Origin of the sequence: Paenibacillus polygoni (assembly GCF_030263935.1) — a bacterium.
In the GTDB taxonomy this organism is placed as follows: domain Bacteria; phylum Bacillota; class Bacilli; order Paenibacillales; family Paenibacillaceae; genus Paenibacillus; species Paenibacillus polygoni.
Genome location: NZ_CP127162.1, coordinates 2,838,089 through 3,760,834 on the forward strand (window position 1 = coordinate 2,838,089; position 922,746 = coordinate 3,760,834).

Annotated in this window: 866 protein-coding genes, 4 tRNA genes, 4 pseudogenes, 4 riboswitches and 4 other annotated features (2 of these 882 only partly in view); of the genes and pseudogenes, 156 read left to right on the forward strand and 718 right to left on the reverse strand. The window is 42.0% G+C overall.

Annotated features, from left to right (window positions below; all coding sequences use genetic code 11):
- Nucleotides 1–2,167 carry the beginning of an endo-1,4-beta-xylanase gene (locus QPK24_RS13650; protein WP_285741916.1) on the reverse strand. 2,294 nt of this gene lie to the left of the window's left edge, so only the first 2,167 of its 4,461 coding nucleotides appear in the window; it begins with the start codon at nucleotides 2,165–2,167; the stop codon falls past the left edge of the window.
- A gap of 305 nt (nucleotides 2,168–2,472) precedes the next feature.
- Here QPK24_RS13650 and QPK24_RS13655 point away from each other — a divergent pair, with 305 nt between their 5' ends.
- The 5 genes from QPK24_RS13655 to QPK24_RS13675 all read left to right on the forward strand — a co-directional run bounded on the left by QPK24_RS13655 (nucleotide 2,473) and on the right by QPK24_RS13675 (nucleotide 9,596).
- Nucleotides 2,473–3,474: a cation diffusion facilitator family transporter gene (locus QPK24_RS13655; RefSeq protein ID WP_285741918.1), complete on the forward strand. Its 1,002-nt coding sequence runs from the start codon at nucleotides 2,473–2,475 to the stop codon at nucleotides 3,472–3,474.
- A gap of 710 nt (nucleotides 3,475–4,184) precedes the next feature.
- Nucleotides 4,185–5,756, forward strand: a complete 1,572-nt coding sequence (locus QPK24_RS13660; protein WP_285741920.1) for an acyl CoA:acetate/3-ketoacid CoA transferase — start codon at nucleotides 4,185–4,187, stop codon at nucleotides 5,754–5,756.
- A 26-nt stretch (nucleotides 5,757–5,782) separates the two neighbouring features.
- Nucleotides 5,783–7,036, forward strand: coding sequence for an L-lactate MFS transporter (locus tag QPK24_RS13665; protein ID WP_285741922.1), 1,254 nt, complete (start codon nucleotides 5,783–5,785; stop codon nucleotides 7,034–7,036).
- A 67-nt stretch (nucleotides 7,037–7,103) separates the two neighbouring features.
- A complete protein-coding gene (locus QPK24_RS13670) occupies nucleotides 7,104–8,066 on the forward strand; it encodes a DUF561 domain-containing protein (RefSeq protein WP_285741925.1) in 963 nt (320 codons plus the stop codon).
- Between the two features lie 159 nt (nucleotides 8,067–8,225).
- On the forward strand, nucleotides 8,226–9,596 hold the full coding sequence (locus QPK24_RS13675) for a sigma-54 interaction domain-containing protein (protein ID WP_285741927.1): 1,371 nt from the start codon (nucleotides 8,226–8,228) through the stop codon (nucleotides 9,594–9,596).
- 52 nt (nucleotides 9,597–9,648) lie between these two features.
- Here QPK24_RS13675 and QPK24_RS13680 read toward each other — a convergent pair whose 3' ends face one another.
- The 7 genes from QPK24_RS13680 to QPK24_RS13710 all read right to left on the reverse strand — a co-directional run bounded on the left by QPK24_RS13680 (nucleotide 9,649) and on the right by QPK24_RS13710 (nucleotide 17,460).
- Entirely contained in the window at nucleotides 9,649–10,785 is a 1,137-nt protein-coding gene (locus QPK24_RS13680) for an NAD(P)/FAD-dependent oxidoreductase (RefSeq protein WP_285741929.1), read from the reverse strand.
- A gap of 165 nt (nucleotides 10,786–10,950) precedes the next feature.
- Entirely contained in the window at nucleotides 10,951–11,919 is a 969-nt protein-coding gene (locus QPK24_RS13685) for a glycoside hydrolase family 5 protein (protein WP_407083024.1), read from the reverse strand.
- 410 nt (nucleotides 11,920–12,329) lie between these two features.
- On the reverse strand, nucleotides 12,330–13,274 hold the full coding sequence (locus QPK24_RS13690) for a glycoside hydrolase family 113 (RefSeq protein WP_285741934.1): 945 nt from the start codon (nucleotides 13,272–13,274) through the stop codon (nucleotides 12,330–12,332).
- 16 nt (nucleotides 13,275–13,290) lie between these two features.
- Nucleotides 13,291–14,313 (reverse strand): glycoside hydrolase family 130 protein, encoded by a 1,023-nt coding sequence (locus tag QPK24_RS13695; protein ID WP_285741936.1) that lies wholly within the window; start codon nucleotides 14,311–14,313, stop codon nucleotides 13,291–13,293.
- A gap of 29 nt (nucleotides 14,314–14,342) precedes the next feature.
- A complete protein-coding gene (locus QPK24_RS13700; protein WP_285741938.1) occupies nucleotides 14,343–15,176 on the reverse strand; it encodes a carbohydrate ABC transporter permease in 834 nt (277 codons plus the stop codon).
- Complete coding sequence (locus QPK24_RS13705) at nucleotides 15,176–16,057, reverse strand: carbohydrate ABC transporter permease (RefSeq protein ID WP_285741940.1); 882 nt, start codon at nucleotides 16,055–16,057, stop codon at nucleotides 15,176–15,178. The genes QPK24_RS13700 and QPK24_RS13705 overlap by 1 nt, the downstream gene beginning before the upstream one ends.
- 89 nt (nucleotides 16,058–16,146) lie before the next feature.
- On the reverse strand, nucleotides 16,147–17,460 hold the full coding sequence (locus QPK24_RS13710) for an ABC transporter substrate-binding protein (protein WP_285741942.1): 1,314 nt from the start codon (nucleotides 17,458–17,460) through the stop codon (nucleotides 16,147–16,149).
- A gap of 228 nt (nucleotides 17,461–17,688) precedes the next feature.
- Here QPK24_RS13710 and QPK24_RS13715 point away from each other — a divergent pair, with 228 nt between their 5' ends.
- From QPK24_RS13715 to QPK24_RS13725, 3 genes are all read left to right on the forward strand, one after another.
- On the forward strand, nucleotides 17,689–18,861 hold the full coding sequence (locus tag QPK24_RS13715) for an AGE family epimerase/isomerase (protein WP_285749320.1): 1,173 nt from the start codon (nucleotides 17,689–17,691) through the stop codon (nucleotides 18,859–18,861).
- On the forward strand, nucleotides 18,861–20,042 hold the full coding sequence (locus QPK24_RS13720; protein ID WP_285741944.1) for a glycoside hydrolase family 130 protein: 1,182 nt from the start codon (nucleotides 18,861–18,863) through the stop codon (nucleotides 20,040–20,042). The genes QPK24_RS13715 and QPK24_RS13720 overlap by 1 nt, the downstream gene beginning before the upstream one ends.
- 158 nt (nucleotides 20,043–20,200) lie before the next feature.
- On the forward strand, nucleotides 20,201–21,226 hold the full coding sequence (locus QPK24_RS13725; protein WP_285741946.1) for a substrate-binding domain-containing protein: 1,026 nt from the start codon (nucleotides 20,201–20,203) through the stop codon (nucleotides 21,224–21,226).
- A gap of 149 nt (nucleotides 21,227–21,375) precedes the next feature.
- On the opposite strand, the gene QPK24_RS13730 is transcribed toward QPK24_RS13725, so the two are convergent.
- From QPK24_RS13730 to QPK24_RS13785, 12 genes are all read right to left on the reverse strand, one after another.
- Entirely contained in the window at nucleotides 21,376–22,608 is a 1,233-nt protein-coding gene (locus QPK24_RS13730; RefSeq protein ID WP_285741949.1) for a sialidase family protein, read from the reverse strand.
- Nucleotides 22,609–22,626: 18 nt separating this feature from the next.
- On the reverse strand, nucleotides 22,627–22,992 hold the full coding sequence (locus QPK24_RS13735) for a hypothetical protein (RefSeq protein ID WP_285741951.1): 366 nt from the start codon (nucleotides 22,990–22,992) through the stop codon (nucleotides 22,627–22,629).
- A gap of 127 nt (nucleotides 22,993–23,119) precedes the next feature.
- Nucleotides 23,120–24,496: an aldehyde dehydrogenase gene (locus QPK24_RS13740; RefSeq protein ID WP_285741953.1), complete on the reverse strand. Its 1,377-nt coding sequence runs from the start codon at nucleotides 24,494–24,496 to the stop codon at nucleotides 23,120–23,122.
- Nucleotides 24,497–24,548: 52 nt separating this feature from the next.
- Nucleotides 24,549–25,565 (reverse strand): NADP-dependent oxidoreductase, encoded by a 1,017-nt coding sequence (locus QPK24_RS13745; protein ID WP_285741955.1) that lies wholly within the window; start codon nucleotides 25,563–25,565, stop codon nucleotides 24,549–24,551.
- A 162-nt stretch (nucleotides 25,566–25,727) separates the two neighbouring features.
- Entirely contained in the window at nucleotides 25,728–26,024 is a 297-nt protein-coding gene (locus QPK24_RS13750) for an ArsR/SmtB family transcription factor (RefSeq protein ID WP_285741957.1), read from the reverse strand.
- A 92-nt stretch (nucleotides 26,025–26,116) separates the two neighbouring features.
- The gene (larC2, locus tag QPK24_RS13755) at nucleotides 26,117–26,587 is read right to left on the reverse strand and encodes a nickel pincer cofactor biosynthesis protein LarC2 (RefSeq protein WP_285741959.1); all 471 of its coding nucleotides are present in this window, start codon (nucleotides 26,585–26,587) and stop codon (nucleotides 26,117–26,119) included.
- 22 nt (nucleotides 26,588–26,609) lie between these two features.
- Nucleotides 26,610–27,557: a nickel pincer cofactor biosynthesis protein LarC gene (larC, locus tag QPK24_RS13760; RefSeq protein ID WP_285741961.1), complete on the reverse strand. Its 948-nt coding sequence runs from the start codon at nucleotides 27,555–27,557 to the stop codon at nucleotides 26,610–26,612.
- 3 nt (nucleotides 27,558–27,560) lie between these two features.
- On the reverse strand, nucleotides 27,561–28,307 hold the full coding sequence (larB, locus tag QPK24_RS13765) for a nickel pincer cofactor biosynthesis protein LarB (protein WP_285741963.1): 747 nt from the start codon (nucleotides 28,305–28,307) through the stop codon (nucleotides 27,561–27,563).
- A gap of 94 nt (nucleotides 28,308–28,401) precedes the next feature.
- Nucleotides 28,402–29,250 carry an ATP-dependent sacrificial sulfur transferase LarE gene (gene larE, locus QPK24_RS13770; protein ID WP_285741966.1) on the reverse strand — a complete coding sequence of 283 codons (849 nt, stop codon included), beginning with the start codon at nucleotides 29,248–29,250 and terminating at the stop codon, nucleotides 28,402–28,404.
- 15 nt (nucleotides 29,251–29,265) lie between these two features.
- The gene (locus QPK24_RS13775) at nucleotides 29,266–30,534 is read right to left on the reverse strand and encodes a nickel pincer cofactor-dependent isomerase, group 22 (protein ID WP_285741968.1); all 1,269 of its coding nucleotides are present in this window, start codon (nucleotides 30,532–30,534) and stop codon (nucleotides 29,266–29,268) included.
- Nucleotides 30,535–30,909: 375 nt separating this feature from the next.
- Entirely contained in the window at nucleotides 30,910–32,118 is a 1,209-nt protein-coding gene (locus QPK24_RS13780) for an MFS transporter (protein WP_285741970.1), read from the reverse strand.
- A 155-nt stretch (nucleotides 32,119–32,273) separates the two neighbouring features.
- Nucleotides 32,274–33,161 (reverse strand): fructose bisphosphate aldolase, encoded by an 888-nt coding sequence (locus QPK24_RS13785; protein WP_285741973.1) that lies wholly within the window; start codon nucleotides 33,159–33,161, stop codon nucleotides 32,274–32,276.
- Nucleotides 33,162–33,373: 212 nt separating this feature from the next.
- Between QPK24_RS13785 and QPK24_RS13790 the strand changes: the two genes are divergently transcribed.
- Together QPK24_RS13790 and QPK24_RS13795 are read left to right on the forward strand one after the other, a co-directional pair.
- A complete protein-coding gene (locus QPK24_RS13790) occupies nucleotides 33,374–34,807 on the forward strand; it encodes an N-acetylmuramoyl-L-alanine amidase family protein (RefSeq protein ID WP_285741975.1) in 1,434 nt (477 codons plus the stop codon).
- Nucleotides 34,808–35,084: 277 nt separating this feature from the next.
- Nucleotides 35,085–35,393, forward strand: a complete 309-nt coding sequence (locus QPK24_RS13795) for a hypothetical protein (RefSeq protein WP_191799738.1) — start codon at nucleotides 35,085–35,087, stop codon at nucleotides 35,391–35,393.
- Nucleotides 35,394–35,420: 27 nt separating this feature from the next.
- On the opposite strand, the gene QPK24_RS13800 is transcribed toward QPK24_RS13795, so the two are convergent.
- From QPK24_RS13800 to QPK24_RS13870, 15 genes are all read right to left on the reverse strand, one after another.
- Nucleotides 35,421–35,744 (reverse strand): CHY zinc finger protein, encoded by a 324-nt coding sequence (locus tag QPK24_RS13800; protein ID WP_285741979.1) that lies wholly within the window; start codon nucleotides 35,742–35,744, stop codon nucleotides 35,421–35,423.
- Nucleotide 35,745: 1 nt separating this feature from the next.
- Entirely contained in the window at nucleotides 35,746–36,549 is an 804-nt protein-coding gene (locus QPK24_RS13805; protein ID WP_285741981.1) for an energy-coupling factor transporter transmembrane component T family protein, read from the reverse strand.
- Entirely contained in the window at nucleotides 36,539–37,399 is an 861-nt protein-coding gene (locus QPK24_RS13810; protein ID WP_285741983.1) for an ATP-binding cassette domain-containing protein, read from the reverse strand. Before QPK24_RS13810 ends, QPK24_RS13805 begins: the two co-directional genes overlap by 11 nt.
- Nucleotides 37,384–38,184: an energy-coupling factor transporter ATPase gene (locus tag QPK24_RS13815; RefSeq protein WP_285741985.1), complete on the reverse strand. Its 801-nt coding sequence runs from the start codon at nucleotides 38,182–38,184 to the stop codon at nucleotides 37,384–37,386. The genes QPK24_RS13810 and QPK24_RS13815 overlap by 16 nt, the downstream gene beginning before the upstream one ends.
- Complete coding sequence (locus QPK24_RS13820) at nucleotides 38,185–39,006, reverse strand: SDR family NAD(P)-dependent oxidoreductase (RefSeq protein ID WP_285741987.1); 822 nt, start codon at nucleotides 39,004–39,006, stop codon at nucleotides 38,185–38,187.
- On the reverse strand, nucleotides 39,006–39,347 hold the full coding sequence (locus QPK24_RS13825) for a MaoC family dehydratase (protein ID WP_285741989.1): 342 nt from the start codon (nucleotides 39,345–39,347) through the stop codon (nucleotides 39,006–39,008). Before QPK24_RS13825 ends, QPK24_RS13820 begins: the two co-directional genes overlap by 1 nt.
- The gene (locus QPK24_RS13830; protein ID WP_285741991.1) at nucleotides 39,344–39,724 is read right to left on the reverse strand and encodes an FAS1-like dehydratase domain-containing protein; all 381 of its coding nucleotides are present in this window, start codon (nucleotides 39,722–39,724) and stop codon (nucleotides 39,344–39,346) included. The genes QPK24_RS13825 and QPK24_RS13830 overlap by 4 nt, the downstream gene beginning before the upstream one ends.
- Nucleotides 39,721–40,872, reverse strand: a complete 1,152-nt coding sequence (locus tag QPK24_RS13835; protein WP_285741993.1) for a thiolase family protein — start codon at nucleotides 40,870–40,872, stop codon at nucleotides 39,721–39,723. The genes QPK24_RS13830 and QPK24_RS13835 overlap by 4 nt, the downstream gene beginning before the upstream one ends.
- Nucleotides 40,869–42,350, reverse strand: a complete 1,482-nt coding sequence (locus QPK24_RS13840; protein ID WP_285741995.1) for an AMP-binding protein — start codon at nucleotides 42,348–42,350, stop codon at nucleotides 40,869–40,871. The genes QPK24_RS13835 and QPK24_RS13840 overlap by 4 nt, the downstream gene beginning before the upstream one ends.
- Before the next feature lie 22 nt (nucleotides 42,351–42,372).
- Nucleotides 42,373–42,942: a biotin transporter BioY gene (locus QPK24_RS13845; RefSeq protein ID WP_285741997.1), complete on the reverse strand. Its 570-nt coding sequence runs from the start codon at nucleotides 42,940–42,942 to the stop codon at nucleotides 42,373–42,375.
- Nucleotides 42,943–43,113: 171 nt separating this feature from the next.
- Complete coding sequence (locus QPK24_RS13850) at nucleotides 43,114–43,500, reverse strand: hypothetical protein (protein WP_285741999.1); 387 nt, start codon at nucleotides 43,498–43,500, stop codon at nucleotides 43,114–43,116.
- Between the two features lie 236 nt (nucleotides 43,501–43,736).
- Nucleotides 43,737–44,531 (reverse strand): PHP-associated domain-containing protein, encoded by a 795-nt coding sequence (locus QPK24_RS13855; RefSeq protein ID WP_285742001.1) that lies wholly within the window; start codon nucleotides 44,529–44,531, stop codon nucleotides 43,737–43,739.
- 35 nt (nucleotides 44,532–44,566) lie between these two features.
- On the reverse strand, nucleotides 44,567–45,400 hold the full coding sequence (locus QPK24_RS13860) for an energy-coupling factor transporter transmembrane component T family protein (protein ID WP_285742003.1): 834 nt from the start codon (nucleotides 45,398–45,400) through the stop codon (nucleotides 44,567–44,569).
- On the reverse strand, nucleotides 45,361–47,151 hold the full coding sequence (locus QPK24_RS13865; RefSeq protein WP_285742005.1) for an ABC transporter ATP-binding protein: 1,791 nt from the start codon (nucleotides 47,149–47,151) through the stop codon (nucleotides 45,361–45,363). Before QPK24_RS13865 ends, QPK24_RS13860 begins: the two co-directional genes overlap by 40 nt.
- The gene (locus QPK24_RS13870) at nucleotides 47,144–48,022 is read right to left on the reverse strand and encodes a DUF8171 family membrane protein (RefSeq protein ID WP_285742007.1); all 879 of its coding nucleotides are present in this window, start codon (nucleotides 48,020–48,022) and stop codon (nucleotides 47,144–47,146) included. Before QPK24_RS13870 ends, QPK24_RS13865 begins: the two co-directional genes overlap by 8 nt.
- 185 nt (nucleotides 48,023–48,207) lie before the next feature.
- Here QPK24_RS13870 and QPK24_RS13875 point away from each other — a divergent pair, with 185 nt between their 5' ends.
- Nucleotides 48,208–49,041: a MurR/RpiR family transcriptional regulator gene (locus QPK24_RS13875; RefSeq protein WP_285742010.1), complete on the forward strand. Its 834-nt coding sequence runs from the start codon at nucleotides 48,208–48,210 to the stop codon at nucleotides 49,039–49,041.
- 51 nt (nucleotides 49,042–49,092) lie between these two features.
- On the opposite strand, the gene QPK24_RS13880 is transcribed toward QPK24_RS13875, so the two are convergent.
- From QPK24_RS13880 to QPK24_RS13965, 18 genes are all read right to left on the reverse strand, one after another.
- Nucleotides 49,093–50,241 (reverse strand): Ger(x)C family spore germination protein, encoded by a 1,149-nt coding sequence (locus tag QPK24_RS13880; protein ID WP_285742012.1) that lies wholly within the window; start codon nucleotides 50,239–50,241, stop codon nucleotides 49,093–49,095.
- Nucleotides 50,241–51,365, reverse strand: a complete 1,125-nt coding sequence (locus QPK24_RS13885) for a GerAB/ArcD/ProY family transporter (protein ID WP_285742014.1) — start codon at nucleotides 51,363–51,365, stop codon at nucleotides 50,241–50,243. The genes QPK24_RS13880 and QPK24_RS13885 overlap by 1 nt, the downstream gene beginning before the upstream one ends.
- 15 nt (nucleotides 51,366–51,380) lie before the next feature.
- A complete protein-coding gene (locus QPK24_RS13890; protein WP_285742017.1) occupies nucleotides 51,381–52,838 on the reverse strand; it encodes a spore germination protein in 1,458 nt (485 codons plus the stop codon).
- 167 nt (nucleotides 52,839–53,005) lie between these two features.
- The gene (locus QPK24_RS13895) at nucleotides 53,006–53,770 is read right to left on the reverse strand and encodes an ABC transporter ATP-binding protein (protein WP_285742019.1); all 765 of its coding nucleotides are present in this window, start codon (nucleotides 53,768–53,770) and stop codon (nucleotides 53,006–53,008) included.
- Between the two features lie 14 nt (nucleotides 53,771–53,784).
- Nucleotides 53,785–55,704 (reverse strand): ABC transporter permease, encoded by a 1,920-nt coding sequence (locus QPK24_RS13900; protein WP_285742021.1) that lies wholly within the window; start codon nucleotides 55,702–55,704, stop codon nucleotides 53,785–53,787.
- On the reverse strand, nucleotides 55,610–56,125 hold the full coding sequence (locus tag QPK24_RS13905) for a hypothetical protein (RefSeq protein ID WP_285742023.1): 516 nt from the start codon (nucleotides 56,123–56,125) through the stop codon (nucleotides 55,610–55,612). The genes QPK24_RS13900 and QPK24_RS13905 overlap by 95 nt, the downstream gene beginning before the upstream one ends.
- 33 nt (nucleotides 56,126–56,158) lie before the next feature.
- A complete protein-coding gene (locus tag QPK24_RS13910) occupies nucleotides 56,159–57,406 on the reverse strand; it encodes an MFS transporter (RefSeq protein ID WP_285742025.1) in 1,248 nt (415 codons plus the stop codon).
- A 71-nt stretch (nucleotides 57,407–57,477) separates the two neighbouring features.
- Nucleotides 57,478–58,101 (reverse strand): TetR/AcrR family transcriptional regulator, encoded by a 624-nt coding sequence (locus QPK24_RS13915; RefSeq protein ID WP_285742027.1) that lies wholly within the window; start codon nucleotides 58,099–58,101, stop codon nucleotides 57,478–57,480.
- A 155-nt stretch (nucleotides 58,102–58,256) separates the two neighbouring features.
- A complete protein-coding gene (locus tag QPK24_RS13920) occupies nucleotides 58,257–58,793 on the reverse strand; it encodes a ferritin-like domain-containing protein (protein ID WP_320416894.1) in 537 nt (178 codons plus the stop codon).
- Nucleotides 58,794–58,878: 85 nt separating this feature from the next.
- The gene (locus QPK24_RS13925; protein ID WP_285742029.1) at nucleotides 58,879–59,478 is read right to left on the reverse strand and encodes a hypothetical protein; all 600 of its coding nucleotides are present in this window, start codon (nucleotides 59,476–59,478) and stop codon (nucleotides 58,879–58,881) included.
- A gap of 197 nt (nucleotides 59,479–59,675) precedes the next feature.
- Complete coding sequence (locus QPK24_RS13930; protein WP_285742032.1) at nucleotides 59,676–61,445, reverse strand: ABC transporter ATP-binding protein; 1,770 nt, start codon at nucleotides 61,443–61,445, stop codon at nucleotides 59,676–59,678.
- Entirely contained in the window at nucleotides 61,442–63,199 is a 1,758-nt protein-coding gene (locus QPK24_RS13935) for an ABC transporter ATP-binding protein (protein WP_285742033.1), read from the reverse strand. The genes QPK24_RS13930 and QPK24_RS13935 overlap by 4 nt, the downstream gene beginning before the upstream one ends.
- A 250-nt stretch (nucleotides 63,200–63,449) precedes the next feature.
- A complete protein-coding gene (locus QPK24_RS13940) occupies nucleotides 63,450–64,340 on the reverse strand; it encodes an ROK family protein (RefSeq protein WP_285742035.1) in 891 nt (296 codons plus the stop codon).
- The gene (locus QPK24_RS13945) at nucleotides 64,340–65,059 is read right to left on the reverse strand and encodes an N-acetylmannosamine-6-phosphate 2-epimerase (RefSeq protein ID WP_285742037.1); all 720 of its coding nucleotides are present in this window, start codon (nucleotides 65,057–65,059) and stop codon (nucleotides 64,340–64,342) included. The genes QPK24_RS13940 and QPK24_RS13945 overlap by 1 nt, the downstream gene beginning before the upstream one ends.
- Nucleotides 65,060–65,083: 24 nt before the next feature.
- Nucleotides 65,084–66,019 (reverse strand): dihydrodipicolinate synthase family protein, encoded by a 936-nt coding sequence (locus QPK24_RS13950; RefSeq protein ID WP_285742039.1) that lies wholly within the window; start codon nucleotides 66,017–66,019, stop codon nucleotides 65,084–65,086.
- Between the two features lie 81 nt (nucleotides 66,020–66,100).
- Entirely contained in the window at nucleotides 66,101–66,988 is an 888-nt protein-coding gene (locus QPK24_RS13955; protein ID WP_285742041.1) for a carbohydrate ABC transporter permease, read from the reverse strand.
- Nucleotides 66,989–67,000: 12 nt separating this feature from the next.
- A complete protein-coding gene (locus QPK24_RS13960; RefSeq protein ID WP_285742043.1) occupies nucleotides 67,001–67,897 on the reverse strand; it encodes a carbohydrate ABC transporter permease in 897 nt (298 codons plus the stop codon).
- Nucleotides 67,898–67,976: 79 nt separating this feature from the next.
- Nucleotides 67,977–69,368, reverse strand: a complete 1,392-nt coding sequence (locus tag QPK24_RS13965) for an extracellular solute-binding protein (RefSeq protein WP_285742045.1) — start codon at nucleotides 69,366–69,368, stop codon at nucleotides 67,977–67,979.
- 233 nt (nucleotides 69,369–69,601) lie between these two features.
- Between QPK24_RS13965 and QPK24_RS13970 the strand changes: the two genes are divergently transcribed.
- Together QPK24_RS13970 and QPK24_RS13975 are read left to right on the forward strand one after the other, a co-directional pair.
- Nucleotides 69,602–71,236 carry a response regulator gene (locus QPK24_RS13970; protein ID WP_285742047.1) on the forward strand — a complete coding sequence of 545 codons (1,635 nt, stop codon included), beginning with the start codon at nucleotides 69,602–69,604 and terminating at the stop codon, nucleotides 71,234–71,236.
- Nucleotides 71,237–71,242: 6 nt separating this feature from the next.
- On the forward strand, nucleotides 71,243–73,084 hold the full coding sequence (locus tag QPK24_RS13975) for a cache domain-containing sensor histidine kinase (protein ID WP_285742049.1): 1,842 nt from the start codon (nucleotides 71,243–71,245) through the stop codon (nucleotides 73,082–73,084).
- A gap of 177 nt (nucleotides 73,085–73,261) precedes the next feature.
- Here the strand turns inward: QPK24_RS13975 and QPK24_RS13980 are convergent, their stop codons facing one another.
- Together QPK24_RS13980 and QPK24_RS13985 are read right to left on the reverse strand one after the other, a co-directional pair.
- Nucleotides 73,262–76,987 carry a non-ribosomal peptide synthetase family protein gene (locus QPK24_RS13980; RefSeq protein ID WP_285742051.1) on the reverse strand — a complete coding sequence of 1,242 codons (3,726 nt, stop codon included), beginning with the start codon at nucleotides 76,985–76,987 and terminating at the stop codon, nucleotides 73,262–73,264.
- Nucleotides 76,988–77,000: 13 nt separating this feature from the next.
- A complete protein-coding gene (locus tag QPK24_RS13985; protein ID WP_285742053.1) occupies nucleotides 77,001–78,782 on the reverse strand; it encodes a methyl-accepting chemotaxis protein in 1,782 nt (593 codons plus the stop codon).
- A gap of 509 nt (nucleotides 78,783–79,291) precedes the next feature.
- Between QPK24_RS13985 and QPK24_RS13990 the strand changes: the two genes are divergently transcribed.
- Nucleotides 79,292–81,421 carry a serine hydrolase domain-containing protein gene (locus QPK24_RS13990; RefSeq protein WP_285742055.1) on the forward strand — a complete coding sequence of 710 codons (2,130 nt, stop codon included), beginning with the start codon at nucleotides 79,292–79,294 and terminating at the stop codon, nucleotides 81,419–81,421.
- A 57-nt stretch (nucleotides 81,422–81,478) separates the two neighbouring features.
- On the opposite strand, the gene QPK24_RS13995 is transcribed toward QPK24_RS13990, so the two are convergent.
- The 14 genes from QPK24_RS13995 to QPK24_RS14065 all read right to left on the reverse strand — a co-directional run bounded on the left by QPK24_RS13995 (nucleotide 81,479) and on the right by QPK24_RS14065 (nucleotide 99,566).
- Nucleotides 81,479–81,985, reverse strand: coding sequence for a DUF6944 family repetitive protein (locus QPK24_RS13995; protein WP_285742056.1), 507 nt, complete (start codon nucleotides 81,983–81,985; stop codon nucleotides 81,479–81,481).
- A gap of 224 nt (nucleotides 81,986–82,209) precedes the next feature.
- Nucleotides 82,210–83,877, reverse strand: coding sequence for an L-lactate permease (locus QPK24_RS14000; protein ID WP_285742058.1), 1,668 nt, complete (start codon nucleotides 83,875–83,877; stop codon nucleotides 82,210–82,212).
- A gap of 137 nt (nucleotides 83,878–84,014) precedes the next feature.
- Nucleotides 84,015–84,836, reverse strand: coding sequence for an NAD(+) synthase (nadE, locus tag QPK24_RS14005; protein ID WP_285742061.1), 822 nt, complete (start codon nucleotides 84,834–84,836; stop codon nucleotides 84,015–84,017).
- A gap of 181 nt (nucleotides 84,837–85,017) precedes the next feature.
- Nucleotides 85,018–86,502, reverse strand: coding sequence for a nicotinate phosphoribosyltransferase (locus QPK24_RS14010; RefSeq protein ID WP_285742063.1), 1,485 nt, complete (start codon nucleotides 86,500–86,502; stop codon nucleotides 85,018–85,020).
- A gap of 657 nt (nucleotides 86,503–87,159) precedes the next feature.
- Nucleotides 87,160–87,936, reverse strand: coding sequence for an NUDIX hydrolase (locus QPK24_RS14020; protein WP_285742065.1), 777 nt, complete (start codon nucleotides 87,934–87,936; stop codon nucleotides 87,160–87,162).
- A 256-nt stretch (nucleotides 87,937–88,192) separates the two neighbouring features.
- Nucleotides 88,193–90,397 (reverse strand): DEAD/DEAH box helicase, encoded by a 2,205-nt coding sequence (locus tag QPK24_RS14025; protein ID WP_285742068.1) that lies wholly within the window; start codon nucleotides 90,395–90,397, stop codon nucleotides 88,193–88,195.
- A complete protein-coding gene (locus tag QPK24_RS14030; RefSeq protein ID WP_285742070.1) occupies nucleotides 90,394–91,734 on the reverse strand; it encodes an ATP-binding protein in 1,341 nt (446 codons plus the stop codon). Before QPK24_RS14030 ends, QPK24_RS14025 begins: the two co-directional genes overlap by 4 nt.
- Before the next feature lie 14 nt (nucleotides 91,735–91,748).
- Nucleotides 91,749–93,884 (reverse strand): TerB N-terminal domain-containing protein, encoded by a 2,136-nt coding sequence (locus tag QPK24_RS14035; RefSeq protein WP_285742072.1) that lies wholly within the window; start codon nucleotides 93,882–93,884, stop codon nucleotides 91,749–91,751.
- A gap of 387 nt (nucleotides 93,885–94,271) precedes the next feature.
- Entirely contained in the window at nucleotides 94,272–94,526 is a 255-nt protein-coding gene (locus QPK24_RS14040; protein WP_285742074.1) for a hypothetical protein, read from the reverse strand.
- A gap of 256 nt (nucleotides 94,527–94,782) precedes the next feature.
- Nucleotides 94,783–96,114 carry an FtsW/RodA/SpoVE family cell cycle protein gene (locus tag QPK24_RS14045; RefSeq protein WP_285742077.1) on the reverse strand — a complete coding sequence of 444 codons (1,332 nt, stop codon included), beginning with the start codon at nucleotides 96,112–96,114 and terminating at the stop codon, nucleotides 94,783–94,785.
- A gap of 1 nt (nucleotide 96,115) precedes the next feature.
- Complete coding sequence (locus QPK24_RS14050; protein WP_285742079.1) at nucleotides 96,116–96,445, reverse strand: PadR family transcriptional regulator; 330 nt, start codon at nucleotides 96,443–96,445, stop codon at nucleotides 96,116–96,118.
- Nucleotides 96,446–96,645: 200 nt separating this feature from the next.
- A complete protein-coding gene (locus QPK24_RS14055; RefSeq protein WP_285742081.1) occupies nucleotides 96,646–97,014 on the reverse strand; it encodes a ribosomal maturation YjgA family protein in 369 nt (122 codons plus the stop codon).
- A 104-nt stretch (nucleotides 97,015–97,118) separates the two neighbouring features.
- Nucleotides 97,119–98,348, reverse strand: coding sequence for an aminotransferase class I/II-fold pyridoxal phosphate-dependent enzyme (locus QPK24_RS14060; RefSeq protein ID WP_285742083.1), 1,230 nt, complete (start codon nucleotides 98,346–98,348; stop codon nucleotides 97,119–97,121).
- 57 nt (nucleotides 98,349–98,405) lie between these two features.
- Nucleotides 98,406–99,566: a glycoside hydrolase family 88 protein gene (locus QPK24_RS14065; protein WP_285742085.1), complete on the reverse strand. Its 1,161-nt coding sequence runs from the start codon at nucleotides 99,564–99,566 to the stop codon at nucleotides 98,406–98,408.
- Nucleotides 99,567–99,857: 291 nt separating this feature from the next.
- On the opposite strand from QPK24_RS14065, the gene QPK24_RS14070 reads away from it, so the two are divergent.
- Entirely contained in the window at nucleotides 99,858–99,974 is a 117-nt protein-coding gene (locus QPK24_RS14070) for a YjcZ family sporulation protein (RefSeq protein ID WP_285742087.1), read from the forward strand.
- Between the two features lie 109 nt (nucleotides 99,975–100,083).
- Here the strand turns inward: QPK24_RS14070 and QPK24_RS14075 are convergent, their stop codons facing one another.
- The 5 genes from QPK24_RS14075 to QPK24_RS14095 all read right to left on the reverse strand — a co-directional run bounded on the left by QPK24_RS14075 (nucleotide 100,084) and on the right by QPK24_RS14095 (nucleotide 106,082).
- Nucleotides 100,084–100,800, reverse strand: a complete 717-nt coding sequence (locus QPK24_RS14075) for a DUF421 domain-containing protein (RefSeq protein ID WP_285742089.1) — start codon at nucleotides 100,798–100,800, stop codon at nucleotides 100,084–100,086.
- Between the two features lie 144 nt (nucleotides 100,801–100,944).
- On the reverse strand, nucleotides 100,945–103,284 hold the full coding sequence (locus QPK24_RS14080; protein WP_285742091.1) for a stalk domain-containing protein: 2,340 nt from the start codon (nucleotides 103,282–103,284) through the stop codon (nucleotides 100,945–100,947).
- A 209-nt stretch (nucleotides 103,285–103,493) separates the two neighbouring features.
- Nucleotides 103,494–104,957: a carboxylesterase/lipase family protein gene (locus QPK24_RS14085; RefSeq protein ID WP_285742093.1), complete on the reverse strand. Its 1,464-nt coding sequence runs from the start codon at nucleotides 104,955–104,957 to the stop codon at nucleotides 103,494–103,496.
- A gap of 62 nt (nucleotides 104,958–105,019) precedes the next feature.
- Nucleotides 105,020–105,550, reverse strand: coding sequence for a DinB family protein (locus QPK24_RS14090; RefSeq protein WP_285742095.1), 531 nt, complete (start codon nucleotides 105,548–105,550; stop codon nucleotides 105,020–105,022).
- Between the two features lie 34 nt (nucleotides 105,551–105,584).
- Nucleotides 105,585–106,082, reverse strand: a complete 498-nt coding sequence (locus tag QPK24_RS14095; RefSeq protein WP_285742098.1) for a GrpB family protein — start codon at nucleotides 106,080–106,082, stop codon at nucleotides 105,585–105,587.
- Nucleotides 106,083–106,261: 179 nt separating this feature from the next.
- Here QPK24_RS14095 and QPK24_RS14100 point away from each other — a divergent pair, with 179 nt between their 5' ends.
- Nucleotides 106,262–107,452: an FtsW/RodA/SpoVE family cell cycle protein gene (locus tag QPK24_RS14100; protein ID WP_285742100.1), complete on the forward strand. Its 1,191-nt coding sequence runs from the start codon at nucleotides 106,262–106,264 to the stop codon at nucleotides 107,450–107,452.
- Between the two features lie 149 nt (nucleotides 107,453–107,601).
- Here QPK24_RS14100 and QPK24_RS14105 read toward each other — a convergent pair whose 3' ends face one another.
- A complete protein-coding gene (locus tag QPK24_RS14105) occupies nucleotides 107,602–108,522 on the reverse strand; it encodes a LysR family transcriptional regulator (RefSeq protein ID WP_285742102.1) in 921 nt (306 codons plus the stop codon).
- Between the two features lie 149 nt (nucleotides 108,523–108,671).
- Here QPK24_RS14105 and QPK24_RS14110 point away from each other — a divergent pair, with 149 nt between their 5' ends.
- Nucleotides 108,672–109,424 (forward strand): SDR family NAD(P)-dependent oxidoreductase, encoded by a 753-nt coding sequence (locus QPK24_RS14110; protein WP_285742104.1) that lies wholly within the window; start codon nucleotides 108,672–108,674, stop codon nucleotides 109,422–109,424.
- A 160-nt stretch (nucleotides 109,425–109,584) separates the two neighbouring features.
- Here QPK24_RS14110 and QPK24_RS14115 read toward each other — a convergent pair whose 3' ends face one another.
- Together QPK24_RS14115 and QPK24_RS14120 are read right to left on the reverse strand one after the other, a co-directional pair.
- On the reverse strand, nucleotides 109,585–111,141 hold the full coding sequence (locus QPK24_RS14115; protein WP_285742106.1) for a 2-isopropylmalate synthase: 1,557 nt from the start codon (nucleotides 111,139–111,141) through the stop codon (nucleotides 109,585–109,587).
- A 100-nt stretch (nucleotides 111,142–111,241) separates the two neighbouring features.
- Nucleotides 111,242–111,493, reverse strand: a binding site (T-box leader).
- 52 nt (nucleotides 111,494–111,545) lie between these two features.
- Nucleotides 111,546–112,934: an MATE family efflux transporter gene (locus QPK24_RS14120; RefSeq protein ID WP_285749325.1), complete on the reverse strand. Its 1,389-nt coding sequence runs from the start codon at nucleotides 112,932–112,934 to the stop codon at nucleotides 111,546–111,548.
- A gap of 155 nt (nucleotides 112,935–113,089) precedes the next feature.
- On the opposite strand from QPK24_RS14120, the gene QPK24_RS14125 reads away from it, so the two are divergent.
- On the forward strand, nucleotides 113,090–113,956 hold the full coding sequence (locus QPK24_RS14125; protein WP_285742108.1) for an AraC family transcriptional regulator: 867 nt from the start codon (nucleotides 113,090–113,092) through the stop codon (nucleotides 113,954–113,956).
- Nucleotides 113,957–114,091: 135 nt separating this feature from the next.
- Here QPK24_RS14125 and QPK24_RS14130 read toward each other — a convergent pair whose 3' ends face one another.
- A complete protein-coding gene (locus tag QPK24_RS14130; protein ID WP_285742110.1) occupies nucleotides 114,092–114,988 on the reverse strand; it encodes an LptM family lipoprotein in 897 nt (298 codons plus the stop codon).
- A 166-nt stretch (nucleotides 114,989–115,154) separates the two neighbouring features.
- Between QPK24_RS14130 and QPK24_RS14135 the strand changes: the two genes are divergently transcribed.
- Nucleotides 115,155–115,862, forward strand: coding sequence for a FadR/GntR family transcriptional regulator (locus QPK24_RS14135; protein WP_285742112.1), 708 nt, complete (start codon nucleotides 115,155–115,157; stop codon nucleotides 115,860–115,862).
- Entirely contained in the window at nucleotides 115,849–117,069 is a 1,221-nt protein-coding gene (locus tag QPK24_RS14140) for a CynX/NimT family MFS transporter (RefSeq protein ID WP_285742114.1), read from the forward strand. Before QPK24_RS14135 ends, QPK24_RS14140 begins: the two co-directional genes overlap by 14 nt.
- Before the next feature lie 110 nt (nucleotides 117,070–117,179).
- Here the strand turns inward: QPK24_RS14140 and QPK24_RS14145 are convergent, their stop codons facing one another.
- From QPK24_RS14145 to QPK24_RS14155, 3 genes are all read right to left on the reverse strand, one after another.
- The gene (locus QPK24_RS14145; RefSeq protein ID WP_285742116.1) at nucleotides 117,180–119,216 is read right to left on the reverse strand and encodes a catalase; all 2,037 of its coding nucleotides are present in this window, start codon (nucleotides 119,214–119,216) and stop codon (nucleotides 117,180–117,182) included.
- 151 nt (nucleotides 119,217–119,367) lie between these two features.
- Nucleotides 119,368–120,549 (reverse strand): NupC/NupG family nucleoside CNT transporter, encoded by a 1,182-nt coding sequence (locus tag QPK24_RS14150; protein WP_285742119.1) that lies wholly within the window; start codon nucleotides 120,547–120,549, stop codon nucleotides 119,368–119,370.
- Nucleotides 120,550–120,668: 119 nt separating this feature from the next.
- Nucleotides 120,669–121,535 carry an aldo/keto reductase gene (locus QPK24_RS14155; protein ID WP_285742121.1) on the reverse strand — a complete coding sequence of 289 codons (867 nt, stop codon included), beginning with the start codon at nucleotides 121,533–121,535 and terminating at the stop codon, nucleotides 120,669–120,671.
- A gap of 161 nt (nucleotides 121,536–121,696) precedes the next feature.
- Here QPK24_RS14155 and QPK24_RS14160 point away from each other — a divergent pair, with 161 nt between their 5' ends.
- The 5 genes from QPK24_RS14160 (at nucleotide 121,697) to QPK24_RS14180 (ending at nucleotide 126,715) form a co-directional block, all read left to right on the forward strand.
- A complete protein-coding gene (locus tag QPK24_RS14160; RefSeq protein ID WP_285742123.1) occupies nucleotides 121,697–122,374 on the forward strand; it encodes a response regulator transcription factor in 678 nt (225 codons plus the stop codon).
- Nucleotides 122,371–123,759 (forward strand): sensor histidine kinase, encoded by a 1,389-nt coding sequence (locus QPK24_RS14165; RefSeq protein WP_285742125.1) that lies wholly within the window; start codon nucleotides 122,371–122,373, stop codon nucleotides 123,757–123,759. The genes QPK24_RS14160 and QPK24_RS14165 overlap by 4 nt, the downstream gene beginning before the upstream one ends.
- A 133-nt stretch (nucleotides 123,760–123,892) precedes the next feature.
- Nucleotides 123,893–124,993 carry an ABC transporter permease gene (locus tag QPK24_RS14170; protein ID WP_285742127.1) on the forward strand — a complete coding sequence of 367 codons (1,101 nt, stop codon included), beginning with the start codon at nucleotides 123,893–123,895 and terminating at the stop codon, nucleotides 124,991–124,993.
- Nucleotides 124,993–125,694, forward strand: coding sequence for an ABC transporter ATP-binding protein (locus tag QPK24_RS14175; protein WP_191799674.1), 702 nt, complete (start codon nucleotides 124,993–124,995; stop codon nucleotides 125,692–125,694). Before QPK24_RS14170 ends, QPK24_RS14175 begins: the two co-directional genes overlap by 1 nt.
- Before the next feature lie 199 nt (nucleotides 125,695–125,893).
- A complete protein-coding gene (locus QPK24_RS14180) occupies nucleotides 125,894–126,715 on the forward strand; it encodes an SPL family radical SAM protein (protein ID WP_285742131.1) in 822 nt (273 codons plus the stop codon).
- A gap of 127 nt (nucleotides 126,716–126,842) precedes the next feature.
- Here the strand turns inward: QPK24_RS14180 and QPK24_RS14185 are convergent, their stop codons facing one another.
- From QPK24_RS14185 to QPK24_RS14210, 6 genes are all read right to left on the reverse strand, one after another.
- On the reverse strand, nucleotides 126,843–128,354 hold the full coding sequence (locus QPK24_RS14185) for an MDR family MFS transporter (protein ID WP_213531542.1): 1,512 nt from the start codon (nucleotides 128,352–128,354) through the stop codon (nucleotides 126,843–126,845).
- Between the two features lie 58 nt (nucleotides 128,355–128,412).
- A complete protein-coding gene (locus QPK24_RS14190; RefSeq protein ID WP_213531541.1) occupies nucleotides 128,413–128,949 on the reverse strand; it encodes a PadR family transcriptional regulator in 537 nt (178 codons plus the stop codon).
- A 220-nt stretch (nucleotides 128,950–129,169) separates the two neighbouring features.
- Nucleotides 129,170–130,024 carry an IS3 family transposase gene (locus QPK24_RS14195; protein WP_320416924.1) on the reverse strand — a complete coding sequence of 285 codons (855 nt, stop codon included), beginning with the start codon at nucleotides 130,022–130,024 and terminating at the stop codon, nucleotides 129,170–129,172.
- A gap of 20 nt (nucleotides 130,025–130,044) precedes the next feature.
- Nucleotides 130,045–130,734 carry a helix-turn-helix domain-containing protein gene (locus QPK24_RS14200; RefSeq protein ID WP_285742137.1) on the reverse strand — a complete coding sequence of 230 codons (690 nt, stop codon included), beginning with the start codon at nucleotides 130,732–130,734 and terminating at the stop codon, nucleotides 130,045–130,047.
- A 94-nt stretch (nucleotides 130,735–130,828) separates the two neighbouring features.
- Nucleotides 130,829–131,224, reverse strand: a complete 396-nt coding sequence (locus QPK24_RS14205; RefSeq protein WP_213531539.1) for a hypothetical protein — start codon at nucleotides 131,222–131,224, stop codon at nucleotides 130,829–130,831.
- 80 nt (nucleotides 131,225–131,304) lie between these two features.
- Entirely contained in the window at nucleotides 131,305–132,768 is a 1,464-nt protein-coding gene (locus tag QPK24_RS14210; protein WP_285742141.1) for a SulP family inorganic anion transporter, read from the reverse strand.
- Between the two features lie 144 nt (nucleotides 132,769–132,912).
- Here QPK24_RS14210 and QPK24_RS14215 point away from each other — a divergent pair, with 144 nt between their 5' ends.
- Nucleotides 132,913–133,461, forward strand: coding sequence for a recombinase family protein (locus QPK24_RS14215; protein ID WP_285742143.1), 549 nt, complete (start codon nucleotides 132,913–132,915; stop codon nucleotides 133,459–133,461).
- A gap of 120 nt (nucleotides 133,462–133,581) precedes the next feature.
- On the opposite strand, the gene QPK24_RS14220 is transcribed toward QPK24_RS14215, so the two are convergent.
- The 7 genes from QPK24_RS14220 to QPK24_RS14250 form a co-directional block, all read right to left on the reverse strand.
- Nucleotides 133,582–134,697, reverse strand: a complete 1,116-nt coding sequence (locus QPK24_RS14220; RefSeq protein ID WP_285742145.1) for a WD40/YVTN/BNR-like repeat-containing protein — start codon at nucleotides 134,695–134,697, stop codon at nucleotides 133,582–133,584.
- Nucleotides 134,698–134,889: 192 nt separating this feature from the next.
- Nucleotides 134,890–135,303, reverse strand: coding sequence for a PaaI family thioesterase (locus tag QPK24_RS14225; RefSeq protein ID WP_285742147.1), 414 nt, complete (start codon nucleotides 135,301–135,303; stop codon nucleotides 134,890–134,892).
- A gap of 41 nt (nucleotides 135,304–135,344) precedes the next feature.
- Nucleotides 135,345–137,021 (reverse strand): long-chain-fatty-acid--CoA ligase, encoded by a 1,677-nt coding sequence (locus QPK24_RS14230; RefSeq protein ID WP_285742150.1) that lies wholly within the window; start codon nucleotides 137,019–137,021, stop codon nucleotides 135,345–135,347.
- Between the two features lie 88 nt (nucleotides 137,022–137,109).
- Nucleotides 137,110–138,900 carry an acyl-CoA dehydrogenase family protein gene (locus tag QPK24_RS14235; protein ID WP_285742152.1) on the reverse strand — a complete coding sequence of 597 codons (1,791 nt, stop codon included), beginning with the start codon at nucleotides 138,898–138,900 and terminating at the stop codon, nucleotides 137,110–137,112.
- Nucleotides 138,901–140,117: 1,217 nt separating this feature from the next.
- Nucleotides 140,118–141,323: an acetyl-CoA C-acyltransferase gene (locus tag QPK24_RS14240; protein WP_285742154.1), complete on the reverse strand. Its 1,206-nt coding sequence runs from the start codon at nucleotides 141,321–141,323 to the stop codon at nucleotides 140,118–140,120.
- Nucleotides 141,324–141,473: 150 nt separating this feature from the next.
- A complete protein-coding gene (locus QPK24_RS14245) occupies nucleotides 141,474–143,906 on the reverse strand; it encodes a 3-hydroxyacyl-CoA dehydrogenase/enoyl-CoA hydratase family protein (RefSeq protein WP_285742156.1) in 2,433 nt (810 codons plus the stop codon).
- The gene (locus QPK24_RS14250; RefSeq protein ID WP_285742158.1) at nucleotides 143,903–146,089 is read right to left on the reverse strand and encodes a (Fe-S)-binding protein; all 2,187 of its coding nucleotides are present in this window, start codon (nucleotides 146,087–146,089) and stop codon (nucleotides 143,903–143,905) included. Before QPK24_RS14250 ends, QPK24_RS14245 begins: the two co-directional genes overlap by 4 nt.
- Nucleotides 146,090–146,455: 366 nt before the next feature.
- Between QPK24_RS14250 and QPK24_RS14255 the strand changes: the two genes are divergently transcribed.
- From QPK24_RS14255 to QPK24_RS14265, 3 genes are all read left to right on the forward strand, one after another.
- The gene (locus tag QPK24_RS14255) at nucleotides 146,456–147,040 is read left to right on the forward strand and encodes a fatty acid metabolism transcriptional regulator FadR (protein WP_285742160.1); all 585 of its coding nucleotides are present in this window, start codon (nucleotides 146,456–146,458) and stop codon (nucleotides 147,038–147,040) included.
- Between the two features lie 71 nt (nucleotides 147,041–147,111).
- Nucleotides 147,112–147,879 carry an electron transfer flavoprotein subunit beta/FixA family protein gene (locus QPK24_RS14260; protein ID WP_285742162.1) on the forward strand — a complete coding sequence of 256 codons (768 nt, stop codon included), beginning with the start codon at nucleotides 147,112–147,114 and terminating at the stop codon, nucleotides 147,877–147,879.
- 127 nt (nucleotides 147,880–148,006) lie between these two features.
- A complete protein-coding gene (locus tag QPK24_RS14265) occupies nucleotides 148,007–148,984 on the forward strand; it encodes an electron transfer flavoprotein subunit alpha/FixB family protein (protein WP_285742164.1) in 978 nt (325 codons plus the stop codon).
- A gap of 182 nt (nucleotides 148,985–149,166) precedes the next feature.
- On the opposite strand, the gene QPK24_RS14270 is transcribed toward QPK24_RS14265, so the two are convergent.
- The 7 genes from QPK24_RS14270 to QPK24_RS14300 all read right to left on the reverse strand — a co-directional run bounded on the left by QPK24_RS14270 (nucleotide 149,167) and on the right by QPK24_RS14300 (nucleotide 156,056).
- A complete protein-coding gene (locus QPK24_RS14270) occupies nucleotides 149,167–149,796 on the reverse strand; it encodes an SGNH/GDSL hydrolase family protein (RefSeq protein ID WP_285742166.1) in 630 nt (209 codons plus the stop codon).
- Between the two features lie 172 nt (nucleotides 149,797–149,968).
- Nucleotides 149,969–150,733, reverse strand: coding sequence for an exodeoxyribonuclease III (locus QPK24_RS14275; RefSeq protein ID WP_285742168.1), 765 nt, complete (start codon nucleotides 150,731–150,733; stop codon nucleotides 149,969–149,971).
- 232 nt (nucleotides 150,734–150,965) lie between these two features.
- The gene (locus tag QPK24_RS14280) at nucleotides 150,966–151,433 is read right to left on the reverse strand and encodes a hypothetical protein (RefSeq protein ID WP_285742170.1); all 468 of its coding nucleotides are present in this window, start codon (nucleotides 151,431–151,433) and stop codon (nucleotides 150,966–150,968) included.
- Between the two features lie 323 nt (nucleotides 151,434–151,756).
- Nucleotides 151,757–152,479: a YebC/PmpR family DNA-binding transcriptional regulator gene (locus QPK24_RS14285; RefSeq protein ID WP_285742172.1), complete on the reverse strand. Its 723-nt coding sequence runs from the start codon at nucleotides 152,477–152,479 to the stop codon at nucleotides 151,757–151,759.
- A gap of 126 nt (nucleotides 152,480–152,605) precedes the next feature.
- Nucleotides 152,606–153,973 carry a DUF4179 domain-containing protein gene (locus tag QPK24_RS14290; protein WP_285742174.1) on the reverse strand — a complete coding sequence of 456 codons (1,368 nt, stop codon included), beginning with the start codon at nucleotides 153,971–153,973 and terminating at the stop codon, nucleotides 152,606–152,608.
- Complete coding sequence (locus tag QPK24_RS14295) at nucleotides 153,966–154,547, reverse strand: sigma-70 family RNA polymerase sigma factor (RefSeq protein WP_285742176.1); 582 nt, start codon at nucleotides 154,545–154,547, stop codon at nucleotides 153,966–153,968. Before QPK24_RS14295 ends, QPK24_RS14290 begins: the two co-directional genes overlap by 8 nt.
- Before the next feature lie 135 nt (nucleotides 154,548–154,682).
- The gene (locus tag QPK24_RS14300) at nucleotides 154,683–156,056 is read right to left on the reverse strand and encodes a DUF4179 domain-containing protein (RefSeq protein ID WP_285742179.1); all 1,374 of its coding nucleotides are present in this window, start codon (nucleotides 156,054–156,056) and stop codon (nucleotides 154,683–154,685) included.
- A 102-nt stretch (nucleotides 156,057–156,158) separates the two neighbouring features.
- Here QPK24_RS14300 and QPK24_RS14305 point away from each other — a divergent pair, with 102 nt between their 5' ends.
- On the forward strand, nucleotides 156,159–156,956 hold the full coding sequence (locus tag QPK24_RS14305; RefSeq protein ID WP_285742181.1) for a DUF4184 family protein: 798 nt from the start codon (nucleotides 156,159–156,161) through the stop codon (nucleotides 156,954–156,956).
- Nucleotides 156,957–157,069: 113 nt separating this feature from the next.
- Here QPK24_RS14305 and QPK24_RS14310 read toward each other — a convergent pair whose 3' ends face one another.
- Both QPK24_RS14310 and QPK24_RS14315 read right to left on the reverse strand, forming a co-directional pair.
- Nucleotides 157,070–159,451 carry an arabinan endo-1,5-alpha-L-arabinosidase AbnB gene (locus tag QPK24_RS14310; RefSeq protein ID WP_285742183.1) on the reverse strand — a complete coding sequence of 794 codons (2,382 nt, stop codon included), beginning with the start codon at nucleotides 159,449–159,451 and terminating at the stop codon, nucleotides 157,070–157,072.
- Between the two features lie 311 nt (nucleotides 159,452–159,762).
- Nucleotides 159,763–161,007, reverse strand: a complete 1,245-nt coding sequence (locus tag QPK24_RS14315; protein ID WP_285742186.1) for a purple acid phosphatase family protein — start codon at nucleotides 161,005–161,007, stop codon at nucleotides 159,763–159,765.
- Between the two features lie 284 nt (nucleotides 161,008–161,291).
- Here QPK24_RS14315 and QPK24_RS14320 point away from each other — a divergent pair, with 284 nt between their 5' ends.
- The 4 genes from QPK24_RS14320 (at nucleotide 161,292) to QPK24_RS14335 (ending at nucleotide 165,279) form a co-directional block, all read left to right on the forward strand.
- Nucleotides 161,292–161,705, forward strand: coding sequence for a hypothetical protein (locus QPK24_RS14320; protein WP_285742188.1), 414 nt, complete (start codon nucleotides 161,292–161,294; stop codon nucleotides 161,703–161,705).
- Nucleotides 161,706–161,953: 248 nt separating this feature from the next.
- The gene (locus tag QPK24_RS14325) at nucleotides 161,954–162,691 is read left to right on the forward strand and encodes a polyphosphate polymerase domain-containing protein (RefSeq protein ID WP_285742189.1); all 738 of its coding nucleotides are present in this window, start codon (nucleotides 161,954–161,956) and stop codon (nucleotides 162,689–162,691) included.
- Nucleotide 162,692: 1 nt separating this feature from the next.
- On the forward strand, nucleotides 162,693–163,421 hold the full coding sequence (locus QPK24_RS14330; protein ID WP_285742191.1) for a DUF4956 domain-containing protein: 729 nt from the start codon (nucleotides 162,693–162,695) through the stop codon (nucleotides 163,419–163,421).
- Between the two features lie 19 nt (nucleotides 163,422–163,440).
- Nucleotides 163,441–165,279: a CotH kinase family protein gene (locus QPK24_RS14335; protein ID WP_285742193.1), complete on the forward strand. Its 1,839-nt coding sequence runs from the start codon at nucleotides 163,441–163,443 to the stop codon at nucleotides 165,277–165,279.
- 122 nt (nucleotides 165,280–165,401) lie between these two features.
- On the opposite strand, the gene QPK24_RS14340 is transcribed toward QPK24_RS14335, so the two are convergent.
- Complete coding sequence (locus QPK24_RS14340; RefSeq protein ID WP_285742195.1) at nucleotides 165,402–166,190, reverse strand: sulfite exporter TauE/SafE family protein; 789 nt, start codon at nucleotides 166,188–166,190, stop codon at nucleotides 165,402–165,404.
- Between the two features lie 446 nt (nucleotides 166,191–166,636).
- Here QPK24_RS14340 and QPK24_RS14345 point away from each other — a divergent pair, with 446 nt between their 5' ends.
- The 3 genes and pseudogenes from QPK24_RS14345 to QPK24_RS14355 all read left to right on the forward strand — a co-directional run.
- The gene (locus QPK24_RS14345) at nucleotides 166,637–167,368 is read left to right on the forward strand and encodes a spermidine synthase (protein WP_285742197.1); all 732 of its coding nucleotides are present in this window, start codon (nucleotides 166,637–166,639) and stop codon (nucleotides 167,366–167,368) included.
- Between the two features lie 135 nt (nucleotides 167,369–167,503).
- Nucleotides 167,504–168,193, forward strand: a complete 690-nt coding sequence (locus QPK24_RS14350; protein WP_285742199.1) for a helix-turn-helix domain-containing protein — start codon at nucleotides 167,504–167,506, stop codon at nucleotides 168,191–168,193.
- A 265-nt stretch (nucleotides 168,194–168,458) separates the two neighbouring features.
- Nucleotides 168,459–169,067: pseudogene (locus QPK24_RS14355) on the forward strand (IS3 family transposase); the annotation flags it as partial.
- A gap of 166 nt (nucleotides 169,068–169,233) precedes the next feature.
- On the opposite strand, the gene QPK24_RS14360 reads toward QPK24_RS14355, so the two are convergent.
- From QPK24_RS14360 to QPK24_RS14375, 4 genes are all read right to left on the reverse strand, one after another.
- Nucleotides 169,234–170,406: a copper amine oxidase N-terminal domain-containing protein gene (locus tag QPK24_RS14360; protein WP_285742203.1), complete on the reverse strand. Its 1,173-nt coding sequence runs from the start codon at nucleotides 170,404–170,406 to the stop codon at nucleotides 169,234–169,236.
- Between the two features lie 325 nt (nucleotides 170,407–170,731).
- Nucleotides 170,732–171,196 (reverse strand): GNAT family N-acetyltransferase, encoded by a 465-nt coding sequence (locus QPK24_RS14365; protein WP_285742205.1) that lies wholly within the window; start codon nucleotides 171,194–171,196, stop codon nucleotides 170,732–170,734.
- Between the two features lie 141 nt (nucleotides 171,197–171,337).
- Nucleotides 171,338–171,553: a hypothetical protein gene (locus QPK24_RS14370; RefSeq protein ID WP_285742207.1), complete on the reverse strand. Its 216-nt coding sequence runs from the start codon at nucleotides 171,551–171,553 to the stop codon at nucleotides 171,338–171,340.
- 129 nt (nucleotides 171,554–171,682) lie between these two features.
- Nucleotides 171,683–174,328, reverse strand: a complete 2,646-nt coding sequence (locus QPK24_RS14375) for a WG repeat-containing protein (protein WP_285742210.1) — start codon at nucleotides 174,326–174,328, stop codon at nucleotides 171,683–171,685.
- 135 nt (nucleotides 174,329–174,463) lie between these two features.
- Here QPK24_RS14375 and QPK24_RS14380 point away from each other — a divergent pair, with 135 nt between their 5' ends.
- Both QPK24_RS14380 and QPK24_RS14385 read left to right on the forward strand, forming a co-directional pair.
- The gene (locus QPK24_RS14380; RefSeq protein ID WP_285742212.1) at nucleotides 174,464–174,835 is read left to right on the forward strand and encodes a DUF948 domain-containing protein; all 372 of its coding nucleotides are present in this window, start codon (nucleotides 174,464–174,466) and stop codon (nucleotides 174,833–174,835) included.
- A 31-nt stretch (nucleotides 174,836–174,866) separates the two neighbouring features.
- The gene (locus QPK24_RS14385) at nucleotides 174,867–175,040 is read left to right on the forward strand and encodes a hypothetical protein (RefSeq protein WP_285742214.1); all 174 of its coding nucleotides are present in this window, start codon (nucleotides 174,867–174,869) and stop codon (nucleotides 175,038–175,040) included.
- A 73-nt stretch (nucleotides 175,041–175,113) separates the two neighbouring features.
- On the opposite strand, the gene QPK24_RS14390 is transcribed toward QPK24_RS14385, so the two are convergent.
- From QPK24_RS14390 to QPK24_RS14400, 3 genes are all read right to left on the reverse strand, one after another.
- Nucleotides 175,114–176,664 (reverse strand): BCCT family transporter, encoded by a 1,551-nt coding sequence (locus tag QPK24_RS14390; RefSeq protein ID WP_285742216.1) that lies wholly within the window; start codon nucleotides 176,662–176,664, stop codon nucleotides 175,114–175,116.
- An 87-nt stretch (nucleotides 176,665–176,751) separates the two neighbouring features.
- Nucleotides 176,752–177,051 carry a hypothetical protein gene (locus tag QPK24_RS14395; RefSeq protein WP_285742218.1) on the reverse strand — a complete coding sequence of 100 codons (300 nt, stop codon included), beginning with the start codon at nucleotides 177,049–177,051 and terminating at the stop codon, nucleotides 176,752–176,754.
- A gap of 141 nt (nucleotides 177,052–177,192) precedes the next feature.
- Complete coding sequence (locus tag QPK24_RS14400; RefSeq protein ID WP_285742220.1) at nucleotides 177,193–177,474, reverse strand: hypothetical protein; 282 nt, start codon at nucleotides 177,472–177,474, stop codon at nucleotides 177,193–177,195.
- Between the two features lie 190 nt (nucleotides 177,475–177,664).
- Between QPK24_RS14400 and QPK24_RS14405 the strand changes: the two genes are divergently transcribed.
- On the forward strand, nucleotides 177,665–178,522 hold the full coding sequence (locus QPK24_RS14405; protein ID WP_285742222.1) for an SDR family oxidoreductase: 858 nt from the start codon (nucleotides 177,665–177,667) through the stop codon (nucleotides 178,520–178,522).
- A 129-nt stretch (nucleotides 178,523–178,651) separates the two neighbouring features.
- Here the strand turns inward: QPK24_RS14405 and ybaK are convergent, their stop codons facing one another.
- The 5 genes from ybaK to zwf form a co-directional block, all read right to left on the reverse strand.
- Nucleotides 178,652–179,131, reverse strand: a complete 480-nt coding sequence (gene ybaK / locus QPK24_RS14410) for a Cys-tRNA(Pro) deacylase (protein ID WP_285742224.1) — start codon at nucleotides 179,129–179,131, stop codon at nucleotides 178,652–178,654.
- 153 nt (nucleotides 179,132–179,284) lie between these two features.
- Complete coding sequence (locus QPK24_RS14415; RefSeq protein WP_285742226.1) at nucleotides 179,285–179,653, reverse strand: hypothetical protein; 369 nt, start codon at nucleotides 179,651–179,653, stop codon at nucleotides 179,285–179,287.
- Nucleotides 179,654–179,762: 109 nt separating this feature from the next.
- The gene (locus QPK24_RS14420; RefSeq protein WP_160031746.1) at nucleotides 179,763–180,479 is read right to left on the reverse strand and encodes a 3-ketoacyl-ACP reductase; all 717 of its coding nucleotides are present in this window, start codon (nucleotides 180,477–180,479) and stop codon (nucleotides 179,763–179,765) included.
- Nucleotides 180,480–180,686: 207 nt separating this feature from the next.
- A complete protein-coding gene (gene fsa, locus QPK24_RS14425) occupies nucleotides 180,687–181,355 on the reverse strand; it encodes a fructose-6-phosphate aldolase (RefSeq protein ID WP_160031747.1) in 669 nt (222 codons plus the stop codon).
- A 74-nt stretch (nucleotides 181,356–181,429) separates the two neighbouring features.
- Nucleotides 181,430–182,965: a glucose-6-phosphate dehydrogenase gene (gene zwf / locus QPK24_RS14430; protein ID WP_285742229.1), complete on the reverse strand. Its 1,536-nt coding sequence runs from the start codon at nucleotides 182,963–182,965 to the stop codon at nucleotides 181,430–181,432.
- 127 nt (nucleotides 182,966–183,092) lie between these two features.
- Between zwf and QPK24_RS14435 the strand changes: the two genes are divergently transcribed.
- Nucleotides 183,093–183,977: a LysR family transcriptional regulator gene (locus tag QPK24_RS14435; RefSeq protein ID WP_285742231.1), complete on the forward strand. Its 885-nt coding sequence runs from the start codon at nucleotides 183,093–183,095 to the stop codon at nucleotides 183,975–183,977.
- A gap of 242 nt (nucleotides 183,978–184,219) precedes the next feature.
- On the opposite strand, the gene QPK24_RS14440 is transcribed toward QPK24_RS14435, so the two are convergent.
- From QPK24_RS14440 to QPK24_RS14460, 5 genes are all read right to left on the reverse strand, one after another.
- Entirely contained in the window at nucleotides 184,220–184,687 is a 468-nt protein-coding gene (locus QPK24_RS14440; RefSeq protein ID WP_285742234.1) for a hypothetical protein, read from the reverse strand.
- An 18-nt stretch (nucleotides 184,688–184,705) separates the two neighbouring features.
- The gene (locus QPK24_RS14445) at nucleotides 184,706–185,245 is read right to left on the reverse strand and encodes a TlpA family protein disulfide reductase (protein ID WP_285742236.1); all 540 of its coding nucleotides are present in this window, start codon (nucleotides 185,243–185,245) and stop codon (nucleotides 184,706–184,708) included.
- A gap of 13 nt (nucleotides 185,246–185,258) precedes the next feature.
- Complete coding sequence (locus tag QPK24_RS14450; protein WP_285742238.1) at nucleotides 185,259–185,792, reverse strand: MauE/DoxX family redox-associated membrane protein; 534 nt, start codon at nucleotides 185,790–185,792, stop codon at nucleotides 185,259–185,261.
- A 27-nt stretch (nucleotides 185,793–185,819) separates the two neighbouring features.
- A complete protein-coding gene (locus QPK24_RS14455; protein ID WP_285742240.1) occupies nucleotides 185,820–186,461 on the reverse strand; it encodes a hypothetical protein in 642 nt (213 codons plus the stop codon).
- A 189-nt stretch (nucleotides 186,462–186,650) separates the two neighbouring features.
- Nucleotides 186,651–187,901 carry an MFS transporter gene (locus QPK24_RS14460; RefSeq protein WP_285742242.1) on the reverse strand — a complete coding sequence of 417 codons (1,251 nt, stop codon included), beginning with the start codon at nucleotides 187,899–187,901 and terminating at the stop codon, nucleotides 186,651–186,653.
- Between the two features lie 506 nt (nucleotides 187,902–188,407).
- On the opposite strand from QPK24_RS14460, the gene QPK24_RS14465 reads away from it, so the two are divergent.
- The 3 genes from QPK24_RS14465 to QPK24_RS14475 all read left to right on the forward strand — a co-directional run bounded on the left by QPK24_RS14465 (nucleotide 188,408) and on the right by QPK24_RS14475 (nucleotide 189,969).
- Nucleotides 188,408–189,133, forward strand: a complete 726-nt coding sequence (locus QPK24_RS14465; protein ID WP_285742243.1) for an AzlC family ABC transporter permease — start codon at nucleotides 188,408–188,410, stop codon at nucleotides 189,131–189,133.
- Nucleotides 189,130–189,453, forward strand: coding sequence for an AzlD domain-containing protein (locus QPK24_RS14470; RefSeq protein ID WP_285742245.1), 324 nt, complete (start codon nucleotides 189,130–189,132; stop codon nucleotides 189,451–189,453). The genes QPK24_RS14465 and QPK24_RS14470 overlap by 4 nt, the downstream gene beginning before the upstream one ends.
- Nucleotides 189,454–189,567: 114 nt before the next feature.
- Nucleotides 189,568–189,969 carry a secondary thiamine-phosphate synthase enzyme YjbQ gene (locus QPK24_RS14475; RefSeq protein ID WP_285742247.1) on the forward strand — a complete coding sequence of 134 codons (402 nt, stop codon included), beginning with the start codon at nucleotides 189,568–189,570 and terminating at the stop codon, nucleotides 189,967–189,969.
- 100 nt (nucleotides 189,970–190,069) lie between these two features.
- Here the strand turns inward: QPK24_RS14475 and QPK24_RS14480 are convergent, their stop codons facing one another.
- From QPK24_RS14480 to QPK24_RS14510, 7 genes are all read right to left on the reverse strand, one after another.
- Nucleotides 190,070–190,492 carry a hypothetical protein gene (locus QPK24_RS14480; RefSeq protein WP_285742249.1) on the reverse strand — a complete coding sequence of 141 codons (423 nt, stop codon included), beginning with the start codon at nucleotides 190,490–190,492 and terminating at the stop codon, nucleotides 190,070–190,072.
- Between the two features lie 81 nt (nucleotides 190,493–190,573).
- Nucleotides 190,574–191,791: a DUF2812 domain-containing protein gene (locus QPK24_RS14485; RefSeq protein ID WP_285742251.1), complete on the reverse strand. Its 1,218-nt coding sequence runs from the start codon at nucleotides 191,789–191,791 to the stop codon at nucleotides 190,574–190,576.
- Entirely contained in the window at nucleotides 191,772–192,080 is a 309-nt protein-coding gene (locus tag QPK24_RS14490) for a PadR family transcriptional regulator (protein ID WP_285742253.1), read from the reverse strand. Before QPK24_RS14490 ends, QPK24_RS14485 begins: the two co-directional genes overlap by 20 nt.
- 376 nt (nucleotides 192,081–192,456) lie before the next feature.
- A complete protein-coding gene (locus QPK24_RS14495) occupies nucleotides 192,457–192,897 on the reverse strand; it encodes a MarR family winged helix-turn-helix transcriptional regulator (RefSeq protein ID WP_285742255.1) in 441 nt (146 codons plus the stop codon).
- Between the two features lie 110 nt (nucleotides 192,898–193,007).
- A complete protein-coding gene (locus QPK24_RS14500; protein ID WP_285742257.1) occupies nucleotides 193,008–194,039 on the reverse strand; it encodes an NADH:flavin oxidoreductase/NADH oxidase in 1,032 nt (343 codons plus the stop codon).
- 431 nt (nucleotides 194,040–194,470) lie between these two features.
- Nucleotides 194,471–195,760, reverse strand: coding sequence for an arsenic transporter (locus tag QPK24_RS14505; RefSeq protein WP_285749331.1), 1,290 nt, complete (start codon nucleotides 195,758–195,760; stop codon nucleotides 194,471–194,473).
- Nucleotides 195,761–195,867: 107 nt separating this feature from the next.
- On the reverse strand, nucleotides 195,868–196,203 hold the full coding sequence (locus QPK24_RS14510; RefSeq protein WP_285749333.1) for an ArsR/SmtB family transcription factor: 336 nt from the start codon (nucleotides 196,201–196,203) through the stop codon (nucleotides 195,868–195,870).
- A 263-nt stretch (nucleotides 196,204–196,466) separates the two neighbouring features.
- On the opposite strand from QPK24_RS14510, the gene rocF reads away from it, so the two are divergent.
- Nucleotides 196,467–197,375 (forward strand): arginase, encoded by a 909-nt coding sequence (gene rocF, locus QPK24_RS14515; RefSeq protein WP_285742259.1) that lies wholly within the window; start codon nucleotides 196,467–196,469, stop codon nucleotides 197,373–197,375.
- 65 nt (nucleotides 197,376–197,440) lie between these two features.
- Here the strand turns inward: rocF and QPK24_RS14520 are convergent.
- From QPK24_RS14520 to QPK24_RS14555, 8 genes are all read right to left on the reverse strand, one after another.
- A protein-coding gene (locus tag QPK24_RS14520; RefSeq protein WP_407083019.1) for an IS3 family transposase occupies nucleotides 197,441–198,771 on the reverse strand; the annotation gives its coding sequence in 2 pieces (ribosomal slippage) (nucleotides 197,441–198,387 and nucleotides 198,387–198,771; 1,332 coding nt in all).
- A 128-nt stretch (nucleotides 198,772–198,899) separates the two neighbouring features.
- Nucleotides 198,900–199,769: a membrane protein insertase YidC gene (yidC, locus tag QPK24_RS14525; protein ID WP_285742261.1), complete on the reverse strand. Its 870-nt coding sequence runs from the start codon at nucleotides 199,767–199,769 to the stop codon at nucleotides 198,900–198,902.
- The gene (locus QPK24_RS14530) at nucleotides 199,663–200,073 is read right to left on the reverse strand and encodes a hypothetical protein (RefSeq protein WP_285742263.1); all 411 of its coding nucleotides are present in this window, start codon (nucleotides 200,071–200,073) and stop codon (nucleotides 199,663–199,665) included. The genes yidC and QPK24_RS14530 overlap by 107 nt, the downstream gene beginning before the upstream one ends.
- Before the next feature lie 305 nt (nucleotides 200,074–200,378).
- A complete protein-coding gene (locus QPK24_RS14535) occupies nucleotides 200,379–200,570 on the reverse strand; it encodes a hypothetical protein (protein WP_285742265.1) in 192 nt (63 codons plus the stop codon).
- A 175-nt stretch (nucleotides 200,571–200,745) separates the two neighbouring features.
- Entirely contained in the window at nucleotides 200,746–201,882 is a 1,137-nt protein-coding gene (locus QPK24_RS14540; protein WP_285742267.1) for a stalk domain-containing protein, read from the reverse strand.
- A gap of 181 nt (nucleotides 201,883–202,063) precedes the next feature.
- Nucleotides 202,064–202,732, reverse strand: a complete 669-nt coding sequence (locus tag QPK24_RS14545; RefSeq protein ID WP_285742269.1) for an HD domain-containing protein — start codon at nucleotides 202,730–202,732, stop codon at nucleotides 202,064–202,066.
- Between the two features lie 368 nt (nucleotides 202,733–203,100).
- On the reverse strand, nucleotides 203,101–203,589 hold the full coding sequence (locus tag QPK24_RS14550) for a GyrI-like domain-containing protein (RefSeq protein ID WP_285742271.1): 489 nt from the start codon (nucleotides 203,587–203,589) through the stop codon (nucleotides 203,101–203,103).
- A gap of 193 nt (nucleotides 203,590–203,782) precedes the next feature.
- Entirely contained in the window at nucleotides 203,783–204,622 is an 840-nt protein-coding gene (locus QPK24_RS14555) for a helix-turn-helix transcriptional regulator (RefSeq protein WP_285742273.1), read from the reverse strand.
- 125 nt (nucleotides 204,623–204,747) lie between these two features.
- On the opposite strand from QPK24_RS14555, the gene QPK24_RS14560 reads away from it, so the two are divergent.
- The 3 genes from QPK24_RS14560 (at nucleotide 204,748) to QPK24_RS14570 (ending at nucleotide 207,452) form a co-directional block, all read left to right on the forward strand.
- On the forward strand, nucleotides 204,748–205,746 hold the full coding sequence (locus tag QPK24_RS14560) for a Gfo/Idh/MocA family protein (RefSeq protein ID WP_285742275.1): 999 nt from the start codon (nucleotides 204,748–204,750) through the stop codon (nucleotides 205,744–205,746).
- A gap of 13 nt (nucleotides 205,747–205,759) precedes the next feature.
- A complete protein-coding gene (locus QPK24_RS14565) occupies nucleotides 205,760–206,704 on the forward strand; it encodes an aldo/keto reductase (protein WP_285742277.1) in 945 nt (314 codons plus the stop codon).
- A gap of 169 nt (nucleotides 206,705–206,873) precedes the next feature.
- Nucleotides 206,874–207,452 (forward strand): sugar O-acetyltransferase, encoded by a 579-nt coding sequence (locus QPK24_RS14570; RefSeq protein WP_285742279.1) that lies wholly within the window; start codon nucleotides 206,874–206,876, stop codon nucleotides 207,450–207,452.
- A gap of 43 nt (nucleotides 207,453–207,495) precedes the next feature.
- Here the strand turns inward: QPK24_RS14570 and QPK24_RS14575 are convergent, their stop codons facing one another.
- Both QPK24_RS14575 and QPK24_RS14580 read right to left on the reverse strand, forming a co-directional pair.
- On the reverse strand, nucleotides 207,496–208,017 hold the full coding sequence (locus QPK24_RS14575) for a glycosyl-4,4'-diaponeurosporenoate acyltransferase CrtO family protein (protein WP_285742281.1): 522 nt from the start codon (nucleotides 208,015–208,017) through the stop codon (nucleotides 207,496–207,498).
- Nucleotides 208,018–208,080: 63 nt separating this feature from the next.
- A complete protein-coding gene (locus QPK24_RS14580; protein ID WP_285742283.1) occupies nucleotides 208,081–209,172 on the reverse strand; it encodes a glycosyltransferase family 2 protein in 1,092 nt (363 codons plus the stop codon).
- 200 nt (nucleotides 209,173–209,372) lie between these two features.
- Here QPK24_RS14580 and QPK24_RS14585 point away from each other — a divergent pair, with 200 nt between their 5' ends.
- Together QPK24_RS14585 and QPK24_RS23540 are read left to right on the forward strand one after the other, a co-directional pair.
- The gene (locus QPK24_RS14585; protein ID WP_285742285.1) at nucleotides 209,373–210,899 is read left to right on the forward strand and encodes a phytoene desaturase family protein; all 1,527 of its coding nucleotides are present in this window, start codon (nucleotides 209,373–209,375) and stop codon (nucleotides 210,897–210,899) included.
- Nucleotides 210,900–211,072: 173 nt separating this feature from the next.
- Entirely contained in the window at nucleotides 211,073–211,936 is an 864-nt protein-coding gene (locus QPK24_RS23540) for a cupin domain-containing protein (RefSeq protein ID WP_320416895.1), read from the forward strand.
- A 262-nt stretch (nucleotides 211,937–212,198) separates the two neighbouring features.
- Here the strand turns inward: QPK24_RS23540 and QPK24_RS14595 are convergent, their stop codons facing one another.
- The 6 genes from QPK24_RS14595 to QPK24_RS14620 all read right to left on the reverse strand — a co-directional run bounded on the left by QPK24_RS14595 (nucleotide 212,199) and on the right by QPK24_RS14620 (nucleotide 218,560).
- Nucleotides 212,199–213,563, reverse strand: coding sequence for an LLM class flavin-dependent oxidoreductase (locus QPK24_RS14595; protein ID WP_285742286.1), 1,365 nt, complete (start codon nucleotides 213,561–213,563; stop codon nucleotides 212,199–212,201).
- Nucleotides 213,564–213,600: 37 nt separating this feature from the next.
- Nucleotides 213,601–214,497 carry an ABC transporter permease gene (locus tag QPK24_RS14600; protein ID WP_285742288.1) on the reverse strand — a complete coding sequence of 299 codons (897 nt, stop codon included), beginning with the start codon at nucleotides 214,495–214,497 and terminating at the stop codon, nucleotides 213,601–213,603.
- A 47-nt stretch (nucleotides 214,498–214,544) separates the two neighbouring features.
- The gene (locus tag QPK24_RS14605) at nucleotides 214,545–215,435 is read right to left on the reverse strand and encodes an ABC transporter ATP-binding protein (RefSeq protein ID WP_285742290.1); all 891 of its coding nucleotides are present in this window, start codon (nucleotides 215,433–215,435) and stop codon (nucleotides 214,545–214,547) included.
- Nucleotides 215,436–215,468: 33 nt separating this feature from the next.
- Complete coding sequence (locus tag QPK24_RS14610) at nucleotides 215,469–216,569, reverse strand: ABC transporter substrate-binding protein (RefSeq protein ID WP_285742292.1); 1,101 nt, start codon at nucleotides 216,567–216,569, stop codon at nucleotides 215,469–215,471.
- Between the two features lie 291 nt (nucleotides 216,570–216,860).
- Complete coding sequence (locus QPK24_RS14615; protein WP_285742294.1) at nucleotides 216,861–217,370, reverse strand: PTS sugar transporter subunit IIA; 510 nt, start codon at nucleotides 217,368–217,370, stop codon at nucleotides 216,861–216,863.
- Nucleotides 217,371–217,495: 125 nt separating this feature from the next.
- The gene (locus QPK24_RS14620) at nucleotides 217,496–218,560 is read right to left on the reverse strand and encodes a stalk domain-containing protein (protein ID WP_285742296.1); all 1,065 of its coding nucleotides are present in this window, start codon (nucleotides 218,558–218,560) and stop codon (nucleotides 217,496–217,498) included.
- Between the two features lie 200 nt (nucleotides 218,561–218,760).
- Between QPK24_RS14620 and QPK24_RS14625 the strand changes: the two genes are divergently transcribed.
- On the forward strand, nucleotides 218,761–219,636 hold the full coding sequence (locus QPK24_RS14625; RefSeq protein ID WP_285742298.1) for a LysR family transcriptional regulator: 876 nt from the start codon (nucleotides 218,761–218,763) through the stop codon (nucleotides 219,634–219,636).
- 23 nt (nucleotides 219,637–219,659) lie between these two features.
- On the opposite strand, the gene QPK24_RS14630 is transcribed toward QPK24_RS14625, so the two are convergent.
- The 7 genes from QPK24_RS14630 to QPK24_RS14660 all read right to left on the reverse strand — a co-directional run bounded on the left by QPK24_RS14630 (nucleotide 219,660) and on the right by QPK24_RS14660 (nucleotide 224,776).
- On the reverse strand, nucleotides 219,660–220,514 hold the full coding sequence (locus tag QPK24_RS14630; protein ID WP_285742301.1) for a RhaT/GlcU family sugar-proton symporter: 855 nt from the start codon (nucleotides 220,512–220,514) through the stop codon (nucleotides 219,660–219,662).
- Between the two features lie 226 nt (nucleotides 220,515–220,740).
- Entirely contained in the window at nucleotides 220,741–221,088 is a 348-nt protein-coding gene (locus QPK24_RS14635) for a DoxX family protein (protein WP_285742303.1), read from the reverse strand.
- Nucleotides 221,089–221,211: 123 nt separating this feature from the next.
- On the reverse strand, nucleotides 221,212–221,733 hold the full coding sequence (locus QPK24_RS14640) for a hypothetical protein (RefSeq protein ID WP_285742305.1): 522 nt from the start codon (nucleotides 221,731–221,733) through the stop codon (nucleotides 221,212–221,214).
- A gap of 54 nt (nucleotides 221,734–221,787) precedes the next feature.
- Complete coding sequence (locus QPK24_RS14645) at nucleotides 221,788–222,447, reverse strand: hypothetical protein (protein WP_285742307.1); 660 nt, start codon at nucleotides 222,445–222,447, stop codon at nucleotides 221,788–221,790.
- On the reverse strand, nucleotides 222,444–223,304 hold the full coding sequence (locus QPK24_RS14650; protein ID WP_285742309.1) for a hypothetical protein: 861 nt from the start codon (nucleotides 223,302–223,304) through the stop codon (nucleotides 222,444–222,446). The genes QPK24_RS14645 and QPK24_RS14650 overlap by 4 nt, the downstream gene beginning before the upstream one ends.
- Nucleotides 223,305–223,346: 42 nt before the next feature.
- Entirely contained in the window at nucleotides 223,347–223,502 is a 156-nt protein-coding gene (locus tag QPK24_RS14655) for a hypothetical protein (protein ID WP_285742310.1), read from the reverse strand.
- Nucleotides 223,503–223,954: 452 nt separating this feature from the next.
- Complete coding sequence (locus QPK24_RS14660; protein WP_285742312.1) at nucleotides 223,955–224,776, reverse strand: hypothetical protein; 822 nt, start codon at nucleotides 224,774–224,776, stop codon at nucleotides 223,955–223,957.
- A gap of 207 nt (nucleotides 224,777–224,983) precedes the next feature.
- On the opposite strand from QPK24_RS14660, the gene QPK24_RS14665 reads away from it, so the two are divergent.
- Nucleotides 224,984–226,317 (forward strand): IS3 family transposase gene (locus QPK24_RS14665; RefSeq protein WP_285742314.1). Its coding sequence is split into 2 segments (ribosomal slippage): nucleotides 224,984–225,368 and nucleotides 225,368–226,317, totalling 1,335 coding nucleotides; the frame shifts between segments, so codons are not numbered across the junction.
- 136 nt (nucleotides 226,318–226,453) lie between these two features.
- Here the strand turns inward: QPK24_RS14665 and QPK24_RS14670 are convergent.
- Nucleotides 226,454–227,983, reverse strand: a complete 1,530-nt coding sequence (locus QPK24_RS14670; protein WP_285742316.1) for an MDR family MFS transporter — start codon at nucleotides 227,981–227,983, stop codon at nucleotides 226,454–226,456.
- Nucleotides 227,984–228,473: 490 nt separating this feature from the next.
- Here QPK24_RS14670 and QPK24_RS14675 point away from each other — a divergent pair, with 490 nt between their 5' ends.
- Entirely contained in the window at nucleotides 228,474–230,441 is a 1,968-nt protein-coding gene (locus tag QPK24_RS14675; RefSeq protein ID WP_285742318.1) for an anaerobic ribonucleoside triphosphate reductase, read from the forward strand.
- 5 nt (nucleotides 230,442–230,446) lie between these two features.
- Complete coding sequence (gene nrdG, locus QPK24_RS14680; RefSeq protein ID WP_285749335.1) at nucleotides 230,447–230,941, forward strand: anaerobic ribonucleoside-triphosphate reductase activating protein; 495 nt, start codon at nucleotides 230,447–230,449, stop codon at nucleotides 230,939–230,941.
- A 152-nt stretch (nucleotides 230,942–231,093) separates the two neighbouring features.
- Here nrdG and QPK24_RS14685 read toward each other — a convergent pair whose 3' ends face one another.
- Entirely contained in the window at nucleotides 231,094–231,771 is a 678-nt protein-coding gene (locus QPK24_RS14685) for a DUF1796 family putative cysteine peptidase (protein ID WP_285742320.1), read from the reverse strand.
- Between the two features lie 200 nt (nucleotides 231,772–231,971).
- Here QPK24_RS14685 and QPK24_RS14690 point away from each other — a divergent pair, with 200 nt between their 5' ends.
- A complete protein-coding gene (locus QPK24_RS14690) occupies nucleotides 231,972–232,145 on the forward strand; it encodes a hypothetical protein (protein ID WP_285742321.1) in 174 nt (57 codons plus the stop codon).
- 139 nt (nucleotides 232,146–232,284) lie between these two features.
- Here QPK24_RS14690 and QPK24_RS14695 read toward each other — a convergent pair whose 3' ends face one another.
- The 4 genes from QPK24_RS14695 to QPK24_RS14710 all read right to left on the reverse strand — a co-directional run bounded on the left by QPK24_RS14695 (nucleotide 232,285) and on the right by QPK24_RS14710 (nucleotide 235,564).
- Nucleotides 232,285–233,025: a glycerophosphodiester phosphodiesterase gene (locus QPK24_RS14695; protein WP_285742322.1), complete on the reverse strand. Its 741-nt coding sequence runs from the start codon at nucleotides 233,023–233,025 to the stop codon at nucleotides 232,285–232,287.
- A gap of 160 nt (nucleotides 233,026–233,185) precedes the next feature.
- Complete coding sequence (rbsK, locus tag QPK24_RS14700; protein ID WP_285742324.1) at nucleotides 233,186–234,079, reverse strand: ribokinase; 894 nt, start codon at nucleotides 234,077–234,079, stop codon at nucleotides 233,186–233,188.
- A gap of 418 nt (nucleotides 234,080–234,497) precedes the next feature.
- Nucleotides 234,498–234,908: a cupredoxin domain-containing protein gene (locus QPK24_RS14705; protein WP_285742326.1), complete on the reverse strand. Its 411-nt coding sequence runs from the start codon at nucleotides 234,906–234,908 to the stop codon at nucleotides 234,498–234,500.
- Nucleotides 234,909–235,213: 305 nt separating this feature from the next.
- Nucleotides 235,214–235,564 carry a carbon-nitrogen hydrolase family protein gene (locus QPK24_RS14710; protein ID WP_285742328.1) on the reverse strand — a complete coding sequence of 117 codons (351 nt, stop codon included), beginning with the start codon at nucleotides 235,562–235,564 and terminating at the stop codon, nucleotides 235,214–235,216.
- A gap of 122 nt (nucleotides 235,565–235,686) precedes the next feature.
- Between QPK24_RS14710 and QPK24_RS14715 the strand changes: the two genes are divergently transcribed.
- Nucleotides 235,687–235,821: a hypothetical protein gene (locus tag QPK24_RS14715; RefSeq protein WP_285742330.1), complete on the forward strand. Its 135-nt coding sequence runs from the start codon at nucleotides 235,687–235,689 to the stop codon at nucleotides 235,819–235,821.
- A gap of 259 nt (nucleotides 235,822–236,080) precedes the next feature.
- Here the strand turns inward: QPK24_RS14715 and QPK24_RS14720 are convergent, their stop codons facing one another.
- From QPK24_RS14720 to QPK24_RS14735, 4 genes are all read right to left on the reverse strand, one after another.
- A complete protein-coding gene (locus tag QPK24_RS14720; protein WP_285749337.1) occupies nucleotides 236,081–236,770 on the reverse strand; it encodes an N-acetylmuramoyl-L-alanine amidase family protein in 690 nt (229 codons plus the stop codon).
- Between the two features lie 329 nt (nucleotides 236,771–237,099).
- On the reverse strand, nucleotides 237,100–237,432 hold the full coding sequence (locus tag QPK24_RS14725) for an antibiotic biosynthesis monooxygenase family protein (RefSeq protein WP_285742332.1): 333 nt from the start codon (nucleotides 237,430–237,432) through the stop codon (nucleotides 237,100–237,102).
- Between the two features lie 100 nt (nucleotides 237,433–237,532).
- Nucleotides 237,533–238,111, reverse strand: a complete 579-nt coding sequence (locus QPK24_RS14730; RefSeq protein WP_160031797.1) for an SLOG family protein — start codon at nucleotides 238,109–238,111, stop codon at nucleotides 237,533–237,535.
- A gap of 237 nt (nucleotides 238,112–238,348) precedes the next feature.
- Nucleotides 238,349–238,696, reverse strand: coding sequence for a hypothetical protein (locus QPK24_RS14735; protein ID WP_285742335.1), 348 nt, complete (start codon nucleotides 238,694–238,696; stop codon nucleotides 238,349–238,351).
- Between the two features lie 534 nt (nucleotides 238,697–239,230).
- Between QPK24_RS14735 and hflX (QPK24_RS14740) the strand changes: the two genes are divergently transcribed.
- Entirely contained in the window at nucleotides 239,231–240,511 is a 1,281-nt protein-coding gene (gene hflX / locus QPK24_RS14740) for a GTPase HflX (RefSeq protein WP_285742337.1), read from the forward strand.
- Between the two features lie 103 nt (nucleotides 240,512–240,614).
- Here hflX (QPK24_RS14740) and bshB2 read toward each other — a convergent pair whose 3' ends face one another.
- Nucleotides 240,615–241,271, reverse strand: a complete 657-nt coding sequence (bshB2, locus tag QPK24_RS14745; RefSeq protein ID WP_160031800.1) for a bacillithiol biosynthesis deacetylase BshB2 — start codon at nucleotides 241,269–241,271, stop codon at nucleotides 240,615–240,617.
- 15 nt (nucleotides 241,272–241,286) lie between these two features.
- A complete protein-coding gene (locus QPK24_RS14750; RefSeq protein ID WP_160031801.1) occupies nucleotides 241,287–241,631 on the reverse strand; it encodes a YojF family protein in 345 nt (114 codons plus the stop codon).
- 263 nt (nucleotides 241,632–241,894) lie between these two features.
- On the opposite strand from QPK24_RS14750, the gene QPK24_RS14755 reads away from it, so the two are divergent.
- Both QPK24_RS14755 and QPK24_RS14760 read left to right on the forward strand, forming a co-directional pair.
- The gene (locus tag QPK24_RS14755) at nucleotides 241,895–242,674 is read left to right on the forward strand and encodes a sporulation protein (protein ID WP_285742340.1); all 780 of its coding nucleotides are present in this window, start codon (nucleotides 241,895–241,897) and stop codon (nucleotides 242,672–242,674) included.
- A gap of 113 nt (nucleotides 242,675–242,787) precedes the next feature.
- Entirely contained in the window at nucleotides 242,788–243,249 is a 462-nt protein-coding gene (locus QPK24_RS14760) for a DUF6843 domain-containing protein (protein ID WP_285742342.1), read from the forward strand.
- A 156-nt stretch (nucleotides 243,250–243,405) separates the two neighbouring features.
- On the opposite strand, the gene QPK24_RS14765 is transcribed toward QPK24_RS14760, so the two are convergent.
- From QPK24_RS14765 to QPK24_RS14795, 7 genes are all read right to left on the reverse strand, one after another.
- Nucleotides 243,406–244,389 (reverse strand): 3-oxoacyl-[acyl-carrier-protein] synthase III C-terminal domain-containing protein, encoded by a 984-nt coding sequence (locus tag QPK24_RS14765; RefSeq protein WP_285742344.1) that lies wholly within the window; start codon nucleotides 244,387–244,389, stop codon nucleotides 243,406–243,408.
- Complete coding sequence (locus QPK24_RS14770; protein ID WP_285742346.1) at nucleotides 244,389–244,772, reverse strand: hypothetical protein; 384 nt, start codon at nucleotides 244,770–244,772, stop codon at nucleotides 244,389–244,391. Before QPK24_RS14770 ends, QPK24_RS14765 begins: the two co-directional genes overlap by 1 nt.
- 281 nt (nucleotides 244,773–245,053) lie before the next feature.
- Nucleotides 245,054–246,157 (reverse strand): DUF1648 domain-containing protein, encoded by a 1,104-nt coding sequence (locus QPK24_RS14775; RefSeq protein ID WP_285742348.1) that lies wholly within the window; start codon nucleotides 246,155–246,157, stop codon nucleotides 245,054–245,056.
- Between the two features lie 5 nt (nucleotides 246,158–246,162).
- Entirely contained in the window at nucleotides 246,163–246,573 is a 411-nt protein-coding gene (locus tag QPK24_RS14780; RefSeq protein ID WP_285742350.1) for a GntR family transcriptional regulator, read from the reverse strand.
- A gap of 357 nt (nucleotides 246,574–246,930) precedes the next feature.
- Entirely contained in the window at nucleotides 246,931–247,785 is an 855-nt protein-coding gene (locus tag QPK24_RS14785) for a DUF1835 domain-containing protein (protein ID WP_285742353.1), read from the reverse strand.
- A 23-nt stretch (nucleotides 247,786–247,808) separates the two neighbouring features.
- Nucleotides 247,809–248,855 carry a DUF1835 domain-containing protein gene (locus QPK24_RS14790; RefSeq protein WP_285742356.1) on the reverse strand — a complete coding sequence of 349 codons (1,047 nt, stop codon included), beginning with the start codon at nucleotides 248,853–248,855 and terminating at the stop codon, nucleotides 247,809–247,811.
- A 159-nt stretch (nucleotides 248,856–249,014) separates the two neighbouring features.
- Nucleotides 249,015–249,941, reverse strand: coding sequence for a S66 peptidase family protein (locus tag QPK24_RS14795; protein ID WP_285742358.1), 927 nt, complete (start codon nucleotides 249,939–249,941; stop codon nucleotides 249,015–249,017).
- A gap of 73 nt (nucleotides 249,942–250,014) precedes the next feature.
- Here QPK24_RS14795 and QPK24_RS14800 point away from each other — a divergent pair, with 73 nt between their 5' ends.
- Nucleotides 250,015–251,325, forward strand: a complete 1,311-nt coding sequence (locus tag QPK24_RS14800; protein ID WP_285742360.1) for an MFS transporter — start codon at nucleotides 250,015–250,017, stop codon at nucleotides 251,323–251,325.
- An 86-nt stretch (nucleotides 251,326–251,411) separates the two neighbouring features.
- Here the strand turns inward: QPK24_RS14800 and QPK24_RS14805 are convergent, their stop codons facing one another.
- The 3 genes from QPK24_RS14805 to QPK24_RS14815 form a co-directional block, all read right to left on the reverse strand.
- On the reverse strand, nucleotides 251,412–252,269 hold the full coding sequence (locus tag QPK24_RS14805; protein WP_285742361.1) for a chemotaxis protein: 858 nt from the start codon (nucleotides 252,267–252,269) through the stop codon (nucleotides 251,412–251,414).
- A gap of 152 nt (nucleotides 252,270–252,421) precedes the next feature.
- Nucleotides 252,422–253,348, reverse strand: a complete 927-nt coding sequence (locus tag QPK24_RS14810; RefSeq protein WP_285742364.1) for an AEC family transporter — start codon at nucleotides 253,346–253,348, stop codon at nucleotides 252,422–252,424.
- Between the two features lie 380 nt (nucleotides 253,349–253,728).
- A complete protein-coding gene (locus QPK24_RS14815; protein ID WP_285742366.1) occupies nucleotides 253,729–254,580 on the reverse strand; it encodes a serine/threonine protein kinase in 852 nt (283 codons plus the stop codon).
- A 178-nt stretch (nucleotides 254,581–254,758) separates the two neighbouring features.
- Between QPK24_RS14815 and QPK24_RS23605 the strand changes: the two genes are divergently transcribed.
- Nucleotides 254,759–255,022, forward strand: coding sequence for a YesK family protein (locus tag QPK24_RS23605; protein ID WP_407083025.1), 264 nt, complete (start codon nucleotides 254,759–254,761; stop codon nucleotides 255,020–255,022).
- A 131-nt stretch (nucleotides 255,023–255,153) separates the two neighbouring features.
- On the opposite strand, the pseudogene QPK24_RS14820 reads toward QPK24_RS23605, so the two are convergent.
- The 13 genes and pseudogenes from QPK24_RS14820 to QPK24_RS14880 all read right to left on the reverse strand — a co-directional run.
- Nucleotides 255,154–255,762: pseudogene (locus QPK24_RS14820) on the reverse strand (IS3 family transposase); the annotation flags it as partial.
- A 265-nt stretch (nucleotides 255,763–256,027) separates the two neighbouring features.
- The gene (locus QPK24_RS14825) at nucleotides 256,028–256,717 is read right to left on the reverse strand and encodes a helix-turn-helix domain-containing protein (RefSeq protein WP_285742199.1); all 690 of its coding nucleotides are present in this window, start codon (nucleotides 256,715–256,717) and stop codon (nucleotides 256,028–256,030) included.
- A 101-nt stretch (nucleotides 256,718–256,818) separates the two neighbouring features.
- On the reverse strand, nucleotides 256,819–257,547 hold the full coding sequence (gene treR / locus QPK24_RS14830; protein ID WP_285749339.1) for a trehalose operon repressor: 729 nt from the start codon (nucleotides 257,545–257,547) through the stop codon (nucleotides 256,819–256,821).
- Nucleotides 257,548–257,616: 69 nt separating this feature from the next.
- The gene (gene treP / locus QPK24_RS14835) at nucleotides 257,617–259,632 is read right to left on the reverse strand and encodes a PTS system trehalose-specific EIIBC component (RefSeq protein WP_285742368.1); all 2,016 of its coding nucleotides are present in this window, start codon (nucleotides 259,630–259,632) and stop codon (nucleotides 257,617–257,619) included.
- Nucleotides 259,633–259,647: 15 nt separating this feature from the next.
- Nucleotides 259,648–261,384, reverse strand: coding sequence for an alpha,alpha-phosphotrehalase (gene treC, locus QPK24_RS14840; protein ID WP_285742370.1), 1,737 nt, complete (start codon nucleotides 261,382–261,384; stop codon nucleotides 259,648–259,650).
- A gap of 246 nt (nucleotides 261,385–261,630) precedes the next feature.
- Nucleotides 261,631–262,251: a PadR family transcriptional regulator gene (locus QPK24_RS14845; RefSeq protein ID WP_285742372.1), complete on the reverse strand. Its 621-nt coding sequence runs from the start codon at nucleotides 262,249–262,251 to the stop codon at nucleotides 261,631–261,633.
- 140 nt (nucleotides 262,252–262,391) lie between these two features.
- The gene (locus QPK24_RS14850) at nucleotides 262,392–263,216 is read right to left on the reverse strand and encodes an urease accessory protein UreD (RefSeq protein WP_160031816.1); all 825 of its coding nucleotides are present in this window, start codon (nucleotides 263,214–263,216) and stop codon (nucleotides 262,392–262,394) included.
- A gap of 1 nt (nucleotide 263,217) precedes the next feature.
- Nucleotides 263,218–263,829 (reverse strand): urease accessory protein UreG, encoded by a 612-nt coding sequence (ureG, locus tag QPK24_RS14855; protein ID WP_285742376.1) that lies wholly within the window; start codon nucleotides 263,827–263,829, stop codon nucleotides 263,218–263,220.
- Between the two features lie 30 nt (nucleotides 263,830–263,859).
- Entirely contained in the window at nucleotides 263,860–264,546 is a 687-nt protein-coding gene (locus tag QPK24_RS14860; RefSeq protein ID WP_285742378.1) for an urease accessory protein UreF, read from the reverse strand.
- Entirely contained in the window at nucleotides 264,539–264,994 is a 456-nt protein-coding gene (gene ureE, locus QPK24_RS14865) for an urease accessory protein UreE (protein WP_285742381.1), read from the reverse strand. Before ureE ends, QPK24_RS14860 begins: the two co-directional genes overlap by 8 nt.
- Before the next feature lie 12 nt (nucleotides 264,995–265,006).
- Nucleotides 265,007–266,719, reverse strand: coding sequence for an urease subunit alpha (gene ureC / locus QPK24_RS14870; protein WP_285742383.1), 1,713 nt, complete (start codon nucleotides 266,717–266,719; stop codon nucleotides 265,007–265,009).
- Nucleotides 266,719–267,039, reverse strand: a complete 321-nt coding sequence (locus QPK24_RS14875; RefSeq protein ID WP_285742385.1) for an urease subunit beta — start codon at nucleotides 267,037–267,039, stop codon at nucleotides 266,719–266,721. Before QPK24_RS14875 ends, ureC begins: the two co-directional genes overlap by 1 nt.
- Before the next feature lie 26 nt (nucleotides 267,040–267,065).
- Nucleotides 267,066–267,368, reverse strand: a complete 303-nt coding sequence (locus QPK24_RS14880) for an urease subunit gamma (protein ID WP_160031822.1) — start codon at nucleotides 267,366–267,368, stop codon at nucleotides 267,066–267,068.
- Between the two features lie 250 nt (nucleotides 267,369–267,618).
- Between QPK24_RS14880 and QPK24_RS14885 the strand changes: the two genes are divergently transcribed.
- Nucleotides 267,619–268,560 carry an urea transporter gene (locus QPK24_RS14885; RefSeq protein WP_285742388.1) on the forward strand — a complete coding sequence of 314 codons (942 nt, stop codon included), beginning with the start codon at nucleotides 267,619–267,621 and terminating at the stop codon, nucleotides 268,558–268,560.
- Nucleotides 268,561–268,710: 150 nt separating this feature from the next.
- Here the strand turns inward: QPK24_RS14885 and QPK24_RS14890 are convergent, their stop codons facing one another.
- From QPK24_RS14890 to QPK24_RS14945, 12 genes are all read right to left on the reverse strand, one after another.
- On the reverse strand, nucleotides 268,711–269,523 hold the full coding sequence (locus QPK24_RS14890; protein WP_285742390.1) for a class I SAM-dependent methyltransferase: 813 nt from the start codon (nucleotides 269,521–269,523) through the stop codon (nucleotides 268,711–268,713).
- Nucleotides 269,524–269,649: 126 nt separating this feature from the next.
- Nucleotides 269,650–269,922 (reverse strand): HPr family phosphocarrier protein, encoded by a 273-nt coding sequence (locus tag QPK24_RS14895; protein WP_285742392.1) that lies wholly within the window; start codon nucleotides 269,920–269,922, stop codon nucleotides 269,650–269,652.
- A gap of 149 nt (nucleotides 269,923–270,071) precedes the next feature.
- Nucleotides 270,072–271,106 (reverse strand): serine hydrolase domain-containing protein, encoded by a 1,035-nt coding sequence (locus tag QPK24_RS14900; RefSeq protein ID WP_285742394.1) that lies wholly within the window; start codon nucleotides 271,104–271,106, stop codon nucleotides 270,072–270,074.
- Nucleotides 271,107–271,218: 112 nt separating this feature from the next.
- Entirely contained in the window at nucleotides 271,219–272,454 is a 1,236-nt protein-coding gene (locus QPK24_RS14905) for an S-layer homology domain-containing protein (RefSeq protein WP_285742396.1), read from the reverse strand.
- A gap of 95 nt (nucleotides 272,455–272,549) precedes the next feature.
- Nucleotides 272,550–276,533 (reverse strand): S8 family serine peptidase, encoded by a 3,984-nt coding sequence (locus QPK24_RS14910; protein ID WP_285742398.1) that lies wholly within the window; start codon nucleotides 276,531–276,533, stop codon nucleotides 272,550–272,552.
- A 518-nt stretch (nucleotides 276,534–277,051) separates the two neighbouring features.
- The gene (locus QPK24_RS14915) at nucleotides 277,052–277,552 is read right to left on the reverse strand and encodes a tetratricopeptide repeat protein (RefSeq protein ID WP_285742401.1); all 501 of its coding nucleotides are present in this window, start codon (nucleotides 277,550–277,552) and stop codon (nucleotides 277,052–277,054) included.
- 223 nt (nucleotides 277,553–277,775) lie between these two features.
- The gene (locus tag QPK24_RS14920) at nucleotides 277,776–278,189 is read right to left on the reverse strand and encodes an LURP-one-related/scramblase family protein (RefSeq protein WP_285742404.1); all 414 of its coding nucleotides are present in this window, start codon (nucleotides 278,187–278,189) and stop codon (nucleotides 277,776–277,778) included.
- Nucleotides 278,190–278,294: 105 nt separating this feature from the next.
- Nucleotides 278,295–278,642, reverse strand: a complete 348-nt coding sequence (locus QPK24_RS14925; protein ID WP_285742406.1) for a hypothetical protein — start codon at nucleotides 278,640–278,642, stop codon at nucleotides 278,295–278,297.
- Between the two features lie 153 nt (nucleotides 278,643–278,795).
- Nucleotides 278,796–280,337, reverse strand: a complete 1,542-nt coding sequence (locus QPK24_RS14930) for a carboxylesterase/lipase family protein (protein WP_285742408.1) — start codon at nucleotides 280,335–280,337, stop codon at nucleotides 278,796–278,798.
- 387 nt (nucleotides 280,338–280,724) lie between these two features.
- Nucleotides 280,725–281,900, reverse strand: coding sequence for an NAD(P)/FAD-dependent oxidoreductase (locus QPK24_RS14935; protein ID WP_285742410.1), 1,176 nt, complete (start codon nucleotides 281,898–281,900; stop codon nucleotides 280,725–280,727).
- Nucleotides 281,901–281,930: 30 nt separating this feature from the next.
- Entirely contained in the window at nucleotides 281,931–282,644 is a 714-nt protein-coding gene (locus tag QPK24_RS14940) for a methyltransferase domain-containing protein (protein ID WP_285742412.1), read from the reverse strand.
- On the reverse strand, nucleotides 282,631–283,791 hold the full coding sequence (locus tag QPK24_RS14945) for a type III polyketide synthase (protein WP_285742414.1): 1,161 nt from the start codon (nucleotides 283,789–283,791) through the stop codon (nucleotides 282,631–282,633). Before QPK24_RS14945 ends, QPK24_RS14940 begins: the two co-directional genes overlap by 14 nt.
- A 379-nt stretch (nucleotides 283,792–284,170) precedes the next feature.
- On the opposite strand from QPK24_RS14945, the gene QPK24_RS14950 reads away from it, so the two are divergent.
- Nucleotides 284,171–285,520, forward strand: coding sequence for a lytic polysaccharide monooxygenase (locus QPK24_RS14950; RefSeq protein WP_285742417.1), 1,350 nt, complete (start codon nucleotides 284,171–284,173; stop codon nucleotides 285,518–285,520).
- Between the two features lie 118 nt (nucleotides 285,521–285,638).
- Here QPK24_RS14950 and QPK24_RS14955 read toward each other — a convergent pair whose 3' ends face one another.
- The 10 genes from QPK24_RS14955 to QPK24_RS15000 all read right to left on the reverse strand — a co-directional run bounded on the left by QPK24_RS14955 (nucleotide 285,639) and on the right by QPK24_RS15000 (nucleotide 294,907).
- A complete protein-coding gene (locus QPK24_RS14955; protein ID WP_285742419.1) occupies nucleotides 285,639–285,989 on the reverse strand; it encodes a hypothetical protein in 351 nt (116 codons plus the stop codon).
- 184 nt (nucleotides 285,990–286,173) lie between these two features.
- Nucleotides 286,174–287,280 (reverse strand): Gfo/Idh/MocA family protein, encoded by a 1,107-nt coding sequence (locus QPK24_RS14960; RefSeq protein ID WP_160031837.1) that lies wholly within the window; start codon nucleotides 287,278–287,280, stop codon nucleotides 286,174–286,176.
- Between the two features lie 32 nt (nucleotides 287,281–287,312).
- Entirely contained in the window at nucleotides 287,313–288,035 is a 723-nt protein-coding gene (locus tag QPK24_RS14965) for a ThuA domain-containing protein (protein WP_285742422.1), read from the reverse strand.
- Nucleotides 288,032–289,210 carry a Gfo/Idh/MocA family protein gene (locus QPK24_RS14970; protein WP_285742424.1) on the reverse strand — a complete coding sequence of 393 codons (1,179 nt, stop codon included), beginning with the start codon at nucleotides 289,208–289,210 and terminating at the stop codon, nucleotides 288,032–288,034. The genes QPK24_RS14965 and QPK24_RS14970 overlap by 4 nt, the downstream gene beginning before the upstream one ends.
- 16 nt (nucleotides 289,211–289,226) lie before the next feature.
- Nucleotides 289,227–290,294, reverse strand: a complete 1,068-nt coding sequence (locus tag QPK24_RS14975) for a LacI family DNA-binding transcriptional regulator (RefSeq protein ID WP_407083026.1) — start codon at nucleotides 290,292–290,294, stop codon at nucleotides 289,227–289,229.
- Between the two features lie 210 nt (nucleotides 290,295–290,504).
- On the reverse strand, nucleotides 290,505–291,926 hold the full coding sequence (locus QPK24_RS14980; RefSeq protein ID WP_285742428.1) for an MDR family MFS transporter: 1,422 nt from the start codon (nucleotides 291,924–291,926) through the stop codon (nucleotides 290,505–290,507).
- A 143-nt stretch (nucleotides 291,927–292,069) separates the two neighbouring features.
- Nucleotides 292,070–292,537 (reverse strand): MarR family transcriptional regulator, encoded by a 468-nt coding sequence (locus tag QPK24_RS14985; RefSeq protein ID WP_285742431.1) that lies wholly within the window; start codon nucleotides 292,535–292,537, stop codon nucleotides 292,070–292,072.
- A gap of 209 nt (nucleotides 292,538–292,746) precedes the next feature.
- A complete protein-coding gene (locus QPK24_RS14990; protein ID WP_285742433.1) occupies nucleotides 292,747–293,076 on the reverse strand; it encodes a YnfA family protein in 330 nt (109 codons plus the stop codon).
- Nucleotides 293,077–293,278: 202 nt separating this feature from the next.
- Nucleotides 293,279–294,316, reverse strand: coding sequence for an ABC transporter substrate-binding protein (locus QPK24_RS14995; RefSeq protein ID WP_285749341.1), 1,038 nt, complete (start codon nucleotides 294,314–294,316; stop codon nucleotides 293,279–293,281).
- 78 nt (nucleotides 294,317–294,394) lie between these two features.
- Nucleotides 294,395–294,907, reverse strand: coding sequence for a nucleoside deaminase (locus QPK24_RS15000; protein ID WP_285742435.1), 513 nt, complete (start codon nucleotides 294,905–294,907; stop codon nucleotides 294,395–294,397).
- Between the two features lie 314 nt (nucleotides 294,908–295,221).
- Here QPK24_RS15000 and QPK24_RS15005 point away from each other — a divergent pair, with 314 nt between their 5' ends.
- A complete protein-coding gene (locus QPK24_RS15005; protein WP_285742437.1) occupies nucleotides 295,222–295,422 on the forward strand; it encodes a hypothetical protein in 201 nt (66 codons plus the stop codon).
- A gap of 128 nt (nucleotides 295,423–295,550) precedes the next feature.
- On the opposite strand, the gene QPK24_RS15010 is transcribed toward QPK24_RS15005, so the two are convergent.
- The 19 genes from QPK24_RS15010 to QPK24_RS15105 all read right to left on the reverse strand — a co-directional run bounded on the left by QPK24_RS15010 (nucleotide 295,551) and on the right by QPK24_RS15105 (nucleotide 319,033).
- Nucleotides 295,551–296,051, reverse strand: coding sequence for a (2Fe-2S)-binding protein (locus tag QPK24_RS15010; protein ID WP_285742440.1), 501 nt, complete (start codon nucleotides 296,049–296,051; stop codon nucleotides 295,551–295,553).
- Nucleotides 296,027–298,408, reverse strand: coding sequence for a xanthine dehydrogenase subunit D (pucD, locus tag QPK24_RS15015; protein WP_285742442.1), 2,382 nt, complete (start codon nucleotides 298,406–298,408; stop codon nucleotides 296,027–296,029). The genes QPK24_RS15010 and pucD overlap by 25 nt, the downstream gene beginning before the upstream one ends.
- A gap of 30 nt (nucleotides 298,409–298,438) precedes the next feature.
- Nucleotides 298,439–299,347 carry an FAD binding domain-containing protein gene (locus QPK24_RS15020; RefSeq protein ID WP_285742443.1) on the reverse strand — a complete coding sequence of 303 codons (909 nt, stop codon included), beginning with the start codon at nucleotides 299,345–299,347 and terminating at the stop codon, nucleotides 298,439–298,441.
- Nucleotides 299,348–299,415: 68 nt separating this feature from the next.
- A complete protein-coding gene (locus QPK24_RS15025) occupies nucleotides 299,416–300,036 on the reverse strand; it encodes a nucleotidyltransferase family protein (protein ID WP_285742445.1) in 621 nt (206 codons plus the stop codon).
- Nucleotides 299,984–301,003, reverse strand: coding sequence for an XdhC family protein (locus QPK24_RS15030; RefSeq protein ID WP_285742447.1), 1,020 nt, complete (start codon nucleotides 301,001–301,003; stop codon nucleotides 299,984–299,986). The genes QPK24_RS15025 and QPK24_RS15030 overlap by 53 nt, the downstream gene beginning before the upstream one ends.
- 113 nt (nucleotides 301,004–301,116) lie before the next feature.
- A complete protein-coding gene (locus QPK24_RS15035; protein ID WP_285742449.1) occupies nucleotides 301,117–302,451 on the reverse strand; it encodes a 5'-deoxyadenosine deaminase in 1,335 nt (444 codons plus the stop codon).
- A 46-nt stretch (nucleotides 302,452–302,497) separates the two neighbouring features.
- A complete protein-coding gene (gene ggt / locus QPK24_RS15040) occupies nucleotides 302,498–304,093 on the reverse strand; it encodes a gamma-glutamyltransferase (RefSeq protein WP_285742451.1) in 1,596 nt (531 codons plus the stop codon).
- The gene (locus QPK24_RS15045; RefSeq protein ID WP_285742453.1) at nucleotides 304,087–305,340 is read right to left on the reverse strand and encodes a pyridoxal-phosphate-dependent aminotransferase family protein; all 1,254 of its coding nucleotides are present in this window, start codon (nucleotides 305,338–305,340) and stop codon (nucleotides 304,087–304,089) included. The genes ggt and QPK24_RS15045 overlap by 7 nt, the downstream gene beginning before the upstream one ends.
- A complete protein-coding gene (locus QPK24_RS15050) occupies nucleotides 305,333–306,634 on the reverse strand; it encodes a M20 family metallo-hydrolase (protein WP_285742455.1) in 1,302 nt (433 codons plus the stop codon). Before QPK24_RS15050 ends, QPK24_RS15045 begins: the two co-directional genes overlap by 8 nt.
- Nucleotides 306,627–308,036, reverse strand: a complete 1,410-nt coding sequence (gene allB, locus QPK24_RS15055; RefSeq protein WP_285742457.1) for an allantoinase AllB — start codon at nucleotides 308,034–308,036, stop codon at nucleotides 306,627–306,629. The genes QPK24_RS15050 and allB overlap by 8 nt, the downstream gene beginning before the upstream one ends.
- Nucleotides 308,037–308,079: 43 nt before the next feature.
- Complete coding sequence (uraH, locus tag QPK24_RS15060; protein ID WP_285742459.1) at nucleotides 308,080–308,445, reverse strand: hydroxyisourate hydrolase; 366 nt, start codon at nucleotides 308,443–308,445, stop codon at nucleotides 308,080–308,082.
- 1 nt (nucleotide 308,446) lies between these two features.
- On the reverse strand, nucleotides 308,447–309,433 hold the full coding sequence (gene pucL / locus QPK24_RS15065) for a factor-independent urate hydroxylase (RefSeq protein ID WP_285742461.1): 987 nt from the start codon (nucleotides 309,431–309,433) through the stop codon (nucleotides 308,447–308,449).
- Nucleotides 309,434–309,985 carry a 2-oxo-4-hydroxy-4-carboxy-5-ureidoimidazoline decarboxylase gene (uraD, locus tag QPK24_RS15070; protein WP_320416925.1) on the reverse strand — a complete coding sequence of 184 codons (552 nt, stop codon included), beginning with the start codon at nucleotides 309,983–309,985 and terminating at the stop codon, nucleotides 309,434–309,436.
- A gap of 101 nt (nucleotides 309,986–310,086) precedes the next feature.
- A complete protein-coding gene (locus QPK24_RS15075; RefSeq protein ID WP_285742464.1) occupies nucleotides 310,087–311,718 on the reverse strand; it encodes a PucR family transcriptional regulator in 1,632 nt (543 codons plus the stop codon).
- A 266-nt stretch (nucleotides 311,719–311,984) separates the two neighbouring features.
- Nucleotides 311,985–312,458 carry a DMT family transporter gene (locus QPK24_RS15080; RefSeq protein WP_285742466.1) on the reverse strand — a complete coding sequence of 158 codons (474 nt, stop codon included), beginning with the start codon at nucleotides 312,456–312,458 and terminating at the stop codon, nucleotides 311,985–311,987.
- Between the two features lie 39 nt (nucleotides 312,459–312,497).
- On the reverse strand, nucleotides 312,498–312,920 hold the full coding sequence (locus QPK24_RS15085; RefSeq protein ID WP_160032037.1) for a DMT family transporter: 423 nt from the start codon (nucleotides 312,918–312,920) through the stop codon (nucleotides 312,498–312,500).
- 194 nt (nucleotides 312,921–313,114) lie between these two features.
- A complete protein-coding gene (gene fumC / locus QPK24_RS15090; RefSeq protein ID WP_285742468.1) occupies nucleotides 313,115–314,503 on the reverse strand; it encodes a class II fumarate hydratase in 1,389 nt (462 codons plus the stop codon).
- A gap of 92 nt (nucleotides 314,504–314,595) precedes the next feature.
- A complete protein-coding gene (locus QPK24_RS15095; protein ID WP_285742470.1) occupies nucleotides 314,596–315,609 on the reverse strand; it encodes an aldose 1-epimerase in 1,014 nt (337 codons plus the stop codon).
- A 202-nt stretch (nucleotides 315,610–315,811) separates the two neighbouring features.
- On the reverse strand, nucleotides 315,812–319,033 hold the full coding sequence (locus QPK24_RS15105; RefSeq protein ID WP_455430332.1) for a LamG-like jellyroll fold domain-containing protein: 3,222 nt from the start codon (nucleotides 319,031–319,033) through the stop codon (nucleotides 315,812–315,814).
- Between the two features lie 346 nt (nucleotides 319,034–319,379).
- On the opposite strand from QPK24_RS15105, the gene QPK24_RS15110 reads away from it, so the two are divergent.
- A complete protein-coding gene (locus tag QPK24_RS15110) occupies nucleotides 319,380–320,534 on the forward strand; it encodes a serine hydrolase domain-containing protein (RefSeq protein WP_285742471.1) in 1,155 nt (384 codons plus the stop codon).
- 67 nt (nucleotides 320,535–320,601) lie between these two features.
- Here QPK24_RS15110 and QPK24_RS15115 read toward each other — a convergent pair whose 3' ends face one another.
- Both QPK24_RS15115 and QPK24_RS15120 read right to left on the reverse strand, forming a co-directional pair.
- The gene (locus tag QPK24_RS15115) at nucleotides 320,602–321,408 is read right to left on the reverse strand and encodes an MBL fold metallo-hydrolase (protein ID WP_285742473.1); all 807 of its coding nucleotides are present in this window, start codon (nucleotides 321,406–321,408) and stop codon (nucleotides 320,602–320,604) included.
- A 185-nt stretch (nucleotides 321,409–321,593) separates the two neighbouring features.
- Entirely contained in the window at nucleotides 321,594–321,860 is a 267-nt protein-coding gene (locus QPK24_RS15120; RefSeq protein ID WP_285742475.1) for a hypothetical protein, read from the reverse strand.
- A gap of 201 nt (nucleotides 321,861–322,061) precedes the next feature.
- On the opposite strand from QPK24_RS15120, the gene QPK24_RS15125 reads away from it, so the two are divergent.
- The gene (locus tag QPK24_RS15125; RefSeq protein WP_285742476.1) at nucleotides 322,062–323,294 is read left to right on the forward strand and encodes an aminopeptidase; all 1,233 of its coding nucleotides are present in this window, start codon (nucleotides 322,062–322,064) and stop codon (nucleotides 323,292–323,294) included.
- 103 nt (nucleotides 323,295–323,397) lie between these two features.
- Here QPK24_RS15125 and QPK24_RS15130 read toward each other — a convergent pair whose 3' ends face one another.
- Nucleotides 323,398–324,534 (reverse strand): zinc-dependent alcohol dehydrogenase, encoded by a 1,137-nt coding sequence (locus QPK24_RS15130; protein WP_285742477.1) that lies wholly within the window; start codon nucleotides 324,532–324,534, stop codon nucleotides 323,398–323,400.
- Between the two features lie 265 nt (nucleotides 324,535–324,799).
- On the opposite strand from QPK24_RS15130, the gene QPK24_RS15135 reads away from it, so the two are divergent.
- Nucleotides 324,800–325,390, forward strand: coding sequence for an RNA polymerase sigma factor (locus QPK24_RS15135; protein WP_285742478.1), 591 nt, complete (start codon nucleotides 324,800–324,802; stop codon nucleotides 325,388–325,390).
- A complete protein-coding gene (locus tag QPK24_RS15140; RefSeq protein WP_285742479.1) occupies nucleotides 325,368–326,288 on the forward strand; it encodes a hypothetical protein in 921 nt (306 codons plus the stop codon). The genes QPK24_RS15135 and QPK24_RS15140 overlap by 23 nt, the downstream gene beginning before the upstream one ends.
- 82 nt (nucleotides 326,289–326,370) lie before the next feature.
- Here QPK24_RS15140 and QPK24_RS15145 read toward each other — a convergent pair whose 3' ends face one another.
- The 16 genes from QPK24_RS15145 to QPK24_RS15220 all read right to left on the reverse strand — a co-directional run bounded on the left by QPK24_RS15145 (nucleotide 326,371) and on the right by QPK24_RS15220 (nucleotide 342,889).
- Nucleotides 326,371–326,850 (reverse strand): hypothetical protein, encoded by a 480-nt coding sequence (locus QPK24_RS15145; protein WP_285742480.1) that lies wholly within the window; start codon nucleotides 326,848–326,850, stop codon nucleotides 326,371–326,373.
- Nucleotides 326,851–327,029: 179 nt separating this feature from the next.
- A complete protein-coding gene (locus tag QPK24_RS15150) occupies nucleotides 327,030–327,995 on the reverse strand; it encodes an ABC transporter ATP-binding protein (protein WP_285742481.1) in 966 nt (321 codons plus the stop codon).
- Complete coding sequence (locus QPK24_RS15155) at nucleotides 327,988–328,971, reverse strand: ABC transporter ATP-binding protein (protein ID WP_285742482.1); 984 nt, start codon at nucleotides 328,969–328,971, stop codon at nucleotides 327,988–327,990. Before QPK24_RS15155 ends, QPK24_RS15150 begins: the two co-directional genes overlap by 8 nt.
- An 11-nt stretch (nucleotides 328,972–328,982) precedes the next feature.
- Nucleotides 328,983–329,906, reverse strand: a complete 924-nt coding sequence (gene opp4C, locus QPK24_RS15160; protein ID WP_285742483.1) for an oligopeptide ABC transporter permease — start codon at nucleotides 329,904–329,906, stop codon at nucleotides 328,983–328,985.
- Nucleotides 329,907–329,918: 12 nt separating this feature from the next.
- Nucleotides 329,919–330,875: an ABC transporter permease gene (locus QPK24_RS15165; RefSeq protein WP_285742484.1), complete on the reverse strand. Its 957-nt coding sequence runs from the start codon at nucleotides 330,873–330,875 to the stop codon at nucleotides 329,919–329,921.
- Nucleotides 330,876–330,960: 85 nt separating this feature from the next.
- Nucleotides 330,961–332,691 carry an ABC transporter substrate-binding protein gene (locus tag QPK24_RS15170; protein ID WP_285742485.1) on the reverse strand — a complete coding sequence of 577 codons (1,731 nt, stop codon included), beginning with the start codon at nucleotides 332,689–332,691 and terminating at the stop codon, nucleotides 330,961–330,963.
- A gap of 238 nt (nucleotides 332,692–332,929) precedes the next feature.
- On the reverse strand, nucleotides 332,930–333,850 hold the full coding sequence (locus tag QPK24_RS15175) for an ArsR/SmtB family transcription factor (RefSeq protein ID WP_285742486.1): 921 nt from the start codon (nucleotides 333,848–333,850) through the stop codon (nucleotides 332,930–332,932).
- Nucleotides 333,851–333,942: 92 nt separating this feature from the next.
- Nucleotides 333,943–335,055, reverse strand: a complete 1,113-nt coding sequence (locus QPK24_RS15180) for a hemolysin family protein (protein WP_285742487.1) — start codon at nucleotides 335,053–335,055, stop codon at nucleotides 333,943–333,945.
- A gap of 217 nt (nucleotides 335,056–335,272) precedes the next feature.
- On the reverse strand, nucleotides 335,273–335,734 hold the full coding sequence (gene gerQ, locus QPK24_RS15185; RefSeq protein ID WP_285749347.1) for a spore coat protein GerQ: 462 nt from the start codon (nucleotides 335,732–335,734) through the stop codon (nucleotides 335,273–335,275).
- Between the two features lie 41 nt (nucleotides 335,735–335,775).
- Nucleotides 335,776–336,198, reverse strand: coding sequence for a cell wall hydrolase (locus QPK24_RS15190; protein ID WP_285742488.1), 423 nt, complete (start codon nucleotides 336,196–336,198; stop codon nucleotides 335,776–335,778).
- Nucleotides 336,199–336,362: 164 nt separating this feature from the next.
- The gene (locus QPK24_RS15195; RefSeq protein ID WP_285742489.1) at nucleotides 336,363–336,530 is read right to left on the reverse strand and encodes a hypothetical protein; all 168 of its coding nucleotides are present in this window, start codon (nucleotides 336,528–336,530) and stop codon (nucleotides 336,363–336,365) included.
- Between the two features lie 186 nt (nucleotides 336,531–336,716).
- On the reverse strand, nucleotides 336,717–338,468 hold the full coding sequence (locus QPK24_RS15200) for a hypothetical protein (RefSeq protein ID WP_285742490.1): 1,752 nt from the start codon (nucleotides 338,466–338,468) through the stop codon (nucleotides 336,717–336,719).
- 134 nt (nucleotides 338,469–338,602) lie between these two features.
- Entirely contained in the window at nucleotides 338,603–339,352 is a 750-nt protein-coding gene (locus QPK24_RS15205; RefSeq protein ID WP_285742491.1) for an SDR family NAD(P)-dependent oxidoreductase, read from the reverse strand.
- 184 nt (nucleotides 339,353–339,536) lie between these two features.
- Nucleotides 339,537–339,935: a DUF2500 domain-containing protein gene (locus tag QPK24_RS15210; RefSeq protein ID WP_213531209.1), complete on the reverse strand. Its 399-nt coding sequence runs from the start codon at nucleotides 339,933–339,935 to the stop codon at nucleotides 339,537–339,539.
- A gap of 115 nt (nucleotides 339,936–340,050) precedes the next feature.
- The gene (locus tag QPK24_RS15215) at nucleotides 340,051–341,307 is read right to left on the reverse strand and encodes a WD40/YVTN/BNR-like repeat-containing protein (protein ID WP_285742492.1); all 1,257 of its coding nucleotides are present in this window, start codon (nucleotides 341,305–341,307) and stop codon (nucleotides 340,051–340,053) included.
- Nucleotides 341,308–341,500: 193 nt separating this feature from the next.
- Complete coding sequence (locus tag QPK24_RS15220) at nucleotides 341,501–342,889, reverse strand: amino acid permease (protein WP_285742493.1); 1,389 nt, start codon at nucleotides 342,887–342,889, stop codon at nucleotides 341,501–341,503.
- 434 nt (nucleotides 342,890–343,323) lie between these two features.
- Nucleotides 343,324–343,468, forward strand: a riboswitch (FMN riboswitch).
- Between the two features lie 133 nt (nucleotides 343,469–343,601).
- Here QPK24_RS15220 and QPK24_RS15225 point away from each other — a divergent pair.
- The 3 genes from QPK24_RS15225 to QPK24_RS15235 all read left to right on the forward strand — a co-directional run bounded on the left by QPK24_RS15225 (nucleotide 343,602) and on the right by QPK24_RS15235 (nucleotide 346,886).
- Nucleotides 343,602–344,552: a DMT family transporter gene (locus QPK24_RS15225; RefSeq protein WP_285749349.1), complete on the forward strand. Its 951-nt coding sequence runs from the start codon at nucleotides 343,602–343,604 to the stop codon at nucleotides 344,550–344,552.
- Between the two features lie 107 nt (nucleotides 344,553–344,659).
- Nucleotides 344,660–346,156: an amidase gene (locus tag QPK24_RS15230; RefSeq protein ID WP_285742494.1), complete on the forward strand. Its 1,497-nt coding sequence runs from the start codon at nucleotides 344,660–344,662 to the stop codon at nucleotides 346,154–346,156.
- A gap of 10 nt (nucleotides 346,157–346,166) precedes the next feature.
- Nucleotides 346,167–346,886 carry a 4'-phosphopantetheinyl transferase family protein gene (locus QPK24_RS15235; RefSeq protein WP_285742495.1) on the forward strand — a complete coding sequence of 240 codons (720 nt, stop codon included), beginning with the start codon at nucleotides 346,167–346,169 and terminating at the stop codon, nucleotides 346,884–346,886.
- A 182-nt stretch (nucleotides 346,887–347,068) separates the two neighbouring features.
- Here QPK24_RS15235 and QPK24_RS15240 read toward each other — a convergent pair whose 3' ends face one another.
- The 7 genes from QPK24_RS15240 to QPK24_RS15270 all read right to left on the reverse strand — a co-directional run bounded on the left by QPK24_RS15240 (nucleotide 347,069) and on the right by QPK24_RS15270 (nucleotide 352,190).
- Nucleotides 347,069–348,073: a hypothetical protein gene (locus QPK24_RS15240; RefSeq protein ID WP_285742496.1), complete on the reverse strand. Its 1,005-nt coding sequence runs from the start codon at nucleotides 348,071–348,073 to the stop codon at nucleotides 347,069–347,071.
- 186 nt (nucleotides 348,074–348,259) lie between these two features.
- Nucleotides 348,260–349,021, reverse strand: coding sequence for a TolB-like translocation protein (locus QPK24_RS15245; RefSeq protein ID WP_285742497.1), 762 nt, complete (start codon nucleotides 349,019–349,021; stop codon nucleotides 348,260–348,262).
- Nucleotides 349,022–349,108: 87 nt separating this feature from the next.
- A complete protein-coding gene (locus tag QPK24_RS15250; protein WP_285742498.1) occupies nucleotides 349,109–349,282 on the reverse strand; it encodes a hypothetical protein in 174 nt (57 codons plus the stop codon).
- Between the two features lie 16 nt (nucleotides 349,283–349,298).
- Nucleotides 349,299–350,069, reverse strand: a complete 771-nt coding sequence (locus QPK24_RS15255) for a DUF4097 family beta strand repeat-containing protein (RefSeq protein ID WP_285749351.1) — start codon at nucleotides 350,067–350,069, stop codon at nucleotides 349,299–349,301.
- Between the two features lie 43 nt (nucleotides 350,070–350,112).
- Nucleotides 350,113–350,802, reverse strand: coding sequence for an ABC transporter permease (locus QPK24_RS15260; protein ID WP_285749353.1), 690 nt, complete (start codon nucleotides 350,800–350,802; stop codon nucleotides 350,113–350,115).
- 1 nt (nucleotide 350,803) lies between these two features.
- A complete protein-coding gene (locus QPK24_RS15265) occupies nucleotides 350,804–351,538 on the reverse strand; it encodes an ABC transporter ATP-binding protein (protein WP_285742499.1) in 735 nt (244 codons plus the stop codon).
- Nucleotides 351,531–352,190 (reverse strand): TetR/AcrR family transcriptional regulator, encoded by a 660-nt coding sequence (locus QPK24_RS15270; RefSeq protein ID WP_285742500.1) that lies wholly within the window; start codon nucleotides 352,188–352,190, stop codon nucleotides 351,531–351,533. The genes QPK24_RS15265 and QPK24_RS15270 overlap by 8 nt, the downstream gene beginning before the upstream one ends.
- Nucleotides 352,191–352,505: 315 nt before the next feature.
- On the opposite strand from QPK24_RS15270, the gene QPK24_RS15275 reads away from it, so the two are divergent.
- Entirely contained in the window at nucleotides 352,506–353,618 is a 1,113-nt protein-coding gene (locus tag QPK24_RS15275; RefSeq protein WP_285742501.1) for a WG repeat-containing protein, read from the forward strand.
- 192 nt (nucleotides 353,619–353,810) lie between these two features.
- Here the strand turns inward: QPK24_RS15275 and QPK24_RS15280 are convergent, their stop codons facing one another.
- From QPK24_RS15280 to QPK24_RS15290, 3 genes are all read right to left on the reverse strand, one after another.
- Entirely contained in the window at nucleotides 353,811–354,536 is a 726-nt protein-coding gene (locus QPK24_RS15280) for a Type 1 glutamine amidotransferase-like domain-containing protein (protein ID WP_285742502.1), read from the reverse strand.
- Nucleotides 354,537–355,784 carry an MDR family MFS transporter gene (locus tag QPK24_RS15285; RefSeq protein ID WP_285742503.1) on the reverse strand — a complete coding sequence of 416 codons (1,248 nt, stop codon included), beginning with the start codon at nucleotides 355,782–355,784 and terminating at the stop codon, nucleotides 354,537–354,539. It abuts the gene before it with no gap.
- Between the two features lie 308 nt (nucleotides 355,785–356,092).
- The gene (locus QPK24_RS15290; protein ID WP_285742505.1) at nucleotides 356,093–356,575 is read right to left on the reverse strand and encodes a GNAT family N-acetyltransferase; all 483 of its coding nucleotides are present in this window, start codon (nucleotides 356,573–356,575) and stop codon (nucleotides 356,093–356,095) included.
- A 146-nt stretch (nucleotides 356,576–356,721) separates the two neighbouring features.
- On the opposite strand from QPK24_RS15290, the gene xerS reads away from it, so the two are divergent.
- Entirely contained in the window at nucleotides 356,722–357,801 is a 1,080-nt protein-coding gene (xerS, locus tag QPK24_RS15295) for a tyrosine recombinase XerS (protein ID WP_285742507.1), read from the forward strand.
- A 122-nt stretch (nucleotides 357,802–357,923) separates the two neighbouring features.
- On the opposite strand, the gene QPK24_RS15300 is transcribed toward xerS, so the two are convergent.
- On the reverse strand, nucleotides 357,924–359,186 hold the full coding sequence (locus tag QPK24_RS15300) for a molybdopterin molybdotransferase MoeA (RefSeq protein ID WP_285742509.1): 1,263 nt from the start codon (nucleotides 359,184–359,186) through the stop codon (nucleotides 357,924–357,926).
- Nucleotides 359,187–359,354: 168 nt separating this feature from the next.
- Here QPK24_RS15300 and QPK24_RS15305 point away from each other — a divergent pair, with 168 nt between their 5' ends.
- Complete coding sequence (locus QPK24_RS15305) at nucleotides 359,355–359,663, forward strand: HNH endonuclease (protein ID WP_285742510.1); 309 nt, start codon at nucleotides 359,355–359,357, stop codon at nucleotides 359,661–359,663.
- Nucleotides 359,664–359,711: 48 nt separating this feature from the next.
- Here QPK24_RS15305 and QPK24_RS15310 read toward each other — a convergent pair whose 3' ends face one another.
- From QPK24_RS15310 to QPK24_RS15325, 4 genes are all read right to left on the reverse strand, one after another.
- A complete protein-coding gene (locus tag QPK24_RS15310; RefSeq protein WP_285742512.1) occupies nucleotides 359,712–360,461 on the reverse strand; it encodes a DUF4247 domain-containing protein in 750 nt (249 codons plus the stop codon).
- Between the two features lie 12 nt (nucleotides 360,462–360,473).
- Nucleotides 360,474–360,980 (reverse strand): DUF4178 domain-containing protein, encoded by a 507-nt coding sequence (locus QPK24_RS15315; RefSeq protein WP_285749354.1) that lies wholly within the window; start codon nucleotides 360,978–360,980, stop codon nucleotides 360,474–360,476.
- A 38-nt stretch (nucleotides 360,981–361,018) separates the two neighbouring features.
- Nucleotides 361,019–361,423: a DUF350 domain-containing protein gene (locus tag QPK24_RS15320; RefSeq protein ID WP_213531174.1), complete on the reverse strand. Its 405-nt coding sequence runs from the start codon at nucleotides 361,421–361,423 to the stop codon at nucleotides 361,019–361,021.
- Nucleotides 361,424–361,556: 133 nt separating this feature from the next.
- Nucleotides 361,557–362,225 carry a PspA/IM30 family protein gene (locus tag QPK24_RS15325; protein ID WP_285742515.1) on the reverse strand — a complete coding sequence of 223 codons (669 nt, stop codon included), beginning with the start codon at nucleotides 362,223–362,225 and terminating at the stop codon, nucleotides 361,557–361,559.
- Between the two features lie 315 nt (nucleotides 362,226–362,540).
- Here QPK24_RS15325 and QPK24_RS15330 point away from each other — a divergent pair, with 315 nt between their 5' ends.
- Nucleotides 362,541–363,416 carry a polysaccharide deacetylase family protein gene (locus tag QPK24_RS15330; RefSeq protein ID WP_285742517.1) on the forward strand — a complete coding sequence of 292 codons (876 nt, stop codon included), beginning with the start codon at nucleotides 362,541–362,543 and terminating at the stop codon, nucleotides 363,414–363,416.
- A gap of 53 nt (nucleotides 363,417–363,469) precedes the next feature.
- On the opposite strand, the gene QPK24_RS15335 is transcribed toward QPK24_RS15330, so the two are convergent.
- The 3 genes from QPK24_RS15335 to QPK24_RS15345 form a co-directional block, all read right to left on the reverse strand.
- Nucleotides 363,470–364,120 carry a 3D domain-containing protein gene (locus QPK24_RS15335; RefSeq protein WP_285742518.1) on the reverse strand — a complete coding sequence of 217 codons (651 nt, stop codon included), beginning with the start codon at nucleotides 364,118–364,120 and terminating at the stop codon, nucleotides 363,470–363,472.
- A gap of 207 nt (nucleotides 364,121–364,327) precedes the next feature.
- Nucleotides 364,328–365,050: an amino acid ABC transporter ATP-binding protein gene (locus QPK24_RS15340; RefSeq protein ID WP_285742519.1), complete on the reverse strand. Its 723-nt coding sequence runs from the start codon at nucleotides 365,048–365,050 to the stop codon at nucleotides 364,328–364,330.
- Nucleotides 365,037–366,491: an ABC transporter substrate-binding protein/permease gene (locus tag QPK24_RS15345; protein ID WP_407082918.1), complete on the reverse strand. Its 1,455-nt coding sequence runs from the start codon at nucleotides 366,489–366,491 to the stop codon at nucleotides 365,037–365,039. Before QPK24_RS15345 ends, QPK24_RS15340 begins: the two co-directional genes overlap by 14 nt.
- A 218-nt stretch (nucleotides 366,492–366,709) precedes the next feature.
- Between QPK24_RS15345 and QPK24_RS15350 the strand changes: the two genes are divergently transcribed.
- Complete coding sequence (locus QPK24_RS15350; protein WP_285742520.1) at nucleotides 366,710–367,876, forward strand: M20 family metallopeptidase; 1,167 nt, start codon at nucleotides 366,710–366,712, stop codon at nucleotides 367,874–367,876.
- A gap of 98 nt (nucleotides 367,877–367,974) precedes the next feature.
- Here QPK24_RS15350 and glgA read toward each other — a convergent pair whose 3' ends face one another.
- Together glgA and glgB are read right to left on the reverse strand one after the other, a co-directional pair.
- Nucleotides 367,975–369,408, reverse strand: coding sequence for a glycogen synthase GlgA (gene glgA / locus QPK24_RS15355; protein WP_285742521.1), 1,434 nt, complete (start codon nucleotides 369,406–369,408; stop codon nucleotides 367,975–367,977).
- A gap of 49 nt (nucleotides 369,409–369,457) precedes the next feature.
- Nucleotides 369,458–371,506, reverse strand: a complete 2,049-nt coding sequence (gene glgB, locus QPK24_RS15360; RefSeq protein WP_407083028.1) for a 1,4-alpha-glucan branching protein GlgB — start codon at nucleotides 371,504–371,506, stop codon at nucleotides 369,458–369,460.
- A 199-nt stretch (nucleotides 371,507–371,705) separates the two neighbouring features.
- Here glgB and QPK24_RS15365 point away from each other — a divergent pair, with 199 nt between their 5' ends.
- Nucleotides 371,706–372,914 (forward strand): glucose-1-phosphate adenylyltransferase, encoded by a 1,209-nt coding sequence (locus QPK24_RS15365; protein WP_285742523.1) that lies wholly within the window; start codon nucleotides 371,706–371,708, stop codon nucleotides 372,912–372,914.
- Between the two features lie 96 nt (nucleotides 372,915–373,010).
- Here the strand turns inward: QPK24_RS15365 and QPK24_RS15370 are convergent, their stop codons facing one another.
- The 6 genes from QPK24_RS15370 to QPK24_RS15395 all read right to left on the reverse strand — a co-directional run bounded on the left by QPK24_RS15370 (nucleotide 373,011) and on the right by QPK24_RS15395 (nucleotide 379,029).
- On the reverse strand, nucleotides 373,011–373,538 hold the full coding sequence (locus tag QPK24_RS15370) for a GNAT family N-acetyltransferase (protein ID WP_285742524.1): 528 nt from the start codon (nucleotides 373,536–373,538) through the stop codon (nucleotides 373,011–373,013).
- 19 nt (nucleotides 373,539–373,557) lie between these two features.
- Nucleotides 373,558–374,988 (reverse strand): sensor histidine kinase, encoded by a 1,431-nt coding sequence (locus QPK24_RS15375; protein WP_285742525.1) that lies wholly within the window; start codon nucleotides 374,986–374,988, stop codon nucleotides 373,558–373,560.
- Nucleotides 374,988–375,683: a response regulator transcription factor gene (locus QPK24_RS15380; RefSeq protein ID WP_285742526.1), complete on the reverse strand. Its 696-nt coding sequence runs from the start codon at nucleotides 375,681–375,683 to the stop codon at nucleotides 374,988–374,990. Before QPK24_RS15380 ends, QPK24_RS15375 begins: the two co-directional genes overlap by 1 nt.
- Nucleotides 375,680–377,020, reverse strand: coding sequence for a hypothetical protein (locus QPK24_RS15385; RefSeq protein ID WP_285742527.1), 1,341 nt, complete (start codon nucleotides 377,018–377,020; stop codon nucleotides 375,680–375,682). Before QPK24_RS15385 ends, QPK24_RS15380 begins: the two co-directional genes overlap by 4 nt.
- A gap of 20 nt (nucleotides 377,021–377,040) precedes the next feature.
- Entirely contained in the window at nucleotides 377,041–377,766 is a 726-nt protein-coding gene (locus tag QPK24_RS15390) for a phosphonate ABC transporter ATP-binding protein (RefSeq protein ID WP_285742528.1), read from the reverse strand.
- A gap of 90 nt (nucleotides 377,767–377,856) precedes the next feature.
- Nucleotides 377,857–379,029 carry an MFS transporter gene (locus tag QPK24_RS15395; protein ID WP_285742529.1) on the reverse strand — a complete coding sequence of 391 codons (1,173 nt, stop codon included), beginning with the start codon at nucleotides 379,027–379,029 and terminating at the stop codon, nucleotides 377,857–377,859.
- A gap of 217 nt (nucleotides 379,030–379,246) precedes the next feature.
- Here QPK24_RS15395 and QPK24_RS15400 point away from each other — a divergent pair, with 217 nt between their 5' ends.
- The gene (locus QPK24_RS15400) at nucleotides 379,247–380,164 is read left to right on the forward strand and encodes a winged helix-turn-helix domain-containing protein (protein WP_285742530.1); all 918 of its coding nucleotides are present in this window, start codon (nucleotides 379,247–379,249) and stop codon (nucleotides 380,162–380,164) included.
- 36 nt (nucleotides 380,165–380,200) lie between these two features.
- Nucleotides 380,201–380,953 carry an HAD family hydrolase gene (locus tag QPK24_RS15405; RefSeq protein ID WP_285742531.1) on the forward strand — a complete coding sequence of 251 codons (753 nt, stop codon included), beginning with the start codon at nucleotides 380,201–380,203 and terminating at the stop codon, nucleotides 380,951–380,953.
- 78 nt (nucleotides 380,954–381,031) lie between these two features.
- Here QPK24_RS15405 and QPK24_RS15410 read toward each other — a convergent pair whose 3' ends face one another.
- From QPK24_RS15410 to pdhA, 8 genes are all read right to left on the reverse strand, one after another.
- On the reverse strand, nucleotides 381,032–383,332 hold the full coding sequence (locus tag QPK24_RS15410; protein WP_285742532.1) for a type IA DNA topoisomerase: 2,301 nt from the start codon (nucleotides 383,330–383,332) through the stop codon (nucleotides 381,032–381,034).
- Nucleotides 383,333–383,539: 207 nt separating this feature from the next.
- A complete protein-coding gene (locus QPK24_RS15415) occupies nucleotides 383,540–385,027 on the reverse strand; it encodes a glutamate synthase subunit beta (RefSeq protein WP_285742533.1) in 1,488 nt (495 codons plus the stop codon).
- Between the two features lie 388 nt (nucleotides 385,028–385,415).
- Nucleotides 385,416–385,901 (reverse strand): dihydrofolate reductase, encoded by a 486-nt coding sequence (locus QPK24_RS15420; RefSeq protein WP_285742535.1) that lies wholly within the window; start codon nucleotides 385,899–385,901, stop codon nucleotides 385,416–385,418.
- A gap of 26 nt (nucleotides 385,902–385,927) precedes the next feature.
- Complete coding sequence (locus tag QPK24_RS15425) at nucleotides 385,928–386,722, reverse strand: thymidylate synthase (RefSeq protein ID WP_285742537.1); 795 nt, start codon at nucleotides 386,720–386,722, stop codon at nucleotides 385,928–385,930.
- Between the two features lie 244 nt (nucleotides 386,723–386,966).
- Nucleotides 386,967–388,382, reverse strand: a complete 1,416-nt coding sequence (lpdA, locus tag QPK24_RS15430; RefSeq protein ID WP_160031905.1) for a dihydrolipoyl dehydrogenase — start codon at nucleotides 388,380–388,382, stop codon at nucleotides 386,967–386,969.
- A 4-nt stretch (nucleotides 388,383–388,386) separates the two neighbouring features.
- On the reverse strand, nucleotides 388,387–389,691 hold the full coding sequence (locus QPK24_RS15435) for a dihydrolipoamide acetyltransferase family protein (protein ID WP_285742541.1): 1,305 nt from the start codon (nucleotides 389,689–389,691) through the stop codon (nucleotides 388,387–388,389).
- Nucleotides 389,692–389,721: 30 nt separating this feature from the next.
- On the reverse strand, nucleotides 389,722–390,702 hold the full coding sequence (locus tag QPK24_RS15440) for an alpha-ketoacid dehydrogenase subunit beta (RefSeq protein WP_160031907.1): 981 nt from the start codon (nucleotides 390,700–390,702) through the stop codon (nucleotides 389,722–389,724).
- A gap of 152 nt (nucleotides 390,703–390,854) precedes the next feature.
- A complete protein-coding gene (gene pdhA / locus QPK24_RS15445; protein WP_285742544.1) occupies nucleotides 390,855–391,922 on the reverse strand; it encodes a pyruvate dehydrogenase (acetyl-transferring) E1 component subunit alpha in 1,068 nt (355 codons plus the stop codon).
- Nucleotides 391,923–392,178: 256 nt separating this feature from the next.
- Here pdhA and QPK24_RS15450 point away from each other — a divergent pair, with 256 nt between their 5' ends.
- Nucleotides 392,179–392,913 (forward strand): alpha/beta hydrolase, encoded by a 735-nt coding sequence (locus QPK24_RS15450; protein ID WP_285742546.1) that lies wholly within the window; start codon nucleotides 392,179–392,181, stop codon nucleotides 392,911–392,913.
- A gap of 88 nt (nucleotides 392,914–393,001) precedes the next feature.
- Here the strand turns inward: QPK24_RS15450 and QPK24_RS15455 are convergent, their stop codons facing one another.
- A complete protein-coding gene (locus QPK24_RS15455) occupies nucleotides 393,002–393,463 on the reverse strand; it encodes a low molecular weight protein-tyrosine-phosphatase (RefSeq protein WP_285742549.1) in 462 nt (153 codons plus the stop codon).
- A gap of 15 nt (nucleotides 393,464–393,478) precedes the next feature.
- Nucleotides 393,479–394,138 (reverse strand): trimeric intracellular cation channel family protein, encoded by a 660-nt coding sequence (locus QPK24_RS15460; protein ID WP_285742551.1) that lies wholly within the window; start codon nucleotides 394,136–394,138, stop codon nucleotides 393,479–393,481.
- A 145-nt stretch (nucleotides 394,139–394,283) separates the two neighbouring features.
- Here QPK24_RS15460 and QPK24_RS15465 point away from each other — a divergent pair, with 145 nt between their 5' ends.
- The gene (locus QPK24_RS15465) at nucleotides 394,284–394,928 is read left to right on the forward strand and encodes a thiamine diphosphokinase (protein ID WP_285742553.1); all 645 of its coding nucleotides are present in this window, start codon (nucleotides 394,284–394,286) and stop codon (nucleotides 394,926–394,928) included.
- Nucleotides 394,929–395,017: 89 nt separating this feature from the next.
- Here QPK24_RS15465 and QPK24_RS15470 read toward each other — a convergent pair whose 3' ends face one another.
- The 25 genes from QPK24_RS15470 to metH form a co-directional block, all read right to left on the reverse strand.
- Entirely contained in the window at nucleotides 395,018–396,094 is a 1,077-nt protein-coding gene (locus tag QPK24_RS15470; RefSeq protein ID WP_407082919.1) for a thiazole biosynthesis adenylyltransferase ThiF, read from the reverse strand.
- The gene (locus QPK24_RS15475; protein ID WP_285749360.1) at nucleotides 396,091–396,858 is read right to left on the reverse strand and encodes a thiazole synthase; all 768 of its coding nucleotides are present in this window, start codon (nucleotides 396,856–396,858) and stop codon (nucleotides 396,091–396,093) included. The genes QPK24_RS15470 and QPK24_RS15475 overlap by 4 nt, the downstream gene beginning before the upstream one ends.
- Nucleotides 396,859–396,860: 2 nt before the next feature.
- Nucleotides 396,861–397,064, reverse strand: coding sequence for a sulfur carrier protein ThiS (thiS, locus tag QPK24_RS15480; protein ID WP_285742555.1), 204 nt, complete (start codon nucleotides 397,062–397,064; stop codon nucleotides 396,861–396,863).
- Entirely contained in the window at nucleotides 397,055–398,236 is a 1,182-nt protein-coding gene (thiO, locus tag QPK24_RS15485) for a glycine oxidase ThiO (RefSeq protein ID WP_285742557.1), read from the reverse strand. The genes thiS and thiO overlap by 10 nt, the downstream gene beginning before the upstream one ends.
- An 18-nt stretch (nucleotides 398,237–398,254) precedes the next feature.
- Nucleotides 398,255–398,917, reverse strand: coding sequence for a thiamine phosphate synthase (locus QPK24_RS15490; protein ID WP_285742559.1), 663 nt, complete (start codon nucleotides 398,915–398,917; stop codon nucleotides 398,255–398,257).
- A gap of 278 nt (nucleotides 398,918–399,195) precedes the next feature.
- A riboswitch (TPP riboswitch) is annotated at nucleotides 399,196–399,299 on the reverse strand.
- A gap of 77 nt (nucleotides 399,300–399,376) precedes the next feature.
- A complete protein-coding gene (locus QPK24_RS15495; protein WP_285742562.1) occupies nucleotides 399,377–400,927 on the reverse strand; it encodes an ABC-F family ATP-binding cassette domain-containing protein in 1,551 nt (516 codons plus the stop codon).
- A gap of 156 nt (nucleotides 400,928–401,083) precedes the next feature.
- Nucleotides 401,084–402,079 (reverse strand): hypothetical protein, encoded by a 996-nt coding sequence (locus QPK24_RS15500; protein ID WP_285742563.1) that lies wholly within the window; start codon nucleotides 402,077–402,079, stop codon nucleotides 401,084–401,086.
- Nucleotides 402,066–402,617: a hypothetical protein gene (locus tag QPK24_RS15505; protein WP_285742565.1), complete on the reverse strand. Its 552-nt coding sequence runs from the start codon at nucleotides 402,615–402,617 to the stop codon at nucleotides 402,066–402,068. The genes QPK24_RS15500 and QPK24_RS15505 overlap by 14 nt, the downstream gene beginning before the upstream one ends.
- Entirely contained in the window at nucleotides 402,611–403,021 is a 411-nt protein-coding gene (locus QPK24_RS15510; protein WP_285742567.1) for a hypothetical protein, read from the reverse strand. The genes QPK24_RS15505 and QPK24_RS15510 overlap by 7 nt, the downstream gene beginning before the upstream one ends.
- A 13-nt stretch (nucleotides 403,022–403,034) precedes the next feature.
- A complete protein-coding gene (locus QPK24_RS15515) occupies nucleotides 403,035–403,517 on the reverse strand; it encodes an ABC transporter permease (protein ID WP_285742569.1) in 483 nt (160 codons plus the stop codon).
- Nucleotides 403,518–403,552: 35 nt separating this feature from the next.
- Nucleotides 403,553–405,622, reverse strand: coding sequence for a hypothetical protein (locus QPK24_RS15520; RefSeq protein WP_285742571.1), 2,070 nt, complete (start codon nucleotides 405,620–405,622; stop codon nucleotides 403,553–403,555).
- Nucleotides 405,612–407,423 (reverse strand): ATPase, T2SS/T4P/T4SS family, encoded by a 1,812-nt coding sequence (locus tag QPK24_RS15525; protein ID WP_285742573.1) that lies wholly within the window; start codon nucleotides 407,421–407,423, stop codon nucleotides 405,612–405,614. Before QPK24_RS15525 ends, QPK24_RS15520 begins: the two co-directional genes overlap by 11 nt.
- Nucleotides 407,424–407,443: 20 nt before the next feature.
- On the reverse strand, nucleotides 407,444–408,280 hold the full coding sequence (locus tag QPK24_RS15530) for a hypothetical protein (RefSeq protein ID WP_285742575.1): 837 nt from the start codon (nucleotides 408,278–408,280) through the stop codon (nucleotides 407,444–407,446).
- Nucleotides 408,277–408,987, reverse strand: coding sequence for a ParA family protein (locus QPK24_RS15535; RefSeq protein ID WP_285742576.1), 711 nt, complete (start codon nucleotides 408,985–408,987; stop codon nucleotides 408,277–408,279). Before QPK24_RS15535 ends, QPK24_RS15530 begins: the two co-directional genes overlap by 4 nt.
- Nucleotides 408,988–409,009: 22 nt before the next feature.
- A complete protein-coding gene (locus tag QPK24_RS15540; protein ID WP_285742578.1) occupies nucleotides 409,010–410,062 on the reverse strand; it encodes an SAF domain-containing protein in 1,053 nt (350 codons plus the stop codon).
- Between the two features lie 41 nt (nucleotides 410,063–410,103).
- Entirely contained in the window at nucleotides 410,104–411,579 is a 1,476-nt protein-coding gene (locus tag QPK24_RS15545; RefSeq protein ID WP_320416896.1) for a serine/threonine-protein kinase, read from the reverse strand.
- Nucleotides 411,580–411,814: 235 nt separating this feature from the next.
- Nucleotides 411,815–412,864, reverse strand: a complete 1,050-nt coding sequence (locus tag QPK24_RS15550) for a 23S rRNA (cytidine(2498)-2'-O)-methyltransferase RlmM (protein WP_285742580.1) — start codon at nucleotides 412,862–412,864, stop codon at nucleotides 411,815–411,817.
- A gap of 6 nt (nucleotides 412,865–412,870) precedes the next feature.
- Nucleotides 412,871–413,644 carry an ABC transporter ATP-binding protein gene (locus QPK24_RS15555; protein WP_285742582.1) on the reverse strand — a complete coding sequence of 258 codons (774 nt, stop codon included), beginning with the start codon at nucleotides 413,642–413,644 and terminating at the stop codon, nucleotides 412,871–412,873.
- Nucleotides 413,641–413,958, reverse strand: a complete 318-nt coding sequence (locus QPK24_RS15560) for a thioredoxin family protein (RefSeq protein WP_285742585.1) — start codon at nucleotides 413,956–413,958, stop codon at nucleotides 413,641–413,643. Before QPK24_RS15560 ends, QPK24_RS15555 begins: the two co-directional genes overlap by 4 nt.
- On the reverse strand, nucleotides 413,955–414,299 hold the full coding sequence (locus QPK24_RS15565) for a cyclic-phosphate processing receiver domain-containing protein (protein ID WP_285742587.1): 345 nt from the start codon (nucleotides 414,297–414,299) through the stop codon (nucleotides 413,955–413,957). Before QPK24_RS15565 ends, QPK24_RS15560 begins: the two co-directional genes overlap by 4 nt.
- 27 nt (nucleotides 414,300–414,326) lie before the next feature.
- Nucleotides 414,327–415,187, reverse strand: coding sequence for a deoxyribonuclease IV (locus tag QPK24_RS15570; RefSeq protein WP_285742589.1), 861 nt, complete (start codon nucleotides 415,185–415,187; stop codon nucleotides 414,327–414,329).
- The gene (locus QPK24_RS15575) at nucleotides 415,175–415,993 is read right to left on the reverse strand and encodes an Fpg/Nei family DNA glycosylase (RefSeq protein ID WP_285742591.1); all 819 of its coding nucleotides are present in this window, start codon (nucleotides 415,991–415,993) and stop codon (nucleotides 415,175–415,177) included. The genes QPK24_RS15570 and QPK24_RS15575 overlap by 13 nt, the downstream gene beginning before the upstream one ends.
- Nucleotides 415,994–416,046: 53 nt before the next feature.
- Nucleotides 416,047–416,829 carry a TIGR01457 family HAD-type hydrolase gene (locus QPK24_RS15580; protein WP_285742593.1) on the reverse strand — a complete coding sequence of 261 codons (783 nt, stop codon included), beginning with the start codon at nucleotides 416,827–416,829 and terminating at the stop codon, nucleotides 416,047–416,049.
- A 156-nt stretch (nucleotides 416,830–416,985) separates the two neighbouring features.
- Nucleotides 416,986–417,903, reverse strand: coding sequence for a ribonuclease Z (rnz, locus tag QPK24_RS15585; RefSeq protein WP_285742595.1), 918 nt, complete (start codon nucleotides 417,901–417,903; stop codon nucleotides 416,986–416,988).
- A gap of 82 nt (nucleotides 417,904–417,985) precedes the next feature.
- Nucleotides 417,986–421,426, reverse strand: a complete 3,441-nt coding sequence (gene metH / locus QPK24_RS15590; RefSeq protein ID WP_285742597.1) for a methionine synthase — start codon at nucleotides 421,424–421,426, stop codon at nucleotides 417,986–417,988.
- 198 nt (nucleotides 421,427–421,624) lie between these two features.
- On the opposite strand from metH, the gene QPK24_RS15595 reads away from it, so the two are divergent.
- On the forward strand, nucleotides 421,625–422,167 hold the full coding sequence (locus tag QPK24_RS15595) for a cupin domain-containing protein (protein WP_285742599.1): 543 nt from the start codon (nucleotides 421,625–421,627) through the stop codon (nucleotides 422,165–422,167).
- Between the two features lie 59 nt (nucleotides 422,168–422,226).
- Here QPK24_RS15595 and QPK24_RS15600 read toward each other — a convergent pair whose 3' ends face one another.
- The 4 genes from QPK24_RS15600 to QPK24_RS15615 form a co-directional block, all read right to left on the reverse strand.
- Nucleotides 422,227–422,631, reverse strand: coding sequence for a FixH family protein (locus tag QPK24_RS15600; RefSeq protein ID WP_285742601.1), 405 nt, complete (start codon nucleotides 422,629–422,631; stop codon nucleotides 422,227–422,229).
- A gap of 109 nt (nucleotides 422,632–422,740) precedes the next feature.
- Nucleotides 422,741–423,526, reverse strand: a complete 786-nt coding sequence (locus tag QPK24_RS15605; protein ID WP_285742603.1) for an HAD family hydrolase — start codon at nucleotides 423,524–423,526, stop codon at nucleotides 422,741–422,743.
- Nucleotides 423,527–423,555: 29 nt separating this feature from the next.
- Entirely contained in the window at nucleotides 423,556–424,083 is a 528-nt protein-coding gene (locus QPK24_RS15610; protein WP_285742605.1) for a hypothetical protein, read from the reverse strand.
- A gap of 421 nt (nucleotides 424,084–424,504) precedes the next feature.
- Nucleotides 424,505–424,876 carry a LysM peptidoglycan-binding domain-containing protein gene (locus QPK24_RS15615; protein ID WP_285742607.1) on the reverse strand — a complete coding sequence of 124 codons (372 nt, stop codon included), beginning with the start codon at nucleotides 424,874–424,876 and terminating at the stop codon, nucleotides 424,505–424,507.
- Nucleotides 424,877–425,054: 178 nt separating this feature from the next.
- Between QPK24_RS15615 and lexA the strand changes: the two genes are divergently transcribed.
- Complete coding sequence (lexA, locus tag QPK24_RS15620; RefSeq protein WP_160031939.1) at nucleotides 425,055–425,681, forward strand: transcriptional repressor LexA; 627 nt, start codon at nucleotides 425,055–425,057, stop codon at nucleotides 425,679–425,681.
- A 127-nt stretch (nucleotides 425,682–425,808) separates the two neighbouring features.
- Here the strand turns inward: lexA and QPK24_RS15625 are convergent, their stop codons facing one another.
- The gene (locus tag QPK24_RS15625; RefSeq protein ID WP_285742611.1) at nucleotides 425,809–426,231 is read right to left on the reverse strand and encodes a hypothetical protein; all 423 of its coding nucleotides are present in this window, start codon (nucleotides 426,229–426,231) and stop codon (nucleotides 425,809–425,811) included.
- Between the two features lie 171 nt (nucleotides 426,232–426,402).
- Nucleotides 426,403–427,104 (reverse strand): CPBP family intramembrane glutamic endopeptidase, encoded by a 702-nt coding sequence (locus tag QPK24_RS15630; RefSeq protein ID WP_285742613.1) that lies wholly within the window; start codon nucleotides 427,102–427,104, stop codon nucleotides 426,403–426,405.
- An 89-nt stretch (nucleotides 427,105–427,193) separates the two neighbouring features.
- On the opposite strand from QPK24_RS15630, the gene QPK24_RS15635 reads away from it, so the two are divergent.
- Nucleotides 427,194–427,937, forward strand: a complete 744-nt coding sequence (locus QPK24_RS15635) for a MerR family transcriptional regulator (protein ID WP_285742615.1) — start codon at nucleotides 427,194–427,196, stop codon at nucleotides 427,935–427,937.
- Nucleotides 427,938–428,668: 731 nt separating this feature from the next.
- Here QPK24_RS15635 and QPK24_RS15640 read toward each other — a convergent pair.
- On the reverse strand, nucleotides 428,669–429,595 hold the full coding sequence (locus tag QPK24_RS15640; protein ID WP_285742617.1) for an abortive infection family protein: 927 nt from the start codon (nucleotides 429,593–429,595) through the stop codon (nucleotides 428,669–428,671).
- A 99-nt stretch (nucleotides 429,596–429,694) separates the two neighbouring features.
- Between QPK24_RS15640 and QPK24_RS15645 the strand changes: the two genes are divergently transcribed.
- A protein-coding gene (locus QPK24_RS15645) for an IS3 family transposase (RefSeq protein ID WP_285742314.1) occupies nucleotides 429,695–431,028 on the forward strand; the annotation gives its coding sequence in 2 pieces (ribosomal slippage) (nucleotides 429,695–430,079 and nucleotides 430,079–431,028; 1,335 coding nt in all).
- A gap of 551 nt (nucleotides 431,029–431,579) precedes the next feature.
- On the opposite strand, the gene QPK24_RS15650 is transcribed toward QPK24_RS15645, so the two are convergent.
- From QPK24_RS15650 to QPK24_RS15670, 5 genes are all read right to left on the reverse strand, one after another.
- Nucleotides 431,580–432,275: a hypothetical protein gene (locus QPK24_RS15650; protein WP_285742619.1), complete on the reverse strand. Its 696-nt coding sequence runs from the start codon at nucleotides 432,273–432,275 to the stop codon at nucleotides 431,580–431,582.
- 714 nt (nucleotides 432,276–432,989) lie between these two features.
- Nucleotides 432,990–433,862: an IS3 family transposase gene (locus QPK24_RS15655; RefSeq protein WP_306433048.1), complete on the reverse strand. Its 873-nt coding sequence runs from the start codon at nucleotides 433,860–433,862 to the stop codon at nucleotides 432,990–432,992.
- Nucleotides 433,796–434,140 (reverse strand): helix-turn-helix domain-containing protein, encoded by a 345-nt coding sequence (locus QPK24_RS15660; protein ID WP_285742621.1) that lies wholly within the window; start codon nucleotides 434,138–434,140, stop codon nucleotides 433,796–433,798. Before QPK24_RS15660 ends, QPK24_RS15655 begins: the two co-directional genes overlap by 67 nt.
- Before the next feature lie 239 nt (nucleotides 434,141–434,379).
- Nucleotides 434,380–434,877, reverse strand: a complete 498-nt coding sequence (locus QPK24_RS15665) for a hypothetical protein (RefSeq protein WP_285742623.1) — start codon at nucleotides 434,875–434,877, stop codon at nucleotides 434,380–434,382.
- A gap of 118 nt (nucleotides 434,878–434,995) precedes the next feature.
- Nucleotides 434,996–435,373, reverse strand: a complete 378-nt coding sequence (locus tag QPK24_RS15670; RefSeq protein WP_285742625.1) for a hypothetical protein — start codon at nucleotides 435,371–435,373, stop codon at nucleotides 434,996–434,998.
- A 1,012-nt stretch (nucleotides 435,374–436,385) separates the two neighbouring features.
- Between QPK24_RS15670 and QPK24_RS15675 the strand changes: the two genes are divergently transcribed.
- Nucleotides 436,386–437,719, forward strand: a protein-coding gene (locus QPK24_RS15675) for an IS3 family transposase (protein ID WP_285742314.1) whose coding sequence is annotated in 2 segments (ribosomal slippage) — nucleotides 436,386–436,770 and nucleotides 436,770–437,719 — 1,335 coding nt in all. Because the reading frame shifts where the segments join, the coding sequence is not laid out codon by codon here.
- A gap of 18 nt (nucleotides 437,720–437,737) precedes the next feature.
- On the opposite strand, the gene QPK24_RS15680 is transcribed toward QPK24_RS15675, so the two are convergent.
- The 24 genes from QPK24_RS15680 to QPK24_RS15795 all read right to left on the reverse strand — a co-directional run bounded on the left by QPK24_RS15680 (nucleotide 437,738) and on the right by QPK24_RS15795 (nucleotide 468,291).
- Complete coding sequence (locus tag QPK24_RS15680; protein WP_285742627.1) at nucleotides 437,738–438,046, reverse strand: hypothetical protein; 309 nt, start codon at nucleotides 438,044–438,046, stop codon at nucleotides 437,738–437,740.
- Nucleotides 438,047–438,428: 382 nt separating this feature from the next.
- Nucleotides 438,429–438,743 carry a YolD-like family protein gene (locus QPK24_RS15685; RefSeq protein WP_320416927.1) on the reverse strand — a complete coding sequence of 105 codons (315 nt, stop codon included), beginning with the start codon at nucleotides 438,741–438,743 and terminating at the stop codon, nucleotides 438,429–438,431.
- A 28-nt stretch (nucleotides 438,744–438,771) separates the two neighbouring features.
- The gene (locus QPK24_RS15690) at nucleotides 438,772–439,050 is read right to left on the reverse strand and encodes a hypothetical protein (protein ID WP_285742629.1); all 279 of its coding nucleotides are present in this window, start codon (nucleotides 439,048–439,050) and stop codon (nucleotides 438,772–438,774) included.
- A gap of 142 nt (nucleotides 439,051–439,192) precedes the next feature.
- Nucleotides 439,193–442,714 carry a tetratricopeptide repeat protein gene (locus tag QPK24_RS15695; RefSeq protein WP_285742631.1) on the reverse strand — a complete coding sequence of 1,174 codons (3,522 nt, stop codon included), beginning with the start codon at nucleotides 442,712–442,714 and terminating at the stop codon, nucleotides 439,193–439,195.
- A gap of 828 nt (nucleotides 442,715–443,542) precedes the next feature.
- Nucleotides 443,543–444,871, reverse strand: a complete 1,329-nt coding sequence (gene glnA / locus QPK24_RS15700) for a type I glutamate--ammonia ligase (protein WP_285742633.1) — start codon at nucleotides 444,869–444,871, stop codon at nucleotides 443,543–443,545.
- Between the two features lie 206 nt (nucleotides 444,872–445,077).
- On the reverse strand, nucleotides 445,078–445,491 hold the full coding sequence (locus tag QPK24_RS15705) for a MerR family transcriptional regulator (protein ID WP_160032050.1): 414 nt from the start codon (nucleotides 445,489–445,491) through the stop codon (nucleotides 445,078–445,080).
- Between the two features lie 84 nt (nucleotides 445,492–445,575).
- The gene (locus QPK24_RS15710) at nucleotides 445,576–446,832 is read right to left on the reverse strand and encodes a methionine gamma-lyase family protein (protein WP_285742635.1); all 1,257 of its coding nucleotides are present in this window, start codon (nucleotides 446,830–446,832) and stop codon (nucleotides 445,576–445,578) included.
- 102 nt (nucleotides 446,833–446,934) lie between these two features.
- Entirely contained in the window at nucleotides 446,935–448,221 is a 1,287-nt protein-coding gene (gene hflX, locus QPK24_RS15715) for a GTPase HflX (protein WP_285749367.1), read from the reverse strand.
- A 56-nt stretch (nucleotides 448,222–448,277) separates the two neighbouring features.
- Entirely contained in the window at nucleotides 448,278–449,264 is a 987-nt protein-coding gene (locus QPK24_RS15720) for an AAA family ATPase (protein WP_285749368.1), read from the reverse strand.
- A 95-nt stretch (nucleotides 449,265–449,359) separates the two neighbouring features.
- Entirely contained in the window at nucleotides 449,360–450,016 is a 657-nt protein-coding gene (locus QPK24_RS15725) for a YdcF family protein (RefSeq protein WP_285742637.1), read from the reverse strand.
- A gap of 2 nt (nucleotides 450,017–450,018) precedes the next feature.
- Nucleotides 450,019–450,570 (reverse strand): ribonuclease FAU-1 family protein, encoded by a 552-nt coding sequence (locus QPK24_RS15730; protein ID WP_285742639.1) that lies wholly within the window; start codon nucleotides 450,568–450,570, stop codon nucleotides 450,019–450,021.
- 241 nt (nucleotides 450,571–450,811) lie between these two features.
- Nucleotides 450,812–453,514, reverse strand: a complete 2,703-nt coding sequence (locus tag QPK24_RS15735; protein ID WP_285742642.1) for a transglycosylase domain-containing protein — start codon at nucleotides 453,512–453,514, stop codon at nucleotides 450,812–450,814.
- A gap of 175 nt (nucleotides 453,515–453,689) precedes the next feature.
- A complete protein-coding gene (gene hfq / locus QPK24_RS15740; protein WP_160031946.1) occupies nucleotides 453,690–453,929 on the reverse strand; it encodes an RNA chaperone Hfq in 240 nt (79 codons plus the stop codon).
- A 46-nt stretch (nucleotides 453,930–453,975) separates the two neighbouring features.
- Nucleotides 453,976–454,929, reverse strand: coding sequence for a tRNA (adenosine(37)-N6)-dimethylallyltransferase MiaA (gene miaA, locus QPK24_RS15745; RefSeq protein WP_285742645.1), 954 nt, complete (start codon nucleotides 454,927–454,929; stop codon nucleotides 453,976–453,978).
- The gene (locus QPK24_RS15750) at nucleotides 454,913–455,698 is read right to left on the reverse strand and encodes a class I SAM-dependent methyltransferase (RefSeq protein WP_285742647.1); all 786 of its coding nucleotides are present in this window, start codon (nucleotides 455,696–455,698) and stop codon (nucleotides 454,913–454,915) included. Before QPK24_RS15750 ends, miaA begins: the two co-directional genes overlap by 17 nt.
- Nucleotides 455,699–455,722: 24 nt before the next feature.
- Nucleotides 455,723–457,768 carry a DNA mismatch repair endonuclease MutL gene (mutL, locus tag QPK24_RS15755; protein ID WP_285742649.1) on the reverse strand — a complete coding sequence of 682 codons (2,046 nt, stop codon included), beginning with the start codon at nucleotides 457,766–457,768 and terminating at the stop codon, nucleotides 455,723–455,725.
- Between the two features lie 37 nt (nucleotides 457,769–457,805).
- Nucleotides 457,806–460,583 carry a DNA mismatch repair protein MutS gene (gene mutS, locus QPK24_RS15760; protein ID WP_285742652.1) on the reverse strand — a complete coding sequence of 926 codons (2,778 nt, stop codon included), beginning with the start codon at nucleotides 460,581–460,583 and terminating at the stop codon, nucleotides 457,806–457,808.
- Nucleotides 460,584–460,688: 105 nt separating this feature from the next.
- Complete coding sequence (locus QPK24_RS15765) at nucleotides 460,689–461,918, reverse strand: putative amidoligase domain-containing protein (protein ID WP_285742654.1); 1,230 nt, start codon at nucleotides 461,916–461,918, stop codon at nucleotides 460,689–460,691.
- A gap of 111 nt (nucleotides 461,919–462,029) precedes the next feature.
- Nucleotides 462,030–462,587: an outer spore coat protein CotE gene (locus QPK24_RS15770; RefSeq protein WP_285742656.1), complete on the reverse strand. Its 558-nt coding sequence runs from the start codon at nucleotides 462,585–462,587 to the stop codon at nucleotides 462,030–462,032.
- Nucleotides 462,588–462,693: 106 nt separating this feature from the next.
- On the reverse strand, nucleotides 462,694–463,665 hold the full coding sequence (locus QPK24_RS15775; protein WP_285742659.1) for an aromatic acid exporter family protein: 972 nt from the start codon (nucleotides 463,663–463,665) through the stop codon (nucleotides 462,694–462,696).
- 190 nt (nucleotides 463,666–463,855) lie between these two features.
- Entirely contained in the window at nucleotides 463,856–464,695 is an 840-nt protein-coding gene (locus tag QPK24_RS15780) for an ABC transporter permease (RefSeq protein WP_285742661.1), read from the reverse strand.
- Nucleotides 464,692–465,474: an ABC transporter ATP-binding protein gene (locus tag QPK24_RS15785; protein ID WP_285742663.1), complete on the reverse strand. Its 783-nt coding sequence runs from the start codon at nucleotides 465,472–465,474 to the stop codon at nucleotides 464,692–464,694. Before QPK24_RS15785 ends, QPK24_RS15780 begins: the two co-directional genes overlap by 4 nt.
- A gap of 27 nt (nucleotides 465,475–465,501) precedes the next feature.
- On the reverse strand, nucleotides 465,502–466,512 hold the full coding sequence (locus QPK24_RS15790) for an ABC transporter substrate-binding protein (RefSeq protein ID WP_285742666.1): 1,011 nt from the start codon (nucleotides 466,510–466,512) through the stop codon (nucleotides 465,502–465,504).
- A gap of 261 nt (nucleotides 466,513–466,773) precedes the next feature.
- On the reverse strand, nucleotides 466,774–468,291 hold the full coding sequence (locus QPK24_RS15795) for a carboxypeptidase M32 (protein ID WP_285742668.1): 1,518 nt from the start codon (nucleotides 468,289–468,291) through the stop codon (nucleotides 466,774–466,776).
- A 117-nt stretch (nucleotides 468,292–468,408) separates the two neighbouring features.
- Between QPK24_RS15795 and QPK24_RS15800 the strand changes: the two genes are divergently transcribed.
- From QPK24_RS15800 to QPK24_RS15820, 5 genes are all read left to right on the forward strand, one after another.
- Nucleotides 468,409–468,753, forward strand: coding sequence for an iron-sulfur cluster biosynthesis family protein (locus QPK24_RS15800; RefSeq protein WP_285742670.1), 345 nt, complete (start codon nucleotides 468,409–468,411; stop codon nucleotides 468,751–468,753).
- Nucleotides 468,754–468,800: 47 nt separating this feature from the next.
- Nucleotides 468,801–469,379 carry a beta-class carbonic anhydrase gene (locus QPK24_RS15805; protein WP_285742672.1) on the forward strand — a complete coding sequence of 193 codons (579 nt, stop codon included), beginning with the start codon at nucleotides 468,801–468,803 and terminating at the stop codon, nucleotides 469,377–469,379.
- 248 nt (nucleotides 469,380–469,627) lie between these two features.
- Nucleotides 469,628–470,185, forward strand: a complete 558-nt coding sequence (locus tag QPK24_RS15810) for a PadR family transcriptional regulator (protein ID WP_213529444.1) — start codon at nucleotides 469,628–469,630, stop codon at nucleotides 470,183–470,185.
- 87 nt (nucleotides 470,186–470,272) lie between these two features.
- Entirely contained in the window at nucleotides 470,273–470,740 is a 468-nt protein-coding gene (locus QPK24_RS15815; RefSeq protein ID WP_285742677.1) for a hypothetical protein, read from the forward strand.
- Nucleotides 470,741–470,745: 5 nt separating this feature from the next.
- Entirely contained in the window at nucleotides 470,746–471,024 is a 279-nt protein-coding gene (locus QPK24_RS15820; RefSeq protein ID WP_213529448.1) for a YxcD family protein, read from the forward strand.
- 340 nt (nucleotides 471,025–471,364) lie between these two features.
- Here the strand turns inward: QPK24_RS15820 and QPK24_RS15825 are convergent, their stop codons facing one another.
- Nucleotides 471,365–472,234, reverse strand: a complete 870-nt coding sequence (locus QPK24_RS15825; RefSeq protein WP_285742680.1) for a hypothetical protein — start codon at nucleotides 472,232–472,234, stop codon at nucleotides 471,365–471,367.
- Between the two features lie 202 nt (nucleotides 472,235–472,436).
- Between QPK24_RS15825 and QPK24_RS15830 the strand changes: the two genes are divergently transcribed.
- Both QPK24_RS15830 and QPK24_RS15835 read left to right on the forward strand, forming a co-directional pair.
- Complete coding sequence (locus tag QPK24_RS15830) at nucleotides 472,437–473,900, forward strand: ATP-binding protein (protein WP_285742682.1); 1,464 nt, start codon at nucleotides 472,437–472,439, stop codon at nucleotides 473,898–473,900.
- 280 nt (nucleotides 473,901–474,180) lie between these two features.
- Nucleotides 474,181–475,689, forward strand: a complete 1,509-nt coding sequence (locus QPK24_RS15835) for a 4-hydroxyphenylacetate 3-hydroxylase family protein (protein ID WP_285742684.1) — start codon at nucleotides 474,181–474,183, stop codon at nucleotides 475,687–475,689.
- 246 nt (nucleotides 475,690–475,935) lie between these two features.
- On the opposite strand, the gene QPK24_RS15840 is transcribed toward QPK24_RS15835, so the two are convergent.
- The gene (locus QPK24_RS15840; RefSeq protein WP_285742685.1) at nucleotides 475,936–476,349 is read right to left on the reverse strand and encodes a hypothetical protein; all 414 of its coding nucleotides are present in this window, start codon (nucleotides 476,347–476,349) and stop codon (nucleotides 475,936–475,938) included.
- Nucleotides 476,350–476,522: 173 nt separating this feature from the next.
- Here QPK24_RS15840 and QPK24_RS15845 point away from each other — a divergent pair, with 173 nt between their 5' ends.
- Complete coding sequence (locus QPK24_RS15845) at nucleotides 476,523–477,386, forward strand: class I SAM-dependent methyltransferase (RefSeq protein WP_213529462.1); 864 nt, start codon at nucleotides 476,523–476,525, stop codon at nucleotides 477,384–477,386.
- Entirely contained in the window at nucleotides 477,387–478,121 is a 735-nt protein-coding gene (locus tag QPK24_RS15850) for an RluA family pseudouridine synthase (RefSeq protein WP_285742689.1), read from the forward strand.
- Nucleotides 478,122–478,176: 55 nt separating this feature from the next.
- Here the strand turns inward: QPK24_RS15850 and QPK24_RS15855 are convergent, their stop codons facing one another.
- The 22 genes from QPK24_RS15855 to QPK24_RS15960 form a co-directional block, all read right to left on the reverse strand.
- Complete coding sequence (locus QPK24_RS15855; protein ID WP_285742691.1) at nucleotides 478,177–479,706, reverse strand: DHA2 family efflux MFS transporter permease subunit; 1,530 nt, start codon at nucleotides 479,704–479,706, stop codon at nucleotides 478,177–478,179.
- 9 nt (nucleotides 479,707–479,715) lie between these two features.
- A complete protein-coding gene (locus tag QPK24_RS15860; protein WP_285742693.1) occupies nucleotides 479,716–480,156 on the reverse strand; it encodes a MarR family winged helix-turn-helix transcriptional regulator in 441 nt (146 codons plus the stop codon).
- 187 nt (nucleotides 480,157–480,343) lie between these two features.
- A complete protein-coding gene (locus QPK24_RS15865; protein WP_213529471.1) occupies nucleotides 480,344–480,775 on the reverse strand; it encodes a MarR family winged helix-turn-helix transcriptional regulator in 432 nt (143 codons plus the stop codon).
- 251 nt (nucleotides 480,776–481,026) lie between these two features.
- Entirely contained in the window at nucleotides 481,027–483,465 is a 2,439-nt protein-coding gene (gyrA, locus tag QPK24_RS15870; protein ID WP_285742697.1) for a DNA gyrase subunit A, read from the reverse strand.
- Nucleotides 483,466–483,477: 12 nt separating this feature from the next.
- Nucleotides 483,478–485,454: a DNA topoisomerase IV subunit B gene (gene parE / locus QPK24_RS15875; RefSeq protein ID WP_285742699.1), complete on the reverse strand. Its 1,977-nt coding sequence runs from the start codon at nucleotides 485,452–485,454 to the stop codon at nucleotides 483,478–483,480.
- A 195-nt stretch (nucleotides 485,455–485,649) separates the two neighbouring features.
- Complete coding sequence (locus tag QPK24_RS15880) at nucleotides 485,650–486,639, reverse strand: ABC transporter permease (protein ID WP_285742701.1); 990 nt, start codon at nucleotides 486,637–486,639, stop codon at nucleotides 485,650–485,652.
- Nucleotides 486,632–487,600, reverse strand: a complete 969-nt coding sequence (locus QPK24_RS15885; protein WP_285742703.1) for an ABC transporter ATP-binding protein — start codon at nucleotides 487,598–487,600, stop codon at nucleotides 486,632–486,634. The genes QPK24_RS15880 and QPK24_RS15885 overlap by 8 nt, the downstream gene beginning before the upstream one ends.
- On the reverse strand, nucleotides 487,593–488,444 hold the full coding sequence (locus QPK24_RS15890; protein ID WP_285742705.1) for a GDSL-type esterase/lipase family protein: 852 nt from the start codon (nucleotides 488,442–488,444) through the stop codon (nucleotides 487,593–487,595). Before QPK24_RS15890 ends, QPK24_RS15885 begins: the two co-directional genes overlap by 8 nt.
- Nucleotides 488,445–488,679: 235 nt before the next feature.
- The gene (locus QPK24_RS15895; protein WP_285742708.1) at nucleotides 488,680–489,327 is read right to left on the reverse strand and encodes a CAP domain-containing protein; all 648 of its coding nucleotides are present in this window, start codon (nucleotides 489,325–489,327) and stop codon (nucleotides 488,680–488,682) included.
- Nucleotides 489,328–489,628: 301 nt separating this feature from the next.
- On the reverse strand, nucleotides 489,629–490,084 hold the full coding sequence (locus tag QPK24_RS15900; protein WP_285742710.1) for a GNAT family N-acetyltransferase: 456 nt from the start codon (nucleotides 490,082–490,084) through the stop codon (nucleotides 489,629–489,631).
- Entirely contained in the window at nucleotides 490,074–491,261 is a 1,188-nt protein-coding gene (gene purT / locus QPK24_RS15905) for a formate-dependent phosphoribosylglycinamide formyltransferase (RefSeq protein ID WP_285742713.1), read from the reverse strand. Before purT ends, QPK24_RS15900 begins: the two co-directional genes overlap by 11 nt.
- A 131-nt stretch (nucleotides 491,262–491,392) precedes the next feature.
- Nucleotides 491,393–493,243, reverse strand: coding sequence for an ABC transporter ATP-binding protein (locus QPK24_RS15910; protein ID WP_285742715.1), 1,851 nt, complete (start codon nucleotides 493,241–493,243; stop codon nucleotides 491,393–491,395).
- A complete protein-coding gene (locus QPK24_RS15915; RefSeq protein ID WP_285742717.1) occupies nucleotides 493,240–495,012 on the reverse strand; it encodes an ABC transporter ATP-binding protein in 1,773 nt (590 codons plus the stop codon). The genes QPK24_RS15910 and QPK24_RS15915 overlap by 4 nt, the downstream gene beginning before the upstream one ends.
- A 242-nt stretch (nucleotides 495,013–495,254) precedes the next feature.
- On the reverse strand, nucleotides 495,255–498,935 hold the full coding sequence (locus tag QPK24_RS15920) for a dynamin family protein (protein ID WP_285742719.1): 3,681 nt from the start codon (nucleotides 498,933–498,935) through the stop codon (nucleotides 495,255–495,257).
- 233 nt (nucleotides 498,936–499,168) lie between these two features.
- On the reverse strand, nucleotides 499,169–499,441 hold the full coding sequence (locus QPK24_RS15925; RefSeq protein ID WP_160031980.1) for an NAD/NADP transhydrogenase alpha subunit: 273 nt from the start codon (nucleotides 499,439–499,441) through the stop codon (nucleotides 499,169–499,171).
- Between the two features lie 35 nt (nucleotides 499,442–499,476).
- Nucleotides 499,477–500,163: an endonuclease III gene (gene nth / locus QPK24_RS15930; RefSeq protein ID WP_160031981.1), complete on the reverse strand. Its 687-nt coding sequence runs from the start codon at nucleotides 500,161–500,163 to the stop codon at nucleotides 499,477–499,479.
- 87 nt (nucleotides 500,164–500,250) lie between these two features.
- The gene (locus tag QPK24_RS15935) at nucleotides 500,251–502,977 is read right to left on the reverse strand and encodes an S-layer homology domain-containing protein (protein ID WP_285742724.1); all 2,727 of its coding nucleotides are present in this window, start codon (nucleotides 502,975–502,977) and stop codon (nucleotides 500,251–500,253) included.
- A gap of 75 nt (nucleotides 502,978–503,052) precedes the next feature.
- Nucleotides 503,053–503,730, reverse strand: coding sequence for a GerMN domain-containing protein (locus tag QPK24_RS15940; protein WP_285742726.1), 678 nt, complete (start codon nucleotides 503,728–503,730; stop codon nucleotides 503,053–503,055).
- Between the two features lie 24 nt (nucleotides 503,731–503,754).
- Nucleotides 503,755–505,149 (reverse strand): N-acetylmuramoyl-L-alanine amidase family protein, encoded by a 1,395-nt coding sequence (locus QPK24_RS15945; RefSeq protein WP_285742728.1) that lies wholly within the window; start codon nucleotides 505,147–505,149, stop codon nucleotides 503,755–503,757.
- 318 nt (nucleotides 505,150–505,467) lie between these two features.
- Nucleotides 505,468–506,070 (reverse strand): 3-isopropylmalate dehydratase small subunit, encoded by a 603-nt coding sequence (gene leuD, locus QPK24_RS15950; protein WP_285742730.1) that lies wholly within the window; start codon nucleotides 506,068–506,070, stop codon nucleotides 505,468–505,470.
- A gap of 20 nt (nucleotides 506,071–506,090) precedes the next feature.
- Nucleotides 506,091–507,512, reverse strand: coding sequence for a 3-isopropylmalate dehydratase large subunit (gene leuC / locus QPK24_RS15955; RefSeq protein WP_285742732.1), 1,422 nt, complete (start codon nucleotides 507,510–507,512; stop codon nucleotides 506,091–506,093).
- A 242-nt stretch (nucleotides 507,513–507,754) separates the two neighbouring features.
- Nucleotides 507,755–508,105: a DUF3889 domain-containing protein gene (locus QPK24_RS15960; RefSeq protein ID WP_285742734.1), complete on the reverse strand. Its 351-nt coding sequence runs from the start codon at nucleotides 508,103–508,105 to the stop codon at nucleotides 507,755–507,757.
- 191 nt (nucleotides 508,106–508,296) lie between these two features.
- Here QPK24_RS15960 and QPK24_RS15965 point away from each other — a divergent pair, with 191 nt between their 5' ends.
- On the forward strand, nucleotides 508,297–509,217 hold the full coding sequence (locus QPK24_RS15965) for a LysR family transcriptional regulator (RefSeq protein ID WP_285742737.1): 921 nt from the start codon (nucleotides 508,297–508,299) through the stop codon (nucleotides 509,215–509,217).
- A 381-nt stretch (nucleotides 509,218–509,598) separates the two neighbouring features.
- Here QPK24_RS15965 and QPK24_RS15970 read toward each other — a convergent pair whose 3' ends face one another.
- A complete protein-coding gene (locus QPK24_RS15970; RefSeq protein ID WP_285749369.1) occupies nucleotides 509,599–510,384 on the reverse strand; it encodes a carbon-nitrogen family hydrolase in 786 nt (261 codons plus the stop codon).
- Between the two features lie 228 nt (nucleotides 510,385–510,612).
- Between QPK24_RS15970 and QPK24_RS15975 the strand changes: the two genes are divergently transcribed.
- The 7 genes from QPK24_RS15975 (at nucleotide 510,613) to QPK24_RS16005 (ending at nucleotide 518,111) form a co-directional block, all read left to right on the forward strand.
- The gene (locus QPK24_RS15975; RefSeq protein ID WP_285742738.1) at nucleotides 510,613–511,818 is read left to right on the forward strand and encodes a pyridoxal phosphate-dependent aminotransferase; all 1,206 of its coding nucleotides are present in this window, start codon (nucleotides 510,613–510,615) and stop codon (nucleotides 511,816–511,818) included.
- Between the two features lie 76 nt (nucleotides 511,819–511,894).
- Nucleotides 511,895–512,112 (forward strand) — a binding site (T-box leader).
- A 142-nt stretch (nucleotides 512,113–512,254) separates the two neighbouring features.
- Nucleotides 512,255–513,361 carry a glutamate 5-kinase gene (gene proB / locus QPK24_RS15980; RefSeq protein ID WP_285742740.1) on the forward strand — a complete coding sequence of 369 codons (1,107 nt, stop codon included), beginning with the start codon at nucleotides 512,255–512,257 and terminating at the stop codon, nucleotides 513,359–513,361.
- Between the two features lie 78 nt (nucleotides 513,362–513,439).
- On the forward strand, nucleotides 513,440–514,687 hold the full coding sequence (locus QPK24_RS15985) for a glutamate-5-semialdehyde dehydrogenase (RefSeq protein ID WP_285742742.1): 1,248 nt from the start codon (nucleotides 513,440–513,442) through the stop codon (nucleotides 514,685–514,687).
- A gap of 30 nt (nucleotides 514,688–514,717) precedes the next feature.
- Nucleotides 514,718–515,578, forward strand: a complete 861-nt coding sequence (gene proC / locus QPK24_RS15990; protein WP_285742745.1) for a pyrroline-5-carboxylate reductase — start codon at nucleotides 514,718–514,720, stop codon at nucleotides 515,576–515,578.
- Nucleotides 515,575–516,795, forward strand: coding sequence for a 2,3-diketo-5-methylthiopentyl-1-phosphate enolase (locus QPK24_RS15995; protein ID WP_285742747.1), 1,221 nt, complete (start codon nucleotides 515,575–515,577; stop codon nucleotides 516,793–516,795). The genes proC and QPK24_RS15995 overlap by 4 nt, the downstream gene beginning before the upstream one ends.
- Nucleotides 516,796–517,470 carry a 2-hydroxy-3-keto-5-methylthiopentenyl-1-phosphate phosphatase gene (locus QPK24_RS16000; protein WP_285742750.1) on the forward strand — a complete coding sequence of 225 codons (675 nt, stop codon included), beginning with the start codon at nucleotides 516,796–516,798 and terminating at the stop codon, nucleotides 517,468–517,470.
- Nucleotides 517,467–518,111: a methylthioribulose 1-phosphate dehydratase gene (locus tag QPK24_RS16005; RefSeq protein ID WP_285742752.1), complete on the forward strand. Its 645-nt coding sequence runs from the start codon at nucleotides 517,467–517,469 to the stop codon at nucleotides 518,109–518,111. The genes QPK24_RS16000 and QPK24_RS16005 overlap by 4 nt, the downstream gene beginning before the upstream one ends.
- Nucleotides 518,112–518,219: 108 nt before the next feature.
- Here QPK24_RS16005 and QPK24_RS16010 read toward each other — a convergent pair whose 3' ends face one another.
- The 24 genes from QPK24_RS16010 to QPK24_RS16125 all read right to left on the reverse strand — a co-directional run bounded on the left by QPK24_RS16010 (nucleotide 518,220) and on the right by QPK24_RS16125 (nucleotide 541,851).
- Nucleotides 518,220–519,506, reverse strand: a complete 1,287-nt coding sequence (locus tag QPK24_RS16010) for a multi-tm2 domain protein (RefSeq protein ID WP_407083029.1) — start codon at nucleotides 519,504–519,506, stop codon at nucleotides 518,220–518,222.
- A 46-nt stretch (nucleotides 519,507–519,552) separates the two neighbouring features.
- On the reverse strand, nucleotides 519,553–520,044 hold the full coding sequence (locus QPK24_RS16015; RefSeq protein ID WP_285742757.1) for an anti-sigma factor family protein: 492 nt from the start codon (nucleotides 520,042–520,044) through the stop codon (nucleotides 519,553–519,555).
- Nucleotides 520,037–520,573: an RNA polymerase sigma factor gene (locus QPK24_RS16020; RefSeq protein ID WP_285742759.1), complete on the reverse strand. Its 537-nt coding sequence runs from the start codon at nucleotides 520,571–520,573 to the stop codon at nucleotides 520,037–520,039. Before QPK24_RS16020 ends, QPK24_RS16015 begins: the two co-directional genes overlap by 8 nt.
- 187 nt (nucleotides 520,574–520,760) lie before the next feature.
- Nucleotides 520,761–521,468 (reverse strand): DnaD domain-containing protein, encoded by a 708-nt coding sequence (locus QPK24_RS16025; protein ID WP_285742761.1) that lies wholly within the window; start codon nucleotides 521,466–521,468, stop codon nucleotides 520,761–520,763.
- Nucleotides 521,469–521,488: 20 nt separating this feature from the next.
- The gene (gene asnS, locus QPK24_RS16030; protein ID WP_285742764.1) at nucleotides 521,489–522,784 is read right to left on the reverse strand and encodes an asparagine--tRNA ligase; all 1,296 of its coding nucleotides are present in this window, start codon (nucleotides 522,782–522,784) and stop codon (nucleotides 521,489–521,491) included.
- A gap of 30 nt (nucleotides 522,785–522,814) precedes the next feature.
- On the reverse strand, nucleotides 522,815–524,020 hold the full coding sequence (locus QPK24_RS16035) for an acetate/propionate family kinase (protein WP_160033180.1): 1,206 nt from the start codon (nucleotides 524,018–524,020) through the stop codon (nucleotides 522,815–522,817).
- Complete coding sequence (locus QPK24_RS16040; RefSeq protein WP_285742768.1) at nucleotides 524,017–524,889, reverse strand: 3-hydroxyacyl-CoA dehydrogenase family protein; 873 nt, start codon at nucleotides 524,887–524,889, stop codon at nucleotides 524,017–524,019. Before QPK24_RS16040 ends, QPK24_RS16035 begins: the two co-directional genes overlap by 4 nt.
- Before the next feature lie 143 nt (nucleotides 524,890–525,032).
- The gene (locus tag QPK24_RS16045) at nucleotides 525,033–526,535 is read right to left on the reverse strand and encodes an AAA family ATPase (RefSeq protein WP_285742770.1); all 1,503 of its coding nucleotides are present in this window, start codon (nucleotides 526,533–526,535) and stop codon (nucleotides 525,033–525,035) included.
- Nucleotides 526,528–527,055: a hypothetical protein gene (locus tag QPK24_RS16050; protein ID WP_285742772.1), complete on the reverse strand. Its 528-nt coding sequence runs from the start codon at nucleotides 527,053–527,055 to the stop codon at nucleotides 526,528–526,530. The genes QPK24_RS16045 and QPK24_RS16050 overlap by 8 nt, the downstream gene beginning before the upstream one ends.
- Nucleotides 527,056–527,243: 188 nt before the next feature.
- On the reverse strand, nucleotides 527,244–527,762 hold the full coding sequence (locus QPK24_RS16055; protein ID WP_285742773.1) for a cell wall elongation regulator TseB-like domain-containing protein: 519 nt from the start codon (nucleotides 527,760–527,762) through the stop codon (nucleotides 527,244–527,246).
- A 30-nt stretch (nucleotides 527,763–527,792) separates the two neighbouring features.
- A complete protein-coding gene (locus QPK24_RS16060; RefSeq protein WP_160033188.1) occupies nucleotides 527,793–529,094 on the reverse strand; it encodes an amidohydrolase in 1,302 nt (433 codons plus the stop codon).
- Nucleotides 529,087–529,740, reverse strand: coding sequence for a redox-sensing transcriptional repressor Rex (locus QPK24_RS16065; RefSeq protein WP_285742777.1), 654 nt, complete (start codon nucleotides 529,738–529,740; stop codon nucleotides 529,087–529,089). Before QPK24_RS16065 ends, QPK24_RS16060 begins: the two co-directional genes overlap by 8 nt.
- Nucleotides 529,741–529,786: 46 nt before the next feature.
- A complete protein-coding gene (gene dinG, locus QPK24_RS16070; protein WP_285742779.1) occupies nucleotides 529,787–532,654 on the reverse strand; it encodes an ATP-dependent DNA helicase DinG in 2,868 nt (955 codons plus the stop codon).
- Nucleotides 532,655–532,797: 143 nt separating this feature from the next.
- The gene (locus QPK24_RS16075; protein WP_285742781.1) at nucleotides 532,798–533,427 is read right to left on the reverse strand and encodes a tetratricopeptide repeat protein; all 630 of its coding nucleotides are present in this window, start codon (nucleotides 533,425–533,427) and stop codon (nucleotides 532,798–532,800) included.
- Nucleotides 533,428–533,520: 93 nt separating this feature from the next.
- Nucleotides 533,521–533,904 (reverse strand): aspartate 1-decarboxylase, encoded by a 384-nt coding sequence (panD, locus tag QPK24_RS16080; protein WP_160033195.1) that lies wholly within the window; start codon nucleotides 533,902–533,904, stop codon nucleotides 533,521–533,523.
- On the reverse strand, nucleotides 533,897–534,793 hold the full coding sequence (gene panC / locus QPK24_RS16085; RefSeq protein ID WP_285742786.1) for a pantoate--beta-alanine ligase: 897 nt from the start codon (nucleotides 534,791–534,793) through the stop codon (nucleotides 533,897–533,899). Before panC ends, panD begins: the two co-directional genes overlap by 8 nt.
- A gap of 1 nt (nucleotide 534,794) precedes the next feature.
- Nucleotides 534,795–535,667: a 3-methyl-2-oxobutanoate hydroxymethyltransferase gene (gene panB, locus QPK24_RS16090; RefSeq protein ID WP_285742789.1), complete on the reverse strand. Its 873-nt coding sequence runs from the start codon at nucleotides 535,665–535,667 to the stop codon at nucleotides 534,795–534,797.
- Nucleotides 535,668–536,097: 430 nt separating this feature from the next.
- Nucleotides 536,098–537,072: a biotin--[acetyl-CoA-carboxylase] ligase gene (locus QPK24_RS16095; protein WP_285742791.1), complete on the reverse strand. Its 975-nt coding sequence runs from the start codon at nucleotides 537,070–537,072 to the stop codon at nucleotides 536,098–536,100.
- Nucleotides 537,062–538,384, reverse strand: a complete 1,323-nt coding sequence (locus QPK24_RS16100; protein ID WP_285742793.1) for a CCA tRNA nucleotidyltransferase — start codon at nucleotides 538,382–538,384, stop codon at nucleotides 537,062–537,064. Before QPK24_RS16100 ends, QPK24_RS16095 begins: the two co-directional genes overlap by 11 nt.
- A gap of 41 nt (nucleotides 538,385–538,425) precedes the next feature.
- Nucleotides 538,426–539,583 carry an N-acetyl-alpha-D-glucosaminyl L-malate synthase BshA gene (bshA, locus tag QPK24_RS16105; RefSeq protein WP_285742796.1) on the reverse strand — a complete coding sequence of 386 codons (1,158 nt, stop codon included), beginning with the start codon at nucleotides 539,581–539,583 and terminating at the stop codon, nucleotides 538,426–538,428.
- A gap of 42 nt (nucleotides 539,584–539,625) precedes the next feature.
- The gene (gene mgsA, locus QPK24_RS16110; RefSeq protein ID WP_285742798.1) at nucleotides 539,626–540,063 is read right to left on the reverse strand and encodes a methylglyoxal synthase; all 438 of its coding nucleotides are present in this window, start codon (nucleotides 540,061–540,063) and stop codon (nucleotides 539,626–539,628) included.
- Between the two features lie 44 nt (nucleotides 540,064–540,107).
- Nucleotides 540,108–540,911, reverse strand: a complete 804-nt coding sequence (gene dapB / locus QPK24_RS16115) for a 4-hydroxy-tetrahydrodipicolinate reductase (protein ID WP_285742801.1) — start codon at nucleotides 540,909–540,911, stop codon at nucleotides 540,108–540,110.
- A 21-nt stretch (nucleotides 540,912–540,932) separates the two neighbouring features.
- Nucleotides 540,933–541,469 (reverse strand): tetratricopeptide repeat protein, encoded by a 537-nt coding sequence (locus QPK24_RS16120; protein WP_285742803.1) that lies wholly within the window; start codon nucleotides 541,467–541,469, stop codon nucleotides 540,933–540,935.
- A gap of 52 nt (nucleotides 541,470–541,521) precedes the next feature.
- The gene (locus QPK24_RS16125; protein WP_191799271.1) at nucleotides 541,522–541,851 is read right to left on the reverse strand and encodes a nucleotide pyrophosphohydrolase; all 330 of its coding nucleotides are present in this window, start codon (nucleotides 541,849–541,851) and stop codon (nucleotides 541,522–541,524) included.
- A 158-nt stretch (nucleotides 541,852–542,009) separates the two neighbouring features.
- On the opposite strand from QPK24_RS16125, the gene QPK24_RS16130 reads away from it, so the two are divergent.
- Nucleotides 542,010–542,879, forward strand: coding sequence for a YitT family protein (locus QPK24_RS16130; protein WP_407082920.1), 870 nt, complete (start codon nucleotides 542,010–542,012; stop codon nucleotides 542,877–542,879).
- Nucleotides 542,880–542,926: 47 nt separating this feature from the next.
- Here the strand turns inward: QPK24_RS16130 and QPK24_RS16135 are convergent, their stop codons facing one another.
- The 55 genes from QPK24_RS16135 to QPK24_RS16405 form a co-directional block, all read right to left on the reverse strand.
- Nucleotides 542,927–543,769, reverse strand: coding sequence for a sporulation protein YpjB (locus tag QPK24_RS16135; RefSeq protein ID WP_285742808.1), 843 nt, complete (start codon nucleotides 543,767–543,769; stop codon nucleotides 542,927–542,929).
- Between the two features lie 48 nt (nucleotides 543,770–543,817).
- Nucleotides 543,818–544,408, reverse strand: a complete 591-nt coding sequence (locus QPK24_RS16140; RefSeq protein ID WP_285742810.1) for a DUF1405 domain-containing protein — start codon at nucleotides 544,406–544,408, stop codon at nucleotides 543,818–543,820.
- Between the two features lie 167 nt (nucleotides 544,409–544,575).
- Nucleotides 544,576–545,448: a menaquinol-cytochrome c reductase cytochrome b/c subunit gene (locus QPK24_RS16145; protein ID WP_285742813.1), complete on the reverse strand. Its 873-nt coding sequence runs from the start codon at nucleotides 545,446–545,448 to the stop codon at nucleotides 544,576–544,578.
- Nucleotides 545,449–545,467: 19 nt separating this feature from the next.
- The gene (gene qcrB / locus QPK24_RS16150) at nucleotides 545,468–546,139 is read right to left on the reverse strand and encodes a menaquinol-cytochrome c reductase cytochrome b subunit (RefSeq protein ID WP_160033221.1); all 672 of its coding nucleotides are present in this window, start codon (nucleotides 546,137–546,139) and stop codon (nucleotides 545,468–545,470) included.
- A gap of 14 nt (nucleotides 546,140–546,153) precedes the next feature.
- Entirely contained in the window at nucleotides 546,154–546,696 is a 543-nt protein-coding gene (locus QPK24_RS16155) for a Rieske (2Fe-2S) protein (RefSeq protein WP_285742819.1), read from the reverse strand.
- Between the two features lie 190 nt (nucleotides 546,697–546,886).
- Complete coding sequence (locus QPK24_RS16160; RefSeq protein ID WP_285742821.1) at nucleotides 546,887–547,324, reverse strand: DUF2487 family protein; 438 nt, start codon at nucleotides 547,322–547,324, stop codon at nucleotides 546,887–546,889.
- Nucleotides 547,325–547,451: 127 nt separating this feature from the next.
- On the reverse strand, nucleotides 547,452–547,634 hold the full coding sequence (locus QPK24_RS16165; protein ID WP_160033227.1) for an IDEAL domain-containing protein: 183 nt from the start codon (nucleotides 547,632–547,634) through the stop codon (nucleotides 547,452–547,454).
- A 73-nt stretch (nucleotides 547,635–547,707) separates the two neighbouring features.
- Nucleotides 547,708–548,796, reverse strand: coding sequence for a hypothetical protein (locus QPK24_RS16170; RefSeq protein WP_285742824.1), 1,089 nt, complete (start codon nucleotides 548,794–548,796; stop codon nucleotides 547,708–547,710).
- A 109-nt stretch (nucleotides 548,797–548,905) separates the two neighbouring features.
- On the reverse strand, nucleotides 548,906–549,508 hold the full coding sequence (locus tag QPK24_RS16175) for a histidine phosphatase family protein (protein ID WP_285742825.1): 603 nt from the start codon (nucleotides 549,506–549,508) through the stop codon (nucleotides 548,906–548,908).
- Between the two features lie 27 nt (nucleotides 549,509–549,535).
- Nucleotides 549,536–550,129, reverse strand: a complete 594-nt coding sequence (locus QPK24_RS16180; RefSeq protein WP_285742826.1) for an anti-sigma factor family protein — start codon at nucleotides 550,127–550,129, stop codon at nucleotides 549,536–549,538.
- Complete coding sequence (locus QPK24_RS16185; RefSeq protein ID WP_285742827.1) at nucleotides 550,126–550,719, reverse strand: RNA polymerase sigma factor; 594 nt, start codon at nucleotides 550,717–550,719, stop codon at nucleotides 550,126–550,128. The genes QPK24_RS16180 and QPK24_RS16185 overlap by 4 nt, the downstream gene beginning before the upstream one ends.
- 1,009 nt (nucleotides 550,720–551,728) lie before the next feature.
- On the reverse strand, nucleotides 551,729–552,838 hold the full coding sequence (locus QPK24_RS16190) for a prephenate dehydrogenase (RefSeq protein ID WP_285742828.1): 1,110 nt from the start codon (nucleotides 552,836–552,838) through the stop codon (nucleotides 551,729–551,731).
- 10 nt (nucleotides 552,839–552,848) lie between these two features.
- Nucleotides 552,849–553,946, reverse strand: coding sequence for a histidinol-phosphate transaminase (gene hisC, locus QPK24_RS16195; protein WP_285742844.1), 1,098 nt, complete (start codon nucleotides 553,944–553,946; stop codon nucleotides 552,849–552,851).
- A 41-nt stretch (nucleotides 553,947–553,987) separates the two neighbouring features.
- Nucleotides 553,988–554,806: a tryptophan synthase subunit alpha gene (gene trpA, locus QPK24_RS16200; protein ID WP_285742846.1), complete on the reverse strand. Its 819-nt coding sequence runs from the start codon at nucleotides 554,804–554,806 to the stop codon at nucleotides 553,988–553,990.
- The gene (gene trpB / locus QPK24_RS16205; RefSeq protein ID WP_285742849.1) at nucleotides 554,803–555,999 is read right to left on the reverse strand and encodes a tryptophan synthase subunit beta; all 1,197 of its coding nucleotides are present in this window, start codon (nucleotides 555,997–555,999) and stop codon (nucleotides 554,803–554,805) included. Before trpB ends, trpA begins: the two co-directional genes overlap by 4 nt.
- Nucleotides 555,996–556,694: a phosphoribosylanthranilate isomerase gene (locus QPK24_RS16210; protein WP_285742851.1), complete on the reverse strand. Its 699-nt coding sequence runs from the start codon at nucleotides 556,692–556,694 to the stop codon at nucleotides 555,996–555,998. Before QPK24_RS16210 ends, trpB begins: the two co-directional genes overlap by 4 nt.
- Nucleotides 556,695–557,492: an indole-3-glycerol phosphate synthase TrpC gene (gene trpC, locus QPK24_RS16215; RefSeq protein WP_285742854.1), complete on the reverse strand. Its 798-nt coding sequence runs from the start codon at nucleotides 557,490–557,492 to the stop codon at nucleotides 556,695–556,697.
- Entirely contained in the window at nucleotides 557,476–558,525 is a 1,050-nt protein-coding gene (trpD, locus tag QPK24_RS16220; protein ID WP_285749372.1) for an anthranilate phosphoribosyltransferase, read from the reverse strand. The genes trpC and trpD overlap by 17 nt, the downstream gene beginning before the upstream one ends.
- Before the next feature lie 21 nt (nucleotides 558,526–558,546).
- Nucleotides 558,547–560,109: an anthranilate synthase component I gene (gene trpE / locus QPK24_RS16225; RefSeq protein WP_285742856.1), complete on the reverse strand. Its 1,563-nt coding sequence runs from the start codon at nucleotides 560,107–560,109 to the stop codon at nucleotides 558,547–558,549.
- 530 nt (nucleotides 560,110–560,639) lie between these two features.
- Entirely contained in the window at nucleotides 560,640–561,017 is a 378-nt protein-coding gene (aroH, locus tag QPK24_RS16230) for a chorismate mutase (RefSeq protein WP_285742858.1), read from the reverse strand.
- A 6-nt stretch (nucleotides 561,018–561,023) separates the two neighbouring features.
- Complete coding sequence (aroB, locus tag QPK24_RS16235) at nucleotides 561,024–562,118, reverse strand: 3-dehydroquinate synthase (protein WP_285742860.1); 1,095 nt, start codon at nucleotides 562,116–562,118, stop codon at nucleotides 561,024–561,026.
- 2 nt (nucleotides 562,119–562,120) lie between these two features.
- Complete coding sequence (gene aroC / locus QPK24_RS16240; protein ID WP_285742870.1) at nucleotides 562,121–563,290, reverse strand: chorismate synthase; 1,170 nt, start codon at nucleotides 563,288–563,290, stop codon at nucleotides 562,121–562,123.
- 159 nt (nucleotides 563,291–563,449) lie between these two features.
- The gene (locus QPK24_RS16245) at nucleotides 563,450–563,629 is read right to left on the reverse strand and encodes a hypothetical protein (RefSeq protein WP_285742872.1); all 180 of its coding nucleotides are present in this window, start codon (nucleotides 563,627–563,629) and stop codon (nucleotides 563,450–563,452) included.
- 73 nt (nucleotides 563,630–563,702) lie between these two features.
- Nucleotides 563,703–564,488, reverse strand: a complete 786-nt coding sequence (locus QPK24_RS16250; protein ID WP_285742874.1) for a CheR family methyltransferase — start codon at nucleotides 564,486–564,488, stop codon at nucleotides 563,703–563,705.
- A gap of 44 nt (nucleotides 564,489–564,532) precedes the next feature.
- Nucleotides 564,533–564,976, reverse strand: a complete 444-nt coding sequence (ndk, locus tag QPK24_RS16255) for a nucleoside-diphosphate kinase (RefSeq protein ID WP_285742876.1) — start codon at nucleotides 564,974–564,976, stop codon at nucleotides 564,533–564,535.
- Nucleotides 564,977–565,055: 79 nt separating this feature from the next.
- Nucleotides 565,056–566,030, reverse strand: coding sequence for a polyprenyl synthetase family protein (locus QPK24_RS16260; protein WP_285742878.1), 975 nt, complete (start codon nucleotides 566,028–566,030; stop codon nucleotides 565,056–565,058).
- Entirely contained in the window at nucleotides 566,027–566,887 is an 861-nt protein-coding gene (locus tag QPK24_RS16265; protein WP_285742880.1) for a menaquinone biosynthetic enzyme MqnA/MqnD family protein, read from the reverse strand. Before QPK24_RS16265 ends, QPK24_RS16260 begins: the two co-directional genes overlap by 4 nt.
- Entirely contained in the window at nucleotides 566,884–567,492 is a 609-nt protein-coding gene (locus QPK24_RS16270; protein WP_285742882.1) for a UbiX family flavin prenyltransferase, read from the reverse strand. Before QPK24_RS16270 ends, QPK24_RS16265 begins: the two co-directional genes overlap by 4 nt.
- 1 nt (nucleotide 567,493) lies before the next feature.
- Nucleotides 567,494–568,360 (reverse strand): UbiA-like polyprenyltransferase, encoded by an 867-nt coding sequence (locus QPK24_RS16275; RefSeq protein WP_285742885.1) that lies wholly within the window; start codon nucleotides 568,358–568,360, stop codon nucleotides 567,494–567,496.
- Nucleotides 568,353–569,081: a demethylmenaquinone methyltransferase gene (locus QPK24_RS16280; RefSeq protein WP_285742887.1), complete on the reverse strand. Its 729-nt coding sequence runs from the start codon at nucleotides 569,079–569,081 to the stop codon at nucleotides 568,353–568,355. The genes QPK24_RS16275 and QPK24_RS16280 overlap by 8 nt, the downstream gene beginning before the upstream one ends.
- A gap of 42 nt (nucleotides 569,082–569,123) precedes the next feature.
- Nucleotides 569,124–569,975, reverse strand: a complete 852-nt coding sequence (locus tag QPK24_RS16285; RefSeq protein ID WP_285742889.1) for a heptaprenyl diphosphate synthase component 1 — start codon at nucleotides 569,973–569,975, stop codon at nucleotides 569,124–569,126.
- A 94-nt stretch (nucleotides 569,976–570,069) separates the two neighbouring features.
- The gene (locus tag QPK24_RS16290; RefSeq protein ID WP_285742891.1) at nucleotides 570,070–570,624 is read right to left on the reverse strand and encodes a hypothetical protein; all 555 of its coding nucleotides are present in this window, start codon (nucleotides 570,622–570,624) and stop codon (nucleotides 570,070–570,072) included.
- A gap of 127 nt (nucleotides 570,625–570,751) precedes the next feature.
- On the reverse strand, nucleotides 570,752–570,979 hold the full coding sequence (gene mtrB, locus QPK24_RS16295) for a trp RNA-binding attenuation protein MtrB (protein ID WP_160033281.1): 228 nt from the start codon (nucleotides 570,977–570,979) through the stop codon (nucleotides 570,752–570,754).
- Between the two features lie 83 nt (nucleotides 570,980–571,062).
- The gene (locus tag QPK24_RS16300) at nucleotides 571,063–571,335 is read right to left on the reverse strand and encodes an HU family DNA-binding protein (protein ID WP_191799240.1); all 273 of its coding nucleotides are present in this window, start codon (nucleotides 571,333–571,335) and stop codon (nucleotides 571,063–571,065) included.
- A 367-nt stretch (nucleotides 571,336–571,702) separates the two neighbouring features.
- Nucleotides 571,703–573,181, reverse strand: a complete 1,479-nt coding sequence (gene spoIVA / locus QPK24_RS16305; protein ID WP_213529587.1) for a stage IV sporulation protein A — start codon at nucleotides 573,179–573,181, stop codon at nucleotides 571,703–571,705.
- 369 nt (nucleotides 573,182–573,550) lie between these two features.
- Nucleotides 573,551–574,507 (reverse strand): IS30 family transposase, encoded by a 957-nt coding sequence (locus QPK24_RS16310; RefSeq protein ID WP_285742899.1) that lies wholly within the window; start codon nucleotides 574,505–574,507, stop codon nucleotides 573,551–573,553.
- A 169-nt stretch (nucleotides 574,508–574,676) separates the two neighbouring features.
- Nucleotides 574,677–575,438, reverse strand: coding sequence for a hypothetical protein (locus QPK24_RS16315; RefSeq protein ID WP_285742901.1), 762 nt, complete (start codon nucleotides 575,436–575,438; stop codon nucleotides 574,677–574,679).
- Nucleotides 575,439–575,486: 48 nt separating this feature from the next.
- The gene (locus QPK24_RS16320; protein ID WP_285742903.1) at nucleotides 575,487–575,831 is read right to left on the reverse strand and encodes a 2Fe-2S iron-sulfur cluster-binding protein; all 345 of its coding nucleotides are present in this window, start codon (nucleotides 575,829–575,831) and stop codon (nucleotides 575,487–575,489) included.
- Between the two features lie 38 nt (nucleotides 575,832–575,869).
- Nucleotides 575,870–576,469, reverse strand: coding sequence for a hypothetical protein (locus QPK24_RS16325; RefSeq protein WP_285742905.1), 600 nt, complete (start codon nucleotides 576,467–576,469; stop codon nucleotides 575,870–575,872).
- Nucleotides 576,470–576,517: 48 nt separating this feature from the next.
- Nucleotides 576,518–576,697 (reverse strand): DUF2768 family protein, encoded by a 180-nt coding sequence (locus tag QPK24_RS16330; protein WP_160033293.1) that lies wholly within the window; start codon nucleotides 576,695–576,697, stop codon nucleotides 576,518–576,520.
- 194 nt (nucleotides 576,698–576,891) lie between these two features.
- Nucleotides 576,892–577,170, reverse strand: a complete 279-nt coding sequence (locus QPK24_RS16335; RefSeq protein ID WP_285742908.1) for a stage VI sporulation protein F — start codon at nucleotides 577,168–577,170, stop codon at nucleotides 576,892–576,894.
- Between the two features lie 96 nt (nucleotides 577,171–577,266).
- Entirely contained in the window at nucleotides 577,267–578,307 is a 1,041-nt protein-coding gene (locus QPK24_RS16340; protein ID WP_285742910.1) for an NAD(P)H-dependent glycerol-3-phosphate dehydrogenase, read from the reverse strand.
- On the reverse strand, nucleotides 578,300–578,920 hold the full coding sequence (gene plsY, locus QPK24_RS16345) for a glycerol-3-phosphate 1-O-acyltransferase PlsY (protein WP_285742912.1): 621 nt from the start codon (nucleotides 578,918–578,920) through the stop codon (nucleotides 578,300–578,302). The genes QPK24_RS16340 and plsY overlap by 8 nt, the downstream gene beginning before the upstream one ends.
- 12 nt (nucleotides 578,921–578,932) lie before the next feature.
- Nucleotides 578,933–580,255, reverse strand: coding sequence for a ribosome biogenesis GTPase Der (der, locus tag QPK24_RS16350; RefSeq protein ID WP_285742914.1), 1,323 nt, complete (start codon nucleotides 580,253–580,255; stop codon nucleotides 578,933–578,935).
- A 182-nt stretch (nucleotides 580,256–580,437) separates the two neighbouring features.
- On the reverse strand, nucleotides 580,438–581,667 hold the full coding sequence (rpsA, locus tag QPK24_RS16355; RefSeq protein WP_285742916.1) for a 30S ribosomal protein S1: 1,230 nt from the start codon (nucleotides 581,665–581,667) through the stop codon (nucleotides 580,438–580,440).
- Between the two features lie 117 nt (nucleotides 581,668–581,784).
- A complete protein-coding gene (locus tag QPK24_RS16360) occupies nucleotides 581,785–582,375 on the reverse strand; it encodes a lysophospholipid acyltransferase family protein (protein WP_160033305.1) in 591 nt (196 codons plus the stop codon).
- On the reverse strand, nucleotides 582,372–583,076 hold the full coding sequence (cmk, locus tag QPK24_RS16365) for a (d)CMP kinase (protein WP_285742919.1): 705 nt from the start codon (nucleotides 583,074–583,076) through the stop codon (nucleotides 582,372–582,374). The genes QPK24_RS16360 and cmk overlap by 4 nt, the downstream gene beginning before the upstream one ends.
- A gap of 97 nt (nucleotides 583,077–583,173) precedes the next feature.
- On the reverse strand, nucleotides 583,174–583,407 hold the full coding sequence (locus QPK24_RS16370) for a hypothetical protein (protein ID WP_285742921.1): 234 nt from the start codon (nucleotides 583,405–583,407) through the stop codon (nucleotides 583,174–583,176).
- Between the two features lie 88 nt (nucleotides 583,408–583,495).
- Entirely contained in the window at nucleotides 583,496–584,152 is a 657-nt protein-coding gene (locus QPK24_RS16375) for a flagellar brake protein (RefSeq protein ID WP_285742922.1), read from the reverse strand.
- A gap of 124 nt (nucleotides 584,153–584,276) precedes the next feature.
- Nucleotides 584,277–585,632, reverse strand: a complete 1,356-nt coding sequence (gene ypeB / locus QPK24_RS16380; RefSeq protein ID WP_285742924.1) for a germination protein YpeB — start codon at nucleotides 585,630–585,632, stop codon at nucleotides 584,277–584,279.
- Between the two features lie 339 nt (nucleotides 585,633–585,971).
- Nucleotides 585,972–586,676: a glutamic-type intramembrane protease PrsW gene (prsW, locus tag QPK24_RS16385; protein ID WP_285742926.1), complete on the reverse strand. Its 705-nt coding sequence runs from the start codon at nucleotides 586,674–586,676 to the stop codon at nucleotides 585,972–585,974.
- A gap of 47 nt (nucleotides 586,677–586,723) precedes the next feature.
- Nucleotides 586,724–587,341 carry a genetic competence negative regulator gene (locus QPK24_RS16390; RefSeq protein WP_285742929.1) on the reverse strand — a complete coding sequence of 206 codons (618 nt, stop codon included), beginning with the start codon at nucleotides 587,339–587,341 and terminating at the stop codon, nucleotides 586,724–586,726.
- Nucleotides 587,342–587,534: 193 nt separating this feature from the next.
- Nucleotides 587,535–587,894, reverse strand: a complete 360-nt coding sequence (locus tag QPK24_RS16395) for a hypothetical protein (protein WP_285742931.1) — start codon at nucleotides 587,892–587,894, stop codon at nucleotides 587,535–587,537.
- 140 nt (nucleotides 587,895–588,034) lie between these two features.
- A complete protein-coding gene (locus QPK24_RS16400) occupies nucleotides 588,035–588,451 on the reverse strand; it encodes a hypothetical protein (RefSeq protein ID WP_285742933.1) in 417 nt (138 codons plus the stop codon).
- Nucleotides 588,448–589,041, reverse strand: coding sequence for a CPBP family intramembrane glutamic endopeptidase (locus QPK24_RS16405; protein ID WP_285749373.1), 594 nt, complete (start codon nucleotides 589,039–589,041; stop codon nucleotides 588,448–588,450). The genes QPK24_RS16400 and QPK24_RS16405 overlap by 4 nt, the downstream gene beginning before the upstream one ends.
- 230 nt (nucleotides 589,042–589,271) lie before the next feature.
- Nucleotides 589,272–589,511 (forward strand) — a binding site (T-box leader).
- Nucleotides 589,512–589,711: 200 nt separating this feature from the next.
- Between QPK24_RS16405 and serA the strand changes: the two genes are divergently transcribed.
- Nucleotides 589,712–591,307, forward strand: coding sequence for a phosphoglycerate dehydrogenase (gene serA / locus QPK24_RS16410; RefSeq protein ID WP_285742935.1), 1,596 nt, complete (start codon nucleotides 589,712–589,714; stop codon nucleotides 591,305–591,307).
- Between the two features lie 211 nt (nucleotides 591,308–591,518).
- Here the strand turns inward: serA and QPK24_RS16415 are convergent, their stop codons facing one another.
- From QPK24_RS16415 to QPK24_RS16545, 27 genes are all read right to left on the reverse strand, one after another.
- Nucleotides 591,519–592,985, reverse strand: a complete 1,467-nt coding sequence (locus QPK24_RS16415) for an ATP-binding protein (RefSeq protein ID WP_285742937.1) — start codon at nucleotides 592,983–592,985, stop codon at nucleotides 591,519–591,521.
- Entirely contained in the window at nucleotides 592,985–593,701 is a 717-nt protein-coding gene (locus QPK24_RS16420; RefSeq protein WP_160033327.1) for a response regulator transcription factor, read from the reverse strand. Before QPK24_RS16420 ends, QPK24_RS16415 begins: the two co-directional genes overlap by 1 nt.
- A gap of 80 nt (nucleotides 593,702–593,781) precedes the next feature.
- Nucleotides 593,782–595,047, reverse strand: a complete 1,266-nt coding sequence (gene ccsA / locus QPK24_RS16425; RefSeq protein ID WP_285742940.1) for a cytochrome c biogenesis protein CcsA — start codon at nucleotides 595,045–595,047, stop codon at nucleotides 593,782–593,784.
- A complete protein-coding gene (resB, locus tag QPK24_RS16430) occupies nucleotides 595,044–596,720 on the reverse strand; it encodes a cytochrome c biogenesis protein ResB (protein ID WP_285742942.1) in 1,677 nt (558 codons plus the stop codon). The genes ccsA and resB overlap by 4 nt, the downstream gene beginning before the upstream one ends.
- 23 nt (nucleotides 596,721–596,743) lie before the next feature.
- Nucleotides 596,744–597,271 carry a redoxin domain-containing protein gene (locus QPK24_RS16435; protein WP_285742944.1) on the reverse strand — a complete coding sequence of 176 codons (528 nt, stop codon included), beginning with the start codon at nucleotides 597,269–597,271 and terminating at the stop codon, nucleotides 596,744–596,746.
- A gap of 115 nt (nucleotides 597,272–597,386) precedes the next feature.
- A complete protein-coding gene (locus tag QPK24_RS16440) occupies nucleotides 597,387–598,133 on the reverse strand; it encodes a pseudouridine synthase (RefSeq protein ID WP_160033335.1) in 747 nt (248 codons plus the stop codon).
- Nucleotides 598,134–598,251: 118 nt separating this feature from the next.
- Nucleotides 598,252–598,785 carry a spore maturation protein gene (locus tag QPK24_RS16445; RefSeq protein WP_285742948.1) on the reverse strand — a complete coding sequence of 178 codons (534 nt, stop codon included), beginning with the start codon at nucleotides 598,783–598,785 and terminating at the stop codon, nucleotides 598,252–598,254.
- A gap of 4 nt (nucleotides 598,786–598,789) precedes the next feature.
- Nucleotides 598,790–599,431, reverse strand: coding sequence for a nucleoside recognition domain-containing protein (locus tag QPK24_RS16450; RefSeq protein ID WP_285742950.1), 642 nt, complete (start codon nucleotides 599,429–599,431; stop codon nucleotides 598,790–598,792).
- A 27-nt stretch (nucleotides 599,432–599,458) separates the two neighbouring features.
- Nucleotides 599,459–600,658, reverse strand: coding sequence for a D-alanyl-D-alanine carboxypeptidase family protein (locus QPK24_RS16455; protein WP_285742952.1), 1,200 nt, complete (start codon nucleotides 600,656–600,658; stop codon nucleotides 599,459–599,461).
- Nucleotides 600,659–600,806: 148 nt separating this feature from the next.
- Complete coding sequence (ytfJ, locus tag QPK24_RS16460; protein WP_285742954.1) at nucleotides 600,807–601,244, reverse strand: GerW family sporulation protein; 438 nt, start codon at nucleotides 601,242–601,244, stop codon at nucleotides 600,807–600,809.
- Between the two features lie 97 nt (nucleotides 601,245–601,341).
- A complete protein-coding gene (locus QPK24_RS16465; RefSeq protein WP_285742956.1) occupies nucleotides 601,342–602,034 on the reverse strand; it encodes a DUF2953 domain-containing protein in 693 nt (230 codons plus the stop codon).
- 141 nt (nucleotides 602,035–602,175) lie between these two features.
- Nucleotides 602,176–602,781: an SMC-Scp complex subunit ScpB gene (gene scpB, locus QPK24_RS16470; protein ID WP_285742958.1), complete on the reverse strand. Its 606-nt coding sequence runs from the start codon at nucleotides 602,779–602,781 to the stop codon at nucleotides 602,176–602,178.
- Nucleotides 602,750–603,550: a segregation and condensation protein A gene (locus QPK24_RS16475; protein WP_285742960.1), complete on the reverse strand. Its 801-nt coding sequence runs from the start codon at nucleotides 603,548–603,550 to the stop codon at nucleotides 602,750–602,752. The genes scpB and QPK24_RS16475 overlap by 32 nt, the downstream gene beginning before the upstream one ends.
- 104 nt (nucleotides 603,551–603,654) lie before the next feature.
- Nucleotides 603,655–604,122, reverse strand: a complete 468-nt coding sequence (ribH, locus tag QPK24_RS16480) for a 6,7-dimethyl-8-ribityllumazine synthase (RefSeq protein ID WP_191799205.1) — start codon at nucleotides 604,120–604,122, stop codon at nucleotides 603,655–603,657.
- A gap of 25 nt (nucleotides 604,123–604,147) precedes the next feature.
- Nucleotides 604,148–605,389 carry a bifunctional 3,4-dihydroxy-2-butanone-4-phosphate synthase/GTP cyclohydrolase II gene (locus QPK24_RS16485; protein ID WP_285742963.1) on the reverse strand — a complete coding sequence of 414 codons (1,242 nt, stop codon included), beginning with the start codon at nucleotides 605,387–605,389 and terminating at the stop codon, nucleotides 604,148–604,150.
- Between the two features lie 57 nt (nucleotides 605,390–605,446).
- On the reverse strand, nucleotides 605,447–606,115 hold the full coding sequence (ribE, locus tag QPK24_RS16490) for a riboflavin synthase (protein WP_285742965.1): 669 nt from the start codon (nucleotides 606,113–606,115) through the stop codon (nucleotides 605,447–605,449).
- 6 nt (nucleotides 606,116–606,121) lie between these two features.
- Nucleotides 606,122–607,237, reverse strand: a complete 1,116-nt coding sequence (gene ribD, locus QPK24_RS16495) for a bifunctional diaminohydroxyphosphoribosylaminopyrimidine deaminase/5-amino-6-(5-phosphoribosylamino)uracil reductase RibD (RefSeq protein WP_285742967.1) — start codon at nucleotides 607,235–607,237, stop codon at nucleotides 606,122–606,124.
- 244 nt (nucleotides 607,238–607,481) lie between these two features.
- Nucleotides 607,482–607,647: riboswitch (FMN riboswitch) on the reverse strand.
- A 129-nt stretch (nucleotides 607,648–607,776) separates the two neighbouring features.
- Nucleotides 607,777–608,217, reverse strand: a complete 441-nt coding sequence (locus QPK24_RS16500) for a peptidylprolyl isomerase (RefSeq protein ID WP_160033359.1) — start codon at nucleotides 608,215–608,217, stop codon at nucleotides 607,777–607,779.
- A 154-nt stretch (nucleotides 608,218–608,371) separates the two neighbouring features.
- Complete coding sequence (locus tag QPK24_RS16505; RefSeq protein WP_285742970.1) at nucleotides 608,372–608,860, reverse strand: nucleoside 2-deoxyribosyltransferase; 489 nt, start codon at nucleotides 608,858–608,860, stop codon at nucleotides 608,372–608,374.
- Nucleotides 608,861–609,202: 342 nt separating this feature from the next.
- On the reverse strand, nucleotides 609,203–610,534 hold the full coding sequence (gene lysA, locus QPK24_RS16510) for a diaminopimelate decarboxylase (protein WP_285742972.1): 1,332 nt from the start codon (nucleotides 610,532–610,534) through the stop codon (nucleotides 609,203–609,205).
- Between the two features lie 173 nt (nucleotides 610,535–610,707).
- Nucleotides 610,708–612,285, reverse strand: coding sequence for a spore germination protein (locus tag QPK24_RS16515; RefSeq protein ID WP_285743012.1), 1,578 nt, complete (start codon nucleotides 612,283–612,285; stop codon nucleotides 610,708–610,710).
- Nucleotides 612,286–612,298: 13 nt separating this feature from the next.
- Nucleotides 612,299–612,721, reverse strand: coding sequence for a stage V sporulation protein AB (locus QPK24_RS16520; protein WP_285743014.1), 423 nt, complete (start codon nucleotides 612,719–612,721; stop codon nucleotides 612,299–612,301).
- A complete protein-coding gene (locus QPK24_RS16525; RefSeq protein ID WP_285743016.1) occupies nucleotides 612,718–613,377 on the reverse strand; it encodes a stage V sporulation protein AA in 660 nt (219 codons plus the stop codon). Before QPK24_RS16525 ends, QPK24_RS16520 begins: the two co-directional genes overlap by 4 nt.
- A 224-nt stretch (nucleotides 613,378–613,601) precedes the next feature.
- Nucleotides 613,602–614,357: an RNA polymerase sporulation sigma factor SigF gene (gene sigF / locus QPK24_RS16530; RefSeq protein ID WP_213529654.1), complete on the reverse strand. Its 756-nt coding sequence runs from the start codon at nucleotides 614,355–614,357 to the stop codon at nucleotides 613,602–613,604.
- Nucleotides 614,358–614,368: 11 nt separating this feature from the next.
- Nucleotides 614,369–614,821 carry an anti-sigma F factor gene (spoIIAB, locus tag QPK24_RS16535; protein WP_285743019.1) on the reverse strand — a complete coding sequence of 151 codons (453 nt, stop codon included), beginning with the start codon at nucleotides 614,819–614,821 and terminating at the stop codon, nucleotides 614,369–614,371.
- Complete coding sequence (spoIIAA, locus tag QPK24_RS16540) at nucleotides 614,818–615,171, reverse strand: anti-sigma F factor antagonist (RefSeq protein WP_160033373.1); 354 nt, start codon at nucleotides 615,169–615,171, stop codon at nucleotides 614,818–614,820. The genes spoIIAB and spoIIAA overlap by 4 nt, the downstream gene beginning before the upstream one ends.
- Nucleotides 615,172–615,284: 113 nt before the next feature.
- Entirely contained in the window at nucleotides 615,285–616,469 is a 1,185-nt protein-coding gene (locus QPK24_RS16545; protein ID WP_285743025.1) for a D-alanyl-D-alanine carboxypeptidase family protein, read from the reverse strand.
- Between the two features lie 243 nt (nucleotides 616,470–616,712).
- Between QPK24_RS16545 and QPK24_RS16550 the strand changes: the two genes are divergently transcribed.
- Together QPK24_RS16550 and QPK24_RS16555 are read left to right on the forward strand one after the other, a co-directional pair.
- Entirely contained in the window at nucleotides 616,713–617,252 is a 540-nt protein-coding gene (locus QPK24_RS16550) for an RNA polymerase sigma factor (protein WP_285743027.1), read from the forward strand.
- Nucleotides 617,242–618,897 carry a DUF4179 domain-containing protein gene (locus QPK24_RS16555; RefSeq protein WP_285749375.1) on the forward strand — a complete coding sequence of 552 codons (1,656 nt, stop codon included), beginning with the start codon at nucleotides 617,242–617,244 and terminating at the stop codon, nucleotides 618,895–618,897. Before QPK24_RS16550 ends, QPK24_RS16555 begins: the two co-directional genes overlap by 11 nt.
- A gap of 160 nt (nucleotides 618,898–619,057) precedes the next feature.
- Here QPK24_RS16555 and QPK24_RS16560 read toward each other — a convergent pair whose 3' ends face one another.
- The 10 genes from QPK24_RS16560 to QPK24_RS16605 form a co-directional block, all read right to left on the reverse strand.
- Nucleotides 619,058–620,392, reverse strand: a complete 1,335-nt coding sequence (locus QPK24_RS16560; protein ID WP_285743029.1) for a pyrimidine-nucleoside phosphorylase — start codon at nucleotides 620,390–620,392, stop codon at nucleotides 619,058–619,060.
- A 60-nt stretch (nucleotides 620,393–620,452) separates the two neighbouring features.
- Nucleotides 620,453–621,319, reverse strand: coding sequence for a purine-nucleoside phosphorylase (locus QPK24_RS16565; RefSeq protein WP_285743031.1), 867 nt, complete (start codon nucleotides 621,317–621,319; stop codon nucleotides 620,453–620,455).
- A 65-nt stretch (nucleotides 621,320–621,384) separates the two neighbouring features.
- Nucleotides 621,385–622,209 (reverse strand): purine-nucleoside phosphorylase, encoded by an 825-nt coding sequence (locus tag QPK24_RS16570; protein WP_285743033.1) that lies wholly within the window; start codon nucleotides 622,207–622,209, stop codon nucleotides 621,385–621,387.
- A 17-nt stretch (nucleotides 622,210–622,226) separates the two neighbouring features.
- Nucleotides 622,227–623,420 (reverse strand): phosphopentomutase, encoded by a 1,194-nt coding sequence (gene deoB / locus QPK24_RS16575; protein WP_285743035.1) that lies wholly within the window; start codon nucleotides 623,418–623,420, stop codon nucleotides 622,227–622,229.
- A 66-nt stretch (nucleotides 623,421–623,486) separates the two neighbouring features.
- Complete coding sequence (xerD, locus tag QPK24_RS16580; RefSeq protein ID WP_285743037.1) at nucleotides 623,487–624,392, reverse strand: site-specific tyrosine recombinase XerD; 906 nt, start codon at nucleotides 624,390–624,392, stop codon at nucleotides 623,487–623,489.
- A 54-nt stretch (nucleotides 624,393–624,446) separates the two neighbouring features.
- Nucleotides 624,447–624,689, reverse strand: coding sequence for a DUF4227 family protein (locus tag QPK24_RS16585; RefSeq protein ID WP_191799186.1), 243 nt, complete (start codon nucleotides 624,687–624,689; stop codon nucleotides 624,447–624,449).
- Nucleotides 624,690–625,014: 325 nt separating this feature from the next.
- Nucleotides 625,015–625,476 carry a ferric iron uptake transcriptional regulator gene (fur, locus tag QPK24_RS16590; RefSeq protein ID WP_160033389.1) on the reverse strand — a complete coding sequence of 154 codons (462 nt, stop codon included), beginning with the start codon at nucleotides 625,474–625,476 and terminating at the stop codon, nucleotides 625,015–625,017.
- Between the two features lie 119 nt (nucleotides 625,477–625,595).
- Entirely contained in the window at nucleotides 625,596–626,222 is a 627-nt protein-coding gene (spoIIM, locus tag QPK24_RS16595) for a stage II sporulation protein M (protein WP_160033391.1), read from the reverse strand.
- 77 nt (nucleotides 626,223–626,299) lie between these two features.
- Nucleotides 626,300–627,508, reverse strand: coding sequence for an endonuclease Q family protein (locus QPK24_RS16600; protein WP_285743039.1), 1,209 nt, complete (start codon nucleotides 627,506–627,508; stop codon nucleotides 626,300–626,302).
- A 1-nt stretch (nucleotide 627,509) separates the two neighbouring features.
- Nucleotides 627,510–628,109 (reverse strand): NUDIX domain-containing protein, encoded by a 600-nt coding sequence (locus QPK24_RS16605; protein WP_285743041.1) that lies wholly within the window; start codon nucleotides 628,107–628,109, stop codon nucleotides 627,510–627,512.
- Nucleotides 628,110–628,218: 109 nt separating this feature from the next.
- Between QPK24_RS16605 and QPK24_RS16610 the strand changes: the two genes are divergently transcribed.
- On the forward strand, nucleotides 628,219–628,383 hold the full coding sequence (locus QPK24_RS16610; RefSeq protein ID WP_285743042.1) for a Z-ring formation inhibitor MciZ: 165 nt from the start codon (nucleotides 628,219–628,221) through the stop codon (nucleotides 628,381–628,383).
- Between the two features lie 80 nt (nucleotides 628,384–628,463).
- Here the strand turns inward: QPK24_RS16610 and QPK24_RS16615 are convergent, their stop codons facing one another.
- A complete protein-coding gene (locus tag QPK24_RS16615; RefSeq protein WP_407082921.1) occupies nucleotides 628,464–629,591 on the reverse strand; it encodes a M20/M25/M40 family metallo-hydrolase in 1,128 nt (375 codons plus the stop codon).
- 86 nt (nucleotides 629,592–629,677) lie between these two features.
- Between QPK24_RS16615 and prli42 the strand changes: the two genes are divergently transcribed.
- Complete coding sequence (prli42, locus tag QPK24_RS16620; RefSeq protein ID WP_160033399.1) at nucleotides 629,678–629,779, forward strand: stressosome-associated protein Prli42; 102 nt, start codon at nucleotides 629,678–629,680, stop codon at nucleotides 629,777–629,779.
- Between the two features lie 96 nt (nucleotides 629,780–629,875).
- Here the strand turns inward: prli42 and lipB are convergent, their stop codons facing one another.
- The 5 genes from lipB to lpdA (QPK24_RS16645) form a co-directional block, all read right to left on the reverse strand.
- Complete coding sequence (gene lipB / locus QPK24_RS16625) at nucleotides 629,876–630,574, reverse strand: lipoyl(octanoyl) transferase LipB (RefSeq protein WP_285743047.1); 699 nt, start codon at nucleotides 630,572–630,574, stop codon at nucleotides 629,876–629,878.
- Nucleotides 630,575–630,620: 46 nt separating this feature from the next.
- A complete protein-coding gene (locus QPK24_RS16630) occupies nucleotides 630,621–631,991 on the reverse strand; it encodes a dihydrolipoamide acetyltransferase family protein (RefSeq protein ID WP_285743049.1) in 1,371 nt (456 codons plus the stop codon).
- A gap of 47 nt (nucleotides 631,992–632,038) precedes the next feature.
- The gene (locus QPK24_RS16635; protein ID WP_285743050.1) at nucleotides 632,039–633,025 is read right to left on the reverse strand and encodes an alpha-ketoacid dehydrogenase subunit beta; all 987 of its coding nucleotides are present in this window, start codon (nucleotides 633,023–633,025) and stop codon (nucleotides 632,039–632,041) included.
- Nucleotides 633,025–634,041: a thiamine pyrophosphate-dependent dehydrogenase E1 component subunit alpha gene (locus QPK24_RS16640; RefSeq protein ID WP_285749377.1), complete on the reverse strand. Its 1,017-nt coding sequence runs from the start codon at nucleotides 634,039–634,041 to the stop codon at nucleotides 633,025–633,027. Before QPK24_RS16640 ends, QPK24_RS16635 begins: the two co-directional genes overlap by 1 nt.
- Before the next feature lie 200 nt (nucleotides 634,042–634,241).
- Nucleotides 634,242–635,663, reverse strand: coding sequence for a dihydrolipoyl dehydrogenase (lpdA, locus tag QPK24_RS16645; protein WP_285743052.1), 1,422 nt, complete (start codon nucleotides 635,661–635,663; stop codon nucleotides 634,242–634,244).
- A 161-nt stretch (nucleotides 635,664–635,824) separates the two neighbouring features.
- On the opposite strand from lpdA (QPK24_RS16645), the gene QPK24_RS16650 reads away from it, so the two are divergent.
- The gene (locus QPK24_RS16650) at nucleotides 635,825–636,109 is read left to right on the forward strand and encodes a DUF2627 domain-containing protein (protein WP_285743054.1); all 285 of its coding nucleotides are present in this window, start codon (nucleotides 635,825–635,827) and stop codon (nucleotides 636,107–636,109) included.
- A gap of 88 nt (nucleotides 636,110–636,197) precedes the next feature.
- Nucleotides 636,198–636,572 carry a potassium channel family protein gene (locus tag QPK24_RS16655; RefSeq protein ID WP_285743056.1) on the forward strand — a complete coding sequence of 125 codons (375 nt, stop codon included), beginning with the start codon at nucleotides 636,198–636,200 and terminating at the stop codon, nucleotides 636,570–636,572.
- 52 nt (nucleotides 636,573–636,624) lie between these two features.
- Here QPK24_RS16655 and QPK24_RS16660 read toward each other — a convergent pair whose 3' ends face one another.
- Nucleotides 636,625–636,846 carry a hypothetical protein gene (locus QPK24_RS16660; protein ID WP_285743058.1) on the reverse strand — a complete coding sequence of 74 codons (222 nt, stop codon included), beginning with the start codon at nucleotides 636,844–636,846 and terminating at the stop codon, nucleotides 636,625–636,627.
- Between the two features lie 175 nt (nucleotides 636,847–637,021).
- Here QPK24_RS16660 and QPK24_RS16665 point away from each other — a divergent pair, with 175 nt between their 5' ends.
- A complete protein-coding gene (locus QPK24_RS16665) occupies nucleotides 637,022–637,627 on the forward strand; it encodes a thymidine kinase (protein WP_285743061.1) in 606 nt (201 codons plus the stop codon).
- Nucleotides 637,628–637,710: 83 nt separating this feature from the next.
- Here the strand turns inward: QPK24_RS16665 and QPK24_RS16670 are convergent, their stop codons facing one another.
- The 27 genes from QPK24_RS16670 to QPK24_RS16800 form a co-directional block, all read right to left on the reverse strand.
- On the reverse strand, nucleotides 637,711–638,190 hold the full coding sequence (locus tag QPK24_RS16670) for a hypothetical protein (RefSeq protein WP_160033417.1): 480 nt from the start codon (nucleotides 638,188–638,190) through the stop codon (nucleotides 637,711–637,713).
- A gap of 519 nt (nucleotides 638,191–638,709) precedes the next feature.
- The gene (gene spo0A / locus QPK24_RS16675) at nucleotides 638,710–639,519 is read right to left on the reverse strand and encodes a sporulation transcription factor Spo0A (RefSeq protein ID WP_160033419.1); all 810 of its coding nucleotides are present in this window, start codon (nucleotides 639,517–639,519) and stop codon (nucleotides 638,710–638,712) included.
- Between the two features lie 187 nt (nucleotides 639,520–639,706).
- Entirely contained in the window at nucleotides 639,707–641,041 is a 1,335-nt protein-coding gene (gene spoIVB / locus QPK24_RS16680) for a SpoIVB peptidase (RefSeq protein ID WP_285743064.1), read from the reverse strand.
- Between the two features lie 100 nt (nucleotides 641,042–641,141).
- Nucleotides 641,142–642,881 (reverse strand): DNA repair protein RecN, encoded by a 1,740-nt coding sequence (gene recN / locus QPK24_RS16685; protein ID WP_285743065.1) that lies wholly within the window; start codon nucleotides 642,879–642,881, stop codon nucleotides 641,142–641,144.
- A gap of 152 nt (nucleotides 642,882–643,033) precedes the next feature.
- Nucleotides 643,034–643,483 (reverse strand): transcriptional regulator AhrC/ArgR, encoded by a 450-nt coding sequence (gene ahrC, locus QPK24_RS16690; RefSeq protein ID WP_160033425.1) that lies wholly within the window; start codon nucleotides 643,481–643,483, stop codon nucleotides 643,034–643,036.
- Between the two features lie 37 nt (nucleotides 643,484–643,520).
- The gene (locus QPK24_RS16695) at nucleotides 643,521–644,003 is read right to left on the reverse strand and encodes a hypothetical protein (protein ID WP_285743067.1); all 483 of its coding nucleotides are present in this window, start codon (nucleotides 644,001–644,003) and stop codon (nucleotides 643,521–643,523) included.
- 106 nt (nucleotides 644,004–644,109) lie between these two features.
- Nucleotides 644,110–644,937 (reverse strand): TlyA family RNA methyltransferase, encoded by an 828-nt coding sequence (locus tag QPK24_RS16700; RefSeq protein ID WP_285743069.1) that lies wholly within the window; start codon nucleotides 644,935–644,937, stop codon nucleotides 644,110–644,112.
- A gap of 36 nt (nucleotides 644,938–644,973) precedes the next feature.
- Nucleotides 644,974–646,881 (reverse strand): 1-deoxy-D-xylulose-5-phosphate synthase, encoded by a 1,908-nt coding sequence (dxs, locus tag QPK24_RS16705; RefSeq protein WP_285743071.1) that lies wholly within the window; start codon nucleotides 646,879–646,881, stop codon nucleotides 644,974–644,976.
- A 128-nt stretch (nucleotides 646,882–647,009) separates the two neighbouring features.
- Complete coding sequence (locus QPK24_RS16710; protein WP_407082922.1) at nucleotides 647,010–647,912, reverse strand: polyprenyl synthetase family protein; 903 nt, start codon at nucleotides 647,910–647,912, stop codon at nucleotides 647,010–647,012.
- A complete protein-coding gene (gene xseB, locus QPK24_RS16715; RefSeq protein ID WP_285743073.1) occupies nucleotides 647,909–648,163 on the reverse strand; it encodes an exodeoxyribonuclease VII small subunit in 255 nt (84 codons plus the stop codon). The genes QPK24_RS16710 and xseB overlap by 4 nt, the downstream gene beginning before the upstream one ends.
- The gene (xseA, locus tag QPK24_RS16720; RefSeq protein WP_285743076.1) at nucleotides 648,153–649,514 is read right to left on the reverse strand and encodes an exodeoxyribonuclease VII large subunit; all 1,362 of its coding nucleotides are present in this window, start codon (nucleotides 649,512–649,514) and stop codon (nucleotides 648,153–648,155) included. The genes xseB and xseA overlap by 11 nt, the downstream gene beginning before the upstream one ends.
- Nucleotides 649,515–649,528: 14 nt before the next feature.
- Complete coding sequence (gene folD, locus QPK24_RS16725) at nucleotides 649,529–650,386, reverse strand: bifunctional methylenetetrahydrofolate dehydrogenase/methenyltetrahydrofolate cyclohydrolase FolD (RefSeq protein ID WP_160033437.1); 858 nt, start codon at nucleotides 650,384–650,386, stop codon at nucleotides 649,529–649,531.
- Between the two features lie 23 nt (nucleotides 650,387–650,409).
- Complete coding sequence (gene nusB / locus QPK24_RS16730) at nucleotides 650,410–650,859, reverse strand: transcription antitermination factor NusB (protein WP_285743080.1); 450 nt, start codon at nucleotides 650,857–650,859, stop codon at nucleotides 650,410–650,412.
- A 144-nt stretch (nucleotides 650,860–651,003) separates the two neighbouring features.
- Nucleotides 651,004–651,237, reverse strand: a complete 234-nt coding sequence (locus tag QPK24_RS16735) for a DUF2273 domain-containing protein (RefSeq protein WP_285743082.1) — start codon at nucleotides 651,235–651,237, stop codon at nucleotides 651,004–651,006.
- Nucleotides 651,238–651,250: 13 nt separating this feature from the next.
- Entirely contained in the window at nucleotides 651,251–651,790 is a 540-nt protein-coding gene (amaP, locus tag QPK24_RS16740) for an alkaline shock response membrane anchor protein AmaP (protein WP_285743084.1), read from the reverse strand.
- Between the two features lie 103 nt (nucleotides 651,791–651,893).
- Nucleotides 651,894–652,307: an Asp23/Gls24 family envelope stress response protein gene (locus QPK24_RS16745; protein ID WP_160033445.1), complete on the reverse strand. Its 414-nt coding sequence runs from the start codon at nucleotides 652,305–652,307 to the stop codon at nucleotides 651,894–651,896.
- Between the two features lie 117 nt (nucleotides 652,308–652,424).
- On the reverse strand, nucleotides 652,425–653,768 hold the full coding sequence (accC, locus tag QPK24_RS16750; protein WP_285743087.1) for an acetyl-CoA carboxylase biotin carboxylase subunit: 1,344 nt from the start codon (nucleotides 653,766–653,768) through the stop codon (nucleotides 652,425–652,427).
- A gap of 67 nt (nucleotides 653,769–653,835) precedes the next feature.
- Complete coding sequence (gene accB / locus QPK24_RS16755; RefSeq protein WP_285743089.1) at nucleotides 653,836–654,336, reverse strand: acetyl-CoA carboxylase biotin carboxyl carrier protein; 501 nt, start codon at nucleotides 654,334–654,336, stop codon at nucleotides 653,836–653,838.
- 138 nt (nucleotides 654,337–654,474) lie between these two features.
- Nucleotides 654,475–655,185, reverse strand: coding sequence for a SpoIIIAH-like family protein (locus QPK24_RS16760; RefSeq protein ID WP_285743091.1), 711 nt, complete (start codon nucleotides 655,183–655,185; stop codon nucleotides 654,475–654,477).
- Nucleotides 655,186–655,245: 60 nt separating this feature from the next.
- On the reverse strand, nucleotides 655,246–655,887 hold the full coding sequence (gene spoIIIAG, locus QPK24_RS16765; RefSeq protein ID WP_285743093.1) for a stage III sporulation protein AG: 642 nt from the start codon (nucleotides 655,885–655,887) through the stop codon (nucleotides 655,246–655,248).
- A 27-nt stretch (nucleotides 655,888–655,914) separates the two neighbouring features.
- Nucleotides 655,915–656,670: a stage III sporulation protein AF gene (spoIIIAF, locus tag QPK24_RS16770; RefSeq protein ID WP_285743095.1), complete on the reverse strand. Its 756-nt coding sequence runs from the start codon at nucleotides 656,668–656,670 to the stop codon at nucleotides 655,915–655,917.
- Between the two features lie 71 nt (nucleotides 656,671–656,741).
- Nucleotides 656,742–657,932, reverse strand: coding sequence for a stage III sporulation protein AE (gene spoIIIAE, locus QPK24_RS16775; protein WP_285749381.1), 1,191 nt, complete (start codon nucleotides 657,930–657,932; stop codon nucleotides 656,742–656,744).
- Between the two features lie 23 nt (nucleotides 657,933–657,955).
- The gene (spoIIIAD, locus tag QPK24_RS16780) at nucleotides 657,956–658,345 is read right to left on the reverse strand and encodes a stage III sporulation protein AD (RefSeq protein WP_160033457.1); all 390 of its coding nucleotides are present in this window, start codon (nucleotides 658,343–658,345) and stop codon (nucleotides 657,956–657,958) included.
- A 30-nt stretch (nucleotides 658,346–658,375) separates the two neighbouring features.
- A complete protein-coding gene (spoIIIAC, locus tag QPK24_RS16785; protein WP_160033459.1) occupies nucleotides 658,376–658,579 on the reverse strand; it encodes a stage III sporulation protein AC in 204 nt (67 codons plus the stop codon).
- A 16-nt stretch (nucleotides 658,580–658,595) separates the two neighbouring features.
- Nucleotides 658,596–659,114, reverse strand: coding sequence for a stage III sporulation protein SpoIIIAB (spoIIIAB, locus tag QPK24_RS16790; RefSeq protein WP_285743098.1), 519 nt, complete (start codon nucleotides 659,112–659,114; stop codon nucleotides 658,596–658,598).
- Complete coding sequence (gene spoIIIAA, locus QPK24_RS16795) at nucleotides 659,107–660,081, reverse strand: stage III sporulation protein AA (RefSeq protein WP_285743101.1); 975 nt, start codon at nucleotides 660,079–660,081, stop codon at nucleotides 659,107–659,109. Before spoIIIAA ends, spoIIIAB begins: the two co-directional genes overlap by 8 nt.
- Before the next feature lie 120 nt (nucleotides 660,082–660,201).
- Complete coding sequence (locus QPK24_RS16800; RefSeq protein WP_407082923.1) at nucleotides 660,202–660,465, reverse strand: YqhV family protein; 264 nt, start codon at nucleotides 660,463–660,465, stop codon at nucleotides 660,202–660,204.
- A 175-nt stretch (nucleotides 660,466–660,640) separates the two neighbouring features.
- Here QPK24_RS16800 and QPK24_RS16805 point away from each other — a divergent pair, with 175 nt between their 5' ends.
- Nucleotides 660,641–661,375, forward strand: a complete 735-nt coding sequence (locus QPK24_RS16805) for a 2-phosphosulfolactate phosphatase (protein ID WP_285743103.1) — start codon at nucleotides 660,641–660,643, stop codon at nucleotides 661,373–661,375.
- Nucleotides 661,376–661,558: 183 nt separating this feature from the next.
- Here QPK24_RS16805 and QPK24_RS16810 read toward each other — a convergent pair whose 3' ends face one another.
- The 4 genes from QPK24_RS16810 to QPK24_RS16825 all read right to left on the reverse strand — a co-directional run bounded on the left by QPK24_RS16810 (nucleotide 661,559) and on the right by QPK24_RS16825 (nucleotide 665,498).
- The gene (locus QPK24_RS16810) at nucleotides 661,559–662,812 is read right to left on the reverse strand and encodes an aspartate kinase (RefSeq protein WP_285743105.1); all 1,254 of its coding nucleotides are present in this window, start codon (nucleotides 662,810–662,812) and stop codon (nucleotides 661,559–661,561) included.
- 245 nt (nucleotides 662,813–663,057) lie between these two features.
- Nucleotides 663,058–663,615 (reverse strand): elongation factor P, encoded by a 558-nt coding sequence (gene efp / locus QPK24_RS16815; RefSeq protein ID WP_160033467.1) that lies wholly within the window; start codon nucleotides 663,613–663,615, stop codon nucleotides 663,058–663,060.
- A gap of 23 nt (nucleotides 663,616–663,638) precedes the next feature.
- Complete coding sequence (locus QPK24_RS16820) at nucleotides 663,639–664,709, reverse strand: M24 family metallopeptidase (RefSeq protein ID WP_285743108.1); 1,071 nt, start codon at nucleotides 664,707–664,709, stop codon at nucleotides 663,639–663,641.
- 303 nt (nucleotides 664,710–665,012) lie between these two features.
- Nucleotides 665,013–665,498: a YqhR family membrane protein gene (locus QPK24_RS16825; RefSeq protein WP_285743110.1), complete on the reverse strand. Its 486-nt coding sequence runs from the start codon at nucleotides 665,496–665,498 to the stop codon at nucleotides 665,013–665,015.
- Nucleotides 665,499–665,649: 151 nt separating this feature from the next.
- Here QPK24_RS16825 and QPK24_RS16830 point away from each other — a divergent pair, with 151 nt between their 5' ends.
- Both QPK24_RS16830 and QPK24_RS16835 read left to right on the forward strand, forming a co-directional pair.
- Nucleotides 665,650–666,654 (forward strand): DUF1385 domain-containing protein, encoded by a 1,005-nt coding sequence (locus QPK24_RS16830; RefSeq protein WP_285749385.1) that lies wholly within the window; start codon nucleotides 665,650–665,652, stop codon nucleotides 666,652–666,654.
- A gap of 9 nt (nucleotides 666,655–666,663) precedes the next feature.
- Nucleotides 666,664–666,999 (forward strand): hypothetical protein, encoded by a 336-nt coding sequence (locus QPK24_RS16835; RefSeq protein WP_285743112.1) that lies wholly within the window; start codon nucleotides 666,664–666,666, stop codon nucleotides 666,997–666,999.
- A gap of 80 nt (nucleotides 667,000–667,079) precedes the next feature.
- Here QPK24_RS16835 and QPK24_RS16840 read toward each other — a convergent pair.
- The 3 genes from QPK24_RS16840 to mntR all read right to left on the reverse strand — a co-directional run bounded on the left by QPK24_RS16840 (nucleotide 667,080) and on the right by mntR (nucleotide 670,541).
- Nucleotides 667,080–668,230, reverse strand: a protein-coding gene (locus QPK24_RS16840; protein ID WP_407082915.1) for an IS3 family transposase whose coding sequence is annotated in 2 segments (ribosomal slippage) — nucleotides 667,080–667,969 and nucleotides 667,969–668,230 — 1,152 coding nt in all. Because the reading frame shifts where the segments join, the coding sequence is not laid out codon by codon here.
- Nucleotides 668,231–668,396: 166 nt separating this feature from the next.
- Nucleotides 668,397–669,977 carry a family 10 glycosylhydrolase gene (locus QPK24_RS16845; RefSeq protein WP_285743114.1) on the reverse strand — a complete coding sequence of 527 codons (1,581 nt, stop codon included), beginning with the start codon at nucleotides 669,975–669,977 and terminating at the stop codon, nucleotides 668,397–668,399.
- A gap of 138 nt (nucleotides 669,978–670,115) precedes the next feature.
- Entirely contained in the window at nucleotides 670,116–670,541 is a 426-nt protein-coding gene (gene mntR / locus QPK24_RS16850) for a transcriptional regulator MntR (RefSeq protein ID WP_285743116.1), read from the reverse strand.
- A 201-nt stretch (nucleotides 670,542–670,742) separates the two neighbouring features.
- On the opposite strand from mntR, the gene splB reads away from it, so the two are divergent.
- Complete coding sequence (gene splB, locus QPK24_RS16855) at nucleotides 670,743–671,813, forward strand: spore photoproduct lyase (RefSeq protein ID WP_285743118.1); 1,071 nt, start codon at nucleotides 670,743–670,745, stop codon at nucleotides 671,811–671,813.
- Between the two features lie 97 nt (nucleotides 671,814–671,910).
- Here the strand turns inward: splB and QPK24_RS16860 are convergent, their stop codons facing one another.
- The 16 genes from QPK24_RS16860 to adhE all read right to left on the reverse strand — a co-directional run bounded on the left by QPK24_RS16860 (nucleotide 671,911) and on the right by adhE (nucleotide 694,284).
- The gene (locus QPK24_RS16860; protein WP_285743120.1) at nucleotides 671,911–672,624 is read right to left on the reverse strand and encodes a cytochrome c biogenesis CcdA family protein; all 714 of its coding nucleotides are present in this window, start codon (nucleotides 672,622–672,624) and stop codon (nucleotides 671,911–671,913) included.
- Between the two features lie 44 nt (nucleotides 672,625–672,668).
- Nucleotides 672,669–673,472 (reverse strand): metal ABC transporter permease, encoded by an 804-nt coding sequence (locus tag QPK24_RS16865; RefSeq protein WP_285743121.1) that lies wholly within the window; start codon nucleotides 673,470–673,472, stop codon nucleotides 672,669–672,671.
- A gap of 21 nt (nucleotides 673,473–673,493) precedes the next feature.
- Nucleotides 673,494–674,243 carry a metal ABC transporter ATP-binding protein gene (locus tag QPK24_RS16870; protein ID WP_160033485.1) on the reverse strand — a complete coding sequence of 250 codons (750 nt, stop codon included), beginning with the start codon at nucleotides 674,241–674,243 and terminating at the stop codon, nucleotides 673,494–673,496.
- A gap of 58 nt (nucleotides 674,244–674,301) precedes the next feature.
- Nucleotides 674,302–675,327 (reverse strand): metal ABC transporter solute-binding protein, Zn/Mn family, encoded by a 1,026-nt coding sequence (locus tag QPK24_RS16875; RefSeq protein ID WP_407082924.1) that lies wholly within the window; start codon nucleotides 675,325–675,327, stop codon nucleotides 674,302–674,304.
- A gap of 227 nt (nucleotides 675,328–675,554) precedes the next feature.
- Nucleotides 675,555–677,555, reverse strand: a complete 2,001-nt coding sequence (gene metG, locus QPK24_RS16880; RefSeq protein WP_285743124.1) for a methionine--tRNA ligase — start codon at nucleotides 677,553–677,555, stop codon at nucleotides 675,555–675,557.
- A 423-nt stretch (nucleotides 677,556–677,978) separates the two neighbouring features.
- Nucleotides 677,979–678,230 carry a membrane protein insertion efficiency factor YidD gene (gene yidD, locus QPK24_RS16885; RefSeq protein ID WP_285743126.1) on the reverse strand — a complete coding sequence of 84 codons (252 nt, stop codon included), beginning with the start codon at nucleotides 678,228–678,230 and terminating at the stop codon, nucleotides 677,979–677,981.
- Between the two features lie 2 nt (nucleotides 678,231–678,232).
- Nucleotides 678,233–678,700, reverse strand: coding sequence for a Fur family transcriptional regulator (locus QPK24_RS16890; protein ID WP_285743129.1), 468 nt, complete (start codon nucleotides 678,698–678,700; stop codon nucleotides 678,233–678,235).
- Nucleotides 678,701–678,859: 159 nt separating this feature from the next.
- Nucleotides 678,860–681,142 (reverse strand): stalk domain-containing protein, encoded by a 2,283-nt coding sequence (locus tag QPK24_RS16895; protein ID WP_285743131.1) that lies wholly within the window; start codon nucleotides 681,140–681,142, stop codon nucleotides 678,860–678,862.
- A 166-nt stretch (nucleotides 681,143–681,308) separates the two neighbouring features.
- Nucleotides 681,309–682,916 (reverse strand): response regulator, encoded by a 1,608-nt coding sequence (locus QPK24_RS16900; protein ID WP_285743133.1) that lies wholly within the window; start codon nucleotides 682,914–682,916, stop codon nucleotides 681,309–681,311.
- Nucleotides 682,913–684,739 (reverse strand): cache domain-containing sensor histidine kinase, encoded by a 1,827-nt coding sequence (locus tag QPK24_RS16905; RefSeq protein ID WP_285743135.1) that lies wholly within the window; start codon nucleotides 684,737–684,739, stop codon nucleotides 682,913–682,915. The genes QPK24_RS16900 and QPK24_RS16905 overlap by 4 nt, the downstream gene beginning before the upstream one ends.
- Nucleotides 684,740–684,781: 42 nt before the next feature.
- Nucleotides 684,782–685,609: a carbohydrate ABC transporter permease gene (locus tag QPK24_RS16910; protein ID WP_285743137.1), complete on the reverse strand. Its 828-nt coding sequence runs from the start codon at nucleotides 685,607–685,609 to the stop codon at nucleotides 684,782–684,784.
- Between the two features lies 1 nt (nucleotide 685,610).
- Nucleotides 685,611–686,495 carry a carbohydrate ABC transporter permease gene (locus QPK24_RS16915; protein WP_285743139.1) on the reverse strand — a complete coding sequence of 295 codons (885 nt, stop codon included), beginning with the start codon at nucleotides 686,493–686,495 and terminating at the stop codon, nucleotides 685,611–685,613.
- 128 nt (nucleotides 686,496–686,623) lie between these two features.
- On the reverse strand, nucleotides 686,624–688,003 hold the full coding sequence (locus QPK24_RS16920; RefSeq protein WP_285743141.1) for an ABC transporter substrate-binding protein: 1,380 nt from the start codon (nucleotides 688,001–688,003) through the stop codon (nucleotides 686,624–686,626).
- Nucleotides 688,004–688,191: 188 nt separating this feature from the next.
- The gene (gene pflA / locus QPK24_RS16925) at nucleotides 688,192–688,941 is read right to left on the reverse strand and encodes a pyruvate formate-lyase-activating protein (protein WP_285749389.1); all 750 of its coding nucleotides are present in this window, start codon (nucleotides 688,939–688,941) and stop codon (nucleotides 688,192–688,194) included.
- Between the two features lie 47 nt (nucleotides 688,942–688,988).
- Nucleotides 688,989–691,250, reverse strand: coding sequence for a formate C-acetyltransferase (gene pflB, locus QPK24_RS16930; protein ID WP_285743143.1), 2,262 nt, complete (start codon nucleotides 691,248–691,250; stop codon nucleotides 688,989–688,991).
- A 421-nt stretch (nucleotides 691,251–691,671) separates the two neighbouring features.
- Nucleotides 691,672–694,284 carry a bifunctional acetaldehyde-CoA/alcohol dehydrogenase gene (adhE, locus tag QPK24_RS16935; protein WP_285743145.1) on the reverse strand — a complete coding sequence of 871 codons (2,613 nt, stop codon included), beginning with the start codon at nucleotides 694,282–694,284 and terminating at the stop codon, nucleotides 691,672–691,674.
- A gap of 316 nt (nucleotides 694,285–694,600) precedes the next feature.
- Between adhE and QPK24_RS16940 the strand changes: the two genes are divergently transcribed.
- Nucleotides 694,601–695,323, forward strand: a complete 723-nt coding sequence (locus tag QPK24_RS16940; RefSeq protein ID WP_285743147.1) for a Crp/Fnr family transcriptional regulator — start codon at nucleotides 694,601–694,603, stop codon at nucleotides 695,321–695,323.
- Between the two features lie 199 nt (nucleotides 695,324–695,522).
- On the opposite strand, the gene QPK24_RS16945 is transcribed toward QPK24_RS16940, so the two are convergent.
- The 8 genes from QPK24_RS16945 to QPK24_RS16980 form a co-directional block, all read right to left on the reverse strand.
- A complete protein-coding gene (locus tag QPK24_RS16945; protein ID WP_285743149.1) occupies nucleotides 695,523–696,233 on the reverse strand; it encodes a hypothetical protein in 711 nt (236 codons plus the stop codon).
- A gap of 178 nt (nucleotides 696,234–696,411) precedes the next feature.
- On the reverse strand, nucleotides 696,412–697,140 hold the full coding sequence (locus tag QPK24_RS16950) for a hypothetical protein (RefSeq protein WP_285743152.1): 729 nt from the start codon (nucleotides 697,138–697,140) through the stop codon (nucleotides 696,412–696,414).
- 200 nt (nucleotides 697,141–697,340) lie between these two features.
- Nucleotides 697,341–697,658, reverse strand: coding sequence for a winged helix-turn-helix transcriptional regulator (locus tag QPK24_RS16955; RefSeq protein WP_191799125.1), 318 nt, complete (start codon nucleotides 697,656–697,658; stop codon nucleotides 697,341–697,343).
- A 453-nt stretch (nucleotides 697,659–698,111) separates the two neighbouring features.
- Nucleotides 698,112–698,840: a ThuA domain-containing protein gene (locus QPK24_RS16960; RefSeq protein ID WP_285743155.1), complete on the reverse strand. Its 729-nt coding sequence runs from the start codon at nucleotides 698,838–698,840 to the stop codon at nucleotides 698,112–698,114.
- Between the two features lie 20 nt (nucleotides 698,841–698,860).
- Nucleotides 698,861–699,829: a sugar phosphate isomerase/epimerase family protein gene (locus QPK24_RS16965; protein ID WP_285743157.1), complete on the reverse strand. Its 969-nt coding sequence runs from the start codon at nucleotides 699,827–699,829 to the stop codon at nucleotides 698,861–698,863.
- A gap of 154 nt (nucleotides 699,830–699,983) precedes the next feature.
- On the reverse strand, nucleotides 699,984–701,066 hold the full coding sequence (locus QPK24_RS16970) for a Gfo/Idh/MocA family protein (protein WP_285743159.1): 1,083 nt from the start codon (nucleotides 701,064–701,066) through the stop codon (nucleotides 699,984–699,986).
- Nucleotides 701,059–701,826, reverse strand: coding sequence for a sugar phosphate isomerase/epimerase family protein (locus tag QPK24_RS16975; RefSeq protein WP_285743160.1), 768 nt, complete (start codon nucleotides 701,824–701,826; stop codon nucleotides 701,059–701,061). The genes QPK24_RS16970 and QPK24_RS16975 overlap by 8 nt, the downstream gene beginning before the upstream one ends.
- A 40-nt stretch (nucleotides 701,827–701,866) precedes the next feature.
- Nucleotides 701,867–702,982: a Gfo/Idh/MocA family protein gene (locus QPK24_RS16980; RefSeq protein WP_285749391.1), complete on the reverse strand. Its 1,116-nt coding sequence runs from the start codon at nucleotides 702,980–702,982 to the stop codon at nucleotides 701,867–701,869.
- 160 nt (nucleotides 702,983–703,142) lie between these two features.
- Here QPK24_RS16980 and QPK24_RS16985 point away from each other — a divergent pair, with 160 nt between their 5' ends.
- On the forward strand, nucleotides 703,143–703,964 hold the full coding sequence (locus QPK24_RS16985) for an AraC family transcriptional regulator (RefSeq protein WP_285743163.1): 822 nt from the start codon (nucleotides 703,143–703,145) through the stop codon (nucleotides 703,962–703,964).
- Here the strand turns inward: QPK24_RS16985 and QPK24_RS16990 are convergent.
- A complete protein-coding gene (locus tag QPK24_RS16990; RefSeq protein WP_285743164.1) occupies nucleotides 703,961–704,272 on the reverse strand; it encodes a hypothetical protein in 312 nt (103 codons plus the stop codon). The genes QPK24_RS16985 and QPK24_RS16990 overlap by 4 nt on opposite strands.
- Nucleotides 704,273–704,305: 33 nt before the next feature.
- Nucleotides 704,306–705,256 carry a Gfo/Idh/MocA family protein gene (locus tag QPK24_RS16995; RefSeq protein ID WP_285743166.1) on the reverse strand — a complete coding sequence of 317 codons (951 nt, stop codon included), beginning with the start codon at nucleotides 705,254–705,256 and terminating at the stop codon, nucleotides 704,306–704,308.
- A gap of 149 nt (nucleotides 705,257–705,405) precedes the next feature.
- Here QPK24_RS16995 and QPK24_RS17000 point away from each other — a divergent pair, with 149 nt between their 5' ends.
- The gene (locus tag QPK24_RS17000; RefSeq protein ID WP_285743168.1) at nucleotides 705,406–706,038 is read left to right on the forward strand and encodes a TVP38/TMEM64 family protein; all 633 of its coding nucleotides are present in this window, start codon (nucleotides 705,406–705,408) and stop codon (nucleotides 706,036–706,038) included.
- A gap of 94 nt (nucleotides 706,039–706,132) precedes the next feature.
- Nucleotides 706,133–707,095, forward strand: a complete 963-nt coding sequence (gene msrA, locus QPK24_RS17005) for a peptide-methionine (S)-S-oxide reductase MsrA (RefSeq protein ID WP_285743170.1) — start codon at nucleotides 706,133–706,135, stop codon at nucleotides 707,093–707,095.
- Here msrA and QPK24_RS17015 read toward each other — a convergent pair.
- Nucleotides 707,010–707,947: pseudogene (locus tag QPK24_RS17015) on the reverse strand (lipid II flippase family protein). The gene msrA and the pseudogene QPK24_RS17015 overlap by 86 nt on opposite strands.
- A gap of 147 nt (nucleotides 707,948–708,094) precedes the next feature.
- Here QPK24_RS17015 and QPK24_RS17020 point away from each other — a divergent pair.
- Nucleotides 708,095–708,541, forward strand: coding sequence for a DUF2188 domain-containing protein (locus QPK24_RS17020; RefSeq protein ID WP_285743176.1), 447 nt, complete (start codon nucleotides 708,095–708,097; stop codon nucleotides 708,539–708,541).
- Here QPK24_RS17020 and QPK24_RS17025 read toward each other — a convergent pair.
- From QPK24_RS17025 to QPK24_RS17050, 6 genes are all read right to left on the reverse strand, one after another.
- Nucleotides 708,538–709,473 carry an ROK family protein gene (locus QPK24_RS17025; protein WP_285743177.1) on the reverse strand — a complete coding sequence of 312 codons (936 nt, stop codon included), beginning with the start codon at nucleotides 709,471–709,473 and terminating at the stop codon, nucleotides 708,538–708,540. The genes QPK24_RS17020 and QPK24_RS17025 overlap by 4 nt on opposite strands.
- A 138-nt stretch (nucleotides 709,474–709,611) precedes the next feature.
- Complete coding sequence (locus QPK24_RS17030) at nucleotides 709,612–710,475, reverse strand: DUF421 domain-containing protein (protein ID WP_285743179.1); 864 nt, start codon at nucleotides 710,473–710,475, stop codon at nucleotides 709,612–709,614.
- Nucleotides 710,476–710,582: 107 nt separating this feature from the next.
- Entirely contained in the window at nucleotides 710,583–711,998 is a 1,416-nt protein-coding gene (pyk, locus tag QPK24_RS17035) for a pyruvate kinase (RefSeq protein WP_285743181.1), read from the reverse strand.
- Nucleotides 711,999–712,184: 186 nt separating this feature from the next.
- Entirely contained in the window at nucleotides 712,185–712,451 is a 267-nt protein-coding gene (locus QPK24_RS17040; RefSeq protein WP_160033536.1) for a CD3324 family protein, read from the reverse strand.
- 703 nt (nucleotides 712,452–713,154) lie between these two features.
- Nucleotides 713,155–713,628, reverse strand: a complete 474-nt coding sequence (locus QPK24_RS17045; RefSeq protein ID WP_285743184.1) for a hypothetical protein — start codon at nucleotides 713,626–713,628, stop codon at nucleotides 713,155–713,157.
- A 202-nt stretch (nucleotides 713,629–713,830) separates the two neighbouring features.
- The gene (locus QPK24_RS17050; protein ID WP_285743187.1) at nucleotides 713,831–714,667 is read right to left on the reverse strand and encodes a YitT family protein; all 837 of its coding nucleotides are present in this window, start codon (nucleotides 714,665–714,667) and stop codon (nucleotides 713,831–713,833) included.
- A gap of 656 nt (nucleotides 714,668–715,323) precedes the next feature.
- Between QPK24_RS17050 and QPK24_RS17055 the strand changes: the two genes are divergently transcribed.
- The 4 genes from QPK24_RS17055 (at nucleotide 715,324) to cysK (ending at nucleotide 718,352) form a co-directional block, all read left to right on the forward strand.
- Nucleotides 715,324–716,361, forward strand: coding sequence for a nucleotide-binding protein (locus QPK24_RS17055; RefSeq protein ID WP_285743189.1), 1,038 nt, complete (start codon nucleotides 715,324–715,326; stop codon nucleotides 716,359–716,361).
- Nucleotides 716,358–716,588 (forward strand): hypothetical protein, encoded by a 231-nt coding sequence (locus QPK24_RS17060; protein ID WP_285743191.1) that lies wholly within the window; start codon nucleotides 716,358–716,360, stop codon nucleotides 716,586–716,588. Before QPK24_RS17055 ends, QPK24_RS17060 begins: the two co-directional genes overlap by 4 nt.
- A gap of 294 nt (nucleotides 716,589–716,882) precedes the next feature.
- Nucleotides 716,883–717,275 (forward strand): YhjD family protein, encoded by a 393-nt coding sequence (locus QPK24_RS17065; RefSeq protein WP_285743193.1) that lies wholly within the window; start codon nucleotides 716,883–716,885, stop codon nucleotides 717,273–717,275.
- A gap of 123 nt (nucleotides 717,276–717,398) precedes the next feature.
- Nucleotides 717,399–718,352 carry a cysteine synthase A gene (gene cysK, locus QPK24_RS17070; RefSeq protein WP_285743195.1) on the forward strand — a complete coding sequence of 318 codons (954 nt, stop codon included), beginning with the start codon at nucleotides 717,399–717,401 and terminating at the stop codon, nucleotides 718,350–718,352.
- A 147-nt stretch (nucleotides 718,353–718,499) separates the two neighbouring features.
- Here cysK and QPK24_RS17075 read toward each other — a convergent pair whose 3' ends face one another.
- Nucleotides 718,500–720,476: an ATP-dependent DNA helicase gene (locus tag QPK24_RS17075; RefSeq protein ID WP_285743196.1), complete on the reverse strand. Its 1,977-nt coding sequence runs from the start codon at nucleotides 720,474–720,476 to the stop codon at nucleotides 718,500–718,502.
- Between the two features lie 204 nt (nucleotides 720,477–720,680).
- Here QPK24_RS17075 and QPK24_RS17080 point away from each other — a divergent pair, with 204 nt between their 5' ends.
- From QPK24_RS17080 to QPK24_RS17095, 4 genes are all read left to right on the forward strand, one after another.
- Entirely contained in the window at nucleotides 720,681–721,652 is a 972-nt protein-coding gene (locus QPK24_RS17080; RefSeq protein WP_285743198.1) for a GNAT family N-acetyltransferase, read from the forward strand.
- A 394-nt stretch (nucleotides 721,653–722,046) separates the two neighbouring features.
- Complete coding sequence (gene modA, locus QPK24_RS17085) at nucleotides 722,047–722,898, forward strand: molybdate ABC transporter substrate-binding protein (protein WP_285749392.1); 852 nt, start codon at nucleotides 722,047–722,049, stop codon at nucleotides 722,896–722,898.
- 12 nt (nucleotides 722,899–722,910) lie between these two features.
- A complete protein-coding gene (modB, locus tag QPK24_RS17090; protein ID WP_285743200.1) occupies nucleotides 722,911–723,576 on the forward strand; it encodes a molybdate ABC transporter permease subunit in 666 nt (221 codons plus the stop codon).
- A 359-nt stretch (nucleotides 723,577–723,935) separates the two neighbouring features.
- Nucleotides 723,936–724,069: riboswitch (cyclic di-AMP (ydaO/yuaA leader) on the forward strand.
- Nucleotides 724,070–724,073: 4 nt separating this feature from the next.
- Nucleotides 724,074–724,931 carry a C40 family peptidase gene (locus QPK24_RS17095; protein ID WP_285743202.1) on the forward strand — a complete coding sequence of 286 codons (858 nt, stop codon included), beginning with the start codon at nucleotides 724,074–724,076 and terminating at the stop codon, nucleotides 724,929–724,931.
- Between the two features lie 421 nt (nucleotides 724,932–725,352).
- On the opposite strand, the gene QPK24_RS17100 is transcribed toward QPK24_RS17095, so the two are convergent.
- From QPK24_RS17100 to QPK24_RS17140, 9 genes are all read right to left on the reverse strand, one after another.
- The gene (locus tag QPK24_RS17100) at nucleotides 725,353–726,024 is read right to left on the reverse strand and encodes a cell wall hydrolase (protein WP_285743204.1); all 672 of its coding nucleotides are present in this window, start codon (nucleotides 726,022–726,024) and stop codon (nucleotides 725,353–725,355) included.
- Nucleotides 726,025–726,192: 168 nt separating this feature from the next.
- On the reverse strand, nucleotides 726,193–726,831 hold the full coding sequence (locus tag QPK24_RS17105) for a cell wall hydrolase (RefSeq protein WP_285743206.1): 639 nt from the start codon (nucleotides 726,829–726,831) through the stop codon (nucleotides 726,193–726,195).
- Between the two features lie 140 nt (nucleotides 726,832–726,971).
- On the reverse strand, nucleotides 726,972–728,189 hold the full coding sequence (locus QPK24_RS17110; RefSeq protein ID WP_285743208.1) for an MFS transporter: 1,218 nt from the start codon (nucleotides 728,187–728,189) through the stop codon (nucleotides 726,972–726,974).
- Between the two features lie 173 nt (nucleotides 728,190–728,362).
- Complete coding sequence (locus QPK24_RS17115; RefSeq protein WP_285743210.1) at nucleotides 728,363–729,337, reverse strand: hypothetical protein; 975 nt, start codon at nucleotides 729,335–729,337, stop codon at nucleotides 728,363–728,365.
- Complete coding sequence (locus tag QPK24_RS17120; RefSeq protein ID WP_407083030.1) at nucleotides 729,330–730,670, reverse strand: nucleotide sugar dehydrogenase; 1,341 nt, start codon at nucleotides 730,668–730,670, stop codon at nucleotides 729,330–729,332. Before QPK24_RS17120 ends, QPK24_RS17115 begins: the two co-directional genes overlap by 8 nt.
- Before the next feature lie 183 nt (nucleotides 730,671–730,853).
- Nucleotides 730,854–731,660: a response regulator gene (locus tag QPK24_RS17125; RefSeq protein WP_285743214.1), complete on the reverse strand. Its 807-nt coding sequence runs from the start codon at nucleotides 731,658–731,660 to the stop codon at nucleotides 730,854–730,856.
- Between the two features lie 42 nt (nucleotides 731,661–731,702).
- Complete coding sequence (locus tag QPK24_RS17130) at nucleotides 731,703–733,097, reverse strand: glycosyltransferase family 2 protein (protein ID WP_285749394.1); 1,395 nt, start codon at nucleotides 733,095–733,097, stop codon at nucleotides 731,703–731,705.
- A gap of 22 nt (nucleotides 733,098–733,119) precedes the next feature.
- A complete protein-coding gene (locus QPK24_RS17135) occupies nucleotides 733,120–734,319 on the reverse strand; it encodes a HEAT repeat domain-containing protein (RefSeq protein WP_285743216.1) in 1,200 nt (399 codons plus the stop codon).
- A 16-nt stretch (nucleotides 734,320–734,335) separates the two neighbouring features.
- The gene (locus QPK24_RS17140; protein ID WP_285743218.1) at nucleotides 734,336–736,558 is read right to left on the reverse strand and encodes a hypothetical protein; all 2,223 of its coding nucleotides are present in this window, start codon (nucleotides 736,556–736,558) and stop codon (nucleotides 734,336–734,338) included.
- Nucleotides 736,559–737,361: 803 nt separating this feature from the next.
- Here QPK24_RS17140 and QPK24_RS17145 point away from each other — a divergent pair.
- The 3 genes from QPK24_RS17145 (at nucleotide 737,362) to QPK24_RS17155 (ending at nucleotide 739,685) form a co-directional block, all read left to right on the forward strand.
- Nucleotides 737,362–738,603, forward strand: coding sequence for a DNA polymerase IV (locus QPK24_RS17145; RefSeq protein ID WP_285743220.1), 1,242 nt, complete (start codon nucleotides 737,362–737,364; stop codon nucleotides 738,601–738,603).
- Nucleotides 738,600–738,935, forward strand: a complete 336-nt coding sequence (locus tag QPK24_RS17150) for a YolD-like family protein (RefSeq protein ID WP_213529834.1) — start codon at nucleotides 738,600–738,602, stop codon at nucleotides 738,933–738,935. Before QPK24_RS17145 ends, QPK24_RS17150 begins: the two co-directional genes overlap by 4 nt.
- 75 nt (nucleotides 738,936–739,010) lie before the next feature.
- Nucleotides 739,011–739,685: an SOS response-associated peptidase gene (locus QPK24_RS17155; protein ID WP_285743223.1), complete on the forward strand. Its 675-nt coding sequence runs from the start codon at nucleotides 739,011–739,013 to the stop codon at nucleotides 739,683–739,685.
- A 175-nt stretch (nucleotides 739,686–739,860) separates the two neighbouring features.
- Here QPK24_RS17155 and QPK24_RS17160 read toward each other — a convergent pair whose 3' ends face one another.
- From QPK24_RS17160 to QPK24_RS17175, 4 genes are all read right to left on the reverse strand, one after another.
- Nucleotides 739,861–740,148, reverse strand: coding sequence for a stage VI sporulation protein F (locus QPK24_RS17160; protein WP_285743225.1), 288 nt, complete (start codon nucleotides 740,146–740,148; stop codon nucleotides 739,861–739,863).
- An 89-nt stretch (nucleotides 740,149–740,237) separates the two neighbouring features.
- The gene (gene recG, locus QPK24_RS17165; RefSeq protein ID WP_285743227.1) at nucleotides 740,238–742,283 is read right to left on the reverse strand and encodes an ATP-dependent DNA helicase RecG; all 2,046 of its coding nucleotides are present in this window, start codon (nucleotides 742,281–742,283) and stop codon (nucleotides 740,238–740,240) included.
- A gap of 15 nt (nucleotides 742,284–742,298) precedes the next feature.
- Nucleotides 742,299–743,159 carry a DegV family protein gene (locus QPK24_RS17170; RefSeq protein ID WP_285743229.1) on the reverse strand — a complete coding sequence of 287 codons (861 nt, stop codon included), beginning with the start codon at nucleotides 743,157–743,159 and terminating at the stop codon, nucleotides 742,299–742,301.
- Between the two features lie 24 nt (nucleotides 743,160–743,183).
- Nucleotides 743,184–744,965: a DAK2 domain-containing protein gene (locus QPK24_RS17175; RefSeq protein ID WP_285743230.1), complete on the reverse strand. Its 1,782-nt coding sequence runs from the start codon at nucleotides 744,963–744,965 to the stop codon at nucleotides 743,184–743,186.
- 330 nt (nucleotides 744,966–745,295) lie between these two features.
- Between QPK24_RS17175 and rpmB the strand changes: the two genes are divergently transcribed.
- Entirely contained in the window at nucleotides 745,296–745,484 is a 189-nt protein-coding gene (gene rpmB, locus QPK24_RS17180; RefSeq protein WP_047910965.1) for a 50S ribosomal protein L28, read from the forward strand.
- Between the two features lie 136 nt (nucleotides 745,485–745,620).
- Here rpmB and spoVM read toward each other — a convergent pair whose 3' ends face one another.
- The 16 genes from spoVM to QPK24_RS17260 form a co-directional block, all read right to left on the reverse strand.
- Nucleotides 745,621–745,698: a stage V sporulation protein SpoVM gene (gene spoVM, locus QPK24_RS17185; protein ID WP_091159225.1), complete on the reverse strand. Its 78-nt coding sequence runs from the start codon at nucleotides 745,696–745,698 to the stop codon at nucleotides 745,621–745,623.
- 167 nt (nucleotides 745,699–745,865) lie between these two features.
- Complete coding sequence (locus QPK24_RS17190) at nucleotides 745,866–746,126, reverse strand: hypothetical protein (RefSeq protein ID WP_160033586.1); 261 nt, start codon at nucleotides 746,124–746,126, stop codon at nucleotides 745,866–745,868.
- 1 nt (nucleotide 746,127) lies between these two features.
- Nucleotides 746,128–746,790, reverse strand: a complete 663-nt coding sequence (gene rpe / locus QPK24_RS17195; RefSeq protein ID WP_160033588.1) for a ribulose-phosphate 3-epimerase — start codon at nucleotides 746,788–746,790, stop codon at nucleotides 746,128–746,130.
- 2 nt (nucleotides 746,791–746,792) lie between these two features.
- Nucleotides 746,793–747,704 (reverse strand): ribosome small subunit-dependent GTPase A, encoded by a 912-nt coding sequence (gene rsgA / locus QPK24_RS17200; RefSeq protein ID WP_285743240.1) that lies wholly within the window; start codon nucleotides 747,702–747,704, stop codon nucleotides 746,793–746,795.
- Between the two features lie 99 nt (nucleotides 747,705–747,803).
- A complete protein-coding gene (pknB, locus tag QPK24_RS17205) occupies nucleotides 747,804–750,044 on the reverse strand; it encodes a Stk1 family PASTA domain-containing Ser/Thr kinase (protein WP_285743242.1) in 2,241 nt (746 codons plus the stop codon).
- The gene (locus QPK24_RS17210; protein ID WP_285743244.1) at nucleotides 750,041–750,817 is read right to left on the reverse strand and encodes a Stp1/IreP family PP2C-type Ser/Thr phosphatase; all 777 of its coding nucleotides are present in this window, start codon (nucleotides 750,815–750,817) and stop codon (nucleotides 750,041–750,043) included. Before QPK24_RS17210 ends, pknB begins: the two co-directional genes overlap by 4 nt.
- 14 nt (nucleotides 750,818–750,831) lie before the next feature.
- Nucleotides 750,832–751,872, reverse strand: coding sequence for a dual-specificity RNA methyltransferase RlmN (gene rlmN / locus QPK24_RS17215; RefSeq protein WP_160033594.1), 1,041 nt, complete (start codon nucleotides 751,870–751,872; stop codon nucleotides 750,832–750,834).
- A gap of 289 nt (nucleotides 751,873–752,161) precedes the next feature.
- Nucleotides 752,162–753,487 carry a 16S rRNA (cytosine(967)-C(5))-methyltransferase RsmB gene (gene rsmB, locus QPK24_RS17220; RefSeq protein WP_285749399.1) on the reverse strand — a complete coding sequence of 442 codons (1,326 nt, stop codon included), beginning with the start codon at nucleotides 753,485–753,487 and terminating at the stop codon, nucleotides 752,162–752,164.
- An 86-nt stretch (nucleotides 753,488–753,573) separates the two neighbouring features.
- On the reverse strand, nucleotides 753,574–754,536 hold the full coding sequence (gene fmt, locus QPK24_RS17225; protein WP_285743246.1) for a methionyl-tRNA formyltransferase: 963 nt from the start codon (nucleotides 754,534–754,536) through the stop codon (nucleotides 753,574–753,576).
- A gap of 4 nt (nucleotides 754,537–754,540) precedes the next feature.
- A complete protein-coding gene (gene def, locus QPK24_RS17230) occupies nucleotides 754,541–755,032 on the reverse strand; it encodes a peptide deformylase (protein ID WP_160033598.1) in 492 nt (163 codons plus the stop codon).
- A 64-nt stretch (nucleotides 755,033–755,096) separates the two neighbouring features.
- Complete coding sequence (gene priA / locus QPK24_RS17235) at nucleotides 755,097–757,682, reverse strand: primosomal protein N' (RefSeq protein ID WP_285743248.1); 2,586 nt, start codon at nucleotides 757,680–757,682, stop codon at nucleotides 755,097–755,099.
- A 4-nt stretch (nucleotides 757,683–757,686) separates the two neighbouring features.
- Entirely contained in the window at nucleotides 757,687–758,898 is a 1,212-nt protein-coding gene (gene coaBC / locus QPK24_RS17240; RefSeq protein ID WP_285743251.1) for a bifunctional phosphopantothenoylcysteine decarboxylase/phosphopantothenate--cysteine ligase CoaBC, read from the reverse strand.
- A gap of 168 nt (nucleotides 758,899–759,066) precedes the next feature.
- Entirely contained in the window at nucleotides 759,067–759,288 is a 222-nt protein-coding gene (rpoZ, locus tag QPK24_RS17245; protein WP_285743253.1) for a DNA-directed RNA polymerase subunit omega, read from the reverse strand.
- A 20-nt stretch (nucleotides 759,289–759,308) separates the two neighbouring features.
- Entirely contained in the window at nucleotides 759,309–759,884 is a 576-nt protein-coding gene (gene gmk / locus QPK24_RS17250) for a guanylate kinase (protein ID WP_191799079.1), read from the reverse strand.
- Between the two features lie 14 nt (nucleotides 759,885–759,898).
- Nucleotides 759,899–760,159, reverse strand: coding sequence for an extracellular matrix/biofilm regulator RemA (gene remA / locus QPK24_RS17255; RefSeq protein ID WP_006209218.1), 261 nt, complete (start codon nucleotides 760,157–760,159; stop codon nucleotides 759,899–759,901).
- A gap of 83 nt (nucleotides 760,160–760,242) precedes the next feature.
- Nucleotides 760,243–761,133, reverse strand: a complete 891-nt coding sequence (locus QPK24_RS17260; protein ID WP_285743256.1) for a YicC/YloC family endoribonuclease — start codon at nucleotides 761,131–761,133, stop codon at nucleotides 760,243–760,245.
- A 175-nt stretch (nucleotides 761,134–761,308) separates the two neighbouring features.
- Here QPK24_RS17260 and QPK24_RS17265 point away from each other — a divergent pair, with 175 nt between their 5' ends.
- Nucleotides 761,309–761,713, forward strand: a complete 405-nt coding sequence (locus tag QPK24_RS17265; protein ID WP_285743258.1) for an acyl-CoA thioesterase — start codon at nucleotides 761,309–761,311, stop codon at nucleotides 761,711–761,713.
- A 103-nt stretch (nucleotides 761,714–761,816) separates the two neighbouring features.
- On the opposite strand, the gene QPK24_RS17270 is transcribed toward QPK24_RS17265, so the two are convergent.
- Complete coding sequence (locus tag QPK24_RS17270; RefSeq protein WP_285743260.1) at nucleotides 761,817–763,709, reverse strand: bifunctional homocysteine S-methyltransferase/methylenetetrahydrofolate reductase; 1,893 nt, start codon at nucleotides 763,707–763,709, stop codon at nucleotides 761,817–761,819.
- A 182-nt stretch (nucleotides 763,710–763,891) separates the two neighbouring features.
- Here QPK24_RS17270 and QPK24_RS17275 point away from each other — a divergent pair.
- Nucleotides 763,892–765,342, forward strand: a pseudogene (locus tag QPK24_RS17275) (IS1182 family transposase).
- A gap of 159 nt (nucleotides 765,343–765,501) precedes the next feature.
- On the opposite strand, the gene dapF reads toward QPK24_RS17275, so the two are convergent.
- The gene (gene dapF, locus QPK24_RS17280; protein WP_285743262.1) at nucleotides 765,502–766,338 is read right to left on the reverse strand and encodes a diaminopimelate epimerase; all 837 of its coding nucleotides are present in this window, start codon (nucleotides 766,336–766,338) and stop codon (nucleotides 765,502–765,504) included.
- 129 nt (nucleotides 766,339–766,467) lie between these two features.
- Complete coding sequence (locus tag QPK24_RS17285) at nucleotides 766,468–769,254, reverse strand: calcium-translocating P-type ATPase, SERCA-type (RefSeq protein WP_285743264.1); 2,787 nt, start codon at nucleotides 769,252–769,254, stop codon at nucleotides 766,468–766,470.
- A 264-nt stretch (nucleotides 769,255–769,518) separates the two neighbouring features.
- Here QPK24_RS17285 and QPK24_RS17290 point away from each other — a divergent pair, with 264 nt between their 5' ends.
- Nucleotides 769,519–771,258, forward strand: coding sequence for an Rqc2 family fibronectin-binding protein (locus QPK24_RS17290; RefSeq protein WP_285743265.1), 1,740 nt, complete (start codon nucleotides 769,519–769,521; stop codon nucleotides 771,256–771,258).
- Nucleotides 771,259–771,350: 92 nt separating this feature from the next.
- On the opposite strand, the gene QPK24_RS17295 is transcribed toward QPK24_RS17290, so the two are convergent.
- From QPK24_RS17295 to QPK24_RS17340, 10 genes are all read right to left on the reverse strand, one after another.
- Nucleotides 771,351–772,501 (reverse strand): IS3 family transposase gene (locus QPK24_RS17295; protein ID WP_407082915.1). Its coding sequence is split into 2 segments (ribosomal slippage): nucleotides 771,351–772,240 and nucleotides 772,240–772,501, totalling 1,152 coding nucleotides; the frame shifts between segments, so codons are not numbered across the junction.
- 164 nt (nucleotides 772,502–772,665) lie between these two features.
- A complete protein-coding gene (locus QPK24_RS17300) occupies nucleotides 772,666–773,556 on the reverse strand; it encodes a PHP domain-containing protein (RefSeq protein WP_285743267.1) in 891 nt (296 codons plus the stop codon).
- A gap of 67 nt (nucleotides 773,557–773,623) precedes the next feature.
- Nucleotides 773,624–774,556, reverse strand: a complete 933-nt coding sequence (locus QPK24_RS17305; RefSeq protein ID WP_285743269.1) for a selenium metabolism-associated LysR family transcriptional regulator — start codon at nucleotides 774,554–774,556, stop codon at nucleotides 773,624–773,626.
- 149 nt (nucleotides 774,557–774,705) lie between these two features.
- Nucleotides 774,706–775,143 (reverse strand): hypothetical protein, encoded by a 438-nt coding sequence (locus tag QPK24_RS17310; protein ID WP_160033624.1) that lies wholly within the window; start codon nucleotides 775,141–775,143, stop codon nucleotides 774,706–774,708.
- Between the two features lie 250 nt (nucleotides 775,144–775,393).
- Complete coding sequence (locus tag QPK24_RS17315; protein ID WP_285743272.1) at nucleotides 775,394–775,663, reverse strand: YlbG family protein; 270 nt, start codon at nucleotides 775,661–775,663, stop codon at nucleotides 775,394–775,396.
- A 95-nt stretch (nucleotides 775,664–775,758) separates the two neighbouring features.
- Nucleotides 775,759–776,199: a YlbF/YmcA family competence regulator gene (locus QPK24_RS17320; RefSeq protein ID WP_160033628.1), complete on the reverse strand. Its 441-nt coding sequence runs from the start codon at nucleotides 776,197–776,199 to the stop codon at nucleotides 775,759–775,761.
- Between the two features lie 128 nt (nucleotides 776,200–776,327).
- Nucleotides 776,328–778,262, reverse strand: coding sequence for a helicase-associated domain-containing protein (locus tag QPK24_RS17325; RefSeq protein ID WP_285743275.1), 1,935 nt, complete (start codon nucleotides 778,260–778,262; stop codon nucleotides 776,328–776,330).
- The gene (locus QPK24_RS17330; protein ID WP_285743277.1) at nucleotides 778,259–779,947 is read right to left on the reverse strand and encodes a DNA repair helicase XPB; all 1,689 of its coding nucleotides are present in this window, start codon (nucleotides 779,945–779,947) and stop codon (nucleotides 778,259–778,261) included. The genes QPK24_RS17325 and QPK24_RS17330 overlap by 4 nt, the downstream gene beginning before the upstream one ends.
- A gap of 182 nt (nucleotides 779,948–780,129) precedes the next feature.
- Nucleotides 780,130–780,561, reverse strand: coding sequence for a CBS domain-containing protein (locus QPK24_RS17335; RefSeq protein WP_285743279.1), 432 nt, complete (start codon nucleotides 780,559–780,561; stop codon nucleotides 780,130–780,132).
- 126 nt (nucleotides 780,562–780,687) lie between these two features.
- Complete coding sequence (locus tag QPK24_RS17340) at nucleotides 780,688–781,833, reverse strand: amidohydrolase (RefSeq protein WP_285749401.1); 1,146 nt, start codon at nucleotides 781,831–781,833, stop codon at nucleotides 780,688–780,690.
- Between the two features lie 201 nt (nucleotides 781,834–782,034).
- Here QPK24_RS17340 and QPK24_RS17345 point away from each other — a divergent pair, with 201 nt between their 5' ends.
- Both QPK24_RS17345 and ftsW read left to right on the forward strand, forming a co-directional pair.
- Nucleotides 782,035–782,382 (forward strand): YugN family protein, encoded by a 348-nt coding sequence (locus QPK24_RS17345; protein ID WP_160033636.1) that lies wholly within the window; start codon nucleotides 782,035–782,037, stop codon nucleotides 782,380–782,382.
- A gap of 14 nt (nucleotides 782,383–782,396) precedes the next feature.
- On the forward strand, nucleotides 782,397–783,671 hold the full coding sequence (gene ftsW, locus QPK24_RS17350; protein ID WP_285749403.1) for a putative lipid II flippase FtsW: 1,275 nt from the start codon (nucleotides 782,397–782,399) through the stop codon (nucleotides 783,669–783,671).
- Nucleotides 783,672–783,779: 108 nt separating this feature from the next.
- On the opposite strand, the gene QPK24_RS17355 is transcribed toward ftsW, so the two are convergent.
- Nucleotides 783,780–784,142 (reverse strand): Asp23/Gls24 family envelope stress response protein, encoded by a 363-nt coding sequence (locus QPK24_RS17355; RefSeq protein WP_191799062.1) that lies wholly within the window; start codon nucleotides 784,140–784,142, stop codon nucleotides 783,780–783,782.
- Nucleotides 784,143–784,372: 230 nt separating this feature from the next.
- On the opposite strand from QPK24_RS17355, the gene cax reads away from it, so the two are divergent.
- Nucleotides 784,373–785,428: a calcium/proton exchanger gene (cax, locus tag QPK24_RS17360; protein WP_285743283.1), complete on the forward strand. Its 1,056-nt coding sequence runs from the start codon at nucleotides 784,373–784,375 to the stop codon at nucleotides 785,426–785,428.
- Between the two features lie 63 nt (nucleotides 785,429–785,491).
- Here the strand turns inward: cax and QPK24_RS17365 are convergent, their stop codons facing one another.
- The 5 genes from QPK24_RS17365 to QPK24_RS17385 all read right to left on the reverse strand — a co-directional run bounded on the left by QPK24_RS17365 (nucleotide 785,492) and on the right by QPK24_RS17385 (nucleotide 790,412).
- On the reverse strand, nucleotides 785,492–785,788 hold the full coding sequence (locus QPK24_RS17365; protein WP_160033642.1) for an Fpa/YlaN family protein: 297 nt from the start codon (nucleotides 785,786–785,788) through the stop codon (nucleotides 785,492–785,494).
- Between the two features lie 140 nt (nucleotides 785,789–785,928).
- Nucleotides 785,929–786,174 (reverse strand): HPr family phosphocarrier protein, encoded by a 246-nt coding sequence (locus QPK24_RS17370; RefSeq protein WP_285743285.1) that lies wholly within the window; start codon nucleotides 786,172–786,174, stop codon nucleotides 785,929–785,931.
- Between the two features lie 115 nt (nucleotides 786,175–786,289).
- Complete coding sequence (locus QPK24_RS17375; protein ID WP_285743287.1) at nucleotides 786,290–787,405, reverse strand: aminopeptidase; 1,116 nt, start codon at nucleotides 787,403–787,405, stop codon at nucleotides 786,290–786,292.
- Between the two features lie 103 nt (nucleotides 787,406–787,508).
- Nucleotides 787,509–788,315, reverse strand: coding sequence for a hypothetical protein (locus tag QPK24_RS17380; protein ID WP_285743289.1), 807 nt, complete (start codon nucleotides 788,313–788,315; stop codon nucleotides 787,509–787,511).
- Nucleotides 788,316–788,411: 96 nt separating this feature from the next.
- The gene (locus tag QPK24_RS17385) at nucleotides 788,412–790,412 is read right to left on the reverse strand and encodes a sensor domain-containing diguanylate cyclase (RefSeq protein ID WP_285743291.1); all 2,001 of its coding nucleotides are present in this window, start codon (nucleotides 790,410–790,412) and stop codon (nucleotides 788,412–788,414) included.
- 492 nt (nucleotides 790,413–790,904) lie between these two features.
- On the opposite strand from QPK24_RS17385, the gene rpsD reads away from it, so the two are divergent.
- Both rpsD and QPK24_RS17395 read left to right on the forward strand, forming a co-directional pair.
- Complete coding sequence (gene rpsD, locus QPK24_RS17390) at nucleotides 790,905–791,507, forward strand: 30S ribosomal protein S4 (RefSeq protein WP_285743293.1); 603 nt, start codon at nucleotides 790,905–790,907, stop codon at nucleotides 791,505–791,507.
- Between the two features lie 360 nt (nucleotides 791,508–791,867).
- The gene (locus QPK24_RS17395) at nucleotides 791,868–794,936 is read left to right on the forward strand and encodes a transglycosylase domain-containing protein (RefSeq protein WP_285749404.1); all 3,069 of its coding nucleotides are present in this window, start codon (nucleotides 791,868–791,870) and stop codon (nucleotides 794,934–794,936) included.
- 153 nt (nucleotides 794,937–795,089) lie between these two features.
- Here the strand turns inward: QPK24_RS17395 and acsA are convergent, their stop codons facing one another.
- Nucleotides 795,090–796,814: an acetate--CoA ligase gene (gene acsA, locus QPK24_RS17400; RefSeq protein WP_285743295.1), complete on the reverse strand. Its 1,725-nt coding sequence runs from the start codon at nucleotides 796,812–796,814 to the stop codon at nucleotides 795,090–795,092.
- 235 nt (nucleotides 796,815–797,049) lie between these two features.
- On the opposite strand from acsA, the gene QPK24_RS17405 reads away from it, so the two are divergent.
- Nucleotides 797,050–797,682: a GNAT family N-acetyltransferase gene (locus tag QPK24_RS17405; RefSeq protein ID WP_285743297.1), complete on the forward strand. Its 633-nt coding sequence runs from the start codon at nucleotides 797,050–797,052 to the stop codon at nucleotides 797,680–797,682.
- Nucleotides 797,683–797,764: 82 nt separating this feature from the next.
- On the opposite strand, the gene QPK24_RS17410 is transcribed toward QPK24_RS17405, so the two are convergent.
- From QPK24_RS17410 to QPK24_RS17425, 4 genes are all read right to left on the reverse strand, one after another.
- A complete protein-coding gene (locus QPK24_RS17410; protein ID WP_285743299.1) occupies nucleotides 797,765–798,463 on the reverse strand; it encodes a 5'-methylthioadenosine/adenosylhomocysteine nucleosidase in 699 nt (232 codons plus the stop codon).
- A 71-nt stretch (nucleotides 798,464–798,534) separates the two neighbouring features.
- Entirely contained in the window at nucleotides 798,535–799,539 is a 1,005-nt protein-coding gene (ccpA, locus tag QPK24_RS17415) for a catabolite control protein A (RefSeq protein ID WP_160037012.1), read from the reverse strand.
- A gap of 87 nt (nucleotides 799,540–799,626) precedes the next feature.
- Nucleotides 799,627–799,974 (reverse strand): bacillithiol system redox-active protein YtxJ, encoded by a 348-nt coding sequence (gene ytxJ, locus QPK24_RS17420; protein ID WP_285743302.1) that lies wholly within the window; start codon nucleotides 799,972–799,974, stop codon nucleotides 799,627–799,629.
- Nucleotides 799,975–800,182: 208 nt separating this feature from the next.
- A complete protein-coding gene (locus QPK24_RS17425; RefSeq protein ID WP_285743304.1) occupies nucleotides 800,183–800,701 on the reverse strand; it encodes a hypothetical protein in 519 nt (172 codons plus the stop codon).
- Nucleotides 800,702–800,877: 176 nt separating this feature from the next.
- Between QPK24_RS17425 and QPK24_RS17430 the strand changes: the two genes are divergently transcribed.
- Nucleotides 800,878–801,405 (forward strand): type 1 glutamine amidotransferase domain-containing protein, encoded by a 528-nt coding sequence (locus QPK24_RS17430; RefSeq protein WP_285743306.1) that lies wholly within the window; start codon nucleotides 800,878–800,880, stop codon nucleotides 801,403–801,405.
- Nucleotides 801,406–801,534: 129 nt separating this feature from the next.
- Here the strand turns inward: QPK24_RS17430 and ptsP are convergent, their stop codons facing one another.
- From ptsP to aroA, 4 genes are all read right to left on the reverse strand, one after another.
- Nucleotides 801,535–803,271 (reverse strand): phosphoenolpyruvate--protein phosphotransferase, encoded by a 1,737-nt coding sequence (ptsP, locus tag QPK24_RS17435; RefSeq protein ID WP_285743308.1) that lies wholly within the window; start codon nucleotides 803,269–803,271, stop codon nucleotides 801,535–801,537.
- Nucleotides 803,268–805,154 (reverse strand): glucose PTS transporter subunit IIA, encoded by a 1,887-nt coding sequence (locus QPK24_RS17440; RefSeq protein ID WP_285743310.1) that lies wholly within the window; start codon nucleotides 805,152–805,154, stop codon nucleotides 803,268–803,270. The genes ptsP and QPK24_RS17440 overlap by 4 nt, the downstream gene beginning before the upstream one ends.
- Nucleotides 805,155–805,273: 119 nt before the next feature.
- Nucleotides 805,274–805,702: a CoA-binding protein gene (locus QPK24_RS17445; protein WP_213529911.1), complete on the reverse strand. Its 429-nt coding sequence runs from the start codon at nucleotides 805,700–805,702 to the stop codon at nucleotides 805,274–805,276.
- 25 nt (nucleotides 805,703–805,727) lie between these two features.
- On the reverse strand, nucleotides 805,728–807,017 hold the full coding sequence (gene aroA, locus QPK24_RS17450; protein ID WP_285743314.1) for a 3-phosphoshikimate 1-carboxyvinyltransferase: 1,290 nt from the start codon (nucleotides 807,015–807,017) through the stop codon (nucleotides 805,728–805,730).
- Between the two features lie 182 nt (nucleotides 807,018–807,199).
- On the opposite strand from aroA, the gene QPK24_RS17455 reads away from it, so the two are divergent.
- Nucleotides 807,200–807,496 (forward strand): rhodanese-like domain-containing protein, encoded by a 297-nt coding sequence (locus QPK24_RS17455; protein WP_160037004.1) that lies wholly within the window; start codon nucleotides 807,200–807,202, stop codon nucleotides 807,494–807,496.
- 87 nt (nucleotides 807,497–807,583) lie between these two features.
- Here QPK24_RS17455 and QPK24_RS17460 read toward each other — a convergent pair whose 3' ends face one another.
- Nucleotides 807,584–808,096 (reverse strand): shikimate kinase, encoded by a 513-nt coding sequence (locus tag QPK24_RS17460; RefSeq protein ID WP_285743317.1) that lies wholly within the window; start codon nucleotides 808,094–808,096, stop codon nucleotides 807,584–807,586.
- Between the two features lie 162 nt (nucleotides 808,097–808,258).
- Here QPK24_RS17460 and QPK24_RS17465 point away from each other — a divergent pair, with 162 nt between their 5' ends.
- Nucleotides 808,259–808,603 (forward strand): hypothetical protein, encoded by a 345-nt coding sequence (locus QPK24_RS17465; RefSeq protein WP_285743319.1) that lies wholly within the window; start codon nucleotides 808,259–808,261, stop codon nucleotides 808,601–808,603.
- Between the two features lie 8 nt (nucleotides 808,604–808,611).
- On the opposite strand, the gene gndA is transcribed toward QPK24_RS17465, so the two are convergent.
- Together gndA and QPK24_RS17475 are read right to left on the reverse strand one after the other, a co-directional pair.
- Nucleotides 808,612–810,024 carry an NADP-dependent phosphogluconate dehydrogenase gene (gene gndA, locus QPK24_RS17470; RefSeq protein ID WP_285743321.1) on the reverse strand — a complete coding sequence of 471 codons (1,413 nt, stop codon included), beginning with the start codon at nucleotides 810,022–810,024 and terminating at the stop codon, nucleotides 808,612–808,614.
- A gap of 266 nt (nucleotides 810,025–810,290) precedes the next feature.
- A complete protein-coding gene (locus QPK24_RS17475) occupies nucleotides 810,291–810,890 on the reverse strand; it encodes a hypothetical protein (RefSeq protein WP_285743323.1) in 600 nt (199 codons plus the stop codon).
- Between the two features lie 333 nt (nucleotides 810,891–811,223).
- Here QPK24_RS17475 and QPK24_RS17480 point away from each other — a divergent pair, with 333 nt between their 5' ends.
- Nucleotides 811,224–811,856, forward strand: coding sequence for a YktB family protein (locus tag QPK24_RS17480; RefSeq protein ID WP_285743324.1), 633 nt, complete (start codon nucleotides 811,224–811,226; stop codon nucleotides 811,854–811,856).
- A 104-nt stretch (nucleotides 811,857–811,960) separates the two neighbouring features.
- Nucleotides 811,961–813,436 (forward strand): aminotransferase class I/II-fold pyridoxal phosphate-dependent enzyme, encoded by a 1,476-nt coding sequence (locus QPK24_RS17485; protein ID WP_285743326.1) that lies wholly within the window; start codon nucleotides 811,961–811,963, stop codon nucleotides 813,434–813,436.
- Between the two features lie 152 nt (nucleotides 813,437–813,588).
- On the opposite strand, the gene QPK24_RS17490 is transcribed toward QPK24_RS17485, so the two are convergent.
- The 6 genes from QPK24_RS17490 to QPK24_RS17515 all read right to left on the reverse strand — a co-directional run bounded on the left by QPK24_RS17490 (nucleotide 813,589) and on the right by QPK24_RS17515 (nucleotide 816,285).
- Nucleotides 813,589–813,888: a DUF1292 domain-containing protein gene (locus QPK24_RS17490; protein ID WP_160036999.1), complete on the reverse strand. Its 300-nt coding sequence runs from the start codon at nucleotides 813,886–813,888 to the stop codon at nucleotides 813,589–813,591.
- 106 nt (nucleotides 813,889–813,994) lie between these two features.
- Nucleotides 813,995–814,555 carry a stalk domain-containing protein gene (locus QPK24_RS17495; protein WP_285743328.1) on the reverse strand — a complete coding sequence of 187 codons (561 nt, stop codon included), beginning with the start codon at nucleotides 814,553–814,555 and terminating at the stop codon, nucleotides 813,995–813,997.
- A 147-nt stretch (nucleotides 814,556–814,702) separates the two neighbouring features.
- Nucleotides 814,703–814,894 (reverse strand): hypothetical protein, encoded by a 192-nt coding sequence (locus QPK24_RS17500; RefSeq protein ID WP_213529922.1) that lies wholly within the window; start codon nucleotides 814,892–814,894, stop codon nucleotides 814,703–814,705.
- Between the two features lie 222 nt (nucleotides 814,895–815,116).
- Nucleotides 815,117–815,356: a DUF3892 domain-containing protein gene (locus tag QPK24_RS17505; protein WP_160036996.1), complete on the reverse strand. Its 240-nt coding sequence runs from the start codon at nucleotides 815,354–815,356 to the stop codon at nucleotides 815,117–815,119.
- Nucleotides 815,357–815,487: 131 nt separating this feature from the next.
- On the reverse strand, nucleotides 815,488–815,931 hold the full coding sequence (locus QPK24_RS17510) for a GNAT family N-acetyltransferase (protein ID WP_285743333.1): 444 nt from the start codon (nucleotides 815,929–815,931) through the stop codon (nucleotides 815,488–815,490).
- A gap of 138 nt (nucleotides 815,932–816,069) precedes the next feature.
- Entirely contained in the window at nucleotides 816,070–816,285 is a 216-nt protein-coding gene (locus QPK24_RS17515; protein ID WP_285743335.1) for a hypothetical protein, read from the reverse strand.
- Between the two features lie 133 nt (nucleotides 816,286–816,418).
- Here QPK24_RS17515 and QPK24_RS17520 point away from each other — a divergent pair.
- Nucleotides 816,419–816,491, forward strand: a tRNA-Val gene (locus tag QPK24_RS17520).
- Nucleotides 816,492–816,608: 117 nt separating this feature from the next.
- Here QPK24_RS17520 and QPK24_RS17525 read toward each other — a convergent pair.
- The 10 genes from QPK24_RS17525 to QPK24_RS17570 all read right to left on the reverse strand — a co-directional run bounded on the left by QPK24_RS17525 (nucleotide 816,609) and on the right by QPK24_RS17570 (nucleotide 822,976).
- Entirely contained in the window at nucleotides 816,609–816,929 is a 321-nt protein-coding gene (locus QPK24_RS17525; protein ID WP_285743337.1) for a hypothetical protein, read from the reverse strand.
- A 127-nt stretch (nucleotides 816,930–817,056) separates the two neighbouring features.
- Nucleotides 817,057–817,182 (reverse strand): YjcZ family sporulation protein, encoded by a 126-nt coding sequence (locus QPK24_RS17530; RefSeq protein WP_285743339.1) that lies wholly within the window; start codon nucleotides 817,180–817,182, stop codon nucleotides 817,057–817,059.
- 111 nt (nucleotides 817,183–817,293) lie between these two features.
- Nucleotides 817,294–817,680 (reverse strand): WGxxGxxG family protein, encoded by a 387-nt coding sequence (locus QPK24_RS17535; RefSeq protein ID WP_285743340.1) that lies wholly within the window; start codon nucleotides 817,678–817,680, stop codon nucleotides 817,294–817,296.
- 234 nt (nucleotides 817,681–817,914) lie between these two features.
- The gene (locus QPK24_RS17540) at nucleotides 817,915–818,343 is read right to left on the reverse strand and encodes an LSm family protein (RefSeq protein WP_285743341.1); all 429 of its coding nucleotides are present in this window, start codon (nucleotides 818,341–818,343) and stop codon (nucleotides 817,915–817,917) included.
- A 12-nt stretch (nucleotides 818,344–818,355) separates the two neighbouring features.
- Nucleotides 818,356–819,024, reverse strand: a complete 669-nt coding sequence (locus QPK24_RS17545) for a uracil-DNA glycosylase (protein WP_285743342.1) — start codon at nucleotides 819,022–819,024, stop codon at nucleotides 818,356–818,358.
- An 89-nt stretch (nucleotides 819,025–819,113) separates the two neighbouring features.
- A tRNA-Leu gene (locus QPK24_RS17550) sits at nucleotides 819,114–819,199 on the reverse strand.
- 172 nt (nucleotides 819,200–819,371) lie between these two features.
- The gene (locus tag QPK24_RS17555; RefSeq protein ID WP_285743343.1) at nucleotides 819,372–819,815 is read right to left on the reverse strand and encodes a hypothetical protein; all 444 of its coding nucleotides are present in this window, start codon (nucleotides 819,813–819,815) and stop codon (nucleotides 819,372–819,374) included.
- Nucleotides 819,816–819,862: 47 nt separating this feature from the next.
- Nucleotides 819,863–821,161: a glycosyltransferase family 2 protein gene (locus QPK24_RS17560; RefSeq protein ID WP_285743344.1), complete on the reverse strand. Its 1,299-nt coding sequence runs from the start codon at nucleotides 821,159–821,161 to the stop codon at nucleotides 819,863–819,865.
- A gap of 167 nt (nucleotides 821,162–821,328) precedes the next feature.
- Nucleotides 821,329–822,204 carry a GGDEF domain-containing protein gene (locus tag QPK24_RS17565; RefSeq protein WP_320416897.1) on the reverse strand — a complete coding sequence of 292 codons (876 nt, stop codon included), beginning with the start codon at nucleotides 822,202–822,204 and terminating at the stop codon, nucleotides 821,329–821,331.
- Nucleotides 822,205–822,409: 205 nt separating this feature from the next.
- On the reverse strand, nucleotides 822,410–822,976 hold the full coding sequence (locus tag QPK24_RS17570; RefSeq protein WP_285743346.1) for a hypothetical protein: 567 nt from the start codon (nucleotides 822,974–822,976) through the stop codon (nucleotides 822,410–822,412).
- A 529-nt stretch (nucleotides 822,977–823,505) separates the two neighbouring features.
- Here QPK24_RS17570 and QPK24_RS17575 point away from each other — a divergent pair.
- Nucleotides 823,506–823,733: a hypothetical protein gene (locus QPK24_RS17575; RefSeq protein WP_285743348.1), complete on the forward strand. Its 228-nt coding sequence runs from the start codon at nucleotides 823,506–823,508 to the stop codon at nucleotides 823,731–823,733.
- Nucleotides 823,734–823,920: 187 nt separating this feature from the next.
- The gene (locus QPK24_RS17580) at nucleotides 823,921–824,142 is read left to right on the forward strand and encodes a DUF2905 domain-containing protein (RefSeq protein WP_285743350.1); all 222 of its coding nucleotides are present in this window, start codon (nucleotides 823,921–823,923) and stop codon (nucleotides 824,140–824,142) included.
- Nucleotides 824,143–824,155: 13 nt separating this feature from the next.
- On the opposite strand, the gene QPK24_RS17585 is transcribed toward QPK24_RS17580, so the two are convergent.
- The 9 genes from QPK24_RS17585 to QPK24_RS17625 form a co-directional block, all read right to left on the reverse strand.
- On the reverse strand, nucleotides 824,156–824,452 hold the full coding sequence (locus QPK24_RS17585; RefSeq protein WP_285743352.1) for a hypothetical protein: 297 nt from the start codon (nucleotides 824,450–824,452) through the stop codon (nucleotides 824,156–824,158).
- A gap of 13 nt (nucleotides 824,453–824,465) precedes the next feature.
- On the reverse strand, nucleotides 824,466–824,672 hold the full coding sequence (locus QPK24_RS17590; RefSeq protein ID WP_285743354.1) for a hypothetical protein: 207 nt from the start codon (nucleotides 824,670–824,672) through the stop codon (nucleotides 824,466–824,468).
- A gap of 128 nt (nucleotides 824,673–824,800) precedes the next feature.
- Nucleotides 824,801–825,397 carry a type 4a pilus biogenesis protein PilO gene (pilO, locus tag QPK24_RS17595; protein WP_285743356.1) on the reverse strand — a complete coding sequence of 199 codons (597 nt, stop codon included), beginning with the start codon at nucleotides 825,395–825,397 and terminating at the stop codon, nucleotides 824,801–824,803.
- Complete coding sequence (gene pilM, locus QPK24_RS17600) at nucleotides 825,381–826,940, reverse strand: pilus assembly protein PilM (protein WP_285743358.1); 1,560 nt, start codon at nucleotides 826,938–826,940, stop codon at nucleotides 825,381–825,383. Before pilM ends, pilO begins: the two co-directional genes overlap by 17 nt.
- 12 nt (nucleotides 826,941–826,952) lie before the next feature.
- On the reverse strand, nucleotides 826,953–827,702 hold the full coding sequence (locus tag QPK24_RS17605; RefSeq protein ID WP_285743361.1) for a prepilin peptidase: 750 nt from the start codon (nucleotides 827,700–827,702) through the stop codon (nucleotides 826,953–826,955).
- Nucleotides 827,703–827,840: 138 nt separating this feature from the next.
- Nucleotides 827,841–828,293, reverse strand: a complete 453-nt coding sequence (locus QPK24_RS17610; protein WP_285743363.1) for a prepilin-type N-terminal cleavage/methylation domain-containing protein — start codon at nucleotides 828,291–828,293, stop codon at nucleotides 827,841–827,843.
- Nucleotides 828,294–828,332: 39 nt separating this feature from the next.
- Nucleotides 828,333–829,538, reverse strand: coding sequence for a type II secretion system F family protein (locus QPK24_RS17615; protein ID WP_285743365.1), 1,206 nt, complete (start codon nucleotides 829,536–829,538; stop codon nucleotides 828,333–828,335).
- Nucleotides 829,535–830,581 carry a type IV pilus twitching motility protein PilT gene (locus QPK24_RS17620; RefSeq protein WP_285743367.1) on the reverse strand — a complete coding sequence of 349 codons (1,047 nt, stop codon included), beginning with the start codon at nucleotides 830,579–830,581 and terminating at the stop codon, nucleotides 829,535–829,537. Before QPK24_RS17620 ends, QPK24_RS17615 begins: the two co-directional genes overlap by 4 nt.
- 14 nt (nucleotides 830,582–830,595) lie before the next feature.
- Nucleotides 830,596–832,263 (reverse strand): GspE/PulE family protein, encoded by a 1,668-nt coding sequence (locus QPK24_RS17625; protein ID WP_285743370.1) that lies wholly within the window; start codon nucleotides 832,261–832,263, stop codon nucleotides 830,596–830,598.
- A 352-nt stretch (nucleotides 832,264–832,615) separates the two neighbouring features.
- Here QPK24_RS17625 and QPK24_RS17630 point away from each other — a divergent pair, with 352 nt between their 5' ends.
- Nucleotides 832,616–837,196, forward strand: a complete 4,581-nt coding sequence (locus QPK24_RS17630) for a choice-of-anchor A family protein (RefSeq protein ID WP_285743372.1) — start codon at nucleotides 832,616–832,618, stop codon at nucleotides 837,194–837,196.
- A gap of 83 nt (nucleotides 837,197–837,279) precedes the next feature.
- Here QPK24_RS17630 and QPK24_RS17635 read toward each other — a convergent pair whose 3' ends face one another.
- The 23 genes from QPK24_RS17635 to lspA all read right to left on the reverse strand — a co-directional run bounded on the left by QPK24_RS17635 (nucleotide 837,280) and on the right by lspA (nucleotide 862,131).
- Nucleotides 837,280–839,010 carry a hypothetical protein gene (locus tag QPK24_RS17635; protein WP_285743374.1) on the reverse strand — a complete coding sequence of 577 codons (1,731 nt, stop codon included), beginning with the start codon at nucleotides 839,008–839,010 and terminating at the stop codon, nucleotides 837,280–837,282.
- Nucleotides 839,011–839,022: 12 nt separating this feature from the next.
- Complete coding sequence (locus QPK24_RS17640) at nucleotides 839,023–839,583, reverse strand: pilus assembly FimT family protein (RefSeq protein ID WP_285743376.1); 561 nt, start codon at nucleotides 839,581–839,583, stop codon at nucleotides 839,023–839,025.
- A complete protein-coding gene (locus QPK24_RS17645) occupies nucleotides 839,564–840,148 on the reverse strand; it encodes a PulJ/GspJ family protein (RefSeq protein ID WP_285743378.1) in 585 nt (194 codons plus the stop codon). Before QPK24_RS17645 ends, QPK24_RS17640 begins: the two co-directional genes overlap by 20 nt.
- 68 nt (nucleotides 840,149–840,216) lie before the next feature.
- The gene (locus QPK24_RS17650) at nucleotides 840,217–840,954 is read right to left on the reverse strand and encodes a restriction endonuclease (RefSeq protein WP_285743380.1); all 738 of its coding nucleotides are present in this window, start codon (nucleotides 840,952–840,954) and stop codon (nucleotides 840,217–840,219) included.
- Nucleotides 840,955–841,117: 163 nt separating this feature from the next.
- Nucleotides 841,118–841,191: transfer RNA gene (locus QPK24_RS17655), tRNA-Ile, on the reverse strand.
- A gap of 56 nt (nucleotides 841,192–841,247) precedes the next feature.
- Nucleotides 841,248–841,321 (reverse strand) — tRNA-Met (locus QPK24_RS17660).
- Nucleotides 841,322–841,389: 68 nt separating this feature from the next.
- Nucleotides 841,390–841,554: a hypothetical protein gene (locus QPK24_RS17665; protein ID WP_191798927.1), complete on the reverse strand. Its 165-nt coding sequence runs from the start codon at nucleotides 841,552–841,554 to the stop codon at nucleotides 841,390–841,392.
- Nucleotides 841,555–841,736: 182 nt separating this feature from the next.
- The gene (locus QPK24_RS17670) at nucleotides 841,737–841,874 is read right to left on the reverse strand and encodes a hypothetical protein (protein ID WP_285743383.1); all 138 of its coding nucleotides are present in this window, start codon (nucleotides 841,872–841,874) and stop codon (nucleotides 841,737–841,739) included.
- A gap of 26 nt (nucleotides 841,875–841,900) precedes the next feature.
- Nucleotides 841,901–843,370 (reverse strand): ABC transporter substrate-binding protein, encoded by a 1,470-nt coding sequence (locus QPK24_RS17675; RefSeq protein ID WP_285743384.1) that lies wholly within the window; start codon nucleotides 843,368–843,370, stop codon nucleotides 841,901–841,903.
- Nucleotides 843,371–843,392: 22 nt separating this feature from the next.
- Complete coding sequence (locus QPK24_RS17680; protein ID WP_160034277.1) at nucleotides 843,393–844,247, reverse strand: ABC transporter ATP-binding protein; 855 nt, start codon at nucleotides 844,245–844,247, stop codon at nucleotides 843,393–843,395.
- A gap of 1 nt (nucleotide 844,248) precedes the next feature.
- Complete coding sequence (locus QPK24_RS17685) at nucleotides 844,249–847,167, reverse strand: ABC transporter permease (RefSeq protein WP_285743389.1); 2,919 nt, start codon at nucleotides 847,165–847,167, stop codon at nucleotides 844,249–844,251.
- Nucleotides 847,167–848,273 carry a permuted SH3 domain-containing protein gene (locus QPK24_RS17690; protein ID WP_285743391.1) on the reverse strand — a complete coding sequence of 369 codons (1,107 nt, stop codon included), beginning with the start codon at nucleotides 848,271–848,273 and terminating at the stop codon, nucleotides 847,167–847,169. Before QPK24_RS17690 ends, QPK24_RS17685 begins: the two co-directional genes overlap by 1 nt.
- Entirely contained in the window at nucleotides 848,236–848,967 is a 732-nt protein-coding gene (locus QPK24_RS17695; protein WP_407083031.1) for an ABC transporter ATP-binding protein, read from the reverse strand. Before QPK24_RS17695 ends, QPK24_RS17690 begins: the two co-directional genes overlap by 38 nt.
- A 489-nt stretch (nucleotides 848,968–849,456) precedes the next feature.
- Nucleotides 849,457–850,095 carry an orotate phosphoribosyltransferase gene (gene pyrE, locus QPK24_RS17700; protein ID WP_285743395.1) on the reverse strand — a complete coding sequence of 213 codons (639 nt, stop codon included), beginning with the start codon at nucleotides 850,093–850,095 and terminating at the stop codon, nucleotides 849,457–849,459.
- Complete coding sequence (gene pyrF, locus QPK24_RS17705; protein WP_285743397.1) at nucleotides 850,092–850,826, reverse strand: orotidine-5'-phosphate decarboxylase; 735 nt, start codon at nucleotides 850,824–850,826, stop codon at nucleotides 850,092–850,094. The genes pyrE and pyrF overlap by 4 nt, the downstream gene beginning before the upstream one ends.
- Nucleotides 850,827–850,949: 123 nt before the next feature.
- Nucleotides 850,950–854,168, reverse strand: a complete 3,219-nt coding sequence (gene carB, locus QPK24_RS17710) for a carbamoyl-phosphate synthase large subunit (RefSeq protein ID WP_285743400.1) — start codon at nucleotides 854,166–854,168, stop codon at nucleotides 850,950–850,952.
- Nucleotide 854,169: 1 nt separating this feature from the next.
- On the reverse strand, nucleotides 854,170–855,312 hold the full coding sequence (gene carA / locus QPK24_RS17715; protein WP_285743402.1) for a glutamine-hydrolyzing carbamoyl-phosphate synthase small subunit: 1,143 nt from the start codon (nucleotides 855,310–855,312) through the stop codon (nucleotides 854,170–854,172).
- A 101-nt stretch (nucleotides 855,313–855,413) separates the two neighbouring features.
- Nucleotides 855,414–856,736, reverse strand: a complete 1,323-nt coding sequence (locus tag QPK24_RS17720) for a dihydroorotase (RefSeq protein WP_285743404.1) — start codon at nucleotides 856,734–856,736, stop codon at nucleotides 855,414–855,416.
- A gap of 115 nt (nucleotides 856,737–856,851) precedes the next feature.
- On the reverse strand, nucleotides 856,852–857,766 hold the full coding sequence (locus tag QPK24_RS17725) for an aspartate carbamoyltransferase catalytic subunit (RefSeq protein ID WP_285743405.1): 915 nt from the start codon (nucleotides 857,764–857,766) through the stop codon (nucleotides 856,852–856,854).
- Complete coding sequence (pyrR, locus tag QPK24_RS17730; protein WP_160034257.1) at nucleotides 857,763–858,317, reverse strand: bifunctional pyr operon transcriptional regulator/uracil phosphoribosyltransferase PyrR; 555 nt, start codon at nucleotides 858,315–858,317, stop codon at nucleotides 857,763–857,765. Before pyrR ends, QPK24_RS17725 begins: the two co-directional genes overlap by 4 nt.
- Nucleotides 858,318–859,164: 847 nt before the next feature.
- The gene (locus tag QPK24_RS17735) at nucleotides 859,165–860,418 is read right to left on the reverse strand and encodes an LL-diaminopimelate aminotransferase (protein ID WP_285743407.1); all 1,254 of its coding nucleotides are present in this window, start codon (nucleotides 860,416–860,418) and stop codon (nucleotides 859,165–859,167) included.
- 268 nt (nucleotides 860,419–860,686) lie between these two features.
- Entirely contained in the window at nucleotides 860,687–861,628 is a 942-nt protein-coding gene (locus tag QPK24_RS17740) for an RluA family pseudouridine synthase (protein WP_285743409.1), read from the reverse strand.
- Nucleotides 861,629–861,630: 2 nt separating this feature from the next.
- The gene (lspA, locus tag QPK24_RS17745; RefSeq protein ID WP_285743412.1) at nucleotides 861,631–862,131 is read right to left on the reverse strand and encodes a signal peptidase II; all 501 of its coding nucleotides are present in this window, start codon (nucleotides 862,129–862,131) and stop codon (nucleotides 861,631–861,633) included.
- Nucleotides 862,132–862,363: 232 nt separating this feature from the next.
- On the opposite strand from lspA, the gene QPK24_RS17750 reads away from it, so the two are divergent.
- Nucleotides 862,364–863,098 (forward strand): TraR/DksA C4-type zinc finger protein, encoded by a 735-nt coding sequence (locus QPK24_RS17750; protein ID WP_285749408.1) that lies wholly within the window; start codon nucleotides 862,364–862,366, stop codon nucleotides 863,096–863,098.
- A gap of 1 nt (nucleotide 863,099) precedes the next feature.
- On the opposite strand, the gene QPK24_RS17755 is transcribed toward QPK24_RS17750, so the two are convergent.
- The 37 genes from QPK24_RS17755 to QPK24_RS17935 form a co-directional block, all read right to left on the reverse strand.
- A complete protein-coding gene (locus QPK24_RS17755; RefSeq protein WP_407083032.1) occupies nucleotides 863,100–863,375 on the reverse strand; it encodes a DUF5665 domain-containing protein in 276 nt (91 codons plus the stop codon).
- Between the two features lie 210 nt (nucleotides 863,376–863,585).
- On the reverse strand, nucleotides 863,586–866,675 hold the full coding sequence (gene ileS / locus QPK24_RS17760; RefSeq protein WP_285743416.1) for an isoleucine--tRNA ligase: 3,090 nt from the start codon (nucleotides 866,673–866,675) through the stop codon (nucleotides 863,586–863,588).
- Nucleotides 866,676–866,739: 64 nt separating this feature from the next.
- Nucleotides 866,740–867,057 (reverse strand) — a binding site (T-box leader).
- A 120-nt stretch (nucleotides 867,058–867,177) separates the two neighbouring features.
- Nucleotides 867,178–867,687: a DivIVA domain-containing protein gene (locus QPK24_RS17765; RefSeq protein WP_285743417.1), complete on the reverse strand. Its 510-nt coding sequence runs from the start codon at nucleotides 867,685–867,687 to the stop codon at nucleotides 867,178–867,180.
- A gap of 219 nt (nucleotides 867,688–867,906) precedes the next feature.
- Complete coding sequence (locus tag QPK24_RS17770; protein WP_285743419.1) at nucleotides 867,907–868,689, reverse strand: YlmH family RNA-binding protein; 783 nt, start codon at nucleotides 868,687–868,689, stop codon at nucleotides 867,907–867,909.
- A 53-nt stretch (nucleotides 868,690–868,742) separates the two neighbouring features.
- Entirely contained in the window at nucleotides 868,743–869,012 is a 270-nt protein-coding gene (locus tag QPK24_RS17775; RefSeq protein ID WP_285743421.1) for a YggT family protein, read from the reverse strand.
- Nucleotides 869,013–869,019: 7 nt separating this feature from the next.
- The gene (locus tag QPK24_RS17780; protein ID WP_285743423.1) at nucleotides 869,020–869,490 is read right to left on the reverse strand and encodes a cell division protein SepF; all 471 of its coding nucleotides are present in this window, start codon (nucleotides 869,488–869,490) and stop codon (nucleotides 869,020–869,022) included.
- 4 nt (nucleotides 869,491–869,494) lie between these two features.
- Nucleotides 869,495–870,184, reverse strand: a complete 690-nt coding sequence (locus QPK24_RS17785; protein WP_285743425.1) for a YggS family pyridoxal phosphate-dependent enzyme — start codon at nucleotides 870,182–870,184, stop codon at nucleotides 869,495–869,497.
- A gap of 5 nt (nucleotides 870,185–870,189) precedes the next feature.
- On the reverse strand, nucleotides 870,190–871,095 hold the full coding sequence (pgeF, locus tag QPK24_RS17790) for a peptidoglycan editing factor PgeF (RefSeq protein WP_285743427.1): 906 nt from the start codon (nucleotides 871,093–871,095) through the stop codon (nucleotides 870,190–870,192).
- Nucleotides 871,096–871,202: 107 nt separating this feature from the next.
- Nucleotides 871,203–871,547 carry a YlmC/YmxH family sporulation protein gene (locus tag QPK24_RS17795; RefSeq protein ID WP_285743429.1) on the reverse strand — a complete coding sequence of 115 codons (345 nt, stop codon included), beginning with the start codon at nucleotides 871,545–871,547 and terminating at the stop codon, nucleotides 871,203–871,205.
- Nucleotides 871,548–871,761: 214 nt separating this feature from the next.
- Nucleotides 871,762–872,544, reverse strand: coding sequence for an RNA polymerase sporulation sigma factor SigG (sigG, locus tag QPK24_RS17800; RefSeq protein ID WP_160034231.1), 783 nt, complete (start codon nucleotides 872,542–872,544; stop codon nucleotides 871,762–871,764).
- A gap of 102 nt (nucleotides 872,545–872,646) precedes the next feature.
- The gene (sigE, locus tag QPK24_RS17805; protein ID WP_160034229.1) at nucleotides 872,647–873,369 is read right to left on the reverse strand and encodes an RNA polymerase sporulation sigma factor SigE; all 723 of its coding nucleotides are present in this window, start codon (nucleotides 873,367–873,369) and stop codon (nucleotides 872,647–872,649) included.
- A 12-nt stretch (nucleotides 873,370–873,381) separates the two neighbouring features.
- Nucleotides 873,382–874,350, reverse strand: coding sequence for a sigma-E processing peptidase SpoIIGA (gene spoIIGA, locus QPK24_RS17810; protein ID WP_285749410.1), 969 nt, complete (start codon nucleotides 874,348–874,350; stop codon nucleotides 873,382–873,384).
- A gap of 208 nt (nucleotides 874,351–874,558) precedes the next feature.
- Nucleotides 874,559–875,689, reverse strand: a complete 1,131-nt coding sequence (gene ftsZ, locus QPK24_RS17815) for a cell division protein FtsZ (RefSeq protein WP_285743433.1) — start codon at nucleotides 875,687–875,689, stop codon at nucleotides 874,559–874,561.
- 152 nt (nucleotides 875,690–875,841) lie between these two features.
- A complete protein-coding gene (ftsA, locus tag QPK24_RS17820) occupies nucleotides 875,842–877,113 on the reverse strand; it encodes a cell division protein FtsA (RefSeq protein WP_285743435.1) in 1,272 nt (423 codons plus the stop codon).
- Nucleotides 877,114–877,471: 358 nt separating this feature from the next.
- Nucleotides 877,472–878,236, reverse strand: a complete 765-nt coding sequence (locus tag QPK24_RS17825) for a cell division protein FtsQ/DivIB (protein WP_285743437.1) — start codon at nucleotides 878,234–878,236, stop codon at nucleotides 877,472–877,474.
- A gap of 131 nt (nucleotides 878,237–878,367) precedes the next feature.
- A complete protein-coding gene (gene murA, locus QPK24_RS17830; protein WP_285743439.1) occupies nucleotides 878,368–879,639 on the reverse strand; it encodes a UDP-N-acetylglucosamine 1-carboxyvinyltransferase in 1,272 nt (423 codons plus the stop codon).
- Nucleotides 879,640–879,971: 332 nt separating this feature from the next.
- Nucleotides 879,972–881,081 (reverse strand): undecaprenyldiphospho-muramoylpentapeptide beta-N-acetylglucosaminyltransferase, encoded by a 1,110-nt coding sequence (murG, locus tag QPK24_RS17835; protein WP_285743441.1) that lies wholly within the window; start codon nucleotides 881,079–881,081, stop codon nucleotides 879,972–879,974.
- 8 nt (nucleotides 881,082–881,089) lie between these two features.
- Nucleotides 881,090–882,187 carry a stage V sporulation protein E gene (spoVE, locus tag QPK24_RS17840; protein WP_285743443.1) on the reverse strand — a complete coding sequence of 366 codons (1,098 nt, stop codon included), beginning with the start codon at nucleotides 882,185–882,187 and terminating at the stop codon, nucleotides 881,090–881,092.
- Between the two features lie 49 nt (nucleotides 882,188–882,236).
- Nucleotides 882,237–883,658 (reverse strand): UDP-N-acetylmuramoyl-L-alanine--D-glutamate ligase, encoded by a 1,422-nt coding sequence (gene murD / locus QPK24_RS17845; RefSeq protein ID WP_285743445.1) that lies wholly within the window; start codon nucleotides 883,656–883,658, stop codon nucleotides 882,237–882,239.
- A gap of 2 nt (nucleotides 883,659–883,660) precedes the next feature.
- On the reverse strand, nucleotides 883,661–884,629 hold the full coding sequence (gene mraY, locus QPK24_RS17850; RefSeq protein ID WP_160034213.1) for a phospho-N-acetylmuramoyl-pentapeptide-transferase: 969 nt from the start codon (nucleotides 884,627–884,629) through the stop codon (nucleotides 883,661–883,663).
- A 22-nt stretch (nucleotides 884,630–884,651) separates the two neighbouring features.
- The gene (locus tag QPK24_RS17855; RefSeq protein WP_285749412.1) at nucleotides 884,652–886,052 is read right to left on the reverse strand and encodes a UDP-N-acetylmuramoyl-tripeptide--D-alanyl-D-alanine ligase; all 1,401 of its coding nucleotides are present in this window, start codon (nucleotides 886,050–886,052) and stop codon (nucleotides 884,652–884,654) included.
- Nucleotides 886,052–887,539 (reverse strand): UDP-N-acetylmuramoyl-L-alanyl-D-glutamate--2,6-diaminopimelate ligase, encoded by a 1,488-nt coding sequence (locus QPK24_RS17860; protein ID WP_285743448.1) that lies wholly within the window; start codon nucleotides 887,537–887,539, stop codon nucleotides 886,052–886,054. The genes QPK24_RS17855 and QPK24_RS17860 overlap by 1 nt, the downstream gene beginning before the upstream one ends.
- A 92-nt stretch (nucleotides 887,540–887,631) precedes the next feature.
- A complete protein-coding gene (locus QPK24_RS17865; protein WP_285743450.1) occupies nucleotides 887,632–889,614 on the reverse strand; it encodes a stage V sporulation protein D in 1,983 nt (660 codons plus the stop codon).
- Between the two features lie 87 nt (nucleotides 889,615–889,701).
- Complete coding sequence (locus QPK24_RS17870; RefSeq protein ID WP_285743453.1) at nucleotides 889,702–892,002, reverse strand: penicillin-binding transpeptidase domain-containing protein; 2,301 nt, start codon at nucleotides 892,000–892,002, stop codon at nucleotides 889,702–889,704.
- Between the two features lie 38 nt (nucleotides 892,003–892,040).
- A complete protein-coding gene (locus QPK24_RS17875; protein ID WP_285743455.1) occupies nucleotides 892,041–892,439 on the reverse strand; it encodes a hypothetical protein in 399 nt (132 codons plus the stop codon).
- Between the two features lie 27 nt (nucleotides 892,440–892,466).
- A complete protein-coding gene (gene rsmH, locus QPK24_RS17880) occupies nucleotides 892,467–893,417 on the reverse strand; it encodes a 16S rRNA (cytosine(1402)-N(4))-methyltransferase RsmH (protein ID WP_285743457.1) in 951 nt (316 codons plus the stop codon).
- Nucleotides 893,418–893,510: 93 nt separating this feature from the next.
- On the reverse strand, nucleotides 893,511–893,948 hold the full coding sequence (gene mraZ, locus QPK24_RS17885; protein WP_285743459.1) for a division/cell wall cluster transcriptional repressor MraZ: 438 nt from the start codon (nucleotides 893,946–893,948) through the stop codon (nucleotides 893,511–893,513).
- 208 nt (nucleotides 893,949–894,156) lie between these two features.
- Nucleotides 894,157–895,422, reverse strand: coding sequence for an adenosylhomocysteinase (locus QPK24_RS17890; protein ID WP_285743462.1), 1,266 nt, complete (start codon nucleotides 895,420–895,422; stop codon nucleotides 894,157–894,159).
- A 13-nt stretch (nucleotides 895,423–895,435) separates the two neighbouring features.
- On the reverse strand, nucleotides 895,436–897,070 hold the full coding sequence (gene bshC / locus QPK24_RS17895; protein ID WP_285743464.1) for a bacillithiol biosynthesis cysteine-adding enzyme BshC: 1,635 nt from the start codon (nucleotides 897,068–897,070) through the stop codon (nucleotides 895,436–895,438).
- A 191-nt stretch (nucleotides 897,071–897,261) separates the two neighbouring features.
- Complete coding sequence (locus QPK24_RS17900; protein ID WP_285743466.1) at nucleotides 897,262–898,203, reverse strand: ABC transporter ATP-binding protein; 942 nt, start codon at nucleotides 898,201–898,203, stop codon at nucleotides 897,262–897,264.
- Entirely contained in the window at nucleotides 898,200–899,195 is a 996-nt protein-coding gene (locus QPK24_RS17905; RefSeq protein WP_285743468.1) for an ABC transporter ATP-binding protein, read from the reverse strand. Before QPK24_RS17905 ends, QPK24_RS17900 begins: the two co-directional genes overlap by 4 nt.
- Nucleotides 899,196–899,207: 12 nt before the next feature.
- On the reverse strand, nucleotides 899,208–900,158 hold the full coding sequence (locus QPK24_RS17910; protein ID WP_285743481.1) for an ABC transporter permease: 951 nt from the start codon (nucleotides 900,156–900,158) through the stop codon (nucleotides 899,208–899,210).
- 3 nt (nucleotides 900,159–900,161) lie between these two features.
- Complete coding sequence (locus QPK24_RS17915; RefSeq protein WP_285743484.1) at nucleotides 900,162–901,094, reverse strand: ABC transporter permease; 933 nt, start codon at nucleotides 901,092–901,094, stop codon at nucleotides 900,162–900,164.
- Between the two features lie 189 nt (nucleotides 901,095–901,283).
- Nucleotides 901,284–902,951, reverse strand: a complete 1,668-nt coding sequence (locus tag QPK24_RS17920) for a peptide ABC transporter substrate-binding protein (RefSeq protein WP_285743486.1) — start codon at nucleotides 902,949–902,951, stop codon at nucleotides 901,284–901,286.
- Nucleotides 902,952–903,099: 148 nt separating this feature from the next.
- Nucleotides 903,100–903,486, reverse strand: coding sequence for a DUF3397 domain-containing protein (locus QPK24_RS17925; RefSeq protein WP_407082925.1), 387 nt, complete (start codon nucleotides 903,484–903,486; stop codon nucleotides 903,100–903,102).
- Nucleotides 903,487–903,489: 3 nt separating this feature from the next.
- Nucleotides 903,490–904,437 (reverse strand): ketopantoate reductase family protein, encoded by a 948-nt coding sequence (locus QPK24_RS17930; RefSeq protein ID WP_285749416.1) that lies wholly within the window; start codon nucleotides 904,435–904,437, stop codon nucleotides 903,490–903,492.
- A gap of 126 nt (nucleotides 904,438–904,563) precedes the next feature.
- Complete coding sequence (locus tag QPK24_RS17935) at nucleotides 904,564–905,211, reverse strand: RsfA family transcriptional regulator (RefSeq protein WP_160034183.1); 648 nt, start codon at nucleotides 905,209–905,211, stop codon at nucleotides 904,564–904,566.
- A gap of 277 nt (nucleotides 905,212–905,488) precedes the next feature.
- Between QPK24_RS17935 and QPK24_RS17940 the strand changes: the two genes are divergently transcribed.
- Together QPK24_RS17940 and QPK24_RS17945 are read left to right on the forward strand one after the other, a co-directional pair.
- Complete coding sequence (locus QPK24_RS17940) at nucleotides 905,489–905,725, forward strand: DUF2626 family protein (protein WP_285743489.1); 237 nt, start codon at nucleotides 905,489–905,491, stop codon at nucleotides 905,723–905,725.
- A gap of 110 nt (nucleotides 905,726–905,835) precedes the next feature.
- The gene (locus QPK24_RS17945) at nucleotides 905,836–906,924 is read left to right on the forward strand and encodes a hypothetical protein (protein ID WP_285743491.1); all 1,089 of its coding nucleotides are present in this window, start codon (nucleotides 905,836–905,838) and stop codon (nucleotides 906,922–906,924) included.
- Nucleotides 906,925–906,948: 24 nt separating this feature from the next.
- Here QPK24_RS17945 and QPK24_RS17950 read toward each other — a convergent pair whose 3' ends face one another.
- The 7 genes from QPK24_RS17950 to QPK24_RS17980 form a co-directional block, all read right to left on the reverse strand.
- Complete coding sequence (locus tag QPK24_RS17950) at nucleotides 906,949–908,217, reverse strand: extracellular solute-binding protein (RefSeq protein WP_285743493.1); 1,269 nt, start codon at nucleotides 908,215–908,217, stop codon at nucleotides 906,949–906,951.
- Between the two features lie 198 nt (nucleotides 908,218–908,415).
- A complete protein-coding gene (locus QPK24_RS17955; RefSeq protein ID WP_160034177.1) occupies nucleotides 908,416–909,747 on the reverse strand; it encodes a PhoH family protein in 1,332 nt (443 codons plus the stop codon).
- Between the two features lie 230 nt (nucleotides 909,748–909,977).
- Nucleotides 909,978–911,042, reverse strand: a complete 1,065-nt coding sequence (locus tag QPK24_RS17960; protein ID WP_285743497.1) for an LCP family protein — start codon at nucleotides 911,040–911,042, stop codon at nucleotides 909,978–909,980.
- Nucleotides 911,043–911,223: 181 nt separating this feature from the next.
- Nucleotides 911,224–911,526 carry a YlaH-like family protein gene (locus QPK24_RS17965; RefSeq protein WP_285743499.1) on the reverse strand — a complete coding sequence of 101 codons (303 nt, stop codon included), beginning with the start codon at nucleotides 911,524–911,526 and terminating at the stop codon, nucleotides 911,224–911,226.
- Between the two features lie 59 nt (nucleotides 911,527–911,585).
- On the reverse strand, nucleotides 911,586–913,427 hold the full coding sequence (typA, locus tag QPK24_RS17970) for a translational GTPase TypA (protein ID WP_285743501.1): 1,842 nt from the start codon (nucleotides 913,425–913,427) through the stop codon (nucleotides 911,586–911,588).
- Nucleotides 913,428–913,575: 148 nt separating this feature from the next.
- On the reverse strand, nucleotides 913,576–914,073 hold the full coding sequence (locus QPK24_RS17975) for a hypothetical protein (RefSeq protein ID WP_285743503.1): 498 nt from the start codon (nucleotides 914,071–914,073) through the stop codon (nucleotides 913,576–913,578).
- Between the two features lie 269 nt (nucleotides 914,074–914,342).
- Nucleotides 914,343–915,002: a TerC family protein gene (locus QPK24_RS17980; protein ID WP_285743505.1), complete on the reverse strand. Its 660-nt coding sequence runs from the start codon at nucleotides 915,000–915,002 to the stop codon at nucleotides 914,343–914,345.
- Nucleotides 915,003–915,137: 135 nt separating this feature from the next.
- Between QPK24_RS17980 and QPK24_RS17985 the strand changes: the two genes are divergently transcribed.
- Nucleotides 915,138–915,824, forward strand: coding sequence for a TerC family protein (locus tag QPK24_RS17985; RefSeq protein ID WP_285743507.1), 687 nt, complete (start codon nucleotides 915,138–915,140; stop codon nucleotides 915,822–915,824).
- 86 nt (nucleotides 915,825–915,910) lie between these two features.
- Here the strand turns inward: QPK24_RS17985 and thiI are convergent, their stop codons facing one another.
- From thiI to QPK24_RS18020, 7 genes are all read right to left on the reverse strand, one after another.
- A complete protein-coding gene (gene thiI, locus QPK24_RS17990) occupies nucleotides 915,911–917,128 on the reverse strand; it encodes a tRNA uracil 4-sulfurtransferase ThiI (protein ID WP_285743509.1) in 1,218 nt (405 codons plus the stop codon).
- A 3-nt stretch (nucleotides 917,129–917,131) separates the two neighbouring features.
- On the reverse strand, nucleotides 917,132–918,283 hold the full coding sequence (locus tag QPK24_RS17995) for a cysteine desulfurase family protein (RefSeq protein WP_285743511.1): 1,152 nt from the start codon (nucleotides 918,281–918,283) through the stop codon (nucleotides 917,132–917,134).
- Nucleotides 918,284–918,412: 129 nt separating this feature from the next.
- Nucleotides 918,413–919,117 carry a lytic transglycosylase domain-containing protein gene (locus QPK24_RS18000; protein ID WP_285743513.1) on the reverse strand — a complete coding sequence of 235 codons (705 nt, stop codon included), beginning with the start codon at nucleotides 919,115–919,117 and terminating at the stop codon, nucleotides 918,413–918,415.
- A 141-nt stretch (nucleotides 919,118–919,258) separates the two neighbouring features.
- On the reverse strand, nucleotides 919,259–919,648 hold the full coding sequence (locus QPK24_RS18005; protein ID WP_285743515.1) for a hypothetical protein: 390 nt from the start codon (nucleotides 919,646–919,648) through the stop codon (nucleotides 919,259–919,261).
- Between the two features lie 81 nt (nucleotides 919,649–919,729).
- Nucleotides 919,730–919,948 (reverse strand): DUF1540 domain-containing protein, encoded by a 219-nt coding sequence (locus QPK24_RS18010; RefSeq protein WP_285743517.1) that lies wholly within the window; start codon nucleotides 919,946–919,948, stop codon nucleotides 919,730–919,732.
- Nucleotides 919,949–920,166: 218 nt separating this feature from the next.
- Entirely contained in the window at nucleotides 920,167–920,640 is a 474-nt protein-coding gene (tnpA, locus tag QPK24_RS18015; RefSeq protein ID WP_213530591.1) for an IS200/IS605 family transposase, read from the reverse strand.
- Between the two features lie 198 nt (nucleotides 920,641–920,838).
- Complete coding sequence (locus QPK24_RS18020) at nucleotides 920,839–921,342, reverse strand: YpuI family protein (protein WP_285743523.1); 504 nt, start codon at nucleotides 921,340–921,342, stop codon at nucleotides 920,839–920,841.
- A gap of 248 nt (nucleotides 921,343–921,590) precedes the next feature.
- Here QPK24_RS18020 and QPK24_RS18025 point away from each other — a divergent pair, with 248 nt between their 5' ends.
- On the forward strand, nucleotides 921,591–922,746 hold the 5' portion of the coding sequence (locus tag QPK24_RS18025; RefSeq protein WP_285743525.1) for a S8 family peptidase. It continues 728 nt past the right edge of the window; only the first 1,156 of its 1,884 coding nucleotides appear in the window; it begins with the start codon at nucleotides 921,591–921,593; the stop codon falls past the right edge of the window.

Here is a 922,746-nt window from a genome sequence, read left to right on the forward strand (position 1 = left end):
CGGAGACAGGAAGTTTGGAAGGGAATATTGTTTTTACCGCTTCAATCATTCCCCAGTACGCATATTTAATTTGATGTTGTTTGTCAAATGGGAAAGGTGCATCCTGGCGATCGATCGGACGGTTATGAAGCCAGGTAAAATCATCTGCTATGCCCCAGAGTGTCACATTGCTAATCCAACCTTCAGGGTTCTTATCTGTTCTTCCAAGATCATCTAGGCGTATCAACTCTTTGAATAATTCTTTGTATCGGTACCCTTGCGATACGAGCAAGTTCTCAGGAATTGTATCATAGCTCGTCGTATTATTGGTGTATACAGATACGTCAACCTCTGTTAATTGATTATCAAAACCTGCTTCACCGAATTTTCGAATCGAATCTGAGATTTGTTCAATGGAAGGACCGCTGATATTAATATGTGTTTGGTGACCGACTCCATCGATAGGTATACCTTCGTCTCTAAGTTTCACAGCAAGATCATACATGAAATCGCGTTTTTTCGGACTATGTGTATTATAGTCATTGATGTACAGCTTCGCATATGGAAGTTCTTCTCTCGCTACCTTGAATGCAGTTCTAATAAAGTCAATCCCAGTTAACCGGTACCATTCACTTCTGCGCATACCGTCCGGCTGACTTTCGTCAATGACTTCATTAACTACATCAATGTCATGGATTGTAACTCCCATATCCTTAAAGTGGCGAAGCACAACTTGTATATAATTCGTTAGTCTATCCAGAACGAGTTGCTTATTCGCTTCCGTTGCTTCAAGAGCTACGCCATTTGCATCCTTAAACATCCACTCTGCAGCCTGTGAGTGCCACGCAAGAGTATGTAGCCGCAAATTTAGATTATTGTCCTTTGCATACTGTGCAATTATATCCGCTGACGAGAAGTTCCATTTCCCTTCGGACGGACTCAGGGACTGCGGTTTCATTGAGTTCTCAGCAACAACGGAATTATAGTGAAAATCAAGAAGCTGCTGAATATTTCCACTCAATCGAGGAGGTTCCACTGCTGCCCCAATATCGAAGTATTTTTCATAAACCGTTTTGAGTGCGTCAATGTCAGTTTGAATTGGCAACGGCGTTTGACCTGATGCAGGAGCACTTAATGATATCTGAAAATCATCTAGGTAAAACGATCTTGCCTCAGCAGGCTTTTCTGCTGATTCAACATAAACGTTAAGTACTTCAGGTGCCGCAGGTACAGTATATGTACCTTTCAACTGTATCCACTCTCCTGATGTGACAAGTACGTCTGAGGATACATTTGAAAAGCTGTTTTTGCCTGATTGAACTGATATTCGAAGTGTCGTAGGCTTCGAATCAGGTGCCATTTTCACCCATGCGGATAAGTCGTATTTTTCATTTGGATTCATCTTTTTTAGTACATCGAGAATAGGTCCATCATACTGCTCAGAAATCGTAGTCAGCAAGCTTTTTGAACCGCCTGTTGTATGATTATCTAGATCAGTAACACTGATCTGACCATCTCCATTGCGACGAATCCATTTTCCTTGGCCGTCTTCAAAATCAAATAAATGACCTGGTTGGTCAATTTCCCCATCACCCGGTAATGTTGGCTCAGAGTCTTCTGGCAGTTTGACAAGTTTAGCAGAGAACGTATCGATGTAATAATCAACCGTTGCATTGTCGGTGGATTGTACATACACTTGATATCCGCTCGCACGCTTATCAACTTGAACCTCTCCTACCAGTTGTACCCAGTCGGCTTCTGTTACGGTATTTGAGTTAATTTTAACGTAAGTAGCCGGATTGTCTTTACCATCTACTTTTGGCAAATCAGATTGGTTCAGTGTCAATTCAATAGTAGCTGAACCTTTTTCTTTTAGTTTGGCATAGATTGAGAACTCATAGGTAGCACCCTTTACCAGTTTTTCTGTTACATTCATCCCTGGTCCATTCCATGTCGCTGTACGCCCCGTTGTCAGCAAACTTCCGTTGCCGCTCTGCGCATCATACGTACTTTGTGTAACGGTTTCAGAACCGCGCTTGAACCACCCATCAACTCCTGACTCAAAATCACTGCTTACAACCGTCTCACCGACTGCAGCAGCATCTGCTTTGGGAAGCCATATACCTTGTGGTGCCATGATGGTTATGCACATGATGAAAGCTAATACACTTGATATTTTACTCCTCATTACGTTCCCTCCCTTATGATTACACCACAAAGCAAACGCTTTCAAATCACTTTGTGACGCTTCCTGTCTATTATGACGGGTATCCTGGTTGACGAAAACCTGACAAACTATAGATCTTACTGTAAAAATCATAGATGTTACTGAAAAACCTAAATAAAAAATAAAAGTTTCACAGTGCTTTTTACTTCAACCTAAAATGGGTAAAAAAAGTTATAATTAAGTTACATGGAAAAACATGGATAACAAGCAAGCGAATCTTATTTGCAAAACATTTATTACAACTGTCTCTAGGAGGAAAAGAAAAAGTGATTGAACAACCGAAATCGGAAAGTTTTATTTCGCTCGTAAAGAAAGGAAATACTTCGTCTGCCATCGCTATGGCGGGGAATGCAGTGCTTGCTTTATGCAAAGGAGGAGCATTTATATTTAGCGGCAGCGGGGCCATGTTCGCCTCAGCCATGCATTCGCTCGCAGACGCGATCAATCAGGGATTTGTCTTTGTCGGCAGCGTATTATCTGAGAAAAAGCCCACAGATCGATTCCCTACTGGATTTGGACGTGTAATCAACATTTTCTGTATGATTGCTGTTATTGTCGTTACGATTATGGCCTATGAGACGATTCATGAAGGAATTCATTTATTGCAGCATCCTGCCGGTCATTCAGGTGGTCTTTGGATTAATATATCTGTGCTGGTACTGAATATTCTCATTGATGGTACCATTTTAATTAAAGCAATGAAGGAGATTCTCAAAGAATCACGGGCTCCTGAGGCGAAAGGATTTGCTCTTGTTCCGGCTGCTATCAAAAATGTGGGGCGAGCTGCCCCGCCAACAAGACTTGTATTTTATGAAGACGTGGTTGCAGTGTTAGGTGCGCTCCTTGCTTTAATCTCTGTCGTCGTCATTGCGCTCACTAACTTTGCACTCTTAGATGGCATCGTGACTACACTCATTGGTTGTTTGATGATTGCCGTTGCTTTCCGGGTCGGATATGACAATATGATTGGGCTGATCGGGGTTGCTGCTCCTCAAGATATCGAAGATAAGGTGTCTCAGACGATTTTTGCAGATACACATGTGGCAGATATCCAAATGATGCGCATCCTTCAGGAAGGACGTTATTACCATGTGGAAGGATTAATTGAACTTCATAAAGGTCTGACGCTGGCAGATGCTGATGATATCAAATTCCGAATTCAAGACAAACTTATGCAAAATCCAGATATCGCTGATGCAGTTATTTCTATTATTGAAGATGATGGAATTAAAAGTTGGATTAATAATGATTCAGAAAATGTAAAATAAAATTGTGTATATGAAAAGAGTCATGCTTAGGAATAAGCAGACTCTTTTTATTTGCATCGCGCTAAAATGCACTTTTAATGTAAAAGTATTAGCCATCCTTCCGTTTCGTTGCAGCATGAGGCTCCAATATGCTGTCGCAAGAAAGCGAAAAAAGCGAATTTTAGACTTATTTCTCGCAAATCATTATTTTTTATGTAATTCATAAACTGTTCACACTATGATTTATACTCTATTTTAATCCATTACCACATCAGCTTTGTTCTAGGAATTACTGAGAAATTAGATTCTCATTTCTGTAATTCAGATCACTTTAACAACAAAAAATGTTTATAAATCTCCCGATTCATCTCTATTTAACAAGGAAAAGTAACCGACTTTTTTATTGTATTTAACAAAAATTAAAAGCACAAAAGCTACATCCATTTTCTTTATTTCTTCTCATTTTTCTTATCTTTTTCGTCTATAAGAGACATACTTACTGCTCATTAGCAGAGATCAGCGTATTTTTTGTAGCAATTTATCTACACATTTTTTGGATTATTCTATCATTTCCCCTTCAATTGACGAAAAAAATGACTTGCAATAAGATACAAGTGAAAGTATTCACAAACATTTGTGTCTAACTAAAAAAATGAATACAGAGATGTTCGATATTATGTGAATTCTTTCACTATACAAATAATGGATTAAAAAATAAGGGGTGTGTCCTAATGTCAAAAGTTATTACTGCAATGGAAGCTGCTAAGCTGATTAACGACGGCGATACAGTTGCAGCAAGTGGATTTGGATTGTCCTGCTGGGCTGAAGAAATGGGTATTGCTATCGAAGAACGGTTCCTTGAAACAGGTCATCCAAAAAATTTGACTGTCATTCATGCGAGCGCAGTCGGTGATCGCCGTAGCAAAGGAATGAGTCATTTAGGTCATGAAGGCTTGATCAAACGATGGATTGGCGGTATTGCTATTGCTTCACCTGCTATGGCAAAACTGATTGAAGAAGATAAATGTGAAGCTTACAACCTGCCACAAGGCGTTATTACTCAGCTCTATCGCGAAATTGCAGCAAAACGTCCTGGCGTAATTACCAAAGTAGGACTTGGCACATTTGTTGACCCACGAATCGAAGGTGCCAAAATGTCTCCCTCAACAAAAGAAGATATCGTAAAAGTAATCGAACTTGAAGGCGAAGAGTGGTTATTCTATAAATCCTTCCCTATTCAAGTAGCTCTCATTCGAGGCACCGTAGCAGATGAAAACGGAAATCTAACCCTTGAAAAAGAAGGACTTCATATGGAAGTACTTCCGATTGCTCAAGCTGTACGTAACTCAGGCGGTATTGTGATTGCTCAGGTTGAATCGGTTGCGAAGGCTGGCTCACTAAGTCCAAAAGATGTTGTGGTTCCTGGTATTCTAGTTGACCACATCGTTGTTGCTAGTCCTGAAAATCACTTCCAAACGGAAAACACGCAGTATAACCCAGCATTCTCAGGTCATATCAAAGTACCAACAGAAAGCATTGAAGCACTTCCGCTTGATGAGCGTAAAGTGATTGCTCGCCGCTCTGCTGCTGAGTTAAAACCTAACACGATTCTTAATCTTGGTGTCGGCATTCCTGTCAATGTATCTATCGTTTCTGCGGAAGAAGGGGTAAGTGATCAACTTATTCTTACAACCGAAGCAGGATCCATCGGCGGTGTACCCGCAGGACTGAAAGATTTTGGACATGCATATAACAGTGAAGCTATCGTTGATCATCATGCACAATTTGATTTCTATGATGGCGGCGGAATTGACCTCTCCGTACTTGGTCTGGCTCAAACTGATGGAGATGGCAATGTGAACGTAAGTAAATTCGGAACTCGTGTTGCTGGATGCGGCGGTTTCATTAATATATCCCAGTCCGCTAAAAAATTAGTCTTTGCAGGAACGTTTACGGCTGGAGGTTTGGAAGTCCGTGTTGAAGATGGAAAACTAAACATTATTAAAGAAGGTAAATCCAAGAAATTTGTGAAACAAGTTCAGCAAATTACGTTCAGCGGTGCTTATGCGACAAAAACGAACCAACCTGTTATCTATGTAACAGAACGCGCTGTATTTGAACTATTAAACGGAAAATTGACACTGACCGAAATTGCACCAGGTGTTGATCTTCAAAAACATATTCTTGATCAAATGGAATTTGAACCTGTGATTTCCCCTGATCTAAAAGAAATGGATCCTGGTATTTTCCAAGAGCAATGGGGAGAATTGAAAAACATCCTTTTTAAACAATCAAAGAACTAACATCTTCATAGGAAAGGGATAAAATCATGCAAACAAAACTGAATCGATGGACGATTTTGTGGGCTTCTACCCTCATTAATTTATGTGTAGGTGCGGTGTACGCCTTCAGTATATTTGCCTTGCCATTATCTGAAAAATTCAATGCTTCGATGGGAGATATTATGATGGCATTTACCATTAATGCTGCCATCTCTCCTGTCCCAATGATTCTCGGCGGTAAATTAGTGGATAAAGGCGGAGCGAAGAAAGCGATCTTTATCGGTGGTACGATGTTTGGTCTTGGGTTCCTACTATCCGGACTAGCAACCGCTCCATGGATGCTTTATATCACATATGGTTTAATCGCTGGTATAGGACAAGGGATTGTTTATGCTTCAACGATTGGTAACAATGCGAAGCTCTTCCCGGATAAACGCGGACTTGCAGCTGGTATCGTAACGGCTGGTTACGGCGGCGGTACGGTAATTATCTCCCCTATTGCGAATGCTCTAATCAGCAGCAGCGGTGTTAATATGGCGATGGTTACTCTGGGTATTGCCTTCCTCATTATTATTCTAGGCTGCGGCTTCTTGGTTAAGCCAGCACCAGCAGGGTACATTCCGGAAGGTTGGATTCCCCCAGTCACTTCAAGTGCAAAAAGCAGCGTGAACCTCAACTGGAAGGAAATGATCAAAACTCCATTATTCTATGTCATTGCATCTATGTTCTTGATCGGTGCACTGTCCGGGATGATGGTAACCTCCAATGCTTCTGTAATTGGTCAAACGATGTTTGGTTTAACTCCGGCAGTAGCTGCACTTTATGTTAGTTTGTACAGTCTAAGCAATTGCCTCGGCCGTGTATTCTGGGGTGCTGTTTCCGATAAAATCGGTAGATTTAAATGCCTTATGATGATCTATCTTGTAATTTCAGTCATGATGTTTATTATTGCACAGTCTTCTACCGTTACTGGCTTTGTCATTGCTATTGTGGGTATCGGACTTTGCTTCGGTGGAACCATGGGTATCTTCCCTTCCATTGTAGGAGAAAAGTTCGGTATGAAATATTATGGTGTGAACTACGGTGTTGTCTTCATCGGATACTCTGGAGCTGCATTCTTTGGACCAAGAATTGCTTCTAGCGTAGCTGCAGCGAATGATGGAAATTTCACAAACGCATTTTACATCGCACTCGTTATTTCTCTAGTTGGTCTACTGTTAACATTCGTCTATAACGCAATGGATAAAAAGAATAAACAAAATTCAACATCCAAACAGATGTCAATGGAAGCAGCAGAATAACAAATAAATAAATAATGAATCAAAAAAGAATTAAAAAATACTTCATTATCTTTAGGAGGAATTACACATGTCTATTACTAAACTTCTAGGAATTAAATACCCGATCTTCCAAGGTGCTATGGCGCAAATCGCTCTTGCTCCTCTTGCAGGCGCTGTATCTAATGCAGGCGGGCTAGGTATTATCGGTTCTGGCGGATTATCCGCTGATCGTCTTCGTGAAGAAATTCGTAAAACTCGTGAAATTACAGATAAACCATTTGCCGTAAACCTAATGCTCATGATGCACAACATCCCTGAACTTATTCAAGTCGTGATTGAAGAAGGTGTTAAAATTGTAACGACTGGTGCGGGAACTCCGGCTCCATACATGCAAACCTTTAAAGAAAACAATATTATTGTTATTCCTGTAGTCCCTTCCGTAAAAATTGCTAAAAAAATGGAAGCTTTGGGAGTTGACGCTGTCGTTGCTGAGGGAACAGAAGCTGGCGGACATGTAGGCGAAACGACTACAATGGCTCTTCTTCCTCAGATTGTGAGCGCTGTGTCTATTCCTGTAATCGGTGCTGGCGGTATTGCTGACGGCCGCGGTGTTGCAGCTGCCTTTGCTTTAGGTGCTCAAGGTGTTCAAGTAGGTACTCGTTTCTTAACAACTGTAGAATGCCCAACTCACGAGAACTTTAAAAAAGCAGTACTCGAAGCTACAGATACAAGTACAACCGTAACAGGCCGCAGTATTGGTGGTCCGGTTCGCAGTATTAAGAATAGTATGATTGCGAAATACCTGGAACTTGAAGATGCAAAAGCAAGCCGAGATGAATTAGAAAAATTGTCTCTTGGCTCCTTGCGTAGAGCTGTTTTTGAAGGAGATACAGATAATGGTTCTGTCATGGCTGGTCAGATTTGCGGATTGTGCAACGAAATCACAACAGTAGAGGAAATGATTACTTCCATGTTTGCAGAAGCAGAGCAAGTATTTGAAAAGCTTGGAAAAGTTAAATTCCAAGAGGCACGCGAGTTAACATTCGCTTAATATCACACTTACGCCTGGATATTCATCCTGAATGTCCAGGTTTTTTCTATGTTACGACCCTTAAATATCATTTGTTTAAAATAGTCTAAACTCCCCATAATAATGAAGTACTTCTTAATCAAGAAATAAAGTTGGTTTGCTGATAAAGGAATGACACTTATGACAAACACAGAGTTTTTGGGAAAATCGCATGGGCAGAATGATCAGAATGAATCTCCCTCTACCCTTTTCGTAACAGATCGTTATGGGAATATTCTAATTTCTAATGAATTTACAGCAATTACACTTGGAATACCGCTGGAAGAGATTTTAAGATCTAACGTCATGGATCTTGTGAGTGCGGGATACTACGATTATTCGATTACGATGGAAGCAATTAAAACCAAAAAAAGAGTGACGAAAAAAATCAATACAAACCGAGGGTTTAGTATTCTATCTACTTCCATTCCGATCCTTGAGCCAGATGGAGAAATTCAGCTTGTAGTCACAACCTCGAATAAAAGTTCGTTTGAAGAAAGTAAACGAGAAACTCAGGAAAGTGAGGTCCTTATTAAAGAGTTCGATAAGACGGTATCTCCACCTGATATTGTGGCTGAGAGTATTGCGATGAAACAGATTATTAAAGTATGTGACCAAATCGCTCCTTTCGACAGCAAGATTCTGATCACGGGTGAATCCGGGACAGGTAAAGAGGTGATCGCTAATTATATATACCAAAAAAGCAATCGTTCCAATGGTCCTTTTGTCACTTTAAACTGTGCTGCGATTCCGAATTCTTTATTTGAATATGAAATGTTCGGCTATGAAGATGGTGTCTATGACCGTAATTCAAAAGGTAAAATAGGACTTATTGAAACAGCTCACCAAGGGATCCTATTTCTCGATGAGCTGTCAGAAATGCCTCTGGATATGCAGACAAAGTTACTTCGGGTCATTGAAACGAACGAACTTCGAAGAGTCGGTGGTATAGAAAATATTAAGGTGGATTGTCGCTTTATTGCCGCTACAAACTGTGACCTTTGGAAACTCGTGAAGCAAGGTAAGTTCAGACAAGATCTCTTTTACCGAATTAACGTCATCCCTATTCATATTCCTCCCCTTCGTGATCGGAAATTAGATATCGTGGGTCTCGTTTCTAGGTTTATCGATGAATTCAATCAAAAATACAACAAACAATTTTTATTAAGTGCAGAAGAATTTCAACATATATTATCGCTTAGTTGGCCGGGAAATGTGCGGGAGTTACGTAATTATGTTGAACGATTAATCGTTATCAATAATCTGCCTATAAAAAACATGAATGAAATCGTTTCAGACTGGTTTGCACTCGATCATTTCATTAACAACAATCAGACTCAATTTCATTCACTTAAAGATTTCACAACGATCACAGAAGGACGATATATTGAGAAAGTGCTTGACTCCTGCCAGGGAAACATAAGCGAAGCTGCTCAGAAATTAGATATTCATCGTTCTGTGATCTATCGAAAACTTAAAAAAATGGAAGAGATCTTAAAAGACGAACATTGAAAACAAAAAGAGATCTGGATAAAAGTAAGACAATTATCTAGATCTCCTTTTTTTATATTTCGTTTCCTTCCATTGCTTTTCGCAAATCATAAGGGTCAATATCTATATCCAGTGGCATGCCGAGTGCTAATGCAGCTAACTGACTTCCAATGTAAGGTCCCATCGTTAAACCCGATGAACCAAGTCCATTGGCGGCTAACACGCCCTCCCACTCCGGAACTGCACCAAACACTGGTAAAAATCCCGGTGTAAAGGGACGAAATCCAACTCTGACCTCTTGAAGTGAGCTAAATGCTAAACCTGGTGCCACTTCCAGCCCTTTTGTAAGTATTTCATGCATCCCGCCTGCGGTAACCCTTGTATCATAACCTTCAATATCATTTTCGTGAGTTGCTCCAATCACTATTTTTTGATTCCCGAAGGAAAGCAAATATTGATCTGAAGGCGGCATAACTACAGGCCACTCATCTGTATTCTCACCATCTGGAATTTGCAGATGCATAATTTGTGCTTTTTGGTAACTAACTTGAAAAGAAATACCTAAAGGTGCCATTAGAGACGCAGCCCAAGCACCTGCACACACGATCACTTTATCAGCTGAAATGTTCTCTTTATTAACGGTGACCCCTCTTACTCGGTTTGAATGATACTGAAGTACTGCATGCCCATGAATTACAATTGCCCCATTTCGCTCTGCCGAGCGGATCAGTGCATCACGCAGCGCCCGTCCGTCAACACGCGCCGCACCGCTGATATGTACAGCATGATAATCTTCTTTTAATAGAGGAAACCGTTCGCGGGTTTCTTGCTCATCAAGTCTTGTAATATCGCCTATCTCCGGCGCATCTGGTCTGCGTTTATGTGCTCTTTCCTCTATTTTCGCAACTTTCTCTACATCGGTATGGATACTAAGAGCACCCACTCTTGCATATCCAGTTTCAGTTTCCCCTTCAGCTTCAAGTTCCTGAATCAGCTTAGGATAAAAGCTCGCGCCAGCTTTAGCAAGCTGGTACCAATCTTGATTACGCCTTTGTGATAACCAAGGACATATTATCCCGGCAGCAGCATCGGTGGCTTGCCCTTGATCACCGCGGTCTATAATAATAACCTCTGCTCCTTTTTTCGCCAATTGGTAGGCTGTAGAAGCTCCTAGAATTCCTGAACCTACAACGATGACTTTCTTCTTCATGTATTACATCCCTTTCCTTACAACACTTACAACCTGTATCAATGATAACAAACCCGCACTTCAAAAAGAAGGCGGGTTTGTTTGTGAAAGGGAAATCTGATCTTAATTTTATAGAACCAACAATACTATTCTTATGGAACCTAACGATCAACATTAATAAATCGATTAAAAGATACCGGCTTTAACCGAAGTTTGTTTAATCCCATTTGTACCATGAACCACGGTGTTCCCCCAGCTCGTAAGACTTCCATTTGGACCTGTTGCCAGATCTAAGTAATTCAATTCTGCACTGTTTCCATGCCAAGACCATGCCAGCCAGCCGATCCCTTTCTCTTGTCCATACTTCATAATTGCGGTTTCATCCACATCTGCACCTTGATGATATCCACCAAATTCACCAATGATGAGTGGAAGCCCCTTGTTTATCACATTCTCCATATTGGACTTTACGGTTGCTGCATCTTTCCCAGCATACTCATACATATGAATGGAGAACACTGTATTTTTCTGAGAGTCTGCTGCAAATACGCTTTGTCCATAATCGACTATCGATTGCGGGTACTGACCCCAGCCTGCCGCATCCACGATTAATGTGTTTTTAATGCCCGCATTACGAAGTTTTGGAATAGCCTGTTTGTATCCATCAGCCCATCCGCTGCCGTTCCAGCTTCCATACCATTCATTTGCAATGTTAATCATAACTCTGTCTTCTTTTCCGATGAAAGCGTCCTTTATGCTAATCCAGTAGTTTACTGCCTCATCCAGTGATGCATAATCATCTTTTCCGGTAGCATCATGTACTTCAAGAATAGCGACCATTTTATGCTGCGATACGAGAGATATTATATTTTTGACGCTGCTTATATCATCTTTCGTGTACTGACTTCCATTGGATAATACAATGCGTACCGTGTTAGCCCCCGTATTTGCAATCGCTGGAATCGCCGTATTTAGATCCGATTTAAACCATGAATGCGCATAATTAATCCCTCTCATGACAAAAGGTTTTCCTGTAGAGTCGTAGATTTTCGTTCCGCTTACATAAAATCCTGCAGCTGCTTCCGCTTTTGGCAGGGTCCCTCCAAAGGCAAATACAGTGAGAACAGCCAACATCGAGATTAAACTTTTTTTCATCCGAAGCATATAACTACCTCCCATTTTATATTATTTTAATTCTCATCGGATAGATGGAAGTAAAATCGGGTGATGAGTGAACACAGAAATAGAATCAACTTATTTTAAGCAGGGAATAAACATTACTTTATCTTAACCTCATCGATTAGGTTACTTGAATTTTATTAAAGAAAACGCTTACAGTAAATGGTCAATAATGCTTATTTTCGCTCTTTATTTACGTAAGTTATTTCATTCGATTATCCTACAAAAATGATTCCAAAGTCCGTGAACATCCATGTTCTTATACCTGCCAAAGAAAATAAAAAAAGATGACCCCAGATCATCTCGGAGTCATCTGCTATTTCATTTACAAAGGGAATAAGGATAAAGTTTTTACTTACTTAACCATGGGTGCTGCTGTGCTGGTTCTAAAGTTCTTGCTGATAAAACGCTTTGATTACACGTTCAGCAGACTTGCCATATACACTGTAACCATCATCTGTTGCCGCATTTTCTTCCTTGTATAATAAACCTGGCCAATCCCATAGTCCTAAGCCTCTTACCCAGGGACGTTTACGTGTATGTTCAATCATCGCCTCATAGTAACGTGCTTGTTCTTCGATAGACACCCCGCCAGAAAGTTCCCAATCATTCGGAAGGTAAGAAGAACCTTTCCGGCTCGGACAGCCTGCTTCTGCAAAAAAGAAAGGTTTATCATAAGAAGCAATTTCTTGTTCAATACGATCAAGCTGTCTTTCCCAATCATCAATAGGATAGTATCCGCTGGAAGAAATCACATCGACGGCATCCCACCAGCTGACATTAGACTCTTGATACTTGTCTGTGTTATAACTGATCAATCCTGTATATTCATCACGGACGCTAGAGATCAGCTCCCGCCATTCATTAGAGCGGCGTTCGGTTTGTACCATCTCGCAACCTACAATCAGCATTTCACAGTTCATAGCCTCTGCTAATTTTGCATAATGAAGTTGATATTCCGTGTAACTCTTAAACCAATCATGCCATTTCGGCTCACAAGGGACATCGAGATCAAAGAAATTAATATGTGCTCGCCAAGTTCCATCACTGCAGTTTACGGTAGGCTTTAATATCACTTTCATATGAAGGGAACGAGCATACTGGATCATTCCGATCAGTTCCTCATCCGCTACCATATGATCACCTTTATAATCAACATGAGTAGAATGAGGAGTATCTTGTAACGCTACAAGCGCAAAGATAGCATAATTGCTGTTCGTTCGTTCTTTCATAAGTCGAAGTGATTCTTTTGCTTCCGATTTGATAAAATCACCTTTCTTATTTAACCAACCAAAAGTAAAACCTTTCATATATTCCAGTTCCAACGGCATTGATCATATCCCTTTCTTAGATGAGTCCGATCTCATGATCGTCTGCTATATCTTCATGCGTATTTTTAATATATTCTACAATTTCATTTACATCAGTATATGCAACACCCACATAGGAATCCGCAGCTCCGTAATAGATTGCAATTCTGCCAGTATCCGCATCTTGAAGAGTGGCACAAGGGAAGATGACATTATTAACGAATCCTCTCTCTTCATACCATGTCTCTGGAGTAAGTACAAAAGTAGAGGAACGATATTTCACTTTTGAAGGCTCCTCTTTATCAAGGATAACGGCACCCATGCTATATACGAAACCGTTACAAGTACCCGTCACACCATGATAGAACATCAGCCAGCCTTCAGAAGTTTCAATAGGTGCTGGTCCGCCGCCAATCTTTACAGATTGCCACCATCCTTGTCCGCCTTTGCTCATGACGTGACGATGTTTCCCCCAGTATACGAGATCAGGGCTTTCGCTGAGGAAAATATCACCAAAAGGAGTATGTCCGCTGTCACTTGGTCTGGACAGCATTAAGAATTTACCATCTTTCTTCTTCGGAAACAGAACTCCGTTACGATTGAAAGGCAAGAATGGATTTTCAAGTCTAGTGAACGTTTTGAAGTCCTCTGTTTTTGCAAATCCCAAAGCAGCACCGTAAAAATCAATACACCAAATGATATAATAAGTTTCTTCTACTTTTACTACGCGAGGATCATAAGCATAGTTCGGTCGATAAGGCTGACCATTATCATCTGTGAACACGATCGCTTCTTCTTCAATCTCCCACTTCAAGCCATCTTTACTTTTTCCTAAATGCAAATGAGGACGTCCGTTGATTGTCTCGGCACGAAATACACCCATATAACCATCTTCATAAGGCACAACTGCACTGTTAAAAATTCTAGCAATCCCTTTCACCGGATTACGGTCGATAATTGGGTTAGCTGAATGTCTCCACACGGGTGTTGTAACCCCTTCTGGTCTGTTCTCCCATGGCATATTCGGCAAAGCTTGTCCAATAATATTTACTTTTGACATTGTAAATTCCCCTCTCCATTATCTGAAAGTTATTTAACAGAACCGTTTGTTAGACCATTGTAAATATACTTTTGAAGGCTCATGAATATAATAAGTGTAGGAATAATTGCTATCATAATGCCCGCACTGATGACTTCCCATTGGGAACCATAAGGACCCTTAAATTTAAACAATGCGGTTGATATCACTTGTAAATCTGTCTTCGGCATATACAGGAAAGGTGTATAGAAGTCATTATAAATATTTACACCTTTTACAATAATGACAGTGACGATCGCCGGCATAAGTAATGGCAGGATAATTCTCCAATAAATTGTAAAGTACGACGCACCATCCAGCATCGCCGACTCATCTAGTGCCTGCGAAATCGTATCTAGGAATTGTAAGAAAATATATACCGCAATGATATCCGTCCCAAGATACAGAACAATCGCTGCCCATCTTGTATTCATCAGATCAAGGGCATTAATAATCTGGAAAGTGGCGACCTGTGTAGTTACACTCGGAATCAGTGTGGCCAGCAGAAAAGCACCCATAAGCAGTTTTTTGCCTCTAAATTTAAACCGGCTAAGGATAAAAGCAATCATAGAACCTGTTAAGGTTGCACCCACAATCGAGATAATTAAAATGATAAAAGTATTCATAAATCCGATAAGCATATTCCCATCAATAAAAGCAGTTACATAGTTACTTATGTTTGTAAAGTCTGCCGGTGGTGTAATCGGACTCGTTGTTGCATACTCTTCTTTGGTTTTGAATGAAGCAAAAAACACAACAAGAATCGGTACAATAGCGACAAGAGAACCCACGATTAGCGATATATATTTAATAGCCGACGCTACTGATTTCTTAAGGGTAAACATCAGTTATCCTCCTTAATGACAAGGCGCTGCAACAAGGTAACAATGATGACGATAAATAAGAGCACCACTGCCATCGCTGAAGCAAGACCAAACTTCCCGTATTTGAACGCCATATCAATGGTCTGTATAACAAACGTTTTACTGCCATTTGCTCCATCAACCATAATGTACGGAATATCAAAAGCACTGATCGCACCGCTAATTGCAAGAATCAGATTTAGCTGAACGATTCGTTTGATACTTGGGATAATAATATGTTTGAACTGATGCCATTTGTTCGCACCATCAATATCCGCCGCTTCATAAATATCTTTGTCAATCGAGGAAATAGCCCCGAGAAAGATAATGAAGTTAAATCCCATGTATCTCCATACAGAAGCACTTGCAAGTGAAATGTTAATCACGTCTGGGTTACCAAGCCAGAGCGTAATATTCTTACCAAGTCCCAGCGCATTCAGCAATGTATCAAAGGTTCCATCTGGTCTAAAGAAGAATAAAAATATAAAACCAATGGCAACACCATTTAGCATATAAGGGAAAAATAAAACCCCTTTAAAGAAGTTTTTAAACCGAACTTTAAAACTTAATATCGTTGCAAAGTATAGAGCCAGACCCATTTGGAAAAAGGTAGCTACAAAGTAATACAAACTTACTTTAAACACGGAAAAATATTCAGGCTTTGTAAAAATGTTAATATAGTTTTTTAAACCTACATATTCCATGTTTTTGCTGTAACCATTCCAGCTCGTAAAACTGTATTTGAACATATTTACTACAGGCAGGTAAGCAAATGTAACTAATAGAATAACCGGGATGAAAGAGAACGCCAGTATAATTAATTTTCTCTGATTGGCGTAACTCAAATTAGATAATTTAAACATGCCATACCTCCACTTATCCAGCCGTTTTATGAAATTTCAGAAGATCATCGGCATGGTCCTGGATGATCTTCTGAACCTTTCACTCTTCTCTATTCGGCTACTGTTTTTCGAGCTTCAACCCATGCATCATTCAGGTCTTTCATAATGTCATCATACGATTCTTTCCGGTTACCAAGCGCAGCTTCAATAATTCTTTTCTTAAAGTCAGGCTGCCAGAGACCAACTTCCGCTTCTTTATCAATCTTATCTACTAAACCTTCTTGTCCTTCTTTGGAAGGAGTAATGAATTTAAACTCTACACCTTTATCGCCGAATTCTTTCAAAATATCAGGAAGTTCTGCACCAACAACTGGACTGATACTGCCTGCTTGTTCTACTGCATAATTAGATTCATTAATGAAAAAGTCTACCCATGCTTTTGCAGCAGGTTTATTCTTACTGTTTATGTTAATTGCAAGGTTATAGTCTGCTCCGAGTGGAACAATGACGTTATCAGCGTTCGTAGGGAATGGCATAAATCCGATATCATCTGGATTGGTTGCCGAAGCTTTAATTTGGTCAATAGCCCAAGATCCAAGAACCATAGTTGCTATTTTCCCTTGTCCTAAATCTGCTTTTGAACTCTCCCAGTCGGTTGTCGTAGGATCGCGTTCAATCAAACCTTCTTTTGTTGCATCAAACAAAATTTTATAAAGATCATAGTGTGGCTGACCTGCCACAAAGTTGTCATCACTGTTTGGCTGTGTAACGTTTACATAATCAACATTGCCAGCTACCGTCGTTAGATCAGATTCCCACTGAGTCAGCGGCCAACCAGCTGCATAGTTTGTGTACAAAGGAACTGCCTCTGTTTTTTCTTTCACACTTCTAAGCGCATCCATAAACTGATCAATTGTTTGTGGAATGTCCGTTACACCAGCATCTTTAAACACCTGCTTGTTATAGATGACACCGGAGTATGTAATTGCTACTGGAATTCCGTAGATTGTGTTATCTACCATTCGTTCTTCAATACCTGTGTACTTCGTTTTCAGTTCATCATAGCTTCCTAGCGGTTCAAAGAAATCTGGAAGATCAGCAACAGGAACACTAGTTGGGATCAGTAGAACATCACCGTATTCATCTGTATTCATACGAATTTTGATTTGACCTTCATAATCAGAAAGAGCTTCAAAATTGACTTTTACATCTGGATACTTTTCATTAAACTTCTTAGCGTAATCTTGGAATACCGTATCAACAATATCTGTTCTCTGCGTGATCACGGTGATTTCTCCTTTGATTGCCCCATCATCATCTGAAGCACTTGAATCTCCTCCATTAGAAGAACATGCTGCCAAGATAGAGATAATGAGAAATACAGATAAAAACTTAAATAACCCTTTTTTATTACTCACTTTCATAACCCCTTTCAAGTGTTTTTAAGTTAACGATTAAGTTACAAACAAAGTTTATATTGATAACGCTTTCCAGTCAACCTTTATTTTTACTACTGTTCTCCTTTTCTTTTATAGAGATCTCATTCCGTTAAATCATTGACAAGCATTAAAAAGCTATTTAATATTTGATTAAGTTATCGTTTACTTAAATAGATTTCATTTTAGAGAGGTTGTGACTTTTTGGTCGAATCTTTGAATACCTTAACTGCCGAGATTCAAAAGGAATGGGTATCTCATATACTTCCTTTCTGGGCAAACATGAAGGATGATGAGCAAGGGGGGTATTATGGAGAGCTGGATTACAGCCTTAAGTTAGATAAAACCGCAGCAAAAGGCGGAATCGCAAACTCAAGAATTCTTTGGTCTTTCTCAGCTGCTTATCGTTACCTAATCTCTAATTCCTATGCTGAGCATGCCCATCACTCCTTCCGTTTCCTGAAAGAGAATCTTCTTGATCCTGTATTCGGCGGTGTATATTGGTCTGTAGATTATGAGGGCCATCCCCTCGATACGCGTAAACATATCTATAATCAGGCTTTTGCTGTGTACAGTTTAAGCGAGTATTATCGTGCATTAAATAGTGCAGAAGCCTTGGAACTAGCAAAGACTTTATTTTTCCTTATTGAAGAGAAAGGTTATGACCCGAAGACGAATGCTTATAAGGAAGAATTTAATCGCACATGGCAGGAACAACCTAATGAGATGTTAAGTGAAAATAATGTCATCGCCAGCATAACGATGAATACACACATTCATATCTTGGAAGCGTATACTACGCTTTACCGTGTATGGCCAGACAGCAGAGTTCGAGCTGCACTTGAAAATTTGCTCCATATTCTTTATGATCGGATGTTTGACGCAAAGACAGGCAGACTCCATGTTTTCTTTGATCAGAACTGGAATTCTCTACTTGACCTCACTTCTTACGGTCATGATATTGAAGCAAGCTGGCTTATCGATGACGCTATGCAAGTTATTGGTTCCGATCATCCCGATCACAAAAAAATGATAGTTGATTTGGCTTATTCCGTTGCAAAAAATGCTATTCAAAGCGATGGCTCTCTTGCTAATGAACGCGAAAAAGATCATTTAGATAAGACAAGGATATGGTGGGTGCAGGCTGAGGCTATTGTAGGATTCTACAATGCCTATCAGCGTACAAATGATCCATTATTTATAGATCTTGTTACTAACCTATGGGAATATACTAAAAATCATATTATCGACTCAAGACTAGGAAGCGAATGGGTGTGGGCAGTTAAGGAAGATGGCAGCCATGATCAGCGTGAAATCGCTGGAGCTTGGAAGTGTCCCTATCATAACAGCCGCTTTTGTATAGAGATGATTGAGAGGATGAGTGAGTAATGATACACAAAAAATATGGTGAACTGCTTGCTAAACAAGAGGAATTGCTGAACAAACCAAATAAAGTGAATGAACAATTTTATAATGGAATCTACGACCGCTATGAAAATCCTGTTCTTACACGGCATCATGTTCCTCTGCACTGGAGATTTGATCTGGACGAAGAACAAAATCCTTACTTTATGGAAAGACTCGGGATTAATGCTACATTGAATCCTGGGGCCATTTACCATAATGGAAAATACGTACTGGTATCACGTACCGAAGGTCTGGACCGTAAATCTATTTTTGCTTTAGCTGAAAGCGATAACGGTATTGATCATTTCCGTTTTGTAGGAGAACCTTTAGTGTGGGAAGACATGGATGAGAATGAGACCAATATGTATGACATGAGACTCGTGAAACATGAAGACGGATGGATTTACGGTATCTACTGTTCCGAACAGAAAGATCCAGATGCAGCTCCTTTTGATACATCTAGCGCAGTGGCACAAGCGGGATTCGTACGTACTCAAGATCTGAAGACATGGACAAGACTTCCGAATATTAAGACAAATTCACCGCAGCAGCGTAATGTTGTTCTCCACCCTGAATTTGTTGATGGAAAATACGCGTTTTATACTCGTCCTCAGGATGGATTCATTTCTACAGGATCAGGAGGCGGAATTGCCTTTGGTTACTGTGAAGACATTTTAAACCCTGTAATTGATGAAGAATTTATAATTGACGAGCGTCAGTACCATACCGTGTATGAAGTGAAAAATGGACAAGGTCCTGCACCGATTAAAACAGATCGCGGCTGGATTCATATAGCTCATGGCGTAAGAAACACAGCAGCCGGACTGCGCTATGTGCTCTATACATTTGCGACTAGCCTTTCGGATCCTACCGAAATCATTGCGAAACCAGGTGGTCATTTCCTTGCTCCTTATGATGATGAGAGAGTCGGAGATGTATCAAATGTGGTGTTTTGTAACGGGGCGGTTGTTAATGATCAGAAAGAAGTGTTTATTTACTACGCATCCAGCGATACGCGGATCCATGTAGCAACAACAACCATTGATAAATTGATCGATTATACATTTAATACACCTGCTGATACCTTCCGTTCCCTGGGTTCCGCAGCACAGCGTGCACAATTAATTAAGAAAAATGAGTCCTTATTAAAAGTAACGAAGTAAATCTTTTTTTACGATGTTTGTCGCTGCATAAATTCATTCATCTTCTTTATTCGTTTCCCAGAAGAAGGTATACTTAACATGCATATAACGAATTAATTTTACATCATTAGTTTACTTCATATTTAATCAACACCCGCGGGAATAAAGGAGATGATGTGATGAATAAAAACATCACTATGCGTGACATAGCGAACCAGCTTGGCGTGAGTAGTGTAACCGTGTCAAAAGCACTTAATGATAAAGAAGGCGTAAGTGAAGAGCTAAAGGAACGCATTAAACAACTGGCAAGTGAACTTGGATACCGAGTGAATATGGCAGCTAAAACGATGCGCGAAGGATTAACCTATAACATTGGGGTCATTATTCCTGAAAGATTTACAGGTCCGGATCAGTCTTTCTATCTACGTGTCTACCAAGAAATATCGAAGTCTCTAGAAGCTACTGGATATTATGGGATTTTGCACATCCTTAGCAGTTCTGATGAAGAAGGTCTCCTTCTTCCTAGGATTTACTATGACCGTAAAGTAGATGGTTTTATCGTACTAGGTCAGATTAATAAGCCTTATATTGAAGTGATTGAGAACATAGAACAGCCAAAACTGTTTCTGGATTTTTATGATGAACACTCGAGTATCGATTCTGTAGTCACGGATAATTTTTATGGTGCCTATGAACTTACAAATTATTTAATCCAGCAAGGACATCGGGATATCGCCTATGTGGGTAACCTTTACTCCACAAGCAGTATTCAGGATCGTTTCTTAGGCTATTACAAGTCACTGCTTGAACATCACATTCATTTAGAACCGAAGTGGATTATCAATGATCGGGACGAACAGGGAACCTATATTGACATTGAGCTCCCTTCCCCGCTTCCTACTGCATTTGTATGTAACTGTGACCAAGTCGCATACTCTGTAGTACAGAAGCTCAAACTGATGGGCCACCGGGTACCAGAAGATTGCTCCGTCGTGGGTTTTGATAATGATATTTATGCCACCCTTACAGAGCCACATCTTACGACTATTGATGTCAACATCAATCAAATGGCTCAAACTGCTGTTCAGTCTCTTCTTCGTCAGATCAATCATCCCGATGTTCGATTTGGCAGACTGGTTGTAAAAGGTGAAATCATCTACAGAGATTCCGTAAAATCTTTGAATTCGGCAGCTGCGCCTGAATAACAAAAAAATACAAAAAGGATGCAAAGTATCATAACTCTGCATCCTTTTTTGATTTTATGATTTACATGAAGCTTATCTATGTAGGCGGCCGCTCTGCGGCGGCAAAAAGTGGGTGCACTTTTAGGATGGGAACGTGAGGATTTTTTTTGTTAGGTCCCATAATAAATATCCATTTTCCCTGTTGGAAGAGTGGTCGCATTCCATACAGCAGCCAGGTTATCCGGAGCAATCGTTGCAGCCGTAATATAATCACCAATAAGTTCTGTAGGAATTGGAGATATTCCATTTGGATTAAATGAAGTCGTTGTGACACGCCGATTTGCAAAAGAAGCTCCCCCGTCAAATGATTCAGCAACAAACACATCCAGAAGAAATCCGTCAATCCGGTTCGTATAGTAAATCACACGTATGGTTCCCGTATAAGGCGATACGGTAATAGAAGGGCTGAAGTTTTGTGAACCTGCAGGTGCTCCTGTAATACTAACCGGCGCCGTCCATAGAAGACCATCTGGGGATTTACAGAACAAAATATCGGTATAACCATTTCTTGCATCATTCCATACGCTATATACACTACCGCTATAAGGGCCATTGGAGATATCTGCACCTAAACTTAAGTTGGTCTGAACACGAAAGTTATAATTAGGTACAGGCAGTGGAGAAGGAGCTTTAACTACAGAAGATATAAAGGTAGACTGTCTTTGCACAGGTGGTTGATAGGTGACTCCCCCATCATATGAAATTCGTAAGAAAGCAATGGGATTAATCGGTCCTGTTAATATAAACCCAGCATAGACCTGCCCTGAAAAACCGACCGCAAGTGCAGCACGATCGTGAAAGCCTCGAGGATCTGAAATGCGATCTGGTTCTTCCCAGTTCAGCCCTTGGTCTAAGGAGCGCTGTACAAAAATAGCAGTCGCAGAGGCAGAAAGCGGCGTGTACCCGACATAAGCATTTCCACGGAATGGACTACCGGGTGATCGATCTACTGATATAAAGGGTTCATCATTGTGCACTATCGTGCCATAGCCACGCTTAACAAAGACAGGCGGTGACCATGTTTCTCCGTCATCAAAAGAGGTGTAGCTGATGATTGTACCGTCATTCAAATCATTAAATACATGGACCGTAACAATGAATGTTTGAGGAAATGTATAATCTATCGTAGGTGCTTCTGCTCCTGCGTATCCTGCAGGCTGGGGAAGAATCTCCGTGGTCCATGTTAATCCACCATCTATTGATCGATAAAAACCGGTTCCTGTAGGTCCCGAACTTGTGTCTACCGCTACCACGCATAAGACATTCGGATTTAAAGTGTTTACTGCAATGGAAGGCTCGAACTGCGTACCGCCAAGTCCCGCAGTAATATTAACCACTGGCATTTCGCTCACCCTCTTTTATTAAGAAGTAATGGTAAACTGATCAATATAAGTCATCTCCGATTGAAGAACACGCTGAATAATTTCTCCAGCTGAATCGATCCCATATACGTGCGTTATGGTGCTCGTTGCACTAAAAAAGTCACTTTGAACTTCATAATATCCTGCGTCTGAAAGTGCGTAGAGTAATGTTTTTGTCATGAGCGGTTGAACTTGAATTAAATTAATGCCAATGGGTGTTCGGCTGGTTAGAGATACATTCCATTTGAACACTTGTATTTCAATATTAGAGGGAATATAAGGGGAATCATTTAAACAAGTAACTAAGATCTGCGTTGATCCGCTTACACCTGAAGAATTATAGATTAAACCCGTAGAATATGGCATAAGTCTCCCTCCTTTCCGCTCACCTCTTATTAACGAATTGTACTAATCTATTCTATGTTGATAGGTTACGAATGACGCGGCTGTCTTATCGTAAAAGAATTCTTTATTCTCGATAAATAGGCTGCAATTAATCATATGATCTGACTCCATAAAAAAAGAATCCCCATCCTAAGGATGGAGATTCTCTATACCCGCAGTTTTTCTCCGCTTTGCGTTTCAAAACACTTTTATGATGCGTGAATGTATCAAAACTTGCTTTACCATGATACGATCCCATACCACTTTCCCCCACACCGCCAAAAGGCAGATAAGGCGAAGTTAAGTGCGCAAGTGTTTCATTGATACAGCCGCCGCCGAAGGAAACTCGGCTCAGCAACTCATCTTGTACTTCTTTACTCTCAGAGAAAACGTAGAAAGCTAACGGTTTTGGACGATTCGTAATTTCTTCAATAATCTCGTTCAAATCATCATATACGATTACAGGAAGAATCGGACCAAAGATTTCTTCTTGCATAACCGGATCATTCCAAGAAATTTGATCGAGGATTGTCGGCTCTATGAATTGTCTAGAAGCATCTGTTCTACCGCCAAAATACGGATTCCCATTGTCTAAGAAAGCACGTAGTCGATTAAATTGTTTTTCATTTATAATTTTAGGGAAATCAGGATTTTTGGAAATATCTTCCCCATATAACCCATGAATTGCTTCTTTAAGTTTGCTAAGGAACTGATCTTTTACATCACGATGTATCAGCAGATAGTCTGGAGCAACGCAAGTTTGTCCTGCATTGAGAAACTTCCCTCTAGCGATCCGCTTCGCAGCAGTATCAAGATCAGCATCATTATGCACGATACAAGGACTCTTACCGCCGAGTTCCAAAGTAACCGGAGTTAGATGTTTAGAAGCAGCTTCCATTACTACTTTTCCGACATTTGTGCTTCCTGTAAAGAAGATATAATCAAATTTTTCTTTTAGAAGAGCAGTGCTCGTTTCGACTTCACCCTCTACAACCGCAATATACTCTTCAGGGAAGTTATCACTTATCATTTTAGTAATGATACTTGATGTCGCTGGAGTAAATTCTGATGGTTTCAGTACTGCACAGTTACCGCCGGCAATTGCTCCTACAAGAGGAGAGACAGCCAACTGGAACGGATAGTTCCATGGGGCAATAATCAAAGCATCACCATATGGCTCTGGGTAGATTACGCTCGAAGCATCTGTAATATAAGCAGGCGTTTCTACATTTTTAGGTTCCATCCATGCTTTCAAGTTCTCTAAGGAATAGTTAATTTCCTCAAGAACCAGTTTAATTTCCGAAGAATATCCTTCAGCCTCCGACTTATTCAAGTCTTTTCTGAGAGCTGCTAGAATTTCTTTTTCATTTGTAAGAATTGCTTCTTTCAATGTATTTAATGAATCCATTCGATATTGAATAGGTTTTGTTACCCCTGTTTTGAAGAATGTCCGCTGTCTTTTTGCCAAATTCTCGTAATTTTCCATGATTCACATTCTCCTCTGTATGTTAGTCTGTATGTTAGTATGATTTGAATTTTTACTCGCTAACTTTAACGAGCATCTTACCTAGGTTCGCACCTTTAAATAATTGAAGGAAGGCCTCAACAACGTTATCAAAACCATCAACAACGGTTTCTTCATATTTTAATTTCCCTTCAGACAGCCATTTTCCAAGCTCTTGAAGTCCTTCTGACTGACGATCTGCATAATCACTAAGTACAAATCCTTTGAGTAAAGAACGAGTCTTTATCATTTGACTTTGGATACGAGGTCCTACATCTCCATCCGTACTGTTGTAAGAAGATATCGCGCCGCACAGCGGGATACGTGCATGATCATTCAGCAAGCTCATCACTGCATCTGAGATCGGACCACCTACGTTATCAAAATAAACATCAACACCACTCGGACATGCTTTTTCCAAATCCTGTTTGATATTTTCTGTTGTTTTATAATTAATAGCTGCATCAAAGTTCAGCTCTTGCATTAAGTAGTTGCATTTTTCATCCGTACCGGCAATACCAACCACACGTGCACCTTTGATTTTAGCGATCTGACCCACGAACATACCAACGGAACCCGCTGCACCTGAGACAACCACAGTTTCTCCTTCTTTAGGTTGACCAATATCAAGTAATCCAAAGTAGGCAGTAAGTCCTGTTAGACCAAGAACACTCAAATAAGCAGATACAGGGGCGATCGACTCATCAATCTTAGTAACTTTGTTATCATCTACTGTATTGAAGAGCTGCCAGCCCAGCATACCGATTACTTTGTCCCCTTCTTTGTACTTATCTGATTTCGATTCTACGATCTCTCCTACAGCTCCACCTTTAATTACATCATTTAATTGATAAGGAGGAACATACGATTTCGAATCATTCATTCTGCCGCGCATATAAGGATCTACCGAAAGATATAAAGTTTTTACAACAACTTGTCCCTCTTGAGGCTGCTGTACTTCTACCTCTTTAAATTCAAAATCACTCGGAGCAGGCAATCCTTCCGGACGCTTTATCAGTAGTACTTGTTTATTCTTTGCTGTCTGATTCATATGATCACTTCTCCATTACTACGGAATTTTTTAAGTTTCACATCTACTTATTACCCGCCCGATCAGAAATCTAACGGAACATGATGATTGGCAGTTCTTAATTCGATAGTTTTAAAACTTTCAAATTATTATCAAAAAATGATGGGTTTCTGGACATTCGAGTTACAAACTGTCCAAGAAACCCGGTAAAAATTCGGTAAATGTATCTTCTCGCAGACTGCTGCACTTATTCTGACCCATGCGTGTCACGCTGACTAAATCAGCTTCGTACAAAATCTTAAGGTGATAGGATACGTTTGACTTATCCATTCCCATTGATTCACCAATCGTGCCGCAAGTGTTGTTGTCCCGGTGGTGATAAAGATATCGAATCATTTCTATACGTTTTATCTCTGACAATGCTTTAAAAATTTTAACCCGTTTTACATCATTTATTGAAGAGTATTGTTTGATCATCATAGAACTATTGTATTGTTCTCTTTTCTTAAAGTCAAATCTATTGAATACTACAGCTTTAAATAACGCGTTACCGCAACTTATTATTTGAATATTTACGTATGAGCGCTTTTCCGAATCTGATCATATACCTTTTTTAAAGGGATTCCGTGGGAAAGTGCCAACTGTTTGCATTCTTCATATTCAGGAGCCCACTCAACCACTTGTCCTGCATAGATTCCCTTCTTTACCGTCACACTCCCCCACTCCGTTTCCACTTGTTCAAATATTCGTTCTAAGCGGTGTACGGTTAATGGATAATAACGAATCCCGAGTGTGGTGGTTTCTGTAAAAAGGATTTCTTTCATTTTCTCTATTTTAGAAGTAGAACACAGCAATTGAAGTAAGGTTCCTGGTCTGTTCTTCTTCATATAAATCGGTGTATAAAATACATCATTGGCACCATTTTCGAATAATAAGTCCATAACATATCCCAGCCATTCTCCGGGGATATCGTCTAGATTCACTTCCATTTTGACCATTTCCATATCCACATGTTCATGACTCGGAGGATGGTGAGATTGCATAGTCCTGCTCCTCTCTGTTTCTCTATTCACCAATGATGACCCGAAGGGCATTCGGATGATCCGGGAATGTTTTTGTTCCTGCTCCATAGCCAATCGTTTGAATTCTCATAGAGGGAATGGACCCAAACTCCTCTGCTAAGACCGCAATAAGCGCGGCGCCCGTCGGTGTTGTCAGTTCACCCCTAATATCAGAGCGCTCTATAGGGATACCACGTAACATTTCAAGTGTTGCGGGTGCGGGCACAGGATATATTCCATGATCAATGCGAATTTTCCCTTTACCGACTGGGATGGGCGACGATATGACAGTATCAATTCCTAACTGATGGAACGCAATAGCGCCACCTACAATATCGATTATAGAGTCAACCGCGCCCACTTCATGAAAATGTACCTCATCCAGAGGAACTCCATGTATTTTCCCTTCTGCTTCCCCGATTTTTTTGAAAATTTGCAAGGCTGTATTTTCCACTTGTTCTGAAAAGCCAGACGCTTTAATTAATTGAACAATGTCCTTATACGAACGATGAGCATGATGGTGATGATCATGTCCATGTACTTGTTTATGAGTATGGTTGTGTTCATGGGTATGTACATGTTCCTGATCTTCATGTGTATGGACGTGCTCTTGGGAATGCTCATGCTCATGTTCACGTTCATGTGAATGAGCGTACTCATGACCCCCGCGACCATGAGAATGAGAATATTCATTCTTATGACCGACTTTTTCAGGAGTATGAGTATGACTATGTACATGCAAGTGATTATCTTTTTGCAAAATCACATCGAATTTGGTGCAGGTGATGCCATTTTTCAGAACCTTTTCCCATCTCAACTCATACTCGTCTTCCATTCGAAGTTTGCTTAGTTCTTCTCTTAAATGAACCGGATCAGCCCCCGCATCAAGCAATGCGCCAATGAACATATCTCCGCTAATCCCAGAGAAACAATCGAGATATAGTGTTTTCAATAGTTACAATCCCTTCTGAATCAGCTTATGAATGAGTGCAGCATTATACCCGCCGCCAAATCCGTTATCAATATTGACAACACTGATGCCTGAAGCACAAGAATTTAGCATCGTAAGCAGTGCTGACAAGCCGTTAAAGTTTGCTCCATAGCCGATACTGGTTGGGACCGCAATGACGGGATGAGCAACTAAGCCGCCTACCACACTTGGCAAAGCTCCTTCCATACCAGCCACAACCACCGAAACAACCGCATTTTGGATTTCTTCCGCATGGTGCAGTAGACGGTGAATGCCTGCGACACCCACATCGTAGATTCGGTGAACACTGCTACCGAGGACTTCGGCCGTAACGGCTGCTTCTTCCGCTACACGAATATCCGAGGTGCCGGCAGCAATCACAGCAATATATCCGGGCAGGTTACTAGGAGTCTCTTGCTTTTTCCAATAAAGAATCCTTGCAACATCGTTATATATCAACTCAGGCAGAACATTCTGAACTTCTTTCGCCTTATCCTCGGTTACTCTTGTGACCAGTACCTGATTGTTCTGCGCACGTAGAGACTGGACAATGGAAATAATATGTTCCGATGTTTTGCCTTCTCCATAGACAATCTCAGGGAAACCTTGGCGTTTTTTTCGATGATGATCCACCTTTGCGAAGCCCAAGTCTTCAAAAGCAGCGAAGTACTCCTTCGCTTCATCCACACTCAGTTCTCCATTTTTCACTTGATTTAGTATGTTCTCCAGCATCTCATGCACCTCTTTACTTCGCTTCTTGCATTAGAAAATGTATAAAAAGAATACAGAATGTCTCACTTGTAAGGATTGATCTTTTCTTACTACACTACATTGGAAGAACTTTATTCATGCTACCGCTGTGATAACCAAGCAAATCCATCGTAACGTACTTATATCCATAGTCTTGAAGTTCCTCTACGATATCAGAGTGATGTTCTAATACAATTCTCATATCTTGCGGTTCCACTTCAATTCTTGCAATCTCTTGATGGGTTCGAACGCGAACCTGGCGGATTCCGAGTGATTTCAAGTAAGCCTCTGCTCGTTCTACTTTTTTAAGCTTCTCATTCGTAATATGCTCCCCATAAGCAATCCTGGAGGATAGACACGCAAAGGAAGGCTTATCCCATGTAGGTAAATTACGTTCTTTCGAAAGTTCTCTAATCTCTTGTTTGTATAGTTCTGCTTCAAGCAAAGGACCGCGAATCCCTCTTTCTTTTGCTGCCTGCATTCCTGGTCGAAATTCGTTCATATCGTCAGCGATGACACCGTATACAATATTCTGAAATGACATTCGCTCAAGTACAGGGATGAGATGGTCAAACAAGCTGCTTTTACAAAAATAACAGCGGTTCTTATTGTTTTCCGCATACCCCGGAATGGCAAGTTCCGAAGTTTCGATTACCTGATGGTTTACACCAATCTGAGCTGCCAGTTCCTTCGCTTCTTCCAATTCACTTGATGGGTAGGTCTCTGAATCTGCAGTAACCGCTAGAACATGATCCGCTCCTAAGGTATCGACAGCAACTTTTAGAAGAAAGGTACTGTCAACCCCGCCGGAGAAGGCAACGACGACGGACTTCATTTCCAGAAGGATGGCTTGTAATTGGTTATATTTATTCTCAAGCTGGGCCAATCCCTCTGATTTTCCTGTAAGTTCATATAGATTCGTCATTCTTCTCCTCCTGGTTCAAAATAAGTTTCCTTCCCTGTCAAAAGGAATATCATATAGGTCCGATACCAGTTCCATCTGAGGATGCTGTTTCACCATTTCTATTAAAGCCTCAGATACTTCGATCTCATTAAGTACGAGTGTATTTTTGATACGAACCATTTTTACTTGATGAAAATCTAGAATATTGCTTGTTTTAATCGCAGCCTGAATTGCTTCACGATCGTTAGATAACGTCGTTGCAATTTTGGTCGGCGCTACTACGGTAGACGTGAGTCCATTCGCATACATCGTTTCGAGATCCATCTTGTCTACGAGTCTTTGAGTTGTAAAGTCCGCTGTTCCTACCCCATTCGCATTTCCTTCCGATTGTGAAGTCAAGTCAAGGACCACCATCTTATTCACGTCAGGACCACCATGAGCGTACGGGGTAGGATACCGACCTGTAATGTTAGGGTCCATTCCATCACCGCTTATGTTTTTGCCAATCTCATCAATAACCAGTACTTCTAATTGATCAAAGAACAGTTTAGGCAACATTTCCTTTGCTTTCATCTGTAACCCTGCTTCTTTCTCTTCAATCTCATCGGGCGTAAGGGTCTCGATGACAGCTACTTTATCAAATGCGTTCTCAACGGTTGCTACTCCAAACAAAACGGGTCTTTTCTCCATTATCATTTTAGCCATAGCAGGTACATTCTCGGCCATATATTTAAATCCGAGCTGGTGACAAGCCTCAGCACCTTTTTGCTTACCAAGACCTATACTAATCATCTTCATGATTCCGCTTTCAACCGGACCTCTAAAAGCAGTATGGGGCTTGATCCGGTTAATAACAACGATTCCGTCAGCATTAGCCGCATACTGATCTATATATACGGGTAGTCCATTAGACAGCTCTCCAAGCTGAACGACTTCCATAGAGGAACGTATCTCACAATTCATGGTCTCTTCGGTTACCCCGAGATGTGCCAGTACTTCGCGCTGTCCTTCTGCTGTAGCGCCGCCATGGCTGCCCATACTTGGTACGATAAAGGGTTTCGCTCCGGCATCTTGCAGAAACTTAACAGTCACGTAAGTGATTTCCGCAAGTCTGTCGAGTCCTCTGCTGCCGACGGCGATCGCAATTTCCATTCCAGGCTTTATTTTGCTTAGGATTTTCTCACGGTCCAGCTTCTTTCTAAGTTCTGTTTCCAAGTCTTTGATCTGATTGTCATCAAAATCAACTTTTACTTTTGCCATTTTTGGAACAGGAATATCTTTTAAAAGTTCTTGTAAAATCCCCATACTGCACTTCTCTCCTTTATCAGCTGCCTGCGGATGTCTTACTACCTAATAAATAACATTTTATGCGTATTATTTCTACCATTATCTATATTCTGATGTTTTTTCCATAAAGATGGATTGTCTGTATAATACCATTATATTTCCTTGATGTCCCCGGTCTGGATCATGCTTTAGCTTCGGAAAGTAAGAGAAACACGTTGTTGTAATAAAGGAAAACCCAATTTTTCATTCCCTTAACTTAAGCTCGCAAACCATTCTAGCCATTGCTTGAAACTTTATAGTTCAAGAAACCAAAAAAACACTCCGATAGCTAGAATCCATCTAACCATTGGAGTACAGTTTTTGTTGGGGTATGTTCCTTAAGAGCCGGATTTTTTAATTCACAACTCTTTTTCTTTTTTCAACCTGATTATAGCTTAATACAGCTCCCATAATCCCAATAGCCGCCATCAATGCACCTGTCAGCGGGATATAGGCAAGGCCCGCATGAGTAATGATGAATCCTCCGATAAATGCGCCAGAAGCGTTCCCTACATTAAGAGCAGAGTGACTTGAGGTGGCAGCGAGCCTTGGGGCTTCATGTGCCAAATTCATAATGCGAAGCTGTATTCCCGGCAAAATAGCAAATGCGGCTGCTCCCCATAAAAAAACGCAAATCAGCGTAAGAACGGGGTAATGCAGCACGCCTGATAAAATAAATAACAGTGCCGTCAAGACACTAAATATCGCGATCAGAGATGGCATGAGCTTCCAATCTGCAAGCCGCCCGCCAATTATATTTCCGAGCGTTACTCCCACACCGTACATTACGAGAATCCAGGTTACACTGCTCTCCTGAAAACCAGTAATATCCGTCATAAGTGGCGTGATGTAAGTAAAGACCGTAAACATACTACATGCACCAAAAGCCCCCGTAGCAAGCACAAGCAGTACTTGTGGCTGGAAAAGACTGCGAACCTCTTTGGATAGACTCGCCTCTGTTGTTTGCTCTATTTTAGGTATTAAGAAGATGATGCCAATAAGTGAGATGATCCCCATAATCGTAATCGCTATGAAGGAAGCACGCCAACCCATATTTTGACCAATCATTGTGCCAAAAGGAACACCGATGATGTTAGAGATGGTAAGTCCCGCTAATACCATGGATACAGCGCCGGCTCGTTTTTCAGGACGCACCAATTGAGTTGCAATGAGCGACCCTGTTCCAAGAAATGTTCCGTGAGCTAGAGCTGTTAACAGGCGTGACCCCATTAATAATTCATAGGTAGGAGCTATTGCCCCAATAAAGTTACCTAGAATAAAGATTGCCATTAAAATACAAAGCAGCGGTTTTTGAGGAATTCGATTGGTGAGAATGGTGAGTACAGGTGCGCCGATCGCGACACCAAGTGCATATCCGGTAATTAACTGTCCAGCCTGTGGAATCGTAACACTCAGATCACTTGCAACATTAGGCAGAATACCCATAATTACAAATTCAGTCATACCGATCGCAAATGCACCCAGCGTCAGACAGAGGAGCGCAAAAGGAAAACGCTCTTTCTTTTTTGAAACATTAGGATGTGTTGTACATGAGGTTTGCATAAATCTCTCCTATTTTCTGAAAATTTTCTGTGACTTTTTCTATACTATCATTTTTTCTATTACGAAGCAGACAAAAAAGAGCAACCTCCTAATAGAGGCTGCCCAGACTGTAAAGTTATTAATGAATCATCAATCAAGATGATATTCATATTTTCCTATGTTAAAGAAGCTTTATAGATCGTTTCCACGGAACTTGTTAACAGCTTATTGAAATCTTGATCTGTCTGATCTGCTATAAGACTTTCCGCTAAGGCACGTGAGAAACTTGCAATCACTCCATGGTTGCGAGCCAATTTCTCATTCGCTTCTTCTCGTTCATATCCCCCAGATAAAGCCACTACTCGAAGTACATGAGGATGGCTCACAAGCTCCCTATAGTAATTATCTTCGCTTGGCAAGGAAAGCTTCAACATCACTTTTACGTTCTCATCAAGTGTAGACAGATGCTTAGTTAATTCGTCTCTTAAAATTTCTTCCGATTTTTGTTTATCTTCACTATAGATATCTACTTCCGGTTCAATAATCGGCATGAGTCCTTTGGCCAAGATTTGCTTGGCAACTTCGAATTGCTGGGTTACGACTTCTTTAATCGCTTCTTTATTCGCTTCTTTAATCACGGAACGCATCTTCGTCCCGAAAATCCCTTTTTCATTTGCTCGGTCCAGCAAACGATCTAGTTCAGGCATTGGTTTCATGAGCTGGACTCCATTTTTCTCCTCAGCTAATCCTTTATCAATCTTGAGAAAGGGAACAATGCCTTTCTCCTCCCACAAGTACTCCCCAGTAAATTTTCCGTCTATTTTACGATCCATTGTATTTTCAAACAAGATCGCTCCTAAAATATAATCCGAAGAGAAAGCAGGACTTTTAATGATTCGTGTTCTCATCTCGTGTACAAGTGTATACATCTCTTCTTCATTACTATATTCCGTTTCCTTTACTCCGTATTGCAGCAAGGCTTTGGGAGTACTGCCCCCGCTTTGATCCAGGGCTGCAATAAATCCTTTTCCTGATTCCATTCGTTCTCGTTGTTTTTGATTCATCTTAATATACTCCTTTCTTTTTCTGCACTTAATTAAAAAAATAGAACTCCATTTTACTCACTCTCCTATTTCTATACCGTAGTTCAGCAATTCCCAAACATTTGGCGGGAAGAAAGAAATCATTTTATCGTGTAAATAAAGCAGGATAATTTTGGTAAAATGTTGAATATTGTCCATATAAAAAGATTATTATTCAAATATTGAGGTGCGCGATGAAAAAAACAATGATTTTATTTCTTTTCAGTTTATTATTATGCAGTATTTTTCCAAACATCGGGCATGCTTCGAGTAATCCGCCTAAAGCCAAAATTATTCTTGATGGTAAAGAAATCAAACTGCCTTCCCCTGCACAAGTGAGCATCATAAATAATTCGGTCATGATTCCCATCCGTGTTGTTGCAGAGAATTTGAACTTTAAAGTAACCTGGGATCAAAAGATAAAACGCGTCAAAATTCAGAATGATACAGATACCTTAACGCTCACCGTGAATAAAAAAGAAGCCTTGATCAACGACATAGCCTCCCTGCTTGAGGTTTCACCAAGGAATCTGAATAATACGGTCGTTGTGCCGCTTCGGTTTGTAAGTGAAAATATGGGACTTGCTGTGAAATGGGATAATAAGAATAAAGTCGTTACGCTTACAAGCAGTATTCCTGTAGCAGGTTCAAATGGCATTGAAGAAGGGACCTATAAGGAACCTGTCAAACAAGTGAATGATATGTATTTTGCAAACAACCAGCTCGTCGTTTCTTTAGATGGGGATGTAAAACCTTCTATATCTACACTTGCTAATCCTCAGCGGATTGTGGTCGATATCCCGAACGCGACTTTCTCCAGCTCCTTTTCTCAATCTTTAAACATAGGGACGATAGGTAAGCTAGACGTTAGCGGATACTCAACTGTTTCCGAGGTGAGATATTCCTTATTCAGTCGTGATCCGGAAGTTGTTCGAATTGTTATCGTTGCTGAAGAAGAAATCCCTTTTGAGTTTCAGACGGAAATGGAATCAAATACCCTTGTTGTCGATGTAACGGAAGCGGATGAAAATAGCACTTTTGTCCCTCTTCCTGCTCCTATTCCTATTCCACCAGTTGACAATTCAGGACGTAAAACGGTTGTAATCGATCCCGGTCATGGCGGCAGCGATCCAGGTACAATCGGTATTACAAATACACATGAAAAAGATTTTACTTTAGCTTTATCGTTAAAAGTAGAAACATTATTACAAAGTGAGCCGGAGATCAATGTCGTTATGACTCGTGATGAAGATGTATACCCTACCCGGACGGAACGAGTCGCCTTAGCGAATCAATTAAAAGCAGATCTATTTGTATCGATTCATGGGAATAGTGTCCTAGCCTCCCCTCAAGCCAGCGGAACCGAATCCTATTATTATCAGCGAAGCAGCAGTAAAGATTTAGCAAAGGTTATTCATAAGCATCTCGTGAAGGCACTTGGGTTTAAAGACCGCGGTGTTAAAGAAGGGAATTACCAAGTCATTAGAGAAACAACGATGCCCGCCGCACTGCTGGAGATTGGATTCCTTAGTAACCTAGCAGAAGAAGAGGCGCTCTTCACAGAAGCTGTACAAGATAAAGCAGCACAAGCCATTGTAGATGGAATTAAAGAGTATTTGGGTATTTAAAAATGAAGTGCTCTCATTTCTTATTTACATTTGTATAACTTAACATTTCTGAACCTATCTCTGAAAAAGAAGACCGCTGACATCATTGTCAGCGGTCTTTTTATCTAAATGGTCTTAACCATATTGAAGCCCATAATCACTATCCCAACACTCTATTTCCTGATTTATTATGTATATATCTTCATATGCTGAATACCATTAAATTAAATGATGAATAAGGAATGTAATTATTTTCCTGCACAAGCTACTTCAGAAAGAAACAAAGGAGTGACTCTTTATGCGTAAAAGTTTACAAGAATTTAGAGATCTCATGATTACAGAGAATAAGTTAGGTTTACATGCTGACGTTCTCATCGCTTTTGATCATCTTCTTGATATGGTAGACGATCATGAAGCACAACATCAAATCGAACTCGGGATTCAAAGAACAAACTATGAAAATTCGAATGGTTTGGTGGAGGCTGCCATTCGAGAAGAAATGCGTTTTTTTCGCGAAGCAATCCATACTGTCATAAAAAAGACCGTACTCGATCTTATTCATGTAGGAAAAAAAGATTGGCAGAAATTTTATGATCGTGTTCAGTAGTGGAATCAAAAAAAAGAAACCTATTCCTCACGGACGGTTTCTTTTTTCAAAATAAATGTGATAATGTGCAGCACACCCTTCATTAAACAGAGCGTGGCAATGCGGACAGCTGTCCGTATTCATATACTCTTTAATTGACAATTCGCTGTGACAATTCCCGCATAGGATCGCGAGTTCACTGAACTGCTCCTGCGGCCAGCGCCGAATGGCGTGATCAGCATGTTCCTCATGACATTTATAACAAGGATAATATCGGTTGCAGCATGCAAATTTCACTGCGATGATATCTTTTTCCGAATGATAATGAATACAGCGCGTTTCACGATCCAAGACAGCTCCATAAACGTCCACTTCAGATCCCCCCCATCCTTAATAGTAACACGACAAACGTAAATAAAAGTGCGATAACCAAGGCTATATAATCGATCCGCTTCATTTCAAGTTGTCTATAGACGGTTCTTCCCTTGCCATTCCCATACGCCCTAGCATCAATCGCATACGTTAGTTGTTCCGCACGTTTTACCGTTGTGAATAGCAAGGGAATGAGAATGGGAATGTACGAAAAAATACGTTTTGTCCAAGGTAGAGACGAAATGTCATATCCTCTTGCTTTTTGGGCAAGAAGAATCCGTTCAAGTTCTTGCATGATCGTGGGAATAAAACGGATTGCGATGACAATCATGAGCGAAAATTGTTCGATGGGCACGTTTAGTCTGGATAACGGTCCGAGAAGCCTTTCAAGCCCTTGAGCTAATGTTAAAGGTTTGGTAGTTAACGTCAAGATCGAGGCAAGTAAAATCAGCAATACAATTCGCATCACAAACCGCATACCATTTTGCAAACCCTCTACGGTTACATGTATAAAGGAATAAGACCAAAGAACCCTGCCTTCCGTTGTCAGCGTATGAAAGAAAAAAGTGAACGCTAATATAAGTAAAACAGGTTTTAAACTTCTCAGCACGATACGAAACGGGATATTGGATAATCGGTAAACCCCTATAACAAAAAGGGTAGCTGCTGTATAACTAACGAACGTTTTCAGCATCAAAAAGCTAAGCATAATAATGAATACGCTAAGTATCTTCGTTCGAGGATCCAGCTGATGAAGCATTGATTCTCGTTCCCTATATTCGCCTAGTAATAAGCTATTCGCCATTTGTAAGACCCCTTGCATGCCAAATGGGCAATATTCTATCAAAAACATCTCGTTCCTTACAGCTTTTCACTTCGATTGGCTGCCCGTACCATTGTTCGATGAACTGCAGGAACTCTATATGTTCTGGTAAAGATAACCCTGCTTGTCTTAGTAATTCTGTTTTTTTCAAAAATAAAGTATCTGCATCTTCATGACCGATGAGCAGTCCCGCCTTAAATATCATGACCTCATCCGAATATTCGGCAACATCATCCATATGATGGGATACAAAAATAATCGTGCAGTTATTTTGGTGCTGCCATTCCTTCAGCATCTTGAGTAGAGCTACTCGGCTCAAAGGATCAAGTCCTGCGGTTGGTTCATCTAAAATAAGCAGTTTTGGGTTCATAAGCAATACAGAAGCAATAGCAAGCCGCCGTTTCTGACCTCCACTTAATTGAAAAGGTGCATAGTTCAATACGTCTTTATAGAGTTCGACTTGTGGAAGTACATTTTCTATAGCCTCGTCAATCTGCTGCGACGAATATCCCTGAATCTTTGGTGCAAAAGCAAGTTCTTTGTACACCGTTGTTTCAAAAATTTGATGTTCCGGATACTGAAAAACAAAGCCGATTTCAGGTATGACTTTCATTCTTCCTTTGGAATCGGTTGGAACCCCCTCTTTATCAATAAAGTACTGTCCCTGAACCTTCGGAATGAGCCCCTTTAATACTTTGACAAAGGTAGATTTGCCCGCACCTGTTGGTCCGATGACAGAAATCCATTTTCCTTCATGCAAAGTGCAGGTGATCTGTCTTAGAGCCATCCGTCCGTCATAGTCCACAGCTACATCTATTAGTTCGCATTCCATTCCGAACGGATCATCTCCTTCCAATCTGCTGTAAGTGGTGTATTTAAATGAAGATTTTGATGTAAGCGGACAGAAAAGGGCTTTTCCAACTGATAATCGGTCACATTAACAGTTTCAAAAAAAGTCGCAGGTTCCCCATCAAATTCAATTCGGCCTTCATGTAGAAGCAGCAGCCGCTTGGCAAATAGTACCTCATCCATGTGATGGGTGATATGAATAATCGTCATGCCCTGACGGTGCAGCTCCTTCATGATCTTCATCACTTGCTCTCTTCCCTCAGGATCAAGCATGGATGTTGCTTCGTCAAAAATGATAATTTGTGGACGCATCGCTAATATAGCTGCAATGGCAACACGCTGTTTTTGTCCTCCAGACAGGTGGTGCGGCATCGCCTCTTTATAGTCCTCCATATGGACCATATGTAAAGCTTCCTCCACACGCTGATCCATCTCTTCTCTAGGCACCCGAATATTCTGAAGTCCAAACAGGATTTCATCCAGCACCGTTGTGGTGATAAACTGATCCTCTGGGTTTTGAAAGACAATCCCGATTTTCTCATGAATACTTACAAGATCCTCCGGATTTGAAGTCTCCAGATTGCCGAAGGTCACATGTCCCTGCTTCGGCAAGAGCAGTCCATCCATGAGCTTAGCTACCGTAGATTTTCCACAGCCATTGGCTCCAACCATCGCGACGAATTCACCGGGCTCAATTGTAAAGCTCAAATCATCCAAGATCGGATGTTCTTGTTGATAATAAAAATGTACATGATCAAAGATAAGCATCTATTTCGTTCCCTTCTGCCGATACCAAGCTGCGAAAAATCTGTCTATTCCTTCTTCAGAAAAGACAGGCGCAGGTTTTTGCCATCGAGTCACCGTTGAACCATTTACTCCAAATATCTCACCAGTTATATCCTGATCAGGCTGTGCCAGCAATGCGGCTACGAATTTCGCGACATCATCCGGTTCACCGATTTTCCAGAAATCAGGAAATGAATCTTTGCGCCTAGCGCACTTTTCTTTTATATGCTCAATTACAGGTCTAGTCATATCCGTTAATGCGGCAGGTGAAATACCATTTACACGAATTTGATAGCGCGCAAGCTCTGCAGCTAAAGTCCACACCATGCCGAGCATTCCGGCTTTTGCTGCACTATAATTCAACTGTCCTACAGAACCAGATAACCCGGCAGTCGATGTCATGAACAGAATATCGCCTCCATATGGAGTCATATAAGGCAATACTCGCTGAGTGCAATAGAAAGCACCATGTAAATGAACATCGATAACCGAGTTCCACTCATAATCCGTCATGCGTATACACTTTTGGTCATGTAAGTTACCAGCAGAGTGAATCAATACATCTATCCTGCCATACTTTTCTGCAACATGGTCTACCATCGCAGTAACTGCTAATGGGTCAGCGACGTTAGCACAGTATCCAGTAGCCACGCCTCCTGAGCTTCGAACTTCTCTTACCACTTCATCTATGAGACTTTGCTTGGTACCATTGATAACGACCTGATAACCGCTTAATCCAAGCTGAAGAGCAACACTTCTTCCAATGCCCCTGCTAGATCCGGTAATTAAAGCTGTTTTACCCATTAGAACCTCTCTTCCACTGAAAAAGTGCCCTTCGCAATGACTTCGCCAGTTTCTGCTGTAACAGTTATGTCAATTTGATCTACGCAGTCTTCAAAATGAAAACTTGCTACCGCATCTGTTAATAGTGGATTGATAAATTTCATGTTGCAGGTTTTGATCCACTGAGCTGGATGTTCCGCTAAATACAAGGACTGTGCAATACCCATGATGTACATTCCGTGTACAATAGGTCGTTTATACCCAGCCCTGGCTGCAGCTTCCTCATTCAAATGAATGGCAGCTCTATCTTTAGAGGCAGCAGCATACTGCTGAACAAGAGCAGTTGTGATTTGCTTTTTCATAATCCATCACCTACGGAGATTAATACCGTTTCTGCTGTAACGATAAGTTTGTTCTTACTGGTACACACGAGGCTATGAGTATACAAGGTCAAACTCCCATGCCGTCCTGCTTTTTTTTCTACTTTTTGTAACGATAATTCACAATCCAGAGTCATACCCGCCGTAAGTGGAGCCTCGTAGCTAAATTGCTGTGATCCATGAATTAGAGGTTCGTTCATAGGAAGCCACGGAATATCAAATTCACTCCAAAAAATAATCGGCATTGTGGCTGGGGCAATCAACTCACCGCTTGGTGTTGGCATGGGGAATTCGATGCTCTTCGCATACTGAGTTATCGACTTCGCAGATACATAAATCCGCTTCTGAAGCTTATTCATTTCACCGCCTCCACTAAGGTCGCAAGACCAATTCCTCCGCCAATACCAAGTGTAGCAAGCCCGCGTTTGTAAGGTTTTCGCAGCATTTCAGCACATAATCGCGTCATTAAAATAGCGCCGGATGCACCGTAAGGATGACCGATCGCCAGCGAACCACCACCACGATTGACCTTATCCTCTGGAATCTGAAGCTCTTTTAATGAGGCCAATACTTGTGAAGCAAAAGCTTCATTGAATTCAACGAGATCTATATCCTCCACTGTCAGCTGCTGACGGCTTAACAATTTTTGGACAGCAGGAACGGGCCCGATCCCTAAGTAATGTGGATCTACCCCTGCCGCCTGCGCATCCACAAAACGTAAGATAGGCTGTAATTTGAGCTCAGTACATTTATCACGGGACATGATAAGAACCAGTGCAGCACCATCATTGATTGGACATGCGTTACCAGCAGTAACCGTACCTTGATCCCGAAAGATAGGCGGTAATTTCTGCAATTTCGCAAAACTCGTATTGGCTCTTGGACATTCGTCCGTATCCACCCATTCTCCATTCGACTGAATAGGAACAATCTCCTCATCAAATCTTCCCAATTGCTGTGAATGTATTGCTTTTTGATGGCTCTTCAAAGCATACTCATCTTGTTCTTCTCTGGATATCTCATACTTTTCAGCTACATTCTCCGCAGCAACGCCCATATCTGGGTCGCCGTATGCACTTGGAGTGAAAGAGGCCCGCGTATATAGCTGTGGTACGCCCATTAAGGTTTGCGGCTTGGTCATTTTCCATGGAGCACGGCTTGTACTTTCGACCCCGCCTGCTAAATATACTTCACCCGCACCACTCTGAACTAGCCTCGCTGCAATATTAATCGCCTCTAAACCGGAACCGCACTGCCGATCAATGGTGACACCAGGTACCGTGACAGGAAGCCCCGCTTCGAGTGCAGCTACTCGTGCAATATTACCCCCTGGTCCTACCACATTGCCAATAATAATGTCATCAATGAGGTCCCTCTGCAAGTTTGTCGCAGATACGATATGCTCAATAAGCGGTGCTAATAAGGACTCCGGTTCCAGCTCACTAAAAATCCCGCCCATTTTACCGATCGGTGTACGTTTTGCCATGACAACGACAGCCTCTCTCATATCATCACTTCTTTCATGTATTCTTTCATCGCATGGCGAGCGACCTTTCCGCTGCTAGTATAGATGAATTGATCCACTGTAATGAGTTGTTTCGGGGCTTTGTAACTGGCTAAGTACCTGCGGCAATGATTTTTTATTTCTTCTATGGATAGGTTTTCTTCTCCACTCCATTGTACAAGTGCTGTCACTTGTTCTCCCCAATAGTCATCCGGCAGCCCAAGTACCATTACTTCTTTGATCGCCGGAATAAGCTTCATAACGGACTCGACTTCCTCAGCAAAAACATTCAGGCCTCCCGATACGATCATATTTTTAGCACGACCGGCCAAATGCAAATATCCATCCTCATCCTTCGATACATAGTCTCCAAGCATAAGCCATCCTTCACGGAAGATATTTGCCGTTTCGTTAGGTAATCCGTAATACCCTGAAAACATCATGTCACTTCGAATATATAGCTGTCCGATCTGTCCCTCAGGCACCTCTTTAAAATGTTCATCGCGAATCGAGATTTCTACGCCTTGAAATGATTTCCCAACCGAATTCGGTTTATTTTCTGCATATACATCAATATAACTGATATAGCTCGCTTCAGAAGAACCATAAAATTCGTAAAGCTTTGCTCCGCCAAAGATCTCCTTGGCCCTTTGCTTGGATGCTTCGGACCATTTTCCTCCCGAACTGATCAGGGCTTGCATATGTGCCCTGCCTGGAGTAGCTTCCTTCATCATCGATTCAATCATCGTAGGAACAACAAATAAAATCATGTCAGGATTACGTTCGCATAGTTCCAGTACCTTCTTAGGATCAAAATGGTCTACGATATGAAATGTCGCCCCACTTACGAGACTCTGTAATAAAGCAAATAACGACAAAGAGTGAACGAAGGGACCTGGTGCCATAATATGTTCCATGTTGTGAAACTCGAAGGCTTCATTTGTTGCTTCAAAGCTTTTCATCCAAGACAAATGACTACGCATATACCCCTTGGGCACTCCTGTTGTACCTGATGTGAAACCGATAAATAATAATTCGTTCGTTTCATCCACTTCGGCTGTTGGCTCGAAAGATTCGATCCAATCGTAATACGAGCCCTCATCTTCGGAAGCAATGGTAAGCAGCTGAATCTCGTTATCGCACCTAATCAGTTTATTCGCGTATGTTTTCTCCGTAAAAATTATACGAGGATCACATCGCTGTAAAATGGCATTAACCTCTGCCTGACTCCATTTTGGATCTAGAGGTATAGGCACGCAGCCTGCAAAGATGGCTGCAAGAAAAACTTCCACAAACTGGGTGCGATTCGTAGATAAAATGGCAATCTTATCATGATGGAGACCCTTCTGTTTGAAACCATGGGCGATTTTTTTGATCCTGGTTACTAATTCAGAGTAAGAAAGACTAGATCCATTATGAGATAAAGCAATTTTATCTGGCTGAACCGCTGCATGTCGCAATATCGGCTTTACTATATTCAATTTCATCACACCTATTTATGACTTAAATTTCCGTATTTAAGGATCGATGGACTTTATCTTCAATGGGACTGATGGTTTTTAATTGAACTGCAACGATCGCTGCAATGAGTGCTTTGATACAATCTCCTGGTATGAATGCCAGAGCTCCTATAAGGCCAGCCCAAATTGATGTATTCGTTACGAGCGCCATAACGGGTGCACCAATTAAACTAACAAGCAAGACACCAAAAACAAAATTAATCATAAATAATTTCCATGTTTTTAGCTTACCCCATACCTTTTCCGTCATAAACCCTATACAGAATGCGGCAATGGGCCAGCTTAGTATGTATCCTGCCCCCGGTCCAATTATAGCAGATAGACCTCCCCGGCCGCCGGATAATAATGGTAAACCTAATGAAACTAATACGATAAATAAAATTAAACTAAGTCCAGCCGTTTTCTTTCCTAAAAAACATCCTGCCAGCATGACACCAAGAGTTTGAGCAGTGATTGGAACAGGAATAAATCCTAAAGGAATGGGTGGAATCAATCCTAATACTCCTATGAACGCTGCAAATAATGCGGCAAATACCATTTCTTTTGTCTTCAAGTGAATACCTCCAAGTATCATTGTAAAACGATTATTCTATTAGCGTCGACATCTAATGATAGAATTATATCCTCAGATTTTATTATTGTAAACTTAAAATTATAATTATAGGTTTACAATAGAAAAAACCACAATCTCTTGTGGTTTCGATAAAGGTATCTATTTTCCTATTTACATTGAAGTTATGCCAGCAGATATTACAAATAACATGAGCAGTAACATGCCTAAGACCATTTGAACAATGGAACAGAGCACAACAAATTTCGAAGACATATTAACACCTGCGATCCCAGACATAATTCCCAATATTCCGGCGCTGCCCCAATATAGATCTGCCCATGGATCTGTCAACTTATATAATTGATCTGTTAAAAAAACAAGTAGAAAACTGATTTGGTAAAGAAATACGATGATCACAAGGATGGAATATATGTACTTTGTTCGTAAGGTGAAACCTGCAAATGTAGGAGCTAACTTTTTTCTAACCAATCGTACAAACAGAAATGCAAGAATAAGTACGATGAACATGAATAATATAACCAATGAACTAAACGCCACATCAACACCCCCTCATCATCACTTTAATTTAAATGAAAAATACTTCATTCATTTCAATTATTAACGTTTATACTGTGTTCATAGTTACATAAGTATTTTACTACATATAAAAATAAAAAAGACTGCAGATCAACTCGTTAAGCTAGTTGATCTGCAGTCTGCCTAATCAAATTCGATTAGGCAAGTTGGTAGACAGCTAACTTACTCTAGTTAGCCTGCCATTTTACTCACCATATTTAGCTGGTGTATACTTCCTCCAGTTCTTCGCGGGAAGGCGGTTCACCTTTTAATTGTTTAAGTACTTTCTTCAGCATCACAGATGCTTTGACTTTTATATCAAGTGCTGCGGAGATTTCAATCTCATATCTACGATTCTTAATTGCTTGCTTCAGATCTTCCACCGTATGAATGGGTTCATTGAAACGATTCACAACGCTTCCATATTGCAGACACTGATGAGTATCGCTACCTGCGACAATGGGAAGACCAAGCTCCTCAGCAAACGGTTCTAATTTCTGACGATTCACTTCTACTCCTTGTTTATATAAATCTTTTGCATTGAGATCCAGTGCATCTAATTGAATGAGCAGTTCTCTATTTAATTGATGCAGCGGAGTTGAATCCCGGAAGGGATGTCCTCCAATTTTTAATAGATGGTACGTATCAGCAAGCTTTAACAGCTGCGCAAATGGGATGAAGTTTTCTTTCGAGGTATATGGTTCAAGCTCCGTTCGAATGGCCAAGATCTTTTCCTTTTTCCCTATCAGCAGAATATGTCCTGTTTCTCTTATATCGACTTCGATTCCTGGGAATACCCGAACCCCATGGGCTTCATAGTAGTGACCATTATAAGGGAAGGCGGAATCAAGTCCTTCATATATCGCTTCATAGTTTTTTGTATTAAAATGTTCGGTTAATGCTACCGCATCTAACCCGTTCAATTTTGCTTCTTGCATCATTTCGTGAAAATAATCCAGTGAGAAATCGGATTGTTTGGATAGTTTTCCGTGGGTGTGTAAATCGATTAACATGTAACTTCATCTCCTTCTAAGTATGTTGATATCAATTAATACAAAATGGATGGGAATTTCAGACCGAACCAGAACAACCAGATGATATAAAGAATAGAAAATGCAATAAAATACAAATCTAGCATGCCGAGTTTAAGATAGGATAATCTCATCTTTTTCACCTCACGGTTATTAAGTCCATAGGTGAACCCTCGTGTTTCAAGTGCTTCAACCGTGGTTCTGGAACGTTTGGCCGTATTTAACATCAGCGGATAGAAACAAAGCACCGTCAGTCGCAGATAATAAATGATGACCCGAATGTAGAGAAAACCAGGCCGATCGGGAGACCTTCCTCTTAGACGGAAAGACAACAGAATTTGATGAAACTCTTCTAATAGAGTAGGTAGAATGCGGTACCCGTATGACAAACTAAATGAGAATGTATCCGGTACACCGAGAGCGGACAGGCCATCACTTAATTTTTCCGGGTCCATACTTGAAAATACAGCGATACTGGCCAGTGAAATCACCGATAACTTCAGCGTTAACGTAAGGAGAGGTAAGAGGGAAGTTAAATCGCCTCCAAACAGCATCGAGAATAAGAACATCCACCCTACTTGACCGGCCAGTCCTAAACATAATATGAATATAAGGATGGAACTAACCCGAGATAACACCGTCATACCTACCATAAGTACGAACATGCCGATTAGAATCGTCCGGTTATGAATAAACCAGGGAACGATGGCAAAAAACAAATACCAAGATAAAAGCGTACGCGGATCAAGCCGCCCGATAAATGTGGTGGAATTACCATAAGCCGTACCGAGTAATTCCAGCTTGATTCGTTCTACAGAGATGCGGTCAAGTGTCTTTTTGACGATTTCCACGCGGTATCCTCTCCTTTCCGTTGAGATTGTTCTCTAGGTGTGTAAAACGAAATGAATTCATCCAGCGAGTAACAAATTTTCGGCAATCCGAGACACCGGCTAAGTTCCATGAGCTGCGTAGGAAGCAGACCCGCTCGTACAAGAAGTCTCTCATCTTCAAAGATCTGTTCCTTCGTACCGTCCGCAATGACAATCCCCTCATGCATCACAATGATCCGGCTTGCCCACTCCGCCACAAGCTGCATATCGTGAGTTGCGATAGCGACCGTCTCAACATGTGATTTCAAAGTAGAGAGTACACTGAGCATCTCCTGCTTTGTTGCAATATCCAAATTTGCTGTTGGTTCATCTAGGAGCATAATGGATGGCTGTATAGCGGCTCCAATCGCTAAAGCTACACGCCGCTGCTGCCCCCCGCTGAGCAGTCTTGCGTCACGGTCCTTAAGTCCAGTAAGGCGGAAGCTTTCGAGTACGCTCTGAATACGTTCTTCCGCATCCGGCAAACGGTGGGCATGAACATAATAACCGACTTCTTTTTCAACAGAGTCCTCAATAAACATCTCTTCGGGGTTCTGATATACATAGGATACATGTCCTGCCATTCGCTCGGGGCTCATCCCTTTTAGCGAAAATCCATTCACATTCAAGTATCCGCCCGTAGGTTTTACGATTCCTGCGATCAGTTTAAGTAAGGATGATTTCCCTGCACCGTTATTGCCGATAATCGCCACGGCTTCACCAGAGTGCAAAGTTACATTCACTCCATCCAGTACAGGGTGCATCTTCTTATGAATGGTGCGATATGATAAACGAACATCTTCTGCCACAACTACTTTTTTTTGAATACTGGGCTCTGTGACCACTGGTGGTTTTTCTATGTTTCCATGAGTCAAGGTTACTTGGCGCGATTGAAACCACTTTTCTCCTTCTGTGATATGAACCGGAAGTAAAGTCCCGCCTTGTGGTAATGATCCGCGATTCTTCAAATCTAGCCATGCTGCTTGAGTCACTTGCGGCGGATAGATCCCAAGCCCAAGTAACGTTTCTACCGAGGATAGAGCTTCCCGAGTTGGACGCTTCCAAGCGACCTTTCCTTGATCCATGAGAACAACTTCCTTACAATAGTCAGCGATAAATTCGGCATGATGTTCGATGACAACAATGGTTTTTCCGTAATCTTCGTTTAAGCGTTTTAAAATATCATAGATATGCCTCGCATGCTGCGGATCAAGCTGTGATATCGGCTCATCAATCACTAAAATGTCCGGATCCATAGCAAGCGCTCCCGCAAGTGCGAGCAGATGTTTTTGTCCGCCGCTGAGTGACCAAATGAATTCATCTTTTACATTAGACAGCCCCATCATCATCAGTGCTTTTTGACCACGAGCTTGATAGTCAGCATAACCGTAGTTGAGCGGGGTAAAAACGACATCATCAAGTACGGTCGGACGAACCAGTTGATTCTCGAAATCTTGGTATACATATCCTACCTTTCTCGATAGTTCCGCAACACTGCTGGTCTCAGACGATTGCCCGCATATGACGGACTCTCCTACGTAATCTCCCGTATAATAATGAGGAATCAGACCATTAAATAGTTTACAAAGCGTGGACTTCCCTGAACCGTTACTTCCAATAATCGCTGTGAAATCTCCAGGGTACATTGTTAACGATACATCACTCAATACAGGCTGCTCAGACCCGGGATATGTAAAAGAAACATGTGATAATTCAATTAAAGGCTCACGCATTTTTCGTATCCGTCCTGTTTGCAGATTTTGAAGCCTTACTGCGAAGGATAGAAATCGTGACGATAGCGATGACAGCAGCTGCTGCAATACTGACCCAGATCAGTGTATTTTCCGAAGATTCGGCAAAAGGAAGCTCCCATTCCCCAAAACTCCATTCCGTCTCGGACATAACTTCAGCACCCACGGCAAGGAGCGCAAGTACTACGCCCATAATGATAAATTTAGGAGAAAGCCAATTAGACATCTCATACTTTGTATCTTTGTGGCGCGGTCTCATTCCAAGAAGCGGTTCGATTTTGCCATATAGACGTGGAACTAGATACAGTGTCGGCAGCAGTGCAAACAAAATACCAGAGAATAAAACATCGTTAAGAAATCCAACACCTTCAATGATTACAATACTTTCAGCTAGCCCTTGAACCGCTTCAAGTTCCTCTACCCCAACCCATACTTTAACCACATCGACGATAGAACTCAGCAATTGATGAATAGCGACTCCTGTCATTGCAGCGATCCCAATCTGCCGTTTATTCGTCGGATCAGACACCATTCGGCCAGCTGTATACATCGCAAGGGAGAAAGTAATGAATTTTTCTACTTCGCCAATTCCTCCGAATTGACCCAGCATCAGCTCACCGAAGATGATTTCTCCAACAGACGCACCTACCGCCGCATAAAGAGGATGAAACAGCATACAAAGGGTGAGTGGAATAAATGCAAAATACTCAACAGACAATTCAATCGGTCCCAGCTGGATGCTGGGTATGAGCTCGGTGAACATGTTAGACAAGCCATACAAGGACATCGACAGTACAAAAATCATCATTTTTTGAGATTGTGTCAGTGTATAGCGTGTAGACAACGTACTCATTAATAAAATCCTCCCTTAACATCTCATAATATAATCTCATTATAGGAAGGAGGCATTAACGCAACTTGGTAGTTTTATCAATGCTGTGTTAACTTTTTTTCATTATTTTTAATGATGTAAAAATATTTACATGACATTTCACCTGTAAGGTAGAGATATAGAATATTTTGCGGGGTGAAATGAACATGTATGAGAATTGGAATAAGAAAACATTTTCAAGAAATCAAAAATTGCTTGCAGAATTTATTCAGCGTAATGAACAGCGTGTGCTCTATTTGACTGAACAAGAAATAGCAGATGAACTTGGAATAAGTATCGCTTCGGTGTCGAGGTTTTGGAAAGCGGTTGGATTTCTAAATGCCAAACAATTCAAAGCAAGACTTCGATTTCGACTGGAAACATCACCCGCGATGAAACTTCAAGAAACGATGAATCTAGTGAAGGAACTTTCCCTGCCGGAGACGCTGTTAAATAGCAGCTTGCACCATTTAAAAGAGACGAGTAAGAGACTTTCTCCTCAGCTGTTAAAGGACGCATCTGACATGATTCAGCAAGCAAGACAAGTATATGTATATAGCCCGGGGCCTTGTATTTCGCTGGCACAATTGTTTGCTTTTCGGTTACGTCGTTTTGGAATAGGCATTCAAATGATGGCGCCGAGCGGTCACGAATTGTTAGAGACCCTTATGCATGCAAGTGAGAAGGATGTCATTCTCGTATTTGGATTTGTTCACCTTCTGCCCGAAATTGAAGTCATTATGGATCATGCGCAAGAGGCTCGTTACCGTATCATCCTAATCACAGATCGTTTCATCTATCCTAGGTTAGATCATGCTGATCTTGTCCTTTATGCAGGGCGAGGCGAAGTTTGGGAATTTCATTCGATGATCGCTCCTATGTATGTAATTGAAAATTTGATTTTACATATTGGGATGAGCCTGCCGGAACATCATGTAGATAAACTAACTCATCTTCAGCAAATGAGAGTTACTTATGCTTCTAAACTTCCTCGGCAATAACACACAAAAAAGGACCATCCCGATAAAGGAATCATCCTTTTCATGTGGTCCTTATTCAATTATTCCTGTACGGATTGTATCAATTTGTGCTTTTCCCTGAATCTTTGTATTCGGAAAAATATCTCCCCACTGCTCGTCGACAAACTTGCCGTCCTTCGCATGACTTCGGTAAAGCTCACCAAAACCAATAATATCGGAATTTACTTTCCGAATCTTATCGAGAAACGATTGCAGATCTTTAGTTACTTCTATGTCTAATTGTTTCTCCAAAGCAATAATGGCTTTATTCTGTTTAAAATCATACACTTGAGATATTTCCTCAATGTTAATATCCATATCTATAGAGGCCTCAAATGTTCTCGATTCCTCGTCTATTAATTTGACTTTTCCTTTATTTTTAATAATACTAAACACTACTTTTACTTCGTCTGTATTTTCATCATTGAATTCTGTCAGGAAATACTGATCCATTCCGCTTTTTTTCATATCTTTTTTCTTAATGATAGCTTCATAAAGAAAGGGTGTTCTTTTCCCTTTTAGTGCTTTTAGAAAAAAACCTTCTTTTGGGGATGCTTCTCCTACGATGTCCCCGCCATGTAACAAAGAGAGCGAGTTGATTACAATTTCCTCCCCTTCTCTTTTTAATGTTGGGATTGCGAAATCTAATGTATTCGTGTCCCTGAAATATGTGAAATCGTGAAGCGTTAACTCAGGTACCCAGTTAAATTTCGTATTATGATCAAGCAAACTGTTAAGTGACATCCCGACATTCTTATATTTCTCATACGGGTGTGTTAACAAATCTTCTGTAGAACCGTCTACGATCGCAATCTTAATCATATCTCCAAAAAACGGATCCCGACTTAAAACATAAACCTCATTCAACATTTTTAGATCAAAGATCGCTTTATTTAATAAAACGACCCTTGTTTGGCCTGTTGCAATTTCATTCGGCAGCTTCTCATTGAGTTTCCTCCGCGCAGATTTACTTGTCTCCGCTTCTACCGTGACTATATGACTGGTATCTTCCGCATGCTCCTCCGACTCTAATAGAGTCGCCGTTACTTGAAAAGAATGATTTTCTTTTGCGTCATAGCCAATAGCAAGGGTAAGGGATTGCTGCTCTAGTATATTTGCTTTAGGACAGCCGCTAAGAAGAAACATAACGAGTAGGAATAACAGGATCCGCAGGTGCTTCATTATGTATGTTCTCCTCCTTTTCGCTGTTTCTTTTTACGCCATGCAAATACAATAAACACGATGCAACAAAGCAATGCTGGGTAAATAAAAGAAAAAAAGATGCTGCTTCCTTCAAGTCGAATCATAAAATCTTTCACTTCAAGACGCTTATGGAATACAAACGACATCAATAGAATGATAAAAAACACGGCGATTAAAATGGGTTTTGGGTTTAACTTCCACATTCTCTTACAACCTCTTGTAATCAGCCATGTATTTAACAGGATTCCGGAAAGAATGACTAACATCCATACGGAGATAACGATAAACTCCAGCCGTTCCAGGTAAGGATACTCGACGATTTTGAGCATATTTAGGGACGGCCAGAGAGATCGTAATAATTGATCTGGAGCAAAGTACCCGATCGATATAACCATAATAAAAAGGTATAGAACGTTACTGAATAAAACTGCGAGTTGTGAATGTAACATAACTCGGTTCTTATTCAGTATAAACGGATAAACCACCGTAATAATCTCAAATCCTGCCAGACTAAATCCCATTCTCACTGCGCCGTTCATTATGTCCCAAGCGCTTGAATCAAACACAGGAAGCAGCTGTGTCCATATTGCATGCTGTATCGAAGAATGAAACAGGATGAGAGTCAGCACCGTAGCTATAAAACTAAACAAACATATGCCAGCAATGACTCTTATTCCTCCCATCGCTGCATAAAATGCTAAACAGCTGATTAAGATGAACAGCACCCAAGTTGGTATATCAGGAAATATCCAAGCCTGAACTACAGAAGCATAGTTTCTCATCACCGCAAAGGTAACGAGAAAGTAGTACACGATATAAACCAAATTAAATACCATACCAATCCATTTGCCATACAGGTCGTAATGAATGCCAAATAGATCAGCCGTTTTATATTTCTGCAATGTACGGACGATAAGCCACATGATCAAATGGGTAACAACCCCAGCAATAATAACGGAGATCCATGCATCTCGCATGGAAGCTTCATATACTATTCTCTGGAAAGTAAATATCCCTACCCCCACCTGGGTATTGGTTATGATAAAGAAGAGAAGGTATGCATGGAGCATCATATTTTTAGGTGGAAAGACATTAATCTTCATAGCTCTACCTCCCGATCAATCATCATTGTCAGATTTCAACTTCTTCATCCATTTGGATCTCCAAGAAGAATCATTCCTTTTCGTTAAATCCGTTTGATATGCAAACTGTGTAGAATTTGTAATCAATGTGGCATTAAGCATCCCTTTGGTATCCGGTGGATAGAGAGGATACAGGTATGGTTTACCATAACTTGTCATTTTCAGCAAATGAATCAACAAGAAGATAGCAAAGAAAGCAATGCCTATTAACCCTAAAGCCCCGGCAGCGATCAGCATTGGGAATCGTACAAAACGAATGGTAGAACCCATCATATAGTTTGGTGTCGTAAAAGAACCAAGTGCGGCAAGGGCAACGAGCATGACGAGTGTATTGCTTGTAAATCCTGCTTGAACGGCAGCTTGACCAATAACGATACCACCTACGATACCCATGGTTTGTCCCACTTTTGTCGGCAGACGCGCCCCTGCTTCTCTTAATAATTCAATGGATGTTTCCATAAGCAATGCTTCTAAGAGCGGCGGAAACGGAACCCTTATTCTCGTACTGATTAGCGGCTCTAACAAGGGTACAGGAATCACTTCATAATGATATGTTAAGGCAGCTACATACATCGGTGTGAGGAAAATCGAGAAAATAAAAGCAATCGCTCTTAATAAGCGAGTGAATGTTCCGATTCCCCACGTATTGTACCGATCTTCTACCGAGTAGAAGAAATCAAAAAATGTGGTAGGACCAATAATAACTTGAGAGTTCCCTTCCATTAAGACAACAACCTTCCCCTTTAATAAGGCGCGCGAGGTAAGGTCTGGTCGTTCGGTTAATGACATTTCTGGAAAAAGTGAATATTTATTATCCGTTAAAAGCTTCAGTAATAACGGACTTCCAAAAAAACCTGCTACTTTCCGCCTTTCGATCCGCTTTCGGATCGTCTCAATAAACGGAAGGACATCGGGTGATTGGATATAAAGCATCGTTGCTACCGTGTTGGTTTCTGTATTTAACTGAATTTCTTCTTGAATTAACTTCGGACTTGTAATGTAGGAACGAAGTAGTGCAATATTTTTCCCCATGGACTCGGTAAATGCCATCATTGGTCCATAAATGGTGGTTTCATTCTCAGCGTTGGCCGGTGAACGAGCAGGAATATTAGCTACACTCACAAGAATCCCTTCTCTGCTCCCTTCCATGAAAACAAGAGCATAACCGCTTAGCAGATTCTTGATTGCATCTGACATTTGCTCAAACTTTTTACAATCGCCGATGGCAATCTGATCTGAAACAGAATCAATGTCCTCATAATGAGTTTTCTCTATAATTTTTCCAATGACATTCTGATTGATCTGCTCACAGTCCACCATACCAGACATAAAACAAATAGCGATTTTGTCACCGACTGGCTTTGTAATCAGTCCTTCACTTTCGTTTAATAACGTCTTCAGTTGTTTTTCGATCTGCTTGCTATAATCTGACATAATGGCTTTATCCTTTTCCCTCATCGTTTTACACCACAGCTAATATTCTCCACTATGGAGCATACATAATATGTCCGTATCATCTTCGATTCATTCATAAATCATGACATTGCATTGAGATGAGTTCCATGTAAACGCAAAAAAACCGCGGAGTTTTCCGCAGCCTCTTAAAATCCCAATTGATATAACCAAGCTATGATTTGTTCTTCCCGGTTTTTCAAAATACCATTCACTTTATTATATTGGCCCAGGTGCAGCTGTGCAGTTATCTTTCCATCCAGCATATAAAGTATTCGTTCCGCGTTAGCCGCAACTTTTGAATCATGTGTTGCAAGCAATATAGTCGTTCCTTCTTGATTTATCTCATTCAAAATCTCCATGATTTCGCCCGCAGACTTAGAGTTCAGTGCACCTGTCGGCTCATCACCGATCACCATCAGTGGTTCATTGATAAGTGCGCGGCAGATCGCAGCCCTCTGTAATTGCCCACCCGATACCTGGGTGATATCACGATCTGCAAGAGATAAGATACCTGTTCTACTCATTAACTTATCAGCTCTTTTATTAATCGTATTACGGCTGAGTTTCTTTGCACGATATGCAGACAAAATGATATTGTCACGAATATTCAAGTTTTTTAGCAGGTGCATCTGCTGAAAAATAAATCCCATCTTCGTAAGCCTTACTTCTGCCAATTCCTCCTCAGACCGATCAGCAATTTCTTGCCCTTCAAAGATAACACTTCCCGAACTTATTTTATCCATACCGCTGATCGAATAAAGCAAGGTTGATTTACCAGAACCGGAAGGACCCATGATTGCAACAAACTCACCAGACCAAATCTGCAAGTGAATATCTTGTAACACGGATTGCCGAAAACCTTGGCTATTTACATAAGTTTTGTTTAGCTTCTTTGCTTCTAATATAAGCATACCGTCCCCCCTTTTCACTTGGCAATTTGTTCAGCAATACTGTGTTTGTTCTGTGCGCGAGTGTTCAATAAACTTGTCATTGATATCATAGCTAAGAAAAAAAGCGGATAAAGAACATAGGTGAGGAATGGATTAAATTCTAAATTAATTTTTGGAGCCCCCATAAATGAACCTGCTGCATGAACAAGCCCCTGCCCAATAGTAACCGTACCTACTGTTCCAATAATAATCCCCATTCCTCCTAGGAAAAGCATTCTTATTAAAAACTGAATTTGGATATCCCGGATTGTAAAACCGAGACTTCTCAGCATCGCGAGTTGAGTCGCTTCCTTTGCTAACAGCATTTTTAAAAATAAAGACGTAACGAGAACCGTAATAGACAAAGAAATAACAATTGCAAAAATAGTGACAACCTGGAGTTGTCTAATTGTATTGCCTAAGGTTTGTGTGAGGTAGCTTTTTAGGTGAGTTATTTTCGCCGGATAAAAGGCTTCTGTGAATTGATCTACTTTCTCGTCCACGGAAACATCTGGTTTAACATCTAAGGCGATGACATGCCATATCACATTTTTTGAATCATAAGGTATTTGTGCTTTCGCGGTTCGACCCCCATTCGTTATATCTTGATAAATTCCACTAACCCTCATTTTCATTTGACCCTCGCCTATTTTTATAACAAGCGTGTCATTCACCTTTTTGTTCAAGTCCTTAGCCAGAAGAGCAGAAAGCACAAGTTCATGAGTCCCTTTTGGAGCTGATCCGCTCATATAAGACAAAGGAAAAATCGTAAAGTCACCTGTTTCCACGTTTACACTCTCCCAAATCCCTTCATCTTTCTGTATCTTATAGCGGGAGGTGATTAGTGGAGAGAATTTTTCTATGTCGGGATCATTATTTAACGCGGTTGTTATCTGTGAAAATGGTTGCAGAGTGTTGGCTGATTGCGGCAAGTCAATACGGATATCACTCTGCCCTACCCCTAAATAAGAAATGAAGCTAGGCATCTGTAGCGTATGCAACAAACCTAGCGGCACCATAATAATAAATACATTCAATGCATAAACGAAAAACAGTAATGTATACAGGGTGATTCGTCTGAAGATATCCTCTATTCCGAGGAAAACGTTTACTCCTACATATTTATATCTGCTAAGCTGTACTCTTCCGATCGGATTTTTTGACTTCATAGAAATACTTGACCTCAGGGACTCTACTGCTGATATTCGATTTAATTTTCTAAGCATGGCTCTGCAAGAAAAGACAACAATACAGAAAGTTAGACCAACAGCCAAAAAAGGAATGACATAAGAAATCAAGCTTCTCGTGACTGCGCCTAAATACAGGCTAATATTAGCGGTGACTAAATTCATGGTTAATAAGGATAGTAAATACCCACATAACGTTGCTAGTGCGGAGATCACAATATATTTTGCAAGATAGATTCGTTTGATATCGAGGGTAGGTAGACCTATAGCTTTCATGACGCCAATCTCTTGATAATCCTCCTCCATCGTTGCGGCAATGGTAAGTCTTAAGCAAAGTAAAGCGATAACCATTAATAGAAGACTTACAATAATAATGACAATAGCTATCATTCCATCGGTAAGTGCGTTCAACAAAGTGATTAATGAATAATCAATGGCAGGACCCTTATTTGGCATATTGGATGAGAAGTAGTTACTACTAAAATCGCTCAGTTTACTAAGATCGGTTAGTCGAAATTCAATGAGGTATTCTATATCTCCCCCATTTTCTTTAAGTACAGCAAAATCCTCTCTACTTATGACAAAACGCTTTGAACTGACCATAGCGGAGTTCATTTGTGCATCACGAACAAAATCAACAATTGTAAACTCTCGTTTGAAACGCTCTGTTTGAATGAGGACCATATCTCCAAGTTTGAGGTTCTTCTGCTGCATGTAATAAATAGGCACTGCAATCTCTCCTGGGGCCACCTGAATAACTTGATTCTCTAAATTCAATAAAAAATCGAAAGAAGCCGCTCTGCCTTACAAAACCGATATCCATCACACTATTAGCTTCGGGCTGTTCTGAAGATCCTATAAAAACATTTGACCCGTCCATTCTAAGCATCTCTACCGTCTGCTGTTCCTTAACAAGAGGATCGGTCTTCACGAAATCTTCGATCCCTTTTTCATCGATGGGCCCTGCATGCATTTGTACAAAATGAGGAGCTTTAGATAGCGACAACAAATTGTTTAGCGAACTCGTTAGTTCCATAAGGACATGTGAAGCAGTAGCCATGAGCAAGGCCGAGAGCATAATAAAGACAAATAAGATCGTTGTGATGATTTTATTTCTTTGAAAATCTCTCTTGACGATGTGCAGCAGCATAGATCGGTACCTTCCCCCTTCTTCTTAAATCAGCTACATATTCTCTAGTGCTCGGATCGATTTCATATGTGGAATAATAAGAGAAAGGATCACAATGAGGAACCCGCAGATGATGAACAATAATCCTGTACCTCGTCCCTCCCCGGTCCCAATAATATTACCCAAAGCAGGAACAAGGGGTCCTCCTTCACGTAATAATGGATTAAATACAAAGTCCGCCAGAGTTCCAGCAAGTGCATACGACGCTACATAACCAAGCTGGGAAAGTATTCCGATCATGCCCCATGCTCTTCCCTGTGCTTCACTAGAGATTTTTCTGCGAATCATCACATCGGCACTTGTATTAATAAAAGGAAGCGCAGCAAAAAATATAAATCCGGACACGGATAGAAAGAAAATATTCGTTGATATTCCTAATAGGGAAAAGAAGATGCCAGCAAAACCAAGACCTATGGTTAGCACAGTGATGTAGTTTCTTTTTATATTAAATATACCTATAATCAGGCTGCCGATCAGCATACCGGATGCGCTTAGAGACATAATGGTACCAAGGGTTCTGGAATTCATATAAGGCAGGAGCATCGGAGTAAATAGTGTCTGGAGAAGGCCCATATAAAAAGTAACAATGGAAAGAATGATCGTAATCTGCAGAACACCTTGCGAAGCTATAAGGATATCCCAGCCATCTTTCAGGTCTTTGACAAACGTTACTTTCATTCTCGTTTTTTGTATTACACGCAGATTTCTTTTTACAAAGAACACAGCAAAGAGGGTAATGAAAAAGGTAGCAATGTCGATGACGAGTATTTTGCTAACATCCATAATTGTGAGGAGTATTCCGGCAATAATGGGGGAGAGAAGATATTTAGAGGCGCCGGCGAGTTGTACAAGTCCACTAGCTTTAGCAAACAGTTCTTCCGTTAGTAGGTCCGTTATCGTAGCTTTGTAAGCAGGTTCTAGCAAGGAGACAAACATGGAGCTAAACATCACTCCAATACATATTTGCCACAGCGCCGGTTCACCCAGCAACATCACGATAAGTATAAATAGTAGGCCAAACGCAGAAAATAAATCGCCAATAATCATCATTAGACGTCGATCAAATCGATCTGCAAATACTCCGCCAACAGGTCCAAGGATAATGATGGGGAGAAAAGCACATAACGTGACCATTGCCACACTACTAGCCGTTCCTGTCATCTGGTATACATATACACCGAGCACAAATGCTGTCATACCGCTGCCAATACTGGATATCCATTCTCCAGCCCACAGTACCATAAAATACCCAAAAGATTTATTGACCTGTGTCTGCGTCTCCAGATAGCTCCCCACCTTTCAGCATTAAAAATCTATTCAAACATTTGGGACACATAAGAAAAACTTCCTCTCTCTGCCCCTAGTGTCGACTCCATAATATATATAAAAGCCTGGATCTTTTGTACCATTTCTTCAGGTGTCCATTTGAATATTCCTTCATCAAACAAAAACTGGGATGAACTAAGCAGAAACTCTATTGATTCACGAGGATAAGGGGTGCTAAAGAGTTTTTGCTCGATTCCCTGCTCAATCACTTCGGTCAAAATAGGTGTTAATTGCAATATGGTTTCCGTGAGACTTTTCTGATGGATCTGTGCATTATCAGGTTCATGAAACTCTTCAATCATCTGCCTTTTGCTCGGGGTATTTGGCTTTTGCGCCATAATGATCTGGAGCAATTTTTCGTGGACAGTGAGCTCCTCATTCGTCGCAATTTTCTTGGCAGCTATAACTCCCGTCTCGATAAACCGCATCACAACCGCATCCATCACTTCTTCCTTTGATGTAAAGTAATAATAAAATGTACCTTTGGCGATACCAATAGCCTGCAACATATCATTCACGGTAGTTTTGCTGTATCCTTTGGTGAAAAACAGTTGTTCAGCTGTATCCAAGATTTCATTTCTACGGTCTTCCGGATCCTTTGTGACTCTCATCCATTCTGCCTCCTGTTCAAATAACTGACTGACGGTCGGTCTACTAATGATTATACAAAATAACCATATTATGTCAATATTTTAATTTCTAGATTAACGCAAAAAAACCGCAGAGTTTTCCGCGGTTCCATTTAAATCAATGTTTTTGATTGATTTTACTTTTTCATCATTTTACTAAGATACAAATTCAGGAGATAATTATATTTATCTGCATGTTTTTGTTCATCCGTGATAATTTCATAAACCATATCTCGATAATACTGATTAGACATTCCCGCTCTGATATTCCGGTAGCGTTCGACTGCGGAAAGCTCTCCGAACAGCGCTTTTTTTACTCCTTCTATATAAGAATTTGGTTTCTCGAAATCAACATCAGTTGGAGTAGTGATGGTTTGTCCTGTAAGGTCCTGATAGATTCTTCGGAACATTTGATTATGCTTACGCTCGTCATTGCGAATACTCTCAATGACTTCTTTTTCTTCCTGGGACGGCGCTTCTGAAATTAAGTAATCGTAAAACAGCTCATCCTCACGTTCGCCGCTAACCGCTTTTTTAATTAAAGCCAGCGCTTCTTCCAGTGATTTATAAGTAGTCATTTCCTGACGCATCTGCCCGTATGGATCATAAGAAGGATAATAAGAAGTTGGAGTAACTGAACAATATCTTACTGGATAATACGTATTGTAATACATGGGTTCCCCTCCGGTATCGTTTGGTTTTCACTCCAATATATTCGGAAGTGGGCGCTTCGGTACCATGTCCTGCGTATATCCAAGTTTAGATTGGATTCTTCAAAAGAATATCCCTGATTTCTTTCGTTTCGAATCCGAAATCACCAAATGAAATTACAACTCCTCCGAGCGTGGCATAGTAAAATACCTCTTCTGTTTCGATGACGGTACTTAAACTTAGAATCATCTCTCTTTTTATTCCGCCTTCATCTACGAAACCTCCACTAATATTGCCCCAGATTAGATGATCGCCTGATTGCAATGCTTCTATATCAAGCTCTGAACTGGATACCGTAAAAGGGTATTCCTTACCAAATATCGTTAAAACACCTTCCCCTTCCGCTTTATATAATTCTCCATTTGGCGAGAATGTTGCATCTAGCTTTAATGTATCTTGTTCGCTCATTTTATTGTAAAAATCAGGACTGCCAAACATCTTTTCAGCCATTTCCTCATTCGTTGCTGTCTTGAAATCTTCAGGCACAGCGTCAATATATGTACTTTGATAATGAATGGTAACTTCCCCATCTTCATTGAACTTCTGTTCACTTGGCATCCCTTTTATGAGTATGTACATAGCAAATACAACTGCAACTAATAATAGCAGTCCACCAATCGTACCTATCATTTTCTTTTTCTTCTTCATGCTGTTCCCCCTGTTGTTGTCTGAAAAAGTTGACCTTATATTATTTCTTAATTATATAAATCTCTTTTCTCATTTTCGCTATCATACTACCATAGAACATAAGAGATAACAAAATGAAGTATATCCCCATTAATTAATGAAAAACACCTCTCCAATGAACAAAGAGGTGTAGTAAATTTACCCGTAAATACGCCTATTTAAACTCTGGCCGGCACCTGTTCTCCCTGCCATAATAGCTGCATTTCTTCATTTTCTTCAAGCAGCTTATTTAGACTGCCTTCTGCTTCAATTCGCCCGTCCTTCATTACAATAATATGGTCCGCTTTAGTAAGTGCTGCTTTACGGTGAGATACGGCAATGCAGGTTACATTCTTCTCTTTAAATAATCCATCCCATACTAGCTGCTCTGTCTCTACATCCAGTGCGCTCGATAGATCATCAAATATGAACAAATCCGCTCCCGTCATGATCATACGTGCCGTTGCTGCTCGCTGAATTTGCCCGCCAGATAACATGACCCCTCGAGGTCCCACAAAAGTCTCGAGCCCTTGATCTAAATGGGTAATGTCTTTCTCCATAACAGCAAGACGAATGGCTTTATTTAAAGACTCATCTACACTCGATCTCTTTCCTTGGACAATATTCTCTTTTAGAGTATCACTGAATAAGCGAGGAACCTGCGGTGTATATGCGGCTCGTGGAGGCATTAAGAAAGTGGCAGGATCGACTTCCTCACCATTCCAGCGGACCGTGCCCCCTTGCTTCGGAAGAAGTCCAAGCAGCGTGCGAACAAGCGTAGATTTACCAGCACCAATTCGGCCTGTGATGACAATAAACTTCCCTCGTTCAAGACGAAAATTAATATCTGAAATTCCTTTATCTGAATTCGGATAATGGTAGGTTAAACGGTTTACCTCGAGGACTCTCAGCTGTTCATTCGGCTCTCTATGAATGATAGGTAGCTCAGGAGGTTCCTCATTCAAATAGATTTTTCGTGATTCAATGATTCGATCTTCTTCACCAAGACGAAACAAAGTACGCATTCGGTCAAACGATATTTTAAGGCGCTTATGTTGAAAAACCATGTACCCGAATAGCGAAATACTGTACCCGATATTAGCCAGATATGTGGTGAATAAAGCAAAATCTCCAACCGTAAATCGGCCTGCCTGCATTTCAGAAGCGCACATAAGAAGAATGAGACCCGTACATATGCTGATTACATGTTGATTGAGTGATTTCATCCACTGCTTAAACAGATTATCTTTCAGCGCCGCCTGACGGCGATCTTCATTCAATTTGGTAAAGCGATCATGAACATGATCTTCGGCCTGACCTAACTTCAGTGCTTGCACAGCACCAAAGGATTCTGCAATAAAACTGGTAATGCGCCCAGTTGCCTCTTTGTTTTTCTGTCCATATCTGCGGGCTCGATTCCCTGACAAATTATTAAGGAAAGTAACGAGTACAAGAGGTAAGACTGCCACCAGCATGATCTTCCAGTTGATACTCGCCATAATGCTGATCGATACGACCGAAAAAACAAGTTTCCCCCAAAAATCTACCCATGACTCTACATACTCTACAGTCTCATCCACATCATCTCGAAAACGAGTCATCGCTTCGCCTGGTGATGCAGGTAAATTTCGACCAGGCCAGCGCATTATGCCTGAGAGCATATTTGTACGAAGTATCGCTTGAATATGAAAGATATAGGTGATCCATTGATAGAATGCGGTAAAGAAAGTACCTACTCTGATGAATCTTACCACCGCAATAAAGATCAGCGGAACCGCAAGCCACATATAGTCATTTGAACTTGCAGCGGTTGCCCGATCAAAGAACCACTGCATGCCAATGCCGATAGCAAGAGGTAAAGAGTGAAATACACACCATAATACTCCATTAATTAAGAATAAAAAGGGATTATACCGAAATAATTTTCCTATAAATCCAGCTACCGTCATGCTAGTTCCTCCTCTGTGCCTGTCGCCAGCAGTCTTGCATAATGCGAATTTGGACGCTGTGCAAGTTCTTTCCGTGCCCCAAACTCTATGATTTCACCATCGCTTAGCACTAGAATTTTGTCCGCCTTCTCTAAGGTAGCCAGTCTGTGTGCAATAATAATGCCGGTGCACTCTTCCATTAGTTGATCTACTGCGATTTGCAGCATCGTTTCTGTGGCTGCATCCAGCCGAGAAGAAGGCTCATCGAGAATGACTAGACTCGGCTTTGTTAAAAAGACACGCGTTAAAGCAAATAGCTGTGCTTCCCCTGCTGATAGGGAGGATCCTCCCGCCGTCAAATGTGTATCCAGTCCGCTCGGCTGTGCATCAATCCATTTGCGAAGTCCCAGCTGTTCGGTCGTCTTCAGGATAGAACCATCAGACACACCTGCATCAAATAAAGTTAGATTGTCACGCAGGGAGCCGTCGAACAACTGTACATTTTGTGTAACCATGCCAACCCTGCGATAGAGTGCCGGAAGCTTCAGTGTAGTAATATCGATCCCACCCACACGAATCACTCCGCTGTCTATATTGTATAACCGAAGCAAGATACGGCTGAGACTCGATTTTCCGCTGCCTGTTCGCCCGATAATGCCAAGTCTTTCTCCCGGTTTAACTGTAAAGTTAATATTTCTGAGCACAGGTTTATCTTTGTTATAACTAAAGCTCACCTTTTCGAACTCTAGACCAAGAGCTCCTTGAGGAAGCAGCTCCTGTTCCCCATCCACAATACTGCTTCGATGGGATAGTAATTCTCTTGAACGAAGCATACCAGACTTTGCTTTTTGAAATTCTTGGACCTGATCGCCCAGCATCTCAATCGGGTCGTTTAACATTTGGGTATACTGGTAGATTAGAAAAAGCGTACCCAAACTGATTTGACCTATCAAATAGTAATGTACGCCAAGCAGCAGCACCGCAGTAACGGCTAAGGCAAATAAGATCACCGTCGTATTCCATGGGATGACCCGAATCATCCACGCTTTTCTTCCTTTTAGGAATACGGTCCGCATTAATTGATGAAATCGATTCATCACGTAAGGCACATTGCCGTTCGCTTGCACATCTTCAATACCAGCAATTCGTTCTTCAATGAGACCAAATAAGGAAGCACTTGCCTCACGCTCATCCTTTGACGGACCAACACCTAAATTACGAATGAACGCCATAAATAAGATCGAAACAAAGGTAAATACCGTCATAACGATAGCAATAGGCAAATTCACAGTGAACATGAACCCGAGAATTCCCGCGAGCAGAACAAAGCTTCCAATGACCTGAACGATAAACATGGAGAAAAAGTTCGAAATACTCGTCACGTCTCCATCCACGCGTTCAATCATCTCACCAGGCGTTTTCAAGTTATGAAACCGCATATCAAGCCTTAAACAGTGCTTCAATAAGTCTCCCCGAAGTCGGTTGGTCGCCCGCCAAGAGACATCGTTACCTAAATAGCTAACGGCTACATTTATGACCTGATTTAGAACAGCCACGACTAAAAATAGACCTGCCAGCTGTATAAGTGTAGTCAGTACACCTCCAGCTGCTGCCGTATCAATAAATCGTTTAATAATTTGTGGACTAATGAGCTGCAGTCCTGTTGAAACGAGTAACATAACTAGCAAGATTACTAATCGGCCTTTTACGGGTCTCAAATACTGAAACAACCAAGTCATTGATACTTTCTTTTCTTTTGTCATTTCTTTGGGCATATAGCCCACCCCCATATGTGTGTATGTAGATAAATGAAATCATTTCATTACAAAATGAATTCATATAACTTTGAACAAAAACAGTTTTAACAGTAAATATTTACCAGTTTACCGTATGTTTTCTTTTTTTCCTAGGTAAAAATAGTTATAAATTTCCGGCTGGATTTTTGGCTAAATATAATCACGATGCAAAAAAGCACCCTTTACAGGCCAACGCCTAATAAGGATGCTTGCTTTCTAATGAAATGAATTACTCGGCCCTAGAATACCTATGATACAGAGATGCTGCTCCCATCAGAGCTGCCTTATTTCCGAGTTCCGCAGGAAGGATCGGCGTATGTTGAAAACTATCTAAAAGCATCTCTCGTGTACTTTTTTCTATCCGTTTAACGAGCCAGGACTGTTCCATAATGCCTCCACCCACAATAACAGCAGGCGGATTAAAAATATGAATGAGCGTTGCTACCCCTCTTGAAACTTCTTTTTCCCATTTTTCCAATAGAGAGAGAAGTTCCACTTCCCCAGCATCTATTCGAGAGAATAACATTCTTCCATCTATGATTTTGGGATCAATAACCTGTGCTTTTTGGACAAGTATTTTAGTCGAGGCAGCGTTTTCATACATGCTATCCCACTTCGCATCTATATCATTAATAGGATACAGAAGCATATGTCCAAACTCACCAGCCGTTCCATTCATCCCCTTATAGATCTCACCCTGCATTACAATTGCTCCCCCGATACCGGTACCGAACGTAAGACATATAAAATCTGTAAATGAACGTCCTGCTCCTATCCAAGCTTCGCCTAAAGCTGCTGCATTCACATCATTTTCAACCTTCACTGGTTTATCAAATCGACCTTCAAGGATATCTTTTATCCGTACACCGGTATAATTCGGTATATTCGGGTTAGCGTACAAGATGGATCCATCTTGGGGATTAACTTGCCCGGCAGTACTGATCCCAATCGCTTCATATCCCTCGTAAGCCGACATATAATCCATTACCTGTTCGATAATATACATGCCGCCTTTAAAAGCTTCCGCTGCATATTCCTTATACTCTGTTATTTCGCCTAGAGAGCTGCAAAGCCCAAGCTTAATTGTAGTACCTCCGATATCACATGCCAGTATGTTCATTACTGGTTTCCTGCAAGAGGGGGATAACTTTGCCGAATGGAGTGTACAAATCGCTTGGTGATCTCATAAGGTCTCGTTATAGCAGAGCCTACGACGGCAGTATGAATACCGAGGTCGAATAAACGGCAAAGTTCCTCAGGAGTGGAAATCCCGCCCTCTGCAATCACGGGAATGGTAAGGTCTCTTACCAAGATTTCAGCCATTGCATAATCAGGAAGTTGCCGTCCTTTGGTTGCATCTGTATATCCGCTAAGTGTTGTCCCTACACAATCAAATCCAAGTTTCTCTGCTTGAACCCCTTCTTCGTAAGTAGAACAATCTGCCATAAAAAGCTGATTCGGATATTCCTTTCTAAGTTCTGGAAAGATCTGAGTGATGGTTGTGCCGTCCGGTCTCACTCGGTCAGTAGCATCGAGGGCTATGATATCCACACCTGTCTTTACTAAAGCATCGACTTCATTTCGTGTAGGAGTAATAAATACATCGAAACCGCTATACACTTTTTTTATAATTCCAATGATCGGTAATAGGACTTGTTTCTTAATCTCTTCAATATCCTCTACACTGTTCGCACGAATCCCCGCTGCTCCGCCGAGATAGGCTGCATATGCCATTCTCCCCATAATATACGGACTGTGAAGCGGTTCCTCTGGAAGTGCTTGACATGACACAATTAACTTCCCTTTTACGTTTTGGAGTACATGATTATTAATGGACATATTCTATCTCCTCCGTGATGATGTTTAGTTGTTACGTTCTGAAGTAAACCGGCTTTCTGCTTGTTGCAGGAGCGAGATGATCTCATTAATTCGAGTACTATCCTGTACTGTGATTCCTGCAAGCGGAAGTCTAACGCCTCCGATATTAACTCCCCTTCTTCGGAGCACTTCTTTAATACCTGCGTACATCGAACCATCCAAGGAACAAAGTGCCGTAATGATCTCATTAATTTCGCTCTGGATCTGTGTTGCTTCTCTGAATTTTCCTTGTTCAATATACTGATCCGCTATAAGGAAGAGCTCCGGCATCGCTCCGTATGTCCCTCCAATTCCTCCGTCAGCCCCCATGATTCTGCCTGCTACAAACTGTTCGTCCGGACCATTAAAGACAATGGAATCTTGCCCCCCCGTTCTTTTAAATCGCTCAATATCGAAAGTAGGCATCGATGAATTTTTGACTCCGATCACTTTTTTATTTTTCAGAAGCTCCTTATAGAGAGAAGTACGTAACGTATAACCCGTCGTCTGAGGGATGTTGTAGATTAGAAAAGGAAGTGATGTCGCCTCAATAATATCGTTCCAATAGCGGGAAACTGCATGATCTGGAAGAGTGAAATAGATAGGCGGAATCGCAGATAGAGCATCATAACCAAGGGAAGCTGCATGCTCTGCAAGTAGAATACTGTCTCTTGTAGAAGGCGCACCTACATGAGCGATTAACGTCATTTTCCCTTTCAAACGGTCGGCAACAAAAGTTAGTACCGCTTTACGCTCTTCTAAATTATGATAAATGCATTCTCCTGAGCTGCCCCCAACATATACACCGTGCACTTGTTTCTGAAGATAATAGTCACATAAAGTGTAAGTACGCTCCTGCGATATTTGACCTTTTTCGTCATAGCAAGCATAAAAAGCAGGAATAATCCCTTTGAATTTCGACAAATCAAACGTGGTTGTCATAACTCTCCCTCTTTTCCTGAAAAAATAGAGTGCCATACTTCCCTTTTAGCTCTGCCTCAAATCTGATCATTTTGTAACGAATTATCCTTTCACTGCCCCCATCGTAATCCCTTGCGTAAATGCTTTTTGAAATAAGAGAAAGATCGTAATCATCGGAAGGGAAGCTAGTGCGGCTCCTGCCATCAGTACTCCATAAGGGGTTGTATATTCGCCTTGAAGAGTCGCAAGACCTAAAGGAAGGGTCATCATCGGTGTGGATCTTGTGATAATCAGCTGACTGAAATAATCATTCCACGCGTTAATAAAAGTGAAGATGGCCAGTGCTCCAAGTGCAGGTTTCAGCAGCGGCAGAATAATCGTTGCAAACAATCGAATTTCGGAGCATCCATCGATTTTGGCTGCTTCCATTAATTCAGAAGGAATCGTCTGTGCGAATTGTTTCATCAGAAAGACACCGAACGGCCACCCAATGGCGGGTAAGATAAGGCCCTTATACGTATCAATCCAGTTCAAATCGGCTAACATCGTAAACAGCGGTACAAGAATTACCTGCTTAGGAAGTGCCATCGCAGATACAAACAGAATAAAAATAAATTTCCGTCCAGGAAACATCTTTTTTGCCAGCACATATCCTGCCATGGATGCCGTTAAGCAAACCCCAATCATTTCGGAGGATGCTACAAAAAAACTATTGAATCCCCAGCGCCATACCGGATTCTTGAAGAGGGCTCTGAAATTATCAAGTGTCGGTTCTTCTGGAAACCACTGAGGCGGTATGGCAACCGCTACATTTTGTACCTTAAATGCACCAGTGACAATCCAGTAAAATGGAAACAGAAACAATAGTGCCAAAAAAATGAGCAGCAGATTAGCAAGAAGGGAAGGGATACTGGGCGTCTTTTTTCTCAGATTTGTTCCGCTTGATAATGGTCTTGGACGGGATCCTGTAATTTTCGAGAAAAACATCATGCCTTATGCCTCCTAGTACTCAACATCACTGCCGAGATATTTAAACTGAATAAATGAAATGGCACCGATGACGATAGCAAGAATAACGCCCATTGCGGCTGCAATCCCGAAATTACCTAATTTAAAGGCTTGCTCATATACTCCGTACATCACGGTAGATGTCGCGTACATCGGACCACCGGAGGTTAGCAATTGAATAATCGCAAATACCTGGAACGTATTGATTGTGGTAATGACGATAATGTACAAGTTCGTTGGCATCAGCATGGGCCACAATATGTTTTTAAATATTTGCCAGCTGTTTGCCCGGTCCATTTGCGCAGCTTCAATATAAGATTTCGGAATATTACCGAGTGATGCGACATACAGGATAATCGGTTGTCCAACTGACGTTGTTATCAGAACTGCTATAATAGCTAGAAGTGCTGTTCGTGTATCACCCAGCCAGTTTATAGGTTCCATTCCAAATAGGCTTGTAAGGTAGTTAAGTATTCCATAATTGGTATGGTAGATCGATGCCCAGACAACTGTAATACTGACAACAGAGGAAACAGCGGGTAGATAAAAGATCCCTCTGAATAGGGAACGTATCCCTTCTGATTTTTGATAAATCATCATGGCTACATAGAGAGAAAAGATGACGACAACGGGGACGGCGATTAAGACGATAAGCATTGTGTTCCACATCGATTTACCGAATGTTTCGTCCTGGAAAAGATGCTGGTAATTATCAAACCCTATAAAATCAAAGTCACGAAGTGTATAGGAGAAAAAGCTGATGTAGATCCCTTTCAGCATTGGATAAGCAACAAATATACTAAAAAATGCTAGTGCCGGGAGTAAAAACAAATAACTTGCGATCCAGTCCCGCCATATGTACTGCTTATTTCGAAAGAATGTAAGATTCATGATTCCCCTTCTTTCCTCACATCTGTACTAAAAGAGAAGCGTGCGTGAAAGCACGCTTTCTCTTTTTGGTACACAGATCTTATTTTGCTGTAGCTGCTTTGGCTTTTGTAATCGCTTCATTCGCTTTGGTTGCAAATGTGTTTAATGCTTCTTCGCCGCTAGCTGCACCTAATAGAGCACGTTGTAATTCTGGGAACCAGAACGTACGAACTTCGGCATAACCATCTGCAATGGTCGGCGGATCTGTCACAAATTTCCGTGCAAGCTCGGAGTATTCATATTCTGAATCGTCATATAATCCAGTGATAGAATTCCGAACCGACAAACCGCCTGTCTGAATTAAGCTTTTTTTACCCCATTCCGGGTCATTCGCGACAAAATCAATGAATGTTTTGGAAGCAGTAATCTTAGCTTCATCATCATTATTAAAGATCGCCATACCTCCAAGATAAGGTTCGAGCTTTGGCTCGCTTCCATCCAGTGTTGGATAAGGAAGAAGAACATCTTCAAACTCTGCTTGTTTTAACGGAGCATTCTGTGCTCTAAGTACAGCGGAATAGTTAATACTGAAAGCAAGTTTTCCTTGCAAGAACAAATCATTGACGTCTGCAGCAGCAAGTGATGCCGATCCTGATATGACTAATCCGTCTTTCTCCGCCTGTACAAGCCAGTCCAGCGCAGCTCCTGCTTCCTTCGTATTAATAGCCACCGCACTTCCCTCTTCATTCAGAAATCTGGAAATACCAAGGTTTGCAAGGTAACCGCGTGTTCCTTGGTCTCCTGCTTGGCTTTTTGCATAGAATCCGGAAGGAATGACGTCCGGTGCTTTTTCTTTTACTGCCTCAAGAGCTTTCTTATATTCATCAAATGTCCAGGTGCGATCCGGTTTATCTAAGGGAAGAAGATCAAGTGCTCCGATTTTCTCAAAGACAGTCTTGTTGACAGCCATCATAAAAGGAGCCGTATTTATTGGATACATATAAATGGTTTCATCTACTACTGACTGCTTCCAAAATGCAGGGGCAATGTCATTTTTGATTTCATCTGTAACCATGTCATCCAGCGGAGCAAGTAAGTCTTTTTTCGCCCAGTCAATAATTCGGCCTGGCGCATCATAGATTACATCCGGCGCGGAGTTTGTGGCGATCGCTACATTCAGTTTCTCTGGTCCTCCATCATAGGTAATCATCTCGAGATTCACTTTAATTTCAGGATGTTTTTGATTAAAGGCCTCAATTAACTGTTTCTCGTACTTCCCTACTTCCCCGTCAAGGGCTTGATATGTAGGGAAATTCCACCATGTAATCTCTACCGGTTTATTTGTATCTGCCGGTTTTTCTGCTGTGTTCCCTTTCTCCCCGCTGTTTGGGGTGGATGTTCCACCTTCTTGATTTGGACTACAAGCAGCTATCATAGAAACCATGAGAAGTACGGAAATAAAACCAGTGATCCGTTTCTTTACAGCGATCATTGCCATTCCCCCTTGTTAGTCGATACTCGAAAAATTTCTTTTCGTGATCTATCTCAAGAATAATGTAAAATTCGCGGAGCGAGAATCCCTGTAATTTGAGATCTGGGACACAATTTTTACTTATTTATAGGGAACTATCTTTACATATCCCTGCATTTTGTATAATGATTGTTAAAAACATCACCTATTAACTTGTCTTAGTAATGAAATCCTTCAAATGCGAGGTGCTACCTATGTGTAAGCTGCTTATAGTGGAAGATGAATGGATCATACGAACCGGACTGAGGCAGTATTTTCCGTGGCAGGAACTAGGCGTTAACGACATTTATGAAGCTGAAAACGGAGCAGATGGATTACAACTTGCACTTGAAGTGAGACCCGATCTTATCATTAGTGATATTCGGATGCCTGAAATGAACGGACTTGAGATGATTGAGCAGCTGCGTCCGCTTCTGCCTGATACTTTTTTTATCATCCTAACGGGGTATAACGAATTCGATTACGCGAAGCAGGCCATTCGCCTCGGTCATATTCAGGATTATTTGCTGAAACCGCTGGAGTACGAGGAGAGCATGAGATCAGTCCAGAATACAGTCCAGTTCATTCAAGCGAAAAAAGAGGAGCAGAAGAAGAGATTAATGCTAGTGGAGGAACAAAACAAATGGAATCAGAGTGAACTTATAAAACAGTTATTAGATTCTAACTTTGATAAAAAATTGCCTGACAAACCGTTTTCTTTGTCCTATCCATTAGAATCTGAGCATGCGATGTACATTCCCATTGTCAGTACCCACATTGCTCCCTATGGAAGCCTGTCCTTACCGGATCTAAATTGGACCGGTGAAATGTTACAATTCATTGCAGATCATATACCGATCGTTCCAATATGCTTGGAGGAACATTCTTCCCCCCTACTCTCGTACCTCCATCAGAACCGATTATATGTGATTGTTTGTTGTCAGCATGTGAACCCGAACGATCACAACCTTGCTGCAGCGCTGAAAAAGGTAAATCAAGGTCAAACACATAAAACGTATATTTCTATTGGGCATCCCTCGTCCTCCCTGTACGAGATGGGAGAACATTTTAGATATACGGAGGAATTGTTGTTACTTCGTTACTCCGAGCGGGAAACCTACTTCTTCTCTCCTAACTCAAATTCTTCTCATCCAAAAGCAGAGTTTTCGGCCATAAGACTGGATGGAATGGAGAAAGTACAACTCATGACCACACTCGAACAAAAAGATACAACGGCTCTTCGTAAGCTTATTCTCAATTTCTCTCATCGTACTTATCAACTGAACTTAAGGGGAAATTCGCGTCAATGGCTCATTTTTCTTCAAGAGGTCATTAGCTTAATCCTGCGCTATACGGATCATCATCATCCGTTGTCCTCCGAAATCTATAGTGAACAATTGATTAAACTACGCTTTATAGAAGATTTCCAAACTTCAGAGCAGTTGTTTACCTGGCTAGCCGATTGGGCAGAGCAGATTATTTCTAATCCAGAACAGAGTGGCAGCAGCGGCCTGTCCGAAACGAACGATACGTACATCTTTTTAGAGATCGAAAAGTTTATGAAGCAGCATTTGGATCATGATCTCTCACTTCAGATGGTCGCAGAGCGATTTTTCTATAACCCTTCTTACCTAAGCCGATTATTCAAAACAAAATTAAATAAAAACTATATGACTTACGTTACGGAACTTCGTATCGGATACGCCAAAGAATGTCTGAAAGACCCTAGTCTTCTCATCAGCGATGTTAGTCTGATGTGTGGGTACAAAAGTTACAAGCATTTTGTAAAAACATTTCGCAGTATTACTCACATGACACCAACCGACTATCGCAAACGAATAGGGATGTGATTTTATTTGGAGCTGCTCACCCATTGGCTGAAACAATTTCACTTCAAACGTGTAAATCAGCAAATTTTCGTCCTCATGATTCTCATCATCACGATTCCTCTTGCCGTAATGTCATGGTTTATCTACTTATTTTCAGTGCAATCGATCAAAAATGAATATCAGAACAGTGCCAATCTGATTCTAAACAATCTTTCCTTTAACATTGATCAATATTTGCAAAGTATTGAAAAAGGAACGCTGAATGCTCAGCTTGACAGCAGTCTTCAGGATTCCCTTTACAGATGGCTGCAGCATCCGGAAGAAGACCAAAACTATCAATATCGAAATGTCATTGAACAGTTTGTCAGTACCATCGAAATTACGATTAAAAATGTAGACAGTGTTCAGATTTATGCAGGAAATCGAGTCTTTTATTCAGCTGATTTTAATCGTTACAGTTATGTAGAGACTGACTTCCTAAATAAGCCATGGTATCAGGAAATTTTGAAAGGAAAAGGGAAGATTGTCCTCTTTGGTACACATACTCCTTTTCACCGAATCGGAGGAGAGCAAGAGCATTCTGTCATTTCCATCGGTAGAGTTATTAATATTACCGGCAGCAAACAGCCGCTGGGTGTCATTCTTGTTGACCTCCGCCCAGATTCACTAAAAGAAATTCTCAGTCTCTCAGAAAACAGTAACCAAAGCTTCATCATTGTAGATGAGAAGGGAAGCACCGTGTATGCATCTGCGAGAGATTACAAAGGGAAAACTGAAGTAGACGGTGAAGAAACGATGCTCGAGAAGTCGGTATTGGAACAAGTCACGAAGCAATCTTCGGGTAACTTCTATGCTTCTGTTCAGGGAACCCCATCCTATATTAATTTTGTCACCTCTGATTACTCGGGCTGGAAAGTCATTCAATATGTAGATGAAAAACAAATGACGAAAAACGCGGAGTTTCTTCGTTTTATCTTGCTTGGATTTGCGGTATGTACACTGCTCGTAGCCTTGTTATTTCTTGCGATCCTCTCTGCTAGAGTGACAAAACCTATCATATTGTTAAGCAGACAAGTCCGTGCTGTAGGTTCGGGGAATCTGAATATACAACTCAATACGAATCGTAAGGATGAGTTTGGTATTTTATATCAAGGGATCAGTAATATGGCGGAAGATTTGAAGAATAACCTTGAAAAAACATCTGATATGCTGGCTCAGCAAAAATTAGCGCAATATGGGGCATTAAAAAGCCAGATCAATCCTCATTTTCTCGCCAATGCACTCGAATCAATTCAGATGAAAGCGGTGATTTCAGGACAACGAGATATAGGGGAAATGGTTGGGCTTCTGGGAAGAATGTTCAGAGTACATATCCAGACTGGCAAAGAACTTGTGCCCTTAGAAGAAGAACTCGCTCATACTCGTCTTTATATTCAAATCCAGCAAATGCGTTTTGGAGATAAAATCAAATATCGTGAAACTTGCGATCCAGCAGTTCTCCAGCTGCCTGTCGTTCATTTCTCACTTCAACCCTTAATTGAAAATGCGATTGTACATGGACTGGAGCAAAAAAAAGGAACCGGTAATTTGGAGGTGACTGCTGAAATCGTAGATCAAGTCATGTGTATTGAGATTAGAGATGATGGAGCAGGCATTAGTGAAGATCAGCTGCTTGAGATTCGCAACAAACTTTATGACCCGGCAAGCAGCCTTGATATGGATCATATTGGCATCAAAAATGTCCATGACCGGATTCAGTATCATTTTGGCGATCCGTATGGTTTACATGTAGAGAGCAGTTCAGCTGGTACCAAGATTACTATCCTATATCCGGCTCATCATTCGCATGATTTTCCTGAGAAAAGCTAGAAACCCATATCTCCTCCTACCGTTCCTGCGTTTCTATATTGCCAGCGGAAGCTCCATGTAAAAGGAGTTCTAACAGGATCCCATCCACCCATATTAGGGACAGTATTTTTCTACTATTACAACAAAAAAAGAACCAGCAATGCCGGTTCTTTTTTTGTTCTTTTTTTCTCATGTGAATTAGCTGCTTACCTTAGGAAAATATCCAATATCTACGGCATGTTTAATTAGTTGATGAATAAAAGATTCGTCCGGTTCAGCACATACTACACCTGTCTCTATCAGATGCTCTAATGTTTGCGGACAAGCATAACGAAATGCTGAATTTTTCGCTCCATCGCCTTCCAGCTGCGCCATAGCCAGTTCAAGTCCTGTCTGATCTTTCGGTTCTGCAGGATTCAGCAGCCAAGATTCAAACTCAGGGAGTCCTAACAATTTAATCTCATAACCATAGTTGGTAAAGTATTCAACCATTTGTTCATACGAAACTGCAACCGGATTACAAATGTGGAACACCTTACCGACCGTTTCCTTCTGAAGAGCTAGAGCAATGATGGCTTCCCCCGCATAATTTATCGGAGTCAGATCAACTTCCCATCTTACATTAGGCGCCTTCTCTAATAGAAGCATTGCTTTTAGCATCCGGTAGAATGCATTCTGATCAATATTTTTCTGGAAGACCCCTGTCGTAGAATTGCAAGAAAGATTCCCCACACGATAGATACTAGCGGCTACGCCCTCTTCCTCGCCATATTTCACAACAAGCTTCTCAGCTTCGAGCTTACTGTTCGTGTATACATTCTCAATATAGGAAGTTTCGTAACCTGATCCCTGAACAACACCATCCCATTGACCGTTAAAAGCTAAATCCTCCGGTATACCCAGTGTAGAAATAAAATGGAAACGGGTATCAGGTTTTTTCTTCGCTAGTTTCAGGAGTCGTCTCGTACTATCAATGTTCACACTTGCAAAATGTTCAGAATCCCCGAAATGTTTTACATCAGCACCGCAGTGTACAATCGAATCAACCAGCTTATCTACGAGCATCCGGTCTGCTTCACTAAAACCAAGGTTTTCTTGTGAGAGATCTCCTTCAATAATGACTACACGGTTATTCATCACTTCTGCAATCGAACTTCCGAAGTATCCCTCCATTACATCCGTTAATCGCTCCAAAGAAGACTGCTCACGGGAAGGGCGTACCAGACAATAAATAACGGCTTCTGATTTATGTAACAATTCATAGAGCAGATGGGATCCTAAGTAACCTGTCGCACCAGTAAGTAAAATATTATTTTGTTTCGACAAGTTCTCTTCCCTGGCTTGGTCTGAACCAAAGATAAGCGGATATTCTACCAAATCTTGAATCGGAAGGTTAGCCAGATCTGCTGCATCTTGAAGCATCTCTTCTCTACCCATCTCTTCTATTCTCTCTGATAATTTTGCGATCGTAGGGTACACGAAGAAATCATTAATTTTCAGCTGCGGAAAATGAGGTTTTAAAATTACTAGAATTTCTAGAATTTTTAGTGAATACCCTCCAATTTCAAAAAAGTCATCATGGACACCGATTCTAGTGAGTCCCAGCGCTTTTTGCCAAGCTTCGCTTACTTGTATCTGTAATTCATTCTCAGGAGCTTCATATTCAGTATCGTCATGGTCTATATTTATTTCGTACAGAGCTAGTTTTTTACGATCCAGTTTGCCTGTAGGTGATAAAGGCATTTGTTCTAAATGGTTAAAGTATTTAGGGATCATGTAATTTGGAACCTTTTTGCTTAAAAATTGTACAAGATCACTTTGGGCAATTGCCTGTCCATGATTTGATGTATAAAATCCTACCAAAATCTTTGTACCATCTTGGTCTTGTCTTGCTAAAACAACGATATCTTTAACGAGTTCATGCTTAGCTAAATTATCTTCAATCTCTCCAATTTCAACCCTAAAACCTCTGATTTTCACCTGAAAATCTTTTCTTCCTCTATACTCGACTTCGCCATTTGGCAAAAGTCTAACCAGATCTCCCGTCCGGTAGAGTGTTTTTCCAGAACCTTCTGTAATCGGATCAGCTATGAATACTTCCTTTGTTTTTTCCGGTAAATGCAAGTATCCTTTCGCAAGACCCATCGAACTAATCAAGAGTTCACCCGTCACACAGGTCGGACAAAGCTTATTATTCGCATCCACCACATAGAGTTCATAGTTCGCAAGCGGCTTACCTATACTTACAGTTGAGATATGTTCTGGAAGTTCGTAGTCAATCACATGTGCTGTTGCAACAGAAGTAATCTCTGTCGGTCCATATAGATTTATAACAGGTACGGATAGTTTTTTCTGGAGCATTCTTACCATTTCACCAGGCAGAGCTTCCCCTGCAACCGCAATACTTTTAATATTACGATAACTATGTATTTCATTTTCTGGCAAATGGGCTGCAAGCTGATTGAAAAAGACCGTCGGCAAAATAGCAAATCTTGTAGCTCCTGTTTGTTTTACGGCCTCTGTAAAAGCATCAATAGAGAAACGTTCTTCATCTGCTAACAAATGAAGTCTGGAACCACTGACAAGTGAACTAAATAAATCATACACCGAAGCGTCAAAACTGAAAGTAGAATACTGTAAGATGATATCTTGCTCCGTCAACTGGAGATGGTCCATAGTGCCGAACGCCAAATTCACTACACCCTTATGAGAAATGAGTGCTCCTTTTGGTTTCCCTGTTGAACCGGATGTATAGATAACATAAGCTAGATCATCTCCGTTCAAGTCTATAGCAGGAGTAACATTCGTATCTACCTCGGATGACTCCATACTCACCTGCGGATAAATAATTAATGGTTTTACTTCGAAATCTGATAATAGTGAATTTAATTTTGCTGTGAAATCTGGCTGAGCTAATATCAGTCTTGACTTCGTATCTTCAATAATATAGGCATTTCTTTCATCCGGATGGGAAGGATCAAGCGGAACATAAGCTCCCCCGGCTTTGATAATACCAAACAGACTCACAATAGTAGTAAGACTGCGCTCCATAAAAATAGATACGAACTCACCCTTCTGCAGTCCATTAGAGAGCAGCATCTGAGCTACACAAGTAGATAGATGATTAAGCTCCTGATAAGTGATCTCTTGGTCACCATAGGAAATGGCGGTCCGCTCAGGATATTTCTCTACTGTCGCAGCAAACATGGCTGTAATTGTTAGTTCAGAAGGCAGATCTTTCTTCTTATTATTGAGCTGCTCGTAGGCGGCTAAATCTGCAGGTGTTACTATAGAAATTTGATCAATTGGCATATTCATATGTTCAATGAGCTCGTTACAGAGATATACATAATTATCGCTAAACTTGCGAATCGTGGATTCTTCATACAGCTCTTGTGCATAGGTAATATGAAGTTTCCAGCTATCCAGCACTCCCTGCCCTACAAACCAATGTAAATCACTGTTCGGATGGTGAAGCTGATCTCCATAGAGCGTATGGAAAGCTATAGTTTGACCTAGAAATTCCCCGATTTCTGCCAGTGTATGATCCGTTTCTTCGATTGCTTTCAGCTTCATGTCTACTTGATCATATACGGTTTGAAAGTTTTCTGATCCACTTAGCATGATGCGCAGTGGGAGAATACCGCCTTTATGATCGCTCACTCCGACCAGCAAATCTTTATCACCACTCATCTTGTACAAAAATACGATATAACTTGAGAGCATCCAAGTGTTCATATCATACAAAGAATGTAGTTGTTCAAATCTTGATAGCTTTCCAGTCAGTGAAATGTCCATTTCCTTCATGGTTCTGCCTGACATCTTTGCCGGATAGTCTGTATACATATAAAATCCTGGCAAAGGCAGCTGTAACTCGTTCATCCAATACTCTTTGCCATGTCTAGTTAGTAGTGTTGTATTCAAAATTAATCAGCTCCTATTTTACTTGTAATTGTTCAACTAAGCTTTCTAGTTTGCCTGATACCTGATTCAGTTGTTCAGCAGACTCGAAGATTTGAGCAAAGGTAGCTTGTTGTTCCTGAGTACTTATTTGAATGCCCGTAGATACAGAGGAATTTTTCTCGGCTAGTACAGCAAGTTGCTTAATAGAAGCGGTAATCTGTTCCGTTTCGGCAACCATTTGCTGTGTAGCTGCGGATACTTCTTGGATTTGACTCGTTACGGAATCTGTGGAAAGTAATATTCCTTCAAATAGCGAACCCGTTTCTCTGACGACACGAATGCCTGTCTCGACTTTCTCTTCCCCTTCACCGATCGCTTTCACTGCGAGTTCCGTTTCGTCTTGAATGAACCTTATTAACTCAGCAATCTGATCGGCAGACTTTCTTGATTCCTCGGATAATTTTTTCACTTCACCTGCTACAACCGCAAAACCGCGTCCTTCTTCGCCAGCACGAGCTGCTTCAATACTTGCATTTAGAGAAAGTAGGTTTGTTTGTGCCGCAATCTCAGTAATTACCTGTACGATTTGTCCAATCTCTTGAGATCGACTCTGTAATTTTTCGATAATATCAACGGAATCTTTGACAGAGTAATTAATCGAATTCATTTGCTCAATAACTTGCTCGATATTGTGATTACCTAATTCGGACTGTTCCTTCATATGTAAAGAAATCTCGGATAATTCTGTCGTATTGCTTGCAATCGTAGTAACACCTGTCGTTATTTCTTCTAGCGAGACCACACTTTCGGTAATCGAAACACTCTGCATATCTGCACTATCAGACATTTCTTTCATGTTCTTCGTAATTTCTGAGGCGTTTTTGTTATTTGATTCTACCGTTGAAAATAGAAGGTTTGATTGCTCAGCGGATTGTTCTGATACTTTTTTAATCGTTCTCACTAATTCGTTCATATGGTTAACTGTCATATTAAACTTCGCATTTACTTGTCCAAATTCATCATCACTTGTTTTTAATTGAACTGTAAAATCACCGTTACTTAGTTCTTCTAAGGCGCCTTTTAAATCACTGATTGGTTTAAAAGTACGTTTCATCGTATAGTACTGCATTACAAGAACAATGATTAATGTAATTAGCAGCGCTATAAGCGTAGAAGATATTAATTCGATCTTACCTGAAGCAATTAAACTTGCATCTACGTCAATTCCCATGTAGGCAAATATTTCTCCGTTATGATCTACAAAAGGATACAGGACTGTGATCCATGTACCAAAATCATCGTTATAGGCTTTCGTATAGGAGATTTCTTTTGTATTAAACATCTCTTTTACGGCATCTACGTGCAGCTTGGGTTGTTCATATAAATCACCAAGCCCCATATTACTTTCTTTAAACATTTCTAATAGAACTGGGGAAAGAGCAATTATTGATGTCTTGTTCCCATTCTCAAGCTCAGGACCAAATATGTACCCCTGTGCAATATTAGGATGCGTAGCGGTTAACTCTTCAAAGGTTTTCATTAATTTCTGCTGCACAGGAGAAGTCGGGTCTTTTGTATCTTTTGCTTCTTTGGCATCTTCCGTTGACACCTGTTTAGCTAGAGTTTCCATTATTTTTCCGGAATCAGATTGAAGCTGATGCGTCAGCACATTACCTTGAATATAGTAACTGTACCAAATCACTACCGCGCCCGTTAGAATAATATAAAGACTTGTAAATATCATATTTCGTGTGACAATACTTTGATTTTTAAAGATGGAATTCAGCTTCTGAATAAAGTTGCTTTTTTTATTCATATTTGTATTTCTCCTCCCAATATGTCCTTGTAGTTCTTCATAGGAAAACAACTCATTTTCCCATCTTTCATTGATCCTATGTGACCTTCTCTTTATGTCATCCATCCCTTCCCTACTGAAATGTAGTACAGCATTATTAATTCTAAGAAATTAATGTTAATAAAACCCAAAAAAAGTTATTTTACGTATATCCCTATGTAGATATCCCCTTCCACCATAGGTCCTATTAACTAATCGGTTATTCTTCAAGGATTTTTTATACCTTTTTTTATTTATTTTTTCCGGGAATTTTCTATTTGTTTAAATAAAGATGAACATACTGAAATTTATATTTCCTGATTATGACAATTGTTACATTATTAATGTATATATTTTTAACCTGTGCCTTTCCTTTTCCTTGATCAGTAATAACGATGAAATTCCTTTTATTGGAATAAAGTCTCTGCTATAATGAGCTTGATATCCGTGAAGAACCCACGGAATACCGATATTAAAGAAGGAGTGATTGTGTGAATTTTTCACCTGTCTTTATTCGAAGGAAACCGTTATTAGCTGCTTTTCTAGCCCTGTTCCTCTTCTTGGGCGTACTCTTGCCAACCGCACAGGCCGATTCATCCCTCTCATCACCTGCTAGCGCACCAAAAAATCTTTCTCCCGAAACAGCTCAGGTATTTCTAGATGAATTCTTCAACTCACAGCAGGCTTCACCACATTATGTAGGTGCTTCCGTTATTATTGTTAAGGACGGCAAAGTGATTGCAGAAAAAGGGTATGGTTACTCTGACCTCGAAGAAAAGTCTCCCGTTGATCCTAAAAAAACAGCCTTCCGCATTGCCTCCATATCTAAAACTTTCACCGCAGTTGCGATTATGCAGTTAATCGAACAAGGGAAAATAGGTCTTACGAACGATTTTAAAACTTATATCCCGGGCCTTGAATTCGATAACCCTTATGATAAACCCGTCACTATAGAAAACTTACTTACCCATACGACTGGTTTTGAAATACGCGATCCTCAGGCAGAAGATATTCATGCCGATTTTAATAAATACATATCCATGGAGGACTATGTTCAAGAGCACATGCCTCCTGTTGTTCGTGAACCTGGCAGTTCTTATATGTACGATAACTTCGCATCACTACTATTAGGACTCGTTGTCCAAAATGTCAGCGGAGAACCTTTTGAATCCTATATGCAAAAACATGTATTTGAGCCTCTTGGCATGCAAAACAGCGGCTTTATGCTGAACGATCAATTCAAAAAACAACTTTCTATCGCTTATGATGCTGCTCGTAATCCGATTGATCTCTACGCTTTGTCACCATCGCCCATGCCGCAAGGAGGCATGATGTCTACTGCAGAGGATATCGGTAAATTTATGATTGCTTTCCTGAATGGAGGAACTGACGGTAAGAACCGCATACTGAATGAAAATACAGTAACAAGTATGGAAACGTACCGTTCTGAAATTCATCCCCTGCTGCCAGATACCACCTATGGATTTGAATCACCGTTTCAAATACCGGGAGCAGGAAGCAGTTCCAAAATTATTACAAAAGCAGGAGATCTGATCGGTTTCAGTTCTTATCTCTTCCTTATTCCAGAGCAAAATACGGGTGTATTCCTTACGTACAACCAGACGGGGGCTTTGCGTAATTTATTCTACCCAGCATTCATCTCTACTTTCTTTCCTAAGTATGCAGAACCTGCAAAGTTCAATCCTTACGAACCGCAACCAGCTGAAGAACTTCAGCGTTATGCGGGGCTTTATTCCGATCTTCGCCTGAAAACGATTGTCAGCAAACTAAAAGACGCGGACGACCAAGCTGGAAAAATGGAAATATACGATGCATATCTTGGTTCTCGCACGTTGATTCAAGTAGATGATAATCTATTCATGGATGAACTGAGCGGTCAATTCACCGGTTTTAAAGAAAATACAGATGGAAGTATATATATGAAAGAACCTTATTTAAACCCGTTCGGCTACGAGAAGAAAGGGGAAAAAGCAGCTGGGTTTAAAGATGTCCGCCCAGGCAGTGCTTACGAAACGTATATTTATGGACTGCAATCACTTGGTCACTATTCGAACGATGCAGGCACCTATTTCCATCCAAAAGATGCCCTTACTCGCGCAGAGTTTATCCAGGAAATCCTTGAACTCAGCGGTATCCCAGAAAGCAAAACCAAGCCTAATGCTGACAGCGACTGGGCTGCTCATTCTGCTGCCGGTTACATCCAGGCAGGCTACGAGATCGGGATGATTGAAGGTGCAGAGGAGAAGCTGTTCAAACCAGATCAGGTTATCACCCGCCAAGAGGCAGCAGTGTTGTTATGGAGGATTTTTAAACAGCAATACAGAGAGCAATTGTTCAGTAATGTAAAACTCTCTGGAAAAACAGATACCTGGGCAGTCCCTGCTGTTCAAATGATGATCGAACTAGGTTTATATGGACCAGAAGTTAAATTGCAAGGAAATGGTTCTGCTAATTACCAATCGGTAAAACCGCTTATTCGTCAAGAAGCAGCAGCCCTTATGTACCAATTGCTGACTCAGCCAACCGACCAGATCGTTGCTGAACTTGCGAAAGAGCAAGAAAATACGACAGCAAATCAAGCTGACGCCACGAAACAATAAAAACAAGGCAGGCATTTCCCCAGACGTTTATTCGTCTACCCGAAATGCCTGTTATTTTTATTCTATATTTAGACTGAGGGCATCTCCGACTGTCTCTAGAATATTCCCGTAGAAGCGAATTCGTTCTACTCTAGTTAATGGCTTTTCTGCCTCCACAATTTCATAAGTTCCTCCCAGTACAGCCAAAACATTGCCTTCCTCTATCCGTTTTTCTCTTTTTTTATTGCTGCTAGGCAGTTCAAGACCTAACAATGCGACTGCATTACCGATGGATCTAAAGGCACCTGCGATACGTATACTGCTCGGCATACCTTTTGCTTCGGCGATTAATGCGAAACCAACGGCCCTTAGAAAGGTGCCTCGTCTTTCAAGTTTTTCTCGAACTGTCTTTCTAATCTTCACTGTCCTCGTTGCAGCCAAAGCCGATAGTATAGCTCCAATCGCCGCAGAACAGGTACCGTTTACGTATAATTTGGAAGTTTCCCCTTCCTTAGAGACGGAAGCGATCAGTGTGGTTCCCAAGGCCGCAATCCATAGCCCTATCGTTTCTAAGCCTTGAGCCATTGTATTCTCCTTCCTCTATAAATAAGATATTTTATTATATGGTTAAATAAGAGATTGGTCTTTACTTTATAGAAAACGGGTTTCTTGTCTGCGCTGCTTTGACAAGAGAAGGAATAGGACTTCAAGATGGACCACTCGATATACTCATCACAAACAGAAAGAAGCGACTGATTATGTTCAGCCGCTTCTTTCCAATCTTTTTTATACGTACTCTGCTTCTTCGTTCATATAATTACCATCGCAATCAACATAGCGATGATTCCCGACAAGATAACATAAAACAAGTTTGGGATTAACGCTAATCTTATGATCTGCCCCTCTTTACCCAGTACCCCAACGACAGCGGATACAGCGACGACGTTACTAACGCAGATCATATTTCCCGCAGCAGATCCGATCGCCTGAAGTGCAATGATAAGATCTGGGGCAAATCCATTCACGGAAGCTACATCAAATTGTAGAGAACTAAACATCATATTGCTGAATGTTGCACTGCCTGATACAAAAGCGCCAAGTGTTCCTATGAATGGGGCAGCTATTGGCCACGCTCCTCCGAACACATTAGATGCAAGCTCTGCTAGTTCCGTCGGCATACTTTGTAATGCCGCTCCCTCGATTCCCGAATTCAGGAAGATCCGTACCATGGCTGTAGAGAATGCCAGCGCAATGGCGGTTCCTACCATCGAGCCTGCTGCTTCAGAAAAAGCGCGTTTCATTTTATTTCTTGGTATCTCATGAAGAACCACAGTTATGGCGACAACTAGCAAGAAGATGAATCCGGGAGAGTATAGAATTTGCCAATTCTGACTAATCCCTGTACCGAGGATATCACTCCATGAGATGCTTATCCCCTGAAGCCACCGCTGTAATGGTTTAATCACTCGAGTTAAAACAAGTAATACTGCAATCAGAATATAGGGTACCCATGCTTTAGCCAACGTTAGCGTATGTCCTGACGCTTCCTGTTCCTCTTCTGCTCTGATCTCTTTCTTGACATACTCAGAAGGACCGAATTTACACCACGGTTCACCTTTAGGCATTAGAAATCCTTTTTGAGCAGCAAGGACAACAACAATGAGGCTGACTAAGGCTCCAAGCAGAGAAGGGAATTCATAACCTACAAAAGTAGCAACAAGTGCTGCTGGTATGGTATAGGTTAGTCCTGCAAAGATCGCAAATGGGGCCATTTGAAATCCTTCCTTAAAAGACTTGTTTTTACCAAATACCCTTGTAATCATAAGAACTAAAATAAGAGGTATAAAGGTACCGATAAAGATATCAATCTGAGTTAGCCGCATCGCAATGGCTTGCAAGAAGCCGCTGATATCCATACCTTGCTCTGTCAAATAGTTCATAAATACAGGTGATGTTTCATCAAGGCCCTGTCTGATTCCCACATTAAAAGTGGTTCCTACAGCTCCAAAAGCAACGGGCGTACTGTCTGCGATTAGTGCCACTACTACAGCGGCTAGGGGAGGAAATCCAAGAGCTAACAGCAATGGCGCTGCTATTGCTGCCGGGGTACCGAAACCAGCTGCTCCTTCGATGAATCCTCCAAAACACCAGGCTACGATAATAACCTGTACGCGCATATCTTCGGAGATATTCATAAAACCTTCCCTGATCACAGCAAGTGCTCCCCCATGAGTGAGCGTATTCAGAAGCAAAATCGCGCCGAATATGATAAATAACACGGTAAGAGTAACAAATACACCCTCTACTGCCGAAGCTGTAAGGTTGATCAGCGGCATATCCCATACAAAATAAGCCAGAACAGCAGTTACTGCAAAGCTAAGCGGCATAGCAACGGTTGCGGGCATCCGCAAGATCACAAGAAAAATCAATACCGAAAGAATCGGCATAGCTGCCGTAATCAATTCAAGGAAATTCAAGGTTATTTACTCCTTTACTCAAACTTAAAGTGTAGTAATAAATATTCCCTAAATTTCACTTTCTAAGTCTTGATTTCTAAATAGATAAGTATCTCCAGCAAAAAAAGCCGCTACTTAAGCGACTTTCTCTACCTGCTCTATTCCTTCCACCACTGATCAAAAGGGGTAGCTGGAAGTTCTCTTTTATGCTTCGTAATGTGATAACGCTGCTCGATTTTAGCAGCTGCTGCCGGGTCGATCTGTTTTCCTGTAAGAAAATCATCCAGCGTGTCGTACTTAATACCAAGTTCTGTCTCATCCGCTTGCAGTGGTTTATTATCTAATAAGTCAGCAGTCGGAGTCTTTAAATAGAGCCGCTCAGGCGCACCCAATTCTTTGAGCAGTTCTCTCCCTTGCCCCTTTGTAAGCCCTGTAAGAGGAACGATATCCGCGCCACCATCACCAAATTTAGTGAAAAATCCAGTAACCGCTTCTGCTGCATGATCTGTACCGATAACAAGGCTTTGTCTTTCTCCTCCTACAGCGTATTGAGCAATCATTCTCATTCTTGCTTTGACATTTCCTTTGTGAAAATCCCCTAATTCTTCACCCGTGGAGGAGCTATATGCACTTACTAAGGCATCCACAGGTTCTTCGATATTAAACACGATGGTATCATCGGGCTGAATAAATTTCAGTGCTTCCTGAGCGTCTTCTTCGTCCTTTTGCGTACCGTAAGGAAGCCGTATTGCAGTAAACTTAGCTTCGTATCCTTCTTGACGCAGTGACTCAGTAGCAAGCTGTGCAAGTCGCCCAGCGAGCGTAGAGTCCTGTCCTCCGCTAATTCCGAGTACATACCCTTTCGCTCCTGCCTTCTTGCAGTACTCTTTTAGAAAATCAACTCTCTCACGAATTTCATCCGATGGAACAATGACCTCTTTTACGTGCAAGGACTCCTTAATTTCTTGTTGCTTATCCATTCTTACATTCCTCCCTATTCGAGTTAATTTCATAATACCTTTTCATGAGTACGAAATGAATTCATTCCTATAAATGCTTCCAATTTTGGATTGTTCTGAATCACCAGGTTAACCCTGTTCATCCGCTGTTGACCGCTGTATTCATTATTTTGTCTGGACGCTCATATCTATCTTCCCTCCTTTACTTTTTCATAAACGCTTCTACCTTTATTCTTATTTCCTCGATCCGTTTCATTTTGTTATCCCAACACTCTCTACTTAAATTCACAGGATATTCTGCCGGATTCAGTGTCCGTTTATATTCGTCCCACAATAAATGGAGATTACGCTGAGCAAAATCACGAATTTCTTGAAGGGTTGGAAGATCATATATCAATTCTCCATTTTCGAAAATCGTCTGGTGAAGCTCTCTAGCTTCAAATCCGGTAACGAACTTTCCAATAAAAGTGTGAACAGGGTGGAACATATGAAGCACTTCTTCCTTACCCGGTTCTTCCTCTTCAAGTGCAATATAATCTCCTTCTGACTTTCCATTCGTTTTATTAATGATACGGAACACTTTTTTAAGCCCGGGCGTTGTAATTTTTTCTGGATTCGAACTAATTTTGATCGTATCCACCATTTCACCTTGCTCGTCTTCAATCGAAATCAGTTTATAAACTGCACCTAGTGCAGGCTGATCATAGGCCGTAATTAACTTTGTTCCGACTCCCCACACATCGATTCGTGCGCCCTGGGATTTGAGGTTCATTATCGTATGTTCATCAAGATCATTAGAAGCATAGATTTTGGCGTTCGTGTATCCTGCTTCATCGAGCATACGGCGGGCTTCCTTAGATAGATAAGCGAGATCACCGCTGTCCAAGCGAATACCTTTAAAATGAATCCGATCACCAAGTTCATTCGCCACTTGAATCGCTGTGGGTACGCCAGATTTTAACGTGTCATAAGTATCCACTAAAAACACGCAATCTTGATGAACTTCGGCATATTTTCGAAATGCAATATACTCGTCACGATAGGCCTGCACCATGGAATGAGCATGGGTTCCTGCTATAGGGATACCAAACATTTTTCCTGCTCTAACGTTAGAGGTAGCTTCAAACCCAGCTAGATAAGCAGCTCTTGTCCCCCATATCGCAGCATCCAGCTCTTGAGCCCTTCTTGTTCCGAATTCAATGCATGAGTCATTACCCGCAACCTGCTTAATGCGAGAAGCTTTTGTAGCTATTAAAGTTTGAAAATTGACAATGTTCAGAATAGCCGTCTCTACAAGCTGTGCTTCAGCAAGCGGCGCTTCAATGCGCATCAGCGGTTCATTCGCAAATACCAGTTCTCCTTCTTGCATTGATTTCACCGTACCAGTAAACCTTAATTTGCGCAGATATTCAAGATAATCTTCGTTATATCCTTCTTCTCTAAGAAACGCCAAATCGCTCTCGGTAAAACAAAAGTCGTGTAGATATCGAATGACGCGTTCCAATCCAGCAAAAACAGCATATCCATTCTGAAAAGGAAGCTTGCGGAAGTACACTTCAAATACAGCTTTACGCTTATGTATTCCCTCTTTCCAATAGACCTCAGCCATATTTATCTGATACCGATCTGTATGGAGAGCTAAACTATCATCTAAATGATTATACTGCGTAAGTTTCATTTTTTTCATTTCACTATTCCTCCATTTCTATAGATCGCTGAGCCTAGTGTCCCAGCAAAATGCGCAGTGCCAAGTGATAACCGCTTGATCATAAGCTTGCAACGGCATCTTCATGAATAACAAGCCTGAAACCGGTCCCTTGAAACGCGCTGTATCTCGTCTTATCTATCCAAAATACATGATTATCATCTTTATGATCTTCATATATTTTCCCCAAACCTCCGAATAGTTTGCGTCCGCTTGCACCTTCTATGTTGTGCGGAGGGAAAAGTTTCGTTTCAGGGTGATAGGAATCTTCTTTATGATGAAGATCGATTGTAAAAAAGACATCCTCCTGATTATGAATATAAACTCATTTGTTATTGCGTTAATCCTTTTCTTCAATTCTTTGACCCGGTTTTCCACAGGTGAGTGCTCCATCCTTTGCAACAAAATCATTTGTATAATCAATATTGATCAGGGCTTTTTCATCTTCATTGGTAACATCTCCTTTATTATTTGTTTTAACTATTATCCTTTTGTTAATTATTATAGCGAAAAGCAGCGAATATTATTTTTCACCTACCTTTTACTTCTGCTATATATATTCACATACACGTTTAGGAGGCACTTCACAGATGATTGCAAAGGTGATTGCGAAGTGCCCTTACTTTAGAGACAATCAGATTATAGCTTCGCATGATAGATGGACTTATGAAGTTGTACGTCTACAAACCGATATAATTGAGTCGGCCTTTTCGAAGTTCTTGTGGTCTTCTGTCCGGTTACTTCCTCAATAAAAGGCAAGGATTTAATTTTTCGAGCAAAGGCTGCTTCAAGGGCGATCGCCGAATCATTCGTTACCGTGAGAAGAACAGCCTGAAGTTCAGAATAAGTAAACTCTTCCGGTAGGAACTGCTTTGCAGCTGTCGTCTCAAGCAGCTTCTGCCTAATCACTTGTATGGCATCCGTAATGATCTTCGCATGGTCGAAGGCAAGATCTAGTTCAAGCACCTCACTTACGGAGAAAAGCTGAACATCAGATGCGTCGTCATTCGCTTCTCTTGCTGAGAGTTTATGTTCAGGTACAATCGCAAAATGTGCATTGGTTATAATCCAGCCTCTAGGATCGCGACCTGGTTTGTCATAGACCCCAAAGTGTTCCAAATGAATATTTTGAATTCCGGTTTCTTCGTACAGCTCACGCTCAGCACTTTGAAAAGCGGTTTCCTTCGCATCTACAAAGCCACCGGGGAGCGCCCATTTCCCAGCCTCAATATTAGGCCTTCCTTCCCCATCAACCATACTTCTTTGGATCAGCATAATTTTAAGATCCATTACAGGGGGTCTGAATTCTTGATTCTTAACGGGGACAATGGTAAAAACAGCAATGTCCGAAGTATATCCATCAGGGGTTCTGTATTTTTTAATATCATATTGTTCTAGGGCTGCTTTATTAGACATCGCATTACTCTCCTTAGATAACAATTATCATTTTGTTAATTGTATTATATGCATGAAGGGTATGTATGTCAACCAATATTTACCTATTTTTCTTTTTCTAAGTTTTACTTATCATCTTGAAATTAGATTACCCTCGGCTCTCCTTGCCTATTACATTTAGCGCAATAAAAAAAGACTACAGGCAAACTAGTATAGCTAGTTTGTCTATAGTCTGGACTTGTCCACTTAAGAATGAGATTTTTAAAAAAATAGTTAGTTAAACCTGCGTCGTTGAATATCGATCTATTAATACTTTCGCAAGTCCTTCTAAATCAAGACCATCTACATGAAATGCGGTACGAACAAGCTGCGGAGATACAAACTCATCATATTTACTGAGATAAGGAGCCTCATCTTCATCAAGAAGTGTACTTGCGTCCTTATTGTTCTCAAGTTCGGACAAAATCGCTTTCCAGATTGCTGATTCATCCGTATTCCCGGCAACCACCATATAATAGGGTTCCATTGGAACGAGAGATCGAAGTTCAAGCCGTCCCGCGAGGTTATGCTTCAGCATGCGTTCAAGGGTACGAAACTGCTTACTGCCTGCCCAAGGTAAAATAAAAAACGAGTCTCCTCCTGCCGGAATAACGACACTTTTCAAAAGTCCGCTTTCTCTCACAAGCCTTCTCGCACGCTCAAGTCGATTAGCTGCACTTGGTGTAAGGTAAGGATAGAGATCATCACTCTCCAGTACCTCGCGCATTTTCTGTATCACCAGTGTATGAATATCTCCGCCCGCACCGAGCCAAAGCGTGTCCACCTTGCCTTTAGCCGATTTTACATATAAGGATTTATGCTTCGTATCTACTTCTTCTACTTTCCATAGCTTGCCTGCAAGTGAGAAACAATAACCTGGCGGGGGAACCGTGGTGATCGAGCCAATCTCCTCCGAACCGTTATATACGGTATGCTCTTCATCATCTTTAAACACCGCATAGAATCGGTAGTTATTCACAATTTTTTCCCCGCCTAGTCCGATGATGAGCGTTCCTTCCTCTGTCCGCTCTATATGATCGATATCAAGGAGATACTGCAGGAACGTTTTATATTCAGCAGGTTCAATCTGCCGAAATGAAGGAAGCGTAAGCACCGCTCTAGCCAGCTCAGCAGGTTCTGCCTCTCCCATGCTTTTCAGTGTACTCATCGTTTGATGATAGAGTACGCCTATTGGTTTTTTACGGATGTAGACTGGTTCGACCCATTTATGCCTTACGTATAGCTCCGTTACTGCAATGGCACGAAGCAAAGTCCACGGCATTCGGGCTGGGAGTTCTGCCTCTTCATCCTCTTCTTCGGGACACAGAAACAGCATCTCAGATGCCTGATCTCCCCTTCGGCCAGACCTTCCAAGACGCTGGACAAAGCTTGAACAGCTATAAGGCGCACCTAACTGAATCACGCGCTCCAGCTCGCCGAGATCAATTCCGAGTTCGAGCGTTAATGTTGCCGCTGCTACTGCCGGGCCTTGCCCGGTACGAAGGGCATTTTCTGTTTCTTCTCTCAGCATAGCGGAGATGCTTCCATGATGAACATGGAATACATCTCGCTGTTCTCTTTTTGCAGCAATTCGTCTCAGTTCAAGCGTAGTTAATTCTGCATCGGACCGGCTGTTCGTAAATACTAGCGCTTTTTTTAGATGGGTTACATCGTATAGATAATCGTAGTAGGCTTTTTTAGCCAGTTCCAGTTGTTCCGCCTGCTTCTCGTCTCTCGCATCCGGGAACGAGAAATGATCGATCGAGATTCGCAGTTTCCGTCTTCCTTGCGGGGATACCACCTCCACCGCTTGAGGCGTACCCTCTCCAAGCCATCCAGCTGCTGCATCATAATCACTCAGTGTCGCAGATAAACCGATTCTTCTTGGCTTGCAGGAGGCCATTCGCTGAATACGAGTTAGCTGGGAGATCACCTGCATTCCTCGATCTGCGCCCATAAATGCATGAACTTCATCAATAATAATGTACCTGAGGTCATGGAACAGGGCAGGTATGGCATTCGGACGATTCATCAGGAGTCCCTCTAAGGATTCAGGTGTAATCTGAAGTACGCCCGATGGCTTTTGCATCAGTTTTGTTTTCTCTGCTTGGCTGACATCTCCATGCCAGTGCCACACGGGAACTTGTCCTTCTTTCAGCAGATCACTAACCCGTTCAAACTGATCGTTAATGAGTGCTTTAAGAGGGCCAATATATAGAATCCCTACCGATTCAGATGGATCATGATACAGCTCCGTTAACGCAGGAAAAAAAGCAGCTTCCGTCTTCCCCGAAGCTGTTCCGGATGCGATAAGCAGATGATGATCTGTGTCAAAAAGGACACGGCAGGCTTCTACCTGCGCTTCACGCAGTGTGTCCCATTTCTTTTTGTATATAAATTCTTGAATGAACGGTGCCAGTCTTCTGAAGGGCCCGCTGCTCATAGTTCAAACTCCGTGAATAAATCATCCAGCTCGTCCTTGTCCCTAGATGGATTCACTTTTTGGCTGCCGGCAAATACCGCTTCTTTCTCACCGAGCAATCCTTCAAATGTTGCTTCCGGATGCTGATGCAAAGTATGAAGAAGATCCATAAAGTCCCTGACCACTTCACGCGTGGTTAACATCTCTTCGGCGCCGAGCCGTCCAACAGCTGCTTGCATAAACGCGATCAACTGTTCATCGGTTAGCTGTGCTTCGTATCCAAAATGCATCGCGTGAATATCGCGCAGTTTTTGCAGCAAGATAAGAATCTCTTCATGAGATAACAAGTCCAGCTTTAATATAGGTGAAGTGTACGTTTTGAGCGCACCGCCGCCATAACGTCCATCGATCAGTCTTGAGCGCAGGGCATCATAACTAAACAGCCCTCTTCGTTCATCTTCAACAAATTGCGGAGTTCCGCCCATGTAAATCCCCAAATGTTCTGCTTTCCCTTGCATCGTATCGTTGAACATGGTCAGCAGTTTTTCGTAGTTACTCTGCCGCGATATCGTGTTCGTAATCTTATAAAGATTAACCCCTTCATCGATGAAAAGCAGTAGTCCCTTATAGCCGATTTTCGCAGCAAATTCAGACCATAGTTTCATATAATCATACCAGTTGTCATCATCAATAATTACGCCAACACCAAGCTCCTTGCGCGCTTCCGTCTTTGTAGGGACTTCACCCCGAAGCCATCTCAGTGCAGCTGCTTTACGGTCCTCGTCTGCAAGTTTATAACCCGACCAATAAGCGGCAAGAACTTTAGCGAAATCAAATCCATGCACAAGATTCTGCATGTCACTCGTTACTGCGTAGATTTTCATTTCGACCGCTTCATTCATTGCCGGGTCATCCGGGCGCAGACCACTACTCATCATCACTTCCTGCTGAAGGGAAGCAATCCATTTTTGCAGCATGATTTCAAGTGCACCGCCGTCAGGCCTCGTCTTCGTTGATAAATGCATCATCAGTTCACGATAGGTTGCGAGACCTTGGCCTTTTGTTCCCACAAGTCGGCGCTCCGGTGATAAATCGGCATCCGCTACTACAAAATCACGATCCATGGCATAGCCCCGAATCATCTGCAGCAAAAAGCTTTTCCCGCTCCCGTATCGTCCTGTAATCAGCCGAAAAGCAGCCCCGCCTTCCGCAATATTATCCATGTCTCTCAGGATCGATTCGACCTCCGGTTTCCGTCCAACCGCGATATGTTCTAGACCCACTCTTGGCACGACCCCTGCGGTTAAAGAATTGACGAGTGCTGTCGTTAGTCTTTTTGGTATTTTCAGTTGTTTCATGAAGCCGTTCACCTCTATTCATCCGTATAACTCAAAGTTTGTAATGCTTCTATATATTCTTCTGTAATCTCTTCCCCATCAATCAAAATATCACCGATAATCTCCATCGATATTTCGTTAATTTCTTCTATCATTAGTTCAGGCATGGACCCCGCCTTAGTAGCGATCCTTTGCAGCTCAGCAGACCCTTTTTGATCCCTAAGTATATAGAGAACTTCCAGTTGAGCTGCGCTTAACCGCTCCGCCAGCTCCTGCCATTCTTCCTCCATATTGTCGGTATTCCACACGAAGTGATAACCTGGCTGTTCCACACTTGTAACAGAATTCATTTCTACATTGGTCGTTTCTGCACCAGTGGTTTCTGCACCATGCGTTTCTTCACCAGTCGTTTCTACATCGGTAGTTTTCACGTCAGTCTCTTCTATGACAGAACTTTTTGCGACCGTCCTTTCAACCTCAGTTCTTTCTACAAAAGTCTCTTCTGCCTTCCAAATTTCTATATTAGGAGATTGATCTTCATCTGCAGGTGGAGGGCTGTATAGCACAGAACCGCCAAAATTCATCTCGGTTTGGATCGTTTGCAGTTTACCTGGATTCGGTGCAGCTTGCTTTCTCCGCGTACCAACATTACCTGCTTCTGTTGCAGTATGTGTTGCATTATTATCATCAATCGTCAGCATGTCTCTTACTTCTTCCGACTCTTGCTGTAAACGTCTTAACTTCTTCGTATTAATCTTCACTGCAGGACGAGCTTTCTTCGCTGCTTGTACTTCACGTTCTTTTATTTCTCTTCTGAGGTAACGGGTTACCAGCTCTTCCACCTCGGATTCCAACTTCACTCCGCGAAGCCGTCCTTTAACCCCCATCAATTCACGAAGCTTATTCTCCGTAAAACGCACCAGCTGTGTTAAATAGGCACGAAGCGGTGGATGCTCGCTGATCGGAAACACCCTGACTTCGGCGTGTTTTCCATAAAAATCATGATCATACACCGCACTGCGGAATAATATCCTCTTACTTGTCACTTCTTCAGGCCAAAAACGATGGATTAGACGAAGCCCATGCTTTTTCAACCAGTACCGATCAACTAAGGCGATCACCTTAGGCGCATAAGTTTTCATCTCTTTACGTCCTTGTTCCTTGAAAAAGCTGCTCTGTTCTGCATTATAATCTATTAACATCATTAGCATATCCCAAGACAAATCTAAAGGATCTGAAGTAAACCTGCGCATCCATTCGCGTTCCTTTAATTCGTCAGACAGTTTGCGCGGAATTTTCTCCATGAGCTCTTTATATGGCATTTCAAGTCCGTGTACTAAGCAAAAATCAAATATCCATTCGCGCATGTACATATCAATCTTCTTTTCGCGTTCTCCATAACCAAACCAGACTTCGTCCAGTAAAGCGAGACCTTCCTCTGGAGCAGACCAACCTACACCATGAATCAGTTCATAGATATAAAGAAACAAGTAGGATAGATCTGTATCTGGATATCTGCCTTGTTTTACTTCCTTACGCCAATAAAAATACCATCTCTTCTGGGCTGAACTCATCTGTTCATAGGTTGGCCAGTACGCCCGATAAGAGACAAAGGGTGCTTCCGAACAAACGACAGATTCAAATTCTCTGGCCTGCTTCACAAAAGTTTGCTCACGTGTAAGGAATATGAACTGCTTCTCCCAATCAGCATCCCGTTCAAACGTTTGTGGAGACACGACAAGGTTCCCTTTCCGCTTCAACGTATCTTCTGGCATCATGATTGGTTTTACTTTGTCTATATCAAAAGCAGGATCAACCTCCCTGTTATATAAGGGAGCCGGAGTCTTGTTGTTCTTTACTTGCTTAGTTAAGAAGACGTCTTCACTGCTCTCCTCATTCCATGGATTCCAGTCGTCCACCTGCATATCATCTAGAAAATCAAGCCCGTCCCATTCAGCGTCAATAGGCACATAAGTAAGATCCTGAACTTCTTCCTCAGGTTCTGAAAGGGCATGAGAAAAATCTTCTCTTCTCGGAATCTCTGCTTCTTTCTCTTCATCCATCCATTCGTATTCCGCAAAGCGAATCTCATTCTTCTGATGAATAGATTGCTTCGGGATCGATTTCCCGTCATTTGCACTTCGCTGAATCCTATTCTGATTATCATCCATAAAGGCTATACCTCCATCACGATTTCATTATAACAAATCACTTCCTATCAAAGGAGGGTTAAAATAACTTCTGGAATTTATTGTTTAACATTAAGGAATCGTTTAAGATCTTTTATATGACAACCAAGACTACTAAAAGGAGTTTATTTATGAAATTAAGAAAGTTGCTTAAGCCCAGTTACATTCTTTGTATGATTTTATTTTACATCACAGCCGTCTTTGGCGGTATTTTTACTGTGATCGATCACGTCTTTCATCTGTGGTTCCCAGATCATCCGATTACTTTGTTTTTAGGACCGTTTGAACCTGTGTTCTCTTATGTAAATCTTTACTTTTATGAGCATCCCGAACTTTATAGCAACACCTCTTTTCTTACCCTATCTTTTCTTAGCAGTATTTCTTTAATGATTGTTCTTTTCCTTCGATGGCAAGAATCGCTTTGTTCAAAGCAAAGGCAAAGATAAAGAATCCGACCGCACTAAAAAGACCATCGAAATAAGGAAAATCTTCTAGTACAAGATCGGCATTTACAATCTCGAGCTGTTGTATTGCTTGCTTAAGAAGATAACTGTCTATATTAGAGTATATAGTTACTAGAATCAGAGTCGCTATCCCAAGTTTATAAAGGATGGATACATTCACTTTTTTAAAAAGCCCTTTTTTATCAATATTCTTTATCAATCTGCTGATATACCAAAGAAAAAGGAGTGCCCATCATAGGACGATTTAATTAGTTCAATTTCATTACATAATAAAGATTCCAGAAATAACTTGCTTCTAGAAGAAGAAAAAGTGAAATCGAAAGTACGATTTCACTTTTTCTTCTTCTATTTGTTTATATGCGAGAATGATTCTATCACTTTCGAAACGAAAGGTAAATCAGCGACTCCCAAATATTTTATGATTTAGATGAAGAAAGATGGCTAGAAGCAAATTCAGCCGTAGGAATGATATTTTTTCTGCGATAGATAGATAGAACTAGTCCAATAGCTGATAAGTCAAGCCACTGATTCGTTCCTCCATAGCCGATGAAGGGTAATTCCATGCCTACAAACGGCAGAAATCCAAATGACATAAGTATAGGCCATGCAAATCTTATCGTAAAAAAGAACAACACGACAAAAATAAGTTGCCTGCCGTATGATTCTTTGACTTTGGATAGTAACTGTACTAAATATCCAAGGAACAATCCGATTAGAATAATGGTGATGAAGCCAAAAATCCAGCCAAAACAATAGATCAGATAAGGAAATAAAGAATCACTTTGAACATAACCAAGTCCAGGATTACTGGAAGCAAATCCTTGTCCAAACCATCCTGCCGATCGGATTGCCTCCATTGATTTCATCTGAAGATAGGCATTATCCTCTATCGGTTGCAGAAATTGCATGAATCTTTCCTTGATTGTATTGAAATGAGGCATTGTAAAATACAACAAAGCTACAGTAGGAATCATGGTAACGATGGCAAACTGTTTTACATTTCTTTTGGTGAGCCACATCAACATCATATACAAAGTCATGTACATTATACCGCCGTAAAGTACAGAATTGCCTATATAAGTGAGAATTAATAGAGGGATGACTCCTCGATAAAAAGTGTGCAGGATGGTATGGATCCAGTTCATTTCTTTTATCGGCTTCATTCCCGCAAGTGCCAACAAGAGCAATATAACAGAGCTGTATAACATATTTATAGAGAAAGGACCTAGTATCACATAACCCTTAACACCATTAATCATAGGACTATTCATTAAGATAAATGCGTTCATAAATAATAGAAGGAAAAAAACTTGGTCTGAATATTTCTTCAGCTTCTGATAATCAAAGAAATAAAAACAAACAAGCAATATGATTCCAATGCCCATTTGCAGTGTCTTTCTAGCCGTCAAATCAGGAATAGGAGATGAACCCGATACGTCAATACTGACTGCTCCAATAACTCCAATTAATGATATGATCGCAACAATAAGGGCAATCCTCCAATTGAGCACTGGTTTATGGGTTTCATTCATGCTTTTCCCAATCACATCGGGAGATCCCATTTCTTCGATAGCCTTATGTATCGCAGTTTCTTTCGAACTGCCTCGGAGCTGCAATTCCTCTATCCGATCCTCGATATGATTCGTAAGTTCCTCTCGGATTTCAGGGTGCATCTTTTTGACCTTAATATGGCGGCATACTTGATCCAAAAATTGCTGGACCACTTCATTCTCTTCACTGTTCTGCACGTTATCCTCTCTCCCCTATTACAGTATCGACTGCTGTACGAAACTGAATCCATTCTTTCTTCTTTTCCTGAAGTTTTCTCTTTCCCTCATCTGTAATCTGATAGTATTTTCGTTTACGCCCATCCTGCTGACTCCAGTAAGCGTTAAGCAGACCTTCTGACTCGAGTGTGTGGAGAATAGGGTATAGAGTCCCTTCTTTCATGACAAACACCTGATCCGACTTGTTTTCAATTTCTTTGATCAACTCATATCCATACATTTCTCGTTCATTTAGCACAGTGAGCAGCAGAATTACTGTACTCCCCTTAAGGAGCTCCTTATTTACAGACATTTTCACATCCCCTTTTCATACCTCGTAAATCTATGTATCGTAAATCTATGTATATAGTACAACTAATTTCTACCTTAAACAAGAATAAATTCCTTTTATTTCATATTTTTGAAAATGAATAAAGCGACTGGTATAGTACCGATCGCTTTTCTCGTCGTATGTATGCTTACATTAATAAATTAATTCTATCTCCATTGTTGCTAGTTATACCGGACAATACGGCGTTCTATAATACCGGTTATTACGTAAGATACCAGAATTGCAGAAGTGTAGGCAATGAGATCCAGGACACCGAAAACACCATGTCCTAGAATCAGCTGAAGGAACCTATTTTCACGGAGCTCATTGATCCAAGGAGCATGAACTAACTGAGTAAATTCTATGAAATAACAGAATAATAAAGGAATAATGAATTGATATCTACGAGGAACATTCAAAAAAACGAAGGAGAACAAAAAGAAAATGAGCGCTGCCCATAAAAAATCACCCATAAAGGGTACTTTGGATCGGAGTGATAATCCTAATACAATAATGATTACACAAGTAATTCCCAAGATGATTCTTTTCATATGCTTGCCCCTTTCTGTCTATACATAATAACGTAGTACCTCAAGTAAAGTTTTACATTAAATAAGAAAAGAATCCTGTCACCAGGATTCTCATGATCAATCAATTAGCGATAACTGCGAATAAATTCCCCAATTCTTCTTGCCGCTTCCTCCAGCCGCTCTTGTTCTTGCACAAGTGCAATTCGTACATAACCCACGCCTTCACTGCCAAATGCATCACCAGGTATGACAGCCACGCCGCTGTGAAGTAATAATGCTTTCGCAAATGATCTTGAATCCCATTCCTGAGGTTTCCCTCGAAATGGCTCTGGAAGCCTTGCCCACAGAAACATCGTTGCACATGGTTTTCTAATATTCCAACCTTCTTTGGCAAGTAAATCTACGAACAAATCACGGCGGGCTTCATATAGCGGAGCCGGCCCTGTATAATTTTCTCCCTCTGCGATGGCTTGTTCCAAGGCTGTGACCGCGGCTTGCTGAATCGGTTCAAATACACCATAATCGATATTTTCCTTGAGGATCCTTAAAGACTGGATCGCTTGTTCATTACCAGCGAGAAAAGCAATCCGGCAGCCTGCCATTTGGAAACTTTTCGAGAATGAATGGAATTCCACCGCGGTTTCAATTGCACCCGGTATACTTAAAATACTCATCGGGCGATAACCATCAAAGCCCATTTCAGAGTAGGCCATATCATGTACAATGAGTACGTTCCACTTGCTCGCTTTCGCGATTAATTTTTCGAAATACTCCTGCGACGCAGCAGATGCAATCGGGTTTCCCGGAAAACTCAGTAAAATAAAAACAGCTTCTGCCCAAATCTCATCAGGTATCGCATCTAGGTCCGGCATAAACTGATTGTCTTCCTTAAGCGGAATTTCATAAGCTCGAACTCCCGCAATAGCAAGTGATCCAGAATAAATGGGATACCCTGGATTTGGGACCATCGCTAAGTCCCCTAGATTACAGATGGCCTGAGCCAGATGTGCTAGACCATCTTGTGAGCCCATCAGAGATATGATTTCGGTCTGCGAATGGAGATCGACTTGAAATCGGTGATTCATCCACTTTGCCACCGTAGTAAGGAAGATTTCACTTCCACTTGATTTGGGGTACGCATAGCTTCCCTCTTTCAATACTTCCCTGCTTAGGGTCTCACGTATATAAGATGATGGTCCCTGATCTGGGCTGCCTATTCCAAGATCAATCAAATCTTTTCCATTTGCTTTCGCTTCTTCTTTCCAGCTTGCCACTTCTGCAAAAATGGATGAGCCTAAATGATCTAATTTGGCAGCACGCCAAGACCCTTTTGTATTCTCTGTATGTATTGTCATGATGAGTCCACCTTTATTTTCTTTTTTATTACGAACCCTGCTTCTTTATTCTAAGCTCTACTCCCAGAAGATCTGATGATTCCCGCGCAGTCTAGCAAGACCTTCCACATAGAAATAATCACCGTAGATTAATGAAACGTCTACATTTTGTTTTTCGGGATAATGGCTCGTACCGTGCATAATCAAACCTTCTTCTTCGGAATGATCAATTGTTCCATAGTTTTTATAGAGGGACTCTAGAATTCGCTCTCCTGCCTGCCGGTAAACAGCTCTTTCCCACTCCGGAACAAGTGTGGAGAGTAGTATAAGTCCGCTAGCTGCACATGCTCCAGCAGAAGAATCTTTGATGTGTCTAGTATCCTCCGGCGCTCGGAAATCCCAAGCAGGTACGAGATCATCAGGCAGTTGTGATAAAAAGAAATGCGCCGTTTGTTTGGATGCATGTAAATACGCCTCATTACCGGTGTGATGATAGGCAAGCGCTAGACCGTACAAAGCCCATGCGTTTCCTCTTGACCACGCTGAATCTGGTGCATATCCTTGACCCCCGAGATATTCTGCCGCTTCTCCTGTATCTGGATCAAACCGAACGATATGACGTACCGACCCATCAGGCCGAATAAAATGTGATAGAACCGTATTCATATGTGCATTCGCTACATGAGCGTACCTTGGATCCCCACTCTCCCTAGAAGCCCAGTAGAGTAGAGGTACATTCATCGCACAATCGATAATTGCAAGTCCAGAGTTGTTTTCTCCCGGTCTCCATGGATTCCACGCTCTTATGTAATTTCCTTTAAGATTAAATCTCCCCATCAAGTAATTAGCCGCTTTATAAGCTCTGCGCCGCGATTCTTCACCGCCTTGCAGTTTATAATTTGCTAGACTTGTAAGTGTCCATATAAATCCAATGTCATGGTCCAGCCGCTCATAGCCATCAAGTACCTTGTCCAGATGATTTTCACATTGTTCTGCAATATCCCGAAACTGCTGTTCTCCGCTGCCTTCATAGAGGATCCATAACAGACCAGGCCAAAAACCAGCAGTCCACCATGCAGGTTCTTCTAACACGTATACCCCTTGATGACTAGCATGTGGAAAACTCGCACCGATTCGCTCCGAGGTGATGAGTACTTTCTTAACCGCTTGTTGAAAAGCCTGATCCTTCCAACACGTAACCTGCTCAGAAATATGCTGATCTTTGGGCTCAAGGGACAAGTATGATCCACTCCTTCAATTTTAAATTGTGGTTCACAAGGTAAATATTGTATCACCCCAAATTCTACCATGGATTATTGAAAAATACCGACACGATTTGCCGGTATTCAAATCTTTTTATGCTTTTCAAATGAAACACGGGTTAGATCTACAACGTGTCAGCGATTTGTTTTATCGTAGATGAATTACTTAGGAATAATCACCTGTTCTCTCTCATTTATGATAAACGTGCAATCGCAAGATTTGGTTTACGCATAAGATAGATTAGAAACAAAAGAGGGGGTGAACTACATGAGTGAAGTATATGGAAACAACGAAGGATACGGAAACAACAAATCTAGCGTTGCAGCGATTCTCGTTCTGTTCATTTTGCTCGTTATCATCGCTAAAGCTTTTAAAAGTTACTAATTGATGCCCGAAACAGATGAATTCATGTAACAAATAAAAGCAAAAAAACGCAAGGAGCTTACGATCAGATGCAAGTCATCTTTATCGTAAGCTCCTATTTATCATGTACCTATAATGAAATTTCGTTATTATTCTCCTTGCTACTCTGATAAGTATTTATGACCTGAACTTCTCCATCCTCTGTCCATTCCGCATATAATACAGAACCCAACGTATGGTAACCTTGCTTAGCTAGTTCTGTAAGCAGCCATGTTTCGTCCCGCTGAATTGCGGCTAGCGCTTCTCTGTTTGGCTTACTATTTTCAATAAGAGTACGAGGAAGTTGAACAGGTTTCGTATCCAGCCCCAGGTCCTTTCGGCTGGGCTGATCGGAATCCGACTTCTTCAAAATGCTTAACGAACCGTTTGTTTCATACAAGGCATAAGCAACCTCACTTAATGAGAATACATTTTGCTGTCTCATCATCATTTTTAATTCTTCAAATTCCACTTTATTCCGCTTCATGGCTTCCATATTAATCTCACCATTCTTAATTAACAAGTCGGGATTTCCTTCAAACTTTTTACGCAAAGATTTACTATATCCCATAATCTTGTCAAATACATAGGATAAGAGCGCCCATATAACTAGAGAGAAGATCAGTTTCCATACGGAAACTTCTTCATCATATATGGTATCTCCTACGAGGTCTCCAAATACGAGAGCTGATATAAAATCAAAAGGAGACAACTGAGTAATTTCTCTTTTTCCTAATAATCTTGTCGCTGCCCATAATGCTGTAAAAGCAGTAATGAGTTTAATCAAGAGGAGACCATATTCATCCACATTCCACACCTCATCTACGAGTTCCTATTTCATCTCTATTACCCATTAACAAGGCAGCGATATCATTAGCCTGCTCCTAAGGATTCATTCCATAACAAAAAGCCGTCTCCTATACAAGATAGAAGACGACTCTGGTGAACGTATTTATTTCTTAGGCATCTGTGTAAACAGCAAGTTTACAGGAAGATTACTTCCTGGTGCTGCCGTCAGTAGGATTTCTACTTTTTGCTCATAGTCACCTGTGCGGTAGAGTACGGCTTGCTCATTTGGAGCACTCACTTGGCCTTTAGAATAGATCGCTGTTATATCTCCATTAACCATGGCAAAACCAGAATACTTTCCTCCGCGCGGGTTAAAAGAAATTAGTGTATTTGGCGCTACACGGTCAAGTGTGATTTTGTATAATACACCGAAATTCCCGGAGTTAGAAGCTTCTACACCGAGCATGGGGTCCATACCAGCTAGGTTTGGATCGTCTTGGTTGTCTCCGAGAGCAAGACGCATAGAAGTCGCCCCTACCGGTTCCGAATAACGAATTACGCGAGTGGAATTCGGATACGTACCTCGGTTATGAACGCCATCACGATCTAGAATAGGAAGTTTCTCCAGTACGGTTAACGGATCCAGTTTCTCATCAATCATGATTACATCGTATTGAATTGGATAATCACTGCTCATGTCCGAGAACAATGAGATTACCCCGCCCTGTTTCATAACAGACTTGCTTAGTTCCGTCATGACAAGTTTGCTTTCGCCGGGAGCAAGTGTTATGGATGAACGTTTGCTTCCATCTTGCATGGACTCAAAGTAACGTTCAACAGATGATTTCCCAGCAGCGGTCGCAATGGGACTTGGTCCTGCAAACCCAAGATTTTCTGTTTTAATCGTTGCTTCTGTGAAGTTCGTATTGGTTGCAACTACGTACATTTTCACATTCTTACCTGTATTGTTCACATGGTGAATCATGAAGCGTGTGTTACCAGCTGCCGTTTCTTGGTATACAATCCCTTCCGAGTTCACGGTTTCCGGGCTGTTACTACGAATCAGAGTACTTGGTTCATCGCTAAAAGTATAGGGAACTTTAGTCCAGGATGGAACCGCGGAACCATCAAATGCGAATTTTTCGCCGGCTGGCAAGAACAAGCGATTAAATTCATCTTGTGAATATAGTGTCTCACTTGTGATCACTATAGTTTTTTCGAAATAACCTGTTTGTCCGCTATCGTCAGTTACCGTCAGACTGATGGTTTTAGGACCTGGTGTAAAGAACGCATAAGCATTGTTATTCCAGTCATGTTTTACAATTTTACCATCATCTGTACTTTGATCGTTGATCGTAATGAGTTCACCCATTTTGTACTCTTCCTTATCCGTTGTAAACATAGCTACTGGGGGAAGATTAGGCTGTTTAACTTCAATGGTTACTGTATAAGGATCGCTCCACGTACCATTTGAATCCTGTACAGAATAGGAAACATCATACTTTCCAGCAGATGCAAACACTTCCTGTTTTCCTTCCCAGCGTTCGTCAACGATAGACAGCCCTTGCGGTGAAGAAGATTCTGTACTGTATGTAACTACCGTTTGTCCCGCCATAATTTCACCCGGCTGAATCGTGAACTTAGCAACAGGTTTGGTAGCCAGATCCATAATGACTTTCTTACCTATATTATCGACTTTATATTTAATGTCCAAGGCTGCTGTAATCGCAGTCAACGGAACCATAAACGTATTTTTCGTCTGATAGGAAGTACCTTTCATCGTTTTCGTCACGCCATTAACCGTGTATTTGCTGCTGTCTGTCTTAAACCGCAGTTCATTCGCACCACTGACAATGACGGTTTCCTTCGTCTTTTTATCATAGCTAACTTTATACCCGACACGGTCTACTAGAGCGCGAATCGGAACATAAGATACTCCCTTTTTCACTTGCATAGGCTGAGGAGCATTGTATGTGACTCCGCCTTGTTCCATTTTTGTACTGTTAAAATAAAGAACCAAATCCGTTGGTGTAGCAATTTTAACTGCGTTCGTCGCTGGTTTGGTTTCCGCAGACTCTTCGCTTGGTGCCGACTTCACATTCGGTGCGGCTGTTACTTCGCCTGTAATATCGTCCGTTTGTTCATTCGTCACCGCTGTTTTTTCTGTTGATTTCGTAACTCCTGTTGCGGATTCAGCTGATGCTCCGGGTTTTGTTTCTTCCGTAATCGATGTCGCTTTCTCTGTTTTTAAATCCGCTGCTGTTTCTTTTTCATTTGCTGTTTCTGCTGACTCTGTTGCCACTTTGTTTTCCGTTTCTTGTTTCGTTACACGTGCTTGTGGTGCGTTTTGACCTTCTTCTGCTGTTTTGTTCACTCCGTAAACTTCCTGAGCAACGACCTGCTGAGCAGCAGAAGTAGCTGTTTCTTGTGCGCTCACCGGAACTGCTGTTGCCACTTGGGACAAAGCTAGGACGGTCAGCATAGATAATTTCTTCAGTTTCATGCTTAGACTCCTTTTGATTCTATTTTCTATTCTCTTCGAATTCGTCTACTATTAGACGCTTAATCCCTGAAAAAGTTTCTGATGAAATGGGATAAATCTATAATAAGTGATAAAATGTTCCAAATAGTGAGAAAATTTCTCTTCTTTCTGCTAGATTTACAATAAATAACCCCTTAATGAGATTGGCTCATCAAGGGGTTATTTTTATATCATAATCCGAAACGTATTCTTTTTTCTTGGTCTGGATCTTGAATCACTTCAAGATCGGTATTAAAGATCATTGTTGCTCTATGTTCTATTGAGTAGGGAGGCCAATGATGACCTCCCGGAACGGGATTTTCCCCTTTTGCAAAGGCAATCCATGCGCCCTGCATCGAAGAAGCAAGTTGCTGCATTGAATCACTCGGGTTAATTCCCAAGTGTTTAAAAAACTGCAGATTATGAAATACAAAAGCAATTTCACCTGCATGGATCGCTTTATTTAACAGCGGATGACTTTCAAGTGTCCAATCGAACCGGTACATAAATACCGGTGCATATGTAGACTGAGCAGCAGCGAACTGCACGGAAGAACGCCAAAAGAAAAGATCTGTCATTAACTGTGCCTGTCCATCTGTTGTTTTCGGATACTGGGAGACGATCTCATGCCCATCAGTTACACCTGTCATCATTTCCATTGCTCTTACAATATCACCATCGTTCATGATATCCGTTTCTGGACGGATAAATAGTGCTCCTTCGTCAAGGTTGGTTCCGATAAGGAGCCGAACGTCACCGGCATCGCCCTCTTTTACTGCTTGCACAGGTGATTTTGGAAGTGTAGATTGATCCACCACAGGCTGGAATAACATAGCAAGACCTGCACCGGTCTGCTGTTTGAAGCGTTCTCCTGCAGCAAGGATTTGCTCAGCAGGCAGGGTTTTTAGTTTGTGGACCTCGTCAGAACCGATTCCCAGCATCTGCAGCATTCCAGCTGTAACCTGAGCTGCTTGTTCTGCTGGTATATGCTGCGAAGCGCCGCTTTGCATAATGGCCTGTTTGAAGAGTCCTTTTGCTTTTGGCATGGCCATAAGAGCAGCAATACTCATACTTCCTGCCGATTCACCAAACACAGTCACTGCGCCGGGGTCTCCTCCAAAACCATCTATATTCTGTTGCACCCATTCCAAGGCCGCAATTTGATCAAGCAGTCCCGCGTTCGAAATAAATGATTCACCAAGCGGTGATAAGTGCATAAAGCCAAAGGGACCCAGACGGTAGTTTAGGGTAACAACAATAATCTCACCGCGTTTCACAAACTCTGTAGCATCATAGAACGAGGTGCTGCCTGATCCGCTGACGAATGCACCTCCGTGAATCCATACCATGACCGGAAGCTTTTGTTTCGCTACTTGTTCTGGAGCCCATACATTGAGATAAAGACAATCTTCCGATTCTACCGGCTCATATCCTGGAGTCTCAAATAGTCCCCCTTCTGTTCTTGGCTGTATACACTCCGGTCCAAACTGATCAGCTTCCTTGACACCTTCCCAGGAATCAGGCGGCTCGGGCGCTTCAAAACGAAGTTCATTCACAGGCGGTTTCGCATAAGGGATTCCTTTCCATACTGCTGCTCCATCTATGTTGCGTCCCTTTAACGCACCATATTTTGTATTTACTATCAGCTCTCTCATCTCGTATTCATCCTTCCTGATGTCCGTTTCTTAAATCGTTTGCTATAACGAATATACAATTCTTATTCATGCGCTTTACGAATTCTTTGTAATTGACCAATATGTCTTATTTCATGAATGGCAATAAAATGAGCCCACTGATTCGCATTTAATTCAAACCCGACCGGATGAGGAAATTTCAAATCATTCGTATTTCTTTCGGCCAGCTGATGAATTATTTTCTTCGATTCCGCTCGAATCTCATTCAATTGATCCAACGCTTGATCATAGCTTAGTTGACCGCTTGGTTTTGCTAATGCAGGTGCCTCCATCTTTTTATCGATCAAACCGCTCTCTTTCACAATATCCATAACATCTGTTTTCTTTTCATTTACTGGTTCTGAAGGCAGAACCGGTTCCGTAGCAAGTGCTTGCTTCAACTGATGCTGAATCATGCCTTCTATTTTAGCCAAATGCTCTACAATTTCCGTGACATTCCAGCCGCTCTCCACTTCCTTTAACTCTTTCTCATGGGGACCAAAAGAATCTAGAACTTCAAACAGTTGATTTCTTACACCGTCCATGTAAGGGATGATTTCATTAAATTGTACCATGTTGTAGTCCTCCTACTATGTCTACATTCTCAGGTTATTTCATACTTCTATATTCCGGCGTTTTCTTTAACTGATCAAAAAAATGACGCTGGGCTTCTCGGTAACTCTCCAAATCTTTTCCCTCATAGGAAGCTTTCAGTTCATCGTACTGATCACGGTATCCTTCATTAATTAACAATACATCGCGAAATTTATGAAATACATCATGTTTGGAATGACATACGGTCAACTGAACACCTAATGGCAGGACCGTCTCCTTTGTATAAAAGGAACGAAAAGAAGCCGTTTGTTCTCCTTTTTCATCGACAGGGTATAAAGATTCCAGTACACGAACTGCTTCATCAAATTCTTCTTGCTTCACTCGAACCTGAATATCGACATCTCCTTTTGTCAGGGTGCCGGGAATGGCCGAGCTTCCTACATGATGAATATCTGCATGTTCAAGACGTTCTTTCAACTTCTTATTTTCCTGCAAAAATAGTTCTGCCGCCTGGTCATTATATTTATTTCTTGCGAAAGATACGATTTCCATACCGCTTCCTCTCCTTATGTATAGAGTAGGGATGAATGACCATCCATTTAAACCAAAGTGCTGTCTTTCAAACATTCGAAATCAGAATGAAAACTCCTCCTCGGTTGGTAAATAAAACAATATTCATCTATAATTTAGGGATATGTAGCATTAGATTAACAAGGGAGTGACTCATTTACATGTTGCAAAAACTAAAAAAGATAGATTCTACAATCATCTGGATCCTTTGTTTTTTCATGCTCGCCAGCATTCTTTTGATACATAGCGGGATTCAATACAGCCCCGAAAAATTCGCCGGTTCCGAAATGAAAATGGTGATCTATTACCTGCTTAGTTTTGCGGCTTTACTTGTGACTGCGTTATTTCACTACAAACTCATCTTGAAATATTATTGGTATATCTACGGAGCAGGTATATTGCTGCTTATCTATGTTTCGTTTTTCGGCAAGGTCATCAACGGCTCCAGGGGCTGGATCTCTATCCCTCATTTATTTAATGTGCAACCCGCCGAAGTCTTTAAAATAATACTGATCATTACGCTGGGCGGTATCTTAATGAAACAGAACAAGAAACTCACCTTCTGGGGAAATGTCATCCCCCTCTCACTTGTCACCCTTCTTCCTTTTGCCTTAGTCATGAAAACAAATGATATGGGTAATGCACTCAGCTATCTGGTCATCTTAATCGGTATGCTGTGGATCGGGAACATTAAAAACAGACATGCACTTATTATACTTCTGCTCATCGCTGCTCTTTCCATTGGTGGAATTAAGTCATATATCACCTTTCATGATCAAATTACTACCTATCTTTCGAATACGGAAAAAGGGCACTGGCTCGATCGGATCGATCCCTGGCTTTTGCCTGAAGAAGCAGGCAAAGATGCTTCTTACCATACAAGAAATGCGAAAATCGCGATTGCGTCAGGCGGCTTATTAGGAAAGGGATATAAGCAAGGGACGATGGTGCAGACGGGATATGTTCCTTATACTTACTCGGACTCGATTATCGTCGTCGCTGCAGAAGAGTTTGGGTTTCTCGGGGTATCTCTTTTGTTATTTCTCTATTTCATACTAATTTACCGGCTCATCTATATCGGACTTGAATGTAAAAATAAGGCGGGACCTATTCTAATTGTGGGTATTGTGGCTATGTTCATCTATCAAATTTTTGAGAATGTCGGCATGTTTATCGGACTCATGCCTTTGACGGGAATTACTTTACCTTTTCTTAGCTTTGGAGGTTCTTCACTGCTCATTAATATGCTCTGCATAGGTGTAGTACTGAGCATTAAAGTAAATGATGAGGTAATCGATGATATGTTACCAAATACGGAGAGCTTGCAGTTAAGTAAAAGAACCGTCTTATAAGGCGGTTATAGGATGGTTTTCGAGCGGTTATAGGATGGTTATAGAGCGGTCTTAGAGCGGTCTTAGAGCGGTTTTTGAGCGGTTATAAAAAGGTTATAAGGCGGTAGACAATCTAGCTTACACTAGTTTGCCTACTGTCTTTTTTTATTTTACAAGCTCTCGTTACGTTCATGATAACGATATTGATTTGCCAACTGATTCAAGAAAGCCGATACTTGCTTTGGGATGTTTCTCCTGTTCGGCTGTACCCACCCTACATAAGAGGAGACGGAAGTTTGGATTGCAATCGGTAAGACTACAATATCACTGCTGGACATATGAGCATGTTTACCAAATGACAAATCAAATCCAATCGTTATTGCCATATTTTCTCGAACCAATTTCCATATGACGGAAGTCTGATTCGTTGAAAATAAGAGTGGACCTTTTCCATAATTCTGCTGGAGATCTTCGTAAAATTTCAACAGCAGATCATCTTTATATAGAACCATCTGATGCTTCAGAATCTCCTCCGGGGTAATCGAATCCTGCAATGCAAGGGGAGAACGTTTGCTAACGCCTGCGACCATTTCTTGCTGAATCAGCTTACCGAATAATAAGGATTTATGCTGCTGTCTCAGCTCTTCTTCAAATATAATCAGTCCCACATCAAAACGTCTTTCATTTATTTCATGAATGATATCATTCGTACTCATCTCACATAGTTCCAGCGTAACTCCGGGAAACTGTTTCTTAAAATCAATAATTGCATCGGTATAAATCAGTGTCGGAAGCGGAATAGTCGCTATTCTTATTACGCCTGTAAGCTGTTCGGGCTGAACCTCAGTCTCTTGTTTCAGTTCCTCAAGTGCATCAAGTACCTTATATGCTTTGGATAAAATACGTTTCCCATCTTCTGTAGGGATAGCTCCCGCACGAGATCTTGTAAATAAGGAGAATCCCAGTTCGTTTTCAAGACTTGTAATCGCCTGACTAACTGCAGATAGCGTAACATTACATGATTCTGATGCTTTGGTGAGCGATCCTGTTCTGGCGGTTTCTGTGATATACAAGAGTTGATCCATGTTCATAGATCTCCCCTCCTTTAGTTAACTTATTCTTAACTTCACTTAAAATACTTTAAATATAGTTAATGGTAAAACGAGTATATACTAAATGTAAGGTAAACAGAAGCAATGATATCTATCACAAATACGTAATTTATATAGGAGGATTTATCATGAGTAATGAAAAAAGAGTAGCTGTTATTACAGGCGGGGCAAGTGGAATAGGCCGCGAAACCAGCCTTATTTTCGCAAAAAAAGGCGATCGTGTTATTGTTGCAGATTATAATGAAGCAGGCGGTAAAGAAACCGTTGCGTTGATCGAGAAAAATGGCGGCGAAGCTGCTTTTATTCAAGTTGATGTTTCTAATTATGAAAGTGTAGAAGCGCTTGTGGAACAAACCGTACTACAATATGGCCGTATTGACGTCATGTTCAATAACGCGGGAATTGGCCTGCCTACCCCCGTTGCTGCTCTGGACTGGGATGCCTACCATCGCGTCATAGATGTGAACCAACACGGAGTAGCTTACGGAATTATCGCAGCCAGCAAAAAAATGAGAGAACTTGGTATCAAAGGGGTTATTATTAATACGGCTTCCGTATTCGGATTCCTTGCATCAGCAGGATCTTTCGCTTACCATGCTACCAAAGGTGCGGTCATTATGATGAGTAAATCGGCTGCATTAGAACTTGCGCAGTATGATATTCGTGTTGTTGCGGTTGCTCCAGGTGTAGTAGACACTCCTATCATTCAAGGTTACAAAGATCTAGGTATGGCCGATGAGATGGCTCATAAAGTCATGGGCGGCAAGCTGACTCAACCGGAAGCCGTAGCTAAAACCGTATATCTTGTATCTCTAGAAGAAGCGGAAGCGATTAACGGCAGTGTAGTAATGGCTGACCAAGGCTATGCTTCCTTTAAATAAGGTTCGCGAAATCAACTTAAAACTGATTAAAGCAACAAAAGGTAATATGGAATAGATTCAACATATTGAATTAATCAAAAAAGATGACCTCAGGTATATTTCCGAGAGTCATCTTTTTTGATCGTTATTTGATTTATCATGATATGAAGTTCATGAATGGTTACTGTTCCACCAAGTTTTCCGCAAGCTCCATCTGATCCAAGATCACTGCGTTAATCCCATTAATATATGCGATCGCACTAGCCTTAATGATATCCGTATCCATCGCACGCCCTGTGTACGTCTTTCCATCACATGAAATCTGCAGATGCACTCGTCCGACTGCTTCTTTCCCTCTCGATATACTATTTATTTTGTAGTGGGTCAGCTGAACATCGAGATCCGTTAACGTTTTAATGACACTATACAGCGCATCAATCGGCCCGTCACCGATGGAACTTCCTCTGAGCACATCGCTTCCCTTTTTCAGTTCTACACTGGCTGTTGGATACTGATCATTCGTCACTACTTGAAAGGATGCCAGTTCATATAAATGTCCTCTTGACTGCGGCTTATTTAAATGTTCGGTCACCAGATAAAACACATCATGGTCGTACACTTCTTTTTTAGCATCGGCCAGGGTAATGAATTTTTCAAATAACAATTCAAATTCTTCGGTATTCGTAACGCTGAACCCCATACGCTCCACTGCATTTTTAAATGCATGACGTCCCGATCTTGCCGTAAGAATGAGCTCCATTTTTTCTCCGCCCACTTCTTCAGGTGACATAATCTCATATACATTTTTATCTTTGAGCAAACCGTCCTGATGGATTCCAGAGGAGTGAGCAAAAGCATTATCCCCCGTAATCGCCTTATTCACTTGGACATCCAGCCCCGTTAAATGCGTCAATAGCCGGGAAGTCTGCAAAATTTCTTTCGTTTGAATTCGGGTCGTACAGCCGTAAAAGTTCTCTCTTACTTTCAGTCCCATGACGACTTCTTCAAGAGAGGTATTCCCGGCACGCTCACCGAGTCCATTAATGGTACACTCTACTTTTTGCGCTCCGTTCTTAATGGCACTCAGCGTATTTGCCGTCGCCATCCCCAAATCATTATGGCAATGAACACTCAGTATTACTTTATCGTCTAGATTCTTAAGGCGCTCATTAATTCTTCTTATCAAATCACCAAACTCTTCAGGAACGGCGTATCCAACGGTATCTGGAACGTTTATGATGGTCGCCCCCGCTTTCACTACTGCCTCAATGGTTCTCCACAAATATTCATAATCAGACCTAGAAGCATCCTCCGTCGAATACTGTACTTCAGGAAGCAGCGTCTTCGCATATTTCACCGCATCTACCCCCATCTGCATGACGGCATCCTCTGATCGGGCGAATTTTTTTTCAAGATGAATATTAGAAGTTCCAAGCACGATATGAATGAATGGATTCTGTGCGAGCTTAATACTTTCATAAACAGCATCAATATCACTTTTTACCGCTCTTGCAAGAGCCGTTATTGAGATTTGATCTCCTACTTTTTTTGCAATTTGTTGAACCGCATGAAAATCTCCCTGTGAAGAAGCAGGAAAACCTGCCTCGATCATATCTACATGTAATCTTTTCAGCTGTTGTGCAAATTCAATTTTCTGCAAGGTGTTTAGTTTCGCTCCAGGAACTTGTTCTCCATCTCTCAGCGTCGTGTCCAGTACCAATACATTGCGGTTTGTCATGAAAATTTCCTCCTCACGGAAAATAAGAATGTAATTCATTTTATGTAAACACGAGGTTTGCTAAACCCGGAATTTAGCAAACAAAAAACCCCGTCTCTGCTATAGAGACGAGGTTAACCCGCGGTACCACTCTAATTCGTTTCCTACCCCTATAAATATACGGATAAGAAACAATCTTTGTTCGATGGCGAAGACCATCTATCCTTGTAACGGCGGAATCCCGGCAAACCCTACTATATTCAGGCAGCTGTTCATAGACGAGTTCAAAGTGGTCCCTGCTGCCGTATTCCCACCTGCCAACGGCTCTCTGAAAGAGTTCCACACTTCTACTATTTCTAATCAGCACATTTGATATGTTCAATTGGTTAAATGGAGTATATTGGTATTTATTTCCTTTGTCAAGCTTAAATTACTACAGCAGGTTCTACCGTCATGCCATCCGGTTTTTGCTGCTTTGCCGCTTCTGCTTTTCGTAAATACTTCTGTCCCCGCCACCTCACATAAGATAAAATCCCTCTTAGGTACTCATCCACTATCATGCAAGAATAGATGCCGATCAGACCAAAACCTAGATGAATTCCAAGTACATATGACATTCCTGTCGCAATGATCCACATGGAACCGAGCGAAATATACATGGTGAATCTCGTGTCACCGATCGCATTAAGCGAGTTACCAAGTGCCATATTCAGCATTTTACCCGGCTGTAGAATGAGGTTCATCCCAAGCAAAGATGCACCAATCGCGATAATCGTCTGATCATCCGTAAAGAGTCCGAGAAGCTGTCTTCCAAATACAAAAAGAATCAGCGCATTTACAACTACATAGATTGCCCCGATCCCCAGTGCACGGTAAGCACTCCGGTAAGCTTCCCGAACTCGGCCAGCTCCGAAGAGATGAGCGATTTGAATCTGCGCTGCCGTCGCGATCGATGACCCAAGCAGAAAGCAGAATGATTCAAGCGTGTTCATATAGGTCCGCGCCGCTAGTTCTGCCGCACCAAGTGTGGCGATGTAAGAGTAAATAATAAGCTGAGAGAACACCCAGCAAGACATATTAACGCCAAGCGGCCATCCAATCTTCAGTATTTCACCGAATAAAGGCCGATGAAATACGGTAAGTTCTCGCCACTTGATCCGGTATTCAAAGGACCGTAAGAACATCAGAAGAAGCAAAATAACCGCGAGCAAGCGACTTGCTACAGTAGAAATGGCTACGCCGGTCAGGCCCCACTGCGGGAATCCAAACGCTCCAAAAATGAAGGCATAATTCAAAAACACATGAATCACATTCATCCCAAGTGCGACATACATGGGTCCTTTCGTATTCCCTGTATTCCGTATGACCGTGCTCATGGTAGCCATCATTGCGATTAGAATCATACCTCCGCCAACAATCGAGATATAAATACCTGCCAGCGGCAGCAGATGCTCCGGTAATTGTAATACCATTGCAATTTTTTGCGGAGATGCTATAAGGATTATACTGCATATCGCTCCAAGGATGGTTGTTACCGTGAACGCCATGATTCCAATGACACGGGCATCCAGCTTTTTATGCGATCCCAGCTTCTGAGCGATTAGTATTCCTGCTCCGCTGGCCACTGTTGTGAACAGAACTGTCATCGCTTGAAACAGTTGATTTGAAAATCCAACGACGGCAACTGCGTCATCCGAAATACGACTGACCATTAATGTATCTACGGCTCCCAGCAAAAATTGCAGAAACAGTTCAATAAAAATAGGCCAAGCCAGCACCCAAAGGGTAAATTTTTTGGTATTCATATCTAGTATTCCAACCTCCGATGAGAAAGTGGCGCTATAAGTAAAATGACGAGTACAGCGCATTAACTTTTCAAATTATAGTTGGTATAATGAATTTAAAATATCATTTTATGAACTCAAACTTATAAATTTGCAACCTCAATCGGGTTTGAAAGGATATACCTATGACAACTTTACATTTTACGGTCCCGCCTCTTCCTGAGTACATCATAAGCGGACTGTGTGAGGCACCTTATGCAGGCAAACAGCCTAATCGAAAGAATTTCGGCATTTTTGATCTGCTTGTTGTCGTCAGCGGTCAACTTGATGTGATCGAGAACGGCGTACCGTACCAAGTTGAATCTGGGATGTACCTTATTCTACGGCCGGATGCTCATCATTATGGGACGAAGGATTGTTCTGCAGATACAACCTACTACTGGCTGCATTTTAAGACGAGCGGAGAATGGGGTATCGACAAGTCACTGATGTTTCAAAGGGAGGATGCAATTGAGCTGCAGTTTATGATCCCCAACTATTTTACGATTGAAGTCCCTCAGTTCGGTCGCCTGACACAAATGCAGCGCACGATCGAATTATTATATACGCTCACAGGACTTGTACAAAATGGACATCAGACAAGAGCGCTGTGGAATCAGCAAGTTCTTTTTCAAGAACTCATTCAGCTGCTTGCCGCAACAGGCGTACATCCTTCCGCTTCCCCTTCCTTAGCCTGTGCTGAGAAAGCAGCCAGTTATTTACGTTCACACTACCGAGATGAATTCAAAGCGCATACCATGGGTCTGAACATTAATTTTCATCCCGTATATATTGCTCGCTGTATGCAAAAAGAATATGGCTGTTCTCCAGTAGAGTACTTACAGCGGTACCGAATAGAACAAGCCAAGCTTCTGCTTATGCAAACCGATTATAGTATCAGCCGTGTTGCAGAAGAAGTCGGATTTAATCAAGCTGCTTATTTCACTTCTTGCTTTACCAAGCAGGAGAACATCTCTCCGCGGAGATATCGCCAGCAGTTTTTTATGGATTAACAAAGCGCATCCCCTTGTTCTTAAGGGGAGCGCTTTTCTCTTCGCATTCTTCACTTGGTATCTTTTGTCCTATCTCTCGTCTTTTATCTCGTCTTTTATCTCGTCTTTTCTCTAATCTTTTTCCTTGGCAATTGCTCATTCATGTTCTAGTTCAACCGTATTTAAACTTGCATAAACATGCGGTACAAAACCTTCCGATGGTTCACCTGCAGGGATGGTGATGGTAAAAGCTAAATTATTACCGTCTTGTTCCTTCATAATATACTGATGTACTGTTCCGTTCTTCTCTTCCTTGGCAGTTAGAAAGAGCCTGGCATCCTTCATTGCTTCAGGTCTCTCCTCTTCAGATACGACCTCTACTTCTCCATACTCAGCAAGGACTCGCGTTCCTTTCTCCTCCTGTTCCTGAAGCTGTAGATCAGCAGGCAGTTTCTCGATCTGGACTGCATAATTCGGATCAACGTCCATTGTGAGCAGCCCTGTTTCCGGATTGAATGTGAAAATATCAAAAACATAAAAGGAATAACCGTCGGCAGCCGAGATGATTCTTGCTTCTTTTTGTTCAGTCATCCCTTCTAACGTAAGTGTCAGCTCTTGTGTATCGGGTCTACTTTCAGCATTGTCAGCATCTTCGTTAGGCACAGCACCACCGCTTGTCCCTGTTTTAACTATCTCGATAAGTACCCGCTGCTTCAAGGTATCTTCTCCTTCAATCGGCTTCTCTTCATATTTTAAAGATACGATATCATTCTCCTGAAGAATAGAGATCTCTTCCATCAGCGATTCGCCAAATTGATAAGCTTGCGGTTCCCCGTTTTCAAGAATGACTTCAATGGTATGTGAATCAGCGAGTCCTGTAAATGTTCCGCTGGCTTCCTTCACGATCACTTCTGGTTCAGTTGGTCGATTGTTTTCCTGATCGGTGCCAGGCTCTGTTGATGGTCCGCTTGCTCCATTCTGCCCGCAAGCAGCCAGTGTAAGTACCAAGATGGTAATGAGCACAGCGGTCCGCTTTTTCATCTTTTTTCTCATCAGAACACCTCCTTATCTTATGTAAACGCTTTGAACCCTACATGAGTTACGTAAGATTCACCTTATTTTCATAAAGAGAACCATTTCCGTTTTTATCCTTTTCTTTTTCCTCCTCGGACAGCTATAATATCAAAGGGCCAAACATCCTACGTTTGGAGGTACAGAAATGAGTTTACGTAAAATAACGAAGCGTTCGCTGACAGAACAGATTGTAGACCAATTGGAACAATTAATTGAAACAGGAGAATGGCCTCTCGGATCAAAGATTCCCCCTGAACCCGAACTGATGGGTCAATTAGAAGTTAGCCGAAATACGCTTAGAGAAGCGATTAAGGCCTTAACCCATGCGGGACTTTTGAAAACGAGGCAAGGCGATGGAACCTATGTTTCTGCATCTAGTTCCCTTGGACCCGTATTACAGAAAAGAGTGAACAGAACGGATTATATACAATCTCTCGAAGTACGCCACGCTTTGGAGCGAGAAGCGGCCTATCTCGCAGCGAATAACCGAACCGACTCCGACATAGAACAAATCAGGCTATGTTTTGAGTGTCAGAATGAAGCGATACAGAATGGACAGTATGAAGATTTTGCGGATTGGGATGTAGCGTTTCATAAGGCGATTGTTGCAGCAAGCAAGAATGGTCTTCTAATGGACCTCTATGAACATATTACGGATGCCCTCAAAGAGATGGTAACCAAGATAACCGCTAAGACAGGCGACGCCTACTACAGTAAAGACACGCATGAACAACTGTTAAACGCAATTGTAGAACAAGATCAGGTACGAGCAGTAGATGCTGTCCATCATTACATCGAAGAATCTAAACAACATTTTATACAATTTGGAGGCAGCATGAATGAAATCAATTGAAAAATCCGCAGTAACACAGCGGCAATGGAGAATAAGCGAAAGCTTTATTCTTGTAGTTGCCCTTCTTTTAATAGGAGCAAATTTACGTGCTCCCATTACTTCCATCGGACCATTGCTTGGTTCTATTAAAGAAAGTACAGGGATATCTAACACATTAGCCGGTATGATCACCACTGTACCCTTACTTGCTTTTGCTGTACTTTCCCCATTTGCTTCAAAACTTTCACGCCGATTCGGCATGGAACGGGTTATTTTTTGTGCCTTGTTATTCATTGCGCTTGGGGCCATAGGACGCACCTTATTTGGCGCTGGATCCCTTTTTGCAGGTACGATACTCGTTGGACTTGGCATCGCCGTATGTAATGTTCTCTTACCGAGTCTGGTGAAGCAGGAATTCCCGAATAAAGTAGGAGTTATGACTGGTGCCTATACACTGTCAATGAATATATGCGGTGCTCTCGCTTCAGGAATCAGCATCCCGCTTGCTGTGCAGCTTGGAATCGGCTGGAAAGGTGCTCTTGCTTGCTGGGTCATCCTTACCGTTCTTGCCCTGGCGACCTGGCTGCCTCGGATGAGATCGGCCCGGCTAAGTGCAGCCACCTCAGCTTCTAACCGATCTCAGGTGAACATGTGGAAGTCACCGCTCGCTTGGCAGATCACCTTCTTCATGGGACTGCAATCTTTTATTTTTTATAATATTGTATCCTGGTTGCCAGAGATCCTTATGGACCGGGGAATGGTAGCGGACACGGCCGGATGGATGTTATCCCTCACCCAATTTTCGATGATGCCATTTACTTTTCTGGTTCCGATCTTGGCTAGCCGCATGAAAAGCCAAATTCCACTTGTTTACGTAACTTTCTCGCTGTATACGGTTGGAATTTTAGGACTGATTTTCGGAAGTACCGCTTTCGTTCCTCTCTGGGTTTCCTTGATTGGAATTGCCGGTTCCTTCTCTTTTGGTCTAGTGATGATGTTTTTCAATCTTCGTACAAAAACAGCAGGTGAAGCAGCCGAATTATCAGGTATGGCGCAGTCCGTTGGTTATCTTATGGCAGCTGTCGGTCCTATGATGTTTGGTTACCTGCATGATCTGACTGCAAGCTGGGCGATTCCGCTGTTCTTATTGTTCGCAGCAAGTATCTTAATTTTCATCTGCGGGCTTGGAGCAGCAAAAAACAGATTCATAAGTGAATCAAATTCATAAATGGATTCAGATTCAAGTGATAAATAAATCATGATATGGTTCATACAAAGAGGGTCTTCCTGTATTCAGGAAAGACCCTCTTTTTTCACTATCTTTTTTCTAAAATGTGCTTAGTAACGATCCCAGAAGCGCTGTTTTGCCATGGCTTCGGTAAATACTTTTGAGAAAACATTTGCTGAATGGTTAGTAACTACGCCTGGTTTACCGGCGATGCCGAGTTCCTGGAGCAACTTCTCGCCTAGGGGTGAACTTCCAATGGGTTTAAAATGATTATAAGATTCCACAATAAATGCCCTCGCCCGGTTAATAAAATACGGATCAGCATTCTCACTTCCTACTAGATAAAGACCATCATAGAGTACAGGAGATGTCGTTAAAAAACTCGCATTGACTACCCACTGGTCTCCCTTATCATCACGAATCATGCCATTTCTAACACTGATGATCACAGGTTTCAATCCATTTTTAATTAACATTTCTAATACTTCTCTTGTTTCTTCACCTGCAAATCCTTCATCAACGAGCACACCTACTTTTAAGGTATTCGTAAGATAACGGGTGTTCATCATACTCAGTGCGGGGCTCGATTCAGTCACTGTAGATTCGGGAACTTCTGCCGGTTGTAAAGTTAAATTCTCCCCCACGCGTGTAGCCAGTACCCGATCAATATGAGCAAGCATGTTCACCAGTTTTTGCCGAATTTCGATCGAGTTCACTTTTCCAAGTTCAAAAGAGTAAGCGTCAATAATGTGGTGTTTTTCTACGGGACTCATACTGTTCCAAAACAATTTAGCTTGTGAGAAATGATCATCAAAACTAGGGGCTGTAGCTCTCACTTTATATCCGTGTACTAATGATGGGTAAGTTACAAATCCGCCTTTTGTTCCAGGGACCGTATAGGGTGTATTATTCGCTAGTGAATTGTTATGATAGGCTACTTTCCCTTGGTCGATTACATACCTGGCATTACCGTCTCTTTGGTTATTATGAACGGGACAAACCGGTCTATTAATCGGAAGTTGCTGAAAATTCGTCCCAACCCGGTAAATTTGTGTATCTGTGTAGGAGAACAATCTGCCTTGTAATAACGGGTCGTTCGTAAAATCAATTCCGCGGACGATATTTCCTGGGTGTAAAGCAACCTGCTCTGTTTCTGCAAAAACATTATCTACATTTCGATTAAGTGTCATCTTCCCGATTTTACGTACCGGAACGAGCTCCTCAGGCCACAATTTTGTAGCGTCAAGGATATCAAAGGTAAAATTATACTCATCCTCTTCTTCAATGACCTGAATGCCTAGTTCCCATTCTGGATAGTTGCCTGCTTCAATATTCTCCCACAAGTCTCTGCGATGGAAGTCAGGGTCAACACCCCCAATCTTTTGAGCCTCATCCCATAGGAGAGAATGAAGACCCAGCAGCGGTTTCCAGTGAAATTTCACAAATCGTGATTTTCCATGTTTATTAACGAGCCGAAACGTATGTACTCCAAACCCTTCGATCATGCGGAAACTGCGAGGGATCGTTCGATCCGACATAATCCAGAGGGTCATCGCTGCCGACTCTTGATTTGAAGTAATAAAATCCCAAAATGTATCATGTGCTGTCTGCCCTTGCGGTATCTCATTATCCGGTTCTGGCTTTACGGCATGGATCAGATCCGGAAATTTAATACTATCCTGAATAAAAAAGATCGGAATATTATTGCCTACCAGATCAAAATTTCCTTCTTCCGTGTAAAATTTAGTTGCAAAACCGCGTACATCCCGGTCAGTTTCATTCGCTCCTCTCGATCCTGCAACTTGTGAAAACCTTAGAAAAACAGGTGTTTTCAAGCTGGGATCTTGCAGAAAATGAGCCATTGTTAATTCCTCTTGAGATTCATATACCTGAAAAATACCATGTGCTCCGTATCCCCGGGCATGGACCACACGTTCGGGAATTCGCTCACGGTCAAAATGAGCAAGCTTCTCCCGAAATAAAAAATCTTCAAGCAGGGTAGGTCCGCGGTCTCCTGCTTTTAGTGAATTTTCATCATCTGAAATCTTAATTCCTTCATTTGAAGTGAGTGGTTTACCCGTATTATCTCGTATAAAAGATTTCAATTGCTCTGTTTTTTTATTTTCATTGTTAAACGGTTCGTTCATGTTATCACCTCATCATTATACTTACGATGACGGTAACAGTTTCATTACTAAAGCTTCGATTTCCCTCCACTTCCTTCTTTGCTGAGTAAAAATAAAAAGACGAAGACACGTTGTCTCCGTCATTAAGGTATTCTTTAATTGTCCAAATTTTTTAAACGAACAATCCAACAACCGTAGCCGTCAGGATCGAAACAAAGGTAGCTGCGAGCAGCATTTTAAGTCCAAAAGTAGCGACTATCTTTGCTTTTTCCCCATTTAGCGCCTGGATGGAACCCGAGATGATCCCAATAGAACTAAAGTTAGCGAAAGAAACCAGGAACGAAGACACGATCGCTACCGTTTTTGCGGATAGCCCCGGAATCAAAGGTTGAAACTCCAACATGGCTACAAATTCGTTCGTTGCGAGCTTTGTCCCCATAATCGCACCTGCTGTTGTTATTTCATTCGATGGAACCCCCATAATAAAAGCGATCGGGCTAAATATATAGCCTAAAAGCTGAGTGAATGAAAGTCCGATCACAGCTACTAATAAGCCGTCAACGAGTGCGATAAGACCTACATATGCAACCAACATAGCTGCTACGATCAGTGCTATCCTTCCTCCATCGAGCGCTCCGGCTGATATTGCTTCAAATAAAGATTTAGAATTTGAGGCATCTTTAATATTAATGACTTCTTCTTCTGCTTCCTTCGTCGGTGCCATGAAGGTCGTAATAATGAGTCCCGATAGTGCATTAAGCAGCATCGCGACAAGTACATACTGTGGAGGAATCATCGTCATATAAGACCCCATGATCGAGGCAGAGACACTTGCCATCGCAACAGTCGATACAACAAACAACTTATTCCGATTCATCTTATCGAGATGGGATTTAATCGCAAGAAATGCCTCTGACTGGCCAAAGAAAATACTATTCACACTGTTAAAAGTGAGTACTTTCGATAATCCAGTAATTTTAGCCAAAGCACCACCTATGTACTTGATTGCCATTGGCAATATTCGAATATAGGTAAGAATGGAAAGCAGCGTGGACGTGAAAATAATCAGCAAAAGAACATTAAAGAAAAAGATGCTGCCATCTGCCGGAACCAGATCACCCAGAATAAAACTAATTCCTTCATGTCCATAGGTAAGTACGTGGGAAACTCCATTAGAAATTGCTTCTACAATCATATTACCAAATGTCGTTTTGAACATGACTATGGTTACTGCCAATTGAACTAAAATCAGGACAATAATGGCCCTGAAATTGATATTCTTTTTATCGTTGCTCAGTAAATAACATACACCAAGCAACAAGAGTATTCCGACGATACCAATGAAAACTGACATGAATATCAAGCCCCTTTTGATCCAAGTGTTATCACCATTGGGTAATGGTGTCTAATGTAAAACCATTTCACGATTACATAGTGTATGGTGATCTAATCGGGGCTTGTTTATTCTATTTTTTATACGATATCAAGTGGAACCTTATTCATAGGTGCGGGAAAAGCCTCATCCAGTTGTTTAAGATCTTCCGCTGACAACATTACTTCATATACGAATGCATTTTCCTTAACATGCTTTTCACTCGAAGATTTAGGCAGCGAAAGGACATTACCCGAGCGGAGTGTCCAGGCTAATAGTAATTGATATGGACTAATTCCGTGTTTTTCGGCTACTTTTATCACCGTCTCGTGCTGCACTAACTCTTTTCTAAGACTTCCTCCTTGAGCTAAAGGAGAATAAGCCATGATTGGCATCTGATGTTCTTCTTGCCACGGTAATAAATCGACTTCAATTCCTCTCGATCCCAGGTGATACAGCACCTGATTTACCATGCATCGATTTCCTTTATCCAGCTGTATTAATTCTTCCATGTCGTCCTTATCCAGGTTCGATACACCCCAGCGGTCAATCTTTCCTTCCTCAACGAGTCGCTGCATTCCTTGGATGGTTTCTGCAAGCGGAATGTCGCCTCTCCAGTGTAATAAATAAAGATCCAGGTGATCTGTTTTTAGTCTTCTAAGGCTTTGTTCACAGCTTGTAATAATTCGGTTTTTTCCTGCATTATGGGGGTATACTTTAGATACAAGAAAAACTTCATCTCTGATCCCGTGAATCGCTTCACCTACCAGTTCCTCTGATAAACCTTCACCATACATTTCGGCGGTGTCAATCACTTTCATCCCGAGTTCTACACCCAGCCGGAGTGCTGCTATTTCCTCCATTCTTTTGCTTGGGTCGTCTCCAATATGCCATGTTCCTTGTCCAATTGCCGGGAGCTTCGTTCCATCTGGAAGTGTAACGGTAGGTTGTTTAATCATATTCTTCATCCCTTCTTAATCCACTATTATGATGTGTTCATTTGCCTTTCTTCGGTTCGGGGTATAAGATAATTTGTTGAATAGCATGGGTTACTGTACATTAACCTAAAATTTGTGCGTTATATCCTTCTATTTCAAAGTTTTAACAATAAAGAAAGGTATGAACTCTTATGATCCACATTTTAGTTGCTGATGATGACGTACATATCCGGGAACTGGTCCATTTTTATCTATCTGCAGAAGGATATACCGTATACGAAGCGGCTGATGGAACGATGGCTTCCTCGCTTCTATCTACGGAACAAATTCATCTCGCCGTCGTTGACATTATGATGCCTGGCAAAGATGGGTATGAGTTGGTTGAGGAAATTCGCAAGTATTATGATATCCCTGTCATTTTGCTGACTGCGAAAGATCAACTCATTGATAAGGAAAAAGGATATGCGCTAGGAACAGATGATTATGTAACCAAACCTTTTGAGCCAAAAGAACTTATTTTTCGTATCAAAGCACTGTTACGACGTTACCGAATGGTTAATTCTCAAAAGATTACACTCGGAAGAACGATCATTGATCGAGACAGCTATGAAGTGTACTGTGATGATCAGTTATTAATGCTTCCGATGAAAGAATTCGAGTTATTATCCCAGCTCGCCAGCTACCCAGACCGAATCTATTCCAGAGAAGAATTAATTCATCTCGTATGGGGAGCCGACTTCAAGGGAGATGATCGTACAATTGATGTACATATTAAACGTCTTAGAGAGCGATTCCAACATCGAAGCGATGATTTTGTTATAAAAACAATTCGCGGTATTGGGTATAAACTGGAGGTCTGCTCAAGGTGAAAACACTGTATCTTCGTATTGTACTTACGACTGCCTTGGTCATGCTGCTCAGCAGCCTGCTGGCTTTTGTCATCTCTAATACGTACTACCAGTATAATTTGAAGCCTTATAACGATGAAAAGATGACAGACATGACAAACGATATCATTCAGTTCTATAAAGAGAACCCGGAAGTGAACTTACCTGCTTATCTTAACAGCATCGGAGATTTAGGGTATCAAATCTATCTAGCCGACTCACCGGACCAAGGAACTTTTTATGGCGGAGATTTTCGTAAGAAAAATTTAGATTCAGACGTTATTCGCCAGGTGCTCGGCGGACAAGTATATCACGGCATTGCCGACTTTCCTGCAAAATTATTTATTACTGGTTTTTTTGACAATTCACTCAGCAACTCGATTGGGATGCCTATTACTGTTAACGGAAAGACGCACGCTCTTTTTGTTCGCCCTAATGTAGAGCTGCAGTTCGGAGAACTTCGTATTTTCTTTGCCTTACTTCTCGTTCTGACAACACTAATCAGCATTATACTTGTCTTCATTAGCACGAGATATATTGTGAAGCCCGTCACTCGCTTAACGGAAGCAACCAAACAAATTGCCAAAGGCAATTATCATATTAAGTTACATGCTCGAAGACGAGATGAGATCGGTATGCTGGCTAATCATTTTTCACAGATGGCAAAAAGCTTAGAACAACTTGAATCCATGCGGCAAGAGTTTGTCTCGAACGTTTCTCATGAAATCCAATCCCCTCTTACTTCAATCCAAGGATTCTCTGAGCGCTTGAAATCAAATCAGTTAACAGAAGAGGAACGGTTGCATTACCTTGATATTATTTCTTCCGAGAGCCGAAGACTATCTCAATTAAGTAAACAACTGCTCACTCTAGCCTCACTGGATAAAGAGGAATCCATCATTGATAAGCAGCTTTATTCTGCCAAAGATCAGATTAAACAGGTTGTGTATATGTTGGAATGGAACTGGCGGGAAAAAGAAATTGCTTTAGATCTACAGCTCTCTTCCGCAGAGGTCTATGCGGATCCAAAATGGATGCATCAAGTATGGGTTAATCTAATTACAAACAGTATTAAGTTCACTGAGCCCGGAGGAACCATTCGAATTCGGCTTGTAGAGAAAGATAACCATCATTTGATCGAAATTGAAGACACCGGCATAGGGATCAAAGAAGAAGATCTTCCTTATATCTTCAATCGATTCTATAAAACCGATAAAGTTCGAAATCGCAGCGAAGGCAGCAGTGGTCTTGGACTCGCGATAGTAAAACGAATTATGGATATGCACGATGGACAAATTACGGTTCATAGTGAACTAGGAAAAGGTACATGCATTCAAATATGGATCCCGATCTCCTCCCCTGATTGAAAACCTGGGGGGGTTTTTTATATGTTCCATTTGTAATATGCTGTTCATCCTCCGTTCATATTTCAACCTGATACTTAAGCAGTGGGTGAGAAATTAAAAATATAGAAAAGCTTAAGGAATGGGGTTGAAACGTATGTTTTTAGCTTTACGAGAAATGAAACACGCCAAATTACGCTATCTGCTGATCGGTCTCATTATGGTTCTCATTGCATGGCTCGTCTTGTTCGTTACGGGTCTTGCCAAGGGTCTCAGTAATGACAACGTATCGTCGCTGCAAAATATGGACGCTGATTACATTGTTATGCAGAATGAATCCGAACTCAAACTGAATCGTTCTTTGTTATCGAGTGAAACATTGGACCAAGTAAGATCCATTACTGGGGATGAAGGGGCTACACCTCTTGGTCTGCAGATGAGTACATTAACCAAAGAAGGGACAAGCACCAAAATTGATGCTTCCTTTTTTGCTATTGATACGGACAGCTTTATCGCTCCGACCGTTGTAGAAGGTTCAATGATCGACAATAAAACGGCGGACGAAGTGGTCGCTGATATTTCTCTGAAGGAGGAAGGATTTGCGGTTGGCGACCGAATCCAGGATCAATCCTCTGGAAAGTCGTTCACCATAATCGGTTTTACAGAAGGACAATCCTACAGCCATACTCCGGTTCTTCACATGAATATGGCAGGATGGTTTGCACTTCATGATGCGGATCCGGATAGTGAGATTTACCATTTTAGCGCGATCGCTTTAAAAACAACAGATGCCATTGCGGACGAAGTCAGTCAGATCAGTGACATTGAAGTCATCGCCAAGGATGACACGTTAGCTGGAATTCCTGGGTATAAAGAAGAAAGCGGCTCGCTTCTCATGATGATTGCCTTCTTATTTGTCATTGCTGCCTTTGTTCTGGCCGTGTTCTTCTACGTGATTACGATTCAAAAGATGAATCAATTCGGTGTACTCAAAGCCATCGGCGCAAAAAACAGTTACCTGGTGCGTAATGTGATGTCCCAAATTTTAATAATTACGATTGTCAGTCTCGCCTTGAGCATCCTGCTAACTTATGGTGTCGCAGCTATTCTTCCTGCAAGTATGCCATTTGACCTGAGTCCATCACTAGTTGCTCTATGTTCGATTCTGTTTATCGTAGTATCTATCCTTGGTTCTCTACTGTCCGTGTACCGAGTTGCTAAAATTGATGCGATCGAAGCTATAGGGAGGGCTGCTTAATGAACACAGCAAATCTTAAATTACAACTAGAAAATATTACAAAAACATTTGGTGACGGCGACTCTTCTATTAAAGTACTGAAGAATGTAACCTTGAATGTAAAGGCCGGTGAATTTGTTGCCCTAGTCGGTCCATCCGGTTCCGGGAAAAGCACCTTTCTCTCCGTTGCTGGTGCACTGCTTGCGCCTTCCAGTGGACGTATAGTCATTGGTGGACAAGATCTGAGTCAATTCTCAGAGAAGCAAATGAATGAAATACGTCTTGATAAAATCGGATTTGTATTTCAATCGGCCAATCTCATCCCTTATCTGACGGTAAAGGATCAGCTCCTTTTAATCGCTGAACTGTCTGGTAAGAAAGGAAAACAAGCAAACCAGAAAGCCGATGAGATGTTAAGTAGACTTGGGCTAAGTCACCGCGCCCATGCTTATCCGGAAAATCTCTCGGGCGGTGAACGTCAGCGTGTTGCGATTGCTAGAGCCTGGATGAATGACCCAGAAATTCTGCTGGCCGATGAACCAACAGCAAGTCTTGATTCTGAACGGGGCCGGGCCGTCGTGGAAATGCTCTCACAAGAAGTAAAAGAAAGAAACAAAGCGGCAATCATGGTTACACATGATACCCGGATGCTCGATCTCTGTGATCGGGTCGTATATATGGAAGATGGCGTACTCACGGAACAGCCTGTATTCCAGCACTAAATGATGAAAAGCAGCAGCCTTACTAATAGGCTCGCTGCTTTTTTTGATATCTACTCTTCAACTTCCTTAGGTTCTACTTTTTAACGTCCTTAGGTGTCTGCTCGAACATTCAGTACATGTCCGTATATTCGATTATTGGATATTATAGGTGTAATATAATGAGGAAAGATAATACCATTTCTTGAAAGGGATTTAACTTATGAGTATAGATTATGAATATAAACAACCTAAAACTTTACTAAATAAGGGCACTGGCTTCCTGGCTGGATACTCCCATTCCCTTAACCCATATACGGGCTGTACGTTTGGCTGTTCCTATTGTTACGTTCGTAAAATGCCCGTTTCTTTATTCCGAGGAAAAGAATGGGGAACCTGGGTAGACATAAAGAAAGAAAGTGCTGCACTACTGACAAAAGAACTGATCAGAGAAAAGAAAAAGGGTGCGGTTACGATCTTTATGTCTTCAAGTACGGACCCCTATCAACCTGCCGAATACAAAGAAGAAATCACGCGTTCTTTGCTTGAAGTTATGACAGAGGTTCAGCCCGATTTTCTGCTGGTACAAACCCGAAGTCCGCTCGTAAAAAGAGATATTGATCTTCTACAAAAACTGAGTAATCGGGTCCGGGTAAGTATGACTGTGGAAACCGATCTTGATGAGATTCGCTCCCATTTCTCTCCCTCTGCCCCACCTATTCAGGCTCGTATACAAACACTTCGCAAGCTGCGCGAAGCTGGAATTCCTACACAAGTTGCCATCGCACCCGTACTGCCTAGCAGTGAAGCATTTCCCGAACTCCTTCGTCCGGTCGTAGATTTAGTATGCATTGATGATTTTTTCATGGGAGATGGAGCCCATGGAAGACGAACGCAGCAACTAGGCATACGAGATAAATACGAAGAACTAAGATATAGTGACTGGTATCATCCGGAAGCATATCAAGTGGTGGCTCGCCGGATGCGTGAAGTCTATCCCGAACAGCAGGTCCGGATCAGTCAGGAAGGATTTGCTCCTTTCTAATCTGCTAGAGATGATGTTTTCTAGCTAGACCCGCAGAAGTATTCTATTATTTATAAACAAAGACCATGAGAGGAGTATCTTCTCATGGTCTTTGTCTTAATAGATATTCAGTTTACATCCTTAATAATTAGACTGACTCTTTCAATTCCGCTTCACTTGACTGTGCACGTTCCGATCCCATGAAGAACACGATAACAACAGCAATCGCAATCGGGATAATGGCGATCTGGAATACATGTGTGATGGAATCCGACATCGCTTGCGTAATTTTACTTAGAACCTCAGGCGGAATTTGTGCACGACCTTGGGGAGTGAAGATTTCTCTCGTGTCCATATCTCCAGCAAAACCGCTGCTCGCTCCGCCAAAAGCTTCTGTTAGACGTCTAGTGAAAGTATGTGTCTGCAGCGTACCAAAGATGGTAAGACCTACTGTCATCCCGAACGAACGCAAGAAAGAATTCGTCGAGTTCGCCGTTCCGCGGAAGCGCGGGGAAAGTTTGTTGATGGAAGCCGTTGGCAACAGTGAAAAGGAGAACCCAACACCAAAACCAGCAATAAACATGTATAACGTTAAGATGATTCTTGAAGTCTCAGGTGTCATCGTTGACAGTAAAATCATACCTGCCAGGAAACTAAATACAGACAAAATCATCAGCGAACGAAAACGGATTTTTGTCTGTGTAATCCCGCTGATCATACTGCCGATTACTGTCCCGATGACCATCGGCATCAGTACAACCCCAGCGTTCGTTGCTGAACCGCCGTATACAGCTTGTACAAAGATCGGAATGAACACCGAAAGAATGATAAATGTTCCACCATAGATAAAGGCAAGCGCTTGTGAAGTGGCAAACAAACGTTTCTTAAACATCCAGAAGGGAATAATCGGTTCTTCTGCTTTGATCTCAACAAATATGAAGATGATAAAAGATACAGCTGCGATTACAAGCAAGGAGATAATTAAAGCAGAATCCCATGCATATTTGCCACCGCCAAGCTCCAGTGCAAACATAAGGCATACGATTGCCAAAACAAGTGTAAATGCCCCTGCCCAGTCAATTTTCTGCTTCTGATGTTCCAATGTTTCTTTATAATATTTAGCTATGAAGAAGATCGATAACGCACCAATCGGAAGGTTTACATAGAAAATCCAGTGCCAACTTAAGGAATCCGTCAAAAACGCACCTAATAGCGGACCTACCACACTTGATAATCCAAACACGGCACCTAACATCCCTGTCATTTTTCCACGTTTTTCAACAGGGAACAAATCAAAGATTATGGTAAATGCGATAGGCATCAGTGCTCCGCCGCCAATCCCTTGGATGACCCGAAACGCGATAAGCTGTCCCATCGTCTGAGATAATCCGCAAAGGGCTGAACCAATAATAAACACAGTTAATCCAAATAGAAAAAACCGCTTTCTTCCATACATGTCAGACAGTTTACCGTATATCGGCATACCTGCCATCATCGCCACCATATAAGCTGCAGTAACCCAAATAAACTGGTCGTAGTTACCCAAATCACCTACAATGGTACCCATAGCTGTAGCTACAATGGTGTTGTCAATAGCCGAAGCAAAAATTCCAAGCAAAAGTCCAATGGTTACAAACGAGGCAGCTCGATTCTTTTTCATTTTCTCATCTCCAATTTATAAAACTGTTAAGTATATATGAAATAATCATAAAAGATTATTATTCACTTTCTTCCTCGTCCTGTAGTTCCCTTAGCTGCTCTTCAAGCCAAGAAATCTCTGAACGTATGAAATGTGCCCGGTGAAGTAACGTCCTCTGAATGCTTTTGCGTTCCTTCTCAGTAAATATGGGATTTCTTTTAACTACTTTCATTCCAAGATCACAATGTTCTTGAAGAAAACACAAGTACTGACGATAGTCCTCATAGATCCGTTCTTGCAGCTCCTTAGAAACATGGTGAAGATTTGCAAATTTGATATCAAAATAATCTTTTGCATCGGAATTATACGATGTTTTCTCGTCCATTAATCGAAAAAACTGCTCTTTACCCGCTTCTGTAATACAATAAACCTTCCTATTACCATCTTTCCCTGACATTTGAATGAACTTCTCTTTTTCAAGTCTTTGAATAAGCGGATACAGCACTCCCCAACTAACTTGTCTTACCGGACCTATAATTCTGGACAGGATATGATGAAGTAGGTATCCATGCATAGGTCTATCCATTAACTCTCCCAGAACAAATAGTTCATACAAAATACATACCCTCCTTTTCTTATTTTGGAGTACACTTCCGTTCAAATATATCGTTATGATATAAGCCTATATTATAATATATCGCAGCGATATAAAAATCAATATCACAATGAACATAAAAAAACTGAAGTGCACCCTGTCAAGTAGACAGATAAAAAAACAAAATTATAAATATTCAATCCCCTCGGTTATCAAAGCTGAGGGGATTATTTTTTCTTAGTTATGCTGCTTGTCGATATTCGTTAGGGGATAAGCCGTTAAGTCGTTCGGTGTATCGAAAATTATTGTAATAATGGATATAAGTTCTTACACTACGAAGGAGACTGTCGTATGTATCGTATTTCTCCAGATAAAAGCTTTCTGTTTTAAAGGTACCCCAGAATCGCTCAATAGGTTGGTTGTCCAAACACCGACTTACACGAGACATACTTGTTCTAAACTTGTATTTCTTTTGAAGTCGTTGGTATTCATGTGAGGTGTATTGAAAACCTCTATCACTGTGCAAGAGTGGCTTAGCACCTGGGTTCCTTTTGTAAGCTTTCTTTACTGTATTCATAACGAGTTCATTGTTATTGGAATGGCTGAGTACCCATGACACCACGGAGTTGTCATATCCGTCAATAATGGCACTCAAATAGGCCTTACGGCCATTTCCGTACTTTAATTCTGTTACATCGGTGCACCACTTTTGGTTAGGGGCATCCGCTTGGAATTTTCGGTTCATGACATTCTCTGCAATATGAAGGGCTGGAGCTTTCACGTAATTTGGCCGCTTTTTGCGAATCACTGCCCTTAGTTCAAGGGCGCGCATGATACGGTAATAGCGTTTACGGTTGTAGCCTTTTTTTAGTTTGCGATTTAACTGAATACGCATTTGGCGATAACCGAGTATCCCTTTTCGTTTGTCATAGCGACACTTGACTTCCTTGGCGAGTTTAAGATTTTCGAGTTCCCTGGTGGATGGCGTCCATTTCAGCCACTTATAATAGGCAGATCGGGCGATTCCTGCGAGCTCACAGAGCTTGGTGAGTGCATATCCCTTTTCGCCATGCAGTTCCTTAATCGCTTGATAGATGTCTGCATGCCGAACGTAGGTTAGTGTGTATTTCTTCGCCGGATCTCTGCCAACTTTTTTGCGAGTGCATTCTCCATTTCAAGGTACTCATTACGCGCTTCGAGTTCCTTAATCCGAAGCTTTAATCTTTCCTGTTCATCTAGCTCCTCTAGCGGTTTTTTACGACCTCGGAGGTCTTTTAACCCTTCGTGACCATTCGTTTGATATTTACGAACCCAGGTGTAGACTTGCTGATAAGAGACATCGTACTTGTCGATGGCTTTCTGGTAATCTAAATCATGGGCGATGGTGAATTGTGCAATTTCAATACGTTCTTCGTAAGTCGTTTTCCGTCCTTTATTCATATGAGGGGATCCCATCCTTTTCGGAGTTGGTTTCATTTTCGCCCCTTCAGTATACTTGGAAATCCAGCTCTCTAACACAGATTTACTCGAAATATGGTACTTTTTCACCACTGATCGTACAGAGTGTTCACCAGAAAGTGCATCTTGTATCGCCGCCAGTCGTAACTCTTTGGAGTAAGCTTTCCAACCTTTCGATTTTTTTAAACCTTCCACTCCACCTGCTTGATATTTTCTTATCCATTCGGTAACCGTGCTTTTATGGATCCCCAGTTGTTTTGCCTCGTAGTTGGGATTGGATTCATGCTGCAGGCAACGTCTTACAACCTGAATCTTAATTTCATATGGAATTGGGCTTCTTTTAGACATTACAAAAACTCCCATCATGATAGAGGTAGAAGTTTTGTTTTTTCTACTGTCTACTATGATGGGAGCGTATCAAACAGATCGGCCTTTATTTATTTTATTGTTTAAGAAGGATACCCAGTTCAACTATTTTCTCTTGATCCGGAGCTTCTTGTATACTCCTAATCTTTTCTTTAAGTTTATCTGTATCTTTTATAGTTTGATCATTTCCTATTTTCTCTTGTATGAGAAATGCTAAATTGAAGCTTATTTTCATATCAGAGTAATACGATAAAGTATCAATGATGGATGCCGAATTTAAAAGAGAAGTATTCGGAATTTTCCCCTCTTCTAATTGAGAAGCAAAGAAAGTAAGCTCACTGCTTATTCTTTGATTGAGATTGGTCTGAAATATATGTTGTTCATTTTTATGTGACTGATAGAGAAACATATTTAGAAATAAAGATCCAATAAGTAATATCAATAACGCTGGAATGTACTTTGTTTTTTTCATATCGATCCTTCTTTTATCACTTGATTTGGTTAAGATTATGAATATTTAAACAGACGGCACATGTATAAACCAATTACAGGTTACGAACTTACACTGTTCGCTATGTTTTCAGGAATAACGGCTAGCTGATGAAGTATTTTCTGACTGGAGTCATTAAGACCTATCAAGGTAACTTCATTATGACTCTCTGCATATTTAAGTCTAATTTTATCAATCGCTCCTACAGCCGAATCATCCCAAATATGAGAATCTGAAAAATCAATAACGATATGCTGTTCTTGAACCGATGTATCGAACGCTTTTTCAAAACTTTGGGTGGAAGCAAAGAACAATTGTCCTTTTACATAAAACACTTGCTTATTCTCTTTCTTCTCACTTGTTACGGTAAGTTTAGAAATCTTGGCAACAAAGAAGATGGAACTCAGTAGGACACCAGCAATGACACCTTTCGATAAATCATGAGTTGCTACCACGATGATCACCGTCATAAGCATGACAAATGCATCTCCTCGTGGAGCTTTTTTCAAATAACGAAAGGAAGTCCAGTCAAAAGTGCCCACACATACCATGATCATAATTCCCGCTAATACCGGCATGGGCATAAGGACAACAAAATCGCCAAGAACTAGAATGAGGAACATTAAGAAAAGTCCAGCTACGAGGGTAGATAACCTGCTTCTGCCTCCTGATTTCACGTTAATGACCGATTGACCAATCATCGCACACCCTGCCATACCGCCAAAGAATCCGTTGATGAAGTTCGCGATGCCTTGTCCTCTTGCTTCTCTGTTCTTATCACTTTCTGTATCCGTCATATCATCAATAATAGAAGAAGTCAGCAGGGACTCTAATAAACCGACAAGTGCCAGCGCAAAGGAATAAGGTAAAATGATCTGCAGCGTATGTAGCGTCAGAGGAACATTAGGAATCAATAAATTGGGAAGAGTTTTTGTAATTGTGCCCATATCTCCTACCGTTTGAAGGTGTACACCCGCTACTGTAGAAACAATCGTAAGGACAACAATCGCAATTAAAGGAGCCGGGACCACTTTTACAAACCTTGGAACGAAGATGAGTATCAATAATGTAATTCCTAGAAAAACAAAGGTCATGGGTGATTTTCCTAAAAAATAGGGGACCTGCGCCATAAAGATAAGAATAGCGAGGGAATTGACAAAACCGATCATTACCGCCCTCGGTATAAATTTCATTAGGCGAGCAACCTTGAAAGTACCTAATAGAAACTGAATAACACCGGTTAATATCGTAGCCGCAATCATATACTCAATCCCATGATCTCTTACAAGCGGGGCGAGCACGAGTGCCATAGCTCCGGTTGCAGCTGAAATCATAGCCGGTCTTCCTCCTGCAAACGAAATAATAATGGCTATACAGAAAGATGCATAAAGACCTACCATCGGACTCACACCTGCGATCAGGGAAAAAGCAATCGCTTCTGGGATCAGCGCCAGCGCAACGACCATACCTGATAATATATCTGCCCGTACATTAAAAAACCAGTTGCGTTTTAACCGTTCAACCAACTTAACTCCACACCTTTTCATTATGATATAAATCATGTAGTATTTTTCCATGAGTGTATCACGAATCGTTCCTAAATGGAACCTTTTTGATACTCTGAAGTATGTTATGATTACGAGTAAAAGTATAGTTTAGGAGAAAAACCTATGCGCATCGGATATATGAGACCCTATCAGGATGACAAGGAACTGAGCATGCAGACTCGCGCTTTGGATCCGTTGTCCTGTGATAAAATTGTTATAGAAGAACATGCATCCGCTAAAAGAAGATATGAACTTGAACAATTAATGAATGAACTCAGCAAAGGCGATATCGTTGTTGTATACAAATTGTTTGCACTTGCCGATTCGACCAGGCATCTTGTAGAACTACTACAAAAGCTGGAAGAGAAACAAGCTCATCTCTACTCATATGCTGAAGGCATTGATACGAGTAAATCCGAAGGGTATCCTTTTCCTGAAATCGTCAAACATCTAGTGGATTTTCAGAGTGATGTCATTAGTGAAAAGACGAAAAAAGGACTTTATGAAGCAAAGCAGAAAGGCAATCACCCAGGGCGGCCTCGTAAAGCGGATGATAATGTTAAAAGAGCGATTGTTATGTATCAGAGTAATAAGTATAGTCTCGCCCAGATTCGCGAGGAAACGGGGATCAGTAAATCGACGCTGTACCGTTACTTGGACTCTGAAAATTAATAATTTGAGGATGAATCAAATTTAGGTACAGGAAACAAGAAAAAGAGCAATTCAGCCTTAACGCACAGGCAGAAAAGCTCTTTTTTCAATCGATCATTCCCTATTTATTAAGAGTACTACTTACTCAATCTTCAGCTTCTGTGTCCAGGTTTTCCCTCCGTCTTTGGTCAGATAAATAGCCCCATCTGAACTGGTATCCGCCATCCAGCCTATTTTCCCATCAACAAAATCAATATCGTTTTCGAAACCGGTGATCGGCGGCATGTTAGTCCAAGTTTGGCCTCCATTATCGGAGCGTCCTACTCCAATCTTCTCACCTGCCGGGGAGAATCCCCCAAGGTAAACGATGCCTTGTGCGATCGATAGGTTTCCAGGATGACCACCCGGAGAAGCGGGTCCTTCTAGCACCATACCTGCTGAATTCCCAGGTGCTTCACCTCCGCCTGCTGTATTTTGGCTGATTACTTTCGTCCAGCTTTCTCCGTTATTTTTTGAAGAGTACAGCGCATACGATTGTTGGGACATTCCCGTTCCACCGTTAAGTCTAATCCACACTTGATTTCTATCTGCCGCAATTTCCCCGCCGCTAATATCTTTTGAAGGGACGGATAAAATAGAGCGCCAGTTCTTGCCTCCATCTGTTGTTTTGTGAATCTTGTATCCGAAGCCAGGAACCACGACAAGTGCATATCCATTCTGCTCATCTGTGAAATCAGCATATCTCGTATTCGCTGGTGTTTTTATTTTCGTCCAGTGGTGTCCGCCATCTGCTGTTTTGTAGGTAAATGCCCGAGAGTAACCAAAACCTATGTTTTTGTTCTTAAAAGAGATCCGTTCCAGATTCATAGATCCCGTTATTATTTTGGTCAGTGTTGTGCCGCCGTCTTTCGTATAGAGCAGAGCATTCGGACCATTCACCGCGGATTTCGCGAGCATCCAACCGGTTGTGTTATTAATGAAATCCAGCTGTGTGAATTGCCATGTCCCTGTATAGATCGATTGCCAATCGTTACCGGAGTTTGAAGTACCAATCATAAACCCGTTTCCAGCAGCTCTCCCGGTAGTACCGCCCAAGAACTGAATATCACGAATCTGAAAATAATCCGAGCCTGCCGGCTTGTTACCAAACAACTCATTCGCTGATCGAGGCGCTGCCTCTGCTGGAATTACACCCGCTACTAATGCGGCGCTCATTGCAAGTGCTGCTATTCCTTTTGTAAATTTTTTTATTTTCATTGACCGTGCCTCCTGTCTTCTTGACGGATTTTTGTCTACATGTTTTCCTATATGATCTACTTAAACCATATGCGCATATGTAATCATATTCATATAAGAGTGAACTCATAAAAACAGACGAACCTTTGGTGGTTCGCCTGAGTTCTATCAGCTAAAATGAACTATCTTCTTTGCCCTGGTTCACGCTTCTATCTATTTTGTGATCCGAAATGATCCCGTACTTAGGGCAACCAGTTCATGGTCACGATCTAACACTCGTGATTCGGTCGTTAGCGATCGGCCGGTTTCATGAACTATTTTTGCGGTAACGGTAAGCGGGCCTTTTTTCGCGGGTTTAACGAAATGCACATTCAGGTTACTGGTCACTGAAGCTTCTCCAGGACGCCTTACCATGACCGCAATTCCCATTGCGTTATCCATCAGCGAAGAAAGTACACCCCCATGAACAATTCCCATGAGATTCAAATGGTGCGGCTTCGTATCAAGCGTAACCACCACTTCACCCTTTTGAATAGCTGTAAGCTCACATCCCAGGTATCCCCAAAACGTGTGTTCCGCTGCCTTCGTCAATGACTCAAGATACTGCTTTCCTTCCATGCTCTCCATCAAAAAGAGCCTCCTTCTCTATCCGAGCAGGCCGCAAACTTTCAACCTGCCGGAGTTTCTTCCTCTTCCTCAAGTAATTTACGACGCAACACTTTACCTACAAGGGTCTTCGGGAGTGATTCACGGAATACATAGTGTTTAGGCACTTTATAAGCTGCAAGCTGGGAACGACAAAACCGTTCTATATCTTTTGGATCAGGCGCCTTTCCATCCTTAAGGACAATATAGGCTTTCACTGTTTCACCGCGGTATGCGTCTTTTATTCCTATTACAACAGCCTCTTTTACTGCTGGATGTTCGTAAAGAACTTCTTCAATTTCACGCGGATAAATATTGAATCCGCTTGCAATAATCATATCTTTTTTCCGGTCAATAATCGAAAAGTAGCCTTCCTCATCCATAGTTGCCATGTCACCGGTAAATAACCACCCGTTTCGAATCGTATCAAAGGTTTCCTCTGGTCTATTCCAATATCCCTTCATCACCTGCGGTCCTTTGACAATGAGTTCCCCTGCTTCCCCCGGCAGAACTTCTTCACCTGTTGCTGGATTCACCACTTTCGCTTCGGTGTCAGGAACCGGGATACCAATTGTTCCTATCTTTCTTCTCCCCCATATCGGGTTTACATGCGTTACAGGCGAAGTTTCGGTAAGTCCGTAACCTTCGATTAATTTTCCTTTTGTCAGCTCCTCAAAACGATCTTGCACTTCAAGCGGAAGCGCAGACGAGCCGCTGATACAGGCATTAATCGAAGATAAGTCGTACTCTTTTATCTTAGGATGATTAATAAGGGCAATATACATCGTCGGTGCTCCTGGAAAAAGGGTTGGTTTTTTCTTATCGATGATTTTGAGAAGGGAATTTGGATCGAATTTAGGTATGAGGATCAGCATTCCTGCACGGTAGACCCCTTGGCTGAGAAGCGTAGTAAGCCCAAACACATGAAAACAAGGCAGTACAGCTAAATATCGTTCTTTGCCATTCTCCACTTGATAACACCAATTGGCGGATTGGATCGTGTTTGCGATGAGATTCGTGTGGGTTAACATGACCCCTTTTGGAACACCTGTCGTCCCGCCAGTGTACTGTAATAATGCTAAATCATGGTCTGCATTGACCTTTTCACAGCAAGGTGTATCGTCCGCTGAAGCAAGAAGTGCGGTAAACGAATGGACCGATCGGCTGTATTCAATTTGTGGCAGCGGTCCTTGTTTTTTTGCGGCGAAGGGATACAGTATTTTTTTGATAAAAGGCAAGTAATCAGGGATCGCCGTAACAATCGTATGCTCAATCATCGTCTCCTCAGCAACATTCTGAACTTTTGAATAAAATTGATCCAAGGTAATCATGATCTTCGTCCCTGAATCCTGCAATTGATATGCCAGTTCCCGCTCTACATAGAGCGGATTCGTCATGACCACGATGCCCCCTGCAAGGAGAGTTCCATAATAGGCAATTACAACCTGGGGACAATTGGGCAGCATAATAGCCACCCGATCCCCCTTCTTAAGTCTTTTGCTTTTCAGCGCGTTTGCCATACGGTAAGCAGACTCCAGCAGCTTTTTATAACGAATGGTCTTTCCCATAAAATACATGGCCGGCCGGTTCGGATACTGCTGTGAAGAGCTGATCAAAAACTGCGCCAGATTCTGCTTCGGATAATCAAAACTAGGGGCCACTTCGGTCGGGTAATACGGAAGCCAGGGCTTTGCATTCATCGAATATCAATCCTTTCCTCTCGGAATGCTTCCTGCTGACCTACTCCTCATCCAAAACGATTTTATATCTAGCAAAGATGATGCGCAGTTATACGGTATAACGTTCGTTTGTTACCACCCTAGCGGCAATGCTGCGTTTCAGTGCTACCTTGTCTACGGGACTTAATTTTGTTAGTTTTTTCAGCACAGATAACTGCATCCGAAGCAGATCACCGGATTCAAGCGAAGTCAGTGTTTCCTTGGCGGCAGCTTCTGCTCTTTGCAGCGCTTCATAAGCATACACTTTCGTCATCTCCACCATGTTCAAGACTTTTTCTTCAGATACGCGGGTTAGTTGTTTCTTTGTACGAAGCAGCGTACTCTCCAGTGCAAACACATCAATCAAAATATCCGCTAGGTTGGATAAAGTCTCTTGTTCTTTCTCTAGGCTGGTACCTAGTTTCTGCACGGCAAAGCCGCCTGTGAGCAGGAATATTTTCTTCACTATATCCAGAATGTGTTCCTCTTGTCCGAGCACCCCTTCATATTCCTGAGCCGGAACCATTTGCAGCAGTTCACCTTGCAGCCCTTGTGCTTTTTGCAGAAGAGCGATTTCCCCTTTTAACGCTTTTTTCACTAAGGTACCAGGTATAAGGAGCCGGTTAATTTCATTCGTTCCTTCAAAAATTCGATTAATACGAGAATCTCGGTAGATTCGTTCAATTTTATATTCCTGAATGTATCCATACCCTCCATGAATCTGGACTCCTTCATCTGCAATAAAATCGAGACCTTCTGAAGAAAACACTTTATTAATCGAGCATTCAATAGCATAATCCGATATTGCGTTTGCGGAGTGAGCACCTGCATCCGGATGATTGTAATCAATGTCTGCGAGCGCTTCATCCAGCAGCCCCGCTGTACGGTATACCATACTTTCCATCACAAACGTAATAATATTCATTTCAGCCAGTTTTTTACGTATAAGCGGGAAGCTCGAGATCGGTGTTTCAAATTGTTTGCGCGTATTCGCATACTTGGCACTGAGTTCTATCGATTCTTTCGACGCACCCACAGTACCTGCCGCAAGTTTATACCGACCGATGTTAAGAATATTAAAAGCAATTCGGTGACCTTTTCCTATCTCTCCGAGTACATTTTCTTTTGGGACTTTCACATCTTCAAAAAAGAGCGGACGTGTAGAGGAACTTTTGATTCCCATTTTCTTTTCCTCCGGCCCGATCGTAAATCCTTCCATCTCTTTCTCTACAATAAAAGCAGTGAAATGTTCTCCCTGCACCTTCGCATAGACAATGAAAATATCGGCAAATCCCGCATTCGTGATATATAGTTTTGATCCATTTAAAATATAGTGCTCCCCATCCTCTGAGAGCCGAGCTGTTGTCTTTGCAGCCAGGGCATCTGAACCAGACGTTGGTTCGGTCAGACAGTATGCAGCGATTTTCGCTCCGCTTGCTAAGTCGGGTAAATATTTATGCTTCTGCTCCGCTGTACCAAAGTAAACGATGGGCAGCGTCCCGATTCCTACGTGAGCTCCAAAGGAAAGGGCAAACCCTGAACTTTTGGAAAAATACTCGGTAATGATCGTTGAGCTTACTTTATCAAGACCAATTCCTCCAAACATCTCAGGAACATCTGCTCCAAGAAGTCCAAGCTCTCCCGCTTTTTGAAGCAGCTCTACAGTCAGCTCATAATTTAGTTTCTCTAGTTCCTCATCTTTAGGAATGACTTCGCCATCAATAAAATCACGAACCGTTTCTCCAATCATCCGGTGTTCTTCGGTAAAATCCTCGGGGGTTACGATGCGATTCACATCTACGTTATCGATGATAAAACTTCCGCCTTTAATTTTTGGTTCTTTGGTTTGGTTATCGCTCATTTGGGTGGTAGCTCCTTCCAGGAGGGGATTTGTGGTGAATCAGCGTGGTGCTTTGAATGCGGATCCATTGAGCATCGTTAGGTGGTGCTTCGAATGCGGATCCATTGAGCATCGTAAGGTGGTGTTTCGAATGCGGATCGGTGGGCATCGTTAGGTGATGCTTCGAATGCGGATCATCCTTACGATCGCTGTTGAATCTGGATTTCTTGGATGGAACTCGGGTAAGGTTGAAATCCAGATTCAAAGACGAGCGCTTCGCTTCTTCAGGACGATTCCGCTTTCTACGCAAGCAGGGTTGGATAATGCTTACAAGATATACTGCTCCTACACAAATTTGGTGTAGGCAAGGGCGAGTTTCAAGGTTTCTCCCCTTGAAACTGCCCTGGGTAAAGTGACCTACTTAGTGCGAGTGCAAGAACGAGTACGAATGTGAGTGTGAGTGCGAATGCAAGTGCGAGTATGAGTGCAAGTGCGAACGTTAGTGTGAGTATAAGTTCGAGTGTAAGTTCTAGTGCAAGAACGAGTACGAATGTGAGGTGAGTGCGAATGCAAGTACAAGTGCGAGTATGAGTGCAAGTGAGAGTGTGAGTGTGAGTAAAAGTGCAAGTGCGAGTATGAGTGTAGGTATGAGTAATGAGGTAATAAGAATCAGCTTGGGCTCGTTTCGCTTCCAGTTTTGCTTCCAGCGCGAATTTTTAAGCTCTATACCGGCTCACTGCATCCTAATCTAAGGAAGTAACCCTTAGACTGGGATGTTAGACATGAAAGCGGGTACGCGAGTAGCATTCAGTAACTCGTAAAACAGTTCGGTAATTTATAAGACAGTTTAGTAATTCGTAATACTGTTCAGTAATTCGTAAGATAGTTCAGTAATTCGTAAGACAGTTCAGTAATTCGTAAGACAGTTCAGTAATTCGTAAGACATTTTGGGAACTCATGAGGTAATTCAGTTCTCATGGTTCAGTACTCGTTAAACAGTCCATTTTTATCACTGCAGCATTCTATTAGAGGATATTAGGTAGGTGAAATCCAGGTTCATAAAGGGAACGCTTGCTTCCCCAGAATGATTCCGCCTTCTATGCAAGCAGATTAGAGCGGGTGAAATCAAGTGATAGGATGTAAATGCATTTCTCGGCAATTTGTTTCAAAACATTGTCTGCATATGCTATGTCTATCAGTGTCTTATATTTTTTCAGTAAGATATGTCATTTTGTGACTCAATAACCCATACTGAACTGTTTCTGTGCATGGACTTCAAACACCCCGGCAGCTCCCATCCCTCCGCCGATACACATACTTACTACTCCGTAACCTCCTCCCCGCCTAGCTAGTTCGGAGATCAAGCTAACCGTAAGTTTGGCGCCTGTACAGCCTAGTGGGTGACCCAGGGCTATTGCCCCTCCGTTCACATTCACCTTGTTCTCATCAAGTTCTAAGGCTCGGATAATATGAAGGCATTGCGATGCAAAAGCTTCATTGATTTCATAGAGGTTTACATCGTCTTTTTCGATTCCTGCCATTTTAAGCGCCTTGGGAATCGCTTCGACGGGACCTACTCCCATCACCTCCGGTTCCACCCCGGCAAGGGCAAATGAACGAAAAGTAGCAAGCGGTGTAAGTCCAAGTTCCTGCGCTTTTTCCCGGCTCATCACTGCAACAGCCGCAGCTCCGTCACTGGTCTGAGAAGCATTCCCTGCCGTTACCGTACCTTTGATGGAAAATGCAGGTCTGAGACGACCGAGTCCTTCCATTGAAGTATCTTCACGTACTCCTTCATCGGTATCAAATGTGAACGTACGGCTCCGCACTCTTCCTTGTTCGTCTACTGAAGTGGCGGCTGCAGTGACAGGCACGATTTCTTCTCGGAATTTACCTAACGCGATCGCTGCTGCAGCTTTGCGGTGACTTTCTACTGCAAAGGCATCCTGCGCTTCGCGATCCACACCGAATCTTCGTGCAACTTCTTCCGCCGTATGCCCCATGCCCATGTACACTTCCGGCATATCTTCCACAATTCGGTGGTGAGGAGCAGGCTTGAATCCAGTCATGGGTACATGACTCATGCTCTCCACACCACCAGCAATGATCACATCTGCGTGCCCAAGCATAATGCGCTCTGCTGCAAAAGAAATGGCTTGTAAGCCAGAAGAACAGAAGCGATTGACCGTCAGCGCAGGAACCGTAACCGGGTACCCTGCATATAGCGAAATAATTCTTGCTACATTTAAACCTTGCTCACCCTCTGGCATTGCACAGCCAAGGATAATATCGTCCACATCTTCTTTTTGCAGTCCCGGTGCACGGTTAATAACGGCTTCGAGTACCGCTTTTCCTAAATCCTCTACTCTCGTCTGCGCGAGACTCCCCTTCTTCGCTTTCCCGATCGCAGTCCGAGCCAGCGATACAATCACGGCTTCTCTCATGATTTTCACCTCATCTTTTGGATTAAAAGACTAGTTGAATCAATTTCATAACCCATTAAAATGATGAATTTGTAACTATATATAGAAAAACAAAACCGTTTTTATCTATATAATGCCCTGATTAAAGCAACTAGGTAGTATGAAATGGATTCAGTTACGCAGCGGTTTTCCTTTGGACAACATGTGCTGCATACGCTGCTGTGTTTTCACTTCTCCAAGCAGGCTGAGAAAAGCTTCCCGTTCCAGATCAAGCAAATATTGTTCACTAACCACTGTTCCTTGCGCCACATCTCCTCCGGTCAGAACGTGTGCTAATTTCCTTGCAATCAGATAATCATGATCACTAATATACCCGCTGTTTTTTAATCCAAGGGCCCCCACTTGCAGAACCGCGCGGCCGTCTCTTCCCGCTACTCTTGCTTTAGCAGGTAGGTTTGGCTGGTAGCCTGCCCGCTCCATTTCAAGCACCGCTTGTTTTGCTTCGTATATACGGAAATCTTGATTCATAACGACACTGTCATGACGGCGACCATACATACGAAGTGCTTCATGACCACTCGTTGATGTTTTCGCCATAGCAATCATTTCAAAAATACGGTTTAACTCAGGCTGAAGATCTGAATCAGGATCTCTATAACGGTCACTTGTCATGAGTGCCAGTTCTTTACAACCGCCGCCCGCAGGAATGAGTCCTACACCGGTCTCGACTAATCCAAAGTAAGATTCTGCGGAGAAAATAATGCGATCTGCTGGAAGACAAGCCTCCACACCGCCGCCGAGGGTCATTCGGTGAGGTGCTGCCACAACCGGTTTTTCAAGTCCTTTTAATTTCATCATACTGCCTTGGAATAAACGGATGATATCATCCACTTCATCCCAGTCACCGCTTTGTGCTTCCATCAGCATGAGCATGAGATTTGCGCCCACACAGAAGTTACGCCCTTCATTCGCAATAACAAGGCCGCGATAATTATTTCTCACTTCCTCGGCACTTTGCTGGATCATGACTAGAATATCTGCACCAATCGCATTGTTCGGCGAAGTAAACTCCAGACAAGCGACGTCATCTCCAAGATCAATCAGGTTCGCACCCGAGTTTTGGCGAATGACCTTGTTCTGTGCCTTTAAGCTTTGAAGAGAGATCACTTCTGGCTGTATTTCGACTTCTTTGTAAGCTCCTTTGTAAAAGTGGAATACAGCTCCGTCTTTTTGCTCATAGAAAGACCTGTTGCCCGCAGCTATCCATTCTTTCACCCACGCTGGGACGACAAGACCTTCTGCTTCCATCCGCTGTACGGATTCGGGTAATCCAATCAAATCCCAAGTTTCAAAGGGTCCAAGCTCCCAGTTAAAGCCCCATTTCATTGCATTATCGATATCTTCAATGGAATCTGCAATTTCCCCCAGTTTTTCAGCAGAATAGACTAGTACTTGTTTAAGCACATTCCAAGCCAGCTCCGAATAACGATCCTTCGCACCAAGGAATGCTTTTATTTTCTTCTTTGACCCTTTTACCGCTTTTGCAGCTTCAATGGAAGCAGATCTAACTTTTGCGCTTGGATTATAGTTCATCGTGGACAGATCAAGTGAGAGTATCTTGCTGCCCTCTTCCCCTTTCACTTTTTTATAGAAACCTTGCCCGCCCTTTTCTCCAATCCAACCTTGTGCTACCAATTCATTTAGGACATCAGGTACAGTGAAAATGTCTTTCTCCGGTCCGGCTGGAACGCTGTCATATACATTCTGAGCAACATGAACAAACGTATCGATGCCGACAAGATCCAGGGTGCGGAAGGTCGCGCTTTTCGGCCTGCCGAGAACAGGTCCTGTCGCTGCATCTACTTCTTCTACGGTATAGTTGTTCTCTTGCATTTCATGTAAAGTAACGAGCAGTCCATATGTGCCAATTCGGTTAGATATAAAATTAGGTGTATCTTTTGCTAGGACAACCCCTTTGCCAAGCCTTTTTGTACAGAAATCTGCCATAAATGCGGTGATCTGCGGATCCGTATCGTATCCTGGAATGATCTCTAGCAGCTTCATATGTCTAGGAGGGTTGAAGAAATGAGTTCCAATAAAGTTTCTGCGGAAATTTACGCTGCAGTCCTCCACCATCGCATTAACTGAGATTCCCGAAGTGTTGGTACTTACGATCGTTCCTTCCTTCACCACTTCTTCAATCTGTTTTAGGATGGATTTCTTTATCTCAAGCTTTTCCGTCACCACTTCGATAATCCAGTCCACATCTTTCAGTAGATGGAAATGATCTGTTATATTCCCCGGTGTAATTCGCTCTACAAAATCTGCCGCATAAAGCGGGGCCGAACTCGATTTAGGAAGAGCTGCAATTGCTTTTGTCGCCAGCTTATTTCTAAACTTAGGGTCCCCAAGGCTTAACCCTGCTTTTTCATCTTCTGCGCTTGGCGACTTTGGAACAACATCAAGCAATAAACAAGGAATGCCTGCATTGGCCAGATGGGCTGCAATACCCGACCCCATAACACCGGACCCGATCACGGCGGCTTTTGAAATCGTCCTAGAAGCAGTTTTGTGAGCCGTATCTTTTGCTAACGTTTTATTCATTTCACTACGACCTCCCGTTGGCGAGTTTCTTTTTCTTTTCTTCCAAACACAGACTCCTCCAAAATCTCAGCAATATCCCGAGTTTTCACTTGCTCTTCTACTTCTTGCAGCTTCGTACCATCTTCCAGCATCGTCAGGCAGTAAGGACAAGCGGAACTAATCATCGTTGGCGATACCGCAAGGGCTTGCTCTGTTCGGGCTAGATTCACCCGTTTTCCTTCATCCTCTTCCATCCACATCTGCCCCCCGCCGGCACCGCAGCACATTCCATTTTCACGAGTTCGCTCCATTTCAAGCAGTGTTATGCCCGGGATCGCCCTCAGTACATCACGCGGCTGATCATATACATCGTTGTACCGACCAAGATAACAAGAATCGTGATACGTAATCTTTTCTTCCACCGTATGTTTCGGAGAGAGTCTTCCTTCTTTCACAAGTTGGTCCAGGAGCTGCGTATGGTGCAGTACTTCTGCCTTTAGCCCAAAATCAGGGTATTCGTTCTTAAAAATGTTAAAAGTGTGCGGACAAGCGGTGACGATCTTATGGACACCATATTTGTTAAAAATCTCGATATTCTCAGCACATAATTGCTGGAACAGAAATTCGTTACCCATTCGGCGCGGTGTGTCGCCTGAATTTTTTTCTTCGTTACCCAGAATAGCGAAGTTCACGCCTGCTTCATTCATCAAGCGAACAAACGCACGGGTTATTTTCCGGCTGCGATTATCATAGGAACCCATCGAACCTACAAAAAATAAATATTCGAAGGTCGGATTCTCTTTCACGGTCGGAATCTGAAGATGAAGGGTATCTTCCGGATCGATTTCTTTTACCCATTTACTGCGATCAGCCCGGCTGATGCCCCAAGGATTCCCTTGACGCTCAATGTTCTGCATCGCTCTTTGTCCTTCTTGCGGCACACTGCCTTCCATAAGAACAAGATGTCTGCGCAGATCAACAATTTTGTCTACATGTTCATTGGAAACGGGGCACTGATCTTCGCAATTACGGCAAGTCGTACAAGCCCATATTTCTTCTTCTGTCATCACTCCGCCAATAAGCTGAACATCACTGACATTTACACCTTCCACCTGATGCCATGCTTTCTTCTGAGCTGCCATCGTAGGACGAATATCAGTAATACCTTCTCCCTTCCACTCCGTGAGTTCGTGCTTTGTTTCATCCACCCTATAAACTCCCGAGTATCCAAATACGCCAGCCGGTACCCAAGGGGATTTGGAAGTGAGCAGAGCTCCTTTTTCCGTCAAATGATCTCTCAGTTTCACGATCATGTGCATGGGCGACAACATCTTTCCTGTACTTGCTGCAGGACAGACATTCGTACAGCGTCCACATTCAACGCATGCATAGAAATCAAGCATTTGTTTCTGAGTGAAATCTTCGATTTTACCTACACCGTAGGATTCAGCTTCTTCATCATCGAGGTCTAATGCGGTTAGTTTTCCTGGGGCATTTGTTCTGCGAAATAAAATATTGATAGGGGCTGTTATGAGATGAAAGTGTTTGGATTGAGGAACATATAGCAGGAATGACAGCAAGATTAGGAGATGCAGCCACCAGCTTACATAGTATAGTGCGCTTATTGCCATGTCAGGCATCCAGCTTACAGCAGCCGCAAGACTTGATGAGATCGGAGCCAGTGGAGATGATGCCCCTCCTTCTCTTACTCTTTCGAATGCCATGGTAAATAGTACAGATATCATAAGCGCAGTAATGAAGATGACGACAATACTAGGTTTAAATCCACGTTTTAACCGGTCCAGCTTCTCCCCATATCTGCGGTATGCGGCGTATGCGATAGCCAGAAGAATGAGGACAACAGTAATCTCCTGTATGAGAATAAATCCTTCATAACCCGGAATCGGAAGCTGATGACCACTTAGACCTTTCCATATAATATCCAGAGCGCCAAACTGTAAAATAATAAAACCGTAAAAGACAACAAAGTGCATAATGCCGCTTCTTGGATCTTTAAAAAGTTTCGTTTGACCAAATACCTGAACGGCAAAGGCGCGTAATCGTTCGTTCACATCTCGCCTGAGGTCAGCCGGTTTTCCTAAACGAATATACAGATACCGATGATACACGACTCTTAGGAACAGATATACCGCCAGACCAGTAACGAGGAAAAAGAGCAGCGCATTTCCGATTTGCAAGATCATCCTCATCAGCCCCTTGTATCTTCATTCTTTACCTAGAATCCTTCTCTTTACCGTTTTCTACGATGTGTCACTCCCTTCTATATTTCTCACCAAGTCAAGACTAGGGAAACTTACATATGAAGCGCTTTCATCTAATGTATAAAAAAGAGACCTCCATACTCCGTTTGACTGTATTACAACATGGATTCGTCAAATAACGTGAATGATGAACGTCTCTATTCTCTATAAAGTAGATGTATTTGCCGCATATTTAGTATTTGTTAACCCGTCGTTGACAATGATCAGAACGTATTCTATGATGATCAAAAGAAACTGAATGAGTATTCATTCATAAATTTAATTGTAGTCTAACATCGGGGTGACGATATGACAAGTAAAAAAACAGAAAAATATGATTTGATTCTTCAGGGCGCTCTCAAGGTATTTGCTGAAAACGGCTATCACCGTTCCCAAGTTTCCAAAATTGCCAAAGCAGCAGGCGTAGCGGATGGAACGATTTATTTGTATTTTAAAAGAAAGGAGGACATACTCATTCATCTATTCCAAGAGAAGCTTGGAGAACTGGTAAATAAGTTTCATGAAAGCGTAGCTGAGACAAATGATGCATGTGAAGCACTGCGAATGATCTGCACCATTCATTACACGGAACTTGAGAATAATCCAGAGCTTGCTTATGTGACTCAGATTGAAATGCGGCAAAGTGAGCTGGAACTGCGAAAAGAAATAGGGATTACGCTGAAACCTTACATCGAGCTGATCGAGAATATTGTTCAACAAGGGATCGACAATGGACAGTTTCGGGCGAACCTCAATGTGAAACTTGTGCGGAATTTAATTTTCGGTTCCATGGACGAAGTTGTTACTTCTTGGCTTTTATCGGGTCAAAAGTACTCCTTGCGTGATCAAGTGAATGAAACACTTCAGTTTTTTATTCATGGCGTTTCCAAATAGAGAGGTTCTACATCTCTGCGATTCACATATAAAAAACTCACAAGCATCATTTTGAAGGGAGAGCGTAAACGATGAAAATGGTAGTGCTCATGAAACAAACATTTGATACAGAGGAAAAAATCGTAGTGAAGCAAGGTAACATTGTGGAAGATGGAGTCAAGTTTGTCATTAACCCTTATGATGAATATGCAGTGGAGGAAGCCGTCAAGCTTCGAGATGAATTTGGCGGCAGTGTAACCCTTGTATCCCTCGGTCCCAGTCGAGCCGCAGAAGCGCTGCGCACTGCCCTTGCCATGGGTGCCGATGAGGCAGTCCTCATCTCAGATGACCGAATTCCAGATGATGAGTATGCTGTCTCCAAAGTTCTATATACCTATCTATCCAAAGAAAATCCAGACCTTATTCTTGGCGGTAATTTCTCAGTCGATCGCGGATCGGGTCAAGTGGCGATTCGGCTTGCGAACATGCTGAGTATCCCCCATACCGCTTCCATCACTAAACTGACGATCAACGGAACCACCGCTGAAGTACACCGTGATGCAGAAGGAGACCTTGAAATACTTACCCTCCCCTTACCAGCTCTATTCACTGCTCAACAAGGACTAAACGAACCCCGCTATCCTTCCCTGCCCGGCATTATGAAAGCGAAGAAAAAACCATTCAAAACTTACACGCTTGAAGATCTCGACCTTACGGAGGATGAAGTGAAGCCAGCGACAAAACAAACCGAACTCACGCTCCCCCCAGAACGAAGTGCTGGGCAAATTCTAATAGGTGAACCTGCCGAAGCGGTATCCGAACTTGTTTCCTTACTGCGAACGAAGTCTAAAGTGATTTAACTTTTGAATGCGTTTTCAATTGTGATGTTTTTATAACTGTATGGCAAGTAGAATGTCCTACATGCAATTTTTTTGTGAACCATGGTCCCCTGCTTGATTTATCTATATTGCCCGGGAGGTTAAGCTTATGAGCAGAACGATATTCATTTACGCTGAAAGCCGTGAAGGTAAGTTACGTCAAGTTGCTAAGGAGACGTTAGGTGCAGCTCAGCTCATTGCGAAGGAAGGGGATACCATCTGCGCTTTTGTTGCTGGGTCTCAAATTACGGAAGCGATATCTGCGATCCTTCCTTACGGAGCAGATCATGTTGTTACCATGGAACATGCAGACCTGGTGCACTATAATCCCGATGCTTACTTTGCTGCAATTAAGGCTGCACTGGATCAAATGAAACCAGATATCGTACTTTTTGGTCATACCGCCATTGGACGGGATCTCGCTCCGCAAGTTGCAGCCTATTTACAGGCAGGTCAGATTTCCGACGTAACCGCGATTGATCATGAAGAAGGGGAAACGATTTTTACGCGGCCTCTTTATGCAGGGAAGGCATTTGAGAAACGTGTATTTGAATCCACTCCTGCTGTCGTTACCATCCGTCCTAACAATATTAAACCTGCGGAATTAAGCGAGAATGCTGCTCCATCAAGTGTAGTAGATATCGCTTATCCCGCCCCTTCCCTGCGGACTGTGATTAAAGATGTCGTGAGCAAAGCTACAGGAAAAGTTGATCTGACGGAAGCTAAAGTGGTGATCTCTGGGGGCCGCGGTGTCAAGAGTGAAGATGGTTTTAAACCTCTCGAAGAACTTGCCGATTTATTAGGGGGGGCTGTTGGTGCTTCCCGCGGAGCCTGCGATGCAGGATACTGTGATTACTCCCTTCAAATCGGTCAGACCGGTAAAGTAGTAACTCCTGAGATCTATATCGCCTGCGGCATAAGCGGAGCCATCCAGCATTTGGCGGGCATGAGTCAATCCAAGGTCATTATTGCGATCAATAAAGATCCAGAAGCACCGATTTTTAAAGTCGCAGACTATGGTATCGTTGGCGATTTATTTGAAGTGGTACCGCTTCTCACCGAAGAATTCCGTAAAGTGCTTGTATAATTCATTGATGTTGGGATGCTTGAACTACGAAATTAATAGGATTGTAAAATAAAAAACTACCTTTTGCTTTTCATCCATATGGATGCTTGCAGGAGGTAGTTTTCTTTAATCGAAGTTTAGATATTTTTTAATGGATGTTTTCTTTTCTCATTAAACCATATAAGTATTGTGCTTTTCTTATATCAGGATTGAACCGCTTCGAGCCATGCTTTACTAATCAGTGCATGACCTGCCGCAGTGGGATGTACTCCATCTTCTGCCCAGAAAGCCGGGTCGAGCTGGGTACTTTTTGAAGCAAATAAACCATCTAGAGGAATATAATAGGTTTTGAATTCACGAGCTAACTCGCGAATCGCATGGATTTTTGGATCAAGGTCTGCTCTCCATTCTCTCTGCCCTGCCGGAACAGGAAGAACAAATGGTTCAATAAGGACCAGTTTGGCATTGGTTTTCTCCTTGGTTTGAACAATCAGATCACGATATGTACGATAAAAATCTTCGGTTGAAGTTAATTCACCTTGATCATAATAACGCCAAGTGTCATTAATACCGATATAGATCGACACCCAGTCAGGCTGATGAGCGATACAATCCTCTTCCCATCTTCGCTCAAGATCCGTAATACGGTTCCCGCTAATACCCCGATTTAAAAATTTCATATTTAGCTCAGGATATTGGTTTCCGATTTCAGCTGCTGTCAGCAGCGCATACCCACTGCCCAGGCTCCATTTATTACTATAATCTCGACCACAATCTGTAATACTGTCTCCTATAAAAAGAACGGTCTCTCCCTGTTGAAACGGATGGCTCACGGTTTACTTCCCCTCTCCAATTACCTGATATATACGTTCATTTCCATTCCCTATGATAACGCTATCAGTTCAAATTGGAAATAGATTTTCGCAAAATTTCATAACAAAAATAGATCTTATGATAAAATAGATGACATAACTAACCTAACAAAACAAAACTTTGTTTAAGTAGTTATTTAGTTATATCTATTTCAAGCACGATTGGACAATGATCACTTCCGAGAACCTCACTATCAATCGATGCGTCTATTAATTGGGGAGCCATTCTCTCTGACGCTAAAAAATAATCAATACGCCAGCCGATATTCCGCTCTCGAACCTTTGCCATATAAGACCACCAGCTGTATACATCCGTCTGATCAGGGTAAAAATAACGGAACGTATCTACAAATCCGGCATCCAGAAGCTTTGTCAGTTTCTCTCGTTCCTCATCTGTAAATCCGGAATTCCCCCGATTGCTCTTTGCATTCTTAATATCTATTTCTTCGTGTGCGACATTCAGGTCTCCACAAATTACCACCGGTTTTATCTGATCAAGGCCCGTAATATACTCTCGAAATTGTTCCTCCCATTCCAGCCGCATAGCTAGTCTCGATAGATCTCTTCGAGCATTCGGTGTATACACGTTCACCAGATAGAAAGACTCAAATTCTAAAGTGATCATTCGGCCTTCCACGTCTGGGTCTTCTTCACTCATTCCATACTGGACGGATAATGGTTTTATACGAGTAAATACCGCAGTTCCTGAATAGCCTTTTTTCTCGGCGTAACTCCAGTAATCTTGATATCCTTCCCCCAGCTCCAGTTCAATCTGTCCTTCTTGCAGTTTTGTCTCTTGAAGACAGAAAATATCCGCATCCATATGATGAAAATAATCCATAAACCCTTTTTTCACACAAGCTCTAAGTCCATTTACGTTCCAAGATACCAGTTTCATGTCTCTCTCCTTGATGTCTATACTTTCTTATCATTCTAGTAAATAAAAAGACCGTAGGCAAACTAGCAAAGCTAGCATCCTACAGTCTGCTCTCATAATAGGAGGTTTCTTAACAAAGCAGTTCGTATACATTTAAACCAACAAGTTTTGTATAGCGACTTTCCAGCCATTCTACAGCAAAGGTAATTGGCTACGAACCTAGTTTTATCTCCTTTTAGCCATTGTTTATCTCTTATAAGACAATTAACTTTAACGGGCTATTCTGCGGTGGTGCAGATTGTTTCCATAGCTTCGTTGTTATAGCAACGATATCTTGACCTTTTTTTATTCCTGTTAATTTCTCTTTTTCATCCTTAAGTATAAGGATCTCTTGTGTGTCGTAGTCTTTTATCTTTACAGATATCTGGTTTTCATTCTTACTAGGAACAATATCTAACACAAATGCCCGTATGCTCTCGATATTTTCTTTTTCATATTCTGGGTTTTCGACCAGGAAGCCTTCTATTACAGAATCCCTTAGCGTTTCAAACTCCTTGTCATTCCATTGATCTTTTGTTTCATTTTCTCTTTCTTCGGAGCCCTCTACATTGTTAATCGGATTCACTATTAACCCTTTGCCGCCCTCCATATCTTGGGGTGAGCATGCTGCTAAGAAAATTATAACCATAGTTAAGATTAGACTTGTAAGAACCTTTTTCATTTTTTTCACCTCTCGCTGATATAGACGAAAAAGCCTAAAGAAAGGTTGCAGCATTCTGTTATCCTTCTTCTTATTCGATCAATATGAAACCTCTCGTGACTTTCTTTAAACAACAAAAAAAACTCACTCCTTGTATAGTCACATCCCATACAAAAAGTGAGTTTTAATCAAATCCCATTCTCAAAAACGTACATCACCATACATTTCAACCGAATGACCTAATACATACCATCGCTGATTGATAACTACGTTGAGTCACAAATTGATACCCATGGTAGACAAAACATAAAGACTTTAAAACGTCGAGGTTAAAGTAATTTTTCCTATTCTTCGTCGAACTCCACGTTGTGATACACCTGCTGCACATCTTCCAGATCTTCCAGCACGTCGATCAGTTTCTCGAACTGAGCAAGTGCATCGCCTTCTAGAGATACGAAGGTTTGCGGAAGCATTGTAAGCTCAGCTACCGTAAACTCGGAAATGCCTGCATTTTTGAATGCATCTTGTACAGCGTGGAATTGATCTGGTTCAGCGTATACGATAACAGAATCATCTTCTTCGATAATGTCACGTACATCAAGATCTGCTTCCATCAGCAGTTCAAGCACGTCATCCGCTGTTTTTCCTTCTACACCGATAACGGCTGTTGAATCAAACATGTAGCTTACGGAACCACTTACACCGAGGTTTCCTCCGTTTTTACTGAAAGTGGAACGTACTTCAGAAGCAGTACGATTCACGTTGTTCGTGAGGGCATCCACAATAACCATGGAACCGTTAGGTCCAAAACCTTCATAACGAAGTTCGTCAAAGTTTTCTTCGGAACCGCCTTTTGCTTTTTCCAGTGCGCGGTCGATGATCGCTTTTGGTACGTTATAAGTTTTGGCACGCTCAAGGACTACTTTCAGTGCACGGTTCGACTCAGGATCAGGTTCACCCTGGCGAGCAACTACATATATTTCACGTCCAAATTTGGCATAGATTCGGCTAGTACTAGCGTCCTTATTTGCCTTTTTCTCTTTGATGTTATTCCATTTACGACCCATAATATATCGCTCTCTTTCACTTAGAATCAGGCTCAATCCTTTCTATTATAGCTTTTATGGAATGAGTTGAAAAGTTTACACGTCACATTTCTTGTAAGGAATATATGAACGACATAAGGCCAAATTCTATTTTATTTTTATTTTGAACTCTGCTTTCGCAAATCCTGGGTATTCCTTTACCTTGAAAGACAAAGGCTGTTTATATTCCCTTTTGGGGATAGAGAACGACATTTCGTGGCTCTCCGTGCCGGGTCCCGCCCACATTAACAACTTAGCATCGTTCATTGGGTATTCTTTACCTGCAGCATCTGTGAATGTGTTATCTTCATTAAAAAATTGTACATAAGGATTGAAATATGGATATTCCGTCTGGTCATAAATTCCTTCTGCACTGATGCTTATTTGCATTTGGTCTCCTGTTTCCTCTACCTTATCTAAGACGATGTGTGAACTTGGAGTGTGTAAGGTCTCTACCGTCTCTGTATTGAATGTAAATACTTGATCTCGTTTATTCATAAAGAATCCTTTTGCTTCTAAAGTCAAAGACTCCGTTTGACTAAAATAAGGACTTTCAAAAAAATAAGTTCGCTCTCCTGTTGATAAGTCGCCCTGTACAGTCTCCATTCTTCTTTTGTAATCGGTATTATCATTCAATCTTAAATCCACTAGATCATTGATCTGCATTGTATTATTTGGGTCAGCTGTGACATGTACTTTTGCTTGAAGAGGCGTAATCGTTACTTGATCAATGTTCACTTTCTGACCATCTACTTCCATCTGCTTATCGACTGGAATGACCTCTCTCATACCTGCAAAACGTTTTTTATCCACGGTAAATGGAATTTCATAATGATGACCAACCATATTCACTTTCAGAATTAACCGTTCCGGCATCGTCTGACCGTCTAACAATCGAAAATCAAGTTTTTCATAAGTATCAACTGCTTCCTCAATCTCTTTTGGAAGAACGTTTAGTCGTTGCTCGCTGATCTTTTCTCCTTTTTCATTCGTCAATTCAAAAGCCATATAATCATTCGCTTTCCCTTCCCTCACTTCTGGACCCTTCAGGGAATAGAGAATGAGAATCCGGTCTTCATCCGCAAGTATACTTCCCACCGTAAACACGGTATCTTCCGATGTATCTGAAATTCCCACTTCTTGTAGAAAATCATGTTTCATTGCTTTTGCAAATAAGCTGTCATACCGAATGAGATCCACAAATTTATTCATACCCGGCATGTCCCGAACTGTGGAAGCAAAGGCGGGTGACACTCTGATACTGGCAACGAATATCATAAAAACACTCATCATCGCTGCAGCTGCTACAAAAACAGTTCGCCTTTTTCTCACATTCCCCTCCGTTTTCTTTCCTTGTGTCAGTCCCTTACGGATTGCAAGATCAAGTTCGAAGTCAGATATCATCATCCGCTGCTCATGAAGTTGTTTATTTAGCTCAAAAGTATTCTCCCAATTCTTATTTTGATGTTCAGACATATTTCCTCACCTTCCTGTCCTCAGTCCATGGCCTTTCTTTTTCTTCCTGATCCTCTTCGTCCAACATCTCTGTTCTCATTTGTTTCAGTCCCTTATGAAGCCAGGTTCGGATCGTTCCTTCCGGCTTGTCCATAAGTTCAGCGATATCAGGAATAGTAAGGTCACGGTAATATTTCAGTACGATGACCATCCGATATTTCGGCTGCAATTTTCTAATCCGTTTCTCCATATCTAATTTGTGATCCGAGTCTACACTTTGCGGAGCAAGTACTGCATCATATCCCATGTAACTCGCAGCTGTAGGTACCTCTCTACGTTTCTTCTTCTGTTCATCCATACATACGCGTATTAAGATTCGAATGACCCATGTTGTAAAATATTCGGGTTGCTTCAGTGATTTCCGTTTTGCCCATACTTTGCTCACCGTTTCTTGGACCGCATCTAGCGCATCCTGCTGATTGAGCATATAGGAATAGGCAATCCCGTATAATTTATGCTTGTCTACACTCATTCGCTCTACGAACGCTTCTTCATCTCCTTGTTTTGCTTTTACAGCGAGTTCTACTAAATCCACTTATTCCCTCCCCCTTTCCATCCGGTCTGATTTCCTCTATTCGTTAATTAGACTGACGTGCAGTCCATTTGGTTTTTATCACGCCAAAAATAAAAGAGCCACCAGAACAAGCTGTGACTCTTCCCTATAAATGATCTATTTTGAATCAAGCATAATTTTTACTTTTTCCTTCACAAAACCAGGATACTCATGGACTTCAAAGGTCAGCGGCTGTTTATAATCCTCTTTCGGTAATGAATAATAAAACATTTGTTCTGCCGTTTCCTCGTTAAAACTCGATCCTGCTCTCGAATCATCCAGTATCATAAATTCAGTACCTGTTGCATCTGTAAAGGCAACGCTGCGATCTAATAACCTAAATTGCCAATATCCATTTGGAGTAGGTACATCTATATTTTTAGCCTGAATCGTAATATCAATCTCTTCATCCTTCTCAATGGCTTCCGAAAGGGTAATGTGCTCACTTGGAGCAAGCAGAGTTTTCTTTGTATCTGTATTAATAACTAACTTTTTATTCTTATCCGAAATGTAAGCCCCCTCTGACACCAGAGATACTGGTGAGGAATCAAAGTAATTACTGATAAATCGTGCATTCAAACCTTCTGGAGACATGAGATCTCCTAATCCCCCTCGACTTGGATAGTATTTCCCTTCCTCGTTCATTAGAGCTAAGGAAATCATCCCGTTTATATTCCTTGTATTCAGCGGATCTGCTGAGATTCTTACGTAAGCTACAAGAGGAGTAACAACGGCTTCATGTACCGTTAATTTTTGATCCCCAATAGTAAGAGCTTCTTCAAGTTGGTATGTTTTCTTCATATCAACATAACGACTCTGATCATTCGGAATAGTCATACTAAATTTTCTATCATCGAGTTCAATGTTGAGAACTAATGTATCGGGAGTGGTTCCCCATTCGGGAAACCATGTGATGTCTATAAAGCCAACATCTGTCAACATTTTGTTAGAACTTTCTTTATCGTAGACGGTAAGCAGACTCGCATGACTGTAACTGCTAAGGTGTTCTTTATTTCCATCAAGTATTTCATACCTAAGTGAAGAATCTTTCCTGCTTGCTTGATTCGGTGCAGTTAACGTGTACAACATTACCACTTTTTTCTCATCAGCTATGAGGCCATCTACCGTTAGTGAATAATCTCCATCTGTGTCTGTCATATGTACATCTTGCAATAAATCATGTTTCACCGCGTTATAGAGCGTTTGATCGTCTCTTATCAGCTTCAAATAGCTTAATTCCCCTGATAATTTTTCCATTACGATCCTTTCCTCTTCTGATACTCCATTCTTCTCCAGTACGAGGATGGTCATAAGAAAGACAACGGTAAATCCCGCAATATAAAACAATCGTTTTGACCACCTATTTCTAGGTTTCTTACTGTTTCTAGGTAATTTCGCGGTATCTAATTCCGGAGTTTGACTTTTAGAAGAGTCATTCGATACTTTTTTCATCATTTGTGCTACATTTTGTTCTTCCACTTCGTCTTTCATATGTACTTCCCGCCATTTCCTTAGTTATTGCTAAACCATACACATAGTTAACGTCTAAGAAGCTATAAAGTTAGCTAAATAAAAAAAGAAAGAGGAACATCGATGCCACTCACCTTTGCTCATCCAGCCGCTGTACTTCCTTTCATTCGAAACAGAACTTATCTTCATTTTCCCGCACTTGTTCTTGGAAGTATGGCACCCGATTTCGAGTATTTCCTGCGAGGTAGACCTTCAGGCGAAATCGGCCATACGATCATTGGATTCATGACGCTAAACCTTTTCCTCGTTGTCCTAGCTTATCTGGTATATCGGTATATTGTATATCCTCCTATATTCACCAATCTTCCTGCTGATGTGCAGAATGTCCTCACTTCTTCATCTTCTTCTTCGTTCCCGAGGTCAAAACACCCAAGGAAACCAAAAGTAATCCATGTCCTTGTTTTTGTCTATTCCGCTTGGCTCGGTATGGCAACCCATGTGATCTGGGATTCGTTTACACACCAAGGAGGGTTTATGGTCTTACGGTGGAGTCTCTTACAAGAAACCCTATCCATTTCCACGTATGACCTTCCCGTTTATAAAATACTGCAGCATGGCAGTACTTTATTTGGTTTAACCATTATATTTCTCTTCTCTCTAAGCCGTTTATGGAAGCACCCGAGCGAAGTGCGGATCTCTGCTAATTCATTACATTTCAATTCAAAGAAGTGGAGATACTGGTTATCTCTCGGCGTTCTGATGATTGTAATATTCGTGCTATGGATGGTGATAGATCCGTTATCCTTATCTGAATATGGAGTCCTTGTCGTGCGAGTGATTGACTCCGTCATTATCAGCTTTCTACTTTTATCACTTGTTTCTCTTTTCTGGGGGCCTTCCTCATTTCGAAAGAGACAATAAAGCAAATCAATTGGGTTCAAATACATAAAAAATAAGGAAAAAGCCGTAAGACAGATGGATCTGTGTGAACCAGTCCATGAATCTTACGGCTTTTTATTGCTCTTGTAAGTTTATTATTTTGAAAATAGACTCTGAATATCTTCCTTGCTCAAGGCTTGATTATAGATGCTAACCTCATCTAAACTTCCATTGAAGTAGGGATCCGCTGCAAATCTGCTTTTACCAAGGTATGCTTCGTTAGCAAGCAAGTCTTTCGGGTTATACGTCATTTCTTTATTCGTAGCAACCGGCTGTCCATTCACATACATCGTACCGGTATTCCCCTCAAGCGTTACGGCTACATGCGTCCATTCGTTCTGAGGAAGTTTCGCTTGTGACAGCAAACTTTGATCAACACCGTTATGAATCGTGAACTGTAGTACACCTGTATGCTGAGAAGGAGTCAGGAACATGTGTTTTCCAAGCCCATTTCCGAAATCAAAGATACGTTGCCAGTCTCCTCCACCATTCCATTTCACCCATGCAGCAAATGTGAAATCTTGAGCATCGGTAACGAGTCCTGGTACCTGCACATAACCATCTTTTCCGTTAAACTGAAGGGCAGCTCCTTTTTTACCTGAAGTTAGTTGCGTTGCGCCCCCTTGTAGCACTCCGTTTAGTCCATTTACAGATTGATCACTTACTTTCGTTCCTTGTACATCGTCAAAATTATAATTCGCAATGACGGGCCCTGTAAGTTCGGGCAGAACGGTCACGTTGAACGTTTTTGTTCCTGTGACTTTTCCTTTTTGTATCTTTGCAACAAGTTGAACCGTAGCTTGACCCTTACCAGCTATAGGTCTTTTCACTACCCCTGTATTGGAAACCACTTCTTTATTAGACGAAGTCCAGCTGATTGTGCTGTCTTCACTAGCTTTAACGGGTAGCACAAGATCTTGGTATACGGAGGTCGTATCGCCGATCGACAGATCTTTTTTCACCGCAGCTACCACATCTTTATCTTTCCGTTCTTCCGTACGACTGCCCCATAGAGCAACCCCTTGATTCGAAAGTGTAGTAAACGTCATAACCGTCTGTTCTTTGGATGAATCCCACTCTCTGGAGAATACGCCTTTATACTGTGTACCATCCACATTCACTACTGCTTCCCCATTTTTCCCAAGACTCCAAGTACCCTTCACATCACCTGTAATCTTACCTTTCTTGTCAAACACCGCTTTTGACGGAGTTTTAATGGCATTCGTAATCTCTTTACCATGATTGATGATTTGGTAGGTGCCTTGAACATCATTTGCATTAATATTCTTCTTAAATTCCTGATCCGTATAACGATAAGGTGCTACCACAGGCCAGCCGTCTTGATTCATATACATCTCATGTACACGAATTTCATGACCCTCGCCTTGGTTCGGGAAACGACTATGGAAGATTAAAAATGATTTGCCTGTCTTTTCATCGTAATAAGCGGAGTTATGGCCCGGAGATACATAACCTAAACCGGAACCTGATCCAGGGTCACCAATTTCTCTTGTGAACTGAAAGTTCCCCATTAGTTTCACGCCGAAAGGCTCGATGGAACGATCATCAAAGAGCGGCAGTGATGGATCTGCTTTGACCTCAGTCATATCATTGCCTTCTGCATCAAGGTAAGGACCATCCGGATTCTTGGAACGAACAACTCTCATATTGTATCCGCCAACAGAGTCAAGTCCGCCATAAGATAAGTACATGTAATAATAATCCGTCTCTGGATGATACAAAATATAAGGTCCTTCAATACGGCTGTGATTACCGCCAATTAATTTCTCGCCATACCCTTGATCAGGCAAGATCTTGCCTGTCTTTGGATCCATTTCAAGAATGAAAATTCCGCCCGAATAGGATCCGTATACCATCCACAGCTTCCCATTCTTATCGTAGAACACATCAGGATCGACTACATTTGGATGCTTTGTAGCATCATAAATCGTGCCATCTTCTGAGATCTCATCCCACATACCTGACTTCAGCAGAATACCTTCGTCCTTATAAGGACCTTCGATATTGTCCGCAACCGCTACGCCGAGCGCTGATCTCGGAGAGTCTCCTTTACAAGCATTGTAGTACATATAAAAACGTCCATCTTCGAGTTGAATCACATCCGCTGCCCAAAGTGTATCACTCTGTGCCCAGGCGAGAGCTTCTTTTAGTTCTTCCGTAACATTCGGAATGAGTTTATTCCCATCTTTCACTCCCGAATCAATCAAGTTCCAACTCATTAAATCCGTTGATTTGGCAGCGGCAAGGTGAGAACCAAAAACATAAAACGTGTTGTCCACTTTAATTACGGACGGATCATGAACAGAAGCTTCTTGAAAAACAGGGCTGGTCTGCTCATTCGCCCCCTTCGCTTCACTAACAGAAATCGCTCCTGTAGAACCAAAGACGCTTAACAAAACCGTCAAGGTTGTCGTGAGCAGTGCTGCTTTCTTACTGCGCTTGAATAATGGATACAACGTTACCCTCTCCTTTTCAAGTAGTTAATAGGGAATACACTTCACAGTTGAAACGCTTACAGAATTGTTATGCTTAATAATTATGTAAATTCATTTAGTTGTTTGTTAAATAATAGCACTCCTCATATATTCTTTCAATATAAAAATGGAAACCCTTACAGATTGTAGAATCTTCTTTTACCAAGATAATAAGAGGTGTATGGTCCATTTATATTTATCTATTAATAAAATAAAAAAACGGCTGTTTCGGAACAATCTGCAGTAATACGCAGAATCGTTACCGAATCAGCCGTTATATTAATTAGAAGTTGCTATTCTTCATGTTCAATACTAAACACATCTAACAGTTTGCCATCCACATCATAAGCCTGATAAGTCAGAGTGTTACCTCGAATCGTGATTCCTGCAAACATTTGTTTATTATTCTGGAAATGAATTTTGTGATAAAATTGATTCTCTTTTTTCTCATTGAATTTAGGACCGCTTGCATTCGCAACCACATATACGGTTCCTTCGTGATTACGAATCAGATCAGACCCATCTCCCGTAATCTCTCCTTGCTTAAGCGGATAAGATCTCGAATACTCATGATTATGGCCTTGAAGCACCAAATCCACCTCATATTCATCAAAGATTTCCGCCCAGTCCTGGATTTTCTTATACATGTTTCCGCCATATACTGGACGATGCATCGCTACCAATTTCCACTCTTTATCTGTACTTGATAAATCTTCTTTGAGCCACTCTGTCTGCTGCTTGATACTTCCCTCGGTATTGAGTACAGCGATATGGGCACTGCCATAATCAAAGGAGTAATTGGTTTCTGTTCCGCTTAATTTAGATGCACCGTTATCTGGCGTGTAGAAGTAAGAAGCAAATCGCTCAAACTTATCATCCATCACATCGTTATTACCGATGACAGGCACGATCGGGATACGGCTAATCCAGGAAGTGCTCTCTTCCAGAAAATAGTTCCACGCATCATCTGAACCCGCATCATCCACAAAGTCTCCCGCATGGACGACAAACGAGGCATCTGGAAACATGGTAAAGGCTTGATCCATTGTATTCTTCCAAAGTTCAAAATCACTTTGCGTCTCACCTTGCGAATCCGCAGCATAAATAAAGGAGAAATCCTCTTCTTCAGGAGCGGTTTCAAAGGTAAGTGCATCGCTCCATCCTTCCTTTGATCCGTCTCCAACACGGTATTGATATACGGTACCCGGTGATAGTCCGGTTGCCTCTACTTTATGAACTCCGACCGTTTCCCCATTATCCAGCACAAGAGATGTCGTTGTTCCTTCGAAATTCAAGATTTGATCCCCTTTAAAAGAGGTGTCCTTCCCTTTTACAATCTGAAGTCTTGCAGACAAGTTCGGATTATCCGTTTGCCAAGTAAACGCGCGGCTCGTCGTAGAATCTTCGCTTATCGTACTTATTACGACCGGGTTTGCTTGCGTATCTAAATTCCCTTTGGAGTACCACTGCATACCTAGCACTGCCGCAACAAGAAACACAGCAAATATGATAATCCACATTGTATCCTTTCGGTTCATCCCCTTCCTCCATTCCATAAACGTAACTTAAAGTCTGAGGTAGTAACTGCAGCTGTTTGCTAAGATACACCCGAATGAAACTAGAAGTCAAACGAACATTTACCTTATTCATTACGCAGTTTTATGGGTACGATGTAAAATTCATCCGTTTTTAAGGTTCCGTTCAAATTCAGTTCACACACTTTTATTATACTTCATTTATTTCGTTTCATTTGAAGCGGCAATTCACCTTGAAGAAGGGATCTGCCCAAGTTTTAAAATATAAAATAAGGTGGTGCTCTTTTGTGAAAAAGAAATATTCGATTCTCCTTCTATACTTTTGCTCCATCTGTCTGATTCTGGTCCTTAGTCTATTCGGCAGTTCGTCTTCTTCATTCGTTGCTGCAGCAGCTGTTACCACTCCTACTACAGAGAATGCAAACACCCCTGAACAGACCATGCCGTCTGTCACTCCAGATGGTGCGGAGGAAAGCCGGGTACCCGGCGAAGATCGAGGATTTGGCGGAGGATTTCCTGGAGGGGGTGCTGAAAGAGGCATGGGATTTCCACCAGGTGGTGGAGGAGAGGGTTTTCCTTCCTTTAATCAACAAAAGACACAACAAGGATCAATGACCGATTTCATAGCCTCTGTAGTATCGATCATCTTCCTTCTATTCGCTTCCGCATTTGTACATCTCTATAAACGGAAACGTCTTTAATCTTCAGTATCAAAAACTTATGAGACTGTCTCCCCTTTGGGGTAGGCCGTCTTTTTTTATCTGCTTCCAGTGACATTCATTAACTTTATTCGTTCTTTTTGTAATGAGAATGTAAAATTCATCTATTTTTAAGGTTCAGTTCAAATACAGTTCACACAGTCCAAGTAAGATGGGTCTCAAGCCGAAAACAATCAGATGCAAGTTAGCTGCGTAACTTGTGAATCTACCCTAGAAAGAGAGGTGTAATTATGCTCACCCCAGCTCATGTGCAGCTTAGTAAACCTGTAAAGTACCGCAATGAACTTAAGTTTCTTATCAATCAGCATCAGTATATGATTCTGCGTCAAAGACTTAGAAACATTGTAAAGTACGATGAGAATGTAGGAGATACCGGAGAGTATCACATTCGAAGTTTGTACTTTGATGATATGGACAACCGTGCTCTTCACGAAAAACTGGGCGGTGTCCGGGACCGGGCTAAATACCGGATTCGAATCTACAATGTGGAAGACAAGGTCATTCATTTTGAGAAGAAAGTGAAAAAAGGGGATCTCATCGCAAAACAAAAAGTATCCCTGACAAGAGAAATGTATGAATCCATTATCGCTGGTGATTACGAAGTACTGAATGTTCCCGAAAAACCGCTGATGTACGAAATTTATCATGAAATGCGGGATCGGATGTTACGTCCCAAAGTCATTGTTGATTATGTAAGAGAGCCCTTTGTTTGTCACCATGGCAATGTGAGGATTACGTTTGATAAGGACCTTCGAACCGGCCTACACTCTCTTGATATGTTCAACAAAGATTTACATCCTGTAAGGGCAATCGATGAAAATCTGATGATTCTGGAAGTGAAATTTGATGAGTACATTCCGGAATACATACGGATTGCATTACAGCTTGAAGGATTAAACCGGCAATCGGCTTCAAAATATGTCATTTGCCGTAAGTTTCTAAAGTATAACACTTGGGAGGATTATTAAGATGTCAGCAACAGTTTCTACGACGGCAGCAGCGACACAAGCTACTACCGACACTACGAATTTTACAGATATTATTAAAAAATCGGTGATGGAAAACTTCACATCCGATATTAGTATTTCCGAAATTATTATCAGTTTAGCGGTCGCTTTTCTGATTGGTCTCTTTATTTTCACACTTTATAAGCGTGTATTCAGTGGAGTGCTTTACTCCAAAAGCTTTAATGTTTCTCTGATTGGAATGACGATGGTAACTGCGATGGTCATCATTGCGATCAACTCTAACCTCGTATTGTCTCTTGGTATGGTTGGTGCGCTGTCCATTGTTCGTTTTAGAACACCGATTAAAGACCCGACAGATCTGATTTTCTTGTTCTGGGCAGCGGCAGCAGGGATTGTCTCTGGTGCAGGATTCTATACACTTGCAGCTCTCGGTTCCGCTATTATTGGTCTTATTCTCTTCTTCTTTATTAAGAGAACATCTCTTGATACTCCTTACCTTCTCGTTGTAAATTGCGACAGCGATGCTACGGAAAAACAAATTCACGAACAACTAGTCGGCATCGTAAAACGCTACAACGTAAAACAAAAAACCGTTACTGCAGGCAACATTGAAGTCACCTTTGAAGTTCGTTTGAAGGACAGCGAAGGCAGCTTTGTTAACCAGCTTACTGGAATTCAAGGTGTTAAGAATGCGGTGCTCATCAGCTATAACGGTGACTATGTATCCTAAAGATAAGGTGGTGCTCTAGATGAAGAACAAAATGACCCGTCTTCTTCTATGCTTCTGCTCCATCTGTCTGATTCTGGCCGGCTGCCAATTTGGCAGCTCGACCTCTTCCACGGATTCATCAGAAACCGCTGTATCCAAGAAAACACAGAAAATAGAAGAAACCATTTTTCCAAAAGATAAAGTGGTCGATGTAAAAATAACGATTGATAAAGATGAATTTCAAGATATGCTGGACAACGCCAGTGCGGAAGAATATAAGCCCGCCATTGTAGAATATAACGGTATTAAACTTGAAAATGTCGGTATTCGTACGAAAGGGAATTTAAGTCTTCGCTCTGTTGTTCAAATGGAAGACTCCAATCGCTACAGCTTCAAGCTTTCCTTTGATGAATATGTGAATCAGACACTCGAAGGCATTAGCAAAATCAACTTAAACAACAACTATAGTGATGCCAGCAGCATGCGAGAGTTTTTGACCTATGAATTAGCAGAATTAATGGGACTTCCTACTCCTGAATATTCTTTCGTTAATATCTATATTAATGATGAACTATGGGGATTTTATCTTGCTGTTGAGCAGATCGATGAATCCTATTTGGAGCGAAACTTCGGTACCTCCTATGGATCACTATACAAAGGTGTAATGACCGGTCAAGGCAGCGATTTAACTTGGCTCGGTGATGATCCGGATCTGTATACGGGTCTTGAAGTGAAGTCTGAAAAATCAGATGGCGATGCACTGATCGCCATGCTGAATGAACTTAATAATGGAACTGACTACGAGAAATATATCGATATAGAGGATGCATTAGGATATATTGCCCTGAACGTGCTGACGAATAATACAGATAGTTATCTTGGGTCAAATAAACAAAACTACTATCTGTATGAAGAAGATGGCGTCTTCTCGATCCTTCCTTGGGATTACAATATGGCTTTTGGGGGCCTCGGAAGAAGCAGTCTGTATATCGATGAGCCAACGCAAGGAGCTTTGGATGAACGTCCACTCATTGCAAAACTGCTTGCTGTAGATGAATATAAAGAGCAGTATCATCAGATCCTGAAAGAAGCGGTTGATGGATACCTTGCTAATGATACTTTTACTGCACGAGTACAAGAAGTGAAATCGATGATTGCAGAATATGTAAAAGCAGACCCGAATGCATTTTATACCTATGAAGAATTTGAAAAAGGAGTTACAAGTCTGATCTCCACCAATGCATCACAAGTCACCGATATTTCTGAACAGCTTGATGGCACCTCTCCTTCTGCCGGCGACGGCTCCGGAAGCGGCGGAGGCATGGGCGGCGGTGGCAGAGGCGGAGGTATAGACAGAGGTGATGCAGAAGGTGCTGCTCCTAATAATGTTCCTGCCGGAGCTGCTGGCGGGGTTAACAATGAGGCAGCTAATGGCGCACCTAATGCTACTACTAACAATGTTGCTCCTAACGGCGCTGCTAATGACACAGCTAACGGAGCTTCTAACGAGCAATCAAATACGACAAATCAACCACCAGCTGGTCAAGTCCCATCAGACCAAACAAGCCAAAATGGTGATCAGAGTGACACCACTCCTACTGATGGAGCTCAGCCAGGCGCACAACCTGAAGAAGGGAATGGTATAACACCTCCTGATGGATTCGGCGGCGGAATGGGAGAAGCACCCGATGGTTTTGGCGGCGGGATGAATCGTCCTGAAGGCGGCATGATGGGAGGTGGTGGATTCCCTGGCGGTGGAGGAAATCAACAAAATGTGCAGCAAGGAACTACACAAGACTTAATTACAGTTGCCGTATCTCTACTCATAGTCATAATCGCTTGTCTTTTCGTTACTTTCTACAAACGCAAACGACTTTAATAGTAAAAATGCTAAGCTAACATTACCACTTTGACGCGAGATGTTACCCTGAAAATGAAATGACAACAACTCCAAAAAGCCTGTTCACCTTTCCGTGAGCAGGCTTTTTGTGAGTTCAACGATTATAAAACAGACGACCATACCTTTATTGCCGTTATCGTAATCAAAAGGACAAGGGCATACCTTAAATACTTAACGTCCATTTTTGAACCTACCAAAGAACCGATAGGAGACCCTGCAATACTTCCAATAACGGTGAAAAGGATAGGAAGAATCGGAATATCTCCCCCGCTTATTTTACCGATCACACCGCCAATTGCCGAGACAAAGACGATCGATAAAGAAGTCGCAATCGTAATTCGGACGGGTATTCGAAGCACTTTCATCATAATCGGAATAAGGATAAATCCTCCCCCGGCTCCCACAATACCTGAAACTACACCGACAACAAAAGCAAGCGAACTCGCCAAAAATCGGTGGAATGTAATCTCCTCTACCCTTTGTAACTCTTCTTTGCCTCTTGCAGGGAATAACATAAGAATTACAGCAAGCACCGCAAGGATCCCATAGATGATGTTAATCGTCTGTTCCTCGAAGCGCGCAGACCACAATCCTCCAAGCAGGCTTCCTATTAATATACTCGTTCCCATCCATGCCGCGAGTGAGTAATGTATTAATCTCGTTTTTGTTTTTCGAGATTGAAGTCCATACCCTATGATTCCAGAAAGAGATGAGAAAAACACCTGGAATATACTAATAGCAGCAACTTCATGGGCTGTAAATTCACCCAATCCAAGAAGCGGCGGGATAAATAAGAGAAGCGGATAATTGATAATAGCACCGCCAATTCCCAGCAAACCTGAAAAAAACGAACCAATGAATCCGAGCAGGATCATAAGCAGTATAAACATAAGATGTTCCCTCCTCTCGCTCACAACACAATAATTTCATTTACCCAACCTACATGACTATACAAACTCGAAAAGGCAAGTTATAATAATCCCAACTAAATAAATAGGAATAAAGGTGATACTTATGATCGGTTTGAACCGTCTTTTTCGCCAGCATTGTCCCAAATGCAAGCAGCCTTTATCCAGCAAGCTCACCATACTGCATGTAATCAAATCCTGTACGGAGTGTGAATATAAAGAAGAATTTTATCCCGCTCTAGGAATAAGAGTTACGTACGAAGAACCTTCTACTTATTCAGCGGACACCGGCAAAAATAAGCGAGAATAAACTTGATCTATACTTTCTTTGCTATTCCATCCTCCATTATGACATAAAACTGTATTTTCTTGTACAGAAGTTGGTATAGTGAGATAAGAAGATGGCTTTAGTTAAAGGAGTTTTAGACATGACACAGTTCTTACACCAAGAAACGGAACCTAGGCCCATTTACGTCTATGATACTTCTGAGGTATACGGAGAAAAAGGAATATTTCGTGTGCTTGAATTCGGCAATGATGCAATTCAGGGAATCCTTGATCTAAATCAGCCGGAGCGAATTTTGTTTGAATATCCAAGAGCGATTCTGCATTTAATGGAAATGAACAATCCCTCTTACGAAGATGTATTTTTGATTGGGCATGGAATCGGTACTTTATCCTCTGCTTTGCGTGACAAATATGTAGTCATTTCAGAAATTGACCAGAAAGTATCAGACTTAAGTAAAGAATACTTCGGCTACAATGGTCCCCCTGTTCTCATTGAGGATGGATATACATTACTGAAACAGATGACGAGTGGCCGTTTTGATTATATCGTTGTGGATGCTTTCCATGAAGGCGGCATTCCTGAGCAACTGACAACGATGGATTTTTTTGAAACGGCTTGCGATAAACTAACTGAAGATGGAACCCTTCTGATGAACATTATCGGAAGAGGACCTCAGGATCCTTACGTACAGTCCTTTTACCGGTCTCTTTCCTCTCTTTTTCCTGTAGTTGATCTTTTTTCTCTATATGCAGGAGGCTTAGGAAGATCGAAGAATATGATTATCGCTGCTGGTTATCATCCTTTCCGGTATCAGCAAAAATCAATGGCTCATTTTCGTAAAATAAAATCACCTCAAATATCTGCTCGATAGAAATATAGTTAGAGATATAACTACCCTGCGAGTATACGAGCAAACAAACCGCCGCGATTTATCTGATACGCTCCCATCATAGTAGACAGTAGAAAAAACAAAACTTCTACCTCTATCATGATGGGAGTTTTTGTAATGTCTAAAAGAAGCCCAATTCCATATGAAATTAAGATTCAGGTTGTAAGACGTTGCCTGCAGCATGAATCCAATCCCAACTACGAGGCAAAACAACTGGGGATCCATAAAAGCACGGTTACCGAATGGATAAGAAAATATCAAGCAGGTGGAGTGGAAGGTTTAAAAAAATCGAAAGGTTGGAAAGCTTACTCCAAAGAGTTACGACTGGCGGCGATACAAGATGCACTTTCTGGTGAACACTCTGTACGATCAGTGGTGAAAAAGTACCATATTTCGAGTAAATCTGTGTTAGAGAGCTGGATTTCCAAGTATACTGAAGGGGCGAAAATGAAACCAACTCCGAAAAGGATGGGATCCCCTCATATGAATAAAGGACGGAAAACGACTTACGAAGAACGTATTGAAATTGCACAATTCACCATCGCCCATGATTTAGATTACCAGAAAGCCATCGACAAGTACGATGTCTCTTATCAGCAAGTCTACGCCTGGGTTCGTAAATATCAAACGAATGGTCACGAAGGGTTAAAAGACCTCCGAGGTCGTAAAAAACCGCTAGAGGAGCTAGATGAACAGGAAAGATTAAAGCTTCGGATTAAGGAACTCGAAGCGCGTAATGAGTACCTTGAAATGGAGAATGCACTCGCAAAAAAGTTGGCAGAGATCCGGCGAAGAAATACACACTAACCTACGTTCGGCATGCAGACATCTATCAAGCGATTAAGGAACTGCATGGCGAAAAGGGATATGCACTCACCAAGCTCTGTGAGCTCGCAGGAATCGCCCGATCTGCCTATTATAAGTGGCTGAAATGGACGCCATCCACCAGGGAACTCGAAAATCTTAAACTCGCCAAGGAAGTCAAGTGTCGCTATGACAAACGAAAAGGGATACTCGGTTATCGCCAAATGCGTATTCAGTTAAATCGCAAACTAAAAAAGGCTACAACCGTAAACGCTATTACCGTATCATGCGCGCCCTTGAACTAAGGGCAGTGATTCGCAAAAAGCGGCCAAATTACGTGAAAGCTCCAGCCCTTCATATTGCAGAGAATGTCATGAACCGAAAATTCCAAGCGGATGCCCCTAACCAAAAGTGGTGCACCGATGTAACAGAATTAAAGTACGGAAATGGCCGTAAGGCCTATTTGAGTGCCATTATTGACGGATATGACAACTCCGTGGTGTCATGGGTACTCAGCCATTCCAATAACAATGAACTCGTTATGAATACAGTAAAGAAAGCTTACAAAAGGAACCCAGGTGCTAAGCCACTCTTGCACAGTGATAGAGGTTTTCAATACACCTCACATGAATACCAACGACTTCAAAAGAAATACAAGTTTAGAACAAGTATGTCTCGTGTAAGTCGGTGTTTGGACAACCAACCTATTGAGCGATTCTGGGGTACCTTTAAAACAGAAAGCTTTTATCTGGAGAAATACGATACATACGACAATCTCCTTCGTAGTGTAAGAACTTATATCCATTATTACAATAATTTTCGATACACCGAACGACTTAACGGCTTATCCCCTAACGAATATCGGCAAGCAGCATAACTAAGAAAAAATAATCCCCTCAGCTTTGATAACCGAGGGGATTGAACATTTATAATTTTGTTTTTTTATCTGTCTACTTGACAGGGTGCACTTCATATCACGCCGGTTTGTTTTTTTGTTCTAATATAACAATAAGCATAATCGAAAAGAGATGAACCTTCTCTTATCAGATCTGACTTAAATCAAGAGTATACGTATTTACCATGTTGTTCGATTTATTCTTATAATGAAAAGTCATCACGCCATCAATGATACTGTTAAAAAAGATAATATGATCCCTCTCCATTTCATTATTTCGATCAGATCCTGCCTGCTCTAAATACTCTCTTTCCCTTTCAGGAAGCGTGAGAAGTTCATGAACGTATGCCGCTTTTTCAGACTGTACATTATAAACAATAAGATGCTGCGAAGCATACTCTCGTAAGATCATCATGCGCTGATTATAATGCTCCACCATGTAGATTTCATCTTTTTGCATAATGTCTGTTAGGTTATATAAGGCAATTACTGTACCATTCTTATCTAAGAATCTTGCCTGCTTCCCGTTAGTCAGCAGCACATTTCCATGTGACTTATGAAGTGTTGTATCCTCGTAATATCCTTGGAATGAAAAGCTGTCTTCATCAAGGACTTTCCCATTTTTAACGAGTACTTGTCCCGTGTTTCTAGCGGTACCTGCCATGCCAAAGCTCTCTTCCATCCGCAAATAATACGTACCTGCTGCGATCTTTTCCACCTCAAACTCCCTCAATGTTTTAAACTTCTTACTGACCTGCCCGATCTTTGTTCCTATCTGATTACTTTTCGCTTGGAATAACTCTCCTGTAGTCAGTTTGATCCAATAGGTCATTTGATCCGCAGTCCCCTTCGCATAGGTTCTAGGGATAAGAATCGTCTTATGCGTACGATCCCAGGTAACTTTCTGTTTGACTGAGGAGGCAACAAACTGCAGCGGAACGTAAATTTTCCCTTTTTCCATTTGAAGAGGTACATCAAGCAGCACTTTTTTCTTATCTACGTACGCTGTTTTGCTTCCATGTGTTAGTTTAATTTCCTTATTCACACCATACAGAACAGCCGACTTCGTCTTCTGGTTCCAGGCAACATTCAGACTTAGATAATCACTAATCTCACGAATAGGCAGCAAAATCCGACCTTGCTGTATAATGATCGGGTCCTCAAGCTTGGTATATTGATTTCCGGTCTCTACTCCTGCCTCTACATAAACTTTTGAACTCTTCGCATCAGCAGCGTTTACTTGTGAGAAAGCTATTCCTGCCATCAGGATACTTGTGAACAGCAATAGGACCTTCCCTATTCTTTTCTTCTGTATAGACATATGATTCCTCCTGTTAGCGAGTTCCCTCATGTTAATTACGTCCACCTATACAGTGTAATAAACACAAGTTGAATCCATTCCATAACTTATGTAATCGATTCTTATATAAGTAATTACTATCAATTAAGGTAAAATGAAACATTTTTTAGATATAAATTATATCTACTAACTCTCTTAACACGTATACTCGTACGAATATAAATCGAATATAAACATGCTATATTCGTTTGCAAAAAACGAAAAAAGCCTGATTTCTCAGGCTTGCTTTAGATTTCTCCGTCTTTCATTGTAATGTTTGAGTCGTACTTCTTTTATCTTTATTTCGTCAACTCATTGTCAGTTGCTTCGTCATAAACACACTGTATGGATCTTCTACGTAATCGGCAAAAGGATCACAATACTCGAATCCTAATTTTATGTATAAATTTATTGCCGGCTTAAAGCTGTCTAACGTGCCTGTCTCCAGGCTGACCTGATGGTATCCTCTTCTTTGCGCTTCTTCTAACATATGTTCAAGGATTCGCTTCGCGACTCCCTTTCGGGTATGCATGGAAGCAGTGCGCATCGATTTAATCTCTCCATGTGTGGGATCAAGTTCTTTCAATGCCCCGCAGCCAAGCAGTTCCTTACCTTCCCATGCCGTCCAAAAGGTAATCTCTGGTTTCTTTAATCGATCCAAATCCAGCGCATGCATACTCTCTTCCGGAGACTGTGACAGCATTTCCTTATAATGTTCCTCAATTAAATTAGTGATCTCCGGCCCGGTTAGATCATCGATTCTTATGTCCATGGTGTTTCGCTCCTGTTCCTATTGTTATCCTCCAAGTTTATACCAATATCTGCAATATACTAAAAGATAATAATATATTATACGGTTTAGCGATTTCACGTCTACGTGTATGTAAGGTCTAATGATCTGTAATAAGCCATTTTATATAAATTTAAGATTCAAGATACCTATATACCAATAAATGATAAACAAAAGAGGTGCAATCACTACAAGAACAAGCCCTCCAAACATCAGTTTCACATATCTTGTTCTGTCGATTCCTGCCCGAAGTTCCCATATCGCTAGCGTAATATAATACAAGCCCAGCATCACCAGCATAAGAGGTACAATAATTAACAGCATAAATCCAGCAACCATAATATCCCCTCCTTTTGTTAAGACACTATCTTTCTTTCATAGATTAACGCAATTTTTTAAAGCTAAGATGAAATAAGAAGAAAAAGCTCCCCGCTAGTCAGGAAAGCTTTTAACTAACGTCATCTATCATCAAATTTGGAACGATTTCCAAAACTCACCCTCTTTATAGATCAGTTCCTTGATCTCATCAAAGGGAATCGTAAATGCAGGGAAACCTGCAGCATAGGGTCCAATTTCGTAAGGAGCGAAATATAGATGAAGAGCATTGTCAGATACATAAAAAGGCTGATTGGGTTTGATCCCTTGATAACTCTCGGAAAATACATAAGAATACGCTGGATCGTCTGTAATGATCTTTCGAATCCGTTTACTTAGTACTTTTACGTAATCTGCACCTGCTTTAAACAAATCTCTCAACATAAATATGCGGCCCGTGACGAGATGAATCAGCGCGTGTATTTTTGTTGGTAAGCCATGGGCCGCTCCTATGGTATAGTGGTAACCGTTTAGTTCAATGACAACAAGATCTTTTTTATAATAGATAACCTCATAATCCCCTGTGAACGTCTCTTCTTTCTCCTCATTTAGAGGAACCTTCTTTACTTCAGCCAGCTGCTTCATTCGGATATTCACTCTTTGTTCGCTAATTGCATCCGGCATTCCTTCTATTACAGGATAATAAACAAGGTAATTTGGGTTTGGCTTATATTTCTCCTCCTTAACTCGGTATGTTCCATTCAGTGAAATCACTTTATTCGGCTCCCAGATAACATTTCCCGTACGGTTCACATAGAAAAGTCTTTGATCAATAAACGCCTGGATCACATCGTCTTCTTTAACCGTTAATGTACCGCTGCCTTCTATCCGTGGATACCCTGGAACCGGAGTCCCACTAACATCGATAAAATAGGTCTGTTCCTGATCATTTACTGAAGCAAGACCATCTATAAACCCCGATACATCAGAGAATAAAAATTCAGTCAGCAGTGTACCTGTTCGATCAGCTATTGCGTAAAGCGGTAAACTAAGCGGATGTTTTGCATCTAAGTTTCTTCCCACCGCCCAGCGATCTTCTCCTAGAACACGAATATCCTGATATTCCGCAGGAATGATATAGACCCCCTGTTTATCGATCACTCCATAGCCTGGCTTATAAACATCTGACGTGTTTACGATAGCCTGCCCCTGATGAAATGCGGTTGCCCCTGTAAAAGAAGGAGGAATCATTGCAGTTCCTCTCACATCCATATACCCATATGTTCCACTAGCTGTTTCTTTAAATACAAGGAATCCATCACTATAGTTTCCTACATAATAATAGGGGTATGTAGCTAATCTCTCTCCCATTTCGTTAATTAACGCATACTCATAATCCTTGATTTTCACAACCGCTTTCTGCTGATCATAGTCGCTTGCTTCTTCATATTGTGCTGGAATGACTACTTCTCCCTCTGAATCAAGATATCCATACTGTATAACACTACTTCCTGTGTTGCTATTTGTGGTCTCCATAGAATATACAGACCGATTCTCAGTCAGATTAGAGATAAAAGGATAGGTTTGCTCTGTAACCATCTTTCCCTCTTCGTTCAGCATAGCGAAATCATATTCATCCACAGTTACAATCGCACGTTTCTCTACGAAAGGGGCGATCGATGTATACACAGGTTCTACTAGATACTCGCCTGAGCGCTTTATCAATCCATATTTCCGTTCTTGAGCTGCCACAGCAAGTCCATTTTTCTGAAAATCCCTTGCTTCACTGTATTGTAGAGGAATTACCGTTTCACCCTCTGCATTTATATATCCCCACTTCGTACCTTCAGTTGTTTTCTCCGCCATGAGTAATAGGGATGTTCCTCGTTTAGTCACAGCAGGTGTCGCCGTTTGTTCTATGAACTGTTCCTGTTCTTCCACGATTTCTTCTTCCGTCATTTGTTTTTCCATTTTTTGTTTTCCCATCTTTTGTTCTTCTATAATCTGTTCATCCGTAATTTGCCCGCCCATATGTTTATAAATATTTTCAATCTTTGATTGCAGCTGCTGAATCTCTTTACGAGAAGGATATGGATTTTGGAATAACAGATTCTTCTGAATCGATTGCAGCGCAGCAGGAAGCATTCCCGCACGGTACTGAGCATCCGCGAGGTAATACCAATACAGTGGATAATTCGGATGTTCTTCCGTTTTTCGCTCGTAATACCGAACTACATTCACCAAATAATAAGGATAGACATCCCATGCGGGTACGAACTTTCCTTCTCTGAAGCGGAGTACCTCAACACGATAAGCCTCCCCTGTATCATGTATCCAAAGGGCCATGTCACTCGTCTGATTCCCACCGGATATTCCAGGGGTGTTTATGATTTCAATGGAACTATAATATAAATCTTCTGGTGCTGCATCGATGAATTCTCCATCTTCCCATTGATAGATCGACAGTTTCGAGTGAACGGCTCCGATCTGCCAGCCAATCAGTAAACTCTTCCTATCATGATATAAGATAGGCTCACTTATCATCAGCGTAAGACCATAGCCGTGTCCTTTTATTCGCGCAGCGACCTTCCATTCCTGATCAGTAAAAATAAGCACCATCAGATATAACTCTTCATTTGCCTTGTAAACGACAGAAATTTCAGGAATTTCATCTCCTGTTAGATCCCCTATATAAATGGCCTGACGAGGCAATGGTCCTTCTATGTTTATAACCGTAGCAGTATTAGGCAGATGGGACAAAACAAGCTGAGTTAGCTGGGCTTCATGATGAGTAGACATAAATGGAGGCCTCCTTTTTACAACAGTATCCTTCCTCATCGTATTGTTGAAAAAAGATAAATATACCGTTCTTACCTTTAAATTTGGAATAACCTAATGTGGACGACATATAGTTATCTGAAGGAGGGCATGAAGATGATTATATCGATCAGTGTTGCCGCAAGTGCTATTGCTTTTATTGTTTTAGTCTATTATCTAGTCCGAGTTCTGGTGAAAGGGATGAGCACACTTAGTGAAACGAACAGAACATTATCCGAAGTCAGAAATGCAATTCATGGGCTGACACAGGAATCAACCAAGCTCATACAAAAAGCGAACGTCATCACCTCGGATGTAAAGGGTAAAATCCGTTCCGTTGAGCCCATCTTTAACTCTGCCGGGGATGTAGGGGAAGCCATTCACAGCGTGACGAAGACGGTGAAGCAAGCTTCAGAGGCGATTGGTGATGTCATTCACCCAGCAGCAGAACAAGATACGAAGAAGCCCGTAAAAATTAAATTCAAGTAAAATTTTAAACGGTGAAGAAATGGGGTGAATCATGCCAACCATCCTGGTTCAACTCGCTTATCTTGTTATTTTCATTTGGTCGGTTGTAATGATTGTTCAAGACATTCAGCTTTCCCGAAAATCCTTGCTAAATATTTTACTGCACATTGCTGTAGCCATCGTATCGCTTAATTGGTTCTTGCAATCGATTGGATATCGATTATAAACACGTTTATATAAATAAGAGGAACCCCGAATATGAAATCGAGGTTCCTCTTATTTACTATACTAATTTGCAATTACATCTGTGTTTTATTAGCCTCTTCTTTTATCTTCTGATAACGTCTGAGATCAGCTTTCTTGACGGGAAGCGGTTCTTTTCGGATCAGTTTTGCCATCGCGACAAGAAGCAGTAACAATAATAACGTAAATGGTAAAGCAGAGATTAAGGAAGCGGTCTGCAGAGCTTCAAGCCCGCCTGAGTATAGTAGCACTCCCGCAATAGAAGCCATTAAAGTACCCCACACAAGTTTACCAATATTTAATGGATTCAAACGGCCGCCGCTGGTCATACTTGCGAGAATATAAGTTGCAGAGTCTGCAGACGTTACTAAGAAAGTAAAAATGAGCACGATTGCTAATACAGACATGATTCCCGCGAACGGCAATTGATCAAACATTTGGAACAAAGCTACTGAGACATCTTTATTTACAGCAGCAGCAATTCCTGCATCTTCATGTAGATCGAACCATAGGGCCGTACCGCCGAATGCGGCAATCCATAAACATGAAATGAGTGTCGGAATAATCGTAACACCCACGATAAATTCCCTGATCGTTCTTCCTTTCGATACCCTTGCTATAAAAGCACCGACGTAAGGTGATGAAGCAATTGCCCATGCCCAGTAGAAAATAGTCCATTCTCCTACCCAAGTTCCTTCGGAATAAGGTTGAAGCCGCAAACTATACTGAACAAAACTCGTTATGTAATCCCCGATTGCTAATGTAAATGACTCGAGTATAAAGACCGTTGGACCCATTGTAAATACAAACAACAAAAATGCTATCGCCAAAATAAGGTTAAAATTACTCAATATACGGATCCCTTTATCAAGTCCTGTCATCGCCGAGATCATATAGCATACGAAAATAAGAAATAACATCAACAGTTGAATCATGGTGTTGTTTCCTACACCGGAAACCTGTTCTACTCCTCCACTCATTTGAAGAACACCAAGCCCGATGGAAGTGGCAACCCCCATCACGGTTGCAATCACAGCTAAGATATCGATCCCATTTTTAACGGTTGTCTTCTTCCCGGTTACAGGTTCTAAAGCGGTGGATATAAGACCATCCCTATTTTTACGAAATTGCAGGAAAGCAATCGCGAGACCTACGAGCGCAAATACAGCCCACTGACTGATCCCCCAATGAAAGAAAGAATATCCCATCGCTACGCGTGCCGCTTCCGTTGTTCCTGCTTCCACACCCGCAAACGGTGTGTTAAAAAAGTGGCTCATCGGCTCGGCTACTCCCCAGAATACAAGACCAACGCCAAATCCAGCGGAGAATAACATACCTAACCACGTAAAAAATGAATACTCTGGTTTGCTTTTTTCTCCTCCAAGACGAATTGCACCATACTTACTAGCCGCAAGCCACATGAGAAATACAATGATTACGACTACTGACAATAAATAAAACCAACCAAAATTCTTTTTAGAAAAATCAAATAAATAGTTTGCAGTATTTCCGAAAGCCACAGGCATAATTGCGCCCAATAAAGCAATAACAGCAGCAACTATTGCAGATATGGAAAATACTTTATTCTTTAATAATTTGCCAACCACAGACTCACCTCTACCAGTTTAGTAAAAACTCTATATAGAATAGTTATTTACACCAAAATGATAAATCCTAATCAGGAAATGAGCGTATTATTCTAGCAGTAAAGAATACCATAAGAAAAGAAAGATACATAAAATAGGCACTATAACACCGATCGCCATGGCAATATAAGGGGTCGGTGATTTCATATATTGTATAAACTCTCTTTTTTCGCTGGTTAGAAAGACTTGTTGCTGGATTCCATCCACAATCTTCTTGCTGTCTGCTGGACTCAGCTCAGAGATATGTGTCCACATCCCCATATATTCTTGTTTACTTTTTTCTAATAATTCATCAGCCGACGGTCCTTCTTTTGTATGATCGGCCTCTGAACGTATGATATCTGACATGGAATCGCCGCCTTTTCACTAATATTTACTAATACTATAGAAACACGAAAAAACTAAAAAAGTTGGATACTATATTTTTGAATATGATCTTACTAGATATGTAAAACAAAAGACGACCTGACAGTGACCCTATGTCTTTTTCTAGATGAATTGTTTTACTGCTAAGATAAAAGACTTTGGGTTCTCTCTTAGTGTGTAAGGATACACACCTTGCTGCGTATGTATATATAGCATCCCATGACCACTGCCCATGGAGCGGTAGGATAAATCAAATACTTTTTCGATGGGAAACTCCCGATAGGCAGATACAATTCTATCCGGATATAACTTTAAGAGCCGCTGATGTTCGATGATCTCTATTTTTAAGGAGTGGATTTTTCGCTCCATTTTATAATAAGGCTGAATCGCTATGGGATTACTCATTCTTCATGTTCCTTTCTTTGAATATACTTTAACGTAACCTCTATCCTCTTAGTACGGTACCCTATCCTTCATCATATGAACCTCTACATACTGACGGGACCTGCATTACATGATAGTCTGTAGAAAGATTGCAGCCTATATACCTCCCCATGTCACAAGTTTAGATTTGTCCCCAAAGGAGTGATTTATTATGTATCCTTTCTCACCTGACCTATTAAAAAACAAAGTCATCATTGTTACCGGCGGTGGAACCGGTCTCGGACTTGCCATGAGCGAAACGTTTGCTGACCTAGGCGCAAAGCTCGCTTGGTGCGGAAGGAGATCCGAAGTACTCGAACAATCAGCCCATAAATTCGCAGCTAAAGGAGTTGAAGTATTCTACCAAAGCTGTGATGTACGAGATGCAGTACAAGTAGCGTCTTTTGTGGAAGCGGTTACTGCTCATTTCGGTCAGATTGATATCCTTGTTAATAATGCTGCCGGGAACTTTATTAGTCCTACGGAGAAGCTATCTCCGCGGGCCGTAGATGCCGTTTTAAATATTGTGTTACATGGTACCTTCTACATGACACTGGAGGTCGGGAAAAGATGGATTGAGCGTAAAGAAACCGGAACCATGCTGAATATCGTAACTACTTATGCATCTAGCGACAGCGGGTCGGGATATGTTGTTCCTTCTGCTGCAGCCAAAGCAGGGGTACTTGCGCTTACACGTTCACTTGCAGTCGAATGGGCTCCTTACGGCATTCGCCAAGTTGCTATTGCGCCGGGTCCCTTTCCTACCGAGGGAGCTGGTTCCAGATTAACTCCAACTCCGGGTCTCGAACAAAAATTAATCGACAGAGTACCTTTAAAACGTGCCGGAAACAAAGAAGAACTCGGTGCGCTAGCTGCTTTTCTTATTTCTGATTACGCAGGTTATATTAACGGGGAAGTCGTTACTATCGACGGCGGGGAGTGGCTTCAGGGCGCGGGACAATTTAACGGGCTAGTAGAACTCACCGAAGAGGAATGGAATGCACTCTCTAAAACAACTCGAAAAGGATAAGAAAAAGATGCCTTCTCTGATAACGAGAAAGGCATCTCTTTTTAATGAAGAACCCTACCCTTTAATCTGTGTAAAGTTGTCCATTAAATGACTCGGGACCCACACGTATCGTTCCAAGCAAGTTCGAGCTTACTTACATAATGGAGCTAATGTCGCATCGGTTACTTTTACGAGCTGGTTTGTCTCGATTTCCAGCTGGAATCCTACTTTTCCTGCACTAATTATCATTTTATCAAGATCTTTGGCTTGCTCATCAATAAATACAGGATAACGCTTCTTCATTCCAATCGGAGAACATCCCCCTCGAATATAACCTGTCACTTCTAGCAGGTCTTTGACAGCAATTAGTTCAATTTTCTTTTCTTTTGCCCCTTTCGCTGCTTTTTTCAGATCTAATTCACACTGCACAGGAATGACAAATACAAAATACCCTTTTGTGTTACTCCCTTGCGCTACTAAGGTTTTATAGACAAGTTCTGGAGACCTTCCTACTTTGCGCGCCACAGATAGACCATCAATGTCTCCATCGTCAACGGAATAAGTCAGCATGTCATAGGAAACCTTCTGTTTATCCAACATTCGCATCGCATTTGTCTTTTCTTGCTTCATTTCATAGCCTGCCTTTCTTGATAGGTAATGACCTTACTTCTATTCTAATCATCGCTTATATGTATGAAAAGTACAGTTCTCTAAGCAGGCTGTGAAAACTTTTGGAAGCAAACAATATAAAAAAGAGCCGCAGTCTGCGGCTCTCCGTAACAATCACCATAATAAACTGATTGTCAGTAAATTAAATAAAGCTAAGGGAAGGATCACATTGGGATTAGGTCCGTGCCCGGGAGGTCCCCACTGAGGTCCTGGGCCGTAACCATGGCCGTGGCTATGACCTCCCCCACCCGGTCCATATCCGCCTGGATAAAATCCACGCTGATCTTCCACTTGCAAAAACACATAATGATCATCGACATTTACGACAATACCCTCAATTGATTCTCCATCTATGGTAAGTACTTTCACCTTGTGATTAACCAATTGCTTGCAAGTATGTTTTGCATGCTCTTTATGTTTTTTCAAGTGGTCTGCGAGCTGATGCTCACATTGATACATTAATTGATGTCCGCGATATGCCACTTCCTATTCCTCCTTTATGAATCATCCTGCTCACAATGTATGCAGCCGACTCAGAAAGGGTGTTTGCCTATAGAAAGAGGTTACATTCGATCCATCATTTTTTTAGGTTCTAAGGATTTGTGGACCACATACCAGCCGATTTAATAAAGATTCTGGAATTCAGTTTCAACTGAGATACCATGTATTCAGCCAAGTCTTCAGGCTGCATTACTTTATCTGGATTGCCATCAGTCAGGTTCAGATCTACTGCCATATCTGTGGCCACGGTGCTTGGCGTAAGCGCAGTTACACGAATATTGTGTTTTCTCACTTCCAGCATCAAAGATTCTGTTAATGCCAGAACTCCTGCTTTCGAAGCACTGTATGCACTTGTTACAGGTGCGCCCTTTTGACCTGCTGTAGAAGAAATATTAATAATATCGCCTGATTTACGCTCGATCATTTGCGGTAGAACTGCTCTGGTTGTATAGTATACACCCATCAAGTTCACTTGAATAATCTGTTCCCAATCCTTCGGATCAAGTTCCATAAAATTACCGAACTTCGAGATACCCGCATTATTAATCAGGATATCAATCGGTCCGAGTTCTTGACTAACATGCTCTACAGCTTTTGTAATGGATTCAAGATCGGATACATCTGCGGTTGCAATGGAAACTTTGACACCGTAGGGCTCTAGTTCCTCTGCCACTTTTTCCAAATGGTTTTTATTTCGTGCAATGAGACCTACGTGAATGCCTTCTTTTGCAAATTCAATAGCGGTTGCTCGTCCAATGCCTCTTCCTGCACCGGTAATTAGGGCGACTTTCCCTGTAAGGTTTTGCATGATCTTCACTCCTTTTAATAAACTGTTACACTCGTATTATACTTTTATAACCTCTTATTTTCCAAACTTTACATGACAGGTATGCCATTAATTATGCAGTCAGATGTCTCGATAAGCCGGAAATCACTATTCGTTATATAAAACGGGATATAAAAAACGGCAGCCCCCGCTTGAGAGCTGCCATTACATATCTAAACCTAGATTCGATTATACTTGAACTGTTTTTTTCCAATCTGCTGCAAATTTCTCGATTCCTTGATCCGTTAACGGATGTTTGGACAATTGTTCAATAACAGAGAAAGGAATCGTAGCAATATGTGCACCTGCCATTGCAACACGTGTTACGTGGTCTGGATGGCGAACGGATGCGGCAATAATTTGTGCATCCAAATTATGAGTCTTGAACAATTCAGCAATTTTAGCTACAAGCAGTACGCCATCTTCTGAGATATCATCCAAGCGACCCAGGAATGGGGATACATAGGTTGCACCCGCACGTGCTGCTAAAAGCGCCTGATTGACTGTGAAAATCAAGGTTACATTCGTTTTTACACCTTTTTTAGTCAGATAACGGCATGCTTCTAAACCAGCAAGTGTCATCGGCAGTTTAATCGTAATATTTTTATCATTATTATTGATCTTGATCAGTTCATTCGCTTGTGCAATCATTTCTTCCGCTGTTTCTGCATCAGGTGTTACTTCAGCCGATACGGATTCAACTTCCGGTACTTCACGTAAGATTTCCTCGATACGATCTTCAAACTTCACACCTTCTTTAGCAACCAAAGAGGGATTTGTCGTAACTCCAGACAACACTCCAATTTTGTAAGCCTTTTTGATGTCTTCCAGATTAGCTGTGTCAATAAAGAATTTCATCGATATTACCTCCGTTTATTGGGTATGATTTAGTAGGCTTCAAATTTATCGTAAACGTGTTGTATACGTTCCTTCTATTGAAGCACAGGGCTTTTTGTTTCAAAACTAAGATCTTCTTCTATGGTTTCGGTTCTCTTTTCGTCTTCTTGATCGAACCACCAGTGATATCCATCTTGCGCAAGCAATTCATCCGAAGCAGAAGGTCCGTTGGTTCCCGCAGCATATATGTGAAGAGGTACAAGATTCTCGTTGTAAGCTTCTAAAATCGGCTCAACCCATTGCCATGACAACTCCACTTCTTCCCAATGTGCAAAGAACGTAGAGTCTCCGTTCAGCGCATCTCCGATTAGATTCTCATAAGCTTCCGGTAAATTCGCCTGTGTCTCGTGGAAATCGATATACATCGGTTTGATCTTCTCTTTATTCTGAGGATCTCTTGTATTCAGATGCAGCGAAATTCTTTCGTCTGGACTGATTTCAAAAACAAGCAAATTCGGCTTTTTATTCTCATCTTGTGTTCCGCCGGACTTCTTCAATGGCTCTTTGAACTCGATTACAATACGTGTCGATTTCTCTTTCATTCTTTTACCAGTACGGATATAGAAAGGAACCCCGCGCCAGAAATAGTCATCAATTTTCAGCTTCGCCGCGATAAAAGTATCGTTACTGGAGTCTTCAGGGATATTCGGTTCCGAAGTATAGCCTACGACTGGGTTCCCATCAATCACTCCTGCCCCATACTGTCCACGGATCACAGAGGATTTGACATCTTCTTTATGCAGCTGTTCCAAAGAATTCATGACGATTTTCTTTTTCTCCCGAACATCATCATTTGTAGTATTATTCGGAGAGTGAGTCGTCAGCATCATGAGCAATTGCAACATATGATTCTGGAACATATCCCTAACTGCTCCCGCTTGATCATAATAGCCAGCTCGCTCTTCCACACCTACGGTTTCATTGGACGTGATTTGAATATTCGCTATATAGCGATTGTCCCACAGGGCTTTAAAGACTGGATTGTTATTCTGCAGAACTTCCAGTTTCTGAACCATTGGTTTGCCAAGATAGTGATCAATACGGAAAATTTCTTCTTCTTTAAAAGCAATGGACAAACTTTCATTTAACTCTCGTGCAGACTGCAAGTCATGTCCAAACGGTTTCTCGATCACCAAGCGCTTCCATCCACTTGTTTTTCCAAGTCCGCTTTCCTGAATATTAGCAGCAATAGTTCCAAAAAATTGAGGTCCTACAGACAAATAGAACATCCGGTTCGACTTCGTCCCCAATTTTTGTTCCTGTTGTTCAATTTCTTGCAGTAATGTTTTGTAGTCTTCTTTATGACCCACATCAAGAACACGATAGCGGAATACCTCTATAAATTTTTGAAGATTTTCTTGATCTATCACTTTGCGCCGGGAGAACATCCGTAAAGATTTCTCAACATTGGCCTGAAAATCAGGATCAGAAAGTTCTCTTCTTCCAAGACCGAATACAGAGAACGATTCGGGTAATTTTTGATCAATAAATAAATTATATAAAGCAGGGTAGATTTTTCTTTTCGCTAAATCCCCTGTGGCTCCAAACAATACAAATGTAATAGCCTCCATGATTTATCTCCTCTCGGTTGATGCCTGTTAGTAAACATTTTAGTTAAATCTGGTATTTCAATCTTTAATCCACTATAATACAAATCACACCTATACAGGTAATTAATATATTTCACAGGAGCTATAGATGACGTCTATGATCAATCACGAACTATACAAAGTATTTTATTGGGCAGCGAAAACCGGAAGCCTCTCCAGCGCAGCGAAAGTGCTGTTTATTACTCAGCCAAGTGTCAGTCATGCAATCAAACAACTGGAGGAGAGCCTGGGTATCACCTTGTTTTACCGAACTTCCAAAGGGGTCTCTTTAACCCAAGAAGGAGCAACTTTATATTCCTATATAGAACAGTCCCATATTCTAATTTCACTCGCTGAAGAAAAAATGACGGCACTTAAGAAACTAGATAGCGGTGAGCTGCGAATCGGCGGAAGCGATTCCTTGTTCAAACATTACATGCTTCCTTATCTAGAGAGCTATCATCAGAAATATCCGGGTATTAAGCTTCACCTTAATCACGGGACAACTCCAGAAACCATTGCTTTCTTGAAGGAAGGTAAGATTGATCTAGGAGTCGTTCGGATGCCGATTGTTGATCCACAAATCGAGGTCATTGGTGGAGTTCACCTACAGGACTGCTTTGTGGCGGGAGCTCGTTATGCGGAACTTAAGGATCGCGTACTAACACTTGAACACCTGCTTGAGTATCCAATCATTTTATTTTCACGCAACAGCCGGGCACGAATGGCAATTACTGAGCTTTTTCAGACCTACGGACATCAAATCAAACCTGAAATCGAGGTAGGCAGTGTAGATTTGTTAATTGAACTTGCACGAAAAGGTCTTGGCATCTCTTATGTAACGAAAGAGTTTATTTCGAAAGAACTTGAAGAAGGCTCTCTATTTGAAATTCAACTCGATATCCAAATGCCTCCCTCTCAAGTGGGTCTTATGACGATGCGTAATATGCCGCTGTCCACGGCTGCCAGCAAATTTATTGAACTCGTACATTAATCCTATTAAATAAATGAGCATTTTGAAGAAAAGAAAAGAGCATTCATCACCTGATCTATCAGGTACGAATGCTCCTTTTTTATGATCTTCATTTGATTAAACTAATTTATTTCTATCTATTATATAACTTGTTAAAACGGTGAAATCGTATCTATATGACAAATAGAACCATTTTAATCTATATATACTCTACTCTGTCTGATTAAAGCAACGAAAGATATTATATAATTGTTTCACCTAAATCAATATAAGTTCGTAGACTTACAACCGCAAATGACATACTGGCCTGTAATCTGAGCACCTTTATAACACCACATATTCCCGCTGTTAGGCTGAACGTACTGACTCACACAATCCATACATTTCGCTCTTACCCCTACCGGATCACTCGTATACCACCAGCCGGATGGGTGAGGACATAAACCTCTGCACCCATTTAATGCATTGTTCGTTGTACAAGTAACATACGTGGAAGGGCAAGAGCCATCCGCTCCGCATCCGGTGCAAAATTGTCCATGCGGCGGAGAGCAAGCTCCTAATAAAAAAGAGATTTTAGCCACATCTTCTCTTGGATGAATTAGAATCTTAGCGAGCATGTAAGCAATCTGCTCAGAAATTCGGTTCAACCAGGTTTTGCGCGTCCATTTTCGAATTATTCGGCTGATCGAATCTTGGGTTTGTTCGTCTTTATTAACAGGTTTACGCCACATCAGAATTCCCCCTTACAACTAGGAAACCTTTGCTGATTTAATATAACTTTCTAGTTGTTCCCGGCTGTTGACGAGTCCTTTATGTCTAATGACGCCCTGCGAATCGATGGCATAAGCATAAGGAGTCACTTGAACATCCAGCTGATGGGCAAATTCGGAACTTACTAGAACAACTTCATTCTCGTACTCCATTTGATGGGCGTAATCCTCGGCCAGTTCTGCCGATGAAAATAACATAAGAACCGGCTGTACCTCATATTCCTTTGTCATCAACTGAAAATCAGGCAGAATTTCGGCACATTCTCTACACGTTGGTGAGCCAAATAACATCAGAGCGGGGCTTCCCTTCAGTTCCTCCGTTGACCACTGCCTGCCATCTAAATGAGGGGTTGTGGCTGCCGGAAGCCTCTCGCCAACAGGAATACCGGACTGATTAACGCCTCGCGCGGTCCCCATAATCATGATGCCGAGTTGCCTGAACAAGATGAGATTAAGGATCACTAACGGAACAACGAGCAGCCATAAAATCGCATAGGATACCCAAAAGAATGTAGACATGAGAAAGCACCTTCTACTTCGTTATTTTTTCAACATAGATAGCGGCTATAGCGCGGTAAGCACGTATCGCGTAGATTGCATCCGGCACTCCAACCACACAAACGAGAGCGACTATCATACACAGAAATTCCATCATGAGACCTTCCAGAGATAAAGATAAAGGCAGTTCCTTCATCTGCAGCCAGCGGCTCATGAAAATAAGGAGAGAGATGACAGCTAGAATCCCATTGCCAGCGGCAAGCCGGTAGCTTAGTTTAGATGCAATCTGTGAACCAAAACACCCGCAATCGACCCTTCCATTACGCTGTAAATAATAGATGACACCTGTCCCTTGAATAAGATAAAGAATAGCCAAACTAAGTAATCCCATAGCGGTTGAAATTGTAAAAAGGATTGTAACCGAGATAAACTGCATTACGATTAATAATAGATGCATCTGGGAATTACCTGGGAAATGATGCAGATCACGGAAGATCTTACTCCATAGATAGCTGACTATAGAAAAGAGCATGGGAAGTGTTAGTAATATAGCTATAAGATCATACATGATCATCAGGACTCCTTCGATCTTGGACTAGTTCATAAAGATAAGAATTATGGAACCTATAAGAAGGATGTAAGAAGCGAATAGCCGCATGGCAGTAAGCGCTGTGTGTCTGAACACCCTTTTCTCCAGCATCTGATAGACGAAAGACCTGATAAAAGGAAGACTAAACACCATCCCTCGGACCATTCCAAAACAAAAACCAGCTGCTACACTTAGCCACCAGGGTGCAGAAAACAGAGAGATTAGCACATAACAATGAAATAATACGCCTGCCTGCAAAGTAATAAAGCCCATCCCCAGAATATTTCCCCATAGCGCTGCTGTGCGGTATCCTGCATCTTTAATCCAGACCGACGGTACGATAAAATTACCGGAAGGTAACAGCCCTGCTTTGTTCCACAGCTCAAGTCCAATAAAAAGCAGGAAAATAAGGATAATAACAGGCTTATAATACAAGTCCAGTTGAAATGATTTCAGTAAAAAGTTTGCTCCGCCAATAATTAATCCGGTTAACAAACCGCCAAGTGTACAGAAAAAAATATAGACTACTGCATACTTCATTTTGCTGACCTTTGTACTTTCAAGGCTTCCCAGCACATTTAGTCCACATGTCGTATCCACACTTGATATCGCTGCCGCCACAGCAAAAACAAATAATAAGAAGGACAACAACTTCCCATCTCCCCTTATTTCACATGGTTAATTACTTCCCTTACTCATCGTATGAGCTGTGAAATGAAATTAGCCTTAAATCAGAAAAAAACAAAGCAAGGAAGAAACTAAATGTCCCTTCGTATGCTTTGTTTTGGAATTGTTTTAAAAGCATTTTTAATTTATATATGAGAGTATTATGATCTATTACAAAGGCAAGTGGTTATTTTCCTCATGTGCAGTCGCTTTCTCTTTCGTCTGCCAAAATGACATCGCTGACGATATGAGAAACAGAAACGTCATACCTGAAAACATTACTTTAGCTCCTAAAGCATCCGCCAGTATACCTGAGCCGCTTCTTCCGATCGGTGCAATAAGCCCGCTGACGGTATAATTCACACCATAGACTCTTCCCAGGCGATCATCCGGAGTGTTAGACTGCAAATTCGTGTGAAAAGCAGATCCCGTTAGACCAAAGGAAATCCCGGCGATAAAAATAAAGAAGACAATCCACAGCTCTTCATGAACGAATATCAGGCAGCCAAAGCCAATCGCTTGCAGCAAATACCCTATGCCGAGCAGCTTATATGTACTGAAGCGCAGATACGATACCACCGCATACCCTGCTAATTGTCCTAACGCAAGTGAAGAATAAATCATTCCAATCACGGCAGACTGACGCTCAGCAGATAATAATAAATCTTGGTCTAGAAATAAGGGTAGAAGCACAAAGAAGGGGGAATAAGCTAGTAAGGACAAGCAGCTAATGATGAACAATTGGCGAATCCGTTTCGTTTGATAGACAAATGTAAATCCTTCCACTGCCTCTGTAAAAACAGAAGTTTGCTTCCTTTCGGTCTTGGATATTTGCGGTATATGTAGGAAACTTGCAGCAAGAGAGGCGAATAAGAAGGAAGCCGCATTGATTAGGAGAACGACCTCCATCGGTAACCATGCAAGAAGAACGGCAGCTGCAGCCGGCCCCGCAATATAGCCAAGACTATCTGTCATCCCGATCGTTGCATTTGCGGTTGTGAGTTCATCTTTGGTCACAAACCTAGGAATTAAGGCATTGACAATAGGTTCGAAAAACTGAGTAGCTGCACCTAGTAAGAAGGAAAGGATCGTTAAACTTGTCACGTTCAATGTTCCTGAGTAAGACAGTACAGCCATTGTTATTACAACACCACTGCATAGAAGACTCGAACTAATGAGCAGCATCTTCCGATTCCACCGATCCGATGCTACGCCAGATAGGGATCCAAACAGAAAGCTCGAAAGTGCAAAAGCAGCCAGTACGATTCCGGTCCCAGCTCCAGATTGTGTAATCCCATAAGCAAGCGCAATGACAGCCACAGAGTATACACCATCTCCTAGACGAGAGATCAGCATACCGACAAATGCCCAGAATATATTTCGATTTTTACTCAGCAACGTGATTTGCGGTATATTCAGCATTCTTGGTCCATTCCTCCTGTTCCATTCTTAAAACAAAAAGAGTTATAACATGATCCCGTTCAACTGGAGATGTGCTCTATACATGTCAGAAGCATTAGGCAATTCGTCTTTCTGAGGTCAGCTTTCGTCTAACCATTCTTATGATTAATGATGCTAAGTAAAGAATCCGCTCTCTTATTCCCGTTACGATCTGGAAAAGCAATATGCTTCTGATCAAGCACTTTAACGGATCCCCGCTTTCCTCCTTTCGGAGAAACATCCATCTGTGTTTGGGAATTAGCATACCTAGAAAGAATAAGGAAGACAATTCTAAATAATATTTAATATGTTCGTATATGACATTTACAGATTTTCTGATGATCGCTTCCCGAGACTCTTCAATCTTCATATGAAGTTGTAATACAGATTTCATCTTCCTCTCCCATTGATTGACAATCAGCTGAACTCTTTACTATAGTAATCTGATAATAAAAAAGCACTTTATTACTTGAAAGGAAGAAATCATCATGAGCTTACCTCTGCTTGAGCAAACCCGAACAGCTAACGAGGATTCGTTTGTACAGGGTGTAAAAGACTGTGTCCCCACTTTGCTGGGATATATGAGCATTGGTTTCGCTTTTGGAATCGTAGGCATCTCCTCTGATCTAAGCATTCTTGAAGTCGCCTTATTATCTATCCTTGTCTATGCGGGATCAGCACAGTTCATTATCTGCGCGCTCCTTGTGACAAGTACGCCCGCTTCAGCGATCATATTTACAACTTTTATCGTTAATTTAAGGCACTTTCTTCTGAGTCTGACCGTTGCACCTTATTTGACCCGTTACTCGTTGCCGCAAAACATTGGTTTTGGAGCATTATTAACGGATGAGACATTTGGTGTGGCTGCAAGCCGGATTGCCGGACAGGGTGAACTTCATAATCGGTGGATGAACGGTTTAAATATTACAGCGTACCTATGCTGGATCGCTGCTTGTACGCTAGGAGCCGTTTCAGGTCAGTGGATATCTAATCCTGAAGCACTTGGGCTTGATTTTGCTCTTGTCGCTATGTTTGCGGCTTTATTAGTATTGCAGTTACAATCCACTCCAAAAAACAAACTGACGCACCGCTTGTCCCTAGTTCTGTATATGATCATTTCGATGATTGTTCTCTCTTTCCTGCTTCCTTCTCATATCGCCGTACTCATTTCAACCATTGTTGTGGCAACCATTGGGGTGGTGACAGATCGATGACGATAAGTATGAATATGATTTGGCTGATTCTAGGATGTATGATCGTTACCTTGCTACCACGCATTATTCCTTTTATTTTTGTGCGTAGTGTTCAGATGCCTGAGGTCGTCCTAAAATGGCTTTCTTATATCCCTGTATGCATTCTAACAGCGCTAGTTACCGAAAGTATGCTGCAAGATACGGGCAGCCTGCTTCGTTTTAACTGGCATGTAGTGATTGCCCTCATTCCATCCGTCATTACTGCTATATGGACAAAAAGTCTCTCTCTCACCGTCATTATTGGTGTTGTCTGCATGGCTTTACTTCGTTTCATAATGTAATACATAATGTATAGAATCAATTTCACAACTGTTTGCTTCATTATTAAAGAAACCGTTATATTTACGTAAACGATGTGTAATGTATAAATAACATTTTGTTCAGGAGGGAAAGACATGTTGCACAAAATAGAACTAAATACATCCAAAAGAGATGAAATGAGAGATATTACGCGGGAGGTGCAGTCTTATGTACGTAAAAGCGGGATTCCAGACGGCTTAGCAGTCATCTATACCCCGCATACAACTGCTGGGATTACCATTAATGAAAATGCTGACCCCGATGTGAAGCATGATGTACTTATGAGACTGGATGAAGTTTACCCTTGGAATCATCCAAAATATCGGCACGCCGAAGGCAATACAGCCTCCCATTTGAAAGCAATAACGACAGGAACATCTCAGACGGTTATTATACAGAATGGAGAATTACTGCTTGGAAGATGGCAAGGGATCTATTTTTGTGAATTTGATGGACCACGTAACCGGGACTGTTATATTAAGATCATGGAAGGATAACGTTGTTACATACGAAAGGCAGTGAGGTGTCCTCACTGCCTTTCTCTTTTTCTGAAAAAAAGAATGAGTAGTATTAATACTCAGATCCTAATAACACACATTAATCCGAATATAGTTGTCCGTTAAATGTCTCAGGTCCTACACGTATCGTACCGAGTAGATTTGAGATGACATATGCGGAATAGGTCAACTGAGGAGTGATTGGCGGATTAAAATCTGTTGCAGTAAAGTTAATAATCTGTGGAGCTAATAAGCTGAGGTCAAATGTGGAAGTTGCAGAATATACAATGGGATCTGTCGGTGCTGTCCCTCTCACAATTCTTATCGTAATACCTGCTAAAGCAAGCGGAACCTGTACGGAAATCGTCCCACTGAATACCACACGGGGATTGGCTCCTGCACCAGCAGTTAACAGTCCAATTTGGCCAAACAATTGCGGGGTATTAAGCAGAAGAATAGGGATGGATATCGAGTTTGATGTCGAAGCATTCTGAGATGTTCTAGAATCTATAAATTGGCTCATACGTTCTCTACCTCCTATTTCTAGTGATAGATTATCATATGCTTGGCCTTGCTATTTGGAATAAGCGGTTTTACTAATTATCTATAAGGATCGAATTCGTCTATAATACAACCAAGTCCGAATCGTTAAAGATCCAAAAATGAAAATGACCAAAATACTAAACAGAAACTGAACCATTTGAGATATATCAAAATTTTCAGCCTGTAGTAACTGACTGTATTCTTCTAATTGTAGAAGATGGACGACTACAATAAGTATAGATAAACATGAGTAGGTAAGTGCGACCCGTTTAGCATGTTTCAATTGATGGAATTTATCACTGTAGAGTTGCGGCGGCTTCTCATCCCTGGAATATTCATGACTCCATAAGGTCCATTGCTGAAGATTGAGAGAAGTAAAATAAATCAGCTTCCAACCCGCCTCTTTGTGAAATGTATAGTAATCTTCATTCACATAGTTTTGATAATCTGCACAATAACTTACTTTACGGGGAGTCCCCTTTTTAAAATAAAATGTGGTTCCTGTTTTCCCAACATAATATAAACTCAGCCCATCTTCCTCCATTGTCTCCAGCCATTTTTCAAGCTTATCCGGCTCATAAGTCCAAGCATACCTTCGCTTTACTACGATTTCCCCTGAACGTCTTAGCCGCTTTATTTCATCCCTGCTCGGGCTTTCTTCCTTATGTCTGCTCTCCTGTGAATAAATATTCTCTAGTGAATGATTATTCTCTAGTGAGTAGTTGCTTTCACCAAGCAACCTCTTATTTGACCCCTTTATCTTGGTAATAGAGTAAAACGAAAGTGCCCATAGCATGATTCCCATTCCTGCATAGAGGAAGGTGATAATCCAAAGCGGGCTTTTCACAAAACCAAACTGAACGCTTGAGGATATAGCCAATCCTATTAGCAAGTAGGATAAAACAATTACTGTTAAATAAATAAAGATGCTCCCAAAAAGATACATGATTTTTTTATTATGTTTGATTATGTTTTCACGCACAGGATAGCTTTCAATTTCATTTGAAGGTTTATCATTAGCCGCTACATACCAGTTTCCACTCTGCAAAATCATGGCCCATCCATTACGTGTTAAGAAGCTGGACAATGACTTCTGTTTCATTTTATCGAACCCGATCTTGTATAGCCTTTTTCTCTGTTCTCCTTGCCGGAATATAAAATATCGAGTGAACCGATTAATTTCTACTAATTCATGACCTTTCTCCGACATCGATGAAAGCCATTCCTCTGTTTTCTGCACATCATAACTCCAAAAAGGTTTATATACTTTTATCTTCACTAAAAAACCTCCTGTATTTCAGCGCGTTATTATGTAACTCTTCAAGTCTGCTGATCTCTGCTGTGATAAGCGTCCTGCCTAAATCAGTCACTTCATAAACCGTCTTTCTTTCCTCATCGGCAAACACCGTTATAATGCCATCTTTCTGCATTTTGGTTAACGTTCCATATACCGTTCCCGATCCTAAGCGAATTCTTGAACTCGAAATGTCTTCTACATGTTTCACAATTCCATATCCATGTCTTGGCTCTGCTAAGGATAGCAGAATATAAAATGCCGTCTCTGACATAGGCAGATACTTTTTTAGTGTTTTTTCGATAGCCAGACTGCTTTCCTCCTTTTACTAATACCCATGCAGCTAAAATAAAATGAATATGTCATATCGTGATTGTATCACAGCGTGACATATTATGGATATAAATTACAAAAAATATATATGTTTGGATTTCAATTATAGTGAATCAATTTCGGAATACCTTTAGTTGCTTTACATAAGACTATGTAGATCAAAATAGTTCTATTTTTCTATACAGTTACAAATTTATCGTTTTCATGAGTTATGAAATTGATTCAGTCTTACAATAATCCATGTAGATAACTTCTTTGCATATACCAAAAAGGCTGCTGATTGTAATCAATCAACAGCCTTCTCGGTAATACCCTATTCACTTAAACTTACGCTTGGACTGAAGAAGCTTAACAATAAGCTCTTCCATCTCCTTATCCGGCAATGCACCTGCAAGTGCTTTTTGAAACGTAAGTGTAGCCTTATTCACTTTTTCTTGACCAATCTCTGTCAGCGCCGTATATACACTTCTGCGATCTTCTATACAAGCATGCCGAGCAAGCGCCCCGCACCCTTTGTTCTCAAAGCGAGCTACGAGTCGCGACATAGCCGACTGGCTGAGTCCCACCATGGATTCAAGCTGCTGCAATCGCAACTTCTTCATGGGTGCTTCCGATAGGAACAAGAGCATATAATATTCATTCAGCGATAAATCATGTTTTTCTTGTAACTGTTGTTCAAGTGTATTCTCGATATTCGTTATCATTTGAGTTAGCGACTGCCAGTTCGAGATCAAGTCATTCATAAGATTTGATTCCATATTGTAATTTCCCTTCAGGATAATAAATGAACCCATGCAACGACAAAACAATCAATAACTGTAGTATAGCAAACATTAAGAATGAACACGAGTTACAATACATTCTGTGCTTATTTCAATCGGAATCCCATTTTGTACTGCTCGGGAAGTTCTATTTCTTTTCTTAACTGCTCTGCCGCATTTAAAGTCCAGTATGGGTTCTTAAGCATTGCCCGGCCAACCGCAACAAGATCTGCATCTTCGTTACCAATAACCGCATTCGCAAGCGCAGCATCATCTAGTCTGCCTACAGCAATGACAGGAATATCCACATTTTGTTTGATCGCTCTTGCTAAAGGAACCTGATAAGCAACATGCGTGCCCGGACGTCCTGCTGCTGTAATCTGGCCTTCTCCCCCTGCACTTACATGGATCATATCTACTCCAGCTGCTTTATAAGCTTTGCTGAACTCGATACTATCTTCAATACGATAGCCGCCTTCTACGAATTCGGTTCCTGAGATACGCATAATCAGCGGCATACTTTCCGGCATTTCACTTTTTACTGCACGAATGACTTCAACCGCAAATTTATTACGATCCTGTCCGTATTCGTCCGTTCTTTTATTCGTAAGCGGTGATTGGAACTGATGAATAAGATACCCATGTGCTCCGTGAAGTTCAATCGTGTCAAATCCTGCCTGTACAGCACGACGTGCCGCAAGGCGGAATTTCTCTACCATTCCTTTTACTTCTTCCGTTGTCAGTTCTCTTGGTGTCTTCCATCCCTCATCAAAAGCGATCGGTGACGGAGCGACAGGCGGATTCGCATCCTCCGCTTTACGTCCTGCATGAGCAATTTGGATGCCGATTTTTGAGCCGTAGTGATGAACATCTTCTACAATTTTGGCAAGCGGCGCAATCTGTTCGTCGGACCATAGTCCAAGGTCATAATCAGTAATTCGTCCATCCGGCTCCACATCTGTCATCTCCACGATAATCAGACCCGTACCTCCAATTGCACGGCTAACATAGTGAGTATGATGCCAATCGTTTGCTACTCCATCTTTTTTGGTAACTGAATATTGACACATCGGGGGCATAACCACCCGGTTTTTAAGATCTAATCCTTTAATCTGATACGAACTAAATAAATCTAACATATATACACTCTCCTTTTTTACATTTAAGGTATGAAGAACCGCGTTCCAACAAAAGCTTACAGTCAGTTAAATAATGTATGCACATGCATTAATATGACATGAATGATACTATATCCTTTTTACAAAGTCAATTATTACAAATTTAACCCCTATGTGAATCAATTTCACAAGTCATTAAAACGATAAATTTGTAACGATATATAGACAAATAGAACCATTTTGATCTATATATACCCCTGATTAAAGCAACTAAAGGTATTATGAAATTGATTCATGTTAATAAACAAATTCATTACGTATTGAATCATCACGGGATAAAAAAAGAGCTATCAAATGTCCCTGAGCAGGTACCATTTTTATAGCTCTCATTACACTCTATCTTTTGCATTCTAAACCAATGCGACTTATTCTGCGGAACAAGAAAGTGGATTTTAATAAATTAATAACCAAAGATATAACCCAAGCAGTGTGATAAATAAAGTAGGAATCGTGATGAGAATGCCAGTCTTAAAGTAGGTTCCCCACGAGATCCGGATTCCTTTTGCAGAGAGAACATGCAGCCATAATAGTGTCGCAAGAGAGCCAATCGGCGTTATCTTCGGACCGAGATCGGATCCAATGACATTCGCATAGATCAATGCCTCTTTTATCGTTCCTGTGACTTCTGCTGCATCGATGGCAAGTGCACCAATCATAATTGTAGGCAGATTGTTCATAACAGAAGACAGGATGGCAGCAATAAAACCCATTCCCATCGTCGCTGCGAAGAGTCCATTCTCCACAATAACCTCGATCACCTGTGCCAAAATATCGGTTAATCCGGCATTTTTAAGTCCATAAACAACGACATACATTCCAATGGAAAAGAACACGATGTTCCAAGGTGCACCTTTCACGACTTCTTTTACGGGAACGACTTCGCTTTTCCTAGCTGCTATTAAGAATATCATCGCAATAAGAATGGCTATAAAGGAGACCGGTATACCGATGAACTCACTTGTGAAATAGCCGATCAATAGAAAAGCAAGCACAATCCATGAGATTCGGAATAATCTTACATCTACGACGGCTTCAGATGGATTCCGCAGATGTGCAGAGTCATAGTGCTTTGGAATGCTTTTACGGAAAAATAAATATAACACACCGATACTTGCAGCTAATGAAAACAGATTAGGAATGATCATTCGGCCCGCATATTCAGCAAATCCTATTCCAAAAAAGTCTGCAGACACAATGTTTACGAGGTTGCTCACTACAAGCGGAAGTGATGTCGTATCCGCAATAAATCCACTCGCGATAATAAATGGAAAGATCTTCTTCACATCAAAATGTAAAGCACGGACCATAGCAAGGACAATGGGCGTTAAAATAAGTGCTGCCCCGTCGTTAGCAAAAAAAGCAGACACCATCGCGCCAAGCAAACCGATGTAAATAAACATACGAACACCACTACCATTAGCGGCTCTTGCCATGTGTAGTGCAGCCCATTCAAAGAATCCGATCCGGTCGAGTATTAACGATATGAGAATGATCGCTATAAATGCCAGTGTCGCATTCCATACGATCTGGGTCACATCCCACACATCATGGAAGTCAACCACTCCTGCAAGTAATGCAATCACAGCTCCCCCGCAAGCTGACCAGCCAATCGATAGATTTCGAGGCTGCCATATGACCAAAATCAGTGTTACGATAAAAATAATAATAGGGATAACTACCAAGCCCACCTTACGCCTCCCGCTACAAATTCTTGTTGTCTAATTTTCAGCTAATTAACTCTATGAGATCATTATTATATAGGAATATGATTATATATTACAGAAAATTATTAACCTTTTGGAACACATTCGGATCGTTGTTCGCTGATGCCTTTCTCGCGGAGTAAAGCACTTCCACTGGGAAGTTGTTCGAGGACTGCAGAAATATAAGGCTTATCCTCAATAAATAGAGAGTAATAAATCCATTGCCCGCGTCTTTCCTCTTTTACAATACCGAGAGATTTCAACTTTCTGAGATGCTGACTTATCGCTGGCTGGGACATTTCAAAAATATCAACGAATTCACATACACACCATTCCCGCTCTTGTAGGAGTAATAACATTAGCAATCTTGTTTTATCACCAAGCAACTTTAGACGATCAGCAGCTAAATTTAGTTCTTCTATGTTCATATTTTCATTCCCTCCTTACCCTATTAGAATGAGAATTCGAAAATACTAGATTTGCAATTATGACTAATCATATACAAACCTTTATCACATGACAACTACATAAGGAATGGAATGCCCTGCTGCAAAATACATTGAAAAGAAGTGAACGTGTTAACCAAAATCTGAATAAGTTATTAAAAAAGATAGACAGCCTTTACGTTACTTCTTCGGGATCTTAAACAGGAATTTATTCAAGTCTTGAGGAGGTTGGCAAGGTAATGAAAAATCCAAATACCCCTGTATCTATTTTGACTGTCCCCTTTGATCTTGGAGCGAGTCAGCGAGGAACAAAACTCGGACCAGAAGCCATTTTGAAGGCAGGACTTGTAAACAAACTTCATTCTCTCCAAATGAAACACACGATCCACGAAGTTCACTTCCCCCCTTTTATAGAAGAAAGGTATTCAAGTTCCCCACGATTAAACTATCTAAACGAGAATATAAGGATCCATTCCAAACTTGCTGACGAGGTATACCGTATATCTAAAAATGGAGTTTTCCCCCTTATCCTTGGCGGAGATCACAGTATTGCGATTGGAACGATCAGTGGACTTAGAAAACATTATCAGAATCTAGGAATCATCTGGATGGATGCACATTCGGATTTAAACACGCCCCTCACTACTCCTTCTGGTAATATTCATGGCATGTCTCTAGCGGTTAATCTAGGAATGGGAGATCCAAAGCTTACATCCATTGGCGGCTTAAAATCGACCATCGATCCCAAAGATGTCGTTATCGTAGGGGCAAGATCAATTGATCATGGAGAGAGAGAATTGATTCGTAGAGAAGGTATTACTTGCTTTACGATGCATGATATTGACAAACTTGGTATGGCGCATGTCATGCAAGAAGCCATTCGTATTTCCTCGTCTGGAACAGATGGTGTCCATCTTTCTTTTGATATTGACAGTATAGATCCGCAGATTGCTCCGGCGACAGGTACTCCGGTCCCTGGAGGGCTTAGTTACCGGGAAGTCCACCTTGCTATGGAAATGCTCTACGAATCCAGCATTCTTACTTCAGCTGAAATCGTAGAGAACAATCCCCTTTTTGACGATCATGAGCGTTCTTCCGAGCTCCTTGTCGGTCTTATTGGATCACTTCTTGGTGAACGTATACTCTAAACATAAAAAAGAACAGCGTTCCCCATCGTAAAATGTACCCCTTGTAAAGGACATTTAATAAAAGGTTAGCCAACTTCTTTAAGCTGCTGTCTGTATTTTGCAGGCGGCAGCTTCTTTAAATTCCATTGCCCTCGATAATGATTGTAGTAAATCATGTAGCTCTTAATTTCTTTTTTTACTTCTTCTAACGTTGCACATGCTTTTATATTTGTTTCATCTTTAAAATGCCCAAAGAATGATTCTTGTGGCGCGTTGTCCCAACAGTTTCCTCTACGAGACATCGATTGACCTAATCCTAGATTCTTCACAAGCTTTTGGAATTGCGGATTTGTATAGTGAAATCCTTGATCCGAATGAATAAACGCATCGTTGGTTAGATGACGATGTTTCTTTAGTTGATGAAGTGTGTTTATTGCAATCTTTAAACTCAGCGTAGAAGAGACCTCATAGGCGAGAATTTCATTGGTTTCAGCGTCTTTAATTGTAGATAAATAGGCTCGATTTCCTTTCCCATAAGTTAAATACGTAATATCTGTTAACAGTACTTTACCAGCCAGACCTTGCTTAAATTTTCGGTTTAACTTGTTTTCACAGGATCGATGTTCTTTTGTTGCTTTTGCCATACGGCGTGCAGGATTCGCTTTGCGAATAGGGCAGTAGATATTAAATTTATTCATCACACGACGGATCCGCTTAAGATTGTAGGTGATACCGTATTGATTTTTTAACGTCATTTTGATTTGCCGTGCACCCTTCTTTCTTCCCCGGAAATGGTATGCCTTCAAAATGATTTCTTTTACTACTTCATCTGCTTCATCCTGTTTCTGACGAGCCTGCATTGCTTCTTTACTGAAATAGCGATAATAGCCTGAACGTGAAACATGGGCGATTTGGCAAAGATACCGCACGATACGTTTTAATTGATATTTATCGATGATTTGATGAATCAACTCGAATTTTTGTGTAGTCGTTATGTTTATTTCTTTTTTCTCATCTGCCTTTCGAGTAGATCGAGCTTTTTTAAGAATTCGTTTTCTGCTTCTACCAAGTTCAGCTTTGCTTCTAAGCGGGCATATTTTTCTTCTAGACTTAATTCACGCTCTAAAGGGCGACCTGACGCATGTTTTCTGGCATCTTCTAATCCGATGAGCCCGTGATCTTGATAAGCCGAACGCCAACGATTCGAAGCTTTATGAATCCGTGTAAGACCAAGGGCTCCAATGTCAAAACCAGCCTCCAGAAAAATTTCACTCGGGATTTTTCCTTTGTCATATTCATCAATGAAAAATCCTTTAAATTCTTCTGTGTACGTAATGGCTTTTGCACTCACGTTTTTGACATACGGATTTAATTTTAATTGTGCCTGTTGTTGGTTTGTGAATATTTTCTTTGTCATTTCAGTTACCCCACCGCTCGTTTTTTCTTGATTATAAACAAAAATGCACCCTAATAAGATGACTTTTTTCAAAGTGTCTATCTTATAGGGTACATTTTATCGGGAAGCTGTCCTTTTTAATGTTTATATTATGCGGGATTAGGATCTTTTGTTTTCTTCGACTTTGAACCAGGAAGTGATATTGCTTCCGTACTACCTGTTCCTTGATCTACCGGATACATTTTACGGAATAAAAGTGTCTGGAAAATAAGGAATGTACCGCCTGCCATCCAGTACAGCGGAATTGCTGCAGGTGCACTCATGGAGAAGAATGCCATCATAATCGGTGAAATGTAGCCCATGATGGCCATTTGTTTCTTCTGTTCTGCTGGCATTCCTTGCATAGATATCCGAGATTGGAGCAAGTAAATAGCAGCTACAATGAGTGCCAGAATCATATCTGGTTCCCCGAGTTTAAACCATAAAAACGAGTGACTGCTCATATCCGGCATAAGCCGAATCGCAGTATACACTCCCGAAAGAATCGGCAGTTGAATTAATATAGGCAGACAGCCAATATTAAGCGGGTTAAACTGATGCTTTTTATAAAGTTCCATCATTTCTTGCTGCATTTTTTGCTGACTGGCTGTATCTTTCTTATTCTCATAGCTTTTTTTCAGCGCATCGAGTTCAGGCTGCATTGCCTTCATCACAAGTTTCATTTTCTGCTGTGATTTCGATTGGCGCATCATGAGCGGAAATAATAACAGCCGAACGATGAGTGTCAGCGCAATAATGGCCAGCCCATAACTGCCGTTAAACCATCCCGCCAAATGCTGTGTGATATAAGAAATCGGAAAGACAATATAGTGATTAAAGAACCCTGGTGTTGTACTGCTGATTTCACTCACATTAGAGCTGCAACCCGAAAGTAAAAACACCGCTAGTAAACTTGCTAGTATAGCGTAAATCCGCACCGTCCGTTTTTGAATAGGAAAGAATCCTTTTGTCTTTGTCATGTATATCCTCCTCGTTATTGTGTTTTACATCGTTCAATAACGAGGAGTGGTACTTATCAGAATCATCATCAGGCGATATTTTATATCTTCGAAGGAGCAAAATAACGGATGTTACAAAAATATCGGCATCCGACGGCATCGGTTCTGGAACGTATTCAGGCCACACGGCTTCGCCTTGCACACCCAGTCTACGAAGTTCGCCTGAGAGATGTAACAATGAAATACAAGTAACAGCAAAGATCAAACCAATCGATACTAAATAGGGAATAAAATCATGAAGTTCTTGAAGCTCAAACCATAACAAAAGGATTCACCTCCTTTACCTACTCTTATTATATCCTTTTTACAGATGAATAAAAACCAAAAAAGCAGACACCCCTCTGCTTTGACCCTCAGGAGTTCTCTGCTTTTTACGATTGTATTCATTTTTTATGATGTGAATCTCTATCTCTCTATAATCTCCATCTCTCTACAATCTCTATCTTGCTTACTTCTATTCCTGGTATGATCTCTATTTTTTAATGATACCGGAATGGTCTTTCTACAGTAGGTTCTCCATTTAATACAGTTGGGTTCTCCATTACTATACAGTTGGTTTCTCTCTTAACTTTACATGTGTACCATGCGTAGAAATTGCTCTGTTTCTCCTGCCCCATCATTTACTTCTGCATCAAACAATCCTTGGTCAGCCCAGCAAGCTCTGCACTCCTCTTCTGTAGTACAAAATGTTGCATCTTCACAAGTATAACAGTACATGAGTAAGTTCCGGGTTACTTGGTCATTTTCGATTGTTGCTTTCATTTCTCTCATCTCCTTGTTTTATCTCTTGAATTCAATTTAACATGAGAAGCAGGAATTGTTTGTGATTATTTTCACATTATTAAAAATATCACTGTATTTTTTGAATTTATAAGTGAGACCTCCCGTTATAGAAGCATAACAGAAGGTCTATTCACTATTTAGCAGCTTATATACTCTACTGAATCTTCATTGTCTGATCAGAAGCTTCTCCCGTCATAGGTCCGATATGAAAAGTAAGGGTATCCCCTTTACGTTCGGTAAACCTAATTTGATCTCCAAAAAAAGGAACATCGTTGATTTCCGCATATTCCTGATCTGCTTTACCAAGCAATGTTTTGTAAAGTAACGTCCGTTCACCCGTAGCTCGATTAATATAGGTTAACAATCCCTTTTTATTCGGACGAATAAGAATATACTCTTTGTCCACCGCTTCTACGAAGTATGTATCCTCTTCGCTGCCTAGTTTTTTCAAATCGTATGTTTGAGAAACTTTCCCTGTACCATCTTCAAGTATACGTAATGTATCTCCATCCGTAAGAATAATTTCCTTCTTATTTACAGAAAGAACTGCATTTTCTTCGAAACGATTGAAATACTTCACATAGCTCTGTCTAATGACAGCGCCATTCTTAATGACAACCGTAAAAGTCTGCTTATTCAGCATGGGCTCCCCATAATAATCAGAGATATTCAATATAACAAGACCTTTCGCTGTTTTCGTAAATTGATACACGGGCTGACGATATATTTCTTTTTTAAAATCATAAAGTTGATTTTTCTTTCCCTTTGCGTTGGTTGTAAAAAGTTTGCCATCCTGGCTAATCTCGTACCGCAGTCCACCATAAACGCTGGAATCATTCCCCGAATAGATACCCGTAGCGGATAACTTCTTTGCCAAGCGGTCATATGTCAGTCCTTCTCCCTGCAGTGCGGATACAAGAAAAGAAGCGGGTACGTATATCTCTTGTCCATTCTTAAAAGGAGCGGCTGACATCGTAGTTCCCTTGCCATTAACTACTGCCTGCTTACTGTTTAGTCTAACTGCTACATTCATGGTGGGACTGAGGACCGTAACTCTTTTTCCTGATTGATCTAATGAAGCGGATAATGAAAGATCCTTACTGATCTGCAGAAGCGGCAAATAAGATACCCCTTGCTTGATTACTGCTTTTCCTTCAATAACACTCCCTGAATCTAATACTAGTTCGTAGGAAGGACTTGAAGCAGCAGCTCCTTGTACGGGCTGGGATGTGAATAATAGACTTGCTGCAATAACAGCTGTCCCTATCTTAAGAACTTGTGATCTCTTCATCTACCCTTCTCTCCCTTCATTCTCTGTACTGTAACCATACATAAAACATATAACGTTGTTACGCGAATTTTGTTTCAGAGATTGGGAAAATAAAATAGACTATGCATTTTGTGAATTAAATGCGTAGTCTATTCTTAGGGGCATGATAAGCAATTATGTTAGTTAAATAAATTGCTGTTTTTTAAACGTTTCCTTCCCATTCCTTAAAGAATTGATCTAGGTATTGTTCCATAAACTCATGCCTTTTTTCAGCAAGTTCAATTCCATGTTTGGTGTTCATTAAGTCCTTGAGCTTTAGAAGTTTCTCATAGAAATGATTAATTGCTGTATTTTTGCCTGTACGATACTGTTCCTGTGTCATGTCTTCTCTCGGTTTTATGTCTGGATCATAGATTAAATGTCCTTTAGAACCGGCATATACAAAAGCTCTAGCCACAGAAATCGCACCAATTGCATCCAGCCGATCGGCATCTTGAACAACCTTGCCTTCAAGCGTACTCATAGGCGGATTATGACCGCCATTATAAGACATATTCCCAATAATCTCGAGTACATGCGAGCGATCTTCATCAGATACGTGATGTTCTTTAAGCCATGTGTCTACCTTAGCCATCCCCGCTTCTTTGGAAGGATTCAGTTTCTCGTCTGCGATATCGTGCAAATAAGCAGCCAGTTTGCAGATATATAGATTCGCTCCTTCTGCGATCGCGATTTTCTCTGCTGTCTGAACAACACGGTAGATGTGCCAATAGTCGTGCCCTGTCCCTTCTCCGCTAAGTTCTTTCTTTACATATGCTTCCGCTGCTTCAAGCAAAGCTTCTTCTTGTTGTGTAAGTACCTTTTGATTCATATCCTGTCTCCTGCTCTATACGATTATATACAAGAATAATATAACATTTTGCAGGCGGTATTTGCTTGTTTATGAATCCATAGTTCTAGAGTGATCATGACTGCAGCTAGAAAAAGCATAAAGGCATAAACTAGAGAACGGCAGTGAAGCGTAATGAGGTCACACTTTATTTAGCGGAAGAACATAACGAATTGGAACAATTATTTCATCAGTTGCTGCTAAGGTCACCTGGTGTATCTATGTAACTGTAAATACTTATATTAACTTTTATGGCGGGTCTTATTTTTTAATAGAAACAAAGAGGAGGAACAATAACAAAGCTGCGTTACATACCTGCCGGCATTCGAGTTCAATCAGCAGCTAGTTCATTACTTAACGGAGATATAAATATCGACTTGGCCATTCATAGGATCGACTGAACGCAGGTCATATAACTCAAAATCAAACTGAAATGCCCGCTCGTTATATTTAGACCATTCCCATATCTCTTGCCAAGCCTCAACAACAACTTCTTGTACCGGACCTCTACGGGTCGTAAACACCACATATTTGGACTCAGGAACTACCCATTCTTCTAAACCGGAAGGGACATCGTGTCCTTCTACAACCTCTGTTCCAAGCGCAAATGTATAGGCACCGGTCTCATCTGATTCATAATTCGTATATAAGGCAATCATGGATGAATTTATTTTGTTTGGTATACGTTCTAGTACATGGTTTGCATAAAAATCAGACCATAGCGAAGGAATAACCCCTTCTCCCTTGAATTCAGCTTGGTTGTTGGTCTCAGCTGCCATACCTAAGAAACGAAATTCACGATGACGGATGACCTCTTTCTTACTCAGTAGACTTGACATAAATAGCAGCGCCTCCTAGATTACGGACTGATAGGAAATTTATAGCTCAACAATTCAACTTCCTCATTATAGAACAAATGTTCCCATAATACAAACATCAAATTTTTGTTCAGACTCTTCCCGCACCACTAAACACATCCCGTTATCTGAACACATTCCGTAATCTAATTCATTTTATCCAGATAACTCCATGTTATTTTCCAAATAATCTCCGATATTCGGTTGGCGTCATCCCTTCATGTTCAAGAAACCGACGATTAAAATAACTGGCGCTTGGATATCCGGTTTCGGAAGCAATCTGACCGATTGTTCTATCTGTATGTTCCAGCAATGCTTGCTTCGCCATTTGAATACGGCACTGCGTTATAAAATCCATTGGCGTCATTTGCATCGCTTTTTTAAATAATTTACAAAAATAATGAACACTAACCCCTGCTTCTTCCGCCCAATCTTCTAAAATAAACGGACTTGCCGCTTCTTTTTGAATTTTAGGCAGCAGTTTCGTAATTCGGTCCGTAGAACGTCCCGTTCTGCTCTTCGTATGCGCTTCTGCTTGATGGACAAACTCCGTAATTACAGCATAGGTTAGTGTAGACAGAATAGTCGGGTTTAGCATTTTATGATTCTCTGCTTCGGTTAGCAGATGAAGATGCGCTTTCTTCCACCCTTCCGGCTGACGGAGCGTCCAGATGCGGTGATCCTGAAACCCGCGTCCAAGCATATAGTCCGTTAAACTGCTGCTTCCATAAAAATGTACCCATCTAATATCCCAAGGTTCACTTGTACTACTGTAGTACCTCTGTTCCTGTAAAGGAAAGTACAAAAAGGCGTCACCTGCTTCGAGTTCGTATACAGCCCCCTCCATCTCCACATAACCTTTGCCAGCTGCTACAAAATGGATGTTAAAATTGTTTAGGGCCCCTTTTCCACGGGTTACCGAATGTTTCGGGGTATTGCTAAACATGCCGACAGACTCAGGGTAACAAAAAAATTGCTGATCCGTTATCGTAACTAAGTGACTTTGGCGTTCCATCGCTGGTCTCCCTTATAAAGACAATATTGTGTTAATAAACTGCAAAATATTATCATTTTAAATTTGAATAGAATTCAATACAATGACAATATCATGATAATAATATATCAGAAGGTGGTATAAACATGAATCAAACGTTACGTTGGGGCATTCTTGGAACAGCCAGTATTGCGAAAAGATCGGTAATTCCAGGGATTCGCGGATCCATCCGAAATGAAGTGGTTGCCATAGCAAGCCGCAATCAAGAAAAAGCAGATGAGGCCGCAAAAGAGTTACATATCGAAAACGCTTTTGGAAGTTATGAAGCATTACTCGCCAGTGACGATATTGATGCAGTATATATTCCGCTGCCGAATCATCTCCATCTTGAGTGGACTTTACGTGCGGCAGAAGCCGGTAAACATATTTTATGCGAAAAGCCGATTGCACTGAATGCAGCAGAAGCTGAGAAAATGGTGGATGCATGTCAAAAAGCTGGTGTTCATCTTGCTGAAGCATTCATGTATCGGCACCACCCTAGGTATCAAATGATTCAAGATGCTATTCATTCTGGAGAGATTGGAGAGCTGCGCGGAATTCATGCGAACTTTACTTTTAATAGTGCCGCGAGCACCGAAAATATTCGTTATCATAAAGATTGGGGCGGCGGTTCGCTTTACGATGTCGGCTGCTATCCGATCAGCGTAGCAAGACTTCTTATTGGTCAAGAACCGGAGGCGGTAACTGCACAAGCATTGTTCTCAGAGAAGCATGGCGGAGTAGACATGATGACTTCAGGTTTTGTTGAATTCCCGAATTCCATCTCTCTCATCTTTGACTGTGGAATGTGGGCTGCCTTCCGGAATGAAATGGAAGTACTCGGCACAGACGGCGTAATCAAAGTCCCTTCTGCTTTTGCGAGTGATAAAGACACCGATTCATCCTTCTCCATTACAGGAAAACTCGGTAATCGAGTGGTAGAAGTCCCACGTGTGAATCATTATTCCTTAATGGCTGATGATTTTGCTGATGTTGTACTGGATGGAAGCAAGCCTAAGTTTGATCCACAAGATGCTGTTTTTAACATGAAAGTACTGGAATCTGCCCTGCGCTCAGCCGAGCAACGGAAACGAATTGAACTATAGGGAGGAACTGTCCATGGAAAAAATAACGATCAAAGGTTCTCGCAAACCTGTCTCACGGCTCATTAAAGGAACGGATTATTTTCGTCATGACAACTATGATCAGGTCGTAACCAACCTTAATGCGTTCCTTGCGATTGGCGGAAATACCATTGACACTGCTCATATTTATTGCGGCGGACAAAGTGAAGAAGTTATCGGCCGGTATCTGAAAGAAATGAATAATCGTGACGAGATCGTTATTTTTACCAAAGGTGCTCATCCGGATCGTTCGGGAGCAAGAGTTCATAAAGCAGCAATTGACCATGACCTGTCTGTAAGTCTAGAACGGCTTGGGACAGATCATATTGAACTATATGGTCTTCACCGGGATGATGTATCTATTCCTGTTGAACATATTATTGAGGCGCTGAATGAACATATTGACGCAGGGCGGATCGGAGCTATCGGCGCGTCAAATTGGACGTGGGAACGAATTCAGGAAGCAAATCACTATGCGGAAACAAACGGGCTGCAAGGCTTTACCTTCAGCAGTCCTAATCTTAGTCTAGCCAAAGCCAAAGAACCTTTTTGGCACGGCTGTGTTTCCGTTGATGAAGAGACAAGTAGGTTCCATGAACAAACCCAAATTCCTGTACTCTCTTGGTCTTCCCAAGCAAGAGGATTTTTCACAGGGCGGTATACGCCTGAAATCACAGATAATGAGGATTTGGTGCGTGTATTCTACAATGACGATAACTGGGAACGACTTCACAGAGCCGAGGAGCTGGCTAAGAAAAAAGGAGTCACTACCATCCAGATTGCTCTTGCCTACGTACTGAATCAAGCTTATCCAACCTGTGCTCTGATCGGTGCTCAGAATCCAGCAGAACTCGAGTCCTGCCAAAAAGGTGCTGAGATACAGCTTACACGAGAGGAAGTAGAGTGGCTTGATCTTTCCGCGAACTCTATTATTCAATAAACTTATCATTCTTTAACTTATCATTCTTTAACACGTCATTCTTTAACACGTCATTCATTAAACTCGTTATTCATTGCATCTCATGACTGAGTACACTAAACTGAACAATAAATGATAGGAAACAGACATCTTTCTACGCATGGCAGCAATCATTAAAGGAGAACTTTCGATGAAGACAGAAAAAGAAAAAATGCTCGCAGGAGAACTGTACTTAGCTTGGGATGCTGAATTGACACAAGATCGTGAACAGGCAAGACGTCTTACAAGAATCTATAATCAGTCGACTGAAAATGACCCGGAACATCGGGCCGAGATCATGAGGAAACTACTTGGCACCGTTGGTGAACATTTCTATGTTGAGCCCACATTCCGCTGTGACTACGGCTATAATATCCATGTAGGTGATCATTTCTATGCTAACTTCGACTGTGTCATTCTTGATGTATGCGAAGTAAACATAGGAAAATATTGCTTGCTCGGTCCAGGGGTTCATATCTACACAGCAACACATCCGCTTGATCCAACTTCCAGATGCGACCGTGGTGAGGAATATGGCGCACCCGTCACGATTGGAGACAAAGTATGGATTGGAGGACGCGCCATCATTAACCCGGGTGTTACGATTGGCAACAACGTAGTTGTGGCTTCGGGTTCAGTTGTAACCAAAGATGTACCGGATAACGTGGTTGTTGGCGGAAACCCAGCACGAATTTTGAAGAAAATTGAGGTAAGTCAAGACGCGATCTAGCATCTTTATTTTACTTTAAACAAAATAAAACGAAGAAGACCTTTCAATCCATTAAAGGGTCTTCTTCCATCTTACCTAGATAAGCAGGGATCGCTTTTCCTCTTCGCTGCAAGATTCGAACAATACGCGCCCGGTTGTAACGTAAGGACAGAATGCAGGGTACATTAGCGGCTAATGCATACACCACCATCCCCCATGCCACAGCCGGCACATTCCATAAGAAGAACAACGGTACCGGCAAAATGGATATATAGTGGCACCACTCTCCTCTATAGGCCTCTCTTTGGTATATGTGAAGGTATGCGGTGTCATTTTGCTCGATTCGCTGCTTCCTAAAATTCTGTCCTACCCATCCCGCTCCATCGGGCAATCTTTTTTTCCATCGTCTAATGTGCAGAACACGATCATAGAATGAAAGTTCTTTGCCAGAAGCCGTTAAATGCAGCCCATCAAACCACCGTTCCGGTAGAACAGTGAACACATAGGAAATGCTCATATGAAGAATAAACCATGCCGCAATATCAGCCGCTATCGTTATCGGTCCTGACCACTCCCATATTTGCACCAGCCTGCTCCTCCCCCGTATGAATCGTTTTTGTAGTTAAAGCTGTACACTGCAATTCAAACACTACAGCTCAATCTCCCGATCTTTCCAATTTACTTTCTTCTTCACAAACGTCATCAATATAGATCGAACAAACAACATGAGAAAAAACAATAGCGGCAATGGATAGAAACTCCATACCCACGAGTGGAAATTCCCTACTCTTCTGAGTAACACGGCTATTTCCAGAGCATAGAGAGCATAGATGAGCATTCCAATCAAAATCCCCCCTGTAAAAAAGCTTTCTATTAAAAGAAGGAAGGAAGAGATCATACCCATGATCCAGATGATTACCGGCAGGAGCCGACGTAACCGGGTAGCAGCTGCCCCGGATGCCATACTTTTACTCCACCCTCGCCATAAAGAGCTCCAGCCCGCAGGATACATTCGAAAATACAAGACCGATATTCCTATATAATTTCGAACTTTATATCCTAATCTCGCAAAACATTTTCCAAGTGTATGATGATCGAGGATTTCTCCTTTTACGAGCTCGTGACCGCCGCTTTCCCTATACGCATCTCTGCTGCACACAATACAAGGACCAAACGCGCCTGTGCCATCTTTCCCACTGCCGATGGAGGCCGGGATAATGACATTAAAAAAAGCGGACCACTGTTCATATGGACGTATCATCTGATGATAAGGCTGAACAGACAAGAGCCCCTCTGTAAAACGTGAAAGCAAGATTTCGATCCCATTGGGACTCAAAGTGATATCTGCATCCAGAAATATAAAAAGTTCACCCTTCGCCACTTTCGCCCCTTTTGCACAGGCATGATTTTTACCTAACCAGCCCTGCGGCAGTTCACCTGGGTTTACTACCTTTACTCCATATGAGGCTGCTACTTCTGCTGTTCGATCTACAGAACCGTCGTCAACAACGATCACTTCAGCAGGTAAAACAGTTTGTTCCTGTAGGGAACGTAGTAACGAAGCGAGATTTTCCTCCTCGTTCCGTGCCGGAATAATGATACTCACAGAAGGGAGCTGATCTACCATTCTCTTCTCTCCCCTGTCCCTTCGATTATATTTGGTTTGCTGAATTAAAGGCTTCATCCCACTTAACATGAGTAAGCCGGAAATCCATCCTGCAATGATCCATACATAGGTCACTTATAAGACCTCTTTTCTTTTAAGGAGTTGTGGACTTGGTTTAATCTCTTAAAAAAACGGAAAAGATGAACTTAAAAACAAATACTAGCAACATTATGAACCTGAGCTGATGTCATTTATACAATTAACATGCATTTACAGCCTTGAGCATTAATATTAATGAACCAGTTACATGGTGATATAGAAAGGGTGTAATCCTGATGAGTAAAAAAGCAGTTGTCATCGGCGGCGGTCTTGGCGGTCTTTCCTGTGCCATGCGTCTAGCTGCAGACGGATATGAAGTAGAGGTTCTTGAGAAGAATGAACGAGCCGGCGGAAAACTAAATATTCGTTCTGGGAAAGGCTATTCTTTTGACACCGGTCCCTCCATTCTCACCATGCCTTGGGTTCTTGAACAATTGTTCCAAAGTACTGGGAGAAGACTAGAAGACTATATGAAGCTTGTTCGCGTTGAACCGCAATGGAGGACTTTTTTCGAAGATGGTGTATCTATTGATGTCACAAGTGATCTCCCGCAGATGCTGTCTAATATCGAGGGTGTCTCTGAAGAAGATGCAAAAGGGTTTTTTAAATATCTACAGTACTGCCAAAAGCTTTATGATCTCAATCGAAGCAGCATTTACAGTAAGAGTATATCTGGACTCGATGAGCTTCGCGGCATGCATACCGTAAAAGAATTGCTTGCAATGGATCCGCTTCGTACGATGTCTCAGAGTACGTCAAAATACGTAAAAGATAAACATTTGCGTCAATTGTTCGACTTTTTCATTATGTATATCGGCTCCTCTCCCTATCATGCGCCTGCTGTACTTTCCCAGCTTGTGTATGTACAGCTTGGTCTCGGAATCTACTATGTTGAGGGCGGAATGTATAATATCGCAAGAGGTATGCTGCGCGTTCTTGAAGAACAAGGTGTTCCCGTGAGAACAAATGCAAAAGTGGCCCGTATTAATACCAAAGGTCATACGGCTACAGGGGTAACCCTCGAAGATGGTACAGTGATAGGTGCCGATCTCGTTGTATCTAACCTAGAGGCTATCCCAACTTATTATTCCTTGCTCAAAGATCAGAACGGAGCGATCAGTACAGCGAAAAAATTAAACAAATATGCACCAACCGTTTCCGGGCTTGTGTTGCTCCTTGGTGTAGACAAAACGTATGAGCAGTTACAGCATCACAATTTCTTCTTCTCAGCAAATCCAGAGAAAGAATTCCATGATATATTTAATAAAGGAATTCCGACTGATGACCCAACCGTTTATATCGGTGTTTCCAGTAAATCAGATGCCTCGCAGGCTCCGTCAGGCAAGGAAAATTTATTTGTCTTAACCCATGTACCGCCGCTGAAGACGGGCAAAAGTTGGCAGGCTTATAAAGAGGAGTACCGTGAGCTGGTGCTGAACAAACTGGAACGAATGGGGCTTACAGGTATACGTGATCATATTGAATATGAGTATACTTTTATTCCAGATGACCTTCAAAATTTATATGGATCAAACGGCGGTTCGATCTATGGAGTGGTCACAGACCGCAAAATGAACGGCGGATTTAAAATACCAAGTCAAAGTGAGCTAATGAGCAACCTTTATTTCGTGGGAGGTTCCACACATCCAGGAGGCGGAGTACCTATGGTAACCCTATCTGGGCAGCTGACTGCCGATCTAATCAAAGAGAAGGAAAACACGAAGAAAGCTGCGAAACCCCACAAAACGAAGAAGTCAGTATAAACAGACTCCTTACCCGATATTAAAGTGCATGGTTCTATGAAAATTTGAATCATGTGCTTTTTTTGCATGGCTAAGATAGGTTCCTAAATCTTGAAAAATGGGGATGTGCGGAGCATTCTTTGCTGAGCCTGCATATGGTGTGAGATAAATATACCTGAAGCGGAGGCCACTCAATGAATAAGGACCCTATTTTAAAATCACCGAACCTTAATCTAAGCGCAGATTCAAACAAGACCATTAACTACAAGCGAGATGCAAATAATTATATTACACAAGTTTTTGGAGAGCAGCTCCCTGCGATTAAAACTGGTTTTTTCAATATCCATATGAACAAAGGTTTTATCGTACAGCCGCACTGGCATACCAATGTAAATGAACTCGTTTTTGTAATCAGCGGTGAGGTGGTAACTTCCGTATTTGACCCCTTTACTCAGAAACTCAAATCTTACCGGATAAAACCCGGCCAAGTATCCATGTTGCCGCTCGGTTGGTTTCACTGGATTGTAGCGATGAAAGACAACACTCACTTTCTTACGATCTTTGATGAAGCAACGCCGGATATTGTATATGGTTCCGATTTTCTACGTTTTACTCCCAAAGGAATTATGAGTCTCGCTTATTGTGTTGATGAAGAAAAATATGCTGCAGCCGTCGCACCTATTCAGGAATCTATCATTTTAGGACCTCCGCTCGGATGTAAGAAACGAACTGACTCTGCAGACCCATCCTCTGAAAACCGGACTATCACTCATACGTCTCATTCATCTCATTCATCTCCTCCAGCACAACCATCTCACTCATCTCCTTCAACGTATCCACCACAACCATCTCATTCATCTCCTCCACCGCATCCATCAAATCCGTCTCATTCATCCCACCCGCCGCATCCCTCATATCTATCGCATGCCTATTCTCTTCCACAAAATCCAATCTCGTCTCCTCAAGGATATTCTTCCGACGGCTATAGGTGGAACCAGGCCCATCCTTTTAATTACTACGTTCCGCAGGAGAATCTTCATCCTTATAAAACATACTAGAACAGCACTAGCCAATGGACAGATATGACGAAGAAAGTATACGAGAATCTAGCATTTTAGATCACAAAGATCTGGATTATCATAGCCCAAATTGTGCTCTGCCGAGCAAATGATAGGTGGTAATTAAAATAAGATGTTGCCTGTAAAGTACAGACAGCATCTTATTCAAGTTGCTTCGCTTTTTACACAATGTCCTTTACATAGGGTACGGTTTATACATGCAGTCTTCTTTATTCATCGACTATTTATATCATGCGGGTTTTCAACCGGTTGTTGCTTTGCTCTCTGCAGGTTTGAAAGTGTAACCGTTAATAGGTCTTGTAAGACCTAGGTTGTCACGCAGCGTGTTACCTTCATAATTCGTACGGAACAAACCTCTCCGCTGCAGCTCAGGTACAACCAGATCAACAAAGTCCTCAAGTCCTCCTGGCAAATATGGCGGCATGATATTAAAACCGTCTGCTGCACCGTTCTCAAACCATTCTTGCAGTTGATCAGCAATGGACTCTGGCGTTCCAAGGATTTCACGATGTCCGCGTGCCCCCGCGATATGTTGATACAACTTCCGAATACTCAAACCCTCACGGTCTGCCAAACTTTTTAACAACTGGAACCGACTTTTCCCCCCATTGATTTGTTCAAGTTCAGGCAGCTCAGGCAGCAGTCCATCCACAGGGTATGGACTTAGATCAAAGCTAATGAGTCCAGATAACAGGGCAACACCCGCTTCTACAGGAATAAGTTCCTCAAAACGTGCTTTTTTCTCCTGAGCTTCTTCCTCTGTTCTGCCAATGATCGGGAAAACACCCGGCATTATTTTGAGATCAGATGGTTTTCTTCCGTATTTGGTAAGACGCCCTTTCACATCACTATAAAAAGCCTGTGCCTCTTCTAATGTCTGCCAAGCTGTAAAAATAACTTCGGCTGTACGTGCAGCAAGTTCCTTACCAGGTTCTGAAGCTCCCGCTTGGATAATGACAGGATGACCTTGAGGGGGACGGCCCACATTCAGCGGTCCTTGAACAGAGAACCATTTGCCTTCATGATCCGTCTTGTGAATCTTTGTCCGATCCGCAAACTTTGCCTCATCCTTATTCGCAACCAGTGCATCATCCTCCCAGCTATCCCATAGCTGCTTGACCACATCAACGAATTCCTCTGCACGCTCATATCGCAGTTCATGCAGAAGGTGTTTCTCAAGACTGAAATTACGAGCTTCAGCTTCTGTATTAGAGGTAACCACGTTCCATGCTGATCGTCCGCCGCTGATATAATCTAGGGAAGCAAATTTACGGGCGACATGAAAGGGTTCATTGTACGTGGTCGAAACCGTGGCAGCCAGGCCAATATTCTCCGTATCTGCAGCAAGTGCAGATAACAGCGTCAGCGGCTCGAGCCGCACCTGAACCGTTTGCTCCAGCGCAAGCGGGAATCGCTCATGCACTGCATATCCATCAGCGAGGAAAACCATATCAAACTTCCCTCGCTCCGCCGTTTGTGCCACCTCTCTGTAAAAACCATAATCGAGTACTCCTCTAGCATTGCTGTCTTCGTACCTCCATGAAGCCACATGATGCCCGGGAATCATTAAAAATGCGCCAAGATGCAGTTTGTCTTTACGTGCCATTTTACTTCCTCCTCTAAATATAAAATATATTTATGAATTATTTCGTCTTCCAACCAGAGAAACGTCTTTCAAGCAGCACCAGTCCCTGATTAATGGAAAGGCCAAGTGCGGAGATCGTCAGAATACCGGCATACATCTCAGGAATTTGAAAATTATACTGAGTGTAATTAATCAAATAACCAAGCCCTGCTTTAGCTCCCACCATTTCAGCTGCAATGAGTACAAGAATCGAGGAAGCCCCTGCAAGCCGAATACCGGTAAAGATGGAAGGCAGTGAAGCGGGCAAAATAACTTTAATGAATAACTTGGAGGGGAGGAGTCCAAGTGAACGAGCTGATTTAACAAGTAACGGATCGACATTTCGCACTCCATTGACGGTATTTAGAAGAATAGGCCAGGTGCAGGCGAATAACACAATTGAAATCTTCGATGTTTCTCCAATTCCAAGAATCAGAATAAAGACAGGCAACAAAGCAAGCGCCGCTGTATTCCGGAACAGCTCTAACACGGGACTAAGAATGACGGCAACCGGCTTGTAATAACCGATTAGGAGACCAATAGGAATAGAAAAAAGGATAGCTAAAAGCAGCCCGCTAATACTGCGTACGATGCTTACCTGAAAGTTCTCAAGCAGTGCACCCGAGAGAACAAGTTCCCACCATGCCGCAAGGACTTTCGATAATGGCGGTAAGAAGGTCGCATCTACTAGAGCAAGCCTTGCAGCGAGCTCCCATACGAACGCAAGCACAACGATGGCAACAGAACCTCTAATGCCGCTAAACACAGCAGTTTTTACTTGAGACGAAGTATTCTGGATCTTGTTGCCTCTGCTCTTTACCTCATACCTCAATGTAACCTCGTTGTTACCAGTACCCGCTTCCACAGGTGCAGCAGGATGCGCTGCACGCACAACGATTGATTTGTTCATGCTCATAACACAGCAACACCTTTCTTATTTTCATTTTGCAGTTAATTAACTGGCTATTTCATTTTCGCCTTATTGTTCTCTAGTAGAGTTCCCTTACTGCGGTCAAAAGCTTGTGATCGCTGCACTTCTTCTCTAAGCTCACTCCAAATTTCATGCCGGAGCTTGCCAAATTCGGTCCCTGAACGTATATCCTCTTCCATGGTCCGGGAAGCGAGCGGAATATCAATAACACGCTTGATCGTTCCGGGTCTAGCTGTCATCACCGCCACCCGTTGCCCCAAATACACGGCTTCTTCAATGCCGTGCGTAATAAAAATAATGGTTTTGCCTGTCTGTTCCCAAATCCGCAGCAATTCGTCTTGTAACGATTCTCTGGTCTGAGCATCCAGAGCTGCAAAAGGTTCATCCATTAGCAGCACTTCGGGATCAAAGGCAAGACTACGGGCAATGGCTACTCGCTGCTTCATCCCGCCAGAAAGTTCATGCGGGTACCGATTTTCAAATCCAGATAAACCAACGAGGGATAGATAATGACGCGCTCGTTCCTTTCTTTCCTTCGCGCGAACTCCTTTCGCTTCAAGTCCAAACTCAATATTGGCTTCCGCGGTGCGCCATGGAAATAAGGCATACTGCTGAAACACTATACCTCGGTTCAGTCCAGGACCCGTTATCGGCTTTCCATCCAGTAAAATCTGACCCGAAGTAGGCTTAGACAATCCAGCAAGCAAATCAAGCAAGGTAGACTTTCCGCAGCCGCTTGGACCTACGATTGCCATGAATTCACCTGGGCGTACCTCCAAGTTAATGCGGTCTACCGCAGTGAATTCCGAGACTCCCTTACCTTCTCGAACGGAAAAACGTTTGGTTACATCCTTAAAGCTGATTTTGGAATATAGACTCATTTTACCGTTGTTAGATGAATTGTTATGATTGTTTTCATTCATCTCTGCGATACTCCTTTCTTTATGGTTGCTGTTTTATTTTTTATCCTCGTCCTTAAAAGGATTGAACTCGTTAGTGAATAAATCTTTAAATTTTACGTTTCCAGCTTGGTCATCACCACTGCTCTCTAGCCATTTCCTCCATATTTCAAACTCCTCTTCACGGATTGTGCCTCCTTTACCTGCAATCCCTGATGATTTCCAGTACTGCAGATTGGCCCCATCCTCCTGTCGGCCGCGTTTGTTAACGATATCTGTATACCGACTGATGACCGTCTCTCTCGGCTGAGTTCGAGCCCATTCAATGGCTTTCGCCGTTGCTTCTACAAATTTTCTTACGGTGTTTGGATTTTCTTTAATAAATTGCTTTGTAAAAACAATCGTGCCCGCGCTTTGAGTTCCGAATAACTCATAATCGCTGAACAGTGGACGTATCCCGCCCCGATCTAGCGCCCGGTCCCTTAGAATTCCGCCTAAGACTGCCACCTCAATCTGATTAGCACGCAGGGATTGTTCTGTATTTACTGGAGGCAGAGCAACAAGCGTTACCTGTTTAATTTCTTCCTCTGTCAATCCTCCCCTAAGCAAATATTCTTTCAGTACAAATTCCGCATGTGCTCCGAGTGTATTCATCCCCACCTTCTTGCCGATCAAGTCTTTAGCGCTTTTGATTGGACTTCCCTCCAGAACGTAATATCCGTTGAAGGTTAACTCATCCATGCCGTAATAACTAATGACGGACTTAATCGGTGCTCCTGCAGAAATAAGTTTAATTATCGCTCCATTAAAAGCTCCGCCAAAATCGGACTGTCCTGTCGCTGCTGTCTGAATATCCTGCGGTCCGCTGGTCGTATTGCCAATCCATTTGAGTTTAATCGGAGCCAAGTATCCGAGATCTTCTGCAAGCTCGGGATAGGTCACAGCTCCCGTTGAGCCTTGATAACGCAGCTCCAGTGTTTCAATCTCGCCCTCTTGTTCAGAGGATGCTGAAACAACTTTACTATCATTGCTGCAACCGGCTGTCAGCAGTGCTGCCGATATCACCGCGATGAGGATGTGAAGCGATCTGCCTCTCATCCGCTTTCTCTTTTCTACCCTTGGTACGGTTGAATACCTTCTGCCTTCTAACTGACCCATCTTCTAGCCTCCCTTGTTATACTATCCTTTGCACTTTGATCCTCAAGTTCGTCTCCCGGATACAAAAAAAGACGCAAGCGGCAGAAAATATCCCCTTCTGCTGCAATGCGTCTCCGGTAAAACCGGTCAACCTTACAATCCCTATATATTTACTATGATTTATGAATTGAATCATAACAGAGTCTTCTTATTTCGTCAACAACTTGTTCCATGTAAAAAGCAAATAAAAAAGGATGACTGCCAGCAGCGGCAATCATCCCGTAAATACTATCCACAATTCAAAATTTAATTTTAATTAAGATGTACACGCAGAACGGCTTCAGACGTAGCGGTTACAGAACCTGCATTCTCTAGAGGCTCTACACTCTTAATTGCATCTACACCGTCAGGAATTAGAACCGGGGTAATTACCGGATATCCTGCAGCCTGAATAGCATCCATATCGAACTCAATCAGAAGTTGACCTGCTTTCACTTCATCTCCTGTACTTACATGAGCTTTAAATCCCTCTCCTTTGAGAGATACAGTGTTAACACCAATGTGAATCAGAACTTGTGCTCCTGAAGCATGCTCTAAAATAACAGCATGTTTACTCTTTTCAATTAGATGAGCAACTTTACCATCAAAAGGAGCTACCACTTTTCCTTCGGTTGGTTCAATTGCAATTCCTTCTCCCATTGCTTTTTGTGCAAACGCCGGATCGGGAACCTGATCTAAAGGAACCACCTTTCCTGTCAAAGGTGCCTTCACTTCAAGTAATTCAAGTTTTGCTTGTGTCTTGCCTTTTAGCCATTTAAACATACAATCTCCTCCAGTATATCTATCCAAGTCTATTTATATTGTGCAGTATTATTATATACTACTCTGCTTTTCCATGCATATATGAGGAATTGTAATAGCTTTCATCGTTCTGGATAGGCATGATCTTATTCATCCAGCACTTCATATTTTATTTCATCAGCTTGATATTTATGATCTTTATATTGATACGTTACAATGAGTTCCCCCGCGGCAGATGTATTGGTATAGTTTGCACTTGCACGCATCCTTAGCTTCCCGTCACTTACCATGTATCTCTCCCATGCGCCAAATCCAAGTCCGTCATTAAGGTGTAACTCGCTCGCGTTAGATTCTTTAATCACTTGTGTGATGGGATCTTTGTGCCCTTTGATCTGCAGGCTGATCTGTATCTGATTCTTACCTGCCTGAATCGTGGACTCTATATTCTCATCTACTATCTTTTTAAGCGAATCGACCTTTTCCTCTTTCCGGGTTACTGGATTCCATACTCTCACTTCTTGATTGAATACTCCCGTTCCATACCCCAGTGTGTTCACGACAATAATTTCTTTATGTCCATCTCCAGAAATGTCTTCTGTAATCAATTCAGGTTTATAGTTCCATCCCCACATTCCTTTCCAATCGGGAAAGGAGTAGGTTTTTCCTGAGACTTTCAGCTTCATCCCTTCAATATAATCATATTTCCCTATTTTCATGGGGAGCAGCGTAATATCTGGCTCTCCCTCAGGATGCATTGTATAGTAATTGGCTGTAGTGAACTTTGCTGCAACATCGTCCTCGGATAAGGTTACTTTTGCTCCTGACATCTCTGCCAATAAGGTGGCTGGAACAAAGATATTACCATTTCGCAGTTCAGCCGGTGTTTTAAGTCGAATCGGGTTAGCGCTGGTCTGAACAATCTTTTCTCCAGCGGTGATTATATACTTTTTGCCTTGTGATTTGACCTCTGCTCTTTTATGGACGTTATCCCAAGTCAGCTCCACTGTCGCTAATTCATGGATCATTCTTAGAGGAAGAATATACACGTCATTCTGAATTGCAGCTTTAGATCCATATGAAGAACTTTTATCATCTATAGAAACCTCTTTTTGCATTTCTCTTGCATCTGCTATTGATGCGGCAGCATAAGAGCCAGCAACAACCGAGAAGAGTAGTAAACCAGATACAATATGATTCCAATATTTTTTCATAAAAAGAACCCTTCTTTCTAATCCCATTGTATTCTTTCTATACATTAAACACGTAGGAAGATAAATAGTTGGAGTTCACGCGTTTTTTTGAGATATGTTCATCATTTTGTAACCAACTTCATACTACACATGGGAAAAATTTAAATATAATAGGAGCTTGGGTGGAGTGTGTTCTTACTGTCAGATTGGAGGTTAACCTTATGGAACTTGCTCAACTATCCTATTTTATTAAAGTTGCCGAACTGGAACATGTGACCCGTGCTGCTGAAGAATTACATATGGCACAGCCCGCATTAACCAAAGCAATTCGTCAACTGGAAAAAGAACTGAATACCCCTCTGTTTGATCGACTGGGTAAATATATACGTCTAAATGAGAACGGAAGAATTTTCTTAAAGTATGCGACAGAAGCTTTACAGCTGCTAGAGGAAGGTAAAAAGCAGCTGCAAGATACAACAGATGGCAAAAAAGGTTCTGTTCAGCTGGCAATCGACGTACATACTCAAGATGTTCCCGAACTTATTTTGAAGTTCAAAGAGAGTTTTCCGGAGTTTAATGTAGCCATTGTACCTTATGTAGAGGGAAGCTATCATCATGACCTGTGCTTGACTAGTATGCCAGTCATACCAGAGACGATGGAAAGAGTTTGTTTATACAATGAGGAACTTCTTCTAGCCCTTCCGGATTCTCACCCGCTAGCCAGCTTAGAGACGATTCATCTGCAAGCGGTTAGGTATGAGTCCTTTATTATGGCCCCGGGTTCAAGCAGCTTGCGTGTTATTACAGACCGTTGTTTCGCAATGGCCGGCATACAGCCTTCTATCGCATTAGAGAGTGAGGATCCCCTTCTTGTTAAACGTATGGTTGCCGCAGGACAATTACTTGCGATCGTTCCTGCAAGATCCTGGACCTCGTCTGCTTATTCAGGTATCGTGCTGCGCCGTATTGTGAATGCCGGCAGTTCAAGAACGGTATCGCTATGCTGGATGAAGGGGCATTATTTATCTTGTGCTGCGGAGAGGTTTAAAGAACTAGCGATACAGTATTATAAAGAAAAACCCTCAGTTTCGGTCTAAGACCTTTTACTGAGGGTTTTGTTCTAGGATTTTGAAATTCCAAGTAGAACCGCAGAAATGATAATAAGTATAATTCCGATAGAGATAAATACGAGTTGTCGTTTGGTCTTATGCTCTTTTAATATAAAGATCCCGCCTAGTGTTGCTACGACTACACTCATTTGAGAAAGGGTAAAACTTGTTGCCACCCCGACCTTATCTTGCGAGATAAACAAGAACATATTCCCTGCTGCCCAAATTAGGCCCGGTAAAATATTTTTAAGTGCATAAGTGTTAAATGGTTTGTGTTTTGCCGTGAGGACTATGCCGCCAATTACCATCCCGATCCCCTGCGGAAGCAGTACGTCCCAACCATCTATTCCAAATAAACGAACGATAACCACATAGACAAGGTAACCAAAGGTAGATACAAGTAAGATAAGAATCCCTTTTTTTAAGTTTCCTTTCCCGTCGTCTTTTTCGTTCTTTCCTTTAATGGATGTAAAAATGACCCCGGTAACAATAAGTACAAGTGCAATGATTCCTAACGTAACTGATTTCCCTGAATTCCATTCATTAAAGATAAAGGCCCCAAATAACGTTGTCGCCACGAGCTGCATACCGGTAGAAATAGGCAATGTTTTGGAGACACCCATCACATCAATCGTTTTCAGCTGTCCACCTTGTCCCAGAACCCAGAAGAACCCGGAAATGAGACCAATGATTATTGTCTTCATATCCAAGTGAACCGGATCATATATGTATAATCCTATTGAAAATAGCAAAGCCCCTAACGTAGTTCCAAGCGTTTGGGTGTAGGGTCCTCCTCCAATTTTGACATTAACCAGAACAAGACTCCCCCAGAAAATAGCGGGTAAGAGCGCGTAAAAAATATCCATGCTTCTAATCCTTCTCTCTCTATAAATATCGAAGACATGTCATTATGTTCCATAAAAATATATGTAATTATGGATATATAGACATACTCAATATTATGTAAACAAATTTATTCATTTTGAATTAAAAAACAGAGAAGTTTTTTAATTCCATTTATCACCAGCAACTTTCCTCAGGCAAAAAAAAGACTGCATCTTCTTATAATAAGAAAATGCAGTCTTCCTTTTGTTACAATATACTTACAAGGTTCATGCTCACAATAACAAAACAGATCATCATTAAGGTAACAGAAGGTAGCACTCCCGACATGGATCCTTTGCCGCGTTTTATTTGCATGATTATCATCGATGCCGTCAAAATTGCAAGATAAAAAGCGGCAACTGCTCCAAGCAAGAGATTTGAACTGCCAACAAAGAGTAAAATAGCCCCTGCCATTTCTAAGATTCCCATCACATAACGAAACCACTTCGGCAAGCCAAAACTGGTATATTTGCCAGCTGCCTCTTTGGATATCCATTTACTCATCCCCAGCAACAAAAACGCGATGCCTGTTCCCACCTGTAGCACTGTTGTCATTGTAGATCTCCTTTGTGTTTATAATGGTGTAGGAGTAGTATCCATGGGCGTTAATCAAGTTATGCGATGGAAGATCTCATATTAATAAAAGGAACTCATGGAATTTCTAAATTCCTTACCCTATTATGATAAAACTTCCCATCGATGCTGATTCTTTTCTAATTTTGGATGCGTAAATTTAGGATGATCAACGAGAATCAATCTAATCTTAGTGATCCACTCATCAAAAAAAGGATACGAAGCAAAACAATTCGCATATTCGCTTGACAGCATTAGAAAAAAAGGACCTTTGTACTTCTCGGTTACATGTCGTAGTGCCGCTTCCATAGGCGTATATTTTTTTCTTTTGCCTTCCCAGTTCTCCACGGTAATCATGCTATCATTCTGTTCTCTTTTCCATTCATGCAAACGGTCTTCTCTTTTGTATAACGGAAGAACTGGGTGATTCGTCATCCGTTTTACTGTCGCTTCATGCAATGGATAGAGAATGAACTTTGTGAATTTACGTTCCTTTACAGTTTGGAATGCAATAGATAACTGTATATCTGTTATTTTCTCAAAATCATCATAATAGATCAGTGATCCTTTATACATTTCCTTCGGCGGTTCATAACCAAAAGGTACTGCGTGTACTTCTCTTGCCATCAATGATTCCTCCCTTCTATCCCTATTCACTATCCGTTCTAATAAGTACCCATTCTATAAGTATGGATCACTGCTCTCCATATTACTCGCATTCTTTTCTTGTTCTTGATGCACCCCTTGATATGCCTTAGCCAAGCGAAACAACAGCCGAATCAATAAGAACATAAAAAATACGTATAAGACAGCATAGATCGTCATAACAACTTCCCATTCTTGTTCCAAATTCATAATAAAAGGATAGATAAATTGCTGAAGGACAAGTAAGAAAGTAAACGCTTTGCGTCTAGTTAGGAATGCCTTTTCCAGTGGCGGGTTACTCATTTGTTGCCATATCGATAATTGCCCAAGCGAAGTAAACAACAGCACGATCATCAGTAAATTGACTAAGGAGGAAACCTGCCCGTATATAATGGAGATCAGAGATATGTCCTGCGACCACAACCCCCTATTTATATTCGGAATCCAACCTCTTATAAACGATTCGATAAAAAGAATAAACGTAATCCATTTTACTTTTTGAAAAAGAGCCGACTCTGCTTCTAAAGAAGACAGCGAGTACAATATGAGTACATATCCTAACAAGTCATTGAAAATATCAAAATTCATGATTTTAAAATCCAATATGAGCAAGGCAAATCCCCATGCCATTAGGCGAAGTGCTTTTTCACTGACGTGCTGAGTTGAGAGGTTGGTCATGTTGGTCATGTTGGTCATTTCCCTGCACCCCCATCTCGCACAATCGTCTTCATTTCATCCGATGAATAATAAAAATGATTGCTTGTCAGAAGATCGTAAACGATTTTGGAACCGTCTGGTAATCTAAAATGAACTAAAATTCCTACGGAATAAGAGATAAACCCATCTTTCGCAAGTCTCGGTTCTATAGACGCATACTGAAAATAGATGCTATCCCCTTTTTTAATTTGTTTAGGGTATGTAACTTGATCATATGGTTTGCCATACACACGAAGCTGGAATAAATCTTTTAGTTTATCGGTATGACTTAATTCAATTTTCTCAAGTACTGCATCTGAGTTCATCTCAAACACTTCATATCCCGAACCATCAGAAGAAGATCCCCCGTGAATCAAGGCTAAATCCTGAGATTTCTCTGGATCGGCACGGAAGATAAGTTCACCGATCGGAACCTGTTCCGAGGTGCCATCATCATAATTTACAGTTATGGTGTTTACGATGAGTTCTTTATTCTGATCAGGCAAATACTCCAGATCTTTTTCGGTGAATTCAAAATGCATTTGGTATGCTGACTGATACTTATAAGATGTTTTTTCCCTTTTGGCATAAGATTCCTTCTTGAATTCTTCGATCGAGATAGACTCCACTTTCTTTCCCGGTCCCTTGTTTTCAAAGTAATCTATTTCCATCCAGTTGGTTCCTTTAAAAATCGTTGTCGTCAAATAGTGGGTAGGAAAAATGGGTTTCTTAAGCTGCATACTGTTGTAATACCCAATGTTTCCCGCCCATAAGATTAGCAAAATAAATAATAGCCCTAATCCTATAAATGTAGTCTTACGCTTCTGTGATGAATGGATCAGTTCTTTGTACTTCAATCGTGTTCTTCCTTCCTTCTCGTCGCATAATATTTTGTTACGTCATCCTCTGATCTGCTCGGCTGCTTTTGCCATTCGGTACAGTACTCGTACGAAAAGGATATAAAGGATAACCGAAAGCAGCACAGGAACAATGACAAAAACGAGCTTATCCTCCACTAGATTAAGAAAAAATGGATAGATGAGCATTTTAAGCATCAGACAACCTATCAGCCATAAGCATCTTTTTTGCATCGACTGTTTTAGTAAACCCGATCTTATATAGTACCATAAAGGAAGATCACAAAGACCTTTGTATATGAAATATAGGAGTATAATCATGAATAATTCTAATCCTTGCGTATAAATATGGTTTGCAACCGAGACGGTTTGAAAGGTTTCAGCAGTACTTACTGACGGCATGAAATCCTTAGGCAAGGATAGGATGGATAGCAAAAGAGCAAGCCATGATACAACATGAAAAGCAGATGTTCTTTCGCTTAATACTACAGCAGCTCTATAAATCAAGAAAAACCCTATAAAATCAGCAAATATATCAAATGAATAAGAATTAATATGAAAGTTAACTTTTATGATTATAAAAATAAATCCGATCCCCATTCTCCTAAGGGGTGTACTGACCTTTGTACGCAATAAATACTCCAATCCATTCACCTCTCATGTATATAGGACCTTACTTGCTCTTCTGAGAAATAAACAGAACTCTCATTAAGCGCTATTGATTCTACCTTGGTTGAACCATCTTCCCGTTTAAAATGAAGCTGAACCACGGGGTTATATACCCTCATTGATCCTTCACCCTTCTTCGGAAGATTCCACTTGTAGCTGATTCGAATGGGGTCATTTGCGTTTAGTTTCCATTCCTGCAGATCGGTATATTCCGTATCATTCACCATAAGCTGCAGAACTGGTTCGATATCAGACTGATTTAGAGACACGTGTTCAAGGATGGCAGGTTCTTTCATCCGAAGAGCTGTAAGTCCGCTGCCATCAGGAGAACCGCCGCTTGACGTAGTAAGGACCATGGAATCTTCATCTGACTGATCAAATGTCTCAATACGAATTTCACCGATCGGGATTCGTTCAGACTCAATCCCTTGGTACACCACTTCCATTTCATGAATGACAAGATCCTGCTGTTCATTTTGCTCATTTTCTTCTCTTAGCGGCTTATAGTAAAGGACCTTTAGAACATGGTGTGTATATTCCTTCACCTCTTCGATTCGGTAATTGGAATAAGGCAGCTCATCAAACTTGATATATATGACCCTGTTATCACCCGTTTTGTTCTCCAGATAATAAATTGGAATTTCTTCTTGGTTTACATCGTAACTCCCCAAATGCACAAGGAACAAAGGCTTATCGAGTCTCACCCCAAAGTAATACCATACATTCCCTGCCCAGCTCATGATTAACAGCAATAAAAATCCAATGAATACTGTTCTTGCAGTTAGCCGTTTCGGCGTATTCACCTGTACCCACCTCATTTCAAGACACTATTTTACCACTAATTAGCAAATGAGGGGAGATAAGTGATTGTAATTCCTAATAACCACAAAAAAAGGCGGACCAAATTGAGGTCAATTAAACTGTACCCTACAGAGTAGACACTTTGAAAAAAGTCTATCCTGTGGGGTACTTTTGTTTATAATAAGAAAAAAACATCGGAGCGAATAAAGATGACCAAACGATTATTTACGGAAAAAGAACAAGCCCAACTAAAGCGTAATCCTCATGTCCGATCTGTTAGCAACAAAGCGATTACATATACAGATGAGTTTAAACGACTATTTATTAATGAAAATAAGAAAGGAAAGTTACCCAGAACTATTTTTGAAGAAGCTGGCTTAGACGCTGAGCTAATCGGCATAAAACGCATCCATTCTGCTGGAAAGCGTTGGCGTGGAGCTTATCGTGAACATGGAGATGAAGGTCTACAGGATACAAGAAAAACAAACTCTGGTCGCCCCTTAGAGCGAGAATTAAGTTTAGAAGAAAAGGTTTTACGACTAGAAGCAAAAAATCGATTATTACAGGCTGAGAATGAACTTTTAAAAAAGCTCGATCTACTCGAAAGGCAGATGTTGAAGAAGAAATTAAACTCGTAACAAAACAGAAGTTTGAATTAATTCGTCAGACCATTGAAAAATATCAGCTAAATCGCTTGGTACACTATTTGTGTGAAACGATCGGTGTGTCTCGTTCTGGCTACTATAATTATTTCCACGAAAAATCAGTACGAAAGCGTACAGTACGCAATATAGCAGATGAAAAAGTAAGAGATATCATTTTAAAAGCCTATCATTTCCGTCGAAGAAAGAAAGGTGCTCGTCAAATTAAAATGACATTAAAAAATCAATATCATATCATTTACAACTTAAAACGAATTCGTCGCATCATGAAGAAGTTCAATATATTTTGTCCGATCCGAAAAGCGAATCCTTATCGTCGGATGGCGAAAGCGACGCACGAACACCGTACATGTCCAAACCTCTTGCAGCGCCAGTTTAAACAAGGTGTAGCAGGCAAGGTATTATTAACGGACATCACTTACTTATCCTACGCTCACGGTAAACGTGCGTATTTGTCGACGATAAAAGATGCCGAAACGAATGAGATTTTAGCCTATGAAATATCTGATAAGATCACTCTAGATATTGCTTTAAATACGCTACGCCAATTAAAACGCAATCATTCGCACTTTGCGAAAGATGCATTTATTCATTCAGATCAAGGATTCCACTACACAAATCCCCAGTTTCAAAAGTTGGTAAAGAAAATGAAATTAGGACAATCTATGTCACGCCGGGGAAACTGTTGGGATAATGCACCACAAGAATCTTTCTTTGGACATTTAAAAGATGAGATCGATTTAAAGACCTGTGAGACCTTACACGATGTGAAACGTGAAGTGAGAAGTTATATGCTCTATTACAATCATTATCGTGGACAGTGGAACCTAAAGAAGATGCCGCCTGCAAAATACAGACAGCATCTCCTTCAAGTGGCTTAGCTTTTTTTAAAGTGTCCTTTACAAAGGGTACAGTTTAAATTTGGTCCGCCTTTTTATATTTTATCTCACTCTACCCTATTTCATATTCCATTTCACTCTGCCATATATGATTCAGTAAGTACCATTGCATAATCATTTATTTTCCCTTTACCGTTGCGGTTCCTGTAACAAGTTCCGTCTCGCTGTGTACCGAAGAGGCTGCACTCGTCACCGTCTGACCTGCTACTCTTTTCACGAATAAAGCAAGAAAGAGACCGAGACAAGCGAGAATTAGTCCAATCTTAAATGCGTCCATTACCCCCGTAGTCATTGCTGCATTCAGTTCAGCTGTTCCCGGATTCGCTATGCCGCTTAGCGCTTTCTTCTCCCCATTCTGCATGATCGAGATGAAGATTGCTGCTCCGAGAGCACCTGACGTTTGTTGCAGCGTAGTCAGCACCGCTGTCCCATGCGGATATAACTCTGCAGGAAGGGCATTTAGTCCATTCGTTTGTGCAGGCATCATAATCATAGCAATAGATATCATTAAGAACGTTTGAAGAATGGCCACGAGCCATGCAGACTGCAGAGGCAGCAATAAGAAACAAGTGATGGTAGCAATCATAAGGAGCATCCCAGGCAGAAGAAGCATCCGCGGCCCATATTTATCGAATAATTTCCCCATAACTGGCGACATGAGTCCATTCAGGAGTCCGCCAGGCAACATGACAAGTCCAGTCATCAAAGTACTATAAAGCATTACTTTCTGCAAATAAAGAGGTAAAACGAGCATCATAGCAAACATGGTCATCATAACGATGATGGATAATACAACCGCAACAGAAAACATCGGATAGATAAATACCTTCATATCCATAACAGGCGCGGTCAACTTCAACTGTCTCCACACAAAGAGAGCAAGCGATATAGCGCCGATTGCGATAATAAAAATCACATAGCTCTGAATTGATGTGCTGCCGCCTTCCCCCATACTACCAAATCCGAATACAATGCCTCCAAAACCAATCGTAGAAAGAATAACAGAGAACACATCCAGTTTCGGTCTGCTTGTACTGGTCACGTTTCGCAGCTTCATAAATCCGAAGATCAGTGTCAGGGCAACGATCGGAGCTACCAGAATAAATAACCAGCGCCACGATAAATGCTGCAGTATAAAACCGGATAATGTCGGTCCAATGGCGGGAGCAAACATAAGCACAAGTCCAATCAGTCCCATTGCCGCTCCTCTGCGCTCCATAGGAATGACAGCCAAGATAATATTCATCATCAGTGGAATCAGCACAGCGGTACCTACAGCTTGAATCACTCTTCCGAAGAGAAGAATACCGAAGCTTGAACTGATTGCAGCAAGGACTGTTCCGATGAGAAATAAGGCCATTGCGGATAGATAAAGTTGTCTCGTTGTAAACCGCTGAACTAAATACGCAGATACGGGGATCAGTATACCGATGACAAGCATGTAGCTAGTCGAAAGCCACTGTGCCAGGTGAGGCTCAATACTCAGGTCACCCATGATTTGAAATAGAGCTACATTCAGCAGTGTCTCGTTAAGAATAGCGACAAAGGCACCCGACAATAAAACAGCAAGAAGTAAACCCGTTTTCGGTGAGTCAGAACTCTTATTAACGTTGTTATCTGCCGCATCATTCAGTGAGTTTGTATTCAATTTTTCTCCTCCATCCCATTCTATCTATATATATAAATCCGTTTACCTTCCTTCATTGAAGGTGAGGTATTCAGACAATGTAAGGAGTAAGTATCGTTACTTATCGTTACTTATCGTTACTTATCGTTACTTATCGCACTGCTACAACATAACACATCCCAGTTTCTTCTGCATCTGTATTTCTTATCTATAACTGTTTTTTAATTATTTTATTAATAAAACATTCTCCCTTCATTTTTTTAGTTTTTTTTCAGCTCAGATTGCACAGCGTTTCCTCCCATAATGACAAGGGTTAAGGGTCTTTTTTGAGTTTCAGTATAGGGTTCTATGCAGGCCAAACTGTGATTTTTGTCATACACTCCGAGTACATCTTGTAGGTATGATACTCAAATAGATCAATATATAGTATGTATTGCATAACAAAAACATAGAATTCATCCAAAACAAACTACACATAACAGAAAACGGATTTAGAAGGAGATCATTCATTATGGCAAAATTAGAAGCATTTATACCTAATCCTAAACAAGCAGATGAACTCACAGATATAATGGACCAAATCTTAGGAAGTAAGGACACGGATCTGCTTAGAGAAAATGCAAATCTGAACGGAGACTCTTTTAGTGGAAAGATGAGTAAAATTGGTTCTGAAACTGCGAAGAAACATGTGATGAAGCACGTCCTTCCCAAACAGGTTGCTCAAGCAATAACGGAAGGCGAACTTTATGTTCACGACCTTGACCAATATGCGCTCGGTACAACAAACTGCATCTTTATTCCTTTTGATCGGCTTCTAGAACGCGGTTTTAATACAGGAAATGGTTCTGTACGAACCCCTCAGTCAATCATGTCAGCGATGTCACTTGTCGCTATTATTTTTCAGTCTCAGCAAAACAGTCAATTTGGCGGTGTTTCTGCCAACAAAATCGATTGGGACCTGGCTCCTTATGTTGCACGCTCTTTCAGAAAACACTTCCGAAAAGGAAAACAATTATTTGAAGAATCAGCGGAACTTGATCAAGAATATATCCATATGAATAGCGAACTCGCACAAACGACCTGTTCTAAAGCCTACGCTTTTGCCATGAATGAAACCATTCAAGAGACACATCAAGCTGCTGAATCCCTTATTCATAACTTAAATACAATGAGCAGCCGGGCAGGCGGACAAATTCCGTTTACGTCCCTAAACTATGGATTATGCACGTCTGCTGAAGGAAGACTGGTATCCCATGCGCTTCTTGATGCTACCATCGCAGGACTCGGTCATGGAGAAACGCCTGTTTTCCCTCAGCATATTTTCCAGTGTAAACAAGGGATTAACCAAGCTCCCGGCGAACCCAACTACGATATTTTTGTAAAAGCGCTCGAATGTTCCAGCCGGAGATTATATCCGAATTTCGTCAATGTCGATGCTACTTTTAATTTGCCGTTTTATCGTGAAAATGATCCCGATACCATTATTGCTACCATGGGTTGCCGTACGCGTACAATCGCTGACCGGTTTGGCCGCAACCGTCAAAGTGGAAAAGGAAACCTCTCTTTTAATACCGTTAATCTCGTGAAGCTTGGCATTGAACATGGGATTGCGCTGCGTAAACGGACACAGCCCGATATGAAAGAATTCTACAAGAATTTGCACCGCGTAATGGAGATTGCTTTAGAAGGACTGCTGCATAGATACGCTATTCAATCGGTTCAACCTGCAAAAGCTTCTGACTTTATGATGCGGGAAGGTGTCTGGGAAGGCGGCGAACATCTGAACCCTGATGAACCCGTAGCTTCTCTGCTGAAGCATGGAACATTATCGATCGGATTTATTGGACTCGCTGAATGTATGAAAGCTTTATACGGAAAACATCATGCGGAAGACGAATTTTCCTACAAAGAGGCAGTTCGGATTATAGAAACCATGCGGAACTTCTGTGATAAAAAAGGGGATGAATACAATCTGAACATTACCTTGTTTGCTACTCCGGCAGAAGGGTTATCCGGAAAATTCACCGTTTTGGATCGAAATAAATACGGAATTCTACCTGAAATTAATGATCGTGATTACTATACGAACTCTTTCCATGTTCCTGTCTACTATTCGATCTCCGCTGCGAAGAAAATTCAGCTGGAAGCACCATTCCATGAACTATGCAATGCAGGAGCAATCTCTTATGTGGAGCTGGATGGAAATGCTCGTAATAATCAGGATGCATTCCGCCGAATTGTACAATACGCGCTGTCTCAAAATATCGGTTATTTCTCAGTCAACCACCCGTTGGATCGCTGTCCTTCCTGTGGTTATGAGGGTGTTATTGGTACGGAATGTCCAAGCTGTGGAATACATGAAAATGACATTCATTTCAGCCGACTTCGCAGAGTAACTGGATATTTAACTGGAGATTACACGGTTCGATTCAACTCCGCGAAACAAGCAGAAGTCAGAGATCGGGTTAAACATCTATGATCCCTTTGCATATCTGCGGTTATATTCCAGAGTCTATTAATGAAGGCGCGGGTCTTCGGGCTGTTGTTTTTATAAGCGGCTGTAAGCATGCATGTCCCGGCTGTTTTAATCCCTCCTCCTGGAACTTTAGAGCAGGTAAACCTTTTACGAAAGAAGAACAACTGCGTATCATCCAGGAAATTGCGGACAACCCATTACTTGATGGGCTGACCTTATGCGGGGGAGATCCATTCTTCTCTGCTCCTGCATGCACCGATTTTATTCGGAAGTATAAGGAACTTTGTCCAGGAAAAACCCTTTGGGCTTATACCGGTTTTGTCTACGAAAAACTGCTGGAGGACCCAGACATGCGCACGCTTGCTGAGCTTTGTGATGTCATCATAGATGGTCCTTTTCAAATGGAATTGAAAGATACCACGCTTCTTTTTCGCGGAAGCCGAAATCAGCGAATCATTGATGTACAAGCCTCGTTATCTGAGGATTCAGTAATCACTTTATAGCACGAATAGAAACATCCGGCCGACAATGGACTGCGGTTCATGTACCGGATGTTTTTCTTTTTTTCCAGATAGGTAAAGTACGAGATAGGTAAAGTAGTAGTCATGCTTATATCAAAAGGAACTAGAAACTTTTATTGATTAATGTGAATTTTTCATGTGTTGTAATTTTGCAATAGATAAGCATTTATTTCTTCGTTGGTCATGGTATTATAAATTCCTTCCAGAATGGTTCGCCATAAGGTGTGGTTATCTTGAAATATATTTGCTACCTCTGGGATGAGCAGTGTACAAACGTTAGGCAGTTGATAATCAATCTGAACTATATAAGGTACCTGCGCGTGATTCACAACCAGTAATTTATACTCACCTGCCACGAGGTCATCTAGAACTTGTACTAACTCTTCCGTTTCATGTAAAGTAGCTTCTGTTCGTAAAAAAAAGATTCGTTTACCGCTCTGCATAAGCTGTAAAAACCGGTTGGCCCTGTAGTCTAGTTTTTGCTTCAAGCCTGGATAGCTTTCAAGGATACCCGGATCGTTATCTTCCATTGGAAAATCATGAACAGAGTACAGGTCATAGGCAGCGTCCCGGATAACATAACAGCCTGAATCCGAACTTGCCCCATGATACCTGAGATTATCCCATAGCATGACATGACGAAATCGATCGCGCAGCAGGGCACTCACTCCTGATAAATGAGGGGACATCATCCAGTCGATGACTCCAGCTATGTTCCGAATTTTACTGTGATTCAGCTGGCTTGCAGGAAGACAGTTATGGCCGAGACTATAGAGGACATCATACCCGCCTTTTAATTCATGCAGTTCCATTCACTTCGCCTCCTTTCAGCCAGGGTATACCTTATTAGATTACAGGAAACCTCGCTGTGCCTGTGCCATTGGACTTTTCTTATCATAATGACAATTTATACACCTATAGATATCTGTTTCACTCTGATCCTCATGCGGTAATGATACATAATTACGAAAATTTTGGGTGAAACTATCCAAACGGAAAGGGTGAAAATAAAATGCTTGATGACAAAACAGACCGCGGTGCCGGTTTTGATTCTATTGTTGAACCGGATCCGATATTCGAACAGATTGATTGGACCAAAAACTCAGATTCAATAACGATTTCTAATCTTACCGAAGAGGAACAGGAGACAACGGATGAGGAACAGGATGAAGAAGAAAAGCGATAATCAGGAAGCGCAGCATATGTGGCTGTCATCCACTTACCGTCGTAATTATTCTGCGCTTTCGAATCCAAAAAAAAGAGAGAAATCTACGGATGAGTAGATTTCTCTCTTTTTCTATATAACCGGCCAGCAGTTTACGTATTCAGCGGATAACTCCCCTTGCTTCCATTACTTTTTTTAATCGGCCAGGATAATCAGTAATGATGCCATCGATTCCTTTTTCTATCAATTTGTTCATCACATTTTCTTCATTTACCGTCCAAGCATACATCTGCAATCCTTCTTTTTGTACCGATCTAAAATCTGTCTCTTCTAAATGAATGTAATACGGATGCAGAGAAAAAGCATTCACTCCTGCAGTAGTCGGTAATAACTCAGGGTGCGCAAAATTCTGAGCATATAATAGGCCCGTTTTTACTTTTGAATTCAATTTTTCCAAAGTGCGGAGGCTGTCAAAATGAAAAGAAGATACGACAACATGATCATAGAGGTCATACTCTTCTAGGAGGGCAGCCAATTTTTCTTCCACCCCTTCGGAAATTCCGCCCTTAATTTCAACATTCATCATCAGATGACGAGGAGCGAGCTCAAATACTTCCCTCAGTGTAGGAATCGATTCTCCCTCATAAGCTGAATCAAACCACGATCCGGCATCCAGCTGCTGAAGTTCTGCCCTAGTCATCTCTTTTACAACCCCGTTTCCATTCGTCGTACGATGGACAGTGTCATCATGTATAACCATGATTTCTCCATCTTTGGATAGATGAATATCAAGTTCAAAGGCATCACAGCCCTGCTGCAAAGCAAGTTCAAAAGCAGCCATTGTATTCTCTGGAGCTTCCCCTTTTGCCCCTCGATGGGCAATAATCAGCGGTGTTTTCATACAATCAGCACCTTCCTCACAAGATAGAAGAATAAGATATCAAAGTATTCTAGTCTGTAATCTAGTTTAGTATACGATGCTCTTATTCCCCTATCACCCGTATCATGTAAAATTTATATTAAATTTTAATATTTCAGCAAAAAACTATCATTGCAGGATACTACTGCCGATCCTCCACTTCATGACGAAACGGCATTCCACCTTGCGCTCCGAATTTGGTTACCGATATAGAAGCTGCTAGATTAGCAAAAGAGATACTTTCTTTTATTGACTTTCCTTCTGCCAGCGCCACTGCAAATGCCGCATTAAATGTATCGCCTGCACCTGTTGTATCTATCGCTTCCACGATAAAAGCAGGGACCACTACCTCTTGTTCGCCATCATAATAACGAACTCCCTTCTTTCCTTCGGTTACGATTAGTTTATTCGGGTATTTACGTAAAGAAACCCCTATATCCTCTCCCTCAAACATCATCTGTGCTTCATGTTCATTTGGCGTAATATAGGCAGCATCTTCAATGAGTTGCGGACTTATTTTCCTTGCTGGCGCCGGATTGAGGACAAGGGATACACCTGATTCTTTACAGATTTCCGCTACATGTTCTACGGTTTCTTCGGGTATCTCCTGCTGAATAAGTACGATATCCGAGGTCCGAATCACTTCAGCGGCTTGATCGATATAAGCAGGGGTCACTTCATTATTCGCTGCTTTTACAACGATAATGCTGTTATCCCCTTCAGCTAAGATGATATGGGCTGTCCCGCTCTCCATCTCGGCTACCGGCTGAACATAGTTAACGTTCACTTGATTTTTCTTAAAATTGTCCAAAATGGCTTCTCCATACATGTCATCACCGACACGTCCTATCATATAAACCTCTGCTCCAAGTCTCGCAGCAGCTACAGCCTGATTCGCTCCTTTACCTCCTGGTACCGCTTGAAAAGATTCACCTAGAACCGTTTCACCTGCGACAGGACGTTTACTTGACGTGACTACGAGATCCATAGAAGAACTTCCGATGACCGTTACTTTTGGCTTTTTATATGTACTCATGTTTAGAATTCCCGCCTTTAATTGAGATTTACTTTTCATTTCCTATATGTTTACATTTAATGGAATGGTATTATTTACTATATATTACGATAAGGGGTGGTTACAATTATGATTAATATAGGTATATCTGGACTCATTTTGCTCATTGCAGCTCTTGTCTTTGTGATTTGGTTAATACGAAAAATAATACATAGATGAATCAATTTCATAATACCTTTAGTTGCTTTAATCAGGGGTATATATAGATCAAAATGATTTTGTTTGTCTATATATAGTTACAAATTCATCATTTTAATGAGTTATGAAATTGATTCAGATGAGCATGAGCTACTCTATTATATGATAAAAGGACTGTACCTATCAGGCAACAGTCCTTTTATCTATTCTTTTCTGATTTATGAGATAAGGTCACTTTGTGTCAGATTACTGTAATGTTTCCGTAATACATATACATTCCGCAATTAAAAGAATAAGAACCTGGATCAAGTGTGGTATCGACGGTGTAGTAGTTATCACCTTTCTCCAAATATTTTAGCATATCCAAATCTTTGGACACCACATCCGTAATGCAGGTGAGGGAGGTATCTTTTCTAAAATTAATTTTGGTTGGTACTCCTTGTTTTACCTCAATCTGATCTGGATAGAAACCGTCTGATTTAACCTGAATGGTAATCACTTCATATCCTTCGAGTTCTTCTGCCTGCCCGCTCCCTCCAGCAGACGGCATAATTTCCTTCCCGCTAAACATAAACAAAGCCCCTGCCAAGATGATTACAGCGACCAACCCAATAGCGGCAAAAGGCCACCATTTCGGTAATTTTTTATTCATAATCAATCCGTTCCTCTCGAAAAACAATATTCATGATGTTCCATACTCATTATAATGATAAAGCAGTGATTCTATAACTGATATGACCCTTTAGAGCTACTTTACACCTATTTTGTTCAATAAAATCTTACTATTCTGTGACGCTCACTTTCAGCTTCATTCCTGTACATGAAAAATAGCCCGCTAACTGATCAGTTAATGGGCGGACTTTACTCTTATTGATTCAATAAAAAATAGGATTGTTATTCATGATGGAGACAAGTTCATTCCCCGTTTTGTGCTGGGTGGCTTTGATCAATTCTCCGTCAGCAGCAATCAGGTAGGTTATAGGAATCAAGCTCATCACAGAGGATGACGCCAAGATTACACCCATTTGCTTTCACGGTTTTCTTCGCTGTGTATTTAGGACGATCAAGCAATATTTGTCCGCTCTTGTCTATGATGATCACCTGATCTTTGGGATTTTCATTCATTTTTCGATAACCGGTGATTAGTAGGACTTGATAAGCCTTGGCTAGTTCCCTTGCTTGTTCAACATTATCATTTAAGTACCCTTCTGGAAAAAAGACGAGTTCTGCTTCTGGGTACTGCTTTAGTGCTTCTTCCAGCTGCTTCACATCATCTTCAAGCTTAGGCTGCCCGATTAGAATTTTCATCTCTCCATTCCTCCTCCACCTTTTATTTATCAAGATGGCGCTCGTAAATATACCAGGAACAGAAACGCGCAAACGGGAGAAGTAACAAGGCCACATTCAGGAGCCAGGAGCTTGAACCCCCTATGTCTTCTTTCGGAATGAATAAGAGAACCATTCCAAAAAGGAAGGCAAAACCGGCAGTCCAGCTAAATGCTGCACCATTTACTGGACTGCCCGTCATAAAAATAGATTGGCATCCTTTTGAAGCTTCAGCATAACAGGAAGTGTGATAGGCAGATAACGAAAAAAAAGAGAGGTGCACCAAGAGATCATACCTTGATTCAATCTCCGCATTACAATGTACACAATAAATGCGCTGATGATGCGCTTCGGCCAAGCAGTCTCCCTCCTAAAGTTCCATTTTCTAACATTATACTATAATGCGCCATTATTCCTATCTATGTAACTATAATCAAAAAAAGCACCTGTTTGGCTCTTTGCCAACAGCGTGCCCAACAGCTACTAGTACCTTTAACATTACTTCACTCGCAGAACCTGACCCGCATGAATGGTAAAGCTGCTGTCCAGTTTATTCCACTCCTTGATCTGCTGTACTGTACTCCCATATTGAAGACTTAAAGCATAGACTGTATCTCCATTAACGACCGTGTGCTGTACTGTAGTCACTTTTTTTGTTAGATTAAAATTTTTAACGAGTCCATTCACATGACCGCGAGCAACTAAATCGAGATGGGAAGCGGATTTAAGCAGTGCTGCATCGCTGTTGGTATCGATAAACCCATTCTCCGTCAAGATGGCAGGCATACGAGATTCCCTTAGTACATGAAAGTTTGCCGTCTTTTGCCCTCGATCAGTAAGTGTATTTAACTTCATAATTTCATTATGCATATTTGTCTGGTAGTTTACGGCACGCGTATTAGATCCCTGATATACAAAATCCTCATAGCCAGTACCTCCGCCAGCATTAATGTGTATTGATAGAAAATAATCGGCTCCCCACGTATTCGCTGCATTGGTACGCTGTGTCAGAGTCACCGTTTCATCCTTCATGCGGCTCATTAAAATCGATACGTCATTATACTCTGCGAGCAGTATTGAACGAATTCGAGTAGCAATCGTAAGGGTTAGGTCTTTCTCTTTCAGACCATACCCCAGCGCCCCTGAATCAGACCCTCCGTGACCAGGGTCAATAAATATTTTAACCATCATTTTTCACCTCCCTTATATCATATGATGGGGTCTACTGCTTGCTTGGACGAAAAACTCAGGAAGCGATAAGAACTCTATCAATCCGAAGATCGATAGAGTTCTTATTTGCTTCTTATTTTCTTTTTGGCGGTATCAATACATACACAATAAATCCAATGACACAAACAATCGGGATTAACGTAATTAAGATATTTTCCCATAAAATATGCACTCTTTCACCCCATAACAATAGCATATCATATGGGAAATTATAACATATTAATAATAGAGAAGATACTATATCCCGTGTTGCCTATGGCCTTACTCATGATTATGTAGAAAGATGATTACACTTTCACCTGTTCAGGCGTTTTCACAAGATACATGGATACTTCAGTATCTAGCAAATAGTCTGGTTTCTCCTGATTTCGCTTGTTCCGATGACCCTCTATGTGAGCAGGGCTCTTTTCCCAAGTCTTCCATGCTTCCTCTGATTCCCAGCGGATCATGACGATTACTTCTTCTGTTTCTTCCCCTTTTTTACGGTTTTTCTTCACCATCACCGATCGATCAATAAAGCCTGGAATCTCGGACATCGGTCCGCCTGGTTTGCCGAAACGTTCTACAATCTTTTCGCTGAAACCTTCTTTTACCGTAATTTTACGAAGTTGAACCAACATGATCTAAACACCCTCTCTACTATCATTACCTATATCACCATACTAAACGATAATGATTATCAGTGTCAATGAATGGATGCTAAATTCACCATACGCCTATTTATTCCGCCCAGTCTGTTTCTCCTTCTTCATAGAAACCGGTCATCTCATCAGCCATGTTTTGGATATCTTCAGAATGAATAATGGTGATGCCATATCCATCTTCTTGCTGCTTTTTGAGTGCTTTTTCCTTCACAAATTTAGGACTACCCGGGCCGCTCTCTTCATCATACACAAGCAGTAAATGATCTGTTTTCCGAAATAACAGCTCGTCTCTCGCAGCAAACTGCCAAGGACCGATATAAGGCTGTTTACTCACCACACCATAATAGTCCACATGGCGTTTAATTTCTTCATAGTATGTTTTTTTATCCTCCGACCAGTTTTCTTCCGGATTAGCAAAGGCTGAAATAATGGATAATTTGAGCTGTGGGTACTCTTTTTTTAATTCAATGACAACTTCAGAGGCCCAGAGATCAATCCCAATCTGTCCGGGTGTAATGACCCATTCAATTCCATCCTCAATCAGCGGGACTAGTTTGGAACGAAGGGCCTGCTTGATAAAAGGAATGCCGGGATGTTTTTGGTTGAAAATACCGAGCTCATGAGCCCGATATCCGGTTACTAATAAATTTTTCATAAAAATAAAGCCACCTGCCGCTTTCTGACTGTTCTTGTTGTTCCTATCGTACCACATTTCTGCTTCTTTGCCGCTTCTACCTTGTCCTTATATGGATTCGCCCTTGGCTTTATACTTGAATCAATTTCATAACTCATTAAAATGATGTATTTGTAATTATATATAGACAAACAAAACCATTTTGATCTATATATACCCCTGATTAAAGCAACTAAAGGTATTATGAAATTGATTCACTTATATTTTATTTACGATCAAAAGCTCCGTCTTTTTCGTATCATACGTATGCTCAATGCTTTCCTCTGAAATCACTTTTAGTTTTAGCAGTGCAGCAATTTTGGCATGATCTGCTTTTGAAATCAGCTTCCATACGTCTGCATCCGGGAGTGCTTTATATAGTTTATCATCATCATATTCTTTTTTAGATTGGCCAACGAGCTTGGCCGTAAAGTCTCCTGCATCAATGAAATTCACACCCTCTTCTTTCATCGTGAGGATAATCTCATCCCGGAGTACAGACAGTTCTTCATCTATTGCTTTCTTTCGCTGTTTTAATTCAAAATAACGATGCAGTAATAATTCCATTCCCTATCACGCTCCTTTATGAACATATGTATGCGGCTGGTAAGGAAAAGATGGCTTTCTTACAAAAATAAAAGGACAAGCTGATCAGGTAAAAAATGATTATATCTATCCTTTATTTTGCTGTCTTTGTTTTTATTATGCTAAGATAACCCTAACTTTAGGAACGGAGGGATACCGGAATGATTTTGAATTGGATTCGAGTGAGATTTTCTTTTGCCCCTGCTAACTAAATAGGCAAAGACTCTGTCTACTGTGTACGGACAGAGGACTCGGATTCGATTTAATTTATTTGGGTATTCAAAATTATTCTATGGGGATTCAGCCATTCAGCGCAGGCTGGTCTTTATGGGAATGCGATTTTTCTCTCCATATTTTTTGGCGGCTGGATAACTTTACGATCTGGTCAGAATATGGCTTTGTAGAATTTGACGCGTTTTGAACCTACTTGTTCTATGTCCGCCGAGTTCTCATGCGTAACACAGGCAGCAGTCCGCCTGTGTTTTTTTGCTATTCAAACCTAAGGAGGACAACCAAATGGAACAAATAATTAGAGAAAAAGCAATTATTGCGGGTCTTGAGCGCAAGGGACAAGAAGATTTTGAATATTCTATGGAGGAGCTCGCAAATCTGGCTGACGCATGTCATATATCCGTGGAGGCTGTCATTACACAAAAAGCGGATCGAGTACATCCTTCCTTATATCTAGGTACAGGTAAAATTGAAGAACTGGCCAGGCTCCTGGATACACTAGAGGTGGATATTGTTATTTTTAACGACGAACTTTCTCCCTCCCAGGTTCGCAATTTAGAGAAAAGACTAGAGGCATCTGTTCTTGATCGAACGACACTCATATTAAATATATTTGCCGAACGTGCAAGATCAAGAGAATCTCAGCTGCAGGTCGAACTCGCCAGACTACAATATGTCCTACCCCGTTTATCTGGTATTCGTTCTTCGTCAGGCAGACAGCGAGGCGGTGTTGGCACTAAGAATAGAGGCTCTGGTGAAACAAAGCTTGAACTGTCTCAGCGCCGTATAGAGGATAAGATTACCGAACTCAGCCGGGAACTTGAGCTGCTTGTCTCACAGCGAAAAACCCAACGAAGACGACGGCAGAAAAGAGAAATTCCGGTAGTCAGCCTTGTAGGATACACCAACACAGGTAAATCTAGTCTTATGAATGCTCTATTGCAGAAGCATCATGCATCCGAGGATAAGGCTGTTTTTGCAAAAGATATGCTGTTTGCTACCTTACAAACATCCGTTAGAAAGCTGGAACTTGCCGATCGGAAAAGTTTCCTTCTCACCGATACCGTCGGATTTGTCAGCAAGCTGCCCCATCATTTAGTCAAAGCTTTCCGTTCGACCTTGGAAGAGGTACTGGATTCAGATCTGCTTATCCATGTCGTAGATAGTGCTCATCCGGATGCGGAGCAGCTCATTGAGGTTACAAATACAACACTTCGAGAGCTAGGAGCAGATGAAATCCCAGTTATTTATGCCTATAACAAAACCGATCTTCGAATGCTTCCGCTTGAATCTAAAGATCTTCGGCAGCCTGCTGTTCTCGTTTCAGCCAAGACGGGGGCCGGTCTTGAGGAAATGGAGCAAGCGATCCGCGGTGCTATCTTTGGCCACTATAAAGAAGTCGAGGTCACCATTCCTTATGGTGAAGATCAAATTGTCTCTTATCTGCATGAACATGCGTATGTAAAATCAACCCGTTATGAGGAAGACGGTACAAAACTTACTGTTGAAGCTTCTCCGGCCATGATCCAGAAATGGTCTCACCTGCTTGATACGCCTACCTCCTGATAGGTAAGCTTACAAAAAACCTCCTGCCTTAACTCGGCAGGAGGTTTTGACATGCTTAGACATACAATAAAGAAAGGTTAAGAATACCTTCTTTACTGAATTATTATTTTACAGGATAAGTCCAAAAATATTCCGTCTCCAAGCGTTTTTGGAACTGTTTATCTTTCAAGAGAGAATCCCCGGACAAAATACGGAACTGTGAGCTGTGTGCCTGAATAGACTTCACTTTATTCAGTTTGAAATTCCGAATATCATAAGATACATCCGGATCGCCGAGTGCTTCTCTATGACCATTTGAGAAAGCAACGCACTGAATGGCAGGGCGTCTGTCTTCTTCGAGCGCTTCAACCACACGCACCACAGCAGCTCCTGTCGCATCATGGTCAGGGTGTACGCTGTACCCCGGATAGAACGTAAAGATGATGGATGGATTCAGCTCCTCAATCAGTGCTGAGATCGTACCATCCAAAAGATCACGATCTTCAAATTCAATCGTTTTATCATGGAAGCCAAGCATTCTTAAGTCTTGGATGCCAATCGCACGGCAAGATTCTTTGAGTTCTTCCTTACGAATCGCCGGCAGTGTAATCCGGTTAGCAACGGGCGGATTCCCCATATTACGAGCCATCTCACCGAGTGTGAGACATGCATAGGTAACCACTGCCCCTTCTTCATTAATCAATTTAGCAAGCGTCCCTGACATACCAAATGATTCATCATCCGGATGCGGTAATACAACTAGAATACGTTTTTGTTCCATAAAGAACCCCTCTTTCTAAAACAGTGTTCTGCTAAGCAGTAAAGATACGATGAGGCGTCCTTCTGCATCATGACCTGCAAGCAGTACACGTCCTTCTTCATTTTCTTCCCAGTGAGTAAGACCTTCCGTGTATACCCATCCATCGTTAATCTTTAAACCTACACGATAGTAAGTATCTCCTTCAATCGTACCTTTTGAATATTGAACGGGTATATTCTTAATAAAGTTCGAAGCTGGATGCTTCGAGCTATCATTATGGGCTGCATAAGCGCCCATTGTAAGTTCCATATGAAGATATAAGTCTTCGTTTGCATATTGGTCCAGCTGTTCTTGTACCAATGCCTTATTAATTAACTGCATGATGATACCTCCGGTAACTTCTACGAATCTATCATACCTTGTTAGGTATAATGGGTGGTTTCTATCAAATCTTGGTGCATACTACATATAGCAGTATATCTCAAAAAACGAGGAAAACAAAATCATTCTGCGCAATTTATGAAGTGCTCAGTTTCATAACCGTGCAATCGGTATTATATAGCTGTATCAATAGGTGAAACATAGGGGTAATCTGATACGTAATAGGATTAAACCATATATATCTATAAGGAGGTTTATCATCTATGTCCTTTTTTAACAAAATGCTTGCAAAGGTAGGCATCGGTTCTGCTGAGATTGACACTTTACTCGAGAAAGTATCTTATGTCCCCGGTGAAACGGTGAAAGGTGTCGTTCGCATACAAGGTGGTCACGTGGATCAAGAAATTGAACGTATATACATTCAGCTGATGACACGCTATATAAGAGAACAAAATGATCGAAAATCGGAATACAAACATACACTAGCCTGCTTTGATGTCTCGGAACAACTGCTTCTTCGCAGTGGAGAAAAATTAGAGATTCCTTTTAGTTTTCCGCTCCCGCTTGAGACACCTGTTACATATGACGGACAGCCTGTATGGCTAAGTACAGGGCTTGATATTGAAATGGCCATTGATCCAACAGATCATGATGAGATTAAAGTAGAGCCTCACTTTTATATGGATGCGGTATTTGAAGCTGTTGAGTATTTAGGCTTCCATTTCAAATCCTCTACTTGTGAACATGCTACTAAGCTCGGCCGCGGAGTTCCTTTCGTACAGGAGTTCGAATATTATCCAAGTTCCCGGTTCGCTGGCCGTGTTCATGAGCTGGAACTCATGATGAATCTGGATGAAGAAGGTATCCATGTGCTTGTGGAGGTGGACAGAAAAGCAAGAGGCCTCATGGGATTTTTTGAACAAGCTTTTGATTTGGATGAACGTCATATTCGTCTTTATTTCGATCGTGCTGACATTGCTCAAGGTGCTTCCCACATCGCTGAACAGATTGAACGCGTGATTGAAGAACAGACTCGCCTCTAACAAAAATGCGGTTTATTAAAAAAGCTAGTCTCTGCTCTTTATGAAGTGAGATACAAGCGAACTGTCTACCAGATAGTTTTCTACGATTTTTAACAACCGTACGGGGTGAATATATGAAGAAACGATCATTTTTTTTAGTAGTGATCTGTTTTGCTCTAGTCGCTGCAGGTTGCAGTAAATCAGCTGGAACTAAACTTTATCTTATTCCAGAAGGCTATGTTGGGTGGGTCCATATTATATATGACCAATCAAAGCAGCCAGAGATTAAGAAGGATGAGGGCACATCTATTTTCCCCATTGGGAAAGACGGTATCCTAAAGGTATCTAACAAAGATGCGGTCTATGGTACTTCGATTAATAAGTATTTTTATGTAGACGCAAAAGGTAATAAGGTAAGGGAAATAGATTATTTAGAAGAAATCCACAATCAAAATGTGGGAAATGCCCAAATTGGAGAAGGGAACCAGGTGGTTAAAACTCTTCCTACGGTTGAATCCTTTTTTGTAGGCGATAAGAGTTTGATGAAGAATGATGAGGATGTTTATCCTGAAGATGAAATGGAGCAAACAAAGTAATGTTTGTGTTTAAAAATATCAGCTTTAAATAGAACAAGAGCAGCGGTTACATACCGACTGCTCTTGCTCTATTTAATAAGCTGTGCTGTTTAGCAAGCGAAAAAAAGGGTGTTACCATTAACAATTCTCGTCTGATATCTCTATTGGTATTACATGTTATAGCTTCAAGAGAACGGCTGCTGACGTTACACCTGCACCAACGGACCACATGACAATGTGATCACCGGTAGTAACATCCCCATCTTCTATCGCATGATGTAATGCAATAAAGGGGCTTGTCGTCCCTGTATAACCGTACTGATTACCTATGTATTTAAATTTCTTCATATCTTCTTGAAGATCTTTCGCAATGTTCTCTATTACACTGATACTCAGCTGAGATACAAAGTAGCCTGATATATCTTCACTTTTAATTTCGTGATCCACTAACAGTGTCGAAATAATAGATTTCACTTCTGGATAGGCAACTTCGACACCATAATCTGCTTTTACAAAAACTTTATTGTCACCTTGATCACGTACTGCTTTCTTTAGCCCTTCTGCAGGAAATTTAAGATCCATCGCGTTCGATGAGTCTGTGAAGTATTCAGAGTCCATGAACCCAACACTGTCATCCTCTACTCTTTCCAAAATTACAGCGCAGGCAGCATCACCAGCAACCCCTTCGTAGATGAAGTCACTGTCGCGATAATAGTGTCCCAGTGTTTCCGATCCAATAAGCAGGGCATACTTAATTTTCTGATTACTTATCATAGTTCTGCATACTTGGTCATAGGCTACGACCATACCAACACAATTTGTGTTCTGATCATAGATGATACATTTGTTTTTCCCTTCAATCGCTTGATGGACCAAAGCAGCATCCGTTGGCAATTGATATTCATGAGTACCCGAAGAAACGACAATCATGTCTACATCGCTCCCCGCGATCCCTGACTCTGCTAACACTTTTTGCGCTGCCTTTATAGCCAAAGTGAGCGTATTCTCATGTTCATCCGCCTTATATCTACGCTCTTTACCTACTGCTTCCCAGGCCCCCACAAGTTTATGTCCATTTTCTATACCCTCTACTAGATCCTGATTGGAATAGGATTTCTCAGGATGGTATACCGATATTTTCTTTATCTTTACAGTAGCCACTATATATTCCACCCTTCTTGTCTAAGAAGGATTTTAGCTTCGTCTTCGGTCTTCAAGAATTGGACATTGCAATCCGGGACTTTTTTAGCAATCCTCTTCAGCTGAATTCCCGCAGATACAAATTCAGGTTCAATAATGATTACCGTTTTAAAGCGGCGATAGAAGCCGTATGCATATTCAAGGATTGGAAGAATTTCCGGTTTGAAGGTTTTTAATTTCGTTGCATCAATGACGAGTGCATAATCTTGAACAGGAATAGAATCTAGGTGCTTCTCAAACTCAAGCGTTTGTTGATTTGTAGATTCTGCTTCATAAAAACCATTCATTTCATTCCATATTACATTTTTCACTGTTTGTGTGTTAAACTTTGTTTCTTCTTTCATTTCTCGTGTTGCCTCCCAAAAATTCTGTATAGTTTCATCTTGTAAGCTTACTTAACAGACTAGTTCTAAAAAAGCGGACTAGTCATACTAGACTTTTCTTCCTATGTATATATCGGTTATCTACTATAAAATTGTTACTCTATATCTAATGTCGATGAGTTTTGATATAAAAGTAGACAAACCCAGTTCACGACCGAGTTTGTCTACAGAATTTGAAACTACCTTCTATTTATGAAGAGTTACTATTTTTTGACGAATGAAACACTCATAAAATAACTTATTTATAATAAGACACTTACAAGCACGACCGACCCAATGATCCCAACAAGAATAATCCAGGCCAAGGGTCTTGCATGATTAATCGTCCATCCATACCCCATTCTCTTTTCTACAAACAAGGAAGGATCCTGAGGGTTAAAATAAAACATTCCGAGCTTCCAGTTCTGATCATCATCACGAGGTGGTTTGGTAGAAGGTGCCACAGGCGATTTGACTCTGCTTCCTCCCTGACCTGTCGTGACATATAAAATACCTGTACCGACTAAGATTAGAACAACGACGGAAATGCAGACAGCAGCTAATATGACCGGATCTACTGGATATAACATTTGGAGCTGCATAAAGCTAAACAGCAAAATAATCATCAGGGAAGCAAATAAATTAAAGACCGAATTCCGAAGCCGAAAGATCCGATTTTTCTCCAAAGACGCTTCTGGGTGCTCTGTATCTACCTGTTGTTTACTACGGTAAATAACCGTATTAATGAACATAAACAGCAGGGTCATCATGATCTGCATAACAACTGGCATAAATACAGTACCGATCGACTTGTCTTTAATCGTTGTCGGATTTCCTTGGAAATCATATTGCGTCACAATTTTGTCAGGAAACAGATCGTAATTCATCAGTGTGAAAATAAAAGTGGCGATAATCAGAACCGCATGAATCAAATACCACTTTTTAGAAATCACCAGTTTCTGCTTACGGAAATTCATATCAATCGTTAACTTCACTTGAGGCATGATCATATCCGTTAACCGTTCCGCTTTATATTTCTTCATTGTCTTATGAAAGTAAATCATGGTTAAAAACTGTGTCACAATACTTAGGAGCACATAGATCATAATCCACATGGCCGAAACGTTAGCAGAATCCGAATTCCTAACCGACATTGCCAGGGCAATTACCGCAAGAATAGCTTGGATTATAAAGTTGCTAGCCGCATACCTTTTACGCATCCTTTTCAAATCCGCACTGTGGAACACTTCTTCACTTACCGTAATCCCAAAACTTTCGGTCTGTCTTGTAAAGTAAGGAATGAATGAGGTAAGAACGACCATCGGTAAAAACAACGTAATCAGAAGGACAAAATAAATTTCAGGCATGCCTATCACTCCTTTTTATGATCTGCTTTATTCGTAGGCGGCTCAATCTCTCGGTATATTCGCTCTAGCATTTCCTTCATTTCCGTTAGGCTAACCCCTCTTAAAATTGCCTCAGCAATCAGTGGTCTAATCTGTGCATTTTGTTTATCACTGAATTCCTGATTGACCTCAGGCATACCGTTTGGATTCACAACGACCCCTTTCTGGCGATGAATATGGATGTAATCCTCTTGCTTGAGAAGCTGATAAGCTTTATTTACGGTATGCAGATTAATGCCGATATCTGATGCCAGGCTCCGTACGGAAGGTAACGCTTCCCCCGGCTTTAGACTGCCGCTGGCGATTCCTTCGATAATCTGATTCGTCAGCTGTGTATAGATCGGTATATCTGATTGCATATCAAGTTCAATGATCATGAATGATTCGCACCTCCATTTCTCATGATGTATCTAATTTGTGTATCTGTTATATTTGTAGTATAACAGATACACAATATATTTGTAAATAAACAAACAATGATTCAAGTTGTGAGAGAATTGATGATGTTATCTCTTTTCGCACAACAAAAAAACGCCGGATCAGCCTAACGGCTTCCAGCGCTTTTTATTTTTTATATAGGTAAGATTTCGCCAGCTACCATCTCATCCCGAGGATGGAAGAAGGAATGGAGCTCACGATACAACAAGCACAACAACCTGTCCTGCATTCCATTAAGTCATTATCACCTCATTAAATGAAGCTTACACCAATACAAGTGTATTCAAACGTGAGCGTTAAATTACATCCTCCATTTCCCATTTCACACGATACCGATGAAGCTGACCTGGGGCTCCTTTAAAAAGAAGCTGTTTCTCTTGAATAAGTGAACGCAGGCGATACTCTAAAAAATCTTTGCGAAGTGAGTAACCTTCTCTTTTTCTTACGACTTCACTTACTACTTTAGAAGCAGGTACATACTGATCTGGATATAAAGAAGACTGCTCTATGATTACATTCCGCAGATCTTGATCCAGTGCATCCTCTGCACATAATTTTACATGATCATTCTCCCATATCCGAAAAAGGGCAGGATCGTTTGAAATCTGCTCCCAGTCTAATACAAATTCATCTATTTCTTCTTGTGTAAGTAAGTTGAATTCATCCATTTTATGTAGAAACGGAATATACTCCGAAGCTTTCAGTTGTGACAAATTTACGGGATTCGTATGAACATTACCTACCATGTTAGAATCCTTCTGGATTGGATTCACAAGCTTCATATTCATTTTCCGATCCCTAAGGAGCGAAAGTACAAACCTAACACCGATTTGATCGTGTGCATGATTTCCATGCCATAGAGTTACATTCGTATCCTCTGACAAGGATTGAATCGTCTCTACCACTCTTCCCGTTTGATGTTCTGGGTTGTAGGTATATAATGGCTCATAATTAGATAACCGAGCGGATAGCCAGCGAGTCCGTGTCTTCTCTCCCTCTTCAAGATGAAGCTGCTTTAGCGGTCCAAAAGCAAACCAGTCATTAAATGAAATCACTTTATGGTTATGCCTTATCTCTGCCTTGTGAAGAGCCGCTTTCAATATTCCTTGTTCTTCCATCCCGAACATGATATGTACATGCTGATTGGTCAAGGGCTGTCCACCTCTTTTTCAATTCATTTTGTCGGTTTGATATAAAAGCGATAGAGAGCAGTAGGTGCTCCTATAAAATCGAGTCTTCTCTTACCAATGAGTTCCCTTATTCGGTATTCAAAGAACCTATCATCCATGAGTTCAGGATTACGTTTCATAAAGATTCCTGCAATATATCCTGCTTTAATGTAGTCCCCTTTCTTGTCGTCTTCATCGATAGTCTCTATACTGTTATAAATCTCATTAATTACACTCATGATTCGTTCATCATAAGCATCGATAGGGAGAAACTGAAATTCGCCCTGCCGCCAGATCCGAAGGTTCTCTTCTCTTCTTGAAAGATAAAGCCATTCTCTAGCATATTCTTTTTTCTCTTCATCTGATAGCAAATAAGGACGCTCATCAAGAATAAGTGGTACTACGTTAGTGGTGTCCAACTGTCCGAATGCCACGAGCGGGAGTTCTTCTCCTTCTGCAGAACTCTTTCCTTTCCCATTTCCGCTTTCTACCATATGAAACGAATCTACCGCATTGATTACTCTTACTTCTGCCTGTACGTCTCGCAGGATATAGAGCATGAGTCTTAGAAAAATCTGCTCATGAGCCGTATTTCCAATCCAGATCACAATTACTTTATCCGCAGGAATTTGCTCCAGAACAGGCTGAATGGAAGAAATATAATTATGGCGGTGGAAAAGAAAATACTCGTGACCCAGCTCGTTTGTTAGCCACATCATTCTTTTCATTTCCTCTTGACGTCCCATGAGATCCGAGAGAGGTCCAATCGCGAGATTATCTTCTATACTAAACACCACATAGTTCCGTGGCCCCCCTGCTTTTGATAAAGAAACTTTGAGCAAACCTTCAGCTGATGAGCTCGGGGCCATATGAATATACTTTGAAGCCCCTGCTTCTGAGAAAGAACGAACCTGCGACTTTACAAGCGCGTCACTCCACTCACTAGTTATTTTCTCAGCAAGCATCATACCGTGAGTTCCATCTTCTTCTTGCTCTGTTTTACACGCTTGCAATACATACCCTACAAACTCCTCTAGTTCATAGGGCTTCATTAATCCAACCTCTCTTGCAAATTGATCCTTAACTCTACTCTCCCCCTTTTCGTACAGAGATCTAAGTAAATCTCTAACAGGCATTACGTTATTATCTATTATAGATATGCTATAGATGCTTCTTTTTCCTTCTTCATGAGCAAAAAAGCCTGGATTTAATCAAATTACAGCTGCCCTCTTCCATAGGAGCGTTTTCTTTTCTGTAGAGAGTTCTGCTTCGAGACCCAGTGGAATTGCAATATTTGGGGAACAATGTCCAATATCAAAACCTGCCAGCGCAGGCCGATTTGCTTTTTTCAAGTAGTGATCTATGACTTCCTCACAAGTAAATGATGATTGATCCGTATTTGGCACACACGCATGAAAATTCCCTACAATAATGCCTGAAGCCTCCGTCAGTTTTCCAGCTTGCAGTAATTGTCTCAGCATTCGGTCTATTCGGTAAGGTTCTTCCCTAATCTCTTCGATGAGCAGAAGTTTGTTCCGCGTATCCATTTCATAAGGTGTACCGAGACTCGATACGATGAGTGATAAGTTCCCGCCCACAACGGCACCGCTTGCTGTCCCCTCCACAATGGAAGTCAGTGTAGAAATCTCTTCCGTATACCCCATCACTATAGGCGAGAACAGCTGCTGAAATCCTGCTAGGGTAAGAGGATGCAGCGAACGATTGTTTAAGGATGACAGCATCGGACCATGAAAAGTAATGAGCCCCGTATTCTTATATATCGCTTGATGTAAAAAAGTGATGTCACTGAACCCCCAGAAAATTTTCGGGTTGCGCTTAATACAATCATAATCAAGCAAATCCGCAATTCGGGCTGTCCCGTACCCCCCGCGGGCACATATAATGGCCTTGATCTCTGGATTCTGAAACATATCGTTTAATTCTCTAGCCCTTTCTTCATCCGTCCCTGCTAAGTAACCATACTCACGAAATAGGCTTTGACCGATCTCCACTCTTAGACCCATTTGTGTAAAATATTCTGTACTCCTTAGCATTTCTACTGGATCTGCATAACTGGCTAGTGCGGTAATTCCTATCAGATCTCCAGGATTAAGTCTCGCTGGATAGATGATATCCATATTCCTCACCCTTTCGTAAGCCTTGACTTTCCTTCTCTTCCAGTTCTTAATAGAAAAGACAGGAGGATTCTACATGACACTTATGCGCAATATCAAAGCAGAGATTACAAGCTGGCCTCGTAATATCCAGCTTTTTTTCCTTGCTAATATTCTTTATCAGATGGGTGGCGGGATGTTTTCCGTTCTCTATAATTTGTACATTCAAGATCTGGGGTTTGATGTCTCGATGAACGGCAGGGTCATTAGTATTCAGTCTATTGCTACTGCACTCCTGTTTATTCCCATCGGGCTGTTGGGAGACAAGATGAGCCGCAAACCGATCCTCATTATGGGGGCGTTGTTTAGTGGAATGACATTTATGGGACGCTCTTTTGTGGAGGGTGATTCCAGTATCCTCTTTCTTGCTGCTTCTTCTGGTATATTTGCTTCCTTCTTTCAAGTTCTAGCTATTCCTTTCCTTGCAGCCAATGTAACGAAAGACAACAGACTAAGATTGTTCAGTATTCATGCCTCGCTTGTCCTTGCAGCACAAGTCATCGGAAGTCTTGGCGGAGGCATTCTCGCGGATGTACTGAAATCAGCAGGAATGAGCAGTATATTAAGCTTGCAGTATGTACTTCTTATTGGCGGAATGGCTACTGTTCTTGGCACGTTACCGTTATTTTTTGTTAGAGAATCCGCTATACATAATAAGCAGCCTGCCCTACTTCCTAAACAGCTTGATCTTGACTCAGCACCAAAAAAAGAAATACATAATCAAAAATCTTCTGCTTCTGATTGGAAATTCATCCGTCTGTTTTTCTTTACTCAACTGTTAATCGGAACAGGTTCAGGTCTTGTCGTCCCTTACTTAAACCTTTACTTTACCGACAGATTCAATATCAGCCTTAGTCTGATGAGTATCCTGATCTCGCTTGGGCAAATCATGACCATCGTATCGATGATGATTGGTCCTTCGCTCGCAAACAAAGTCGGACCCGTTAAAGCAGTCGTTATATTCCAAATTCTCTCTCTTCCGTTTCTATTATTCACAGGATACACCTATTCGCTTGTTATGGCGTCCGTGAGTTTCCTGTTTAGACAAGCTTTAATGAATGCAGCAAATCCTATCTTTTCTTCTCTATTAATTGATCACGTGTCTGAAAAAAGGAGAGGGATTGCTAATTCTCTCATGCAGACCGCTTTTATGATCGGATGGGCTACGATGGGACCTGTTCAATCTTATCTTGTGACTACTTTTGGCAGCTATCAAGGATATGCTATTACTTTCACGATTACAGGTCTCCTCTATGTGAGCGCTTCTGCTTTCTTCTATCTTATGTTGCGTGATAAGCGTAAATCGATACCGTATAAGGCTTCGTTAAACCAAGGTGCGGCTGAATAAAATAAACGAAAACACCAGTATATAAAAAGCAATGGCCAGGACTTCTACCTTTCGAGGAGCCTTGTCATTGCTTTTTCTTTTATCATTTATCGCTGAGGAAATTCAGTATTCATGTAACGATAGGCGACTGCCAGCCGATCAGCAATATGATTCACGACTTTTTTATCTTTCATATAACTCGTGTGACAGAATGGATTCCAAGAAGTGAGTAAGTTTCCAACATTAATACTCACATCGGCTTTAACAGCCTTCTCATAAGCGGGATCAATCTCACGGAGGGGATAACCCAAAATATCATCTTTGTCGTAAAAGTTAACCCACTCTCCCTCAAGACCAGGATATAATTCTTCCCCTTCTAATGAAGGAACACGGATCGGTTTACTAAAGTCACGATAACGCAGGCTCCAGAGAGGCAGTGTTGTTCCAAGTGAATAAAAATGAGTCAGTGTTTCTCCCCGCTCCAGCGGAGAAGTGATATCTATAATTCCAGGAAAATGCCTTGAAGTAAACTGCAGATCGTAGAAAAAATTACTAGCAATCACCGTACCTAAACTATGGGAGACAACAAAGAGGGGGGCAGTTTTACCTATACGCTTGGACAAAGAGTGGAGTGCATTGCTTATGGATTGATGGACCGCGTCATAATTCTGTCCGTTCGTATCTACGGGCTGGTAAGCAACAGCATCGGCTAGATAATACACTAAATATCTTCTAAGTTTTTTGTATCGCAGTTTTTTATTCAGAACCAAATCACGATAGATCCTTTCCTCATCTTCACCAAAAACATCTCCCCAAAACACAGGTTCAATATCAATATATGGATTGGAGGAAGGAGCATTCATCATACCAGCAAACGCCTTATCTAGTTTTTTCATGAACTTGAGCGCGAACTCCTTCTTCTGAAGGCCAAGACCGTGAATAACAATAACCCCAATCTTTTGCATCTGGCTTCACTCCTTCCCATCTTTACACTCACAAAGATAAGATTAATGACTTAATAGCATAGCAGATGTACTGGGTATATCCGGTTCCTCTCGATTATATACAATATGGATAAATAAGGTAAATGTCTCAAGTCCTTATTTTTCAATCTCATTTAGATGTTTAAAAGTGCAATCGTCCCTGTTACTGTCAGCGTACTCAGAAGTGTCGAAAAAAAGACCGTCTGAGATGAAAATTCTGGTTCATTGTCGAACTGAACAGCCAGAATCATGCTGCTGAGCGACGTCGGTACAGAGGATGATACGATAAGCGCTTTTGCAACCAGCCCATCGATACCAAGAAGCAGCACTGTGAGTGCTGCTAATAGCGGGCCCCCAATAAGTCTCATGGCGACCGAGATGGCTACGCTCAGACTCCCCTTTTTCGCAAACGTCCATTTCATAGCTCCCAGCTGCACACCAAGTGTTAGAAGGGCCATCCCGATAAAGGCAGCATACAAATAATTAAGCGGGATTTGAATCGTACTTGGGAGCTCAACACCGAGTAAACGGAGTAAAAATGCGAGTGGGATCGCATAAATAACAGGTTGGCCGGCAATGGTTCGCCAGATTCTTTTTCTATTCACCTGGTGTGCGTTCACGCTGTAGATTCCATAGGTATTGGGTAAAAACGACTGCAGCATCAAGATAATCACCTGAACTCCGAGTGTTAAAGGATTACCCGAAAAAGCAAGCTCATTAATAGGGAGTCCATAGTTAGCACTATTGGCAAACAATACGCTGTTCCTCATCGCCGCCGGCATACCGCCTTCGAGTCTGAGGAGTTTAATAACAAGAGAACAAAGGATATATTGCATGAGCATAAACAGAACAAAAAAGCCCATCACTTGTCCAAACAATGACATCGAAATATCCGTTGAGTATAGGAGATTAAAAACAACGGCAGGTGATAAAATATAGAAATTGATATTCGATAGTGTCTTAATATCGAGTCCTCTGGTTCGCTGGACAATGAATCCAATCGTCATGACTAAAAATAGAGGGATTACGTTATTAAGCAGGATGGAAAAGAACAAATTCATAACTGCATAAACCTCCAGATGAAAAAAACTAAGAATGGGAAAAGTAAGGGTAATAGTAAAAATATGAAACGCTATCGTTTTTTTAAGCGTATAGTTTGGGTAATGATTAAAAAGTGGTAACGAAAGGGTGCTCACATATGTTAAGGAAGCTTATTGACAAATTTCTTCGATCTACTGACCGCAGTAAAGGGAAAAGATACTATAGCAGCTCAGCAAAGAAATATTCTAGACGGTACAGTAGCTCTCACCGTGCACCTAGATACCGCGGATCGTCCTCTGATCATAAATACAAACATGGAAAACAAGGACATGGTTATTATAAGAGTAGAAAATACAGTTCAAGCTAAACATCATACTCCCTCTATATTAGAGGGATTTTTTTATGTGGAAATTATTGCTGTTAACGCTGTTTTCAGTTCATCAGAACGATGAAACGGCTGTTTAATCCCAAGAAGCCGCTCAATAATAAGTTTCACCTCTACACTAAGACGAAGTTCCTCCTGCCAGCTCTGCTCCTTATGAGGAGTATGAAGATTCATCTCCGTTTCCTTCACTGGCACCTCATACGTGGAATACAGCATAAACAACATAAAGTGACCGATATCATACAGATCTGCTTGTTCGCTCGCTACCTTTCCTGTACTGCTTCTACTCTGAGCGGAAAGCTTCATAAAAAAAGAAGATTTAGGTAGCAATGGAGCTGCTCCTATTTTACGTGCCAGACCAAAATCAATCAGCGTTAATCTTCCACCATGAAAAAGCACGTTAGGAATTCTCAGGTCAAGATGAACGTAACCTTGATTATGAACGTATTCGATGAGATGAAGCAGCTGAAGTGTGATGAGAACCGCTTGTTTTTCATCATACTTTATTCCCTGTCCAAAGATCAGATCTTCCAGCGTATCCCCTTCCATAAAGGACATGACAAGATAACTTCTTCCCTTCTCTTGAAACAAATCGATAAAAGCGGGAATATCCGGATGCTGAAGGGCACTAATGATCTCTGCTTCCTGATTGAGAAGTTTCACTGCGTAATCACCTTTGCTAGGTCTTGCTTGTTTCACAGCTACTTCTTTACCTGTCGTACTATCTAGACACTTGTATGTAATTCCGTAACTTCCTTCACCAAGAACCTCTTGTACTTTGTAACGTTGTCCTAAGCAGACTCCTTTCTCACGAGGATCGTCACGCCAAGCAGAGATGAAAGAATGAATGGTTGAATAAAGACGCAACAACTAACCTCCTCAAGGTAAACTGGTTCTCTTAAAGAGAATTTCCTATCCATCATTATAGCATGTTTGTAAATGTATCCTTGACCTCTTATGTATATACATTCTAAAATGGTACCACCTTCGATTACTATTTATAATCAAATAGAACGGGAGTGGCTTATTGGAAATTGAATTCATTTTGCTGCTAGTCGCATGCTCAATCCTTTTGTCATTTTTATTCCACCGTATGGATATCACAAGGAACACGAAGAAAGACAGAAACAAAACCGTGTTCGGTAGAATTTTCGTTATTTCGATTGTTATCGTTGTTTCTGGTCTCATAGTGGGAGCATGGAATGGGCTTCTGATTTCTGCAATTGGAGTTCACCTGCTCATCCCTTCGATTTCTGCGTTATTAATGAATTTAATTCTGAAAAAACACTCAAAAAAAAGTCATAAGTAGGTTCTCAAACTTTAAAAAAAGCCGGCACGCAAACCTTGAAGTGCACCCTGTCAAGTAGACAGATAAAAAAACAAAATTATAAATGTTCAATCCCCTCGGTTATCAAAGCTGAGGGGATTATTTTTTCTTAGTTATGCTGCTTGCCGATATTCGTTAGGGGATAAGCCGTTAAGTCGTTCGGTGTATCGAAAATTATTGTAATAATGGATATAAGTTCTTACACTACGAAGGAGATTGTCGTATGTATCGTATTTCTCCAGATAAAAGCTTTCTGTTTTAAAGGTACCCCAGAATCGCTCAATAGGTTGGTTGTCCAAACACCGACTTACACGAGACATACTTGTTCTAAACTTGTATTTCTTTTGAAGTCGTTGGTATTCATGTGAGGTGTATTGAAAACCTCTATCACTGTGCAAGAGTGGCTTAGCACCTGGGTTCCTTTTGTAAGCTTTCTTTACTGTATTCATAACGAGTTCATTGTTATTGGAATGGCTGAGTACCCATGACACCACGGAGTTGTCATATCCGTCAATAATGGCACTCAAATAGGCCTTACGGCCATTTCCGTACTTTAATTCTGTTACATCGGTGCACCACTTTTGGTTAGGGGCATCCGCTTGGAATTTTCGGTTCATGACATTCTCTGCAATATGAAGGGCTGGAGCTTTCACGTAATTTGGCCGCTTTTTGCGAATCACTGCCCTTAGTTCAAGGGCGCGCATGATACGGTAATAGCGTTTACGGTTGTAGCCTTTTTTAGTTTGCGATTTAACTGAATACGCATTTGACGATAACCGAGTATCCCTTTTCGTTTGTCATAGCGACACTTGACTTCCTTGGCGAGTTTAAGATTTTCGAGTTCCCTGGTGGATGGCGTCCATTTCAGCCACTTATAATAGGCAGATCGGGCGATTCCTGCGAGCTCACAGAGCTTGGTGAGTGCATATCCCTTTTCGCCATGCAGTTCCTTAATCGCTTGATAGATGTCTGCATGCCGAACGTAGGTTAGTGTGTATTTCTTCGCCGGATCTCTGCCAACTTTTTTGCGAGTGCATTCTCCATTTCAAGGTACTCATTACGCGCTTCGAGTTCCTTAATCCGAAGCTTTAATCTTTCCTGTTCATCTAGCTCCTCTAGCGGTTTTTTACGACCTCGGAGGTCTTTTAACCCTTCGTGACCATTCGTTTGATATTTACGAACCCAGGCGTAGACTTGCTGATAAGAGACATCGTACTTGTCGATGGCTTTCTGGTAATCTAAATCATGGGCGATGGTGAATTGTGCAATTTCAATACGTTCTTCGTAAGTCGTTTTCCGTCCTTTATTCATATGAGGGGATCCCATCCTTTTCGGAGTTGGTTTCATTTTCGCCCCTTCAGTATACTTGGAAATCCAGCTCTCTAACACAGATTTACTCGAAATATGGTACTTTTTCACCACTGATCGTACAGAGTGTTCACCAGAAAGTGCATCTTGTATCGCCGCCAGTCGTAACTCTTTGGAGTAAGCTTTCCAACCTTTCGATTTTTTTAAACCTTCCACTCCACCTGCTTGATATTTTCTTATCCATTCGGTAACCGTGCTTTTATGGATCCCCAGTTGTTTTGCCTCGTAGTTGGGATTGGATTCATGCTGCAGGCAACGTCTTACAACCTGAATCTTAATTTCATATGGAATTGGGCTTCTTTTAGACATTACAAAAACTCCCATCATGATAGAGGTAGAAGTTTTGTTTTTTCTACTGTCTACTATGATGGGAGCGTATCACCTTATCTAAGGAATGCGTGCTGGCTTTTTTAGAATGATAACGTGTTTTCTCTTCTTGCAAAATCAACAAACTGAAATTTATCCAAACGATGCCTGGATTCAGAATATTGAAACAACGTAGTATCTTCAAGATGAACATAGCCGCGAACGACTACCACATGTGTATCTTCACCAATATCCATGTACTCGTAGTCCATGCCTGTGGCACGTTCAACCGAAATCACTTTTTTAGCATAACTGATTTTTAGATTCAGTTCTTTTTCCAAATACTCATATATGGACTGTCCAGTAATCTCCTTAGACAGATGAGGAACAACCGAAGCCAGTAAGAAATCGATATCCAGTATAATTCGTTCTCCGTCTATTTCCCTGGCTCGAACGACCCTCCATACTTTGGTATCTGCCGAGATTTGAAGCTGCTTCGAAATAAACTCCCCTGCATGAGTACATTCCGTAACGTATACAAGGGTATTACTCAGCTTACCCATCCGTTCTGTCATTTCTTTATAACTGACCAGCCCGCTCACAGGAAAATTATAACGATCTCTTTCGAGGACGAAGGAGCCTTTTCCTTTTACTTTATGGATGTAACCATTCTGAGCAAGTAAGTTTAAGCCTTTGCGCACCGTTTCTCGCGTGATTTCATAGTGTTGTGCCAAATCATGTTCAGAGGGCAGCTTACTTCCTGGTGCAAGAATTCCTGAGTCGATCTTTTCCGCGAAATCTTTATACAGCGTTACAAAAATATTATTCATCATCATATCACCAATCGTATTGTATCACGTTTTTATGAAAATGATTACAACTCAGATGACGCATTACTTACTTTAGTCAAAAGTTACCTTGAGGAGCGGAGCGGACGATTCAATCATGCCGCTTGCTAATTCTTCAACTGTTGGAGACGGCTCCTGTCCATCCGGAATAATAATCGGTGTAGTAACAGACAAACCGGCTTTTTCAATTGCTTCTTTATCAAACTCAAGTAATAATTGTCCTTCACTCACACTCATACCTGATTCGACATGTGCAGTAAATCCATTTCCTTTAAGGGAGACGGTGTCTATTCCCACATGGATTAACACTTGGAATCCTTCCGTATCACTTAAAATCATCGCGTGTTTCGTCTTCGTCACATGTTCTACCGTTCCTTTAAATGGAGCGTAAACCTTACCTTCCTCCGGAATAATGGCGACCCCATCCCCCATCTGTTTCTGTGCAAAAGCAGGGTCAGGTACTTCCGATAACGGGATTACCTTACCGCTGAGTGGAGCAGCAATCGTCATTTCACTTCTTTTTTCTGTATTGGAGTTTACAGCATTCTGTTCAACATCCACATTATTTTCAGCGCGAACATCCATAGCTTCACCTGCTGCTGCCTGCTCATTGTCCACAACCACACCAGATGGAGCGTTTTCAGACTTCGCCTGTTCCCTCGACATACGCAGTTTTCCGTACAGCAGCGTACCGGTAAAAGAAACGACCATAACGATTAACATACCAAGGAAGAAGATACCCCATTGATTAGGGAAGATCGAAAGAAATCCCGGAATACCGCCTACACCGATCGAAGAAGCCAGTACATTATTCATAGCCAGCAGTACTCCGGCAATACCAGAACCGATCATACCAAAAATAAATGGGTAGCGATAACGAATGTTAACTCCGAAGATTGCAGGTTCCGTTACCCCAAGAAAGGCGGATACGGATGAAGTGACAGCAAGTCCTTTTGCTTTTTGATCTTTAAGAATAAACATCATCGCCAGGGCAGCTGCACCTTGAGCAATATTAGATAGAGCAAGCATCGGCCATAGGAAGGTTCCGCCTTGACTTCCTATCAGCTGAATATCTACAGCCAAGAACGTGTGATGGAACCCGGTAATAACAAGCAAGGCATACAGTCCGCCATAGATTAATCCGCCAAGTGCAGAGAAAGAATCAAATATACCAACGAGACCATTTGTAATCATATTTCCGATGGAAAATGTTACAGGACCAACGACTGTAAAAGCCAGGAAACCGGTTACCAGAAGAGCTACAGGCGCTACGACGAGCAGCTTAATTGAATCGTGTACTCTTTTATTAAGGAACTTTTCAATGTTAGCCAAGATGTAGGCAGAGACAAGCACAGGAAGAACTTGGCCCTGATATCCAATTTTCTCTACTTCAAATCCAAATAGGTTCCATACCGGAACGGTTCCTTCAAGTGTTGCATTTGCATAATTGTAGGCACTTAATAGTTCTGGATTTACCAAAATGAGGCCCAAAACAATACCTAGTAGCGGACTTCCGCCAAATTGTTTAACGGCTGACCAACCAATCAGTACAGGCAGGAATGAGAAAGCCGTACTTGCAATTAGATTAATGATGGAAGCTACATCTGCCCACTGCGGATACACTTCAATGAGAGATTGTCCTTCATAAAAAATCCCGGGACCCGCCAGAATATTGTTTAGCCCAAGAAGCAAACCTGCCATAACGATGGCTGGCAGAATGGGAATAAAAATATCTGCGAGCATTTTTATCGCACGCTGGAGCGGATTTTGTTTCTTACTCGCAAGGGTCTTCACATCATCTTTTGATGCTCTGGCCCCGCCCGTAAGTTTCATCATCTCATCATAGACCTGATCTACAAGACCCGGACCGATGATCACTTGGAACTGACCTTGTGAAGAGAAGTGCCCTTTGACTAGGGCATTCTCTTCCAAAGCTTGCGCATCTACTTTGCTCTCATCTGCGAGCGCAAAGCGAAGTCTAGTCACACAGTGGGTAGCTGCTTCAATATTCTCTTTGCCACCCACAGCTTGAACGATTCGTTCAACCTGTTTTTGATCTATTTTAGACATAGCGTTTGTTCTCCCTTATTTATTAGTAGAATCTCCAGCATTTGAAATTAACCACATATGGGATGCATAAGGTGATAATTCAACACTTGATGTCAGCTTCTTATCGTCTGTCGTATTTGACAAAAGGAGTGTTGCATCCTTTTCTATAAGATGCTTCTCTACAAACGTTTCTGGCAATTCAAATTGAACTGTCTTATCACTAAAATTCGAAATCACAACCAGTGTTTCTTCTTCATTCATTCTTGCGTAAGCGAACACTTCAGGATGAGCGTTATCAAGACGGGTAAATGTGCCGTCTGTAATCACCTTAACTTCTTTACGGAGCTGAATTAGCTTGCGGTAATGATGATAGATAGAATTTGGATCTTCCACTTGCTGTTTCGCATTGATTTCTTTATATCGTTCATCGATCTTAATCCAAGGCGTTCCGCTCGTAAACCCTGCCTGCTCGCTGTCATCCCAAAGCATCGGAATTCGCGAATTATCACGAGATCGAACTTTAACAATATGGGATGCTTCCTCCGGCGTTTTACCGCGATCCATTAGAATTTGATACATATTAAGTGATTCAATATCCCGGAATTCCGACATGTCATTCCATACCGGATCTGGCATACCAATCTCTTCTCCCTGATAAATGTACGGTGTACCCTGCATACCATGGAGAGTTGTCGCTAACATTTTAGCGCTCTCGTTCCGGTATTCACCATCATTCGTAAACCGGGTAAGAGCCCGCGGCTGATCATGGTTATTCCAGAATAAAGCATTCCATCCGCCGCCTTGCTGCATACCGATCTGCCAATGCGACAGTACACTTTTTAATTCTTCAAAGTCGTACGGCTTCAGTTCCCATTTCTGACCATTCGGATAATCAACTTTCAAATGATGAAAATTAAATGTCATCGAGAACTCATTCTCTTCTGGATTCGAATATCGAATACACTGTTCGAGTGTTGTCGAAGACATCTCTCCGACCGTTACAATATTATAAGGTCTAAATACCTTCTCATTCAGTTCCTTAATGTACTCGTGTACTCGTGGACCATCTGTATAAAATTTGCGTCCATCTCCCGGAGCCACAGAACCATCGTCATCAGGGAAGCGTTGGTCTTTGGATATCAGATTAATGACATCCATTCTGAAACCGCTTACTCCCTTCTCAGCCCAGAACGTCAATATGTCGATGACTTCCTGTCTTACTTTTTCATTCTCCCAGTTTAGGTCCGCTTGCGTCTTGTCAAACAGAGTCAAGTAATACTGCTTTGTCCCTTCATCATATTGCCATGCAGGACCGCCAAACTTTGATTGCCAGTTGTTAGGCGGTCCACCATTTGGCGCTGGGTCTTTCCAAATATAATAATCTCGGTAAGGATTATCCCGTGAGGAACGTGCTTCCTTAAACCACTGATGTTCGGTTGAAGAATGATTTACAACAATATCAATCATGAGATGCATATCTCTTATTTTCATTTCGTGAATTAACTCGTCCATATCTTCCATTGTGCCGAAAGCAGGATCAATACGGTAATAATCTGCTACATCGTAACCGTTATCATTTTGCGGCGATACATATACAGGCTGCAGCCATACCATATCAATGCCAAGACCTTTAATATAATCCAGCTTCTTAATTAACCCTTGAATATCTCCTGTTCCCTTACCGGTAGTATCACAAAAGCTCTTTGGATATACCTGATAAATGGCCCCGGTCTTCCACCATTCTGAAGAAGCGTTTTTATTTCGTATATTCACTGGAATAACTCCTCCTTCGTTTTCATCCCTGACTTGTATATACAAGTTATTATGATTTCATAATAATCCTGTATATACATGTTGTCAATACACTTTTAAACGATATAACAAGAATTTAAACAAGAAAAGCCCAAGTATAAGCACCCTCATGGAAAAGAATCATCTTCTGATTCTCTTTCTAATTATGAGGTACTTTATACTTGAGCTATTTTTCCATCATCTTATCATTAGAAACTCTAGCAAGGATTATATTTCACCGTACTCCATTATGAGCTTAAGATTCTGCAATATTTTATAAAGCGCAGCCGAACCGAATACTCCGAGCAGCAGCTTGCTGATGTGGGAACTTTTTAATAAACCGAGCACCCAATGACACCACGAAATTTCTTCTTTATTTAACATATGACTTCTGCAGAGGAGAATATATTTTCCAAATTTCTTCGATGTAGTCTTGGTCTGTTCTTGATTTATTTCTTCTATCTCTTTCACTTGCAAAGATACTTGTTCATTTAATTTATCCAACCGATCTTGGATTAATTTTTTGGCGTTTTCCTCATCCTTAAGCCAAATTGCATATACTTTAATTAAAAAATCATCTCGAATGATTTGGTTGCTTGCCGGTTCATGGATCCAAGATTCTAACGTTTTTCTTCCTTTCTCAGTTATCGAGTATATTTTTTTGTTTGGCTTCCCAATTTGTTCGATATGTTCAAAGGACAGTAAACCTTTCTGTTCCATTTTGGTGAGAACGGGATAAATCTGGCTGTGTTTCGCCGGCCACAACAAATCTAGACAAGAAGCCAATTCATATCCTGAGCTGGGTCTTTTACTTAATACGCTCAAAATCGCATAACCAAGAGTATTCATATGCCTCATTCCTTATATTCATTGACTTTTTAAGAAAGCGATCCTTAGGATACACCTTTTCTTAAACTTACATTTCATTGTAACCTGTTTTTTTATTAAAAAACCCCGCAACCATTTATGATTGCAGGGTTTTGTGAGTATTAGTATTTTCTTAAAAACGAAGGTGAACTGTTAAAAAGTTCTTGGCTAATTACACGATGACACTCGGTTTGAATTCTTTCTATCGTCTGTGTTGAATTAGCTAAGATACGAATCAAGATCCCTGTGACTGGCAATAACGATAATCCAATATTATATTCTTTTGTATCTTCGTGTATTGCTTGATATAGCCGATCCAAAAGTTCATTATCCGCTTGTTCTCCAATCAACATCATAGAACCAAGATGCGTATAACCTTCCATGTAACCAAGAGAAGAAATGTTCTGTGAAGAAGGATTCAACTTAATATGATCATATACAGCGAGTTCATCATCTATATAGATCTCAGTCATCAACTGAAGCAGATCATAACTAAACTGAGTTCCTTCTGGAGACCATCCCGAAGTAATGATATCGGAGTAGAGAAAAGTAGAACCTTTCTCCATTCGTACTACTGTTTTTTGAACATACTTAGCATCCTGATAACCAATCAGCGGATCCGTAATATATTCAAGATAGCTGCCCTTTTTAAGCGTGAATTCTGTCTCATGATAGGCAGGTTTATTCGGAGTTCTATATATTTTAGTAGCCGATTGGGTAGTTAAAGTCATTCGGGCTTGTTCCGCCAGCGATACTTTCATCTGATAGCGGTCACCGTCTAGGAATCCGCCGCCTGGGTTCAGAATGTAATAGCACGGCTGTCCCGATTGATCATGGTAAATCGGACGCATTACTTTGAAAGCACCTTGGAAATACACATTTTTTGCGACAGTTTTTCCGTGTCTTTCTTCCGCATCTAATCGCAGAATCCCTGTCCAGTCTTCCATTCTATTCTAATCCCTTTAAGAATGCATTGTTTTTAATCCAGTCAATGACTTCATCAAGCCCTTTGTTATCCTTTAGGTTCGTAAATACGAATGGTTTGTTTCCACGGAAAACTTTAGTATCAGATTCCATTACTTCAAGGCTCGCGCCCACATATGGTGCCAAGTCGGTTTTATTGATAATGAACAAATCAGATTTGATCATCCCTTGTCCGCCTTTACGCGGAATTTTCTCACCTTGTGCTACGTCAATAATATAGATGGAGAAATCAACGAGTTCAGGGCTGAATGTCGCAGCTAGATTATCGCCGCCGCTTTCTACGAAAATAAGCTCAACATCAGGATGTTTCTCTTTCAATTCGTCAATAGCAGCAAAGTTCATAGAAGCATCTTCACGAATCGCTGTATGTGGACATCCGCCTGTTTCAACACCGATAATGCGATCTACCGGCAAAACTCCATTTTGCATCAAGAATTTAGCATCTTCCTTAGTATAGATATCGTTTGTTACGACAGCCATACTAATTTCGTCTGCCATATGACGAGTCAATTTCTCAACAAGCATTGTTTTACCTGCTCCAACAGGTCCGCCAACTCCAATTTTGATTGGTTCCATTATTAAACACTTCTCTTTCTATAATTAAATTTATGACATAAAGATACGAATATTAACACGTTCATGCTTCATTTGTGATAACTCAAGTCCTGGAGAAATAATGCCAAAATCATGTTCATCCATTAACATAATTTTCTCCGTAGCCTCTATCAAATCACCTTGAAACTGCTGTATGACTTTTTGGCCAGCCGTCTGCCCTAAAGGAATCGCACGCACAGCATTTTGAACAAGACTTGATAGAATCGAATACAAATAATATAAAGTGGTTGTTGATTTGGAAACACCGAGATGATGCCCAATCATCGTAAAGACGATGGCTGGATGCCCGAAGCATTTCTTTGTTTTGATCTGCTCCCGATAACTTGTAAGAACCGGCACTTCATACATGGATCCAACAAGATTTAACATACGATCGCCCATCTTTTTCGTACCTTCTCTTGTCTCACGCGGTAAGTTTTGTACAGACAACAGCCGATCCATTTTCCACACAGCTTCCAAGTTCTCTTCCTCTAAAGCTTCGTACACGATACGAGAAGCCAGCCCATCCGTATGGACAAGCTGTTCATATAAGTATACATGTAACCATTCAGAGAAGGTTTGCTCATTATACACAAGATCTTCCTGGATATAGCTCTCTAGACCATAGGAATGACTGAAAGCTCCTGTTGGAAAATTGGAATCACACAGTTGAAATAAGGAAAGCGTGTTTTTATCCATGACTATGTCCGATATGGCGGAATGCTTGTTTCACTTTTCTTTCTTCCCGCTCATAAGGGATTTCCAGCTGATTTAATAACTCTTCAACAAGATAATCATACTGAACAAGCATTTCATCACCTTCAAATTGGGCTGGAAGATGGCGATTTCCTAATTGATGGGCAATCGTTCCCATTTCATTCAAGCTGCGCGGACGAATGACAATGAGATCATCGGAAGTGACATCAATCATAATGATGTCTTTCTCATCCATATAGAGAATATCTCCGGCAATCAGATCGCGCTGTTCTTTCAAGCGAATACCAATTTCTTTACCATGATCTGTTTTGACACGTTGGATTCGTTTTACTAGATCAGAACTATCAAGATATACCTTCTCAATATGGTGTTTCTCTATTTCTTCTTTAGATAAGTTTTCTATATTTGTTACAACTTTTTCAATAATCAATGTTTTCTCACCTCAGAATAAGAAATAGCGCTGACCCATAGACACGCGATCAACAGGTTCACATGTAATTAGTTCTCCATTAACTCTTACCTCGTACGTTTGCGGGTCAACCGTAATTTCCGGCGTTTCGGAATTTAATTTCATATCTTTCTTTGTAAGATTACGAATGCCGTGTACAGGAAGAATGATTTTTTCCAATCCTAATTTCTCGTGAACCTTCAGGTCGTAAGCGGCTTGTGAGATAAAGGTTGCAGATGTGCTGGAAAGTGCTTTTCCATACTGTGCATACATCGGACGATAAATGACCGGCTGCGGTGTAGGAATGGAAGCATTTGCGTCACCCATCAAGCTTTGAACAACCATACCATTTTTGATGATCATTTCAGGTTTCACGCCAAAGAAGGCTGGAGACCAAATAACGAGATCGGCCATTTTTCCTACTTCAATAGAACCTACATATTCGGAGATCCCGTGAGTAATCGCTGGGTTAATCGTATATTTAGCAACAAATCGTTTTGCACGGTTATTATCCGACATTGCAGTGTCGCCTTGAAGTGAACCCCGTTGTTTTTTCATTTTGTCAGCAGTCTGCCATGTACGAAGGATAACTTCGCCAATACGGCCCATAGCTTGAGCATCGGAGCTGACCATACTGAACACACCCATGTCTTGCAGGATATCTTCGGCAGCAATCGTTTCACGGCGAATCCGGGAATCGGCAAAAGCAAGATCCTCAGGGATCGATGGATTCAAATGGTGACATACCATCAGCATATCTAGATGTTCATCAATGGTATTCACTGTATAAGGTAATGTTGGATTCGTAGATGATGGAAGAACATTCATGTAGCTGGCCGACTTAATCAAATCGGGAGCATGTCCTCCGCCTGCACCTTCCGTATGATACATATGAATAACGCGGTCTTTAATGGCAGCCATCGTGTTTTCCATGAAACCACCTTCATTTAAGGTATCCGCGTGAACTGCTACTTGGACATCGTATTTATCTGCAACTGTCAGTGCATGATCAAGAGCTGATGCCGTAGCGCCCCAGTCTTCGTGAACTTTCAGACCAATCGCACCTGCGCGCACTTGTTCTGCTAGAGGTTCTTCTGCAGCAGCTTGTCCTTTACCTGTGAAACCTACATTGATAGGCATGCCTTCTGCTGCTTCCAGCATACGATGCATGTTCCATTCCCCAGGAGTAACCGTCGTTGCTTTTGAACCTGCAGCAGGTCCTGTACCTCCGCCAATCAGCGTAGTTAGACCAGAGGATAAAGCAGTTTCGATCTGTGCAGGGTTGATAAAGTGAACATGCGTATCGATTCCCCCAGCCGTCACGATCATTCCTTCACCGGCAATAATTTCAGTGGAAGCTCCGATCACGATGTCCACATTATCCATAACGAGCGGATTTCCTGCGTTTCCGATTCCGGAAATTTTTCCGTCTCTGATTCCGATATCTGCTTTATAAATACCCGTGTAATCCAGAATAATTGCATTAGTAATAACTACGTCAGGAATTCCTTCTCCGCGTGTTACGAGCGGGTGCTGCCCCATTCCATCACGGATGACTTTACCGCCGCCGAATACGACTTCATCCCCATATGATGTAAAATCTTTTTCAATCTGAATAATTAAATCTGTATCCGCAAGACGTATTGAATCTCCTGTTGTTGGTCCATACATTTGAGAATACTGAGTTCTTGGCATACGAAAACTCATTATTTAACCCCACCTTCCACGGATCCATCCGTTTTGTTATTAAATCCATACACACGGCGTTCTCCGCCAAAAGGAACGACTTCTACAACTTTTTCATCCCCTGGTTCAAAACGGACCGCTGCTCCTGCTGGGATGTTAAGATGCATACCAAAACCTTCTTCGCGATTGAATTCAAGTGCTTCGTTCACTTCAAAAAAATGAAAATGAGATCCGACTTGAACTGGACGGTCGCCTGTATTTTTCACTTTGATTTTAGAAGGTGTTTTGTCAGCGTTACAGATAATCTCTTCTTCTTTCAAAAAAATTTGTCCCGGTATCATTTCTGTATCCTCCTATCAATTCGTACTTAGCGAATTGGACTGTGTATTGTTACCAATTTAGTACCATCAGGGAAAGTAGCTTCCACTTGAATATCGTGAATCATTTCAGGAATCCCTTCCATTACATCTTCACGTGTTAAAATCGTTGCTCCAAACTCCATCAGTTCAGCAACTGTTTTTCCATCACGTGCGCCTTCGAGCACTTCATAAGTAATATAAGCGATAGCTTCCGGATGGTTTAATTTAAGTCCTCTTTCTTTTCTACGTTTTGCAAGATCAGCAGCCACCACAATTAATAGTTTGTCAATCTCACGCGGCAATAATTGCATAGTACATCCTCCAAAATCCATCATTTTTTTAAAAAATTGTCGAAAAATCTGTAGGTTAGGTTCTTTCTAGCAGAATATACCACTTATATTCGAGATTTAGATTGCTAACCTGATATACTTACTATATCATAATTTATATATACCACAAATTGCATATACTTATTATACACGAAATTCGACACGATATGTCAAATTTTTCACAACTCTCTTATTTCTACTCATATAACATAAGGTTAAAAAGGAGACTATAATGCATTCAGATATTCAGAAGTCAGTTTATAAGGATACGATTTCTCCCCTAATCTCTGCTGTTTTCAAAGGAGTATCCCAAGTTATTTTTATTGAAAATGCATTTACAGGGCTCCTTATTACCATAGCAATCATGTTTTCTTCTGTATCGCTTGGTATCATTGCCTTACTATCTTCTCTCATTGCTGTGCTGGTTGGGAAACTCGGAGGAGCGAATCGAACGCTCATTAACCAGGGACTGCTCGGGTATAACTCTGTGTTAGCCGGCGTCGCCATCTCTCTCAATCTGCAAGGCGGCACTCGTTTTGTTATTGCGATGGCTGGAGCTGTTGTTGCTGCTCTATTCACTTGTGCGATTATGCAGTTAATGGAGCATCTAAACGTACCTGCACTTACGTTTCCTTTTATTATTTTGACTTGGTTTCTACTGCTTGCGTCCTATCGCCTTGGTGTGTTCCGGTTGAATCCTAACCTTACTCCTCAGGATTTGTCTCATCTCGATCTCCATTTTGAGGGTACGATGAATTGGATCGAGGGAACGGTCTCCGGGGTTGGACAAGTTTTCTTCCAAGACACCTTCTGGTCCGGAATTTTGATTTTGATCGGGATATTTTGGGCTGGTTGGAAACTGGGACTTTATGCTGTCCTTGGTTCCGTTGTTGCCATGTTAACAGCTTACTTTTTAGGGGCAGAAGTCTCCATGCTCAATTCAGGACTTTATGGATTTAATGCTGTATTAACGATGTTAGCTGTTGGGGTTGTTTTTGATGCAAAAAGTCGCTTTGCACCCATCACTGGTATTATTGCGGCGATTGTATCCGTACCTGTTACCGCAAGTGTAACTACTTGGATGATGCCGTACGGCCTTCCAACTTTGACGATGCCTTTTGTTCTATCCACTTGGCTATTTCTTGCCGCTAGAAAAGCGCTCCCTAACATTTAGTAATCGGGTAATCACCGCTTAGAAGAATATGAGTATTATCCCCTTAGGAGATCAACAGCGAAAAAGAGAGATTCCATCAAGACTCCTCTCTCTTCTGTAACCTGAGGGGATCTTTTGTTTGATGCATCCCTCTCATACCATTTATTTCTGTTACATCTGCTCAGGTTTCTTGCCTTCTACGGCAAGCAAATACATCTTCATTCCCGTCGCTTTTTGCGCTGCCCATGTACGATAAGAAACGGCCGCTTCCATTCGTTCCTCTTCCGTAAGATAACCGTCAGATACCAGTTGTTTGCCCCGGCTTTCTGCTACTTCGGCCCATATTGCGATTCTGTTCTCAAAATCTAGGTCCCCTCTTGATGTTTTTTCATGCTGTTCATCTTCTATTACGTGTTCAAGTCCTGCCTCTTCAAAACAGGAAACCAGCTGATCTGCAATATCATTTGACATACCGCTGTCCTGTCTCCACTTCAGGAACGCAGAATAAAAGTGTAAAAAGGCGTCCGGCGGTGCGGGTGACCATTCTATTTTTTCATGATTATAATCCAGAACAAGCAGCGTTCCGCCAGGTTTTACCGCACCAATCATTTGCTCCAGCGCTTTCTGCGGTTCCGACAGCCACTGCAGGACACGCGCAGCCGTGATGACATCATATGTATTTTCATAAGGCAGATTGTAAATATCAGCCACTTCAAATTCAAGATTCGTTAAGTAATCGGAATGTTCTTTTGCTTCTTGTATCAAACGTTCGCTTACATCGATACCGGTAACCTTCCCGTCCATTCCTACCCTTTCCGCAATGCCCCTTGTAATCGCACCGCTGGCACAGCCTACATCAAGTACAGACATCCCTGCTTGCAGGAGTGCCGCAAGTCTTCGGTTTGATGCTTCGAGAGATCGCTGATTGACAATAACGGAAGTCCCTGCCGGCATGGATGCCCGGTTACGTGATATTTGGTTCATATTCATTCCTTCTTTCTATAAGTTATCCCTTATTGTAATGGAAATGAATTACTTTTCATATAAAAATATAGAAAAGCCTTGAGTTCCTTCTGTATATAACAGAACGTGAACTCAAGGCTCCTATTTTTACTTATAATTGTATTTGTTGAACTGTTCCAGCATGGCTTCGAGCGCTTCTAGTTCATCTTTTCCTTTTGTGGACAGGCGAAGACGGGTTCCAGGTATAATCGGTTGAAAGATCATCCCGAGCAAGCTTTTCACATCTATGATATGTTCGTGCTCATCTTTATCTACATAGGAGAGAACAATCTGAGATATAAATCGGGAAGCCAAGTTCGAGATTTGAATTAATTCAAACCGATCAATATTCGAATGAACTGTGAATTCATGCACTCTCACATTCGCCACTTCCTTTTTCAAATCTACTTTAAGTTATTGCACACATATTTCACAGCAAACGTATTTGTAAATCTATTCTAATTCAAATTCACAATATGGTAAATATTTCTTTTTATGACCCGTTCATGTATAGGTTGTCTGCATTAATCTTATAAAGTCGAAGAGAACACATTATGGATGTGAATGTTATCAACCGGCTTGCCTAATGCAGCTGTCATGAGTACAAAAGCAACATCTTGTTTTGGATACATCCAAACCATACATCCACCCATTCCATTATGACCATAAATATCACGCTCTATAAATCCTTTATGGCGGACTGGAGTCTTCCATACGAAACCATAATCGGAATCGACCTCTTCGATATGCAGTGTTTGAGGTGTGATCATTTGTTTAAAAGTCGCAGGCTTAATTAAGAAACTGCCTTCTTGGGTTTCCGTTTGTCTTAACATGGATTTAGCGAAAAGGAGCAGGTCGTCTGCTGTGCTGAATAGACCGCCAAATGGAATTTTAGCCGCAACAAATGAATCCATATGACTTTCCATCGCTTCTGCTCCCGCTATAGGTGCTAATCTCGATTGTTCCTGCTCTACCCCGCCGAAATTCGTATCTTTCATTCCAAGCGGTTCAAAAATATGTCTGTGTAGATATTCTTCATATGTCATGCCGCTTACCCGTTCAATAATTTCAGCGAGTACCGTAAAAGCCGCATTGTTATAGCTGACTTTCTGTCCGAGAGCAGACTCTAAGTGACTCTCCGCAAGTGCTTTATATAGATGAGGATGGAGTAAGCCGTCAGGAGCATGCTTGCCCTGAGCACATTCCATCAAATAACGTTGGTCGAGTCCACCTGTATGAGTAAGCAGATGCCATAACGCAAGTTTATCTTTTCCGTGTTCTGCAAATTCCGGTAGAATTTTGCTTACTAATTGCCCTGGATGAAGTAAGCCCTTCTCCCAGAGCTGCATAATGGCAAGTCCAATCATCGGCTTTGTTATAGAGAATACAGGAAATATCGTCTTGCTATTCATTTCTCTTCCATCTTCATAAGTGCCATAAGAGCGAAGATCGAGAATTTCATCGCGGTTCGTAATGCCAAATACAGCGGAAGGCCATTTCTTATTGATTACATTTTGCTCTATAAAATGATAAATAGGATCGAATCCAGAAGATGAATAATTCACTAGCAAAACCCTCCAAGTCATATGTCTATTCTTTACTATGGTAACATGTAAATTGCTAGGTTACAAAATAAAACCGTTTCGCTCCTTGTTAGGAATGAAACGGTTTTTCCTCTTATTTTACGGTTTGTATAACACGTTCAAGCAGTACACTTACTTCGGCACGACTGGCCTTTTCCCCTGGTTTAAACGCGGTTGCTGTCTTGCCTTGTATCAGTTTGTTTCCATAGAGATAAATGATATCTTCTTTTGCCCAGTGGGACGGAATATCCGTGAATGGATTCTTATTGTCAATTGTCATTCCCTTACCACTGTTCTTTACTTGTCTGGCTAAAACAGCGGCAATCTCCGCTCTTGTAATCGGTGCATTTGGATGAAAATGAAGATCTCCTTGTTTATCTTCTCTACCTTGAATCAGCCCATATGCTCCTGCTGTTTCCACATAGTCGTAGTACCAATCTGAGGTTTTGACATCTGAAAAAGTGGGCGCTATCTGCTGTTTCATATCAAGCCCGAGTGCCACGACTGCTGATTTGGCAAATTCAGCTCTTGTCATATCTCGAAGCGGTTCGAAATTGCCTTCATTTGTGCCTTGCAGAACCTCGCTTGACGCAAGCTTGATAATCGAATCCTGTGCCCACTTTAGTTTCGTTATTGCTCCTTGATCTTTAAAGCCTGCGAGGGTTTGGGCCGAGGTAGGCTGACTTATTTTTTTTACAGGTACATCCCCTACGGTCTTTATCTTCTCGCTCACTTGATCCGCTGCTGTACCCCCCTCACGAATCGTAATCGTTGGCTCACTTATTTGGTGTTTCATGTTTAGACCTGGGTTGTCCGGCTGAATAATAATAGACTTCGTTTGTTTTAATGTGACCGTCCCTGCTTTTAATGCATGGAATGAAATGGTTCCTGCTTTTCCATATCCGGTAAAAAGTTTAGCATCCTGCGAAGTAATCGCTTCTGAGATCTGTATGCTTCCTTTAGGATCAATTTTATTAACAAGACTCATCGGATTGCTTGTTTTCTTGAAAACCTGCGGAGATAGTTTCTTAGTACCTGAGTCTGGTTCTAGCAGTGCTGCGTCATAATCCATATGAATTTCATATCCTTGAACACGGCTGTAGTCACCGGTAAATCCTTGCAGCCATATCGCAACCTCAATCGTATCCCCCACCTTAGCCTCATATACCGAAGGCACCAGACGAATCATCGGCAGATTGTCACCTGCGACCTTATTCGTATTCTTCACCTCTGAAGCTGCGGACAGCGAACCCGCTGGAATAAAGCAGAACATGATCCAAAGTGCAGCTGTAATAGCCATCCATCTGTTCTTTGTCTTCAATAGACTCATTCTTCCGCATCCCCCTGTCGTATGCAATATGTAGAAGAGAGGACATTTATCCCCATCCTCTCTTCAGTCAAACCTAACCTTTCAAGTCTGCTTCATTACTCGAATTCATAATTGTTAATAATGTAGGATATATCTAGAAGATCAACACTATTGTCGCGATTTAAATCAGCGGCTGAAGTTTTTGCATTCGGCCAGTTTGCTCCTTTTACAGCGCCAAATACTTTTGCTGCTAGCTGTAAGTCAACGAGATTCACATGACCATCCTGATTCAGATCCCCTGCCGTAAGTGGACCAAAGTTCACAGACTCATTGCCATCTACGGTTACGGAACTCGATTCAGAGATGTGACCTGGTACAACCACACGCACGGTGTAGGTACCTTTTGGAACTTCAATGGTATACGTACCATCCGCACTTACGACATCAGCACCCGCTACTTGTCCATTTGAACTTCGTGCTTCCACAACGACTTTATGCACGCCGTCCGCGCCTTGGTACCAAGTATCACTGTAGTTCACATCTTGGAAGGCCTCTGCATCAATGCTGCCTGTGATCTTGTATAGATCCGGATCAGGAGTTGAAACCTGCGACACTTTAACCGTACCACTCGAAACTTTTCCAAGAGTGATATCTTCTGATTCACTATTTAAGACTCGCACATTGGACAGAGAGAAGGTAAAGTCTCCTGTTTCTGGACTAGCAAAATGGAAGGAGGCAAGCGCTCCTTTACCCGTGTAGCCATCCGGAATCCCGGCCAGAGAAATGACGTAATCCGTTTTTGCTTTTCCGTTACCAAGATCTGCTGTTTCCTCTTTAATAATCGGTGACACTCCCGGGTTCTTCTCTTCTTGATAAGTAGCAAGCGCCACACTTGGTGTTACCGACCCTTTCACAAGATCTTTATCGTACGTTAAGCTGAACTGAGCGGTATAAAGATCTTTTGTGTCGGTAAAATCAATGTCTACATGGAACGTTTCATTGACAGATACTTGCTTTTTAGAGAGGTTTGCCGAAAGTGAGACGGCGCCTGGTACTGGCTCTCCTGGCTCTCCTGGCTCTTCCGGCTCTTCTTCGCCATCTGAATTATATTTCACTACATGAGCAGGCTCCAAGAAACCATTACCAACGAAATCATATACGTAGATTTGATATTGGTTTTCCCCTTTTGTTACGGGTACTTCGATGGTAAACTTTCCGTCTGAGTCAATCATACCGGGAACATATTCCATTTCGCCGTCTACTTCGTATTCCGCATCCACAGCAATACCTGAATAGTTTCCAAGCAGTTCAACTACAAGGTCATCCTCTATTTTCCCTGTAATTACCCCCATGTTATCTTTCACTTGGATCGCAGGATCATGAAGAGAACTGACTGGGGCTTCTTTATCGATAACAAAATCATACAAAGCATCCTTTACAATTTCTAATCTTTTGTCATCAATGCCTACATAAGGAGCTAGAACGTAAACATCTGAATCAAGCGCAAACTCCGTTTTATAATTTGATACGGTGCCATCCCAACCGGTTAAGTTATAATCTCCTGGTTTTAAACCCGTTAGAACCTCAGCGACAACCCCAATCCATTCCCCTGTATAAGCATCAAATACATCAAGTGAGAAATAGTTATTCGCCACATTTACCGAGAAATGAGCATCGGCTGTATCAACGAGATCATCTCCATTTGGAGAGAAGAACTGCGGAAAAAGTTCAAGATCAGATACGATATCAATCTTCTTTGGTTCACCGACATATACATATACAGGAATCTTGAGCTGATGACCCGAAGTTTCGGTCAAAATCACTTCACCATCATAATTTCCATTGGGTGTATCTGCATTCATCGTAAGGCTTACCGTAAATTCTGTATCTCCTCCTGCAGAAACTTCCACAGAAGACTCGCTTGCCGTAAGCGTACCTGGAGCCGCTCCGTACCACTCGGTTGTAATGGTGTAAGCCGAACTCTCAGACACAATATCACTGACCTTAATGGTTTTCGTTGCTGTATCTCCCCCTGCCAGAATTCCATAAGAAAGGAGACCTGTTTCATACGGTGTAGCCGTGTCCGTTTTCACTGCCGTCGTTTCTTCTTCCACAAGGGCTACTGCCTTGGCTTTCAGCGTACTTGTTAGATCAATTCGACCTGCACCTTGCTCATTATGGGTATAGCGGTTTCCCTTTAGATCACTAATCTTCAGCGCATTATTCGTCATCAGTCCCTTGATCTCATACGGGTTCAGGGAAGAATCTTTATCAAGTAAAAGTGCTGCAGCTCCTGCTATATGCGGCGCAGCCATACTTGTACCTTGCAGATCCGCATATGCATCCGTATAATCACCGCCATAGGCTGGAACGGATGAACGAATACCGACCCCTGGGGCTGAAATATCTGGCTTAATGCCGTATTTAGGAAGACCCGGTCCTCTTGAACTGAAATCACCCATCAAATTTTGCTGCAAATCCACACCAAAATTAATTTTGTAACCTGGATTCGCATCTATTTTGGTTTTTAGTGCCGTTCCATCCTCTAAAGAGATACTTAAAGTTGGAATATAATCTCCTGGCTCGCCTAAAGTCCCCCCAAAATTACCAGGTGCATTGTTATAGATCACAGCCACTGTTGCTCCAGCCGCCTGCGCATTTTGTGATTTTTCGGTGAAAGAGATCGTCCCTCTCTGAATGAGTGCCACCTTTCCTGTCAGATCTTTACCTGCAAAATCTTCCGTTCTTCCAAGCCCTGCTGCCACAACTTCGATCGGCTGATCTGGAAGAGATGTATGATCAGGAGAGAAAGTCATTATACTGCCAAAAGTTTTAATCAGACCTTCTGCCTCCATTGTTGGAACATGAAGTGGCGGGGTGGAAGCTCCTACAGAAATAGGAATCTCTGCTGAACCCGGTGAACCGAGTGTATATCCATCTGGACCGTCATTCCCATTAGCAACAACCGCTACAACTCCTGCAAGAGCTGCATTATTAAGAGCAACGGAAGAAGGATCATACTCATTGTTAATCGCACTGCCTAGTGAGAGATTAATCACATCGAGTTCATCTTGTACGGAACGTTCAATCGCAGCGATAACTCCCGATGTGGCACCAGATCCGCCTGGTCCAAGCACACGATATGCATAAAGATCAGCACCATAGGCAACGCCGCGTACCCACCCCGTACTGCCATCAGGCGTAAGCGGGTTTCCGCGTCCAGCTATCGTTCCCGCCACATGTGTACCATGCTCCGTTGCTGCTTCGGGGTCGTTTGGATCTGGCCGCGTTTCATATGGATCATTATCATTATCGATAAAGTCATAACCGCCTTTGTAGGCATCTTTCAAACTCGGATGGTCATAGTCTATTCCCGTATCCAAGACACCTACTTTAATTCCAGAACCATCATAGCCGGTATCCCAGAACGTATCTGAACCGATAAAAGGAGCACTGTCATCCATATTCGGCGTTACACTGCTCACTGGGGTTGCTTTCATTTCTGCATCGGGATAAATTGCCTTCACACCAGGAAGACTGAGTAAAGAATCCACTTGATCTGCAGTGATCTCAAGCGCGTAACCATTGAATACATCTGTGTAATTTGTTTTGAGTTTTGCATTCAGTTTCGCAGCTGCAGCAGCGAATGTGGACTGCTGTCTCTTAATAACGCTTCGCTGGTTTACTCCTGATCTACTTACTCCTTGTTCACGGTTCGCCTCTTCTACGACCACTGGGTTTTCGGTTAATTCGACAATGACAGGAATCCGGTCCGTACTGTCAGAAGCAGGAACATAGTTTTGAGGTGTTACTTCTTTACTCTTTTTCTCGTTGTTAGAAGAATCTGAAGAGTCCACGTTCTGAAAATACGAGTTTGTTTTTGTACCGCCATTCCTGTTTTTCATAGCTTCTTTTTTCTTGTCTACATTCAGGGTTTTAGATGTGACGGAAGATAATTTGCTAGAATCCACTTGAAACGTTTCGGAGTGAAACTTTCTAACTTCGGCACCAGAGACGACGGCAGGGAAAAGAGCGGATATAAAAAGAGTGGAAACGACGGAGAGCGACATCACTCTTCGCATGAAAGGCTTAGACTGCATGGTATTCCTCCTTATTTCAATTCTTCCACAACTATTTTAATGTAACAGGGGTAAAAATTTTGTAGAATCCGCTGTTCTACCTTTTTAATGATAGTTTTCATACCATATACCTGTTTTTTCTATAAAAATATAGTCGGAACGATGTAGAAATCTATCAACCAGATCCTTGATAGGTCAGATAACTTTACACACAATTAATCATCCAATGGTTGAAATATGTACAATCTATTGTTATTTTGTCTTTATAAGTCATTATTTTGCCTAGTATTTCGAAAGATAGGAATCTAGAGCTACAGCCTTTATCATAAATCCCGATGTAGCTAGACCTAGTGTGTTGCATATTGTTTACATTTCTTTTTTCCTAACGGAGAAAACGATCCGTATCAAGAACTAGATCTTCTGTTCTTCTAGATAAAAAGGCCTGAACCACAGTATACTGACACCAGGGTTCAGACCTTTTTATTAAGAGTGAATCTTCCTAAGAGGGATGTTATTCGACAACCCTGCGCTTTATTTTATTAGTCCCATCGTTCATCCAATTTATCTGCATAAAAAGCAATCGCTCGTTTGTATTTCTGTATACCCGCATTAGCCGAATGTTCGGCTATTTCCTGCAAAAGCAATCTCATCGCTCGCTTATGTTCCTTGAGATTATACTGAACCATCGCCATAAAAACTTGAAATTCCCGTCTCTCTGGAAACTCAGATAGGGCGGTCTCAAAAATTCTCTCCGCTGTCTCATACTGCCCTAGTGTTCGATATGTACTGCCTAGTCCAAGCAATGCTCCCGCTCTATCTTCCTTGGATAATTCGCCTGAAAGAGCAGCTTCATAGTAAGGCACTGCTTCTTTTTCAAGTCCTAACGTATCGTACGTCCAAGCAAGCTGATACTGTAACTGTGCAGAATCGATCAAAAGTTTCCCATCACGTAAAAGTTCTTCTAGTGTAAGTAATTCCTTGAGTGCCATCTCGCTTTGTCCATTCTCTCTTAACTGAACTGCCTGCGTTAAACAATCCATAGGTTCTCCTACTCTCTTCGATTCTCTTCCATTGCTCATCAATTGCTCTACCCTTGCTCTACTATTGCTTCCTTATTACTTCCTTATTGCTTTCCTATTATATTATCAGCTTACCCTCTACTTCTGAAGTAATGTTTAATTTAGAATCATTTAATCCCAGCTGAATAACTTCACAAAAAAAAAGAGACACGTACTTGTGTCCCTTTCTTTATTATTACGTTCATTAGGGCGCTGAATTAGCCGCTTGATTCTGCCTTTTACGAATCGAATGAACCCCCATAATCACGGCAATCAGTTCATAGCTGTCTATTTCGGAGGTGTTATTATACAGACGGTATGCTCCAGAACTGAAAAAACCAGAGATTTTCTCAAAGCCAGCGACTGGGTCTCCTTGCTCATCAACGATCGCAAAATCTCTAGAGAATGCGGGTGAGGTAATCGTAAATACGCCTCTCGATCCTGCCTGGTACTCAAATTTCTTCTCAAGAAAACTCATTCTCGGTCGAACGATTCCAACAGTCTCTCCATGCGGGTCAAATACATTCCATTTATTAGAGAACACTCTAAATTTACCTGAATAGATCAAATGATTCGAAGAATCATAGATATCGAGCGAAGATCCAAAGGCACTTTTCAAATCGATGTACCCAAGTTAATTACCTGAAGCATCCATAATTTCAGATATTCCTGAACTAAAAAAACGATCTTTGAAATAGAGTTCCATACACGCTTCCCCCTAAAATCAAACGTTAGATGTATTTAACCCTTTGGGTCTGAAAAATTCAATCATTTTAATAAAATTCACGTTATATACCTGCTCTACATCCTGCAATGTATATAATCTGCCATCCATCTCTTTGAGGGCATAAACATAATCATGTCTTACCAAATCCATTGCTTGTTTTCCGGCATACTCTCCTTCGTAAGCCGCAAGCTGTTCATTCTCACTCTTGTTAAAACTCAGTATTTCTCGGAAAGAGGCTTCTACAAACGCATTGACTACGGTAAGTGTATCCCCTTCCAGCTGAACGGCGCGGTATAAATTACCACGTTCATCCTCAATTAGATCTTTGTTTATTTCAATATTCATGGTATCCCTCATTTCATTTCTCATATCTCTATTGTATCAGGATATAAATGACAAAAAAATGCCTTACAGACATTTGCGCCGTCTGTAAGGCATCTCTTTAACGTATCCTAACTGCTCCACAGATTAAAAAAATCAGGTCGCTAACCATAAATTTCACTTGGGTTGCAGGGCTAATCCCTTCTTCTTGAAGTATTGCTGAACAACAAAACTCATGATTTCACTTGGTTGTTCTTTTACAAATTCGGACTGCTCAGCAAACAACATTCCATAAGGCTCTTCAGAAGTATATGGCTCCCACTGCGGCAATTCCTCTCCTGTAGAATCGAGTCCATTCGGATCTCCGGTTCGGATAAAGTTGGCCCAATAATTACACATTTGGCGAGCCAGATCGTAATGTTTACCTACAAAGGGTCTCCAACATTTAGCAAGTGTCTCAAAGAAAAACCAGAGATCCACGGAGTGGAAGGTTCCTGGGTTATCCCAACCTGGAATTTCTGCATCAAAATTATAATAGTATATTGGGGGACTAGACTCTGTGTTTTGATTAGCATGCGCCGCAATACGTATTGCATATTCAATACTGCTTACGGCTGCTATCTTTTTAACTTCTTCTATATTGGACGACTCGGCATTACAAAGCTTCAAAAAGGTGTCGGCATCATTCCCAAACATATCGGCGGCCATTGTCTTGAAGTCTTCAAGTGAATCGACATTTGGAATACTAAAAAACTCAGAGGACGTGTGTCCAAACATGGTTGGAACCATGAGACGCTTGTTTTCAAGAAACAATTCAAGCGAGTTGCCTACACAAAACGTCTGATCAACGACACTTCCCCAGAACTTACCGTACTCCACCGCCTTATCTCGGAGATAAACAGAGTCTAATTGCCTTGCTTCATCAAGCGAAGATACACCAATATATTCAAAAAATTTCACGCCCTCCTGCTCCGCTTCCGGCAGGTTTCTCAAAAATCTCGGACTATTAGGCCCCGGGTAAAGCTCAGTAAAGATCCCGCTTTGAATAATTGCCCGCTGAAAAAGCCCTTCATTCTGCGGAGAGGTAAGTTGGCTCATCACACTTCCACCGCCGGCAGATTGTCCTCCTATCGTGATGTTGTCAGGGTCTCCGCCGAAAGCCGCTATATTGCGTTTGACCCATCTTGTGGCTGCTTGCTGATCGAGATTTCCAAAATTAGCAGGGGCTTCTGGCGCTTCCAAAGTGATTTCCGGATGTGCTAGAAAACCAAATACATTTAGCCGATAGTTAATGGTGACTACCACGATCCCGCGTCTTGCGATCCGTTCACCGTCAAATTCCATCTCCGCTGTATGACCTACCTGCAGCCCGCCGCCAAAATACCAAACATATACGGGAAGCTTTTCATCGGTCTGATTGGCAGGCGTCCATACATTGAGATAGAGGCAGTCTTCATTCATGGCAATGTCGGGTTCCACAGCCCACTCCCGCGTGTAAATATTGTTCTCGTCAATCTCTTGTCTCACCTGCATTGAAATTGGCGCAAATTCATAAGCTTTAAGAACACCTTCCCAGTCTTTTAGGGGCTGAGGGGCACGCCATCTATTTTCACCCACAGGCGGAGCTGCAAAGGGAACTCCTTTGAAACTAGTAATCCGCGGATCGGCCGCCGGCAATCCTTGAACCCATCCTTGCTCAACCTTCACTTTTCTAAGCATATCCATCGTTCTCCTTTATGCAGCCGATTTTTTAAAAATATGAATTCATTAATAATGAACAACCAAGGTCTATGATAGAAAGCGGTTTCAAAAGTATTCATTTCATTTGTTGCAATTGTTTCCTTTCATCCGGCTTACTCCTGCTTCTTCCCACCTCTCTATAAGTTACTAATTTCCACTTCGGGTACTTTTGTTATGTAGTAAAATTGTAGAATATTAACCTAATTAATACAATGATATATGTAATATTATTAATTGATAAATACGACTCCAAAGTCAAAAAATAGCGATGCAAAAACCCCCACTATCATCATTACAGAAGTGGAGGCTATTTTGATTTTCACTATTTAATGATTGCATCTTTATAAACTCCGAACAGTCTATATGTTATGACTTCGTCACACCAAGTTCAGATAATCGTGTTGATTTCACCAAATAGGAAGGAAGGCTCGGAAACAATTGACCGATGATGGGGAAAATTTGATTTGCTTTTGAAAAAGCCATCTTTTGAATCCTTCTGGCCCTGCGCAGTAAATCGGAAAACTCCCGATTCGCTTCCAATGTGTAATTGCTCTCCCACTCCAAATAAGTCAGCTTACCTTTGAGATACTGGTCTGTAGCAATCGAACAGATCATCGAAGAACGAAGCGCAATCGACATTCCATCTCCGCAGAGCGGCGGAATCATGAGCATCGCATCGCCTATATGCGGAAAGAAAGACCAGGGTTCCGGTTCTTCGGATAATCTTACAGGGGATATAGATACCTGGGTACCTTGTACCGGCATTCCCTTCGATAACCGGTCTGATAACCGGGGATTGGTAGAGGCTGCTTCGCTTAGAATCTCCTCAATCGATTTACCACTGCGCTGCACCATATCAAAGGACAATAATGCGGCTATGTTAACTACACCCTCTTTTACAGGAGAAATCCCGACATATCCTCCATCGCAAAAATATAGTTCAACCTCGTCTGCTGCTTGTATTCCGGAATAGTGTGATTTTACACCAACAAATACTTCGAGATCCTTTCGCTCTGCCTCCTGATCCGCTGGTACTCCTCGAGGCTTTCTAATTCCGTAAGCTCCAATGACTGCTTTGGCATGATAAGTTTCCCTTATTTGCCCTTGCCTTGTCTCTATGAGATAAGTGTGATCTTCTTGTTGCTGAACATGGGTAACCATCGCTTTTGTCTTGATCTTGACGCCGAGTTCGAGCGCCTTTTTATGAAGCATAAGGTCAAGTTCATACCTGCTGATGCCCCATGCCTCACCCGGTAGACGGGCTTCCATCTCTTTACCGCTCGGCAAAATAATTCTGGCTTGTTTCATTATTGTTGGATTAACTCCATGCTCAAGTGGATTCACTCCAAGATAAGCCAGCATTTCCTTCGTCTCGGGGGACATAAATTCGCCGCATGTTTTATGTCTTGGGAATACTTGCTGGTCTATGAGCAGAACCTGATGCCCTTTTTCAGCTAGCTGAATGGCAGCCGCGCTGCCCCCAATACCGGCTCCCATAATAACCACATCGATCATGTTGTTCATATTGTTCATGTTGTCCATCTTCTTCGCCCCTCCCTTCTTCTTCTATTTTCACTCTCTAGGTATGACGACCGCATAACGGAATAGAGGTTTCCATGAATAGGTCATCGTCTTATGATTCAGTTTTGATTTTAGGTCGTTCCAGTCCTCGTGTGTAAATCCTTTGGCAACAGAGAGCGGACCATCGTGCCGAATATACCTGTTTCTTGATATCATTCGTGTCGTTAACCATACTGCCGTGTAAGGTACCGGATGCCGGTGAATATCGTTAATAACCACACCATATTTGGAAGACCTCAGCATGTGACTCACGATTTCAACGAGCTCCTGTCCCTCGAAATGATGTACGAACTGAGAACCCGTCACGATATCTGCATATCCTTCCGGCAGAGACTTTACATCAGCCCTGACCACATTTACTCGCTTTTCATCCCGAAAATAAGATCGCGCTTCTTCGCAGGCTTCTTCCGTTAGATCGACAAGGATAATCTTCATCTCAATTCCTTTGCTGTCTGCCCATGTAAGAAGTTTGCGATTGACGTCTCCTGATCCGGCGCCGACATCAAGCAGTGTCAGCTCACTCGGTCTACCGATCTCCGTCCATAGCTTCTCTACACCATAACAAGTGGGACCAGGAGCACCAAAAATCTTGTTTAGTCTTCGTAAATGCTTGAGTGCTTCGCTCAGTTCTTCGCCGCCTAGGGAGAAATCATCCATAAGTTCATCTTCTTTTGCTCTTGTTGAAAGATTTCTAAAGATAGACATGGGAAGGCTCCGTTTCAGCTACTTGATAGGCAGGGACATATGTAAACTGCATCAGTTCTGCGGTAAGACCAGGACCAAAGGCCATAGCAATCCCCTTTGTTTTTTCCTGATTCTTATCTCTCATATCTTGACGCATAGCAGCAAGTACAAACATAATCGTGACAGATGACAGGTTCCCTGCGTTTTTAAGAATATCCCTGCTGTATTTCGTCTGATCATCACGAAGCTCAAGCACATTTTGTACCGAATCAACAATTCCTTTTCCGCCTGGATGGATTGCCCATAACTCAGGAAGCTTGTCCCCTTCTAACAATAGTTCTAACTCTGGAGCAAGATATTCACCTAATAGTTTGGGAATTCGCGGAGAAAGGTAGAGATCAAATCCCGCATTGCCTACTTCCCACGTCATATCTTCTGTTGAATCAGGCAGCAGAACGGAATACCCTTTCCCAAGTTCGAAATAGGAACTATGATTCTTGTCAGCTTCCCCAATCACGCACCCAGCTGCCCCGTCTCCAAAGAAGGAAGCTGCAAATAATGCCTCTCGATCCATCGCAGGTTGAAAATGTAAACTGCTCAGTTCTACACAAACAACGAGAACTTTTGATTCCGGAGAACCTTGAACTACATCTCTTGCCATTTGGATCGCTTTGAGACCCGCCGCGCATCCTTGGAAAATCAACGGAAGCCGGTTCACGCGTGGTGATAAACCAAGCTCTTTCATTAACATCACATCAAGCCCAGGAAGAAACTGTCCCGTACAGCTCACCGTAATCAGATGCGTAATTTCACTTTTATCTATACCGCTGTCAAGTAATGCGGCTTTCGCAGCCGTAAGCCCAAGGGGAACAGATTCCCTTTTGTATGTATTCATTCGTTCTTCCGTAGTAGGTACCCCGGATAAATCATTAGATGGCAAATATCTGCACTCGGTTGAAGATTTTTTGGTGAATTCCGGCTCAACTGTATAACGCATCTCTACTCCGCATGATCTAAATATCCTTCGTGCAAACCGGGCCAGGTCGGGCCGGTCCTGGAGGGAAGAGGTGATCAGTTCCGATATATCTGCTTGCGGGATCGGATGTGAAGGCAGTGCGGTACCCATGCCTAATATAGAAATGCCAGTAAATTGTGAATTTTGTGTCATCTTTTACCTCCTCATTGTATTCAACGAATTTCGTTCATTGGGTTCAGGAATAACCGTTCTTTCGTTAACCCTATTGTATTAACTATCTGTATTCATCTCTTTCGATAAGTATGATGTTCTCTGAATTGAATAGGTAATGAAACGTCTCATTCAAGAAAGAAAACGGGTCGAATCTTCTCAAATTAGGTCACACAATACTCACAGAAGAAAATTATCAAGCGTTTTTACTACACAAATGGTATCAATAGTGACATAACACGAAATTTTTATCCCACTTTTATAATTATTTACCCTTAACAAATCATTTGAAATCAATAAAAATAAGAGTGAAACTGGTAAGTAAATACCAGTCATCCCATTTTGAAGGAGGCTATTAATTTTGGCAGAACAAAGCTTGCTTGAAAGAAAAAGTTTCCGTTTTCGTATTTTGCTTGGCTTAGCATTTGCTCTGGTATTAGGTTTAGTAACCGCAGGAATCGCTTCAGCACACGGGTACCTAAACTCCCCGCAAAGCCGTGCTTTCCTCTGTAAACAAGGACAGAATACAGGCTGTGGTAATGTACAATATGAACCTCAATCGCTTGAAGCAAAAGGTAACTTTCCTGCAGCAGGTCCTGCTGATGGTCAAATTTCTGGAGCTGGCATCTTCCCAGAAATGAATGAACAATCTCCAACAAGATGGAAAAAAGTTGATATGAATACGGGTAGTAATACCTTTAACTGGACGTTAACAGCAGCCCATGCAACAAAAGAATGGAAATATTACATTACTAAACCAGGCTGGGATCAAAGTAAACCGATTACTCGTTCCAACATTGAACTCTTTTGTAAAATTGATGACGGAGGAAAAAGACCTGACTTTACTGTAACGCATACTTGCGACATTCCTTCGGACCGCAGCGGGTATCATATTATTCTCGCAGTATGGGAAATCTCCGATACTGGAAACGCTTTCTACAATACAATTGATGCAAATATTGCAGGCAGTGGCGGCGGAGCAGCGGACACAGCTGCACCAACAGCACCAGCGAGCCTGCGTTCTTCTAACGTAGCAGCTACGGCGGTATCCCTGGCTTGGAATGCAGCTACGGATAATGTAGGTGTAACAGGCTACGATATTTACCGTGGAACTACGCTCATTGGCACCGTTTCAGGATCAACACTGACTTATACAGCTACTGGTTTAACAGCAAACACAAGTTATACTTTTACAGTAAAAGCAAAAGATGCTGCTGGAAACGTATCTGCTGCTAGTAATGTACTTACCGTACAAACAGCTGCTGTTTCTACACCTGACACTACAGCTCCTACAGCTCCGAGCGGACTTCATTCCATGACAGTAAATGCCAATTCAGTCTCTCTTATGTGGTCTGCTTCCACTGATAACGTAGCTGTAACCGGTTATGATATCTATAATGGCAATACACGGGTAGGCAGTGTGTCTGGATCAACACTTGAATACACAGTCACTGGTCTTACAGGCAGCACGAATTATACCTTTACTGTGAAAGCGAAGGACGCTGCAGGGAATGTTTCCGCTGCTAGCAATGCATTAACCGTCACAACTTCTGCTCCGTCAACGTCAGCGCCGGAATGGTCTTCTGGAACCGCCTACAAAGCGAATGACCTTGTTACTTATAACGGGGTTGTCTATAAATGCATTCAACCTCATACTGCTTTAACCGGATGGGAACCTGTTACAACACCAGCCCTTTGGTCTGTTAATTAATCATTAAACTATTTCGTCATCAAAAAGGAGACCCATAAAGGGTCTCCTTTTTGATGACGTCGACTTTTCTGCAACAACAAACTTTATAGTTAGTTGATTTATTTTAAAGATATATTAATTAGGCAGAACTAGGTTTAGCATTCACAATCGACTCAAGCTGTCTCGAAATGGTGACACGTTCATATTTTAATTGCCAGATTTGTTCCGTCACTTTCTTCTTCACTTTCAAATCTGTCTCTTCTTTTAATTGTTTAAAAAGTTCTAGTAATTCATCATTAAGTGCATCGAATCGTACCCATAGATCGCTCCGGGCAGGCAACTCTTCTTGCTGAACAGACTTCGCTGCACAACTACGCATTTGCTCCAAAATCGATTGTCTCCATGCTTCGTCCTTCATTTGGGTTGCATAATTCAAGAGGTCTAGATAATCATCCATTTGTAAGGACTTTGTTTGATTTTGTATGTTCATAGTCAACCTGCATCTCCTTCGCTCTCTTTTACCTAGTATTATACTAGGTATTGTAAGATTTACAACACTTTTTTCTATTTTCTGATGTTTTCTACGCTTGCCCTACACATCATAAGCAGACTCCATCATAAACGGATGATAAAAAAAGCCCGCTTGCAAACGCAAGGGGCTGGTGTAAGCATCATTACTGGTCAAGTGTATATAAAGGAAGATCGGTAGGAAGCGGTTTTGGAGTTTCGCATGTACTTTGCATCGTATAATGTTTGCCTTCGCTTGATGCATCATGAAATGCCCACATCGCTTCCAGTACATGGTACGCAAGTGCACCGCTTGCTCTATGACTGCGCCCGCTCCGAATGGCGTAAGCCATGTCTGCAGGACCAATTCCCCGTGTATTTCGGTCATATCCAGGAAGAAGCGGAACTTCGGTCCACTCTGCATCTCCCATCCCTCTCCATTTTACGGGACCGCCAAAGGTGTTCGGATCAGGAACGAGAAGTGTTCCTTTCGTACCGTGTATCTCTATGTTGGGAAGCGTACTTCCGCCAAAGATATCAAAACTTGTAATTATACTTGCTACTGCTCCACCTTGAAATCGGATTAGACCCGTGACATGTGTGGGAATATCGACCTTAACCTTTTTCCCGCGTTTCTTGTGACTTGTAATTTCCCGTTCTTCAAGTGCAGCACTTGTCATACCAGTAATGCTTGCAATCGGACCAAGCAGCTGAATCAGCGCTGTTAAATAATAAGGTCCCATATCAAACATCGGGCCTCCGCCTGCAGCATAATAGAACTCGGGATCGGGATGCCAATGTTCATGTCCACGGCTCATCATAAAAGCAGCGGCACTAACTGGAGTCCCAATACGTCCCTCTTCAATCGTTTTCAAAGCAGTCTGAATTCCTGTTCCAAAGAAAGTTTCCGGTGCACACCCTACCAGTAAACCAAGCTCAGCCGCGCGGTCAAGTACTTGTTTCCCTTCTTCCCGAGTCACGGCGAGCGGTTTTTCCACGTAGACATGTTTTCCCGCCTCAAGCGCCTCTAAACACACACTCGCATGGACCGCAGGAATCGTCAGGTTAATAACAAGCTCAATCTCAGGGTCAGCTAACAGTTCAGGAACCGTGAGCGCTTTAGGAATCTGATACGCTGCTGCTTGTTCCTTAGCACGTTCCAAATCAAGATCGGCACAAGCGACAAGTTCGAGGATTTCAAACTTACTGCAATTCTCCATATAAATTCCACTTATTTTACCGCAGCCAATAATACCTACCTTCACTTTATCCAAGCGTAAAATCTCCCTTCACCCAGTTCTTATTCTTACAGCTGATTATCGGCCATGCCTGTATAAGCAGTCGCGGCAGTATTTCTTGAATCGACTAATGTTTTACCTTCAGCGGCCCATAAAAGACCGCGAGTCATGATCTCTCTGACAGAAGGCTGCTCCATAATATCCGCATGATGGCCCAGCGAATTATAGAACACCCGGCCTTGCCCCCATTTTTTCGTCCATACGACAGGCATATCGACAGCCCCATTAGCACTGTGCGGACCTTCTACCTGCGGGAATCTCGTTGTAGCAAGAACCTCTACTGCTGGGTCAACATGAAGATAATACTGTTCACTTTTCACCTGAAAATTGTCTATTCCTGCAAGCAGCGGACTTGAACTGTATTTGATCTCCACCGTATACTCGACACCGTCATTGCCTGGATGAGCTACCCATTGCCCGCCCGTCATAAACTGCCAATCCACATTCGTTCGGAAGGAGTCACACATTCCTCCATGACACCCAGCAAGGCCTACTCCGCTAATGACTGCAGCTGACACATTCTCCACATACTTCTGTTCAATCGTACCCATTGTCCACATCGGCACAATTAGGTCCAGTTCACGAAGTTTTTCTGCATCCGCATAAGCATCCAGTGTATTTGCCAGTTCTACTTCAAACCCAGCCTCGGTAAGCCACTCATCAAATAATGCTGATACCAATTCAGGTTCATGACCGTTCCATCCACCCCATACAATTAGTGCTTTTTTCATTGGTTTATATCCTCCATTTCGGTAAGTTCAACCCAGCGACGTTCTTGTACTGACTTCTCCACTGCTTCTAATACGGCCTGACAAGCTACTCCATCTGAAAAATTAGGAACCGGCTGGCGATCTTCTTCGATTGCGTTCATAAACTCTACCATCTCATGAGTAAACGTCTGATCAAATCCAATCGGATGTCCTGCAGGCCACCATGCTTCTGCATATTTGTGAGCTGCATCTGTTGCGAGAACACGGCGGAAGCCTTGTACGTCTTCCTCATCACTTGTAAAGTAAACATCCAGCTCATTCATCCGTTCAAAATCAAATCTGACACTGCCTTTACTGCCATTCACCTCAAACGAATTCGTGCTGCGATGACCAGCGGCGAATCTAGTCGCCTCAAAGCTTCCAATGGTACCGTTTTCAAATTTAGCTAAAAACAGCGTTGCATCATCAACAGTGACAGGCCCTTTTTCCGTGTTTGCATTTCCTTTTGTAGCTGTAAGCCCAGTCATTGCGGATGCAATAGGACGCTCTTTAATAAAGGTCTCGCTCATGCCGACGACTTCCTTGAACTCTCCAACCAGAAAACGTGCCATATCGATCAGATGAGCGCCAAGATCCCCATGCGAACCGGAACCAGCAATCTCCTTTTGCAAACGCCATACGAGCGGAAACTCAGGGTCCAAGATCCAGTCCTGTAAAAAGGTCGCGCGGAAATGATAGATTTTACCGAGTCTTCCGCTTTCAATCAGATCCTTAGCAAGCTGTACCGCAGGTGAAAAACGATAATTAAAACCGATCATATGCTTAATTCCTGCTGCTTCTGCCGCAGTTTGCATCTCACGAGAATCCGCGAGTGAAAGCGCTAACGGTTTCTCACAAAAAATATGTTTGCCTGCTTTTGCTGCAGCAAGTGCAATCTCTTTGTGTACGTTGCTTGGTGCATTGATATCAATAAGATCAATATCTTCACGCTGGACGAGTTCTTTCCAATCCGTCACACTTTCCTGCCAGCCAAACTGTTCTTGTGCTTCTTTTACGGCTGCTTCATCGCGTCCGCAGATGACGGCCATTTCTGGCTTTTTTACTTTTGGGAAAAACATAGGAACACTTCGGTAGGCATTACTGTGCGCCTTTCCCATAAATTTATATCCTACCATTCCAACACGAATTGAACTCATCCTTACATCCTCCTCGTTAGTTATTTACATGGGTATTTCCTCTAGAAGAAGCCCGAACAATAAGCTCAGCTTGCAGCAATTCTCTTACCGGTTCGTCAAACCATGTACGGAAAAGCTCAGCATCATTACCTATTTGCAGTAATTTATTAGCTGCGATCATTCCCATTTCATAAAAGGGAACGCGTACACTGCTAAGCGGAGGTACCGTAATTTCAGCTGCATCCGAATCATCATATGCGACTATTTTCGGGTACTTCTCTTCAGGAATTTGCCATTCTCTGAACTTTTGCAGCACACCGATGGCCATACGATCGTTTGAGACAAACAAGCCATCCATCTCAGGAAGTAGCTCCCTCATTTTCTCTGCTGCCTCATATCCGCTTCGGCGGCTAAAATTACCTTCGAACAAATAACTTGAATCGAGATGAAGATCTCCTTCGGCCAAAGCCTTTTGATAACCTGAAAGACGATCTGCACTGTTGGAATACGTTAATGGTCCATTTAAAAATCCAATATGACTACATCCTTGCTGAATCAAATGTGTGACAGCCTGCCTGCTGCCTTCCACATGATCCACATCCACTTCAGGAAAGGACTCTCCCTTAAAATGCTGGTTCACCACAAGAAAAGGATGTCTTGCCTCTTTTAATTTACGAATGGCTTCCCGCTCGCCCGGCTCATCCCTAGATCCCAGAATAATAAGAGCATCTACCTTCTGAGCCAGAAAAAAAGATTCATATTCCTGCGGTTCCTGCTCACTTCGAAATAACAACAGCAGATCATATCCTTGCTCACGAACAGCACTGCCGATACCGCTTAGCATTTCTGAGAAATAATAGCTTGAGAACAATCGTGCTTTGGGGATATACGGCAGAACGACACCAAGATTACCGCTTCGATTTCTCGCAAAACTGCGTGCAAGCGCACTCGGCACATATCCCAGTTTTTCTGCTGCACGAAGTACCTTGGAGCGCGTTTCCTCTTTCATGGGGCCAACCCCATTCATGACTCTAGAAACGGTGGCTTCCGACACCCCGGCAAATTCGGCAACTTCCTTTCGTGTAGCGATAAGATATCCACTCATTTCCATTTAATGTACGCGCGTACATTTTCTCATGTCTTTCCATTACTGTCAATAAAAAAGAAAATATGGGATTAAAAAAGATAACCTTCTGGGGACTGGATCTTCACTTACGTAAAGGAGTTTTACATATTTAACATAAAACCCGGCAAACTTCACAGGAGAAATTTGCCGGGTCTGTATAAGCATATGCTGATATTAAAATGGGGTCGATTACCCACTGATATTCGCTTTCTTTTTATGTGTAAGGAATAGACTTGGAATGAAGATTATAACAAATACGATGGCGGATAATAAGAATCCAGCCTGATAGCCTTTTAAACTGCTTGCTGTCGTTGGTTCCATTCCTTGTACAAAAGATGCGACAGTGGTTGCGATAACCGCCGAACCAAAACTTGAGCCAAGGTTTTCTATAATATTGATCCCCACACCTGCTTGTGGAAGTTGTTTGTTATCAAGTCCAGTATAAGCGTCGCTCGTTAACGGAAGGTTAATACCTCCCACACTGGTACCGCGAATAAACAATATGATAGATATCCATATCATGCTTGTTTTATCAGTGATAAAAATAAGTGGAATAGATCCAATCAGCGAAAGAGCAAGACTGACCATAACTACATATTTCGCTCCAATACGATCAATCCACTTTCCGATAACAGGCCGAGTAACAAGCATCCCAACTCCCTGAGGGATTAAAGCAAGCGATGCTTCAATTGGCGTAAAATTACGAAAGATTTGAAAATACATTGGAAGTATTAACATGGGGCCCATAATAGCGAAATTTGCCAAGAATAAACCGGTGCTCGATGCTAAAAAAGTCTTGTGTGTAAACAAATTCAAAGGGAGCACAGTTTGATATTTTCTGATTCGATTATATACGAGGTAAATAACACCTAATGCAAAGCCGATACCCATCCATAGGATTGTTTCACCATTATTAAATGTTGCATGATCTGCTGCTTTCGTAATACCGTAAATCAAGGTCGTGCTCATCAAAGATAAATTCACAATTCCAAAAACATCGAGCTTACTTTCCTTATTAAATGGTTCAAAATTTGGAATGTATTTCATCATAAGTGGTGCTGTAATCAAAACGATAAACACGTTAATGAAGAAAATCCACTGCCATGATGCACTATGAACAATGAATCCCCCAATAACAGGCCCTAAGATGGGACCAAGAATCATAGGTGTGCTGACAATTGCTATCACTTTCCCTAGATTCTCTTGGCCTGCTGTCTTAACCAAAAGAGTTGACATAAGTGTGGTAATAATCCCAGCGCTAAATCCTTGAAGCAAACGCAGGATAATGAAACTATAAATGTTCCAACTAACTCCAACAAAAAAAGAAATTACGCCAAAGGCAGCGACAGCGCCGATAAAAATTTTCTTTCCGTTAAATTTGTCCATAAGCCATCCAGAAATCGGAACTGCAATTGCAAGAGCTAAAACATAACCAGTAATGGACCATTGAATGATATCCAGTGTCGTGTTGAAGTCTTTAATTAGTGAACTTACGGCGATGTTCACCATTGTTGAGTCCAGCATCGGAGCAATGGCTCCGAGTGCGATTGCCCAGGCAGCTGCAAGAATACCTTTTGGTATTCTTTGTTCCTTAGAGTTGTATTTTGACATATCATTTTCCTCCACTTTCTTTGTTTCCGTGTCAACAAAAATATCACCATTTTGTTTCCTTGTCAACAAAATGGTGATAAAAAAAGCAGCCCTTCCTCAGCGGAGCGGACTGCCTTCAACTTTATTACACTTATTTATTTAAATTAATTAATAGATAAATTTTGTTTCTTTATTTCTTCATCTAAATGTTTGCTGTACTTTTCGACGAAGCTAAGCAAACTTTCCAATTGTTCTTCGGTAATTTGTTCAAATACGACTTTGTCTCGTTCTTGAAACTCTTTGTGCAGTTCCTCATGAATTTTGTAAATCACTTCTCCCTGCTCCGTAAGTCTAAAATAAATTTCTTTTTTATTATTCGACTTCTGATAGGTTTCAATTAAGCCTCTATTTATCAGCTTTTTAGTTATTTTACTTATAGCCCCTCTTGTCATATAGAGCGACACCGCAAGTTTTGTCACATTCGCATCTACATTTTTTCCAATGCTATCAATACAGTGCACTTCAGAAGGTTTATACCCCTTAAGACTGCCTTCCATCTTAGACTTATTAATCCAAGCCATCTTATTAAATAAGTCCCTGACATTCATTATAAGTTGTTCTTGTTCATTCATGACTTGTCCTCCCACTAGTGGTGGTACACTAAAAATACAATACCGAATTTCCGTAACCCGTAACAAAGATAAACTAATTATAATATATTAATATTAATTTACCTAAGAATAAAAATAATTGATGCTTCTCCTTGAAAACTCAATTTTCCTATCTCTCATCTGTTTATGTAAGTTTAAATTTATACTCTCAGAAAAGATTGGTTAATTTTTCATCCGTTCCTCGGAGCCCATAACATGACTGCCACACCTGCGAGACATAACAACGCACCAATCCAGTCATATACGTCAGGCGTCTTTTTATCAATGCCCCAGCCCCAAAGTACAGCCATAATAACAAATACGCCTCCATAGGCTGCGTAAACTCTCCCGAATGAAGGGAACTGCTGCAGTGTTGGAATCACTCCATATAAGACAAGAATGAGACTGCCTGCAATCCCATACCCGTACGGTCTTCCCTCGCGAAGCCATAACCAGACCAAGTACCCGCCTCCGATTTCAGCAAGTCCTGCGATCATGAATATAAATATAGATATCATCATTTCTTATTTTCTCCTTTTGCCTGCCTGTTATTGTTGTCTCAATGCTAGTGATTATAGCAGAATTAGCCATAGTAACGAGACGAGAAAGGCAGCCGATTCTTACATTATGTTTCCGACACAAAAAAACCCTGCTCCACATGAATGAGCAAGGTTCCTACTTAAAAGATGAGATGCGGACTGTCCCCTCGTTTCGTCAATCTCTCTAATGTTCAGGTAAATAATCCGTGGTGAACACCGTTTTCACATCCATCTCTTGATCAAGAAGACCAATCTCTATAAGCTGCTTCATAAGTTCCGTCCAGCGTTCCTCTGTCATGTAGCCAACTCCATGTTCCTCGGCATCATAACCATACACATATTCACGCTGCGCCTCTTCGCCAAATGCGATTTCATCTTCAGACAAATTTGTGTTTACTTCATTTATTTTTTTGTTGATTTTTTCATAGTTTTCTTTGTAATTATTCCAGCCTTCTACCGTCCCGCCGATAAAAGCTTTCACGGTTTCGGGATGTTCTTTCAGGTATTTCTCCGTTGTATAAATAACGGCCGCATACGGTTTATAATCAGAATCAGCAATGAGCTTTGTCTTCACTTTCACGCCTTGTTTCTCAACGACAAAGGGCTCTCCATTAACGAAGGATTGACTGGCTGACTGTGGATCTTCGATAAAATTGCTGTGTTGTCCGGTATACGCCACTTCTTTGACGGAATCCAATTTGTATTTATGTTTGAGAAATTCCCAGTAAGGCTGACCTTGCTGTATAAATACCGTCCGTCCGTTTAAGTCTCCAAAATCAGTAATTCCTGATTCTTCATGGTACATCAGTGCTTGCGGACTGATCTGGAATGTAGTTGCCAGGGCTACAATGGGAATTCCTTCTTTACGTGCCAGTAAAATTTGGTCCGCATGCGCTACCCCAAACTCCGCTTTTCCAGAAGCAACAATCTGAATAGAAGAGACCTGCGGACCCCCAGGTTCAATCGTCACATCTAGATTATTAGCATCATAGATTCCTTCTTCTTCCGCTGCGTAAAAACCACCGTGTTCCGATTTAGCAAACCAGTTGAGCACTACTTTCACAGGTGTCTTCGTTGTTTGCTCCGGGGTATCTGCGGCCTGATCAGGGTTGTCTGAGCTGGTTCCTCCTCCGCAGGCAGTTAACGCCATACTCAAAACAATCAATAATGCTCCAGCCTTAACCACATTTTTTCTGCGTTTCCCTGACTTCTTCATCCCCATCACTCTCCGCTTCCCCTCATTTTTCTTCCTTCTTCTCTACTTTAAAATAGTCTAGTTCTTCTAAAGAAAGGATGTCCTTTAGGCTTTTGCCTTACTGCTGTTCCAAAAGCCCTCATGTATGGCAGCAATCTCATCTGCAAGTTCGGGAAAAGGCCCAATGACCTCAATACGCTTCTGGCCTCTTGCGAAAATTTCTCGGCAAGGCAGATCAAAGGTTGGATTTTGCGGATCATCTCCAGTCAGTGCCAAGAGTTCCTTCTCGGATATTCCATATACCACTCTGCCGAGATTGCCCCAATACATAGCTCCCGCACACATTGCGCAAGGTTCTGCCGTCGTATATAAGGTACAATCCCATAGAAAGTCCGGACTATATGTATGTGAAGCCCTTTCCATTAAGGCCGTCTCTGCATGACCTGTGCAGCGATGTTCTGTGATCTCCACATTGCCTTGCTCCATTAAGATGCGGCCGTCCTTGTCAACTAGCAATGCCCCAAACGGCGTGTTTCCGCTATCCCGAGCCATCCGCGAAATTTCAATTGCTCTTCGTAAAAAAGTAAGGTGTTCTTTCTGATTTTCTTGACTCCCCATGTTCATCGCTCCTTGTGTCTCTGCTATAGTTCGATTTTAGCTACATTCATTTTATGCGTCAATTAATCTAACACATATTCAGTATGATGAATAAGATTCACTACACTTTTTGTTAAAAGGGACATAAGAGTTATCTTGTTTACTATGATATATAAGAAATCGGCAAGATACCCTCCATTACACTTACATATGAAGTTAGATAAAGAGGACGATATACATTGTCGTATAAATAAGTTATTAAAAATTGATTTTGACATTCTAAATACGCTATATTGGATTATATTTACATATATAGATGGTGAGGTGGTTTCGTAGTGAAATTCATCATTTCATTTAGTTTGGTAGTCATGAGCATGGCCCTCGAGTTGTGGACAGGATGTTTCCGTAAAAATACGGACTTTTACGATCGGCACGCTACTACCCGCACGAAAATAGGCTACATGTTGTTTCTCGTCTCTGCACTGAGTGCAGTTACACTCCTTACCTTCTGGATCACTATGCAAATCGATAAATAAGATATCACGATCATCATTTACATTTACATTTGGATTTCACATAAACGATAAAGCCCCGTCTCCTTATGGATTCGAGGCTTCTTTATTCTTTTTGGATCATTTTCATCTATTCTCTTTTCTGTTCTCGTTTATTCATGTTCAGCTCTGGATGCAGCTGCCGCTTGCTGTACCGCACGGATGATTCCCCCATAACCGGTACAGCGGCAAAGATTGCCGCAAAGGGCTTTTTCGATCTGCTCGGTCGAAGGATTAGGATGATGCTCCAGTAAATTTGCGGTACTAAGGATCATCCCTGGTGTACAATACCCGCACTGAAAACCGCCTTCCTCAATAAAAGCTTGCTGAACCGGATGCAGATCCGTCTCGTTAGAAGGAGCAAGCCCTTCAATGGTCTGAATCTCCTGTCCGTTACATTGATAGGCCATGAGCAGACAGGAATTCACCGGTTCCCCGCCAAGTAATATCATACAGGCCCCGCACCTGCCAATTTCACAGGAGATTTTGGTACCCGTCAGCAGTAGACGATCTCTAAGAATGGTCACCATCCGCTCCGTCGCAGGCACCTCCATCTCCACCTGCTTCCCATTAATTGTGCCATTCCAGTTCATGTACGTTGTGCCCTCTGCCATGGGTTAACCCCTTCTTTCCATTCAGAATGCATTGGAATCGTAAGCTGCTCTCTATTAATTGGCAATTTATTCAGCCAAATCCCCGTTGCTTGATGAACTGCCGATACAATGGCCGGAGCAAGTGCCACGGAACCAATCTCACCAATCCCTCTAGGTCCAAAAGGATCATTTTCAGGTAAGTTTTCAATTGCTTCCACCGTGATTTTTTGCTGCATATCCTGAAAGGTAGGAATTAAATAAGTATCCAGATTGGTCGTTACATACATGCTATGATCCATTATTGCATCCTCCATTAAGGTGAAGCCGAGTGCCATCCCGCTTCCTCCCTCAATCTGGCCTATATACCCCATCGGATTTATGACTGGACCTGCGGCCACAATATGTTTAATCTCTTCTACTTTAACCTCACCTGTCAGCGTGTTGACTTCCACTTCTGCAATTACCGCTGCATAGGTATAGAGAAAATGTCCGCCCATTACTTCATCCGGCGTAGTTGGATATTGAAATTTTGTATCAAAGATAAGATCCTCTTCCGAAGCAAGATTCGCAATTTCCAAGTAAGATAACACTATCCCCTCTTGTTCATTCGAATCCGGATTACGTCTCCTGTGCCAAATTCCTCCCGCTCCCGTAACTAACTCAGATGCAGGCAGCCCGGTTGCCTGCGCACAAAGTTCTATTAATGTGTCGGTAAAAGGGATTTTCAACCGCTGTAAAGCCATCCAAGCCATCGTTGTGGACCGTGAAGCAGTGCTTGAACCACTGTGCGGAACCCGGTCTGTATCTCCAATTACGATCTCTATGTCTTCCGGGGTGCAACGAAAAATATCGCATAACATGATCTCCAGCGTAGACACAAGTCCTTGCCCGAACTCTTCATAACTAAAAGCAGCTTCGATTTTCCCAGAAGCATTCAGCTTGAGTCTTCCCCCGGCAGGATCTGGAATCCCGTAACCAAGGCCCGCACCATGCATCGCAAGAGAAGCGCCGATTCCTTTTTTTATCCAAGGTGCTGCTAAAGAGCGTGACAGTGACTCTGACGAAAAATCAAAGAAAGAGACAGCCTCTGTTCCTTTTGTATCCATTTGTCCTTCTCTTTTCTTCCACAGATCGGAATGTTCTACAGCATCCCATACTTCGTACAGTCCATTTGTAGCAAGGATCTGCTGCCCAAGCGGTCCTGGATCTGTGCTGCTCCGCAAATTACGCCGCCGAATCTCCCAGGGATCTATTCCAAGTAACGCGGCCGCCCGGTCCATTTGTCCCTCCATTGCAAAGATCGCCTGGTTGCCTCCAAATCCACGGAATTCTCCAGATACCCCGTTATTCGTATAGACAGACAACCCTTCTACATCCACACTTGGAATTTGGTACGGCCCCATCGAATGTTCTGTTGCAAAATTAAGTACAGGCGCTCCAAGTGTCGCATAAGCTCCTGTATCCGATAAAATGCGGACAAGATGAGAAGTCATCAACCCTTCTCTAGTAAAACCCGTCTCCATCTCGATCTTCATCGGATGTCGTTTGAGTCCAGCTCGGACCGATTCCTTACGAGAGTTATGAAATTTAACCGGTCGACCCGTCTTTAAAGCCAAAAGTGAACCATATGGCTGATCATTCAGTTCATCCTTCCCGCCGAAAGAACCGCCGATTGGGCTAGATACGACACGAATAGACTCTTCCGGCATATCGAGAATACGGGATAACTGCATCCGGTCTTTATACCCGTGCTGTGTCGGTGCATAAACGGTCAATCTACCATTGTCTTCCGGGACAAATAAACCGCCCTCTGTTTCCATATAGGTGTGCATTTGCCGGGGCGTATAATACACTTCTTTGATAACGAAGTCACTTTTTTGTAGATCAGTCCTTACATCACCCCGTTTCACCTCTGTTCTATGCAGTATATTTCCAGCGGGATGCAAAGAAGGCGCCCCTTCTTTAAGAGCAGCCTCAGGAGAACTTATAGGAGACAGCACTTCATAATCAACATGAATCAGATGAAGTGCCTGTTCGGCAATCTCAGGCGTATCCGCAGCAACCGCGGCAATCGCATCGCCCGTATATCTTACAAAATCCTCGCAAAATACAGGTTGATCCGGGGTAGCAATGCCAAATCCATTGAGTCCAGGCACATCCTTATGCGTAAGCACCGAATGAACCCCTGGCAAGACCTCTGCAGCGGAGACATCCACGCTTCTAATTCGAGCATACGGATAGTCGCTTCGTTTTACCCGGCCATACAGCATACCTGGCAGTGACTTATCTGTCAGATACTGCAGGGTACCCGTTACTTTTTCTCTCCCATCAGGACGTCTGTGCCACTTATCCCCGCTCGTCTCTTTGTTTAGCAGCATATTCCCCATCCCCTTCTCCAATGAACGTGGTTATACGGAGTACCTTGCGGATCTCATACTCTTCCATAATTCAGAAGCAAATAATCCTGCAGCCGCTTGTTTACGGTAAGAATCAGCAGCAAACGGATCGCTAATCGTGACAAATTCATCTTGTACGTGCTTCATTAGTTCAGATAAAGACAGACCGCTTACCGAAAACTGACGAATCCATTGTTCAGTTTCAAGGAGTCGCATCGCCGTTCCAGAACCTCCTCCTGCGGCCATAGCTAGTGAGGACCATTCGCCCTGAGCGTTCATTGTTCCCTGAAAAGCGACTGTGACCAGTGCAGGTGTAAAAGCTTCTCTTCTTCCGATTTTTCTAAAAAAAGAGACGGTATGACTCCCCTCCTCGGGTTTCTGCTCAAGCAGCGGAATCCAGATTTCAGTGAGAAAATGGTCCGCATTTCGCTGTCCCCCGCGCCATTCTTCCAGCCAATCCGTTAGTTTCGTCTCTGCAAGACCTGTGTCTGTCATCCACCTTAAACTTGCCTCATATACGAGCAGCACAGGAATAGAATCTCCCACTCCCGATACGATATTACCGCCAAGCGTAGCCAGATTACGAATCGATGGTGCGGAGATTACGTCAATAGCCTGACTTAGTATAGGAAAATGAGTTAGAACCCTCTCATGGGCACCGCAGGCATTCAGCCTCATTAATGCACCGATACAAAGTCCCTCCTCTTCTGCAGTACACGCATTCAGCTCTCGTATTTCTGCAAGACTAATTAAGTGCTTCGGCACTGGGGCCGTTCCCATTTCCCACTGGGTTCGCAGTAAAGTGGTCCCTGCCGCCCACTGGTAATGAGGTGCTACATGATCTGCGATCTTTCTTGCTTCTTCTATACTTTCCGGTTGCCATAACTCGGGATATACAATTCGTTCAGGTCCTATTCCCATATTCACACCCCTTACTTCACACCTCAGATGTAACAACCTTTATTCGTCCGTTTTATTCTTTGGCCAAATCAAGAAAAATCGACTTCCTTATACGAATCCATCAGCTTACCAAGATAAAGTAATGCATCAGGCGTATCTGCATCATAGAAGACTTCTTTGTCAAATGGGATTTGCTTCCCTGCATAAGCTGAGTTTCGAATGATGGACCTAGCCCCTGTATCACCTTCGAGCTTAAAAATTACAGAAGAGACCTTGCTTGATAGAAGCAGCGGAGGTTTCACTACATCCCCATCTTTTGCTGCAACATAGTGAAGTTCAGGTGCCGATGAGTATACATCTAGCAGAGCATTGATGTGTTCGGTTTGAACCAGCGGCTGATCCGCTAGTAAAATCAGAACACAGTCCATCCCCCTATCTGCTGCTTCCTTCCATCCGCAGCGAAGAGAATGACTCATTCCAAGCTTTGAATCCGTACATCTAGTAATGATTAGCCTGTCATTCGGCGAGTTTACGAGCCAGCGAAGCGGATCGTCTGCTCTGACGACCAAGATCACCAAATCAAGATGAGAATGGAGAGCCGCATTCACCGCATAAGAGCCGAGGGGAGCACCGCTCAGCGCAAGATTTATTTTATCCTCACCCATGCGCTGACTTTGACCCGCTGCGAGCACAACTCCTGCTGTCCGCATCGCTGTAAGCTCCCTTCGCGTAATCATGAACTGCTGTTTTATTACGTTTGACAGCAATGAGCTCAGCGGTGATCGCAACCGCTATTTCTTCAGGACCTTCCGATCCTATCGTAAGTCCAACAGGGGTATGCAAGTGAAGGAATGGCGGCAGTCCTTCCAGAAGTCTCGAAGTCCGGGTCCGGGAGCCTAATATACCTAAGTATCGATAAGAGGAATATTGTAATTGTTCGAGTAACGCTCGTTCCTTGGGGAATTGATGACTCATGAGGAGAAGATAATCCTGCTCCCTAACCTGAAAAGCGCGTAAGATTTCCTCAGGAAAGCCAGCAAGAAGTGCTGCATTTGGAAACCTACTTTCTGTGCATAAAGCTTCCCGCCAATCCGCCACCGTGACGCGAAATCCGGTACTCGCCGCAAGTTTAGCAAGGGTAATGGAATCATCACCTGCCCCTATAATGAGAAGTCTTGGTTTAGGCTGATAAGTATGAACATACCTTCCTTGAGCCATATCATTTTCGGTACTAAGCGAATTCTCACTTTTCTCAATCTCCCGGTGAACCTCCCGCTTCTGCTCGTTCCACTTGCGGCGGATGGTAACGGTATGCCCTTGATCCAGAGATAGCTTCATCTGCGTTAACTTCCATTTCAAATCCTCTACTACAGGCTCCAGCAAAATATGAAGCAATCCGCCGCAGCCGATATTTTCACCCCAAGATAAATCATTCTCGGGTCTCATATCGTAAAGGATGAGCTGAGGTTTGCCAGACCGTCTTACTTCTTCCGCCCGTAAAGCTAGATCCGTTTCAATACAGCCCGGGCTAAGACTGCCGATCATGCCGCCATCTTCCGTGAAGAGCATGGAAACTCCCTCCTTACGGTATGCATGACCTTCTACATAGACAGCCGTAGCCAAAACGAGCTGTGTCCCTTCCCTCAAAGCTGCTTCGCAAATATCATGCATCTCCATTCGAGTTTCCTCCTTTCTCTTCTCAGCTTTTCAATCTGACCTAGATAACCAATGTAGATAAGCAAGCGGCAAATGATGCCCATTCGATGGATAAAAGAAGATTTTCCAACCTTTCAGGAAACTTCGTTAATTCGGTTCACCATTCTTTCAATACTGCGATCCGCCTCTCTCAGTACGATGGAACGGTCAATCGTTCGCATTACCCGCCGGTCTAACACCAGCTCCCCATCAATAATGACAGTATCCACATTGCTTCTTGTTGCCGAATAGACAACCCTTGAATAAACATCTACATCGTAAGATGGATAGGTATGAAAATCATCCAGATCCAGCAGAATCACATCTGCTTTCTTGCCTGCTTCAAGACTTCCGATCTCCTTCGCCATACCGAGCACTTCCGCACCGCCCATCGTCGCCATTCGAAGTACGGTCCTGGCATCCATAGCCGTTGGTCCATGCGGTATTTTATGCATGAGAGCCGTAAGTCTCATTTCCTGAAACATATCCAGATTGTTGTTACATGATGCGCCGTCAGCACCAATACCGACATGAATTTGCCGGTTAAGCAAATCTGGTATTTCTGCGATTCCTGAGGATAACTTCATATTTGAGCCTGGGCAGTGCGTTACTTTTACACCGCGCAGACGAATAATCTCTTTTTCTTCTTCACTAAGCCATACACAGTGGGCAAGAATCAGCCTCGGCGTAGCGAGACCAATATGATCTAGATAAACCACATTACGCATACCGCGCTCATTCTCAACAAGCTCGATCTCTCCACGATTCTCCGAAGCATGTGTGTGGATTTTTACATGATACTGCGCTGATAAATCCCGTACTTCGGTAAGCAGCTGTTCTGTACAAGAAACAACAAACCTCGGGCAAAAAGCGTACTGAATTCTTCCACCGCCAAAACCATTCCACTTTTCAAGTAAATCAATACTTTGCTGTATGGAATCTGCTGTTGTTTCCTGTAAAGGAAGCGGCACCTCATCTCCATGATCCATCATGACCTTCCCAGAGACCACACGCATACCACTTTGAGCCATTGCCTGAAAAGCAGAGTCCGTATAATGAACCGTCTCCATATCAAGAATGGTCGTTGTACCGCTCGCGATCAGTTCTCCAAGCCCGAGAAGTGCAGAGTAATATACAGATTCCTCATCATGAGCCGCTTCCAGAGGCCAGATCCGCTTACGCAGCCAATCCATGAGCTCCAGATCATCTGCACGTCCCCGAAAAAGCGTCTGGCATAAATGAATGTGCGTCTGAATGAATCCTGGAAGCAGCGCTTTGCCCTTACCGTCAATAACCCGATCCGCTGCTGCCTGAATGTTCTTCCCTATTTCTTTTATCTTGTTGCCCTCAATGAGTAAATCGCCTATAAAGACCTCTTCGTTTCCATTCATCGTCACGATCTGTGCGCCTTGAATCAATAGTGTACTCATCTTTTAGGAACCTCCCCAGACTGCAACCTTACCACCTGTATAGTTGTTACCAGCCTATCGCTGCACCGTCCCCGCGAGGGTCCGCCGCTCCGCTAAGTAATCCACTTTGTCCTATGAGAATCCCTTGCGCTTGCCCCATGAGGTCTTCCCACTCGCTAAGCGCAATCACTTCATGCCCCATGGCCTGGAGCTCTTCGATAACCTCAGCTCCGAACCTTTGCTCAAGCTTCAGCTCATCTCCTTCCACATCCCAGGTACGCCCATATACCCAGCGCGGAAGTGAAATCGCTTCTTGAACCGTACAGCCATAGTCCAGCACTGCGGTCAGAATGGATAACTGCGTCTGAGGCTGGCCTTCCCCGCCCTGCGTACCCAGGAGCAGATATGGTTTTCCGTCTTTTAGTACCATGCCTGGCATCAATGTGTGAAAGGTTCGTTTGCGCGGTTCAAGTACATTTGGGGAATCTGGATCAAGTGAGAAAAAGGAGCCTCTATTTTGCAGGATAATCCCTGTCTTCTCAGGGACATAAGCGGAGCCAAAATCATAATATAGGCTTTGGATAAAAGAAACCGCATTCCCTTCCCCATCGACGACAGCCGCATAAGCGGTGTCTTGGCCCATCGCTTGGGATAGGAAGGGCTGTGCTTTTTCAGGAGAGTCTTCAATCTCCTTCCACAACTGTTTTGCATAGGGTTTAGATAACAAATCATCGATTGGAATTTCACGAAATTCAGGATCAGTCAAGTAACGATCTCGGTCTCGAAATGATTTTTTAATTACTTCTGTCATGAGGTGATAATACGAAGCAGATAGACGATCTATGGAAGCTACATTGGTATTTTCCAGCATATTCAGCATCATGAGCACTGAGAAGCCTTGAGAATTCGGGGGCATTTGGTATACTTCATATTCACGGTAATCAACCTTTAACGGAGTGACCCATTCCCCTGTATGATTTTCGAAATCTTCTTTTTGCAGAAATCCACCATCTTGAATAACGGCGTTTGTTATGGCATCTGCCAGGACCCCCTTATAAAAGGCTTCCCTTCCACCGCTTTGCAGGATCCGCAGAGAATTTGCCAGATCAAGCTGAATAAGAAGATCTCCTTCGGAGAGAAGCTTTCCATCTCGGATATAGACGCTCGATAATCCTTGATCGGCCCGAATATACGCTTCGTCCCGAAGCATCCAGGTATGCACATTACGAGAGATCGGGCATCCTTTTTCCGCATATTGTATAGCTGAATCAAATAACTTCTCCCAAGGCAGGCATCCATATTTCTGCGATATTTCCCACCAAGCATCTACCACACCCGGCACGGTCACTGCACTTAGAACACCTCTCCTTGGGATCGAAGTCAGGTTCATCTGCTCAAACAACTCTCTCGTCAGCGAAGCAGGTGAGCGCCCAGTTCCGTTGTATCCCGAAAGTTCACTTGACTTCGCATCATACATTAGAAAAAAAGCATCCCCGCCAGGTCCTGTCATATGAGGGTACACCACACCTAGTGTAATACTGACCGCTATTGAAGCATCATAGGCATTTCCACCTTGTGCTAAGATCCTTGCACCTGCACTTGTCGCTAAATAGTGGGGGGAAGTGATCATCACTTCCGTACCCACTGGCATTTGATTCAGCATGACACTTCCTCCTTGCTGCTCTCCGCATATACCGAAAGCGCTGCTTGCACCGCTTCCCCGGCAGGTAGTTTATGCCCTTCGTGAATAAGTACCGCTTCAAGCGCACCTAGTACGTGCAGTACATTTTTACGATTACAGCTGTATCCCATGGTTCCAATTCTCCAGATCTTCCCTTTGAGCGGTCCAAAGGAACTCGCAATTTCTATCCCAAAATCTTGAAGCAGTTTATTTCGTACTGTCTCCCCATCCATCCCGGCTGGGATATTGATACACGTTACACAAGGAAGTTTACTGTCCTCATCTCCATATAAAGAAAGACCCATTGCTTTGATTCCCTGTACAAGCGCCTTTTCATTCAGTTCATGTCTTGCGAAGCGGTCTTCAAGCCCCTCCTGAAGTAGAATCCGCAGCCCTTCATGCAGACCATACAGCATAGAGGTTGCTTCTGTATGATGGTTCAGTCTAGCCGAACTCCAGTAATCCTGAATCTGACTAAGATCAAAATAATTACTTCGGACGGGTACTAAAGACGGCTCATGATCTAAACTTGCCGGATCTCGTAGTCCGCGTTCAATTTGTTTTCGAGATCGAAGCTTGGTTTCGATCCGCTGATTATAAGTAATCGGCGCCATGCCGGATGGTACAGAGATACATTTTTGAGTTCCGCCGATCACCGCATCAATATGCCAAGCATCTGTCTTGACTGGTACACCGCCAATCGTAGCGACCGCATCAACCACAAACAGAATATCCAGTTGCCTGCACATCTTGCCAATCTCAGCGAGTGGCTGCATCTGACCTGTGGACGTTTCCCCGTGTACCAAAGCAACAATATCCGGCTTATGAGTATGAATCGCTTCGATCACGATCTGCGGATCAAAAACACTTCCCCACTCCGTTTCCATAAATACAACCTCCGCACCAGAGCGCTGAGCGATTTCAACAAGCAAATGTCCGAACCTTCCGAAAATAGGAACCAGCACTTTATCACCAGGCTGGATGATACTGACGAGAACGGCTTCAATCCCGGATCTAGAAGTTCCATCTACAGGAAAGCTCCATTCATTAGAGGTTTGAAATACATCTCTGAGCATCTCCATCGTTTCGTTCATCAGCATCGTAAATTCAGGATCAAACTGTCCTAATATAGGAAATGACATGGCCCGCAGTACACGTGGATCAACTTCCACCGGCCCAGGTGTCATGATCGTTCGAAGTGATGGGTTTAGCTCTTTATATTTATTCATCTGTCTTCCCCCTGTAGCCATATTGGTACAGCATTTCTACAAGCACTCTGAACCCTTGATTAATCTCTTCCTCTGAGGTGAATTCCTCAGGATGATGACTGAGACCGTTCTGACTAGGTACAAATATCATCGCTGCCTTGCATACCTCCGCAAAAATCTGTGCATCATGCCCTGCGCCGCTCGGCATTTTACGGTATGAGAAATCAAGTGCTTCACAAGCATTCTGAATCCGCTCTATCCATCCTTCATCCATAGCCACAGGGTCTACCGACAAATGCTCCTGCCACTCTGCATGCAATCTGTTACGTGCCGCGGATGCGGATATGATCAGAAGCGCCTCCAATATAAAACGATCCATAATTCCTTTGTCCGTGTGCCGGATATCCAAAGTGAATGATACTTTTCCAGGAACGACATTAACTGCCCCCGGCAGGAGCTCCATCGTACCGACAGTAGCTACCAACGGGTCACCATAAGAAAGCGCAAGCTCATGGATTCGAACGATCATCTCGGTTGCACCGATAAGCGCATCTTTTCGGTAATGCATAGGAGTTGTTCCGGCATGATTGGCTTCACCGGTGATCATTACATCAAGACGTTTCTGTCCAACGATATCGGTAACGATGCCGATCGACGTGCCCGTTCTCTCAAGCACAGCCCCCTGTTCAATATGAAGTTCCAGATATCCATCCGGCTCGAAGGGTCTCACGGGGTAAGATGAATTCGGTCCGAATCCACAGATTTCAGCTGCTTCGAGCATACGGATTCCTTCCGCATCTTTCAGGTTGCCTGCAGCACTCCAATCGTTAGATCCCGTGACACTTCTCGAACCCCAGAAAGCAAACGGAAATCGACTTCCTTCTTCCTCACATAAGGACACCGCTGCAAGTGATCGAACCGGAGGCCCGTATACTTCATTCAGATACAGAAGAGCAACCATCCCCGCTGCAACACCGAGTGCACCATCGAACTTGCCTCCCGAAATCACGGTATCGATATGCGACCCTGTAAACAATGGCTTATGGCGACCGTTTTCGTCTGTACCTTCGAGCAGTGCGTATAAATTCCCGGATTGATCATAGGAAGTGACAAGGCCTTTTCCCTGCATAACATGTTGAAGATACTGCTGCGCCTTCAGCCAGGAAGAGGAATACAAGAGCCTAGTCATTCCGCCTTCCTCGGCTTTTCCGATATTCGAAAGTTCCTCAAGTAGTTCATGAAGGAGGTGACAAGAAGCGGCAAATGTGGCTTCTCTGTCTGCTTCGGTACTTTTAATGAGGGAAGGTTCAGACATAAACATCCCCCTCCTCCGCGGCCACTTTAGACGGCACGGAAGGAATAAACTGGCCCCGTCTTTGATTGGTCAATCCGTGCAGGTCGTCATAAATTTGAATTCCCCTGCTAAAAGTCGCCTTGATCTTGCATGAGAATGTATGATCTATATAGGGTGATATCGGATGCCGGTACCTGATTTCTTTCTGTGTAAGTGTATACGATTCGTTCAAACTTACAATTGCAAAATCAGCATCTTTACCTAGCGCGATCTCTCCTTTACATGAACCCAGTCCAAAGCGTCTAGCCGGTCCTGCTGCGAGTAAAGAAGCGAGCAGCGGAAGAGGTACATCCCGCTTCAAGTGAGCTTCTTCAAGCATCAGCAGTAACGTACTCTGCGCTCCTGCAATCCCGCCCCACACCTGAAAGAAATTGTCCGTATCTTTCATGGAGGGAGGGCACGGGGAATGGTCGGATGCGATCATATCAATACTGCCAGACAGGAGAGTTTCCCATAATAGATCCTGTTCCTGCTTACTGCGAAGAGGAGGTGCACATTTATAAGCCGCACCCTTGCTTACAACATCCTCCTCTGTCAGCACCAAGTAATGAGGACAAGTCTCTACCGTAACATCAAGACCGCTGCGCTTCGCTTCTGTAATAAGCTCTACAGACCTAGCCGTGCTGATATGAACAAAATGAAGTCTGCATCCTGTTTCTTTGGCGTACATGAGTGCGCGAGTCACTGCTTCTGCTTCCGCTTCTGGTGGCCGGGAAGCCAAATAATCTTCTGCCCCTACTCTTCCTTTGGAGATTCGCGCAAAGGCAAGTGCATCTGTCATTTCATTACTCTCTGCATGAAGGGCAAGCACCCCGCCAAGACTCGCAATCACAGACATCCCGCGAATCAGTGCCTTATCATCGGTTCGAGTAAAAATCTCCTCTCCTTCTCCGCCAGGTTCAGACATAAAGGCTTTAAATCCTGCCGCGCCTGATTCGGCAAGAAAACGTAATTCCGCTTCATTGTTCTTAACAAGCCCACCCCATAAAGCATAATCTACATAGCTTTTTCCGCTCGCAGCTGACAGTTTGGATTCCCAGCCATGCCTCGTGGTCGTCGGGGGAACACCATTCAGCGGCATATCAATATATGTAGTTATTCCGCCTGCAGCAAGCGCGGCAGAACCCGTCTCAAATCCTTCCCACTCTGCTAATCCAGGTTCATTAAAATGAACATGTGCATCTACCACACCCGGAAATACAAGCTGATCGTGAGCAGAGTATAGGATAGCAGCTTCATCTGCATCTAACTCAGGAGCGATTGCAGTAATAACTCCATCCTGGATGCCGATGTCCACTTTTTCCACACCATGGGGTAAAACAACACGGCCACCTTGGATGATGACATCAAATTTTTTCGGCATCAGGAGCACTCCTTCTACAATAAGATGACCTGCATACTTGCTATTACGTTCCCCGGTACGTACTGTATCCCCCTGGTGCAACAAGTAAGGGAACATGGTAATGCTCATTACTGCTCGTGATCTTACATCGGAGCGGAATAACATCCCAGATGGTATGTATTCCACTTTCCAATAGAAAAGTCTCAAAGTACGGTCTGGCATAAAAACGAAGTTCATACACCCCTTCGCTCAGCTCATCTTCGAGAAAAGGAGGATCCAAGCGTCCATCTGCATTCGTGAAACGGGTAGCAAGCAAAACAACCTGCTCTACTCCCTGCTTCTCCTGAATCACGTACAGTTCAACCTTCATATCACTTCCCGGTATCCCTCGGCTCGTATCCAGCACATGCGTCGTGAGTTTTCCGCCCATCCTAGACCCTGCCTGCTTGCTGTGCTTCATTTCGCTGTGCTGCTGTAAGATCTTCCCTTGTCATGGAGAAACCTTGAAAACCATAGGGTGGACGCGGTTCTGTGAAAACAGATCCTGGACCTTCTGATACTGTTTCGACAATCGTTTCCCAGGTACGGTTATTGGATTCAAAGGATACCTCTGCCAGCTGGCTGAAGTTTTGAAGCATTCGTATTCCGATGAGGTAGATGAGCGACTGAATGGAAGGAGAATTATTTTCGTGGAATACGGTAGCTGCAATATCACGTATTTGCTCTGCATCGATATAATTACCGCGGGTGTCATCAAGGGCGTCTTCTATTTCTGTGTATTTCCAGTGAATGTTCAAAAAGATGAACAATGGCCGGTCAGAAGTCTCCGGAAGTGTCGTATATTCATCCCTTACAAAACCGGAAAAGCTGCTGCCTTTCACTTTAATCAGTCTAAGATTCATTACACCGCTTTGATGCTCTGCCACATTAATGCTATCCTCTTCCCGTTCAAGGACAAATGCTGCACTCGCACTTTCGTTGTGTGAATACTTAAATACAAGATCACTTGCAGTGATTCCGCTCGTATTTCCAACTTCAATCTCTTCAAAAGGAACCTGTTCTGCCGACATTCGCACCCCTGTCATTTGCGGGTAAGTTTCAAGGAAAGAACGGCTTGCGTATTCGAGAAAACCTTCCACCGTAGCTCCTGTATAATCAGCAGCATGACGTAAAATGAAATTTTTCATAGAATCTGTTGCCACAATCAAAGAATTATCCCCTTCTGTAAAAGAAGTGATAAATTGTTCTCCTTTGACAGCTACCTTGATATTCATCCCGAACAAAACATTCCCTCTCCCGCGAAAAGAAGATTCAGGAATCACCTTCACACCCGTCAGCGGTTTGGCATAAGAACGAAATACCCATACATCCCCTTTTCCGTAATACATTGTTCTTTCTTTAGGCGCTTCGTAAGTCATTCATACCCTCTCCTCTGTCATGTTTTGTTCCATCCAAGACGTAAGGCGATACCAACTAATTAGATAAACCTGTTCCAGTGCAGTTCGAAATTCTTCTTCCGGCGTATGCTCTAATCGCTTCTTCAAGGCTTCCCGGATATCTTCGGGCGTTTTTCCCTTCACCGCAATGATAAAAGGAAACCCAAACTTTCCTTTATACCTGTCGTTATCTCTCGAAAGTTCCTGTTGCTCTGCGGCAGGCAGCGTACCTAGTCCTGCTCCTATTTGCTCGTTAACAGAATGCTGGCTCATGGTAAGACGTGATCCAAGATCCGGGTGATGACAGAGCAGTGTCATCTTCTTATCGTTATCTGATTGTTCCACTTCTTTGACCATGAAATCATACATTTGTTCTAAAGAATCATAAGGCCGTTTGTGGTAAGCTGCTTCAGCAATCCATGATGAATGTTCAAATAGATCACCAAATGATTCGATATATCTCTCTTTAGTGAAAGAATTTATATCTTTTAATGTTAGGTTCAGTGAATAACACCTCCTAATCTGCTTTTGTATTTACATTTTATGTTATTTTAATTCAGATTTACAATATACCTCTTCTACATTCGTTATATAAACTAACATGTAAGATTTGTTTTGTGTTTAATGCACGTATCCTATTTCGCGAAGTGTGGTTTAGGGGTGGCTTCATTCGTTTCATGAGCCTGTAAATAGTTCCGAAAGGTAAATACAAGTTTGAGTTTGAGAAGATCATTTGATTTTCTGAGGTCCATTTGCAGGAGAGTGCTGATTTTATCCATACGGTAAGTGATTGTGTTACGGTGTACAAACAATTGTTTTGCTGCTTCATTAATGAGTCCGTCATTTTCGATAAATGCTTCAAGCGTGTTCATTAGAATCTGACTTGGATCTCCGCCCTCCATCTGTAAAGGCTCCAGTACTTTATTGCAGTAATTTTCCATCACAGATTCAGGGACATAACTAAAAAGATAAGCGAATTCAAGCGTTTCAAACTGAAGGGCAACTTCTTTCATTCCAAAACGAGCGGCAAGTGCGCGGGTGTCCAGGCATTCTTGATAAGCTTCACGAAGTGACTTAGGTTCATATTTCATTTTACTGATCCAAAATCTGGGTATGGAACCGCCTGCCGTCTTCCCAGGCTCAATGATATCTTCAAACCGACTGAGAAGAAAACGAGACAATTCTTCACCATAATCTTTTCCGGCAGGACAGGTATAGATCGAGAGAATACCTTCGTCTATTTTGATATGTGAAGAGTTTGTCAGCTGCATCATCGGGTTATATTGCAGTTCTCTATGAATCTGCTTTAGCAGTTTCCCATCAGCAAATATTTCGGGCTCCACTGTTGTCAGCACACATTGATAATTTCCTTGGAATAGCTGTATTCCATACCCTTCTGAACGTCTCACGAGTTCATCCGAATTCATCTTCCGTTCCAAATATTGTTTCATCACAAGGCACATCTCATCTTGCAGGGTTGGATTCATATGTTCTCGGTAAGTCATATCCATATCATAAGCAAGAACTTCCGCTGCTTGTTGAAACAGTTCTTCTTCCTCTTTTAGAACGTAGGCCCCGTCCGTATATATTAGTAAAAAGCCGAAATCTTCATCTTTCTGCGTAATCGGTACACGATAGCAACTGCCATGATCCCATTTCACTCTCTGAAACATGGGTTTATATGGCCAGCCTTGCTGTACATTCAGGTCCTTTGTCTCTTCACTCGCAAATAATAAATGCCCTCTCGAACCGATCACCGCAATAGGGTAACCTATAATACTAACCAATGTAGCAAACATCTCTTTTTTATGATCCTGATTAAGGGCGAAATGCATGAGCTTTTTCTGTTTCTCTACCACAGTTTGCAGTGTTTTTGTATACCGTTCATATTCAGCCTTAAACAAGGCATTCATTTGGTCAGAAAACGTAAACTGAAAAGGTAATTCGATCAAGGGGAGTCCGAGGTGATTGGCTTCTTCAACAATTTGACTGGGGATCTGCTCCCAGAATCTGCCGAGCTTTATACCGAGGCCCGCGCATCCTCGTTCGTATAACTTCCGAAGGAGCATCACTGCATCTTCTTCACTGTCTTTCATAACAAAGGCGGTCGTAAATAGCAGTTCACCGGCTTTAATCCATTCTGCAATATCGGGAGCGTCCATTACATTAACCGATTTAATCACTCTCCCCCCGCCCTGTGCTCCTGCGACCAATTTAGCTTCAGAGAGAGGGTAGATACCTAAGGCTTCATTAACAGTAAGCTGCATGCAAAACACCCTTTCTATACCTAACATGTAATGTAAATTTATCTCCCCATTTGTTAATTATTATAAAGTCTACAGCGATATATGGAATAGAGGAGTCGGATGTTTATTTGCATTTATGTTCTACTGCTCACTTTTTATGGTTTTACTTTCTGATTAAGCAAAAAAACACAACCCTTCGCTCTTATGCGAAAAATTGTGTTTCTGATTCCTGCATTTTGCTTTCCTGATTATTACTACATTCGCTTTCCTGACTACCTTCTGCTTTCCTATTTACTCTGTTTTGGTGAATTCCGTACTTGGCTTAAACGTTCCCCATACTTAAAGACAAGAATTCCCCCTATTATCACAAGAACGCCAATTAATTTATTCATCGTAAGTTCAATCTTCTCAAGTCCAAAAAAGCCAAGAGAATCCCATAATAACGCAAAGCTAAGCTGAGACGTCAGCACAATGGATGTCGAAAACGTAGGTCCGAGAAACTTGATGCCCTGCATCAAACTAAATACCACACCTACCCCGATGGCTCCGCTGATCCAATACCATCCCTTCATATTCTCTAAATGATACCCGCCAGTTCCTTCCACCAGTAAACTTATTGTAAGAGAAGCGATTGCTCCAAGTCCCAGCACGATAGTGGTTGTAAGCCAGGAACCTGTATGCTCCCCCATTCTACTGTTAAAAACAACCTGCATTGCTACAAACGAGCCGGCTATCAAAGCTATAATAATACCTAATGTCATATCATAACGGTTCCTTTCAAAGTCTAGGATGAATTTGATTCACTTCAGAATAATAACGCCCAAAATCATCATCGCGATCCCAAGCAGCTGAGGAATGGTAATTTTCCGTTTCACTACTCCAAACCAACCATTAATATCTATCAGATAAGTGAGACTCAGCTGAGCAATTAATAGGGCAGATATGGTGAGGGTTACCCCGATTTTTTGGATCGCAGTCACTTCACTAAAAATAATGATTGCTCCCATCAGGCCGCCCGTTATATATAAAGGGTTCACCTTTTTAATCGCACCGAAATTTCCTTCACGCACACACAGCATAATGATTAATGCAATCACAAAGCCGGTAGTTTGTGTAATGGCAGCCGCCTGCCAGGTCCCCATATCTTCACTAATTTGGGTGTTCGCAATCCCTTGCAGTGTAATACATGCTCCACCCAAAATGGCAAATAAAATTCCTTTCAATTTGCGTTCTCCCTTCTGTCCGAAAAATCTTGCAGCATTTCTAATCATACAGGCTTCCTAGGAAAAAAGGCAACCACATCACAAAAGGACCAGAAACCTAAAAAGGTTCCTGGTCTATTGGTAGTATAAAGTGTAAGCTCTCTACACTATGTTGCTTCTATTTTATTGCTTCTATTTTTTTATTTCTGTTACGGTTATGCTTTTGGAGCAATCATTTTTGATGGATCAACATATTCGGTGAACTGTTCTTCCGTCAAAAGCCCAGAAGCAAGCGCCGCTTCTTTCAAGGTTAAACCGTTCTTATGTGCATGTTTTGCAATCTTCGCTGCATTCTCATAACCGATATGCGGATTGAGTGCCGTAACTAACATGAGGGAATTATCCAAGTTCTGCTTAATCGCCTCTCTGTTTGGCTCAATACCGACAGCACATTTGTCATTAAAAGCACGAATGGAATCTGCAAGCAGCTGCACCGATTGTAAGAAATTATAGATAATAACCGGTTTAAATACATTCAGTTCAAAGTTACCTTGGCTGGCCGCAAAACCAATGGAAGCATCATTTCCCATCACTTGTGCAACGACCATCGTGAGGGCTTCGCTCTGTGTAGGATTGACCTTTCCTGGCATAATGGAGCTTCCCGGCTCATTTTCTGGTATCGAAATTTCTCCGAGACCACTGCGTGGTCCGCTTGCCAGCCAGCGTACGTCATTTGCAATCTTCATGAGATCTGCAGCAAGTGCTTTGACAGCACCATGGGTATAGACCACTTCATCATGACTTGTCAGGGCATGGAACTTATTCACCGCAGAAGTAAAGTTTTTGCCTGTTGCTTTACTAATCTCTTCTGCTGTCATCTCGCCGAACTTAGGATGAGCATTAATTCCCGTACCTACTGCAGTTCCACCGATCGCAAGCTCTTTCATCGATTCCACACTGGCCGCAATCATGCGCTCGCTTTTGGCAAGCATGGCTTCCCAGCCGCTGATTTCCTGCCCGAGTGTAATCGGAGTTGCATCTTGCAGATGAGTACGACCTATTTTAATGATATCCATAAATTCTTCTGATTTCTGATGGAGCGTTCCTTTTAGCAATTGAATAGCTGGGAGCAGTTCATCTTCTACTGCAATCACCCCTGCTACATGAAGTGCTGTAGGGAATGTATCATTCGAGCTCTGTGACATATTTACATGGTCATTCGGGTGAAGGCGCTCTTCTTTGCCTTGTTCAGCAAGCCACTGATTACCGAGATTGGCAATCACTTCATTGGTGTTCATATTGGACTGCGTACCGCTTCCGGTCTGCCATACAACAAGCGGAAAATGATCATCTACCCGTCCAGACAATATTTCATCGGCAGCATAAACAATGGCTGCTGCTTTGTCTTCTGAGAGCTTACCAAGCTGAAGATTGCTTTTAGCAGCACTTTTTTTAAGGATCGCAAAGGCACGAATGACTTCAAGCGGCATTTTTTCCTGACCAATTGGAAAATTCTCTTTACTGCGCTGTGTTTGCGCACCCCATAAACGATCAGCGGGAACTTTCATTTCACCTAGCGTATCTTTCTCAATACGGAAATCCATTTGCATTTCCTCCTTCACCGAATCTTATGGGTTCATAAGTTATTTTTCTGAAGAAAAGCTTATTGAGCCAATCATCCTTGCTGCCTGGCTGACTATTGTGATCTGTTTACCATATACAGACGGCTTACTTGTTCATAGACAAAACCTGGTTCTAGTGCAATAAGTCCGATTTCCTCGTTTGATTTTCCTGTTACATTCGGTGCATTAACGAGATTCATCTGCGGTTCTGGGCAGAAAAATTGATTACTCGCATTGTTGTTCCAAATCATCCAGTGCTTGTATGAAGTACCTACATCATAAACCAGGGTATCTCCTGTTTTGGTATTCGTAAGTTCCATGTAGTTACGTCCATTCTGAGGCTCAGAAGTATAGTGATTATCCATCGCTTCAAAATAAGGATTCACTCCTTCTGTCTTTAAGAGTTCTTCCTCTTTAGATAAAGGCTGAATGTTGCCTGTTGGCAAACTACGGCCATTCAGCTCATAACGCTGACCAATCGTCGCTTTGACTTTATAGTCGCAAGCTTCGCTTGTCTCATCAAATGGCGCATTAATAGCCGTATGAAAAGCTAATAAATTAGGCATGGATTCCTTGCCTTCATTTATAATGGTCACTTGCTGCTGAAGTCCGAGCTCGCTGAGTGTATAACGAAGACGGATTGTATATTCAAACGGGAGATATTTATAAAATTCATGTCCTTCTCGTACAATCTGTTCGACAACGACAAAGCTCTCCTGCTCATTAGTCCCATAACTTACGACCTGCCACGGTATGTAGTGCATAAATCCATGCAGATGGTTGCCTGTTGCTTCTTCATTAATTGGCAGCTGATATACCTTACCGTTCCAAGGGAACTTCCCATCCTCGAATCGATTCGGCGGGAATAATACAGGAATTCCATAAACTCCTGGGTTCTCTTTTAATTCCTCTGCATGATCTTCACCCGGTTCTCTCAGATAGCTATGACCTCGCTCTACATCACGAAAAGAAACTAGATTCCCCCCAATTTCCGGGATCATCTTAGCTTCATAAGGACCTGACTTCAAAATAATAGCTGTATAACTTCCGTATGTTCCTTCATATGCCTTATTTGTTTCTTGTACCATCGATTCTTACGCCTCCTATATGTAGCGCTTTCATATCTAATATGAAGCAAGGTTGTTCTCTTGACGAATATATCATGTTCTCCAAATAAATTCTATCATAGTGCCTCCATAGGAACAATGAATAGAGAAGCCGTCTCATGAAGAAATCCAATGGAGCACTTCTCCTGAGAAGTGCCCCATTGGTTATTAACCACAATGAATATTATGAAGCAAGTTCTGCTGCTTTTTCTGGGGTAATCACTCCACGATAGATCTGCAGTTCATCGATCATGCCTTTGAAAGGAGTATCCCACCAGTTTACACCTAGACTAAAGGTTCCATTATGATCTGTAAAAATATCAGGGAAGCCTTTACCCGTATATTTCGCTGCCCCATCAATATATACAGTAACTGCATCCCCATTCACTGTAAATGCATAGTGGGTCCACTTTTGAAGCGGTGTTTTCACATCCGTTACGGCATCGTACCAAGCTTCACCTGACCACAACATTGCGTTATTTTTAGCTCCGTCATGTCCCATGGGCAGCATGCTGATCCAATTTTTATTGGTCTGTGCTCCAAAGAACACCGGAGTATAAGGCTTCAATTCATCTGCGTATACCCACATCGCAACCGAATAACTGTCACTTGATATGAGCCCGCTCGGAAGAAGTATCCCTGACTTCCCGTCAAATGCGGCTGCTTTCCCTTTTACCCCATCCTTATAGGTGATTGTTCCCCCATCTGGGTTCCCAATTTTATCTCCGATGACTGTTCCGGTTCCAAAACTGCCTTTGGTATCGTTTAGCTTATCCTCAAAAGAGAATTCGGCCGCAAGTTCAGCGGGTCCTTGTTCCTCCTTCGGTAATTCCTCTGCTAATTTTGCAGCTACTTCTGCGGTAATAGCCACATTGTAGATGCGGAGTTCATCTATCATTCCTTTGTATGCTGTATCCCAGAAGTTAACACCTAAACTGAACACCCCGTCTTTAGTCGTAAATACATCTGGGAAACCTGAGCCTGAGTAGGCTTCTTTTCCATCCACAAATACTTTTACAAATCCGTTATCAACAGAGAATGCAATATGTTGCCACTGATTCGTACGTATTCTTGATCCGATGGATGCATTATACCAATTCTCACCAGACCATAGTGTGGTAGTATTATCCCCTGCTTGCGGTACAAAACTGATCCAACTCTTGTTTGATCCACCAAAGAAAGTCGGAGTATACTGTGTAATCTGTGTAGGCTTCAGCCACATGGATACCGAATACTCTTTCCCCTCAATCAGGCCATTCGGAAGTTTGATACCTGATTTCCCGTCGAATATAGCTCCGTTTCCTACGACACCTTGATCGAAGGTGATTGTACCGCCTGTATTATCGATGCGATCTCCTGTGATGAGTCCATCACCAAAAGAGCCGACGGAAGCGGATAGATCATTTTCAAATGAATACTGCGCGTGTAAACCATATGAGACATCAACCGGTGCTACGACAATATGAAATGTTTTTGTAACTACGGCATTGCCCTTCGTGATGGTAGCTGTCAGAGTTGCCGTCAGGTTCGGTTCACCGACCTCTGGAGGATTTACTTCCCCCGTTGCAGAAATAACGCTTGGATTCGATGTTTTCCAAGAGATCTGAGTGTTGCGTGCTCCCTTTACAGGAAGGGTAAGATTAGAAGAAACATTGGATGTATTCCCTAATGTAAGTGCCTGCTCCACATCCTTCACGACCTCTTGATCTGTTTTCTCAGGCTGGCCGATCCCCCAGATCGTTTCTCCCGCACTTGAAATGGCCGTAAATGTCATCGTTTCCTTCTGTAAAGTTTCGTCCCATTGTTTCACGAAAACTCCATCGTAATTAACTCCATCTACGGTTAGCTCTGCATAATAGTTATTTTTCAGTTTCCAAGTACCCGTTACTCCTCCGGTGATTTTGTGATTTTTATTCAGCGTAATATCAACGGAACTAGTGATCTCTCCGGAATAAGCTAAACCATGATTGACAAATTTATATTCACCCGGAATATCTTTTGTCTTCAGTTTCGTAAGGGATTCGCCCGCATAGCGATTCGCAGCTACTACCGGCCAACCATCCTTATTCCTATACATTTGGTGAACACGAAGCTCATGGGCTTCCCCTTTTTGCGGGAAGCGAGCATGGAAGAACAAGAATTGTTTACCTGTCTCTTCATCGTAATACACTGAATTATGACCAGCAGATACATATCCATAACCTGTACCTGTTCCCGGATCACCTATCTCTCTCTTGAAAAGGAAGTTACCGATCATCTTAATTCCGTAAGTCTCATTCTCTGCGCCGCTTGGCAATACTGCATTTTTCCCTTCAGCATCCACATACGGGCCGTCTGGATTCTTCGATCTGAACTGTCTCATATTGTATCCGCCGTCCGCTCCAAGCCAGCCGTACGTAACATTTAAGTAATAGTAGCCCGTCTCTTTATCATAGGCAATAAACGGACCTTCTCCGGATTTCGTATAACCGCCGGCAATTTTCGTGCCAAAATAACGGTCAATGATTCGTCCATCTTTCGTTGTCCCGTCTTCTCCTGGATACATTGCTTTCCCTGTTTGCGGGTCCAGTTCGAGTAAGAAAATACCGCCTGACCAAGAACCATAGGTCATCCAAAGTTTACCGTCTGTATCATAAAATAAGGTGGAATCAATCGCGTTAGGATACATGGTGTTATTGAATGATCCATCAGCTTTAAACCATTGTTCATTTGGACCGCTTAAAAGCTTCTCGTCAACCAATGTTTTGATATTGGTATTTGTCCATTTTTTATTAACTTGACTATCCGTATCTTTCGCATCGTTTTTGGTGAAACCAGAGTAAACAATTGTGTCTACATATTCATAAGGTCCTTCGATATTTTGAGATACTGCATAACCAATCGCGGAACGAATATAGGTGGATGAAGCACTGTAATACATCATATAGGCACCCTTTGTGTTGTCCTTATTGATGTAATTTTCGTTCCAGAACACGTCTGGTGCCCATACGGAAAAACCGCCTTTACTATCCGAATCATTTTCACCAGCCCAAGCGAATGAGCCCTTCAAGTTCTCAGAAAGATTGCCAAACAGAACGTTATTAGGGGTTGTATATCCATTCGTAAACGTTGTCCAGTTCATCAAATCAGTCGATTTAGCTGCTTCAATATGAGATCCGAACACATAGTATTCTTTCCCGTCTTTAATAATGGAAGGATCGTGGACCGATACATTCGTAAAGGTTGGAGATGCCTCTTTATTTAACGTACTACTGCTTGCTGGAAGCCCTTTCAAGTCTACAGACGGTGAAGCACTTTCTTGTTTACCGCTTCCCTTAGTGTCCTGACTGTCTGCATAGGCAAAAGCCGGTACAAGCAAAGCAAATGCGAGAACCATAGCTACATATTTTGATAACGTACTTTTCACATTAAAATCCTCCCTATAAAGTATGACAAGCATGTTTCTCTTTACTTTGTAAACGAAAACAATAAACCAGTTCGTGAATGTCCTCTTCCTTTTCCGCCACCTATACCGCCATAAACCACATCCTAGTAATCATATTGTTAATAGATATCCTAACTAGTTAATATTTGTATTCTAACTTCATTTACCAAATTACGTCAATGCAACAATATATTAAACGAAAAATAAATTATCTGCTATCTATCTATAGAAGATAACAAATACATGAATTATTTTACTTGTCTATTAATTAACGGTTCTATATACTATATAACTTGGATTATATTTCTATAAAAGGAAGGTAGATACGATGTTACGTATTGGAACACCTGAAGAAGCAGGGATGTCCGCATCCAAAGTAGCTTATGCTAACACCTACGCGAAGCAGATGGTTGAAAACAACATTACTCCTGCTGAGGTCATATTTGTCGCAAGAAAAGGAATTATTGTCTCACACCAAGCTTTCGGAAATCTCACACCCGCTGCCGATTCCCCGCTGTTAACGACGAATGCATTATTTCCCTTGTGCTCGATTACTAAAGTGTTCACTGCTGCTTGTATTATGATCCTGGCCGAACGAGGGCTCATCGGTCTTAACCGTCCGGTAGCTGACTACATACCCGAATTTCAGGGACTCGGCAAAGAGAATGTACGAATTCATCACCTGCTTACTCACACTTCAGGAATGAATCCAGAAGACGTATACACTTACGCTAGAGGGGAAGGTTCAAGGGCACAGGTCCCTCCTTGCGAAGAAACAGAAGAACCTTATTTCCATGAGTATTTTCATAGAAGATACGCTACTCCTTTATCCACCAAGCCTGGTGAAATCATGTCTTACCTTGGATTTGGATATGACTTACTTGGAGAGATCGTACGAAGAGTCAGTGGTATTTCCTATCCAGACTTCGTTATGCAAGAACTATTTGAGCCGCTTGGGATGAATGATTCTTATTTCAAAGTCCCTCACGCAGAACGTCATCGCATTGTGAAAAGATCACCCGAAGACCCTTGTGCAGAATGGCTCGAAACAGAGGAGATGATAGAATCGGTGTCTCCTTCCGCAGGTATCTACAGCAGTGCCATGGACCTTGCCATCTTTGCTCAAATGTTTCTCAATAATGGTACATATGGTGATCAGCGAATCCTCTCTCCCATTTCCATAAAAGAAATGACAAAAAATCATATTCCGGGAGTTTCCTCCGTATATAGGGATGAGATTTTTCCAGAAGCGAGCTGGGGATATGGATGGAGTATTAATGGCAGTAAAAAAGATGGCGGAGATTTATTTTCGCAGGAGGCATACTCTCACTGGGGAGCAGCCGGTGTATTTGTCGCAGTTGATCCAGTGTATGATATTCTATTGATTCATTTTACGATCGAACGAGATTTAGAGAAGCCTTTCAAAAATATGTATACAGACCACTTTAACAATGTTATGCTCGCTGCCATTGAACAATTTTAATTTCATCACAACAAAAATAAAGATATCCCGAATTATAGGATATCTTTATTCGTCATTTCCTGATCTATTAGACGTATTTCCCTTGTCTCGGTAGGGCAAGCCGGTCAAAGTCCCGAGCAAGACGATCCAATTGACCTCTAAGTTCTGTACTCGCCATCATATGACCATGTCCCGTAATAGCAAGCTCTGGCTTAAGATCAGCAAGCGTCTGAACAGAATTTTTAGCAGCTTCCCAATCGGTAGTGAAATACATTGGAGGTCCATGGAGTTCTTTATCTTGGAAAATAACATGCCACAGCGATTCTTGCTGAACAGTGATGAATGCATCACCTGCAATGAGTGCCCCATCCTTCTCTCGGTACAACGAGATATGGCCTGGAGAATGACCCGGTGTAGCAATCCACCGCCAATCCGGAGCGTAAGGTACACGATGATCGGAAGGAAGCGCATCAACCCGGTCATCCAGATGAATCGCTTCATTGGGAAAAATAAAGGATGTACGAGCTAGTAATCCTCCGCCAACCGTCGGATCCGCTGGTGGGTAATCCGTTATGCCGGTTAGATAGGGTAACTCTAACGTATGCGCAAATACGGGTGTTCCCCAGTATTGCTCCAGTTCAATTACATTACCCACATGGTCAAAATGTCCATGGGTTAACACAATCGCTAAAGGCGGTCCATCAAAGCGTTCTTCTGCAATTTGAATAATATCTTTCGCGAAGCCAGGCATCCCTGTATCGACTAGAATCCATTGTCTAGAACCTGGAGTTCCGACAAAAAGGACATTAACAAACAATGTTCGCAGACACAATAAATCGGGTGCAACCTCTTCTAGAGCCGTCTTGCCTTCCGTTATCAGATTATCAGATGCCATGCGACGGATACCTCCCATTCTTATTGGAATGCCCCCTATGTGCAATCAATCATCTGTAGAATTCCCAAGTTCCCAGAAAATATGTGCTTTCGTAAGAAAAATCTCACCCTACTATCTATAGTCAGCATGTCACAAAAATAGAACAACCATTCATGTTAAGACAAGCTCTGCAATTTTTCCTCTGTTTATTCAGGAATCGAATCAATCGCAGCATCTAGAAGGTCATCATATAAATCATCATCTTCTTCAAGCCTTGCATCCAGCTGTAAAAATTCTTCCTCAGCTCCCGGTTCGCCCGCAAAATGCAGACTATAATCCCAATCCTTACCGTTCTTGCTGAAGAAAGAGATTTCATATTCTGTCTTGCTCTCTCCAATAGTAAAAACAGTATGCCCTAACCAATGTTTCTCTTCATCCCTGTGCATGGAAGCGCTGATTATGTTATAACTCACTTTATTCTCTCCTTGTAATCCTGATTTCTTTTTCTCTAAAAACCATTTGCAATAGTTCATTTTTACCACTTATATTGTACAATAATAAAATAGCTTTGCGAAAGAGTCTGGATTCAATCATCCGGGCATGCTAATCACATCGCTTTTTTTAACCGAAGGTAGATAAATATATATTCGCGTGTGAAATGGAGGAACTTTACAATGTCTAATTTTGCTCAAAAATTAAAAGCTTATGCTGAACTAACCATTAAAGTGGGGGTAAATATCCAGCCAGGACAAGCGCTTATTGTTCATGCTCCTGTTGAAGCAAGAGAATTTGTACGTATGATCGTGAAAGAAGCATACGATACAGGCGCTAGTTACGTTAAAGTTCAGTGGAACGATGAACAGATTACTCGTATGCAGTATGACCTAGCTTCGGATGAAATATTTGAAAAAGAGCCAAAATGGTATGCCGGCGAGATGACAGAAATGGTGGAAGAAGGAGCTGCTGTCCTACATATCCTGTCCGAAAATCCAGATTTACTTAAAGGTGTGAATCAAAACCGAATTGTTGCTGCCCAGAAAGCTCGCGGCAAAGCGATGGCTAAATACCGAGCATATCAGCAAGCTGATAAATTCAGCTGGTGTCTGATTGCCGTTCCTTCTCCCGAATGGGCTGCGAAAGTATTTCCGGATGCCCCAGAAGAGGAACAAGTATCCTTGCTTTGGGAAGCTATTTTCAAAACGGTACGTATTGGCGAAGCCGATCCTGTTGCTGCATGGCAAAAGCATATTACTAACCTTGAGAACAAATCAAAAGTGCTTAATGAAAAGAAATATAAAAAATTACACTATATCGCACCTGGTACAGACCTTACGATTGAGCTTCCTGAAGGACATTTGTGGGCTCAAGGAGACAGTATCAACGAAAAGGGCCATACTTTTGTAGCGAACATGCCTACAGAGGAAGTGTTTACTGCACCGCTGAAGACAGGTGTTAATGGTACAGTAAGCAGCACAAAACCTCTCAGCTATGGCGGAAACCTCATTGATAAATTCTCTCTTACATTTGAAAATGGACGAATTATCAAGGTGACTGCTGAAGAGGGCTTAGAAGCTCTGCAAAATCTTGTTGAAATTGATGAAGGCTCTCATTATCTGGGTGAAGTAGCCCTGGTTCCTCATCAATCCCCAATCTCAGATACTAACATTTTGTTCTATAACACACTGTTTGACGAAAATGCATCCAACCACTTGGCTATCGGAAGCGCCTATGCCTTTACCTTAGAAGGCGGCAAAAACATGAACCAAGAACAGCTTGCAGCAGCTGGACTTAACACAAGTCTCACACATGTGGACTTCATGATTGGTTCTGCTGAAATGGATATCTACGGAATTAGCGCTGACGGCACAAAAGAACCGATCTTCCTTAAAGGAAATTGGGCATTTTAATTCGTAAGAAGTAGATCTTTCGTTCAAATTCACTCTATTAAAAAGGTTGCCCGGTGGTCTATTTTTTAGACTACAGGCAACCTTTTCATTTTTCCTGCCAAAGTTATGGCTTAAGTATCACTTTCAGGCAGTTCTCTTCTTTTTCTGAGAATACTTCATATCCACGCTCAGCATCTTCAAGGTTCATCCGGTGCGTGATAATATCGGTTGGATCGATCTTACCTGCTTTGATTTGCTGATAAATTTCCGGAATAAAATGAATTACAGGAGCCTGTCCTGTACGCAGCTGAATATTACGTTCAAATAAATGTCCCAGCGGGAACATATTATAGTTAGCACCGTATACCCCGATCAACTGGATCGTACCGAACTTTCTAACCACTTCCGTTGCTGTTCTAAATGCTCCTAAAGAACCTCCCTGAAGCATAAGAGCGGTTTCCACTTTTTCAGCAGCCGTTCGTTTTGCATCCATTCCTACACAATCAATAACTACATCAGCACCACCATGCGTAATTTCCTTCATGTAACCTTCAAAGCCTTTGATCTCTTCAAAATTAAAGGTTTCTACCTGATTTGTCCGTTTCGCATGTTCTAAGCGATAATTAATATGATCTACAGCAATAACTCGCTTAGCGCCTGCCTGCCAAGCAAATTTTTGAGTGAATAAACCAACAGGACCGCAGCCTAATACGATTACCGTATCTCCCGGCTTAACTCCTGCATTTTTCACGCCCCAATAGGCGGTCGGCAAAATATCTGAAAGAAAGAGCAGCTTTTCATCTTCCATCTCTGCGTCTTCCGGAATGACAAAAGGCATAAAGTCACCATAAGGGACACGTAGTAACTCTGCCTGTCCACCTTGGTAACCCCCATAAGAATCCGAATAACCTAACAAGCCGCCGGTATCTTTAGCCTCATTCGCATAATCACACTGACTTTCCATCTCATGTTTGCAAAAATAACACTCTCCGCAAGATACATTAAAAGGAATAATTACTCGATCTCCTTTTTTGACATGTGTCACATCAGGTGATACTTCCTCTACAATTCCCATCGGCTCGTGACCAATAACGTAGTCCTTGTGCATACCGGGAATAAGTCCATTATAAATATGAAGATCAGATCCGCAGATGGCTGTTGATGTAACTCGGACTAGAATATCTTTGTTTCCCTGCAAAGCAGGATCTGCCACTTCTTTTACCTTCACTTTTTTCTTGCCTTGATAAGTTAATGCCTTCACTTCCTTCACGCTCCTTCATGCACATTTAATCTTTCCAAGTAAATCCTTGTGCTTATATAGTAACCATCACAGCTGAAACTAAACTAAAAATGAAAGTTCGCGACATTTCAGTTCTTTATTTTCGAGGTTCTCACATAAACATAGAAAGATGGGTTAGCAAAGATAGAAGTAAGAAGTTTAAATTTATGGAGAATATTTTCATTTTATAGTAAAATAATGGAATACTTGTTTGACAATAGAGAGATGTACTAGAGAGGGGATAATCATGTCTACCCGGATCCAACTGTTGTTGGCTGCGGACTATAATGATCTTGGCGAATCCCTACAGAGAGAAATCTACTATGAATACTATCAAATGATGTATGGATTTATCGTATACATTGTAAAGGATCGCTCTGCAGCTGAAGACATTATTCAGGAATCATTCATCAAAATTATTAAAAACAAACCCGAATTTGAGAATGAAATCAAATTAAAAGCTTGGCTGAAAGTCGTCACTAAAAATACAGCAATTAATTATTTAAGAAAAAACAAAAAATATCGTAACCTTTTGGATGCTGACAGTGTTTTCTTAGATATAGAGACTGTACAACAAACCTCAGTATCCATCGAATCGATGGTGGAGACCAAACTGATGCAGGAATCCATAGAGCGCTATATGGAGACGCTGAAACCAGAGTACAGATCTCTCATTGAGCTTCGCTGGAAAGAAGGACTTAGCTATCGTGAGATGGCTGAACTTCTTGACCTTCGGGAAGATGTAATCAAGCAGCGTCTTTTCAGAGCCAGAGAAGCAATTAAGAAACTCCTGTATAGAGAGTGGGGTGCGGCTAATGAGCAGCGAAAAGTCCGGTAATCAGTCTGCTGACGATTCAATTAACATCTATGACAGGGAATTTGAAGATGTTTTTGACCTTGCTTTCGAAAATGCCGCTGCTGCCTCCACCACAGTAGATAAAGAAAGTATGGAGGCATCCTGGAATAACATGCAGACTGAGCTTCAGAAGATCCGCAAACGAAAACGCAGGTCAAAACGATGGCAGCTTGGAGGAGTCGTTGCCGCTTCTATTATGCTTGGTGCTACCATTTTTAGTGTTCCTGCAGGACTTCAAGCGAACACGCTGTTTGTTGAAAAGCTGGAGAAGATTGGTGATGACTTTATACTAAGTTTCACGGGTAAGGAAAAAGAAGATGCCAATGCCGGAGCCTTAACAGCCCCTCCGCCCGAAATTTCTGATCCTCCTCCAATCGTGGAAGAAACGGGACTTCCAATGGGCACAACGATTGAGAAACATAATCTAGAACGAGTCACGGTCCCGAGAGAAACGGCTTTGGACGGAGCTACTTTTGTCTATCGTGATTTCGAGGTTCCATTCACTCCCGATCGGAAAGAGTACCAGCTTTTAATAGATCAGAATAACCCGATTGACCCTGATCATATCTATCATTCAGAAGAATTGACGCTTGAATATTACAAAGGTAATGAAAATCCACTGACAATCGAAATGTATCAAAGGTTCAAAGAAAACGATGATACATCCTTCCACATCGGCATTAATGGAGAACCGGAAGAAATCACGCTTGAGGATGGAACTACTGCTGTATTCTATGACGTCTCTTTATCTGAATACGATCACCTGGCTTATCGGAACAATCTTGTATTTATCATTATTACAGGTACCCTTGGAAAAGAAGATTTAATTGCCACTGCGAATGCAATCCAAGCTAATAATCGTTTTGAACTGAAGCCTTAGTCATACGTTACTATTCAAAAAAGCCCAGTACATGTACTGAGCTTCTTTCTTTTATGTAAAAATGCAAATGCCAAGTAATACGTTATTTTAACAGACGTGAAGGACTTGTATACGTCGCTTTTTCAATATCCGAACCTACTCTCACGGTATGTGTGGATACCACCCGATAGTAATAACCAGCACTTGCTGCAAAAGTCTCATTAAGACTCACTGTCTTTGATGTGTTCTTAGAAGAAGTTTTGCTTGTAACTGCAACCCATTCTTCCCCTGTCCAGCGCTGTATAGCAGCATCGATTCCGATGAAATCCGCAGTAACCGATGCCCCCGTATTACCAATAACAGAACCTTTCCCGCCGCTGGAATACGAAACATCACTGGTATAAGCACTCAAATACTTATAAGCAGCTTTGACCTGGACTGTATCTTCTGTTGGCGGTTTAGTAGTCAGTGCACCTTCTTCTTTTACCGGATCCGCGCTAGCAGCACCAGCAAACCCTAAAGATAGTACGAACACAAGCAAACATAGCACATGAAGTTTAGTAACGCATACATTTTTTTTCATTGTCTCCCTGCCTCACTTTATAATATTAACGCGAATAGCATCACGTTTCATTATATAACGCAGCATACATGGTTTAGGTTTCAAATAAAGTAAATATTTTACATAAAAGACCGTTTCCGATTGGAAACGGTCTAAAATGGGTCTTCTTATTTAAGATATCTAAGCATTTTAGCTCATTGCTAAACTAGATGGCAAGCCACATGATGCCCCTGCTCAACTTCTCTAAATAGCGGTATTTCAGAAGAACAACGTTCGACTGCAAAAGGACAACGAGTGTGAAACTTGCAGCCGGAAGGTGGATTCATGGGAGATGGGATATCTCCTTTTAGTACAATTCTTTCCCTCTTCAGTTTAGGTATCGGAATAGGTACAGCAGATAACAAAGCTTTTGTATAAGGATGCAGCGGGCGAAGAAATAGATCATCCCTTGTTCCCATCTCCACCATGGAGCCGAGATACATCACTCCGATACGGTCACACAAATGTTCAACCACACTTAGATCGTGAGAGATGAATAGATAGGTGAGCCCTCTTGAGAGTTGCAATTTTTTAAATAAATTAATAATCTGTGCCTGTATAGAAACATCAAGAGCAGACACTGGTTCGTCCGCTATAATCAGTTCTGGGTTTAGGGCAAGAGCTCTCGCAATTCCGATCCGCTGACGCTGACCCCCGGAAAATTCATGTGGGAATCGATCATAATGATAAGCAGATAAACCGCATGAAGTTAATACCTCGGTAACGACTTCACGTATCTTCTCTTTAGGTACAAGCTGATGATCTAAGAGTGCTTCCCCAATGGCATCCCCCACACGAATCCTTGGATTCAAAGAGCTATATGGATCTTGAAAGATCAGCTGCATTTTGGGTCGAAGTTGTCTTAACTCTTGCGGTGATAGAGCATACAGGTCTTTACCTTGAAACCGAATTTCTCCTGCCGTCTTGTCATGGAGTCGTAAAATGGTGCGTCCCACCGTACTTTTTCCGCTCCCAGACTCCCCTACGAGACCAAATGTCTCGCCGGGATACAAAGTGATGTTGATATCATCTACGGCTTTTACATATCCTACCGTTCGGCCCATCAGTCCTTTTTTTACGGGAAAATACTTTTTCAGTGACTTCACTTCAAGCAAGGGCTCAGACATGTGCAGCCACCTCCTCGTATAACCAACATGCCGTTTTTTGCAGTGGAGCTACTTCTTTCAGTTCCGGTTCATTTGTTCTGCAGATCGGCATACAGTGTTCACAGCGATCACTGAAGTAACAAGATTTCGTAAGGGTCAGCGGATTCGGTACTTGTCCCGGTATCGAGTATAGTTCATCCTGCCGCTGATTAATTACCGGCTTAGACTTCAGAAGTCCTTGGGTATACGGGTGTTTGGGAGAACGGAAAAGCTCAACTACTTCGCCCTCTTCCACTACTTTGCCGGAATACATAACAACAACATAGTCGGCCATTTCGGCAACCACACCCAAATCATGCGTAATCATCAGAATCGACATATTCGAATCTTCTTTGATTTTACGGAGCATTTCAAGAATTTGGGCTTGAATCGTAACATCAAGAGCGGTTGTCGGCTCATCAGCAATAAGGAGCTTTGGATTACATGAGATTGCGATGGCAATCATAACACGCTGGAGCATTCCTCCGCTCAGTTCATGAGGATAAGAATCGGCAATTTGCTCGGAGCGAGAGATTCCAACTTCTTTCAAGAGTTCAATCGCTCTTTTTTTAGCCGTTTCTTTTTTCATTTTTTTATGAATGATGAGCGGCTCCATAATCTGTTCACCGATCTTCATTACAGGGTTTAGACTCGACATGGGCTCTTGAAAAATCATCGTTATGTCATTACCACGAATGGTTCGAAATTCGTTTTTATCCATTTTCAGCAGATCTTGGCCTATAAAATTAATTTCTCCATTTACCACTTTGCCTCCAGGTTCCTCAATCAAACCCATGATAGACATGGCAGTTACACTCTTACCGCATCCCGATTCCCCGACGATACATACGGTTTGCCCTTTAGGTACTGTAATACTTACATCATCTACTGCTCTTACGGGTCCTTCCTCTGTGTAAAAATGTGTCTTCAGGTGGCTGATTTGCAGTAACGATTCCATTAGATGTTCACCTACCTCTTCTGTTTGGGATCAAGCACATCACGTAAACCGTCCCCAAATATGTTAATAGCAATGACTGTAATAAAAATAGAAAAACCAGGCGGCATCCAAAGCCATGGATGCTGTTGAAAATCAATCAAGTTATTCGCAGCATCAATCATATTGCCCCAAGTTGGCGTCGGCGGCATAACCCCGAGTCCAAAGAAGCTCAGCACCGATTCACTTAGAATTGCACCGCCGATACTTAAGGTTGCCATTACAATAAGAAGCGGATAAATATTCGGCAAAAGATGATGGAACAGTTTCTTCCTGTCCTTGAGTCCAAGAACCGTTGCAGCATGCATAAATTCTCTTTCTCGTAAGCTGAGCATTTGTCCCCTCACCATTCTGGCGAGACCCGGCCAATTCACGAGTCCAAGCATCAGCATAACCACGTACATTCGGTAATCTGGGGGTACTTTCCATTCTGATAAAAGTGCACCGATGATAAATAGCAGCGGAAGGCTCGGAATCGTTAGCAGCAAATCGGCAATTCTCATAATGAGCTGATCTACAACCCCTCTATAATACCCAGCTACTGCTCCAAGCGTCGCCCCAATCAGAACAGATAACATCATCGAGGCTAGCCCTACTGTCAGAGATATACGTCCTGCTTGCATTACTCTAGTAAGTACATCTCGTCCTAAGTTATCTGTTCCAAGCCAGTGTTTTGCATTCGGCGCTTTCTTCATCTCCAGCATATTAATTTTGTTATCCGCGTAAGGAGAAAACAGCGGACCTAAGAAACAGATCAGAAACATCAGGATCACCACAACAAGACCAAAAATGGCCAGTTTGTTTCGCAGCAGTTTTCGGACGGACTGACGCCATAAAGATGATCTGTGCTCCACTCCTGGCCCTGTACTTGTTTTTGTAACTCTGCTTATTGAGGACATTCGATTCACCCCTTAATCCAGCTTGACACGCGGATCTGCAAGTCGATACAGCAGGTCCGACAACAAGGTGCCAAGGACAGTTAAAATCGCGATAAATACAGTAAAACTCATCAGCAGAGGATAATCACGCAAAGAAAAAGACGACATATAAAGCTGTCCTATACCCGGCCAGTTAAAAATCTTTTCAATAATTAACGAGCCGCCAAACAGTCCGGGAAGCTCAAAACCGACAAGAGTAATCGCCGGAAGCAGAGCATTTCGGAGAGCATGGGTGAAGAGCACCTTACGTTCAGTCAGCCCTTTGGCTCTCGCTGTTCGGATATAATCCTGTTTAATTACATCAATCATGTTACTGCGGATATACCTTGTGAGTGAGCCGATTCCAAGCAGTGTCATGACAACGACAGGCAGTGCCATATGCTGAATTACTTCTTTGGCATAAGCAAGACCGGTTGCATTACTGCCCGTTGTTGTCATTCCGCCTGGCGGAAGCCATTTCAGGTCAACGGCAAACATTTTAATTAAATAAAGTCCAATGAAAAAGGACGGAATGGACATGGCTGCAAAAATAATCAGCATGACTACGGTATCAAACCAAGAATACTGTTTGTAAGCGGAAATGACTCCAATCACAACGGCAATGAGCCATGTGAGAAAAGTCGACACGGCAGCAAGAAGAAATGAATTCCAGATATATTCATTAAAAAGGGTTAACACGGGTTTTTGTTGCGCCAAGGAATAACCAAAGTCTCCTTGTAGTGCGTTTTTAATCCAAATCACATAGCGATCAAGCATCGGTTTATCAAGTCCATATAACTCCCGCAGCTCTGCTTTACGTTCTGGACTTAGCTTGATATTACTCGACACATAATCTCCTGGCGTAAGAGCATAAAGACTGAAAATAAGAAAGGACGCTGCCAGCAAAATAACTAGTATGTAGGTGAGTCTTTTGACAAGGTAAGTGCTCATGTTATGCTCCTTATCTGTTAAAACATATGTCCGCCTAGGGATCTAGAACGGACATATGCTAACTTTTTGATTCTCTAACCAAATGCTATTGTTCTATTTTCCATTCAGGCAGTGATTGTGCAATGCCTTGGTATGGGCTGATACTTACGTTTTCAAGTCTTCCATTGTTTGCGTATACGGATTTCCGGTAAAAAGTAAAGATAACCGGCAGTTCATCATTCAGTATTTGATACAATTCTTGATACACTGCTTTACGTTCCTCAGTATCTACTGTAGCCAGACCTTTTGCATAAAGTTCTTTAACCTTCGGATTGTCGTAACCTGGCAATGAACCGTCAATGAATTGAATTACTCCTTCAGAAGGATCTCTTAGCATAGGCGTTGAGAAGGCAGCCATATCATAGTCTTTACTTTCTACTTTTGACACTAATGCGTTAAAGTCGGCAAATACTTCCGGCTGAAAATCAATACCGATTTCGGCAAAGTTTTCTTTGGCTACCGCGATAAAAATATCCGTGGCCGGGCTTTTGGAACCAAGATAATGAATGGATAATTTTTTGCCGTCTTTCTCCCGAATCCCGTCTCCGCCTACGGTCCATCCTGCTGCATCAAGAAGTTCCTTCGCTTTTTCTGGATTATACTCGTATGGGTTAATTCCTTCTTCGGTATAAGACCATGAGATCGGAGCTGCTGGAATATTAGCTACTTCCCCTGCTCCTTGATTTGCATCTACATAAATGGCTTGACGATTCAAACCGTAAGTAATAGCTTGGCGTACTTCTTTTTCTTTCATCTGTTCATTCTCAAGATTCAATTGGAAATATCCATAAGTGCTCGGTGTATAAGGCAGGATATCGACATAACCAAGACCTTTTAATTTATCAATGTTCTCCTGTGTTGCTGTATAAGAAGCAAGATCCACTTCGCCTGTTTCAAGGAACTGCCATGTATCACCCTGAGAGGTTTTATAGATAAAACGTTCTACACTTGGTTTTCCTTTCAGATAATGTTCATTTGCTGTGAAACGAACCTCTTGTCCAGGAAGGAATTTCTCTAATATGTAGGGTCCATTACCGAGCGGAGCGGAATGTAGTTTTTGCAAATAAGTAAGCTCACCGAATTTATAATCCTTACCGTAATAGGCTTTGGACAGCACGTTACCGCCAAGATTTAGAAGAGCCGTTGCATTGGGTTCCTCAAGGGTTACTGAAATCGTATAAGGATCAATGATGTTAATACCTTCGATGCTGTCTGCTTTCCCCTCTTTGTAAGCAAGACCGCCTTTCACTTTCATCAGTGTAATATCGGTATCGCCATCGTAAGCTTTGTCATGCAGAAGCGTCCAAGTAAATGCAACATCTTCCGAAGTGAGCGGTGATCCATCACTAAACGTGCCTTTCTCAGGTAAATGGAATGTATAGGTTAATCCATCTTCAGAGACATCATAACTTTCTGCATAATCTGCAACAGGGAGTCCCTCAGCGTCCGAAGAAATAAGAGATGTGTACAGAAGGGAAGCAACGTTACCGTCATAACCGCTCTGTGAGAAATAAGGCGTGAACGATCCGCTTGGATCGGTGAGTCCCACAATCACCGTGTCTGTTCTTTGTACAGCGGTTTGAGGTAATTTGCTAATATCTGATGCAGGAATTTTTTCCGTTAACAGGTTCGTGGCTGCAGGAGCTTCCCCTGACGGATCACCAACTGATGTACCTGTGCCCGGATCGGCAGGTGAAGCACTTTCTCCTGAACATGCAGATAACAAAAGCGAGCCAGCAAGCAATAACGAGGAAGCATAGACAATCCTTTTTCTCATAAAACATCTCTCCATCTCTTTATTTTTTTAGTAACGCCTTTACAAAACATCCGAGGAACAATTCCGATAAACTAGGTATGTTTTTATTGATTAGTCATTATTATAGAAACGAAATGCAGTTCTGTAAATAGAGAACCAGTTAATTTTATGGATTTTTTTCAACTTTTTATCATTTTCTGAAAAATAAAACCATCAAACTCCCCGTCGCACAAGGATTTTGATGGTTTTCAGCATTTTTTTAACCTTCTATGTAATTTAGTAAAGAATGTTCCACTTGACGCAGCGCATGCGATCTGATGCTGTATTCGATCAGATTCTCTCCATCAAAATGAGCATATAGGAGTCCACTGCTGCGCAGTTTGGAAATATGATCATGCGTAATCCCTTTTGAAAGCTGTAAATGCCTGACAATTTCAATAAAGGATCGTGGTCCTTGGTGCAGATACTTAAGTATTTTCAGACGGTTTTTCTCTCCTAAGCTGCGAAGCACTCGCAAATCATGCGGAGGAATAACGGTATCATCCCCAAGGTAAACAGGTGCTGCATAGTGGCAGACAATCGTATTTCCATAATGCCAAAATATATGCAGCGGCTGAAAATGGTACTGTGGAATAAGCACGATCCGAACAAACCCCTCCGTTTTGTTAAACACGAGCCCTCGTGTCGTTTCATCGACTAGTGATTCCACCGATTTATATTCTTTTTCAGCAAGTCGAACTGCATTTTCTGCTTGAAGGGCTTTACACACCTCAGAACTCATCTGTTTGAAATATTGTTCATTCCATTCGTAAAATAGTTCCCTATACCTCTCTTTAAACCTCTTCATTTCAAAATCAGGAATCTTATAATTCCAATCTTTGCAAAGAGTAACGAAATGGCCCAGCAGATCTTTGTCTGATGTATTTTCTAAAAAGGTTATGTAATCTTCAGCAGTGTATATATCTTGTTGTTCTAACAATAGATAAGCGTACTTCCACTCTTCATCCATCTGCCATTCGTGGAGTATTGAACTATACTCAGTAGTCAGCATAGCTTGAGTCTCTTTGACCCACTTCGGTGAAAGTTCAATCTTTTTATGTGATTTACGGCAAATAAAAGTATGAAGACTGTTCATAAATTCATATACGGGTTTAAACCGAAAGGTAATATCATAACTCATAGCTTCACACTCCTTCGTACCCTATATTATAACGTTCGAAGGAAGTATGGAATAGGAAGCGATTATAAGATTTCTTTATATAAGACAGCGAGTTACGTACCCGTTTGCTCACTTGCAGCCTGCTGAGGGGACAAAAGTATTCTGGAAATTCGCAGATGTTCGATTTCTTCGATAACATACTTAAAGCCCGCTTTGATAATATATTCTCCTTTTTGCGGAGCGGAAGATCTTAATTCAGAAAACAGCCAGCCCCCAATCGTATCATATTGATTGTCATCAAGACACAGTTCAAAATGCTGGTTTACATCTTCAATTAACATCAATCCATCAATCGAATAGACGCCATCTCCCAGATATTCCACAAGCGGCCGTTCATTATCAAACTCATCCTGAATTTCACCAACAATTTCTTCAACGATATCTTCTAAGGTCACGAGCCCTGATGTTCCGCCATACTCGTCAATCACAATGGAAATTTGCGTCTTTGATTCCTTCATTTGTTTCAGTAAAAGATCAATCGAAGTGGATTCAGGGATACTGAGAACAGGCCTAATTGCCCTTATATAATCCTCCATTCCTGACATAAATAAATCTTTGATATGAACGAATCCAATGATATGATCCTTATCTCCATGACACACGGGATAGCGAGTGCGCATCTCTATACTTGCAAGCTTCAAATTTTCATGAACACTCCATTCGGTATTGAGGCATATCATTTCTGTACGTGGAATCATGATTTCCCTTGCGGTTCTTGTAGAGAATTCCAGAAGATTTTGGTTAAGTAACGTACTTTCCTTATGATCTAGTGAAGAAATATTTACTGGAGAAGAGAGCTTTTTTTCACTTCTTCTGATCCACAGTCTAGAAATGATACGACCGAAAACCAGATACTCAGTCACTAAAAGAACCACAAAAACAGCTGTAATGATGCGCGGTATACTTCCTGCAGCCATTATTCCGGCTGCCATTGGCGGTAATATTAATCCTGCTCTGCATAAATAAATATAGATTCGCACATGAGCTCGCAGATGCTGTCCAGCCTTGTCAAATGCAGACGAAACCGTATTATTGATGGGTCCCCGCGGTTCTGAGTCTTTAGCAAGAAAACTTAACTGATTCTGAAAAAAACCAAAAATGGCACTAATTAACGAAAGAACTGTCGTCATCATGAATAGCTCGATAGCCGGTAAAGGATCAGCCAATGATTGTCCTATCCACCATGAAAATGCAGTGAATAGGTTCACCTCCTTTTGTCCCTCTTTGTCTTGATCTTGATCCTATATATATGAGGTGAAGCCCAAAATAAGTGCTGTAAAAAACCGCAGGGTACACAAAAAAGATAAATGGTGTACCCTGCGGCTTACTAATGCATTATGTGTTTTATTAGGGATTATGAGAAAACGTCCATAATCCTAAGCTTTACCGCCGAGCACTAGGCGGCGCGTATGGATATTCATAATTCAACGGTTCATCAAACGTAGCGTAATCAAAGTTCACCATTAAAATGATTGTGCGTTGGCCTGTGTTTGGGTCACTTATGATAATATGATCACGTCCTGCTGCTTCTAGAACTCCTTTAAAGATCTTTGCATTCCACTCCCGGTTCCCTTCATAAGTAGCGTAGAAAGTCCCTATCTTTCCTAGATTCAACCTAAGAATATTCTCGATAAAAGATTGTTCTGCAAAAGGGAGATTCTGCTGAATCACTGCTCCCCCTGGCGTCATCACACTTCCACTGCTTACTTCTGGAGGAACAACGGTTGTGTTTGGCATCATAGGCATCATTGGCATCGAAGGCATTCCCATATTCCTCGGATCGTATCCAGGTCCTCCATTTCCAATCTTATAAGTGACGGGCTGGTAAGGCTGGTTGAACATAATTAAAAACCTCCCTGATTTTAAATAGATACTTTTTCAAAAAACTAATAAACAGCAGGACAATCCTCTACTGAAGGACTAAAGAAACAATGTGCTCGGTATCTCCCTGTATTTGCTTGATTGTACCAAGTCGGCGGACAATCCCCAGATGGTCTAAAGAACCAGAGTGCGTTACTTGCCGGCCATATTTTTTCCCCGTTAATAACCCGCTGAGCGAGCCTGATCTCTGATTCCCGTGCTGCCTGATAGAAATAGCCCTTTTGGGTTGCTTCAAATCCTCCCGGATTCTGGAATACCATATCACTCACAGAACGGATATTACGAAAATCCAAACATCCTCCGAGAACTCGATTGACCCCAACATTTCCTACAAGAAGCATCCCTGTATCCCCGTCTTCTTCCGCTTCCGCACGCATAAGTCTCGCCAGTAATCTCACATCTTCGGAATTCGCTTTAATCACTGCCAATGGAAGTCTTCCTCCTTCCTTTACTTAAGTGTTCTCATGGCTATACTTTATATCTTATTGTGCATTCGCCCAGATCGTGACATTTATTTCAATTATTTTCGAAAAATAAAAAAAGAACATCGGGTTTGTTTTCACAAGAGCCCAACATTCTTCTTATTTCTTACTCATTTTTTATTCTGATGATTACGAAAATAGCGAGACACATAATAACCTATAACGAGAAAAACAAGCACGACGACCGCACTAATGATCACAAGAATAGGATCATACGTGCCTTCACCTGAAGATAGAGGACCGAAACTCGTTCTAGGCTCAGCCTCTGCATATGACATATGCTTGCCTCCAAAAAAGTTAATCAGATACATAGACTCCTCCGAGATTATATCTTTTTTTCCAGTTTAACAAATCTCTAATTGGAAATATATACGGATAGAGAAATGAACATATGAAAAAAGAGCAAACTAAAAGTTTCTTTAGTCCGCTCTTCTCATCTCTATATGAGATTATTAAATAATTCTTTATGGCTTCGCATTAATCCAATAATCGTAAGAATGAATTAAATACCCCTGATAAGCATTATATTCCGCAAGCAGACCTGGCAACTTCGCTAGTTCTGATTCCATATAAGCTTCGCCTTCTTCATAAAAAGTAATATGATTTCCCTCATGACTTTCTTTCATTTCCACCGAAATCAGCAGCGGCTTGCCTAATTGATCAGCAATTTCCATTTCTTGAGCTACAACGGTCGCAATTCCGTTAGATCCTTCTGCTGTATCTCGGAAAGCCATAAGTGAGATATGATCCAATGTACGAATCATCCATTCCGTTACCGTCATGTTTTTTCCTGGCAATTCATGGCGATCGAGCCATACAGCTAAATCAGCACTTGTTTTGAGATCGGAATCTTTTTTGGTCTCACGAGCGAAATACTCTATATTAGATGCCCACTCTTTAAGCACACGTTCTCGGTTATTATCCCATTCCGAGTTTGTATATGGCTCAATATCTAAGTGAATGCCGTGGAATTTTTCATCCTCTGCTGCACGTAGGTTATATTGTTTCACATAATTAATGAGCCTCGTTAGACGTGATCTGTTTTCTTCAAGTCCCCAACTTGGATGACCGCCCATCGCATGAACTTCAATTCCCATCGCTGCAGCTTGACCCACAAAATTGCGATACAGTGAATACGGCTGGTCAAGATCAAGTCTTACATATAGAAAATTCACCTTTTTCTCTTGTAAGAACTCGAGCACTTGGTCACTTTCATTAATTATCTGTTCTGCTTTCCATATATAAGTTCCGCGAATAGAGTCAGTCGGCAGTTCTGGTTCTGGTTCTGGGTCCGGTGTCGGCTCTGGTTCTGGTGTCGGCTCTGGATTTACTGTATCTTGAGTCATCTGACTCCAATATACATAATCATGAATGGCAACTCCTGCAAAACTGGAATAGCCTGCATAGGATGCTGTCACTTCCTGAAGAGCTTGTTCCATTTTCTCTTTCGACTTTCCAGCAAATGTGGTGAATTCTTCTCCCGGCATTGGTTTCGCGTTAACTCCAACAATGATTTTTGCAGAATAATTGCTTGACCATTCCATCTCTTCTTGAATAACTTGGACAATCCCGCCCACCCCACTTGCTTTATCACGATAAGCCATTAAAGCGATTTGATCAAACCTGCCCATAAACCACTGAATCAGCGGTTCTTGTGAGTCTGGGTTATAATAGTGATCATACCAGAAAGGAAGATCTATAGCTGAATCCAGGCTAGGTTCTTGCTCAATGACAGACAGGAACTTTTCAATATTCGCAAGATAAGTCCGAGTGACCTCATCGCTATCGATCTCCCACTCCCCTAGAACATAGGGCTCTATGTCCAGATGAATTCCACTGAATTTTTCATTTTCTTCTGATTCTCTATTAAAGTCAACAACCCAGTTAGCAAAACGCAATAACGGAACTTCTCCGCCTTCCGCCGCCCACTTTGGGTGACCTCCCAGCGCATCCACTTTTATTCCATTCTCATGTGCACGAAGGATAAAACGTTGGTATACTGCGGCAGGTTGCTCCATATCAATTCGTAAATAAATATGATTAATCCGATGATTGTCTGCGTAATCTAGTATATCTTGGCCGCCGTCCTGAATCGATTCAGCTTGCCAAAGCCACATTGCCCGAGTAGTTTCTTTTGAAGAATCAAAAGCTGTCAACCATGTTACACTAGCAAGAAGTACAACCCACAAGAGCATGCGGGAAAGTTTCCCGTACATATCTTACCTCCACTTCTTTTCTCTTTTTTTAAGCCAACGCTATTATAACAGTGGAATAGAGCAAAAAAAATGAGCCCTCGTGCTCATGTTGGGCTCATCCAGAAATATTATACAATTTTGATAGGAGTCCTAGGCTAGGGCTGATATATCATTTTTCGTGACATTCCACCATCAACAACTAGATTCTCTGCTGTAATAAAATCGTTCTCAGGGTCGGTCAAGTATAAGCAGGCACGCGCGATATCCGATGGTTTCCCCACTCTTCCGCTTGGATGCTGCGAATGGTCCTCTGGGCGCAATTGTTCATATTCACCAGTCTCAATCCATCCCGGACTGATACTATTGACCCGGATGTGTTCAGATGACAAGGATAAAGCCATCGCATGGCTAAGCGAAATAATAGCTCCTTTAGAAGCAGCATAAGCTTCTGAATTTGGCTCTGACATGGTAGCCCGAGTAGAAGAAATATTGACTACAGAGCCGCCATTTTTGTTGTTTTTCATGTATTTGGCAGCGATCCTTGTCCCAAGAAAACAGCTGCGGACATTTGTGTTCATCACATCATCCCATTCATCTACAGTGAGTTCATAAGGTGATTTCCAAATCCCATATCCTGCATTATTAATTAGAACATCAATCTGTCCATATTCAGTTACCGCAGCTTCCATGAGTGTTAGAATTGCTTCTTCTGACCTAACGTCACAGTGGACAAACATCGCTTCGTATCCATCTTGACGCAGCGACGCAGCCGCCGCTGCTCCCTTCTCCTCATGGCGATCCGCAAGAACGACCTTTGCTCCTTGCATGGCATAAGCACCTGCCACTTCTTTACCGATCCCGCTGCCGGCTCCCGTTACGATGACTACCGTATTTTCAAATCTCATTTTCTCATCACCCTTCCCTTCTGAATTCCTTTCCTACTCATTACCCTAGTTCTACCAAGTTACTCTATTCATTTCGAATAAACATCAAAAAAAGCCGCCCTTGTCAGGGACGACCTATACATTATTATGGCAAGAGAAATGAATAGAAGACAACTTCACTCATGCATCAGCTCCGTATCTTTCCCTAAGACCCGTGAACCGGCTCGGCATATACTCTAGCAAGACGTTCAAAGCCTATGTAACGCGTTCCTTGAAAAGTGAGTCTTCCCTCATCTCCTTCAGAACATAGACCATACTCTTTACCGGCGACTTTAAACTCCAATCGATCGCCACTCTCTACTTCAAACGTGACATAATACATGGTTCTCGTATGGTTGCCTTCGCTCTGATTTGTCTGCTGCTGAACAGAAATACGTCTACCCGTAATCCGAGAATGCACTGTGAGGACAGGCTGTTTCTTGTTTTTCCCCCACTGAAGAGCTTCTTTTCCAATGGAAATAGCAATAATACCGAGAATCACGACAAACACTACAGGGAATACCGTTCCGAAAAAATCAAACATCCAGAAAGATTCAAATCCCACGCCGTCTCCTCCCGTCCAAGTTCTGGCTTCTGACAAACCGTCATTCTGTTCAAGTATATGCCACTATGGAAAGGAACTTGTCATCTCTTTAGCAGAATAATACAAATTTTCTTTGTTATAACACTTCCCAGTTCAGCCCGCCATCCGTCGTTTGCATCAATATTGATTTCTTCTCCGTTGCATTTTCAAGTAAGATCCATCCGACTTTTGTCGTAACGAACTGCATTTTCACAACCTCAGGGTACTTATCCAATAAATCAGACAGATTCTTGCTGCCTGCAAGTTTAGACCAAGTTTTCCCTTGATCAGTTGTCTGGTATATTGTTTTTCCTTGTAACATCCACCCTATATGATCAGAGACAAAAGTAGGATACAGCCGTTTATCTGTCCCGCTTTCTGCCGGCAGCTCAAATTGGACATGATTCCATGTATCGCCGCTATCATCTGTGAATAATCCGCTGTACTTAACTTGGTCTCCTTCAGAACATCCTAGCGGTATGTAAAGTTTATGATGATTAACGCTTAATGACTCCATTTCTCCCATTGTAAACGAAGAGCATTTCGTATGAAGTGATGAAGTACGATTAAAAAATGACTTGTCCATGCTCCAAGTCTCACCGTCATCGCTAGTTACGTACATTTTTGGTGTTCCCAGCTCTAGAACAGGTACAAAACCTTTCCCGTTGTCTGTAAACATCATGCCCATCGCATAACCTTGTAGTGGAATCGCTTCATCTGTAGCCTGAATTGGATTATTCGTTGATGTTTGGGTCCAGTTAACTCCGCCATCGGTCGTAATATATAATGTTTTTTGTTCTTTTACTGTCCCCACACTCTCACTCGTCATGAGATAACCGTGTTTACTAGAATTGAAATGAAGGGCTGTTACGGTTTGCGATTCTTCAAGTGAAGCGATCTTCCAGCTCTCTCCGCTATCATCCGTACGCAGAACGACATTATTGGTTCCATCCGTTCCCGAACGAACGATCCATCCATGTTCTCCATCTAAAAAGAAAATATCTTTTCCGTAAACAGGGTTAGATGAAAACTTCACATTGGCTGAAGGAGAAATATTAACCCAGGTTGCTCCGTTATCTCGCGTATAATACAGTCTTAATTCATTACGAGTAACGCCCCAAGCAAGACCTCCATAACCATGGATGAGTTGAAAATCAGTCAATCTTGTTTGAATTTGATATTTATTACTATCCGGTACTTCATAATATTCTGGTTCTACTAATGTAAGGGTTTGCCCTGTCTCTACAGGTTCTTCTTTTATGGTCGGCTGCACTTGTTCGGACTCTTTCGAACTGCAGGCTGCAAGCAGCAATACCAGCATACATGCTAATGACCATACGATTGCTCTACGCATGTTATCACCTTTCTGCCATAGCTTTTTCTCTAAGTTAGTCATTATAGCATAATTCGTGTTGAATGAGAGTCAAATCTGTTACTTGTCTGAATCCATTTGCAACGGAAATGAATTCTTCTGTAATAAACAAAAAAACTTCCGGCAACTAGCCGAAAGCTTTTTAAAATCAGTATATTTTATCTAGAAAAATGGTTTATTTAGGATTACTTTTACCAAGTTCACTATGCGAGTATCCGTAGAATAAATAAATAAGAAGTCCTACAATCATCCAAAGGATGAATCCCATCCAGGTCCAAATGTCTAATTGGAACATGAGCAGGAAACAACAACCAGCACTTAACAAAGGAAGAAATGGTACCCACGGAACCGTAAAGCCTCGCTTAAGGTCCGGTCTTGCTTTACGCAATCCAATTACACCTAAAGATACGATAGCAAAAGCGAATAATGCGCCCATATTTGTCAGACTTGCCAGTTTATCAAGTGGAAGGAATCCGCATAACAAGGCAATAACAAGTCCAACCATCCAAGTACTTCGAACAGGAGTCTGTCTCTTTTCATCTACTTTGGATAAAAATCTAGGAAGCAGTCCATCACGAGAAATGGCGAATAAGAGTCTTGTTTGACTGAATAACAGTACAAGTAAAACGGTTGTTATTCCAGCAATCGCCCCTAGCGATATGAGTCCTGCTGCAAAATCTTGCTGAACGAACCGAAGTGCAAAGGCTACCGGATCAGCTACACTAAGTTCTGTATAAGGTACCATGCCTGTAAGGACTACAACAACAATTACATAGAGTAACGTACACACTAATAGTGAAGCAATAATACCGATCGGCAGATCTCGCTGTGGGTTCTTAACTTCTTCCGCCGCGGTTGCTACAGCATCGAAACCAATATAGGCAAAAAACACTAACGCAGCACCGCTCAGAATCCCTGAATATCCGAATGGAATAAACGGTGTCCAGTTATCCGGTTTCACGTAAAAAGCTCCAACGATGACAAAGATGAGAATGACAGCTATTTTAACAAACACCATAAACGCATTAAATCTAGCCGTTTCTTTCGCGCCTCTTGTTAATAGCAAACAAATCAGCAAGATAATAATAACGGCCGGTAAATCCACAATTTGTCCTGAGGCTGCATTAAATGCTCCAGACAATGCAGCAGGCAAATGGATATTAAAACCAGCTAATAGTCCTTGCACATAGGCAGACCACCCACTCGCAACAGAAGCGGCAGCTAAGCCGTACTCGAGTACAAGAGCCCAACCCATTAACCAGCCGAACACTTCACCAAAAGCGGCGTAACTGTATGCATAGGCACTGCCGGATATCGTTACCGTGGAAGCTAGTTCAGAATAACAAAGTGCTGCAAGAATACATACCAGGGCAGCAACAACAAATGAAATAACGAGTGCTGGACCGGCATTATCTGCGGCAGCAGTTCCCGTAACGACAAAGACACCCGTTCCGATAATCGCCCCTATTCCAAGGACGGTCAGATCAAAAGGGCCCAGCGATTTCTTTAGATTGTTATCCGTTTTTTGATTGGGGTCAAAATGTTTCTTACGTAATAAATCCATAAAGTCACTCCTAGATGTAAGTTGCCCTACTATTCGTAAGTTTCATAGCAATGCTGTTTTATTATCTAAATATGAAATGACCCTGTCAATGAATATTTAAAGGAATAAGCAAATCACTACACTTCTCTTACTCAATCTCCTATTCCCACTAGTATTATGCTATTTTCGACTTGAAAAAGACGCTATTCATTCCGTAAAAGACACAACTCAATCACCGAATTATCGATTCCTGTATATAATGAAATTCGGGATGATGGAAGCGGATGATACGGCCGATTCTTGATGAATGTTTAACTTATAGGAATAGAAGATATTAGTAAGTATACGTGTCTATAAAAAAAGTACTTGCTGTGACAGCGCTTCCTGTATTATGATAACAGCTACAGAGTTACAACAACTCATTTACTTACTAAAATATATCAGCTAATTGAATAATGGATCTTCGGGGTAGGGTGAAATTCCCAACCGGCGGTGACGCTTATTAGCGAAGCCCGCGACTCAATTTTCTTATTATGGAAGATTGACTGATTTGGTGAAATTCCAAAGCCGACGGTACAGTCCGGATGAGAGAAGATCAAATATAACAACGTGCCGTGTTATTTCGCATGTTTGTTTGATCAACCCCTATTGTTTTTGGCATGCAGTATGCTGAGATGATAGGGGTTTTGTTAACTGAAGATACCATTTTCAAATTCGATGGAGGAGTTTGATGATGGAAAACACTACCCACGCAAAAAGAAATTCGAGTTCGACTGGTTTTTGGCTGGTTGCCCTTGGGGCAGCTTTATGGGGAATAAGTCCCCTGTTTCGTATCAACTTGTTAGAACATCTGACTTCCATGCAAGTTGTTCTCGTAGAACATTTACTTGTATGTCTTGTCGCAGGTCCGATTCTGTGGAGGAATCGTCATGAATTGAAACATTTGAAGCTGAAGCACTACCTTGCCATGTTATTTATTTCATGGGGCGGATCTGCACTTGCGTCTGTTATCTTCACGATGGCACTGACAAACGGTGACTTAAATGCAGTCATCTTACTGCAGAAAATGCAGCCTATCTTTGCTATTCTTTTAGCTAAATTAATTCTAAAAGAAACATTGCCACAAAAGTTTGGCGCTCTGTTTACCATAGCGATCATCGGTACGTATCTACTTACCTTTGGATTTCACTTACCCTTTGGCGAAGGAACCCAGTGGCTCAAAATTGGCAGCATCTTGTCCCTTTTAGCAGCTGCTCTATGGGGCGGTTCTACAGTGATGGGCCGTCTGCTCCTTGGTCAAATTCAGTATAGTACTGTTACTTCAATCCGGTATGTATTCGCCATCCCTTTGCTTGTTGGAATGACATGGATTGAAGGTGGAGTAACCAACCTCCCGCAAGCGGGTCCTGCACTTACCAGTATCATTATAAATCTTCTTGCGCAAGCCTTACTGCCAGGACTACTGAGTCTGCTTCTGTACTATAAAGGCTTATCTTCAACAAAAGCATCTATGGCTACACTCGCTGAACTGAGTTTTCCGATGACTGGTATTATTGTAAACTGGCTTGCTTTTGGTGAAATGATTACACTGGCTCAGCTCGTAGGCTTTATCTTCATATGGTCCGTTCTGTTTATTCTAACGCGTCAGCAACAGACGAATCAGAACCAGCTTTCTATAAACTAATAAAGGTCCCATCCTGCCATGTCTCTAAAGACATGGCTTTTTTTATGTACGAGATAACGACAGCGCTCTTGCGTATGGTAAAATCATATTCAGAAAGGATGATTGACATGAAAAACCAGTACACTTCCTATGATGCCGTAGGACTTGCTGCGCTCATCAGAGACCGGGAAGCTTCACCTGCCGAGTTAGTTCGAGCTGCAATAGAACAAGTTGAAAAACAAAATTCAAAAGTAAATGCTGTAGTACATACAAGATATGAACAAGCCCTGATTGAAGCTGAACAGGTGAGCATTATGGAGCAGCCTTTTGCAGGTGTACCTATTTTGTTAAAAGATATTTCCCAAGCCATCGCGGGTGAACCGCTCACCTCTGGCTCTAAGCTGTTTACACAGCATAAACCTTTATATGATTCTCATTTCGTTGCCAAGTTAAGAAAAGCCGGCTTTATTCCGATCGGTCATACCAATACACCGGAATTCGGCCTCAAAAATATTACGGAACCAAAGCTGCACGGACCTGCTCGGAATCCATGGAACACCATGCACTCCCCTGGCGGTTCCAGCGGAGGTTCCGCAGCAGCCGTTGCGTCTGGAATGGTTCCAATCGCAGGAGCAAGTGATGGCGGAGGATCCATTCGTATCCCTGCATCCTTCAGCGGACTCTTCGGACTTAAACCAACCCGAGGACGTACACCGGTTGGCCCTGGCGTGGGTAGACAATGGCAAGGGGCCTCCATCGATTTTGCACTATCCAAGACGGTTAAAGACAGTGCTGCTCTTCTCGATGTACTCCAAGTTATTCAGAATGAAGCTGCTTTTCAAGTTCCGCTATATCCTGGGCGTTATCTCGAAGATATGTATGCGCCGCTTAAACGTAAATACCGTATTGCATATACCACTACCTCACCTGTATGTACACCTGTGAGTGAAGATGCTATAGAAGCGGTACATAAACTGGTTCGCTTTCTAGAATCTGAAGGACATGTTGTGGAAGAAAAACTGAGCCCTGTAAATGGGGTCCGTCTGATGGAGAACTATTACATGATGAACAGCGGTGAAATGGCTGCTATGGTTCTTGGCATGGAACGCGGACTTGGCAGATCCATTACTGCGGAAGATATCGAAATCGAAGGATGGGTTCTGCTTGAAGCAGGCCGTAAGTTATCTGCTGCCGAATTTGTCCACAGTTTAGCGGAATGGGATGTCGCAGCTGCTCAGATGGGTACGATTTATGATCGTTATGATTTTTACATTACACCAACCAATGCCTATCCGGCACCGCTTGTGGGAGAACTTACGCCTGGACCAGAAAAGATCGAGCACTTGCTTTCCGTGAGCGATTTACCAAAGGCTAAACAACAGGAACTTATCTATGAAATGTTCCTTCCAAGCTTGACCTATACCCCGTTTACACAGTTAGCTAATCTTACAGGCAATCCAGCGATGAGTCTTCCTATTCATCTAACAGAGTCAGGACTTCCCATCGGCGTACAAGTGATGGCCGCAAAGGGGCATGAGAATGAGTTATTCACCTTAGCTTCCTTACTCGAAAGTTCATCGCTTTGGGTAGATCTCATGGACAATCCCATGTTAAAAAATGAATAGGACGTGACAAATGGATATCTGGTCAGTGCATCTCCGTCCAATATTAGATTCGGGTATAGACTGGATGCGAATCATACCCTTAATGAACTCTCAGCTGCAAGCTAAGATTCAGAAGTTTCGTCAGCCTGAAGATCAGCTGCGCACCCTTTGCGGTGAACTTCTTCTGCAAAGATATGCTTTAGAGCGGTGGAGAATCCCCCCCTCTGGGCTTGTTAAGAAATATAATGCTTATGGTAAACCGGAACTTGCAGAATATCCTTCATGTCACTATAATATTTCTCATTCTGGAGATTGGGTCGTAGCCGCTTTTGATTATAATCCGGTTGGGATCGATATTGAGACGGCCGCTAATCCCATAGAGATCTCTATTGCCGAGCGCTTCTTTTCACCTACTGAAGTCAGCCTGCTTCAAGAACAAAACGAGGAACAACAGCAATCTCTTTTTTACAGTCTTTGGACGCTGAAGGAAAGTTATATAAAAGCAGAAGGTTCGGGCCTCTCGATCCCACTTGACTCTTTTTCGTTTGAATTCAGGGAGCAAAATCAAGAACATAATAACGAAGAGAGTAATAACGTAGAGTTGTATCGTTCGGATACACTAGATACCAGCTGGTATTTTAAGCAATATAGGATTGATCCGGGGTATGCTCTTGCGGTATGTGGGCGAGAGCCAGACTTTCCTAAACAAGTTGAAGCCGTTCGTTGGGATACACTGATTTCAATTATCTGAAAACAGTAAGTGTAATAGTAAGTGTATTGTCGTGATAAAAAGCTAGGCGTAGTGCAGAGGTTAAAGTCCCTTGCACTACGCCTATTTGTTACGCATACGTTTCTGTTTACTTAGGAGCCGATATTAGTGTACTATACCAGACTTTCTACTTCGTCTGACAACCATTTGTTCACGAATATCTGTTACTGATTACTTAAGATCAATTGAAAATTATTAATAAATCCATCCTCAGATATAAAAACTGGCGTGTATTCTTTAGATTCGAAATCATAATAATAGATACCTCTTTTATCATTTATTACCGATGTAACATATAGACCTTTTCCATCAACTGAAAAACTTGCTCCATCTACTTGCATTCTTTCAGGCGGTAATATGAACTCTTCCACCTCATGAGAACTAGCATTAATGGATACTGCTTTCGATTTTTCTCCAGAGTTATATTCTTTGTCATAAATAGCGATTATCTTATTATCTATCCTATTTACCATCAGAATTCTTATCCAAGCATGCTCTGAAAAGAGCTGCTGTGTATCCGTAAATTTAAAATCGGTTTCATAGATAGAAAACAAAGGCATAGAATATTTATTTTCATCGGAAACAAACTGCTTTTCGATAACCTCCCGATCTTGACTATAAGAAAAAGCAGAAATATATATTTTTTCTGTATCTGGATTTATGGTTATCGTTTCAACGTTGGTATCTTCATCGCCCCAGTATGAAATAACACCGCTCTGTTTATCCAACATTCCTAAACGTAATACCCTGTTTGAAGCAGCAATAAAAAAGACTTTTTCCTTCGTAGGTATGATTTGATTCACAGCACGTAAATTGGTTGTTAACTTCGTTTCTTCTTTTGTCTCTAGATTATAACTAAATATTTGATCATGCTTATTACCATCGGTCTTAGTATAATAAACAACTTTATCATTAGAACTGAAAACGCCTAGTGGATACTCTGATGTATATGGGAAATTAAATATCTCTGTTCGTTCTTTTGTTTTAGGAGTGTACTTGGAGATGGAGGTTGTAACTTCATCTGAATCAGGCTGAATATATGTCGTAGTTGTTATGGATAAATAATCATCATTCTGTTCTATAAGATTATTTTTGCTATTACAGCCAACTAGTAAAAGTATAAGAACTACAGTAAGCAGTAAACCTTTTGCTAATAATTTATTTCTCATAAGGTACTTAACCTAGAAATATCACTTTTCCCTAAATTCATCGCAGACACTCTTTTCTATGTAATTTTTTCCATATAATTATAGTATATTACTTTTCATGCTTAAACAATGGTTTTTAAGCAAAAAGCAAGCTTCGAGAAATAGTGATTGGTGCCCCATTCCCTTAGCTTGCTTTTTATCTAGTTATTAATTTAATGTATTCATCTGTGCGAGTTCTTTAGCAGCTAGTTTTTTTATCACTTTATTATTCTTTGTGTCAAAAGAATATCTATATAACTTGAATTCGTCAGAAGGATATTCACTTGCATAATCAATGAATGATCCGTTTTTGTCCCAAAGTATAAATGCAGTAGACATCGTTTTTGTTTCTCTTGGTACGTAGGTGAAGGTATTATAGAACACATTATAGACTGCGATTCTACTTAATGAAGGATCTCCATAAGAAAAGGCAAATTTTTGACCATTAGGAGACCACTTATAAGCAGTCACGGTTTCAACTGGTTTCGAACTTTTCACAATACTATTAATCAGTTTGTAAGAGCCATTTTTGAGATTCACGACATATAAACTGTTGTAGCCGAGACTCCCTGCTTGCAGCGCAAGAAATTTATTGGTTGGGGATATGGAAATTGAATTAATGGTATCAAACTCATCTGTGAAATTTATAGTATAGTTTTGAGTCCCATTTATGATCTCTACAGAATCTATCAGAGTGTCAGATGGAGGATTAGCCGACTTCTTCTTAGTAGCTATTACACTTACGTTATCCTGCTCAAATACAATCTTGTTTTTTGTTTCTTTTTTGCTAGGCTTTTCTTTCGTTATGAAATATGAAGTGCTATCATCTGTTACCATTTGTGCTTTAGCTTCATTACTAAAGTGTTGATTGAATTGAAAAACAGGAGAAACGAATGTGAAAGCTAACATTATTTTGAATATTTTTTTCATTATTTAACCTCCCGATAAAAATACCTTTATATCTTAGTATAATACAAGGGAATTTATTTTCAAAATAATGGAATTTTCCTTGGGCGATTAAGTGAAACCACCTGCGTTAATAAATGCACTTATAATTGCACAGCCTCCAAACAAGATGAACCACCACGCCCATTTGTTCTTCTTTCTCTTTTGCTTACTGATCAGCAGGCCTACGATTCCCGTAATCAATATTAGTACCGCTAAACTTGTTCCTACAATGAAGCCCGCCATCTCTTCTTATCCCCCTTCAATGTTTCCTTAATGAAAACTCTCCCCCTCTAACCTCAGCGCAATAGCTCCTCCTTGCTTGTAAATAGGTATATAATTTTCTCTCCGAAATTAAAGGAAAATCACTTTTGAAATTGCCCGATACCTTTTTGAACTTAAAAATAAAGCCGTCATTATCAGGAATAGAGATGATAACCCTTGCCCCCGTACCTACACAGCGGATTCTTTCGGGTACAATGCCGGATCGAATCGTCATCCCTCTCCCCTTGTTAGACGAATCGATCTCTGAGAATTCACCTGTAAGTTCCAATTTAGATGAAGTTGAATGGATATGCAGCTTATCTACGATTAACTTCTCCCCAGTAACAATAGAACCTACTATACCTAGATCCAATCTTTGTATGTCTCCTGATAACTCCGCTCTCCCAGATGTGATTCGGCACTTACAATTCATAGCACTCACTTCTTTAAAATACACTCTACCGCCAACCGTTGTTAGGTTCACCGAGTTCCATACCTTTTTAGGAAGATATACTTCCAGTATCGAACGGTGGAATTGAAACCCAATCCTTATTGTTTCTTTTCTACCATCAACAATCCGCAGTTCATCAGACCTGATATCTGTATTAAAAAGTCTGCCTTCAGGAAATTTGTTACTGGCTTTTTGAACAATCCGAATATCGTTTAACTCCGTGGGTAAAATTCGAATGTCATCTGAAAGCCAATCAATCATCAAATGGCTAACTGAATCATGGATCGATTGTTCTTTTCGTATCTCAAATTCACTCATTAAAGACACACGATCACTCCTATAATAAAACGTTTTTGTTTTATCAATCGATCTCCATGCTGTTCACCTTGTTCATCAATTCCCAAAGTATAAAGGTACTCACTGCAACGACGAGGGTTAACAGGGAAAACAGGATAGCATCATTTCCAAAACTTCCTATCATGGCATTTGCATATACTGCAGATAGAATGAAAGAAGTAATAATTGTTGTTGGTATAGACTTTTTTACAAAACCAATTCTCATGGCGATGATGCAAATACCATTTACGCTGATAGACAGTACAAGGATCATTTTGATTATGGACATCAATAGTCCAATTGAAAGTGTGTCACTTACGATAGGCATAAATGACTCCGTTAGACTAAAAACCAGAACTGCTGGAATATTACAGATGATCATGGCAAACGTAGTAAATAAGACCACTATTCCCACTTTAGCCAGAAGTAGTTTTTTTCGATTGACTGGATATGAGAACAAAAGCACTAATCTTGTACCGCTATATTCCTCAATTACAAATCGTGAATACATTACAGAAGACAAAACGGAAAATACAATCATACTGACGATGGTAGTGAATAAAAAAATATTGGGGTAAGTCTGAAAATCCGGTTCATTCTCCACCTGTGCAACATAAGCGACAAAATACATAAATCCTATAAGTACAATTCCAGAAATAATACTAGCCGTAACATAAGAGCCAAGATGATTTCTTCTCATCTCCAATTTCATCATCTTAAGCAAACTGGTTACCTCCGCTCACGATATCAAAAAAGTAGTCTTCCAGGCCATTCTCAAACTGAGTCTTGATGTCCGCAATAGGGATTTCCCTCTCTACTCTTCCTTCTGCAATAATTCCTACGATATCTGCAATATGTTCGATCTCTGAAATGATATGACTGGATAAAAGAATGGTCATACCATGATCGTGTACTAGAGTAAGAAACAGGTTTCTCATCTCTCGTACAGCGACAGGATCAAGCCCATTAATAGGTTCGTCAAGAATGAGAAGTTTAGGATGATGAATGAATGATCTTGCAATTGCAAGTCGCTGGCGCATCCCTAAAGAAAATTTAGATACAGGCTTAGAACCGGTCCCCACAAGACCTACCATTTGCAACACTTTGGATATGTCTGCCTTTTCCACATTCATATAAGCAAGATGCAAGCTTAAGTTCTCCTCAGCAGAGAGATGTTCAAAAAAAACGGGAATTTCAATTAGGCTGCCAACTTGCGTTAAGATTTTATTTCTCTCTTCTGTTACGTCCATGCCTAAAACTTCTACTTTTCCAGCCGTTGGGGTAAGTAATCCAAGTAAAATCTTCATTACCGTAGTTTTTCCCGCACCATTTGGTCCTAAAAACCCATAGATAGCTCCTTCAGGAACAGACATTGTGCAGGAATGAATCACTTCCTTATCTAAAAAAGTCTTCGATAAACCCTCTGTTTTTACAGCAAAGTTACTACTCATCCTGACGATATCCTCCAATATCTGAATGACGTTCCGAAATTTTATGAAGCAATTGATCACTGACAATATCTGCGCCCAGAACCCTCATCATGTGTTGTAGAAAATGTAATCGAGCTACTGTTTCCTCATGCCCCCGTCCAAACAATAGTGGATTTATCCAGATATTCACGAGTAACATAAAGACCTCAGCACACTCTATTGGAAAATCCGTAGTGATGGATCCATCTTCTTTTCCCTCCATCATGATCTTTGCGATAATCGGGGCATCTTTTTTTACGCCTTCCTGAATACCTGTCACTACAAATTGCGGATTCTTAATCTGTGTACTCAGTACTCCGTCCATGGAATGGGCGTCAGGATCAGCTACAATTTGTTCTAAAATCTCAACTAATTTCTCGCGCGCATTTGAGGCTTGTGTATTTTGAATTAGATCATCCAGCATCTTTGCAGCATAACTGAATTGTTTGTTCATCACCGCATCAAGGATGTCTTCTTTCGATTTGAAATGATGATAAATAGCCCCTTTGGACATACCAAGTTCATCAATAATATCTTGAATGCTTGTTTTCTCGAATCCTTTTTCCGTGAACAATTTGGATGAGACTGCAAGGATTTGCTCCAATGTCTGTTCTGGATATTTATTTCTAGCCATATTAGCATCTCTCCTTTTAATACCGACCGTTGGTATTTATAATAAAATACGAACCATATAATGTCAATAAAAGTAAAAATAAACATAAAAAAGAACTGTATCTCTACAGCTCTTTTACTTTCTTTTTTATAAACTTAGGAGTCACTATATAAACTAGGTTATATATTTTAATTTGGTTATCCTTTTCGCCCTTGTACTTAACTGTGATGAATCCTACATATAAATAAACTTTTTTTCATTGGATGTGTTTGTATTACAACAAGTGTTTTTTGAAATCTATATGTTATTAAAATAAAACGAAGGAGCTATCAAAAAATGATTAGAAAATTATGCTTAGCATTATTGCTCTTATGCTTCACGAATGTCACATTTTCAGAACCGAGTTTAGCAGCTACCAAGATCATAAAAACAAAAATCGAAGTTTCAAAGACATTCTTGGATCACAATATCGCAAGACCTCAAAGTGATGGAAGCTTTCATCATGGTTTGTTACTATCCGAACAATCAGATGGAACTCTAATATACAACAACACTTTAGGAAATAAAGCCTTTCATCTCCCAGATAATATCAAACCGATAAGTGATTTTTACGAACAACGAGCTTTGGTACAAAATAAAGAAACAAAACTCTATGGCTATATTAATACAAAGGGGAAATTAGCGATTCCTTGTCAGTTTACCGAAGCTGGCTATTTTTCTGAGGGCGTATCTCATGTAACCTTAGCAAATACGAATCAACAGGCACTTATAGACAGAACAGGAAAAATCATTTCTCATTTCTCAAAAAAATATGATTCCGATTTTTATTTTAGCAATGGTCTTGCTATGGTAACTGATCCGAAAAGTAATAAAAATGGCTTCATTAATACACTCGGTGAATTGGCTATTCCTTATGATTACACCTATGCTCGAGGGTTTTCCGAAGGTTTCTCCCTTGTTCAAAATAATAAAGGACAGTACGGGTATATTGATACTTCTGGCACAGTTATTATTCCTTTTCAATATAAATCAGGTGGCAGTTTCTCTGAAGGATTAGCATCCGTGCAGAACAACAAAGGTAAATGGGGATTTATTAATAAGAAGGGTAAGGTCATCATCCCTTTTCGATATGACAATGCAAGTGATTTTAGCGAGGGACTAGCGGTCGTATACAACTCCAGTGGTAAAGTCGGGTTTATCAATAAAAAAGGGAAGTTGGTCATTGATTACCAAGAATACAACAACGCATCTAATTTCAAAGAAGGAATCGCTTTAGTGGGAATCGGAACAAACTCAGATGGTAAGTTCGGTTATATTGATCGTTATGGCAACTTATTAACTAAACTTGAGTATAGAGCAAAATCTTCTTCCTTTAATGGAGGGTACGCTATAGCTGTTATATCCCCAAGTAAGTCGGTTATTCTTAAAAAACGGATAATTACTAAATGAATTAGAAAGTGCTGGGTACCAGCAAGAATATGATCAGAAAGATGGAATATACATCACAAGTATCTCTTGGTAACGTGTCTTCAAGTGGAGCAGATACAATGAGCACCTTAAGCGGTCATTCTTTCCCGTGTAAAGGTGCTCATTGTACTAATGAAATCCAAAAATTCGTGATACTGAAGGTTACGCATATTTTCAGATTTTCTTTTCATTTCCAAGAAAATGAGGTTCTAATCTCTTCTCTAATAAACCATCCTCTGTGCGCGATACTTGATAGGCAAAAGCATTCCGTCTAGAGCTTACTACTTTATACAGATCCGTTCCTATGTAATGAAGCGCTGTCCCATTATCCGCAGCTACACCCTGCTTCAGTTCTCCTTCCTCCACTAACTTGCGATAAGCCGGTTTATAAGTATACTCTCCACTATCCATGTCATCATAATGCGGGCTGTGGCTTCCTGGAAGTAACCCGAGACCACGAATAGAAGAGTAACTTCCCTGATCGGAGTCTGTAATTCCTTCTTCGTACCAACAGAGAGATCCCGCACTAAGCCCTGCAAGGACAATACCTTGTTTCCAAGCGGTTGTGAGAATCTGATCAAGCCCCCGCTCTTTCCATAGAGCCAGTAAAGTTTTAGTACTTCCTCCGCCTACATAGATAATATCCTTGTCCAGAACAAAATCATCCAGATTCCGGCATGGCGGAGAGGATAAGGATAAATGGGATGGGATACAGCAATGTTGATCAAAAGCCTCATAGAATCTCTTCACATACGCCTCTGCGTCTCCGCTGGCCGTAGGTAGAAAACATATTTTTGGCTGATTCAAAACAGATTGGGCTAAAATGTATTGATCTAGCAGCGAATTATCCGGTTCCATGGAGAAACCTCCACCGCCCATTGCAATGATCTGAGATGTCATCTATGTAGCCTCCTTTACTGTATGATTAACCTTGTGCTTGTCCTGATGTTCGAGCCTGACATGAGCTAATAGTAAAAAAGGAATGCCGCATAGTGTCATGAGTACTATTGGGATAAATATGTATAGCGACTGCTCCGCTGTAAAATGAGTAAGTAACGCTCCGCCAATCAGCGGTGCTAGTACATTCCCTAAATTATTGAACCCCATCATTCCGAAATATGTGCCCTTGAGCTCGGGTTTTGCAATACGATCCACCAATAAGTCCATTAAAGTGAACATCAACACTTCACCAATGGTAAATATAACGACACCAGCTAACATTGCCCACCAAGAATCCCACATTCCGAACAATATAAAACTTCCTGCAACGAAAACATTACCTACCATAAGTGACACAGCAGGAGGCAGTTTACGGAACGTTCGAACAAGAGGATATTGAACGATCAGAACGACTACGGCATTCAATGACAGCATGTAAGTAAACAACTGCGCTCCGTCTTCAAATTGTGGGCTGAGTTCGAGGTACTGTGCTAGTGTGGAACTGAAATGCCCAAATCCAAGTACACAAAACATGGAACCGATAAGTACATAGATGAAAGTACGATCCCTGCTTGTAACGGTAAACGCCTCTCTTAAAGATACCTTGGATCCACCGTCTTCGGATGGTAACTTCACTTGCTCAGGTTGTAATGCAAATTGAATGATAAGTACGATTCCATACAAAATATAAACTGCGCCAGCAATGAGAAAAGGAACTCCCGATTCAGCTGAACCCATCTGTAATCCAATCAGCGGTCCAATGACAACACCGAGATTAATCGCAGCATACCGCAGATTAAATACGAGGAGTTTATTTTCCGGTTTTGTAATATCAGATAACATGGCTCTTGATGTAGGTTCAAAAACAGCACGGCATAAACCGTTTAACGCATTCATTACAAAAAACATCCAAATTTGATTTGCTGCTGCAAATCCGATAAACACAATTGCCCAGCTGAAAATAGAAAAAATAAGTACTTTTCTTCGTCCCATTCGGTCAGATATGTAGCCTCCATAGAAACTCGCAAACACGCCGATCAGTGAACTTACCGCGACTACCATACCGGTTTCAACTGGTGAAGCACCCATTGTTTTAATTAAATAAATCGATAAAAAAGGAATACTCATCGACGTAGCCATTCTACCAAAAATTGTGCCGATGATGATTGTCCAAGCAAGCGGGTGAATCTCTTTTAAATGTTTATTCATGCTGCCTCCTGTGTCTTTGAAACGTAAGGTTACTCGCTATATGCAATATCTGAAAATAATACATATCATTCCAGATATTTAAACAGGTGTCAATAAATATTACCGCTATGATTTTTCCTCTGCTTTTAAACCTGAATTAGACGCAAAAATATTGTGATTCATGTGAACGGACTTAATTGCGGTCATTTGCTAATAGGAATTTTTCATATGTTTAATTTTTATAACAATAGTCTGTATAAACCAAAAAAAAAGAGATTTCCTTTAACAGCTTATCTGTCAAAGAAAATCTCCTTATTTTATACTCATCTTTACGTTACAAAATGTTGACTTGGGTTGCCCGATTCTGGATGGAACTTTTCCCGAAACTGCCCATTGGTATAACCGCCAATCACTTTACGCCAGAAGGCTTGGGCTACCATATTCGTTCTCACCTGTGAAACCTTCCATTCCCCTTGAAAGCGGCTGAATAGTTCATTTGCTGCCCAAGTTCCTACACCGCTGCGGCGATATTTTTGCATGACAAAAAACTCAGTCATATAAAAGTCGCCATCCTTCTTACCGAAAAGCTTGTCCACCAGTGCAAAACCTGCGGGAGAAGAGCCATTTTTAATGAGAAAAGGATACTTGTCCGTATGAATCCAGTAATCATCAAGATTCGGATAGTCGGGAAAAACACCATAAGAATCAACATCAATATCAAGATATTTCGTAAAATCATATAAATAGAATTGCATAAGATGACGTATTACTTGTTTTTGTTCACGCGGTACCATAATGAGGCTTAGTTCCATATCATATCACCTCTATTTTCTTCATATAAAATAACTATAAAGCTTTGCCTCGGGCCGAGCAAGTCATAACCCTGATGAATGTGGTAAAATAAGGACACTTGTTCTTACTCAAATAAGACAATAGAAATATAAGGGGCGTACGAAATATGCATATTCAAAAGGAAACCGATCGTCGTAAACTGGATGAACGTGTAGTCACCATGCCCTGGTATGTTCAGCAGTTTATTGATTACAAACTACCAGATCTATCTCCCTCTACTCTGCTGGAGTATGTTCGAGATTACGATACGTTCTTCACTTGGCTCCGCGCTGAAGGTCTGTCTGAAGCCGAATCCAATGCCGGAGTCACATTAAAAGAACTTGAGATGCTGCGCATGGACAGTATAACGGGTTATCGTATTTATCTGACCACCAAAAGAGAAGGGGCAAACTCCCGCATCACCGTGTCTCGTAAATTATCTTCCCTCCGGTCGTTGTTCCATTATCTCAGCCAAATTGCCGAAGATGAAGAATTTTACCCCCTTCTGAAAAGAAATATTATGGCTAAAGTCGAAATCAAACGAGTTCACAAACCAAAAGATACGGCAGCTAAGCTGAAAGGTAAAATCCTAGAGGAAGATGAACTTCTTGAGTTCATCGGTTATATTTTAGAAGGGTACGCAAAGGATATGGAGAAAAATAAACAAGCTCTATATTCCCATGAGATGAACAAAGAGCGTGATGCTTGTATTGCCAGTTTAATTCTAAACTCAGGACTCCGCGTCTCAGAGATTGTAAATCTGAACATCGATGATCTTGATTTGAATAATAAAGTCCTCTACGTATACCGAAAAGGGAATAACGATGAAACGTTTAAGAATCCCGTCTATTACAGGGAACAGGCTAAAGATGATCTTCTAAACTATATGGAACTTCGTACTCTGCGGTATCGCACTCCCAAAAAAGAAAAAGCACTTTTTGTCACCGTCCCCAATGGTCAAAAAGAAGGGAAACGAATGACAAAACGTGCGATTCAAGCAATGATTATCAAGTACGCAAAAGGTTTTGGCAAGCCGTATTTAACAGTCCATAAATTACGGCATTCTTTTGCCACCGATTATTATTTACAAAATGATATTTACAAAACAAAGGAACAACTCGGACATGCCTCTACCGAAACAACGGAGGTTTACGCGCACCTCACAGATAAAACCATGTCGGAAGCGATTGAGCGAAGAGTTGATTAGACGCTGTTACTCTCACTTGATACCTTCATATATTGCATCTAAGGCTGCCCTTTCGGGCAGCCTTTATGTTTTTCATTACACCTTCCGCATTACAGAGATATCACCACAGATTCGATCACTCATCATCTATCGAGCTTTAAAATCTCCACGGCATCGCCCGCTTGCAAACCTTTCTTGTCAGGAGGAATGATAATTAGGCAATCACTATCCTTAATCGTCACCATAGCACTGGATTCATCTACTTTGGCTGGGTGTGCAAACACTTGTCCATTCTTTATTTCTACCTTTCCACGGACAAACCGCGTAAAGTTATTTACTTTGCTAAAATCTGAACCTAAAAATGCCGTCCACCGCTGGAGATAAGGACGTTCTGAGGCTTGCATCAGCTGCAGGGCCGGACGTACAAAAAGTTCAAACCCCACAAAACAAGCTCCCGGATTACCCGATAAAGCAAAAAGCAGTTTATTCTGAATAAACGCAGCGGTCGTTACACTTCCCGGGCGCATGGTTACTTTATTGAATAACATTTCTACCTCATCCTGCCGAACTAGATCCCCCATAATATCATAATCTCCAACGGATACGCCGCCTGTAGTGATGACCACATCATAGGTTGATAAAGCTTCCTTCAGTTTTTGCTCAGCCAGCTCCAATTCATCCACAATCGCACCAAGTAAATGAGGCTCGCCACCTGCTTCCCTCACCAAGGATTGTAGCATGTAGCTGTTACTGTTGCGTATTTTTCCTGGCTCTAGTTCTTCTTCAATCCCAAGTAATTCAGTGCCTGTTGCAAAAATCCCCACTTGAGGTTTTCTAAAAACAGGCACTTGATGAATACCGAACGTGGCCAGAACCGAGATTACTCCTGCAGTGATCAAGGCACCTTTTTTTACAAGCAAATCGCCTTCTGACACTTCAAGACCAACAGGCGTAATATTTGCTCCCTGCGTTGTGGGACGTTTAAATACTACATATGGTTTTCCTTCTACCTCGCACAATTCTGTCGCTTCGAGCATAACAACGGCATCCGCTCCGAATGGAACCTCAGCACCTGTCATAATACGCGCAGCAGTTCCTTCCACAATCTCCTTCTGTGAGGAATAACCGCAAGGAATTTCGTCAATGATCGCGAGCTGAACCTTTTGATCACTGCTAGCGGTGCTAATGTCTGCGCTTCGGACAGCATATCCATCCATACCCGATCTTCTAAAGAAAGGATAAGGATGCGGTGCAATTATATCTTGAGCAATAATGCGGCCATGCACATCCTCGATCCTTACCTGTTCTGTCTCGATTAATTTCACCTTATTTGCTACAAGCTGCTGCGCAGCTCCTACTTGGATGGCTTTTCGATTAAATTTTGGATTGGTTTTATAATTACTCATATCGTTTTCTCCTTGCTCTTATCTACTTGAATAAAGTGTATCTCCATCTCTTTCCCGTTGCAAGAAAGGAAGGAAGGGAGTATCGTCCTTATACGATTTTGAATAAATAAGCTAAACATGCATATTGTATGCTTTTTTATCTCACGCTACAAAAAGGAGGTGAAGGCGATGCCATCTCAGAATGAAGAACACACCTGTGCTCTCTGCAAAAGAAAAGTCCCCGTTACGACCGTACATCATCTCACTCCTCGGGAAGAAGGCGGAAAAGACAAGCCTACTGCAGATCTATGTATTCCATGCCACAAACAGATTCATCATTTATTTACCAATCGAGAGCTGGTCGTACTCGGACTGACTACGATTGATGCGCTTCTGCAAACACCAAAGATTGCCTCCTACGTGAAATGGATACGTAAACAGCCAGGTACCGCCATTCCTAAATCTAAAAAATCTAGACATGTACGCAGCGCCAGATGAAAAACACAAAACCCGGACACTGCAAGGTATCCGGGTTGTAACCTTATTCTATCTTCGCCTTGATATTCGGCCTGAACCGAACTTCGTCTTCGGTCTCGTGCTTTTCTTTGGTGAGCTGAAAATGCTCGATCCACTGCTTTTTCCTCTTTCAATCTTTCCTTTGGTCGAAGAGCTTGAAGAAGAAGTGTCACGATTAAGAATACCGCCGTTGTCCGTTTTTTTCGTATTCGCTGATTCTCCAAGCCCTCTGCGAATAATGGAACCACTGCGTTTTGTTGTTAGCGGAGGGGCAATTTTTTTATCTTTGTCTGTAGCTGTCCTATATTGGCCCTGAGTCGGTGTGTATGTCTTAGAGGAAGTGTATCCTCTGTAATTCCCCGATCCTCGCATTACATCAAAGATGCTGTCCAGAATAGAAGCCGTAATATATCCCTGTAAGAAAGAAGAACTATAATTACGCTGTACATATTCTTTCGAATCAACTTCGATCAGTGTATCTTCCGGCTGATCTGGATCTTGCTGCAAATGGTAGAGCTCATTCGGATACACAAGAAACATTCGCTCTGTATCCACGGGTGACACTTCATCCGGAGTTCGATCTTCCATCAGTTCATCGGCTACTTCCGGAACCGTAAGATTCGCCGCACGGTATACATAGGAAGTTGAATTACCACTGCTGTTCACCGATTCAAGCGGGTACGTATCTTTCACAGCAGGTGCGCCGCAGCCTGATAACAAAGAGACAAATAAACTGAGGACCAGAGTGATTTTTAAGATGTGCCAAAAACGCTTGTTCATGAATAACCTCTCCTAGGTTGCCCGAATAACTTTTACATCTGCCGGGAGGATATCTTCTCCTTCATACAGCATAAATCGACCGTTCTGCCATTCAATACGTAAGAGATGATTATCATCCGACTGAAACTGCCATACATGTTGTTCCCCATTTTGAGAAAATGGTGTCTTCCCTGCGGTCATTACATGACCCGCATATTGTTCTTCTAGATGATATTCTCTATCATCCAGTTCGATCGTTGTAGGTACTTCCTCTGGATGATCCAATCTTCCATCGATAGGAGTATATAGTGCATAGATCAGACGTTCTCTTTCTTCGATATATAAGTACGCAATTGTATTCCCGTCTTTCAGTGTAAGTAAAGCCGCATTTCTCCCTCGGTTTTGCACTTTACCCGTTACTTCATAAGTAACAAGTGAAACCTCGCATATATCGCCCGGGTTCAGCTGTAACATACTTTTCTCTGGAGCAGGAGGTTTCGGTTTAGATAATAAATTCGTTACTCTTTTCCATATACTCATCATTCATCGAACTCCTATTTCTAGTTGGAATAACTCGTTTACAGAGAGGCTGAGATAATTAGTGCCCCTACTAAGTGAAGTGTTCCGGAGAACAGTCCGTAGCCAATCTTCCCTTTTTGCATTCCACCGTCTATGTCAAAAGAAGCAAAACGGCGAATCATGGTGTGCACCACACCTTCGATTACAAGTAAGATAATAAATGAAACAACGGATACAATCAGTGCGTCTCCCAGATGATAAGATACCGAAATTGACGAGGATAAAATATAGCCCTGTGCAAACAACTTCATAATTAGCCTTGTTGTCACTGCCATATTGCCTGCTTTTACTTCTGTAAAATCTTTGTACTTCGTAAATAATGAATCAACATACATGAGAATAAACAGCAGTACTGCTCCTGAACCTGTCCATACCAGCATGCGTACGATATCCATAAATTCCATTAGATATAACATCCTCCAATAGTGTCAGATAGCTCCCTCATGAAAAACGAAGGAGAAACTGCGTCGTTCCCCCTCCGTCACATGGAATAAAGCTTACACTCACTTTATTCATTTTTTATCATACTCATGATTGTTATTTATTCTCGTACTGTTTCAGCAAAGCTGCCAGTTCGTCTTCTACTTCCTTGTCTTTCCCCATATTTTCAAATTCTTCATCCAGTGATCTTTCTTTGCTGTTCATTTCATTACTTGCTTCTGCATGAGCTTCCGCTTGAAGCATTTTTTCTTCCATACGCTTCATACCAGATGCAGCTGTATCAGACCCAAAACCACTCATTGCTTTGTTAATTTCCGTCTGAGCTTTGGCTGCATTATAACGCGCTACGAGTGTTTCTCGCTTGTTCTTCATTTCCGTTAATTGTTTACGCATTTGCTCCAGTTTGGAACGGAGATTGTCTGCAGAAGCTTTATTCTGTTCAAAGCTTGCTTTGTATTCCGTAAGTTTTGCTTCTGCGTTTTTCTTTTCTTCAAGAGCACGGCGAGCAAGATCGATATTTTGTGCTTTAGCAGCCGTATGCGCTTGTTCTTCTCTTTTCTTCACGAGTGCTTCCTGCTCTTCATATAAAGCTTTGAATTTCTTCTCAATGGCGATTTGTGCAGCTACTGCCTTCTCCGCATCTTCCAAATCCTTCTGCATGTCGCGAATATATTGATCGGTCATTTTAATTGGATCTTCCGCTTTATCAATCAGAGAATTAATATTGGACATGGTCAAATCACGAAATCTTTTAAATAGAGACATTATAAAATTCCTCCCGTATATGTTTTCTTTTACTTAATATACTCATTTGCTCGGTAATGAATCATTACCTTAAATCAATTCCTTGAATCATTTTAAATCAATTTCTTAACTCAATTAAACTTATCCATCTAATTACCTTATACGGATCAGTGATTCATGAAGTTTCATTTTTTTCATGATTGGAGATGAACAGAATGCCAGGTTAGCTATTTAAGAATAATTTAGCTGCGTCTAGGCAATAACATACGAATACTCATGATGTAATTCCAGGCTGTTTTCGTAACGGTAATCACAAATATAAGGAGTTATGCTTACATGAAACGCGTCGTTTGTTCTATTGTTGCATTTACTTTATTAACTGGTATCCTTCTGCTCTATTTTTCGCAAACTGCTGCAGCAGACATACTGGGCCGTACATACATTAACGCTCCCGAAGATAATAAAAAGACAGAAGATCCATTCTCTGAACTGGATTCATTTACGAAAGAACTTCCTACTGTAAAAGAACCTCAGAAGAAAGCAGATGAGAAATCAAAACTTACACTTGGCCAGCTTCGAAAAAAATATAAAAGTACATTCGTTACGAATGGGCCTAATGTCAAAAGAATTGCTTTAACATTTGACGATGTACCTGATCCAAGATTCACTCCGCAAATATTAGATGTTTTAAAAGAGTACGGAGTAAAAGCCACTTTTTTTGTGAATGGTCAAAGAGTGCTGAATCATCCCAAACTTGCCAAACGAATTCATGATGAAGGACATGTCATAGGTAATCACAGCTTTACTCATCCGGACTTCAATAAAATTTCAATGTCTGCTTTTAAATCAGAAATTAAAAAAACGGAGCAAGCTATTCTCCCCATTACAGGCTATATTTCAAAAACAATTCGTCCGCCCTATGGTGAAATCACAGAAGAACAACTTATATGGGCGGCTGAACACAAATACCGAATTGTGAATTGGAATGTCGATTCTTTAGATTGGAAAGGACTAAACAAAGAACAAGTGGTAACGAACATCCTCTCTAATACCCGGCCTGGTGCAATTGTGCTTCAACATGGGGGCGGCGGACATGGTTCGAAACTTCAAGGGACAATTGATGCTTTACCTGAAGTCATTAAGGCTCTGAAGAACCAAGGATACGAACTAGTCACCGTGCCTGAACTGTTAGGAATTGAAAAATCAAAATAAAAAAGCACCTGTGTAATGAAATCAATATACACAGGTGCTTTACCATTTCAATCTTATTCAATTATATAGAGTTTGACATCTTGGATACCAAACTTCGCAACGGAACTTTTACTTCCCGGGATAAAAATATCAATCTTGTTGCCCTTAATAGCTCCACCAATATCGGTAGCTGTAGCAACAAACGCTTGATCTGGCAGGTTATCATGCGAATGACCGGTAACTAGAACCTTTGTTCCGAGTGGAATGACGGAAGGATCAACAGCAATCGTACCCAGTTCCAGCGGGTTGCCGAAGTAATCGACAGATCCATAACCGCCGTTTTCTGCCGGATCAGCAGAGTATGCTGTCGCTTTTACACTCAAGGTTTTGCTGTAGTTGAATGTTTTCCCCCACGCTTCCACCACTTTATTGCTTTCGTCCACATTAAGACTTGCTGTTACTGAATTATTACTAGAAGAACTCACAGTATTATTTAATGGAAGAGTCAATTTTAATCCTTCATAAATATTATATGGCGAAATGTTTTTATTTGCGTTCATCAAAGTTTCTAAGTCAATGTCGTATCTTTGAGATAGTTTATAAAATGTATCCCCCTCTTTAGCTACATATACTTGCTCTGCATGAGCGGGAACACTTTGTGCTATTAAACTAATACCTAGCAAAGCAGCTGCTAGAGTAGAAGTTTTTTTGAAACGTTTAAACATGTTTTCCTCCTATAGCTTGCTTCTACATGTAGAAGCTTCTCTAGTTGTTTGTCGTAAGATGTAGCTAATATATCACAATTTTGTAACCTGTGCGCACGTAAAAGTTACCACTTTGTTATTAATTCAAAAAAACATACGAAAAAAGCTCCCCTTTCATGAATAAAATTCATGTCAGAAGAGCTTTTATCTGCCTAATCTATTAACGAATTATAGTACTTTACTTAAAAAGTCTTGCGTACGAGGATGCTGCGGGTTACCAAATACTTCGTCCGGAGTACCTTCTTCAACGATTTTACCGCCATCCATAAATACAATACGGTCTCCCACTTCACGAGCAAATCCCATTTCGTGAGTAACAATGACCATCGTCATTCCGCCTTCAGCGAGCTTTTTCATTACATCAAGTACTTCCCCAACCATTTCTGGGTCCAGTGCTGATGTTGGTTCATCAAATAGCATCACATGAGGCTGCATCGCAAGCGCTCTTGCGATGGCAATCCGTTGTTTTTGTCCGCCAGAAAGCTGGTTCGGATAGTTATCTTTCTTATCAGCTAAACCTACTGTCTTCAGCAGATCATCAGCGATCTTATTTGCTTCTTCCGCAGGCACATTTTTCACGATGGTCGGCGCAAGTGTAATGTTTTGACCTACGGTTTTATGCGGAAAAAGATTAAAATGCTGGAACACCATGCCCATTTTTTCACGAGTTGAATTGATATCGTGTTTTGGGTTCGTTATGGATGCACCTTCAAATAAAATTTCTCCATCTGTCGGTACTTCCAGCAGGTTGATACAGCGTAAAAAGGTACTTTTCCCTGAACCGGATGGGCCAATGACAACAACCACTTCGCCCTTAGCGATCTCAATATCGATCCCTTTAAGAATATCTAGTTTTCCGAACGATTTATGCAAATTTTTAACGCTTATCACTAGCACTCAACTTCCTTTCGAATAGACTTAGCAGCTTGGAAAGCATGAAGGTTAGAACAAAGTAAATAGCTGCTGCGATGATGTAAGGACTTAGACCTGCATAGGTGATATTTCTAATCGAGTTAGCTTGGTACATAATGTCAGCCATACCGATAATCGAAATGATGGACGATTCTTTAATAATCGTAATAAACTCATTACCGATTGCAGGCAGAACCGATTTTAAGGCTTGAGGGAGAATGATGTGACGAAGTGCAGTACTACGTTTCATTCCAAGGGAACGTGCAGCTTCCATCTGCCCCTTATCCACTCCTTGAATTCCTGCTCTGAATATCTCCGCCAAATAAGCGGAACTGTTGATCGAAAGAGTGATAACCCCCGATTGGAGCGGAGATAAATTAAGACCAAATACGAGTGCGAGTCCATAATGCATAATCATTAACTGTACCAGCATTGGAGTACCGCGTAACACTTCTACGTATGCCGTACCAATCCATCTAAGTACTCTGAATGCCGACATCCGAATGATGGTAATAATGAGGCCGATCAGAAAACCAAAAATAACGCCAAGTGCAGATAATAACAGGGTATAACCAATACCCTTCGCATAATAATGGCGGAATTCATAAGCAATCGTGAATATATTACGATCTTTTTGGTTACCTGACGCAAGCAGGCTCGCTTCTTCTACCATCTTCTCAATGCCATTATCCACTTTTAGTTCAGCGATTGTCGCATTAATGACTTCTAATAGCTCTGTATTCCCTTTTGCAACCCCGATTGCTGCTGCTGAATCCGTTTCTTCAGGAGTGGCACCAGCGATCACAATTTTATCGTTTAGATAACCTTTCGCAACCGTATCCTCTACAATTACTGCATTCACACGTTCTGTTTGAAGCTGAAGAACAAGATCGCCCATTTTTTCAAGCGATACGAGGTTAGCATTCTTAATTCCTTGGCCGATTCCTTCTTGGATGGAGCCTTTTTGAACTCCGATAGTTTCCCCTTCCAGATCAGTCATTGTTTGAAACTTATCCGCATCTTCACTTCGAACTAAAATAACCTGACTTGCTTTGTAATAATAATCTGAAAAGTCGATGCTTTGTCTACGTTTCTCGTCAGGAGTCATTCCTGATATGACAAGATCAACTCGTCCGCTCTGAAGGGCAGGCAGCAAACTGTCAAATCCCATATCTTCTATGACAAGTTCTGCGCCCATTTTTTCAGCAATGGCTTTTGCTATTTCAATGTCAAAACCGACAATATGGTCTTGTCCATCAATTGTTTTATGAAATTCATAAGGCGGGAAATCTGCACTTGTTCCTAGAACCAGCGTTTCCTTGCTGTTTACATTGTCGGTTGCATAAACGGTAGCCATTCCGGCCGGAAGCAACAAGACAATACACATCAATAACATAAGTATACGAACGGTTTTTTTCAACTTCTGTCTCTCCTTAGCTGAATCTAGATCATTTTTATAAGATTGAACTATTATAAGTGAAAATGTATGAATATGCAACGAGTTTTCTTTCTATTTTCATAGTTTTCCATTGATTCCCCTGAATGACAAGACGTTTCTAACAGCCAGTGCTATAATGTATATACGATTTTTAAATATACACCCATGAATCGACAAATCATAATTAAAGGGAGAGTCTCATGAACAAACAGATAATAAATGACACGATTGATCAATATAGTTCCCGTTTTAAAGAAATATCATTATATATTGGCGCAAATCCTGAGCTTGGAAATGAAGAATTTCTTGCCAGTAAGCGGCTAAAAGAAGAACTGATATATCATGGTTTCGAAGTGGAGGCCCCTGTACTAGGTCTTGATACTGCATTCATTGGTACTTATACCTCTTCTAAACCTGGCCCAAAAGTTGCTTTATTATGTGAGTATGATGCACTTCCAGAAATCGGACACGCTTGCGGGCATCACTTGATCTGTATGATGGGTTTAGGTGCAGCGGTTGGATTAAAATCGGTTATGGATACGATTGGGGGATCAATTAAAGTATTTGGTACCCCGGCAGAAGAAACAAGAGGAGCGAAAGTTCCTATGGCTGCAGCTGGACTATTTGATGATTGCGATGTTGCAATGATGACTCATCCATTTTATGCTTTTGAAAAGTCAGGAACATCCCTTGCGATTGATGCTGTTCAATTTGAATTTTTCGGTAAATCCTCTCATGCTGCGGCTACTCCTCACGAGGGAATTAATGCACTAGATGCCGTAATCCAAACTTTTAATGGAATCAATGCCTTCCGTCAACAAGTGAAAAGCACAGTTCGAATCCACGGTGTTATTAACCATGGCGGAGAGGCAGCTAATATCATTCCAGATTACGCTTCTGCCCAATTCTATGTACGTGCAGCCACACGTAAAGAACTTGATATCTTAACGAAACGTGTTATACAAATTGCAGAAGGTTCTGCTCTGCAAACGGGGTGCACACTCAAAACTTCAAATTATGAAACTTCCTATGATGAAATGTATACAAATGAAACCTTGTCTGACGTATTCTCAGCAAACCTTGTAGAACTCGGCATTGATGAGAAAGAGATTGTTACAGGAGAAGATCACGGCTCCATGGATATGGGAAATGTCTCTCTACGTGTTCCATCCATCCATCCATACATCAAAATCATTGATGAACAACACGCGCTGCATTCCATTGAATTCAGAGACCTTGCCATGAAAGAGCAGGCTCTTGATGCTATGATTCTAGGTGCAAAAGCTTTAGCAGGCACTGCTTATGATGTCATATCTCAGCCGGATCTCCTCGCTTCTATTCAAGATGAATTTCGGCGCAATGCATAATACGCAGCAGTAATTTTTATTGAAATGAAAATAGAAACAAGCAGAGAAGGGTCCTCTTGCCGTTTTGGCAAAAAGACCCTTCTTTTATTTTCCATACCTTATTCCGTTATTTGTTCGTAAATATCTATATATTCTCTCGCTGAAACTTCCCAGCTGTAATCGCCGCTCATTGCGTTATTCATAAGCTTCTTCCAATGTTCAGGCTGGCTGTAGAATGACTCTGCACGCCGAATCGTATACAGCATGTCATGAGCATTAAAGTTGGTAAATGTAAATCCGGTTCCTTCCCCTGTGAATTCATTGTAAGCCTCGACCGTATCATTCAGTCCGCCCGTCTCCCTTACGATCGGAATACTTCCATATTGCAAAGCTAACAACTGACTAATTCCGCAGGGTTCAAAACTAGAAGGCATCAGGAACATATCGCTTCCCGCATAGAATCTTCTCGACAATCCCTCATTAAAACGAATCTGAGCCGACATTTTTAGAGGATGGCGTTTCTCCGCTTCACGGAACCAGTGCTCAAATTCTCCTTCTCCTGTTCCGAGAAGAATAAACTGTACATCATCATAATATAATAACTCATCAAGAACTCTGGTTACGAGATCAAGACCTTTTGATTCCACTAGGCGAGTCACCATGGCAATCACAGGAACTTCTGGTTTGACAGGTAATCCAAGTTCTTTTTGCAGCGCAATTTTGTTTTCCACTTTTTTATCGATCTGCTGCATATCATAGGTTTTAGCCAGTTGATCATCAGTCGCAGGGTTATAACTATCTGTGTCTATACCGTTAACGATCCCTGTCAATTTACCTTCAATGGAACGCAGGAGCCCATCTAAACCATATCCGTAATGAGATGTTTTGATCTCTTCTGCATAGGTTGGGCTTACGGTCGTAACATGATCAGAGTAGACTAATCCCGCTTTCATGAAATTCAGGTTGCCATAATACTCTACACCTTCGGAGGTGAAATAACGGCTGTCCAGTGCAAGCAAATCACTGTGTACTTCATAAGGGAATACACCTTGATACAGCAGATTATGAATGGTGAATACGGTTTTTATGGACTGATAGGCTGCGATATGATCGAAATGCGCCTTCTTGAGCAAAGGAATCATAGCAGAATGCCAGTCATGACAGTGGATGACATCCGGATGAAAATTCAAGAAAGGAATGACTTCGAGAACAGCTCGGTTAAAGAAAGCAAATCGTTCTCCGTCATCGATATATCCATAAATTCCGTCTCTACCAAAGTAGTACTCATTATCTATGAAGTAAAAGGTAACACCTTGATGAACCAGTTGCTCAACGCCGCAGTACTGTTTGCGCCAGCCAACGTATACTTCTGTCACTTCAACAGGCTCCATCTGTTCTTTATAACGCTCAGGGATCTGTTTGTACTTAGGTAAAATGACCCGTACATCTACTCCCTCTTTAATGAGTGCCTGGGGCAGAGCACCAATTACATCGGCAAGTCCTCCTGTCTTTATGAATGGATGACCCTCTGCTGCGACATATAATACATTCATTACTTGCTTCCTCCTTATTATGCCTTACTTAACCCGATGTAACTTCCTTTTACAAGGATGGTTCACCATCTTTTATTTTTTTGGCTTGTCTTCTAGGTTTCTTTGTTTCTATGATTTCTTCCTTTTTCCTGCTTTTCTGTTTTGATTTCGAAGTGGTATTAAGGACGGGCTCATCCTTTATGGAAGCACGTTTGCTTCTGGGTGTCTTCTTGAAAATAACAATACTTAGAGGTGGCAAGGTAACCTCCATACTATTCGGCTGTCCATGATAGCTGATCTTTTCAGTGCGCACTTCTTCGTTAAGAAGACCTTGTCCGCCAAAATCAACCCGATCACTATTAAACACCTCTGTATAGGAACCAGAACGGTGTACACCCACTCTATAATGAGAACGGGATACAGGTTGCAGGTTAATAAGTACGATTAGGGAGTCACCTGGTTTTTTCCCTTTTCTTACAAAAGTAAGAACACTTTGAGACCGATCATCTGCCGAGATCCATTCAAATCCATCGGTACTGTGATCTAATTCCCATAACCCTTTTTCTTGTAAATAAAATTCATTTAATGATTTGGAGAAATGGAGAAGCTTTCGGTGGCTCTCATAGTCAAGCAAAAACCAATCTAAAGGTTCTTCATCCTTCCATTCAATGAATTGACCAAACTCTCCACCCATGAAGAGCAGTTTTTTCCCAGGAGAAGTGATAAAATAACCGAGCAATGCACGCAGACCCGCGAATTTCTGTTCATAATCTCCCGGCATTTTATTAAGGAGAGATTTCTTGCCGTGTACCACTTCATCGTGTGACAGCGGCAGCAAATGGTTCTCACTATAAGCATATACCGAAGGGAAAGTTAATAAATTATGTCTTGCCGGACGCTCCGAAAAATCCGTTTCAAAATACTCAAGCGTATCATTCATCCATCCCATGTTCCATTTGTAGTTAAAGCCGAGTCCACCCGCATATACAGGACTTGTTACTTGTGACCATGAACTGGATTCTTCCGCCATCATTAACGCTGCAGGGTAATAATGAAAAACCGTTTCATTTAATTGTTTAATAAATTCAATGGCTTCCACGTTTTCATTCGTACCTTTGTCGTTAAGACAATACTGGCCTTCTGCTTTTTCAAAGTCCAACTTCAGCATACTTGTTACTGCATCGATACGCAGACCATCAATATGGTACATATCCATCCAGTAAAGCGCATTTGATATGAGAAACGAGCGAACCTCCGGTTTGGAGTAATCAAAACTCAGGGTTCCCCAACCCGGTTTTTCCGCCTTAAGCGGATCTGCATACTCAAAGAGTGGTGTTCCATCAAACATCCGAAGTCCGTGGGCATCTTTAGCGAAATGTGCAGGTACCCAGTCTAAAATAACACCGATCCCTGCTTGATGCAGCTGATCAATTAGGTACATAAAATCATGTGGCGTCCCGTACCTGCTTGTCGGAGCATAATATCCGGTATTCTGATATCCCCATGACAAGTCGTATGGATGTTCCGTTATTGGCATAAACTCTACATGAGTGTAAGACATTTCTTTCAAATAAGGGATTAATAACTCAGGCATTTCAGCATATGTATAGAACTCCCCTGTCTCTTTTTGTTTCCATGTCCCAAAATGCATCTCATAGATATTAAGCGGTTTTTGGTATATCTCTTTACGCTTACGTCTCCAGGAAGCATCCTTCCACTTATAGCCTTCGATCTTGGAGGTAATGGAAGCTGTTCTCGGCCTTACTTCTGCATGGAAAGCATAAGGGTCAGCTCTAAGCAAAGATTCATTATTAGAGGTGAGAATATGATATTTGTAAAATGTTCCTTCTTCAATGTCAGGAAAAAAACGAGTCCAAAGCCCAGAATCGGGTATCTTATATAATATATCCGCTTCTCCCAGACCGTGATAACCATTGCGATCAAGAGCTAGGCCTACTTTTGAAGCATTAGGTGCCCAGACTGTGAAACGATAGCCTGATACTCCGTCTTCCTGAACCGGATGAGCTCCGAGAAAATGATAACTAAAATGTGAAGTTCCTTCGTGAAACAAATAAATATCTTCCGAAGAGATAAAGGATTTCGGTACATTGTTTTCGATCAAAGAGATCACCTTCTTTTTAAAATAGAATAAACACTACAAAAACATTATTACCCCATTTTCTCCATTATGAAAATGAAAAATAGCTAAACGAAAATATAAATTTGATTTTTAGCTTTTTTCAGAAAATAGTGATTCACCTATGCTGGGCTCCGTTTAATAACATATCACGGAAACATACTATGGGAGGGAAATACTAATGGCTAAAAAAGCATGTATCGCCATGTTATTGGCAGGAGGAGAAGGGAAGCGTCTTGCTCCACTGACATCGAAAATCGCAAAACCCGCTGTCCACTTCGGCGGTAATTATCGAATCATTGATTTTCCTCTCAGTAACTGCGTAAATTCAGGTATTGACACGGTGGGAGTCTTAACACAGTACGAGGCAGAATCTTTACATGGACATATTGGTAAAGGCGAACCTTGGAAATTAAATACAACGAAGGATAAAGGAGTTACTCTTCTTCCTTCTTGGAATACAGGTTCAGATGAGTACTGCGGAACGGCAGATGCTATCTATAAAAATATTGAATACATCGATGCACAAGATCCAGAGAACGTCCTTATCTTGTCTGGTGACCATATTTATCAAATGGATTATCGAAAAGTTCTGAAGTACCATGAGGAAAAACAAGCATTAGCTACCATTGCAGTAATGGAAGTACCTTGGAATGAAGCTCATCGCTTTGGAGTATTGAATACCAATGAAGACATGCGTGTGACTGAGTTTGTTGAAAAACCAGCTCAACCGGAAAGCAACTTGGCTTCTATGGGTATTTATGTGTTTAACTGGAAGCATCTTAAAAAGCATTTGATCGAGGATGCGGCTTCTACGGAGTCTAGTCATGACTTTGGTAAGGATATCATTCCTTCTATGCTGAAGGGAGAAGATCCACTTTATGTATATAACTTTGAAGGATATTGGAAAGATGTTGGTACAGTGCAATCCTTATGGGACGCCCATATGGATGTATTAAACGGAGTGAACTTGACGAAAGAAGAACTTGAGGCATGGCCTATGTATTCACGTCAAGGACGTACGAAGCTAACTGGTTATAGACAAAAAGCAACAATATCCAAAAATTCTATCGTCCATGATCAATGCTACATGGAAGGAAATTCTGATCGTTCTGTTATCTTCTACGGTGCAGAGATTGGTAGAAATTCCACAATTAAAGAAAGTGTAATCATGCCTAATGCTCGCATTGGACGTAATGTGACCATAGATCGTGCCATTATCGGTGAAGGAGCGATCATTAGAGATGGAGCAGTCATCAAAGGCAGTCTAGATGAAATTGTTGTCATTGGTCCTGGAGAAACGGTTGCTGGCAAACCTTCTGTTCGTACAAATCGTCTTCTCAAAGACGTGTACGAGAAAGCAGGACAGCTACGAGCAACTTCGAGCTAAAAAAGATTATTTTCATCATACCATCTTTGAACAAAAAGAGCATCCCATAATTGGGATGCTCTTTTTGTAGTGTCTAGTGTATTGTCTTCTTTAACGTTATCTTTGATATAGGTTTACTTTTCGATCTCCCATATCGGTCACACCCAGGTGAGTGAACCCCAGCCCTTGATAAAACTCATTCAGTTTCGGACTGTGAGTGATGCAATCGAGACGCAAGCCCCTTTTTCCTGCAGCAATAACGATCTCTTCTGCTGCATCAATCATCCAGCTGCTTAGTCCCCGCTTGCGATAAGCTCTGCCTACGGTCAATCGATGCAGGTAACCATATGCCTTATCATTAAGCGCCCCCCAATAAGCAGGATCATCTCCTTGCAGGGTGAATAATCCGGCTGGGGACTCATTTAAGTAAACCATATAAATATCTCGATTATCAAAATATTTGCGAATAGAATCTAGTGTAAATAGATCGGGTGTCCAGTGTCTAAGGTCATTACCGACCATCCACTCTGCCGCTTCAACAAGCAGTGCTCTCATCTCTTCCGCTTGATTAGGCGTCACTTGTACCAGTCTAACAATGCCATCCGGTTCTTCTTTCGATTTGATTACTTTTAAATCTTGCATCATGACCCTCTACCTCTCCCCTTTAGACTACTTCAGGATCTATATCAGATTCGAAGTGTTCTTCCTGGGTTAAAGCAGGAAGTTTGACTGTCACCGTTGTTCCATTTCCAAGTTCACTTTCCATCTGAAGCGTACCGCCATGAAGCTCAATCAGCTGCTGACTAATCGCTAGACCAAGCCCTGTCCCTCCATGCTGATGATCAACTTGGTAGAATCGATCTTTCACACGCTCCAGATGTTCTTCACTGATCCCGATTCCTGTATCTTGAACAATGACAACTACCTGATCTTGCTCACGTTTGATCGTAATATCGATCCAAGTATTCATGTGAGAAAATTTAATAGCATTGTCAATCACATTAAGGAAGACTTGTTTTAACCGGTTGCCATCACCAAGAATTAAATAATCTTCCTCATCTGCAGTGAGTCTTAGTTTGATTTGTTTTTGTTCTGCTTTGGCCCATACATTCAGCATTATCTCTTGCAGTACTTCACGAACACTAACCGTGCCTTTGACCATCTTCATCTCATTTTGTTGCAATTTAGAGAAATCGAGCAGTTCTTCAACGAGCCCAATAAGCCGGTTCGTTTCTTTTGATATGATCTTAAGACCCATCTTTGTTTCTTCTGGATCATACCCTCCTGATTCAAGTGTTTCATTCCATCCTTTTATACTGGTCAGCGGAGTACGAAGTTCATGAGAAATGGAAGAAATGAAATCATCCTTCACCTGATTACTGCGCACAATTTCCTCAGCCATATAATTTAAGGTAGAAGAAAGTTCACCAATCTCATATTTATAGTCCCCTTCAATTCGGACATCAAAGCGGCCTTTTGCCATCTCTGCCGAGGCGGCAGTAATGATATTAATCGGTCTTACGATGGAATTTGCAAGTCCGATACTAATTGTGAAGACTAACACAAGTACCCCTACAACGATCAGCCCTGACCATACTAAAATATCGACTAGCGCATCATTCACTCGCTCCATACTTGTTACATACCGAGCAATATATACATTATCGTTACCGTAATCTATTTTGGTAGATACCGCCATCACAGACTCGCCTGTGATTACATCCTTACCTATCCAGCGGCCCGTACTGCCTTTAAGTGCCTGCGGGACATCACTTGTCTGAACTACCCGATCTGATTCAAAACCGGAGGAAAGTGCAAGTACACGGCCCTCCGTATCCAGAATTTCAAGCGAAGTATTTTCGAGTTTAAGATAATACATGAGATTGGATATGAACGAACTCTCGTTACTGCTGTCTATAAATGATGAATTGTAATATCTGATTACATTTTTAGAGTTAGACTCAATGTAGTTATATATACTATCGTAGTAGTACTTCTGCATCGCAACCAGAAAGATGGATTCAATCAAAAGCAGCGCAAGCAGAACAAGAATAAAATACTGCAGAACAATTTGCCTGCGAATGCCTTTCATCATTAAGCTCTACCTTTCCACTTGTAGCCATGCCCCCAAACCGTTTGGAGAAATTCCGGCTCAGAAGGGTTGCCTTCAATTTTTTGACGTAGTCGTCTTATGTTTACATCTACAATTTTAGGATCTCCCATGTACTCTTTACCCCACACATGATCGAGAAGTACATCCCGGCTCAGAGGAGTGTTTTCTTTTTCAAGGAAGAATTGTACAAGAGAAAACTCTGTCGGTGTTAGTTCAATGGACTGACCATTTCTTTTAAACTGCTTGGAAATGAGGTCAAGTGAGAATGGACCTGATTCAAAGGTAACTTTGGCCGCTGTTTCCCGGTGTACATTCACTCGGCGCAACAAAGACTGTATACGTGCAATAAGCTCGGTCGGACTAAAAGGTTTACTTACATGATCGTCAGCCCCCACAGATAAAGCATAGACTTTATCCTGTTCCTGAACTTTTGCTGTTAAAAAGATAATCCCGATTCGTTCATTGGTTTCACGAATACGGCGGCACACTTCAAACCCATCAATTCCAGGTACCATGACATCAAGAAGCGCAATATCAATATCGCTTACGGCATTAATGATCTTCATTGCCTCAAGACCGTCCGCCGCTTCCAGGACATCAAATCCATTTCTTTTTAAATTCAGTACGATAAAACTGCGGATAGACTCCTCATCTTCCATGATCAATACTTTACTCATTCTATTATCATTCCTTCCTGTTGCGGATCTGTAAGTAAATTATTACTTGGTGTGTTTTGACCGGCTTGTTTTGGCAATCTATAGCCTATTACCTGATTACTAGAACGAACGATTTGTTTCCATTCGTCTTTGACCCGTTCCCAGCTGTCTAGTGAGAAGAACTGAATCTCAGCAACTGTTTCATCGGTATCTGCCAATTTAAAGCGTAAATATTTATCCTTCACTGACTTCGTATCAAGTGTGACATTCCCATATTGTTCGGGTTTCAAGTTGAAATAAAAACGATCCTGATCATCCCGATATTGCTGCATGATAAAGGTTAGGCCATCTTCACCATTCCATTGATAAAAGGAATAGAAGTATAGTTTTTCACTATCTACAAAATGTTCCCAGCCCGGCGGTTCTTCAAGCAAACCGAATTCCACAATACCGTCATTGTTAATATCTTCACTTAATATCCGTCTAGGTTTAAACGTAATATCGGTTCCTTTAAAAGCCTCAACCAATTGATTATCTTCCATATAAATTAAATCAGAATAGGAATTCGAAGCATCAAGCGCAATATCTAGAATAATCCCTGTCTTGTTCTTCGATATTTTTCCTGCGGATACATTATAGAAATCCCGCATCTTCGTATCAATCGTCATTTTGTCGAGCACTTCAAAACTTCCATCGTTATATTGATATACCGTTATCGTCCCTTGTCCTGTCGTCGGGAGAATATTCATGATTGTGAGGTCATGAATCCCATCACCATTTAAATCCATAGGATTACGAAATTCATCCATAATTACGTATTTTGAATAAGGCATCTCCAAAATTTTCTGCAGAGTTCCCCCTTTATACGTGTAGGAGACAAGCCAGTTTTGGGCATTCTGTTCTACCCCGCTTGAGAATCCAGCCAAAATTTCGAGTCCTTCATCCCCTGTGATCTCTTGTACACGAAAGGAATTAAGAACTGAACCTATCCCATCAAAAGTCAATTTCTTGACCCATGTATCTCCCTGCTTCTCAAGCAGCATTCCGCGAATCTTCACTTCAGGGTCATCAGGCAGATCATAAAAAACAACTGCCTCCATGATGCCATCGTTATTTAAATCTTTTTGAATAATCTTATTTGACATCTCTCTGGGCTGGGTAATCGTAGAACCTTCAGGAAGTTCTCCTTGAATAACACTGAGTAGATTTTCTCTTTCTGTAGTCATTTGCGGAGTCTTCATAAGTGATTTTGGATCATTGAAGGAATCCAGTCCATTGCCGCAGCCGCTAATTAAAAATATAGAAAGCAGCATCGCGCCCAGAAAGAAAAATTGATGTGAATTTCTTATGATTTGCACCAGATCACTCTTCTCATTCATTAAATCTTGTTTTTCTCATGTAATGTAAGTCGTCTGCCACGAATATCAAACGCTAGTCTTCCTTCAGAAAGCCCCCATATTCGAGTTGCATAACGTTCTGCAAGTTCGATAGGCAGCACGGCAATTATCGTCATATTTTCTTCTTCGCACAGCTTCTTGAAATTTTCAAGTACACTATCTGCGGATTTCGGATCAAGACCGATTACAGGTTCATCTGCTAGAATTACTTTCGCTCCGTGGGTTAAAGCCCTGGCTACAGCAACACGCTGACGCTCACCGCCGCTAAGTTGTCCTGCTTTCATATGGGCTTTGTCCAGAAGCCCGACACTCTCGATGATATCCATAGCACCCATATAATCATCAGAGCGAACCATACCTGTCAGCATACGCCACCAAGGTGTTTGTCCAGATCTTCCGATAAGTACATTTTTGAGCACTGTTTTATTTGTAAATAATTCTGGATTCTGCTCTAAATAAGCCCACTCCCGTTTAATTTGCTTTTTACCAGCATGCCCAGCTTTAAAAATATCTGTACCATGGACACTAAATTTTCCACGGTCCCAGCTTTCTTTAAGAGCCAACAATCGTAACAAAGTGCTTTTACCGCTTCCGCTTCCACCGACAATACCAATAAACTCGCCTTGCTGCAGATCAAAGCTAATTTCTTTCAAAACGGGAATCTTATCTGAACCAACGGCCTTTGCCAATTGCTCTACTCTGATCATTTACGTTTATATCTCCTCTTATCCGTAGAATGTATATCTTTAGTTTATTGGAAATAGAATAGTTTTTCCATGCGAACAAACGTTCTTTCTTTAGGATTTGTTCTGCTTAAAGAAAAACCCAACCATTCCAAACAAGAGGTAACATCCGCCCAGCAGCCAGAACATGCCGCCCGGAGCACCCAGTCCAAGCATAATCCCCCCGAGATTGGGTCCAAGTATACTCCCTATATTAAACTGAAAAGAAGCCACCACGTTTGCAGCCGGCAACACATTTTTAGGTAGAATATCAGCTGCATAAGCAAGACCCAGAGAAAAGAACGAACCAACAAGCCCGCCAGCTATCGTTAGCAGTAATAAGGTTGGCCAAAACTGCGTCCCTGCTGCAGGAATAAGCATAAATAAAAGTCCGCCTACGATTCCTGAGATCATAAGAATTCGCTTTCTCCCAAACCGGTCACTTAAGGCTCCAAGCGGTAATTGAAGAAGCAGTCCCCCGATCCCTACAAAAGGAAGTAAGGTAGAGATATCACTCTCGCTAAATCCAATGCGAAGTCCATAGATAGGAAAATTACTGTTCATGCCCGATTCCATATACCCATATAAGAACGCTGGAATGAGTGCATACCAGGCTAACATAAAGCTGCGGCGGTATCTCCCCGTCCCGCTTCCTTCATTCATTATTTTCTCAGGCCGGGTATCCGGTAATTTCAGAGCAAATAACAAAACGATTACCATGAAGAAAAAAAGAATAGCAAACGGTACAACTTGTCCATATCCTAAAAGCTTAATTCCCAGCGGCCCTATACTAAAACCAATTCCATATGACATTCCGTATATCGATATGTTTCTGCCCCGGGAAGCCGCCGGAGTGACCAGCAGTATCCATAACTGAGTTGAATAATGGAGTGCGCTGTCTCCGATCCCAACTAAAAACCGTAATAAGAACCATAGTCTGAGATCAGGAATCAGTGGAAACAACATGAGCGGAATCATAACGATAATAAGACCAGAAACGATCAGTTTCTTAAAACCTACTGCTCCTAAAATCCGCTCAGCTACCAATGTCATTGCAAAAGAACCTATGTACATGACTGCAGCATTTAATCCATTTATACTGGAAGAAACACCCATCTGCTCGATAAAAATAGAGAGTACAGGCAAAAGCAATCCTTGACTTAAACCAGCTACAATAATAACTACAATAAGAATAATAAAATGCGCCTTAGAACCTTCCTGTCGTATTGCCCCAGTTGCCTTACTCAAAACATCTTTTCCCTCCTATGCTCCCATGACAAAATAAAAAATCGTCATTTCTGACGACCTGTAACTATCTTCTATTATATGCTTATTCATTCAGAAACGGGTTACAAAGTATTCAACATTATAGTGGACAACACAGCTAAACACAAGCGATAATAGTATGAATACTTTCTTTTTGTATAGTAAGCTTATACCTGTGATAGGAGGTCTGTTCATACAGATGGGTTATCAGGTGAAAATAGACGTTACTCCCATATACGAGCTGCTAAATAGCTTTATGGTCTATGTAACTAGAAGATGGGTTCAGAGCCTTGATATCGGGCCTGAATGGATTCACACCGTAGATAGCACACTAAAGGAAGAAGTTCGTGACCTTTTAAAAGAAGCTTCTAACTGGCCCTTTAACGATTATGATGTTTTGTATGCCTGGACCGCACTACGAGAGACAACGAGTGAAGTTGAGCCATTTCTTAAAGAAATCGGCACCAAACCCGCCGACAAACTGTGGAAACAGGTTCATCATATCCTCCCAGATATGACTCTTGAAGAAACATTACGCATTCGTGATGACTACATACCTTTACTTAAAGTGTGGGATGAGCATTATTTTCAACATCTGAATCCCGAGCTTCGGAAATTAATTGAAGAAGACAGTTCAGAGAAAGAGCTTCTTCTGACAAAAATGAGCCCGGGCCAATTGATTGATTATGCTACTTCTGGGTTAATGGTCGAGGAGATGCCTGATCTTCAAAAAATCATATTGTTCCCTACCGTTCATAATCGGCCTATTAATATGTATTGTTTTTATAAAGGTATGTTATTAATTCAATATCCTGTAGATGTGCCTGAACATCGGGAGGACGAGCCGCCTATTAATTTACTTCGTCTGACCGAAGCGATTTCCAATTCTGAACGGCTTCAGCTCTTACGATATATCTCTAATAACCCCAAATCCTTACAACAACTTTCAGAGGAACTTGGACAATCAGAAGACCGTTTGAGACCTCATCTGATGTCACTGCGAGTGTCCGGTCTTCTGCAAACCCATCTGGGTCAAGAGCAAAGTGAGAAATACTGTTTGCGTCCTGACGGACTATCGGAACTGAACATGTATTTGGAATCTTATATCAGGTTATAACATCGACATCACTAGAGAAATAAGGAGTGAGATTCTATGAAATCCAGTTTGAAACAGCAAATTATATTTGATCTTGATGACACGCTCATTCATTGCAATAAGTATTTTAACCTTACACTTGGAGATTTTCTTGAGCTGATGCAGGAATGGTTCTGTGATTACGAGATAACCGTAGAAGATATACGGCAAAAGCAGATAGAGATTGATGTGTCAGGGGTTACAAAGTATGGTTTTGCCAGTCATCGTTTCCCGCAGTCCTTAATTGATACCTACGTTTATTTTTCTAAAAAAGTAAACCGTCCTATTGATACAAATGAACAAACACAGCTGCAAAAGCTGGGAATGAGTGTATATGATCAGGAAGTTGAGGCTTATCCAGGCATGGTTGAGACTTTAGAGTGTCTTTTGGAGCAAGGTCATACCCTTCATCTATACACCGGCGGTGAGCAGATGATTCAACAGCGAAAAATTGATCAGATGAAACTGGGTGAATACTTCAAAGATCGGATTTATATTACTCGCCACAAAAACATTGAAGCCTTCGAAAAAATTGTAAGCGAAGGGCAAATGGATCGTAATCATACATGGATGGTTGGCAACTCTCTGCGCACAGATATCGAACCTGCTCTCACGGCTGGTGTCCACGCTATATACATTGAGCAAGATATGGAGTGGAAATACAATCTGATTGAATTAAATAAGCCAGAGAACTATTCCCTTCATACGATTAAAGACCTTACTGATGTACCGAAGATTATTTCGGAGTATACTAAGCAGCAAACTCATTGATAATGATAAAAGAAGGACTGCCATGGAATTTCTCCAAGGTCAGTCCTTCTTTTATCATTCATAATTAATTACATGAACTTACTCTTGCCGTTCAAGTGATAGCTTTCCAGTCACCGGGTCAAGTAGAGTGATTTTCGCCTTTGTAACCGTACCCCGACTGTCTTTAAAGGATAACACCTGCGTTTTTCCCTTGCTGAGTAAAGATTCCAGCATTTTTTGAGAAATCTGTTTTCCAGCGTATTCTTTCCATATCACAAAACCGCATCCTTGTTTGAAATGGCTGCAACCATATCCTTTACGTCCTTCTATGATTTGCCCTCCACATCCTGCACGAGGACAAGAACCCAGGGCGGTACGAACGGTAGCCGCCGTTCCTGTACGGCTTTTACCCGTTGTTGCTACGGATCGATCCGCTGAAGGCGTAGCCCTGCTTGTGCTCATTTGGGAACGAGGCTGCCCAGCTGTTGAACTTGTCCGACTCTTCGTCCGAGTTCCCGCTCCCTTTTTCCCTTTACCCGCTGTATCCTCATCGCCAAAAGCATCTTTAGGAGCTGGTTTCTGCACCCGTACTTTTTCAATAATGGATATCGTAAACCGCTTCACGTTCTCCATAAATTTATCTTGTGCGGCTTCTCCTTTCGAGATCTGACTCAGTCTGCGCTCCCATTGTCCTGTCATTTCCGGAGAAGCTAACAGATCGACACCTGCACTTCGAATGAGTTCGATGGCCATCTTCCCTTTTTGCGTAACCAGCATCTTCTTGCCTTGCATCGTAATATAACCAACTTGTTTAAGCCGTTCAATCGTAGCCGCCCGCGTTGCTGGAGTCCCAAGGCCCGCATCTTTCATCGCATCGCGAAGTTCCTCATTCTCTATCTGCTTACCCGCACTTTCCATCGCTTTTAGCAAGGTACCTTCTGTATAACTTTTTGGCGGATTCGTCTGCTTCTCTTTCATCTCACTCTTTGTACACTGCACAGGCAGATCAGGGTTTACCTGAAAAGGGACCGAAATAAGTTCTTCGGGTTCTTCCTCTTCCCCGCCCTTTTTTGTCTTGCGTTTTTTCGCCTGGTTATCTTCCGAAGGCTGCACCACTTTCCAACCTAACGAAAGCAGTTCTTTAACGTTCGTCTTAAATGAATGACCTTCTACTTCCGTATATACGGTGTGCAGTTTATATTCTGCCGGCGGATAAAAGTGTGATAAAAACCGGCGTACAATTAAATCATAGATCTGTCCTTCGTCTTTGCTAAGTGTTCCTGGCTTCTTCAGTGTTGGCAAAATTGCATGGTGATCTTCCACTCTCTGCGGATTGCATACACTTTTATTGCCCTTGTGTACAAGGGCCGGATTTGCTTTTTCAGCTAAATCGGCATACGGTGTATGTTTTAATAACTGCAATGTTTTTTGCATGCCGTCTATATTCTGTTCCGTAACATAATTCGAATTGGTTCTTGGATAAGAAATCACTTTATGTTTTTCATATAACGCTTGCGCAATATCGAGTGTTTTTTTTGCTGGATATCCAAATTTCGCATTCGCTTCTCTTTGTAATAGAGTCAGGTCATACAGTTTATAAGGATACTCTTTCGAATTTTTCACCTCATATTTTGCAATCTTCCCTGTTTTGCCCTTCACTTTATCCGCAATTTCTTGCGCTTTCTCAGCAGAAGTTAAGCGTTCACCTTGCCATATTCCCTGATAATCCGTAGATTCCTGTTCAAATAAAGCAGAAACCTCGAAATAGGTGAGCGAATCGAAAGCTTCTATCTCTTTTTCCCGATCATAGATTAGCGCAAGTACAGGGGTTTGTACTCTTCCTACGGAAAGAAGTGTGTTATGTCTTGTCGTAAATGCTCTAGAAGCATTCATACCAATCAGCCAGTCTGCTTCACTGCGTGCTCTTGCAGCTTCTGTTAAATGTTCAAATTCGGAAGCGTCATGCAGCTGCTCGAATCCTCTTTTAATACTCTCGGGAGTCAGATCCGAAATCCATAATCGTTTGACAGGTTGACTCAGCTTCAATTGTTGCTGGATCAGATCAAAAATATACTGTCCTTCTCTCCCTGCATCACAAGCATTAATAATCAAATCTGCTTTTCGCGAAAGTTCTCCAATCACTTTAAGTTGGTCTTTTGTTCTTGGGTTTGGTGTGATCTTGAATCGATCTGGAATAATCGGTAAGTCATCAATACTCCAACGTTTATATTTATTATCATAGGCTTCTGGCTGTGCAAGCCCTAGTAAATGACCAATGGCCCAAGTTATGATATATTGTTCACCTTCAAGATACGTACGATTGTTTTTGGCACGCGGTTCAACGACCGCCGCTATAGTGCGTCCCATATCTGGTTTTTCCGCGATAATCAGCGTTTTCATGCGTCCGTTCCTCCCTGTAGCCCTAGCGAAGCGAAAAGGAGCTCCCCTCAAGTAATGACGGAAGCTCCTTGCTTCTAAGTAGACCTCATTATAACAGAAAATTTGTGGTTTCGTAATAAAAAAGAGTCGCTTAGTAAACTTCTAAGCGACTCTCCAATTATTTTTAACTATATAAATGAATGAATAGTAAATTTCTCTTTTTCTTGCTTATGCAAGTACAGTAGAACCCATTAAGTATTTATCCACTTCACGGGCCGCTTCGCGTCCTTCATTAATGGCCCATACCACAAGGCTTTGACCACGTCTCATATCGCCGGCTGCAAATACTTTATCTACGTTCGTGTTGTATTTGCCATAACGCGCTTTCACATTCGAACGACGATCTGTTTCAAGTCCGAGCTGCTGAGGAATGATTTGCTCTGGCCCATCAAAACCAATCGCGATAAGCGCCATATCCGCTTCAAATACTTTTTCAGTTCCTTCAATCGGTCTATAGATTTTACGACCTGTCTCATCGACAATACGCTGAATTTGAATCGTATGAAGTTCCTTTAGATTTCCATCCTCGTCACCAACGAATTTCGTGGTCATGATCGAGAATTCACGAGGGTCACTCCCAAAAAGCGCTTTTGCTTCTTCGTGAGCATAATCGAGTGTATATACATTCGGAAATTGCGGCCAAGGGTTCATCAGAGGATCGCGTTCTAAAGGTGCTTTTTCATGCGTACCAAATTGGGTTACACTTTTTGCCCCATGACGTAATGAAGTCGCAACACAGTCAGAACCGGTATCTCCTCCGCCAATAACGATCACTTTTTTACCTTCTGCCGAAATGTAATTTCCATCTTCAAGCCCTGTATCGAGCAAACTTTTGATCGTTCCATTCAGAAAATCCATTGCGTAGTGAACTCCGCTGAGCTGACTGCCTTCAATGTTGAATTCACGTGGTTTGGTTGCTCCGCCGCAAAGGACAACTGCATCATACTCACTTACTAGTTCTTCTGATGAAATATCTACACCAATCTCTGTATTCGTTATAAAGGTAATTCCTTCTGCCGCAAGCAGATCTACTCGGCGCTGTACTACCCCTTTGTCCAGTTTCATGCTGGGAATACCGTACGTTAACAGACCGCCGATACGGTCAGCACGCTCATAGACAGTAACGTGATGACCTGCTTTGTTAAGCTGTGCGGCAGCAGCGAGTCCAGCGGGCCCCGATCCTACGACAGCAATTCGTTTATCCGTACGTTTCTCAGGAGGACTTGGAACTACCCATCCTTCTTCAAAACCTTTTTCAATGATTGCCTCTTCAATCGTCTTGATCGTAACCGGCTGACCGATGAGGCCAACTGTACATGAACCTTCACACGGAGCTGGGCAAACACGGCCTGTAAATTCTGGGAAATTGTTCGTTTTGTGTAACCTGTCTAGTGCTTCTCTCCATAGTCCACGATACACCAGATTGTTCCACTCAGGAATTAAGTTATGAACCGGACAACCGGATGTTCCGCCGATCATATCAATCCCGGAATGACAATAGGGAGTTCCGCAATCCATACAGCGGGCACCTTGTGTTCTTAGTTCTTCCTCTGACATATGTTTATGGAACTCTTCCCAATCTTTAATACGATCCTCAGGCCGTCTGTCCGCCGGAATTTGTCTTTTGTATTCCATAAATCCAGTTGGTGTAGACATGTTACGTTCCCCCATCCATTTTCATGTGCCCGACATTTAGCGAGCTATTCATGCTAAGATCCGAACAATAGCACTATAGTTGACAGTCCATATATCATTTTTTTGATTATTGTATCACAAAAAGAAAATTTGTACTTTAGGTTATACAACATTCGGGTTCATTCACACGAAAGACACATCATAAGTGGCTTAAGTATTCCTGTAGGTGCTGATATTTCAACTATATTAGCATTCAGAATAACAAATATTAAATGGATTTTGAGAATAATAATTTGTATTATTCTGCATATTGATTACATAACATGATAGATAGTTTTTATGAAGGCAAACACAAAATAAAATGGGGAATTGACATCTCCACAATGCTAGGAACTTCTAAAGACCACGATTAAGACCGTCTCTCATAGAATTGGAAGACATAATCATATGGATTTTTCTCATCTTTCTCTCCGGGAATCTCTTTAACTAACTCCCAATGCTCCAAGTCCACTTCATCCATAAACGTATCACCATCGAAGGTCTCATTAATTTTGGTGACGATCAATCGATCAGCATACGGCATAAAAGCCTTATATACGCTTGCTCCTCCGATGACAAAAAGCGGCTGTTCTTTAGCCATTTCTACCCCTTCCTCTACGGAATGGATCACATCTGCTCCATCAAAGGTTTGTTCTTTACGAGTAAGGATCACATTTTTACGGTTAGGAAGCGGTTTGCCATTAAAGGATTCCCATGTTTTTCGTCCCATGATGACGGTGTGACCTGTGGTTTGTTCCTTAAAAAAGGCCATATCCTTAGGAAGTCGCCAAGGCATGCCGTTATCTTTTCCGATTACTCCGTTGTTGCCCATGGCCCAGATCATGCTAATGCTCATTAGCTCACCTCCATAAATAATAAAATTTATACAGAAACCGGCGCTTTAATCGTCGGATGATATTTATAATCTACAAATTCAAAATCCTCATATTTATAATCAAAAATAGACTCCGGCTTCCGGTTGATTACAAGTTTAGGCAGATCGTATGGTTCGCGGGATAAAAGGGTCTCTACCTGCTCCAAATGGTTCATGTAAATGTGTACATCACCACCGGACCAAATAAAGTCACCCGGCTCTAAACCACACTGCTGAGCTACCATATGTGTGAGTAACGCATAGCTTGCAATATTAAAAGGCAGCCCTAGGAATGTATCTACAGAGCGCATTGTCAGCATACAGGACAGTTTGCCCCCAGCTACATAAAATTGAAATACAAAGTGACATGGCGGCAGTTTCATATTATCGATCTCTGCCACATTCCATGCGCTGACCATATGACGCCGTGAATCGGGATTATTTTTAATGGAATCAATAACATTCGAGATTTGATCAATAAATGTACCCTCTGGTGTTTTCCACGATCTCCACTGCGAACCGTAGACGGGTCCCAAGTCACCGTTCTCATCGGCCCATTCATCCCAAATACGCACACCATTTTCTTTTAAGTATTTAATATTTGTCTCACCGCTTAAGAACCATAATAGTTCGTGAACGACGGATTTTAAATGAATTCGTTTTGTTGTAACGAGTGGAAATCCTTTTGATAGGTCAAATCTCAATTGACGGCCAAACACAGAAATCGTTCCTGTACCTGTACGATCTTCTTTTTTTACACCGTTTTCCAAAATATCTTGAAGCAGTTCTTGATAGACTTTCACTTTAAGTCGAACCCCTTTCCTTTATAACCTTGTTCCTTGTTTCTCTAAAACATAATGATTTCTTGATTACTTCTTCATATTATCACAAATTTCACATGTGAACGCATAACGGTGTACTTATTTCCCACGTACGAGCATGAGCCCATTATATCAGCAAAAAAAAGAGGCAAAGAAGACGAATAACCGCCTCTTGCCTCCAAAGCAAACTATGCTGTTTAAATGAATTCCTTAAACTCGTAAGAGATTAGCGAACCATTGTGTGGATTGGGTGACCCAGAACCACTTCGGATGCTTCCATCACGATTTCACCAAGTGTTGGATGCGCATGAATAGTCAATGCGATATCTTCAAGGGTAGCACCCATTTCGATAGCAAGACCGATTTCAGCGATCAAGTTAGAAGCTTCCAGACCAACGATTTGTCCGCCCAGTACGATTCCTGTGTCTTCTTCAGCAACAAGCTTCACGAAACCTTCAGGATGTCCCAGGGAAACGGCACGACCGTTACCTGCATAAGAAAATTTACCGGATTTAACTTTATATCCTTTTTCTTTTGCTTCTTTTTCAGTATAACCAACGCTGGAGCATTCAGGATCTGTAAATACTACCGCTGGCATTACTTTGTAATCCACTACGGAAGGCATTCCAGCAATCGCTTCAGCTGCTACTTTACCTTCGTAAGAAGCTTTATGTGCAAGTGCAAGACCTGCTACGATATCACCAATTGCGAAGATGTGTTTGTGGTTTGTGCGGCCTTGGTTATCAACTTTAACAAAACCGCGCTCGTCAGTTTCAACACCGATCAGGTCAAGACCAAGCTCACCATCTGTGTTAGGACGACGTCCAACCGTTACAAGCAGATATTCTGCAGTAACTTCTTTGCTTTCGCCGTTAACGCTATATTTAACAGTTACATCTTTATCGGTTTGCTCAGCAGATTCTGCTTTTGCATTGGTTACGATTTCGATGCCTGTTTTCTTCATGTTTTTCGCAACAAGGTTCGTCATGTCTTTATCAAATCCAGGAAGTACAGTATCCATACCTTCGATGATGGTTACTTTCGTTCCGAATTTGGAGTACATTTGACCAAGCTCAGCACCAATGTAGCCGCCGCCGATAACGATCATGCTAGCTGGTACTTCTTGCAGGTTCAAAGCTTCTGTAGAAGACAGAATGCGACCGCCAAATGGGAATGGTTTAAGTTCAATTGGACGGGAACCTGTAGCAATAATTGCATTTTTGAAACGGTAACGCGGAGATTCGTGATCGTTGAATACACGCGCTTCGTTTTCATTAATGAACATGCACTCACCGTTGAATACTTCCACTTTGTTGCCTTTAAGAAGAGCGCTAACGCCGCCAGTCATCTTTTTAACAACACCGTTTTTGAATTCTTGAGTTTTTGCAAAGTCCACTTTTACGTTTTCAGCAGTTACGCCGAATTGATCAGCATGTTTTGCATTTTCAAAAGCATGAGCTGCTGAGATCAATGCTTTGGAAGGAATACAACCACGGTTCAAACATACGCCGCCGAGTTCTGATTTATCAACGATCAAAACTTGTTGACCAAGCTGAGCCGCACGAATTGCTGCTACATAACCACCAGGGCCTGCACCAATGACTAGAGTGTCAATATCGAGAGAAGCGTCGCCTACTACCATATTATTATACCTCCATTACCAACAGCTCGGGATTAGCGAGCAGGGATTTAATGTAGTTCATAAAGTTTTGAGCTGTAGCACCATCGATGATACGGTGGTCGAAGCTTAGGGACAGAGCCATTACTGGAGCTGCAACTACTTCACCATCTTTGATGATTGCTTTTTCACTAATACGTCCCGTTCCAAGTATTGCAACTTCTGGGAAGTTGATGATCGGAGTGAAGAACATACCGCCAGCAGAACCGATGTTAGAAATGGAAATTGTGCTGCCTTTCATTTCGTTAGCAGACAATTTACCGTCACGACCACGTGCTGCTAGGTCACGGATGCTGTCAGCGATCATCCAGATGCTCTTACGATCTGCATCATGAATTACCGGAACAATTAGACCGTTGTCTGTATCCGTAGCGATACCGATGTTGTAGTATTTTTTGTATACAATTTCATTCGTTTGCTCATCGATCATTGCGTTCATTACAGGGAACTCACGAGTTGCTGCAACGAGTGCTTTTACGATAAATGGCAAGTAAGTTACTTTTGTACCTTTTTTCTCAGCGATTGGTTTCATGCGAGTACGGAATGCAACAAGTTCAGTTACATCTACTTCGTCCATGATCGTAACGTGAGGTGCTGTGTACGCAGATTTAACCATTGCATTAGAAATTGCTTTACGGATACCTTTGAATGGTACGCGCTCTTCTTCTGCACGAGTGCTAACGCCAGCGCTTGCTGCAGGTGCACTTGCTGGTGCAGCTTCTTCTTTCGCAGGAGTTGCTGCAGCTGCTTTACCGCCGCCATTTTTGAATGCTTCAACATCTTCTTTTGTTACTTTACCGTTGTTGCCAGTTCCCGTAACTTCAGAGATGTCCACGCCTTGCTCACGAGCAAATTTACGAACGCTAGGTGTTGCCAAAACTTCTTTGCTGGAAGCTGTGGAAACGCCTTGCTCTCCGCCTTCTTTTGCTTCGCTTGGGCTGCTTTGTGCAGGGGAATCCGTAGTATCTGCTCCGCCTTGTGCAGCATTTGCTTCTTGGGAAGCTTCTTCTTCGTCTTGCTCAGGAATTTCGCCTTCAGCATCAATTACTGCTACAATTGCGCCAACGTTAAAGATGTCGCCATCTTTTGCGAATACTTCTTGAACTGTACCGTTAACAGGACAAGGTACTTCTACGACTGCCTTGTCGTTTTGAACTTCCATGATGATATCGTCGTCAGTAACTTTATCACCTGGTTTGATATGCATTTTGATGATTTCGCCTTCGTGAAGACCTTCCCCAAGTTCAGGGAATTTATAATTAAATTTTGCCACTTGTATTACCTCCCTAGTTTAAATCCCTAATTAAAATTCGAGTACTTTGTTCACTGCTGCGATGATGCGATTAGGTGTAGGAAGCCAAGCGTCTTCGATTTGCGCAAATGGATATACAGTATCTGGACCCGCAACACGAAGAACAGGAGCTTCCAAGTGTAGAATTGCTTTTTCATTGATTTGTGCAATGACTTCAGCAGCTACGCCAGAACTCTTTTGAGCTTCTTGAACCACGATTGCGCGGTTTGTTTTCTTAACAGATGCCAAGATGGTATCGATATCGATTGGGCTGATTGTACGCAAATCGATAACTTCTACTTTAATACCTTTTGTTTTTTCTAGTTCTTCTGCAGCTTTCACAGAGGTATGAACCATCATACCGTAGGTAATGATAGTTACATCAGAACCTTCGCGAACCACATTCGCTTTACCAAGTTCTACTACATAATCTTCCTCAGGTACTTCCGCACGGAACGCATGATAAAGGTTCAAATGCTCCATAAAGAATACAGGATCGTTATCACGGATAGATGCGATCAAAAGACCTTTTGCATCATAAGGGTTAGATGGGACTACTACTTTAATACCCGGAGTTTGCGTAAGCAAACCTTCCAGAGAATCTGTATGAAGTTCAGCTGCTTTTACACCGCCGCCAAAAGGTGTACGGAACACGATTGGGGAGTTGTAACGACCGCCTGAACGGAAACGCATACGTGCAGCTTGAACCGCAATTTGGTCAAGTGCCTCAAAGATAAATCCTACAAATTGAATTTCAGCAACAGGACGGAAACCTGTAACACCTAGACCTACTGCAAGACCGCCGATCGCAGACTCAGCAAGCGGTGTATCGAATACACGTTCTTCGCCAAATTCTTTTTGAAGACCTTCCGTCGCACGGAATACACCGCCGACATTACCCACGTCTTCACCAAAAACCAGGACATTTGGGTCGCGTTTGAGCTCTACGCGCATTGCATCGCGAATCGCTTCTTTCATGTTCATTTGTGCCATTGCTTCATTTCCTCCTTAAACATTTAACAGTTCCTATGACCACCCAGCGACCTTTGCCAGCTTGATATGTACAAGCAGTTACAAGGATCAGGGTTCAGCCACAAATTCTGTGGCAAACACTTTATTTTAAAAGCCTTTACCGAATTTCGATATTATTCGAAATCTGCTTTTTGTTCTTCCATATGTTTTGGTGTTTGTTCGAACATACTGTCGATCAGACCAGAGATTGTCATTTTTTCTGTTTTCTCAGCGCGTTTGATTTCTTCGTTCACTTTTGCTTTCGCTTCATCTTTCACGCGAGCTGTATCTTCTTCAGTCCAAAGACCTTTTTTCTCAAGGTATTTAGCAAGACGATTAATTGGATCTTTTTCATTCCACTGACCTTCTTCGTCTTTTGTACGATATTTCGTAGCATCGTCAGACAAGGAGTGTGGACGGTAACGATATGTCAATGCTTCGATCAAAGTTGCGCCTTCTCCGTTGCGAGCACGTTTTGCAGCTTCTCTAACAGCGGCGATTACTGCGAAAACGTCCATTCCATCAACTTGAATGCCTTTGATACCTGCTGCAACTGCTTTATGTGCGATAGACATAGCAGCTGTTTGTTTTGCGAAAGGTGTTGTAATGGCATAACCATTATTTTGTACAAAGAAAATAACTGGCAGTTTGAAACGACCTGCATAGTTAAGACCTTCGTAGAAGTCACCTTCAGAAGAACCGCCATCACCTGTATAAGTGATTGCTACACGTTTTTGATTTTTCAATTTGAAGCCCATTGCAATACCCATTGCATGCAGAATTTGTGCACCAATGATGATTTGCGGCATCATTACGTTTACGTCTTCTGGAATTTGTCCACCATGTTGGTGTCCACGGGAATATAAGAAAGCTTGATAAAGTGGAAGTCCGTGCCATACGAGTTGTGGAATATCACGGTAACCCGGTACTACATAGTCTTCTTTCTCAAGTGCAAACTCACTACCGATCATGGAAGCTTCTTGACCAGATACTGGTGCATAGAATCCAAGACGTCCTTGGCGGCCCAGGTTAACTGCGCGATCATCCCAAGTACGTGTAAATACCATACGGTACATAATTTCTTTCAATTGTTCATCGGAAAGCTCTGGCATCATCTCTTTGTTAACGATCTCACCGTCTGGAGACAATACAGTAAGAGCTTCTACTTCCTCTGTATATACTTCGTAAGGAACCTTGCTCATTTTTTTCTTCACCTCAACAAAAAATTTGAATATCAAGTTCCGCTGTTATAGAATTATTATACACCTGTTTTGGTACATACGTCAAAGACAAACGTTGGTTTTTTTAACTTTCGTCTTTTTTTGTTTGTATAACAGGTATTATAAAATGGTATAACAGCTTCATGCTAAAACCATTGCTTGTACAACGTACGCACATACTTTAATCTTAGCTTATTGTTTAGATGAATGCAAAAACAGATGAAAAAGGTGACAAATCATGACGGATTCTCGCTATTTAAAAAGAACCATTTTAAAAGAAGAAATGTTCAGTTCATTTTTGAATGAAACACGTTATCTTCGTATTTATCTCCCGCCTGGTTACAATGAATTATTAAGTTATCCGGTTGTTTACTGTCAGGATGGCGAAGAATTTTTCAACTTTGGCCGGATCGCGACAACGGCAAACCGCCTTATTCTCGATGAAGGCATTGAACCTTTTATTATTGTCGGCGTGGAAGTTAACGTGAAAGTTCGAACGCAGGAATATGCTCCTTTTGGCAGCCTGTTTGATAAGTATACTTCTGCTTTTGCAGAAGAGGTTATTCCGTTCATCGAAGCAAAATACCCGGTTCGCCGCTCTAAAGACGAACGTATTCTGGCTGGCGATTCTCTTGGAGGAAGTGTATCACTGCACTTGGCCTTAATGTATCCAGACCTGTTTAGCAAAGTCATCAGTATGTCGGGTGCTTTTTATGAAGAGTCACAGGAAATCTATGCACAGGCAAACGATTTAACCTGGCTTGAAATTTGGATGATTGTCGGACTGCAAGAAAGAGATTTCGAAGCCGATACAGGCGTTTATGATTTTGTAGATCTAAACCGTAAAACTCGTAAACTCTTAGAAGATCGAGGTGCTGCGGTAACCTACGCTGAAAAAGACGGCAAGCACCAATGGGGATTTTGGCAAAATGAATTGCCGGATGCATTGACCCACTTCCTAAATAAAGGTTGATTACAGGTATAACAACCCATACAAATCTAATGATATCGCTTTCAATAGGCTTGTGATATTAGCCGGCTCACAGAGCCGGCTTTTTTTGCTACTTTTCTTCTATTATTTGTTTCAACAATACTTCTGTCCCAAGATCAATAAGCCGGTACACTTCATCAAAATTGCCCGTGTAATAAGGGTCCGGTACTTCTCTAACCTGCTCATCAGGAAGCAGATCCATAAACTTAATAATCTTGGCGTGTTCCGCGCCCCTTAGTTTGCGAAGATTGAGTTCATTTGAATCATCCATGCAAATAATATAATCAAATGCAGTAAAGTCTTTTTCTCCTACTTGTCTTGCGGTTATCCCTTCATACTTAATTCCTTTGGAAGTGAGTATGGTACTTGTTCCTTCGTGAGGAGGTTTGCCGATATGCCAATCCTCTGTACCTGCGGAATCTACTGCTATTTCACCGTCCAGCTGACGAGCCGCGATTTTATGCCGCAATACTGCCTCCGCCATTGGCGACCTGCATATGTTACCTAAACAGACAAACAATACGTGTATCATATCTCTCTCCTATCCTTACAAACTTTTCGTTTGATGGTTGTTAGCACCAGCCTCTAATATCACTTCTTCACTTGGTCTTAGAGATCTTCTAGGCAACTTCCATTTATAATGCACAGATAGCATTCTCAGCATAACCACCACTGTAAAAAGAATCAGCTGACTTGTTGTACTGTTCGTCATACCGAGTCCAATAAGAAGTCCTGCCATGATTGCCCACACCGCATAAATCTCATCCCTTAAGACCATCGGTTTCCGTCCTGCGAGCAAATCTCTAATAATACCACCGCCAATACCAGTGAGAACCCCTGCTACGATAACCGCGCTGATCGGGTGATTCATATTTGTAGCATAAAGCGCACCCTGAATAGCAAACGCGGATAACCCAATGGCATCAAAAAACATCTCTGTTTTTTTCCAATGTCCAATCCATGGCATAGGCAGTATAAAGGCAATCGCAATAGAAATAAGTGCAAGCATAATTAAGGTGCCCTGACTCCAGAGCGTTGTAACAGGAACTCCGATAAGAACGTTCCGGATTACGCCCCCGCCAAAAGCCGTGACCAATCCGAGTACCATAATGCCTAAGATATCGTAATCTTCTTCCATAGCAACAAAAGCTCCCGACATTGCAAATGCAATCGTTCCTATAATACTGAACACTTCAAAAACACTCATATCCACTGCGGCTTCTAACCTCACCTTATCGTCATTTTATTAACACACTTTTTACATTGTAGAAGACTTTTGCCAGATTGTGCAACAAGAAAATGTCCTTTATACTCAAGAATAGTAATGAACTCACATTCAAGAAGGTGTCAGAATGACTACAGGAAGAATAATTATTTTTACAGGAGGCTCGCTCGAAGAAAGTGATATCAAAGAAATACAACCGGGAGATACCGTCATTGGTGCTGATTATGGGGCATGGTTCCTTGTTCAGCATGGCATTTCCCCCGATTTCTCCGCAGGAGACTTTGATTCGGTAACAGAGGAGCAGCTTCGTAAAATACAGCAGAGCAGCAAACAATTTGTTAGTTGTGACCCGATTAACAAAAATTTATCGGATACTGAATTGGCTTTGGAATACGCAATACAAATGGAGCCTGCGGAAATTATTATTTTTGGCGCAATCGGGACAAGACTGGACCATACACTTGCTAATATTCAGATTTTGTCTAAGGTGTTGAAGCGCGGTATTCCGTGCTCTATCTGGAATCGACATAATCGTATAACCATAACAGATTCGGTACATGTCGTTTCGCGAAATGATTTTCCTTATGTATCGCTCATCCCTCTGTCAAATGAGGTTACCGGAATAACACTCGAAGGATTTATGTACCCGCTTCATGATGCCGTACTCTCTATTGGTGAATCTCTAGGAATCAGTAATCGATTGCTGCAAGAAACAGGGACAATCACCCTGAAAAAAGGATTACTCTTAGTTATTCAAAGTAAAGATGAGTAATACAGATAATTCACTCTTCACCTGCAAAAAAAATGAAACCATTCACTGGACTGTGAATGGTTTTTTTAATGAATGCTATTTAATAAGAATTAGCCGAAATAACGATGATACAACGTTTTTGCTGCCGCTTTATCTTTTGTACCGTGTACGAGAACCCGCCCGTCTTTAAAAATAACCATCCGCTGCCCATCCAGCTGAAAAGAAATCAGGAAAGGATTCCTCTCTACCTTACCATGGTTCAGTCTTTGAAGGCGCGTTGCAACCTGCTCCAAATCCCACTCTAATTTACGAGCAGGCCGTATTTGTACCGTATCCCGTCCGCACAACACCTCAGACCTGTCGTGATTAACAGCATTTAAATAAGGATACGTGCGATCCGTTCCGCAAGAAAGACACCCAGGATTTTTAGCTCGATCTACACCAATCGCTGTATATTCATTGCGCCACATATCAAAAGATAACAACTTTTTACGCATTGCATCATCATTTCCACTCAGCCACTTAAAGGCTTCCATCGTCTGATTCGCCGTTACCATCTGCACCGTCTGCGGTAAGATCCCAGCAGTATCACATGTATCCCCGCCAAGCGGAACTTCTCCCAGTAAACAGTTCAGACACGGAGTCTTGCCGGGAATAAAAGTATAGGTAATTCCATAACTGCCAACACAGCCTCCATAAATCCATGGAGTATCGTATTTTACAGCCAGGTCGTTAATAATGAGTCTTGTATCAAAATTATCCGTCGCATCCATAACTAAGTCGGCAGCCTCGATCAATTCATCTAGTTCATCAATCCCTGCATCCATAACATGAATATCAATGGTAATGTCAGAGTTAATAGCCTGCAGCCGTTTCTTCGCGGCCACCGCTTTTGGAAGTCGCTGCTTCACATCATCTTCATTATACAGCTGCTGTCTTTGCAGATTAGACCACTCTACATAATCGCGGTCCACGATCGTAAGGTGACCTACACCGCCTCTTGCCAGCGTTTCAGCGATCCCTGTGCCTAGTGCACCCGCACCGATAATAAGCACATGGCTGTCCATTAATTTTTTTTGACCTGCGGCTCCAAATGGAGCAAAAAGTTCCTGCCTTGAGTATCTTTCCTGATTCAAACCTTCTATATTTTCTTCGTTATTATAAATAGAAGAAACTTCTTTGTTCAATTCTCAAACATCCCTTCCAGCGGACTGCTTGCTGCAGCATACCGTTTTACGGGAATCATCCCGGACTCGTAAGCTTTCCTTCCCGCAAAGACTGCATATTTCATCGCTTCTGCCATCAGGACCGGATTGCCTGCGCCAGATACAGCTGAATTTAGAAGCACTGCATCCGCACCTAGTTCCATGGCATACGCCGCATCGCGAGGTGAACGTATTCCTGCGTCAATGATAACAGGGACAGCCGCTTGTTCTATAATGAATTCAAGTGCTCTTGGGTTATTAATACCTTGTCCAGAACCTATTGGTGACGCTCCCGGCATAATTGCATGGACACCCATCATACCAAGTCTTTTGGCAAGAATGACATCATCCGATATATAGGGAAGGACGATAAATCCTTCCTCAAGCAAGAGTTCACATGCTTTTAGTGTTTCTAATGGGTCTGGAAGCAGTGTTCGTTCATCCGGAGTGACTTCCACCTTTATCATATCACATAGACCTGAAGCTTTCGCGAGCCTTGCAATTCGTACAGCTTCCTCAGCGGTTTTTGCACCTGCTGTATTAGGCAATAAGGTATATTTCGTAAGATCAAGCTGATCTAGAAAATAAGCTTCATTTTTCCTATCCAAATTAAGCCTGCGCACTGCAAACGTAAGAATCTCGGTTTCTGAAACTTCTACTGCCTTCCTTTGTACATCCAGACTTTCAAATTTACCTGTTCCGAGCAATAGCCGAGATTGAAAATTATATTTACCTATCGTTAACATCATTATCCCCCTCCTACAAAATGTACAATTTCGATATGATCTCCATCCTTTAACAAAGTGTTAGTATGCATATCTTTCGTCAAGATTTGTTCATTACATTCAATGACAACGGTCTTTACCCCAAGGTCTAGTGACTCCAGTAAATCTTTGACACTTAATTGATCCTCTTCTATTTGCATGTGTTGTCCATTTACTCTCAGCAGCAATATATTCCCCTCCTCTCCTTTATAATCCGGCTTGCGGAAAAGGACCTAATACCGATCTCATCTTCCGTTTCTCCAGATAACAAGCGGCTCATCGTCTCTCCTGTGACTGCACTGAGTAAAACCCCATTGCGATAATGACCTACAGCAAGATACAAGCCTTGAACTTCAGAATAAGCACCAATGTAAGGTAATCCATCTACGGTTTGTGGTCTAAGACCTGCCCATGTACGAATAAAAGAGGCTTCACCTATGCCAGGAACCCAGCCTGTTGCTCTATGTAAAAGGGTATTCAGTCCAGAGGCACTTACCTTATAATCATTCCCGTAGGGAATACTCGTCGCACCGATCCAAATTTCCTGATTTGGTTTTGGAACAATGTAAACATCAGGCGTATAGATCGTGTAACGCAAGGTTTCGCCATTCATTGTTTGCGTTGTTTGCATTGATAGAGCTACCATTTCGCCTTTAACAGGATAGGTATTCAGCTGAGTACCGATGGACCTTAAGATTGCATCACTGCCAAGTCCTGCTGCAATCACTACTTTATCTGCTGTGTACGTGCCTTGATTTGTCTCTACTCCGGTAACACGGCCATTGTCGAGTAACAGCCTTGAAACGGTGCAATGATCGATAAAAGCAGCTCCATTTTTCTGTGCACCTTTGATATAAGCTTTGGTTAACTCGGCTGGTAACAGTTGATGTTCTTGGGGATAAAATAATGCTCCTTCGGCTTTCTTAGTGATCCAGGGGATTTCATCTTGAAGTTTACTCTTGTTCCACCAGTGTTTCTGCTTTGCCCGCTCTATAGTTTCTGAGAATTCTTCTTCACGTTTCCTATCCTTTATAAAGGGAACAACAAAGCCTGAGTCATTCATACCTACATTGATTTCACTGTGCAGCTTCAATTCTTTAATCAATGGTCCCATGAGCTGCTGGCTGCGCTGAGCCCATCTCCTAAGCTCCTCTGATGAAAAATGTTCTAGCCCGGCTGCAAGCATACCCGCCGCATGACCAGAAGCGCCATTTGCCTGATGAGCAGCTTCGAGCTGGGTTACCTCCAGTCCATCACATGACAAATAGTAGGCGATAGCAGATCCAATGACACCGCCTCCGATAACAAGCACTTCCGAATTCCGTCGTTTACTTTCTCTATCTACTCTTTTCATAGTCATCTATTCACCTTCCAATCCTTACTCCTTGATATCTCCATACTTCGCTAATTCATTTCTATACATATAGACAGCATCCAGCGGATCTTTTGAATGCAGTACTCCTGAGATTGCGGCGATCCCACTTGCACCTGAGAGCATCAGTTCTTCGACTCGCGAGGGTGTAATTCCACCAATAGCAATAACAGGAAGTTTAACCACATCACAAATTTCTTGAAGAGAGGAAAGTGTTTTTGGGGGCATACCAGGTTTACTATGAGAAGGGTACATATGCCCGTAAAAAATATAATCGGCTCCCTGTTCTTCCGCGATCTTCGCTTCTTGTAAAGAATGGACAGAAATGCCGCATCTTAAAGCTCGTTTTGCTGTAACTGCAGCCCCATTTTCTTCTCTGTAAAATGATGTTTTCAAAGAAAGACCTGCTTCTTGTATTCCCATATGAAGAGCTCCTGTTTGGTAGGTAAGTGCAAGTTGGGTTTGACGGTTAAGGGTTAACTTATTCGCAGGGATCTTTAGCTCTTGCAACTGAAGTACGAGCTTCTCCATTTCTTCGTAAGTATTTTCCTTCTTCCGTAGATGTAATGAAGTTACATACGGCCAAATCTCAGGGAAATAGCTTCGTTCTAAGTCATGATTCTTCAGCGGCGAGGAAATCACATGGAACTCTATCATTTTTTTAGACAAGCTGATCCTCCTTACAGTTTCACTATGAGCATGAGCCCCTATTCCAGTGCTTATTCTTCTAGTAATTTACTAGGCATTGTTATGAAACTGTCATTACTGATAACATTTGCAGTGAACGCAAAAAAACCACTCCTCGTAAGGAGTGGTTTGGTTAGGCAGAATTGAAAATGAGCATTTACTAAAGTGATATATAAAGCCAGAAGGAAGGAAAGTCCCTTCGCCTTTAACATCTACTTAGCCATATACTTTATTCAATACATCATAACTCATACTAGCACAAGTCTGCTAGCCCACTTCCCTACGCTGGTTCTAACCAGATCAGGTTCAAAGGGTCCGGAAGTACATCCATCTCAGCCGGCAAGCGGCCCCCCTAGTGATTCGTCGATATAAAGTTATATTCAGGTGCTCATTTTAACACAGATGAGAAAATTTGTAAAAGAAAGACTCCTTAGCTTACACTTAAGCTTTTTGAGACCATTCCTCCACATTCCAAGTCTTCGTTACCCAATCTTCATAGAAATCTGGTTCGTGGGATACTAGAATTACAGTCCCTTTGAATTCTTTGAGTGCACGTTTTAGCTCCTCTTTTGCCACAACGTCTAAGTGATTTGTAGGCTCATCGAATAGAATCCAGTTCGTTTCACGCATCATTAATTTACACAGCCGAACTTTAGCCTGCTCTCCACCGCTAAGCATATGTAGAGGTCTTGTGATGTGTTCATTTTTAAGACCGCAGCGAGCAAGATGAGCACGCACTTCATGCTGGTTCAGATGAGAGAATTCATTCCACACATCATCGATTGGTGTGATTTTCTCAGGGCGAACTTCCTGTTCAAAATAAGAAGGGAACAAAAAGTCTCCAAGGTAGGTTTTCCCGCTGTATGCCGGAATCTTACCTAGTATCGTTTTTAGCAGTGTTGATTTACCTACACCGTTACAGCCGACGATTGCGATTTTATCTCCACGCTCAATTGTCATCGTCATCTTAGGAAGAAGCGGACGGTCATATCCGATTTCAAAATCGATCCCTTCAAATACCGTTTTCCCGCTGGCTCTTGCTTCTTTAAATCCAAAAATAGGCTTCGCTGCTTCTTCAGGACGGTCAATGCGTTCAAGACGATCGAGCTGTTTCTCGCGGCTTTTTGCACGGCTAGATGTAGAATATCTTGCTTTATTACGCTGAATAAAGTCTTCCTGTTTCTTAATAAACTCTTGCTGCTTCTCATAAGCTTCAATATGCTGGTTTTTGTTCATATCCGCCATATCAAGGAATTTTTCGTAATTCGCTGTATACCGTGTAAGCTTCGCAAATTCTAAATGGTAGATTACATTAACAACCTTGTTCATAAATTCTGTATCATGAGAAATAAGCATGAATGCATATGGGTAATCGTTCAAATAACGAGTAAGCCATTCAATATGCTCGACATCCAAGTAGTTAGTAGGCTCATCTAAGAGGAGAACATTCGGTTTCTCAAGAAGCAATTTCGCCAGCAGTACCTTCGTACGTTGTCCCCCGCTTAGTGCGGCTACATCCCGATCAAGTCCAATAGCAGATAAACCAAGTCCGTTCGCCATTTCTTCCACTTTTACATCAATGAGGTAGAAGTCTCCGATTTCCAGCTGCTCCTGGATTTCGCCCATTTCCTCAAGCAATTGCTCAAGTTCCTCTGGCGAGGCATCACTCATTCGTTCCGTGATTTCCATCATTTCTTTTTCAAGTTCAAGCAAAGGTAAAAAGGCATCCTTTAAGACATCCCGAATTGTTTTTCCTGGCGTAAGTTTCGTATGTTGGTCGAGGTAACCGTAACGAACTTTTGGTGTCCACTCTACTTTTCCGCTGTCTTTCAGCAGTTTGCCCGTTAAAATATTCATGAGTGTCGATTTGCCGACCCCATTCGCTCCTACAATCCCAACACGCTCTCCTGCAAGCAGGCGGAAGGAAACATTCTTAAATAATGTGCGATCTCCAAAATTGTGACTTACATTTTCAACAGTCAATAAACTCATATCGTGCGATTGGCTCCTATCTGTGAGGCAGTATGCCTATATGATCTTGTTCCTATTTCACTCTAATATGGTATCTTAGCACAAGACAGAGCTCCACCGAAACAAGGAGTTTGAATAAGCGCCATAAATTTCTTACGATTATATATGAGAATAAAACTAGAAACTGCCTTGTCCTTCATAACAAGTTCGCTCATAGTAACCAGATGCAGCCGCTTCTTTCGCATTGTTGAACCTTTCTACCGGTCGATAGGGAAACTCACAACCACTTTTATAGTAATATTTAGAACCTGTCAATTCATCGATCGCACCGATGATCACATCTTTTTTTACTAGCCTTCCACTTCCAAAAGCATAATTATTGTAATACTGATCACCCACAGGGATTCCCTGGATAAAAGCCATGACCCCCACATCATCAATCGTGTTGTACCACTCTTCTTGTGAAATGGCAGGAAAAATGAACTGATATGCATTCCCATTACGGAATACATGATTATTATGATAGGTTATGGCGCTCGCAAGATGCTCTTGAATGGTGCTGACGATGACTTCTCTTCTTACATTTTCAAAACCTTCTGCATCTTGCAGTAAAGGTATAGAAGTTAGAAATTGCAGCTCATCCCGGTAACCCTCTATCCATTGGTCCGTACCTTGATCATATACGTGTACATAATCATCCAGCGTCAATCGAAATAGGTTCCCATCATCATCCTCATATACATACAATTTCTTCTCCGTCCATAGATGCTTTTCTGCTTCATTTCCGGAAGGATCCTTGTAAGCAGTTGAGCGATAAAGATAGAACCCGTCATAATCGATAACGAGCAGAGCGGGCAGATAGGTAAGAAAAGCCTGCTGTGCAGGAAGGTCATTCTCAAGTCCGAAATTGATTGAAATCGTCTCAATGAATCGATTGAGGAGAAGATCCTTATCCACTTTGAGCAGCTTGACTGAATCATAACTTGCTTCAAGTGACGGGTCCTCGTTTTGATGCATCGTCTGACTTGCATCTTGTACTGCAGTCTGAATGGACTGGTTATACTTCTGCTCAAGCCTCATTACCATAAGATCATCCGTCCCATGCAGGGAATAGACCCAAAAGAAAGGAAACATGATAATTACAAAAAGAATGGAATAATCAGTAATCCTCATTTAGCACCATACCCCCATAATTGGCGGTTACCCTATTCACAGATTCAGCTCCAAAGTGAAGCCACTCCTGAAAAATAGCGCCTGGTGTGCGGTTTGTATTCCGTACTTCAACCCGAAAAGAATCACCGCTTGTCAAAAAATACTTCCGGCTAGGATCATCCATTGGAACTAGATTGTCTGGATATAAAACAGGCATAATTTGCTCATTATAATAGCCATCCATAACCGCATCGAATTCACCTGTAAAACCCTGCTGGTTGGCGGGATCATCATACGCCGGGACATACTTTTTATGAAGATGTTCGATTTCGGTGTTATATGTATTTCCAGTTAGAGATAGTTCATTTTGAAACTGATTATACATCGTGGGAGTGATATATCCTTTTGTTCTCACTGCATCAACAAAGCTCGTGACCGCATTATATACGGTCAGCTGAGAGAGCTCGTCCTGTCGATTGGCAGCTTCTGCCGCAGGATATATATATAGCAAAAGTACTGCAAGCAGTGCGGCAAGCATTTTTGAAAGACTGTCTACCAAGGAGCCCTTCCCTCCTTCCAAAAAGAGATCTGTTTAAGAACCCCTGCTGAATCTCTTTCGTACTCTATAAGGTACCTTGAATTCATTTCGATTATCGCTTGTTCTAGATCTAGACCATCCACTTTTATTTTGTAGGATTCATAGGATTCTCTACTCTCCGTACTCCTCGCTTCATTGATAAGTGCATGTATATATCCTCCTGCAACGAATTCCGTCATGGATGATTCACTTGCACTCACACCCTGAATTCTTCCATCTTCGATCGCATGGTGATTACGTCTTCCTTCTGCTGCTTCCTCCATACTGGATAGTAAAGAAAGTGTGAAAATGCAGGCGGCAAGACAAAGGCTAATGACTGCGCTTAAAAACAGGATGTCTCTTGTATGTTCTCCCAGCTTGCTCACCCTTTTCATCTAATTATGATTGTGTAAATAAGAGTCCACGTACTACGTTGGAACTATCCTTTACTACGGTAGCTTTAAATCTTCCGCTTGGATTGACGTACTCACTTTTACGTTCATTTAATGTATTTTCAACGGTACCTAATGTTGCCCCCTCAGGCGCTACTACTTCGCCATATGCGGAAGACTCGGTTGTTACATTAAGAGGATATCCGTACCACTGCCCTGCTGCATTTTTACCTGTTTTAATGTAAATGCCAAACTGGTCTTTTCCTTTGAATTTACGCAGTGCATTTGTTACTTGAGATCCGCTGATGGTTGTTCCGTCATAAACGGTAAACGATGTTTGTGATAATTCAGTCTGAATATCAGCAAAGTTATTTTGAGCCGTCTTGGTTGCCTCCTGAGCAGAAATAAAGAGAATGACGACAATGGTTATTAAAGCAATGGTAAGAAAAATTCCTGCTGCTACTTTTAATGCGGAAGATGCGTTATTCATTTTTAGTGCCTCCAAGTTCTAATTTGAAATTTCATTTATATTTTTTGGATTTGTTCGTAATACACATTCATTTGTGTAAAACTGACCACGATGAGCGGGAGCACCAGATAAAGAAAAATCAGAGCATACATCGGTGTGAAGCCAATGATACGGCCCCATTCTGCTTTCGTCTCGATCGTCTTCGCGTATTCTTGTCTTCTCTGTTCAAAATAAAAGGACATCTGATGATCCAAATCATCGAATGCTTCCTTTATTGTGATCGTACCGAGCGCTAGGATCAGCTTGTCTACAACTCTTTGAAACTCAGGCAAAGTTATTTCTTCCTTTAATTGTTCCAAAGCTTCTTCTGGGCCATGTTCATAGTGAAGAAGACATTTTTGCAACGGAGTTTTGAAAATTACGGCGAAACGATTCAACCATTCGAGTATCTCTTCCACCGACATTCGGTCCATATCTCGAAGAATTGAAATTACAGTCTGATACTGATATACTTCATGCCTCATATCCATCCTGCGGAAGCGTCTTTCGGTGTATAGCAGCAACAAAGGAAGATGGTAACCTATGTAAGCTGCGAACAGACAAGACAACAGTTCCCACCAATGGAGGACTTCATGACTCCACGCATCAAGCTTCTCTGCAATCCGGTGTGCTGACAAATTTATATCTTCTTGGAGCAACTTTTTATCCGAGTGACGACGCAAGGAACTCTCAATCTGTTCGTAGGTACTGCTCGCACTCATGTTCAAGTCTTTCATTACTCTCTGGTCGAGAGTTGTCCACCAAAGCGAAACTTCCTTCTCGGCTTGCGGTAATTCTCCAAATACAGTAGAGTTCACAACAGGCTGATTTAAGATATGTTCTCTTTCAATATGATGCAAGATTCCGACACTGCTTATGGCAAAAATAAAACATCCGATAAAACAGATAATTCTTCTAACTTCAAACCATTCCATTTTGAGATGGGTATTCGTATCACGAAGAAGTTTCACAAGAGATGCATAGGACCGGGTGCCCATTTTCGAGCCAAAAGCAGATGCTAAGTGCCGCATCCATTTCCACTCATACAACCTCTTTTCCCATATCCGCTTCCGGTCCCCTGCCCGGTAACCCGTCTCTTGTGTACGCTGAATCTGCTGCAATAAAGCGTAAGAACCGATGATAATGATATAAATAGACAACAGAATAATAAATCCATGTTTGCTTTCATAAAATTCATTCATCGTAGGAAAACTGTTTCTTGCCCACTCTTCGATCGGTTTTGTGAAAAAGACAGGAGCGAGACTAATCACGTTAAGACCTTTTAATAAATAATCCAGCTTAGCAAGTCGTAATATCTCCAGATGAATCTCCTGTGTTAGACTTCCAATTCCCTTAAGATAGATGGAATCTTGTCTTGCCTCCTGATCTCCAAACTCCATTACCATATAAGAAATTCCTGCAAATGCTTTTAAGAATCGATTAGGCGCTGTCTCATAATAACGTTCCAAAGCTTCATCTGGATGAACAGATGTCAGTGCAGCGTAAATGTGCAGCGCATGTCTCGCAGCCTCTCCCTTAGACACCTCTGCTGCTTCGTATAATGCTTCTTCCACCATGCCATGTTGATGGTATCTATGCCTGACTTCTGCAAATAACTCTACCATCTCAGATAAAAGTTTACGTTCTTGTCTAGCAACTGCCATATCTAGAAATAGACTGTTAACGACAATACCTACCAGCAACACCAACAGGAAGAAATGCAAGCCAGGCTGAATTGCCATGAGAACGATACCTGAAACAAGGAAGGTAGACCATATCAGAAAAGTCAGTTTCATCGTCTCTATCCGCAGCAGGTATTCACTCATTCCGTATTGATAACTCAGTTTCTTACGGACAAGTTGAATATATCCTGCGACACCAGGAATTTTAGCGGCATAAGAATAAGACTGAACTAGAAAGGCTTTCATTACAGACCTGAGACTTTTGGGACTCCTAATTTTCTGATTATCCATTCTATAAGGCGAAAAATGATGTTTGCGATTCGTGAGCTGTAAGAAAACGTAAATGGTAACCAGACCTAAGATAGATATCGTCAGGATCAAGAATAGTACTTGTTTAAGAGACATGGCTGCTCCCCCAATAGGATGCTGCAAATTGTTCGAACCGTGAGGCATCTTCCCTGCTCATCTGCGAGATCATTTCCGTATGATTACGGGACGAAATCGGAGAAACCATATGATACATGCCAGCACGATACTCCACGATATTCCGGTAAGTAAAAGCTTCCCCACCTGAGCGAGATGAAGCTAGATCTGGGACACATTCGGTAATCCGCTCGATATATCTTTCTCCATCCGCATCTTTTTTCAGATGAATATCAAAATTAAGCACACTCGCTACCTGTTCCTCCGCAATATGCTCATGTCTAAACATTCCTACTTTAAGAAGTGAATTTCTCAGCGAAAAAATCAAATCAGGAAAGGTCTTGGCATGATGTGTAAACACGGTAAATAGACTGGCTACCTGTGACATTTGAATCATCCAGGCTGCCACTTCGTCACTTGCAACTTCGCCGAGGATATTAACCGTCCCATCGGTCTTTTTTTGCAGGTCCAGCCCTTGTTGACCTGAAATATGATCTGTCTCCCGGAAGCTCAAAATATTACGTTTGCTATACAGCTTTCGTAAATGAAGTTCAAAAGCCATTTCCTGTACACGAAGGGTATGATAGGGATAAATATGCTCGATCATTGCCATTAATAAGGTTGTTTTCCCGGAGCCTTGCGCACCAGTGACCGATGTAATCCTGCAGCCTTTCATAAGGTAACGAATGAGTTCGATAACCATACCTGAATTAGCGCCCGTAATTAATTTTGGCAATGTCGCACTTGGTAAATCGAATTTACGAACAAAAAATGCCCACGATTCCGAAAAAGGAGGTCTAACAACTACCACCCTTGATCCGTCCTTCATTTCATTCACCTTATATCCTTTGGATTCTGATAACTGACCCGGATGATTGTACTTGTATATATTCTGACATACTCTTTTCAGCTCACGTTCTGAACCAAACGATAAAAATGATAAATGAATCGTTTTACCCTTATAGAAAATCCAAACACTTTCTGTACTGCGGCTGACTTCAGATTCAATTTCGTAATCATGATCTTCCTTAAGAATAGGATGCGGCATATCCGGAATTGGATTTATCTCATACCCTAATACTCCGCTCACCCCAGCACTCACCCCGTCAATCTGCTGATCCCGAATATCATCTACAACCGAAAATCCTTTATAATGCTGATAAACCCGTTGTACAAGAATATTCACTTTGTCTAGAAAATGCAGTTCACGATACTCACACTCAAAAATATACATAATGTCTTTTGAAGTTATTTCGTAATATCCGCCTGAGTCTGATTCAGACTGTCTTCTTAGTTCTGCCAAATCATATGTATCAATGAGCTTTGATAATGCTTCTACTCCAAATTGCTGCTGGTAAATATAAAATATAATCTCGAATTGATCCTGAATACTTAACTCGCCCTGACGGTCAAATGGGATGGCTTCATTAATATTACGTTCTGTCAGTCCATAACTATGAATTAGTACGTCGGTAATTAATTTCTTCACATAATGTTTATCACTGAGGCTACCCGATATACAGTCTTTCAGTGCTCTTCTCATCTCAGCTCTTTGATTTATTTTCCGCTTATATTCTTCTTCGTGCAGTCCTGCATCTGCCAATTGACTATGACTTAACTCATGTAACGCCTGTTTCACATACTCTGTCACATGCTCTAGTGTTGCATCTTCTTCCTTCCCTTTCTTAGGGATGGACTCTGTTATTTTTCGGTTATTCCTTAACTTCATGATTAAGAGCAGAATACAACTGGCAGACAATATGAGCAGAAGGAAAATATTCATTACGTCCTCCCTCCCCTCTGTTATGCTCCTCTTTCGAGCTGTTTTAAAATACTGCGCAAACCAGCACTCTCCATAATGAATTTGGATAACTCACGAATACTTGCAGCAAGTTCTCCCATTTCTCCATTCTTCTTATCCATATTTATTGTCTGATGAATGTAAGTACCGATATCTCTTCGATTCCATGCATCTCTATACGGTGAGCAATAAGGAATCGGTAAGATTGGATCTTTATAACCAAAACGGCGTTTAATGTTGGCTGGAGTACAGTTAGAATCACGGTCGTATAAACCTAGCGAAATAATGATCTTCTTCTGTTCCCATTCCTGCTTCCACTTCGTGTTTGTGAAGAATCTTTCTACTTCTCGCATATTCTGATTCAAATTAACAACCACAACATCACTATCTTTCATGATCTCCCACTCCTTACTTTCTCCGTTTCCTGCATCTAGTAATATCAGGTCATACGCCGCATTCGCAATTTTAAAAATAGGTGATATCTGCTTCGGGCTTAGATCCAAGTCTCCCGAAACAGGAAGTCTATATTTCCCTGGAAGTAAATCGAGCTGGTTCCTGAGAAGAGGTATCGTACAATCTCTAAACTTTTCTTTTGTTAAACTTCCACTGGAATACAAACGAAACATGGCATCCCAGCCGGTTGTGGATAACTGATCCATTACAAAGTCGGTATTCGTCTCCCGCACCGGCATCCCTAACTCACCGCTTTCTCCTGCATAATCCATATGCATGACGAGGGAACGTACACGCTCAGATAGTCCAATCATATAAGCGACTGACATCAGGTTTGATGTGGTACCGCTGCGCTTATATGGACTCCAAAAAGTAACAATACTCATGCTCTCTTCCTTTCTATCAGGGATAAGGCTTTTTTCGATTCCGCAAATGTCCATCCGGTAAGCAGTTCAAGTAATAACGCAAGTGATTTCTTATATTGTCTAGATAAAGGCTTTACACGAATTTTTTTGATATGTTCATTTTCAATTTGCAGCGCCATATCCAGCTCATTCCAATAGATTGATACAGGTGTTCCGTGAAAATGTATAGGAATGTCATTAAAAAATTCCCAGGCATACTGATCTATTGTCGTATCCATGATTTGCGTCCAAAGTTTATAAAAGTTCGGTAATTCCTCGACTTGTAGTCTCTCTTGAAGTTTATAAATCCATTCCTTGCCTCTCTCAAGATCCTGCCGACGATACGTACTGACCCACAGTCTTGCATCCGCTGATATCCACTCTTCTTTTGTTAAAAAATCGATCTTTTCAATATCAACCAGAATAAAATCATAGCGGGTTATATCCTCATCCACACTAGATAAGTAATCCACCATTCGCTTATAATTTGTGAACCCGCAAGCTACATCAAATCCTTCAAACTCAGTAATCCACTCTGGTAAAAAGATAGGATCAATGCTATACCTATAGTGTTCATATTCAGTTCCATCCACAAGCAGTACTTTAAAACCCATGTTCGCAAGGATCTTACTAAGGTATAAAGTTACGTCTGTTTTGCTTGCCAAACCTGCAAATATCCATATTTTCATTGGTTAGCCCTTCACCCTTCACTTAAGGAGTTGTCGTCCCTGGCTGTGATAAAATTTGATTCTGCTCCGCTAACGGTCCATAAACTTCTTTGGAATTTCCGGGATCTTCAGACGCAGATTCTTTCCATACTTCTGCTTCGTTCGAACTTTCAGAGCTTGTCTGGTTCATATCTTGATCTGTGTGCCATGATTCACCCGAAGAGCTTATACCCCCACCTCGTGAAGTCAAAAGATCCTGTTCAATTGATTCTGAAACTACGTTTGTCTGAGAGGAAGCGAGCGCACTTTCTAGTGTCCCTCTCAAGTGTTTTGCTAGAGCCTGTTCCGCATGTTTTACTATATTGGGATTTACCTCGATAAGCTGGAGTACTTTTTCGTTCGCTGGATATGTAGGAATCGCTCTTTCTTGAAACTCTGGTTCTACATAACTTAGTGAATAAAGCGATGCTTTATGTAAGTAGGCATCAACCATTGCACTCGATAAGGTCAGTATTTCTTCCTCCGTTAATGTGAACCACATGGTAGAACCGTTTAGTTTATCTACTTTTTTCTTTGATAAAACAATATAATCTTGACCTGTAGGGAACTGGATACGAACATCGACCATTTCTCCTGCTGACAATACAGATGGAAGTTTAATGACTGAAATCTCACGGTTTCTTAGGTCAGCTGGTGTGGGTTCATCTTGGTACACCATGGCTTCGGTAATGACTGTTCCTGTTTTTAGTTCTATTTTTGCAACTGTGCCTCTTATATCTTCTAGATTATCCATTAGATTCGCTGGTGACTGGTCAGCAGGAATCTGAATCGCTTTTACATCCGAATTCTGAATTAATGTACCCGGCCCCACATCCCGAGCAGCAACATAACCTTTCTTGCTATTTTTCTGTTCACTCTTTAACTGCTGTGTAAGCTCACCTAGCTTTAATTCGTATTGTGCTTCTTGCTTATTTTTCTTCACATTGTCAGCATAAAAATCGTAGAACATGAAACTTCCGAGAAAAAGACTAGCAGCTCCTGCACCTGCAAGGCCGGCATAGATCATTTTTTTGCTCTGTCGTCTAAGTTTTGACACAAGTGAACTCCTATCTACACCCTTACATTGAGTGCTGTTTCCTAATTTCTTTTTTTGAAAAAGAAGCTTTTCTTCTTCATCGCGGGAACGATGTCCTTAAGTATGTCTGATATAGCTTCATCGACATCATCTTCTTGATCAAATGGGTCTATTTGTAGTGGTAAACTGTATACATATTTTGAATTCAAGTTTTTTCGTAATCTTACTACCGTGTTTTTTCCGGCGAGAGGTACAACGTAATTCCATTTTGCTTTTACAGCTGATTCATAACTTCGTGAAAATAAATAGAGATCTGACTGCTTCCACTCTGCTGCTCCTCCAACCACAATCGGTACATCACTTCGCTGCAGTTCTTCCATGGAATAGGGATGACGTTCACATCCTAGATCTAGAACAATATATTGATAATTGCTATTTAAAAGCTGAAGAATCTCTTTCTTGCTTGTTCGGCGAAAATAGTGAACCCCTGATATTTCAAACATCCGCCTTTCTTCTGTTACGCCATCCTCTCCATGAGCTATCGCATCTATTCTCGAAAAAGCAGTCGCTCGCTGAGAAAATTCGATAATGGCTACCTTGCATTTCAATCTAGCCAGATAATGAGCAATGGCTATGGACGTATGAGTAACACCGACGCCAGGGCCTGTGCCTATAACCGAGACAACACAAGTTCCGTGTGGAAACACCGCTCCTTGCTCTTGTATATCAGGTAACGAGCGATGGGATAATTTGAACATCTCTTCTCTAAGCTCTTCTACTGACTGATATCTGCTTCCTGGATCAGAGCGAAGCAGTTTCCGGATGATCGGAATATAAGGACGAAATGCCTCATGTCGAAGCAGTTGCTCTACGCCCGGTATCCATTCGCTGTGTGCTCCCCTTGTTATCAAAAATAAGAATAATGCTCCAAGACTATACAAATCGGACCTTACATCCGTCTGACCGCTGCCATACTGTTCAGGTGAGGCAAATCCAATGGTTCCGAGTTTCACTGTATCCTGCTGATGAGTCTCCTTATAATTACGAGCAATCCCAAAATCGATAAGTCGAAGTTCTTCAGCCCCCGTGATCATGATGTTTCCCGGCTTCAGATCCCGATATATAATGGCCGGTGAACGGTGATGTAAATAATCAAGAACCTCCATTACCTCTTGGATCATCCGAATGATCTTGTCAAAGGGAAGTATAAAATCATGTTTGTTAAGATATTCAGTGAGTGTTATTCCCTGGATATAATCCATTACTAGATAGGTATATCCGTTTGCATCAGGTTCAAAAAAATCTACAATCTGCGGCAAACGAGGGTGCTGTAGTTCAATCAGCATCTCGGCTTCTGTAACTACATTCCCTTGATATCCTGGATGCGCCAAGCTTTCTTTGATTGCCCATTTCTTACCGGGTAGCCTTAAATCTTCTGCCATATATACATGACTCATTCCACCAGAACCGATACTCCTGACAATCTGGTATCTCCCTCCGAGGATAGAACCTCTTTCTAAACGCGAAGGAAATCGCATGATGACCTCCTTATGTACATAAAAAAAGAGAAAGCCCCCTATTGCTGAATCTGCAATCAATACTTGCAAATCCATACAACAGGGATGCTTTCCCTCATTTATCGTACTGGTTAATTTTGGATTCATTATATGACAGAAATGAACCAAATGTAAAGCACTTTTTCAATTCTTTTTTAAATGTTATTTTATAGGGTAAAAGGCATATGTTTATCTAGACATGTCCCTTTACCACCGTTTAATACTTAATCATATATAACGTAATCTCGTCCCGATTGTGAAATAGCTGCTTAGCACGCTGAATCTGCATTCGAGAATCTTCAAACATTTGGGTTACTTCCTTAATCAGCGCCATTGGTTTTTTATGCATTAGCTTTACAGTGACGACAGCAGTACCGCCAGGTCGTAAGCTGTAAAGTAAATCGGTAACTAATCTCGCCATCAGTTTTGGACTCCAGCTCATATCACATACAAGAAGATCAAATTCATTTTCCTTAAATTTTACATCTCCCGCATTTTTAGATACATATTTAAGATTAGGGTTCTTAAGAAGAACTGGATTCATTTTGGCAGGATCAACTGCGGTAACCTTAAGCCCTCTTTCCAGCAAGAAGGAAGTCCATCCTCCTGGTGCTGCACCGATATCCACTGCATGATGAAATGATGAAAAAGGAATTCCTAATGTCTTCTCAGCCTCAAGCAGTTTGAATTTAGCTCTTGAGATCTGTCCCTCTTCCTTTTGAAAGCGAACAGCTCCTCCATTCCAGTCCGACAGATTATCTGCCGCACAGGATACACCTGCATACAAACGTTCCTCTGTAAGATATACAGATACAATAAGATCCGCATCCTGCACCACGTGCTGCGCAGGGAGAAGTTCAATGCCTTGTAAGATATGCTGTTTAAATGCACCGGAAGTTCCTTCGTAATGGCTTCGTTCTGTCTTTCTTACCTGCAGACTGAATGTGCCTTCTTGCAGTGCACTATGATTCAGTAAAAACCGAAATAACTGATCATAAGCATGGTCTTGATCGTCCATCCCCACTTCAAAGTGGATAGGGAATAAATGCCTTAGAAAAATGGGAGGCGTTTGATACAGAAGCTCTGTAACTTCTCCCTGAGGTGCTGACAAAGTAGCTAAAAACACTTCACCAGAGACAAGCATTGTACTTTTTACGGTACCAAACATTCTCCGAAGTTCTTCTTGTGCATAAGGAGCAAATCCATGGTTTGCTGTACATATAAAACGGGTTGTGATTCCTTCTGCCGTCTGTTCTTGATTACTCAATTCTTATTAACCTCCACTGCATACTCGTATCCAAGGGCGTTCATGAAACCAATCCAGCTCCACAGAAATTCCGTACGTTTCCATTATTGTTTCTTTTGTTAATACTTCTTTTTTAGGACCCGCCGCAGCGACCTTCCCATCTTTGATAAGCACAATATGAGTAAATAAGGGCATAATCTCTTCAATATGATGTGTTACATACACAATCGCAATATCTTGCTTTCTTAGATTATCTACGGCCTGTAACATATTCTCCCGCTCGTACAGATCTAGTCCAGCACAGGGCTCGTCCATAATTAATAGTTTGGGATGGGCCATAAGCGACCTGGCCAGGAGTACTTTTTTACGTTCCCCTTGTGATAACGTTCCAAAAGGCTGCTGTGCCAGATGGGCAAATCCGATATCCGCAAGTTTGGCATGTGCTTCTTCTTTTACTTCATCCGGGATGTGCTGATAGAAACGCAAAAAAGCGTAAGCTCCGGTAGCGACTACTTCCCATACTGGATCTTTTAACGCCAGCTTTTCTATTAATGTTTGACTAATGTAGCCGATTTCTTTACGGACTTCACGGACGTCACATTCTCCATAGGTATAATCAAGTACATTCACTTTCCCTTTCGTTGGGAACAAATAACCCATCATCATTTCAAGAATCGTCGTTTTTCCGCTTCCGTTTCTTCCTAAAATGACCCAGTTTTCATCTTTACCCATTTGAATGTTTACATCATCTAGTATAAGCTTGTCACCGCGCTGAAGTGATACATTTTGCATCCCAATCATGAAGATACCACCCTCCTGATTTGATTCAACAAATGCTGAGCCGATTCCATTTTATAAATGTGAGTCGGAAGTTGCTTCTCTCCGCTAAACAATAGTAAAGCAGGTACACTCGTAATCTGATATTGCTGAACCACGTTCTGTATATCTGTTATATTTGCTTCATAGAGGATTCCTTCTGGCAAGAGATACTCTGCCACTTCAAGCATCCGCAAACCCGCCTGACAAGTGCCGCATAAAGGAGTATACACATACAGAGCAAAGGCTTTCCCTTCCCATGCCATTCGCAGTATTTCATTCTGTTCAATAGGTATCATTGTTTGATTCTCGATGTTTGCGCAATTTGTTCAAGCAGCTCCTGCGGCATAGGGCCATTATGAACTTCTGTACGATCCGGCTTATTCATGTATAGTAATTCATACATTGCTCTTCGTCCAGCATCGCTTGAAGTATGCAAATAAATTACATTCGGATACATCTGCTTATTCACGATAAATGAAGCAATGTCAAGACCCGTTGGATTTCCATAACCTAGATCATAATCCAAGGATAAAATATTTACATCATATTCAATAAGAAGCAGCTTACACTCTTCTACATCCCTTGCAAGGGTAAATCCAGGCGGACATGTTCGATAATCATCCAGAAATAAGTTCATTCTCCCCTCACCTTCCTAAAACAGCTTTCAAGTTAACCAAGTTCGGATTAACTCTATGTCTTCCTGATGAGTTCCATCTTCACCTGTTTCCGTTTCCAGTACCCATATCGAGCCCTTCACGTCTTTTTGCTGTAACAGCCAGGCAAGTCCTTTCTCCCCTATATATCCTTTACCCACTCGTTCATGGCGGTCTTTATTAGAACGATATCCATACTTTGAATCATTCACATGAATGGCAACAAGCGCATCAAAATAACCTAGACTTTGTCCTTTTTCAAACAGTTCTGGATCTTCTGATCCGTTCCAAAGACCGCTCGCATAGGCATGACAAGTATCTAAACAAAAACCAATCGAGTCAGCGTATCGGGACAAGTTACGTATTTGCACCATTTCTTCGATCGTTGTACCCATAGGACCATGATCCCCTGCTTGATTTTCGATTAAAATCTTAGATTTGCCTTCCCAGCCCGTTAGAACATCGTCTAAAAACTGAATAACGTGACGATACCCCACAAGCGGATCACTCATCTTCACATGACCAAAATGAACGACAACACCCGCTGAACCACAAGCTTCCGCAATGTGTAGATCATTTTGTAAAGAAGCTATCATTCCTTGGTAATGACTATCCCCTTTGCTACGACCTAGAGCGGGATTCGTAGGATAGGGAGAGTGTGCGATAGATCGAAGCCCATATTTTATACAGAAAGCTTTGCAACGCATTGCTTCTGTCATATCAAAATTTTTCACACGAAGTCCTCGAGGATTTTTCGGAAAGTACTGAAACGCACTCGCTCCCATATCAAATGCTCTTTGAGCTGCTTTCGAATAACCCCCGCGAGTACTTACGTGACTACCTATATATAAGTTAAGGGTCAATGCTGACATACGGGGCAGAAAAAAGCTTTCTTCCCGGTAATCTCCACTTTATTAATGATCCCCTCGTTACATCTCGTGCAGGTCTCACCCTCTCGGTCGTAGACACGGCACTGTTCATCATACTTTCCTGTCAATTCGTCACCTGCATACAGCGGCATTTCCATGTAACCCCCGCCTGCAGTCGCTTCGCGCAGAACAGATTGGATCGCATGATAGAGTCTTGATAAAGCATCCTCGTTAAGAAGAACATCTTGTATTTTCGTATCAGGTCTTAGACTGGCAGCAAAAGCGATTTCATCGGAATAACAGTTCCCAATTCCCGCAATAACACGCTGATTCACAAGTGTTGTTTTTATCGTACCTCTTCTACCTTTTAATCGTTCTTTGAACTTTTCTAACGTAAAACGATAGTCAAGAGGTTCGGGTCCAAGATCAGACATGAGCTCATCCGTCTCTTTAGCACTCAATAAGTGAAGATAACCGAGTCTCAGGCCGATAAAATAAAGAACGACTTCACCAAATTCAATTTCCACTTGAGTTGACCGTTTTGGACGCTCTTGTTCTGTTCCGATATAAAGTATGCCTCCAAGCATGAGATGCAGTACAAGTCTTTTACCCGTGCTCATATGAAAAATCAAATGTTTACCCCTGCGCTCGATATAAACAATCCGCTCATTTACAAGTTCTTTTTCAAAAACTTCTGGAGTTACATTAATTGATTTTTCTCGGCTAACGGTAACGTTTGTAATGGATTGATCCAGTATTCGTTCCGATAATAACTTTCGGTAGTTCTCCATCTCCGGTAATTCCGGCATATGAACCTCTTCCTTCCCTTGATGCTATATAAATAGTTTATTCTATGTTCTAGTTAGATGGTGGTTATCAAATCATGAAGATTTTTATGAATCTCATTTGGTTTAATGCCTGTAGCGCGCATGTGAGTCTCTAGGTTAGCTTCCGTCGTCACTCCGGTTAGTACGAGAATGGAACGGCATCCAGCCGCTTCTCCAGCAGCGATATCCGTTCGCATATTGTCTCCAATCACTGCAACCTCGCTAGCAGGAAGACCCAGACGATCAATCGCATGCTTCATAAGAATGCTGGAAGGTTTTCCGATCACGACAGGTTTCACACCCGATGCGGCTTCAATAGCTGCTCCCAAAGTTCCTGCGCCCGGTGTCAGACCATCGTCTGCTGGCAGCTGTAGATCGGGGTTAGTTAAAATGAATTTGGCCCCTCCCATAATCCAGCGAAGCGCTTTTGTCAGCTTTTCATATGTAAATTCACGGTCAATACCCTGAATTACGTACTCTGGTGATTCTTCGGTAATATGAAGTCCTGCAGAGATGAGTGCTTGCTCCAGTCCATCTTCACCAATAAATGCGACCTTGGCACCAGGTGATTCAGAAGCTACATATTCAGCCGCTGCCACCGCAGATGTACACACTTCTTCTCCACTCGCTTCTATTCCAAGAGATCGCAGATGTTCTGCTACTCCTTCTGGTGTTCTTGATGAATTATTCGTTACGTATAGGTAAGGTATGTTGGAGTTTTTTAAATGCTGTATCAGCAAATCTGCTCCATCAATACGATGTTTTCCGTGATAGATTGTTCCGTCTAAGTCTAACAAATAAGCTTTAGGTGAATTCATAGCTGTCGTACTCCTTTCAAAAGACAAGTTCATATTCTTATATAAATAAGCATTATGCCCATCGTACAATCTTTTTAAGAGGATTGCAAAGCAGAAATAACAGACAATTTGCATGTCTTATTTTGCCAGTGTAACTAGTTTATAAAGCCTTATAAATCAGATTTGGATTAACTCATGCTCCATAGCAAGTCTTGTGTTTGGAAATACAGACTGTGCCTCCAAGAGCAGTGGCTCCAGATGTTCTGCATCTTTGTATCTTGAGCTGAAATGAGTCAAAATCAGTCTGCCTGCACCCGCTTCTTTTGCCGCCTCAGCAGCTTGAAGGGCTGTACTATGATAATATTCGTGGGCTGTAGACGCAAGTTCATGCAAAAAAGTAGCTTCATGGACAACGACATCAGCACCTGCCGATAAAGGTACCACATTTGGAGTAGGTCTTGTATCGCCTAGAATAGTAATGACTTTTCCCGGTTTCGGTGAGCCAAGTACATCTTCCGGATGAACGATAACCCCATCTTCAAGTTCGATGCTTTCGCCTCGTTTGAGTCTTCCAAAAAGTGGACCTGGTTTAAGCCCGTGCACGGCAAGTTTCGAAGGATCAATGCTGCCAGGGCGATCCTTTTCCATAATTCGGTAGCCGTAACTATCAATCCGATGTTCAAGGAACGCCGACTCCACTACAAACATATCATCTTCAAAAATAATGCCGCCCTCATGTTCCACGATGTTCAGTTCATAATTCACACGGGACTGACTAAGCTCCAGTGAAGTCTCCACGTATTTACGAATCCCCGGCGGGCCATAGATCGTAAGCGGTGTTACACCGCCTTGGTAGGCTCTGCTTGACAATAAACCAGGTAAACCAAAGATATGATCACCGTGTAGATGAGTAATAAAGATCTTTTCAAGCTTACTCAGTTTAAGGGGTGATTTCAAAAATTGATGCTGTGTGCCTTCCCCGCAGTCAAACAGCCACATCGACCGGCGTTCCTCCATCAGACGCAGTGCAATCGAAGTTACGTTGCGCTGCAGCGACGGTACGCCAGCATTTGTTCCTAAAAAATATAATTCCATAATGTTACACCTCATCTGACTCTATGAATGATAAAAATCCCCCGATTTAGGATCGGAGGATTCCTTACTTTGTTCTACATTTTCACGCTTTTTCCACGTTAAAATATTGTGCCTCCGGATGGCTGAACACCATCGCTGAAACCGAAGCTTCCGGTTCCATCATAAATCCTTCGGTTAGTTCTACCCCGATATCTTCCGGATGCATTAGTTCAAACAGAGGACCTTGATCTTCAAGATCAGGACAAGCCGGGTAACCGAACGATACCCTGATTCCTTGATACCTGGCTCCTAGACGCTGTTTCATCGTCATTTCAGGAGGATCTGAAAATCCCCAAGTATCACGCATTATATGATGAATACGTTCTGCAAGTCCTTCTGCCACTTCTAATGCAATCGACTGCAAAGCATGAAATCTCAAGTAATCGCCTTTTTCTTTCCAAGCCTGTGCGAGCTCCGAAATTCCATGTCCTGCAGTTACCACGAGAAAACCGACATAATCCATTGTACCGGATTCTACGGGTTTCAGAAAGTCCGCGAGACACAAATGTGGTTCGACCTTTTGACGAGGGAACTCAAACGTGTGTAATACTTGGGTATGATCTTCTGGGTTATAGATAAAAATTTCGTTTCCTTTAGACTGAGCTGGGAAAAATCGATATATGGCATTCGCTTTAATAATCCCATCTCGTACAGCAAGGTCCATAATTTCATCAACCGTTTGCTTCAGCTGAACCGCCTTGGGGTCACCTGCTGCAAGCAATTGTTCTACATTGCCTTTAAGCCCCAAATGATGACCCAGCAGCATCTGCATGTTCACATAAGGAAGAATATGTCCAATTGGATAATTACGAAGCGTGTGTCTAATAAGATCAGGCGGCTGATATACAGGAGCATCTGCTGATATCTTGGAACGTTCCACCCGAGTAAGTTTAGGAAGAGAGACCACTTTATCTGCTGCACTTGCTTCCGCTTCTTGTTCTTGCTTCATCTCCATAACCATCACTTCTCTGCTCGCAGGATCCATCAGTTTATTTGCAATATCAAGACCATCCATCGCATCTTTAGCATAGAGAACCATCCCATTATATTCAGGTCTGATCCGGGTTCTAGTAAATTTGCGAGTAAGCGCTGCGCCTCCAACCATAATAGGTACGTCAATACCCGCATTTCGTAAATCCTGTGCAGTCATCACCATTTGTTGTGCAGATTTCACAAGTAATCCCGATAGACCAATTGCATCCACTTTCTCTTCACGGAAAGACTCGATAATACGTTCCGGTGGTACTTTTATACCCAAATTCACAATCTGGTAACCGTTATTAGCTAGAATGATCTCCACTAGATTTTTTCCAATGTCATGTACATCACCTTTTACAGTGGCGAGCATGATTTTTCCTTTTACAGAAGTTTCGTTCTTCTGCATAAATTGTTCGAGGTAGGATACCGAAGCTTTCATCACTTCTGCGCTTTGGAGCACTTCAGCAACAATCAGCTCATTGTTGTTAAACAGTCTCCCGACTTCTTCCATCCCCTTCATTAAAGGGCCATTGATGATCTGAAGGGGGCTGTATTTCGCTCTCGCGAGTTCTAAATCCGGAATAAGACCTTCTTTGCTGCCTTCAACAACATAAGTTGCAAGACGCTCTTCTAGGGAAAGATTCGAGATTTTTTCTTTTTTCTCTACTTTTTTATTACGAAAAGCCGCTACAAAAGCAGCTAACGTCTCATCACTGGTCCGGTAGATCAGATCTTCTGCCAATTTTCTATCCTCTGGCGTAATTGAAGCATAACGTTCTACCTTCTCTGTGTTTACAATCGCATAATCAAGACCCGCCTTTGTACATTCGTACAAAAATACAGAGTTCAGGACTTCTCTACCCGCTTCCGGCAGACCAAATGAAACGTTACTAACACCCAAAATCGTATGCGCTTCAGGCAGTGCTTCTTTGATCAGACGGATTCCTTCAATCGTCTCTCCAGCAGAACCAATATACTGTTCATCTCCTGTACCAACAGGGAAAACAAGGGTATCAAAAATAATATCTTCAGGACGCAGATGATATTTATTGACTAGCAGATCATACGAACGCTTCGCTACTTCAAGCTTATCTTCACGGGTAATCGCCTGTCCTCGCTCGTCTATTGTACCTACCACGACCGCTCCGCCATATTTTCGTAGAATAGGTGTTACTTTTTCAAACTTTTCTTCACCATCTTCTAAATTTATAGAGTTGATAATAGCTTTACCCTGAGAGTACTGTAAAGATAGATCAATGACATCCGCATCGGTTGTATCAATCATTAACGGAACTTTCACTTTTTTCACAACCAGCTCTAAAAACTTGCGCATATCCTCTGCCTCATCACGGTCAGGGTCTTGTACACAGATATCAACAACTTGGGCTCCATTCTTAACCTGGGCGCGAGCAACTTCAGAAGCTTCTTCATACTTCCCTTCGAAAATGAGTCGCTTAAATTTTCGTGATCCCAGTACATTTGTACGTTCCCCTACCATATAAGGGCGATTATCTTGTTCGATATAAACAGGATCAATCCCCGAGATTGCCGGAGGGTGTGTACCCGTTAGCGGACGAGGTTCAATCAAATCCAGCTTGGTCTTTAATGCACGGATATGTTCCGGAGTGGTTCCGCAGCATCCTCCGGCAATGTTAAGCCATCCTTGCTCCGCAAAGGCAGCAATTTTCACAGCTAAAGACTCAGGGGATTCATGGTAGTGACCATTCTCATCTGGCAGACCTGCATTTGGATAACAACTCACTGCAGCGCTTGACATAGCAGAAAGAGTACGGATATGATCCCTCATGAATTCTGGACCTGTCGCACAGTTGAGACCAATCGATATGGGACTCAAATGTTCTAAAGAGACATAAAAAGATTCTATATTTTGACCTGCCAGCGTCGTACCCATAGGTTCAATGGTACCGGATATCATAATTGGCAGTGTTATTTTACGAGCTTCAAAAGCATTACGAATTCCAATACTCGCTGCTTTTACGTTCAGTGTATCTTGGCATGTTTCAAGGAGAAGAGCATCCACGCCTCCATCAATCAGCGCTAGAGCCTGTTCTTCATAAGTTGCAATAAGTTCATTAAATGTTACTCCGCCTGTTACAGATAAAGTCTTAGTGGTTGGACCCATGGCACCGACCACATAACGCGGAGACTCGGGAGTACTGTATTTATCTACAGCCGCTCTTGCCAGCTTTGCAGCAATCAGATTGATTTCTCTCGCCCGATCTTGTATATCATATTCTGCCAAAACCACAGAAGTTGCACCAAAGGTGTTTGTTTCAATAAGGTCCGCACCCGCTTCAAGGTAACGTTCGTGTATCGTCTGGATGATGTCAGGCCTTGTGAGCACTAACATTTCATTGCATCCATCCAGTTCTTCCCCGCCAAAGTCTTCCGAAGTCAATTCTTCCTGTTGAATCATAGTGCCCATAGCACCATCTAAGATCAATATTCGCTTCTGTAATAACTCTTGCAAACTGATTTTATCCACTCCTATACCTCCCGCCAAACGTTACGTCTAATTTTAGCAGAAAAGGTATTTTTATGAAAGGAGATTTGGGAGGCGAAGAAATGCGTCACAACAATGTATTTAGGATAATAATTAGGATAATTGACAAAAAGTCAATCGACAAAAAGGTGAGGATTCGCTATAATAGCAATTAAACCAAGTGGAAAAGAGGGAAAATACATGGCAGAAATCTTAATACGAAACACGAACGAAAGAATCACAGGCGAAGATAATGTTCGTTCCTTCCTCAAACAATATGAAGTACTTTTTGAAAAATGGGATACTTCCAAACTTCCAGCTGAACTTCATCATAAATTTGTATTAAATGAAGAAGAAAAACAACAGATCCTAGATGTTTACGATACCGAAATTAAAGATTTGGCTGCCCGCCGAGGTTATCAGATTTGGGATATCATCACGCTGTCAGAAGCCACTCCTGATCTGGAAGAAAAGCTTGCCAAGTTTGAAGAAATTCATACACATGCAGAAGACGAGATTCGTGCCATCATTTCTGGTAAAGGGATCTTTATCATTAAAGGTGACGAACAAACAGGCTACTTCAACGTAGAGCTTGAGCCAGGTGATGTCATTTCTGTTCCTGAAAATACCCCTCACTTCTTTACACTTATGGATAACAAACAAATCATCGCTGTTCGATTGTTTATTGAACAGAATGGCTGGGTTGCAGATCCGTACCCAGATCCTAGCTTTATCAAGGCCTAACTCATATGATAAGCAAATATACCACCCTGAGAAATCACTCCAAGGGTGGTTTTTTATGACTATTCTTCAGTAACTTCTACTTGTTTCGATGGCATGGAGTGCATCCCTCTCGCTGTTACATGAGAAATAACTTTATATACTCCTTCAACCGGGAACTGATAAACTGCGGTATATTTCCCTTCCCCTTCGTATGTCGCCGCCACTTCTAGTCCCATGCTGCCTTCTAACGAAATTTCAAATGTTACATCATCTGCATCATCTATGTATTCATCTTGCTGAGTAACGATGGCTTCCAATTGTACAAGGTCAGCGACCGTTACTGCTTCCTCTTCAGGAACAACGAGTTCTACGTTTATGGGATGGGACAATTCCATTTGCGTAAATTCGTTTTTATCCTTTTGGCATCCGCTTAATAACATAAGAAAGATCATCGTAGAACATAGTAGTACAATGAATCGTCTCATCTTTATAAATCCTCTCTTCGATTTTTATGGTATGTAGATAAAAGAAAACCGCTTCTGTTTTAATCAAACAGCCAAGCGGTTCATGGAAGTAGAATCTGAAGTTGTTCTTTTATGATAATAGTTCGTAAATTTCGGTAAGATGTTTAATTTCAACATCAGGGTTAAAAGATTGGTCGTTTGTTTTTCCATTACGGTTAATCCAAACAGCTTTAATTCCTGCGGAGAGCGCACCCTTAATATCAGTAGTCAGCTTGTCCCCGACCATTAACGCCTCCTCAGCAGACACATCAAGCTGGGATAAAGCATGATGGAATATCGAAGCATCCGGCTTTCCTTTACCAAACTGCCCAGAAATAATAATGTGATCAAAATAAGGGACCAAATCAGGAACACCATCGAGCTTCTCTTGCTGTAAAGAAGGACATCCATTGGTGAGCAGCAGCAGCTTCACTTTACCTTTCAGCTCGGTTAGAACTTCGAGAGTTTCATCATACATATAAGGACGAGATCTTCTCTCTTCACCAAATTTGTCAGCTAACTCTGCACCTAGTTCACTATCATTCACACCAAGTGCCGCAAGACCGTTTGTCCAAGCGTCTTTACGATATCCGGGTACTAATTGTTCGAGCTTTCTAAATTCTGGCTGTTCCCCGGCATTAAATTTCGCCCATAGTCCCTCAAAGGGATTGATGCCAATCAGTTTCGTAAATGGATATGTTTCATAAGATTCATACAGCTTTCTAGCTTCATCTCTTACCGATACTTCAAGTTCATGAGGATCTACACCGCATTTTTTTGAGGCATAGAGACATGTTTCGTAGAAAGCTTCTTCTACACTTTTTTCATCCCACAGCAGGGTATCATCCAAGTCGAACATTACTGCTTTAATTGACATCTTGCTCTCTCCCCCTAGAGTTGATCGATTTATTTAGCTTCTTTAAGAGCTTTCTTATCCTCTACCGGAATCTGATGTGTCTGTGCAAAGGTAATGAGTCTTTCGCCCATTGCGTCAGTATCATACAAATTAAGCAAACGGCTGAAAGCCCAGTTACTGCCTTTAGCGTTGTGTTCAATAATGATCGAACCTTTATCTACCACAATGCGCTTAATGTCTTCTACACCAAGTGAACGTTCTCTGCTCAGCTTAATGGTCTTAATCCGTTTTTTCCCTACTTTAAGATAAGGACGGCGTAAGAAGTACATTAGTGCAAGTCCAATATAAAGGACAAATACAAACCAATCAAAACCAGACACACCGTCTTTTGTAACACCGCTGAGTGTTAGGAACATAAAAGCAAGTACGACGAGTACGAAAGGAAAGATAAAGGCTCTTCCTTTGAAAATATCTTCATTTTCTACTCCGGAACCAAGGACGGGTTGTCCCTTTTTTTTGCGGTTCTTATTTACTTTCTGTTGATTCCTTTTGACTGCTCTTTCAAATGAACTTGCCATGAAAATCCCCCTTTAAAATCTGTACATTGCAGTTATTCTATCATGGTAGTTATATACTAACTTTCCACTCATAACTATGATTAAACCTATACTTTTATCACGGGAATAATATGAGTTTAGTATAAAGGAAACTATCATCCTTCCTCTAAATTGCTCCCCTTAAAAAAGCACAATCTACTTAACTTTGCCATGTAAATAAAGGGTTGTCAAGGTATATACCTGTATGGCTGAACCTCGTTATGTAAACAACAAAAAAAGGACACAATTGTGAATTGCGCCCTTGCCGGTCGTCCATAAAAAAATGATATAAATAGCATAAAATGAACTGTATATGAAAGTGAACTGCATTAATTAGCAGATAACATTCAGATAACTTAACTGATAACATTCAGAAACGCTCAAAGTATATAAAGCATTTCCCCTACTCTACATGAGGTAAACTTAATACTTGCCCTGTTTGAATATCACTTGTTTCCATCACATTCAGCTGTTTGATTCGATCTATATATTCTCTCGTATCCATGTGATACGGTTTATGATCTAAAGCAATCGACCATAAGGAATCCCCTGTAGATACAACAAACTCTTGATAGGAAACAATTTCACTTGCGCTCGTAAGCACCGTCATAAACCCAGTTAGACACAAAAAAGAAACACTAAGAATAATAACAAGGCGAACCAAAAAACGTCTATTATTATCCATCATTTGATGAAATAACTTACCAAACAAAGTATGATCCTGAGCTCCTTCAGTATTGCTATAGATACTATTGTATGTACTGTATTTAAGCATATAAACCGTCCTCCAAACGTTTGTTCTCATTTCTATATTGATCACTATAACACGAACATGTGTTTTGGACAATAACTTTTTAGAACAATTGTTCGTTCTATTTTAGAACTAACGTTTGTACGAACGGAGGTTCTATGCTATAATTTTCCCAAACGTTATAAAGTGGAGTTGATACGGTATGTCGAAGGTGTCCAGCAGGCAATTAGCAATCTTGGAGTTTATACGAAATGAAGTTCGATTAAAAGGATATCCACCGTCCGTAAGAGAGATTGGTGAAGCTGTCGGACTCGCGTCCAGCTCCACTGTTCACGGACACTTGGATCGTTTGGAGAAGAAAGGTTTAATTCGCAGAGACCCTACGAAACCTCGTGCAATCGAGCTGTTAAGTCATGATGAGTTAGATGAGACAAGCCAGTTTGCTCAGACGGTTGTCAGAGTTCCTGTCGTTGGTAAGGTAACTGCAGGTATTCCTATTACTGCAACAGAGAATATCGAAGACTATTTCCCTCTCCCTATGCAATATGTTGGAGAAGAGAAAGTATTTATGTTGAATGTAGTAGGCGATAGTATGATCGAAGCGGGTATTGTCAATGGGGATTATGTCATTGTTCGTCAGCAGCAAACGGCTAACAATGGTGAGATTGTCGTAGCAATGACGGAAGATGATGAAGCTACAGTGAAGACTTTCTACAAAGAAAAAGATCATGTTCGTCTTCAGCCTGAGAATCCTACATATGAACCTCTCCGGCTTACAAAAGTAACGATACTAGGTAAAGTTATTGGTCTCTTCCGTGATTTTCATTAATTGATTTTTTATTTTTTGGTTTTTTATAGTTAAATATAAATGAATTACTGCACTTATATTCTTAAGCAGAGATCTTATAACGCAGATCTCTGCTTTTCTCGTTTTACTCCACTACTAATCATTAGGATCAACTTACCTCATCATTGATAAGTCCTTTTTCCCATTCCATTCTTAATTCATTTCCAAACTTCCTTACTTCAGTATCTGTTACATTCAGTTGGCAGGCTATCCTGGAATCATATAATCGTAATCGATATGTATCTTTCTCTTTCCGCTTTTCCCACTCCAATCCATAAAGGTGATTCTCAAAAGACATGTATAAATTATTTAGTATAAAGTCATTTAACATATCCAGCGGAAAAGCCGCTGTTACTTCAATGTAATTTTCAATAGTGAGATTTGTCCAACCAAAAATGAAGTCATGTACTTTTTCATGATTTAGATAATACTTAAAATTCAGCTGACAACCTTCAAATTTACCTGGAATACACTTAACAAAATTAAATTCAACATAGGTACCATTGCTAAATATATCTCGTAAAATTGCCATTTTATTCCCCTTTACATTAAAATTCATCCGGTCCTTTATATGTGTAGGAAATGTACTCAAATAATAACAAGGAATTTTGGCTTGTATCCAATTATTAAAAACATTCTAATTCGTCCAATAAATTCCGTAATACATAAATTCATCAGTATTCAACGTAAAATAATTATGTTTCTAACCCATTGCTGTTAACAATACCGCTATTGTATTAAACATTCCATGAACAATCATACCAGGCACGACCGATCCCGTGCGTTCGTAGGCCCATGCGAACACAATTCCACTAATAAAATTCACCGGCATGGCATTCAACGTGGGAAAATGTGCAAGTGTAAAGATTAGCGAACTAATCACAATCGCCCATCTCATACTTATACGAGTCCGCAGCCACTGATATATAAAACCACGGTAAAATATCTCTTCATAGATTGGTGACACGATCCCAGCTGAAGCAATACCTATGATCAAAGTAAATATAGTGACATTTTGCTGCAGACTCTCTGTTTTGCTGTTGTCCACCGTATTTCCAAAAAAGCTCGTGAGATAAACTGCCGTTACACTGGATACAATGAGGACTAATAACCAGAGCACGATTCTCCAACAATCTTTAGCAGGAAATCCTTTCACTCCTACATCCGCCCACGTCAACTTTTTCGGTCGTAAAGAAATTAAATACAATCCTAGCAAAAGCGTAATCGCAATAGTAAGCCCTGTAAGTGTTCCTGAATAAAGTGTGTTCTCTAACCATTTCTCATACAATGCCTGTAATGCGTATTTAATAACAATCATTACGAATACAAATTCAAGAGCAAGTAAAGCAGCTAGCTCACGCCATGTCCACAGTTCCGTATTCTTCCATATTTCTGTTCTAATCATTCTTAACCCCTCAATCCTCTATGATATAATTCAATGATATTAGGTGACGTTACGTTACCTGCAAGCTTTTTTGAGGAGGAAATAGAAACATGCATAGATGGACTACAGGACAAGTATCCAAACTGCGGAACATCTCCGTAAGGACACTGCGTTATTACGATCAAATCGGTCTCTTGACACCAAGTTATAGGGAAGATAATGGGCGTCGTCATTATTCAGAAGGAGATCTATTCACTCTCGAAAAAATAACTCTTCTTAAATCGTTGTCACTACCACTAGCAGACATTCAAAATGTAATAAACAAACTCTCTTTTCGCCATATTCTAGTCGCACATCATAATTATCTACAAGAGCAGCTCACTTCTCTTCAAAGCAGCATTTCTAACACCGCTTCCATAATCAACATGATCGATCTAGAAGGAACACTTTCCTGGGACCAGGTTTCTCATCTAGCCCATAACGTACAGCCTATATCTAAACAATGGGTCAATTACTTTAACGATGACGAAAGTGAATTTCTACAAAGTGCTCTCCCCAATCTAAGTAGTAACAACGAAACTACTCAGCAGTATATTTCTTTACTACGCCGAATTGAGCGGTGTATACAGCAATCTATCCCACCTGAATCTGATGAAGGTTATGATATTGCCTGCGAGTTAATAAATTTGTCACACGAAACCTTTAATGGAGACGAAAAATTGATGGAGAAGTTTTGGGAAGTCAGGAAGCTGCCTGCATTAGAGTCAGGTTTATATCCCGTATCTGAAGAAGTATTGAACTTTGTAGAGAACTGCATTGCTTGTGCTCTAGAAAAAGAGAAGGAACAGAAATGACAGAAAAAATATAAAGACTACAGAACTTTGGGGTCATTCTGTGGGCACTAATGGCAATAGACATTTCTCCAAAAAAATCCCTTGACGCTTAGAGGCACCAAGGGTTTCAAGTTTTAGTACAGTGTCAAACATTGATCGCGTTCACATTGATGTACTTGCGTTCTGTGTATAACCCAAAACATCAAAGGGCTTTTTAAATGTTATTCTATATACGTTTATTCGATATTGTGTTACTTCACCCTTCATAATCTTTTATAGTTCTCAGATTTTTGCAGGTGATTTTTTTAGTATATTGTAGGTGATTATAATTCAATAAATTTACTTTTGAATAAAAAGTATTTTATAGTGCTCCCTTTTATTCGAGATATCGAGTCTATCTTCAACAATCTCCATTCTATGTACACTAACATTCTCTTTTATAATAAAACATCGTATTGGAAATAAGCACTACTAAAATAAAATTCTTCGTTTTGGCTTTAACGAACCCTGTGGTAATCTGGCTCTCACTTCTAATTCTAAACTTTTCCATGATTCGACTGTACATCCAACCTTCTTCTACTCGCAAACAGACAGCCTCTATCTTCTTTTCTTCACTATATCGAATAAAATTTCAACCTTTCTTTGCTGGCATAACAAAAATCCCCTTCGGTTCTCCAGTGTTTGAGTTCATTGTAACATGTTCTCATTTTCCACTGTCTACCATGAGGGGATAATACCATTAAGTCATTTTATCATTTCATTTTTTCTTTGTATGCCTCAATAAGGAACACGATATTCGTTGCACATAAATGTAAGGCATAAGCGACTAGGTATCTTGGAATTTTGACGCTTTTTTCACCTTGACCGTGTCCGGTATTCTGGTTCCTAATTGTTGCAAGTCCTTCTAACGTCGTCTTTAACGAATTGAGCTGAGTTTGAAGATTAGAAGGGATAAGTTCCTTTTCAAACAACCCAGAAATTAAAGGACTTGCTGTTTGTTTTGATGGCAAGTTCCATCCTTTTTTTATAAAAATAGTTTTCATGGTGCTTTCAAATGCCTTCAATGCTTCAGTCACAGATTCTTTATCATTACCCTTTTTGAAATGTTGGTGAGCCTTCATAAACTCCTCTGAAGCTCCTTCAAATCCTTCTCCAAAAAGTAGGTTGACAGCAGGTTCAACAGCCTCATGATAAATATATTCAGAATCTACACGAACTATATTCTGATTAATATACTGATAACCAAGGCCATGTTCCTGGAACCTTTTATTGAGTTCCTCAATTGCGTCCTCTGGACTTTGAATTATTTCTTTATTTACCCAATTTCTGTGGTCATCCCTTACAACTATGTCTATCACTCTGAAAGATATTTCAATGATATCAAGAACTCTTTCAACTGAGTCTTCGTCTAGTAGAAAATTAAAACAATAATCGCGTGAATTATGTCCTTTTGTACTTAAAGAAAAAACCCCGTACTCCTTACATAATACTTTGTGAATAAAATCCCAAGTTTCATTTGAAGCTTCATTTTGGTAATAAGCACCTTTTGCATATTTACCAATCGCGTCTCGTAAAATATGAATTATTTGTACCCTCAACGTGTGAGGTAGTTCGTCATGCTTAAATATAGCCTGTTGATTTTCTTTATTTCTTTTAGAGAAGATATTAAAAATCCCCAATGTTATAAACTGTACCCTACAGAGTAGACACTTTGAAAAAAGTCTATCCTGTGGGGTACTTTTGTTTATAATAAGAAAAAAACATCGGAGCGAATAAAGATGACCAAACGATTATTTACGGAAAAAGAACAAGCCCAACTAAAGCGTAATCCTCATGTCCGATCTGTTAGCAACAAAGCGATTACATATACAGATGAGTTTAAACGACTATTTATTAATGAAAATAAGAAAGGAAAGTTACCCAGAACTATTTTTGAAGAAGCTGGCTTAGACGCTGAGCTAATCGGCATAAAACGCATCCATTCTGCTGGAAAGCGTTGGCGTGGAGCTTATCGTGAACATGGAGATGAAGGTCTACAGGATACAAGAAAAACAAACTCTGGTCGCCCCTTAGAGCGAGAATTAAGTTTAGAAGAAAAGGTTTTACGACTAGAAGCAAAAAATCGATTATTACAGGCTGAGAATGAACTTTTAAAAAAGCTCGATCTACTCGAAAGGCAGATGTTGAAGAAGAAATTAAACTCGTAACAAAACAGAAGTTTGAATTAATTCGTCAGACCATTGAAAAATATCAGCTAAATCGCTTGGTACACTATTTGTGTGAAACGATCGGTGTGTCTCGTTCTGGCTACTATAATTATTTCCACGAAAAATCAGTACGAAAGCGTACAGTACGCAATATAGCAGATGAAAAAGTAAGAGATATCATTTTAAAAGCCTATCATTTCCGTCGAAGAAAGAAAGGTGCTCGTCAAATTAAAATGACATTAAAAAATCAATATCATATCATTTACAACTTAAAACGAATTCGTCGCATCATGAAGAAGTTCAATATATTTTGTCCGATCCGAAAAGCGAATCCTTATCGTCGGATGGCGAAAGCGACGCACGAACACCGTACATGTCCAAACCTCTTGCAGCGCCAGTTTAAACAAGGTGTAGCAGGCAAGGTATTATTAACGGACATCACTTACTTATCCTACGCTCACGGTAAACGTGCGTATTTGTCGACGATAAAAGATGCCGAAACGAATGAGATTTTAGCCTATGAAATATCTGATAAGATCACTCTAGATATTGCTTTAAATACGCTACGCCAATTAAAACGCAATCATTCGCACTTTGCGAAAGATGCATTTATTCATTCAGATCAAGGATTCCACTACACAAATCCCCAGTTTCAAAAGTTGGTAAAGAAAATGAAATTAGGACAATCTATGTCACGCCGGGGAAACTGTTGGGATAATGCACCACAAGAATCTTTCTTTGGACATTTAAAAGATGAGATCGATTTAAAGACCTGTGAGACCTTACACGATGTGAAACGTGAAGTGAGAAGTTATATGCTCTATTACAATCATTATCGTGGACAGTGGAACCTAAAGAAGATGCCGCCTGCAAAATACAGACAGCATCTCCTTCAAGTGGCTTAGCTTTTTTTAAAGTGTCCTTTACAAAGGGTACAGTTTATTAGTCTCATCACCTTTTTTTATGAAATTATACCACTCATTCATATTTTATAACCAGATATTAAATAACCCAACAAGCAACTAAACATTTCACTTATGTGGTGACTTTCTAGTAACAAATTTTTATATTTAATATTTCTCATTTCACTGCTTCAATTACTAATTTTACGGAGATAGCAGTGTCAATACCTTTGAACTTCATTACGCTGCGGGAGCACCACTCGGGGACTTTCAAAATATCATTGTCTTTTAAATCTTTAAGCCATATCAACACTCCAACTCCATCCCGTACTTAGAATTCGGCTTATCTATTGGCTATTTTGGTATGTATGTTTCTCTTTCCCATCCCTCATAATTAAAATTCTTTCATGACTCTACTTCTCTTCCCATGCTATGTAATTATCATTTTCCATTTGTATTTGTTCTTATATCAATGACAAAAAAAGTGTAAAACTCAATAAGCTCACTAATAAAAAAACAGCAGTGACCTAGTGCAAATTAAAATATACTAGTTACTACTGGTTATTATCACTTGATCCGAACTTACTACGAACAACTAGAAAACTGTTAAATGATTGTTTAAAATACCGAATTTTCGTTAACCATATAAAACCCAAATATCTCTTTTTGAGGCGCTCTTTGTACAAGTTCTTCTTTGTTCTTTTATAGCTATATTTAAATGTTTCAAAATTAGCTGTTGTATAGGTAATAACCAATTCAAGATTCGTCGAGAAGGTGGACTTGCTACAATAAACTGTTTGTGGCAGATATAATGTGGTTTTGTGCTCCCACACCGGCATAATAAACATCTCATCAACTTTTTCACCCTCCTTACTACCATAGACAGTTCTGATTTTTACATTAATTACATTATTTTCAGTTACATTCTTCAAAACTAAAAATTGAAGAGGTGATCTAGTTCTTGCTCCTTTATAAAAATCTAAAGCTTCGTTCGTTATGTTTTTTCCGTTAGAACCTAGAAGTATTCTTCCATTACCATGATTCTCACTAACTTTATTCTCAAAAGGGTAATCAAATGTGTATTCTGCGTAATCAAGTATCACTCTTTTGGGTATATTCATTGCTTTCCGTTCTTTGAATGATGTAAACAATGAAGTAAGAATAAATGTAAGCACTGCCGTGATAAGTGGAACGACCACAGTCATATACTGAATAGTAGTGGGCACTGCATTTGTTGTAAGTGTATTCAAATAATTAACCTCGCTTTTTTATGATCTCATTAAGGATGAGAGAGTCTGAAATGATATGTAATATATTCTGCTTTGATAAAATCAATATAACAGTATTAGATTATATTGTAAATTCGAGGGTGAAAAGCGAAGTTTGGATTGAGAAAACCATGTTATAGGAAGCATATCAGCGCAAGAATAAGCATAAAAGTCAGCTAATACATAGCCTACAGCTGTAAATGCCAAAGGAGATGGGATCAATCACTAACTCCATAACAAGATTTATAACAAGACTACATTGGATATATTTAAGCTGATAAAAAGGTATTCCGTTAAAGCTAATGAATTGAATTTATTTTTATGTAGAGATGGTGGCAGTTTTTTGCCGAAATCAACCTTGCCTCATGCATTTTCGAGAATATTTAATAAAGCTGAATTACCAAGTATACCTACCCATTGATTAAGGCATACTCACGCTTTATTACTTTTACAAACAGGTGTTGAGAAGAACGACTTGGCCATGGAAGTATCAGTATCACTTCAGATATCTATGCTTACGTATCAAAGAAAAAAATAGAAAAAGACCCAACTGAAAAGTATGAGAAATACACAAACTTTGTGGGTGTTTCTGGGGTGACCCCCACAATTAACTTCCCCATTGTCCTCTCCCCGAAAAAGAAAAACCCTTGGCGCTAAGTGGTCAAGACCCCATTTTGTAGACATTGAAAAAAGACCCTAGGCGGTAAACTGGCGTCGGTACTCTACCGGCGTCAGTTTTTTTAGTTTCCGTTGTGGCCGCCTTCGGTTATAAAAACGGATGTATTTCTCCATTCGCCTTTGTGCCTCTGCAAGATTTCGTATATCATAAGGGTAGAGTCCTTCCGTTTTGAGATGCGAGAAGAAACTCTCCATAGAGGCGTTGTCTAGGCAATTGCCTCGGCGAGACATGCTGATTTGGGCGCCAACCTTTGGCAGCATGTCGTGGTAAGCATGGGACGTGTACTGGAACCCTTGGTCGCTGTGAACGACTAGTCCGGTCACGTCTTTTTGCTTGGAAAAGGCTTTTGCGAACGTTTGAAGTACCAGCTCATTATCATTACGCTCACTAAGTTGGTAGGCTACAATCTCGTTATTAAATAGATCTTTCACTGCCGAGAGATACAACCAGCGCTCGCCTACTCGGTATTGGGTCACATCCGTCACCCATTTCTGGTTTGGTTTTTCAGCCGTGAAATTACGCTTAAGCAGATTATCAGCAACACGCTCGGCTGCCTGGTATGTCGCGTTAAATCGACGTTTCCGGCGAATACTGGCTTGAAGACCCATGTTTTGCATCAGGCGTAGTACCTTCTTGTGGTTCATCCATACACCTTCATCCTGCCACAAGAATAGCTGGATCTGTCGGTAGCCATATTTCCCTTCATAGCGTTTGTACACCGTACGGATGAGTTGTTTAGCCTCGGCATCTCGGTCGTTCTTCTTCCGCTTTACATATGCATAGTAGCCGCTTCTAGAGACACCAAGAAGTTGGCAATGTTCTGCTATTTGGCCGGTGGTCGCCGTTTGTTCGATGAGCCTGAAGCTTTGCTCTTTCCCTCCTGCATCCAGATTTTCAAATACTTTTTTAGTGTGGCATTCTCCCGTTTCAGCTGCTGGACATATCGCTCCTGATCTAAATACTCTTTTCGTCTTCCTCGTTGATCCAACAAACCAAACTCACCTTGTTCACGGTATTTACGCATCCAACGTTTCATTCGGCCCTGATCTTGAATTCCTAAATGATCGTTGATTTGCCGATACGTCCATTTTTCCTCTACGTGCAAACGGATTGCCTCCATCTTGAGTTCCTCAGAATATGTCTTAAACTTTTGACCTTTCATTGCCATAAAAAATACACCCCCTAGAATTTCATCGGTTAACCCAGGGGTTTTTCCAATGTCTATTCTAAGGGGTGCACTTCACTAAGAGCGCCAAGGGTTACATATTCTAGTACAGCGTCAAATATTGATCGAGTTCCCATTGATGTACTTGAGTTCTATGTATAACCCAAGACATCAATGGAATTTTTTCTCTGTCATTATATCTGTATTTATTTGCACAGTAACATTTTACCTCTCAAATCTTTTTATAGTATTTCAGTTTTTTGTGGGTGATTTTGGGGTGAATTTGTGGGTGATTCTAAATTTGTTTGATCTACTTTCTTTTTAATCTTACCATAGTGTAATAGTGAAGCGCATAAGCTAAGAAGAGAAAGTCCGCTTAATATATGTGCAGATAAAAATATATCTGTTTTTCCGTGAAGTGCTTCAATAAATTCTTGCAATTGAAATGGAAATATTTTAACAAAAAATGCTAAAACAAAGGCAAAAATTGCCGTTAAATACAAAATTCCTTTAACCAAATATAGTAGAATTCGGTTTTTTCCCTGAATAGTGAATCCAGTGTATACAGTAGCAATAATAGTCGCTATTCCACCAAATCTATTAATAAAAGATTCCCACTGCATTAAGCCAGAATTTCCTCCGGTCAATGTTAATTCTATCCCATACCAAACTACAATTATCGCAAAAATAAATAATAACCAAAGAAACAAATTTATGAATTTCGCCTGATTAGTTCCCATAAAATCCACCTTTAAGTGAGATAAATGCACACTATACACTTAATTGTTCTTTCGAACCGGAATAATTCCTAATGTGTAATCATAATAACTATTTGTTTTTCAGCTGATTAGGCAATTCCTAATTTTGGTTCCTCAAACGGATCGTAATATATCTCGTAGTAATAATTGGTTTTATCACTAATGCTCGATATGTACTTTGAAAGTCTCTTATTTCTATGTACTCAAATTTGGCTTCCTCCACAGTGTATCCCTCAGTTAAACCAGTATTTTTATAAGTATCTGCGTCTTTATCATTTTTGCAGTTAATTCTTATAATAGATGGTTTGCCAATTAAGAATTCAATAGAAACATTCTTAATTGGTATGTTTTGCGTCTCATCATTTATAACTATATGTGCGGTGAACTCAGCAGTATCTACGGCATTAAATGCTTTGCGAATTGCAGTTTCACTCTTTTTTATTGCTGCATCGCTTATTACTTTCTTTGATACTTTCATTCTTTTCACATCCTACTGAATAAATTATTTATACAAGAACCTTATTTGTTGTAAAAAGCACCACGATATACGGGTAAATCTCTCCTCTTATCAGACTATTCATAGAAGTATAATATCAATTTCCACAGTTCCAAAAATATAAACGGTCAAGTCATTTCTTTTCTTTCTTCCATTCTCCATTTATAAAAAACCTATTTATTACTATGTTTGCCGCATAACCTAAAATAATCAGATCAATAATTTTAGCAGTAGTCATATGAAAGAATTGTACAATTTTTAAATGACTCTCTTGCATAACAGCCGAAGCCATATCACTGTAAAATCCAATGCTTGGAGCAGGGAGAGAAACATGCAAGCAAAACGAATAAAAAAAGGACTGCGTAAAAATGTTTATGGTACTAACAAAATTTTCTTCAATAAACTCTAATCTAAACTGTACAGCTTGATCGCTTGTGGAAAAGAAAAGATACGCAATAGAAAAAGTAACATCAGCAATAAGAAATGCAAGTAATATTACAACAAAATAAAAATTTGGTTGCGATTTTTTATATTTGAGATATTATTGCGCAAATAAAAAATGTAAATATACTTACCAACCGTATATCAGAGTCATTTATCAAATCAACAATTACAGAATCTTGTTTTGTAGTGAGTCGAGATACTAAATTAGCAGTTACAAACCACGCTAAAAAGACTGTAAATATCCATCCTACATATTTTATAGAAAGAGAAAGCATTCTGAAAAAAAAGTTCAAATCTGCTATTTGTTCAAATTCTTCAACTGACTCTAATTCAGGCCAACCATATTTAAAAATAATAAGTAAGCAATTTATAAGCAAAACAATTGCAAAAACAAACCACCAAATATCTATATATAAGGGTGCGGTAATAAGAATTAAAAAAAAGACTATATGAATCTAAACTGTACCCTACAGAGTAGACACTTTGAAAAAAGTCTATCCTGTGGGGTACTTTTGTTTATAATAAGAAAAAAACATCGGAGCGAATAAAGATGACCAAACGATTATTTACGGAAAAAGAACAAGCCCAACTAAAGCGTAATCCTCATGTCCGATCTGTTAGCAACAAAGCGATTACATATACAGATGAGTTTAAACGACTATTTATTAATGAAAATAAGAAAGGAAAGTTACCCAGAACTATTTTTGAAGAAGCTGGCTTAGACGCTGAGCTAATCGGCATAAAACGCATCCATTCTGCTGGAAAGCGTTGGCGTGGAGCTTATCGTGAACATGGAGATGAAGGTCTACAGGATACAAGAAAAACAAACTCTGGTCGCCCCTTAGAGCGAGAATTAAGTTTAGAAGAAAAGGTTTTACGACTAGAAGCAAAAAATCGATTATTACAGGCTGAGAATGAACTTTTAAAAAAGCTCGATCTACTCGAAAGGCAGATGTTGAAGAAGAAATTAAACTCGTAACAAAACAGAAGTTTGAATTAATTCGTCAGACCATTGAAAAATATCAGCTAAATCGCTTGGTACACTATTTGTGTGAAACGATCGGTGTGTCTCGTTCTGGCTACTATAATTATTTCCACGAAAAATCAGTACGAAAGCGTACAGTACGCAATATAGCAGATGAAAAAGTAAGAGATATCATTTTAAAAGCCTATCATTTCCGTCGAAGAAAGAAAGGTGCTCGTCAAATTAAAATGACATTAAAAAATCAATATCATATCATTTACAACTTAAAACGAATTCGTCGCATCATGAAGAAGTTCAATATATTTTGTCCGATCCGAAAAGCGAATCCTTATCGTCGGATGGCGAAAGCGACGCACGAACACCGTACATGTCCAAACCTCTTGCAGCGCCAGTTTAAACAAGGTGTAGCAGGCAAGGTATTATTAACGGACATCACTTACTTATCCTACGCTCACGGTAAACGTGCGTATTTGTCGACGATAAAAGATGCCGAAACGAATGAGATTTTAGCCTATGAAATATCTGATAAGATCACTCTAGATATTGCTTTAAATACGCTACGCCAATTAAAACGCAATCATTCGCACTTTGCGAAAGATGCATTTATTCATTCAGATCAAGGATTCCACTACACAAATCCCCAGTTTCAAAAGTTGGTAAAGAAAATGAAATTAGGACAATCTATGTCACGCCGGGGAAACTGTTGGGATAATGCACCACAAGAATCTTTCTTTGGACATTTAAAAGATGAGATCGATTTAAAGACCTGTGAGACCTTACACGATGTGAAACGTGAAGTGAGAAGTTATATGCTCTATTACAATCATTATCGTGGACAGTGGAACCTAAAGAAGATGCCGCCTGCAAAATACAGACAGCATCTCCTTCAAGTGGCTTAGCTTTTTTTAAAGTGTCCTTTACAAAGGGTACAGTTTAATCCACTTTTGTCTTAAAGTTCTATTTTTTAAAGTATGAATGTATACTGCATAGTTAACAAGAAAAGCATAAATAATAACTAGTTTTCCTATCGAAGATTCCTCAAAGAAAAATAAAAGCAGTGATAAAATCAACGAAAAATAGAAACCATTCGTTATAATATCAATTATTTTAGAAAGTTTATCTTTAAATATCTGATAAAATGAAAAAGTTACCACTCGCCTTACTCTTACTCTGTATAACTTTTTTCCTTCTTTTGTTATTCCAATGAAAACTTTGTGCTCAGACATAAGTATCCTCATATAAAATATTGTGTATGTTATATTTTTAGTTTAGTGTAGATAAAAAGTTTAAAACCCAGTATTCAAATTATCAATAAGTTCATTTTAACATAATTATAAAAATCATATCAGTCATATTAACTCTAAATCAAGTCAACTTCTCTAAAATGATTAGCTACTTCATAGTTTGTAAACCCACTTAAAGCTTTCACGCTAAATTCTTATTATAAAGTTCTTTGAACTTGTGTTCTATTTATAACCCTCTACATCATAACGATTCAAGTCGTTTTAACGTATATTATAGGAAGAGATTTTTCTTAAAGATCACACTTTGTTCTGTATCGGGGGCAAATGGGGGGCGTTTTGGGGGCGCCTCCCTCAACTAATTATCTTACAGACGTGCAGCGATAATATCAGTAATCTTTATCCATTCCCATTCATCCGCTGCAATAGATAATTTGATATCTCGGGTATACCTATTAATAGTAGTTACAATTCCTGTTATGTGCCTGTCTTCATTGGTATCAAACAGAGCTAGATCCACTTTACAATGCTGATTAAATGATTCAAGCAGAGCACCTTCAATTAATTGCATTTCTTGATCATCAAGAACAGGTTTACGGCGTTCGCAGTACTTTAACTGATCTTGTCTTTGAATCCAAGCCTCTTTATGCTCCGGGAGTACAATTCGAGAACCTTCGAATATTCCGTAACCTGTAGTTTCTTAGCCATATTCAATACTCAGTCCAATACTTAGAATTCGGCTTCACTGTCGACTGCTTTGGCGTGTCTGTTTCTCTTTCCCATCCTTCGGTAATCAAGATCCGTTCCAGACTCGACTTATCTTCCCAAACTATGTAACTCTCTTTCTCCAGAAGCAGCAGAGCCTCTTTTATACGTTGCTTACTCAGTCCTGTCTTGATCTCCAGTTCATGAATATTCGGCATCCGACTGCGCTGGCTAGTATAGTTGTGCAAAATTCCAAGGACTTTTCTTTCGTAGTCAGGTAACATTGTCATCACTCCCACAAGAACATATGTTTGTGTATTATTCCCAAACATACGTTCTTATATCAATAACAAATAAAGGCAACAGTTTGTTTAGGATAAATAAAAAAAAGCGTAAAGGCGATTTCCATTTTACGCTTTTTCTAAATCATATGATTGACTGAGACTGAAGCCACTGTTCAATATTATGTCTCATTCTTTCCCATTGATGAAGTACTAATATAGAAAACTTTGATTTGCTATGCTGTATCAATTTTTGTATTGAATCGTATTTAGTTTTGTTAGTCGTTAGAATAGAGCATAGATAATCGGTAATTGGTTCTCTTTTGTGCTTACAACTTTCTTCTGTCCATATCCAAAAGAGAATATCCGATAACACATCGATTACGAACTCTGTGTTAAATTCTTTAATTTCCAGATAATCGAAAACCAAAGCAGTTTCATTATCTATATTATAATTATTCTTCGATAGATAATGAATAAATACATCACTTTTGACTGGGATCAATGTATAACCCATTATCATTAAATCACCTAATAGCTCGCACTGTCTTGCTTTATCAATTTTCCCTTTATCGAGTAGAGCAAATATAAAATCGATGATTGTAAAACAATCAACTTTATAATTATCTCTAGCGTGCTTGACGACAAGGAAGCTATCGGTCAGCATACGTAAATTATTTTGTTTACTGATTTTAATTGGATTATTTATAAATCCGATTTCATCCTTTCTAACTTCTGGGTCGTTGGTTATAGCATCCCCGACTAAGTTGCAATTTTCTTTAATCCACTTGATCATATCCTCATGGCGTTTTACTACATATTCTACTTCTAATGAAGAAAACTCTTCGACTAAAATTTTCCCGTCTTTAAATCCCATCGTTTTAAGGCCTTCATCACTAACTAATTTAATGTCGTTATATTCCTGGAGGGCTAACATAAATTGATCATAATGAACAAACAAATTAAAGTTTTCTTTTATTATCTCCAGTAGATTTAGATTATTTAGTGCGAATAGAACTGTTATATCACACAAAACATCCTTAGATTCTGTAGCCAGATTTCTACCCAGATCTAAATCAATAAACATGCCAGATGAAGCCCAGATGTGTAGACCTCTCTCATTTATAACATTAGACCACGTCCTAAACGGTCCTCTCTGTAATTGATTTACGAGAACACTTATAGGCAGTCTATTATTCTCATACATGTTCATGGTTTGTAAATGAGACTGCGATAAAAGTTTCAGTTCTTCAATAAAACTCTCTGAAATATTATCGTCCTCTATTATATCAAACTTTTTGAATAACGGAGCTGCATCGGGAAATTGTATTTCGAATTGTTCAAACATCATTTGGTACTCGCTCAGCCATTTATTATCTGGATCTTTTACAAATTGCAGTAGTTGAGACATTTGACCAAAATAGAAATGCCACGTCTCCGGTTCTTCTTTTCCCGCTATAAATGCATGATATGCATGTTCCATAGATTTTCGGTGCTCTAGTGCATTCATGTATGCGATACTCAGTAAATAAAAATCCTCTTTCTTACCACTCCTCATTACCCTAGTTTCAACAGTACCTAGAACCTCTAACGCTTCTTCAGTTTCACCTAAGCGTAATAAGCAATTTGCATATCCTAGATGATAGCCTAAAGCATCTGTCTGTCTGTAAAGTGATAGATAATTTTTTTTGGCAGTATCATACCATCCTAAATTAAAGTATATATTTGTAATTATCTCAAGGAAGTAAGAGTTTATGTGGGATAGCCGAGTACTTAATGTGATGATTTTTTCATAGGATTCTATCTCGTATAATGCTTTCACATATCGATTAATTAAAAACTCAAATTCCATCCAATTTGGTATAGACTCTATGAGATTAATTAATTTCACATAATCTTCTCTCTCACATCTATTTAAGTAAGCTAGGGTCAATTGAACTTTTGCATCAATTAATTCATTACCTTCTAAAACTTCAACACAAGATTCAAAATGATCAATTGCTTTGGACCAATTGTGTAGTTTCCCCTCATAATACCCTTTTACCATGTTTAAATGTGAGGTATCAGATGTCGTATTTTCGAGGGTAATAATCAAAGTTCTAACGTCATTGTGTTTCAAATCAAGCAATAAGGCATCAATATACGTAATAAAATACTCATAATCTAATTTTTCTTCAGTTAGAAATAAGTTTCTTTTATCCTGGACTAAATCTGTAGCTTTTTCGGTTTCACCAATCTCAATATAAGATCTTGCTAAATCAATAATATAAGCCTTATTAGTGCTTCCACTATCTAATACTTCAGTAAGAAGTTCTATGACTCTAATCCAATCTGCATTACACATACAGACCGCAATTAAATTTTTTAAGTGCAGTTCATTCATTGAGACGCGGTAAATATCCTCATACAATACTCTTGCTTCTGAGAAACGTTTATTCCTGAATAATAATGCAGCTTGCAATTCTTTTACTCTATTTGTGATTAGTATATTCTCTATATCTCTCTTTAAAATTTCATTTAGTAATGACATTACATTATCTAGTACAAATTTAGGGTCAAGTTTTTCATGCTCTAAATTGCTTTCTTCCATTTTTAATATCATGGATTCCGCTTTAATTATTGACCAATCAATACTACTGGGTTCTTCTACTAAATGTTTCTCAGCAAGTCTGATTGCTTCATCGTAATTTTGAGTTCTTTGTAATACATTCGCTTTAAGCTTTACTAAACTAACTTCTTGATGTTCATCTATTATGCGCAAAGCTTCATCATATTCCTTTTGCATAAGGTGTATATTGATTAGGAGTTCTAAGTTTTTTTTAGTATTACCCTCTACCTCTATCGCTTCATTGATTTTCTTTAGTGCATCATCAAAACGCTCCTCAAAAAGCTCAATTAACGCTGTTAATCTATTTTTTAATGCATTATCATCACAATTACCAACAGCTGTATATAAATGTGGGATTGCTTCCTTTTCATTGCCACTAATTATATATGAGTTAGCTATCAGGGAATGCAACCCTAAGATATCTTGACGATTTAGTCTTTGTCGGCTAAGTCTCTCTTTGGCTAATTCACGAGCAGTACTTGTTTTCCCTTGATTAATAAGTTCGTTTAAATCATCAACATTAGTTGGGGTAGTAAATTCCTTAAATATACTTTCTGTTAGCTGAATTGTCTGATTTTGTTTTTCTTCTATTCTTTCTAAGCCGTTTTCAACTTTTTGTTCCAAACGTTCAATACCATACAATATCTCCAAAAATTCTGGGTCCCAATGTATTTTCTTGTATTCTGCAGTCTCAGCTAAGATAGATTCGAAAAAAGGAACTAATCTATCTTGATACCTTGGATACGATTCCCAATAAGGCTCGAGATTTAATCTATGTTTATCAAAATCTTTAAGTGACACTCCTTCTAGTATCCAGCGAAAGACTTCGTCTCTATTTGTCTTATCTTCCAATAACTCACGAACCAATATATCAGGCAAGTCAAAAATCTCTTTTGCATCTAATACTGCAGCTTCAAATAACAATGTAGTTTTAGACGCGTAGTTATCTGCCTGCCATTTCGCTTTAATATCACGAATCGACTTTGAATTTTTTATTCTAGGCCACATAAAAGCAAAAAAACTATTACCTACACTTTTTAAAAAAGAAGCAAGTTCCATTGTTTCACCCTTCGATAGTATATTTTGTTTATAATTTCAAGGGAATTGAGCTAGTAATTTAGTATAGATATGACCTTGGAAAATATATATATCTTGATTCACAATATTTGTAAATTAGAGGTGTGGAGTGAAGTTTGGATTGAGGAAACCAAGTTACAGGAAACATATAAGTGCAAAAACAAGCATTAAAAGACAACTTATACATAGCTTAGGGCTGAAAATGCCAAAAGGGACGGGATGAATTACTAATTCCAAGAAAGCAGCCTATAACCAGATTTACAGTAAGACAACATTGATATATTCAAGATAATTAGAAAGAGAAATAAAGCCACTTCCATTAGACAGGGCTTTCAGACTGTAGACAAACAAACTTAAACTAGTTTGTCTACAGTCTGATTTATTTTACGATAGAATTAACTTTTCATATGAGGTGATAATCATTCTACAGAAACAATCATCCACTCAGCATGACCAACTCGAAATGGTTTCTCTTGATCAACTTGTGTCAGAAAATAATTTGGTTCAGGATCATTATTCGAAAATTGGACGGCCTAGCATCGATCCGATCATCTTAATTAACTCCCCCTGTTCAATACACCTTTGGTATTCTTCTATGCGAAAAACTATTGAAGAAATACAGACCTAAATGACGTATCGTTGGTTATTTGGCTATGGATTTTATGATGAAGTTCCTTATTTCTTCACTTTTGGAAAGAAACATATACTTTGTGGGTATTTCTAGGGTAACTATCCACAATCAACTTCCCCGTTGTATTCTCTCAGAAAAAGAAAAACCCTCAACGCTAAGAGCGCCAAGGGTTACAAGTTCTAGTACAGCGTCAAATATTGATCGCGTTCCCATTGATGTACTTGTGTTCTATACATATCCCACTCGATTTCTTTCAATTCATAGAAATGAGCAAGTGCGTGCTCGCCTAGTGCGTCCGTAACTACTTCACTGCGGATCAATTCATGCAGTGCTTCTTTCAGGTCAGCTGGCAAGGAAGGAATGCCTTCTTCAATACGCTCTTCTTCTGACATGATGTAGATATTACGGTCAATCGGAGCTGGTAATGCTAGTTCACGTTTGATACCGTCAAGACCAGCTTTCAGCATTACAGCAAGTGCAAGGTAAGGGTTTGCTGCTGGATCCGGGTTACGAACCTCAACACGAGTACTTAGACCGCGTGATGCTGGAATACGGATCATCGGGCTGCGGTTACTTGCTGACCATGCTACGTAACAAGGTGCTTCATATCCCGGAACCAAACGTTTGTAAGAGTTCACCGTTGGATTCGTGATCGCTGCCATTGCGCGAGCATGTTTCAGAATACCTGCCATATAATGGCGAGCTTCTTTACTCAGACCAAGTTCATCAGACTCATCATAGAATGTATTTACATTACCTTTAAATAAGGACTGGTGGCAGTGCATCCCTGATCCGTTCATACCAAATAGAGGTTTTGGCATAAAGGTTGCATGCAGACCATGCTGACGAGCAATCGTTTTTACTACGAGTTTAAAAGTTTGAATCTCATCCGCAGCTTTGACAGCTTCTTCATATTTGAAGTCGATCTCATGTTGTCCTGGAGCCACTTCATGGTGAGAAGCTTCCACTTCAAAGCCCATCTCTTCCAAAGTAAGTACGATCTCACGACGGCAGTTTTCACCAAGATCCATTGGAGCAAGGTCAAAATAACCACCTTGGTCATTGAGTTCTGTTGTCGGATTACCGTTCGCATCCGTACGGAATAAGAAGAATTCAGGTTCAGGTCCCACGTTCATGGAAGTGTAGCCCATTTCTTCCGCTTCTTTAAGTACACGTTTTAAAATACCGCGCGGGTCTCCTGCAAATGGAGTACCATCTGGCATATATACATCACAGATAAGACGTGCAACACGGTTCTCAGCAACCCAAGGGAATACAACCCAAGTGTCTAGATCCGGGTACAAGTACATATCCGATTCTTCAATACGAACATAACCTTCAATGGAAGATCCATCAAACATCATTTTATTATCCAATGCTTTTTGTAACTGGCTTACTGGAATTTCAACGTTCTTGATCGTACCGAGCAGATCAGTAAATTGCAAACGGATAAAGCGTACATTTTCTTCTTTTGCAATACGAATAATGTCCTCTTTAGTATAACTCACAAAATCCTCTCCCTTTTCTTCATATAAGTATCAGCTTCAATGAGTGCATGCAGGACAGCCGATCCGTTTTCTAAAGTAATATCACAGCTCTTATGCTTTAGAAAATGTTGGTTCCCCATTCATTGTCACAGGCGCACTTCCTCATGTCAAGAAAGTGAACCTGGAGTCCTATTTCAACTTATCACCTAAGTTTCGGCTTACGAAACTTACTTTTTGTTAAAGAAGCGTGACAACTCACCTTGAATCAAAGAAACCTGACCTGGACGTTTACCAGCAACCAACTGTTGCTTGAGCATCCGGTGCAGCTGAGAATCCGACAGTTCTCTTCGTTTCACTTCAGTGTCTGGAGTAATAACCGTTGCTTCCTCTGATTCTTTTGTAACTGGGTTCATTACTTGCTTAATCCCCGCAATATTGACCCCTTTTTCAATTAAAGCTTTAATTTCAAGCAATCGTTCTACATCGTTAAAAGAGAAAAGACGTTGATTTCCTGATGTACGCGCTGGGACGATTAAATTATGCTGCTCATAGTAGCGAATTTGTCTTGCAGAAAGATCCGTAAGTTTCATAACGATTCCAATAGGAAATAAGGCCATATTTCTGCGGATTTCATCACCCATGTCGTTCATCTACCTTCCAAGTATTCTATATACCATCATTGTACATTTATATGATATGAAGTGTCAATGATATGTAAGGAAAACTCACAGTAAATTACGATCTTTCATTGTTTGCAGTGCCATAAGAACGCCGTATTTTACATGAGAGTAAGTAAGACCACCTTGCATATATCCTATGTAAGGTTCTCTAATCGGTGCGTCTGCGGATAGTTCAAGGCTTCCACCTTGAATAAAAGTTCCTGCTGCCATGATCACGGGATGCTCATACCCCGGCATGTCCCAAGGTTCTGGTACCACATGACTATCGATGGCTGAAGCTTTCTGAATTCCTTGTACAAAAGCAATGAGATGGTCTGGACCATCAAAAGAGACAGCCTGAATGAGATCGGTCCTCATCTCATGCCATGCCGGTTTTGTGGTAAAGCCAACCGCTTCAAACATAGCCGCAGCAAATACACTTCCTTTGATTGCTTGTCCAACAGTGGAAGGAGCTAGATATAAACCTTGGTAAATCCCTCTTGTCGTCCCCAGCATCGCTCCCACTTCGCCGCCGATTCCTGGTGCTGTAAGCCGGTAAGCAGCAAGCTGAACATACTTTTCTTTTCCGCAAATATAGCCACCGGTTTCGGCAATACCGCCGCCCGGATTTTTAATCAGAGAACCTGCAATTAGATCAGCGCCTACTTCTGTAGGTTCCTTCTCTTCCGTAAATTCTCCATAACAATTGTCCACAAAAACAATGACGTCTTCTTTTAACGCCTTCACTTTTTGAACCATCTCTTCAATTTGTGCCACCGTAAACGAGGATCTCCAGTCATAACCTCTGGAACGCTGAATACCGATCACTTTTGTACGTTCATTGATTGCTGCTTCCACCGCACTCCAATCAATGTTACCCTCAGCAGTAAGCGCAGTCTCCTGATACGTAATTCCAAAATCATGTAATGAACCTGTGCCATCTCCAGCTTTTCCTATGACTTTATGTAACGTATCATACGGTGTGCCTGTAATATACAGCAGTTCATCTCCTGGACGAAGCACTCCATATAGCGCTGTAGCAATGGTATGTGTTCCTGAGGCAAAATGCGGGCGCACTAATGCTGCTTCTGCCCCGAAGACTTCAGCATACACTTCATCCAGCACTTCACGTCCGCGATCATTGTATGCATATCCAGTCGATCCTGCAAAATGGTAATCACTTACTTGCTTCTTCTGAAAAGCTTCAATGACTTTCCACTGATTCTTGTCGATGATTCGGTCGACTTCTCTAAGTCTACCTTCAATCTTTTCTTCAATCTCTTGCCCTAAACGTACAATTTCTTCTGAAAAAACGGCCTTCATGTTCTTCTTCTCTCCTCATGCGTACAAATCTGACATGATATGCACTTTAGTATGTTGATGATATTCCAGTTAGATCACGTCAAATTATTAATAAATGAAATTTTAAACTTCAATAAAATCTTTCAGCAAGTATCCGTGCTTCTCATATTCCCCTTGCTGAACTTGTACTTCATATATAACATCACTTTCATCATATTCTGTGTTAATTACATCACCCACACGATATATAACGGAAGTAATGTCTCCTCTTTCTGCAGGTATACGGAACTTTACCGTTTCTCCTGCCAGTTCCTCTTGGATCATCTCACGAATACTGAGTAAATCCGCTTCATCAAAGGCACTAATCTTCTTGTACCCTTTACCTGATGGCAGCATTTGAAGCTGTTCTGGTGTACACGCGTCTTTTTTATTAAATAGAACAATCTGCGGTTTATCCGCCGCTCCAAGCTCTTCCAGGATCTTATGAACCACTTTCATCTGGTCTTCTCTCATCTCGGACGATGCATCCACTACATGAAGGATGAGATCAGCCTCATTCACTTCTTCAAGAGTAGCGCGGAATGCCGCGACTAAATCATGCGGTAAATTTTGAATAAATCCAACCGTATCGGTTAGAACAATTTCCTTGCCGTTTGGAAGTTCCATCGTACGAGAAGTAGGATCTAGGGTGGCAAATAATTGATTCTCAATATAGACATCTGCTGCTGTCAGTTGTTTGAGCAGGGTGGATTTCCCCGCGTTCGTATAACCAACAAGAGCAACCTGAATAACTCCGCTCTTTTTACGGCGCTCTCTGTATAGTTTACGATGGCGCGTCACTTCTTCCAATTGACGTTTCAAATCGCTGATTCGATTACGAATATGTCTACGATCTGTTTCAAGCTTGCTTTCCCCCGGTCCACGGGTACCAATTCCGCCGCCTAGACGTGATAAATTCTTGCCATGACCGGACAAACGCGGAAGTAAATAAGAGTGCTGTGCGAGTTCGACTTGGATAATACCTTCTCTTGTATTTGCTCTTTGGGCAAAAATATCAAGGATGAGCTGAGTACGGTCAATGATTTTGAGATCAAGGCTTGCTTCCAGGTTCCTTACTTGAGCACCCGAGAGATCTTGATCAAAAATAGCCGTAGTTGCCCCAAGCTCATCCGCGACGAGTCTAAGTTCTTCCACTTTTCCTTTTCCGATAAACCATTTGGTATCTGCTTTTTCCTTATTCTGCGAAATTACGCTAAGTACTTCAACTCCTGCTGTCTCAGCCAGTTTCACAAGTTCCTCCAGTGAATACTCTGGGTTAATTCCGCTTTTTTTCACTTGATCTGTCACCAGACTAACCAAAATTGCTTTATCTTTCATATCCATATTTGTTTCGTGCGTGGAGTTTGCCATCATGTTTGCTCCTTATTGTTCATATCGTTTGCTTGTATTATATATTGCCTTTGTGTTTATTTTGTCTCCAGTTTTAAATCCTCTGTTCGTATGGTCATCAGCTCAAGCTTTCCTGGATTTCCTGATGAATATTGATTTAGCAGCCGGACCGCCTGATGACGAATCGACTTTTCAATAATATTTCGAACATATCTTGCGTTGCTGAATGCTTGAGAGGTATCATTCTTTTCTTCTAGTAAATGTTGTTTTAACTTGAGTATGGTCTGCGGCATTAAAATATAATCCCGTTCTTTCGCCATAAGTTCAGATATTTGGATCAATTGATCAAGGGAGTAGTCAGGAAACTCGATCTGAATGGGAAAACGAGAAGGCAAACCAGGATTGGTTTGCATAAAAAAGTCGATTTCCTCTGAGTATCCGGCCAGGATGAGGATAAATTGATTCTTGTGGTCTTCCATTGCCTTTACTAATGTATCAATCGCTTCTTTACCAAAATCTTTCTCTCCACCGCGAGCGAGACTATAGGCTTCATCAATAAATAAAATACCACCGAGCGATTTTTTTACAAGATCCCGCGTTTTTTGAGCGGTATGTCCAATATATTCACCCACAAGATCGGCCCGTTCTACCTCTACTAAATGTCCTTTGGTGAGAACCCCCATCTTCTGAAATAGTTTCGCAACAATTCGCGCAACCGTTGTTTTACCTGTACCCGGATTTCCTTTAAAGACCATGTGGTAAACATGAGAGCCGCTAATAAGGCCCGCCTCAGTCCTCATTTGTGCAATTTGCAAAAACGCATAGATTTCGAACACAAAATCTTTTATGCTATCAAGTCCCACAAGTTCGTCTAACTCTTTTTGAATATCTTGGTACATGGCAAATTGAGGATTATCTTTGATCTGAGCCTGCGTTGTATCCACCTCTGCTGCTGAGCCGCCCTGTACACTATACAAATCGGTCTGATTACGAAGTACCACATTAATCTGCCGGGAAGGTCTGCCTTCCTGACCCCCTCCAGCTGCCATCGCTCTTCCATTCATCATACGCTCACCTCTACTCTTCAGGGGCTTAACTTCCTCTACTTAAGGTATTCTAGCGAAGCGGATGTTATTAGAAGTTTTGCGAAAGTAGGTTGTTAGAAAGAGAGCATAATCTGGTCCATCTTCCACTTCGAGTAAGCAAGACTTTCTCTTATTTGGCTAGGCCAAAATGGCATGGCAACAGATTCAGCTAATGAAATCATGGGTTGATCATAATCAAGGAATGCAGCAATTTCAAGCGATCTCATACCATGAAAATCATGAGTAATGATGACCGAAGAACGAAGGCCATGTTCATTCATGATACGTCTACTGTATAGTAAATTCTCGTACGTACTTGTAGCTTCATTCTCTAAAAGAATGTACTTTGGATCTACTCCCTGCCGAACAAGATACTGCTGCATCCCTTCAGCTTCCGTGTATCTATGCTCAGAACTATCAAGCCCTCCGCTCACGATGAAATAAGTAAAAGTCCCTTTTTCATATAACATCAGCGCATGGTCCAATCGTTCCTGCAAACCAGGACTCGGTACATCTCCCCAAAGCGAGGCTCCAAGTACAATTCCGACATCTACCTTTTGTCCGCTTATATGGGTTTCGCTTGGTGTAAGGATTCTCCACTGGGTATACCCGATCCAAATTACAAAGAGAACAGCAAGCAGAAGGATTGTCTTAAAAAATCGCTTTCTAGCCTTCGTGGCATAGATAACCTCTTTTAATCTTTGTCTCTTACTTATCTTCTCTATCTTCATGTTTACTCCTTAAAGTCACCATTTTCAAATAAATTTGCCCGATCTTCCAAGGACATTTTGAAATAAGGAAAGGAATGAGCATCGATCGTCTGAAGAAGATACTGAGCCGTTCTCGTTGATAATTCATAATCTGCTGTTGTGATGTGGCCTTTCTCCAGCGCATCATCCAGTTCATCTTCATCCAGTAAAAATATCTCTCCATCTTTGAGGACAATCACATCAAGATATAAATCATCAAACCAAGGTACTCCTTGATCCGTAATCCCCTGATTACGACACGTATCAATGTACCATTCAACAATTTGGTCCTGATCATCAAACATTGCTGTCACAACGTAGTGTTCATCTTTTGGAAAATACTGAAGCCAAGAGTAACCTTTATCTGCCGTACAAAACGTATATCCGCCGTAAGTCTTCCACAGCGGTTCCTTCAAATCATGAATCGTATAAAGGGATAAATATCCTGTGAATTCTTCGCTCTCCACATAGCGGCAAGCAAACTGCCGATTGGTAATTCTTCGCCAATTGGCCCGATCTCCGAATTTTCTTTTCATCCTCATCCCTCTTCATTCATTACTCACATCCTAGCGGATGCCTTTCATTGTGGATAAAGTGATCCCTTCACTGCATCCAAGTTCTTAATTTATATAATTTCGTATTCAATCAAGAACGATCTACAAGGTATTTACAGCTTACCATATTTAAGATATACACTCAAAGCCGCTTCCCATAGAACAGAAAGAAGCCAGCAGGCGGCTTTACCTGCTGGCTTCTTTCTAAATTCAAATCATTTATTTAGGGTGTAGCTCCATCTTGTTTATTGGTATCGGCTTGAGGTGTAGTGGCTCCATTCGTAGTAGGAGGGGTTTCACTAGCAGGAGGAGTCGTTTCCTCTGGAGCGGTAGTTTCATTTCCCCCACCGGAATCGCTGTTTTCACCACGATCAGGGGTTTCTACTTGACCACCGCCACTTTCATTTCCTGCATTATTTCCATCACTATTGCCATTGGCGTTTCCATTACCGTTACCGTTACCGTTACCGTTGCCGGTGTTGCCATTCCCGCTGCCATTACCATTTCCTTCATTAGATCCATTACCCGGGCCATTTCCATTACCATTTTCGTTATTTTCGCCATTATCATTACCATTCTGGTTTTCGCCAGAGTTTTCATTTCCCTCATCAGGAGTAACTTCTGGCTGCTCTGGCTCTTCTGGTATGACCTCTTCTGCTTCAATGAAGAGAGTAACCGTATTTGATGGAGCAGAGTCTTCTCCGTTCTCTGGGTTAATGGCTGTTACATAGTACTCATAAGTGAGCCCTGGTAATGCTCCCGTATCGGTCGCACTTGTATCTGAGATTCCATCCAGGATTCGGGTAAATGAACCTTCTGAAGATTCTTTACGATACACGCGGTACTTCTCACCCTCCGCCGATGAACCTTTCCAGCTAAGAGATACCGCTTTTTGGTTAACATCATACGAAGCACTCAGACCGCTGACAGATACATCTACTTTCGGTTCTTCTACCGGAGGAGCCACTGGCGTGTCAGGAATTTCATTCTTTGGTGTAAAGAATTCTTTCCGTTCTACTCCTTCCAGTGCCTTTTCCATAACGGTACTAAAGAAAGTTGCAGCAAGTTTACTGCTGTTTTTCAGCATGTGTTTTGCATCTGGATTATCATATCCCATCCATACGGCTGCCGTATATTCCGGTGTATAACCAACAAACCATACATCACGGTTTGCACTGTTTCCAGAAATACCGCTTTGAGTCGTACCTGTCTTACCAGCAACGGGACGGCTCAGTCTAGCACTTGTACCCGTACCGCTGTTCACAACTTCTTGCAACATCTGGGTCATTTGATAAGCTGTTTCTTCACTCATCACTTGTTCTTTATCATCTTTATGCTCATAGATTGTTTTGCCATCACTATTTACAATCTTCGTAATTGCATAACCTTCCTGGTATTGACCGCGATTAGCAAATGCACTGTAGGCTGCCGCCATTTCAAGTGTATTCGTCCCTTTGTTCAGACCGCCGAGCGCCATCGAAAGGTTACGATCATCTTCGGTCATCGTAATACCAAGCTTTTTAGCAAAGTCGTAACCTGTACCTACACCAATTTGGTTAAGCAACCAAACTGCTGGGATATTCTCCGATTTTGTAATCGCATCTGCCATTCCAATCGTGCTGGAGTATCCATGTAAGTTCTTCGGACAGTAATTACCAAAACATTGCTGTTCATTACTCAAACTAGAGTTTTTCGTAAATTTCCCTGTCTCAAGAGCTGGTGCATAGGATGCAATCGGTTTAAATGCCGATCCTGGCTGACGATAACTGCTTGTTGCTCGGTTGAAGCCTTGACGCTGATAATCGCGTCCTCCTTGAAGAGCAACGATACTTCCTGTCTCATGATCCATAATCACCATGGATCCTTGAACTTTCTGATCATCAGGACTCTCTTCAAACAAGTTATCATTTTTGAAAGCTTCTTCGACCGCTTCCTGAGCCTGTGTACTCATCGCTGTATAAATCTGATATCCGCCAATATTCAAATCATCGGTAGTTTTGCCTGTTACCTCTTCGGCTTCTTTCAGCACATAGTCGACATACGAATCATATTTACGTTCTTCTTTTGGTCTTTCGTATGTGTACTCAGCTTCCTTCGCTTCTTCCATCTCTTCCTTCGAGATATATCCTTGTTCATACATCAGATCAAGAACTACACCCCGGCGAGCTTTGGAATCAATGGGGTTCCCTGAAGGATTATAAGCAGACGGTCCTTTTGGAATCGCAGCCAATGTCGCAATTTCCCATAGTTCAAGATCATTCAAATCCTCTTTACCAAAATAAAACTGTGAAGCAGCTTTAATTCCATACTCCTGATATCCAAACCATACCCGGTTCAAATACATGGTTAGAATCTCGTCTTTGGTATACTTCCGTTCAATCGCGAGAGCAATAGACACTTCCGTAGCTTTACGGAAGAACGTTTTATCCCGAGTTAAGAATACGTTCTTAGCTAACTGCTGGGAAATGGTACTGCCCCCTTCTACTAATGAACGGGCCATAACGTCTTTTACCGCAGCACGGGCAATGGACCAAAGGTCAACCCCTTTATGTTCATAAAATCTGCGGTCCTCTGTAGCAACAAATGCATCTTTTACAATCTGGGGAATTTCTTCTTCTGTAGCCGGTTCCCAGTTTTCTATCGATAGCTCACTAATTTCATTACCTTGTGAGTCATAAACCTTCGATGTTTCGTTCACGGTCATTTTATCCAGATTCGCAGTTAGAATGCGTTCTCCGCTAACCATAATGAACAAGTACCCAGCCAGTGCGATGAATATGGCAAAAGCTGCTGTGAAAAACAAAGTCCAACCTACGCGTTTACGTGTGAATTTCTTCTTCTTAGATCCGGCTTTCTTATCGCTTGGTTTCTTTTTATTATTCTTATTGTTGCGATTGCCGGATCTGGACAGTGTATCGTTTGACATGATACCTCCCTGACTCCTTTTTCGGTACGCATGGTGCATGCTACCTTCTGTCTTTTTCTTTACCTTTTGTAGAAACATGGAAAAATACCGCAGGAAGTAAAAGAACAACCTTTACAGGTTGCTCCGCCAATTCCTTATCACTATTAACAATTTCATTTTAAGAAAGTTTCATGCTTTATTCTTCGTTGTTTCCATTTTGCATCAGTGAAATGTTGCGCTGAGGTGTAAATGTGGATATGGCATGTTTATAGATCATTTGCTGGCGTCCGTCACTATCGACAACTATCGTATAATTATCAAATGCCTTTACCGTACCTCGAATTTGAAAACCGTTGACTAGAAATATGGTTGCTGGAATATTTTCTTTCCGCATTTGATTCAAGAACGTATCCTGGATGTTGATGGACTTGGTCATTTAGCCGTACCCCCAATAATTCTATTAGATTGTTTTGAAGATGATGTTACTTCAAATTCAGCTTTTCAGCTATTATATCACGTATCATAGCGAAACTCGTAGAAAAATTTGCTGTATCCGTCATATCTACCCAGTGAATATCTTTCATATGTCTGAACCAGGATAGCTGTCGTTTGGCGAAGCGACGCGTATCTCTCTTCAGTTCACTTACTGCGGTTTCTAGCGGAACTTCTCCTCGAAGATAGGAAGCAATCTCTTTATAACCGAGACCTTGCATAGAAATGCAGCCTGGTCCCACACCATGGTCTAGCAGCGCAGCTACTTCCTGTACTAAACCTTCTTCCATCATTTCATCAATACGGTCTTCAATACGTTTATATAGCATTTGTCTATCCATTGTCAAACCGACGATACACAGATCATACGGAGATTCCTTTTTTTGTGCTGCAAGCTGGTCGGATTGTCTCATGCCTGTCATATGATAAATTTCAAGTGCTCTGATCACACGTCTTACATCATTAGGATGTAATCTTTCGGCACTCGGCGGATCAATTTCTCTTAATTTCTCATGAAGTTTCTCCGGTCCGTGTACATCCGCATAATCAAATTGTTCCTTACGGAACTCTTCATCAGAGCCCACTTCCGAGAACTGAAAATTATAACACACGGATTCCACATAAAGGCCTGTGCCTCCTACGATAAAAGGTAGCTTCCCTCTCGCATGAATATCTTCGATCAAATGACGGCAGTTCGCCTGAAATTCTGCCACTGAATAAGGATAGTCCGGCTCATGAATATCAATGAGATGATGAGGAATTCCATCCATTTCTTCTGGTTTAATCTTCGCTGTCCCAATGTCCATCTGCCGATATACCTGCATAGAATCACCTGAAATGATCTCAGCATTAAATGTTTTGGCCAATTCTATACTCATTTTTGTCTTTCCCACCGCTGTAGGGCCTACAAGGACAAGCAGCTTGGGCTTATTGCTCATTGTCAAGTTCAATCACTCCGTACACTATTTTCGACCTCGAACGATCGGGTTTTTGAAACCCCAGTCTTGTAAATTCGCCGCTTCCGGCTTTTTCTTTCAATACGATTCGCTTTCTTGCGACCCTGCGCGCCTCTATTATACTCTCTAACTGCAGTGCAGCACGATTTGCGAAGGGGCGAAGCGGGTTTATACCGCTCGAATCCAGCATCGGCTGACGAAACATAGGATCGAAATAAATAACATCAACACTCTTATCTTCCATCTGCTTAAGCAAACTCAGGTGATCACCATGTTTTAGTTCAATCGATCTTAATGCCTCATTTACCTCAGGCTTGCCTGTACGGTAGTACTTCATTCCTTCAAGTAATAAGGTATATAAGGAATGTGAGCTTTCACAAGCAATAACGTGACCGCTTTTCCCAACAGCTACAGCAAAAACCAGGGCATCCGAACCTAACCCGGCTGTACAATCAAGTACGGTATCCCCTTCCTTGATGTCACATGCCGTGAGCATTGGATCACTTTCCCCCCGTAAAATACGCCTTGCCCTGACATAACCCATACTCGGGTGAAAAGAAAGCTCTGGCTCGTTTTGACGACTGAGACGTGCTCCATCTTTTACGACGACAACAACCTCATCATCCTTATACTCTTTTGCAATGAGGGCTATAGACGTTTTATTTCTTGGGACATATAAGGATCCAGTAGCTTCTGCCAGCTGCATTGCTCTTTTCACTAGATCCCCATTCACTGTTTCCCCCGTTGTAATTAACATAATTTCTCCGTTCCTTATACCAATTTACATAACTCTTTTAAACATTTTTTCTAAATCATACGTTGAAAAGGAAACGACAATAGGTCTTCCATGTGGACATGTGTACGGCTGCTTACACGCTGCGAGTCTTTCAAGCAAGACCTCGGCCTCTTTTTCAGTCAATTTCTGATTTGCCTTAATTGATGCCTTACACGAACACATAATAGAAGATGCTTCCCGCAGTTTCGATAAGTCAATGGACCTTTCCGATAACACCCATTCTGCCATTTCTAGTATGATTGATTCTTCACTTCCTTTTGGGAACCAATAAGGGTAGGAAGTAACACGAAAAGTCTGCCCTCCAAAATGCTCGAGATAGACACCTGCTTTCTCAAACCACGTCAGCTTCGTTTTCAGCTGTTCTGTTTCTGAAGGGGTAAACTCAAGTGTGATCGGAAGCAGCAGCTCCTGAGATGCCTCTACTGGATTACCAAACTGCTTGTAATAAAACTCATAATTTATTCGCTCGTGAGCAGCATGCTGATCGATCAAATAAAGCCCGCTGTCATTTTGCGCAATCAGATACGTTCCGTGATGCTGACCAATCAGAGAAAGTTCAGGAAACTCAGGAAGCTCTGGACTCTCCGAAGACTGATGATGAGCATCATTCGGTTTGTTACTTTTGGGTGCAGCGATATCGCGATAATAGTCTTTAAAGGACTTATTGAGCTGAGATTGTCTCCGTTGTTGAGGCTCGTTTCTCACTTCTGAAGAAGTCGCTGAATAATGAAAGGGTGAAGGAGTCTCCTGCTGCCCATCCGGCTGAATGTAGTCTTCATCCAGATCATCTTTCAAACTCTTAGAAGGAAGTACCTGATCCTTAACCCGATCCTGCCCATCGTAGGGAATCACGCGCTCTCTCATCTCAGTAGCAGGTAACTCTTTTTCTTCAGTTATAGGCAATTGCTTCGCAAACGAACCCGAGAACTGCTTGGTTTCTGCACGATCTTCAATCCTACCTCTTGGAAAATGGAATTGTTCCTGCACCGTAGAAGTGCTGCCCGGCTTTCCAATCGTTTGCTTAACTACCTGCGGTATTAACACTTCCTGCCGCAGAGCAGCATGTACAATTTCCTCTACAAAAGCGTAAAGTTCAGCTTCTTTACTAAACCTTACTTCGAGCTTAGCCGGATGCACGTTCACATCTACGAGCGAAGGGTGCATCTCAAGCTGCAACACGGCCAGCGGGAACCGATTAATAGGCAGCAAGGTATGGTACGCTTTAAGCAGCGCTTGATTCAGTCCATAGTTTCGAATATATCTTCCGTTTATAATCGTTGATATACCGTTACGGTTAGCTCTAGTAAAATCAGGCCGGCTCACAAATCCGCTAATCTTATAATCCAGGTTTTCTCCGTTTACCGGAAGCATCGTTTTGGCCGCAGATGTTCCATATATTGCAGCAATCACCTGAACTAAATCTCCGTTCCCAATCGTCTGTAGCAGCATATTCCCATTATGTCTCAGGGTAAATGCGATATCAGGATGCGATAGTGCCATTCGGTAGATCGCATCCGAAATATGACCAAGCTCTGTCTGGATAGTCTTCATATATTTCAGTCTTGCGGGTGTATTATAGAACAGTTCTTCTACTGTAAAATCCGTACCTTGAGAAGCGGTAATATCCTCATGCCGGATTAATTTACCGCCTTCAATTACAATCTCTCTTCCCCGCCCGTCATCCTTATTTGAGCTGACAAGACGAACTTTAGACACGGCAGCGATACTCGGAAGTGCTTCTCCTCGAAATCCTAAACTCGTAATTTCAAAGAGATCTCTGCCATTCTCGATTTTACTTGTAGCGTGACGGTAAAAGGCGGTCTCCATATCATCGGGATCTATGCCGCCGCCGTTATCCGTGACACGAATCGTTTGAAGTCCCCCTTCATAGACGGAGACGTCAATTCGAGTACTGCCTGCATCGATCGAATTTTCTACAAGCTCCTTTACTACAGAAGCGGGTCTTTCTACTACCTCACCTGCAGCAATCTGGTTTGCAATATGTTCATCCAGGACATGAATTTTAGCCACCTTTTAACCCTCCCTTTACTTCAAACTATATTTTTAATTATAAATCATTTACTTTCTTTTTCAGGTCATTCACAAACTGCATCGTTTCCAGCGGGGTCATATTCATTAAATCCGCTGTTTTGAGTTTCTTGATGATTTGCTTCACCGCTGGGTCTACCTCTGCGTGGGATGCTTTTTTCTTCGGCACAATGTCTTCTTCATCAAAAATCGAGAGCTGAACGACTTCCGTATCTTGCGTACTCTCTTCAGCTGTCTCGAAGAGCGGCGATTCCATGACATATTCATCTGTCTTACGTCCATCCGACTTGGAGGATAGACTAGAATGCGTATTGTCATCAGTAGTTGCCGCCTCAGTTGTTGCCGCGCTTTGTTCTCTGCCAGTAGCAGCCTCTGTCCGTGCATTCTTCTCTTGGTCATGCTTGTCCATCGTACCAACAGTCTCATGAATGAGACCTTTTGCCCGCTCGATAATCGAGTCAGGCAGACCTGCAAGTCTAGCAACGTAAATACCGTAACTGCTGCTCGCAGCTCCTGGAATTAATTTGCGCAGGAACTGCACTTCATCTTCTTTTTCCTGAACTGCCATCGAGTAGTTGCGAAGAGAAGATAAACTATCCTCGAGATGAGACAGCTCATGAAAATGAGTCGATACAAGCGCCTTACAGCCAATATGATCATGCACATATTCAATCACAGACTGAGCGATGGCCATTCCTTCACTTGTAGAGGTACCTCGGCCAAGCTCATCAATAATAATCAAACTCCGTGGTGTTGCTTTTTCAGTCATGATCTGAATATCAGCCATTTCCACCATGAATGTACTTTGACCTCCAATGAGATCATCACCTGCGCCAATTCTTGTAAAAATCCGGTCCATAATTGGAACTTCTGCCGATGCAGCAGGTACAAACGAACCCATTTGCGCTAAAATGGAAATCAAGGCAACCTGCCGCATGTAGGTACTTTTTCCTGCCATATTAGGTCCAGTGATTAGCAAAATACGCGGATCTTCTTGTTCCATCACCGTATCATTAGCCATAAACGATCCATCTCTCATGACGGATTCTACGACCGGATGTCGGCCTTGCTTAATCTTCATATCAAATGCATCTGTAATAACAGGTTTTACAAAACCTCGCTCTGCACTCACCGTAGCAAGGGATTGATAGACATCAATCTCTGCGACTTGCTCGGCAAGACGCTGAAGTCTTTTAATTTCACCTGCCAGCTTATCCCGAAGTTCAATGAAAAGAGAATATTCGAGTCCTACCATTTTTTCTTCGGCTTCCAGAATCAGTGACTCCTTCTCTTTCAGCTCCGGAGTGATGTAACGTTCCGCATTCGCAAGCGTCTGCTTCCGCTCATATCTTCCTTCTGGCAAGGAAGCAACATTCGATTTGGTCACTTCAATGTAATAACCGAATACTTTGTTGTATCCAATCTTAAGAGAGCGAATCCCTGTTGCTTCACGTTCTCTTGCCTCAAGCTCAGCGATCCAGCGTTTCCCGTTCACACTCGCATAACGCAGCTCGTCAAGATGCTCATGGTACCCTTCACGAATCATTCCCCCGTCCCGTACGGAAACAGGCGGCTCATCCACAATAGCTTCCTCGATGAGTTCCTTTAGGTCAGAACAGTGATCTAAGGAACCCGCAATCTTCTGCAATGTTTCAGATGGGGAGTTCAGACATAAATCAATCAAAGCAGGAACCCTGGCGAGTGATACTTTTAGTGCATTCATATCCCGGCCATTCGCATTCCCGAATGCAATCCGTCCGACAAGGCGTTCGAGATCATAGATTTCTTGCAGCTGCTCCCGAATATCCTGACGTAAGATAAACTGATGATACAGCTTGTCTACCGCTTCTAGACGCTCTTCAATTTTACTTTTTTGCAAAAGAGGTTTATCGATCCAGCGGCGGAGCATTCTTGCGCCCATGGAGGTCTCCGTCTTATCAATGAGAGACAGCAGGGAGCCTTTCTTCGACCGATCGCGCACCGTTTCTACAAGTTCTAGATTCCTTCTAGTAAAAGGATCAAGGATCATATAGTTATCAGGTTCATACGTCGATACCTCTGTAAGCTGACCAAGAGAGCGTCTTTGTGTCTCATGAAGATACGAGAATAAAGTCGCGAGACAGTGCTGACGTTCTTCACCGAGTCTAGCCCATACCGTTTCTCCAAACTGTTCAATAACATAGTCAGCTTTATTCTTCTCATATTCTGTATAGGTAACTGGACGATTTCCCGTCATCAGTTCACTCTTTACCGTATGAAGAAGGGCCGCATCACCAAGAATCTCTGACGGTTCATAAATCCCAATCTCATCTTTTAACCACTTCTCAGAATAAAGAGCGGATGTTAAATAAAGTTCGCCCGTAGATAGATCACATGCAGAAATGGCGATCATTCCGTTTTTCTGTGTGAGGCAGACCATATAGTTATTGCTTTTATCACCAAGCGTCTTGCCTTCCATTACCGTTCCCGGCGTAATGACACGCACAATTTCTCTGCGTACCATTCCTTTTGTTGTTGCTGCATCTTCCATCTGTTCACAGATGGCTACTTTATACCCTTTTTCAATCAGACGATGTATATAGTTATCAGCAGAGTGATAAGGCACTCCGCACATCGGTATTTTTTCGCCAACTCCGCCTTCCCGGCCGGTAAGAGTGATTTCTAGTTCCTTAGCCGCAAGTGTTGCATCATCAAAAAACATTTCATAAAAATCACCTAAACGAAAAAAAAGAAACGCATCCTGCGCTTGTTCTTTTACTTTCAAATATTGCTGAATCATCGGCGTATATTGTGCCATGATATTTATCCACTCCTGCTACACGTTGTAAAGCTTACATATCTTTGATCTAAGATACGGCTTTCTATCGTTCAGATCTCTATTATAACAAAAAGACTAAGCATGTCATGGCTCTAGCGGAATATTCCACAAGGGCCGGATATCTCTCGTTTCATCCCACGTCTTTCCTTCGTATAAGGCAGACACTAGCGGATTAATATATTTATGAAACCCTCGGTACTCAGGAAGGAGAATCATTTCTTGCAAAAGCGGCTCCATAACAGAGCGGAGCATAACCCGATCCCCTTCATAAAAGGCGGCATGGATCTCTGGCTGATCGAGCGGACGCAGGTTTAGTCTGCGGTACTGAGAGGCAATAAGGCCTGCCATAGCCACGACCCCTTTTGCGATCATGGGGGAGATTAGAAAGCTTGGCAGCGTACGATATTCAAATCCTCCGTAGGGCTGAACTCGAAAATCTCCCAGGTATCCATAACGCGGCCTTCTTCCGGCACTTCTCGGATCTTCTAGTATAGCAACAGGCAGTGCTAAATAATTGTCGAGTGCTCTTAGAAGCTCAAAACTAAGCACCACCCGGCTAAAATGTACGTGTCCCCCTAGAGGGATCCCTTTTACAGGCATTCCTCCTGCACACCAGATTAAAGAACGATCGGTAATCAGAGAAGACGCCGTACGAAACGCATGCATCAGGTGTGTTATGAGTTCTCTCGGTTCTGCACTCGGATTTGGGCGGAGTTCGGCTACAGGATAGATCCTTCTTCCATCCCGAGAAATAGAGTCGCATCCCGCTTCTCCCTGACGATCCAAAAACTGAGAAGCAGGTACCATAGACCTGTCTTCACGTAATAGTAGAAACTCAGGGTCCATACCAAGTACCGGTACAGTACCCGCTTCTGCTTCTGCTTCCAAAGCGAGTTCTGTTTCCTTTACAGCCTGTTCGTACATCAGACGAATGTCATCACTTATGAGCCAAGGATAATCGTTGACACTCGTGATGACAGCTCCTTTCTCCGATGCTTCCAGTACAATCTCGGCGTGTGCTAAATTCAGCGCATAAGCTGCCTTTACGGCGGCACGTTCAATCCTTCTATAGCGGGACGTTTCTTCTATTCTTAGTACAGACGTTTCTTTCACTTGTTTTATTCCTGTGTATACGATCTTCCGAACTCGCAATGCCCTCAGCTGACTAACTAGCACTTCATAATATACTTTAAAATGATTTTCTTGCTCTCTATGTAGAGAGAGGGTGGAACCGAGACCCGAACGTCTCAGTCTTGCAGTTCGTTCTGTGATAGACATCTGCTCATATAAAGGCAAATTCCAGATTACTGCCATCCCGCTTCCACCCTTCTCCTTCAGGCTAAAAAAATAAAAAAAAGGAGGGCTGCCGCCCTCTACGCCGAAGAGTTCGGCGCATATGATGCACTATACAGATCGAAAAAGCAATTACAGTTCATCATCCAGTGAGTCTGGATCTAGTTCATCAAAATCGGCTTCGACTGTACCAAAATCATAATCTTTGTCATCGTCCCCACAGCCATGAGGACTAACAATCACATTGACTTTGGTTTCGGCAATCAGTTCGACAGCGAATTCGCGTTCCACCCGAATAAGTACACTTTCTCCATTTGAAGATACACTTGCCTCTACGCAGCTCGGCTCCTGTGTTGACTCCGCAGAAACCTCTACTGTAGAAGCACGGTGTTTCGGATCAAGGTACGAAAGTGGAACATTCTCTACATAAGACACTGTTTCCTTAGCAACATCGGTTTGAGAGTTTTGGTCATAAGAATACCAAATATTGATATCGTAAGTACCAATCACTTCAATTCCGTCACCAGCCGCAACCGCCTCGTACTCGTGATTTATAATCCATGCACCTAAAATACTGGTAGGATTATGTGGCGGAGTCACAGTATGTGTTACGGTAGAGAACTTACGACCTTTGCCGCAGATCGCTTTCGTTATAATCTCTCTACATTGTTGTTTATGACCTAATGACATCTTTGAACCTCCTCCATACAATCATTCCATTTATATGTATGCAGGACATGGGCATTTGTTGATTGATTAAGTCACTTATTTTTTCTATTAATAAAAGATTTATTTATTAAAAGCTATTCTCCTTTTGCTGACACGGAAAAGGAGCTTTATCTTTTTTCGCAATTTTTAAATATAATCCAAGTTCTCTGCACAGTTGTCTAATCGCTGAACGAAGTTCAAATTCCTCCCTTGTGGTTGGAAGGTCCATTACGCGAAACTGCTCTTCCATCTCTTGCAGCAATTTTTCGGTACGTCCCGTATAGAACTCGGTATGAACATCGGCGCTTAGCTGATCAAATAATTCGGCTACCATCTCAGCATGCGTCATCGTTGTATATACTTGTGAGATCAGATGCATCATATGCTGAATGGAATCCAGCTGCGCTTTTCGCATGTAAAAATAAACTGTCCATTCTTCGTTTGGATGAATAACCTGATTTTCAAGATACATTTTAGAAGCTGCAATTCCGCTTGAGATCACTTTTTCTGCTTCAATAATCTCTTTTCCATCCCAAACATAAGAAGGATCTTTCAGGGTGTTAGCGAATTCCTTGAAAATTACAGAAAATAATGCGTCAATATCGTGTCTAATGTTTATAAGTTTATTATCTGGTTTAGGCATGTAAGCCATATTCACAACCATAGCCGAACCGAGACCAATGATAAGCATCAGAATCTGAACGCCGATGACTTCAAGGGTGATCTCTCCTCCATTAAATACCCGAAATACAACAACAGATCCGGTAACGATTCCTTCTTTAAACCCTGCTCGTACAATCGCTGGAAAAGCGGTTAGTATATATGCTGCCAGCACCCAGTAATGAAAACCTAGTACCGCAAACAGAACAGATGCAAAAAGAAGCCCGACTACCGACGCGAAAAAACGTGCCGAAATGGTTTTCAGGCTTCTTTTGCGAGTTACGTCCACTCCAAGTATAGCGAGTAGACCTGCCGAGGTCGGACTATGCAAGCCCGCTGCATCAGCAATCAGCACAGCCATAAGAGCTGCAATAGCTGTTTTAATAACGCGAAACCCCATGTATGATATCTCTCCTCTATCTCTCTCGGCAATCAAGGTTCTACATGAATGCAGACAACCTTGTTATTACCCAAACGGATCGTAGGTATTTATCGTACATGATTTTTGTTAGCCTAACAATGTAACTTATTCGGGTGACGCTAAATCTACACATTTTCGTGTCTTTTTTACATAATTTGTTCCACTCGTGCTATAATTCACGCCCTCCCATCAGTTTACGTTCAATCCAGGCTACAAGTTGGTACATCACCGTAGCAACCACAGCGATAACGATAAGACTTGACATGACGAGCGTAAAGTTAAACACCTGAAAACCGTAAATAATGAGATATCCAAGTCCTTCCTTGGCAACAAGAAATTCTCCGACAATCACCCCGATCCACGCAAGCCCCACATTCACTTTTAAAGTAGAGACAATCGCCGGAAACGAAGCAGGAAAAATAACTTTTCGAAAAATCTGCTTACGGTTCGCTCCAAATGTACGAACAACCTTCACATAGTTTGGATCTACTTCATTAAAGCTGTTATACACAACGAGCGTTGTAATAATAACGGTAATGGAGATGGTGGTCATGATGATAGCGGTAAAACCCGCACCAAACATGACGATAAAGATGGGCCCGAGGGCTACTTTCGGCATACTATTAAATACGACGAGGTATGGATCAAGAACCTTGGACAAGAAAGGCGACCACCAGATCAAGATGGCAATGAGCGTTCCTAGGATGGTACCAAGCAGAAACCCAACCACCGTCTCAAAGACAGTAACGGATAAGTGACTCCAAATTTCACCGCTGGCTATATCCTTACCAAGCTGTCCAAAGATTTTCGAAGGATAACTGAAGAGCAGTACATCAATCCATTTCATTCTTCCAGCGACTTCCCATAATAGAAACATCATAATGAGAATACCAATCTGGGTAAGACTAACTTTACGGCGCAAGGATTTTCGTTTACGACTATACTGACTGTGAATTTGCGTAAGCCAGTCCTGCCCTTGAGATGGATTCAAACCTTCTTGCTCCTTCATCTGTTATCCTCCTTTCCATCTGTGTCTTCAAGTTCTCTCCATATCTCATTAAATAGTTCATTGAACCCAGTCTGTTCTCGTGCATAAAAAGGCTGCGCCTTCCTGATTCCGTCCGGAATTATAAATATTTTGCGAATTCTTCCCGGATTTTTATCAAGTACAATCACTTTATCACTTACAGCAATCGCCTCAGATAAATCATGTGTCACCAGAATAGCCGTCTTTCCCTGCGCTCGAAGTGTGTCAGAGATCAAATCTTCTAGCTGGAGCTTCGTTTGATAGTCTAGTGCTGAGAAGGGTTCATCCAGCAGGAGCAGGTCAGGGCTTGTTGCCAACGTCCTGACAAGGGCTACCCGCTGGCGCATCCCCCCTGATAAGGAGGAAGGGTAGAGGTTTTCTGTCCCTGCGAGGCCCATATTTGCGAGCATCTCGCTTGTTTTTTGTGCGGAATCCTTCGTAAGCTGTCCTGTAATTTCAAGACCAATGAGTATATTCTCCTGAATGGTCCGCCAGGGATACAAGTAATCCTGCTGCAGCATATATCCAACCTTGGGGGAGGGGGACTTGATTAGATCTCCAGATAACCTGACTTCTCCTTTTGTAGGAAAAAGAAGGCCTGCGATCATCGAGAGTAACGTTGTTTTGCCGCAGCCGCTCGGACCGACAAGACTAATGAACTCGCCCTCATTGATCTCTAAATGAAGGGATTCAATTGCGAGCTTTGCTCCTCTCTCGGTCACATATACATGGGTAATATCTTTCATCTCTATTAAATTCATTTACTCACTTCCTTTGATAAAAAGGCTTCACTTGGAAGAGATAACGTCATTTGCAAAATCGTTATTCACAATGGCAGAAGCGGGAACTTCCTCTTTCAGCTCTCCTGCATTTTTCATAACGGCAAGCAAGTTATTCCATTCTTCCTCATCAATGATTGGGTCAGTGGCATAAGTTTCTTGAGCTTTATATCGCTCTATGCTGCTCGTAACGATCGATGGATCCGCATCTTTAAAATAAGGCATGATCACTTCCGCGATTTCTTCGGATGAGTGCTCGTTCACCCAGGTCTGTGCTTTATGGAGACCTCTAGTGAATTTGGTTACCGTCTCTTGGTTCGCCTTGATATAGCTTTGCTTTGTCATAAATACCGTATAAGGCAAATGTCCGCTCTCCACCCCGAAGGAAGCCACTACTTTCCCTCTACCTTCCTTTTCAAAGATGGATGCCTGCGGTTCAAATAGCTGCACATAATCTCCGGTTCCTGAAGCAAAAGCAGCTGCAATGTTTGCAAAATCGATATTTTGGATGAGCGTCAAATCCTGGTGCGGATTGATCCCTTTTTTACCTAGTGCAAACTCTCCCGCCATCTGCGGCATCCCGCCTTTTCTTTGACCGAGGAACTCGCTTCCTTTAAGCTGCGACCAGTCAAAGTCACCTTGCTGATCTCTTGCGAATAAAAAGGTTCCATCGGTTTGCGTTACTTGAGCAAAATTGATGACAGGGTCTTCTGCTCCCTGTTGATACACATAGATTGACGTTTCCGCTCCCACCAAGGCGATATCAATGGACCCTGCTAGTAGAGCGGCCATGGTTTTGTCTCCACCAGCGGTCGTTTGAATCTCTACATCAAGACCTTCTTCCTTAAAAAAACCTTTAGCGACAGCTACATATTCCGGTGCGTAAAATACGGAACGAGTAACCTCTCCTACCCGTACCTTGACATCCCCGCTGCTTTTCCCGCCCGTACACCCGCTCATAACGACACTCAACAGGAGAACCGGCAGCACAAGCAGCTTCCACCATCCTTTACCTTTCATCTTAGAACCCTCCCCTAAGTAAGCAATGCAATTTATGAGTATACGTATGCAATGAACCTACAAATGGTTAATGAATTCGGGGGATCATCGCGCCCGTTTCCATATATTTTACATGTTGATGTAAAAAAAGCTGACAGGTCATAATGACCGTCAGCTTTATCTTCTCTTTTTTGAAAACGAAATGAATTGATTTATATAGCACATTTCGTTGCTTTATTTTCATCAGAACCACATTTCGAGTATATTTCTCTCTATCTAAGCTTATAAAGAATAAATCTCTTTATATTTTTCCTCTAAATAATCGGCAAGATAATCTGGATTTAGTTCCTCTCCCGTAATTGCGAGAATAAGTTCAGATGGTTTTCGTGATTTACCGTACTTGTAAACTTTATCCGTAAGCCATTCTTTAATTGGTGAAAGATTTCCTTCTCGAAGAAGTCGATCAAATTCCGGCATTTCTTTTCGCATCGTGTTAACGATCTGCGCAGCATACATATTTCCCAGTGAATACGACGCAAAATAACCAAAATCTCCGCTCGACCAGTGTACATCCTGTAAAACACCCAATCCATCGTGAGGAGGTGTCACACCAAGGTATTGTTTATATTTATCATTCCACACCGCAGGAAGGTCTGAGACAGATAAATTCTCGTTAAATAACATCTTCTCTATTTCATAACGGATGATGATATGCAGGTTGTACGTTAGTTCGTCTGCTTCAATACGGATTAATGAACTCTCTACTTTATTAATGGCACGGTAAAAAGATTCGACAGACACATCTTTCAGCTGCTCTGGGAAATAAGACTGTAATACCGGATAGTAGCGCTCCCAAAAAGGAAGACTACGGCCGATCATATTTTCCCAGAGTCTGGACTGAGATTCATGAATTCCCATGGAAGTTCCTTCTGCAAGAAGGGTCCCTGCCAGTTTTGGATCGATATTTTGTTCATACAGCGCATGACCGCCTTCATGAAGTGAGCTGAATACGGCGCTTGCCACATCTTTTTCATAATAATGCGTGGTAATACGCACATCTCCTGGATTAAGCCCTGTAGCAAATGGATGTACGCTTTCGTCGAGTCTTCCCGCTTCAAAATCGTAGCCCATTTCCCCTAGAATATAGCGGCTGAATTCTTCTTGTTTCTTGATATCAAAAGATTGTTCTAGGAAGGAAGTATCCGGTTTATGTACCGAATTTTTGATTTTATCTTGCAGGGGAACAAGACGCGCTTTTAATCTACTGAATACTTCATCCAGTTTTGCTACCGTGAGATCCGGTTCGAACATATCAAGCAGCGTATCGTAGCGCGTATCTTTCACACCGAAATAATCTATGAATTCTCTCTTCATCTCTACGATTTGGGATAAGAAAGGTTCAAATGCAGCGAAATCTCCGTTTTCTTTTGCACTCTCCCACTGCACTTGTGATTTAGGCGCAAGCACGCTGAATGCCTGGAATTTATCCGGCGGTACGGACTGCATACGATTCAATTCCAGCTTAACATCCTCAATCAGACGCTGATCTTGCTCTTGAAGCTGCTTACATACATCTTCGCTCGTTAAATAAGTGATGAGTTCTTTCATTTCATCCGAGATTGAAATCTTAAACGCTTCCGTTGCCAGCATACCAATGGTTTCAGAACGCGTATCTACGCCCTTACGCGGTGCCCCTGTAGCTAAATCCCAATCCAGTAGACCGATTGCCTCATAATAACTTTTTATTTTTCGATTCATATTCAAAAAAACATCTAATTTCGCTTGAATATCGTGATCCATGTCAATGCACCTCGCTTACAATATAATTACTCCCTATTGATCATACTTTTTGTAAGTCGTATAATCAACTTTACAGGGTAGTTTACTTATCTAGCTATAAAGGAGGGACGAGTGACTATGAGAATCAAAGTAAGCAAGGCTGCAGAAGATCTGCTTAAGAAAAAGCTTGGGGATACGCCTGGTGTATTTCGATTGATTTACGATACGGAAGGCTGTGGTTGTGCGGTTAACGGCGTTCCTGCATTTCATATTGTTTCAAACCCTGAAGATTTGGATATTACAATTGAGAGCAATGTTCCGGAGCTCAACTTTATTATCGACGGCCATAGGGCTGTTTTTTTTGAAGAGGAACTTATTTTATCAACAGATCCTGGGGATCGTTCTTTGAGACTATCCAGTAACGGACAACATTATGGAATGTATTTGTTTCCGAAGGATACTCGTTTACAAAACCAGGACTAAGCAGTTAAACCCTATTTTAAGCTCGTAATTACTAAGGAGGAAGTAACATGGACAACATCAAGGATATTCTGGAACACAACAAGCAATTTGTAGAAAACCGGGACTATGAGGCTTACATATCAGATAAGTTTCCTCAAAAGAAAATGATGATCGTTACTTGTATGGATACACGGTTAGTCGAGCTTCTTCCTAAAGCTATGAATTTCCGTAATGGAGATGTAAAAATCATTAAAACAGCTGGTGCTATTATTTCTCATCCATTCGGCAGTGCAATGCGCAGTATTCTTGTTGGCCTGTACGAGCTTGGCGCAAAAGAAGTCATTGTTGTTGGGCATCATGAATGTGGTATGGCAGCACTTAATAGTGATGATATGCTCCATCACATGACGGAAAGAGGAATCTCGGGTGAGGTTCTAGATACGATTGAACATTCTGGAATCAATCTGAAAAACTGGCTCCGCGGATTTAATAACGTACAAGAAGGATTAATGGAAACGGTAGAACTGATTCGCAACCACCCTCTCCTTCCTTCCGATGTACCGGTTCACGGTATGATTATTGATCCTAAAACAGGTGCGCTGGATCTCTTAGTCGACGGAAATAAAAATCTTGCAGTGAAATCTTAAATTCTTAAATCTATAGAGAAATCTTAATTTATAAAAAAACAAGACCCTGTGCATTGCATTTCGTAATGTACGGTCTTGTTTTTTTATTACATTTTCGTGACACACCTTATACAATCTTCCCGTAGAAACCGAAGAACGGTTGTCAAACCATACAGTATTAGTGTACACTTTTATTCATATTATAGTTATAGAAAACGCTTAATTCCATGTTTGATGTAGCTATAACTAAGTAAAGGAGACATGTCCACTTGAACATACTGTCCTATGGTTTGCTCGGGTTACTCACACGTGACGAATCTTCCGGTTATGATCTTATGCTAAGAATTCAGCCCCACTGGCAAGCAAAGCATAGCCAAATTTATCCCATTCTCTCTCGAATGGAAGATGATGGGCTGTTATCGGCTCGCTGGGTTGAACAAACAGACAAACCGGATAAAAAAATGTACCGTGTCACAGACAAAGGTATTCAGAAATTATTAGACTGGATGTACACTCCCGTGTCCACCCCTGCTTTAAGGGATGAACTCAATCTTCGTATGATCTGCTTTCAAGTCACGAACCCTATTGTGATGAAGCGATGGGTAGATGAACGCAGAGATTGGTTTGAATCTCGGCTTGCATACTATGAAGCATTGCTTGCCAATTTACCAGAAGAAGCAGTACAGCCAGGCAGCCCCTACTTTGGGGAATACATTGTAAATACGAAAGGAACCATGACTGCAAAAACCGGTATTGAATGGTGCCATTGGGTTAACGGCCTCATGAATGCTCATTATCAAGAACGCGAAGCAACCCGTACACATTAATGATCGAAAAAAATGAAACCAATTTTTTTCTCAAACGTAAATAACTTATGTCACAAAAATCACATTCCAGGAGGGTTTTTCACTCATATGAAAAAATGGTTCAGCACGAAACGTCTATTAATGGTAATGATGGCTTTCACACTGGTTTTCTCTACTCTTGCAATTCCGGATCATGCTGATGCACGCCGCGGTGGTGGATTTAAGTCAGGTACCAAGTCTTATCAAAGTAATCCAAGCCGTTCTAATAACAGTACGAACTCGAATACAAAAAGCACTACTGCAAATAACTCTGCAAACACAGCAGCCAAGAAGCCTGGATTTTTCGGCGGTGGATCTTTAATGAAAGGTCTGATGATTGGTGGTCTTGCAGGAATGTTGTTCGGAGGTCTTTTCGGTAACATGGGATTCCTTGGCGACATTCTAGGACTTGCAATTAACCTCTTAGCAATCTATGTCATTGTTATGCTTGGAGTAGGTATCTATAGATCTATTAAGAAACGCCGCTTGGAGAATGAAAGATCAGGTAATAACAACGGCGGAAACGGACGGTACTAAGAAATATGGTTATTACAATGGATGAGATCGTGAATGCAATATGCATCCACACCGCAGAACGTAAACAAATTAAGCCAACAGATGTTCAAGTCGAACTTAGTTGGGATGAAGATACTGGTTACAGTGCCGAGGTATGGGCTCAAGGTCGCAGCCAGTTCATCGTTGAAGCGAATATGATTGAAGCGATCTTGCGATATGTTCACCAAGAATATAACATTCGTGCTTATCGTGAAGATGTCACCCTTGAACTTGATGAAGAAATTACGGCTACAATTCGTACTTAGTCAGGACAAGGCAGTATCATATACAGTAGAATAAGCGGTCTTTGCGTCATTGATATGACACGAAGACCGCTTTTTTATTTTTCATCACTGAATTCTTAACGGGGCGAACATTCTTATGGACCACGAACAAAAAAAACGATTCCCACCAGCTAGAAAAAGCTAGTAAGAATCGTTAAAGTTCTTGTCTAGAAATCCATTTCAAAACTCACTTAGAGAGTTATAAAAGGATTCAAGTACATGTATTTATGTATGTTAGTTATATATGTTAGATAGTATCAGTTATTATCTGCCAGTGTACTCAGATCCATGATCAGCTAGATCCAATTGGACTGGAGTGTAACTAAAAGTTACTACTGCTAGACCCAGCAGGAGTGCTACGGAAAGAAGGGCTTTTTTCATCGGATAAGTCTCCTCTCATAATGATATCGTTTAGTATATCATAACACAGCTTTAACTGTGAAACACTGCCAAATTTTCTAATTACTTCAAATAATGATATTGCTTTTTTAAAATATTTATCATTGCCTAACTGATCCGCTGCAAAAAGAATGTGCAAAGTCAGATCAATCGCAGCAGAGTGTTCTTGTCTTTTGTGTCTATATAAAGCTAACTGATACTGATAAGCCAAATAATGCGCTGCCTTAACCTTCTCTTTATAGTGAGTATAGTCTTTTATGTGTGGACTTAACTGATTAATTTCTGTTTCCACATCGTAATTGTATTGATTCGCAGAACGAAGGATATTTATTAATCCTTGAAGTGCTTGATCGGGCGTTTTAACTAGAAATTCAACATACTCAGGTATTCTTTCTTGTTTACCATCTAGTACATCAATTTGCAGTGTATTCGCTGAAGCGAAAAATTTGAAATCTTCTATAATAAACTTTCCTGTTTCCGTAGAATCATTAAGCCAATCCAGATTCGCATACAGTGATATGTACTCTCTCGATTTGCCCAGTTCACCTAATTTCTGATAGGATAAACTCTTCATCAAAGAACTATAACCAAAATAATAAATAATATGTTGTTTAAATTCATGAGAAGTGGATTCCGTTTCAACGAGTTCCTTGTGAATTTCTTTGGCTAAAGTCATCAATTCGTCTGAGAACGAAAGCACTTCCTCCCAATTCTCTAAGGTATAGTTGATCTGAATCAACTTCACGATTGTGTCTAAGTCGAGAGATTCACTATAAGGATAAGGTTCGTGCATTATTTCCCTCCTCACTATTTAATATCATATTTTTACTATATTTTACATTACCTATAACATCAGGTCAATTATATGTAATCTTACTTATTTTAATAGAGGCTTTTGGCTTATTTCACTATTTACTAAGATAAATGTTGCCGTTTTCATTTCAAAGACTATAATTAAAATCATATACATCCTGTCACAAGAGAGGAGACATTCAGTGCGATCACAAAGTTATGACTTTGCTTTTACACAAGCAGCGATCGGTATGGCTCTCATTTCGTTAGATGGAACCATTCTCAATGCAAATCAGGCACTTTATGATCTCTTGGGATATAAAAAGCCAGATATCATTTCATCTCCCCCTCTTCCTTTCATGGAAGACGACATGATAATTCATATCATTCAAGCAGGACAATCCCTTCCGCTGGGTCTTAGTAGTCCCAGTTATACACGGATCGAACAAGAATACGTTCATCCTTCAGGCAATAAAGTTTCTCTTCACATCCATGTTTCCATGGTTTTGGATAACAATCAAGTTCCTATATATTATTTGGCTCAATTTGATAATATCACGAAGATTAAACATGCAGAGGAGCAGCTGCAGGTAGCGAAGAACGCTTTACATGATAATGAACACTTTCTTCAACAGATGTTAGAAGGGCTTTCTCTCACTGTGCTGATTACTGTAGACGGAATTATTAATTATGTGAATCCCGCTGGGCTGCAATTGGTCTATGCTGAAAGTATGGATGAAGTTCTAGGGAAAAGTACAGATCAGTTTGTAGATCCCTCAAGTCACCGTATTCTGTTGGAACGCAGGGAACAGTATGATAAGAACAAGGAATTAGGATCTGTTCGCTATCTAATCCGATGCCTAAATGGACATAAGAAATATGTGGAAGGATTTTCATTACAAATTACCTTTAAAGGTCAGGATGCTGTCATTGGAATTTTCAAAGATATCACAAAACAAGAAGCAGAGAAAGAACGCACGATGCAATCCGAAAAGCTATCTACTGCCGGCCAATTAGCTGCGGGAATTGCCCATGAAATCCGCAATCCACTCACGGCGATCAATGGATTTATGAAACTGCTCCGCTCCTCTAAGGATAAGTCGGATCAATACATTTCGATCATTGAATCCGAGCTGAAACGTATCGAATTCATTGTAAATGAACTGCTCGTCTTATCCAAGCCTCAAAAGAACCATACCAGCACACCACTAAATTTAATGTCTTTAATAGATCAAGTAATTACATTAATGTATGGACAAGCTTCTCTTAAGAACATCGAGATTGTTACACAATACCCTGATAAACCCTTCATTTTAATTATGGGTGTGGAGAATCAACTGAAGCAAGTATTCATTAATTTACTTAAAAATGCACTGGAAGCGATGAATCATGGAGGAATGATCCAGGTTTATCTACAGGTCATCGATAAAGAAGTCCAAATTCGTGTTCAAGATCAAGGATACGGCATGACCAAAGATCAAATGGATGCCCTAGGAAAGCCCTTTTATACAACGAAAGATACAGGAACAGGCCTTGGATTTATGATCACACAAAATATTATCCATAATCATGGCGGAGCTATTACAGTAGACAGTATTCTTGAGCAGGGTACCACTTTTACCGTATCCCTACCTATGATCATGATTGCAGATAAAGAGAATTTTTAATCTATACAGTAAGGAACACTCAATCTACAACTGCTTACATAGAGAACTGTCTCATGTTGTCCACGTTTTGGATGCGGACGAGACGGTTTTTTCTTTTCTTTACTCCTCTCTTTCTTTGAGAGTGCCATCTATCTTACCTATATCACAGTATCAGTATATCGCCCAATCTTATCCATTGCGCCATGGACAAGGTACTTTCAAATCCTCTTTTTCGTACAGTATCTTAACAGCAGATAGATGTCCGTCTATCTTCCTAGTCGAGCCGCAAGAGGTGAAAAATATGCCAATAAAAAATGGCACACAGTATATCGAACGCATAGATCAACAAAATTTAAACCTATGGTATCAAGGAAAAAGAATCACGGGACCTTACTCAAAGCATCCTTTGTTCAGCGGACTCATGAAAACGCAGGCTGCATTATACGACTTACAGTGTGATCCTGAGTATCAAGCTGAAATGACTTATCCCTCTCCACTGACGGGCGAACCTGTCGGGCTTTCTTTTCTGCCCCCTGTTCATCCAGATGATATTAAAAAAAGAAAACGCATGATGGACCTTTGGTCTGCAAAGCATCATGGTTTTTTGGGCCGTTCTCCAGACTATATGAATACAGCTCTCATGTCTTTATATACGGCAGCTGATATTTTAGAAGAGCATAACCCGGCATACGCGAATAACCTTCGTAATTATTATACTTACTGCAGAGAAAATGATATCACTTTGTCTCACGCTTTTATTCAGCCATTCGCTAGTAAAGTATCAGGACAAGTGGATTCCTTAGAGGATTCGATTACCGCTAAAGTGATAGAAGTTAATGAGGAAGGTTTTATCATCAGCGGTGCCTTCATGATGGCAACACAAGGAGTCACTTGTGATGAGATGCTCGTATTTCCTACCCCTACCCTGTATCCTCTTGAAGAGAAAAACCCCTATGCCTTCGCTTTTTCCATTCCAAACGACCTGAAAGGTATAACCTTTATTTGCCGAGAAAGCAATGCTTCCGAGTCTTTCTACAATCACCCGCTCAGTGCAAGATATGAAGAGATGGATACGCTTGTTATCTTCGACCGTGTACTCGTACCGCATGACCGAATGTTCTATTATGGCGATGAAAATATCGGTTACCGTTTATTCAGTGATGGAAATTTCCATACACATATCGGACATCAAATTGTATCTCGGTATATAGCAAAGACAGAATTTTTCCTCGGACTTGTAGAATCACTAGCACATGAACAGAATGTAAGCTTTGATGCTAACATCATTGGCCAAACAGCCAAGATTATGACCATGCTTGAAACGTTTAAAGCGCTTAGAATTGCAGCAGAAGAAGGCGCAAAACAAAACCAGTATGGTTATTATGTGCCAGCATCAAGTCCTCTTCTGGCTTCCAGTATTCTGTTTCCCACTTTCTATTTAGAAATGGTGGATATGATTCAGCGGCTTGGCTCTAGTGGTATAATCATGATTCCATACGAAGAAGATCTCTCTTCAGAGATTGGAAGCTATGTCTATGAGTATTTACATGGTCTGGAGTCCACATCTAAAGATCGCATCGCTCTATTCAGACTGGCATGGGAACTTGGAGCTGGTTCATTCGGGGGACGGCAAAGTCAGTTTGAGCGCTTCTTCTTCGGTAATGCTCAAACCGTTAATTTCCGGATGTTTAACAGTTATGATAATCATGAAGATTATCAGCAGTTGATTCATGACTTCTTAGGGATCGAAAAGAAGGAAACAGCGGAAGAAATGGAAGAAATCGAAGAAGTGAAAGAAAATGAGCAATGATTTGAAGTGAATAATTATAAGTGTACTGCTAGAACTATAACTAATTTACATGCCAATTATGTTCAGCTGAATCAATATCAGAGAACATTTCGTTAGTTAAACGATTGCCGCATTCTAAGCGCGCGGCAATCGTTTTTTCTATTTCTAAGGGACCGTATTACTCTCTAAGGACGACACACTAATCAGGACGCCTCGTCCCTTACTTTTCTATGTAATTCAACAGAGGTTCTCTCTTTTGCTCCAGCACTATACTCTTTCAGCGGAAAGTTTTTGTTCTTTCGTTAACAACGGTTCAAATTCATATACCCATACTCCGTTATCAGCGACTTTTATTTTTACAAGTCCTTTTTTACGCAATTCTTCTAGAACCTGTTCTGCCATTTTCTGATCCATCTCTGTATACAACACAATTTCTGAGATTGTAAGCAGCTGGTCCTGCTCCATAGCGAACATGAAGAGTTGCTTTTCCATCCTTCTATTCTTGGTTTTCTTCATACGAGATTGTTCATATAATCCCATGCTGAGGGGAAGTACGCCAAAGATGAGAAACCCGAGATCAAGACCTGAATGGTATACGCTAAAAGAATAGATATATAGTATCGTCGAAAACAAACCCAGACAAATGAGCGTCCATAAAATCCATGCTTTGCTGTTTCCCATGGCTCTCCTCCTTCTTCCTATATCATAAGTTTACCCAAAAAAAGTGAATCAGACCATTTCTCAAGGGAATTCATTTTGTTTTTTCCGCAGTATTCCGGGGAATACTGGCATGAAAACATAGAATTGTTGTACAATAGTATCTAAATGTTAAAAACGAAGGATGGATTAATTACATGTACGCAGCTCAAGATTGGAAAGACTACGAAGTTATTGATACTGGCGGCGGAGAGAAATTGGAACGCTGGGGAGATATTATCCTTAGAAGACCCGATCCGCAAATTATTTGGCCCTTAAAAAAAGAGACCGGTGCATGGCGTGATGTGCATGGTCACTATCATCGCAGTTCTTCTGGCGGAGGAAACTGGGATATGAAAAAGCCGATCCCGGACCGCTGGACGATTTCATATGATCAGCTTAAATTTTATATTAAACCTACGAGTTTTAAACATACAGGTTTGTTTCCAGAACAAGCAGCCAACTGGCGCTGGATGATGGACAAGATTCAAAATGCTGGAAGACCTATTTCCGTGCTGAACCTGTTTGCTTATACAGGCGGGGCTACGGTTGCTTCTGCCTATGCAGGTGCAAGTGTCGTTCACGTTGACGCTGCAAAAGGTATGGTGCAGTGGGCTAAAGAAAACGTTCAGCTCTCCGGCCTCGCAGATCGCCCGGTCCGATTCATTACAGATGACGTATTTAAATTTGTACAACGTGAAAAGCGCCGTGGAAACCGTTATGATGCGATTATTATGGATCCTCCATCCTATGGACGCGGTCCAAACGGAGAAACTTGGAAGTTGGAACAAAACCTATATCCATTCCTTGAATCTTGCACCGAAATTTTGTCGGATAACCCCTTGTTTATGCTGATTAACTCCTATACAACAGGAATCTCTCCTACGGTTCTGTCTAACATGCTGAACATGACGATGACAGATAAGTATGGCGGTAAAATATCAGCAGGCGAGATCGGTCTTCCGATTACGAAATCCGGTATGACCCTGCCATGCGGTATACTGGGACGCTGGGAATCATAAATGATGGTACATGGTCGTAATTTACCTCCAATCACCATTCTTTACGAGGACAATCACCTATTAGGTGTTGAGAAGATCGTTAATGTCCCTACACAGGCAGATGTATCGGGTGATATGGACATGCTGAATCTGCTAAAAGAAGATATAAAAATCAGGTTTAACAAACCCGGTAATGTTTACCTTGGACTTGTTCACCGATTGGACAGACCTGTTGGAGGTGCTATGATTTTTGCCAAAACCTCTAAAGCGGCTTCCCGACTATCTGATGCAGTTCGGACCAGAAAATTTGATAAGACCTACGTAGCCGTTGTTCACGGTCATCCCCCTGCAAGCCAGGGCAGGCTTGAACACACTTTACTTAAGGATGAGAAGACGAATATCGTTAAGGCTGTTCCGAAAGGTACACCCGGCGGTAAAGATGCTGTGCTTGACTACTATGTATTAGGCCAAAATGATCATTACAGCTTAATTCAAGTCGTTCTCCATACAGGGAGATCCCATCAAATTAGAGTACAGTGTAAAGAAATGGGCTGTCCTTTATATGGGGATCAAAAGTATGGTTCGTCTGTGAATAAGCCCGGTCAGCAGCTATCCTTGTGGTCCTGTTCTGTCGGTTTTCCTCATCCAGTAACGAAAGAATATATTCAGCTTATCTCGATTCCACCAAGAGAATATCCTTGGAGTGAATGGCAAGAAAGTATATATCAGAGTGCTGCACGTCAGCCCTTTGTTTAAAAGGGATCAGCAAAAAACCGCTCTGCTTTAGCAGAACGGTTTTTTTGTATCATTTTTAATTAGATTGACTTGTGCTAACTTCGGGCTTACCCATAGGGAAACCTTTACTATCCTTAGGAACAGACTTTTTAATGAAGAACGCTAATACAAGAGCCACTACAGTCAGAACAGCAGCAATGATAAAGGCAAAATTGATACCATGAATACTTGCTTGTGCCAGTACTTGCGGAGACTGCTGTGCTAATTTTCCAACAGCTGCTGGGTCATTCATATTTACACCAGCTTGATCAAGAACATATTGTTTGAGCGAGCTGCTATAAATGGTTACGAAAACAGCTGTACCAATCGCACCAAACACCGTACGCATTGTATTTAACATAACCGTACCATGCGCATTTAACCTTTGCGGAATATCATTAAGCGCTGCTGTCTGAATCGGCATCATAAGCAGTGACATACCAAACATACGGAATGTATACATCAAGATCAAATGATTATAAGAAGTGTCCATTGTGAGTTTACTGAATTCATAGGTTGTCACTGCGGTAATTACCAAACCAATAATACTCAGCCATTTGGCACCAAACTTATCAAATAATCCACCCGTAATCGGAGACATAATCCCCATCACAATTGCACCCGGTAACATGAGAAGACCGGAATCAAATGCACTGATACCGCGTGTATTCTGAAGATAAATAGGAAGCAAAATCATACCTGAGAACATTGCCATATTTACTACAACAAGTATTACTGTATTCAAGGAATACATGCTGTTTTTAAATACACGGAACTCGAGCAGCGGGGTTTCTAGTTTGAACTGTCTTATGATAAAGATAAGCAATGCAATTGCACCGACAGCAAGACAGGAGATGACAACCGGGTCTCCCCATCCTTTTGAACCAGCATCACTGAATCCATATAGTAAACCACCAAATCCCAGCGTAGATAAAACAACAGAAACCATATCAAGCTTAGGATCACTCGTTACTGTTACATTTTTCACGAAACGCATACCAATAAGAATGGAGATTATGGCAATCGGAAGAATAATCCAGAATAAAGTTCTCCAGTCGTAATTTTCAACAATATAACCTGAAAGTGTAGGACCAATCGCCGGAGCTAAGATCATGGCAATCCCGATCGTCCCCATTGCTTTTCCCCGTTGTTCTATAGGGAAAATGTTAAGAACCACAACATTAAGCAGTGGCATCATAATACCTGCGCCTGCTGCTTGAATAACACGTCCTGTCATTAGGATCGCAAAGTTCGGGCTTATGCCGCATAACAGGGTACCGATTGTAAATAAACTCATACCCGTAATAAAAATTTGTCTTGTTGTGAACTTAGCCATTAGATAGGCGGTGACTGGCATAAGTACACCATTCACTAACATAAACCCGGTAGCCAACCATTGTACCGTCGTTTCTGTAATATTCAGACTTCCCATAATACTAGGCAATGCAACGTTAAGCAACGTTTGGTTCAAAAACGCAACAAATGCACCCAGCAGCATTGCAAATAAAATAGGGCCTTTCTTTACATCTCCAGCACTCGAAGGCTGGTTCGCAGCAATACTACTCATAAATACAAATCATCTCTCTTTCTCCATCTTTTGAATCATCAGTGAATGAATACGTAGAAGATTTTCAATATCTTCCTTTGGTAAATCCATCATCGGAGCTACCCGCTTCATAAATAGCTGATACATCTTTTCTTGAGTTTTCCTGCCTTTTTCTGTTACATGAAGCTCGAGTGACCTTCTATCCTGTAAACATCTTTCCCTCATAACCATTCCTGCTTTTACCAGACGATCAATAACTCCACTCATCGTGCTGTTTCCCATGTGACAAAGATCAGCGAGTTCCGAAAGACCGATATTCGGATGTTCAACCAGAATGGACAATACGAGGAGTTGGATTCTGGTTACTTCGATCTCCCCCGTACCCTCATCAACCCAAAAGTTACGATGAAACGTCTGTGATACTTGGCGGAAAGAGTTGAAAATACGGTACATCTCATCATAAGCCATCATTATATTCACCCTAATTAGTTATTATATATAATATTTCGTATACGAAATATAAGGGTTACAAAGTAATATTATAACCCGATAATGAAAATAGTCAACTATTTTCATATGTAATTACTTTCTTAATTAAATATATACATAAATAAAGCCAGGAATATAATATATTCCTGGCTTCAGACCATTCATTTATTTAAGAAGATTGCTTCGTTGTTGCCGTTTGTGTTGTGATTTTTGACAAAAGGTACACCAGCAATTGTTGATTATGAGATGAAATCTTACTTAATGTCTGATCAATAAATTCTTCTCTAATCGTCGTCCCGCGTACCGCTTCGAGCCTCCCTTTCTCACTCAACGTAATCCACACGACCCTTCGATCACGGTCATCTCTTCTTCGTTCTATTAGCTCATGTTTCTCCATTCGATCAAGCAGCATCGTAACCGCTGCAGGTGTGGTAGCTAAATATGGCGTAAATTCAGAAGGTTTCATTCTTGGGTGTTCCAGCAAAAGTTCCAGTACAGTAAGCTGGGCTTCGGTGAGTACAGGAGCCAGTTCCTGTTCCATATGTGATTTGTAATCCTTCGTTAGTATGGACCACAATTTTACAAATTCGGAAGAATGCATTCGTTTCCTCCCCTTTCCATGGATTAGGTCAAATGTACATAAGTGAACTTTGATTTACATGGTCTACTATTCACCAGCTGAATTATCTTTGCTAGATGAACATTTCGCTGTTATAGATAAGAATCCTTCCCCATTTTTGGCACTCGACCCTTATCGACGAAGGTTCTTAATCTTCCCAAAAAAGCATCAAAAAAAGTCCTCCATGCCGTAATTTGGCATGTGGAGGACTTGTTATGACATCTATTTTAGGTCTACTCAGATAATTGTAGAATTTTCACAATCAAATCTGTCTTATCCGCGCCTGCAATCGATTTACCGACACTTTTCTTGTCAGATATCGGTGCTGACTCTGTCGAGAACGGAAGTGTTTTTCCTTGTTCCGTCCAAGCTAGTAATGATTTCGGCTCTTTCACATGATAAGCACCAACAATTCTGGTTCCATTGGATCTTACTCTTTTTCCTTCTTTGAATTCAAAGGTAATGACTCCCTTACCTCCACGGGTTTGCAGAGGATAATCAAGCAACAAGGAACGCTTACCATATCCAAGTTCCGTAATGGTGAAGATTTCACCCTCATCTTCGTCGACCCATAGGGCTGCTATTACTTCATCATCGTCTTTTAACTGAATGCCTTTGACTCCGCCAGATACACGGCCCATAGAATTGACTTCGCTTTCTAAGAAGCGGATGCTCATTCCATTTTTCGTTACGAGGAGAATATGTCTATTTCCTGTACTTAGTTGTACTTGAATGATCTCATCCCCTGCTGCTACTTTACAAGCTGCAACCGCGGAAGAGCGTTTTGTCGCATATTCCTTAAGCTCGGTACGTTTGACTTGTCCGCGTTTCGTAACAAATACAAGACTGGTTCCTTCTTGTTCAAAATTACGAACAGGAATGACACTAATTACTTTGTCTTCTTTTGATAGTGGAATTACATTGACAATGGCAGTCCCAGGTTCCTTCCACTTAAATTCAGGAATCTGATGGACGGGTAGCAAGAAGTATTGTCCCCGCTGTGTGAAAACAAGCAAGTTATCAAGTGTATTAACGTCAAGGATTGAGGTGATTAGATCCCCCTCTTTGACACCAGAACTTGTGCGTTCTGCTCCTGATCTAGTAAATGACAGCATACTCGTCCGTTTAATATATCCGTCATTTGACAAGGTCACCAGTACATCTTCTGAATTCACCAATACTTCAAGATTTACTTTCAATTCTTCTACCTGTTCTTGAATTGCCGAACGACGATCGATTCCGTATTTATCGCGTATTTCTTTCAGTTCCTTACGTATAATACTAATCAGTTTACGGTCGCTCTCTAAAATACTGCGTAACTCTTTCACTTTTTTCTGGATTTCATCCAGTTCTTTTTGAAGCGTTGTAATTTCAAGATTCGTTAATCGGTATAATTGCAAGGTTAGAATGGAATCTGCTTGTCTTTCAGAGAATCCAAACATCCATTCCAGATTGTTTTGTGCATCTTGACGATTCTTGGAGGCTTTGATCGCGGCAATCACTTCATCAAGGATATTCAGAGCCTTTACCAATCCTTCAAGGACGTGTGCTCTGTCTTCTGCTTTTTCCAGATCATATTTGGTACGGTAGGTTACCACTTCACGTTGATGTGCAATATAAGCTTCCAATATAGGTTTCAAACCAAGTTGATGCGGTGCTTTATTCACAATCGCCACCATATTGAAATTATAAGTGACCTGCAGATCTGTCTTTTTGAACAGATAAGCTAAAATACCTTGTGCATCTGCATCTTTTTTTAGCTCAACCACAATTCGCAAACCTTCCCGGCCGCTCTCATCCCGTACTTCGGCAATTCCCTCGACTTTTTTCTCTAAACGGATGGTCTCCATCGCGGTAACAAGACGTGATTTCACGACTTGATACGGAATTTCCGTAATCACAATTTGCTGTTTACCGCCGCGAAGATTCTCGATATCTGTCTTGGAACGGATATAGATACGACCTTTTCCCGTACGGTACGCATCAAGGATTCCTTCACCGCCCATAATAATGCCGCCTGTCGGAAAATCAGGACCTTTAATGAAAGTCATGATCTCATCAAGCTCGATCGAAGGTTTTTCCATCACCGCAATACAAGCATCAATGACTTCTCTTAAATTGTGAGTAGGAATCTCAGTCGCAAAACCTGATGAAATTCCGCTCGCCCCATTAACCAACAAGTTTGGATAGCGGGAAGGAAGCACCACAGGTTCCTTCGCCGTATTATCGAAATTGTCTTTAAAAAGAACGGTGCGTTTCTCAATATCACGCAAGATCTCCATAGCAATAGGTGATAATCTGGCTTCCGTATAACGCATTGCAGCAGCCGGATCATCATCTTGTGAACCCCAGTTACCGTGGCCGTCAACCAGTACATGGCCCATTTTCCATGGCTGTGCCATACGTACCATCCCATCATAGATGGAGGAATCACCGTGGGGATGATAATTCCCCATTACGTCCCCTACTGTTTTGGCTGATTTCCGGTACGGTTTGTCAGGCGTATTATGGGAATCATACATCGCATACAAAATTCGTCTTTGTACAGGTTTTAGTCCATCTCGTACATCGGGAATGGCTCTATCTTGAATTATATATTTAGAATACCGGCCAAAGCGATCACCAACGACTTCTTCTAAAAATGCCGGTAAAAATTGTTCTGGTAAACTCATTCAAAGCACCTTCTATTCTTCGTACTCTGTAAAATCAACATTTTCTACAATCCAGCGTTTACGCGGATCTACTTTGTCACCCATCAGGGTGGATACTCTTTTTTCTGCTTTTGCTGCATCCTCGATCTGCACTTGCAATAAGGTTCTGGACTCTGGATTCATTGTCGTTTCCCACAATTGATCTGGATTCATTTCACCAAGCCCCTTGTATCTTTGCAGTTCGAAACCTTTTCCAAATTCTTTTAAATAATCTTGCAGTTGTTCGTCAGTCCATGCATATCTTGAAGTCTGCTGCTTACCGGATTTACGGGAAATTTTATAAAGCGGCGGCTGAGCAATATAGACTCTGCCTGCATCAATGAGCGGTTTCATGTAACGATAGAAAAATGTAAGTAAGAGGACCTGAATATGCGCTCCATCCGTATCGGCATCCGTCATAATGATAATTTTGGAATAATTGCTGTCTTCTACGGCAAATTCTGTTCCAATGCCTGCACCAATTGCTGCTGTAATGGCACGATACTCTTCATTTTTCATAATGTCGGCAAGTTTCGCCTTCTCGGGATTCATCGGCTTCCCTTTTAGCGGCAATATCGCCTGGATCTTCGAATCTCTTCCCTGTTTCGCGGAACCGCCGGCAGAGTCTCCCTCAACGATAAACAGTTCGTTTTTTGTAAAATCTTTGGACTGAGCTGGAGTCAGCTTGCCTCCTAGATTCGAACTTTCACTGCGTTTTTTGCCGGTACGCATATCGTCTCTTGCTTTACGAGCAGCCTCGCGTGCTTTTGATGCCTGCACTGCTTTTCTAATCAGTGTCTGTGCAACTTGTGGATTTTCTTCTAAAAACCGCTGTAAATTCTCGGTCACGACCTGATCTACTGTACTTCTGGCTGATGCGCTTCCGAGCTGGTCTTTGGTCTGTCCTACAAATTCAACTTCAGACATCTTGACGCTGATTACCGCCATCATGCCTTCTCTTAAATCATTACCTTCTAGATTCTTATCTTTTTCTTTAATCATACTTGTTCGACGAGCGTAATCATTCATCACCCGTGTGTACGCCGTTTTAAATCCCGTTTCGTGCGTACCTCCGCCTCTGGTCGGAATGGAGTTTACGAAGGAAGCTATGGTTTCGGTATAACCCGCATTATATTGAATCGCAATTTCGACTTCGATATCATCCTTTTCCGCATTGAAATGGATAACTTCATTTAAGACGTCTTTGCCTTCATTCAAATATTCAACAAACTGCTTTGCTCCGCCTTCGTAATAGAACTCATCCATTTTGCCTGAACGATCATCCTTCAGCACGATCCTGAGACCTGAGTTCAGAAAAGCAATCTCCTGAAGACGCTCGGACAATGTATCATAGCTAAGTGCAATTCCGTTTTTGAATACCCTGCTGTCCGGTTTAAATGTCACTTTCGTTCCGGTACGGTTCGTATTTCCAAGCACCTCAAGCCCTGTTACCGGTTCACCGACATGCTCTTTCCCTTTCTTGTCTACCCAGTATTCAAAGCGCATCCGGTGAATTTTACCTTCACGATAAATCTCAACTTCAAGCCATTCAGACAAAGCATTGGTAACCGAGGCGCCTACTCCGTGCAAGCCACCCGATTTTTTATATCCGCCACCGCCAAATTTACCGCCTGCATGGAGAATCGTGTATACGACCTGAGGAGTAGGTACTCCTGTCTTGTGCATCCCTGTCGGAATACCGCGTCCATTATCAGTAACGGTAACTGAACCATCCTTATGTAGCGATATTTCAATTTTATTACAATACTTAGCTAAATGTTCATCGACAGCATTGTCGACAATCTCCCATACTAAATGGTGCAAGCCTGAATTACTTGTGCTACCAATATACATCCCTGGTCTTTTCCGTACTGCAACAAGTCCTTCCAGCACCTGAATATCATCAGCGCCATAACCGGCTTCTATATCTTTGCCGGAAACTCCAGCAGATAGATCCATTTCCTGGGCCATAAATGCTCCCCCTCTTATGCCTTCACTCATTTATGAATGATCACACTTTTAGAATATTAATATATTTCACAGTACAAGCGGATCTTCTCTATAGAATTCCTTCAAAACATCTATAGACAAATTATGGAAACCTATTCTGTTTTTACCTTAAAACTCCGAAAAATGCAAACAGATGTTTTCTTATCCTTGTCCATTTTAATTCAAGATATCCCGTTTCGTAAAGACAAGGAATGAAACAACCAGTGCAAGGAGGCCCCAAACGGTAAGAACTCCAAGTGAAAATACCAAAGTCATTCCCTCAATCGGCGGCAAAGTGCCCGATAAGTAACCGGTGAGACCAAGGTTCACCATGAATAAATATTTGGCCGTGCTCCAAGACGAAGCCATATTCGTTAAAATACTTCCTGCAATCAGTGCAGCCATCATAATGACAATACTCGCAGAAGTACTTCTTACTAGAGTAGACACCATAAAAGACAGAATCGCAACGATGATGCTGACAAACCATAAAAGCCCAGACTGCATTAGTAAATACTTCCACTGGGGCACCATATGAACCTTTGACATATCCACATCCGAACCATGGATTTGAAAACCGGTAAAGATGGGCATCGTAAATCCTTTATATCCAAAAAAGAGCCCTGCTATAAGATAGCATATAACAAATACAGCAAGAACAAGAAGAGAAACGAATAAAAATAAAGTGAGGAGTTTACTTAATAGTATTTTCCATCTCCGAACAGGTCTCGTTAGCAGCATTTTAATCGTTCCCGATGTTCTCTCTCCAGATACAAGATCTGAAGCCATTGCAACCACAAGCAAAGGAATAAACAAGTTTATGGAATTGTTCATAAATACTCTTGTAAATGTAACCCCGCTAGGCTCATTCGGATTGAGATCATGCTCAAGATAATACTGAAGCTGCTGAATATAAATTCTGCGATATTTCTTCCATTCCTCTGGTACCCGGTCACTTCCGAGTGAATTCTGATTATCCGTGATTGCTTGCTGCATTTCAAGCCGCCAGTCATTTCCAAACTTTTCGCGTTTTGATTCAGACTCTTTCATCTGAGCATAGGTAAACATCGGCGTTAATACAAGCAAAACAAGTATAATCACGTAAAATCTTTTTTTCTTGATCATTTTAATGGTCTCGTTCTTAACCAAGGGCAAGAGACTATTCAATAGATTCACCTTCTGTCATTCGTAAAAATAACTGTTCAAGTGTAGGATGTACCCTTTGTACTCCCTCCACTTTTACTCCCGCAATGACCATGGTTTTCACCATTTGTGATACGAGCTCCTCCGGCATCTCAGTAATGATCGCATTAGGTCCGAGATTTGCGATCAACGTGTCATCTAACATGGTTGTATCTCGCAGTCTCTTAATTTTCGGATGATTCGTTAACCAGCGAGCTCCCTCATCCAGTGGATTTAAGTTCCAAACCGTGATATTACTATGTTCTCCAATTAGTTCATCGACTTTACCTACCGTGAGCACTTCACCGTTATTAATAATAGCCACTCGGTCACACAGAAGCTGAATTTCACTAAGCAAATGACTGCTGACAAGAACGGCTAAACCTTCCTCAGCCAGTTTTTTAATAAAAGCCCTCAGTTCCTTGATCCCTTTGGGATCAAGACCATTCGTCGGTTCATCTAATATAAGTAGTTTTGGATTTCCTAGAAGCGCTTGAGCGATACCTAAGCGTTGGCGCATCCCCAAAGAGTATGTGCTCACTTTATCATGTATTCGCTGATCCAGTCCCACTGTCTTCGTAACATCATAAATCCGCTCCTCCGTAACGTCCGGAAGCATTCGTGCAAAATGTTCTAAATTCTCAAACCCTGTTAAATAATTATACATCTCGGGGTTTTCGACTATAGATCCTACATACCTCAGTGCTTGCTCAGGTTTTTGGTGGACAGGGTATCCACATACCTCCACAACCCCTTCTGTCGGTTTAATCAAATCAACAAGCATTCGGATGGTCGTTGTCTTACCCGCTCCATTTGGACCTAAAAACCCGAAGATTTCGCCAGCATGCACTTCAAAAGTAACATCTTTTATAATCCACTTACGCCCTATCTTTTTTTTCAGATGCTTTACAGATAATACGATTTCCTCTGACAGATATTCACTCATCGCCCATCTCCACCTTTTTTCCATGCCTGTCAGTGATGCCAAGCACCTCTACAATTCGTTCTGCCATCTCTTCATATCCCTGTGCATTCGGATGAAAATGGTCACTGGCAAGCAGCTGCGGCACATTGTTCTCAAACAGGTCAAATGTAGGCGCAAGCGCCATCTGATCATAGGTGCTTATCAGCTCAAGCACTTTACTGTTCCATGTGGTTACTACAGCATTCCCAACTTGTTTCAGATCTTTCAAATCATTAAAAGGATTATATAAACCAACATAAACAATCTTGGCATTAGGATTAATCTCCGCTATTTTTTTCAGCACGTTTTCGAGCGAATCGGAAGCTTTGGTTAAAAGCTCAAAGAGTGCAGCCGTGTCCGGGATATTGATATCTGCCGCTTGACCCGCCTGAGCACCTTGAAACAGATCATTTGCACCGATGGAGAGCAGAATAAGGTTAGATTGTTCGAGCGTATATTTCACCCCTGCTTCATCTAGCTCAGGAAGAAGTTTTTCCGCTGTAAGTCCGTTGATCGCTAAATTTGCTGTAACTCTAACTTCTTTTCCATCTTCTTTAAGCATACTGACAACCCGGCGAACAAACCCCTTTCCCTCATCATCTCCTGTCCCTTTGGCAAGCGAGTCACCAATAGCAGCAATTTTAATTTCTGTAGATTGTTCGATAGGGGAAGTGGTAGTTGTCTCTTTTTGTTCAGATATAAAATCAGTGTTACCTGAAGGGTTCACTATATCCTGAACGGCTATAATAAAGCCATAAATAAGTATGCATGTCACAATGATGGATACCGTACTTACAGTAATCCAAATTTTATTTGATGACTTCACAAAAACATTCCCTTCACGCTGTATTTACTTACAGTAACCATAAAACTTCCCGTCCTTATTTGCAAATCAATGCCCTCTCCTCTTTACTATCTGCCATTAAATGAAAAAAAAGACCTCCAACAATCGTGGAGATCTCAAAATAACTTCAAAATAGAATAGCACCTAAAAAAATATGGCATCTTGCATGTAAAGGTAAATCATAAGGTTATGATATTAGTCAAAGGTTAGAAATGTATTATTTTCCGACAAAAGCTTGCACCCAGTACCCGTTAACATATCCTACACCAATCAATGTAAAATTCTTATTCATGATATTTGCTTTGTGACCTGGGCTGTTCATCCAAGCTTTTACTACTTCTTCAGGTGTTTTTTGCCCTTTGGCAATGTTTTCACCCGCATATTTATAAGTGATACCAAACTTCTTCATCATATCAAATGGAGATCCATAAGTGGGAGACGTATGACTGAAATAGTTGTTATCATTCATGTCTTGGGCTTTGGCTACCGCCATTTTAGTAAGATTCGTGTGAATAACAAGCGGCTTGAGGCCAGCCTTTTCACGTTCTTTATTTACCAGTGACACGACTTCTTTTGCATAAGCAGATACAACAGACGAACTGCTTTGATCTTGACTTGTGCTGTTATTGCCCGTGCCACTGCTTGAATTGTTATTACCCGAACCTGATTGGGGTTTTTGTACGGTCCCTCCTATGTAACCATTCTGCTGCAGCCACTGCTGAATATATTTGCTATAACTTTGACCTTTTTGCGTAGATAGAGAATGAGCGGAAGCAAGTCCTGCTCCGGGAATCAACATTCCAGCTGCAAGAACAGCGGAAAGACTTCCTGCAATGATTGTTTTTTTAAGAACGTTCTTCTTCAAAATAATTCAACTCCTACTTTAATTATTACAATTTTGTAACTGTAATGATTAGGATTATATCAGCACTTTTTGAATTTGTTAACCCGTAAATAATGGAAATGGTTAAAAAGTCGTAACTTTTTGATAGAATAGCATCAGAATCGCTTTGTAATAAAAAACACAGAAAAATATTCCAAATTAAACGATGATATAACGAAATAGAAAAAACATAAAAAAACAACCTAATGGAAAAAGCCATTAGGTTGTTCATTATTTTTAAGTATGAATTCATTAAAAATGGAGTCTGTCTCGTATATATAGATTACAGCGACTTGCTGAACCGATACCCATGTTTGATAAAACCGATATGCTCGTAAAATGGATATGAGGATTTATGCTCATCCCGATTGCCTTCGATGATAAGCAGTTTCTCGCTTCCATGTTCACGTGCCCAACTCTCAGCCAACTCCAGTAGTCTACGCCCAATTCCTGCACCTCGGTGTGAATGACGGACGATAAGGGAAGTAATTTGTGTTGCTTGATTACGACTTGCATGAGATTGGATACACTGCAATCCTAGTAAACCAACGACTACCTTATCTACTTCCGCTACCAACATACAAGCTTTCTCGCTCGTTTGACTCATCTGAATGCGTTCCCTCATAACTCCAGGGGTAGCTGGATATCTGACCTCATGCATCAGACTCGTTACCGCATCCACATCGTGCAGTTCGCATGCTCGAATCGTCAGTACTGGGGCCTCTACATTACTTAACATGGTTAACCTCCACTTTCAACATATTTGCGGCTTGTTTTGCCGTATCTCGTGCTCTCTCTACATCGGGTGATGCACTTAATGCTACTGCCATTCTTCTTCCTACTTTAGTCTCAGGTTTTCCAAACAAACGGACCTGAGTTCTTGGTAAAGATAGTGCTTCAGACACGCCAAGAATTTTGTAGGATGATGTCTCTAAATCTGCTTTTAGTGTAGCAGAAGCTCCGGGTGTTAACAACTCCACACCGGTAACTGGAAAACCAAGTATTGCCCTTACATGGAGTGCAAATTCAGATAGGTCCTGCGTAACCATGGTTACCATTCCGGTATCATGAGGACGCGGAGAAACTTCACTAAATACAACTCCATCCTTCGTTAGAAAAAGTTCAACCCCAAATAAACCGTAACCCCCAAGTTTATCTGTAATCCTCTTAGCGATTTCTTTTGCTTCATTCAGCTGCTCTTCGCTCATCGGATGCGGTTGCCAAGATTCTATATAATCCCCATCTTTTTGGATATGTCCAATAGGTGGGCAAAATACCGTGCCAGATACAGAACGGACAGTCAGCAGGGTAATTTCACTTTCAAATTCAACAAATGCTTCGACAATGACTCGAGTCGATTTTGCTCTAGCACCCTCCAAGGCAGCATTCCAACTAGATTCAGCATCCTCATAGGTACGGCATACACTTTGACCTTTACCTGAAGAGCTCATCAGCGGTTTTACCACACATGGAGTTCCCAGTTCACGAACTGCGGCTTGCAGTGTTTCCAGACTATCAGCAAATCGATAAGCAGCAGTAGTAATACCAAGTTCCTCTGCTGCCAGGCGCCGGATTCCTTCCCGGTCCATCGTCAGTTTTGTTGCTCTAGCGGTTGGAACTACACGAAATCCTTCTTCTTCAAGCTGAATTAGTGCATCGGTTGCAATTGCTTCAATCTCAGGAACGATTACGTCGGGTTGCTCTTTCCGGACGATCTCTTGTAACAATTCTGCATCGAGCATATTAATACAGTATGACCTATGGGCGATTTGCATCGCAGGAGCATTATCGTAGCGATCAACTGCTATGGTCTCCACACCAAGTCTTTGGGCTTCGATAATGACTTCTTTTCCTAACTCTCCGCTGCCAAGCAGCAGCAACTTTTTGGCTTCAGCCGAAAAAGGAGCACCCCACATTCTCTCCCATCCCCCTATGTGAGAAATCTATTACATTTCTCTATTTTCAGGGTTATTGCGGCAGAATGCAAGAGTGCTCGACTTTTTTCTTGTGAATATTACATGGATTTTCGTTTTCTGACGATCAAAATTTACAAAAATCTGAATTGTGCTTCAATCAATCCATTATAAATTCCTTTTTGTTGGATTAGCTGTTGATGATTTCCTTGTTCTTTAATTTCACCATGATCCAGCACAATAATATTATCTGCATTCCGGATTGTCGAAAGACGGTGAGCGACCATAAAGGAAGTTCTTCCTTTTAGAAGCACTTTCAGTGCTTCTTGTATTTTTAGTTCTGTCTCTGTATCAATACTCGCGGTTGCTTCATCAAGGATTAAGATCCTCGGATCTGCCAGCAAGGCTCTCGCAAAGGACAGCAGCTGACGTTGGCCCATGGATAATACATTTCCCCGCTCTTCCACTTCTGTATCATATCCGCCGGGAAGTTTCACAATAAATTCATGAGCATTAACCGCTTTTGCAGCTGCCTCTACCTCTTCATCGGTCGCATCCAGGCGCCCGAACCTAATATTATCCCGAATGGTACCGGAGAAGATAAAGGTATCCTGAAGCACAATACCAATTTGACTTCGCAGACTGCGAATCGTCACATCCCTGATATCATAACCATCAATCGTCAGCTTGCCATCTGTTACATCGTAAAATCTGCTAAGCAGATTAATAATCGTACTTTTACCGGAACCAGTATGGCCAACGAGTGCAATGGACTGCCCTGCTTTGACGTCAAGATCAATTCCTTTGAGCGCCTGACGTCCTTTTTCATATTCAAAAACAATATGCTCGAATGTAATATCGCCTTTGATTGGAGGAATTGGAACTGCATTTGGCTTATCCGCAATACCAGGTTCTTCATCCATAAATTCAAAGATACGTTCTGAAGATGCCATCGCGACAAGAAGCTGATTATACATCTGGCCTAACCGGTTAATCGGATCCCAAAAGTTTCCGACATAGTTAGCAAAAGCGACCAGAAGACCAATACTAAGTTCACCCGATTGGATAAGAAACGCTCCGTACCAGAATAAGATTAAGGAGCCTACCCCGCCTGTTATTTCAATCAGCGGTCCAAAGGACTGGTTCATTGTCGAAGCTTTATTCCAAGATTTACGGCTCGTTGCATTCATTTGGTCAAAGAACTTCATGTTCTCTTCTTCTTGTGTATAAGCTTGAGTCACACGAATCCCCTGAATGGATTCATTAAGATGTGAATTAATTCGTGAATTTTTCATACGTACATCTTGCCATGCGCGGCGGATTCGAACTCTCAGTTTCGTCGATATTAGGAACATGACCGGCACGGTTAGAATCACGGCGAGCCCCAGTTTCCAGTTAATAAAGAGTAAAATGATCATAATTCCAACGAGCTGAACGCAGTCAATCATCAGGTTAACAACCCCGTTGGTGAACAAATCTTGCAAGGAGTTGATATCGTTGGTGATCCGAACCATTACGGAACCAGCTGGTCTTTTATCAAAAAAGGAAAATGATAATTTCTGTATATGTTTAAATAAATCCGTTCTAAGGTCGTAAATAACCCGTTGTCCTATGATATTCGTATATTTAATTCGGTAAGTAGCTGCTGCCCACTGAATAATATATAGAAGCAAAATCCCCCCTGCAATAAAGTATAGCAGCTTGAGACTCGGTGACCCTTCAGCCGGTGCAATCGCTTTATCGATGGCAAGACTCGTCAGGTACGGCACGGTCAATTTTGTAATGGTTCCAAGGATCATCATAACTATAACGATCGGCAGTAACTGTTTTGCATAAGGTTTCATATACGAGAACAACCGAGTGAACTCGCCCCAGTTAAACGGCTTCTCGATTATCTCATCATCTTGATAGACAAATCGTTCTTGGTTTTTATTTTCCTTTGCTCTTGGAATCTTCTTGCTTTCTGCTGCTGTATCTGCACTCATGAGTTCACCTGCTTTCCGGGTGCCTGCTGCTCACGAGCGATATGATCCGCATACTGAATATGATAGACATCTTGGTATTGACCAGGAACTCTAATCAGTTCGTCATGCGTTCCTCGTTGAACTACGTGACCTTCATTCAGCACCAATATTTCATCCGCATGTCGTAATGAAGAAATTCGATGGGCAATAATAAATGTTGTTCTTCCTCGCATCACTTCCTGGAATCCTGACTGGATTTCATGTTCTGTCTCCATATCAACCGCACTTGTCGCATCATCAAGAATGAGGATTTTGGGATTCTTAAGCAGTGCCCTCGCGATCGCAATTCTTTGCTTCTGACCGCCGGATAAGCCCATTCCCCGCTCACCAACAATCGTGTCGTAGCCAAGTGGCATCTCCATAATGAAATCATGAGCTTTAGCAAGTTTAGAAGCGCGAATGATCTCTTCCATAGACACGTCTTTTAAACCATAAGAAATATTATTACGAATACTGGATGAAAACAGGAACGTCTCTTGGAATACGGCCGCTATTTGGCTGCGTAAACTTCGAATGTTGATATCCTTAATCTCCATGCCGTCAATCTTGATGGAACCTGAATTAATATTATAGGCGCGCATTAACAGCTGAATAATCGTGGATTTACCCGATCCTGTCCCTCCCAGAAAACCAATAACCGTTCCCGGTGGTGCATCCAGATTAATATCTGTAACAGCAGCTATTTTGTTTCCGTAAGCAAAGGTCACATGCTCAAAAGAGACATGCCCCTTCACCTGCTCGGGCGCAAGAACAATAGAATCCTCTGTATCCTGAACATCAATAGGCTGATTAAGTAACTCCAGTACACGTTCACCGGAGGCTTTGGACTGTGTATAGTTATTGATATGGAAGCCAATATTCCACATTGGTCCGATTATGTACCAAATTAAACTAAAGAAAGCAACAAGTTCGCCTAATGATAATTCTTCTTGTATGACTAATCTGCCGCCAACAACAAGAAGTAAGATGACACTCATGGAAGCCAGAAGTTCCATAATAGGGAAAAACTTAGCCCATAATGAAGAAGCAAAAATCTGATTCGTCTTGTAGCGTTCATTCCGTATGGAGAACTTATCTACCTCATGCGGCTCACGAGCAAACGATTTAACGGTACGCACTCCTGTCACGTTTTCTTGAACCGCGGTGGTAAGTGAACTCATTGCGAGCCGCATCTCCTGGAAAGCAGGGTGTATTTGTGTTTCAAATTTTAGAGCAACCATCACAAGAATCGGCATGAAGATCATTGTGATTAAGGTCAGCTGCCAATTAATGGAGAACATCATAATCGACCCAAACAGAACCATGAGAACCATATTTAAAATCTGGGCAAAACCAAACCCGATAAAGTTACGAATGGCTTCGAGATCACCGGTTAGCCGTGACATCAGATCCCCTGTCTTAGCCGTATCATAATAACGGAAAGACAAAAACTGTAGTTTTTCGTAACATGCATTACGTAAACGATAAGCAAGATAGTTACCAAGCCTAGCGCCAAAAAAGCCGTGCAAGAACTGCAATGATGACTTTAAGATGACCACTCCGAGTACGGTTAGGGCAAGCATGGGAACGCCTTCAAAATTACGAGGCGTTATCATATCATCAATGAGTACCCTCAGTAGATTCGGGTATATAAGCCCGAGTGCAGTCGCTAAGGCCAAGCAAAGTATTGATAAAAACAACAAAATACGTTTGGACCAGAAGAAGCTCTGCAGCTGCCTGAGAACATCCATGTTTCTCCTCCTTCAAAATATTTACTTTTTTACGAACATTAATGAAGTTTATCACCGCATTACCAACCCGGCAAAGCGAGAATCAAATCATATTTCGCCTTCTTTTCGTTTGATTGGGCATTAACAGGAATTAATCACCATCTCTCAATTAAATGGTCAGCAATCCTCCCCTATTCAGGGTCATAGGCGCAAAAAAACACCCCCGCTGCGAAAAAAGCTTTGGAAGGGTGTTTTCTGTACTCTTAAATATGTGATTCCTGTTCGAGTGAAGATAATTTTTGAGCAAGCAGGACTAACTTTTCTGAATCATCTGCTAAATCCAGCGCTGCAACTAGTCCAGTAATATTCTCTTTCCACTGCTCACTGAGATCAAGAGAAACCTCATGAAACGATGTCCGAATAAGTGATTGATAGTAGTCTTTAAGCAGTGACTCATTCCCCAGTAACTGTTTACTAATGAATTGTTTTAGCTCTGGCTCAAGGACTTGCTGCATTTCTTTTCTACCATTGCCTTCAAAAAAGGATTTTGGGTTTTTGAAGTATTTCCAAAACAGTTTGAATTCTATCCTCTCCTGTTCTCCCCCAGGCCGTAGAGACGGCGTTTCCCATTCCTTTGATAAACGGACCGAGAGTGTGATGCCTGGTGTAAGCGAACTGAGCTCTTCAGCCATTTCCTCTGCAGCGAAAGTCACCAGCTGTTTTCCTTTGTTCTCTAACCTTATGGAAGTTGCAAGGAGCTCTTGCTGCATTTCAAGATTCAGCATTCGAAGCAGTTCCCGGCCGGATGAGATAAATATGGATTTCAGGTCACCTGCGTCTTCTCGAAGTACAGAGGGGTGAAAGGCTTCGGACATAAACTCTGAAATGCGGTAACCAATACGCTGACCTGTATGGAAAATTAATTCCTGAGTTTCCTGCGCGATCTCGTGGTCTTTTGACTGATTTGATAGCCGCTGAAGAAGCTGCTCCCCCTGTGCAAGTGCCTTTTCTAGTTCTTCTTTACGGCGCTCTCTGACTTCTGCTCCCTGATGCGCATCTTGCACCCACTGTTCTACTCTTTTGCGGGCAATGTGTATCTCTTTATTTGCTTCAAATAAGGCAATATCTAGTAACTCTTCTCCGGCAAATGTGCTGAATGCTTGTTCAAATTCTGTAAAACCTGACTCAGCGAGCTTGTCTTCATTCCCCGCTTGTTTAGCATCCAAAGCTTGCAGACTAGAAACAGCATATAGGTGGGGAGACCGTACCCCATTTTGTTTCAGTTTCTCACTGACATGCTCTTTAACTAGTTCTAATTCTTCGGAAGAAGCTGCAAGATCGGCGGCATTGATCACAAAAAACATATTATCAAGGGACTTCGTGTCTTTAACCCGGCCCAGTTGATTCAGGAACTGCCTGTCACCCTGAGAGAAAGCATGGTTGTAATACGTTACAAACACGAGAGCATCTGCATTCTTCATATAGTTAAATGTAACTCCGGTATGCCTTGCATTAATGGAGTCTGCTCCCGGTGTATCTACGATAATGATTCCTTGATTGGTTAGATTACAGCTATAATACAAATCAATGGACTCTACGAAACATGATTTCGATTCTTCAGCAACATAAGCACGGTATTCTTCCATATTCACTATAAAAGATCGTCCCAGCTTGGACAAAGCATCATCATATCCACTGGCAGCTGCCTTCAAAAAACTATAATGCGGGCGGCCCGCCGGATGTACTTGCTGCGGAGTTACCGCACTCACGGCTGACCTCCATGTCTTCTCTTCTGGAACACCAAGTCCCAGCAGATTAAAAGAAAACGTCAGATCTGCCCAGATGCTGGCTTGGGATTTCATCGTCACTTGTGCTGTCCGGTGCGTCATGCCCTCTGGGGGCGCCATAATCCGGTTTATCGCTGCCGTGGTTGGATGCGGTGAGACCGGGAGTACTGCCTCGCCAAGCAAAGCACTCGCAAATGATGATTTGCCGGCGCTAAATGCACCAAACAGAGCTAAAGTGAATGTTCCCTTATCAAAAGATGCCGCGCGTGTATTCAGCCCACGTACTGCTGAGTTCATAGCGGAATAAGGGGCTAGATGAGCTGCGGCCTCGCGTAATCTAGCTGCAGCCGCAGATAAACGCTCATACCTGCGAGCAGCAAGTGCCGGTCGCTCTTTGCGCATAGTCAGGGAACCCGCCTGCACGGAGGCCGTAACATTACGATCTACACCAGTTTCCGTTAGATCTGCTGCTTGTTCCACCGGAACAGTCCTATGAGTGACCTCTGGTAATTGATCCGAGCTCCATGTTGTCACTTCCGGGAGCATCATACGCACTGCTGCAGCCGTATCCAGAATATCCTGCTCCAGCTGGGATAACTGATCAGCAGCCTTATTTTTCACATCCAGCTGTTTTCTTTGTTCCTCTAAAGCCACAAGGAGGGGTACATTTTTCTCAGCCAGTTCATGAAGCAGATCATCTGCCAATGCAAGAGCGGATCTCCGGTAGGATGCAATGAGGTCTGCCCGCAGATCTTTACAATAATTAAGTACATATTCCCCCGTGATCTGCGTATCAGGCGCTTGGCGTTTCGTAATCAATTCTATCTCGGGAGTGTACAGATTCGCTTCTAGCTTCTCGTTCCACTCTTCTTTCCAGAGTCCATGAGACTGCCCGAGCTCTCTTAACAGGCTCCGAAGATGGAAGGCAATTTGTCCATCTGCTTGTCTCGAAAATAGATTCCAAAATTGCTGCAGACGCGCCTCTTTTTCTTGCTCCGTCTTCCCTGAACTAAATAAAAAACCAACTTTAAACCCTGGGCGCCGGCTTTCTAGATAACTCTCGGCAGCTGACCTCACGTCTGCGGGTGTGATATTGGCTGAAGACAGCAACTGATCTGTCTCCGTTCGAAATTGTTTTCTTTCTTCCGCTGTCATTTCCCTTATCTGTGCAATCTCTTGATTAAAGCGTGCAGTCTCTGAAGCCAGTCTTGCCGCCTCTTCTTCTCCTCCAAGCTCACTTCGTATCTGTTCTTTCCTAGTTTCATGCTTGACTTCCCAGTTCTTGATGAATTCTTCTCCGACATGACGTGCTGACGAGGCAATACTATGCTGAATAAGATCTGACCTAAGCTCTGGAATGGTTTTAACCAGCTCAACTAGCTCATTCCACTGATTATATGGATGATCTTTTTGTTTCAACGTCGTAAATAAGAGACCCGCATAGGTGACTTCCCACGCAGCAAACACATCCTCTACCGCACTCCGGTACGCTGAGAAGCTAAGCTCTTGTTCACGATGTTTATCAATCTGCGTCACAACTAGATAAAGGGGCTTACCCCAATCGGACAAGCTTTTTGCAAAAGATAAATTATTCTCCGATTGCACATGGTTATAATCCATCACATAGAAAACAGCATCTGCCAGATGTAAAGCTGAATCCGTTGCTTTCTTGTGAGCATCGTCGGTCGAGTCTACACCAGGTGTATCCAGTAAAGCAGCATGCTCTTGCAAAAGGGGGACCTCATCCCACACCTCAATATAAGAGTACTGTTCACCATTCTTACAATACTCATCTAATTCTTCAGGCATTGCTACGATAGGATTCCTTTCCTCGGAAGAGATTTGTCCTCCCCCTTCTTGGAACGTTTGATATATTTTAGCTAACTTTGGTCCATTACGAATAGCCACTATATTGGCGCTCGTAGGTACAGGACTTGCTGGGAGTACTTTTTTTCCACATAGACTATTAATCAAGCTTGATTTACCTGCTGAAAAATGACCGCAAAAAGCAATCGTCACCTCATCTACGGATGCTTTCTGAAGTAAATCTTCCATGGCAGATGATGCTGTCTTGTCTTCGTGCTGAATAAAAAACTGTTGCAGTTCTTGTAAACGCTCTCGCATTTCTTCATTCTGTCTGCTCCTGTGTGTCAGCATGTCCTAGTCAGGCTCCTTCTCAACTATTCTTTTCAACCAAATATGTACATTTTATCACTCAGAACTGGAGATTTGAACCTAATTTCGCAAAATCTTTCCGAATAAAAATAAAACCGACTCCCTCGCTCGATAAGAAAGATCACTTTCTTATCGAGACGTGGGACTCGGTTGATTCGCTGAATCATCCGCTTTAATCGAATACTCAGCTAATTTGATTGGGTTTTAGACATTCATTATTGAACTGCATTCTCAAGCGTAGGAAGCAAGATTTCGAATACTTGTCCATGCTGCAGAATGGTGATATTTCTAAGCTTATCTTTCATTACAACCACTTCAGTTTTTTGAGACATACGCTCAAGATAATGCTCAGGAACATCGCCGGAATGACTTACTGTAATTCCTTCGATTTCTTTTTCCTCATTTTCACTCATTTCAGTTGTCACTACTTCTTCAAAAATATCAGAAAAAGCGTCAAATTTGTCGGTGTACACGGAAATGCATTTCATTTTTCTCATCCTCTACTATTCGTTTACTATTTTCTTTAGGTTAAAGCAGATGATCCTCGTTCCTTATCTTTCCTGATTTGGGACGTTTTCATACGCTTCTTCCCTTCACGACAGACGTCCAGAAGCGGACAGACCTGACATTTAGGTGACTGTGCCTTACAATGATATCGGCCAAAAAAGATGAGTCTGTGATGGGTGATCGTCCATTCATCCATGGGTACTCTTTTCATGAGCTTTTTCTCCACTTCAAGAACGGAATCTTTCCATCCTGCAAGGCCCAATCGTTTTGATACACGCTCTACGTGGGTATCCACTGCAATTGCTGGAACTCCAAAAGCATTGGAGACTACCACATTTGCCGTTTTCCGCCCCACTCCTGGTAATTGGACCAGGCGATCATGTTCACTTGGCACTTCTCCTTCATACTGCTCTATCAAAATACGGCACATATTCTGTATATGCTTCGCCTTGTTGCGATACAAACCGATTCTTCTGATATCTTGTTCCAATTCTTCTAAAGGAACAGCAATATAATCTTCAGGAGTTTTATATTTTTGGAACAGGTCCACTGTCACTTTATTTACCGTTTCATCGGTACACTGTGCAGACAACAAGACCGCAATGGTAAGTTCAAATGCGTTGCTGTGCTTTAGTTCACAATGTGCATCGGGAAACATGTTTGCGATCGTATCAAGAATGTGACGTACAGTCGCTGCATTCATTGATGAGCTTACCTCCTACAAAAAAAACGTCTTGATACGGCTAGTCCGTATCAAGACGGTCATTCTTCTTACTGCTTAAAGAAATGACTACGGTTTGGAAATCTCAACTACTACGTTATTGAGCAGATACAATACAATATTATCATTATCTTTGAGAGATTGCACGCTCAAAGTATGATCACCTTGATGAATGTAAACATTCGGTGACAATTGAAAGCGATAATTAGTGTCTGTCGTAGAAGTACGTTTCACTTGTAGTTCATTGGAAGAAGCACTATATGTCCAAAATGATTTGGATACAGGTGAAAGCACATGAAAAACGGGTGTACCATCTGCATCTTGGGTCAAGATGACGTGATCGGCTGCAGTAAGCGAACTAAGCGTGGTAGACGTACTGCCATTCTTAACTACTTTCACTTTATTCGTATTCACAGATTCACTAGAACCCGTAGCCGTCTTATAAGTTACTGTATTTCCACTGATGTTGCTAATCTCGCCCCATGTTTGTTTTACAACTTGGATAGACTGCGGCGTATTTCCATCAAAAGATACATTGATAAGCGAACCTAGCTTTAGATCAGCTGGTTTTAACGCTGCTCCATTATCACCGGTAATGGTTAGTTTGTCTACATAAATCTGGCTTGTAGCTCCATCTTTTTTCACTTCAGCACGGTAGGTAGACAAATTCAGGGATTGCAGTTCAAATTGCACAGCGGATTTCACATAAATCTTACTAATAACGTCCTGATTTGCGCCTAACATCGCTGTAATCTGATCGCCTGCTTTTACATCAGACAAGGAAGCACTGCTCTTTCCATATAACTCAACAGAAGGAGTTGTTTGATAAGGCAAAGTGATGCTTTCCCCATTCGTCTGAAGCAGTTTCACGTTCTTCGCGCTTGTACTCAGCTCCGTAACTGTTCCTTCATACTTGTAAATGATCGACAATGACAAAGCGCGTGTCCCGATTGTATTCAGGTTCACTTTACGACCCTCTGTCAGATAAGGTTCAATACCAGTAAGCGTTGGAGACGTTGTATTGTACTCAAGTTTTGTTTTTTCATCCAGTGTAAACACCTGAGGTTTCTTGTTCGCATCAAGTACGGTAAGTAGTTTCGTTTTATTGTTGTAGGAAACAACCGTAGCCAAGTTCACTCGTTCCATCTGGCGATTGAGCACTTCAATTTTAGTAACCTCTTCATTACTATTCAATGTGATTTCTACCACATCACCTGATGTTCCATCTGCCAGCAGATCACTGATAATCGGCTGCTCAATTCCACTGATAACAATCTGAGGATTTGAAGCTAGAATCTTCACTTCTAGTGAGCCGCCATCTCTCATATAGGTAACCGTGGAATGATTCGCACCAAGCTCATACAGAGTACCACGCACCGTACGTTCTACACCTGCTGTAATTTCAATCGATTGAGCGATACTATCTTTAATTGTATATTTCACTGCGGTTCCGATCTTCAACTCAGATAGAGCTACGATCTCATTTTGATACCTAATCACACTGATTCCATCTTGAATTTTGAGCACATCGGTTGTTCCAGAGTCGTTCACCACGGTAACTGTTTTTGATGTGGAATCCACTGATTGAACTTTACCCGTAGCTGTCTTATTTACCACACCTGATTTCACACGAACAGCAACTGGATTTTTTTGTGCAGTAAACGTTTCTCTCTGAATCTCTATAACGCTTCCCGCAGTTAAGTCTGCGGCTTTAACTACATTTTCATTTTGATCGTAAAATACCGTTTTATCTGTGAAAGTATATTCTTGATACGTATCTCCGGCAAATAACCATAGTTTGTTACCAGACAGACGTTCAAAGCTGCCTTCTACGGATTCCGTCTTTGGTGTATTATCTAAGCTCTCTACATAAGTTGCTGTTTGGTTTTTACCGGCTACCATGACTTCGCTGTATAATGCAATGTCAGCCGCATTAATCCTCAGCTCAGAAGTACTCGTAAAGAAAGGCGTATTTGCATCTCTTGTGTATGTTACATATGTACTGCCGGTGTACAAGGTTATTTTGCTGTCTGTCAGTTCGGTTATGTATCCCTTGTGTTGTCCTGCATAAGAATAATCTTTGTAGCCTCCGCCCCGACTAAAGAACGTCGCTAACTGAGCACGAGTTACATTACCCGTTGGATTGAATTTATTTCCTGATATTCCCTGGGCAATATTCAAATCAACCGCTACACTTACGTAGCCTTTCAAACCATTTGATATTTTGTCGTTATCCGCAAAATTGGTAGGCGCATTTCCTGCTGCCTTCGCTTGTGCTTCTTTATCGATGGCTCTAATTAATAACTTCGTAATCCATTCACGAGAAGCTTTTTTCTCCCCCCATGTCCCTTTTTCAATCTTTGCATTAGCTTCTTCCTTCTCATTAACTAGACCAAGGTCAAATGCTAAGGAAACATAAGATTTAAAATAATTGCTTGTAGAAATACCTGTGGGAAGTTTTGCTTTATCAGCGGCAGGAAGCTCTGATTCTTTATTCACAAATCGAATGGCCATTGTAATCGCTTCTTGCTGAGTTACTGCATCACCCGGTCTAAACAATCCGTTGTTACCCAGAAGAATATTCTGTGATGCTAACTTGTAAATATGTTTTTCTGCCCAATACCCGCTTTTTACATCACTGAACATACCTGTTGCCGCTTTCACCGTAACAGAAACGGGAGCTGTTTCAGCTCCCGCTACTCCTGCGTAGGCACTAAGCGCCATCAGGCTGGCGAGCATGGCAGATACCATTTTTTTAGAAGGAATGGAATTGATATTGCTAGTTTTGAAAGTCAAAGTAATTTCTCCTCTCTTATGTGCACATCAAATCTTTTGCCATGTCGGCAGCCGAACAAACGATTGTCCTGCTCCCTATTCTTTTGTCATGGGGTGTTCAAGTTCAACATGTCCCATCAAACTTTCTTTCTGTTCACCATCGACGAGCAGTTCAAGGGAGGTAACCTCTTCAAACTGGAAGAAGGTTTGTTTAAGTGCATCAAGTGCAAATTGTTCTCCGCCTGAACCGAGATTAGCCGTTGCTGGTATTTTAAGGTCAAGGGTAATCTTTCCGCCATCTACTTCGAGTTTATTTATGGTAATCTCTTCGGACCAAAGAGGAATGAATTCCTCACGATCACTCTTCTGTAGTGCTTTGAAAGCCGACTCATATTTACTCCAGTCTGTTTTAAAGGTGATTTCCCCTTTTGTTTCTTCTAATTCCAACTGTTCGGGATCTGTGTAAAAGAGTTTGATTGTTTCTTGCTTGGTCTCTTCCGAAGGAGCTATTGCCCCGCCGTTCGCTTGTCCCTCCGCTGAACCACCAGTAACAGGAGTACCCTCTGTATCCCCGTTTATCACATCATCATTCGGTTCTTCTGTATCAACGGGATCTTCTGCCGGTTGTAAATCATCTGCTGGGACATCTGTATCTTCTATACCGCTGCCTTGCTGCCCGGATGGAGCTAACGGAGGTTTGTCGGCTCCACAAGCCGTTACTACCAAGAGCATTGCTGCAAGAAGAGTGATCATCCACCACTTTTTATTGTTCATAAGTCAAATCCCCCTTCACTTCTTTTATTTCACATTTAAGTATTCCTTCATGCCTTTGACAACACCTTCAGCAACTCGGTTCTGGAATGTTTCATTAAAGAGTGCAGCTTCGTCATTCTTGTTGGATAGGAATCCAACCTCTAGCAAAATAGCAGGCATGGTTGTATCACGGATAACTGCAAAGTTTCCTGTTTTTACGCCGCGGTCTTTCAGTCCTGCTGCCTGTACCATATATTTGTGGACAGTGCTTGCAAGAGACTTACTGTTTGTACGATTGTAATAGGTTTCAGAACCCGTCGCAGCAGCCGGTCCGCTATTCGCATGAATAGATAAGAAAAGGTCTGCTTTCGCTTTATTCGCTAGACTTACACGTTCAGATAGTTTGAGGAAATTATCATCATCCCGCGTCATAATAACGTTAATAGCCGACTCTTTTTTCAATAGTTGTTGAATTTTCAGTGCAAGGGATAGATTAAAATCCTTTTCTCTCTTGCCTGTTACCCCAATAGCACCTGGATCTTGATCCCCATGACCCGCATCAATGACCACCGTTTTCTTCACCGTTGGAGTCGGCGTTGTTTCTCCTCCGCTTGTGTTAAACGTTACGGTAATGAGACCTGCTGAGGTTGTTGAAAGCTTGTACGTCATGGCTTTGCTCAGATCCACTACGACACGAATGGTCGATGGACTTTCACTAAAGAGGGCGTACCTTACTTTTTCCACACCTGGATAGCCATCCACAATGATCTGCCCTGCTGTACTTTTTGTCAGATCGAGCGCCTGCGTCCCTTCAAAAAGACTGCTGAATTCCGAATGAGGAATATCAACGACAACCCGGTTCGGTGAAGTCATTGCGAAGGCAGAAGGTACAGCTCCTCCGCTGGTTGCGATCATAAGTTTACTGTCTGAGAAGCTGATCCCATTCACCTGAGTTAAATCGGATTCACTGCCTGCAGCAGGCGGCTGAATGGTTTCACCGCCAGATCCGCTATTTTGAGATTCAAGATAAACGGACTTCGTTTGGTTGTTCCAACTTACTTTCATTCCCATTGCCTCTGCAATAAAACGAATCGGAACAAGCGTCGTTCCTTTTTTAATTATCGGAGCAGTATCAAGACTAATATTGGAACCGTCAACGGTGGCAGTTTTTTTCCCTACTACCATTTTTATTACTTTTTTATCTTGAATTATAGTAACCGTCTTCGTCTTCTGTTCCCAACCGACGCTGTATCCTAGTTTTTCTGAGACGACACGAATAGGTATCATGACTTTGTTACTGATGAGCTCAGCACTTGCACCAGAAGATAAGCTTACCTGACTACCATCGAGATAAATCTTGATGTTGGCGGCTGCTTGTCCATATCCAGGAAATAACCATACAAAACAGAGCAACGCGACCAAAATTTTTAACTTTTTCATCCTTCACCCTTCCAATTCTGTATTATTTCGCTCTAGTAAACTTTTGCTAATAAATTAGCTAAATTTACTAATAACTTAATAATAGACGAGAGAAAAGTGTGAAAGTTGCGGATTATTACCTCTTTTTTTGAAATTTTTAGAGGAATCATCCGGTCTTATTGTAACATTTTAGCATATTTCTTAACATTTTCCGATAGATTATTGAAATTGATTCAATAGAATCAAAAACATAATAACTTCCGTATGAAATTGATTCCGTTCACAAAAAAAAGATTTGAGGATCACAAGGACCTTCAAATCTTTTATCTGTTATGAATTTTAGCCGAACAAAATGGAAGAGTGCTTGTTTTCATACTCCGAAATGGCATCTGCATGCTGTAAAGTCAAACCGATATCATCAAGCCCTTGCAGAAGGAACTGTCTGCGGTGCTCGTCAAGGTCAAAATGAATCTCTAGACCGTAAGCATCCGTAATCGTTTTATTCGTAAGATCAATGTTCAACTGATAGCCATCATGCTGACTTGTACGCTGAAATAGATCTTCGACTTGTTCTTCAGATAATTTGATCGGAAGAATTCCATTTTTGAAACAGTTATTATAGAAGATATCGGCAAAAGAAGGGGCAATGACACAGCGAAATCCAAAGTCCATAATAGCCCATGGCGCATGTTCACGAGAAGAACCACATCCAAAGTTAGCTCGGGAAAGGAGTACTGATGCTCCTTTATATTCCGGCTGATTCAATGAAAATGAAGTGATCTCATTGCCTTCTTGGTCAAATCTCCATTCGTAAAAAAGAAATTGTCCAAATCCTGTACGCTCAATTCGTTTCAAAAACTGTTTTGGGATAATCGCATCTGTATCCACGTTTACCCGGTCAACGGGTGCTACAATACCTGTTAATTTAGTAAAAGCCTCCATGTTAATAGCTCCTCTCCGCGTTAGTTCGCAACTTCTGATTTCAGTTTCCAATCCCTAACATCTACAAAACGTCCTTTAATCGCTGCTGCTGCTGCCATTGCTGGCGATACCAAATGAGTCCGTCCGCCTCGGCCTTGACGACCTTCAAAGTTACGGTTAGATGTGGAAGCACACCGTTGTCCTGGTTGAAGCACATCTGGATTCATAGCAAGACACATACTGCATCCCGCTTCACGCCATTCAAAACCAGCCTCTATAAATACTTTATCCAGCCCTTCTTCTTCCGCCTGGATTTTCACTCGGCCTGAACCTGGTACAACAATGGCAGTTACACGATCAGATACTTTGTATCCTTTTGCGATTTCGGCCGCTGCCCGAAGGTCTTCAATACGGCCATTTGTACAAGATCCAATAAATACATAATCAATCTCAATATCAGCCATCGGAGTTCCTGGGATAAGTCCCATATATTCAATTGCTTTTTCAGCAGCTTTACGTTCGTTTTCCGTCGGAAGTTCAGCTGGAACCGGAACACACGAAGAAATATCAGTTCCCATACCAGGACTTGTTCCCCAGGTTACTTGTGGAATCAGAGACTCTACATCAAACTCCAGAACGGTATCAAATTCTGCTCCTTCGTCTGTTGTAAGTTCATCCCATCTAAGTTTTGCAGCTTCAAAATCAGTGTCTTTCGGTACATACTGACGACCTTTAAGATATTGATAAGTCGTTTCGTCTGGAGCGATCATTCCTGCTCTTGCTCCGCCTTCAATCGACATATTACATACCGTCATACGTTCTTCCATGCTGAGGGAGCGAATCGCTTCTCCTGTATACTCGATAACATACCCAGTAGCAAAATCAGTACCGTACTTAGCGATAACACCAAGAATCATATCTTTAGCCGTTACGCCCGGTTTACGCTGGCCGACAAAGCGAACTTCCATGGTCTTTGCTTTGGCTTGCTGTAAACATTGAGTAGCGAGTACGTGTTCTACTTCACTCGTTCCAATACCAAAGGCAAGTGCACCAAAGGCACCATGTGTGGAAGTGTGGCTGTCACCGCATACGATTGTTTTTCCAGGATGAGTTAAACCGAGTTCTGGGCCCATTACGTGAACGACCCCTTGATCAAGGGTATCTAGGTCATACAGCTTTACCCCAAATTCCCGACAGTTTGCAGAAAGGGTATCAATCTGCTGTTTTGAGATCGGATCCGTAATATTATAACGATCTTTCGTCGGTACGTTATGGTCCATCGTAGCAAAAGTAAGCTCGGGGCGGCGAACCTTGCGTCCGCTGAGACGCAGACCCTCAAATGCCTGCGGAGAGGTAACTTCATGAACGAGGTGCAAATCAATATAGAGAATGCTTGGCTTTCCTTCTTCTTGCGTAATCACATGATTATCCCAAATCTTTTCGAACATCGTCTTTTTGCTCATTATATTCACCTCAGCTAAATTTTCGTTCTCAATTTAGAAGGACATCGCATGTCGCATCTATTAATGAACTCAATATAGCATGAGAGTTACATATTGTTCCAAGATATAAAAACTATAGAACTGATAGGATTACCCTATAGACTATTTCGTGATGCCATGTACAAATTCCATAGGTTAAGTGATAAGTGCCTCTTATAGAACCATCACTTAACCTTGATATTCATATATTTTGCTCTTCACCGCTAACGAACAGTTGCAAAATCAACATTTGATAATTCATCGGTTTTCGGATTAAATCGGACGGTAACCTCAACAGTCAATTCCTTATTTTCTTTTTTTATTAATAGACGAAATTTCTCCTCGGCGATCGATTCTGATATAACGGTTCTTCCAATGTGAGCATAATCCTTCACTGGAGCACCATACTTGGTCTCAGCTTTCTTTACTGCAATGACGCCCCACTTTGCATATGCAGGTTCAGCATGGGCAGAAGGCATCTGATACGGAAATCCTATGCTTGAGGAACATAGAATGAGCAGGAATGAACCTGCAGCAAGCTTTCGTTTTATTTTACTGGTAACTGAACTTTTCAAGGTCAGCATCTCCTTTTTTATTCTCTTCAATAGAAATTTCATATCCCTCTCATTATTCAACAATGGCTGGCACGCTATGCACTTATTGTTTATTTCAATAAACTAGCTATATCATCAGTGGAAAAACCTATATAATAAAAACAGGACGTTTCTAGAATATGTATTTTCTTATAAACATGAGGTGAACCGTAATGGAACTGAGACAACTACAATACGCACTGCAAATCGCAGCAGAAAAAAATTTTTCAAGGGCTGCTGAAAAACTTCACATTGCTCAGCCCTCCCTAAGCCAACAGTTATCTAAGCTTGAGAAAGAACTGGGGGTTTTACTTTTCCAGCGCAACACTAGTTCGGTAGAGTTAACTCATGCAGGCGCTTCTTTTGTATCCAAAGCAAGTGACATCCTTGATGCTGTTGAACTTCTTAAGCAAGAGATGTCGGATATCTCTCAGCTTCGTAAAGGAAAAGTCATTGTTGGGAGTATGCCGATTACAGGCTCTCATCTGTTGCCGCATGTCCTTCCTACCTTTCGCGAAAATTACCCTGATATCGAAATCACTTTGCTCGAGGACTCTTCTATGAATCTTGAAAAGTTAACAGCCAGCGGCAAAAGTGACCTCAGCTTGTTATCCCTTCCTCTTCAAGAGCCTTCCCTCTCTTACATTGAGATTGGCGAAGAAAGGATTGATCTAGCCGTACCCAAAGATCATCCTCTCGCACTCCGTGATCCCGCTTCTTCGTCTCAAGTGAGGTTAGAAGAACTTGCTGAAGAATCGTTTGTGGTGCTAAAAAAAGGCCAGGGTTTTCGCAAATTGACCTTTGACTTGTGCCAAGCAGCAGGGTTTGAACCTAAGGTGGTCTTTGAGAGCAATAACATGGAAACCGTACAATCCCTTGTAGCTACTGGTATGGGAATCACTCTTGTTCCTCGGTTTATCGCAAGGGCGCCGAGCAGTGAATTTGTTCCTGTATACCTGCCAATCGAAGATACGCCAAGTCGTACACTCGTAATTGCTTACCGTAAAGGCCGCTATCTATCTGGAGCTGCGGAAGCTTTTATAGAGACCTTCCGAACTACGATTAAGGAAATGTCTACCGAATTGGAAAAATAAATACAAAAACAGCCCGGATGATCCGGGCTGCTTTCGCTGTCTTTTTACAGTAATGATTCACTACAAAAAGGACCAAATATACTTTGTACGCTTACGCTTTTACTGTTTTACATGTTTGTTAGGTTCATGCATTGGAATCCAGCCTGCTTGACTCACCTGTCGCCAGTCTCGGTCAATCTCTGGGGGGAGATAAATCTCCGTCTTTGCTTTCAAGAAAAGGTCTTTCTCTGTCATCCCTCACATATTTGTGAACTTGTCGCCTGAGTTTCTCTTCCAAATGGTTAGCCTTACGGTCATCCATGGTGATCATCTCCTTTTGGTGACGGGATATTACTTATTAACCTTCTACCTAGGGTATGAAACAGTTTCTCTCCCTTTTTTTTATGAAAAATAAAGGTTTGGTCTGCGATCTTCAAACACCGGAATTCTTCCACGCACCTCATCTACCAGCGCCGGATCAATCGAACCTGTAAGAATTTCCTCTTGATCTCCACCTTCAATTACAATTTCCCCCCACGGGTCAATGATCATCGAGTGTCCAAAAAAAGCGGTATCTTTACTAACGCCAACCCGGTTGCATGATACCACATACATCTGATTCTCAATGGCTCTAGCCATAAGTAAAGTACGCCAGTGATGTAGCCGTGGATGCGGCCATTCTGCGGGCACAAATAATACCTTTGCCCCAGCTAAGGCAAGCGTCCTTCCAAGTTCAGGAAAACGGATGTCATAACAAATTGAAGCTCCGGCAGTCCAGTTACCGTCAAAACTGAAAGTAATCGGCTCTTCCCCTGATGCAAGGTACTTCTCTTCATCCATGAGCCTAAATAAATGCATTTTTGCATAACGTGCCACTTCTTTTCCTTCTTTATTAAATACGTACATACTGTTATAAATTTTTTCATCTACGATTTCAGATATAGAACCTGCCACAATATTTACTTTATAGCGTGCAGCATATTCTTGCAGCCACTCTCGTTCTTTCTTTCCATGTGGATCAGCCAGTTCATGAACCTCTGTCAGTGCATATCCTGTATTCCACATCTCAGGCATTACAATGATATCGGTATTCGGATTCTTCTCCATCGCCTGCTGTATAAGCTCCTGCATATGTTTTCGGTTAACATCTGGCTTTCCAATCTGAATATCACTCTGAAGCAGTACCATCTGAACGGATGAATTTTTCGCTTCTTCCGGTACGTTACTAATCTCACGATCTAGGTTTGTCATCATCTATTCTCCTTTTACACTTTAACGAGATTCATATAAAATAAGTTCATCCTATCATAGACGTTTTCTTCCAAATCATACAAGTCATCTATACCAATTCCATCTATACAGCTAGGAAAAATCATGATAGATTTATAATACTTTTTACGAAACCGGAGTGATGAAATGAACTCTTCTCATGCTCAGCCTGCAAAGTCCAGATTTACGATCAAACCTGCTGAGATTATGAATCATCTGCCTACTCAGTTTTTTGCTACGCTTGTTCAGAATGTAAACCGTGAGATCATGGCAGGACATGATGTCATTAATCTAGGACAAGGAAATCCGGATACACCTACTCCAAAGCATATCGTATCTTCCTTGCAAGAAGCAGCGGAGAATCCGCTTTATCATAAATATTCACCATTTAGCGGCTTTCCCTTTCTAAAGGAAGCGATTGCCCACCGCTATAAAGAGGACTATGGTGTTGAGCTCGATCCTGAAACGGAAGTAGCCATATTATTTGGAGGAAAAACAGGGCTTGTTGAACTTCCCCAAGTTCTGCTTAATCCTGGAGATGTGTGTCTCGTGCCTGACCCAGGTTATCCGGATTACTGGTCCGGAGTTGCTCTTGCCAAGGCTGAAATGTCATTTATGCCGCTGCTTGCGTCTAATGGCTTCTTGCCTGACTACAGTGCGATTTCAGAACAAGATGCCAATAAAGCAAAACTAATGTTTCTCAATTATCCGAATAACCCGACAGCTGCTATTGCTCCAAGCTCTTTCTATGAAGATACGGTAGAATTTGCGGCTAAGAATGGAATTGTGGTGGCAAGTGACTTTGCCTATGGCGCTATTGGTTTTGACGGACATCGTCCTATCAGTTTTTTAGAAACACCAGGAGCCAAAGAAGTAGGCGTTGAATTCTACACTTTATCCAAAACCTATAATATGGCAGGATGGAGAGTTGGTTTTGCTCTTGGAAATGCCGAGATTATCAGACTTATTAATCAACTACAAGACCATATGTATGTAAGCTTATTCGGGGGCATTCAGGCAGCCGCACAGACGGCACTTACTTCTTCTCAGCACTGTGTAACTGAGCTTGTGGCCCGCTATGAATCACGGCGAGATGCGCTGTTTAGTGAACTCGGAAATATAGGATACAACGCAAACAAACCAGGCGGTTCCTTCTTTAGCTGGCTTCCTGTGCCCAAAGGCTATACTTCAGCTTCGTTCGCTGACCTTCTGCTTCGTGAGGCAAAAGTAGCGGTAGCACCGGGCATTGGTTTTGGACAACATGGGGAAGGTTACGTGCGAATAGGACTGCTGAGTGATGAAGAAAGACTGCGGGAAGCAGCGAGACGAATCGGAAAGCTCGGGTTGTTTTAGGAATACTGCAAAATCTATGCTTATTTCTCTTTGCAACGATCTATCTTCCGTGGTATCCTATCTGTAATTTAAAATCGTAAACGTGTTGACGGGACCAGTAAGAAAGCTCCTCCGTGTTTAGAGAGTAAATTCCAAAGGCTGAAAGAATTTACCACGGACATTTCTGAAACCTACCCCTGAGCGGCCTAACTATGAAAATAGGACGTTTCCCTTAACGTTATAAGGTCTACGAGTTGGATGATCTAGATCATCAACAAAGGTGGTACCGCGGAAGATTTAACTTTCGTCCTTTGCATTATAAGGACGAAAGTTTTTTTGCTTTTCTAGGAACCACTTTTATACGATCTGCCGTTGCATCAATGAAGAGTATATTTGTTTTCAAATTCATTAAATAAATCATGAAATTCATTCAGCTAAAAAGGAAGTGAATAAGGGCGTGTCTTCTCGCATTGTTATTAAAATTGGCAGCAGTTCTTTAACCACGGATACAGGATCATTACATAAAGAAGCCGTATCATTCTTCGCAGCAGAGATTGCTGCACTCCACGCCGAAGGTCATGAAGTGCTTCTTGTCACTTCTGGAGCCGTTGCTGCCGGATTCGGTCACATTGGCTACACATCCCGGCCCAAGCTGCTACATGAAAAACAAGCGGCTGCGGCTGTTGGGCAGGCTCTTCTTATGCAAGCATATCAACAAGCATTTGCGGGTCATGAAATCAAGACAGCACAAATCCTGCTGACAAGAACCGATTTCCTAAACCGCAAACGAATGGGAAATGCCATCATGACGATTGATGAGCTGTTAAAACAGCGAGTGATCCCCATCATTAATGAAAATGATACCGTATCTGTGGATGAGCTCAAATTCGGGGATAACGATATGCTGTCAGCGCTTGTCGCTGGATTTATTAAAGCAAGTAAACTCCTTATTTTAACGGATACCGATGGATTATATTCTGCTGACCCCCGGAAACAGGCGGATGCAGTCAAATATGACCGAATTGATGAAATCACGGATGAAATCTATGCGATTGCTGGCGGAAGCGGTTCGGTCGTCGGTACAGGCGGTATGCGTTCCAAAGTTGATGCAGCCAAGGTTGCTACTAGAGGCGGAGTCCCCGTCTTTGTAGGGCGTGTCCTGGAACAGGGGGACATGAAAGCAGCTTTTTATGATAGAGGAAAAGGCACTTACTTTGATACCCGTCTTAATTCTCTCCCTCGAAAAAAACAGTGGCTTGGATTCATGTCCTCCCCCCTCGGCTCTGTACAAGTCGATCTTGGAGCAGAAAAAGCACTGCTTCACGACGGTCACAGCCTGCTCCCTGTAGGAGTACAAGAAGTTCAAGGTCATTTCCAAGCCGGTGATGTCATTGAAGTTATTAATATGACAGGAGATATCATCGGACGCGGTATCGTAAATTACGATGAGGAGCAGCTACGTCTGATTAGAGGACTTTCAAGTCAGGAAGTTCTTAAAAAACTTGAAGGAAACATGAGCCGTTTGGAAGTCGTTCATCGGGATGAATGGATTACACTGAAATAACAGATGAATGTTCCACAGAACTTTTTCTGGCTTACAATTCACTAACCATAACTTAATTAACTAAAGGAGTGATTTTCAATGAGCGAAGTACAAACGAAAGCATTAAAGGCAAAAGAAACGACCGCAATACTAGCAAGTCTATCCTCTGATGTTAAGAACGCAGCCCTTCTTGTCATGGCAGATGCACTGATTCAGGAGCAGTCTTCTATAATGGAAGCCAACAAGCTCGATCTTGCGCGTGGTGAGGAAAATGGGACTCCTGCTGCCATGCTTGATCGCCTCAGCTTGAATGAAGAACGGATTCACAGTATTTCAGAAGGACTTCGGCAGATTGCTGAGCTGAATGACCCTATCGGAGATATTCTCGAAGTTATTCATCGTCCTAACGGCCTTCGCATTGAAAAAGAACGTGTTCCGCTTGGACTGATTGGCATCATCTACGAAGCTAGACCCAATGTTACAGTGGATGCAATTGGACTAAGCCTCAAAACCGGAAACGCTGTGGTGCTGCGGGGCGGCTCCTCTGCGCTTTCATCAAACCAAAAGATTGTAGAAGTATTAAAACAAGCGCTGAAATCTACGCCGGTTCCATCTGAAGCGATCCAGTTGATCGAAGACTCAAATCGTGCTTCAGTAAATGAAATGTTAAAATGCAAAGGTCTCCTTGATGTCATTATTCCTCGAGGCGGCGCCTCTCTCATTCAAAATGTGGTTGAAAATGCAACGGTTCCTGTTATTGAAACGGGTGCTGGAATCTGCCACACCTATATTGCTGCTGACGCTGATGAGCAAATGGCTGCTGATATTGCTCTTAATGCAAAAGTGCAACGTCCATCGGTATGCAACTCAATGGAGACACTTTTAATTCATAAGGATTATGGTAATGAGAAAATTGTAAAACTGGCAGAAGCATTTCAGAATTCTTCTGTTGAGCTTCGCGGTTGTCCTGCCTTTGTTAAGCTTGTTCCGTGGGCAGTACCCGCTACTTCGGCTGATTACAGTACAGAATATAACGATTATGTCCTGAATGTGCGGATTGTTGCTGATCTAAGGGAAGCGCTGGATCATATCGCGCAGTATAGTACGATGCACTCCGAGTGTATTGTTACTGAGGATGAGGCTACCGCGGCGAAATTCATGCAAGATGTAGACGCAGCAGCCGTCTATCACAATGCATCAACACGTTTTACGGATGGATTTGAATTCGGTTATGGTGCAGAAATCGGAATCAGCACTCAAAAACTGCATGCACGCGGACCTATGGGTCTTCCTGCACTAACCTCAACAAAATATCGTATTTACGGAACTGGACAAATCAGACAATAAAATTACAGAGGGTCAGGAGGAATTAGATCTATGAGCGGAATTCGTACACTCATTCAGAAAAAAGTAGCTTTTTACGGAGCTGGGTCTATGGCAGAAGCCATTGCAAGAGGGCTTATATCAAGGGGTGTACTCTCTCCTTCCTCCATCACCATGATGAACCGCAGCAATAGGGAACGACTTCAGGAACTTGAAAATAAATATGGCGTCATTACGGCACGTGAAACGGCTGCCAAAGAAGATGTGCTGCAAACGACGGATGTCATTATCCTTTCAATGAAACCCAAAGATGCAGCAGAAGCCCTTCGTTATCTAGGACCGCTTCTATCTCCAGGGCAACTCGTAGTGTCGGTTATAGCCGGCATGACTATAGAAACAATGCAGACGCTGCTTGGCAAAAAGCATCCGGTTGTCCGCACGATGCCAAATACGTCCAGTACGATTGGACTTGGTGCAACCGGAATCGCTTTTTCAGAAGAAGTGAGTGACGAAGATCAGCATTTAGTCCGTACTTTATTTGAAGCGGTAGGCATTGTCACGATCGTCGATGAATCTACAATTGAAACCTTAACCGGGATCTCGGGAAGCGGGCCTGCCTACATCTATTACATGATGGAAGCCATGATGGAAGCTGGTGTAAGGGGCGGACTCTCTTCTGAGCAAGCTCGTGATTTAACGGTTCAGACCGTACTTGGTGCAGCTCGAATGGTACAGCAAACGGGTGAAAGTCCGCAAGATTTACGCAAAAAGGTAACTTCCCCTAATGGATCAACGGAGGCGGCTATTGGTGTGCTAGCTAAAGGCCATTTCAAAGAGACTGTTCATGCTGCGGTGGATCGCTGTGCAGAGCGTTCCCGGGAAATGGGCAATGCCTTGAAGGAGGAAATCAATTGAGTTATTGTACAGCAACGTACCGGATTTACGATGATAAAGCGAATTTTCACAAAAAGGCAGAATCCATTGCCGTTGGGATGACAGTGGGAAGCTGGACAGAATTACCGGAAACAAAAAGAGACGTAATGAAGCAACATTTAGGACAAGTGCTTGAAGTTAAGGTCCATGAACCTGAAAATGCGCAGCCTGGAGAACGCTATGGAGAGGTTACCATCGCTTATCCCGATATAAACTTTAGCAAGGACATTCCGGCACTCCTCGTTACCGTATTTGGAAAAATATCAATGGACGGCAAAATTAAGCTCATGCAGCTCGGTTTCTCCGATGCTTTTGCCTCTCATTTCCCTGGTCCAAAGTTTGGTATACAAGGCGTACGTGAACTTCTAGGTGTACCGAATCGGCCGCTTTTGATGAGTATTTTTAAATCTGTTATCGGTCTTAATGCTTCAGAACTGCGTGAACAATTTTTACGTCAAGCACTTGGCGGAGTCGATTTAATTAAAGATGATGAAATCCTTTTTGAGAATGAGCTGACTCCCATTGAAAAACGAGTGGAAGTATGTATCCGGGCCGCAGAAGAAGCAAGCAAAGAAACCGGTAAAAAGTTGCTTTATGCGACCAATCTGACCGGTCCGACTTCCCGTCTGCATGAGCAAGCTCGAAAAGCGATTGACGCAGGCGCTAACGCTCTTCTCTTTAACGTATTATCTTACGGGTACGACGTCCTGCACGAACTCAGTAAAGATCCAGAGATTACCGTACCGATCATGGCCCACCCAGCCCTTGCGGGTGCCTACTATCCTTCACCTTATCATGGTATCTCTGCATCTGTCCTGCTGGGGCAGCTCATGCGTCTTGCGGGAGCAGATCTTGTCCTGTTCCCTTCACCTTACGGTTCAGTAACGATGCCGCGGGAAGAAAATATGGGAATTAAAGAACAGCTGTTAACTTCAGCGCTGCCGATCAAACAAAGTATGCCTGTACCGTCAGCGGGAATCCATCCTGGGCTTGTTCCGCTGATCTTACAAGATTTCGGTACAGATGTTATTGTAAATGCAGGCGGTGGAATTCACGGTCATCCCATGGGTACTGAAGCCGGAGGACGTGCATTTGTTCAAGCCATTGAAGCAGCACAGCAAGGGATTTCGCTTTCAGAATACGCTTCTAACCATACAGAACTTGCAAGTGCCCTGCAGCTTTGGGGAGGAGAAAAATAAGTGAGTAAAAAAACAGTTATATTCTGCGATTTTGACGGAACGATTACGCTATCCGATAATATCGTAGCGATCATGAAGCATTTTCAGCCTGCCGGTTATGAGCCGATTATGAAAGATATAGTTGATCAGAAAATTTCTTTACAGCAAGGGGTAAGTGCAATGTTCGCCCTGATTCCTTCAGAGAAAAAGAATGAAGTGATCGATTTTGTTCTTGGACAAGCGGGAATTAGGGATGGCTTTGCCGAGTTCCTTAGCTATGTACGTAACGAAGGTATCGAGTTTTATGTAACGAGCGGCGGAATGGATTTTTTTATTGATCCTCTGCTTGCTCCGTTTGGGATTCCAAATGATCATGTTTATTGTAACCGTGCTGATTTTACGGGAGATTATATTCAAATCCTGTGGCCTCATCCTTGTAAAGCCCCATGTACGAATGATTGTGGAATGTGTAAAGCAACTATTATGCGTAATTTTGATCCTAATTCTTATGAACGTATACTCATCGGTGACAGTCTCACCGACTTCCAAGGTGCAAAAATTGCTGACCTCGTGTATTCTCGTTCGATCTTAACGAAGAAATGTGAAGAACTGCAGGTTCCTCACGTACCGTTTACTACTTTCTTCGATATTTTAGAAAACTTACAATCGAAACGCGTTCAGGAGGCAGTAAAATGACTTTTTCAGATATCACCACAGAAGAAAAAAACCGTGTTCTCTCCGAATTAGCCGATGTAAAAGATGACTTTGCAAAAAGAGGCTGGTTCCCCGGCACCAGCGGTAATTTATCCATGCGTGTTGGAAATTTTGATGCGGAAGAATTCCATTTTGCAGTTACCGCCAGCGGTAAAGATAAAGCAGCCCGTACACCCGAAGACTTCCTCTTTGTAGATAAGGATGGAAAAGCTTGCGAAACAACGAGCTTAAAACCGAGTGCGGAAACATTAATCCACTGCGAAATTTATCGCTTAACTGGATGCGGGGCAGTCTTTCATGTACATACCGTGTTCAATAACCTGATCAGTGAATATTATGGGGATCAAGGTCATGTACCCATCCAAGGGATCGAACTGATTAAAGCTTTCAACATCTGGGAAGAGAATGCTGCAATTGAGGTGCCTGTTCTTCCTAACTACGCGCATATTCCTTCCATTGCCAAGCTGGTACCTGGTATGCTTCAAGAGAAAGTTCCTGGGATTCTGCTTCGCAATCACGGCATTTATGTATGGGGAAAGAACGCGTTTGAAGCAAGAAAGCATCTTGAGGCGTTTGAATTTTTATTTGAAGTGATGTACCGCGGACTTTTACTCAAAAAATAAAACAAAGAAAAAACCGTAGAAACGCCTGATTCGGCAAATCTACGGTTTTTTACATATTTCTCTTATATCTCTTTCATAACTCTCTAAAGAACAGTATGAAAATTGAAACTACAACTCTCTGTCTTGATAAGGAGATAGATCCATATCACGCTCGAGCTCTCTAAGAAGACGTTCCCCTTCATCCTCTTTCCGTGTTGGAGAGAATAGCAGCTTGATACCGCCCCCGATGAAGATCAATGATATGACGATCGTGTTCATATAAGACTGAAGACTGTAAAAGAATTGCAAGGACTCAAAGCGGCTCTCAAGCTCTGGAACTACCAGTCTCAGCAAAATATAATAAACACCCAGGAATAATAGTGCTGCACCGATCCACCGCTGATAACGCGTCCACGCTTCAACTACCGGTTTATCATATAAGGGTTCTCTGCCGTACTTGCTTGCCTGCTGAAGTCCGTCAAAGAAACTATAGAACCAGATAACGGGGATTAAAAAAAGAAAGAGGGACAAATTGAGCAAGTCCAAAATATAAATACTCCCTAGGAACAGCACCATAAGCTGAAGTCCTCTTTTTTGCAGCCCCAGATACATCTGGCCTGCCCCTGGGATCATCGCAAGTAACGTAGCAATCACTTTACTCCGCTTTCCATGACTGCGGCCATGTTCTATCTGTTCAAACAGTGTTTTATCCTCTAAAATTTCCCCCGCTTGCTTGCGATGCACATGCTGAACCGCATCAAACATACAGTACAGCCACATCACCGGCAGTAGAAGCAGGAAAAGAAGTATGACCTCTTCGCCCGAAATGACTGCTACGAACAGCAGCATAATAGCGAGTCCAAAGAATCCAATTAGAAAAGATAAACCGCGTTGCAACAGTCCCATGTGCAAGTGTCCAAGTCCTGGCACGAACGATAAGAGAATCGTAAAGAATCGTTCCTTTTCTTTCCCTATTCCCTGATTTGGATACACATACCCTTCGTGCGGCGGAAAACCAAAAGGAGGTGCCATGCCTGGTTTTTGATTGTGCTGCATGCCGTAATAGGACTCATTAGGGTCTACGTTTGGATCTACTGCGGGTCCCATTTGTCCATACGTCTCCGCATTTGGAGCATAGTTAGGATATCCCGGCGGATAGGAGGATTGTTCGGGTGCACGAAGCAGTTTAAGAACCAGACTAAACATACTAACCATCCATAGAAAGGCAGCCCCTAGTAACATAACTAAAGCAAAATCCATTTCATTTCCGAGAGCAGATAAAAAAGCCAATCCTAATACTCCAAAAAATAAGAATCCGTAGATAAAACCCTTTACCCGGCTCTTATAATAATAATGTCCGAGTCCCGGCACAAAGTTAAGCAAAAAGGCAAGCAGTTTACTTCTGTCCTGCTCCATATTCATCTCATTGTCTTCCTTTCTTACATCAAATGGAAATCTATTCTTATGGTTTAGGCTTTAACGTATCTAACCAGCCTGTAGCCTTTTTCACCAAAACTTCACTATAAGGTTGTGCTGTCTGGGTCTCGCTCTTGTATACATTGCCGGGGGCTAACCGATCAAATACACCTGTAGAAATAAAAAGGACTGTTATTGAAGCAGCTACCGTATAGTGAATCATTTTATGACTGAGCAGATGCTGCCACGAAAGTTTGCCTATTCTCTTCTTCCTTCCTTCTCTTCTCACCATAGAATCAACTTGTTTCATGATCCGCTTGGTAAATACCGTTTGACTATGAATCTCAGGGAAAGTAAACGTCTCGTTGTTGTTTTGGTGAGCCAAATCTTCGTTCTGATTCAATAACTGAAGAGACATCAGATAGGAGGCAAGCGCTTCTTCATCAGTAAGGAGCTGCTCATCTATCTCTTCTCTCTCCGCCTCGGTTAGTGTCCCTTTGATATAAGCCGTAAAGCGGTCCTCATTTCGGTTATTCACGCCATTCTTTCTCCTTCCAATGTTGCCTTATCCATATTCTCGCTCGGTATAACCTGGATTCGACGGTTTTCACAGCAATATTGCATTCCTCGGCTATCTGCTCATAATTGTTTTCCTTTAGGTAATAGAGAATGATAATATCACGATACTTGGGAGGAAGCATTCTGATTTTTTTCAGCAATTCTTGTTTTTTTTCTTTCTTAAGCAATTGATACACCGTATCCGCCTGCCGGTCAGGTATATGTATTACCTCGTTTTCATGTCCTGCTTCGGTTATGACTCTTCGGCTGGCTTTCCTTTTCATATCAATCGCTTTATTCAGTGCAATTCGTGTAATCCAAGTCTTAAACCCTTCCGATCGGTACTGGGGGAGAGATTTAAAGATTTGAACGAAAGCTTCCTGTGCAGCATCCTCCGCATCCTGAACATGATGAAGAACAGAATACGTAACTTGAAAAATATGTTTACTGTATTGATTAATAAGTTCATGGTATTTCGCATGATCTCCTTGCACAATGTCTTCAATCAATCTTGCTTCATCAATGGTCTCTCTCCTCCTTCCCCATATAAATAGACGTATGAACGAAGCGCACCCCTGCAATTTTCAGATAAAATAAATTATTTTTTTGAATTCGATCCATCTTTCCTTCTTATTATCGCGAAAAGAACAAAAAAAGGCACCCCTTATAAAGGAGTGCCTTATATAACCTATATGATTAACGTCCACCACTACGGAAGCGGGCGGCGTATGCTTTTACATCCTCGGTTGTTTTAACTCTATTGCGGCTCCATTCCAGTAATATACGATCAATATATCTGAAATGTACTTTTCCAGCAAACACAGCTTCTTTCAGAGCAAGCAATATCAACTCTTCAGGGTATCGATCCTGATCGATCCAGCCAGAGATCGTTTCATATTCCATAGGAGATAGAGGTCTGCCGAACTCATTCTCAAAAACTCGGAACATATTACGTTCTTCAGCTTCTTCCATCGTTTGTTTTGCCTTCTGCTGATAAGGGTATGCTGCTGATTTTCGAGCAACCGCTGGGGAAGATGATTCTTCTTGAAGACATTCCGCAAGTTTTACATATAATCCAAGCACATTATAACGCTCATATTGTATGCCGCTCGCTTTATCTAAATCTTCGTCTATACTAACAAAACCATCTCTCATCAGCCTCTGCAAGCCACGAGCAACCTGTTCCGGCGGTATGTTCATTCGAACTGCCAATTCCTCAAGCGTCGGAAAATCATTTCCTTCCAGCTGTTGAAATGATATCAGATGTTGGATTAGAAGCATCTCTCCATCTGACAAACCAAGCCGGGTGTAATAACGGAGCAGTGCATAAGGAAGTTGAACGCTCCCCATAGACATCCCGTAAGCAATACCTTTCACCCATGTACCCTCACCTGGTTCGCTCATTTACATACCTCCTAGGGTCCTTACGGATAAAGACGATACAGTGTGCGTGGGAATGGGATGGTTTCACGTACATGATCAAGTCCGCAAATCCAAGCTACTGTACGTTCAAGTCCAAGACCAAATCCGGAGTGAGGAACAGATCCATAGGTGCGAAGATCCAAGTACCACTGATAAGCTTCCCGGGAAAGATTATGTTCTTCAAAACGCTCTTCCATCAGTTTCGGATCGTCAATACGCTGGGAGCCGCCAATAATTTCGCCGTATCCTTCCGGTGCGATCATGTCTGCACATAATACCACTTCTGGACGGTTCGGATCTGGTTTCATATAGAAAGCTTTAATTCCTGCTGGATAGTGAGTAATGAATACAGGTTTGTCGTATTTTTCGGCAATCGCTGTTTCATGAGGAGCACCAAAATCTTCACCCCATGGAATATCAAAACCTTCTCCTTGCAGGAAGGTAATTGCTTCATCATAAGTAATACGCGGGAATGGAGCTTTGATATTCTCGAGTTTAGAGATATCACGGCCAATGCTTTCCAGCTCTTTACGGCAGTTTTTCACTACCGACTGTACTACGTGTGAAATGAACTCTTCCTGAATACGCAAGCTTTCTTCATGATCCACAAATGCCATTTCCGGTTCAATCATCCAGAACTCAATCAAGTGACGGCGAGTTTTGGATTTTTCTGCACGGAAAGTAGGACCAAAGGAATACACTTTACCAAGCGCCATGGCAGCTGCTTCCATATAAAGCTGACCGCTTTGTGTCAGGTATGCATCTTCATCAAAGTATTTGATGTGGAACAGGTTCGTTGTTCCTTCAGCAGAAGAAGGTGTCAGGATCGGAGGATCTACAATCGTAAATCCATTGGTATCAAAATACTCCTGAACTGCGCGGATAATTTCCGCACGAATCACCATAATTGCACGCTGTTTGTTCGAACGAAGCCACAGGTGGCGATGATCCATCAAGAAATCAACACCGTGTTCTTTCGGCGTAATGGGATAATTTTCAGTTAAATGAATAATTTCAATTCCTGTAACTGTAAGTTCATATCCAGACTGGCTGCGCGGCTCTTCACGAACCACCCCTGTTACATAAAGTGAACTTTCTTGGGTGAGGCTTTTCGCGTTGTTCCAAATTTCTTCAGAAACTTCACTCTTCACCACGACCCCCTGGATATAGCCTGTACCGTCGCGAAGCTGTAAAAATTGTATTTTACCGCTGGAGCGCTTGTTATTGACCCAAGCACCGATCGTTACTGTTTCTCCAACGTGCTTGCTGACATTGCGAATGTCACTTTTCGTGCTCATTCTGATCTCTCCCTGCTTATATATTATTAATTATTGAGTTGCTTCTACAATACGATGTGTATCGCGTGCAATCACAAGTTCTTCATTCGTTGGAATGACGAGAACTTCTACTTTGGAATTTGTTGAAGAGATACGGCGCGGCTCACCAGAACGGATTTTATTCAGCTCTTCGTCTACTTCAACACCAAGATAAGTAAGCTGCTCAAGAACACGCTGACGAAGCACAACAGAATTCTCTCCAACCCCTGCTGTAAAGACGATAACATCCACACCGTTCATCGCTGCAGCATAGGAACCAATGTATTTACGAAGACGGTACTCATACATATTGAAAGCAAGTGTAGAGTTTGGCTCACCGTTCTCCATTCCTTCTGTAATCTCACGCATGTCACTGCTGATACCGGAGATGGCAAGCAGTCCACTATGTTTATTAAGCATCGAATTCACTTCGTTAATCGTAAGCTCTTCTTTGTTCATTACATAAGGTACAATCGCTGGATCGAGATCCCCGCTGCGTGTTCCCATCATCAGACCTTCAAGAGGAGTCATACCCATGGAAGTATCAACGGAAACCCCATTTTTCACTGCTGTTAAGCTGCCTCCGTTACCTACGTGACATGTAATGATCTTCAGGTCTTCGATCGGACGATTAAGGAATTCAGCAGCTGCTTTACTTACAAAATCGTGGGAAGTACCGTGTGCACCATAACGACGTACTTTGTACTTGTTATAAAGTACACGTGGAATAGCATACAGGTATGCATGTTCAGGCATGGTTTGATGGAACGCAGTATCAAATACGACAACCTGCGGGATCCCCGGCATATTTAGCTCTGCAGCGTTAATTCCCATCATTGCTGCTGGGTTATGAAGCGGAGCAAGGTCGATCAGACGACGGATCTCAGCTTTTACTTCGTCTGTTACAAGAGCAGATTCTTTAAAAGCTTCCCCGCCGTGTACTACGCGGTGACCTACTGCTTGAATTTCTGAAATCGAGCTCATTACACCGTGTTCTTCATGAGTCAATTTGTCGAGCACTTTACGAATAGCAGTATTGTGCTCAAGAATTTCACTAACTTCTGTAATTTCTTCTTTGCCTGTAGGTTTGTGATTCAAAATGGAAGAATCCATACCAATCCGTTCTACAAGTCCTTTTGCAAGAACAGATTCATTCGTCATGTCATATACTTGATATTTCAGAGAAGAACTCCCTGAATTGATAACTAAAATTTTCATACTCGGTCACCATCCTTGTCGTACTTGAAGAAGCCCTCTCCTGTTTTTACGCCGAGTTGTCCAGCGCGAACCATTTTTTTCAAAACAGTAGATGGTCTATATTTCAGTTCACCAAATTCGCGGAACATTCCATCCAGCGCTGCATGAACAGAATCAAGTCCGAAACGATCCGCCATTTCAAGCGGTCCATGTTGGAATTTGTAACCAATACGTACCGCTTCATCGATATCTTCTGCAGAAGCAACTCCCTCTTCAAGCAAATGAAGAGCTTCGTTAATGTGCAGGCAGATTAGACGAGAAGTAACAAATCCTGGGGACTCATAAACCATGATCCCTTTTTTGCCAAGCACTTCTTCAGCAAATTGTTTTGTTGCGTTGAACGTTTCATCAGAAGTTTTAAGACCACGAATAATTTCAACCATATCAATGCTGGAAACCGGATGTGTCCAGTGAAGCCCGATCATACGTTCAGGTGAGTTAGTTGCACTTGCAAGTTCCGTCAAGCTAAGAGTAGAAGTATTACTAGTCAGAATGATATCAGTACCGATTACTTCTTCCAGTTTTCTAAAGAGAACTTTTTTCTCTTCCAAATCTTCCGTAATGGTCTCTATGATTAAATCACATACAGAAAGTTCCTCATAACTTGTCGTTTTATGAATTCTGGACAAGATTAATTTTTTCTCTGCTTGAGTGATAGCCCACTTCTCTAATTTCTTATCAAGTCCTGTTTCAATCATTTCTACTGAATGATCTAATTTCTCAGGGGTTTGTTCTACGAGCAAGACGTCGAGGCCTTTGGCTGCAAGCATCTCTGCAATACCTTGGCCCATTGTACCTCCGCCGATAACTCCTATTTTTTTAAACAACATGGTTACTGCTCCATCCCTTTCTTGGTCTCTAGTAATATTTTGTATTCTTCTTTGTCGAAACATGAAGAATACATTTTATGACCCAACATCTAATAATATCTTAGCATGAAACAAAAGTAAAAAAAAATAACCAGCATCATAGATTATGCTGGCAATAATGTACTTTCTTTGAATAATTTGCGAAATTCATCACCAGATAACACTTCTTCTTTAAGCAGGATACTTAAGGATTGATCAAAGATAGGACCGTGATCAATGAGCAGCTGTTTGGTACGGGAGAAAAGTTCATTTAATATCGCTGCGTTTTCTTTCGACATGTCCGCTTGAGAGACCATCTCCAGATGCACGATTCCGAGTTCTGTAAGTCCAGAGCTGATCATGGTCTTGACTATATCTAACGCTTGCTCAAAATCATTTCTCGAACCCGTACTGCGGCCCCCGTAGTAAATTTCCTCTGCTGCCGCACCGCCAAGCGCAATCATAATTTGAGCTTCTAAAAAGTCTTTGGTGTATAAGTATTGTTCTACTTGCGGGTTATGTCTTACATAGCCTAACGCTTGTCCACGCGGGCTTAATGCAACTTGTCCCACACTATTTGGACGTACAGCTTCTGCCGCAATGGCATGTCCTAATTCGTGTACGGCTACCCGTTTTTTCTCGTCTTCATTTGATTCTCTGTCTGTTTTTTCACCCATCATCACCTTATCAATGGCCATGGATAGATGTTTTTGTGTAATGTACTGGCTATCATCCCGCATCGCATAGATCGCTGCTTCGTTCATTAGACTTTCCAGTTGTGCGCCAGAGAAGCCATAGGATTCTTCTGCAATTTTGTCCATGTTAATGTTTTTATCGAGCGGCTTGTTTTTGGCATGCAGTTCAAGAATGTGTCTGCGTCCTTTTTTATCTGGCAAGTCCACTTGTATATGTCTATCAAAACGTCCTGGGCGAAGCAAAGCGCTGTCCAGCATTTCTTTACGGTTGGTTGCAGCTATGATTAGAATACGCGGCGCATCTGATGTATAAATCCCATCCATTTCCGTCAGAAGCTGGTTCAGGGTCTGATCGTATTCACGTTGTTGCCCGCCTTCTCGCTTACCGCCAATAACATCGATCTCATCAATAAAAATAATTGCATTTTCTTTGTTTTCCTTGGCTGCTCGTGTTCTCGCGTCACGGAATAACTCCCGAACACGGCCCGCACCTACACCTACATACATCTCTACAAATTCACTGCCTGATGTAGCAATAAACACGGAATTCGTGTAATGTGCTGCTGCTTTGGCCATAAGTGTCTTACCTGTTCCCGGAGGTCCGGTTAACAAGATTCCTTTTAAGGGACGGATACCAAATTTCTGTATTTCCTCATGTCTGATTAAAAAATCAAGAGCCTCTCTAAGCTCCTGTTTCGCACTATCTTGACCGCCTATTTCCTCAAAAGTGAGCTTCGGCGGACCTGCCTTTTTTCGTTTTCTTTCACTGCTTGCACCGACGGTCAGACCGCCGCGCATCTGCATGAGAAGAAATACACCTCCAACAAGAAGACCCATAAGCAATAAAGGAACTACATTTACCCCGATATAGACGAGAAATAAAATGATGACGGGCGTTGCTCCAATCAAGATTTCCTTGGTCCATTTAGGCATTTGGCCATACCCCCATCGTTGCCGACTGCCGCGGCAAAATAATAAACTTGCTAGCTTCTCCGTCAGATAAACTTACATACACATTCTGATCATCCATATCGTAATCTACTTGTATGCTGCCGTCGCTCATTTTCTGCAGTTCTTCAGGAATCTGCGTATATTGTCTTGTTTCCATTGCTTCTGCTACCGTAAATAAGGCACTTGACCAAAATTCGTCGAGTTCCTCTGTAGAATGATTTTTGACGTCAAGTTTAAGTTTCTTTCCCTTTAAATACGGATTTCCATCTGTATGAATAAGTTCAACTAGACCCCTAAGATTCGTTTGAGGTTCCAAATCGAGATTCAAAGTCACTTCCTTTGGGTTAATATCTATTTGAACATTGTTGACACCCTCGTATGTTGATACCAATTTGTCAATTGGTTTAATCATAGCCACCTGACGGTAGGCAAACCAGCCTCCAAACAACAATGTAGCAGTAACGAACAAAGATACTGCAATTGGTATAGGACGCAATTTCAAGTGACAACCTCCCTTGCTTTTTAGTCTTTTTATTGTTTTTACTGTAAATAAAATCTATAAATATAGCATAACATATCGTAAGCATGAAATCTAAACTATGAAATATTTTTCTATGTTACCACATAAAATACCCCCCGAATGATCTATATCGACCATTTGGGGGGTATTGGTTATATCTATTTTAATCCTTAATCGGGAAGTTGATATCCATTCCCTATTTCAGTTCCATCACTAAATTGGTAGAATCGATACACATATTTGCCATCTTGCTTATAAAAGAGCTGCCATACATATGTTTTATTGTAGTAGCTTGGATGCAAATGAATAATCTCTATATTGCCTAACTCTGCAGCGATTTTGGCGTACATTTCATCTTCAGAGAAACTATTCTCAATGAGTTCAGTATGAACACTATTCTTTCCACTTACTGGTTTATGATCCATTCCGAATCGAACCCAGACCATAATTGGCTTACTCTCGCTGTTCGTGCCTTCAATCGTCCAATAGATCGACTCTTCTCCCCAAACTGATTTCTGCGTTTTTGTAACGGATGTAAGCTGTGCCTGCTGCTCTGCAATCGATACCGCCAGGTCTCTTTCTGCCCACTGATCTTTCATTACATAAACATAAAATTGATAAATTCCAAATAAAATTAGTAATACGGTAAGAATACTAATGTATATCCACTTTTTACGATTTCTCCTCAAGGCGGGACTCCCTTCTCACCCTTCGTTCCGTTAGCGGGCTTTCAGTCCTTTAAATGCAGATTCTGCTTCACGCTTAATACGTTCTTCATCTAAAGTAAGAGCTTCACCATCTTTTAACAACTGCTTGCCATCCACCCAAACATGTTTTACGTCTTTAGCACTTGCCGAGTATACAACATGGGAGATCAAATCTGAATACGGCAAAAAGTGCGCCTGATCTAAATCAATCGCTATAAAATCTGCTTTTTTACCTGCTGCAAGCGTTCCCGTATCTTCAACATAGATCGATTTTGCTCCATATTCTGTTCCCATACGTAGAGCTTCTGTCGCTGGAACCGCCGTTGGGTCACCAGAGACTCCTTTATGGATAAGGGCTGCGAGACGCATCTCTTCAAACATGTCCAGATTATTATTGCTTGCAGGTCCATCCGTTGCTAAGGATACAACAACCCCCGCTTTTAATAAATCCGGAACTCGAGCTACACCGCTGGCAAGTTTGAGGTTACTTCCTGGATTGTGCGCTACTGCCACATTATATTTAGCAAGAATCTCAATTTCTTCGTCAGTTAAATGAACCGCATGCGCCACGAGAGATGGACGGGAGAAGAAGCCCAATTTTTCTAAGTGAGCAACCGGACGAAGTCCATAATCTTTCACATTCTGCTCTACCTCTGCCTTTGTCTCAGACATGTGCGTATGAAGCGGTAAGTCCAAGTCATGCGCCGCCTGAACAAATTTCTCAATAAACTCAGGTCCACATGTATACGGTGCATGAGGTGACAACATCGTAGTAATTCTGCCATTCGCCTGCCCGTTCCATTCCTTGGCAAAAGAAGTCGCTTCTGCAAGTTTAGCAGCTCGCAGTTCATCTGAACCGAATCCAATAACACCGCGCATCAGGCTTGCTCGTATCCCCGACTCCTCTACTACTTTAGCCACTTGATCCATCTGATCATACATGTCTAGAAAAGCGGTTGTGCCCCCTTTAATCATCTCCAGGATCGACAAGGAAGCTCCCCAGTATACATCGTCTGCCGTGAACTTCTCTTCCATTGGCCACATTTTTTCTTGAAGCCAGATTTGGAGTGCAAGGTCATCTCCATATCCTCTCAGAAGAGACATAGCAGCGTGACCGTGCGTATTGATTAGACCCGGAATAAAGAGTAAATTTTTCCCGTCAAAAACGGTTGTTTCTTCCTCCCCCTCAGGGAGTTTCTCGCCTATGTAGACAATCTTATCATTCTCTACAAGCATATACCCTTTTACGATTCGCCATTCTGGATCACTAACTGCGAATTGTCCGTTCTTAATAAGCCATTTATGACTATTCATCTTCTGTAACTTCCTTTCCTTCTTCGCTTTCCAGATAATAAGCAAGGCTTAATAGATCTGTTGTGAAATCGGCCGTATGGATCCGAATATGCGGCGGAGCTTTAATAATAATCGGTGCAAAATTAAGTATGGCCTCTATACCTGCTTCAACCATGCAATCCGCTACACGCTGAGCTTCAAAATCAGGCACCGTAATGATTCCAATTCGGATATTACGTTCTTTCACTGTATCCTGTAACTCTTCCATTGGCTGCACCGTAAGTGTATTGATCATCGTTCCAATTTTTTTATCATACGAGTCAAACACGGCAACAATCTTCATATTGTCTTTTACATAGCGGTTATAGTTAGATAAAGCTTGACCGAGGTTCCCTGCTCCAACGAGGGCAACATTGATGACTTGGTCAATTTTGAGGATTTGACGAATTTTATCGATAAGATAAGCAACGTCATATCCGATTCCTTTCCGTCCAAAATCGCCAAAATAAGCTAAATCTTTACGGATCTGAGCTGGATTTAAATCCAGTTTAAGTCCGAGTTCTTGAGAGGATACCGTTGTCACTTCTCTTTTATATAACTCCTGCAGATAACGCAGATATACGGGCAGCCGGCGAACGACTGCCTCTGAAATTTTATCCGACTTCAATGTTAACTCCCCCTTACATCAAAACACAAATTACTTATGTTCCGTCTTATTCTTTATTCGTTTCATGTTCCATCAGCCATTCACTAATCCTTGGAACCATTTTTTCCGTAACCATGTGTTCCATTTTGGGACCTGGCAGGGAGTACAAAAAGTACTTTCCATAATAGGATTCAATAACCCTTGTATCATAAACGATAACGATACCTCTGTCCTGTGCTGTACGAACGAGCCGGCCAAAACCTTGTTTGAACCGGATCACTGCCTGTGGAACAGAAAGTTTCATGAAAGGGTTTTTCTTTTCTTTTTCCAAAAGTTCACTTTTTGCTTCCACCACCGGATGGCTGGGCGGCTGGAAAGGCAGCCGCACGATTGCAAGGCAAGTTAAAGCTTCTCCTGGAATATCTACACCTTCCCAGAAGCTGCTTGTTCCAAGCAAGACAGAAGCCTTAGCCTCTTGGAACCGACGTGTAAGTTTGGTCCGGCTGCCTGTATCTACCCCTTGTCCAAGCACCGTGATGTCACTAGCTGCAAGTGCTTCTTTTAGTGGCTCATGCACTTGTCTCAGCATACGGTAGGATGTAAACAACACTAACATTCTGCCTTTGGTTGCCTTCGCTGTCTCTGCAAGTGAAGTCACCAGCATACTTACAAAGTGATCATCCCCTACACTTCCTTTTACGCTTGGAAAATCGCGGGGAATGACAAGAAGTGCCTGATCCCTATAATTAAATGGCGATGGCAGCAAGGACGTCAAAAGCCTGCCTTTTTCCTGTGCCTCTGATAGTCCGAGCTGATCGATCATAAACTGAAATGACTTGTCTACAGATAACGTAGCAGAGGTCAGGATCACACTGTGTTTTTTATCAAAAAACAGTTCCTTCAAATGTGAACTTACATCGACAGGAACTGCGTATAGCTGCAGAGACTTACTTCTAAACTGACCGCTTGCTTCAAGCCAGTATACGGTACCTGTATCGTCAAGCCGCATAAAGAGTCTCAGATTATCCCTAAGTTCTGCTAAGTCTCTGACAAGACCTGTGATATCCGTAATGAGACTATCTGACGCATAATCATCTAGCTCTTCTCTCACTTCTCCAAGCAGCTTATCTGCTTTGCGAACCATTTCGCCTACTGTGACATAAAACTGATTTTCATGTTTTGAGATTTTGTCCCATGCTTTTGGCTTTGATTGCGGCTTCAGTCTAAGTGAAAACTGTCCCGAATCTCCTGGCGCAGCATCCATTCTCTCTGGTAACAGCTTAAACAGCATATCACTCAGTGTATCCCATTCTTCCTTCGCTTCTAGAGCAAATGGGAACAATTCGTCAATAGCTGAAGTCCATTCCACGTATTTCTCATGTCCTGACTGATCAATTTGCTGACGAAGTGCAGGAAATTGACCGTTACGACTATCTTTAAACAGTCTTGTTAGCGTATGGACCACTGAGAAATATTTCATGTGCATCCCAAGATGTTTACCCGCTACGTCTTCTAGATGATGAGCTTCATCTATCACTAAATAGTCATAACTTGGAAGCAGTTGATGGCTGGCTTTCACATCTGTAAACAGTTTCGAGTGATTGGTAATTACAACATCTGCAATTCCTGCTTCATGACGTGCACGATGATAAAAACATTTTTTAAACCAAGGGCAGCTCCGTCCTAAACAGGATTCAGACTCGCTTTGTACGGTTTCCCAGAAATCTGTTCCCCGGTGGCTTAAGTTTAGTTCTTCATCATCTCCGGTTTCTGTTTGCGTGAGCCAGACGAGCATCTGAGCCGCTGTAAACACATCTTCTTTGGGTGTAGCAAATTCTTTATTATTCAGCTTCTGTTCAAACTTACGCAGACAAAGATAATGTCCACGACCTTTGAAGATCGCTGCTTTAAAAGGAAAAGGAACGACTTTGGTTAACAAAGGAAGATCACGTTCACGCAGTTGTTCCTGCAGGTTTATCGTGTGTGTACTTACCGTAACCTTCGTCTCCTGCTTAACACTTTGGTAAATTGAAGGCAACAAATATCCAAGGGATTTACCTGTTCCTGTTCCTGCCTCAATTAGTAAATGCTTGTCCTCATATAGAGCTTTATTCACTTCGTCAAACATCATGTTTTGCGCTTCCCGTTGTTCATAGTTGGGAAGTTTATCTTTTAAGTTCTGTTGAACCTTCTCCATATACGCGCTGAACGATTCATTCTCCAAAGGGTTCGGTGCATGTTCGTCCCGCGGCGGAGCAATCGTAGACCAATCATCAATGGCGAGCGCAAGTTGTCTGTAATATTTCTGACCGTCCAGATCCTGAATCGGCTCGCTTTCCTTCTCTGTCAGCAGTCCATCCAAAAACCAGCCGAAATCACTTTCCTCTGCAGGAAAGAGATCCGAGAGACGCTGCAGTGTAATCAAAGGTAAACCTCTCAGTTCGTCTATACTTTTAAGAAATACATGAGCGGTTGCGAGTGCATCGCTATCCGCTTGGTGCGGTCTGTCATGTTCAAATCCAAATTCAGTTGAAACATAACCCAGCTGGTAAGAGGAAAGCGAAGGAAAACAAATTTTTAAAAAGTCCATCGTATCCAAAATACGGCCTGTAAACGGCAGGTATCCGCATCGATCTAATGCATTTTGCAAAAAGTAAAAGTCAAAAGCTACATTATGGCCAACAAGTACAACATCATCCAGCAATGGAACAAGTTCCATCATCATTTCTTCAAGATGAGGTGCATCTTTGACATCGTCGTCCGAAATTCCAGTAAGTCCAGTAATAAAAGGTGGAATGGGAACGCCGGGATTGACATAAGAGCTGTATGTCTCTTTTATACTTAAATCATGATCTATTATGGTAAGTCCAACCTGGGTAATTTCACCATCAGACTGAGTACCTGTTGTTTCAAAATCAAGCACGGCAAATTTCATTACAATTAAACGTTCCCTTCATCCAGTCTCTTTAGTAGCATAGCAAAAAAAAAGACTTTTGAACATTAGAGCACAAAAAAAGGACGATGCCAAATGAAGAGACATCGCCTTTTTGATGCACTGCACTGCCTTTTAATGCATCTCTAGGAGAGAGCAAGCAACTGAGTTCCATAATGGAGTTTTCCGCTATTGGATCTGCATGCTTCCAGATTATACAGCGGCTCTTGCAAACTGGGATCAAGCTTTAGAGAAAGGGCAAAACAGGAAAGTGCTTTCTCGAGATCCGTATGTTTGGCATGGATACAGCCAAGTGCATTATAAGCCAGCGCTTTAAGTCTAGGCTGATCGCTGTTCAGCAAAATTCGATTCAGTTCCTTTGCAGCGACATGTGTTTCTTCTAAATGAAGATACGACACAGCTAAATACAGACGGGACATTAAACTTTCCGGGTACAATTCAACGACTTTGTTAAATTCTTCAGCCGCATGTTTATACATAAGAAGCTTAAAATACCCCTGTCCTTTGACAAAAGATTGAAGCTTGAGTTCTGGAATCATGGTAAAGGGATCCGTTCCGCGGAACAAACCGCTTTCCCGTATCCGAGCCATTTTTTCTTCAAATGACATCCACTCATCCATGATTCCATCGCTCATCTGTTTTAGCAAATTCCACTTTCGTAACATCTCTTGTTTCTTAACGGCAGGTGCAGCAGAATAATACTTTTCAATCTCGTCAAGCGCATCATTCATTTCGGCGAATAAATATTGAAACATGGCTTGCATCCCACCCTCGGTAAAATGGATTAGTGCAGTAACCTAATCACATTTTCTGCGTAATGGGCAGTTTTCATTCCTTATTCCCATGGATTACATGATCGTAGCGTGAACTTCCTGTTGAACCGTTTGAACCGGTTTGTTCGCATCATTAACAAATACGACAGTTGGCTTATGACTTGCCATCTCTGCTGCATCCATCATCGCATAAGAGATAATAATAACCGTATCTCCCGGCTGAACAAGACGAGCTGCAGCACCATTCAGACAAATCGTTCCAGAGCCGCGCGGGCCGGGAATAACATAAGTCTCTAGTCTGGCTCCATTATTGTTATTCACAATCTGAACTTTCTCGTTCTCGAAAATATCCGCTGCTTCCATTAGATCGCGATCAATGGTAATACTTCCTACATAATTTAAATTTGCCTCTGTTACCGTTGCACGATGTATTTTTGATTTCATTAAAGTTCTAAACATGTGAGACCACCTTCACTTTCTGTAAACGATGATTATCGATCAGACGAGTTTTGCCGAATTTAACGGCTAAAGCCACAATCACATCTTCTAGATCGGTAAGTTTCTGTTCTTCATGTACCGGCTGCAAGCCGGGGAATGTCAAAATTTCCACATAGTCAATTACGGCAACAGGTGATTTCTTGATCTCTGCAGTAACCAGACTGCGAAGCTCACCAATAGTGATATCCGGACGTTCTTTACTTGCTTTCTCAGCAAGTGAAAGAGAACGTGATAAGCAGAGTGCCTGCGAACGTTCCTCACTGCTCAGATAGACGTTACGAGAGCTCAAAGCGAGCCCGTCGTCCTCTCTCATGATCGGGCAGGGAACAATGGTTACAGGCATATTTAAATCCGCAACCATTTGCGACAGCACTGCCACTTGCTGCGCATCTTTCATACCAAAAAATGCGAAATCAGGCTGTACGATATTGAACAGTTTGGCAACCACCGTAGTTACCCCGTCAAAGTGACCTGGACGAGAAGCACCGCATAGGCGTTCTGTCAGACCAGCGACCTTAATCGTTGTCTTCGTAGGCTGTGGATACATTTCTTTAACCGAAGGAATAAATACAATATCTACTCCTTCTTTTTCCGCTACCGCAAGATCTCTCTTCTCATCACGCGGGTAACTTTCGAAATCCTCATTTGGACCAAACTGGATCGGGTTCACAAAAATACTAAGAACAACAATATCTGTTTTGTTTCTTGCTTGTTTCATCAAACTGGCATGACCTTCATGCAGGTAACCCATTGTCGGCACAAAACCAACCGTTACTTCGGGTTTAGAAATCTGCTTTTTCATTCCTGCAATTTGTGATCTTAGCTCCTGAATAGTACGAACGGTAATCATCTTAATTGTCCACCTCTGCTTTACGATTTCCGTACAGCGATTCAACGACACCGTCTTCTGCCGTAAATACATGTTCCTGTGCTGGGAAAGATCTTTCTTTTACTTCTTTCACGTAGTTTGCAATGCTCTCACGAACGAGGGAACCTACATCACTGTACGTTTTCACAAAGCGCTTCGGAATATAAGGGGAAGCATACTGAACAATATCATGGAACACAAGAACTTGCCCATCGCATCCACGCCCTGCACCAATACCAATTGTCGGTATGCTAAGCTCACGAGAGATTGCTTCCGCTACTTCTTCAGTTACGAGCTCCAGTACTACTGCAAAAGCACCTGCTTTTTCTAGAGCCTTAGCGTCTTCAAGCAGACGTTTTGCATCTTGCGCGTCTTTTCCTTGTACTCGGAATCCACCAATTTGATTCACAGACTGAGGCGTTAGTCCAATGTGTCCGAGAACAGGAACACCTGCAGAAACAATGGTACGAACGGTATCTGCAATCTCAGCTCCGCCCTCCAGTTTTACGGCATGGGCATGCCCTTCTTGCATTAATCTGCGAACACCGCGCAAACTTTCGTCAATGCTGCCGTGATACGTCATAAAAGGCATATCTGCAACAATAAATGTATGCTCCGCCCCGCGTGCAACCGAGCGGCTGTGGTAAACCATATCATCGAGTGTTACAGGAATTGTAGAGTTATATCCAAGCACGACGTTACCAAGTGAATCTCCTACAAGAATCATATCTACTCCCGCTTCCTCAGCAAGTAACGCGGAAGGATAGTCGTAAGCAGTCACCATTGTGATCGGCTCTTTATTTTCTTTCATTTTTTTCATTTTTACGATATTAAGTGGTTTTTTCACTGCAGCCATTTGGTGTGGCTCCCTTCTGTTCTGATATTGACCGTAAGTCTTTAGATGTTAAAAAGCGTAATGTCCTACGGATTCTCATCAGCTGGGCCCTGGAGGTTTAGATATTGAACACACAAAAAAACCTTTTAGTTGTCACTAAAAAGGTCCCAAAAGTCAAAAAAGAGTCACTTAACGATCGTCCCTTCTGTCTCGGTCCTCTTCGGCTCAGAGCAGAATCCAACAAACCTATAAAATATAGATTACAAAGAAACTAACTTATTGAGTGCAGTTCAAATGGTGATCATTTAATACCGCCTCAAGAAGAAAGTATACCAAAAAAAGATCAAATGTCTATGCCTCGGAATAATTAATCTAAAGCATACAGGATGAACCATAAAAAGATGGATGGAGAAGCCATCCTGTTATCGAATATGTTTACAGATTGCTGCCCTTATTGTATTATCTCCACTTCACCGGAAAAAATAGTAGAATTCATTCCTTCTTCTGTCAGAACCATAAGGCCTCCGCTGTCGGATAAACCAATTGCCGTTCCTTCGATCACCTGGTTGAGCGCTACCGAGCGCACTTGTTTCCCTATAGAGGCCGATAAAGCTTCCCACTCTTTCAAGATCGGAGCAAATCCTTCCTTCTCATACTGCAAATATCTTGCTTCGAGTTCATTCATCACCGCGCCGATCAGTTTGGACCTAGACACAGAAGTTCCCGCTTCCATTCTCAGAGAAGTAGCTATACTTCGCAGTTCTTCTGGATAATCCTGTTCTGACAAATTAACATCAATGCCAATCCCTGCAATACAATACCTAACCTTGTTATCTTCGGTAGCTGCTTCAAGAAGAATACCGCACACTTTACGGCCGCCAATTAAAATATCATTTGGCCACTTGAGTCCTGCTTCCACTCCTGTAACTGTTCGAATTGCACTGCAGACAGCTACGCCTGTTAACAACGTTAACTGAGGCATAAATCTAACCGGCAGTTCCGGGCGTAATACCAGACTCATCCAGATCCCTTTTCCAGCAGGAGAGAACCAGCTGCGTCCAAGACGCCCTCGCCCGCTCGTCTGCATATCCGAGATCACCAGCGTCCCTGCTTCGGCTCCTTCTTCTGCAAGTTTGATTGCTTCGATCTGCGTAGAGGTTGTTGATTCCAGTATATGAAGCCTGCTTCCAAAAACGGCTGTGTTTATATGTTGCATAAGATCCTTATGCTCATACTCATCAGGTTTGTAGAGTAAACGATATCCTTTACGGGACACCGCTTCGAATTCATAACCGAGCTCACGCAATTGGTTAATTTGCTTCCATACCGCAGCTCTGCTGATGGATAATCGGTTACTGATTTCTTCTCCGGAAAGAAATCCATTTGACTTTTCATCAAATAGATCGAGCAACATTTTATACTTCATCTTCTATCACCTTCTTCGCTAAATCTAATAGAGAATCGTGATCATTAGGGATCTGTCCCAGTGCTACGATATGTAAAAGTCTCTTCATGGTTAAACCGAGCCAAGGCCCGCCCTTGCGCCCTGTGACTCTCATCAAGTCCGCCCCTCCGAGCGCCAGATCTTTTACGTGATATACATTCATTTCAGCAGTCCAATCTTCCGCTTTAAGAAGCAGCAAGGGACAAAGGTTGCGATATGCAGGAGAAAAGATATCCTCTTCCACTGCTATTTCTCTATTGATCTGTATCCAGTCTTGAGCCGCTTCTCTTCCAAACCGAAGAACTAGGGGGATCCAGTCTGTACGCAGCAAATGAAAAAGTTCTGTTTTCTCAAGCCGCTCCATGTGTAAGGCGAGTTTTTCAAACAAACTCATAATATGCTCATGAAAGGCTAACATATTTGTTATTCGATCACGTGATTCGCCTGAAAATGTCCATTCCCGAAGTAAGGTACCCGCATCCGATGAACCCATCTCAAGTAACAACAACAACAATTCATATCGATAAATTGCTTGCTGCGGAAGTTTATCTAGATATCCAGTAAGATTGCGGTCCAATGAAGCAAGGCGAACGGGAGACTTCACATATTCTAGTATGCGGCTGTCCATTAGAAGCTGAACACCTTTAGAAGGAAAAGGACCCGCCATCATTTTATCCATCTCCGTACGAACTCGTTCCATCGCTATGTAAGCGAGTTTATCACGCTGAAGAATCATTCCTGACCAGGTATCTGACTCCAGTCCAAAATTGAAAACCGAAGCAAAACGAACGCCTCTCATGATGCGAAGGGCGTCTTCTTCAAATCTTTCTTCTGGGGTCCCGACACACTTTACAGTACCTTGTTTAATATCCTCTTGACCGGAAAAAGGATCCAGCAAATCGCCGTTTACATTACGGGCAATCGCATTCATCGTAAAGTCTCTTCGTTTTAAATCATCTTCTACTCGATCCACAAAGTGAACTTCGGTCGGGCGGCGAAAATCTTCATAACCGCTCTCCGTACGAAAAGTCGTAACTTCATAATGATGTCCGTTACTTCGCACCGTAACTGTCCCATGCTGAAGCCCGGTAGGAATGGAGTCCGGAAAAAGAGCAATAACCTGTTCAGGCGTTGCCGAAGTGGTGATGTCCATGTCCGTAACCGTTCTATGCATAAGCTCGTCCCGCACACATCCACCAACAAAAAAGGCATCGTAACCATGGTCGTTTAGTTTTTGCAGCACTTGTTCTCCTCCAGCGGCCATTGCTGGAAGCGTATAATTCCACTTCTTCATTCCACTTACTCCTTTACCGAACCTCATCCACACAGGATTTTTTATAAAATTGATGCCGATTTTTGTGTTAATACCCGTTCATAAATACGTTCATACTGTTCCGTTATTTTATCAATATTAAAGTTTACACTTGCTCTTTCAAGACAAGCTTTTTTGAATTTGTTCATCAGTTCATCATCCGTTAGCAAGCGGACAGCATCTTTTGCCATTTGTTCCGTATCTCCAATCGGGGATAACATCCCTGTTTGACCGTGTAATACGAGTTCCGGAATTCCGCCTGCCGTAGATCCGATCGTGGGTACACCGCAAGCCATTGCTTCAAGAGCAACAAGACCAAAGCTTTCTTTTTCAGATGGAAGTAATAATAGATCAGCCATTGAAATTACCTGGGCCACATCATCTTGCTTTCCGAGAAAGAGAACTTTTTCAGATAGACCAAGCTCCTGGATTTTACACTGAATTTTAGGTAAATCTGGTCCTTCACCAACAAGTATCAGCTTTGCGGGAAGCTCACGCTGAACTTTTGCAAACACATTAATCACATCCAGGGTTCGCTTCACTGGACGGAAATTAGAAATATGCATAAGCACTTTCTCTTGATCACTTACATAATCTCTCCGCAAAGATGAAACTTCTCTTGGATAATACACTCTCTCATCCACAAAATTATACGTAAGATCAATATCTCGCGTAATATCAAGCAGTTCATGCGTCTCGCGAATCAAATCATTTGAGACCGCTGTGACCGCATCGCTTTTATTAATAGCCAGCTGTATCAAGTCTTTGAGTGATTCATCCTGTGCAAGTACCGTAATATCCGTCCCATGCAGAGTGGTCACGACTTTCAATTCATCTGGCACCATTTGTTTGGCCAAATAGGCACATACCGCATGAGGTACCGCATAATGCACATGAAGCAAGTCGAGCTGCTGTGCTTTGGCTACTTGAGCCATTTTTGTAGCTAATGACAAATCATAAGGAGGATAGCGAAAGACGTAATAATCGTTCACTTCCACCTCGTGATAAAATACGTTTTTATGGAATTGTCCAAGTCGAAAAGGTATACTGTTCGCAATAAAATGAACCTGATGCCCTCTTTCGGCGAGCCTTTTTCCAAGCTCAGTTGCTACGACACCCGAACCGCCTAAAGACGGATAACAGGTAATCCCGATTTTTAAGTGTTTACCCGCTTGACTCAAAGAAGGGCCTCCTTTTACTTAAGAATAATGTATGATCCGAGCTTACGATTCGGAATCTGTACCGTCGGTACCTGGTTTGTATTTATGTACAAGCTGACGCCATGCGAAATCTCCACGATCCAGCGCCTTTACCAAAATTTCAGCCGTAGCTACATTGGTGGCAAGCGGAATTCCTTGGACATCACATAGACGAAGTAATGCATTGATATCCGGTTCATGGGGCTGTGCCATTAATGGATCGCGCAGGAAAATGATTAAGTCCATCTCATTTTGAGCAACAAGTGCACCAATCTGCTGGTCGCCGCCAAGCGGGCCTGACATAAAGCGATGAATTTCCAAATTTGTACCTGCCATGATACGCTGCCCGGTTGTCCCCGTTGAATAAAGCTTATGTCCAACAAATACGTGTTCATATGCTGTTACAAAGTTAACCATTTCATCTTTTTTACGGTCATGTGCTATGAAAGCGATTTTCAACATATCTGTTCTCTCCCTATGTCTATAAATTGAGGCTTTTTAAACAACTAGTCTATAAAATGATCGAATCCATAAACCATTCCGGTATATTCCATTACTTTTTGAATTCCGATCTTAACGCCTGGCATATAACCGGCACGCTCATAGGAGTCGTGTCTAATCTTCAGCGTTTGTCCGAAGTCACCAAAAATAACTTCTTGCTGTGCAAATACGCCTGGAAGTCTGACACTATGAATACGGAAACCGTTGTAGTACCCGCCGCGTGATCCTTCTATGGTTTCTTCTTCTTTTGGATTACCTTGGCGGATTTCTTTGCGATTCTCTGCGATCATCTCAGCTGTTTTTACAGCCGTTCCTGATGGTGCATCGAGCTTCTGATCTCCGTGATATTCAATAATTTCGAGGTTTGGCAAATATTTCGCCGCTTGTGCAGCAAATTTCATCATCAGGATCGCTCCAATTGAGAAATTTGGTGCGATTAGGCCGCCAATCCCTTGTTTTTGACATTGCTTGTCCAGTTCCGTAATCTGTTCGGTCGTAAAACCGGTTGTCCCCATGACAGGTCTAACCCCATGAGAAATGGCCAGGGAGGTATGCTCATAAGCATATTGAGGTGTTGTGAAATCAACCATGACATCAGCATCGGTCTGACTCAGCGCTTTTTCAAGCTGATCCATAACGAGAATTCCGCAAGGTTCAAGTCCTACCAGTTTGCCGGCATCCGTACCTGCTTCGGAACGGTTCACTGCAGCAACAAGTTCTAATTCCTCATCCTGAAGCACAAGTTTAACAACCTCGCGCCCCATGCGCCCCCCTGCACCTACAACAATAACTTTAATTTTATCAGCCAAAACGAACACTCCTTAGATAAACTAGGTTGATGGTTTCTGGAAATATGTTCTCATCCGTTTATTAAAATCATGCAATAGATCTGTTAATTGTTCATTTTGCGGTTCCATCGCGATTGCTTCCTTTAATACAGCAATAGCGAGGATATATTCATTCATCTCGGCATATGCGATGGCGAGCCATACATACGCTTCTGTATAGAGCGGATCCAGCGTAATCGCCTGTTTCAATTGCTCCAGTGCCTTATCATAGTTCCTCTTTGGATCTGCATTTGACGACTCAATGAGAACACGAGACATGGCAGTCAGCTTTTTGGACTGGAGACGATTGATGTGGATGAGATATTCAATATGCCCTGGTGCGATCTCAGTTGCTTTGTTTGCGTGAACAAAAGCCTGATCAAGCTTTCCATTACGAGCATACGTAATCGAACAGCGATAATGGATTTCTGGATTATTTGGTTCCTCTGCTAATGCCGTTTCAAACCAGTAGACAGCCCGTTCAAAGTCATTATGAAAAATGGCTTTATACGCTTCTTGAATGTAGTCGTCAGCCTTCACGTTAGCTTGCACCTCCCGTATCGTCGGTCAGTACAGCATATGTAAGAATGGCCTAATCGGTGTCCTTTTTCGTCCAGCGATCCTTATCTCGCGTATTAAATTTGTGCATCACTTTATCATGAGCTTCGGTTAGATCAATTCCGAGCGAATTGGCAAAACAAATGGTTATAAACAAAATGTCACCAAGCTCCAGTTCTATGGAATTGTCCGCTTCCGTTGCTTTTTTAGGTTTTTCTCCGTACTCGTGATTGACTTCACGTGCCAGTTCTCCGACTTCTTCCGTCATTCGAGCGAGCATCGTCAGCGGGCTGAAATAACCTTCTTTAAACTGGGAAATGTAATCGTCCACTTCTTTTTGCATTTCTAATAAAGTTTTTTCCATGTGAGCATACTCCTTACTGACCAATGTTTATAACTCACTTCATCCATATGTTAACGTATTGAGAAAGTGAAAACAAATCATTTTTTAAACTTCCCATGAAAAAGGCATACTACATTTGAGCATTAGGCAAATCTAATACTAGTGAGGGATTCATTCAAATGAATAAGATTACAGCGCAGTTAAAGATCATTATACCAATCCTCCTCGGCACCGCCATTTTTGCGTTCGGTCTCCTGTATTTCATTATTCCGAATCAGTTGATGGAAGGTGGCGTCACGGGTATTACCGTGCTTCTTAATTATGCTTTTGGTATATCTCCTTCCCTATCTACGCTCATCATTAATATCCCGCTGTTTCTGCTGGGATGGAAAGTTTTTGGCGGAAGACAAATTATTTATACCGGTGTCGGAATCATCGGTCTTACCATTTTCCTTGGTTTATTTGAACGTTTAATAGACGCAGGATATATCGTTCCTTTGCAAACAGAGCATGATCTACTGCTTGCTGCACTTTATGCCGGTGTTACCATTGGTCTTGGTTTAGGGATTGTATTTCGTGCAGGGGGGACAACCGGGGGTTCTGATATCATTGCAAGAATTCTGTCCAAAAAAACGGGGCTCAGTATCGGACGAGTTATGCTCGCCATTGATATTGTTATTATTGGGTCTTCCCTTATTTACATACCTATTGAAAAAGTCCTGTATACGCTTATTGCCGTATTTATCGGATCCAAGGTTATTGACTTCATTCAAGAAGGGGCATATGCTGCCAAAGCATTTACGATCATTAGTGATCATGGCCCTGAAATTGCGGATAAAATAACCAATGAGATGGAACGCGGGGTTACGCTGATTCCAGCGGTTGGAGCCTACTCTAAAAAAGCAAAACATGTTGTTTACTCTGTCGTTTCTAGACAAGAAATGAGAGAACTTCATCAAATTGTAAGATCCATTGATCCAAAAGCATTTCTCATTATTAATGAGGTGCATGATGTCCATGGAGAAGGTTTCAAAGAAGCAGAAAAATAGCCCGGACATCCGGACTATTTTCTCTTTTTTCTTTTTATTATATCTGGCTAAAAATAGGATTGATGATTCCCTTTGTACTTACGGTAACCGACGTATGCCAGCACTGCCACAATCGCAGAACCAAGGAATAAATTAGCTGCCCATGGTTCGGGTCCTGCTGCAAAGGGAACAAAAGCGGTTGCATCCTTCTCCCTGCCAAATAGAGCATTCGCAAATTCATCCCCCTGCTTTAACGTATCGAGAATGTCTTGTTCTTTTGCTCCATTACTCATAGTAAGTCCCTTTAGATAAGACATCCAGGAATCAAATCTTTCAATCTCATAAGGTTGTCTCCGAATGATCGCTGCAGGACGAATTGTTTCATAATGACTTTCCAGTTCCATATAATTTGCAGTGATATCGGTTCCTGGTTCATTCTTTACTCTTTGTTCAATAGAGGATAAGTCTTCTTTCATAATCTTGTAGTATTGAAGCCACAGCGGCTTATCCGGATGAGCCAAGCTATCCACGGCAAGTCTGAGTTTGGCAGACGCATGCTGTAATGAGTCCGATGCAGCCTGCACACTGGCAGCAGCTTCTTTCACTTCGACAATCGTCTCCGTGAGAGCATGCATCCCTTCTACTGTAGTTAACCCATCGAATGAGAACCGCTCTACTTGACTCGTTAAATCCTCTACATCTTTCCGTACCGCAGATAGATTATAATCGAGCGCATTCCGGTATAAGGAGGTTGCGATCTGATTGAGTTGTTCAGCACCGCTTACAAGGCTTGGACTCGCTTCCTCCGAACTTTCCGCATATGCCGTGTTCAGCAAGAAATTCTGACTCAGTAGTGTACAACATAGTAGACCAACCATTAATAAGGAAGAACGTTTTATTCGAAAAAACAAGGACATCCCCTCCTACTGTATCGTATGAAGAGAGATGTCCACCTAGAACTATAACCGTTTCGCCTTCTTTAAGGCGACCCAGCCTGCTATAAAACTAAGAATCGTCAGTGTGAAGGTAAAGGTTCGTACTTCACTCACGTAATTATGAAGCTCATAAGGAAGATACGGATAAATCCCAAATGTGTAATCCATGACATCATTTAAGAGGGTCCACCCTCCTGCTACAATCAGACTAACCATTCCAAATCCAAAGAACCGAACATAGAGAAGTGCCTCTACTGCCATCGCTAAGTGAGAAGCGATCAGCATAAAATCCTGCCAGATCATATCTCCTCCGAAGGACCATCCTGCTACAATCATGCTCACTGCCCATACCCCATATTTGACAGATGTCACAACAGCAAGGCCCTGAATTACATGACCAACCCCTTGCAGCCCGCGTTTCTGAGGAGGGTATAACAGAAATAAAAGGGATAGCGTAAAAAATAAACTAGCAGTAGGGCTATCCGGTACAAAAACAAGAAGTGCTGCCGGATAATTTTGAAAAGTGTATAGAAGCTGATTATCATACCATATGTATCCATATACTGTACCTAGTAAATTACACCAAAATAAGAGCCATAAAAATCCGCGGTTCATCAGCACAGAGCGGCTCCAAAAAAAAGATAGGGATAACACGTGCCGTACATCCTCCTTTTATAATCTGATCTTCATTTCGAAGAATGATGGTGAATGAGTTCTCTCTAAAAAGGGCCTGACTGCTCATAGATGCAGTCAGGCCCTTTTCGGTAACCTGTATTCTAATATTACTCTGCCGTTTTCTGGGAAGCAAGCCAGTCTGCAAGAGTGTCAATATCTTTGTCTGTTAAACCTTTGGCGATATTGTCCTCATATTGAGGTTGCATACCACCAATACCGTCATGAATGATACCAAGAATCTCTTCTTTGCTGTGTGCATCACCGATTCCACGAAGTGAAGGTCCCGCTTGACCTTTCAAGTCGGCGGCATGACAAGTGACACAAGTTGCTTTTTTGTAAATCTCAGCACCCGCTCCGTCCTTGTCTACAATGGCAACTTCTTCTGTAGAAGGTGCCATTGAAGTCGGAAGACCCGCATTATGCTTCTCAAGAGCTTCTTCCTCACGTGCAATATGTTCTGGAACTTGCCCCGACTTATCAAGCTCATGTTGATAATGAGTCCATGCTACATTAGTCAGATAGAAGACCGAAGCAATGGATAACAGCATAAGCGTTGATGCAATAGGTCTCTTATAGAAACGGCGTTCTTTCCCCGTATCTAAAAAAGGTGCAAGAAGTAAAGCTCCAAATGCTACACCTGAAACACCGAGTGTACCAAGTACAACATAATCACCAGAAGCATAAGGATATTTCAAGTATTGATATAAGAATAAAAAGTACCAGTCAGGCATCGGTATTACCGATGCACCAGGGTCAGCTGGATATCCAAGCGGTGCTGGTTCTGAAATCGTAAGTACCAGAAAGCCAACAAGAACAACGACCCCTACCATCCATTCTTTTAACAGAAAGTTTGGTATAAAAGCCTCTGATTTTCCCGGATAAGAAGTATAGTCAGGCGGTGTAATAAATCCCATACCTTTACGTACCCTGGAATCTCCAACAAAAACAACTTTTTCGTCTGATTTTTTCCCGTGTGCCATAGGCGTTTCCCCCCTTCTATTATAGTGGTCCGGAGATACCTTGTCGGCGGATCATAATAAAATGGCCTACAAGTAAAATAAGCAGAACAGCAGGAAGGAAGAACACGTGAAGGGCAAAGAATCTTGTTAATGTCTCAGCTCCAACAATCGTACCGCCTTGTAATAGTTCTTTGATAACAGGTCCCAGATAAGGAACCGTATTCGCGATCTCGAGCGTTACTTTGGTTGCAAAGTAAGCTTTGTTATCCCAAGGCAGCAGATAACCTGTTAATCCAAGTCCAAGCATAACGAAAAAGATTAACATCCCTACAACCCAGTTCATCTCACGTGGGGCTTTATAGGATCCTGTGAAAAACACCCGCATCGTATGTAAAAACATCATCACTATGACCAAACTGGCACCCCAGTGGTGCATTCCTCGAACAATCTGACCAAAAGCGACTTGGGTTTGCAAAAACTCTACACTAGCATACGCATTAATAATATCGGGTACGTAATACATCGTAAGAAACATTCCTGATAGAATCTGAATAACCGTGATGAAGAACGTAAGTCCGCCAAAGCAATATACAAACGCTGAAAAGTGATGGGCTGGATTTACGTGTTCAGGAACTTCATGGTCAGCAACGTCACGCCAAATAGGAGTGATATCCAGACGCTCGTCGACCCAGTTGTAAATATTTTTAAACATCTACTCACGCCTTCCTATTGGACTCTCTGATTCGGAATGATCTCCCCAAGATAAACCCATCCCTCTTCTTCCTTAACGGTGTACTCATCAAGCGGCTTGGAAGCAACTGCTAACTGTTTCCCCTCTTGAGTATAGTGCGCACCATGGCAAGGGCAGAAATATTGATTTGGCAGCTCAGGATTGTTATTGTAACCAACCGTACATCCAAGATGTTTACATATCGGTGACAATGCATAAATGGAGCCGTCTTCCCCTCTGCGAACCCACGCAATGAGTGAAGAATTGCTTGTGTACCAACCATCTTGCTGTTTCAGTTCAAAATGAACTTCCAAAGGCTCCGAAGTTACTTTACTCACTTCCACTGTCTTTACAAAAGCGCCTTCATCTTTCTTTTGCAATATTGGATCCACACCAAATCGAACCATAGGCAATACGACACCTGCAGCCATATATGCGGTAGCTCCGCCCAAAGTGTACGTCAGAAACTGTCTGCGTGACATCTCTTTCCGCTTGGGTGGCTTAGGCACATTATGCTCACTATCATTGTGATTGCTCATCCTCTTCCGACCCCCTTTTTCATCCAAATATTTCATTCTTCTCTTAAAAAATTCCACAAATTACTATGACATACATTATCATATAGTAGCCTACAAGGACCGTCAAGAATTTGTCACAACTTTTCAAACAGGGAATGGAAGCGTTACAATGAAAATGTTGGTAATTTGTCACATATCCCTACGAAATGGATTAATTCCACATTTGATAGATTTGACTTTGGATATCCCTTTTTAATTCGTTTTCAGTAGTGTGTTCCGATTCTTTCTTCCCAATAGAAAATGCAGCTAAAGATAAGACTAGATCTGCCTCAAAAAGATCAGCTTGAACCAATGCTTCGTCAGCCGTCATCACAATGACATACTTGAATCCGCCTGCTTTTAGATGTGAGCACAGCTCATTTAAATGCTGTAATTGCGAAGCTTGGCTATAATGAACGGCAGGATAGGTAACTACTCGGCCCTTGAAAGGGATTTCAACATAATCCAAAAAATCTCTTAGCCTTTCAAGTGCAATCACCGCCTCGTAAGGGGATTCCCGTCCCGTAAGTGCGGTGTAGGGTATGAGACATGTATCTAGGTAAGGCTGCAATTCTACCCAATCATCTGATGTAATCTCGCTGAATTTCAAGAGTCTGCCTCCTCTTTATGTATTACTTCTATTATAAGGTTCGAAACCATAACTGGAAAGACCTTCTATAGATTCACAAAAAACCCTTCTCATTTGTCAGAGAAGGGTTCTTTTTTTAAGGGTTGTCTTACGAAATAATTAATCTCAGTTCATCCGTCAGGCTGCGGAAAGCCACTTCATCCCCCGATGCCAGTGCTTTGTCAATTTCATCATATAATTGTTCACTCCGATGTTTGCGTAATGCCGCGTCCCAGACCATTTCTGCAGCCAGTCCTAACATGACCTCGTAAGTAACTTTCATTTTATCCATAGGATGCACCTCCAACCAATTGTTATATTTTCAGGCTAAGCTAAATTATTATCACGGGTTAACGGGATGTATACTAAACCGCATTGCAGGTTACCGTTAACCGGTTCCCCCAAGGTGTCATTCGAACAACCTGTCCCTTCTCCTCATGTTCTCCGATCCGAACCATTCCTAGATGCATCATCATTTGAAGTATTCGCTGTTTCAGAACAGCTTCATTCGTATCGTAATAGAAGGGATGAATGATCTCACCCATGCTTTCCAGTAAAGAGGAAACCGTAGTCCATTCCTTCGCACACTCCCCAATCCAATACACCACAGAAGCAAGACTCGGAATGGCTCCTTTATAAAGTCTTAACCAATAGCGAAAAATCTGCATCAACTCTTCGTCTGATGATTTCTCAAAAACATGAGCGCCTTCATCGGTAATTGCAAGAATTCCATTGTTTTCTGCTATATACCGCTGATGAATCGCATAATCATACAGTAGAGCTAACCTATCAGGGTATTCTTTATAGCTTCTCCCATATCCGAAACGCCATCCTGTTTTTCCTACCAATGGTTCTTTTACATGTAGAAAATCCAGCAACTGCTGCTGCGTCCTCTTATACATAAATCCTTCCTGATTCAGAGGTATTTCATACTGATCAGTGAATGTAAGCAGCAATTTCATATCCTCGAACAGTAAATGGTGTTCTTCACGATAGACAGAAGGTTCAGGGACAACTTCAGCAAGCTGTATAAATTTTGAACGTATTACGCCCATAAATTTCTTCTTTAAATCTTGGGGAACACGATACAAATATTTCGTTTGCTGTGTTGAACCGTTAAATAACCAGCCGCGTTTCGTAAACTGAACAACAACATCGCGAAAATAAGCAGCAGGACGTTCGCCTTTGGGTTCCATTGCTTGTTTTGCAAGGGCCGTAAGTTCTTCTATGCTGTAATTTACCCTTCCATCAAACAATAGTGCATTTAGAAAACTAAGCTGACCCTTTGGCAGATCATATACCAGTTCTTCAATAAAGGAAGAATTACCAAGCGTCACTAAAATACTCTGAATTAATTCATGTTTGGAATGGGTGTTGCTGCTGCATTCATAATGGTTTGCAATGCGGTTCAGCTGACCAATGTCAGCATACGTAAGTAGATCCGCTAAATTCATTGTCCCATCGCCTCGCCGTTTTACTACCATTATGGGAATTATTGCAACATTTATTCCTTTACGGCAAAAAAAATAACCCGAATCTGCATTCGAGTTATTTACACATCGATTATTTTTTTGATTTTTCAAATGAACATTCCTGTAAATGCTTCGTACAGTTATAAAGCAACGGATTCCATTTTTCTTCTTCGTTCTCAAGTATGGTAAGAGACAAATTTCCAATTCTCTCGTTATATCGATCTTCGTAAAGTGCTTTATATAACTGAGCAAGCAAAGCTCCGTGAGAAACGACAAGAATATGCTGATGAGGATGCGTCTGGGCTAACTCATTAATAAAGGTTAGGGCCCTTACCCGCATATCAGGTTCTTTTTCCTGCCCTAAATCTAATGAATTCCAATCCACTCCCCATTTCGCTTCTCGTTCTTCTTGCGTGAGACCTTCGGCTTGTCCAAAAGATCTTTCTTGAAGTCGCTCATCAGGCGGCAGCATAGGAACATTAATAATACGGCTTATAATTTCTCCGGTTTCCTGTGCACGAGACAATCCGCTCGTGATAATATAGTCCCATTCATAGGGTTCAGTAAGAAGACGTTCTCCAAGCAGCTTGGCCTGCTGTCTGCCTTCATCATTCAGAGGAATGTCGCTGCGACCTTGTATTCGTCCAGCTACGTTCCAATCGGTAAGTCCATGACGTATTAACCCAATTCTCATTTCAAGATATGCCTCCTTCTCTTTTTGTTATTTTGTTATATGATGCATTCTGCGTAAAGAGAATAAAGCCATCCCCAAGGCTAGCAGAGATATGAACATCCAGTACTCAGGGTAAGCTGGAATTCCTGCTACAAAAGGTTCAATAATTCCAGAAGCACCCTTTGGATCATGATAAGGCAAGCTGAAAGCCGGTGCACTACTCGCTATTCCGGTAGGAACAATCCCCGCATCGTTGTTTATGCCTGTAGCGTCATTCATACTTATCTTCCATACCATCAGTACAATACTGCACAACAACACGGCTAAACAGGCAGAAATCCAGATAGAAAAACGATTCACCGTGGTTTCCATCCATTTGTAGGGTTTGATATCTGTTCTTTGAATATGCGGATGGTCGCTGTATATCTTGTCCATTACCTTACTGTGCATGGATTGAAGCGACTTCTCAGGAACAGGATCTGAAGTCTCGGGGATCAGATCATATAATTCCTCCCACCTGCTATATTCAAAGGCACAATCAGGGCATTCTTCTATATGTTTATTCAGTTCAACTCGTACCGGATGATGTGCGGACAAATCCCAAACCTGTGCCATGCACTCCTGGGCTTCGTTGCAATTCATTGACTTTTCATCCCTTCATACTCCTCATAGATCGGTTCAAAGAAATACGAATGCAATTGATTCTTGACGCTCATCCGTGCACGAAACAATAAAGATTTGACGGAACTCACCGTCTGCCCTAAAATATCCGAAATTTCCTGATATTCAAGCTGATCATATTCACGGAGTATGAGAGCCGTTCGCTGCTTATCAGGCAAATTATTAATTGCTTCACGCACTTTAATGACACGTTCATTCCTCAGCATCGCTTGTTCAGGAGCTGTATCCAAAGACGCAACAGGAGTAACTCCACTTTCTTCAAGCGGAATGTTACCTCCTCGATGTTTTCGCAGTTCGCTAAGAACCGTATTTCTAGCAATAGTATACACCCAGGTGGAGAAAGATGCATCAATCTCGCGGAAGGTATTTAGACTTTTATAAGCTTTATAAAATGTTTCTGATACTAAATCTTCTGACATATGTTCAAGTCCAGAACTGCGAAGCATGTGGTAGACAAAAGCATACATTTTTCTTTCATATCGTCCCATGAGCTCAGAATACAGCTCGACATTTCCTGCTTTTATTTCTTTAATCAACTCTGAATCATCCATTAGGTCTAAGCTCCTCCTTGCAGTTCCATAGTGCCCAGGTATATAAAAATACCTGTAACAACACTTTTTAGAGCGGGAACCCACGTTTATGATTGAATATAATTACAGAAATGTAATTTTTATTATTAGGTTGTAAATAGATTGCTAGTTCTTACTCTCTTGCTTCTAAATCCTTATGTAGTAACACTTTCCTAAACATTCCTGTAATTCCAAGGAACATTATACCATATAAACAACCAAAGTTTCCCTTTTAATTTATGAAAAATTTGTTATTTATTTAATGTCTATCATACTTTAAGACTAAAGTAGACTTATATGATCTAGTCATGTAAGCAAAAAAATAGGCCGCGAATTTATCGCAGCACATTGTTTAAAAGCTATGTTATTTAAATTTTTTGATTGAAAATTATTGATTCTTATTAGAAAAAATATAGACAGTCATTGCTACAAATGAAATACAGAATAATATTTAAATTTTCTCAAAAATCGAGGATACACTGAAAACGAAAATGGAAACAAATACAATATCGTTATTCCTACACCTTCTCTTTTGTGAATGATCTTGATGACTGATGTTCTTTTTAACCAATATGTAGAACAAAATCAATCTTATGTGACATTGTAGATTTTATACAGTTAATTAATAATAGCCACTTTTTCGTTTGATTCATATGATCCTATCTAAGACAGAATTGATTGATAAATTTGACACAAGAGAAGTAACAATTATTAAGCCTAGATGAGGGTTGAGATATTTTTCTAAAAAGTCTCCTCTACTTACAAAAGCAAGTCTTTCTCTTCAAAAAAAAGAGGCCGCGAATCATCGCGGCCCGCTGTTCATTTTTCAGAACAACCAGTTATTGGATAGGAGTGGAGAGAAACCATACTGTACTTTTATTATATGTATCCGTTTTCATTCTGTCAACCATAATTATACATTTATTTAGGATCTTGCATATTCGCATAAATAAAGCGGTTTTATAAACAAAGAGAGAGGGCTTCCCCTCTCTTAGCTTCGTACGGTATAACCGAGATTAGTAAGAAGTTCAATTGCTCTCTCCATATCCTCTTCTTGCCGAAAAGACAATCTGAGAATGCCGGGTACATCTTCTCTGCTCTCAATGATCTGCATATTGCTCAGATTGATCCGAGCCGTCCCGAGTTCCGTAGCAATCCGGCCAATAATCCCCGGGGTATCCGGAACATCAATATATATGTCAAATAAAGCATTGATGATTCCTTTCCTTCTCTCTGGTAATTGATCTCGAAAAGAACCTGCTTCACGAAAAGCAGCTTCGATTGCTTCTCCATTACTATCTTCCAGAACCTGAGTAAACTGGCCTACTTGCTTATTCCAGTCCCTGAGAAGCCGCAGTAACACATCACGGTTGCTAAGTAGAATATCACGCCATACTACCGGGTCGCTCGACGCAATCCGGGTAATATCACGGAATCCTCCGGCGGCAAGCAGCTGATATAAGGGTTCATTTTGGTTGTAGCTGCTGATCTGATTAACTAATGCTACTGCAATAATATGAGGCAAATGACTAATAGCGCCCACGATATCATCGTGATGCTCAGGTTCTACCCGAATGACTTGTGCTCTAGTATAAGACAGCAGATGATGGAGCTTATTATAGACGTCTTCCTTGATCTCTGGCTGAGGTGTAAGAACATAATATGCATTTTCAAATAGCAGCGGTGAAGCCGCCTCTACCCCAGACCGCTCAGAACCTGCCATCGGATGCCCGCCTATAAAATACACATCTTGAAAATCGAGTGTCTTCGCAGCTGCTGTAATCGAGGCTTTCGTGCTGCCTACATCCGTAATAATACAGCCTTTCTTTAGCGGGAGCTTATTTAGTTCCAGAAGATAATAATTCAGCATGCCAACCGGTACACTTAAAAAAATGAAATCCGCATCCACTGCTGCCTCTTCAATGGATAAGGTCACATGATCAAGTACGCCGCTCTTTAGGTATCTTTCTTGAATCTTCGGTTCATGCGCATAACCGACTACTTCTATTCCCGGCTTCCCTTTAAAACAAAGGGCGAGAGACCCTCCGATGAGTCCCACGCCAAAGATTGCAATTTTGCAGTTTATTCCTTCTGTTCTCATTCCGAGTCCACTATACTTCCGAGCGTTCAGGGGTAAGCGCATGCTCTAGAGCTTTGATGAACGCTTGATTCTGTTCGGGTGTACCTACAGATACCCGGATGTAGTCAGGATAAACCTGGAACCCAGAACGGATAATGATCCCTTGTCGCAGTAAGATATCAAACATTTCGGCAGCCGGTCTGCCAATTTGTACAAGTATAAAATTACCTTGTGAAGGGAAGTAGTGAAGTCCTAAACGATCAAATTCGCTTTGCAAATAAGTAACACCTTGACGATTCTTATCACGGCAATCTTTTACAAAGTCTTGATCTTGCAAAGCCGCACGAGCAGCAACCTGACCAAATCTTGTCGTGTTAAACGGTTCTCTGACTTGATTAATTAAAGAGATTACTTCGGAACTCGCGATCCCATAGCCGATCCGTAAAGACGCAAGTCCATAAATCTTGGAGAATGTCCGCAGTATGACAAGGTTACTGTATTTCTCCAGCATTGGAATTGTTTCTGGATAGGATTCATCTGTAACAAATTCATAATAAGCTTCATCAAGAACGACCATTACATGGGAAGGAACACGTTCCATAAAGGAAACAAGCTCTTTCTCGGTGATAATGGTGCCTGTTGGATTATTCGGATTACATACCCAGATTATTTTTGTTTTGGAAGATACTTTTGATAACATACCTTCTAAATCATGCGTACCGTCCACAAGTGGAACCTCAATACTTGCTGCTCCTTCAATATCTGCATTACTCTTATATACTGAAAACGTTTGATCCGCCATGATCGTCTCGTCACCGGAAACAAAAAAAGCTCTAGCGATCAAAGCAATGATTTCATCCGAACCTGCGCCAAAAATAATCTGATCCTTTTGCACACCTAAATGTACGGCCAGATCGGCTGTAAGTTCTCCTGCTGAACCATCTGGATAGATGCTCAGATTTGCAAGTTCTGCCTGAATTGCATCCTTCACAAGCGCTGAACTGCCATAAGGATTCTCATTTGATGCAAGCTTAATCACTTCACTGAGTCCTAACTCTTTTTTCACTTCTTCAACGGGCTTTCCTGGTTTATATACGGGTAAATTGCCAATAGTAGACTTATGTTTCATAAACAAGCCCTCCCTCGTGGATTATAAAAAAATATCCAAAATTATACTTTTAATTGTGCCACAAACTGGCGTATTTGCAAAAGTCCTTTTTCCTTCGTATCTGGATTTGATAACAAAGGAATCGTATTTTCGATCTCTCTCACAATGGCACTGCCTACGATAACTCCATCACAAATTTCAGAAAAATGTTCTACCTGCTCACGGCTGGATATCCCAAAGCCAACAGCAACGGGAAGCGTTGTATATGATTTTACTGTTGTAATAAATTCATCTACTTTCTGGTGGAACGCAGCTCTCTCTCCTGTTACACCTAGTGATGATACACAGTAAATAAATCCTCTAGCGCTCGAGACAATTTTCTTTATTCTTTCCTTTGATGTCGGTGCAACTAAGGGTATGAGGTGAATATTAGCACGATCCGCATACTCACGAATCTGTGCAGATTCTTCAATCGGAAGATCCGGAATAATCATACCGCTAATATCATGCTCTACTAGCAAGTCAAAGAAAGTTTCCAGACCTGTCTGAAGTACAGGATTGTAATATGTAAAGAGTACAAATGGCAGCTTCACTCCCGCCTCACGTGCACGCTTAGCTGTCTCCAAACAGGTACGAATTGTAACCTGCTGTTTTAGTGCTCTTTCAGAAGCACGCTGGATAACAGGTCCATCTGCAAGCGGGTCAGAATATGGAACCCCTAGTTCAATCACATCAGCTCCTGCCTTCTCGAGTTCAATAATGACCTCAACAGTCGTGCTCAGATCTGGATCTCCCACTGTTATAAAAGGAATAAGTGCTGTTTTGCCGCTCATCTGCAGCGTTTGGAAGGCCTCATCCATCCGGTTTAATCGGATACTCATGCGAGTCCACCTCCCGTATATTTCATAATCGATTCCACATCTTTGTCTCCTCTGCCTGATAAACAGATGACAATGATCTGATCTTTCTTCATGGTTGGAGCTAGTTTCACAACTTCTGCAACCGCATGTGCGGATTCAAGTGCAGGAATAATCCCTTCAATTCTGCTTAGCAGCTGCAAAGCATCAAGCGCTTCTTGATCTGTTATAGGCACATACTGTGCACGTTTGATATCCTTCAAATAAGAATGTTCTGGACCAACACCCGGATAATCTAGGCCAGCCGAAATTGAGTGAGCCTCTTGGACTTGCCCATATTCATCTTGAAGCAGATAACTCATTGAACCTTGGAACACCCCTTGGGTCCCCTTGCTCATCGTTGCGGCATGAAATTCTGTATCTACTCCTTTGCCAGCAGCCTCACAGCCAATTAGCTGCACCTCTTCATCTTCAATAAAAGGATAAAACATACCGATCGCATTACTTCCACCGCCAACAGGTGCAACCACCACGTCCGGAAGTCTGCCTTCGGTATCCAAAATTTGACGACGGGTCTCATCACCAATCACACGCTGAAAGTTACGGACCATGAGCGGATATGGGTGAGGTCCAACTGCAGAACCTAATATATAGAACGTATCTTCCACGTTACTCACCCAGTATCTTAAGGCCTCGTTGCCCGCATCTTTCAGCGTGCGAGAACCTGACGTAACCGGAATGACTTCCGCTCCGAGTAAGTTCATACGGAACACATTCAGCTGCTGCCGTTTTGTATCTTCTTCACCCATGAATACTTTACATTCCAGACCTAACAGCGCTGCAACGGTAGCCGTAGCTACTCCGTGCTGTCCAGCCCCTGTTTCTGCGATGACCTTCTTTTTGCCCATCCGTTTTGCAAGAAGCCCCTGCGCGAGCGCATTATTAATTTTATGAGCGCCTGTGTGATTCAAATCTTCTCGCTTCAAATAAATTTTTGGACCGCCTAACTGATGACTAAGGCGTTCAGCGTAATAAAGAGGGGTTTCTCTGCCTGAATATTGTTTTAACAAATAACGGAGTTCCTCATTAAATTCATCATCTTCGGAAAAACGTTTAAATTCCTCTTCCAGTTCAATCAAAGCATTCATTAATGTCTCAGGTACATAACGTCCTCCAAAAGGTCCAAAACGACCGTATACATCCGGTACCAGTGTCATGCCTTCTTCACCCTTTCCACAAAAGCTGTCATTTTAATCATATCTTTGATTCCATTTGTCTCTACACCGCTGGATATATCAACACCATCCGGTGCATACCCATTCACAAGTTCATGTACGTTATCAGGATCTAACCCTCCCGCTATAAAGAGCGGAATCTGCATTTTCCTTGCCCATATCTGGTAGGGAATGCTGCGTTCCCAGGAAAAAGTACGGCCAGAACCGCCTCCGTATACAGGATCAAAGGTATCTATAAGAACGGCATCTATTACTCCTTCATAGGGAGCGAGAGTTAAGTCTATATCTTCAGCCGCCTGGTTAGGATCGTTATTCAAAGAAAACACTTTGAATACATCCACACCAAACTTAGCTCTTAGTTCTCGGCATAAGGCTGGAGATTCGTCACCATGCAGCTGAATTACATCCAGCGATACTTGACGAAGAATTTCTTCAATTTCCTCTACTGAGGGATTTACGAATACCCCAACAGATCTGGGTAAAGGACGCACTTGCCATTCTGACAATACTTTCACTAGGTCTGCTGCTTGTGCTGCAATCACCTGACGCTTTGATCTTGCAAAAACGAATCCAATAAAATCGACAGTTAAGTGTTTCATAGATTTTAGCACTTCAACGTCCTGAAGTCCACATATTTTTACAAGCGGCTTCTCGTTCACTTTAGAAATAGACATCATTTAGTTCCTCGTTCCCATCATCTCATGGACGGCTTCACTCACATTTTCGTTACGCATAAACTGTTCTCCGACCAAAATTCCTTTTGCCCCTGTTGTTTTTAAAAACTCAACATCCGCCTTTGTTCTTATCCCGCTTTCACTTATTAACGTGATGCCCGCAGGAACCCGCTGTGATAGAAGTGCGGTTGTATTCAAATCCGTTTCAAAGCTTTTCAGATTCCGATTATTAATTCCAATAAGGGTGGCAACATTCAGATCAAGTACCTGTGTAAGTTCATGCTCATCATGCACTTCGACGAGCACATCAAGACCAAGGTCTTTAGCGTACTGATGATAGGCTCCCATCTGTTCTTGTGTCAGTATGCTGGCAATAAGTAAGACTGCATCTGCACCGATTAGGCGTGCTTCCGCAATCTGAAGCTCACTAATAATAAAATCTTTACGTAGTAAAGGAACATTTACTGCATTTCTAATCTCCGTTAAATAGGCTGCCTGACCCTGAAAATATAATTCGTCTGTCAAAACAGATATACAATCCGTTCCTGCCTCTTCATAGGCCTTAGCAATCCGCACGGGATCAAAATCAGGGCGAATCAGCCCTTTAGAAGGGGATGCTTTTTTTACTTCGGCAATAAGTCCCATCCCGCAACTGTGCGATCTCGATAAAGCCTGCTCAAATCCTTTCGTATTCGGCATTTGTGCAATCTTTCTCTCTGCTGCAGTAAGGTCAAAGCTTTGCTTAAGTTTTGCTACTTCATCAATTTTGGTAGCTACAATGCGATCAAGATACGTACTCATGGTCATACTCCCCCGTTTTCTGAATAAGTTGTGTGAGCTTTGCATAGGCTTTGCCGGAATCAATAGCACCCTTCGCCATATGAACACCTTCGGCCAAACTTCCTGCAAGGCCCGTTACATAGATTGAAGCACCGCTGTTTGCAAGTACGATATCACGATAAGGGCTCATTTCACCCGATAAGACACCTTTTATAATCTCCGCATTTTCAGCCGCATTGCCGCCAAGCACACTAGTCAGCGGATGTACACGGAGACCAAGGTCGCTTGGATGAATATCATACGTATGAACTATTCCATCCTTAAGTTCCGACACCTTTGTTTTGTCTGAAATACTGATCTCATCAAGCCCGTCATAACTTGCTACTACGAGTGCTCTTTTGAGACCAAGTCTTCCTAGTACCTCAGCAATAATCTCAGTCTTGTTGATATCATATAGTCCTAATACCTGCCGATCTGCTCCAGCTGGATTGGTAAGCGGACCAAGCATATTAAATACGGTGCGAAAACCGAGTTCTTTACGCGGTGCTGCGGCATACTTCATCGAAGGATGATACAGCTGAGCAAATAAAAAACAAATATTAATTTCATCTAAACAAGCCTTAGCTTGCGTGTTATTCAGGTGAATATTTACGCCTAATGCTTCGAGTACATCCGCACTTCCAGCTTTACTGCTTGCGGAACGATTGCCGTGTTTAGCTACCCGTACCGATACGGAGGAGGCAATGATTGCTGAAGCTGTGGATATATTAAACTTACTAATACCAGAGCCTCCGGTACCGCATGTATCCAGTAAATTTTCTTGATCCGTTATCATTTTATTAGCAGAACTTCGCATCGCCTGAGCAAAACCTGTAATCTCATCCACCGTTTCGCCCTTCATGCGAAGTGCTGTTAACAATCCGCCAATCTGCGAGGATGTTGCTTCCCCGTTCATGATACTGGACATCACAAGCCTTGCCTCTTCCTGCGACAGATGGTTTCCACCTAATATCTTATTTAGACCCTGCTGGATGGCAGTTACGCTGCTTAGCATATTCATGTTTTCTCCTCCTCCTTATCCTTTTTGATTGGATGACATACAAATATAGTCTTGGTTAGCATACGCTGGAGCTGATGGCTCTACAGGAAACATCGCTTCTGCGTAGCGAATGGCGGTCAGCAGAGCTTTTGCCTTATTTACAGTTTCCTCGTATTCTTTTTCGGATACCGAGTCCCATACAATTCCTGCCCCTGCTTGCACGTAAGCTTTACCTTCTTTAAAAATAATGGTACGGATCGTGATGCAAGTATCCATATTGCCAGTAAAACCGAGATACCCGATTGCGCCAGCATAGGCCCCTCTCGCTTCACGTTCCAGTTCAGCAATGATCTCCATTGCTCTCAGTTTAGGAGCCCCCGATACCGTACCTGCTGGCAGACATGACAGAAATGCGTCAAAGAAATCACGATCATCACGAAGTGTACCGGAGACATTGGATACCATGTGCATGACATGTGAATATTTCTCGATTTCCATATAGGAATCGCACTTCACGCTGCCAAACTCACTGACTCTCCCAATATCGTTCCGACCAAGATCCACTAACATGAGATGTTCTGAACGTTCTTTCTCATCCGTAAGTAAATCTTGTGCTAATTCAGCATCCTGTGCTTCTGTCTTGCCTCGTGGCCTGGTTCCGGCAATGGGTCTCGTCTGCACGCGACCTCCGTCCACTTTTACAAGCGGTTCAGGTGAAGTGCCGACGATGATTTCTGCCTCCATTTTTAGATAATACATATAAGGGGAAGGATTAAGTGTTCGAAGTACACGGTATACTTGAAGCGGCGATACTTCCGTTTCGATATGAAAACGCTGAGATAATACGACTTGAAAAATATCTCCCGCCCGAATATATTCCTTAGCCTTTTCCGTATTTGCGAGAAATTTTTCTTTCGTCAGATTTGAGTGTACCTTCCCCAGATCCACAGCATCTGGAATCGATCGACGATTCACATTTTCCGCAGGTCCTTCTTCTGCCAGCTGACTTGCGAGCTGTTCAAGCCGATCTGTCACTCTTTGATAAGTTTCAAGAATATCTTGATCCAGATCTCCCGGGTTCACATGTACATTGCCAACAAGCAGGATCTGCTGCTTCACATGATCGAAGACGATAATTTCATCACAGAACATAAACTGAATATCTTCCATTTGAAGATCATCCACCTCATGTTTCGGAAGTTTTTCATAATATTGAAGCAAGTCATATCCGAAGAATCCAATAGCTCCGCCTGTAAAAGGAGGCAAATCTTTTATTTTGGGACTGCGATATTGTCTCAGCAGTGCTTTCAATTCTTCAATCGGTTTTGCTTTCATTTGTGATTTTTCGCCTTTATGTGTGAGTGTTAACACACCATTCTTCCCTGCTATCGATAAAAAAGGAGCGGTACCAATAAAAGAATATCTAGCCCACTGGCTGCCTCCTTCTACACTTTCCAGTAAAAAAGCATATTCCTCATTTGCAAATCGGCTAAATAATCGAATGGGCGTCTCCATATCGGCCAAAATCCGCTTTACCACAGGAATGAGATTATATTCTGTTGCTAATTTTAATACTTGCTGTGCTTCGCTATTCATCATAAAACTCTCCTTTTTCATTGAGATAGGCAGAGTGTAGATGGATGGAAGTAGGATATGCTTACGCAAAAAAACCTCTACGAGAACGTAGAGGTTTATAAAAACAATAATAAAGTTAAGTGTATACAGCATGATCCGATCATGGAGGTTTATCTATCTATGTACAAAGAAAGAGTCTTATCCGATGATACGTAATCCTACGTAATCAAAAGAAGCCTATGAACTCTTATCCACAGCATCCATATTTCTATAAACATGGCCCATGCTGTGATTCATATGTACAAGATATTGCTAAAATCCATGTTCATCTCTCCCTATTGGTCCATACACCAAAGTATGAATCAATGGGTTGTTCCTCACTCTTTATGCTACCTATATGCGCTACCGCACATAAGCCATAAATCATAGGAACTCGTCTCAGCTCTGCTATACTCTACTCAATTAAAGTTTTATCTAAACTCTAAACTCTTCTCATCTCTGCTAACAATCACTATACATTACATCTACAGGTTTTGGCAAGAAGCCATTTTCACCTATGTATTCGATGGTTCTGCTAAATCCGGCCTCAAAGCCTTAGCTCCATTCAGATATACGTGAACCATTTCCTTTTGCGTTTTGTCTGTATTCACATGAATCATGAACCGAATACATTTCTCCAGTGACCCTTTGACAGGTACCTCCTGCGAACACATGAGGGGAACAAGCTCCCATCCCTGTAATTCACGAATGGACTTGGCAGGAAATGCTGCATCCAGATCTTTCGTCAGCGTAATCCATACGCTGCATATCGCCTCAGGATCGAGCGAATTCTTCTGGACAATTTCTCTGAGAAGCTTGCTTGTTTCACTCACAATATCTGCTTCCGTATTGCTCGCAACCGTTGTTGCACCGCGAATTCCTCTTGTGTACATCCGATCTTACACCTCCTTCTTCAGTTCCTCAAGCACTAGGCGAACATCTTCGGTCCGCACATCTTTGGCAATCGTGACCTCACCAATCGCTGTTGGAATAATAAAGACCATATGACCTTCTCTGAATTTCTTGTCATGCATCATCGCAGACATAATATCTTCACTACTTAGATGCCCCGGGAGAGCTGTCGGCAGTCCAATTGCCTTAAGCATCCGTTTGGTGTCTTCATATAGAGAAACATCTGCTCCCCTCATGACACCAAGTTTAGCGGATCCAACCATTCCGATGGAGATGGCTTCTCCATGAAGGAACTCTCCATAACCAGCAATGGCTTCAATCGCGTGACCAATGGTATGACCCAGGTTCAAGATGGCGCGAATTCCGTTTTCTTGCTCGTCTTGAGAAACAATCTCTGCTTTGATCGCACAACCTTTGAGTAGTCCATACGCTAAAATATCCTTATCCAGAGCTAATAACTGATCTGCATTCTCCTCGCACCAATGTGCAAATTCTGCATCCCTAATCAGTCCGTGCTTAACCATTTCGGCAAGTCCGGCGGATACCTCACGGCGCGGTAGTGTGAGCAGCGTGTTTACATCATATAAAACAAGCTCTGGCTGATGAAAAGCACCGATCATATTTTTGGCAAGTGGATGGTTAATCGCTACTTTTCCGCCTACACTGCTGTCATGAGCAAGGATCGTAGTCGGAATTTGCACAAATTTGATGCCTCGCATATAAGTAGCAGCTACAAATCCAGCTAAGTCTCCAACCACACCGCCTCCAAGCGCAAGAATAGCCGAGCTGCGATCCAGCTTCGCTTCAATTGCACTTGTCATCATCTCTTCATAAACCTTTAGTGACTTCGAGGTTTCACCGCTTGGTACCACCGCAGAGGCTACAGTATACCCTGCAGTTTTCAGAGAAGTGAGGAGTGTATCAAGATAATGAGGAGCAACCTTCTCATCCGTAATAACAAGCAAAGAACTTTTTACGCTAATTCCATGCTTCTGAATATAATCTCCTGCTTCTTCAAGAAGTCCACTTCCAATATAGATTGGATACGATCGTTCGCCGAGGTCAACCTTTAACTCCCTCATCACTAGTAACGCTCCAATTGCGCATTATAGTTATCGAGGTTGGCCCGGATCTCCTCTATAGAATCCCCGCCGAATTTCTCCAAGAATGCTTTAGCTACTTCAAAAGCAACTACATGCTCCATTACCACACTCGCAGCAGGTACAGCACAAGCATCCGAACGTTCTACCTGAGCGGTAAACGGCTCTTTTGTATCAATGTCTACACTTTGCAGCGGTTTATAGAGCGTCGGAATGGGCTTCATAACGCCGCGTACTTTTATTGGCATACCATTCGTTACTCCGCCTTCAAATCCGCCAAGGCGATTCGTAGCACGGTGGTATCCTTTCTCTTCCGTATACAGAATTTCATCATGAACCTGGGAACCACGAATCGTGCCCGCTTCGAACCCAATTCCAATCTCTACACCTTTAAATGCATTAATGGACATGACCCCTTGAGCAATACGACCATCAAGCTTCCGGTCATATTGAACATAGCTTCCAAGACCAACAGGAACACCTTCCACAATACACTCTACGATCCCGCCGATTGAATCGCCTTCTTGCTTAATCTGATCAATATAAGCTTCCATTTTCTTCTCTGTTTCTTCATCTGTAACGCGAACCGATGAGGCTTCTGTACGAGCACGAAGTTCTTCAAGCGGAAGGTCTTCATAAGGAGCTTCAATCTCCCCAATCCGAAGCACTCTGCCGGCAACCTCTATTCCAAACTCGGAGAGTAGTTGACGTGCAAGCGCGCCTACAGCAACACGTACCGTTGTTTCTCTTGCACTAGAACGTTCCAGCACATTACGAAGATCTTTCAAATTATATTTAAGTCCGCCGTTCAAATCTGCGTGACCTGGACGCGGGCGATGTATCCGGCGTTTCTCTTCATCATTGCCTTCGATCGGTTCAATGTTCATAATATTACGCCAATGCGTCCAGTCTTTATTCTCAACTACGAGCGCCACTGGTGCACCGGTTGTATATCCGTGACGAATTCCACCCACAAATTCAGCGGTATCTTTCTCAATTTGCATACGACGTCCTCGGCCATATCCTTTTTGACGGCGATGGAGCTGGAAATTCAGTTCCTCAAAATCCACCTTCATATTGCTCGGAAGACCTTCAACGATTGCGGTTAATTGGGGTCCGTGCGTTTCCCCTGCGGTTAAATAACGAAGACTCATAATACGTTCCCCCTTTTTACTGTTAAGCTTTAAACTGCTAAAATCCTTAATCTTTGATCATTATAGTATAGCATGTTATCTTTGACAAGAAATGTTCTCATTCATAAAAAAACACGCAGATTCAAATGGACGAATCTGCGTGTTCTCTATTGCGTAAGTTTACTTGCTTCCCAACAGACTGGTCTGCCTGGATCTATTGCTGTTCTGTAGACTACTATCGGGCTTTATACTGCCAAGTACCTGTCTCATTTGAGAAGGATCGAGTCCAAGAATCTGAGCACATTCCAAAATACTAATCGTTCCCTGCCGGTAGGCAGTGATTACAACTCGCTTATCCATCACTTTCGCCTCCAGATCTATCCATCCTATCTGATTGCTACAGTATGAGACATTCTAGCTGTTTTTTATGCATCTATTTTTTACGATAAAAAAAAGTCTCTGCTCCTTCAAGGCCGTACTCTCCCGGTGAGAAAATTTGTTCTGTACTTCCCACAAATAAAATACCGCCAGGACGAAGTGCATTTGCAAATTTCTGATAAAGTACATGCTTTGCTTCTTCTGTAAAATAGATCATCACATTTCGGCACACAATCAAGTCAAACCCATCCTCAAAGGGGTCCATAAGTAAGTTTTGTTTACTAAAATGGACAGCTTCCGCAAGTTTAGGATCAATTCTATAATGCATTCCCTCAGGTATAAAGTATTTTTGGACTGCCTGCTCAGGAACTTCTTTTAAAGAGCGTTCCAAATATGTACCTTGCTTTGCCTTTGCCAAGGCACCATCATCAATGTCTGTAGCCATAATTCTGCTGTTTGAGAGTAAACCAGCCATGTCAAGAATCATTGCGATTGTATAGGGCTCTTCTCCCGTAGAACAGGCGGCACTCCATACTTTAAGCGGAAGATGGGAAGTAAGGGAAGGAAGCAATGTGTTTTGCAGTACTTCCCACCGATTCCGGTTCCTCCAAAATTCAGACACATTAATTGTCATTCGATCTAGAAAATCTAGAAAAAGTGCTTTATTCTGTTCCATCCCTTCAAAAAAAGCGGCAAAAGAATCGTACCCATGTCTTAACCTAAGGGTAGTCAACCGCCGCTTCATTTGAGTTTCTTTATACTGGGCAAGATCAATTCCAGTAGCTGCCTTGATCTTATGAATAAACAGGACATAGTCATCCTGTTCAGAAACTTTTTTCAAGCAGTGACATTTGATTCCTTCCTTCTTACGGAAAGATCACTCGTTTATGTCCAGGCAGCAATCGTTTTACTGTAAGATACCAGTTCAGCCTCATTAAAAAAGTTAGCAAGCTCACGAGCTGCACTTTCAGGAGAATCAGCACCATGAATGAGATTATGCGGAGTAACTGCCGCAAAATCTCCGCGAATCGTTCCAGGGAGCGCCTCTTTCACTTTGGTTTTCCCCATGATCACCCGAGCAAGTTCAATTACATCTTCGCCTTCCCATACCATAGCAAAGACCGGCCCAGAAGTAATGAAAGACACGAGCTCATCAAAGAAAGGCTTACCTTCATGTTCCGCATAATGACGTTTTGCTTGCTCGTCAGTCATCTGTACGAATTTACCTGCGACCAGTTTAAACCCCTTATCTTCAAACCGACTAACAATTCGTCCAATGAGTCCACGTTGTACGCCATCTGGTTTCACCATCAAAAAAGTACGTTCCATGTGTATTCCCCTCCAGGCTTAGTTATGAATGCGCTGCTTTCGTAAGCTTTCGACTTCGTGAGAACATCTTCCTGCCTGATTAATATGAACGTTTTACGACAAAATGAGCGATATCCCGCAAATTTTTCTTTGTCTTGATGTCAGGAAGTCCATTCAAGGCATCAAGAGCTTTATTCATATATCGGTCAGCAAGCTCCTCTGCTTTAGTCATTCCCGCACTCTCTTTAATCATACCCACTGCAGCACGAACGCTACCCATATCATTCTGATCACGAATGTTAGAGATCAGCTGCAACAAATCAGGTCTAATCTTCTCATCCTGTAACGCATAAATGACAGGGATTGTAATATTGCCTTGAAGCATATCACTTCCCGGCGGTTTACCAAGCTGCTTCTCTGTTCCTCTAAGGTCCAGCAGGTCATCCTGAATTTGGAAAGCCATCCCTACATTGTATCCGTAGCTGTATAAGCGTCTACAAATGTCACTGGAAGCTCCCGCAGCCACGGCTCCTAGCTGGCAACTGATCGCAATCAGCAGAGCCGTCTTCCGGCGGATACGAAGTAAGTAATTCCGAATACTCTGATCCGTATTGAAGAAATCCCGGATTTGTTCCATTTCACCAATAGTCATCTGAACCATCGCTTTTGCCATGGTCTGATGAATCAGCGGATTAGGGAGTTCCGTAATCATGAGCATTGCTCTGGCATAAATGTAATCTCCTGTGTACATGGCAATCCGGTTATCCCATTTGGATTTCACTGTGAGTTGTCCGCGGCGTGTCTTCGCGTTATCAATCACATCATCATGAACAAGAGAAGAAGAGTGAATGAGTTCTAACGGAACAGCGATATGTTTCAGCACTTCAATATCATAGGTTCCAAATTTACCGCCCAGCAAAACAAAGACGGGACGCAGCCTTTTACCGCCTGCCTTCAGCAAGTGTAAAGAAGTCTCAGCAAGCAGCTTCTGATCCGTTTCCACACTCTTATACAATTCTTTCTCAATGTACTTCATATCTTTTTTAAGTTCAGTCAATATATCCAGTAGTTTCATTCCGTCACCCGTATCAGCTTATTCTCATTCCAGAGATCCAGCCGGACCTCATGCTCCATGAGACCGAGCTCATGTGCATAACGGAAATACAGTTGCAGTCCCTGCAACTCATTTTCACCAAAATCGTAACATAAATTCGTAAAATAATCATACCAATAAGATTTTGTTCCGCCGATTTTTTGTATCGCTTCATTTATAACCGGAGTAAGGTCTTGCATAATCTTTTCTTTACTTGATATAAAAGCATCTGTGATCTCATGAATCACTTCACTATGACATTTCGCATACTCGGATGAAACAGCCCATACCGCAAAAGTCATACTATGATTTGTGAAATCGTGCCATCTCTCACCCAAATCATATACATAGTAGCCGTGATTTGTCCAAGATGCCTGTATCGCAGAATCACCGATTAGTAAAGCTGCATCTGCATGTTCCATCATAGAAGTCAGATCCGGTTCTTGCGTAATGTACGCCGGGTTCAATTTATAGAACTTTGTCATTAGTATTTTCAACAAATTCACAGAAGTAGCTGACGTATTCGTCAAAGCAATTGTTCCGCCGCCCAGATCTTCGATCTTCTTTTTACTGAAAAGCAGAATCGATTTCACTTCACCCTTACTGCTAACTGATATATCTGGTAGAACCATCAGGCGTTTTGATTCCATTCCATAAGCAAAAGAAGACATGGCACTCAGATCAAGTGAGCCGTCATGTATTCTTTGATTCAGTACAGCGGGAACTTCTGTAACCATCTCGACCGGATGGGTAAGTTTCCTCGGATCGAAATAATGAAAGATAGGCCAGGCATTGGTATAACTAATCTTACCGAGAACGGTTTTACTGTGAGTATTCATGTTGTCTCCCCCCATCTCGTAAACAGATCATGCTCAATATGAAGAGTATCAAGTACTTTACCAACAAGGAAATTAATTAAATCATCCATCGTTTTGGGATGGTAATAAAACGCCGGCATCGCAGGAATCATTTTGACACCAAGGCGCGACAGCTTCAACATATTTTCGAGATGTATCGCATGAAGCGGCGTCTCTCTCGGAACCAAAACTAAGGAGCGCCCCTCTTTCATCATCACATCTGCTGCGCGTGCCATCAGATTATCTGAGGCTCCATGAGCAATAGCTGATAAAGTCCCCATGGAACATGGCATGATAATCATCCCTTCCATTAAAAAGGACCCGCTTGCGATCGAAGCCCCGATGTCATTTACGGGATGATAAACAAGAGAACCGGGACGGCTCCCGAACTTCTCGTTCAAAATCCCTTCCCGGTCCGTAACGTTCCAGCCTAGTTCTTCTTTTATGACACGCCAGCCTGCATTTGATACGACAAGGTGCACTTCATAGGCTTGATCAAGTAAAGTTTCAATCAGTCGTATTCCGTATATACTGCCGCTTGCCCCTGTAATACCAACGGCAAGTCTTTTCAACCGGTTTGCTGTCAAGTTAAAACACCACCACATCAATCAAAGTAAAGACAAAGATTACGATGCTGACTACACTGTTCAGAGTAAAGAAAGCCGTCTGTAAACGACTTAGATCACTCGGTGTCACAATGTAATGCTCATAAATAAGCAGCGCACAAGAGATCAAAATTCCTACTGCATAGATCCAGCTGAGGCCTGTAATAAAGAGTAAGGCAATAAAGCCAGCCGCAGTAATGAGGTGAAATACTTTTGCAATAGTCAATGCTCCAGCAACACCAAAACGCGAAGGAATGGAGTACACGCCTTCTTCTCTATCAAATTCAATATCCTGGCACGCATAAATAATATCAAAACCAGCTGTCCAAAAAGCGGCCGCAACATACAGTACAAGACTGCTCAGGTTAATTTCTCCTGTCACTGCGACCCATCCGCCAAGCGGAGCGAGGGCAATCGTAAAACCTAATACGATATGGCAAGCCCATGTAAATCGTTTCGTATAAGAATAAATAACGAGCATGAATACAGCAATTGGAAGAAGTTTTACTGACAGCGGATTAAGCTGTGATGCCGCCCAAAATAATAAAAGAAAAGAAATAATTACAAAAACAACAACTTCACTGATTTTGAGAAGTCCTGCTGGTATGGCTCGTCCAGCCGTTCTAGGATTCTTGGCATCAATCACACGGTCGATCATTCGATTGAGTCCAAAGGCAGCGCTTCGCGCACCGATCATAGCGAGCAGTACCCAGCCAATCTGAGCCCAACTTGGTAAATGGCCCGTTATTTCTGTTGATCCCAGCACAGCACCCATAAATGCAAATGGCAACGCAAACAGCGTATGCTCAATTTTAATCATTTCTAGAAATATACCAATTTTCTTAAACATGCTGACTCTCCTTGGTCCCGATATGTAATGCTGCTATTCCGCCCGTCAAGGCAAAGGAAGTGACGTTTTGTAAGCCGGTCTCTTTGAAAATCTGTTCGAGTTCCGCTCTTCCAGGAAACATCATAAGGGAGTCAGGTAACCATTTGTACTGTTCGTAACGCTTTGCTAACAGCTTGGCAATGAAAGGAAGCATATTTCTAAAATAAAAATAATACAAACCTTTAAACGGCTGCCAGGTAGGTTTAGAGAGTTCCAGACAGACGACCTTCCCTCCTGGTTTTACTACCCGCTTCATTTCGTTTAATACTTGTTTGATATCCGGCACATTACGAAGACCAAAGCCGATCGTTACGTAATCAAAGCTGTTATCTTCATAAGGCAAACTCATCGCATTTCCCTGAATAAGCGTGATCTGCTGTTTGCGGCCTAATTTTTCAACTTTACGCTGACCTACTTCCAGCATATTGCTGCTAAAATCAAGTCCTTCGATGTGACCCGTTTCACTTGCCTCTGCAAGTGCGAGCGTCCAGTCACAAGTACCGCAGCAGACATCTAGTGCCGTTTGTCCAGGCTGTACATTCATTTTTTTCATTGTGAATTTACGCCAGGCCTTATGCCTCCTAAAGCTAAGCGTGTCATTCATTACATCATACTTACCAGCAATACTCTGAAAAACCGAATGGACGTACTGTTCCTTCGGCTTGTTCCCCCCATGCTGCATGTATAAATACCACCTTTATTTACTTTTCATCAAACCATAAACTTATGCACTTGCCCTATGTATGAAATAGGGTTCTATGAGGGTCTTGAGTTCTTCACAAAGTACATGATCTTGCACTTGACTCTCTAATAAACCTTGAACCAAAAGAACGGACTGGTCTATCTTCTTCGTCAGTACTTCAATTGTTTTATGCTTGTTAATCAGTTCATTCCATTCGGAAGGAGTAACCTTCCCTTTTGCCAAGGCAGAGCGTACATCTGAACTTTCATTCTCATAGACATGTAAATAAGCAAATCTTGATTTTGAACGTTCCACATCGCTAGCAGCTTCCCGTTCTTCAACAAGCAGATCCAAAAGACTAACTGAGGTTAGAAACTGGTCATAAAGCTCTGCTTGCTGCTCCGCAATCATGTTTTGAAAAGAAAGAAACAGCTGCTTCTTCAGCTGTACCGATTCCTGCACATATTCTTCCGAGGAAAGCTTGTGTTTCTTCATACGGTCATAAAGGCTCATCTTCCGTTCATTTAATCGGCAGATCCCATCACTGAGCAAAGCAATAACCGATATATGACCAGACTGGGCCAGCAATTGATAAAACCGCGAACTAAAAAAATCGCCTCCGAGCACCTTTAACTGACGAGAACGCATATCCTGCTCTCCAAGATCTTCTTCCTGAACATCAATCATTTCATGCGTATCTAGTCCCATCTGTACAAGTGCTGTAACTAAGGAAAAGAGTTCGCTGTCCTCAACTGAATGTCTCTGCCCTTGGTTCAAAAACGTGTAAAGCAATTGTACACGGCCATTAGGAAACGTCGGCAATTCCGTATGCCGCTGTATCATATCGTAATCCGTATATTTTTTTGCAAGATTTGCTACGCGGTATGAAATCATTATAAATCCTCCGAGCGTTCATTCAAAAGTAATCAATCATCTTCGTCACAATCTTATCTATTATAACATATGTTTCTTATACCCGCACAGGGCATCAATAACCGTTTTCAGAGGAAATAAACTGCTCACGCCATAGATTTGTCTCTGTCATATGGAACCTTTGGATCAGTTCGTCAGGTAACACCGAATTTTTCCATTCCCTTAATTTCATCCATGCTTCTCTGTCCCATTCCGTGCGTTTTATATCTGCAGAGAGAAGTAAATGCCTCTTCCCTGCCCATTCATCTTCCGCAAGCACGCGAAGCATAAGCTGATTTACATTATTCGTTCGTTCCATCGAAAAGGACGCAAGACTCGCAATATCTATATAAATTTCGGAAGGTATGATGGAGTTCCTTGTCACTTTGAGATCTAAGGTCAGCACATTTTTACTCCATTTCACTTTACTGATCGGTGTATTTAGAGAAAGATCATGCAGAGCGTCAACCAAATTTTTATCCGTTAGCGTTACTTGTTCATTTGCCGAAAGCACTTCTTTCGATTCTTCTGCTATCCACATTTTACTTTGTCCCGTAACAAACGTTGACAAAAGTACCGCCGCACCAAGAGACATGACGAGAACAAGGGATAATATTCTACGCTTTTTCAATAGATAGACCTCCTGTCCTTCTTATTGTAAGCATCAAACAGAAGGCCCATACTCTATTGTACAACGAAAAAAACAGGCTATGCCTGCTTTTTAAAATGAAAAGACGGTTTCTAGTTTCCCGCTCTTTTTATTGATCTGATTCAATAACACCGTGTTTTGTCATGACTTCTGCTTTGCCGCGAATTTTAATAGCAGAGGTATGATCTGTAAATTGTGCGATGAGAACCTCACCCTTATCAAGCTTCTCCGTATGGTGGAACCGGGTATCATGACCTCGTGTCAAACCAATGACATGAACACCGTTCTCTTTTGCCTTGATTACGATATAATCCCCGTTGTTGATTGGACCTTCCATGAACTTCACCCCTTCCTGCTAAAAAGAAAAAAGCCGTGAACGAATTCACGGACTTTTCGATTACATAAAAGTATGTAGAAATCTTATTTGATTCCGTCTTTGAGCGCTTTACCTGGTTTAAAAGCAGGAATTTTGCTCGCTGGAATTTCGATTTCCTCACCTGTTTGCGGGTTACGTCCTTTACGTGCAGAACGCTCGCGTACTTCAAAGTTACCAAAACCAACGAGTTGTACTTTGTCACCTTTTTGCAACGCTTCAGAAATAGCTTCGAATACGGCATCAACCGCTTTCGTTACATCTTTCTTAGGCAGTTCAGTAGATTCAGCTACTTGTGTGATCAGATCCGATTTATTCAAGTCAATTCACCTCCTGATAATATTATCTAAGTGTTATACTTTGTTCCCGTTTCATCACAAAATATACATAAGATATACCTATTCCCAAGTAATATTGTTCATAGGTTCATACTTTCTCCGCATGAGACTAGGTTCATATGGTTACTTCAAGTGAATCTCTATCCCTCAAGCGGAACAAGGTTTATAGTAATACAGTCAGAACACAATTTCAAGTAGAATCACTGTTCTCGGGACAAAATTGATAAAAAGACATACTTCTAATAGATTATTTCCCCTATTTTGTCAGAGAACGAAGATACACAAAATAACCGAAAGGGAGAAACCCCTACGGTTATTTTGGCGGTAAATCTATGGGCCAGGCCATGAATTACAATATGATTGCTATCAGTCCGCCGGAACCTTCGTTAATGATCCGTCCGAGCGTCTCTTGGAGTTTATATCTTGCATTATCCGGCATCATGGCAATTTTACCTTGGATTCCTTCCCTTACAATGGAATGCAGGGAACGACCAAACATATCTGAATCCCATACCTTAATTGGATCATTTTCGAAATCCTGCATGAGATATCGGACTAGTTCCTCACTCTGTTTCTCGGTACCAATAATCGGTGCAAATTCAGACTCTACATCGACACGGATCATGTGGATCGATGGTGCTGTTGCTTTCAGCCTAACCCCAAATCTAGTTCCTTGACGGATAAGTTCGGGTTCATCCAAAGCCATCTCAGCAAGCGATGGAGCAGCAATTCCGTACCCCGTTGTTTTGACCATTTCCAGTGCTTCTGCGAAACGGTCATACTCCTTTTTGGCGTGGGAGAAGTCCTGCATCAGTTGCAAGAGGTGATCCTTACCTCTAATCTCAATTCCCACTACCTCATATAAAATCTGATCATAAAGCTCATCTGGCGCATAGAGATCAATCTCTGCAACCCCTTGCCCCATATTCATTCCACTGAGTCCTGCCCGGTCAATAAATTCATATTCCATAAACTGAGATACTACATGATCCACATCTCTTAGTCTGCGAATATCCTTTACTGTATCCCGAACGGAGTTCTCATAACTTGCACGCAGCCAGTGATTTTCATTCAGTACCATAACCCAGCTTGGTAAATTTACATTCACCTCGTGAACCGGGAATTCATACAGTACTTCTCGAAGCACACCGGTAACATCCTCTTCTGTCATCGTTGCAGCACTTAATGTCATAACAGGGACATCATATTTTTCAGCAAGTTCAGCACGAAGTTGTAAGGCTTCTTCGCCCTTAGGTTTCGTTGAGTTTATGATGAGAACAAAAGGTTTACCTACTTCTTTCAGTTCAGCGATGACTCTTTCTTCGGATTCCACATAGGATTCACGTGCAATCTCCGCAATCGTGCCATCAGTTGTGACCACGACACCAAGTGTGGAATGTTCCTGAATGACCTTTCGTGTCCCAATCTCTGCTGCTTCCTGAAAAGGAATCGGTTCTTCAAACCAAGGTGTAGAAATCATGCGGGGGCCATTTTCATCTTCATACCCTTTGGCTCCCTCTACCGCATATCCTACACAATCCACAAGACGGACATTAACATCAAGGCCATCTGCTACTTTAATCTGTACGGCACTGTTAGGTACAAATTTAGGTTCAGTGGTCATTATTGTTTTTCCAGCTGCACTTTGCGGAAGTTCATCAATCGCCCTTACTCTGTCTGCTTCATTCGTAATGTTAGGTAAAACAATTGTTTCCATGAATCGTTTGATGAATGTTGATTTCCCTGTGCGAACTGCACCGACTACTCCGAGATAAATGTCTCCACCGGTTCGCTCAGCAATGTCTTTGAAAATGTCTACTTTTTCCAAGTGAAATCCCCTCCTAAACATACTCCGAAGGAAAAATGCTAAAGAGCATCCGCTTCGTTTTCAATCAGAAGACGTTAATCCCTGCAACGGTAGAGCAGTTATAACGATTGCCCGGAAGTCGTCCGCCGCCGACATATCACATTCTGATGAAAGAAAGATGAGCGGCGTAACTCGTACATGCTTTTGGACTAGTATCATAGTATGTACATGACCTTTGCAGTATGACGTCTTTTCTATTTTTTTTGGTTGGTTATTCTCGAAGCACTCTCTTTTTAAGAAGATTCATGATCTCCCGAAGACCATCCACGCTAAATATATGAATGCTAGCTATCAATTATGACGAATGGCACTTTAATATATGACGGATTGTCAATCCAAGTGCGACACTTCTTCTTCAAATGATTCGTGAGCAGTTTTCCATCCCAAACATTTCCTTGGTCTGTTGTTAATAAGTTGGAGGGCGTGTTCTAATTCTTCCTCGGTCACCTTTGCAAAGTCCTTTCCTTTTGGGAAGAACTCTCGAAGGAGCCCGTTTCCATTCTCATTGGAGCCTCGTTGCCATGAGGAATAAGGATCTGCAAAATATACCGTCATACCGTGTGACTCTTCCAATTCACGAAAGCACGCGAACTCTTTACCACGGTCTACGGTAGCTGTCTGGAAGGTTTGGGCAGGGTACTGTGCAGCAACTACACCAATAGCAATTTCCATTGATAATGAAGTGCGATCTGGCATTTTAATAGCAGTGTATAGCCTTGTTTTTCGCTCGATACATGTAGCGACACAAGCCTTACTTTTTCCTCGGCTGGAGACGACCGTGTCCAGTTCCCAGTGTCCAAAGGTTTCACGGGAACGAATCTCTTTAGGCCGTTGTTTGATAGAAGTGCCTACGAGGAAGCGACCTCGTTTTTCTTGGGGTTTTTGTCTTTTTCCTTTGTGTCTTAACTGCTGAACGGTGTTACGAATCATACGTCCTTGATAAAGCCAGCAATAGATCGTTTTGAACGAAACCATGGGCTCTCCTTTCAGTCTATAACGCATAGAGATTTGCTCAGGAGACCAGGTTTCGTGAAGTCGCTGTTCAATTTCTTTTCCGAGTGTCTCCGTCCATTTTTCTCTAGGTTTCTGAGCTTGGCGAAGATGCTTATAACGATGCTCTGATGCTACCGCTTGATAACCATTTAGGCTTTGATTTTTCCTCAGTTCCCGGCTGATCGTGGAATGATGACGATCCAATTCGCGAGCAATGGCTCGGGCGGACAGCCCCAGTTGATGTAATACTTCTAGTTTACTGCGTTCAATTATGCTAAGATGTGTGTAGCTCATGGCGGATTCTCCTTGTAGGTGTTGTGTGGTAACTCCATTCTACACGAATCCGGCCATGGGCCATTTTTAATTTTGAACTAGGTGTCGCACTTCATATTACAATCCGTCATATAAAAACACCGCCCCTCAGTGGGACGGTGTAATGGATGTTGTTCATGCTAGACCATGATTATGAAAGAGACGGGACAGCAATAGGCTGACCGCCATCCCATGTATAAGGGAGTGATTTTACAGGCACAAAATGAGATTCTTCCGTCAGGTATTTCCTTACGTCTTCCGAGCTTTTGGGACTAATTTTCTTTCGATCAATAAGCTGCATAATGTCAAAAGCATAATCTGCATACACTGTTCCTTCAGGATCTATGATGTAAGGAAGTATTTCACCAGAATAGACACTTGCCAGATCTTCAACCCGGTTTCCCGAATTTTGAATGGCTTCTATGTCCACTAGATGAATGTTTGGATAAATCTCTTCCTTCACTGGCCAGGTTCCATGAGAGGCATAATAAGAATCAACTAGACGCTGAACTAGAGTTACTTTTTGAACAGTTATAAGATCCATTACTTTTATAACCGGATCGACTTCTTCATTTTGAACGAGGAAATACGCACTTCCGCCTTTTTCAAAAGCCGTCTTTGGAATATCGTCAATATATCCCTCCCGTTCAAGCTTGCTCATATCAACACGAAATTTCTCGTATATAGGGACTTCAGCCCCAGCCGTAACAATCGGCAAAACACCCTTCGAGTCCTGAAAGGCATCTATGGCATTCTGAACCCTTGAGACACTCCCGTCATAATTTGTGGCCCACGCTTCTTTGTTACTACTCCCTGAAGATTGCATACAGCCCGACAGCAACAACATGAACGCAGCTATAACAGCACATAGGAAAACACGCTGTTTTCTTATGTTTCCGTATATTTCCCTCATTAATTAAGCCCATCCTTTATTAGAATCTAGCTATCTTTTTTCGGAATCTTACCAAAGCGTATCTTCTTCAGCTTGTCTTTCGAGCTGTTTACGAATCGCTGCTTTCAGCTTATCCTCAGGTACTTGAACGGTAACTGAGTCCTGAACAGCAGCCTGACAAGCTAAACGTGTCCCATGATCGATCCATGTGCCGAGCTTGTTACGTTCAGCTCTTCCTGGTTTACTCAGATGACCTTCTTCTCCTTCAGGAACATTCACTTTGCACATCATACATCCAGCCTTGCCTCCGCACCTTGTAGGGATCGTAATCCCTGCTAAACGACTTGCTTGAAGTAAAGTAACTCCCTGCTTCACTTCAACCTGTTTGCCACTTGGTAAAAAGGTTACCTTCATCACTTACCCCCTGCTTGTCCGTGCTCAGTATAGCTGTATCAGAGCCGCCCTTGTTCTCGTAATACATTTCCATCTATCCCCAGTACATCCTCCAACTGTTTCAGATGTGCTGGTGACCATACATTACGGCAAATGAGATCTTTTACTAAAGGGGTATGAGCTTCTATATTTTCTTTCATTTTCTTTGCTATAAGCTCATATCGATCTGCCCGCTCACGAAGGATGTTAAACATGAGCTCATGACTTAGCGGTGTCATAGATATGGAAAGATGCGTACCCGGAATATTATATTTCTTTGCATGAGGTATCAAAAAAGCAATATCTGTTCGATAAAGGGAGTCCGATGTACAAATTTCAAACCCTCCGGATAATTCGATAGATGCTTCACCGATCTGATAATGACTAAGCAGAGAAGTATAGGTACCGCTACGATCAAGACGCTGCTCATCGACTGAATAGGAACTAATCTCTTTATGTAAGGGTCTCGCGGTTTCAAAATCAGCATATACATCAATATCATTCGGCGGGTCTGCTAGTTCTACACCCTGCAGCAGAAGGCTGCAGCTTCCTCCTAACAGCCAGTTGTATTGCTTTGGGTTCCAAGCCTTACCTAAGACGTTTAAAGCTGTATCAAGCACTTATCATGACTCCAATCGTTTAATGAATTCAGTCTTCCTTGATTTTAATTACATAATGGATACCAGACCACTAAGAAGTCCGAGCAGCATAATTATAAAAGCAAGGAAAGATAAAACTCCTTTTATTATACCCTTTGTCTTCGCACGTGCAAAAGTAATCAGGAAGACAGACAATCCCATAATTAGCACAGCGATAATCGAAAGCCACATCTTGTCCATTGCATCCATGTTTCATCCTCCAATACATCTATTGATCCCAGAAAACAAGGTATTACCCATCTTTTTTCAGATAAGGTGATTATAACATGAAAACTTAACCATTCCTCCTTGTAAAAAGAAAAAGAACAAAGATAATAGGCAGGGGCCCATCTTTGTTCTTCGTAGTAAGAAAGAGGTGAATATCTCTTTCTTACCTGGATCTATTATTTCTTTTTCATCATCATTTTCATGATTGCTTCCATGTTACTCGGATTCATACCGCTTTTCTTGATCGCATTCACGATTTCTTGAATCGTTTCTTCACTGACAGGTACTTTCGCCATTGCAGAAACTTGTTTGATGAGCGTTCTAAGCTGATCCTCATTTTGTAGAGTAGAAGGTTTCACCGTACTAGCGAGCTTTTTCACTGCACCTTCCGTGATCTTCTTCCCTGTCTTTTTATTTATTGCATTTAGAGCATCTTTAGAAATATTGTCTGCCATTTATTCCCCTCCTCAAGACAAAAACTCAACATATTATATGAGCTGTCTTATCGAAGGGTGAAGGGTAATGGAGAAATGAGAAAAGAACCCAGAAGCCTAAGTATGCCACTGCTCCCATGTTTCGAGTCTCATGACTTCCATCTCAGTCTTCGGATCGCGGCCCATCAGCGCTTCTACCGCAGTACGGCTGTCTTTGCCTGTGAAAAGCACTTTATAGAGCTGATCAGCGATCGGCATTTGGACATTATACTTTTGTGATATCGCATGAGCTGCTTCTGTAGTACGAATTCCTTCCACAACCATGCCCATGGCATCTAGTACTTCTTGCAGCGGTTTGCCTTGTCCAAGCGAATATCCAGCACGCCAGTTACGGCTATGCTTGCTTGTTGCGGTCACGACTAAATCCCCTACGCCAGCGAGTCCCGAAAAGGTAAGCGGGTTAGCCCCCATCTCTACACCTATTCGAGCAATCTCCGCAAGGCCGCGGGTTATGATCGCTGCTTTGGCATTATCACCAAATCCAAGACCGTCTGACATTCCTGCACCTAAAGCAATGATATTCTTAAACGCACCTGCTAGTTCAACACCAAGCAAATCTCGATTGGTGTATACTCGAAAGTTCACATTCATGAACAAATCTCGAGCACGATTAGCAAGCTCATCATTTAAGGACGCCACCACAGTTGTGGTCGGTTTTTTCTGAACGACTTCTTCCGCATGACTCGGACCTGAAAGCACAACAATATCTCCCTCAGGACAGCCGAGTTCCTCCGAAATGACAACAGACATTCTCTTTAAAGTTGCCGTTTCAAAGCCTTTCGTTGCATGTACAATCAGTGTGCCTTTTTTGTAAAAAGGCTGCAGCTGTTGTACTACGGAACGCATCGCTGAAGAAGGAGCTACAATAATAATAGCCTGACTGCCTTCTACCGCTTCTTCCATATCATTTGTAGCCCTAATCCGTTCTGATAAAATAATGCCGGGTAAGTACCGAGCATTCGTATGCTGCTCGTTGATCTCAGCAGCTTGCTCGTTACTTCGTGTCCACATGTATACATCATGGCCATTGTCTGCAAGAACACTTGCCAGTGCAGTTCCCCAGCTTCCAGCTACCAGTAACGTTACTTTGTTAGACAACCCGTTTACCCCCTTTTGATGAACGAGATCCCAGCTTATTTTCTTCCCCGCGTATCAGTTTTCTGATATTCGTCCGATGCCTCCAGAAGGCTAGTATACAAATCACGAGACTACACCAAAATATCGGCCATGGATAAAGAAGGATAAATAAGAACACTGGTGTTAGAAATACGAAAATTAAAGAACCTAAGGATACGTATCTAGTAATTACAATACACATAATCGCTATAATTCCTGCATATAAAGCGGGTAACAAACAAAGGGTTGCAAGCACGCCAATGGCGGTTGCAATCCCTTTCCCTCCACGAAAACGGAAAAATACGGGCCAGTTATGACCAACAATAGCAGCGACTCCGCACAGCGCTGGAACCCACTGTGAATCACCGCCAAGCCATTTGCCGATCCATACCGCTGCGATCCCTTTTGCAACGTCAAGTACAAGCACAAGAATAGCCGGTCCTTTACCAAGAACACGTAACGTATTCGTTGCGCCTGCATTGCCGCTTCCATGATCCCGTATATCTATGCCTTTTGTTAGTTTACCAAGCAAAAAGCTAAAGCTTACGGAACCTAGAAGATAGCTGATGATTATAGCCATGATAGCATAAATCACATTGTTTCTCCCCTAACCTTCGTCGGACTTACGCCGAGTAAATATACGAATAGGTGTACCTTCAAAATTGAAAGCAGCACGTATTTTATTCTCAAGATAACGCTCGTAAGAGAAGTGCATCAGTTCCGGATCATTTACAAACACAACTATGGTAGGAGGCTTCACTGCTACTTGTGTTACATAATTAATGCGCAGTCGTCTTCCTTTGTCTGTTGGCGGCGGGTTAATCGCCACTGCATCAGATACTACATCGTTAAGTAAATGAGTCTGAACACGCATGACATGCTGCTGTGATACATGTTGTACTACAGGAAGCAATTTTTGTAAGCGCTGTTTAGTTTTTGCAGATAGGAATACGATCGGTGCATAGGTCATGAACAAGAAATGATCCCGAATATTCTTTTCGAATTCACGCATGGTTTTGTCGTCTTTATCTACAACATCCCATTTGTTCACGACGAATAAAGAAGCTTTACCTGCTTCATAAGCATAACCAGCAATATGCTTGTCCTGATCAATGATTCCCTCTTCGCCGTTAATTACAACCAGTACAACATCTGCACGTTCAATCGCACGCATGGCACGCATTACACTGTATTTCTCAGTAGTTTCATATACCTTACCGCGTTTTCTCATACCTGCCGTGTCAATAAGGACATAGCGCTGACCATCTTTTTCGAATGGAGTATCAATTGCATCCCTTGTTGTTCCGGCAATATCACTTACGATAACGCGTTCTTCCCCAAGAATTGCATTGACTAGCGATGATTTTCCTACATTTGGCCGTCCGATGAGAGCGACTCTAATTACATCCTCATCATACCCATCTTCCTCAAGCTCAGGGAGGTTACTAGCAATCGCATCAAGCAAGTCACCAATGCCCGTACCATGACTTCCGGAGATACCAATCGGATCACCAAAACCAAAAGAATAGAATTCATAAATGAGGTCGCTTCGACCCATATTGTCTACTTTATTAACTGCAACGATGATCGGTTTACCGGATCGATACAGGATTTGAGCCACTTCTTCATCAGCTTGCGTAACGCCTGTCTTCGCATCACACATAAATACGATGACATCAGCTTCTTCAATAGCGAGTTCTGCTTGCATACGGATGGATCTCAGAATGATATCTTCACCATCAATTTCGATTCCTCCCGTATCAATAATACTGAAAGGTTTGCCGTTCCATTCCGCCACACCATACAAACGGTCACGCGTAATTCCCGGTTTATCCTCCACAATGGCCAACCGATCGCCGATGATCCGGTTAAAAATTGTTGATTTTCCTACATTCGGACGTCCGACTATAGCCACAACGGGTCTTGCCATAAAATACACTCCTCCTGTCACTTCTTACGCTTCATCATAGCAAAAAAAAGATAATTAAGCTAATGCTTTCCTTATCCAAAAAACAGGTTCTAACAACAATCGGCGAACCCCGAAGGATCCGCCAATCGTGATTAGCAACCTGTTAGTGTTGCCTGTATGAAGATAAGCTTAACGCGACTTCATTATTTAAATTTACTTAATTTATCACCGAAAAGGTCGCCCAGTGTAACGCTGAGTCCTTCGTTGCTCAAAGAAACGTTAGGGTTGTTAACCACTTCACGTGGAGCATTTGATTTTCTGGATTTTTCAGCACGCGGCGCTGCATCAGCAGGAGCTTCTTCTGTTTCTTTGATGCTCAGGCTTGCACGTTGCTCAGCAGGGTTCAGTTCCAGAACTTTCACTTGAACTTCTTGTCCTTCTTTCAGAACTTCATGCGGAGTACCGATGTGTTTGTGAGAAATCTGGGAAATATGAACCAAACCTTCTACACCTGGTGCGATTTCTACGAAAGCACCAAACTGAACCAGACGTTTTACAGTACCTGTTACGATATCGCCTGTTTTGAACTGATCTGCAGCCGTTTCCCAAGGACCTGGTTGTGCTGCTTTGATACTGAGGCTGATTTTACCTTTTTCAGGGTCAACTTTCAGTACTTTCACATTCACTTTTTCGCCTTCGGAAAGAACGTCAGCTGGTTTATCCACATGGCTCCAAGCAATCTCGGATACGTGAACAAGACCGTCAACGCCGCCTACATCTACGAAAGCTCCAAATTGAGTCAGGCGCTGTACAGTACCTTCAATTTGTTGTCCTTCAGTAAGTTCAGCAATCACTTTTTGTTTGTTAACTTCGTGTTCTGCATCTAGAACATCTTTTTGGGAAAGGATTACTTTGTTAGCTTCACGATCAAGTTCTTTTACTACAACGCGAAGTGTTTTTCCTTTGTAATCACTGAAATCTTCCACAAAATGACGCTCAACCATAGAAGCAGGGATGAATCCGCGTACGCCAACGTCAGCAACTACGCCGCCTTTAACGACATCGGATACAACAACTTCAAATACTTCACCAGACTCTTGTTTTTTAGCAAGATCTTCCCAAGCATTTTCGCTATCGATTGCACGTTTGGAAAGAACGAGTTTTTCTTTCTCGTCATCGATGCTGACTACTTTGCATTCCACTTCTTGGCCAACTTCTACTGCTTCGCTGATATTATCCACTTGTACAGAGGAAAGTTCGCGAACTGGAATCACACCGTCATATTTATATCCAATACTTACATAAGCTTGGTTATCTTCCAATTTGACAATGGTTCCTTTTACAGTATCGCCTTTTTTTAATGATACGAATGAATCCAATTCATCTTGGGTTGCTGCTTCTGTTACTTCTTGATTTTTAGTTTCTTCCGACATAATCAATACCCTCCTCAATTCAAAAACCCCATTTATTTAAACCTGCCGTAGCAGAGTTCAAAACATAACCTGGTAATGCTTAGCTTACCATAAAATATGATGTGTCATTCATTGGCTTTACGGCTTCGATGGTACACCCGTTTTCGCCATTTCATCAATTTTAGACATAATTTTTTCCGTTGCCCGTTCAAGTGACTCTCCTGTAGGATCATCTCTGAACTCATCTAGATCAACGGGTTCACCGTAAACAATTTTCATTTTTCTGAAAGGTTTGTATTCACCGATTACAGCAGCAGGTACTACAGCAGCTCCGCTTCGCAGTGCGAAACTAGCAGCTCCCTTTTTTCCCATACCGCCATCATTATGCCGACTGCCTTGCGGGAAAATCCCCAAGACTTCTCCACCCCGAAGGATGTTAAGCGCTGTTTTAATGGAATCCTTACTCACACCGCCCCGTTTCACAGGGAATGCTCCGAGTTCTTTCAAGATCGGACCGAGTACCGGAACTTCAAACAATTCACTTTTTGCCATAAATCGGATCTTGCGGTGAATCTTAATTCCAAGAGTTGGCGGGTCAAAGTTACTAATGTGATTACAACACAATACCACGCCGCCTTCGCGGGGAATATTCTCTCTCCCGGTGGCCTCTAAACGAAATAGAACAGTGTAAATTACGTTTAACAGAAACCGACCAATTGAATAAATCATAATCCAACCTCTCCCCTGACTTCCATACAGCGCGTTACAATGTGTTCAACAACCTCATCAATACTCATTGATGTGGTATCAAGAACGAAGGCATCTTCTGCTTGACGCAGCGGCGAAACTTCACGTTCCTGATCCAGCTTGTCCCGAGCCGCAATCTCTCTCTCGAGCTGGTCAAGTGTTACCTCTTCCGTCTTATCGAGTTCCTTGAACCTACGAAGTGCACGTTCCCTAACGCTTGCGGTCATAAAAATTTTCACTTCTGCATCGGGTAAAACCGTCGTTCCGATGTCCCTTCCATCCATAACAACGCCCTTGCGAAGTGCCATTTTTCTCTGCATCTCAACAAGGTGATGACGCAAATCTTCGATTTGCGAATATAAGGATACAACTCCAGTAACTTCTCTCGAACGGATCGGCCCTGATACTTCTTCCCCATTAAGGAATACCTTCTGCCCGCCTTCCGCTGGTATAAGTTCAATATCCAGTTTTCTAACGTGTGCAAGTACGGTATCTACCTCTTCTGGTTTAATCTCATGGCGAAGCATATAATAGGTTACAGCACGATACATAGCGCCTGTATCCACGTACACATAAGACAGTTTGCTCGCCACGCGTCTAGCAACGGTACTTTTCCCAGCTCCTGCGGGACCGTCAATAGCCACGTTCAGTTTCCCGTTCTCTGCTGTATTCTGGCTTGTCAACGGGGCATTCCTCCTCAAACTTAAGCCTCAAGAAAAAAGCAGGCATTGCCTGCGACGAGAAAATTATACCACACAACCAACAGTGATGCAAAAATGGTCACTCTTTATTCAGTATATTGGGTAGTTGGAATGAAGCAGGCAAGGGGGTTCCCTCAAGCCGAAATACTGCTGACATATAGGGTGCTGTGAATCTATTATGCAGCAAAATTTGAAAAACGATCAGTAACAGAAGAAGACAGAGCAGCAGTGTCTTTAACTTACGCTCAACCTGCGTACTGAATTTGATAAATAAAGCTTCATAGCTGCGGGCTTCTTCACCAGGCTGCTTCATTCTCATCTCTCCTGCAGAACAATTTTGTTCATTGTGCCCTCAGAAATAATGATTCATTCACTTCATGAATCGATCGTTATGAATTTATTTATCTGCCTCTAAAGTCAAGTTGACGCTCAAAACAGTACTTTATTATTTTTTGACGTTCCATGTCGGAGATTTGTGTAAATTCAAGCATGGCTTTCTGCCGCCCACTTTCGAGGGTAATGCTTCGAACCACGATGCCTTCAAAAGGAACATGTTCAAGCTCTCCGTTCTTATAAGGAAGCAACAGCCAACAAGAAAGGATCTGTCCTTCCTTAACTTCATGTTTGGAATACCCTACAAAAGAAATGCCTCCTCCGCCTACATCATCGGTATAGGTTAGAAACCGGGTAAAATCGTGTTTGAACTTAACTGCCAGTTCTAACTTGGACTGGACTCTTAAAAAATTACGCCGCTGCACCTGAAAAATTTCTTCTGCAGACGGTTTACGAAACTTCACCATTCTTATTACATCTTCTTTGAAACCAGTCACGTATGTATTAAAGTAATGCTTTACTCCACCTTCTGTTAGAAAGTAAACCGACAGCTCATCGCCCATATGAAGTTTTTTCAGATGCCCGCTTCCTTCACGAATCGGAACTTCCATATAAATATCATCTTCATCTGTTTCGGCAATTCTTGAACGGTATTCGTAATTCGCTTCTTTCTCACCTTCTGAGGGTAACTGTATGAACAACACATCATTTACTTTCGGATACAAACCTCATTCACTCCCTGTCTATAGTCGCACTTTCATGAAATATAACAGGAATATTATACCATGTGTTTTTGAAAATACATTCAGAAAAATGCAAAAAAGCTTCTCCAAAGGAGAAGCTTTCCATCTACATTTTAGAACCAGCGGTTGGAGCAGGGATTTCCTCCACTGCTTCTTCAACACCTGTCTCTGTATTAATGTATATCCGGTACATCGTATCGTTAATTTTGCCGCCAAATTGATAGCACAGTACTTCTTCGTTATACTCGTTTTTTATTAACGCTTTCCGCGTAAAGGATACTTTAAAGTCAGGATTCAGCTGTGCTCTTGCCTCTTTCAGCTTAATTTTCGGCTCTGCAAATTTACGATCATCCTTATGTTCGTTAAGGAAATCGGATGCTTGGATCCCAATAACCTCTCCGTTATCCAGACCTACACGGACCGTAATTTTCTCAGGATAAACGAGCACATCATCATGTTCTCTTACATAAGTGAAGTTACCTAGATTGTCATATTCATTGTAAGCAACAGCTTTCATATCACGATATCCTTTGTGCTCAAGGAAACGATCGGCTTTAGACATTGCTGTATCCCGATTTACTTGTTTTGGACCTACTTCTCTTTCATCGTTATATGAAATTAGCAGGCCGCCATCCACAGTAAAATCCATACGAATCAAATGACCATCTGGTGCAGTAAGGCTTGCGGTGTAGGACCTGTAATCTGTCCCTTTCCCGTTCTGGATCACCTGAATAGCGGGACTGTCTATATCCGTGAACTTTTGTGCTTTTCGTTTAATGTCTTCCGTAGTAACAGGTACTCCGCCTAATTTACGCACCGTACGATGCTCATAAAGACTCGAAACGGATGGTCCCCAATCCATAGGTGGATAGTTACCGACTTTTTGATCCACAGCTCGAAGACCGTCTACTATTACATTTTGCTGTTGCTTATTCCCTTGCGCATTGATAACAGCCTCTGCGTCACCCCACTTCAGGTTATCAGAGAGTACAGATAATTGTACCTGATCCAAATCTTTGTTAATCTCAGCTGAGTTTTTGTACAAAGTTCTAAGATTCTCTTTTTCTTGAGCTGTTAAGGGCTTCTCACGAAGATCTCTTAACGAAGTTTGATACGCAAATTTAGATATGCGAGATAGAAGTTCTTCTGTTTTGTTAACGGGAAGCGATGTGAGTGGAAGCTGATTAAGTTCGCTCTGCGCTTGACTCGCAAGCATCCATACATTCATAAGCCCCTTTTTATGCATGCCATCTGATGTACTGCTAACCGCAAGCGTATTTCCTAGTTCCGAATGAATCCGGTCCATGTGGTACGAGAGATCATGAAATAGACGTTGATATTGATTTTCCGACTTCAAAGCAACTGCATTACGTTGTTGATATTGTTGATATCCCCAGATCAAAGAACCAATGAGCAGTATTGATACAATTGGGAATAACACCGAACTTAACCTTTTATACATCTTGTGTTGCTCCTTTCTTCAGGTACGATGACCTTATTGTGACAAGAAGAAAGGAAGGTTATGCATGGATGATCTTAAAATTAGAAGCTTTCTTCCTCAATATCAAACATGTCCCTATTATCACAGACACATTGTTTGAATCCAGTTTCAATTCTTCCCCGTTCTTTTTTACCGCGTAAGACAAACCTTTCACCGCATTGCTTGCAGTGAATCTTCACTTTTACTCTCATGATTTAAACCCTCACTCCTTGGCTGATTTTGGATGTAAACACAAAAAAAACACTTGTCTCTAAAATAGACAGAAAAACTGTCAACTAGAAACAAGTGTATCCAAATCAATTACAGGTTAACCTCTTCCTCACGTTTCACGAATCGGAACGGGGAACGATTATTAGCACGGTATACTTTCCCCATACCCCCATACCAAAGGATGAGCATAACAGGGACGATAAACCAATACCAAGTCTGCTCCACTCCGAGAATCAGATCGTATAGTCCGTGCCAGAATATCGGAAGAAGAATCGACATACCAAGAAACTTGCGCCCCAAGTTCTTTTTGTCGCTAAATTTTGCCCTGCCCATATAATATCCCATTATAACACCAAACATCGCATGTCCCGAAACAGGGAGTAACGCTCTATAAAGCATGAAACTCATTGAAGCATTTCCAGCCCATGCATACAGCAAATTTTCCACTGTGGCGAAACCTAGCGAGATGGCTACCGCATATAATATTCCGTCATATGGCTCATCAAATTCAGTGTGATGATAAATAACAAAAAATAAAACGAGCCATTTGAGTATTTCCTCAATCCCAGCAGAAACAACGGATGCATGCAAAAACGGATGATTTCCGAAATCACCAAGCAAAAGCATTAACCCTCGCTGCAGGAACATAATGGGAAATACGATAAGGAGTCCGAAAAAAAACATTCGAATAACCATATGGAGAGGTTCGGCATCGTAACGGTCTTTAAGATAAAAATACGTAAGCAGGGAAAGCCCCGGCGCAATTGCTGCCGTCAAGACCGAAAACAAAAGCACCGAACATCCCTCCAAGATAATGGTTTCACATACTTACTCATCAAAATTTAAGAATCATGACGTTTGAAGTGTTCACAAATCGTTCCGATTGCATTTTCTGCCATAACGAGCTTACCATATTCTCCGAGTACGGCTGAGGTAACCGAACTTCCCTCGCCAAATTCAGCAAGAAGGGCAATAAGCGCTCCGTGCTGTTCCGTGTCGACTTCGTCCGGCTCAAGATGCAAGAACCATTTGTCCTTATAATGATACAAACGTCCAGCTTCCGTTACTTTTGCTTTTAGCATGTGAGCTGCCTCAATCAATACTTCAAAATCCTTAAATACATACATCACAGAATCACTCTGTTCGAGTGTTACTTCCATTTCGTATATTTCGTCTGCTATATCATCTTCGTGTATTGCACCATACCGTTCACGATCATATTTGCCTCTTGTGACAATAACGACCATTCCTTGAGCTGGTAACGCGAAGACCTCAACGGCCAAAGGGCCAGTAGCATCAAATCCAAGTTCGCTGTAGGCCTGGTCCATCATTTCCGTAAACAGTTCATGAACTTTTGGTTCTTCCTGCCACATATCTTCCTTCTGGATACCACGCTCGCTTAAATCATCAAAAGTCAGGAAAATCCGTATCTTGTCATTGCTTAAGCGTTCTATTTTCATACAGGATCTCCCCTTTATTAAGCATGTGTTATAAACAGATTATGTTCTATTCTGTGAGTATGTGCTCAAAATGGATTATGTAAGTATGTTATCATTTTATACCCACAAATGCACGTAATAAAAACGATAAAAAAAGAATCATTTACAGTCCAATAAGGATCTGCAATGATTCTTTCCTCAAATCCTTATTTCTTTACAATCCAGGGATGGCTGTATGCGATTCCGCCAGCACTTTTTCCACTTCTTTTTTCACGTCTGGATTCGAACGGATAAAAGATTTAATCAAATCTAAATTCTCGGCTTTTTGTTCTGAACTCGATAATTTTTGAGCCGAAGATTTCGAATTTGATCCTGCATTCGTTGTGTTCTCATCTGTCAATGCTTTGCTCAGCATGCTATCCATTCCAGGAAAGGTCATATCCATTACCTTTTCTTTGGCATCATGCAGATATTTTTTCGCTTGTTTTGCCGTAGGCATATTCCCTTTTTGAGAAAGGACAGAACAAGCTACAGCACCAACAGTTAAGCCCATTAGAAACGAAGAAGTTCTCACTTATAAAACCTCCTTGTGTGATAGGATGCATTCCTTATTGTTCACGTAACTAAGAGAAGTCATGCGCGGATCACACAAGAAAGTTTAAGTTTTCAGGCCAAGTACAGCCTGAAGCCTTAGCTACTAATCGATCTAGGGCTCTAAGGAATCAATGTATTTAGCGGAGGAGCTCCTATAATTCCCCAATAGACAAGAAATCCAGTTAGAAGAATAAAAAGGAGAATAAGTGAGTTAATGAACCACTTGCTGAGTCTTACTCTTCGAGACGGAAACAGTTCTGCCCTTGTGGGAAGCGTCTCCGCTTCTTGGATACGTCCATTCGCTTCCTTCTTTTGTTTTTGTTCAGCCTGGAGTTTGCGCTGCATTCTTGATAATTCAGGAACGGGCTGACTTTTACTCACAGGTTTTTTATACACTGCCTTGTTCACAACTGAATGATCTATCGGTGTACTATTTTTAGCGATCTTATGAAGTGACTTGGAAGGGGTTGATTCCTTTCCCTCTTTGCGACGACGATGTTGACCATACTTTTGTGTTCTACTTAGTTGTTGGTTCATGTTTCCCTCCGAAAACGAATGGCGAGTCCGGATATTAAATCAATAAGGAAATGGCACAGTATGGGAGCCCATAATGTTCCGGATTGCTCATAGATATATCCTAAGCCGTAACTGGATACAAAAACCCAGCCTGTAGGAAGCCAGTGATTCAAATATCTAAAATGAATGAGAGCAAAAATAATACTTGTCCAATAAGGACCAAAGGAATGCTGAATGGCACCTCTAAACAGAAGTTCTTCGCAAATCGACACAACGGCCGCGATACATACAATATGCCAGATCGGTCTTTTGCGGAATAACATACGGTTAATACCGCCATCATCCATGCTGTCCTCAGGCATTACTGCTGACAACAAGAAATCAACTACCAGCATGATTGCAGCAAGTCCAAGACCATACATTACAAATTGCCAGCCTTGGGGTAAACTTAATAACTCCAGCGGATTTCTTTTTTGAAAGAGAATCCAGATAATACCTATAATTAATGTAAGTGCTTGTGTTAAATAAAGGTTGATAAGAAGAAGGCGATCCGTCAGCTGGTGAGGCTCAATCTTTTGAAATTTTATTTTCTTCCAATGTTGTTTTTTCATTCTCGCCAATTCTTACTCCTATTCTAATAATGATGTCTTTGCCTCTGATGTAAATAAAGGGAATATTTAAATGATATCCAAAATACTCAATAGATTCAAGAACCTTCGATAGATGGAGGGAAAATTTAGGAGGTTGCTTTGGTTTTTCTTCCTCTTTTTAGTAGACTCTCCTATTGACATGGTGATGTCACACATGATACATTATGAAAAAATTGTTATTTAACAATATCTAAACAGCGATGACGGAGAAAAGAACTGTACGGATTATTCAGAGAGCTGATGGTTGGTGAGAATCAGTAATCATACAGTATACTTTAGCGCTCCCGAGTTACTATATTGAATCATCAGTAGATATAGTCGCGTGATTCACGTTATGAATCTGGTCTATTTTGTAGACCATTAAGGCCGTTGCTCTTCTTTGAGGAGTAATAGCGAATTAGGGTGGCACCACGACAACTCTCGTCCCTTACTACGGTAGTAGTATGCGGATTGAGAGTTTTTTTGCGTTATCCCTTCAGATATTTGGTATAGCTTCTTTTGTTACAATGTTGTACTATGTCACTTCAACGCATTAATTTTTCACCGAGTTTAAGGAAATGGCTTAGCTTTATATGTGAACGCCGCTTCTTAATCTATACATGTTGTTCAAAATCAAGGAGGACGATGATCAATGTTAAAAGTTTTGGTATCTGATCCAATCAGCGATTTGGGAATTCAGCAGCTTATGGATGCTGAGGATGTTGTAGTTGATAAAAAGACAGGTCTTTCGGAAGATGAACTTATTCAGATTATTGGAGATTATGATGCACTTCTTGTACGCAGCCAAACTCGTGTAACTCCTGCCATTATGAAAGCTGGCACTCGTCTCAAAGTAGTTGGTCGTGCCGGAGTTGGTGTTGACAATATCAATCTCGAAGCAGCTACGGAACGAGGTATTATTGTTATTAACGCGCCTGATGGAAATACCATCACTACTTGTGAACATACATTTGCGATGATGATGGCACTAGCTAGACATATTCCTCAAGCTTATGCTAAGACGATAGGCGGTACATGGGATCGTAAAACATTCCTTGGTGTAGAACTTCGCAACAAGACACTTGGTGTCCTTGGTATGGGTAGAATCGGCAGTGAAGTAGCAAAAAGAGCTAAAGCATTTGGCATGAATATTCTCGGCTATGATCCATTTTTAACGCAAGAACGTGCTGAGAAAATGGGAGTTACCCTGGCTTCCGTTGATGATATTATTCGTAACGCCGATTTCATGACCGTTCACACACCGCTGACTCCAGAAACAAAACATATGATTGCTCGTCCACAATTTGAAGTCATGAAAAAAGGTATGAGAATCATCAACTGTGCGCGTGGCGGTATTATTGATGAAATGGCTTTAATTGAAGCGATTGATGAAGGAATTGTAGCAGGCGCAGCCTTTGACGTATTTGAAAGTGAGCCTCCTGTAGCGGATCATCCATTCCTAAGTCATCCGAATATTATCGTTACCCCTCACCTTGGTGCATCTACAGTAGAAGCACAAGAGAACGTAGCGATTGACGTATCTGAGCAAGTGCTTCATATCTTGCGGAACGAACCTTTTAAAAACGCGGTTAATATGCCACCTGTGGCTCCAAGCGTGATGAATATTATTCAACCTTATTTCAAACTTGGCGAAACGCTGGGAAGCTTCGCAGCTCAGATGGCAAATGAAGCAATTCAGGAAATCCATATTGACTACTCTGGCGACTTGTCGGAAGTGGATACGCAGCAGCTGACGCGTTATGTTTTAAAAGGCATACTTGAAAGACATCTTGGAAGTGAAGCTAATATCGTAAACTCTCTGCATCTAGCGAAGATTCGCGATATTAACGTTGTCGTATCCCAAGCGCCGCGTACAAAAGGTTTCACTAACTTGATTACCGTGACACTCAAAAACCAACATGAGCAAGAAAGACGTATTGCTGGAACACTTCTCACTGGATATGGCGAGCGTATCGTAAGACTCGATCATTTCCCAGTTGACTTTGCTCCTGAAGATCATCAAATTTTCATTTCTCATAACGATAAACCGGGAATCATCGGCCGTGTAGGTACGCTTCTTGGTGAGAATGATGTCAATATTGCCTCCATGCAAGTAGGACGTAAAATTATTGGCGGAGCTGCGATTATGATTCTGACGGTTGATAAAGAAGTACCTAAAGAAGTACTCAAAAAACTTACAGAACTTCCTGAACTGAATACAGCTCAAGAAATTGTGCTTCAAAAATAATCTAGCAATCATCTGTAATATAATAAAAAGCTGGCCATTTTCGGTCAGCTTTTTTCTTATGCTCCATTTTTTTTAAAATACGGCCCTTGTCCTCATTCTTATTCGCACGATCTAACAGGTGATAAGTAGAATTGTTCCACGTTGAACAAGATTAATCGGTACTGTTCAACAAAAAAAGCACCCTCCAAAAGGTGCTTTTTCGTAGATAAGATCAAGTAAGCTTTGATTTATCCGATTTGTGTTGTTTTATAGGAAGTACAACCGTGAACTCTGTACCTTCTCCATGAATACTGTCAACTTCGATTGTCCCTTTGTGCGCATCAATGATATGCTTAACAATGGCAAGCCCAAGACCCGTTCCACGGCCTACATCACGAACTCTCGCTTTATCTGCCTTATAGAATCTTTCAAAGATAAAAGGCAGATCCTCCCGAGGAATTCCTTTCCCTTCGTCTTGAATACGAATCTCCAGTTCATTCTCGCTAATCATAGAAGAGATAATATAAATATGTTTCCCTGACGGGGTATGTCTGAAAGCATTATCAAGTAAGTTGGTAAATACCTGTTCGAGTTTGTCCTCGTCGGCTGCTTCGAGTATCAAAGGTTCATCTGCATGCTTATACTCTAAGCGTAACCCCTGATCTTTAGCAGCGACACTAAACTTGCGATATACACGATCAAGCAGCTGGTTTACATCCACTCTGTCCAGGGTGACATCAATATGCCCTGCTTCCATCCGAGCAAGATCCAGCAGATCCTTAACTAATCTGCCCATTCGCAGGGATTCATCATGAATAACTTGTATGAGTTCTTCGCTTTCTTTTGGAGAAGCCGCCATTCCATCAAGCAGTGCCTCACTGTATCCTTGAATCATCGATAATGGAGTTCTAATCTCATGAGAAATATTCGCTATAAAGTCACTGCGCATCTTCTCTAAGTGTGCTTCCTCCGTCACATCCCTCAGTACCGCAACGGCCCCTCGGTTTCCTGGTTCTGTATGCAAGGGAGCCATCTGTACGGACCATACACTCTGTTTCACATGTACTTCTGCACTTTGGTCTTCTCCATGGCTTACCACCGCTTTAAACAAGGGTCTCAGCGGTTCAGGGACATCATTATCAGTATCCCCATTCTGTTCCTGAGGAGAGTATCTAATATCAATCTTGTTCCATTCAATTCCTTGCCAAGCTGACATCAATTTCGCACCTTGCGGATTCGTAGAAATAATCTTCCCTTCACTATCAAAAGAGACGACTGCATCCCTCATACTGCGCAGGACGCTTGCCACACGTTCTTTCTCATGGTTGAGGTTCCGAATCGTATCTTCTAACTCCCCCGCCATATGATTAAAGGTATTCGCGAGCTCACCGATCTCATCGCTTGTAACTAGAGAGAGTCTTGTATCATAATTTCCTTTACGAATCTCATTTGTCGCTTGAATCAGCTTCTGCATCGGTTGTGTTATTTTACTTAGAAGAAAGAGGGCAAAAAAAGTAGTTAAACTAAACCCAACAATACAGACAAGCACAAACATCTTCTTAATTTCCCCGGACTCATCCGCAGAGAAATTAATATCAATATATGGGAGCAGGAATACTCCGAGTGTCATGAGGATACAGGCGACTAATAGTATGATGGTGTACCACAGTTTGCCAACTAGTGATTTCCAGAACTTCACTACTTCGGAACCTCCAGCTTATATCCCACTCCCCATACTGTTGTTATCATGGATGCCGCCTCTGGAGACACTTTATTCAGCTTCTCACGAAGACGTTTCACATGGGTATCCACCGTACGTAAGTCGCCAAAGAACTCATAATTCCACACATCTTTAAGTAAATCTTCTCTGGAGAAGACCTTGTCCGGCGATACAGCGAGATAATGCAGCAGCTCGTACTCTTTTGGAGTAAGACTTACTTCTGATCCATTCGCTGTAACCCGATGAGCATCATGCTCAATAAGTAAGTGAGGAAAAACTATATTATTGCTTGAATTACTTTCTTTAGATAGATAAGCGGTTGCAGAAGCTCTACGCAAAATAGCTTTAACTCGGTAGATTACTTCACGAGGGCTGAATGGCTTAACAACGTAATCGTCTGCCCCAACTTCAAAACCCTGTACACGATTGATTTCTTCTCCTTTGGCTGTAAGCATCAGTACGGGAGTTGATTTCACTTGACGCAGCCTAGTACACACTTCAATACCATCCATACCCGGCAACATTACGTCCAGCAAGATCAAGCCATAATCTTCTGATGTCGCTTTACTGAGTGCGGATTCACCATCCTCCGCCTCGTCGATGTCATAGCCTTCTTTTTCCAGATACATCTTTAACAAACGCCGAATTCTTTCTTCATCATCGACGACAAGTATCCGGTTCTCATGATCTGCCATTCGTACGATTCGCCTCACTTTCTTAAACCAGTTCTCATAGTATGCTCTATCCTGAATAAAAACATAAACTTCATTTCCAGTTATTCTGTTCCAGCATAGGAATGAAGTCCAGCGATAATCAAGTTCACGCCAACCAGTGTAAACATCACGATCAGGAAGCCGAGTACAGCAAGCCATGCGGAATTACGTCCCTGCCAACCTTTAGACAAACGAAGATGCAAATAAGCACTGTAATAGAGCCAAGTAATTAGTGCCCATACTTCCTTGGGATCCCAGCCCCAAAACCGTCCCCAGGCGATCTCTGCCCATATCATGGCAAATATAAGTGCACCTAAGGTGAAGATGGGAAATCCTATCGCAATTGCACGGTAACTGATTTCATCCAAATCGTCAGGATCAATATCCGCCAGATAAGGACTCAGTGCCCGGCTAAGTGGTTTCCTAATGATTAATCGAAGCACCCCGTATAAAAGCAGACCCGAAATCACAGACCATAGGACTGTATTCAGTTTGCGTCCTGCATTTACACCATTCATCCATGAAGGTGCTTCAAATAAAGGTTCTTTCATTCCTAGGAATGAAGTATAACTTTCTGTATCACTGTTATGTGGTGCTACAAGAGGCGGCATGTGATAAATGACTTTCTCTATTTTACTATCATTTGTCCCCCCGGTGTCAACGTCTGTCACCTGCTGCTGAACAAATACCGCTTCGTACCCGCTTGCTCGAAAGGCAAATACGGTACCAATAAACCCTATAACAATAATAATAACAACTAACGTAAATTCAAGCCACTTTTGCTGTCTTTTATCCACTTTTGCAGAACTATCGAATTTAACCGTTCTTAGCAAATACATCAGCCCTGCGGCAAAGCCCACTGCAAAGAATGATTCACCAAGAGCAGCAAGGGTAACGTGGATGTTCAGCCAGATCGATTTCAGAGATGGAACTAGAGGCTGTACCTCCTGTGGAAAGACTGCTGCATATGCCATTAGTATAATGGTAATCGGCAGTGCAAAGAGTCCGAGAAGCGATGTTTTATATATCATGTAAAGGATCGCAAAAGCAACAATGACCATCATAGACAAGAAGGTCATAAATTCATACATATTAGACACGGGGATATGTCCTGACCCTGCCCATCTGGTGAAAAAATAAACGAGCTGTGAACCTAGACCGATTAAGGTAAGAATTAAGCCAAATCTTCCCCATTTTTTAACATGAGCTTCCGGCTCTCGATTACTAAACTTGCGACCCATAACGGCGATTGCATGTACGATAAAAGCTCCACAATATAAGAAAAAGGCAATCATAAATGCATTACTGCTTACGTTAAGCATGTTCACGCTTTATTCCCTCCGTTGTCCAGTGACTTTTCATCCACTATAAGATTACCTTTCTTCAGCACATCAGCCACTTCTCGCCTTAGACCAATCCAGTTTTTATTGGTATGGGCACCCAAGGTAAGAGTTCCCTGGTCAATTCGAATCCAAATTCTGCGATGCTGCCAGTAGAATCCCATGATCAGACCAAGCATAACAATCGCTGCTCCGAGCCAAACAAACGGCATGGCTTTATCAACACGAATATTAAGATACGTAGTGGAGTTAATGATGTCGACATTATCCATTCCGTTCACATCAAGCCTAAGCGGCATGTTTCCTTCACTTAGTCTTTCATTAATTAGATCCTGCTGAAAACGTTCCTTATCAATTTCCTTCGGAAAATAAAGATATTTCACCCCGTCTGCTGGAAGATCCTTGCCTGTCACTGAAAACAAAAAGGCAGGTGCATTAGGATTTGGAGTCTTGGATACCGGTTCTCCCCGGTCATTTAAGCCAAAATCCATAAATTTGCTAGTTAGTTTCAGATGATAGGGTCCCGCTTCATAGTCAAGCTGCGGATTATTCATACTAAGCTCAATGGTTCCATAAGATTCGCCTGTTTTCGTATCTATCACTTCTGGCGAAACGGCCCTAAGAATAGGAGTCAAATCATAATCGTACTGGTACGCCTTAAGTCCTTTGTAATCTAGCGGGTCATTCACCTGAATGAAATGGTGATCTACTTGTTTTAACTGCGGCTCTTTCGATGGATCTGTACAATCGGCTGTACATTCATACAATTTAGCTTCCGTCTCGAACAGCTTAGGAACAATTCTCCCTACATTCTTAAACTCTTCCGGTGTTTCTTCCTCGCTGTAATATTCCACCCGGAAATTTACATTTTCGAGATAGAAAGTAGTATCCGGTAAATTTACAATTTCGCCTTGCGGAAAAGCAACATGCTTGTCCATATGCAGGCCAGGCAGCCCTCTTGCCAATACGGCCAGCAAGAAAATAATCAGTCCAATATGTATCACATAGGGACCCCACCGGCTAAAACGATACTTTTCTGCAAGCAGTGCAGATTCGTCGGTTTTTACACGGTATCCTTTTTTCTTAAGCGGGGTAACCGCTTTCTCAATCCATTCTTTTGTTTGCTCTTCCGACATTTCTGTCTGATAGGTAATTCTTTGTCTTGTTAGGAACTGCATATGTTTAGGAATACGTTGCTTGTTTAGTGCCTTATACAGCGGCAGTACCCGATCTATGCTGCAAATAACAAGAGAAGCACCGATCATAACAAGCAGTAAAATAAACCACCAGGATTCGTATGTATGTGATAGTCCTAATATGTAATAGATGTTTCCTGGCAGGCCATACGTTTCTTTGTAGTAGACAGAAGGATCGAGATTAACAAAAGCATTCTCCTGTGGATAGATCGTTCCAAGCATGGCTCCAACCAAAGTAAAGACGATCAAATAGATCGCCACTTTAACAGATGAGAAGAAATTCCATACTCGGTCAATCGCATTTGGATTACTTCGCTGTGAACGCCTCGCCCTGCCGTCATAACGCATTTCAAGCAGTTCAGTGGAGACAAGAACTTTTTCGTCTTGCGGTTTACCGCAGGCTTCACACAGTACGGTGCCCACTGGATTTTGGTGGCCGCATTCACACTTTGTGTTCTGAATCATGATGACGTTAACCTCCTATTCCTTCAATTTGAATTGACTAGCTGCTTGATTTTGTACTCCAACGTGTCCAAATTCAGCTGACCTTCAAATTTCTCGGAGATTTTTCCGTCTTTAGATACAAAAAAAGTAGAAGGCATCGGTGAAATACCAAACTCACCTGTCACCTTTCTTCCCTTGTCATACATAATTGGAAAATCTACACCGACTCCGTGAACAAACTGATCCACCGTCATCTGATCTTCCCCTACATTTACGCCGATGAATACCACGCCCTGCTCTTTCCATTTGTCCCATTGTTTCTGCAAGGCGGGCATTTCATCAACACATGGTTCACACCAAGTCCCCCAAAAATTAATAACCATGACTTTATCTTTGTATTCTGCAAGGGTATGAACTTTGCCGTCCATTCCAAGCAGTTCAAAATCAGGCACACGATCACCGACACCGGGTTTTCCATCCGAACCAAAAACAGACGAGCCAATGGCGTAGGCACCCAAGATGACAATGAATATCAAAATAATAACCTGAACGGTTCGTTTTGATTTTCCCATCGTTAATGCGCTCCTTTTATGACAATTATGTCCAATTATCCAGCCTATGGATAATTATAACGAAAAATGTCACAAAACTTCGTCTGTTTTTTGAAAATTATGTGTCCTTACGGATTTATTTTTTGTTATTTTTCTCTGCAGCGGATTGAGCAGATTGCATCAAGTTATTGATCTCTTCTTTGGTCAAGTGGCGATATAATCCCCGTTTCAAGTTTTGAAGGAGGAGTCCGCCAAAAGATATCCGTTTTAGTCTGGTTACCGGATGATTGATGGCTTCGAACATACGCCGAACCTGCCGGTTACGTCCTTCATGAATCGTAATACTAATGACCGCTTCTTTCTTGTCGGTATCCACATCCTTATATTCCACTTCTGCAGGATATGTCATTCCATCGTCCAGCATAATCCCTTTTCTCAGCTGATCGAGTGCAGTTCCGTGTGGAACTCCTTTTACTGTAGCCAAATAAGTCTTAGGTACATGATGTTTCGGATGCGTCAGCAGATGTGCAAATTCACCATCATTCGTTAGCAAAAGCAGTCCTTCGGTATCATAATCCAGTCTTCCTACCGGATAGACTCTTTCTTTGATCCCTTTCAGATAGTCTGACACAATTTTTCTGCCTTCTGGGTCAGAAGCACTTGTGATGACTCCTTTTGGCTTATTCAGCATGATATAAATTTTCTTCTCACTACGAATCGGCTTGCCGTTTACCGTAATGATATCCTCATCAGGATTTGCTTTCGTACCAAGCTCGGTCACTACTTCTCCGTTGACTTCAACCTTACCGGACAAAATAAGCTCTTCGCTTTTACGTCTGGAAGCAATTCCTGCTTGTGCAATAATTTTTTGTAATCTCTCCATATTCAATAAGTCACCTCAGGAATTAATGATACTCATCAGAAGGAGAAATAACAAGGTTATGAAAAGGAAATAACCCTCGGGGCATTCTCCAAGGGCTTGCGACCAGTGTTAACGGGTTTTAACCAAATACAAGAAGACATATAAAAATAGCTGCAACAAAGCCGACTAGATCAGATAAAAGTCCTACTTTGAGTGCATATCTGCCATTTCTAATACCGACAGCCCCAAAATAAACAGTAAGTACATACAGCGTCGTATCCGTGCTTCCTTGTACTGTTGAAGCGATTCTGCCAATCATGGAATCTGGACCATAAGTTCCAATCAAATCCGTTGTAAAGGCAAGAGAACCTGTCCCTGTCAGCGGCCGAAGTATACCGAGAGGTAATATTTCAGAAGGAACCCCCATCCACTGAAAAAAGGGGGTAAAAAAACTCAAAAAGAAATCAAGTGCTCCCGAAGCGCGAAATACACTGATGGCTACCATCATAGCTACAAGCTGAGGAATGATAGAAATGGCAGTTCCAAATCCCTCTTTGGCACCATCAACAAAGGATTCATACACAAGGACCTTACGGTAATAGGCATATAATGGAACAAAAGCAATGATAATCGGGATGGCCCATGTAGAAATGAGATTAATGAACGCTAACATGTGCTCACCCTTTCACACTTGTTTCCGGAGGCGGCGGCTGTGTTCTATCTACGAAGCGTTTAGGTGTCCTCGGCAATCTGCTTCGGTAATAGCGATCCAGTATAATGGCTGCCGCCGTTGCAAAAGCAGTAGCGACAAGGGTCGTCCCCACTATTTCGGCGGGATTGGCAGAATGATAATTCAGCCGGATCGCTATCAGTGTGGTCGGAATTAGCGTTATGCTTGCTGTATTTATAGCCAGCAGTGTGCACATCGCTGGACTTGCGACTTGTTTATCCGGATTCAGTTCCTGCAGCTGCTGCATTGCCTTTATCCCCATTGGAGTAGCCGCATTTCCAAGTCCCAGTAAGTTGGCACTCATATTGGAGAGGATATATCCCATCGCAGGATGATTTTTAGGAACATCAGGAAATAAAAAAGCAACAATGGGTCCTAAAAGCTTAGCAATCTTAGACAGTAATCCAGCATCTTCCGCCATTTTCATCATTCCCATCCAGAAGACAAGAACACTAATGAGTCCAAAACATACCGTTACCCCCGTAGCGGCACCATCAAAGGCGGACTGAGTAACGACCTCAATGTTCCCTTTTACCGCAGCAAAACAAAATCCTATCACAATCATGGCAAGCCAAATGACATTTATCAACGCGAACCCCTCCCGCTTCGGATTCCTTTATTCTCTTGTGAATATTTGGCCGAGGACTTCTCGGAGCGAACTTAAAAATGTACTTTTATGAATTAAATTATAAGATAAGACGGAAGTTTCGGCTGAAGTGTCTTTCGGGATATAACTTCCCTTTTTATACACGGGGATATGACCGATTTTTACTCCATTCAGCATAAACTCAACGCGTCCTTTAAGCCCAAAGTCTGCATCCTTGTCCACAATTTTCTTAGCTTCTTCAAGCTGCTGGTCATATAAAATCAGCTTTGTTTTAATACTTTCCGCTTCAGAAGCTAGTAAAGGGTACTTAAAAGAGTTACCTGTGACATATTGAAATTTTTGAATGGACTGGCCTTTTTGTGCGAGATCAACAAGCGGATAATGCTCAAATCCATAGTTCAGCATTTTAGCGTGATCGCTCCAGTCATCCCCATCATTTAAAGTTACCGCTGCGAGCTGTTGCCCTTCGCGAGTTGCAGAACTCACAAGACACCTGAATGCCATCTTGGTATAGCCGGTTTTTACCCCGTCGGCTCCTTCATAAAGCCGCAACATCTTGTTTTTATTCAGCCAATTGTAATCCCAGGATTCATTCGGATTGGGTGCTTTTTTCTGCTGCGTACCGACAATGCGTTTGAAATCTGCATTATGCAGTGCATACGCGGTCAGCTTGGCCACATCATTTGCTGTAGAATAGTGACCTTCAGCATCAAGCCCATGGGGGTTCTTAAACTGAGTGTGATTGAGCCCGATTTCCTCCGCCTTCTGATTCATTAAGTGAACGAACCCTTCTTCTGATCCCCCAACGTGTTCAGCAATCGCGGTTGCTGCGTCATTTCCTGAGCGGAGCATAAGGCCGTACAGCATATTCTCCAGTGACATTTTCTCTCCAAGTTTCAGATACAAAGAGGAGCCTTCCTTACCGGCTGCATTTTTACTTACGGTTACCATGCTTTTTAAGTCCATTTTCTCCACTGCAACGAGGGCAGTCATGATTTTGGTTAGACTTGCGATTCTCATTTCTTTATCTCCGTCTTTGCTGTACAGAATACGGCCCGAACTCACATCAATAAGAGAAGCGGTTTCTGCATTGGTATGAAGTGCTGGGGGTTCCTTATGTTCGGGTTTATGATCAGCATAAGCAGTAAGAGGTGATAACATAAGTGTTACTACCAAAGGCAACACACTACATTTTTTCAATAGTTTCATAAGTTCTCCTCCGGGTCCTTTTGCAGAATCTTGTACTATACTATGTCCTTGTCCATCGAAGTATGTCCTTGTTTACTCAAACCGCTTGTCGTTATCAAAACAAATTCCCTTCCAGCACAAGACTGGAAGGGAATTTGCTTTGTTGCTGCTACTGGGAAGAAGAAAGAGTCGTTGTTGTGTTTGTTTGATTATTTTTGAACAGCTGCTGCATTTGATCAATTAATTTCGGCGCTTGATCAATAATTTTCTCGAACAAATGCGTATTGTTATCTAGAGGAACGATATTAACTCCATCTTTCCCCACAACAAGAAAAGCAATCGGGTGTATGGATACACCGCCCCCGCTGCCTCCGCCAAATGGAACGGCTGATGGTGAATGAGCACCGCTGCGGTCATACTGAGGATCTGTTTCTAGATGATAATCACTGCCTCCTGCTGCAAATCCAAAACCAACACGGCTAATCGGTAAAATAACGGTACCGTCTGGTGTTTCTACTGCATCTCCTACAATGGTATTTACATCAACCATCGCTTTAATATTTTCCATGGCTGTTTTCATTAGACCTTGAATCGGATGATCGGACATAGAATACATACCTCCTGCTAATCAATAGTTTGACATAATATAGGTTTCCCAACTTTTCCTCTTGCTATGTGCGAATTGAAGAAAAAAAGATTCTAAGTTATCCTCTGTTGTTTAACTCTCGTCGCCAAGCCCTAATTCCACCATGCGCATCCACGATACTATGACTTATGGTACGGAATATTTTCATCAACCTGAAAAACCGAATATAAGCCTGAAACTCGAAAAGCGTATCCAAGGACCACTTTTCCTCCCAGATCGCATTTACTTTTAGATTAGGACCGTCTGTAAACGTCACTTTGTAAGACAACCACCCGAGCAAGGTGTTTTTAATCCCCCACAACAAGCCGGTCAGTACAGAGGTGGTTACCACATCCTCCGTACCAAGCCTGGTTCGCCACACAAGTTTCGTTATGTGAAGCTTAGAAAAGTCGTTTGTCTCCCAGATACGAAGTGCATAAGCACTTTTCATAAGGTCCTTGATTTGATAATTGAATCCTTTTTTGCCTCGTTTATTAGTGGAAGAATCCTCTTGTGATCTATCGTCACCCTTTTTATGAGACAATTTCTCTGCTACGAGTTGAGCAAACTTGCTCTTGAGCTCTTCAAAACGTTCAGCTGGAAGTTCGTAATGAAATCGGACGGCGCCATATACCAATTTCACTCGGAATTCCATTTTTGCTTGAGTGTCTCGCGTCTTTATACTAGCTTCAATATGTATATTGGATAACAAAGCCAAGATGAGGAGTAGAATTATAACAGCTAAAAATATCAATCCAATCCAAATCCACACGCGGGTTTCCTCCTGTTTTATAAATATGTTTCTGCATGCTTACATGCATACATTCGTCTAGTATGTTCATAAAAAATGGAAAGCATTCTGCTGCTGAGCAAAAAGAAACCGACACTCTATAAAAGAGCATCGGTTTCTTCTTTAACTATTTTGCTGGTTATCTTCCTCAAAACCTGTCTGTTCAAGCTTTGTGAACAGAAGCTGGGTTTCTTCTTCTTGCGCTTCAGTTTCCTCAAATAAATTTGGTTCTGGCAGATCCTTCAGTGTCCCAAGACCAAAATAATCAAGGAATGCTTTTGTTGTTCCGTAGAGAATTGGTCTGCCAATGGCTTCCGCTCTTCCTACTTCGTGTATCAAATCTTTGTTGACCAGCGTATGAATCGCTCGTTCCGATTTGACTCCGCGAATTTCTTCAATCTCAATTCTTGTAATCGGCTGACGATAAGCAATGATGGACAGCGTTTCAAGTGCTGCCTGGGAAAGAGAAGAACGTGACGGCGAATAGGCTAGTTTTTCAAAATACGGAGCATGATCCGGAAGTGTACTCATTTGATAATTGCCGGCAATTTTCAGAATTTGTAGACCTCTCTGATGTTCTGCATACTCTTGTTTTAGCTCCTCGAGGGCACCAGCCACGATATCTTGAGACTCGTTAACGATTTCCGAGAGCTGCTTAACGCCCAGCCCTTCCTCTCCCGCTAAAAACAAAAGTCCCTCAATAATCGATTTCAATGTTCGCAAGTCCATCGATCTGTTTTTCCCCTCTCCATTCCATCACGATATCTTCAAACAATCGTTCCTGGTAACATACAATTTTTTTCATTTTCATCAACTCCAAAATCGCTAAAAACGTTACTACTACTTCTTGACGGATCATTTCTTCATGAAAAAGCTTGGAAAATAACATCTTCCCGCCATAACCTTTGGCTTGCAGTGCTCCTGCCACATCACGAATCCGATCTTTGACCGATATTTCATCCCGATGAATTTTAGCCACAGCCGGCTGCCTGGAAGATCTGCTTAGCGCTTTTTGAAAAGCTGCTATTAAATCTGAGGTATGAAGTCCCTGCACCGGATTACTAGGCTCTACCTGAACATATGGTGTCAGGTCTTCCGGCTCCTTAGAGAAGATCAAACTTCTCTCCGATTCCCTTTCATGCAGATGACGAGCAATTCCCTTAAATTTACGGTATTCCATGAGTCGCTGTACAAGTTCTGCACGAGGATCATACATTTCCTCTTCCATGTAGTCATCATAGATTTCATCTTCCGCAAACACCGGTGGTTTAGGAAGAAGTATTTTGGATTTAATCGCAAGCAAGGTTGCCGCCATGACAAGGAATTCACTTGTAATATCAAGTTCTAATTCCTGCATGGAATGAATGTAGTCCATATATTGATCTGTAATATGACTGATCGGAATATCTTGGATATCAATTTCATGTTTGTCAATCAAGTGCAATAAAAGGTCCAAAGGTCCTTCAAACGTTTCAAGCTTATAGGTTACAACCGTCAATGGACGCATCCTCCCGCTACAGTTACAAAATACAAGAGCCCTGCCCCCGTACCTTTTGTATTGTAACAAAAGATACGAGTACAGGGCACTACATTAAATAAGCACTATTTTAGCTGTTTCGTCAAGTTTGCCATCTCAATCGCTGCTACGGCAGCGTCCCAACCTTTATTACCTGCCTTGGTTCCAGAACGCTCAATCGCTTGCTCTATGTTCTCTGTTGAAACCAGTCCAAAGATGGTAGGAACACCTGTTTTCAGGTTAATTGCTGCAACTCCTTTGGACATTTCATTACATACATAATCATAATGAGTTGTTGACCCTCGGATGACGGTAGCCAGCGTGACAACTGCGTCATATTTGCCGCTCTCCGCCATCTTTTGTGCTACAAGCGGAATTTCAAAAGCACCAGGAACCCATGCCACATCGACTTCGTCATCTTTTACTCCATGGCGCTTGAAAGCATCAAGTGAAGCAGATAGTAACTTACTTGTTAAAAACTCATTAAACCGGGCTACCACCACTCCATATCGTAATCCCTCAGATACTAAGTTTCCCTCAAAAACATTTGCCATTATTTACATCTCCTTTTTATGACTTTTACAACTCTTTATTCTCGTTCTGTTCTATATCATCAAACGTTAACATATGACCAAGCTTTGCCTGCTTCGTATGGAGATAGGAAGTATTCTCTGCATTCTCTGCAATTTGAATAGGAACACGTTCCACAACTTCTAGACCATATCCTTCTAGACCTTTGATTTTACGCGGATTGTTGGTAAGAAGCCTGATTTTACGAATTCCCAGGTCTTTTAGAATTTGAGCACCGATGCCATAGTCCCGAAGATCTGCCGGAAAACCAAGTTTTAAATTTGCATCCACGGTATCGAGTCCCTGTTCCTGAAGCTTATAAGCTTTTAATTTATTAATAAGCCCGATTCCTCTTCCTTCTTGTCGCATATAGAGCAGAACGCCGCTTCCATTGTCATGAATTTGCCGAAGAGCTGCTTCAAACTGAGGACCACAATCACATCTATGAGAGTGGAAAACATCGCCTGTCAGGCACTCAGAGTGAACACGCACCAGTACAGGTTCATCCGTATTCAGCTCCCCTTTGACAAGAGCGATATGCTCTTTGTTATCTACTTCATTGGTATAGGCGATCGCCTGGAACACGCCAAAGTCAGTAGGCATCCGAACGCTAACTTCCCTTGTTACGAGTCTTTCTTGCGAATTGCGATAAGCGATCATATCTTTAATAGTAATCAGTTTTAGATCATGCTTTTTAGCCATTTCAAATAGATCAGGCAGACGAGCCATCGTTCCATCTTCTTTAATAATTTCACATATTACACCAGCTGGATAAGCTCCGCTCATTCGTGCAAGATCTACAGCGGCTTCCGTATGTCCTGCTCGTCTTAATACCCCGCCTTTTTTCGCGATTAAAGGAAACATATGCCCTGGTTTTCTGAAATCCTCTCCTGCAGCCTCAGGATCAATAAGCGACTTCACCGTCATGGAACGTTCTTGCGCCGAGATTCCTGTCGTTGTCAGCTTATGATCTACAGACACCGTAAAGGCTGTACCATGAAAATCTGTATTATGCTGAACCATAGGTTTTAAATCCAGCTCATTTGCTCGTTCTTGCGTAATCGGAACACACACGAGGCCGCGGCCTTCCGTAATCATAAAATTAATGACTTCTGGCGTAGCCAGTTCAGCCAGGGCGACGAGGTCCCCTTCATTCTCACGGTCTTCATCATCAACAACGATAACGACCTTTCCTTTTTGTAGATCCTGAATCGCTTCTTCTACGGTATGAAAATGAAATGTAGTTTCCATCAATGATTACCTGCTTTCACTTGATAGTCTTGTAATGAGGTATGAAATTTTTATTTTTTATGAAAAACCATGATTGCTCAAAAACTCATAACTGAGTCCAGCAGATGAATTCTTCTGTGAGGGACCGTTATTTTCACGATACCCGAGTAAGTGGTTCACATACTTTCCGATCACATCACATTCAATATTAATAAGATCTCCCGTATTTCGATAAGCCAGCACCGTCTGATCTAGCGTATGAGGAATGATGGAGACAGTAAAAGCACTCTCCGTAACATCTACAACGGTTAAGCTGGTTCCTTCCACAGTGATGGATCCTTTGGGAATGATATACCGAAATAATGCTGTACTTACCGGAGCTATTTCAAATACAACTGCATTTTGGTCTCGTATAATAGATCGAATATGGGCAGTACCATCAACATGACCTTGCACAATGTGACCGCCAAATCGACCTTTTGCAGACATCGCCCTTTCGAGGTTAACCCGACTTCCGCTTGCCAGTAATTTCAGATTCGTACTTCTATAAGTCTCAGGCATCACATCGACTAAAAATCCAGAAGCTTCGATCGAGGTTGCGGTTAGACATACGCCATTTACAGCTACACTGTCACCAATATTTAAATCCTCCATAACCCGTTTCGCTGAAATACCAAGCACCATCGCTTCGCCCTTTCGGCCTATACTCCGTACTTTTCCTACTTCTTCAACTAAGCCGGTAAACAAAATACATCACTCCTTATCCGCTTTCCGCCAGACGGGCACGCCTGAAATACGGATATTGTCATCCAGCATTTCTACCTGAAGATTGCTCAGCGTAATCGCTTCGCTCATTCGTTCTACTCCTTCAAAATAGAAGCTTCCGGGGTTCTTAAAGCCGCCGACAATTTTAGGAGCCATGAACATAACGAGCCGATCTACCAATTGGTTCTCCAGCATAGCTCCGTTTAACGTACCTCCGCCCTCCAGCAGAATCGAACTAATTTCAAGTTCACTAAGTTTACGGAGTGCGGCCAAGAGATCAACCCTTGAACCTGTACCAGAGCGAATGACCTGAACACCTTGTTTCTCAAAATAATCGGCGCGCTCCTTATCCGCTCCCTCCGTTGTAATCAGAATGGTAGGTGCAAGACCATCTTTCACTACCTTCGCGTCCGGGGGGGTTCGAAGCTGTGAATCTATGATGATCCGCACTGGATTTACTCCATCCACATCTAACCGGGTTGTTAACTCGGGATTATCTGCAATTACTGTCCCTACCCCGACCATAATCCCTTGATGTCGATGCCGGAGCAAGTGAACATGTTCTCTCGCTTTTTCATTTGAAATCCACTTACTATCTCCACTCTTGGCAGCTATTTTCCCATCTAGAGTGGAAGCTGTCTTCAGCGTTACAAAAGGAAGCCCTGTTGTAATATACTTGAAAAACTTTTCGTTAAGGTATTTCGCACGATCTTCAAGCAGTCCTACTTCCACTTCAATTCCTTGCTCCCGAAGCATAGAGATCCCTTTACCCGCAACTTCATGATTCGGATCCTCGCAAGCAATGATCACTTTTTTCACTTTGGCTCTGATCAACTTTTCACTGCATGGAGGAGTTTTACCGTAATGAGAGCAAGGTTCTAAGGTAACGTAAACGGTACTTCCTTCCGCTTCGGCCCCTGCCATCTCAAGAGCATGCACTTCCGCATGGCCCTTACCTCTTTGCAGGTGAGTACCGAGCCCAACCATTCGGCCGTTTTTGACAATGACACAACCTACGACCGGATTAATTCCTGTCTGCCCCTGTGCCCTTTCTGCCATTTCGAGTGCAAGTGTCATATAGAACTCATCATTCATTACGTCCATACTTATCACCTCATTCACTGTGCCTCTTTCATGCAATACAAAACAAAAAAGACCCTCAACCGATACATAATATCGGACGGGGGCCCTGAGAGAACGACGAATAAAAGCATAACAAATCAAAATTACTAATAAGCAGCTCTTCATTATAGGTATGCCAAATAAATAGACATAACAAAAAGAAAAACTTCTGCTAACTCAACTGATTTGATAGCTAGTATATAAACAAATAACGTCTATGTACTTTCTATTCCTTCTCTCATCCAGACTATACTGTCGGTTCCGGAGTTTCACCAGATCCACCGTAAGCATACGCTTAGCGGGTCACGGACTTAGACTGATCCATATTCCTATTACGTACCATGGAGGTCATCACCGCCGGTAGGGAATTTCGCCCTGCCCCGAAGGAAAATCGATATGAAATTGTAAAAAGCTTAATGAAATAGTAGCACCCTGCTCTAAAAAAATCAACAGGGTCTATAAATAATTCATTCTTACATGTAAAAAAGCACCCCTGATCGGGGGTGCCTGCGGACTAAATCCTATTCAACATCAAATACTTTAACCTCTACCATCTTGTCCCCATTTTTCATGTTAAGGGCTGTTTCAAGACCAGAAGTTACTTTACCAAATACAGTGTGAACACCATCTAAATGTGGTTGTGGTTCATGCACAATGAAGAACTGACTGGAGCCAGTATCTCTGCCTGCATGAGCCATAGACAAGGAACCTGCCACATGTTTATGAGGATTTCCTGCAGTTTCACATTTGATTGTAGTTCCGCTGCCGCCCATACCTGTACCTGTAGGGTCTCCACCTTGACTAACAAAACCTGGGATTACTCTGTGGAAGATAACTCCATCATAAAATCCTTCATTAGCCAATTTCTCGAAGTTTGCTACGGTGTTAGGAGCTTCATTTGGGTAAAATTCAAGTTCCATTTTTTCCCCATTTTCCATAACAATATATCCTTTTTTAGCCATTGTAATTCCTCCTAAAAAATAAATTGCCTCCAATAGCATACTATGAGTAAACACTGTAAAGCAACTTTGAGCGTTCTCATTATAAAAAAGAGAGCCTAAAAGCTCCCTTTAGTAAAAAAAGCAGAATCCTACCCTTTTCTTACTTCAATTACCTCTACATTACATCTCCAGTGAAGGGCATATTAGGCATGTCAATAAAATGGTAATCCGCAACTGCCTCTGCAGATTCCAGGTACGCATGACAACTTTGGCTAATCATCAAGTTAACAACACCTGACTTTTCATGCACAATGATAACAGGCTTACCTTTAGCAATGGCATAACCAATCTCAAAAGCTGTACCACTGTCTACATGTCCATGTCTTACACCATGCAGCTCAGTCTCTCCTTCATAATCAATCACTGCAACGATAACATCAGCCCAGTCAACATGCTTAACATCATTACGATAAACTGCATCTGCCCACTCTGCTGTATACATCGTTAGATGGGTTAGCTGCTCAAGTCTTGGAGAAAAGAACTCTCCAACATAAGGATTACTCTCCAGTGCTTTCTCAACTCTCTGCACTCTGTCAATTTGTTCCTCATTAAAAAACGGACTAGCAAGGTACACTTTAACCTTATTCATTTCTTGTTTCATCATAATCAATCTCCTCTTTTATAGTCATTATTTTAATTTGTTATCCTACCCAAATCAATACGCTACACTATTCATCTCTTAACTCGATCTGTAACCTCAGGTGAACCGGTTTAGTAAAAAGTGTTAATGGGACTGTTGCTAGGTTACGTCGCACTTCTCCTGATCACGGCGATATAAACAGCAGGAGCGTTCATTGATATCCAGATTGGATTTAGAAAACCAAAGTGACAAGCGTATGAGCCATAAAAAAAGAGAGCTTTTCAGCTCTCTCCACTCTTCCTGAAGCCACAGCTTCTAAGGTATGATTCTTGGTCTATCGACATTGTAGAACGTGATCTACTTTAATTAAGAAGTCACCGTTTGCTTATTCATACGTGCGGGAATCAGATCATTACGAACGATATCTTCGTGGCTCTCTCTACGAACAACCAAATCACTTTGTCCATCCTGTACAAAAACAACAGCGGGCCTGCGAATCCGGTTATAATTGCTTGCCATTGAATAGTTATAAGCACCCGTACAAGCTACCGCTAAGAGATCCCCTGTTTCCACTTTTGGCAGCGCCAAATCCCATATCAGCATATCTCCACTCTCACAAGCTTTTCCTGCAATGGATACCGTCTCAGCTGCAGGTTCATTCGCACGGTTAGCCAGCATAGCTTCATACTGAGATTCATATAATGCAGGACGAGGATTGTCTGACATTCCGCCATCGACAGCAACATATTTGCGAACTCCAGGAATATCTTTACTTGTACCTACGGTATACAGTGTAGTTCCTGCTTCCCCGACAAGACTGCGGCCTGGTTCAACCCAGATTTCAGGAAGCTCTTCACCAATACCTGCAAAATGATTCTTAACACCGTCTGTTATCGCTTTAACATACTGTGACACTTCTAGAGGTGTATCCCCCTCTACATAACGGATTCCAAATCCACCGCCAAGATTAACGACCTGGAATGTAAGTCCAAGCTTCTCTTTTACTTCTCTAGCGAATCCAGCTACACGCTCTACTGCCATCTGGAAACCTTCCACTTCGAAGATTTGAGAACCAATATGAGAATGTACACCAAGGAGCTGTAAATGAGACTGCTTACTTGCCAGTTCAATCGCTTCAAAAGCAGATCCATTACCAATATCAAATCCAAATTTTGAATCCGTCTGTCCAGTAGAAATATATTCATGTGTATGTGCTTCAACACCTGGAGTGATCCGCAGCAAAATTTTTACAGTCTGATTCTTCTCTGCTGCCATGGCTTGCAATAGATGAATCTCAGTAAAGTTATCTACTACAAAACAACCAATCTTTGCATCCAGGGCCATTTCAATTTCATCAGGTGTTTTATTGTTCCCGTGAAAATGAATACGTTCTGCCGGGAAACCCGCTTGCATTGCGGTATATAATTCTCCATCTGAAACCACATCCAAGGAAAGACCTTCCTGTTCCACAAGAGTGCACATTGCTTTTACACTGAAAGCTTTGCTTGCATAGGCTACTTGAAAAGTGAGTCCTGATGCTTTGAATGCATCCATATACTCTCTTGCACGCTGACGAATCAAATGCTCGTCTACGATGTACAGCGGTGTTCCATATTCTTTTTTAAGTTCAACCGTATCGCAGCCACCGATTTCAAGATGACCTAAAGCATTAATTTTGCTAGTACCGTGTAAATACATTGTTGGCAATTCCTCACTTTTCCTGGAATGATTCCATCTAATTTTACACCAGTATAGCAGAATTTGGCTTTACGTATATATGGATTAATCGGCACATCATTTGTATTTTAATTACTGGAATTTTATTCAAATTCCCTTTAAACGAGTTAACAAATTGATTCAAACGGCGAACCTTACTTCTTCTTCACCGGTTGCCGTGTATTATCTCGCGGTTTATTGAATGATGGTCTCTTCTTAGATGCAAGTACCGGAGAACGAATTATTGTTTCCATCATTGCCTTTGCATTAAAAGGTATAAACGGCCAGAGATACGCCGAATTATATGAACGATGGAGAGCAAGGATCAAGATTAGGATTGTCGTTCCTATAATCAGCCCCGGAGCTTTAAAGGCTGCCACGACAACTAGTAAGATCAGCCTGACAATTCGGTTCGCGAGACCTAGTTCATAACTTGGCGTAGCGAACATACCTATAGCTGCAACCGCCATATACAGCAGCACTTCATTAACAAAGAGCCCTGTTTTGACGGCAACATCTCCAATGAGAATGGCAGCAATCAGCCCCATCGCTGAGGCCAGCGGAGTAGGCGTATGCACAGCCGCCATCCGCATCAGGTCGATTCCTATCTCAACAATGAGAAACTGCATGATGATCGGCAGTTTTACATTTTCTTGTGGCCCAATAAACTCCATTCCCTCTGGTTTTAGACTGGGCTCGATGACAAAGAGCATCCATAAAGGAAGCAGAAATAAAGAGGCAAAGATCCCTAGATAACGGACTAGCCGTAAATAAGTCCCCATAAAAGGCGTTTGCCTATTTTCTTCCGCATGCTGACAAAGATCAAAGAATGTCGTCGGCATAATCATAACGCTCGGGGATGTATCTACAAAAACGACAACTCTGCCCTCCAGTAAGTGGGAAGCTACCGAATCAGGCCTTTCCGAGTATCGAACCAAAGGAAAAGGATTCCAACCTTCATTAATAATCGCTTCTTCGAGCTGTTTATCTGCAAGCGGGATTCCATCAAGGTTTACCTTTTCAATCTTTTTACGAATACTATCAACTTGTACTTTATCGACAATATCATCGATGTAAGCAATACAAACATCTGTTTTTGTTCTGCGACCAACTTGAAACAGTTCAAGCTTGAACCCTGGGTCACGAAGTCTTCTGCGGACGAGAGCAACGTTGGTCAGCAGCGTCTCTGTAAAACCATCTCTTGATCCCCGAACGACTCGTTCGAGCGATGGTTCTTCAGGACTTCGGACTGGGTAACTACGTGTATCAATGACGAGTGCTGTTTCTTCACCTTCAATGAAGAATGCACTCATTCCGCTCATTACTTGAATAAATATTTTACTGAGTTCTGTATATTTCGTTACCTGGATGTGGGGAATGTAATACTCAAAGAAATCTTCCGCTGCATCAACACTCATCCCCCTTGAACTCACATAGGATAGTCTCTCTAATATTTCCGTTAACACGACATCTTTGGTAAGACCGGTAACGAATAATAACCCCGTATGTTTTCCGCCGAACGTCATTTCCCGGAAGTTAATATCAAAACTTTCTCCAAGTCCCATGACATATTTAAACGTTTCTTTGAGCTTATCAAATTCAGGGAGAACTGTGTCTTTTCCCTGCCAGTAAACAACAGATTCTTCGATTGAATCTGATCGTTCACTGTGCTTTTTCTCTTTGAGTTCAGCTTCTCTCATTTTTTCTTTTTCTTTCTCTTTTTCTTCTGGCATAATCAGGTCCTCCCTATTTGTCAAAGATAAACCAATCAAATAACGAACCTGCTACTTTTCCAAAAACCATAGCCATGAGTAATCCGAATAGATACGGTTTCATTCCCAGCCTTTTCGCTAATATAGGAAGTACATTGAGCACTTCGGTTAGTGCAGCTGCTAGCAAACCAATAAATACACCGCATAATAATCCCACAAAAATAGCCACAATTGGCAGCAGTCTTATTTTTAAATGCCAAAAGTCAGCTGCCGTTCCAATCAGAGACCCGGATATCATAGCGACTTCATATGCATGTGCCTTGTCGTATGAGCGAGTTAACTGTGCGAGCCGCGGAATGATATCGAGCACGATAAACAAAGCAATGACACCACTCCCAACCGCAATACCGCTGGCGACACCAAGAAACATAATGACGACGCCATCAAGTACAGTCATAGTGAATCCCTGCCGCTCAAGTTATCCGTGCTGATTGAAGATTTAATACGTTCATATTCCTCGCTGATCGTGTACTGATCTACATTCTGTTGATACAGATACATTTCCACTTCAAGCGGAGTAGGCTCATCGTTCCACTTTTTCTTGAATAAATGGTTAAAAAATACGGCCATACCAAACCCTATGCCGATGGAATAAGCAATCTGGAACATATAAGGATTCTCATCCCTATATCCAGTTAGCATCTCAACAACACGTACATGAACCTCTTTCATATTGACGTCTGCATGAAAATTCATAATGGTCAGAGCTGATCCGAAAAACAGCAAAAGCCATACTAAAATGAAAAGAGATTTGGAAGGAGGCTTCTCATTTGGGAGTAATTCGACCAAGGTATGGCTGCTCCCAAGCGTCTCCACCTGAGCACTCGGAACAACTTGTTTAATCCGCGCAATAAGAGGAAGCACATCGATAAGTAACAATGTCCCATCTTTTTCTTCAGTATGTATCAGTACGGTTTCCCGTAATTTATGCTCATACTCTGGCGGATCACTCAAAATATTAGCAACATGCTTAATTTGGAGTGTGCTACCCATCTTTATTTTAATTCGGCTGTGCAGCCGAACGTACACTACAGGAGTGGATGTTCCATTCATCCCTGACGTCACTCCTTATACTGCGAAATTAGTCATAGTATGGAGATTTAGGCTCTTAATTATTCCGAAATTCAGGAATATCGGTTGATTCAGCGAAAATGGCATCACTAAAAAGACCCTATCCTAAATACTGGACAGGGCCTTACTTGTAACCTATTATCGTTGTTACACGAATTAAAGAATTATTTACCTACAACATATCATCAGTATCTTACCTGCACCGTTTACTGCGCAATCTGATCACGAATGACCTGGAGAATTTTCTTCTCTAATCGGGATACTTGTACTTGTGAAATACCTAGTCTTGTAGCAACTTCGGACTGAGTCTGATCCCGATAATATCTGAGATACACAATCAGGCGTTCTCGCTCAGACAAATTCCCAATGGCTTCATTCAGCGCCAGTTTATCAAACCAGCGCTCCTGAGATTCGTCAGCAATCTGATCCATTAAGGTAATTGGATCCCCATCATTCTCAAATACCGTCTCATGAATGGAAGTAGGAGGCTTGTTTGCCTCCTGTGCGAAGACTACTTCTTCTGGTGTAATCTCCAGCGCCTCAGCCACTTCTTTAATTGTCGGCAACCGGTCTAAATATTTAGAGAGTTCGTCCTTCTTTTTACGAACTTTGTTCGCTGTCTCCTTAAGTGACCGGCTTACCTTAATGGTTCCATCATCTCTTAGGAACCTTTGAATCTCGCCAATAATCATTGGCACTGCATACGTAGAGAACTTGACGTCGTAGCTGAGATCAAATTTATCTACTGATTTCAGCAGCCCGATGCAGCCGATCTGAAACAGATCCTCAGGCTCGTATCCACGGTTCATAAACCGCTGTACGACGGACCACACAAGACGTATGTTACAATTGACAAGCGTGTCTCTGGCCACATTGTCCCCGCTTTGGGAGAGAGCAATGAGGCGTTTGACTTCCGCATCTTCTAGATACGTGTGTGTTTTATGTTTCGTTTCTGCTTCCATAGGTCCAACCCCTAATTATACAGTGCTTTCTTGGATTCTATCCTCTTCTTCATGAGGATTGAAGTCCCGCGTCCAAGCTCGCTTGACACCTCAAATTCATCCATGAAGTTTTCCATAATCGTAAAGCCCATACCTGAACGTTCCAGCTCTGGTTTAGAAGTATAAAGCGGTTGCTTAGCCATTTCGAGATCCTCTATTCCCTGTCCGTTATCTTCGATAACGAGGGTGATGATATCGTTAAGGATCTCTGCCCTAATCGTAACCACACCGCTCTCATCACTGTGATAACCATGAATAATGCTATTGGTTACTGCTTCTGATACCACGGTTTTCAGATCACTCAGTTCATCCATCGTTGGATCAAGCTGTGAAATAAAGGCAGCAACAGCCACACGAGCAAAAGATTCATTTTCGGACTTTGCAGAGAACTGCAAGTTCATAAAATTCGATTGTCCTGGTTTCATGAAACTACCTCCAGACCCGAGAGGGCACTTCCCTCATTATCAAAAACCGGCATTATTTTGAACAAGCCCGACATATCAAGCAAACGGTGAACCGCTGGATTAGCGCCCGAGATCACCATTTTCCCGCCTTTATGATGGATCAGTTTATAGCGTCCTAGAATGACACCGAGACCCGAACTGTCCATAAACTGAAGATCTTGTAAACTTAGTACGAGATGCTTGCACTGTTGCTTCTGAATCGCTTCATCCATCTGCATTCGAACGCCATCTGCCGTGTGATGATCTAGCTCTCCTGTAAGCCGGACAATGAGTACCCCGCGATCGTGCTCCATGTTCACTTGCAAATTCATGCTTGCTCACTCTCCTCCCTGTCATAGCCAACCATTTCTACATCTGTAAAATGGTTTCCTGCCCCCCGACAAAACTAGAAGAAAACTCTCATGAATCTACAAAAGCACTTTTTTTAGCGAAAAAGATCAGAGGTCGTCCGTTTAAACAGTTTCCAGAAACCTGCTTTCTCCACATCCACCGCTGCTTTAATCTCAAATTCTTTTAAGACCTTGTTATCTTGAGAAACAATTAATTTTCCTAAAACTTGACCTTTGGCAATAGGAGCTTTGATCTCTGCCGGAATAGTCAGCTGCTGAGTTGTTTCATCCGATGCTCCTCTTTTCATGAGGACGCTGTAAGGTGTGTCGGCAATAATTTCAATCTCTTTGATGTTCCCTTTTTCTATTTGCACTTTGCCTATAACGTCACCTTTTTTATAGATGGTTTTCATCATATACTGAGAAAATGCATAATCCAGCATGTTAGAAACTTCACTGTTTCTTGTTTTTGTATTCGGTTCGCCAAGTACCACCGCTACCACCCGCATGCCGTCTTTTACAGCAGTCGCAGACAAACAAAATTTAGCTTCTGATGTATAACCTGTTTTAAGACCATCGGCTCCCGGATAGAACCGAACTAATTTATTCGTATTTACCAGCCAAAATGGTTTATCGGAATCTTTTCGCAAGTGATCCTGATAGGCTCCTGTATATTTTGTAACGTCTTTATGTTTCAACAATTCCCTGCTCATAATCGCGATATCGTGTGCAGATGAATAATGATTATCAACAGGCAGCCCGTTACAGTTAGAGAAATGAGTATCGTTCATCCCAAGTTCTTTCGCACGTTTATTCATCATTTCAACAAATGCCGCTTCCGTCCCGGCCAGCTTCTCTGCCATAGCTACGGATGCATCATTACCTGAAGCCATAGCAATTCCTTTGAGCATATCATCTACTGTCATTTCTTCTCCGACTTCAAGGAAGATTTGTGACCCGCCCATCGATGCAGCATATTCACTTGTACGAACTTTATCGGTCCATTTCAGTTTTCCAGCATCAATCGCTTCAACGACCAATAACATCGTCATGATTTTGGTAATACTCGCTGGAGGAAGTTTCTCATGTCCATTTTTCTCATAGATAATGGTCCCTGTGTCAGCGTCAAGCAGTACCGCCGAAACTGCATTTTCCGCAAGTTCAACGGGAGGTACTACATTATTTTGCTGTTTAATCGGCTCTTCGGCTGTTGCGGTACCTGGAACAATAATGGCGCATGTCAACAAAAGAGCGGTTAGTATTTTTATCCCTTTTTTCATAAGTACCCGTATCCTCCTCTTCGATCTATTCAGTTAGCTGATGTGTGACGTCATACTGCTATACATTCTCGTCAGGATTATTGGGAATTATTCCATTATCTGAGATAAATAATATTTTGACTTTGCGTATTCGTTCCAATAAGACCTACATAATACAAGGTAAGAAATATAATCCTGGTAAAATGAACCTTTTTTGCAGCTTGTTTGTTTTATATACATCAGCAAGCGAAAGGAGTGACGGCCGTGACAGAACGTGAACTATTCGATACCTACAATAAAGAGATTTATCGAACCTGTTATTTTCTTCTTCAGAATGCACAAGATGCCGAAGATGCATGCCACGATGTATTCGTTACCGTTTTCCAACGTGACTTCCAAAAAGTAGTCTATTTAAAAGCTTGGCTCATGCGGATCACTACAAATCATTGCCTGAATCTACTCAAAAAAAGTCGAAAGAAAAGAGAAAAACAGCTGCAAATTAGGCATCTTTATGAGGAAGCAAAAACCTCTGCAAAAGCACTGGAAACCATTGTTGAGGAAAAATCTACGGCAGCCGATTGGCAAAAGTTATTAAAAGAGCTTCCGGACAAGCTTCTTGTGGTGGTTACGCTTAGATACGTGAACGATCTGACAATAACAGAGATTGCAAATGTTCTTCATATCCCTGTCGGAACGGTGAAATCGAGACTTCATAAAGCATTAAAGCTGATGAGAAACAAACTACAAGAGGAAGACTTCTACGATCTGAAGGGAGAGAATCCTATTGAAGCCTATGGAAGATGAAAAAATTAGAGAAGCGATAAAGAAAACTCCTTCCGTCACTTATCCGGATTTTGACCTGATGTGGAATAAGATTGAACAAAACAAAGAATGGCAACAAGGTTCAAAAACGAGGTGGTTTCAGCGTACCAATCTAAGCAAAACAGCGGTAATTGCCGGGATCTCTGCAGTTATGATCTCAACTCCTGTATATGCAGCCATTCATTATAATTGGTCGGATGTACTTTCTCATAAGACAGGCATTCAGTCGGTATGGGAACAGGGGCTTGGTCAAAATATTGACCAATCTGTAAATAAAGATGGAATCACGCTTACGGTAGATATCGCTTTTTCCGATGAAAACAGGACGGTACTCTTGTACACACTGGATCCAGGTACAGCATATAAAAACGAAACTGTGAGTTACGACAAAGTTGAGTTATTCAATTCAGATGGAGAGATAATCCAAGGGAATTACGAGCAGAGGTGGAATGCGGAAATCGGTAAATATCAGGGTTATTTTGAAACCGATTATGTTCTAAGACATAAGAAAGAAAATCTTCATTTCGCGATTACGAATGTAGTATTAACAGAAAAAACAGAGGTGCCTCTCTTCTATAATCCCGCAAATCAGGAGACGCAAACGTTTGAGATCAAGAGAGATGGGATTAGTACCGTAAGGATTGAGACTTTTGAACAGTCTGAAAAAGATACCCTTTTAAATACTACTGTTCATTTTGAAGGCCTTGATCAGCGCCAGCGGGAGCGTACTTGGACTTCCTTTACTGTCCTGGATGCTAACAATAATATGATTAGAGGATCAAAAAACGTATACGGCATACCAGGCACAAGCCCAGATCAAACCATATCTGAACAGCTCTATACCAAAAAACAGCTTACTGCTGATGGTACTCATTTCGCTCTCTCTTATGAACGTGAAACAGGACGTATATCAGGCGAATGGGGAATGGATCTAACCTTGTCTAAGTCTGAATTAGAAAACAGTACGATCAGAGAACAGTTAGACCTGCCTGTACCTGAATTGCGGGAAGGCAGTAAAATTACGGAGATGATCGTAACTCCATCCGAAGTTCGTTTAATGATCACCAATCAAGAAAAATATGCTCATTTACCATTCATTGATTACGAGCTTGAGATCGGCGGGAAACGATTAACTGGCGGTATCAATTATCATAAGAAGCCGTCCAAAAAAACGGAGCTCCGTTTTGAAATGATGAATATGGATCTTACCTCTCTTCACGAACAGCCCATCACTCTTACAGCTAAGAAGCGTGTAGAGGAGCATAAAGGAAATGAAGAAACTTCTATCAGGCTTTCCAGTATCTCAACCAAACCACAGCATCTTCAAACGAAGTACGGCGAATTTACGGTAGACTGGACTTATTATCTAAAAGATGAACAGCTGTATGTAGAGTCCAGCAGCCAGGATCCTACATTTGGAGGAATCAATCAAACCTATTATTATGACGGTAAAGAAAAGATTTATGGAAAACCCTCCATTGTAAACTTTAGAGGGGAAGGAACCAATAAAAGTATGGATGTATATGAAAATTTCGCGCCGGATCAATTAGATATCTTTGTTTTTATGTACACGACTGAACATTTGAATGAGAAAATAACGGTTCCAATTAGACAAAACGATCAATAATTTATGAAACATTTATGATTGTCGAAGTCATCAGAGTCTGATTGATGAAAAACTTCTCTTAAAGGACCTTGGAGTTAAAAATAAAAAAGAAGCAGAAGTCCCTAAAAGGATATCTGCTTCTTTTTGGTATCTGATTGCGATCTATATGGCCTTATCGAAGCTATACGAATCGCTCTACGCCATGTTTAGTAACAAGTGCATAAATTAAAGGTTGTTTAGGTACGGCAGCATCTGTAATACTGTAAGCTTGTTTCAGCTTGTTTTCCGCCTCCTGCACCTTGGATTCACTCGCCTCATTGATGTGCATAACAGCAAGAGTATCTCCTGCTTTAACTTCATCGCTGACTTTCTTCACAAGGGTAACGCCGACTCCGTAATCAATAACAGATTCCTTTGTCTCGCGCCCTGCACCGAGCAGCATGGCAGCAATACCGATGGCTTCTGCTTCAATACTCGCCACATAACCGCTTGTATCTGCTTTTACCTCGAGTGTACGGCTCGCTCCAGGAAGTTTGCTTAGATCTTCTATTTGTCCTACATCACCATGCTGGGCAGCGACCATTTGTTTTAGTTTATCAAATGCCGCCCCGCTTCTCAGCAGTTCTTCAAGCACAACACGCGCTTCTTCTACGGTCTTTGCTTTTCCGCCGAGAACGAGCATATGCGATGCCAAAATAAGACTGACTTCCTCTAGATCTTCCGGTCCGTTTCCTTGCAAAGTTTCAACGGCTTCCTTGATCTCAAGCGCATTACCAATGCCAAAACCAAGCGGCTGATCCATATCGCTGATTACAGCAACAGTATCACGACCCACATGGGTTCCGATATCAACCATTGCTTCTGCGAGTCGAATTGAATCATCTAGTGTTTTCATAAAAGCTCCACTGCCTGTCTTTACGTCCAGTACAATCGCATCAGCGCCTGCCGCAATCTTCTTGCTCATGACCGAACTTGCAATCAGTGGAATAGAGTTCACCGTTGAAGTAACATCCCTGAGAGCATATAACTTTTTGTCTGCGGGAGCCATATTCCCGCTCTGACCAATGACAGCTGCTCCCACTTCATTCACTTGATTCAGAAATTCGTCTCTAGAGAGCTCGATGGTAAAGCCTGAGATCGACTCTAACTTGTCCAGGGTACCGCCCGTATGACCTAATCCACGGCCTGACATTTTAGCAACAGGAACACCTGCCGCGGCAACAAGCGGAGCAAGTACAATCGTCGTTTTGTCTCCTACGCCCCCTGTGGAATGTTTGTCTACTTTTATACCCTCAATCGGGGATAGATCCACTTGATCTCCTGACTTCGCCATCTCCATCGTAAGATGACCTGTCTCCTGTGACGTCATTCCCTGGAAATAAACTGCCATTGCCCAAGCAGACATCTGATAATCTGGTATCTCACCACGGCTGTAACCCTGGATTAGAAACGTAATTTCTTCTGCTGACAATTCATGTCCGTCGCGTTTCTTTTGAATTATATCCACAGCTCTCATATATTGACCACACCTTATTACCGTATTTAAAAAAGTTCAGAGCACCATTAATTACACTTCTTACACTTCACGAACGAAAGCACGTACAAGACCGATAAATTTCGGTTTGGTACGATTTGCAACAGCAACTACTTGTTCATGAGTCAAAGGTTCTAGTTCTTCTCCAATTGCCATATCCGTAATACAAGAAATGCCCAGTACACGCAGACCCGCATGTCTTGCCGCAATTACTTCACCTACGGTAGACATCCCGATTGCATCTCCCCCAAGAAGAGCAAACATGGTTGATTCTTTTGGCGTTGAATACGTTGGGCCGCTAATGCCGCAGTATACCCCTTCTTGCAATTCCAAATGCGTACCGTCCTCACCTTTAATTTCTTTCGAAAGTTTTTTGGCAAGAGCACGATATTCTGGATCATAAGCAGCAGACATATCAGGGAAGCGAACGCCAAGTTTCGGATCATTAGGACCAATCAGGGGATTTGCTCCCGTCATGTTGAGGTGATCTGTAATTAACATGAGATCTCCTGCTTTGAATCCACGATTCATACCGCCTGCTGCATTCGTCAGCATCAGCGTCTCTACACCGATCTGTGCCATCACATACACAGGAAGAACAACAGTACGCATATCATAACCTTCATAGTAATGGAAACGTCCTTGCATAATCATTACATCTTTGCCTTCAAGCTGACCAATAACAAACCGGCCCGCATGTCCTGCAACGGTCGATTCAGGAAAATGAGGAACTTCGTTATATGGAATATAGACGGCATCTTCAATCTGGTCACCCAGATCGCCGAGACCGGAACCTAAAACGAGACCTATTTTAGGAGCATACTTGCCTAATTTTTGTTTAATATAAGCTGCAGCTTCTTCAATGCGAGCACCGTAATCTTTAGTCAGATCACTTGTAGTTTGAGACATATATGTTATTCCCCTTTAAACAAAATTATGTTGCTATGTTTCGTACCCTATCTTCCTTAGTATATCTACATTTTCGGAATAAACGACATGACCAGGTTCAAGAATTTTTCTTTTACCATTTCAGCGGTTTCCATGACTTCCTCATGAGATAACGGCTGTTCAAGAATACCTGCAGCCATATTGGTAATGCATGAGATACCGAGCACTTCAATTCCTGCATGACGCGCTACAATGACTTCAGCCACCGTAGACATTCCTACTGCATCCGCGCCCAGTGTCCGTAGCATAACGATCTCAGCCGGTGTTTCATAGTTAGGACCAAGAAGACCAGCATATACGCCTTCCTTCATCGCAAAACCTTGTTTCTCTGCCGTTTCTTTAGCAAGCTTACGGAGTCTAAGACTATACGCTTCAGACATATCTGGAAACCGCACACCAAAGTCCTCATGATTGGGTCCAATCAGCGGATTGCGGCCTGTCATATTGAGATGATCGGATATAATCATCAGATCCCCAGGTGTATAAGACGTGTTAACGCCTCCTGCTGCGTTTGTCACAAGCATTTTTTGAACACCGATTGCTTTCATCACACGCACTGGAAACGCGGTTACTTCTGGACCATAACCTTCATACATATGGAAACGGCCTTTCATCATCACAACAGGACGCCCCTGAATGGTTCCAATCAGTAATTCCCCAACATGACCTTCTACAGTGGAAACCGGAAAATGGGGGATTTCTTCATAAGGAATGGCAATGGCATCTTCGATCAGTTCTGCTAGAATGCCAAGTCCTGAGCCAAGAATAAGCCCGATTTCTGGAATCACGTTCGTTTTTGATTGGATATAAGTTGCTGCTTCCCCTACGCTGTTTCGCGCTAGCTGTGTCATAAACTTGGTTGTCCCCCTTAAATAAGTTCCCTTAAAAAACTCTCCCCGTGCAGTGGAGCTTTCGTACCGAAATTATCAGCAATCGTCGCACCAAGATCAGAATAGGTATCTCTTACACCAATACTTTTTCCTGGGGTTTGTAAAGATGGACTATAGATCAGCACAGGTACATATTCTCTCGTATGATCTGTTCCTGCATGTACAGGATCATTACCATGGTCAGCAGAGATGATGAGAAGGTCATCAGGACCAATGCGCTGCATAATTTCCGGCAAAGCCTTATCAAATACTTCAAGAGCACCTGCATAACCTTCCGGGTCCCTGCGGTGACCGTACAAGGAATCAAAGTCTACTAAATTCGTAAACAAAAGTCCGTTAAAATCCTTGCCTAATTGCTCAATAGTTAGTTCGATGCCATGTTCATTACTCTTGGACGGATAAGAAGCGGTTACCCCTTCTCCATCGAAAATGTCATTAATTTTCCCTACTGCGATTACATCATAACCAGATAATTGCAGAGAGTTCATCACTGTAGGCTCTGGCGGTTTTACTGCGTAGTCGTGCCGGTTAGGCGTTCTTCTGAAAGACCCTGGTTGTCCCACATAAGGACGAGCAATTACACGCCCTACAGAGTGTTCAGGAGCAAGCGTAAGTTTACGAACAATCCGGCAAGCTTTGAATAACTCCTCAACCGGAATAATGTCTTCATGTGCAGCAATTTGGAATACACTGTCTGCCGATGTGTAGACAATCCAAGCGCCTGTCTTCATCTGCTCTTCACCGTACTCCTCAAGAACTTCCGTACCGGAAGCCGGTTTATTACAAAGAACCTTACGGCCTGTCTGTTTTTCAAATTCAGTAATTAAGTCTTGCGGAAAGCCGGCAGGATATGTATTAAACGGAGTTTCAATTTTGAGCCCCATTAATTCCCAGTGTCCGGTCATCGTATCTTTACCTGCAGATACTTCTTTCATCTTTCCGTAATATCCTCTAGGTTCTTCCACAGGAGACAGAGGCGGAATAGAAGCAATATTTCCAAGCCCTAATTTTTGCATGTTCGGAAGCTTTGTACCCGGAACTCGTTCCAAAATATGACCTAGTGTATGAGCACCTGCATCACCAAACTTTGACGCATCGGGTTGCTCTCCAATTCCTACACTATCCAGCACGATGAAACATATCCGTTTGAAACGTGATTCTCTGCTTGTCATGATGTATTGCCCCTTCCCTAGTTCCATAATTTATCGGAATATACTTATAGTGTAGTGCTGAATCCATCAGGCACGGGGATGATAATGATCATAAACATCTTTCATATTACGTTTGACCACTTGGTTGTAGATTTGCGTAGTCGAAATATCAGCATGCCCCATCATTTCCTGCACTGATCTTAGATCAGCACCATTCTCCAGCAAATGTGCAGCAAAAGAATGTCTAAGCGTATGCGGTGTAATTCCTTCGCCGGCGAGACCCGCTTCTTCTGCGTACTTTTTTATCATCTTCCAAATGCCTTGCCGTGTTAACCGGCTACCATTCGTATTAACAAACAGAGCTTGTTCCTCCGTATGATCCCTTAGTAGTTTGCTGCGAGCAGACTCCAGATATTCAGTCGTCGCCCTGGCTGCAATTCCTGTCACAGGGATGACCCTTTCTTTCGCACTGTCTCTTCCCGTCCGAACATACTTGAGCTGGGTATTCAGGTCTTCTACGTTGAGATGAACAAGCTCTGACACTTTAATTCCCGTTGCATATAAAAGCTCAAGCATTGCTTTGTCCCTAAGACCCGAAGGTACAGAAGGATCGGGAATGCTGAGCAGCCTGTCCACTTCTGTAATAGAAAGGATCTTAGGCGGATTTTTCTCTGTTTTGGGTGAATCCAAATGATAAGTCGGATCTTTAGAAACCAGGCCTTTAAACATAAGATAATGAAAAAAAGAACGAAGGGAAACGACATTTCGGGCAATGGTTGAAGCCGCCTTCCCTTCTTTTTTTAGATAGGATAAATACAGTACAATATGTGTACGTGTAATTTCAGACGCTTCCATATCCGCATCCATATGCTGTTCTCTATTCATATACCCAATAAACTGTTCAATATCACGTTTGTACGACTCAAGCGTACTGACAGAAGACCCTTTATCCTCCTGCAAATAATCCATGTAGGGCTGCACATACTTCCTCATCGTTTTCCTTACAGCTCCTTACCTTTGAATTTTTAAGTTAACAAGACCACACTTCTATTCACCATACCAATAAAAAAAACGAAGACGATTCATTAAGTTTGTTTTCTCGGCTGCAAGCTGAATTCCTTCTTCGGGATGAAATACTTTCAGTGCATTCCCCTCAGGAATCTTATAATGATCCACAGGAGTGATCCAATTTGAGAATAAATCGAACACATTATAAAACATATAAACTAGGGCAGCAAAGATGATAAATAAACGAACCATGCGAAGCCATTTACGAAGTGAAAATACCATAAGTTTCTTCCGCCTTCCTATAGTCATAATGTTGTCTTTTATAGGGTTTAGGTATTTGGGTAGTATTCCCCGATGACAATTGGGCTATGATTCAGCCTATGAACCTGTCAACCCGACTATGACCACCTTTAGGCTGGCAAAAAAGAGAAACTACTGGCTTTACTCTACATTTTACAATGGAGTCCATTACTTAACTCATTACTTAACTCATTAAAATAGTAAAAGTCTATTATGAAGTTATCTCCAGTCATACTTATAAATGAACATGCTAAAAAAGCTCCCCCGAACTTGACCCGGTGAGAGCTTGCTCATGCTTGTCTTTATATCAGTTCTTCGGTTTCTGATCGTTCTTGTCTTTGCAACGATGACAGATTCCTTGAAAATCAAGTCTGTGATCTAGAACCGTAAAATTAAACTCACGCTCTAAACGTTCTTCAAGCGGCCCAAGCCAATCTTCTCGTATTTCGTCCATACTGCCGCATTGAACGCATATCAAATGGTGATGATGGTGCTTGCTTGTGTCACCGCGTAAATCATAACGGGCTACTCCGTCACCAAAATTTATCTTCTCAACGACATGCAGCTCACTGAGCAGTTCCAGGGTTCGATATACGGTTGCCAGACCGATTTCGGGAGCTTTTTCCTTAACCAACATGAACACGTCTTCTGCGCTCAAATGGTCTTCTTCATTCTCTAGCAAGACTCGAACTGTCGCTTCCCGCTGGGGCGTTAGTTTGTAGCCTTGAGATTGTAACTGTTGTTTTATCTTGTCGATCCGTGCTTCCATATTATCCCTCCCCCTCGGAAATCACTGCATCGTGTACGTAAACCCACTTGTTTATTATAGGGTCACATACGAAATAAAGTCAACCGTATCAGGGTTTTAAGGGCGATTTGGTCTTAGGATCAAACCTTAATAAATAGTGGGGTTACCCACTGCATTAACACAGGAGTTACAAAGGTCTCAAAAGAAGAGATCCCAACCATAAGCAGGGCCATTGCCAGGGTTAACGTAATGTAACTGGTAAGCGGCCTTTTTAGGCTTTGGTTTCGCTGCATAAAAAATCGACTGCGAATCATATGAAGCGAAAAGGTGATTGCTGCCACACTGCTAATCATCAGGACAGGGATGATAAACAAATTATGCGGTGCGATAGACAGCAAGGCGAGCAGCAACCCTTTCCAGGAATACTGAGCAACCAAATATCCAACTGAAAAACCGATCAGCACTCCTTTTAAAAAATCCAAAACCAAGATACCTGGAAGACCGATAACAGACAAACCAAGAATGAAGATTAGCCCAATCCACTTTAAATGAAGCATGGTAATGTCAAAAAAAGAATGAGATTCATTCACATTTCCTTGATGGATACTTACAAAAAAATTATCCAAATAACCCGCAAGATCTTGCTGCTGATCCAGGGTTAGTGCTCCTACCATTAATGCACCGAAAATAACCCCGACCAGAAATAATACAGCAACAAAAACATAAAGTGGAGTTTGGTCTCTGAATGTATGCTTGAGAAATGGCATGGCGAGAGGTCGTCCCCTTTCTGGTTACATACCCTACTCTATGAATTTCTCTCTCATTCTATGACCCGAATCTGAACTCATGTTCTTGAAACTTTTCCGTAGGTTCCTCCGCCGCCTGAGTTTAGCAGCAGTTCGCCGCTTCTTGCCATTATAATGTACCTCGCAAGCTCATCTCCCACGACATTACGTAACTCGGCTTCTTCTGTACGATGCAAGATTGCCATTTCACTTCCGAATGCTTCAAGTAACAAACGCAGTTTCACCTTACCCAGTCCCGGAATAAATTCCAGTGGTACTTGATATTGATAAGCAGGCCGCCCAGGTGGAATATAAGACTCTTCACGATCCGCAATGGTTAAAATTCGATCAAGTACACCTTGAATCAATTTCGTGCTTCCGCAGTAAGGACAGCGCTCGCTAGTTACCTTAGATTCGTCAAGAATGCTGTTACATGCTGCGCAGTAAGTACGGTGATATTTCCCAAGCAGCGGATTCAAACCATAATTTGCTTCGATCCGGCGGCCGTCTTTATTTTGTAAAGCATAACAAAACTCATCAAATGAAGGCTCTAACAGCCTAAGACTATTGTACTCTCTTCCGATTTTGCCAAGGGAATGGGCATCCGAATTCGTTAAAAAGGGAATATGGTCCAGTTCACTGATATAACCGGCCATTTCGGAATCCGCACTAAGTCCAAGTTCTATGGCTGTTACGTCAGCTACGTCTAAAATTTCCTCCATCCGGTATACACTGCTTCCATAAATGCCTTTATGGGGCGTAAACACATGAGCAGGTATAAATAGTCCGCCGCGGCCTACAATTTCCTTTTGAAGTTCCTTCAATGGAACGTACACTCGCTGCGAACTGAGATTCACATTTTTCATCAAAGGGGTAATCCAGGCCGTAAAAGATTCCATGTCTGACAACGTCCGAAAATAAGCAAGGAAATGGGATTCCTTACGTCCAGGTTCCCTCACTTCAAGCTCTGTCCCGAGTAAAATCACTGTATTCTGATACGCGATGCCTCCGCCCGGTATTTCTCTCATCTCACCTGATTCAAGTGCTTCTCTTATATCACGCTGTACCACAGGCGCATGGGCATCAATAATCCCGATCAGTTCAATCCCTTTGCGGGTTGCCGCTTCTTTAGCAATGTTAAGAAAAGTCAGATCCCGACTGCCGCTGATTTTCACCGCTTCTCCTCGGTTTGTTCTGCCAATATGAATATGGAGATCTGCGTAGAACGTACGAAGCGATGAAGCACCTTCAGAAACTTGCTGATTCATCTTACAGCTTTCCTGTCAGCTGATATAAGTGCCATGCATAGACTGCGAGAATCGTCTTGGCATCGCTGATCCGTCCTTCTTTAATTAGGGAATAAGCTTCGTCCAAAGTGATCTCCGATACTTCGAGAAACTCATCTTCATCTAGTTCCATCTCGCCCGCCTCGAGTTCTTCAGCCATATATAGATAGATAACCTCATCAGCAAAACCAGGGGAGGTGTAAAAAGCAGGCAGCGGTACAAGGGATTTTGCACGGTATCCCGTTTCTTCTCTCAGCTCTCTTTTGGCCGCTTCCTCCGGATCTTCACCTGGGTCCAGCTTACCTGCCGGAATTTCTAGCTCCGTTCTTCCTAGCGCCTGTCTATACTGATCGACAACCAGCATACGATCCCCTCGAACAGCCAGAACCGCAACCGCTCCCGGGTGTCTGATGATCTCTCTAGTTCCGGTCTGCCCATTTGGTAAGGTTACGGTATCCACTTGGAGAGAAACCACTTTCCCCTCAAAAATAGGCTCTGTGGACACTGTTTTTTCGACTAATGCCGGATTCGAATCCGGATGATTTAGTTTTGGATGCTTCTGACGAATAATTGATTCCTTCATAGTTAAACCTCCTGTATAGATAAAAACGAACATTAGTAAACAATAAGTATTAAATTAGACTGCTTGGGCATACGGTGTAGTATACGACTTTATTTAGGAGTGAGCCCTGATGAAAAGCTATAAAACACATGAATCGCTATATATGACCGGACAGGCACATCAGATTATGAATACGCTCAGACACTGGTTGTCAGATTACGGACCAGAGATGCAGGTAATTGACCTCATTCGAAAGCCTCAACATCTATTACCCTTAATTCGAAATCGTAAATAAAAAGCGAATTTCAATTTTTCATTTACAAAAAAGGTCTGGTGCGTACGCATGCCCAGACCTTTTCATATGCTGTTTTAATTTTACGATTTTGCGGATTCTTTCACGATCGATACAACGACACGTGCCGCCTCCACGAGACTGCTTACTTTAATTCGCTCATTTGTCGTATGAATATCTTCATATCCCAGCGCAAGATTCACGGTTGGAATACCAAAACCATTGAATATATTCGCGTCACTTCCGCCGCCGGAAGGGAAAGTTTGTGGTGTTAGACCCGCACTTGTGATCGCGCGTGCTGCGAGTTTTACAACCTCATCTTCATCCGTTAATTTAAAAGCAGGATAAGCGATGTCACTTTCAAATTCAGCTTTTGCCCCATACTGCTCACAAGTTGCCTGCAGGGCGTTTCTCATGTGATCTACTTGATTCTCCACTTTACTTTGAACAATACTCCGGGCTTCAGCCAAAATTTCAGCATAGTCACAAACGACATTCAGTGGACCTGCTCCAGAGAAACTTCCGATGTTCGCTGTTGTTTCATGGTCAACACGTCCTAGTTTCATGGCTGCAATTGCTTTGGCAGCGACTTGGATCGCGCTGATTCCATCTTCCGGATTCACGCCAGCATGAGCCGATTTCCCCGTAATTTTCATTGTAATCTGTGCTCTCGCTGGAGCTGCAACGCAGATTCCGCCCACTTCACCGTTAGAATCAAGGGCAAATCCGAACTCTGCGTCAATATCCTCCGCTTTCATCGCTCTTGCCCCAATGAGTCCGGATTCTTCACCTACAGTAATTACAAACTGAATCTGACCATGAGGAATGTTATTCTCTTGTATTACACGGATGGCTTCAAATAGAGCTGCAATACCTGCTTTATCATCCGCACCTAAAATGGTTGTCCCATCACTGCGAATAAATCCATCTTCAGAGATCTGCGGGTTGATTCCTTCGCCAGGAGCGACTGTATCCATGTGACATGTGAAAAACAGTTTTGGAGCCTCATTCGTTCCTTCTGCTTTCCATGTGACAATCAAGTTGCCTGCGCCGTGGCCTGTTTCTTCTTTGGTGTTGTCTTCTCTCACTTCAAGTCCAAGCTCTGTAAACTTTGTTTTCAGTACTTCGGAAATTTGCTGTTCATATTGAGTTACACTATCGATCTGAACCAGATCCATAAATTCCTTTGTTATCCGTTCCTGATTAATCATGGTTATCATCCCTTCTAGTTAGACTTTTCACTATGCTATGGATAAGTTACAATAGACTATAATTATGGTATAAAAGGAGCTTACTGATGCAACAAAAAAAATGGTTTAAAGTTGTAATCTATCTGATGTTAATTGCGATGATTGCCTCAACGTTGTTAATTGTTATTGAACCACTGCTCTTCGGATAAGAGATTTGCTAAAAAAAGAATAGGACAAGCTTAGCCCTCTCTTTGCTTCTCACTATAGAAGAACAGGGAGGGTATTTTCTTATCACCACTTTAATCTCAAACGTGTACCTCTGCGGCCCAAACCGGATCAAAGCCAAATTGCTGAGCAAAAATAGGAACCAGCTCCCGTGCTACTTGCTCCGTCGTGTGAACAAGACCTGTACAATCTTCTAAAGTGGTTACCCCAAACTCCTCAATTCCGCATGGGACAATCCCGCCAAATCCTTCACTTTGTAATCCCGATTTGATATTAAATGCAAATCCGTGACTCGTAATAAAGTCTTTTCGATACGAAGTACTGCGATTAAATTTAATGCCTATGGCACAAATTTTAAAGTTCCCTACCCATACTCCTGTATACTGCTCTTTACGGCCTGCTTCAATACCAAAGGACCTTAAATACGTGATAATTACTTCTTCCACATTCCTTAAATGAGCATGTAAGTCAATTTCTTTACCTCGGCCCAAAAACATGATGGGGTATGCAACGAGCTGACCGGGTCCGTGATAGGTAATATCACCGCCTCGATCGATCTGATAGACTGAAATGCCTTTTTTCTTCCGATCTTCCTCACTAATCAGCAAATGTTCCGGATGTCGCTGCGTACCGATCGTATATGTAGGCGGATGCTGCAAAAGCAGCAGGTGTTCCTGCTGCTCTCCGGCATCGATGTCATGGACCATTCTTTTCTGTAAATCCCATGCTTCACCGTAATCCATCATATCGGTATAGCTTACAACAAGCGGTCTATTCATACGAATATACCTCCCCATGATTAACTCACCACATACCACAGATGTTTTAGTATAGCTTCGTGTCTAAAGAATAACTTTCTAAATTCTCTTTTACTCGCTGCAGGAATCTTCCTGAAATGACACCGTCCAAAATACGATGATCCAGGGACAAACATAAATTAGCCATCGATCTTACGGCAATCATGTCATTAATAACGACAGGCTTCTTCACAATAGATTCAAAGGTAAGAATAGCAGCCTGCGGATAGTTGATAATAGGATAAGACAGAATAGAACCAAACGAACCCGTATTATTTACGGTGAATGTTCCTCCCTGCATATCATCCAGTTTTAACGTACCTTCTCTGGTTCTTCTTGCAAGATCTTCAATCTCATGAGCTAGTCCAGCAATATTTTTGGTGTCTGCTCGCTGAATAACGGGAGTCATTACTGAATCTTCCGTTCCTACGGCAAGAGAAATATTAATATCACGTTTTACAATGATTTTATCAACAGCCCATACCGAGTTCATGATTGGATAATCTTTGATCGCATTAACTACTGCTTTGAGTAGAAAAGCCAAATAAGTTAAATTAATACCTTCTTTACGTTTAAAATCATCTTTCAGTTTATTACGCAAAGTAACAAGATTTGTCACATCTACTTCGATCATCGTCCAAGCATGCGGTATTTCCGTTACACTCTGACGCATATTTCTAGCGATTGCGTTACGAACCGGTGTAATATCGATGTATTGCTCTGCTCTTCCTTGCGTAAACCCGTCGACTTCAATCTTCGGCAATTTTGGTGTTTCTGATAAATGAATGCCAGAATGACGAACAGGGATAGATGGATCCATAGATAGATTCTGTGGCTTCTGTGGCTCAGAAGACAAACTGCTCGGTGCTTCTTTCCGTTCTTCCTGCATAAATCCTGACGTTTGCTGCTGCGTATTTCCACTTTCTACGAAACGGAGTACATCCTTGCGCGTAATTCGGCCATTCATTCCGGTTCCCGGCACTTGGCTTAGATCAATACCATGCTCCGCTGCAAGACTCTGAACGGCTGGTGAATAACGATTACGCATGGAGCCTTCCATAGCACCTGCTGTGGACGCAGTTTGGGCGACTTGATCTGAAGTACTAGTCTCAGAAGTGTCACCCACAATTCCGGTTCCTGCTGCAGCATGGACTTCCATACGGCAGATGAGTTCGCCTACTCCAACCGTTTGACCTTCTTCTGCCGTAAGTTCACCCATAATCCCTTCTACCGTAGAAGGAATCTCTGCATTCACTTTATCCGTAATTACTTCACAGATCGGTTCATATTGTTCTACCCGATCTCCTGGTTTTTTTAGCCATTTGGCGATCGTCGCAGATACGAGTGATTCTGCAAGCTGCGGCATAACCACTTCAATCAACTTCTTTTGTCCTGCCATGTTTTGTCACTCCAATTCTTCCCCCTCATCTCTGAGGAGGCCTAGTCTTAATACATTGCAAGCTTAAGCATTGCATCTTTTACTTTATCTTTACTCAGCATGTAGAATCTTTCCATTGGTGGACTGATCGGCATTGCAGGCACATCAGGACCGCAAAGACGTTCAATCGGAGCATCCAGATCAAACAGACATTCTTCATTAATAATGGCAGATACTTCTGCTCCGACTCCGCCTGTTTTGTTATCTTCATGGATAATAAGCACTTTCCCCGTATGTTTTGCTGCAGCTATGATCGCTTCTTTATCAAGAGGCTGTAGTGTACGCAGGTCCAAAACATGCGCAGTGATTCCTTGTTCTTTTTCGAGTTCCTCTGCGGCTTGCATTACAAAATGCAGCGGCTGTGAGTAAGCAATCACGGTAATATCGTCACCTTCACGAAGTAAGTTGGCCTTACCAATCGGTACGATGTAATCTTCTTCAGGCACTTCTTCCTTCGAGAGACGATACATTTTTTTATTTTCAAAGAAAAGCACAGGATCTGGATCACGAACTGCTGCTTTAAGAAGCCCCTTCGCATCATATGCGGTATAAGGTGCTACAATCTTAAGCCCCGGGGTGCCAAAGAAAATGGATTCCGGACACTGAGAGTGGTATAGACCACCAAAAATACCGCCGCCGATTGGCGCACGAATTACAACAGGACAGCTCCAATCATTGTTCGATCTATATCTAATTTTAGCAGCTTCACTAATAATTTGGTTGGTTGCTGGAAGCATGAAATCAGAATATTGCATCTCCGCAATCGGCTTCATTCCATACATAGCGGCACCAATAGCTACCCCTGCAATTGCTGATTCCGATAAAGGTGTATCCATCACGCGCATTTCACCAAACTGTTCCATAAGTCCTTTGGTTGTCGTGAATACGCCGCCTTTAACCCCAACATCTTCGCCAAGCACAAATACGGACTCATCGCGTTCCATTTCTTCTTTCATCGCGAGTCTGATCGCATCAATATACTCCATTTCAGCCATTACCATTTCCCTCCTGACTCATCATCGGCATACACATGCAGCAGGGTATCTTCCGGCTTCGGAAACGGAGCATTGTCTGCATATTCCGTCGCTTCTTTCAGTTCCATACTAAGCTGTGCAGCCAGATCTGCATCTCGCTCTTCATCCCATAAACCACAGTCAATCAAATATTGTTTCATTTTGGCAAGGCCGTCTTTTTTCCAGTTCTCTTCTACTTCTTCTTTTGTCCGGTAAGCGAGATCGTTATCTGAAGTGGAATGTGGAGACAACCGGTACATCATTGCTTCTATGAGTGTTGGGCCTTCTCCCGCTACCGCACGTTCGCGTGCTTCTTTTACAGCAGCATACACGGCTAGGGCATCATTACCATCTACCTGAATTCCCGGGAACCCATACCCGAGAGCACGATCACTTACTTTTCCGCTAAGCTGTTTGTGAATAGGCACAGAGATGGCATATTGATTATTCTCAACCATGATAATAACCGGAAGTTTATGAACGCCCGCAAAGTTACTTCCTTCATGAAAGTCTCCCTGATTACTTGAACCTTCGCCAAAAGTTACGAAAGAGACAAAATCTTTCTTCTGCATTTTCGCTGCAAGCGCAAAACCAACCGCATGCGGCACTTGCGTAGTTACAGGACTTGATCCTGTTACAATACGAAGGCGTTTGCTTCCAAAATGTCCAGGCATTTGGCGGCCTCCACTGTTCGGGTCTTCTGCTTTCGCAAAAGCGGACAGCATGAGTTCACGCGGTGTCATTCCTACGGCCATAACAAATCCATAATCTCGATAATAAGGCAGGAAATAATCCTTTTCACGATCAAGCGCAAAAGCAGCAGCTACCTGAGCTGTCTCTTGACCAATACCGGAAACATGGAAATTGATTTTACCCGCTCTTTGTAAAAGCATACAGCGTTCATCAAATTTACGGGCCAGGAGCATATATTTGTACATATCAATAACCTGACCATCAGATAGACCAAGCTCATTATGTTTGTACTGTTTAGAAGTCATATTATTTAAGTTCAAAACTAGCGAACCCTCCTTTTAGAGTAGCTCAAGTGTCTTAGGTATTATCTTGTCTTATAACCTGGTACTAAGACTTGGCTTAAGCACATTATACTCGTTTTGTTTGCAAAAAGAAAAGAGATAAAGCACATTGATGACAAGTGTCATGTTTCATTTCCGCTATGAAATTACTAGTAATGCAGGTGTTACATTCCGATTGCATTACCGTCTACGGCAAGCATTGCTTCACCCATAATCTCCGATAAAGAAGGATGTGGATGCACAAGCTGTCCTATTTCCCAAGGGGTTGCATCTAATAGCTGAGCAAGCGCCGCTTCACTGATTAGATCTGTAACATGAGTTCCAATCATATGAACTCCCAAAATATCATTGGTGTTCTCATCGGCAATTACTTTAACAAAGCCTTCTTGATGTCCGTGTACCAAAGCTTTGCCAATCGCCTGAAAAGGAAACTTCCCAATCTTGACCTTGTAACCAAGATCTCTAGCTTGTTTTTCTGTATATCCAACACTCGCTGCCTCAGGTCTAGAATAGATGGCTCTTGGAATAAATTGATCCGGAGTCGCATGCACCGTTTCACCTGACATATGATGTACGGCACGAATTCCTTCGTGGGAAGCAACATGAGCAAGCTGGAGGCCTCCGATACAGTCGCCGATCGCATAAATATGAGGAACAGCCGTCTGTAACTGTTTATTCACCTCAATGAATCCATTAGATAATTTGATATCCGTGTTCTCAATCCCAATATTCTCGACATTTGCTATTCGTCCAACCGAGATTAATATTTTTGAAGCTGATAAAGTTTCGTTTCCCGCACTCGACTGTATATCAATCGAAATGGAATCACCATGGTCTGTGTATGTATTCGTCATGACCTGGGAACCTGTTCTTACCTCTACTCCTCGTTTGACAAGCAGTCGTTTCATTTCCGCTGCAATCTCTTGATCTTCTTGGGGGAGAATGTGATCTGCTGCCTCAACAAGCGTCACTTTTACATTGAAATCAGATAGCATCGATGCCCATTCTACTCCAATAACTCCGCCGCCAACGATAATGATGGAATCCGGCAGGTCGTCCATTCGAAGAGCCTCGTCGCTTGTCATAATCTTATCGCCCTCAGGTTCAAGTCCTGGCAGCGTTCTAGGACGAGTTCCCGTAGCAATAATTAGATTTGCGGGTACCACATTTTCCATCTCTCCATTATCAAGTTCAACGGCAAGAGCACCGCTTTTTGGAGAAAAAATCGAAGGACCAATGACTCTGCCTTTTCCATGCAAAACAGTTATCTTATTTTTACGCATGAGATACTCGACACCCTGATGGAGCTGCTTCACGATGGCTTCTTTTCTTTCTTGAACTTTAGGGAATACTAAAGTTGCCCCCGAGGTTTCAATACCATAACTTGCGCTATCTTTAATATCTGCATATACTTCTGCACTTCGAAGTAGTGCCTTGCTTGGAATGCACCCCCGGTGAAGACACGTTCCGCCTAGTTTATCTTTTTCTACAATAACGACAGATTTACCTAATTGAGCAGCTCGGATCGCAGCCACATAGCCACCTGTTCCCCCGCCCAAGATTGCCACATCACATTCTATTGCCATAAAAAATCATTCCCCCAATTCTTCCGCGTTGTTATTAATTTATGTTCTATTGTACTCTCACTTCTCTGGAATCACAAAACAAGCCCATCTAATAGACAGTAACTAGAAGACAAGGTATCATATAGAAATACTACATGCGTATGAGAAGGGGTTTTTGCACGATGAAGCTTATGCTTTCCCGCTTTCTTGCCATTGTCATTCTCGTTATTCCTGGTCTTGGAGCCATGAAAGGTTTTTTAATGATCAAAGATTCGTTGTTTCATTACTATGCTGCTCATGGTGATGACCTTGTAACCGTCCCGCGCTTTGAATGGCTTCACTTTAGCTTAGGCGTTCTTCTATTTGCCGCGTGCATGGCTTTCCTTGGCGGCTGGATTCTTTTTCGTGATCGAAAACGTAATTATGTCGGACCTCGTTTCAAACAGAAACAAGATATGGATACATAGCTCAGAATCCCTGAAAACTTTACCTTTACGGCTGAAATCAATATAATTTACTCTTAAGTATCTTTTTCGAAGATAGGGGTTTCTGACGATGATTTCATTTTTACTTACACTTAAGAGATTAATCAAAGGATTGTTTCATGGTTTTAAAGATAAAAGATTTCTTGCTCTTTTAACCTTGACCTTAGCTACCCTGCTCTCAGGAACTCTGTTTTATTCCAGTGTAGAGAATATGAGTTATATTGATGCGCTCTACTTTTCTGCAGTTACTCTAACAACTGTTGGTCACCCAACACTCACGCCGGTTACGACTTTTGGCAAGTTGTTTACGATCATTTACATGTTTGCAGGGATCGGTATTACAATAGCCATGATCGCTCGAATTACGCTTGGCATTGTTTTTCCAGAAAAGCTAGGCGATGAAAGATCTGAAGAAGAAGTATCTGCAGATCCATCTGAACAGTAATTAATGTCAGACCTTCTTACCAAGTAAGAAGGTTTTTTTATTATCTAATTATTTATTCATACAATGCATCTCTTAGTTTCGTAGACATATTTGAACCACCGGTTGCTTTTTGCAATATTTGTTTTTTTAACCGTTGATTCTGTGCTTGTACAGCAGAGAATTCAGCTAATAAATCAGATATGAATTTTTCAGTATCGGGAGTAATTGTCTCCTTTTCTTGCAGTATTTCAAACTTCTTTTGCCAAGCATTATATTTTTCATCATTATTCATCATGTTCACCTCATCCTTATCAACCATATCATGTTAGAAGAAATTGTGCATAATTTTACACTCCATGATCTAACAAAATAGTGGCTTCTGTGCTTTTATTTATGTTACTCTATAATGGCTCTTTTGGAGAAACCAAAAGTTTTAGAGCGGATTGTGCTAAAGAGAGGAAGATATCGCTGTGTCAAAAGGTCGTATTACTGTTATTACCGGACCCATGTTCAGTGAAAAATCAGGGGAACTGATCAGACGCTGTCAAAAACTAATGAAATATGGACGCCAGAAGGTCGTTGCCTATAAACCTGTTGAAGATGACCGATTTGAAATCGACGAAATCGTAAGTCGGATCGGATACAAATTACCTGCAATCCCGATTCCAAAACAACTTACTCCGCAAATCGTTGAAAAAATACTAGAACAAACCAAAGATGCAGATGTGGTTGCTTTCGATGAGGTACAGTTCTTTAGCAGAGAAATCATGGATATTGCCGAAGAACTCGCTTATTGCGGAAAACACGTCATCGTGGATGGTTTAAATATGGATTATCGCGGTAAAGAATTCGGATATGTTGGCGGATTACTCGCCATGTCCGATGATATTGAAAAACTATCAGCCTTCTGCGCCGTATGTGGAAGCCCTGATGCAGCATTTACCCAACGTATCGTTAATGGCGAGCCGGTCACCCTTGGTCCTGTCGTCATGATCGGAGATTCCGAAGCATACGAACCGAGATGCCGCAATTGTTTTGTCCCGCCTCATAAAGTGAAATGTGATGAAGGAAATTAAATAAAGGAGTGTCCGGTATACACCCGGCACTCCTTTACTTTTCAGCTGTCGACAAAGCGGTAGCTGTGCAAATCCATCTACCATTATTGTTCCCGTGTAACAAAGTACTTATTAGTCATATAGTAAGCATCACCGCGGGATGTCTCTACCATACCTTTTTTCGGGTCCAAGAATACAATTTCCTTACACTTCGTACAATACCACTTTGTTCGTTTGTACGGAGACTCGGTAACATAAGCAGTTCCACATTTGCAATCAATTTTCATTAAAATCTCATTGGCACGATATGCGGTTGATAGACGATCCATATTATCTTGTTGTTGAACAGGCACGATTACATTTTGATAGTCAGAGAACTGATTTTGAACTTTAAAGTCAGAGACAAGTGAAGGATTTAATCCAAAGAATTCTTTACCGATCTCAGCAATAAACTTCGTATCGTTTCTGTAACAATGAATCCATTCCTGAATCTGTTTATTGGACAATGGAACTGTCCCCTTAACACCGCTGTTCAGTGTGTATGTCATGATATATAGTGTGTCGTCTTGTTTGCTTGAGTACATTAGAAACCTCCTTATTCTCTGCTAATGTACTACAACTCTTTTACGAAAGCAAAGGCTATTCTCCATGTAATTATCACCAAATGTGGGACTTGTCGTAAACTATGGATTTTAGTTATATTCTAAGCATCTTATTACTTTTATCATTATATTCACATTCTTTGCATAAACCTGTAACTTTACCAGAAGGGCTTGCATAAAAGTGCAGTCTTTTATACTTATTGCATTTTTCACATTTCTGGACTTTCTGCATCTTTTTATTATGATCATTTTTGCGATAATGATCCAAATAGACTACATTGGAAGATTTCTTTACCTTGCTTACGTGATATCGTCTATAAGTGATCCAAGTGAAGCATGAAGCAACAATACCTATGATCGACAACCATAACATGGGTCTCTTCCCCTTTCATAATTCCCGAAAAAGCGCCTACCTTCTCTTCGGGTAAGCGCATTTTATCATAAGGTTCGAAGGGCGTTGTTCCAGAAATAAACAATCCAAGTCATCTTTAAGATCCTTTATTAAGATACTTTATTCTCAATTCTAAGTTTGTCAGCTACCATCGCAATAAATTCACTGTTCGTCGGTTTGGATTTACTGATGTTAATCGTATAACCAAACAAATGACTGATTGAGTCGATGTTCCCCCGTGTCCAAGCCACTTCAATCGCATGGCGAATCGCACGTTCAACTCTGGAAGGCGTTGTTTTGAATTTCTCAGCGATTGCTGGATATAATGTTTTGGTAATCGCTCCGAGGATTTCGATATTGTTATATACCATAGTGATTGCTTCCCGCAAATATTGATATCCCTTAATATGAGCAGGCACACCAATTTCATGAATAATGGAAGTAATACTCGCATCCAAATTTCTTGATTTTCCGATAGGAACAACATTTGATTTTTGGGAGGAGGATATCATTTGTGAACCATTACTTGCGATTGCTTGAGCACCAAATAGCTGCCTTACTCGATTTGCAAGGACTTCCATATCAAAGGGCTTCAAAATATAATAAGAAGCTCCTAATTGTACAGCACGCTGAGTAATGTTCTCTTGCCCAAAAGCAGTAAGCATGATTACCTTAGGCTGCGGAGATAAATTCATTTCGCGCAAGCGTTCAAGCACTCCTAGACCATCGAGATGAGGCATAATAATATCAAGGATTAATACATCAGGTACAGACTTTGCTTCTTGAATGATCTGAAGTACCTCCTCACCGTTATACGCGATGCCCGTTACTTCCATGTCCTCTTGATTAGATATATATTCAGCTAGTAAATTAGTAAACTCCCGGTTATCATCAGCCAATAATATTTCAATATTTTGCAAATGTTTTTCCTCCCTTAGACAATTGTTGATGCTCATTCCCTTACAGCTTAAGATTTTCGACACACAAAAGGAAAATCCTTCTGTCGAAAAATATTTTCTTTATTTTTTTTAGCCATTGATTTATAATATTGTATTTTATTTCATTTTATGATTTTCTTCTTATGTATTCGACAAAAAATCTTAAGGCTTAACTCGCCTTAAGATTCATTGTTTGCTTATTAGGGATTACTACGCCAGCATCTTCTAACATCCATTCAATGAAACATCCATAACCCGATTTAGGGTCATTCACAAATACATGGGTTACAGCTCCAATAAGTTTGCCATTCTGTATAATTGGGCTGCCGCTCATCCCTTGTACGATACCACCTGTCTTATCAATTAGACGTTTATCAGTAATACGAATAACAAGTCCTTTTGTAGCCGCATGATCTTGAGGTGAGACATGAACGACATCTACCGTAAATCGCTCCACCTTTTGTCCTTCGAGAACCGTTAAAATTTCAGCAGGTCCTTCTTTCACTTCATGTGCAAATGCGACAGGGATAGGCTTTTGATATAAACTGTGTTCTGGGTTCACAGGCATTTTTCCAAAAATTCCAAAGGGAGTATTTCTTTCGATATTTCCAAGAATTCTGCTTTCTTTCGTAAAAATCGCTCGTTTCTCACCTGGATCGCCAGTTTCGCTCTTCGCAATAGAAGTAACATTCGATTGGACAATCTCGCCGCTGCCAACCACAATTGGCGTTTGCGTGTTCATGTCAGTGATCACATGACCTAAAGCTCCATACACACCTTGATCTGGTGCATAGAAAGTTAAAGTACCCACACCGGCGGCTGAGTCCCTAATATAGAGGCCAAGACGCCAAACCTGATCTTCTTCATCAAACACAGGGGTTAACTTTGTCTTGATGACTTTTCCTTGACGAGATAAGGTAATATCAATGGGTTTCTTCGTCTTTCCTGACTCAAGAACGGTATCAGCAACCGCGTTGACCCCTGTGATCGCTTTGCCATTCATATGAGTCAATAAGTCACCCAGTTTGATACCTGCTTCTTCCCCTGGGGATACAGGATCCTTACTTGTTACGTGTACCAAATGGTGACCTACAACCAGGATACCGGCAGACTTTACCTTAACACCGATGGTTTGTCCCCCTGGTACTACCTTCAAATCAGGCACGACATGCACATCTGTCGTTTTTAGCGGGATTTTTCCAAACAACTTCCATGTAAGTTTTGTCGTCCCCTCTTGTTGAGGATTCAACTGAATGGAATGTTGCCTGGCAGAAACCGAAAGTTTAGAGGAGGTTTCCTTCTTTACTTGCAGCACCTCTGATTGATCAGAGACGGTCGCATCCACGGGCGCAGATACTTCAAGGTGTGTTTCCCGTCCGGCTAACAAACGTAGCTCATCTGGCAATGAGGCATAACTAAACACGGGCAAGAGGGTCTGTCCGAACAGACAGATAGATAAGACAACAATAAGGCCAATAAGTTTCTTTCCAAGGTTAAGCTTCAAGTGGCTGTCACACTCCCTTTGCTTCGTTCGCTTGACGAAAGGTGGTCGCCAATTGCGTAACTATAACATAACCTTGGACCTAGCCTTTTATTACTGTCAATCATTGCTCCGTAAGTACTTCAGCCCCTTTTTTGGCTTCCGCAAGTTTAAGCATTTCCTGTGCATGGTGTCTTGTTTTTTCTGTAATTTCAACACCGCCAAGCATCCTTGCGAGTTCCATGATTCGTCCTTCTTCAGATAGTTCATCGACCTGTGTCATCGTCCGTTCCTGATGCACTTTTTTCTCAATTAGATATTGATGATCGGCCATACAAGCCACTTGTGGCAAATGTGTAATAGAGAAGACCTGACAAGTGGAAGAAAGAAGGAACAATTTTTCTGCAATGGACTGAGCTGCTCTTCCGCTTACTCCGGTATCTACTTCGTCAAAGATCAGTACAGGGATCTGATCGTGTCTTGCGAAAATACTCTTAAGGGCAAGCATAATCCGCGACATCTCCCCACCCGAAGCAATCTTGCCTAGGGGTCTTAGGGGTTCACCTGGGTTTGCCGATATTAGAAATTCCACACTGTCAATTCCTTGTTTTGTAATCCGGATCCGCTGACCATTCCATTCGAATCCGCGAGGGTCCTCTACGACAGAAATCTGAGCCTTCATGGATGTTCGTTCCATCTGTAAATCCTTTAGTTCTCGTTCCACTTTTTCGGATAACTCTTCTGCACATTTCTTGCGAGCCATGCTCATTTTCTCTGCTGTAATCAGTAATTCTGCCAAGTAACGATCACGTTCGGCAAGTAATTTTTCCATGCGCTCATCTTTATTCTCAAGCTGATCTGTTTCCCGCTCAATTTGGGCATAATACTCGAGAATGGTTTCTACGTTATCCCCGTATTTACGCTTTAGACCCGTAATCATATTGAGTCGTTCTTCCACTTCTCCAAGTCTTGCCGGGTTAAATTCGATATCATCACGATATCCGCGAAGCTGAAACGCAGCATCTTCCAATTGGTAAAAAGCAGACTGAAGCTGGTCTAATATAGGCTTAATTCCTTTTTGATCATAACCGCTTATATCTTCAAGCTTTGAGATTGCGTAACTAACTGCCTCAAGCCCCTGAGAGCCTTGGAGAATATCGTAAGCACCTGCAACCGAGTCCATCATTTTTTCGCTATGGGATAGTTTGACCTTTTCTTCATGCAGTAATTCATCTTCGCCTGGTACGAGTTTGGCGGCTGAGATTTCTTCTAACTGGAACCGATACATATCAAGTAATTGATATGCTTTTTGACTTGACTCCTGAAGCTGACGAACTTCTTTTTCTACTTTTACGAATGCTTTATACTGCTCTGTATATTTCAGCTTTATCGGACCAATGATACTTTCTCCATATGTATCGAGCAGACCTAAGTGCTTCTCTGCCCGCAATAAACTTTGATGTTCATGTTGTCCGTGGATATTAATGAGCTGTTCTCCAACCTCACGTAACATGGTCAAGTTAACGAGTTGTCCATTAATACGAGATACACTTTTGCCCGTTGAAATGAGTTCACGGCGTATAATTAAATGTTCGTCTGATCTTGCCTGAATACCGAGCCCTGATAAGGTCTGCCATACGGGATGAGAGCCTGGAAGTTCAAACATGGCTTCCATCTCTGCTTTGTCACAGCCATATCGTATGAGATCAGCTGAACCTCTGCCTCCCGCAATAAGACCAAGTGCATCTATAATAATCGATTTACCTGCGCCCGTTTCCCCGGTAAGTACGTGAAACCCCGCATGGAAATGGACATCCACCGCTTCAACAACTGCTAAATTTCGAATAGATAGTGTAGAAAGCACAGCATTGCACCTCCGATGATCACGTTTATTACGTGTAATTACGCCCCCGAAAAAATACAGGGAACGTCCGTTTGCTTTTTTCATCTTCGTTTATACTTTACACTATTTTCTCCGAAAAAGAAACGTATGTTCGCTCACTTTTTTATTATATTTTACGAAATATATCCCATGATTTGATTAATAAATGACTTACTGTTTTCTTCTGTTCGGCAAATCACAAGAATGGTATCATCTCCGCTGATGGTTCCCATGATTTCCGGCCATTCAATGTTATCAAGAAGCGCTGCTACGGAATTTGCTGTACCGGGAAGGAACTTCATAACCACAAGATTCGTCGTGTGATCGATACTGAGGAAGTTATCAACTAAAGCGCGTTTTAATTTTTGTCCCGGATTATATCTTTGATCTGTTGGTAAAGAGTATTTATACCTGCCATCTTCTGTAGGTACCTTGATAAGAAGAAGCTCCTTAATATCTCTTGAGACCGTAGCTTGGGTTACTTGATATCCAGACTTACGCAGTGCCTCCACCAGTTCATCCTGTGTTTCTATATCATTTTGACTGATAATTTCACGAATTTTTATATGTCGTTGCCCTTTCATACATGCCTCCAATTGTCGTGCTCATTATTATTCCTGTTTACTCATCCCCTGGATCATACAAATAATCATCTTCATCCAGTAAGGTTATACGCTTAATTGTTTCCTCTTCTGTATCCACATAGAGCAGTCCATCACATGCTGGATAGAGCAAAAGATACAGGAGCATTCGATCTCTAACCCCTGATCCTGTCCATTCTACCTTCATGCGGCTCTTGGATATTTTAACAATATAAACCTCGTCTTCCTTTTCGGCTACATAATCAATAAATAATCTGCTGTAGAGCGTATTTTGATTCACCTGAAAAGAAAGCGGAACCTTTAATTTCCCCCCAATAACTTCGTATCCTTCTCTTTCTAAAATATAAAGAGCTGGATGTTCCTGAATTTCTTCGTTTAACAAAAGTTCAGGCATATGTTCAGGTGCAGGGTCTTGAAGCCATTTACGTACACCATATACTATCCAGATCAACACGATTAAACCAAAAAAAACGATAACCACTTTGTCATATTGGCCTTCCATGCAACCACCTCTACAGAAAATATTCGTGAACTTAGGTTCAATTTCCTGTATGGGGTAACCGGTTCGTATCCCTTATCAGTAAAAGAAACTCATCCGAAGATGAGTTTCAGGTAAACGTATTCGATGCTTGTTTCACCGTAGACTGTATCAAAGCATCTGTATCCATGGATGATTCTGTCCTCATCTCAGGAGGATTTAATCTCCAGTGAGCAAGAAACTCAATATTCCCTTCGCCTCCTGTTATTGGAGAGAAGGTGAGATCCTGGAGTTCAAGGCCAAGTTCCTTCCCATAGGCGATAATGGAATGCAGCACTTCTGCATGCACTTTAGGCTCTCGTATAACACCCGTTTTAGGAACCTTCTCACGACCAGCCTCAAACTGGGGCTTGATCAATGCAGCAATATCCGCTGGTTGTTTAAGCAGGTTCACAAGCGGAGGAAGAATGATTTTTAAAGATATAAAAGATACATCAATACTCGCCACATCCGGTACGGGGCCTGTGAGATCTTCAGGAGTTACATATCTGAAATTGGTTCTTTCCATGACCGTTACCCGGGGATCATTACGTAATGACCAATCCAGCTGATTATAACCTACATCAATTGCATACACATGAGCAGCGCCATGCTGCAATGCACAATCGGTGAATCCCCCAGTGGACGAACCAATATCGAGCATTGTTCTTCCTTCCATGTTCAGATGGAAATGTTTGATTGCTTTTTCCAGCTTCAAACCTCCGCGACCCACATAAGGATGAACTGCACCTTTTACCTTTATGACGGACTCCCTTGGAACTTTCATTCCTGGTTTCTCAATCCGCTCTTCATCAGCCAGAACAAGCCCGGCCATAATCGCGGCTTTTGCTTTTTCACGGCTTGCATAAAAACCTTGTTCTACTAATAATATATCAATTCGTTCTTTAGGGACTGACATGAGTTTCTCCTGTTCCAAAATATTTAAGTGATGGGCTCAGGAAGGCAGACTTGTCTTTGGAAGATCATAAGCATATTGTAACTTCAGCTTGCGCATTTCCTCACACACGGATTCTGCCGTAAGACCGACCTCTTCCCGTTGTTCCTTCACACTGCCGTGTTCAACAAACAAATCTGGAATCCCCATAAGGTGAACCTTTGCTTCATACATTCCTTTTTCAGAGAAAAATTCAAGTATGCTGCTACCAAGGCTGCCTGCTTCACAAGCTTCTTCAAGTACAATCATCTTCGTATCATTCTGAGCCAGCTCCATTAAGAGCTCATGATCCAGTGGTTTGAAGAATCGGGCATTAATTACACTTACCTGCATGCCGTCGCGTTTCAGCATTTCCGCAGCTTCTTCCGCCACTTGAATCATAGGACCAGCGGAAATAATGCTATATTTCTCACCTTGTCTTACTGTCTCCCATGAACCAATTGGAATCGTCTTCAGTTCCTGATCCATCGGAACACCGACAACATTAAGTCTAGGATAACGGTAAGCAATCGGTCCGTCATTATATTCGAGAGCCGTCTTCATCATATGTCTGAGCTCATTCTCATCCTTAGGCATCATGATTACAATATTCGGTATATGACGCATAAACGCCACATCATATACACCTTGGTGCGTCTCTCCATCTGGGCCTACAAAACCGGCACGGTCAATAGCAAACATGACGTTCGCATTATGCCGGCAAATATCATGTACGATTTGATCATATGCTCTTTGCATAAAGGTTGAATACACAGCAAATACAGGTTTCAGGCCTTCCATTGCAAGCGATGCACACATCGTTGCCGCATGTTGTTCTGCAATTCCTACATCGACCATCCGGTCAGGGAACTCTTTACTAAATGGAATGAGACCTGAACCGCCCGGCATGGCAGGAGTGACAGCAACAATTCGTTCATCCTGTTTTGCAAGTTCAATTAAAGTTTGACCAAAAATATCCGTATACATCGGATTTCCCACTGATTTCAGTACTTGTCCTGATTCAATCTTATATGGGGAAATACCATGCCATTTTACAGAATCGGCTTCCGCCGGTTTATAACCTTTACCTTTGGTGGTTACTGCATGGACGAGAACCGGTCCATTTACATTATCCGCTTGTTTGAATGTCTCTATAAGTTTCGGCAGATCATGACCATCCACAGGTCCAAGATAAGTAAAACCAAGTTCTTCAAAGAGAACACCGGGTACCATCATATATTTAAAACTGTCTTTGAGCCATCCAGCCGATTTAGCTAATCTGCCGCCAATGGCAGGAATTTTATTCAGAAGATATTCAACTTCATCTTTAGCTTTCAAATAATGGCGATCTGAGCGAATTTTACTCAAATAATTATGCATAGCCCCGACATTAGGTGCTATAGACATTTCATTATCATTGAGAATAACCATCATTTTCTTCTGTTCATGACCAATGTGATTCAGCGCTTCAAAAGCCATACCGCCGGTTAGTGCTCCGTCACCAATAATCGCAATCACTTTATTGTCTTCGCCTTTTAGGTCTCTCGCATATGCCATTCCCATGGCAGCTGACAACGAAGTACTGCTGTGACCGGCTTCCCAGACGTCATGCTCACTTTCATTTCGTTTCACAAATCCGGACATTCCCTTATATTTGCGAAGCGTATCAAAACGATCCATACGGCCTGTAAGTACCTTATGAACATAGGACTGATGACCAACATCATATATCATTTTATCTTTTGGACTGTTATAGCAGTAATGCAGGGCAACCGTGAGCTCTACCACTCCCAAATTCGGCGCCAGATGCCCCCCTGTGTACGATAGCTTCTCAATGAGAAATTGACGTATTTCTTCTGATAGAGAGACTAGTTCATCCACAGACAATGATTTCAGATCGTTAGGTTCCTTAATTTGTGGAAGCAGCACGTGAAATCCCCGCTTTCCTTCATAAATTTTTGATAAGTATCTCCAAACATAGTCCCCATTATATCACATCACAACCTAAATCATAAATTTCGTCATTTTCCGATCATGTATTTAGGCGTTTTTTTCGATTAATGATCTCGTTTCATGAGATAATCTGCTATTTCAAATAGGCGCGTTGGGTCAGGAATTCCCCCTTGGATAAGTGCATCCTTAGCCGACTCTGTGAGACGTTTCACTTCAGCTACGGATTCTTCCATCCCGATGAAGTATGGATAGGTTACCTTCTGCTGAGCAACATCACTCTGTGTTTTCTTGCCGAGTTTCTGTTCATCACCGATTAGATCAAGAATATCGTCCTGTATCTGGAACGCAAGACCCAAATCTCGTCCAAAGATACGTAAAGCATCAAGTTGTTCTTCGTTTGCTCCCGCGATGCGACCTCCCGCTACAAGTGAGAAAATCATCAAATCTCCGGTTTTGTGAAGATGAATATATTCTAATTGAGACATAGAGGTCATTCCTTGCTCACCTTCCATATCTGCAACTTGACCGCCGACCATTCCGCGGGCACCCGCATACTCAGATAGATCTTCCACAATATCAAGTAGACGATCTGCAGGGATACCATACTTTCTACCCGACTGAATGATACTGTAAAAAGCATGCGTTAGCAGTGCATCGCCTGCAAGGATTGCCATGGCTTCTCCGTACACTTTATGATTCGTGAGTCTTCCTCTGCGATAATCATCATTATCCATTGCAGGAAGATCATCATGAATAAGTGAATACGTATGCACCATTTCTACAGCAGCCGCTACCGGTAAGGCCGCTTTGCGGTCTACTCCAAAGGCTTCTGTAGCTGCAAGCACGAGGACAGGGCGCAGTCTTTTTCCACCCGCCATCAGCGAGTACATCATCGATTCTTTTAAATGGGTTGGTACATCCCAATCCGCTGGTATAACCTGCTCAAGTTCATTCATGAGCAGGTCAGCGATGTTCTGGATATAGAGCTCTACGGAAGGTCTCGTCACAGAGAGACACCGCCCTCTTCTTCCATGCCGCCAAATGCTTGTTTGCGGTAAGCTCCGTCTTCTTCTACTATTATCTCAATTTTGCGCTCTACTTGCTCAAGCTTATGGTTACAGAGCTGAGACAGCTTCATTCCACGCTGGAACAGCTCAATTGCTTGTTCCAAAGGGACATCTCCTCGTTCAAGCTGGTTAACCACTTCTTCAAGTTCAGCCATCGCTGCTTCAAAACTGAGTTCCGTTTCATTTGTCATTCTTATCATCCTCCTTTATTTCCCGCACTTCACAGGAGAGTCCGCCATCACTCAGCTTGATCTTAATTACATCACCTGGCATTACATCATTGGTAGATTTCACAAGCTGTTTTTCGTCCTCATTATAGACAAGGCTATAGCCTCTCGACATTACCTTTAGTGGACTTAACGCATCTAGATGTCTAAGATTTGATCCTAGCTTCTGACGTGTTTCTTTTATTTGAATTCGCATTGCTGCTTCGAGCTGTCTCCGGTTTTGTATAACCTGCTTCTGCGCAGCGGCAACTTGGTCTGAAGGATTAAATCTGGACAAAGAGATCTTCATCCGTTCTTGTTTCTCACGTGCAAAGCGCAGCTTAGAATCTGTAGATCGCGAGAGTCTCATGGTCAGCTGATCTAATCGTTCTGTATGCTGAATCAGAGACCGGCTTGGGTTCACCAGCACGGATGAACGGGATAACTGATTTAGACGTTCTCTTCCATGTCTTGCTCTCATCATCAAACTTTGCTTTAGTCTGCGCTTCATTACATCAACTTGGTCCTTAAGTTCCAACTGGTGCGGAACGGCAAGTTCTGCCGCGGCTGTTGGGGTAGCTGCACGAACATCTGCAGCAAAATCAGCAATTGTAAAATCGGTTTCATGACCTACCGCAGAGATGACCGGAATTTCAGAGTCTGTAATCGCTCTTGCGACGATTTCCTCATTAAATGCCCACAGTTCCTCTAAAGAACCGCCTCCGCGGCCCACAATAACCACATCTGCTTCTGCCATTTGATTCACCGCTCGAAGCGCTCTAACGATCGATGGCGCAGCTGTCTTCCCTTGTACAACCACAGGATATAAAATAACCTCAGCAAGTGGATAGCGGCGAGTGATGGTGGTAATAATATCTCTCACTGCTGCACCAGTCGGTGAGGTGATTACGCCAATCGTTTTTGGATATCGTGGCAAAGGACGTTTGCGCTGAGCAGCAAACAAACCTTCCTGTTCTAATTTCTTTTTTAATTGTTCATAAGCCAAATACAGACTGCCGATCCCGTCAGGCTGCATTTGGGTTGCATAAAATTGATATTGTCCATCTCGTTCAAATACGGTGATATTCCCTTGAGCGATGACTCTCGCTCCTTCCTTCGGAATGAAAGGAAGACGCCGATTATGTGTTGCAAACATAATCGACTTAATTCTGCTTCCTTCATCTTTCAGGGTGAAGTACATATGACCGCTCGAATGATGCGTGAAATTCGATATTTCCCCGCGAATCCATACATTTGACAACAGGTTATCTGAATCCATCTTCATCCGAATATAACGATTGATATCTTTTATAGAATAAATTCGCTGTTCTGCCATCAGAACACCCCTTTTTAATTCAAACCATGAGCACGTTTTGCAGAAAGCAGCGTATTTTGCATGAGCATCGTAATTGTCATCGGTCCCACTCCGCCAGGAACAGGAGTAATTGCACCCGATACTTCTTTTGCACTTTCAAAATCAACGTCGCCTGCAAGTTTACCAGAATCTAGACGATTCATGCCTACGTCGATGACAACCGCACCTTCTTTAATATAACTTGCATCGATGAAGTTAGCACGGCCGATAGCCACAACCAGGATGTCTGCTTGTTTTGCAAGTTCCTGCATATTTGCTGTACGAGAATGACACATGGTCACTGTAGCATTTTCGCGCTGTAGAAGCAGAGATACCGGTTTACCTACAATGTTACTGCGACCAATAACAACTGCATGTTTCCCGCTAATTTCGAGCCCCGTACGCTTAATCAGTTCAATAACTCCTGCTGGTGTACAAGGAAGCAAACTGTCGTCTCCAATCACCAAATTACCAACATTTACAGGGTGGAATCCATCAACATCTTTATCCACCGAAATTGCATTTATCACTTTTTTCTCGTCAATATGCCCTGGTAAAGGCAATTGCACCAGAATTCCATTAATACTCATCTGACGGTTCAATCGATCAACTAATGCTAGAAGCTCTTCTTCAGACGTATCTGCAGAAAGGCGATGTACTTCAGAATAGAAACCAAGATCATGACACGCTTTCTCCTTATTGCGTACATAAACTTGTGAAGCCGGGTCTTCTCCAACAAGAACTACAGCAAGCCCTGGGACAATACCTTGTCCTTTTAGCTGTGCCACTTCTTCTGTTATTCCTTTACGAATCTCTTCAGATACCTGTTTTCCGCTAATAATCGTTGCCGTCATGTCTCTTCTCTCCCTTGATTTGACTAGAGGTTTGATTTTAAAGTATCAATATCCTGGATCATTTTTCCGAGTACTCCATTAACAAATTTACCAGATTCAATTGTACCAAAATGTTTGGACAACTCAATCGCCTCGTTAACGGATACTTTTGCTGGTACATCTTCACGATACAACATCTCATAAGCTGCCAATCTCAGAATTTGACGATCGACTCTGGATAAACGGCTCACTTGCCAGCCTTTCAGATAATCGACAAGAAGTTTGTCGAGTGCATCTTTAGTTTCCCATACGCCGCGAACATGCTCAAGTACGTATGCACGCATTGCCTCTTCACTCTTAACCTCAACTTCTCCTTCATTATCTTCCGCTGCTTCCTTAAACAGCATATTTACAGCTTGTTCAGCCTCCACAGCGTTCATTTCCATAGAATACAAACTTTGTACTACAAATTCCCTCGCCAAACGTCTTTTCATTTCCTGCCTCCTGCTTCTTTCTCATATACATAACCTATTATCCTTATTCTTCACACAAAAAAACCTGCGTTATGCTAATCTTTTCCCAAAAATGGACATGAAGAAACTGCAGCTCTTTTTGGCAAAAATAGCATATCACAGGTCTTATTTGAATGGACGCCAGCGTTCAGATAGATAGCCCACCCAGTTCCTCCAAGGAACAACAAGGGGTAAGCTCTCATCTTTTCTTCTGCCAAGCGTATATCCGATAAATACCACGAGTGCAAAGAACAACATATCCCAAAATCCAAACATCAAATAAACGATACCGAAAAATAACCCTCCGGCAACTCCAATAATCCGACCTCTATGACTCTCCCAGATTTCTTTCCACGGCATCCGTGAGTCACCTCTATTCTACTCGGCTCTTATAGTTCGGTGATTGCACAAGATTAGCAATATATACCGATACATGTGATACCGGGATTCCTGTAATTTCTTGTACATAGTCATGAATTGCTTTTTGTAATTCTGTTGTCAGCTGAGGAATTGAACTTTCTCCATCAACGATCGCACGAATTGTAATCTCAAGGCCCGCTTCCGTAACATGGATACGAGACTTCACATCACGAACACTTCGGAATTTAGATGAGGCCTTCAAACAGAGATTTTCGATTGTTTCCATCGAAATCTGGACATCACCATACTCTGTCCGCTGATCAACAGAGGGTAGCGAACCTTGGTCTCTGCGAACAGAAATATAGAAGAACCGCATACTAAGTAAGAACAGAACAGCGGCAACTGAAATAACAATAATGGTTGTCATTTCATCATACTGTCTCTGAGCAAGATCAGGAATAAGACCGCTTAAAAGGAGGATTATCAGTACAGATATAATGCCAACACTTAAACTGTAAATAAACAGCAAAAGCCTGTCCAGTATTTTAGCCACGAACAGAATAACCTCCTCAATCAACAAATAAAAAATCTTACATCCAATCAAAAAGGAAGGACTAAACCCCTGGTGCAATCACCGGGGGTTTAGGTCAACTATTTTATTTCACACGCTGTGGAGTCAGCTCAGCCGGGTCATTCACAATTTCAGCTGTTTTGAACTGAACATCATGTACCTGCACATTGACTTCCACAACCGTTAATCCTGTCATGTTCTCAATGGAGCGTTTCACATTTTGCTGGATGGAAGAAGCAACATCAGGAATACGATTTCCATATTCGATGATTACAGAGACGTCAACAGCAGCCTCGCGTTGACCAACCTCGACTTTTACACCCTTGGACAAATTTTTACGACCAAGCAGTTCAGCAAAGCCGCCAGCAAAGCCACCGCTCATTCCTGCTACACCGCTGACTTCAACGGTTGCTAGACCCGCGATGACTTCAATCACTTCTGGTGCAATCTGAATCTCACCAATCTCAGTTCTTTCAAATTCCGTCGGCAATGTGCTCATGATATCAACACACCTCTCAAAGTTTAAGTTTCCTTACGACTACAAGAAGACACGCGTACTTATTATTCATACTATAGCATTCGCTGGACATTATGACAAACAAGCTTATTATGACAATTAAATTTCGTTTTCTTCCAAAAATTTAATATCAAAATCGCCTTTGCCAAACACCGGATGCTCAAGCAATCTCATATGGAATGGGATCGTAGTAGGAATACCTTCTACCGCAAACTCAGAAAGCGCGCGTTTCATTTTGCTAACCGCCTCATCCCGTGTAGGAGCCCATACAATTAGTTTTGCAATCATAGAGTCATAATACGGCGGAATGTTATAACCTTGGTAGGCAGCGCTGTCTACCCTTACTCCCGGACCTCCAGGAGGCAGATAGAAATTAATTTTGCCTGGAGCAGGCATGAAATTACGGCTAGGGTCTTCTGCGTTAATACGGCATTCCATGGACCAGCCGTTAATCGTAATGTCTTCCTGAGTAAAGGACAACGGATTCCCTTCAATGACAGAAATCATTTCTTTGATGAGGTCCACACCTGTCACCATTTCTGTAACAGGATGTTCTACCTGAATACGGGTATTCATTTCCATGAAGTAGAAATCCCCGTCAGGGCTGAGCAAAAATTCAAGAGTTCCTGCTCCCGCATAGTTTACAGCCAGGGCAGCACGTACCGCAGCATCTCCCATACTTTTCCGCGTTTCTTCGCTTATGATCGGACAAGGTGCTTCTTCAATCAGCTTTTGTCTTCTGCGCTGAATGGAGCAGTCTCTTTCTCCTAAGTGAACCGCGTTACCATGCTTGTCGGCAATGATCTGAATTTCTACGTGTTTCATACCTGTTAAGAATTTTTCGAGATAAACGCCAGCATTCCCGAATGCTTTTTGTGCTTCCTGCTGGGCCGCAGTGATTTGTTTGATCAGAGATTCTTCATCCTCTGCGATGCGAATCCCTTTCCCTCCGCCGCCGGCAGTGGCTTTAATAATAATAGGATAGCCGATATCGCGAGCAATCATAACTGCCTCATCCAAATTCTCAACGAGTCCATCCGATCCAGGAATAACAGGCACCCCTGCATCTCTCATCGTCTGTTTTGCAACCGCTTTGTCTCCCATTTTGGTAATAGCATCAGCTGATGGGCCAATAAAAGAAATGTTGCAAGACTCACAGATTTCTGCAAAATCAGCATTTTCAGCTAAAAAACCATAGCCGGGATGAATGGCATCACATTCTGTAAGAGTTGCAACACTCATTATATTTGTAATATTAAGATAACTCTCTTTAGAGAGAACAGGGCCGATGCAGTATGCTTCATCTGCAAGACGTACATGCAGCGCATCTCGGTCTGCCTCTGAATAGACAGCTACCGTTGAGATGCCTAGTTCTTTACAAGCACGAATAATCCGAACAGCAATCTCGCCACGGTTGGCAATCAATATTTTTTGAAAATTCATTTATACATCCTCCTTTGGAGCTTTACTCTAATGAAACCGTATTACAGAGTGGTTCACCAATAGGAGATTACTCCGATTTAACCAAGAACAACGGTTGACCGTACTCAACGAGTTGACCATTCTGTACGAGGATCTCAACGATCTCGCCTTTAACGTCAGCTTCAATCTCGTTCATGAGTTTCATTGCTTCTACAATACATACGGTTGTTTTCTCCGTCACTTTGCTGCCTGGACTTACAAAAGCTGCTGCTTCAGGCGACGGTGAGGAATAAAATGTACCCACCATAGGTGAAACAATCTTATGTAAATTGGATTCTGTCTTCTCAGATGTTTCCTGAACAGGCGCTGCTTGATTTCCAGGCGCGTTACTTACAGATGGTGTATGGCTAGGCTGCATCATCTGAGTTACAGGCGGATATGCACTTACGTTTACTGGTGCTTGTACATATTCAGTCGGACCTGGCTTGCGTATTGTCAGTTTGGAACCTTCGTTTTCAATTTCAACCTCTTGTACAGAAGTCTCATCAATCAGCTTTATTAATTCTTTAATTTCATTTAATTTAAACATGAATTATAGTCACTCCTTCGGCATACTGCCATCTTCACTCGGACAGTGATAACGTTATGTATTATATCACAATCATTAAAAATGGAAAGAGCCCGGAAACGTTGTCCCCGGGTCTCTTCCCTAAAAGTGAGTACACTGTTATTCTTTTACATACTGTACTCGAACTTTATCTTGTGTTACATCAAGCTCATTAATGACCATATCAACGATCGTAACCGCATCTTTTGCTTCGAGTTTTTCGCTGATTACAACCACTTTATATTGGTCGTTATCCTCTTCTACAATCGCATTTGCGTATTGCTGAGAAAGTTGCTCTTCAATTCCTGTAATTTTCGAATTTTTCTCTTCTAGTATACGCAATTGTTCCACTGCTTTTGCATTCTCTTCTGGTGTTTTACTGTTATCGCCTGCTGCTGCAAGCAGTTCACTTTCTATTCTGGAATTCTCAGCTGTACGCTCCCATTGGTAGTTCTCAAATATATTAGCAGCAGAAGCGGAGGTGTTTTGAGCTTCCATTTCTTTCAGTACTTCTTCATCGGTTTTTGCTGCATCCGTTTTTTCCGAGGATACTTCTTCTTCGACTACTGCATCAGGTGCAGCGGGAGCCCCTGTCTCATCTGTTTGTTCCCCTGTTACAAGACCCTCTGTAACGACTTCGTTCATAACAAGTCCATCCAGCGGATTCGTTGCGGAAGCTTCCTGTGCATCACTAGGCGTGCCTTTGATTTGCTCTGTTTCTGCGACCTGGTTAGATGTCCCCGTATCTTCTGTAAACAGATAGTAAGCAGAAAGTACGACCATTAGACTCAGCATCGATACGAGCCATATCGTTTGTCTTTTATTCGTCATTGTTTTATTCCTCCCAAAATGATTTAAATTAACTACATCTCCCACCTACAGGTGTGGAATCTACTCTTGTTTCCTTGGTACAACCGATATTCGATAGGATTCAACGTTTAGTCCTTTTTCGACAGCTTCTGTTATGAGATCTTTAACAATTTTATTCTCGGCCCCTTTTGCAACGACGAGTACACCGCGGATTTGAGGTTTGATCTTCTTAGTAATAATCGGTGATTGGTCTCCTGAAATATCATAGGTAACAATTTCCCCGTCTCTTGTGTACTGAGTTATACTGCGCTTTCCGCCATTTGCATCTGTTTCCTCCGTATTTTGCTGCGTATCCTGCCGGTTCCTCTCGACCACAATCTCTTCTGTAGAATCAATGGTAACCATGACATCCACTGTTCCCACGCCTACAATTTGTTCGAGTATCCCTTTAATTTTGGATTCAAATGCATGCTCAGTAGTATCAAAAGGGGTCATCTCACCTTCTGCAGCACCAAAAGCAGATTGTACACTATTATCCAGCGGCGGCTCTCTCCCCACGTTCTCTGTATCGATCTCTTTCACATTAATGAAAGAACTAATGATGATAATAGCTACACCGATCAAGCCGACAATAATTAACCACCGGAAGGTTTGCGTTCGTTTCGTTGTTCCTTCATCAGACGACCCGATCCATTTATTTAAGCTGTTTCTCAGTTTTCCCATTTCAACTGCTCCTTCCCATTTATTTCGTTACAGTTCCCTGTTTCTTTCCGGTTTCAAAATAACAATGTGTTTGGCATCAACCTGCCACTGTCCTTCAATCAAAGACATGATCTGATCAGCTTCTGTTCCTGTCATAACAGAGACGGCTTCCTCTCCTGAATCATATGGCCTCTCTTTCGGTGCAGCCTCTTCATTCGTAAGATCAGATATTCGGACGGAAATGGGATTCTGATCCACAGGAGTAATTTCTATCGGCCCGTTCTCTGAACTCATCGTTATTTGTCTATCTTCATTACTTTGTCCCATCGTGACTTTCACACTGGTGATGGAGGTTAGTTCAGCACTCTTGTCCGTTTTTTTCTCAGTTCCAAGGATAACGCTGACCGATTCAACCGGAAGCTCCGTTTCTCTTTCGATTTGCTCTTTAATTTGATCTGCTACTTCTTTAGCTGCCCACTCTTTGGCTTTCAGATCTTGTTGCTTATGGAGCTTTTCCCCTTCGTCCAGGATGTCGTCCAGCGTCATGGCCTGGATCTGTCCCCCGTCTTTCGTCCAGTCCCTAAGTGCTTCCTTAAGCCTTGCATCAGGATCACTGCTTAGCAGATTGATTAAGGGGGTGATTAATGTCAGGAGTATAAGCAAACTCAGTACAAGCTTGACATACCGCTCCATAGATCGATTGGGAAGCAGCATATCCACAAAGGTAGCCAGTAAAACGACCAGTATCAGTTCTCGCAGCCATCCGCTCAGCCATTCCACTGTATCCACCTCCGTTTTGTACATTTTTACATCCTCTACTTATCGCGTTTCTCTGACCGAAGGGTACCTCTAAATCGTCATTCCCCTCATTTTGCTCACCTCAACATTACCGTCATATTCCCAGCTGTCAGCATGATCGTTATCGCAAGAAAGAACATGAGACTGACCGCTGCGAGCGCAGCGAAGACATAAATTAAACTTTTGCCAATTGCCTGCAGACATCCCACGATCGGTGTATCGCCGAGGGGCTGCATTAAGGCTGCTGCGAGATTATATATAAAAGCGAGAGTCAAAATCTTGAGAGCCGGGAATGCACATAAGAATAAAATAATAATGACTCCCGCAAGTCCAATCGAATTTTTAACTAACAAGGATGCGGTTATCACCGTATCCGTTGCATCTGCAAGAACTTTGCCGACGACGGGAACAAAATTGCCTGATACATACTTTGCTGCCCGAATCGTAACTCCATCAGTAACCGAACTTGTCGCCCCTTGAACAGAGATAACGCCTAAAAAAATCGTTAGAACGACCCCCAGTACTCCAATTCCAATGAGTCTAAGCAGGTTTGCAAGCTGTGTCAGCTTGTACTTGTCCGTTAAAGAACTGACTAAATGCAGAACAGCTGAGAAAAATAAAAGCGGAAATACGATCTTATAGATCAGTACGCCGATCGTGTGAATCATAAATACGATAAGCGGATGTGTAACACTGACGGTTACGATGTTCCCCATAGATGCAAGTAAGGCAAACAGCAGAGGAATCATAGCGAGCATAAAATTAATCATCCGATCGATCGCTTCTTCGGCATAACCAATGGCGACACTGAAGCTGTTAATCGAAATGACGATAATCACCATATAACAAATGGCGTAAGCCACTTTACTTATCGTACTTTTTTCGAAGGCTGTTTGAAGAGTCTCTAAAATCATACTTAAGATGTTCAGCATAATGATCGTAACGAGCAGCTTTGCATTGAATAGAACTTCATGTAACAAATACTGGCCTATTGCTCCAAACATATTTTTTATACTTAGTGATTCTCCGCCGGGCATCAGCATGTCCATAAATGAGGGCAGCTTGCCTTCAGGAAAAAACCCTCCGTATTCATCGATGAGAGACTGCCAGTACCTTTCCACCTGCTCTGTCGGCAGTTGTTCAACTTGCTTATTGGCCCAGTCGGTTACAGGGGAGTCCGCAAAAACCTGGTTTGCAAGTGCAAAGAAAAAACACAACATCAGTGTGACAATCACGATCTGATTGCGGGATCCACTGGAATTTTTCATCACATCTTACTTCCTCCACCTCTTTATACCGGCAGCAGCTTCATCACTGTTTCAATAATAATGCTGATAATGGGTACAGCCAGTACCAGAATCAGCACTTTGCCGGCAAGTTCAATTTTGGATGCAATGCTTTCTTGTCCCGCATCCCTTACAATTTGTGCGCCAAACTCTGCAATGTAGGCAATACCGATAATTTTCAGTATTGTTTTTAAATGGATCTCATCCATTCCGGAGGATTGGGCCATCCTCTCGAGTACCTGGAGCACAGCACCAATTTTGCCGATAACAAACATGAAGATTAGGATCCCTGCTGTTGTTGCAATCAAAAATGCAAACAGCGGCTTTTGTTCTTTGACTATAAGAATCAAGATGGTCGCTATGAGTCCAAGTCCTACGATTTGAATGATTTCCATTTCTAATCACCTGTTTAGATAAGGCTCTATTTAATGAAAAAGGAAAATAGATTTAATCTCCTGGAGCAAATTGTCGAGCATTCGCACTACCATGAACAAGACCACCACAAAGCCTATTAACGTGACCCAGTGCGCCATATCTTCTTTTCCCATTTGCTTTAGTACCGTATGAATCATGGCGATGATAATGCCGATACCTGCGATTTGAAAGATCGCATTCACTTCTAAATTCATTTACTCTGGCACCTCACTATAAGATCAGAATGACGATCAGCGCCCCGACCAGAAGACCAAGACTGCGGCTCATCTTTTCGTACTTCAGTTGATCTTCCCGAGCCGTGATTTCTTCATGATTTAATTGCTGGATGGCAAGCGTAATATGTTTGTTTTGTTCCTCTCTGTCGCTTGTCCCGAGACTTAAACTCAGCTGAAGGATCACGTCTTTCTCTGGTTGTTTCATAGCCGTTTGGCTCCAGTATTTGTCTACCGCATAGTGAAAGCTTTCGCTTGCCGAATGCCCTTTAGGAGAGTTCATATGCTCTGCAGCCGCTATGAAAAGACGTCCAAGCGGTTTACTCGCTTGCGATCCTATCTTATGAAGCGCATCAGCAAGCGGACTATAACTATAATTAATTTCCGTCAGCAGACGCTGGAAGATGAGAACAAGCTCTCTAATCTGCTTGGGTCGGGAAGCAAAAAGATTCGCCTTATACATGCCTAGCAAAGTTCCTGAAAGCATGATCATCAGAGCACCTATGAGTTTAAGCATGAGCGCCACCTGCGTTTGTAATGCCTTGCTGCTGTAAGGTTCTGTTTTTACTATCTGCAAGTCTGTACGTCACTTTTTTACCGAAGCGATCAATCATAACGTACATCTGAAACAATTCTTCCTGAATTAAATCCTTAATAAATGGACGTTTGCTCAGGTCAGCCATATCCCTTGCATGTGCACTTGCAATGACGGAAATACCGGCATTCAGTGCCTCTTTTATCGCTTCTGCATCTTCTTCTCTGCCAATCTCATCGACAATCAGCACTTCGGGTGACATGGATCTCAGCAGCATCATCATCCCTTCGGCTTTCGGACAAGCGTCCATCACATCTGTTCGCGGTCCAACATCAAAAGTAGGAACGCCTTTATAACTGCCGGCAATTTCGGAACGTTCGTCCACAATACTCACTTTGAAACTTCTTCTTTTCTCGCTTCCATGGCTGATCTGTCTGGCTATATCCCGAAGCAGTGTCGTTTTCCCTTGCTGCGGAGAAGAAACGATGAGCGTATGTTTGATTCGTGAAGTTCGGTAGTCTACAAGATGTGGAATAATCTGATCCGCTGCACCGTTAATCTCTTTGGCGATCCGAACATTAAATCCACTGATATCTCTTAAATGTTCTACTCTCCCATTTTTAAGTACCGTTCTTCCAGCTAGTCCAATCCGGTGTCCGCCTGGAATCGTGATGAAACCTTTCCGAAGTTCTTCTTCCATCGTGTAGAGCGAATGATTACTGATGACTTCTAGGAATCGGTGAGTATCCTCCCTAGATGGACAATAAGCTTCTGACTGTATTTTTGTGGGCTTCGAAAGCCGGGTTACAAAATAGTGCTCCCCATTTGTGTTAATTTCGAGAGGCCTTCCCTCACGAATTCGAACTTCCTCCAATGATTCTAGAAGCGGTCTAGGAAGATGCATCAGCAGTGTTTTTAGCGACTCTGGGAATAACTCAAGCCATTTCAAGTTCCGGCACCCCCGTTCCCTAGAAAATCAGGGCTTTTTTCAAGGCCCTTTCCGGGGGCCCGTTTTTGTTGGTCATACCCCATATTTATGCCTGTACACGTTTTTTATGACGGGAATCTATCATTTTTTTAAAATACCAATTAAGAGACAAGTAACTCCCATAAGTACCCACGCCAATTTACCAAATGAAAGCTTGTCTGCCATCCCTACTAGTCCAATAGATGTGGTTAGAATAAGGATCATCGGACCAACAAAAGCAAGGGCGGAATTCACGGCAAGAGCTTTCTCGACCTGATTAAATCTCAGCATAAGCAAGGCAGCAATCAATTCTGCTGACCCTGAAAAGATACGTAAAATAGCCATCGACAATACATATTTATCCAATGCAGCGTTCCTCCCTGAAGCAAGTTTGTCTTAGAACATATGCAAAAACGATTCTATTTATATCCACAGAAAAAAAAGAGGTAGGCACCTGCCCTTCTCCCGCTGCATATAGTAAGAATAGATAGGTTGGATGATGTAGAGAAACAGTGCAAAAACAAGTTAGGGAGGTACACCTATGCGTATCGATGTTGTTGCCAGTGCCAGTGAAATACGCACAGAAGATGTGATTCACCGCAGCGCAGTGGTTATCGATGTATTTCGAACAACGAGTACCATTGTTACTGCTCTAGCTCAAGGGGCAATCTGTATTACGCCCGTAGAAACCGTACCAAAGGCTAAACAGCTTGGGCTTGAAGGTATGTTTCTAGGCGGCGAACGATTCTGTAAAAAAATAGCTGGATTTGATGCGGGGAACTCGCCTTTGGAATATACAAAAGAATTAGTAGAAGGAAGAAAAGGAATTATGACCACCACAAGCGGTACTAGAGCTTTGATTAAAGCTGGAAAGGCTTCCTATATTTTCACAGCAGCCTTTTTAAATGTAAAAGCTTGTGCAGAGGTGCTAGCGGAGGTTGATCTAGATATCGCTATTCTTTGTGCAGGTCAACAGGACAGGTTAACTATGGAGGATTCACTTTGCGCTGGAATGCTCATTCATTATATAAAGCAATCAGCTGTACAGCCCGTACGTCTTAATGATTTAGGGTTGGTTGTTCACCAAGCTTACCTTGGCTGTGAGGCAGACCTTCGAAATAAGCTGAAAGAGAGCAACGAGGCAAAGAGGTTAACAAAGCAAGGTCATGAAAAAGATGTGGATTATTGTTTAACGGAGAATGCTTTTACCCTTGTTCCTGTTATGGAAGACCACTTTCTAGTCCCCTGGAAGGCAAAAGAGAAAAAAATAATATAAGAATAAATCAATTTCATAACTCATTAAAACAATAAATATGTAACTATATATAGACAAATAGAACCATTTTGATCTATATATACTCCTGACTAAAGCAACGAAAGGTATTATGAAATGGATTCAAAAAAAGAGACTTACACGTTATTTACCGTGTAAGTCTCTTTTGCGATATACTACCGTCATTTATCTTCGATCTTGTGGTCCGCCTACAAAAGCTTGAACTTCTGCATCGAGTTTATAAGCTGTATGCAGTGCACGAATGACTTCATTCAGTTTTGTACCTTCCACTACACAGGAGACTTTAATCTCTGATGTACTTACCATTTTGATATTAACACCTTGGCTTGAAATAACTTCAAACATTTGAGCAGCAACCCCTGGATGGCTGACCATGCCTGCCCCGACGATTGATATTTTCACAAGCCCATCCTCTGATGTAATTTCACGGAATGGCAGAATGCTTTCCATTCCTTGAATCACTTCAATAGCACGCTCTCGATCATCTAGGGTAACCGTAAAGGAGAAGTCAGCTTTGCCATCACTAATACCGCTTTGCACGATAATATCAACATCAATTTGTTCTCTTGCTAACGCGCCAAACATACCTGCAAGCACGCCTGGAATATCTTCAACTCCCAAAATACTGATACGCGCTACATTTTTATCGTAGGCAATACCGCTTACCACTACGCCTTGTTCCAATGCTGCTTCCTCCTTCACTACCGTTCCTTCATTATAAGTAAAGCTGGATCGAACCACTAAAGGTACTTTTGAATGTTTCGCATATTCAACTGCACGCGGATGCAATACAGCGGTTCCCAAATGAGCAAGCTCCAGCATTTCATCATACGAGATTTCACTCAATTTACGAGCAACCTTAACGATTCGCGGGTCAGTAGAATAAACCCCGTCAACATCTGTATATATTTCGCAAGCGTCGGCTTTGATTGCAGCTGCAAGTGCAACGGCTGTCGTATCCGATCCTCCGCGTCCGAGTGTCGTAATTTCTCCTTCTTCGGATATACCTTGGAATCCGGCAACGATGACGATTTTGCCTTCTTCTAAAGATCGTAATACACGTTCTGGCTGTATATCCGTTATTCGTGCTTTTCCATGAACCGGTTCAGTCCGGAATCCCGCTTGCCATCCTGTATAGGAGACGGTCTCACGTCCTAGGCTTTGGATGGCCATCGATAGTAAAGCGATTGAAATTTGCTCTCCCGTTGTGAGCAGCATATCCATTTCCCGTGCAGGAAGCTTATCGTTCAATATTTTTGCCTGGTCAATGAGTTCGTCTGTTGTATCCCCCATAGCGGAGACGACAACGACACATTGATGTCCTTCATCTTGTTTCTGGGCTACGCGTCTTGCTACTCGCTGCATTCGTTCTGTATCACCTACAGAACTTCCTCCGAATTTCATTACAAACAAAGACAAACCAATCTCACTCCCTACCCTTACAAGTATAAACATCTTTATATATAGACGATAAGCTAGGTTACGCTTACCTTACTTTTAAACAGTATAATACGAAATTTGGAAACTGGTAACCCTTTTTTACTGTAAATCATTGAAGAAGGCATGATAACCTCCTTTTTCCTCTTTAAAATACAAAAAGCCCCCTGCTGATTAGCAGAGGACTTTGTAAATCACGTATCTCTTGTAGACAGAACGTTATCTAATTATGCGCGAGAGCTGTATTTACCTTCGCGAGTATCAATGATCAGAACATCGCCTTCATTAATAAACAAAGGTACTTGTACATTTAGACCTGTTTCTACTTTTGCATTTTTAGTAGCACCTGTTGCCGTGTTACCTTTGATACCTGGCTCTGTCTCAATAACTTTGAGTTCTACAGAGTTTGGCAAGTTAATTCCCAAAATTTCACCTTTGTAGCTGATGATGTTTACATTCATGTTTTCTTTTAGGAAGTTCAGTTCCCACTCCAGTTGGTCACTAGTAAGTGTGAACTGATCGTAAGTTTCGTTATCCATGAACGTATGCTCATCTCCACTTGCATACAGATAAGAAACACCACGGTTGTCAATTTGTGCACGGCCGATCGTTTCACCAGCGCGGAATGTTTTTTCTACAGTGTTACCATTACGAAGGTTTTTAAGTTTAGAACGAACAAATGCCGCTCCTTTACCTGGCTTAACGTGTTGGAAATCAAGAACTGTAAAAATATCACCGTCAACCTCAACGGTCAAACCTGTTTTAAAATCGTTAACTGAGATCACTAAAAAACCCCTCCTAATTATAATTACAATGTTATTAATTCTTTCTTAGAGTGCGTCAAAATTGAAATTCCAGATTCAGTCAGTACGACGTCATCTTCAATCCGTACGCCTCCAATGTCAGCAAGATAGATCCCTGGCTCAACGGTAACAACCATTCCAGGTTCAAGAATATCATCACTAAGTTTGGATAAACGAGGAGACTCATGAACTTCCATCCCAAGGCCATGCCCTGTACTGTGTCCGAAGTAGTCGCCATATCCATATTTCGTAATTATATCTCTTGCTAGCGCATCTGCTTCCCGACCTGTCATACCTGGCTTGATCTGCTCCAAAGTATGTAATTGAGCTTCCAGCACAATATTGTAAATCTCAACTAATTTGGCTGCCGGTGTACCGACTGCGATTGTTCGGGTCAGATCTGAACAATATCCATCTAATAGTGCACCAAAATCAAAAGTAATAAAGTCGCCTTTCTCAATTACCTTATTGCTGGCAACGCCGTGGGGCATGGCTGAACGTATTCCAGAAGCTACAATCGTATCAAAGGAAGAAGATGTTGCACCATGCTTGCGCATAAAGAATTCAAGTTCAAGGTCTGCTTCGCGTTCTGTCATTCCAGGTTTTACGACTGTCAGGATATGAGCAAAAGCAGCATCCGCCAAATCTGCAGCACGCTGCATGATCGCAATCTCGTTCTCATCTTTATATAACCGAAGTTTTTCAACAAGTCCGCTCACCGGAACCAGTTCTACTGGTTTTAGTTGATCTGTGTACGCCTCATACGTGGCGAACGTGATGAGATCCTTCTCAAATCCCAGAGACTGAATTCCTTCTTCCATCAGTAAATCCTTTACTGTTTCCATTGGTTTCGCAGTGTGTTCAAGAACAGTAAATGCTTTTGCTTGCTGCGGAGCCTGTGTCATATAACGGAAATCAGTAAGCAAATACGCTTTTTGGAGCGTTACGAGTACGTAACCTGCTGAACCAGTGAAGCCGGTAATATACCGTCTGTTAATCGGGCTAGTCACCAAAATGGCTTCAAGTCCCTGTTCTTTCATAGCCTTACGTAGTTTCATCACGCGGTTGTTCTCCATGATTATACCTTCTTTCTTCGCCTTCAAGCCAGTTCCTTATCTCACTCTATGAATCTCCAGATCGTTATATCATGGCCTGTAGGTCCGATGTAAAGCTGTAGACTGAATCCAGCAAATAGGGCTATAGTTCTGGTGCCAACACTAACGTGCGCAAAAAACGATAGTACCTTCATGAAAGCCTGCAGTACATGTAGCTCACAAACCGAAGAAAGCTTCATTCTTGCGCGCTACCTTCCCTGCCGATAACCATTTGCTATTTTAACACAATGAGTAAGGGATTGAGAAGTTTTTTTGATCGCAGCCTTATGCCACTTTTGGCTCTCGTTTCCTTTCATTCGTATACTCGATGGCTATTGAATAACCGATAAATAATCCCCACAATAAAAACAAACAAAATTCTGCGTAAATCGTGTCCCACGTCACCTCTGTAATCGGCTTTACCATACCGAGATTCGGACCCGGCCAGACAAAAATGAGAAACCACCATAAGATACCGTACAGCAATCCAGGTAGCGGTCCTCTAAATTTACGAAACATGATGAGGTACAGAAAAGCGGCAAGGATTGAAAATCCGATAAAAAACAACCATCCTAACCATTGTCCGGCTAGTGAGTAAATAAAAGAATGTTTAAAAAAAGGTTCTGCTATAAACCCGGTGGGAATCACCGTAAAATGAAAAATATAAAAAACCCACTGAATTCCTCCCCAGAATAATCCGGCAAAAAATCCAATTTCCAAACCGAAAAGCAGCGGGTTGGTTCGTTTTGTTCTTCTCTGCTGATGGTTCACCCTAAGATCCTCTCCTTATTAAACATATCGTCATGTAAATTCATCCTATAGTATGTAGTATGTGCAAATTCCAAATCGTTACTCAAAACTAGAAATTGCTGGCTAAAAAAGATACAATAGAGATAATGAAGAGAATAGGAAGGTGAAACTTTTGCCTCAAGAATCAAAACCAGTAGCTTACGGCGGCCAAGCAGTCATCGAAGGCGTAATGTTTGGCGGGAAGCATGTAAATGTTACAGCAGTAAGACGAAAAAACCAGGAAATCGCTTTTTTAGAAGTCCCCAAACAAGATAAATCCTGGGTTAAAAAACTTAGAAAAATTCCCTTTTTACGCGGGATTGTTAGTCTAATTGACTCGAGTGCCAAAGGAACCAAACATCTTAACTTTTCTGCTGATGCTTACGCAGATGACGAGTTAACTGAAGAAGAACGACAAGAGCAGAAGGATAATGAAAATAAAGGCTGGAGCCTGTCCATGGTCATTGGCGTAGCCGCTGTCGGAGTACTGTCCTTTGTATTTGGCAAGGTTGTTCTCACCGCTGTACCTGTATTTATTGAAGATTTTCTATTTGGTAACACGGGGTTGAGTAAATTCAGTCACACCTTTATCGAAGGTATTATTAAAATATTGCTAGTATTTTTATACTTGTATGTCATATCGCTTACACCAACGATCAAGAGACTGTTCCAATACCATGGAGCAGAGCATAAAGTAATCAGTGCTTATGAAGCAGGAGTAGAGCTTACACCTGCCAATGTGCAGAAGTTCAGCCGTCTTCACTATCGCTGCGGCAGTAGTTTTCTTGTTCTAAGTGTTATTGTCGGGGTACTGGTTTATTCTTTATTCTCCATTCCTTTCCCATATGATAATGTGTGGGAACGTGTAGGTCAGCGGCTCATTCTCTTACCAGTCGTACTAGGGCTGTCTTTCGAAGTTCTGAAGTTTACGAATGCAGTTCGTGATGTTCCTGTCCTCCGTTATCTTGGATACCCTGGTCTATGGCTTCAGCTGTTAACTACAAAAGAACCTACAGATGATCAGGTGGAAGTGTCCATTGCCTCCTTCAATCGGATGCGTGAACTCGATGCAGAACTTGAGAATGCTACGGTAAACGTATCTTATGCAAGCGGAAATTTGGATCCTGTGAAAGGATGAGGTTGGAAGATGTTGAAACACGGTGTTATTTTCTTCTCAGTCATGGCTTTAGCCATTTTTCAGTTCATTGTATTTGCAGCGAATGGCGCTTGGAAGGAGCTCATATTTCCTATCATTCTAGCCGGTTTGATGTTTTGGTTTTATCGGAAGCCGCCGGCTGGTTATGCTAACAGCAGGAAGAAACACCCGAAAGTCAAACCGTCAGCGGCAACCATGGCAAAACTTGGTCAATCCAAAAATGGAGCAAAATCAACAACATCCAAAAAGAGAAAAGATTATCCTTTTCACGTCATCGAAGGAAATAAGAGAGATAAGGATGATTCTGATTTCCCTAAATATCATTAAAGATTATAAAAGAACCCCGCAGAACTGACGTCTTGGTCATAGCCCCGTCAAGTAGACATTAAAAAAAGAGGATTTTCCATTTACGCGGCGACTTTTTCCCGGAATTCGATTGGGGAGAGGTCGCCGAGTTTGTTTTGGAAACGTTCCTTATTGTAAAATGAAATATACTCCGTAATTTGGCTTCTTGCTTGTTCCAGATTATTAGGCTTTTCCAAATACAGCTTTTCCGTCTTTAAGTGGGAAAAGAACGACTCGATACAAGCATTGTCATAGCAGTTTCCACGTCGGGAATGACTCCCTGTCAACTGCTTCTCTTCAAGCAACTTAGCATAGCTTTTCGAGGTATACTGAAACCCTTGGTCCGAATGGAGCAAAGAGGGTCCATCTTTTAGTTGCTGCACAGTGTCCATAACGAGTTTTAGGTCATTGCGCTCGGAGAGTTCCCAGGCTACTATTTCGTTGTTATATAAATCCATTACAGCCGAGAGATAAGCAAATTCATGCCCAATCCGGACATATGTAATATCTGTCACAAGCTTCTGCACAGGAGCAGTCGCAGAGAATTCCCGATTTAAGACATTAGGGAACAAGGCCGATGGTTTGCGGCCACAAAACGGACGTTTCTTGCGAATAACAGAACGAATCTGAAGTTCTCTCATTAAGCGACGGACCTTCTTGTGATTCACAACGAAGCCTTCTTTTCCTAAAGCAGTACGCATTCGCTTGTAACCGAAATACGGACGAATTCGATGAATGCTCAAGATGTGTGCCTTTAGATCTGCATCACGATTTGCTCGTTTCTCTCGATGAACTAAATTCTTCTTCCATTTATAGTAGCCTGCACGTGATATTTCAGCGATTCTACATAGCCAAACTACGGGAGCCACTTTGCTTATTTCTCGAATGGACTGGCACCGGGCTTCGAAATCCAGCTTCCCTCCCCGTGCAAGTTTGGATTTAGCTTTTTTAGATATTCTACCTGCGCTTTCAGATATGCATTTTCTTCTTCCGCACTACTAAAATGCTTCTTCGCCCAACGTCCCCGGTAATCCTCAAACCCCTCACCATTTTGGCATTTACGAACCCATGTGATAATCTGGCTCTCACTTTTGATTCCAAACTTCTCCATGATTCGACTGTACGTCCACCCTTCTTCTACTCGCAAACGGACAGCCTCTTTCTTCGTTTCTTCACTATATCGATTAAAAGTTTGACCTTTCTTCGCTGACATAACAAAAATCCCCTCCGGTTTTCCAGTGTTTGAGTTCATTGTAACATGTTCTCTTTTTTCACTGTCTACCATGAGGGGATAATACCATCTGCGGGGTTCTTTTGTATCCTTTTTTATTCGAGGTTCTTAGGAATAAACTCTAATCGATTTTCATTTTTCTATTTTGTTATTTTGTATAATATGAAGTTAACGCTTGAACGAGTCCCAGTGGATTTTTGGTGAGATATTGGCTGCTGAAAAATATAGATCCTATGATATCTTCATACTGTTCATTGTATTTGAGCTGACTTATAATCTCCTCAGATGTCTGCCAGCCAACTTCTGCTGTTCCGAGCTTATAAGGAGAATGACCGATAATAAGGTCTACGTTTGTTCCCTTCACTTCATTAGCCCACCAGTCTACCAGCACATCATATCTTGCAGCGGTAAACGACATACTCCAGTAGATTTGCGGAGCCACATAATCGACCCAGCCTTCTTTTATCCATGTTCTAACATCAGCATACATATCGTCATAGGCTGTTACACCCGCTTTGGTGTTAGATCCGGTAGCGTCTTTCGCTATGTTTCTCCATACCCCAAAAGGACTGATACCATACTCTATTGATGGCTTAGACTGCTTAATACTTTGTCCCAAACTCTGAACAAATAGATTAATGTTGTTTCTTCTCCAGTCCTCTATGTTCTTGAATTTGCCTGCATTATATTGCTTATACGCAGCACCATCATTAAACGTCGTGTTTGAGGGATAGAAGTAGTCATCAAGATGAACTCCATCAATGTCGTAGTTATTTACCACTTCCATAATTGCATCAACAATATGCTGTCTTGCCTCAGGGATACCTGGGTTAATATACATTTGGTTTTTAGCGGTTACGATCCATTCCGGGTGCTGTTTTATGACATGGTTTGCTGCCAGCGTACTTGTATTCGTTGTGGTATTTGCACGAAAAGGATTAAACCAAGCATGGAATTCCATTCCTCGTTTATGTACTTCCTCAACCATAAACGCAACGGGATCATACTCTGGATCGAGCCCCTGTGTCCCGGTCAGTACTTTATTCCATGGAACGACAGCCGATGGATAGATCGCATCGGATGCTCCGCGAAGCTGAACATATACGCTGTTAATCCCCATAGACTCAAGAGAATCTAACTCTTTGATAAAATCTTGCTTTTGTTTTGCTATATTTTTAGCAGAACCTGATTTAGGCCAGTCTCCATTAATTGTAGATATCCAGGCCCCTCTTATTTCCGAACTTGGTTCACCTGGTACACTTGGAATCTCTGGGTCTGCAGGCCATAAATTGGTTGTAGTCAGTTTAATCGTTTTAGCTGATTGATTCCAGGTCACTTGCAGGCCTAGATGCTCGCTTACAAACCGTAGAGGAACCATAACTCGTCCCTTAATAATTTCTACTGATGTTGTTAAATTTACGGTCTTCCCGTCAACAATCCCGGTTGTTTTTCCATTCGTTAAGGAAATCGAAGTATAGAGCCCTTGAATGTTTACCGTTTTTGCAGCCTGGTTCCATTTTGCCGAAGCCCCAATTCCCTCACTAATTACTCGCAGCGGAACCATCGTTACATTATCTTTCGGCTTCAGATAAGGGGCTACATCTGTCTTAAGCTGACTTCCATCCAAATAAATCGTAATTTCACTCGAACTTGCCGCAGAGATCGGGGCTCCCTGCAGTACAAGAAATACAACTAGTAACAAAGCAAGGCATTCTTTAACTTTCCTCATAAAACATTGTCCTCCAAGCATGATAAATTTAGAAAAATAACCCATATGTTATAGTTATAGACGTTTTTTTATGCTGAAAGTTGCGAATGAATATAAAAACACCATCCTGTGTTAAACCCTAGGATGGTGTTTCTTTCTTTAAGATTCGTTTGTTAGTTCCTTACGGACGTTTCGAAGATCCTGCAGTCTTGCATCGTCACGGCGAAAATACTCCACGAGAGTCTCAATACAAGTGATGGAATCCCAACTAAGGTGATGCTCAATCCCTTCCACGTCTCTGTATATGTTCTCGTCCTGTACCCCGATAATGGTCAAAAATTCTTCAAGCAGTTCATGGCGATCCATTAGTCTTTTTCCGATTTTTTTACCTTTTGGTGTAAGGATGAGGCCTCGATACTTCTCATAGATTAAATATTCGTCTTTATCCAGCTTCTGTATCATTTTCGTTACTGAGGACGGATGCACTTCGAGTCCTTCCGCAATATCGGATACACGCGCATACCCTTTTTCATCGATCAACTTATAAATTCGCTCCAAATAGTCTTCCATACTGGGCGTTGGCATGTGCCTAACCTCATTTCATTAATGAACTAGCGTCCTTGCGGCCGAGTAAAGTTTGCTCTTGTTATGATACATGTTATTGAATAGGATTTGCAAGTCCCTGAAGAGCGTAGCCTCCCCTTCAATACGTAATGTTACCATGCTTAAGAATACAGTTGACCAGGCAAAATACGTAGTGAATTACAATGTGAGAGGAGCTTTTTCATGCCGACTCAAGTCTTAGAAAGACCTGAACGAAAAGTTAGGCCCACTAAAGCTTTTGTCCCTGATCTTGTTTATTTTGAACCCAGTTCCCTCGACTATCCCAAAGGACAGCGTATCCTCGAATGGGTAAAAGAAAAAAACATCGAATATCATATGACGACTTCCCACAACCGAATTACGAACTTGCCTGGTGAAACAGACCTGGAGAAATATCGAATCGCCAAGCGTACACTCGTTGTTGGTATTCGCAGAACCTTAAAATTTGATCAATCCAAGCCATCTGCTGAATATGCAATTCCCATCTCTACTGGCTGTATGGGTCATTGTCATTATTGTTACTTACAAACGACACTCGGCGCCAAACCCTATGTGCGTGTATATGTGAATACGGATGATATTCTTCTAGCGGCTAAGGACTATATTGAAGAACGCAAACCCGAGATTACCCGATTTGAAGCAGCCTGTACCTCAGATCCCGTAGGTCTAGAGCATATCACAGGAAACCTAGCCGACCTGATTACCTTTATGGCAAACGAAGAGTTCGGCAGATTACGGTTTGTAACCAAATACCACCATGTAGAACCTCTGCTTAACTTGAAGCATGGTGGAAATACTCGTGTTCGATTTAGTGTTAACGCAGATTACGTCATTAAAAATTTTGAACCAAATACCTCTCGTTTTGAGGAGAGAATTGAGGCAGCCGGGAAAATTGCTCATGCAGGGTATCCATTAGGGTTTATTATCGCTCCTATTATCTGGCATGAGGGATGGGAAGAAGGATACGGCGATCTTTTAAAACGGTTAGCGAACACCCTGCCTAAAGATGCTACCAAAGATTTAACTTTTGAAATGATCCAGCATCGTTTCACAAAGACAGCAAAGAATCTAATTGAACAACGTTATCCAAAATCAAAGCTTGAGATGGATATTGCCAAACGGGAAACTAAATGGGGCAAATATGGGCAATATAAATATGTATATCCAAAAAACCAACAACAAGCGTTACGCGAATTTATTACAGAACGGATTTTCGAATATTTTCCTGAATCAAAAATCGAGTATTTCACGTAGCACTTATCGTTTATATATAATAAAAAGGTGCTTTCCTATAATCCGTCAAAGCAGACGGCTATAGGGAAGCACCTCTATACATTTAAAACAAATTGATCTAAATTTTCATCCATTCAGGAGTAATCCGCTGCAGCCAAATGGTGATCTGGATCATTTGATCCGTAAAGAGTAATATCCCCATTAAGATCATGATACTGCCTCCGACTTTCATTAGAATGCCAGAGTACTTCGTAATCCATCTAGTCGTACCTACAAAGAACGCAAGAACGAAAAATGGGACAGCAAACCCTGCCGTATATCCTGTAATTAAACCAATCCACGTGCCCGGCTCAGTCGCAGCAAGAGCTATAATGGCGGCAAGGATGGGTCCTATGCAAGGAGACCAACCTGCAGAAAACCCAATACCAAAAATAAAAGATCCGAGATATCCCGCCGGTTTCCACTTTATATTCATCTTACGATCCTTCATTAGAAATTGAGGCTGAAAAAGGCCAATTAACATCAGTCCCATGACGATGATGAGTACAGCGGATAACATTCGAATCAAATCTTTATACTCGTAAAAAAATTCACCAAAAAGACCTGCTCCAAGTCCCAAAGTATAGAACACAACAGAAAAACCAAGGATAAAAGCAAGGGTGTGACTTAAGGTTCGTAAACGTATTTCTCTCTTATTTTGTTCATTCTTCAGTTGCTGTACAGACAAACCGGTTATGTATGACAAATACGAAGGATACAGCGGCAAGCTGCATGGGGACAGAAACGAAGCTATACCTGCCCCGAAAGCAAGCCACACGTTTACATCAGGCATTGAAGGAACGCCTCCTCATGAGTTAGGGATTCGAACAAAATATCTTAAGCCCGAACCCCTTTTTTCCCAAGCATAATGACAACTAGCAATCCAATTAGCAATAAAACAATGGTTGCTCCTGGTGCCAGATTCCAAATCCCTGCGATCACAAGCCCTGCGATTACAGCAATCTCCGAGATGATAACCGATAAAATAATCGAAGCCCGGAAGCTTTTTGCTAGAAGCAAACTAATGGCTACCGGAATTGTTAATAGCGCGGATACGAGGAGCGCCCCAACAATTTTAATCGCTGTACTGATAACAAGTGCCGTCATAATGGTAAGCAGCATGTTTAGAATTTTTACAGGAAGGCCGGTAACGGCTGCTGCATCTTCTTCAAAACTGAGCAGGAAAAACTCCTTGTGAAATAAAGCAACCACCAAAATGACGATCGCAGTCACAACACCAACAACCATAAGATCGGTACGATCGAGTGTGTAAATGCTGCCGAATAAATAACTCATTACATCCGCGTTGTACCCCCTGCCGAGTGTAAAAAATAAGGAAGCTAGTGCTACCCCGCCTGACATAATGATTGCAATAGATAATTCCGCGTAACTTTTATAAGCTTTTCGTAATTTCTCAATTCCAAAGGATGCAATTACAGCAAAGACAAGCCCTGCCGCAATCGGATAGACCCCGATCAAGAAACCAAAAGCCACACCTGCAATCGTAACGTGAGACAACGTATCTCCAATCATGGAGAGTCTGCGCAGTACTAAGAACAAACCAATCAGCGGTGCGGTGACTCCAATAAGAATCCCCCCGACTAATGCCCGCTGAAAAAAATCACTCGTTAATATTTCCAATCTTCACGACTCCTTTGACACCTATAACACCGAATGTTGCAAATCTGTCTGAACACAATTCTCCAGGTCATGGGAATGACGAACATAAAAGTTGATTTTACCGTTCACTTGCTGAGGTTCGTTTCCAAGGTATCCTTTGATCATTTCAATATCATGCGATACCATCAGGAATGTCATATGATGATGTTTGTGCATGTGAGTAATCAGTTCAAAGAAACTTGCCTGTGTTTCAGCATCAATCCCTACCGTAGGTTCATCTAAAATTAGCAGGTCAGGGTGATTGATCAGCGCCCTAGCCAAAAATGCACGCTGCTGTTGACCTCCGGACAGCTGTCCTATTCTTTTATCCGCCAAATCCTGGATCCGCATCACTTCAAGAGCATCATCACATTGCTGCTTATGCTTTTTCGTCATTTTGCGGAAAATATGTTTGTTATTATAAAGCCCCGAAAGCACCACTTCCCGAACCGTTGCTGGAAAGAGCGGATTAAAAGCATTCTTCTGCGGTACATATCCGATGCGTTCCCAGTCCTTAAATTTAGCGATGGATTGACCGAACAAACGGATCTCACCATCGCCTGGAGGTAACAACCCGACCAGCATGCGCATGAGCGTCGTTTTTCCCGCTCCATTTGATCCAATGACACCAACAAAATCTCTTTCCTTCACTGTGAAGTTCAGATTGTTAATGACCTGCTGCTCACCGTATGAAAAACAGAGATTCTTTATCTCAAGAACCGGATCATGACATATATTATCAGCCTTTTGCATGGTCTTCCTTCCTTCTTCTTAAGCTAACCTTGATACAGTGATCAAGGTTGATCACATTCTATTGTAAAGCTGTTATGAGATTTTGCAAATTTTTCTCCATTAGCGTGAAATAATTATCTCCATTCTCCAACTGTTCTTTTGTAAGTCCCTCTACCGGGTTAAGAACCATGGTTTCTACACCAGCCTCAGATGCAAGAGTTTTTGCCAGTTTATCAGAGACTAACTCTTCAAAGAAAATATAGCGAATTCCTTCTTCTTTCACCAGCTTAGCAAGTTTCACAATATCTTGTCCTGTTGGTTCTGCATCAGGGGAAAGTCCCATAATTGAATGTTGTGTGAGTCCATAATCACGTGCTAAATATCCAAATGCCTGGTGAGATACCACAATTTCTTTTTGAGATACCTTAGAAAGTTGTTCTGTAAACTTGGTATCGAGATCTTCTAGTTGTTGTTTAAGTTCACCATAACGCTCTTCATATCCCGTCTTATGTTCTGGATCGGCTTCGACAAGACTGTTCTTGATGTTCTCTGCCATAACAAGCGCTGACTTTGGACTTACCCAGGTATGAGGATCAATAGAACCATGATTATGTCCATCGTCTTCATGTTGTTCATTCTCATGTGCATGATCATCATGTTCTTCGCCTTCATGTGTATGCTCTTCTTCTTCTGAATCGATTAGATGAATGCCTGCACTTACTTCCACTGCTTTCACATTGGAATCTTTATCTAGACCTTTCAGAAAATTAGGAACCCATGCTTCAAGGCCCGCACCATTATATAAGAACAAACCCGCTTTGGATGTATTCACAATATCTTGACTTCGTGGTGTCCAGTCATGCGGTTCAACACCCGTTGGCAGCAGATTAATCACATTAACATCATCTCCGCCGATCGCCTTCGTAAACTCATAAATCGGATAAAAACTAGTAACTACATTAAACTTGTCCTCTGAGATTTTTCCTTGGGAAGAACTACCCGAATTGCTGCCGCATGCGGATACAATCAGCATCATGATACTGCATAAGGCAACCGTCATAAAAAGCCGTGACCTTTTTGCCGAATTCGTAAGCCTGTTTTTCATTTCATCCACTCCATATTTAAAAAGTTTTATTCTGTTTAATCGTAATCGTAACGATTACTACTAAATAGTAGTATAGGTATCCCTCATTTGGATGTCAATACTTTTTCATATGGAAAAAGCGTCCCCGAAGGGACGCCTCATCCGCATACCGTACTTTTGAAATGACATATATCCTTCATCCTACGAGTATGCTCTTTTTCATTTATTTTATAAGCCCTATAAAAAGCTTACTTCACAATAGCCCCGTTCGGCATATTTTCTGGAACGGTAGCAAGGGTCAGCTGATCGCCGTGTGACGCTGCCAAAATCATCCCTTGAGATAATTCACCCCGAAGTTTCACTGGTTTTAGGTTCGTTACACAGATTACTTTACGGCCGACCATTTCCTCTGGAGTATAGAATTTAGCAATACCAGATACAACCTGGCGCTGTTCGTAGCCAAGATCAAGCTGCAGTTTCAGCAGTTTATCTGCTTTTTTCACCGGCTCGCAAGCAATTACCTGTGCCACGCGAAGTTCCACTTTTGCAAAATCTTCAATTCCGATCTCAGGTAAGCCTTCCGGAGCAGGAACTTCCTTCGCTTCCGTTTCTTTCGCAGCCTCTGGTTTGGATCCGCCTGTCATCGCATTCGCAATATATGCTACTTCCTGCTCTACATCCAGTCTAGGGAAAATTGGCTCTCCTTTACGAAGCTCGTTGCCTTCAGGGATCAGCCCTGCTTGTTTTGTGCTGTCCCAAGCAGTCAGTTCGCCTTCTTCAATACCAAGTTGCTCCCAAATTTTACGCGGTGCTTGCGTTAAGAACGGCTGCAGTAAAATGGACGCTACGCGAAGAGATTCCACAAGGTGAGCCATAACGGAAGCCAGTTCCTCTCTTTTCGCTTCATCCTTCGCCAGAACCCAAGGCTGAGTCTCATCAATATATTTATTGCAGCGGCTAATAAATTGTCCAATCGAAGTAAGGGCTACAGAGAATTCTAAATTCTCCATCGCTTCTTCTACTTTTTGTACCGTCGTAAGTGCCAATTCTTCTATTGTTGCATCAAATGGCGTCACTCCTGAGCGGTATGCCGGTGTTTTTCCATCAAAATATTTATGAACCATCGCTACAGTTCGATTCAAGAGGTTACCTAGATCGTTCGCCAAGTCAGAATTCACACGTTCTACAAAGCTTTCAGGCGTGAAAGTACCATCAGAACCAAATGGGACTTCGCGAAGCAGATAGTACCGTAAGGAATCCAGACCATAACGATCAATCAAAGTAACGGGATCGACTACGTTCCCTTTAGATTTGGACATTTTACCGTCTTTCATAAGCAGCCAGCCATGTGCAAATACTTTCTTCGGCAGTGGAAGATCCAGAGCCATCAGCATAATCGGCCAATAAATTGTATGGAAACGTACAATCTCTTTACTCATGAGATGAACATCAGCCGGCCAGAATTTATCATATAGAGCTGTATCATCAGTACCATACCCGAGTGCAGTGATATAGTTAAGCAGCGCATCAATCCACACATATACGACGTGTTTCGGATCGCTTTTTACTTTTACTCCCCAATCGTAACTTGTACGAGAGACAGCCAAATCTTCAAGTCCTGGTTTGATAAAGTTGTTTATCATCTCATTTTTACGAGACTTCGGCTGAATAAATTCTGGGTTTTGCTCGTAGAACGCTAAAAGACGATCTGTATATTTGCTCATTTTGAAGAAATAACATTCTTCTTTAACAAGTTCTACAGGATGTCCGCTATCTGGGCTTTTTCCTCCAATGATATTACCTTGGTCATCTTTGACTGTATCCACAAGCTGAGTTTCTGTGTAGTACGTTTCATCAGGAATACTATACCATCCTTCATATTCCCCTTTATAAATATCACCTTGCTTAACCAGACGTTCAAATACATCTTGAACAACCTTTGTATGTCTTGTTTCACTTGTACGAATAAAGTCATCGTTAGAAATATCGAGTTTCTTCCATAGATCCTGGATCCCCGCAACAATTTCGTCTACGAATTCAATCGGCGTTTTACCTGCTGCCTGCGCTTTTTGTTCGATTTTCTGTCCATGTTCATCCGTACCTGTCAAATAACGAACGTCATAACCTCTTAGCCTTTTGTACCTTGAAATCGCATCTCCTGCTACCGTTGTGTAAGCATGACCAATATGCAGCTTGTCACTTGGGTAGTAGATTGGTGTTGTGATGTAAAATGTTTTTTTCTCCGTCATTCGTATACCTCCTATAAAATAATTGGTGCTGGCGCCCTGTCATTCTGCAAAAAATACCAGAAGACAATACAAAAAGACCCTCATCCCCTATGGGACGAGAGTCTGTTATTCTCACGTGGTACCACCCAAATTCCCTGGATCCTCACGGATCACAGGCTCAACCGGTTATGTTGTGTCATCAACCGGACCCCATTAACGCTGGAACACGCCACTCCCTTACCTCTTCCTTTGTATACAGAAGACAGCTCGAAAGTGATTCCTCCAGGACCATTTTCCAGTGATCCACAGACCGGTTTGCAGCTTCCCCGGCTCTCTGTACTGCAGATGTTAACTGTACTTATCCCTTCATAAGAAAACATATGAATTTATCAAAATAATACTAAACGAACGCAATCCATGTCAAGGTTATCCATGCCTATTCGGCTATGATGTGGAAGAATCCTGACTTCCTTTTTTGGGTGGAACCAAATCCACGCCTCCTGGATGAAAGGGATGGCATTTCATTATTCGTTTAGCAGAGAGAAATGAACCTTTTACCGCACCATGAACCTCGATCGCTTCTAGTGCATAAGCCGAACAAGTCGGATAAAACCGACAACTCGGAGGTTTCAGCGGCGATATAAATTTCCGATAAAATGTTACAGGTGCTTTTGCAATTGTACGAGTAACCTTCATTTTTACTGACCCTTTGATGAAGCTTGATTCTGATTAGTCTTCGGCGACACTTTGCCAGATACTTGACAGTCTTTACAATAACCAAAGATTTCAAACTTATGCTCCACTACTTGAAATTGATCGGGTGTATCCGTAAGCTGCATTGGACAAAACTCAATTGGAAGCGTCTTCTGACACTGAAGGCAGATCAGATGATGATGATGATGTCCCGAGCTGCAAGAAGCCTTAAATTTCACTCCATCTTCAAAGATAACTTGTTCAAGTACACCTAGTTCCTGCATGACCCTGAGATTTCGATAAACCGTATCAAAACTGAGCCCGCTGTATGTCCGGCCCATATATTCGTATACATCCTTTGGTGACAAATAACCTTCTGTTTCCGCAAAAAGTCTAGCGAGCGTCTTTCGTTGATCCGTAATACGAAGCCCTTGGCTAGACATGGCTTCTATAATCTGATTCGTTGACAGCATGACTTTTACCCTCCCGTCATACCAAATCTGTCTATATCTCTATAATGCCTGAAATGGTGTACCACGTCAACGAACATAGAATCCTCTTTTATTGCTGCAGAAAAAAGAACTCTTTATGATCTAAAGAGTCCTTTTTCCATCCTGCTATTATGTTAATCCTTAATTCTTACTTGGTAATGGTGCTATCAACAGGTTAACGGGAAGGCTGCTTGCCGGTGCTGCTGTGAGTAAAATTTCTACTTTCCGTTCATACTCTCCCGTACGATATAATACGGCCTGTTCATTAGGAGCTCTGACTGCGCCATCTGTATAAAGAGGAGTTATCTCTCCATTGACCATGGCGTAACCCGTATACGTGCCTCCTCTTGGATTAAAGGAAATGAGTGTATTAGGCGCAACGCGCTCCAGCGTTATTTTATAGAGTACTCCAAAGTTACCGGAATTAGAAGCTTCTACACCGACCATCGGATCTATCCCTGACAGATTCGGATCATCGTTATTATCCCCAATCACGAGGCGCTCTGGCTTCTCTCCAAGGCGATCGCTGTAAGTAATCTCCCGGGTTGCATTTGGATAGGTGCCCCGATTATGCACTCCATCCCGGTCCAGAATAGGAAGTCGGTACAGTACCTTCAGCGGATCTGAATTTTCATCAATAATCACGACGTTATACTCAATCGGATAATCACAATACACATCAGACAGTAATGAAATGATCTCCTGCTGCTTCATGCTTGTTTTGCTCATATCTGTCAAGATTAGCTTGCTTTCGCCTGGTTTTAATGTAGTCGCTGTACGTTTTGAATCATCCTGCATCGTGGTAAAGTAACGCTCAACCGCTTTTTTCCCAGCTGCTTGTGCGATAGTGCTTGGTCCAGCAAATCCTAGATTTTCTGTACGCAGAATTGCTGTTGCAGAATTATTGTTTGTCGCTACAACGTACATTTTTACTTTTTTTCCTGTATTATTTTTATGGTGAATTAAGAAACGAGTGTTGCCTACCGCTATATCTTTATATACGATCCCTTCCTTATACACCGTTTCCGGGCTGTTACTGCGAAGTAAGGTGCTCGGATAGTCCGTATACGAATAATTCACTTTTGCCCACGTAGGAACAGTCGATCCATCAAAGGAGAATTTATCTCCAATGGGTGTAAATAACTGATTAAACTCGGTTAACGAATAGAGCGTTTCATTCGTAATGATAATCGTTTTTTGGTAGGTATTAGTTAATCCTTTATTATCCTTTACTGTCAGGCTGATTGTTTTTGGACCTGGTGTGAAAAAGGCAAGTGCATTATTATTCCATTCTGTTTTCACAATAGCTTCATCATCTGAACTTTGATCTGTGTACGTAATGAGTTCGCCCATTTTATATTCTTCTTTATCCGTTACAAACAAAGCTACTGGCGGCTGATTAGGACGCAGGACATTGACTGTAAGTGAATAGGGGTCACTCCAAGTACCACTAGAGTCTTGTACATAATATTTAATCGTAAATCTTCCCGGAGCATCAAATACGTCTTTTTTTCCTTCCCAACGTTCATTTATGATGGACAGACCTTTTGGAGAAAACCCATCTACTTTGTATGTAACAGCTTGTCCTGCATACACTTCAGAAGGTGATATGCTGAAGCTCGCAATTGGTTTTGTAGATAAATTCATAACAATGCTTTTATTAACTACACTATACTTGATCCCAAGTGCTGCCGTGATCGCTGTTAGAGGCACCATAAAGGTATTTTGAGTCTGATATGAAGTTCCTTTCATGGTTTTCGTTACACCGTTAACCTTGTATTTATTACTGTTTGTTTTGAACTTCAGTTCATTATTTCCTTGAATGATGCTCGTTTCTTTCGTGGCTTGGTTATATAAGACCCGGAATCCAACCCGATCAACCAATGCACGAATCGGTACATAAGATACACCATTTTTTACTTGCAACGGCTGGGGTGCATAATAAGTCACACCGTCTTGGACCATTTTTTTACTATTATAATAGAGGATCAACTGACTGCTGCTGCTTTGCGGCTGTACCTCTAGAATATCAGGAACTTCTGGAACCACTGGAGATTCAGGAACCACCGGATTTTCTTCTGTTTGAACAGGAGTCTTCTGATCCTCTGGATTTGATGTAACCTCTTCTACAGTTCCTGTAACCGTTCCTTCTGTGATAACCGTAGTTTCTGTGTCGGCCTCTTCTGTGGCTGTTTCTTTTGTTCCACTGACCGCATCTTCTTTTGGTTCTGTTACACTTGACCCATCCGTTTTCCCTTCCACTTTCATTTCTTTGTTAGCTGGTGCTTCAAGCCGTGATTCTTCCTGAATAATCGAACTTGAAACAGGTTCATCCATACTCATTTCTGCGCTTGCCGTGTATGCTGGTACCACTTGTGAAAATAGAGCTAATATGGTGAGCATCGTTAATTTCTTGAATTTCATTCTCCGACTCCCTCTGTATCTATTTTGTATATATTCCTTATCATGTCATTCTATTAGACGCACCTAGTCCTGAAAAGTTGCTCTTTACTTTACGGGAAACAACAAAAAACAGCATCCTTTGACAGTTACCTGGCATCAAAGAAATGCTGTTTATACGTTTTTTTACTTATTGATTATTATGATCAGCAGTGACCAGTGGATTTGAAGCTGCCATCTCGCGATACTCTGATGGTTTCATTCCATAATATTTGTGGAATACCTTCGAGAAATATCGCCTTTCTCGGTATCCAACTGAAGCGCCAATCGATGCAATACTGCGATCTGTTCTAGCAAGCAGTTTTTGGGCTGATTCCATTCTTTCTTTTGTAATATATTCAACAAATGTCACTCCAAAATGGCTTTTGAACAACTGACAAAAATAGCTGGGGCTAATATTCAATTGATCTGCCATTTCTTCTATGCCCAAATCCTGATCAAGGCGCGAGGCAATATAATCTTTAGCAGAAGCTACCAGTAAACCTGCTGATTTTTTAGGCTGCTCTTCACCGGATCTTTCTGTCAAGGTAAGGGCGAGTTCATATAATTCTCTGAGTGTTAGAGGTTGAAGCATCACATTCCAGAACTTCTCTTCATCCTCCGGCTTTAATAAACGCATCTCATGCATCTCGCGCAGCATATGAACAACCACATAGTGAAAATATTTCACTGCCTTGCCAGGTATCTCTTCGGGTTGAAGACAGATTTTATTATATAGCTGATGTAAAATGTTCGAAATCTCGTCCTTGTTCTGATGCCTAATTCCTAAAGTGAGTCGATCTGACCAAGTACGGGACATCCAATCATTCTCTTCATCTAATACATCCTTACGCATCGTAAGGAGCTCCGAATGTTCCATATGGATCACTGCCTGCTGTGCTTTTCGGTACTGCTCGGCTAGCATTGAGAAGACAACCTCTTCTCCCTCGGAGTATAAACGTACGGACATCCCCGCTACTTCTTCAAACGTTCGTTTCAATTCACATAATCCCTCTTGATTAAAACTTGATCTATTAAAAATAGAGCTTTGCTCAATAACAATGCACCATTCGCCTTCTCTTGTTTGAATGACAATTCCAGGAGGGACAAGCTTCTCCAGTTTCCTTTCTAAAGCTTCGCGCACCTCTTCATGCCAGTTCTTCCGCTCCTCGTCACACCAAAACATGGCTCTGCGAAAATAATCCTGAGCATCCAGAAGGATGAGGGTATACCGATTTTTCTCTTCATGTACTTCAGATTGAGGAATAAGAGGATATGAACTTTTTGACTCGCCAAGAAGTAATTCGAGCAACCATTTCCTCCGAATCCAGTTACTCATTTGTTCCTGCTGTAAAGTTCCTTCCTTTTCCTTCATCTTTTTCTTCATAATATAATCAGCTAACTGGCTGATTGTCTGTTCCAGCTCTATATAATCGATAGGCTTGCATATGTATTCCCTCACTCCCTGCTGAAGGGCAAGCCTTGCATATTCAAATTCCTGATACCCGGTAAGCAGTAAAATTTCAGCTTTTCCATTCCGTTCACGATACTGCTTAATAAATGAAAGACCATCCATGATCGGCATACGAATATCACATAGAATTAAATCAGGGTCAAACTCAGAAATTTGCTCCAGCGCCTCACGGCCCGTTCGTGCAGTTCCAGCAATTTCAATCCCTAATGTTTCCCAGGAAATAAATTCAGTCAGGTTATCCAGAATCGGTTGTTCATCATCTACAAGCAATACCTTTAGATTCAAGGCCGATCCCCCCAATCGTTTTTAGGCAGTATGCACCGTATCACTGTTCCATGACCTTTCGAAGAGCAGATAAAAATCCCATAGTGATCCCCATATTGAATTCGAATTCGATCTGCTACACTTCTCACCCCAAGACCACGTCTTTCAGACATAACCGGGCTTTTTATAATCGCTTTATGATCAGGCCAGTTAGAAGTTTCTTTTAACATATATTCAAATCTGCTAAGAACTTCATTATCCATGCCCAGTCCATTATCCTCCACTTGCAGGATCACTTTCCCCATTTCTTCCCATGCACTAACGTTAATCTTACCTTTATATTCAACTCCTTCAAATCCATGCTGAATGCTGTTTTCCACTAAAGGCTGGAGCGTTAGCTTAAGCATCGGAAAACATTCGAGCCGAGAGGGAATATCCATTTCATATTCAAAAAGATCTGGAAAACGGTACTTCTGAATTTCAAGATAGCTCTTTAGATGTTTAACTTCTTCTTGTAACGTTATTTCTTCTTTTTCTTGAATACTAATCCGCAAAATGCTGCCGAGTCTCGTTACCATCTCGCTCACTTTGCGACCTTCTCCTCGGAGGGCAAGACCATTAATCGATTCGAGTGTATTAAATAGAAAATGCGGCTTAATCTGAGCTTGAAGAACCCTTAGCTCTGCACTTGTTTTTTGCATTTGTTCCGCCTTCACCCTGGAGAATAGGCTGCTTATTTTATCCATCAGATCATTAAATCCTTGGGCTAACAGCTGCATCTCATCATAACCTTTACCTTCCACTCTAGCGCTAAAATCGCCTCGTTCCACTCTGCGCATAAACCTGACAAGCACAGCAATTGTACCTGTAATTCGGTTCATAAACAGAATATTGAACATGAGGGCTGCAAGCAGACAAGCCATGATAATAATGACATACCACTTCGCTAGAACCGTCGTTTCCTGTGATAATGACTTCCAGGAAGTAACCGATATTAAATGCCAAGGAGAATCCTTCATCTGATAAGATGAGACAATACTTTCCCTGCCATCGAATCCTACTTTTAAACTTTCATACCCTTTCGAAAAAGACTTTTCTTGTTCCATCAGTTCTGACATATGCTGACCTTGGTACGTTCTTGAAGGATCATAGACGATGAGTCCATCATCATTTACCATCATAAAATGAGTATCCTGCGCACCGCTCATACTGAGATTTCGAAAAATCCGATCAATTTCCCAATTCTGAATTTGTACTACAAGAATGCCGATGTTTTGGAAATAACTTAGTTCTTTTATTAGTCTGATCTGAGTAAATACAGGTTCGTTTCCTGTGAATTCCGGATATTCAAATGGTGCAATCCACCTAGGAACTCCGTTTAACTGCTTCACTTCATTGTATATGGCATGTTTTTTGAATTCATCAAAAGATAAGGTATTGAAATTTTCCTTTGTAAAAATAGATACAATCCGGTTCCCAGGTGCTGGTTGAAGATTATATAAAAACGCATAACTGATTGCCGGATAATTATATAGAAGACTGCGAAAATTCCGCTGACTTGCATTCAGAGATAATTGATCTCCTTCTCCAAGATTCACTGGATTATCAGCAATAAGAGCCATATGAAAGACGGACGATGCAATTCCATTATCCGTCACATTATTCATCTCGCGAAATACGTTCTCTATGCTGTAGCTGATAGATTTAAGGGAATACTCGGCCTGCTCGCTATATTTTTTCTCAATCGTATGAGAAGTAACGAGAAACGTTCCGATCCCCATCACGCACATGGGAATGACAATGAGAGAAAGAAACGCCATATAAAGTTTCATTCTTAGATTCATTCGGCATTTCTCCCTATATCATCTTTCTCAAACAGTACCCCTTTAGCCTTTCACGCTGCCTGCTGTAACGCCCTCGATAATTTGCTCTTGCAATACAGCATAGATAATAATGACAGGCACTACACTGTATACAATACCTGCGGACATCTGGGCATAGTTCATCTGATATTGATCTCGGAACTGAACCATACCTACTGGAAGCGTGCGGAGCGTGTCTGTAGATAAAAAATAGTTAGCAAGCAAAAACTCATTCCAATTCCCAAGAAAGTTAACAATGAAAACGGTAACAATCGCAGGAATAGTAAGAGGTAAAACTATCCTAGCAAAAATACCAGGAGCTCTCAACCCATCCATGACCGCAGCTTCTTCAATTTCACTAGGAAGTGATCGCATGAATGCCGCTAAAATAATAATAGTGAAAGGCAGCGCATTTGCGATGTAAGGAATGATAAGCGCTAAGTGCGTGTCTAGAATGTTCATTTTTCGTACAAGTAGATAAATAGGCAGCATAAGCGAGTTGTTCGGAATAAGCATGCCAACGAGAATAAGACTGAAGAGTGCTACATTCCATCTGCCGTGCTTCATCCTCGTTACTGCAAAAGCAAACATAGCACCAAGCAGAATGGATATAACCGAAGCTAAGATGGAGATATACATGCTATTGAAAAAATACGTCCCAATCTTGGCGTTCACCCAAGTTTCTACATAGTTAGTAAACACAAATTCTTTTGGAAATCCAAATGGATTTCGTGCAATCTCATTATTATCTTTCTTAACAGAAGAGAAAATAACGAACAAAAAGGGAAATAGAATAACCAGCAAATAACTAAATAAAAAAATATGAGGGATTGATTTTTTTAGTGGGGTCATCTTAGTATTCAATCCTTTCACTACGGCGAGCGATAAACAGCTGATAAAGTGCCGTTAGAATCAGTGTAAAGATAAAGATGAGTACGGCAATCGTGTTACCATAACCGTATTTAAAGTTTGTGATTGCATACTTGATCATATAAGTTGCCAGTACATCTGTGGAGCCTGCCGGTCCGCCTTTGGTCATAACGATAACGATATCCGCAGCTTTCATTGCCCCTGCAATGGATAACATGATCACTACAGAGATGATAGGTTTAATTAAGGGAAGTGTTATAGAAAGCGCACGTTGCAACCGTGTTGCACCATCAATTTCTGCAGCTTCATCCAAATCACGCGGTATAGACAGAATGGCTGCGAGTACCATAATGATATAAAAACCCGTCCACTGCCAAGCATTCGTTAACAGAATAGAGAACATGGCGTACTTTTCATCAGATAACCAGTACAAAGGTTCGATCCCAATGAGGCCAAGCAGCTTGTTTAAGAGGCCGATATTCGGTTCATATATAAACCCCCACAGGATTCCAATGACAGCAGTAGACATAATCGAAGGCAGAAAAACGGCTGTTTTATACAAGCCTTTTAGTTTCTTGACGTTTGCAATTAACAGGGAGAAAAAAATAATAAGCGGTACTTGGATAAAGCAGGAGAATACAATAAACCAACCATTATTCTTCGCTGACTCCCAGAACCGTTCATCTTCGAGGGCTTTCAGATAATTAGAAAAACCTATAAACTTCGGATTTGCGGAAACTCCGTTCCAGCTGGTGAAGCTGTAATAAATGGAACTGAAAATGGGATATATGAAAAACATGAAAAATAAGAGCAGCGCCGGAAAAATAAATAAGATATATACTAGCGGATTACGAAGTGATTTGTTCATGCAAAAACCTCCAATAAACAACCCTGTATTCGGATCTTCTTGATGACCATACGCTATTACTTTCTGCTAATAAGTAAGAAAAACCCCGGACGGCGTCCGGGGTACGTAGCCCTTTGTTTTTCTATCCTTTATTCAACTGCTGAGTTTGCTTCTTCCTGAACTTTTTGCAGATCCTCTGCCATTTTTTCAGGAGTCGTTTGACCACCAATCAGTTTTTGAATTTGGATATTACTAATCTCCGTCGTCACATCAGCCTGAACAAGAGAATCAAATGCCGGGAAAGAGGTTTCAGATGCATTGAGTACGGCTACGATTTCTTTCATCAGATCATCCGTAATATTTTTTGTTAATACCTCTTCATCAAACTTCATCGCAGGCAGTACGCCATCCTCCACCAGACCTCTGATTTGCATCTCTTCATTGTAGAGATTTTTGATAAAGGATTTTACAGCTGCGAGTTTTTGCGGATCTTCTGCTACAGAAGCGGCAAAACCATAACCGTTGTTCACATCACGCATTAGTGATGTTTGGTCCCCTGCTCCACCATCAACAGCAGGTAAGTTAAAGAACCCTACTTTTCCGATCAGTCCTTCACCGGATTGACCTTCTTTAAATACAGAAGATTTCCAGGTACCGTCGTACATTAGAATCGCTTCACCGCTAGTAAACTGAGTCGTGTATTCAGCATATTCAAATCCAAGTTCACCTTTTTTGAAATATCCATTATTAACCCACTCCTGATACTTTCCAAAAGCTTTGACAACCGCAGGATCAGTCCATTTTGCTTCTCCGGTTGCAAATTTGTTTGTCACATCAGAACCCGCGTAGCGAGACCAGAGATGGTTAGTCAGCATAAGCGGGACCCATCCTGCTTTGGATGCACCAGCAAGGGGTACTTTTCCGTCTGCTTTAATATCTGCAAGCTGTTGTTCCAGCTCAGCGAACGTTGTAGGCGCTTTCCAACCTTTTGATTCATAGTACTCTTTGTTATAGAAGAATCCTTCACCGGATCCCCCGATAGGAAGTCCATATACGTTTCCTTCATATATAAACGGTTCTAGCGATGAAAACTTATCTGAGATGCCTAGCTCATCTAAAATTGGAGTCAGGTTAAGCAGCATTCCTTCTTTAGCATATACTTTTGCATCGGGGCTTCCAAAAAGGTCGAAAATATCTGGCGGGTTTCCTGCCGCCATTTCTCCCCGCAGTTTTTCTTTACGGTTTACATCAGAGTCCACGCCATCGAGTGTAAAGGATGCCCCCTCAACTTCTTCTTCTACCTTTTTAATCACATCTTGCAGAATGGCGAGACGTCTTTGCTTGTCAGCCCCAACTTGCGTATGACGCAGTGTCATTTCAAAAGGTTCCGTAGAAGCAGCCGGCGGTGTTTCCCCCGATGTACCTGGGTCGGCAGCGGGTGGTGTTTCTTTACCACTACTACACGCAGCCAGAGTTAGTGATGCAGCAAGCATAATAGACATCATCGTACCAAACTTTTTCTTCAACATTTTATGACCCTCCCCCTAAGTCACTCTGTCCTGGATTAAATTTACATCTGCTTTACAATTTTTATTATAAAACTTTTTATTTCGAGCGTAAGGACGACATTTCAGTAATGGAGGGATAAAATCCTCGAATAACAAAAAAAGATCTCCCTAGTAAATAAGGAGATCTTTTAAATCATATTTTACGTTTTTTAGTAAGAAAAACGAAGATTCTGTGATTCCATACGTCCTTCTTCAATAATGCGGTATGCACGGTCTACTTCTTCCTGTGTTGGAGATGGTACTCCTTCGAGCGGATACTCTTTGCCTAGAAGTTCCCATTTATAAATACCCATTTGGTGATAAGGCAGAATCTCGAACTTTTCGACGCCTTCCAGTGTCCCGATAAATCGTCCCAAGTTACGCAGATCTTCTTCATCATCATGAATACCAGGTACGTATACATGTCTAATCCACATCTTCTTACCATGATCTGATAACCAGCGAGCTGTCTCCAGCATCCGTTCATTGGATTTTCCAGTCAGCACTTTATGCTTTTCATCATTGAAATGTTTTAAATCAAGAAGAACTAAATCCGTTGCATCAATTAATTCTTCTATACGGTTCATATCATTGAATCCATTGCTATCCAGTGTGGTATGAAGGTTCCAACGTTTTTTCACTTCTTGAAAAAGGCTTGCTACAAAGCCAGCTTGAAGTGTTGGTTCACCACCAGAGACCGTCAGACCGCCGCCAGAACTTTTATAGTAATTCAAGTAAGGCTCAATTTCACTTAGAACTTCTTCCAGTGTCATTGTCTTCCCGCCGTCAAGTGCCCACGTATCCGGGTTATGACAATACTGACATTTAAGATGACAGCCTTGCATAAAGAGCACAAAGCGGATGCCTGGCCCATCGACAGTGCCGAAAGTTTCCAATGAATGAATATGTCCTTTTATCATCATTTCATCATCCTTCCACGCACCCGCTTGTGCGTACAGATTTTTACTTACATACTGCCGTGGAACGTACGGTTAATAACATCAAGTTGCTGCTCTTTTGTCAGTTTGATGAAGTTAACCGCATAACCGGATACACGAACTGTAAGCTGCGGATAATCTTCTGGATGTTCCATTGCGTCAATCAATTGTTCGCGGTTAAATACGTTAACGTTTAAGTGATGCGCGCCACTTCCAAAGTAACCGTCCATCATGGAAGTCAGGTTTGTTTTTTGAATTTCTTCTTCTTTACCCAGTGCTTTTGGAACAATGGAGAATGTGTTAGAGATTCCATCTAAGCTGTGCTCATATGGCAGTTTTGCTACCGAGCTAAGACTTGCCAGCGCACCTTTTTTATCACGTCCATGCATTGGGTTAGCACCTGGTGCAAACGGTTCGCCTGCTTTACGTCCATCTGGTGTAGTTCCTGTTTTCTTACCGTATACAACGTTAGAAGTAATGGTAAGAATGGACTGCGTAGGCATCGCATTACGATAAGCTTTGTGCTTACGAATCATCGTCATGAACGATTCAACCAGTTCAACAGCAATTTGGTCTACACGATCATCGTTGTTACCGTAGCAAGGGAAGTCGCCTTCGATTTCAAAATCAACAGCAATACCGCGCTCGTCACGGATTGGACGAACTTTAGCGTACTTAATTGCGCTGAGGGAGTCAGCAGCAACCGAAAGTCCAGCGATACCGCAAGCCATTGTGCGCAGAATGTCACGATCATGCAGTGCCATTTCAATACGCTCGTAGCTGTATTTATCATGCATATAGTGAATCACATTTAGTGTGTTCATGTAAAGTTTTGCCAGCCATTCCATCATTGGTTTGAAACGTTTCATGACTTCGTCATAGTTCAATACTTCAGATGTAATTGCAGGATACTCAGGGCCAACTTGCATACCCAGTTTTTCATCCACACCGCCGTTAATTGCATACAGAAGTGCTTTTGCTAAGTTTGCACGTGCGCCGAAGAACTGCATTTGTTTACCAATACGCATTGCGGATACGCAGCATGCAATACCATAATCGTCCCCGTAGATTGGACGCATCAGATCATCATTTTCATATTGGATGGAACTTGTTTCAATGGAAACTTTCGCACAGTACTTTTTAAATCCTTCTGGCAGTTGTTCAGACCAAAGTACAGTTAAGTTTGGCTCTGGAGCTGCACCAAGGTTATAAAGCGTATGAAGGAAACGGAAGCTGTTTTTCGTTACGCGAGTTTTTCCGTCCATACCCATACCGCCGATGGATTCAGTAACCCATGTTGGGTCTCCACTGAACAGTTCGTTGTAATCTGGTGTACGCAGGAATTTAACAATTCTAAGTTTCATTACAAAATGGTCTACAAGCTCTTGAGCTTCTTGCTCAGTAAGTGTTCCTTCTTCCAGGTCACGTTCAATGTAGATATCAAGGAAGGAAGATACACGACCAAGAGACATTGCCGCACCATTTTGTTCTTTAATTGCTGCAAGGTAAGCGAAGTATACCCATTGGAAAGCTTCTTTCGCATTACGTGCTGGGCCGGAGATATCGAAACCGTGCATTTCACCCAGTTGTTTCAGTTCTTGCAGTGCGCGAATTTGTTCTGAGAGTTCTTCACGAAGACGGATGATATCTTCATCAATCACATCAACTTCAAGTTCATTCAATTCTCTCTTTTTATCTTGAATCAGGAAATCCACACCGTAAAGTGCTGCTCTGCGGTAGTCACCAATGATACGACCGCGGCCATAAGCATCTGGCAAACCTGTGATAATCCCTGCTTTACGAGCATTTCTCATCTCTTGAGTATAAGCATCAAATACCCCTTGGTTATGCGTTTTACGGATGGTCGTAAACATATCAATAATTTCTTGCGGAAGTTCGAAGCCATATGCTTTACAAGCGTCTACCATCATGCGGATACCGCCGAAAGGTTGGATAGAACGTTTGAACGGAGCATCCGTTTGAACCCCAACAATCTGTTCTTTCTCTTTATCAAGATAACCTGGTTTGTGAGAAACGATAGTAGAAGGTGTATTAACATCTACATCGAGAACTCCACCATTTTCTCTTTCTTTTTTGGTAAGATCCATTACGATCTCCCAAAGTGCTTTTGTATTTTCAGTAGCCCCTGCTAGGAAACTTTCATTTCCTTCATAAGGTTTCAAGTTTTTTTGTAGAAAGTCATTTACATTTACTTCTTTTGTCCATTTGCCTTTTTGAAAATTTCTCCAACCCGACTGTACACTTTGCACTTCTTTTTCGGTTACCGCCATGGTAATCCCTCCAATAACTTTTGGTTTAATCTGGACTCATTGAGAGGACAAGGCGTGAAGGAAGGGCCTGGTCCGAACAAAATCCATGAAAGCTGTACTCCTACTAACCGTAAAACTGTTTCTACAGCTGTCACACTATGTGACTATTTTCACTTCCTTGCTAGTTATAACCCCTTCTCTTCACTTTTCAAGGGAAGCGACTGTTTCATGGAACTGCTTTACACATTGAATTATAGAACATATCTCACACCTACTCTGTGACATAAATCACAAAGTTTAAACTGTTATTCTATTTTTATTTCTCTGTTATAGTCGGTCGGTAGATCGGTAAGAAACATGAATTCATCTACTTTCTTCCTTCTATAAAAAAGCCGAGCTAACCAGGATTATCCCCTCTCAGCTCGGCTATTTTTATCCTTACTTATTTATCAAAATTACCATAGAAAGCGTTACGGTACACATCAGCGAGTTCTGTTACCAGAGGCAACTTCGGATTAGCTGTTGTACATTGGTCTTCAAAAGCGCGATCCGCCAAATAATCTACACGCGATTCGAAATCTTTAGCATCAAAACCAAGTGCTTGGAAAGATTCAGGGATACCGAGTTTTTTATTTAGATCTCGAATAGCTTGAATCAAGCTGTTTACCCCTTCTTCTGTTGTGCTTGCAGGTAATCCCAATATTCTTGCAATCTCAGCATAACGCTGATCCGCAATAAAGTGCGAATATTTAGGGAAAGATGCAAATTTCGTTGGTTTCTTCGCATTATAACGAATAACGTGCGGTAACAAGATTGCATTCGTACGTCCATGGGCCGTGTGGTACTGTCCTCCCCATTTATGAGCAAGGGAGTGGTTAATTCCAAGGAATGCATTCGCAAATGCCATACCTGCAATCGTCGATGCGTTATGCATTTTTTCTCTGGCCAATTTATCCCCTGTGAGTGCAGATGCTTCGAGATATTCAAACACAAGCTGAATTGCTTTAATAGCAAGACCATCTGTATAATCATTTGCCATTACTGATACATATGCTTCAATTGCGTGGGTAAGTACATCCATTCCTGTATCAGCAACTGCTGTTCTAGGCAAACTGTATACGAACTCAGGATCTACTATGGCTACATCAGGTGTAAGTTCATAATCAGCCAGCGGATATTTCGTATTACCGTTGTTCTTATCAGTAATAACCGCAAACGAAGTTACTTCAGAACCCGTACCCGAAGTCGTTGGGATGGCTACAAACTGTGCTTTTTGTCCCAGACGCGGATATTTGTAGATCCGTTTCCGAATATCCATGAATTTTTGTTTTAAGTTGTGGAAACTTGTATCCGGGTACTCGTAGAACAGCCACATTGCTTTGGCAGCATCCATTGGCGAACCACCGCCAAGAGCAATAATACAGTCAGGTTGGAATTGATTCATGAGTTCCGTACCGCGTTCTACCGTTGTTGTCGATGGATCTGGCTCCACATCAGAGAATACTTCGATGGCGACAGGTACACGGCGTTGACGAAGGTAGTGTTCTACTTTTTCTACATAACCGAGTTTTACCATCATTGGATCGGTTACGATAAGAATACGGGAAATATCCGGCATTTTGGCAAGATACTGAGTAGCACCTTTTTCAAAGTATACTTTGTTTGGAACTTTAAACCATTGCATATTCACTGTTCTCCGCGCCACCCTTTTTACGTTAATTAGATTGACTGCAGTCACGTTAGAAGAAGTCGAGTTACGACCATACGATCCGCAGCCGAGGGTAAGCGAAGGAATATTAGAATTATAGATATCACCGATTGCCCCATGTGTCGAAGGCGAATTCACCAGAATACGGCATGTTGGCAGACGATCTGCAAAACGATTAATTACATCATCATTATTAGAATGAATAACCGAAGAGTGACCCATTCCGCCAAAAGCAACGATTTCTGCTGCACGATCAATACCTTGATCCGCTGTTTTTACTTTGTAACAAGCAAGAACAGGGCTGAGTTTTTCTGCAGAAAGCGGGAATTTTGGTCCAACTCCGTCAATTTCAGCAATAAGAATTTTAGTTCCTTCTGGAACATGGATTCCGCACATTTGAGCAATCTTCACAGCAGACTGTCCTACAATTTTTGGATTCACAGCACATTTTTCAGCAACAATTGTTCCAGCGGTAAGTTTTGCTACTTCTTCTTTCGTTACAAAATAACATCCATTGTCGATTAATAGTTTTTTAACTTCATTATAGATTGGTTCTTCAATGATAACTGCTTGCTCAGAAGCACAGATCATTCCGTTGTCAAAAGATTTAGACAAGATCAGATCATTCACCGCTTGTTTCAAGTCAGCTGTTTTTTCAATGAAGCAAGGGACGTTACCAGGACCTACGCCAAGAGCAGGTTTACCGCAGCTGTATGCTGCTTTTACCATTGCTCCCCCACCTGTAGCAAGAATCAGCGCAATGTCAGGATGATTCATAAGTTCATTTGTTTTTTCCATGGAAGGTTCATCAATCCACTGGATACAATCTGCCGGCGCACCTGCTTTAATTGCAGCATCTCTTAGAATACGCGCAGCCTCACGGCTTGAATTTTGTGCAGATGGATGGAAACCAAAGATAATTGGGTTACGTGTCTTAATAGCGATCAGTGCTTTAAACATTGTCGTAGAAGTTGGATTCGTTACCGGTGTAATCCCCATGATCACGCCAACAGGTTCTGCAATCTTTTGACAGTTTTCAAATTCATTGTCCTCAATGACACCAACTGTCTTATCATATTTAATTCCGTTATAAACATATTCTGTAGCGAAAATATTTTTAATGATTTTATCTTCATAAACACCGCGACCCGTTTCTTCTACAGCCATCTTAGCTAAAGGCATGTGTTGATCCAGCCCAGCAAGTGCCATAGCCTGAACAATTTGGTCGACTGCAGCTTGATCGAGTTCCATAAAAGATTCGAGAGCTTTCTTTCCTTTTAGTACGATTTCATTAATGTAATCCTTGGCAGTTACTTCCTTTGTTACTTCTTCTTTATTAACAGCCATGTGATTCATCCTCCTACCAAAATGTCTATATATTTTGTTTCTCTCTTTTCTACGAGTTCATCGTAGCATAAAAAAAAACTTAAGTTTGTGATTATTTTCACATATTTTGTGAATTGATTCACAAAGTTTTAAGATACATCTATAAGTAGTGAAATGAATCACAAAGTTTAGAATTTCGTCACAGTTTCCCTCTCTACAAGGCCCAAAAATCATATTCATAAGTATATACTTGAGGTATTCAAAGACTTACATCACATTAACAATTGACTGTTCTCATGTTTAGGAACTTATCTACGATAAAAGCTAGGGGGAAATCATGATGACTTATACAAATGTATTAGAAAAGACCGAAGGAAATACCAATTGTTTTTCCAAAGAGAATTTGAACCGCCTTTTTGACTCCATGAAGGAACGTACTTTCCCCCAAGGGTCTCATCTTTTCTGGGAAGGAGACACTGCAGATAAACTCTTCTATATAAAGAAGGGGCGGATCAAAGTCACTAAATCAACAGATGAAGGTAAAGAACTCATCATGTACATCCATCAAGATGGAGATATGACAGGTCATGCAGATCCCTTCTTCTCAAGTCGGCACAGCTTCTCTGCAGAAGCGCTTGAGGAAAGTGAAGTCGGTATTATTGAAACTGCTGATCTTGAGTTATTAATTGGGTTATACGGTGACTTCGCAATTGACTTTATGAAATGGATGGGAATCTACCACCGTATTACACAGACTAAATTTCGTGATCTTATGATGTATGGTAAACAGGGAGCTCTATGTTCTACACTGATTCGTCTCGGCAATACTTATGGTGAGCAACTAGCCGATGGAAGTATCCGCATTAATAAGAAATTGACACATACGGACCTCTCTAACATGATTGGAGCTACTAGAGAAAGCGTAAACCGAATGCTCGGGGAGCTTCGAAAAAAAGGTTCTCTTGCTTATGAAGGTGGCTACATTATCATTAGAGAACTAAATTCTCTCCGTGAAATTTGCAGATGTGAACAATGCCCCATTGAAATCTGCCGTATTTAAAATAAGAAAGAAGCCGGTTCCTCTGGAGGAAATCGGCTTCTTTCATTCTTAACACATCTGAATCAATTTCATAACTCATTAAAACGATAAATTTGTAACTATATATAGACAAATAGAACCATTTTGATCTATATCCCCCTGATTAAAGCAACTAAAGGTATTATGAAATTGATTCATCTATATATGATTTTGTGTTTTACTAGATTCTCTCTACGATTTCAATCCGCACTTCATCACCTGGATCTAAAACCATATCAAGTCCATGTTCAGCAAGTTCCTTGTTATTCACCTTCATCATCCATCTCTCCGTTATTCGAGGGGCATAACCATTTATAGATTGAAGATGCTTCTTATTGTCGGACAACTGCACAGAATCGGTACTCATGAGCAGATCTCTAACCGTGAGCGTGGGATCATATAGCCTTGCTATCGTAAATCGTAATTCTGGATTATTTGATCCGCCACTTAACTCGAGAGTAACCCCCGAACCACCCGTTTGGCTCATATCTATAGGTGTAACAGGTATGACGGACAGTTTGAGTGAATCTTTGTCTTTTAGGGATTGTCCCCACATATCAGCACTAATAACTTTATTGTTTTTCTCTACCTTCCACTGTAACGTATCATCAAGCACAGTAGATCCGACCGAAAGTATCTGATTTGACTCCTTCGATAGATTTGCTACACGGTCCAGCGCTTCATAAACCGTCATCCCCTCATCATAACGTAAATGCAAGGATTGATTCATAGACGGTATAAACAATCCACCTTCCACAACCATGTTAACCTCACCTGGTGTTCCTTCCTCGGCTCCACCTACGTCTTCATTCCATGCACTGCAACCCGAAATCAATATAACGAGCACAACCAGAATGATAGAGGGGATTGTAAATGGATTTCGCACTTTCATGCTCTCACCACCTTACTTTTTTTGGCCTCAGTCTATGAGCAATTGTGTAGTCCATTTGATGATTGCTATAATTAGACAATATCCGTCAATCTCATAACTCTAGCATACTATTATCCATACCCTGAGATCAACTAATGACAAAAAAAGCCCTAGGAAGGGCTTTACATTATTCATGAGACTATTCTACTGCTGCTTGCATAAAGATCCGGGTTCCAGACCTGTGCTTTATGTAAGGTCCAAGCCCTTTAAATTGCCGATCCGATATATATACTCCCGTCGTTAAGCACTCCTCTACCATTCCAGATTCAGCGGAATAAACAACTGAAGAAGTATGTAAATTCTCTTGATAGATAGGAATAGACAGATTTCGTTTGCGATATGCTTTACCACAAGTACGTAACGGTCTCTCCGAAAAGTAAGTAGGCACAAAATAGGCTGCTATAATATCAAGTTCTTCCTCTGTATAAAAGCTGTCTTCCCCAAGAAAAGGATGCAACAACCTTATTTTTTCATATTGTGACCAGATTAGTGCTTGTAAACATAAACTAATTAACGAAGTATTGGTATTTTCACTTATGCTAGAAGATGGATCGCTCGAAAGGTGAAATTCCGAAAGATGAAGACTTGTTTTTACATCTGTAATTGCCGAGGGGTTCTCTGTACTTTCTGGCGTATACTCACTTCCAAGAAACTTCCATCCCTTGATTGTATATATCCATTTTTGAAAATAAGTATGCGGAACCTGCTGGGAAGCGGTAGGATAACTGAGGTCTATAGAGAGATAATACTGTTTAGCCATCGAGGCTGCTCTGTCATAGATTGACTGAACTTGTAAGGATGCACGTTCGAGCACGTCAACTTCGCGTTTTGGATAACCCACTTTGCGGGACACGAACATTTTATTCATGTGATCAGCCTCCCTACGCCATAATTGGCTTTTTCGGAATTATACTCAAAAATCCGCCTAGAGGTGCATGGACTACTCCTATTTGAAAAAAAACTCCTTATTTTCGGTTTAGGAAAATAAAGAGTCTTAGGTGCAAAACTTACTATAATAATGCTCCGTTTCACTTCATAATGCTTTGTTTTACTTCAAATGCTTTGTTGCTAGTCAATCCATTCTTCAGCCCAGTTTTGAATCTGGGACATGACTGGATTTAATGCTTTCCCCTTCTCTGTAAGTTCATATTCAATACGAACTGGAGTCTCCGGATAAACATGGCGTGTTAGTATACCTTCTGCTTCTAAATCTTTCATTCGCTCAGAAAGCATCTTGTCACTCATCTGTGGAATGAGATTGGAAATATCTTTAAACCGTTTAGGCCCGTCTAACAATGTTTTAATAATTAGTCCGTTCCACCTTTTACCGAGAAAAGAAAAAGCAGTTTCGAACCTTGGACACATCTTAAGATGTGGATTCTCCATTATTTTCACCTCTTTAACTAATTCCATGAAAACACAACTTACTATAAGTTAGTATATTTCATATTAACATATTTTAACCCGAAAGAAAACGAAATATTAAAAATAGTCAAAAAAGAGATTATTACATTTAATACCCTATATGGATCAGATTGACTCTATTCTTGCTAAAATCAATAAAAAAGGACCGTCCTTAGACGGCCCTCTACCCGTGGCGCTGCAAAGCTTATGATCGTATCCCGCGCCTCCAAGAAGTGTCCTTTAGTTAAACACTGCTGGACCGGGTAAGGGATACGTTCAACATCGTACTTGAAATGTTGACGCACCTCCTTTCCTGATATTGCTATTATACCACTACAAACTTCTTATAACAACGCTTTATCGTGTTTATTTAAAGATAAAAATATAGACTGCCGATCGTTCGGCAGTCTACTCTTTATTATGCGAAATTTGGTTTTAAACAAGAATATCTCCTAACGGTCTCACTGGTTCGCTGTAACCATACACCGGTTTGGTGTGCGGAGTAGGATGAGCCCATCTTATAGAATTGCTGATGACCTTCATTACTTGCGGATTGTAATAGGTTGGATATGTCTCATGACCCGGACGGAAGTAGAAAATTTTACCTTCGCCCCGCTTAAAAGTACATCCACTTCTAAATACTTCGCCGCCTGCAAAGTTACTCAGGAAAATAAGTTCGTCTGGTGTAGGAATATCAAAAAACTCACCATACATTTCTTCATGTTCCAGTAGGATATGACTTTCAATTCCTTCTGCAATGGGGTGATTCGGATTCACACACCAAATAATTTCTTGTTCTTTTGCTTCCCGCCACTTGAGATCGCAAGAAGTTCCCATCAAGGCTTTAAAAGGCTTAGAAAAGTGTCCCGAATGAAGTACGATGAATCCCATGCCGTCTAATACCCGTTTTACCACTTTACTAACAACCTGATCATTTACTCGATCATGTGCCATGTGTCCCCACCAGATCAGTACATCTGTCGTATTTAGAACATCATCGGTTAATCCATGCTCAGGTTGATCGAGTGTAGCCGTGCGAATGGCGTATCCCTCACCCGCTAGACCATCAGCAAGCACTTTATGAATTCCTTCCGGATAAACTTCTTTAGCCTCATCATGAATTTTCTCATGGACAAATTCATTCCAAATCGTGACGTTAACCATATTTATTTCCCCCTAAAATTTTACACCCACCACATATCGCCAATCGGCTCTTCAATTAGAACCTGTTTGAGATTGTGGACGGCTTTTGAAAAACCTTCTTCAATAGACATCAAGCCATCTTCGTGCTCAATGCTGACAACATAATCGTAACCTACAAGTCTAAGGGCACTTATAATATCTGCCCACGTTTTTATATCATGACCGTATCCAACCGTACGGAACTGCCAAGCACGAGTCTGCATATTTGTATAAGACTGCATATCAGTCAGACCATACATATTTACGTTAACTGGATCTATTGTTGTATCTTTCGCATGGAAATGGTGAATTGCGCCCTCGCGTCCAAGAATCTTGATCGCCTCTACCGGATCAATTCCTTGCCACCACATGTGAGACGGATCCAGGTTAGCTCCGATCACTTCTCCAGCTGCTTCACGCAAACGAAGCAAAGTGGCTGGTGTGTGTACTGAAAATCCGCCATGCAGTTCAAGACCAACTTTAACCTGATGATCAGATGCAAATTTTCCCCATTCTGTCCAGTAAGGTATCAGTTTGTTCTCCCACTGCCATTTCAATACTTCTTGGAAGTCATTTGGCCAAGGCGCTACAGGCCAGTTTGGATATTTAGCATCTTCATGATCACCCGGCAATCCAGAGAAGGTGTTAACAACGGGTACTTCGAGTTTTTCAGCAAGTTTTACCGAATTTACAAAGTCATCATGAAATTTCTTAGCGATATCTTTCTGCGGATGAAGCGGATTTCCATGACAGCTTAGTGCACTGATGGTTAAACCACGAGATTCAACAGCTTTTTTAAATTCTTTTAACTTCGTCTCATTCTCTAGAAGTTCTGCTGGTTTACAATGTGCGTCCCCTGGATTTCCGCCTGTGCCGATCTCAATTGCACCGAGTCCCTGAGAAGCGATATAGTCGAGTGCTTCTTCCAAACTTCTGTCACCAAAAAGTACAGCGAATACGCCTAATTTCATAATAAATTCCCTCCTAGTTCTATGTTAAGTAGAATGAAAGACGGGTATAGAAAACTCGAAGCGAGCTTGTAACTAAATTCTTCCCTGCTTACTTCGAGTTCTCCTTTCTATTACCCAATAATAGATTGCATCTATAGTTCGTTTGTACTCTGTATTAGTCGAAATACACTGCTTTTCCTGTACGTGCAGATTCGTAAATGGCTTCAAGGATTTGAGTAACAACCAGTGCCTGCTCTGGTTTTACCAGAGGTTCTTTGTCCTCAGTAACCGCTTCGATCCACATTCTTGCTTCACGATCTGACTCTGTTTCACTTGAACCTTCGAAGAAGGCAACCCCGCCTGCGTTAAGGTTAATATTTTGATCAAATAATCTGCTTCGTTTCTCTCCGTTCAAACGAAGACCATTTTTCATATCTGCTCCACCTTCTGTACCTGCAAGAAGGGTCTGAGCTTCGCCTGTTTCTACGACATTTAGTGCCCAGCTTGCTTCCACCTGAATGGTTGCTCCGTTCTCCATCGTAACAAAACCAAAAGCAGAATCTTCTACTTTAAATTCTTCTGGATCCCAAGGACCAAAGTCATTTGCCGCATTTTCACGGTTACTTAGTTTATGGAACACAGATCCCATCACGCTCTTCGGCTTATAGTTATCCATGAGCCATAAGGTTAGGTCGAGTGCATGTGTACCAATATCAATCAGCGGCCCGCCGCCTTGTTTCTCTTCATCGAGGAATACACCCCAAGTAGGAACACCGCGGCGGCGAAGAGCAATGGCTTTACCATAGTAAATATCCCCAAGCTCTCCTTCTTCTATGAGCTCTTTCAGATACAAGCTATCATTACGGAAGCGGTTTTGATAGGCGATCGACAGCTTTTTGCCCGTACGTTTTGCAGCATCAATCATTTCTTGTGCTTGTTCTGTTGTTTTTGCCATTGGCTTTTCACACATGACGTGTTTATCTGCTTCAAGCGCTGCTACAGTAATAACTGAATGAGAATCATTAGGTGTACAAACATGAACAATATCAATGGATTGATCTTTTAATAGTTCTTTATAATCTGTATATACTTTTGCACCTTCTGCACCAAACTTCTCTGCTGCTTCCTCTGCACGAGATTTTTGAATGTCACAGAATGCAATCATTTCTACATTCTTCTGTTTGAATAATGCTGGCATATGTTTACCGTTTGCAATACCTCCGCAACCGATAATGGCTACTTTTACTGTTTTAGACATTTACTTTTCCTCCGTTATTCACATATTGTTTGATCCAATTTAGGCTGGTTTCAATGCTTTCTAATGGGGGATTCGTACAGTAATCCTGTTCGACAACAATCCACTCTACTCCTGCTTTATCCGCTGCATCACCTACTGCTGCTACATCTACTTCACCTTGACCGAGCTCGACAGTCAGCGGACTTCCATCTGAGTTTCGTTTTAGATCTTTCCAGTGAACAATTGGCAATCTTCCTTCGTATGCAGCGATGTACTCCACCGGATCGTAACCAGCATAGTGTATCCAGCAAGTATCAAGCTCAGCTAACACCTCTTCAGGAAGTGTAGAGAATAGCGTATCCAGTGCTGTTTTTTCATTTATTTTCTCAGTCAGTTCAAAATCATGATTATGATATAAAAGGACCATATCGTGTGGTTTCAACTTATTACTAATCTCTTTGAGATTCGCAAAGACTAAATTCCAGTCGCTGCGCTGCTCTTCAGATAAGTGAGGTACAATAATGTTGCGGTTCCCGATCGCTTTGTGATAAGAAACCACTTGATCAAAATCGTTTACCAAACTATCGTACTGTACATGCGTACCTACCATTTCGAGACCAAGCTCATCAAGCAATGACCTAACTTCTTCCGCTGAGTATCCATAAAAATGATGGAACTCCACTCCTTGATATCCGAGTTCTGCGACTTTAGCCAGCGTTCCTTTGAAATCTTGTTCCAATAAATCACGTAGTGTGTACAATTGAAGCCCGAGTTTTAACATGGTTAGCCACCTCTGCTGATTGAATTAGTTATTACATAGGCTATGAAACGTTCTCATTTACAAAGTTTAACTTCATTACTTGCTGGTCTACTGTAGATTCTGGCAAAGTACTTTCTAAAAGAACATGCCTTCCTTCTAGGGAAGAACGCTCAAAGGCATGCATTGCTTCAAGAATATGATAACCAAGCTGTCCGCTTGCTTCGGCAGGTGTCTGACTTCGAATCGCCTCTACCATTTGATTCAGTCCTGCTCCGCGCTCATTCTGCTCACTCACAAACACAGGTTCAAGCGTCTCCCATTTCTCTGATCCATATTTTCTTAGTTTGACTTCTCCATTAAAAAAGTTTGGGTCTGGAACTTGCAGTGTACCTTTCGTACCGTGAATTTCAATCAACGGTAAACTGGACCCTGCGGGAATATCAAAGCTCGCAATCATAGTTCCGATGACCCCATTCATGAAATCAATGGTCCCTGCTAAATGGGTTGGAGTCTGTACCTGCAGCTTCTGTCCTTGTTTTGGCCCGGAACCGACAATACGATCTGGAATCTGAATTCCTGCCGACGCACTGATTCTTCTAATCGGGCCAAGCATTTTGACGAGTGCTGTTAAATAATACGGTCCCATATCAAGCATCGGTCCACCGCCGTAAGCGTAGAAAAATTCTGGATCCGGATGCCAGGATTCAGGTCCTCCCCCCATAAAAAATGCAGTAGCGGATACTGGGGTGCCGATCAGACCCTTTTGAATCGCTTGAATCGAGGTCTGAATTCCAGAACCCAAAAACGTATCCGGAGCACATCCAACATAGAGCCCCTTTTCTTCCGCAAGTTCTATTACCTTACGACCGTCTTCAAGGGAAATCGCAAAAGGCTTTTCGCCATAAACATGCTTTCCTGCTTGCAGAGCCGCAATATTGGTTAAGGCATGACTGCCGGGTACCGTCAAATTTAAAATCAGTTCAATTTCATTATTATTTAGCATTTCATCTACCGTGTAAACGTTTTCTACATTGAATTCAGCTGCCCGCGCCTCGGCGCGTTCCATAATTAGATCGGCTAACGCCACGACTTCAATTACAGGGCTATTCTTCAGGTTGGTAAGGTAGATACTGCTAATATTGCCACACCCGATGATGCCTGCTTTCATTTTTTTCATTTCCACGAGCTGTGTCACTCCTCTGACGTAGTAACCTTTGGAAAAATACAACTCATTAAATCCTGGTTCTATAGTATTCGATTTAGTTTTAAATTAAAATGAAGTATATGATAAAAACATGAACAATCTGGTCATAATTTTAATCCAAGGAGTTCTTAATATGACAGCTGATCAAATCTGCCAGGTTCTTACAGCGGGTTTCTCATTTCACAGTAAACCTTACTATTTTTCACAGTCAGATGGAGTTAAGAATTACTTGCTGCGGCTTCAAACGGATGGTCGCTGCCGTGCCAAAGTGAATGGAAAGCTAACCTATATCGAATCAGGGGACCTTCTTTTATATCATCCTACCGAGCCATATGAATTAAAAATCGATATTGAAGAAAATAAATTAGGAGAGGTCCTTGTAGAAAGCGGGGATTATCACATTTTTTTTAGCGGGCAATGGGTTGATGAATGGTGGAATAAAAAAAAGCGTCCGACGCTGATTAAGGTTGATTTAACGGAAAACTTACTCACTTTATTCCGACAAATCGTACTTGAACAGCGGCGGATCGCCAATCCTTATCCGGAAATTCCAAGTTACTATATGCGTATCTTGTGTCTTGAAATCGACCGGCTTCTCACAGAGCAGCCTACATCCACACAAAACGGATATCTTGCCTTTCAGATCAAAAATTATATTGTAGAAAACGCCTCTACTCTCTTCAAACTAGAAGATGTAGCATCGAGTGTAGGGATTAGTGTGTCTAGAGCCGTCCACTTATTTAAAGAAGTATTTGATACCAGCATTATGCAGTACACGATGGATGTTCGGCTGAATATGGCCCGGGAACGCATTATCTTTAGTCCTATGCCGCTTGAACATATTGCTGAAACTTGCGGATTCAACAGCTACACTTATTTCCACCGGGTATTTCGGTCCAAATATGGCATGGCACCTAGAGAGTTCCGCACCATACATAGGGAACAACTGCTTTAATTTTTCTGTTTATTTACCTGATTTGCGATCACCTCAGATACGACGATCGCAAGATCTTCATTACCGTATAACGATAAGACTCCAAGGAGTGTATCATCAGGAATTTCTCCTGCTTCTTCCTTAGGAACAACAAGTCTTAGTACATGCTGGAGTCTCTCGTTATGTTTTTGATCAGGGTATGCTTGTTGATATAACTCCTCGGGGTTTAGTCCATGGTTTACACACCACTGTGCAAACACCAGGATCATCATATCCTCATCTTGTCTATAGCTTTCAATGATTTGTTCTTCTTTTGTTTTATATTCCATAACCGTTTCCTCCTGTATTTACTACTCATAAAGTTACGTTTTGCTTAGTATTTGCTCGGCCAGTTCATGACTTGCCAGTACATGTGCAGCATGCAGTTCGCACTGTTCTGGCTCTTTACCTATATGATCCAGGAAATGCTGCACTGCAAAAGTGAATCCTCTTCGATCAAGAATGGAATTCCAGCTTCCAAACGTCCGAATGCTTTCACCGGAACTTGGTTCCCATCTTCTTGCCGTTTCCATCTGTTCAACCACGATGGAACGATGATATCCGTGCAGCTCCACTCTCTCAAGATCTGTTCCTGCCAAGCGATGAGTAGATATCGTTCCGAAACCTTCTTTGTTCTTACCATATCGGATATGGCCATAACCTTGCAGCAGACTGCCGCTTGAATTCATATGCAGCCCGTGCGATATCCATTCAATATCTTCCCCGCTAAGCCATAATAAAGTATCGATCATATGAATAAAATCATCATATACGGTTATCCGAGCAGAATCGGTGCTTAGTTTACTGCGGTGTTTGCTTAAAGACATATTTTCGATGCTTCCCTTTTCAGCAATCCAATCCCTTGCGTCTCTATAAAGAGGCGCAAATCTACGGTTAAAGCCGACAGCTAAGAGTACATTCGCGGATTCTGCAAAAGCAACCATTTCTATTGATTCTTTCAAATGGTAGGATAAAGGCTTGTCTACGTAAACCGCGATCCCTTTTTCAATACAAGCCATAACGATCTCAAAATGCGATTCCGTAGAACTATGTATAAACACCGCATCCAGTTCCCAGCTGAGCAGTTCCTTCATTGAAGATGTCCCTCTCGGAATTCGGTACAGATGCATTACTTCTTCGACTTTGGTATAGGATCGATTCAGCACACCTACAATTTCAACGCCCCGATGTACTGATAATATAGGCAAATATACTTTCCTTGCAATATCACCTAGTCCGATGACGGCAACCTTAATTCGTTTCGAAGCATTCATCCCGTATCCCTCATTTCATCTTTAGTCTGCAACTAGTGTACCAAGCAAGCAAAAAACAATCAAAATGCATCTAATATCAAATCAGATTATCCATTCACTCTTTGTTAGACTATAATGGAGATCATACTACCTGTAAGGAATGATTTAGTTTGAAAAAATGGCTTCTTTTTTGTTTATTGTATATTCCTTTACTCGGGGTATTGTTTATTTATCGTAATGAGATTATGGATTGGTCACAAAATAACGCATCCTATACGAATCTCACAATCCTCACCACCGTTTTTGCTATATTCCCCGTCCTGCCGTTTAAGCTCATCATCGCTTTATTAGGTTATGCGTTTGGTCCTGTTATGGGAGGTATGGTAAGCTGGCTGGGCACCATGATTTCATCTCTTATTACGTACGGTGTATTCCGCTGGCTGCTGAGAGATACGGGCGACAGTTATTTAAAAAAGATTCCAGGACTTAAAGGCCTGACGATCATGATGCAGGAGCAAACATTCAGCGCGGTGCTTCTCGCAAGAATGATTCCGATTATCCCCCAAATGGCAGTGAATGTTTATGCGGGTACGGCTGGTCTCCCTTTCTGGAGTTATATGATTGCTTCGGGGCTCGGAAGATTGCCGAGTATTGCGCTATATGCATATGCGGGTAAAAACGCTGCAGAGCATCCGCTTGCTACGCTTACCATTTTCATCATATATGTCCTGCTTTTGGTACTTGCGTTTGTATCGTACAGAAAAAGGTTAAAGCAAATACAAGAGGTTGAGGACGGCTCGTAACCAAAGATTGGTTTACCGGCCAGGTTTGGGATATAATACATCTACGCAAAACCTTAAGTTCAATGATCTCATCAAGATTGGAGTGAATTATATTATGGAACCATTATATACAGAAAAAGCTACATTCGCTGGAGGATGTTTTTGGTGCATGGTGTCCCCTTTTGAAGAGCTTCCAGGCATCCTTCAAGTTAAATCAGGGTACACAGGCGGTCACACCGAGAATCCAACATACGAGGAAGTATGTTCGGATACAACGGGTCACGTAGAAGCGGTACAAATTACTTTTGATCCAAAAGTATTTCCTTATGAAAAGTTACTAACCCTGTTCTGGCAACAAATCGATCCTACGGATGCAGGCGGACAATTCCATGACCGCGGTACTTCTTACCAAACTGCTATCTTCTATCATACAGAAGAGCAGAAAGTAAAAGCAGAGGCTTCAAAGCAAGCTCTTGAGGCAAGCGGACGTTTTGATAAACCGATCTTCACTCCTATTCTTCCGGCATCTACATTCTATGAAGCGGAAGAATATCATCAAGATTATCATAAAAAGAATCCTGCTCACTACAAACGGTATCGCAAGGGTTCTGGGCGTGAAGACTTTATAGAGCAACACTGGTCTGCGAGCAAGAAACAAGATAATCTGAGAGAACGCCTGACTCCTATTCAGTACGAAGTAACCCAAAATAGTGCAACAGAACCTCCTTTCCAAAACGAGTATTGGGATCACGAGGGTGAGGGTATCTACGTTGATATCGTGTCGGGTGAGCCTCTTTTCAGCTCACAAGATAAATATGATGCAGGCTGCGGCTGGCCAAGCTTTACTCGTCCCTTACGTAGCTACAGCATCAAAGAAAAAACGGATCTTAGCCACTTTATGATTCGTACAGAGGTAAGAAGCCGAGAATCAGACTCCCATCTTGGTCATGTATTCGATGACGGTCCTGGTGAGAATGGTCTGCGGTACTGCATTAACTCTGCCGCACTTCGTTTTGTACCGAAAGAGGATATGGAAAAAGAAGGGTATGGCGAATATCTTTCTCTGTTCGAAAAATAATATGTCGATCTAATAAAAGCGCACACTCGTCTATTATGGAGTGTGCGCTTTTTGTTTTTATAGAAAACCGACAATCCAGCTGATCCATAGGGCAAAAGGAATAAGAAGAAACTGAGCTGCCACAGTTCCAGCAAGCCGAGATACCAGCATAGACCCATAAATTATTCATGCGGGCTACAGGAATCTCTCCGCGTAACGTACGGTCGCTTAAGAGAGCTAACTTCGGATCTATCAACATAGCGAGAAGAATGGTCGCAATCCCGTTGATAAGCCCTGTTGATTGTGAAGCGTTACCGCTTGTTGAGGATTCATATATGCAGCGTACAGAGTAGCAAGTACACCGCAAGTATAGATAGCAGTTACGATCATATTAAGCAGCATGAGTCTGCGGGGGAGGCCCCCTGTCACCAACTGTCTCATCATAGATAACCGAGGCAGACAGACATAAGACCACGCATTTTTCACTTTTGAAAAATGAAATAATGACTTCATCATTGCCGGGATCGAGCCCGCCTTCTCTAAATGGACAACCATCCTGGCTGACCAGCGTACCGTTGTCGGAAAGAAAAGGATAGCGATCATCGTGCCTACTGCAGCGGCCAGAATAATGATATGCAGTCCCATCTGAATGGAACCACCACCGCTTTCTCTAGCGGAATCAATCATAGAACCGAGCAGCGGACCTTGTGCCATATTAGACGTGCGGGATAATAATAAGAGCATGCCGGACAATGAGATGGCTATTGTTATTCTTCGTGTCCTCATTCCACCGAGCCTTAGTGCATAAGACATACTGTCTGCAGCATGAATAATCATCGTAAATAAAAAGGGTAGTGCCAATTGATAGATCATTTAGGGTTACTCCTTTGCCTTAAACGAGTAGTTCAGAAGTCCAGTTCATTTCTCTTCTGTTTTTGTTACCTATATAAAGGGTAATTCATTACAACGTAATAGTAAGATTTCACTGCTAACTAAATTTCGATTACAGGAGGAACCTATATGCCTTGGAATAAAACAGATTATCCCCCATCCATGAAAAACTTAGAACCCCGTGTACGCAATAAAGCAATTGAAATCGCCAATGCCCTGCTCGGCGAAGGATATGAAGAAGGCCGTTCGATAGCGATTGCTACTGCACAAGTAGAAGAATGGAATGAGAATCATCCGGAAAAAGAGACGAAAACTCAAACCAAAACCAGGAAGTCCGATCCTTCTTCCAAAAAATCAGATTCGCCAGCTCACACCGGTGAACATCGAAACATCCATGTTGTACCTAGCGAGGACGGTTGGGCTGTGAAAAAAGAAGGTAATGAGAAACCCGAACATATCTATGATGTGAAGGATGAAGCGGTAAAAGCAGCGAAGGAAATCGTCTCATCCAAAAACATCCGTCTCATTATCCATGATAAGCAGGGGAAGATCCAAACCTCAAAAATGTACAATTAGGCTTTGCTTCTTACAATCGCAAGCTTTGCAGCACCTACTACTCCTGCTCTATTCCCAAGCTTAGCAGGAAGGATAGGCACATCCGGACGATCTGCAAAACCATCCATTGTAAATTTTTGAACAAAGGATCGTATCGGTTGGAATAATACATCCCCCTGTTCTGTTACAGCGCCGCCAATGATAACAGCAGGCGGATTAAAATGATGGATCAGATTGGACAGGCCGACTGCAATATATTCTGTATATTGCAGGATAAGGTCTTGTGCTTTTTTATTACCTGCTCTCATCTCATCAAATAGGAGTCTGGGATGTTCAGCCCAGGCTTTTTCGCCTGCTTCTGCTGCTTGTCTTTTCAGTGCAGTGACTGACGCGTATTGTTCCCAACATCCTGCTGATCCGCATGTACAAGGTACACCATTCATTTGAATTACTTGGTGGCCATAGGCTCCTGCATAACCGCTTCTTCCTCGGTAAGGAAGTCCGTTTAAGATCAAACATCCTCCAATCCCTGTCCCAAGACTTACGCATAGGAAGTGATCCAGATCTTTTCCTGATCCTTGCCACCGCTCCCCTAGTGCAAGCATGTTGACATCGTTATCCACATAAACGGAGATCCCGATTCTCTTTTCTAATTCTGCTCGCAGCGGAGTACCTTTCCAATCGGGTAAATTGGCTGTAGCGCTTCCGATCTCCCCCTCCAGGTTTATAAACCCTGCGGTTCCTATTCCAAGAGCAAGGATATGTAAATTATGATATGACGCCTCTTCCAAACCATTTTTGGCTATCTCCTCTATTTTGTTTAGTAAGGCTTCCTTGCCATTTTCCGAGTAGGTAGGAAGGGTACGGTCAACAATCAATTCACCCGTAAGAGTCACGATCCCCGCCTTTATGTTCGTTCCTCCAATGTCAATACCAATGACAGCCTGCTGCATTCAAGAAACCCTCCTCCAAATGTAGAAAGATCTTTTGCATTACAGTATACCTTTTTATGGTTAATATGAGTATGTTTTACTTCTTGAGACAAGAAAAACTGTATTTATACAATAAAAAAACCGTCACATATCGCTATGTTACGGCTTTTTCGTACTCTGATATGCGCTCATAGCATGGTTCAATGTATCCAGCGCTTCTTGATACTCTAATTGATCCTTATCAGTCTGTGCCAACTTCTTACGCATCGTTAGTTCATCTTGAAACTGTGTTAGAAGATCAGATATTTGAGCATTAGGCTGGGGCTGAGCTGAATTAGGTAAGGCTTTGCTCCCGGTTTGGACCGTCAGTTCACCTTTACTGTCCACCTGCCCAATAAAAACATGCTTGAGGGGAAGATGTAAAGCTTTCAGTTGCTTCTGGACCCAGCTTTCATTAAATCCTGTATCTTTCAAAGACTCCGGCAGAATACGTCCATCAATAATAATGGTTTTAGGCTCTTGTTCTTTCATTAGTCGATAACCGAGCGCATCTGCGGTGAGAGGTTGAAATTCCTTTTTGAGCATCACATTAATTTCACCGCTCTGCTCCATAATAGCAAACTCTACATCCGATACTCGGAACACATCTTTCTTACGCAGCTGTTCTAGAAACTCATCGACTGTAAGCTTTTCTTTCCGTAAATTATCAGCAATTAGTGCACCATTTTCGACAAGGACGGTTGATTTCCCATCAACTACATCTCGAAATTTTTTATTCTTCATGGTGAAATACTCAGCTCCGACAGACACTACAATCCATACTGCCAAAGCTACAAATCCCAAGTACCAGGTGCTGTCCAAGTCCAGTGAGATATATCCAACCAAGTTACCGAGTGTAATCCCTGTAATATATTCAAAAAGGGATAGTTGGGATATTTGTCGCTTACCCAATATTTTAGTGATAATAAAAAGTACGGTAACGGCTGAAAGCGTCCTCAGCGCAACTTCAATCCAATCGGGCATGTAACTACACCTCCAGCTTTTCTATAAGAAAGTAACGAAAGGTTAAGCCATATGCTGCACAGCTTCTAGACCTTTCGTTACTGCATCCAAATTATTAACTTTAAATCTTACACTTGTACAATTTTAATTAGATTCGTTGTGCCTGAAATCCCGATCGGTACACCTGCAGAGAGAACTACGGTATCTCCCGATGAGATAAATCCTTTGGTAGCCGCATTTCGAGTAATCGATTCAAACATCTCATCCGTTGAGTTTACTTTTTCCCCAAGGTACGGGAAAACTCCAGAGAAGAGACAGATTTGAGAAAGCACTTTCTCATTAGAAGTAATCGCCAAGATGGGAGCTTTCGGACGATATTTGGATATAACTTTTGCCGTAAATCCACTTCCGGTGGAAGCGATGATCACTTTAGCATTTAGTTCCAGGGAAGCACTTACGGCACTTTGACTGATCACTTCCGTAATATTCGTTGCATGTTGTTCCCGCTTTTTGAAGAAATTATCGCGGTAATCAATTAAGGATTCTGCTTTTTGGGCAACAGCTGCCATGGTCTTCACTGATTCGAGCGGATATTTACCGGCTGCCGATTCACCGGATAGCATAACAACATCTGCACCCTGAAGCACCGCGTTTGATACATCACTTACTTCGGCCCGGGTTGGACGCGGATTAACCTGCATTGAATCCAACATGTGAGTAGCTACAATCACCGGTTTACCTGCCAGATTACACTGCTTGATAATATCAATCTGCATCATCGGTACATCTTCGATGGGAACTTCAACCCCAAGATCACCGCGGGCAATCATCACACCATCAGAGGCTTCAATGATTTCTTTTATATTGTCCACGCCTTCTTGGTTTTCAATCTTGGAATAGATCTGAACATGTTCCGCCTGGTTTTTCTTCAGTATGGCCCGGATCTCTTCCACATCTGCTGCTTTACGTACAAACGATGCTGCAATCATCTCAATGTTATTTTCGAGACCAAATGCAATATGTTTTTTATCACGCTCGGTTACACCCGGAAGCGTCGTTTTGATCCCAGGCAGGTTCACGCCTTTTCTTGGCTTCAGAACGCCTCCGTTTAAGATTTGGCAATAGATTTCCGTACCTTCTACCTTCTTTACATTTAAGGCAACGAGTCCATCATCAATGAGAATGGTATCTCCCGGATTTACGACCTCATTCATTTCCGCGTAATTGACACCAATTCGGTGAACTTCTCCTAGAATCTCCTCGGTCGTCAAGATCAGCTCTTTCCCTGTTTCCAAAGTGACAGAAGCCTCTTTGAGTTTACCAATCCGTATTTCCGGTCCTTTAATATCCAGCATAATGGGGATAAAAGTTCCGAGATCTTTTGCTGCTGATCTAACGCGTTCCATACGATTCACATGCTCTTCCAGCTCTCCATGAGCCATATTTATCCGAGCTACGGTCATTCCTGACTGTATCATTTGTTTCAGTAAGTCAGTGGAATCACAGGCGGGTCCCATTGTACATATGATTTTTGTTTTCAACATTTTACTTCTCCTCACAATGTTTTGATTATCAAGCAAGCAAATTATGAACTTAAGCATCCTATTCATACCAAGTATGTGTACTCATCCAGTAAATCATGTAAAAGTAAACTTCCTTTTATTGTGTATGGACATAATAAAAAAACCGGCACAAAGGTATGAAACCCTCATGCCGGTAATTCGTATTCACTACCATGTTTTCACAACAATTTTACGAATGCTTTCACTTGAAAGATGATATTTCTGAACAAGTTCAGGTACGGTCCATCCCTTGGAATAATGAAGAGTGATTTCTGCGTTACGCTGAGCCAGCTCCTTGCGGGCTCCGCTTTTTTCACCCCATCTTGCTCGTTCTTCGGTAGCTTTTGGTATATAGATCAGATCACCCTGGATATATTTTTGAATCTCTTTTAACAGGCTAGGGGGAAGCGCTTCTCTTCCATTTTTGTACCTCACGATAAAGGTCCTCCTCGAATACGGATATGTTTGATCTCAAATTTTGTTTCCATGCGCTATATAAATTTTGCATGTTTACGCCTCCTTTCGATTTGTTGGTTTTAGAATCCACTGCGAACTATGCCGCTTAAAAACAAAAAAAACCTTGGATCTATTTTGCTCCAAAGGTAGTTCATTACTTATAAACATATGTGCAGTGCTGCTTTGACTTGACTCAGAGGTTAAAATATCCTGCTCAGATCCGAGTAACTCAGCTGCATTACAGATGATCATTCATCTATGACACCTTGGTTTTTTCGTATGAAATTGTGGTATTTGAATGTACTGATATGTCAACATGCCGCTTCCTCCTCTCTTTGTTTTTTGATATGTAATCAAATCAATTTCATAACTCTTATGAAATTGGATTCCATCTACATTTATTATAATTTTGGACGTTCAGATATACAACCATTATATTTTATAATTCCCTTATTTTTCAAAACGGATAGTTATAAAGAGAGGAGAGACATATGTCCTCCCCCCTTATCAATGCTTCTTTCGCCTAAGCGAAAGTCACCTCACGATTTTTGATCAAATGGATCATCTCCTTTCAGAAAGAATTTCGTCGGCCCGACAACCACATTATAACTCCCTTCTGCTGAGAAGAGACAGTGAAAGAAACGTTATAATTAATCTTTACCTGACTGATCTTATACTAACTTCAAGGCACCGTGTTCAGTACAACTTCTTGATCTTGGTTATATGTAATTTTATAAGCAATAACACCAGGCAGTATTTTATTCATTTCTTCTTCCGTCAGCTGACTCGTATCAAGTAGAAATTCTCCGTTAACATGAAGACTCTCTCTTTTCTTTAGAACCCGATCATAGATAAGAATCTGTTTCTCCGGGTGAATTTGCAGGTTTGCTGCCTCAACCGAAAGGATCGGTTCTACCGATTGAATCGTTAGAGACTGATGGGTATGATTCTCTATGGTCCCTGAATAAGATAAGGTCACTTCATGCTGAGGTTGATCAGGGATAGACTCTCCGAATCCACTGATTAGGAGCAGCTTTTCATTCATAGGAGCAGTCCCTGTCATTTGTATCATTTTCGTTAATAAGATAAAAATCCCAAGCAATATTAATACGACTCCGCCGAACGTTCTCTTGTTAGATAGTATAGTGCTCACCATCCCCCACCCCCATTCAATTCCCAAATCTCCCTATTACTAAAAATCACACGATCGTAACCTCCCTATCTTAGCATCACAATCTTAACATCACGATCTTAACATACGATCTTAACATTACGATCTTAACAAACTTCCGCAACGAAAAAACGCCTGGATTCCTCCAGACGCTAGTCTTCGTTTCTATTTACTTGCAGCCCTTTAACTAGGAACCTCCTGTACTGGATGGATGCACGCTTACTCCCGCTAAGCTCCGCTGGCTATTCGTAAGAATAGCTTTTGCAGGTTTCGGGGCAGGCTGTACAACCGGTACGGTGGATGAAATTTTTACTTTATCTTGTATCGCTTGTTTATATGGTACACTTGGCACTGTTTCGGTTTTAGGATGAGACTGATTAGACCCTTGTGTAACCAAGGTAATTAATTTGCCTGATATCCAAACAGCAAGGATCGTATACAGCGTCTCTTTCAGCGGCATAAAAGCAAGAGATACTACCAAAACCACTGCATCCATTAAAAAGAATACAGTACCTATCTTAAACCGGCTCCGCTGACTTATGAGTACCGCTAGAATATCATCTCCACCGGTCGCACTGCCGCTTCGTATGACGAGGCCTGCGCCGATCCCCGTTAAAATACCAGAGAATATGGCTGCAGCAAGCAAGCTTCCGTGCAAATTAATGACAAGCGGAGAATATCTCTCGCACCATTCATAAAACAAGGAGAACGATATGGCTCCTAATAATGCTTTGTACATATACTTACGTCCCATCAAATACCAAGCAATCAGAATAATTGGCAGATCAAGCAGTAAAGAAGTAAGCGCAGCCGGCCATCCGGCGATATAACTTCCCAGCAGGGCAAGCCCTACAAACCCACCTTCTGATAGATGATTGACATAATTAATATGATAAAACGCAAATGCCATCAGCATCGTTCCAAACATCATCATGCCTGTGCTTTTCAAAAAAGCAGGCAGTGCAGGAACTTTATTACCATACCTCTCAGTTTCTTTCTTTCGTAGTTGTTCCATTGTCCTCATACAGATTCCCTCGCATTATTAGTAGTTTGGTCGATTGACCGTACCTATGCGGGAGGTGCTCTATAGAGGAATTCATCCTTCGAATTTTCATTTATAACCTCTCCTTACGCATAAGTACCGTCATCATTTATGGGTGACTTGTTCTACTTACGTAAGGGAAGCTAAGTATAGGAGGAATCGTTGCGTTTCCAAATCGTCCTTTGGGGCTCTGTCCTTCGGGGACTCATGGTATCCAGATCCTTTCTTGTTTAACCATATATTTTGCTCGCACGAGCAGTTCTAATACATATGATTACCCTTATTATAACATGCTTTAAACATAGAGAAAAAGTAAAAACGACCTGTCCCTTATAATTTATGTGGGGGCTCCTGCGTTTAGGAACGGCATATTGCTATAAATGTATGGTTTTTTGTCTTTGTTACCATGATGCCAAATTTCCTTTTCATAAGATACAAGGTTTCCTTCATATATTGATCTATGAAATTTGTAGCACATTCTCTTTATGTTCCTGTTGCTTCAGTCGCAGTGAACTAGTACTAATGACTCGTTCTTTGCCATGTGATGTTTTTGGGTTCGTCAAAAAAGGGTAAATGGTATAATATAGAAAAAGATCTAAATATAAACTGAAATCCCGTTAAGCGAGGCGGAGCGGACTATGATGACTAAAAAGCCTAGAGCGTTCATTGGATGTTCTCTTGAAGCGAAGCCTATAGCCGCAGCGGTGCATGAAAACCTTAGATATGCGGCTGAAGTGACTCCTTGGTATACCGGTGTATTTAATCCGGGGAATTATACGATTGAGGATCTCGAAAAAGAAGTACAAAATAATGACTTCGCCATTTTCATTTTTCATCCAGATGACGTCGCGAAAATTCGTGGCAAAGTGGTAGCAACGGTACGGGATAACACCCTGTTCGAGATGGGTCTTTTTATGAGCAAGTTAGGTAGAAAACGCATATTCTTTATATTACCAGAGCATGTGAAGGAACTCGAAGATACATCCCAAGTGGAAGGCATGCGAATGCCATCCGATCTGCTTGGACTCGGGTCCTTACATTATGAAATCCGCTCAGATGGGAAATGGGCCCCCGCCGTGGCAGTGGCCTGTAATAAGATCACAGAAGTTATGGATATGCTAGGCCCATGGACTGACCTTTCGGTTCAAAAGGAAATAAACAAGGTCCGCCAAGAAGAAGATAGTAAACGAATTCAGCTTCTCAAGCTGCTTCGCTTCTTTCGCGAACTGCTGCGCTCCCGTAAGGCTGATGACCAGATGCTTCACCGAATGAGTGATACGCTGAGAACCACATTTGTCTCCCGTCCTCATTTTCTTGTCCGAGGAACTACCGTTCATCGGACCACAGAATCCGGATATCTCCAGCAAGTGGCAGGAAATGTGGGAGAGATTGGACGTAAATACTCACTGGATGTAAACGACGGGAAATCTCCGGATGATCCAAGCCGGATCCTTACCGTAGATGCTTTTAAAGAGAATAAAATCAAGGTCAACTTATATGACGATTATCTTGAGAAAGAATATATGCTGTGCTATCCTGTAGCAAGTAATTATGTATTCACCGTGCATCTTGTGGGACATCTCGAGGCAGGTGACGAATTATTTCAGCAGATTGACCATGATAATCGCCAATTATTCAGTGCTATTCATGACCTGTTAGGAGGAGAAATGGGATGAAACCGATCAGACAAAGGCTCACAAAGAAAAGAGGAGCCCCCAAGGTGCGTCTGAGCGCTGCCCCGGATTCCACCGGACCTGCACCCGAAAGTGACAGAGGCGACCTTTTCAAGAAACCAGATCAGCCTATTACTACGTTAGGGCCGTCACTAAAGGGCAAAGAGCGTCCATACAAGGTCATTTTGGAAAAAGAAGCTCTCTATGACAAACCGCAATATATGGCTTAAGTATGAACCATCTGCATATCATATCTAAACTAGGTTAGGACGGCTCACTTTTCTAATAGGTGATGCTCGTCCTTTTTTCTTATGTATCCAAACCCCAAACGTATATTTCAAGAGGATGCAGCAATAAGTAATCCCTCCCTCTTAAACCACTCGCCCAGGATTTCTCCTAGATTATCCACTTGCCAAAAAGTATAATGCCATCTTATATTGAATAGTATAATATAGGAACATATGTTCTGTAAATTATAAATAACAAATTTTATTTATATTACCGATTGCTAGGAAGTGAAAAGGATGACGGTGCCATCCACCCCTCCCGCTCCCTCTGAAGCGGACCATTTGCTAATCAAAAAGTATCTCATCTACACATTAATTCTAGACGTTCTTGAACAGGATATTGATTCGATAAGGCAAGTTGCTCTGCATATGCCTGAGGTATATATACTGCGTCTTTCCAAGCTTCAATCTGAGGTTACCGTGTCCCTGACGAGCCTTCGTTCAGATATGCGTACCCGCGGAATCCGGGTATATGAAGAGTCGAAACAAAAGGAAGGCATCGAAGCCCTCTACTTATGCAGGGGATATCGGCGGCGCCTGTTTCTTCTATGGACCTTTGCTAAAACAGAGGTAAAAAAAGAAATGAGTGCGTATCTTGGTATAGATCTGTCTGCAGGTTCAGAAAGGTAAAGAGAGAGTTCATTCCGCCTCTTTTATGTCCTTTATGAAGAACTCACTTTATTACATATCATTACACATTATAGAATTTCATGTCATAATAACAGGAACTTGGATCGTAAAGGGGACTATGGCATGAATTCTAAGCAGACAACACCCTCGAAACATAAAAATCGGTTAATTGCTGAGCATGTTACAGATCTTATCGGAGATACACCGGCTGTAAAATTACAGCGTATGCTAGGTTCTGAACATGCTGAAGTTTATGTAAAGCTCGAGTATTTTAACCCCAGCGGAAGTGTAAAAGACCGCGCTGCCTTCAATCTGATCCGACAAGCAGAGCTTGACGGACTGCTGCTTCCTGGCTCAACCATTATTGAACCGACAAGTGGAAATACGGGCATTGGCCTGGCGATGAATGCGGCAGCCAAAGGATACAAAGCCATTCTTGTCATGCCCGATAATATGAGCAAGGAACGCATTCAAATCTTGAGAGCGTATGGCGCAGAGGTCGTACTCACTCCCGCTTCAGAACGGATGCCTGGTGCAATTCGTAAAGCACAGGAGCTAAAAGAAAGCATTCCTCACAGCTTTATTCCGCAGCAATTTGAGAACAGCGCAAACCCTGATGCACACCGGACTACGACTGCACTTGAAATCCTTACCCAAATGGAAGGAAATCTGGATGCCTTTGTGGCCACTTCTGGCACCGGAGGAACGATTACAGGGACAGGTGAGGTTCTGCGCGAACACCTTCCGAGCATAAAAATCTATGCAGTAGAACCCGCAGGTTCTCCCGTTCTATCTGGCGGTAAACCAGGCCCTCATCAGTTAGTTGGAACAAGTCCCGGCTTTATTCCTCCCATCGTAAATACAGACGTCTGGGATGAAATTATCCAGGTGAAGGATGAGGAGGCTCTTCATACGATGCGGCAACTCGCCTCACAAGAAGGGTTACTGGTTGGACCTTCTTCCGGAGCATCGGTGTGGGCGGCTATGCAGATTGCAATACGGCTAGGACCTGGACATAAAGTGCTTTGTATCGCTCCAGATACGGGCGAAAGATATCTAAGTATGGGCATGTTCTAACGTTTCACCTCTGCCTCTGTCTATTCATCACAAAATTTAAAAATAATAAAAGACCTGTTATGATCCGCTTCAAGTCTAACGTTATGACTTGAACTGGGTACAAAACAGGTCTTTTTTAGGTTGATTCTATCTTCTTTTATAATGATACTACAGTGATTCTACTGAGAGCTTAGCTCCAGGGGGCAAGACGGCTTCGACTCGCTCTCTCACATTGGAATTAGCTAGAATTTCTGCATCCAGAATCGCAGCAATCCCTTCATCTGTGGAAGAACGAATGAGTCTGCCGAGTCCTTGGCGCAGACGAAGCAGCATGTACGGCAGATCTACTTCTTCATATGCTGAATCAGCAGCTTCCCGTTTAGCCATAAATACAGGATCCTCCGGCGGGTAAGGAAGTGACCAAATGATAACATTGGAGAGCGAAGGTCCAGGTACATCTAGTCCTTCCCATAGACTAGCCGCACAAAGTACACTTTCCTCCGTATTCTGGAATTCCGCAATCAAGCTGCTGATCTCCCGGTCTCCTTCATAAAGCATCTTATAGGATGCAAAGTAAGGATGATGAGAAGCTGCTTTTTTAAATTCACGAAGTTCATTCATCGTTTTAAACAACAATAAAGCTCGTCCATCGGTACGCTTGATTAGTTTGGCAGCCATCGCGAGTTTCTTCGCTGCAGCAACTTCCATTCGCATATCTCCTTCTCCAAGGAGTTCACTTGGGGCAATCAGTTTCATCTGCTTCTCGTAATCGTATGGTGAGTTTACAGAGAAAGATAAATAATCACTGATCCCAAGGCTGCTGGCTACATAATCAAACGATCCATCGACCGAAAGGGTTGCTGAAGAAAATACGATCGGCATTTGGAGTCCAAATACTCGTTCCTCTAATACTTCTTTGACTGTTTGCGGCATAATGGCAAGTGTGGCTGCCCCGTCCTCACTTTCTTCTGCCCAGCAAATATAATGAGCCGGGTCGCGGAACAGATGAAGTGCCGTTTGAATCATTTCCAAATGCTCTTCGACAATACGCAGTTTATATTCATCTAGTGTATGAAGTCCGCTTTCAAATACAAGCTCTTCATCAATCGCTTCGATCGTACTTTTCCAGCGATTCAGTTCACTAAGCAGTTTATCATCGATGCGGACACGTTTTCGGTCGGAACCAGGTATGGCTGTACTTTGTTCTGCAACCAGTTCAAAGACCAGCTGGCTCTGATCAATCGAATCCTCAATTCGCAGTGCGAGTGTCTCCCGAACCTCTCCATCTAATAGCCGAGTAACAATCTCTTCATAAGCACTATGTTTCAGCTTATAACTAAGAGCATGCTGTGCAGCCGATTCAAGTAAATGTCCCTCGTCGAATACAACCGAACTATGCTCAGGAAGCAGCGGAAGCTGACCTTCTCTTTTTCTTCCTTCATAAGTCCATACATGCTCCATGTAATAATCGTGGGAACAGATAATAATGTCTGTCGCCTTGCGGTAATAATCACGAGACAGCGTCATGCCGCAGCGATGTCTTTTATCACATACAAAACAGTCCTGAAAAGTATCCCAGTTGATCTTATTCCACTGTTCATCATTTAGATTCGGGTATTCCTTACGATCTCCATAGGGGTAAAAAGACTGCATCGTGCCCGGTGAATGGACAAAATCAGGAAGTGTTTCATATACGTCTTCAATGACAGCTGCATCTTCATCCTGAAGACGAACACTGTCTATTTTTTTGAGACAGAGGTATTGATCCGGAGATTTTCCAAGTCTTGCATCGATCTGTAAGTCCAAATAACGGGCAAGCTTAGCAATATCCCCTTCTTGCTTAACAAGCTGCTCAATGAGCGACTCATCTGCACAGGCAATGACTGCTGGTTTTCGTGTATACCTTGCATAGTTAACTGCATACAGCAGATACACAAGTGTTTTCCCTGTGCCTACTCCTGCTTCAGCAAAAATTGTTTTCTTATTCGCATAGGCTCTTTCCAGTTGGTAAGCCATAAATATTTGTTCATCACGGATATCAAATCCATGTTCAGGTAGTACATCATAAAAAACGTCCGCTACCCAGTCGCCGACCTGCTTGACGAAGGGTTCTGACGGATCATAGGAGAAAGGATATCGCTCCATGGTTACGCCTCCAACACTATCAAATTCTTATTAGGCAAACTCCAATTATCTCATGAATAAAAACATTTAGCAACCTCTCCTTTCTTGCCAAATCTATCTGATCTCAGTCCTTCCTTATGCATAAAAAAACGATGGTAACGCCATTCTACATTTATGAGAATTATCAGATTCCACCTTTTTATTAAAAGAAATGAGGTGTATATCATGACTTCCTGGATTATTCGTTCCGAACTCCCGTCTGATTTCCATGCGATTGCGGAACTGCACGCCCTGGCTTTTGCCTATAACTTTGGAATGGGAGAAGCTGCTCTTGTCAGTGCCCTTCGTACACGGAAAAATTTCGATTCCGAACTCTCCCTTGTCTGCCTAAAGAACGATCGATTCATCGGTCATATTCTGTTCACCCCGCAAGAAGTACAAATAGAAGGAAACAAGGTGAAAAATCTAATCCTAGCTCCTCTATCCGTTCATCCTGAATATCAAAAACAGGGTGTTGGCTCTGCTTTAATTACCGAAGGATTACACCGCGCTCAGCAGAAAGGATATGAATTATCCACAGTACTGGGCCACCCGCATTTCTATAGCCGATTTGGCTTTAGAAGCAACGCATGGATGGATGAACAAGTGAAAATCCCGCTCGAAACGATCTTTGTAACGGAAACCAAGCCCTTCCTCCGGGAGCGGCGTGTAGAGTCCAGCGATCTTCCTATACTATATGAGATGTGGGAAACCAATTACGGCCTATCTTCTTTTTCAATCCTCCCGGGACATTCACTCCTTGACTGGATCAGCCCGTCTAACAAAGTACGTGCATCTTCCATTCTAATCGGTGAAGAACTAGCAGGTTATATCCGCTATCGCGAGAGAGAACCTAATTCTATTATTATGTTACTTGCACGTGACAGAGAAGCTTTTGTCTACATTACATCCTATTTAAAAGAGAAGCTAAATCCGCTTCAAAACACCCACCTGCTTCTTCCCATATGTTCTATATCTCCGCTTCTTAAGCAGCTGGATTGGGTTTATGATATCACACAGAAAACATATGCCGAATACATGGTCTTCATACTAGATGGACTGTCACGTCCCAGTTTACTTTCCTATTTTAAAGACATTCATAATGGGACGAAAACTAGAGGATATCTAATCTGGCCAACTGAATTTGATCTTTGTTAAAACAGCGTGTATAGAATTGATGGATTCTTTTTGACAGACAAAAAAACCGGTTAATAGAGCCCGACTTTTTTTAAAGCTTCTATATATAGCATATTTACGTTCTGAGCATATAGCCCATTTACATTCTCAGCATAATCTTCCCTGTCTGCGAAAGATCATACCCAGAAATCATATGAAGCTCATGACGAAATACATCTGAACGAAAGATATCAAGCACGGTTTGAATGAGTGCCGTATTCTCGGGTTGATCCAGGAAGACCAGTTTATAACGTTCTTTAATAAGCGGAATAAATTCAACCCTAGCTTTGAAATCGATTTCGTATTGTCATCTCATCTATTCATAATATAATTAATTATATTTAAATATAATCAATGATAATGTTAGGATGATATGATGATCAAAATGACTAAGGTTAGTTATGTTTGTTTATGTTTCCTCTTCATGATGCTTCTAACCGCATGCGGTAGCACAGGTAGTACACCGGGCTCTACTTCTACATCTACAAAGCAACAATCGCAGCAATCTACTTCAGAGTTATCCTCTACACAGGCTGAGGTCACTGAGCTCACCATTTCAGCTGCAGCAAGCTTAACGGATGCGCTGGAAGAGTTACGGCCGATCTTTGAGGCGAATTATCCGGAAATCCAGCTTACTTTTAATTTTGGAAGTTCCGGCGCACTGCAGCAGCAAATAGAACAAGGTGCTCCCGCCGATCTCTTTCTATCCGCTGCGGAAAAGAATATGCAGACTCTGATTCAAAACCATCAGATCCTGGAAGGTTACTCTGAAACGTTGTTAACAAACGAACTTGTGCTAGTGTCCGCCAATAACAGAGAGTTTGATATAACATCTGAAGCGGATCTAACGAATTCGGAAGTAAAAGTTGTAGCCATCGGTATTCCAGAGAGTGTTCCTGCTGGGAGTTATGCTAAAGAAGCATTAGAAAAACTGGGCTTATACGATAAACTGCTTCCGAAGATTATACAGGCTAAAGATGTGCGTCAAGTAGTACAGTATGTTGAGACAGGTAACGCTGACGCAGGTTTCGTATATAAAACAGATGCTGTTCTATCTAAAGTCAATATTGTACATACGGTTGATTCAGAGCTTTATGCACCCATCCATTATCCAGTGGGTATTATTCAAGCAAGTAAACACATCAAGGAGGCCAAAATATTCTATGAATTCCTTACATCCGATGAGGCCAAGACCCTATTTCAGAAATATGGGTTTAAAGGTCTTTAGATAGAAATGCCTATGATTGATTGGAATTTATTCTGGGCACCCGTCCGATTGTCACTAATGATCGCATTGCTATCAAGCATGGTAACGATCATTGTAGGAAGCTTACTCGCAAAATGGATGTCTAGAAAAACATTCCGCGGAAAGCTAATTCTTGAAACTGCGTTCATGCTGCCCATTGTACTGCCTCCTACCGTTGTTGGATTTTTGTTACTTGTTCTTTTTGGCAGAAACAGCTTTGTGGGTACAATAATAGAGCGCATATTTGATGCTCCTCTGCTATTCACATGGTGGGCAGCCGTTATTGCTTCAATTGTTGTATCTTTCCCCCTTGTCTATCAAACGATGAAAGTGGGATTTTCGTCTGTTGATAGAGAGCTTGAAGCAGCCGGCCGTTCCATCGGTGCAAATGAATGGCAAGTCTTTCGCTATATTACACTTCCTCTTGTATGGCCTTCTCTTATGACCGCCTATATACTTGGATTCGCTCGGTCGCTGGGGGAATTTGGGGCTACACTCATGATTGCAGGCAATATCCCAGGAAAAACGCAGACTGTACCCACTGCTATATATATCGCTGTAGACAGTGGGAATACAACCATGGCATGGGTATGGACCGTCTCTATTATTGTTATTTCTTTCCTCCTTTTACTAATAACAGGCCGTACTAAAACGACATAAAATGATAACAGCTTTGTAATGATCAGCCCAACAACCCGTGATTTCTAAAAATACGGGTTGTTTTTTTGTTATAATCTTACCAACGAACTAGAAAATAAAGGGTATTATATGAAATAATAGATAAATATTTTGTAACAAAAATAAGAAAATTAATAATTTTGGTTACAATATTGTAACCAAAATTATTATTTCAATTCTTTCGAATAGTGATAAACTACCCCCTTTAAAGGAACTTAACCTATCTCCATAAGTATATAACTAAATATTCTGCCAAGTTTTAGTGTGCAAAATATGAATCAATGGTTACAACATTGTAACATTTGATGCTTTTTTTATTATATATTAGTTACAGTTGATTAATATTAATAAAGCCGAATCTACTAATTGGTACGGGGGACGATTTACATACTTGGGGTGAATGGATGATGAAGATCCTAGAGTACCTTCTACTCAAACCCGTCAACTAACCTCGGAGGCTAATGGAGGAATAAATAAGAATGAAGAAATTTGGTAAATGTATGTTATTAACTACTCTGCTTGGAGCAGGCTTAGTATTTGGGAATTCACAAGTGGATGCATCTTCTTCAAGTTCAAATAGTGTCAATGTACAGCTTAATGATAGTCTTGTTAATTTCGAAGATGCATCTCCTTTTTTAGATAATAATGCTAGAACGCAAGTTCCATTGCGTAAACTTGCAGAAGAAATGAATTATACCGTAAGTTCCTCTAAATCAGGATCTACTACAACGGTTACTATTAAAAAAAATGGAACTACAATTAAAATCAAAACAGGTTCCACAACAGCAACAGTTAATGGAAAAAGTGTAAGTCTTGATACTCAAGTATTTATTCGCGACAGCCGTACATACGTTCCACTTCGTTTTGTATCCGAAGCTATGGGTAGTGACGTTGTTTGGAAAAAAAGCTATTCTCTTGTTATGGTAAGTACTACAGGTAAAACATACAGCCCGATTCTTGTAGGGAATGATCATGTAAAAGGAACGAGCATTGTTCAAGAAGCTACCAAATATATAGGTACACCTTATGTATATGGAGGTTCTACTCCAAGCGGATTTGACTGCTCTGGTTTCGTGAAATATGTTTTCGAGAAACACAACGTATCCCTTCCGCGTACAGCTGCTTCCATGTATAACACCGGAACTTCTGTATCAAAGAGTAATCTGAAACAAGGCGATCTTGTTTTCTTTAATACAACAGGTACTGTCTCTCATGTCGGCATCTACGTTGGAAACAATAGTTTCATTTCTGCCACTACTTCCAGTGGTATTAAAATCGACAGCCTGAGTAACACTTACTGGGGTCCTAAATATGTAGGAGCAAGAAGTGTACTTTAATATAAGATTAGAATGATAAGAAGACATTCACTCCGCGTGTTGGAGTTGAATGTCTTCTTTGTCTTAGAAGTTTCTTACGGTGACTTCGGGTTGTACCCTGCTTTCGCTTCCAGCACATTGATTTGAAGGTGTGGAGATATGGGAGTATATTGTTCCTTTGGGGTGTAGTAATGTCCTACAGTGCCGCCTGAGGGCTCAGAACCAGGGTTTATTGTTATCTAATCATTTGCGATCACTACCTCTCATGATATGCGCTATATACAGTCAAAAAAAGGTACGGTCCCTCAATTACTTTTGAGGAGCCGTACCTTTTCTTTATGAGAGATCTTTATCAGGCATCTTTATGAGAACTCTTCATTAGAGGTCTTTATTAGTGACACTCTTTTAGAAGAATTCATTATTTCATCTCTAAACTGAATCCCTATTTTGTGAATACATGATTTCCTATTGTTTTTATAATAGGTCGTGCTTTACTCCAAGCCGATGTGGCAATCTTCGGATTGTAATAATAGAGCGCTCCCCCTGTTGGATCTTCCCCATTCAGCGCACGCTTTGCTGCTATATAGGCAGAGGAATTCGGAGTAAGGTTATACTGACCGTCATCCACCGCAGTAAACTGTCTAGGATGAAGGATAACATCTTTTATGGAACTCGGGAACTGATTAGACTGCACCCGGTTCAGGATTACAGCAGCTACTGCCACCTGTCCTATTAATGATTCTCCCCTTGCTTCCCCATTTACAGCTTTAGCCAAAGCATTCAGTGTAGCTCCTGAGGCAGGCGCCTTAGCCTTCAAAGCAGCTATCGTTCGCTTACCTGCCTTTCCATCGACAGCAAGACCACTCCGCTTCTGGAAGCTTTGAACAGCCTTCTCTGTCTGTGATCCATAGTATCCGGTTACTCCAGCAGATAAGTAGCCTAGCGTTCTGAGTCTCTCTTGCAGGTCTACCACTTCAGCGTGCTGAGTTCCTTTTTGAAGAAGCATTGCACTGGCCGGGGAAGCGGCTCCTACTGTACCTATTGCGATCGATCCGCTTAAAAGTAACCCTGCTGCGAATGTTTTCCATTTTTTGTTATGATTTAATTTGTTCATATATCCTATGACAACCTCCAGATTCATGATGTAAGTGTAATTGCGGGATCTGGCTTTGCCGATCCTGAAAAAAAAGCCGGGAGAAAGGGAATTTTCCTGCTTTCTCCCGGCGAAGTGTTATTTAAGTACCATCATTCTTACAAATTCAATATTTATTTTGTAAAAGATTTATTTTGTGAAAACATGATTACCAAGTCTTTGTGTAACGGGCCTAGAACTCATCCAAGAAGAGGAAGTGTACTTCGGATTATAGAAGTATAGAGCACCTTTAGAAGGATCATATCCTGTCAAAGCTCTGCGAGCTGCCTCATAGGCACCCGCTGTCGGCACACTTAGTTTGCCGTCCGCCGCAGGTGCAAATTGTCCTTTTTGAAAAATCACGTTCGTAATAGCATTCGGAAATGCCGAGTTCTGAACACGATTAAGAATGACAGCACCTACTGCAACTTGTCCAGTAAATGATTCTCCTCCGGCTTCATCTTGAATAATACCTGCCAGATGTTTTAACACTTTATTATTAATCGGCGCTTTGGCTTTCAGTTTGGCTTCTGTCTTGGGACCAACCTTTCCATCGATAGCTAAGTTGTTCACCCTCTGGAATTTCTTCACAGCTGCAACCGTTTTGTCACCATAGTAACCACTGATACCAGCCCAGAAATAATTTATTTTATTCAGTCTTTCTTGGACCTCAACTACTTTGGAACTTCTACTACCCTTCTGTAGTGTCGCAGCACTAGCCGTTGTTGATGCACCCAGTATAGAAAGAGCACAGGCACATGTTAAGATAAGTGTGGGTATTTTTTTCATTAGTCTTACATATCCTCCGTTTCATTCGTGATCAGATGCCTTGCATCATAAAATCTCATCACTGAATTTGGCGGCGCTAAAAGTAACACCTAACGTGTACTATAACATAAGTTACAATTTTGTTACATCTGTCAATAGACCTAATCTGCAAGTTCGATGCCTTTTGTTTCCTTTCCTAGCACGAGTACCGCTGCTGCACCAACTAATACCGTAATAAAGAATAAGGTGAATATTGTGCTAAAAGAAACCCCTTTTTGGACCAAAAGACCTACAAGAAGCGGCGCAATCACGCCTCCGATTCGGCCAACAGACGCAGATAACCCCACGCCAGTAGAACGTGTTCTCAGCGGATATAGTTCCGGTGTATATGCATACATGCCTCCCCATGCGCCCAGGTTAAAGAAAGAAAGTGACATTCCTGCAATAATTAAGGATAATTCGGAGCCGGCATTTCCAAACCAAAGCGCACTAAATCCTGTCATCACTAAATATACGACGAGTACAAATTTTCTCCCGAATTTCTCAATAAAGTAAGCCGCAGTAAAATAACCTGGCAACTGTGCGAGTGTCATAATAAGTACATACTGAAAACTTTTAACGAGTTCATACCCTTTGGACGTCATGACACTCGGCAACCATAAAAACATGCCATAGTAAGAAAATACAACCGTAAACCATAAGATCCATAACATCAGCGTGGTCTTCCGATGTTCTGCAGACCAAACCGATTTAAATTTCTCTCCAAAGCTAACCTTTTTCAGTTCCTTTTTCTTCTTGAATTCAGGTGGGTCCTGAATGGCTTTGCGTAAGTACAGCGCGTAAAATGCCGGTAGTGCACCGATTAGAAAAGCTACACGCCATCCATACTCAGGAATGATGAAAAAAGAAATGAGAGCCGAAATAATCCAGCCTGCAGCCCAAAAACTTTCAAGCAGAACAACGGCTCGTCCTCTTTCCTTAGCGGATACCGATTCTGATACCAGCGTAGAGGCAACCGGAAGCTCTCCTCCAAGACCAATCCCGGCAACAAAGCGAATGAGGCAAAGGAACACATACCCAGTAGCTAAAGCTGAAAATCCGCTTGCTACCGAGAAAATAAGCAGCGTCCACATTAAAACGGCTTTTCTCCCATACTTATCAGCCAGTGTCCCTGCGAGGGCAGCTCCAACGACCATCCCAATCGAAGTGGAACTTGAGATAAGCCCTACTTCGCCTGGACTAAGGAGCCATTCCTTCGCCAAAGCAGCTACGATAAAGGACATCATACCTACTTCCATGGCATCAAACATCCAGCTCAGCCCAGCGCTAAAAAGCAGCTTACGTTGTTTCGGATTTTGTAAGACTTCGAGTTTACTCATCGTAATACTTTTGCTCCCTTATGTAATATATTTGAAGTGAAACCTATCATCTTATTTATAATGATTTAAGACAGCCTGTCAACAAAAAAAGAGAACAGTCTGCTTATCTAAAGTAAGCATACTCTTCTCTTTTTTCTACTATCTTTTATTTCCGCAACAAGATTTAGGTTTTCCTATTTATTTTCTTTACGAACAAGAGATACATCATCCTTCATTTTCTTATACCACACTTCATAATGATGTACCGCAAGTCCTGCAAAGGACTGATGTTTTGTGCCAAGTTCAGCCGCTGTTTCCATCTCTGATTCCATATTCGGAACTGCTTTCCGGTAAAAAGTTAGATGTTCGCCTTCCTCGGTATGACCAAGCTCGGCACCGATCCATACCTTCTTGTCCAGCTCATCTGCTTCCGCAAGTTCTTCCTTGGAGAGATCGTACATTTGCTGACCGCTGTCTCGATAAGCCATGATGGCAATCGCATCAAATTGATCAATCATCCAACGACTAAGTGTCCCCTTACCATCTGGACTTTCTCGTTTATCAAGCCAAAAAGGAACTGCTGCGCTCATATAGAGATTTCCTTCAGAACCTGCCTGAATCCACTCCTCTATATTTGCGCTCCATTCTGTAATGACTGATTGCTCCTCTTGTTCCCAGCGCCGTAATTGATACGGCTCGACATCAAACTGTACACCTGCAAACTGCTCCTCTGGTGCTGCTTCCTGGTTAAATTTCTTTACCCATTCCACCCAGGCGGTGCCTTCTTCTCGTTTTTCTGTATAAGCCCAGTCTGCATGACCATTGAGTGCGTGGACTGAAATGTCGTGAGCTTGTGCTTCCGCATTGAAATGTCGATATGCTTCAGGGGACACACTTTCTTTCGTTTGCAGAAAAACAGTATTCACCTTTTGTTCTGCTAAGAAATTCACAATTTCATCTGTACGCTCTTCAATGATCGAAGCATCCCATAGCCATGTCGCTTTATTTTCATTCACTTCAGGTGATTTCAGCATGAAATACAGGATAAGTAAAAGGAAAAAGATCATGATACAGCAGCTTCCTTTTACCCATGCCGGCCATGAATTCCATGCGTATCCTCCTTTATTCGGCGGCTTCTGCGCAGTGTTCATCGTATCGTTTTTAAGCAAATACCGCTTCTTCCTGTGACGCTGCCGGATGCTGTACAGAATGGCCTATTTTATAAATGTGCGGTAATGGATATTCTTTGAATGCATTACGAGTGTCAAGTACAGGTACGCCCAGCGATGCGATTTCATCATACTCTAGGTTCTTATGGTTCGTAATTAATACGATGCAGTCATATTCTTTGAATTTAACTGGGTTATACTCCACACTATGAACTGTTTCTCCATGTTTATCGCGGAAAGTATCTGCATACGGATCAAAGTATTCTACATTCGCACCTGCTTCTTTAAAGAGCTCGTAAACTTCAAGAGCTGGAGATTCACGAAGGTCTGCAATGTTTGGTTTGTACGCCATACCGAGCAGCAAAATGTTCGATTTACGAATGGATTTCGCATATTCATTTAGAATGGTTGCTGTTTTGTTCATAACGTAATACGGCATATTCTCATTAGTGGATTGAGCAAGTTCAATAAATTGGCTGTAGAATCTAAAACCTTTCGCTTTCCAGGATAAGTACATTGGATCAAGCGGAATGCAGTGTCCACCGATACCTGGGCCCGGATAGAATGGCATAAAGCCAAATGGTTTTGTAGCAGCTGCGTCAATGACTTCCCAAATGTCGATTCCCATGCGGTCACACATCATTGCCATTTCATTTACAAACGCAATATTGATACTGCGGAATGTATTTTCAAGCAGCTTGGACATTTCTGCAATTTTTGGATTGGATACAGGAACTACGGTTTCTACATACTGGCTGTACAGTGCTGCTCCGAGTTTTAAGCACTCTTCGGTAGTACCGCCAATTACTTTTGGTGTATTAAAAGTTGTAAATCTGCCGTTTGACGGATCGACGCGTTCTGGTGAGAAGCAGAGGAAATAATCTTCTCCTACTTTTTTACCAATTGCTTCAAGTTTATGCTCAATCAATTCTTCCGTTGTACCAGGATAAGTTGTGCTCTCAAGCGTGATGAGCATACCTTCCTTCATATGAAGTTTGATTTGGTCTACCACGGTTTCAATGTATGATGTATCGGGATCTTGGTTTTCACTGAGCGGTGTTGGCACACAGATACTTAGTGCATCAATCACACGCAGCATGCTGTAGTCTGTTGTTGGCTGAAAACGACCGCTTTGCATTACTGTTTTCAGTTCTTCCGAAGAAATATCATGAATGTAGGACTCGCCTTGATAAATACTCTCCACTTTGGATGGGTCTAGATCAATACCGATTACCGTAAATCCTTGCTTTACCATTTCTACTGCGAGCGGCAGGCCAACATATCCTAGTCCTACTACACCCAACACGGCTTTCTTGTTTTCAATTGCGTTCATTAAATTATGGAATTGCTCTTTCACAGTACTTCACCCTCCAAATGGAATTTTAGGTAAGCAGGTTGCATCATTTGGTTGCGATGATACACAGCTCACATACTTTTTATGTGTTAAATCAGGACTACCTTATCAGTTTGAAATCTACTATTTTACAAGCTACGATTACTGTAAGTTCTATGATTTCTATTGAAAACAGCGGCGAATACGGGCATCGAGTTCCACAGGTGAAAAAGGTTTGGTTACATAATCTTCTACACCTTTTTCAAAACACTGGGTGATGGTCTGCTCTACTCGCTGGTCTGTCAAAACAATTACTTTTGGCTGCTGTTTTAGATCCAGGTTTTGAATCTGATGGATAAAAGGAACTCCACTCATCCCGTACAAATTAAGTTCGGTCAGAATAAGATCCGGTTCCACTTTTACAGCCATATCGAGGGCACTAAGTCCATCCACTGCTTCATAAATGTCATACCCTTGCAAAGCAAGGCGGATTTGAAGAAATTCTCTTGTTGATTTTTCTTGATCTACAATGAGAATCTTACCTGGCCGTACCGCTGTTTCATTTGGTGTATATAATTTGATATCTGCATCCGTACTGAGTCTTGCAGATTCAGCCATACTTTTCAGCATGTGTTTGCTTGCTTTCCCCATCTCAGGAAAACTTGCAATCGTCAGACGCGGATCTACACCTGGTAGCACTTGCATCAGACTCTGTTTGATTAACAGGGCCTGATAATGTGTACGATTAAGTGACATAAAAGGAAGGAAGACCGCAATCGTATTTGACTGCGTATCTTTCCAGACCTGATATTCCGTTTCGCAGGTCCTTGTGAGAATATCCTGCAACTCCGCATCCGGCTGCTGGTCCCTATCCATGCAGTGAACAAACACAACGCCGCTGTTTTCGTTAGCCATTCCTTTTAGCTGCTCATCCAGAATGTCATATACACTGTCCTTCACCTGGCGCTCAAGAGTTACTGTATTTGCCATAAGACTCATCTCCACCTTTCAACATTTAACTTTTATCCTTACTCAAGCAGCCTCTTCGGCTTTTGGTTCTTCCCAGCTTTGTCTTGTCATTGTGCCCCAAGAGTTGTTATTTTGCATAAACTGAATATGCCCTTGTACTCTCCAAAGAACGCCAAGCTGATGATAACCAACAAACTTTAGAGCAGAAAAAGCTAACATTTTTACAAGATCAGATGGTTTTGGATAACGGCGGAATGCAATCTCTTCGAGTATCAAGGCTCCTACACTCAGCAGATAGCCGCTTAAGAAATTAAGAAGACCGAAAATGAGAAGTACAGGCCATGCCGTCATATCCAGCATAACGTAAGCCATTAAAGCTAGAAGTCCAGTAATCCGGAAATAAGGATTCAGTGCCTCGAAAAAGATGTTATACGGCATCGTGAGCATCCCCATTGTTTTATACTTGGGTCTGAACATCATATTTCCGTTCTCCAGCATATTTTTCAGGTTTCCCCGACCCCAGCGTTTACGTTGATTCGAAATAATCTGGTACGTATCTGGAGCTTGCGTCCAGCAGACTGCCTCTGGACAGAATGCAATACGATACTTTTTCTTGTTGTCCAGCATATAGCGATGAAGCTTGATAATGATGTTCATGTCTTCTCCGGGATATCCATCACGATATCCACCTACTGCAATAACAGCCTCTTTCTTAAATACTCCAAAAGCACCGGAAACGATAATCAGCCCATTTATTGAACTCCACCCAATCCGTCCGCCAAGGAACGCTTTTAAATATTCAATAGATTGAAACATCGGCCACATTTTACGCGGAAGTGACACATCTTTTACAGCACCATTTTCAATCTTGCATCCATTTGCAATACGAACATCTCCGCCGATCGCAACGGTCTCTTCTGGATTCTCCAGATACATACGAGCCATACGAATCAGCGCATCCTTTTCAAGTAATGAATCTGCATCAATCGATGAGATCAGAGGATAATGCGAGAAATTAATTCCAGCATTCAGCGAATCCGCTTTTCCGCCATTATTTTTGTCAATGAGATAGAGAAAAGGATAATCCGGGTTATGATATACGCCGCGAATCTGCTCACATCTGATCGTTCCGCGGAAAGTCGGATTTTGAACGGGTTTAAGTCCAAATTCTTTAATGAGTACAGGTATCGTCTTATCTGTAGAACCATCATTGACGACAATGACCTCATATTTCGGGTAGTTAAGTGTCATCAGACATTTTACGTTTTCTATAATCGTCAATTCTTCGTTATACGCAGGTACCAAAAGCGAGATTGGAGGCACGACATCCGACCCCGCTAAGCTTTTAAAACTGGAATACTCTGCTCGGCGGCGAATTGTAAAGATATCTCTGTACGAAAAACATAAAATTCCAAAATATAAGACAGTAACAAAAATAACGTAATAAATGATAACCATTCCATAACCAAGCAATATATCTCTAAGCAGTGAAATCCCCTCCAATAACCTCTGACATACGGCGAGTTTGTTTTTCTTTCGGTGAAGTTCCGAAATAATGTTGATAGATTAGTCTTTTCTTGTTTAATGTCATCATTTTTTCAACTTCTTCTTGGCCGTCAGCCGTAGCCATCGCACGCTCTGTATAGGCAAGAGCTGCTTCTCTAGCCGTACCGCTTGCCGTAGCCGCTGTTTCACAAAGCACTTCAAAACCGCGCACACCAAGTCCCGCAAGACTTTCTGCACTTTGATTACGCACAAGCAGTTCTGCATCACTCAGTCCTTTTTGTAACAGCTGGATGCTGTCTTCCGTGTGGATGGAACCAAGAGCATTTGCCATTGCTGTTCTAACCTCAGGATTTGAATCTCGCATTAACTCTTTCATCGTTTGATCCTTGAGTACGGGACCTCTGCTTAAATAAAGTTTAATCGCATCTGTACGGATGGTTTCATCCTTCGAACGGAACAACCGGATCACAGCCGGCATCACTTCGGGAGAAGCATAAGCATAGGAAGCAACAAGCCCTACTTTTACATCATTATAGTGATCTGATTCAAGCAGTTCTTGCAGCAGATTACTCGGTGTAAGACTCGTTTCCATCAGAATGTCAGCAGCGAGTTCATAAACTGGTTTTCCTTTATCAAGGAGATATCTGAGCATCTCTTTCAGTTCAGCAGGCCGTTCTGCACATTTCGCTGCCGCTCTGGCGTATATGACAGCATGTGCTACCTTTTTCTCTTCTTTTAGGACTTGCAGCAAAGCTGTTGTCGCTTCGGAAGCTCGTATTCCACCGAGCCTGTAAGCAGCTTCTATGGTTTTGCTGGTCGAGATGCTGTCAAGCTGTTTCATTTGCTTCGCAATATAACCCGTTTCCCTAGCTATGTCGCGTAGTTTTGCAGCATGCTCTCCTTTAATCTGATCATGGATGGCGATTAACCGATCCATAATGACTTCCTCTTCTATTTTTGTCAGTTTTCCTGGTGGAAGCTGAATTTTCTCATTCCCCGTGAGGTTTGCCTGAACATAAACGAAGTAATCCTTGTGTTTCCTTGTATACTCTTCTTTCTTGCGTTCTTTTGAATTGTGGGTCGTTTTCATCGTTATGAGCAAACCAATCCCCACGACAATGAGTCCTGCGCACAAATAAAGGAAAGTGTACGCCAGGGCCAAATTAGAAAACATGGATAAGTATCCTCCTTTATTTTTGCTCTGTTTGTAATTCTGAGTATGTTTCTTTCATGAGATCATAGCTCTTTTTAAAACGTTCACTATAATTCACAGTTTCCCATGGGTCCCATGTATAAGCCTGAATGTCTTGTATATCAAATGTATCCTCTGTGCCTCCAGGCCAAGATACGTTGCCGTTGCTCAGATCCGTCAGCCAAGGGATCAGCCGAATTCCTTCCGTTGTTACCGTCTGAAATTCCTTGTTTTCTGTTAACGGACTGTAATCAATGACCTGCAGTGAACTTGGATCTCCAAAACCAAGCAGCATCCACGGAATGCGAACCTCTATTTCTTTTCCTTCATACTGCCAAAGAGTTAGTGAATCGTAATCAGCAGCATCGGGGTTGGTCGTACCCCGGTTTAATAGGCCTACAACTTCATCCATATAAGGATGGGCATATTTGGTATCAGGCGGATTCATCAACAGACTGATGGCCAGCTTCCAAGGAACGAACGACGGTGTATCCTTTGTTTGCTCCTCCAGCATCCAGTAACCTTCCGGTCCGTATAATCGCTGATTAAAGTCATAGCTTTTTGCGATCGCTACTTCCGATTCCTTGTCGCTACCTATTGTAATCAGCGTTTCCAGATCTCCGCCTTTCAGTGTTTTACCTGGAAGAGATTCAAGCGGCTGATTGCCGCCAGGAAGTGTATCTGTACCGATATTTAGCTTCGTTTTAGATGGATCGAAAGGTTCATCAAGTGTGATCCCCATATATAAGTAAGCTTCATCATGAGTTAATTGGATACTCTCGATACCTTCTGTTTTTCCCTGCCAAAGCTGAATTTGCTCAGCTGGAAGCTTGGACCAATCACCCAGTTTCCCATCGATAAACAGCTGGTTTTGTTTGCCTGCTTCCATGGCGAGAATGCCGAACATCTTCTCATTTGTGAGTACGTTCAGCCAGTAAGCTTTACGATCTGCAGGAATTTCGAGTGGCATCGTATTCCACGTCTTTTTAAACCACTCATCCTGCCACATGAAGAGAACAGCTCCCGCATATCCTTCGTCAAAAATGTCCTTGGTTAGCGACTGGTTAATCTCGCCTTGCTCCTGCTCATTATGACCGCCTTGATCTTTACCTCCAGGACCATAATGTGAAATGCCGAGAGAAGACGGAACTCCGTATTCTGTAATCATTATAGGTAGATCGGGAAACTCGGATTTAAGCTTACGTAAGTACGCTTTGTACGTGTTGTATTCCCCTTGTTCATCTTTTATCGTCTGCAGCGTTTTGTCTGTACGGAAGAAGTCTGGATAATAAGGATAGACGTGATAGGCTGCAAAATAACCGCCTTGCCAATTCACAGGTTCAATATGTCTCGCATCTACGCTTACCAAATCTTCTTCAAATAAAGGCTCGCCTGGATGTTCAAGCACATCGGTTGTAACCCAGTTGGTAAACGTTAATGGGTGTTCCCATCCGTATTTCTGTTCTTCCTTAGCTACTTCATCCAGCAGCTCAGCAAGCCAGTTCTCGAAGGGGCTCGCCTCTTTTGTACCTGAAAAGTGTTCTCCCTCATAACGAGGATGATCCGAGTACTTGTTATTCGTATCCTCTACCATCTCCGGGTCCCACTCGGTACCCAAATGCCATGCTAGCAGATACTGGCCCACATTTGCTCTGTACTTACCGCTCGATTCTCCATTCACATGCGGGATATCCGCATCTCCATACACTGCCGATACTGCCTTTTTTATTTCTGCTTTAAATTTTTCTTCAATTCCTTCGGCAAAAGCGTCCTTTTGCTCAATCAATTGTTCTTCTGGTGACCAGATTCCTTGCATGAAGTACAGCGGGTGTTCCTTGCCTTTGTTATACTCAGCGAGCGCTGAATAAAACACGGGCTGATGAACGGTATAGATGCGGATTACATTAGCACCCAGATCTTCAATCTGTTGAAACCATCTAAGATAATCTTCTTTTACTAGCGGAAATTCACCTGGGTAATGACCCGGTTTCGTTGAACCCAGGTTAACCCCCTTCACAAACAGTTCTTGCCACTGTCCTTCCTGGCTGTATTGTAAGAACTGATTGCCTTCTGTTTTGAATTTCAGCTTCGTTCCGTCTTCTGCTGTAAAAGTATTTTGTGCTGGTTTCAAGTAGGAGTATGCCGCCCATCCTCCACCGCCAAAAATAAGAATGCCAATTAAGATGCCTACAGCAAATCGTTTTCTTTGTCGTCTGCTCATGGTTTCCTGGTTCGCTCCACTTCTAAAATCATTCTTAGTCATCGTAAGGCAAAAACGAGTTTTGCAATGCCTCCCTTTAATTTACAGATTGCCTGCAATGCAGAATCGGATTCTGTCGTTTGGCGAATGTCTGTAACTTCTCTATTAACTATATCGCCAAGCTTTCCCTTTTGTAACTAGGCTAATGGAAGCAAAGATGGATTGGATAATATTGCCCAGTTTCAAAACCTGATCCTGGGTTTAGGGGCCGATCATCCTAAAAATCCATCTTTCTTTTTACGGCTCTGTCTACAGCAAAGCAACAACTGAACTTTTCCCTAAGTTATCAAGGAAAATCCTTACTCATCAGTAGTTACAGCCCTGTTTTCCTTCCCTTCCGCCTATATAATGTAACGCATGTAATCATCCAAAGTTGCTATTTGTTTACAATTTTGACCCTAGTTATTACAAAATTGATACTATAGTCCGATATCAAAAACGCGAAAATCCTTGATATATCAGCATTCTTCAAAAATCAAACTTTACAAAAAAATCGGATGGTCCTGTATCCAGGACATATTTATTTAATTTCCCTTAACATTCTGCTTATCTTCTCCTGATTTCTGACTCCCTGGTCTCAAATCACTCGCTTTTTATGTTAAAAACCGAGTCCTTTTTCCTAATTTCTAAGCCTTTCCGAGTATTTCAGAAAATCTCATTTCTTTTCAAAAAAATTCCGGTTGCTGGATGTATATTTCTCCGTTATTCTTATAAAATAAGAACATGTGTTCTAATACAGAACGAATGAAGAGGAGTATGGTCTTATGGAGCGGAAAAAACGTGTGATTATGCTGGCGGACTGTCAGTCTTTTTATGCCAGTGTGGAGAAGTCAGCCCATCCGGAGTATACGAGTCGCCCCCTTGTCGTTGCAGGTGATCCGGCTCGCAGGTCCGGCATTATTCTTGCAGCCTGTCCACTGGCCAAGACCTACGGAATTACCACAGCCGAGCGCTTGTCAGATGCCATTGCCAAATGCCCTGATGTCGTTGTAGTAAAACCTCGTATGGCAGAATATATCCGGGTTTCTCTCCATATTACAAGCATTTTCCAATCCTATACGGATCTTGTCGAGCCCTACAGCATTGATGAACAATTTCTTGATGTAACAGGGAGTCTAAGGCTATTCGGTTCACCAGAAGCAATCGCCCGCCAGATCCAGCAGCAAGTTTGGCTCGAAACCGGAGTACGGGTGCGAATTGGAATTAGTGATACCAAAGTTGTGAGCAAAATGGCCTGTGATTTGTTTGCGAAGAAAAATAAGACCGGAATCTATATTCTTCCGAAGGAAGAGATAGCCGATAAACTCTGGTCTATGCCCATTCGAGATATGTTTATGGTCGGCTCGAGAATGGCTCATCATTTTTATAAGATGGGTATTCATACGATTGGGGATTTAGCTCGCACTCCTCTCCCTCGCCTGCGTGACCGCTGGGGTGTCAATGGGGAAGTCTTATGGCGTATTGCGAACGGAATAGATGATTCGCCGGTAAGACCCGGCACTTTTATGCAGCAGCAAAAAGGAATTGGTCACCAAATGACCCTTCCGAGAGACTACACTACATGGTCAGAGATTCGTGTTGTGCTACTAGAACTGGCTGAACTTGTTGCAAGAAGGGCTAGGGAGAAAGGACTTATGGGCCAGGTTGTATCTGTAGGCTGCCGCGGAACCGACTTTGACAAACCCACTGGTTTTTCCAGACAAATGAAAATAAAGGAACCGACGCAAATTACCGCAGAAGTCTATAACGCAGCCTGTGAGTTATTCCAGCGCTACTGGGATGGTCAGCCCGTAAGAAGAGTGGGTGTGTCTCTTACAGAACTGGTCCCTGATACGGAATATCAATTAACCTGGTTTGATAACCGGGAGCAACAACGGGAACTTGATAAAGTAACTGACGCGATCAAACGCAAGTTTGGAGACACTGCTATTATTCGTGCTTCCTCTCTTGAGCATGCAGGTCAAATACATGATCGTTCCCGCAAAATTGGAGGTCACTATCGATGAGTAAAAAATTACAACAAAACGGATTATTTGAATCCTCCCGCATGATGCTTCCCGAACATCGCGAAGCTTATGTACAACATCAGCAAAAATTAGCTCCAAGGTCCCGGCCGATCCTTGATCCTCAAGCGTTCGAAGAAATGTCACGTCTGCTTGCCGAGTCGCTGATGTTAAAAGAGCCTGTGACAATCGTCCTGTTCGATGAGTGGGAAGATGTCCATCTTACCGGAACCGTTGTCAAATTTGATCAGGCAGGAAGATCGATTCGTATACAGGACCCGGCCGGATTCCATGATGTTCGAATGAGACATATTATTGATGTTCATGCTAACTAACCTGCTGAATGATAACGGGAGATTTGGTAAGGAGTCATGCGTTATACTGATACAAAAAAGGAAGGTGGGCTAACTTTGTGCGGAAGATTCACCCTAGGTGTTACGATGGAAGAATTGATGCTTCGTTATATGCTTGATGATATTCCAGAGTATATTGATTACCGCCCCCGCTATAATATCGCCCCAACTCAGCAGGTTATTGCGGTTATCCATGATGGTACTAAACGAAGAGCGGGTACACTCCGCTGGGGACTGATCCCTCACTGGGCAAAAGATATCCGCATCGGCAGTAAATTAATCAATGCCCGAAGCGAGACTCTTCTCGAGAAACCCGCCTTTCGCGAATCCTTTCTCCGTAAACGCTGCCTTATACCAGCCGATGGTTTCTATGAATGGCAAAAGCAGGAGAATGGCAAAAAAGTACCCTTTCGAATCACCATGGAAGACAAGGGTATTTTTAGTTTTGCTGGATTATACGATGTATGGATAAGCCCGGAAGGGCAAAAAGTCAGCAGCTGTACCATTGTTACCACTAAGCCGAATTCTCTTATGTCTCCCATTCATGATCGTATGCCTGTTGTCATCCCTTCAAGGCAGGAAGATCAGTGGCTGAATCGATCCATTCAGCGCCCAGAGGAAATATCCTCCCTACTTAGCCCCTATCCTGCGAATCAGATGCTGGCTTATCCGGTATCTGCTGCTGTAGGCAAGGTAGCGAATGACAGTATCGAGCTGATCTCACCGGTATAGCGGAAGTATCCTGGAGTAACTTTAAGTTTTAGATCGTTTCCAATACAAAAAGAAAGGGTGCTGGATATAACATCAGCACCCTCTTTTTTCAGTTTACCCGCACAAAACGCAGGGCCATCCTTCTAGATCGGTCTAGATCGGCAAGAATCTAAACAAAGACCAGCCTGCACCCCATTCAGCGAAACATGCCCCATAGTTTAATGAGATGCAAAGTATTGTTTGGATCTATCTTTTGGTCAACCACAAATTTGACAAAACGTTCCTCATCTGCCGGCGTAAATTTCTCATTCAATATAGCAGCAGACGATTTGATCAGTCGCCTTACTTTGGCACTATTCTGAAGATCCGATTTTGTAACTCCATCAACCAGCAATTTAACACGTTCCTTCGCTGCTGGATTTTTCATCTTTATCTTGATTCGCTCCACCAGCTGCGGACTAATGCCATATTTTTGATAGCTCAAAGAACGTTACACCTCCCGCATATTGTAGTCCCTCATTACTATATGCGAGTGATGCCCGTCCACTTGACCTCTATTTTATAAAACATGATTTAATCCATGATATCGCCTTGGAAAATTTGCTCCTTCTGCAAGAAACCTCGTAACGCCTCGTAGCTAGGCGAAGTCCAGAATGACTCACTTGATACGAGTGACGCAGCATCATCACGAGCCACCTCAAGCACTTCAAAGTCGCTGACCATATCCGCGATCTTAAAGTCAGGCATACCGCTCTGCTTCGTTCCAAAGAAATCTCCAGGTCCTCGCAAATCCAGATCCCGCCGCGATACCTCGAATCCATCTTCCGTTTCTGTCATTACCTTCATTCGCTCTTGCCCTATCTCTGACTTCGGATCAGCAATAAGTATGCAGTATGATGCATGGGAGCCTCTCCCTACACGCCCGCGCAGCTGATGAAGCTGTGAGAGTCCGAATCGCTCTGCATCCATAATAATCATCAGCGTGGCATTCGGTACATCGACCCCCACCTCAACTACCGTAGTGGATACAAGCATCTGGGTCTTATTCTCATAGAAAAGCCGCATCGACTCTTCTTTCTCTGACGGCGTCATCCGCCCGTGCAGAAGACCTACCTGGTACTGAGGAAGGGCTTGCTGCATTGCTACATGCAGGTCAATCGCATTCTGAACATCAAGCTTCTCCGATTCCTCAATAAGAGGACAGATCAGGTACGCTTGACGACCTTGATTTAGTTCTCGAGTAATAAAACCAATGACCCGGTCCATCATATCGTGCTTCACCCAGTAAGTAGAGATGGGAATTCTCCCTTTAGGACGTTCAGAGATAGTGGATACATCAATATCACCAAATGCCGTGATGGCAAGTGTTCTTGGGATTGGGGTAGCGGTCATCGTGAGAACATCTGGATTGTACCCTTTGCGGCGCAGCACACTGCGCTGATTGACCCCAAACCTATGCTGTTCATCCGTAACAACAAGGCCAATATCTCGGAAGAACACATCATCTTGAATAAGAGCATGCGTACCTACAACCACGTCGATAAGTCCCATTTGCAGTCCTGCTAAAATCTCTTTTCGTTTACGACCTGGTGTGCTTCCTGTGAGCAGAGCTACCTGGATATCAAAAGGGGTAAACAGCTTTTCAAGTGAACGCATATGCTGTTCTGCCAGTATTTCGGTCGGCACCATTAATGCCCCCTGAAATCCAGACCGTACCGCAGCGAACAAAGCGATGGCAGCAATGACCGTTTTACCGGAGCCCACATCTCCTTGAAGCAGCCTGTTCATGCAGTACGGAGAGCGCATATCATGCAAAATTTCCAGTTCAACTCGTTTCTGAGCATCCGTAAGCTCAAAAGGTAAACTGCGAACAAATTCTCGAACGGTGCTATTGGAAACGGTATGTACGACTCCATCGCTTTTCCCTCGATTGATAGCACGAAATGCTTGCATCTTCAGTTGAAATAAAAAAAGTTCCTCGTATACCATACGTCTACGTGCTTCTTGACCAGCCTCTGGATCACCAGGCTGATGAATCAGTGCGATCGCCCGTTTACGAGGCATGAGGTTATATTTACTAAGCAGTTCAGCAGGAAGCAGTTCAGGCACAAGGTCGCCATATTGCTGAAGTGCTTGGTTAATGGTTTTCCGCAGCCAATTCTGTGTTATCTTCCCGCCTATAGAATAGACAGGCTGAACAGACCCGGTGCGTACGGCTCCTTTGTCTGGAAATTCGGACTCCGAGACGGTAAGCTGCATTCGTTTCTGGTCCCATTTTCCCGTCAGCGTGATTTCTCGATTCGGCGTTAACTGATCTTTCAGAAAATGGCGATTAAACCATGTCGCTGAGAACATAAAATCTTCTGCCATCATCCGGCAAGTGAGTCTCGACTTGCGACCATATCGTTGCAGTACAGGTACACCCATGATTTTCGCCTGAACCGTTACTCGATCCCCATCTTTTACCTCTGTTAAAGAACGCAGACGGTAATCCTCATACCGGAAAGGATAATATTCAAGCAAATCTTTCACTGTATAAATGCCAAAGGCGTGAAGCTCTTCTTCTTTAAGAGCACTCACGCCGCTAACTTGCTTCACCGATGTTTCTTCTAACAACATAAAGCATCCCTCATTTTATGCCGGCCATACAAAAATAGCAATCGTTCCAAAACCTACGTGGCTGCCAATAACAGCACCAATGTTCGGATAAACCACTTCACCGAGTTCAAACCGAGTTTCAATCAGTGAGATAAAAGTTTCAGCCGAGGCAGGATTGGCTGTATGACCGACAGCAATATTAATTCGTTGACCCGCAAAGTCTTGTTCAAACATTTGAATGATGCGTTCCATTGCTTTTTTCTGGCCTCTAATCTTCTCGACAGCGTAGATAATTCCCTCATTGTCTATCGATAGAACAGGCTTAATATTAAGCAAGGTTCCAAGCACAGCTGAAGCTTTACCGATTCGTCCGCCTTTTTGCAAATATTCTAAGGTATCCACTAAGAAGTACAGTTTACGCTGCTCATGAAGCTTTAGTACAGCGGCTTCGATCTCCTCTGCATTCTTTCCCGCCTGTGCCAGCTGTGCAGCATGTAAAGCGAGCAGTCCATACCCATAGCTGGCAGATTTAGAATCAATAACCGTAATCTCTGCCGTCTGCTCATCTTCGAGCATCGATTTACCAAGCAGTGCAGATTGATATGTTCCGCTCATACCTGAAGATAAGTGAATCGAAACAATCTGGCTGCCTGGATGATCATTCAGAATTTGGCTGTACACATTCATAAACTCGACTGGTGAAGGCTGAGAAGTGGTAGGCAATACCTTAGCTTTCCCAAGTTTCTCATAAAACGTAGCAGGACTGAGTTCAATCCCATCGAGATATGTTTCCTGATCAAATACGACTCGAAGCGGAACCACATGAATCTGATACTTCGCAACAAGTTCATCAGGAATATCCGCAGTACTATCCGTAACAATGAAAACTTGGCTCATGAAAAAGGACCCCCTTATTTATGATCAAGCTTCAACCGAGAAGAGATAGGCATAGATTGGCTGACCGCCTTCGTGTACTTCAATCTCTGCATTTGGATATTCAGCAGCAAGCCATGATGCTAGACGCTCTGTATCTGCCTCATCGGCTTCTTCACCTGACAGTATTGTAATTACTTCATCACCGCTCTCAATCATCTTGCTCAGCAGCTGCTCACAAGTAGGAACGAGACCTTCCTCCGTAGCCACAATTTTGGAATCATAAATACCAATAAAGTGTCCTGCTTTAATCTCAAGATCATCGAATACCGTGTCTCTTACCGCATAGGTGACTTGACCAGAGCGAACATGAGCAATGGCTTCGAGCATATTTTCTTCATTGGACTCTGCACTTTCATCTTCCTGGAAAGCAAAAGCAGCAGAAATTCCTTGTGGAATTGTCTTACTTGGAATGACGGTAACAAGACGCTCTCCTTCTAACAAATCTCTTGCCTGTTTAGCAGCAAGAACAATGTTAGAGTTATTCGGCAGAATAAATACATGTTCTGCGTCGATGGAATGAATGGCTTTCACAAAATCTTCTGTACTCGGATTCATGGTTTGTCCACCCGACAGAACAATATCTACTCCAAGACTTTTGAATACCTCTTCGATCCCTTGACCAGAAGAAACAGCAATAAAGCCAAATGGAGCAAGTTCATCTGCCGGCGGTATGGACAGTTCTGGAGTACGCTCTTGTTCTTGCGGAATCTCTGCAAAGAGTTCTGGCTCTGCGGCAGCATCCATACCTGCTGTCAGCAAGTCACGATGCTGTTCACGCATGTTCAGGATATGAATTTGTGTTATTTCTCCGTATTGAAGCGCTAAGTTAAGTACATCACCTGGTGTTTTGGAGTGAACATGTACTTTAATGATCTCATCATCTGAAATAATAATGATGGAATCTCCATTTACTGACAACGCTTTCCTAAAATATTCCTCATCAAATGGCGTTCCCTGTGCATCACCTAACTGACGGTTAATGAAAAATTCCATATCATAAAGGAACTCAATATCCTCAGTCTCCAGTCTAGCTTGCGCTGTGTCAGGAAGTTCACGATGAACCGGTGGTGTAGTTGGCACTGCTTTTGCAACAGAAGCCGGCGGAGTTATTTCCTTAGCAGGTTGAACTTTAGAATCTGTATCGGCAGTTCCGCCTAATAAGTGCTCCATAAATCCTTCATAAATATATACAAGTCCTTTACCGCCGGAATCAACAACGCCTACCTGTTTAAGTACAGGAAGCATTTCCGGTGTTAAGGCAAGAGTTTCATTTGCTTTCTTTAGTACTTCGCTCATAAGTTCAGTAATGTCAGTGGTTCGACGAGCATAATAAGTCGCATGCTTTGCCGCTTCCTTGGCAACTGTGAGGATTGTACCTTCAACTGGTTTTACTACAGCCTTATATGCGGTATCCACACCGCTCTGGAGGGCAGCAGCAAATTGAATTGTATTCAGCTCCTCATATGGGGCAGCGTAACGACTAAAGCCTCGGAATAACTGCGACAAAATCACACCCGAGTTCCCCCGCGCACCCATCAGCAGGCCTTTCGATAAAATCCCTGCACAGCTTCCAATGGAACTAGAGCTGTTTCTTTTAAGTTCGGCCACACCGGCGCTCATTGTCAAATTCATATTTGTACCCGTATCTCCATCTGGAACAGGAAATACATTGAGGGAATTGACATGTTCAGCATGCTTATGCAATTGATCCGCTCCGGCTAAAACCATCGCGTAGAAATCTGTTCCATTTAAAGAACGTTTACTCAAGTGAGAATTCCCCTTCCTAGCTTGATGCGGGAGCTTGTTCAAAAAGGCTCGTGCCTTCGAGAAAAACTCTAACATCCGTTGTTCCGCTGAGTAGTGACTCAAGCGACAGCGGTCTTTCCGCAGTATTATGGACTATACCCCATTGTACTATAATCATGAGGAGAAATAAATAAAGTTTTTGTTTATGTTGACTAAGCTTTTTCTTATATGATATTATATTTAAGTATTGTTTTATGCAGGTGTATTGGATTAAGTATGGCCAAAATTGGTCTGAAGTACAACCATTGACCTTGCGGATAACGGTTACTTTCAGAATAGGAGGTGTAATCTATGTCTCGCAAATGTTATGTGACAGGTAAAAAACCGGGTAGCGGTAACCATGTTTCTCACGCTAACAACCGTAACCGCCGTTCCTGGGGCGTAAACGTTCAAAAAGTTCGCATTCTGGTGGACGGTAAGCCAAAACGCGTTTATGTTAGCACCCGTGCTCTGAAAGCCGGTAAAGTAACTCGCGTATAATCTTAGCTACGTCTATAGAATACAAAGACAAAAAGCACCTCGCCTTCTGACTAGGTGCTTTTTTCATGTCTGGATTTCGGCGACCCTTCCTATGCCAGCTCTTCTCAGCGTAAAATGAACACACTTCAAGCCGATTTTATTTCTGGAACGTGTTAAGGATCGCTTTTACAAAACCTCCCAAAAACTTCGGAAGCTTAAACGTGTAGAATTTCATACTTAACCCTCCCCATCATCCTCATGTGTCACCTTTTATCGTGCAAGAAGCCCTTCCTATTCGCCTTAGAACCAAAACCAGGATTATACGAAAAAAGGCTACATGAGAATCGCGCTCATGTAACCATATTTATGCAGAACACTGTCTTGCTATGCCACTAGCTTTGCTTAAACCTGCGGCGGATTCATTTTTATAAAGGTATATGCCGACCATAATAAGATAAATAATAAGTAATATACTGCGGTAAAAATAACAAAAGTAATGCGAATCCCTTTTCGCTCAAACTTACGGAAAAACCAAATCACAAGAATAACACCAAGAAGCGATACGACTGCATTAATAGGAGAAGGGAGTAATGCAAAGGAACCTAATAAGGTTCCCGTAACAAGACTAATAAGCGAAGTCCACATTGCTTCTTTAAAGGTCATTTTATCCTCCGAGGCTTTGACGTATCTCAGTAATTGCTTCTGCACGATCTTCTCTTCCAAATACAGCACTGCCAGCAACGAGTACGTCGGCTCCTGCCTCCACTACAAGCGGAGCTGTCTCTTTCGTAATTCCTCCATCTACTTCGATATGAACGTCAGCACGTCCTCTCTCACGTAACGAGCTGCGAATTTCGCGGATTTTACGTAATGTGCCTGGAATAAATGCTTGTCCTCCAAAACCAGGATTCACGGTCATAACCAGCACCATATCTACATCATCCAGAACTTCCCCTACATGAGCTGCAGGAGTGCCAGGATTGAGCGCTACGCCTGCCATGATCCCATGTTCCTTAATCATATGAATCACCCGGTGCAGATGAACACAAGCCTCTGCATGCACCGTAATCATACCCGCTCCTGCTTTTACAAAATCAGCAATATAAAGCTCTGGATTTTCAATCATTAAATGTACATCCAGCAGGAGACTTGTATGTGGTTTAATCGCTTTTACAATCGGGGGTCCAAGCGTAATATTAGGAACAAAATGTCCGTCCATAACATCAACATGGATCCAGTCTGCACCAGAAGCTTCTGCTTCCGCTACTTCAGCGCCAAGGCGTGCGAAATCTGAGGATAGGATAGATGGTGCGATTTTAATTGTCATAGTTAGTACCTCCGCTTCTTGTCCTTCATTTCTTCTAAAAACTGAACGTAATGTTGATATCTGCTTTCTGCAATCAGGCCGTCTATTTTGGCACGAATCACTTCACAGCCTGGTTCATGCGTGTGCGTACACCCTCGGAATTTACAACCGCCTGAGTACTCGCGGAACTCACGGAAACAATCTCCAAGCTCTTCCACACCGATCTCAAGGAAATCGAGTTGACTAAAGCCCGGGGTATCCGCAACGAAACCTCCGTTATCGAGCGGGATCAGCTCCACATGACGTGTGGTATGTTTCCCCCGGCCAAGTTTCATACTGATCTCGTTTGTTTCAAGAGCTAGTCCAGGCATCATTGCATTTAATAACGATGATTTTCCTACACCCGATTGTCCTGAAAAAACACTGATTTCACCCGCAAGATGTTCCTTCAGTTCGTTAAAACCAAGTCCTTCCTTAGAACTTGTACGAATGACCTCGTAGCCGATTTTCTTATAGAGTTCAATAATTTCTTTATATTTTTGTTCGCTTTTCTCATCCACCAAGTCACTCTTGGTTAGACATATGATAGCGGTAAGACCCGCCTGCTCAATGTGTACCAAAAATTTATCAAGCAGCTGAACATTCATTTCTGGTTCTTTTAATGAAAATACAAGTACGGCAAGACGCGCATTTGCCATTGGCGGCCGAATCAGTTCTGTCTCTCTTTGCAAAACTTCAGTAACGGTTCCTTCTCCATTCTCGGTAAGAACGTATTTTACTCGGTCGCCTACCAGCGGGGAGATGCCTCTATTTTTGAAGACCCCTCGCCCTCGGCATTGAACGGAGGATTCCGAATCGATCGGAGCTCCATCCTCTCCAAGTGGCTTAACATAATAATATCCGCTTAATGCTTTAATAATAACTCCATCGAGCATGAATCCACCGTCCTTTATACTTTTCCTATTGCTGCGGAATATAAGAACAGGCGCCTATTCGGCGCCTGAAATGAAGAGTGTATACTCATATTTCATCTATCACTCATCGCCATCCTCATTATCGGATGGATCTTCATCTCCCTGACCGTCACCTTGATCATCGTTCTTATTGTTACCGTTCTCTCCATTATTACCCTTATTGTCATTCTTCTCACTATTGTTCTTATTACCATTACCATTACTGTTGCCATTACCGTTGCCGTTGCCGTTACCATTACCTTTATCGGCATTTTTTTCTGGTTCTTTTGCAGGAGTACCCGGTCCTTCGTCTCCTCCTCCGCCTTCTTCCGGCACAGCATTCGATTTGATCTCAGGAATTTCTACATTGCCGTTCTTAGCGTCAAAGTATCCCACCTTGTAGGTTTCCACAAGCTCTCCATCCCGATAAACCGTTACATAACCATCCCGATTAGGTGCAAGCACGAGCGGAACGGAGAAGGTCTGTGCTTTATTAATCGTTTGGGTACCCCACTCCTGATTTTCCCCTCGAGCATCTGTATACACGACTCGAACTTTACTGTTCTTCCCTTCCTCACTAGGTGCAATAAGGAAAGCGAACGTATATTCAATCGTTTCCGGCGAATACCCGGTACTTACATAGATTGTAATTTCTGTACCTGGTGCAATGGAGGAGCCCGCGTCTACTGGCCACTGCTGTGTAACTTTTCCTTTTTCCACTTGAAAACTGGACTCTTCCTTGATTTCAGCAAGTTTTAAATTGTTATCTTCAATCAGTTTAACTGCTTCAGAACGTGATTTATTAATTAGATCAGGCATTAATATGAGTTCTGGGCCTTTGCTGACGGTAAGGATTATTTCAGCAGTATCTGGATCAAATTCGGCCCCTGGCGCAATCGACTGACTAATGACTGTCCCTACAACCGCATCACTGAAACTTTCTTCTTTTTTGATCTGATTATCATTTTTTATATTAAGAGCCAGCAGCTTTTGAACAGCGTCTTCGTAGTTTTCACCCGTTACATCCACCATTTGTTCTTGGGGCTTCTCAGCACCTATAGTTAGGTCAATTAAGGAACCTTTTTTAACAAGACTGCCTTCTGGTTTACTCTGTTTAAATACAATTCCAGGTTCGACTCCCACTTTGTATTCTGCAATGACTTCATCGACTTCGAGTCCACTGTCCGTAAGAAGCTTTCTCGCCGCATCTTCGTCTAAAGAAATGACATTCGGAACAGGTACATTCGGAACAACTAGCACTTTCTCTACATAAAAGACGACTCCAGCGAGAGCGATAAGGACAATGAGAGTTAAAGTTACCCAAAAAGTTGCCCGTTTCTTAGCTCTCTTATTTGGCTTTGCATTGTGATCAGCAGGTTCCGGATCAATCCTAGATGTATCTGTGTTTACAGCAGCATACTGTTCTGGTTTAATAGCTGGAATGACTCGCGTTTGATCAATATCAAACTCATCGTCAAACATCGCCTTCGGTTCCTGAAGCCGATCAGGAAACAAACAAGTCTCAAGATCGGTCTGCATCTCAAGAGCCGATTGATATCGCTCATTGGGATCTTTACGCATCGATTTGAGTATAATATTCTCAACACTTTGCGGAATCAGCGGATTCAGAAGTCTCGGTTCCTCAAAATCTTCTTGAAGATGTTTAAGGGCCACACTGATCGGACTTTCCCCTAAGAAAGGAAGCTGTCCTGTGAGCATTTGGTATAGAACAATACCAAGAGAGTATAGATCGGATTTTTCACCCGTCACTACCCCTTTAGCATGTTCAGGTGAAAAATAATGCACCGAACCTACGACAGAACCGGTTTGCGTTATTGTCGTAGACGTTACTGCCCGAGCAATTCCAAAGTCTGTCACTTTTACCCGGCCGTTTCTGCCTATCAAAATATTATGCGGCTTAATATCCCGATGAATAATCTGATTATGATGTGCATGATCCAGTGCATCCGCAATTTGGCAAGCGATTCTTACCGCTTCCTCTACTTGCAGCGGCGCACGTTCTTTAATAATCTCGTTTAAGTTCTGTCCTTCAATATATTCCATAACAATGTAATGAATTTCGTCTTCTTGCCCCACATCATAAATACTGACCACATTCGGGTGGGATAAAGAAGCAGCGGACTGGGCTTCTCTACGAAAACGTCTAATAAATTCTTCATCATGTACAAACTGTTGGCGAAGAACTTTGATTGCAACATTACGGTTCAGCAGAATATCTTGAGCCTTATAAACCAAGGCCATGCCGCCCCCGCCAATGCGTTCTATCACTTCATAACGACCGCCAAGCTGATGTCCGATCATACGTTACCCCCCTGTTCCTCGCCGCTAGCTACCGCTTCGGGCATTTCAAAAAGGGCAACCGTTATATTATCATCCCCGCCAGCAAGCAGTGCCAGCTGAAGCAGTCTTTCCGCCCGTTCAGACAGTAGAAGATCCGCTTGTCCGACAATCGTAAGAATCTGTTCACTGCTGACCATATTACTTAAGCCATCACTGCAAAGCATCAGCACATCTCCTGGTTTCATTTGGACAGAATAAAGATCTACATCTACTTCCTCATCTGTACCAAGTGCTCTCGTGACGACATTTTTAAGTGGATGCACTTGAACTTCTTCTTCACTGATCTGACCGTTTTTAAACAGCTCATTTACAAGAGTATGATCCTCCGTGAGCTGTACTACTTTATGATCCGATATCAGATAAGCTCTGCTGTCTCCAATATGACCTATAACCCCAGCCGAATCGCTCATCAGAACAGCAACAACAGTGGTCCCCATATTATGAAACTTTTCATTTTCTGCAGCCTGACGAAAAATCACCTCGTTCGCATGCAGAATTGCATCACTTAGCGCAGCTGACAGTGTCGATAAAGGCAGTTCAGTCTCAAGCCCGGACAGATCCTGTGATACCGTTTCTACAGCGAGGCGACTCGCTGTATCCCCGGCCAAATGACCTCCCATGCCGTCCGCAACAATACCAAGAATATAACCTTGATCTAATTGGCGAACCCAGGCTGAATCTTCATTCACGGAACGAACCCGCCCTACGTGGCTGACATGTACTGTATTCATCACCTTCATCACTCACCTCATGCTTCCATGTGCTTGGCGCGCAGCTGTCCGCATGCTGCCGCTATATCGTGTCCTTGCTCTCTGCGAATGGTTACATTAATGCCTTGCTCGGCAAGAATTCTTTGGAACTGGAATATGTCTTTACGTGCGGTTCTTACATATTTCCGTTCCGGCACATGGTTAACTGGAATCAGATTCACGTGACATATCATATCTTTAATTACGCTTGCGAGTTCCTCAGCATGTTCAGGCTGGTCATTAACTCCGCCGATCAGTGCGTATTCAAAAGTAATTCTTCGTCCTGTTTTCGCCTGATAATAACGCAAAGATTCCATCACATCATCAAAAGGAAAACGGCGGTTAACCGGCATAAGCTTGGAACGTAATTTATCATTTGGCGCATGAATGGAGATGGCGAGATTAATCTGCGTGTCTTCATCCGCGAATTGATAAATATTAGGAACAATACCGCTTGTAGAGACGGTAATATGGCGCTGTCCGATATTAAGTCCTTTTTCATGAATCATCGTTCTAAGGAATTTCATCGTTTCGTCATAGTTCTCAAATGGTTCTCCTGTACCCATAATAACAATGCTGCTTACACGTTCGCCGCGTTCATCCAAAATCTGCTGAGAACGAACTACCTGAGCAATAATTTCACCCGCTGTAAGGTTACGTTTTAGTCCTCCGAGTGTGGAAGCACAGAAAGTACAACCTACACGGCAGCCTACCTGCGTTGTTACACAAACACTATTTCCATAATTATGTTTCATGATTACTGTTTCAATTGCGTGATCATCATGCAGTCCGAATAGGAACTTAACGGTACCATCTTTAGACTCAAATTTAGTAATTTCACGCAGCGTAACAAACTGGAACTGATCATTAAGTTTTTCACGCAGTGCTTTCGAGAGATTCGTCATCTCAGAGAAATCATTTACACGTTTAACATAGATCCAATCGTATATTTGCGCAGCACGAAATTTAGGTTCACCGTTCTCTTTAGCCCACGCTTCTAGCTCTTCGAGCGTGTAATCATATATAAAAGGCTTCGTCATTATTTTCAACACCTGTTCTTTCTTCTTAAATAAAGTATCGTAAAGCAAAACATCGTCATCTTATCATTCTACCCATTTTAACATATAATCCCGCATTCATCCATGAAAGCTGATGTTACAGCCTGTCCTACGTAAATATGATCTGCCCCGCATCAAGCTTCTTAAAAGCAACAAGAAGCCGCCTAAACCTTACGGTTTACAGCGGCAATCAATTCATCTATGGGTTTAAAATCTTATAAAGCTTAGCAGACATCAGGTAAGGATACAACATCCTTTTTATCTGCACAAGCTATCTAAGACGTTTTAATCTGGCAATATAAAAACCATCACTGTTAAACTTCTGAGGAAGAATCTGAATTCCATACCCCTCTTCAGTAACACAGGATTTCACCTCTTCATTCATACTTTCCGCAGGAGGAACGGCTGCATAATCAGGGTGTGAAGCTAAAAATTCACGGACAACCTGGTCATTTTCTTTAGGCTCTGTAGTACAAGTACTGTAGACTAATATACCACCTGGCTTAAGAAGTTTTGCCGTCCGGCTGAGAAGTTCACTCTGCAAACTGCTGATTGCTTCCACATCCTCGGGCGATTTCGCCCAGCGCAGATCCGGCTTGCGCCGAATGACCCCGAACCCTGAACACGGAGCATCAAGCAAAATCCGATCAAAAGAAGCCTCAGGATAATACGTATCCAAATCCAGCGCATCGTGACAAACCGTTTCAATACTTCCGAGGCCAAGACGATCTGCTTGGTCCTGAATTAATTTGACCTTATGAGGGTGAATGTCGTTCGCAATAATAGAACCTTGGTCCAGCATCTTCTCACCAATATGAGAGGTTTTGCCTCCTGGTGCAGCGCAGCAATCGAGCACAGTCATTCCCGGCTTCGGTTCTACCGCCTCAGCAACAAGCATTGAACTTTCGTCCTGTACAGACAACATACCATCTTTATACCAAGAGGTAAGTGCCATGTTACCGCCGCTTGATACAATAATTCCGTCTTTACTAATCATGGACGGCATTACGATATGACCCGCTTCTTCCATCTCTTGCATTAATTTATCGCGGGAAATCATGGTCGTATTGACACGAACACTGACTGGCGGCGCTTCATTATTGGCACGGCACATTGCTTCGGCTGTATGCTCTCCGTACTGGGCGACCCATCTTTTCACGAGCCATTCCGGGTGAGAGTGCGTAAGGGCAATACGCTTCACTGCGGGTAAATCTTCTGGAATTTGTAACTGATCAAGATTCCGAAGCATGTTACGCAGCACCCCGTTCACCATACCTGAAATGCCCTGATGACCTTTCCGTTTCGCAATATTTACCGCTTCACTGACAGCTGCATGATCAGGAATTCGATCAAGGTATAGAATTTGATACAGACTAAGACGAAGCAAGTTCCGAACCCAAGGGGTTAGTTTTTTCAGTCCTTTCGCAACATAGGACTCCAGGAAGTAGTCCAATGTGTTACGCCGAGCTATTGTTCCATATACGAGTTCAGTAGCCAGGCCTGCATCCGCAGGACTTAGATCAGCGCTTTTTAACACTTGATTCAAGAGCAGATTACTGTATGCTCCCTCTTCTTCCACTGCGGTCAAAATGTTCATCGCCGCTTCACGACTGGTTATACTTCGTTTCTTAGGTGCAGAAGAAGCTGACTGTTTCTTAATCGCTTTATGCTGCTCAGATGACTTCACTTCAACACCGTCCCTGCTTTGAGAGATCCGCCGCGAGCGAAATCAGAAGCTTGCATGACTTTCTTGCCTGCAGGCTGTACTTCATGAAGCCACAGCGAGCCATCTGAAGTCTTCACTTCGATACCAAGTTTAGATAAGGAAAGTACCGTTCCCGCTTCAGCTTCTTTTTGTCCGCTGGATGCATGTTTATACTCATCCGGCAGCGCCAAAGGATTTACCGCCGACCATACCTTAAATACCTGCTCGTCCCACAGGGTAAAAGCTCCTGAATAAGGAACAAGTCCACGAATCTGATCGTAAATCTCTCTTGCAGAGCGCTTCCAATCAATCTTCTCATCTTCTCTTGTCAAGTTCTTCGCATAAGTTGCTTCCTCATCATTTTGCGGTATAGCCGTCACTTTACCGCTGATCAGGTTAGGCATTTCACGAATCAGCAAGTCAGATCCCGCTTCGCTCAGCTTGGCGAACATCGTACCTGACGTATCTTCGTCCGTAATCGGAACTTCCACTTTGGAGATCATGTCCCCAGTGTCGAGACCTTCCGCCATATACATCAGCGTAACTCCTGTAACTTTTTCCCCATTTATAATCGAACGCTGAATTGGAGCTCCGCCGCGATATTTGGGAAGTAGAGAACCATGTATATTAACACATCCGTACTTCGGCATATCTAGAACAGCTTTAGGCAAAATCTGACCGAAAGCAGCCGTCACAATGAGATCGGGCTCCCATTTCGCAAGTTCTGCCACCGATTCTTCATCACGAAGACGGCGAGGCTGAAACACAGGAATTCCATGTTTCAGCGCAGCCTCTTTTACAGGAGTTGGGGTTAATATTTTTTTGCGACCTTGCGGTTTATCTGGCTGAGTTACTACGAGTTTTACGGAATACCCTTCTGCCAGCAATTTTTCAAGTGCAGGTACGGCGAAATCAGGTGTCCCCATAAAAACAATATTCATATCCTTACCCCCTGTTACTGCGATTCGGCAAATCTGCTCCGATTTCATATATTTTTTCAGCTAGATCGGTGAACAAAACTCCGTTTAAATGATCAATTTCATGCTGGAAAGCACGTGCAAGAAGACCGCTTCCTGTAATCGTAATTTCTTTACCTTCACGATCGAGGCCTTTAACCGTTACCGTCTCTGCACGGCGGACATCTCCGTTATAACCAGGAATACTCAGACAACCTTCGGGACCAAATTGCTCGCCTTCCTTGGACACGATCTCCGGATTAATCATTTTGATAAGACCGTGATCATCTCCTGTATCAATAACGATCAGACGTTTCAAAATTCCGACTTGCGGAGCAGCAAGTCCTACTCCTTCAGCGTCATACATTGTATCCGCCATATCATCCAGCAGTTTTTGCACGTTTGGCGTGATTTTGGTAACTTCTTTCGCAACTTTACGTAGTACATCATCAGGTTCTTTTACAATTAATCGAATTGACATCTTAATGGACACCATCCTATACGCTTATAAGTTATGTTTTTATTCTATGATCAAACCGCTTGGCTTACATCAGCATTTGCGGATCAACATCTATACTAATCAGTAAATCTTTCCCTTGAAAATCTTGTTCCATTTGACGAGCGATGTCCCGAACAAGCCCGGTGGCATCGATATCACCACGCCATTTTACCATACATTGAAATCTGTATCTATTCTTCAGTCTCGCCATCGGAGAGGCTACCGGTCCAAGTACATCCAAAGCATCAGCACTAAATTTATCTAGACTTCCAAGCTGTCCTCGCTTCCCAGCCTGTTCCTTGAGCATCCTCGTGTAGTTTTCAGCAGCTCGCACAAGCAGTGGAAGCTGTTCATGTGAGAATGTGACGAGGATCAAACGGCAATAAGGAGGATACTGCAAAATCTTGCGATGCTTTAATTCTTCCCTAATAAAATGGTTGAAATCATGCTTGCTTGCATGAACGATAGAATAATGTTCTGGCGTGTAAGACTGAACGAATACTTCCCCAGGCAGTTGATGCCTTCCTGCTCGGCCTGCAACTTGTGTCAGCAATTGGAATGTTTTCTCCGCTGCACGGAAATCAGGTAAATTCAGCGCCGAATCAGCCGTAATTACACCGACAAGAGTGACATCTGGAAAATCAAGCCCTTTTGCTACCATCTGCGTTCCAAGCAAAATATCGGCTTTTTTCTCCCTAAAAGCTTTCAGCAGTTTTTCGTGTGATCCTTTTTCTGTTGTTGTATCTACATCCATACGAATCACTCGAACGCCAGGGAACAACTTCGCCAGTTCTTCTTCTACCCGCTGCGTACCGGTTCCAAAGTAACGAATATGTTCACTCCCGCAGTCAGGACAAACCTCTGGTACCACTTCTGCATATCCGCAGTAGTGACATCGCATATTATTTGACCGCTGATGATATGTTAACGAAATATCACATTCGGGGCAGGTTGCCACATAACCGCAGCTTCGGCACATTACAAAGGTAGAATACCCTCTTCGGTTTAGCAGCAATACCGTCTGTTCACCCTTTTCAATTCGCTCCGCAATCCCTTTATGTAGAGCCCGGCTGAACATGGAACGGTTGCCGTCCTTAAGTTCTTCTCGCATGTCTACAATGTGAACAACAGGCAGTTCATTTCCAAGCGCACGCGTAGGCATCTCAAGCAGTACCGGCGCGAATTCATCATTGCTTTGCGATCTTGCAGCGTAATAACTTTCCATGGAAGGCGTTGCAGAGCCAAGAATAACGACAGCTCCCTGCTGACGAGCACGTTCTACTGCTACATCTCTTGCGTGATACTTCGGCGTTTCTTCTTGTTTATAAGAAGTTTCGTGTTCTTCATCTATGATAATGAGACCCAGGTGTTCAAAAGGAGCAAATACGGCGGAACGAGCCCCAACGGCTACTTTTGCCTTACCTTCACGAATTTTACGCCATTCATCGTATCTTTCCCCGCCAGAGAGTCTGCTGTGCATCACAGCGACTTGATCACCAAAACGCCCCTTAAATCGCTCGACCATCTGAGGGGTGAGTGATATTTCGGGGACGAGGACAATAGCCTGACGATCTTGCTCAATCGCCCGCTGTATTGTCTGTAAATACACTTCTGTTTTTCCGCTTCCGGTTACTCCGTGCAAAAGGAATACCCCTTGTTTGCGCTCGTCCAATTTCTCCACAATCTTCTGATATACAGCCTGCTGTTCCAAAGTTAAAGGCAGCGGCTGAGTAGGTGTGAAGTGCCGTCCTTTATAAGGATCGCGAAATACTTCGACATCTTCAAGTACAACAAGCCCCTTGTCCTCTAAACCCTTCACTGTACCCGCGGATACCTGTAAGCCAGAGAGCACTTCTTTTAATGCCATGGGCAAAAAAGAGCTCATCTCTATCAAATAAGAAAGCACTTCTTTTTGTCTCTTTCCCTTTGCTGGAAAATCGGCAAGAGCAGCCTCTGCCTCCTCTAATGAGACCGCAAGGTCAATAGAACGCAGTGTTTTCTTTTGCAGCTTATCCTTAATCGACTGGTTCTCTTGAAGCACACCTGTACGAAGCAGCTCTTTAATAAGGTCAGCGTCTTCAGGGTACCGTTTACCTAAATGATCTAATGTGACTTGTTCCTTACTTCGAACATATCGAATAATTTCATTTTTCACTTTGAATGTCTCATTATCTTCGGGCAGATCAAATAGTACGCTGTCCGTCTTGTGTATACTTCTAGGTACGGATGAATCCTTGCTCTTCGTAGATTCTGCGGCAGATTGTTCCTGTGTCTCACTGTTGACTGAGATATAACGCTTGGCCTTTCCTTTTAGAGCCGTTGGAATCATTGCCTGCAGCGTAAGGATCCGATTGGAAGCATACCGCTTGCTCATCCATCCTGCGAGTTCAATGAGATCTGGTGAAAGCGGTGGTACAAGATCAAGTAATTCTCCAATCGGCTTCAACTTGAACGTTGTATTTGTATGATCCGCGATGGAGATTACAAACCCTTGAACTGTTCGATGGCCAAAAGGGACTCCCACCCTGCTTCCTACTTCGACCCAGCCTAAAAGGGATTCGGGAATTAAATAATCGAATTCGCGGTCAGTATCCTTCGCTGGTACATCCACAATTACTTTCGCAATCTTCAAGGGTTTACTCCCTCCCCTCCATTTGCGAAATTGCAATTTGAAATACTTGTCTTGCGACTTCGTCTTTTGATATTACGGCTATTTCTTTAACTAATCCATGCTTGTCATAGATTTCAACGGCATTGGTATCCGTCCCAAAACCTGCTCCTGGTTTTGTTACATCATTAGCCACGATAAGATCCGCATTTTTTCGTTCTAATTTTCCTTTTGCATGGAATTCAATATCATTTGTTTCCGCTGCAAATCCAATCAAATATTGATGTGTTTTTTCTTTACCAAGCGATTCTAAAATGTCGATGGTTTTGACAAGAGACAGCGTGAGTGTATCGTCTTTCTTCTTGATTTTTTGTTTTGCAGCTTCCGCAGGTCTATAATCTGCCACGGCCGCAGCTTTAACCATAATATCCGTCTCTGGCCAAAGTTTATGGACCGCCTCATACATCTCCTCAGCAGACTGCACTTTCACTACGTTGACATCTGCCGGATAAGGAACCTGCATATTGGCGGCAACAAGGGTAACCTCCGCCCCCATGTCTTTCGCAGCGGCCGCAAAGGCCACTCCCATTTTCCCAGAAGAATCATTCGTTATATATCTAACAGGGTCAATTCGCTCAATGGTTCCGCCTGCGGTAACGACAACCTTTTTCCCTGCCAAACATCCTTTTTCAGATTGACGTTCAAAGAATGTTTCTACCACAGCTGCGATCGTTTCCGGTTCTTCAAGCCTGCCTTTTCCTACATAGCCGCAAGCAAGCTGACCTACACCAGGTTCGATAAAATGAACCCCTCTCGAATGAAGGGTATTCATATTCGCAACAACCGCAGGATGTTCATACATATGAACATTCATAGCAGGAGCAATCATAACAGGAGCTGTCGTGGCAAGGAGTGTTGTGGTCAGCATATCATCGGCAAAGCCATGTGCCATTTTAGCAATGGTATTTGCTGTTGCCGGAGCAACAAGTACAAGGTCCGCTGTATCTGCTAAATGGATATGAGAGACAACCGAAGCATCTCGTTCATCAAATGTATCGGTATAAACCGGATTTCGCGACAGTGATTGCAAGGTAAGCTCTGTGATGAACTTCTTAGCAGATTCGGTCATAATCACATGCACCTCTGCCCCTTTTTGCACGAGCTTGCTTGTCAGTGCTGCTGCTTTATATGCTGCAATGCCTCCTGTTACTCCGAGCACGATTTTTTTACCTTTCAACATATGCGCTCCCCCTGTTCTTATCATAGATCATGTCAATAACTACGCTTGTATCTTTCGTTAAACAGAAGCAAAAAAAGAAGTAGAAAGAAAAAAATAACAACCTTCCGGTTGTCACTTTTATCAGGGTGTTACCTATATTAGTAATTCAGTAAAGATAGATGAGTAGAATTATGCTTGGTTTTCTTCTTTTTCGTCAGTACCTGGCTCTACTTTGATCATGTCGTCATAAATCTCTTCAAGAGCAACGCCCACTTGTTTATGAGATTTAGGATTTCTAAGTTCGGATTTTTCACCTTCACGAAGCTGTCTAGCACGTCTGGATGCAGCAACTACAAGAGAATACTTACTGTCGACTTTGTTCATCATTTCATCAATAGATGGATATAACAATACGAACACCTCATTCGATTCTATTTTTTCGCTACTTTACAATGTTCGGCGATGATGATTGATTCTATTCGCTTGCACGCCAAATCAATTTCATCATTAACTACCGCATAATCATATTTTTCTAAAAGACTAATCTCTTCAGCAGCAACAGTCATCCGGTGATCAATCGTTGCTTGGTTCTCCGTACCGCGGCCTTGGATACGGTCTTTTAGTTCATCGAGCGAAGGAGGCAGTAAAAACACAAAAATTCCTTCTGGGAATTTTTCTTTTACTTTAAGCGCTCCTTGCACCTCAATTTCGAGAATAATATCTTTGCCTGATTCAAGCGTCTGTTCTACAAAATCACGCGGGGTACCATAGTAATTACCCACATATTCCGCATGTTCTAGTAGTTCATCTTTTTCAATCATATCAAGAAATTGTTCACGGCTTTTGAAAAAATAGTTCACTCCGTTTTCTTCGCCAAGTCTTGGCTGGCGTGTCGTTGCCGACACAGAGTACGTCAAATTAGGAACTCGTTTACGCAAAGCAGTACATACCGTTCCTTTTCCTACACCCGATGGGCCAGATAATACAATAAGTAATCCCTTAGACATATTACACTCCATTTTTATTCGTCGTTGTCATCGTCTTTAGAAGATAGACGATGGGCAACCGTCTCCGGCTGCACTGCGGACAAGATCACATGATCACTGTCAGTAATAATTACAGCACGTGTTCTGCGTCCATATGTAGCATCAATGAGCATATGACGATCTCGTGCTTCCTGGATAATTCTTTTGATAGGCGCTGATTCAGGGCTAACAATAGATATGATACGATTCGCTGAAACGATATTACCAAATCCTATGTTAATGAGTTTAATCGCCATATTCAGGTTCGTCCCCCTATAACTTTTGATCCTTCTCGCAAAGCATTGTTGTTATTTGGCAGCAAGCTTACCTTCATTCTAGACTACTCTAGATTTGCAGCCTGTTCCCTAATTTTCTCAAGCTCGGCCTTCATGTCCATCACGAGATTAACCAAGGTCAGGTGATGAGCTTTTGTACCGATGGTGTTCACTTCACGATTCATTTCCTGAATCAAGAAATCAAGTTTGCGACCTACAGGGTCAGGACTGGTCAGTAATTGCCTACACTGCGTAAGATGACTAGAGAGACGAGTCAGTTCCTCATCTATGTTGGATCGGTCCGCAAAAATCGCAATCTCCATACCAAATTTATGTTCATCAAAAGATCCATCTGATATCTCGGTCAATCGCTGCCTCAGTTTATCTCGATATTCGGTCACTACATGAGGTGCAAGCTCAACCATCTTTTCATGATAGACCTCTAAACTTGAAATCCGGGTCTCTATATCTTTCGCAAGGTGACTTCCTTCACGAGCTCGCATATCCACCAGCTCCTCAAGGGCATGAGTGATCCCCTCTTGCAGCGCAATGTCCCAAGCTTCATCTTCTGTTGCCACTCGGAGAATTGCTTCTTCCGGTTTCAGAAGCACGCCAGGAAGTGAAAGTACATCTGATATTTCCATATTCCCTCTCATTCCATAACGAAGCTCGAGTTCTTTTGCGGCTTCTAAATAAGAAGCTACTACCTCTTCGTTAAGGACTGGGTTCAGATGACTCTCCACTGAAAGTTCCTTCGTTATAAATACGTCAATCCGTCCACGCCTTAGCTCGCGCTGTATGATTTTACGAAGTCCATCTTCGTAGCGTGTCCACTCCCGCGGCATTCGGAATACCACTTCGCAATACCTGTGGTTCACAGACTTCATTTCAAACAATACATTATAGCCGCCATAGCTGAGCGAATATTGACCGTATCCGGTCATGCTGAATGACATCGGCATCACATCCATTACACTATTGTATCGGATTATAGTGGTTGAAACAAGTATGAACATTGCGCTTCATCCCCGTTTAATTCCTACCATTATTGCCTAAAAAAGGGCTTCCTAGTAGAATAAATGAATACTTTTTCTAAAAAAAGATGCTGAACATGGATAAGGAGACCCTCTCATGAAAACAGAACTTCAACTTATTGTCCGTCCAACCGAAATCGATGTGAATGGCCATGTCAATAATGCAAAGTATTTAGAGTATCTCGAATGGGGAAGAGAAGAATGGTACGAAGCTATGGGCCTCCCCTATAACAAACTGCTGCAAGAAGGATTTCAAACGGTCACCGTTAACATTAATATTAACTATCGTAAAGAATGTGTTCAGAATGATCGGCTCACCGTGATCACAGAACCAGAAAAAGCCGGGAACTCAAGTTATGTATTGAAACAAACAATTATGAACGAGACAAATGTTGTCTGTGCTGATGCGGTCGTAACTAGCGTAACGATGGATCCATCTAGTCGAAAAAGTAAACCTTTGCCCGAGATGCTGCGAAAATTCTTTCCGGCAAATCAGTTATGAAACTCATTCCGGCATAGTAAAAAAAGGGTGCCTTTGCTGCAGAGTTCATTTCCGCAGCAAGGCACCTTTCTAATAAAGTCAAAATAAAAATTGATAATAAAGTTTAATTTATAATTGCTGCTGATCCCTTTTTCTCCATAATGTGATTTGACTTTTCCCATACAAACTTCGTCAGTTCTTCGCTCATATCATAGAACATAAACGGCGTCATAATATAGATTCCATTGAAATGCTCCATAGCAACTTCGATCAATTCTTTGGCAATTGCAGTACCCGTCGCTCTGCCTTCTTCCCCTTCAAGCCCTGCCATCTGCTCTCTTACCTCGTCTGATAAAAGAATACCAGGAACCTCGTTATGCAGATATTCGGCATTACGGCCGCTCGCAAGCGGCATGATTCCAATAAAGATTGGAATCTCAAGATGCTTGGTCGCTTCCTTAAGCGCAACAATCAAATCTTTATCGTACACAGGCTGGGTCATGATGTAATCCGCACCTGCCGCTATTTTTTTCTCTAAGCGCTGAACTGCCTTCTCTATATATTTTACATTTGGATTAAAAGCAGCACCTACTACAAAATCCGCTTTTTGTTTCAGCGGCTTACCTGAAAAGGCAATTCCGTCATTCAGCTGTTTGATCATTCGAATAATTTCAAAAGAAGTCATATCATATACCGAGCTTGCCCCGGGTAGATCACCAAACCTAGCTGGATCACCGGTTACTGCAAGAACGTGATCAATGCCTAAGGCATCAAACCCCATCAGATGGGACTGAGTCCCAATTAAATTTCGATCTCTGCAGGCAATATGGATCAAAGGCCTTATCCCTGTCTGTTCCTTCACGAGGTAACCTAGTGCCATATTGCTCATACGGGTAACCGCCAGGGAGTTATCGGCCAGTGTCAGCGCATCAACCCCTGCTGCTTTTAGACATTTCGCACCTTTTAGGAACTTTTCAATATCGAGATCCCTAGGCGGGTCGAGTTCTACAATAACGGTATGGCGTTCTTTGACCAGATCCACGATGGTAGGTTCTGTACGTGTTTTTTCAGATTGATCCAAGGATACAAACGAACTTCTGATTTCATCACGTGTGAATAATGCCTCTTCATTGAGCGGCGGAAGGAGAGCTGGCTGATATGCTGCAAGTGCTTCAGCTATTGCCTTAATGTGCTCAGGTGTGGTACCGCAGCAGCCGCCAATAATGCGGGCGTTCAGATCTGCAAAACGAACAGCGGTCTGTCCAAAATACTCAGCAGATGCGCCAAATCGAACTTCACCATCAATATAGTCAGCAATCCCTGCGTTAGGATATACGGACATAGGAATACCGATATCAGACACCGTTTCCATCGCACGCATGATGGCATTTGGACCTGAGCGGCAGTTAAATCCAATCACATCTGCTCCTTCTCCATGTAAGATGGAGAAGGCTTGAGGCATAGTGTAACCATCGAGTGTTCTTCCAATATCGTCAATGGCAAACTGGCAGATAACAGGAATTTCAGACTGTTTTCTTATACTCCGGAGTGCGATCAAGAGTTCTTCAACATCATAAAAGGTTTCGAGCATGATCCCATCAACGCCCTCTTCAATCAGCGCGGTAACTTGCTCCTCATAATAATACCCAAGTTTACTTTTCGAAATATCAAAACGTTTACCGGCTCTAATCGAACCTGCAGCCCCAACTACATATCCTCTTCCATTTAAAGCTTCCCTGGCAATCCGAACTCCCGCCCGGTTAATGTCCACCACTTTGTCTTCTAGACCGAATTTGGAAAGTTTATCGTAATTGGCCGAATACGTATTGGTCTCAATCAGTTGTGTGCCTGCATCGATATACTGCATATGTACATCAAGAATGACATCAGGTGATTCTAGATTCAGTTCCTCATAGGAGATTCCGACAGGAAAACCCTTTTGATATAAATAAGTACCTATCGCCCCATCGCCAATCAGGATTTCCTTTTGCAACACCTTGCGTAGATCCACCCTCATTCTCCTCCCGTCAATTCCCTATATTTCACACTAATGTAACATAAAAGCATAAAAAGAGGGAACTAGTATGGAGGCCACTGAAAAAGTCTACTCATAAAAAAAGGTACGGATCCTCAAAAAAGTTGAGGATCCGTACCTTTTTTTCGCTTATAATTAATGCATCATGAAAAGTAGGTGAGCGGATGATTCGACAACAACAAACCTTGGTTCTGAGTCCTTATGCGGCACTGTATGACATTGTTGTACCGAAGGACAATATGCTTCGTCAAATCAATGAATTGGTGGACTTCACTTTTATATACGAAGAGTTGGAAGCAAAATATTGCTTAGACAATGGACGTAACGCCATTGACCCGATTCGCATGTTTAAATATTTATTACTGAAAGCTATATTTGAACTCTCTGACGCAGACATTGTTGAACGCTCTAAGTATGACCTGTCGTTTAAATTTTTCTTGGCATGGCACCAGAAGACTCGGTAATCGATCCAAGTTCTCTAACGAAATTCCGCAAACTACGTTTAAAAGATATGAACCTACTCGACATGCTTATCGGGCAGACCGTAACCCTTGCGATTGAGCAGGGTATCTTAAAAAGCACCTCTATCATCGTAGATGCCACGCATACGAAAGCTCGCTACAACCAGAAATCACCGCAAGAAATCCTGCAAGACCGTGCGCGGAAGCTGCGCAAAATGGTTTACACGATGGATGAATCGGTCAAAGCCAAAATGCCAGTAAAGAACGTGAACCATGTGCTCGAAGACGAAATTGCGTACTGTCAAAAACTTGTCGCTTTCATCGAAGAAGAATCCGGAATCGCACAGGTGCCAAAAATTGTAGAGCCGCTTAATCTTCTGAAAGAGACGATTGAGGATGATGTAGAGCAACTGCGCCTTGCAGCAGATCCAGACGCGCGCGTAGGACACAAGAGCGCAGATAGCGCCTTTTTCGGTTACAAAACACATCTAGCGATGACCGAGGAACGTCTAATAACGGCAGCTGTCATTACGACGGGCGAGAAAAATGATGGAAAACAATTACTGACACTGATCGAAAAAAGCCAAGCCGCCGGGATGCAGGTCAAAACGGTAATTGGAGATACGGCGTATTCTGAGAAGGATAACCTGATCTACACGAAACAAAACGAGATTGAACTTGTAGCGAAACTTAATCCACTCATTACACAAGGTGCTCGTAAGAAAGAGGACGAGTTTCTGTTCAACAAAGATGCTGGCATGTACGTTTGTCCAGCCGGACACATGGCGATTCGAAAAGCACGACAAGGGAAAACAGGCATCAGTAAAAACCAACAAGACACCTATTTTTTCGATGTGGAACTCTGCAAACGCTGTCCGTATAAGGAAGACTGTTACAGAGAAGGAGCCAAGAGCAAAACGTATTCCGTGACAGTAAAATCCGACGAACACTTGGAACAGAAGGCGTTCCAGGATACAGAATATTTCAAAACAAAATCGAAGGAACGCTACAAAATTGAAGCAAAGAACAGTGAACTCAAACATGGGCACGGGTATGATGTAGCCACATCCTCGGGTCTGCTTGGCATGCAACTGCAAGGTGCGATGGCCATATTCGCTGTAAATCTCAAACGAATACTGAAATTAGCAGACTAAGAACTACTAGTGAATACAGAATTATGAAGACAAAAAGAGGACATTCATCTCCAAAACACGGAGTGAATGTCTTCTTTTTACACTATTTGCACAGCCTCCAAAGAAAAGCGCAAGTTCTTCAGTGGCCTCCTAGTATGTCCCCTCTTTTTGTCAAAATCCCTATTCAATTATTTTTCCGGTGAATACAAATGCGGCTGGCCCTGTCATATATACATGATTATCCTCTTCATTCCATTCAATGAACAAATCTCCGCCCTTCAGACGAACCCAAGCAGATCTTTCCGTAAGCCCGTTTAATACAGAAGAGACAAGCGTTGCACAAGCTCCTGTCCCGCATGCCAGTGTAGGACCGGCTCCGCGTTCCCATACTCTCATGTCAATATGCTCTCGATCTTTTACCGTAGCAAATTCAACATTTATTTTTTTCGGGAAGAAAGGATGTGCTTCTAGTTTCGGTCCCCAAGAGGCGAGATCAAAATGCACGGCATCCTCTACATAAATAACACAGTGCGGATTACCCATGGATACGGCGGTAAACCGGAAACCGCTCCTTCCTGCTTCAATCGGCTGATCCACTACCGGACTCTGATCTATGGTAGTAGGTATCTTAAGACCGTCCAGTACAGGTGCGCCCATATCTACCCGTACTTTACTTACCTTCCCATCCTCTACCGTCAGCCCGACAGGTTGTACACCTGCTCCAATGGTCTCAATGGTAATCTGCTCCCGGTCAATGTATCCATGATCGTATACATATTTAGCTACACACCGGATCGCATTACCGCACTGCTCTGCTTCCGTACCGTCTGAATTTATGATTCGCATCTGAAAATCAGCCTTCTCCGAAGGTAAAATATATACCAAGCCGTCGGCACCAATTCCAAAAAAACGATTGCACCATTTGATTGCTAGTTCTGCAGCATCAGAAGGCAGCTCTTTCTCGCCATAGATCACAACAAAATCGTTGCCTAGTCCGTGCATTTTCGTAAATTCCATAATAAAACTCCACTCCTTTTAGCTTGTCATGGCCCCGATGTCATCTTCGCCTGTAACCATGTAATCAATACGTGAGTAAGCGACTTTTCAGGTTAGCATATCCTAAGGAGTGGAGGAATTGTATTGATTTTATGCTGAAAATTTTGTACTTTTCGGTGTGTACCCGCTTGTAGCCAGTCTGCGCCGATTCTTCCGGCCTCCCCATACGCTTCCTGCACCAAGCAAGAACGTTGGAATTCCTGCCGCTACGATAACAAGTGCCCATTCTCTCAGATCAAGCGCCGTAGTCTTGAAAATCGGCTGGAGCTGAGGTGTATACATGACGCCTAACAGCAGTACTACAGAGGAAATAACGGCAAGCACCAAATATTTGTTCTGCAGTGGGTTTCGGTGAAAGATAGATCTTGAACTCCGGCAGTCAAAAACATGAATGAGCTGCGCCATAACCAGTGTTGCAAAAGCCACCGACTGTGCTTTCACTAGATGAGCAGGATTATGCGGATCGATGCGAAGCGTAATCCAGAATGCAGCAAGTGTGCATAATCCAATCAGCACGCCGCGGCTAATAATTTTCCAGCCCAATCTCCGGGCAAAAATATTTTCTTTCGCTGATCGCGGCTTATGTTCCATTAAATCCTTCTCCGCCTGATCCACACCGAGCGCCATAGCCGGGAGCCCATCGGTAACCAGGTTCACCCAAAGAATCTGTATCGGAAGAAGCGGTAGCGGAAGACCTGCCATCATCGCAAAGAACATCGTTAAGATTTCACCAACATTTGACGCGAGCAGATAACGGATGAACTTCCGGATATTTTCGTAGATGTTCCGCCCTTCTTCTATCGCTGCTACAATTGTAGAGAAGTTATCATCACTTAAAATGAGCGCGGAAGCTTCTTTCGTAACATCTGTTCCGGTAATCCCCATCGCAATCCCAATATCTGCGGCCTTAATTGCCGGCGCATCATTTACACCATCACCTGTCATCGCAACGACATGCCCTTTTCGCTGTAATGACTTCACAATCCGCAGCTTATGTTCCGGTGATACTCTCGCATACACATAGATCTGATCCACTTCTTTATCGAGGTCGTCATCACTGAACTGAGTTAACTGCTGTCCTGTCATCACTTTCCCGCCGCGAGGCAGAATACCGAGCTGATGTGCAATCGCTTCTGCGGTAAGAGAATGATCACCTGTAATCATGACTGTCTTAATTCCGGCTCTTCTACAAGTCGCAATGGCATCTCTTGCTTCTTTACGCGGCGGATCAATCATGCCGGCAAGTCCGACAAATACAAGCTGGCTTTCTGCCTTACACTCATCGTCTACCTGTTCTTCCGGTCTTACTTCACGATAAGCCATGCCCAGCACTCGAAGTGCAGAACTCGCCATTTTCTCATTCGCCTGAATTACTTGCTGCCGGATCGCTGAGGTAAATGGAATGACTTTGTCATCCCATAAAATATAGGCACATTCCTTAATGAGTACATCTGGTGCACCCTTTGTAAAAATAAGTCTGCCTCCCTGATGTTTCATCAGTACGGACATTAGTTTGCGTTCAGAATCAAAAGGAAACTCCTGAGCTCGTTCATATAGTCCCGATAAGCTTTGAGGAGACATTCCAAGCTTAGAGGCCAAGGTAACAAGCGCGCCCTCTGTAGGATCCCCCTTTAGTATCCATTCTGTTTCCTCATTGCTCTTTTTATTACGCGTGTCCGTAACCGGTACTTCTTCAATAAGTGCGTTGTTGCATAAACTGCTGACTTGAAGAAGTCTGCGCAAGGATTGATCATTCTTCAGATCTATTACATGATCTTGAAGTGTAATATGACCTACCGGTTTATAGCCTTCTCCTGTGACTTTGAGCTGTCTTCCGCCCTGCCACACATCCGTTACTGTCATTTTGTTCTGAGTTAAGGTTCCTGTCTTGTCTGAACAAATAACAGAAGCTGAACCAAGCGTTTCTACAGAGGGAAGTTTACGAACAATTGCTTTTCGTTTGATCATCCGCTGTACACCAAGCGCAAGTGCGATGGTAACAATAGCAGGCAATCCCTCAGGTATTGCGGCAACCGCAAGACTTACACCCGCGAGGAACATACCAATGGCAGGCTGTCCATGTAAAATACCAGCTACGACAACGAGTACCGTAAGCACCAGGGATACGATAATCAGGATCTTTCCAAGCTGTTCCAGGCGGTGCTGAAGCGGTGTTTCCTGTGCTTCTGTATTCTGTATGAGGTCTGCAATTTTCCCCATTTCGGTATCCATTCCCGTACGAATGACGACCCCTTTTGCCGTTCCTCTCGTAACCATGGTACCCATGAAGCCAACATTCTTGAGGTCTCCAAGCGGAAGATCTTCCTGCTCAATAGCATTACTGTGTTTACCTACAGGTACTGATTCGCCCGTTAAAGCAGATTCTTCCACGTCACAGTTACTTGTCGTAATAAACCGGATATCCGCAGGGACACGGTCTCCGCTTTCCAGAAAAATAATATCGCCCGGTACAAGGTTTTTAGCCGGGATTTGTTCTACTTTTCCATCCCTCAGCACTTTTGACGTAGGAGCTGATAATTTTTTTAGTGCGCTAAGAGAACGTTCAGCTCTGAATTCCTGAATAAATCCAAGAATTCCGTTTAATAAAATGATAGCAATGATCGTTATTGCATCCAGGTATTCACCCAGGAGTCCAGATAACAGCGTAGCTCCTACCAAGACAAGCACCATAAAATCTTTAAACTGATTTAGAAAAAGGGTGATTGGAGAAATTCCTTTTCCTTCTGACAGCTCATTTGGTCCTGACTTCTTCTGCCTGTTTGCTGCCTCATCCTTGGTTAGACCTAGCTGCGGCTCCACATCTAATTCTGACTTCAGCTCGTCTGCACCCATCTGATGCCACTTCTTCTGTTCCATATTCCAAGGTTCCCCTCCCGCTCTTTAGTCCTGTGCCTGTCCAGCTTTTCTTACATGTGTACATTGCATCAGTCAAAATGCCACTTGTCTAATGCCGGACAAACTTCTAAAACTACTGTATTCGGACAAGTGGGGAAATATCACACAAAGAGAGCTCTTAAGTTTTTGTTCAAACTATGGCATGATAGATGGAGAAGAAATGTACCAACGAAATAAACATGAAATATAAAAACCAACCTGATACAAGATAGGAGAACATAGATTATGGCATTAGACGGAATTGTCGTTCGTTCGATCGTGCATGAGCTTCAAGTGCTCATTGGCGGACGCATGAGTAAAATACACCAACCTAACAGTCGCGATATTGTGATTAGTCTTCGAGCAGGGCGGGAAAATACCAAATTGCTGATCTCAGCTAGTCCTACTTATCCGCGTGTTCAATTCACAAAACAAACGTTTGTGAATCCATCAGAAGCACCCATGTTCTGTATGCTGCTTCGCAAACACTGCGAAGGAGCCATCATTGAGAACATTAGCCAAGTCGGCATGGAAAGAATTATTCATATCGATGTTCGGCAGCGGGACGAAATCGGCGATGTTTCCACGAAAAAAATTATTGTTGAGCTGATGGGCAGACACAGCAATGTAATTCTGGTCGATCCTTCCACAGGCAATATTTTAGATGGAATTCACCATGTGACGCCTGCGATCAGCAGTTACCGTGTCATTATGCCTGGATTCTCCTACATGGAACCTCCAAAGCAGAACAAGGAAAATCCGCTCACCGCAACTCGCTCTTCCTTTGCAGCATATGAGAGCTATGAAGGAAGTGCATCAAAATGGCTGGTAGAAACTTTCAGCGGACTCAGCCCGCTGATTGCGGAAGAGATTGCATTCCGCGGCAAGCAGAATGACCCAGAAGCAGTACGGGATACAGAACAACTGTGGAATGGTTTCTCAGAAGTGATGAACCTTGTATCTGGCAACAAGTTCACGCCCGTCATTGCAACGAATGCAAAAGAGAAAATGGTTTTTTCTGCCATTCCTCTCACTCATCTGAATGAGCATCAAACTTATGATTCAATGAGTGCATGTATGGAAGATTACTACGGGGAAAAAGCAGAACGGGACGTTATCAAACAGAAAGTCAGTGACCTCCTTCGGTTCCTGCAAAATGAACGTAATAAAAATATTAAAAAACTAGATCATCTGAATGCGGACCTTGCAGAAGCGGATGATGCCGATCAGTACCGAATTTACGGTGAACTGCTGTTTTCTTCTCTTCATGCTGTACAAAAAGGAGATACAGAAGCCGTTCTTACGAACTTCTATGATGAAAATCAAGCCGAAGTACGCATTCCGCTTGACCCGCTTCTGACTCCATCCGATAACGCTCAGCGTTATTTTAAGAAATACAATAAATACAAAAACAGCCTGCAGATCATTGAGGAGCAGCTAATCAAAACGCGCGAAGAGATCATGTACATGGACAACTTATTACAGCAGCTGGCTTCTGCATCCATAAACGATGTCGAAGAGATTCGGGAAGAACTGGTATCTGAAGGATATCTTCGAGACCGGAATAAAAAAGGAAATAAGAAAAAGAAAAAGAAGAATCAGCTTCCTTCTCTGCAAGTGTTCACGTCTTCTGACGGCACCGAAATTTATGTAGGCAAAAACAATCTGCAAAATGAATACTTGACGAATCGTCTGGCAAGTTCTAATGACACATGGCTTCATACAAAAGATATCCCGGGCTCACACGTTGTCATTCGTTCCACCTCCTTCTCTGAGCAGACCTTGGAAGAAGCGGCCATGATTGCGGCTTATTACAGCCAGGCCAAAGAATCAAGCAGTGTGCCTGTGGATTATACGCTCATCCGTCATGTGAAAAAACCGAGCGGCGCAAAACCCGGTTTTGTGATTTACGATAATCAAAAAACACTGTTTGTTACACCGAGTGAAGATCTAATTAAAAGGCTGCCCAGTCACATTAAGAATTGATCTTCCCCTTTCTTTTCAAAAAAGAAGAATCAAAAAGCAGCGTTCTGGTCATAGCCCCGTCAAGTAGACATTAAAAAAAGAGGATTTTCCATTTACGCGGCGACTTTTTCCCGGAATTCGATTGGGGAGAGGTCGCCGAGTTTGTTTTGGAAACGTTCCTTATTGTAAAATGAAATATACTCCGTAATTTGGCTTCTTGCTTGTTCCAGATTATTAGGCTTTTCCAAATACAGCTTTTCCGTCTTTAAGTGGGAAAAGAACGACTCGATACAAGCATTGTCATAGCAGTTTCCACGTCGGGAATGACTCCCTGTCAACTGCTTCTCTTCAAGCAACTTAGCATAGCTTTTCGAGGTATACTGAAACCCTTGGTCCGAATGGAGCAAAGAGGGTCCATCTTTTAGTTGCTGCACAGTGTCCATAACGAGTTTTAGGTCATTGCGCTCGGAGAGTTCCCAGGCTACTATTTCGTTGTTATATAAATCCATTACAGCCGAGAGATAAGCAAATTCATGCCCAATCCGGACATATGTAATATCTGTCACAAGCTTCTGCACAGGAGCAGTCGCAGAGAATTCCCGATTTAAGACATTAGGGAACAAGGCCGATGGTTTGCGGCCACAAAACGGACGTTTCTTGCGAATAACAGAACGAATCTGAAGTTCTCTCATTAAGCGACGGACCTTCTTGTGATTCACAACGAAGCCTTCTTTTCCTAAAGCAGTACGCATTCGCTTGTAACCGAAATACGGACGAATTCGATGAATGCTCAAGATGTGTGCCTTTAGATCTGCATCACGATTTGCTCGTTTCTCTCGATGAACTAAATTCTTCTTCCATTTATAGTAGCCTGCACGTGATATTTCAGCGATTCTACATAGCCAAACTACGGGAGCCACTTTGCTTATTTCTCGAATGGACTGGCACCGGGCTTCGAAATCCAGCTTCCCTCCCCGTGCAAGTTTGGATTTAGCTTTTTTAGATATTCTACCTGCGCTTTCAGATATGCATTTTCTTCTTCCGCACTACTAAAATGCTTCTTCGCCCAACGTCCCCGGTAATCCTCAAACCCCTCACCATTTTGGCATTTACGAACCCATGTGATAATCTGGCTCTCACTTTTGATTCCAAACTTCTCCATGATTCGACTGTACGTCCACCCTTCTTCTACTCGCAAACGGACAGCCTCTTTCTTCGTTTCTTCACTATATCGATTAAAAGTTTGACCTTTCTTCGCTGACATAACAAAAATCCCCTCCGGTTTTCCAGTGTTTGAGTTCATTGTAACATGTTCTCTTTTTTCACTGTCTACCATGAGGGGATAATACCATTCGTTATACGATAGCGAACGCTGCTTTTTCTGGAGGCAAAAGACCTTAGACTAGCTAAAGGGTCTTTTGCCATTTCTCATTTTTTAGAACTCTGCTCCTGTAGTTGACTCAGAACAGAAGCACCTACGGTCACGCTGCCGAGATCCCCGTGGAATACAACTCCTTGCCTCGACCCATGAAAATCAGAACCGCCTGTTACTATCAGGCCGTACTGGTCTGCCATTGCAAGATATCGCTTTTCCTCTTCGGGACCGTGATCTGAATGGTAAACTTCAATCCCCGCAGGATGACCATGTTCAATTATTTTTCGAACAAGTTCATCGTCGCCATAAAGTCCAGGATGGGCAAGCACCGGCGTTCCGCCTGCAGCTCTAATCCAGGCAAATGCATCTTCTGGTGTCACCCGCGGAACACTGACGAAACCCGGTTTACCTTCGGCTAAATAAAGATCAAAAGCTTCCCGCATGTCACTAACATATCCTTTTGCTACAAGCGTATCTGCAATATGCGGACGCCCAACAGTTTCATCCTTTTCCAGTGGTCGACCCATCTCTCGAATGACGTCTTCCATTGAAATGTCGAGCCCAAGCTCATTTAACTTTTCTAGAATAAGGATGTTCCGTTCCTCACGGGTTCTGCGCAGGGTTTCCAGTCTGCTGAGAAATTCAGCATCTTTTATATCCACATAGTACCCAAGCACATGAATTTCTTTTCTCTCAAGTCTAGTACTGATCTCGACACCAGGTACAACTACAACTCCATATTCCTCGCCCGCTGCAAGTGCCTCTTCTACGCCTGCAACCGTATCATGATCTGTAATCGCAACAGCAGCAAGACCTTTGTTAGAAGCGATGCGTACATTCTCTGAAGACGGCTGCATTCCGTCCGATGCCTGGCTATGCGTATGAAGATCACATTTTCCATTCACAAGTTCTACATTAACTGTTTCTTTTTCCGATTTATTCATACGAATGCCTCCTTTCCAATGCTTTGTCATGCTTTATACAATATACACGGATTCAAGAAAACAAATCTTACGATGTGCTTTGTCCGATCCTGCCAATCACGTCTAAATCCTGAGCATACTTTTTCAGATAATTCAAAAAAGTAACGGCTGAGATGGGCAACATGGAAGACTTCGAATATACCTCATAGAATTCCCGTGAGAATGTAATATCTTTTAAATCAAGCACTTTTACAAGGCCGAGCGCCACTTCATGCTTCACAGAATAGGGTGAAATGATCGTAATCCCAACACCCGCTTCCACCGCAGATTTAATAGCCCCCGTACTGCCTAGTTCCATGACGGTATTTAGACTTGATGGTTCGATCCCTTTATCTTTCATTGCATCTTCCATCACTTGTCTCGTTCCCGATCCTTTTTCTCTTACGATAATGGGATACTCCAGGATATCTTCAAGCTTTACCTCTTGCAAAAGAACGAGGGGATGCTGTGCAGGAACAATCAGCTTCAATTCATCATGCATGCCTGGCTCTACAATTAGATCTGGATGAGACAGCGGTGCCTCAATCATACCAAAGTTCAATTGGTTCTTCATAATTCCTTCAACAATCTGTGTGGTATTCATCACATTCATCACGATTGAGATATCAGGATATTTCTTGCCAAAAGGTCCGAGCAGTCTAGGCAGTACATACTCACCGATGGTCAGGCTCGCTCCGATTAATAAGCGTCCCTGCAGCCTGTCTGTGTAGGCGGCTACCGCTTCATCCGTTTCACGAAATAACTCCATACTTCTCAGTGCATAAGGAAGCAGGGCCTCACCCGCTTCAGAAAGCTCTATTTTTTTAGTAGAACGATGAATTAATTTGGTTCCGAAATAATCTTCAAGTGATTGAATTTGCATCGTAACCGCAGGCTGCGTCATATGCAGTGCTTGAGCGGCTGCCGAGAAACTCCCTTTTTCCGCCACTGTATAAAAGATATGTAATTGGTGAAAATTCATCGATACTCCCCCCCTGGCCTTCCTCATATTGTAACCGAATTATACCAAAAAAAAGTGTGCAGCTTCTGCACACCTTATCTTCACTACATTACAAACCTTCTTCACTACATTTACAAAAAACTTCACTACATTTACAAAAAAAGTCCTGCTTATCTACGTTTACGGCTGTTCTTGACCAGTGTCATGCGCCTAGAATGACGCAACCAGGAATAATAAGTTTTGAGATCTCGAAGTTCCATCGTCTCCGACATTCTTCCAAGAAACGTTACAATAATCATTTTGTGAAGGGGGTTACCTGTAATATCATATTCACCAGGTAGTTCTGCGAATTCCGCAACCACGACAAGATCGCCATCAATTAAATATACATCTTGTTCATTTCGATAGTAAGGTGAGATCCTGTTCTGTTTGAGGCATTCCCAAAGCCATGCTGCAATGTTCTCAAAATCATTATTATCTTGTCTGACTCGGTCAACATATCGAAGTTTCGCATGGTTCGTTATGACAATGTCAGCCACTCTTTTATCACCCAAAGCCACAAAAAAAGGTTCGTAGGTGCTCCAACGTTGCATCAACTTGTCACGCATGGGATATCACTCTCCACAAGATAGGTCTTTCTATCTACATATTTATCCAATATATTACATCATTAGTCCCGGAATCTCAAGTTGAAAATTAAGATTCTGTCTCCATAAATCCTAAATCCTGTAATTTAGAATCGCAGAGCTAAGTCACTAGCACTATTTATTCATGCCCAGATAAAACAACAGGAGCGGCCAAAGGCAGGCCGCTCCAATCTATAACCTATTCAAAAAGTCAGCATATACCTAGCATTCGTTAACCGATACCGCCATAAAAGCTGGTCTTATCCGGAACATCTTTACTATACTCTGTCTTAATTTCATTACGATAAGATCGTTCTATTTTGCGTACATAAGAGAGTTTACGTACGTTCTTCATTGTATCTTCCGCACGTTCCGCATTCACATACATTACGACATAGTGCATTTTTTTGGAAATATAATGTACGGTTCCATACTTGTCTAAATTGCGCGCAGCTTTTACATCACTTACCCATATGATATATCCTGTTCGTTCCGCAAACATGCGAATTTCACCTCTTTTGTAGGATTTGCATCTCTTTCTATCTATTGCAAAATCCTCTTACCAGAATTCCATTCTGGTAAGCGATTCTATACATATTAACCTCCGCAGCCGCAGCTTCCACCGCCGCCGCATCCACCTTTTGGTGATGGGTTATTACTTGGTACCTTAATGGTGCTTGATACAGAGAAAGCAATCGTTTCAGACATTTGATGGAGCAGGCTGTCGAGCTGTTGCTCCGCTTCTTTAAAACGAATCACTTCTTCGAAAGTATCCAGCTTGTCTTCTACTGCCTTCACTTCATCCTTGGCACTGTGGAAGTTTGGATGGAAATGGCCAAAACGCTGGGTTTCAGCAAACAATTCCTTCTTATCTTCCAGCTTACGTACCCAATCTTGTATTTCTGGATTCGACTGAACCCGCTCTTTCCAATATAAATAATCTGAAACCAACGTGGATTCGTTGATCATATCACCTAGTTCATAGGCGTAAGTCAACACTTGGGCCATATCGACCGTGTTAAGTTCAGATACGCTCATGAAATTCATCCCGATCTATAATAAAGTTCCACTTCTCTTGAAAATACGAAGAGTGGACTATAACCTATCATAACATACCCGATTGTTCATAAGAAGAGTTTTGTTCCTAAACCCTCTCAGGATTTTACTTAAGCTGGTAAAATTAGGTTGAGTTTTGTCCATTCAGCAGGTACAAGTGTACGCTGCTCAGCTACTTTTCTAGATCGACCAGGAAGCAGCCAGCCATTTACGGACCATGGTTCGCCTTTGCCGATGGATTCTGGAATGAACTCCTGCCTTTCTCCTTCCATCTCCACTCCCATTCGGGTGCGCCAGTTGATGGCCTGCTGTACCAGCTGTTTCGCTGTAGATGGATGGTACTCTCTCCATTCACTTACCCACATCTTCGGTACTTCGGTTATGTCTGGCATAATCGAGACCTTATCCCGATCCTCCTGGACTCCTTCATAGTAATGCAGGTTTCGGCCTGTGTATACAAATCCCTGCCTTCCTTCTTCATTAAAATGGATAAATGGATTCTCCTCTACAGTGGACAGCATGACCTCGTCCTCTATGGAAACAGCCGGATATCTCCGTTCTTCTGTATCAATTCCTTTAACTGCCTTCGCCGGGGTGAGCCCCATCAGCGTTAGTCGCTTTCTTACTTCCGTCAATTTGTCACGCTCCAGTATGAAATGCAGCGGTCCAATCCTTTGTAAAGACCCATTCCAGGAAGGATAGGATTCAATTTGATCTGCATCCTGTTTATTTTCTGTGCTCAGCAGTAACACTTGGGAGAAAGAAGTTCTTCCGAGTTCACTTCCCCATTGTTTTAGTGCCAAGAGAACATTCTCTGGAATCGATCCTTGTGCATACCGAGTCAGCCATGTAAGCACCAAAGAGGGAGTAATCCCCACTTCTGCACCTTCACTGAGTCGCTCTCGCGTCAGCTTATAGATGGTCATATGATCTCGCACTGCAAGCTCTGCACAGCCTTCTAACAACCACCTTATAGAATAAGGCGCATCTGGAGGAACAATCACTTCAAAATCGGGCTGAACATAGATAGCTGGCTCTGTATGTTGCTCTATATACTGCTCCGTATCCTCCGATTCATAATGGATAGGATTCGTCCACCGGAAGTATAAAGCCTCATCCAAAGCCGTAAATTTTCCTGTATCTCCATAACCGAACGCAGCGAGCAGCGTGACCCATCCTATTGCATAACTTTGGAATTCAGAAAGATCTTGTTCATCAATGATACGGGCCTGTACAAACCGCCGACAGATCTGCTCTATGCTCAGCCACTTCCCGGCATCTTTCCGGCTAAGCAGGGTCAACAGATAGCGATAATGCTGTAATCCAGCTTCTCCCGCGCTGTAGCGCTCCATAATGGCAGTATAGATATTTCTCTCCATTTGATTCCTATCTAACTGTACCCAGCGGCTAACGTAGGATTCGTCCAGTCCGATTTCTGCCTCGTATTTCTTGGCGAGTCCGAGCGTAAACACTAAATCTAGAAGCACGGCTACCTGTACAGGATAAATCTCTGGATGGGCATAGGATAATTTCAACAATTGAAAATCCGAACTTTTCAATACCGTTACATTCTCAATTTTGGATATCGCTTTTTTATGTATCGTCCCTTTTGCTGTCAGCGGAACACCGTGAATCGCAATGTATGACAGCAGGTGAAGTATTTCCCCTGCAATGTTTGGTCTTGCTTCCATAGCAACTTGTATGTTTCCAGATAAGCTGGATGAAATATCACTCATTCCATCCATTTCATCCACAAATAAGGGCAGCACATATTTCTCTGTCAAAAAGTAATGATGCCGGGAAGGGATAAAGTATATATGTTCTCCCCATGTTTTTTTGGCAGCATCAATAAAACCTTTTTTACGCAAACCATATAATGCAAGATCCACCTCAAGTCCGCTCATTTTCCCAGCAAATAAGCTTTTAAGTTTCTCCATTTGAAATGGATTTCCGCCGAACTCTAAAAAAGCAACCTGTAGAAATTGAGCTTCATTCGCTGACCCTTCTACATCTTCTAAAGTTGTTTTCGTTTTTTCATTTTTCATCCGGAGGCAACCTCCTTTTCATCTGTTACATGATATTCGTATCCTTGCTCTATTAGAAAGAGTTGTCTTTTCAGAGCAAAATCTTGTTCTTTTGTATTTTCCGAGACCAGCGTATAAAAATAAGCACGGTTATCTCCCTCTTTGGGCCGCAAGATGCGTCCTAGCCGCTGAGCTTCTTCCTGACGTGAACCGAAACTGCCCGAAATCTCAATCGCCAGCGCAGCATCCGGCAGATCAACAGCAAAATTGGCTACTTTCGAAACCACTAATACCGTAATTTCTTTTTCACGAAAAGCAGTATACAGCCTCGTACGCTCCTGTTCACTTGTTGCTCCTGTAATGAGCGGGACACCAAGTTCTTTAGCCATGGCCTTCAACTGCCCAACATATTGCCCGATGATGAGCGCAGGGACTTTCGGGTGTAGAGCAAGCAGCCTTTTTACCACATTCACCTTAGCTGGATTCTCCGCTGCTAATCGGAACTTCTGCCTGCTCTCCGCGTACATATAGGCTTCCTTAAGTTCATCGGACATGGGAACACGCACCTCGTTACAATTCACCTCTGCAATCCAGCCCTCCTGTTCGAGCTCTTTCCAGGGTAATTCATAACGTTTAGGTCCAATGAGCGAAAATACATCCTCCTCCCTGCCGTCTTCTCTAACAAGCGTTGCGGTAAGCCCGAGTCTTCTGGTCGCTTGGATATCCGCAGTAGCTCTGAACACCGGTGCAGGTAAAAGATGAACCTCATCATAAATAATGAGTCCCCAGCTGCGTTCTCCGAACAGCTTCATATGCGTAAACTCGCTTTCCTTCGATTTACGATGCGTCATAATCTGATAGGTTGCCACCGTCACTGGCTTGACTTCCTTACTATGACCAGAATATTCACCAATCGATGCAGATGGAATCGTTGTCTTCTGCTCAATCTCACGAATCCATTGCCTTACCGAAGTCGTATTAGATGTCAGAATAAGCACTTCCGTCTGTAGACGTTCCATAACCGCCATGCCGATAATCGTCTTCCCTGCTCCGCAAGGCAGAACAAGGATTCCACTTCCACCAAAGCCATCTTTCCCTTCAAAAGCAGCCGCTGCTTCTCTTTGGTAATCTCGAAGTTCAAAGGGTTTGTTATGTAGCGTACTGTCTGTATTTCTCCACTGAAAAGAAAGCGGGCTTCCGTGTTTATATCCTGCAAGGTCCATTACCGGGTAACCGAGTCTCGTCAGTTCTTGTTTCAGCAGTCCTCTGTACTTGCCAAGTACCTTCAGTTCGGTATCCGATAACCTGCTGAGCTCATAAGCAGTTAGTGATGGATGTGATAGAATTTCGCCGAGCAGGTCTGTATCTTCACTCACTAGCCGAAAATCTTCTGACCGCGCATCTGCTTGCAGGGTCAACTTCCCGTATTTTTCAATAAGCTGCCTGATCTCTTGAGTAAGCGATGAAGGTACATTCCAGCGGGATACGGACTCTAATCTGCTTAGAATCTCATCAGCGGAATAACCTAAGGCAGCGGCGCTCCATAACGTAAGCTGCGTTATTTTGTATGTATGAAAAGCAGGAGGACTCTTGGTCAGTTCCGCAAAAGGAAGAATGAGTTCTCTCGCTTTTTCGGACTGAGGATGAGCCGTCTCCAGCAAAATAGTAAAGTCACGCTGTACAATACATGCATGATGTGAGTTCATTGGTGTTTACCTCCTTTGTATCCAGTATTTCCTTTCAAGCGTGCGTTTATATCCATCATAGAACCTGGATCTCTCATCTAACTTAAAATACAAAGAAAAAAGTTCATCTCTCACCCATCAGGCGAAAGTGAACTTTTTCTTATTTATCATAGTATACAGGACTCTCGGCTCGATCCCAAATATTAATGAGAAGGTTCAGAAATGTCGGTAAGCGCACTGCCCGCATGATTCTGAGACGAAGACTCTGTTGCAATGTCGCCCAAGGACAAGATCCCCACGAGTTCTCCATTATCAACGACAGGCAGTCTGCGAACTTGATGCGCTGCCATCAGTTTTGCGGCCTCATCAATAGAAGCTGTAGAATTTACAGTATGCACATCCGCCGTCATTACTTCTCTTACTTTCGTAGAACCTGGATTTTTTGAGGCAATTCCGCGCAGCACAAGATCACGATCCGTTACAACCCCTACTAGCTTACGATGATCTTCTGTTTCTACAATTGGAATAAACCCCGTATCGTGTTCTTTCATATTCAGTGCAACATCATATACATGCTTGTCCAGTGACACCGGAACCACATTCGTGGACATTACATCAGAAACATTTTTATTCATTAACGACTGCTCCTCATCTATTAGATCTAACAACTCCTGGATCGTTCTCTTTTGTTAGAGTACCCAAATAAATAAGTCGCATTCGCTTTCTCTCATACACCAAATCATCTTATGGCCTGTCCTATTTTATGTCCTGTCGTCATATTCTTTCAGGTAATTTTTTGTGATCTGAATAAATAGTTTCATGGCATCCAGCATTGCAGTTTCATCAAAATCAAATCTAGGATGATGATGCGGATATACGGCATCTAATTGTTCATTTCCTGCACCGACAAACATGAAACAACCTGGTTTCTCTTTTAAATAATACGCAAAATCTTCAGCAGGCATCATCTTCGGCGATACGCTTGAACGCTCTGCACCAAACTCATCAGAAACCACCTTGAAGAATCTTTCTGCTTCCTTCTCATCATTAATGACGGGCGGATAACCCATCAAGTATTTGATCTCCGCCTCTGCGCCGTACGCGGCAGCGATCTGATTCGTTAAAGTATGTATACGTTCTTTTATGATATATCTCGTTTCTTCATCAAAGGTGCGGACCGTTCCACTTAATTTATAGGTTTCGGCAATCACATTCTGAGCAGCTCCTGCCTGAATAGTTCCAATAGTCAGCACAGCAGGCTGAAGCGGGTCAACGGAACGACTCACTATACTTTGCATCTGAAGCACCAGGGCAGATCCAGCAACAATACTGTCAATACTTGCTTGAGGTACACCGCCATGTCCTCCCTTACCTTTTAGCTCGATATAGAAGTCATCAGCACCAGCCATCATCGCCCCGGGAGTGCTGGCATACGTACCTACGGGTATCGGAGACCATAAATGAATGCCATAAATTACATCTACCTCTTCCAATGCACCGCTAGCAATTACCTTCACTGCACCTCCCGGAAGAAGCTCTTCTGCGGGTTGAAACAAAAACCTGATCTCACCGATAAACTCATCTATATGCTCACTCATATAACCGGCCGTTGCCAAGAGCGCCGATGTATGTCCATCGTGACCGCAGGCATGCATTACACCATCAACTTGAGATTTATAAGGAACTGACTTTTCATCTTGAATAGGGAGCGCATCTATATCTGCTCTAAGCATCACTACAGGTCCAAGCCGTCCTGAACGCAGTATTCCAATAACACCATGTCCTCCGACATTTGTAACGACTTCAAGGCCGAATGAACCTAGATGTTCAGCAATAAACTTTGATGTTTCGGATTCCTGAAAAGAAAGTTCCGGATGCTGGTGAAGATGACGTCTCCACTCTATCATCTTGCCGATCCATTCTTCATAGGTATGCTCTATTCTCACGCTCTCCACCCCTTCAAATGTTTTCTTATTTAATTGTAGCAGAATTTATATGTAAACGATATGAAATGGAAGGTTATGGAAAGCTTGCACATGCTGAGGAAACATACTAATATGAAACTAGAAATGTAAGGGAGATTTTATTTATAGGAGGTATGGTCGTCAATGATATTTGAAAACACAGGCCTGGACGGTTTAAAAAGTGATCTGGCGTACATGGACGAAAGTGCCGAGAAAGTCGGATTTATTCGTTGGCAGTGGGAATATTACCGTGCTACATACGACTACAAAATTGAGGACAACAAGACAAAAAACGAATATTTCTTACGTATTAATACACGTGCAATCGAGGGCAAACTAGAGAAACCAGACACCATTCTTTCGGTAGAAGCTGTTTATATCGGAAGAGCGACATTCCCCCATGGACTAGAGTATGAGAGTGAAATTCCTTCTCCTGTTCTGAATGTAGCGAATGAGAAAATAAAAGAGCTTAAGGAACTGCTTGAAGCTTAGGCACTATGAATGCTATGAAAAAAAATACAGCTAGGCCTCAGAGAAAAGGTTTGCCTGATTATCAGCTGCTGATCCTCACCTTGCTGCTTACCGGTTTTGGACTGGTTATGGTTTACAGCTCGAGTTCCAGCATTGCCCTCATGTCTGAAAAACTCAACTTTGACGCACTTCACTACACGAAAAGACAAGCGGTATATGCCATACTCGGCGTTATAGGCATGTTTGTTGCTATGAATATTCCTTTTGCAAAATACAAGCAATTATATAAACCTTTATTTTTTATTACCATTCTGATGCTCGTTGCCGTTCTATTCGTTGGAGTAGAAATCAACAACGCCAGAAGTTGGTTTAATCTAGGTATTGGAACTTTACAGCCTTCCGAGATTGCTAAAATATCGATCATTCTATACTTAGCTGCGCTTATTACTAAAAAAGGCGAGCGTTTCCGAGACCTCAAAACCGGATATATCCCGGTGATGATTATTGTCGGATTTGTTGCGGGACTCATCATGCTGCAACCTGACTTTGGTTCTACCTTTATTCTCGTTGCCACCTGCGGCCTCATTATTTACGCAGGCGGGGCAAGTATGAAGCACATCATGGGTTCGATCGGACTGCTCATTCTTGGCGCGGCCATTGTCATGGGTGCTGGTTATCTAGTGGATTTAATGTCAGGTAATGTATCCGGAAATTCATACAGTTATAAGCTGGCACGGTTTCAATCTTTTCTCGATCCGTTTCATGATAAGACGGGAGATTCTTACAACCTGGTGAACTCACTTACCGCCATCGGAACAGGCGGCTTTACGGGTACAGGAATTGGCCAAGGGGTTATTAAGCTTCACTATCTACCCAATGCATTTAATGACTTTATCTTTGCTGTCATCGGCGAAGAACTCGGATTTATCGGCACTACTATTTTCCTCATTATTTATGTTTACTTTATCTGGCGTGGGTTTACGATTGCACTTCGCTGCAAGGACATCTTTGGGACACTGGTTGGCGTCGGGATTATGGGGCTTATTGCGATTCAGGCCTTCATCAATATCGGCGGTGTGACTCAAACGATTCCTGTTACTGGGGTAACTCTTCCATTTATCAGCTTTGGGGGAACCTCTTTACTCGTAACGATGACAAGTATCGGGATCATGCTTAGTATTTCCCGGGAAAACAATTTGGAAACGTCGCAAGAGACGGTTAAATCTGTTCGAACGGTAACGGAAGAACGACCATCCCCTGCTCTTGTCACGCGGAATACACAAAAACGACGCAGTACACGTTCCAGGTAATAAAAGAAGGACAGTCTCGGTATTTACCGAGACTGTCCTTCTTTATGCGGCTTTTATGCCATCCATTATGATAGGTAAGATCAAACATTGTAAGATAAGATTTGCATCTTATTGCTCGTCGCCTCGGAAGGAAACACCTTCTACCTTCACGTTCACTTCAACAACTCGAAGACCTGTCATACTTTCTACTGCCTCACGTACATTCTGCTGAAGCATCCGGGATACTTCATGAATAGGTGTCTCGTAAAGAACAATAATGCGGAGATCAATGGCTGTTTCCGTTGTTCCTACTTCTACAGTGACACCCTTTTGCACATTTTTTCCGCTGAGGCGTTTGGCCCAGCCTTCAGATAAACCTCCAGACATTGCTGCAATCCCCGGAGTTTCTAACGCTGCAAGGCCAGCAATTTTTGCTACAACATCATTGGATATCCGGATGTCGCCTGTTTCGATTTTTAGCTGTTCTGACATGCCATATCCTCCTTTGCTTCTTTATAAGATATTTTAATGCTTCTGCCCCCCAAATTGCAAATAAAAGTGCCATCTGACTGCTTAAGCAATGAAAACAATTTCATAATTCAGCAATATATCAAATGTTTCATATTAGATGTTTCATATTACATAGGAAAGGGGGAATATAGTTATGAATTCGGATCTAACTCGTTCTTACAAATGAAACGTTAGAAAAAAGGAGACTACATATGAGTAAAGTTAGAACCTCGCTGCTGATCATTACATTTTTACTAAGTGCGGTTTCCCATTACCTTCACTTTGACCCGCTTATTCAGTTTGTCCTATCCGCCATCGCGGTAGTCTTTGTAGCTGGATTTTTAGGAAAAGCCACAGAGAATGTAGCTCACTATGCAGGGGAACGACTAGGCGGATTTCTTAATGCTACTTTTGGAAATGCAGCCGAACTTATTATTGCGATCTTTCTCGTTAAAGAAGGTCTTTATGACATGGTCAAAGCAAGTTTGACCGGTTCCATTATCGGGAATTTACTGCTTGTGCTTGGTCTTAGCATCTTTCTTGGAGGCACCAAATTTAAGGTTCAGAATTTCAACCAATCCCTTGCGGGAATGAATGGTTCTCTCATGATTGTTGCCGTAATCGCACTGTTTGTCCCGGCTGTGTTTTTTAATACGCATACGATTACTGTCCCTCAAACCGAAACCTTGAGTCTCATTGTAGCTGGTATTCTTATTGTTAGCTATATTGCTTGGATCATTTTCTCGATGATTACACATAAGGACATCCTCACAGAGAACGTTGCTGAAGGAGAAGATCATGAGGAGCCTGCTTGGTCTAAGAAAAAATCAATTGCTTATCTTGTACTCGCTACAGTAATGGTTGCTTTTGTCAGTGAATGGCTTGTTGGAACGCTCGAAACCCTGACTGTTCGATTTGGTCTTAGTGAAATCTTTGTCGGTGCATTCCTGGTAGCGATCGTAGGTAACGCAGCGGAACACAGTGCAGCAGTCCTGCTCGCTATGAAAAACAAAATCGGAGCAGCTGTTGAGATTGCAGTAGGCAGCAGTTTGCAAATTGCGTTGTTTGTCGCACCTGTACTCGTCTTCACTAGTTTCTTTTTTGGAAACACCATGGACATCGTATTTACTACCATTGAACTCGTAGCCATTGGCGTTGCCGTATTTATCTCCAAATCGATTATTCAAGATGGATCTACTAACTGGTACGAAGGGCTTCTTCTTATGGCTGTTTATGCAATTCTTGGTGTATCATTCTTCTTGATTTAGGCTTATATACAAAAAAAGCATGCATCACTAATCTGCATGCTTCTATGAAAAGATGCCAGGAGTTTACTCCTGGTTTCCTTTTTTATTAAGTGCCTCGTACAGGACAGCAAGATTACGTTCAAGGTTGTTTACCAACTGTTTACCTGTATCGACCGGAAGAAGACCTGCACGCACTGCAAAATCGACTTCTTTTGAGAATCCGAACACTTGCGTATCCAGTACTTCCTCATAGAGAGGGCAATAACGGGTTGCCAGATTCTCCATCTGAACTTGAATCAGTTTTTCTATTTTATATGCATCTTCTTCAAGAAGACGGATTGCTTTGGAATTAAGTTGTTCTTGCAGATCTGATGAAGTCATGCACTCTTCCCCCCTACGTCCAGAATCTTGTACAACAATCTAATCTTAATATTAGACGAAAACCGTTCTCAATACAAGAAGCATCTAAAAAAAGCATCTTTGCCAGATTGGGCAAAGATGCTTTTACTGCTGTATTGCTGTTATTCAGTTGCAAGCGAAACAGTTAGTCCATGTTTTTCAAATACTTCAAGTAACTCTTTCTTCGCTTCATCTGCATCTGGTCCATGAACATGAAGTTCATAGTTTTTTCCGCCAACAAGTGTGGTAAACAGTCCCAGAATGCTCTTCACATCAATGTACTTTGTGTCAGAGTGGAGTACGATGGAAGAAGCGAATTTGCTAGCCGTTTGCGCAATCTCCACCACTGCCGCGTTATTGTTCGACATAGGAATCCCTCCGTCTAGTGTAAGAATATTCTACTCTTTATAACCACTAACAATATACATTGAATCCGCTTTCTTAGCAACTACATTTTCCATTTACTTGTCAGCAGCGTTTGTTTTAAACCAAGTTCTCAGGATTCAGTCCTTGCAGTTCCGGGATGACAAAAATTCCATCTTTACGGATCAGAACATCATCAAAATAAATCTCTCCACCGCCGTACTCTGGACGCTGAATAAGTACCAGATCCCAGTGAATAGATGAAGTGTTTCCGTTATCTGTTACATCATATGCCTGACCTGGCGTAAAATGAAGACTTCCTGCAATCTTTTCATCAAACAGGATGTCTTTCATCGGGTGCAGAATATGCGGATTAAATCCAATAGCAAATTCACCAATGTAACGTGCACCCTCATCTGTGTCCAAAATTTCATTGAGTCGTTTCGTATCATTACTTGTAGCTTCTACAATCTTACCGTTCTCAAAACGGAATTTAATATTCTCAAATGTAATCCCGTTGTATAACGTAGGTGTGTTATAGCTGATTGTTCCATTTACCGAATCGCGAACGGGTGCACTGTACACTTCTCCATCCGGAATGTTTTTCTCTCCCGCACATTTTTCTGCACCAATGGATTTAATAGAGAAATGAAGATCAGTTCCGGGGCTGACAATGCGGACTTTATCGGTTTTGCGCATGAGCTCAGCCAAGGGATCTTGTGCATTGTTCATTTTGGCATAATCCAGATTACATACCTTGAAATAAAAATCTTCAAAAGCTTCTGTACTTGTATTGGCAAGCTGCGCCATACTTGCGTTCGGATAACGCAGAACTACCCATTTCGTACGCTTCACGCGTTCTTCGCTATGTACAGGGTGTGAATAGAGTGCATTGTACATTTTCATTTTTTCTTCAGGCACATCAGCGAGGTCATTCGCATTTTCACCAGCGCGGATTCCAATGTATCCATCCATAAGTTCCATGCGCTTTAGGTCAATCTCCGCCCATGTTTTCAGCTGTGCTTCTGTGGCACCCATCAGCATAGAACGAAGTACCGTTTTATCAGTCAACTGAACAAACGCATTACCGCCGGCTTTACCGATTTCTTCAATAATAGCATTCAACAGGTCACGTTCTGAGCCGATCATCTCCACGAGAACATTTTCCCCTGGTTGTACATTTACAGAATATCCAACCAAATTTTGAGCAAGTTTTTGAATTCTTGGATCTTTCATCGTTATATGTTGCCTCCTTCATGTAATAAAGCTTCTATCGTTGTCTAACATTTCCATTGTATCATGCAGTTTGTCTGATGGAATACTTCATGTCAGAATTCAGTTACTTATAATGATCAAAATATACATCCGTCACAAGAAGTTCCTTTTTAGGGGCTCCTTCTGCTTCCTCGTAACGGATCTCACTTTCAGAAGACAATCTCAGAGGAAGATTCGTTCTTTTATCAATGAGCAAATGATATACGAGTGTAGCTTGTGCCCTTGTCAGATAATCCTCCAGCTGACTTTTCTGCTGTTCATACAGGGTATTCAGTTCCTTCAAACATTCACTGCGTTTATCATTAGGAACCGTACTCGTGAGAGACGGAAGTTCACTCTGAAGTTCCTGCATTTCCTCTTCAAGCTGATTACTCAGATACATTACTGCTTCTTCACCTTCAAGTTCAATTCTAATCATTTGTTTCCCTCTTGGGACACCATACTCTGTACGAAACGTTTTGTTTTTTGTTTGTTCAATAGCTTCTAATTGGGCTACCGGATTCCATCGGGCTAGAGATGGTTTTGTCCCATCTAAAGACTCCGCTTTCCACTCTTTATTCACTCTTTTCAAAGTCAGTGACCTTGTTTTTGTGTCGGAACTGCTCGGAGATAAATAACTCTCAATAACGACCTCATTATGATTTTTGAGCGTACCAGAATACTGATATTCCGTATCAAATAATCCATGATCATCCGTTCGAATGGCCGCTTTCCCGCGAAACTTCATCTCTTCTTTACCAGCTAACCCTGTTAATGCACGTTGAAAGATTTCTTTCGGGTCCTCCTGATACCTGTAAGCACAGCCCGTTCCCCAGGACAGAACAGCGGTGCATAGGATTGCCATCAAGAAACGATATAATGATCTGCACATACCAACCCAACCTTTCCTCATTTATTGTTAGGTTGGCCTCCGTGTACGACTTGTATCCATAAAAAAGAGCGTCCTCCTTTTTAAAGGAAGCGCTCCTTATCTGTTCCTATTTTTATTCTCTATACATACCCGATTTCTACCGCTGTTCTTAGCTTCATATAAAGCCATATCTGCACGGTAGAACAGCGATTCAACACTGACTTGATCATCAAGCCAGCACCATTCTCCAATTCCGCAGGATACCGTAATCGCTGGAGAAGTTCGCCTTGAAATTTGCACCCGGATGTTCTCTGCAATGAAGAGCGCTTGCTGCGCACTGACCTGAGGTAAATAAATGGCCATCTCTTCCCCGCCCCATCTGGCACACAGGTCATCTGGGCCTCCATTTTCGCGAATAACGGCACTTACCTGGGTAAGTACTTGATCGCCGATCTGATGACCGTACGAATCATTTACTTGTTTGAAATCATCCAGATCAATGACGATCAGTGAACCACAAAAATCACTGCTCTGTCTTTCTTCTATCATTCGGTCCACATAGTGCCTTACGTATAAACCCGTTAAGGCGTCGACTATTGCGAGTCTCTTCACTTCGGCATGAAGAGTAGCATTCGTAACCGCAAGTCCAATATGAACACCCAGCATATCCATGAAACGAAAGTTATCGTAAGAGAAAAACTGTTTATTCTGATGTGTTACTAAAATAGCGCCTTCAACCTGTCCGTTTATGCGTAAAGGTACGGCCATCATCGATTTGGAGTTTGTGATTTCCATAAAAACAGAGCTTGGGCCGGTATGTTTCTCATAGTCAAATATGATAACAGGTTCTCCTGTACGATACACCTCCCCGCTTATGCCGCTTAGCGAGTATTTCTCTTGTCCTAATGAAGGCAGCGTCGAATTCAGAACACGGAACTGCTGATCTTCCCGATCAAGCTTAAGGATACAGCAGGCTTTTGCCTTGAAAATACGCATTAGCTGCTGCACAGCATATTCATAAATATCTGCCAGCTGCAAACTCTGATTTATTTTTTTGGTTAACTCATCTATCATTCGAAGTTCTTGAATGAGTGTGTTTGATTGCTGATGCATCTTGGCATTCTCATAAGCAGTTCCAGCCGTATCCGCCATCATGACGATTAGCTGGATATCTACATCCTCTATTACTTCTTTGGGAGTTTCAATATGGAAAACACCGTATGTCCCCTGCTTCCCTCTAAAAGGAATCCCAAATTCGTATTTTTCCAGCCCAAGCGGCTGAGAAATCATTCTTTCTTCTGTATAAGCCATAGCACATACCGGGTTGTACTGCCCTTGTAAATACAGCGGTTTAATCCGCGGATCTTCTGTAATTCCATCTTGGGACATGTACAGTGTCAGACGAGCTGCCGGGAATAGAAAAGCTACGCTTTCAAACACCTCTTGTAAAACGGTCTGAACATCCATTCGATCGTGCATCCGCTGTACAATTTGAAAGAGAATGGAACGTCGTCTGTTTTCTTTTTCTGTTGTTTTATGAATATGCAGCAAATCGGATAGAAAATGGTGCTCAAAATGACGGTAAAAAATAGACTGATAAAAAAGCTTTGCCGCTTCTAACACTTCGAGGATACCCTCTCTTACTTCTGGTACAGCGACGCACAAAACACCAAGCTGTTTTCCTTCAAGCCGCGTCTGGAGCGGAATGGTATATAACCGGTAATGCTTATATTCTGAAACTACGGACTGCTGTGGATATAGCTTGATATCGGTATCTACTTGCTCTAGTACTTGGAATACTGCTTCTTTTATAGGAGAAAAAAGTTCTCCGCTTTTAGCCACACATAATTTATTACTGTTCCACAGTGAAAACACCGCTTGCTTCAAAGAAGGGATACCCTGAACCTCATGATTCCACTCCTTAAAAGCCTCACGGAGCAAACGATCATTATACGCAGAATCAAAAGTGCTTACATCTAAATGATACAACCACTCCTCTTTTTCGTTCCAATAACCTTGTTCTTCATGCAAAAGAGGAGGCGAAAAAGTTTGAATGCCTGGGTCGGAGTTCTTTACATTACGTGCATTATAAAAAGTGCTATGTAATTGTTCTGTCATATAGGCGCTCCTTTGCACCTTTGGTAACCCAGCAAGTAACGGGTCAGGGCCAAAAGGCATGGTCGATTCATATCACATGAATGTGTCTACGATCATCTTATTTTCTTACTTTTTAATATTAAAGTATTTGATGGCTTAAATTTAAGATACAATCTATATTACTCTCTTTACAGATACTTTGCACCTTTTTAAAAGAAATCGGTACTATATTTTTAGGTCTAATTACCTATCGACAAAAACAGACGAAATTCTACTTTGTCATTCTCTTGACTTCGCACTCTAATTTAATATAATATATATTGTTGAACAAGACTGTTATGGTCTTAAATTTGGGCGTAACGTTGTGTCACCCTCACAGCTCTTTGTTGCTGATTGAACAGCGGCTGAACTTTTCAATCGGTTGTATACCTCAAATAACAGGTAATACGAAACAAAAAGCGGCGCAAATAGAGCCCCATCTGATAATTTATAATAAAAGGAGTTACTCTAAACATGGCACGTTACACTGGTCCTAAATTTAAATTAAGTCGCCGTCTCGGCATCTCTCTCAGCGGTACAGGTAAAGAATTGGCAAAACGCCCTTTCCCTCCTGGCCAACATGGTCCTAACCAACGGAGAAAAATCAGCAACTACGGTATGCAACTTCAAGAAAAGCAAAAATTGCGCCACATGTACGGTTTGGGTGAAAAGCAGTTCCGTACTTTGTTCGCTAAAGCACAAAAAATGCAAGGTATCGCTGGTGAGAACTTCATGTTCCTACTAGAATGCCGTCTTGACAACTTGGTTTACCGTCTTGGTTTTGCTAACTCCCGTGCAGGAGCACGTCAATTGGTATCTCACGGACACATTACTGTTAACGGTAAAAAAGTAGACATCGCGTCTTACGCAGTAAACATTGGTGATGTAATTGGTCTGCGTGAAAAATCTCGCAACCTTTCTTCTGTAAAAGAAGCGATTGCAAATCGTTCACACCTTCCTGCTTACCTTGAGTACAACGAAGCAGCTCTTGAAGGCAGATTTATCCGTCTTCCAGAACGCGCTGAGCTTTCTCAAGATATCGACGAGAAACAAATCGTTGAGTTCTACAACCGTTAAGATCTGAGTCAAGCTTTAAATCCCCTGCGCTTTATGCCAGGGGATTTACTATATGAGAAAAAACTACAGATGAGAACAAGAACACACCCGATCCGTATGAATGGTTCGGGTGTTTTTATTTCATTTTTATAAAGATCTTATTTTGGTATAGGAGCCGGATAAGCAAGATTTCTCCTGTGTTAGGCTCGCTCATTTATGTGAATGCTATACCATAAATCAACAGATTTACCCTCAAATAGGGTCTTAGAAGTACATAATCCGAGCAAGGATGTCAATTTCCGCTCCTTCCCACCATTTGCGGGGATTCAAATGCCTTAATTTATGCTATAATAATGCCTGTTAAAAGGAGGAAAGCATTTGATGGTTGATGATCAGAATAAAAAACCTGAAGAGAAGCCTTCCCGCAATCGTTTTTTCCGCAGGCTGGGTAGCTTTGTGAAGTGGGCTTTCATATTAGGCATTATGGGTGTTCTATTTGCAGGTGGTGCACTAACAGGCTACATAGCTTCTATTGTAAAAGACGAACCCGTTCGATCAAGAGCTGAAATTGAGCAAGCGATAGGGGAAAATGCACTGACGGGCTTTGCTTATTTCGCTGACGGGTCTCCCATAGGTCAGCTTCGGACTGAGGAGGATCGGCGAATCGTAGAATTTGAGGATATCCCTCAAAAGGTAATAGATGCAGTGGTATCGATTGAGGATGATTCATTCTATGAGCATAAAGGTGTCGACATAACAGGAACACTTCGTGCAGTAAAGGAACGAGTACTAAACGAACCCGTACAAACGGGAGGCAGTACCCTCACTCAGCAATTAGCTAGAAGAGTATTCCTTAATCTGGACAAAACAGAGGACCGAAAAGTAAAAGAGATCTTATTGTCCCTTCGATTGGAAAGATTTCTAACGAAAGATGAAATTATAACAGCCTATCTAAATAAGGTTCCTTTCGGAAATGGCTCAAGCGGATATAATGTGTATGGCATTAAAGCCGCTGCCAAGGGGATTTTTAATATTAACGATCTCAATGATTTAAACATTGCGCAAGCTGCCTATTTAGCAGGCCTTCCGCAGCTCCCCTCTTCTTATTCTGCTTTTAACGGAAAAGGGGACTTCAACGAGAAGAACTTTAATAATGCGCTAGAGCGTCAAGAACGTGTTCTTGGACGAATGCTTGCCCTTGGTAAGATTACGCAAAGTGAATATGATGAGGCAATTGCTTTTGATATCAAGTCTTCGCTTGCACCAAAAGTAGCCAAGGCATACAATACTTATCCTTATCTGATGCTGGAAACGGAACGCCAAGCTGCAAAGGTTCTGATGGAAGTACTTTATCCAGAAGCTTCAGAAAACGGTGAAACTACCGCTGAACAATTGGAAGAGGCTCAGATTCAGCTGCGTACCGGCGGTTACCGGGTGTATACGACAATTAACAAAACGGTATACAAAACGATGCGCTCGATCGCTGAAGATGACAGTAATTTCTCTGCCTACGATGAAAACAAAGGTCTTGAACAAACGGCATCGATGATGATCGATCATAAAACTGGGAAAATCCTTGGTATGATTGAAGGCCGTGATTTTAACGTAGAGAATATGAACTATGCTACTCAGATGGTGAGACAACCTGGTTCTGCAATGAAGCCGATTGCTGCCTATCTTCCTGCCTTAGAACAAGGTTTGATTCAGCCGGCATCCATTATTGATGACTCACCGATTATTCTGAAAGACGGCAGCAAAGGATTCCACATTCCTAAGAACAGTAACGGAAGATACAGCGGGCTTGTTACCGCAAGATACGCACTAAATCAGTCTCTCAACGTTCCTGCCCTGAAATTATTTAATGAAGAAGTAGGAATGGAGAAAGCTTGGGATTTCGCTAAGAGTCTCGGAATTACTACACTTACTGAAAACGACTATAAGAACGCAACAACAGGCGTACTCGGAGGTCTAACTCATGGTGTAACCGTAGAAGAATTAACAAATGCTTATGGTGCAATTGCGAATAATGGAGTATTCCATGATGCCTATATGATTGAAAAAATCGTAGATTATAAAGGGAACATTGTATACAGCCACAAAGCAGAGCCTAAGCAAGTTTTCTCTGAACAAACGGCTTATCTGATGACCGATATGCTCCGTACTGCCATCTCAGATGGAACAGGAAAAGTTGTAAAAAACAACTTTAATAAATATGGCGATATTGCTATCGCAGGTAAAACAGGAACTACCCAAAATTACGGCGATGTATGGTTCGAGGGATACACACCTGACGTTACACTCGGCGTATGGGTTGGTTATAAGACACAGGCGAACACGCTGGAGACGAAATCTCAGAAAGAACGTGCTCGCAGGCTGTGGGCTAAGATTATGAACGAAGTTTCCGAACAGGAACCTGATTTGTTTACAACCAAATCATTTACGAAGCCGGATGGGATCACAACGAAGACTGTATCCGCTTATAGCGGTAAACTTCCTACATCAGCTACAGATAAATTCGTGACCGATCTATTTAATACCAAATATGTACCAACCGAATATGATGATGCGGTAGGCAAAGCGAAGTACATCACATATAACGGGGTAAACTATATTCCAAGAGATGAAACACCTTCGGATATGCTGAAAGAACAAACCGTGGTGAAAAGAAAGCGTGCAATTTCCGATCTCATTAAGGATTTGCAAGCTGCATTCAAGAAAATGAGTTCACATGAGCCGCTTTCCTATTATTTGCCTAGGGACGCAGATGACGATATGCCTACAGAAGTTGACCCTAGACGGGACGATGGCAGCGCTCCTGACGCCCCAGGGAACGTCAGAATAAGCGTAAATAATGATAAAGCGGTAATCACCTTTAGCCCAAGTTCAGCAAATGATGTCGTTGGTTACCGATTGTACCGCAGTACAAACGGGGGTCCATTCCAGAATCAAGGCAAAGTCGTACTTGCAGGTAATCAAACCACCTTTACTTCCTATGCAGGCGGCGGTGCTCAGTTTTACATCGTAGCTGTGGACGTAGCAGGAAAAGAGTCTGCACCAAGCGCTATAGTCGGCAGTACGGTCACTGCTCCGCCACAGGAAGAAACACCAGATGAAGGCATCATTGAGGTTCCTGGTGAAGTGGTAGATCCGAATGACAATGCTGCTGAAGAGAATACAGATCCATCCGTTGCAGTTCCCTCTGCACCTAGCGGTGTGACTGCTGCAGCTACAGATCAAGGTATTACGATTTCTTGGGCTGCACAAGAGGGAGTATCGAGCTTCCATGTATACTACAGTGAAACGGGCGCGGAACCGTTTCATGAAGTAGGTACAGCAAGCTTTACTTCCTTTAAATACAACAATGCAGAAGCGACTGGAGCCTTTCGCGTAACGGCTGTCAATGAAGCGGGTGAATCAGCCCCTTCTTCTGCGGTTAATGTAAGTTCATAGGATATATCGATAAAAAACATAAAGCCGAGCACCCAGGTTTTCCCCTTGTATGCTCGGCTTTTGTTATCGATCTATAAATAAAGACATGCTGCAATGATAAGAGCCATCTGCGATAAGGCAGATGGCTCTTTTATCCATGTTAATGACTATTCGTTAATCTTCTATCGTTGAAAGATCACCTGTCGGCAAATCCAGTTCCCATGCTTTCAGTACCCTGCGCATGATTTTACCGGATCTTGTCTTCGGTAATTTTTCTTTAAATTCAATCTCACGAGGCGCCGCATGTGCAGATAAGCCCTCTTTTACAAATCGGTAGATGTCATCTTTCAGCTCTTGGGAAGGTTCATATCCTTCTCGCAGCGCTACAAACGCTTTAATGATTTCCCCTCTTACCAGATCCGGTTTACCGATTACACCCGCTTCTGCGACCGCCTCATGCTCAAGCAGCTTACTCTCTACTTCAAAGGGACCGATCCGTTCGCCAGAAGAGTTGATTACATCATCTATTCTTCCTTGGAACCAGAAGTAACCTTCCTCATCCATATAGGCAGAATCCCCTGAAATATACCAGCCGGGTATTCTGAAATACTCTTCATACTTGGCATCATTATTCCAAATTTTTCTCATCATGGAGGGCCACGGTGTTTTGATGGCTAGATTGCCCATTGAGTATGGCGGCAGTACATCCCCTTGGTCATTAATAATAGCAGCTTCGATCCCCGGTACGGGCTTACCCATGGAACCTGGTTTGATGTTCATTCCCGGATAATTGCAGATCAGCTGCCCGCCTGTTTCGGTCATCCACCATGTATCATGAATCCGCTGCTTATAAGCTTTGGTTCCCCAGCGGACCACTTCAGGATTCAGAGGCTCCCCTACGGATAAGACATGACGGAGTGTCGATAGGTCATATTGTTCAATGACATCCTCGCCTGCTCCCATGAGCATCCGGAAAGCAGTAGGCGCACTATACCACACGGTTACTTTATTCTTTACAATCGTTTGATACCAATCTTGCGGGCTGAACCGTCCCCCGCGAATCACATTCGTTACTCCATTTAACCAAGGAGCAAAAATCCCATATGACGTTCCTGTTACCCAGCCTGGATCTGCTGTACACCAATAAACATCATCTTCTCTTAAATCAAGAACGACCTTACCTGTATAATAATGCTGAAGCATGGCGTTGTGTACATGATATACCCCTTTAGGTCTGCCCGTAGAGCCAGAGGTGTAATGAATGAGCATTCCATCTTCCGGGGTCAGCCATTCTGGTTCAAGTGAATCTGAAGCTGCAGCGATCTCTGCATCATAGTCAACGAGCCCTTCTTCTTGCTGCGCGCCTCCGCCTACAACGAAGATATGTTTTAAAAGCGGCAATTCATCACGTTTTATTCGCGGCAGCAGTTCCGGGGTTGTGACTAACGCAACCGCTCCGCTATCTTCCAAACGGTCTTTTACCGCTGTTTCCATAAAGGCTTCAAAAAGCGGGCCTGCAATCCCTCCCACCTTGAGTATACCGAGTAGACTAAGGTAGAGTTCTGGACTTCTCGGCATAAAAATAAAAACACGATCGCCTTTAGAGATGCCGTATTTACGCAGCACGTTCCCAAATCGATTCGAACCTTCGCTTAAGTCTAAAAAGCTATACTCCTCATCTCGATGAGCATCACTGTACAATAGTGCGGTTTTCGCACCTCGTCCTTCTTCAACATGACGATCAATTGCTTCATAGGCCATATTGACCTTGCCTGTCTCATTCCATGTAAAATGCTTTTTTACCTCTTCCCAACTAAACTGGGCGCAAGCCTGATCATAATCTCCGAGATTACTTCGCTCTGCGACAGTCGCGATGACTTCATTCTGTATTTGACTCATTGTCTACTCGGCCTCCCCTAAGCTACATCTTCACAATGTACAAGTTCGTTAGCGCTTACAAAAAAATCAAATTCATTACCATCTACTTTTATAACGTGGGAATAGTTACTCAATTGTGAATGAATTATGTCTGGATTATTATAGCATAAATTCCTTTTTTAACACTATTCCTTTTCATTTTTTTATATATTTGCTATAAGTAGGGTATGACATGTCAAAGGAGCACGAAAAACTGATGGAACATATCAAACAGCACAATGTCCACTCCTTTCAAAGGAACGGCAGGGAGATTGTTGTTGAAGGCCCAGTCCCTTCTTCCCTTTTACAGAGTTATCATATGCACCCGGATCTTGACGCTTTTCGTAGACCGAATGAACAGCATGAAGCCCTGGTTGAAATTTCAGCGCTGGCTGAAGGGAGAATTATTCTTGCCCGTGAAGGCCAAACGATCATTGGATATGTAACTTTTCATTATCCTGATGAAATGGAGCGCTGGTCGGATGGAAATATGAAAGATTTGATTGAACTTGGTGCCATTGAAGTTGCAGACGAATTTCGTTCTTACGGTATTGGAAAAATGTTAATTAGTACTGCATTTGAGCATGAACAGATGGAGAAATATATTGTATTCACTACGGAATATTATTGGCATTGGGATCTGAAAGGAAGCGGACTTTCCGTTTGGGATTACCGAAAAATGATGGAGAAACTGATGAAAACCGTTGATATGGAATGGTATGCGACAGATGATCCCGAAATTTGTGCACACCCTGCTAACTGTCTTATGGTTCGCATTGGCAGAAATGTGCCTCTCTCTTCAAAAGAGCAATTCGATAAAGTGCGATTCAGGCATCGTTATATGTATTAGTCCTAAGAAAAAGACAGGAACCCCTAAGTTTACCCGGGATGTTCCTGTCTTTTGTTTATTATAGACGTACAGAGAATACTGCTTAACTAAGCTCAAGCAACATCGATTCCACTATTTTATGAGACTTATGGGAGGCCTTCACTGTAAACTCAGCAAAATTGACATGTGCGGACCCGTCTGCTTTATCAGACATACCACGCAGAATAACAAAAGGTACATCATTCATGTAACATACTTGCGCCACCGCTGCACCTTCCATCTCCACACAAGCACCGTCAAATTGTTCATAGAGTCCTCTTACCGTTTCTTTGCTAGCAATAAACTGGTCGCCAGAAAGTACAATTCCTTTACGAAATGGGACAGAAAGCTGATCACATGCTTTTTCTGCCAGACGAATCAGGTCAGAATCCGCCGGAAATGCAGATACTTCCTGATAAGGAATTTCCCCTCGTTTAAATCCAAGTGGCGTTACATCCATATCATGCTGAATGCATGTGGTAGATACGACAATATCACCGATCTCAAGTTCAGGGTGAACCGCCCCGCCCACTCCAGTAAAAATCACTTTTGAGATGTTAAACTTCTCAATCAGCATTTGTGTGGTGATTGCTGCATTTACTTTGCCTACGCCAGACTTACAAACCACAACATGTTGTCCATAAATATCTCCCTCAGCATAATGAATACCTGCATAGGTATGCTGCTTTACATTCTTCATGCCTGCAAGAAGAAGTTCGATCTCTTCTTTCATAGCTCCTATGAGCCCTATTGTAGCTGTCATCGATGTGATCCCCTTTACTTGATTAATCGGCAAAAAAGCCCCGATGAACGGAGCTTTTCTTATTCCATATATTACACGTGGCTAACAGACAAACGCAAGATCGTTTCGTGCGGCAAAATAACACGTGGATTTTCTACGTTTTCTTTTTTCATGAGTTTCGTAAGCAGTCGCATAGCTACAGCACCTAAATCGTACATTGGCTGCGCTACCGTAGTAAGCTGCGGACGAACCATAGACGCCATACGAATGTTATCCACACTAATAATAGAGAAATCATCCGGCACTTTAAGTCCTTCATCTTGAATACTATGAATAGCACCGATTGCCATTTCATCCGTTGCACAGAAAATAGCCGTTGGTTTCTTCTTAAGACCTAAGAAATATTTCATAGCTTCGACACCAGATTCATAACGATAGTTCCCGATGCGTACTAAATCTTCCTGATATTCGATGCCGGCAGTTTCCAGCGCACGCTTGTACCCTTGGAATCTTGCATACCCATTCGCAGGATCTTGAAGTGTTCCGCTAATCATGGCAATTTCACGGTGCCCATGACGAATGAGTGTGCTTACTGCATCAAAAGCTGCAGCTTCATGGTCAATATCAACGGAAGGATAAGTTCCTCTCTCATCACTTGTTGCACAAAGAACAATCGGAACCGCAGAAGTTTGAAAGGCTTGGATATGTTCATCCGTAACCGTTCCGCCCATGAAAAGGAGCCCGTCTACTTGTTTTTCAAGCAGTGTGTTAATAACACGAATTTCTTTTTCCTTTTTCTTATCGGCATTACACAAAATAATGTTGTAATGATACATATTCGCGATATCTTCAATTCCCCGAGCAATCTCGGCAAAAATTGAGTTCGAAATATCTGGAATAACGACTCCGACTGTCGTTGTTTTTTTACTAGCAAGCCCTCTTGCTACTGCGTTCGGACGATAGCCGAGTTGCTCAATTGCTTCATATACCTTTTTTCGTGTCTGAGGTTTAACGTTTGGATTGTTGTTGACTACTCGAGAAACCGTTGCCATTGAAACACCGGCTTCACGCGCTACGTCATAGATCGTTACCGTCACATTCCTTCTCTCCATTTGCAATAAATTTTCAGTTCATTTTCAATTTAATTATGATACGACATAAGATTGCTCCATGCAATATGGGCTTTAAGACTTGCTCAGAACCGACCTTAAGCCACTTGATGTGATTTGGGAATGGGAAGTATGCCATACGGGTGTGCCGTTTTTCACAAGGATAACCTGTGGAGACTCATGCTTTACACCCAAACGATCAGCAGCTTCTAGTGAAACACTGCGATCTTCGACGACATAAATGATACTATAGTTTACTTCATCTGCGGGACTATCTTGCAAATATGCTGATACTTCTTTATACGCATGCGCGCTAATAGGACAGCGGGTGCTATGTTTGAATAACAGAAGCGGTGCTTCTGAAGATAATGCGATACCGTCATTTAATTGCTCTATAGTATTTATTCTTGTCAACGTTTTCATAACATATACATCCCCTTTCATAAGTTCAGCAGCGAGTGGTTCGGACAAAGAAAATGATGAATATGAGAAAATAAGGGATTTCATGCGAATACATGAAAAATCGCTTCGTGTCTTGTTTTCATTCTTTTCAGAAAATCTTACACTAACAATATAGTAACAAAAAACAACGAGAAATGCTAATTTTCAATTCATTCCGGGATGTATTTTTTTATCCTGCTCCTGAAAGATGTTCTTCAAAGTGGAGCTTTGACAACTGCTCAAGTCGCCTCTCTATATCATTCATCCAATCTAGATCCTTCATCTGCAGGGCACACTGATACACATCAAGAAGTAAATTAATACGCTCCTCTTTGTAAGCTTCAATGACATCTCCGAGCTTTTCGAAGTCCATCTTCTTATTCTTCATGTATAGGTCACAGAACAAACTAGCTACTTCATCCATATCCGAAAAAATCACAACTTGATACGGATCGTTTATGGATAGCTCGATAGATTGAAGATACTCGGTTAAATGAGCTTTGACGGGTGTAAGTACTTCATAAGTGGAACAAGACATACACGAAAAAATAGGCACATTTTTCACTTCTATTTTTTTAGCATAAATTACGGTATACAGTTCAAGATTCATCGGTTGTTTGCAATCGCACCATCTGGGCATAGGATCACCGCCTGTAACATTGTTTACATGCAAGTTTCGTGTTTCTTCTACAATAAATCTTCGACTCATTTATCCTAAATCCTGCTGTTACAGGCACCAAGACGATTTGCTAATTCCATCTCATATGTCTATGCTGGAAGACACAATAGAGTTATAAACCTATTCAAAAAGTCAGCACATTTGGTAATCTGAGGTACTCTCCGTTACACTAGAAGTAAGAAATATAAAAGGAGTGAATGAATGTCATGAGATTGACTGGAAAAAAAGTAATTGCGCTCGTAGATGAAGAATTTGAAGATTTGGAGCTATGGTATCCTGTACATCGGGTACGTGAAGAAGGAGCAGAGGTTCATCTTGCCGGTGAAGTTAAAGATAAGGTGTACGTAGGTAAATACGGGGTACCTGCTACAGCGGAATTCAGCTTTGAGGAATTAAACAGTGCAGACTATGACGGTATTCTCGTTCCTGGAGGCTGGGCGCCGGACAAGCTGCGCAGATATCCCAAAGTGATCTCACTGATTCAAGAAATGAATGCAGAAAAGAAAGTAATCGGACAAATATGTCATGCAGGATGGGTACTCATATCCGCCAAAATTCTGCAAGGCGTTACGGTTACTTCGACACCAGGTATTCGCGATGACATGGAAAATGCGGGTGCAATCTGGAAAGATGAAGCGGTTGTTACCGACGGACATATCGTATCTGCACGCCGTCCTCCCGATCTTCCCCCTTACGGAAAAGCTTTCTGTGATCTTCTTGCAGAAAGATCATAAAATATTTTGAAAGACGAGTGAGTAGGTTTCTACTCACTTCTTTCTTTTTTTCCTTATAAAAATAAAAAGGACGGATTCCGCCGTAATCTGCTTACGGCGATATCCATCCTTTTTATATATACCTAAGGATCAGTTTAATCTCTCTGCATTTTCTTCAATAAACTCTTCTAACTTCGCTTCAATGTCATGACTTTTTGACATCGAAGTACAAGATTTAGCCACTGCCTTCGCGTCCTCAGCACACGTATTCAGCAGTCTATGCTTCACCCTGAGTAATGATTGCGGAGACATACTAAGATTATGAATTCCAAGCTCTAACCAGATCGGTACTGCTCTCTCATCTCCGGCAAGTTCCCCGCACACACTGATATCAATCCCAGCCGTATGAGCAGCATCAGCGGTCATCTTCAGCATGCGCAAGATGGATGGATGGAATGGATGATAGAGATGCGCGATCTGCTCATTCATCCGGTCAACAGCAAGTACATATTGGACAAGGTCATTCGTACCGATACTAAAGAAGTCCACTTCCGCTGCTAGAAGATCCGCTATAACAACGGCCGCAGGCACTTCAATCATAATACCAATCTGAATATCCTTATCATAAGCAATTCCCTGCTGGTCAAGATCCTTCATTGCTTCACGCAGTACCTGATTGGCTTCCCGAATCTCATCGATGGAAGAAATCATGGGATACATAATTTTCACTTTTCCATGAACACTAGCTCTCAAAATGGCCGTCAACTGAGCTTTGAATAAATCTTTCAAATCTAAACTAATCCGAATCGCACGATATCCAAGGAAAGGATTATCCTCCTCTGCCAGCGGAAAATAGTCGAGCTGTTTATCTCCGCCGATATCAAGTGTCCGAATGACAACCGACTGACCTCCTGCTCTCTCAACAACATGACGATAGACTTCATATTGTTCTTCAATTGTAGGAAAAGTTGGCCGGTCCATATATAGGAACTCGGTGCGGAAAAGTCCAACTCCTTTTGCTCCGTGGCGAAGAGCCATCTCCAGTTCTTTTGTTGAACTGATATTAGCAGCAAGATTCATAATAGTGCCGTCTTTCGTCACCGCATCCACTTCAGCAAGCACTTGGAGTTGTTCCTTTTTACGTTGCTGCTGGTTACGAATACGTGTGTACTTCTCCATCATCTTCTCGCTTGGATTCACATAAACAGTGCCTTCGTCTCCATTGATAATGAGCGTATCTCCCGTTTGCACAGGAAGATTCACGCTATTCTCAAGTCCTGATACCATAGGGATACCAAGTGCTCTTGCCATAATGGCAGAATGAGACGTCTTGCCCCCGATTAGAGTGACGATCCCAAGTACATAGTTCGGATTTAGATGGGCAAGCTGCGAAGGAGATAATTCTTTGGCTACTAGGATATAAGGCTGTGTATCTGAAGGGAGCGTAATTTCGGGAGCCCCCAGCAGATGTTTTAACAACCGATTCCCTACGTCTTTGATATCTAACGCACGTTCTTTCATATACTCATCATCAAGTAAATCAAACATCGTTACAAAATGATCGATTGCTTCTTTTACCGCTACTTCGGCTGCCTTATACTGGCGTTCAATAATCCCTTGGATTTCACTCATAAATACAGGGTCTTCCAGTATAGCTAAATGGGCATCAAAGATACTTGACTCTTCCGGACCCACCACTTCATTAAACTCTTGCTTTATTGTCTCAATCTCATTACGAGATGTTCTTATGCCTTCATACAGCCGCTCAAATTCTTTGGCCAGGTCAACGACGTCCATTTTTTGGTCTGGTAAATCCCATTCCCAGCTGGGAAGGACAAATGCCTTGCCTATAGCGACGCCTGCCGCTCCTGAGATGCCTTGTATCATGCTTCTACCCCTCCAACATTCCTATCTTCATGTAGTACAACAGACATTACCGATGCCTGGCCTTTTCTAACATGTTTAAATGGAGCATAGCTCCATGATCTCACTCGGTCGGGATTCGTAATCACCATCGGTGTAACTAAAGAAGGTGCTTCTTTCCTTAGTCTATCTAGATTAAATTTGATCAATAATTGACCGGCTTCGACGACATCCCCTTCTTTTACTGCGGCTTCAAAACAGCCTTTGAGCTGAGATGTGTCGATTCCAATATGAAGCAACACTTCTAATCCTTCCGGTGTTTGGATACCAATGGCGTGCATCGTTGGATATAGATGCATAATGGTGCCGTATACGGGGGATAAAAGTTCTCCATTTTCCGGTACAAATGCCACCCCGTCACCTACAAGCTTACCGGCAAATATTTTATCCGGTACATCCTCAATTGGCAACATTTTCCCCTGAACTGGCGCGCTAAATAGTACCTGCGGTAAATCACGTTCAAGCAGTTTGGCAATTTCCTCACGGATAAGCTCAGAATAAGTACCGAATACAACCTGTACATTACCTCCTCCAAGCTTGATGAGACCCGCAGAACCAAGTGCTTTCATCGCACTCACATCAATTAGACGATCATTATGAACGGTAATTCTGAGCCTCGTAATACACGCTTCGACCTGAACGATATTACGTTTCCCCCCCATTGCCTCAAGTATAAGCGGGGCTTGATATGGGATACTGCCAACCCAATCTTCGAGGACGGATCCTTCTTCACGCCCTGGTGTAGGAATACGGAACGTACGAATCGCCCATCGAAATAAGTAATAATAGATGAGGCCGTATACAATCCCTATTGGAATAAGAAGTAGTCCATTCTCGGACAAATGGAAATTCAGTATGTAATCAATGGCACCCGCCGAATAAGAGAAACCATGGCGTATTTCAAGTAAGTAGCTGATCCATAAGGCAAGTCCTGACATAACCGCATGAACGATGAACAGATAAGGCGCTGCAAACAAAAAGGCAAATTCAATCTGTTCTGAGACCCCTGTCAAAAAGCACACAAGAGCTGACGTAATGAACGTCTTGTAGACTTTCGGCTTCAAATCTTCTCTAGCTTCCTGGATAATCGCAAGCGCAATCGCTGGAATGGCGAACATCATAATAGGAAACAGGCCTGACATGAAATATCCTGCTGTCGGGTCTCCTGCGAAGAAGCGAGGCAAGTCTCCTGTTACCACCTGACCGCCTGGTGTCTCATAGGAACCAAGCTGAAACCAAAACACATTATTCAGTAAATGATGAAGTCCGAAAGCGACCAGCACCCGGTATAAAATCCCATATAAAAAGAGTCCAAATCCCCCCAGTTGATATTCCATTGAAGCAATCATGTCTAGCAAGGATTGGATGATGGGGGCAATCCCCAGCATTACGCAGGAAAATAGTGCTGCAATCAGCCCTACAATCAGTAAAACAAAACGAGATCCTCCAAAGAACTGCAAGATTTCAGGAAGCCGTATACTTTTAAATCGATTATGAGTAATCCCCGCAATGGCGCCAAGAATAATACCGGTGAGTGAAGCAGGCTGTACACTTCCATCTCCAAATTGGCTTAATACCTGATCGTAGATAATCATCCCCGACAGGGCAGCAAGACCGGCTTGACCCGCCTGATTCGATAGACCAAGCGCCACACCCACCGCAAATAAGTACGGCAAAAAATAAAACAGGCTTTGACCTGCTACTGTAGCGATTCCGCTTACACTTTCAAATCCCCAAGAATCCCATGGCAAACTGCCTACACTAAGCAATATGGCTGCTGCAGGTAAGACCATCGTCGGGAGCATTACAGCTCTGCCGAGCTGTTGTAAGGAACCGAGCCAATTCATGGCACCCTCTCCTTTCTAATCTAGATGGTAAGCGTTCCATGTCTTTTTGTCAAAATGAATCCTCTACCTCTTTTTCAAAAGGAAAAAGGCCCCTCATAAAGGGACCTTTCTTTCATCATTTACCTCTGCTCTTTGCCAAGTAAAATGGAATCCTCCACTTTAATGCATCGATCCATGATGACCGTCATACCATGCTCTTCACCAATCTGAGCTGCTTCATCACTGACAACACCAAGCTGTAACCATAGTACTTTCGCTTTGATCTCAGCTGCCTCTTTTGCCACTTCACCGCAGTATTCACTGCGGCGGAATACATTTACGATATCAACAGGCTCAGGAATGTCCGCAAGTTTTGCATAACATTTCTCTCCTAGAATTTCATCTGCTCTAGGGTTCACTGGAATAATACGATATCCCCTGCTTTGCATAGCTTCTGAGACCATGTAAGAAGTTCGGTCCGGTTTATCGGATAAACCGACAACAGCAATATTTCCAGCAGAACGAAGAAGTTCTTTAATCTCATCTCGTGATGGGTTTTCAAATGCCATAATAATCAGCACCTTTCTAACATTACTATACCCATTCTACGTTGGCGCCAAGCGCCTGTAAATGATCAAAATATCCAGGATAAGATTTTGCAACATGATGAGCATCTTTAATACGCAGCGGCTCTTTGGAACGAAGGCCCACCACCGTAAGTGCCATAATGACACGATGATCATAATGAGCGTTAATCTCAACACCGCCTTCTACCCCTTCAGGTCGTCCGTGGACAATAATCTCCGCTTGTTTTTCTTCAACTCTTGCGCCCGCTTTGCTAAGTTCATGTAAATAATCGGTGATTCGGTCACATTCTTTATACCTTAAATTCTCTACATTATAAAAGCGCGAAGTGCCCTCCGCAAACACAGCTGCTGCAACCATTGCAAGCACCGCATCCGTCGCTGCATCTCCATCAAATTCAACTGCGGTAAGTTTCCCAGTTCCTTGAACATGGACAACATTATTTTCATGGGTGAGCGGAACATTCATCATTTTCAGCACATCGATAATGGCCCGCTCCCCTTGTTTACTTTTCTCCATTAACCGCGTAACGGTTACATCTGAACTTGTCACCGCAGCTGCAGCTAAAATCGCTGCTGATCCGGGATAATCTCCTTGAACTGTATAATTCGCCGGTTTATATTTTTGTGAACCAGGAACCTTAAAAGACATATAGTCATCACTTGCATGAATAACGATACCGGCTTGTTCTAACACTTCGAGTGTTTGTCCGATAACGACTTTCGATTTCAGATCATGAAGGACTTCAATCGTACTATCCTGCGGAAGAAGCGGCGTCAAGAAGAGCAGCGCACTAAGATACTGAGAACTTACAGAACCCGATACTCGAATAACTCCGCCTTGCGGCTTACCGCCGCGAATGGTGATTGGCAGTCTTCCCTCCTGATGATCTACTTCGGCGCCGAGCTGCTCAAGTGCATCAATTAAATCTTGATGCGGCCTTTTACCAAGAGATTCCGGGTAGGTATTAACAAAGGTAATCTCCTCACCAAGGGCAGCAATCCCCATCAGAAAACGGAGAACTGCTCCTGCATTCCCTACATTCAGTTCGCCTGTAGGACGAGGAGCAGAGCCAAACCCAGTAATGGTGATCTTCTCATCGTCTTCTACAAGAACAGCACCTAAATCCTGAATGCAGCGGCGCATCGCATCGCTGTCTTCACTGTGGGCGGGATAATAGATGGTACTTGTTCCTTCTGCTAATGCAGCAACAAGCAAATAACGCGTTGTATAGTTTTTAGAAGATAAAGCATCAATCGTTCCTGTTAAGGAAGGGGTGTTATTAACGATAACGTCCATAGTTATAACTCCTTTTTTATATAGGATCAGCTGTGATTTAATAAATGGGAACAACGTTCGTAATGACTTCTATTGAAATTGACAGTCTCCTCTTCCCTTCGGTATCATGGTATAGTTATCCATAAGAACTTGTCCATCCGGATTACACCAATATATAGTAACCATAGAAAAGAGGAAAACTCATGAATCAAATACTCGAGATTACCCCTGCTGAACTTAAAGCTCGCTTAGAGTCAGGAGAAGCTGTTCAAATGATTGATGTTCGTGAAGATGAAGAAGTTGCTGCTGGAATGATTCCAGGAGCAAAACATATTCCACTGGGACAAATTCCTGATCGTCTTGACGAGATTGAGAAAACGCAGGAAACCATTTTGATCTGCCGCAGTGGTTATCGGAGTGAAAGAGCTTGTGAATATCTAACAGAGATGGGATATCCAAGCTGTGTAAACCTTGTTGGCGGCATGCTTGCCTGGACTTAAACTAAAGAATAGACAGAATGGGCAGGCAGCGCCTGCCCTTCTTCTTTTTAACGATCATACTACAATGCACCTAAAAAGCACAACAGCTTAGACGCGGTAAAGCGTTAAAATATGACGAACAACTTCTTCCGGGCTTAACTCCGAAGTATCAACCGTAACATCGGCAAAAGAATATGCATCTTTACGTTCTTTCATTATATTCTTTACCCGTTCCTCTATATTACCTGCAAGCAGCGGTCTATCCCCATTTGACGACACACGTGAAATAATGGATTCTGCACTCGCTGTCAAAGCGATAACCCAGCCCGCTTCCTTCATTAGTTCCCGGTTCTTCGCTTGAAGTACAGATCCGCCTCCCGTAGAAACGATTTGAGAAGTTCCTTTGAGAACTCTACATAAGGTATCGCTCTCCACTTGGCGAAAATAACTTTCTCCCTTTTCTTGAAATAAGATGGGGATTGGACAGCCTTCTAATACCTCTATTTCGTTATCAATATCTATGAGTGTGTATCCAAGTTCTTGTGCCAGTATGCTGGATACTGTTGTCTTGCCTGTGCCCATCATTCCTATAAGAATGATATTATCAGCTTTGCTGCTCACTGCCTTGCCACCCCTTTATTATATAACCCAGTTAGTTCCCTCTTTTTTTTATTCTACTAAACATAACACAGAAAAAAAGATCCGCCAAGAAGCATATCAGGACATCCTTTTACGTATGGATGATAGAGAAGAAAAGGATAGATACCTGTAAGGAGTGTGAACATGATGGATGATTTAGCTTATCTGCCCGTACTGAAACTACCTGTGCTTCCTAGCAGAATTACACGTATCTTTGAACCAGGTTATGTGATCTGCAGAGATGACGTACTGCTCGTGCTGCATTATGTACAACAAAAAGTGGCTTTGGAAGACCCGCTGCTCATGGATCTACCAAAACCACGTCTTATTACTAATTTTCAATATTTTAGTGAAGCTGCAATGCTGCTGTTGGGAGAGCATACCTCTTCCTATTCAACACAAGAAAGACTAAGAACCTGTCTGCACGAGGTACTCTTTGGTCTTCGGGGAGAAATGCAGCAAAGCAGCATGAATTACAGTGTATCTTAAATTCGTTCTTATTTGCCCATCCAGTTGTGGTGGAATGTGCCTTCTTTGTCTACACGTTTGAACGTGTGTGCACCAAAGTAGTCGCGCTGTGCTTGAAGCAGATTCGCTGGAAGACGTTCTGTACGGTAGCTGTCATAGTAAGAAAGAGCACTGGAGAATCCAGGTACCGGAACTCCTTTTTCTACAGCAACCGAAATTACTTTACGCCATGCATCTTGGTAAGATTCCACAACATTTTTGAAGTATGGATCTAGGAGCAGGTTTTTCAGTTCTGCATCTTTATCATAAGCTTCTTTGATGTTTTGCAAGAATTGGGAACGAATGATACATCCTCCGCGGAAGATCATTGCAATGTTTCCATATTTTAAATTCCAGCCATATTCGTCGGAAGCAGCACGCATTTGAGCAAAACCTTGTGCATAAGATACGATTTTACTTGCGAACAATGCTTTACGAACGTTCTCGATGAATTCTTGTTTATCACCGGAGAATGGCTCTGTTTTTGGACCGCTAAGTACTTTACTAGCTGCAACACGCTCTTCTTTCATTGCTGATAGGAAACGGGAGAATACGGATTCTGTAATCATAGACAATGGAACGCCGAGATCCAGCGCACTTTGGCTTGTCCATTTTCCTGTACCTTTTTGTCCAGCAGCATCAAGGATCACATCGACCATTGGTTTGCCTGTTTCTTCATCATATTTAGAGAAGATGTCAGCTGTAATTTCGATCAGGTAGCTGTCAAGCTCGCCCTTGTTCCATTCGGAGAAGAGTTCGTGGAATTCTTCTGCAGTAAGACCAAGTACGTCTTTCATCAAATGGTATGCTTCGCCGATCAGCTGCATATCACCGTACTCGATACCGTTGTGTACCATTTTTACATAATGTCCAGCACCATCAGGACCGATATATGTTGTGCAAGGCTCGCCGTCTACTTGAGCCGCGATTGAAGTTAAGATTGGTTTTACAAGCTCATAAGCACTTTCCTGACCTCCAGGCATAATTGCCGGGCCTTTCAGTGCGCCTTCTTCTCCACCGGATACACCTGCACCAATGAAGCGGAATCCTTGCTCTTCCAGTTCTTTGCTGCGGCGAACCGTATCAGGGAAGTAAGCATTACCGCCATCGATAATGATGTCGCCTTGATCTAGATGAGGAATGAGCTGCTGAATCGTTGCATCTGTCGCTGGTCCTGCTTGAACCATAATCAGAATCTTACGTGGAGATTCAAGAGATTGTACGAATTCTTCAATAGAGAAGAAGCCTTCCAAATTTTTGCCTTCTGCTTCTTTCAGCAGGTCATGTGTTTTTTCCGGAGAACGGTTAAATACAGATACCGTAAACCCCTTGCTTTCAATATTCAGGGCTAAATTCTTACCCATTACGGCTAGACCGATAACGCCAATTTGTTGTTTAGTCAATATATTCTCCATCCTTTGCCACGTTATTTTTGATGTATCTTATGTTACTAGAGCTGTCCGGGTAAGGAACTTGTCCATAAGCAGACAATGATGATTCCTTAGAAATTATGTAAGCAAAAGAAGGACGCCCTAACAATAATCCTATTCTAACGCTTTTGCAAAAGGAAGTGAACCCCCCGCTAAAGTGTAAACAAGGATAAAACACCTCTTTTCATGAGGTGTTCATCAAATACTCATATAAATTATAGTATGGTTCATACGGCATTTTACCATTCAAGCATGAACATTCGATTCTGCATTTGCTTTAGATAGTTGCGGCATGACTCCGCCTTAGCCTCGTCTCCATTATGGATGGCGGCATGAAGCCGTTCGAGTTCATCATCCACTTCCATTTTTAACAAGAGCAATCTCATTTCCCCTTCTTGCGATGTGAACATTTCCTCCATCTCTTCCATGGTAGGAGTCGGTCCTTTCTGATAGATTACTCTTTGTTTAAAACCCGACACTTCCACTAAACGTATAACCTCGCCGAACAATATATTCTCTATAACGATGATGTGATCTTTAAACCTGCGGACAACCGCATGGCCTCGAGTGTCTCCAATGAGTTTCTCTATGAACTCGGCAAGTTTCGCATCCTTAATAATATAATCGCCAATCAACTTGTAATCGCCCGTACGCATGAGTTGAAATTTCAGTTTAACCAGTTTACGACCTGTTCTCACGGAAAGAATGAACAAGCTTTCATCTTCACTCCAATACAGCGAATATCCTTCCTGAATTAAGTCTTTGATGAGCTGTTGGATATGCCGACGGTTAAACCGGAGCTCTAGATTGCAGTATTCCACTTCATAGCTCTTGTTCACGGCACTTCCTCCTCCATGCCGGATATTGATCCGGAGTCTTATTATGTGTCTTTCCGCCATGGCCCCTATGATCTACGCTTCACCATAAGTCGGCTTACCCTATTTTATACGACACGTAAGATAAGGGTACGTAGTTATAAGTCCATTTTTTTAAGACAGGAAATCTTCATTAACAATACAGATAAGGGACAGGCTTTCAGGAAGTGCGTATGGAGGTACCTGTGTTATAATGAGTCCCATATTGTTTTGTATCCTATTATATTGGCAAGTGATAAGGTTCATGCTTATATAAATAAAACTTGTCCATTTACACATAAGGAGGAAGTTAACCCGATGACTACACTAAAATACCCTTCATTCACATCCAAAGATTTTGATGTCTTTGATGTACCTGGGCTCGAACCCCGAATGGAATTATTAATTGAAAGAATTCGTCCAAAACTGAATGAGATTGGTGCAGCAACGGCCCCGTTTCTGAGCGATTTAGTGGGAGAGGACATGTTTGTTCATGTGGCTAAGCATGCCAGACGTACCGTGAATCCGCCGCATGATACTTGGGTAGCGATCGCTAATAACAAACGTGGTTACAAGGCATATCCTCATTTCCAAGTAGGAATGTTTGGTACTCATGTATTTGTTATTTTTGCCGTTATTTATGAAAGTAGTAATAAGGAAATCTTTGCTGAAGCATTAGAAAGACAGCTGGATGATGTTATGGAACATATTCCAGGACACTTCTACTGGTCTACAGATCATATGAATCCAGAAGGTACCCTTCATAAAGACATCTCAAAAGCAGATTTCAAGAAAATGACCGAACGATTAAAAACCGTGAAAAAATCAGAGATTTTATGCGGACTGCGTATTGAACAGAATGATCCGCTTCTTCTAGATGGAGAAGCCTTTGGTAAAAAGGCTCAAGACGTATTTACCCAGCTAGCGCCGCTTTATAAAATGGCTTTTTAAAGAAGTGAGATTTATCACAAAAAAAATCGTTACAATCTTTATCCATTTTGCTATACTCATCTAGGTTTTATTATTTTAAATAGAGAAAGGTTGTGACAGAATCCATGGATCACCGTCGTACGCCGCTTTTTACAGCACTTAAAACACACGCGGCTAACAATCCGGTACAGTTTCACATCCCTGGTCACAAAAAAGGACTTGGAACAGACTCTGAATTCCGCGAATTTATAGGGGATAACGCCCTTTCCATAGATTTAATTAACATCGCGCCGCTTGATGATTTGCATCAACCAACGGGTGTCATTCAAGAAGCTCAAATGCTTGCAGCTGATGCTTTTGGTGCGGACTATACGTACTTTAGTGTGCAAGGGACAAGCAGTGCCATTATGACCATGATTCTGTCTGTATGCGGACCTGGTGAGAAGATCATCGTACCGCGTAACGTTCACAAATCGGTGATGTCTGCCATCATTTTCTCGGGAGCTAAGCCTGTGTTTGTCTCTCCCGTGAGTGATGAGAATTTAGGTATTGATCACGGTATTACCGTTGGCTCGGTACGGCGTGCCCTAGAACGTCATCCTGATGCCAAAGCCGTGCTGGTTATTAACCCTACGTACTTTGGTGTATGTGCAAATCTAAAAGAAATCGTGGATCTTGCGCATAGTTACCAAGTACCTGTACTTGTTGATGAAGCGCACGGCGTCCTTATTCATTTTCATGAGGACCTTCCGATGTCTGCCATGGAAGCAGGTGCAGATATGGCCGCAACGAGTGTGCATAAGCTCGGCGGTTCGATGACGCAGAGTTCGATACTCAACCTAAACACCAAAAATGGATTTGTAAATCCACAGCGTGTTCAAACGATCATCAGTATGCTGACAACCACTTCAACTTCTTATATCTTGCTTTCTTCCCTGGATACATCTAGACGCAACCTTGCGCTAAATGGACATTCCATGGCTCAAAAAGCCATTGATCTTGCGGAATATGCAAGACGCTCGATTAACGATATTGAAGGATTGTATTGTTTTGGCGAAGAGATACTTGGAGGAGAAGCAACCTATAGCTTTGATCCAACCAAAGTAACGGTTCATGTACGCCATCTTGGCTTAACGGGATACGATACGGAGAACTGGCTTCGTGAACACTATAATATTGAAGTTGAGATGAGCGATATGTACAACATCCTTTGTCTCATTACGCCAGGGGACAATGATGAAACGGTAAACACGCTGCTTGATGCACTACGCGAATTGTCGAAGACTTACTATAATGTCAACACAGCAAACGATTTAATTGTCAAAATCCCAGAAATTCCTCAGCTCATGCTTACACCGCGTGAGGCATTTTACGGAGATACAGAAGTCATTCCTTTTAAAGAATCCGCTGGACGAATTATTGCGGAATTTATTTATGTTTATCCCCCGGGTATTCCGATCCTGCTTCCAGGAGAGGTTATTTCTCAGGAAAACATTAATTATATTACAGAACACGTTGAGGTTGGATTACCGGTAAAAGGTCCGGAAGACCGCTATATTACGAATGTAAAAGTCATTGTAGAAGCCGATCCGATCTTCTAACACGAACTAATACCTGATTTATACTGCAAGGACCCGCTAAGCTGACAAGCTGCACGGGTCCTTTTTTTCAGGCTTCTTAGGCATTCATTTTATAAATTAACAACAAAAAAAGAAGCCTCTACTACCTAGAGACTTCCCTGCTTCATTCGCTCTTATTGCTGCTCTTCAACCATTTTGTTAAATGCAGCTTCTACACGATTCCACTCATCTTCATCTTCGATTTGATAAAGACTTACTTCATCGCCCTCTTCTTCAAAGCGAAGAATGAGGCCGTCTTCTTCCGGATTGTTGCGCTCAACAAATACCGCATATTCCTTATTGTCTACATCAAAAGTTTGAACCAGAATCATTTCAATCTCTTTACCGTTCTCATCTTCAAAGATAAGCACCTGAGGTTCATGGTCGTGGTCGTGGTTGCAATTCTCATCATGTACATGGTTATGATCGCTCATTCATCTATACCTCATTTCATTTATACTTGTATTGTATTCACACTCATAAAAGTTATCATACCGAATTATCGTAACACTATTAGAGCATAAAATCAATTGAGCCCGTTTATGAATCTAATGCTGTAATGACTTTTTCGGATACGAGAAAGAATGAATTTCCTCCCGAAGGTTTCATATAGAATCCTACTTTATACTTCCCTTTTTTCTTAAAATCATAAGTGAAATCATTCGTTTTGAACCAGAAATTATCGTTAGAACCGCTTCCCATCTTCTCTGTTTGAATGTTTTTTGTGTTTCCGGAAGGATCTGTGATAGCAACTTTGACTTCTGAAATGTTCCCTTCTAGACTATCGACTTGACTGAGTACGTGAAATTTCAGCTTTCCTACGTTTACATTTCCAAAAACCGTATCACCTTTAAACAGTGTTATATGTACATTAGGCTTCGTAACTGTTACCTTCTTGCTAGTTGCATCCCAGGATGCAAGACCGCTAAGTTCACGCACAGGAGCATAGGTTGTCCCATTAATATAATAACCGCCACCACTGACATCATTGCCATTGACTACGACACGAATTTTTTCTGTGATTGAATCTGCAAATAACATAGATCCACTGCCTGCAAGAGAAAAGACAAGTACCAAGGCAAGTGTTCTCCTCCATTTCATCGGTCTATATTACCTCCTTCAAAAAAGTTATATCTATTTATACTTCAACGAGCAAGACAAGTTGCGGAAAAAAGTCGTTTTTTCTTCTAGAATAAATAAGAACCGCATTATTTCTCATATCTTATGAGAAAAAAGCGGCTCATTCGATTATCCTTTGGGTTTCGTTAAGATGCAAGGTACACCTTTACCTACAGCGCCTGGCTCTCGCATACGTGCAGCATAGGCCATTCCTATGTCGCATGGCGTCTTACACACCTCACAGACTTCGGAAGTAACCACCCTCATCCCGCGAACTTTCTCCTTTTTTGCCACCACTTTTTTCCCTTTGCCTTTTGTCATGGCCCTATTCCCCGCTTCCCTTGTCAGGCGAGAGGTCTCGGTCTGCCCCCGAACTCCTCGCCTAGGTAAGGTATTGTATGGGAGTCGGCGCAAGAAGGTGCATGGGAACCCAAATTTTATAGTCACCTGTACTCTATGCTAAGTGACACGCAAAAAAAGGAGCCTCCAAGGGCTCCCTTTTCATATATTACCGGACCAATTCCGGTTTTATGCTTGTAAACTTTACTCAAATATCGGCAATTGATCTAGGTTGTTGCTTGGATCTCCGTCTGCATCCCCGCGAATCCGGAGGGATCCTCCTTTTGCCTTAAATACGTTGGCTCCTGCAATCTTTCCAGTCTCAACCTCGTTTAATGCCTGGTTATAGTCCAGCACACGACCTCCGGAAGTTTTAAATGCGGTTAGATCGCCATCTCCATTTTTCTGAACAGCGACAAAGTGCTCGCGCGTGTTATTTTCCATTAGAACAACACTCCTTTTTGCACTACATTTAGTGTATTTACCTATACCGAGTACGAAATAAAATAGGTATTGTGAGCCTCGGCAAATATAGTGTGTCCCAAAAAAGAATGCTCTATGTAAATAGGCTGAGGTTACAATGCTTTTTGCATCCGTACATGTAATATGCCTGCATCATAAAACGGTTCATCCGATATCACTTCATAACCCAGTTTAGCGTAGAAGCCTTCCGCCCGGCACTGTGCATCAAGGATCGAGTACGCTAGACCCAGCTCTCTAGCACGTTCTTCTAGCGCCATAATTAATACACGGCCGTAACCATGAACACGGTAGTCTTTCAGAACGGCTACACGCTGAAGTTTTGCTGTATCCTTTTTATAGTAAATGAGACGGCCTGTCGCTACCATCTGCTGTCCGTCCTGAATAAGAATATGGTGCGCATCGGGAGAAATGACATCATACTGGTCAATTTCTTCTTCTAAGGGAACGTTTTGTTCCTTTACAAACACCTCTTTACGAATATGCAGGCCTTGTTCTAATTGTTCCTCTGTTGTTACATTAATAATTTCAGCTGGCACTAAATATCCCCCTCTGCTTTAGCTCTTCGATGCTCTAAACTCATAAAACTCACGCTATTATACAACAATACAGCAGAAATAAGCCAGCCCGAAGGAACGGACTGACTTATTGTATCTTAGGCAAGCGGCAAGCTTCGTTTAAGGTATTAGTATTTCCTCATCGGTAGAAGAATAAACGTCATCCCTTATCGAAGGAGAGTACACATCATCGATAATAGGCAGCTCGGATTCAGGACCCATCCTCTCTTGCAGCATTATTGTTTCTTCTGATGGCTCTAATGTACATCCTGATAGGTTTAGCAGCAAGACTGCAATGATGCAGCTTGCCATGAACGTGCCGCGTTTTCTTTTCATAGGATGGTAATCCTCCAGATGATCATTCTTCCTTTTAGGATGTGTCAAAGGAGTAGATTTTAAACATGTAAACTTCTGATTGACACTATAAAACAAGCCTGATAATATAAAATTATTCTTTAAAACTAAACTTGATCTGTTAGCTCAGCTGGGAGAGCACTATCTTGACAGGGTAGGGGTCAGTGGTTCGAGCCCACTACAGATCATATCTTAAATTACAAAAAAAAACCCATGGAGCAGTAATTGCCTCATGGTTTTTTTGTATTAAAAGAATCTATTCTAGCTACCTTCACTCGTTACTAAGTATAAAACGCTGAACAATTTTAATCTTCCTCCTCCCTCAGTGCTGCATTCACTTGTTCAATTTGCTGTAGGACCGCATTTTGAAATTTCAATTCTTTTATGATTACTCCATACTCTTCGTTTAGCGATTTTACGGTTTCGTTCGATTCATTCAGGTAATTTACTTTGATAAAATCCACCTGAGCTTCATCATCAGCAAATTTGTTCATTGCACTACTCATTATGTTGTCCTTGTATTCTGCTTTTTTAATCCGCTGTTCCAGTTTTTCAGCTTCCTGTTCCAGATATTCGACGCGGCTGCTGATTTCTCTTTCCCATACCTCTAAGTCTTCTTGTTCCACTACGCTTCATCCTTCCCTATGATTCATCCATCTTGCTATGTATATATAAACCAAAACATACGGATCAATCACGGTTCTCACAAAAAAAAAGAGCACCAGCTATTAACCGGTGCCCTCTTTTCATTGCTTAGTAAAGAATTGTTTTAGAAATGATAACCAACAGGATGAAAAGGACAAGGATTGCTCCAATTGATGTCCATCCACCGCCGTATCCTCCACCGAAACCATATCCGTATCCAGATACTTCGCTCATTGTCGTCTCCTCCTTATCACTAAGGTATGAGATAATATATGATCAAAGCTGGAATGTGGCAGGGCAGAAGTCTATTATGGTTATAAAACTTTATCCAAATCTTATCCTATGTTATTTCGCGTGTTGCGGTTTACCTTCTTGTTTATCACGACGCATACCAGCTAAACCAATCAGACCGAGCAACCCAAGCCATCCCCAGTTGCCACTGCTACCGTCTGTAGAATTTGCATTCACACTATTTGTACCGTACGTACCCGTACCTGTACCATATCCGTTATACCCGTTTGTGTTGTCATTCATGCTACGGGAACGAGACATGTTGGAGTATCCTCCTTGGAGAGAATCGTTATACCCTCTTGAATCATAATGGCCTTTCGTCTCATTCACCTGATTCGTTGTAGAATTGGTTTTCATGTGACTGCTTTCAGCCATAGCTGGGACTGCAATAGCCATAGAGATACTTGCTGCTGCGAGCATGGTTGCCATTTTCTTTTTCATAACAGTCATACACCTCCAGATAAGTTTTGGTTGCGATTATAGGTTCCCCGTCAGCAAAAAAACTTATTCGACAATGTAACTGGAGGATATAGGGCAACAAAAAAACTCACCGTTTGCAGCCGGCGAGTTTTTCGTATATACCATATTTTAAAGGGGGAAATACAGTTACTATTATAAAAAACCATCCTTAAAATAACATGATAATAACCTAAAAATAATATGAAAATTGCACGTTTACCGCTGACCTCGACGAGATCGGACGACGAAAGTATACAGGTCTTTTTCGAATTTCTGTCCATTCTCCAGCTCTACATAAGTTTCATCATGGGATGTAACGACTGCTCGATAAGCAATCAATTTAGGGCCTTTCCAAATCGTAACTGCTGATCGAAAATAAATGGCATTATCAAATTGGAGCGGCTGTCTCATAATATAACCTACCGAATGTAATGAAGAACGTGCTTTCCGTTTCCCACGTCCGTGTGCGTCCTCAGGAAGAGCGTGAATTCTTGCAATCTGAGCAAAAGGAATCTTGATTCGTTTGGCACCCACCACCACTAATTGAGCTTCGTCATCCCATTTGAGCAGTATTCCTTGTACAGGGTCTTTATGGCCATCCATTCGGTCTACGATAACCCTGCGACCAATCCAGTGTTGCATCATTCACCCTCCTTTCTAACTTTCCGGAATGACCCAATCGACGGCCTTCATTCCTTTTGATTCTAGAAACTGATTTGCTTTTGAAAAAGGTCTGCTTCCTATAAAACCATGCCGAGCGGCAAGCGGGCTAGGATGCGAAGATTCAATTACCAAATGACGAGAACGGTCAATAAAGGCTCCCTTTTTCTGAGCGTGATTTCCCCAGAGCATGAACACAGCCGGCTGATTTCGCTCATTTATCTTTTCAATGACAGCATCTGTGAATCGTTCCCATCCAAGACCCTTGTGTGAATTAGGCTGACCTTCTCGTACAGTTAATACATTATTTAATAATAATACCCCTTCTTCTGCCCAATGTGTAAGTGAACCATGGGAAGGAATAGGTATCCCTAGATCTGCATGCAGCTCTTTATATATGTTCCGTAAAGAAGGAGGAATCCTAACCCCTTTTTTGACCGAAAAGCTTAGTCCTTCCGCTTGACCTTGTCCATGATAAGGATCTTGTCCAAGAATAACCACTCGGGTATCCGAATAAGAAGTTAACTTTAATGCATTAAATATTTCCTCTTTCGGTGGAAAGACATGCTCTGTTTTATATTCTACAGCAAGTGCATTACGAAGCTCTTGTATATATTCCTTGTTCATCTCATCGTGTAAAATCGTATCCCAATCATTATTGAACATGGAGTATCTTCCTTTCGCAGTAAGAGTAAATGGTAACTTGTAAAAAAATAAGCTGGTCTCCGCTAAGGAGCCAGCTTATACATATAAGATGCCGAGGACCGGGATCGAACCGGTACGGTAGTCACCTACCGCAGGATTTTAAGTCCTGTGCGTCTGCCAATTCCGCCACCCCGGCATATATAGCGCTTATCTTGCGCATATACACCGATTTTTTGAGTTATCTAAGTGCTATTAAACTTCAAAAAATCCTGCGAAATTGATTATAACATGATTATAAATTTTATACAACACTTTTCTTCAAATAATATTTAACATACTCAAACCTACAAATTCGCAGATCTAAATGATTAGATGAAATGAAAATAACTTCCTATCGTTAATAGAATCAGAAAAAGAAAAGCGACTAGAGGCTGAGCCGCCATAAACAAGCATATTACTTTCCATTTATCTCTTGTCCGGTATACAAAGACATTAATAAGAAAGAAGAAAAAAACCACAATAGGCAGCATGACAAGGAATATCGCCAGCAAACCGGCACCAGGACTCTGCACCACCTTACCTAGCCCGCTTATCATGGTAAGAACGGGGTCTAACAGTATAATTGCCATGATATACAAAAGTAAGGTTCCAGAAATAAAACGTATCATCGATACTTGTTCATGGTTTCTTTTCAAGATCAAGTGAAGGAGCAGCATAGTGACAACGGCATAGTATATCAACATGAGTCCAAACGTCTTCATATCATCACTATTGCCGTTGCCTGATAAAAATAATTCAATAAAAAATCCCATACCACTCTCTCTTTTTATCAGATTTCAGCTTATCTCTTACGGACCCATCAACCAAACCGCTCTGTTTTATACCATTTGGATTTTCTCTTAAACACTTTATCCAGCAAAATGGAGATGAATGCTTTGAGAGAAATAATAAGAAAAAGCTGTGCATACGTAAAATAAGAAATACAAGCCAGCACAAAATTCCGTGTGTTGCTCTGTCCATAGTCTGTAGCAAGCGCCAAGTTAATTTGAAGGACGTACAAATAATACATCAGTGCCCATGCAATCATTAAAAAGACATATACATCAGAGGAGAACTGAAAGGGCATGACGACGTCCATACCAAACAAAAATAAGACCTGATACACCACATTAATAACAAAAAGAACATCAGATACGAGGATCGCAAGTAAAAACCAGAAATAACTGGTGCCATAATAAAGGACCTGAACTTTAACCCTCCAGCTGGAGGATGGTTTGAAAAGTTCGAGAATATGATCCATCACAACGCTATAATTTCCTTTGGCCCATCGTTCGCGCTGTTTCATGTATACTCGTAAATCTTCAGGCTCTTGTTGATATGCTTCTGCCTGGGGCGCCAGTGCTATGAGCTGACCTCGTGATAAAATGTCAAAAGATATAGCGGTATCTTCGGTAATTGCATCTTCATCCCAACCGCCGATTTCACGAATCAATTCTGTTTTTATAATAAAATTGGTTCCTGGAATGGTACCGAGCTTAAATAACTCCCACATTCCTGTGTGATAAATTCGCTGCGCAGTGACAAGTTCGAGATTTATACATTTGGACAAAAAATTCTGAGCTCTGTTCCGAGCCTTATTACGACCGAATACGGCTCCATAGGTTTCCGGATCTTCTAATGCTTTATCGACCAAAAATAGAAGTGCATTCCGCTCTGGAGCTGCATCGGCATCATAGATACAAATCCACTCCCCTGTAGCATGTGAAAGTGCATCATTCAGCGCTCCGGATTTACCTCCCGTCCCCTTTCTCTCCATAATCATAAAATCCCTTGATTGGTAATCGGGATGTTTTTTAAGATCATAGAGCTTCTTAGCCGTGTTATCTGTGCAGTTGTCCGCAATTACAATCACTTGTAATTTATCATGCGGATAATTCATTCTTAGAATATGTTCAACCGTCATTTGAATAACTAACTCTTCATTATGGGCCGGAACCATGACCGTAACTTTGGGAGCCTTTTCTGATATGGAAGGTATAACGAGTTCTTTTTTACTTTGCCTAATTATAAAACGCTGTGCGCCAATCATCATAAGAATTGATATAAAGACTGAAATCCAGATACTAATGATCGCTGGTATGAGTAAGAAATCACCCACTGATTTTCCTCCGGTTATATTTATTCATCGTTTTTCTGCGCAAGATCAGCGTATTAATCGTTATAAAGAAAATAGCAACTCCGAAAACGATACTTATAAAGATGCATAATGGGACAAACCAACTGTTATAAGACATTTTCATCACCATTCTTTCTTAAAATTAACAATCAAATATACTCACCTATCAAATCAGTCTCCGCATTCCGTTCTAAAGCAGCGAGTACGGCTTCATAATCTTCATATTCGTTAAATTGATCTTTTGAGAAAACCAGGGCTCCGGAACGAATAATGAGATTGAGCTCCTTATCTCTTCGGCTGAGTAGCTTAACGTCCATGAGCGCATTTTTAATTCGTTCGGTTAGCGATCTTAAGTGCTCTTTCTTGGTAAGAGGGAAGATAACGATAAACCTTCCTTTATCCACATAAAACTTATAATCTTCATATCTTATATGGGTTTGAATCGTATCTGATAGTTCTAAGAGCAGTTCTGCATATCCCCCTGAACCAAGGGTTTCACGAACTAAAGGCAGAAATTCAATCTTAAAGATCGCTATACAAAAATGATATTGATCAGAATACCGATTTGCTAAATTCGTCTGTTTTATCAGCGTATCCTTAAAAGCCTCTGTGTTTCCGAGCGTTGTATCAAAATCCACTTCTGGATTTCGCAAACGCAAGTCTTCCATTCGCTGTGCCAGGCGTTTCTGCTGAATTAAACCTTCTCGAATAACGGATGCTACAACCATGCTTCCTGGAATCCATAGAAAAGACTGCAAAGTAATCCAATTCTTATCTGCTAGAGTCACGAGCCATACGAAATAAGCTACCATAAAGACGAAGACACATACCGCCGTAATGCCTCCTGAAACTAAAAAACCAAGTAACAAAGCAACCAGCGACAGACTGCTAATGAGAAGTTCACTTGCAGTAAATCCTTGTTCCTGAGAAACATGCATAAAAATCCCGGCCTGCTGTAGTATCAAAAGGAGTGTTAACAAGGTATAACCAAATGCTGCTTTGTAACGCACGAATAGATTCATCATTTTCCTCAACACCATTTAATGTATTTTCATATTAATGCAATTATTGCAGACATAAATTTATAAAACAACAAATTTCTACAAGATTATATCATTGCTTTTCGGATTTATACAATAAAAGATAATTGGAAACAAACACAAAAAACGCCCACTACGATCGTGAACGTTTATAAAAGTTTATGATTTATGCACTTTTACTAATTAAGCGTTACTTACCAATCCGAACAGCCTTATGAAGTAAACCGTTATTTTCCACGAGGACTACTTCACTGGTGTCCGCTTTTTTAAGTTGATAGATAGCTGAACCTTTTTTCAAATAGTTGCTCTCTCCATCCGCACGATCCAGCTTTTCATACGTTTGGCCTTGCTCTAGATTCCCTACTTCTTCATCTGTGAGTGTGGAAGACACTTCACCAAGTTTTTTTCCTTTTAACTGATCAGGAAGGTTTCCTTCTGTAATAATTTTGAATGTACCTCCATCAGCCCATACTAGAAAAGGATAAGCAGAGACTTGCTCACTTGCTTCATTCTCGGATTCTGCACTAGCTAAATCTTCTTTTACTACTTCCTCTTCCCCTACCTCATCATCTTTTTCCTCTATTTCAGCTGCTTCTCCTTCATCTACAGCCTTATCATTCGTTTCTTCTACTTGATTTTCCTGAGGAATTGTCTGATTAGGACTTGAAGCATCCTGTGCCTCATTTGTTCCACATGCAGCAATCATCAGCATAAAACTCAAAACAGCAGTCATTTTACATAATTTAAAAATATTCATTCTATCTTCCCTTCATGTTGTTCGTTAGTTGTAATTAATATTACTCGAAATTAAGGGTTCATACCATCCATAAGTTATGTAGTTTAGACCCTCGTACTATAAGGAAATCACATTTGCGGCTGTTATTCCTCTTTGTAACTTTTCTTCTTACTTATTAAATGAATCCACCAAGCCATCCCGCCAACACCAAGAGCTATTATAACCGCCAAGAAAATAATATAAAAGCCATGTATATTCATCTTCACCTTACCTCCTCTTCATTTCTTATAACCATCTATGTTCTATTCTTAAACTTTCTGCTGTTTTGTAAACGATACGTAAAACATTTATGCCGTATTTTGTTTAGAAAGCTTAAAAGCCGTTTAATTTAATTTTAAGATTCTTTTGGATATTTGTAGAAATATTGAACTAGTTCTGTTAGACTATTTGTAGATACGAAAATAAACTGCATGTGTACAAAGTATCTTTTTTCAGATGCACGAAGACCTGTATTATGTACTTATTACGATCTGCATAGGAGAATAGGCTTATGAATAAAGAAGCGGCGATTGCCATCAAACGTAACCAAGAAATTATAGTGAAAAGTAAAAATGGGGAAACGATCTCAGGCTTTCCGGTCGAAACCGACCACCCTTCTCGTCTTATCCTTCGTACGACATTCGGACCTGTGTGGATCCCATATGAGGAAGTAGAACAGGTCACGAGAATTCTAAGCATAAAAAGATCTAAGAAATCCTGTCTAACTTGTACTCGCTAATCTAAATGCAATGATTTGAACGAAAACATAGAATAAAGTCGGGAGGTTACTCTTCCGGCTTTATTTATTTGTACATCTTTATTAAAATTAGTGGCTAGGATATCTCTGCATATCCTATAAGTGCTGATGGATATGTTAAGAAGAGAACAGGCAGCAAATAAAGAAAAGGTAAGGGAGGTACGCTCGAATGAATAATATCCCAAAACTGCTTATCATAGCAGGCATTGCACTCATTGCAGCAGGCGTTATTTGGATGTTTGTAGGTAGATTTATCTCGATTGGACGTCTACCAGGAGATATTCATGTGGAGAAAGGGAATTTTACTTTCTATTTTCCAGTGGTTACATGTATCATCATTAGCGTACTTCTTAGTGTTATATCCTGGATTGTTCGTTATTTTATGAAATAAAAAATATTCACCGCTAGTATAGAGTCCAGTAGTCGAGTCCATTTCCACGTGTAATCGGTCCAATACTCGGCGCTAGATAACTGCTGTCTCCTAAAGGCTCCCAACCCTCAATAATAAGAATTCCACGAGCACTCGACTTGTCTTTCCATACAATAAACTGTTTTTGTTCCAGTTCCGCAAGTGCCTTACGAATTTGAGACCATGATTTCCCCGTCTTTACTTCTAATTCAGCGACCTCTGGCATTCGGCCACGCTGCCCACTAAAATTAACTAAAATCCGCAATAGTTTACGCTCAAAATCAGGTAACATCCTCTTCAACTCCTTAGGCTGTTCGTGTTGTTGTCGTTCGTACAGGCTGATAAGCCAGCACGTTCTCTTCATTAAAGGTACGAGGTTCATTCGTAAAAAGACATGTCGAATAAATATTTCCATTACGGATTTGATGAATTTCAATATTCCGCTGGGTTACCTTCCCACGGCGATCTAAATATACAATTTCCACTTGTCTGCCAATATATTTACGCGGCATATATGTCACCTCACCAGAACATTTGTTTGCATTTATTATATAGGAACAAGTGTTCCTTTGCAATCTCCTTATTTTTACAAAAAAACACCAACCCAATCTTCCAATACTGAAGACTAGGCTGGCGTTATTTATTCCTTATTCTTTGGGGCTGACTCGTAATAGCTGGTAAATACGATAGTAGCAGTCAATACAGGATCTGCTATACTACCTGACTCGCTTCGCTGCTGTAATGCGAATGAATCCACCTTCATGAGTCTTGGAAGTGATTCTAATTCTTTCATAAAGCTTTCCATCTGTGACAGGGTTCCCTCCAGATCTGCATTCATCTTTATTTCGTGAATCCGAGGATACATCGTCTCTTGTTCATTAAGCATAAGATGGAGTTCATTCTCTCCAGTAAGTTGGAAATCAATCGCTTTAAGCGTAGCTTCCGATCTTGCGGTAACAGCACGGATATCTAATATTAACTGGTCTGCCATGTCATTTTGCGGAAGTGCATCCCATTCTGGGTCTATAGAATCTTGTCCCTCCACGTTTCCTTTCAACTCGTCCAGCTTGTTTTGCAGCAGCTGCTTTTCTTCCTCGATCTGAACTAGCTCCTGACTTTGTTCATCCAACTTGTCGATGGTCGGTGAAAGACCTAACCAATAAAAAGCAAAAACGAGAACAAAACCAAGAAGCAAAGCGAGTACGATGACAGATCTATACTTATTTATCCGCTCCATCACCGATCACCTCCTCCTGATCTTCCGACATCGATCCACTTGCTACTGACTCTTCGGATAGGTGTATCTCTCTGTCTAAAGAAACTTGGTATATGGCAGTGTACTGCCCGTTTCCTTGAGCTCCATCTGAAAGATTCGTTTGACGTCTAACCAGGTTCGCAATCATTGCATCCTTAACGAAAGGCATCTCTCTTAGTGAGCTCAGATATTCAGATGCCTGTTCCATCTGCGGTGTATATATCGTAATTTCCATAGCTGAACCGTATGTATATCCAACATTTCTAAGTAATGCACCATGCGGCAAATAATGCTCAAGTTCTTTTAACATGGATACCGGACTATCTCGATACTCCCTTATCTCCTGTATCACTTCTTTACGATCAAGTGGACTAAGACCCGAGACACTTACTAACCGAAGTTCATCCTCTATACTTTGCCTCTGCTCTTGAAGTGCTATGATCCGCTGCTCCTGATTACTTATTTCCCCTTTGTTCACGATATAAAAACTTCCTGTAGCGGCTACCCCTATAATCCAGACCCCGACTAAAATCATAGCGATGTAAGGAAAGTAAAGGGCTTCTTTATCTTCTCGCGGAAAAAGGTCAATATTATAACTTCCCGCCGATTTAAGGGCAGCGCCTGCTGCTAATCGATACTCATTATAATCTGCATTCACAGGTAACTGTGTGTCCATCCGAAGAAACGCTTCTTCTGTAACAAGAATCTCGGGAAGAGAAGTATTCAGTTCATAAGTTAATTTCTGTCTTAATTGATCCTGCCCTGTTACGATAATTTCCTCAATACGTGCCTCGCCATCATGAAGACTGTATTGATAAAAATTAAGCATACGGGCAATTTCAGCAGAAATTTCATCTGATTTTAAGGAGGATATCTCGCCTTCCTCTCCAGCCAGATCAAATAGACTTAAAGTACGCATGAATACCAAGTGACCTTTACGAAACATATATACATCTAAATAGGAAGCCTCTAGCTGAATGAGCATTGTCTCACCAAACTCTCTAGACGTGCCGAACGTAATCAGCCGGGAGAGTGCTGTTCCCGAAATTTCTACGCCAGCCACTTTTAAACCCGCTTCTTCCACCACATCAACATACGTTTGAATCACTTCACGAGGCGTTGCGAAAACAAGAATTTCCGTTTCTTCCTCTCCGGTACTCGTTACTATAGAATCATAGACCGGATGTTCAAAAGGCAGGTGCAGCCCCGTCTCTACTTCTAACTGAATAAATTGTTCTACCTGTTTTCCATTCGTGGTTGGCACAGAGAGTTTACGAATCACCATCTGTGAAGGCGGAACAGACAAGAAGACTTCCGTTCCTTTTAGCTTCTCATTTGTGACTGCTGTTTGCAGTTGTGTGTATAGGGCGTCACGATCCTGAATTTGATTCTCTTCCATGACCCCCGGCTCTAAAGGAAGGAAAAAATGTTTTTCAATGTCCTTTGTTTTTTTCGCGAGACGGACATAGCGAATTCCGGATTGTTCAATAGAAAGACCGGTTAATTTCTGCGTTCTGCCCAGCATAGTTAGTTCCTCCTATAAAATAAGTGAAAGGTATCCCTGAATGATCTCGGAACCATAGCCAAAAGAAATCAAGGTCCCAATCATCAGCCATGGGCCAAAAGGTATCGGCTGTTTGCGTGATACTCGTCCGATCAGCATCATCCCTCCTCCAATGACCGTTCCTAGGAAACAGGCAATTAGAAAAGCAAGGATCAGCTCGGGTACTCCGAGGACGAATCCGCATATCGCAAATAATTTCACATCCCCCATCCCCATTCCGCCCCGTAGAGCGAACAGCAGGATGATGCCCCCTCCAAGCAAACCGCCAAGTACATGCTCCCACCGAGGCTGAGTAGGAAAGAGTAAAATCCCCAGTAATAGTAACGGCGCAAAGAAAAGCAAAACTTTGTTTGGAATTCTCATATATTTGAGATCAGATAGACTAACAATGACAGTCAGACTAACAAGCAGAAGGCCGATCATTCCCTCAGGTGTAACCCCAAAGCGCAAGACGATCCACAGATAGAGTAAGCCCGTAAGTATTTCTCCCGCTGGATACAAAAAAGATAAGGAATCACCGCAATACCTGCATTTTCCGCGCGATAGGAGATAGCTGATAACAGGAATAAGATCAACTGTTCGAAGTCTTGTTCCGCAATGACCGCAGCAAGAAGGCGGATTGATGATTGATTTTCCAACAGGTACTCGGAGTGCAACTACATTAAAAAAAGAGCCTAATACAAGACCAAGAACTGATACGTATATCGCAATAAAAAGGGTCATGGGAATCGGTTCACTTTCCACATTAAATTTGAAACAGGAACCAGGGATTATCCGTGGTTCCTGTAGGGGTGTTGAGGGTGGTATAAATCTCCTATCACCTTTTTTAGTAATAAGAAAGACTTACTACATTTATTTTCATTATGGTGTCGTTTTAACTCCAAGAATTTCAGATGCGCTATAACCATCCGTCTTCCCTTTACCAGGTGGATCTAATTTCACTCCAGTTAAATTACCATGTTCATCAAAGGAAACAATAGTGGTTTCTTCGTTCAACTTCACCTTGCTACTAGGCAGAGCAATATTTTTTTCAATAAAGTTATTACTTTGTAGTACACCAAGCTTCACCGTATTTACAGTGGTAAAATCTCCGTTTTCCTCTCCAATAACATACAATCTTGCCGCATCATAAATTTGACGCGCAGTAGCGAGATCACCATCTTCCTTCGAATTATCAATTACATTACCGATCAACGGAATAGCAATAACCGCGATAATAGCCAAAATAACAATAACGGCGAGCAACTCGATCAATGTAAAACCTTTCTCATCTGCGAGTCTTGCTTTTCTTGCTTTCAGTGCTTGTGTTAACATGGTAAATCCCCTTCCATACTCTTATTTGTTATTTAAAATCTACATATTTCCGTAGATACTGAACATCGGCAGCATAATTGACGCTACGATAATACCAACCACACCCGCTAAAAAAGCGATAAGCAGGGGTTCTAGCAAAGACTTCATCCGATCGACTGTATTCTCTACATCCATCTCGTAAAAGTCAGCAACCTTCTCCAGCATCTGATCGAGGGACCCTGTCTCTTCTCCAATCGCAATCATCTGTGTAACGAGCGGAGGAAATACCCAAGCTCTTTTTAACGGTTCGGATAAAGGCTTCCCCTGACGAAGTGAATCCCCTGCGCTGTGAATGTATTTTCCGATGACTTTATTCCCTGAGATATCTTCAACAATAGCCAAAGCCTGCAATACAGGCACGGAACTTGCATACAAGGAAGCAAACGTCCTTGTAAACTGAGCAATGGAACCTTTTTGATTCAACTTGCCAAATACAGGTACCTTCAGTTTGAGGTAATCCAGCAGATAAGCCCCTCGCTCGGTACGTTTACACACCTGATAAAGTATGATCATCAGCAGAACGCCCAGTAGCCAGAAGTACCACTGACGCTGGATGCTGTTACTGAGCATAAGAACCATCTGTGTAATCACCGGAAGCTCCGCATCCATGGACTCAAACATCGTGACGAACTGAGGAACAATCGCCCACAGTAAATATACAACAGCTGCAATTGCCATAATCCCCACTGTAAGTGGATAGGTGAGCGCTGATTTGATCTTTTCGGTTGTACTGTGCTGTTTCTCGTAATAGATTGCAAGCCGATCAAGCGTTCCTTCTAAATCACCTGCTTCTTCACCCGCCCGGATCATACTGACAAATAAAGGCGGGAATATGCGCTTATGATCCTGCACGGCTTGTGAAAACGATATCCCTCTCAGCAGACTCGAATTTACATCAAACAATGCTTTTTTCAGCGGTTTGCTCTCCGTCTGTTCCGTAAGAATCTGATTGGCATCAACAATGGATACACCTGCCCGAATCAGCGTGGCAAATTGTCTGCAATAAATAATAAAATGAATCGGTTTTACCGGATTTCCAATATAAATATCCATCTGTAAAATGGTTTGCTTCGTTTCCTCTAACGAGAACACCGTCACATCTCGTTTACGAAGTTCTTCCATGGCCGTCTTTTTGTCTGCAGCACCCAGTTTGCCGCGGATCTGTTTCCCACGATTAGTCTTAATTACATATTCAAATTGTTTCATCCAGAACTCACCTCAGCCAAATATGACTTCGCACTTGAAGCAAGCACTTGTCCCTCTTTTACAAGATCACGTACAGCCATTTCCATCGTCTGCATGCCAAATGCTTTAGAAGTCTGCATCACACTCTTAATCTGATGCGTTTTGTCACTGCGAATGAGATTGGCTACAGCAGGCGTATTAATCATCACCTCAGCAGCACATACTCGGCCTTTCCCATCCGCTTTTGGAAACAGACGCTGTGATATGACAGCAACAAGAACAGAGGATAACTGGGCGCGAATCTGGGCTTGCTGGTGTCCTGGAAATGCGTCCATAATCCGATCAATCGTCTGCGGTGCATCTGTAGTATGAAGTGTTGAAAGAACCAAATGTCCTGTTTCTGCCGCCGTAACCGCTGCGGTGATCGTCTCTAAATCTCTCATTTCTCCTACTAAAATCACATCAGGATCTTGACGAAGCGCTGCCCTTAGACCACTCGCAAAGCTCATCGTATCTGTTCCTACTTCCCTCTGTTCCACAAGACTTGATCCTTTGGTATGTATGTACTCGACCGGATCCTCCAGCGTAATAATATGCTTGCGTTCGCTTCGATTAATATGATCAAGAATGGAAGCCAGCGTAGAAGATTTACCACTTCCAGCTCTCCCTGTTACTAGAATGAGACCTTGTGATTTCTCAGCCAACGTGCGCACCACTGAGGGCAAACCAAGCTCATCCAGCCCTTTTACTTGCGAGGAAATGAGACGAGCGGCAATACTAACTTCACCACGCTGTTTATAAACATTGATGCGAAACCTAAGTCCATCTTCGAGAGAATAAGCGAAATCTAGTTCTCCCCGTTCTTGAAATTCTTCATATCCTTTCGTTCCAAGAAGGAATTCTGCCATTTCCCATGCCTCTTCTGAAGAAATAAACTCACCTTCCACGGGTTTCAGCAATCCATCAATACGCAGGACAGGCGGGGAATCAAGCGATATATGAAGATCAGAGGCACCCGATTCATAAGCAAGTCTGAGCAGATGGATGATACTATGATTGTGCATTTCCCTCGTTCCTCCTAGCTATGTGAAACAGACTCTCGCATAATCTCCTGAATGGTCGTAATTCCGCTTTCTACTTTCATAAGGCCGTCCGTCATCAAGGGAACAAGTCCTTTCTGCTGAGCCATATAGCGCACTTCTTCTACCGATGCGGAGGAAGCAATCAGAGAAGCAATCGCATCATCAATCTTCAGAACTTCATGAATCGCGACACGTCCACGATAACCGGTATTGTTACAGTATCCACAACCTTTACCGGCATATAACTCATCTGTCTTTATCCCGTGATTTTGCAAAATAATCGATTCTTGCATAGAAGGAACATACGCTTTTTTACATTCCGTACAGATCTTTCGAACAAGGCGCTGAGCGACAACCCCTAGTAAGGAAGAAGCAATAAGATAAGGTTCAGTTCCCATATCTCGAAGCCGCATGATGGTACTTATTGCATCGTTTGTATGTAGCGTTGATAACACAAGATGCCCGGTTAACGACGCCCTAACTGCAATCTCTGCTGTCTCTGTATCCCGAATTTCACCGACCATAACAACATTCGGATCTTGTCTCAGAATAGAACGAAGGCCCGCGGCAAAAGTAAGTCCAACCCCTGAATTCACATTTACCTGGTTAATCCCTTCAAGCTGATATTCCACGGGGTCCTCAATAGTAATGATGTTGACGTCTTCTTTGTTCAGATGATTCAAAGCAGAATAAAGAGTCGTTGTTTTCCCGCTGCCTGTCGGTCCTGTAATAAGAAGAATGCCGTATGGACGTTCAATCATCTGTCTGAATAACTCGCTATTCATCTCACTAAACCCGAGTTGATCAAGGGATTCTACACCTGATGATTGGTCCAAAAGACGAAGCACAATCTTCTCGCCATGCATCGTCGGAAGTGTGGAAACTCGAATATCGATCATTCGATAATCCAGCTGTATTTTCATCCGCCCGTCTTGAGGTAATCTTCGCTCTGCTATATTAAGCTCGGCCATGATTTTAATTCTCGCCGTAATATATCCTTGCATCTGCTTTGGAACCTGACGTTCTGTTCGCAGGGTCCCATCAATACGGTATCGAATTGCTAAATAATCTTCACTCGGGTCCATATGAATATCTGAGGCTTTTAACTGCACAGCTTGCTGTATCATTTGATTGACGAGTCTGACAATGGGAGAAGCTTCGTCCGTTATCTCTGTTTCTTGAAACTCTTCCTGAGTGGGAAGTTCCACCATCATCTGAGTCATGGAGTCGCGAAGTCCATAATGCCTTGCAATCGCTCGCTGCAAATCATCCCGTGTTGAAATAGCGGGTTCAATTCGAAATCCCGTCGTCATCCGCAAATCTTCAATTGCAAAATAGTCGAGTGGATCGACCATAGCCACCATGAGCTTCCCGCCTTCTTTCATAAAAGGCAGCACTTGATGACGTTTGGCCATACTTTCGGGAATAATCTGGGTGATTGCAGGATCAATATGATATTTGAATAGACTGACATGAGGGATACCTAGCTGGAATTCCAATACTTCGATCAGCTGCTGTTCTGTAATGTAACCATGAGAGATAAGTAAATCCCCAAGTTTCATTTTTAGATCCCGCTGCTTTACAAGCGCTTCTTGTAATTGTTGCTGTGAGATAATTCCGTTCTCGACCAGCAGATCCCCCAGCCTTTTTTTAATAACAGTCATAACAGATCACCTCGTGTACCCTGGCTTTTATGCTGAATAACAATGAAAATGATTACATTCTTAGTAAATCAAGACTAATTACTCACTCAAACGTGAATAACTACTTTATTGCACTTAGATAATAATACTTTAAACCTACTAATCTATTGATTAGATATGTATTTTGTCCTAGAATGATATATATCATAGTTTGGAAATATTTACAACTTTGAAATTCCTAAAACAGTGTATTCAGGAACATTAGATTTAAGTTCGAAACGATCGAAAAAATATAAATGAGAATGGAGAAAAATATAGGTTAATCCTATGATAAATCAGTATTTTTTCAATGAATGAGGAGGGAGTTTAAGATATGAAGGACTATGTTCAGAAGAATAAAACACTCGGAATATTTATATTAATATTATTTATCGCCTGTTTTCTTACTATGCAAATAAAGGACTTTTTTACTACAGCAGAAGCAAATTCATCCGCCTACAAAATTCGACTGCTCGAAATAACGGATTCTGGTACAACTGACCTATCTTCTCTTCAAAAAGATAAACTAGGCATCACTGTGGAAACAATGAGCATGAAAAGATTCGTATCTCTACGAAATGAACTTGATGGTTTATACGATGCCATTTATATTGGCTCGGGGGTGTATAGCACCAAACCTGTGCAAGGAAATGACCATAATACAAAAACAGTGATGAACGATATAACCAAATTGAAGGCAGAGGAAATAATAGATAACTATATTAATAGAGGATTATATGTTTTTATACATACACAGCCTTTTGTTGAGCAACAAGGCGGAAACCCAGGAAATCTGTATAACTATTTTAATACATACCGATCTACGGCCGCTCAGCCTAATGTTATATTTGTAGACAATGCCTCTTCCGCACAGTTTCTAACCGCACTTAATGAGGGCAGTTCACTTTATTTATCAAAACTTAAACAGAGGCCTCGGCTACATATAACGAATAAAGACTCCATTATTGATTACGCAGTGAATCCGGGTCATATTTATAACATTGGTGATGAACTGAAATTTGAGTTTGAAGTGTCCAATCGGCAAGATTTTGCAAAGCAGCCCATAACTGCGAATCTATATTTAACGGTTGATAAATCTTCAAAGCTAAGCAAAGAACAGATCGTAGCAACCACCACATTAAAAACTGGTCCAACCGGGAAAATCACTTACAAACTTCCTAAGACTTATTCTGGACTGCTCTACTGGAAACTCGAAATTATAGATCAACTGAATCCTAATCAGCTCAAAGATTATGATACAGGTACAATCCGGTTTCGTGGTAAAAAGACCCAGGTATCCATTCTACAGGTCCTTCCTGCCAAAGAATCCGTCCGAACGAGCAGTCTGTTATATACAGAAAATATGAATCAAAGCTTTCTGAAAAATGAAGATTATGAACTGAGTATCCAAACGAAAACAATTCCTGAGTTCAACGAGTATATAAAAGCAAATTACAATTCCAAACAAGGGTATGGACTAAATGGAATATATGACATGCTGATCTTTGGATTTGCTGACATCTATAATACGAAAGCAGATATCAGTTCATTAGCAGCGGATGGTGTTGTAGAATTTGGCGAAAAAACAAAACAAAGTATTATGTTTACGCATGACACGATCTATGCAAGTACAGCGGAGTGGGTAAGCAAATTTCAGAAGATGACGGGACAAATAGCGCCGGAGACAAACTTAGGATTCAGGGGTCCAGCAAAGTCTACTACCGTTGCGGGGGTAAACAGCGGGCTGTTAACAGATTATCCATTCCAACTGGATAAGACGAGCAATATAGGTGAGTCATTATACAGCGTAGCTACTACGCATAATCAGTATTTTACACTTGATCTTGAAGATGACTCTGTTGTGCCTTGGTACAATATTTCAGGAGGCAGCCGAGATGTAAGTGATAGTTGGAATCATTACTATACCTATTCCAAAGGAAATATCACCTATTCAGGTACAGGACATATTTTCCAGAGTAACCTCTCTACTCAGTTTCCAGTCTGGGAACAAAAGTTGTTTGTAAATACCATGTACCGTGCTTTCGCAGGGGCAAACCATGCTCCTGAAATTACGATTCTATCACCAGAAAATAATAGCAGCAGACCATCGTATCAGAAGGATTTTTCAGTTAGTTATACAGTGGACGACTGGGACTTTAAAGATCGAAATATTTTGACCAGTATCCACTTTAAAGCCGATGGCGATGCCTTACCTAATATGTCGGTTAACAATAAACCCGTTACCACCGGACAGACAATTACACAGACGTTCAAGAACCCGCTCCCCGAGGGAGGTACACTTGAGATCATCATTACTGCCGAGGATAAACAAGGAGCAAAAGCGGTTCAATCCCTTATATTAAACTTTGAGAAGAAATCAACTATGCTCGAAACATCCCGCCATCTTTCTGAACACGTCATTAACAATGAACTTAAAAAAAACGAACCCGTGAGCATCACCTATCAAATTACACCCAAATCTATTCCATACAGTGAGGTGGATAAAGGCATACAAGGCATAGATAATTTGGTTTTATCTAATCTTGAGTATACAGAAACGTTCCCTGCTCAGCTGAACATCGATAATACACCGGATGGGGCAATAACGGTTGGGGACATATCTTCGGGTTATCAGCTTCGTTTACCGCTTGGAGATGTTTTCTATGAATCCAAAGAGCAGAACGGAGTTATGATGTATATTCCAAAGACTCAGGAACCCATAACTTATACCATAACAGTCAGACCTCTAAGTAAAGGAGTATATTTACTGGATCAGTCCCAGCTGGAATATGATGATCTTCGTGCAGCAGTAACGTTAGAAGAGGAAAATGGGCAACAAAAATATAGGGATATATCAGAGCTTTTCCCAAACATGGGTCCTTTATCTCCACTTGGACTCCCGGCTGACCTTTCCTTGTATGCATTAAATGATGTTCAGAACTCTGGTTTTGCCTTTCATGGCAGGGTTATTGCAGGTGGTAATATTACTTTAGATAGTTTTGGCATCGGCGAAAAACTAGAAGAGGCTGCCAATTCAACCTACTCTGTCATTGCTCTAAAGTCACTAAATCTTGGAGAGGGTTCTGTAAAGTATGGTAAAGTAGCATACGGTACAACAATAAACACTCCAGAATATCATAATTACCAGACTGTAAAAGAAGTTAATTTATCCGCCGATAATCTAAATCGGCGCCTTCTCTCCTTATCAGAGCAGTTGTCGAAACTTCCAGCTACAGCTGAGCCCAAGATATATAGTGAGGATTTTTCCAATTTTCCTGGTGAAGATTTTTCCAAGTGTCAGCTCATATTATATGGAAAAGAAGAGACAGTAAATATTTTTCATGTAACAGAGAAAATGCTGGCTGCATCCAGTTGCACTTGTATCTATGCTCCTGTTGGTTCTACCGTGATCGTGAATGTGGACGGTGCATCAGCAACCATGAGCGGCGGAATTAAACTCATGAATGTCGATTCAAATCATGTACTGTATAACTTTTACAACGCTTCTTCGGTTTCAACAACATCCATTGATGTGTTTGGTTCCATTCTAGCTCCAAAAGCGAATTACGAACTTAAAGGCAATGTCTTTGGTACCGTTATCGTACGTAATATGTCAAACAGTGGTTATTCGATCCGGTCTAGCCCGTTTCAAGGCGACATTGGTCTGCCGCCAACCGAACCAGAAACACCAGTAACACCAGAACTACCCGATTCATCTGATCCATCAGAGCCAACCACGCCCATTTCACGTGTCACTTCTTTGTTCCCGACTTTGTTACTCAAAGCTGTGGTCAAAGTAGAGAAAATTGAGGCCGAAGGTACAACGATGCTAGTTGGTACGGAGCATAAAATTACGCCAACTATACTTCCAGAAGATGCAGATAATAAAATGTTGCAGTGGAGAAGTTTGAACTCTGATATAGCTACTGTATCTGATGAGGGGGTCGTTCGTGGTCTAAAAGGCGGGATCGCAAACCTAGAGGTTTCTGCTATAGACGGAAGTGATGTTACTTCCATTGTCACTATCAAGGTTATTAACCGAAGTTTAACTATTATTGGACCTAATACTGCCAAAACAAATGAAACGATCGATCTTGAAGCAATCTACATTACAGCGAATGAGAATGTAACCGGGTATAGATGGGAGGTAATAAACGATAACGGACAAAACAGTTCCGACAAAGTAATCTTACATCCAAATCTAAATGACCAGAGTAAAATCAGCATCTCGGCAATAAAGAAAGGAATTGTCACACTCGTGGTGACCGTCTTAACAGATCAGTCTCCTAATGGTGTGAAATCAAGCGAACATACGATTACCATTAGCGAGCCGATCAAGCAGATTTTCATCGATGGACCAAGCCAAGTCATGGTTGGCGATCTAATAACCCTTGATGCAGGCACCATCCCCTATAACCCGGATATAAAGCATTTTATATGGTCCTTAACCGGAGATGGTAAAACATACGCTACGCTAACCCCTTCAGAGGATGGGAGAAAAGCGGAACTCACAGGCGTCAAATCAAAGGATAAGGTTGAAGTGAAACTCTCACTAAGTGACGACGAAGGATCTCCTCCTTTAACTGATGTTAAGTTGGTGAGCATTAAACCGAGACTCGAAGGCCTGCATTTGTCAGATACCACACTTGATATTGGGGGTTCTGAAAATTTGGCTCGGAATAAACTAACATCTTTCCCTAGGGATTTTGATCCCTACCTGCTAAAAGACAGACTCACTTGGATCAGCAGTACTCCTTCTGTTGTTTCGATAGATGAGATGGGTATTGTCACTGGAATAAAAAAAGGTGTCGCGACGATTACGGTTACTTACCACAGTCCCCAAGCTGGACAGAGTACAGTGACAGCCAGCGGCACTGTAAAAGTGAACGCAAAAAGCAGCGAAGATCGATACTAGGCCAAAACAAAACAAATAACCCGTGCAGGGAGAGAATCACATTCACACCCTGCACGGGTTATTTTTCGCTTAATTACAAATATTTAATTCAATTTGATTGGCCCCACTTGAACACTCATCTGATTAACCCTTGGAAGACCCTTCTGCTGCTGCTTGTATACTTCTTCATTATACCTGGCCGAAAACCGAACTAAGTTGGTCCCTGGCGTAATTTGAATGACCCCATTTCCAGCAAACGTCTCTCCACGTACTGCGTTGACCGTAAGATCTCCTTTGGCAAAGAAACCGCCGCTTAAAGAAAGGATTGAACCTACCCCATAGAGCTCCGCTGTTGAATCGGTATAGAAAAAAGCTTGTATTACTTCTGTTTTACTCTGAAAAGCATCCAGCCGGTTAATAAGTACTGCGCCTTCTGACATCACTACCCCAGAACCGCTAATCGCGGCATCTTCCACAAGCGTAGCATATCCCTCTCCTCCTGATGGACCTAAAACATATATAGTAGAATCAAGCTGAACATTACCTCTAATCTGCAATTTTCCCGTAACTAGCATATTGGCCTTTATCATGATAGGCGTGTCCTTATAATTATTAATTGTCAAATCCCCGTCTACAACAAACCAATGATCACTTTTAGACTCGTATTCAATTCCTCCTAGCTCTACACCATCATAGGTTAGATCACCGTGGTAAATAAAAGACTTGTCCGGTTTCGTAAAACGCTCGATCTGGTTTCTGTAATAAGCCCAAGCATGCTGATCTTCTGGTTTATCTGATTGTTCAGGAATACCGGGTTTTGTTGGGATTTGATCTGGCGCATCATATAATACAGGATAATTCCGTAGAAACTCACCTAACGTATGATTATTGATGTGTTTTCGAATAAGTGATCTGTCAATTGCTGAGTTTTTTAAAGACTCGATAACTTTATCGACAAAAGACTCCCTCACATTCAGCTGTACGAACTTGCGATGATTTCGAACGCGCAGCTGTTTCTCAGGGATAATGAATTGGCTGCTTGCTCCTTCGCTAAGCCATTCTTCGGCGCTTTTTGTAGTATCGTTCAAAGTGTATAAGACTTGTTTAAGTGATTGAATATGTGCTTCTCCATCCAGCTGAAGAGGAGACGAGAACAATGTTTGTACATCCCTCGACTGATAATAATATTTCGCCTTATCCCCGATCCTCAGATTATTCCCTGCATAAATATTCCCCTGAATATAAGGAGAACCATTAATAGTTAAATCGTTTTCTGAACCTAAAGTGTATTTCAGAAAGTCAGGGTAGGTATCATAAATGACTTCTTGCGTGAGTTCACGCTGAACACCATTTACCTCTGCTTCAACGGTTAACGTCACGTGATAGGCCGCTGCCTGTTGTTGGTAACTTACTTTTTTATAATCCAGTTGAAGCAGCTTACCTGTTGCATTTGTCAGCTCTGTACTGGTCATAAGGTCTTTATAAGACCCTTGCTCTAAACCAGATAGATAGAGGTCCACATCACGTTCTAATTTTTCTTGAGTACCATCTATACTTTTAGTGACAATCGACTGCAAATTAGAAGTTATACCAGCTATGACTTCTTCCAGTGTTTTTTCTGCGAGATGTAAACTTTGTACATCATTTTCTCTCGTCTCTGCCCGCTGAGCACCTCCGACCGCGGCACTTAATACAGCAGTCCCGAGAATGGTAAGCAAGAGGGCAATAAACATAACGAGTACCAGCGCAGAACCGTGTTCACCAGCAGAAGCCTTTACCACCATTTTCTTTGCTTTCACTGAAAAGATCCGAGCTATCTTATTAAAATTAAACATGTGCTTGTTCTCCTAAAATCCAAATTTACTCTCTAGTTCAAGCGAATAATCCCGGTCATTCTCCTGTCTTTGCAGTACAAGTTTGATATAGATAAGCCCAGTCTCGCAGTAGGCATCGTTTTGACAAAGCCTTTCATCAGCCGTTTTTGCCACAATAGTGGACTGATCAAGTACGGCTTGTATTGAAGTAGCAGATGTACTAGATATGTATTCTTCCTCTTCAGCTAAAATTGCTTTTGATGTATATTCTTCTATCACTAGCTTTCCTTCTCGGATGGCAATTTCTCGGTGTTCTGAATTACCTGCTTGTCCTCTGCTAAGAATGATACCGTCCTTACTATTTTCGATAGATTCGGGAGCAAAGGTATATAGTTCCGTCATAATGGACGACATGATGAGATCACCCTCATCCCGCAGTGCATTCTCGGTAGTTATGCGGTGATATTCACGAAATCCAGAGAAAGTAATAACCGAAATCAGTCCAACAAGAATCGTGAAAATGGTTATGGCCGCAATTAACTCAATAAGGGTAAACCCCGCATCTAGATGCTGGTTATCTTCTGATTTTTTCATCTGTAATATAGCCCTCCACTACGGCTTCGTTTCTATGTCCCCTTGGACCACCAGGCCCCGTAACAGTAACTTTCACAGGCAGTAAATAACCCGCTAATGATTCACCGTCTTGCGACGAATCCATACCACCGCCAAGTTCCAAACTTTTAATTCTAGTACCATCCTTTAATTGCTGATGAAGCTTCGACTGATAAGAAATAACAAGCTCATACTGCACATTATTCACCTTTGGATTCAATACCTCTGGTAGAGTGTGAGCATTCCTGAATAAAGAATTATACTTACACTCCGTTACCTGGGTGCAGGAACTCCCTTTTATAATCGGCGATCCCTCTTTATCTGATTTGAAGTATGCATCCATCTTCGTAAAATCCTGCTTCTCCAAATAAACCAATGCATTACGCGCTAAATTCACCATGACTGTCTTATTCTGATTTGATTTAGCATAGGAATGTGCATTCATAAAATAGGAGAAAACAACGAGAGAAACAATAGATAAAATAATAGTAGCTGCAAGCACTTCCACCAATGTAAAACCCTGCTCTTTCTGAATTTGTGCTTTCAAGGACGAAGATCCCTCACGATCTTTAGCAATCTGCTTTCGAGTTACAAGGAAATTATGTAATACTTCTTTCATATTGCTTCATGTTTCTTTATATATCGACATTTTGGAAAACGGCTGCAGCCATAAAAAGAACCTCTAGAACTGTTTCGCAGTACTAGATGATTTCCACACCTTGGGCACGTAAATTCCTTGGTTGGAGCATCCGTAATTACTTCGCTTGGTTCTGGGAATTTCTCTCCCTTGTTCTTCATTACCAGGATCATCTCTATTAACCTATCTCGGTTAATTAATTTCACTCGATTCGAATTAGCGAGGTTACGTGCAGCCTCCGTATAATCACTACTCGTTACTACCCATGCCTCTGCCGCCCCGTAATGAGCGATAGCAGCCTGAGCTTCCTGTACCGCTTTGATCCCTACATTATTACGGTAACGCTTAGCTTGGACAACAATCTTCCTTCCCGCTTTCTCTAAAATCAGGTCAGCCCCATAATCCCCAGCAGCTTTCGTAACCTGAGTCTTATAGCCCTGAGCAGCAAACAGATGACTTAGATATTTCTCGAACTGAATCCCATCCATCTGATCAATATCCTCTATTCCTGAGCGTTTGAGTCGTCTGATTCTCTGATACTTAATATTAATTAAAACAGCAATAAGAATACCTAGAGATATAAGGCTTATCACGATAGATAAATAAACTGATTTTGTCATCACAAAGGTACCAAAACCCGTTACAATGATCACAAATAGAAAGGTTGACTGAATAAGCTCCTCCCGCTTTTTTACTTTACTTTTGCGTCTAGCCATTATAAAAGTCCTCCGTCTTTCTTTGAATCTAGATAAATATTCGACATATAGGACTAAATTCCTGCTACTAAAGACATATTCCAATAGAATCATATGCACTATATTAAAATAAAAAAAAGAAAAAGACCTCTTGCAAAAATGCAAGAGGTCTTTTTCTTCATAATGGGCCCTGAGGGACTCGAACCCCCGACCAATCGGTTATGAGCCGACCGCTCTAACCAACTGAGCTAAGGGCCCTGATCATTTCAATTACACATCTAGTAATTGTTAATGAAGCGCTGTAGGTACTTCAATTGCGGGGGCAGGATTTGAACCTGCGACCTTCGGGTTATGAGCCCGACGAGCTACCGAGCTGCTCCACCCCGCGTCAATTAGTTAATTAAAACAGCGACCTCTAATAATATACACGATGTGTAATAGAAATGTCAAGGCCTTTTACGGAATAAATCGAACACCATATTTTCCTTTACGAGATTGATATACTTCAACCTGCTTAGGATCATCATGACCGTAAATCCATCCGTCTTGCTCCATCCGTTTAGCCAGACATCCTGCCTGGAACTTTGAGACATATAGTCTAGCATAATAGATCCAGTTCAACCGAGTCATCTTCCTTTAACACTACTCTATTTTAAAGCTGCATTAGCAGGATACCCTTTTTTCATATGAAATAACCCCCTCTATAAAAAAACTCTGAGCAGCAGCCAAATTGCTGTTACTCAGAGCTATAAATCTAGATCAAATATTCAAACACATATTCATAGCAATACGTTTTTGCCCTTCTATAACGCTCCCTTAAAATCTGCAATGGCCAACAACACGATCGCAATCAAGATAACGAGATTAACAAGGAATAACACGATTAGTAACACCCACAATAGCCAAACCAGCAATTTCCGAACCCACTTCATAATAAGCATGGTAAGTAATCTCTCCTAGATGCTCCCTATTGCAATTTATCTTCAAAAGAGGCCTTTGGATCTTTTTGAAGCTTAAGCAACATTTCGTTCCCTTCTTTTTGCCATTCTGCCAGCGCTTCTTTTGGTGTCTTTTTGTTATCCATTACTTGTTTAAAATATTTCTGTCCTACTTGATCAACTTGCCACAGATTCGGCATTTTTTGATACAGCTGGTATTGATTCATATTAACCGGTGGAGTTGGTTTAAGGGTATAAAATGCGCCGATATTATAATCCAAACCTTCTTTTGGCTTGATATAACTCTTCCGAGACACAAGTTCGTAACTGCTTCTGGCTCTTATCTTTGCCCATTCTTCACCATTTAGAAATTTAATAAATTCCCATGCGTCATCTGGATTCTGAGCGCTGCTGTTGATGGCCATTAAATTACTGAGATAGACGTTGCCGCCAACACCAGGTTTCTCTTGATGTACAGGCGGAGTCACGACATCCCAATCAATAGGATTAAATTTCTCGTTCTTCTCTGCATACTTATTATCATTGATTAGACGGGTTACATAACCATAATCAGCGATAACCATCGCAGTACGGCCTTCCATAAACAAGTTGCCTTGGAATGGATTAAATTCCTCAGGTGACCCCGAGTTATTGTTCATCGCATCTTGCCCTGCTAAAACTTTGTCTCGAGAAAGCTTTGAGATGGTTGACCATACTTTTTCCCATGAATCATTATCCACTGTCATCTTCTCTGCCTTATCGTCGTAAGTACGCAATTGCAGAGGAGCTGCATAGGTCTGCGCATCATAGAACGCATCACTTCCCCATTGATTTAAGGATATCCCATAAATTTGGTCTTTCCCTTCTCCACTAGTAACACGGCGCGCTTTATCAAAAATGTCATCCCACGTGGATCCATCAACGGGCGGTTCTACGCCTGCTTTCTGAAAAATCGCCTTGTTATAAAATAAAGCAGAAGAAGAGAATGTCGGAGTTAGCGCATAGATACTGTTATCACCTATATCCTTAATTCCGTCCAGGACTGTCGGTACAATATCACTTGTATCAAATTTATCTTCGGCAATGAGGGGATCTAGCTGCTTGAGCATATTTTCCTGAACCAAGGACTTCATTGTACTTACATCGCCAATAATAATGTCTACTGGATTATCCCCGGTCAGCATCTTTTTCACGGATTCAAGTTGATCCGGCTGTTCGGGCTGTTCCTTTTGTGTGTAATCATAGTACTGATACTCGGTCTGATCAATGGCAGGTACAATCTCAATCGTTATATTATCGTTTAACACTTCAAACACGTCCGTATACTGCTGACGGAAATAGGAATCATCATTACTTCCATATAGCGTTCCCAATCGCAATACTCGCTCTTGCTGCTGTGATGGTTCGGCAGCTGTACAGCCCGCAATTGCCGGTGCCACCAGTGTCATACAAGTAAGTAATGTCACAACAGGACGAGCTAACAAAGACCTCTTTTTCATTAGAAAATCTTCCTCTCTATAGTTACTTCGGCTGCGTAATGACGATGCGCTCCCCATCAAATTCAAGTGTAGCCCGCTCATCGATGGATAGTGCCTCTAAGTATTCTCTTGGTACCTGCAGTCTTCCAGCGCGATCAATGATAACAAATGCCTCATGTACCTCTTTACTGCCTGGAACGCGTTCCGTATCAAGACTAGCATTTCGTTTCACAAATTCGGTACTCGTTAGTCCATCCCGAATAGCAACAATCCGGTCCACTTTGTTCGCGAGTTCTAGATCATGTGTAACAATGACAATGCTAATCCCAAGTTCCCGGTTCATTTTGCGAAAAATATCCATAATACGGTCACTCGTCTCGCTGTCTACCGAACCAGTAGGTTCATCTGCAAGCAGCAATTTTGGCTTATTAGATAAGGAGATCGCAATCGCAACCCTCTGCTGTTCCCCGCCAGACAGTTGATAAAGCCTTGAATGCATGCGATCTTTAAGACCTACCCACTCCAGCAGCTGTTTGGCATAAGCCCGGTCATATTTACCGCCAAGCATCATCGGTGTCTCCACATTCTCGAGCGCTGTCATGTATGGAAGTAAGTTGCGGCCGTTATTCTGCCATATAAATCCGACGGTATGACGTTTATATTCGACGAGCTGAGGTTCTGTCATCTTGAGCAGGTCCCAATCACCAACAACAGCAGTTCCAGCAGAAGGGCGATCTAGCCCGCCTAAAATATTTAAAAGCGTAGATTTCCCGCTTCCGCTGTTCCCAATGATCGCCATCATTTCTCCATCCTCAACCGTGAGGTTGAGTCCTTGCAAGGCAACCACTTCCACTTCACTTGATTTATAAATTTTGACAAGACCTTCACAGTGGATCATCTTACCGCTCCTCTCCCATTTTGACGGCTTGATGCACCTTCAGTCTCCGAATTTGCCACAGCAGCATTCCTGCACCAATCAGCAGCATTACAAGCGTCACTGCGTACAACTGAAGCGTGTCACTTTGTTCAAAAACAATTCGAAATGGAGGTACTTGCTGTTTCACATTATCTGTAGTCTGGAGAAACGGTAAAAATAACCGACTTGCGAGTTCACCGATCCCAATTCCGAGTACAATCGATAATCCTGCGGTAAAAATCTGTTCTAGTAACAACATCCCGCTGAGCTGTGCTCGAGGCAGACCCATGGCGCGGAGTACCCCAAACTGAACAACACGGCCAGATAAGTTAAAGAACCAATACAGCACATATCCAATAAGTGAAATCAAGATGGATACCAAGAATCCGAGACTAAGAATTCCAAATACCCCTCCTCTTGAAGGATGTTTACCTTCAGCGACAAGTTCAGTCCGTACATCTTTTACCGATGACAGCTCGATACCATCTTTGCCAAGTCTCTCAATGAGCGGTGCAACCAGCGCATCAGGTTCCATTTTGAGCCACACTTCGTATGGCATCATAGGAACTTGATCGTAGATATAATCTAGATTAGTTATAAAAAAGGGCGTCTCATCCGGATACTGCGCCGGCCAGTAGGGCAGTATGCCAAAAACAACAAAATCTATCATCTGTTCCTGCAAGGCAATCGATAGTACATCTCCACTTTCCAGCTGATATTTTGCAGCAAACCCGGAAGGAATGATGACCGCTCCCTCATAATGACCCAGCAGGTCTAGATATTTATTCGGATGCGCGGGGAACAAATCATTACGAAACCAAGCAACCTCTGCAAAATCAACGTTATCGATGCCCACGACCATGCCTTGGCCTGCCGATTTACCAGATACGACTACATTTCCCTTGGTCTGCAGCACTCTCGCCGCATGTTCTACACCAGGCAGCTGGCGAAAAACTTCAAAAGGAGGTTCTGAGTATATTATTTTACTTGGAGCAGGTGAACCCGAGCCGCCGCCGCCTCCAGCTCCACCGCCAGGGTTCCCCCCGCCTCCTGCACCTGGGTTTCCTCCTCCAGTACCTGGGGATCCAGAACCTCCCCCATTCCCTGCATTTCCGCCGGTGCTTGGTAACATCTCTGCGGTTCCTTCCCATACCGTCTGCATCACAACATCCGTTCCATACCGGTACAGAGTACGTTCCGTAGAGTTAAGGTCGATCGTCCTCGCAGCAGAAGCATTATATACACCAAGACCCAAAGTAAGTACGAGCAAGATCATAAGCGGGTAATAAGAAGAAGAGGAGCGAGAAAGCTGTGTTAGCGTAAGGTAGATAGGTACCGGGAAAACTTTACGCCCTATCCAGCTGAAGAATCTGAGAATCCAAGGGAAGATACGTAAGAAGAATAATCCTGCTGCAAAAATGAAAAGTGCTGGAACAAAGAATAAAAACGGCTGTACTTGAAGCTGATCTGTGGTCATCCCGGTTTGAAAAGTCAGCATCTGCCTTTCGTAGAACAGGTAGTAGCCGTAACCCGCAAGACCCAGCAATAAAATATCCATATACCAACGCTGCCAAAAAGGTTTTCTATCACTTCTTGCTTGCCTGCGTTTAGCATCAACAATTGTCGACCGGGCATATCCCATGGCGGGAATAACCGAAGCAATAATCGAAGCAATAACAGCAATGGCGCCAAGAAGAATTGCATCTTGTGTGATTCCGATTGGGATTGATTTACGATCAACAAAGGACAGAAATCCACTTGCTGAGCCGATGCTTTTTGCCATAAACCAGCCGAGAAAAGGTCCCGCTACCATCGCAATTGCTCCTAGGACGATGCCCTCCAGTAAATATAAAATGACGATCTGCTTGGCGGATGCCCCGCGGCTGCGAAGAACAGCGATATCACTTTCCTGCTTTTGCAGAGACTGTCTAGCATTCATCACGATAAAATAAAAAACCATCGCAATCATGGGCACCGCTAGTGTAAAAAGCATCGTTTGGAGCTGTAAGCTTTGTTTTCGAAAATTAGCAAGTAAATCTCCAAAAGAAATATCCACTTTTGTGTCCTTTAGCTTCTGATAAAGTTCAATATCAAGACGCTCTAGTGTACTGCTTAAGGAAGGAAGCTGACTTGTTTTAATCTGACTCAGATCAAAAACGTAGTACCATTTTGATGTTTGTATCGGCACGTTTTGGTCTGCAAGAAGATACGTATTAAATAAGCCAGGATCTACATAAAATCCATTCATCATTCCTTCAAAACCCTGAACCCAGTATGGATCAGCTGTATCATCGGGGGTAAATGCACCCACAATCTTGACTCGAAGGGTAAGATCTAGACCGCTGTATACGGGATACTCCATGATGTCTCCCACATGCAGATCATTTCGGTACATCCCTTCTTCCAGCATGACGGCTTCAATAAGATCACCCTGAGCCTGATTTCCGGGAAGTACACCTTGATTCATCGTGACATGATTTTTGAGATCATTCATTGACCCGAGTGTCATGGTACGAATTCGGCTTGCATCTACTTTTTCCGGATCTTCTGGGCTGACCTCCGTACTTCGAATGGATCTGATATTAACATAGGTGCTGTAATCAAATCCGATCTTTGCAGGAATATCCTGCTGAATGAATCGATCTACATCCTCAAGTGACCTAAGATCTGTTTTGGTACCGCCGGGAGCTTGATAACTCATAAGCAGTGAACCGGCCGGCATACCGCTGCTCTCATCCTCAAGGGACTGTGCAACAACACGCTTTAGTGCGCCATCAGCATACATCGGAATGCTCACCGTGAAGCCAACAGCCACAATAAGACCAATCAAGGTACTTAACGTCAGCCAGCGCGTATTCCACATTTTGCGAGACAATAATCGTAACAAGGGGATACCTTTCATTACCTTCCAACCACCTTCTGCCCTGGTGTAAGCCCTTTGAGAATCTCCACATCGGTGGATGTCTGCTGTCCTGCTTCTACATCCACTTCTCGTTTACTCCCATCCGCTTCTACCACTTGGACATACGTTCTTGAACCAATAGAGCGAAGAGCTGAGATGGGAATCAGTACGGCATCCTCTTTGCGCTTCGTTACGACACTTACCGTAAGCGGAGTACCTCTGTTTAGTCCCTTAGGCCATTTATCCATCTCAACAATAACGTATGTATCTAGCGAGTCTTGTGCAGGAGGTTTACCCTCTCCTCCATTATTTCCTCCATTCGAATCTGATCCCAGATTCACCGGCATCACTTTAATCGTACCCTGATGTACACCAGCTCCGTTAATATCCACCTCTGCCTTCATACCTGCAGCAATCACTTCAAGATCCTGCTTCGCAAAAGTGGCGGCAACAACCAGATTAGCTGTATCCGCAATCGTAGCAATCGGGTCATACGCTTTTACCGCTGCTCCTTTTTCAACTTCAACGCTAAGTACCGTGCCGCTAAAAGGTGCCCCAAGTGTAGACTTACCGACTTGTTCCTCAAGGTCCGAAAGTTCCTGTCTTTGTTCTTCAAAAGTAATGACCGCTTCTTCGTACTCCACAGGGTCCATTTCCTCTTTTTTACGAAGGGTCTCTTTCATTTGCACTTCGGATTTGCGAATCTGCAATTTCTTTTGACGAATTTGTTTGTTCAGCTCTTCCACATCGAGCACCGCAATTTGCTGTCCCGCCTTCACCTTATCCCCGGGCTTCACGTAGAGTTCCTTCACATGCATGCCATCAAGTGTAAAATACGCCTTTTCCTCTCGCTGACTCATCAGTTTGCCAGAAGCGGACACTTTTGTCTCAATGGTTTCGGTTCTCACTTCATATTCGGGTTTCTTGGAAATCGTCGGCGGTGTAATCGGCGGCAGCACTTCCTCTTCCGGCTCAGCCGGAAGTAAGGAGCAACCGGTCAACGACAGGCTTAGGGTTCCGATCAAAACATACTGGGTCCATCGTTTACCCGCTCTAGGCAGGTGCTTTTTATGTAATAAATTTGCCGTCCACCATCTCGTAAACATGGTCTGCAACCTCCAAAATCGTAGGATCATGTGTCGTCATACAAATACTAACTTCTTCTGTGGCAATAATTTTCTGGAACACGGCCATAATCTGGGCTCCCATTTTGGAATCCAGCTCAGCAGTTGGTTCATCAGCCAGCAGCAGTTTAGGCCGATGTGCAATTGCTTTGGCAATGGCAACACGCTGCTGTTCCCCGCCTGATAATTCAAACGGCCTGTGTTTCGCTCGTTTTGTAAGACCCACCATATCAAGACAGTAAGCGACACGCTGGTTCCATTCCCCCTTAGGAACACCTGCCATACGAAGTGACAGTTCTACATTCTCCCAAGCTGACAACAGGGGCATGAGGGCATACGCCTGAAAGATAAAACCAATCTCCTGTCTTCTCATCCGGGTGCGAGCAGCATCTCCTGCTTCATGAAAAGCTCTTCCGTCAAAATAGATCTCCCCGCTTGTCGGCTGGTCCAGTCCTCCAAGCATATTAAGAAGGGTTGTCTTTCCTGAACCTGAACGACCTTTCAGCATAACGAGTTGCTGCGGCTGCACTTCCATATTAATTCCTTTAAGCACATGTATCGCTCTTCCACCAGTTTCGAAACTACGGTGTACCTCTTGAACCTGCAGCACAGGACCTTTAGGAATTACTTCTTGATCTGCTTCTTGTAATGCCTCATGTTCTACTTCTTGTAATATCTCTTGTTCTAATTCTTGTACTATTCCAGGCTCATCTTCTATATCAACCTGCTCCTCTAGAGCTATCCTCTCTGCCACATCCACTGTTGATTTACGTTCTTCTTTGGCTTTTCGAAAGGGTATTCGAATCGTAACTCCCCCCTGCTTCAATAAGGAAATTAATATACTTTACTTACAAATATTTCTATCTCGCATTATAAACGACATAAATGAGGAAGAAGTTACAACCTTTTAAAGATATTTTTATATTCAGGTTTATCAAACACTGTGGATTCGAAGCTATTGCTGGTAAAAAGTCAGATTACTGCTTTAGTGAAGTTATCTTCACAACAAAAAGAGAGTGTCTCCCCTTTTAAGAGGAACCACTCTCTTTTCTCATACTATAATTATATTTTATTCAATTTCATATCTTCATTTAGATGAACGAAACCCTTCCGATCCATATACCCTTGATTAAAGTAAACTAGAATTATGATGAAATGGATTTACCTATACACCAAACGCCGCAGGGTTCTCTCTCCAAGAATGGAGAAGAGCGATATCTCCTTCTGCAATGGCTCCTTCACGAAGAGCTACATCAATGAGAGCAGAATAGTTAGACAAGGTTTGAAGCGCAATTCCTGCTTCCTCAAAGCCATTCACTGCCCGGTCTAGCTGGTAACTGAAGATGGCAAGTACAGCCAGAACCTCAGCGCCGGATTGCTGAACTGCTTGCGCAGCTTTGATGGAACTTCCACCTGTTGAGATGAGATCCTCAATAACAATCACTTTTTGACCTTCTTTTACAAGCCCTTCGATTTGATTCTCTTTGCCATGTCCTTTCGCTTTATCGCGAATATAGATCATAGGCAGACCCAATTTCTGAGCAACAAAAGCTGCATGAGGAATACCTGCGGTTGCGGTACCCGCAATCACTTCTGTCTCCGGATACTGCTCACGGATGAGAGCGGCGAAGGATTCAGCAATGAGATCACGGATTTCTGGATAAGACATGGTCAGGCGATTGTCGCAATAGATGGGAGACTTAATACCGGAAGTCCAAGTAAATGGATCATTTGGGCGTAAAGCTACAGCCTTAATACTTAGTAGAGCGGATGCTATTTTTTCTGCGATTGTTGTCGTTGTCATGCGTTCATCATCTCCTCAATAATTTGTTCTGCTGCTGCTCTTGGATCCGTTGCTGCTGTAATGGGTCTTCCGACCACAATAAACTGAGTTCCGCCAGCGATAGCTTCTTGCGGTGTAGTTACTCGGGACTGATCGCCTGCTGCACTGCCGCGCGGTCTAATTCCCGGGGTTACCGTAATAAAATCTGCCCCGCACGCTTCGTGAGTACTTCCTGCTTCGAGAGGAGATGCCACTACACCGTGCAGTCCTGCTTCCTTAGCAAGCTGTGCATACCTTACAACAGTATTCTGAACTTGTCCAGGAATACCGATCTCATCATTCATCGTTTGCTGATCTGTGCTCGTCAGCTGAGTCACAGCAATAATGGTAGGCAGCGCTATATTTTCCTCTTCTGCTGCCTGTTTAGCACCTTCTAGTGCGGCACGCATCATAGCAGATCCGCCTCCGGCATGCACGTTAAACATATCTACACCAAGCCTAGTTACACTGTGGGAACCTCCGCGAACGGTGTTAGGAATATCATGCATTTTCACGTCTAGAAATACAGAATATCCTTTTTCTTTGAGTTCTCTAACAAATTCAGGTCCTGCTGTGTAAAACAGCTGCATCCCAACTTTCATATAGCAAGGAATACCCTTCAGTTTTTCTACCAACTCTCTTGCTGCATCTGCGTTTGGATAATCCAGAGCAACCATCAAGCGTCCAGCCATTTGTTTATATTCAGGTGTCATGAGCCCTACTCCTTCGCTAACGTTATTTCTTCCTTATCCGTGATAAAGGACATCAAGTCCAGCCCAAGCAAGTTATGGGCTGACCGATGTCCTACTGTAAAATTCACTAGAATCTATGCGTAATTAGCGGCTAAAAGTCGGCATGGATTCCGAGGAGAAGTTAATCGTCTCCAGCATTTGCAGGAGTGCACGAACAGTATCCAAGGAAGTCATACATACCACACCGTTCTCTACCGCTTCACGGCGGATCCGGAATCCATCACGCTGCGGCGTTTTACCCTTAGTCAGTGTATTAAAGACAAAGTTTGCTTCGCCCGTACGGATCATATCAAGAATGTTCGGCGTACCTTCGCTAAGCTTATTCACGGTTTGGACAGGGATACCTGCTTCTTCAAGGGCTGCAGCCGTACCGCCTGTAGCGATAATTTTGTAACCTAGCTTAAAGAATCCGCCCAGCAGTGAAACTGCTTCGTCTTTATCCTTGTCAGCTACGGTTGCAATAATTGCACCGGAAGAAGGAATCTTCATTCCTGCACCGATCAAACCTTTATAAAGTGCTTTTGCATACTGAACATCACGGCCCATTACTTCACCCGTTGATTTCATCTCAGGTCCAAGCGTAGGTTCCACTCGGCGGAGTTTCGCAAAAGAGAACACCGGTACTTTTACCGATACATGCTCGCTTTCCGGCCACAGACCATCTACATAACCTTGATCCGCTAGCTTTTTACCAAGGATGGCTTGTGTAGCTAGGTTAGCCATTGGAATGCCTGTTACTTTGCTCAGGAACGGTACCGTTCTAGAAGATCTAGGATTCACTTCAATCACGTATACATCATCTTTGTAGATGACGAACTGGATATTTACCAGTCCAATGGTTTTCAGTTCTTTTGCAATATTGATCGTGATGCTCACCACTTTTTCTTTCAAATGCGGTTCCAGATGCTGCGGAGGGTATACCGCTATTGAGTCACCGGAGTGAACCCCTGCGCGTTCTACATGCTCCATGATCCCTGGAATGAGAACTGTTTCTCCATCACAGATTGCATCAACTTCGACCTCTTTGCCAAGCATATAGCGGTCAATCAATACTGGGTGATCAGGATTGATTTTCACTGCTTGTTCCATATAGCTCAGCAGTTCACTGTCAGAGTAGACGATTTCCATTGCACGTCCCCCAAGGACATAAGAAGGACGAACCAGTACAGGGTAGCCAATACTTTGTGCAGTGACTACAGCGTCATCTACTGTTGTAACTGTTTTACCGAGTGGCTGTGCAATATCAAGTCTAGATAGAAGCGCTTCGAATTTCTTACGATCTTCTGCTTCATCAATGCTAGCAAGATCTGTACCCAGGATTTTGACGCCTGCCGCTGCAAGCGGTGCAGCCAGGTTAATTGCGGTTTGGCCACCGAACTGTACAATAACACCGATTGGTTTTTCTTGTTCAATTACATTCATTACATCTTCGAAGAACAAAGGCTCAAAGTAGAGACGATCAGATGTATTGAAGTCCGTGGATACTGTCTCTGGGTTATTGTTAATAATAACCGCTTCATATCCAGCATTCTGAATCGCCCATACGGCATGTACGGTAGAGTAGTCGAACTCAATTCCTTGACCGATTCGGATTGGACCGGAACCAAGTACCACGATTTTCTCTTTTGCAGATGGAATGACTTCATTCTCTGTTTCGTAACTAGAGTAGTAGTACGGTGTAGAAGCTTCAAATTCAGCAGCACATGTATCTACCATTTTGTATACAGGGCGCAGCTGCATTCTTTCACGCATCTCGCGAACTTCCTTCTCTGTAGTGAATGCCTCGCCCGGCTGTCCTTCGGCGCGAATCTCGGCAATGGAACGATCTGTGAAGCCCATTCGTTTTGCTTGATAGAGCATTTCTTTGCTTAGCTCTTTTTCGGAACGAATTTGATCTTCAAATTTGATAATTCCTTCGATTTTGTCAAGGAACCACCAGTCAATCTTGGTAAGATCCTGAATCTCTTGTAAAGAGTAACCGCGGCGGAATGCTTCCGCTACAAGGAACATACGCTCATCGTCCGGCTTGATCAGACGTGCTCTCAGCACTTCGTCTTCAAGCTGACCTGCATCTTTCAAATGAATACGGTGTGCTCCGATTTCAAGCGAACGAACTGCTTTGTGAATCGATTCTTCAAAAGTACGGCCAATGGCCATTACTTCGCCCGTTGCTTTCATCTGTGTTCCCAGTTTACGGTTCGCAGATACAAATTTATCAAATGGCCAGCGTGGAATCTTGCTTACGATATAATCCAGCGTCGGCTCGAAGAATGCATACGTTTGACCCGTTACAGGGTTAATAATTTCATCCAGTGTGTAGCCCATTGCAATTTTAGCTGCCATCTTCGCAATTGGATAACCCGTAGCTTTAGATGCCAGAGCGGAAGAGCGGCTTACACGTGGATTTACTTCAATAACATAGTACTGAAAGCTTTGTGGGTCTAGGGCAAACTGAACGTTACAACCGCCTTCGATATTGAGCGCGCGGATGATTTTGAGTGATGCCGTACGCAGCATCTGATACTCACGATCCGAGAGTGTTTGGCTCGGTGCCACAACGATACTGTCTCCCGTATGTACACCAACTGGGTCAAAGTTCTCCATATTACATACAACGATACAGTTGTCATTCGCATCACGCATAACTTCATATTCTACTTCTTTCATACCCGCGATACTTTTCTCGACCAAACATTGTCCGATTGGGCTGTAGCGAAGTCCAGAAGCAACGATCTCACGAAGTTCTTCTTCTGTTGCACAGATTCCGCCGCCTGTTCCACCAAGCGTATATGCAGGACGAACAATAATTGGATAACCAATCTCATTTGCAAAATCGAGAGCTTCATTAAGCGTTGTTACGATGACACTTTCAGGTACTGGTTGTTCTAGTTCACGCATCAATTCACGGAACAAGTCACGATCTTCTGCTTTTTCAATAGAAGTCAGCTGTGTACCCAGAAGTTTTACATTTTCGCTCTCCAGCACTCCAGCGCGCGCCAATTCAACCGCCATGTTAAGACCCGTTTGACCGCCAAGCGTTGGAAGAAGTCCATCGGGACGCTCTTGACGAATGATTTGCGTTACAAAATCAAGCGTAATCGGCTCGATATATACTTTATCTGCCATATTGGTGTCTGTCATGATCGTTGCAGGGTTACTGTTAATGAGAACAACTTCCACGCCTTCTTCTTTAAGCGCTTGACATGCTTGCGTTCCTGCATAATCAAACTCTGCTGCCTGACCGATTACGATCGGACCGGAGCCAATAACAAGGATTTTTTTGAGGTCTGTATTTTTCGGCATGTTAACGTGCTCCCTTCACTGCTGCGGCAAGTACGGCTTGGCGCGCTTTTTTCGGATGGTTAAGTTTGTGTTCACGAATCATATCAATGAAGCGGTCGAACAAGTAAGAATTATCTTCCGGTCCTGGTGCTGCTTCTGGATGGTACTGTACTGTAAATGCCGGATATTCTTTATGTTTTAATCCTTCAATGGATTTATCATTATTGTTAATATGTGTAACAATCAGGTCCGTACCTTTTATTGACTCTTCATTTACGGTATATCCATGATTTTGAGATGTAATATAGCAGCGGCCTGTTTCTAAATCTTTGACCGGATGGTTACCACCGCGGTGACCAAATTTTAGTCTTTCTGTATCCGCACCGGCTGCCAGCGCAAACAACTGGTGACCAAGGCAGATCCCGAAGATTGGATATTCGCCAAGCAATTCGGAGATCATCTCTACCGCATGAGGAACGTCTTTCGGGTCCCCAGGGCCGTTGGATAGCTGAATGCCGTCTGGATTCAGTTTCCGAATTTCATCAGCCGTCGTATCGTGCGGTACGACCACTACGTCACAGCCGCGTTTATTCAATTCGCGCAGGATACCTGTTTTCGCCCCATAGTCTACAACTACGATTCGCTCTCCTGTACCTGGGCTGCTGTATACGTGTTTAGTTGATGTGAGCGGCACCTGATTGCGTAGTTCTTCTATCGTCGTATCTTTCATCATTTCTAGAAGTTCTTCAACCGGCTTCGAACCTGTTGTCAAAATTCCTTTCATTGTTCCGTGATGACGAATACGGCGTGTTAACATCCGTGTATCGATATCGCTGATTCCTACAATTCCATACTCTTTCAAAAGATCATCAACACTGCATTCTGCACGCCAGTTACTCGGTACCGGTTCGTGGCGGCGAGTAACAAAGCCATGTACATAAGGACGAATGGATTCAAAATCATCACGTGTGATCCCGTAGTTTCCGATCAGCGGATAAGTCATCGTTACGATTTGTCCGCAGTAAGAAGGATCAGACAGCACCTCTTGGTAGCCTGTGATACCTGTATTAAAAACGACTTCACCTGTTGTTTCACCCTCTGCACCGAAAGATCTTCCGGTGAACAATGTGCCGTCTTCTAGTAACAATCTTGCTTGTGCCTGCATCCAATTTCACTCCTTAATGTTGTCTTGACTCAATTTTGGTATTATCGATAAGCTTCTATATAAAAGTTCAGAAAACCGTTGTTAGTTGTAATCGTTTATTGCTAGCTTAACGTTGAATCAGAATATACCTTTTTCCCGTCTACAAAAGTCATTACAGGCCAGCCCTTAAGTTCCCATCCTGTAAATGGTGTGTTACGTCCTTTTGTAGCGAACTCGGTTGGATCAACAGCGCGCTCCGTATTAAGGTCAATGACCGTGATATCCGCTGGTGCTCCTTCTTCCAAACGTCCTGTATCAAGGCGGAATACCCGAGCTGGTTCAGTCGTCATTTTCTCTACCAGGAAGGACAAACTCCATTTTCCTGTTGCCACAAACTTGGTATAGAGCAGCGGGAATGCTGTTTCAAAACCAACAATACCAAATGGTGCAAGCTCCATTCCTTTTGCTTTTTCTTCTTCACTGTGCGGTGCGTGATCTGTAACGATAATATCGATTGTGCCGTCCTCAAGACCTTCGATACATGCTTCTACATCACGGCGCGAGCGCAGTGGAGGGTTCATTTTCCAATTTGCATCAAGACCTGGGATGTCTTCATCTGCCAGAATCAGATGGTGTGGACAAACCTCAGCAGTTACTTTAATTCCGATCTTCTTCGCTTCACGGATCAGTCGAACTGATTGCTCCGTACTCACATGGCAGACATGATAATGTACACCTGTTGCTTCAGCTAGTAAGATATCACGTCCAACATGAATCGCTTCAGACTCATTCGGAATGCCTTTTAGGCCATGTTTCTCGGCAAAAGCGCCTTCTGCTACACAAGCACCTTCTACCAAGGAGTTGTCTTCACAGTGAGCAATAACGGGCATATCCATCGCTGCTGCTTTTTTCATCGCATCTTTCATCATTTGTGCACTTTGTACGCCAACACCGTCATCAGTGAATCCGATTGCACCCGCTGCTTTGAGTGCATCAAAATCAGTCAGTTCACGACCCAGTTCGTTTATGGTAATCGCAGCGTAAGGAAGTACTTTCGCAAGATTTGCTTCTTTTGCTTTATTAAGTACGAGTTGTACGGTTTCGGGATCGTCTGTTACAGGTCTCGTGTTTGGCATACAAGCGATTGTCGTAAAGCCACCTTTTACAGCAGAACGGCCGCCGGACTCAATTGTTTCTTTATGTTCAAATCCTGGTTCTCTCAAATGTACGTGCATATCGATTAAACCCGGAACTACTAATTTTCCTTCTACATCAATCTCTTCTATGTTTACATCGCTAGGGTTCGTTCCTTCTTCAACAAATAGGGAGAAGCCCGCGTTCACATCATGTATACTCAAAATCTTTCCTTCGGATATGATAATGTTCTTTTGTTCGAGTTCCCCAGCCTTATTCAGTACACTTGCATTTTTAATCATTTGTAACATGGTTATATCCTCCGCTCCGGTACCGTTTTATCGTAACAACGGACATTATGTTTAAATTGTATGTTTTGACTACTGTAAGGGTTAACAAATGCCCAACTTTTTTCGAATTTTACTATTATAAAATCAAAGCTCTTTCCATCACTGCCATGCGGATGGGAACTCCATTTGACATTTGCGGGAAAATTCGGGAAGCCGGACTTTCTACAACCGCATCGTCAATCTCTACATTCCGGTTAACTGGAGCAGGGTGCATGATGATCGTTTTCGGACTCAGTTTAGCAGCTCGTTCTTCCGTGAGTCCGTAATTTTGGCGATATTCATCCGCTTTCATATCAATTCCTTTATCATGACGCTCTAGCTGAACACGCAGCAACATCACAACATCTGCCTTAAGCGCTTCATCAAGAGTGATATAAGGAGCAAGTGATTCTAGTTCCGGAGCTTTCATGCTGTTTGGTGCGCAGAAGCTGACTTTCGCTCCGAATTTTTGCAGTGCATATAGATTTGAACGGGCTACTCTACTATGTTTGATGTCTCCAATAATGGATACGTTCAAGCCGCGAAGTTCACCGAAAGTTTGTCGCATTGTGTATAGATCAAGAAGTGCTTGAGTTGGGTGTTCGTTATTTCCGTCCCCTGCATTAATAAGAGGCACTTTCACTTTCTGAGCAATCTCTTGCAAGACGCCTTCCGGTTTTAACCGTATAACACCGGCATCGATCCCCATAGATTCGAGTGTGCGTACCGTATCGTAGATCGATTCTCCTTTTTCGACGCTTGAGGCTGCTGCCGCAAAATTCAGCACTTCAGCACCCAGTCTTTTTTCTGCCATTTCGAATGAAAAACGAGTTCGTGTACTGTTCTCGAAAAACATGTTGGCTACAAACTTTGAAGCTAGAATCGGATTCAGCTTCTCCGCCTGTGCATCGAAGTAGGCTGCCCGGCTCAGAATGGATTCTATTTCACTAACACTTAGATCTTTTAAACCGAGTAAACTCCGCTCTTTCACACTCTTCGCTGTAACTGTCATCCTTCTTCCCTCCGGTTCTGAATGGTGACTTGATCAACGCCGTCAACTTCTTTCAGAGCTACATCGATGAGTTCCGAACGAGAGGAAGGAATGTTTTTACCGATAAAATCAGGTCTTACAGGGAGTTCCCGGTGACCCCGATCTGCCAGTACAGCAAGCTGTATCATTTGCGGACGTCCACTATCCATCAGTGCGTCCATTGCCGCTCTTATGGTTCGGCCTGTGTATAATACATCATCAAACAAAATTACTTTTTTATTGTGAGTGACTTCTTTTAACTGTTTCTGAATTTCTTCGTTCTTCTTGCTACCCTCCGTACCCCGATCATCACGGTAAGGAGTAACATCCAAATCGATACAAGGGACTTTCTTTCCTTCAATCTCTTCGATCTTCGCTGCAATTCGTTCGGCGAGGTAAACTCCTCTGGTCCGAATTCCAACAAGAATGCAGTCATCAATCCCTTTGTTTTTCTCTAAAATTTCATGTGCAATCCTTGTTAGTGCTCTGCGGATTCCAATCTCATCCATAATGACATGTGCTTCATTACTCATGTGCTTTACGAACCTCCTCTGGATTTCCCTTTTACCAGTGGTCCCGTGAAGAGATAAAAAAAGACTCCCTGCCGTAAAATCATGGCAAGGAGTCTTATAACCGCGGCAGGCGTACGCCGGGTCATTAAGCTCTAAAGGACATCCGAAACAAAAGCCGCAGCTTTGAACGGGTCCAATCACGTTACCTTGCCAGTCTCACGGGACTGATTTAAAGGTGCTATTCATGTATTTGTCTGAATGTTAACCTCTCAGGATTAACCAATTTCAAACAAATCTTCATTGACATGAATTATGACAGATAGCTTATCCTCTGTCAACACCTTAATTGATAAAAGGGTTTCAGCACAATCGTTTATACATCAGACACCTGTCATTATGCATTTCAATAGCTATATTTTCTATAATTATACGTTAATTATGTATAAATATCCACCTTTTCTTTTCTCCATAAAAAAAGGACCTGACAGTGCCAGGTCCTTTACATTTATTTTTGTTCCATATTCACTTGATTATTTATTTAACTATTTAAGTTCCATTTATGGTTGGTTCCAAATTTATTAGTGATCGTCTTTCGCCAATCGTCTAAAGAGAAAAGTAATTCCAGTGAACCCTAAGACCATAATCAACGCGACCATTGCAATAAACGCCATGAGTAACGTCCCCCTCTTTATTTAATAACTTTATTGTATCCTGAAATTTTTCCTTTTGTCGTGCTAAACTTTACAATACTGTGAAACGTTTCACATAAATCATTTATGAAACTTCTGCGGCTCATGATCACATGAAAAAAGGACACAACCGAAAGGTTGCGTCCTCATTTTTTAACTATGACTAAAAACGGTTCCTATTAAAATTCAAACTCCACGTCGCTTAAACGACGTTTGATCTCTTCCATCACCCGTCTCTCCTCAGCTTCGCCTTTCGCTTCAAATGTAACGGAGAAACGTACAAAATGACCTGCATCATCCCAAGGTACAGTGGAGATTAGCTTCTCGCGGATCAGGAACTGAGAGAAGTCTTCTCCTGTTTCAAAACGACGTCCGCCTTTGATCCCCTTTGGAGCTTCAACATATAAAAAGAAAGATCCTTTTGGCTTTTCCGCTCTAAATCCAAGTTCAGTAAGAGTATCCACCAGCATGTCATGACGGCGAGAATATTTCTCTGCAATCTTTTCTGTGATTTCCGGATGGGACAATCCATACGCTGCCGCTTTTTGAATCGCTATAAACTGACCCGAATCATTGTTATCCTTTACATCGCTGAATGCTTTGACAATAAGTGGGTTACCCGCAACAAAACCAATACGCCACCCTGTCATGTTATAGGATTTGGACAAGGAGTGAAGCTCAACGCCCACATCCTTCGCACCAGGCACGGATAAGAAACTCAGCGGATTCAGACCATCATACGTAAGTGCCGCATAAGGAGCATCATGTACAACGATTACGTTGTATTTTTTAGCCCATGCTACAACCTCTGTAAAAAATTCCGCAGTGGCACTTGCCCCTGTTGGGTTATTCGGATAATTCAAATAAAGCAGCTTCGCTCGGTGAGCAATTTCCTCTGGAATCGACGCTAGGTCCGGTAAGAAGTTGTTTTCTTTGGTGAGTTGTACGTTGTACACTTCTCCGCCAAGATACTTGGTGTGAGTTCCGAGAACAGGATATCCAGGTACAGTTAAGATCGCAACATCCCCAGGATTAATGAATACAGAAGGGATCATAGCCAGGGCCGGTTTTGAGCCAATGGAATGTACGACTTCAGATACAGGATCAATTCCTTTTACCCCAAAAACTTCTTCTAAGTATTTAGACGCAGCTTCTTTAAATTCAGGAATCCCGTTATCCGCGTAACCACGGTTTTCGGCCTTTGCAGCTTCTTCCGCAAGCTTTGCAACAATCCCTGCATCTGCCATCTCATCTGGTTCACCAACCCCAAGGTCAATGAGTTCAATATTTGGAAAGTCCTTTTTTGCTGCTTGTTTTGCTCGTTTTATTTTTTCAAATTTATAAATGTTTGTGTCTTTACCATAGTTCGCACCGCCGATTCGATCGGCAAAACTCGTTTGAATGAAAGTTTCTTGATATTTATTAGTACTCATATCGCGTATCTTCATCTCCTTGTGTAACGAATATCTCCATGTATAAATATGAAGGATTCTGCTCGTTAAAACCATGGACTATACATCCGATCATTTGCACTATCATTTTATGCTAAGTTACGCTTATAACCCTATATACCCAATATTATACGTTCTAAGCGCTTCATTTAGTTTGCACGAAAGCACCATTAATTATCAATAAAACACAAAAAAGAGCGCCGCTTAAAGCGACACTCTGAATGAACTGATTCTAAACTGTAAAAATAAGCTACCTGCTTCGCAAAGAAGCAAGCACATCTTCCATATCTTGCGGAAGTGGAGCCGTGAATTCCATCTGTTCTCCTGTATCTGGATGAACAAAACCAAGCGTCTGAGCATGAAGTGCTTGGCCATTCATTTTTATCCCTTTATTCCGTCCATACATGGGATCACCGACGAGAGGATGGCCAATAAACTTCATGTGTACCCTGATCTGATGCGTACGTCCTGTCTCCAGCTTCAATTCAAGCAGGGTATAGTCGCCAAGACGTTCTAATACAGTAAAATGCGTTACTGCTTCTTTGCTATTGCGATCAGTTACGGTAAACATTTTACGGTCATTTGTGTCACGCCCAATTGGAGCATCCACGGTTCCCTGATCATGCTGTACATGACCATGTACCAGTGCAATATAACGACGATTGACACTATGCTCTTTCAGCTGAGCAGCAAGCGAGGCATGCGCCTTATCATTCTTGGCAGCCATAAGGAGACCTGAGGTATCTTTATCAATTCGGTGGACAATTCCCGGACGAAGTTCGCCGTTAATACCGGACAAATCTTTACAATGATACATAAGTGCATTCACCAGTGTTCCAGAAGTATGACCCGGTGCCGGGTGAACAACAAGTCCTCTTTGTTTGTTCACTACAATGACGCTTGCATCTTCATATACCACTTGCAGCGGAATGTTTTCAGGAACGATTTCTACTGCTGCCGGCTCTGGGACGATAACCGTAATGTTATCTCCTTCACTGAGCTTATAGTTTGACTTTACCTTTGCACCATTTACGGTAACATGACCGTCTGCAATCCACAATTGAACCTGAGAACGGGAAACACCATCCATGCTCTCCGCAATATATTTATCAATTCGTTCCTTTGCATAATCAGCAGTGACGGTCCACTCCTGGATGTCTTGAGCCGATTCTTGTTCGGACCGATCTGTCATCTTTATTCCTTCCCTTCTTGTTGACCTACTTGTTGATCTTCACGCCGCTTTTCTCTTCTTGATTCAAGTAGTGTGTCCAAGATAATAAGAGCTACCCCCACTACAATCGCAGAATCGGCAACGTTAAAAATCGGAAACGTATAGCTTCCAAAATTAAATTTAAAGAAATCAACGACTTCACCCATTAGCAGGCGATCCAAAAAGTTACCAATAGCTCCTGCAAGAACTAAAGATAATGCCAGTGGGAGCAATTTATCAGGCTGGGATTTAATTTTTTGGATATACCAAACGAGTGCGACTACCACAATAATGGTTACTACAATAAAAAACCAACGCTGATCTTGGAGAATACCGAAAGCCGCTCCCCGGTTACGGTGAGAAGTAATGTAGAAAAAGTCTCCAATCACCGAAATTTGTTGGCCCAAATCCATATTGGTTTTGACGAGCCACTTACTTCCTTGATCCACCATAAAAACAATCAAAGCAATAACGTAATAGATCACCGTGTTTTTGTCACTCCGTTCTTGTCTTTTACCATTCGATGGGTAATGCCTTATTTATTGTAGCACACCCGCTGGAACAGCGTCTATTTGAAGTGATAGAGAGAGTTCAGTCCCATTATGCAAAATACACCTTCTCTAAAACCTTTGCTTTTTGCGCACTCTATACAGACACCAAGACAGTGCAATTTTAATACTACACCAGCCAGTAACAAGTAAAGGAGCATTCATGCCCATGACGCATCTTAGCAAGCAAGAGATGGAAGATTTGCGCAAGCAGCTTCTTGAGCGAAAACAAGATATTCAGCACCGTGAAAAAACCAATGATCACTATGGCCTTAGCGGTTCCATGCGTTATCAAGCAGGAGAACTTTCCACGATTGATAATCATCCCGGAGATGTAGCTACTGAAATGTTCGAACGAGCAAAAGACATCTCCTTAAACGAACATGATGAATTTATGCTTGAGCGCATTGACTCTGCATTAGCCCTTATGGAAAAAGGTGACTACGGCGTATGTGCTGTATGCAGTAAGCCAATTCCTTATGAACGGCTAGAAGCTGTACCCTATACCATTTATTGTAGAGAACATGCTCCAGAAACTGTCGTTTCTAATGATCGCCCAGTCGAAGAAGAGTTCCTTACCCCTCCATTTGGCAGAACAAGCCTGGACGAGAAGGATACTCAGAATGGTTTTGACGGCGAAGATGCCTGGCAAATCGTTGAGAGCTGGGGAAACTCTAATAGTCCCGCTCTGGCAGAAAGCAATAACGTCGATGATTACAATGCGATGTACATTGAAGCATCGGAAGAAATTGATGGATGTGTGGAAGCTTACGAAAGCTTTCTCGCAACCGATATCTATGGAGAAAATGTATATGTTCTAAGAAATAACCAATATCGTAAATACCTTGAGGATGACGAAGGAATGAACATTCTTGCCCCTGATGTTCTTCCGAGTGACGATTAAATCACAGCGTATCGAGTTCTAATTGTCTTTGAACAATACGTACGATATCTGCAATGTAGTCTCCAATAATGGGGAGATTTAACGCTCCAAGCAACTGAAGGAGATAGATGATCGTTGCTGCAAAAAAGGTGAAGCCAATCGCTATTCCAACTCCTCTTGCTGTACCTGAAAGAATATTAAGCCAGATGAGTCGCGCTGGTCTATACAAGAGCTGCGTATAATCAGCAATCCTTGACTTCTCAAGGCTCGAAGCTAATTTTTGTAACAACCCGTGCATCTCATTAATTTGCCCTTCAAGTTCTTTGATTTCATCTGATGCTTTCTGATTTGTTGTCATCGCTAAATGGTCTTATCCTTTCCTTTATAGGATTAGAAAAAGCGGAAACGAGCCAGGGGAAATATACTTCCCTCAGGCTCGTTTTTGCATATCGTTCTTTATGCTATTATATCCGCTTTAAAACCGAATTAGCCTCTACCTATAGTTATCTTACGAGATTTTAACACCAATCGTTTTAGATCCCGCTTCTACTTTTTCCATATCTTCCGCAGTACCAAAGGAAACATCGGTTACGAGTACATTTTCACGAAGTACATCTTCAAATGCTTCAATCGCTGCTTTTAGCTCATCATCCACATCTAGCACAAGATTTACTCGTTTTTCTATTGGAAGATCCAGTTTCTTTCTTGTATCCTGAACGGCACGAACAACCTCACGAACCAAACCTTCTTGTTCAAGTTCTGGCGTGATCTCTGTATTCAGCGCAACCGTCAGACCGTAACCGGATGCTGCTGCAAATCCTTCTTTTGCTTTTTTCTCGATTAGAAGTTCCTCACTAGAAATGTGAAGTTCAGTTCCTTCAGGGGAGACAATGTTAAATTCTCCAGATTCTACAACAGAACGAGTCTCGTCTACGGTCATACCTTTAAAATGATTTTGCAGGAAGCCTACATTTTTACCGTATTTTTTACCTGCTACTTTCAAATTCAATTTCAATGAGAAATCAACAAAGCCGCTGTCGCTTGTTTCTACTTCAATTGTTTTCACATTGATCTCTTCTTTAATGATCTCTTCATATCCTGGCAGATCGAAATCTTGGTGCAGAGATACAATCAGAGCGGACAATGGCTGACGTGTTTTGATTCCTGTCTCATTACGTACGTTACGCGCAAGTTCAACAATATTGCGTGCCGTCTCCATGTCTTGCTCCAGCTTCTCATCAATCAGAGCAGAATCTGCTACTGGATAGTCAGTAAGGTGAACACTGCCTTCTCCGCCAAGGTTTCCATATACATCCTCTGACAACATCGGTGTAAATGGAGCCATGAGTTTGGACAACGTAAGCAGTACTTCTGTCAGCGTACCATAAGCAGCCAGTTTGTCTTCGCTCAGGCCACTTCCCCAGAAACGATCACGGGAACGACGGATATACCAGTTGCTCAGCTCATCAACAAATACTTCGATTGATTTTGCAGCATTCAGGAAATCATTTACTTCAAGCCCTTTACGAACTTTTGCGATTAGAGAGTTCAGACGTGACAGCACCCAGCGATCCAGTTTGTTCTCAGAACCGTTAAATGGATGATCTTTTGGATCATAACCATCGATATCAGCATACAGCGCAAGGAATGCATGTGTATTTACAATCGTATCGATCACTTTTGATTTTGCTTCTCCTACGATCCCTTTGGAGAAACGTTTGCTGTTCCATGGCGCACTGTCTGCAAGTAGTGCCCAACGGAATGCATCTGTACCATATTCGTTAATGATCTCCCATGGATCAATGACATTGCCTTTGGATTTGGACATTTTTTGTCCATTCTCATCCAAGATATGACCTGTTGCCATAACTGCTTTATAAGGAGCTTTGCCAGTAAATAAAGTGGATACGGCAAGCAAGCTGTAGAACCAGCCGCGAGTCTGGTCAATCCCTTCACAGATCATGTCTGCAGGATATTGCTGTTCAAATGTTTCCTTATTCTCAAAAGGATAATGATGCTGTGCAAATGGCATTGAACCACTGTCAAACCAGACATCAATTACTTCGGATGTTCTTTCCATTACCCCATTTTCACAGTGTGTACAGTGTACTTTTACTTCATCTACATATGGCTTATGGAGTTCGAGATCCTCGCTCACTTCGCCTACCGCATGTTTGCGAAGTTCCTCATGGCTGTGCGGTGAAAATTGTCCGCCGCAGTCCTGACATACCCATACGTTCAGCGGAGTACCCCAGTAGCGGTTACGACTGATGTTCCAGTCCACGAGATCTTCAAGGAACTTACCAAAACGTCCTTCACGAACATGGCCAGGATACCATTCTACGGTATTGTTATTGGCAATCAGCTGATCTTTCACAGCTGTTGTTTCAATAAACCAGCTGTCCATTGCATAGTAGAGAAGCGGTGATTTACAACGCCAGCAGAACGGATAGCTGTGTTCGATTTTTTCTTTGCTATAAAGTGTGCCTTGTTCGGACAAATACTTCACGATATCAAGGTCACAATCTTTTACAAAACGTCCTGCAAAATCAGTAACTTCTTCTGTATACTTCCCTGCAGAATTAACTACACTTACAAAGCTGATTCCATTCTCACGACAAGTTTTATAGTCATCTTCCCCGTGAGCAGGAGCCATATGAACGATACCTGTACCGCTTGCATCCGTTACAAAGCTTGCTCCAACTACCATGTTCGCTTTTTCTGCTTTGATGTAATTAAACGGCGGTGTATAAGTAAGACCCACAAGCTCTGAACCTTTCAGTGTAGAAAGAACTTCATAGTCGCCTTTCATCACTTTTTCCACCAAGTTCTTCGCCACGATATAGGTGCCGTCTTCTTGTTTCACTCGTGCATATTCCATGTCTGGATTTACAGCAAGTGCCACGTGAGCAGGAAGTGTCCAAGGTGTTGTCGTCCAAGCCAGAATATATTCATCACGATCATCCAGTTTAAATTTGGCTGTTGCACTCAGGTCCTTAACATCCTCGTATCCTTGAGCTACTTCATGTGAACTAAGCGTTGTCTGGCAGCAAGGACAATACGGGCTGACACGATGTCCGCGATAAAGAAGCCCTTTGTCATGGATCGTTGCGAGAATATTCCACACACTTTCGATGTATTTGTTATCAAGTGTAACGTAAGGATGATCCAAATCCGTCCAGTACCCGATTGCTTCGGTTAGTTCGCGCCATTTATGTTCATATTCAAACACACTAGCTTTACACTTCTTGATAAAAGCTTCTACGCCGTAGTTTTCAATCTCATGTTTTCCGTTAATGCCAAGCTGCTTCTCCACACCAAGTTCTACGGGAAGACCGTGAGTATCCCAACCTGCTTTACGAACTACACGGTAGCCGTTCATCGTTTGATAGCGACCCACAAAGTCTTTAATAACGCGGCCAAGTACGTGCCCGATATGCGGAGCACCATTTGCGGTAGGTGGTCCTTCATAGAGAACGTAATTAGGTTTGCCTTCCCGATTCTCAATTGATTTTTTAAATGTATCTTCTGCATTCCATTTACTGAGGATTCGCTGCTCGCGAGCGCGAGCTTTTTCTTTGACATCGACTCGTTTCATCTTCAAACTCCCTCTCTTTATAGCGCATTACTATATTTAGAAAAATAAAAAAAGCCTCATCCCCAAAAGGGACGAGACTGTACTCGCGTTACCACCCTAGTTCCATCTCCAGCCTGTTCGCTCTAATCAAATTCATGATCATCACGATTGAGCAATAGAGACAGCTCTCTAATCCTTATGAAACTTCCATAAGGAGCCGATATAACGTTCGGCTTACGGTATCAGCTTATTCGTATCCGCAAATACCATCGTAATATGCAGATCCTTTCGGCTTCACTTCTCCGGGAGGATATTCGGTCGTGACCTGTTCATTGGCTTGCACCAACCGCCAACTCTCTGTGAACAATCTTCACAACGTACTGATTCCCATCATCAAAAATAAAATATGAAATTCATATAAGAATATTTATAGCCTCTTTTATAAAAAAAGTCAACCGGATCAATAACCTGGAAATAGTTCATAATCCGCTCTTATCTATATCATATCCAAATAAATGAAATATTAATAAATTTCTTTCATTTCACGTTCATGCTCACGAACCTCAAATTCTCGGTTCTCCAATGCTTCCCATCCATCCTGTGTTAATAGTTCAAGCTGAGCTTCCACAAGTGTACGGAAACGTGCACGATAGATTGAAGCCTGTTTCTTCAGCTCTTCAACTTCCATCGAAATCTTGCGTGACTTCGACAAAGCTTCGTTTATGATGCGGTCTGCGTTCTTCTCCGCTTCCTTCACGATCAGCTGCGCTTCTTTCTTCGAATTATTCTTCACTTCATCTGCAGCTTCTTGAGCCACGATAATGGTCTTACTCAGCGTTTCCTCAATGTTTGAGAAATGATCCAGCTTCTCCTGCACGGACAGCAGCTGGTTATTAAGTTCCTTATTCTCGCGGATCACAGCCTCATAATCTTTAATGACCTGATCCAGGAATTCGTTAACCTCATCCTCATCATACCCACGAATTCTGCGAGAGAACTCTTTATTATGTATGTCCAGCGGTGTAAGCGGCATACTGTCCACCTCCTATAATATTAACCTCCAAAAAAGGAGATTTATGAAACAAAAAAATAATGGTGAACCTTCTGCCACCCTAGGCAGCAGAAGACTACGGAATCATGTAATATTCACCATCTGTATATTAACATGTAGTTTATATCGGCAACTTTATATGTTGTCATAATGCCTAGACCTATACTTTTCGACAAGAAAAGCAGAATTCCTGCAACATACTTAGACAAATCTGCCAACTTTGACACGAAAACGGCCTTTTTTAGTAACTCCATCTATCTCCATTACTTTAAAACGTCCTAACCCTTGAACAGAAACTACGTCTCCTGCCTGAAGAGCTTTAGACGGATCTTCAACAACTCGGAAATTCACTTTACAGCGGCCAGCCTTGATGGGTATAAGAATTTTGCTTCGGCTGAGCCTGTACACATCACTTGCAATCCCGTCGAGACGCAAAGAAGCTACCGTCAGATCCATCATCTGAAGTGATACCTCACTCGTCCGAAGCTGATCGATCGGCAGAATATCTGTAAATACGTTCACACGATGAACCTGATGCAGATGGATTGATAAATAATCTGCAACTTCTTTAGCAACTACCGTATGGCAACCATCATCAAGTACATGAATGTCTCCAATCTTACCTCTTTTCAGGCCAAGACTCAAGAGTGCACCCATATAATCCCCGTGTTCGAGCTGTAGTAATTTTTGGTCTGCTGAGGTAATCGCCAGCACAGCGAGCTCCATGCTTTCCTCTTCTAAATAAGCATAATCGGGTGCTACGAGTGCCCGTTTACGTTCAGCCGTTTCTGAACCCCCGTCCAGATGTATCTGCACATCGTTTCGGCGATTCATAAGTGATTCCAAAATATAAGCCTGGCGAGGATCGAGAAAGTCCGTCAGTTTCATCTCGTGAAACTGTCCCGCACGTTCGACCCACTCCCAGGCTTTGTCTACAAAATCCCGTTCATCGGGGTGAAAATGATCATAAACTTCAGTTTTCATTTCAAGATCACCCTGCTTTGCATATCATACTTACCTAAAGGCTTTCGTATAATCTACGTTAATATACTGCTTAGAATAGCAATGAGTCCCATTGCTGCATAACGCAGAGCAAAAAGCGCAATGATTGGAGAGATATCAATCATACCGAAGATTGGCGGTATAAAACGCCGGAAAGGCGCAAGATATGGCTCTACAAATTTGCCTATTATTTCTCCAAATTTACTCTCGCGTGCATTAGGCAGCCAGGACATTAAGATATAAATAAGAATCAGCCAGTAGTAAATGTCTACTATAGCTGTGATGGTTCGAACTGCAATATCCAAAAACAATTCACCTCATTCTGCCGTAATCTGTGTCGCTCTCACTTTCAGCCAAAATCTCAGCAATCGTTCCTTGAATTTCCACCGTGTCTGGTGTACATAAGAAAATATTACCGCCTATTTTGGAAATACCCCCACCCAGCGCATATACCGTTCCGCTTAAGAAATCAATAATCCGCAGAGCTTGGTCTTTGCGGACACGCTGAAGATTGATCACAACGGTGCGATGAGCACGAATATGATCCGCAATCTCTTGAGCTTCATCATAACTGCGTGGTTCGTAGAGAACAACTTTTACATTTTTTTGGGAATGGATACTCACCACATTATTTCCCTTCTGATTTCTACGTTTATCGAAGTTCGGGGTTTCAACTTCTTGTTCCGGTTCCTCATTACGTGTATTATTTACTTGTTCACGCTCGATAATCTCTTCTTCTTCTTGCAAGCCAAAAAAATTCATGAATTTATTCATTACACTCATCTCCTTAGTCCTCCTCTTTTCCTACAAGAACACTTCCCAGTCTTACCCAGGTAGCCCCTTCTTCAACAGCAACTTCATAATCATTCGACATTCCCATCGACAAATGGGTCAGCGGCTGATTCGTTAAAGCTTGTCTGTTCAAATCATCCCTTAGTTCACGAAGTCCGCGAAATACAGGGCGAGTACGTTCTGCATCTTCCTCAAAAGGAGCCATTGTCATTAATCCGGTAATATGAACATGAGGAAATTCACGAATTTGCTTGAGTAATGGTACAACTTCTTCCGGCTCAAGACCGTATTTTGATTCTTCTCCAGATATATTCACCTGAAGCATGCACTCCACTTGCAGATCAACCTGGCCTGCCTTTTTCTCAATCTCTTTTGCAAGAGAAAGACGATCTAGTGAATGAATGTATGCGAATTTGCCAATAACATCTTTAACCTTGTTGGTCTGCAAATGTCCTATGAAATGCCATATCCCTCTATCGTGCAGAGCATTCCATTTGTCTTCAGCGTTTTGCCAGCGATTCTCGCCAATATGTATAAGTCCGTGATCCAGTACTTTACTGGTCATCGCAGTCGAAACATATTTTGTAACGGCAATTACACCGACGTCTTCTCTATTTCGTCCGCTTCGTTTGCATGCGGCCGTTATACGCTCATTAACATGCTGAATTCTCTCCTCCAGTTGCAAGGAGGTCACCTCTCTTCCAATCCGATCCAGCTTGCCATACGACCCGTAATCCCGTTTTCCTTACGGTAACTGAAGAACAATTCTGGATGGCAGCTTGTACACCATGAAGTAATTTCGATATGTTCCGGCAATATTCCTGCTTTTATCATAATGTGTCGATTCACTTCTTTCAAGTCAAGCATACTTTTTCCATCTGAAACCGGTTTATGGCAAGCTGCATAAGTCAAGCTGTTATGTTTGTCATTACCCTCTGAAACCTCATACCAAACCTTCACCTTATTCATTACATAGTCGTCTACCTCATAACAGCAGCTCCCTATCGACGGGCCAATTGCAGTTCTAATGTCTTGACGCTGACACCCATAATACTCTTCCATTCGTGTAATCATTCGCTCCGCAATCCCGGCAACCGTGCCTTTCCAGCCTGCATGAGCAAGCCCTACAACTTCTTTTTTCGGATCGAAGAAATACAAGGGCACACAGTCGGCATAAAAGGAAGTTAATAGAATACCTCTTACGTTAGTGAGTAATCCGTCCGTTTCCTGAAAAGCCGATTCGCGATCTAGAAATCCTCTGCCCTGATCTCGCTCGGTTACAATCGCAACTTCATTCTTATGCACTTGTTCTCCGCATGTCCATGATTCTGGCTTCATACCGATTTCTTTAGCGATCCGCGTTCTATTCTCGATAACATCCTGCGGATCATCCCCTACATGAAAAGCACAGTTCAAACTGCTGTAAGGCGCTTTCCCTACTCCGCCCAGACGGCTTGTATAACCAACTTTGAGTCCTATATCTGCCTCATAGCTTTTCCAAGGTTCTATTTCAAACAATCCCGGGCTCCCAGCAGCAGGAGGATTCAAGCTGGGAGAATCTAAGGATGCTGTCTTTTTGAATACAAACGGTTCCATGAAAGTAAAATTCACCTCATCTTTTTTTACAGTGTAACAAAAATAGAGCTAAATTGCTCATCTACCTTCGCTTAAAAGAAAGACGGCGCCTTTTTCCAATCCTACTTTCATAACCCGCGCCGCTGCTCGTCTCGGCTTCGTTCCCATCGTTCTGAACTTGGCTGCTCTCCATCGCCTGGATGCTCCTTGACCTCATCCATCTTAACAAGAACCACATCAGAACCGATTTTGACAATATTACGCCATGGAATGATCAGGTCTGAACCACCGCCGAATAACCCCATAAAGCGGCTGTAACTGGGGACAACAATCGCATCAATTCGCCCATTCCTAAGGTCAAGTTCCAGATCACTAATCTGACCAAGCCTTTTTCCATCGATAATATTAATTACGTCTTTGGTTTGAAAATCCGAAATTTTCATCGCTCTTACCGTTAAATCTCCTGAACTCATACCTTATCACATCCCGCTATTTGTGCTTATAATCTACTATATGATTGAATCGCCCAAAATGTACTCTTTTTTAAGATCGTTGCTGCAAGCTTTTAGACTCCTGTACAAAAAGATAAAACCTTTATTTCTGCCTAAGGCAGAAATAAAGGTTTAGGAATTTAGTTCATTATGCAATTTACCAAATACATTGCATTTTCCTCGTACTGCAAAAGCCTTACGTCTTCACATGTTTCTGCATTTGCTGGATCGCTGACTTCTCAAGACGTGACACTTGAGCCTGGGAAATGCCGATTTCATCTGCTACTTCCATTTGCGTTTTTCCTTCGAAAAAGCGCATAGACAATATCATTTTTTCCCGCTGACCCAGCCTGAGCATCGCTTCTCTAAGCGCAATTTCTTCAATCCAGGTTACATCCTTATTCCTGTCGTCACTGATCTGATCCATTACATAAATCGGATCACCACCGTCATGATAGATCGGTTCGAACAAGGATACGGGATCTTGAATTGCATCTAGCGCAAACACGACATCTTCTTTGGGCACACCGAGCACCTCAGATATCTCAGAAACCGTAGGTTCCCGCGAATTGAGATTGGTTAATGCATCCCTGACTTGCAGTGCTTTGTATGCGATGTCTCTCAGAGATCTTGATACACGAATCGGATTGTTATCTCGAAGGTATCTGCGAATCTCACCGATAATCATCGGTACCGCATACGTGGAGAATTTTACATTTTGAGACAAATCAAAGTTATCGATGGCTTTCATCAAACCAATACAACCGACCTGAAACAAATCGTCAACGAATTCTCCCCGGTTATTGAAACGCTGAATGACACTGAGTACTAATCGCAAATTGCCATTCACCAATTTCTCTCTAGCTGAGCGCTCATTATTTTGCTGTAGATTTGTAAATAACTCACGCATCTCTACGTTGGTTAGGACCGGCAGTTTCGCGGTATCCACGCCACAAATCTCGACTTTATTACGAGTCATCGTGATTTACCTCCCAAGGAGAAACATTAATGTACATTATCTCCCTGAGCGGTGTTTTTATTCCAAAAATAAAACCTTACCAGTTATAACCAAGACTTGATTTTACACCATTTTATTGAATTCCTTACGCAACCGCTTAATGATTCTCTTTTCGAGCCGAGAAATGTAAGACTGGGAAATGCCCAGCATGTCCGCAACATCTTTTTGTGTTTTTTCTTCCCCGTCTTGAAGTCCGAACCTTAGTTCCATGATCATGCGCTCTCGATCTGTCAGCTTGTCTAATGCTTTGTGCAGCAGTTTCCGATCCACTTGCTCTTCAATATTCCGGTATATCGTATCATTCTCGGTACCCAGTACATCAGACAGCAGCAATTCATTTCCATCCCAGTCGATATTCAGCGGCTCATCAAAAGACACTTCGGACCGGATCTTACTGTTACGCCGCAAGTACATCAATATTTCATTCTCAATACACCGGGAAGCATAAGTCGCCAGCTTAATTTTTTTCTCTGGATCAAACGTGTTCACTGCCTTGATTAGTCCAATTGCCCCAATAGAGATTAAATCTTCAATGTTAATGCCGGTATTCTCAAATTTGCGAGCAATGTATACGACAAGCCGGATGTTCCGTTCGATCAGCATAGCCCGGATCGCAGGGTCGCCTGTCTGCAGTTTTTGCAGTAAAAATTCTTCCTCTTCCCTTGTTAACGGCGGGGGCAGTGCTTCACTTCCACCAATATAATAAATCTCTTCGCTTTTTAGCCCAAACAAAAATAAGAATCTGTAATATTGCAGCTGTACGGCAAGTTTCCATTTGACAAGCATGTACACTTCCTCCTATACCACGTTCAGCGGCTTTTCTGTTTGACCGGCCGTTGTATTGACTACAGCAGGCTCTTGCACATATTCCGGGTGAATGATGGCCTGATACTTCCCTTCCGAAGATAACTTCCCTCCATCGAGTCCAATCAGGGTACGCCTTGGTGTATAGCAAGTCCCGTTCATTATTACTTTTACCGAGTCTGGTTTAAGTGCAAGCATAAACGTTGTTCCTTTGTTAATCCCCCGGTAAGGGATCAGCCTAAGACGATCTTGCCAGATGAACTCCTCTTCGAGCTCCATAATTAACGTGTCTGCTGAAACTTCTGAGATTCTCCCTTTCCAAGAAGGGGGCAGATAAGATTCCCACAAGGAAGCTTCCATCACGGTAACCGGTGTCCGTGTGAGTGGATCGGTAAGCTGATTCCCGGTATCCACGAGCCCTGTACAAGTGACTTCCACTCCCCCTATCTCAACGATCATATCTCCGAAAAAAACAGCCATCTGTTCCGTCTTTCTTTTGCTCGACTGTACTCCTTTAAAAACAAGCAGAACCGCAAAAAAAGTAATAAACACAAACCAAAAGCCAACCTGAAGTTCAAATGAGATGCCGCCTGTTGTCGTAAATAAAATACCATTAAATAAATCAGCTGAACTCTGCAGCAGATAATGAACGCCGAGTATGCCGCCCGCTGCCACAAAGTTAACTACATAAAACGTCCCTATTGTTTTTGTAAATGCTTGTAAACTATGAAATCCAAATGCGGTCCAGATCATAAACAGGGATAATGTGAATTTGATTAAGAAGGTGTACAAAAAAGTAAGTTCCGGAACAAACATCATTACTACATACAAAGCCCCGATGATGGAAGAAATAATCATTCGCCACCATTTTGGCTTTTTCTTCTGCATCCAAGCGGTAAGGAACAACAACACCCAGTCAATAAGCAGGTTCGTTAGAAAAATCAAGTCGATATATACAACCAGGTCCTCTCACCTGCCTTACGTAAATCATGAATACATTCAGTATAAGGAGAAGATATCTCAAAGTCTGTCTAAACGTGGGAAGTGATTTGTACTATTTTTGTCGTAAAAAGAAAATAAAAAAGACTGTAGACAAACTAGTTATAGGCTAGTTTGTCTACAGTCTGCCAGCAGTCCAACGGACTACAGTTCGTTATGCATAATAAGTTTATTATTCGTTATGATTGCTGCCATTATTTCTCGAGCGATTACGTAAGAACGTCGGAATATCAAGTTGATCCGAACCCGGTGCATTACTGAACGGTTTCAGGTTGTTTGACGGACGGCTCTCTTGCGGTTCAGTATTAGATTGAACCGGTTTGCGAGTAGACTGCGGGATAGGCTCCGGCTTACTCTCGAATCCTGTCGCGATAACCGTAACCTTGATTTCCTCTTTCAGGTTCTCGTCAATGATCGCACCAAAGATCATATTTACTTCTAGATCAGAAGCAGATGTAACAATCTCGGCTGCTTCGTTTACTTCATACAAGGACAGGTTAGAACCACCTGTAATGTTCATGATAACACCGCGTGCTCCTTCAATCGAAGTCTCCAGGAGCGGACTCATAATTGCTTTACGTGCAGCTTCAGCAGCCCGATTCTCTCCCGTAGCCATACCGATACCCATAAGTGCAGAACCGCGTTCTGTCATAATGGTTTTAACATCGGCAAAGTCAAGGTTGATAAGACCTGGTACTTGAATCAAGTCAGAAATACCTTGTACTGCTTGGCGAAGAACATTATCAGCTTCGCGGAAAGCTTCAAGCATTGGAGTCTTCTTATCTACAATCTCAAGCAAACGATCATTTGGAATCACAATCAGTGTATCTACTTTTTCTTTGAGGGCTTCAATACCGTGCTCTGCTTGATTATAACGTTTACGTCCTTCGAATGTGAATGGACGTGTAACCACACCAACTGTTAACGCTCCGCACTCTTTAGCGATCTCAGCGATAACAGGAGCAGCACCTGTTCCTGTACCTCCGCCCATACCAGCAGTAACGAACACCATGTCCGCACCTTTTAAGGTATTCGCAATCAGATCACGAGACTCTTCTGCAGCCTTTTTACCTACTTCTGGATTGGCACCAGCGCCAAGTCCTCTTGTGAGCTTATCACCGATTTGAAGTTTGTGTTCTGAGCGGGCTAAATGCAGTGCTTGAGCATCCGTATTCACCGTAATGAATTCGACTCCTTGCACACCATTCTCAATCATTCGGTTAACCGCATTACTTCCGCCGCCACCGACACCTATTACTTTTATCTGAGCCAAGCTCTCCATATCGAAATCAAATTCCAACATACTTTTCCATCTCCCCCTCATGTGTGCATGGATGGCTCGTCCACGTTCCGAAAATGAATCCAGACCATTTCATATATCGACGAACAATACCATTTCGTAAAGATCACTCGAAAACGAATCGTTCAAGGATCTATGAAATGGATTCAGACATGCTATATCAATTCACTGAACATATTTTTTAAGCGTTCGAAAAACCCCGGTTTTTGTTCTTCTTCCGGAGCCGGATTCGGCTTAACTCGATTGGTTGGTTTTTTGTTATTGCCTCCGCCACCAGGATTATTATTCGCTGGTCTTACTTTGATACCACGAATGACATTATGCAAAATCCCTACACCGCTCGTATAGCCTGGATCCCTTACACCGATATAATCCGGCACTGCAATTCTAACGGAAGCAGCAAGTTCATGTCTAGCAACCTGTAACACACCTGGCATCGCTACAGTACCGCCTGTTAGTATATAACCTCCAGGTAGCTCTGTATAACCCAGTCGCTTTACTTCCTGATGAATTAATTGGAAGATTTCTTGCACACGAGGTTCTATGATCGCTGCCAAATCTTCCTGAGTAAATTCTTTATCCACGTTACTGCCAATACGTGTTACTTTGAATACAACATCACTAGCTGCATCATCAAGCCAAGCACAACCATACTTAAGCTTGACCTTCTCAGCTTGCTCTGTCAAGGTTCGCAGTCCGTAAGCAATATCGTTAGTAACAAACTCCCCGCCGATTGGCAGTGTCGAAGTTGCAACCATTGAGCCTTCCTCAAACACAGCAATCGTGGTCATTCCTGCACCGATATCAACCAGTACAGAACCCATTCCTTTTTCATCTTTGGATAAGGACAACAGCCCTGCTCCAAGAGACATGAGCACCAGATCTTTCACTTTCAGTCCTGATTTCTCAACGCAGCGCAACAAGTTATGTATGGCAGTCTTCGCCCCTGTAATGATCGTCGCTTCAACTTCAAGACGAACACCGATCATACCGCGAGGATCCTGAATTCCTTCAAGACCATCAACTACATACTGCCTTGCCACAACATCTATGATCTCGCGTTCCGGCGGGATCGCGATGACTTCTGCTGCTTTCAACACCCGTTCCATGTCTTCTTCACCGATCTCGCGGTCCTCATTTGATACTGCCACAACACCGTGACTTGTCATAAGCCCGATATGATTTCCAGAGATCCCGACATAAACTTCGGATATTTGAATACCAACCATACGTTCCGCGTGATCTACTGCGTTGCGGATCGATTGTACAGTCTGGTCAATGTCTACAATTGCACCTTTACGAATTCCTTCTGAGTCGGCAGATCCAACTCCAATAATATTAAAGGTTCCATTATTAATTTCCCCAATAATAGCCCGAACTTTGGATGTACCGATGTCCAAACTAACAATGATGTCATTGTTGCTCAAGTCTGTGGCACCTCCTGACTCCGATTAATATACGTTCTTTTAAACAAACACTCTCTACATATTCAACACGTTTAAGGCTTTCCCTCTTTTTTCAACAAATTTTTTGGGTGCCTTCAGGGTGGAGATAATAAGCTCCTGTTAACTGCCTTTACTCAGTTGATAGGAGATGAGTCTCCTAATTGTCTCTAAGTTTGTTCACGAGTTTAACCGTCACAAACGATTCTAGTCAAATTTCAAAGAAAAAAGAAGGAAATGATAGCAAGATGCATATAGTGTAAAGTGTAACATTTTTTCATACGATCAGAAAGTGCTATCTTCACACGTCCATTGTTTTCCATTAGAATTGCATGAATTTGGATCATTCAACTGTCTCTACTTCCTCATCTTCCTCTGTATCTGGAATAAAGGGTTCATAGGAGTCTGCTTCAAGCATGGTGATGATCCCTGGTTTTTCCGTTTCAATTACTTGATTTAAATAGCTTACCTTATCTTCTAACAAGGACACCGTAGTAATTACTTCAAACTGTGATTTTGTGTAAAGTTTAATCCGATCAGGAAACGACGGGGTAGGCGATGGCATAATTTCAGAAATATCTGTGGTAAGTTCATTAGGTATGTTCTTAAGGATCTCAGACAACTCTGTTTTTAGCGGATTGCCATCCTCCCAATGTGTCAAGATCGGTTTTTCTACGGAAATTCCGCGGTCAGGAAGCGTAACACTCACTCCACTGGATAAAATAGCATGAAGGTGTCCGTCTGCAGCCAGTTCGTAAGCTACTGGATCGTATTCTTTAATGTGGATTACGATTGTACCCGGGAACTGCTTGTCCACTGTTGCCTCAGATACAGAAGGCATCTCTTCCAACTTCTTCTCTATATCACTGCCATTATCACTAAAAAACGGATTACCCACTTGAAGGCCGCTCTTTGCTAAAATCTCATCTTTAGTAGTAAACACATTTCCATCAATCTGAACCTGGGAAATTTTGCTGACTGGCGATCTGAAAAATATAACAGCAAGCATAGCAATAAATAAAAGGATGAGAATCGTGATTAGTTTACGGCTTGTTTTACGTTTTGGCATGCTCTCTTTTTTGAGAGCGGGCAATTGATTTTTTGGCATAAATCTCCGCTCCATAAAAGCCCTATTGTCCCCTCAAAAAGAGGGGACTTTCAAGGCAAGTTTGTGCTTAAAATGATACTGATTGGAATATATATAAGCATCGTTATTCTCACTGACCAGGGGGATAACAATTACGGTGCAACAAAGCTCACTGGCTGACGTTCCACAGAAGCCCCAAGTGATTGAAACAACTGCTCAATTCGATCATAACCCCGATCAATATGATGCACTTGTTCAACGACGGTTCTTCCTTGTGCGGCAAGTCCTGCAATCACAAGCGCAGCACCGGCGCGTAAATCGGTTGCTTCTACTGTGGCCCCATAAAGCCGCGGAACACCACGTATAAAAGCAGCGTTCATATCAACAGAAATATCAGCACCCATTACATTCAGTTCATCAACATGCTTAAATCTTGCTTCGAAGACGGTCTCTTTCATTACACTAAATCCATCTGCCAAACTGAGTAACACCATAACCTGTGATTGAAGATCTGTAGGAAACGAAGGGTATGGTGAAGTAACAATACGATCAACCGCTTTAGGTCGCCCCAAACAGCTTACGTTTATTATATCATTGCATACACTCGTTTGAACACCGGCGCGCTTCAGCACATGGATAAGAGAATTTAAGTGCGATGGATTGCAGTGAGTAAGAGTGACATTTCCCCTTGTTGCAGCAGCAGCAATCAGCACTGTACCTGCCACAATCCGGTCCGGTATAATCTCATAGGTACAAGAGGTTAATGAATCGACTCCGTGAATCGTAATGGTACTCGTGCCCGCTCCGATAATGTTCGCACCCATTGCATTCAAGAAATTTTGAAGATCCTGAATCTCGGGTTCTCTTGCAGCATTCGTGATCGTTGTCGTCCCTCTGGCTGTTGCAGCAGCCATCATGATATTTTCCGTGGCCCCGACACTTGGAAAATCAAGTTGTACATCTGCACCGATTAGTTTCTTGGCACGGCAAGTAATTTGAGAATCCTTCTCCTCAATCACCGCACCCAGCGCCTCGAGTCCTCTCAAATGCAGATCTATCTTTCTTTCCCCGATCGCACATCCTCCAGGCTGATAGATGGACACTTCACCAAATCTGGCAAGCAAAGGACCCATTAAAAAAATGGAGGAGCGCATCTTGCTCATTAAGTCTTCCGGTACTCTAGCAGAACTGACTAAGGATGTGTCGATGGTTACTTTTCCTGAGTCATGTTTTGCACCACATCCGAGCCGTTCTAAAATGTGTAACATTACCTCAATGTCGAGCAAATGAGGTACATTATGGAGCTGCGTGTTTCCTTCTGCAAGTAAACTTGCTGCCATGATAGGCAAAGCAGCATTTTTAGCTCCATGGATACGTATGGATCCTGATAGGGGTTTCCCGCCTTCAATCACCAATTTGTCCAAGTGTATCACCTCCGAGTTTACCCGTTCACCCTAGTTCTTGATCGCTTCGACCCGGTTTATACCGTCCATTTCATGCCTGATCGAGAGCATCCACAAGGTAGAACGTCCTCTGCTGTTTCTCTCCAGGAAGCGCATCAGCGTGATCTAGACACTGCTTTGCCATCCCATCAAGTCAGTTCAGCGGATAATAGTATTGTTTATGACACACCCGGACATTTACTTCGTCCAAAAGGGGAATGTCACAATTGATAAGGTATCTTATGTAAAGAGTACCTTGTGTGTGACAATCGCCCAGGAACCGTTTTACATTACATGGGGACTTTTATATTCTATTATTTATTTTTCGCAATACGTTTCATTTCAGCTACTAATAAGGAGGCAGAATCCGGTTTTCCGAGACGCTTTGAAGCTTCCATCATAGAACGCTGAATCTTCTCATCTTTCATGATATCTTCGATATTCTGAAATAAAGCAATACCCGTAAGATCCTTCTCAAGCAGCATCCGAGCTGCTCCTGCTTTTTCAAGCGTCCTTGCATTCGCTTCTTGATGGTTATTGGTTACATTCGGTGAAGGAATGAGAATAGCAGGAATTCCAAGCGAGGTAATCTCCGCAAGAAAAGAAGCGCCGGCCCGGTTAACGATTAACGAGGTAGCTGCCAGCACCTCAGGCATGTTGTGCACGTACGGTAGAACATGCAGATAACTTGGAATATGTCCTAAACGTTCCTTTATTGCCTGAAGGGTTGATTCATAATAGCCATCTCCTGTTACGTATACCACATGGATCTCGCCTAAATTCTTTAGCTGATCTGCCATTTGAATCATTGCATCATTGATTGCTTTAGCTCCTCTGCTGCCTCCAACAATCAGTACTACTTTACTTCCTTTCGGAATACCAAGCGAAGCAAATCCACGCTCTGGGTTCGCATGTTGTACCGTAGTAGCACGCGGATTACCGGTATATATGGTGTTCTTTGCGGAAGAGAAGGCTTTCTCCGCTCCTTCAAAGCTAACAGCCACCGTATCGACGTACCGACTCAAAAACTTGTTGGTGAGCCCAGGAATTGCATTTTGTTCATGTATAATGCTTGGAATGCCCAGCTTTGCTGCAGCATACACAACAGGACCGCATACATAACCGCCAGTACCCACCACTACATCGGGTTTAAATTCCTTCAGCATTTTTCTAGATTCCTTTACTGCTTCAAGAAAACGAAGGATCGTTTTCACATTATCAAAAGATAACTTTCTTTTGAAACCAGATATTTCAATCGATTGAAAAGGGATGTTCTCTTGCGGAACAAGTTTGCTTTCGAGCCCCTTTTTACCTCCGATATATAAAAATTCCGCCGTGTTATCTTCTGATTCTAATTGTCTTGCGACAGCAACAGCCGGATAGATATGTCCGCCTGTGCCCCCGCCGGTTAGTACAACGCGCATGAATATCGTCACCTCGCATAACGTGATAAATTAAGTAAAATTCCTAGTGCTGTAAGCATCAGCGTCAGAGATGAACCTCCATAACTGATTAACGGGAGCGTAATTCCCGTAACAGGCATCAGCCCGATAACAACTCCAATATTAATGATGACCTGAACAGCAACCATTCCCACAATCCCTACCCCAAGCAGACTTCCAAAAGCATCCGGAATCGTCATCGCAACTCGCATTCCTCTCCATACCAGCATCAAAAAGAGCATAAGTACGATGAGACCGCCTATAAACCCGAGTTCTTCCGCTAGAATAGAAAAAATAAAGTCCGTTTGCGGTTCTGGAACATAACTATATTTCTGTCGGCTCATTCCAAGACCCAGCCCTCCAAGGCCCCCTGGACCGATCGCGTATAGGGATTGGAGAATTTGATAACCAGAGCCCAGCGGATCTGACCAGGGATCAAGAAAAGCGGTGATCCGCTGCAGGCGATAAGGTGCTGCTGCGATAAGGCCCGCAAAACCCACTAACCCGCCCAAACCTAGCAACAGTAAATGTTTCATTCTTGCCCCCGCTGTAAAAATAATCAGCATAGAAGCTCCCATCATTACCGTGCCGGTACCAAGGTCTGGCTGAAGCATAATAAGAGCAAATGCGGTTCCCATTAAAGCAAGCGGCGGCAATAATCCCGATGTGAAATTTTTAATTGCATCCGGGTCTTTACTGAGCCATTTGGCCAGAAATAAGATCATCCCGAGCTTCATAAACTCGGAGGGCTGAATACCGAACGAACTGATTCCGAGCCAACTTCTCGCTCCGCCGCGAACAACGCCGACTCCAGGAATCAATACGATAATAAGCAAGATAAAGCAAAAAACAAGGATATACTTTGCATAATTGCGCCAAATCCGGTAATCCACATTGGCAGTGAAGAACATGGCAGCTAGCCCCAGCCCCGCAAATAACAACTGCCTCTTTACAAAATAGAAAGAGTCGCCGTATTGACGGAAAGCGAGGACAGAACCCGCACTGTATACCATTACAAGACCGATGGCAAGTAAAGATACAATGCAGATGATCAGCCAAAAATCGGGCGCTGGACGGGTCTGTTTCATTGGAGGCCACCTCTTACATATGTAGTAGGGGCTTATCCAACCCCCCTACTTACAGGTTATGCACCGCCTCTTTAAAAATGCGTCCACGCTCTTCAAAGGAAGAATACATATCCCAACTTGCGCATGCAGGGGATAAGAGAACCACATCTCCAGGTACAGCTAACGAAGCGGCTATCGAAACAGCCTTTCTTAGTGTATCAGCGGCATCTACCTCATTATCGACAACCTCTATTTCCTTTAATCCGGCAAGTTTCGCAACTTCCGCGAGTTTGTCTTTCGTTTGACCCAGCAAAACGACAGCTTTTACTCTTTCACTGAAAACAGGGAGTAAATCCATATAATCCGATCCTCGGTCAAGCCCCCCTGCAATCAGGACAATTGGTTTCTTAAACGAGGTAAGTGCCATCGTTGTCGCTTTGGCATTGGTTGCCTTGGAATTGTTATAGTATGCCGTTTCGTTACGGGTAAGAACGTACTCGAGACGATGTTCTACCCCTCTAAAAGCAGATAGCGGTCCGTGAAGCACATCTGGTGATGCGCCAGCAGCAATAGCTATGGCACAAGATGCAAGTGCGTTATCTACATTGAATCGTCCTGGGATTGCAATCTGATCCACAGTTATAATCGGGTGAACCTTGCCTTCCTTATCCCGATAAACAACGGTTCTATTAATCTCATCCTCTACATTTGCTACATAAGGAGGATCAGCATAAACACCGGTTTGGAGCGTCTCCGTCATCGAAAAAGGAATCAATTCCGCTTTGATATAAGGAATAAGCTGTCTGCATACCGGGTCATCCCAGTTTAGAACAGCCTTGTCTTTTTCCGTCTGATTCCGAAAGAGTTTTGCTTTTGAAGCTACGTAATCTTCCATTCCTCCGTGGTAATCGAGGTGAGTCTCAGATACATTGAGAAGGCAGCTTATCGCCGGTTTGAAGTCTGTCGTCCCTTTTAGCTGAAAACTGCTCAGTTCAACAACCATAATATCCTTCTCTGTAGCTGCGGTAGCCGCTTCTGAAAGAGGTGTTCCAATGTTACCGGCAACAATCGGCGATAAGCCGGCTGCATCCAGCATCATTCCCACCCAAGTGGTCGTTGTTGTCTTTCCATTTGAGCCGGTAATACCGATGATCGGTGCCTTGCACAAGTGATAGGCTACTTCTACCTCAGTGACTACCTCAATACCAAGCTCAAGTGCCTTCTGAATTGGTGCCACTTTGTAAGGTATGCCCGGATTTTTTACGAGCAGAGCAACCTCTTCGTTAATGAGGTCATCTGGGTGACCTCCACATAGAACAGAAATTCCCAAAGCCTCCAATTCGGATGCTTCGGGACACTGTTCTCTTTCTTTTTGGTCATTTACGGTCACATGAGCTCCAGCTTGATGGAGCACTTTAGCAACTTGAACGCCGCTCTTGGCAAGGCCAAGGACCACGACGTTCTTTCCTTTGTAATTCTCCGGATGATTCATAATTACAACCCCTTGTAGATGAAGAGTCCGAGTCCTGCAAGCAACAGTCCTACGGCCCAAAACGTAATAACAACACGCCATTCAGACCACCCAGACAATTCGAAATGATGGTGGATCGGGCTCATTTTAAATACCCGCTTGCCTCTTGTTTTAAAAGAAATGACCTGGATGACAACGGACAGCATTTCTACAACGAAAACACCGCCGATGACTAGAAACAGAAGTTCCGTCTTCGTAACAATGGCAATAGCGCCAATTGCACCGCCAATGGCCAGTGAACCTGTATCCCCCATAAACACTTTGGCAGGATGCGCATTGTATACTAGAAAACCAAGTACTGCACCGATCATTGCAGCAGCACATACCGCGGCAGGAAGGGAAGTTGCCTGCATTGCCACAATCGCAAATGCACCAAATGCGATGGCACTTACTCCAGAAAGCAATCCATCAAGGCCATCTGTAAAGTTAACTGCATTACTAATAGCAAGCATCATGATGACAATAAACGGATAGTAAAACCAGCCGCCAAAATCAAAACCAAAATCCGTTCCTGGCACGGAAATTTCCGTACTATGTCCGTTTTGAATAAGCAAGAAAGACATAATTGCAGCAAAAACCAATTGACCGATGAGTTTTTGCCTTGCTGTCAGACCAAGCGATCTTCTAGCGACAATTTTAATATAATCATCGAGAAATCCAATGAGACCAAACCCTAAAGTAGCCACGAGCAGAACATAAAAATCTGTGTTTTTTACAGGAGCAAACTTTAGGAATGCAAGTGTAAATGCCAAGACGATAACGACGCCGCCCATCGTAGGCGTGCCTGATTTTTTAAGATGGCTCTTCGGTCCATCCTCTCTGACCTGCTGTCCAAACTTCATTCTTCTTAAAAGCGGAATAAGCAAAGGGGCTGCAATCACTGCAAGAATAAAAGAAACCCCGATTGTTAAGAGCATTAATTGAAAATCCATGAAAACACCTCTCTAGTTAACTTCAGATCTGTAATGGTTCCGTAATTAAGGCATTCGCCACATCTTCCAGCTTCATTCCCCGGGATGCTTTTACAAGCACTACATCCTTAGAACTCATTCTATCCTTAAGGTAGGAAATTAAAGCATCCTTATCTTCAAAAGCGAACACTGCTTCCGCAGGCATGTGTTGCCGTGCGCCTTTGGCAATGTAAGAAGACAAGGGACCATATGTGAAAACCAGATCGAGCTTATCAGGTGTCAAATATTGTCCAATCTCTTCATGAAGTTCTTCCTGCCTTGGTCCAAGCTCAAGCATATCGCCAAGTACTGCCGCTTTGCGAGAATACCCAGAAAGGCCAGCAAGAGCATCAATCGCAGCTTTCATCGCTGTAGGACTCGCATTATAAGCATCATTAAGTACCGTAATCCCACTCGTACCTTTTAGGACCTCAATACGCATCCCCGTTAGTTTTATCTCGGATAGACCTTTTTTCATATTTTCGTAGGACACGCCGTAATGTCTTGCAACAGCAAGCGCAGCGAGTGCATTCACCACGTTATGAGCACCAATCAGAGGAATAGATAATGCTTCTTCCCCGGATCGAACCGAAGTAAATACCATTCCTTCAGGGTGATTCATCATTCCCGTAGGGAAATCATCATTTGTCGCATTCATACCAAAAGTAAACCGTTTAAATTCCATTGGTTTTTTGGTCGCAGGTTCTGCAAGAACACGATCTGCTAAAGGATCATCACCGTTATAGATCAGGAGTCCACCATTTTTGAGTCCTGCCATAATTTCCAGCTTAGCCCGAGCAATTTCTTCTCTTGAACCCAGCTGCAACAGATGCGCTTCTCCAATATTCGTAATAACAGCAACATCTGGACAAGCAATTTGCGTTAGACGTTCAATTTCCTGACGCCCGCTCATCCCCATTTCCAAAATTGCAATTTCCGCATCTTCCGGCATACTTAAAATCGTTAAAGGCAGACCAATATGGTTGTTAAAGTTCCCTTGTGTCTTATGTACCTTAAAGGTAGTAGATAAAAGGGAGTACACCATATCTTTCGTTGTTGTTTTCCCATTGCTGCCCGTAATCGCAACTACAGAAGCACCGCTCTCTTTGAGATAGGCAGCCGCAATCTCCTGAAGTGCCGTTAGCGTGTCATCAACGAGGATGACGGCGCCTTCAGGTGCATCTCCATGGTCTCTTTGCCACAGTGTCCCTGCAGCTCCCGAAGCCAGGCAGCTAGAAGCATATTCATGCCCATCAAAATGCTCCCCTGTCAGCGGAACAAATAATTGTCCCGCTGATGGTTTGCGTGAGTCCGTGTATACTCCTTCAATGAGCGTTTCACGGTCACTTTCTCTTACAAGGGTGCCGCTGCACATCTGTGCTATTTGTTCTAACGTTCTTTTTATCACTTTGTTATTCCCCTTATCGCTTCTTTCGCCACGAGCCGATCGTCAAAATCTGTTTTCACCGTTCCGATAATCTGGTAAGTCTCGTGACCTTTGCCCGCTATCAATACTACATCGCCTGGGCTTGCCAGTTCAATAGCACGTTTAATAGCTGACTTACGGTCAACAATCAGTTCATATTTTTCGGATGGAACCCCATCTGCTATTAATCCCTGCTTGATATCTTCAAGAATGGCATCCGGGTTTTCTGTGCGAGGATTATCAGAAGTAACAAACACTCTGTCACTGTATTTAGCAGCGATTTGACCCATGATTGGACGTTTTGTGCGATCTCGGTCTCCACCGCATCCAAAGACACAGAACACTTCTTTTTCAGCAAATTCGTTAACGGTACGCAGTACATTCTCAAGACCATCCGGTGTATGAGCGTAGTCTACGATCACGGCAAAAGGCTGACCTTCATTTACCGCTTCTACCCTGCCATCTACACCTGGAATGGCTTCAAGGCTGCGCTTGATCGAATCAAGCTCAATTCCTTCAAGCAGAGCTGCTGAGATCGCTGCGAGCGCGTTATACACATTAAACTTACCTACCATACGAAGCTCTACATCCGTACTTCCTTTAAAGGAATCTACGTGGAAGGAAGTGCCTCGTGCTGTAATTTTAATATTAGAAGCCCGCACATCAGCATTCGCATCGATTCCATATGTAATCACTTCTGCTGAAGTAGAATCTGCAAAATAAACCGATGCTGCATCATCTGCATTAAGAACCGCATACTTGCGTTTATGAAGGTCATCTTCAAATCCATTGCCTAGTCTAGCAAAAAGCAAAGATTTCGCACCACGGTACTCTTCCATCGTGTGATGATAGTCCAGGTGATCCTGAGTGAGGTTCGTAAACACCGCAGTCCGGAATTCGGTTCCTTTTACACGTCCTTGCTGCAACGCATGAGAAGAAACTTCCATAACACAATTTTTCACGCCTGCTTCTACCATATGATGAAGACTGCGCTGCAAATCAAGGGCTTCTGGTGTGGTTCCTGACATCGGGAACGTTTGACCGGCATAACGCATCTGAATCGTGCCAATTAGACCAGTCTCTGATTCCGCATCATTCAATATTTGTTCAATCAGATAAGTTGTCGTTGTTTTTCCATTCGTACCTGTAACGCCGATCATATTCAGCTTCTGACTCGGGTGTCCAAAAAAACGATCCGAGAAAACAGCCATTGCAAATCGGCAGCTGCTTACGATGAGTTGAGGTACATCGATTTCAAGTTTACGTTCCACGACAAGTGCAACTGCACCGAGGCTTACTGCTTTGTCAGCATAATCATGACCATCTACGGTATGACCAGGCAGACATATAAACATATCCCCATCTTGAACTTGTCTTGAATCCGTTTGAATTCCTTTGATTTCTGTGTTTCCATTGCCGGAGAGTTCACATACTGCCAGCAGGGAAGCAAATTGTTTTAACTGCACATGTATTCCTTCTTTCCATGAAATAAGACGTCATCCTTACCTATTGTATCCGTTACTTGCCAGTATGGTCCATAGATAGATGAGTAAAAACCTTAAGGCTCTTCTTTTTCATTATCTGCCTTCGTTTTCTCTTCGCTCTGGTGCGCATCTTCCGGTTCACTGCCCATGTAGATTCGAATGGTCGAGCCGCGTTCCACCCTTGCTCCTGGCTTTGGAGCTTGACTTACTACGGTTTTGCCAGATCCGGATTTCGACAGCATGAAGTTCATATTAAGATCCTCATAGAGGTCCTGTACTGTCGCTCCGGTAAGATTTGGAACAGTAACGATCGGTGTTTCGCCATATTTGTATTCCTTAGCGATCTGATCACTCCGAGGCGGTACTTGTAAATAATGAAGCGAATCTTCTAGAATGTTCTGTACAATCGGCGCGGCAACAACGCCTCCGAATTGGATTCCTTTCGGGTTATCAACGGCCGTATATACGACAATCTGCGGATCATCCGCTGGAGCAAAACCGATAAAGGAAACAATATGTTCTGTCGACGAGTATCTCCCATTAATTACCTTCTGTGCCGTACCCGTCTTTCCGCCTACTCGGTATCCATCAATAAATGCCGGGCGGCCTGTTCCTTTCGCGACTACACTTTCGAGAGCTTCTCGAACCTTCCTCGATGTTTCTTCAGAGATGACTTGCCTTACGACTTCAGGCTTGGTCTCTTCTACGATTTTACCTGTCACCGGATCAACCCAGGACTTGGCTACAAATGGTTTGTACAGTTTCCCGCCGTTAATGGCGGCAGAGACGGCCGTAATCTGCTGGATAGGAGTAACAGATACCCCTTGACCAAAAGCAGTCGTAGCAAGCTCTACAGGTCCTACCTGCGAGAGTTTAAATAAAATTCCAGAGGCTTCTCCACTAAGGTCAATGCCTGTTTTAGAGCCGAAACCGAAGTTTTTAATATACTTGAAAAGCGACTCTTTGCCAAGTTTTTGACCTAGGGCAACAAACCCTGGATTACAGGAGTTTTCCACAACCTGTAAAAAGGACTGGCTGCCATGGCCGCCTTTCTTCCAGCACCGAAGTCTAGCTCCGCCGACTTCAACAAACCCCTTATCAAAAAACCTGTCATTTTTAAGATCCACTTTCTTTTCTTCAAGGGCAGCTGCCAGCGTAATAATCTTGAAGGTAGAACCCGGTTCATATGTCATCCATACCGGTAAATTCCGATTATATATATCAGCGTCATATTCCTGATAGTGACCGGGTTCATAGCTTGGGCGGCTGGCCATCCCGAGTACTTCCCCAGTCTTTGGGTTCATCGCAATGGCAAGAGCCGAATTGGCTTGAAATTTGACCATTGCTTGATCCAGTTCACGTTCAATAATAGACTGAATCGGCTGGTCAATCGTAAGCTTGAGGTTCAGTCCATCTTGAGGAGCTTGATAAGTCTCGCTTGATCCCGGCATTAATCTGCCTGCGGCATCAGAGAGATAGGCAATACCTCCCCCAATTCCGTTCAGATTGTCATCATACGTTTTTTCAACACCGGTCAATCCCTGATTATCAATTCCGGTAAATCCAAGAATATGACCTGCAAGATCCCCAAAAGGATAATAGCGTTTATTATCTTCAGCTACAACAATGCCCGGAAGCTCTAAATCACGAATCTGCTGTGCTTTCTCCATCGTAATTTTGCGGCCCCCGGGCTTGATCTGAACTATTCTTTCTTTCTTCGAGATAATACCCAGCACTTTTTCCTTCGTCATCCCTAGTAAGGGTGCTAAAGCCGTAGCCGTCTGCTCCTTGTCCTTAATCTGTACAGGAATAGCCATCACGGATGGCGTTGTAATGTTGTAAGCAAGAGAAATCCCGTTCCGATCAAGGATTTGTCCTCTTTTTGCTGTGTACGGAATTTCTCTTCGCCACAAGTTCTCCGCTTCCTCCGATAATGCTGGCCCTTTGACAAATTGTACATAAGCTAAACGTACGACCAGTGCTGAAAATAAAATAAGAAGTATCAGCATGCACCATAGTAAACGGCGACGAAGCATCACGCTGGACACTTTGGCCATATTCATCTCCCCCCGACTTGTCTCCTTCATTCACAATATCATTCATCATTATGAATATTCAGGACAATCAGGGAATAGAACAAGCCTTTAGTTATCACCGCGTTCTTCAGCTGTAGTACCGCTTATTTCAGGTTCTGTTACCGTTGATTCCGCTGATTCTTTATTTTCAGTACCAGCTTCGGATTTATTCACATCCTCTGCCTCGTCCGAAGAAAGCACATCTTCTCCCGTTTCTCCCGTAACGGTTTCTTTGGCCGATTTTAGCGTAAGGACAACCGTCCGTTGTTCGCCGGACACTTCTACCTTTTGTTCAGATACGAAACCTTCACCTTCGACTTTAACTCCTACTTTGATCAGAGTCAGTACTTCCAGGGCATCCCGCAGGGATTCTCCGGTCAGATCCGGTACTTCCATCGTATCGCTGTCTTCTGTTAACAAATACACTCGTTGCCCAGGTTGCAAAGCAGTACCCGACTCTGGATATTGCTTAACGACTTCGCTTCCCTTACCAAGAGTTTCATAAGCAATCCCTTGTTCAAGAAGCTGTGATCTTGCTTCTTTGCCCGATTTTCCAACCAAATCCGGTGCTTTTTTGCTCACCACTTTTGATTTATCGGTGTCATCCTTAGATGCTGTTTCTTTTGGTACACCCAGATACGTAAGGGACTTTGACATGATCTCCTTAAATACAGGAGCTGCTGCGGTTCCTCCCCCTACCGTGGGGTCATTCGGCTGGTCAATTACGACGATCATTGCAATTTTAGGATTGTCTGCAGGCGCGAAACCAATAAAGGATACAACTGCCTTCGAATGATCATATTTACCGTTTACATACTTTATCGCCGTCCCTGTCTTACCTGCGACACGATAACCATCAATATATGCTTTTCTTCCCGAACCTTTTTCCCGATCAGCAACCACTTGTTCTAGATAAGTGCTGACTGTTTTGGAAGTAGACGCTGATATTGCTTGTCTTACTACTTTAGGTTCTACCTTTTCTACTTCACCCGTATTTGGATCTGTTATCTCTTTGACCAGATGCGGAACCATTAATTTACCACCATTAGCAATAGCAGAAACAGCAGCAACCTGCTGAAGCGGCGTAACTTGCACGAGACCATGCCCGTAAGAAGCCGCAGCTATATCTGCAGCATAATGCAGTTCACGAATCGGTGAAGCAGACTCATTAGGTAAGTCAATTCCTGTTTTCACACCAAATCCAAACTTATCAATATAACTGCGCAGTTTTTCTCCACCAAGCATTTTATACCCGAGGTTAACAAACGCAACGTTACTGGAACGTTTGACTCCATCGAGATAGGTTATTGTCCCCCAATTCCGACTTACGTCACTAATCGTGCGGCCACCCACTGTAACACTACCGGATTCATAGGTAGCATTTGGATTAAACAGCTTTTCTTCTACGGCTCCTGCCAGGGTTACAATCTTAAAGGTAGACCCCGGCTCGTAAATAGATTGGATCGCATGATTAAAAAAGTTTTCCTGTTCGGATTCCCAGTACGTATTAGGATTATAATTCGGCATATTTGCCATTCCTAAAATTTCCATTGTATTTGGATCCGCTGCGATTACAGTCATACTGATTGGATCATACTGATCCACCGCTTTTTTCATGGCTTCTTCTATATAGAACTGGATCGTATCATCAATAGTTAGAGTCAAATTTTTACCATTAACGGCAGGGGTATATTCAACCGTTGAATTATTAATCTCTACCCCTTTCCTGTCAGCCTGATAGACCATTTTTCCATCTTGTCCTTTTAACTTCTCATCATAATAGAGCTCGAGGCCATAGACAGGGTCATCTTCTTTATTCAGGTAGCCAAGGACATGGGACGCCAGATTATTTTCAGGATAGAACCGTTTTGTTGCTTCCATCAAAACAATCGCATCTTTTGCACCATATTCTTCGTCCAGTTTTTCTCTAAATTCATCAACTTGGTCTTTCAGTTCTTGGCTGATCTTGTACCCTTCGCTTCGAACCTCGCGGTAAATACGTAACTCACCGTCATCCTTTGTTGAAGTTATATCCTCTCGAAGACCAGCCTCATCTTTGCCGAGCAAATTATGGAGCCCCTTCACAACCTCATCTTCAATCTCTTTTTCAGCGATGAGTTTAGGATTCACTGCCACCGTATAAGCAGGGGCATCTTTAGCAAGAATATCTCCATTACGATCCGTTATCGTTCCTCGTTTGGCAGAAATTATCTTCGTTCGATCGATAAGTTCCAAAGCATGCTTTTTCCATGTATCCGCATCAACTACTTGAATCCAAAATACTTTCCCTACAAGTACAAGAAAAAAGAGGGTGATGATCCCTCCAATAAGTAACGTGCGAAGTTTTATTCTTTTTCCTGTTTTCCCCATTTTCAAACCTCACATTCAATCGTCAGTTTGGTCCTTCCTTACGGAGTGCCCGTTGTAACTGACGTTCTTTGAACTCGAATTGCCTCTTGTTCCGAAGACGGCTCAATGTAACCGAGCTCCCGCGCTTTCGCTACAATATCGCTTTCCAGTTTTTCTTTCTGAACTTCAATTACAGCCATTTCTTTATTAGACTGTTCAATACTCTGGTTTGCCGTGTGCATCTGCTTGTTCAGATCGTAAATATTTGCATATCTGCCCACCAAAACACTCGCAATTGCTATACATACGATTACCGTCATCAAATACAGGAATTTCTCTCTTGGAGGCAGTCCTGTTCTCCGTGTTACGACTTTTGTCGTTTCCTTATAGCGATTGGGCTTTAGCTGTTCAGCATTTGCTCTCTCTTTCATTGCCAGATTGCCACGTGTATAGGCCATAGTCGACTCTCCTTACGTTTCAATAGGTTACAATTTCTCCGCTACACGCAGCTTTGCTGAACGCGCTCTGGGGTTTTGCGACAGTTCTGCTTCTGTGGGTACCACCGGCTTACGATTTACGAGCCGCAGCGTTCCTTTACCCCCACAGACACATAACGGGAAGTCAGTTGGGCATGTGCATTTTTCTAAATAACTGCTAAAAATCTGTTTACATATCCTGTCTTCCAAGGAATGAAACGTAATAACAGATACTCTGCCTCCAGGCTTAAGACAACGCACAGCCTGATGTAAAGCTTCCTCAAATGCACCGAGCTCATCATTCACGGCAATTCGAAGGGCTTGAAAGCTTCGTTTGGCAGGATGACCGCCCGTTCTCCGGGCAGCCGCCGGAATACCTTCTTTTATGATATCGACCAATTCGCCTGTAGTTTCAATAGGTGCAGACTTTCTTTTTTCAACTATTACCCGCGCAATGCGTCTTGAAAACTTTTCTTCGCCATAAACATACAAAATTCGGGCAATTTCTTCTTCACTCCACTCATTAATGATGTCTTTTGCTGTCAAAAGAGCAGATTGATCCATCCGCATATCCAGTGGTGCATCGTGGTTATAACTGAATCCGCGTTCTCCTTCATCAAACTGGGGTGATGACACACCTAAGTCGTACAAAATACCGTCCACTTGTGGTATCCCGCCCTGCATGGGCACGTCCTGCGCAGTCAGCACTTCGGTCAAATCTCGAAAATTAGTCTTTACGAGTGTAATGTTCGTATCAAACTCCGCTAGTTTACTCTTGGCATGATCAAGAGCCCAATCGTCCTGGTCAAGGGCAATGAGTCTTCCCTGTGGTCCCAGTTTTGAAGCGATAACCGAGCTATGACCCGCACCGCCGAGCGTGCAGTCCACGTAAATCCCGTCCTGTTTGATGTTAAGTCCTTCGGTTGCTTCTTCTTTAAGTACGGTAATGTGGTGAAACACTTGCTTGTCCTCCAGACATTGTTTTGATTTACAGATTTGCTAATTCCTATCTGCACAGTTATGTGATTTCTTGTTGATTTCCTTACTGCCATGTTAAAATTCAAAATTAAAATCGACCAGCTTTTCGGCAATATCATTAAACGTTTCTTCAGATTGGCTGTAGTATTGTTCCCAAATGCCTTTGCTCCAGATCTCCACCCGATTCGAAACACCAAGAACGACACATTCCTTGTCCATCTTGGCGTAATCTCGCAAGCTTGGCGGTAAATTTACCCTGCCCTGTTTGTCGAGTTCGCATTCTGTCGCTCCTGAGAAAAAAAAGCGTGTAAATGCACGTGCATCGGATTTCATCAGCGGAAGAGCTTTAAGTTTCTGTTCCATAATCACCCATTCTTCCATCGGGTACACAAACAGACACTGGTCTAAGCCTCGAGTGATCACAAAGCTAGGTCCAAGAGGTTCGCGGAATTTAGCCGGAATAATGATTCGGCCTTTATCGTCAATGCTATGTTGGAACTCCCCCATAAACATTGTCCACCACTCCTCACCCTAAACTCTCCACTTTGCTCCACTTTCCACCACTTAAGCATAATAGATTCGCTTGTAAAAATCAAAACCCTTCTAGCTTGCTATGAAACTTTTTGGAAAAGATGTAAAAGGACTACCTTGACGCACAAAAAGAGTGATGTGTTCCGCCTAATTCAGGCTTTCACATCACTCTTTTTTATTTCAAAAATAATTATGCATTCCAGCTATCGAGATAAGCTTTTTGTTTCTCTGTCAGTGTATCAAGGGTAATACCTAGACTATCCAGTTTGTACCTTGCTACTTTCTCATCAATCTCATAAGGGACTTTAATGACAGCACGATCAAGTGTTTCATGATTTTCTCTTACATAACGAAGTCCGAGCGCTTGCAGCGCAAATGTAGTATCCATAATTTCTGCTGGATGCCCATCTGCTGCTGCGAGGTTAACCAGACGACCTTCAGCGAGAAGATACATTTTTCTGCCATCTGCAAAGCGGTATTCTTCAATATTTTTACGAACCGTACGGATGGAAACGGCACGTTTAGCAAGTTCAGGTTTGTTCACTTCCACATCAAAGTGGCCTGCATTCGCTAGAACCGCTCCGTCTTTCATCACATCATAGTGCTCTCCTGTGATCACATCTTTGTTCCCTGTAACGGTAATGAAGAAGTTCCCCCGTTTCGCTGCTTCGATCATCGGCATAACTTGGAATCCATCCATGTGAGCCTCAACCGCTTTAATCGGGTCTACTTCGGTGACAATCACATTCGCTCCGAGTCCTTTTGCACGCATAGCCACACCTTTACCACACCATCCATATCCCACAACAACTACGGTACTGCCTGCTACGACAAGATTCGTTGTCCGAATAATGCCATCAAATGCAGATTGTCCTGTGCCATAACGATTGTCGAAAAGATATTTACAGTATGCGTCATTAACCGCAACCATCGGAAGTTTCAGCACTCCCTCTTTTTCGAGGGCTTTTAACTTAATAATCCCGGTTGTCGTTTCTTCTGCACCGCCTCGAATGGTTTCAAGCAGCTCAGGTCTCTCTGAATGAAGGATTGTAACCAGATCCCCGCCATCATCAATGATGAAATCCGGTTTTGTTTCCAGTGCATTAATAATCAACTGCTTATATTCAGCTGGGTCAGGATTGTATTTAGCAAATACCGTGATCCCATCCTCAACAAGGGCTGCACATACATCATCTTGTGTGGACAGCGGGTTGCTTCCTGTAATGGTTACATTTGCTCCGCCCGCTTGAATGACTTTCGCAAGGTAAGCTGTTTTTGCTTCAAGATGAAGACAAATCGTAATATTCAGGCCTTTAAAAGGCAAATCCGCCTCAAATTCTTTGCGCACCCGGTTAAGAACCGGCATGTGAGCTTCTACCCAATCAATTTTGAGATGTCCTTCTGGAGCAAGCCCCATATCTGCAACAATACTATTTCTCAGTGCTTCCGTAGTCATCCTTTTTCCTCCATTATAGATACAGAATATGATGATGGCCGCTAAGATCAGCAGGAATATTCATGAGATCCGTAAGCCAGCGTGTACCATAGCGATTTAAATAACCGTATACGTTATAGACTCTTTCTTGCGGACGTTTCATTGGGAATAAGGTCAGGTCTAGTGTATCCCATTGTTTCACTGAAGCATCATGCCTCTGTGCGATAGCTTGTTTTGTTCTCAGCTGCATATAGGAAATCTGTTCTTCAATCTTGCTGCTGTTTGTAACGCCAAGTCGGCCTAGCCCCGGCTCAATCTGATTTAGCTGCTCAAGTACGGGAGCATACAGTTTGTGGAATGACGTTTTCAACAATTCAAATTGTTCATTCATGTTAAATTCGTCTAGAGTACTGAGCCAAGTGTCCTTTTTATCGTTAAAAGCATACTGAATATCATGGAAACTTAAATCATATTTATCCATTAATTTTTGAATATGCTGATCCAAGATTGTAAAAGACATCCTTGGCTGCAAAATCGGCATTCTGAGCCCAAAACGGTGAAAAGCTTCTTTGGTGAGAGCCCAGTAGGCAATCTCTGCATGACCAAGAACGGTAGATAACACAGGAAGCAGAGAATCCTGCATCAGCGGCCGTGTCAGAACATTGTTGCTAAAGCGTTCCGGATGTTGTTTTAATATATCAATGAGTTCCGTTTTGGTAAAAGAAACGTATCCTCTGCGATCGATAAACTTCCCGTTTTCTTTATGTAGCAGCAACCGAGAACCTTCATGGATATAAAATATATTAGCACAGTCTGCAGTTACCTCAGCCTGCATACCAAATCCACTGGTTACGACATGACCTGCCGATTCATGATAACATCGTTCCAAAGCATCGTTGTCTTCAATCATCCGCTCAAAAATAGGAACTTCGAGTGCACGCAGCTCGGGATCTGCCGAATCCAGCAATACAAGTCCATAAGAACCAAACAATTGACCCATCATTTTAGCGAATACATCACTCAGACTTAGGTTATCATCCTGAACCGCTGCCTTGATATCAGAAATTAGACCCGGTTTAAACTCAGTATCTGGGAGCAGTTCTTCCAGCTTATGTATCGCTTCAAGCCAGTTTTCCCGATCCACGCTTACTAAACTTACAGATGCTCTTCCATCATACCGACCCGGCATTCTTACCTTCGTAATATTTAGATCAGCTGTCATCATGTAAGTATGATCCACTTCATCCCAGTCATGATCTTCACCTGCAATCCAGAAGACAGGAACGACAGGGCGATTCAGCTTCATTTCAGCTTCTCTTGCAGCCTTAATGATCGTTGCGGCCTTATAAATAACAAGTAATGAACCCGTAAAGAGTCCGCTTTGTTGTCCGCCCGAAATGACAAGTGCATTCGGCTGTGCCAAACGCTCAATTGATTCCATTACTGCGGGATGTGAATTTAGTCTTCTATTATATGAACGCAAAAAACGCACGATATCTTGGCGATCCACCCGTGTATCTTCGGTTCGATCCAGCCATTCAGCACGCGCTGCGTAGCTTCCCGCATCACGAAAATCATATTCGTACAAATGATGTATGGCCTCATCGTAACGTAAATAATGTTCCGCGAGTGGTGATCCACTACGAAGCGCCTCAGGAATTACATTCATGAGGTCAACCTCCTATTCATTTAAAACCTTATTCGATTGTACCGAATGCTTAAGTTCACGTCAAAGTAATAATCAGAACGATACTACAGTTATAGATGAAGTATTCCTTCTCAAAATACACATTCAGCTTTTTCTACTTCAATGGAAAGAAGCCGCCGATGATTTCATCGATGGCTTCTTCTCACATTACATTAAGCGTATGGTTCAGCTACAAAATGGCCTTTTGATACTTCAATAAGTTTAGCATTATCGAGGTTGTAAGCACTTTTTGCACCCTGGCCCTCTTTACCATTACTTATTGGACCTGCATCATCTTGCGGCATAATGATACGTTTTTTATTTGCTTCAATATCCGGATCTGGAATCGGAATCGCAGATAACAACATTTTGGTATATGGATGAATTGGATTGGCATAAAGCTCATCGCTCTCAGCCAGTTCTACCATTTTACCCATATACATAACAGCAACCCGGTCACTGATATGCTTAACCATAGAAAGGTCATGGGCAATAAAGAGATAAGTTAAACCAAGACGATCCTGAAGTTCTTTGAGCAAGTTAACCACCTGAGCCTGAATCGATACATCCAGTGCAGAGATCGGCTCATCACAAATTATGAACTTTGGATTGACAGCCAGTGCACGAGCGATACCGATCCGCTGGCGCTGACCACCCGAGAATTCATGAGGATAACGGTTGGCATGATCCGCGTTCAGACCAACAAGGTCAAGAAGTTCCTCAATCCGTTTCTTACGTTCCTTACTGCTGCCTGCCATATTGTGAATATCAAGCGCTTCTCCAACAATGTCAGCAACGGTAAACCGCGGATTGAGTGATGCATAAGGATCTTGGAAGATCATCTGCATGTCTCGGCGCATGGCTTTCATTTTGTTCGGAGGTAATTTATAAATATCCGTTCCGTTAAATCTTACACTTCCTGCCGTCGGCTCATACAAACGAAGAATGGTACGACCCGCTGTTGACTTACCACAGCCAGACTCCCCTACCATGCCCAGAGTCTCTCCTTCACGAATGTAAAAGTTCAGGTTATCTACCGCTTTGAGTGTGCGATTATTTCCTACATTAAAATACTTCTTCAGACCTTCTACTTCAATCAAGTTGTTACTCTTCATGAGGAATGTACCTCCTTCGCCATAGGATGATGTTCCCAGCAACGAGCCGAATGCGTATCACTGAATACCGTAGCGGCTGGGTCCACTTTTTGACAGATACTCATTGCACTATCACAGCGCGCTGCAAACGGGCAGCCAACCGGAGGTTTGATCAGATCCGGCGGAGTTCCCACGATAGGAATGAGAGGCTCATCCTTTTTCTGATCCAAACGAGGCATGGAGCGCATGAGCCCTCTTGTGTATGGATGCTGCGGATTTTTGAAAATTTCATATTTAGTTCCCGTTTCTACCACTTCACCTGCATACATAACGATAACGCGGTCCGCAATCCCGGCAACAACACCAAGGTCATGCGTGATCAAAATGATCGATGTACCCAGCTTATCCTGCATCTCTTTCATAACATCCATAATTTGAGCTTGAATCGTTACATCAAGAGCCGTAGTCGGTTCATCTGCAATAAGAAGAGCAGGTTTACAAGCAAGGGCGATGGCAATCATCGCACGTTGACGCATACCGCCGGAGAACTCATGCGGATACTGATTAAATCTAGCTTCCGCATTCTTGATTCCTACCATCTTCAGCATCGTAATGGCTTCTTTTTTTGCTTTCTCTTTCGACATCTTTTGATGCTTAATCAAGACTTCCGTAATCTGATGTCCAATTTTGATCGTTGGATTCAGTGAAGTCATGGGATCTTGGAAGATCATTCCGATATCTTTGCCGCGGATTGCTTCCATTTGTCTATTTGTTTTCTTGAGCAAGTCCTGCCCTTGAAAGATAATTTCACCTTTATTAATGATAGATGGTGGAGACGGAATCAAACGCATAATGGTTTGAGCTGTTACACTTTTACCACTACCTGATTCACCTACGATCGCAACTGTCTCCCCTTTGCCAATCTCAAAGTTCATGCCGCGAACAGCTTTCACCTCTCCGTCTCTCACTTTAAAAGAAACGTTAAGATCTTTAACCTGTAACAACGAATCCATTACATCCACCTCCTATTTTTTCAATTTTGGATCAAGTGCATCACGAAGCCCATCACCAAACAAGTTGAACGCAAGCATAATCAAACTGATAAGACCTGCTGGGAACAACATCCGCCAAGGATAGTACATCCATCCTGTCAGTGCATTCTCAATCATTGAACCAAGAGAAGCCTTAGGAGCTTGTACACCAAGACCCAAGAAACTTAGGAATGCTTCACTAAAGATGGCACTTGGTACAGAAAGCGTAAGTGTAACGATAATAGGACCTACTGCATTTGGCAATAAATGTTTGAAAATAAGTCTAGAAGAATTAGCACCCATGGATTTGGAAGCCAGAACGAACTCCCGGTTCTTCAGCTGCATAATCTCACCGCGTACAATCCAGGACATATTAATCCAGCCCGTGATACATAAAGCTAATATAATCGTACCTATACTAGGTTCAAATACGACAAGTAGTAGAATCGTTACTAGCAAGTAAGGGATCGAATATAAGATTTCAGAGAATTTATTCATGAGTTCTCCGACACGTCCGCCATAGAATCCCATGATACCGCCGTAGATTACACCGATCGCAAGGTCAATAAATGCTGCTGCAAAACCAATGAGCAGTGAAATCCTTGCACCAGACCAGGTACGTACCCACATGTCGCGTCCGAGATCATCCGTCCCAAACCAAAATTCAGAAGAAGGGGGTTGGTTGGTTTTTGTAAGATCTTGTGTATCGTATTGGTACCCTGATAACAGTGGAGCAAAGAGAGCCATAATAATAATGATAATGAGGATGACTAGGCTGCCCATGGCAAGCTTGTTTTTCAGAAGGCGTTCCCAAGCATCTCGCATAGCAGAGACACTTTGTCTTTGAATGACCTCTGCCTGCTTCTCGTCTACCCCGATCTTTCTAAAATCTTCGGGTGTAAGCTGCATGTGGTTTGGATCGATTTGAGATTGATTTGCAGACATTACCTAGCCCTCCTTCCCATTGGATAATTTGATACGCGGATCAATAATGACATAAGCGATATCTGTAATAAAGCGCGCTACCATTAAGATAATTCCGTAGAAAATCGTAATTCCCATAATCATCGTATAATCACGAGTTGTAATACTTTCAACGAATACTTTACCGATCCCGCCGATTCCGAATATACGTTCAATAACAACGGATCCTGTAATAATATTGGCCGTCATTGGGCCCACATAAGTTACAACCGGAAGGATCGCGTTACGAATAATATGTTTGAACATAATCGTAACACTGTTAAGACCTTTCGCCTTCGCCGTTTTCACGTAATCTGCATGCAGGACTTCGAGCATACTCGAACGCGTTAACCTTGCAATAAAAGCAATTGGCTGAGCAGATAACGCTGCGACAGGAAGAACATAGTCAAGCGGTCCGTTTAGTCCCATTACCTTGAACCAGCCGGCCTCTTGAGCTAGATAAAACTGCAGAAGAGATGCAAGCACGAAACTCGGTACCGCGATACCCAGTACGGCTAATATCATCGCTACATTATCAATAATTTTGCGATGATTCATAGCTGCAATCATTCCTAACAAAACACCAACAATGACAGCAACTACGATCGCAACCGCTCCAAGTTTAAGAGAGACAGCAAATGTATCGCTAATAATACCACCTACATCTTGATTAAGTCTTTTCATTGAAATACCAAAGTCACCTGTGGCAATATCACCAAGATACTTTGTATATTGTTGAAAAACCGGCTTATCAAGCCCATATTGCTCCATCAGTCTAGCTTCAATCTCAGGTGATACATTTTTCTCCCCCATGAATGGGTTACCCGGAATCGCCTTCATTAAGAAAAACGTTGCGGAGATGAGGATAAATAATGATATCAGCATAAAGACAAGCCTGTTGATCACGTATCTTACCATGACCTTGAACACCTCCCGCATAGAATTAACAGATGTGAATCACAAGTAAATCAGCATAATAATAGTAAGTCCATTTTCGTTATATGCAAAAAATTACTTAATTCTGGAAATTGGTAGAGTAAATAAAAAATCGGGATATATAAGGGGTTACCCGCATATATATCCCGAAATAACTATACTGTTAGATGATTACTTGTTCTCAAGATAAGCTCTGGTGAAATCAATCGCTCCGCTAAAGTCAAGGCTCACACCTTTAAGATTAGGTTTAGTGAGTGACACATTCGTATAATAGTACACCGGTGCAATAACCATATCATCTTGAATCAAGATTTTTTCAGCTTGTGCGAAGTACTCATTACGTTTAGCTAGATCTCTTTCCTCTGCCGCTTTCTTAATCAAAGCATCATATTCAGGATTCGCATAACCAGAATCATTATTACCGTTACCTGTTGTCCAAATATCCATGAATGTCATTGGATCATTATAGTCAGCAGACCAACCTGCACGCGAGATTTGATAGTTAAGGTTGTTACGAGTTTCTAGGAATACGCCCCACTCTTGGTTTTGTGTAGCTACTTCTACACCAAGAACAGTTTTCCACATATTCGCAGCAGCTACCGCCAATTTTTGGTGAGCTTCACTCGAGTTATAGATCAAAGTAATCTTAGGAAGAGTCGTGTATCCTTCTTCTTTCATACCTTCTTCTAGCAATTTCTTCGCTTCATCTGCATTCTCTTGGAAGTATCCTGTATCTTTTACTTCCTCACGGAACTGTGCTGATTCACCTTTAATACCTGGTGGTACAAAACCGTAAGCAGGAATTTGTCCGCCAAGGGTTACATTATCAACAATGGATTGACGATTTAGTGCCATTGCGAAAGCTTTACGGATTTTTGCATTTTGGAACGGCTCAGCCGTTGTATTAAACATATAATAGTAAGTGCTTGCAATACCAGTAGAATGGAATTCCTCTGGCAATTCTTTACTTACGCCTGGAATTTGGTCAGTAGGGATTTCGCCGTTAGGAGCTCCAGCATAATCAAGTTCTCCGCCTCTATAAGAGGATAGCTCTGTTGCACCGCTAGGTGTCAAAGACATATCGATTTTTGAAAGTTTGATATTATCTTTATCCCAATATTGTTCGTTCTTTGTTACCTCAATTTTTTGTCCTGTTGTCCACTGGGTAAGCGTGAATGCACCGTTAGTGATCATTGAATCTTTGTTAGTTGCCCATTTATCATTACCTACTACCGATTGGTGAACCGGATAATAAGTATAGAATGAAGTCAGACCCAAGAAATAAGGAGTCGGATTTTTCAGAGTAACTTTCAAAGTATGCTCGTCCTCAGCTTCAATACCGACTTTGGAGAAATCTGTTAATTCGCCTTTATTGTATTCCTCTGCACCACTAATGTAGTAAAGTTGATAGGAATACGGAGGCGCTGGGGAGGTTGCAGGATCAAGTACGCGTTTCCAAGCAAATACAAAGTCATTTGCTGTTACTGCGTCGCCGTTGCTCCATTTAGCATCGTCACGAAGATTGAACTTGTAGATCAGTCCATCTTCGGAAATTTCCCAATCTTCAGCTACACCTGAAATTACATTGCCTTCAGAGTCCATACGAACAAGGCCTTCATACATCGTTTTCAAAACGGTGTTCGTTTGGCTGTCTTGCGCAAGAGCAGGGTCAAAAGTTGGTGGTTCAGCGCTCAAGTTAATTCTTAAAACCTGTTCTGTTGGTGTGGAAGAACCATCACCTTGACTGCTATCATTGCTATTATCTGAACCGCACGCTGCAAGTACGGTACCAAATGCAAGAACAAGCGTCAAAAGGACTAGCAAACTTTTCCTCTTCATCTAGCATTTCCCCCTCAAAATGTGGTATATGTTTATAGATTATACAACCAGTGGTCAAAAAAATCCATATAACTTTTTCTTCTTCTACATATTTTTTCAAAATTCGACTCATTCGACACAAAACGCACGTAAAATATGTCATATTTTCTTACATCAGAGCTATTATGTAACTGAATAATCCAAAGGCCATAAGTACTATGTAACTAAACCCCATCAAGACAAAAGCCATGCGCCAAACGACCCTGAACATACGCTTATAATCAATCTTTCCTTTTAATCTCGTTTGGGCACTTCCGATCAGACCGAGAGCAATAAGTAACAAGATTAAAATCAAATAGAATCCAAACCCTGAGTCAAATGTATTATTAAATAGAGCAGCAACCGCAGCAATCAGAAAGATTGTCGTCACATCCATTGCGGTAAGAAGGGCAACTTTCTTTTGCTTCTTATAATAAAGAACGAGGAAATACACAATGAGAAACGGAAAAAAAGGGAGCATGCTCAGCACGCTCAGGAAAGATTCGATTGTATTCAAATTTTACACTTCCTCCTCTATTAACATCCCTTGAACTAATTTATATACAAGCTCATGTCCAGGAGCGGCCACCCCTGCCTCCTTTGCCATAGCGATGATACTTCCGTTAATTGCATCAATCTCTGTTGCTTTCCCATTCATGACATCTGTACACATCGAAGACCGATTACTTGCGGTTGAGCGGCAAACTTGAATCACTTGTTCCCATAAATCAGCATCATAAGGAATAGACAGCGCATCATACACACGAGCGGCTTCTACATACAATTGTTTCATCGTCTGTAGTCGGTAGGAATGATGTAATAACTCGCCGTTTGTAATTCTCCAAATGGAGGTAAGGGGATTAATAATCGCGTTAATCATCAGTTTTCGGTATACCAGCTTATCGATTTCATTCGACGATTTTGTAGTAAATCCTGCTTTGAGTAACGCTTCTGTAAAATACAGCATCACATTTATTGCTTTCGTTTGCTCTTCTTTGCATGACTCTAAGAGAGTTTCACCATAACCAGCTCGAATCACTTCATACTTGCTTGTTCTTTTCGCCCCTTCTGTAGTTACCGCAGCAAACACAGTGGCTTTAGGCAAAGCCGTAGCCATTTTGCGAGTATGCCCTGTTCCATTTTGAAAACAATAAATGGGTATATCCACATCGGCGCTTGTCAGCACCTCAATCACATCGTTGATCGCACCTTGCTTTGTCATGATCATCAGAAGATTTCCCGGATGCTTCTGCCATATCTCTTCAAATCGGTTGATCACATCGATCTGTAGATTAGAGACTTGCACCTTTGATACCTGCCCCTTGGGGTCCGTTATATGTATCCCATTCCTCACGAGTTCACTCGCTTGCTCCTCTGTTCTCACCCATAAACGGACCGATTCGCCAGATGCCGCAAGCTGGCCCCCATATAGTAGTCCCAGTGCCCCCGCACCAATTACATCAATCATCAAAACAGATCCCACTCCCATTACGATTCATTTATTTATTATGATAACAGAAGGATAAGATGACAAAAACCCGTCTACCGCATAATAGCGATAATACGGGTCTTAGACACAGGCTTAATCTGTCTGTTAATCAATACGTTCGAGATTGCCGTTCGCATCCATTTTAAACCTAGATTTCACTTCTTCCTCTTCTTCTGACAGAAATGCTAGTCTTCTTGCCCGGTCCATGATCTGGATCAGCGCTTTGTAGTCATCATTCACTACACGGTAGTCCGTCTGTACTTCGTTCACTTGTTTGAACAATCGTTCATTCTCAAACTTCAAATCATTTAATTCTTCTTCTTTTTCACGAAGCTCTTTTTCCAAGAGTTTTAAATGTCTAGCATTTTCGTGAACCATCCCTTTCCATTGTCTCAGGAACCGGATTACGGCATCAATAGATAACGTTTCTTCTGAAAATGCTTCTGAGCGATATACCATTTCTTCCGTATCGGTTACAGAAAGGGCTGCAACCTGCGGCTGTACCGAAGATTGTCTTTTTGAATAACTTCTTTTTTGACGCTGTGCTTTTGCGATTCCGATAGCTTCATCATACTTTTTACGGACAAAACTATTCCAACGAAAACCACAAGCAGCAGAGGTCCTTCCAATCTTATCCCCTACTTCTTCAAAAGCAGCCAGCTGAGTACTTCCTTCACGAATATGACGAAGCGTCACATCAGCCAGAATCAAATCATCTTCTGCACTCCAAGCATCTTGTCTCACAGCAGTCATGCTATAAACCTCCTAACTTGCATCCATTATCACAACCTCACTCCGGCATGGTATACCAGAGTGTAAGCCGGTTATAAAAGCAGCTTTAATCATTCTTATGCCCTTCATAGAGTTCATAGAATCTATTTCATATTAAAATGTATTTCCAATTTTCAGCATTGTCATACCCGAAAAGATTTCGCTTTCATACCCGATTTTTATTTACAGGTTTTTCCTTAAAGGCTATAATGTTACTTAGTATACATTTGATCGAATTATCAGAAAGGGGGTTGCTATCGTGGCGCGCATGTTTCGTGTGCTTGGTTTTTTCACTCTAACGATTGGACTTATGGCTTTTGCCGCAAATATGCTAGAAATGGCCTTTCTTTTCTTCTTTCAAACCGTCTTCTTCGTTGTACTTGGCTATTTGAAATTCACTGAGAGAACGTACATCCTTTTATTCTGGGCTTACATGATTGTTAGTTTTACCGGTTTCAGCTATTGGACTGTATTTGAAATGGGCAAACCTTTATAAAGATCATATTAAAGAACGGTTTGGCTGTTACAGCCAAACCGTTCTTTATTTATTTTCTTTTTCATACTATGTTTTAACAAGGTACAAGCTTGCGTTAGGAGGAGAATTGATTGCGACACCGGTTACACGCTAAGATCGTATCGCTTACTATTTGCTTTCTTCTTATGGCGAACCCCGCCTCTTATGTCCATGCAGAACTTTCTATAAAAGAAGATAACCTGAATATACTCCAGAACAGCCTCTCGATCGTCGAGATTGATCATGAAATTAAGCGCACCCAAGATAAACAAGAAGAACTCCAGCAAAAGCAGCAACGACTCGAAACAGAACTCCAACAACACAAGAAGGAAATGGCTAGTCATGAAGATCGAGCTGGCTCGATCGTTAGATCCTATTATATGGGTGAGCGTAATCAGTTCCTCCGTATTCTTTTGAGTTCAGATTCTTTTCGTTCACTCCAGATAGTGGCCGGTTATTATGAGATGATTATACTTGGGGATCAGGAAACTCTGCGTGCCTACCATAAAAAATACAGTGAATTAATGGCTGTTTCTACGGAACTGGAGCAAAGTCTAACTGAACTTGAACAGATCAAACAAAACCTGATCTATCAAAGAGAACGAGTAATGGCTCTTGAAGAAGAAGTGGAAAAAGGACTCTCTTCAAGTGATCAAAGAGACCTCATGGAGAAGTTGATTGTAGAACTGACTTCCTATTGGAATAATGTCGGAGTTCATGAAGTACATCAATATTTTAATGCGCTGGCTGTGGCGATGGAGAACCTCCCCTCCTACGTACAAAAAGAACCTGGCATTCTCTCTATAAATGGCGGTACTTATACGATTTCAATTACCGAAGCGCAGCTAAATGAATTTTTAAGATCAGAGAATGAAATTTTCCAAGACTTTTCGTTTGAATTTAACGACGATTACATTATTGCTTCTGGAAAACGTGACGATCTTGAACTCGCGGTTTACGGTCATTACTCTGTAATTGATGAGCCAGAGAACGGTATTCTTTTTCATGTTGATAAACTCATTTTCAACCAGTTTGAACTTCCTGATACAACTCGTACGATGCTTGAGCAGGAATTCGACCTTGGATTTTACCCTCAAAAATTAATGTCCTTCATTAAGGCGACCGGTGTATCAACCAGAGAACAAACACTTGAAGTAACGATGGAACTTTCACTCAAATAGGACTCTTCAGAAACTGAAAAATTCTTACCTTGAATCTGTCATTAGCAGCGCGAGCTGTAGTTCATATTCTTCTAAAGAGATCTGCCCATGTACAAATTGTTCAATCGTTTCCGCTGCAGCAAAGGACTTTTCAGGATCAGATAACACATGATCTTCATCCTGTAATAATGATTCTTCCATACTCTCTTCTAAAGCTTGCAGCGGGATCGCATTGGTTATATCAGATAGATCGGAATCCGTATACAGAGTGGAATATACAGGGAGCTTACCTGTGAGAGCAAACCAATTTTTTGCTGACTTTGGCGATGTAAGTTTCGTAAGAAACTCTACTGTCGCTTCTTTTTGCGTTGATTTAGGAGAGATAATAAAACTTCGTCCTTTTACAGCAAGTGACTGAGACTTCACATCATTATTAATATAGGAAGAAAGTTCTTGTCTATGGACAGGAATAAGTTCTGATAGAGTAATGATGCCGGCTTGAAAATCTCCACTAACGGACGAGAGATTGTACCGCTTTGTCTTTATATAAGAAAATAGAGGCTGGATAGCTTGAATCTGCTGTAATGTATCCTCTTCTTGTTCGCCATTTAGCTCAAACACGTGCGAGACGTCTGGATAAATCCCCAGGAAAGTAAGCCAAGAAGCATAGGCCACAGGATCTTCGCCATTAAAATAAAAAGGCTTGTTCAGCCTTTTCCCCCACCCCGTAAGACGAGACATCCACTCATCCCTTGTACTAGTCGATTGCAGCGGCTCCTCACTTGTCTCTTCGTTCCGATACTCGGCATACACATAGGGATCTACATCCATGGGAATAGACCACAGGTACCCGTTCCACTCCCCTGCTCGGAGCACAGAATCAAAAGAGTCAGCAGCAGCTATATTTCCATCTCCGCCCATCACCGGCCGAGCATATCCTTTTTTGGCATACCATTTTATATACCGGTTATCAATAAGCAGGGTATCCGGGCTTTCCCCCATCATGAATGTTTCCTTAAACGCTGAATAAAAATCAGCTGCTTCTCTATTTGTTATGGTGATCTCTATGCCGATTTCTTTTGCTATATTGTTAGCAAAACTCTGAAATATTTCGTATTCCTCATCCTCCATCGATACCAGGACAGATAGAGGTTTATTTTTATGCGTAGTCTCCGGAGCAGGAACTGAGAATATATCTGTCACGTTGTCTCTTTCTTCTCTAGTTTGATCTTGAGCGAGATCAAGACTCGGTGAAAGTATGGTTAGGGACAATAACAATACAACAAACAGAATCCAATGATTTCTCCGTTTCAAGGCTCTTGCTCCTTCCGCAAAAACAAAGCTTCCATTTACCAACTATTGTAACAAATTATTGGGTCTGTTGTCCTACTTCCTTTATGTTTTTGTTCTACATTCTTCTTTTTCCATACAAAAAGAACCGGTTCTTTATGCCGGTTCTCCGATTTTTAAAGATAGTCCCTTTTCCCGGGAAATAAACAGCCCCTGTTCGCTTTATAATAAATCAGCTGCGAGCTGGGCGAGCTTTGATCGTTCTCCTTTTTCAAGCATAATATGTCCGCTAATCCCTTCTTGACGGAAACGTTCCACAATATACGTGAGTCCATTACTCGATGAATCCAGATAAGGATGATCAATCTGTTCTGGATCCCCCATGAGAATGATCTTACTTCCTTCCCCTACTCGGGAAACAATGGTTTTGACTTCATGTCTGGACAAATTCTGAGCTTCATCAATAATAATAAACTGTCCTGGTATCGATCTTCCTCGAATATAAGTCAAAGCCTCAACTTGGATACTGCCAAGCCCCATCAAAATCTTATCAATATCTCCTGATTTTTTGGTATCAAATAAAAATTCGAGATTATCATAAATAGGCTGCATCCAAGGACGAAGTTTCTCATCTTTCTCTCCAGGTAGATAACCTATATCTTTTCCCATGGGTACGACCGGTCTCGCAATCAGTAGTTTTTTATATTTATGATCATCTTCCACCCTAAGCAGTCCTGCTGCTAACGCAAGCAGCGTTTTTCCTGTTCCGGCCTTGCCTGTAATCGTAACCAGCGGAATTTCATCATTTAATAAAAGTTCGAGAGCCATCCGTTGCTGTGCATTCCTTGCCACGATTCCCCATACAGGATCGTTACTTAAATACAGCGGCTCCATCTTTGTTCCTTCTTGATTTACTTTTAGTAAGGCAGATTTCCCTGTACCCATCTCATCCTTAAGAATAACAAATTCATGCGGATATAGAGCATAAGGTAGCTGTAAAGGCTTAATAGGTAGAAAGCGATACGTATAAAACTCATCAATAACGGAGGGATGAACTTTAATTGTAGAATAACCCGGATATAGATCACTAGGATCCGCCGTACGATCGGATAAATAGTCTTGCGTATATAAACCAAGCACATCCGCTTTAATTCGGACAAGCACATCTTTACTTACGAGAACAACCTGGTCTGCTTCCTCCTTTTCTTGCTCTTCGAGGTGATAATTGAGAGCGACAGCCAAAATACGATTATCATTTGTCACTTCCCCGAACATTTCCTGCACTCGAACAAAACTGCGATGATTTAGTTCCACCTTTAATCTGCCGCCTTCTGGCAGTGGTACCCCGCTGTGAAGGTGACCCAGCTCCCTTAAGCCGTCTAATAAACGCGATACATATCTTGCATTGCGTCCTATCTCGTCCGCATTTCGTTTCTTCGAGTCAATTTCCTCTAAGACAACTGCTGGAATGACGACCTCATGCTCATCAAAAGCATAAATGGCGCCCGGGTCATGAAGCAGCACATTCGTATCCAATACAAAAATTTTTTTCATTGGTATCCCCTCCAAGGCGGCGTCTTTTAAGCACAGTTAGGCAAGCTTTGTAGCAGCAGTAAGGACAATCTTGCATCCCATATTTCAATGTATTCGTTAAGGAGCAAATAATTGTTCATTTTCCTGAAAATATCCTGAGATAAACCAATTTATTTATGAAAAGCATTAAATGGAGCCAAAAAAACCCCAGTGAATCTAGATTCACTGGGGTTCTGAAGCCTCGTTTCCTTCTATTCACTAGAAGTAGAGTCAACAAAGACGTGTTCACCTGCAAGTTCCTGTGCGAGTGCTTCTTTGGCTTTCGTTAATTCATTTTGATTAATATATACATAAGGGCTGTTCCAGGTTCCTGTCACCGGCACGAAATTCACGTTATCCTTTGACATGTCCCAGTAAGCAGAGATGAAATTTTTCACTTGATCACTTTCTACCGTAGTTGTGATGTTATCACTTACGGCACCCACCACTTTTCCAATCTTCACTATACCACCAAGGGACTTCATCTGATCCATCATCGATTGCAGCACTTCGCTTTGACGCTGATTACGAGAGAAATCATCGGAAGCTGGTGTCTTTGGATCACAATTTGATTTACGATAACGCACATAATCGAGTGCCTCATCTCCACTCAGATGCTGCGGGCCTTCTTTGATATTAATGTTGGTACCATCAGCTGTATCTCGGTAGCACATATTCTGCGACGCATTTACGTCAACACCGCCAAGTGCATCCACTGCGTCGGAGAAGGCCTGAAAATTCAGGACTGTCACGTAATCAATATCCAGATCTAAGTACTTACTGAGCATCACACGCATTTCCTCTTCAGCCGTTATTCCTGACTCTTTCTCTGCCACTTTAAACCTAGGATAATAGGCATTTAGCTTGCGCTGCGAATAGCCATTTAGCTGAATCAGTGTATCTCTCGGTAAAGATACAAGCGTAGCCGAATCTGTAGCTGGATTCATCGAAGCTACCATAACGACATCGGTAAGATAAGAATTCGTCTCCTCGCGATAATCTGTACCCAAAATCAACATTGTCAGCGGCTTTACCTTAGCCGAATTCTCAGCAGCAACGGGTAAATCCGTTCCTGTTTTTATTACATTGTTATAAATCATATATAAATAGCCGCCGCCTGCCACTACACCGAGAATTACGAGGACCATAATGAGTTTCATTAATTTACGAAAAGGACTTTGCCTTTTCTTTTTTTGAGGCGAGTCTTGTTTCATTTTAGAAGGCGACTTCTGATCTCCCTGATTCCGGGGAGGAAGTCCATTAGAATCCATACTCATTCTCTCAACACCTTTACCTGTTTCTATCATTCTGACTCTATCTATATTACCGCTTTTTATCCGTTTATATCAAATCTTTAGAAATAATTACCTTTACATAAGGAGAAGACCGCTCAAAGAGCGGTCTTCTCCAGTTACATTTATTAAATAGTTAGGGATAACACCCTATAACTCTTCCAACTTACATCTTACCTGTATGTCCAGATGCTTCTGTCTTTTTCTTCTGACGTCCTTCGACGAAATAACGAATCCGGACAAGCAGCATCAGTCCTACAGCAACAAGCAAGCACTGTATAATTGGCAATTTATCAATTTGGAAAATAAGCAGCATGAAAGCACCTATGGCCATAAAGATGTACAGTAATATCTCTTTTGGTAATGACAATTTTTGCTGTGGACGAAATACCTTATTGTAGACATACGTGATCAGTACAAAAATCACCACATAACTTATGATCGGGTGTGACGCTAACCATGCTTGCATGGCGAGTCAACTCCTTCCTTAGGTTCATGCTCTCTTTTCCTTATTTTATCTGAAGACGATTAAGAGTTAGCTTGCGCCATCTTACGATGTTTTTCTGCACGTTCGCGCTCACTCTTATTAAGAATTTTTTTACGAAGACGAACAGATTTTGGAGTAATCTCGCAATATTCGTCATCATTCAAGTATTCAAGAGCTTGCTCAAGAGAGAAAATAACTGGAGTCTTCATTTTAACTGTATCGTCTTTAGATGCAGAACGAACGTTAGTTAATTGTTTTTCCTTACAGATGTTCACGACGATGTCGTTGTCACGGTTGTGCTCACCAACGATCATACCTTCATAAACTTCAGTTCCTGGCTCAAGGAATAACGTTCCGCGATCCTCTACCCCAATCATACCGTAGAAAGTAGATACTCCGCTCTCACTGGATACGAGTACGCCTTGGTGACGACCGCCAACTTGTCCGCCCACGAGTGGACCATAGCTGTCAAATGCATTATTCATTACACCATAACCGCGAGTAAGGGTCAGGAAGTTTGTACGGTAACCAATGAGTCCACGTGCTGGAATCAGGAATTCAAGACGAACTTGACCGTTTCCGGAGTTCACCATGTTCACCATTTCCGCTTTACGTGATCCAAGGCTTTCCATAACAGCTCCCATGCTGTCTTCAGGAATATCAATTAGAAGACGCTCAATCGGCTCCATTTTCTTACCGTCGACTTCTTTAACGATAACTTCTGGTTTGGATACCGCAAGTTCATAACCTTCACGGCGCATGTTCTCGATCAAGATACTAAGGTGAAGTTCACCACGACCTGAAACAATATATGCATCCGGGCTGTCTGTTTCTTCTACACGAAGACTCACGTCTGTTTCAAGCTCTTTGAAGAGACGATCACGAAGTCTGCGAGAAGTAACCCATTTACCTTCACGGCCAGCAAAAGGACTTGTATTGACAAGGAATGTCATTTGAAGGGTAGGCTCATCAATTTTTAGAACCGGCAAAGCTTCAGGGTTATTCGGATCAGCAATGGTTTCACCGATGTTGATATCTTTGATACCGGCAATAGCAACGATGTCGCCTGCGCCCGCTTCGGCTACTTCTATACGTTTCAGCCCTTGGAAACCAAACAGTTTCTCAATACGAGCAGATTTCATACCACCATCACGAAGCATTACCGTAACAGGTTGTCCTTGTTTAATTACACCACGGTTTACACGTCCGATAGCGATACGACCAAGGTATTCATTGTAGTCCATCAAAGTAACGAGGAATTGAAGGGGTTCTTCCACACTTTCGGTTGGATGCGGGATGTGGTCTACGATTGTTTCATATAGGGTCATCATGTTGTCGTCTTGTTTCTCTGGGTCAAGACTAGATGTACCGTTCAAAGCGGAAGCATATACAACTGGGAAGTCAAGCTGTTCGTCATTTGCACCTAGTTCGATAAACAGATCAAGTACTTCATCAATTACTTCAGCTGGACGTGCAGCCGGACGGTCAATCTTATTAACAACTACGATCGGAGTAAGGTTGTGCTCAAGTGCTTTACGAAGTACAAACTTCGTTTGTGGCATACATCCTTCGTAAGCATCGACAACGAGAAGTACACCGTCAACCATTTTCATGATACGTTCTACTTCGCCGCCAAAGTCAGCGTGTCCTGGAGTATCCACAATGTTGATGAGGAAATCTTTATAGTTGATTGCCGTATTTTTAGCTAGAATTGTAATTCCGCGTTCACGTTCTATATCGTTAGAGTCCATTGCGCGTTCTTGTACAGCCTCGTGATCACGGTATGTTCCTGATTGTTGAAGCAATTTGTCAACTAACGTCGTTTTCCCGTGGTCAACGTGGGCAATAATTGCAATATTGCGAATGTTTTTTCTTACATGCATGGTTTGTATCCATATCCTTTCCAAAATCAAGTCTATTTGTAAATAAAACGGAATGCTCAAAAAAGAAGCGCCGGATTGTCCGAGCGCGCTTATATCCACTTATATCCCTTATATTATAGACTAATTCCACCAAAAATCAAGTTTATTATTATCGAAATCTGCGATTTGGTTTCGGTCTGCCAAAAATGAGCCAAATACCGGCGAAAATTAATATGGCCGCAAATAGATAGATGAATCCGGTCGTAAGAAGGGCTATAAATAATAGAACAATGGAAACAGCAAGCCCTATAATTGAAGTGGAATAAATGGTTGCCGGTCTTGGGTACTCAAATAAGGCATACTCGAAAAGTCCAAGGGCGATACCAAAAATAAAGACCGGCCAAAGATAAGCAAGCAGATACCATCCCGTCAGATTACAGATCAAAAATAAAATTCCATAGACTGTAAATATTCCAGCTGGAATCAGTACCACCGTACTTGTTTTTCTTAAAAAGTAATACAGGTGCAGTAAAATTCCAGGTATCAATAGAACAAGCGGCCAAAAGTTTCGGCCAATATAACCAAATACACCGAGTTTCCCCAGCAAAATAATAAGACCGGCTACCGCGATGAATATGCCGATAGCACGTTCGTTTCTTCCTTTCACGATCCCTTCACCTCATCCATCAAATAATATATTTGTTGTTTCTTATTACCTCAGGTGATTATTCTGTTTCCAAACCAAAAATACAAAGGACTGAGCACCCCTATCTATGTATAGTTTATCCTATGTTTTTACAAAAAACTACTCTGTCAGCTAATTCCATTCATCATAGAAGAAAGCAGATGTCGCTATGCTCTTAGCATAACCAAATCAAAGAAAAAACCGGCGATTTCCGCCGGTATCTTTCCTATTAAATGTCCTCATCAAGAATACTAAACACGGTAGTGTATCAATTTTCGAAAAACACCGCTCACCATAATACATACAGCCGCAATGGCAGGAATTAATCCCTGATATCCGAATAGATAATGTTGCAGCCAGATGCCTAGTTTTGGATCGCGAAGCAGCATTTCTCCTGCCGTATACGCTAAGATTGCAGAGCCTGCAAATACGAGAATCGGATATTTTTGCAATAAAGTTACGATAAGTCCGCTCCCCCATACCACAATCGGTATGCTTATCGCAATTCCGATGACGATCAGGGCAAGGTCTCCGTCTGCGATTGCCGCGATTGCTAAAACATTGTCCAGACTCATCACAAAATCTGCCACAAGAATAGTTTGAATGGCACTCCACAGTGTGGAAGACTGACGGACATTCACCTCTTCTGTGTCTTCGAGCAGCAGCTTAAATGCGATATAAAGAAGCATCAGCCCGCCTGCTGCCTGAATGTATGGAATCTCGAGAATAAGTACTGCAACAAAGGTTAGGATACATCTTAATAAGACAGCACCAAATGCACCCCACCATACTGCTTGTCTTCTTCTATGTTCCGGCAGATTACGACTTGCTAGTGCAATTACCACTGCATTATCTCCGCTGAGCACAAGATTGATCATAAGTATTTGTGCCAGCAACCATAGCTCGTTCATACGTTACGAACACCCCCATACATTAGATGTATGTTCACGTTGCCAAGCCTATGCTTGACGATGTTCGGGCAGAGGAATATAATGAATTCCGATTTATACCAAGCAAAAAGCGTTTTACTAAAAGGAGTGACCTACATGAATTTCAGCGAGTTTATAGTCAGCTTGCTGCAGGTTGTATTTATCGACCTTATACTGGCCGGCGATAATGCAATCGTCATCGGACTCGCTGCCCGAAATTTGCCCCAGGAAACTCAAAAAAAAGCGATTATATATGGTACCGGCGGTGCTGTCTTAATTCGGATTGCAGCTACGGTTGTCGTACTGTGGCTGTTGCAGATTCCTTGGCTGTTACTTGTAGGAGGCGTGCTTCTCATCTGGATCGCCTATAAGCTGCTTGCAGATCAAGGGGACGAGCATACCGAAGTAAAAGCAGGAGTTTCCTTATGGACTGCAGTAAAAACGATCGTTATCGCAGACGCAGCTATGGGTCTTGATAATGTAATCGCTGTGGCAGGTGCGGCAGAACAACATATCGTTCTCGTAATTCTTGGACTATTAATTAGTGTGCCGATTATTGTTTGGGGAAGTACGCTGTTTATTAAGCTCATCAACCGTTTTCCATGGATTATTTTCCTTGGTGCTGCGGTTCTCGGATATACAGCTTCCAACATGATTACAGAAGAGAGAATGCTTGAACCTTTCTTCACCGCACATCCTCTAGTACGTATTCTATTCATTGCATTTGTCATTGCAGGCGTACTCTTTGCAGGTTATCGCAAACAAAAAAGCGCGAAGCAAAGTCAGCAACATTCTTACTCTTAAAATTCATTACAAAAAGAGCTGCCTTTATCCATCCAGCGGATGATAAAGGCAGCTCTTTTTATATTATTCTTTTTATATTATTCTTTTTATAGCCAATCCTCTTCAATCGCGCTGGATTCAAGTTCTTTGCCGTCTCCAAGCGTGATCGTTTCCGTATTCGCTACGGCTTGTTCTAATAGTTCGGACAAATTTCCAATAGATGCTTCTAACTTCTCTACAATCCGAAGATTTGGATTGGTTGCCGGGGACTTAGGAACAAATAAAGTACAGCAGTCCTCATAAGGCAAAATGGATAAATCATAGGTGCCAATTTCCTCTGCTATTTTTACAATTTCCATCTTGTCCATCATAACAAGCGGACGCAGAAGCGGCAGATCCGTTGCTCTTCCGATGACATTCATACTGCCAAGCGTCTGACTCGCAACCTGACCAAGACTATCCCCGCTGACAATAGCAAGGGCACCTTCACGCTCTGCCAGCATGGTGGCAATGCGAAGCATGGAACGCCGCATTAAAGTAATGATCAGATTGTCCTGTCCCAATTGGGTAAACGAAGTTTGTACCTCTGTGAAAGGAACCAGATGCAGCTTGATCTCGCCTGAGTATCCAGCCAGCACTCTAGCAAGGTCAATGACTTTATCCTTGGCTTTTTGGCTGGTAAAAGGAAAACTGAAAAAGTGAACAAGTTCGAGTTCCAATCCTCTCTTCATGGAGGACCAGGCTGCTACCGGCGAATCAATACCTCCAGATAACAACATCATTGCCTTGCCATTCGTCCCTCTTGGAAAGCCTCCTACAGCAGAAAAAGATTCAAAAAAGAGGTACGTTCCTGTCTCCCTGATTTCGATTTTTAGTTCGATATCCGGTTTTCTTACATCCACTTTAAGTTCTTGGAACGTACGCAGCAAAGGCGATCCTACCAGATGATTCATTTCATGAGAGGAGTGTTCAAATCCTTTCCATACACGTCTGGCATTCACTTTAAATGTTGTACCTGGGGCAGGCTGCATCTCTTTCATGAAAGCAAGCGAAGTTTCTACAATTTCGTTCAGTTCTGAGGCGGTTACCTTGACAGGACTGATGGAAACAAGTCCGAAAATTTTCCGCAAATCCTCAATTACAGCTAAATAATCATGCCCCCCAAGCCCCACATACATCCGTCCATATTCTTCTATGATCGTAGCTCCGGGGTATGCAGTAAGCTTCGATTTCACATGACTTTTTATTGATTTTTCAAAACGTCTGCGGTTCTTACCTTTTAACGTAAATTCTCCAAAGCGAAGAAGCAGCATATCGTATTTCATGTCTTAGCGGTTCCACCCTTCAAAATTAACCAGTCTTTTCTTCATTTCCCGTAATGCGTGTATTAATTGATCAATATGTTCTTCGGTATGAACATCTCCCAAGCTAATTCGTATGCCCGAACGGGCAGCCTCTTCCGATTTCCCCATCGCCAGAAGCACTCTGCTCGGTTCTGTATACTTGGAAGAACAAGCTGACTGTGTGGAGACAACCACACCCAGCTGCTCAAGTGTATGCAATATTACCTCTGCTTTCATACCAGGATAAGAGAAATGCACAATATGCGGCGCACCTTCAGGAGAGCTGTTCAGTTCCCATTCGGGATAACGAAGAATTTCCTCCATTAAGCGGTCTCTAAGCGGTATGAGGCGGGCGTAAAGTTCAGATCTATTTTCTTCTGCTAAACGAACGGCTTTCGTCATACCGGCAATCAGCGGAATATTCTCTGTTCCTGCCCGCACTCCCCCTTCCTGGGAACCCCCTGTAAGTAGCGGAGCAAGTTCGAGACCTGATCTAACATAGAGAAGTCCTGCACCTTTCGGTCCGCGTATTTTATGAGCAGAGATACTATATAAATCAATCCCGGAGTGAGCAAGCTCTACCTTTATTTTTCCAAAAGCCTGGACACCATCTACATGAAAAATAACCTTAGGATGCTGCTTCTTCAGTTCGCGCCCAATCTCGATCACAGGATGAATTGCACCCGTTTCGTTATTTACATGCATTAAGCTTACCAAGATGGTATCTTTTCTTACTGCATGAAGAACATCCTCCACCCTAACCCGGCCTTTAGAATCCACAGGCAGATAAGTGATATCATACCCCATTCGCTCCAAAAATCGAAAACTTTCGTACACCGAAGCATGTTCTGTTTTCGTTGTTATCATATGTTTCCCGCGAGAATGATAGCGCAGAGCAACCCCTTTAATCGCCATATTGTTACTTTCCGTAGCTCCTGAGGTAAAAATGACTTCAGATGCTTTGACACCCAGTGTTTTCGCGCAGACTTCACGTGATTTGTTCAGCAATTTTTCCGCATTTTCTCCATATCCATGAATAGAGGAAGCATTCGCATAATGTCGGTTCATCACTTCACTGACCGTTGTGATTACATCAGGATATGGCGGAGTTGAGGCTGCATAGTCAAAATAAAGCAATGGTTTCACCTCCTTAGGCACAGGGGCCTTTCTTCATATTAAAAAAGCAAAAAGACCAATGAAAGAAAGGTTCATTCCCATGACCTTCTCATGTGATCTTTTTCGCAGATCTATACAGTTATAAAATAATCAGACAGTATATTTCGCCTGGGCCTGTTCTATTTTAGTAATATAGCGCTGCGTTTCAAGCGGTAAACGGCTCATTACCGTCATCAATTCCTCATCGGTATCAACGCCTAGGCGTCCGACTCTGCCTGGGCCTGCATTATAAGCAGCAAGAGCCAGCTTCTCCTCACCGTTAAAACGCTGAAGCTGATATGATAAATACCTTGTGCCCGCATCTATACTTTGGGCAGGATCAAATGCATTCGTTACTCCTAAACCTGCCGCTGTACCATCCATAAGCTGCATAAGGCCTTTTGCCCCGGCGCTCGATACTACATTTGGATTAAAGGAAGATTCCGTATCAATAACCGCTTTGATCAAAGACTCAGATACGCCGTATTTTAGACTTGCCTGTTTAATTAATGCATCGTAATCTGTGGAAATCGCTTCATGCGCTGCGGATATAGAATCCGAAGAAGTTCCAGGGGCAGCACTTACATTCCCCAGCTCCTCTGTGACTGTTCCGTTTCCAAGATGCATCCATAAAAGTCCATCTTCACGATTTGACATCGTTCTTGAACTGGGCTGATCTGGACTCACTTGCCCTACTTGTCCCAAGACTTGTTCAAATGATGCAGCAGGATTGCTGTCATTCGAAGCTGAATTCGACGACTGAGAAGGTGAAGATAAGTCATACCAAAGGGTATTCCTCACCGGATCAATGTGCATGTATAAATGGCCTCCCATTTGTTTTGTCCATGCTCTATTGTAACGCTATGAACTAGAAGTGCCAAGACCTGTTTTTTCCTATAATGATTAAATCACAAAACAGGCAACTCTGAATACAGAGATGCCTGCCAATACATTTTTCTACTTGTAGTAAGTGAACATGACAAGAAAAGAGTAACTTAAGAGCGCAGCGATTCCGATGCCTACCGCCCATCCTCCAACCGTTCGTCTTCCCTCTTTAAAAGCATAATAACCAAGGACTATTCCGATCGTACCAAGCACAAAAGACCATACGAATAAAGAGATAAAAGAGATGGCGAGTCCAAGGTAACCCATCCGATAAGAGGTGAGACTCTCTGTCTTTGTGTCCTCTTCTTTCCTTTTTACCGGTTCCTCATACCCTTTTGTGCCAGAATGTGGAGAAGTTAACTCAGCTGCATATTCTTCTCTTTGCCTGAGCCCATGCTCCTTGCGTGGATAATCAATCCGTTCTCTAACCGGCTTTACATCGTACTTTTCTGGATCTGTCATGATGCAGGCACCTCCGAAGCAATAAAGCTTTTCAAGGTAAGGTAGTTGCTGAGCAAGGTGTAATGCACATTAATTCCACAATTAACTTTTTGGTTTAAAAGTATGGCAACAAGTCGCAGAAGAAGTAGAAGCTACATCTTTATGCTCGGAATCAAAGGTTTCACCAGCATATTCCTCTTTCAAGTGCTTCGTTGCATAGGCATCAATATTGATCATAATTAAATCGGCTTTGCAAAAGTTTTCTTCACCCCAATAGGAACAGTTGGATACACTGCATCTTACAATTGGTTTATCACTCATTGTTATCACCTCTTTATTATCTTTCCCCTTTCTAAATCGGTTATGCACAGCCCTTCTTTCCCTCTTTATTGTGAAAAATCAGGACCACCCGTAAAACGGGTGGTTTGTACTTGGGGTATAACCCCTTGTCGCCAAACTGCGCCTAAAGACGCTAGCCTGACCATAAAACTGTTCAGGCTCATTGTTATTTGTCACTTTCACTTACCAGTTAAACTGGTTTATTTCTTTTTGCTCCTGTTGCTGATGAATGGATCTTCGTACTCTTTTACACTCAGCTTATCCACTGCTTGGTCATGTGCTTCTTGTTCTCGAATGTATTTTCGTACCGTCGCTTCATTTAAGCCCACCGTACTTACATAATATCCTTCTGCCCAGAATTTTCGATTCCCGTATTTGTATTTTAGTTGGGCATGTTTCTCAAAGATCATTAGAGAACTTTTACCTTTTAGATATCCCATGAACGATGAGACTGCAATTTTGGGTGGGATTGCTACCAACATGTGTACGTGGTCTGGCATCATGTGGCCTTCTATAATTTCTACTCCTTTGTACTTACATAGACGTTTGAATATTTCAATTAGATCTTTTCTTACTTGATTATAGATCTCTTTCCGTCTATACTTCGGGGTGAATACAATGTGGTATTTGCACATCCACTTTGTGTGAGCTAGGCTGTAGCTCTTGTTTGCCATCTAAGACCATTCCTTTCTTTGAGCCTGAACATCTCAATTCTATCGGAATGGTCTTAGTGGTCAAACCTTTGATTGTTCCACCCGCATAGCGGGTGGTTTTTTGTTTCGCGCGTTTCACGCACTCAACTGGCTAAAGCCATAATAAAAAAGCCGCACATGGCGGCTTCACTTGTATTTATCAAATTATAATGTTAACAGCTAGGCATGATTGCGCTGACTTTGCATTCTAAGCTGTGTCAGATAATCACTTTCATAATAGTTCAGATCATCTCTAAGCTCTTCATAAGTTTTGGTTATTTCCATAATAATGTCACGTGCTGAACGAACGGGTTTTACACGGAAACGGATTGCATCTTGTCCTGTATAAGCATAACGCCCATCTTCCGAATAGCACTCATTTCTCGGATAGAAGAAGCTGTTCACACTTTGATGGTACAAATGGTAAAGAGCCTTTTCAGCAAAATCAACGTCAAAATTTGCACGACGTAACACGGTCCCCAGTTTCTCATAAGAAACCTCAGAAAACACTAGCAAATGGCGTAAGTCAGAAAGAAATCCTTGGTAAAATAGTACAGTTTCCTCATCTTGATTAGCAGACAGCTGAGCAAGTGAATGTTCATTCAGAAACGTTTCTAACTTTTCTATTGCAGGTTTCAATTTCTCTCGTGCCGATTCACATAACTTCTGCACATTGGCTGACATAAAGGTAGTTCCCCCTTAAAGAAATAAGTCCTTATAGACCTCTTGTACAATGATCTGCATTTTGAATCAGTCTGTTACCAGTAATTCTCAGCTATTATCCTATCATAAAATAATAACAAGCGGTACTTAAATAAAACTCATGGATGAAGTTTTTGATTTTCCGAGTTCTATCCGTATAAAATAGGCTGTTCCTCCTCACGCTAAAGGGAACTGATCCCACTTAAAATAGCAGGAGGCATTTAGTTTACATGAGGAAAAATAATTGGATTTACCTGGCCCTTATTGCGGCCGCTTTTGTCTTGGTTATTGCTCTGCTCTTACCTTCTCAGGATAAGAACAACACCGCTGAACCACCTGCTCCAAAACAAGAACAGCAGCTGAAACAGCAATATAAATCTCAGGATGTACAGACGACAGAACGTTTGTCACGAATGGATGCCGAGCAGCATTTGCAGAATATGCTCACAGCGTTAAAGCTTGCAGATGAAGCAGAAATTACTTCATACATCGACAAGCTCCAGTCCTCTCATCAACAGCTGCATACACTGATTTGGATGAATCTTGAAGATGGAACATCGAAATCTTATTCATTAGAGAAAAACAAGCAAAAACCTGCTCTCGAAAAAAATCAACAGCTGATGTCCAGTATTAAATCGGCTAAGCAAGCATTACGTAAGCATAAGTCTTATGAATCTAATTCTATGCTGCTCGGAGAAGAGAAATACTTTGTTGTCGGTCAGCCTGCCCTAGATGGCAAGCATGCAGTCGTAGCAGTGATGAGCCAGCATATTCTTAACGATGTGGAAGAACATCAGCGCCGTAACCTGCGTATGATCCCCTATCCAAAAGAAGGGAAATATAACGTGAATTCCGTACTTCCTGGATCTTTAGAAGGAATTAAGGTAAAAACGGGACATGACAACCAAAATGCAAGCCATTATTATGAGAATGAAATTGTAATCCGCTTCAAAGAAAACCTCTCAACAGACAAAATGGAACAGATTAAGAAAGATATTAAAGTTGACCATGTTCATAAAATGGGTGAAACCTATGTATTTAAATCAAAGGATAAGGACTATGAAGCTTTAGCATCGTACTTTAAGAAGAACTGGGATCCGATGTATACAGAGCCTCACTATCTGTATCTTACGAATGAAACATCTGATGATAAATTACGTTCAGGCAACATTCCGAACGATTTACTCTTCTCTAGATATCAATGGAACCTCCCTATAACAGAAACTAATAAAGGCTGGTCTTTGTCTAGAGGGAGCGATAATGTTACCATTGCCGTCGTTGATACGGGAGTAGATCTGGATCATCCGGACCTCGAAGGGCAGTTTGTGGAAGGTTTTAATATCGTAAACCCAGCAGAAAAACCATATGATGATGTAGGACATGGAA

Coding starts and splice junctions, on each gene's coding strand:
- QPK24_RS13660 (WP_285741920.1), top strand. CDS start 4,185: ATGTCAAAAGTTATTACTGCAATGGAAGCTGCTAAGCTGATTAACGAC.
- QPK24_RS13665 (WP_285741922.1), top strand. CDS start 5,783: ATGCAAACAAAACTGAATCGATGGACGATTTTGTGGGCTTCTACCCTC.
- QPK24_RS13670 (WP_285741925.1), top strand. CDS start 7,104: ATGTCTATTACTAAACTTCTAGGAATTAAATACCCGATCTTCCAAGGT.
- QPK24_RS13675 (WP_285741927.1), top strand. CDS start 8,226: ATGACAAACACAGAGTTTTTGGGAAAATCGCATGGGCAGAATGATCAG.
- QPK24_RS13680 (WP_285741929.1), bottom strand. CDS start 10,785: ATGAAGAAGAAAGTCATCGTTGTAGGTTCAGGAATTCTAGGAGCTTCT.
- QPK24_RS13685 (WP_407083024.1), bottom strand. CDS start 11,919: ATGAAAAAAAGTTTAATCTCGATGTTGGCTGTTCTCACTGTATTTGCC.
- QPK24_RS13690 (WP_285741934.1), bottom strand. CDS start 13,274: ATGCCGTTGGAACTGGAATATATGAAAGGTTTTACTTTTGGTTGGTTA.
- QPK24_RS13695 (WP_285741936.1), bottom strand. CDS start 14,313: ATGTCAAAAGTAAATATTATTGGACAAGCTTTGCCGAATATGCCATGG.
- QPK24_RS13700 (WP_285741938.1), bottom strand. CDS start 15,176: ATGTTTACCCTTAAGAAATCAGTAGCGTCGGCTATTAAATATATATCG.
- QPK24_RS13705 (WP_285741940.1), bottom strand. CDS start 16,057: ATGTTTAAATTATCTAATTTGAGTTACGCCAATCAGAGAAAATTAATT.
- QPK24_RS13710 (WP_285741942.1), bottom strand. CDS start 17,460: ATGAAAGTGAGTAATAAAAAAGGGTTATTTAAGTTTTTATCTGTATTT.
- QPK24_RS13720 (WP_285741944.1), top strand. CDS start 18,861: ATGATACACAAAAAATATGGTGAACTGCTTGCTAAACAAGAGGAATTG.
- QPK24_RS13725 (WP_285741946.1), top strand. CDS start 20,201: ATGAATAAAAACATCACTATGCGTGACATAGCGAACCAGCTTGGCGTG.
- QPK24_RS13730 (WP_285741949.1), bottom strand. CDS start 22,608: ATGCCAGTGGTTAATATTACTGCGGGACTTGGCGGTACGCAGTTCGAG.
- QPK24_RS13735 (WP_285741951.1), bottom strand. CDS start 22,992: ATGCCATATTCTACGGGTTTAATCTATAATTCTTCAGGTGTAAGCGGA.
- QPK24_RS13740 (WP_285741953.1), bottom strand. CDS start 24,496: ATGGAAAATTACGAGAATTTGGCAAAAAGACAGCGGACATTCTTCAAA.
- QPK24_RS13745 (WP_285741955.1), bottom strand. CDS start 25,565: ATGAATCAGACAGCAAAGAATAAACAAGTACTACTGATAAAGCGTCCG.
- QPK24_RS13750 (WP_285741957.1), bottom strand. CDS start 26,024: ATGATGATCAAACAATACTCTTCAATAAATGATGTAAAACGGGTTAAA.
- larC2 (WP_285741959.1), bottom strand. CDS start 26,587: ATGCAATCTCACCATCCTCCGAGTCATGAACATGTGGATATGGAAATG.
- larB (WP_285741963.1), bottom strand. CDS start 28,307: ATGCTGGAGAACATACTAAATCAAGTGAAAAATGGAGAACTGAGTGTG.
- larE (WP_285741966.1), bottom strand. CDS start 29,250: ATGACGAATCTATATGAACTTACAGGAAAATCAGAGGGATTGGCCCAG.
- QPK24_RS13775 (WP_285741968.1), bottom strand. CDS start 30,534: ATGGGGATTTTACAAGAACTTTTAAAAGATATTCCTGTTCCAAAAATG.
- QPK24_RS13780 (WP_285741970.1), bottom strand. CDS start 32,118: ATGCAAACCTCATGTACAACACATCCTAATGTTTCAAAAAAGAAAGAG.
- QPK24_RS13785 (WP_285741973.1), bottom strand. CDS start 33,161: ATGAATCAAAAACAACGAGAACGAATGGAATCAGGAAAAGGATTTATT.
- QPK24_RS13790 (WP_285741975.1), top strand. CDS start 33,374: ATGAAAAAAACAATGATTTTATTTCTTTTCAGTTTATTATTATGCAGT.
- QPK24_RS13795 (WP_191799738.1), top strand. CDS start 35,085: ATGCGTAAAAGTTTACAAGAATTTAGAGATCTCATGATTACAGAGAAT.
- QPK24_RS13805 (WP_285741981.1), bottom strand. CDS start 36,549: ATGGCGAATAGCTTATTACTAGGCGAATATAGGGAACGAGAATCAATG.
- QPK24_RS13810 (WP_285741983.1), bottom strand. CDS start 37,399: ATGGAATGCGAACTAATAGATGTAGCTGTGGACTATGACGGACGGATG.
- QPK24_RS13815 (WP_285741985.1), bottom strand. CDS start 38,184: ATGCTTATCTTTGATCATGTACATTTTTATTATCAACAAGAACATCCG.
- QPK24_RS13820 (WP_285741987.1), bottom strand. CDS start 39,006: ATGGGTAAAACAGCTTTAATTACCGGATCTAGCAGGGGCATTGGAAGA.
- QPK24_RS13825 (WP_285741989.1), bottom strand. CDS start 39,347: ATGAAAAAGCAAATCACAACTGCTCTTGTTCAGCAGTATGCTGCTGCC.
- QPK24_RS13830 (WP_285741991.1), bottom strand. CDS start 39,724: ATGAATAAGCTTCAGAAGCGGATTTATGTATCTGCGAAGTCGATAACT.
- QPK24_RS13835 (WP_285741993.1), bottom strand. CDS start 40,872: ATGAGAGAGGCTGTCGTTGTCATGGCAAAACGTACACCGATCGGTAAA.
- QPK24_RS13855 (WP_285742001.1), bottom strand. CDS start 44,531: ATGTTAATCGATTTACACACCCACGGAAAACTATCCAAACAATCCGAT.
- QPK24_RS13865 (WP_285742005.1), bottom strand. CDS start 47,151: ATGCGTGAGCCTTTAATTGAATTATCACATGTTTCTTTTACATATCCC.
- QPK24_RS13870 (WP_285742007.1), bottom strand. CDS start 48,022: ATGAGTACGTTGTCTACACGCTATACACTGACACAATCTCAAAAAATG.
- QPK24_RS13875 (WP_285742010.1), top strand. CDS start 48,208: ATGTATGAGAATTGGAATAAGAAAACATTTTCAAGAAATCAAAAATTG.
- QPK24_RS13880 (WP_285742012.1), bottom strand. CDS start 50,241: ATGAAGCACCTGCGGATCCTGTTATTCCTACTCGTTATGTTTCTTCTT.
- QPK24_RS13885 (WP_285742014.1), bottom strand. CDS start 51,365: ATGAAGATTAATGTCTTTCCACCTAAAAATATGATGCTCCATGCATAC.
- QPK24_RS13890 (WP_285742017.1), bottom strand. CDS start 52,838: ATGTCAGATTATAGCAAGCAGATCGAAAAACAACTGAAGACGTTATTA.
- QPK24_RS13895 (WP_285742019.1), bottom strand. CDS start 53,770: ATGCTTATATTAGAAGCAAAGAAGCTAAACAAAACTTATGTAAATAGC.
- QPK24_RS13905 (WP_285742023.1), bottom strand. CDS start 56,125: ATGCTGCTGCACATCGTCAAGAGAGATTTTCAAAGAAATAAAATCATC.
- QPK24_RS13910 (WP_285742025.1), bottom strand. CDS start 57,406: ATGGTACTGTGGGCTGGAGAATGGATATCCAGTATTGGCAGCGGTATG.
- QPK24_RS13915 (WP_285742027.1), bottom strand. CDS start 58,101: ATGAGAGTCACAAAGGATCCGGAAGACCGTAGAAATGAAATCTTGGAT.
- QPK24_RS13920 (WP_320416894.1), bottom strand. CDS start 58,793: ATGTATTACAATACGTATTATCCAGTAAGATATTGTTCAGTTACTCCA.
- QPK24_RS13925 (WP_285742029.1), bottom strand. CDS start 59,478: ATGAAGAAGAAAAAGAAAATGATAGGTACGATTGGTGGACTGCTATTA.
- QPK24_RS13930 (WP_285742032.1), bottom strand. CDS start 61,445: ATGACGGTAGCTGGATTTATAGGAAAATTATTTCGGTATAATCCCTTT.
- QPK24_RS13935 (WP_285742033.1), bottom strand. CDS start 63,199: ATGCCCAAAGAAATGACAAAAGAAAAGAAAGTATCAATGACTTGGTTG.
- QPK24_RS13940 (WP_285742035.1), bottom strand. CDS start 64,340: ATGAACATACTGGCATGTGATATCGGAGGTACTACAATTAAGCTTGGG.
- QPK24_RS13945 (WP_285742037.1), bottom strand. CDS start 65,059: ATGTCCATTAATAATCATGTACTCCAAAACGTAAAAGGGAAGTTAATT.
- QPK24_RS13950 (WP_285742039.1), bottom strand. CDS start 66,019: ATGACAACCACGTTTGATTTGTCGAAATTCAAAGGGATTATTCCTGCT.
- QPK24_RS13955 (WP_285742041.1), bottom strand. CDS start 66,988: ATGATGTTTTTCTCGAAAATTACAGGATCCCGTCCAAGACCATTATCA.
- QPK24_RS13960 (WP_285742043.1), bottom strand. CDS start 67,897: ATGAATCTTACATTCTTTCGAAATAAGCAGTACATATGGCGGGACTGG.
- QPK24_RS13965 (WP_285742045.1), bottom strand. CDS start 69,368: ATGATCGCTGTAAAGAAACGGATCACTGGTTTTATTTCCGTACTTCTC.
- QPK24_RS13970 (WP_285742047.1), top strand. CDS start 69,602: ATGTGTAAGCTGCTTATAGTGGAAGATGAATGGATCATACGAACCGGA.
- QPK24_RS13985 (WP_285742053.1), bottom strand. CDS start 78,782: ATGAATAAAAAAAGCAACTTTATTCAGAAGCTGAATTCCATCTTTAAA.
- QPK24_RS13995 (WP_285742056.1), bottom strand. CDS start 81,985: ATGGCTCAAGGCTTAGAAACGATAGGGCTATGGATTGCGGCCTTGGGA.
- nadE (WP_285742061.1), bottom strand. CDS start 84,836: ATGGATAAGCAACAAGAAATTAAGGAGTCCTTGCACGTAAAAGAGGTC.
- QPK24_RS14010 (WP_285742063.1), bottom strand. CDS start 86,502: ATGAAAAAAATGAAACTTACGCAGTATAATCATTTAGATGATAGTTTA.
- QPK24_RS14020 (WP_285742065.1), bottom strand. CDS start 87,936: ATGTCTAATAAAGCAGCCCTAGAACAATATGATATTAAAAAATACAGA.
- QPK24_RS14025 (WP_285742068.1), bottom strand. CDS start 90,397: ATGAGCAGCGGGCCCTTCAGAAGACTGGCACCGTTCATTCAAGAATTT.
- QPK24_RS14030 (WP_285742070.1), bottom strand. CDS start 91,734: ATGAAACAACTGAAAATACCAAAAAGACTAACGACAGCACTCGTCAAT.
- QPK24_RS14035 (WP_285742072.1), bottom strand. CDS start 93,884: ATGGATGATAATCAGAATAGGATTCAGCGAAGTGCAAATGACGGGAAA.
- QPK24_RS14050 (WP_285742079.1), bottom strand. CDS start 96,445: ATGTCTGTAAATAAGGAGCTCCTTAAGGGGAGTACAGTAATTCTGCTG.
- QPK24_RS14055 (WP_285742081.1), bottom strand. CDS start 97,014: ATGAAAAGAATCATCTTGGGAATTACTTGTGTAATCATTATTGTATTA.
- QPK24_RS14060 (WP_285742083.1), bottom strand. CDS start 98,348: ATGACAATACATACAGAGAATACAAAAGGGTCTTGGCGTGCTGCCAAA.
- QPK24_RS14070 (WP_285742087.1), top strand. CDS start 99,858: ATGAGTGAAGTATATGGAAACAACGAAGGATACGGAAACAACAAATCT.
- QPK24_RS14080 (WP_285742091.1), bottom strand. CDS start 103,284: ATGAAACTGAAGAAATTATCTATGCTGACCGTCCTAGCTTTGTCCCAA.
- QPK24_RS14085 (WP_285742093.1), bottom strand. CDS start 104,957: ATGAGAGAGCTGATAGTAAATACAAAATATGGTGCGTTAAAGGGACGC.
- QPK24_RS14090 (WP_285742095.1), bottom strand. CDS start 105,550: ATGGTACAATTTAATGAAATCATCCCTTACATGGACGGTGTAAGAAAT.
- QPK24_RS14095 (WP_285742098.1), bottom strand. CDS start 106,082: ATGGAAATCGTATCTTTCGCAAGAAATAAATATAATGACCAGGCGGCA.
- QPK24_RS14100 (WP_285742100.1), top strand. CDS start 106,262: ATGTTGCAAAAACTAAAAAAGATAGATTCTACAATCATCTGGATCCTT.
- QPK24_RS14105 (WP_285742102.1), bottom strand. CDS start 108,522: ATGAACATGGATCAACTCTTGTATATCACAGAAACCGCCAGAACAGGA.
- QPK24_RS14110 (WP_285742104.1), top strand. CDS start 108,672: ATGAGTAATGAAAAAAGAGTAGCTGTTATTACAGGCGGGGCAAGTGGA.
- QPK24_RS14115 (WP_285742106.1), bottom strand. CDS start 111,141: ATGACAAACCGCAATGTATTGGTACTGGACACGACGCTGAGAGATGGA.
- QPK24_RS14125 (WP_285742108.1), top strand. CDS start 113,090: ATGACAACTTTACATTTTACGGTCCCGCCTCTTCCTGAGTACATCATA.
- QPK24_RS14130 (WP_285742110.1), bottom strand. CDS start 114,988: ATGAGAAAAAAGATGAAAAAGCGGACCGCTGTGCTCATTACCATCTTG.
- QPK24_RS14135 (WP_285742112.1), top strand. CDS start 115,155: ATGAGTTTACGTAAAATAACGAAGCGTTCGCTGACAGAACAGATTGTA.
- QPK24_RS14140 (WP_285742114.1), top strand. CDS start 115,849: ATGAAATCAATTGAAAAATCCGCAGTAACACAGCGGCAATGGAGAATA.
- QPK24_RS14145 (WP_285742116.1), bottom strand. CDS start 119,216: ATGAACGAACCGTTTAACAATGAAAATAAAAAAACAGAGCAATTGAAA.
- QPK24_RS14150 (WP_285742119.1), bottom strand. CDS start 120,549: ATGTCAGTTTTCATTGGTATCGTCGGAATACTCTTGTTGCTTGGTGTA.
- QPK24_RS14155 (WP_285742121.1), bottom strand. CDS start 121,535: ATGAAGAATATGATTAAACAACCTACCGTTACACTTCCAGATGGAACG.
- QPK24_RS14160 (WP_285742123.1), top strand. CDS start 121,697: ATGATCCACATTTTAGTTGCTGATGATGACGTACATATCCGGGAACTG.
- QPK24_RS14170 (WP_285742127.1), top strand. CDS start 123,893: ATGTTTTTAGCTTTACGAGAAATGAAACACGCCAAATTACGCTATCTG.
- QPK24_RS14175 (WP_191799674.1), top strand. CDS start 124,993: ATGAACACAGCAAATCTTAAATTACAACTAGAAAATATTACAAAAACA.
- QPK24_RS14180 (WP_285742131.1), top strand. CDS start 125,894: ATGAGTATAGATTATGAATATAAACAACCTAAAACTTTACTAAATAAG.
- QPK24_RS14185 (WP_213531542.1), bottom strand. CDS start 128,354: ATGAAAAAGAATCGAGCTGCCTCGTTTGTAACCATTGGACTTTTGCTT.
- QPK24_RS14200 (WP_285742137.1), bottom strand. CDS start 130,734: ATGTCTAAAAGAAGCCCAATTCCATATGAAATTAAGATTCAGGTTGTA.
- QPK24_RS14205 (WP_213531539.1), bottom strand. CDS start 131,224: ATGAAAAAAACAAAGTACATTCCAGCGTTATTGATATTACTTATTGGA.
- QPK24_RS14215 (WP_285742143.1), top strand. CDS start 132,913: ATGCGCATCGGATATATGAGACCCTATCAGGATGACAAGGAACTGAGC.
- QPK24_RS14220 (WP_285742145.1), bottom strand. CDS start 134,697: ATGAAAATAAAAAAATTTACAAAAGGAATAGCAGCACTTGCAATGAGC.
- QPK24_RS14225 (WP_285742147.1), bottom strand. CDS start 135,303: ATGGAGAGCATGGAAGGAAAGCAGTATCTTGAGTCATTGACGAAGGCA.
- QPK24_RS14230 (WP_285742150.1), bottom strand. CDS start 137,021: ATGAATGCAAAGCCCTGGCTTCCGTATTACCCGACCGAAGTGGCCCCT.
- QPK24_RS14235 (WP_285742152.1), bottom strand. CDS start 138,900: ATGAGCGATAACCAAACCAAAGAACCAAAAATTAAAGGCGGAAGTTTT.
- QPK24_RS14240 (WP_285742154.1), bottom strand. CDS start 141,323: ATGAGAGAAGCCGTGATTGTATCGCTGGCTCGGACTGCGATCGGGAAA.
- QPK24_RS14245 (WP_285742156.1), bottom strand. CDS start 143,906: ATGAATAAAACGTTAGCAAAAGATACGGCTCACAAAACTGCTTCTAGG.
- QPK24_RS14250 (WP_285742158.1), bottom strand. CDS start 146,089: ATGATCTTGCAAATCGGAAATGCGCTGCTCTTTTTCCTCGTTACTGGT.
- QPK24_RS14255 (WP_285742160.1), top strand. CDS start 146,456: ATGACAAGTAAAAAAACAGAAAAATATGATTTGATTCTTCAGGGCGCT.
- QPK24_RS14260 (WP_285742162.1), top strand. CDS start 147,112: ATGAAAATGGTAGTGCTCATGAAACAAACATTTGATACAGAGGAAAAA.
- QPK24_RS14265 (WP_285742164.1), top strand. CDS start 148,007: ATGAGCAGAACGATATTCATTTACGCTGAAAGCCGTGAAGGTAAGTTA.
- QPK24_RS14275 (WP_285742168.1), bottom strand. CDS start 150,733: ATGAAACTGGTATCTTGGAACGTAAATGGACTTAGAGCTTGTGTGAAA.
- QPK24_RS14280 (WP_285742170.1), bottom strand. CDS start 151,433: ATGAAAAAGGTTCTTACAAGTCTAATCTTAACTATGGTTATAATTTTC.
- QPK24_RS14285 (WP_285742172.1), bottom strand. CDS start 152,479: ATGGGTCGTAAATGGAATAACATCAAAGAGAAAAAGGCAAATAAGGAC.
- QPK24_RS14290 (WP_285742174.1), bottom strand. CDS start 153,973: ATGTCTGAACATCAAAATAAGAATTGGGAGAATACTTTTGAGCTAAAT.
- QPK24_RS14300 (WP_285742179.1), bottom strand. CDS start 156,056: ATGAAAGACGAAGTGGAAGAACAAAATGTAGCACAAATGATGAAAAAA.
- QPK24_RS14305 (WP_285742181.1), top strand. CDS start 156,159: ATGCCACTCACCTTTGCTCATCCAGCCGCTGTACTTCCTTTCATTCGA.
- QPK24_RS14315 (WP_285742186.1), bottom strand. CDS start 161,007: ATGAACCGAAAGGATACAATGTGGATTATCATATTTGCTGTGTTTCTT.
- QPK24_RS14325 (WP_285742189.1), top strand. CDS start 161,954: ATGCTCACCCCAGCTCATGTGCAGCTTAGTAAACCTGTAAAGTACCGC.
- QPK24_RS14330 (WP_285742191.1), top strand. CDS start 162,693: ATGTCAGCAACAGTTTCTACGACGGCAGCAGCGACACAAGCTACTACC.
- QPK24_RS14335 (WP_285742193.1), top strand. CDS start 163,441: ATGAAGAACAAAATGACCCGTCTTCTTCTATGCTTCTGCTCCATCTGT.
- QPK24_RS14340 (WP_285742195.1), bottom strand. CDS start 166,190: ATGTTTATACTGCTTATGATCCTGCTCGGATTCATTGGTTCGTTTTTT.
- QPK24_RS14345 (WP_285742197.1), top strand. CDS start 166,637: ATGACACAGTTCTTACACCAAGAAACGGAACCTAGGCCCATTTACGTC.
- QPK24_RS14350 (WP_285742199.1), top strand. CDS start 167,504: ATGTCTAAAAGAAGCCCAATTCCATATGAAATTAAGATTCAGGTTGTA.
- QPK24_RS14360 (WP_285742203.1), bottom strand. CDS start 170,406: ATGTCTATACAGAAGAAAAGAATAGGGAAGGTCCTATTGCTGTTCACA.
- QPK24_RS14365 (WP_285742205.1), bottom strand. CDS start 171,196: ATGGACATAAGAATCGATGATCTAACCGGGCCGGAGATCACTAATTTA.
- QPK24_RS14370 (WP_285742207.1), bottom strand. CDS start 171,553: ATGGTTGCTGGATTTATGCTGTTAATTATTGTACCTCTTATGCTGGTG.
- QPK24_RS14375 (WP_285742210.1), bottom strand. CDS start 174,328: ATGTCTACTCATCATGAAGCCCAGCTAACTCAGCTTGTTTTGTCCCAT.
- QPK24_RS14380 (WP_285742212.1), top strand. CDS start 174,464: ATGATTATATCGATCAGTGTTGCCGCAAGTGCTATTGCTTTTATTGTT.
- QPK24_RS14385 (WP_285742214.1), top strand. CDS start 174,867: ATGCCAACCATCCTGGTTCAACTCGCTTATCTTGTTATTTTCATTTGG.
- QPK24_RS14395 (WP_285742218.1), bottom strand. CDS start 177,051: ATGTCAGATATCATACGTTCAGAGGCCGATCATACAAAAGAAGGACCG.
- QPK24_RS14400 (WP_285742220.1), bottom strand. CDS start 177,474: ATGAGTAATCCCATAGCGATTCAGCCTTATTATAAAATGGAGCGAAAA.
- QPK24_RS14405 (WP_285742222.1), top strand. CDS start 177,665: ATGTATCCTTTCTCACCTGACCTATTAAAAAACAAAGTCATCATTGTT.
- ybaK (WP_285742224.1), bottom strand. CDS start 179,131: ATGAAGCAAGAAAAGACAAATGCGATGCGAATGTTGGATAAACAGAAG.
- QPK24_RS14420 (WP_160031746.1), bottom strand. CDS start 180,479: ATGCAAAACCTTACAGGGAAAGTCGCCCTAATTACCGGTGCAGGAAGA.
- fsa (WP_160031747.1), bottom strand. CDS start 181,355: ATGAAATTCTTTATTGACACAGCTAATCTGGAAGACATCAAAAAGGCT.
- zwf (WP_285742229.1), bottom strand. CDS start 182,965: ATGGAGGCTATTACATTTGTATTGTTTGGAGCCACAGGGGATTTAGCG.
- QPK24_RS14435 (WP_285742231.1), top strand. CDS start 183,093: ATGACGTCTATGATCAATCACGAACTATACAAAGTATTTTATTGGGCA.
- QPK24_RS14440 (WP_285742234.1), bottom strand. CDS start 184,687: ATGTGGCGTAAACCTGTTAATAAAGACGAACAAACCCAAGATTCGATC.
- QPK24_RS14445 (WP_285742236.1), bottom strand. CDS start 185,245: ATGTCTACATTCTTTTGGGTATCCTATGCGATTTTATGGCTGCTCGTT.
- QPK24_RS14450 (WP_285742238.1), bottom strand. CDS start 185,792: ATGTATGATCTTATAGCTATATTACTAACACTTCCCATGCTCTTTTCT.
- QPK24_RS14460 (WP_285742242.1), bottom strand. CDS start 187,901: ATGCTGAATATACCGCAAATCACGTTGCTGAGTAAAAATCGAAATATA.
- QPK24_RS14465 (WP_285742243.1), top strand. CDS start 188,408: ATGAGCTTACCTCTGCTTGAGCAAACCCGAACAGCTAACGAGGATTCG.
- QPK24_RS14470 (WP_285742245.1), top strand. CDS start 189,130: ATGACGATAAGTATGAATATGATTTGGCTGATTCTAGGATGTATGATC.
- QPK24_RS14475 (WP_285742247.1), top strand. CDS start 189,568: ATGTTGCACAAAATAGAACTAAATACATCCAAAAGAGATGAAATGAGA.
- QPK24_RS14480 (WP_285742249.1), bottom strand. CDS start 190,492: ATGAGCCAATTTATAGATTCTAGAACATCTCAGAATGCTTCGACATCA.
- QPK24_RS14490 (WP_285742253.1), bottom strand. CDS start 192,080: ATGTCAGAGACGGCATTTTATATTCTGCTATCCTTAGCAGAGCCAAGA.
- QPK24_RS14495 (WP_285742255.1), bottom strand. CDS start 192,897: ATGGAATCAAATCTTATGAATGACTTGATCTCGAACTGGCAGTCGCTA.
- QPK24_RS14500 (WP_285742257.1), bottom strand. CDS start 194,039: ATGTTAGATTTATTTAGTTCGTATCAGATTAAAGGATTAGATCTTAAA.
- rocF (WP_285742259.1), top strand. CDS start 196,467: ATGAAAAATCCAAATACCCCTGTATCTATTTTGACTGTCCCCTTTGAT.
- yidC (WP_285742261.1), bottom strand. CDS start 199,769: ATGACAAAGACAAAAGGATTCTTTCCTATTCAAAAACGGACGGTGCGG.
- QPK24_RS14535 (WP_285742265.1), bottom strand. CDS start 200,570: ATGAAAGCAACAATCGAAAATGACCAAGTAACCCGGAACTTACTCATG.
- QPK24_RS14540 (WP_285742267.1), bottom strand. CDS start 201,882: ATGAAGAGATCACAAGTTCTTAAGATAGGGACAGCTGTTATTGCAGCA.
- QPK24_RS14545 (WP_285742269.1), bottom strand. CDS start 202,732: ATGAATCAAAAGGTACTTACACAACAAGAAGAAGCTTTGCTTGAAGCA.
- QPK24_RS14550 (WP_285742271.1), bottom strand. CDS start 203,589: ATGTCAAGTCTACTGAGTAAGAAAGAGGTCATCCGTCATCGTGAATTT.
- QPK24_RS14555 (WP_285742273.1), bottom strand. CDS start 204,622: ATGGAACGCCAAAGTCACTTAGTTACGATAACGGATCAGCAATTTTTT.
- QPK24_RS14560 (WP_285742275.1), top strand. CDS start 204,748: ATGAATCAAACGTTACGTTGGGGCATTCTTGGAACAGCCAGTATTGCG.
- QPK24_RS14565 (WP_285742277.1), top strand. CDS start 205,760: ATGGAAAAAATAACGATCAAAGGTTCTCGCAAACCTGTCTCACGGCTC.
- QPK24_RS14570 (WP_285742279.1), top strand. CDS start 206,874: ATGAAGACAGAAAAAGAAAAAATGCTCGCAGGAGAACTGTACTTAGCT.
- QPK24_RS14585 (WP_285742285.1), top strand. CDS start 209,373: ATGAGTAAAAAAGCAGTTGTCATCGGCGGCGGTCTTGGCGGTCTTTCC.
- QPK24_RS23540 (WP_320416895.1), top strand. CDS start 211,073: ATGAATAAGGACCCTATTTTAAAATCACCGAACCTTAATCTAAGCGCA.
- QPK24_RS14595 (WP_285742286.1), bottom strand. CDS start 213,563: ATGGCACGTAAAGACAAACTGCATCTTGGCGCATTTTTAATGATTCCC.
- QPK24_RS14600 (WP_285742288.1), bottom strand. CDS start 214,497: ATGAGCATGAACAAATCAATCGTTGTGCGTGCAGCGCATCCTGCTGCA.
- QPK24_RS14605 (WP_285742290.1), bottom strand. CDS start 215,435: ATGAATGAAAACAATCATAACAATTCATCTAACAACGGTAAAATGAGT.
- QPK24_RS14610 (WP_285742292.1), bottom strand. CDS start 216,569: ATGGGTCAGTTAGAAGGCAGAAGGTATTCAACCGTACCAAGGGTAGAA.
- QPK24_RS14615 (WP_285742294.1), bottom strand. CDS start 217,370: ATGTTTAAATGGCTAAAAGGCAAGACACAAGCAAAACTTGAATTACTT.
- QPK24_RS14620 (WP_285742296.1), bottom strand. CDS start 218,560: ATGAAAAAATATTGGAATCATATTGTATCTGGTTTACTACTCTTCTCG.
- QPK24_RS14625 (WP_285742298.1), top strand. CDS start 218,761: ATGGAACTTGCTCAACTATCCTATTTTATTAAAGTTGCCGAACTGGAA.
- QPK24_RS14630 (WP_285742301.1), bottom strand. CDS start 220,514: ATGGATATTTTTTACGCGCTCTTACCCGCTATTTTCTGGGGGAGTCTT.
- QPK24_RS14635 (WP_285742303.1), bottom strand. CDS start 221,088: ATGACAACAGTGCTACAGGTGGGAACAGGCATCGCGTTTTTGTTGCTG.
- QPK24_RS14640 (WP_285742305.1), bottom strand. CDS start 221,733: ATGGCAAGAGAAGTACACGCAGTACCTTTTGGTTATGAACCGCCGAAG.
- QPK24_RS14645 (WP_285742307.1), bottom strand. CDS start 222,447: ATGACCAACATGACCAACATGACCAACCTCTCAACTCAGCACGTCAGT.
- QPK24_RS14655 (WP_285742310.1), bottom strand. CDS start 223,502: ATGCTTAAAATGCTCATCTATCCATTTTTTCTTAATCTAGTGGAGGAT.
- QPK24_RS14675 (WP_285742318.1), top strand. CDS start 228,474: ATGGCAAAATTAGAAGCATTTATACCTAATCCTAAACAAGCAGATGAA.
- QPK24_RS14685 (WP_285742320.1), bottom strand. CDS start 231,771: ATGGAACTGCATGAATTAAAAGGCGGGTATGATGTCCTCTATAGTCTC.
- QPK24_RS14690 (WP_285742321.1), top strand. CDS start 231,972: ATGCTTGATGACAAAACAGACCGCGGTGCCGGTTTTGATTCTATTGTT.
- QPK24_RS14695 (WP_285742322.1), bottom strand. CDS start 233,025: ATGAAAACACCGCTGATTATTGCCCATCGAGGGGCAAAAGGGGAAGCT.
- rbsK (WP_285742324.1), bottom strand. CDS start 234,079: ATGAGTACATATAAAAAGCCAAAAGTAACGGTCATCGGAAGTTCTTCT.
- QPK24_RS14705 (WP_285742326.1), bottom strand. CDS start 234,908: ATGAATAAAAAATTACCGAAATGGTGGCCTTTTGCCGCTATTGGGTTG.
- QPK24_RS14710 (WP_285742328.1), bottom strand. CDS start 235,564: ATGAAAATTCTAATCGGGCAGCCTAAGCTTGAAGATGATGTGAAGCAG.
- QPK24_RS14715 (WP_285742330.1), top strand. CDS start 235,687: ATGTCTTCTTTCGGAATGAATAAGAGAACCATTCCAAAAAGGAAGGCA.
- QPK24_RS14720 (WP_285749337.1), bottom strand. CDS start 236,770: ATGGTTAAAATATTTATTGACCCTGGTCACGGAGGGTCTGATTCAGGG.
- QPK24_RS14725 (WP_285742332.1), bottom strand. CDS start 237,432: ATGTTGGTTCAACTTCGTAAAATTACGGTAAAAGAAGGTTTCAGCGAA.
- QPK24_RS14730 (WP_160031797.1), bottom strand. CDS start 238,111: ATGAAAAATTTATTAGTAACCGGATATCGGGCTCATGAGCTCGGTATT.
- QPK24_RS14735 (WP_285742335.1), bottom strand. CDS start 238,696: ATGGAATTATTACTGCATCGTTATTTTGAATTAAAACAGCGAAAGAAA.
- hflX (WP_285742337.1), top strand. CDS start 239,231: ATGGAACAAATAATTAGAGAAAAAGCAATTATTGCGGGTCTTGAGCGC.
- bshB2 (WP_160031800.1), bottom strand. CDS start 241,271: ATGGAACAAAAACGTATTCTAGTTGTATTACCGCATCCGGATGATGAA.
- QPK24_RS14750 (WP_160031801.1), bottom strand. CDS start 241,631: ATGCAGTTAATTAATAAGGCATTGGTACAAGAACAGCTGGACCAATAT.
- QPK24_RS14755 (WP_285742340.1), top strand. CDS start 241,895: ATGTCCTTTTTTAACAAAATGCTTGCAAAGGTAGGCATCGGTTCTGCT.
- QPK24_RS14760 (WP_285742342.1), top strand. CDS start 242,788: ATGAAGAAACGATCATTTTTTTTAGTAGTGATCTGTTTTGCTCTAGTC.
- QPK24_RS14770 (WP_285742346.1), bottom strand. CDS start 244,772: ATGAAAGAAGAAACAAAGTTTAACACACAAACAGTGAAAAATGTAATA.
- QPK24_RS14775 (WP_285742348.1), bottom strand. CDS start 246,157: ATGCCTGAAATTTATTTTGTCCTTCTGATTACGTTGTTTTTACCGATG.
- QPK24_RS14780 (WP_285742350.1), bottom strand. CDS start 246,573: ATGATCATTGAACTTGATATGCAATCAGATATACCGATCTATACACAG.
- QPK24_RS14790 (WP_285742356.1), bottom strand. CDS start 248,855: ATGAAGCCCTATGAACTAGAGGAGTTTGTAGGGTATGTATTGCAAGCG.
- QPK24_RS14795 (WP_285742358.1), bottom strand. CDS start 249,941: ATGGATATCATCTATCCAGCGAGACTTAATCCTGGAGATCTGATAGGA.
- QPK24_RS14800 (WP_285742360.1), top strand. CDS start 250,015: ATGACACTTATGCGCAATATCAAAGCAGAGATTACAAGCTGGCCTCGT.
- QPK24_RS14805 (WP_285742361.1), bottom strand. CDS start 252,269: ATGCAAAAGATTGGGGTTATTGTTATTCACGGTCTTGGCCTTCAGAAG.
- QPK24_RS14810 (WP_285742364.1), bottom strand. CDS start 253,348: ATGAATTTGTTCTTTTCCATCCTGCTTAATAACGTAATCCCTCTATTT.
- QPK24_RS14825 (WP_285742199.1), bottom strand. CDS start 256,717: ATGTCTAAAAGAAGCCCAATTCCATATGAAATTAAGATTCAGGTTGTA.
- treR (WP_285749339.1), bottom strand. CDS start 257,547: ATGATGAATAATATTTTTGTAACGCTGTATAAAGATTTCGCGGAAAAG.
- treP (WP_285742368.1), bottom strand. CDS start 259,632: ATGTCTAAAATAGATCAAAAACAGGTTGAACGAATCGTTCAAGCTGTG.
- QPK24_RS14845 (WP_285742372.1), bottom strand. CDS start 262,251: ATGAATACTCTTGGTTATGCGATTTTGAGCGTATTAAGTAAAAGACCC.
- QPK24_RS14850 (WP_160031816.1), bottom strand. CDS start 263,216: ATGGAAGACTGGACAGGGATTCTGCGATTAGATGCGGAAGAAAGACAC.
- ureG (WP_285742376.1), bottom strand. CDS start 263,829: ATGGAACCAATCAAAATTGGAGTTGGCGGACCTGTTGGAGCAGGTAAA.
- QPK24_RS14860 (WP_285742378.1), bottom strand. CDS start 264,546: ATGGATAAAAACACGCTTTCCTTATTTCAACTGTGTGATTCCAATTTT.
- ureC (WP_285742383.1), bottom strand. CDS start 266,719: ATGAGTTTTCGTATGCCAAGAACTCAGTATTCTCAAATGTATGGACCA.
- QPK24_RS14875 (WP_285742385.1), bottom strand. CDS start 267,039: ATGATACCGGGACAAATTTTTTTGAAAGAAGAAGAGATTATCTGTAAC.
- QPK24_RS14880 (WP_160031822.1), bottom strand. CDS start 267,368: ATGCAATTATTGCCGCGTGAGATTGACAAACTATTAATTGTGGTGGCT.
- QPK24_RS14885 (WP_285742388.1), top strand. CDS start 267,619: ATGCATTCAGATATTCAGAAGTCAGTTTATAAGGATACGATTTCTCCC.
- QPK24_RS14890 (WP_285742390.1), bottom strand. CDS start 269,523: ATGAACCAAATATCACGTAACCGGGCATCCATGCCGGCAGGGACTTCC.
- QPK24_RS14905 (WP_285742396.1), bottom strand. CDS start 272,454: ATGAGTCTATTGAAGACAAAGAACAGATGGATGGCTATTACAGCTGCA.
- QPK24_RS14910 (WP_285742398.1), bottom strand. CDS start 276,533: ATGCAGTCTAAGCCTTTCATGCGAAGAGTGATGTCGCTCTCCGTCGTT.
- QPK24_RS14915 (WP_285742401.1), bottom strand. CDS start 277,552: ATGGATTGTTTAACGCAGGCAGTTCAGTTAAGAGAGAATGGACAAAGC.
- QPK24_RS14925 (WP_285742406.1), bottom strand. CDS start 278,642: ATGAATATTGAAATAAACAAAGATCTAATTGAGGATGAACGTGGTAAT.
- QPK24_RS14930 (WP_285742408.1), bottom strand. CDS start 280,337: ATGCTTAGAAAAGTGAAGGTTGAGCAAGGATGGGTTCAAGGATTGCCG.
- QPK24_RS14935 (WP_285742410.1), bottom strand. CDS start 281,900: ATGGACAACATGAACAATATGAACAACATGATCGATGTGGTTATTATG.
- QPK24_RS14940 (WP_285742412.1), bottom strand. CDS start 282,644: ATGTCTATCTTTAGAAATCTTTCAACAAGAGCAAAAGAAGATGAACTT.
- QPK24_RS14945 (WP_285742414.1), bottom strand. CDS start 283,791: ATGACACAAAATTCACAATTTACTGGCATTTCTATATTAGGCATGGGT.
- QPK24_RS14955 (WP_285742419.1), bottom strand. CDS start 285,989: ATGAACATACAAAATCAAACAAAGTCCTTACAAATGGATGATTATCTA.
- QPK24_RS14965 (WP_285742422.1), bottom strand. CDS start 288,035: ATGAAAAAAGCACTAATTGTATGGGGTGGATGGAACGGTCATGAACCT.
- QPK24_RS14970 (WP_285742424.1), bottom strand. CDS start 289,210: ATGAGTTCAATTCGTGTTGGAATGGTAGGATATAAATTTATGGGAAAG.
- QPK24_RS14975 (WP_407083026.1), bottom strand. CDS start 290,294: ATGAGTGGATATCTTATCGCTACACGAAAGGAAGTTGCCGAATTTGCC.
- QPK24_RS14980 (WP_285742428.1), bottom strand. CDS start 291,926: ATGTCAAAATACAACTCTAAGGAACAAAGAATACCAAAAGGTATTCTT.
- QPK24_RS14985 (WP_285742431.1), bottom strand. CDS start 292,537: ATGAATGAACAAGAACAACTTATAATGAATGTCAGGGACTTATTTAAT.
- QPK24_RS14990 (WP_285742433.1), bottom strand. CDS start 293,076: ATGATGATATCTATATTTATATTCATGATCGCAGGACTTGCTGAAATC.
- QPK24_RS14995 (WP_285749341.1), bottom strand. CDS start 294,316: ATGGGGATGAAGAAGTCAGGGAAACGCAGAAAAAATGTGGTTAAGGCT.
- QPK24_RS15000 (WP_285742435.1), bottom strand. CDS start 294,907: ATGGGGAGTCAAGAAAATCAGAAAGAACACCTTACTTTTTTACGAAGA.
- QPK24_RS15010 (WP_285742440.1), bottom strand. CDS start 296,051: ATGGCAGAGGGCACAACGTACATGAACTGGAATGGCACAATTAATGGG.
- pucD (WP_285742442.1), bottom strand. CDS start 298,408: ATGCTGCTAAACAAAGAGACGAGCGGGGATAAGTGGCACAGACGTCCT.
- QPK24_RS15020 (WP_285742443.1), bottom strand. CDS start 299,347: ATGGGAATAGGACCTGAACGAATTGTATATCCCGAGTTATGGCAACCG.
- QPK24_RS15025 (WP_285742445.1), bottom strand. CDS start 300,036: ATGCGGACAGCAGGAGTTGTGCTCGCAGCGGGTCAAAGTCAGCGCATG.
- QPK24_RS15030 (WP_285742447.1), bottom strand. CDS start 301,003: ATGGAGATGCATGATATTTGCGAAGCAGCTTTGAGGGAAGGGACACAG.
- QPK24_RS15035 (WP_285742449.1), bottom strand. CDS start 302,451: ATGAGTACACTATTGATTCAAGGCGCACAGATCGTGACGATGAATGGA.
- ggt (WP_285742451.1), bottom strand. CDS start 304,093: ATGCTGAATCAAATGCCAGTGGGTACGGAAGTGATGATCACTTCCCCC.
- QPK24_RS15045 (WP_285742453.1), bottom strand. CDS start 305,340: ATGAATAAATATAAAGAGCTAAACCCATCACTTCGAACGATCATGACA.
- QPK24_RS15050 (WP_285742455.1), bottom strand. CDS start 306,634: ATGTCTGAACCTTCCCTCATTAAAAGTACCGAAGCAGACAGAGAAGCC.
- allB (WP_285742457.1), bottom strand. CDS start 308,036: ATGCCGAAAAAATTTGATGTCATCATCCAAGGTGGCCGTGTTGTTTTA.
- uraH (WP_285742459.1), bottom strand. CDS start 308,445: ATGGGCGGAAAACTCACGACGCATGTGCTGGATACGAGCCGAGGGATA.
- pucL (WP_285742461.1), bottom strand. CDS start 309,433: ATGACTTACGAAGCGCCTAAAGAAAGAACAATGTATTACGGAAAAGGG.
- QPK24_RS15075 (WP_285742464.1), bottom strand. CDS start 311,718: ATGCAGCTTACTGTTAATGAAGCCTTAGGTATCTACCCTCTCTCTGAA.
- QPK24_RS15080 (WP_285742466.1), bottom strand. CDS start 312,458: ATGACATTAGGTATTATTATAGCTTTGATAGCCGGCTCGTTTGTAGCA.
- fumC (WP_285742468.1), bottom strand. CDS start 314,503: ATGGATTTCCGTATTGAGAAAGATACGCTAGGTGAAATGAAAGTTCCC.
- QPK24_RS15095 (WP_285742470.1), bottom strand. CDS start 315,609: ATGGTACAAGAAACAAATAAGGCATATGAAGGAACATACGGAAGTTAT.
- QPK24_RS15110 (WP_285742471.1), top strand. CDS start 319,380: ATGTTACGTATTGGAACACCTGAAGAAGCAGGGATGTCCGCATCCAAA.
- QPK24_RS15115 (WP_285742473.1), bottom strand. CDS start 321,408: ATGGCATCTGATAATCTGATAACGGAAGGCAAGACGGCTCTAGAAGAG.
- QPK24_RS15125 (WP_285742476.1), top strand. CDS start 322,062: ATGTCTAATTTTGCTCAAAAATTAAAAGCTTATGCTGAACTAACCATT.
- QPK24_RS15135 (WP_285742478.1), top strand. CDS start 324,800: ATGTCTACCCGGATCCAACTGTTGTTGGCTGCGGACTATAATGATCTT.
- QPK24_RS15140 (WP_285742479.1), top strand. CDS start 325,368: ATGAGCAGCGAAAAGTCCGGTAATCAGTCTGCTGACGATTCAATTAAC.
- QPK24_RS15145 (WP_285742480.1), bottom strand. CDS start 326,850: ATGAAAAAAAATGTATGCGTTACTAAACTTCATGTGCTATGTTTGCTT.
- QPK24_RS15150 (WP_285742481.1), bottom strand. CDS start 327,995: ATGTCTGAGCCCTTGCTTGAAGTGAAGTCACTGAAAAAGTATTTTCCC.
- QPK24_RS15155 (WP_285742482.1), bottom strand. CDS start 328,971: ATGGAATCGTTACTGCAAATCAGCCACCTGAAGACACATTTTTACACA.
- opp4C (WP_285742483.1), bottom strand. CDS start 329,906: ATGTCCTCAATAAGCAGAGTTACAAAAACAAGTACAGGGCCAGGAGTG.
- QPK24_RS15165 (WP_285742484.1), bottom strand. CDS start 330,875: ATGAGCACTTACCTTGTCAAAAGACTCACCTACATACTAGTTATTTTG.
- QPK24_RS15170 (WP_285742485.1), bottom strand. CDS start 332,691: ATGAGAAAAAGGATTGTCTATGCTTCCTCGTTATTGCTTGCTGGCTCG.
- QPK24_RS15175 (WP_285742486.1), bottom strand. CDS start 333,850: ATGAGTTATGATATTACCTTTCGGTTTAAACCCGTATATGAATTTATG.
- QPK24_RS15195 (WP_285742489.1), bottom strand. CDS start 336,530: ATGTCATATGCAGAGGCTGAGCCTAGAACGAGTTTCGGTCCTCTATCT.
- QPK24_RS15200 (WP_285742490.1), bottom strand. CDS start 338,468: ATGTACGGGAAACTTTCCCGCATGCTCTTGTGGGTTGTACTTCTTGCT.
- QPK24_RS15205 (WP_285742491.1), bottom strand. CDS start 339,352: ATGAGATTTGAAAATACGGTAGTCATCGTAACGGGAGCCGGCAGCGGG.
- QPK24_RS15215 (WP_285742492.1), bottom strand. CDS start 341,307: ATGCGTAGAGCAATCGTATGGTCATTAGCATGTATGCTGGTATTGCTG.
- QPK24_RS15220 (WP_285742493.1), bottom strand. CDS start 342,889: ATGGATTTATTACGTAAGAAACATTTTGACCCCAATCAAAAAACGGAT.
- QPK24_RS15225 (WP_285749349.1), top strand. CDS start 343,602: ATGGAAAACACTACCCACGCAAAAAGAAATTCGAGTTCGACTGGTTTT.
- QPK24_RS15230 (WP_285742494.1), top strand. CDS start 344,660: ATGAAAAACCAGTACACTTCCTATGATGCCGTAGGACTTGCTGCGCTC.
- QPK24_RS15235 (WP_285742495.1), top strand. CDS start 346,167: ATGGATATCTGGTCAGTGCATCTCCGTCCAATATTAGATTCGGGTATA.
- QPK24_RS15240 (WP_285742496.1), bottom strand. CDS start 348,073: ATGAGAAATAAATTATTAGCAAAAGGTTTACTGCTTACTGTAGTTCTT.
- QPK24_RS15245 (WP_285742497.1), bottom strand. CDS start 349,021: ATGAAAAAAATATTCAAAATAATGTTAGCTTTCACATTCGTTTCTCCT.
- QPK24_RS15250 (WP_285742498.1), bottom strand. CDS start 349,282: ATGGCGGGCTTCATTGTAGGAACAAGTTTAGCGGTACTAATATTGATT.
- QPK24_RS15255 (WP_285749351.1), bottom strand. CDS start 350,069: ATGAGTGAATTTGAGATACGAAAAGAACAATCGATCCATGATTCAGTT.
- QPK24_RS15260 (WP_285749353.1), bottom strand. CDS start 350,802: ATGATGAAATTGGAGATGAGAAGAAATCATCTTGGCTCTTATGTTACG.
- QPK24_RS15265 (WP_285742499.1), bottom strand. CDS start 351,538: ATGAGTAGTAACTTTGCTGTAAAAACAGAGGGTTTATCGAAGACTTTT.
- QPK24_RS15270 (WP_285742500.1), bottom strand. CDS start 352,190: ATGGCTAGAAATAAATATCCAGAACAGACATTGGAGCAAATCCTTGCA.
- QPK24_RS15275 (WP_285742501.1), top strand. CDS start 352,506: ATGATTAGAAAATTATGCTTAGCATTATTGCTCTTATGCTTCACGAAT.
- QPK24_RS15280 (WP_285742502.1), bottom strand. CDS start 354,536: ATGACATCTCAGATCATTGCAATGGGCGGTGGAGGTTTCTCCATGGAA.
- QPK24_RS15285 (WP_285742503.1), bottom strand. CDS start 355,784: ATGAATAAACATTTAAAAGAGATTCACCCGCTTGCTTGGACAATCATC.
- QPK24_RS15290 (WP_285742505.1), bottom strand. CDS start 356,575: ATGGAACTAAGCCTCATTATGGTACCGCGTGAACAAAAACAAGTAATA.
- xerS (WP_285742507.1), top strand. CDS start 356,722: ATGCATATTCAAAAGGAAACCGATCGTCGTAAACTGGATGAACGTGTA.
- QPK24_RS15300 (WP_285742509.1), bottom strand. CDS start 359,186: ATGAGTAATTATAAAACCAATCCAAAATTTAATCGAAAAGCCATCCAA.
- QPK24_RS15305 (WP_285742510.1), top strand. CDS start 359,355: ATGCCATCTCAGAATGAAGAACACACCTGTGCTCTCTGCAAAAGAAAA.
- QPK24_RS15310 (WP_285742512.1), bottom strand. CDS start 360,461: ATGAACAAGCGTTTTTGGCACATCTTAAAAATCACTCTGGTCCTCAGT.
- QPK24_RS15315 (WP_285749354.1), bottom strand. CDS start 360,980: ATGAGTATATGGAAAAGAGTAACGAATTTATTATCTAAACCGAAACCT.
- QPK24_RS15320 (WP_213531174.1), bottom strand. CDS start 361,423: ATGGAATTTATGGATATCGTACGCATGCTGGTATGGACAGGTTCAGGA.
- QPK24_RS15325 (WP_285742515.1), bottom strand. CDS start 362,225: ATGTCTCTATTTAAAAGATTTCGTGATTTGACCATGTCCAATATTAAT.
- QPK24_RS15330 (WP_285742517.1), top strand. CDS start 362,541: ATGAAACGCGTCGTTTGTTCTATTGTTGCATTTACTTTATTAACTGGT.
- QPK24_RS15335 (WP_285742518.1), bottom strand. CDS start 364,120: ATGTTTAAACGTTTCAAAAAAACTTCTACTCTAGCAGCTGCTTTGCTA.
- QPK24_RS15350 (WP_285742520.1), top strand. CDS start 366,710: ATGAACAAACAGATAATAAATGACACGATTGATCAATATAGTTCCCGT.
- glgA (WP_285742521.1), bottom strand. CDS start 369,408: ATGAATGTATTATATGTCGCAGCAGAGGGTCATCCATTCATAAAGACA.
- QPK24_RS15365 (WP_285742523.1), top strand. CDS start 371,706: ATGGCTAAAAAAGCATGTATCGCCATGTTATTGGCAGGAGGAGAAGGG.
- QPK24_RS15370 (WP_285742524.1), bottom strand. CDS start 373,538: ATGATGCAAGATTTAAAAGTAATCAAATCGAAAGAAGAACCGGATGGC.
- QPK24_RS15375 (WP_285742525.1), bottom strand. CDS start 374,988: ATGATGAAAGGCATTCGCAGGCAAATTGTTCTGCAGTATTTTATTCTT.
- QPK24_RS15380 (WP_285742526.1), bottom strand. CDS start 375,683: ATGAGTAAAGTATTGATCATGGAAGATGAGGAGTCTATCCGCAGTTTT.
- QPK24_RS15390 (WP_285742528.1), bottom strand. CDS start 377,766: ATGATCAGAGTAGAGCAATTGGCAAAGGCCGTTGGTTCAGATAAGATT.
- QPK24_RS15400 (WP_285742530.1), top strand. CDS start 379,247: ATGGGTTATCAGGTGAAAATAGACGTTACTCCCATATACGAGCTGCTA.
- QPK24_RS15405 (WP_285742531.1), top strand. CDS start 380,201: ATGAAATCCAGTTTGAAACAGCAAATTATATTTGATCTTGATGACACG.
- QPK24_RS15410 (WP_285742532.1), bottom strand. CDS start 383,332: ATGAAAACGCTGATTATCGCGGAAAAACCAGATATGGGACGCACTATA.
- QPK24_RS15415 (WP_285742533.1), bottom strand. CDS start 385,027: ATGTCTACACCAACTGGATTTATGGAATACAAAAGACAAATTCCGGCG.
- QPK24_RS15420 (WP_285742535.1), bottom strand. CDS start 385,901: ATGAGCATTAGCATGATCTGGGCCATGGGCAACAACGGAGTAATCGGA.
- lpdA (WP_160031905.1), bottom strand. CDS start 388,382: ATGGTAGTAGGCGACGCTTCTCTCGATATTGACACTCTAGTCATTGGT.
- QPK24_RS15440 (WP_160031907.1), bottom strand. CDS start 390,702: ATGGCACAAATGAACATGAAAGAAGCGATTCGCGATGCAATGCGCGTA.
- pdhA (WP_285742544.1), bottom strand. CDS start 391,922: ATGAGCAAGGTTCCTTACGAAGTATATACAGAGGAAGTAGAAGCTCTT.
- QPK24_RS15450 (WP_285742546.1), top strand. CDS start 392,179: ATGACGGATTCTCGCTATTTAAAAAGAACCATTTTAAAAGAAGAAATG.
- QPK24_RS15455 (WP_285742549.1), bottom strand. CDS start 393,463: ATGATACACGTATTGTTTGTCTGTTTAGGTAACATATGCAGGTCGCCA.
- QPK24_RS15460 (WP_285742551.1), bottom strand. CDS start 394,138: ATGAGTGTTTTTGAAGTGTTCAGTATTATAGGAACGATTGCATTTGCA.
- QPK24_RS15465 (WP_285742553.1), top strand. CDS start 394,284: ATGACTACAGGAAGAATAATTATTTTTACAGGAGGCTCGCTCGAAGAA.
- QPK24_RS15475 (WP_285749360.1), bottom strand. CDS start 396,858: ATGTTAACGATAGGTAAATATAATTTTCAATCTCGGCTATTGCTCGGA.
- thiO (WP_285742557.1), bottom strand. CDS start 398,236: ATGACTATGAAAAGAGTAGATAGAGAAAGTAAACGACGGAATTCGGAA.
- QPK24_RS15495 (WP_285742562.1), bottom strand. CDS start 400,927: ATGAGTTTATTGACTGTTGAAAATGTAAGTCACAATTTTGGAGATCGC.
- QPK24_RS15500 (WP_285742563.1), bottom strand. CDS start 402,079: ATGAGGATTACTGATTATTCCATTCTTTTTGTAATTATCATGTTTCCT.
- QPK24_RS15515 (WP_285742569.1), bottom strand. CDS start 403,517: ATGAATAACGCATCTTCCGCATTAAAAGTAGCAGCAGGAATTTTTCTT.
- QPK24_RS15520 (WP_285742571.1), bottom strand. CDS start 405,622: ATGTCTCTTAAACAAGTACTATTCTTGATCCTGACGATATCTATCTTA.
- QPK24_RS15525 (WP_285742573.1), bottom strand. CDS start 407,423: ATGAATATTTTCCTTCTGCTCATATTGTCTGCCAGTTGTATTCTGCTC.
- QPK24_RS15530 (WP_285742575.1), bottom strand. CDS start 408,280: ATGAGTATTGTTACTTTTTGGAGTCCATATAAGCGCAGCGGTACCACA.
- QPK24_RS15535 (WP_285742576.1), bottom strand. CDS start 408,987: ATGAAAATATGGATATTTGCAGGTTTGGCAAGCAAAACAGACGTAACT.
- QPK24_RS15545 (WP_320416896.1), bottom strand. CDS start 411,579: ATGCGATTTCCTTCGCGTTTAGAAAGAGGTTCTATCCTCGGAGGGAGA.
- QPK24_RS15555 (WP_285742582.1), bottom strand. CDS start 413,644: ATGATTGGGATGCAAAATGTATCACTTCAGCGCGGTGACAAGCTTATA.
- QPK24_RS15560 (WP_285742585.1), bottom strand. CDS start 413,958: ATGATACCTATTGAACAGAATGAAATACTGCGAATGGCATGGGAAGGG.
- QPK24_RS15565 (WP_285742587.1), bottom strand. CDS start 414,299: ATGAACTTATTTCTGGATGATTATCGAACATGTCCGCCTGGATTTACC.
- QPK24_RS15570 (WP_285742589.1), bottom strand. CDS start 415,187: ATGTCAGCATTGACCCTTAACTTATATATAGGTAGTCACGTAAGTACT.
- QPK24_RS15575 (WP_285742591.1), bottom strand. CDS start 415,993: ATGCCGGAATTACCGGAGATGGAGAACTACCGAAAGTTATTATCGGAA.
- QPK24_RS15580 (WP_285742593.1), bottom strand. CDS start 416,829: ATGAATTCACCTAAAGCTTATTTGTTAGACTTAGACGGAACAATCTAT.
- rnz (WP_285742595.1), bottom strand. CDS start 417,903: ATGGAATTATATTTTTTAGGAACAAATGCTGGCGTACCGTCGCTGCAG.
- QPK24_RS15595 (WP_285742599.1), top strand. CDS start 421,625: ATGGCAGAAATCTTAATACGAAACACGAACGAAAGAATCACAGGCGAA.
- QPK24_RS15600 (WP_285742601.1), bottom strand. CDS start 422,631: ATGAGACGATTCATTGTACTACTATGTTCTACGATGATCTTTCTTATG.
- QPK24_RS15605 (WP_285742603.1), bottom strand. CDS start 423,526: ATGTCAATTAAAGCAGTAATGTTCGACTTGGATGATACCCTGCTGTGG.
- QPK24_RS15610 (WP_285742605.1), bottom strand. CDS start 424,083: ATGGCAAGTTCATTTGAAAGAGCAGTCAAAAGGAATCAACAGAAAGTA.
- QPK24_RS15615 (WP_285742607.1), bottom strand. CDS start 424,876: ATGCTTAAATACAGTACATACAATAGTATCTATAGCAATACTGAAGGA.
- lexA (WP_160031939.1), top strand. CDS start 425,055: ATGTCGAAGGTGTCCAGCAGGCAATTAGCAATCTTGGAGTTTATACGA.
- QPK24_RS15625 (WP_285742611.1), bottom strand. CDS start 426,231: ATGGCAATTTTACGAGATATATTTAGCAATGGTACCTATGTTGAATTT.
- QPK24_RS15630 (WP_285742613.1), bottom strand. CDS start 427,104: ATGATTAGAACAGAAATATGGAAGAATACGGAACTGTGGACATGGCGT.
- QPK24_RS15635 (WP_285742615.1), top strand. CDS start 427,194: ATGCATAGATGGACTACAGGACAAGTATCCAAACTGCGGAACATCTCC.
- QPK24_RS15660 (WP_285742621.1), bottom strand. CDS start 434,140: ATGGCAATGAAAGGTCAAAAGTTTAAGACATATTCTGAGGAACTCAAG.
- QPK24_RS15665 (WP_285742623.1), bottom strand. CDS start 434,877: ATGGGAACTAATCAGGCGAAATTCATAAATTTGTTTCTTTGGTTATTA.
- QPK24_RS15670 (WP_285742625.1), bottom strand. CDS start 435,373: ATGAAAGTATCAAAGAAAGTAATAAGCGATGCAGCAATAAAAAAGAGT.
- QPK24_RS15680 (WP_285742627.1), bottom strand. CDS start 438,046: ATGTCTGAGCACAAAGTTTTCATTGGAATAACAAAAGAAGGAAAAAAG.
- QPK24_RS15690 (WP_285742629.1), bottom strand. CDS start 439,050: ATGTTACCTGACTACGAAAGAAAAGTCCTTGGAATTTTGCACAACTAT.
- QPK24_RS15695 (WP_285742631.1), bottom strand. CDS start 442,714: ATGGAACTTGCTTCTTTTTTAAAAAGTGTAGGTAATAGTTTTTTTGCT.
- QPK24_RS15705 (WP_160032050.1), bottom strand. CDS start 445,491: ATGGGTGATGAAATCCGCAGAAATATGGCCTTATTTCCTATTGGAATC.
- QPK24_RS15710 (WP_285742635.1), bottom strand. CDS start 446,832: ATGAAGGCCGTTTTTTCAGAAGAAATTGTACGTTTAGGGCAAGAGATT.
- hflX (WP_285749367.1), bottom strand. CDS start 448,221: ATGGCAAACTCCACGCACGAAACAAATATGGATATGAAAGATAAAGCA.
- QPK24_RS15720 (WP_285749368.1), bottom strand. CDS start 449,264: ATGAATGGAAGAGCGATGGCAGCTGGAGGGGGTCAGGAAGGCAGACCT.
- QPK24_RS15725 (WP_285742637.1), bottom strand. CDS start 450,016: ATGAAGATAGAGAAGATAAGTAAGAGACAAAGATTAAAAGAGGTTATC.
- QPK24_RS15730 (WP_285742639.1), bottom strand. CDS start 450,570: ATGAAAAGAAAATTCGGAGATCGGGCCAATTGGCGAAGAATTACCAAT.
- QPK24_RS15735 (WP_285742642.1), bottom strand. CDS start 453,514: ATGTCAAACGATACACTGTCCAGATCCGGCAATCGCAACAATAAGAAT.
- hfq (WP_160031946.1), bottom strand. CDS start 453,929: ATGACCAAGTCCATCAACATCCAGGATACGTTCTTGAATCAAATGCGG.
- QPK24_RS15750 (WP_285742647.1), bottom strand. CDS start 455,698: ATGTTAATTACAACGGGGGAAACAGTGAATGGGGATCTAGTGAAAAGA.
- mutS (WP_285742652.1), bottom strand. CDS start 460,583: ATGGCACAATATACGCCGATGATTCAGCAATATTTGAAAGTAAAAGAA.
- QPK24_RS15765 (WP_285742654.1), bottom strand. CDS start 461,918: ATGGCAGTAATCTGGAATTTGCCTTTATATGAGCAGATGTCTATCACA.
- QPK24_RS15770 (WP_285742656.1), bottom strand. CDS start 462,587: ATGTCATTAGGTCATAAACAACAATGTAGAGAGATTATAACGAAAGCG.
- QPK24_RS15775 (WP_285742659.1), bottom strand. CDS start 463,665: ATGGGGTTTCGCGTTATTAAAACAGCTATTGCAGCTCTTATGGCTGTG.
- QPK24_RS15780 (WP_285742661.1), bottom strand. CDS start 464,695: ATGAAGGAGCAAGAAGGTTTGAATCCATCTCAAGGGCAGGACTGGCTT.
- QPK24_RS15785 (WP_285742663.1), bottom strand. CDS start 465,474: ATGAATTTAATAGAGATGAAAGATATTACCCATGTATATGTGACCGAG.
- QPK24_RS15790 (WP_285742666.1), bottom strand. CDS start 466,512: ATGAAAGGTAAAGGATGGTGGAAGCTGCTTGTGCTGCCGGTTCTCCTG.
- QPK24_RS15795 (WP_285742668.1), bottom strand. CDS start 468,291: ATGGATCACGATATTCAAGCGAAATTAGATGTTTTTTTGAATATGAAT.
- QPK24_RS15800 (WP_285742670.1), top strand. CDS start 468,409: ATGAGAATCAAAGTAAGCAAGGCTGCAGAAGATCTGCTTAAGAAAAAG.
- QPK24_RS15805 (WP_285742672.1), top strand. CDS start 468,801: ATGGACAACATCAAGGATATTCTGGAACACAACAAGCAATTTGTAGAA.
- QPK24_RS15815 (WP_285742677.1), top strand. CDS start 470,273: ATGAAAAAATGGTTCAGCACGAAACGTCTATTAATGGTAATGATGGCT.
- QPK24_RS15820 (WP_213529448.1), top strand. CDS start 470,746: ATGGTTATTACAATGGATGAGATCGTGAATGCAATATGCATCCACACC.
- QPK24_RS15825 (WP_285742680.1), bottom strand. CDS start 472,234: ATGCACGAACCTTATCCTTATAGTGAATCTCTCGACTTAGACACAATC.
- QPK24_RS15835 (WP_285742684.1), top strand. CDS start 474,181: ATGCCAATAAAAAATGGCACACAGTATATCGAACGCATAGATCAACAA.
- QPK24_RS15840 (WP_285742685.1), bottom strand. CDS start 476,349: ATGGGAAACAGCAAAGCATGGATTTTATGGACGCTCATTTGTCTGGGT.
- QPK24_RS15845 (WP_213529462.1), top strand. CDS start 476,523: ATGTACGCAGCTCAAGATTGGAAAGACTACGAAGTTATTGATACTGGC.
- QPK24_RS15850 (WP_285742689.1), top strand. CDS start 477,387: ATGATGGTACATGGTCGTAATTTACCTCCAATCACCATTCTTTACGAG.
- QPK24_RS15855 (WP_285742691.1), bottom strand. CDS start 479,706: ATGAGTAGTATTGCTGCGAACCAGCCTTCGAGTGCTGGAGATGTAAAG.
- QPK24_RS15860 (WP_285742693.1), bottom strand. CDS start 480,156: ATGATGGCTTATGATGAGATGTACCGTATTTTCAACTCTTTCCGCCAA.
- QPK24_RS15865 (WP_213529471.1), bottom strand. CDS start 480,775: ATGCATTCTTCCGAATTTGTAAAATTGTGGTCCATACTAACGAAGGAT.
- gyrA (WP_285742697.1), bottom strand. CDS start 483,465: ATGAGTTTACCAGAACAATTTTTACCGGCATTTTTAGAAGAAGTCGTT.
- parE (WP_285742699.1), bottom strand. CDS start 485,454: ATGGCCCAGGAAATGGATCTATCTGCTGGAGTTTCCGGCAAAGATATA.
- QPK24_RS15885 (WP_285742703.1), bottom strand. CDS start 487,600: ATGAGTGAATATCTGTCAGAGGAAATCGTATTATCTGTAAAGCATCTG.
- QPK24_RS15900 (WP_285742710.1), bottom strand. CDS start 490,084: ATGTTAAGTAATGTAGAGGCCCCAGTACTGACGATTCGAGCATGCGAA.
- purT (WP_285742713.1), bottom strand. CDS start 491,261: ATGTGGGGTGCTCCTTTTTCGGCTGAAGCCAAAAAGTTGCTGCTGCTT.
- QPK24_RS15910 (WP_285742715.1), bottom strand. CDS start 493,243: ATGAGTGCAGATACAGCAGCAGAAAGCAAGAAGATTCCAAGAGCAAAG.
- QPK24_RS15915 (WP_285742717.1), bottom strand. CDS start 495,012: ATGGATGTTCTCAGGCAGCTGCAGAGCTTCTTCTGGTCCAAACGTATT.
- QPK24_RS15920 (WP_285742719.1), bottom strand. CDS start 498,935: ATGCTGACACACAGGAGCAGACAGAATGAAGAAATGCGAGAGCGTTTA.
- QPK24_RS15925 (WP_160031980.1), bottom strand. CDS start 499,441: ATGAAATGCATTTCCGTGTACACCGACAAATTTGACGCTTTTTCTGAT.
- nth (WP_160031981.1), bottom strand. CDS start 500,163: ATGAATGCAGCGACTGTACGTCACATTCTTGATACGATCGCAAACATG.
- QPK24_RS15940 (WP_285742726.1), bottom strand. CDS start 503,730: ATGAACAATAAAAAGTGGTGGATGATCACTCTTCTTGCAGCAATGCTC.
- QPK24_RS15945 (WP_285742728.1), bottom strand. CDS start 505,149: ATGAAAAAGTTAAAAATTTTGGTCGCGTTGCTCTGTTTTGTATGGTTA.
- leuD (WP_285742730.1), bottom strand. CDS start 506,070: ATGGAGGCTTTTACTAAATTAACAGGTATTGTAGCACCCGTTGACCGG.
- leuC (WP_285742732.1), bottom strand. CDS start 507,512: ATGAGCAAAAAGACGATGTTCGAAAAGATTTGGGATAATCATGTGATT.
- QPK24_RS15965 (WP_285742737.1), top strand. CDS start 508,297: ATGGAACTGAGACAACTACAATACGCACTGCAAATCGCAGCAGAAAAA.
- QPK24_RS15970 (WP_285749369.1), bottom strand. CDS start 510,384: ATGGTACTGCTTCAGAGTGATATTCAGATTGGAAAGCCAGATGTTAAC.
- QPK24_RS15975 (WP_285742738.1), top strand. CDS start 510,613: ATGAACTCTTCTCATGCTCAGCCTGCAAAGTCCAGATTTACGATCAAA.
- QPK24_RS15985 (WP_285742742.1), top strand. CDS start 513,440: ATGAGCGAAGTACAAACGAAAGCATTAAAGGCAAAAGAAACGACCGCA.
- proC (WP_285742745.1), top strand. CDS start 514,718: ATGAGCGGAATTCGTACACTCATTCAGAAAAAAGTAGCTTTTTACGGA.
- QPK24_RS16005 (WP_285742752.1), top strand. CDS start 517,467: ATGACTTTTTCAGATATCACCACAGAAGAAAAAAACCGTGTTCTCTCC.
- QPK24_RS16010 (WP_407083029.1), bottom strand. CDS start 519,506: ATGGAGCAGGACAGAAGTAAACTGCTTGCCTTTTTGCTTAACTTTGTG.
- QPK24_RS16025 (WP_285742761.1), bottom strand. CDS start 521,468: ATGAGCGAACCAGGTGAGGGTACATGGGTGAAAGGTATTGCTTACGGG.
- asnS (WP_285742764.1), bottom strand. CDS start 522,784: ATGAGCACGAAAAGTGACATTCGCAATGTCAGCAAGCACGTTGGAGAA.
- QPK24_RS16035 (WP_160033180.1), bottom strand. CDS start 524,020: ATGAAAATTTTAGTTATCAATTCAGGGAGTTCTTCTCTGAAATATCAA.
- QPK24_RS16040 (WP_285742768.1), bottom strand. CDS start 524,889: ATGTTGTTTAAAAAAATAGGAGTTATCGGCGGAGGTACAATGGGCCAA.
- QPK24_RS16045 (WP_285742770.1), bottom strand. CDS start 526,535: ATGCCTAAATGGACCAAGGAAATCTTGATTGGAGCAACGCCCGTCATC.
- QPK24_RS16060 (WP_160033188.1), bottom strand. CDS start 529,094: ATGAATAGTCATAAATGGCTTATTAAGAACGGACAATTCGCAGTTAGT.
- dinG (WP_285742779.1), bottom strand. CDS start 532,654: ATGAAATTTGCCGTGCTTGATTTTGAAACAACAGGTACTCAGTCTGAT.
- QPK24_RS16075 (WP_285742781.1), bottom strand. CDS start 533,427: ATGTTTCAATATTTATTCGCCGAAATGAATGATGCGCTTGACGAGATT.
- panD (WP_160033195.1), bottom strand. CDS start 533,904: ATGTTTAGAACTTTAATGAAATCAAAAATACATCGTGCAACGGTAACA.
- panC (WP_285742786.1), bottom strand. CDS start 534,793: ATGATTACCGTTCGTACTATTCAGGAGCTAAGATCACAAATTGCAGGA.
- panB (WP_285742789.1), bottom strand. CDS start 535,667: ATGGCTGCAGTGAAAAAACCACTTAATATCGTAAAAATGAAAAAAATG.
- QPK24_RS16095 (WP_285742791.1), bottom strand. CDS start 537,072: ATGAAGTATAAAATGTTGCTCGATCTATTTGATGAAAAGTCAAATGGA.
- QPK24_RS16100 (WP_285742793.1), bottom strand. CDS start 538,384: ATGAAGAAGTGGAATTATACGCTTCCAGCAATGGCCGCTGGAGGAGAA.
- mgsA (WP_285742798.1), bottom strand. CDS start 540,063: ATGTTGAAAATCGCTTTCATAGCACATGACCGTAAAAAAGATGAAATG.
- QPK24_RS16125 (WP_191799271.1), bottom strand. CDS start 541,851: ATGGAAAAAACTTTATTAGAAATGCAAAAAGAAGTGGACGATTACATT.
- QPK24_RS16130 (WP_407082920.1), top strand. CDS start 542,010: ATGAATAAGATTACAGCGCAGTTAAAGATCATTATACCAATCCTCCTC.
- QPK24_RS16140 (WP_285742810.1), bottom strand. CDS start 544,408: ATGAACCGCGGATTTTTATGGCTCTTATTTTGGTGTAATTTACTAGGT.
- QPK24_RS16145 (WP_285742813.1), bottom strand. CDS start 545,448: ATGGCACACGGGAAAAAATCAGACGAAAAAGTTGTTTTTGTTGGAGAT.
- qcrB (WP_160033221.1), bottom strand. CDS start 546,139: ATGTTTAAAAATATTTACAACTGGGTCGACGAGCGTCTGGATATCACT.
- QPK24_RS16155 (WP_285742819.1), bottom strand. CDS start 546,696: ATGAGCAATCACAATGATAGTGAGCATAATGTGCCTAAGCCACCCAAG.
- QPK24_RS16165 (WP_160033227.1), bottom strand. CDS start 547,634: ATGGATAAAATGAAAGTTACTTACGAGGTCATGTTAGGACTGGCTGCA.
- QPK24_RS16170 (WP_285742824.1), bottom strand. CDS start 548,796: ATGAATTTAGCGGATCTACTTACGTATGCTGACATTGGTCAGCTGAAC.
- QPK24_RS16175 (WP_285742825.1), bottom strand. CDS start 549,508: ATGAGAATTGGGTTAATACGTCATGGACTTACCGATTGGAACGTAGCT.
- QPK24_RS16180 (WP_285742826.1), bottom strand. CDS start 550,129: ATGAATTGCAACGAAGCCCAGGAGTGCATGGCACAGGTTTGGGATTTG.
- QPK24_RS16185 (WP_285742827.1), bottom strand. CDS start 550,719: ATGGATGATTCAGAGTTGATTAAAGAAATAAAAGCAGGAAATGTCGAG.
- QPK24_RS16190 (WP_285742828.1), bottom strand. CDS start 552,838: ATGAGAACAGAAGGAATAAACTGCAAAATTGCAATCTTTGGCGTGGGA.
- hisC (WP_285742844.1), bottom strand. CDS start 553,946: ATGAAACATAAGTCTACTATTGGCAATTTACCCGTATATAAACCAGGA.
- trpA (WP_285742846.1), bottom strand. CDS start 554,806: ATGAGTATCCGATTAAACCGGATGGATGAGGCCTTCCAAACGCTGCAG.
- trpB (WP_285742849.1), bottom strand. CDS start 555,999: ATGACACTGGTACCGGATGTATACGGTCGTTTTGGACCTTTTGGAGGA.
- QPK24_RS16210 (WP_285742851.1), bottom strand. CDS start 556,694: ATGATGTCTATTTCTAAAGTGAACGAGAAGCCGCTTGTAAAAATATGT.
- trpC (WP_285742854.1), bottom strand. CDS start 557,492: ATGAGTACGTATCTTGATCGCATTGTAGCTACCAAAATTGATGAAGTA.
- trpD (WP_285749372.1), bottom strand. CDS start 558,525: ATGCTAAGCAGCGTAACTGCCATCCAGCAGGGTCTAAATAAGATATTA.
- trpE (WP_285742856.1), bottom strand. CDS start 560,109: ATGATGAATAGCGAAGCACAGCAAGTATTAAAATTAGCAACAGAATAT.
- aroH (WP_285742858.1), bottom strand. CDS start 561,017: ATGTACACAAGAGGAATTCGCGGTGCAACAACGGTTGCGAGCAATACG.
- aroB (WP_285742860.1), bottom strand. CDS start 562,118: ATGAGGGAGTTAAAGGTTGACCTCGGCGAACGATCGTATCCAATCTAT.
- aroC (WP_285742870.1), bottom strand. CDS start 563,290: ATGAGTCTTCGTTATTTAACCGCAGGGGAAACGCACGGACCCCAATTA.
- QPK24_RS16245 (WP_285742872.1), bottom strand. CDS start 563,629: ATGGATAAGCGAGTTGTAATCACTGCCTACCGGCAGGGAACGATTAGT.
- ndk (WP_285742876.1), bottom strand. CDS start 564,976: ATGGAACGTACTTTTTTGATGGTGAAACCAGATGGCGTACAACGTGGA.
- QPK24_RS16260 (WP_285742878.1), bottom strand. CDS start 566,030: ATGAAACTACTGGATATATTGACTGAACTTAAAAAAGATATGAAGTAC.
- QPK24_RS16265 (WP_285742880.1), bottom strand. CDS start 566,887: ATGAATACTCACAGTAAAACCGTTCTCGGTAAGATTAGTTATACCAAT.
- QPK24_RS16275 (WP_285742885.1), bottom strand. CDS start 568,360: ATGTTTAAGAAAATTGGTATATTTCTAGAAATGATTAAAATTGAGCAT.
- QPK24_RS16280 (WP_285742887.1), bottom strand. CDS start 569,081: ATGCAGCATGGGGGGAACAAGCCGAAGGAACAGTACGTCCATTCGGTT.
- QPK24_RS16285 (WP_285742889.1), bottom strand. CDS start 569,975: ATGATTTCATACCGCGTAGCAAATCTTGCAAAAAAATATACGGATTAC.
- mtrB (WP_160033281.1), bottom strand. CDS start 570,979: ATGGAAGGTCCAATCAACAACGGGGATTATATCGTAATCAAGGCAAAA.
- QPK24_RS16310 (WP_285742899.1), bottom strand. CDS start 574,507: ATGAGCTACACACATCTTAGCATAATTGAACGCAGTAAACTAGAAGTA.
- QPK24_RS16315 (WP_285742901.1), bottom strand. CDS start 575,438: ATGAGGGAAATATACGGAAACATAAGAAAACAGCGTGTTTTCCTATGT.
- QPK24_RS16320 (WP_285742903.1), bottom strand. CDS start 575,831: ATGAAGGTAACCTTTTTACCAAGTGGCAAACAGGTTGAAGTGAAGCAG.
- QPK24_RS16330 (WP_160033293.1), bottom strand. CDS start 576,697: ATGGATGCAATGGACAAGATGTGGCTTTCGATTATCGCTGTGCTAATT.
- QPK24_RS16335 (WP_285742908.1), bottom strand. CDS start 577,170: ATGGCAGACAATATTTCTAAAGATGCTCTAAATGCAATAAATAAAAAG.
- der (WP_285742914.1), bottom strand. CDS start 580,255: ATGGCAAGACCCGTTGTGGCTATAGTCGGACGTCCGAATGTAGGAAAA.
- rpsA (WP_285742916.1), bottom strand. CDS start 581,667: ATGTCGGAAGAAACTAAAAATCAAGAAGTAACAGAAGCAGCAACCCAA.
- QPK24_RS16360 (WP_160033305.1), bottom strand. CDS start 582,375: ATGATTTATTCAATTGGTCGGTTTCTGTTAAACGTAATTTACACTGTT.
- QPK24_RS16370 (WP_285742921.1), bottom strand. CDS start 583,407: ATGAAGCAGCCTGGTGAAGAAGCCCGCAGCTATGAAGCTTTATTTATC.
- ypeB (WP_285742924.1), bottom strand. CDS start 585,632: ATGTATAAAAGGTTAAGTTCGGTGTTATTCCCAATTGTATCAATACTG.
- QPK24_RS16390 (WP_285742929.1), bottom strand. CDS start 587,341: ATGAAAATAGAACGCTTAAGCAATGACAAGATACGGATTTTCCTGACT.
- QPK24_RS16400 (WP_285742933.1), bottom strand. CDS start 588,451: ATGAACCAACAACTAAGTAGAACACAAAAGTATGGTCAACATCGTCGT.
- QPK24_RS16405 (WP_285749373.1), bottom strand. CDS start 589,041: ATGAAAAAACAACATTGGAAGAAAATAAAATTTCAAAAGATTGAGCCT.
- serA (WP_285742935.1), top strand. CDS start 589,712: ATGTTAAAAGTTTTGGTATCTGATCCAATCAGCGATTTGGGAATTCAG.
- QPK24_RS16420 (WP_160033327.1), bottom strand. CDS start 593,701: ATGGCAGATCATGAGAACCGGATACTTGTCGTCGATGATGAAGAAAGA.
- resB (WP_285742942.1), bottom strand. CDS start 596,720: ATGATTCAGAACACAAAGTGTGAATGCGGCCACCAAAATCCAGTGGGC.
- QPK24_RS16435 (WP_285742944.1), bottom strand. CDS start 597,271: ATGGGAAAATCAAAACGAACCGTTCAGGTTATTATTTTGATATTCATT.
- QPK24_RS16440 (WP_160033335.1), bottom strand. CDS start 598,133: ATGGAGAGATTACAAAAAATTATTGCACAAGCAGGAATTGCTTCCAGA.
- QPK24_RS16445 (WP_285742948.1), bottom strand. CDS start 598,785: ATGTTAGCGTTCATTAATCTCATTTCTACATGGGCCATCCCGATTATC.
- QPK24_RS16455 (WP_285742952.1), bottom strand. CDS start 600,658: ATGAAACTATTGAAAAAATGTAGTGTGTTGCCTTTGGTAGTAACACTT.
- ytfJ (WP_285742954.1), bottom strand. CDS start 601,244: ATGTCCGATCATCCGATTCAAGGTCTAATGAAAACAGCCATGGAAAAT.
- scpB (WP_285742958.1), bottom strand. CDS start 602,781: ATGGACTTGCGAACATTGAAATCGATTATTGAGGGACTTTTGTTTTTA.
- ribH (WP_191799205.1), bottom strand. CDS start 604,122: ATGGCAAATGTTTTTGAGGGAAACTTAGTATCTGAGGGATTACGATAT.
- QPK24_RS16485 (WP_285742963.1), bottom strand. CDS start 605,389: ATGGAAACTACATTTCATTTTCATACCGTAGAAGAAGCGATTCAGGAT.
- ribD (WP_285742967.1), bottom strand. CDS start 607,237: ATGGACGTAATGAATGATGAGTTCTATATGACACTTGCACTCGAAATG.
- QPK24_RS16500 (WP_160033359.1), bottom strand. CDS start 608,217: ATGGCTAAAAAAGGATATATTGTTATGGAAAATGGGGAAAAAATGGAA.
- QPK24_RS16505 (WP_285742970.1), bottom strand. CDS start 608,860: ATGATGAAACAAGAAATGAATAAGGTTAAAGTGTACCTTGCTAGTCCG.
- lysA (WP_285742972.1), bottom strand. CDS start 610,534: ATGTATTTACACGGTACTAGCAAAATTAATGCTTTAGGTCATCTTGAA.
- QPK24_RS16515 (WP_285743012.1), bottom strand. CDS start 612,285: ATGCCAGAAGAAAAAGAGAAAGAAAAAGAAAAAATGAGAGAAGCTGAA.
- QPK24_RS16520 (WP_285743014.1), bottom strand. CDS start 612,721: ATGACTGTACTTGATGGCGTCGTCATTATGTTTCTTGGTGTCGCCAGC.
- QPK24_RS16525 (WP_285743016.1), bottom strand. CDS start 613,377: ATGAATGGAACATCCACTCCTGTAGTGTACGTTCGGCTGCACAGCCGA.
- sigF (WP_213529654.1), bottom strand. CDS start 614,357: ATGGAAGCAGAAACGAAACATAAAACACACACGTATCTAGAAGATGCG.
- spoIIAB (WP_285743019.1), bottom strand. CDS start 614,821: ATGAAACCAGGACAATCGAATTTTATGAACTTGCAGTTCTCTGCAAAG.
- spoIIAA (WP_160033373.1), bottom strand. CDS start 615,171: ATGAATTTGCAAGTGAACATGGAGCACGATCGCGGGGTACTCATTGTC.
- QPK24_RS16545 (WP_285743025.1), bottom strand. CDS start 616,469: ATGAAAAAAGGGATAAAAATACTAACCGCTCTTTTGTTGACATGCGCC.
- QPK24_RS16555 (WP_285749375.1), top strand. CDS start 617,242: ATGGAAGATGAAAAAATTAGAGAAGCGATAAAGAAAACTCCTTCCGTC.
- QPK24_RS16560 (WP_285743029.1), bottom strand. CDS start 620,392: ATGAGAGCTGTGGATATAATTCAAAAGAAACGCGACGGACATGAATTG.
- QPK24_RS16565 (WP_285743031.1), bottom strand. CDS start 621,319: ATGTCTCAAACTACAAGTGATCTGACTAAAGATTACGGTGCTCGCATT.
- QPK24_RS16570 (WP_285743033.1), bottom strand. CDS start 622,209: ATGACACAGCTAGCGCGAAACAGCGTAGGGGAAGCAGCAACTTATATC.
- deoB (WP_285743035.1), bottom strand. CDS start 623,420: ATGACAAGCAGAGAATCACGTTTCAAACGGATATGTTTCATCGTGCTG.
- xerD (WP_285743037.1), bottom strand. CDS start 624,392: ATGAGGAAGTATGTGCAGCCCTACATGGATTATTTGCAGGAGGATAAA.
- QPK24_RS16585 (WP_191799186.1), bottom strand. CDS start 624,689: ATGGTATTTTCACTTCGTAAATGGCTTCGCATGGTTCGTTTATTTATC.
- fur (WP_160033389.1), bottom strand. CDS start 625,476: ATGGAAGCACGGATCGACAAGATAAAACAACAGTTACAATCTCAAGGC.
- spoIIM (WP_160033391.1), bottom strand. CDS start 626,222: ATGCCATTTCTCAAGCATACATTCAGAGACCAAACTCCACTTTATGTT.
- QPK24_RS16600 (WP_285743039.1), bottom strand. CDS start 627,508: ATGAATCAGCAAGTTTCTGAAGGTGCTTCATCGCTTCGTACGTTCTAC.
- QPK24_RS16605 (WP_285743041.1), bottom strand. CDS start 628,109: ATGAAGGAATCAATTATTCGTCAGAAGCATCCAAAACTAAATCATCCG.
- QPK24_RS16610 (WP_285743042.1), top strand. CDS start 628,219: ATGAAAAGCTATAAAACACATGAATCGCTATATATGACCGGACAGGCA.
- QPK24_RS16615 (WP_407082921.1), bottom strand. CDS start 629,591: ATGATTAATCAGGAACGGATAACAAAGGAATTTATGGATCTGGTTCAG.
- prli42 (WP_160033399.1), top strand. CDS start 629,678: ATGCAACAAAAAAAATGGTTTAAAGTTGTAATCTATCTGATGTTAATT.
- lipB (WP_285743047.1), bottom strand. CDS start 630,574: ATGAATAGACCGCTTGTTGTAAGCTATACCGATATGATGGATTACGGT.
- QPK24_RS16630 (WP_285743049.1), bottom strand. CDS start 631,991: ATGGCAGGACAAAAGAAGTTGATTGAAGTGGTTATGCCGCAGCTTGCA.
- QPK24_RS16635 (WP_285743050.1), bottom strand. CDS start 633,025: ATGGCTGAAATGGAGTATATTGATGCGATCAGACTCGCGATGAAAGAA.
- QPK24_RS16640 (WP_285749377.1), bottom strand. CDS start 634,041: ATGACTTCTAAACAGTACAAACATAATGAGCTTGGTCTATCTGATGGT.
- lpdA (WP_285743052.1), bottom strand. CDS start 635,663: ATGGCAATAGAATGTGATGTGGCAATCTTGGGCGGGGGAACAGGTGGC.
- QPK24_RS16650 (WP_285743054.1), top strand. CDS start 635,825: ATGAAGCTTATGCTTTCCCGCTTTCTTGCCATTGTCATTCTCGTTATT.
- QPK24_RS16655 (WP_285743056.1), top strand. CDS start 636,198: ATGATTTCATTTTTACTTACACTTAAGAGATTAATCAAAGGATTGTTT.
- QPK24_RS16660 (WP_285743058.1), bottom strand. CDS start 636,846: ATGATGAATAATGATGAAAAATATAATGCTTGGCAAAAGAAGTTTGAA.
- QPK24_RS16670 (WP_160033417.1), bottom strand. CDS start 638,190: ATGTACTCAAGCAAACAAGACGACACACTATATATCATGACATACACA.
- ahrC (WP_160033425.1), bottom strand. CDS start 643,483: ATGAAAGGGCAACGACATATAAAAATTCGTGAAATTATCAGTCAAAAT.
- QPK24_RS16695 (WP_285743067.1), bottom strand. CDS start 644,003: ATGGAAGGCCAATATGACAAAGTGGTTATCGTTTTTTTTGGTTTAATC.
- QPK24_RS16700 (WP_285743069.1), bottom strand. CDS start 644,937: ATGTCAGTCCCTAAAGAACGAATTGATATATTATTAGTAGAACAAGGT.
- xseB (WP_285743073.1), bottom strand. CDS start 648,163: ATGACAAATGAAACGGAACTCAGTTTTGAAGCAGCGATGGCTGAACTT.
- xseA (WP_285743076.1), bottom strand. CDS start 649,514: ATGGCAGAACAGCGAATTTATTCTATAAAAGATATCAATCGTTATATT.
- folD (WP_160033437.1), bottom strand. CDS start 650,386: ATGACGGCAACGATTATTAGCGGAAAACAGGTATCTGAAGAGATTCGT.
- nusB (WP_285743080.1), bottom strand. CDS start 650,859: ATGAAAAGACGTTTGGCGAGGGAATTTGTAGTACAAAGTTTGTATTCT.
- QPK24_RS16735 (WP_285743082.1), bottom strand. CDS start 651,237: ATGCCGTGGAAAGAAATCTGGGAGAGTCATAGAGGTCGGATTATTGGA.
- QPK24_RS16745 (WP_160033445.1), bottom strand. CDS start 652,307: ATGAGCACATTGCCGACGGAATTTGAAAGAACTGAGATTGGTGAGATT.
- accC (WP_285743087.1), bottom strand. CDS start 653,768: ATGAATTTTCAAAAAATATTGATTGCCAACCGTGGCGAGATTGCTGTT.
- accB (WP_285743089.1), bottom strand. CDS start 654,336: ATGTTTAAATTAAATGAAATTAAAGAATTAATAAAGCTGATTGATGAG.
- QPK24_RS16760 (WP_285743091.1), bottom strand. CDS start 655,185: ATGACGAATAAAAGACAAACGATATGGCTCGTATCGATGCTGAGTCTA.
- spoIIIAG (WP_285743093.1), bottom strand. CDS start 655,887: ATGGGAAAACTGAGAAACAGCTTAAATAAATGGATCGGGTCGTCTGAT.
- spoIIIAF (WP_285743095.1), bottom strand. CDS start 656,670: ATGTACAAAACGGAGGTGGATACAGTGGAATGGCTGAGCGGATGGCTG.
- spoIIIAE (WP_285749381.1), bottom strand. CDS start 657,932: ATGAAAAATTCCAGTGGATCCCGCAATCAGATCGTGATTGTCACACTG.
- spoIIIAD (WP_160033457.1), bottom strand. CDS start 658,345: ATGGAAATCATTCAAATCGTAGGACTTGGACTCATAGCGACCATCTTG.
- spoIIIAC (WP_160033459.1), bottom strand. CDS start 658,579: ATGAATTTAGAAGTGAATGCGATCTTTCAAATCGCAGGTATCGGCATT.
- spoIIIAB (WP_285743098.1), bottom strand. CDS start 659,114: ATGCTTAAACTCATAGGTGCTCTGATGATCATGCTTTCAGGAACTTTG.
- QPK24_RS16805 (WP_285743103.1), top strand. CDS start 660,641: ATGCGTATCGATGTTGTTGCCAGTGCCAGTGAAATACGCACAGAAGAT.
- QPK24_RS16820 (WP_285743108.1), bottom strand. CDS start 664,709: ATGGAGAACAACCGCGTGATGAAACTACGTAAGGCTATGAAAGAACAG.
- QPK24_RS16835 (WP_285743112.1), top strand. CDS start 666,664: ATGTTGAAACACGGTGTTATTTTCTTCTCAGTCATGGCTTTAGCCATT.
- QPK24_RS16845 (WP_285743114.1), bottom strand. CDS start 669,977: ATGAGGAAAGTTAAAGAATGCCTTGCTTTGTTACTAGTTGTATTTCTT.
- mntR (WP_285743116.1), bottom strand. CDS start 670,541: ATGCCAACGCCCAGTATGGAAGACTATTTGGAGCGAATTTATAAGTTG.
- splB (WP_285743118.1), top strand. CDS start 670,743: ATGCCGACTCAAGTCTTAGAAAGACCTGAACGAAAAGTTAGGCCCACT.
- QPK24_RS16860 (WP_285743120.1), bottom strand. CDS start 672,624: ATGCCTGATGTAAACGTGTGGCTTGCTTTCGGGGCAGGTATAGCTTCG.
- QPK24_RS16870 (WP_160033485.1), bottom strand. CDS start 674,243: ATGCAAAAGGCTGATAATATATGTCATGATCCGGTTCTTGAGATAAAG.
- QPK24_RS16875 (WP_407082924.1), bottom strand. CDS start 675,327: ATGAAAAACAGGCTTACGAATTCGGCAAAAAGGTCACGGCTTTTTATG.
- metG (WP_285743124.1), bottom strand. CDS start 677,555: ATGACGGAGAAAAAAACATTTTACATCACAACACCAATCTACTACCCA.
- yidD (WP_285743126.1), bottom strand. CDS start 678,230: ATGAAGGTTACTCGTACAATTGCAAAAGCACCTGTAACATTTTATCGG.
- QPK24_RS16890 (WP_285743129.1), bottom strand. CDS start 678,700: ATGCTGTCAACGAATCAGATTATAGAAGCCATGTCTAGCCAAGGGCTT.
- QPK24_RS16895 (WP_285743131.1), bottom strand. CDS start 681,142: ATGAAATTCAAGAAATTAACGATGCTCACCATATTAGCTCTATTTTCA.
- QPK24_RS16905 (WP_285743135.1), bottom strand. CDS start 684,739: ATGAATCTAAGAATGAAACTTTATATGGCGTTTCTTTCTCTCATTGTC.
- QPK24_RS16910 (WP_285743137.1), bottom strand. CDS start 685,609: ATGACCCCACTAAAAAAATCAATCCCTCATATTTTTTTATTTAGTTAT.
- QPK24_RS16915 (WP_285743139.1), bottom strand. CDS start 686,495: ATGAACAAATCACTTCGTAATCCGCTAGTATATATCTTATTTATTTTT.
- QPK24_RS16920 (WP_285743141.1), bottom strand. CDS start 688,003: ATGTTGAAGAAAAAGTTTGGTACGATGATGTCTATTATGCTTGCTGCA.
- pflA (WP_285749389.1), bottom strand. CDS start 688,941: ATGATAAAAGGACATATTCATTCATTGGAAACTTTCGGCACTGTCGAT.
- pflB (WP_285743143.1), bottom strand. CDS start 691,250: ATGGCGGTAACCGAAAAAGAAGTGCAAAGTGTACAGTCGGGTTGGAGA.
- adhE (WP_285743145.1), bottom strand. CDS start 694,284: ATGGCTGTTAATAAAGAAGAAGTAACAAAGGAAGTAACTGCCAAGGAT.
- QPK24_RS16940 (WP_285743147.1), top strand. CDS start 694,601: ATGATGACTTATACAAATGTATTAGAAAAGACCGAAGGAAATACCAAT.
- QPK24_RS16945 (WP_285743149.1), bottom strand. CDS start 696,233: ATGAAAGTGCGAAATCCATTTACAATCCCCTCTATCATTCTGGTTGTG.
- QPK24_RS16950 (WP_285743152.1), bottom strand. CDS start 697,140: ATGAATAAAATGTTCGTGTCCCGCAAAGTGGGTTATCCAAAACGCGAA.
- QPK24_RS16955 (WP_191799125.1), bottom strand. CDS start 697,658: ATGGAGAATCCACATCTTAAGATGTGTCCAAGGTTCGAAACTGCTTTT.
- QPK24_RS16960 (WP_285743155.1), bottom strand. CDS start 698,840: ATGGTTAACGTCACGATTTGGAATGAATTTGTCCATGAGAAAATTCAT.
- QPK24_RS16965 (WP_285743157.1), bottom strand. CDS start 699,829: ATGAAATTAGGCGTATTCGCTGTACTTTTTGGTGACAGAAGTTTGGAA.
- QPK24_RS16970 (WP_285743159.1), bottom strand. CDS start 701,066: ATGTCTAAAACAGTAAAAGTAGCCATTATCGGTTGCGGAGGTATTGCA.
- QPK24_RS16975 (WP_285743160.1), bottom strand. CDS start 701,826: ATGTTAAAACTCGGGCTTCAATTGTACACACTACGTGATTTATTGGAA.
- QPK24_RS16980 (WP_285749391.1), bottom strand. CDS start 702,982: ATGAAAAAAATGAAAGCAGGCATCATCGGGTGTGGCAATATTAGCAGT.
- QPK24_RS16985 (WP_285743163.1), top strand. CDS start 703,143: ATGACAGCTGATCAAATCTGCCAGGTTCTTACAGCGGGTTTCTCATTT.
- QPK24_RS16990 (WP_285743164.1), bottom strand. CDS start 704,272: ATGGAATATAAAACAAAAGAAGAACAAATCATTGAAAGCTATAGACAA.
- QPK24_RS16995 (WP_285743166.1), bottom strand. CDS start 705,256: ATGAATGCTTCGAAACGAATTAAGGTTGCCGTCATCGGACTAGGTGAT.
- msrA (WP_285743170.1), top strand. CDS start 706,133: ATGGAACCATTATATACAGAAAAAGCTACATTCGCTGGAGGATGTTTT.
- QPK24_RS17020 (WP_285743176.1), top strand. CDS start 708,095: ATGCCTTGGAATAAAACAGATTATCCCCCATCCATGAAAAACTTAGAA.
- QPK24_RS17025 (WP_285743177.1), bottom strand. CDS start 709,473: ATGCAGCAGGCTGTCATTGGTATTGACATTGGAGGAACGAACATAAAG.
- QPK24_RS17030 (WP_285743179.1), bottom strand. CDS start 710,475: ATGCCCGATTGGATTGAAGTTGCGCTGAGGACGCTTTCAGCCGTTACC.
- pyk (WP_285743181.1), bottom strand. CDS start 711,998: ATGTTGAAAACAAAAATCATATGTACAATGGGACCCGCCTGTGATTCC.
- QPK24_RS17045 (WP_285743184.1), bottom strand. CDS start 713,628: ATGGTGAGCACTATACTATCTAACAAGAGAACGTTCGGCGGAGTCGTA.
- QPK24_RS17050 (WP_285743187.1), bottom strand. CDS start 714,667: ATGAGGACAATGGAACAACTACGAAAGAAAGAAACTGAGAGGTATGGT.
- QPK24_RS17055 (WP_285743189.1), top strand. CDS start 715,324: ATGATGACTAAAAAGCCTAGAGCGTTCATTGGATGTTCTCTTGAAGCG.
- QPK24_RS17060 (WP_285743191.1), top strand. CDS start 716,358: ATGAAACCGATCAGACAAAGGCTCACAAAGAAAAGAGGAGCCCCCAAG.
- QPK24_RS17065 (WP_285743193.1), top strand. CDS start 716,883: ATGACGGTGCCATCCACCCCTCCCGCTCCCTCTGAAGCGGACCATTTG.
- cysK (WP_285743195.1), top strand. CDS start 717,399: ATGAATTCTAAGCAGACAACACCCTCGAAACATAAAAATCGGTTAATT.
- QPK24_RS17075 (WP_285743196.1), bottom strand. CDS start 720,476: ATGGAGCGATATCCTTTCTCCTATGATCCGTCAGAACCCTTCGTCAAG.
- QPK24_RS17080 (WP_285743198.1), top strand. CDS start 720,681: ATGACTTCCTGGATTATTCGTTCCGAACTCCCGTCTGATTTCCATGCG.
- modA (WP_285749392.1), top strand. CDS start 722,047: ATGATCAAAATGACTAAGGTTAGTTATGTTTGTTTATGTTTCCTCTTC.
- modB (WP_285743200.1), top strand. CDS start 722,911: ATGATTGATTGGAATTTATTCTGGGCACCCGTCCGATTGTCACTAATG.
- QPK24_RS17095 (WP_285743202.1), top strand. CDS start 724,074: ATGAAGAAATTTGGTAAATGTATGTTATTAACTACTCTGCTTGGAGCA.
- QPK24_RS17100 (WP_285743204.1), bottom strand. CDS start 726,024: ATGAACAAATTAAATCATAACAAAAAATGGAAAACATTCGCAGCAGGG.
- QPK24_RS17105 (WP_285743206.1), bottom strand. CDS start 726,831: ATGAAAAAAATACCCACACTTATCTTAACATGTGCCTGTGCTCTTTCT.
- QPK24_RS17110 (WP_285743208.1), bottom strand. CDS start 728,189: ATGAGTAAACTCGAAGTCTTACAAAATCCGAAACAACGTAAGCTGCTT.
- QPK24_RS17120 (WP_407083030.1), bottom strand. CDS start 730,670: ATGAACGCAATTGAAAACAAGAAAGCCGTGTTGGGTGTAGTAGGACTA.
- QPK24_RS17125 (WP_285743214.1), bottom strand. CDS start 731,660: ATGGCAAATACAGTAACTCTTGAGCGCCAGGTGAAGGACAGTGTATAT.
- QPK24_RS17130 (WP_285749394.1), bottom strand. CDS start 733,097: ATGGTTATCATTTATTACGTTATTTTTGTTACTGTCTTATATTTTGGA.
- QPK24_RS17135 (WP_285743216.1), bottom strand. CDS start 734,319: ATGTTTTCTAATTTGGCCCTGGCGTACACTTTCCTTTATTTGTGCGCA.
- QPK24_RS17140 (WP_285743218.1), bottom strand. CDS start 736,558: ATGAGCAGACGACAAAGAAAACGATTTGCTGTAGGCATCTTAATTGGC.
- QPK24_RS17145 (WP_285743220.1), top strand. CDS start 737,362: ATGGAGCGGAAAAAACGTGTGATTATGCTGGCGGACTGTCAGTCTTTT.
- QPK24_RS17150 (WP_213529834.1), top strand. CDS start 738,600: ATGAGTAAAAAATTACAACAAAACGGATTATTTGAATCCTCCCGCATG.
- recG (WP_285743227.1), bottom strand. CDS start 742,283: ATGTTGTTAGAAGAAACATCGGTGAAGCAAGTTAGCGGCGTGAGTGCT.
- QPK24_RS17170 (WP_285743229.1), bottom strand. CDS start 743,159: ATGAGCCAAGTTTTCATTGTTACGGATAGTACTGCGGATATTCCTGAT.
- rpmB (WP_047910965.1), top strand. CDS start 745,296: ATGTCTCGCAAATGTTATGTGACAGGTAAAAAACCGGGTAGCGGTAAC.
- spoVM (WP_091159225.1), bottom strand. CDS start 745,698: ATGAAATTCTACACGTTTAAGCTTCCGAAGTTTTTGGGAGGTTTTGTA.
- QPK24_RS17190 (WP_160033586.1), bottom strand. CDS start 746,126: ATGACCTTTAAAGAAGCAATGTGGACTTCGCTTATTAGTCTTGTTACG.
- rpe (WP_160033588.1), bottom strand. CDS start 746,790: ATGACAATTAAAATCGCACCATCTATCCTATCCTCAGATTTCGCACGC.
- rsgA (WP_285743240.1), bottom strand. CDS start 747,704: ATGCTCGATGGAGTTATTATTAAAGCATTAAGCGGATATTATTATGTT.
- pknB (WP_285743242.1), bottom strand. CDS start 750,044: ATGATCGGACATCAGCTTGGCGGTCGTTATGAAGTGATAGAACGCATT.
- rlmN (WP_160033594.1), bottom strand. CDS start 751,872: ATGACGAAGCCTTTTATATATGATTACACGCTCGAAGAGCTAGAAGCG.
- rsmB (WP_285749399.1), bottom strand. CDS start 753,487: ATGAACATTTTGACCGCAGTGGAAGAAGAGGGAGCATACAGTAATCTG.
- fmt (WP_285743246.1), bottom strand. CDS start 754,536: ATGAATATTGTTTTTATGGGGACACCTGATTTCGCCGTACCTGCACTT.
- def (WP_160033598.1), bottom strand. CDS start 755,032: ATGTCAATTCGATTAATTGTAAAAGAACCTGATGATGTACTACGTAAA.
- coaBC (WP_285743251.1), bottom strand. CDS start 758,898: ATGTTGAAAGGTAAAAAAATCGTGCTCGGAGTAACAGGAGGCATTGCA.
- gmk (WP_191799079.1), bottom strand. CDS start 759,884: ATGTCTAAGGGATTACTTATTGTATTATCTGGCCCATCGGGTGTAGGA.
- remA (WP_006209218.1), bottom strand. CDS start 760,159: ATGGCGATTAAACTCATTAACATAGGATTTGGTAATATCGTTTCAGCG.
- QPK24_RS17260 (WP_285743256.1), bottom strand. CDS start 761,133: ATGTCATTCAGCATGACCGGATACGGTCAATATTCGCTCAGCTATGGC.
- QPK24_RS17265 (WP_285743258.1), top strand. CDS start 761,309: ATGAAAACAGAACTTCAACTTATTGTCCGTCCAACCGAAATCGATGTG.
- QPK24_RS17270 (WP_285743260.1), bottom strand. CDS start 763,709: ATGAGGGTGGATCTACGCAAGGTGTTGCAAAAGGAAATCCTGATTGGC.
- dapF (WP_285743262.1), bottom strand. CDS start 766,338: ATGGAATTTACGAAAATGCACGGACTAGGCAACGATTTTGTTGTGATC.
- QPK24_RS17285 (WP_285743264.1), bottom strand. CDS start 769,254: ATGGAACAGAAGAAGTGGCATCAGATGGGTGCAGACGAGCTGAAGTCA.
- QPK24_RS17290 (WP_285743265.1), top strand. CDS start 769,519: ATGGCATTAGACGGAATTGTCGTTCGTTCGATCGTGCATGAGCTTCAA.
- QPK24_RS17300 (WP_285743267.1), bottom strand. CDS start 773,556: ATGAATAAATCGGAAAAAGAAACAGTTAATGTAGAACTTGTGAATGGA.
- QPK24_RS17305 (WP_285743269.1), bottom strand. CDS start 774,556: ATGAATTTTCACCAATTACATATCTTTTATACAGTGGCGGAAAAAGGG.
- QPK24_RS17310 (WP_160033624.1), bottom strand. CDS start 775,143: ATGCGTGACAAGTTGATGCAACGTTGGAGCACCTACGAACCTTTTTTT.
- QPK24_RS17315 (WP_285743272.1), bottom strand. CDS start 775,663: ATGTTTGCGGAACGAACAGGATATATCATATGGGTAAGTGATGTAAAA.
- QPK24_RS17320 (WP_160033628.1), bottom strand. CDS start 776,199: ATGAGCGTATCTGAACTTAACACGGTCGATATGGCCCAAGTGTTGACT.
- QPK24_RS17325 (WP_285743275.1), bottom strand. CDS start 778,262: ATGAAAAATGAAAAAACGAAAACAACTTTAGAAGATGTAGAAGGGTCA.
- QPK24_RS17330 (WP_285743277.1), bottom strand. CDS start 779,947: ATGAACTCACATCATGCATGTATTGTACAGCGTGACTTTACTATTTTG.
- QPK24_RS17335 (WP_285743279.1), bottom strand. CDS start 780,561: ATGAATAAAAATGTTTCTGATGTAATGTCCACGAATGTGGTTCCGGTG.
- QPK24_RS17340 (WP_285749401.1), bottom strand. CDS start 781,833: ATGATAGAGTGGAGACGTCATCTTCACCAGCATCCGGAACTTTCTTTT.
- QPK24_RS17345 (WP_160033636.1), top strand. CDS start 782,035: ATGATATTTGAAAACACAGGCCTGGACGGTTTAAAAAGTGATCTGGCG.
- ftsW (WP_285749403.1), top strand. CDS start 782,397: ATGAAAAAAAATACAGCTAGGCCTCAGAGAAAAGGTTTGCCTGATTAT.
- QPK24_RS17355 (WP_191799062.1), bottom strand. CDS start 784,142: ATGTCAGAACAGCTAAAAATCGAAACAGGCGACATCCGGATATCCAAT.
- cax (WP_285743283.1), top strand. CDS start 784,373: ATGAGTAAAGTTAGAACCTCGCTGCTGATCATTACATTTTTACTAAGT.
- QPK24_RS17365 (WP_160033642.1), bottom strand. CDS start 785,788: ATGACTTCATCAGATCTGCAAGAACAACTTAATTCCAAAGCAATCCGT.
- QPK24_RS17370 (WP_285743285.1), bottom strand. CDS start 786,174: ATGTCGAACAATAACGCGGCAGTGGTGGAGATTGCGCAAACGGCTAGC.
- QPK24_RS17375 (WP_285743287.1), bottom strand. CDS start 787,405: ATGAAAGATCCAAGAATTCAAAAACTTGCTCAAAATTTGGTTGGATAT.
- QPK24_RS17380 (WP_285743289.1), bottom strand. CDS start 788,315: ATGTGCAGATCATTATATCGTTTCTTGATGGCAATCCTATGCACCGCT.
- QPK24_RS17385 (WP_285743291.1), bottom strand. CDS start 790,412: ATGACAGAACAATTACATAGCACTTTTTATAATGCACGTAATGTAAAG.
- rpsD (WP_285743293.1), top strand. CDS start 790,905: ATGGCACGTTACACTGGTCCTAAATTTAAATTAAGTCGCCGTCTCGGC.
- QPK24_RS17395 (WP_285749404.1), top strand. CDS start 791,868: ATGGTTGATGATCAGAATAAAAAACCTGAAGAGAAGCCTTCCCGCAAT.
- acsA (WP_285743295.1), bottom strand. CDS start 796,814: ATGAGTCAAATACAGAATGAAGTCATCGCGACTGTCGCAGAGCGAAGT.
- QPK24_RS17405 (WP_285743297.1), top strand. CDS start 797,050: ATGGAACATATCAAACAGCACAATGTCCACTCCTTTCAAAGGAACGGC.
- QPK24_RS17410 (WP_285743299.1), bottom strand. CDS start 798,463: ATGACAGCTACAATAGGGCTCATAGGAGCTATGAAAGAAGAGATCGAA.
- ytxJ (WP_285743302.1), bottom strand. CDS start 799,974: ATGAAAACGTTGACAAGAATAAATACTATAGAGCAATTAAATGACGGT.
- QPK24_RS17425 (WP_285743304.1), bottom strand. CDS start 800,701: ATGAGTCGAAGATTTATTGTAGAAGAAACACGAAACTTGCATGTAAAC.
- QPK24_RS17430 (WP_285743306.1), top strand. CDS start 800,878: ATGAGATTGACTGGAAAAAAAGTAATTGCGCTCGTAGATGAAGAATTT.
- ptsP (WP_285743308.1), bottom strand. CDS start 803,271: ATGATACAAGGCATCTCAGGAGCGGCAGGCGTCGCTATAGGCAAGGCA.
- QPK24_RS17440 (WP_285743310.1), bottom strand. CDS start 805,154: ATGAATTGGCTCGGTTCCTTACAACAGCTCGGCAGAGCTGTAATGCTC.
- QPK24_RS17445 (WP_213529911.1), bottom strand. CDS start 805,702: ATGGCATTTGAAAACCCATCACGAGATGAGATTAAAGAACTTCTTCGT.
- aroA (WP_285743314.1), bottom strand. CDS start 807,017: ATGGACGTTATCGTTAATAACACCCCTTCCTTAACAGGAACGATTGAT.
- QPK24_RS17455 (WP_160037004.1), top strand. CDS start 807,200: ATGAATCAAATACTCGAGATTACCCCTGCTGAACTTAAAGCTCGCTTA.
- QPK24_RS17465 (WP_285743319.1), top strand. CDS start 808,259: ATGATGGATGATTTAGCTTATCTGCCCGTACTGAAACTACCTGTGCTT.
- QPK24_RS17480 (WP_285743324.1), top strand. CDS start 811,224: ATGACTACACTAAAATACCCTTCATTCACATCCAAAGATTTTGATGTC.
- QPK24_RS17485 (WP_285743326.1), top strand. CDS start 811,961: ATGGATCACCGTCGTACGCCGCTTTTTACAGCACTTAAAACACACGCG.
- QPK24_RS17490 (WP_160036999.1), bottom strand. CDS start 813,888: ATGAGCGATCATAACCATGTACATGATGAGAATTGCAACCACGACCAC.
- QPK24_RS17495 (WP_285743328.1), bottom strand. CDS start 814,555: ATGAAATGGAGGAGAACACTTGCCTTGGTACTTGTCTTTTCTCTTGCA.
- QPK24_RS17500 (WP_213529922.1), bottom strand. CDS start 814,894: ATGACAAAAGGCAAAGGGAAAAAAGTGGTGGCAAAAAAGGAGAAAGTT.
- QPK24_RS17505 (WP_160036996.1), bottom strand. CDS start 815,356: ATGGAAAATAACACGCGCGAGCACTTTGTCGCTGTTCAGAAAAATGGA.
- QPK24_RS17515 (WP_285743335.1), bottom strand. CDS start 816,285: ATGAAAAGAAAACGCGGCACGTTCATGGCAAGCTGCATCATTGCAGTC.
- QPK24_RS17530 (WP_285743339.1), bottom strand. CDS start 817,182: ATGAGCGAAGTATCTGGATACGGATATGGTTTCGGTGGAGGATACGGC.
- QPK24_RS17535 (WP_285743340.1), bottom strand. CDS start 817,680: ATGAAAAAGAAAATGGCAACCATGCTCGCAGCAGCAAGTATCTCTATG.
- QPK24_RS17540 (WP_285743341.1), bottom strand. CDS start 818,343: ATGATGCAACACTGGATTGGTCGCAGGGTTATCGTAGACCGAATGGAT.
- QPK24_RS17545 (WP_285743342.1), bottom strand. CDS start 819,024: ATGTTCAATAATGATTGGGATACGATTTTACACGATGAGATGAACAAG.
- QPK24_RS17555 (WP_285743343.1), bottom strand. CDS start 819,815: ATGGGATTTTTTATTGAATTATTTTTATCAGGCAACGGCAATAGTGAT.
- QPK24_RS17565 (WP_320416897.1), bottom strand. CDS start 822,204: ATGATGAATCTATTCGTGCGTTACAAAGCAGCATTTGGTTATACCTTG.
- QPK24_RS17570 (WP_285743346.1), bottom strand. CDS start 822,976: ATGAATATTTTTAAATTATGTAAAATGACTGCTGTTTTGAGTTTTATG.
- QPK24_RS17575 (WP_285743348.1), top strand. CDS start 823,506: ATGAATAAAGAAGCGGCGATTGCCATCAAACGTAACCAAGAAATTATA.
- QPK24_RS17580 (WP_285743350.1), top strand. CDS start 823,921: ATGAATAATATCCCAAAACTGCTTATCATAGCAGGCATTGCACTCATT.
- QPK24_RS17585 (WP_285743352.1), bottom strand. CDS start 824,452: ATGTTACCTGATTTTGAGCGTAAACTATTGCGGATTTTAGTTAATTTT.
- QPK24_RS17590 (WP_285743354.1), bottom strand. CDS start 824,672: ATGCCGCGTAAATATATTGGCAGACAAGTGGAAATTGTATATTTAGAT.
- pilO (WP_285743356.1), bottom strand. CDS start 825,397: ATGGAGCGGATAAATAAGTATAGATCTGTCATCGTACTCGCTTTGCTT.
- pilM (WP_285743358.1), bottom strand. CDS start 826,940: ATGCTGGGCAGAACGCAGAAATTAACCGGTCTTTCTATTGAACAATCC.
- QPK24_RS17605 (WP_285743361.1), bottom strand. CDS start 827,702: ATGACCCTTTTTATTGCGATATACGTATCAGTTCTTGGTCTTGTATTA.
- QPK24_RS17610 (WP_285743363.1), bottom strand. CDS start 828,293: ATGTTAACACAAGCACTGAAAGCAAGAAAAGCAAGACTCGCAGATGAG.
- QPK24_RS17615 (WP_285743365.1), bottom strand. CDS start 829,538: ATGAAACAATTTGAATATGTAATTAAGACTAATCGTGGGAAACAGATC.
- QPK24_RS17620 (WP_285743367.1), bottom strand. CDS start 830,581: ATGCACAATCATAGTATCATCCATCTGCTCAGACTTGCTTATGAATCG.
- QPK24_RS17625 (WP_285743370.1), bottom strand. CDS start 832,263: ATGACTGTTATTAAAAAAAGGCTGGGGGATCTGCTGGTCGAGAACGGA.
- QPK24_RS17630 (WP_285743372.1), top strand. CDS start 832,616: ATGAAGGACTATGTTCAGAAGAATAAAACACTCGGAATATTTATATTA.
- QPK24_RS17635 (WP_285743374.1), bottom strand. CDS start 839,010: ATGTTTAATTTTAATAAGATAGCTCGGATCTTTTCAGTGAAAGCAAAG.
- QPK24_RS17640 (WP_285743376.1), bottom strand. CDS start 839,583: ATGAAAAAATCAGAAGATAACCAGCATCTAGATGCGGGGTTTACCCTT.
- QPK24_RS17650 (WP_285743380.1), bottom strand. CDS start 840,954: ATGGCTAGACGCAAAAGTAAAGTAAAAAAGCGGGAGGAGCTTATTCAG.
- QPK24_RS17670 (WP_285743383.1), bottom strand. CDS start 841,874: ATGCTTATTATGAAGTGGGTTCGGAAATTGCTGGTTTGGCTATTGTGG.
- QPK24_RS17675 (WP_285743384.1), bottom strand. CDS start 843,370: ATGAAAAAGAGGTCTTTGTTAGCTCGTCCTGTTGTGACATTACTTACT.
- QPK24_RS17680 (WP_160034277.1), bottom strand. CDS start 844,247: ATGATCCACTGTGAAGGTCTTGTCAAAATTTATAAATCAAGTGAAGTG.
- QPK24_RS17685 (WP_285743389.1), bottom strand. CDS start 847,167: ATGAAAGGTATCCCCTTGTTACGATTATTGTCTCGCAAAATGTGGAAT.
- QPK24_RS17690 (WP_285743391.1), bottom strand. CDS start 848,273: ATGTTTACGAGATGGTGGACGGCAAATTTATTACATAAAAAGCACCTG.
- pyrE (WP_285743395.1), bottom strand. CDS start 850,095: ATGACAACGACAACAATCGCAGAAAAAATAGCATCCGCTCTACTAAGT.
- pyrF (WP_285743397.1), bottom strand. CDS start 850,826: ATGACACCTGAATATAAACAAATGGCTGGACGCTTGATGGTTGCTCTG.
- carB (WP_285743400.1), bottom strand. CDS start 854,168: ATGCCGAAAAATACAGACCTCAAAAAAATCCTTGTTATTGGCTCCGGT.
- carA (WP_285743402.1), bottom strand. CDS start 855,312: ATGCAGGCACAAGCAAGATTGTTACTAGAAGACGGCACATTGTTCACC.
- QPK24_RS17720 (WP_285743404.1), bottom strand. CDS start 856,736: ATGTTACAAATGATTAAAAATGCAAGTGTACTGAATAAGGCTGGGGAA.
- QPK24_RS17725 (WP_285743405.1), bottom strand. CDS start 857,766: ATGACAGTTACAGCGAAGAGTGTGAAAGAGCGGAGTTTACTCGGTTTA.
- pyrR (WP_160034257.1), bottom strand. CDS start 858,317: ATGAGTAATGAAGCACATGTCATTATGGATGAGATTGGAATCCGCAGA.
- QPK24_RS17735 (WP_285743407.1), bottom strand. CDS start 860,418: ATGAGTACTAATAAATATCAAGAAACTTTCATTCAAACGAGTTTTGCC.
- QPK24_RS17740 (WP_285743409.1), bottom strand. CDS start 861,628: ATGACAGATCGGTCCGAACAAGAATCGGCTCAAGACATCCAGGAGTGG.
- QPK24_RS17750 (WP_285749408.1), top strand. CDS start 862,364: ATGACGCATCTTAGCAAGCAAGAGATGGAAGATTTGCGCAAGCAGCTT.
- QPK24_RS17755 (WP_407083032.1), bottom strand. CDS start 863,375: ATGCACGGGTTGTTACAAAAATTAGCTTCGAGCCTTGAGAAGTCAAGG.
- ileS (WP_285743416.1), bottom strand. CDS start 866,675: ATGAAACGAGTCGATGTCAAAGAAAAAGCTCGCGCTCGCGAGCAGCGA.
- QPK24_RS17765 (WP_285743417.1), bottom strand. CDS start 867,687: ATGCCGCTTACACCGCTGGACATACATAATAAAGAGTTCTCTCGCAGA.
- QPK24_RS17770 (WP_285743419.1), bottom strand. CDS start 868,689: ATGAAAACTGAAGTTTATGATCATTTTCACCCCGATGAACGGGATTTT.
- QPK24_RS17780 (WP_285743423.1), bottom strand. CDS start 869,490: ATGAGTGTAATGAATAAATTCATGAATTTTTTTGGCTTGCAAGAAGAA.
- pgeF (WP_285743427.1), bottom strand. CDS start 871,095: ATGGAACCGTTTGTATTCAAAAAGACAGCATCCTTAGATTCTCCCAGC.
- QPK24_RS17795 (WP_285743429.1), bottom strand. CDS start 871,547: ATGAGTTCAGGAGATTTAACGGTAAGAGCGATGAAAATTTCGGATTTT.
- sigG (WP_160034231.1), bottom strand. CDS start 872,544: ATGACTCGTAATAAAGTCGAGATTTGTGGCGTGGATACCGCGAAACTG.
- sigE (WP_160034229.1), bottom strand. CDS start 873,369: ATGCTTGTCAAATGGAAACTTGCCGTACAGCTGCAATATTACAGATTC.
- ftsZ (WP_285743433.1), bottom strand. CDS start 875,689: ATGTTGGAATTTGATTTCGATATGGAGAGCTTGGCTCAGATAAAAGTA.
- QPK24_RS17825 (WP_285743437.1), bottom strand. CDS start 878,236: ATGCCAAAAAATCAATTGCCCGCTCTCAAAAAAGAGAGCATGCCAAAA.
- murG (WP_285743441.1), bottom strand. CDS start 881,081: ATGCGCGTTGTACTAACCGGCGGGGGCACAGGCGGACATATCTATCCG.
- spoVE (WP_285743443.1), bottom strand. CDS start 882,187: ATGAAACAGACCCGTCCAGCGCCCGATTTTTGGCTGATCATCTGCATT.
- murD (WP_285743445.1), bottom strand. CDS start 883,658: ATGAATCATCCGGAGAATTACAAAGGAAAGAACGTCGTGGTCCTTGGC.
- mraY (WP_160034213.1), bottom strand. CDS start 884,629: ATGGATTTTCAATTAATGCTCTTAACAATCGGGGTTTCTTTTATTCTT.
- QPK24_RS17865 (WP_285743450.1), bottom strand. CDS start 889,614: ATGGCCAAAGTGTCCAGCGTGATGCTTCGTCGCCGTTTACTATGGTGC.
- QPK24_RS17870 (WP_285743453.1), bottom strand. CDS start 892,002: ATGGGGAAAACAGGAAAAAGAATAAAACTTCGCACGTTACTTATTGGA.
- QPK24_RS17875 (WP_285743455.1), bottom strand. CDS start 892,439: ATGGCCTATACACGTGGCAATCTGGCAATGAAAGAGAGAGCAAATGCT.
- mraZ (WP_285743459.1), bottom strand. CDS start 893,948: ATGTTTATGGGGGAGTTCCAACATAGCATTGACGATAAAGGCCGAATC.
- QPK24_RS17890 (WP_285743462.1), bottom strand. CDS start 895,422: ATGACTACGGAAGCACTGAGAAATAGTATTGTTGCAGATATGGGGCTT.
- bshC (WP_285743464.1), bottom strand. CDS start 897,070: ATGAATGTAATTCCTGAGGCGCTTCGTAGTGGATCACCACTCGCGGAA.
- QPK24_RS17900 (WP_285743466.1), bottom strand. CDS start 898,203: ATGAAGAGTAACAACTTGATTGAAGTAGAAGGTCTGAAGAAGTATTTT.
- QPK24_RS17905 (WP_285743468.1), bottom strand. CDS start 899,195: ATGGATTCGTTGTTACAGGTTAAAGATCTTAACGTTTCTTTTAAAGTG.
- QPK24_RS17910 (WP_285743481.1), bottom strand. CDS start 900,158: ATGTCTGCAAATCAATCTCAAATCGATCCAAACCACATGCAGCTTACA.
- QPK24_RS17915 (WP_285743484.1), bottom strand. CDS start 901,094: ATGGTAAGATACGTGATCAACAGGCTTGTCTTTATGCTGATATCATTA.
- QPK24_RS17920 (WP_285743486.1), bottom strand. CDS start 902,951: ATGAAGAGGAAAAGTTTGCTAGTCCTTTTGACGCTTGTTCTTGCATTT.
- QPK24_RS17930 (WP_285749416.1), bottom strand. CDS start 904,437: ATGATTGATGTAATTGGTGCGGGGGCACTGGGACTACTATATGGGGGC.
- QPK24_RS17935 (WP_160034183.1), bottom strand. CDS start 905,211: ATGACTGCTGTGAGACAAGATGCTTGGAGTGCAGAAGATGATTTGATT.
- QPK24_RS17955 (WP_160034177.1), bottom strand. CDS start 909,747: ATGAAAAAAATTTTTGTATTGGATACGAATGTGCTGCTTCATGACCCG.
- QPK24_RS17960 (WP_285743497.1), bottom strand. CDS start 911,042: ATGAGTATGGATTCTAATGGACTTCCTCCCCGGAATCAGGGAGATCAG.
- QPK24_RS17965 (WP_285743499.1), bottom strand. CDS start 911,526: ATGCAAGCATGGTTAGCGTCACACCCGATCATAAGTTATGTGGTGATT.
- typA (WP_285743501.1), bottom strand. CDS start 913,427: ATGCATGTAAGAAAAAACATTCGCAATATTGCAATTATTGCCCACGTT.
- QPK24_RS17980 (WP_285743505.1), bottom strand. CDS start 915,002: ATGAACGAGCTATGGTTGCTGGCACAAATACTTATGATCAATCTTGTG.
- QPK24_RS17985 (WP_285743507.1), top strand. CDS start 915,138: ATGAATTTCAGCGAGTTTATAGTCAGCTTGCTGCAGGTTGTATTTATC.
- thiI (WP_285743509.1), bottom strand. CDS start 917,128: ATGAAATACGATATGCTGCTTCTTCGCTTTGGAGAATTTACGTTAAAA.
- QPK24_RS18000 (WP_285743513.1), bottom strand. CDS start 919,117: ATGCACATTGATCCGGTGAGGAATACCCTTTGGTATGACTTATCTTCA.
- QPK24_RS18005 (WP_285743515.1), bottom strand. CDS start 919,648: ATGACAGATCCAGAAAAGTACGATGTAAAGCCGGTTAGAGAACGGATT.
- QPK24_RS18010 (WP_285743517.1), bottom strand. CDS start 919,948: ATGAGTGATAAACCAATTGTAAGATGCAGTGTATCCAACTGTTCCTAT.
- tnpA (WP_213530591.1), bottom strand. CDS start 920,640: ATGGCAAACAAGAGCTACAGCCTAGCTCACACAAAGTGGATGTGCAAA.
- QPK24_RS18020 (WP_285743523.1), bottom strand. CDS start 921,342: ATGTCAGCCAATGTGCAGAAGTTATGTGAATCGGCACGAGAGAAATTG.